This window comes from Actinomyces sp. 432, from assembly GCF_009930875.1.
Taxonomy (GTDB): Bacteria; Actinomycetota; Actinomycetes; order Actinomycetales; family Actinomycetaceae; genus Actinomyces.
Window position 1 is genome coordinate 1210144 of the sequence record NZ_CP025249.1, and the last position, 922746, is coordinate 2132889.

The following is a 922746-nucleotide window of genomic DNA, read 5'->3' on the forward strand; positions in this document are numbered from 1 at the left end:
CCCTGAAGGTCCTGGCGGAGAACCTGCTGCGCACCGAGGACGGCGCCAACGTCACCGCCGACCACGTGCGCGCGCTCGCCTCCTGGGATCCCGCCGCCGAGCCAGACACAGAGATCCAGTTCACCCCAGCGCGCGTGGTTATGCAGGACTTCACCGGGGTGCCCTGCATCGTCGACCTGGCCACGATGCGTGAGGCCGTGGCGGAGCTGGGCGGTGATCCGGAGGTCATTAATCCGCTGGCTCCTGCCGAGATGGTCATTGACCACTCCGTCCAGATCGACTCCTTCGGCCTGTCCACATCCCTGGAACGCAATAAGGAGCGCGAGTACGAGCGCAACGCCGAGCGCTACCAGTTCCTGCGCTGGGGCCAGGGCGCGCTGGCGAACTTCCGCGTGGTGCCGCCGGGCACCGGCATTGTGCACCAGGTCAACATCGAGTACCTGACCCGCACCGTCTTCACCCGCCAGACCACCGGGGTCGACGGCACCCCTGTCACCCAGGCCTACCCGGACACCTGTGTGGGCACCGACTCCCACACCACCATGGTCAACGGCCTGGGCGTGCTCGGCTGGGGCGTGGGCGGTATCGAGGCGGAAGCCGCCATGCTCGGTCAGCCGGTGTCCATGCTGATCCCGCGCGTGGTCGGCTTCAAGCTCTCCGGCGCCATTCCCGCCGGCGCCACCGCCACCGACGTGGTGCTCACCATCACCCAGATGCTGCGCGCGCACGGTGTGGTCGGCAAGATCGTGGAGTTCTACGGCGAGGGCGTGGCCGCGGTGCCGCTGGCGAACCGTGCCACCATCGGCAACATGAGCCCCGAGTTCGGCTCTACCGCGGCGATCTTCCCCATCGATGATGTCACCCTGGACTACCTGCGCCTGACCGGCCGCTCCAAGGAGAACATCCGCCTGGTCGAGGAGTACACCAAGGCCCAGGGCCTGTGGCACGACCCGTCCCGGCAGGCCACCTACTCCGAGTACCTGGAGCTGGACCTGTCCACCGTGGTGCCCTCCATCGCCGGCCCCAAGCGGCCCCAGGACCGCATCGAGCTGTCCGGCGCGAAGTCCGCCTTCGAGCAGATCCTGCCCACCTATGCCGCCGAGTCCCACAAGTCCACGCCGGTGACCCTGGCGGACGGCACGCAGGTCACCCTGGACCACGGGCATGTGGCCATTGCCTCGATCACCTCCTGCACCAACACCTCCAACCCGTCGGTGATGGTGGCGGCCGGGTTGCTCGCCCGCAACGCGGTCGCCAAGGGACTGCGCTCCAAGCCGTGGGTGAAGACCTCCACCGCCCCCGGCTCGCAGGTGGTCACCGACTACTACGAGAAGGCCGGGCTGTGGCCCGCCTTGAACGAGCTCGGCTTCAACCTGGTCGGCTACGGCTGCGCCACCTGCATCGGCAACTCCGGGCCGCTGCCCGCCGAGGTGTCCGCGGCCGTGAATGAAGCCGACCTTGCGGTCGTCTCGGTGCTGTCCGGCAACCGCAACTTCGAGGGGCGCATCAACCCCGACGTGAAGATGAACTACCTGGCCTCCCCGCCGCTGGTGATCGCATACGCGCTGGCCGGCACCATGGACTTCGACTTCGCCACCGAGCCGCTGGGGCAGGACCGTGAGGGCCGGGACGTGTTCCTGGCCGACATCTGGCCCGACCCCACCGAGGTGCAGGCCGTCATTGACGCCACCATCGACCGGGAGATGTACACCCGTGACTACGCCGACGTGTTTGCCGGCGACGCGCGCTGGCAGGGCCTGGACACCCCGGAGGGGGAGACCTTCACCTGGGATGAGGACTCGACCTACGTGCGCAAGGCCCCCTTCTTCGACGGCCTGACCATGGAGCTGACGCCCGTGGAGGACGTGACCGGAGCCCGCGTGCTGGCCCTGCTGGGCGACTCGGTGACTACCGACCACATCTCCCCGGCAGGCGCCATCAAGGGAGACTCCCCGGCCGGCCGTTACCTGGCTGAGCACGGGGTGGCACGCAAGGACTTCAACTCCTACGGCTCGCGCCGCGGCAACCACGAGGTCATGATTCGCGGCACCTTCGCCAATATCCGCCTGCGCAACCAGCTGCTCGACGGCGTTGAGGGCGGCTACACCCGCAACTTCCTCACCGGCCAGACCGAGTCCATCTTTGACGCCTCCCAGGCCTACCAGGCGGCGGGTGTGCCGCTGGTGGTGCTGGGCGGCAAGGAGTACGGCTCCGGCTCCTCGCGCGACTGGGCGGCCAAGGGCACGGCCCTGCTCGGGGTCAAGGCGGTCATCGCCGAGTCCTTCGAGCGCATCCACCGCTCCAACCTGATCGGCATGGGCGTGGTCCCGCTGCAGTTCCCCGCCGGCGACTCGGCCGCATCGCTGGGCCTGGACGGCACCGAGACCTTCGCGATCACCGGGCTCACCGCCCTCAACGAAGGCGTCACCCCCCGCACGGTGACGGTTACCGCCCGGCGTGACGACGGGGAGCAGGTCACCTTCGAGGCTGCCGTGCGCATTGACACCCCCGGTGAGGCGGACTACTTCCGCAACGGCGGCATCCTGCAGTACGTGCTGCGCGGCCTGGCCCGCGGCGAGCAGCGGTAAGGCACGACTCCGTCCTCCGCTTCTCCTGCCGGCGGGGCAGCCCCGGCATCCGCGGTATGCCTCCGCGCGACGTCGGGGCGGCTCGGGGCCTCGGATGAGCCGGGACGCCGGGGTGGCTGGCCCGGCGGCGGGATACTGCGGATGCGGCATGCGGCGGTCGCGCGTGGGGGAGCCCAGAGTCCCGAGCCGTGAGCGTGCCGCTGTAGCCGGTGACTGTGGCGCACGCGAGGGAGACCGCCTTGCCGGGAGGTCAAGTCTTGCTGCGCACCGGCAATTACGGGATTAAAACGTTGCCTTTTTGGCGCGGTCACGCGGTTATTGGGCGCGTCCTGCAGGATTGTGATTCGCGCAGTCAGCCGACTGCGGGTCGCGTGGATTCTGGTGCGTCGTCTCCAGCTGCACGCAATCGCGGATTCGACCGGTTGGCCTGATCTCGCCTGCAATGGGCATGCGGTCAGGTCAACCGGTCGATCGGTGAGGCCGAACTGCTGGTTTTGGAATGTCAGGACTAATGTGCGGTATCTCTGAATATGCCGTGTGAGCGCACTCACGAGTCGGGCTTAGCGTCCTAAAGTGACAGGTGAGTGAATACGGCGCCGACAGGTACCGGGCGAGGAGGCCCAATGTTCCAGATCCGCATCCATGGTCGCGGAGGCCAGGGGGTGGTGACAGCGGCGGACCTGCTCGCGTACGCCGCTTTCAAGGAGAACCGATACGCCCAGGCCTTCCCGTCCTTCGGGTCCGAGCGCACGGGAGCCCCGGTGGTCTCCTACTGCCGAATCGACACCCGTCCGATCCGCACTCACGAACCCGTTCTCACCCCGGACGCCGTAATCATCCAAGACCCCACCCTGCTGGGCGCCATCGACGTGTTCGCCGGCCTGCGCCCGGGAGGGTATGCGCTTATCAACTCCGCCAAGCCCTTTGAGGCCTTTAACCTGGACCCGGCCATGGTGGGTGCCGTCCCCGCGGAGCACCGCTTGACCGTGCCGGCCACGGATCTGGCCATGGAGCACCTGGGACGCCCCCTGCCCAACGCCGTCCTGCTCGGGGCCTTCACCGCCATCACCGATGTGCTCGGCATCGAGGCCGTGTGCGCCGCCATTGCGGACCGCTTCCCGGGAAAGGTCGGTGAGCGAAACATCGCCGCTGCCCGGGCCGCACACGCGATCGTCGCGGACAAGCTGGTCGGCAGGCCCACCGAGCTCCAGGACCGGACTGCCCAAGATCAGGAGGAGGACGCCGGTGCTGCGTGAAATCGAGGGATCAAAGGCGGTGGCGGCCGCCGTGGCCGCCTGCCGCCCGGACGTGGTGTGCGCCTATCCCATCTCGCCGCAGACGCACATCGTTGAGGAGCTCTCGCGTCTGGTCAAGGTGGGGGAGCTGGACTGCGAGTACATCAACGTCGAGTCCGAGTTCGCCGCCCAGTCCGTAGCCATTGGCGCCAGCGCCGTGGGCGCCCGCGCCTACACGGCCACCGCCTCCCAGGGCCTGTTGTACATGGTGGAGGCGGTTTACAACGCCTCCGGCCTGGGCCTGCCCATCGTCATGACCGTGGCGAACCGCGCCATCGGTGGTCCCATCAACATCTGGAACGACCAGTCCGACACCATGAGTCAGCGCGAGAGCGGCTGGCTGCAGCTGTTCGCCGCGGACAACCAGGAGGCCGCCGACCTGCACGTCCAGGCCTTCCGCATCGCCGAGGAGCTGAGCCTGCCGGTCATGGTCTGTATGGACGGTTTCGTCCTCACCCACGCCGTCGAGCGCGTGGACGTGCCCGAGCAGGAGCAGGTGGACGCCTTCCTGCCCCCGTTCCAACCCGTCCAGACGCTCGACCCGGAGGACCCCGTCACCATCGGCGCCATGGTGGGACCCGAGGCCTTCACCGAGGTCCGCTACCTGGCACACCGCAAGCAGCAGGCCGCCGTCGAGGTGGTTGAACGCGTGGGCCGGGAGTTCGCCGCGGCCTTCGGCAGGCAGTCCGGCGGCCTCCTGCACACCTATCGCACCGAGGGGGCTGAAACCGTGGTAGTTGCTCTGGGTTCGGTGACCGGCACGCTCAAGGACGCCGTCGACACCCTGCGGGACGACGGCGTACCGGTGGGCCTGGTGGCGCTGACCTCCTACCGGCCCTTCCCCGAGGCCGCCATGGCGCGCGCGCTGGCCGGGGCCAAGCGGGTGGTGAGCCTGGAGCGCGCCTTCTCCCTGGGGCGCGGTGGCGTCGTTGAGGACGACCTGCGCCGCGTCCTGTGGGATCGTGCCGGCGAAGTCGCCCTGACCACGGTCGCCGCGGGCCTGGGAGGGCGCGACATCACCTCGGCCTCCCTGGTGGAGGTACTGCGCCGCGCCGATCGTGGCGAGCTCGCCCCACTGGAGTTCCTGGACCTGGATGAGGCCACCGTCGCCGCCCACCTGGCGGCCGTCGGTCCCCGTACGGAAGGAGCAGCATCATGACGACGACGTCGACCACTCCCACCGCTGCACCGCAGCAGTCAGGCGGACGGACACGTTTCTACCAGGTCGGCTCCTTCGCCGTCGGCAACCGGCTCCTGCCGGAGGTCCGTTCCCTCCAGTCCAGCCGGGAGCGGAACAACACGCTCACCTCCGGGCATCGCGCCTGCCAGGGCTGCGGGGAGGCGCTGGGCGCCCGTTACGTGCTCGACGCCGCCACGGCGGCGGCCGAGCAGGCCGGAGGCAGCCTGGTCACAGTCAACGCCACCGGCTGCCTGGAGGTCTTCTCCTCGCCGTACCCGGAGTCCGCCTGGCGCCTGCCCTGGCTGCACTCCCTGTTCGGCAACGCGCCTGCCGTGGCCACCGGCGTGGCCGCGGGGCTGAGAGCCAAGGGGCGCGACGACATCCGGGTGGTGGCCCAGGGCGGCGACGGCGGCACCGTCGACATCGGCTTCGGCTGCCTTTCCGGCATGTTCGAGCGCGGCGACGACGTCCTGTACGTCTGCTACGACAACGAGGCCTACATGAACACCGGGGTCCAGCGCTCGGGCGCGACCCCGCCGGCGGCCCGGACTGCCACCACGCAGGCGGTGGGAGACGCCCCGGGCAACGTGTTCGGCCAGGGCAAGGACGTGCCCCGCATCGCCATGGCGCATGAGATCCCCTACGTGGCCACCGCCACCGTCGCGGACCTGCACGATCTGGAACGCAAGGTCACTCACGCCATGGGCATGCACGGCCCGCGCTACATCCACGTGCTGGTGCCATGCCCCCTGGGCTGGGGCGCGAAGTCCTCCCACACCGTGCGCATCGCCCGGCTGGCCGTGGAGTCGGGGCTCTTCCCCGTCTTCGAGGCCGAGTACGGCGAGGTCACCGGGGTCAGTCCCATCCGCCGCCAGGTGCCGGTGGAGGACTACCTGGTGCTCCAGCGCCGCTTCGCACACCTGTTCCGCCCCACCAGGGACGAGCAGACGATCGGCCGTCTCCAGGCCCTCGCCGACCGCAACATTCGTCGCTACGGCCTGCTGGGGCATCCCGAAGCGGTCCCCGTCCTGAACGACGAGGCCACCGGCGCCACTTCCACCCTGGGGGCCCGCGCCGACCTCAACGACGCCCCCAAGGAGGACTGACATGACTACCATTTCGACTCCTGAAGCCGCTCCCGCCGGGGGCGGCACCGGGAAGGTCCGTCCCTTCGCCATCACCCTGGACACCGCCTCCTCCCTGGCGAATAAGACCGGCGCCTGGAGGGTGGAACGCCCGGTCTACCGTGACTTCCTCCCACCCTGCAACGACGCCTGCCCGGCGGGGGAGAACATTCAGAAATGGCTCTACGACGCCGAGGACGGCTCCTACGAGCGGGCCTGGCGCACGCTCATGCGGGACAACCCGCTGCCCGCCGTCATGGGCCGCGTGTGCTACCACCCCTGCCAGACCGCCTGCAACCGCGGCAAGGTGGACGAGGCCGTCGGCATTAACGCCGTCGAGCGCTTCCTGGGTGACGAGGCGCTGCGCCGGGGCTGGCAGCCCGACCCGTGCGCGCCGGATACCGGTAAGCACGTGCTGGTGGTCGGGGCCGGCCCGGCCGGGCTCAGCGCCGCCTACCAGCTGCGCCGCCGCGGCCACGCCGTCACGGTCCGTGACGCTGCTCCCAAGGCGGGCGGGATGATGCGGTACGGCATCCCCGCCTACCGCCTGCCCCGCGACGTGCTCGACGCCGAGATCACCCGCATCGAGGGCATGGGGGTCCGCTTCATCCTGGACAGCAAGGTGGACAACATCTCCTCCGAGCTGGACTCCGGCGAGTTCGACGCCGTGTTCCTGGCCATCGGCGCCCAGGTCGGGCGGCGCACCTACATCCCGGCGGGTGAAGCCGCCCGCATCCTCGACGCCGTAACCCTGCTCAGGGATGTGGAGGATGACCGGGAGGCCGGCGCCGACGCCGCCGACCAGCTCATGCTGGGGCGGCGCGTGGTGGTCTACGGCGGCGGCAACACGGCTCTCGACGCCGCCCGCACCGCCAAGCGCTTGGGCGCCGAGGAGGCGATCATCGTCTATCGGCGCACCCGCGACCGCATGCCAGCCCACGACTCCGAAGTGGTGGAGGCCCTGGAGGAGGGCATCCAGATGCGGTGGCTGTCCACCGTCCAGCACGCCGACGCCGGCCAGCTGCGCATCGAGAAGATGGAGCTGGACGAGACCGGCTTCCCCCAGCCCACCGGTCAGTTCGAGGACCTGGCCGCCGACTCCCTGGTCCTCGCCCTGGGACAGGAGTCCGACCTGGGCCTGGTCGACGGAGTGGAGGGACTGACCATTGAGGACGGCGTGGTGCAGGTCGATGAGCAGTTCATGACCGGTCACCCGGGACTGTTCGCCGGCGGTGACATGGTGCCCTCCCAGCGCACCGTCACGGTGGGCATCGGGCATGGCAAGCAGGCCGCCCGCGCCATCGACGCCTACCTGCGCGGTGAGGTCTACCAGCACCCGGAGCGCCACCGGCTCGCCGACATCGGCGCCATCAACTCCTGGTACTACTCCGACGCGCCTCAGCAGGTGCGCGAGCGCCTGGAGGGGGCCCGCCGCTCCCAGACCTTCGACGAGGTGGTCCAGGGACTGGACGCGGACGACGCCCTGTTCGAGGCGCGGCGCTGCATGAGCTGCGGCAACTGCTTCGAGTGCGACAACTGCTTCGGGGTGTGCCCGGACAATGCCGTCATCAAGCTGGAGCCCGGCAAGCGCTACGCCTTCAACTACGACTACTGCAAGGGCTGCGGCATCTGCGTGGAGGAGTGCCCCTGCGGCGCCATCGAGATGGTCCCGGAGATGAGCTGACGGCAATCTGGTTCGGTGGTGGGACTGCGGCGCCGCAGTACCACCGCCGAACCAAGCGGAGTAATGCGAGCCCGGTTGAACTCCCGTGGCCCTGAACCGATCGTCGTCGATTATGGGGTTCTTCGTGTTTGTGGGTGTGGGGACAAGGGCTCGGGTTGTTGTGTGGTGGTCGTGTTCGGGTTGACGAGGTCGTGCTCGGCGGGTGTCGACCTGCCGAACACGACCTCGTCAGCCCCGCGCCCGCCACGTTCGGGAGGGTTCGGGGCTGATGAGGACGTCTTGGCTGAATTGAGGTCGTCGTCGGGCCGGTGTCCTGGTGCGTATGCCGTTGCGGGGCATGCACGGGTCATTGAGGGACCGACCGGCATCGTCTACGCACTATCCGTTGCCCCAGTTGGACCGTCATCGTGCGGTTGGGCCGCCTTAAATGCGCTCCCAGACGGTCTCCCAGACGGTCCGAGTGAGGAAACGCGGGGGAGGCTGTGGGCCCGGGGGATCACTGGAGGCCCCGGTGGGCGCCGGAGACGGCGTCGGGTTGGCCGCCTCGGCCTCTGCTGCGCCACTTCTACCTTTACCGGCTCTTCCGGTTCGAGGGTGCGTGGTGGTCGCGCCGGGGTGAGGTGCCTGCTGCGCCGGCTGGACGTTAACAACGCTACTTAACGGCCTGCTGTATACCTCCCAGCCCTTCAGCAGGCCGTTAACAGGCGTTGTTAACCCCGAAGTGGCGTTGCAAACCAGGAAGTGGCGTTGCAGATGATCCCGCGTCGTCGACGGCCGCCCGCCGGCAGCGAGGACGCTTCCGACGGGCGCGGGATGTGCTAGGGCCGGCGCCTGACGCACGTACGCCGTTGCGGGGGCTCTCCCGGGCGGACGGTCCGCGTATTGCGTCTGACCCGCAGCAGCGACGACCCGCCGTGAACGGCAACGGTTCGCGGGGATACCTGACACACCGCTGTGGGAGACGCCCAAGCGTCGGGGCCAGATGACGAACCTCCCGGTCAACCCGCGAACCACCGCCCCGAACACATGAACCCGCCGCCCGGAAACACCGCGCCTCCGTGCTTCGCCGCGCACCACCGCCATGCACCCCGCATCGCACAACCCGGACCCGCACACAACCACCCGACGAACCGCCACCCATCACCCCATCAACCCGCCAGCCCTCAAACACGAGGAGCCCGTTCATTTGCGCTTTGGCGTTCTTGCAAGTGGCTGGGCTCTTATGCGTAGGCGACTTGGCTGGGCGCCGACGCGATCAAGCGGGGGTGATGCCCAGGTTCTCTATCACCTCGGCGCCGGGCAGGGCCGCCAGCAGTGCCCCGGGCACCAGCAGCTTGGAGTGGCGCACGCCGGAGCCGATGAGCATCGTGTCGCGCGCGGCCACCTGTGCGTCGAGCAGCAGCCGCCAGTCGGCGGGCAGACCGACCGGGGTGATGCCGCCGTAGGCCATGCCGCTCATCTCCACGGCCTGCTCCATGGGCAGGAAGGAGGCCTTGCGCACGTCGATGAGCTGCTTGACCAGGTGGTTGACGTCGGCGAAGTCGGTCGCCCGCACCACGCAGGCAGCCAAGCGTCTTTCCCCGGAGCGTTTGCCCGCCACCAGTACGCAGTTGCCGGTGGCCTCGGGGTTGAGCGAGTACTCCGCGTTGAGCGTATCCGTGTCGGACAGGGCGGGGTCGATCTCAACCACCTTCGCAGCACCCGCCAGGTCCCGACCCGCATCGGTGGCGGCGAGGGCCTGCAACGCCGCTGCCACGGGCTGGGCGAGCAGGTCCGTGCGCTCCAGGGCGGACTGCCAGCCGAGCGTCTCGGCGAAAACATCGGCGGGCTCACGCAGCTCGGTCATACGGCACAACCTCTCAGTTCTGGGCGGTGGGAGGAGTCCTCGCCAGAGGAGAACTCCACAGGGAGTCTACGGCGGCGTCGATCCATGGTGGTGAGCAACAGCGGGAATGAAGCGTGCCATGCACGGCGTTGCCACCTGCGACAGCAACCGAGCGAGGCGCGTGCGCCTCACGAACACCGCCGCGGACCGGAGGCCCGAGAGGGCGTGGGGCCGGCCACGGGAAGACCGAGGTGAAGTAAATGGGCGGCACCAACACCATCGTCACCGCATCTGGGCAGGTTCAAGAGGTAGACCTGCTCGTCGTCGGCGGAGGCAAGGCGGGCAAATCACTGGCCATGCTGCGCGCCCGCAAGGGCGACGACGTCGTCATGGTCGAGCGCGACAAGGTCGGCGGCACCTGCATCAACGTCGCCTGCATCCCTACCAAGACCCTCATCACCTCCGCCCGCGTCCTGCACCAGGTGCAGGGAGCGGCCGCCTACGGCGTGGCCCTGCCCGAGCTAGGCGCCGACGACTCCAGCTCCCGTGATGACACCGCCCTGCTGACCCGCGCCCACATCGACCTCGCCGCGCTGCGGGCGCGCAAGGAGGGCGTCGTGGGTGGCATGGTGGCGGCCCACGAGACCATGTTCGCCGACTCCGGGATGGACTTCGTGCGCGGCACCGCGCGTTTTGTGGCCCCACGCACCGTGGAGATCGCCACCGCCGACGGCACCGTGCGCCGGGTGCGGGGCCGGCGCGTCCTGATCAACACCGGCACCACCCCGGCCGTCCCCGATATCCCGGGCCTGGCCGACGCCCCCTACTGGACCAGCGAGGACCTGCTCAGCCTGCCCGAGCTGCCCGGGCACCTGCTGATCCTCGGAGGTGGAGTCATCGGCGTGGAGATGGCCTCCCTGATGGGCATGCTGGGCGTGCCCGTAACCCTGCTCCACTCCGGCGAGCACGTGCTGAACCGGGAGGACGCCGACGTCGCCGCCGAGGTCACCGCCGGGCTAGAGGCCCTCGGTGTGGAGGTCCTCACCGGCGCCCGCGTGAGTGCGGTGCGCTCCTCCGCCCGCTCCGGCCCCGTGGTGGTGCGTACCGAGGACGGGCGCGAGGCGACCGGTTCGCACCTGCTCGTTGCCCTGGGACGGACCCCGGTTACGGCCGGCCTGGGCCTGGAGACGGCCGGGGTGGAGCTGACCGAGCGCGGCTTCGTGCGGGTGGACGACCACTTGCGCACCACCGCCGACGGCGTCTACGCCGCCGGGGACGTGGCCGGCACCCCCATGTTCACGCACGCCTCCTGGAATGACTTCCGCGTGCTGCGGGAATTGCTGGACGGCCGCGAGGCGTCGACCGCCGGCCGGGTAATCCCCTGGAGCGTGTTCGCCACCCCCGAGCTCGGGCACGTCGGCCTCACCGAGGCCCAGGCCCGGGCGGCCGGGCACAACGTGCGCGTCGCCAAGACCCCCACCGCGGCGGTGCCCCGTGCCAAGACCCTGGGCACCACCTCCGGCTTCTACAAGCTGATCATCGACGCCGACACCGACCTGATCCTCGGTGCCGCGATCATCGGTGAGAGCGCCGGGGAGGTCATCACCGCCGTCCAGGTGGCCATGCTCGCCGGCATGCCCTGGCAGCAGCTGCGCGACGCCCCCATCTCTCACCCGACCATGGGGGAGGGGCTCAACATCGTCCTCGACTCGCTGGGCTGACCCGGCTTTCACCGCCCTGTCGGCGCTGAAAGCCGACGGGGCGGTGGCAGTATCGATGGCAGTATCGGTGACAGTATCGGTGGCAGTATGGCCCGCGTGCTTCACGTCGTCTTCTTCGAGCCCCGCATCCCGGGCAACTCCGGTGCCGCTATCCGGCTGAGCGCTAATACCGGGGCCATGCTGCACCTGGTGGATCCCCTGTTCGACATGGACAACGCCAAGCTGCGCCGCGCCGGGCTCGACTATCACGACCTGGCCCGCACGCGCGTACACGCCACCTGGGAGGAGTGCCTGGAGCAGGTCCCCGGACGCATCTTCGCCTTCACCGCCCACACCACCACGCTCTACACCGACATCGCCTGGCGCCAGGATGACGCCCTGCTCTTCGGCCCCGAACCCACCGGCCTGCCCGAGCCGATCATGAACCACCCGCGCGTCACTGGGCGGGCCCGCATCCCCATGCTTCCCGGCAGCCGCTCGCTCAACCTGGCCAACTCAGCCGCCGTGGGCCTGTACGAGGCCTGGCGCAGTCTCGGCTTTCCCGGCAGCACCGTGTGAGGTGTCCTCCAGGATGGCCACGCAGTCCCGGCGGCCGGTGCGAGCAGGCGCGGAGTGCTACCGCGACTCCTGGAGGAACGGGGCGGCACCGGGCTCGCCCGGCTGGGAGTAGGTGACGGTAAGCAGGGCCCGGGCAATGGCGTGGGTGGAGCACTGGGCGGCCACGGTTGTCGCCGAGGCGTCGTCATCCAGGCCCAGGGTGTCCACGTCCAACGCATGTACGGCGAAGATATAGCGGTGGTCGCCGTCGCCCGCCGGCGGATAGGGGCCGGACCAGGCATGCGTGCCCGAGTCGTTGGCGGCATGGAAGGCCGCACCATCCAGCTGGAGGTCGGATTCGCCCACGCCCTGGGGCAGGGAGGTGACCGACACGTCCAGGTCCTGCACCGTCCAGTGCCACCATCCGGCCGGAGAGGGGGCGTCAGGGTCGAAGCAGGAGACCACGAAGGAGCGGGTCGCGGCTGGGAACCCCGACCAGTGCAGCTCGGGGGAGATGTTCTCGTGCACTGCCGTGAAGCAGTCGGGCATGCGCTCACCCTCCACTAGATCAGTGGAGGCCAGCGTGAATGAGGGGAGCGCGGGAAGCGAGTCATAGGGGAACGGTGGGCGCGGGCGGGTCAGATCAGCGGTCATGGCGTCCTCCTTAGGCGGGCGGAGTCGGGGCCGGCCTGTCGGCCGGGGTGATGCCCACCACTGTAGACGCGGACCGAGGAGGATTCGTGTCGGCGACCGGAGTTACGCTTGCAACAACACATCGAACAGGTGTTCGATAGATGTCCTGTTGGGAGGAGAAGTCATGGGGTACAGCCGTCGGGGCGCCTATGAGTCGGGAAGCACCTCGCGCGCGGACCGCCTCGCCGCGGCCCGGGAGGCCCTGACTCGCGCCGAGTCCCGTGCGGGCCTGCACGATCAAGCGGCCAGGCGGATCACCCGAGTGCTGGCCGACGCCGAGCGGGGGGCGCCAATAGCCGGTGCCACCGCGCTCGCGGCATCGGCCTCCCTCGCGCAGGCGGGGGAGCCGACGCCGGAGTCACTCCTGTCAGTAGGCGCCGATGCCGCCGGGGTGGTGACCCTGACCGGATCCACCGGGGCGCTGCTCGCCCTGGCCGCACTCCAGCAAGGCAGGAGCGACTGGTGCGGTGTAGTCGGCTGCGAGGGACTGGGCTGGTGTGCCGCGGCCGAGGCCGGCCTGGATCTTTCCCGGGTACTAGCCGTACCCGCTGCGGACCTGCCCCCCAATCTGCTTACGGCAGCCCTCGGGGCCCTGCTGGACGGCGTCGCCGTCCTTCTGGTCTCTGCCGCCGCAGCATCCCGCCTGCTGGCTGGTGACCGCCGCACCCTCCTGGCCCGGGCTCGCGAGCGCGGCTGCCTGATCCTCACTCCCTTCGCCTGGGAGGGGGCCCGCTTCCTGGAGGCCGAGCCGGATGACTACGACACCGGCCTGCCCGCTGGGCTCACCGCGAGGCAACCGTCTCCACCGGCCTCCCGGGAGCCGCCTCATACCGGTGTTCTGGTGCCATTGCACAACCACTTGCACGACCACTTGCAGGACCCGCAGCCGCAGGAGATGCGCGGCGGCTACCTGCGGCAACTGGCCTGGAACCTGCATGACCGGCGGCGTCCCGGCCGGGCCCGCCTAGTACTGGATGACACCGGCGTGCAGCTGGCGCCCGTACCCGCGCGGCCTCAGGCCCCCGTACCGGTTGCGCCGGCAGTACGACCGCGCCTGGTTGTCGTAGATCCGGTCACGCCACAGGACCCTCGAGAGGAGGAGGCATGGACCTTGCCGGAGAGCCGCGCGCGCCACGGCTGATCGCCGTATGGGTGCCCGACTGGCCCGTCGTCGCCCTCACCCTGGACAGGGGCGAACGACCAGAGGTGCCCGATCCCGCCCTGACCCCCGTTGCCGTAGTGGGCGGACGCGGTGTCATAGCCGCCTCCGCGTCCGCCCGTTCCGCCGGAGTCACCCGCGGCATGCGGCTGCGTCTTGCCCGCTCCCTGTGCCCCGGGCTCATCGTCTTACCGCCACAGCCTGAACGGGAGGCACGGGCCTTTGAAGCCGTTATGGAAGCTCTTTCCGAGCTCCTCGCCGAGCCGCTTGTCGCCCGTCCCGGGCTGGCGCTGTCCACGGTCGTCGGCCCGGCCCGGTGGGCGGGCGGGGAGGAGCCGCTGGCCGCCGCCCTCGTCGAGGCGGTAGCAGCCGGACCGGGAGTCGAGTGCCAAGTCGGGGTGGCCGACTCCCTCCTCGGCGCCATCCTGGCCGCCCGGCAAGGCATTATCGTCCCGCCCGGGACCGGACCTGAATTCCTTGCCCCCTGGCCGCTGGAGAGCCTGCTGCACGCCCTGGTCACCGAACCGGAGCGCCAGCGGGCAGGCCCACTTCTCGAGGACTTCGGCCGCCTCGGCCTGCACCGCCTGGGTGACCTTGCCGCGCTGCCCCGCCGCGACGTCGCCGCCCGCTTCGGATCCGAGGGGGAGCGCCTGCACAGACTCGCCTGCGGAAAGTGGGAGCCCCTGCCGCGCGCCACCCGCCCCGCAGCCGATGTCTCCGCCGAGGCGCGGCTGGACCCTCCCATTGCGCGTACCGATACCGCGGCCTGGGCCGCGCGCACCCTCGCTGAGCAGCTATCGGAGCGCCTGATCCGCCTGGGGATGTCGGCCGAACGCCTCCGCGTGGAGGCACGGTGCGAGGACGGGGCGGAACTGGGGCGCTCGTGGCTACTGGGCGCAACTCCCTCACCCGCCGAGCTGACCGACCGGGTGCGCTGGCAACTGGAAGGGTGGCTGGCGGGCCGCTCCGGACGCCCTCCCGCGGCACCCCTGACGCACCTGCGCCTGGTCGCCCTCGAGCTGGCCCCGGCAGGCTCCGCCCAGGCCGGACTGTGGAGCGCTAGCGGGGAACAGGCCGAGCGCCGGGCACATCGTGCCGCCGGGCGCGTCGAGTCCCTTCTCGGTGCAGGTTCTGTCCGCATTCCCGTGTCTCGTCCCGGGCGTGACCCGCGCTCCCGGGTCGCCCTCATCGGCTGGGGTGAGAGCCTCGAGGAGGTCCCGGGCTCCGCCCCCTGGGACGGCGCCCTGCCTTCTCCGGCGCCCGCCCTGGTTCCCCCGAGCCGCTGCCCGCCCTTCTCCTCGATGCCGATGGGCGGGAGGTCGGCGTAGACCGCCAGGGGCAGCTGACCGCTCCGCCGGCCGGCGTGCGGCTGGAGCCCTCCACTGCGGGGAGTGCGCCGTCGCGGTGGGGCGCGGGCTGGGACGGTAGAGCGGAGGACTGGCCGACGCGGAGGCGGGTCCTGCTGTGGGCTGGGCCCTGGCCGGTTGATGAGCACTGGTGGCGTCCCGAGGGCGCGTCGCGGCGCGCCTACCTGCAGGTCGTCACCGATGCCGGGCCGCCCCTGCTGCTTGCCCGCTCGGGCCGCTGGTGGGTTGACGGCATCTACTCCTGAGAGCGTCCGGGGACAGCTGTGGGCGCTCGCGGACCGCCTCCGGCCGGGAGGCCGCGGGCGCATCGTCTAGTAGTGGTGAGGACGACGACGCCGACCACGCACAGCCACGCCAGGGCGATGCTCCAGCCGGCGAGCACGTCGGTAAACCAGTGATAGGCGAGGTAGATGCGTGACAGGCCCACCAGCACAATGACTGCGCAGGCCGTCGCCGTCGCTGCTGCCTTACGGGCCGGTGCCGTTGTGGAGAACAGCACGAAACCAGCCAGGACTCCCGCGAAGACCCCGGTGTTGAATGCGTGACCGGAGGGGAAGGACCAGGACGACGCGGGCTCGCCCAGCAGCAGGGAGGGATGTGGGCGCGAACGCGCGAAGGCGGCCTTCAGCAGCACCGTGAGCAGGGAGGAGCCGATCATGGCCCCGGCCAGTACCAGGGCGTGGCGCCGTAGACCGCGTAACAGGAGAACCGTACAGGTGACCGTCGTCAGTACCGTCAGCCCGAGCGTGCCTCCCAGGTACGTCAGTGCCCACGCCGCCGCGGTGACGAGTCCGTGCCGCAGGCTCACCGCCCATGCGGTGACCAGGGGATCGTAGGCGGCCAGTGAGTACCCGAATTCCGTGCTTACCGCAAGCCACACGAATACGGTGATCGCCGCCGTCGCCAGGAGGGCGAGCCGCGGCCGCAGGTCCCGCTGTGGGACGGCGATGGTCTGCTGCATGGAACGAGACCCTATAAGCCCACCCTTGGCAGCAGCTGTGGTGCTGCGCATTGATGACGGGGATGAGCTGGGGCGGATGCGGCCCGGTAGCATCGGGGCGGGCCGCCCCGTGTACGCGGGCGGGGGAGAGAAGCCGCGGAGAGGGCTCGCACCGCTCCGGGAGAGGACCTGGGTGCACGTATGGCCAAGCTCTACTTCCGCTATGGCGCCATGAACTCCGGCAAGACCACGGGGCTGCTGCAGACCGCCTACAACTATGAGGAGCGTGGGCAGCGGGTGCTCCTCGTCAAGGCCGCCATAGATACCAAGGGAGATGACACTGTGGTATCCCGCCTGGGGATGACCCGCCGTGTGGACTTGCTCGTCACCAGCTCCGATGACGTGCGCGCCCTTGTACGGCGTGCAGCTCTGGGTGAGCGTGCCTCCGACCTGCGGGTCAGTGCGCTTGAGGCGGTTGACTGCGTGCTGGTCGATGAGGCGCAGTTCCTCACCCCGGCACAGGTAGACCAGCTCATGGAGGTGGTGCTCATCGACGACGTCCCCGTACTGGCGTACGGGATCCGTACCGACTTCCGCACCCTGAGCTTCCCCGGATCGCGGCGCCTGCTGGAGATCGCCCACTCCCTGGAGGAGCTCAAGACCATCTGCCGCTGCGGGCGCAAGGCCATCTTCAATGCCCGCAAGGCGGGGGATGAGTTCGTGTTCGACGGCGATCAGGTGGCGATTGATGGCGTTGACGTCACCTATGAGCCACTATGCGGCAAGTGCTACCTGGAGGTCGGCGGCGTGCTGCCGGGGGTGTGAGTATCCGGGCAGGGCGTTCGGGCGGCGGTGCGCAGTCGGCGCCCAGAGCTGCCGGCTTGTGCTGAGCCTCCGAGAAGATCCTTGTAATGGGGGAAATACAAGCGATACCGTGGAGGCGTGGATGTCTCTTACGCCATCATCGCCGATATCGTCGGGTCCAGGCGGCTGACCGATCGCCGCGCCGCGCAGGCTACCTTCGTAGACGTGCTCACGCGGGCGGCCGCGGGGCTGGCGCTGCCGCAGCCGCCCGTCGCCACCGTCGGTGACGAGTTCCAGGCCGTCGCCGCCTCGTTGCCAGCTGCCCTGACGCTCACCCTGCGTGTTCAACTGCACTTGCCCGAGGGGCTGGCCCTGCGGTTCGGCATCGGTGCCGGATGGGTGGAGACGGTCTCCTCCGACGCCGGCGGTGCTGACGCTGAAGCCAGTATTCAGGACGGCACCGCCTGGTGGGCGGCGCGTGAGGCCATCGAGCAGGCGCACGCCGTGCAGGACTCGGGCCGCGAGTTCTGCCATACCTGGATGCGGGTGGCGCAGGACGCTGTCGTCCCGGGGGGCGCCCAGGAAGGCGAGGCGGTTGTCAATGCATTGCTCCTGCTGCGTGACCAGGCCGTCTACCGCCTGCGACCACGGCAGCGGCGCATGACCATGGCGCTCCTGGCGGGCGCGACTCAGGTCGAGGTGGCTCGGTCGGAGAAGGTCAGCCAGCAGGCCGTCTCCGACTTCTCCCGCGGGCCGGGGGCCGCCCTCATCGAGGCCCAAACCCTGCTCGACACCCTGCTCGTCACTCTGATCGACCCTGTCGGCGTGGCGCGTACGGGACAAATGCCGCCGGCGGTGCAGCAATGACCGCGCTCGTGCTGCTGCTTACCGGGCTCGCCAGCACCCTGCCGGTCCTGGCGCGGCGAATCGTCGGCGAGGGACGCCCGGGGCGGCGAGCCGTAGCGATCGCCGTCGGGACCGGGGCGATCGTCGTTGTCGGAGTCATCCTCGCCCGGGGCCGCTGGGGCTCACGGCCGCCGGGGTCGCGCTCGCCATAGCCGTCCCGGTGGGGTGGAGCGTATGGGAAATGCTTGTATCAACCGAGCGGGGCGAAGCGGCGGCGCTCATCGTGCTTGCCGTCGGCTGTGGGGCCTGTGCCGTGCTGACTGCCCCCGTTGGTACGCCGACGGCACGGGCATGCGCCGTAGTGGGTGTGGTCATTCTCCTGGGGGCGCCGGCGAATGGGCTGGTGTCGGCCGTCCTCAGTCTTGCACGTGGCTCCAATGCGTCCGCGGGCGCGCTGTCGCCGCTGGTGGTGGCGATGCGTGGTGGCCGTTGGATCGGACCGCTTGAGCGCATCCTCATCCTCTTGCTCGCGGCGGCCGGCGCACAGGCCGCGGTCGCAGCGGTCATCGCCGCCAAGGGCGTGATCCGCTTTCCCGAGATCAACAAGGATCAGGACGGTCGCAAGGCGGAGGAGTTCCTCATCGGCTCGATGACCTCCTGGATTCTGGCGGTGCTTGCCATCGCTGGGGTGTCGGTGGCCTGAGTCGGAGGGCGTCCGCGTGGCGCCGGGGAGGGCCGAACCGCTGCGGGGCCGCTTGAGGCGGCTTGCTGGGTGATGGGAGATGCGCGAGAAATGTGATGCGCATCTCGCAAGCGTGGGCACGTTGGTGGCTATGGGGGTCGAATTCGTGTCGGACCCCCGCGCTACTGTGTACATATGTTCGAAGGTAGGGGTGTTGAGAGCCGGCCCGCCCGGCGTGCCCGGGTGGGGCGGGTGACACCGCCTGCTGTCGCTAAGAAGCTGCCCGGGCCCCTGCCAGGTCCGCAACCGCGTCACCCGGCGGGACTGCGGGTGGATAGCGAGGCGGAGGGCCTGGTTGAGCGCCTGTCGGGGGTGCCGGCGGGCGCTGACCTGGCAGATCTGATTGAGGGTCTGCTGTCGGTGCTGCTAGTGCCTGCCCATCCGGGCGCCACCACTGATGATGCCGATGGCGCGGCGGACGCCAATGAGGTTTTGAGCATTCCTGATACCGACGCTGTGCTGGCTGCGGTCACTAGCCCGGCCGAGCGGACGCTGGCCGAGGCGGCCGGGCGGCTGGGTATGGACTGGGGACAGGGCACGGGGCTGATGCGCTCGCATGTCTGGGTGGCCAGGTGCTCAGCGAGCTGGTGGGGGCCTGCCACCGGCTGGGTGCATGGGCGGCCTGGGCGGAGGGCGTGGCCGCCGCCTGCCTGACCCGGACGGCGGAGATGAACCGAGGCATCCCACCCTGGGGGCCAGGAGGAGAACTTGAGTGCCCGGTCACTGAGGATGAGCGGAGGTTCACCGCCAGCGGGGAAATCTCCGCCCGGCTAGGCACCACTCGCAGCAGTGCGGGCTTACTCCTGGATCGTGGCCAGGCCATGCTGCAACCCGAGTTCGCGGCCACGGAGGCCTTGCACCGGGCCGGCATGCTGGACACTTCTAAGACTGCCCTGATCATCCGCCGTCTACAGGGCGTCAGCCCTGACACGGCGGCAGCAGTGCAGGAACGGGTGCTGGCCCGCGCTCCACGCCGCACCTGCTCTCAGCTGGGGCGGGACATTGATCAGGCCCTGGCCTCTCTCGACCCCAAGGGCATCAGTGGTAGGCGCAGGCGGGATGAGGCGGGACGGCGGGTGACCCGTCCCCGCCCGGCTGGTGAGGGCACCCACGAGATGCGTCTGCTACTGCCGAGCCTGGACGCGCTGCTGCTGGACGCCACCCTGGACGCAATCGCTGCCAGCGCGCGGGCCGGCGGTGACCGTCGCACACTGTCCCAGTTGCGGGCCGATGCCATCACCGGCATGACCCTGCGTACCTTGCAGGGCAGCCAGAACCTGGCCTGCCGAACCGCAAACACCAGCAACGCCGGCACCTCCACCAGCGGTGACGTCGGCGTAGACGTCAACGGTGCCAACGGCTATGGCGCCAAACACAGCTGCACCTGCGGCGACGGCACTGGTGATGACGCCCATGGCGATCCGCAGACGCCGACCGTAGCGGGTGCCGCGGTTCCTGCGCTCCTCACCGCCGCCGTCGGCGGGAGTGATCCTGCCCTTGGCGGGGTCGAGCAGGGGGCCGCGGGTCTGCTGCCGGATGGGGTGCCCTTGCCGGGCCTACTGGGGGCGCTAAGCAGCCTGGTAGAGCCATCCCGCCCCTGGTGGACGCCCTCCGGCCTGCGCCCCGTGTTTCCGCCACCTGGAATCACCATCAATGTTGACGTCACCGTGCCGTTGAACCTGATCCTGCCCGACGGCGGCGGGGAAAGTCCGCCCGCTGACAGCAGGAGCAGCCTGCCCGCTTCAGGTAGAAGAGAGGTGACCGCGGGCGGCGGGAAGGCTGATCCTGAAACTGCCGTTGGCAGCAGTCTGCCCGCAACTGGCGGCGGGAGCGCTCTGTCCGGTAGAAGCACCGGGACTCTGCCCGGCTCAGGCGTGTCCGGGGTATCTGAGTCGGCAGAGGTTGTGGTCGGCGCCGGCCGCATGGCGGTACCCGCCGCCACAGCCAGGGCGCTAGCGGCCGGCGGCACCTGGCGCAGGCTGGTCACCGACCCACTGTCCGGGGCGGTACTGGACGTGGGGCGCACTCACTACCGACCCCCAGTCGGCCTACGCGACCTGGTGCAAGCCCGTGACCAGGAATGCGTCTTCCCCGGCTGCGCCACCCCCGCTGCCCGCTGCGACATTGATCATGTCGTTCCCTGGGCTGCCGGCGGTGCGACCAGCCTGGACAACCTCGCCGCCCTGTGCCAGGCCCACCACCGCCTCAAGCACGCTCCTGGCTGGACTCTCACCCGCCAGCACACGGATGAAGGCGATGCGGCGCTGATCTGGACTACACCCACCGGGGCCCGCTATCGCCGTACTCCCGACGGCACCATCACCCTCCTACCTCGCCGCATCGGGCCACGCCAACTGGCCATGCCCGCCCAGCGAGTACCCCAGCACCTGGCCGACGCAGTTGACGGTGCGGTGGTGAGTCGGCTTGAGCACGGCCTGGACCTGGCTGCACAAGCACAGCAGAACGACCCTGCCGACGGCTTCGCTGCTGCCACGGCCGCGGCGCCTGCCACTGACGCGGCGCCTGCCACTGATGCGGCCAGCCCCGCTCGGCCCTCGCGACCCCCCGAAATAGTCAGCCGTGGGCCTCGTCCCGGTCACCCCACCGGTGCCTTTGAAACCAAGCCCTTTCCCCATGCCCTCCACGAGCTGGGGCTGGCTCCACTACTTGATCAAATTCCGCCCTTCTAAGCCACACCCCGGAGGGGCGGCGCAGGGCCCCGACTGCTGGCAACGCTGGGTTCTAGTCGTTGGCGGCGCCAGCCCTGACCACTCTTCCGATGACATCCATGAGGAGTACTTCCATGACTCTCAATTCCCCAAGCAGCGACGGAGCTTCCGGCGGACTCCTGCAAATGCCCGAGGTCACTGCGGCACTCGCCGCCACCGCAGGCACTAAAGGCTCTAGCACCGCTGCCGGGACCCACCACTACGCCGAGCTGCACGCCCACTCCGCCTACTCCTTCCTGGACGGCGCCAATGAGCCCGAGGACCTCGTCGGAGCCGCCGCCGAGCTCGGCCTCGAAGCCATCGCCCTGACCGATCATGACGGTATGCCCGGCATCGTCCGCCATGCCCAGGCCGGTCGTATTCACGGCACCCCCACCATCTACGGCACTGAGCTCACCCTGGCCGACGGCACCCACCTGCCACTCCTCGCGCGTATCCCGCGCGGCTACCACCGCCTGTGTGCAGCCATCTCCCGCCACAACCTCGCCGCAGGCCGCCGGGTAGCCCCCGCCTACCAGCTGCCCGACCTCGCCGCCGCCCTGCAGGTAGGTACGGCCGCAGGAACCGGTACCTCCGCCTGCCTGGTTCTTACCGGCACCCAAAACGGTCCCCTCCGTCATGCGCTTGGCGATCCGCAGCGTCCGGACAGCTGGGACCTAGGGTCTGCCGACGCCGTCCTCGGACGCCTGGTCGAACTATTCGGCCGTGATGCAGTCGCAGTTGAGATCTCGCTGAGCGCGGGCCCCACTGATGCCGCACTCACCGCCGCGCTCACCGAGCTGGCCGCCAGGTACCGCCTCCCGCTCATCGCCACCGGCGCCGTGCGCTGTGCCCGTCCGTCCGATTCTCGCCTTGCGGATGTTCTGACGGCTACTCGCCTGCGCACGGACCTGGAGGGTGCCCGCGGGCACCTGCCCGCCCTCGGCCGCTGGCTGCGCAGCCCACAGGACATGGCACGGTTGCACCGTCGTGCTCCGCACGCCGTCGATACCGCCGCCGAGATCGCCCAGGAACTGGCCTTCGACCTCAACCTAGTCGCTCCCGGACTGCCCGAACCGGAGGTCCCCCCAGGGCACACGCCCGCCACCTGGCTGCGTGAGCTGACCCGCCGCGGTGCCCTGGCCCGCTACGGCACCGAGGCGCAGGACCCCGAGGCCTGGGGAGTACTCGCCCATGAGCTAGACGTCATCGAGTCCTTGGGCTTCCCCGGGTACTTCCTCATTGTCCGCGCCATCGTCGACTTCTGCGAAAACGCCGGCATCCTTTGCCAGGGGCGGGGAAGCGCCGCTAACTCCGCCGTCTGCTACGCCCTGGGCATCACCGCAGTGGACGCCGTGCGCCACCACATGCTCTTTGAGCGCTTTCTCTCCCCGGGCCGGAGCGGCTACCCGGATATAGACCTGGACATTGAGGCCTGCCGCCGCGAGGAGGTCATCCAGCATGTTTACGACCGCTACGGGCGTGAATACGCCGCCCAGGTAGCCAACGTCATCTCCTACCGGCCCCGCTCCGCCATCCGTGACGCCGCCCGCGCCCTGGGGCATCCCGCCGGGCTGCAAGACGCCTGGGCCTCCCGGATGTCCCACCACCGCAGCACGATCCATGCCGAGGATGACTCCGCGGCAGACGCGCCCCCGCAGCAGGTCCTTGACGTCGCCGGGCACCTGCTGCGTCTGCCCCGGCACCTGGGCATCCACTCCGGCGGCATGGTACTGGCCGACCGGCCGGTCACCGAGGTCTGCCCCGTGCGGTGGGCGGCGCTGGAGGGACGCACCGTCCTGCAGTGGGACAAGGACGACTGCGCCGCTGCGGGACTGGTCAAATTCGACCTGCTGGGACTGGGCGAGCTGACCGCACTGCGCCTGGCCTTCACCAGCCTTGCCGAGCGCGGTGAGACGGTGCCCGACCTCGTCCCCGGCGGAAAGCTCCGCCCCGCGCAGACGGGCCGACCCTGGGGACTGCACACGCTCCCCGAGGAGGATCCGGCCGTATACCGGCTGCTTGGCGCTGCCGATACGGTGGGCGTATTCCAAGTCGAGTCCCGCGCCCAGATGGCCACCCTGCCCCGCCTGCGCCCGCGCGAGTTCTACGACATCGTCGTCGAGGTCGCCCTCATCCGCCCCGGCCCCATCCAGGGCGACGCCGTCAACCCGTATATCCGCCGTCGCCTGAAGCGTGAGGAGGTCACCTACCTGCACGACTCTCTCAAGCCCGCCCTGGCTAAGACTCTGGGCATCCCACTGTTCCAGGAGCAGCTTATGCAAATCGCCGTCGACGCCGCCGGCTTCAGCCCGGCCGAGGCCGATGCCCTGCGGCAGGCGATGGGGGCCAAGCGCTCCGTAGAGCGCATGGAGGCCCTGCATGAGCGCCTGGTGCGCGGCATGGTGGAGCGGGACATCGATCCCGCGACCGCGGAGGTCATTTTCGACAAGCTCCGTGGCTTCGCCGACTTCGGGTTTCCCGAGTCCCACGCCTTCTCCTTCGCCTACCTCGTCTACGCCTCCGCCTGGCTCAAGGTGCGTAAGCCCGAGGACTTCTACGCCGGCGTCCTCGCCGCCCAGCCAATGGGATTCTGGTCCCCGCAGACCCTGGTTGCCGACGCGCGCCGACACGGTGTACGCGTGCTGCCCGCCGACGTCAACTACTCCCGGGAGCAGGCCGGCGTGGAGACCCATGCCGGCTCCGCTCCCGTGCAGGCAGAGTCCAGCGCGCTCAGCCCCCTGGACGTGCACCCCGAGCTCGCCGTAAGGCTAGGACTCAGCCCCATAAAAGGACTGGGCGACGCCGCCGCAGCCATAGTCGCCGAGCGCACCCTGAATGGCCCCTACACCAATATCGCCGATCTTGCCCGCCGCGTGCACTTGAGCCGCTCCCGCTTGGAAGCGCTTGCCGCCTCCGGGGCGCTGAATTCCCTTGGCATTGACCGCCGTGAGGCACTGTGGGCCGCAGGTGCTCTGGCGCAGGAGCATGGGCGGCGTCATGCTCATCCCGCCAGCCCTGGCCACAGCCGATCCGCCTGGTACCAGCCGCCACTGCCCGGCACTGCAGTCGGCGCACGCGCCCCGCAGCTGCCCGCCATGACCCGGCGGGAGCTTCAGGACGCCGATCTACGCCTGACCGGGGTATCCACCCAGGCCTCACCCCTCGTTTTCCACCGCGGCCGGCTGGCTGCAGCCGGCGTGCTCACCGTCAACGAGGTCCTGCGCCATGAACCGGAGCGCAGGGTGCGGGTAGCCGGGATCGTCACCCACCGGCAGCGACCGAACACGTCTGCGGGCACGATCTTCCTCAATCTTGAGGACGAGACCGGACTGCTCAACGTGATCTGTCCCGCGGGCATGTGGCGCCGCTACCGCGACGTCGGCCGTCGAGCCGCGGCACTAGTGGTGCGGGGAATGGTCGAGTCCGGTGATGGCGTCACCGCCCTGGTAGCCGAACAACTCACGCCCCTGCACGGGGTCACCACACCGGGCAGCCGTGACTGGTGCTGATGCGCCGAGCGCCCGCTGGGCGCCCGGCGCATCGCTCAGCCCTTGTCCCCGGAATAGGCCGGCAGCTCACCTACCACCGGCGCGTCCTTGGTGTGCAGCTCGGAATAGACGGACCAGGCCACGCTCACCAGCGGAACTGCCACGATCGCACCCAGCAGGCCCGCCGAGTATGTGCCCACGGCCACGGCGATGATTACCACCACCGGGTGCAGCGAAACCTGCCGCCCCATGATCAGCGGTTGAAGGATATGCCCCTCGATCTGGCCGATTCCAGCCACCCCCAGGCCCACCACGATCATGGTGATGAAGCCCTTCGAGGCCAGAGCCACCACCATGGCGATAATCATCGCCGCCGGGGCGCCGATGATCGGGATGAAGGCGCCGATGAAGACCAGGACCGCCAGGGGCGCGGCCAGCGGCACACTGACGATCTGGAGGAAGATTCCACACATGATCCCGTCGGTGAGGGCCACCAGCACGGTGCCGCGCGCATAGCCGGCGAAGGTGTACCAGCCGGCGCCTGCGGCGTGGTGGACATCCTCGCGCATACTGGCCGGCAGCTCGTTGAGGAACCACCGCCACATGCGTCCGCCGGAGGCCAGGAAGAAGATCGTGGTGAACACTGCCAGGGCCAGCACGGCGAAGATATTCACCACGGTGCCCGCGTTTGACAGCACCTCCGTAGCCAATGTGGGGGCATTGCTCATCAGGTAGTCCTGTCCCTGCCTGACTAGCTGCTGCAACTGCCCCGTGAGCTCCTGCTGGGTCAGGTCCAGCGGCAGTGGACCGTTGACGATGAAGTCGACGATGGTGTCGACGCCGTCGGAGAACTGTGAGGCGAGGGTGTTCCACTGACTGGTCACCGAGGTAACCACGTAGGTCACCAATCCCACCACCAGCGCCAGGGCGCTGAGCAGACCGAGGAAGGTAGCGGGGTAACGGGGCATGACCCGGGCGAACAGGTTCACCAACGGCTGCAGGATCGAGGTGAGCACCAGCGCCATGAATACGCCCACAAACACCGGGATCACCCGCGAAGTCGCGAAGAAGACCAGGCTGATGACGATTAGCAGACCTAGCAGCAGCCAGGCCGATATTCCGCCGCGAACCAGCCACGAGGGCAGGGAACTGAGCGGGGAGCGGGGAACCGCGGGCGAAACGTCACCTTCCGCCCCCGCCGCGTCGGCGGTCTGCGAGTCCTCATAGTGCAGCTGCTGCTCGCGGGCATCGAGCCGGGCGCGTTCAGCCCTGTCAATCGTGCGGCCCAGCACGTCGCGTCCTTCGCGCAGCCGTGACGTGAGGTGCTTGAACGCGGAGTCAGAGGCCGCCGCATCCGAGTTCGGCTCCACGTCCTGCAAGGGCGCCTCGTCCCGGTCGCCTGATGAAGTATCGGCGTTCGCCATATCAGATCTCCACTGCCAGTAGTGAGGCCAGCTCGGCCGCGGTGGTGACAAGCGCGGCTGCACTGCGCAGTGACTCGGGGTCACCGTAGCCCCATAGGACGCCGATGCAATCTATCCCCTCGGCACTGGCCCCGGCGACGTCATGATGGAGGTCGCCAATGTGCACCGGCCGACTCAGGTCGGCTCCGGTTGCAGCCAGGCGCTGCAGCGCGGACGCAATGACCTGGTCCTTGCGCCCCCGACGTCTCCGGAGCCGGCGCCGCTGACCACGGCGAAGCAGTCGAGCAGCCCGGCGTGGTCAAGGATCTCGCGCGCCAATCCCTCATGCTTGGAGGTTGCCAGGGCCAGCGGTGTTCCCGCAGCTGACAGGGCGCGCACCAGCTCGGCCACGCCGTCGTAGAGCGGGGAGTCAAGCATCGTCCTGCGGTAGTGGCGTCGGTAGGTCTCCACCGCCTGGGTGTTGGCGGCTCCGGTCAGGCCGGCGTACAGCCGGAAGCCGTCAACCAGTGGGGGCCGACGAAGCGCATCAGCTCCGCGGGCGCCTGCGCGGGCAGCCCCAGTTCCTTGAATGCCCCCTTCAGCGCTGCGAGGATCGCGGGCGCGGAGTCGATGAGGGTTCCATCCAGGTCGAACAGGACGACGGTCGGGGCATCGGGAAGCGGGAACTGAGGGTTGGCATGACCCGCTCCAGCGGTGACTTGCATGTTTTTTCTTGCTCGCTCTCACTCGCGGACGCGGTTCAGCCTACTAGCGTGGCACCCATGAGCACAGACACCACGCGCCCCGACCTGCCGCGGACCGCGGCCCTGACCCCGGGGCGGGGCGGGCAGCCGCGGCTGCTCGTCGATGCGCCTGCGGGCAGCGCGGAGATCTACCTGCACGGAGCCCACCTGACCGCGTGGACCCCGCGCGGCGGCAGGCCCGTAATCTTCACCTCACGCCGGGCGGTTTTTGACGGTGTGACACCGATTCGCGGCGGCGTTCCGCTGTGCCTGCCCTGGTTCGGGACGGGGGTCGACGGCCGGATGCGGCCGGCGCACGGCTGGGGGCGCATCTCTACCTGGCAGCTGCGCAGTGCTCAGCCACTTCCGGGCGGTGGTGTGCAGGCGCTGCTCGGGCTGGAGCGCGACGGCATCGCCGCACTGTACTCGGTGGAGGTGGGGGAGGAGCTGATCCTCACGCTTTCCCTACGGCGTACCGCTAGTACTCCCACCGCCGCCCCGGTGGAGGCGGCCCTGCACACCTACCTGGCGGTTGGTGACGTAACCGCGGTTGAGGTGACGGGGCTGGAGGGCGCCACCTACCTGGACAAGGTGACCGGGCGCGCCGGGCAGCTGCAGCGCGGGCCGCTGCGTATCACCGGGCAGACGGATCGCGTGTACCAGTCGGGCGGTCCTACGGCTCCGGTCACTGTCAGCGATCCGGGGCACGGCCGCCGCATCACCGTCGTCGGCGCGCATGCGCCCAACACGGTGGTGTGGAACCCGTGGAGTGCGGGCGCTGCCGCGATGGCGGATATGGATGACGACGAGTTCGCCTCCATGCTGTGCGTCGAGAGCGCCGCAGTGGGAGAAAACGCCGTCATTCTGGAGCCCGGCCAGTCAGTGTCGCTGGGAGCCAGAATCACCGTTGCTCCACTGTGAATCCCGCCGCCTCGTCCCCGCTGCTGCTGTGATGCACGGCACCCGTGCCGGATTTGCCCGCTCTGGCCCGGAACGTGTTAACTTTCCTGCGTCAGCGGCGTGGGCCTGTGCCCCGCGGCGGTGGCAAGTCAGTCCGAGTGGCGGAATAGGTAGACGCGCTAGCTTGAGGTGCTAGTGCCTGATTAAAAGGGCGTGGGGGTTCAAGTCCCCCTCGGACACCCGCAGCGGGGCCGCGGCCGTTACAGGTCGTGGCCCCGCCTCGTATCCGCTCATCGTCGGGCTGCCCTCCCACCGGCGCCCCGATCGACTCCCAACCCGATACCTCAGATACCTCGACAGATACCTCGACAAGGACCACACCGTCGTGACCGCCGCCCCGCCCGGACGCAAGCACTCGCCCTCCGTCATCAAGGCACGTATCGCCGTCTACCTGATGTTCCTGGCCAACGGGCTGGGCTTTTCCAACCTGGTACCGCGCTATCCGGAGATTCTGGAGCATTTGGGCATTACCAAGGCGGCCTTCGGCCAGGCCGTCATGTTCAACTCCATTGGGGCGCTAGTGGCCGGGCTGGCGGCATCGTGGCTCATAACCCGCTTCACGTCCGCGCGGGTGGCGTCCATCGGCATGATGGTTCTGGGGCTCGGCCTACTGGGAGCCGGCCGGGCCGATTCCTGGATCGTCTTCGCCCTGTGCATGGCCTGGGTCGGTGGTAGTGACGCGATCGTCGACGTCGCTCAGAACGCCCACGGGCTGCGCGTGGAGCGCCGCTGGGGTGGTTCCATCATCACCAGCTTCCACGCCGCCTGGTCGCTCGGGGCGGTGCTCGGTGCCACCATGGGGCAGGCGATGGCGGGCGCCGGCGTACCCGTGGAAACCCATATGGCCGGTGTGCTGGTGCTGCTAACTGTCGTTTCCGGCGCGGCCCTGCCCGGGACCATCAAGGGCCCGGACGCCGACGACCGCAGCCTGGCTGATGCGGCGGAGGATGCCGCCGCCGGCGTCGGCACCGTTGCTGCGCCCGTTGGCATTGATCCTGATGCCGCCGCCACGTCGCCGATCGTCCCGTCCCGGGCGATCACCGCACTGCTGGTGGTGGTGCTCGGGCTGATGTGCGCCGCCGCCATGTTCCCCGAGGACGTCACCGGTAACTGGTCCTCGCTGCTGCTGACCGAGCAGGGAGCAGCCCCCGGCATGGTGGGTATGGGGCTGGTGAGTCTGCAGGTCACCATGATTGTCGGGCGGCTGCTGGGCGACGCCGTCATCGACCGGCTCGGCGCCCGCAAGGTGATCGCCGGCGGGGGAGTGCTGGTTGCCGTCGGCATGGGCACGGCTCTGCTGGCCGGCTCGGTGCCGGGGACGCTGGTGGGCATGGTGGTCTCCGGCGCGGGCTGCGCCGTGGCCGTGCCGGTGGCCTATGCCGCCGCGGACGACATCCCCGGCCTGCGCCCCGGCATGGGGCTTACCGTCGTGTCCTGGCTCGCCCGGGTGATCATGCTGGTCTCCCCGCCCATCGTCGGCTGGTTCGCCGATGCCCACGGCACTTGGGTAGCACTCGTCTACGGCCTCATTGGTGGCATCATCCTGATGCTGAGCTGGCCGGCACTGCGCAGGGGGCCGCGCTCCAACGCCGCGGGTCAGGCCGTCGCCGCCTGAGCGGGAACCCGCATGCGGCGCTGCCGGTAGGCTCGCCACATGCAGCCCTTCGAGATCCGCGTGCCCGCCGAGACCCGCGACGGCGCCGACCTGCCCGCGCTCCTGTTGTCCGTTCCCACCGGCGCCGACGTCGACCGGGTGGCGGAGATCTGCCAGGATCCCGACATTCAGGAGTGGACCACCGTCCCCCGCGGCTACACCCGGGCACACGCGGAGGACTTCGTGCGCCGCACAGTACGCGCCGGCTGGGAGGCGGGTAAGGACCTGAACTGGGCGGTGCGCGAGATCGGAACCGACGGCGTCGCGTCGCTGGTGGGCATGATGGGCATTTCCGGACAGCCGGACGGCACCTGGGAGATCGGCTACTGGCTGGCCCCCGAGGCCCGGGGGCACGGCACCGTCTCTCGGGCGGCACGCGCAGTCATTGAGGTCGCCTTCGCACCAGAAGGGCCCCTGCGCGCGGCCGCCCTGCGCTGGCGCTGCGACATTCACGACGGCGTGCCCAACTGGGCCTCGTGGCGCGTGGCCTGGGGGCTGGGCTTCCGTCGTGAGGGAAGGGTGCGTTCCTTCCTCGCCAACGACGGTGTCCTGCACGACGGCTGGGTGGGCACCCTTCTGCCTGACGACCCCCGGCGGCCCGTGGCTCCTTGGGACGGTCCCGTAACGGTCGGCGGGCAGGTGGCAGGCTCCTCCCATACCCACGGCGATGCCACGCCGCTGGTGGCCGCCGACGCCGTCGGCGAGCGCGAGGGGGACGACCCCGAGGCGCTGGTGCGCCGGTTCCACTCCACCTACGGCCTGCCGATCCAGACCGACGGGCCCAGTCTGGACCGTGAGAGCCTGCACATGCGCATGAGCCTTATCGCCGAGGAGTTCGCCGAGCTGACCGGCGCCGTCTACGGGCAGGCGGCCCGCAGCGAGATCGAGTCCGCATACCGGCGGGCCGTCGCGGCCGACGACGGCACCCGCGACACGGTGGAGGCTGCCGATGCCCTGGCCGATCTGGTTTACGTCATCTACGGCATGGCCCTGGAGACCGGCATCGACCTGGCGGCGGTGCTGGCCGAGGTACAGCGCTCCAACATGTCCAAGCTCGGGCAGGACGGCAAGCCCATCTACCGGGAGGACGGCAAGGTCCTCAAGGGCCCCGGATTCTTCCCCCGGACGTTCAGGGCGTGCTCGGGCTCTGACAACCCCGTGGCAGGATGGGTGCATGACCGACTCGACTCCAGCAGTGGTGGACGCACTTCCCGAGACCAACCCCTTCGCCCGCCCCTGGGAGCTTGACCTGGAGCTGCCCGACTTCACCGCCGTGAAGCCCGCGGATATCGAGCCCGCCGTCCGCGCCGGCATGGCGGCTCAGCGCGCCGAGTGGGAGGCGATTGCCACCGACCCCGATGCTCCGACGGTGGAGAACACGGTCGCCGCCGTCGAACGCAGTGGCGAGCTGCTGTCCCGCGCCCTGACCGTCTTATACTCCCTGACCTCTGCTACCGACAGCCCCGAGCTGGATGCGCTGGAGGAGCGGCTGGCCCCGGACCTGGCCGCTCACGAAGACGCCTACAGCCTCGATGCTCGCATATACCGGCGTTTCAAGGCGCTCGACGAGCGGGTGCAATCCGCTGCCGCGGCCACCCCCGCCCAGATCCCCGTGGATGCCGACGGCCAGGTGATTGACGCCGAAACCGCCCGCTACATCCGCCTGGCGGTGGAGGAGTTCGAACGCGAGGGCGTCGCCCTGACCGGCCCGGACGCGGACCGGCTGCGCGCCATCAACGCCCGCCTGACGGCCCTGTCCACCCGCTTCGCCACCCTGACGACCAACGCCATGCACGCCGCCGGCGTCGCCAACTTCACCGCTACCCCCGCGCTGGTCACCGCCGCCACCCACGCCGAGCGTGTCGCCCTGCTGAACCGGTCACTGGGTCGCGGACTGTCCGGGGAGCACGACACCCGCGCCATCGTGCTGGAGGAGGCCGGGCTGCGGGCCGAGCGGGCCCGCCTGCTCGGCTACCCCACCACGCCGCCGTCGTCGCCGCCGAGTCGGCCGCCCGCACCAGCCAGGCGGTGAGCGAGCTGCTGACCCGCCTGGTACCTCCGGCCATGGCCAACGCCCGCCGCGACGCCAAGACCTACGCCGCCCGCATGGCCGCCGACCCGGCCACTGTCCCCGGCGAGAGCTTCGGCCCCGCCGACTGGCCCCACTACGAGGAGGCCGAGCGCAAGGAGCGCTTCGGCATTGACGACGCCACCCTCGCCCCCTACCTGGAGCTGAGCAATGTCATCGAGCGCGGCGTCTTCTACGCCGCGGGCCGCCTGTACGGCATCTGCTTCCACGAGCGGCCCGACCTGGCCGCCCACATGTACGCCCCCGACGTGCGCGTGTGGGAGGTCCGCGACGGCGAGGGAGACGACGCGCCCGTGCTGGGACTGTTCATCGGCGACTACTACGCCCGCGAGGGCAAGCACGGTGGCGCCTGGATGGACTCCCTGGTGGAGCAGAGTCACCTGACCGGCCGCAAGCCGGTGGTCATCAACTGCCTGAACCTCACCAAGCCGGAGGCCGGGCCCACGCTGCTCAGCTGGGACAACGTCATCACCGCCTTCCACGAGTTCGGGCACGCACTGCACGGCCTGTTTGCCGACACCCGCTGGCCCAGTGCCTCGGGCACCAACGTGCCCCGCGACGTCGTCGAGTTCCCCTCCCAGGTCAACGAGAAGTGGGCGTTGCACCCGCAGGTCATCGCCTCCTATGCCCGGCATGTGGACACTGGGGCCCCACTGCCGGAGGGCCTCGCCGAGCGGCTGCGCAGCCAGGGCGCCTTCGGGCAGGGATATGCCACCACCGAGTACCTGGGAGCCGCTGTCCTGGATCAGGCCTGGCACACCTTGCAGCCACAGGAGGTGCCCGCCGACGTGACCGCGGTTGAGGGCTTTGAGCACACCGCACTGGCTGACGTCGGCATTGATGACGCCCTGGTCCCGCCCCGCTACCGCAGCACCTACTTCGCCCACGTCTTCGGCGGCGGCTATGGGGCCGCCTACTACGCCTACATCTGGAGCGAGGTTATGGATGCCGACACCACCGAGTGGTTCCGCACCGACGGCGAGGGCGCCCGCGACGGCGACCTGGGCCTGAATCGCGAGGCCGGGGAGCGCTTCCGCCGCGAGTTCCTCTCCCGGGGGGACTCCCGCGACCCGCTGGTCTCCTACTGCGCCTACCGCGGCCGCGATCCGCGGATCGAGCCGCTGCTGCGGCGCCGCGGACTGAACTAGATCGTTGTTCGGCCTGAGGGTGAACTCCGGTACTTAACCGGTATCCTGTGCCACATGACGAACGACCCGCGGTTAGCGCTCAATCGACTCATTGCCGCCTTCGAGGCGCACCTGGACGCCGCCGCGACGGGTGATGAGGCGTCTCCGGCCGTTGTCGCGGCAGAGGACGCGCTTCAGGATGCCTTCTTCACCTACGACGACGCCCTGTTCACCGCCTACGGCATCGAGCTGCCCTTCGACGCCTTCGACTCCGACGAGGACGAGGACGAGGATGAGGATGACGAAGATGCGGAGGATGATGAGGACGAGGGCGCCGAGGACGACTACGACGACGAGGACGTGGACGAGGACGACTACGACGACTACGACGACCGGGAGGTCGACGAGGACTACGAGGACTGAGCCCCCGATCGTCGGGCACCAGGGGCGCAGCCGGTCAGAATCGCTCCGGGTAGCCGAGCACCGGTGCCGTCACCTCATCCAGGGCGCGTCGGATCTGCACCGGTAGCACTAGGTCCTCGGCTGCCAGAGCGCCACGCAGCTGCCCGGGAGTCCGGGCACCCACAATGCTGGAAGCGATGCCCTCGGCGTCTCGAGCCCATGACAGCGCCACCTCCACCGGTTTACGGTCCAGGCCGACAGCGGCCGTTGCTACCGCCTCCACCACGCCCTGGTGCCGTTCGCCCAGGTAGGGCGCCACATATGACCGCAGATGGGGCGAGGCGCCGCGCGAGTCCGGGGGAGTGGCGGCCCGGTACTTACCGGTCAGGACTCCGCGCCCCAGCGGCGCATAGCCGATGACGCCGAAGCCGAGCGCATCCGCCGCCGGCGCCAGCTCCCGCTCGATTCCGCGTGCCAGCAGCGAGTGCTCCACCTCTGCTGCAGCCATACCGGGGCCGCCGCCCTGCCGCAGCAGATCCGCCAGGTGCACGCTCGCCCAGGCTGGGTGATTGGACACTCCTACGTACCGGGCCCGCCCAGTGGCCACCGCGGTGCGCAGCGCATCGGCGGTCTCCTCCAGCGGCGTGGTGGCATCGGGGACCTGCACCAGCCACAGGTCCAGGTGGTCCGTTCCCAGACGCGCCAGGGAGTCGTCAAGCGTGTCCAGCAGGGTGCCGCGGGAGGCATCGGCCGCCGTCGAGCGCGCACCGGTGCGCCAGGTACGCACACCCGCCTTGGAGACCAGTACCAGCTCGTGCCGGTCTACTGTTCCAGCGAGCAGGGAGCCGATTACCTCCTCGGCGGCGCCCTCGCAGTAAGAGGCGGCCGTGTCCAGCAGGGTGCCGCCGGCGTCGAGGAAGATCTCCAGCTGATCCTTGGCCTCGATCTCATCGGTGTCTCGGCCCCAGGTCATGGTGCCCAGCCCGACTGCGGAGACGCGCAGCCCGGTGCGCCCGAGCCTCCTGTGTTCCATGGGCCAACCGTATGGCCAACAGCCTGTCTGACCGCGCAGGCAGACAACGGCGCGCCCCGCCTCCCGCGCCGGCACGGCCAGGGCGGAAGGCGGGGCAGAAGGCGAGGCAGAGGGAGGCTACTTGCGGACGGTGATGCTCCAGGAGGCCTCACCGGTCTTGGCGAACTCCGTGACGGTGTAGCCGTTATCCGCCGCCCAGGCCGGCAGGGACTGGGTGCCCTGGGTGCAGTCGAAGGCGATCACCAGTTCGTCGCCGATCTCCAGATCGGCCATGGCCTCCTCTGCCTCCATAACCGGGAACGGGCAGACCAGGCCCTCGGTCTCCAGTACGGTGCGCATAATCGACTCCTTTTCTGAGATGGAACTTGACTAGGACATGGATGGAACTCGGGTGTGCACGGCGGCGCATCAGCGTGCGGCAACCGGGCTCGCCGCCCGGGTGCCGTTGGCGCGCCCGGAGGGGGACGACGCCGCCTCGCGTGCGGCACGTCTCTGGTTGCGGGGACGGATAAGGGTGAAGTAGGCGGTGATCCCGACGCCGAGGACCTGGAAGACCAGGGCGGTCCACCCCTGCCAGGACAGCAGAGAGGTCTGCACCAGGGCGTTGCCGATGGAGCAGCCTCCGGCCCAGGCAGCGCCCACCCCCATGAGCAGCCCGCCGGCGATGGACCGGCGAATAACGGTGGCGGAGGGGACGCGGACGCGGAACTCGCCCGAGGCACGTGCACTGAGATGGGAGCCGAGCAGGATTCCGAGGACCAGCATTACGCCCCAGTCGAGTCGGTCGGCGTCCCCGGTGACCAGCCAACCGACGAGGTTCGACGACGGCGTGGTGATTCCCAGCCCGTCATGGCGGCCGGTGGCCCAGGAGGCCGGCCAGGCGACAATCGCCACCAGCCCGACGAGTACGCCCGTGACCAGTGGGTTCCAGGCGCGTTCGAACAAGAGGTGGTTCAGCCCGGTGCGCTGCGCGGCCAGTTGCAGGGGGACCGGCCTGTCCGCGGCCAGACGGAGCTGCCACCGTACGAGGCCGGCGACGCCGGCGACGAGTACCAGCACGCCGACCCAATCGGGTAGGCCGAAGGCGGCGGGGATCGTGGTCAGCTGAGTGGGCCACAGTCCCTTGACCCACGTGGTTACCGGGGCGAGCACCCCGGTCTTGGACACGGCTGCGGTAACGGCGTAGGCGATGAGCGCGAACCAGGACCCCACCAGGCCCTCTCCGGCACGGTAGTAGGTGCCGGTGGCGCAGCCTCCGGCCAGCACGATGCCCACGCCGAACAGCAGGGAGCCGACCGCGGTTGCCACCACGGAGAGCGTGGGCACCTCCGGGGTGATGGCGCCGGTGGCTGTGAGCAGGGTCACGCCGACCGCCTGGACGGCGACCGCCAGCAGGAAGGCGGTCATCCACCGCCAGGAACCGGAGACCCACAGGTCCCTGAAGGCTCCGGTGATGCAGAAGCGGCCGCGTTGGAGCACGAGTCCGAGTACGCCGCCGACGAGTAGTCCGGTGAAAATCAATGGGGGTCCTTTGTCCGACTGTACGAACCGCCGTGAGCGCGGTCCGGTTGGCGAGGACGCGGGTAGGGCACTGCTGCGGCGCTGAAGGCCGTCGGCACAGGCGTAGGCCCACCCGCGACTGTGGGTGATGGGCTACGGCCTGACCAGGGGCGCCTACGGGCGCGTGCCGCCGCGCCGGCAGGTCGGGGGAAGAAGCAGGGGAGTATTAGTTGGGTGCTGCTGCCTCACTGAGCCCTGGCCAGGTCGAGCATGCAGCAACACGCTCCGCGCTGTGCGCGAAGGGTGCGGGCTACGATCTGGGAGCTCATGAGTGCTGTCTTCCTTGCGGGTTCGGGATCGGTTCCAGGATCAGGTTCAGGTAACTGATACGGGTTCGTCCGGCCACGGTCGGTAACCGTGGCCGCGATGCTAGACGTGGCCGGATGCCCGGCGCCAGCGGGTGACCACTTCGTGAGACGGGGTGCGGGCGCGCTTTAGCCGCCGGGTGAGCGTCTGGCGGTCAGTAGGCGCGCGACGCCGTCGGCGGGCAGCTCGGGAGTGGTTCCACCGAACAGCGGGCACTGGGCCTGGTAGGCACACCAGTCGCACAGGCGGGAGCGGCGCGGGGCGAACTCGCCGGCGGCGGCGCAGTCCTCCACCTCGTCCCAAATGTGGGCGAGCTTGGTCTCGGTGGCTTCCAGCTCGGGCAGGCGCGGATCGTGGGTGAGGGTGCGCCCGTCCTTGAGGTAGACGATCTGCAGGCGCGCCGGCGCTCGCCCGCGCAGGCGCCAGAGCACCAGGGCGTAGAAGCGCATCTGGAACAGCGCCTCCTCCTGGAAGCGCGGGCCGGGGGAGCGGCCGGTCTTGTAGTCGACCACGCGCATAGCGCCGTCGGGGGCTACGTCCAGGCGGTCGACGAAGCCGCGCAGCAGCAGCCCGTCGCGCGTCTCGGTCTGCACGAACAGCTCACGCTCCGCAGGCTCCAGCCGCTTGGGGTTCTCCAGGTGGAAGTAGGCACTTATCAGCGTGCGCGCCTCATCCAGCCAGGGGGCAACCGCAGCGGAGTCCGGGAACAGGCCCATGACCTCGGGATGCTTCTCCCGGTGGGTCTGCCACTGCCCCGGCAGCATGTCCAGGGCGGCCTCGCGGGTGCGGTCGCGTGCCGGCAGATCGTACAGGCGCTCCAGGATCGCGTGTACGAGCGTGCCCTTGTGTGTGGCAAGGGAGCCGGGCTCAGGGAGGCGGTCGACGGTGCGCAGGCGGAACAGCAGTGGGCACTGCATGAAGTCCTTGGCCCGCGACGGCGACAACGCGGTACGTCCCGAGCCGCGGCGACCACCACCGCCGGGTCCTGTGGGGCGCGCACCGGCGGCTGGTGCTGCGGCTGCTGTCGCGGCCGGAAGGTCTGGTTGCTCAGTCACGGTGTGAACCTACCGCGGCCCGGTGACATGAACGGCAAAGCCCGGTTCGGCTGTCCACAGGCCGGTGGCACAGCCCCTGCGGATACGCCGCCTGTGGATGGCGGAGAAACCTGCCTGCGATCCCCCTATTGACAGGACAATAGTGGCGTCCTAGGCTTCAGATCACTGAATCGTCTACGCAAGGGAGCGGTCATGGGCGAGGTGGTGCTGGAGGCGCGCGGGATTGACAAGTCCTTCGCCGGCATCAAGGTCCTTGATGATGTCTGCCTGGATGTGCGCAGCGGCGAGGTGCATGCCCTCATGGGGGAGAACGGCGCGGGCAAGTCCACGCTCATGCGGATCCTCATCGGCGTCCTGCATGCCGACGCCGGGGAAGTCCTGATCGGTGGTCGGCCTGTCCGGATCGGGTCCGTGCGCGAGGCGATGGACCTCGGTATCGCGATGATTCACCAGGAGCTCAACCCGGTGCTGGACATGCGCGTGTACGAGAACATCTTCATCGGCCGCGAGCCGCGGGGGCGCCTTGGGCTCGCCGACCTGGGCCGGATGCGTCGGGAGGCCGCCGAGCTGCTGGATGCCATGGGCGTGAAGCTGTCCGTGGACGCCTATATGCGCGACCTGTCAGTCGCGCAGTGCCAGCAGGTGGAGATCGCCAAGGCGCTGTCCGTGGACGCGCGCATCGTCATCATGGATGAGCCCACCTCCGCGATCACCGATGACGACGCTGAGAACCTGTTCGCCCAGATCCAGCGCCTGCGCGACGCCGGGGTCGGCATCATCTACATCTCCCACAAGATGGAGGAGATCTTCCGGGTCGCGGACCGCATTACGGTGCTGCGGGACGGCAGGCGTGTGAGCACCGGCCCGGCCGCGGAGCTCGATGAGCCCGCGCTGATCAGGGCCATGGTCGGACGGAGCATCGACGATGTCTTCCCCAAGCGGGAGGTGCCGCTGGGGGAGCCGGCCTTCGAGGTACGCCACTGGAGCGTGCCGGGCCGCGTCCATGATGTCAGCCTCACACTGCACCGCGGTGAGATCATCGGCATTGGCGGGCTCGTCGGCGCCGGCAGGTCCGAGCTGGTTGAGTCCCTGTTCGGATTTGGTCGGCACTCCGGCGGCACGGTGCTGCGCGATGGCGTAGAAGTGAGGCTGCGCCGCCCCGCCGATGCCATTGGGCACGGAATTGCCCTGATCACCGAGGACCGCAAGCGCACCGGCCTCAACCTCAGGGGAAGCGTCCTGGAGAACGTTACCCTGCCCTCTCTCGGGCGATTATTCGCCTCCGGTCTGATAGCGCCGAGGAAAGAGCGCCGGACCGTGATCCATTACATGCAGTCGCTACGGGTCAAGGCGGTTTCGCCGAACCAGTACGTGGCTGAGCTGTCGGGCGGTAATCAGCAGAAGGTCGTCTTGGCGAAGTGGATGCTGACTGAGCCCGACGTCGTCATCTTCGATGAGCCTACCCGCGGCATCGACGTCGGCGCCAAGCGCGATATCTACGAGCTCATCGGAGAACTCGTGGAGCAGGGGAAGGCCGTCATCCTCATTTCCTCGGAGATGGGGGAACTGATAGGGCTCAGCGACCGGATCATGGTTCTGGCGGAGGGCCGCTGCACCGGGACGCTGGAGCGCCCCGACTTCTCCCAGGAGGCGGTCATGGAGCTCGCCTCAAGATTTGAAGGATGAATCATGAACGCAGTTATACGAAGGGCAAAGGCCTGGTCCGTCCGCGACGCGGGAATACTGCTGGTGTTCCTCGCCCTCGTGCTGGTGCTGTGGCTGGTATCCCCTGAGCACCACTTTCTCAGCGTCAATAACGTGCTTCTGATCTTGGTCCAGACCACGATCAACGGCATCCTTGCGATGGGTATGATGTTCGTCATCATCTCCGGGGAGATCGACCTGTCGGTCGGATCGACCATAGGCCTGGCCGGCGTCGTTGCCGCCATGCTGGCCCATCCCGGTGAGTACCCCGTCATCGTGCCGATCGTAGCGGCACTCGTGGTCGGTGCGCTGGTCGGGCTGCTTAATGGAATCGGCGTCGCCTACGGGGCCATACCGTCCTTCATCGTCACGTTGGGGACCATGACCGCGGTACGGGGACTCGCGCTGATCGTCTCCGGCGGCGCCCCGATTTTCAACGTATCCGAAACCTTCGAGGCCTTCGCCAGTGCCAGGATCGGAAGGTTCCCCGTTATGGCGGTATACCTACTGGTCATCTTTCTGGTCTGCGCATTCGTTCTGCGGCGAACGGTGTACGGCCGCAGGGTGTACGCCGTGGGCGGCAACCCCGTGGCCGCCGAGGTCTCCGGGGTGAATGTCAGGCGCTCCAAGGTCTCAGTGTTCGTGATCGCGGGACTGCTGGCCGGCTTCTGCGGCGTACTGCTCGCCTCGCGGACGATAAGCGGCGCCCCCACCGCCGGTGAGTCCTATGAGTTGGATGCGATTGCTGCGGTCGTGATCGGCGGAGTGTCCATGTCCGGTGGGCGAGGCCGGGCGTCTGGTGTACTCATCGGCGCGCTCATGATCGCCGTGATCGCCAACGGGTTGGACATCCTGGGAATCGACGCAAACTTCCAGCGGCTGGTCAAGGGCGTCATCATCGTCGCCGCCGTACTGCTGGACGTCAAGGCGCGTCAGCGCCGCTGACCGGCGGGCACACCGACACGAGCAGGGGAGGGAATATGCAACGCGTACTGGCAGCGGTCGGTGCCCTGATCGCAGCCGCATCCATCCTTTCGGCATGCACGCTTGGTGCATCCGATGGACGTCCGCGGATCGCCCTAGTGATGAGCCACATGACAAATTCGTTCACCACCACAGTAGCCGGTGCCGCCGTTCAGGAGGGCGACAGGCTCGGACTGGCAGTGACTGTCTTTGACGCCAAGAGCGACGCCGCTACGCAGATCAGCCAGATCGAATCCGCCGTCGCGCAGGGGTATGACGGCATTCTGGTTGAGCCGGTCTCCAAGGAGGGCATCGCTCCCGGCCTCAAGGCGGCCAACGAGGCGGAGATTCCGATCGCCACCATCGTGCAGCAGGCCGAGCAGCAGGACCGTGCCGCCGCGTACATCGGCGGAGACGACACCGCCGCCGGCAGGCTACAGATGGAGAAGGTCATTGAGGCGATCGGAGAGGAGGGGACGGTCGCCGTCCTGTACGGTCCCATGGGATCGGACGGGCAGCTGCAGCGCAAGGCGGGCTATGACGCGGTTCTTGCCGAGCACCCGGGAGTCTCTATCGTCCTGGAGCAGACCGCCAACTGGGATACCGCCGAGGCACTCACCGTCACCGAGAACTGGCTGTCCACCGGCACCCACATCGACGCGATCGTCGCGCAGAACGACTCCATGGCATTGGGGGCGCTCAAGGCACTGACCAATGCCAGCAGACAGGACGAGGTTCACGTATCGGGTGTGGACGCCACCGACGACGGTGTCGCATCCATCCGCAACGGCGGCATGGCTGGCACGGTCTCCCAAGACACCGCCGGCATCGGCCGACTCGCGGTTGACACCATGGACAAGCTCATCAAGGGCGAGACGGTCGAGGCCGTGAACTTCACTGAAGCCGTGTGGATTACCGCAGACAACGTGGACACACTAGACACGGGGGACTAGCGGGGCCGAGCGCGGCGTCTCCGGGCCGCCGCGGATACTCTTCGTGCTATGACCGCATCAACTGCCCGGCGCTCAGGTTCCTGGACTCTGTTCACAATCGGCGGTGCGCCCGTGGTGGTCGCCCCCACCTCGCTGCTGCTGGGCCTGCTCATCGCCGGCAGCTGGTACCCGGTGGTGGCCGCGGCGCTGGACGGGTACGGACCCGCCACCGCGCTCGGGACGTTAGCGGTGGTAGTGCTCGCACTCACGGTAAGCATCCTGGCGCACGAGCTGGCCCACGGGGCGGTCGGCGCGTTGCTGGGGCGCCGACCGGTGCGCTACGAGCTGCACCTGTGGGGCGGACGCACAACCTTCGGCCCGACCAGTCGATGGCGGCCATGGAAGGACGTGCTCACCTCCTTGGCCGGGCCGGCCGCGAACCTGGTACTGGGGGTCATCGGGACCGGAACGCTTGGGCGGGTAAGCTCCGAACCGTTGTTCGTGGCGCTGTTTATGGCGAGTTGGCTCAACTTCGCCCTGGCCGCCTTCAACGCCCTGCCGGGTCTGCCGCTTGACGGCGGGCATGCGTTGAGCGCGCTTGTCGAACAGCTCAGCGGCCGGCGCCGGCTCGGTCAAAAGGTCGCTGCGGTCGGCGGGCTGCTGGTAGTGGCGGGCCTGGCCTGGCGTTGGATTCTGGTTCCCCTGGTGACGGGAAGACAGCCCGACGCCTTCACCCTGTTTCTCGCCGTCATAGTCTCCTGGCCCATCGCCACCACCTCCTGGCAGGTCCTCGGCCTGGGCCGGGGTACGCGCGCCGCGGCCCGCCTCGACCTGCGCAACCTGACTCGTCCGGTCGCCGTCGCCAGTGCCGAGACGCCTCTGGTCGCAGCGCGTGACCAGCTCGACGCCGGGGCGGGGCTGGTGCTCGTGACCGACGGCGCGCGGATCCTGGGCACGCTCGACGCGCCCGCCCTGGCCGAGCTGGAGCGATCCGGCCTGCCCGACGCCAACGCCGTCACCGTCGGCCAGGTGTGCACCGTGCTGCCTGCAGCCGCGGTCACCACCCAGGTCACCGGACAACCGGCCGCCGACGCCCTGGCGCGGGCGCGGGGCGTGTCGCGGTGGCTGGTGCTGGTGGAAGACGGGCGCGTCACCGGCGCCGTCCCCACCGGGGCCCGCTGATAGCGCCGTCTCAACTCCGCTGCTTCGCCACTGCCATGTGATACTGACGTCATGAGCGACGCTGACCCGACCCGTCACGCCGAGTACTTCGCCGACAACCGGGCCAACTGGGACGATCGCGCCGCACTGCATGAGGCCAGTGGCTACGGCATCGAGGCGCTGCTCGCCTCCCCGACCGCCATCTCCGCCGAGATCACTCCGGACCGCGAGCGCCTGGGTGACCTGAGCGGATTGGACGTTGTGCACCTCCAATGCCATCTCGGCCTGGACACGGTGAGCCTGGCACGCCTGGGCGCCCGCCGAGTGGTGGGTCTGGACCTGTCGGGCGAGTCCCTGCGCCGCGCCCGGTCCATCGCCGAGCGCGCCGGCGCCGACATCGACTTCGTGCAGGCCAATGTATACGACGCCCGTCAGGCGCTGGTGGGGGACTTCGACCTCGTATACACCTCCTTGGGGGTGCTGTGCTGGCTGCCCGACGTGGCAGCATGGGCCCGCGTGGTCGCCTCGCTGCTGCGGCCCGGGGGCCGTCTGGTACTGCGCGATGATCATCCCGTCTTCCAGGCGGTGGGCGACGACGTCAGTCACGGCCTGATGCTCCACGAGCCCTACTTCCAACGCGCCGATCCCATGACCTGGGAGGATGCGGGCTCCTACGTCGCCGCCGCCGACGGGTCGCCCGCCATCACCCATACGGTCAGCCACCAGTGGAACCACGGCGTCGGCGAGATCCTCACTGCCCTGCTCGCTGCCGGGCTGGTGCTCGACGAGGTGACCGAGACCCGTTACTCCGCCTGGTGCCGTTGGCCCGAACTCATGGAACGCTGTGCGGAGGGTTTCCGCTTCGCCGACCCGGCCCTGCGCGACCGGCTTCCGCTTCAGCTCGCGGTGATGGCCCACCTGCCGGAGCAAGTCGGAGGTCAGTGACCCCGGTGGCGGCGTTTTGCCCTTTCCCGGCGTTGCTCGTAGCGCTCGCGCTGAAGCCGTTTTCGTTCCGCTGCCGACGCGTGTGAGCGGGCGGCGCCGCGTTCCTCGCGCGCCCGCGCCAAGGCCTCCTGCGACGCCGTCGAGGGCGCATGCAGGGCCGCCTGCTTGGCGGCCTGGCGGGCGGCGCGCTTGGGATTGACGCGCTGCGCCCCGCCCCGGGAGGCGGACTGTACTCCGGGACCGGCCAGCGCAGTGTCGATCAGCTGTCCGCCGTGGGCGAGCAGCCAGGCGTACAGCTCGGCGTCGCTGGGCAGGGCTCCGAGTACCTGGCGGGCGGCGTACACGCGGCCGCCGGAGGTGATGGTCAGGACCAGCACCCAGAACTGGCCGTCAAAGTAAACGCTGCTCTCCGCTGAGGAATTGAGCGTTGTGGATGGGGCGGCCGTCGGCGACGTATGCGGCATGAGGACTCCTACGGGTGCGAAAAGCGCACCCGGTGCAACTGGAGTCCTCGGCCCCGGCGTTCGGGCACGTGCCCGAACGCCGCAGGACCGCGGTGACGAGCGCCTGATTCTGCGGGCCCCGTGGGGGAGCGGCGCCATCCGGACTTCCTCCGGACCGTGCAATTCGTGCAACCGGGTCGGCGCCCACGGCTGGGGCGCCGAGAACAGCATAGATGGTGGCGAGGGCGGGAATCCGGACTCCGGTGTGGGTCGTCCGCATCGGGATACCGTGTGACGCCGACGTACCCGGGAATCACTAGACTCGGGCCCGATGAGCGAGCAGACCACTCCCGCCGTGCAGCCGCGCGTGGCCACCCAGCAGGTGCTGGGGCAGGCCGGGCGCCGTGGCCCCTTCCGCTACGGCGAACGCGTGCAGGTCACCGACTCCAAGGGCCGCAAGCACACCTTCGTGCTCGACCCCGGCGGCTACTTCCAGTCCCAACGCGGCAGCTTCTACCACCGTGACGTGATCGGCCGCGACGAGGGCACGGTGATCACCACCGAGTCCGGGCACGAACTGCTGCTGCTGCGCCCACTGCTGGCCGACTACGTGCTGTCCATGCCGCGCGGCGCCCAGGTCGTCTACACCAAGGACGCCGCCCAGGTGATCGCCTTCGCCGACATCTTCCCCGGTGCCCGCGTGCTGGAGGCCGGGGTCGGTTCCGGCGCCCTGACCATGAGCCTGCTGTCCGCGATCGGGGAGGGCGGCCACCTGCTTTCCATCGAGCGGCGCCATGACTTCGCGGCGATCGCCGCCTCCAACGTCGACTCCTGGTTCGGTCGCCACCACCCCGCCTGGGAACTGCGCACCGGCGACTTCGCCGACGTGGTCCCCGTCCGCGTCGCTGACGCGAGCGTGGACCGCGTAGTGCTGGACATGCTCGCCCCCTGGGAGAACATCGACGCCGCCGCCCGCGCCCTGGTACCCGGTGGCGTGTTCCTCGCCTACGTCGCCACCGTCCCGCAGCTGTCGCGCACCGTGGAGGCGCTGCGCCGGTCCAGGCGGTTCACCGAGCCCGAGTCCTGGGAGTCGGCGGTACGTAATTGGCACGTCGACGGCCTGGCCGTGCGTCCCGACCACCGTATGGTCGCCCACACCGGCTTCCTGATCTCCGCCCGCCGCCTCGCCGCCGACTCCGCCCCGCTGACCCGTAAGCGCCCGCCCGCCCGCGGCGCCTACGACGACGCCGGCTACTGGACCATCGAGGACGTGGGGGAGCGCACCAGCACCGACCGCAAGGTTCGCCGAGTATTGCGCGACTGCCGGGCCAAGCAGCCCGAGGACGCCACCCCGGTTCAGCCGGGCCTGCCCGGTCCGCAGGAGTCGGAACATGAGTGAGTCCCAGCCCTTGGGCATGCCGGCGCGCGACTTCACCAGCCACCAGCTGCGTGAGGCCCGCGCCGAGGCCATCAGCCTGTCCGCCAAGAACGAGCGCCTCGCGTCGGCCCTGAGCGCCGCCCGCGAGCGCATCGCCGAGCTCGGCACCCAGCTCGACGCCGTCACCCGCCCACCCGTCACGCTCGGCCTGCTCACCGGCCTGCCCGGTCCCGCGGAGGCCGACGTGTCCCTGGGCGGACGTCACCTGCGGCTGGGGCTGCACCCCGATCTGGAGGTGGCCGAGCTGGAAGTGGGGCAGCGCGTGGCCGTCAACGACCAGATGCTGGTGGTCGCCGCCCTGCCCGCGCCCGACACCGGCGAGGCCGTCACCCTGGATGAGGTGCTGGCCGACGTCGACGACGTCGCGACCGTCGGCGAGAGCACGGCGGCGCCCACGGCCCGCGCCCTGGTCACCACCGGCTCCGGCGCCACCCGCGTGGTGCGCGTGGCCGGGCACCTCGACGCCGACGCGCTGCGGCCCGGCGACACGCTCGCCGCCGACCTGCGCGCCGACCTGGTAACCGCCCGCATCGCCCGCACCAGTGTCCAGCAGCTGGTGGTCGCCGAAACCCCGGACGTGTCCTGGGACGACATCGGTGGCTTGGGCCCGCAGATTCAGCAGATCCGCGACTCCCTCGAACTGCCCTTCGCCCACCCCGGCCTGTACCGCGCCTACGGGCTGCAGGCCCCCAAGGGCATGCTCCTGTACGGCCCGCCCGGCTGCGGCAAGACCCTGATAGCCAAGGCGGTCGCCACCTCCCTGGCCCGCTCCACGGGCGCCGGCGTCCACGACGCCGCCTTCCTGAACATCAAGGGCCCGGAGCTGCTGAGCAAGTTCGTCGGTGAGACGGAGCGGCAGATACGCGCCATCTTCGACCAGGCCCGCAAGGTCGCCGCCGAGGACCGTCCGGTGGTGATCTTCTTCGACGAGATGGAGGCCCTGTTCCGCACTCGTGGCAGCGGCGTCTCCTCCGACGTGGAGACCATGATCGTGCCGCAGGTCCTCACCGAGATCGACGGCGTCGAGTCGCTGAACAACGTGGTCATCATCGGCGCCTCCAACCGGGAGGACATGATCGACCCGGCGATCCTCCGGCCCGGACGATTCGACGTGAAGATTCGCATCGACCGCCCCGACGCCGCCGGTGCGCAGGAGATCCTCGCCAAGCACCTGCGCGCCGACCTGCCCCTGGACCCGGCGGAACTCGCCGCAGCTGGAGGCCACCGGGAGACCGCCGCGGCGGCCATGCGCCGCGCCGCCATCACCGACCTGTACGCCCGCACCCCCGAACGGGCGGTACTGGAGCTCGCCTACGCCTCCGGGCGTCGCGAGACCCTGTACCTGGCCGACTTCGTCTCCGGCGCCATGCTCGCCGCCATCGTCGCCCGCGCCAAGACCGCCGCCATTAAGGATGAGCTGGTCGGCGGGGACGGCGGACTGTCCACCGAGCGGCTGCGCGCGGCGGTCGCCGTCGAGGCCCAGCAGAACGAGGAGATCACCGCCGCCACCGCCCCGGAGGCCGCGGCCCGCGTCGTCGGCCACCGTGGCGAGATGGTGCGCGCGGTGCGCCGCCTGACGGACGCGATCACCACAGACCGACAGGAGAACGCATGAGCGCGCCCGAGTCCAGCCAGTTCAGCCCGGTGCGGCGCCCCGTCGGCCTGGAGACCGAGTTCGGGGTGCTTGAGCCGGGCAACCCCTATGCCAACGCCGTAGTCATGGCCAGCCGCATCGTGTCCGCCTACGGCACGTCGGCCCGCCCCGACGCCGGCACCCGGCAGGCCGTACGCTGGGACTACGAGGGGGAGGACCCGCTCGCCGACCTGCGCGGAGGCCGGCTGGAGCGCGCCGCCGCCCACCCCAGCCAACTCACCGACGAACCCGATTGCCCCGCCCCCTCCGGCGACCTCCCGTCGCCCCCATGGGGCACGCGTCCGCGTCCCAGTGCCGCCGAGGCCGCCCTGCCGCAGGCCACCACCGCGGTGCTCGCCAACGGTGCCCGCCTGTACGTGGACCACGCCCACCCCGAATACTCCTCCCCGGAGGTGCTCACCCCCCGCGATGCGCTGGTGTGGGACCGGGCCGGGGAGGTGATCGCCCGCCGCGCCATGGCCGCCCTGGACCCGCGCGACGGCGAGGTTGTCCTGTACAAGAACAACGTCGATGGCAAGGGCGCTGCGTACGGCTCGCACGAGAACTACCTGGTGCGCCGCGCTCTGCCCTTCGACACGCTGGCCGCCGCCCTGATCCCCTTCCTGGTGACCCGGCCCGTATTCGCCGGCGCCGGCCGGGTCGGTATCGGGCAGCGCAGCGAGCGCCCCGGCTTCCAGATCAGCCAGCGCGCCGACTACGTCGGCACCGACATCGCCCTGCAGACCACCTTCAACCGGCCCATCGTCAACACCCGCGACGAGCCGCACGCCGACGCCGCCCGCTTCCGCCGCCTGCACGTGATCAACGGGGACGCCAACCGCTTCGACGTGCCGATCTACCTAAAGGTCGCCAGCACCGACCTGCTGCTGTGGTACCTGGAGCGCGCCCACGACCGCGGCCAGGGCCTGGGGGCGCTGGAAGACTTGCGTATCACCACCGACCCGGTGGAGGAGCACTGGGCCCTGTCCCACGACCCGACGCTCAGCTACGCGCTGCCCACCGCCCGCGGCCGACTGACCGCAGTGGAGATCCAGCGCGCCCACCTGTACGCCATCACCGCTGCCCTGGGCGAGGACTACGGCGGCATCGACGCCGAACACGTCGGCGCCGAAACCGCCCAGGCGCTCGCCCTTTGGGACGAGACCCTGGAGGCGCTGGACGCCTACGCCACCGCTCACGGCACCCCCGCCCAGGCGCAGGCAACCGCCCGCGCCGCGCAGCTGGTCGAATGGGTCGCCAAGCTGCAGCTGTGCGAGCGCCTACGCGAGCGCTCCGGCACCGGCTGGGACGACCCGCGCCTGGCCGCCGCCGACATCCAGTGGGCCGACCTGCGCGCCAGGCGCGGCCTGGCCGAGAAGCTCATCACCGCCGGCCGCACCCGCCGCCTGGTCACCGACGCCGAGGTGGAGGCCGCCGCCGACCAGCCTCCCGCCGGCACGCGTGCCGCAGTTCGCGGCACGGCGGTGGCCAACCACGCCGCCGTCGTCGCCGCTTCCTGGACCAGCCTGGTGCTGGACGTGCCCGGGCGCGCCGAGCTGCTGCGCCTGCCGCTGCCCGACGCCGTGGCCGTATCGGAAGCCGAGTCAGCACGTATCCTGGGCGCCGTCCAAGACGCCGCCACCCCCGCAGAACCGGAAGAATCAGAAAGCCAGTCACGCGCATGAGCCTGAACGAGCAGATCCAGCCCACTCCCGAACCCGCCGCGCCCGACCCGGCACCGGCCGGAGGCTCCGGCCAGACGCAGGCCGTCGGGGTTGACGACATCCTGGATGAGATCGATGCCGTCCTGGAGACCAACGCCGCCGCCTTCGTCCAGGGCTTCGTCCAGAAGGGCGGGCAGTGACGTTGAGTGCGCCGTCGGGCACTCCAGCCGACCGGCGCGCCCCCGCCCGGCGGATCATCGGCGTCGAGACCGAGTACGGCATCACCTGCGCCTCCACCGCCGGCGGCCCACCACCGCTGGACGCCGACCACGCCGCCCGCGAGCTTTTCGCCCCCCTGATCGCCCGCGGCCGCTCCTCCAACGTCTTCACCCGCGGCGGCGCCCGCCTGTACCTGGACGTGGGCTCCCACCCCGAGTTCGCCACCGCCGAATGCGATAGCCTCACCGACCTGCTCGCCCAGGACCGGGCCGGCGAACTCACCATGGCCGACCTGGCCGCACAGGCCAACGCCCGCCTGGCCGCGCAGGACGTGCCCGGCCGCATCCACCTGCTCAAGAACAACCTGGATGCCGAGGGCGCCGGCTTCGGCTGCCACGAGAACTACCTGGTGCGCCGCCGCGGCGACTTCTGGAACGACGCCCGCACCCTGGTGCCCCACCTGGTGACCCGGCAGATCCTGGTCGGCGCCGGCCACATCCTCACCGACCCGGCCGGGAAGCGTCCCGCCCGCTACGTCTTCTCCCAGCGCGCCGACCAGATGGAGGACGCTGTCTCCTCGGCCACCACCCGCTCCCGCCCGCTCATCAACACCCGCGACGAGCCGCACGCCGACGCCGAGAAGTACCGGCGCATGCACGTGATCGTCGGGGACTCCAACATCGCCCAGGGCTCAACCCTGCTCAAGGTCGGTGCCATGGACCTGCTGCTGGACTACCTGGAGGCCGGCGGTGACCTGTCCGACCTGCGCCTGGCCAACCCCATGCGGGCCATCCGCGACACCTGCCATGACCTGACCGGCACCGTGCAGCTGGAGCTGGCGGACGGACGCACCATCACTCCCGTCGGCCTGCAGGCCGAGCACCTGGAACGCGTACGCGCCCACGCCGACGCCGAACTGGACCTCACCGACGCGCACCGGCACGTACTGGACCTGTGGGAGCGCGGCCTGGAGGCCGTGCGCGCCGGCAACCCGGCGCTGGTGGCGACCGAACTCGACTGGGCCGCCAAGCAGCAGCTGCTGACCCGCTACGCGCAGCGCGCCGGCACCGGCCTGGACGACCCGCGCGTGGCCCGCCTGGCCCTGGCCTACCACGACGTCGACCCCACCGACGGGCTGCGCCTGCGCCTGGAGGCCGCCGGCCTGCTCAAGCGCATCGTGGACGAGCCCGCCTGCCGGGCCGCCGTCGACACGCCTCCGGCCACCACCCGCGCGCACCTGCGCGGCACCGCGGTCGCCCGCGCCGAAGAGCTGCGCCGCGACCTGTCAGTGGACTGGGTCAACCTCAAGCTCGACGACGGGCACACCCGCCCCGTCGCCCTGCGCGATCCCTTCGCCGCCGTCGATGCGCGCGTCGACGATCTGGTGGCCGCAATGGAGGGGCCGATTTCGCCACGCTCTGGCATACTCGTAACCAGCCCATGAATCCGTACGCCGATCAGACCACGCCCGTGCCCGCATCGGGGCCGGACGGCAAGCCCTTGACCCGCCGGCAGCTGCGCGAGCTCGAGCGGGAATTCGAGCGTGCTCGTCAGCACAGTCTTAGCGAGCACGGTACGGCGCCGCCCCCGGCGGTGGTGCATGTAGACGGCGGTCCCGGTATTCCCACGGCGGTCAACTCATTGGTCGGCAGCTCGCAGCCGGAGCCGCCGCCGATTACCGGTGCACAGCGTGCGATCGGGGCCGCTCTGGGACGGCCCCGGCCCCGCGGACGCGTCGCGGTCATACTCGCCGTCATCGTGGTTGCGGCGATCGTGCTGATGCCGGTCATTGTCTCCCGCCTCGGTCACGGCGGCGAGGAGACGGGCAGCGTAAGCAGCCAGGTCACTGCGGCGGATGCGCCCATCGACTCGGTGCTGGAGGTGGCCGGCCGGGTCGGCTCGGTCCCCGTGGTGTCCCTGATCTCCCCGCTGGCGCCGGCCACTTCCGTCAGCACCGACACACTGATCGTCGGCGACGGTCGCAGCCTGTCGGCAGGCGACGCCGTACTGCTGTCCGTATCCACATTCTCGGGCACCAACGGGGCGAACACCACCGGAACTCCCACCGGCGTGCGTATCTACCGCGGAACCGTGGACCCGGACGCACTCGGCGAGATACTCGCGGAAACGGTGACCGGGGCGACCGAGGGGTCCCGCCTGGTGCTGCGCGCCCCCGTATCCGCCCCGGACGGCGCCGTCGCCACCGAGATCACGGTGGTCGACGTGCTGCCCACCACCGCGGTAGGGCAGGAGCAGAGCCCCGTCGAGGGCCTGCCGGTTGTAGCCGTCGCCGACGACGGCACCGTCTCGCTGTCGATTGAAGGCCTGCGCGCCCCCAGCCGGGCCGCCGCCTCCGTCCTGATAGTGGGAGCGGGGCAGCAGATCGACTCCGGTGACGTCATCATTGCCCGCTACGCCTTTGTCAACTGGTCCGATTCCACCCTGGGTACCTCCAGCTACGGCGCCAGCACCGTTCCCGGCACGATTGACATGTCCAACACGATGTCCGGGATTGCCCAGCAGCTCGTAGACGTAACCGTGGGCAGCCGGATCGTGCTGGCGCTGCCGGCCGATCAGGCGGCTGGCGACGACGCCCTGGCCGTGGTCATCGATATTCTCGCCGTCGCCGCCGACGGCACCCTCACCGACGCCACGACGGCACCCAGTGCAGGGGCCACGGCTGACACGGAGGGCATTATCAGGGTTACTCCCAGTCCAGAGGCCGCGCGGCCCGCAGCTGCCGCACCTGCTGGTGGGAGCGGGAAGGAGGAGCGGTAGTCCATGAGTGTTGCGGTGCGCGTGATCCCCTGCCTGGACGTCAAGGACGGTCGGGTGGTCAAGGGCGTCAACTTCACCGGTCTGCGTGATGCGGGCGACCCGGTGGAGCTGGCGGCCCGCTACGACTCCCAGGGCGCCGACGAGATCACCTTCTTGGACGTGTCCGCCTCTGCCGAGGGGCGTGCCACCATGCTTGAGGTGGTCGCCGCTACTGCTGCGCAGGTATTCGTTCCCCTGACCGTCGGTGGTGGGGTCCGCAGTGTGGAAGATGTCGACCGTCTGCTGCGGGCCGGCGCCGACAAGGTGGGTATCAACACCGCCGCCATTGCCCGCCCCGAGCTGCTGACGGAGGTGGCTGCCCGCTTCGGCAACCAGGTCGTAGTACTGTCCGTGGACGCCCGCCGCTGCCCACCGGGCGTGGCCACGGCCTCCGGCTATGAGGTCACCACCCACGGCGGCACCCGCTCCACCGGCATAGACGCCGTCGAGTGGGCGGCGCGTGCTGCCGCGCTCGGCGCCGGTGAGATTCTGCTCAACTCCATGGACGCCGATGGCGTCACCGGTGGCTTCGACCTGGAGATGCTCGACGCGGTGCGCCGCGCCGTGCGCATTCCGCTGATCGCCTCCGGAGGCGCCGGGCGGCCCGATGACTTCGCCGCTGCCGCCGACCACGGTGCCGATGCGGTCCTCGCCGCCAGTGTCTTCCACTACGGCACCATGACTATCGGGCAGGCCAAGGAGGCGCTGCGGGCGGCCGGCCACCCGGTGCGCTGAGCCCCTGGGCAACCAGGCCGGTCCAGGATGGGTAATTCTCCCCATACTTTCGAGCCGAGTCCTCGTGTTACGATCCGTGACGCACTAGGAAAGGCAGATATATGACCAGCTATGACCCCAACCAGAACCCCGGGAACAATCAGGGCTACCCGGCAGGGCAGGCCCCGCAGAACCAGGCTCCCAGCTACAACCAGCCCGCTGGCTACGGCATGAACCCGATGATGCCGTCGACCGAGAAGAACAACCTCGGTGGATGGGCCCTGGGACTGGGGATCGCCTCCGTCCTGTGCTGCGGGATTTTCACCGGTATTCCCGCCGCCATTTTGGGCTACCTCGGAATCCAGGCCGCTAATGAGGGGCGGGCCAGCAACAAGGGCATGTCGATCGCCGGCATCATTCTTGGCGCGCTGTCCATCGTGTCGATGATTATCGCTTTCGCCACCGGCACGTACTCAGAGCTCCTCAACAGGTGACCCGTCCGTCTTGTGAGCTATGACCAACTCTCCGGAGTTCTCGAGGTCGATACACGCCGCCGCGTCTTAATGGGCGCGGCGGTGGCCATATCGTTCCTGCCCGGAGCACTGATCATCGGATCCGGACTCCTTGGCCGGGACGGAATGGACTTGTGCCCGGTACACCGCGCGACCGGACTGTGGTGCCCCCTGTGCGGTGGCACGCGCGCAACCCGGGCGCTCCTGCACGGCGACCTGACGGCGGCTGCGGGGTACAACCCCTTTGCCCTGGTGGTTCTGGCCGCGGGTGCCGCAGTGCTACTGCGCTGGATCATCGGCCGCTGCCGTGGCAAGCCGCGCCCATTGCTAACCCCGCGTGAGGCCGTTGCGGTGTTCGCAGTGGCGGGTGTCTTCGCCCTGCTGCGCAACCTTCCGGGTATGTGGGTCTATCTGGGCCCTCTCCTGGGCCCGCCCGGATGACGGTGGCCGACGGCGCACCCGGCCGTGGGAGAATTGCGCAGTGACTTCCTCCCACACTCCAGCGCAGCCCAGTAATCCGCACCTGGGGGACTCATCCCCGGTTTCGCTCCTGCCGACGGAGCTCGCTGCCCGGCTGAAGCGGGATGCGAACGGCCTGGTTGCCGCCGTCGTCCAGCAGTACGACACCCGCGAGGTCCTCATGCTCGGGTGGATGAACGATGAGGCGCTGCACCGCACCCTCACCGAGGGCCGTGTGACCTACTGGTCCCGGTCTCGGCAGGAGTACTGGCGCAAGGGCGACACTTCCGGCCACTACCAGTACGTCAAGGCGGTGTCCCTGGACTGTGACGGAGACGCGTTGCTGGTTGAGGTGGACCAGGTCGGCGCCGCCTGCCACACCGGTAAGCGCACCTGCTTCCTGGCAGGTGGTGACTTGGGTGCCCGAGCGGGGGAGCGTCCCTCTAGCCGGACAGATTTGCCTGAGCGCCCCCTCGCCGGGAACCATGAGGAGCGGAGGGAGTGACCACCGGGTGAACAGCTTCGAAGAGCTCGCCGCGACGGCGCGTGCCTGCGTGTCCGTGCGCGAGCACCACGTCCCGCTGGATGAGCTCAAGGAGGCCGTGCGTGCGGCACCGGCCTGCCGTGACGCCCTCGCCGCGCTGCGCGGCGAGGGGAGAGCGGTGTCGGTCATCGCTGAGGTCAAGCGCGCCACCGCCACCTTCGCTGATCTCTCCGGCGTAGGCGACGTCGCCATTCTGGCGGGCTTCTACGCCGCCGGCGGGGCCGCCTGCGTCTCGGTAGTGACCGAGCCGGCCCGCTCCCACGGCCGCCTGGCCGATCTGGACGCCGTGCGCGCCGCCGTCGAGGTGCCGGTCCTCGTCAACGACGTGATCGTCACCCCGTACCAGGTACACGAGGCGCGCGCCCACGGTGCCGACCTGCTCATGCTCGACGCCCGGCTCGAGCCCCTGATCCTGGAGTCGCTGATCGACCGGACCCAGTCCCTGGGCATGGCGGCCGTGGTGGAGGCGCACTCGCGCAGCGAGGCCGTCCAGGCCGTGCAGTCGGGTGCGCGCCTCGTCTCCGTGGACGCCCGTGACCCCCAGACCCGGGAAGTAGACCGCTCCCGCTTCGAGCGGGTGGCGCAGGTCCTGCCGGCATCCGTAACCCGCATTGCCGCCGGGGGTGTGCGCGGACCCCATGACGTAATGAGCTATGCGCGTGCGGGCGCGGACGTCGTGCTCGTCGGTGAGGCGGTCATCCGCTCCGCCGACCCCCAACAGTTCGTTGCCGAGCTGGTTGCCGCGGGCAGCCATCCGGCGCTCCTTCCTGCAACTCACCGAGAGGCGCCGTAAGTGCCCGTCACCTCCCTCGCCCCCGCCGCGGTGCTCGCGGCCTCCATCCCCAGTCCGGCCCGCGGGGTGTGGCAGCTGGGACCACTGCCGCTGCGCGCCTATGCGCTGTGCATCCTCGCCGGGGTGTTCGTCGCCGTGTGGTGGAGCGACCGCCGCTACCGTGCCGCGAGCGGGGGAGCGGACCAGGTGCTCGATGTCGCCCTGCTGGCCGTGCCCTGGGGCATTGTGGGGGCGCGGCTGTACCACGTCGTGACCTCCCCGGAGGCGTATTTCGGTGCACATGGGAACCCGGCGCTCATCCCGCAGGTCTGGCGCGGCGGACTCGGCGTCTGGGGCGGCATCTTCTTCGGCGCGCTCGCTGCCGCCTGGCTGCTGCGCCGCCGCGGGCTGCGCTGGGCGCCCTTCGCCGACGCCGTCGCCCCGGCGCTGCTGGTAGCGCAGGCCATCGGCCGGCTGGGCAACTGGTTCAACCAGGAGCTGTTCGGCTCCCCGACCACGCTGCCCTGGGGACTGCAGATCGACGATGCGCACCTTCCGCCCGGGTACGCCTCCGGCACCCTGTTCCACCCCACGTTCTTGTACGAGGCCCTGTGGAACCTGGCCGGCGCAGCCTTCCTGATCTGGCTGGAGCGGCGGCTGCGACGCCGCGACGGCGCCGTGGGTGGACGGCTGCTTTGGGCCTACCTGATGGTGTACACCGCCGGCCGCGTATGGATCGAGTGCCTGCGCATCGACGACGCCCACATCATTGCCGGACTGCGGCTGAACGTGTGGACATCGATCCTCATCTTCCTGGTCGGGCTGGCCTGCTTCACCGTCCTGTCACGTCGTCCCCTGCACGATGAGGTCACTGCGCAGCGGCGGTGATGACGGTCCCAACCGGGCGGCAAGTGCGTCGGTTGCTCGTGCCCGGGCCGGTAGTCAATTAGGCTTGGCCCATGCGCAGAGCGAAGATCGTATGCACCCTTGGGCCCGCCACCGATTCTCCTGAACAGGTGCAGGCGCTCGTGGACGCCGGCATGAACGTATGCCGCATCAACCGTTCCCACGGCCGCGCCGAGGACCAGGAGGAGGTCATCGCCCGCGTGCGTGCCGCTGCTGAGGCGTCGGGCCGGGCCGTCGCCATCCTGGTGGACCTGCAGGGCCCGAAGATCCGCCTGGGCAACTTCGTGGACGACCAGAAGGTGATGCTCAACAAGGGCGACGAGTTCACCATCACCACCGATGACGTGCTGGGCACCGTCAAGCGCGTCTCCACGACCTTCAAGGGGCTGCCCGGGGACTGCCGTCCCGGCGACCGCCTGCTGATCGATGACGGCAACGTGGCCGTCCGCGTCACAGCGGTTACGGACACCGACGTGGTCACCCGCGTCGAGGTTCCCGGCTACGTCTCCAACCACAAGGGCATCAACCTTCCGGGCGTGGCCGTGTCCGTCCCCGCCCTGTCGGAGAAGGACCGTGAGGACCTGCGCTGGGCGCTCAAGATCGGCGCTGACCTCATCGCCCTGTCCTTTGTCCGCAATGCCAACGACATCAAGGACGTCCACGAGATCATGGACGAGGTCGGCGTACGCATCCCGGTGATCGCCAAGATCGAGAAGCCGCAGGCGGTGGAGAACCTGCTGGACATCGTCTCCGCCTTTGACGGCATCATGGTGGCTCGCGGCGACCTCGGGGTGGAGATGCCACTGGAGGCGGTGCCGCTGGTGCAGAAGCGTGCCATCGAGCTCGCCCGCCGCCAGGCCAAGCCGGTGATCGTCGCCACCCAGGTGCTGGAGTCGATGATCCAGAACCCGCGGCCCACCCGCGCGGAGGCCTCCGACTGCGCCAACGCGATCCTCGACGGTGCCGATGCCGTCATGCTCTCCGGGGAGACCTCGGTGGGCGCCTACCCGATCGAGGCCGTGCGCACCATGGCCAACATTATTGAGAACGTGGAGGAGAACGGCGGCGAGCGCATCGCTCCGCTGGGCTCCTACCCGCAGACCCGCGGCGGCGCCATCACCCGTGCCGCCGCCGAGATGGGCGAGCAGCTCGATGCCACCTACCTGGTCACCTTCACCCAGTCCGGTGATACGGCGCGCCGCCTGTCCCGCCTACGTTCAACTATTCCGCTGCTGGCCTTCACCCCGCTGCGCTCGACCCGCAATCAGCTCTCCGTCTCCTGGGGTGTACAGACATACGAGGTGCCCGAGGTCAAGCACACCGATGACATGGTCGACCAGGTCGATGAGGTGCTTCAGGCCAAGCACCTGGCCCAGCCGGGCGACGAGGTGATCATCGTCGCGGGCATGCCCCCGGGCACTCCCGGCTCCACTAACTCCATCCGCGTGCACACGGTGGGGGAGCGCAGCGACTACCGGGTGTGATGCCGCGGCTATGCGCAATGTCGCTCTGGTAAGGGGGTGGCGGCAGCGCAGGTAGGAGTAGCTGGCCCGGTCCGCTCCTAAGCCTGCGAACCGCAGAATCTCTGCCCCGCACTGACCGTGTGGCCCTGTGACGCACAGTGCGTTACAGGGCCACACTTGTCCTGTGCGCACCGGCGGGCACCCGGCGAGAATGCGGTGAGCCGTGCGGGGTCGCCGCGTCGGGGCTTGGCTGCGGCCTCTCCATCTCCGGGAGCGGGGACATCTGCAACGCCACTTCGGGGTTAACAACGCCTGTTAACGGCCTGCTGAAGGGCTCTGAGGTATACAGCAGGCCGTTAAGTGGCGTTGTTAACGTCCAACCGGCGTAGCAGACTCCCCAGCCCGCTCACGCTCACGGCCGGCTCCGCCCTCGTGCACGCCGGGACGGCGCCCCGGCGTCCCGGACCTTGGGCGCTCCACCGCCCCGTCCGTCAGCCACTCGGCGAGCAGAGCAGTGTGACCACCACGACCGCACGAGTTGCTCTTCCGGGCCCGGACGCGCGGCGTGTCAAAGCTTAAAACCGTCGAGTTGCGGCTTGTTCCCTCGTGTCCGCACTGGGCACGACCGCCATCTTTCGTTGAGACAGCGCCGTTCGTGGTACCTCCGGTGGGACTCGAACCCACAACACTCCGATTTTGAGTCGGATGCCTCTGCCAATTGGGCTACGGAGGCGCGTTCGCTCACACGCGGGGCGGCGTGCGGGCTTCACGACGGACCCGAGCATACTAGTATCGAGCCGTGAGCAACGAGTCCGCTTCTTCCAAGTCCCGCAGAGTCCTTGTCGCCGAGGACGAGACCCTCATCCGCCTGGACATCGTCGAGACCCTGACGGATGCAGGCTACGAGGTCGTCGCCGAGGCCGCGAACGGGGAGGAGGCGATTCGCCTCGCCGACGAGCACGAGCCCGACCTGTGCGTCATGGACGTGAAGATGCCGGTACTGGATGGCATCACTGCTGCCGAGCGCATCATCGACGCGCACGGCTGTGCCGTGGTGATGCTGACGGCCTTCTCCCAGACTGAGCTGGTGGAGCGCGCCGGCGCCGCCGGCGCCATGGCCTACGTGGTCAAGCCCTTCACTCCGGGGGACCTGATTCCCGCCATCGAGATCGCCATGTCCCGCCACGAGGAGATCCGTTCCCTGGAGTCGGAGATCTCCGACCTGCAGGAGCGCTTCGAGACTCGTAAGCGCGTTGACCGCGCCAAGGGCCTGCTCATGGAGCGGATGGGCCTCAGTGAGCCCGAGGCCTTCCGCTGGCTGCAGAAGACATCCATGAACCGTCGCCTGACCATGCGTGAGGTAGCCGACGCCGTCATCGAGCAGGTCGGCGGCGCCAAGAAGGAGTAGGCGGGAGCGTTCCCGCGCGCGGGGGCCAGGGGAAGGGAACTACGGGGAGCTACGGACGGGCCTTCAGAAGCCGTCCACCTCCACGTACAGGCAGCGCAGCGTGCCGTGGGCGACGACGTGCCCGTCCTCGTCGCTGACCTCCACCCGGTAGACGGCGGTGCGCCGCCCGCGGTGCAGGGGCGTGGCCACTGCGGTCACCCAGCCACGCCGTGCCGGCCGTAGGTGGCTGACCTGCAGGTCGGTGCCCACCGGGGCGGTGCCCGTCGGCGCTGCCTCCCGCGCCGCCACTGACGCCGCCGTCTCCACCAGGGCCGCATTGGCGCCCCCGTGCAGTACTCCGGTGACCTGCCGGGCGCCATCCACCGGCATGCGCACCACCGTGTGCTCGGCAGAACGCTCCTGAAGCTCCATGCGCAGCGTCGCCATGAGAGTGCCGTCCAGGGAGTCGACGGGCCCGGATGCGCCCAGGGCGCTAATTGCCGAGACCGCCGAGCCGGCTGCCCGGGGCACCGGGAAGGGACGGGCGGACTTGGCGGGGAAGGCCACGGGCGCGTCCGCCGAGGCGGATGCGGGATGCTTGTCGCTCATACCCTTAGGCTGTCACGGTGAGCACCAAACAGACCAGCCCCGCCGCCCGGGACGTCGCAGGGCGGCTGCTCCTCATCGACGGGCACTCCATGGCCTTCCGCGCCTTCTATGCCCTGCCGGCAGAGAACTTCACCACTACTACCGGCCAGTCAACCAATGCCGTGTACGGCTTCGTATCCATGTTCCTGTCCCTGCTGGAGCAGGAGCGGCCCACGCACGCGGCCGTGGCCTTCGACCTGCCCGGAGGTACCTTCCGCACCCAGGAGTACGCCGAGTACAAGAGCACCCGCGATGAGACGCCACCCGCCTTCGCCGGCCAGGTCGAGCTGCTCCAGGACGTGCTGGCGGCCATGGGAGTGCCCACGGTGACCGCACCCGGATACGAGGCCGATGACATCCTGGCCACTCTTGCCGCTCAGGGGCAGCGCGAGGGAATGGAGGTGCTCGTCTGCTCCGGGGACCGCGACTCCTTCCAGACGGTCACCGAGCACTGCACGGTCCTGTACCCGATCAAGGGCGTGTCCACGCTGCGGCGAATGACCCCGGCCGAAGTCGAGGAGCGCTACGGCGTGCCGCCGGAGCGCTACCCCCACCTGGCCGCGCTGGTCGGCGAGACCTCCGACAACCTTCCGGGCGTGCCGGGAGTCGGCCCGAAGACCGCCGCCAAGTGGATCCGCCTGTATGACGGCCTGGAAGGCGTCATCGCCAACGCCGACCAGATCAAGGGCAAGGCCGGCCAGTCCTTGCGCGACCACCTCGACGACGTGCTGCGCAACCGCCGCCTGAACCATCTGCTGACCGACCTCGACCTCGGACTCGACCCCGCCGCCGACCTGCGGCTGGCCGGGGCCGACCGCGAGGCGCTCGGCCGCATCATGGACGCCCTGGAATTCCGTGCCCTCCAGCAGCGCTCCGAGCGGATCCTGACCTTCGCTGACGGGGCCCGTGCCGACGCCGATTCACCCGCTGCGAGTCTGGAGGCCGTCACCGTCGCTGCTGTCGGCCACGACGTCGCCCCCGGCGACGTCGCGCGGTGGCTGGACGCCAACTTCCCGGTCCGCGAGCCGTCCGCTCCGCTCGGACTGGATGTGGTCGGCACGATGCGCCCCGGCCAGGGGGATGCGACCATGGTCGCACTGTGCGACGGCGTTGCCGCCCTCGTAGCGGACCTGTCCCTGCTCGAGCCGACCGATGAGGCGGCCCTGTTCGCCCTGCTCGCCGACGCCGACCGTCCTAAGGTCGTATCCGACGCCAAGGGCGCATGGCACGCCCTGCACGCCCGCGGCGTCGACCTGGACGGCGTAATCGCCGATCCCTCGCTCGCCGGCTACCTGTGCCGCCCAGAGCTGCGCTCCTACGACGTCGCCGCGCTGGCGCAGCGGTGGCTCGGCGTCGACCTGGAGGCACTTACCGCACCGCGGGGCGACCAGGACCAAAGTGCCTTCGACCTGGAGTCCCTCGCCGACGACGCCCCCGCGGCCACCGCGCTCGCCGCCGCCCACCGGGCGGCCGTGCTCCTGCCCCTGCAGCGGGCCCTGGAGGGGCAGATGCGCGAACGCGGGGTTCTGGACCTGTACCTGGACCTGGAGATGCCGGTGTCGGCGACGCTGACGCAAATGGAGGACGCCGGCATCGCGGTTGACGACCGCGTCCTGGCCGTGCGCCAGGCCGAGCTTGACGCCCGCGTGACTCACGCCGCCGAGGGCGCCTTCGCCGCCGCCGGGCATGAGCTCAACCTCTCCAGCCCCAAGCAGCTGCAGGCCGTGCTCTTCGACGAGCTCAAGATGCCCAAGACGCGCCGCACCAAAACCGGCTACACCACCGACGCCGATGCCCTGGCATCCCTTTACGTCAAGACCAGTCACCCGTTCCTGGAGCACCTGCTCGAGCACCGCGACGCCATCAAGCTGCGGCAGACCGTGGAGGGACTGCGCAAGGCGATCGGACCGGACGGGCGCATTCACACCACCTTCCAGCAGACTATCGCGGCCACCGGTCGGCTCTCCTCCACGGACCCGAACCTGCAGAACATCCCGGCACGCACCGAGGAGGGCATGCGTATCCGTGAGGCCTTCACCGTGGGGGCGGGCTACGAATGCCTGCTGACCGCCGACTACTCGCAGATCGAGATGCGGATCATGGCGCACCTTTCCGGTGACGCCGCCCTGATCGAGGCATTCCGCTCCGGGGAGGACCTGCACCGCTACGTCGCGGCCATGGTGCACGGCATCGGCGTCGACGAGGTCACCCCCAGCAGCGCAGCCATGTAAAGGCCATGAGCTACGGGCTGGCCTACGGGCTGTCAACTTTCGGCCTGGCACGCCAGCTCGGAGTTGACACAGCCGAGGCGGCAGCCTTGCGAGAGGCCTACTTTGCCCGCTTCGGCCGTGTGCGCGACTACCTGGAGGATGTGGTCGAGCAGGCCCGCCGTGACGGGTGGACCCAGACCATGTTCGGGCGTCGCCGCTACCTGCCGGACCTGAACAGTGACAACCGCCAGCGCCGGGACATGGCCGAGCGCGCCGCCCTGAACGCCCCCATCCAGGGCAGCGCCGCAGATATCGTCAAGCAGGCCATGGTGGACGTCGCCGAGTCCCTGGCCGGTGCCGGCCTGCGCTCCCGCATCCTGCTGCAGATCCACGATGAGCTGCTGCTGGAGATCGCCCCCGGTGAGATCGAGTCCGTTGAGGCGCTGGTGCGGGACCGGATGAGCGGCGCGGCCGAGTTGTCCGTGCCGCTGGACGTGTCCATGGGGCGCGGCACCACTTGGCGGGAAGCCGCTCACTGACCCGTCGCGGAGTGACTACCGACACTGGCGTGAGAAAATCCACGTAAATCTCGGCCGGGTTTGTGACACGCCCACAAGTCACGGATTGGGAACGTGCTGGTATGGTCTTACGGGCACGCCCCTGGGCGTCGCATATGCGGCGACCAACCGTGGTGCGCAGCCGGTCCGGGCCGGCTCGCGCGGCGGGGGACGTGTGGAATCTATCGACCCGACCCTTCTGTCCATATTCGGAGCAACTACTCAATGACCACCAACACGCCCAGCCCCGCCCCGGTCGCCGTCAACGACATCGGCTCGACCGAGGAGATCCTCGCCGCCGTCGACGAGACCATCAAGTACTTCGATGACGGCGACATCGTCGAGGGCACCGTTGTCAAGGTCGACCGCGACGAGGTCCTCCTCGACATCGGCTACAAGACCGAGGGCGTCATCCTCGCTCGCGAACTGTCGATCAAGCACGATGTCGACCCCGAGGAGATCGTCTCCGTCGGCGATGACATCGAGGCCCTGGTTCTCCAGAAGGAGGACAAGGAGGGCCGCCTGCTGCTGAGCAAGAAGCGTGCCCAGTACGAGCGCGCCTGGGGCACCATCGAACGCATCAAGGAGGAGGACGGCGTCGTCTCCGGCACCGTCATCGAGGTCGTCAAGGGCGGCCTGATCCTCGACGTCGGCCTGCGCGGCTTCCTGCCCGCCTCCCTGGTGGAGATGCGCCGGGTGCGGGACCTGCAGCCCTACGTCGGCCGCGAGCTTGAGGCCAAGATCATCGAGCTGGACAAGAACCGTAACAACGTGGTTCTGTCCCGCCGCGCCTGGCTGGAGCAGACCCAGTCCGAGGTTCGCACCAACTTCCTGCAGACCCTGCAGAAGGGCCAGGTCCGCACGGGCGTGGTCTCCTCCATCGTCAACTTCGGTGCCTTCGTGGACCTGGGCGGCGTGGACGGCCTGGTCCACGTCTCCGAGCTGTCCTGGAAGCACATCGACCACCCCTCCGAGGTTGTGGAGGTCGGCCAGGAGGTCACCGTCGAGGTGCTCGACGTCGACTTCGACCGCGAGCGTGTCTCCCTGTCGCTCAAGGCGACGCAGGAGGACCCGTGGCAGGCCTTCGCCCGCACGCACGCCATCGGCCAGGTCGTGCCCGGCAAGGTCACCAAGCTGGTTCCCTTCGGCGCGTTCGTGCGCGTGGAGGACGGCATCGAGGGCCTGGTGCACATCTCCGAGCTGGCTCAGCGCCACGTGGAGCTGCCCGAGCAGGTCGTCAAGGTTGGTGACGAGGTCTTCGTCAAGGTTATCGACATCGACCTGGACCGCCGCCGCATCTCCCTGTCGCTGAAGCAGGCCAACGACGGCGTCGACCCGAACTCCGACGACTTCGACCCCTCGCTGTACGGTATGGCCGCCGAGTACGACGAGAACGGCAACTACAAGTACCCCGAGGGCTTCGACCCGGAGACCAACGAGTGGCTGGAGGGCTACGAGGCGCAGCGGGAGGCCTGGGAGGCCGAGTACGCGGCCGCGCAGGCCCGCTGGGAGGCTCACAAGGCCCAGGTCGCCCGCGCCCTGGAAGAGGACCAGGAGGACAGCGAGGCCGCCCCGGCGGAAGCCGCCACCTCCTTCTCCTCAACGCAGCCCGAGGCCACCGGTACTCTCGCCTCCGACGAGGCGCTGGCCGCGCTGCGCGAGAAGCTGACCGGCAACTGATCCGGTTCACCGGGGTCCACCTCGGTGGCCACCCTCCCGGAGCACAGCCATGATCGGGGCCCGCCCACCAACCGGTGGGCGGGCCCCGATCCGCAATGCCAGCGACTGACTACGGAGTGATCATGACGACCTGGGACGAGCTCTCGGCCCTCATACGGGACATCGGTGACCCACGCAGCCCGCAGGCGCAGCAGCGCCTGTACGAGCTAGTGGTCGCCGAGCCGCCCGCAGATGAGCCCTCGGGCCGTGCGGCCGAGGAGGTTGCGGAGTCGCTGTCTGCCATAGACCGCACCTGGCTGGCAGGATTGGGCGAGGATCCTGAGCGGCCCAGCGCTGAGATCGACGCCGCCATCGCCGCCTGCCGCTCCGTGCGCAGGAGCGCCGGGCTTTCGGCGCTGCCGCTGCGCTACGCCGAGGTGGAGCTGTGCACATACTTCGGGCAGCGTGATGATGCCTTGGAGCACCTGCGGGTGGCACGCCTGTTCTCCTTCGGCACCGTCGACGTCGGCGCCACCCTGGCCACCGCCCGCCTGCACGACGACTACTCCGGTGTGCTCCGCACGACGACAGCGGTCCCCACCCGCCCCGACGCCGATCCGGCACTGACCGCGCTGGGGCTGGCGGCGAGCCTCCTGCCCTACCTGGCGCAGCGGCGCCGAGTGGAGGCTGAGGACGCCCTGGCCTCGCTGACGGCGTTGGAGATGACGGAGCCGCTGCGGTTGCGCTTGTTGGGGGATGAGCTGGAGTACCTGGGGTTGTCCGGCCAGTGGGAGAGGGGCCTGGTCCGCTTACGTCATACCGACACCACCGCCGACGGCACCAGCGCCTGGAGCCTGCTCAATGCCGCCGTAGGCGTGAGCCTGGTGCTGCGTGAAGCCAACCGTGCCGGATACGGCTCCAACGCCGTCGGCACGCGTCTGCATTGGGACAACCCCTGGGTGGCTCCACCCCAGGTCACGGGCTGGGAGACGGTCGCCCGCACCTACGACGCCGTCACCGCCTTCGCCCGGTCCCTGGCGGCGCGCTTTGATAGGCGCAATGGAAACAATGGAGTCTCCTACCGGGTCGAGTCACGCATGGCTGCGGAGGCGGCGAGCCTGGCCGGCCGGTCATACGGCACCGTCACCGGTCCGGCCGTGGACGCACGGCGGCTGGCAGACCACCGCTCCCTGCTGGCCGAAGTCGACCGCCTGCTGGTGCTTGCCCGCGGCTACGGCCTGGAGGCGGTGCATGAACGGGCCCTGACCACGGCGGAGACCGTCAGTCGTTCCCTGGCTGAGGTTGTCGACGACTCCCAGTTGGAGACGGTTGTCGACCTGCGCATTGCCTTCGCCCGGCTGCTGCTGGAACTCGGAGCAAGCGAAAGGGCTGAGCGTGAGGCCCTGGACACCACTGAGCTGTGCCTGTCGCAGGGATGGGTGGAGCTGGCCTGCGCCTGTCTGGCCACCGCGGCCCGCAGCGCGGACGCCCGCGAGGATCAGGCGGCGGTGGCCTCGCACTGGGCGCGCGTGGACGAGCTGGTGGGAACCTGGCCGACGGGCCGTATAGGAGAGCGCATCGGGACTCTCGTAGACGCGGTTGGGCACCCCGAGACCAGCGCCCCGGCCCTGGCCGCACTCGCAGAGAGACTGGCTGCCGGTGCACAGGACGACCACGACTGCGCCGCTGCGGCCAGGGAGGCCTGCAAACGCTGCCGCGAGCAGCTTGAGCGCTGCAAGACACCGCCGGCCGGGACTGCCGACCGAATCGAGGCGGTTGAGGCGGCCATAGCCCCGTACGTTCGTGGTCGGGGCGGCCGCCACCGTGCCGACCCGCAGTGAACCGGGCATGATGTGGTTATGAGCACTGCCGCGTTCCCCGTACCACCACACCAGTCGCGCCGCTCCCGACCCGCCGGGCGCGCCCTGTACGTGGGGCTGACCGGCGGCATCGGCGCAGGCAAGTCCGAGGTCGCTCGCCTGTTGTCGGCACACGGCGCCCGGGTTGTGTCCGCTGACGCGATTTCCCGGGAAGTGGTCGAGCCCGGCACCGAGGGGCTAGCCGCCGTCGTGGCCGAATTCGGGCAGCAGCTGCTGACTGCGGACGGCGCCTTGGACCGGCGCGCGCTCGGCCGGCTCGTTTTTGCGGATCCGCTGCGCCGCGCTCGCCTGGAGGAGATCATCCTGCCGCTCGTGGCCGCCGAGGCCTGGTCACGCCTGGCGGCCGTGCCGGCCGGCCAGGTTGCCGTCTATGACGTGCCCCTGCTGGTGGAGGGCCAGATGGAGGGCATGTTCGACGTCGTCGTCGTGGTGGAGACGGAGCTGGAGACCAGGTTGGAGCGCCTTGGGCGCCGTGGCCTGGAGCGGGAGCAGGCCCTGGCACGCATTGCCGCCCAGGCCACCGATGCCGAGCGGCGCGCCGTCGCCGACGTCGTGGTGCCCAACTCCGGTTCCCTGGAGGAACTCGCCGCAGCCGTCAAGGAGCTGTGGGACAACCGGCTTGCGCCCGCAGCTGACTAGTGGTCCGCAGTGGCCCGTGCCCTCACCGCCCTAACGGGCTCCGCGTAGCCTTGGGGCCATGCGTCCCGTCACCGACCTGCGCCGCGCCGAGAAGTCCTTCGAGGTCATCAGCCCCTACACGCCCTCCGGCGACCAGCCCACCGCCATCGCCGAGCTGGCCGAACGGTTGAACGCCGGCGAGAAGGACATCGTGCTGCTGGGGGCCACCGGCACCGGCAAGTCGGCCACCACTGCCTGGCTGGTGGAGCAGGTGCAGCGCCCCACCCTCATCCTGGAGCCCAACAAGACCCTGGCCGCCCAGATGGCCGCCGAGTTCCGGGAGCTGCTGCCGAACAACGCAGTGGAGTACTTCGTCTCCTACTACGACTACTACCAGCCGGAGGCCTACGTCCCCCAGACGGACACCTTCATCGAGAAGGACTCCTCCATCAACGACGAGGTTGAGCGGCTGCGCCACTCCGCCACCAACTCCCTGCTCACCCGCCGGGATGTGGTGGTGGTCTCCTCCGTGTCCTGCATCTACGGCCTGGGCACGCCCCAGGAGTACGTGGACCGCATGACGCCGCTGCGGGTGGGGGAGCAGATCGACCGCGACGAGCTGCTGCGGCGCTTCGTCACCATGCAGTACACGCGCAACGACATCGACTTCACCCGCGGCACCTTCCGCGTGCGCGGGGACACGGTGGAGATCATCCCCATGTACGAGGAGCTGGCCATCCGGGTGGAGTTCTTCGGCGACGAGATCGACGCCCTGGCCACCCTCCACCCGGTCACCGGGGAAGTCATCGACCGGGTGGAGGAGGTGTTCGTGTTCCCCGCCTCCCACTACGTGGCCGGGCCCGAGCGCATGGAGCGCGCCATCGCCGGCATAGAGGAGGAGCTGGCCGAGCGCCTGGCGGTGCTGGAGCGCGACAGCAAGCTGCTGGAGGCGCAGCGGCTGCGCATGCGCACCACCTACGACTTGGAGATGCTCCGCCAGATCGGCACCTGCTCCGGCGTGGAGAACTACTCGATGCACATCGACGGCCGCTCCCCGGGCACGCCCCCCAACACGCTGCTGGACTACTTCCCGGAGGACTTCCTGCTGGTGATCGACGAGTCCCACGTGACCGTCCCGCAGATCGGCGCCATGCACGAGGGCGATGCCTCCCGCAAGCGCACCCTGGTGGACCACGGCTTCCGGCTGCCCTCCGCCCTGGACAACCGGCCCCTGACCTTCTCCGAGTTCGAGGACCGGGTGGGGCAGGCCGTCTACCTGTCCGCCACCCCCGGCCCGTATGAGCTCCAGCGCGCCGACGGCGTGGTGGAGCAGATCATCCGCCCCACCGGGCTGGTGGACCCCAAGATCGTGGTCAAGCCCACCGAGGGGCAGATCGACGACCTGCTGGAGGAGGTGCGTCGCCGCGTCGACAAGCACGAGCGCGTCCTGGTCACCACGCTGACCAAGCGCATGGCTGAGGACCTGACCACCTACCTCGCCGACCGGGGGGTGCGCGTGGAGTACCTGCACTCCGACGTCGACACGCTGCGCCGCGTGGAGATCCTCCGCTCGCTGCGGCTGGGGGAGTTCGACGTACTGGTAGGCATCAACCTGCTGCGCGAGGGCCTGGACCTGCCGGAGGTGTCGCTGGTGGCGATTCTCGACGCCGACAAGGAGGGCTTCCTGCGCTCGTCCACCTCGCTGATCCAGACGATCGGGCGGGCCGCCCGCAACGTCTCCGGCGAGGTGCACATGTACGCCGACCAGGTCACCCCCGCCATGACCGAGGCCATTGAGGAGACCGAACGGCGCCGCGCCAAGCAGCTCGCCTACAACGCCGAGCACGGCATCGACCCGCAGCCGCTGCGCAAGAAGATCGCGGACGTGACCGACATGCTCGCCCGCGAGGACGTGGACACCGCCGAGCTGCTGGCCGGCGGCTACCGGGGGCACGAGGAGAAGCAGGTCGTCTCCCGCCGCAAGCAGGCCGCCGAGGCCACCGTGCGCGAGAAGCTCGCCGGTGCGGCCCAGTCCGACCTGGCCGGGCTGATCCAGGAGCTGACCGAGCAGATGCACGCCGCCGCCGAGGACCTGCACTTCGAGCTGGCCGCCCGGCTGCGCGACGAGATCCAGGACCTGAAGAAGGAGCTGCGGGACATGCGGGCCACCGCCTGAGGCGGCTGCGCGGCCACCCTGCCCGGCCGCCCCGAGGCGGAACGCGGCGCCGTCGACGTCGGCAAGCACACACCGTTTCAGGGCGTGCGGGGCTGGCGGGCCGGGCACCCCACGGCGATAGACTCGGGGCACAAGCCCATACGGAGGGGAGTACTCCCAGCAACGGCGACGTCGTCATCACGGCAGGCCGGACCGGCACCGCACCGCGGCAGCCCCGGCTCCCGGCGTCGCAGGCCAGAGGACAGGCGCAACCCATGCGCCCCTGGCGGGAGGAGACCTCCGGTACTAGCGCCGTACCGGAGGTACATGTAGTGGATGTCCACGCCCTCGGCTGGCTCGCCCTCGCCGCCATCATCATCACCATGATCACGATCGACATCGTCGGTCACGTGCGCACCCCGCACGAGCCCTCTCTCAAGGAGGCGGCCCAGTGGTCGATCGGCTATATCGCCATGGCAGTCGTGTTCGGCGGCATCGTGTGGGCGATCTGGGGCAGCACCTACGGGCAGGAGTACTTCGCCGGCTACATCACCGAGAAGGCGCTGAGCATCGACAACCTCTTCGTGTTCGTCATCATGATTGCCGCCTTCCGGGTACCCCGGAAGTACCAGCAGGAGGTGCTGCTGGCCGGCATCATCATCTCCCTGTTCCTGCGGCTGGCATTCATCCTGGCGGGCGCGGCGCTGATTGAGAACTTCTCCTGGATCTTCTACCTGTTCGGCGCCTGGCTGCTATGGACCGCCTTGTCCCAGGCCCGGGAGGGCGTGGAGGAGCCCGACGCACACGAGGAAGAGGAGTACCGGCCCACCGGCTTCGTGCGCATGGTGGCCAAGGTCGTGCCTATGACCGACGGTTTCGTCGGCGGCAAGCTCATCCACCGGCACGCTGGCCGCACCATGATCACGCCCATGCTGCTGTGCGTGATCGCCATCGGCACTGCAGACGTCATGTTCGCCGTCGACTCGATCCCGGCGATCTACTCCCTGACCAGTGAGCCCTACCTGGTATTCGCCGCGAACGCCTTCTCCCTGCTGGGCCTGCGCCAGCTGTACTTCCTGATCGACGGGCTGCTGGACCGGTTGATCTTCCTGCACTACGGGCTGGCCGCCATCCTGGCCTTCATCGGCTTCAAGCTGGTCAACCACGCCCTGCACACCAATGAGGTGCCCTTCATCAACGGCGGTGAGCCCTGGGAGGTCGTGCCCGAGCCTGACATCGGATTCTCGCTCGGCTTCATCGTGGTGGTCATCCTGATCACCGTGGGTGCCTCCGTGCTCGTCTCCCGCCGCCGGGCCGCGCGGGAAGTAGCGGCAGGTACCGGCGGCACGGGCGCGTCCGAGCGCGCAGTAAAGGCCCGGTCTGGCGCCTGAGCCGCGGACACGCGGAAAGCCTCTCAGGAAGTTCCGCGCCAGGCAGGACATGCTGACCCCGTGAGCACCACCCCCACCACGACCGCGCCCCCGAGGTTCCGGATACGACCGGGTTGACAAGCCAGGAGGTCGCCCAGCGCGTAGCGGCCGGGCGGACCAACGCCTACCGGGACACCACCTCGCGCTCGGCCACCGCGATCCTGCGCGCCAACGTCTTCACGGTGTTCAACGCCATCCTGGGCACCGCACTGGTGCTGATCCTGCTGTTCGGCTCCTGGAAGGACGCCCTGTTCGGCTTCGTGCTGCTGCTGAACACGGCCACCGGCACCATTGCGGAGGTGCGTGCCAAGCGGGCCCTGGACCGGCTGTCCGTCCTGGACGCGCCCCGTGCGCATGTGCTGCGTGACGGGGTTGAGCAGGACGTGGAGGTGGCCGCGGTGGTGCTCGACGACGTGCTGCGGCTGCGCAGCGGCGAGCAGGTGCCTGCGGACGCGGTGGTGCTGAGCAGCGACAACCTGGAGGTGGACGAGTCCATTCTGACCGGCGAGTCGGACCCGGTGCGCCCCGACGCCGGCGACCGGGTCATGTCCGGCACCACCGTCACCGCCGGCACTGCCCTGGTGCGCACCACGGCGGTCGGCGCCGACGCCTACGCCCACCGGCTGGCCCGGGAGGCCCGCCGCTACTCGGTGGTCACCTCCGAACTGCAGGAGGGCACCAACCTGGTGCTGCGCTGGATCTCCTGGGTGATCGTGCCGGTCGCCCTGCTGCTGTTCTGGTCGCAGCTGCGGCAGAACGGCGGCGTGGCTCACGCACTCACCTCCGGGCAGTGGCAGGCGGCACTGGTCGCCGGGATCGCGGGTGTGGTCGGCATGGTACCGCAGGGGCTGGTGCTGCTCACCTCGGTCAACTTCGCCACCGCATCCCTGGCGCTGGCCCGCCGCAACGTGCTGGTGCAGGAGCTGCCCGCCGTCGAGGTGCTGGCCCGTGTGGACACCCTGTGCCTGGACAAGACCGGCACCATCACTACCGGAGCAATCCGCCTGGAGGAGGTCACCGCCCCCGACGGCGGCGCCCCGGGCCGGGAGGTGCTGGAGGCGCTGGCGGCCCTCAGCGACGGCGAAGACCCCAATGCGACCGCCGTCGCCATCGCCCGCGGCCTGGCCGAGGAGCGGTACCTGGGGAAGCGGGCCGTCGCGGCCGGGGCCCGAGCGGTGGAGGCGGCCGTGCCCTTCTCCTCACGCCGCAAGTGGTCGGCGCTCCGCTACGACGCCACCACCTGGGTGCTCGGCGCCCCCGAGATCGTGCTCGCCACCGCATCCGGCGCTGAGGCCGTGGTGGCCCGGGCGCGCGAGCGCGCCGCCGACGGCGCCCGGGTGGTGGCACTGGCGCGTGCGAGCGAGCCCTGCGGTGAGGGCACCGAGGACCATTTGCTGCCCGGTGGCCTGGAGGCGGCGGCGCTGGTGGTGCTGGCCGAGGAGATCCGCCCCGACGCCGCCCAGACCCTGGACTACTTCCGCGGGCAGGGCGTTGAGGTCAAGTTGATCTCCGGGGACAGCCCGGACACGGTTGCCGCCGTGGCCCGCCGGGCGGGCGTGACCGGGCCGGACGGCGGGGAGCCGGTCGCCGTCGACGCCCGCACTCTGCCGCAGGAGGCAGACCCGGACGGACCGGAGGCCGAGCGGCTGGCCGACGCCCTGGAGGGCGCGAGCGTGCTGGGGCGAGTCACCCCCGAGCAGAAGCGCGCCTTCGTGCAGGCACTCAAGTCCCGGGGCCGGGTGGTGGCCATGACCGGCGACGGCGTCAACGACGCCCTCGCCCTGAAGGACGCCGACCTGGGCATCGCCATGGGCAACGGGGCGCCCGCCACCAAGGCGGTGGCCCGACTGGTGCTGCTGAAGGGGGAGTTCTCCGCCCTGCCGGGTGTGGTGGCGCAGGGTCGGCGCGTCATGGCCAACACCGAGCGCATCGCCTCCCTGTTCCTGGCCAAGACCGTCTACGCCTCGCTGATCGCCGTGGTGGTCTCCCTGACCGCCATCGCCTACCCGTTCCTGCCGCGGCAGCTGACCATCGTGTCGTCCCTGACCATCGGCATCCCCGCCTTCATACTCGCCCTGGCCCCCAACTCCCGCCGCTACCGGGAGGGCTTCCTGGGGCGGGTGCTGACCCTGGCGGTTCCGGCCGGGCTGGTGGCCGGCAGCGCCACCCTGGCGGCCCGCACCTGGCTGGTCGCATCCGGGGCGGCGGACGCGCAGGTGACTACCGGCGCCACCCTGGTGCTGGTGTGCGCCGGACTGTGGCTGTTGACGCTGACGGCCCGGCCGCTGCTGGGCTGGCGGCTTGGACTGGTGGTGGCGATGGCCGGGATCGCGGTGCTGGGCGTGTTCGTGCCCGCCGTGCGCGACTTCTTCCTGCTGGCCTGGCCCGCGGCGGGCACCTGGTGGGTCGTACTGATCGTCTCCGCCGCCGCGGTGGCGGGCATTGAGGCGGTATACCTGCTGCGCCCGCGCCTGGTCGCATACTTGCATGGCCGCGGCCTGGTGAACTGAACCTGCTTAGCCGCGGCGGGCGTGGGCGACGGCTCGGGCCGTAAGGCAGGAAGGCCGGGAGATGAGAGACCGTCAGGCCAGGACGCCGATCACCGGGTTCCACTCGTGGGGGATGCGCTCGGCGATGAAGCCCGCCTGGTTGAAGGGGTCCTCCTCCAGCAGGGCCAGGGCGCCGGCGGCGTCGTCGGCGCGCACCACGATGAGCGCGTCGTGCGTGCCCACGTAGGGGCCGGCGGCGAGCAGCCGGTCCCGCTCGGCCAGCGCGGCGTTGAAGGCGCGGTGGGTGGGGCGGAGGGCGGCCATGGCCTCGTCCTGGTCGGTGACGTAGTGGTACTCGACGGCGAAGATCTTGCTCATGCCGCCAGCCTAAGCCACCGGGCCGCGGCCGTGGCGGGTGATCCGGTTCCTGTCCGTGCCCGTGGGGGAGACCTGTCGCGGCCGGTCCTCGCAGTTCACGACCTTGGGGTACGTTTCACGACCACCCCGGGGTCGTAAAACGTACCCCAAGGTCGTAAAACGTCTTCCCCGCCGCCCAGGAAGGGGCGGGAGTAGCGGCTCTGGAGCCTTGGCGGTGGTGCCGGGCGCGGGACCGGTGAGACGTGTACGGGCGGCCAGCGGCGCCAGCGGGCCGTCGAGGCCGCGCCGGAGGGGACTATGAGGGTGGCGGCGCCGGCGCCTGGCAGAAGCGGGTCCAGCGCTTCGCCTCACACAGTCGAACGGGTGTACGAAGGCGGGTCCTTGGCCCTACACTCTGACCCCGTGAACGACTCCCTCATCATCCGTGGCGCCCGCGAGCACAACCTGCAGGGCATCGGCATCGACCTCCCGCGGGACAAGATGATCGTCTTCACCGGCCTGTCCGGCTCGGGCAAGTCCTCCCTCGCCTTCGACACGATCTTCGCCGAGGGGCAGCGCCGCTATGTGGAGTCGCTGTCCTCCTACGCCCGCCAGTTCCTCGGCCAGATGGACAAGCCCGACGTCGACTTCATCGAGGGCCTATCCCCGGCAGTGTCCATCGACCAGAAGTCCACCTCTCGCAACCCCCGCTCCACGGTGGGCACCGTCACCGAGGTCTACGACTACCTGCGCCTGCTGTACGCGCGCGCCGGCGTCCAGCACTGCCCCGTCTGCGACGCCGTCATCTCCTCCCAGACCCCCCAGCAGATCGTCGACCACATCCGCGAGATGGAGGACGGCACCCGCTTCCAGGTGCTCGCCCCCGTGATCCGCGGCCGCAAGGGCGAGTACACCGAGTTGTTCACCGAGCTGCAGGGCCGCGGCTTCTCCCGCGTGCGCGTCGACGGCGCCACCCACCGCCTGGGGGAGGTGCCCGCCCTGAACAAGAAGCTCAAGCACAACATCGAGGTGGTCGTCGACCGGTTGGTGGTACGCGAGGGCATCCGCCAGCGGCTGACCGACTCGGTGGAGACCGCCCTGGGGCTGGCCGACGGCCTGGTCATCATCGACCTGGTGGACCTGCCCGGGGACGACCCCGGCCGCGAGCACCGCTACTCCGAGAAGCGCGCCTGCCCCAACGAGCACCCGCTCCAGCTGGACGAGATGGAGCCGCGGACCTTCTCCTTCAACGCCCCCTACGGCGCCTGCCCGGCCTGCACCGGCATCGGCAGCCGACTGGAGGTCGACCCGGAGCTCGTCGTCCCCGACGAGGAACTCACCCTGGCCGAGGGCGCCGTCGCCCCCTGGGCCAGCCACCAGAAGTACTTCACCCGGCAGCTCAAGGCACTGGGCGAGGAGCTGTCCTTCGACGTCGACACCCCCTGGCGGGCCCTGCCCGAGCGTGCCAAAGACGCGATCCTGCGCGGCAAGGACTTCGAGATCAAGGTCCGCTACCGCAACCGCTGGGGCCGGGAGCGCATCTACTCCACCGGCTTCGAGGGCGCCCTCAACTACGTCATGCGCAAGCACGACGAGACCGAGTCCGAATGGTCCAAGGACCGCTACGAGGGGTACATGCGGGAGATCCCCTGCCCCGTCTGCAATGGCACTCGGCTCAAGCCGGAGGTGCTGGCGGTGCGCGTGGGCGACAAGTCCATCGCCCAGCTGTGCGACCTGTCCATCAGCGAGTGCCGCGACTTCCTGGCCGGGCTGGAGCTGACCGGCCAGGCCGCCCAGATCGCCGGCAGCGTCCTGAACGAGATCGCCGCCCGCCTGGGCTTCCTCGTCGACGTCGGCCTGGACTACCTGAGCCTGTCCCGCGGCGCCGCCACCCTCTCCGGCGGCGAGGCGCAGCGCATCCGCCTGGCCACCCAGATCGGCTCCGGGCTGGTCGGCGTGCTGTACGTGCTGGACGAGCCCAGCATCGGCCTGCACCAGCGCGACAACACCCGGCTGATCGACACCCTGGAGCGCCTGCGGGACCTGGGCAACACCCTGATCGTCGTCGAGCACGACGAGGAGACCATCCGCTCGGCGGACTACGTGGTGGACATCGGCCCCGGGGCGGGGGAGCGGGGCGGCCAGGTCGTCTACGCCGGCGAGGTCGCCGGCCTGCTTCAGGCCCCCGGCTCCGTCACCGGCGACTACCTGGCGGGCCGCCGCGCCATCGAGGTGCCCGCCAGTCGCCGCAAGCCCGTCAAGGGGAAGGCGGTCACCGTCGTCGGCGCCCGCGAGAACAACCTCAAGGACGTCACCGTCACCTTCCCGCTGGGCGTGTTCACCGCCGTCACCGGCGTGTCCGGCTCCGGGAAGTCCTCCCTGGTCAACTCGATCCTGTACCAGGTGCTCGCCAACCGCCTCAACCACGCCCGCGGCGTGCCCGGACGCCACAAGACCGTGCGTGGCCTGGACAACCTGGACAAGGTCGTGCACGTGGACCAGTCGCCCATTGGCCGCACGCCGCGCTCCAACCCCGCCACCTACACGGGTGTGTGGGACCACATCCGCAAAATCTTCGCGTCCGTGCCCGAGTCGAAGGTGCGCGGTTACGGCCCCGGCCGCTTCTCCTTCAACGTCAAGGGCGGGCGCTGCGAGGCCTGCAAGGGCGACGGCACCCTCAAGATCGAGATGAACTTCCTGCCGGACGTGTACGTGCCCTGCGAGGTGTGCGGCGGTGCCCGTTACAACCGGGAGACCCTGGAGATCCGCTACAAGGACGCCACGGTCGCCGACGTCCTGGACATGACTATCAGCCAGGCGGCCGACTTCTTCGCCGCCACCCCCATCATTGCCCGCCACCTGAACACCCTGGTGGAGGTCGGCCTCGGCTACGTGCGCCTGGGGCAGGCCGCCACCACGCTGTCCGGCGGCGAGGCCCAGCGCGTCAAGCTCGCCACCGAGCTGCAGCGCCGCTCCACCGGCCGCACCATCTATGTGCTGGACGAGCCCACCACCGGCCTGCACTTCGAGGACATCCGCAAGCTGTTGGGCGTGTTGCAGGGGCTGGTGGACAAGGGCAACTCCGTGGTGGTGATCGAGCACAACCTGGATGTCATCGCCAACGCCGACTGGATCATCGACATGGGCCCGGAGGGCGGCAAGGACGGCGGCACCGTGGTTGCCACCGGCACCCCCGAGCAGGTCGCCGAGGTCGAGGGCTCCTGGACCGGCCACTACCTCAAGGAGGTCTTGGAGCAGCGGCGGGCGGCGAGCTGACCGGCTCCGACGCCCCGGGCTACGGGCCGGCTCCGCTAGTCCCGGGCGGCGCGCCCCGACCGGGGGCGAAGACCGAAGGGAGTGAGCACCTCCCGCAGCCGCACCAGCAGCTCCCGCAGGTGCTCGGGCGTGCGCGCGCCCAGTCCGAGCACTACGCCCGGGCCGGCCGATGCCCTCGGGGAGACCCAGTACGCCGAGATCCCGGAGACCCCCAGGCCCGCGCGGTGACACGCGTCCACGGCACCCGCCTCATCCGCGTGCGGCGCCAGCAGGACGACGGCGTGAAGCCCGCCCTCCATGGGCACGCCCTCCGGGAACACCTCCGTGAACAGCGCCCGCCGCTGCCGCTCGATCCGCCGCGCGCGGGCCACGTGGCGGCGCAGACCGTCCTGGGCCAGGAAGCGTGTCATCGCGTCCTGCACGATGCCGGACACGGGCACGCACAACGGGCGCATCCGCGCCACCGCCTCCTCCGGCGCCACCAGGTAGCCCAGGCCGACGGCGGGGCTGAGGGTCTTAGCGAACGAGCCGAGCATGATGACCTGTTCACCGGAATCCAGGGACAGCAGGGGCGCGGGCGCGCTGCGCAGCTCGGCGTCGTAGTCGTCCTCGACGATCATGGCTCCCGCCCGACGCGCGGCCGCCAGCAGGGACAGGCGCTGCCCGGCGGGCATGCGCTCACCCCACGGGAACTGGTGGTTGGGCGTGACCAGCACCGCCTGCGTCCCGGCGGGAAGACTCGGGGAGGCGGAAGCGTCCCTGAAGGCGGTGGTGTCGATCGGGACCGTGCGCCAGCCCAGCGCCCTGGGAATGCCGGTCAGCGAGGGGTACCCCGGCTCCTCGACGGCCAGCACCCCCGCGCCCGAGGCGCCCCCGCGGCCACCGAGCACGCTCAGGGCCAGCCGCAAGCCGTCACGGGCCCCCGCGGTGACCAGGATGCGTGCCGGATCGACGTCGACCTGACGGGTACGCCGAATATGCGTGGCCAGGAGCTCGCGCAGCTCGGCGGAACCGGAGGCGGGGTGCGGACGCGGATCCGCGGTGGCGGCCCGCCAGACGGCGCGCCACAGCCCGGTGGTGAGCACCCCGGTGACGGGCGCCCCCGGCCGCAATTCGGAGGCTTGAGACGGCGCCGGCGTCCCGGAGGCGCGTGCACGCCGTTGCGGCACCGGCCGGGGCAGTTCCGGGTTGACGCGGGTGCCGCCGTGCGTGGCGGTGAGAAAGCCTTCCGCCACGAGCTGCTCATAGGCGGTCACGACGCTTCCACGCGAGATGCCGAGCTCGCGCGCCAGCGCCCGGGTCGCCGGGAGCGGATCCCCGGGCGCGAGCTCGCCGCGCGCGACGCGGCCGCGGATGTCCACCACCACCTGCTGGGGGAGCGGCTGCCTGCGGTCAATGAGCACCGGAACGCCTCCCAAAACTGTTGAACCGGCCGCATCGGCCGACCACGCGTCCGGGCCAGACTATCCGGTGGTCCAAAGAATTGCCTTCAGTGTGGTCCGGACAATGGCCCACCGCTGCCGTGAGCATGGCGCCATGAGCACATACGAAACTCCCACCGCCCCGGAATCCGCCGCTGCCGTACCCGCGGGCACCGGCTCGCCCCTGGTCAAGCGAGGCCTGGCCGATATGCTCAAGGGGGGCGTGATCATGGATGTGGTCACCCCGGAGCAGGCCCGCATCGCCGAGGAGGCCGGCGCCGTCGCCGTCATGGCGCTCGAACGCGTCCCCGCGGATATCCGTGCCCAGGGCGGCGTGGCCCGCATGTCCGACCCCGACCTGATCGCCGCCATCATCGATGCCGTCTCCATCCCGGTGATGGCCAAGGCCCGCATCGGCCACTTCGTCGAGGCGCAGGTCCTACAGCATCTGGGCGTCGACTACATCGACGAGTCCGAGGTCCTGTCGCCGGCGGACTACGCCCACCACATCGACAAGCAGCGCTTCACCGTGCCCTTCGTCTGCGGCGCCACCAACCTGGGTGAGGCCCTGCGCCGCATCGCCGAGGGCGCCGCCATGATCCGCTCCAAGGGGGAGGCCGGCACCGGCGACGTTTCCGAAGCGACGCGCCACATCCGCACCATCAAGGAGGAGATCGCCCGCCTGCGCGGCCTGCGCGAGGACGAGCTCTACGTCGCCGCCAAGGAGCTTGCCGCCCCCTACGACCTGGTGGCCGAGGTCGCCCGCACCGGGAACCTGCCGGTGGTGCTGTTCACCGCCGGCGGGATCGCCACCCCGGCCGACGCCGCCATGATGATGCAGCTCGGAGCCGACGGCGTATTCGTCGGTTCCGGCATCTTCAAGTCCGGTGACCCCGCCGCCCGCGCGGCCGCAATCGTCCGGGCAACCGCCGCCTACGACGACCCGGCCGTGATCGCCGAGGTGTCCCGGGGGCTGGGAGAGGCGATGGTCGGCATCAACGTGGCCGACCTGCCCGCGCCCCACCGGTTGGCGGAGCGCGGCTGGTGAGCGGCCGGCTGGTCGGCGTCCTGGCGCTCCAGGGAGGCGTCGCCGAGCACGCCCGCATGATCGAGTCGCTCGGTCACCGCCCCCGGCTGGTGCGCCGGGTCGGCGACCTGGAGGGCATTGAGGCGCTCGTGCTGCCCGGCGGGGAGTCGACGACGCTGCGTAGACTGCTGGCCGCCTTCGACCTGACCGAGGCCATCGAGGATGCCGCCCGCAGGGTGCCGACGCTCGGCACCTGTGCGGGCCTGATCCTCCTGGCGACGCTGGGGGTACTCGACGTCGACGTCGAGCGCAACGCCTTCGGCCCCCAGGTGGACTCCGCCACCACCCGGCTGCCATGGAAGGACGGGAGCGTCGTGGCCGCATTCATCCGCGCGCCACGCATCACCCGGGTGGGGCACGGCGTGCGCGTCTGCTCAACCTGGCGGGGCGTCGGCCGGAACGGATCCGGGCCGGCGATAGTCGGCGTCGAGCAGGGGGAGGGGGAGGAACGGGTCCTCGGCATCTCCTTTCATCCCGAGCTCACCGGGGATACGACGATCCACCGCGATCTGCTGGGGTGATGGCGCCGGCGGGACCGACTCCGATCGCGCCGCGCTCCGCCTGCTCCTGGGCGAAGTGGTTGTATGCGAGCGATAGCCCGAAGCAAACGACGCCGGCGACCATGAGCGCCAGGATCCGCGAGAGCGAGTTTTGTCCGGCTAGATCCACCACGGCCAGTTTGAACACCACCAGCAGCACCAGGGTGAGCCCGTAGTGGCGCAGCGTGGTGGCGTGCAGCCGGAATCCGATGACGGTGCAGGCGGCACCGGTTGCCAGCACCACACCGGTGATCAGCAAAGAGGTTGCCGACGCGCCGGTGAGGATCATCACCGACCACCACAGGGCGAGGCTCTGCGAGAGCGCGATGGTCAGCGTCACGGTGAGCGACACCGCGGAGTGCCGCAGCCAGGGCAGCAGCATCCGCCCACCGACCACCACGAGGGCGAGTGCCAGGGCAACCAACGGTGCCGCCAGCAGCAGGGAGCCCAGGGAGTCGGCGCGCACCAGCACGGCGACGGCCAGTGCCGTCAACAGCGCCTCGCCCAGCCACGCCAGAGGCGGCGCCGTGGGCACGACCGGGGTACGCAAGTCGGTAGCGCCCGCCAGTTGTCCCGCGCGCCGACCCGAGACGAGCAAGAGAGGACTGCACCGGGGCGTGAACAGGCCCATGCCCGCCAGCGCCAACGCCAGGGCACCCGCCAGTAGCGGTGCCGCGAACTGGCCCGCCCCGCCGAGGCCGACGGCGGGAACCAGCCGGTCCAGCAGCCTGGGGATGATCAGCACCAACTGGCCGGCTGTGATCCACATCCCCGCGGAGAGCCACGCGGGCCGGTTCGCGTGCTCCTCGGAACTCGGGGGCGGAGCCAGCAGTGCCTCCAGCGGAGCGGTCAGGAGCACGCCGATGAGTACGGCCAGAATGGCCAGCATCACGGTGCTGCGGTCGGGGGAGAACACTGCCAGCAGCGCGGCTGTGCTGAACAGCGGAAGCACCAGCACGGGGGCGCTGTAACCGGCACGCACCACGGGTACGGCGGCCAGCGCCACCGCCGCCACCGCAGGCGGTAGCAGTGCGATATTCAAAGCGAAAACGGCCGCCGCGATGCACAGCACCGTCCCCAGGTTCACCGGCGCGATGACGCGCAGCCACGGGGAGGCAGCCTGCTGTGGGAGCAGGGCGGCGGTGGCCAGGCAGACCAGGGCCAGGAAGACCACGGCCATGCCGTTGCGCGTGGATGACGCCACGCCGTCCGCGGAAGTGAGCATCAGCAACGCCAGCGCCTGGATGATGCCGGTGATCGCCCACTCGTATCCGGCGGCCTCCCGCGCTCCGGCTCCGGCCAGCAGACGCGCGGAGTGGTGCGTCTGCGCCAGGAGTACCGCGCAGGGCGCGGCGAGCAGCACGACGCCGGTGAGCGGTTGCGTCACCAGCAGCCGGGAGGGGCCGGTCAGCAGCACGGTGCCGGTGACCACCATGGAGGTGGTCGGCAGCCAGGGCGCCAGGCGCATGCGGGGTGTAAAACGCGGCAGTATCGCCGCCACCACGGCCAGGGCGACGGTGTAGATATCGATCAAGGTCCAGGCCAGGACCGCCTGTTCCGGGTGTGTTGTCACCTGCCAGGTGGTGAAGCCGACGGTCACCAGCGCCCCCAGCATGGAGATGACGGCGGTGAAGAACTGTGCCGTGGCACAGGACACCAGCAGCAGCATGAAGGCCCAGGCCACCATCAGTCCCAGGGCGGCGACCGGGCTCAGCCCGGCGATCAGGGCGGCACCGATGACGGCGACGAAGCCGAGCGCACCGCCCGTGCCCGTGAGGGTGGCGGCCGCCACCTGCAGTCGCTCTCGCGTCTGGTTGACGATCGTGCCCGCGGCGACCAGGGAGACAGCTACGACACCCAGCGTCCCCACCTTCACGATGTCGGGAATCTGGTCCCAGACCAGGGCTATGAGGCTCACGGCGGCGGACATGATCAGGAACGCTGCCGCCCCGGACAGGACGTATCTGCCGATGTTCCCCTCGGTGCGCCTCTCTCGTATGGGCCGCACTGCGAATGGGGCGTCGTCGGCAGCGCTTGTGGAGCCGCTGGGGGCCACTGCCGCCGGGGCGTTCTGCAATGGGGTGGCGGGCGCCTTCAGAACGGGCTTGGACGGCGGGTATGTGGCCAGGGCCGGGGTCCGGGGCGGTTGCACCGCAGGAGCCGCGGCCGGTGAGGAGAACGATGCCCGCGTAGTCATCGGCCGGGCAGGTGGGGAGGCGACCGGCGCGGGGCGCGCCTGCGGACGCGCCGCAGAGTCGAGGGGGTGCCCATCACGGGAGATCCTATTGGCCACCCAGTCGAGCTTGCGTTCGAGGGTTGTCAGGCGCCCGATGATCTCTTCGAGCTGCTCACTGCTGGCCGTATCCATGCCTCAAGGATCCGGCCCTGGCGGGCCGAAGTCACGCCGTCGCGACGGGGAGTACTCCCCTCGGCCCGGATTGTGACCCAGCCGGATATGGCTGGCGCGTCGGGCACGTCAGCCATGCAGGTCCATCAGGTGTAGGGAGGCACCCGATGATCGTCGGTTGGCGCCGGGTTCGTCTCGGCGGCATACCGGGCCTGTTCGTGCGCGAACCGGTTGTATGCCAAAGACAGGCAGAAGCACGCCAGCCCGGCCACCAGCAGCGCCAGTACCTGGGTGATCGAGCTCCCGTCCGCCAGATCCAGCAGCGCCAGCTTCATCACCACCGCCATCACCAGGGTCAGGCCGTAGTGGCGCAGGGCCGTGGCCTGGACCCGGAACCCGGCCACGATGCACACGGTCCCGGTTGCCAGCACCATGGCGGTAACCAGCATGGAGGTCGGTGAGGCTCCAGACTGGACCATGACGGCCCACCACAGCGTCGCGCTCTGCGAGACCGCGACGGCCACGCCCACTGGCGACTGGTGCAGCCAGGGCAGCAGCAGACGGGCCCCGGCAGCTGCAAGGGCCGGGCCCAGGATCACGAGGGGACAGGCAACCAGTGCTCCGGCGGTGGAGCGGAACGCGTCTGCCGCGGTGAGCGTTGCTACCGCCTGCACCGACAGAATGCCGAAGCCCACCCAGGCGATCATGGGTGTGCGGCGCACGGTTGGTGTACGCAGTCCAGTCGCCCCGTCCAGCACTCCCGCCCAGGCCCCGATACCAGGGTCAGTGGGGAACAACCACGGTTGAACAGGCCCAGGCCGGCCATGGCCAGGGCGCCCGCGCCCGCGAGCAGTGGCGCGGTAATGGTGTTCGGGCTCAGTGCTCGCACCAATTGCGGAACCACCAGTACCAGGTCCGCTCCAACCAGCCAGGCGCCCGCCGTCAGCGGATTGAAGCGCCCATGCTGAGTCGGCGCGGGGACAGCTGCGGGAGCCGACGGCGACGCCAGGCGGCTTTCCAGCCAGATACTCGAGCCGACGGCGGTGATGACCGCCGCAAGCGCAAGCCAAAGCTCCGGCGTCGGCTGTGGTCGCGCGCCGGCGGTGAGGCCCAGCGCGGCCAGACCGGTCATCGGCAGCATCGCCACGGGGGCGCTGTGTCCGGCGTGCACAGTCGGCAGGCACGCCAGTGCCAAGCAGACGACTGCTGGCAGCAGCAGTCTGACGTCGACGGCGAATGCGGCGACGCCCACGCCTAGGATCACCCACGGGTTCACGCCTATCACGTTCTGCGGCCAGGAGGAGTCCTCGGCGTCGTCGGGCCGCAGGGCTCCAGTGGATGCGGTCGCGGCCGTCAGGATGAGTGCCGCGGGGAGGGCGCGTGCGGCGGATGGTGCCGCAGGAGCCATTGTGAAGTGCAGTACCGCGAGCACCAGGACGGCACCGACCCCGCCCCACTCCCAGACGGTCCCGCCTCGCCCGGCGGAGCGGGACAGCAGCCGCCCGGAGTGATGCGCCTGAACGAGAAGCACAACGGCGGGCAGGCACGACAGGGCGACGCCGACGGGTGACCCATCGCGTAGCAGAGTGACTGGGCAGAGCAGGAGCGCCGCCGCCGTCACCGCCATCGAGGTGGTGGGAACCCACTCGACCAGGTGCATACGCGGCGTGTAATGCGGCAGCAACGCGCATACCACGCCCCAGGCGATCACGTATCCGTTGACCAGGGTCCACAGCAGGAGTGCCCGGCCGGGGTGGTTGCTCGCCTGCGTACATGCGAAGGCGACGGTAACCAGCGCGCCCAGCGTGGAGACCACGGCGGTGAAGAACTGCTGCGTCGTCCACGACACCAGCAGCAGTACGAAGCCCCAGGCGGCCATGAGCACCAGGGCGATGACGGGCGCCAAGTCCACAATCAGGACAGCTCCGATGATGGTCACGAAACCCAGCGCCCCACCGGTACCAGTGACGGTGGCCGCCGCTACCTGCTGGCGCGGCCGGTTCTCTGAAAGAGAGGTCCCGGCGGAGACCATGCCGAGGGCGAGCAGGCCTAGAGCCGCCACCTTCCAGGCACCGGGAATCTGGTCCCAGACCAGCGCAATGAGGCTGGTCGCGGCCAGCAGCACCAGCAGTGCCGCCGCACCGGATAACAGGTAGGCGCCGACATTTCCCTCCCGGTGGGTGGCGGTGCCGCCGGGCGTCGGCACCGGGACCTGCGGCGCGGGCGGTGCAGTCGGACGCGCCAGACTCGGGAGCGGACTCGGGAGCGGACTCGGTAGGGGCTGCCGAACCCGTGCCGGGGCGGGAGTGCGCACGAAGGGGTCGTCATCCGGATAAGGCTTCAGGGGCACGCCTGGAGGGGTCGGGATGGGGTCGGGGGAGGCTGCGGATGCGGCCGCCAGCCGGTCGACCCGGACCTCCAGTCCGTCGATTTTGCGTTCCAGGGTGGCCAGGCGGGTGAGCAACTCGTCGAGTCGCGCACTGTCGTAGTGCTCCATGAGCCAAGGATCCGACAAGGGCGTGGTGTTGTCACGGTTTTGATAAAAGTCGTGCCTCGCGGTGGGATAGCCTTTGCCCATGAGCACTACCGGATTGGCCGCCGCCCAGGCAAAGATGCGCGACGCCGGCGTCGCGGAGCAGGCCATCGACGTTTTCAGCCACTACTACCGTGCGCTTGAGGAGGGCGCCACCGGGCTCGTCCCCGAGGACACCATTGAGCCACTCACGCAGATCGACTCCATCGACGACGTCCAGGTCGATGAGGCGGCCGCCCGCGAGGCGCTCAGCAAGACCGTTCTTATCAAGCTCAACGGTGGGCTCGGCACCTCCATGGGCATGGACCGGGCCAAGTCGCTGCTGCCCGTGCGCGACGGCAAGAGCTTCCTGGACCTGCTGGTAGACCAGGTGATGGCCGCCCGCGCCCGCTACGGCGTGACCCTCCCGCTGATCTTCATGGACTCCTTCCGCACCCGCGCGGACACGCTGGCGGCCCTGGCCGCCCACCCGGGCATCGAGGTGGAGGGCATCCCACTGGACTTCCTGCAGAACCGGGAGCCCAAATTGCGCGCCGATGACCTGACGCCGGTGCAGTGGGAGGCGGATCCGAGCCTGGAGTGGTGCCCGCCCGGGCACGGCGACATCTACACCGCCCTGGTGGCCTCCGGTGTGCTGGACGCCCTCCTGGAGCGCGGCTACAAGTACGCGATGACCTCCAACTCCGACAACCTGGGGGCTGCCCCGAGCGCCCGTATCGCCGGCTGGTTCGCCGCCTCCGGCGCCCCCTACGCGCCGGAGATGTGCCGCCGAACCCCGGCCGACGTCAAGGGCGGGCACCTGGCGGTGCGCAAGGCGGACGGCCGCATCATCCTGCGCGACACCGCCCAGACCCCGCCCGAGGAGATGCACTACTTCACCGACCAGTACCGTCACCCCTTCTTCCACACCAACAACCTCTGGTTCGACCTGGAGGTGCTGCGGGATACGCTCGTTGAACGGCACGGCATCCTGGGACTGCCGCTGATCCGCAACGACAAGACGGTGGACCCGGCGGACCCCGACTCCACGCCGGTCATCCAGCTGGAGACCGCCATGGGTGCAGCCGTGGAGGCCTTCGACGGCGCCACCGCCGTGGAGGTGCCGCGTAGCCGCTTCCTGCCGGTCAAGACCACCAACGACCTGCTGCTGCTGCGCTCAGACGTGTACGAGGTGGACGCCGACGGGCTGCTGCGGCAGGTGCCCGAGCAGGCCTGCGTGGTGGACCTCGATCCGCGCTACTACAAGCGGATCGCCGACTTCGAGGCCCGCTTCCCGCACGGGGTCCCCTCCATCCGCGACGCGAGCAGCCTGACGGTGCGGGGCGACTGGACCTTCGGGGCCGACGTCGTCGCCACCGGGGATGCGGCCGTGACCGAGGCGGGGGCGCCCGGGGTGGTGCAGGACGGCACGCGTCTGGACTGAGCCGTCCCGACGGCGGCCTGGGGCCGGTGCCCGGGAATGCCCGGGCGCCGGGCCGGGCTTCCACGCGCTCCCATCGCAAAGACCCGTGTTCCACGACCTTGGTGTGTGTTGCACGACCACCCCGGGGTCGTGGAGTGCGCACCGGGGTCGTGCAGTGTCGTCCAGGGTCGTGCGAAGCCTCCCCGGCCCCGGCGCCGGACGCCGCCACCCACAAAGGCCGGGCCGAGTGAACCGGCCGGCAGAGGCCACAACGCCGGTCTAAAGCACCACGTTTGCGCCTATAACCCCCTATCACCGGCAACCCTCGGCTGAGCCGTTCGCCGGGGAGTACACCGCGAGCTGCTCGCAGAGGGAAGTGAACGGAATGAACAATTGAGGCCCCGGACCAGACGGTCCGGGGCCTTGCGCAGCCGGTGGGCGATACTGGAATCGAACCAGTGACCTCCTCGGTGTGAACGAGGCGCTCTAACCCCTGAGCCAATCGCCCGGTGCGGTGGAGAGATTAGCCTTAATGGGCCCTCTCCGGCAAACGCGGCGCCGGTGAGGTGGATCACCGCCTGTGCATTTGCGTGCAGGCCCCTGCCGGGTGTTATGGTTCAGCCGCGCTCGGGGGAACGCAAGCACCCCGAAGTGCCGAGCATGCGGATGTGGCTCAGTTGGTAGAGCATCACCTTGCCAAGGTGAGGGTCGCGGGTTCGAGTCCCGTCATCCGCTCCGAGGCGCCGGGTACCCCCAGCCTCTTAATGGTGGGTTGGCCGAGAGGTTAGGCACCGGCCTGCAAAGCCGTTTACACCGGTTCGAATCCGGTACCCACCTCGGGCGATTGGCGCAGCGGTAGCGCGCTTCCCTGACACGGAAGAGGTCACTGGTTCGATCCCAGTATCGCCCACCACCGTTTGCTTCTCCCGCCAGTCAGTCGGCCGGGAACCAGGCGTCCAAGACCTGTAGCACGCCGTCCTCGTCATTGGCGGGCGCAGTGAAGCGGGCGCCCCGCCGGGCGGCCGGCGAAGCGTTCTCCATGGCGATGCCGTAGCCGACGCCGGTGAGCATCTCCGCGTCATTGCCGGAGTCCCCGAAGGCGGCGGCCTGGCCACGTGTGAGCCCCCAGTGGTCCAGCAGCACGTCCAGACCGGAGGCCTTGTGCCTCCCGGGCACGATCAGGTCCACGCTGTCATGCCCCGACACCACCGGCACCATGGCTCCTTCCAGCGCCGCGGACAACCGGTCCAGGAAGACCTGCGTGAAGCCGCGCTTGTCAACTAGCGCGATCTTGGATACCCGGTGGCCGTTGATGTCGGCGGTGTGCGCGACGTACTGGTACTGCGGGTGGTAGAAGGTCAGCAGCTCCCGCATCTCCGGCGTCTCCGACTCGCGCAGGTAGGCGCCGTCCGGGCCGGAGGCGATAAAGGTGAGCCCGGCGGCGTCGTCGAGCACTGCCAGCACCCGGGCCAGCGCATCCATGGGCACGTGCGTCTCCAGCAGCCGGGCGCCGTCAGCCAGCACAATCGCCCCGTTGTCGGACACCACGCCGTCGGGGGCCAAGCCGTCCGCGGCCGGGAAGAAGCCGAGCAGCTGCGCCTCCTGATTTCCGGAGGCAACCACGAAGCGCACCCCGGCCTCCCGCATGCGGCTGCGTAGCGGTGCGAAGCGGTCCCGGTCGTAGGTGGACCCGGTGCGCAGGAAAGTGCCATCCATATCCACCGCCACCACGCGCAGCGCCGACGGCCGGCGCGCCGGGGGAGCGGGCGGCCTCGCGGCGCCATCCGTTTCCGGTGCTTGGCTCATCTCAGGGCTCCTCAATCAGGCCGAGGCGGGTGAAGGCCCTGGCCAGGCCGTCGTCCTCGACGTCGTCGGTCACCAGGTCAGCGGCCGCCTTCACCCCCGGCGCGGCATTACCCATGGCCACACCGACCCCGCAGTGCCGCAGCATGCCCACATCCACCGCGCCGTCCCCAAAGGCCACGGCGTCGCCGGGAGACGCCCCCAGATGACGCAGCAGCACATCTATGGCGTCCACCTTGTTGGCCGCGGGCAGGGCGAGGTCCCCGAACAGGGCCGCGTGCCCACGGCCGCCCCAGGTACCGACTAGCAGCCCGGGGAAGGCTTGGCGTGCGGCCTCGATATCCTGCGGGCCGGACAGCACGAAGCTGATCTTGTTGACGTCCTCGCGCACCAGCTGCTCGGTGAGTACTAGATCCGGCAGTGCGTCCGCCACCTCCAGCGACGCGGCGTCATCGTGCCCCTTGCCGGCGGCATAGGCACGAATCGCATCGCGAGCGGCATCGGGGAACGACTCCGGCGCGTACAGGCCCGAGTTCGACTCCAGGTAGAAGGTCAGCCCGCGTGCCCGCAGCCACGCCACGATCCGGGCGCAGTCGTCACGAGACAGGTGGCGGTGCAGTAGCACCTCGCCGTCATCCTCCACGTAGGCACCGTTTCCGCCGATCATGCCGTCCAAGCCGATGCTCCAGATGCGTTCGGGCACTTCCGCTCGGGAACGCCCGGTGGTCACGTAGACGCGGTGCCCGGCGGCGCGGGCCCGGCGGACCGCGCGGACGGCCGAGTCGGGCAGCATGTTCGTGTAGGTCACCAGGGTGCCGTCCACATCCAACAGGATGATGCGGGGCCGGGCCGGTGCCGTGGCCGACGCGAGTGCGTGCCCCTCCGGCAGTTTCGGCGGTGTGGGCGGAGAACTGAACACGGGTGACTCCTCGACGGTGTCGGCCCCTGGCCGGGCAGGCGCATGCGGCGAGCCGAGACAATAGTCACAGCATAGGTGGTGGTCCGGTGCCCGGCCAGGACCACGTCGGCCGGACGCCGCTCCGCCGAGGTCGGTAGACGTTACCGCCGAGGTCGGTAGCAATAACCGCCGAGATCGGTAGATATGGCGAATGGGCTCCCGTCGGCCTGCCCGGGCACGCACCATCCGCAGGCCGTCCGGGCGCGCCGTCAATCGTCAGGCCACGTGCGGCACCGCGTGGGGAGGCGCTGAAGGCCCGGGAACCGGCCGCCGGGCCACCGCCGCGATGCTGCTGGTGATCTTCGCGGGTGGGAAAGCGATCGCATAATCTCCTGCCATGGCCGACCCGTCGACATACCGACCCGCTCCCGGCGACATCCCGACCTCGCCCGGCGTATACCGGTTCCTGGACGCCGAGGGACGCGTCATCTACGTCGGCAAGGCCAAGAACCTGCGCCAGCGGCTGAGCAACTACTTCCAGGACCTGACCGCGCTGCACCCGCGCACGCAGAAGATGGTCACTACCGCGTGCGCGGTGGAGTGGACGGTGGTGTCCACCGAGGTTGAGTCCCTGGCCCTGGAGTACTCCTGGATCAAGGAGTTCAACCCGCGCTTCAACGTCAAGTACAAGGACGACAAGTCCTACCCGTACCTGGCGGTCACGATGCAGGAGACCTTCCCCCGCGCCCAGATCGTCCGCGGTGCCCGCCGCCCCGGTGTGCGCTACTTCGGTCCCTTCGTGCAGGTGTGGTCCATCCGCGAGACCCTCGACCAGCTGCTGCGGGTCTTCCCCATCCGCTCCTGCTCGGCCGGCGTGTTCAAGCGTGCCCACGCCTCCGGCCGCCCCTGCCTGCTGGGCTACATCGACAAGTGCTCCGCCCCTGCGTGGGCCGCATCAGCCCCGCCGGCCACCGGGCCCTGGCCGAGGACTTCTGCGCCTTCATGGCCGGGCGCACCGGCCCCTACCTGCGCGAGGTAGAGGCGCAGATGCGGGCCGCCGCCCAGGCGCTCGACTTCGAGAAGGCGGGCCGCCTGCGCGACGACGCCGAGGCGCTGCGCAAGGTCATCGAGCAGAACGCGGTGGTGCTGCCGGAGGCCACCGACGTGGACGTGTTCGCGCTGGCCCGGGACGAGCTCACCGCAGCCGTGCAGGTCTTCCACGTGCGCGGCGGGCGGGTACGCGGTCAGCGCGGCTGGGTGATCGACCTGGTTGAGGACGCCAGCGACGCCGAACTCATTGAGCGGCTCCTCCAGCAGGTCTACTCCGACCTGCTGGACCCGGCCGACGCCGCCGCCCCCGCGGGCACCGCCGTCGGGGCTCCCGTCCGCTCCGGGCCGACCACCTCCCTCGGCGTGGGCGGTCGCGCACCGGCCGCACCGCTGGAGCGCACCGCGCCCGAGAACGGCGCCCGCACCGGGGGCCGCGAGCGCGGAGCCACCAGTGTCGACGACGTCACCCACACCGCTACGACGGCCGTCCCCCGGGAGATCCTGGTGCCGGCCCTGCCTCCCGACGCCGAGGCCGTGCGCGACTGGCTGGCCGGCCTGCGCGGTGCCCGGGTGGAGCTGCGCGTGCCCCTGCGCGGGGACAAGGCCGCGCTTATGGGCAACGTGCGCAAGAACGCCGAGGAGGCCCTGCGCCAGCACAAGACTCGCCGTGCCGGTGACCTCACGCAGCGTTCCCAGGCGCTGGAGGAGCTGGCCGAGGCGCTGGATCTGCCGGAGGTCCCCCTGCGCGTGGAGTGCTACGACATCTCCCACACGCAGGGCACCTACCAGGTCGGCTCCATGGTCGTCTTCGAGGACGGCGCCCCGAAGAAGTCCGACTACCGGCGCTTCGTCATCCGTGGCCAGGACGGCTCCGGAACCGCTGACGACACCGCCGCCATGCACGAGGTGCTCACCCGCCGATTCAAGCGGCTGCTGGCCGAGCAGAACAGCCCCGGCCCGGTGTCCGGCTCCGTGCCCGCCGACGTCGGCGGCCAGTACGTGGAGGAGGCGGCCGGGGGCCCGGTCTCCGGCCCCGTGGACCCCGATACCGGGCGTCCGCGCCGCTTCTCCTACGCCCCCGGGCTCGTCGTCGTCGACGGCGGACTGCCGCAGGTCAATGCGGCCCGGGCCGTGCTCGACGAGCTGGGCGTCGACGTGCCGCTGGTCGGCCTGGCCAAGCGCCTGGAGGAGGTGTGGGTGCCGGGGGAGGAGTTCCCGATCGTGCTGCCGCGCACCTCGCCCGCCCTGTACCTGCTGCAGTACCTGCGCGACGAGTCCCACCGCTTCGCGATCACCCACCACCGCAAGAAGCGTTCGGCGGGCATGACCCGCTCCGTGCTCGACACCATCCCCGGGCTCGGCCCCGCCCGGCAGGCGGCCCTGCTGAAGGAGTTCGGCTCGGTCAAGCGCATCCGGGCCGCCTCACCCGAGCAGATCGCCGCCGTCAAGGGCATCGGCCCGGCCCTGGCCGCCACCGTTGCCCGCCGGCTCGCCGCCGGGGGCGGGGAATCGGAGTTACCGGGCGCTGGGACGAGCGCGGAGCCGACGCCCGCTGCGGCGGGGCGGGATCGGTGACACAATCCCACAGGTGGAGATCCTGCGGGTGTTCAACAACAACGTGATCCTGGCGCGCGACGAGCTGGGACGCGAAGCGGTGCTGACCGGCCGCGGCCTCGGCTTCCAGCGCAGACCGGGCCAGGATGTTGACGCGAGCCTGGTTGCGCGCCGGTATGTGCTGGCACAGAACGCCGAGAGTGTCGGGGAGGTGATGGCGGCGATTCCGCTGGAGCGCATCGCCCTGATTGAGCGCACCTTCCGTGCCGCCGCCCGGGACCTGGGCACCGCCGTGCCCTCCTCCACGATTGTGGCGGTGGTGGACCACGTCAACCAGGCCATGGAGCGCGTGCAGGCGGGCACCGTCATGGACTACCCGCTGCGCGCCGAGGCGGCGCACCTGCACCCGGAGGAGCTGCGGCTGGCCGAGCGCATGGTGGCCGAGCTCAACCGCGCCCAGGAGGTGCAGCTGCCCGACGGCGAGGCCGTCGCCCTGGCCCTGCACCTGTTCGCCGCCGCCGTGGGTGCTCCGTCCACACGGGAGGCGGCGCGTCAGTCGCGGCTGATCGGACAGGTGATGGACATCCTCAAGGCCGCCTATGGCGATGACTTCCGCCCTGACTCCATCGATGCCGCCCGCTTCGCCGTGCACCTGCGCTACTTCTTGGTGCGCGCCCGCACCGGGGAGCAACTGGCAGACGGCACGGGCACGGTCATCGCCGAGTCCCTGCGCCGCCGTCATCCCCGGGCCTACCAGGTGGCGGTGCGGGTGAAGGAGCTATTAGAGGTGCGGTTGGGAATTGCGGTGCGGGAGGATGAGACTGCGTATCTGACGATCCACGTCGCCCGCCTGGAGAACGGTATTGACCGGTCGCGCCCGCATCCCGGAAACAACCGCATGTGACTAAACGCACTGCGGGTGCCGATGACGCTTTCCGGCGGATCGGTTCTAAGATATTCTCGAATGGCCTCGAGTGGGGCCCAGGATTGTTACCCGCAAGGGGCAAGACCTGAGTTGACTGTTGTAGCTAGCTGCGCAGTCGGCTCGGGTCTTTTTTTGTTTCCCAGCCGCTTGCGGGCAACCGGATCGAGGAGGATCAGCATGGCTAAAGTCGACTACGCGGCGCTGGCGCCGCAACTGCTGGACAAGGTCGGGGGTGAGGGCAACGTCCGCTCCATGACCCACTGCGCCACCCGCCTGCGTCTGGTGCTGGCCGACGAGTCCAAGGCGGCAACGGCACAGATCAAGCAGCTGCCCGGCGTGGTGACCGTGGTGCAGGCAGGGGGCCAGTACCAGGTGGTCATCGGCAACGACGTGCCGATGCTGTACGAGGAGCTGGGACGCATCACCTCGCTGGGGCCGGGCTCCGAGGCCGCTGAGCAGCCCGCGGAGGAGGGCAACCTCTTCGACCGGTTCATCAAGCTGATCTCCGCGCTGATCAACCCGGTGCTGTGGACCCTGGCGGGCGCCGGGCTGATCAAGGCCGTGCTCGCCCTGTTGACCACCGTGGGTTGGATGTCCGACACGGGAACCACTTACACCATCTTGAACGCGGCCGGAGACTCCGTCTTCTACTTCCTGCCCATCGTGCTGGCGATATCGTCGGCGCGTCGATTCAAGGCCAACGAGATCACCGCCGTCGCCATTGCCGGCGCCCTGGTTTACCCGGACATCGTGGCCCTGGCGGAAGCCGACTCGGTCACCTTCATCGGCATTCCCGTGATCATGGCGTCATACACCTCATCCCTGCTGCCGATCATCTTCTCCACCTGGATCCAGGGCTACCTGGAGCGGTGGCTCAAGCGCGTGCTGCCCGGCACCATACGCAACTTCACGGTGCCGCTGGTCTCGCTAGTGGTGATGGTGCCACTGGTGCTGATTACAATCGGCCCGGTCACAACCGCCATCTCCGGCGGCATCTCCGGCGGCATTCAGGCCCTGTTCCGGGCCGCTCCGTGGCTGGCCGGCGCCATTATGGGGGCCTTCTGGCAGGTATTCGTCATGTTCGGCATCCATTGGGGCTTCACCCCGATCATGCTGGCCGACCTCGACAAGCCCGGCTATTCGCTCATGGCGGCCCCGCTGTTCGCCGCCGTGCTGGCGCAGGCGGCGGCGATGCTCGCAGTGATGATTCGCACCCGCTCCGCGCAGATGCGGCAGGTGGCCGGCCCGGCAGCCCTGTCCGCATTCCTCGCCGGCATCACCGAGCCCGGCATCTACGGTGTGAACCTTCCGCTGAAGCGCCCCTTCGTCGCGGGCTGCATCGGCGGTGCCGTGGGCGGAGCCATTATCGCGATGGGCGGCGGCGCCATCTCCGCCTTCGTATTCCCCTCACTGATCGGTATCCCGGCGCTGCTGCAATACGGCAATGTGACGGTCACCTTCATCGGCATCGGCGTGGCCGTGGCCATCGGCTTCGTGCTCGCTCTAGTACTCGGTTTCAATGAGTCAGACGCCGCTGACTCCGCGGCGGAGAACTCCGCGGACGCGGAGGCCCCGGCCACCGCTGAGCCCACCACCGTACTGGGTGCCCCGGTCGCGGGCCGGGCCATGCCGCTGGAGAAGGTCACCGATCCGGTCTTCTCCTCCGGCGCGCTGGGCGGCGGGATTGCCGTGCGCCCCAACGGATCCGGGCGGATCAAAGTCACCGCGCCCGCGGCCGGGACCCTGCTCACGGTCATGGACTCCGGGCACGCCTACGGCATCAAGACCGACGACGGCGTGGAGCTGCTGGTACACGTCGGCCTGGACACGGTCCAGCTCGAGGGCAGGGGCTTCTCGCCGAAAGTCACCGTGGGACAGCGCGTCGCACGCGGGCAGGAACTGGCCGAGGTCGATCTAGACATCGTGCGCGAGGGCGGGTACGACCCCACCACGATCCTGGTGGTCACCAACACGGCGAGCCTGGCGAGCGTGGTCCCGGTCGCCGACGCCGACGTGGAGGCCGACGCCGACGTCGTTGAGATCGACCACTGACTCCCTCCGCCCGCGCCGGTGCGCGAAGCACCGGCGCGGGCGAGGCACAATCGAGCACGAACCCGGAAACAAGCCAAGCAACTGCGCTAAGGAGAAAACCAACCATGTCGGCACCAATGACCTTCCCCAACGACTTCCTGTGGGGCGGCGCACTGGCCGCCAACCAGTACGAGGGCGCCTACGACGCCGACGGCAAGGGACTGAGCGTCCAGGACGTCATGCCCCAGGGCATCGTCGGCCCCCGCACCGAGGCCCCCACGCCGGACAACCTCAAGCTGGAGGGCATCGACTTCTACCACCGCTACAAGGAGGACATCGCCCTGCTGGCGGAGATGGGCTTCAAGGTCTTCCGCTTTTCCATCGCCTGGTCCCGCATCTTCCCCAAGGGGGATGAGACCGAGCCCAACGAGGCAGGCCTGGCCTTCTACGACCGGGTCCTGGACGAGCTGGAGAAGTACGGCATCGAGCCCCTGGTTACCATCAGCCACTACGAGACCCCGCTGCACCTGTCCCGCGAGTACAACGGCTGGGCCGACCGGCGCATGATCGGCTTCTTCGAGCGCTACGCCCGCACCCTGTTCGAGCGCTACGGCAGGCGGGTCAAGTACTGGCTGACCTTCAACGAGATCAACTCCGTGCTCCACGAGCCCTTCATGTCCGGCGGCATCAACACGCCCAAGGAGGAGCTGAGCGAGCAGGACCTGTACCAGGCGATCCACCACGAGCTGGTGGCCTCCGCGTCCGCCACCCGCATCGCCCACGAGGTGAGCCCCGACCTGAAGGTCGGCTGCATGATCCTGGCGATCCCCTTCTACCCGCTTACCCCGGACCCGCGGGACGTGTGGGCCGCCAAGCAGGCCGAACGGGATAACTACACCTTCGGCGACGTACACGTGCGCGGCGCCTACCCCGGCTACTTCCTGCGCAAGCTCCGGGACAAGGGCATCGAGCTGGACATCACCGAGGACGACCGCCGCACCCTGGCCGAGCACACGGTTGACTTCGTGTCCTTCTCCTACTACATGTCCTCCTGCGAGACTGCCACTCAGGAGCGGGAGGCCAGCGGCGGCAACCTCATGGGCGGCGTCGTGAATCCCACCCTGGAGGTCTCCCAGTGGGGCTGGGCCATCGACCCGCGCGGCCTGCGCACCATCCTCAACGACTACTGGGACCGCTGGGGCAAGCCCCTGTTCATCGTCGAGAACGGCCTAGGCGCCCGCGACGAGCTGATCACCGGCCCCGACGGGACCCCCACCGTCGCGGACGACTACCGCATCGACTACATGAACGACCACCTGGTGCAGGTGCGTGAGGCCATCGCCGACGGCGTGCAAGTCATCGGCTACACCTCCTGGGGCTGCATCGACTGCGTCTCCGCCTCCACCGCCCAGATGTCCAAGCGCTACGGCTTCATCTACGTGGACCGCAACGACGACGGCACCGGCACCCTGGAGCGCTACCGCAAGCAGTCCTTCGGCTGGTACCGGGACGTGATCGCCTCGAACGGCGCCAGCCTGAAGGCCTGACCGGCCACGCGGTTGCCGACGGTCGCAGCCGGCTCACGGCGGACGCGCCGGGCACCGGGTAGTGTGTGCCGATGCCCGAAGAACGCGCCCCGCTGAGCCGGCTGCGGCTGCTGCCGCTGCGCCTGGCCCAGTTCACTGCCATCCAACTGGCCTGCTGCGCCTTCCCGATCGCCGTATTCGCCGGCATGGCGGTCTCCGTGCTCGTCTGGAACCGGGTGGACCTGCCTCTGGCACGCTATGACGCGCTGCTCATCTACGTGGTGGTGGTGCAGACCGCCTTCGTGGTGCTGAAGCTTGAGACATGGCGGGAGCTGGCGGTGATCTGCGCCTTCCACCTGATCGGCCTGGCGCTGGAGGTCTTCAAGGTGCGAGTCGGCTCCTGGACCTACCCGGATGCCGGCGTGGTACGCCTGGGTGGGGTGCCGATCTTCTCGGGCTTCATGTACGCCTCGGTCGGCTCCTATATCTGCCAGGCCTTCCGGCGCTTCGACCTGCACATCTCCGACTTCCGCCGCTGGCCGGTCACGGCCCTGGCAGTGGCCGCCTACGCCAACTTCTACACCCACCACTTCATCTGGGACCTGCGCTGGGTGGTGGCGGTCGGCTTCCTCCTGGCCCTGTGGGGCTCCACGGTGCACTTCACCGTGGGCGGGGACCGCTACCGCATGCCGACCGCGGTGTCGTTCGTGCTGATCGGGGTCTTCCTGTGGCTGGCGGAGAACCTCGGCACGTTCCTCAATGCGTGGCGCTACCCCGACCAGCAGGCCGGGTGGCACCTGGTACATGTGGGCAAGCTCGGCAGCTGGGCGCTGCTGGTCACCCTCAGCTTCGTGCTGGTGGCTGCCGTAAAGGCGGAGGAGGGCGTGCACTATGGCGACGGCGAGGCCCGGGTCACCCCGCCGCGGCGCAGTAGCTGAGCTCGCCGACCGCCTTGATTACGCGTTCTCGGAGCGGGTCACGGTGATGGCCCCGGCCGCCTGCCGCGCCCGGCGGCGGGCCGAGTCGACGTCGTCGGCTGCCGCCACCGCCACGCCCATACGGCGTCCCGGATGCGCCTCGGGCTTACCGAACAGGCGCACATCGCTGCCCGGCACCGCCAGGGCCTCGGCCACGCCCCGGTAGACGACCCCGGAGCCGCGCCCGGACTCTACAGGGGACTTGACCACGGCGGAGGCGCCGGGGGAGCGCAGCGCCGTGTCCACAGGCAGCCCCAGCAGGGCCCGGGCATGCAGTTCGAACTCGCTCAGACGCTGCGTAGCCAGGGTCACCATGCCGGTGTCGTGCGGTCGGGGCGAGACCTCCGAGAAGAGCACCTCCTGCCCGCAGATGAACAGCTCCACCCCGAACAGGCCCCAGCCGCCCAGCGCCCCGGTCACCGCGGCGGCCACCTCCTGCGCCCGCTCCAGCGCAGCCGGGGGCAGCGGGTGCGGCTGCCAGGACTCCACATAGTCGCCGTCCACCTGGCGGTGGCCCACAGGCTCGCAGAAGGAGGTGACGGTCCGGCCGGTGCGCGGGTCGCGGGAACGGACCGTCAGCAGGGTGATCTCGGAGTCGAAGTCGACGAAGCCCTCCACGATCACCCGGCCCCGGTCCACCCGGCCCCCGCGGCCGCTAGTCGCCAGGCGGCAGCCACGTCGTCGGGACGGCGCAGCACGGACTGGCCGTGCCCGGAGGAGGACATCACGGGCTTGACAATGCACGGATAGCCGACTTGCTCGGCCCCGGCGGCGAGCTCCGCGGCACTGGAGGCAAAGGCGTAGGGACTGGTGGGCAGGCCGAGTTCCTCGGCGGCGAGCCTCCGGATGCCCTCCCGGTCCATGGTCAGCCGGGCGGCGCGCGCGGTCGGCACCACCCGCACCGCGCCGGCCTCCTCCAGCGCCACCAGGGCGTCGGTGGCCAGGGCCTCGATCTCCGGTACGACGATCCCCGCCCCGGTGGACTCGATCGCCGCCGTCAGCGCCACCGGATCGGACATGTCCACGGTTACGGCGTGCTGGGCGACCTGCTGCGCCGGCGCGCCCGGGTAGCGGTCGATCGCGGTCACCTCCACGCCCAGGCGCATGAGCGCGATCGTCACCTCCTTGCCGAGCTCCCCGGAGCCGAGCAGCGCCACCCGAGTGGCCGACGGTGTTCCCGGGGTGCCGAGGGCGGCGTCGGTACCGGGTGCAGGGCTGTGGGATGTGGTCACGGTGGCCTCCGTAGCCTCCAGGTCGGTGCTTGTGCCGGGCGCGGGCGCTGCCCGGACGGCTCGGCGCCGGCGCGCCGTTCACCACGACCACGGTACCGAAACTCCGCGCGCCCAGCACAGCGGGTTGTGTCATGCTGGGGCCATGGATTCACTGGACCGAACCCAGCCCGGCCACTCGTCGGATGACGGCCGCGGCCCGAGCCGGACTGCGCCGTCGGTGCCGGCAGGCGGCGCCCGGTCGGACGGCCCGCGACCCGCGGGCGTGCCCCCGCGCCGGCCGCTGCGGCACGGCGCTGTGGCGGCAGGTGAGGCGGACGCGGTTCGCGACCCGGTCAAGGACACGGTGCCCCGCGGCATCCCGGCGATCGACGAGGCCGCGGCCCCGGTGCCGCCCGCAAAGCGGCCGGAGATGATCATTGTCACCGGCATGTCCGGCGCAGGCCGGTCCCGGGCGGCCAATGCGCTGGAGGACCTCGACTGGTACGTGGTGGACAATCTTCCTCCGCAGCTGTTGCCGGCGTTGGCCGGCATGATGACCACGGTCGGCGCGGGCGTACACCGGCTGGCCGCCGTCGTCGACGTGCGCAGTCGCGAGTTCTTCGCCTCCTTCATGCAGTACCTGGGGCAGCTGCGCGACGGCGGCGTCAACGTCCGCCTGATCTTCCTGGACGCCTCCGACGCGGTGCTGATTCGCCGCTTCGAGTCCTCCCGCCGCCCCCACCCGCTGCAGGGGACCGGCTCGATCCTGGACGGCATCGAGCACGAGCGCACACTTCTGGCGGGGCTCAAGGGCACCGCCGATGAGGTCATCAACACCACCGACTACTCGGTACATGACCTGGCGCGGCGCATTCGCGAACTGGTGGCGCACGAGTCCGACCTGGGCCTGCAGGTGACGGTGATGTCCTTCGGCTTCAAGTACGGGCTGCCGATGGACGCCGACCACGTCCTGGACGTGCGCTTCATCCCGAATCCCTACTGGGTCACGGAGCTGCGGCACCTGACCGGCAGGGACACGCCCGTGGCCGAATACGTGTTCCAGCAGGACGGCGCGGCCGCTTTTGTGGACGGCTACGTAAACCTGCTGATTCCGGCGCTGCCGCGCTACGTGGATGAGCTCAAGCCCAATGTCACGATCGCGGTGGGATGCACCGGGGGCAAGCACCGTTCGGTTGCGACCGCGGAGCGGATCACCGCCAGCCTGCGGGCCGCAGGCTTCAAAGTCTCCGTGCAGCACCGGGACCTGGGTAGGGAATGAGACGACAATGAGCGACACCCTGAGCCAAGCGGCCGGCTCCGCCATGCGTCCGGCGCGGGCCACCATCGATTCCGCCGGGTGGAGCCGCCGCGGCGAGGAGGGGCCCGCCGTGGTCGCCCTGGGGGGCGGGCACGGGCTGTCCGCCACGCTGCGCGCCCTGCGGCATGTCACCCACCGGCTCACCGCCGTGGTCACGGTCGCCGACGACGGCGGCTCCTCGGGGCGGCTGCGCCGCGAGTTCGACTGCCTGCCCCCAGGTGACCTGCGCATGGCGCTGGCGGCGCTGACCGATGAGACCGAGTGGGGACTGACCTGGCGCGACGTGCTGCAGCACCGCTTCTCCGCCGAGGGAGAGCTGGACAACCACGCCCTGGGCAACCTGCTGATCCTGGCGCTGTGGCAGCTGCTGGGTGACGAGGTGGAAGGACTGGACTGGGTGGGGCGGCTGCTGGGCATCCACGGCCGCGTCATCCCCATGAGCGCCTCCCCGCTGGTCATCGAGGCGGATATCGTCAACGGGGCGGACCGCCAGCGCGTTTCCGGACAGGTGGCCGTGGCCACCACGCGGGGGCGCATGGAGAATGTGCGCGTCGTCCCGGAGGACGCCGATGCCCATCCGGAGGCCATCCGCGCAATCGACGCCGCGGACTGGGTGATCCTGGGGCCTGGCTCCTGGTACACCTCCGTGCTCCCGCACCTGATCCTGCCCTCCATGCGGCAGGCACTGGTCAGCACCAGCGCCCGCAAGCTGGTAGTACTTAACCTTTCGGCGCAAAGCGGCGAGACCGACAATATGACGGTGGCGGACCACCTGCGGGTCCTGGCCGACTACGCTCCCGAGCTGCGCCTGGACGTGGTCGTGGCCGATCCCACTGTGATCGAGGACCTGGCTGATCTAGAGTCCGTTGCCGCATCCATGGGTGCGGTGCTGGTGCTGCGGCAGGTGCGCACCGGTGACGCACTGTGCCACCATGACCCGTTGCGGCTGGCGGCCGTCTTCCGGGACGCCTTCGACGGCGTCATGGGTGACATCGCCTCGCCGCCGCGCGGCGCCTGAACCGCCCAGACCCTTCCAACCCAACCGCCACAGGAGCAGGAGCACCATCGATGTCGCTGACGGTAACCGTCAAGGACGAGCTCGCCCGCGTGACCACCGACAACGCCGCCCAGAGGCGCGCTGAGGTGGCCTCCATGCTGCGCTTCGCCGGCGGCCTGCACCTGGTGTCCGGCCGCATAGTCGTCGAAGCCGAGCTGGACCACGGCGGCGCCGTGCGCAGGCTGCACCGGGACCTGCGGGAGCTGTTCGGCATGACTCCTGAGGTACTGGTGGTTCAGGCCGGATCACTGCACCGCGGAAGCCGCTACGTGCTGCGCGTGGCCGACCGCGGGCGGGACCTTGCCCGCCTGACCGGGCTCGTTGATGCCCACGGGCGCCCGGTGCGCGGTATGCCCGTAGCCGTGGTTCAGGGTGGCCGCAACGCCTCGGCCGCGGCCTGGCGGGGTGCCTTCCTGGCCCGGGGCTCGCTTACCGAGCCGGGCCGCTCCTCCGCGCTGGAGGTTACCTGCCCCGGCAGTGAGGCGGCGCTGGCCCTGGTCGGTGCCGCACGTCGCTTCGAGGTGACTGCCAAGGCCCGGGAGGTGCGCGGCGCGGACCGCGTGGTTGTGCGTGACGGCGACGCCATCAGCGTGCTGCTGCAGCGGATGGGCGCGGTGGAGGCCAATGCGCTCTGGGTGGAGCGCCGCTCCCGGCGCGAGACCCGCGGCACCGCCAATCGACTGGCCAACTTCGACGACGCCAACCTGCGCCGCTCCGTGCGGGCAGCGGTTACCTCCGGTGCCCGGGTGGAACGCGCTTTTGAAATCCTCGGCGAGGACGTGCCCGAGCACCTGGTGCAGGCGGGCAGGCTGCGCATTCAGAACAAGCAGGCGAGCCTGGAGGAGCTGGGCCGTATGGCCGATCCGCAGCTGACCAAGGACGCCGTTGCCGGGCGCATTCGCCGGCTCCTGGCCATGGCTGACAAGCGCGCCCACGAGCTGGGAATCCCGGATACAGAGTCTGCGCTCACCCAAGACATGCTCGACATGTGAGATGTTTCAGCGTGTTCGCCCGTGGCGTGTCCGAACCCGCACGGCGGTGGGTTCGTAACGCTAGACTCGGCTTGCCGGATCAGACGGGGAGCTCCCCACGAAGGCCGGGGCACACACTGTGTGCAGCAAGTACGAGTACGTGCGTCCCATGGCGCACTAGGAGGACACAAAGTGACCACCCGCGTTGGTATCAACGGCTTCGGCCGCATCGGCCGCAACTTCTACCGCGCCGCCCTCGAGCAGGGCGCCGACTTCGAGGTCGTGGCCGTCAATGACCTGACCGACATCAAGACCCTCGCCCACCTCCTGAAGTTCGACTCTATTCTGGGCCGCCTCGCCGCCGAGGTCACCTACGACGAGGAGAACATCATCGTCGACGGCAAGCCGATCCGCGTGCTGGCCGAGCGCGAGCCCGGCAACCTGCCCTGGGCGGACCTGGGTGTCGACGTCGTCGTAGAGTCCACCGGCTTCTTCACCGACGCCACCAAGGCCCAGGCGCACATCGACGCCGGCGCCAAGAAGGTCGTCATCTCCGCCCCGGCGAAGAACGAGGACGGCACCTTCGTGATCGGTGTTAACGAGCAGGACTACGACACCACCAAGCACAACATCATCTCGAACGCCTCTTGCACCACCAACTGCCTCGCCCCCGTGGCGAAGGTGCTGGACGAGGCCTTCGGCATCGAGAACGGCCTGATGGTCACGGTGCACGCCTACACCGGTGACCAGCGCCTGCACGACGCCCCGCACAAGGACCTGCGTCGTGCTCGTGCCGCCGCTCTCAACATCGTTCCCACCTCCACCGGTGCCGCCCGCGCCGTCGCGCTCGTTCTCCCGCAGCTCAAGGGCAAGCTGGACGGCTACGCCATGCGCGTGCCGGTCCCGACCGGCTCGGTTACGGACCTGACCTTCAAGCCCTCCAAGCCGGCCACGGTCGAGGAGATCAACGCCGCTGTCAAGGCTGCCGCCGAGGGCCCGCTCAAGGGCGTCCTGGCCTACTCCGAGGAGGACCTGGTCTCCACCGACATCGTTGGTGACCCCCACTCCTCCATCTTCGACTCCAAGCTGACCAAGGTACAGGGCGACCAGGTCAAGGTCGTCTCCTGGTACGACAACGAGTGGGGCTACTCCAACCGCCTCGCCCAGCTCACCGCCCTGGTCTGCGAGAAGCTGGCCTGAGCCCGGGTAGACCCCCGAGCAGACACGGCACTCACACAGTGAGCACCTGACGGACGCCCGCGCACGCCAACAGCGTGCGCGGGCGTCCGCACGTAGAGCCCCACCCGTCTGTAAATCAACGTCACACTCAGCACACACTCAATACACACTCAATACACACTCAACACTGCGAGGTTTCATGAAGACCATCGAGTCCCTGGGCGACCTGCAGGGCAAGCGCGTCCTGGTCCGCTCCGACTTCAACGTTCCGCTCGACGACGACAAGCACATCACCGACGACGGCCGTATCCGCGCCGCCCTGCCCACCCTCAAGAAGCTGCTCGACGCCGGCGCCAAGGTGATCGTCGCCGCCCACCTGGGTCGTCCCAAGGGCAAGGTCAACCCCGACTTCTCGCTGGCTCCGGTCGCCGAGCGCCTGGCGGAGCTGGCGGGCGTCGACGTCACTCTGGCCGAGGACACCGTCGGAGATGGGGCCAAGGCCGCCGTCGCCGCACTGGAGCCCGGGAACATCGTTCTGCTGGAGAATGTGCGCTTCAACGCCGCCGAGACCTCCAAGGACGACGCCGAGCGCGCCGCCTTCGCCGCGCAGCTCGCGGATCTGGCGGACGTATTCGTCTCGGACGGGTTCGGCGTAGTGCACCGCAAGCAGGCCTCCGTCTACGACGTCGCCCGCATCCTCCCCGCCGCCTCCGGGCTCTTGGTTGCCAAGGAGATCGAGTCCCTCGGCAAGGCCGTCAACGACCCCGAACGCCCCTACACCGTGGTGCTGGGCGGCTCGAAGGTCTCCGACAAGCTCGGCGTGATCGCCAACCTGCTGGGCAAGGCCGACCGCCTGCTGATCGGCGGCGGCATGGCCTACACCTTCCTCGCTGCGCAGGGCTACGAGGTTGGGACCTCCCTGCTGGAGAAGGACCAGATCGAGACGGTCAAGGGCTACCTCGAGACCGCCAAGGCCAACGGCGTGGAGCTGCTCCTTCCCGTCGACACCGTAGTCGCACCGGAGTTCAAGCCGGACGCCCCGGCTACCGTGGTTCCCTCCAGCGCCATCCCCGCCGACCAGATGGGTCTGGACATCGGTCCCGAGACGCGTGAGCTCTTTGCCCAGGCGATTGCGTCCTCCAAGACCGTCGTGTGGAACGGTCCCATGGGCGTGTTCGAGTTCGCGGCCTTCGCCGAGGGCACCAAGGCCGTCGCCCAGGCGATCTCCTCCTCCGACGCCTTCTCGGTGATCGGTGGCGGTGACTCCGCCGCGGCCGTGCGCACGCTCGGCTTCGACGAGTCCACCTTCTCCCACATCTCCACCGGCGGCGGCGCCTCCCTGGAGCTGCTGGAGGGCAAGACGCTGCCCGGTATCGCGGTCCTCGACGACTGAGCCGCGCCCACAGGCACTTCAATCCCATCACATTCGGAAAAGGAATACGGATAATGAGCAACCGCACCCCGCTGATGGCGGGCAACTGGAAGATGAACCTGGACCACCTTGAGGCCAATCACCTGGTGCAAGGTCTGGCCATGGCGCTGAGCGACGCCGGGCACGACTACTCCAAGTGTGAGGTACTGGTCATCCCGCCGTTCACGGACATTCGCAGCGTCCAGACGATCGTCGAGGCCGACTCCCTCGGCATCAAGTACGGCGCCCAGGACGTGTCCATCCACGACAACGGCGCCTACACCGGTGAGATCTCCACCGACATGCTGACCAAGCTCGGCTGCAGCTACGTGGTTATGGGCCACTCCGAGCGCCGCGAGTACCACGGTGAGTCCGACGAGCTGGTCGGCGCCAAGGCCCGCAAGGTCCTGGATGCCGGCATGACTCCGATCCTGTGCTGCGGCGAGGCCCTGGAGATCCGCAAGGCCGGCACCCACGTGGACTTCGTGCTCGGCCAGATCCGTGCCGCCCTGGCCGGCTGGTCCGCCGAGGACGTGGCCAAGATCGTCATCGCCTACGAGCCCATCTGGGCCATCGGCACCGGCGAGACCGCCACCGCAGAGGACGCCCAGGAGGTCTGCGGCGCGATCCGTGAGGCCCTGCGCGCTGATTACGGCGACGCCACCGCGGACGCCACCCGCATCCTGTACGGCGGCTCCGCCAAGCCGGCCAACATCAAGGAGCTGATGGCACAGGCCGACATCGACGGCGCGCTCGTCGGCGGCGCCTCGCTGAAGGCGGACTCCTTCGCGCAGATGGCCGGCTTCTACGCCTGATCCCCTAGCCTGAGCTGCTAGCACGTCTGTGTTCAGCGTGTGCGCCCGGTCCCCGTGGGGCCGGGCGCACACGCGTGCAAGTGCGCGGATCGGGTAGAGTCGCCGAGTGAGGAGGCGGCGGTCGCCTCACTGTGACAGGCCGAACCGGCCGGAACGACGACGAAGGGAATGCGGCGTGGGCGTGCTGACCATAATCCTGCAGGTACTGCTGGTCCTCTCAAGCTTCTTCCTGATCATGACGATCCTGATGCACAAGGGCAGGGGCGGTGGCCTGTCCGACATGTTCGGGGGCGGCATCACCTCCTCAGCCGGCTCCTCCGGCGTCGCCGAACGAAACCTGAACCGGATCACCATCGGGGTGGCCCTGGTCTGGACGGCAACCATTATCGGTCTCGGGCTGGTTGCCCGATTCGCCTGAGCACGCCGGACAGCATCATTACCCGAGCAGCTGCGGACACCGGGGCGACCGGGCGGCGCACCCACGATCCTCGCGGGGATGCGCTTGAGCGGGCCCGGTCCGGTTACCTGGCACACCTGCGTGTAGAGCGCGGGCTGAGTCCCAATACGCTGGCGGCCTACGAGCGGGACCTGGGTCGCTACGCCGATTTCCTGCGCGGGCGCTCGATTCACGCGCCCGACTCGGTGACCGAGGCGGATGTGGCCGCATTCCTGGAGGCGCTGCGTACCGGCGCCGACGGCGGTCGCCCGCTGGCCGCGTCCTCAGCGTCCCGCACAGTCACTGCCGTGCGCGGCTGGCACAGGTTCCTCCATGCCGAGGGAAGCACCGATGCCGATCCATCGGCGGCGGTACGTCCACCGCAGGTGGGACGGCGCCTGCCCAAGGCGCTCACCGTGGACGAGGTGCGCCGCCTGCTGGAATCCGCTGGAAACGACGACTCGCCGGTGTCCCTGCGCGACCGCGCCCTGCTGGAACTGCTGTACGCAACCGGTGCGCGTATCTCGGAGGCAGTTGGGCTGGTAGTGGACGACTTGGATGCCGCATCCGGCTGCCTGCGGGTGTTCGGCAAGGGACGCAAGGAGCGGATCGTACCGATGGGCCAGTTCGCCTGGGACGCGCTGGAGGCCTACCTGGTGCGTGGACGTCCCGCCCTGGCGGCGAAGGGGCGGGGAGTGCCGGAAGTGTTCCTGAACACCCTGGGCCGGCCACTGTCACGGCAGTCGGCCTGGGCGGTGCTGCAGCACGCGGCGCAGCGGGCCGGACTGGCCGGGGGCTCCGGTTCCGGCGGAGGGGCGGAGCGACGCATCTCCCCGCACACGCTGCGGCACTCCTTCGCCACCCACCTGCTGGCCGGAGGTGCGGATGTGCGCGTGGTCCAGGAGATGCTGGGGCACGCCTCGGTCACCACCACCCAGATCTACACCAAGGTCACCGTCGACCACCTGCGGGAGGTTTACGCCACCAGTCACCCGCGGGCCCGCGGCTAGCCTGCGAAGGAGTCTTCTCCGCGTCCCGCTGTCCCACTTCGACTAGGCTGCCCGTGTGAGTGACGCCAAGCAGCCCGGCCTGATCGACCCGCCCGAGAACTCTGACGACGGCAAGCTGGAAGAACAGGAGAAGGTTTTCCCTGTGCCGGCGCCACTTGAATCGCACGGGCCCGCCCGTGTGATCGCCATGTGCAACCAGAAGGGCGGCGTGGGAAAGACCACCACCACCATCAACCTGGGCGCCGCGCTGGCCGAGTACGGACGCCGCGTACTGATCGTGGACTTCGACCCGCAGGGCGCGGCGAGCGCCGGCCTGGGCATCAACGCCCACGAGCTGGACCAGACCGTCTACGACATGCTGGTCGCCGCCCGCCCCGATGTGCGGCCCATCATCCACTCCACCTCCGTGGAGGGCCTGGACTTGGTGCCCGCGAATATCGACCTGTCCGCGGCAGAGGTACAGCTGGTCGGGGAGGTCGCCCGCGAGCAGGCTCTCGCCCGCGTGCTGCGTCCCGTGCTGGACGACTATGACGCGATCATCGTCGACTGCCAGCCCTCCCTGGGCCTGCTGACGGTCAACGCCCTCACCGCCGCGCACGGCGTCATCATCCCGCTGGAGACGGAGTTCTTCGCTCTGCGCGGCGTAGCCCTGCTGGTGGAGACCGTGGACCGGGTGCGGGACCGCATCAACCCGCGGCTGCAGATCGACGGCATCCTCGCCACCATGGTGGACCCGCGGACGCTCCACTCCCGGGAGGTGCTCGAGCGCCTGACGGAGGCCTTCGGCGACAAGCTCTTCGACACGCAGATCCGTCGCACGATCAAGTTCCCGGACGCATCCGTAGCAGCCGAACCCATCACCAGCTACGCCTCCGGGCATCCCGGTGCCGAGGCGTACCGGCGCCTGGCCCGTGAGGTCATCGCGCGCGGCAATGTTGCCTGAACTGGTTATTGAGACGCTTCCGAACGGCTCCCAGCCGCAGCTGGAGACCTCACCGGGGCTGGTTCCGGCAAGGCCTGGGCAGGTGCCCGGATTCCAGGTCAACCTGCCGCAGTTCGAGGGGCCCTTCGACCTGCTGCTCACCCTGATCGCCCGTAAGCGGCTGGACATCACTGAACTGGCCCTGGCGGAGGTTACCGACGAGTTCATCGCCCACATGCGCGCGGACTGGGACCTCGGGCGCGCCAGCGAGTTCCTGGTGGTTGCCTCCACCCTGCTGGCGCTCAAGGCCCACCGGCTCCTCCCGCACGATCCCGAGGAGATGGACGAGGACATGGAGCTGCTCGAGGCCCGCGACGTGCTCTTCGCCCGGCTGCTGCAGTACCGGGCCTTCAAGGAGGCGGCCAAGGTCATCCGCTCCCACGCCGAGGCGGCTTCCCGCACGCACCCGCGCGTGGTGTCCCTGCCCCCGAGCTGGCGGCCCTGCTGCCTCGGCTTGTGGCCACCAGCGACGCCGAGGACCTGGCCCGCATCGCGGCCGATGTACTGACCCGCCGCCGGGATCCGGGCGTGCAGACCGTGCACCTGCACGAGCGCGTCCCCGTGGGGGAGCAGCTGCGCCTGCTCGCCGGCCGGCTGCGCCGCGCCGGCACCCTTACGTTCACTGAGCTGACTGCTGACGCGGGGCGTACCGCGGTCGTCGTCGCCCGCTTCCTGGCGCTGCTGATCCTGTACCGCCAGGGAGGCGTCGACCTGGCACAGGAATCGCCCATGGGGGAGATCACGGTTAGCTGGCGGGACGAGTCGCTTGAGGATCCGAGCGCAGTGGCCGCGGACTCCCTGGAGCTGGAGGAGGAATTCGCATGAGCGCCGTGGAGTCGGCGGCGGCTTTGCCGGTACCCGTGCCGGAGGAGGAACTACGTGCCGCGGTGGAAGCCGTCCTGGCAGTAGCGGACGAGCCGGTCACGGTGGTCGCCTTGGCCCAGGCCCTCGACCGGGACGAGCAGCTCATCGAGGCGGTGCTGGAGTCACTGGCCGCCGAGTACGCCGGCGAGAAGCCCGGCCCCGACGGCGGCACGCGGGCGCGCGGCTTCGTCCTGCGACGGGCTGCGGGCGGCTGGCGGCTGGCCTCCGCCCCCCGGTTCAGCGAGCTGGTGGAGCGCTTCGTCATTGGCGGGGCCACCGCCCGCCTGTCGCAGGCCGCACTGGAGACGCTGGCCGTCATCGCCTACCGGCAGCCCGTCACTCGCGGCCGGATAGCTGCGGTGCGGGGCGTGAACGTAGACGGCGTGGTGCGCACCCTGCACGCCCGCGGCCTGATCGAGGAGGCCGGCACGGAGCCCTCCGGTGCGATCCTGTACCGCACCACCGGGGAGTTCCTGGAGTACCTGGGCCTGGACTCGCTTGCCGACCTACCGCCCCTGGCTCCCTACCTGCCCGATTCCTCCGCCCTGGGGGACATAGAAGATGAGATCACCGGGAGGATGCTGCCGTGAGCATGCGCAACAATACCGACGGAGGCGCCCAGAACGTCCCGGACGCACTGGATCTCGGCGCCGAGGAGTTCTACGACGCCGACGACCTCGAAGAAGTCGACTACGAGGACGAGGCCTCCTCCACGGCGCCCGCCGCGGCCGCCGACGCGACCGCCCGGGGCGGGCGGGCACGCCCAGACGACCCCTACGTCGTCGGCGGGCAGCGGCTGCAGAAGGTGCTGGCCCACGCCGGGGTGGGGTCCCGGCGCGTATGCGAGCAGCTGATCGCCACCGGGAGAGTCAGCGTCGACGGGGTGCGAGTTACCGAGCCCGGAGTGCGCGTTGACCCCGCCACCCAGGAGATCCGTGTGGACGGCTCGCGGGTGCTCACCGACCCCGATGTCATCACGGTCATGCTGCACAAGCCCGTCGGCGTGGTCACCACCATGGAGGACCCGCAGGGCCGCCCCACGGTCGCCGAGTACACCGAGCAGTACCTGGCCGAGCACGCCGAGCAGCTGGGCGGGCCGGAGAAGGCTTCCGCGCTGCGGCTGGTGCACGTGGGCCGGTTGGACGCCGACACCGAGGGGCTGCTGCTGCTGTCCAACGACGGCGAGCTCACCCACCGGCTCACCCACCCCAGCTATGAGGTCGCCAAGACCTACGTGGCGGTGGTGCGGGGGCACGTCAGCAGCGGGCTGCCGAGTCGGCTCAAGCGCGGCATCGAGCTGGAGGACGGGCCGATTGCCGCGGACCGCGTAGTGGTCAAGGACTCCGCCCGGACGCCTCGATCCTTGAGGTCACCCTGCACTCGGGCCGCAACCGGATCGTGCGCCGCATGCTGGCCGCCGTCGGGCACCCCGTAACTCGTCTGTCCCGCACCCGGATCGGAACGCTGTCTCTCGGCGGTCTGCGCCCGGGGGAGATGCGCCCGCTCACGGGTGCGGAGGTAAGCGCACTGCAAAAGGAGGTGGGCCTGTGAGCGCCGCCGGAAACCCCTCCGCCCCGCTCGCCACCCGGGGGCCGGTGCTGGTGGTCGGCACCGGGCTGCTGGGCACCTCCCTGGCGCTGGCCCTGACCTCAGCCGGCGTCCCGGTGCAGTTAGCCGACACCTCACCCACCTCCCTGGCACTGGCGCGCGACATGGGCGCCGGGCAGGTGCGTGACGAGCACAGCGCCGAACCCGCCCTGATCGTGGTCGCGACCCCACCGGACGTGGCCGCCGGCGTGGTGCTGCGCGAGCTGGCCGCCCACCCGGACGCGGTGGTCACGGACGTCGCGAGCGTCAAGGCGCGCATTGCCGCCGAGGTGCGCCGCCACGGCGGGCGGGAGGCGCGCCGCTACGTCGGCTCCCACCCCATGGCCGGGCGGGAGCGGTCCGGAGCCGCCGCCGCCGACTCCGACCTGTTCGCCGGCCACCCCTGGGTGGTCGTCGCCGACGGGTCCGCCCCGGAGGCCGAATTGGCGGTGCGCAACCTGGCCGTCGACGTCGGCGCCACCCCGGTGCGCATGAATGCCGCCGAGCACGATGCCGCCGTCGCCGCCGTCAGCCACGTCCCCCAACTGGTCAGCTCCCTGCTGGCCGCCCGCCTGGAGTCCACCCCCGAGAACGCGCTCGGCCTGGCCGGGCAGGGGCTGCGCGACACCACCCGCATCGCCGCCTCCGACCCGCGGCTGTGGTCGGCGATCGTGGTCGGCAACGCCGGGCCGGTGGTGGACATGCTGCGCCAGCTGCGCAGGGACCTGGACGCACTGATCAACGGGATCGCGCCCGCCGCCGTCGACCCCGGCGACCCGGCCTACACCGCCGCCGGGGACGCCGCCACCATCGCCCCCGGCGCCGTCGGCGCCATCACCGACCTGATGACCCGCGGCAATGCCGGGCAGGCCCGCATACCGGGCAAGCACGGCGGGGCGCCGCGCCGCTACGCGCAGGTGCAGGTGCTGGTGCCCGACTCGGCCGGCTCGCTGGGCCGTCTGTTCTCCGACGTCGGCGAGGCGGGCGTCAACATTGAGGACTTCGCCATGGAGCACTCGCCCGGGCAGAGCGCCGGCCTGGCCATGCTCTCGGTCATGCCGGCCGCCGCCCAGGGGCTGGAGGAGGCCCTGGACGCCCGCGGCTGGCGCGTGGTCGTGTCCTAAGGAGGGCGGAGCACTTTCCGCGGCGCGGCTGTGGGCGGACTCATCTGCCGCCGATCCGTGCGGCGGTGCCTGATTGTGGGACGCTTACCCCTTGAGACCGACCGGCTCGCCGGAGCCTGCGGGGTCGAACGTTGGAGGAACACATGGGAATCGTCGTCGCCATCGACGGGCCGTCCGGGTCCGGCAAGTCCACGGTGTCCAAGCGGGTTGCGGCCGCGCTGGGGCTGGCCTACCTGGACACCGGCGCCATGTACCGGGCAGCCGCCTGGTGGTGCGAGCGCACCGGCATCGACCTGGACGACGCCGAGGCCGTCACCCACGCCGTGCAGGCCATGCCGCTGGTGATGGGTCTTGATCCCGAGGCGCCCGGTGTCACCTGCGACGGGGTGGACATCGCCGAGGCCATCCGCGACCCGCACGTGTCCACAGTGGTCTCCAAGGTCGCCACCAACCTGGATGTGCGCGCCGAGATGGCGCGGCTCCAGCGTGAAATCATCCGCGCCGAGGCCGGTGCTCTGGCCGGCTCCTTCTCCCGCGGCGCAGGCATCATCGCCGAGGGGCGCGACATCACCACCGTCGTCGCCCCCGACGCCGACGTGCGCCTGCTGCTTACCGCCAGCGAGCAGGCCCGGCTGGCCCGCCGCGCCGCCGACCTGGACGCCGCCGGAAAGGCCGTGGATGCCGCCGCCCTGCGCGACCAGGTGGTGCGCCGCGACCGCGACGACGCCACCGTCTCCCAGTTCCTCACCGCCCCCGAGGGCGTCACCGCGGTGGATACCTCGAACCTGACGCTGGAGGAGACCATCACCCGCGTCACCGCGCTGGTCGAGCGGTCGCGCGCCGAGAGCGCCGAGCGTGAGCGGCTGGAGGACGCCCGTGCTGACGCACTGCGTACCGGACTGGACGACTACGAGCTCGACGAGGAGGACCGGGCCCTGCTCGCGGGGGAGGAGATACCCGCTGCCGAAGCCGGCCTGGAGGCGGGCCTGCCCGTCCTTGCCGTCGTCGGCCGGCCGAACGTCGGCAAGTCCACTCTCGTCAACCGGGTCCTGGGCCGCAGGGCGGCCGTAGTGCAGGACGTGCCCGGGGTGACCCGAGACCGCGTCTCCTACCCGGCGGAGTGGGCGGGCAAGCGCTTCACCATCGTTGACACCGGCGGCTGGGAGATCGACGTGGCCGGGCTGGACGCCGCCGTCGCCGCACAGGCCGAGGCTGCCGTGGACCTGGCCGACGCGGTGCTGCTGGTGGTGGACGCCCGCGTGGGCGTCACCGAGGCCGACGACCGGATCGTGAAGATGCTGCGCCGCTCCGGCAAGCCAGTGGTGCTGGCGGCCAACAAGGTCGACTCGCCCGTGCAGGAGGGCGATGCCGCCTCCCTGTGGGCCCTGGGCCTGGGCGAGCCCTACGCCGTCTCCGCCCTGCACGGCCGCGGCAGCGGCGAGCTGCTGGACGCCGTCGTCGCTGTCCTGCCGGAGGTCTCCGCCGTGGCCGGGCCGGAGCGCAGCGATGACCTGCACCGCATCGCCCTGGTGGGGCGGCCCAACGTCGGCAAGTCCTCCCTGCTGAACCAGCTCGCCGGAAATGAGCGGGTGGTCGTTAACGAGCTGGCCGGCACCACCCGCGACCCGGTAGACGAGGTGGTGGAGTTCGACGGCCGCCAGTGGGTGCTGGTGGACACCGCTGGTATCCGCCGCCGCATCCGGCAGGCGCGCGGCGCCGACTACTACGCGGTGCTGCGTACCCAGGGGGCGGTGGAGAAGGCCGAGGTGGGCGTGGTGCTACTGGATGCGTCCGAGGCCGTCACCGAGCAGGACATCCGCGTGATCCAGCAGGTGGTTGACGCTGGGCGTGCCCTGGTGATCGTCAACAACAAGTGGGACCTGGTGGATGAGGACCGCCGCAAGCAGCTGGAGTGGGAGGCGGAGCACGAGCTTGCCCATGTGGGCTGGGCGCCACGCATCAACCTCTCCGCCCGCACCGGCTGGCACACCAACCGCTTGGCGCGCGCCCTGGACACGGCCCTGGCCGGCTGGAGCACGCGCGTGCCCACGGGGCGGCTCAACGCCTTCCTGGGGGAGCTGCAGGCGGCCACGCCGCACCCGGTGCGGGGCGGGAAGCAGCCGCGCATCCTGTTCGCCACCCAGGTGCAGACCGCCCCGCCGCGCATCGTCATCTTCACCACCGGCTTCCTGGACGCCGGCTACCGGCGCTTCATTGAGAACCGGCTGCGTGAGGAGTTCGGCTTCGTCGGCACCCCGGTCCAGATCGGCGTGCGCGTGCGCGAGCGCCGTCAGCGGCGCTGAGGGCGGCTTCGGCATGCCAACGGACCGGCGGTGTCAAAATCGATGACAAACGCCGGGGATGCGCTCTTCTACGCTACTCGGCACCCGCATGGTTCCAACGTTTTTTGAAGCGCCTTGAGCGCCGCGGACTTCGTTTGTCATCGATTTTGACAGCAAGCACGTGACCTCCGCTCGCTAGCCCCACACCCCGGAGGCGCCGCGCCGCCAGGAGCCCACCAGGTGGGTGTCCACGATGCCGATGGCCTCCATCAGCGCGAATGCCGTCGTCGGGCCGACGAACCGGAAGCCCAGGTGCTTGAGCCGGCGGGCCAGTGCCTCGGACTCCGGCGAGCGCGTGGGAGTCTCCGCCAGCGTGCGCGGGGCGGGCGTGACCGCCGGCCGGAAGGACCAGACCAGGCCCGCCAGGCCGTCGACGTCGGCACCCCGCAGGGCCACGGTGGCACGGGCGTTATTGATGGTGGCCAGGATCTTGGCCCGGTTGCGCACGATCCGGGCGTCGGCCAGCAGCCGGGCCACATCCTCGTCCCCGAAGCCGGCCACGGCCTCAGGCTGGAAGTCGGCGAAGGCCTCCCGGAAGGCGGGCCGCTTGACCAGGATGGTGCGCCAGGACAGGCCCGACTGGAAGGCCTCCAGGCTGAGCCGCTCGAACACGCCGCGCTCGTCGCGCACGGGCATGCCCCACTCGGTGTCGTAGTAGTCGCGCAGCAGCGGGTCGCCGGCCGCCCACACCGGCCGCGCCAGACCGTCCTCGCCGATCACCAGGTCTCCCATGCGGTAACGGTAGCGGACGGCCTAGACTGGCGACATGTCGACAACACGCACACCGGTTGACCCCACCACCACGTCCGCCTGGAAGCGGCTCACTGAGCTGCACCAGTCCATGGAGCCCGACCTGCGCGCCTGGTTCGCCCAGGACCCGCAGCGCGCCGAGCGCTACTCATACGAGATGGGCGACCTGTTCGTCGACCTGTCCAAGAACTTCCTGACCGACGAGGTCCGCGACGCCCTGGTGGAGCTGGCCGATGCCGTGGACGTTCCCGGCCGCCGCGACGCCATGTTCGCCGGCGAGCACATCAACGTCACCGAGGACCGCGCCGTCCTGCACACCGCCCTGCGCCGCCCCGCCACCGACACCCTCACCGTGGACGGCCAGGACGTGGTCGCCGACGTGCACGCCACCCTGGAGAAGATCTACGCCTTCGCCCGCCGCGTGCGCTCGGGGGAGTGGACCGGCGTGACCGGCAAGCGCATCGAGACGGTCGTCAACATTGGCATCGGCGGCAGTGACCTGGGCCCGGTCATGGTCTACGAGGCGCTGCGCCCCTACGTGCAGGAGGGGCTGGAGGCCCGCTTCATCTCTAACATCGACCCCAACGACTGCGCCGAGAAGGTCTCCGACCTGGACCCGGAGACCACCCTGTTCATCATCGCCTCCAAGACCTTCACCACCCTGGAGACGCTCACCAACGCCCGCATGGCCCGCACCTGGCTGCTGGAGGCGCTGGCCGCGCGCGGCATCAGCACCGACGGCGCCGTCGCCAAGCACTTCGTGGCCGTATCCACCGCCCTGGACAAGGTGGAGGCCTTCGGCATCGACCCGGCCAACGCCTTCGGCTTCTGGAACTGGGTGGGCGGGCGTTACTCGGTGGACTCCGCCGTCGGCACCGTGCTGGCCGTGACCGTCGGTCCTGAGAACTTCGCGGACTTTCTGTCCGGCTTCCACACCGTCGACGAGCACTTCGCCACCAAGGCCCCCGCCGAGAACGTGCCCATGCTCATGGGCCTGCTCAACGTCTGGTACGTGAACTTCTTCCAGGCAGCCTCCCACGCCGTGCTGCCCTACGCCCAGTACCTGCACCGCTTTCCGGCGTACCTGCAGCAGCTGACCATGGAGTCCAACGGCAAGTCCGTGCGCTGGGACGGCAGCCCCGTGGTGGCCGACACCGGGGAGATCTTCTGGGGCGAGCCCGGCACCAACGGCCAGCACGCCTTCTTCCAGCTGCTCCACCAGGGCACCCGGCTGATCCCCGCCGACTTCATCACCGTGGCCAACCCGGCCCACCCGGTCAAGGACGGCGACGCGGACGTGCACGAGCTGCTGCTGTCCAACTTCCTGGCCCAGACCGCCGCCCTCGCCTTCGGCAAGACCGCCGAGGAGGTGCGCGCCGAGGGCACCCCGGAGGCCATCGTGCCGGCCCGCGTGTTCACCGGCAACCGGCCGACGACGTCGATCCTCGCCCCGGCCCTCACCCCCGCCGTGGTCGGGCAGCTGATCGCCCTGTACGAGCACATCACCTTCACCGAGGGCATTGTGTGGGGCATCGACTCTTTCGACCAGTGGGGCGTGGAGCTCGGCAAGAAGCTCGCCCTGGACATTGCCCCCGCCGTGCGGGGCGACGAGGCCGCCTACGCCTCCCAGGACGCCTCCACCCGGCAGCTCATCGACCGCTACCGCGGCCTGCGCCACTGACCACCGCGCAGCGGTTCTGGTAGAGCCATGACGCCGGGGGCGGGGGACGGGTTCCCCTCGCTGATCGACGACGCCCGCCTGCGTCCACTCACCGCCGCCGAGCGCATGCGCTACTCGCGCAACGCGCTTGTGCCGGAGGTGGGCGGGCGCGGGCAGCAGCGCATCCGCGCCGCCCGCATCCTGGTGGTGGGCGCGGGTGCCCTGGGCTCGCCCGCCGTCCTGTACCTGGCCGCCGCCGGCGTGGGCACGCTCGGCATCATTGACGACGACGTCGTCGCCGTCTCCAACCTGCAGCGCCAGGTGCTGCACACCACCGCCGCCGCGGGCCGCCCCAAGGTCGACTCCGCGCGGGAGGCCGTGGCCGCCCTGAACCCGGACGTGGAGATCGTCACCCGCCGGGAGGCCCTGACCAGCGCCAACGCCATGGAGCTGCTGCGCGGCTGGGACGTGGTGATCGACGGCACCGACAACTTTCCCACCCGCTACCTGCTGGGGGACGCCTGCGTGCTGCTGGGCATCCCCCTCGTGCACGGGGCGGTGCTGCGCTTCGACGGCCAGGTCACCGTCTTCGACGCCGAACGCGGCCCCTGCTACCGCTGCGTGCACCCGACCCCGCCCGACCCGGGCGCGGTACCGTCCTGCGCCGAGGCCGGGGTACTGGGCGTACTACCCGGAATTGTTGGCGCCATGCAGGCTGCCGAGGCGCTCAAACTGGTGGTCGGAGGAGCGCAACCGCTGATCGGCCGCATGCTGCTGGTCAACGCCTGGGAGGGACGCGGGACGGAGCTGCCGATCGGCAAGAACCCCGACTGCCCCGTGTGCGGTTCCCAGCCAACAATCACCCGCCTGGTGGATTATGAGGCCCTGTGCGGCTCCCGGTCGCGGCAGGAGCAGGACACTGAAGTACAGGAGAGCACCATGAACACGATCACCGCCACTGAGCTGCGCGAGCGCATCGCCGCGGGTGAGTTGCCCGGGCAGGAGTACACGCTGCTGGACGTGCGCGAGCCGCACGAGGTTGAGCTTGAGACGATCGAGGGGGCGGCGCACATTCCGCTCGCCCAGGTGGTCGAGCGCCGCGGGGAGTTGGATCCGAGCCGGGAGCTGATCGTCTACTGCGCCGGGGGCGTGCGCTCCGCCCGCGCCATTGCGGCTCTGGAGGACGCCGGATACGACGGCCCCATGACCAACCTTGAGGGCGGCATCAAGGCCTGGAACGCCTCCGCCTGACCCGCCAACCCGCCGAGATCGGTAGATATAACCGCCGAGGCCGGTCAGTGCTGCCAAGGCCATCCGGGAACGGTGAGCGGTGTCACCGCCCGCGGATTTCGACGTCGGGACACAGATGGGCTATCGTCTTCCTTGTTCCGAGCGGCGTGAGCCGCGCGGGCACGGGCTGTGGCGCAGCTTGGTAGCGCACTTGACTGGGGGTCAAGGGGTCGTGGGTTCAAATCCCGCCAGCCCGACCAGAGCTATTAGGGGTGGCAGGCCCCTCGGTCGGGCGCGGCTCCAGAATGGGTAGAAATTGCGATCACTGCGGCCCCTCGTCGGGCGAGACTGCGCGATAATAGCCGTCGATCACATCGGCTAGCGCCAGGCAAGCATGCTCATCACTGCCTTATGGATCATCAGGCCGGCAATGGCTGATCAGGAGGTTCGATCTTGACCGCAGACTGCACCGGGGCGTCAGGCCCCGAGTCCGAGCAGGCGCATACGCCGACCGAGCCCGATGATGCCGAGCTGGCACGGATGCTGGTCACTGCCACCGGAATGGGGCGGGCACAACTGCGTGACCTGATCGAGCGTAGGGCACGCGAGCGGCAGTCGAACAGCTGACCATCTGCGGTACCTCGGTTTCGGCCGCGCAGGCGCGGCCTGAGGGTAGGAGGTACATCGTCTTCCAGGGTGAGTGCTTACGGAGCCGTATCATGCCTCCGCATGATTCAGGTCCCGCGAGCGGTACTGACAATCTTTCCTCGTGTCGTGGAGCACCGACACGGACAGGAAGGAGCGCGCACCGACGATGCAGGCACACAAACCCCTTTTCCCTCACATTCTGCCTAGGGTCCTGTACCTAATTGCGGTACTCGCGCTGACTGACACCGTACTGAATTCCACGCCCGGTATCGGTCAGGTCCTGGAGTTCATCTTCTTGTGGATCGTGCCGCTGCCGTCAATCGACTGGCTAAGCGGAATCGTCCTCCTCCTGCTCGCAGCAGGCATGACTAAGCGCAAGCGAGCGGCGTGGACCGCGCTTACCCTGGTAACGGCACTGGTGACCCTGCTGTACGTACTCATTCTGGCGGTGGCGTTCCAAGACGAAGAGCTGGCGGACGTGCGCCCCTACCTGACGGTGAACACCGCCACGCTGCTGGTCTTCCTGGGGCTTTTAACCGCATACCGCAGGCATTACACGGTGCGGTCGCAGCCGGGTAACAGCCGCCGCGCTCTGACGGTCTTTGTGGCCTCTGCCGGTTCTGTCACGCTTGCCGCGGCCCTCGTGAAATTCGCAGTCTCCGGCGTGGGCGCACGGCAGTTCGGAGAGCTGCTTGTAGGGGGCAGCCCCCAGTGGCTGGCCAGTCTGCTCGGCTTCGGCTGGGCGATCACCTTCCTCGTTGCCTTCGGGATGCTGCTGCGCTCCCAGCAGGAGATCGCGCAGATGTCCGTGAAGGAGGAGAGCCGTGTACGTACCCTGCTGGCTGAGCATCCCGCGGACTCTCTGGGATACTTCGCCACCCGCCGGGACAAGTCCGCGCTGCTGACTGATGACGCCGCCGTCGTGTACCGAGTCGCCAATGGTGTAGCGCTGGCCTCAGGTGACCCCTTGGGAGAACCGTCCACCTGGTCGGCTGCGGCGCGGGCATTCGTCCGCCGCGCCGCGGAATTCGGCTGGACCCCCGCCGTCATCGGGGTTTCCGAGGCGGGCGCCCGGGCCTACGCCGATGCCGGGCTGCGGGCGCTGCACATTGGTGACGAGGCTGTACTGGACTTCTCACGCACGCGGATCGACGGCATGCCCGAGGTGCGTCGGCCGGTTCGTCGGCTCAAGGAGCGGGGGTACACGGTGCGGATCCGCCGACACCGCGAGATCCCGACCGATGAACTCAGCGCCCTGGCGGGTCTTGCCCATGAATGGCTAGGCGGAGAGGCGGAACGGGGATTCTCGATGGCACTGGGCCGCCTGGGCGACCCCTCCGACGGCGGGTGCGTGATGGTGGAGGCGCTCTACCCACCCGGTGACGAGCGCGGGGAGATCGCCGCCCTGCTGTCCTTCGCCCCCTGGGGGGCGGACGGCTTGAGCCTCGACGTGATGAGGCGACACCCGGGCGCCGATAACGGCGTGACCGAGCTGATGGTGTCCGCCCTGATGTCCGACGGCGTAGAACTCGGCCTCACCCGGGCATCGCTCAACTTCGCAGTCTTCCGCTCGGCGTTCGTTGAGGGGGAGAGGATCGGCGCCGGACCCGTGCGTCGCCTGTGGAGACGCCTGATGCTGTTGGCCTCCCGCTGGTGGCAGCTGGAGTCCCTCTACCGCTCCAATGCGAAGTACAACCCCGTCTGGTCTCCACGGATGATCTGTTACCCCGACGGCGGGGACCTGGCTCGTGTGGCCTTTGCCATGGGAGTCGCGGAGGGGTTCGTGTCACCGCCCGGATGGCTGTCACCCACGACCGACATAAACCAGCCCCGCCGCGACGACGAGGACTCGGCGCGTCTGAGCGCCATCAGCATGGGAGCATCCAGCACGGCGCCCTCCAGGCGGCCAGCCAAGCAGTTCGCCTCTCGCCTGGCCTCACGGGAGGCCATGGTCGCCGCCGGCATGGAGCCCTACCCGCCGTCGGTCAACGTCACGGCGTCATGCGCCGATGCCTCTGGGGCGTGCTCCGTGGCCGGCAGAGTCATGTCGGTACGCGACCACGGCGGGGTGCTCTTCGCGGATCTGCGTGACCGCAGCGGCGACCTGCAGATTCTTCTGGAACGCTCGACAACCGGCGTCGACGATATGACACGCTTCCGACGGCTGGTGCGAGCGGGCGACCAGGTGGTCGCCTCCGGCACGGTGGGCACTTCGCGCACCGGTACGCGCAGCCTGCTGGTGTCCACCTGGAGCATGACCTCCAAGGCGCTGCGGCCCCTGCCGGACAAGCGGCGGGGCATCCGCGACCCCGAGACCCGCGTGCGTCAGCGTCACCTGGCGCTGATCGTCGACCCCGGGGAGCGCAGGATGGTCGCGGCACGCTCCCACGCCATCCAGGCGGTCCGCCGGGAACTGCTGGGACGTGACTACCTGGAGGTGGAGACGCCCATACTCCAGCCCGTGCACGGCGGCGCGAACGCGCGCCCGTTCAAGACGCACATCAACGCCTACGACCTGGACCTGTACTTGCGCATCGCCCCGGAGCTGTACCTCAAGCGCCTCATGGTCGGCGGCATGGAGCGAGTCTTCGAGATCGGCCGCAACTTCCGCAACGAGGGCGCCGATGCCACGCACAACCCCGAGTTCACCATGCTGGAGGCCTACCAGGCCCACGCCGACTACGAGGTCATGAAGGACGTGGCACGCGATCTGATCGTCTCCGCCGCCCAGGACGCTCTCGGGACCACCGTGATTCGCGGCCGGGTGGGCGGCGCCGAGCACGAGATCGACCTGGCGGCCCCGTGGCGGACGGTCAGCGTGTGCGAAGCCGTCAGCGAGGGGCTAGGGGAGGAGGTGGGGCCGGAGACCCCCATGGAGGTGCTGCGCGCCGCCGCTGACAGGATCGCCATGCCCTACGACCCGCGTTGGGGGTGGGGAACCCTGATGCAGGAGCTGTACGAGCACCTGGCGGAGTCCACTACCGTCGCCCCGACCTTCTTCACCGACTTCCCGGCGGAGACCTCGCCACTGACCCGGCCCCACCGCCAGGATGCCCGGCTGGCCGAGCGGTGGGACCTGATTGTGTTCGGTGCCGAGGTGGGGACCGCCTACTCCGAGCTGGTCGATCCCGTGATTCAGCGTCAACGCCTGACCGCCCAGTCCCTGGCGGCGGCCGGAGGCGACCCCGAGGCCATGGAGCTGGACGAGGCGTTCTTGGCGGCGCTGGAGCAGGGCATGCCGCCTTCGGGCGGGTTGGGCATGGGCCTGGACCGGTTGGTCATGATGCTCACCGGCGCGTCCATCCGCGAGACGATCGCCTTCCCCCTGGTGAGGCCGGAGCAATGACCGCCCGCCGGGCACGGGTTGTACTCGCGCTGCTCGCCGTCGTCACCTACAACAGTTGGCTGGCGTGGCGGCTGAACGGCGACCCGCGCGCACTGTTCGGTTATCTGTCCGAGCTGGCCGCGCAGGACCAGCCCTACCAGTGGTTCTTCCGCCTGGGGGACCTGACGGCCGCAACCGTATTCGCCGTCATCGCCGTGCTCGGACGGCGCGGCTGGAGCCGATGGCTCGGCGTTCGCGCCCAGCACGCGTCGGTGGCCCTGGGGCTGGTTGCGGCCGGGACGGCGCTGGACAGCCTGTTCAACCTGCCGTGCGCGGAGAGCCGGGACGCGGTGTGCGCGGCCATGCCCAGCCAGGCCAGGCACCTGCACGAGGCCGCATCCGTACTCGTTTCGGTCGCGCTGGTCACCCTGATCGCCCTGGTGGCGCTGGGCATGGCCGAGCGCAACGGCCGCACGGCGCGGTTCTGGGCGGTGGTGGCCTTCGGCGTCGTGATCGCCGCGCTGCTGCTGTTCACCGCGGTGGCGCCCAGACTCGCCCCCGGAACTCAGGGACCGGTGCAGGCCGTCCAGGTGCTGGCGTGCGCGGCTTGGATGGCGCTGCTGGCGTGGCGGCTCGAGGATGAACGGGAAGGACAATCGGCAAGGTGAGTAATGACTGACCCGGGGCGGATCACCGCGGGGCGCTTTCCGAGCGGTCATACGGTCCGGGTACGGGACGGACGCGGGCCGGGGGTGATGCTCCTGAACGGTTGTGGGCTGTCCGCCGCCGGGTGGGACGAGGTGGTCGCCTGTTTGCCCGGTCGTCGGGTGATCACCGTGGACCGTCCCGGACACCACGGCACCCGGCATGCGGGGCCGCCGTCACTGGCCGGGGAGGCCAGGTTCTTGGTGGAGCTGCTGGACGCGGAGCCGGGGCAGGTGGTGGTAGTGGCGCACTCCATGGCTGCCTTCCAGGCGGAGGCGATCGCCCGGCTACGACCCGGGCGGGTGGCCGGGGTACTGCTGGTGGACCCGTCGGCGACGCCGCATGCCCGCTCGTCGGCCGCGGCCGACGCGCTGGACCGGATTGCGACACGCTGCCTGCGTCTGGCGGCGGTGCGCGTGGTCGCCGGGCGGATGCTGCGGGCGGGTATGAGGTCGCAGACGATCAGGCCGGAGGCGATTGACTCGGCCGGATGGCGACCCCTGTGGGGCAGTGAGCGGGCACTGGCGGCTGCGGCGGCGGAATGGCTGGCGTTCCGTGGGCAGGCGGCGCAACTGCTGGCGCTGCGCAGACGGCAGGCGATACCCGCGCCGGTGCCGGCAGTCGTCCTGGAGGCGCCGCCATTCAGCGGCGCGGCGGCGGTGACGAGCCTGCTCACGGCATTCCGCGCTTCGCGCATACGACGCGTGCCCGGCTCCCGGCACCTGATGATGCTGGATGAGCCGCGTGTAATCGTGGAGGAGATCGAGCGCCTGTCCTAGTCCAGGGGCGTGCCTGTGGCCCGTCCCAGGGCGGCCAGTAGCTGGTCCTGGAACTCGCTGTCATTCACGCGCCGGTCGGGCTGCTGGGTGCGCAGGTGGTGCCAGTAGGCGCTGGTGTGGGTGCGTGGGTCCTCGCCCAGCGCGAGCCAGGCCTGGGTGTGGTGCCCGGCGTCCAGGTCGTCCGGGGCGCCGGTGCCGCCCATGCGGGTGGGCACCCAGCCCGGGTCGACGGCGTTCGCCCACGTGCCCGGGTGGAGGCGGCCCACTGCGGCCGCCAGCGCCGTCACCAGCAGCTTGGAGTCCGAGTACGACGCCGTCGGCCGCGTACCCGTCCAGTCCATGCCCGCAAGTCGTGTGGTATTGAGCCGCGCTCCGCGGTGCATGCTGGAGGAGAGGTACACGTGCCGCCGCGCGGGCACAAGCGCCGTCATCAGATACGGGGCCACCACATTTACGGATAGCACCAGGCGCTCGTCCATGGTGCCGGCGTTGTGGATGACGGCGTCCACACCACCCAGGGCGGCCACCTGCTCGGCCACCTCCCGCACCTGCGCCCGGTCAGCCAGGTCCCCGACGACGCCGGGGACCTGTTCTCCCAGGGCGCGGCCGACGGCGTCGAGCTGCTCGGAACGGCGTACATGCGCCACCACCTGCGCCCCGTGCTTGCGCAGGTCGCTCAGGGCTCCCAGCCCCAGTCCGGTGCTCGTTCCGGTAACCAGTACACGTGTCACTGTGATTGTCTCCGTTCTCCTCGGTCGACTCGGGGCTTCACGGTAACGTTACCGTCGCGCCGCACCTGCTCCGCAAGCGGGACCCAGCGCGGTGCCCGTCGCAGCAGCCAGGCGGAGGAGGCGCGGTAGGTTGCCAGTTCCTCGCCGTCGTTAAGCAGATAGCAGACGGCCAGTCCCAACGTGGCCGCGTCCACCGCGCTCGGCCGCCTCATGCCGCCAGCCTCCGCCAGCGCCGGGCGGCCAGATAGCCCGCGCCGTGCAGCACGACGCCCACGACGGGGAACGCGGGGAGCGTCCACCGGGCGGCCTTCGGCTCCACGCCGTCGGCCCGCAGCGCGGCCTTGGCGAAGCGCCAGAACGGCAGCACCACGGGCAGCGCCGTTGCGCACCCCGGTGTGTAACCGCGTGCGAGCGCCGCCGAGCCCAGGTGCATGAAGGCGTGCATGCCGTAGCCGTAGAGCATTGCCTGATAGAAGGCCGAACGTCCCCGGGTGCGGAAGCCGTCCACGGAGGCGGCCGCCATCAGTGCCCCCATCAGGCTCAGTGCCACCTGCACCTGGTCGCGGGAGAGTCCGCGCAGGCGCACCTCCTCGGGCAGGAACGGCAGCGAGCGCATGAAGGGATGGGCGCGGCCGGGCATGGTCGCGTACTCCTCCAGGTCATGGGCGAGCCAGGAGAAGAACAGTGCTGAGGTCGCCAGGTTCACCTTGTCCATGAGTCCTTCCAACATTGCGCAACTGACAGTTGCGCAACCTACGGTAGCGGAATTGGATGCCCGATGGAAGAATCACGTGTGATCCGGCGACAGGATGAGGAGGAGGCCGTGGCGGACAGACCAGACGGCACGGATGAGACGGGCCTGCGGGCCGGCACCGCCCGGCGTACAGACGCGGGCCGCGGCGGACGGCCACGTGACACCGCGCTGGACGAACGCATCCTGCAAGAGACCTTCACCCTGTTGGCCGAGGTGGGCCTGCACGGCCTGCGCATCGACCAGGTGGCCACACGCGCCGGTGTCCCCAAATCCACGATCTACCGGCGCTGGCGATCCCTGCCCGAGTTGGCCGTCGACGCCGTCGATGCCGCCCTGGGACCCCGCGAGTTCCCGGCGGGGGACGACCCGCTGGAGGACTTCTCGCGCCTCATCGTCCACACCTGGCGACTACTCATGCGCCCGCCCCTGACGACGGCGCTGCCCGGCCTGGGTGTGGAACTCGCCGGGCATCCCCGGGCAGCGGCCGCCTACCGGGAGCGCGTGATCGCACCCCTGCGAGACGGGGCGATCGACGCCGTCGCCCGCGCCGCGGATGCCGGGCTGTGGAACGGACCGGACCCGGTTACCAGCGTGGACATGCTGGTCGGCACCTTCCTCTACCGGCTGACCTACCTCGGCGAAGTCCCGGACCTGGAGGAGGTTTTCCGCGTGGCGGAGCTGGTCGCCGGGCGGGAGCTGCCCAGGCCCGATGCGGCTTGAGCCTACGTGTCGGAGGCGGGACGTATGCTGGCCCGCCACCGTCGAACACGAAAGGACCTGCCGTGGAGCGGACAGTCAAGAATGCAGCGCAGGAGCCGACCAGGCCGACGGTCACCCTGGCTGACTTGCGCCCCGGCCAGCGGCTGCGCGGGCTGTTGCCCGGCCGTACGGTGAGGCTGGTGGCCGTGGACCCGATCGACACCGGGATGTCCGAGCTGTTCTACCATGACGACGCGGGTAGTAGCGGTGCCCGCATGGTCACCGAGGCCGACGTGGCCGTATTCGAGCTAGTTGGTGATGCGGATACGGCCCCGCCCTTCGATGCCGATCCGGATGAGTTCCGCCTGGCCGCGGAGGCGCTGCGCATTAAGTACGCCGCCCTGTATGACCCGATGGCGGCCGTCAACGGTTCCGACGTGGACCCGCTGCCCCACCAGATTCGGGCCGTGTACGAGGAGATGCTGCCGCGTGTGCCCCTGCGCTTCCTGCTCGCCGATGATCCCGGAGCGGGCAAGACCATCATGGCGGGCCTGTACCTGAAGGAACTTATCCTGCGTTCCGACTGCGAGAGGGCGATCGTCGTCGCACCCGGGGGACTGGTGGAGCAGTGGCACGACGAACTCTCCAGCAAATTCGATCTTCAATTCAAGGTCTTCACTCGCCAGATGTGTGATGACGCCCAGGGGCGCAACGTCTTCGCCGAGCACCCCTACCTGATCGTGCGCATGGACCAGATCTCCCGTGACGACGACCTCATGGAGCAGATCGGTGAGGTGGGCTGGGACGTTGCGGTGGTAGACGAGGCCCACCGCATGAGCGCCCACTACTCCAACTGGTCGGGCGACGTGACCGAGACCCGTCGCTTTCGCCTGGGACGGGTGCTCTCGGAAAGGGCGCACAACCTGCTGCTGATGACGGCCACCCCGCACGCCGGCAAGGAGGAGGACTTCCAGCTGTTCATGTCGCTGCTGGACCGTGACCGCTTCGAGGGGCAGTTCCGCAGCGGCGTGCACCGCACCGACACCCACGGACTCATGCGCCGCATGGTCAAGGAGGACCTACTCACCTTCGACGGCAAGCCACTGTTCCCGGAGCGGCACGCCTACACCGTCACCTACCGGCTCAGCCCCGCCGAGCAGGACCTGTACGAGCAGGTGACCGAATACGTACGCACCGAGATGGGACGGGCCGAGCGGCTGATACAGGCCGGCCAGGGGCGGCGAGGAAACAACGTCGGCTTCGCGCTCACGGTACTGCAGCGGCGCCTGGCCTCCAGCCCCGAGGCGATTGCGCGTTCCCTTGAGCGGCGCCGCGACCGCCTGGAGCGCCGCCTGTTGGAGGTGCAGCGCGGGCGGTACTCCGCTGCTACTGGCGACGGCGCGCCGCCCGCCTGGGAGGCCGCTGACCGGGAACTACCGTTCGACCTCGATTTGCCGGTCGGTTTCGATCTGGAGTCCTTCGATGAACTCGACGAGGAGGTTCCCTGGCTTGAGCGCGCCCGCTTCGAGGCGCAGGTGGACGAGGTCGCAGACCTGGCGACGGCAGCCCAAACGGTCAGCGAGCTGCGCGCCGAGATCACCATCCTGGAGGACCTCATCGCGGTGGCCAGGCGAGTGCGCGAGTCCGACGAGGATCGCAAGTGGGCGCAGCTGCGCACCATTCTCGACGAGCAGCTGCTCGCCAACCGCGCTGGACCGCCACGCAAGCTGATCATCTTCACCGAGCACCGGGACACCCTCAGCTACCTTGAGCGCCGGATCGCCGCCCAGCTCGGACGGGCCGACGCCGTCGTCACCATCCACGGCGGCACCAGCCGGGAGGACCGCAAGGCCGCCCGCGAGGAGTTCACGCACAATCCTGACGCCGTGGTGCTGCTGGCCACCGATGCGGCGGGGGAGGGCCTCAACCTGCAGCGCGCGCATCTCATGGTCAACTATGACCTGCCATGGAACCCGAACCGGATCGAGCAGCGCTTCGGTCGGATCCACCGCATCGGTCAGCGGGAGGTCTGCCACCTGTGGAACATGGTGGCCTCCGGCACCCGCGAGGGCGAGGTGTTCACCCGGCTGCTGGAGAAGATCGGCCAGATGTCGCGTGCCTACAACGGCAACCTGTTCAATGTGCTCGGCGACTCCGGCGCCTTCGAGGAGCGGTCCCTGCGCGAGCTGCTCATCGAGGCCATCCGCTACGGGGACCGGCCGGAGGTCAAGGCGGAACTGGACCGGGTGATCGACACCGGTGTATCCGCCGGGCTCGGTGAGGTACTGCAGGAGCGTGCCCTGCACCCGGATATGTTCTCCGCCCTAGACCTGGAGGGGGTGCGCCGCCGTATGGAGCGGGCGCGTGAGCGCCGCCTCCAGCCCGGCTACATCGCCGCGTTCTTCATTCCCGCCTTCCGACGCCTGGGAGGGCGCATGAGCCGCCGGGAGTCCGGCCGGTACGAGATCGGCCGCGTACCCCCGCGCCTGCTGGATCTTGCCCGCCGCGCCAACCGGCTGGAGCCGCTACCGGGCGCCTACGAGCGTGTCACCTTCGAGCTGGAACGCCTGCACCCCGAGGGCCTGCCTCCGGCTGCCCTGCTCGCTCCCGGGCATCCACTGCTCAGCGCCGTGATCGAGGCGACCATCGCCGACCTGGAGCCGTCCCTGCGACGCGGTGCGGTCTTCATCGACCGGCGCGATAAGCAGGCAGACGCCGCGGCGCTGCTGCACACGGTGGAGCAGCGCATTACCGGTGCAGACGGACGTACCGTCTCGCACCACTTCGACTACCCCGCACTCGGGGAGGACGGCACCTTCACGGTCACACCAACCCCCGCCTACCTCGATTACGACCGGCCCCGCCCCGAGGAGCATGAGGCCATTGCCCACCTGCTTGACGCCGACTGGCTGCGCCACTCGCATGAGCGGGATGTGCGCGCCTGGGCGTACCGGGAGGGCCTTTTGCCACGCCTGGAGGAGATCAAGGCCCGGATAGGCGCGGAGACCGACCGTACCCGCGCCCAGGTGCGCCAGCGCCTCCTGGTCGAGATCAACTACTGGGACAACCAGTACAACCAGTTGGAGGCCCAAGAACGGCAGGGCAATTTCGGACGGTTGCGGGCGCAGACCGCCCTGGAGCGTGTCGAGAGCCTGGAGGCGCGCCTGGAGCGCCGCATGCGCGAACTCGACGACGCCACTGAGTTGGTGCCCGCCCCGGCGGTTATACGAGGTATGGCGCTGGTGGTTCCGAGCCGGGTGCTGACCGGCCTGCTGGCTCATGCGGAAGCGGTTGCGGAGGCGCAGGCCCGCTTCGCGCGCCACACCCAGGAGGTTGAGCGTCGGGCCGTGGACGCCGTGCTGGCCGCCGAGCGGGCTCTGGGACGCACACCGGAGGAGATGCCGCACAACAACCCCGGCTATGACATCCGCACCACCGATCCCACCGGCGCCGTGTACTACCTGGAGGTCAAGGGGCGCGTAGCGGGGGCCGACACCTTCACCATCACCGTGAACGAGGTCGCCTTCGCCCGCACGCAGGCAGATCGTCACCGCCTGGCTTTGGTGGCGGTAGATCCGCGGGGGCCGGCATACGATCGGGTACGTTACGTCTTGGGCGCCTTCTCCCACCTGGAGCCCTCGGCCACCACCCATTCCTATAATGAGGGCTGGAACGATCACTGGAGCCGGGGAGGTCCGCCCCGCTGAAGCGCGTGCACCTCGTTCCCGCTATTCCACGATATCTAGCAAGAAAGCCATGAAGTGACCGTTCCTCAGCTCGCCAAGAAGCTCATCGAGACCTCCCTGCCCCTGGAGGCCATTAACGAGGCCTCGGTGCGTGAGAAGTCGATCCGCCACGGGCATCCCTCCACCCTGCACCTGTACTGGTCACGCAAGCCGCTGGCCACGGCGCGGGCAGTACTCTTCGCCCAGCTGGTGGACGATCCCGCCTCCCACCCGGAGCAGTTCCCCACCCTAGCCGAGCAGGACGCCGAGCGCACCCGCCTGCACGAGCTTATGCGCCGACTGGTGGTGTGGGAGAACAGCAACGATGAGACGCTGCTGCGCCAGGCCCGGGCCGAGATTCGCAAGAGCAACAATGGTGAGCTTCCCGCTGTGGTCGACCCATTCGCGGGGGGGGTCTATTCCTTTAGAGGCTCAGCGTCTCGGCCTTGAAGCGCATGCGAGCGATCTTAATCCGCTCTCCGTAGTCATAAACAAGGCGCTGGTGGAGATCCCGCCGCGCTTTTCCGGCCGGGAGCCGGCACACCCGGGCGGGGCCGAGCAGAACTTCTACCAGCGGGCCGAGGGCCTGGCCGAGGACGTCCGCCACTACGGGCAGTGGCTGCGCGACGAGGCACAAAGCCGCATAGGCCATCTCTACCCCAAGGCGACCGGACCCGACGGCAACGAATACACCGTGATCGCCTGGAAGTGGGCGCGCACGGTACGCAGCCCCAACCCCGCCAACCCCATCGAAACGCCACTGGTCAACTCCTGGTGGCTGAGCAAGAAGAAGGGCCACGAGGCCTGGGTCAAGGCCACCGTCCGCGACGGGCAAGTCCACTACGAGGTCATACATAACGCCAATGGGCCGCGCGGAAAAGATGATGGCACGATAAACCGCCGCGGCGCGGTCTGCGTAGCCGACGGAACTCCGATCGACTTCGACTACATTCGCTCCGAGTCGCGAGCAGGGCGAATGGGTGCTCAACTCATAGCCGTCGTTGCGGAGGGACCTTCGGGGCGCCTATACGCTTCCCCGACGGTTTTGCAGGTAGACGCGGCGCACATTGACCACCCTGTTGGTCTACCCGATGCGGCGTTACCCGCGCAGGCCCTTGGCTTTCGCGTTCAAGCGTACGGTTTCGAACAATGGACTGACCTGTTCACGAACCGGCAGTTGGTGGCACTGACCACACTGAGTGACCTGGTGGGGGAGGCGCGCGAGCGCGTGCTCGCCGACGCCATCGCGGCAGGAATGCCTCCGGGGGAGCGACTCAGGGACGGCGGCACCGGCGCGCAGGCCTACGCTGACGCAGTGGCCACCTACCTGGCGCTGGGCGTCAGTCGCACGGCGGATTACTGCAATGCGCTGTGCACCTGGCACACGACCGGAGAAAAGATCACGCACCTGTTCACCCGTCAGGCGATTCCGATGACTTGGGATTACACGGAGACGAACATCTTCTCACGTTCCTCAGGTAACTTTCTCGGCCAGCTCACGTGGGTGGCGAAGGCCCTCATCCACGCTCCAGCATCCGCCGTCGGCGAGGCAAAGCAGATCAGCGCCACGGGACGCGCCTACAACGGCATGGTCGTCTCCACCGATCCGCCCTACTACGACAATATCGGCTACTCCGACCTGTCCGACTTCTTCTACGTCTGGCTGCGCCGCTGCCTGCACGACATCCACCCCGAGGTGGTCGGTACCATGCTCACCCCCAAGGCCGAGGAGCTGGTGGCCAACCCCTACCGGCACGACGGCAAGGAGGGCGCCGCCAAGTTCTTCGTCGAGGGCTTCAACGCGGTCTTCGCCCGCATCCGCCAGGGCGCCAACCCGGCCGTACCCATGACCGTCTACTACGCCTACAAGCAGCAGGACGCCGCCGCGGGTGGCACCACCTCCACCGGCTGGCACACGCTGCTGGCGGGCCTCATCGATGCGGGCTGGGAGATCACCGCCACCTGGCCCATGCGCAGTGAGATGGACAATCGGATGCTGTCACAGGGCACCAATGCCCTGGCCTCCTCCATTGTGCTGGCCTGCCGACCCCGCCCCGCGGACGCCCCGGCCACCACCCGCCGCGCCCTGACGGCCCAGCTCAAGACGGAACTGCCGGGCGCCCTGCGCACCCTCATGCAGGGCGCCGTCGCCCCGGTGGACCTGGCCCAGGCCGCCATCGGCCCCGGTATCTCCGTGTTCTCCCGCTACACCCGCGTGCGCGAGGCCGACGGCACGAATATGACCGTCGGCGACGCCCTCACCCTCATCAACGCCACCCTCGACGAGGTACTCGGCGAGCAGGAGGCGGATACCGACCCGGACACGCGCTTCGCCACCCGCTGGTACCGCCAGTACGGGTGGGAGCAGGGCAGCGCCGGCCTGGCCGACCAGCTGGCCCGCAGCTGCGATACCTCCCTGGGTGCCCTTGAACGCGGTGGCATCTTCCAGGCGCGCGGAGGCAAAGCCCGCCTGCTGACGCCCTCAGAGCTGGACGGGCAGTGGAACCCCGAGGCCGACGACCGCATCAGCATCTGGGAGGCCACCGTGCGCCTGGCCGCAGTCATGAACCAGGAAGGCGTGGAACGGACCGCCCAGCTGCTCGCGCAGGCGCAGCGGCGCATCAGCCCGGACTCCATCAAGGAACTCGGCTTCCTCCTCTTCCACGAGGCCGAGAAACAGCATCACACCGAGGACGCCCTCCTGTTCAACGGCCTGGTAACCGCCTGGGCAGACATCACCGGCAAGGCCCGCCGCCTCGCCAGCGCCCCCGCCGCTATACAGGACGGCTTCAACATGAACGGAGAGGACTGACATGGCACTCAGCAACCGGGAATACGTCGGCCGCGCCTTCGAACTGCTCGCCGAGGGCCTCATCGACACGGTCGATCCGGTCATGGCCCAGGTCTTCGGCACCGCCGACTGGCCCACCGCCTGGGCGGCCCGTGACGCAGCCAAACACGGGCGGCCCGCCCGCACCATCTCCAAGGACGACCCGATGGTGCTGCTGCGCGCCATCAACGAGCACGGCTACGAGTTCAGGAATGCGCTCTCCCGCGCCCAGCAGAGCTTCGCCTCCGAACTGCGCGAGACCCGCAACCAGTGGGCGCACGGCGAGAAGTTCAGCTCCGAGGACACCCTGCGAGCACTGGACACCACCGAGCGGCTGCTGCAGGCCGTGGACGCCGTCGACTCCGCCGCCGACGTCCACAAGATGCACGCCACCCTGCAGCGCACCGTGTACGAGGCCCAGACCCGCCAGCAGGTCAAGCGCGTCACCAAGACCACGGTGAGCGGCAACGGCCTGCGGCCCTGGCGCGAGGTCATCCGCCCCCACCCGGACGTAGCCAGCGGCAAGTTCACCGCCTCCGAGTTCGCCGCCGACCTGCACCAGGTGGCCACCGGGCAGGCCGTCGGCAGCGAGTACGCGGACCCGGTGGAGTTCTTCTCCCGCACCTACCTCACCGAGGGCCTGCGCGACCTGCTGACCCGGGCGGTGCGCCGGCTCGGCGGCGACGCCGGCGCCAGCCCCGTCATCAACCTGCAGACGAACTTCGGCGGCGGCAAGACCCACTCCATGCTCGCCCTCTACCACCTGTTCGGCGATACCAGCGCCCAGAAGCTCCCACAGGACCTGCAGGACCTGCTGGCGGACGCGGGCAACCCCGATCCGGCCGGGCTCAAGGTTCACCGCGTCGCCCTGGTGGGCACCTACCTGCAGGCGGGCTCCCCGCAGGTAAAGGACGACGGCACGCAGGTGCGCACCCTGTGGGGCGAGCTCGCCTGGCAGCTCGGTGGCCGCGAGGCCTACGACATCATCGCCGACGCCGACCGCACCGGCACCAACCCCGGCGACTCCCTGGCGACACTCCTGCGCCGCTACACGCCCGCGCTGATACTCATCGACGAGTGGGTGGCCTACGCCCGCCAGTTGCTCACCGACAAAGAGCTCCCGGCGGGCGCCTTCGACACCCAGTTCACCTTCGCCCAGTCACTGACCGAGGTGGTGCGCTCCATACCGGGCACCATGCTGGTGGTCTCCATCCCGGCGTCGGACTCCGGCCCGGACGGGCGCGGCAGCGACATTGAGATCGGTGGCGAGAACGGGCACCTCGCCCTGCAACGGCTGCAGAACGTGATCCGTCGGGTGGCCGACCAGTGGCGCCCCTCCAGCCGGGACGAGTCCTTCGAGATCGTGCGGCGCCGCCTGTTCCAGGAGCCCGACGCCGAGGGCCACCAGGCCATCCGGACCACGGCCCGTGCGTTCGTGAACGTCTACCGCAGTGCGCCCGCCCTGTTTCCTCGGGAGGCGTCCGGACCAGACGACGACTACGACAAGCGCATCCGCGCCTCTTACCCGCTGCACCCCGAACTACTGGACCGTCTGTATGAGGACTGGTCCACCCTGGAGCGCTTCCAGCGCACCCGCGGCGTGCTCAAACTCGTCTCCTCCGTGGTTCATGAACTGTGGGCCTCGCAGGACGCCTCGCCGCTGATCCTGCCCGGCAACGTGCCCCTGAGTGCGACCACCGTCAACACCGACCTCACCCAGTATCTGGAGGATCGTTGGAAGCCGGTGATCGACTCGGACATTGACGGCCCGGCCTCCACCGCCCAGGCGATCGACAATGAGCGCACGAGCCTGGGCTCGCGCTTCATCACTCGGCGCGTCGCCCGCACCGTGTTCCTCGGGGCGGCACCGCGGACCGGCTCGGCCCACAAGGGGATCGACAAGCCGTACGTGTGGCTCGGTACCGCCGTGCCCGGAGACGTGCTGGGCAATTTCGGCAGCGCTGTGGAGGCGCTGGCCCAGCGCTCCACCTACTTCTACCAGGATCAGGGGCACTACTGGTTCGACACCAGCCCGTCCTTGACCAAGACCGCCAACGACTACGCCGAGCGGCTGCGCGAGGACGGGGAACTAGTATGGAACGAGATCGTCCGGCGCCTGGAGGGCCAGGACCGTGCCCGCGGCGTCTTCGACCGGGTGCACCTGGCACCCGCCTCCAGCGCGGAGATCCCCGACTTGGAGGAGGCCCGGCTCGTCGTCGTTCACCCACGTCACGCCCGCAGCAAGCAGGACGGCCCCGACTCGCCGTCGCACCGCTGGGTGCATGAGGCCATCGAGGCCAGGGGGGCCGCCCAGCGCACGCACCGAAACGCCCTGGTGTTCTTGCTGGCCGACGCCGGTGAGCTCGCCTCCCTGGAGGCCGCCACCCGTAGCTACCTGGGCTGGAGGCAGGTGCAGGCGAACACCGAGTCACTGAACCTGTCGGCCCAGCAGAACCAGCAGGTCAGCGAGGAGCTGACGCGGCTGAATCAGACCGTTGAGGACCGTCTGCGCGGAACCTACCAGTGGGCGCTCTACCCCTACCAGCCCGTCGCCACCGCCCCCTTCGAAGTCGAGGTCACCAGGATTCCCGATTCCGGCAGTGGCTCGCTGGCCGAGCGCGTCGGCGTGAAGCTCCGCCGGGAGGAGCAGCTCGTCACCGAACTCGGTGCGTCCTTCCTCGGAGTCATGCTCCACAGCGAACTAAAGGAAGTGTGGGAGCGGGAGGGCGAACTGAGCGTGGGGGAACTGTGGGGCTACCTGACCCGCTACCCGTACCTGCCGCGGCTGGTCCGCCGCAGCGTGCTGGACGACTGCATCCGCCGCTGTGTTGACGCCGTCCTCGTCGGGGACGAGCGCTTTGCCGTCGCCTCCGGCAAGGACACGGAGAACGGAAGGTATCGGGGGCTGATCATCCCGCCGCAGGCCGATGCCCGCATCGAGGTCACCGACTCCACGCTGCTGGTTGATGCGGCCAAGGCGCAGCTACAGCTCGACGCCGACCGGGCCGCAGTTGCGTCGTCGGCAACAACTAGGCCGGATTCGAAGCCGACCTCTACCGAATCGGGGCAGAGTCGAGCCGACCGCGGCGACACGTCTGACTCGCGCCACCGCATAGGCGGCGGGAAGGCCGACGGCTCGTCCGGCACCGGTGAGCCGGACACGGAGACGAGGCCGACCCGGTTCTTCGGATACGTCACCGTCGATCCGCAGCGGTACGGACGTGACATCGGAACGGTCATCCGCGAGGTGATCGACCGCCTCGCCGGGACTGGTGCGCAACTGAAGATCACCATCGATATTGACGCCACCAAGCCCGGTGGATTCCATGAGTCCGACGTACGAACCATCAGCGAGAACGCCCGGACCCTGAAGTTCGACTCCCAGGGTTTCGAGGCTGAGTGAGGCGACGACGAGAACGACGCGGGCGGCAACCTAGGTAGCCCGACCAGTCAGTCGGCGGCGATCATCGCGGCCGACTGACTGAGCCTTTCTCATCAGGGGAGGTTGTTGTTCAGGTTGAGTATGACTAGGGCGGTGGCGGTGATGTTGGTGATGGTGGCTGGGTCGAGGGTGACTCGTTTGAGGGCTTTGAAGCCCTTTAGGAGGGCGTTGGCTCGCTCGGCGGGGGCTCGCAGGCTGGCTTGGACCTGGTTGTAGGAGCGCGCCCCGGTGTCGGGCTTGGAGCCCTTGATGGGCGTCTTGATACCGATGCCTGCGCCTACGTAGCCCTTGTCCGCCAGCGTCGCCATGCCCTGGGCGGCTACCGGGTACAGGGCCGGCAGCACATGGGCTCTGGCGGCCTCGATGTCATGGGTGGAGCCCGGTTCCACCTGGGATGTCCACACGGGGTAGCCCGTGTGGTCGGTAAGCACCTGCACGTTCCCACCGAAGGCCTTGTGCTTGCCCGAGTACCACAGGTGGTATCCGGTATCGGGGTCACGCTCGGCGACCCGGTCGGTGCGGATGAGGGTGCCGTCCAGGCACACGAACGGCTCACCCTTGTCCTTCAGGGTGCGTAGCACGTCGGGCAGGTCCGGCGCCTTTGACGATACGACGTCCAGGGCCTCATGCAGGTACCGGTAGGCGGTAGCGGGTGAGACTCCTGCGTCGCGGGCCACGGTGGTCACGGCCGGGGCCTCGATCAGCCAGCGCAGCAGCATGACAGCCTGGGCCCAGCTGGTAGCGGCCCGCTGCCAGGGACGCGCATCGTGGTGGCGGCGGTGGGCGGTGATCCAACGGGACACGGTGCGGGCAGTAGTCACGGGGACGTCGAGAGTGGCACGATAGGACAGCACGCGGAGCCCCTTTCCGGGCTTGCTTTCTTGGTCGAAACACATGCTGCCGGAAGGCTCCGCGTGCACCCACCAACGACACACCCACCTTCCCGCACCATCCCAACGATCCCAACCCGCACCCCCTCAACCCTGATGAGAAACGCTCACTGGTTCGCGCACGGATCGCCGAATTGGAGGCCGAACTCAGGTCGAGCCGCAGTGAATACAGTAGCGTCGGCCGGTGTAGGCCGAATCGTTCAACACCGCATCAATCTGCTCGTGGGCCATGCTCCGTGCTCATGCGTGTTCCCGGCGTATCTGGTAAGCAGCGATCTGACAGCAGCGCAAGGCGTAGCTGTTTAACTGTAACTGTACCCCGGAAAACCGCAGCCCAACTTCATTATTTTCCCAGACAAGGTGCCTGCCGTATCGAGTTGGCGACATCTCGCACATATGCTTGAGTGGCGTACTACATTTCCTTCCAGGCGCCCGGCCGACGCCGTTCAGTCAATACTTCGTCAACGCTCGCACACGGAAAGAGGCTGCTATGTGTACGGCGATCAGGTTCACGGACAGCGAAGGCAATATGTACTTCGGGCGCAATCTGGACTGGAGCACGTCCTTCGGCGAGCGCATCGTCGTCGTGCCGTCGGGATTCATGATCCGCTCGGCCTTCGGTGATGGCGCTCCGGCCGCGCACGCGGTAATCGGTATGGGCATCGTCCTTGAGGACTACCCGCTGTACTTCGACTGCGGCAACGACTCCGGCCTGGCCGTCGCCGGGCTGAACTTCCCCGGCTACGCCTGCTACCAGGACGGACCGGTGGTCGGCAAGACCAATGTGGCCGCCTACGAGTTCCCGCTGTGGATCGCCGCGAACTTCACCAGCGTCGACGAGGCGGAGGCGGCGCTGACAAATACCGCGCTCGTGGCCAAGCCGGTCGGTGATGGCCTCGGCGTCTCCCTGCTGCACTGGATAATCGGGGACGGCACGCGCAGCATCGTGGTGGAATACATGAAGGACGGCATGCACATTCACCGCAACCCGGTCGACACCCTGGCCAACCAGCCCGCTTTCGACTGGCACTTGGAAAACCTGCGCACCTTCATCACAGCCGACGGTTCCCTGCCCGACGCCGCCCACTGGCGCGACGCCGAGCTCGTGCCCTTCGGGTCCGGCGCCGGCATGCGCGGCATTCCCGGCGACTATTACTCGCCGTCGAGGTTCGCCAAGGCGGCATTCCTGAACGCACATTACCCGGTCAAGGACAATGAGGCGGAAAATGTTTCCCGACTGTTCCACACCCTGGGTAACGTCTCCATGGTGGACGGGGCCGCGCTCATGGCCGACGGCGCCTACGAGCGCACGCTGTACACCGGCTGCTTCTCCGCGCGCACAGGCACCTACTACTACTCGACTTACGACGACCCGGCGCTGCGGAGCGTGAGCCTGCCCGACTTCACCGACGCGGCGGCAGTCGGCCTTCTGGAGCCCGTGCCCGCACCGTGGCACCCCGGTCTGGCGCGTGAGCCCGCCGAGCATGCCTAGGCGCCCGGTTCGTCTGCCCTCGCAAGTTCAACAAAGTCCGTCGGTCTGTAACAATCGGCACCGTGAAGCCAACTAACGCACCCGGCTACGCCGCCGGACCGTCCCCGCTGCCGCCCGCCCCCGTCGACTTGAGACTGGTCGTCTCTGATATGGACGGCACCCTGCTCGACGGCGACGGCCTGCTACCGGCGGTATTCGCCGATACGGTGGCACGGCTGCGCGCACAGGGAGTCCTGTTCACCCCCGCCTCCGGGCGCCAGCTCGCCAACCTGCGCACAGTGCTGGGCGAGCCGATCGCGCACTCGCCGATCATCGCCGAGAACGGCACCCTGGTGGTCCAGGACGACGAGGTCATCCACTGCGAGACGATATCCGTGAACGACACGGTCGCCGCCATCTCCACTACCCGCGATCTGGGCATCGACGGCTACAACGTAGGCGCCGTCATGGCCGGAGTGGAATGCGCCTACATCGACCGGCAGGACCCGCCCTTCGTGGAGGAGGTCTCCCGCTACTACCGGGAGCTGGAGGTCGTCGACGACCTCCTCGCGGTGCCGCTTAACCGGACGCTGAAGGTGGCCGTCTACGACTTCGGCGACGTCGAGGCCGGCAGCTCGCAGGCACTGAAGGCGGCCGTGCCGGATGTGCAGGCCGTCGTCTCCGGGGTGCACTGGACCGACCTCATGCCGCCTACCGCCTCCAAGGGCCGGGCCCTGGCAGCCCTGCAGACGCGCCTGGGCATCACGCCGGCGCAGACGGCGGTCTTCGGCGACTATCTCAACGACCTGGACATGTACGAACATGCCGAGCTGTCCTTCGCCATGGCCAACGCCCATCCCGGTATTCAGGCCGTCGCGCACTGGACCGCCCCGGCAAATACGGAGGGTGGCGTGCTACGCACCGTCGACGCCCTGCTCGAGCGCCTGGGCTGAGGGCGGCTGCCGGACTGCGGGTGTCGGGCCGCTCGCAGCCGGCGCGTCTCCCAATGCGGCCGCCACCTCGCCGCGGAAGTCCCGCATGGCAGCGGCGCCCAGGGCGGCGCGGGCGGAGCGTGGGCGGGTGGTCTTCATCTGTCCTGATCAAGCAGATGCTCAATGTCGACTGCGGAGTTCCGTGTGGCGCGCAGCGCCTCCAGCTGGCGGCGCTCCTTCTTGGTAGGCCGACCGGCGCCGCGGTCCCGCACAATCGCAGCCGGGGCGTCCAGGGGCGTGGGCCGCGGGGGAGAGAAGTCGGTGTAGGCGGTGCGGGCGACCGGAGCGCCCACCCGCTTGACCAGGATGCGCTGCACGCGCAGCAGCCGGTCGAATCCCTGCACCCGGTAGCGGATCTCGTCGCCCACCTTCACGTGCTGGGAGGGCTTAGCGGTCTCGCCGTTGATGCGCACGTGGCCGGCGCGGCATGCCGCGGTCGCGGCGGAGCGGGACTTGACCTGCCGCACGCTCCACAGCCACACATCAACGCGCGCCGACGCCGGAGCGTTGGCGTCTGGAGCGCTCCGGTCCTCGCTTCCTGCCGCTCGGCCCGCTTGCGTATTCGCCACGTGACTGATCCTAGATGATCAGTTCAAGTGGCGAACCCCGGTGCCACTTATACCGACCTCGGCACGTAACGTCTACCGACCTCGGTGAGAATGGGGGCGGTGCCGGCGCGGACGGCGGTCACCCACGACGTGCAGGGCGGCCCGGCCGCGGGCCACCAGCCCGAGCCCGATCAGCAGTGAGCCAGCGGCGCACACCAGCGCGTAGACGCGGTCGGACAGCACCGTTTGCCCCACCCGGGCACCAACACCGCGAACGCGCTCGGGCACCGAGACGACGCCGTCTCCGCCGGCCGCGCAGTCCGTGAGGGTCTGGCGCAGCGCCTGCGCATCGGCGTCGGGCAGGCCGAGCCCGTAAACGGCGGCCACGCTTACGAAGCGCTGGGCGTACTCGCAGCGATACGTGGTATCCGGCGGCCACCAGCCGGGCTCGGTGGCGGTGCTCCAGGTGCCGGTCTCGGTGGAGCCCGCCGGGCAGGTAGCCGGCCCGCAGTTGGACTTGTCCTGATTTGCGGCACCGTCCACCGCCAGCAGGTTCAGCGGGTCGTTGGCAACCAGCAGGCGCTTGCGCTCGTCCCACTGCCAGGCCCCGTGCGCGTACAGGTAGTTCAGTGGAATCACGTGGTCGATCTGCACCGCATCGGAAGTGTCCTGGCCGCGCTGAAAGGCAATCACGGAACCGGTGTAGGGGTCGCGCAGGGTGCCGGACCAGACAGTCGCATCCGGGCAGACCGCGGCGCCCTGTCCGCGTCCGGCATCGCGGCCCTGGACGCCTTCTTGGCGGGAGAAGTCCACGTCGTCCAGGTCCCGGGCCAGGATCTCATTGCGGGTGTCGCAGCCGTCCCCGTCGACGTCGGTCCAGGCGCGGCCGAACCAGCCGGTGCGCGAGCCGCCCTCACCCCAGGAGACAGTGGCGGGTGCGTCCTCCGGCAGCTCCTCCAGGGCCGCCAGTGCAGAGGCCGCGGAGAGCACCAACATATCCCGCTCGTCCCAGAGCACCTCGGCCGTGCCGGCCGGGCCGGGCGCATCGGCCGTATCCGCGGCCGACGCCGCCCCGCACGGTGCCAGGGCGAGGGCGGCGGCCAGTGCTCCAGCAGCCAGGCGGGACGGCGTCAACATGCGTGTTCGCGCCCGGGTGGCGGCTCAGGGAACGATGTACCCGGCCGAGCGGAAGACCTCGTACCACTGCTCGCGTGTCAGCTCCAGCTCGGAGCCGGCGGCCGCGGCCTGGACCCGGTCCGGCCGGGTGGTGCCCAGCACCACCTGAATACGGGCAGGGTGGCGGGTGATCCAGGCGGTGGCAATCGCCTCCGGGGCCACGCCGTACTCGGCGGCCAGGCGGTCCACGACGTCGTTGAGCTCGGCGTAGCGCTCCCGGTTGCCCAGGAACGGGCCGGAGCCGTCACCGGACTGGAAGGGGGACCAGGCCTGAACGGTGGTGCTGGTAAGGCGGCAGTAGTCGAGGATGCCGTCGGTGCGCACCACCGACTGGTCGTGGCGCATGTTCAGGGCCACACCCTCGGCAATCATGTCCGCGTGCGTCAGGGACAGCTGCAGCTGGTTGACGAGCAGCGGCTGGTCCACCGTGGCGCGCAGCAGCTCCAGCTGGCCGCGCGTGTGGTTGGAGACGCCGAAGTGCCGCACCTTCCCGGAGGCGGCGAGCGAGTCGAAGGCGGCGGCGACCTCCTCGGGCTCGACCAGCGCATCGGGACGGTGCAGCAGCAGCACGTCCAGGTAGTCGGTGTGCAGCGCCTTGAGGGAGGCGTCAACGGACTGGAGGATGTGCTCGGTGGAGAAGTCGAACCAGCCCCAGCGGATACCACACTTGGTCTGCAGCACCACCTGCTCGCGCTCGGCGGCCGACCAGTTCAGGGCCGAGCCGAAGCGCTCCTCGCAGGCGTGGTCGCGGCCGTAGATATCGGCGTGGTCGAACATGGTGATACCGGCGTCGCGGGCCGTTCCCACCAGGGTGCGGATCTCGGCGTCGCTGAGATCCTTGATGCGCATCAGGCCGAGGATGATATTGGAGGCGGTCAGGTCGGACGAGCCAATTGGTTGAATTCTCATACAAACACGGTACTTGACGACTGTGCCGGTGACCAGGGGAGGACCATCCCTGTCCCCAGCCGGACGCTGGGATACGCCGCGGACCTGGCCTGTGGTTGCCGGTGGGCGTCCATGCGCACGATCCGCGGATCAGGCGGGGACACCGGCGGCGGCCGCGTGATCCAGGTGCCAGACCGTGCCCTCGCCGCGGGCGCAGGAGGCCGGGGCGGCGACGACGTCGGGGCGGGCCAGGCCCTTGGTGACTGCCTCCACTTTGCCTGCTCCTCCGGCAACCACCATTACCTGGCGCGCCCGGTGCAGTACGTCGAAGGTGAAGGACACGCGCTCGGGCGGCGGCTTGGGGGAGTCGTGCACCGCGATCACGTCCGCGCCGGTGGTGGGGGCTTCCGGGTGCCCCGGGAACAGTGAGCACACGTGCGCATCCGGCCCCAGGCCCACGTGGACGACGTCGAAGCGCCCGCTGGCAGGGCCGTGCTCCCGCAGTGCCTCGGCCAGCGCCTCTGCCGCCGCGTCGACGCAGTCCACCTGCTCGGGGCCAGGCAGCCGGTGCACATTCGCCTCCGGGATTCCGGCGGCCACCAGCCCCGTCACCTGCAGGTCGTTGCGGTCCGCGTGGCCGGCCGGCACGAAGCGCTCGTCGCCCTCCCACAGGTGCAGGCGATCCAGGCCGTGCGCGGGTGTGAGGCCGGCGGCTGCCAGCGCAGCGGGCAGCGCGGCGGCGAGCGCCTCACCGCCCGACCCGCCGGTCAGGACCAGGTGGCCGACGCCCCGTTCGGCTACGGCGTCGGAAAGCAGCTGCGCGGTCTGCGCGGCGGCGGCAGCAGCCGCCTTAGCCATGGAGTCGTGGACGACGACGGACGGGCGGGGGCGGGCGTCCGCGGCCGCATTGACGGCGGCGGCATCGATGGTGGTCATCAGCGGCTTCCTTCGTGCGTGGTGGTGATTGCGGCGTGGTCCTCGGCGAAGGTCGCCAGGACCTCCTCGTATACCAGGTCGGGGCTCAGGCGGCGCAGCTCCTCGCTCATGGTGGCCACCGGCTCGCGGCGGGCCATGGTCACGACCTGTGGGCGCTGGGCACCGGGGCGCGTGATCACCACGCGCTCGTAGTCCTTGCGGGTGATCACCAGCTCGCCGGAGTCCGTGCGTACCGTGATGGTGGCGATGCCGGGGATCTCCGGGGCATCGACCCGCTCCACCTCGACCCCCAGGCGCACCCGCAGCCAGCGGATCATCAAGGACACCGAGGCGTTGCGCGGCTCCCCGGCGACGACCACGCCCCGGACCGACCCGGCGCACAGCACCGAGTCCAGGGTCGAGGCGACCATGCCGCGCCACAGGGTGATACGTGTCCAGGCCAGGTCAATGTCGCCGCGCGTGTACTCCGGGGCCAGGGCTGCGAGCGCCGCAGACGGGTCCGGCTGGGAGGGGGTATTGGTAATGCGGGTGGTGGCCAGCGCCCCGAGCGGGCTCGTGGCCGGGCGCACAGGCAGCGTATCCGGCCACCAGGTCACCACGGGGACGTCGGGCAGGAGGAAGGGCACCACCAGGGTGTCGGCGTGGCGTGCCGCCTCACCCTCCGGATACAGCACCAGCGTCTCGCCGGCGCCGGCGTCGTGCCCGAGCCGGATCTCGGCGTCCAGATGGCCGACCGCGCCGCCGGGACCGCGCCCATTGTGGCGCCGGGCCTCATCGGCGTCGTCACGGCCACCGGACTGCGGGGAGACGACCGCGACCACGCGGCAGGGATGGTCCAGGCTGGCCCCGTGGGCGGCCACCAGGGCCTCCTCCAGACCGTCGCGGTCGGTGGCGATCACCAGTGTCAGGACGCGTGAGCCGCTGCTTACGCCCTCGGACAGGAGCGTGGAGACGATCTCGTCGGTTGTGGTCTCGGTGAGGTTGATGATCATGAGCGCCTCCAAGCGCGGCCGTCGCGGGCGAGCAGGTCATGGGCCGAGGGCGGCCCCCAGGAGCCGGGACGGTAGCCCTCCGGCTCCCCACTCCCGGCCCAGTGCTGGATCACCGGGTCCAGGATCCGCCAGGACAGGTCCACCTCGCGCTGCTGCGGGAACAGCGGGGCGTCGCCGAGCAGCGCATCCAGAATGAGTCGCTCGTAGGCCTCGGGTGACTCCTCGTTGAAGGAGGCGCCGTAGCCGAAGTTCATGGTTACGTCGCGCAGCTCCATCTGGGTGCCGGGAACCTTCGAGGCCATGCGCATGGTGATGCCCTCGTCGGGCTGGATGCGCAGCACGATCGTGTTGGCGCCCAGCCCGGCCGTGGCCGCGTCGGTGAAGGGCAGGAAGGGAGGCCGCTTGAAAACCACCGCCACCTCCGTCACCCGGCGGGCCAGGCGCTTTCCGGTGCGCAGGTAGAAGGGCACGCCCGCCCAGCGCCGGTTGGCGATCTCCAGCCGCACCGCGGCGAAGGTCTCGGTGCGGGAGTCGTCGGTGACGCCGTCCTCCTCCAGGTACCCGCGCACGGGTACGCCGCCCTGGAAGCCGGCTTCATAGCGTCCGCGAGCGGTGGTTGCGTCCAGGTCGAGGACGCCGGCCCGCTCCAGCCTCACGGCGGCCAGCACCTTCTCCTTCTCGGAGCGGATGGCGGGTGCGCGCATGCTGATGGGCTCCTCCATGGCGGTCAGGGCCAGCAGCTGCAGCAGGTGGTTCTGGATGACGTCGCGTGCCGAGCCGATCGTGTCGTAGTAGCCGGCGCGGGTACCGATGCCGATGTCCTCCGCCATGGTGATCTGTACGTGGTCCACGTACCGCTGGTTCCACAGCGGCTCGAACATGGTGTTGGCGAAGCGCAGTGCCAGGATGTTCTGCACCGTCTCCTTGCCCAGGTAGTGGTCGACGCGGAAGACGTCGTCGGGGCGCACGATCCGGGACACGACGGCGTCCAGCTCCTGTGCGCTGGCGCGGTTGTGACCGAAGGGCTTCTCGATGATGACTCGCCGCCAGGAGCCCGGCACCTCGTCCACCAGCCCGGAGGCGGCCACGCGCTCGGTGACCGCGGAGAACCAGGCCGGGGGAACCGAGAGGTAGAAGGCGCGGTTGCCGCCGGTGCCCCGGGTCGCGTCCAGGTCGGCAACGGTGCGGGTGAGACGGTCGTAGGCTGCGGCGTCATCGAAGGAGGCCAGCTCGACGAAGCGCATGCCTGCCGCCAGCTGATCCCAGATCGCCTGCCGCCAGGGGGTGCGGGCGCCGGCTCGGACCGCGTCGGCGACGTAGGCGCGCATGTCGTCGGCGGACCAGCTGCGCCGTCCCAGTCCCACCAGCGAGAAGCTGGGGGACAGCAGGCCGCGGTTGGCCAGGTCGTAGATGGCCGGCAGTAGCTTGCGGCGGGCCAGATCGCCGGTAATGCCGAACATGACCAGCACGCACGGGTCGGCGATGCGCGGCAGGCGCAGGTCGCGTGGATCCAGCAGCGGGTTGTCCTGCGGTCCGGCCGCGCCGGCCGCCAGGGGCGAACTCGCCCCGAGCGGGTTGAGGGTCGGGTTGTCGGAGGCATCCACGGTTGTATGAGGACCTTCCTGTCGTCCGTCGTGGGGCGGTGCCGGTGCCGGAGCGGGCCCCGGGCCAGGTGGATGGTGCGGCATCGCCGTCCCACTCTAGGCGGTTGACCCGCGCAGTGTCCGCAGGCGGCCGCCAGTGGCGGTAGTGTCGGCGCCATCAACGGTGCGCTGCCGCACGCCGTCCCGACGCCACCCGCAGCAACAGCCAGCCCGTCCTCGTGCCGGGCGGGAAGGGCCATAGATGACCTCAGCCAGCCAGTTCGCCCCGCAGCCAGCATCCGCCGACATCGGTGTGTACGGGTTGGGGGTGATGGGTGCCAACCTCGCGCGCAACCTCGCCCGCCACGGCCACTCTGTGGCCGTGTACAACCGCACGGCGGCGCGTACCGAGCGCCTCATCGACTCCCACGGGGGCGAGGGGGAATTCGTGCCCGCGGCCGACCCGGCCGCATTCGTCGCCTCCCTGCGCCGGCCGCGCGCGGTCATCATCATGGTGCAGGCCGGCGCCGGAACCGAGGCCGTCATCGAACAGCTGCGCGAGCTGCTGGAGCCGGGAGACATCATCGTGGACGCCGGCAACACCTTCTTCCGCGACACCGAGCGCCGCGAGGCCTCCCTGCGCGAACAGGGCATTCACTTCGTGGGCATGGGCGTGTCCGGCGGGGAGGAAGGAGCTCTGCTAGGCCCCTCGATCATGCCTGGTGGAACTGCCGCCTCCTACGAGCGGCTCGGCCCGCTGCTGGAGTCCATCGCCGCCCAGGTCGACGGCGTGCCCTGCTGCACCCACGTGGGCCCCGGCGGTGCCGGCCACTTCGTGAAGATGGTCCACAACGGCATTGAGTATGCAGACATGCAGCTGATCGCCGAGGCCTACGATCTGCTGCGCCGCGTGGCCGGCATGAGCGTGCCCGAGATCGCGGAGGTGTTCCGCGCCTGGAAGCGTTCCGAGCTGGACTCCTATCTGATCGACATCACGGCGGAGGTCCTGGACCGGGTCGACCCGGCCACCGGTGCGCCCTTCGTCGACGTGATCGTGGACGCCGCCGGGCAGAAGGGCACCGGTGCGTGGACCACCCAGACGGCGCTGGAGCTGGGTGTGGCCGTGCCCGCCATCGCCGAGGCAACCTTCGCGCGGGCCGCCTCCTCAGCGTCTGCGCAGCGGGCGGTCGTGCAGGCCGCCGGGCTGAATGCGGGAACCAACGCGCCGGGTCTGGCCGCGGGACCCGAGCGAGATGCCTTCGTCGACGCCGTGCGGCAGGCCCTGTACGGCTCCAAGATCGCCGCCTACGCCCAGGGCTTCGATGAGATCGCCACCGCCTCCGCCCAGCACGATTGGAATGTGGACCTGGGTGCCATGGCTCGCATCTGGCGGGGCGGCTGCATCATCCGCGCCCGCTTCCTGGATGACATCACCCGCGCCTACGAGGCTGAGCCGCAACTGCCCAGTCTGCTGACCGCGCCCACCTTCGCGGACGCGCTGCGCGGCGCCCTGCCGGCCTGGCGTCAGGTGGTCTCCGCTGCCGCCCTGGCGGGGGTACCCGCACCGGCCTTCGCGGCCTCACTGGCATATGTGGACCAGTTGCGGTCCGAGCGCCTGCCCGCAGCGCTCATCCAGGGGCAGCGCGACTTCTTCGGCTCTCACACGTACCACAGGGTTGATGATCCCGAGGGGGTCTACCACGTACTGTGGGCGGAACCCGGCCGCGCCGAGCAGAAGTGGAACTGACGCGTAGGGGCGCGGGCGGATCCTGGACCCCCTGCGCCCCTACGGAGCCCACGGGCCGGGTGCAGGCGCCCGCGGTTCGCCCGCGCGTTCATGCGCCACGCATTGCGACCGGGCAATGGTGCAACGGTATGGTGTAGCCACAGCGGTGCATACGGCACCGCCCGACCGGAGGGGAACAGATGTCGAGTACGCCGATGGAACCGGATCCCACCTCGACCCAGGCCTTCGGGGCCGTCGGCGCCCCGCTGGAGCCCGAGCTGCCCGCCGTGGCCGTCTCACCGCAGGATCGCGCCGCCATCGCGGCCCTGCCGCCCGGTACCGCTTTGCTGCTGGTGCAGCAGGGTCCGACCACGGGAGCCCGCTTCCTGCTCGACTCGGCCGAGACTGCCGAGACGACGGTGGGTCGGCACCCTCGCGCCGACATCTTCCTCGACGACGTCACCGTCTCCCGCAAGCACGCGGTGTTCACCGCCCTGCCCTCCGGGGGCTTCGCAGTGCGTGACCAGGGCTCTCTCAACGGCACCTACGTCAATAGGCAGCGGGTGGAGCATGCCGCACTGCGCGCGGGTGACGAGGTCCAGATCGGTAAGTACAGAATGACTTATCACCCCGCACCCCAGCGGGCTGCACAGTGACCGGCGCCGCCGCCCGCCGCGCAGCCGCGGAAAACACCGCGGGCGGTCAGCAGCCCGACCCCTGGCCTCGGGGAGTGTCCCGGGAACCAGTGATGAAGATCGGTGAGGTTGTCGCGCATCTGCGCGGCGAGTTCCCCGCCTTATCGGTGTCCAAGGTCCGCTACCTGGAGGCGGAGGGGCTCATCCACCCGCACCGGGTAGGCAACGGCTACCGGCGCTATTCAACCGCCGACGTGGAGCGGCTGCGCTACACCCTGACTGCTCAGCGCGACGAGTACCTGCCGCTTTCGGTGATCCGTGAGCGCCTGGCGGAACTGGACAGCAGCGAGCAGGCGCCCCCGCCGGCCCCGGTGGCCAGGGTGGTCGCTTCGGGAGGGCACGCTGTTGGTGGCGCTTTTGACGCCGCCGACCTGGTTCACCACTCCGGCGCCTCGCTAGAGCAGGTGGAGGAGCTCGTAGCCATTGGAGTGATCACGCCGGATGCGCATGGTCATTTCGACGCGCGCGCTTTGACCACCATCGCACTCGCGCTCAAAGCCAGTCGGCTGGGCATCCCGTTGCGCAATCTGCGCGCCGTGCGTAGCGCCGCTGAGCGTGAGGCCGACGCCATCGAGCTGGCCACCCAGCACAAGCGCAACCGGTCGACCACGGCGGGGGAGGACGCGGCCGCCGAGCTGGCCGGGGTGGTCGCGGACCTGCACGCCAGCCTGCTGCGCAACGCCGTCGCGACACTGCGCTGAGTGCCTGGTTAGGCGTGTGCGACTCAGATCGCAAAACGCACTTGCAGCGCTGTTCCCGGGACAGTACCGGCGCCTGCCGCATAGATTATAGGGCGTGCGGGCCATGACGCTGATGGGAGTCCGTTCGACGGTCCCAGACACCGGGCTGGTCGCCGTTCTCGTGGAGAACGGGGGACCGGGCATGCTTGCCATCCCCGTCGGCGCACGCGACGGCCTGCTGCTCAGTGCTCCGGAGTGGTCGCGCGGCCCCAGCTGGGCCCCGTTCTTGTCCGCATGCGTGGACGCCTTCGGGTCGGCCGTCCTGCGGGTGGTGCTCGACGTAGACGCCGATGGGGGGATCTGCGCCGTCGCCGTGCTGGAAGCGGACACCCCCTCCTCGTCGACGGCGGTGGCATGCGCCCCCAGTGACGCCTTGGTGCTGGCCCGCGCGCTCTCGGTGCCGATCTTCGCCACCGGAGCGCTACTGCGCCTGCGCGGCATCGACCTGGGGGAGGAGGCGCTCCAGCGTCGCCTGCGGCAGTGGCGCCAGGCGCTGGATGATGTGGTTCCGGGAGACGCGGCTCCCCTCTGATCTCGCGACACGCGGTGCGCCTGTGACTAGTGTGAAAATTGATGTGTAACGGGTCACAGTGTAGACGGGGTCCAGTGCCCGGAATCCGCATGATCTCGCCCTGTGCGTCGCAGGCCCGGGCGGCCCGCCTCAACCTCAAGCTGAACTCGAACTCATTTAGGCGGCGTGCCTGTCATTGAGTGAACCGACGTGGGGTTCTATCGTGGGCCCATGGCCGGGAGGACCGGCCCGTGCGCGCGTCCCCCGCGCGCGCCCCGATGTTGACAGGAGCCGGCAAGTGAGCGCCAACGAAGCGAGCCTCCGCGCAACCGCACCCCAGCACACGCAGGGGATGCTCTTCGGTGACCCGCTGCCGCAGCTGGACCTGAACACCGGTTACCGCGGCCCGGTGGCATGCCGTGCCGCCGGAATCACCTACCGCCAGCTCGACTACTGGGCCCGCACCGGGCTGGTCGAGCCCTCCATCCGGTCCGCCAAGGGCTCAGGATCACAGCGCCTGTATGCCTTTCGCGACATTCTGCTGCTGAAGATCGTCAAGCGGCTGCTGGATACGGGGGTGTCGCTGCAGCAGATCCGGGTGGCGATCAATGCGCTGCACGAGCGCGGCGTTGAGGACCTGACCTCCATCACGCTGATGAGCGACGGCGCCTCCGTCTACGAGTGCACCAGTGCGGATGAGGTCGTCGACCTGGTTCAGGGCGGACAGGGCGTCTTCGGCATCGCCGTGGGCCGCGTGTGGCATGAGATCGAGGGCTCGCTGGCCGAGCTGCCGGTGGAGCACGCCGCCGACGGCCCGGTAGTGGAGGACGAGCTGGCCAAGCGCAGGGCCGCGCGCCAGCAGGCCGTGTAGAACGATCGTGCAGGAGGCAGACGATGACCCCGACTAGGACGCTCGGCAGCTCAGCCCTGGCGGTCAGCCCGATAGGCCTGGGCGGTAACGTGTTCGGCTGGACTGCGGATGAGTCGGCCTCCCATCGAATCATGGACGCCTACCTCGACGCAGGCGGTAATTTCATTGACACGGCCGACGGCTACTCCCACTGGGCCGATGGCCATGCCGGCGGTGAGTCCGAGGCGGTGATCGGATCCTGGCTCCACGCACGACGCCGGCGCGATGACGTCATCATCGCTACCAAGGTATCCACCAAGCCGGATCGCAAGGGGCTCGCGGTCGGCAATATCCACGCGGCTATCGACGAGTCCCTCACGCGCCTGCAAACCGACTACGTAGACCTTTACTACGCCCACTTCGATGACGCGGACACGCCGCTGGAGGAGACTGTCGCCGCATTCGAGGAAGTGCGTGCGGCCGGCAAGGCGCGCTACGTGGGACTTTCCAATTACACGCCGGATCGGGTGGAGGAGTGGTGCGCCATCGCCGCTGCCAACGACTTCGCAGCCCCCGTGGCCCTGCAGCCCCACTACAACCTCCTGCACCGCCAAGACGTTGAGGGTCCTGGAAATCGCGGCGAGGTGGCTGCGACTTACAACCTGGGCCTGGTGCCCTATTTCTCTTTGGCGTCGGGATTCCTGACCGGCAAGTATCACCCTGGCAGCGCGGCCGACTCGGTACGCGGCGGCTGGGTGAAGGACTACCTGAGGCCGGAGTGCTTCGCCGTGCTGGACGTACTCCGGGAAGTGGCGGTAGGGCACGGCGTCGCACCTGCTGCGGTCGCCCTGGCCTGGTTGCGCGAGCGGCCCGGCGTCGTGGCGCCGCTCGCGTCCGCGCGCACGGCTGCGCAACTGGGCCCGATTGCGGATGCGCTGACGCTCGAGCTCGCCCCGGGGGAGACAGCAGCCCTGACAGCTGCCTCGGACCTGGCTCGGCCATAGGCTCCGGAGCCAGCGGCACGCCTAAAGCGGCACGCTCGGGCCCGGCCTTGCTGACAGGCGCCTGTCCACGCAGGCGGCTCCGGCGCTAGAACGAACGCGCTTTAGGCATCCGCTTTTGGCATCCTGCCGGACGCCCGCGTGAAGCATCGCCTAAGCGGTGCGGCGCCCCAGGACGTAGGTGCGGGAGTAGCCGTCGGACAGGTCTGTCAGCGTCACGCGAATGAGCCCGGCGCCGTCAATGTCGTAGCGCTCCTCGATTACCGGACCACTGCCTAGGCGGTGCACCGGCGTGTGCATGAGGTCTTCCACGTCCCGCAGGGAGCGGTCGAAGGGGAACAGGACATCCTCGTACGGCGCGAGCTGACCGCGTGGCTCTCCCGCATCATCCACCCCGGCGCACTCCACGTACCGGAAGCGGCCGATGTTGTGGACTGCGGGGTAGCTGCGAGTGATGACCGTCCCGTGCGCACCATCGGCACGCTCCTGCACCGATTCCTCGGTGAGGAGTGCGTCGAACACGGTGCGGGCGCCGCCGTCGGCCTCCCGGAACACGCCGAACCCGCGGGACAAGCGGTCGGTCAGAGCGACCGCGGCGGTACGGTCCGCGGCAATGGCCAGTCCGATCGCGGTCGAGGCGCCGGGGTAGGGCGAGCGGTGGACTCTGCGTCCGAAGCGCTCACGTAGCAGGCGGGGAACCAGCGGGAAGGAGGAGGCGCCGCCAACCAGGTAGATGCCGGCGATCTCCGCCAGGTCCGGCCCGCCGTCGTCCAGGCGGCCAATCAACGGGGCCATGGTGTCCAAGCTGCGCTCGATCAGCGGGGTTGCGGCCGAGTAGAAGTCGGCCGCAGGCAGTACCACGTCCTTGCCGCGCAGGATGATGACCAGACGCCGGGTCTGGGGTGCCATCGCCTCCTTGACGTCACGGCACTGGTCGAGCAGGTCGTCCAGCTCCCTGGTGGTCAGCTCCTCCTCCGCCAGCCCGGCCCTCTGGAGGGACAGCTGTGCCAGCAGCAGGTCCAGGTCATCCCCGCCAAGGTCGCCGACGCCGCGCGAGGCGAGCACCTCGTGCGAGTGGCCCCGCACGTCCACCAGAGAGGTATCGAAGGTGCCGCCGCCCAGGTCATAGACCAGAACGCGGGTCCGGCGGGAGGACACGGTGGCCGACTTGCGATGGGTGTACTCGAATCCGGCTGCGCTGGGCTCGTTGAGCATCGCGGTCACGTGGAATCCGGCTGCGCGGAAGGCATCGAGCGTGATCAGCCGCTGGGCCCCGTAGGCATGCGCCGGCACGGCAACCGCGATATGCGCGTCCTCGTCGGCCGGGTCCGCGCCCTCCAGGGCATCGGCGGCAAGCAGGTGGTTGCGCAGGGTGATCAGGTAGTCGGTGAGGATCTCGGCGATCGTGAAAGTGGCGTCTCCGAGCTGTACTGGCGTCTGCGCCGTAACAGTGGGGGATGACAGCAGCCGCTTGAGGCTGCGCAGCAGTGGCGCGCCGCGGCGGGCGGCGGCGCGGGCCTCAAATCCGTGAACCAGCCCATCGGCGGTCAGCGCGGTCAGCGAGGGGAAGAACTCATGGATGTCCCCTCGGTGTCGGTGAAGCCGATAACGGGGTAATTGCCGCGGTCCGCACGGCTGACGACGGTGCGCGTCGTGCCGAGATCGATGCCGAGGTCCAGGGGCGCGGAGGGAACGCGCCGACGCTTGCGGACTTGCCGCGTACTGTTGCTACCACTTCTGCTACCACTTCGGGCTGCCATGGGCGTGACCCTATCGCTCCCTGGCGCCTATCGCCCGTTGGTTCGGCGGGGCGCCGCCGAGGTGTGTGCCGCTTCATGCCCGCGACCCGGCTCGCGCGGCTCGGCGGATCGGGCGGGCGGCGTCGGCGGGGCCACACGGCGAGTGAACAGTTGGTGAATTCCAGCCGCCTGCGCTGTAGCGGACGGTCCGCCCCGGGTAAGAATGACGGCAGGACGCGTTACCGCGGCCCGGACCGGTGCACCGCACGGAGCGAACCCGCAGGCAGCTGCGGAGGGCTCAGGCAGTACCACCGGCCCGCACACCCGACCGGGAATGGCATGAGTACAACCCTATTCATCGTCGTCGTGGTCATCGTTACGGCGCTGATCTTCGACTTCACCAACGGATTCCACGACTCCTCCAACGCCATGGCGACCTCCGTCGCCACGGGCGCCTTCACACCTAGGCGCGCGGTGCTGGTTGCCGCCATCCTCAACGTGGTGGGAGCCACGTTGTCCACTGAGGTGGCCAAGACCATCTCCCACGGCATGTTCGACGACGCGCTGATCCAGGCGGCGCCGGCAATGGTGTTCGCCGGCCTGGCCGGCGCGATCCTGTGGAACCTCGCTACCTGGCTGCTGGGCCTGCCCTCCTCATCCTCACACGCGCTGTTCGGCGGGCTGATCGGAGCGGTAGTCGTGGCCGCCGGCTTCCAGGGGGTGCACTGGGGCACGGTGGTCTCGAAGATCATGCTGCCGGCATTCATCGCCCCGACCGTGGCTGCACTGGCCTCCGCAGTCGCAACCTGGATCAGCTACCGCATCACCGGACCGACGGACAAGGTCAGTGACAAGCTCTTCCGCTACGGCCAGCGGATCTCCGCCTCAATGGTGGCGCTGGCTCACGGAACCTCGGACGGGCAGAAGACCATGGGGGTAATCACCCTGGTACTCATCGCCGCCGGCTACCAGGAGCCGGGCACCGCCCCCTACTGGTGGGTGGTACTGGCTGCCGGTGCGGCGATCGGCCTGGGTACCTACTCCGGGGGCTGGCGCATCATGCGCACCATGGGCAAGGGCCTGGTTCATATCGACCCGCCGCAGGGATTCGCCGCCGAGACCACTTCCACCGTGGCGATCCTGGCCTCCTCGCACCTGGGCTTCGCCCTGTCCACCACGCATATCTGCACCGGCTCGATCCTCGGCACCGGGATTGGCCGCGGCGCCAAGGTCTCCTGGAGCACCTTCGGCAAGATGGGTACCGCGTGGCTGATCACCCTGCCGTGCGCCGCCGTGGTTGGCGCAATCACCTCCTTCATAGCGGTCCGGGGCGGGGTCGCGGGCACCGTCGTCGTGATTGCGCTGCTGCTGCTCAGCGCCCTGCTCATTATCCGGCAGGCCAACCACAACAAGGTGGACTTCTCCAACGTCAACGACGCCGACAAGGTGGTTGTGGCCAAGCAGACCGACCCTGAGCTTGGGCGTGCCCCCAAGACCCTGGACCAGGTAAAGCGGGAGCTGGTGGGAGCCAACCCCGCAGACCGGGGAACGGGAGCGCTGGTATGAGCATCGACTGGTCCTCGCTCGGGCTGGTCACCCTGGTGACCGTGGCCGGTGCCGCCTTCATCCTCGCCGTCACCTCCGCGGCTGTGCGAATGCTCGCCGCGGTCCGGCTCAAGCGGCAGAGCGGACAGGTCAAAGGGCTGCACCTCGCCGAGGTCGCCGCTGGATTCTTCATCGCCTGCGTGGTGGGTATCGCGGTGTTCGGCCTATGGCTGCTGATCCCGTACTTCCACTAGCAGCAAGCTTCCGGCAGCGACTCCTGCCGACCCCTGTCTGCCCGCGGGCACGACACTTCGGTCGGTAGGTTCGTCGTCCGGGTCAGCGCGCATACTGTTAGGGTCGCCACATGACCGAGGATCTGAGAGCGGCCGCCCTGGAGGCGACCGACCGCTCGCACGCAACTGCCGACCCCGACTACCCCGTGGTGCACCTGGCGCCCCCGGTCGGTAGGCTCAATGACCCCAACGGCCTGCTGGTGGACTCCGGCACCTACCACGCCTTCTACCAGTTCAGCCCGTTCCACCCGCACCGCAAGCTGGTGTACTGGGGCATGCCTCATCCAGGGATCTGCTGCACTGGAAGCACCACGACCCGGCGATCATCCCCGACTCCTACTACGACCTCTCCGGGGCATACTCCGGCGGCGCCGTCGTACTGGAGGGGGAGGAGCTGGCGGGTGCGCCAGCAGGTGCCGGCTACCAGTTCTTCTACACCGGCAACCTCAAGGACCCGGTGACCGACGAGCGCACCGCCAGTCAGTGCCTGGTGACCAGCACCGACCTGCAGCGCTTCGACAAGTGGCCGGAGAACCCGCTGCTGCCAGACCACCCGGACGGCTATACCGCCCATTACCGTGATCCCCAGGTCTGGCGTGATCCCGACGTCCCGGGCAGCTTCCGCATGCTCCTGGGCGTGCAGCGCGAGGACCTGACCGGTGCGGCGCTGCTGTACCGCTCGGAGGACCTGCGCTCCTGGAGGCTGGAGGGAGAGCTAAGCTTCCCGGACGCCGACGGCGCCTTCGACCGCTTCGGCTACATGTGGGAGTGCCCCGGGCTGGTGCGGCTGACCGACGAGCTGACCGGTCAGGTGCGGGACGTGCTGATCTGGTGCCCGCAGGGAATCAGCCCCGACACGGAGGGCTACGAGAACATCTTCCCCTGCGTCTACACGGTTGGCCGCCTGGAGGGGACCGAGCTGCGCGAGTGCGACGGAACCTTCGCCGAGGTCGACCGCGGCTTCGAGTTCTACGCTCCTCAGGCCTTCGCCCGTCGCCCGGGGGAGCCCGGCCCTGTGACCCTGGTCGGCTGGGCCGGAAACGCGTCTGAGGATGACCAGCCCTCGATTGAGACGGGGGGCTGGGTGCACGCCCTGACGGTGCCGCGCGTGCTGACCCTGCGAGGCGGTCGGCTGCTACAACGTCCGGCGGTCCCGCTGGCGGACGATGCCACCGTGCTGAGCGCCGTGGGGGAGCGGCTGGGGGGGACCACCTCCATTCCCGAGCTGGACGGGCACTGCTCCTGGCGGCTGCGCGTCCAGGCCGATCCCACTCACAGGTGGGGCCTGCGCATCGGTGACGAGCGCTGCTACGTCACCATCACGATGGAGTCCCGGGACGGCGATGCGCGCCTGGTTGTGGACCGCTCCCACTCGCGCTACACGCAGCACGGGCAGGTGCGCACCGTTACCGTGCCTCGGGGAACGCGCCCGTGCCTGGAGGTGCTGCACGACCGTTCCGTGACCGAGGTCTTCGTCGGCGATGGCGAGATCGCCTTCACGCTGCGCAGTTTCGTAGAGCCGACCGCAGGCGGTGCCGCCCTGATCGGCGATCAGCGCACGCTGCTGGAAGAGGGCTGCGCCGTGGCCTACGACTGACACCAAACGACTGCGATTCCGGCAGGCCTGGCACACGCACCTGAAGCACGCTGTTTCGGGCTTCAGAATCCGGAATTGCTTGCGTCTTCAGGGGGCGTGCCGGTAGTCTGACTATCGTTTGACATAGGTCGACGCGTTGGGTTCGGTGACCGTACCCAACGCACCGGAGTCCTCCGTCGAGCTCAATGCAGAGTATCCAGTTCCCACAGAAAGGAAGCCCGGGTGGCAATGGATCACGCCCGTGTGGCGAGAGACGTCCTGACGTATGTCGGTGGCGCCGATAACATCAACGCAGCCGCTCACTGCGCGACGCGCCTGCGCCTTGTCCTGAACGACATGGACAAGGTGGACCAGAAGGCGCTTGACAAGGATCCCGATCTGAAGGGCACCTTCGTGGCCGGCGGCATGTTCCAGATCATCGTCGGCCCCGGAGACGTCGACATCGTCTTCGACGAGATGGTCAAGACCGGCGGCGTCAAGGAAGTGTCCAAGGACGAGGCGAAGCAGGAGGCAGCCAAGAGCGGCAATATCGTCTCCCGCTTCATCAAGATGATCGCGGACATCTTCGTCCCGATCCTTCCCGCCCTGATCGCCGGCGGTCTGATGATGGCGATCAACAACGTGCTCACCGCAAACGACCTCTTCTTCAAGGGTGATTCGCTGGTGGGGCGCTACGGCTGGCTGTCCGACTACGCCGAGCTGATCAATATGATCTCCTCGGCGGCCTTCGCCTTCCTGCCGGTGCTGGTCGGCTACTCAGCCACCAAGCGCTTCGGCGGCAACGTCTACCTGGGTGCCGCCATGGGCGCGGCGATGGTCTCCACCTCGCTGCTGTCCGCCTACAACATGGCCGATGAGGCGGCCGCCCAGTCCTTCTGGGAGTACACGGGTGCCAACCCCACCTGGAGCCTGTTCGGCCTGACGGTCGACAAGATCGGCTACCAGGCCATGGTCATCCCAGTGCTGTGCGTCGCCTGGATTCTGTCCACCATTGAGAAGTGGCTGCACAAGCGGTTGTCCGGAACTGCGGACTTCCTGCTGACCCCGCTGATCACCATGCTGGTCACCGGCTTCCTCACATTTGTGCTGGTTGGCCCGATCACCCGGCAGCTGTCCATCTGGATCACCGAGGGCCTCGACTGGACCTACAACACGCTCGGCCCGGTTGGCGGATTCCTCTTCGGCCTGGTCTACTCGCCGATCGTGGTGACCGGTCTGCACCAGTCCTTCCCGGCCGTCGAGATCCCGCTGCTGCCCGTCAACGGCGGTGTCGGTGACTTCATCTTCCCGATCGCCTCCATGGCCAACGTGGCCCAGGGTGCCGTGGCCCTGGCGGTCTTCTTCAACACCCGCGACGCCAAGATGAAGGGTCTTGCCGGCGCCGGTGGTGTCTCCGCCGTCTTCGGCATCACCGAGCCGGCGATCTTCGGTGTCAACCTGCGTCTGCGCTGGCCGTTCTTCATCGCCATGGGTGCGGCCGCCATCGGCGGTGCCGGTGTGGCCCTGTTCAACGTGCGCGGTGCCGCGCTGGGTGCGGCCGGCTTCGTCGGCTTCGTCTCGATCATCACCGAGAAGATTCCGATCTACGTGGTGCTGGAGATCGTCACCTTCATCATCGCCTTCGGCGCGGCCTTCGCCTACGGCCGCACGCCCAAGGGGCAGGCCTCCTTCGCCGCCGACGACGAGGTGGACGAGGCGGCGCTCGAGGCCGAGGCCACCAAGGTTCACTCAGCCACGGTGGAGCTGCCCGCCGAAGCAGCTACCGACTTCACCATCACCTCGCCCATTCAGGGGCGGGCGGTGCCGCTAACCGAGGTGCAGGACCAGACCTTCGCCTCCGGGATGCTTGGCCCGGGCATGGCGGTGGTACCGGCCTCCGGTCCTGTCGTCTCCCCGGTCGACGGTGAGGTGCTGGTCGCGTTCCCGACCGGCCACGCCTACGGCCTGCGCTCGGCCAGTGGCGTGGAGCTGCTGATCCACGTCGGTATGGACACGGTGGAGCTCAACGGCAAGCACTTCACGCCCAAGGTTTCAGCCGGTGACAAGGTGCTGCGCGGCCAGCCGCTCGTAGAGGTGGACTGGGCGGGCGTGACCGCCGCCGGATACCAGACGGTCACCCCGATCGTCGTGTCCAACGCGACCGCGTTCGGCGGCGTCACCGACGAGCACACCGGTGAGGTTGCCCGCGGCGATGCCCTGTACGCCGTCGCCCCCGCCACCGAGCCGGCAGCACAGGGAGCCGGCGCCTGACAGCGCCACTGATAGCGACAGTCCGGCCGCACTGAGGCTAGACGGCAACGCTTAGAGCGGCTGGTGGCCGACCCGTTATTCGGGTCGGCCACCAGCCGCATTTTCGGTCTGCTAGGCGATTAGAGATTAGAGGCTCCGCACGGTAGTGCTCGTTATTGTCGGGACCGGAGCGATTACCCGGCGCGGGCTACTACGTGGTGGTTCCGGCGAGTAGCAGGCCGGGCAGCTCGATGGGGGAGACCACCGCCGCGGGCGCGTCCTCGGCGCTGGCGTGCGCATTGATCTGAGACAGCAGTACGTCGACGGCGGTGCGGGCCAGGTCTGCAATGGGCTGCTGAACCGTCGCTAGCCCTGGTAGGGCCCGCCGCACCGCCGCAGTTCCGTCAAAGCCGATCACCTTGAAGTCATGCGGCACGCTGCGCCCATTGCGCTCGGCCCAATCGAGCACAGCGGCGGCAGAGAGGTCATCGGTGGCGAACACGGCGTCGATCTGTGCGGCCGCCGCGTCCAGGTGCGCATCAATTAGCCGGGCCCGCTCGGCATCAGGAGTATGGAAGTCCACGGTGAAGATTCGTGGCTCGATTCCGGCCTCGGCCAGGACGGCCCGGTAGCCGGCTTCCCGCCGGTTGTGCGGTCCGGTGCGGGAGGTGAGCAGTGCGGGGCGACGGGCGCCGCGTTCCAGCAGGAGGCGGGTAGCGTCCCGCGCCGCCGCCTCGTTGGCGCAGCGAACATTGGGAATCGTGGGGGACAGGTCCCTATCGACCGTCACCAGCGGCATGCGTACCGTCTGGTACTCGGCAAGAGTGTCATTGTGCGCGCCCGAGATAATGCCGTCCACCCGGTGGGAGACAAGGAGGTCGAGATACTCCCGCTCACGGTCGGCTCGGCCCATCGAGTTGCAAACCAGCATCCGGTACTGGTGCTCGGCGAGGGCGTTCTCGATTTCCTCGGCGAGTTCCCCGAAGAAGGGCAGCGCCACGGTTGGCACGATCACGCCAATGATGCTCGTTGATTTGCCGTGGAGGGCGCGGGCGACCTGGTTGGGCCGGTAATTGAGCTGGTCGATGGCCTGGGCCACGCGGTCCTTAGTCGCCTGGCTGAGGTAACCCCGGTTGTTCAGGACCCGGGACACGGTGGTTAAGGAGACCCCCGCGACCTCGGCGACGTCCGCAAGCGTGGGTTCGCGACGTACGACCACCGGTGACTCCTTTGTATGACTTCGAACTGTATGCAATGCGCGAGCGGGCAGCGGGATTTGCGCGGCTGTCCGACAAATCCCACCCGAGCCTATGCCTGTATAAGCCGTGTTCGTGTATCAGGACGCCTGACGGCCACCTTGGCCCCGCCTATGTCCTGACATTCTAGAACACGTCGCCCGGTCTGCGCACACTGGGGCGGGTGCCGTCCGGCCGGGTGTGCGCAGGATGCTGCGACGCGGTGTCGGTCCGCCGCACACGCTACGGGTGCGAGTAGAGCGGCAACCGGACACCCTTGGCACAATCTAAGCACACGGCAGCGCCTGTTAGCCACGAGGCGGTTCGACGATGCACCTCAAGGAGGGACCGGTGGCGGGCGAGGCTCGCCCCCAGACGAAATGACATAATGTACATTATCGGCGATGGTGCACTACTTGCCGTATCTCCGGTGAACGGCCTGCTTGCTGACTCCGAGCGCCGCACCGATGGCGGTCCAGCTATAGCCCGCGTTGCGGGCACGACGCGCGGCGAGCTCCTCCGCGGCATCGAGCTGCCTGCGCTCGTTGACGATGCGCCGGAGCTCCTTCAGTGGTGCACGTGCGCCGTCGTCGGCGCCGACCAGAGTCTTCATAGCGTCAATAATAATTGACCGAAGATGTTGACATGCCGCTGAGCGTCATGCACCGACATGAGGCGTACTGGTCGCCGCTTTCAGTTGCTCCGGGGGCGGCATACGGGCGCACGGGCGGTGTGCCTCCGGTGGCTCGGCGCCTCAGTCCCCGAGCGCCGTGCCGACCGCGCGCGCCGCCTTGATCCACTCGTGGTCACGCGGCACGTACTTGACCTTGCCGGCGACATCCTTCAGCGGTACCAGCGCGGTGCCATGGCCTCGGTCGGCGACCATGACGCCGAACTTGCCAGCCGCAATCGCATTCGCCCCGGCGACGCCCAGGCGGGTTCCCAGCAGGCGGTCGGCGGCGTTCGGTGTGCCGCCGCGCTGCACGTAGCCCAGGATGGACACGCGCGCCTCCAGGCCGGTGGCGGCCTCCAGCTGCTCGGCAAGCGTGAAGGTATTGGCGCGGTGTGAGGCCTCCAAGGCCTTCACACCCTTTTTGGCCATCGCCTTCAGCTCCGGGCTGGACGCGTCCTTGACCAGTGCCTGGGCGTGGGCCAGCTCCTCGGCGTCCTTGACGCTGCGGGCGCCCTCGGCCACCGCGACCACGGAGAAGGTTGACCCATGCTTACGACGCCGCTCGATCTTCTCCGCGATCGTCTCCACCGAGTAGGGAACCTCGGGCAGCAGGATCACGTCTGCGCCGCCGGCCACACCCGCGCCCAGGGCCAGCCAGCCGGCCCGGTGGCCCATGATCTCGGTGAGGATGATGCGGTGGTGGGAGTGCGCGGTGGAGTGCAGCCGGTCCACTGCCTCGGTGGCTATTTCCAGTGCGGTGGAGAAGCCGAAGGAGCTGTCCGTATGCACGATGTCGTTGTCGATCGTCTTGGGCAGGTGGAGCACATTGATGCCCGCATCCATGAGTCGGCGGGCATTCTTCGCGGTGCCGCCGCCGCCCAGGCACACCAGCGCGTCGAGCTTGTCCTTCTCGACGTTCTCCACGATGGTCGGGATCATGTCCCGCACCTCGCCGTCCACCACCATGCGATGGACCTTGTCCCGGCTGGTTCCCAGCATGGTGCCGCCAGTGGTCAGGATGCCGGACAGGGTGGCTGCATCAAGCTCCGTGTACCGGTTCTCTGCCAGGCCGCGCATGCCGTCACGGAAGCCGATCAGCTTCCAGCCGTGCTCGGCGATAGCCGCCTTGCCAAAGCCGCGGATCGCGGCATTGAGTCCCGGGGCGTCGCCGCCGGCCGTGAGGATTCCGATACGCTTGGTTGCCATGGTGCCAAGTATGCCGCACAGCAACCTGCGGCAGGCGCGTTCCGCCGGCGCGGGCCCGGTCATTCACCCAGCGGCGGCGGGAATGCGCCACGGCGCCTACGCGTTATCCTCTCGGCGGCAGCACGCCGAGCACATCAAGCGACAGGAAGGGCAATAGCATGGCGGACCGCGCACTGCGAGGCATGACGATCGGCGCCAAGTCGATGGAGTCAGAGGAGGGCGTGGAGTTCGCCGAGCGGCAGAACATCACCTACGAGTGCCCGCTCGGGCACGTCACCACCGTCCCCATGTCCATGGAGGCGGAGATTCCGCAGACCTGGGAGTGCCCGGAATGCGGGCAGGCCGCGGCGCTGCGCGGAGAGGACGAGCCCGAGTCCGATGAGCCGAAGAAGGCCCCGCGCACGCACTGGGACATGCTGCTGGAGCGCCGCGACATCGAGGACCTGAAGGTCCTGCTGGACGAGCGCCTGGAGATGCTCCGCTCGGGCGAGATCTACCGCGAACGCTTCTGAGGCGCGCCGACCCGCTGGTAGGCGCGCCGGGCCGCCTGCCCGGCGGAAGCAGCCAGGCCCGCCAGTTGCGCGCTGCGCTTGGCAATCCCCCACTTGGTGACCAGTGCGAGCTCCTCGGAGAAGATTCCGCCGGAGAGCTTGGACTGGCCCGCCTCACGCTCCTGGAAGGTAATGGGCATCTCCACGATGCGGCCACCGGCGTCGGCGACCAGCTTGGTCATATTGACCTGGAAGCCGTAGCCGGTTGCCTCAATCTCCCCCAGATTCAGGCTTCGCAGTAACTCGGCCCGGTACACCCGGAACCCGGCGGTGGCGTCCCTGACCCGTAGCCCCAGCATGGCGTTGATGTACAGGTTGCCGCCCCGTGACAGGGCCACCCGCCGCGCATCCCAGCCGTCGGTCGCGCCGCCGGATACCCAGCGGGAGCCGATCACCAGGTCGGGGGCATCGGCCATTTCCGCGCGCTGGATCAGCAGCGCGAGGTCCTCGGGACGGTGCGAGCCATCGGCATCCATCTCGCACACCAGCTCATACCCTGAGGCCAGCGCCCAGGAGAAGCCCGCCAAGTAGGCGGGTCCCAGGCCGTTCTTCTCGGTGCGGTGGAGTACGTGAATGTGCGCATCGGCCTGCGCGCGGGCGTCGGCGAGGCGGCCGGTGCCATCAGGAGAGTTGTCGTCCACCACCAGCACGTGCGCCTGCGGCGCGGCACGCCGTACCCCATCCAGCGCGCCGGCCAGCGTCTCGATCTCGTTGTAGGTGGGGATTACCACCAGCGCCTTCACGATCCTGCTCCTGTCATCTGCTCGGCACTCGGAACGGTCACGGGCGACGCCGTCGCCGACGCCGCAGCCGTGACATACCGGAAACCATACCGGCTGCCGTCAGCAGCGCGGCGGCCACTTGCAGGGCGAGCCCGGGCAGGCCGCCCAGGCGATCCGCAACGGTAATCGAGGTGCGCAGTGGCACGTCGGCTACGAGAGCGGCCTGTGTATAGGGCTGCGTGCGCTGCTCGACGACGCCGCGCGGGTTGATGATCGCGGTGACCCCGACGGTGGAGGCCTGCACCAGGGCGCGCCCGTGGATGACGGCTTGCACCCTGCCCTGCTCCAGCTGCTGCTCTGCCTCTGAGGAGTGCAGGAAGCTGGCGTTGTTCGTGGGGATGACGATCAACTCGCCGCCCTGCTCAACGCCGTCGCGAAGGGTGTCGTCATAGGCGACCTCGAAGCAGATGCCCATGGCGAGCTTGACATCCCGGTCCTGCGCGGCGGCGTGAACGGTGAGCGTGTACGGCCCGGTGCCGGGAGCCAGATCGGTGCCGATGCGGTCGACCTGATCAGTCAGCTGCCGCAGCTGCTCACGCAGGGGAATGTACTCGGCGAAGGGCACCGGGCGGTGCTTGCGGTAGTACTCCCCCGCCCCCGCACCGGGACTCCAGACCACCATGTCGTTGTAGCGCACGCCGTCGGCATAGAGAATCGCCCCGACCAGTACCGGCGCCCCGACGGACTGGGCGGCGGAGTCCACCAGCGCGGCCGAGGCCGAGAAGTCCCGTGGATCAAGGTCGGCGGCGTTCTCCGGCCAGATCACCACGTCGAGTGTCCCCCGCCCGACGTCGCCGGCCAGCGTGCGGGTCGCCTCGGCGTGGTTGCCGGTCACCTCCAGCGCCCGGTTGAAGGCGTCCTCGAACTCCTCGGCCACGTTGCCCTGCACCGCGCCTACGCGCAGGGTGCCGTCCTGGGCGGCGCCGTCCACGGGCAGCAGAATCGGGGCGGCCGTAACCAAGCCCGCCAGGGCGGCGGCCACCAGCGCGCTCAGGCTCCGGCGGCCCCGCACGGCCCGGCCGGCCTCTGCCAGGCCGGCTCCGGCGAAGGCCACTAGCGCGCTCAGCCCAATGGCACCGCCGTAGGCGGCAAAAGGCAGCATGGGGGCGTCGGCCATGGCGAAGGCGAGCCTGCCGAAGGGAAACCCTCCCCACGGCCAGGACGAGCGCACCTCCTCCACACCGCACCACACCACGGCGAATGCCAGCATGCGTGCCAGCACGACTGCGCCGCCGCCGTGCTCGAGCCGGCCGATCCGGCCGACAAGTGCCCAGGCGGAGCCGAAGGCGGCCAGGTAGAGCGACTCCACTGCGGTCAGGGCCACCCAGCCGAGCGGGTTACCCATGGCCACCGCCGTGAAGTGCAACAGCGGAGTGAACAGGGCGAGCCCGAACACCAGCCCTAGGCCCGCCCCCACCCCGGGGCCCCGACCGCGCAGCACCGTGGCCAGCAGTGCCAGCCCCAGCGGTGCGGCCCACCACACGTTCAGTGGTGGGAAGGCCGCCCACACGGCCAGGCCGGCGCAGACCGAGCCGAGCAGCGGCAGCAGGCGCCGTATACGCGGTCTCATACGGAGGACCAACTGACCACTCCCCTGTTGACATCGAGGCTGGCCTCCGCAGCCGTCATCGCGAGCCTGTTCAGGGAGTGCCCCTGCCCGGTGCCCGGGCCGGAAGTAATAGTCGCCAGCTGCCCGAGCACGTCCAGCAACTGCTTGCACCAGCGTACGAAGTCCCCGGCGGTGAGATCCGTGTCACCGAGTACCGTCGCCAGTTCCGCGCCGTCCGTCCAGGCCCGTACCGCGCCCGCTAGAGCGGGCTCAGCACCGGTGGACGGCTCTACGCGCTCGAGCGCCTCCAGGTCTCCGATGCGACGGGAGACGGCCAACTCGCGCCGCAGCACCTCCCCCAGGCGGGACCCGGGCGCAACCGGCAGCCCGCGGGAGGATGCAGCCAGCCGCGGCTCGTACACACAGGCGGACACGGCCCCGGCCAGGTCGGCGGGGCGCAAGCCGTCCCACAGGCCTTCGCGCAGGCACTCGGCCACCAGCAGGTCCCGCTCGGCGTAGACACGCGCCAGCACCTTACCGACGTTCGTCACCCGCAACTCCCCCTCGGGGCGGCCCCGGTCACTGGGCTCAAGGTATCCCAGCTCTAGGAGGACCCGGCACACAGCGTCGAACTGCCGGGCGATGGTGCCGGTGCGCCTGTCGACGCGGGCCCGCAGGCGGTCAAGCTCATCCCTGGTGCGCACCCAGCGTCGCCCCACGCGGGCGTGCTCCTCCCGGTGGGGGCAGGCATGGCAGGGATGGGCGCGCATCTCATGGCGTAGACGCTCCAGGCGCCTTCCGGCGTCCTCATCACGGTGGTGGCCGCGGCGCGAACCGCGCTCATCGGACTCGTCAAGGTCCCCGGCGCGCAGCGCATCAAGCAAGCGGTCGGCCAGCCGGTCCCGCTCCCGCGGGCGACGCGCATCCAGGTCCTCAGACACCGGCAGCGCACCCACCCGGGTCACGCCCTCGGGCGCGTTCTCGGGGGTGAGGGTGTGGACCCGCTTGTCCTCCCCCACCACTGTCAACCGCGGGGCTCCGGTGTGGTCGCTGCCCTGCGCGATGACGACGCCGTGGCGGTGGCGCCGCCCGCTCCGGAACAGGACCACGTCACCGCGGCCCAGCGCCCCGATGGTCCGGCCCGCCTCACTGCGGCGGGCGGACCGATTCCCTCGGGACTGGTCGGCCTCCGCATCACTGATGCGGCGACGCAGTAGGGCGTACTCGCCAAAGTCTCCCAGGCGGCAGGACATCTGCTGTGCCAGCGTGTCCAACTGGCGGCGCTTGCGCCGGACCTCGGCGGCCAGCTCAACCACGCCGCGGTCGGCCTGGAACTGGGCGAAGGACGACTCCAGCACCTCCCGGGCGCGGGCACGCGGCATTCGCCCCAGGAGGTTGACCGCCATGTTGTAGGTGGGGCGGAAGGCGGATACCAGCGGGTAGGTGCGGCGGGAGGCGAGGGAGGAGACGAAGGCGGGGTCGGCGTCGTCGGTGGCCAGAACCACGGCGTGCCCCTCGACGTCGATGCCGCGCCGACCGGCCCGGCCGGTCAGCTGCGTGTACTCCCCCGGCGTGAGGCTCACGTGCGCAGAGCCGTTCCACTTGCGCAGTGACTCCAGCACCACTGTGCGAGCCGGCATATTGATGCCCAGGGACAGCGTCTCAGTGGCGTAGACGACCTTGACCAGGTTGGCGGCGAACAGCTCCTCCACGGTCTCCTTGAACACCGGCAGCAGGCCCGCATGATGGGCGGCCACCCCCGGGTCAGGGCATTGGCCCAGGTGTGGAAGCCCAGAACGCCCAGGTCCCCGGCGGGGATCTCCGCGGTCCGCCGGTCGATGACCTCACGGATGCGGCGCGCCTCCTCACCAGTGGTCAGGTCAACCCCGTGGCTGACGGCCTCGCGAACGGCGTTCTCACAGCCGGCGCGGGAGAACACGAAGACAATCGCGGGCAGCAGGTCTGCGCGATCCAGAGCGCTTACGACCGCAATCCGCGACGGCGCACGCAAGTGGGCGGTGCGGGCACCACCATCGCCACGGTACCGCGGGCGCGTCTGGCCGGCGGCGCGCGCCCACCGGCCCCTGCGCCCGCCGCGGTAGCCGGAGCCCGCCGACGGCGCGTCCCCCGCAGCGGCTCGGCGCGCATCCCTAACGGCCCGCAGCAGGTCCGGGTTGAGCGGCGGCTGGGTGGAGGAATGCGCCTGGTCGCGGGCCGAATCGGGTGTGTCGGACAGCGAGTACAGGGGCAGCAGGCGGCGTCCAACCAGCATGTGCTGGGTCAGGGGCACCGGGCGGTGCTCGGAGACCACCACGGCCGTTCGCCCCCGCACCTGCTCGAGCCAGTCCCCGAACTCCTCCGCGTTCGAGACCGTCGCGGACAAGGAGACCACCTGCACCTCGGGAGCCAGGTGGATGATGACTTCCTCCCAGACCGGGCCGCGGAAGCGGTCCGCCAGGTAGTGCACCTCATCCATGACCACGTAACCCAGCCGATCCAGGTCCCGCGCCCCGGAGTAGAGCATGTTGCGCAGCACCTCAGTGGTCATCACGATCACATCCGCATGTGGATTAACTGAGGTATCGCCGGTGAGCAGACCGACTTTCTCGGCGCCGTGCCGGGCCACCAGATCCAGGTACTTCTGGTTCGACAGGGCCTTAATCGGGGTGGTGTAGAAGGCCTTGAGACCCTTCGCCAGCGCCAGATGCACGGCGAATTCACCCACGACGGTCTTGCCGGCGCCGGTAGGCGCCGCCACCAGCACGCCCTCGCCCGCCTCCAGGGCGCGGCAGGCCTCATTCTGGAAGTCGTCGAACGGGAAGTCGTAAGTGGCTGCGAAACCGGCGAGCTCTGTGCGTGACTCCGCCTGACGACGACGTGCGGCGGCATAGCGTTGTGCGGGTGAGCTCATGAGTCAAGCCTATGCGCGGCTGCGGGCTGCTCCCGCAGGCTTGGGGCGGGCCGGTGCCGGTCAGGCGTTGGAGGCGGTTTCGGCAAGGGCTGCATCCAGGGCCGCGTCCTCCTCGGCACGGCGCTTGGCGACCCGCTTGTCGTGGCGGATGGAGATGTAGCAGGCCAGGAAGTAGAGGCCGGTGATCGGAATCGCCATGAAGATCATCGACCAGGGATCCGGCAGCGGGTTGGCGAAGGCCATGAAGGTGAAGATACCGATCACCGCCCAGCGCCAGCCCTTGAGCATGGTGCGCCCCTTCATCACCCCGAGCCGGTTGAGGGCCACCATGACCTCCGGGAGCAGGAACGCGGCTCCGAAGGCCAGCACCAGGCGCAGCACGAAGGACAGGTACACCGAGGCGTCCATGATGCCGGTGGCGGAGTCGGTGTTAGGGATGAAGCCGGTGAGGATCACGGCTGCGTGCGGCATGATCCACATGCCCAGTGCGCAGCCGGCGGCGAACAGCAGTAGCCCCACAACCCCGAAGACCCAGGTGTACGCCTTCTCCTTGCGTGTCATCCCCGGGCCCACATAGGCGAAGAACTCGTAAATCCACAGTGGTGACGCCAGCAGTACACCCAGCCAGATGGACACCCGCAGCCGCATGTCGAAGGAGGACAGCATCGTGGAGAAGTTGATGTTGAGGTTTGCGCCGCGGGCATTGGCGACCTCAACCGGGTGGGTGATGAACTGGTATACGGAGTCGTAGAGGAAATAGCCGACTACCGCCATGACGGTGATGCCGATGGCCGAGACGAACAGCCGGTTGCGCAGCTCGCGCAGGTGGTCCCCGATAGACATGATCGCCTCGGGGTTCTCCTTGCGCCTGCTGCCGGGCAGCTTCGGCATGTGCGGCACGTTCTACTCCTCCCGGGTACTGGTGGCCGGATGCGTTGCAAGCGGGACCGGACGGGCCGGGTCCCTGCGGCGAGATGCCACGGCGCTCGTCCCGCAGCGCGTTCACGGCGCCGCGCGCCGCGGCATCACTGCTGGACGGTGCCGTCCGTGTACGGCTGCGGCTGCTGCGGAGCGGCCTGGCCCGGCTGGGTGGGCTGGGTGTAGTAGGTGCCCTGCTGCGGCTGCTGAGGGATCTGGGCCGGCGGCTGCTGGACCGCCGGGGCGTCCTCGTCCTCGCGCAGCTCCTTGACCTCCTTCTTGAACACCTTCATGGACTTGCCGATGCTTCCGGCGATCTCAGGCAGCTTGTTTGCGCCGAAGATGAGGAGAATGAGGACAAGCAGAACGACGATGTGCGTGGGCTTGATCACGACGCTGCTCCTTTCGTGGGGCTCGCAACTGGATGAGCCCGCGTGGTACGCCATGAGTCTAGCGTTTCGCCGGTGGGGCCTGAGCACCGGGCGACGGTGTTCCACCCTAGGCGTATCAACCTCAATTGCGGTGCACCTGAGCATCCAGCGCCAGGGCACGGCGCGCCGCCGCACCGGCGGCGGCGGTGAGATCCGCGGGCGCGGCGTGCCTCAGGTGCCTCCCGGCTGACAGCAGCAGTCCGATCAGCCAGGCCTGGTCGCGGCCCCTCACCCGAATGTGCAGCACGCCGTCCTCAGCAATGGACACCTGCTCGCAGGGGACCTGCTCGACTAGCCAGCGCCCCGATGGCTTCAGGCTGAGGCACAACTCCGGATCGGGGTCATGCTTGCTCCCGCGGCGGCGATGCGCCGTGGCCTGCACCGGCAGCACTTGCGCCGCCAGGATGCGATCGAGCCGGAAGGAGCGCTCCGCTCCGGCGCTCAGGCACCAGGCCCGCAGCGTCAGGTGCGTGCCGTCACTGGTCAGTTCCAGCGGGTCGACATCACGTTCAGAGCGAGTATCGGTAGCGGAGACATACGTCAGACGCAGGCGCCTTCCCTCGGCCAGGGCACGGCGCACGGTTACCAGCACAGTGGAATGCGGGCCCGGCGCGGCGACGGGCGCGTCAGCGGCGGCGCCCAGGGCCTGGCGCAGAACCGCCCGGGTGCGGCTCAGCGTCGCCAGGGCCTGCGGGTCGTCGGCCAGCACGCCGATGAGCACCTCCAGCGACAGCAGCAGGGCGACCGCCTCGCGGTGGGACAGGCGAACGGGCCGGTCCAGGCCGAGTGGCTCGGTCAGGCGCAGGCGGCCCGCCTCGAAGTCGGAGGCGGAGAAGTCGACCAGCTCATCGGGCATGCCGCCGGGCAGGCCCGATACCCACAAGGTGTCCACATCCTTGCGTATCGTCTCCGGTGTGACGCCGAAGTGCGCGGCTGCCTGCGCGAAGGTGGCGCCGTCGTGCTCAGCCACCCAGGCGGGCAGCGCCAGCAGGCGTACCAGTCGGTCCGTGGAGCTGGGCCGGGCCACTTCAGTCCTCCTCCGGCTGCGGTGGGGCGGACAGCGCGGCGACGGCGTTCAAGTGCTCCAGAACGTCCTGGCGCAGCTGCGCGGGTGCCAGCACGACGACGGCGTCCGCGAGCGCGGCCAGGGCGCCGGCGAAGGCGAAGCGATCAGTGAACGTGACATTGATTACATCCCACTGCTGGGGAAGGCGCCGGGCCAGGTCCCCAAGTCGTTGTCCGGGCACTGGGGGCAGCTCTCGGGGTGCTGGGCCGTCCGCCAGCTCGGCGGCGCTGTAGCTCACCAGCGCGCGCGAGCGCAGCTGCAGGGCGCGTCCGGGCGCAACCGCGATCAGCGCCTGCGCCGTGACGGGTGCGGTGATTTCGGGCGCGGGAAAGGCGTCGGCGCTGGATACCACGGACACCGGTCCGACCACACGGGCCAGACGGAACGTGCGCTGCTGCCCGGAGGCCCGGTCCAGTCCGTCCAGGTACCAGGCGCCTTCACTCATGCGCATCCGGTGCGGCTCTACTATGCGGGCACTCACCCGCCCGGAGTTGGCGGAGGCGTATTCGAAGCTCACCCGACGCCGTTCCCGGACGGCGGTGGCCAGTTCCGCGGGAACCTGCCCGCCGGAGACATCACTGCCCAGGTCGATGCTCAGGTCCGGCAGTGAGTCGGCGGCGTCGTCGACGCCGGCCACGGCCCGGATCTTCGTCAGCGCATGGCGGGCGGCGGGGGTCAGGGCCCCGGAGCGCCAGGCTGAGGCTGCCAGCTCCACGGCGGCGGCCTGCTGCGCGGTCAGTGTCAGGTCAGGCAGCGCGTAATCGGCCTCGGTGATGCGGTAGCGCGCCTGGTCCGCCTGCCCGGTGGTGGTGATGTCGATGCCCAGTTCCCGCAGCACGTCCTTGTCCCGTTCGAACATGCGGTCGGCTGAGCTGCCGCCCTCGGGATCGTATCCGGCAACCGACCCGATGATCTGTGCCTTGGTCATACCGGAGGCGGTGTTGCGCAGCGCCAGCAACAGGTTGACCTGGCGCTCCTCGGTGGGGATGGCCGTGGGCTCGGGGCGCGGCGCGGGTTCGGACACGGGGCCAGCGTATGCGCAGCGCGGGTCCGCAGCGATCGGAACACCCGGGTGGCTTAGGGTGGTTCCATGATGTGGCGTGACGGGGACGTGCTCGCGGTGCGGGAGGTCTGGGGGCAGTCCGGGAGGCGCTGTGCCGAGCTGGAGGTGCGCATCGTCTCGGCCCCGCCGGGTGCTGCCGTGCTGGGCGCCGGCGAGCCGTGCCGGGCGATCGCCTACGAGTCCGTGACCGGGCTGCCGGAGCCCGGGGAGTGGGTACGCCTGGAGGTGTCCGCCCTGGCCCGTGGCCTGGGCACTGGGGGGCACGGCATGGTCACTGCGCGGCCCGGCATACTGCCGGCGGATCCGGAGCCGGGCGGTCACCTGGTCAAGGCACGTTACATGCCCGACCAGGTCATGGTTACCGGCGTGGATGAGCAGAACACCCCGCTTCACTCGCGGCTGTCGGCCCCTATTGACGCGCTGACGCTGGCCGGCGCGCCGGTGGTGATCGCCGATCTGCATTCCTCCCTGCCCGCCATCCTGGCCGGGCTGCTACGCCCGGATCTTGACCCGGCGCTTGACCCGGTCCCTGAGGGCTTCTCTCCGGGCGCGGGCCCCGACGCGGCGGCGCGGCCCCTCCGAGTGGCGTACGTGATGACTGACGGGGGCGCGCTGCCGCTGCCCTACTCGCGCTCGGTTGCCGGGTTACAGGCGGCCGGGGTGCTCGTCGGCACCGTCAGCGTCGGCCAGTCGTGGGGCGGGGACCTGGAGGCGGTGAGCATCCACAACGGCCTACTGGCCGCCCGCCTCGTGCTGGAAGCGGACGTGATCGTCGTCACCCAGGGACCTGGCAACCTGGGTACGGATACGCCCTGGGGCTTCTCCGGGGTCGCCTGTGGTGACGCCGTGAACGCCGCAGCCGCACTGGGCGGTCGGCCGGTCGCCTGCCTGCGGGTGTCGCAGGCGGATGCCCGCCTGCGACACCGGGGAGTCTCTCATCATTCGATCACCGCCTACGGGCGCGTGGCAATGGCGGCCGCCGACGTCGTCGTGCCCGAGCTGCCCGGCGCACTGGGGACGCGGATCGCCGAGCAGGCCGCCGCCCTGTGCGGTCCCCGCGAGCTGGGGGCCGCGCACCGCTTGGTGAAGGTGGCGGTTGGGGGCCTGTATCAGGCGCTGGCAGACATGCAGCAGGCGACCGGGGTGCGGCTGAGCACCATGGGCCGCGGGCTCGATCAGGACGAGGCCGCCTTCCTGGCGGCGGCCGCCGCCGGCCGTCACGCAGCCCGACTGGTATACGAGCCCGCCGGGCGCGTCCCGCAGGATTGAGCGCGGTGCGTGCCCGTGGCGGGGCTGCACTACGCTGTGCCCATGAAGACCTTTGAGGACCTATTCGCCGAGCTGCAGGACAAGGCCGCTTCTCGCCCTGCCGGTTCCGGCACGGTTGAGGAGCTGGACCGCGGCGTGCACTTCATCGGCAAGAAGCTGGTGGAGGAGGCCGCCGAGGCGTGGATGGCCTGTGAGCACGAGTCTGACGCGGCGGCCTGCGAGGAACTCAGCCAGCTGCTGTACCACGCCCAGGTGATGATGCTGGCCAAGGGCTACACGCTCGAGGACGTTTACCGCTACCTGTGAGGCCAGGGTACGCCGGGCCCCGCATGATCCATCACCCCCACTGACCACGCTTTCAAGCTCCACTACACAGTCAAGGAACAACGTGCTGCGCATCGCCGTGCCCAATAAGGGCTCCCTGTCCGAGCCCGCCACCACCATGCTCGCCGAGGCGGGCTACCGCACCCGCCGCTCCGGTAGGGAGCTCGTCCTGGTCGACGACGCCAACCAGGTCGAGCTGTTCTTCCTGCGCCCGCGCGACATCGCCGTCTACGTCGGCCAGGGCACCGTGCACGCCGGTGTCACCGGCCGCGACCTGCTGCTGGACTCGGGCGTGGAGGCGATTGAGCACCTGCCGCTCGGCTTTGCCCGCTCCACGTTCCGCTTCGCCGCGCCCGCAGGCACCATGAGCGCGCTTGGTGATATCGAGGGCAAGCGCGTGGCGACCTCCTACGACGTTTTGGTGCGCAACTTCCTGGCGGAGCAGGGGATCAACGCCCAGACCGTGCACCTGGACGGTGCCGTGGAGTCCTCCGTGCAGCTGGGGGTGGCGGACCTGATCGCCGACGTCGTCGAGACCGGGTCGACCCTGCGGGCCGCGGGCCTGGAGACCTTCGGGGAGCCGATCCTGGCCAGCGAGGCGGTGCTGATCACCACCGAGCAGTACCGCGACGAGCCCGGCCTGGCCACGCTCGTACGCCGCCTGGAGGGGGTGCTGCGGGCCCGCTCCTACGTGCTGGTGGACTATGACATCCCCATGAACCGGATGCACCTGGCCAGCGAGATCACCCCCGGCATTGAGTCCCCCACCGTCTCGCCGCTGCAGAACCCCGACTGGGTGGCGGTGCGGGCGATGGTGCCCCGCAAGGACGCCAACCGCGTCATGGATGAGCTCTACGCAATCGGGGCGCGCGCCATCCTCGTGTCCTCCCTGGTGGCCTGCCGACTGTAAGCCCCGCCAGGATCCCACCGGGCGCTGGGTCAGGCAGTGAGCAGCGGGTCGCAGACGGCGTCTGAGGTCACGGTGGTCTCGCCGAGCAGGCCGCGGCCGGCGAGGAAGTCGATGGTCTCCCCCACCTGCTCGGGCACCAGCGCGCCCACCACCGTGTTCTCGTTGGGACGCACCAGCTCACCCGTGGCCACGGCCACCTCGCGCGCATTGTCCGCCTGCGTGGAGTCGACCAGGTCGGGCACGTACTCCTTGGTGGCCGCCACGGCGGCATCGGGGTCATCCACGAACTTGGTCATCCCGACTGCGGAGGCCGCAACTGCCGCCTCCAGCTCGCCGCGGCGGTCGGCGAGCACCTGCGGGGTGGTGATCAGGGAGGCGCCCAGCAGCGGCACCTCCTCGCCGATGGCGAGCACCCGCACCGGGGTGCCGTTCTGGGCGATTTGGACGGCGTCGTTGTTGGAGAATCCGGCGATCGCGTCGACCTTGCCGCTGGAGAGGGCGGCCTGCTGGGTGTAGCCGATCTCCTGCACATCGACGTCGTCCTCGCTCAGCCCTGCGGAGGACAACGCCACCAGCACCGAGTACCAGGTCTCCCCCGTTTTTCCGGGGGTGCCGATCGTCTTGCCGGCCAGGTCGGCCAGCTCGGTGACGTCGGACTCCTCGGGGACGATGATGCAGCCCGGGTAGCGCTGGTAGTAGCCGCCGATGATGACCAGCTCATTGCCATTGGACGCGGCCACGATGGCCTCGTCACCGCCCGCCACCACCACGTGCTCGGTCCCGGCCAGCAGGGCGTCGAACTGTCCCTCCTGCTCCCCGTGGTGGCGCAGGGAGACGCCCGGCGCGTACTCGCCGTCGGCCAGCGCCAGGTAGAAGGGCGCGAACTGCACGTTCGGGGTGTAGGTCATGCCGATCACCAGCCCGGAGGCGTCGGCGGAGGCGGAGACGTTGGAGCTCCGGGCGCCGCTGCCCGAGGCGCAGGCGGCGAGCAGGCCTACGGCGCCCGCACCCATGGCGGTCAGAACTGTGCGGCGGCTCGGAGCCGGGCGCGGGGTAAGAGCGGGCATGAGGTTCCTTTCGGTGCCGTGCGGCGGTTAGAAGATTCGGACGGGCAAAACAGAGGGAATCGGTCGGTGGGTGTTTGCGCGAGGGGGCCGGTGGTGCCGGCTCAGGTGGCGCGGCGCCCCCGCATCGAGGCGACGACGCGGCTGCGCCGCTCCAGCTCGTGCAGCACCCAGTGGATGGTGGTGGCGATGACGCAAAGCACCACGATGGTGGAGAACAGCCCGGTGGTATCGACCGTCTGGCGCTGGGAGGCGAGCACCATGCCCAGGCCCTCCCCGCCCATAGTCATCTCGCCGATCACGGCGCCGGTGACGGACAGGGTGAAGCCGGTGCGCAGGCCGGAGAGGATCGAGGGCAGCGCCATGGGCAGCTCCATGTAAATGAGCATGCTCACTCCGTGGGCGCCGTCCAGGCGGGCGGCGTCAATGACATCGGTATCCAGTCCACGCAGGCCCAGCAGGACCGTGACGGTGATGGGGAAGAAGACCATGAGCACGCACAGGACCACGGTCGGCACCGTCCCGTAGCCGATCCACACCACCAGTAGCGGGGCAATGGCGATGGCTGGAACTGCCTGGGACGCCGCCACATACGGCAGGACGGCGCGGGAGAAGCGGCGGGAGCGGTACAGGGTCCAGGCCAGGGGCAGCGATAGGGCGGCGGCGGCCAGGCAGCCGAGCAGCGCCTCCCGCAGGGTCACCCAGGCGTATCCGGCCAGGCCGCCCTGGGTGAAGGCGAGCACCAGGCGGCGGGCGACGTCGAGGGGGCCGGGCAGGAAGACCGGCGGGATCAGTCCGGCGCGGGTAATCGCCCACCAGGCCAGCAGCAGCATGGCCCCAAGCGTCACGGGCGGGCTCAGCAACGGTCGCAGCAGGCAGGGCGATCCGATGTGCGGGCTCCGCGGCGCGCGGGCGGCCTCGCGTTCGGCCACGCCGAGGCCGATGCTGGCGACGGTGGCGCTCGTCATGCACAGTGTCCTCTCCGGCTCCCCCGGAGCACCCACCCCGGGGCACTCCGGGGTGACGGGCGGTACGCGCGTAGCGCCGCACGGCGCGGGTCCCTGCCTACAGCCGGGATGCGCCCGCATGGGAGCGCACCACGATCCGCCGACGCCGGACGCGCGCCACGTGTCTCCTCCCATCCGGACTTTAACCGTCGGTACCGGAATTCCACCGGCTCAGCCGACCGCGCCCACCCTGCGGGTGGATGCGGTCGGGTCGCGGACTGTCACCGCCGGTTCGGGCTTTCACCGACCCCGGAGCACGTTGTATGCATCTCCGACATTAGCGGCTGGTGACGGCAGCGGCAACCCCGCTCACCACTCCGAAGTCTTTTGCACATACGCGGCTAAGTGCACCAGGACGCGGACCGTGGACGTGTTCGCCGCTGCTCACCATTCCGTCGGGGCCAGGCGCCACGGGAATGCTGCCGCTCCGCCGCCGGGGTCGTCGGCGTCGAACAGGCCGGGCAGCCGCCGCCCGCAGTGCCGGCAGCAACCCGCCGTATCCAGCTCGTAGGTCTCCACCATGTAGCCATGGCGAGCGATAACCGCCTGCCCGCAGCCCGGGCACAGGGTCGTCGTGCCCTCCCCGCTACGCACATTGCCGAGGTACACGAAGCGCAGCCCCGCGTCCAGCGCCGCGCGGCGGGCCCGGCGCAGTGTCGCCACCGGCGTCGGCGGCCGGTCCAGCATGCGGTGGGCGGGATGGAAGGCCGTCAGGTGCAGCGGCGTGTCCGCACCAAGTGCGCTAACCACCCAGGCGGCGAGCCGACCGACCTCCTCGGGCGAGTCGTTCAGGCCCGGGATGAGCAGCGTGGTCAGCTCCAGCCAGGCAGTGGTGCGCTCGCGCACGCGCACCAGCGTGTCCTGCACGTCCCGCAGCCGCGCGCCGGTGACCTTCCGGTAGAAGTCCTCGGTGAAGCCCTTGAGGTCAATGTTCGCGGCGTCGACGGCGCCGAACAGCTCCAGCGCCGGCTGGTCGCAGATCCACCCGGCGCTGACCGCGTAGGCCAGCAGCCCGCGCTCGTGGCAGGCGCGGGCAGTGTCGATGGCGTACTCGGCGAAGACCACCGGGTCGTTGTAGGTGAAGGCGACAGCGCGGGCACCCAACCGGGCGGCCTGATCGGCGATCCGGTCCGGTGGGGCGTCCACGCTCAGCACCTCGGTGGAGCGGGCTGTGGAGATCTCCCAGTTCTGACAGAACTTGCACGACAGGTTGCAGCCTGCGGTGCCGAAGGACAGCACTGAACTGCCGGGGTGGACGTGGTTCAGCGGCTTCTTCTCAACCGGGTCCAGGCACACACCCGTGGACCGGCCATAGGCGGTCAGCACAATCCGCTCCCCGTTGCGCCGCCGCACGAAGCAGAAGCCGCGCTGTCCCTCCCGCAGGCGGCAGTGGCGCGAGCACAGGTCGCACTGCAGCCGCCCGTCCGGCAGCGGGTGCCACCAGCGGGCCGTGTAGCCGGCGTCCCCACCTGCGGTGCCCGGCCGGGAGACGGGCGGGGCGGAGGCGGTCATGACTCCTCCCAGGCGCGGACCCGGTAGGTCTCCGCGACCAGTTCCGCATCCCAGAATCCGGCGGGCCAGCCGGCCTTGCGCTTGAGCCGGCGCAGGAATTCGGCCGGGTCGGGCAGCTCGTCCCATACCTGCGGCAGGAAGGTGGCGCGCCGGGCCCCAGCGACAGCACTACGCCGTCGACGCCGGGGCGCAGGCGGCGGAGCAGCTCCTGCTCCTCATGGACCTCCAGGCGTTCCGGCGTACTCAGCACCGACACCTCCAGGCTCAGGGCCGGCAGCTCCGTGGCCGTGACGGGCGGAAACCGCGGGTCGCGCAGGGCGGCGGCAACGGCGTTGGCCACGACGTCCTCGCCAAGCGGTCGGCGCGCCTCCAGCGAGCCGATGCAGCCGCGCAGAGAGCCGTCCGCGCTGCGCAGGGTTACGAAGGCGGCACCGGGACGATCCAGCCAGTTGGGCCCCTCCCCCGCCGGCAACTCGGCGGGATAGCCGGCCTCGGCGCCCACGGCGCGGGCGATCGCCCGGCGTGCCAGCGGCAGCAGCGTGTTTCCGGCGTCGGCGGGCGGCTCGGTCGCCTGTGTATCCGCGGCTGCCACGGTGACGGCAGGTTCGTCCCCTGCGGTGGGCGCCTCGTGGAGGGCGACGGCGCAGTAGCCGACCACCCGGTCCGGGTTACCGGCGGTGTCGGCCGATGTGCACCGCCCCAGCAGTTCGGCGCGCATGCCGTGCTCCTGCGCGGCCAGAAGCATGCCGTTCAACGGGGTGGCGCCGCAGGCGCGGTCGTGCGGGATGGTGGAGTCCAGTGCCAGGATGCGCGCAACGGTCTCCGTGTCAACCGCTATTGCCAGGTCTTGCGGCAGGTAGTGGGACAGGTCGGAGGAGATGATGATGACGGTCTCCGGCCCGCCCCACAGTGCACTGATCACGTCGGCAACGGTGCGGGCCGAGGCGTCGCCGGCCGCCAGTGGCACCACTGTTACATCGCCGAGCACCGTCTGGATGAAGGGCAGCTGCACCTCCAGGGAGTGCTCCTGGGCGTGTACCTCCGGCGCGGTGCTCACCCCGGGCAGGGTGGCTGCCTGGGCGCAGCCGGCAGCGTCAGCCTCCAGCACTCCCAGGGGCGTGGCCAGCTGGTCCGCGCCAGGCAGGGCCAGCCCGCGCACCGGCACTCGGTGGGTGGGGCCGAGCAGCACCACTCGGGTGATGCGCCCCCGGCCTGCCTCCAGGCGCGCGTAGGCGCGCGCCGCCATGGGGCCGGAGTAGATGTAGCCGGCGTGCGGGACAACGAGGGCCTTGGGCACGGTCACGTGCCCAGGCAATTGGGTGCGTTCCTGGGTGAGCAGGTCGGCGAGCGCGCGTTTCAGGGCGCGGTCGTCCCCGGGGTAGAAGCTTCCGGCGACGGCTGGACGGCGGACGATCTTCATAGCGTTCTCTCCCTTGAGCACCACCAGGATACTCCGGTTCGGTACGCGCAGGCCGGGCCCCCAGTCCGGCGGGTGTCAGCGGGCGGCGGCCACCGCGGCCTCGAACTCGTCGGCGACCGCCGCATCGGGATGCCCCGCCCGCGAGACCAGCCAGGCTGCCAGGGCATTGGCGGCGAAGCCGGGGGCGAGCTCGTACAGGTCGAAGATGCCGCCGGGACCGCCGGAGACATTGCCCCACACCATTACCACCGCGGCGCCGGCGAGAATCCCGACGAATGCGCCCGTGGCAGTCAGCCGCTTCCAGTACAGGCACAGCAGGACTGTAGGGCCGAATGAGGCGCCGAAGCCCGCCCACGCGAAGGCGACCAGCGCCAGGATCGTGTCATTGGGCGTCCACGCCATTGCGGCGGCGATCACGGCTACGGCCAGTACGGCGAAGCGGGAGTACATGACCAGGCGGCGCTGCGAGACCTGCCGGCGGAACACGTGCCGGTACAGGTCCTCGATCAGGGCGGAGGAGGTGACCAGCAGCTGGCTGGAGATGGTGGACATGATCGCAGCCAGGATGGCGGCCAGCATGAATCCGGCGATAAACGGGTGGAACAAGAGCTGGCCCAGGGCGATGAACACGGTCTCCGGGTTGGCCAACGCGCCCCCGTCGCGCTGGAAGATGGCTACCCCGACGATGGCGGTGGCGGCGGCGCCGGCGACGGCGAACAGCATCCACCCGATCCCGATGCGGCGCCCGGAGAGCGCCTCCTGGGGGCTGCGCAGAGCCATGAAGCGCACGATGATGTGCGGTTGCCCGAAGTAGCCCAGGCCCCAGGCTAGGGAGGAGACGATTCCAATCACGGAGGTGGTGGGGCCCAGCACCGCCCAGTAGTGCGGGTCAACCTCGCTGACCGCGTGCAGGGCCGGTCCGAGCCCGCCGAGCCGGATCACTCCCACAATGGGCACGGCAACAAGCGCGGTGACCATCATGATGCCCTGCACCAAGTCCGTGTATGACACCGCCAGGAATCCGCCGACCAGCGTGTACATCACCGTAATGGCGGCAACCAGCGTCAGCCCGAGCCGGTACTCCATCCCGAAGGACGACTCGAAGAACGTGCCGCCGGAAACCATGCCGGAGGAGACGTAGAAGGTGAAGAACACGACGATTACGCCGCCACTGGCCCAACGCAGCAGGTGCCGGTCGTCGTGCAGGCGGTTGTCCAGGAAGCTGGGAATCGTGATGGAGTCGTGAGCGACCTCCGTATAGGAGCGCAGCCGGGGCGCCACGTACCGCCAGTTCAGCCAGGCGCCCGCCGTCAGCCCGACGGCGATCCATGCCTCCACCAACCCGCCGGCATATAACGCGCCCGGCAGCCCCATCAGCAGCCAGCCGGACATGTCGGAGGCGCCTGCGGACAGTGCGGTGACCGCGGGCCCGAGCCCGCGGTCCGCCAGCATGTAGTCGTCCAAGGAGTCGTTATGACCGTACGCCCACCAGCCGATCGCCACCATTCCGACGAAGTAGATGATCATGGAGATGGCTTGGAAGGTTGTCTCGGTCATGATTCTCCTACGGGGGTGGGGGGCCTACAACCTGCCGCAGTTTAAGCGAGGCCGCGGCGTCGGCGTCGGCGAGTACCACTTCGGGGGCCTCACCGGTGCCGGCGGCCGCGTACGCGGCGACCAGTCCCTCCACCAGGGCACCGCCGGAGAGCCGCACGCGCGCGGCCAGTTCCGGTTCCAGCAGCTCCAGGGCCATCTGCGCGCTGAGCACACCACTGCCCAGGTCTGCCAGGACCACCACCCCACTTCCGTCGTCGGCACGCTCGATCGCCGCCATGATCTCAGTGGCGTCAGTGCCCAGGGTGCCGTCGGGCAGTCCCGCCGCCACCTCCAGCGGCGCGTCCAGGCCCGGAATCAGAGCTGTTGCGAGCGCCACCGCGGCGTCTGCGAGCGGGCGCGAATGGGAGACGACGACGATGCCCGTCATGCGGCGCCCGCCGCGGTTCCGGAGACGACGTCGGCAAGCGCCTGCATGATCAGGGCGGTGGAGGCGGCGCCGGGGTCGACGTGGCCGACCGACCGCTCCCCCAGGTAGGAGGCGCGCCCTTTCTTCGCCAGCATGGGCGCGGTGGCCGCGCGGCCCGCATCCGCAGCGGCCGCTGCCTGCTCGACTGCGGCCGCCAAGGCTGAACCGGTCTCCGCCGGGGCGGGTGCCGCTGCACCGGTACGCAAAGCGCTCAAGGCAGGATTCCAGGCGTCGATCATGGTCTTGTCGCCGGACTCGGCGTTACCGCGCTGCACAATGCCGCCGATCCCGGCGGCCACGGCCTCCGCCAGGGCGGCCACGTCCAGGGACTGCTGGCCGGCGCAGGCGGTGGACATGCGCAGGAAGAACGTGCCGTACAGCGGGCCGGCGGCTCCGCCGACCTTAGAGATCAGTGCCATGGCGGTCTGCTTGAGCACCGCCGCCGGGGTCTCCGGCTGCTCGGGCAGCGCCTCGACCGCGGCGGCAAGACCACGTTTCATGTTCGCGCCGTGGTCGGCGTCGCCGATGGCCGCATCCAGGGCGGTCAGCTCATCGGCGTGGGTGGAGATCAACTGGCTAGTACGGCGGATCCAGGCGGCGACGTCGGCTGCGCGAAGCGCGGTCAGGGGGGTTGGTGCGTTCACGGTCATATTCTCAGATCCCCCAACGTAGTCCGGGCGTGTTTACCGGGGCGTCCCACAGGCGCAGCAGCTCCGCGTCGGCGCGCACGAGCGTGAGGGAGCAGCCTGCCATGTCGAGGCTGGTGATGTAGTTGCCCACCAGGGAACGCTCAACCTTGACGCCGGCGCGGTCAAGAATCTTGGCGACCTCCCCGTACATGAGGTAGAGCTCCAGCAGCGGAGTGGCACCCATCCCGTTGAGGAAGGCGATCACCCCGGTACCGTCGCCTTCGGGAAGCTCGTTCATGACGGGCTCAGTCAGGCGGGCGGCGATCTGCGAGGCGGGCGCGATCTTCTCCCGGTGCCGGCCGGGCTCGCCGTGGATGCCGATGCCGATCTCGATCTCATCATCAGGTAGGTCGAAGGAAGGCTTTCCGTTGGCTGGGACCGTGCAGGAGGTGAGGGCGACGCCCATGGAGCGGCCTGCCTCGGAGGTGCGCCTGGCCACGGCGGCGACGTCGGCGAGCGAACGGCCCTCCTCCGCAGCCGCTCCGGCGATCTTCTCCACGATCACGGTTACGCCCACGCCCCGGCGGCCGGCGGTGTAGAGGGAGTCCTCCACCGCCACGTCATCAGCAGTGACCACGGTGGCGACCTCGATACCCGACTCGGCGGCGACCAGCTCGGCGGCCATGTCAAAGTTCATGACGTCACCGGTGTAGTTCTTCACGATGTGCAGTACGCCCGCGCCCCGGTCGACCTCGGCGGTGGCCGCGGAGACCTGGTCGGGTACCGGCGAGGTGAAGATCTCGCCGGCGCAGGCGGCATCAAGCATGCCGGCTCCGACGAAGCCACCGTGGAGCGGCTCGTGGCCGCTGCCGCCTCCGGAGACAATGGCTACCTTGCCCTCGTCCTTGGGGACGGCGCGATAGACGATGTGCCGGTCGATGTCGACCCGCAGGCTGTCGGGGTGTGCCGCGGCCATCCCGGCCAGCGCGTCGGTCACTACCCCTTCGACGGAGTTGATCAACTTCTTCATGACAGAACTGTACCGCGAATGAGGCGCCGGTCACGGCCGAGACCGGGTACAGCGTCCGCTTCGGTACGCGACCGGGCCGACCGGTCCCGCACATACCGCCCGGCTGCCGGAGGACAGGTGCCGCGGGCTGGGCAGTGACGCGCACCCAGTGACGCCTAGTCAGCGACTGTATTCAGAGACTGTATTCAGAGACTGTACTCAGAGACTGTACTCAGAGACTGCACTCAGCGGCGGGTGCACAGCACGACAGCGGCAGCCCAGTCGCCGTCGTGAGTCAGGGACACGGGCCAGCGCTCCGGGGCTGCTGCGCCTGCGCCCAGGGAGCCGGCCACATGGGCGGCAATGGCCCCGGTCAGGCGCAGCGAGGGACGCCCCCAGCGGTCTGTAACAGTTTCGATCTCCCGCCAGTCGACCGTCTCCGCGGGCAGCTGCGGTGCCACCGCCCGGCCGGCGTGGACATTGGCTGCCTGGGACCAGGCCTTGATGAAGGCCTCCTTCGCGGCCCAGCGCCCGGCCAGGTGCTCGGCCTGCGCCGAGCCGGTGGCGTCGGCGCGGCGGGCGACGTCGCGCAGCTCGCGAGGGGTGAAGGTCCGCTCGGCGAAAACAGTGCCCGGCTGTTCCAACTGCTCGGCCAGGCCGGGGACATGCACGAGGTCCACCCCAACGCCGAGCACGCCCTTCACCTCAGGGACCTGGGGCGGGCTGGGCTGGCTCATGGCTCCAGTATCTCGCACCATCCGGCGGGCCGGCGCATGGTGACCACGGGCAGCACACCGCGCCACAGTGCGTCCGAACCCGGAACTGCTTGGAATCCGAGTCGAATGTAGTGGCCTGCGTGCTCGCAATGCCGAGCATGCGCCGGGGCTTGGCCGCGGTGCCTCGGGCGTCCTAGAAGCCATGACCTCAAGGTTCCCAAAGCTGTGGAAACAACGCACTACCTTCGCGTGGGGGCTCGTACATTCTGGCCGCCGATTCGGCACACATTGTGACGGTTCGTACCTTCTGGTCTGCGATTCGTACTTTCTGACGACGGTACGTACATCTAGGTGCCGAACCGTCGCATAAAAGTACGAATCGTCGGTGCAAAGGTGCGAACCGTCAACCATAGGTACGAACTGTCAATACACAGACCACCATGAGCACGAACCCCGCAGGAAACGCCACCGCACGGTGAGGCCCCGCTCCCGGCGCCACAAGTAAGGCTCCGGGATAGCCGCAAAGACCGGACGTCTAGAAGAATCCCGGCCCCGTATAGAACTGGCGGGCCGAGCGGGCCTACGGGCCGCGATATGTCCGAGCCGCGCGCACATTCGTGCCGACAACCCCGAGAGCCCGACGGCGCGGTGGCCCCGGGAGCCGTAGCTCCCGGGGCCACCACTTCTACCGGTCTCGGCACGTCATGAGTGCCGGTCTCGGCGTGTTAGTTGGGCCGGTTTCGCGATGTCAGGCGCGCTCGCCGGTGTGGTAGACACCGTCGGCACCGAGGCGGGCCTCCGGATCCAGCAGCATGGCGGCCTCAACCTCATGCGGGTCACGACCCTTACGCTCCTCGCCCAGGCGGCGGCCGTCGATCTGCTCGAACAGCGTGGCCCTGCCGATCATGCCGGCACGGCGCTGCCGGGTGCCGGCGGCCAGGCGCCGGTTGGCGGAGGCCACCCAGGCGTCCACGGCCTCCTGACCACTCTGCGCGCGCAGGGCCGCCTCGAAGGCGCCGGGGTGCACCAGGGCGATCAGACCGGACACGTGCCCGAATCCGAGGCTGGTGAGCAGGCCGGCACGCACCGGACCCGCACCCGGGGTGCGCCCGTCCGCGCCGCCGCGGCCCGCCACCCGGATAGGAGTGCGCGGCCATACCCAGAAGGCGTCCTTCTCGAGCGGGGCGTCAACCACGTCGAGGCTGGTGTTGCCGGGAGCCACACCGGTCGCGAGGATCTCGGCCAGGCCCGCCACCTGGAACACGGCGGCACCGCCCTTGGCATGCCCGGTGATCGTCTTCTGGGAGACGGCCACCAGCGGGTTGCCCTCGGTGCGGCCGAGCGCGCGCGCCAGGCGCGTGTGCAGCTCGGACTCGTTGGGGTCGTTGGCGCCCGTGGAGGTGTCGTGCTTGGACACCACGGCGATGTCGTCGGGCTCCACACCCAGCTTGGCCAGGGCCCTGGCCAGGCGGGAGTCCTTGCCGCCGCGTCCCGCACCGAGCGCTCCCAGCCCGGGGGCGGGGATGGAGGTGTGGGCGCCGTCGGCGTAGGAGGAGACGAAGCCGATCACGCCGGCCACCGGCAGCCCCAGGTGGGCCGCTACCGAGCCGCGCGCCAGGATCACCGTGCCGCCGCCCTCGGCCTCCACGAAACCGCTGCGGCGGCGGTCGTTGGCGCGGGAGAAGTGGCGGGCGGAGATGCCCTTGGCGTACATGGCGGCAGCCTCGGCGGTGGCGTTCATGTTGCCGAAGCCCACCACCGACTCGATCGAGATGTCGTCGATGGCGCCAGCCACTACCACGTCGGCCTTGCCGAGTGCGATCTTGTCCCAGCCCTCCTCGATGGACACCGCGGCGGTGGCGCAGGCCGACACCGGCTGCACCATGGAGCCGTAGCCACCGATGTAGGACTGCATCACGTGCGCGGCCACCACGTTGGGCAGCGCCTCCTGCAGGATGTCGCTGGGGCGCTCCTCATCCAGGAACCGGCCCACGAACATCTTGCGCATGGACTCCATGCCGCCGAAGCCGGTGCCCTGCGTGGAGGCCACGTCGGAGGGGTGCACCGCCGCCAGCAGCTCCGCCGGGGAGAATCCGGCGGACAGGAACGCGTCCACAGCGGTGACCAGGTTCCAGGCGGCGATGGTGTCCATGCCCTGTGCCATGGATGCGGGGATGCCCCAGCGCTCCGGGTCGAAGTCGACCGGGAACTGGCCGCCGACCGTGCGCGACAGCGTGGCGCGGCGCGGCACCCTGGCCAGCGAGCCGGCCAGGCGGGTGACGGTCCACTCCCCCGTGGGGGCGCCGTCCACCAGCTCCGGTGCCACCAGCGTGTGCTCGGGGTCGGTGACCTCAATGGTGCGGGCGGTCGCCTCATCTGCCACGGTCAGGGTGATGTCGTGGTCGAGGTAGACGGCGACCTCCTCCGGGCCCTCCGTGGCGATCACACCGTCGTCAACGAACTCGCGGATACCGCAGCGGGCGACGACCTCGTCCCGGTAGCGCGCGTGGATGTCGGACTCGTCGACGAACTCCCCGTCGGTGTCGTACCAGCCGGCCTTGGGGCTGTCCTGCCAGGTCAGCAGGCCCATGCCCCAGGCGAGCTCCAGCACGCCCGCAGCGGTCAGCTCGACGTCGTCCCCGACGGTCATGCCCAGCTCCGCCTCGCGGCGGGTGCGGCCCGAGCCCCAGGTCGAGACCTCGCCGGTGGACACGACCACCACCAGGTCGTCCAGTTCGGCGTCCACCTCACCCCAGTCGGGCGCGGTGGGCTGGGTGGGCACGTGCGGGGTGGGCAGCGCCTTGATCGTGGCCTGCGGTTCAGGCTCCGGCTGCGGCGCGGGGGCAGCGGCACGCGCGCTCTCACGCAGTGCCACCAGGTCCACGTCATCCCCCAGGCCACCGGTCAGGTCGGCCTGCACGGGCGCCTGCGCGGCGCGGCCACGCACCTGCGTGGTGCACAGCTCAACGAGCTCGGCGGCAATCTCCTGGGTGGACCAGGTGCGCACACCGGCGGCCTCGACGGCCTCCACCAGCGGGTCATTGCCACCCATCAGGCCGGTGCCTCGCACCCAGCCGATGCGCGGGTGGGCCAGCGTGACGCGCCCGGACCAGTTCTTCTCCGCCCGCCAGCGGTTCACCACCGCATCCAGGGCAGACTTGACCTCGCCGTACGCGCCGTCGCCACCGAAGGTGCCGCGGTTGGGCGAGCCCGGCAGCACCACGTGCAGACGGTGGTCCACGTGGGTGTCGGTGCCGATGGCAGACAGCGCGGCGATGGTGCGCTCAACGCTCCAAAGCAGCAGACGGGTCTGAGACTCGGCGGCCGGGCCGGCGTCGGCCAGGGTGCCGACCACACGCGGCGCCGCGAAGGGGAACAGCAGCGTCGGTACCAGAGCCTCCTTGACCAGCTTGGTCGATCCGCCCGAGGTGACCACCTGGTCGTTGCCGATCCAGTCGGCCAGGGCATCCACGTCCCGGTAGGAGGCCAGGTTGGCGGGCACAATCCACAGGCGGGCGCCGGCGGAGGCGTGCTCGCGGTACAGGCTGGTGGCGAAGGCCAGCCGCTCGTGCGTCAGGCGGGAGCTGGTGGCCACGACGGTGGCACCACCCGCCAGCAGCTCGCCGACCACGGCGGCCGCGATCGATCCGGGGGCCACCCCGGTGACCACCGCCACGTCATCTGCCCAGCGCACGCCGGCCGCTGAGGCGGTCGGCTTCTGCGCGGCCGCGGCGGCGATGGCCTCGGCGATCTCGGCGCGCTCGGCCAAGTCCGCGGCGGTGCCGGCCGCGCGCAGCTGGCGCCCCCACCAGGCGGCCTGATCTGCGACCGCCGAGCCCAGGCCGGTGAAGCGCTGCGGAGCCAGGAGGCTCTTTGCATCTTCCAGGTCCATTTCCCCGTTGCCCAGGCGGGCCAGGTCCTCGCGTGCGGAGGCCCAGCGGTCGTCAATGAGGACGGCGCGGTCCGCTGAGAATGCCGGGGTCACGGACTTGATCCAGCCGGAGCCGAGTTCGGCGTCGATCGCTTCGACGGCGGCGCGGGCGGCGGCCGCCTCGTCACCGGCGTCGGCGGGCACACTCGTCTTGTCCGCCAGGCCGAGCGCATCCAGGAGAGTGCGGGCCGTAGTGGCCAGGACTCCGTCTGCGCCAGTGACCTGCGCGGAGAAGGCATCCAGGGCGGCGGAGTCAACGACCGCTCCCCCGGCACCGCCGGCGCTGGGCATGGCCACGGTCACGCCGTGGGCGGCGGCAACCGCCTGCACCGCGGCGTCGACGAGTGCGTCCACGGCGCCGGCGTTGGTCAGTGGGGCCGAGGAGCCCAGCGTGGCCAGGTCCTCGCCGCGCATGGAGGCGCCCTCGCGAGTGCCCAGGAAGATCTCCGCAGTCACGTGCGAGACCCAGCCGTCACCCAGGCCCCAGGTTCCGGTCACGCGGTCGGCGATGCGGCCGGCGCGCACCCCGGAGGGGCCGAGAATCCGTCCCAGCCCGGTGCGGGTGGCGTCCGCAAGCACGGGGCCGAAGGCCTTGTAGCCGGGGGCGCCCTTGGCGACGATGCCGGCCAGGGTGCCCATATCGGCGTCGGCGGCACCGTCGATGCTGGCCAGCTGCAGCTCGGTACCCAGGTCCATCAGCAGCTGGTTGCGGCGGGAGGACACACCGTTGGTCAGCGACTCAGTGGTGTCGGTGGGCGCGATCTGGTCGGGACGGATGCGGGCGGCGTGGGCCAGCAGCACCGTCAGGGCGTCGGTCGCACCGAAGGGCAGGTCCGCAACCGGTCCGGCAGCGGCCGGAGCAGCCGCGGCGGGGGCGGCAGGTTCCGGCTGGGCCGGAGCCGTCGCGGGCGCCGCCGGGGCGGCGGCCTCCTCCGTCGGGGCGGTGGCCGGCGAGCTCTCCTCGGCCGCTTCGGGCAGCTCGAAGCTCTCCTCCTCCAGCCCGGCGGCCGGATCGGTGTCGGTGGCCAGCACGCGGGCCTCATCGCGGCGGGCATTGTGCACCACCACGTGCTTGCCTGCGTGCCGCGGCAGAGCCAGCGTGCGGGAGGCGAGGTTCGCCAGCGTCGGGGAGGCCGCCAGGCCGACCTCGACGACGTGCTCCACGCCCAGGCCGCCCTGCTCGGGGGCGTCCAGCAGCAGGTCCTGCGTCTCGATCCAGCGCACCGGGGAGGCGAACTGCCAGGCCAGCAGCTCCACCAGCAGCTGGCGGCCAAGCTCAGTGGGCCGGTCGGCCCACTGGTCCCAGTCGTCCAGGATCTCGCGCACCGGCTCGGAGGGGACCACGTCCAGGATGGCACGGGCGAAGTCGCGGGTCAGCGCGAAGGGACGGGCCACCAGGTTGGGCACGTAGCGACCCACCAGGCGCTCCACATCCAGGTCCGCGGGAATCAGCGCCAGCAGGCGCTCCCGGAACTCCGGTACGCCGGGACGCAGCACCTCCGAGTGGAAGGGCACGTCAATTCCGGGCACGTACATGAAGGGGTTCTTCCCGCCCCGGGCGGCCGCCTTCTCGCGGGCATCGGCGGCAAGCGCCTCCAGGCCCTTGATGGTGCCCGCGACGGCGTACTGCACGCCGGCGAGGTTGTAGTTCACGATCTGCAGGAACTCCCCGGAGGCCTCGGAGACCTCGCGGATGTACTCCTCCACGGCGTCGGCGGGGATGCCCGCCTGGTTGGGGCGCAGGGCTCCCATCCGGTAGTTGGAGGCGCCGGTGGCGTCACGCGGCACCAGGGAGTGCATGGTGGACCCGCGCTGGAAGACGATCGAGATCGTCGTCTCCACGGACATGACGCGCCCGTATGCGCTCAGGGCGGTGTACTCGCCCAGCGAGTGGCCGGCGAAGGCGGCCGACTCCACCAGGGCGCCGGCCTCGGCCAGGCGCGCCGTGGTGGCCATGGCCACGGTGGCCAGGGCGACCTGCGTGAACTGAGTGAGGTTGAGCAGGCCGTCGGGGTGGCGGTAGGTCACGCCGCGGGCGGTCATCTCCGTGGGGTTGTCGCGCACCAGCGCGATCACGGAGAAGCCGAGCTCGGCACGGGTGTGGGCGTCCGCCCGCTCCCACACCTCCCGGGCGGCCTTGGAGCTGCGCATCTCGTCCAGACCCATGCCACGGGCCTGGATGCCCTGACCGGGGTAGACGTAGGCGGTCGGCTCGGGCTCGGTCACCGCGGTGCCGCGGGAGACGACCTCGTCGCCGATGCGGCAGGTGACCTCCAGGACCACGCCGCCGCCGACCACCAGGCCGGTGCGCTCCACGCTGATCTGGACGTGGTCCCCCAGCTCGACCGGGCCGTGCATGGTGTAGGTCCAGCCTGCCAGCACGTGCCGCGTGCCGTCGATGGCGGTGGCAGCCGCCGTCTGCTGCGCAGTGGCGGACAGCCACATGCCGTGCACCAGCGGGGCGTCCATGCCGGCGACCTTCGCGGCGTGGTAGCTGGTGTGGATCGGGTTGAAGTCGCCGGTGACCCGGGCGAAGGCCGTCATGTCGCTCGGGGCCGTCACGGTGATGCGGCGCAGCAGGCGGCGGGCGGCCGGGACGGTCGCCCTGCCGGTGCCGCCGGCCTGCTCGGGAGAGCTGGGCACGGCGGTGCCGGAGGCGCGGCCGCGGATGGCGAAGCGCTCGCGCATGAACGCCACCAGGCTGCCGTCGGTGGTGTCCGTCAGCTGCAGGCGCACGTCGACGACGCGGCCCGCGCTGGACTCCTCCAGCCCGGCGACCCAGCCGTCGGCCTGAATCACGCAGTCGGGGCCGGCCTGCTGCACCAGGTCAGCCAGGGGACGGCGCAGGTCAATGGTGTGGTCCAGGTGGACGGCGCCGAGCAGGCCCTCAATCAGCGGCATCCCGTCCTCTACGACACTGCCCAGGGCTGCGTAGACGACTGGCCAGCAGGGGCCGAGCAGGGCGTCGGGCACGAGCGGCGCGGCGGCCAGGGTGGTGGGCAGGGCCGCGGCCGTGACCGCGGCGTGGTCCGCACCCAGGGTGTCGGCCAGGGTGAAGCGCGCGTGAACGGTGCCGAAGGGCTGGTGGGCCTCACGCCCAAGCGCGTCTACGGCGCCGGCCTGCGGGGGGATCACCTCGGGCAGCTGCTCCACCAGGTCACCGGTGATCGACACCGCGCCCACACCTGCAGTGTTGCGCAGCAGGTCGTTCATGGTGTCGCTGATACGGCCCGGGTCCACGAAGGGGGCGGCGCCGTCCCAGGCGCGTGCCAGCCGCAGCGGCACCACCAGCCGGCGCACGGCGTGAATCCCCTCACCGCCGGGCGTGCCGTCCCAGTGTGTGTCCAGGGTGATGTCCAGGTCGTAGGCGTCCTCGGCGACGTCGGGACGCGCAACCACCCGGTAGGCGTCATCGGTGAGCACCCGGGCGGGGTTCACGGTCAGGTGCCCGTTCCACAGCACGTGGGGCGTGGCCCGCACCAGCTCGGTGGCATCGGCCACCGGGCGCGAGCCAGGGGCGCAGGACTCGCCCAGGCGTCCGGCTGCCGGAGCCGCCTGCTCGCCGGCATCCCGCAGGGCATCGATCACGGCCGTCTCGAAGCGGCCCAGCAGGTGGCCGACGGGCTCGTTGATGGTAGTGATGCCGGCCACCGACACCGGGCCGGGAATGATGCGCACCTGGTCCGCGGTGTAGCGGGGGTCCTGGGACTGCCACAGCGAGTCGGTGCCCCACCAGCGCAGGATGTCGGCGTCGAGCACCGGAACGAAGGGAACCGGCTTGGGGTGCTTGCGGCACAGGTCGACGAACCAGGCGGCGTCGGAGGGCTCCACCATGGTGGTGGCGGCCGCCGGGTACCGCTCCGCCAGCGCTGCCAGCGCGGCGTCGGAGTCCAGGACGTCCTCCTCGCCGGCGAACAGGGTGGGGATCTCCCCGTGGTCGGCGTCGCTCACACGCGCCTCAATGCGGTGCAGCAGGTCCAGGAAGCGGTCGTACCAGCCCTCGTCGGCCCAGTCCGCGCGGGTCGCGGGGCGGCCGTCGTGCGGGGCCACGCACAACTGCGCGTACCGGGTGGCCCACTGCAGGTAGCTCATCTGCTCGACATCGCCGAAGTAGGGCTTGGCGGTCTTGGCCAGGGCCGCAATGACCTCCTCGCGGCGGGCCGTCATGGCGGCCTCGTTGCCGGCGATCTCCTGAATGAGCCGAGAGGCGCGGGCGGAGGAGTTGTCGATCTCGTACAGGTCCGCACGCAGGTGGGACAGTCCCGAGGTCATACCGCCCGCGGAGGCGCCGGAGGCAACCCATCCGCCCTCGTGGGCGGGGTCGATTCCAGGCGTGTCCACCAGCAGCTGCTTGACGTCCTCGTTGGTCTTGGCCTCCAGGGCGGTCATGGCCGCGGTACCCACGCACACGCCGTCAACCGGGGCCGCCGCCGTGCCGTAGGCCTCGGCCCAGCGCCCGGTGATGTAGTCGGCGGCGCGCTCGGGGGCGCCGACGCCGCCGCCGACGCACAGCACGATGTTGTCCACGGCGCGAATGGAGTCGTAGGTGGCCAGGAGCATCGTGTCCAGGTCCTCCCACGAGTGGTGCCCACCCGCGTGCCCGTCCTCGATCTGCATGATCAGCGGCACGTCCGGCACCGCCTTGGCGATGGTGATCACCTGCCGGATCTGGTCAACCGTGCCCGGCTTGAAGGCCACGTAGGGGAAGCCCTCGCCACGCAGGCGGTTAATCAGGGTGACCGCCTCATCCAGCTCGGGAATACCCGCCGAGATGACGACGCCGTCCACCGGGGCGCCGGCGGCGCGCGCCTTGGAGAGCAGACGCTGGGTACCCAGGTGCAGGTTCCACAGGTAGCGGTCCATGAACATGGCGTTGAAGGCGGCGGTGCGGCCCGGCTCCAGGGCCTCCTCCAGGCCTTCCAGGTTGTCGGCCAGCACCTTGGCGGTGGTCTGTCCGCCGCCGGCGAGCTCCGCCCAGTAGCCGGCATTGGCTGCCGCCGCGACGATCTCCGGGTCCACAGTTGTGGGGGTCATACCCGCCAGCAGGATCGCGGAGCGGCCGGTGAGCCGGGTGAAGGCGGTGTCCAGGGTGATGCGACCGTCGGGCAGCTGCGTCAACCGCGGCGCGAAGCGCGCCCGGTCTACCGTCGGCGCCGGCGCGGCCCCCGGGCGGTCGAGGTCGTCAATGTTCTGGGAGGTGCCGGCGGGCACCACCGTGGTGCCGGTGCCGGCCACGACCGGCTCGGTCAGCCGGGAGAGCACAGTCCCGGGACCGAGGTCGAGGATCAGTCGGCGCTCGCCCCCGGCGAGGGCCTCATGCACCGTGGCGGGCCAGTCCACCGGGTCGATCAGCACGGCGACGGCGAGCTTGCGGGCCAGGTCCTCGTCCAGCCCGGCCCGGGCGGCCCACGCAGCCACATCGTCGACGGCGCTCGCCAGAAGCGGCGTGTGGAAGGGCACCGACGTGGTCAGGAACTCGGTGATCGGGTTCAGGACGGCGCCGCCGCGACGGCGCTCCTTGCGGTCCTGCTCGGAGCGGCGGGCTGCCGCCTCCAGAGCGGTGACAACCCGCTCCAGGTCACTGGGGCGGCCGGACAGGATGTGCGCCTGGCGCCCGTTGATCACGCCGACGGAGAGCTCGTGCGCGCCGGGCACCTGGGCCAGAACGCCGTCGAGGACTGCACGGGTGACCCCCCGCACCGACAGCATGGGAGTGGTCTCCCCCACCGTGCCCAGGTTGAGCCGACCGGTGGTGCGGGCCGCGGCGGCACCGATCAGACGGGCAATGGCGTGCGCCTGCACCACCCCGGCGGGAGCCGGTGACTCGTCCCCGTCCTGGCGGGCGCGGCGCAGCGCCTCGAGCAGGGCGACGCCGAGCACTCCCTGGGAGTGGCCGATGACAGCATCCGGGCCGCTGGTGCCGACCGGATCGATGCCGGCTCCGGGCAGGCAGGACAGGGCCGCATGCTGGGCGAACAGGATTCCGGGCACGGACACGTCCGCACCGTCCGCGCCGCCGCGCCCGGGTGCCGGGGCAACCGGCGCACCGGAGGAGTCGAAGAAGCGGGAGCCGCGCGGGGTGATGGTCAGCAGGTCGGTGGCCACCGGAGCGAGTCGCTCGGCGACGGCGGCGTCAATCGCCACCAGCTCGGTGGCGAGATCACGATCCAGTCCTGACAGTTCCTCCAGCGTGGTGCGCCAGGGAGTGGCCTGGCCACCGAAGGCGAGTACGTAGGCCTCGCCCCCGCTTAAGCGTTCGGCGACGGTATCTGGGTTGGTGGGCTGAGTGGTCATGCGGTCCTCGGTTGTTCGGTCGGGTGAAGAGGTCTGAGAGTTGGAGCTGTAGGTCATAGTGGGCCGTTGTCGTGCTTCTTGGCGGGCGTGCGACGCCCGTCGCGCTTATCGGCGAGGGCGGCCAGGGAGTCGACGATCACGGTGCGCGTGTGCTCGGGAGCGATGACGGCGTCAATCTCCCCGATGGCAACCGCCTTGTCAGGATTGATGACCGTCTCGGTGTACTCGTCGACCAGGCGCTGCTGCTCGGCGGCGGCGGCCTGCTCACCGGCCTCCTCACGCACCTTGCGCAGCTCGCGGCGGTGAATGATCCCCACGGCTCCCTGGGCGCCGAGCACAGCGATCTCAGCGCCGGGCCAGCAGAAATTGAGATCCGCACCGATCGCCTTCGAACCCATCACGATGTAGGCGCCGCCGTAGGCCTTGCGCAGGACCACGGTTACCAACGGCACCGTGGCGGAGGCGTAGGCGTTAATCACCTTCGCGCCGCGGCGGATGATGCCGGCGTGCTCCTGCTCCGCCCCGGGACGGTAGCCGGGCACGTCCACGAAGGTCACCACCGGCAGGCCGAAGGCATCACAGAACCGGACGAAGCGCGCCAGCTTCTCCGAGGCGTCCACGTCCAGGGTGCCGGCATCCACCAGCGGCTGGTTGGCGACCACGCCCACGGGGCGCCCCTCGAAGCAGGCGAAGCCGACCACGACGTTGGCGGCGAAGTCCTCCTGCACCTGCACCAGCTCCCCATGGTCTACCAGGGCGGTGACCACGGCGGTGACGTCGTAGGGCTGGCGGGGCGAGGCCGGCACCAGCTTGCCGACCTCGGCGGCGGCGTCGCGGTCTGCCGCCCGATCGGCGTCCTCGTAGGCGTAGCGGGGCGCCTCCTGGTCGGATGAGGAGGGCAGGTAGGCCAGCAGGGTGCGCACCTGCGCCAGGGCGTCGTCCTCGTCATCGGCCACGTAGTGCACCACCCCGGTCACCGAGCCGTGGATGTCGGCCCCACCGAGCTCCTCCGCACTGATGCGCTCGCCGGTGACGGCGCGCACCACGTCTGGGCCGGTTACGAACATGTGGGAGGCCTCGCGGGTGGCGATGACGAAGTCCGTCAGGGCCGGGCTGTACACCGCGCCCCCGGCGCAGGGCCCCAGGATGACGCTGATCTGCGGCACCAGGCCGGAGGCGGCGCAGGTGCGGTTGAAGATGCGGCCGTACTGCCGCAGCGCGGCCACGCCCTCCTGGATCTTGGCGCCGCCGGAGTCGATCAGGCCGATCACCGGTATGGACAGGCGCAGGGCGTCGTCGAGCAGGCGCACGATCTTGTCACCCTCGACACTGCCCAGGGCGCCGCCGGAGACGGAGAAGTCCTGGGAGTAGACGGCAACCTGGCGGCCGCCGATCTGCCCGAAGCCGGTGACCACACCGGACGGGCGAGCGCCCTCGCCTGCGCCGGAGCCGGAGTAACGCCCGATCTCCAGGAAGGAGTCCGCATCCAGCAGCATATCGATGCGCTCGCGGGCGGTTTGCTTGCCCTTGGCGTGCTGGCGGGACGCGGCTCGCTCCTCGGCCTCGGCGTCGACGCGGGCGATGCGCTCCCGGAAGGCGGTCGTGGCCGGCGAGGCCGCCATCGTGGCTTCCGGCGCGGCGGCATCCGCGACGGCGCTGGTTGCTGCAACTGCTTCAGCCATGCTCAGTCCTCCTGCTTGGACTCGGAATCATCACGGATATCACGCATCCGGACCAGGATCTCCCCGGCGGACACGGTGCGCCCGGCGCTAACGGGGATGTCGGCAACCGTGGCGTCATCCGGGGCGTGCACGTAGTTCTCCATCTTCATGGACTCCAGTACCACCAGCAGGTCGCCGGCGCGCACGCGCTGCCCCGGGGACACGCAGATACGGGTCACAATGGCCTGCATGGGTGCGGCGATCGCGCCGGGATCTCCCCCTGCGCGCTGCTTGCGGTCGTACCGCGGCCGCGGCCGTTCCCGCGCCCGCGCAGTGGCTGCTGCGCCAAGTTGGAGCCCCCTGGATAGCCTGCTCCCAGGCGGCGGTTGTGACCGCCGAGAATGCCGTCAGGGACAGTCACCTGCAGGCGCTGGCCGTTGACCTCGACCACGTAGGTGGACCGCGTGCGGTGGCTGTCCTGCCCCGTGCCGTCGGCGGCACCCGCGGCGGGTGCGGCGGCACCGGAGCGCAGGCCCGGCAGAACCGCCTCCTCCAGCCAGCGGGTGGTAACCCCCAGCCCGCCGTCGGCGTCGGGCCGGGTGAACTCCTCGCGTTCCAGCACGTGGGCGTGCAGTGAGGCGCAGACGGTCACGCCCTCCACGACCGTCTCCCTCAGGGCCCGCCGCGCCCGCCGGATGGCCTGGTCGCGGTCAGCCCCGGTAACCACGATCTTGGCGAGCATCGGATCGAAGGTAGGGGTAACCGTGTCCCCCTCAACCACTCCGGAGTCGATGCGGACTCCGGGACCCGCCGGCCAGCGCAGACGCGTAATCGTGCCGGTGGACGGCGTGAGCCCCTGCGCGGGGTCCTCGCACGTGATCCGCAGCTCCAGGGAGTGCCCCCGCGGGGCCGGGACGTGGCCCAGGTGCCCGCCGGCCGCAATGCGCAACTGGGTCTCCACCAGGTCCACGCCGGTGACCTCCTCGGAGACGCAGTGCTCGACCTGCAGACGGGGGTTGACCTCCAGGAACCACAGCTCGCCGGCGGGGGTCAGGAGGAACTCGCAGGTCGCCACGCCTACGTAGTCAACGGCGTCCAGCAGGCGCTTGGAGGCCTCGTGCAGGCGCGCCTGAACATCGTCGGGCAGAAAGGGGGCGGGTGCCTCCTCGAGGAGTTTCTGGTTGCGGCGCTGCAGGGTGCAGTCGCGGGTGGAGACGACGGCGAAGGCGCCGTGGGCGTCGCGCGCGCACTGGGTCTCCACGTGCCGGGCGGCAGTGACGAAGCGCTCCAGGATGAGCGTGCCGACTCCGGCGGCGGAGTCGAAGGCGGGCGTGGTGCGCACAGCCTCATCGTCGGCGAGCACGGTGATGCCCCGTCCGCCCCCGCCGTCGGTGCGCTTGAGCGCGACCGGGTAGCCGTGTGTCGCGGCAAAGGCGATGACGGCCTCAGGATCGGTGACCGAGTCGGTGATACCGGGGACGGGCTCGACGCCGGCTGCGACCGCAGCGGCGCGGGCACTGAGCTTGTCGCCCAGGGTGCGCATGGCTGCGGGTGAGGGCCCCACCCAGGTCATGCCGGCGTCCGCGACCGCCTGCGCGAAGTCGGCGTCCTCTGACAGGAAGCCGTAACCGGGGTGAATGGCGTCGGCGCCGGTACGGCGCGCAAGCTCGATGATGGCCTCCGCGTCGGTGTAGCCGGATCCGTCCGGGAGGGCGTGGGCCTCGTCTGCAAGCTCCGCCGCGGGACTCATCAGGTCCTCTGGCGTGTAGGGCAGGATCGAGATGCCGCCGAGGTCCCTGACGGTGCGTGCCACGCGCAGGGCGATCTCGCCGCGATTAGCGATGAGGATGCGGTTTAGGGGGCGTACTTGGCTCGCGGCAGCGGTCACTGGGCGGCTCCTGGGGTGGGCTGGCAGGTGTGGGCGGGCCGGTTCGGGGCATGTCCACGAACCGACGCGGACTCGCGTTTGCCTACAAGTCTCAAGCGAGACATTATCGGGCATGACAGGCGAATCCCGCCGTACCTCAACGATACGGCTGGGGACTCACAGGAGCCTATTGTGGAAACGCAACAAATCCTGTCCGTTACCTTGAAAGTGGCAGCGGGCGTGTCAGCCGACGTCCGAGTGGGTGTGGGCGGCGGCACGCGCCCGCAGCGACGCCACCGCGCCGGCCGCGTCCTCGGCCCGGTAGACCGCGGACCCGGCGACGAACACATCCGCGCCTGCTTCCGCGGCGCGCACGATGGTCTGCTCGGTCACGCCGCCGTCGACCTGAATACGCAGCTGCTGACCACTGCGGCCCACCATGCGGCGGGCCGCGGCGATCTTGTCCAGCATCGGTTCCAGGAGCGACTGCCCGCCGAAGCCGGGCTCAACAGTCATCAGCAGCAGCAGATCAAGCTCTCCCAGCAGCGGCTCCACCGCCGTCAAAGGGGTCGCCGGGCGCAGGGCGAGGCCGACGCCGGCCCCCAGCCGCCGCAGCTCCCGGGCCAGGCGGAACGGTGCGCTGGTCGCCTCGATGTGGCTGGTGACGATGGCGCATCCCGCCTCGGCGTAAGCGGGCGCCCAGCGGTCAGCGTCGGTGATCATCAGGTGCGCGTCAACCGGGAGCGCCGTGTGAGCAAGCACCGACTCGACCAGGCTGGGGCCCCCGAACTGGTTGGGCACGAAGTGGTTGTCCATGATGTCCACGTGCAGGCCGTCCGCGGTACGCACCCGGTCCAGCTCGGCGGCCAGACGCAGCTGATCGGCGTTGAGGATGGAGGGGTGGATCGCCGGGGTCATATGGGCTCCTTGGCTCGCGGGACTAGTCATACGGTACGCCGCAGCAGGGCGCAGAACATGGCGTCGGCACCGTCCAGATGGGGCCAGGTCTGCAGTGCCTCCCGGTCGGCTGCTGCTGGGGCCTGCGGGGACACGGCCGCGGCCAGGCGGCCGGCGTGCAGTGGCTCCAGGGTGATACCGGAGCGGGCCACCTGCCTGGTCACGTCACGCACCACCAGGTTCGTCTCCAGTACGTGGGGCGTGCAGGTGACATAGGCGATTACGCCGCCCGGACGCACGGCCGCCGCAGCGCTGGCGAGCAGCTCGCGCTGCAGCTCGGCCAGCGCGGCCACATCCTGGGGCGTGCGCCGCCAGCGCGCCTCGGGACGGCGCCTGAGGGAGCCCAGTCCGGAGCAGGGCGCGTCCACCAGGACACGGTCGTAGGCGCCGGGCTCCTGCCGTCCGATGTTCCGCCCGTCGTCGGCCCGCACCTCCACGACGCCTTCGGGCAGGGCACGCACGGCCGCATCCACCAGCCGGGCGCGGTGGGCGGCAACCTCGTTGGCGACGAGCCTGGCACCGCGGCCGGCGGCCAGAGCCCCCAGCAGGGCGGCCTTGCCGCCGGGGCCGGCGCACAGGTCGAGCCAGCGCGCGTCGCTGCCCTCCAGCGGCGCCTCGGCCAGCATCAGCGCCACGAGCTGGCTGGCCTCGTCCTCAACGCCGGCGCGCGAGTCCCGCACCGCCTCTATGCGTCCGGGATCGCCGCCGGACAGGACCAGCGCGTAGGGGCTCAAGCGCCCGGGACGCGGCTCCTCCCCGGTGGCGGCGTGCACCTGCGCGGCGAGCTCATCCACGCCGATCAGCCCCGGCCTGGCGCACAGCGTGACCTGGGGGTCGGTGTTGTCTGCATCCAGCAGGGCCTCCAGCTCATCGCCCTGGTTAGGGCGCCCGTTCACCTTCAGGGCCTGGCGCATGGCCTTAACCACCCAGACGGGGTGCGAATGTGTGCGGGACAGGGCGGTGAGGGCGTCCGGGGCGTCGGCGCGCAGGCGGGCCAGCCACCCATCCAGGTCTTCCTCGCTGATGCGGCGCATCACGGCGTTGACGAAGCCCGCGGCGCCTGGGCCGGCACTGTACGCGGCCAGGTCGACCGTGGTGGATACGGCGGCATGAGTGGGCACGCGCATGCCCAGGAGCTGGTGCGTCCCTAGTCGGAGCGCGTCCAGCACAACCGCATCCACCCGCCCCAGGGGTCGGTCTATGCACATCCCGATAATCGCGTCATAACGGCCCTGGAGGCGCAGGGTCCCGTAGGTCAGGGCTGTGGCGAAGCCGGCGTCGCGTCCCTCGAGCCGAGCCTGGTCGAGAATCTCGGGCAGTACCAGGTTTGCGTAGGCGTCGTCCTCGCGCACCTTGGTAAGCGCGTGCAGGCAGGCCAGGCGAACCGGATCTACCGCGGGCCCGGTCGGCACGGGGGTCGTGCCTCGGCGAGTGCGCGGCCGATCCGCTGCCGATACGGAGCGGCGGTCCGGGCGGGTCATGTCATCTCTCATTCGTCGGCGTCCTGTGGTAGTTCTCCGAGCACGGTACCGGGTGCGGGGCGGGCGCCGCGGGCCCAGGCGTCGGCATCCATCCAGTTCCTCCCGGCAGGTGCGACCCGGCCCAGCCTGACCTGGCCGGCCCCGGTGCCCACGCGCACTTCCCGCTTAGTCACTTGCAGCGTTCCGGGGGCGAGCCCAGCGGCGTCGGGGATGGGGCTCACCGGTCCCAGGCGCATGCGGGCGCCCCGGTAGCTGGTGTGGGCGCCCGGCGCCGGGGTTACGCCCCGGATCAGGCGGTCAATGGCGGCGGCACTGTCATTCCAGTCGACGCGCCCGTCGGCCGGCGTCAGCACCGGGGCGTAAGTGGCGGCGTCACCGTCCTGCGGCTCGGGGCTCACGGTGCCGGCCTCCAGGCCGGCCAGGACCTCACGCAAAAGCGGCGCCCCGGCGTCGGCGAGGCGTTCAAGCAGGGCGCCTGCGGTGTCATCGGGCCGGATCGCCTCGGTTATGCGCGCGTACACCGGGCCGGTGTCCAAACCCTCCTCAAGGCGGAACACGCTGGCTCCCGTGATGTGGTCCCCGGCGATCAGGGCGCGCTGCACCGGGGCGGCACCGCGCCAGGCCGGAAGCAGGGAGAAGTGCAGGTTGATCCATCCGTGCACGGGCACATCCAGCAGCGCGGCGGGCACGATCCGGCCGTAGGCGACCACCACGGCAACGTCCGCCCGCAGGCCGCGCACCCATGCCTGCGTGTCCTGGTCGCGCAAGGTGGCGGGGGTGCGCACCTCCAGGCCTGCCTCCCGGGCGGCTGCGGCCACTGGCGAGGGATGCAGGGTGCGCCCACGCCCCCGGGGGGCGTCGGCGCGAGTGAGCACCCCGACTACCTCATGCTCGGGTGCCTGGGTCAGTGCCCGCAGCGCGGGCAGGGCTGTTTGTGGGGTTCCGGCGAACAGAACGCGCATGGGGTCAGTCTAGGGGCGCCGGCAGCAGGCCCTGCTCAATCAGGACGGCGCGCAGCGTGCCGGCTCCGGTGAAGCGGTGGGCGCGCATGCCCACCGCCCGTGCTCCCTGCACGTTGGCTGCGGAGTCATCGACCAACAGGGTACGTTCCGCGGTCAGCCCATAGCGGTCCAGCAGCAGGTGGTAGATGGCGGGATCGGGCTTGACCAGGTGCTCGCGCCCGGACACGACGACGCCGTGGAAGCGGTCCAGCAGGGGTGACAGGTGCCGGGTGGCATCGAACAGCACGTCGTTGAAGTTGGTCAGTGCGTACAGGGGCACCTCGGCCCTGAGCAGGTCCTCGATGACGGCGGCCGTACCGGGCACCGGGCCGGTCTTGGTGTCGCTGAAGTGGTCCCAGTAGGTGCGCAGCATCCGGGGCCACTCGGGACGACCGGGGCGAGTGGCGCAAAGCTGGTCCAGGACCTGCTCCAGGGGCGCGCCGGCGTCCAGCAGGGTGTTCCAGCGCGCAAACTCCCCCGTGTCCACGAACTCCCGCCAGTCGCGCAGGGGCACCCGCCCGGCTACCGCTCCGACGGCGTCCCAGGTGTAGATGACGTTGCCGTAGTCGAAGACGACGACGTCTATGCCGCTGCCAGGGGCGCCGACGGGGATCGTGTGGACGGACATGGCAGGAGCCTCCCACAGTGCGCCGGCAGCTGCTACCACAAAACGGTCGGGTCGAGCTCGACGCGGACGGGATCCTCCCGCCGTACCGACGCCTCCCGCACCTGCAGTCGCAGGAACTCGGCCAATTCGCGCCCCCGCAGCAGGGGCGTGCGGATGAGGCCCCGCGTGGCCTCCGGCTCCGGCTGCGCCTCCGGGGCGCCGGGACCGCCCGCAGCACGGGCGGGGACCGCGACGGGCCCCAGCACCTCAAAACCAGCCGCCCGCGCCCGTTCGAAGATTCCCTCCAGGCGGGAACGCGGGCCGTCCACGCGGGCGGCGCGCCAGCCCGGCGGCAGGTGCAGCTGGGCCCGCTCCTCCAGCTCGCGCCGGGCGAACCCCGCATGGTCCCACCGCACCAGTGCCTGTGCCACCACCGGATGGGGGCGGCCCAGGACCATTACCCGCGCCTGCGGATCCGCCAGTACAACGGCATTCGTCCAGTGCCGCAGGGCCTGGCTGGAGGCACCCAGCTCGGCGCGGGCGGACAGCGCCGCCCCGTCCAGCAGCAGCACTGCCCGGTAGCCGCCCTCGGCCACCGGCTCCGCCCCCGGGGTGGCGATCACCAAGCGCGGGCGGGCGTCTACCGTGGCGATCACCCCATGGTCCTCACGTGCGCCGGAGGTCACGACGGGGGTGCCCGGGAAGGCCCGGCCCAGCTCCTCCGCGGTGCGGGTGGTACCTACCTGCACCATGCGTAAACGCCGGCTGCCGCACGTGGGGCAGCGCCAGTTCGCGGCCGTGCGTGCGCACCAGCGGCAGGTGATCGTCCCGTCCCGGCCCATGGCCAGCGGTCCGGAGCAGTAGCCACAGCGGGCTACCTCCCGGCAGCGGGAGCAGGCCACCAGCGGTGCGTATCCCCGCGTGGCACCTGTACCAGCACCGGACCGTGCGCCAGGGCCGCACGTACAGCCCGGTGGGCCAGGGAAGGGATGCGGGCGCCGCCGGAGGGGCCCTCCGCCTCAAGCTCGGGGGCGCCGGGCACCTGCACGCGCGCTACGGCGGCGCGCACCGTCTCCCGGCGGGCGTGAAGATCAACTGCCCAGCCCTGCTCCACATAGGCCTGGGCCTCAACCGAGCGCGTATACCCGCCGATCAGCAATCCGGCTCCGGCCGAGCCGCTACGCAGCGCCAGCACGGTGCGGGCATGGACGTAGGGGGCGTGTAGCTCATCGAGCCGGTCATCGCCGTCGTCCCAGATGACTGCCAGGCCCAGATTGCTAACCGGGGCGAAGGCGGCCGCGCGGGTCCCAACGACTACGCGGGCCCTCCCGCTGAGCGCGCGCAAGAATGCCCGGTAGCGCCGAGAGGGGCCATGCTCAGCGGACAGGACCGCTACGCTCTCTCCCGCCAGGGCGGAGCTCAAGTCCGCGGCCACGGACTCGGCGCGCTGCGTCGTGGCGAGGAGCACCAGTACGCCGCGCCCGCTGGCCAGCGTGGCCCGGGCGGCGTCGGCGAGCAGAGTGGTCCAGTGCGCCACCTGCCCGCGGCGACCGGGAAGAGCGGTCCAGACGGCGCGTGGGGCGCGGCCGGCGCCGAGCTCCCGCAGGAAGTCGGGACCGCCGTCGTAGACCGCCCAGGCATCGGTGGACGGCGGCGACCACTGCGGCAGCTGCGGAGTCGGCCGCTCACGCTCCTCGCGCTCGGTGGTGGCGTGCCGGGCCGGGACGGCCAGCCGGACGACATCGGAGCGCACCCCGGCGCTACGTGCCGCCACCAGTTCAATCAGTCGCATCGTCTCGGTGGTCAGCACCGGCAGGTCGGAGACGACCCGGCGGATGGCGGCTAGCCTGCCGGGGTGGGTGGTGGTGCCTGCACGCTCCCAGATCCAGCCGTGCATGTCCTGCCCACCGAAGCGGACGACCACGCGTGTGCCCACGCCTGCGGCGACGTCGAGCTCGGGCGGCACCAGGTAGTCGAATAGCCGGTCCAGGTGGGGCACGGCGGTCTCCAGCAGCACGCGCGCCACGGGCAGCCTCACTCCCGCGGCCGTCACGCGGCGCACCGCAGTCGCCGGGGCGTCCAGGAGCGAGCCCTGCTGCGCCTGCGCGCCGGGTACGCCAACGCCCGGGACCACGACCGCTCCCCCGCCTGAAGTCCTCAGCAGGCGGCGCGTAGAGCCGCGGCCCGGTCGGTGCTCTCCCAGGTGAACCCCGCACGGCCGAAGTGACCGTATGCGCTGGTGCTCCGGTAGATCGGCCGCAGCAGGTCCAGATCGCGCACGATCGCGGCCGGCCGTAGGTCGAATACCTCCTCGATGGCGGTGGTGATCCGCTCCACGGGCACCTGCTCGGTGCCGAAGGTCTCCACGTACAGTCCCACGGGGCGCGCGGATCCGATCGCGTAGGCAATCTGTACCTCGCAACGGTCTGCCAGTCCCGCGGCGACCACGTTCTTCGCGACCCACCGCATGGCGTAGGCGCCGGAGCGGTCCACCTTGGAGGGATCCTTGCCGGAGAAGGCGCCCCCGCCGTGACGGGCCATGCCCCCGTAGGTGTCCACGATGACCTTGCGACCGGTCAGGCCGGCGTCACCGGCGGGTCCGCCGATCACGAACTGGCCGGAGGGATTGACCAGGACCTCGGCGTCGGCGGTGGCAAGCCTCAGGCCCTTGTCCTCCTCGGCGTCCAGCACGGGGCGGATCACCTCCTGGGTAACCGCGTCTGTCAGCCAGGCCCGGCTACGGTCCGGATCGTGCTGGGTGGACACCACGACTCCTCCCAGCGAAACCGGGGTGGCACCGTCGTAGCCGATGGTGACCTGGGTCTTACCGTCCGGCCGCAGTCCGTCAATGATGCCCCGCTTGCGCACGTACGCCAGGCGTTCCGCCAACCGGTGAGCCAAGTGAATCGGCAGCGGCATGAGCTCGGTGGTGTCCGTGCAGGCGTAGCCGAACATCAGCCCCTGATCGCCGGCTCCCTGGAAGTCCAGGGGGTCCAGGTCCGCGGCGTCGCCGCGCACCTGCAGGGCCTTGTCCACGCCTGCGGCGATGTCGGGTGACTGCTGGCCGATTGAGATCGACACGCCGCAGGAGGCGCCGTCGAAGCAAACCTCGGAGGAGGTGTAGCCGATGGAGACGATCTCGCTGCGGACGATGTCGGGGATCTCCACATAGGCGCTCGTGCTCACCTCGCCGGCGACGTGCACGAGCCCGGTGGTGGCCATGGTCTCCACAGCAACATGCGCGGCCGGGTCCTGGGCTAGGATCGCGTCCAGGATCGCGTCCGAGACGCGGTCGCAGATCTTGTCCGGGTGCCCCTCGGTGACGGACTCGGAGGTGAACATGCGGAGGGAGTTGGATGCCATAAGCGGTGTGGTCCTTGCTAGTTGGTGGGTGCGTGGTCGCGGGGTGGATGATCGAGTGATCGGATATTCGGAGTTGCCTCCTTCGCCCCACCAGAGAGGCTGAGGATACCAGTGGCAGCAGGCACCGCTCTCACCGCCCCGGACGGCGCCCCGCCGACCGGGGTCGAGCGCTGTCAGCGCCCCAGGCGCACCGCGATCATCTCCATTAGCACCGTGGCAACCTCCTGCTTCGAGCCGCTGGCACGGCCGACTTCCCGGCCGGCGGCATCGAGGACCACAACGGTGTTGGGGACGTCACCAAAACCCGTGTGCGTGCCGACGGCGTTGACGGCCAGCAGGTCGGCGCCCTTGCGGCGCGCCTTGGCGGCGCCGTGGTCCAGCACGTCGCCCTCGGCGTCACCGGTCTCCGCGGCAAACCCGACCACGACGGTGGGTGCGCCGTCACGGCGCGGTGGATCCGTTACCAGCTCGGCCAGCACGTCGGGATTCTCCACCAGCGCGATTGTCGGGACGCTGGGCGCGGCCTCCTGCTCCGGCGCGGCCGACACCGCGAGCGGGTGCTTCTTGAGCTTGGCTCCGGCCACGGCTGCGGGGCGGAAGTCGGCCACCGCGGCGGCCATCACCACCGCGTCGGCATCCGCTGCGGCGGCGCGCACCGCATCACGCAGTTCCAGGGCGGTAGTTACGGGGACTACCTCTACCTGTGCCGGCAGCGCCGCCAGTACCTGCGAGTCAACGTGTGCGGACACCAGGGTCACGCGTGCACCGCGGGCCGCAGCGGCGCACGCGACGGCGGCTCCCTGGCGCCCCGAAGAGCGATTGCCCAGGTAGCGCACAGGATCCAGAGGCTCACGGGTTCCGCCTGCGGAGACGACCACGTGCCGGCCGACCAGGTCGGGTTGTGCACGGGTGTGCGCGGTGTCCAGCACGGCCAGGGCGCGGGACACGATGACCTCCGGCGCGGGCAGGCGCCCCGCCCCGTAACCGGAGCCGGTCAGCGGCCCACTGTCAGGGTCTATCACGGTTACGCCGCGGCGGCGCAGCGTCGCCACATTCTCGCGGGTGGCCGGGTGGTTCCACATCTGCGTGTGCATCGCCGGGGCCATCACCACCGGCGCGGTGGTGGTCAGCAGGGTAGCGGTGAGCAGGTCGTCCGCGCGGCCCGCGGCCGCCCGGGCGAGAAGGTCGGCCGAGGCCGGCGCCACCACAACCAGTTCAGCCCACTCCCCCGTCTCCACGTGCGCCACTGCGGCCGGGTCCTCAAAGACACCGGCCTGCACCGGGGATCCGGTCACGGCGGACAGTGCCGGCGCGCCAATGAAGCGCAGCGCTGCCGCCGTGGGCACGGTGCGCACCTCGTGCCCGGCAGCGCGCAGCAGCCGAATCACCGAGGGCGCCTTGTATGCGGAGATGGATCCGGATATCCCCACGACGACGCGCAGTGCCCGAGGCGCGCGGGCGCCTCGGGCACTGGGGAGTTCTGCGTTCATGGCAGGTACGGCTGGCCGACTAGTGGTCCTGGAGCAGACTGCCCTCAGAACTGGATGTCATCCAGGCCGGTGGCGGAGCCGGTCTCCTCCTGGCCGCCGAGATCCAGCGGGGTGTCCAGGGAGATGTCGGAGAACATATCGGCCTCGGCGGCGCGGCGGGCCTCCTCTGCCTCGGCACGGCGGGCGCGGGCCTCGTCCCCGGGAATGACCTGGAGCTTGCCCGCGGCGACCTCGCGCAGTGCGACGCTCAGGGCCTTCTCCTCGGTCTCCGCCTCTACCAACGGCCCGAAGTACTCGAACTGGTTGTCCTCCAGCTGCTGGGTGTAGCTATTGATCTGCCGGGCACGCTTGGCGGCCTCCACCACCAGCCCGTACTTGGAGTCGACCTTCTCCAGCAGGTCGTCAATGGGAGGGTTGGTGATACCCTCGGGGTCAGCGGAGGTTCCGAGCATGTGCTTGTCTCCCAATGTGATTGCTACCTGATTGTGGTCCCGGTATGTGCGGGCGCGGCCGCGGTTACAGGCTACCGCACCGCGAGCACCCGATTTTAGCCGCTCAACCCGAGCGCGTCTTCTAGCTCGTCCGTGGCACGTGCCACGGAGTCGTTGATGATGGTGCGGTCGAACTCGCCCGCTGCCTGTAGCTCGACCCGTGCAGTGGCCAGGCGGCGATCCTGCTCCTGCTCCGACTCAGTGCCACGCCCGAGCAGGCGGGACACGAGCTCCTCCCAGCTCGGCGGCGCGATGAACACCAGCTGGGCCTCGGGCATGGCGGCGCGCACCTGGCGTGCACCGGCCAGGTCGATCTCAAGCAGCGCCGGGCGGCCTGCATCCAGCTGCTCCTGCACCGGACCCCGGGGGGTGCCGTAGCGGTGAGTACCGTGCACCTGCGCCCATTCCAGCATGTCCCCGCGCTCGATCAGGCGGTCGAACTCCGCGTCCGATACGAAGTGATAGTGAATGCCGTCGCGCTCGCCGGGCCTGGGCGCGCGCGTCGTCGCTGAGACGGACACGAACAGGTCGGGGTGGCGGCGGCGTAGCTCGGCGACGAGCGTGCCCTTCCCCACGGCGGTCGGCCCGGCTATCACGGTGAGTCGGGCGGGAGGCACCTGGGCTGCGGTCATACCCCCATCATGCCCCGTGCGCCGGTGTCAGCCGAAACGGCGCACAAGCTCGGCACGCTGGCGGCTACCCAGGCCCCGCACCCGCCGGCTCGCGGCAATACCGAGCTCCTGCAGCAGTGCCTGTGCTCCCACGGTGCCCACGCGCGGCAGCGAGCGCAGTAGGTCCAGCGCCCGCATCTTGGCCAGGGCCTCATCATTCTGCGCCGCCTCGAACAGGGCGGAAACAGTCAGGGTGCCGCGTTTGAGCTCGGCCTTCGCCCGGGCGCGGCGGTCTCGGGCCGCGGCCGCCTTGTAAAGCGCAGCCGCACGCTGCCCGGGAGTCAGTTCGGGGATCACCATGTTTCCTCCATCGGCAGTCGGGACTTCTGCCACATGGTCAGGTTATGCCCGGGCGCCGTCACGGCGCACGTCCCGCGTGGCGCCTCGGGCCGGCGTCAGGCACGCAGTGCTGCCCCGGCCTCGGCGACGGCGCTGTCGGCGGCCTGCCGCAGGGCCTCGCGATCGGGGCCGGCTCCCAGCACGCCGCGGGATGTGGACGCCAGCACATTGCGGCGTGCAGCTCCGAACACGGCCCGCAGCTCGGCGGCACCGCCTCCCTGCGCCCCCACACCGGGGGCCAGCAGCGGCCCGCCCGCGGCCAGCAGGTCCAGGTCCAGCTCGCGCACGGCGTCGCCAACGGTGGCGCCTACCACCAGGCCCACGCTGCCGAGCTCACCGGCGGCGCGGGCGGCAGCATTGGAGGCGGTGGCCCCGGCCACCACCTCGGCGGCCACGGCCCGTCCCGCCGGTCCACGCGCATGCTGCACGGCGGCTCCCTCCGGGTTGGAGGTCAGCGCCAGGACGAACACGCCCCGTCCGGCGTCGGCCGCCAGGTCCAGCGCCGGACGCAGTGAGCCGTATCCTAGGTAGGGGGAGACGGTAATGGCGTCCGCGGCCAGGGGCGCGCCGTCTGCCAGATAGGCCTGGGCGTAGCCGGACATGGTGGAGCCGATATCACCCCGCTTGACGTCGAGGACGCAGAGCGTGCCCGTCTGCCGCAGAGCGGCCAGCGTCTCCTCCAGCACGCCGATGCCTGCCGCTCCGTGCCTTTCGAAGAACGCCGACTGCGGCTTGACCGCCGCCACCCGCCCGCCGAGCGCGTCAACGACCCGCAGGGAGAAGTCCCGCAGCCCGGCGGGCGTGTCGGGCAGGCCCCAGTCGCGCAGCAGGGAGGCGTGCGGGTCAATACCCACGCACAGCGGTCCGTGATCGTCCATGGCGGCGGACAGCCGGGCGCCGAAGGAGGACTCCACGGGGCGACCGTTCCGGGCCGGGGTCGTGCTCATGCGCGGGTCCCCCCGGCGTGGGCGCGGTCGCGCCGGGAGTGCCTGTCGGCATCGTGCTGCTGCAGGCTGCGCACCCCCATCGGGCCCGCGAGCTTGGCCTCCAGCGCCTGCACCGCCGCCTGCAGCTCCTGCACGGTGGTGATGATGGGCTTGTCGGCGCTGGTGGTGGCGGCACGGATGGAGTACCCGTCGGCGCGGGCGCCCTGCCCCTTGGGGTGTTTATCACCATGTCGATGGCGCCGGACTCGATCAGGCCGACGATGGTCTGCTCGCCGTGGGCGCCCTGGCCCTCGCTGACCTTGCGGACCGGGGTTGCCGGGATGCCGTTGCGACGCAGTACCTGGGCGGTGCCGGCGGTGGCATAGATGGTGAATCCGAGCTCGGCCAGTCGGGCGACGGGCAGCACGATGGCGCGCTTGTCCCGGTCAGCCACGGACACGAACAGGGCGCCCTCACCGGGTAGGCCGCCGTAGGCGCCGTCCTGCGACTTGGAGAAGGCCCGCGGGAAGTCGACGTCAAAGCCCATGACCTCACCGGTGGAGCGCATCTCCGGGCCCAGCACCGTGTCCACCACCCGGCCCGACGGGGTGCGGAACCGCTTGAACGGCAGGACCGCCTCCTTCACCGCAATGGGGTCCAGCGGGTCGGTTACGGCGGCATCGGCGTCGGGCAGGTGACCGGCGGCCTTGAGGTCGGCGATGGTCTGGCCTGCCATGAGCAGGGCGGCGGCCTTGGCCAGCTGCACGCCGGTCGCCTTGGAAACGAAGGGCACAGTCCGGGAGGCGCGCGGGTTGGCCTCAATCACGTACAGCGTGTCGGATACCAGCGCGTACTGGATGTTGATCAGTCCGCGCACCCCCACCCCGGCGGCAATGGCCTCGGTGGAGCGGCGGATGCGGGCGATCTCCGTGTCGGACAGGGACATGGGGGGCAGTACGCAGGCGGAGTCGCCGGAGTGGATGCCGGCCTCCTCGATGTGCTCCATCACGCCGCCGAGGAACAGCTCCGTGCCGTCGTAGAGGGCGTCGACGTCGATCTCGATGGCGTCGTCGAGGAAGCGGTCGATCAGCAGGGGCCGTTGGCATAGGCGCCGCCGGCCTCCGCGGAGGCGCGGGAGAGGTAGTCGACCAGGCCGTCGCGGTCGTAGACGATCTCCATGCCGCGCCCACCGAGCACATAGCTGGGGCGCACCAGCACCGGGAAACCGATCTGCGCGGCCACGGCCAGGGTCTGCTCGTCGCTCAGGGCCGTCCCGTGGGCGGGGGCCGGCAGCCCGGCGCGCTCCAGTACGACGCCGAACACCTGCCGGTCCTCGGCGGCGTCGATCGCCTCCGGGGTGGTGCCCAGGATGGGCACGCCCGCAGCCTTGAGCCGGGCCGCTAGGGACAGGGGCGTCTGCCCGCCGAGCTGGACGATCATGCCGGCCACTGGTCCGGCCGCCAGCTCCGCCTCGTAGACCTCCATGACGTCCTCGAAGGTCAGCGGCTCGAAGTACAGCCGGTCGGAGATGTCGTAGTCGGTGGACACGGTCTCCGGGTTGCAGTTGACCATTACCGTGTCGTAGCGCTCGGACAGGGCCATGGTGGCGTGCACGCAGGAGTAGTCGAACTCAATGCCCTGGCCGATCCGGTTGGGGCCGGCGCCCAGGATGATGACGGCCTCCCGCTGGCGCGGCGCCACCTCTGTCTCCTCCTCGTAGGCGGAGTACAGGTAAGGGGTGGTGGTGGCGAACTCGGCGGCGCAGGTGTCCACCGTCTTGTAGACCGGTCGCAGGCCGAAGGCGTGGCGAACTTCGCGCACCGTGTCCTCCCCGATGCCGCGCAGGGACGCGATCTGGGCGTCGGAGAAGCCATGCCGCTTGGCGCGCTGAAGCAGCTCGGCGGTCAGCGCCGGGGCCGTGCGCGTCTCCTCGGCGACTTCCTGGAGCAGGAACATCTGGTCCAGGAACCACGAGTCGATCGCGGTGGCGTCGAAGAGCTGCTCCGGGGTGGCGCCGCCGCGGATGGCCTGCTGCAGGTCTACCAGCCGGTGCTCGGTGGGGGTGCGCAGTGACTCGATGAGCCCGGGCAGCTCTTCCGGCGTGGGGGCCGGACCGTCCCAGTGGAACACGGAGCCGGGCTTGTCGATCGAGCGCATAGCCTTTTGCAGGGCCTCGGTGTAGCAGCGGCCCAGGGCCATGGCCTCCCCGACCGACTTCATGGTTGTGGTCAGGGTCGGGTCGGCGCCGCGGAACTTCTCAAAGGCGAAGCGCGGGACCTTGACCACCACGTAGTCCACCGCGGGCTCCAGGGATGCGGGGGTGGAGCCGGTGATGTCGTTGGGGATCTCGTCCAGCGTGTAGCCGATGGCCAGGCGGGCGGCGATCTTGGCGATGGGGAAGCCGGTGGCCTTGGATGCCAGTGCCGAGGACCGGGACACGCGGGGGTTCATCTCGATGACGATCACGCGGCCGGTCTCCGGGTGCACGGCGAACTGAATGTTGCAGCCGCCGGTGTCCACACCCACCTCACGGATGACGGCGACGGCAACATCCCGCAGCCGCTGCAGCTCCCGGTCGGTGAGGGTCAGGGCCGGGGCGATGGTGATTGAGTCCCCGGTGTGCACGCCCACCGGGTCGACGTTCTCAATGGAGCAGACCAGCACACAGTTGTCGGCGCGGTCGCGCATGACTTCAAGCTCGATCTCCTTCCAGCCCAGGATCGACTCCTCCAGCAGCACCTCGGTGGTGCGCGAGTCGGACAGGCCCTGGCCCGCAATACGCTCCAGGTCCTCGGCGTTGTAGGCGAAGCCGGAGCCAAGGCCGCCCATGGTGAAGGACGGGCGCACCACCACGGGGTAGCCGCCCAGCGCCTCCACCCCGGCATGGCACTCGTCCATGGTGTGGGCGATCACGCTGCGCGCTACCTCCGCGCCGCAGCGCTCAACCACGCGCTTGAACTCCTCCCGGTCCTCGCCGGCGTTGATGGCTTCTGCCCGTACCCCGATCAGCTCCACGCCGTACTTGTCCAGGACCCCAGACTCCACCAGGCTCATGGCGGTGTTCAGGGCGGTCTGCCCGCCCAGGTTCGGCAGGAGGGCGTCGGGGCGCTCCTTGGCGATGATCGCCTCAACGACCTCGGGAGTGATGGGCTCTACGTAGGTGGCATCGGCCATGTCCGGGTCGGTCATGATCGTCGCCGGGTTGGAGTTGACCAGGATGACGCGGATGCCCTCGGCACGCAGCACTCTGCAGGCCTGGGTGCCGGAGTAGTCGAATTCGCAGGCCTGGCCGATGACGATCGGGCCTGAGCCGATGACCAGGACGGAGGAAATATCGGTACGGCGGGGCATCAGGCGTTCTCCTGGGGGGTGCTCGGAATCGTGGTGTCTGCGGGGGCGGCGGAGGCACTGCGCATGGTGCGCAAGCAGGACTCGATAGCCGCCTCGGTGGGCGCGTAGCCGGGGTACTCGGCGACGCCGTCGGGCAGGGCGTCCCCGGAGAAGATCGCGGCGCGCATCGTGCCGTGGTCCCGCAGGTGGCGGGTCAGGGCGCGGGTGTCCACTTCGCAGATGCCGACGATGCCCTGGGCGACCAGCTCCGCCTCGAGCTCGCGGCGGGCCCGCCAGGAGGAGGCGCGCCGGGACGGGTCGCGCACCACTATTCCGGCTACGCAGAACCGGTCGGACTTGCCGTCCTCATCATTGACTCCGGTGTTGCCGATGTGGGGGGAGGTCATTACTACGATCTGCTGACCGTAGTCGGGATCGGTCAGGACCTCCTGGTAGCCGGTCATGCCGGTGTTGAAGACGATCCGGGCGGTCGTCGAGCCGGTCGCGCCGTATGAGCGACCCGTCAGCGCGTAGCCGTCCTCCAGGACCAGCAGCGCCGTCGTGCGCTCGATCGGCGCGGAGGCGGGCAGGGCGGGGCTGGTGAAGCCGCCGTACGCGGCCACGGGTGTTGGGCTTAGGGCACTCATGCGTTCTCCTTCTGTTCGGTCGCCTCTGGGTTCCGCGCTACCGGCTCGCCATCCAGGACGGTGGGACGGCCATGGAGGAATGTGGCCATGACCCGCCCGGGCAGCTCCATGCCGGCGTAGGGGGTGTTACTGGAACGGGTCCACTGGGCGTCCGGGTCCACCACGCGGCGGACCTCGGGGTCGACCACCGTCAGGTTGGCGCTCTCGCCCACGGCCAGCGGTCGGCCCTGATCGCTCAGCCGACCGATGCGGGCCGGAGCCTCGGACAGGACACGGGCGACGTCCCGCCAGCTCATGCGTCCGGGCTCGACCATGGTGGCGATGATGATCGGCAGGGCGGTCTCCAAGCCGGTCATACCGAAGGCGCCGGCCTGCCACTCGCAGTCCTTGGACTCACGCGGGTGGGGGGCGTGGTCGGTACCGACCACGTCGATGGTGCCATCGGCCAGCGCCGCCCGGACCGCCTCCACATCCTTGGCGGTACGCAGAGGCGGGTTCACCTTGTACAGCGGCGAGTAGGTGCGGGCCTTCTCATCGGTGAGCAGCAGGTGGTGGGGGTCGCCTCGGCCGTGACGTCGATGCCGCGGTCCTTGGCCCAGCGGATGATCTCCACGCTGCCGGCGGTGGACAGGTGGCACACGTGCAGGCGGCTTCCGACATGCCCCGCCAGCAGGACGTCGCGGGCGATGATCGACTCCTCGGCGACGGCGGGCCAGCCCGCCAGGCCGAGCTCGGCCGAGACGCGGCCCTCATGCATCTGGGAGCCCTCGGTGAGCCGGGGGTCCTGGGAGTGCTGGGCGATCACGCCGTCGAAGGACTTGGCGTACTCCAGGGCACGGCGCATGAGCACCGGGTCGGACACGCACTTGCCGTCGTCGGAGAAGACGCGCACCTGAGCGGCGGAGTGCGCCATGGCACCCATCTGGGACAGGTGCTCGCCCTTAAGCCCTTCGGAGACAGCCCCGACGGGGTGGACGTCCACCCAGCCGGCCTCGTTGCCCAGGCGCAGCACCTGCTCGACGACGCCGGCGTTGTCCTGCACGGGGGTGGTGTTGGCCATGGCGAACACGGCGGTGTAGCCGCCGACGGCGGCAGCGCGGGTGCCGGTGTAGACGGTTTCTGCGCTCTCGCCACCGGGCTGGCGCAGGTGCGTGTGAATGTCAACGAGCCCGGGCAGGAGCACCAGGCCGGCCAGGTCGTCGTGGCGGACGACGTCGGCGGGGGCCTGGGCGGCGGCGTCGGGGCCGATGGCGGCGATCGTATCGTCGATGATGAGGACGTCGGTGGCGTCCTCGCCGTAGGGGCGGACCCCGGGCAGGAGATGGGCGGTCACAGCTGGTTCCCTTCGTCGGCGAGGAGCAGGTACAGGGCGGCCATGCGTACGGAGACGCCGTTGCCCACCTGCTCGACCACGCGGGAGCGCGGGTCGTCGGCGGCGTCGGCGGTGATCTCCAGGCCACGGTTCATGGGGCCGGGGTGCATGACGATCGCGTGCTCGGGCATGGCGGCGCGGCGTGCGGCGCCGAGGCCATAGCCGCGGGCGTACTCCCCCGGACTGGGGAAGAACCCGCCGCCGGCGGCGCTCATGCGCTCGCGCTGCACGCGCAGCATCATCACGGCGTCGGGCTCGACGGCGGCGATGGCGGCGTCGAAGTCATAGGACACGTCGCAGGGCCAGTCCTCCATGCCCACCGGCAGCAGGGTGGGTGGGGCGACCAGAGTGACGTGGGCACCCAGAGTGGTGAGCAGGTCGACGTTGGAGCGGGCCACCCGTGAGTGCAGCACGTCGCCGACGATGATGACGCGGGCGCCGTCCAGGTCACGGCCCTGGGGCGCCGGGCTGCCGTCTCCGGCGCGCGTGGCCCCGGTGGGGCCGCCGGGCGTATACCAGCGGCGCAGGGTCATGGCGTCTAGGAGCGCCTGGGTGGGGTGCTGGTGGGTGCCGTCGCCGGCGTTGAGCACGGGCACGTTGATCCAGCCGGCGTGTGCGAGCAGGTGGGCGGCGCCGCAGGCGGAGTGGCGCACCACGACGGCGTCGGCGCCCATGGCCATGATGGTCTGGGCGGTGTCCTTCAGCGACTCCCCCTTGGACACGGAGGAGCCCTTGGCGGAGAAGTTGATGACGTCGGCGCTCAGCCGCTTGGCGGCGGCCTCGAAGGACAGCCGCGTGCGGGTGGAGTCCTCAAAGAAGAGGTTCACCACGGTCTTGCCGCGCAGGGTGGGGAGTTTCTTGACGGCGTGGCGTTGGGTGGCGGCCATGGCCTCGGCGGTGTCGAGGATCATCACGGCCTCGTCGTGGGACAGGTCCTTGGCGGACAGCAGGTGCTTCATCGGGCAGCCTCCTGGGTCGCGGCGTCGACGATGGTGACGGCGTCGCCGTCGGCGCCGAGCTCGGTCAGGGAAACAACCACCTTCTCGTTGCGGGAGGTGGGTAGGTTCTTGCCCACGTAGTCGGCCCGGATGGGCAGCTCGCGGTGGCCGCGGTCCACCAGCACGGCCAGCTGCACGGCGTCGGCGCGGCCGATGGCTCCCAGGGCGTCCAGGGCGGCGCGGATGGTGCGGCCGGAGAAGAGCACGTCGTCGACGAGGATCACGGTGCGGCCCTCGAGGCTCTCCCCCGGGATGCGGGTGGGCTGGGGCACGCGGATCGGGTGGCGGCCGAGGTCGTCGCGGTACATGGTGATGTCCAGGGTGCCGACCGGCGGGGCGCCGGCGGGGTCGCCGGACTCCTTGGCGGCGACCTCTAGGGCGGCGGCCAGGCGCCGCGCCAGTGGGACTCCTCCGGAGGGGATGCCTAGAAGCACCAAATTGCTGCTGCCGTGGTTTCGCTCCAGGATCTCGTGGGCGATGCGGACGAGGGATCGCTGAATCTCGGCTGCGCCGAGGATCTGCTTCCCGGTGGACTGTGCTGCGGCCACGGTGCGTGGACCTCCTTCTCCGCCTCACTGGACGGGCTTCAAGGATGTCGTTCGGGGCGATGTTAGCGCAGCGGCTCGGCGAGTGCGGGAGGTGTCCGCCCGGTGAACGTCGGCCGCCGGGCACTCGCCGGGCGACCGCCGACCCCTGACGAGCGCCCTCTTAGCCAGTCCCCCATCAGCTGCGCCGGATGTCCCCTGCGCACAGGCCCGGAGTCCCGCATACGGCATCACACCGCCGACCACGCCCCATGCACGTGCGGCCGGTTCATCATCAACTCGCTGTCACAATTGATGACAAACGGGGCCTCTAGGCATCTGCCGTATATCGATGATCGTTGGTACCGCGCCATTTTGTTGAAGGCATTCCGGGCGCACGGGGGCGATTGTCATCGATTTTGACAGTCTCTCCTCGCTCGCGGCCACGCCGACGATGCACGGGGATGCTCCTGAGCCGCGCGGGCCCAAGCAAAGTGGGCGCCCGCGCGCCGTGGGGCCGCGCCCAGGCGGTGTGCCTGCGCGACCCCGACGGCGGCACTCTCACACCACCTGCAGCATCAGCCTCCCCACACCATCATCCAAATCAGCCAGCACAATCCGCTCAGTCTTCTCAGCCATGAGAGCACTCCTTCGTGACGGGCCGGCCCGATGCCGGCCAACTTGTATCGTCACGGCAATAGTGCCTGCCGCGGGGCAAACAGTCACCGCCCCCACCGCACGTTCGTGCATGGTGGGGGCGGTGCCATTTCGACCGGTCTGGGCGTGTTGCTTGTGCCGTTCTCGGTGAAGGTTGTGGATGGAGCGGCGTCGCGGCTGCGGACGTTAGTCGCTCAGCGCAACGTGTCTGCAAGGTCGCCGATGCGCCCCAGCAGCCCGTTGAGGAAGCGGGGGGAGTCATCGGTCGACAGCATGCGGGCGAGCGTGATCGCCTCGTCGACGGCTACCGGCGCATCGACGTCGTCGTTCCAGACGATCTCCCAGGTGGCCAGGCGGGCGATGGCCCGGTCCGTGGCCGGCATGCGGCTGAGCACCCACCCGTGGGAATAGGTCTCGATGGTCTCGTCGATCTCGGCGAGGTGATCGGCGACGCCGGCCAGCGCCTGGCGCGTATACGCAGGGGCTTCGGTGTGGTTGGCCGAGTGGAATGCCCGCTCCGCGGCCAGCTCCCGGAGGTTCTGCACGCTTGAGTCGCCGCGGAGCAACCCGCGCTGGTCGGCCTCGAAGAGGACTTCGACGGCACGCCGCCGCGCCTTGGTGCGGGCGGTGACCGGGTACTTGGGGTGCTGAGCCGAGGAGGCGGCAGCGTCGTCGGAGGGCGCTTGCGCCGCCTCCGGCTCAACCGGTATGGACTCGGTCATCGGCGGTCAGTCGGTGACGCGGGAGATGTAGGAGCGGGAACGGGTGTCAACCTTGACCTTGTCGCCGGTGTTGAGGAACAGCGGGACCTGGATCTCGGCGCCGGTCTCCAGGGTGGCAGGCTTGGTTCCCGCCGAGGAGCGGTCGCCCTGCAGGCCGGGCTCGGTGTGGGAGATGGTCAGCACGACGGCCGCCGGGAGCTCCACGAACAGCACGGTGTCCTCATGGAAGGCGACGATGACGTCCTGCCCCTCCAGCATTAGGTCGGCCGCCTGCCCGACGACGCCGGCGGACACATACGTCTGCTCGTAGGTCTTGACGTCCATGAAGACGAAGTCGTCGCCGTCCTTGTAGGAGAACTGCATGTCACGGCGGTCCACGGTGGCAGTCTCCACCTTGAGGCCGGCGTTGAAGGTCTTGTCAACGGTCTTGCCGGACAGGACGTTCTTGATCTTGGTGCGCACGAACGCGGGGCCCTTGCCCGGCTTGACGTGCTGGAACTCGACTACCTGCCACAGCTGGCCCTCCAGGTTGAGCACCATGCCGTTCTTCAGGTCGTTCGTCGTTGCCACGTGCGGTTCCTAACTCGCTAGAGGATTGTTGGAAGTCTTAGACCGGTTAAGCCTACCGCCATCACCTGTCAACTCCCCCGGACGGGCTCTGTCATGCCGGTCACGGCCTGCGCGATGTCCCAGCGCCACATTGACCGACCTCGGCGAGGGGGCGGCTAGTGGGAGTCAGTGACGCCCTTTACGTCCTCGCGCAGGGCGCGCACCTCGCCCAGTCGAGCGAGCGTGGCGTAGCGCTGCTCGGCATACGGCAGGGAGACCTCCAGCAGGAACTCGGCCATGCGGTCCTGCCCCTGGCGGGTCAGCTCGGCGGCGAGCGAGCGGATGTCATCGGGGTGCCGGTTCTGGCTCATCTTGGCCTTGCCCTGCACCCGCTCGATGCCGACCTCGACCGCCACGATCGCCCGCGCCATCCGCTCCAGCTTCTCCTTCCCCACCGCGCCGAGCACGTCGTCCGGCTCGGACAACTCGGTGAGCCGGCGTGCCGCGCGCAGCGCCGCCTCGGGGCTGGGATCGATGCGCACCGACCCTAAAACGTGCACAGTGATGTAGTCCCAGGTCGGCACATTGGCCTTGACCTCGTTGGTGGCGTACCAGCGGGGCGAGACGTAGGCGTCGACGTCGTCGAATACCACCAGCCCGGGACCGGTGATCGGCTCACGCACCTGGGGGTTGTTACGCACCAGGTGAGTCACTAGCGCGTTGCGCTCCGTGTCCCGGTAGAAGGGCACGAGCGTGGCCGCCGGGCCGTCGGCGTGCACGGTGATGAGGTTGCCCGTACGGGGACCGTTCAGGAACTCAGTGACATAGTCATCAGGCAGTTCGAAGTGCCGCGGCACATACATGCACTCAGCCTATGCGTCGTCCGCCGCCCGGTCGAGGCCGCCTGTGCCGGACCGCTCCAGGTCCAGTATCGCGGCGGCGGCCTGCGCGGGGGTGGTATCGGTGGTGTCGACGACTTCGGCGCCCACACGAGCGCAGGCCTCCTCCCGCTCGCGCAGCATCCGCGTGAACGCCTGGTGCACGTTGCCCAGGGCGACGGACCGCGGGGCGTCCAGGCCGTTGCGCGTGGCCAGGCGCCGCGGGGTGGCGGTCAGGTGCACCAGGCAAGCCCCGTCCGCACGTGCCCGTGTCAGGGCCGTCCGCACGCCATCGTCACTCAGGCAGCCGGATCCCAGGGCGATCACAGCACCACCCGCAGCCTGCGCGAGCGCCCACCGGGCGGTGGCCCTCTCGGTGCGCCGGTAACGCTCCTCGGGAACGGCCACCAGGGCGAGCTCGGGCGCGGCACCCAGTGCCGCGGCGGTCTCCTGCCCGACGTCGAGCAGCGGCCTCCCAGTGGCATCCGCCAGCGCTCGGCCGACGCTGCTGCACCCTGCGCCGGGGGCGCCGATTAGTACGACGCCGGACGGCCTCACTCCCGGCCCCCCGCACCTGCTGCGGGCACAGCCGTGACCGCCTCGTGGGCGGCACGCAGCACCTCCAGGCCGGGCTCCACGCCGCGCACCGGCCGACCGATCCCGTCCAGCAGCACCATGCGCAGCCTGCCGGCCCGTACCTTCTTGTCCGCGGTCATGGCGGAGTGCAGCGTGTCGAAGTCCCCGGCCCCCTCTGAAAAGGCCACCGGCAGGCCCGCGGCCGCGAAGGCACGGCGGTGCAGTGCCACCGTCTCGGCGTCCAGATATCCCAGGCGGTGGGCGACCTCGGCGGCGAATACGCAGCCCACGGCGACTGCCTCCCCGTGCCGCCAGGTGTATCCGGTGACCTTTTCAATGGCGTGGGCGTAGGTGTGCCCGTAATTGAGTATCTCCCGCAACCCCGACTCGGTGAGGTCCTCTCCCACCACGGCCGCCTTGACCGCTACCGATCGCGTCACCAGCTCGGCGACCACCGGGGAGTCGGCACGCGGCGGGCCGGGCGCGGCGAGAACCCGGTCCAGGATGACCGGATCGGCGATGAAACCGCACTTGACGACCTCCCCCATGCCTGCACGCAGTTCCGCACCGGGCAGCGTGGCCAGGCCGGCCAGGTCGGCGATAACGGCGGCCGGCGGGTGGAATGCGCCCACCAGGTTCTTGCCGGCCTCGGTGTCGATGCCGGTCTTGCCGCCCACGGCGGCGTCGACCATCGCCAGCAGGGTGGTGGGCGCCTGCACGATCGGCACACCGCGCAGCCAGGTGGCGGCGGCGAAGCCGGCGAGGTCGGTGGTGGCGCCGCCGCCCACGCCGACCACACATCCGTCCCGGCCCAAGTGGAACTCGCCCAGCCGCTCCCAGATCCGGTTGAGCACAGCCGCTTGCTTGGCACCCTCCCCGCCGGGCACCTCGATGCGGGCCACCCGCAGGCCGCCCCCGGCCAGTGCGGCCGCGTACTCGGCGGCGACCTCGGCCAGGGAGTCGGCATGGACTATCGCCACCCCGCCGGCGCCGGCCCCGGGTGCCTGCGCCACGGCCCGGGTAACTGCTTCCGCCAGTCCGGTGCCCACCACCACGTCGTAGGGGCGGGCGCCAGCCGCGCCCGGAACGGTGATGCGGGTGACACCACCGGTGTGAAGCTGTCGGGGCGCCGCGGACCGAGAAGCGTGCTGGGTGCCGTCGGTCGCGGCGAGTGCGCCGGCGGCCTGAGAGGGCGCCTTTCCCAGGGACACCAGCACCAGCGCGGCGACCTGCTCGGGGGTGAGCCCATCGGTGGGCACGGCGAGAGTGGCGACCTGCCGGTACAGGTCAGCGCGCTCGCCATGCAGAGTCTCCATGCGAGCGCGCACATCGGCGTGGACACCATCCGGGGCCGCTTCTGCCGTATCGGAGTCAGCGGCGAGGCCTGCCCGCCCGACCAGCGGCCGCCCGGCGCCGTCACCGACGCGGGCAGCTGCCGTGGCGGGACTGGCCACCAGGTGTATCACCTGGTGCCCCCGCAGCAGGCGCCGGTTCTCCTCGCGCAGCACCGCGCCGCCGCCCAGCGCCACTACACCGTGGGCGGCTGCCTCTCCGGTCAGCACCTCCCGCAGCGCCCGGGTCTCGCGGTCCCGGAAGCCCTCCTCGCCCTCGGCGGCGAAGATCTCCGGGATGGTCATGCGGGCGCGACGGCGGATCTCCGCATCCGTGTCGGTGACCTGCACGCCGAGCGCGGTGGCCAGTAGCCGTGCCACGGTGGTCTTGCCCGAGCCGGGCAGGCCGACGAGTACAAGCGGGAGGAGGTCCGGGGCGACGGCTACGTGCGCCAGGCGCTCGGACCGGTCGGCGCAGGTGGGGGTCATGGCTCATGGCTCCTTCGGCGTGGGGGCATGCATACGGCTCCAGTCACCATTCGGCACTCACCAACGAGTACGTTCCGAGACGCGGGCCAGGTAGCCGGACAGGTTGCGGCGCGCCTCGTCCACCGAGTCCCCACCGGTCTTCTCCAGCAGGGAGTCGGCGAGCACGAGCGCCACCATCGCCTCGGCGATCACCGCGCCGGGCACCACGGCGGTGGTGTCGGAGCGCTGGTGCAGGCCCGTGGCGGGCTGGCCGCTGGCCAGGTCGACGGTGCGCAGGGCCCGAGGCACAGTAGAAATTGGCTTGTAAGCAGCGCGCACCCGCACGGCGGAGCCGTTGCTGATGCCGCCCTCAATACCTCCGGCCCGGTTGGTGACGCGCTCAACCACCCCGGAGTCCAACCCGAGAATCTCGTCGTGGGCGGCCGAGCCGCGGCGGGCCGCCTCCGCGAAGCCGTCCCGATCTCTACGCCCTTGACCGCCTGAATGCCCATGAGGGCGCCGGCCAGGCGGGCGTCGAGCCGCCGGTCCGCCTGCACGTGGGTGCCCAGGCCGATAGGCACGCCGGTCGCGATAACCTCCACGACGCCGCCAAGCGTATCGCCGTCCTTGCGGGCGGAATCGATCTCGGCCACCATCGCGGCGCTGGTGGCCGGGTCGGTGCAGCGCACCGGGTCGTCGCTGAGCCGCTGCTCGTCGTCGGGAGTGGGTGCGGGCACGGCCTGCGGGAGCTCGACGGAGCCTATGCGTACCACGTGGCTGACCAGCCGGATACCGGCCACCTGCTCCAGCACGGCCTCGGCGACGGCGCCCAGAGCCACCCGGGCAGCGGTCTCCCGGGCGGAGGCGCGCTCCAACACGGGGCGCGCCTCGGGCAGGTCGTACTTGAGCAGCCCGGGCAGGTCGGCATGGCCGGGCCGCGGCCGGGTAAGCGGCAGGTTGCGCGCGATCTCGCGTTCGTCACCGGTGCCGGCATGCTTGCGCAGTGCCGCCTGCGGGACCGGGTCGGCGCTCATGACGGTGGACCACTTGGGCCACTCCGAGTTGCCGATACGCAGGGCAATGGGGCTGCCCAGGGTCCGCCCGTGCCGGATACCGCCGAGAATCGACAGCTCATCGGCCTCGAACTTCTGGCGGGCGCCGCGCCCGTGGCCGAGGCGGCGGCGCGCCAGCGCGGCACGGATCTGCTCGCTGGTTATGGCAACACCCGCAGGCACGCCCTCAATGATCGCGGTGAGGGCCTCGCCGTGGGATTCTCCGGCGGTCATCCATCGAAGCATGGGGGGATCATCCCACGTCCGCGCCGGCAGCCCCGGCGGTGTCCACGCCCGCGCGGTCGGCCAGGGCTGCCTCTAGCTCGCGCCGCAGCGGCGCGAGCTCGGGGGTCCTGCCGGTCATGAGAGTCACCTGCGGTACCGCCTGGTGCAGCAGCATGAGCCAGCCGGGCGCCACCGGGCGGCTGGCGCGGGCCCAGGCCCGAGCCAGCGGCGTGGGCCAGGGGGCGTAGACCACGTCCAGCATGACCGCACCGGCACGGGGGTAGGCGCCGCTCAAGGCGGCCGCCAGCGGCGCCGCCAGCGTGTCGGCGGCGCCCGCGGGCAGGGTGGACACCAGTAGGTCGGCTTGCGCGGCCGCCCCGGCCACCTCGGCGTCCGAGGCGGCGTCACCGGGCCGCCAGTGCAAGGCCGTCACTTCCAGCCCCATGCGGTGGGCGGCGGTCAGTGCGCGGCCGGGGCCGGCATGGCGGCGGGCGGCGACGGTGATGTCGGTGGCGCCCAACTCGGTCAGCGCGGCCAAGGCGGAGCAGGCGGTGGCCCCGGAGCCGAGCAGGACGGCGCGGCACCGCCCCGCACCGGTGCCCGCTTCGGCCCGACCGCCGACGCCTCCAGCGGTACCGGCTCCGGCCTCACGCATGGCGCCGACAATGCCGGCGACGTCGGTGTTGAAGCCGACCAGCAGGGCGGCGCCCCGCCCGGAACGCTGCGCGACGACCGTGTTGACCGCGCCGACGGTGGCGGCCAGCGGGTCGACGACGTCCAGCCGGGGTAGCAGCGCCTGCTTGTGGGGCATGGTGACGCTGACCCCGGCCCACACGGGTCCCGCCGCGGCCGGCGCGGCTAGTTCCTCCAATAGCGCGGGCAGATCCGCCGGCGTGGTCTCCCGCCGCTCATACGTCCAGTCATCCAGGCCCAGAGCGGCGTAGGCGGCGCGGTGCAGCACCGGTGACAGCGAGTGAGCGACCGGTGATCCGATGACGGCGGCACGGTGCCCCCGGGCGCGGGCCGGGGCGGAGACGGGGCCCACTGCAGGGCCGGTTGCAGCCATGCGCCTTACTCGCCGCCTACCGTAGCAGTGGCCCTGGCACTGGGGGATGCGGTCTCCGGGTAGCAGACCTCCCGGTGGTCCTGGCAGTACTGGTTCAGCCGCTTCTTGTTCTCCTCCTGCTCGGCGTTTGTTGTGGCGAACACGGTCTCACCGGTCTCGAGGTTGACGGTGACGAAGTACAGCCAGTCCCCCTCAGGTGGCGCCACAACAGCCTGGATGACGGCCTCGCCGGGACTGCCGATCGGCGTGGGCGGAAGCCCCGCGTGCTGGTAGGTGTTGTAGGCGTTGGAGGAGTCTGCCACCTCTTCGGCGCTGGGCATACCGCCGGTACGGCCCAATCCGTACAGCACGGTGGAGTCCATCTGGAGCATGCCCTTGGTCTCGCCCTTGGTGTCCGCCAGGCGGTTGTCGATAACCCGGGCGACCTGCCCGTAGTAGGTCGGGTTGGAGACCTCCCGCTCCACGATGGAGGCCTTGATCAGTACCTGCTCGTACTCTGCCTCGGCCACGCCGGCCTTGCTGAGCCGGGCCAGGGTGGTGGAGACCATGGAGGCGACCACATCGGTTGCGCTGGCGTCCTCGGCGATGTCGTAGGTGGAGGGGGCCAGCCACCCCTCCACGTCACCGCCGGCCGCCTCAGGCAGGCCTATGGCGCTGCCGGAGGCGAAGGCCTGCTCCACATCCGCGTCGCTGTAGCCGCCCACGCTCATGAGCCGTTCCTTGACCTGCGCCTTGGTTGCGCCCTCTGGAATGGTCAGCGTGTGGTCGGAGCGGGACGAGGGATCCAGCAGCAGCGCGACGGCGTTGGCTGCGGACATGTGCTTCTTGAGCGTGTAGGTGCCGGCCTGGATGCTGGCCGAGTTGGAGTTCGCCGAGTAGGCGTTCTTGAAGGCCCCGGCCGTGGCCACCACATCCGCGTCCGCGAGGATCTGGGCGATGTCCGCCCCGGTGGCGCCGTCCGGAATGGTGACCACGATGTCATCGGTGCCCGCGCCCGTGTAGTCGGTAACGGCGGTCTGGGCCGACTGGGCACCCCGGATCACACCGACCGCCTGGTAGCCCACGAATCCGACCGCGGCCAGTACCACCACCAGTACGAAGGCAGTCAGAGCCCGCCGACGCCGCCGGTGGCGCCTGCGAGTGCGTTCGGCCTGGCGCCGGTGACGCCGACGGCGGCTGTTCTCCGGCTGACCGGCGTCGGGCGCCTGTGCCCCGACCGCCGAGAAGAAGTCGTCCTCGGTCACTGTCTGCCTCTCTGAATGGGTACGACCGGCTCGCCGGCGGGCGCGTGGGTGCTGCGCTCGGTGGCGAGGGCCTGTTCAAGTATGACCACGGCGGCGGCCTGGTCTACAACACTGCGGAAACTCTTTTCTCGACGTCCTGACTCGTGAAGCTCGCGGTGGGCGGTTACGGTGCTGAGCCGCTCGTCGACCAGCCTCACCGGCACCGGCGAGATGAGCGCCGCGAGCTCGCCCGCCCAGCGCCGGGCGTCCTGCGTGGAGCGGGAGGAACCGCCGCTCATGGAGCGGGGCAGACCGACGATCACTTCGAGCACGTCCAGGTCCTGGACCAGATCGGCGGCCTCCTCCAGGTCTGCACCGTAACGGTCGCGGTGCAGCGTGGTCACGGGTACGGCGAGGATGGCGTCGGCGTCGCAGCGGGCCACTCCCACCCGTACTTTGCCGACGTCGAAGGCCAGCCGCACCCCGGTCCTCACAGCGCCTCCCCCGGTATTTGCGTGCCGGTCAGGCCGTCAGTGCGGCGCTGACGGCCGTGAGGGCGGCCGGAATCGCGGCGGGGTCCTGGCCGCCGCCCTGGGCGACGTCGTCCTTGCCGCCGCCTCCACCGCCGAGCGTCTTGGCGGCGGTGCGCACGAGGGCGCCTGCGCGGGCGCCCTGGGTACGGGCGGCGGGGTTGGTGGCGACGACTACGAGTGGACGGCCGTTGGCCTCAGCGGCGACGGCAACCACAACCGGCTCCGACTCGGGCAGCCGCCCACGCACGTCCAGGGCGAGGGCGCGCAGTGCGTCTGCTGAGCCGACCGCACCGAGAGACGCGGTGGCCAGCAGGTACTCGCCGGCGCGGGCAGCCGACTTTGCGATCTCGCCGGCGCGGGCAGCCAGGGCCGCCTGCTCGGCGGCGGCCAGCTTCTTCTCTGCTTCCTTGAGCCGGGCCATCAGGCCCTCCACTCTTCCCGGAAGCTCCTCGGGTCGGCCGCCCACCAGCGTGGACAGCTGCGAGACCAGGGCGTGCTCCTTGCGCTGGAAGCCGTAGGCGGAGTCGGCCACGAGCGCGTCTATGCGGCGCACGCCGGAGCCGATAGACCCCTCGCCCAGCAGCGCCACGCGGCCGATGTGCCCGGTGGAGGGCACGTGCGTACCGCCGCACAGCTCCCGGTCGAACCCGTCACCGATGGTCACGACTCGCACCTGCTTGCCGTACTTCTCACCGAACAGGGCGATTGCGCCGGAGGCGCGGGCCTCCTCCAGGCCCATCACTTCCGTGGTCACGGGCAGGTTCTCCGCAACCTTGTCATTGACCAGGGCCTCGATGTCATCCATCTGCCCACCGGTCAGCGCCGTACCGTGCCGGAAGTCGAAGCGCAGCCGGGCGGGCGAGTTCTCGCTGCCGGCCTGGGTGGCGTCCTCGGACACCACGTTGCGCAGGCCCGCGTAAACCATGTGGGTGGACGTGTGCGCGCGGGCGATGGCCAGGCGGCGCACGGTGTCGATTTCAGCGTAGGCGCGTTCACCCAGGCTGGCCGTTCCCTCGGTGAGCGTGCCACGGTGCACGGACAGGCCGGCGATGGGCGCCTGGACGTCGTGCACCTCAATGACACCGCCGTCGGCCAGCCGGATCGTGCCGTGGTCGGCCAGCTGGCCACCCATCTCGGCGTAGAAGGGGTGCGGTCCAAGATGACCTCGACCTCAGCTGGGGCGGTGGCCACCGGGGCGGGTGCGCCGTCGACCAGCAGGCCGGTGACGCTGGCGTCCGCCGCCGACTCGGTGTAGCCGAGGAACTCCGAGCCGCCTCCCATCTGCTTCTCAATGTCCTGGAAGACGCGCACGTCGGTGTGCCCGGCCTTCTTGGCGCGCGCGTCGGCGCGGGCTCGCTCCTTCTGCTCCTCCATAAGCGTGCGGAAGGTGGGCTCGTCCACTTCCACGCCCTGCTCGGCGGCCATCTCCAGGGTCAGGTCAATGGGGAATCCGTAGGTGTCGTGCAGCTCGAAGGCCGCCTTGCCGGGCATGATCGGACGGCCGCCGCGGCCCGACGCCGAGGCCTCCTGCTTGGCGGAGGCGACGGCGGTGTCCAGGATGGTGGTGCCTGCGGCCAGGGTGCGGCGGAAGGCCTCCTCCTCCGCGTAGGCGACGTCGGATATGGTCGCCCACCCGGTCTCAAGCTCCGGGTAGGAGGCCTTCATGGCGTCCTTGGAGGCCGTCAGCAGAGTGGGCAGGGTGGCCTCGCCGACGCCAAGCAGGCGCATGGAACGCACCGCGCGGCGGATCAGGCGCCGCAGCACGTAGCCGCGACCGTCGTTGCCGGGGCGTACGCCGTCGCCGATGAGCATCAGGGCGGAACGGACATGGTCGGCAACGACCCGCAGGCGCACGTCGTCCAGGTAGGCGTCCCCGGCCTCCGGGCCGACCGCGCCACGGCCATAGGTCTTGCCGCTCATGGCCTCGGCGGCGGCGATGACGGGGTAGACCTCGTCAATCTCGTACATGTTGGGCTTGTCCTGCATGATGAACGCCAGGCGTTCCAGGCCGAGCCCGGTGTCGATTGCGGTCTGGTCCAGCTTGCCGATGAGCTCGAAGTCATGGCCCTCGCCCTCGCCGCGTATGAACTCGTCGAAGACCAGGTTCCAGATCTCCAGGAAGCGGTCCCCGGCGGTGTCCGCCACGGGGCCGCCGTCGGGACCGTACGCGGGGCCGCGGTCATAGTGGATCTCGCAGCAGGCGCCGGCGGGGCCAGGCTGTCCGGTGGACCAGGAGATCTCCGCGAAGGGCAGCCGCTGCACGCGCTCCGCGGGCACGCCGATCACCCGGGTCCAGTGGTCGAAGGAGACCTGGTCCTCCTCCCAGATGGTCATCCACAGCCGGTCGCCGTCCAGGCCGTACTTGCCCTCCTCACGGCTGCCTGTGAGCAGGTCCCAGGCGTAGTCGATAGCCCCCTCCTTGAAGTAGTCGCCGAAGGAGAAGTTGCCGTTCATCTGGAAGAACGTGCCGTGCCGGGTGGTGCGACCCACGTTGTCGATGTCGTTGGTGCGGATGCACTTCTGCACCGAGGCGGCACGCGGCCACGGGCCTTCTCAGTGCCCAGGATGTAGGGGATGAAGGGCACCATGCCGGCCACGGTGAACAGGATCGACGGCTCCGGGGACACCAGGGACACGGAGGGGCGGATCTCGTGATCGTTAGCGGCGAAGTAGTCGAGCCAGCGTGAGCGGATCTCTGACGTGCGCATGAGGGTGCCTCGTCCTGTTCTCGTATCGGGTCGGGCGTGCGCGCGGCACGCAGTGGTTTGGGGCCGGGGCGAGATTACCCCGAAACGCCGGGACGCCCCGAACCTGAATGCGGTCCGGAGCGTCCCGGCGTCGTGAAAGACGCGGGATCAGCGCGAGTAGTACTCGACGACCAGCTGCACGTCACAGGTCACCGGGACCTCGTCACGCTTGGGACGACGCACCAGCTGTGCCTGCAGCTTCTCCAGCTCGACGCTGAGGTACTCGGGGACGGGCGGCAGCACATCGCGGTGCGTGCCGGCAGCAGCCACCTGGAAGGGAACCATGACCTGGGACCGGGGGCGCACCTGGATGGTCTGGCCGGGCTTGACCCGGAAGGAGGGACGGTCCACGACCTTGCCGTCAACCATGATGTGGCGGTGGACGACGCTCTGGCGGGCCTGAGCGATGGTACGGGCGAAGCCGGCGCGCAGGACGAGGGCGTCCAGGCGCATCTCCAGCAGCTCGACCAGGGACTCACCGGTCAGGCCCTTCTCGCGGCGGGCCTCCTCGAAGACCTTCTGCAGCTGGGCCTCACGAATGCCGTACTGGGCGCGCAGGCGCTGCTTCTCCTTCAGACGGACGGCGTAGTCGGACTCTGTGCGGCGGCGGGCACGGCCGTGCTCGCCGGGGCCGTAGGGACGCTTCTCGAAGTAGCGAACGGCCTTGGGGGTGAGCGGAATGCCGAGGGCGCGCGAGAGGCGCACCTGGCGGCGAGAGCGTGAAGAGCTCATAGACTTCTTCCTGTCGGATCGTTTCGCACACCGTGGGCGGATGCCCAGGTGCGGGGTCAGCCATGCCGGCTAAGACCCCAGGAGTGCCCGGACGCGCTGGTCGTGCTGCGCCGCAGGCAACCCGGAAACATTAGCGCGGTGGCGGCCAGAGATGCACGCCGAAGCCACCAGTTGTGAGCCGCTCCTCACTCGGATACCGCCTGCCCTACGCCAATCCGCCGAGAGTCCACCGGAACAAGCCGAGTCCGTCCGGAGTGAGCAGGTCGGCAACGTGTTTCTATCGGCTCGCTCGGCGGTATTTGTATCGGGATGAACACGGCCTCCACATGCGGGGGTTTCTGGCTGATGATGACGTTCTGGCCGATCAGAGGTCATTCTCGGGCGGATGGTGGTTGTGTTTGGGTTGGGGCTGGTCGTGTTGTTGGTTGCGCGGGCGGCACTCGGTGCTAGAGCTGGGCCCGGCGCTGGGGCGGGGCCCGGACTGCGATGTGGTGTTAGGGTCGCGTTCGGGTAGTCGTACTCTGGCTGATGAGGACGTTTTCGCCGCGCCGAGGACGCTCTCGGGCTCACGAGGACGTCTTCGGGCGTATGAGGTCGTACTCGACCACCCCACACCGACCGAATACGACCTCATATACTCCCCAAACCCTCCACATCGTGGAGGGTCTCGGGCTGATGAGGACGTTTTCGCCGCGCCGAGGACGCTCTCGGGCTGATGAGGTCGTCTTCGCCGCGCCGAGGACGCTCTCGGGCTGATGAGGTCGTCTTCGCCGCGCGGAGGTCGTACTCGGGCAGATGAGAACATCTTCGGTACGGCGGGCGCCAACGTCGGGGGCGGAACGGCTCGTGCGCCCCGCGCGACGCTTCGGCACTTCGCATGACGGTTCGTACCTTTACACCGACGCTTCGTACTTTCCGGTGACGCTACGTACCCCTACAGTACTGTGATGTCTCATGACTTCTGGGACTGTTGGATCTCATGACATCTGGGAGTGTCAGAAGTCGTGAGATTCTGGGAGGCCCTGGGTGGGGTTGGGTTGGGGGATGGGCTATGCAGTTTCGCCGTTCAAGCGTCAGCGCATCATTGAGTTCGACTCGCGGGTTGCGGGTGTGAGCGTGGAGGAGTTCTGCCGGCAGGTGGGGGTCTCGAAGTCCTCGTTCTACCGGATCCGTAAGCGGGCCAAGCAGGAGGGGCCGGGGGCGGCGCTGGTCGCCCGTTCCAGGGCGCCGCTGCACCCGGCGCGCCGTTGGGATGAGCGGGTTGATGAGCGTATCGCCCAGGTACGCCGGGAGCTGGTTGCCGACGGGAAGGATGCGGGTCCGTGGTCGGTGTGGTGGGTGCTGTCCGGGGCGGGGGCAAACCCGGCCCCGTCGCGGGCGACTATTGCCAGGCGCATGCGGGCCATGGGGCTGGTGGTCCCGGCGCCACGCAAGCGCCCGCGGGTGTCTTTCAAGCGGTTCACGCGTACCAGCGCTAACGAGCTGTGGCAGCTGGACGGTATCGAGTGGAGTATCCAGGGGCGTGCGGTGACCATCTACCAGGTCATCGATGACTGCTCCAGGGTGCTGGTGGCGCTCAAGGCGGCCTGGGGCGGGGAGACGCATGAGGCCACACGCCAGATCCTGTCCGAGGCGTTCGACTCCTGGGGGCGGCCCGCAGCCATCCTGACCGACAACGGCAGGGCCTTCAACACTCACCGCACCACCGGATTCGGGCGGACAGAGAGGTGGCTGGCCAGCCTGGGGATCCGTCCGATCAGCGGCGCCATCGGTCACCCACAGACCCAGGGCAAGGTCGAAAGCTCCCATAAGCCCCTCCAGCTGTGGCTGGCAGCGCACCCCTACACCACCCTGGAGGACCTAAACGCCGGACTGGTGCACTTCACCGCCTACTACAACACCGAGCGCCAGCACCAGGGGCTGGGAATATCCATAACCCCCATACGCGTGTGGCACCAGGTCCCCCGGGCCCTGCCCAATCCCTCCCCAATCAACCTTGACGCGCTATCCGGGCCTGTGCCGCTGAGCCTGCCGCAGGCTGCCAGCACCGACCCCACCATCACCAGCAGACAGTCCCTGAGCAACGGGACCGTGACCTACAAAGGCCGCATCATCTACGTCGGATCCTTCATGGCCGGCCAGACAATCGAGTTCCGCCAGTACCCCACCCGCCTGGACCTCTACGACCAGGCCGGAACACACTTCGCCGCGATCCCCTGGCCCCAGCCCACCCAGGCCCAGACCCACAGCCGGGCCACCATCAACGCTTCCAAACCACCCAACAGAATCATCAGCAGGCCACCCCGCTCACCCCGCTCCCAACCGTCCCAAAACCCATGAGACTCAACCGTCCCAGAAGTCATGAGACTCAACCGTCCCAGAAGTGTGGAGACAGCACAGTACTGTAGGGGTACGTAGCGTCACCGAAAGGTACGAATCGTCGACCAGAACGTACGAACCGTCACCACCAGGTACGAACCGCCAACCACGGGCACGCGAACCGCCGCCACGAGGTACGAACCGTCAGCCACCCAGCGCGCACACGCACCCAGCCACTGAACCACCACACGCCATAAACGCGAAGAGCTGGGCTTGACCGGCTTCGTCAAGCTCGACTTCGCCAACCGCATCCTCACGCAGAGGCGCCGCCTTACTTCGCCTGCGTCCTACGCGGCACTACGTGGGGAGGAGCCACGGGCACGCAGCAGGGTGGAGATGATCACGTACACCAGGAACAGACTGAACAGGACCGAGCCCGTGCGTGGGCTGACCAGGCCGGCGACGACGCTTCCCGCTGGGGACGCAGCGGCCGACGCTACTCCTACGACGAGCCCTATGCGCACGTCGGCCACGCCGTGGCGCAGATTGGTGATTGTTCCTGACAGCGCGGTGGGCAGCATCACCACCAGGGAGGTGCCCCGCGCCAGCAGGTCCCCCATACCGACCGCCAACTGCGTGCCAGGAACGATCACCGCGCCACCGCCCACGCCCACCAGGCCGGACAGCACGCCCGCCACCAGGCCGACGCCCACGAGAGCGGCGCCGCTGCCCGGGGTCAGCGTGAGCCCGGCGTCGCGCACGGGCACCACGATCTGCTGCGAGACGATGACGAACAGCGCGAAGGCGACGAAGATCCAAGGCAGAATCCGCGCCGGGAGGGCGCGCAGCAGTCGCACGCCGATCTGGGCGCCGATCAGGGAGCCGAGGACCAGGAACACCGCGGCCACGAGCGACACCTGCCCCTGCACGCCATAGGAGACCGCGCCGACGATTGAAGTCGGCACAATCGCCACCAGTGAAGTAGCTGCGGCGCGGCGCTGATCCATGCCAACAAAAGCCGTCAGCGCAGGCACTATTACCAGTCCCCCGCCGACGCCGAACAGCCCCGCCAGGAACCCGGCGCCCAGCCCCGTCAAAACAATCCTCACCCAGGGGCGTCGGATCGCGGTGCGCGTCCTCTTCATCACCTGTGCCCCTCCTCCTCGGCGTCCCGGTGCGCGTGCACGATACGCTTAACGGCGGCGAGCCGCCGGGACAGCTGCTCCTCAAAGCCGTTGCCGGTAGGCCGGTAGTATTCGGCACCTTCCAGCTCCGCAGGCAGGTACTGCTGGGCCACGAGGCCGTGCGGGAAGTCATGCGGGTAGCGGTAGCCGGCGCCGTGGCCCAGCCGCTCGGCGCCGGCGTAGTGGGCATCGCGCAGGTGCGGGGGCACCTGCCCGGCGCGGCCGGCGCGCACATCCGCCATGGCCTCGCTGATGCCTACGGTCACGGCGTTCGACTTCGGCGCAGTGGCTACCGCCAGCGCCGCCTGGGCCAGCACCAGCTGCGCCTCCGGCATACCGATCAGGGCGACCGCCTGCTGCGCCGCCACCGCCGTTGACAGCACAGTCGGATCCGCCAGGCCAACGTCCTCGGCGGCGTGTATCGTGATGCGGCGTGCGATATAGCGCGGGTCCTCCCCGGCGACGATCATCCGGGCCAGGTAGTGCAAGGTGGCGTCTGGGTCCGAACCGCGCATTGACTTGATGAACGCGCTGATCACGTCGTAGTGCTGATCACCCTGACGGTCATAGCGCACGGCGGCGACATCCGCGGCGCGCTCGACGTCGGCCAGCCCGATCTGCGGCACCGGCCCCGCAGTACCGCCACCGGGAGCAGCGGCGAGCACGGCGCCGGCCGCCGCCTCAAGCACGGTCAGCGCCTTGCGCGCATCGGATCCCGCCATGCGCACGATCTGCTCGCGGGCGTCATCAGCCAGCGAGACCTCGCCGGCCAGGCCCCGGGCATCGGTCAGGGCGCGGTCGATCAGGGCACGTACGGCGTCGGCCCCAAGCGGGTGCAGCGTCAGCAGCAGGGAGCGCGACAGCAGCGGAGAGACCACGGAGAAGCTGGGGTTCTCGGTGGTGGCCGCCATCAGCGTTACCCACCGGTTCTCCACGCTGGGCAGCAGCGCATCCTGCTGGGAGCGGGAGAAGCGGTGTACCTCGTCGATGAATAGGACCGTCTCCTCCCCCGCCGCCAGCCGACGGCGAGCATCTGAGACGACCTGCCGGACGTCCTTCACGCCGGCGGTCACGGCCGAGAGTTCCACGAAGCGGCGGCCGGAGCCGCGGGCCACGAGGTAGGCGAGGGTCGTCTTGCCGGTGCCGGGCGGCCCCCACAGCACCACGCTGGACACGCCCGCGCCGGAGGCACGCCCGGAGGGCGGCTCGACCAGGCGCCGCAGCGGAGAACCGGGCGCAAGCAGGTGGTCCTGGCCGAGTACCTCGTCCAGGGTACGCGGGCGCATGCGTACCGCTAAAGGCGCGTGCGCATCGGAGGGGATGCCGACGTCGTCGGTACTCGCGCTCTCAAACAGGTCGGTGCCCTGATTCATGCATATGATTCAACACCCGATCCGTGCCGAGACCGAGCGGCGGCCCATTTCTGCTGGGAGGGTCTGTAAGACTAGCCCCATGCTTGCCTGGCTCTCCCGCCGCGTCGTCAAGGACGCCTGGATCATTGTCGGCACCTGGCTGGTTGTCGCGCTGCTGCTGCTGGTCGCATCCGTGACGGGATTGGGCGGGCCCAACTTGTTCGACCGCGCATCGGCAGGCAGTACCGCGGTCGCCGGCACCCAGAGTGCCGAGGGCGAGCAGATCCTGGCGACCTTGTCGGGGGACGCGCAGACGGTGACGCTCCTGGTCACGGACATCGATATCTCCGCCTCTGAGTCCCAGCAGGCGGTTGCCGACGCGCTGGAGGAGGCGCACGCTGACCTGCGCGCACTGGTGGGTGAGCAGAACGTGATCGACCCCTTCGTCGTGCCCGGAATGCTCTCCGAGCCGGCCGCCCAGATGCTGGCCTCGGCAGAGCTGGACGGCTTCCTGATCGTGGTTACCGCCGACCCCAACGGCGCTGAAGTCGCCCCCGCCGATGACACCGCCTACGCCCGCGAGCTGGCCCAGCTGGTCACCAGAGTCGAGGCACGCCTGGCCCAGGTGCCCGGTGAACTGACCGTGGTGGACCCCTCCGTGCGCGGCATCGTCTCCGATGACGCCCTGATGGTCGACGCCGTGGGCGATCAGGTCCGCAGCGACCTGCTCAGGGGCGAGCTGATCTCACTCCCCCTGGCGCTGATTGTCATGGTGCTTGTGTTCGGCGGCTTCCTCGCCGCCGGTATGCCGCTGCTGGGCGCTTTCGTCTCGATCGCCGGAACCATGGGAGTGCTGTACGCCCTGAGCTTCGCCATGGAGCTGCAGTCCTTCGTCATCAACATTGTGACGGTGATCAGCCTAGGCCTGTCCATCGACTACGGGCTGCTAGTCACCTCCAGGTACCGGGAGGAGCTGGTCCGCTCCTACGCCGCGGAGGGCGCAGGCACCGGCGGTAGGCAGCGTCGGCGCCGCACCGGACGGCGGGACACACTGATCGCAGACTGCGTGGCAACGACCTTGGCCACGGCCGGCCGCACGGTGCTGTTCTCCGCACTGACAGTGGCCGCCTGCATGCTCGGGCTGGTGCTTGTGGGAACCTCGACCCTGCGCTCCATCGGTGTGGCATGCCTGGCGTCGTGCCTGATCGCGGCCGCCGCCGCACTCACATTGGTGCCGGCGGTACTGGTGCTGCTGGGCCGGCGGATGCTGCGCCCGTCGCTTCTGCAGCGCATCCCACTGGTCGGAGCCGTACTGCGCCGCACGGGGGACGCCACCGGTGAACGGGGCGTGTTCCGGTGGATCGCCAGGCAGGTCCAGCGCATGGCCTGGGTGGTGCTGGTCGCCTGCGTGGTAGCCCTGGTAGTGCTGGCCTCCCCCGCGCGGAACCTGCACTCGCTGACCTCCACAACCGAGCTGCTGCCCGCAGACTCCGACCAGCGCACCTACCTGACGGTCCTGGAGGAGAACTACTCCGCCGTCACCCAGCAGGACGCTACCGTGATTATTGCCGCCACCGGCGAGCGGGTAACCGACTTCATCAATGCCGACTTGGCCACGTCCGAGGGCGTAGCGGAGGTGCTACGCGTGGCGACCGCGGGCGCTTATACGGTGGTCTACCTCGACCTGGCGGATGAGTCGTCCTCACGTGCGGCGGAGGACGCAGTAGCCACCATGCGCACGCTCGCAGCGCCCGCCGATATGTGGGTGACGGGGCAGGCGGCCAGTCAGCTCGACTTCCGCCTGGCGACGCTGGCGGCCCTGCCATGGGTGGCCGGATTCATCGTGCTGGTTACCTTCGCACTGCTGTTCCTGATGACCGGTTCCCTGCTGGTGCCGCTGAAGGCGCTGGTGATCAACCTGCTTTCACTGGCGGCATCCCTGGGCGTGCTCGCCTGGGTGTTCCAGGAGGGGCACCTGACTGACGTGCTCGGCTTCACCCCCATCGGCGGGGTGGAAGCCTACGTGGTGGTCACCACGATCGGCGTCGGCTTCGGCCTGGCCATGGATTACGAGGTGTTTCTGCTGGGCCGGATCAAGGAGTACTGGGACGCCGGAGCGGACAGCGACACGGCGGTGGCCAAGGGCTTGCAGCGCTCTGGCCGTATCGTCACCTTCGCCGCCCTGATCATGGTCATTGTGTTCCTGGGATTCGTCAGCGGCGAGTTGCTGATCGTCAAGGAGATCGGGCTGGCGCTCGCGATCGTCGTCGCATTGGACGCCACCCTGGTGCGTATGCTGCTCGTGCCTGCCACCATGACGCTGCTGGGCCGGTTGAACTGGTGGGCGCCTGAGCCGCTCAGGCGCGTGTACGAGCGATACGGTCTGGAGGGCCCCGCAGCCGCCCGCTCCTGAACTCAGGCACCAGTGAGGCTGTCCGCCGCCGACGTCGAGTTGCGTACTGCAACCTTTCCGTGCTTGTCACCGGCATGCGTCGGCGACCAGCACGGAATGCTTTCCAGTCTCACAGCAGGCTGGTATCGCCCGCGCCCTCTCTGGCAACCTCCGGAACAACCGCAGTCAGGTCGATTACGGTGGTTGGCTCGGTGGAGGTCACCGGCCCCTCGATGACGACGTCGATCAGGTGGCCTAGTTCCTCCTCAATCTCCCAGCCGTTGGACTCCGGCGTGGTCTGTCCGGGACGAATGAGGGTGGAGGACAGGAACGGGGCGCCGAATTCCTTGACCAGCGCCTGCGCGATGGCGTGGTCGGGGATGCGCACGCCCAGGGTGTGCTTCTTGGGGTTGAGCGTCATCCGCGGCACCTCCTTGGTGCCCTTGAGGATGAAGGTCCATGGACCCGGAGTCAGCCGCTTGATCAGCCGGAAGGCGTTGTTGCCGACGATCGCAAGCGGGCCGACCTGGGCGAAGTTGGCGCACACGAAGGTGAAGTTGTGCTTGGAGTCCAGTTGGCGGATGGCGCGTATGCGTTCCAGGCCCTCCTTGTTGCCGGGCGCGCAGGCGAGTGCGTAGCCGGAGTCCGTGGGATAGGCGATGAGCTCACCGTCCCGGAGCCGGTCGACGATCTTGGTGACCAGTCGTGCCTGCGGGGTGACGGGGTGCAACTCAATGTAGCGTGACATGCGGCATATTGTTCCACGGATCACGTCATCTTGTTCCGCGCTGCTTTCGCACCAGGCTGCATGTGCGGGCCGGCTCAGGCGCCTCCGCGCCGGTAGGCGCTGGGGGTGGTGCCGGTCTCGTCCCGAAAGCGGCGGTTGAAGTTGGCCAGGTTGGTGTAGCCGCTCAGCGCGCATACCCGGGCCACCGGCAGGTCGGTGGTGCGCAGCAGGTGGCAGGCCCGTGCGATGCGACGTCGCCGCACCAGTTCGGAGAAGGTGATCCCGGCGGTGACATGGAAGAACCGGGAGAACGCCGATGGGCTGAGCGCAACCAGCTCCGCTGCCCGAGTCATGGAGATCTCCCCCGCCAGGTTGGCCTCGACGTAGTCGAGCACCGTGTTGATCCGGGCGGCGGTGGCGTCGTCGAGGCTGGGTATGTAGCCGGCGGTGGCGATGGGGCGCGCCTCGTCGTCGGGTGCGGACAGGAAGACTTCTACCAGCTCTAGCAGCGCGGCTAGCCGCCCGAGGGGTCCGCGCTGTCCCATCCTCTCCAGCAGTGTGGCTGCCCGCGCACGGCTCGCCCCGGATAGCAGGATGCCCCGACGTGCGCGGTCGACCAGCGCCCGCATGCCGGCTAGTTCTGGCAGCTGCGTGGAAGCCGCCGTGAATCGCTCGGGCAGCACCTGGCACAGCACGTCACGGTCGGGCAGCAGTTCCCCGGGGGCCAGGTCCGACAGCCAGTTGTGCGGCAGGTGCGGGCCCATCAAGGTGACCTGGCCGGCGTCGAAGTCGACGGTGCGGTCACCCGCGAGCATCTGCCCGGAGCCCGCGCGGATCAGATGGAACTCGATCTCGGGGTGGTGGTGCCAGCGTGCGAGCGGGTCGGGATATCCGTGCGTCCACCAGCGCACCGAGGTGCCGACGTCGGGAACGATGACCTCCAGGTCACCCACGTCTAACTTCGCTCCCGAGGCGGACTCGGCGCTCGGGGCGGAGGGGCGTGGGAGCGTGCCGGGGCGGGCCGGTGGGGAGGACACGCGTTCATTGTGCGCGCCCCGCCCACCGGCCCGTGGCCGGTTGCGATGGCTGGCCCTTTGCACGGTTGTGGCCTCGGCTCAGCCCACCGTGATCTGCAGCTTGACGTCCCCGGGGCGGCCCTCGGCCACCCGGTCGAAGACCTCCTTGGCCCGATCCATCGGGAAGGTGTCGGTGATGAAGGGCTTGAGGTCGATCTTGCCGGCAGCCACCAGGTCGATTGCCCGCTGGTAGACGTTGGCATAGCGGAAGACCGTCTCGATGCGGGTCTCACGGGCCTGCACCTCGGTGACATCCACGGTGACCGGGTCCACGGGGATGCCGACCAGCACGGTGCGGTTGCCGGGGGCGCCCAGCTTCCACAGGTCCTCATAGGCCGACGGGTGGCCGGAGGCCTCGAAGACGACGTCGGCGCCCCAGCCGGCGGTGCGCTCGTTCACGACGTCGAGCAGGCGCTGCTCGCGCAGGTCCACGGTGACCACGCCGGGGATCTGGGAGGCGATCTCGAGCTTGACCGGGGAAACGTCGGAGACGATGGCGGTGGAGGCGCCGCCGGCGAGAGCCGCGGCGGCCGTGAGCATGCCGACCGTGCCGCAGCCCGAGACGACGGCGACGTCGCCCGGGTGAATGGCGGCCTTCGTGGCTGCATGCATGCCGACGGCAAGCGGCTCCAGCAGGGCGCCCTCCCCGTAGGAGACGTTGTCGGGCAAGTGGTAGGTGAAGGCGGCCGGGTGGATGACCTCCTCAACCAGGCAGCCGTCCACCGGCGGAGTCGCCCAGAAGGAGACGGCGGGGTCGACGTTGTACATGCCCATGCGGGAGGCCCGCGAGCTCATGTCCGGCACGCCCGGCTCCATGGCCACACGGTCGCCGACGGCGAAGTCGGTGACGCCCTCACCGACTTCCAGCACGGTGCCGGAGGCCTCGTGGCCCAGGATCATCGGCGCCTCGACGATGTACCGGCCGATGCGCCCGTGCGTGTAGTAGTGGACGTCCGAGCCGCAGATGCCGACGGTGTGCGGGGCGATGCGCAGTTGGCCGGGGCCACAGACGAGGTCACCGGGAACCTCGCGGACGTTGATCTCGTTGCGCTTCTCTAGAACTACAGCCTTCATGGTTTCTTCTCCTGGTGGGTTGGTTGCGGGAGTTTGGTGTGATTCGCGGCTTTAAGGAGGGTCGGCGATTGGATGGGTTCAGGCATCCACCTCCGTCACGCGGCGGTCGGCTGTGGCCGGCAGGCGCCGCCCATTGCGGTCGAAGCCGGGCTGGTCGGGGTGGATGAAGACGGTGATCAGGGAGCCCAGCAGGTACAGGGCGGTATAGGTCCAGCACACTCCGGCGACGCCGATGTGCGGCAGCAGCAGGGTGACCAGTCCGGGGCCGACGAAGGTGGTCAGGCCGGAGGCGAGGTTGTTGGCGGAGATGGCGGCCCCGCGGTGCTCGGGCGCCAGGGCGGGGAATACGGCGGCCATGGGGACGAAGGCGGTCACGCCCATGCCCAGGAGTACGGCGGCGGCGCCTAGGGCGATCATGTTGCCGCCCAGGAACTGCGGCACGTAGTAGAAGCCGAGGGTGGCGGCGGCGCAGAACCAGCACCCGTACCAGCGCATCTGCCGCATCCAGCCGTAGCGGTCGCCGATCCAGCCCCAGAAGAGGTTGCCGAAGACGGTGACGGCGAACTGGATGCCCCAGATGGTCATCCACTGCGGCATGGTGAACCACTCCTCGCCGTAACCGGCCGTGGTCAGGTACAGCGGCATGATGACCGGGAAGCCATAGAGACTGAGGTTGCAGATGACGCGGACGATCGCCGTCAGGGCCACCTCGCGGTTGGTACCGAGGATGGTCACCCCTACCGACAGTTGTCGCAGCGTGTCGCGCAGGTCACCGCGCACCGGTTGAGGCTCGCCACGTCCGACGAACAGTAGGCAGAGCAGGCCGCCGGTGATGGTCCAGGCCAGGGAGAACCACAGCGTGCCCCGCTCGCCGATGAAGTTGATGGTGCGGGCGGGGATCCAGGAGCCCAGACAGCCGATGCCGATGGAGTAGGCGGTCCAGAACCAGCCCATGGCGGAGGCGCGGGATGCCGGCGCAACCTTCTGGGTGATGTACACGACGAAGGAGTAGATGAACAGCGGATAGGCCAGTCCGCGGCCGGCGTAGACCACCAGGATCAGTGGGTAGAGGCCCGAGGGGATGGCTACGCCGATGAACAGCAGGTGCAGGCTGATCCACAGCCCGGCTCCAATGAGCATGATCCGGCGGACCCCGAAGGTCTCGGCCATGACGCCGGATGCCCAGCCTGCCAGGGCGGCCATCAGGCCGTAGGCGGTGATGACCGTTGACGCCTGGGTGGCGGCGAAGCCGAGGGAGACGAGGTACTTGGACAGGAAGGTCAGCTCGAAGCCGTCACCGGTCATGAATACGGCGATGGCGATCAGCCCGGGGATCAGGATCTTCGGGGGTGCAAGGCGCATGTGTTTCACTCCGTCGTGTCGGTGCCGCGGCTCATTCCGCGGTTGCTGGTTGAAGCATCGTTCCGGACGCGCACGGCGGTCTTCCGGCGCCTATGCCGGGCACCGGTACTTTCTTGACCTGCGCGGCGGCGCGCTTTGCTGCCCGGGCCGGTAGCATCGGGCGCAACCGCTAGGGTCGAGGAGGACCGCCATGCCCGGGTCACGTACACCTGCAGTGGGCGGCCAGGCGTTGGTTACCGCCCGTAATCTGAGCGTGGGCTATGGCGAACACGCGGTGTGCGCCCCGGCGAGCTTCACGCTCCGCCCCGGTGAGGTCCTGGCACTGGTCGGTGTCAACGGTGCCGGCAAATCCACTCTACTGCGCACCTGCCTCGGCCTGCTCCCACCCATCGACGGCGAGGTGACGCTGCTGGGGCGGATGCCCGACCCGCGCTCGGGGCGGCAGCGCCGGGCGGTGGCGCGCGACCTGGGCGAGGAGTCCTTCTTCCCCACCCTGACCGTCGCCGAGCATCTCGCCCTGGTCTGCTATGGACACTCCACCCCCGCGCCGGAGCGCACCGCCGCCGAACTCCTGGACGAGTTCAATTTGGCGGCTGCGGCGCATGCCCTGCCCGACGAGTTGTCATCGGGACAGCGGCGCCGCCTGGCGCTGGCCGCGGTACTGGCCCGTCCCCGCCGCCTACTGGTGCTGGATGAGCCGGAGCAGCGTCTGGATCACGTCACCCGCCGCGCCCTCGCCCGCAGGCTAGTTGCTGAGCGGTAGGCGGGAATCGGGGTACTGCTCGCCTGTCATGACGCGGAGTTCGTAGGCACCGCGGCGACCGAGGTACTGCTGGTCGGCAATGACACCCGCCCACTCAGCGTCGCCGACGGAGTACGCGCCATCACTGAAGGCACGCTATGAAAGCGCCCGCGCACCGCTCCGCCGAGCTGCCCTCGGGCCGGGACTTGCGCAGATGGGCGCGCGCTCACACGGTCAGCACGCGCAGCCGCTCGGCGCTACTCGGAGACGTTTACGACACCGTGCTGGCCGCCGCCGTGATCGGCGCCATGGCGGCGCCGTACCTGGGGCGTTTGGGGACCGGCTCCACGCCGTCCGGTAACGGGTCCACCGTCGTGGCCCCGGTGTGGGCGGTGCTGCTGCTGATCTTGGTGCTGACGCGTCTGCTCCTGGATCCGCTGCGGCGGCTGGGTCCGCTGTTCCTGCGTCCCTACGAGGTCACCTGGTGGCTGCCCATGCCCGGGGACCGGCGCGGTCTGCTTGATCCGGTGGCGCGGGCGGAGATGAGCTTGGCGGTGGCGGTAGGCGCCGCCACCGGGCTCCTGATGGCGGTGGTGGCGGGCGCCGAACCGACGACGGCCGCCGGGATGATACTGCTCGGCGGGAGTACCGCTGAGCTGTTGCTCCTGGCGCTGGTGCAGGCACAGGTGAACGACGCGGGTGTGCGCGGGGCGGGAGCGGCGGTGCTGATTGCGGCGGCAACCGCGTTTGCCGCCGGTGTCGGCGGTGTTCCCTTCCCGGATCATGCGGGCGGAGCCCTATTCACGGCCTCTGGGCTGCTGGCAGGCCTGGCGGCCGTGGCGTGGTGGTGGCGATTGCGGACTCGGCTGGTCGATGTGCCGGACGCACGCCTGGCGGAGGTGGCAGCGCGCAATCTGGGTGCACAGGTGTCCCTGCTGTCCCTGGACACGCGCGCGTTGGGGCGTCTGCTGTCGGCTCCGGCGCGACGCCCATCCGGCTCCTCTCGCCTGCCATTGGTCCGCTTCGCCCTCCGCCTTCCGCGCGGACTGCGTCCCCTGCTGGGAGTGGCCCAGGCGGATTGGCTGCTGCTGCGGCGCCAGCCGCGGCGGGCCCTGCAACTGCTGGCGGGCCTGGTCATTGCGCTCTTCCCCGTGATGTCCAGCGGGGTCGGCACCGTGGGAGCGCTGGTCTTCCACCTGATCGGCGGCTGGGTGGCGGTGCTGACTCTTGCCGAACCTGCTCGGCGCGCCTGGTTCGACGGTGGAGCCGACGCCTCCTGGCCGGCCAGTCCCCTGCTGGTCCGGTGCGGGCACCTGCTGGTGCCCACGGTGGTGATGATCCTCTGGACGGTTCCGGTGGTGCTCGTGCGCCTGTTGACCGCAGGCCGACTGCCTGCGACCGCCGGTGAGGCGTGGGCGGTACTGGGCCTGGTGCTGGTGGCGGGCTGTGGCTGGGCCGGAGCGGCGTTGCGCTCGGGATTCCGGCCCACGCCGGACTTCTCCCTGGGTCTGGTCGCCTCACCGATCGGGTCACTGCCGCCGGGCGCGGTCGAGATGCTGGTCAGCGGTCCCGACGCGGCCGCACTGGTAGGCCTGCCGACTGCGCTCCTCGCCGCGGGGGTGGCCAAGCCGGAGCAGATACTGCTCGCCCAGCTCGTGGCCAGTGCCGTTGTCATCGCCTGGGGACTGTTGACCGGTAACCGAATGCTGCGGCAATGAATCGCTCACACCTGGGCAGGTCCGGCAGGCCGGTGGGAGGATCCAGAGAATCATGCGCCGGCCCGGTTGCGAAAACCCGGGCGGGGCCATCTCGGCCCGGCCCGGGTATCTCCATTCGCTGTGGTCGCCCGCGGTTGGTTCCCTACTCCGCCGACTCGGGGACGGCGTCGACGCCGGCCTCCTTGCGCTGCTCCGGCGTGATCGGCGCGGGGGCGTCGGTGAGCGGGTCGTAGCCGCCACCGGACTTGGGGAACGCGATCACGTCACGGATGGAGTCCGCGTGGGTGAGCAGGGACACGATGCGGTCCCAGCCGAAGGCGATGCCGCCGTGCGGCGGGGCGCCGAACTTGAAGGCGTCCAGCAGGAAGCCGAACTTCTCCTGTGCCTCCTGTGGCCCAATGCCCATGACATTGAAGACGCGCTCCTGCACGTCGCGGCGGTGGATACGGATGGAGCCGCCTCCGATCTCGTTGCCGTTGCACACGATGTCGTAGGCGTAGGCGAGGGCGGAGGCGGGGTCGGTGTCGAAGGTGTCCAGGCACTCCGGCTTGGGCGAGGTGAAGGCGTGGTGGACCGCGGTCCAGGCGGACTTGCCCAGGGCCACGTCGCCTTCTGCCTTGGCCTCGGCCGACGGCTTGAACAGGGGTGCGTCCACCACCCACACGAAGGACCAGGCGTCGTCGTCGATCAGCCCGCAGCGCTTGCCGATCTCCAGGCGGGCGGCGCCCAGCAGGGCGCGGGATGCGTCCACGGTGCCGGCCGCGAAGAAGATGCAGTCCCCTGGCTTCGCCCCAGCGGCCGCCGCCAGGCCGGCGCGCTCGGCGTCGGTAATGTTCTTGGCGACTGGTCCGCCGAGGGTGCCGTCTTCTGCAACCGTGACATAGGCCAGGCCGCGGGCCCCGCGCTGGCGGGCCCACTCCTGCCAGGCGTCGAAGGTGCGGCGGGACTGCGCGGCCCCACCGGGCATGACCACGGCGCCGACGTAGGGGTTCTGGAAGACCCGGAAGGTGGTGTCCTTGAAGAACTCGGTGAGGTCTACCAGCTCGAGTCCGAAGCGCAGGTCCGGCTTGTCGGTGCCGTAGCGCTCCATGGCGTCGTGGTAGGTCATGCGCGGGATCGGGGTGGGCAGCTCGTAGTCGATCAGAGCCCACACCTCCTTCAGGATGTCCTCGGCGACGGCGATGACGTCCTCCTGATCCACGAAGCTCATCTCCACGTCCAGCTGCGTGAACTCCGGCTGGCGGTCGGCGCGGAAGTCCTCGTCGCGGTAGCAGCGAGCGATCTGGTAGTAGCGCTCCATGCCGGCCACCATGAGCAGTTGCTTGAACAGCTGGGGGCTTTGCGGCAGGGCGTACCAGGACCCCGGTGCGAGGCGCGCCGGCACCAGGAAGTCACGGGCGCCCTCCGGGGTGGAGCGGGTCAGCGTGGGCGTCTCGATCTCCACGAAGTCGTGTCCATCCAGCACGCGGCGGGCGGCGCGGGAAACCTTGGAGCGCAGCCGCATGGCGTGCTGCATCGGGGTGCGGCGCAGGTCGAGGTAGCGGTACTTCAGGCGGGTCTCCTCCCCCACCTGGCCGGAGTCCTCGGCGTGGTCGGAGACCTGGAAGGGCAGCGCCGCCGCGGGGTTGAGGATCTCGACGTCGGAGACGACTACCTCAATCTCCCCGGTGGGCAGGTTGGGGTTGGCGTTGCCCTCGGGGCGCGCGGAGACCTCACCGGTCACCTGGAGCACGTACTCGGCGCGCAGGTCGTGGGCGACCTCCTCCCGGATGACAACCTGGGCGATGCCGGAGGCATCACGCAGATCAATGAAGGCGACGCCGCCGTGGTCACGACGGCGATCTACCCACCCGGCAAGAGTGACGACTTCTCCGATGTCGGCTGCGCGCAGAGTACCTGCGTCACGGGTTCGCATCACGGTGCTGTTTTCCTTCCGTTGGGGGCGCTGAGCCGGCGCCCGGCGGGGCGCACCGCGAGACGGGCGGGCGCCGGCGCGATACTACGCCGAGCGCGGCCCCCGGCTGAGCGGCCCACGGTTCACCGGCGGGCCGCGTACTCGAGCTCGCGCTCGTAGGCGATTAGCCGACGGCGCTCGATGAGCACGATCACGGTGAGCACCAGCAGGATCGCACCCAGCGCGAACAGCACAGTCGTGACCACCGGCAATGACGCCGCCGCCCAGCTCCCGCCTGACGACGAATTACCGGACACGCCCCCGGCTGCGGCGGGTCCTGCCGCCGCGCCGGTACTGGTCGGTGTGTCGGTTGGCGCCGCAGCCTCCGCGGGCTCCGTAGCCTCGGCGGGCCTTGGTGCGGGCGGTTTGGCCGCTGACTCGCCGCCGATGATGGTGACGTCGGCAACGTTGAAGTACGGGCTCTTGTTGGTGTAGTCGAGGGTGCGCACGGCGTTGGTCGGAATGTCCTCACCCGCCGTGACCCGGAAACGCAGCCAGTGTGGTCCCTTGGAAATGTACCCGGGCAGTGCCAGAGCGCCGGCGTAGGTGCCGTCCTCACCTACCGTGAGTTCACCGATGACACCCGAGTCTCCGCCGGGCGCGGAGTCGTGGTCGTCAACCAGGATCTCCACGGAGGCACCCTGCGGGAAGCCCGAGAGCGTGTAGGTAAGCGTCCCGCCGACCGCAATCGTAGACGGGCTGACGGTTGACGCCGTGCCCATCGTCGAGTCACCCATCACCGAGTCGGCGCGGGCGGCCGCGCCGGGCACCACCGTCAGGAGGAGTGCGAGCAGCACTGCGAGTACGCGCGCGTACGCGCCTGCGCGTACCCCAAGGGTGCGCGGGACGGCAACCCGCAGTCCTTTCACCACACCCCTCCTCTCGTTACGCGGCTGTAACAAGCATACACGTCATCAGCCGGTGAATCGCCCGGTGAATCGGTCAGTCATCCGCCTTCCCGACTGGTTCAGGGTCGGGACCGCCAGTATCAGGAAGGAAGCCCCGCCCAGTACCAGCAGCAAGCCGGCGGATACGAGCTTCCAGCCGTCCGCCCCGAGCCCGGCGTCGCCACCAGTGAGGTCCTCGCCTGTGATCAGGGTGACCGACGCGCCCGTCGCCGAGTCGTCCTGGGTGCTGCCGGTCTCGGCGATCTCCAGCTGTGCCCATCCCAGTAACTCGCTATCGCGGTTGCCCACGGCGATCTTGTAGCTTCCTGGGTCCAGCGTGGAGATGTCCACGGATACGGAGTTATCGGCGTCTACCTGGACCCAGCCGGCAGTGGTCGCCCCGGGGAACACGAACACTGCAACCCAGTCGCCCTCATGAACCTTGGCTACCGGGAAGATCAGGGTAATCCTGGCCCCTTGCCGGGTTCCGGACAGTGAACCCGCATTGTCGGGGCCTAGCTCGCTGGCATCCTGAACCGGGGATGCGGGGGCGGCACTGGGCCGGATACTGTCGGCCGCGGTGCTCGGGTTGGCGGGTTGCGCCACGGGACCGGAGCCGGAGTCCTCCGGCGGAGTGACTGCGTCCGGCGCCGGGGAGCCCGCAGGCGGGTTGGTGGGCGGTTCCTGCAGGATGAGGGGATCCACGTCTACGCCCTCATTGAGCGTTTCGAAACTAGTTGGAACAGCCGTTGGGCGCGGATCGGCGGCAGGTGCCGACGGCGCGCCGGGTGCAGGACTCCCGGGGCCGGTGTACGCCTGTGACGCCGTCGCGCTCGGCAGCCCGGGGGCGGCCGGGGCGGTGGTCGCCCCAGTTGCGGGGGGCTGCGTCTCATCGGGCACCCCGATGCTCGGCGACGCCGTCGGCTCACCAGTGGGCTGCTGCGAGGACTCGGTCGGCTGCGCCTCGCCCGTCGGAGCCTCGGTAGGCGCATCAGTAGAAGCCTCGGTCTCCGGAGACTCGGTAGGCGCATCAGTAGGGGCCTCGGTCGGCTGGACCTCGCCGGTCGGGACCGGGGTGGGCACCTCGTCGACGGTCGGGGCTACAGTCGCTTGCGCGCTCGGAGCCGCTGTCGGGCCCGCGGTCGGCTGGGACTCTGCCGCCGCGGTCGGGGTAGCGGGGGCCGAGCCCCCACCGCCTGCGGGGATACGCACCGAAACCGCACCGGCCTGCCCCCGGTCGCAGTTGCGGACACGGTGTACCCCTCCGCCAGCTGCACCCCTGCGGCCTCAAGGGCACCGGCGGAGATCACGAAGCGCGTTCCGTAGAAGCGGGCCCGCACGTTAACAGTTCTGGCACTGCCGGCGGGATCGGATACGGTCAGAGCGACCTTGAAGGTTCCGGCGATGTTGGTACTGCGGTCGAAGGACCAGCCGGTGCCGATCAGCGCGCCGTCGGAGTACGTGAGCGTGGCTCCGGTCGTCGGCTCGGGCAGCCGAACATCCATGGTCAGGGTGTCTACGGTCGACCACTGCTCCTGCGCCGAACCGCGCCACTGCATGGTGTATACGCCAACGTGCGGTTCCATGGCCTGCGTGAAGGGCCACAGCGGCAGGGCATAGTTCGAGCGGCCGCCGGTGAACACCGGGAAGATGGTTGCAGATTGCACCGAGCCGGAGTCATCGACAATCCGGATCTGAACCGGGGCGGTAACCGACCCCGTCGCGCCCAGGGGCCGCCCTGCTGCGTCAGTCCAGCCGGAGAACATCAGTAGTGGGCGGTCACTGCTGCTCGAGGAGACGTAGGTGGCGCCGGGATCCCTCACCGCCACCATCATCGTGCTCGCGGCGCCACGGTGCGCTGATGCAGAGGCCGTAGTACCGGGAGCTGTCGCCGACTGCGTGGCGGCCTCGGCATCGTCTGCGGCAGGCAGTAGCGCGCCGCCGTCTCGCGTGTTGGCCTCCGTCTCTTGCGAGGCGGTTGCGACGGGAGCCGCTTGCCGGGAGGCGCCTACTGCTTCAGGCGCTGCCGTGTCGGCTGGGGTCGTGGCGGCATCGGCGGTCACGAAGATGTCCGCCCCGATACCGGCCCCTCCGGGCGCTCCCGATCCCGCTGCCGTAGCCGTCGTCGAGACAGCGGCTACGGCAGGCTTGGCTGCGTACGCTGCGGGTGCTGCGTGCCCGCCGACGACGGCGCCGGCTCCGGCGGAAGTCGCGAAGACCAATCCGAGCGCGGCGGGCAGAGTCAGCGCGGCCCGCAGCAGTGGTCTGCGGGTCGGACGTATCGCCTTGGCGTGACGCGGAAGTTGGGGCATTGAATCGGAACTCGTCTGTTGGCCTTGGTTTATTGGTCTATTCGGGAACCGTTGCGACGCGGGCACGGTGACGACGGGTACAACCAGCAGGCGTTCTCGGGCGGCCTCGTCAGCCTCGAAATACAGGGCCTTCGAGGAGCTCGGAAGTGGCGCACGCGGGTCATGCCCAACGCGTCACGATGGTACCGCCCAAATTGTCTGAGAGACACTGAAATGTTGGGCGCATGGGAGACGTAGCCCGCATTTTCGACCTCGACGCCGGCCCGGCAGCCCCCGGCGCCGCTCGGCATATTGCCCGCGATGCCGGGGAATACTCCGCACATCGCACATCCCCTGCGCTGCGCGCGCAACACGGGTTTCAGTATTGTCTCGAATATCTCGGTGTCATGTATGGGCGTGTTGATTCGAGGCTCTTCCGGTTTGTGGGCGTGGTGGTTGGGTGCGTGTGCGCGCTGGGTGGGTGGCGGCTTGTGGCTCGGCGTGGCGGCTGGTATGCCCCTGGTTGACGGTTCGTACGTTCTGGTCGACGATTCGTACTCTGTGGTGACGGTTCGTACGGTAGGGGTACGTAGCGTCGCCGAAAGGTACGTAGCGTCGGTGCAAAGGTACGAACCGTCATGCGAAGTGCCGAAGCGTCGCAAGGGGACCGTGCCGTCACGCTGGGGCTGTGCCGCCGCGCGGGAAGCGCCGATGTGTCACCCCCGGGGTGCGCGAGCGAGTCCACCAGACGCCGCCCGGGAATACATGAGTTGGGGTCACCCCCGGGGGGCGCACGGGTGAGCGGGCCCGGTTCGCGGCTCCTCGCAGCGGTGCGTGGCGCGCACGGCGCCGTGGGCGTGGTCCATACGTGGTTGTCTGTAGCTGGCTGACACCGGCGTAGCCCGCACGGCGCCGTGGGCGTGGCACTCGCCGGCTGTGACGTGCGCGCGCATGGGCACGTCTTTGCCTGCGGCGCCCGGGCGCGGTAGCAGAATCACAGGCACCGCCGGAAGCGCCGGAACCGGTCGCTGGCCGGCGCCACCAACCGCCACCGCCCCGCTCCAGCAGCCGCATGGCCTCAACAACTCCAACGCCCCCTCCGCGCCGCCCACACGGCCGACCCTGCCGCCCCGCGCGCGACCCCGCCGAACCGAGCGCGACCACCACACCGCGGCCCGGCCCTCAATGCGCACCCGCAAACCTAAAGAGCCCAATTCGCAGGTCCGAAGAGACCGGACTCACGTGTGAGTTGTTGCGCGCAAGCGCAATTGGCCCGCCCGCCGCGGCGCGCTAACCCTAAGCTGGTACCAGGAGTGATCCGTGCTGTGAACCCCGTTCACGGCTCGTTCTGCCGCCTCAAGTCAGCGGCGCCGAGCGTGATCCCGTGAGTATGTACGTGAAGCCCGCGAATTCAGCCGTGTACTACGCGGCGGAAAGCCGGGCAGCTGTGGTGGGTGCGGCGCGGCAAGAGCGGAGGCCGCCCGGTCTCCCCCACACTCCGCGACCGGTTCCACACAGCGGAACCAGATACGGGAAAGCAAAGATGACATCTACCCCGACTGGGCCCTCTGCGCCCTTCGGCACCCCCGATGAGGCCCCCCTGGGCATCGACGACCTGTTCAGCGCGCAGATCGGCGGCGCGCCTGTAAGCACATCACCCTCTGACGTCTCCGCCGCACCGAGCCCGGCGAGCCCGGAGGGCGCTGCCTCGGACGAGCATGCGGACACCGTCGCCGCTCCTGCCGATGCCGACTCCGGCCCCGCCTTCGTTTCGCCCCCGTCGGCGGATTCCTTTGACACTCCGGCGTCCTCCGACTCCCCTGAGGATCCGGAGGGCCTCGAGGACGAGCACGAGGAGGACGACGTCGACCTGAACCTTCCGGAGAACGACCCCGAGTACCCCGAGACCGACTCGGACCCCGGGCAGGACGAGTATGACGACCTCGCCGCCGGTGATGCCCCAGAGGACGGGGCCGGCGCCGAAGACGCGGACGTCGAGGAAGATGACGACGCGGCACAGACGCGGGAGGATCAGGAGGATACGGAGGCCTCCGCGGAGGCTCCCGCAGAGGTAACCTTCGATGCTCTTGGGCTTCCGGCCGACCTGCTGAAGGCGGTAAAGGACATGGGCTTCGAGGTTCCGACCCCGATTCAGCGTGAGGCCATCCCCGTACTGCTGTCCGGACGCGACGTCGTGGGCATCGCCCAGACGGGAACAGGCAAGACCGCTGCCTTCGGACTGCCGCTGCTGGACGCCGTCGACGCCCGCGACGGCGCGGTACAGGCCCTGGTGCTGGCGCCGACTCGTGAGTTGGCGCTGCAGAGCGCCGAGGCCATCACCGACATGGCGTCCCGCTCACGCGGACTCGACGTCGTCGCCGTATACGGCGGCGCGCCCTACGGGCCGCAGATCGGGGCGCTCAGGGACGGCGCCCAGGTGGTCGTGGGCACCCCCGGACGCATCATCGACCTGATCGAGAAGGGCGCTCTGAGCCTGGATGAGGTGAAGTACTTCGTCCTGGATGAGGCCGACGAGATGCTGCGCATGGGATTCGCCGAGGACGTGGAGACGATCGCCGCCACCATTCCGGCCGAGCGCCGCACCGCCCTGTTCTCCGCCACCATGCCGCCCGCCATTCAGGAGGTCGCCCGCCAGCACCTGGACAACCCGGTGCGTGTGGAGGTAGCCCGTCAGGCCTCCACCGTGGACACCGTCCACCAGACCTACGCGGTGGTGCCCTTCCGCCACAAGATCGGGGCGGCCGCGCGCGTGCTGGCGGTTACCGACGCTGAAGCCGCCCTGGTGTTCGTGCGCACCAAGTCCACCGCCGAGGACGTGGCCATCGAGCTTGCCGGCCGCGGCATTCAGGCGGCCGCGATCTCCGGCGACGTGCCTCAGCGCGAGCGCGAGCGGCTGGTCGAGCGGCTGCGCGCCGGCACCCTCGACGTACTGGTCGCCACCGACGTTGCCGCCCGCGGCCTGGACGTGGACCGCATCGGCCTGGTTGTCAACTTTGACGTGCCCCGCGAGGCGGAGGCCTACGTGCACCGCATCGGCCGCACCGGCCGCGCGGGTCGCCACGGCGAGGCCGTCACCTTCCTGACCCCGAAGGAGAAGGGCAAGCTCCGCCAGATCGAGCGCCTGACCGGCACCCGGCTGGAGGAGGTCACCCTCCCCTCCCCCGCCGACGTTTCGGCGCACCGCGCCGGCAAGCTGCTTGAGCGGGCCGCAGCCCGGTACGAGCGCGGGCGCCTGGAGATGTACACCGAGCTGGTAGCCGCCAAGAGCGAGGAGCTGGGGGTGGACGCCGACGAGCTCGCCGCTACTTTGCTGGCGCTGGCGGTTGGTGACGAGGGCCCGCGCCGACGCCGCGATGGGGAGCGGCCGCGGCGCGGCAGCCGTGAGGAGCTCCTGGATGAGGACGGCTCCTTCGTGTCAGCGTCCTTCGAGGGCGGCCGCGACGACCGTCGCGGGCGCCGCGGAGACCGCATCGACGGCAAGCCGGGTGCCGGTCGCGGCGGGCGTCGACGTCATGAGGACGGCTCAGGCACCGTGTACCGCATTGAGGTCGGACACCGAGACCGGGTGCTGCCGGGGGCGATCGTCGGCGCCCTGGCCAATGAGGGCTCTATCTCCGGGTCGGATATCGGCAAGATCGACATCATGCAGTCCTTCTCCCTGGTGGAGATCCACACGCCGCTGAGCCAGGAGCAGCTGGAGAACATGCGCCACGCCACCTTCGCCGGCCGGGAGCTGCGTATTCGTGTGGACGAGGGGCCCGGGCACGGCTGGGATGGTCCGCGGGGTGGTCGCTCCGGTGGCGGGTACCGGGGCGGACGGAACAATGACCGCGGTTCCGGACGTTATGACCGCGGCGGCTTCAAGCGGCGCTACGACCGTGATGACCGCCGCAACGACAGGAATGACAGGAGCGGGCGCTGGGACAACCGCGGTTGGGACGGCCGCCGCAAGGGAGGCTTCCGCGGTAATCGCGACGGGCGGTGACGGTACCGGCTAGGAACCCGGCCGCAGAGAGGAGAGGGCATGATCCCCGCCGTGTATCTACTGGCCGTGGTGGTCTTCGGATTCACCGCCACCCTGCTGCGGCTACCGCCGCTGGTCGGGTTCTTGGCCGCCGGATTCGTGCTGGGATCATCGCCGCTGCCGAACCTGGGGTTCGTAGAGGTGCTGGGAGACCTCGGGGTTGCGGTCCTGCTGTTCACCATTGGGCTCAAGCTTGACCTGCGCGTACTGCGCCGCAGGGAGGTAGCGGGCACGGCACTCATCGTCATGGTGGTGCTGACCGTCCTCGGCACGGCGGTTGTGGCGGCGATGCTGGCGGCGGGCCTGCAGCTGGGCGCCGCTACACCCACGGGCGTGGCGGCAGTCGGCTTCGCCCTGTCCTTCTCCTCGACGGTGGTGGTTGTCAAGCTACTCGAGGACCGCGATGATGCCGGCTCCCTGTACGGGCGTATCGCTATCGGTGTGCTCGTGCTGCAGGACATTGCTGCAGTCGCCTACATGACCGCCGTGTCAGGGCGTACGCCGAGCCCGTGGGCAGCCGCCCTGGTGCTGCTGTGGCCGGCATCCCGACTGTTCGGGAAAGTGCTCGACCGCATTGACCACCGGGAGATGCGTGCCCTGTTCGGCATGTCTATGGCGCTGCTTCCCGGCTACCTGCTGTTCGATCTGGTTGGCATCGACGGTGATCTGGGCGCCCTCATCATGGGCGCGCTACTAGCCTCGCACCCGGCCGCGAAGGAGTTGTCCGGCGCCCTGTTCACCATCAAGGAGATCCTGCTGGTGGGGTTCTTCCTCGCCATCGGGCTGGACGGTATCCCCGAGACCGCGTCCTTCGCCTTCGCGGGCGTGCTGCTACTCCTGCTGCCGGTGCGCTCGCTCGTGTACACCATGGTGGTGCGTACGCTGGGCATGCGGCGCCGCACCTCGGTGCTCACCGGCCTGGCACTGACGGCATACAGCGAGTTCGCGCTGATAGTGGTGGGCACGGCCTCCGAGCACGGGTTGCTGGGCCGGGAGTGGCCCGCCGCGGTCTCCTTGGCGCTAGCGCTGTCCTTCGTGGTGTCCGCCACGGTCAACCACAAGCCAGTCGCACTGGTGCAGTGGATGTCCGCGCTCCTGCCCCACCGGCCGGTAGCCGCACTGCACCCGGACGAGCAGCCCCTGCCGCTGGATGGCGTCAGCACGGTCGTGTTCGGCATGGGGCGCGCCGGACGCTCCACCTACACCCGGCTGTACGCCGACGGGCATAGCGGCGTGCTCGGTATCGACAATGACGCCACCAAGGTGGAGGAGCTGACGCGTCAGGGATTCAACGTCATTGAGGCCGACGCCACCGACCGGCAGTTCTGGGAGCGGCTGGGAGCCGTGCAGGTCTCCACGGTGGTGTTGGCCATGTCCTCGCCGGGTGCGAATGTGCACGTGCTGGAATGGCTGGACCGCACAAGGTTCGCCGGCCGGGTCCTGGCGATCGCCCGCTACGACGATGAGGCCGCCACCATGCGGGACGCGGGCGTCGACGTGGTTATCAACCTGTACGAGGGCGCCGGTGAGGCGCTTGCCCGTGCGGCTGAGTCACTGGGGACCGATGCGCCCGCATCAGCGGACGCCGACGGCTCCTGAGCCCGGGCTCAACGCGACGGCGGGCACAGAGTGTCCAGCAGGCCGCTCACCTCGGCGTAGCGGGCGAGCTCCTGCTCCAGGGGCGTCTCCACACTAGTGCTTACCACCTCGGCCACCGCCCGCTGCAGCCGTTCACGCGCACGCGCGCGACGACGGGCGGCGCCGACGCGCGCCAGGGCTGTTCCTGCCGCCGCCAGCGCCAGGCCTCCCAGCAAACCAGCCAGTAGCAGGATCGTCGGCCAGGGCACGTGTCCCCAGCGGGGCGGATCCACTGGCAGCAGCAGGTAGCGATCCATCAGGTACAGGACCGCCAGCCAGGCCCCACCGACCAGTGCCATCAGCGTGGTAAGCACCTGCGCGGCATTCGCCACCGCCCACCAGCGCGGAGAAGCCGCCTGCTCCAGGTCCGTGCGGGCCACGGCGGCGTCGAGCTGATCGTAGAGCTGCTTCGCGCCCTCACACAGGCGCGCTGTGGCCTGTTCCCGCGCGGCATCCGGCAGCTGGCGGGTCCGCGAGGCGGCGTAGGCCTCGGTGGCTACGCGCATGGCCGCGTCGGCGGCCACGTCCGGCGCTGGCAATGAGGTGCGCGCAACCACCGGCGTGGGGCCGTCAGGCGCAGGTCGGTGCCCGCGGACATCGGCCCCCAGGTGCATGGCGCGCAACGGATCACGGCGCAGCCGGGACACCCAGCGCGCAGGCAGCCAGCCGACGCGGCGGGCTGCCCCCAGCCGCATAGAGGCTCCGACGGCGTCGGCTATACGCTCCACGCCAATGGCGCGGCCGGCGGCCTGCACAACCGCCTCAAGGGAGGTATCCGCGGAAGGTCCGGGCGCATCCACCCCCTCCTGGGGGATTCGTTCCCGCACCAGCGCGGCCCAGGCCCTGGCGTCGGCGCACAGACGCGTGTGAGTCACGTCCTCGGCGTCGGCCACTGCACGGATGCGGGCACGCAGCTCCGGTACACCCTGCCCGGTGCGGGCACTGACCTGAATCACGTCCACACCCGCCATGCCCTCGGCGGCAAGCAGCCGGGTCAGGTCTTGCGTCGCCGCCTCACGGTCACGGTCGCTGAGCCGGTCCACCTGGTTGAGGGCGACGACGGAAACGGCCGCGTGCTCCGCCATCGGCTCGATGAAGTCGTGATGAATCACGGCATCCGCGTACTTCTCCGGGTCCAGGACCCACACGAGGACGTCGACCAGCCCGGCGAGCCGCTCGGCTACGGCGCGATGCCGCGTGACATCGGAGTCGACATCGGGCAGGTCCAGCAGGACGGTGCTTGGTCCGACCCCAACGGCTGACGGGCCCCAGGAGGGAGTCTCGGGTATCCGGACGCGCTCGTGGACTCCGAGCCAGTCCAGGAGCCTGCCGACGGCGCTGTCTACCGCGGGTGGTGGCGCGGTAGGCAGCGCGGCAATCGGCTGGGTCGACGTCGGCCGGGTAACCGCGACCGGCGCCAGCTCGGCCCCACAGATCGCGTTGAAGAGGCTGGACTTGCCTGAGCCCGTTGCCCCTAGCAGCGCAACCACTCCGACGCCCGGGGCGATGAGGCGGCGCTGGCCGGCCCGCTCCACCAGGGCGCGCCCGGTATCGATCAGGTCTGCTGGCACGAGGCCCTCACCGACCTCAACCAGGCGGGCAAGCACCCCCAGGGGGTCCGCGGTCGAGATGGGGTCCGGCATAGGTGGCAGGCGCCGGTGGCTCCGGTTCACGCTCCACCCCCGGTCAGATACTCCACTGCCACGGCGGTCTCCCGCATGCGCGCCTGCAGCTGCTCGGAAGGTGGAGACGGGTCTGGAAGGGCGCGCGTGAAGACTGACTGCTGCTCGTTGAGGAAGACCGCTACCCGTTCGTCGAGGGCCAGGCGCGAGCGCCTGGCGAGGTCACGCATTGCCTGGTCGCCGAACACCGCCTCCAGCACGCGCTGCGCTACCAGGGCGGTGCCGCCAGCAATGCCCACCTCCACCCCGGTAAGGCCACCGGTGTGGGCGAATACGACGACCATGAGCGCGACACCGATCCCGTTGACCCCCAGGGACAGCAGGCGGGCGGTCAGGTGCTTATCCGCCCCCTCGGCGCGCACCAGGTCCAGCACGTCGCCCTGCCAGTCGCGCACGAGCTGCTCGGCGCGCCGAGCCTGCTGCGTCGGCGGCGGCAGCGCGGACAGTGCGGCTGACAACGGGTACGGGGCGGACCCCGCACGCCTCCAGGCCCGCTCAGTCTCCAGGCGGGCCTGCTGCACCTGGCTGAGTAGTAGTGAGGCCAGGGAGGACTCGATGGCCTCCTCAACACGCTCGGCAGGTGCGGGACGCCCCAGCACCGCGGCGGTGACGCGGTCACGCAGGCGGCTGACCTGCGACTGCAGTCCCCGCAGGAGCTCGCCGGTGCCGATCAGTTCCTGCCACCGGGCCAGGACCTCACCGCGCAGCAGTGAGCCGTCCTGCGTGGCGGCGGTGATCCGGTCACGGGCCTCCGCGTGGCACGCTGCGGCTGTGTCCGCCAAGCGCGTGCGCTCAGTCTCCTGCGCCCGCACCGCCTCCAGGACGGTGGCGGCGTCCTGTAGGGCGCGGGCCAGCGCTCCGGTGAGGGTGCGCCGGGCTACTTGACGTCGCACGGCGGCATCTGCCGCAAGCGTGCCGAGCCAGTGCCTGAGCGGTGCGACACTCGCGTCGGGCAGGAAACCGTCTGGATCCAGCGCGGTCTCCGGGATTACGAACACCGGCGAGGAGGACAGCCCGGCCGCCTGCAGGCGACGGCGCAAGTCCTCGCTGACGGCTTGAGCCGCCCCTTCGGGGACACGGTCCAGGACCACCGCGGTGACCACATCGCGGGCCGCTGCGGCATGCAGGTGCGCCCAGGCGACGGCGTCGGCGTAGCGGGAGGCTGTGGTGACGAAGATCCATAGGTCGGCGGCAGCCAGGAGCGTGGCAGCCAACTCCCGATTGTCGCTGACCACGGAGTCCACGTCAGGTGCGTCCAGGAGCGCCAGCCCCTGCGGAAGCGCGGAGCAGGACCGGATCTCAACCTCCCGGGGCGTGCGTGCACCCGCGGGCGTCGGGGCGAGCCCTCGGTGACGCGCACGTGCGCCAGCGAGCCAAGCACCCGGTCGCCGTCGAACCAGGCGCCGTCACCGGTGGCGTGCAGCAGCAGGGGGCGCCGCGTTGTTGGCCGAACCGCCGAGGAGACGGCCACGTGCCGCCGCACGAGGGAGGACACGAGCACGGACTTGCCCGCTCCGGTTGAGCCTCCGACCACCGCAAGCAGAGGCGCGTCCATCGCGTTGACGCGGGGCAGCACGTAGTCGCCCAGCTGGTCGCCCACGATTCTGGCGGTGCGCTCGGCCGCGGCTGTATCCGGCAGCGCGTACGGCAGGGACAGCGCCGCCAGGTCCCCCTGGAGGCGGCGCAGGGCAGTCTCGGCGCCGGCACCGTCCACGTCACGCCCAGGCGCCTGCGCTGCTCCCGCGTCAGCGCTCATGGCTCAGCTCCGCTCCCCCGCACGGCCGGCGGCATCGTCGGCTGCGTGCAGCCTGGGAGCGAGGTCCGCCTGATCGGCGGGCCACCAGGTGGCTGGCTCCGCCTGTACCTGCTCACCGGTGCGGATGTCCTTGACCGAGCCGGGCTCGCCGTCGGCGCCCGGGAACCACACGAAGGGAATACCGCGCTTGTCCGCGAAGCGGATCTGCTTGCCGTACTTCGCCGCCGTCGGGGACACATCCGCGGCAATGCCCCGGGCACGCAACTGGTCGGCGACGGCGTCGGAGGCAGACCGGTGCGCCTCATCGGTGACCGCGACCAGTACGGCCGTCGGCACGGCGCGCGTCACGTCCAGCATGCCGGCGCCAATTACGCGCGCGAGCAGGCGGGAGACGCCGATCGAGATGCCCACTCCGGGGAAGGTGCGCTTGCCGTCGGATGCCAGGGAGTCGTAGCGGCCGCCGGAGCACACCGAGCCCAGGTCCTCGTGGCCGGCCATGAAGGACTCGTAGACGGTGCCCGTGTAGTAGTCCAACCCGCGGGCGATCTTGAGGTCGGCGACGATGGCGCCGGGGCGGCGGTGCGCGGCGGAGCGCAGCAGCTCGGCCAGCTCGTCCAAGCCCTGGACCAGCAACTCGCTGGGGTCGGCGCCGTTGAGCGCGGCCAGGACATCTGCGCGCAGCTGCTCGGCGTCAGCGCCGGTGATCCGCGCCAGCCGCAGGGCCGCGTCCGCCTGCTCCTCCGTGATGCCGACGCCGTCAACCAGCTCGGTGGCCACCCGGCCGGCCCCGATCTTGTCTAGCTTGTCGACCACGCGCAGCACCTCCGCCAGCTTCTCCTCGCCGACGCCGACCGACTGGTAGAAGCCCTGGGCGACCTTCCGATTGGACACGTGGATGGTGACGGCCGGGATCGGCAGTGCGGAGAGAGCCTCGTGCATGACCAGTGGCATCTCCACGTCGTGGAACAGCGGCAGGCTGCCATCACCGACCACGTCGATATCCGCCTGGACGAACTCGCGGAAGCGGCCCTCCTGCGGGCGCTCGCCGCGCCAGACCTTCTGGATCTGGTAGCGCTTGAACGGGAAGTGCAGGGTGCCCGCATTGTCCAGCACGTAGCGGGCGAAGGGGACGGTCAGGTCGAAGTGGAGGCCGAGCTGCTTGCTCGGGTCCGTCTCCTCCGCCTCGCCGGGATCAGCCTGCAAGCGTGAGAGCAGGTAGACCTCCTTACTGGTCTCACCCTTGCGAGTCAGCTCTGACAGCGGCTCGACGGCCCGGGTCTCGATCCCGCTGAATCCGTGCAGTTCGAAGGTACGGCGCAGGGTGTCGAGGAACTGCTGCTCGACGATGCGGGCGGCGGGAAGCCACTCGGGGAAGCCTGAGAGAGACGATTGCGCCTGTCGGACCTGTGCTGGAGCCATGGGCCGCATTGTGTCATGCCGTCTTGCCGAACCATGACACCGCCGGCAACAACCGACGCCAGGCGCACGCGTACAGGCTCTGTTGCCTCGTTGCCTCTGTTGCGAACTTTTGCACCCTGGTGAACGCCTATATGCCGCACACCAGGGTGCAAACGGTCGTAGTAGAGGCGAGTGCCGGCGCTCACGCGCCGGTCTCGCCGTGTCTTGCGCCGTGCCCGCCCCGACCGGCGCTCACGCGCCGGTCTCGCCACCGCGCACCTTGGCCTCGGCCAGGTAGGGGTTGGCATGGTGCTCGTGAGCCATGGTGGTGGCTGCACCATGCCCGGGCAGCAGCACTGTGTCGGGATCTACGGCGCTGGCCAGCAGCCGCAGCGTCGCCCACATCTGGTACTGGTCCCCGCCGGGCAGATCTGTGCGGCCCACACTGCCCTTGAAGATCACATCCCCGTCCAGCGCCACTAGGTAGTCACGTTCGTCAGCGTCGGCGGGATCATCCAGCGCCTCCGCCTCGAACAGCAACTGGTTATCGCCAAGCCTGGCGTTTAGGAAGAACAGCGTGGAGCCCTCCGAGTGCCCGGGTGCCGGCACTGCCCGGACGGCCACACCAGGAACCAACTCAACCGCGTGGACAAAGCCGTCCTGCGGGAAGGGACGCACATCCGCCGGGCGCAGCCAGGCGCTGCCGGCGAGGTCCGCGAAGGTCTTACCGTCAACCGTGATTCCAGTAGTGGCGGCGGGGTCGTCGAGGCGGTAATGATCCGGCTGGGGAATGTATACCGGCACGCTGGTGGGGTCCGCCGTGCCGCCCGGCCCGGCATCCACGCGTCCCTCGGTCACTGCGGCGTCGATCAGGCGCTGAGCGTCCCAGACGTGGTCGGCGTGCCCGTGGGTAAGCAGGATGGCCCCCAACCGCAGGTGATTCGAGCGCATCAGCGCCATCGCGCCGCGGGCGGCTCCAGCACCCGGATCCACCACCAGCGCCGGGGCTCCCGGCTCAGCGGCCAGGACGTAACAGTTGGATCCGAAAACGGCAGCAAGGGTGCGCTCAATGAGCATGGCCGCAATCGTAGCGGAACTGTAGGAGTGGCTTACGCCACCGCATTGTCCGCTACGGGGTGATTCGCGAACAACCACTGCGGTTCCCCGTCACCCGGCCGACGGGTAGGCTCGGCACCAACTGCCGCCCTCCGGCGGCGTGTCGTCGTCCGGCCGTGTGCCGGACGTGAACGGAACGGAGCGGAACCTCCCGCCCCAACCCCGTCAGATCCGTGAAGGAGCGCAATGACCGAGCAGACACAGCCCCAGGCCGAGTCCACCACACCCGAGGTGGAACCCTTGGCCGCCGCCGGGCAGGCTGCTACCCCAAGTATGCCTGCGGCACCCGCTGCCGACGAGCAGGCCACCACCGCCGACGTCCCCCAGCCCGTACAGTCGTCCGCCGCGCCGGAGCCTGCCGAGCCGTCATCGCAGGACACTGCCGCGACTGAGCCTCAGGAAGAGACGGCGCCGCAGCAGACGCAGCCCGATACGTCCTCTTCGCAAGCGGACTCGCCTGCGTCGGCCGACGCCGCACCGACGGCTGAGCCACAGCCTGCAGCCGATGACAAGCCTGCAGACAGCCAGCAGGCCAACGAGCAGCCCGCACCGACCGAGCCGGAGATCGACCCGGAGGCCGCCATGGACGCTGCCAAGTGGGGCCGGGTGGACGGCGAGGGCCGCGTCTACGTGCAGGACGGCGGCACCGAGCGTGAAGTCGGCCAGTTCCCCGGCGTCCCGATCGCCGAGGCCATGGCCTACTACGTGCGCCGCTACCTGGACCTGAGCTCCAACGTGGACCTGTTCGCGGCCCGGCTGCCGCACCTGTCGGTACGGGAGATCGACTCCACCATCAAGAATCTGGAGGAGTCCCTCAAAGAGCCCACCGCCGTCGGCGACCTGGAGGCTCTGCGCGCCCGGTTCGCGGCCCTGAAGTCGGTGGCCGTGGAACGTCGCCAGGCGGTCGCCGCGGAACGCGCAGCCGCCAAGGAGCAGGCACTGAAGGACCGCACCGCAATCGTGGAACGTGCCGAGGCCGTCGCCGCCCAGGACCCGGCCCGCACCCAGTGGAAGTCCTCCGGTGCGCAGCTGCGCACCCTGCTGGAGCAGTGGAAGGAGGCGCAGCGCCGGGGCCCGCGCCTGGACCGCTCGTCAGAGGACGCCCTGTGGAAGCGGTTCAGCCACGCCCGCACCACCTTCGACCGCCACCGCCGCCAGTACTTCAGCGAACTGGACGCCAAGCAGGCCAAGGTGAAGGCCGCCAAGGAGGCGCTGATCAAGCGCGCAGAGGAGCTGTCCAACTCCACGGACTGGGCCGGAACGTCGGCCCGCTACCGCGAGCTCATGAACGAGTGGAAGAAGGCCGGCCGCGCCTCCCGCAAGGAGGACGACGCCCTGTGGGAGCGTTTCCACGCCGCCCAGCAGGTCTTCTACGACGCCCGCCGGGCCAAGGACGAGGCTACCGACGCCGAGTACGCCGACAACCTGAAGGTCAAGGAGGAGCTGGCCGCCAAGGCTGAGGCGCTGCTCCCGATCAAGGACCCCAAGGCCGCCCGCAAGGCGCTGCGGCCCATCCAGGAGGCATGGGACGAGGCGGGCCGCGTGCCCCGCAACGCGGTGCGTCGGCTGGAGTCGCGCATGCGCGCCGTCGAGGATGCTCTGCGCCGGGCGGAGCAGGCCGAGTGGCGCCGCACGGATCCGGAGACTCAGGCTCGTGCCCAGGGGCTGGCCAGCCAGCTGGAGGACTCCATTGCTGGGCTCGAGGCCGATCTGGCCGCAGCCAGGCAGTCCGGTGATGCCAAGGCGCAGGCGCAGGCCGAGGCGGCACTGACTGCACGGCGGGCCTGGCTCGACCAGGTACGCCGCACAACCCGCGCCTGATCCGCCCGGCACCTCCGGCCACAACGACGGCGGGCCTCCTCCCGGTGAGGATGGGGCCCGCCGTCGTGCTATGCGGCGCGCATCGCGGGGGGCTGCGGTTCGGTGCTGGCTACTGGGCAGTCGGCGCCAGGTTGCGCCAGGCGCGGCGGTGTAGCAGCACGCCTGCGGCGACCGATACGTTCAGCGACTCCACCGCCGGGTTCATCGGGATGCTCACCGCCGCCTGCGCCAGTGCCCGGGCCTGCGGCGTCAGCCCGGTAGTCTCGGCCCCCAGGATCAGGGCGAGCCTGCCCTCCCAGGCCGAGAGCCGGTCTAGCGAGCCCGTCGCCCCGGCGTCCACTGCGGCCACATGCCCGCCGGCGCGGGTGAAGTCGGCGATCAGTGCCTGCACCTGCGGCCAGTCCATCAGCGCCACCGGCACCGAGAAGACGTAGCCCCGGCTGGCGCGGATCAGGCGCCGGTCCGCGATGGAGGCCAGCCCGGAACCCACCAGCACGATCCCGGCGGCGCCAAAGGCGTAGGCACTGCGGGCGATCGCCCCGATATTGCCAACGATCCGCACGCCGTCAAGAATCAGCAGGTCGCCGTCGGCCTCAAGCAGCTGCTCGGGCTCCACCGGTGCAGGCACGCGGGCCACGCCGAATATCTCCGGGCGCTTGTCGGACCGGAATAGCTCAGTCGCCAGGCCGGCGGCCATGACGGTGACAGGAACCCGCCTACGGCCGCACTCGGCCACAAGCTCCCGGGGCGGGCGCACTGAGTCCAGGACATACACCTCGGAGAACCTCAGCCCTGCCCGCATAGCATTTAGTAGCGGCTCCAGGTCCTCCACCAGCACGGATTTACTGGGACGCCCCGCAACCTTCGCCAGGTCAGCAATCCGCTGCGCGGCCGGCGCCGACCTGTCGGTGAGGGCCCTTTCTCCGGGGTTGTCCCCGTAACCGTCCTCGGCGGTCTTCCCGGCCATCTCAAGTCCTCTCCTTGCGGGTCACTCGGTGCGCGGCGAGTCTAGCCGGTCAGAGCTGCGTGATCGTGATTGCGCCGGATCCTCCTCCCGGACCGTCCAGACCATGAATTGACCCCGGGTCATCATCGGCGCCACGGTTGAGTTGCGCGTTCACCTCCCCTACTGGCTCTTCCGGTTTGAGGGTGGTGGTTGTGCCCGAGTGAGGTGTCTGGTGCGTCGGCTGGGCGTTAACAACGCTACTTAACGTGCTGCTGTATGCCTGCGGGCCCTTCAGCAGGCCGTTAACGGGCGTTGTTAACCCCGAAGTGGCGTAGCAGACGGTACCGCTGCCGGGTATCGGGACGCGGTCCCCAAGTCCGCCGCGGCGAACCGCAGGCTCACCCGCACCATCAATTAGCCCGCACCCCGCCGAGATCACAGCCAAACACGCGGATACGACAGCCCCGCTACCTCGAACCTGCGGCCTGGCATACCGCCAAGAGCAACCTAACCTGGCTGACTAATCCCGGCTGATCGCAATGACACCGTCTTTGCCTACATCACCGTCCCCTCGACCTGGGGCGCCGGCACCGGCCCATCCCACACGAGCCTCCCTGTGATGTCATGGTTGTTTGGTTGGTCTTGTGTTGAGGGTTTGGATTTCGGCTACGGGGATGGTGGTGGTTGTGGTGGTGGTGGTGAGGGGGTTGAGGGTGCCGGCTTGTCCGGTGGTTGAGGTCCAGCTGGCGGTGTAGGAGATGCTGGCGTCCAGTGGGGTGACGGAGTCTTGCAGGTGGGCGGAGCTGCGGGTGAACATGATCATGCAGTTGGTGCCCAGGTGGTCGTTGCTCTGGGTCCAGGGGATACCGAATCCGGTGCAGTCGACCTCGCTGTCGGGGGCTGATAGGTCGAGCCTGGTGGAGGCGGCGGTCACGGTCACGCTGGTGGAGCCGGCGGTGGCCTGGATCTGCACTCGGCTGGGGGTGTTGTTGGTGGTCCAGATCCAGGTGGCGAAGCCGACCACGGTTGCCTGCCTGCTGCCGACCTTGGGGTTGTAGTCGATGGTGGGGGCGGGGATGCTGGCGCCTTCCCAGACGGTGGTGGCCAGGGTGGCGGGGTCGATGTGCGGGGCCGGCGGGGAGTCATCGGTGGCGACCCAGATGACTGTGGGATTGTTGCTATTGAACTCGTGCTGTGCCTTCACGAAGCTCTGGGAGTCGGGAAACACCGAGGGATCACAGTAGGAGCGCCACCACTTGCCGCTGGTGTCCTCGGCGTGGTCCTCCCAGTCAGAGTACAAAGGCTTCAACCCCGGGGCGTCTTCGGGGGCGTTGCGGAAGCTCTCGGGCTCCTGGCGGTAGATCGCTGCGATCTCGGGGCCGGTGTAGGTCGGCTTGTACCCGCATGAGGGCGGGACCTGCACAACCTGGGCGGAGGAAGTCACTGCCTGGCTGGCGGGTGTGCTACCGGGGGAGGTGTAGGTCACGGTCACCGAAGCCTCAATCGACCCACCACCATCACCAGACGACGACACACCAGCAGACGGCGAGCCGGCCCGAGAGCCCTGGTTTATAGCCACCTGCTGCGCGTATGAGTTGCCGTTGATTAGGAGGGCTGACGCCAGGGCGAGGACGGCGGCGAGCAGGGCATGGATCGTCCGGGAACGCATCGACCATCACTCCGCAGTGCACTTGTCGTTGGAGACTGTGGTTTCGGCGGTGGTGAGCCAGTTTCCGTCCGGGCCTGGGACCATGATCACGTGGTACTCCGCGTAGCCTTGGTAATCGGGCCCGGTGATGTCGTTGCCGTCGGCATCGGTGACAGTGACTTGCGTACGGTCACTGCAGGAGTTGAGTTCTGCGTAGGTGCCGTCTTCGGCGACGGAAACCTCGGTGATTGTCACTCGCAGGGGCGGGTGCAGGCGCAGGCCGTTCAGGGCGCGAGCGTCCTGCTCAATCGTGACCAGCGCGTCGCCTGTTGCGACGGCGGGGAGGTTTTCGATGCCTTGGCCGGTGGACCAGATGCGCCAGGTGACCTGGTCGTAGGCGACATAATCGACCAGTGCCTTGATCTGGGCCTCGGTGAGGTCCTTGGGGATGGAGACCATGTGATAGCCCAGCTCCTGATCAGACAGCGACTCCGCTGTCACCACGCCAGCCGCCTCAGCAGAAGCAGCAGCCGACGCGGACGCCGACGCGGCGGCCGCGGACTCCGACGCCTCCGCAGACGCCGCAGCCCCCGGATCATAGGTAGGAACACTCAGAGGACCGTCATCTGAGGCGGACGAGCACGCCACCAGAGGCGCACAGGCCAGCAACAGTGCCAGCAGGACAGCCGCCGGGCGATGCCGACCGGGACGCGATACACGGGTTGAAGGTTGCATGCTGAATGGTTCTCCTTATGGTTCGGCGCGGCGACAGGAATCAGTCGTCGGTGCTGGTGGCCGCATCCTCGGCCTCAGACGTAGGGGAGGGAACTACCACGCGTGTGCTGGTTGTGGAGGCCAGCTCGGGGATGCTCGCCAGGGCAGGCTCAAGAACGGCGTGGAACCTGTCCACCTGCTCATCCAGGTTCTCTCGGGGACCCCAGTAGGTCAGGCGTGCCAAGAGTGTCTGGTTGTCGCCGTACCGCCAGGCCACATAGATCTCAACACCATCGGGCCACACCCAGCCCTCACCCTCCACACCCTCAAAAGCCACATCCCGGGCGGTATCAGGGTACGAGGCAGGAACCTCGTCAAATATAACCGGCCCATCGCTGGTATAAAGCTTTATACTGATGCCGTAGCGGATCTCAATCAGTCCGAAGGGATCGCGATCAGAGTCCATATCGCAGCGGTAGCTGTAACCGGTCTCCCCGGTTTCCACGTTCGTTGTGGGGCTGGTGCTGTAGCTGTACCAGTAGGTGTTGAAACCTAGGCTCTCCTGGAGGTCCTGGTTGGGGAAGACACCACAGATAGTCTCATCCGCCAGCGGCGTATCCGGCGGCGGTGTGGGCTCACCCGAACCATTAATGAGCCCACACCCTGCCGAAGTCACGACCAAGCATGAGGCCACGACAACAGCCCAAGCACGTCTGCCTGGAATCCGCAATTCGGCACGCCTCCGAATGGCATGACCTGGCTGTCTAGTCTCTCTTGATCGCGGCCTCACCATTCGTGCCTCCCTTCTCCGCCACAGACCAGGACCACCCACCATCGACACCAGCCTCCACACGTCATCCCTACGGCTCCGTACTTGGCCTAGTGTTGATGGCCTGGATCTCCGCCACCGGGATGCTGGTGGTCGCCGACGTGGTGTGGGTGTCCATGGTTCCGGTGGCCCCGTCGCTGGCGGTATAGCTGATCGCATAGGACACCTTCACGTCCACCGGCGTCACAGAGTCCTTGAAGTGCGCGCTGGAGCGGTTGAAGACGATCTTGCAGTCCGTACCCCTAGAGTCATTGTCCTCACTCCACGGGACCCCGAACCCCGTGCACTTGGCAGTCCCGTCCCTGGGCTGCAAAGTCAGCATCGAAGCCGTCGCAGTGATCGTAGCCGTAGTCGCCCCCGCCGTAGCCGACACCTGCACCTCCCTGGGGGTGTCACCGGTGGCCCACACCCAGGTATCCCAACCCACGATGGTGGCCTGCATGTCCCCGTATGTCGGGTTGTAAGCGATTGTGGCTGTGGGGATGGTTGCTGCGTCCCACGCCGCCCGCGCCAACGTCTCACCATCTATCTCGGGCTCCGGGGGCACCTGCCCTGCAGGAACGTACACGGGGCCGTTTGAGCGAAAGTGTCCGGCGAGCTTCAAGTACTCCGCAAAATCGTCACCGTTGTAGTACTCCCAATCGCACCACGGCATATACCAGTAACCCTCACTGTCGTCCGCATACGACTCATAGTCCGGATATTGATCCCTCAGGTACGGCATGACATAACCCCAGTTGCCGTACACGGAATATTCTTTCTCCGCCTGCCTGGAGTCGATCCACTCCGCTACCTCCGCACCCGTCCGGTCCGGCTCATACCAGCACACCGGATGCACCGTAGTAGTCACCGACTGCGACCACGACACCACCCCACCACCAGAACCAGCCGACCCATCCGCCGCAGCCGACGTGGAGGTTGCCGTGACCGTCATCGTCACTGAACCATCAGAAGCCGACGTCACCGAACCAGAACCAGAATCCCAGTTGTGATTCTCATGCGCCCAGGCAAAGGATTCGACGCCCGTCACACCTGCGAACGACAGCAATAGAGCAAGTACAACTACCACTATTCGCTTGACCATACTCATCGGTCACACCGTACACTTATTAGTCGAACGCAAAGACTCTCCTGATTCCTTCCAGACGCCATCCTCGTAAGTCATAGTGACAAGAATTTCGTAACGACCTTGAAGAGTCTCTGGATTGCTGACATCATTGCCGGCCGCATCATAGTCAACTAGATCCGACTGATCGTCACACACCAATACCTGCGCCTGATATTGGTCCACGGCGAACACCCCAATTACGGATGTCTTAACCGTTCCGTCCGTGTGCCCATCACCAGCCGCTTCCAGATTGTTCCTTAGGTTCTGGTAGGTTTCTGTGGTCATTAGGGGTTCGGCGTTTTCTACATCGGAGCGGGTGAACCAGATGTTCCAGGTGACCTGGTCGTAGTGGATGAAGGCCTTGAGCACCTCGGTCTGCAGCTCATCCAGGTCCTCAGGTATGGAGGTCACCACGTAACGGTCAGTCGACAGCGACTCCGCTGTCACCACGCCAGCGGCCTCAGCGGAAGCAGCGGCCGACGCGGACGCCGAGGCGGCGGCCGCGGACTCCGACGCCTCCGCAGACGCCGCAGCCTCCGGATCATAGGTAGGAATACTCAAGGGATTGTCATCGGAATCAGACGAGCACGCCACCAGAGGCGCACAGGCCAGCAACACCGCCAGCAGGCCAACTACTAGCCGGTGCCGACAGGGGCGGGACAGGTGTGTTGATAGTTGCATGCTAGACAGCTCTCCTTTGCAGCGCGGGGTGTAGGGGTTGGTTAGTCGTCTGGGTCGGTGGCTTCGCTCTCGGCTTCGGGCGTGGGCGAGGGAACTACGACGCGTGTGCTGGTTGTGGAGGCCAGTTCGGGGATCTGGGCCAGGGCGGGTGCGAGGGTGGTGTGGAAGTTGCTGGCCTGCTGGTCAAGGTTCTCTGGTGGGCCCCAGTAGTTCAGTCGGGCCAGGAGCACCTGGGTGTCGTTGTATCGCCAGGCCACGTAGATCTCTACGCTGTCGGTCCATGCCCAGCCCTCGCCCTCCAGACCCTCGAAAGTCACCTCCTGGGCGGTGTCGGGGAACTCGACAGGAATATCATCGAACTCCACCAGCTCGTAACCGGTATCAAGAGGTGTGCTGATGCCGTAGTCGATGTTGAGCAACCCGAAGGGGTCACTGTCGGACTCCATGTTGCAGCTGTAGTGGTAACCTGACTCGCCGGTTTCCACATTCGACGTGGAGCCGGTGCTGTAGCTGTACCAGTAGGTGTCGAATCCGAGGGTGTTCTGGAGGTCCTGGTTGGGGAAGACACCACAGATCGTCGCATCCGCCAGCGGCGTATCCGGCGGCGGTGTGGGCTCATCCGAACCATCAATCAGCCCACACCCTGCCGAAGTCACGACCAAGCATGAGGCCACGACGACCGCCCAAGCACGTCTGCCTCCAAGCCCCAACCAGGCACACCTACGAACGGCATGGCCGGGCTGCCTAGTCCCTCTGGATCTGGATAACACCGTCTTTACCTCCCTCTCCGTCATTGCCTTGGACCAGGCGCTGCCCTGCGCCGATACCGTCATCAATGGCTCCATCGGTACCGGTGAGTACGCTGTCGGGGTCGTGTTCGGAATCGATGGCGTTAGCCCAGCTATGGACCTGGGCGTCTTGTTCGCTGGTTGGTGGGTTGTCGAGGTTGAAGGTGGTGGTGCCGTCGGGGTTGGTGGTGTACCACGAGTAAGGCTTACCGCTGCCCGAATGCTGGAGATACTCTGAGTCGAAGGCCTCCGGGTCGGTGATCAGCCCTTGGTTGACGGCCTCGGCGTATGCCTGTGACTCCAGCGAGGAGGGGGTGCCGGTATCGGGGACGTCAACATCGGGGAGGTCGTCGGGGGTGAGCTGGTCGACCATTATCGGCTTGGTCACGGTCTTGCCCACATCCCAGGCTAGTTTCACACCTTTGCCGGTTACGCCGGCACCAACCACGGTAGTCAGCACGCTCACCATGGTGCCCATCGCGTCCTCGGCAGCCTTCTTCTCGGCCGCAGAGGCCTCCTCAAGATCAACCAGGCGCTCACTTCCGATCGCATCCAGATACCCATACACACACCCGATCTCCTCGTACTTGTCCTCAAGCTGTTCCGAGTCGGTGATGTTGGGGTACTCGGCCATGGCGGCACTGGTGAAGGCGGAGGTGATAGTGGCGGCGGCGTTCTCGTTATCAATGAGCCGGTAGACCAGCGTGCTGTACAAACTGGCGTCATCCATCTCACCAGCCAGGCTTAATTGTTCGGGGGACGCACCAATGGCGACTTTGACGCCCTGATCGGCGGTGTTGGCCACCACCACGGACAGGTTCTCCTTCATAGTCTCGGTGTAGTTCGCGAAGGGCACCTGGTCGACGGCGAACTCCATGGACCTGGCCACGGCCCAGGTGGCCGCGGCGGCGGTGTCCGCATCCCCGCTGCCACGCATGGCCGAGTTACCCGCCATGGCGGCGGTAAAACCGTCCAGGCCGACCTCACTGTCCCACTCCCGCCCCGTCAACAACTCCCACCGCTTCTCGGACTGCTCCCCAGGCACCCACTGCCCGCCACTCATCTGCCCATCCGGGTTGAGGTACTTGAAGGCAGCCTCAGGATTGTTACCCATGGCCATCGTCACCCCATACAAGGGATCCATCGAGTAGCCCTGCAGCGCGGTGCCCTCGTTGTATATGAAGCCGTAGACGGGGTGGTTCCAGCCGTGCAGGGAGTTGGGGGTGGTGCTGGCGGCTGATCCATCGAAGGGCAGGTCCTCCAAGCGGTCGGCCAGATCAACCAACGTGGCTGTGTCATACACCGCCCCATCCACGGCCATCAGGGCGTTCAGTGCCGACATCCGCCCCCGGTGCCCCTTGACCGTCACCGCCTGATACATCGCATCCGACCAGGAGTCATGACCCGCGGGCGCCTTGCCGGACTGGGTTGCCGAGGCCAGCACCCGCCCCAACACATTGACAGCCCGATCAACAGCCTCTTGATCGATGGAGATCTGGTCGCCACTAGCAGTCGTGTAATGCCACTGCAGCTGCAGCAGCTCATCCAGGTACCCGTCCACACCACCCAGGGTCTGAACCACCGCATACCCGTAGGCGGGCACGTCCTGGTTGTTCTCCATGTCATTGAGGATCTCCTCGACGGTGCGCCCGTCCTCGGAAACGCCATCGGCGCTCTTACGTGCCTGCTGCAGCGCCTCTGCGTCCTTCGCGCCGTTGGCTACCGCGTTACCGTTGTAGGCCTTGACGTTACCTGGGGTGTCCTCCACCCCGTCGGGCAAGTAGTAGGAGATCATGTCACCGTCCATCGGCGTGATCCCGTTGGAGTTCATCTCCACGGCCTGATCCAGCCGCACCTGCAGCTCCTCTGCCGTCCGTGACAGGTCACTGATACGCGTCCGGGGAACCGACCACCACTCGACCTTGTCACGGATCTCGGCAGGATCGCCGTACTGGTAGTTACTCCTGCTAATGGAGTCCAACTCATCGTTATTCGAGGAAACGAAACTCTTCAGAGCGTCAATGAATGCCCGTAGGTCTTCCTCATGCAAATAGACATAAGCCATGTGTTACTCCTGAAAGACTTGACTAGCGACCCTCGTTGAACACCTGAGCACAAAGACAATACGCCCCGCATGCTGTGGTAAGGTCACGCACGAGCGCATCAACCGGCAGACAGCGGCCAGCAGTACGCTCAAGCATCCAGAGCGCCCTCCAGGTCGTACCAATCATTATAGATTGCAGTCACAATCTCACTGACCAGGTCCTAATATTCATCAGCCTTAGGAGACTTCCACGCATCGGACAAGTCCTGCGACAAGGTCTCAGCCTTACTACTACCATCCTCCAGGCCGAGATCCGCACTAGAATCCTGCACCATCCCAAGGAGCTCAGCCACAGCCTCCTCCTTACTCCTCATCAGTCACAACAAAACCAGCCTTTCCAGATGTTGAGCGGACAGTACGCACCTCAACATGCGCCTGCTGGCCGAAGCTAGCGGGTCACCGCTATTGAAACGAGCGGACGAGGACACGAGCTAGCAGGGCCCCTTCCCCGGGCTGGCGCCCGGACATCTGACTATGCACCGCCGCACCAACTCCGGACGGCCATGCGTAACACGTCGAACACCGCCAAGTTACCATACCGCCATATATATCGGTACTGGCAGCGGGCTCGACTGACCTCTCCCCGGACGCGTGCCCCTCAGGGCTGCCTGTGCCACCGACCGCGTCAGAGTTTTCCACAGGCCCGGGAAGAGTGCTTCCGCCCAGGTTCCGTAACGGGAAGGATTGGCCCATGACCGCTTCTAGCACTCAGGGCACACCGCCGGGCTCCATGACGCGCACAGTACCCGCACGAGTAGTGCTGGCGCACCTGCTACACGAACCGGTGCAGCCCGCGCTGGGCCCGCTAACCCGCCAGGAGCTCCACCTACTGCACTACCCCGATATCGACGAGCAGGTCCTCACGGAGGTGGCAGGCCAAATGGTGCCCGCAGACATGATTCGCACCCCGTTCCAGCGTGCCCGCGCTCTGAAACCGATTGTGTCCGCAGGCAGGACGGTAGCCGGCCGCACCGCGCTATGGGTACACACGGGAGGCTGCCCGCCAAGCCGCGTTGAGCTGGCGACGGGCACCGGCCCCGGCACCGTCGTGAAGCTCGCCGGATTGAACTGCCTACCCCTGACGAGAGTCGTCGTAGACCTGGCGCGCACCGCCCCGCCCGGGATCGCCGTATCCGCCGTACTGCGCGCGCGCCGGGCCGGAGTCACTCGCGCCGAGTTGGAACCCGACCTGCTGGCGTGCCGGGGCGGCCGCATGCGAGGCCTGCGCCGGGCCCGCCGACTGATCGACGACTTGTACGCGCCGAGGTCTCAGGCGCCTACGTGCGCGTCCTCATGATCCTGCTGGCGGCGGGTGGCCGAGGAGGTCAGCCGCCGTGCCTCGAAGACGCCGTCGATGCGGCGCAGGGAGGCGAGCGTGTGGTCCAGGTGGCTGGCCTCTGCTAGTTCGACCACGAACCTGCCTACCACGACCCGGTCGCGGGAGGTACCAACGTTCGCGCTGATCAAGTTGACGTGGTTGTCAGCCAGGACGCGTGTGATGTCCGCCAGCAGACCCCCGCGATCGAGGGCCTCCACCTCCAGCTGCACCAGGTAGGCGCTCTGCGCGTGGTCGGCCCACCGGACTTTCAATATGCGTTCCGGCTGCTGCCTGAGCTGTTCGACGTTCTGGCAGTCGGCGCGGTGCACGGACAGACCCGAACCGCGGGTTACGAAGCCAACGATCTCATCCCCGGGCATGGGGGTGCAGCACCGGGCAAGCTTGACATACACGTCGCCCTCGTCCATGCCCTCGACGACGACGCCCGGGTCCCCGACACCGCGGGTGCGCTGCTGGGTCAAGGCGGCACGGGTGGGTAGAACGCCTTCCGCAAGAGTCTCCTCCGCGCCGGCCTCGCCACCCATGGACGCAACCAGCGTATCCACGACGTGCTGGGCGGAGACGTGCCCCTCCCCCACCGCGGCGTACAGCCCATCGATGTCCTGCTTGTTCAGCGTCTCGGCCACGTTGAGCAGAGAGTCATGGCTCATCAGCCGCTGGATCGGAAGGTCCTTCTTGCGCATCGCCCGGGCAATGGCACTCTTGCCGGCCTCAATGGCCTCCTCGCGGCGCTCCTTGGAGAACCAGGCCTTGATCTTGTTGCGGGCGCGCGTGGAGCCGACGAAGTTCAGCCAGTCGCGGCTGGGCCCGGCGCCCTGCGCCTTGGAGGTGAACACCTCCACCGTGTCACCGTTCTCCAGCTTGGTGTCAAGCGGTACGAGCCGACCGTTTACACGAGCGCCCACCGTGCGGTGACCTACCTCCGTGTGCACGGCATAGGCAAAGTCCACCGGGGTGGACTCGCTCGGCAGCGCCAGCACGTCGCCCTTAGGCGTAAACACGTAGACCTGCCCGCCGGACATCTCGTAGCGCAGGGAGTCCAGGAACTCGGCGGGATCCTGCGTCTCCTTCTGCCAGTCGACCAGCTGCCGCAGCCATCCGAGCTCGCCGGCGTCAGAGTCACCGGGCGCTCCCCCCAGCGGGCTGGGACCGCTGGCGTTCGGGTCCTCCTTGTACTTCCAGTGCGCCGCCACCCCGTACTCGGCCATGCGGTGCATCTCATGCGTGCGGATCTGGATCTCCACCGGCTTACCGCCCGGGCCGATCACCGTGGTGTGCAGGGACTGGTACAGGTTGAACTTGGGGACCGCGATGTAGTCCTTGAAACGCCCGGACATCGGAGTCCAGCGCGAGTGCAGCGCCCCCAGCACCGCGTAGCAGTCCTGGACTGTGTCTACAATGACACGCACTGCCACCAGATCGTAGATGTCATCGAACTCCTTACCCCGCACGATCATCTTCTGGTAGATCGAGTAGTAGTGCTTAGGCCTGCCGGTGACAATGCCCTTGATCTTGTTGACCCGCAGGTCCTCCTCTATCTGCAGGCGCACCTGGCGCAGGTACTTTTCCCGAGCGGGCGCGCGCTCTGCCACCAGGTGCTCGATCTCGTCATACACGCCCGGGTACAGCGCCTTGAAGGAGCGGTCCTCCAACTCCCACTTAATGGTGTTCATCCCCAGTCGGTGCGCCAGCGGTGCATAGATCTCCAGGGTCTCCTTGGCCTTGCGCGCAGCGGTCTCCTCCGGCACATACTTCCAGGTGCGGGCATTGTGCAGCCTGTCACCGAGCTTAATGACCAGCACGCGAATGTCCTTCGACATGGCCACGATCATCTTGCGGACAGTCTCCGCCTGGGCGGCGTCCCCGTACTGGACCTTATCCAGCTTGGTCACGCCATCAACCAGCAGGGCGATATCGTCACCGAAGTCGGCGCGCAGCCGCTCCAACGTGTAATCCGTGTCCTCAACGGTATCGTGCAGGAGGGCGGCGGCCAGAGTCTGCGGCGTCATGCCGAGCTCCGCGAGGATGGTGGCCACCGCAACCGGGTGAGTGATGTAGGGCTCGCCCGACTTGCGCATCTGCCCGGCGTGCGCCTTCTCCGCAACCCGGTAGGCGCGCACGATCAGACTGGTATCGGCCTTGGGGTGGTTCGCGCGCAGGGCGCGCATTAGCGGTTCGATGGCGGGCGGGGTCGAATGCCCCCGTGCACCGAACCACGCCAAGCGGCTGCGCACGCGCGACCCGGGCACAACAGTCTCATCCGCTGCGCCGGTTCCGTTGCGCGTGTCAGTCGTCATACCCGGATCATAGCCGGGTTAGCCGACACGAGTGGCAGCGGTGAGCGGAATCAGGCCGATTCGAAAACCACGACGGACTCGACGTCCCGGCCGGCCAGCTTCTCCCGGCCCCCGAGCCCGGCAAGCTCAAGCAGCATGCATACGGCCTCGACCTTCGCGCCGGCCTGCTCCAGCAGGCTGATGGAGGCCGCGGCGGTGCCACCAGTGGCCAGCACATCGTCGATCACCAGTACACGCGACCCCTCCTCGACCGTCTCGGGCCGCAGCTCCATGCGGGCTGTGCCGTACTCGAGCTCGTAGTCGACACCCAGTACCGGGCCGGGCAGCTTGCCGGCCTTGCGAACAATCACCATGCCTATGCCCAGGTGCACAGCCAGCGGCGCGGCCAGGATGAAGCCGCGGGACTCCAGCCCGGCGACGGCGTCGATATGACCGCGGTAGTGAGCCGCCAGGCCGTCGATCAGGTTGGCGAAGGCCTCCCCATTGGACAGCAGCGGCGTGATGTCGCGAAACAGCACACCAGGCTCCGGGAAATCCGGGATCTCCCGAAGATTGTCCAGAACCAGACGCGTGAGTTCCTGGGGCAACGCGGACGAAACTGTCATGACCGCTTCCTCTTCCTCTTGGGCTGGGCGGAGACACCACGGTGGTGTCCGGGGATGACTGGGGCGGCCGCCGGGGCGGCTGCAACGGCGGCCAGGGCCTCCGGGTCGTCGCCGGCGGCGGCAATGCGCTCGTCCCGTACCATGGCGACGCGGGCGGCCTGCTCCTTTACAACGGCCTCACGGCTGCGCAGGTCGACCAGGAGCGGGGTGGCTAGGAACAGCGAGGACACCGTGCCCGCGATCATGCCGATGAACAGAGTCAGCGCAATATCCCGCAGGGTGCCCGCCCCGAGGATGAAGGCGCCAACCACCAGCAGCGAGGCGACCGGCAGCACGCCCACGACCGATGTGTTGATCGACCGGATCAGCGACTGGTTGACCGCGAGGTTGGCCAACTCGCCGTAAGTCGAACGATTTTGGGTCTCATAGCCGCTCGTGTTCTCCCTGACCTTGTCGAATACGACGACCGTGTCATACAGGGAGTAGCCGAGGATCGTGAGCACGCCGATGATTGTGGCGGGGGTGACCTCGAAGCCGCTGGCGGCGTACACGCCCACGGTGATCAGGATGTCGTGTACGAGCGCCAGCAGGGCCGCGGCCGCCATCTTCCAGGTGCGGAAATATGCCCAGATCAGCGCGCCGACGAGCACGAAGAAAATCACCAGGCCGCGAATTCCCTTGTTGGTGACGTCGGAGGACCAGGTGGGTCCGATCGTCGTGGCTGACACGTCCGCGTCGGCGACGCCGTAAGCATCCGCCAGCGCGGCGGACACACCGTTGAGCTGCTCGTTGGTCAGCTCGTTGGTCTGCACGCGCACGGAGGATGAGCCCACCGTGCTCACCGAGGCTCCTGAGGCCAGCCCCTCCTCCGCCAGGACGGCGTTGGCAGGCGCAACGTCGGGCTTGGCCAGCGCAGTTACGGTGATCTCGGAGCCTCCGCGGAAGTCAATTCCCGGTGTCAGGCCGACCGTGCCGATCAGGATGATCGAGGCCAGCACCGCAGCGCCGGCGATTGCATACCACAGGCGGCGCCTTCCTACGAAGGGGAAGGAGGTATTTCCGGAGTAGAGCTCGTTGCCGAGTTGGGCAAGTGACTTCATGCCTGCTCATTCTCCTTTTCGCTTGTCTCCTCGGCGTCGTCCGCATCCCCCGCGCCCCCGCGGTCCGGCACGTCACCGCTGTCTGTATCCGCCTGTGCACGCTCCTGCGCGCGACGGGCCTCGGCACGACGCCGGGCCAGCGAGCCACTACTGGTTGCGGCGGCGGCCAGCAGGCCGCCCCGGTAGGCGGCGCGCGAGCGTGCCCCCAGGTGCTCGGGGTCAAGGCCCGACAGGCGATGCCCTTCGCCGAAGAACCGGAATCTCAGGATCCACACCATCATCGGATGCGTGAACAGGATGATGACGGCGAGGTCAACCACAGTGGTCACCCCCAGCGTGAAGGCGAAGCCCTGCACGCCGCCGACGGCCAGGAAGTACAGGACAACCGCCGCCAGCAGGTTGACCGAGTCGGAGACGATGATCGTTCTACGGGCGTGCTGCCAGCCCTCATCCACGGCGGCCACCAGTGTGCGGCCGTTGCGGACCTCGTCGCGGACCCGCTCGAAGTACACGATGAAGGAGTCCATCGTGATGCCGATCGCGATGATCAGGCCGGCCACGCCCGCCAAGGACAAGCGGTAGCCCATTGACCAGCTCAGCAGGGCGATGACCAGGTAGGTGCCGGCGGCAGCCACGAGCAGCGAAGCCACTGCGACGACTCCCAGCCCCCGGTACTGCCACGCCAAGTAGGCCACGATCAGCACGAAGCCGATCAACCCGGCGATCAGCCCGTTGCGCAGCTGCTCGGTGCCCAAGGTCGCGGAAATACGCTGCTCCGACTGGACCGTGAAGGACAGTGGCAGCGAGCCGAAGGAGAGCTGGTTAGCCAGGGTGTTTGCCTGCGCCTGGCTGAAGTTGCCGGAAATCTGCACCCGACCATCGGTGATGGCGGTCGTGACATCTGGGTTGAATCCAGAGGACATGATTGTCAGCCCATCCAGCACGATGGCGAACTGTGCCTTCTGCGAGTCGTTCGAGGTCACGTCGGTCGCGCCGGAGGCGGCTGCCGCAGACGCGGCGTCCCGATAGGCGATAAGGCGCTCCGAGACCTCGGCGAAGGCCTTGGTGCCGGCCTCGTCGAACTCAAGGGACACCACCCAGTTGTTGGTGGTTGCTCCCTGGCTGGTGGTCTCCAGTCCCGATGATGCGGAGGCGACATCGGTTCCGACGATGTCGGCGGGTCCCAGGATGTAGATCGTCCCGCTGCCGTCACGCGCGCAGGAGATCACAGCAGAGTCGGGGTCCTGGGCCTGGCCGGTGAGAGACTCCGCGGCGGTGCAATCCGTCAGGTACGCGTCATAGATGAGCTGCTCCGAGATCCAGGAGTCGGAGGAGTGGTCATCGCTGGTGGCTTCCAGCGGGTCTGGGCTGATAGTGCCGTCTCCGTCCACATCCGCGAGGGTCGTGGCCATCTCCTCCGCCGTCACCGTCGCGGTGGGCAGGGGTTCAGCGGCCGCATCGGTCTCCTGATCCTCTGCGTTGGCGGTGGCGTCGCTGGACGCCTCCGGTGTCTCTGATGTCTCTGGTGTCTCTGCGTCCGTGGGCGCGCCGCTCTCCGATTCACCCGGAGCAGCGCTTTCGTCCGGGGTCGCGCTTTCATCCGGAGTCGCATTGGCCAGGCTGGATACGTAGCTGTTCTGCGCCTCGGCGTAGGCCGCAGCACCGGCTTGCAGTATGCGAATTACGGGGCGGAAGTACAGCACCGCCGAAGTGCGCACCAGGTCGAGAGTCTCCTCGCTGGGAGTGCCCGGCAACGACACGATGATGTTGTTCCCGCCCTGCCGGGAGATCTGTGCCTCGGCAACACCGGAGGCATCCACGCGCTGGCGGATGATCTCAATGGCCTGGTTGAGGTCTTCCTCGGTGATATCTGAGCCATCGGAGGTGGTGGGCGTAAGAATGATCTGGGTGCCGCCCTCCAGGTCCAGGGCGAGCCCCGGAGTCATCTGGGTGCGTCCCGTGATGGCGCCCACCGCCAGCGCGGTGTAGCCGAGCACGATGACCAGGAGCAGCACCAGCAGGCGCCGGCCCGGATGCTTGAGCTTATTGGTGGACACGCGGTCCTCTCTTCGGGGCGGGATGCGCCGTCGCCAAGGGGCGGCCGACGCTCTGAATTCGGGGTGGGGCAGGGCTCAGGCCTGCGGCTGGGGCTCCTCCGGGTGACCGTCCCGGCCGGGCGCGGCGGAATCCTCGGCACCGGTGGCGGCGGCCTCGTGGACAGCGTCCGGGTCACCCGGCTCGTCCTCAAACTCGCCCGCAGCGTCGTCCGCGGTGTCCTCCTCAGCGGAGGCGAAGGGCGGCTCCTCAGCCCCGACGACCGCATTCTTGGCCCACAACGACTCATCTCCCAGCGGGGTAGCCAGGGTGACCACGTCACCGTCGACCTCTACTACGGTGCCGTAGAAACCGGCCCGGGTACGCACCCAGGTGCCGGGCACCAGCGCCTCCTCGGTGCGGCGTCTCTGCTCATCCAGCATCCGCTCCTGCTGCTTGCGCGCGAACCTGGACATCAGCCAGAAGGCCAGCAGCATGACGATCAGTATGAGCAGCATGGGGTCCATGGTAATGACTCCGTTCGTGAAGAAACCCTGCATCGCCCGGGCGATAGCGTCTGCGAGTCTAGGCCACCCGGGGGTGCGCACGCCCGCCCGCTCCGCCGACGGAGGTGTGACACGCGCCCCTTATACCTTCCGATTTCGACCTGATCACGCAAAAAGTGTGCCGTCCTCGGGCGGACGCAGGCCCAGGTGCGCGTAGGCTGCGGGGGTGGCCATGCGCCCCCTGGGTGTGCGGACAATCAGCCCCTCCCTGAACAGGTACGGCTCGGCCACCGTCTCAATGGTCTCAGGCTCCTCCCCCACGCTCACCGCTAGAGTGCTCAGGCCCACGGGCGCGCCGGCGAAGCGCGTGCACAGGGTCTGCAGCACCGAGCGGTCGAGCCGGTCCAGGCCCAATTCGTCGACCTCGAAGACCTCCAGCGCCCCGCGGGTCGCGGCCAGGTCCAGGCGCCCCGGTGTTCCGTGCACCTGGGCCCAGTCCTGAACCCGGCGCAGCAGGCGATTGGCGATACGAGGAGTGCCGCGGGAGCGCCTGGCGAGCTCACCGGCCGCGTCACCTTCGATGCGGACCCCCAGCAGGTTGGCCGACCTGGTCACGATACGGGTCAGGTCCTCCGGCCCGTAGTAGTCGAGATGGCCCGTGAAACCGAAGCGGTCACGCAGCGGAGCGGGCAGCAGCCCCGCGCGAGTCGTGGCGCCGACTACGGTGAAAGGCGGCAGGGTCAGCGGAATGGAGGTCGCCCCTGGTCCCTTGCCCACGACCACATCCACCCGGTAGTCCTCCATGGCCAGGTAGAGCATCTCCTCGGCGGTGCGGGCGAGCCGGTGAATCTCGTCGATGAACAGTACGTCCCCCTCCTCCAGGGAGGACAGGATCGCGGCCAGATCCCCCGCGTGCTGAATCGCGGGCCCGGAGGTGATGCGCAGTACGCCGTCGACCTCGTTGGCGATGATCATGGCAAGCGTGGTCTTGCCCAGCCCCGGCGGACCGGACAGTAGCACGTGGTCCGGGACCGCTCCGCGGGCCAGGGCGGCGCGCAGCACAACCGACAGCTGCCCCCGCACCACCTGCTGGCCGACGAAGTCCTCCAGCCGCTTGGGCCGCAGAGCAGCCTCCGCCGCACGCTCGGCGTCATCCGCGGAGCCACCAACCAGGCGCCCGTCGGCAATCGGGCCGCCGCCCTCCCCAGGGTAATTAGCCACGCGTGCCACCTCCCAGGTACCGCAGCGCGGCACGCAGCAGTTCCGGCAGTGGCAGCGGGGTGGCTGCTCCGGCATCGGCGCGCTCGGACTGGACGGTGGCAACCGCGCGGGTCGCTGCCGCCTCGTTCCAGCCCAGCTGCACCAGTGCGGCAACCACATCGGGATTGGCCTCGGCGTCCGCGGCCTGCTCGGGCCCGGGCACGGTGCCAGGCTCGCCGCCCACCGGTGGGCCGAGCTTGTCCGCGACGTCGATAATCACCCGCTGGGCGCCCTTGGGGCCGAGCCCGGGAACTCGCTTGAGCGCGGCGACGTCGTTAGCGGCAACAGCCCGCCTCAGCGCATCGGGAGTGTGCACGGACAGGATTGCCAGGGCGAGCTTGGCGCCCACCCCCTTCGCCCCGAGCAGCACTTGGAAGCAGCGGTGTTCGTCGGCATCGGCGAAGCCGTACAGGGACAGGGCGTCCTCACGCACAACCAGCTCAGTGCGGACGAAGCCCTCCTCGCCGGCGCGCAGCCCGGCCAGGGTCGCCGGCGTGGCCTGGAAGGTCATGCCGACGCCGCCGACCTCGATGGTCGCGGCCCCGAGCGAGGCCTCTAGTACGGTTCCGCGCAGTGAGGAGATCATGCGGCAGTGGCTCCTTCAGTCGAGGGCGTCGAACACCTGTTCGGCATGGTGCTGACTCTAGCGTGTTCGGCGGCGGGGGTCGACGGCGCCGGTGCGCCGTGCACGTGCCTGCGCGGCGGCCCATGCCTGCTGCGCCGGGGTACGAGCCGAGGCGCGGATCGACCCGCCGGCCGAGACCATATCCGTGCTGCCGTCAATCCCGGTGCCGCCGCCGCGCCACCCGTGGCAGATCGCCTGCGCGAGCGCATCAGCGGCGTCCGCCGGCCGCGGCGGGGCGTCCAAGCCGAGGATGCGCTGCACCATCGCCTGAACCTGCGCCTTAGTGGCCGTGCCGGAACCCGTGACCGCGGCCTTGGCCTCACTCGGGGTGTGCTGGGCCACCTCCAGGCCGGCGCGGGCACCCGCCACCATGACCACGCCAATAACCTGGGCCACCGAGATCACCGATCGCAGGTTGTCGTGCGCGAATACGCGCTCGACCGACATACTGGTAGGCGCCAGCCGCGCAATCCAGTCGTCCAGCGCGTCGGCCACGGCCATCAGCCGCAGCTCCGGACTGTCTGAGGCCGGAGTGCGCACCACCGCCACCTCCACCAGGCGGGCGCGGCGGCGTGGATCGATATCCACGCAACCCAGACCGCAGCGCGTCATGCCCGGGTCGATGCCCAGCACGCGCTGCTCGGCCACGGCACGGCGGCGCGCGGCCCGCCGCCCGGCCCGCTCAGTGGCCAGCGGCGAGGGACCGGCCGACGTTTCGGTCATTGCCCGGACGCGAGACAGTGCTGTGCGGGGCCGTCAGTCGTCCGCATCCAGCTCGGCGGCAACCGCAGGCGTGATGTCGACGGAGGTGTAGACGTTCTGCACGTCATCCAGGTCCTCCAGGGCGTCGATCAGGCGCATCACCTTGCGCGCGCCCTCAACGTCAACCGTGACCGTGGTTCCGGCGACGAACTGGGACTCGGCGGACTCGTAGTCCATGCCCGCGTCGGTCACCGCCGTTCTTACCGCCACCAGGTCGCCCGGCTCGGAGATGATCTCGAAGGACTCCGCGCCCTCCACTACCTCCTCGGCACCGGCATCGAGCACCGCCATGAGGATCGTGTCCTCGTCGATGCCCTCCCCCTTGGCAACTTCCACCACGCCCTTGCGGGTGAAGTTGTAGGCGACCGAACCGGGATCAGCCAGGGACCCGCCGGTACGTGTGAAGGCCACGCGTACATCCGAGGCAGCCCGGTTGCGGTTGTCGGTCAGGCACTCGACCAGGAAGGCAACGCCCTCGGGGCCGTAGCCCTCATACATGATGGTCTGCCAGTCCGCACCGCCGGCCTCCTCACCGGAGCCGCGCTTGACGGCGCGGGTGATGTTGTCAGCCGGCACGGAGTTCTTCTTGGCCTTCTGGATGGCATCGAAGAGAGTCGGGTTACCGCTCGGGTCGCCACCGCCGGTGCGGGCCGCGACCTCGATGTTCTTGATCAGGCGGGCGAAGAGCTTGCCGCGCTTGGCGTCAATGGCGGCCTTCTTGTGCTTCGTGGTGGCCCACTTGGAGTGACCCGACATGTGTTCTCCTTGTAGTCTTCCGTTCCTCCAGCCCGGCGGCGGGCGGGAGGCCGCTAACGAACATACCGACGCCTATCCTAGGGGATCGGTCAAAACACGCCGTCCTGCCAAGATCGGTCACGGGTGCCCGCGGCTCCTGGGGCGACGGCACGAGCCGGCCGACCGCCCTGGCCTCCACCGGGATCAGTGCTCGACGACATGCCGCACCCGGCCATCCCAGCCCTCCATAAGCTCCCGGGCCAGTGCGGGCAGCATGCGCGGGTACACGGTCATCCCGGCTGCAACGGCGGCGTCGAGCTCATCCAGTTCCCACCAGCGCAGCGAGTCCAGCAGCTCACGTTCCGTGTCAGTCCAGCCCGACTGGTCGACGACGTCGTCCCCTGCCGCCAGGTGGGTCAGGTAGAACAGCTCGTCCTGCCTACAAGTGACCCGGTTGAAGGCGAACACGGCTCTGCGCTCCACCACGGGGCCGGTGAAGCACGCCTCCGCCAGGCCGATGCCGGTCTCCTCAGCCAGTTCGCGCCGGGCGCCGCCAAGCGGCGTCTCACCCGGCAGCAGGCCGCCTCCCGGCGTGAACGCCCAGGAGCGGGAGGCGTCGCTGAAGTCGTGCCCGACTACCAGCAGGATTGCCGGTCGTGGATCCCGGCGCAGCGCAATCACCCGCGCAGCCCGCCGAAACGGCAGGCCCTCGGCGTTGAGCCGCCACTCATCCGGATCCAGCAGCCGCCTCCAGTTAGCCGGCACTCGCCGCGGGTCGCGCCCATCGGCGGCCAGCCCGGCAGCCCCGCCACCGTGGGGACGGCGCTCACCGGGTGAAGACATACCGGTTCTCCATGATGGCCGTCAGGAGGGCGGCCTCGTGCGGGGCGAAGTCGGCGTCCGCGTGCCCGTCGATCGCCTGCTGACGCAGCTGCGCCAGGGCGGATGCACACCCGAGGAACTCACGCATCGCCCGGGCCTGCTCCGCGCCCCGGCTCCTGGCCCAGCGGAGGGCCGCCGCACGGCCGGCACCGGTGGTGATCATGGTCACCTCGGCGGGTGAGAACCAGCCGGCACGCTGGTAATCAGCCAGCCGTTGCCGCATGGTCAGGCGCTCATTCCAGCGCAGCCAGAGCACCAGCCCGATTGCCGCCATGAAGAACGGCAGCGCCACGTAGAAGTACAAGGACGGTTCGGTTATCAGCATGCCGTTCCAGAAGGCGTGCAGCACGATCGCGCCGGCCAGCCCCAGCGGCGCGGTCCACACCCAGGCCAGGGGCGAGCGCATGCGCGCACTCGCACCGATCGCCAGCCCAGTGCAGGCGGTGAAGGTCACGTGCGCAAACGGCGAAGCGATACCGCGCAGGAGGAAGGTCATCAGCAGCGTGTCGGAGGACTGCACGAAGTACAGGATGTTCTCGGCGAAGGCGAAGCCGGCAGCGACCACCGCTGCGTATACGATGCCGTCCACGGCGCCGTTGAAGTTGCGCCGCCAGATCAGGAAGATGACGAGCACCCCCAGCCCCTTGGTGACCTCCTCGATTATCGGGGCACTAACTACGGTTAAGACGAACTCGCCCCCGCTTACGGAGCCGGTGGCGGCCGATACCAGGAGTGATGCGGAGGTGTTGACCACCAGGGAGATGACGGTGGCCACACCCGCGCCCCAAAGGAAAGCGGCGGCCAGTAGCCCCGGCGGTTCCGGTTCCCAGCGGTCGATCCAACGCACCGTGGCCATGACGATGCCCAGCGGCACGAGCGCCAGCAGGATGGAGACCAGTAGCTCCGAGACCGGCCCGCTCGATGAGGCGTAAATGGTCAACAGCATCAGCGCCAGGCCTAGCGCACCGACACACGCCAGCACCGTACTGGCCACGGTTCCGCGATGCCGGTGCACCATCGCCTGCGGAGTCCACAGCGGCGCGGGGCGGGGCTGGGTGGAGCCAGCCGGAGGGTAGCCGGAGCGCTGGTAGCCGGGCCGCGGTGCCCACGACTCTCCGGGGCCCGGGTTGGTACCAGAAGCGCTCATGACTGCGGCTCCTCCTGGACGCCCTCCACCTCTGCGGTAGTGGCGTCATCGATGTCGAAGGTCTGGGGAAGCGGGGCATGACCTGCCAGGTGCAGCAGGCGTACATCGAGCGCGCCGCGCAGGCGCCGGGCCTCGGCCACATGGGTGTTGTGGAAGCGGCGCGCCAGCACCAGCCGGTATGCGGCACGATCAAGGCGCTCCAGTGACTCGTTTCCCCGCGGGTCGCCGTTCAGCGAAACGCGCGTTGACGGGTCGAGCACCGCACGGATCACGCGGGTTAGGTCCGACTCGATGCGCATCCGCGTGCGCGTGCCCCCGCCTTCACCGGTAACGCGCCCGGGCGCATCGGTGTCCAGCCCGTCCTCAACCAGCGGGCCCTCGGCATCGAGCGCGTCATATGCCGCCCGCGACAGTATCAGCGCCGACGCCGGATCGAGCAGCCCGGTGGCCGCCAGATCTGCCGCCGCCTGTGCCCGGTGCACCAGCTGTGCCTCAAGGGTGGCGCGCGAACCCAGTACCTGTCGGTGGAGCCGATCCACCCGCAGAGCCTTGGCATACAGTGACCAGGCCACGGCGAGGACCACGAGTGCGATCATCAGGATGACCACTGCGGGCAGCAGCCAGGCGGGCGGGCCGCTGCTAGCGGCAGCCGCCATGGGCCAGGGCATGGCGGGGACGGTGAGTAGTGGAGTCAACTTCGCGAGCATCCGGTCAGTCCTCAAGGGCGTCGCGCAGCCGGCCGACCATGGTGCGCGAGCCCGGGGCCACGGTGACGCGAGTATGGGCGGTGGACAGGGCCATGTCGTACACGTCGAGGATGGCGTCGGTGACCGCCGACCAGTCGTAGCGGCCCACCACCGCTGCGGCGGCCGAGCGGCGCTCCTGGGCCGCCGCGGGATCTGAGAGTGTGCGGATGATGGCGCGGGCCAGATCGGCCCCGTCACCGTTGCGGAACAGGTAGCCGTAGGCTCCAGCCCCGAGCACGTCGGAGAAGGCCGTCAGGTCGGATGCGACCACATTGGTGCCCGCCGCCATGGCCTCCACCAGCACAATGCCGAAGGACTCCCCGCCGGTCTGCGGTGCGACGTAGCAGGAGCAGGAGGCCAGCATGGCGGCCTTGTCGGCGTCGGAGATGCCGCCTAGGAACACCACCCGGTCACCGTACTGGGCCAGCGCGGCCCGCTCGGCCTCGGCCTCTCCGCGCCCGGCGATGAGGAAGCGGGCCGCGGGCACCTGCGCCAGCACCCCCGGGATCGCATCCGCCAGGACATGCAGTCCCTTGCGCGGCTCGTCCAGGCGGCCCAGGAAGGAGATCGTGGGCGCCTCCGGCGTGCCGACGAAGCGCGGATCGTCCTTGGGCGCCTGTGCGAACGGGGCGACGTCGACGCCGTTCGGGATCACCACGGCGTCACCGCCGTGATATTGGATCAGCGTGCGGCGGGCCTCCTCGGAGACGGCGATCCGGGCAGCCAGCTTCTCCATCAGCGGCACCGCCACCGGGGAAAGCAGCTCGCGGGCGAGCGAGCGGTCCATGGCGGCGTGGAAGGTACCGACCACCGGACCCGATGACGCCTGCAGCGCGAGCATGCCCACGCTGGGAGTGATGGGCTCGTGGATGTGCAGCAGGTCGAAGTCGCCGGCGGACAGCCAGCGGTGGGCGCGGCGCGCAACCGCAGCGCCGAAGTTCAGGCGCGCGACCGACCCGTTGTAGGGGATCGCGATGGAGTCACCGGCACTGGTCACCCACTCGGGCAGCTCCAGGTCCTGCGAGGCGGGTGCGAGCACCTGCACCTCGTGTCCGCGGCGCATGAGCTCCTGGGCCAGGTCCATCACGTGCACCTGGACCCCGCCGTGGGCATCCAGTGAGTAGGGGCAGACGATACCTATCCTCATGACTTCCTCATGACTCCGGCTCCTGCTGGGCGGCCTCGGCCGCGTGCCGCCGGGCGAGCCGCTCGTGGTCCAGATCGGCGTCGAAGACCGGTTGCAGCATATGCCAGTCGACGGCGTGCTCCGCCAGCCGCGGCGAGAGATCCGCCACCCACGAACGTGTCCAGGCCGCGGTCTTCTCCCGGCCCTCCAGGCCGACGGGCGCATCCACCGGCCGGATGGTCAGCACGATCCCCCAGGCGGAGCCGGCCCGGCGGCGGCGCTCGCCCTCCAGGCGCTCGTAGTGCAGGGAGGCGTTGTATAGCGGCACCCCGAGCCTCACCGCCAGAGCGGCCGGACCCGCGGCCACGCGCGCCGGGTGCCCCCGAGCTCGGTCAGTACACCGGTGCTGGAAAGGTCGCGGTCGGCCAGCAGCGCGACCGCATAATGGCCCTCCTGCGCGGTTTGAACCAGGCGGTCGAAGACCTTCTCGCCGCGGCCCTGGCCAATGACCTTCACACCGAGGGACTCACGGAAGCTGACGAACTGCTCGAACAGGTCAGCGGGCTCGAGCCGCTCGGCGACGGTAAGCACCTGGGCCAGCTCCTGGCAGGCCCAGGCTGCGGCCAGGTCCCAGTTGCCCATGTGCGGCAGCGCGATGACGATGGATCCGCGGGCGAGATCCTCGTAGGCACGCGGGTCGACCTCGGGGCGCACGCGGGCATGAACCTGTTCCATGCTCATGCCGGGCAGGGCGAAGGCCTCATAGAAGTACCGCATGTAGGAGCGCATGCCGGCGCGGGAGGCGCGCCGTATCTCCCGTCGGGAGGCCTGCGGCAGCAGGCGCGCCAGGTTCTTCTCCAGCTGGCCTACACCCTGTTCGCCACCGCGCAGCCGGTGCGCCGCCCAGGCGGCGTCGGCCCCCAGCGCGGACAGCCCGTAGCCGACGGGTGCGGGCAGCTTCCGCACGTGCCGCCAGGCAAAGCGGTACAGGTCCTCAATGCCGCCGCTCACCGCCGCACCCCCTGCGGCGCACGCGCCAGCTGCTCATGCACGGTCGCAATCCGCTGGATGACCGTAATCAGGCTGGCGGCCGCGATCAGGGCCAGTGCCCCTGTGAGTACCCACGGCGGCGCACCCAGCCCGACGGCGAGCACGCCGACGGCGGCGATCACCAGGCGGTCGGTGCGCTCAGCGATACCGACGGCGGCCTTGGCTCCAACTGACTCGGCGCGGGCACGCGCGTAGGGCACTGCCGCGGCGAGCACTACCACGCACACCGAGACGGCGACCGTCCAGGTGCGCAGCGTTCCCGGCTGCAGGTGCAGGGCGGCCCATACGGCCAGGGAGCCGAAGACAGCGCCGTCCGCCAGGCGGTCCATGGTGGAGTCCAGGAAGGCGCCGAAGTCGGAGGCGCTGCCCGTCAGGCGGGCCAGAATCCCGTCGAAGGAATCGCCGATCAGCACAAGCGCCAGCAGCACCGGGCCCAGGATGAAGCGTCCTTGGGGCAGGGTAAGTACCGCGACGGCGATGGTGGCCACCGTACCGGCGACGGTGAGCATATTGGGGGTGACTCCGATCCTGGCGAGCAGCCGGGCGGGGCCGGTGAATAGGGCCCGGGTAATGCCTCTTCCGTGTTGTCCGAGCATCAGCGGGCTCCTCAGTGGTTCGGGTCGGGGCGGGCGGCGGGTCCCGTTCCCGCGGGCGCCGCGTCCCATGCCGCGGCGAGCCGGTTGCGCTGTTCGCCGAGCAGCTGCGGCACGGGCTTGGTCTTGCCGATGATCGGCATGAAGTTGGCGTCGCCGGTCCACCGCGGCACGATGTGCTGATGCAGGTGGGCGGCAATGCCGGCGCCGGCGACCTCGCCCTGGTTCATGCCCAGGTTGAAGCCGTGGGGATGGGACACCGCACGCACTACCTCCATGGCCCGGGCGGTGAGCCGCCCGATCTCTGTCCGCTCGGCGTCCGTGGCCTCGGTCCAGTCCGAGACGTGCCGGTAGGGGCAGATCAGTAGATGGCCGGTGTTGTAGGGGTAAAGGTTCATCAGCACGTAGGCGGTCTCGCCGCGGTGGACGATGAGGGCGTCCGTGTCGCTGCGGCCGGGCGCGGCGCAGAACGGGCACTGCGAGGCGCTGTCGTTGGTCGGCTTGTCCTGGCCGCCGATGTAGACCATGCGGTGTGGGGTCCACAGGCGCCCGAACGGATCGGGTGTATCGGCCGGCTGGAACGGGGCCTCGATACGTACGCCGTCGACCACGGTGCCCTCCAGTTCGCTCAGCGTTGGCGCCGGCCCGCCCGCGTCCGCCTGCGTCCCGGCCGGCTCGGGGGCACCCGCCGACCCGGCGGTCTGGTCGGTAATGTCAGTCACGGGTGAGCTTCTCCCCCGCCGGGTCATTGATGCGCTCGGCGATCACGTGGGTGATGTGTGCCACGGCCTCGTCCACGGGCACGCCGTTGGTCTGCGAGCCGTCGCGGAAGCGGAAGGAGACCGCGCCGGCGTCGGCGTCCTCCCCGCCGGCGATCAGCGTGAAGGGGACCTTCTCCTTGGAGGCGTTGCGGATCTTCTTGCCGAAGCGGTCGTCAGAGTGGTCCACCTCCACGCGCACGCCCCGCGCGCGCAGCTTGGCGGCCACGTCGTCGACGTAGGCGTCGAAGGCCTCGGCCACGGGCACCAGCCGCACCTGCACGGGTGCGAGCCAGGCGGGGAAGGCGCCGGCGTAGTGCTCGGTGAGCACGCCGATGAAGCGCTCCACGCTGCCGAGCTTGGCGGCGTGGATCATGATGGGGCGCTTGCGCGTGCCATCGGCGGCCGTGTACTCCAGGTCGAAGCGCTCGGGCTGGTTGAAGTCGTACTGAATGGTGGACATCTGCCAGGTGCGGCCGATGGCGTCCTTGACCTGCACGGATACCTTCGGCCCGTAGAAGGCCGCGCCGCCCGGATCGGGTACCAGTTCCAGTCCGGTGGAGTCGCACACCTCCTGCAGGGTGCGGGTGGCGGCCTCCCAGTCCGCGTCCGAGCCGATGAACTTGTCCTTCTTCGCGCCGTCCTCATCGCGGGTGGACAGCTCCAGGTAGAAGTCGTCCAGTCCGAAGGCCTTGAGGATCGACAGGAAGAACTCGATCTGCCGCCGGATCTCCTCCCCCGCCTGCTCGGGAGTGCAGTAGGTGTGGGAGTCGTCCTGGGTGAAGCCCCGCATGCGGGTCAGCCCGTGTACCACGCCGCTCTTCTCGTACCGGTAGTCGCGGCCCATCTCGAAGAACTTCAATGGCAGCTCCCGGTAGGAGCGACCCCGGGAGCGGAAGATCAGGTTGTGCATGGGGCAGTTCATGGCCTTGAGGTAGTACTCCTGGCCGGCCTTGGTGAGGTTGCCCTGCGCGTCACGCTCCTCGTCGGCAAGCATGGGCGGGAACATGGTGTCCGCGTAGTAGGGCAGGTGCCCGGAGGTGTGGAACAGGCCGCCCTTGGAGATCTCCGGGGTGTGGACCAGGTCATAGCCGGCCTCGATGTGCCGGTCGATCACGTACTGCTCGATCTCGTGGCGCAGGATGCCGCCCTTGGGGTGGAAGACGACCAGGCCGGGGCCGATCTCCTCGGGGAAGGAGAACAGGTCCAGTTCGGCGCCGAGCCGCCGGTGGTCGCGGCGGGCGGCCTCGGCCATGCGGGTCTGGTAGGCCTTCAGGTCCTCCTTGCTGGCCCAGGCGGTGCCGTAGATGCGCTGCAGGGAGTCGCCGTTCTGGTCGCCCTTCCAGTAGGCCGCCGAGGAGCGGGTCAGGGCGAAGCCGTTGCCGATGAGCCTGGTGGAGGGCAGGTGGGGGCCGCGGCACAGGTCCTTCCAGGCGACGGTGCCGTCGCGGCGGACGTTGTCATACATGGTCAGTCCGCCCGCGCCGACCTCCACGGAGGCGGACTCGGCGCCGGCGCCCTTGGTGGTGATCAGCTCCAGCTTGTAGGGCTGGTCGGCCAGTTCGGCCTGCCCCTCCGCCTCGGTGATGTCGCGACGGCGGAAGGTCTGGCCCTCCTTGACGATGCGCTTCATGCGCTTCTCGATCTCGCGCAGCAGCTCCGGGGTGACGGCGTCGATGCCGCCGAAGTCGTAGTAGAAGCCGTCGGTGATGAAGGGGCCGATGCCGAGGTTCACGTCCGGGAAGAGCTCCTGGACGGCCTGGGCCATCACGTGGGTGGCCGAGTGCCGCAGGATGTTCAGCCCGTCCTCGCTGTCCAGCGTAATGGGCTCAACGACGGCGTCAGCAGGCAGGACGCGGTCCAGGTCCCAGGGCTCGCCGTCCACCTTCATGGCCACCACGTCGCGGGCGCCCGCGAACAGTGCGGTACCCGTAGTGCCCGTCTCAATAGTGCGCGGTGCGCCGTCCAGGCTGATGGTGAGTGTGGGCTGGGGTGACACGGATGCTCCTTTTGATCAACTGATCAGCTCGGTGCGAGCTGTACTGGTGCTCGCACGCAGGGGATCATACCGAGTACCCAGCGTACCCAGCGGGACCGGCCCGCCTCAGCGGCCGAGTCTGGCACGCACCGCGTGACGCGCGCGACGCGCCTGCACCAGGGCCCGGTACTGCAGCGGGCGCACGGCCACGTCCCAGGCGCCGTCGACCTCGGTGGGGTGCCGCGCGAAGCGCCGCTTGTAACGGCCCACGCTGTACAGCTCCGGCACGCGCGTGGACTCCGCCCCCATCAAGTCCAGTCCCCACATGCCCTCCTCGGCCAGCGTGCAAGCCACGGCCCAGTCCAGCGCCTCGGCACCGCGGAAGGTGCGTGACTCGTTGGAGGAGGCGCCGTAGTAGGCGGCCGCGTGCTTGCCGGAGACCGTCACCAGGTCCCAGCAATGCGGCACGCCGTCGCGCCGCAGCACAAACAGGCGGGCGTGCTCCGGCCCGAGGCTGGTGAGCATGTCCCAGTAGACGCGGGCGGGGTGGGGACGGAAGCCGTCACGCTTCGCGGTCGCTACCAGCACCTGGTACACGGCATCAAATTCCTCGCGGCCCAGTCCGGTCTCCTCCGCAATCGTGCAGCCGGCCTCCCGCGCCACGCGCTCGGCGCGGCGCACCCCGCGGCGCCCGTCCTTCGGCATGGCTGCGCGAATCTGCTCGGGCGTGCCCGGGCGCAGGTCAATCACGTAGGTGCGGTCGTAGGTGATGGAGCCCATGAGCGGGAGCGTGTCCGACGCTTGGAAACGTGCATGCATGCGAATGAACACGATGCGCCGGTCACGGCGCCGCACCTCGGCAACCAGCAGCCGACGCAGCTCGGCCTCGCGGGCGGGCGTCTGCTCCCCCAGCCACACCGGCCCGTGCTTGGCCCACAGAAAGAACCAGCGTGACACCGAGTACCGGTACAGCGCGATCACCGCGACGTACTTGCCGTCAACCGTATAGGCGTACCGGCCGAACAGCTGCCGGCCCTGGCTGCGTTCGAATGCCTCCCACGGCTCGGTCTGCTCCAGGGGCGCGGCCGTGCCCCCGATCGCGAGCCGCATCTGACGGGCATCAAGGGAAACGAGGCTGCCGGGGGCAGGCGGCGTCGCTGTGGGCATGAGGAGGCACTCCTGTGAGAAAACTGTGTTTATCCCACGATAGGCGCCTGTGCCCGCAAAACGCCCTCATACCACAGGATGATCCCGGACCCTGATTTCTCCTCCGGGAGATCCCTCGCCCCCATCCCTGAGGACGGAGGCGCCCAGAGTCCTGAAGCAAACCGCCGTACTGGACGGCCGTGCGTCAGTACTCGTCTGCCGGGCGCCGGCGCCGCAGCAGCGGCTTGGGGTGGTAGCGGTGGAACTTGCGGTCGTGGTTGAGCTTCTGCGCGGCAACCAGCAGGCGCCTGCGCGGCGAGCGCTCGGCAGGATCCAGCAGCGGGTCCACGGCGCGTGGCACCAGCCGCAGCACCCGCCTGCGCAGGGCCGGATCGTCAAGCTGGTGCAGCACGAGGTGATGCGGCAGCAAGCTGTAAAGAACCTCTCCGCGCGCTTCGCGACGAGGACCCGGTCGGCCGTCAACCAGGTCGGAGATCATGGGCGCCATCGGATTGACGCCCGCAGCACTCATGTAGAAGGAGTTTCTCCCGATACGCGGGTTGACCTCGAAGAAGACGGCCCGCCCGTCACGCGGATCGATCTTGATGTCAAAGTTGGCGAAGCCGCGGTACCCCACGGAGGCGAGCAGGCGCTCCGCCCCTTCCCACAGCTGCGGGTAGGGCTCGGTGATCATCGCCACCGGGTTTCCGATGAGGGTGGGCGCGTGATCCTCGAGCAGCACGCGGGCCGAGCCGATGACCGTCGTCTCCCCGGTTGAGGCGATGTAGGCGGTTACGGACCGCATGGCGTCGTCCTGACCGGGGATGCGCTCCTGAATCAGGAAGGTGGAGTCAAAACCGGCCCGGCGCAGGTCCTCCCACAGGGCGTGCAGCTGCTCCGGGGTGTCGAGGAAGTAGATCTTCCGCTTGCCGTCGAAGTCCAGGTTGTCCCAGTCCGAGCCGATGGCGGCCTTGCCCACCAGTGGGAAGGGGATGTCGATCTCCGGATCGCCTCCGGCCAAGTCCTGCCCGGTAATCTCAACCTGCCGGGGGGTGTGCAGCCCCAAGTCCGCGCAGGCCCGCGCAAAGGCGACCTTGTTACTCAACTCGTCCATGGCCTGAACCGAGGGGAAGGGCACCACGTACTGCGGCTCGAGTTCCTCCCGGTGCGCGGACAGGTCGCGCGCTACCGAGTCGCGGTTCGCCATGACGACGGCGCTGCGCTCCGCGCGGCCGTCCACCAGTTCACGCAGGCAGCCGATCATGGCGGCCGTGTCCGTTGACACCTGTGGCACCACGTCGATATAGGCCGACAGCCCGATGGCCTCGATCGGGTGCGCCGACAGCAGCTTGACCCGCTGGCCGGTGGCGTCATGCAGCTGCCGCGCCAGGGCGTAGGCGCCGATGTCACCGCCGATTACCACGGGAAGCAAATCCGGCCGGGCGGGGAGCAGGCGCTGCGAGCGGGGCAAGTTGGACCTCCTGGAGGTTGGCCCGAGCTGCCGGGCCGCAGTTAGAAATGAAGACCTCGGACGGCGCGGTCCGAGGTCTTGCCAGTGGGCGATACTGGGATCGAACCAGTGACCTCTTCCGTGTCAGGGAAGCGCGCTCCCGCTGCGCCAATCGCCCGAGCGGATGACGGGACTCGAACCCGCGACCCTCACCTTGGCAAGGTGATGCTCTACCAACTGAGCCACATCCGCGTGCTGCACTCCGTGGGGAGGCACGCGAGAAAACTAGCAGAGCGCTCCGGACGCTGACAAATCCTCTCGCCACCGCACGGCGATGAGCTCGCTCACGGCACCCCTCCCAGGGCCTGAGTAGTGCGCGCGCACGCATCGCCCAGCACGCTCCTGCGAGCGCAGCTCCGAATCCAAGTCGTGCGCACGGTTCCCGTACTAGGACGCCAATCCGTGGCACAGTTGAGCCCATGCACAGTCCCGAGACAACCTCCGCCGACTTGCCGGAGCGTTCCACGCAACCCGATGAGCGGCGCACCGACGGGCCACAGGAACAGCCGGCGCCAGCGCCCGCCGCCCGATTTGCGACGGCGCCACGAACGGAGCCACGCAGGCAGGCACCGCCGGAGGAACCGCCCGGGGATCCGGTGGAGGCTCTACCTAAGGAACTGCCGGAGGAGCCGGCGGAGGCTCTGCCCGAGGAGCCGCCTGCGGAGCAGGCCCTGCCCGAGCGGGCGGTCTGGCCGGGACGCCCCTACCCGCTGGGTGCCAACTACGACGGCTCGGGCACCAACTTTGCCCTGTACTCCTCCGCGGCGCAGGCCGTGGAGCTGTGCCTGTTCGACGACGCCGGCCGCGAGACCCGCATCCCCCTGACCGAGGAGGACGCGGACGTGTGGCACGCCTACTTGCCCTCCGTGCAACCCGGGCAGCACTACGGGTACCGGGTGCACGGCCCCTATGACCCGGCGCACGGGCACCGCTGCGACCCCTCCAAGCTCCTTCTGGACCCCTATGCGAAGGCGATCTCCGGCGAGGTCACGGGTTCGCAGGCGCTTTACTCATACGACTTCAACGATCACTCCGCGCGCAATGAGGAAGACTCCGCGCCTGTAACCATGCGTTCGGTGGTGGTGTCCCCCTACTTCGACTGGGGGCACGACCGCCCGCCCGGCCACCAGTACCACAACACGATTATCTACGAGGCCCATGTCAAGGGCATGACCAAGCTCAATGAGCGCATTCCGGAGCACTTGCGCGGCACATACGCCGGCCTGGCCGAGCCGGCGGTAATCGAGCACCTCAAGAACCTGGGCGTCACGGCGATCGAGCTGATGCCCGTGCACCAGTTCGTCAACGACACCTTCCTGCAGGACAAGGGACTGTCCAACTACTGGGGCTACAACACCATCGGCTACTTCGCACCGCACAATGCCTACGCCGCTCACGGCTCCGACGGCCAGCAGGTGCAGGAGTTCAAGACGATGGTAAAGGCCTTCCACGAGGCCGATATCGAAGTGCTCCTGGACGTGGTCTACAACCACACCGCCGAGGGCAACCACATGGGCCCCACGCTGTCCTTCCGGGGTATCGACAACGCCGCCTACTACCGGCTGGTGGACGGCGACCAGGCGCACTACTTCGACACCACGGGCACCGGCAACTCCCTGCTCATGCGCTCCCCCGCCGTGCTGCAGCTGATTATGGACTCACTGCGCTACTGGGTAACCGAGATGCATGTGGACGGCTTCCGGTTTGACCTGGCCTCGACCCTGGCCCGGCAGTTCCACGAGGTGGACAAGCTCTCGGCCTTCTTCGACATCATCCACCAGGACCCGATCCTGTCTCAGGTGAAGCTGATTGCGGAGCCGTGGGACGTCGGCGAGGGCGGTTACAACGTCGGGGAGTTCCCCGCTTTGTGGAGTGAGTGGAACGGCAAGTACCGGGACACGGTACGCGACTTCTGGCGGGGGGAGCCCTCCACCCTGGGGGAGTTCGCCGCCAGAATCACAGGCTCCTCGGACCTGTATGAACGTTCCGGCCGGACTCCCGTATCCAGTATCAACTTCGTCACTGCCCACGATGGCTTCACCCTGCACGACCTGGTGTCCTACAACCAGAAGCACAATGAGGCCAACGGTGAGGGCGGCGCCGACGGCGCATCTGATAACCGCTCCTGGAACTGCGGCGCGGAGGGCCCCACCGACGATCCGGAGGTGCTGGCGCTGCGGGGACGGCAGGTGCGCAATTTCATCGCCACAATGATGTTCAGCCAGGGCGTGCCCATGCTCTGCCACGGCGATGAGATGGGCCGTACCCAGGGCGGGAACAACAACGGCTACTGCCAGGACAATGAGATCACCTGGGTCAACTGGGACCTGACCGAGGAGCAGGAGGACCTGCTTGAGTTCACTCGTAGCATGATCCGCCTGCGCCGCGAGCATCCGGTGCTGCGGCGGCGCCGATTCTTCACCGGCGAGGCCGGCCATGGAGGGGAGTCGGAGCTCGGTGAGATCGAGTGGCTCAGCCCCTCGGGCGCGCGCATGACCGACGAGGACTGGGATACCTGGTACGCCCGGGCGATCACCGTCTTCCTCAACGGCGACGCCATCCACGAGCCCGACGAGCGCGGGCAGCGTATTCGCGACGACTCCTTCCTGGCACTGTTCAACGCCTCTGCGGAGGACATCGTGTTCACCCTGCCCGGAGCTGACCACTCCCCCCGCTGGCGCACGGTGCTAGACACCGCCCCGAGCACGGCTCCCCGCCCCGAGCAGGTGGCGACGGGCTCCGGCGAGGAGTGGCGGGCCGAGCAGGAGGTGACAGTGGAGGCGCACTCCATGCTGTTCCTCATTTCGGTGCCTGAGCCCGAGCCGGTCCCCGCCCCGGACCGGCGCCAGCGCGAGCGGACGCTGCCCGACGCCGCGGCCAAGCCGAGTGACACGCCCGACGCCGCTCCAGAGCCAACCGGTGAGGGCACGCGGGGCTTGGCAGACGCCGAGGAGTCCGACCAGCAGCCGCAGGCGCCCGCACCGCCGCGTGCTCCGCACGCCCACCCAGCACCGTCTGAAGGAGAACCCGAATGACCGCGCCCGGCTCCAACCCGCACCTGCCCGCACCCGAACGGCGCACGCCGGTGACGACTTACCGGCTGCAGCTGGGTGAGTCTCTTACATTCGCGGACGCCCGCGCCCTGCTGCCGTACCTGCGTCAGCTCGGGGTGACCGACCTGTACCTCTCCCCCGTGCTGGCCGCCAGCCCGGGATCCACCCACGGCTACGACGTCGTCGACCACACCCATATCAGCGCCGTGATGGGAGGGCGTGAGGGCCTGGAGGAGCTGGCCCGGGAGGCTCACGCTGCAGGTATGGGCATCGTCATCGACATCGTCCCCAACCACATGTCGGTGCCGACTCCGGCCTGGCACAACCCGCCCCTGTGGTCGGTGCTGCGAGACGGCACCGACTCCCCCTACGCGGCCTGGTTCGACGCGCCTGCCGGCGACAAGCTGCTGATGCCCGTGCTCGGCCAGCGCATCGGGCAGGTCCTTGCCGACGGCGAGCTGACCGTCGAGCGCCTGGCCGTTCCCACCGAGCCGGAGCGGGGCGAGCAGTGGGTGCTGCGCTACTACGACCAGGTCTTCCCGCTGGCCCCGGGCACGCATGACTTGCCGCTGCCGGAGCTGCTTGGCCGTCAGCACTACCGGCTCGCCTACTGGCGGGTGGGCGATGAAGAGCTCAATTACCGCCGCTTCTTCGACATCGTCACCCTGGCGGCGGTGCGGGTGGAGGATCCGGAGGTATTCGCCGGCTCCCACGCCCTGATCCTTGACCTGCTGCAGAACGGCACCATCGACGCGCTGCGGGTGGACCACCCCGACGGCCTGGCAGACCCCGAGGGCTACCTGGAGCGGTTGTCGCGGGCCACCGCCGGCGCCTGGATCGCCGCGGAGAAGATCCTCGCCCCAGACGAGTTCCTGCCGCAGTCCTGGCGGACCGCGGGCACCACCGGCTACGACGCCGCCTGGCGTATCGACCAGATGCAGGTCGATCCCGCCGGAGTCCGCACCCTCGGCGCCCTCATGCGGGAGCTGACCGGGAACGTGCCGCTCGACTACGCCCGTGTCTCCGGTGACGCCAAGCGGGAGATCATCGCCGGCTCCCTGGCCTCGGAAGTGAACCGGCTCGTGGACCTGCTGCACGCGTTCACCTCCCGGGACCTGTACCTGTCCGACCACACCTTCCGCGATCTGCGCGCCTGCGTGGTGGAGCTCCTGGTGGCCGCGGACCGCTACCGGGCCTACGTGCTTCCGGGACGGCAGGCCGACCCGGAGCAGGCCGCGGTGCTGCGGGAGACCGCCGAGCGGGCACGCGCAACCCTGGACACCGACCAGTACCCCACGCTCGACCTGGTGGTGGCGATCCTGCTGGGCGAGCAGGTCGGCGCCGGCGAGCCCTCGGACACGCCCGAGCGGGCGGAGATCATCACCCGCTTCCAACAGGTGTGCGGCGCGGTAACCGCCAAGGGGGTCGAGGACACCACCTTTTACCGGTGGACGCACCTGACCAGCCTGACCGAGGTGGGCGGTGACCCGGCAGGCTTCGCGCTGCCCGCCGATGAGGCGCATGCGTGGGCCCAGCGCGTCCAGCATGACTGGCCCGCCACCATGGTCACCTCCACCACCCACGACACCAAGCGGAGCGAGGACGTGCGCGCCCGTATCGACGTGCTCGCCTCTTACAGCAGCGAGTGGGTGGAGCTTGTCCACCGGCTGCGTGACCTGACCGCGGGCATACGCCCCGCCGACATGGACGGCGTCACCGAGAACCTGCTGTGGCAGACACTCTGGGGTACCTGGGCCCCCGGATCGGCCGACCCGATGACCGGTGAGCGCCTAGGCGCATACCTGATCAAGGCCGCGCGCGAGCAGAAGTCTTGGACCACCTGGACGGCGCCGGACACCGTGCGCGAGGATCAGCTGGCGCACTACGCGGCCGCCCTACTGGCCCGCGCAGACGTGGCGGAGGAGCTCAATGAGTTCGCCGCGCTGACCGCCCGCGCCGTACGCGACACGATCCTGGCGAACAAGGCGATGACACTGACGTGGCTGGGAGTGGCCGACGTCTACCAGGGCAGTGAGGTCACCCGCACATCCTTGGTGGATCCCGATAACCGCCGCCCGGTCGCCTACGCGGGCGCGGCCGGCTTGCAGACCGCGCTGGAGCGTGTCTCACAAGCTCCGACAGATGCGGCGATGTCACTGGATGACGCCAAGCTGCGGCTGACTTCCCAACTGTGCCGCCTACGCGCGGATAGGCCCGACACCTTCGTCGGGAGCCGCTCCGGCTACCGGGCACTGCCTACTACCACGGCCTGCGCCTTCGCCTACGCCCGCCTGCTGGACGAGGAGGCTGACGTCGTAGTGGTGGTGCGGCGCCTAGGCCGTCGCCTGGAGCGGCTGGGCGGCTGGGGCAACCACACAATCGTGCTGCCTCAGGGCAAGTGGACCGACGTGCTCACCGGGGCCGAGGTTACCGGGGGCACCAGGCTGCTGGGTGAGGTGGTCGGGGACGAGCCGGTGGCAGTCCTCGCCCGCCCACGCGCCGACGCATAAGCATCCAGTCGGCGCTGTGCCCGGGGATACAGCCCGGGCACAGCGCCGGGCCGAGGACCGGCGACCGCCTTCTACCGGCGCGCTGGCTACTGACGCGCGGAGGCCTCGGCCTCGGGATCGCCATCCGCATGGTCGTCCCGCTCCGAGCGCAGGGACCCCAGCCGCTCACGCAGGGAGGCGACGCCCGTCTCCGCGCGGTGCTTGAGCTCCAGTGCACGCACCAGGCCGACGTAGACGCGCGGCCGCACCGGCACGTCCCAGGGGCCGGGGATGGCGACGGTGCCCTCGGCGGTGAACTTGCCCTTGAAGGAACCGACGCCGTTGAGCTCGGGGGTGCGCTCGGACCCGGCGCCCATCAGGTCCCAGGTGCGCACGCCACGCTCGCGCAGCCAGCACCCCTCCTTGTAGAGCAGCGCATCAGCGGCACGGCCTCGACGCCCCTCCGCGGTTGAAGCCGCATAGTAGCGTCCGGCGCCGTCGCCCCACACCGTGTCGATACTCCAGGCCAGCGCCTGGCCGCCATTGCGGCGGGCCACGTAAAGCCGGCAGTGGTCCGGGCCGAGCGTGCGCAGCATGGTGCGGTAGGTCTCCTCGGGCGCCGCGTGGAACCCGTCCCTGTCCCCCGTCTCCAGGAGGATCTGGTAGAGCTCCGCGAATACCTCCTCGGCGCGGTCGGTCTCATCGTGATAGGTCAGCTCCGTGTTGCGCAGTGCCTTGCGCACGTCGCGACGTCCCCGCGGCTTGAAGGAGGCCAGGAAGGCGTCGTCGTCGGGGCGGTCAAGATCAAGGATCACGGTGTGGTCGTAGGCCATCGTCTGCAGCAGCTCGTGCAGGCCGGGCGCCGGATGGGTGCAGTGCAGGCGTACGAATACGACCGCGGGATCGTGAAAGCGAACCCCCTCGGTCAGCAGTTCACGCAGCTCTGTCTCCTCGGCGGCGCTGGGCTCCTGGCCGAGCCATACCGGAGCGTGCCTGGCCCACAGGTAGGGGAAGCCACGCACATTCATCCGGGTCAGCGAGATCAGGGCCCGCGGCTGGCCGGCGGCCGTCTCATAGACCAGCCGCCCCCACGGTTCACGCCCGTCCATCGCGGCGTCGAATGCGTCCCATGCAGCTGTCTGCTCAATGGGCAGCGTGGTGCCGGCCTCCTCGGCGATGCGGCGGAATGTCTCCCAGTCGATGCGCCGCATGGAGCCGCGGGATGCGAGCGGGGTGGCGTTCTCGGGCAAGGTCATGGAGTGCGTTCCTGTCCTGTTTGCTTGGCTAGTAGTGGCGCCGCCGCGAGCTGTGCCCGCCGGCCGGTCTCACGATAGACCAGTAGCACAGGCTGCGGGACCGTTGCGGTCGTGAAACGTGTCGGCCGACCGGCGCGGCGTGGCAACACTAGGCATGCAGCAGCGCCGGTAGCCTGAAGCAGTGGCAGACATTCACCGCGTGCAGGCACATGACGCCGCCGCTTCCACGATGCCGGAGCGCTTCCGCTCCGCGCTGGAGTCACTGCGGGAGACGCCCCGGCCACGCGGGCTGGTCCTAGAAGAAGTTCCCGCGCCCGCACGATTGGCCCCCTATGCCGCCGCGCTCACCGCACAGACGGTGCAGACCGCAGCGGGTACGCCGGCCGCCTCCGGGCGCTTCGTGGTGCTGCATGATCCCGGTACGCAGGCGGCCTGGGACGGCGATTTCCGCCTGGTGGTGATGGTGAGCTCACGCATCGACGACGAGATCGGCACCGACCCGCTGCTCGGTGCGGCAGCCTGGTCCTGGCTGACCGACGCACTGGATCACGCCGGCGCGGGCAGACGGGCACTGGTGGGCACGGTCACACGGGTGCTTTCGGACACATTCGGCGGGTTGGAGCTGACGGACGCGAGTGCGCAGGTCGAGATCAGAGCCTCCTGGACGCCGTCCACCCCTGATCTGTCCGCGCACCTGCTCGCCTGGTACGAGTTGATTCACTTAAGCGCCGGGCACGAGCCGGAGACGGCGGTGCCACTGAGCCTCGCGGGAGCCTCGAGGTGACGGGACGAGCGCAACCGCGGCCCGCCGTCGTCCCGGGCACGACGGATGCCCCGGTACCGCCAGAGGCCGTGATCGCCTACCCGCGGCCCGCGGAGGGACTGCCCCCGATTACGGACACCCCCGATGCGCTCGCTCGCGCAGCCGCCGCCCTGGCTGCCGGAACCGGGCCAATAGCCGTCGACGCCGAGCGCGCCTCCGGATTCCGTTACGGGCAGGATGCCTATCTGGTGCAGCTGCGCCGCGAGGGCACTGGAACCGTGCTGGTGGATCCGCTGGGTGCGGGCGACCTCTCCGCCCTGGCCGAGGCGCTGGACGGTCCGGAATGGGTGCTGCATGCCGCCGACCAAGACCTCCCCTGCCTGACCGCACTGGGACTACATGCGCGTTCCCTGTTTGACACCGAGCTGGCCGCGCGCATGCTAGGCCGCCAGCACGTGGGCCTGGGGGCCGTGCTCGAGGAGACGCTGGGACTGCGACTGGCCAAGGATCACGCCGCGGCCGACTGGTCGACTCGGCCGCTCCCGGAGTCGTGGCTGGTCTACGCCGCACTCGACGTCGAACTGCTCCTGCCGCTGCGTGATGCGCTCGCGCACGAGCTTGATGCGGCGGGCAAGGCGCAGTGGGCCGCGCAGGAGTTCGAGCATGAACGCACCCACCCGCTGCGCCCGGCCCGGACCGATCCTTGGCGGCGCACCCCCAGGTCCGGACGCGCGGTTCGCAGTCCGCGCTCGCTGGCGGTACTGCGCGAATTGTGGACGGCACGCGAGGAGCTCGCCCGGGAGCTGGACGTGACCCCTTCCAAGGTGCTCCCGCACCGCGCCCTGGTGGCGGCTGCCGTGGCCCAGCCCTCGTCTCGCCGCCGCCTGGCCTCGCTGCGGGAGTTCTCCTCCCGATCGGTACGCGACCACCAGGAGCTTTGGTGGAGTGCGGTGGAGCGCGCAATGGCGCTACCCGAGGATGAGCTTCCCCCTTGCACACGCCGCTCGCGCCCGGAGAGCTGCCCCAGCCGCGCTCCTGGGGTCGGCACCATCCGGAGTCCGCCGAGGCGTTGGAGCTGGTACGCAGTGCCGTGCGCACCCGCGCCGAGCAGTTGCGCCTGCCACACGAGCTCCTGCTGGGCACCGACGTGCAGCGGCGCCTGGCGTGGGAGCTCGGCGAGGCGCGCGCCGCCGGGGAGCAGGCAGACGCCTCGCCGGCCGCGATCTCCACCCGGCTGCAAGTGCTGGGGGCACGTCCCTGGCAGGTGGACCAGGCCGCGGCCCCGCTGGCCGCAGCACTGTCATAGCTCTGTCATAACGGCTCGGGCAGGCTCAGCCGCTTGCGCGCCTGCGCCCCTCACCAGCCCGCCGGGTGGAGCGGCCGCACCGGGGCGGGCGGCTCTGGTCACCCCTGGGGCACAGCACCGCCCGCACGGTGCGGAAGTACGTGCTCAGTGCACGGTGAAGCCGTGCGCCCGGAAGATCTCGCGAGTGGACTCCACCTGCGCCGGCTCCGGCGGGCGGGTGTCACGCAGCTTGTACTCCAGCTTCAGGGCGTCCCACTTGTCAGTACCCATCTGGTGGAAGGGCAGCACCTCCACGCGGGAGACTACCGGCCGCCAGCGCTCCACAATGCGGGCGACGTTCTCCACGTTCTGCGGGTCGTCGGTCAGCCCCGGAACCAGCACGAAGCGCACCCAGGTCTCGACGCCCTTGGCGGCCAGCCGGTCACCGAAGTCGATGGTCGGGGCGAGTTCGCGGCCGGTGACCTTCTTGTAGGTGTCCTCGTCCCCGCTTTTCACGTCCAGTAGGACCAGGTCGATGTTGTCCAGCATCTCGTCAGAGGCGTGCTGGCCGAGGTAACCGGAGGTGTCGATGCAGGTGTGGATACCCATGGCCTTCGCGCCGGCGAGGATGCGTCCGGCGAAGGCCGGCTGCATGAGCACTTCCCCGCCGGAGAGGGTGATGCCGCCACCGGTTGCCTTGAAGACGTTCCGGTAGCGCCGGATGCGCCGCAGGATCTCCTCCACGTCCACAGGCTCTCCGTCACGCATCAGGAACGTGTCCGGGTTGTGGCAGTACAGGCAGCGCAGGGGCATCCGTTGAGGAAGATGGTCATCCGGGTGCCCGGCCCGTCGACGGCGGTGACCAGCTCCCAGGAGTGAAGTGACCCCAGGGTGCCATCACGCATGCGCGCGAGCCGCTCCGACCTTTCCAGGTCGCTGAGCTCCTCGAGCGCGCCGATCCCAGCCCCACGCAGACGGGCGGCCGGGGCCAGGAAGTCCTGGTCCCGGCCGCCCGTCCGCTTCGGGGTGATGGTCTCAGTCATCTGAGTCCCTCACCGGTGGCGGTTCAGGCGCCGGCGTGGAAGGTGCGGTTGAGCACGTCAAGCTGCTGCTCCCGCGTCAGCTTGACGAAGTTGACAGCGTAGCCGGAGACACGAACCGTCAGGTTGGGGTAGTTCTCCGGGTGCTCCATGGCGTCCTCGAGGGTGGAGCGGTCCAGCACGTTGATGTTCGCGTGGTACAGCCCCTTGACGCCGCCGTTGTCGTCGCGCTGAGCCTTCATGGACTCCAGGCGCTCTTCGTACGTGGCCATAGCAGGCCCCTTTCTGAGTGAGGTGAGGTGTTTGTATTCGAATGGTCTGGTGCCTCGCGACCACCTGGGCGGCGGAATCAGACCTCGGCGCCCTCGTCGGGAACGAAGCCGGCGTCGAGGATGCCCACCAGGTTGGCCACGCGCTCGTCGAGCGTGCGGCCCAGGCCCTGGGGCGTGATCGTGTTGGTCAGGGAGATGCCGTCAAGGGCGTCGTTGTAGTCCAGCTTGCCGACGCTGAGCATGGAGGCCACCATGCCGTGGGTGTCCATGCCGTTCTCCGGGTTGGCGCCCGGGGAGAAGGGCGTGCCCTTCTTGTGGCCGGAGGGGAAGGAACCGGTCGCCTTGCCGTAGACGACGTTCGAGGTGATGGTAAGCACGGACTGGGTCGGGATCGCGTCCCGGTAGAAGGGCTGCTCCTTGATCTTGGACATGATGGTGTGTACCACGGTGGCCGCGATCTCGTCCGCGCGGTCGTCGTCGTTGCCGTAGATCGGGAAATCGCCCTCGGTGACGTAGTCAACCACCAGACCGGTTTCGTCGCGTACCGGGGTGACCTTGGCGTACTTGATGGCGCTCAGGGAGTCCGCGACGATGGACAGTCCCGCGATGCCGCAGCCCATGGTGCGCACAATCTCGGAGTCGTGCAGCGCCATCTCGATGGACTCGTAGGCGTAGCGGTCGTGGCAGTAGTGGATGATGTTCAGCGCCTCGACGTAGGTGCCGACCACCCAGTCGAGCATCTTCTCGTACTTGTCCCAGACCTCGTCGAAGTCCAGCGGGGCGTCGCCCTCAACACCGGGCAGGCCGGTGACGACCTGCTTGCCGGTCATCTCGTCACGGCCACCGTTGATGGCATACAGCAGCGCCTTGGCGGCGTTGACGCGAGCGCCGAAGAACTGCATCTGCTTGCCCACCCGCATCGGGGACACGCAGCAGGCGATGGCGGCGTCGTCGCCCCAGTGCTCGCGGATCTGCTCGTCGGCCTCGTACTGGATGGCGGAGGTCGTGATGGAGATCAGCGCACAGAAGTCCTTGTACCCCTGGGGCAGGTCCTCGTTCCAGAAGATGGTGATGTTCGGCTCGGGGGCGGGACCGAGGTTACGCAGGGTCTGCAGCAGCCGGAAGGAGGTCTTGGTGACCAGCGGGCGGCCGTCCTCACCGAAGCCGGCGTCCGACCAGGTGGCCCAGTAGGGGTCGCCGGAGAAGATCTGGTCGTAGTCGGTGGTGCGCAGGAAGCGGGTGATGCGCAGCTTCATGACCATGTTGTCGATGAGCTCCTGGGCGCGGGACTCGTCGATCACGCCGTTCTTCAGGTCGCGCTCGAAGTAGATGTCCAGGAAGGCCGACAGGCGGCCGATGCTCATCGCCGCGCCGTCCTGGGACTTCACCGAGGCCAGGTAGGCGAAGTAGGTCCACTGGACGGCCTCGTGTGCGTCCTTGGCGGGGCCGGAGATGTCAAAGCCGTAGGAGGCGGCCATGTTCTTGAGCTTCTTCAGGGCCTTGATCTGCTCGGAGTGCTCCTCGCGGTAACGCGCCCAGTGCTCTGAGAAGGGCTTGTCCGCCACGGCGTCCTTGGCCTTCTGCTTGAGCTCGATGAGGCGGTCGACGCCGTACAGCGCCACCCTGCGGTAGTCGCCGATGATGCGGCCGCGGCCGTAGGCGTCGGGCAGGCCGGTGATGATGTGGCTGGAGCGTGCGGCCCGGATACGTGGGGTGTAGATGTCGAAGACGGCGTCATTGTGCGTCTTGCGGTAGCGGGTGAAGATCTTCTTGACCTCGGGGTCGACCTCCTTGCCGGCCTCCTTGATCGCCTGCTCGACCATGCGCCAGCCGCCGTTGGGCATCATGGCGCGCTTGAGCGGGGAGTCGGTCTGCAGGCCGACGATGACGTCGTCGTCCTCACTGATGTATCCGGCAGGGAACGCGTCGATGTCCGACGGGGTGTGGGTGTCGACGTCGAGGATGCGCACCTTGCGCTCCTCGGACAGGTAGTTCTTCTCCAGGGTGTCCCACAGGCGCAGGGTCTTGTCCGTGGCGCCGGCGAGGAACGATGCGTCGCCCGTGTAGGGCGTGTAGTTGCGCTGGATGAAGTCGCGAACGTCGATGTCCTCGGCCCACGGTCCCGTGGCGAAGCCCTCCCACGCGTCGCGGCTGGTGGTCTCCTCCGCCGTAGCGGATGCTGTGACCTCGGTGGTCATCCGTGCCCTCCTATAGGGTGGGTGGCCCGGGCCACCCGATTGCTTGCGCCCTTGTGAGGCGCGGCGGTACATCGTTGCGCCGTCGACACCAGCCTAGGCCAGACGTCCCGGCTTGTGTTAGGTCGCCCCAATGCGGCCCGGTGGGATCACTCACAGGCAAACACCAGCGACCACCGAGTTAGGACTTAAGTCCCCGACTTCGTTGCGGGGTGTGCGTGCCCGCACCTCTTCAGGCCTCCGCCACGCCTAGCGGGGCGCGGCGGAGTCGGCGTGACTGCGCGGGGCATCAGGCTTGTGCGACGGGCACAGCGCCAGATCGCGGCGCCAGGCCAAGACCGGGCTCACAGCCGCGCGCGACCAATTCAAGTCCGGCAGGCGTGGGACTGGCGTCCTAGGCGCGGAGCAGCTTCCGCGCGGCGGCGCAGATACCAACCGGGTCCATGCCGAACTCGGCAAGCAGCTCGCCGCGCTCCGCCGTCGGCAGGAAGCGCCGCGGCACCCCGAGCCGGGCCACCCGCGGCACGCGCCCGGCGCCCTCGGCGAGCGCCGCATCCTCAACTGCGTCCCGCAGCTGTGAGCCCACGCCTCCCTCAACCAGGCCGTCCTCCACCACGAGCGTGCCGCCCGCGGCGCGTGCCAGCGCCACCAGCGCAGCCGGCACCGGCACGGGCCACCGCGGACACACCACGCGCACGGCCAGCCCCTCTGCGGCCAGGCTCCGCCCGGCGTCAAGCACGCTGCCCGCCATGGCCCCGACTCCGACCAGCAGCACCGGCCGCTCCCCCGCCGTGTCGAGCAGGACGTCCACGGCGCCGAAGGGCCCGTCGTCCTCCCCCACGGTGCGCACGGCCGGCAGCGGAGCGGGCAATGAGCCCTTCGGATAGCGCACCACCGTGGGGGCGTCGTCCACCCCGACCGCGTCGCGCACGGCCTGCCGCAGCGTGTCCTCGTCACGTGGGGCCGCCAGGTGCAGCCCCGGCACATGCGCCAGCAGCGCCATATCCCACATGCCATTGTGACTGGCCCCGTCAGTGCCGGTGATACCGGCCCGATCCAGCAGTACCGTTACGCCGGCCCGGTGCAGTCCCACGTCCAAGAGCACCTGGTCGAAGGCCCGGTTCAGGAAGGTCGCGTACAGCGCTACCACCGGGTGCATGCCCGCGAAGGCCATGCCGGCGGCGCTGGTTAGTGCATGCTGCTCGGCGATACCGACGTCGATGACGCGCTCCGGCAGCGCGTCCGCCATTGGCTGCAGGCCCACCGGCTGCTGCATGGCCGCGGTGATCCCCACGATCCGCTTGTCGGCGCGCGCCAGCTGCAGCAGCTCCTGGGCTACGACGGCGGTCCACCCGAACCTGGAGAGAACCACCGGCAGCCCCGTCTCCGGGTGAATGCGCCCGACTGCGTGGAACCGGTCTGCCGCGTCCTCCTCCGCAGGGGTGTAGCCGCGACCCTTCTGGGTAATCACATGCACGATCACCGGCTCCGCGTACTCGCGGGCGCGGGTGAAGGCGAACTCCAGGGCGGTCTCGTCATGCCCGTCGACCGGGCCGGTGTACTTGATGCCCAGGTCCTCGAAGAACGCCGAGGGCACCAGGATGTCCTTCAGGCCGCGCTTGAGCCCGTGCAGCGCCTCGAAGGCGGCCCGCCCCGGCGCGCCCTGGGACAGCAGGGTGTGCTTCACCCCGGCGAGCATGCGCTCGTAGCCGGGGTTGGTGCGCAGGGCGTCGAGGTGGTGGGCGAGCCCGCCGATCGTCGGGGCATAGGACCGGCCATTGTCGTTGACCACGATCACCAGGTGCTTGTCCGCGGAGTCGGCGATGTTGTTCAGCGCCTCCCAGGCCATACCGCCCGTCAGTGCACCATCGCCGATAACCGCCACGATGTGCCGCTTATCGCGGCCCTGGAGGCGATTGGCGCGGGCGATGCCGTCCGCCCAGGACAGGGCGGTGGAGGCGTGCGAGTTCTCCACGACATCATGGATGGACTCGCCCCGGGAGGGGTACCCGGAAACGCCGCCGCGCTCACGCAGGCGGCTGAAGTCCTGGCGACCGGTGAGCAGCTTGTGCACGTAGGCCTGGTGGCCCGTGTCAAAGACGATGGTGTCGCGTGGGGAGCGGAATACGCGGTGCAGCGCGAGGGTCAGCTCGACGACCCCGAGGTTCGGCCCCAGGTGGCCGCCGGTGCGCGCCACCGTGGCCACGAGGTAGCGGCGGATCTCCTCGGCCAGCTCCTCCATCTGCTCGCTGTTCAGGCGCCGCAGGTCACCGGGCCGTCGAATACCGGACAGCAGGGGCGTCGCGGGGAGGCTCACCAGCTGTTGTGCGCCGCGCTCCTGCGCACCGGACGTGGCAGTGTCTTCACTCATCGACGCAGCTCCTCCTGGTGGTGAACTCCGGTCTGACACGGCGTCCGGGCGCGCCGTCGGCAATGCCTCTCAGCATATGCACATCCGCCCGGCCCCGGCGCCACGACCCGCAAGGACTCGCCCGCAGGGCCCGCGGACCACGTAATGTTGGCTCCTGACCGTATCTCCCGCCCGCAGCCCGGGCGGGTGGCGGCAGCCGCACCGCCCTCAGGAGGAACGATGAGCACGACAGCGCCTTACGGGACCTGGCCCTCGCCGATCACCCCCGGCACCATCACCACCCGCACCCTATCCCTGTCACAGGTGCGTGTGGACGGCGGGGACACCTACTGGGTGGAGCAGCGCGCCTCACAGGCCGGGCGCCAGGTACTGCTGCGTCGTGACGGAGACGGGCAGATCGGCGAGGTGCTGCCACTGACCCCGTCCGACGAGCTGGTGGACGCCCGCACGCGGGTACACGAGTACGGTGGCCGTGCCTACGCCGTAGACTCCGGCATCATCGTCGTCTCCCACGCCGGTGACGGGCGGCTGTATCGCTATGACGTCGCCCACCGCCTGCGCGGCCTGGTGCCGCTGACCATCTACGGCGACGTCCGCCACGGCGACCTGGAGATCGACACGGCGCGCGGCCTGGTCTACGCCGTACGCGAGGACCACCGGGGCGAGGGGGAGCCGGTCAACTCACTGGTGGCGATCCCCCTGGACGGCTCGGGAGCGCGCGACGACTCAGCCGTGACCACGGTGGTCTCAGGCACGGACTTCGTGGTTTCCCCAACCCTGTCTCCCGACGGCGAGCACCTGGCCTGGATCACCTGGAACCACCCCGGCATGCCGTGGGACAACGCCACGCTGCACGTCGGCGACTTGCGCCCCGACGGCACCATCGGCTCCCAGGCCGTAGTGGACGGCGGCACCGGCTACTCGGTGTCCGAGCCGCGCTGGACCGAGGAGTGCGAGCTCGTGCACGTTTCCAATGCATCGGGCTTCTGGAACCTGTACCGCACCGAGGGCTTCCCGCGTCGCGGCACCAACCGCGAGGGCTGGACCGAGTCCTTGCGCACCCGCCCCCTGCACCCGGTCGACGCGACCTTCACGTCTCCGGCCTGGGTCCTGGGCCCGCACCACTTCGACGTGCTTGACGGCGAGCACCTGATCGCCTCGTGGGCGCGCGACGGCGTGTGGCACCTGGGCACCGTCAAGCTCTCGAACGGTGAGCTGGAGGAGTGGAACGTCGGCTGGCAGCCACTGGGGAACGTCGCCTCCTCCGCCGGGCGCGTGGTCATGCTCGCGGGCAGTGAGACCGAGCTGCCCAGCATCGTCGAGGTGCGCGGCCAGGAAGTCGAGATACTGCGCGGCTCGGGTGACTTCAACGCCTATGACGCCGGTATCTCCTTCGCCGAGCCCGTGTCCTGGCCCACCACCGACGGCGCTACCGCGCACGGCTTCTTCTACCCGCCGGCATCGGCCGCCTACGTGGGCCCTGAGGATGAGCTACCGCCCCTGATCGTGGGCGTACACGGCGGCCCCACGGCGATGGACCGGGCCGGCTACGACCTGCGCATCCAGTTCTGGACCAGCCGCGGCTTCGCCTACCTCGCCGTGAACTACCGGGGCTCAACCGGCTACGGCTCGGACTACCGCCGCCTGCTGAACGGCAAGTGGGGGGTCTACGACGTCGATGACGTCGTCTCCGGAGCGGAGTTCCTGGCCGCCTCCGGCAAGATCGACCCTGCCCGTATCGCGGTGCGCGGCGCTTCCGCCGGCGGGTTCACGGCGCTAGCGGCGCTGGTCCGCTCCGAGGTGTTCAGTGCCGGCACCTCCCTGTACGGCGTCGCCGACCTCGCGCAGCTGGCCCGTACGACCCACAAGTTCGAGTCGCACTACATCCAGCGCCTGGTGGGCGCCGAGGACCTGCATGATCCGGTTTACGCCGAGCGCTCGCCGCTCAGCCACACCGACGCCATTCACGCCCCGCTCCTGCTTCTGCAGGGCAGCGCGGATCCGATCATCCCGGCGGAGCAGGCCACCAGCATGTACGAGGCTGTGAAGGCCAAGGGCCTGCCGGTGGCACTGGATGTGTTCCCGGGCGAGGGTCACGGCTTCAACCTGGCCGCGAATGCGCACCGGGCGCTTCAGGACGAGCTGAGCTTCTACGCCCAGGTGTGGGGACTGGACTCGCCGGCCACCGAGCGCCTGGCCATCAGCGTCGACAACCTCAAGCACTGACGCCGCCCGGGCGGCTACAGGGGAAGCCGCCCGGGACGCCGGCGGCCCGGGCGGCAGCGCAGCCGGGCCGCCGGTTCGTTGATCCGTCTAGGAGCGATCGCGGTGAACGCTGTTTTGAATGGTGTCGGAGATATCCGTGATGCGCTCGGCGTTGGTCACGATACGGCGCGGGTCGGCCAGCCAGAGCTGTAACCCGCCCACCAGCGGCAACAGCACCGGCAGGTACCACAGCGCCGTACCCCATTGCGACCAGACGGTGCCAGCGAAGCCGGCGAGGTTCACCACCAGCAGCCCCAGCGCCTCCAGCAGCAGGCAGGCCCAGCCCACGCGGCGCATGCGGCGACCGTTGTGGGCCACGGCCACTGACAGGAGCAGGTAGCCCATGCCGGCGAGCACACTGAGCGCGGCGGGCAGTCGACTGCCCGCACCCGCCCGGGCAAGCGTGATGAACGCGGGAACCAGGATCACCAGACCGAATACCGCGAAGACACCGACGAGTGCGCGCCCCCAACCATGCGCAGGACGGCGCGTATCATTCAGAGCCCGCGGCTGGGAAGACTCATCCATGCAGTAACTAACCTCGTGTTGAACTGCGGGCCCGTGACTCGGACCGAGGAAACCGGACGACGCCCTGGCGGTGGTCCGGCCCTGTGACGTTACCATTCCCGCATGACTGAGATTATGACTTCCAGCCTGCTGCCCACTGCGGCGGGCGGCGACGTCCTGGTCCTGGCCGCCCGCGCTGACGCCGACGCCCCGGTGCTGCTCACCGCGGGCACCGGTGCGGAGCAGACACCACAGTTGCGTGGACTGCCGGAATTACTAGGGCCCCTGGGCTTCACCGCCGCCATCGACACGGTTGTCCGGATACCCGCGGCGGCGCTGGACGGCGACCGGAGCGACCTCGCCCCGACTCTGCTGGTAGTCGGCACCGGTGATGCATCCGACAGTGCCGCGTTGCGCCGGGCCGCGGGGCGCGCCGCGCGCGAGCTGGCCGGCACGGGACATGCCGTCTTCGCCCTGCCCGCGGATACCGCTGAGCGGCTGGCCGCCGTCGCCGAGGGCGCCTTGGAGGGGGCTTACGCGTGGTCGCGCCGTGTTCCGGCTTCAACCGCTCCCCTGGCCCGCGTCACGGTGTTGACGCCACTGGCTCCCGCCCCGCGCTCACTGCTGCGGCGCAGCCCGGAGGACTCCTCCGCACCGGTGCTCAACCGGGCACGCATCCTGGCCGAGGCCGTTGCAGAAGCCCGGGACCTGGTCAACGATCCGCCCGCCCGGCTCACCCCGGCCGCCTTTGCCGATCATGCCCGCCGGGCCGCCGATGCGGTCGGCGGGCGTCAGGGCCGACTGGACCTTGAGGTCTACGACGACAAGCGGCTGCTGAAGGAGGGATTCGGCGGCATCTCCGGGGTGGGGCAGGGATCCGTGCACCCGCCCCGGCTGGTCCGCCTGGAGTGGAGCCCTCGGCCGCGTCGCGGCAAGGTGGCGCACGTGGCCGTGGTTGGTAAGGGCATCACGTTCGACTCCGGTGGTCTCTCGCTCAAGCCCCCGGCGTCGATGCCCGGCATGAAGTCGGACATGGCCGGCGCGGCCGCGGTGCTGTCCGCCACCTTGGCAGCAGCCCGCCTGGCCCTGCCGGTGAGGGTGACCGCCTGGCTCGCCCTGGCGGAGAATCTCCCCGGTGGCTCCGCGCAGCGGCCCAGTGATGTGGTGACCATGTTCGACGGCAGCACGGTGGAGGTGACCAACACCGACGCGGAGGGGCGGCTGGTAATGGCAGATGCCCTGGCGGCGGCGGTCGCACAGGGGCCCGACGTCGTACTGGACGTCGCCACGCTCACGGGCGCCCAGATCGTGGCGCTCGGAGACCGAACCGCCGCCGTGATGGGCGACGCGCGGGAGGATGTCATCGCCGCCGCCACGCGTGCCGGCGAGGACTTCTGGCCCATGCCACTGCCGGAGTACCTGCGGGCCGGCCTGGACTCGCCCTTCGCCGATCTGCGCAACGCGGTGATGGGCAGCAGGGCCGCCGGCATGCTCGTAGCGGGCCTGTTCCTGCGCGAGTTCGTGGGCGACACTCCGTGGGCGCACCTGGACATCGCCGGTCCCGCCTACAACGAGAAGGCCGCCTGGGGACTGACTCCGCAGGGCGGGACGGGCTTTGGCGTAGCCACGCTACTGGCCTTCCTGGAGGACCGCGCCGCTCAGCCGGGTACCGCCGAGCGCTGAGCCCGCAAACACGCCCTCGGCGGGTATGTGATGCGTCTGGCGATGACGTAGGCTGTCTGGGACTCTGGTCCCCGGTTGCGACACGGCGCCCGCCGCCGGCCGCCTGTGCCAGCCGCCAATCACGTCGGTGCCGCGGGCCGCGCCACGGACTAGCCACCCATAAGGAGTAATCACATGACTGATGCCAGTGCAGTTGACGGGACTAATACCGCTGAAGGCGGGCTCTATGACATGGTGGTCCTGGGCGGCGGCTCAGGAGGCTATGCCGCGGCGCTGCGCGGTGCCCAGCTGGGGCTGAGCGTGGCGCTGATCGAGGCGGACAAGGTGGGTGGCACATGCCTGCACCGCGGCTGCGTGCCCACCAAGGCACTTCTGCACTCGGCGGAGACTGCCGATGCGATCCGCGGGGCGGCCGCCGTAGGCGTGCGGGCCGCCTTCGAGGGCGTCGACATGCCTGCCGTCCAGGAGTACAAGAACAGCGTCGTCACTCGTATGTACAAGGGATTGCAGGGCCTGGTCTCCTCCCGCGGCATCGACCTGGTCAGCGGCTGGGGCCGTCTGGTGGCGGCCGACGCCGTGGAGGTGGCGGGCAGGCGCTACCGGGGGCGGAACGTGGTTCTCGCCTCCGGCTCCTACCCGAAGACCATCGGCCAGGAGATCTCAGGGCCGGTTATGACCTCCGAGCAGGCTCTGGAGCTTGACCACGTCCCCGCCTCCGCGGTGATTCTGGGCGGCGGAGTGATTGGCGTGGAGTTCGCCTCCGCCTGGGCGTCCATGGGAGCGCAGGTCACCATCATCGAGGCGCTGCCGCACCTGGTTCCCAATGAGGACGAGGCGATCTCCAAGCAGCTTGAGCGCGCCTTCCGCAAGCGGAAGATCGGCTTCCGTGTGGGCACACGCTTCGAGTCCGTCGAGCGCACGGGTGATGGCGTCAAGGTACGCACCGCCGACGGTGCTGTAATCGACGCCGAGGTGCTGCTGATCGCCGTCGGCCGCGGTCCGGCAACGGCGAATCTCGGATATGAGGAGGTTGGGGTCGCTATGGACCGCGGCTTCGTGCTCACTGACCCGTACGGCCGTACAAATGTCTCCGGGGTGTGGGCCGTGGGCGACATCGTGCCCGGCGTGCAGTTGGCGCATCGCGGCTTCGCCCAGGGCATCGCCGTCGCCGAGCGGATCGCCGGCATGGATCCCGAACCGGTGGACGATGTCAAGGTCCCCAAGGTGACCTTCTGCGAACCCGAGATCGCCTCCGTGGGGCTGTCCGAGGCCCGGGCCGCCGAGCTGCACGGCGCGCAGAACATCGTGACCAGTCAGTTCAACGTCGCCGGGAACGCCAAGTCCCAGATCCTGGGCACCCAGGGGTTCGTGAAGCTGGTGTCGTTGAAGGACGGGCCGATCCTTGGATTCCATGCCATTGGAGCGCGTATGGGCGAGCAGGTTGGCGAGGGGCAGCTGATTGTGTCCTGGGAGGCCGACGCCAACGACGTCGCTTCGCTGGTGCACGCACACCCCACGCAGAACGAGACCATCGGCGAGGCTGCCATGGCTTTGGCCGGCAAACCGCTGCACAATCACGGCTGAGGCTGTCGCGGCCACGAACCTGCAGAGGCGCCGAAGTCGGTCGCAGCACTCGGCCAATGCACTCAGCTATTGAAACCAGTCATCACACCTACCAATCACAAGAGACGGAGATTCCATCATGTCCGAGCCAGTAAAGATGCCCGCTCTGGGCGAGTCGGTCACCGAGGGGACTGTTTCCTCCTGGCTGAAGTCCGTGGGTGACACCGTTGAGGTCGGCGATCCGCTGCTTGAGGTCGCCACTGACAAGGTCGACACCGAGGTCCCCTCCCCGGTGGCCGGAACCCTGCTCGAGATCCGCGTTGCCGAGGACGAGACCGTCGAGGTCGGCACTGTGCTGGCGATTGTGGGCGAGGCCGCCGAGGTCGGCGGCGGAGCCGCGCCGGCGCCGCAGGAGTCCGCCCCAGAGCCCTCGGCTCCTGCGGCACCCGCGGCACCCGCAGCGCCCGCTGCCTCTCCACAGGCAGCCGCCGCGCCGGCGGAACCCGTTGCGGCGCCGCCGTCGGCCGCGTACGTCACGCCGATTGTGCGCAAGCTCGCCCGGGAGCGTGGCGTCGACCTCGCCGAGGTAACCGGTACCGGTGTGGGCGGGCGCATCCGCAAGCAGGATGTGGAGGCTGCGGCCGCAGCCAAGGCCGAGGCCGAGGCTGCCGCCCAGCAGGCAGCGGCGGCGCCCGCTGAGGCGGTGGCCCCTGACGCCCCGGCGGGCGCGACGCAGTCGCGCGGTGCGCAGGCCGCAACCGACAGCGAGCTGCGCGGCCACACCGAGAAGATGAGCCGGCTGCGTCGGATCATCGGCGAGCGCATGATGACTTCGCTGCAGACCTCCGCGCAGCTGACCACCGTCGTTGAAGTGGATGTGACCCGGATTGCCGCCCTGCGCGCGCGGGTGAAGGACGAGTTCCTGGCTCGCAACGGCACCAAGCTCACCTACCTGCCGTTCTTCGTGGCTGCCGCCACGGAGGCGCTCAAGGCGCACCCGAAGATCAATGCCACGATCGGGGACAACCAGGTGACCTACCACGATGTGGAGCACATCGGCATCGCGGTGGACACGCCCCGGGGCCTGTACGTGCCGGTGGTGAAGAATGCCGGCGACCTGAACATCCCGGGCCTGGCCAAGCGCATCAATAACCTGGCGGCCCGCACGCGAGACAACAAGGTCGATCCGGGTGAGCTGTCCGGCGCGACCTTCACGGTGACCAACACCGGTTCCGGCGGCGCCCTGTTCGACACCCCGATTATCAACCTGCCCGAGGTGGCCATCCTCGGACTCGGCGCGATCACCCGCCAGCCGCGCGTGGTCAAGGACGGCGATGGCAACGAGGTGATCGCGGTGCGCTCGGTGTGCTACCTGTCGCTGTCCTACGACCACCGCCTGGTTGACGGAGCGGATGCCTCCCGGTACCTCATGACCGTCAAGAAGCGCCTGGAAGAGGGTGACTTCTCCAGCGAGCTGGGCTTGTAACACGTCAGCCGCATACGTCGGCACCTGCTGAGACAAGGGTGGGGCCCGCACGCAGCGCGTGCGGGCCCCACCGCTGTGATTCGAGGGTTGTCGGCGTGAACGTGGTGCCTTGGGGCGGCGTGTCGGGGCCTACTGGCCGGCTTGCTCGGCGCGACGCTTGTGTGGGTGGTGGTCCTGCACGACCCTGGGCGGCACTGCACGACCTTGGTGCGTGTTCCACGACCCCGGGGTGGTCGTGGAACACGCACCAAGGTCGTGGAACGTGGCCCAAGGTCGTGGAACGCACAGGGGCGGGTCAGCGGTTCGGGGGCTGGCACAGCGCGCTCCTCGCGCACGGCCCCAGCACGAGCCGATGACCCGGGTTGGTCACGGACCACCACCAGGAGGTTCCAGCCCCCAGCGGGGCGCTGGGGCCGTCACGAGTCGCCGAACACGTTCTGCCGACGCCGCTAGCTTGCCCAGCTGCTACAAGATCCCGGCAATGCTGGGCACCCCTGCGTCCCAGAACCGTAGATGCAACACGGGCGAGAACCCGCAGGCACAAGCTAAGCAACTTTGATTGACAACCGGGCGTCTGTCAACGTAGGTTGCTCACATGGGTTCAGCAATGACACCATCGCCCGACCAAGTGGCCGCGGCAGCAGCCGATACGACCAAGCCGGTTACGGGTTTACGCGCCGTGGCCGCCTTGCGCAGGCTCACCGAGACTCTGGAGCTCGCACAGGTTGAGGCTGCTCTGCGCGCCGGCATGAGCTGGACGGAAATCGCAAGCAACCTCGGCGTCACCCGCCAGGCCGTCCACAAGAAGTACGCAAAGCGAGTCGCACCCGGGCTGGCACCCATCAGGAGGAGCAACCGATGACGAAACCGCGGCCTACCCATCTGTGGTCCTGGATTAGTTGCGCCCGCCATGAGGCCGGGCGTTTACAACACCCTGAGATCGACATCGACCACCTGCTGCTGGGGCTGCTAGCCCAGGGCGGTGAGGCGGCAGCGCTGCTCGGCGCACACGGAGTCACCCTGGCGAACGCCCGACGCGCCATGCACGAAGTTGCCGCGGCGGACCTGGCTGCCCTCGGCATAGACGCAGCCGCTATACCGGCTTCGCTGCAGTCACCGGGCCAAGAGGCGCAGAGGCTGGCTGACAGTGGCGATATTCCCCTGTCCGGACAAGCTCAGCAGTTCGCCCATGATCGTCGCAATGATTTCAGTACTTCCCTGTCCGCCCTGAAGTGCCTTCTGGGTCTGGACGGCGGAGCGCCGATGCGCATACTCGCTCACCTCGACGTGAATACTGAGCGGCTGCGCGCCGATCTGGACACGCACGAGGAGGTCACCTGTGGCACTCCCGGCGTCGCGAAAGTCGACCACGACCTGTTGCCGGAGACGCCGTCCGCAGCCCTGCGCCTGAGCCGATTCATCTCTGCGCCACCGGAGCAGGTGCATGCGGTGCTGGCCGATCCGGGGATGCTCACCGGATGGGCCGTATTGCCAGCAGAGGTGTGCGAACGGTATCCGGATGGGATAGTCAGTCAGCACCGCTCGCGCAACCGGCGCCGCCAACTGAATTTGCGCTGGAGACACTTAGAACTAGGCACCGACACGGTGTGCTGGGTGAAGACCATCCTCACCGGACCGTATGACGGCCAGACCCACTCCTATGACGGCTTTGTCCTGCGACCGGCACCCGGCGGCTGCGAGCTGACCTTCACGCGCGCATACCGGGTCTGGCGCCTGTCCGGTCGCCTACTGCACCCGGCGATCCGGCGGCTGACACGCATAGGCATGGTGAACACCTTGGGCGCCATCGCCAGGACGGTCGCCGGCTCTCGATGAAGCTCGGCCGAATCCGTGCCCGCGTCCCCTGGACAATTGGCTACCGCGGTGGCTGGCGGTTGTCGCGCTGGCACGCGTGCCAGCCGGCCCTTTAGAGTGCCCAGCTTCTGGACGCGGGCATAGACGTTGGTGCACTAGGCAGCGCGCACCTCGGCTACCCGCCACGGCCCGGGCACGAGTACCAGTACCACGGCGCGCGCCGCCTGCGCCGGCACGGTACGCACCGCGCCGTCCGCGGTCATCCGCGTCGACGGCGATTGGGACTGGCGGATCTGCACCGCCCTGGCACCGTCCCAGGTGAGCGCGCAGTCGGCAGGCAGTTCTACCTCCACCACGCTGAGCACAGAGGTGTCCAGGTCCGCGACGCTCTCCCCCGCAGCCGCTAGTGCCTCCAGCGTTGCGGTATCGGCCTCCGCAGCGGGCGAGCCGGGCACAGTCGTCTCCGCCAGCGCTGCGGGATCGGCCGCATTCAACGCAGCATCGCGCCGTGCCGTGAGGTTTACCACCACGTCGGTCAGGGACTCATCCCCGGTCTGCGCCGACTGCTCCGACTGCACCGGCTGCGCGGACGCGCTGGCCTGCACGTCAGAAGGCGGTACTACGTGTGCGGCCGGTCCCACGCCTAAGAGCCCTGCCGCCGCAATAGCGCCCAACAGCCCGACGAGGCAGGCTCCAGCCAGTCGCGCCACTGCGGCAACGCGACTGCGGCGGCGCGGGCGCAGCCGCCGCGAGGCGACGACGCGGGTGGGCCTGGCTGCCGCCGCGCGCAAGGCACCCGCGGCCAGGCGGGCGCCATCGGGCAGGACCAGGCGCCCTGGCCTGGCGATCTCGTGGGCGCGAGCCGCCAGGGCACGGGCGCTGGGACGCGATTGCGGGTCGGGGTCCAGCGCGTCGGCGAGGATCCGCGCCAAGCGTGTCTGCAGGGCAGCGGAGCCGGATGAGCACTCCCGCAGCAGGGCTGCAAGGGCATATACGTCGGATGCTGGCGTCGCCGGCCCGCCGCTGCGTCGCTCAGGGGCCGCGCAGCCGTCGGTCCCAGTTTCCAGCACGCCGCCGAACAGGTCCACCAGCACCAGCCCGCCCTCGGTGGTGACCATGATGTTCGCCGGCGAGACGTCCCCGTGCGCCACACCGTGAGCGTGCAAGTGGGCCAGGGCACTGCCGACGTCGTCCAGGACCCGGGCGGCCTCGGCGCGGGTCAGTCCGCCGCGCGCCCCGAGGACCACGGCAAGGTCTGCGCCGGTGACCAGGTCTACCGTGACGGCTGCGCGGTCTCCGGGAAGAAAGATGACGTCGCGCACGGGAGCGATGCCGGGGTGGACCAGCGTGCGCATCTCATTAAGACGGCGCAGTGTGCGCGCACCGCCGGCGTCATCGGGCAGGTCGAGCAGGTGTATGACCACGTCGCGCCCGTCGGCGTCCAGGCCCCGGCGCGGTGCGCGGCGCCCCGGCGTGTCAGAACCCATGGGTGCCCCGACCGCGAGTCCCGCGCCGGTGAGGGCGTCCAGGAGCTCAGGGGGTAGCGCGTGGGCGGCGTCGCCCCGGTGCTCCGGCCGGCGGCGGCCGCGGTGTTGTCTGGTTCCCATGACCACCATGGTCCCCGGCTGTCCCGGCCACGGCCAGAGGCAATTGCCGACCTGTGGATAACCCGTCACATCTTCCCTTCCCGGTCGTGGCCGGAAAGGCCGTTTTACGCGGCTAGGCCCCGTCGGCGGCTCGGTCGGCTGTGGGCCTGTCCCGCCCGGGAGGGAGTCGTCTAGGCTGCCGCCGTGCAGCAACTGGAGCGAGTCGACGTCGGCCTGGGGTCCAGGCTGGTGCCCTTCTCGGAAGGACTGGCTCTTCAGCGGCAGGTCCACGCCGCGGTAGCCGCTGGCAGGCCCGGCACGGTTCTGCTGCTGGAGCATGAGAGCGTGTACACGGTGGGGCGCAGAACCCACTCATGGGAGCGGCCCGAAGGCCCGCTGGTGGGTCCGGAGCAGGTGCCCGTAGTAGACGTTGACCGGGGAGGCAAGACCACGTGGCACGGTCCGGGGCAGCTCACGGCGTATCCGATTATTCGCCTCGCGCCGCCGATCGACGTCATCAAGTACGTGCGTGCGCTGGAAGCGGCGGTGATGGAGGTCTGTTCGGGTCTCGGTGTGAGCACCGTGCGTGTCAAGGGCCGCTCGGGAGTGTGGGTTCCGGCCGGCCTGAGGCACGACGGCACCCGCGCGCCGGAGCGCAAGATCTGCGCCCTGGGGGTCCGGGTGGCCCGGGGCACGACCATGCACGGTATTGGCCTGAATGTCGCCCCCGATCTGGCCGCCTTTGACCTGGACCGTATTATTCCCTGCGGGATTACCGATGCCGGGGTTACCTCACTGGCCGCGGAGCTCGGCACCCGCTACGACTCCCTCCAGCTAGCCGGCCCGCTTATGTCCGCGCTGAGCAAACACCTGGCCCCGCTAATGGCCGACGCCTAGCACCGTTATCGGCGACACCCGGGCGACATCGTGGGCCCTCGGTCCCACTTCTCGCGGCAGCGGGCGTAAGCTGAGCAAACCATAGTCCTACGTTCCAGAGGAGTGCCAGTGCCCGACGCCGTCGCACCCGAAGGCCGCCGCCTGCTGCGCGTGGAGGCGCGCAACGCCCAGACACCGATCGAGCACAAGCCGAAGTGGCTGCGCACCCGCGCCGAGGTCACCGAGACCTACCAGGACGTGCGCAACCTGGTGCGCAGCAATGACTTGCATACCGTCTGCGCCGAGGCGAACTGCCCCAACGTCTACGAGTGCTGGAACGATCGCGAGGCCTCCTTCCTGGTTGCGGGCAGCATGTGCACGCGCCGCTGCGACTTCTGCAACATTGCCACCGGACGCCCCACGGAGTATGACCCCGGCGAGCCGGAGCGAGTAGCCAAGTCAATCGCCGAGATGCGGCTGCGCTATGCCACCGTGACTGGCGTGTGCCGCGATGACCTGCCCGACGGCGGTGCCTGGCTCTACGCCGAGACGGCCCGGCAGGTGCACGCACGCGTCCCGGGCTGCGGGATCGAGCTGCTGGTGCCGGACTTCCGGGGCCGCCAGGATGCCCTGCAGGAGGTCTTCAGCTCCCGCCCCGAGGTGTTCGCCCACAACCTGGAGACGGTACCGCGCATCTTCAGGCAGATCCGCCCGGCATTCTCCTATGAGGGCAGCCTGGACGTGCTGGCACGCGCGTCACGGGCGGGGCTGCTGACCAAGTCGAACTTGATTCTGGGAATGGGTGAGACCCGTGCCGAGATCGAGCAGGCGATTGCGGACCTCGTGGATGTGGGCGTCAACATCCTGACGATCACCCAGTACATGCGGCCGTCCAAGCTGCATCACCCGATCGACCGCTGGGTCAAGCCGCAGGAGTTCGTAGAGCTGGCGGCCCTGGCGGAGCAGATGGGGATCAGCGCGGCCATGAGTGGCCCGATGGTGCGCTCCTCCTACCGCTCCGGCATGCTGTGGGCGCGGGCCATGCAGGCCACGGGCCGGCCGATCCCGGACAACATGCGCGACCTGGCCGAGCCCGGCACCGCCCGTCAGGAGGCCTCCTCCCTGCTCGCCGGGCGCCAGGCCTCCTGACGGCCGCCGTCGTCAGCTAGAGTTGTAGGCGTGAGCACAGCCCAAAGCGCCCAGCCGAAGAAGAAGCGGCGCCTCGCACAGGTAGCCCAGAACCTCAAAGACTCCTATACGATCTCGCGGCGCAGTTACCCGTGGATCGGGTGGGCGCTTCTCGGCATCGCGGTGGCCCTACTGGTGCTTGCCGGGGTGCTGGCCGCCGTTACCAGCCAGGCGCTGTGGTACTGGCTGCTGATGGCCGTGGTGTTCGCGCTCATGGCGGACATGGTCGTGCTCAGCCTGGCGACGCGCCGCGCCTCCTACATGCAGATCGAGGGGCGCCCCGGAGCCGTCAAGGCAGTGCTAGACCAGGCCGGCCGCGGCTGGTACGTGGAGGAGCAGCCGGTCGCCTTCAGCCCCAAGGGGCAGGACCTTGTGTGGCGGCTGGTGGGCCGCCCGGGCGTGGTGCTTGTGGCAGAGGGCTCCCCCGGCCGCACCCAGCACCTGATTGAGGAAGAGAAGAAGACCCTGCGGCGCATCCTGTCCACCGTGCCGGTGCACGTCATCTCCGTCGGCACCGCGGAGGGGCAGGTCAGGCTCATCCACTTGGAGCGCACTCTGCGGCGGCTGCCCACCAAGCCCACCAAGCTGACCAACACCGAGATCGACCGCGTGGCAAAGCGCCTGTCCTCCCTGTCCTCTAAGGGCCTGCCGATCCCGAAGTACCTGGACCCCAACAACATCCGCCCCGACCGCCGGGCGATCCGGGGCCGCTGACTCCCCCGCCGCCCGCACGCAACCCCATCCGCGCAGCGGCGAAACACCGCGGACACATTCGCGCCACCTTCGCGACACTACGCCGCCCTAGTCTGCCTGCACCCGCGGCGTGCTCACCAGACTCATACCCCGTTGGAGGAACTACATGTTCAGTGACGCTTCAGAAGCGCTGGCCTACATCGAGCGCGAGGGGGTGCAGCTGGTCGATGTGCGCTTCTGCGACTTGCCCGGGGTCATGCAGCACTTCACGATTCCGGTGGCCGCCTTCAAGGATGAGGCGCTTACCGACGGCCTCATGTTCGATGGCTCCTCGATCCGCGGCTTCACCGCTATCCACGAGTCGGACATGAAGCTCATCCCCGATGTCACCACTGCCTTCCTGGACCCCTTCCGCGAGCAGCGCACGCTGGTGATCAACTTCTCGATCGTGGATCCCTTCACCGACGAGGTCTACGCCCGCGACCCGCGTTCGATCGCCGCCAAGGCGGAGGACTACCTGCGCTCCACCGGCATTGCGGATACCTGCTACATCGGCGCCGAGGCCGAGTTCTACCTGTTCGACTCCATCCAGTACGAGACCACCCCGGCCTCCACCCGGTACCTGATCGACTCGGCGGAGGCGGCCTGGAACACCGGCCGCGATGAGCCGGGTGGGAACAAGGGGTACAAGACCGCTTTCAAGGGCGGCTACTTCCCCGTGTCCCCCAATGACCAGATGGCCGACCTGCGCGACCGGATCGTGAGCACCTGCATTGAGTCCGGGCTCGCGATCGAGCGCGCCCACCATGAGGTGGGCACCGCCGGGCAGCAGGAGATCAACTACCGCTTCGCCTCCCTGCTGGCCGCGGGGGACGACATGATGAAGTTCAAGTACATCGTCAAGAACGAGGCCTGGCGCAACGGCAAGACCGCCACCTTCATGCCCAAGCCGATCTTCGGCGACAACGGCTCCGGCATGCACACCCATCACTCGCTGTGGAAGGACGGCAAGCCGCTGTTCTTCGACGCGCGCGGCTACGGGCAGCTGTCCGACCTGGCCCGCTGGTACATCGGCGGCATACTCCGCCACGCGCCCAGCCTGCTGGCCTTCACCAACCCCTCGGTCAACTCCTTCCACAGGCTGGTGCCGGGCTTCGAGGCGCCGGTGAACCTGGTGTACTCGGCGCGCAACCGCTCCGCCTGCATCCGCATCCCGGTTACGGGCTCCTCCCCCAAGGCCAAGCGCATCGAGTACCGCGTGCCCGACCCCTCGGCCAACCCGTACCTGGCCTTCGCGGCCACGCTAATGGCCGGCATCGACGGCATCCGCAACCGGATCGAGCCGCGCGAGCCCGTGGACAAGGATCTTTACGAGCTGGCTCCGGAGGACTACCACGACATCGACAAGCTGCCGGGCACGCTCGACGAGGCCCTGGAGGCGCTTGAGGCGGACCATGACTACCTGACCGCGGGCGACGTGTTCACCTCGGACCTGATCGAGACCTGGGTCGATTACAAGCGCACCAATGAGATCGCCCCTATGCGGCAGCGCCCGCACCCCTATGAGTTCGAGCTCTACTACGACCTGTAGGCCGCGCCTCACGTCGGCGCCGGCCCGACCGTTTGCATATCTATGCTCTGTTATGGATATCCTGTCGGTGGCTTTGGTCCGCTACCAGAAGGAGCCGTGTGATGACATCCGCCCTTGCCCGCGGGGCACGCCTGGCCGGCGGGTTGTGCCTGGCGCTCACACTGACGCTGCCGCTGTCCGCCTGCACGAATGCCGCCGACTGGCGATCCTCCCAGGCCGCCGGTGACGGCGCCTTCACTGGCTATGACACCTCCGGCATTCAGGCGCAGGAGGACATCATCGCCATGCTTCCCGAAGGCGCCCTGGCGGACGGCGTGCTGGACGTGGCCGCCTCCACGGACTACGCGCCCGCGGAGTTCCTGGACACCGACGGCACCGCAATCGGCTACGACGTGGACCTGACTAAGGCCATTGCCGCCGTCCTCGGGGTGGACTCCACCACGCATACCGCCGAGTTCGACTCCATCATCGCCGCCATCGGCTCTAAGTACGACGCCGGCATCTCCTCCTTCACGGTCACCGCCGAGCGCGAGTCCGCCATGGACATGGTCGCCTACATCAACGTCGGCTCCCGCTTCAACGTGGTGGCAGGAAACCCCGAGGGCGTGGACCCCTCCGACCACATGAACCTGTGCGGCCTGACCATCGGAGTGCAGACCGGTACCGCCCAGGAAGACGCGATGAACGCCGACTCCGCCGCCTGCACCGATGCCGGGCTGCCCGCGATCTCGGTGCGCTCCTACTCCTCCCAGTCGGAGGCCACCACGGGCCTGATTGGGCACGTGGTTGATGCCGTCTACTCCGACTCCACGGTGGCGGGATACGCCGTCGAGCTGACTGATGGGGCGGTGGAGACCGTAGGTGAGATCGAGGACGCCCTGCCCCAGGCCATTGTCCTGACCAAGGACGATCCGCAGTTCAACGCCGCCATCCAGGCGGCCGTCCAGTACCTCATGGATTCCGGCACCTGGGAGGAGATCCTGAATGCGTGGGGCATTGAGGACGCCGCACTAACCACCGCCGAGCTGAACCCGAACGTGGAGCAGTGATCACTACCATGACAACTCAGCCCGCTTCCGCCGCGGCTCTGTCCGGCACCGAGCAGCCGGTGCAACTGAACCGCCCCAAGCCGGTGCCGCGGCCCGGCACCTGGATCAGCGCCACGATCGTGGCCGTCCTGGGCGCGATGTTCATCCACGCACTGCTGACCAATGAGAAATTCCACTGGGGCACCGTGTGGTTCTTCTTCCGGGAGGTGCACGTGGTGCGGGCGGTCGGCTGGACACTGCTGCTGACCTTCCTGGCCATGCTGATAGGCATTGTGCTGGCGGTGACGACGGCGGTTATGCGGCAGTCCTCCAATCCGGTGCTGCGCGGCGTGTCACTGGCGTACCTGTGGTTCTTCCGCGGCACCCCGATCTACACCCAGCTGGTGTTCTGGGGGGCACTGTCGGCCCTGTACCAGTACCTGAGCCTGGGCATTCCCTTCGGGCCGGAGCTGATCACCTTCCGCACCACCACGGTGTTCACCCCGTTCGTGGCGGCGGTGCTGGGGCTGGGCATCAACGAGGGCGCCTACCTGTCCGAGATCGTCCGCTCCGGCCTGGCCAGCGTGGACCCCGGCCAGACCGAGGCGGCCGGTGCACTGGGCATGAGCAAGGGGCAGATCCTGCGCCGTATCGTGCTGCCGCAGGCCATGCGGGTGATCGTGCCGCCCACCGGCAATGAGACGATCTCCATGCTTAAGACCACCTCGTTGGTACTGGCGGTCCCCTTCACCCTGGACCTGACCTTCGTCACCAACTCGTATGCCTCCTACACCTACCAGACGATTCCCCTGCTGATCGTGGCGGCCCTGTGGTACATCATCATCACCTCCATCCTGATGGTGGGGCAGCACTTCATAGAGCGCTACTACGGCCGTGGCTTTGACGGCTCCTCCAAGTCCAGCGGCGGGCGGGGCATGTCCGCCCGCCAGCAGGCGATTCTCGACTCACACACCACCAAGGACTCCCCCTTCCTGGAGGTCACCCCATGAGCACATCGAACACGGCCGCGTCGGCGCAGTCCGGCGTCCCCAAGGTGCGTATTGCCGGCCTGCACAAGTTCTTCGGGGAGCTGCACGTGCTCAAGGGCATCGACCTGGTCGTCGAGCCCGGTTCGGTGACGGTTCTGGTGGGCCCCTCCGGGTCCGGCAAGTCCACGCTGCTGCGCTGCATCAATGAGCTGGAGACCATCGACGCCGGCCGCGTGTGGGTGGACGGAGAGCTGATCGGCATGCGTGAGGAGCAGCGCCCGGACGGCACCGTGCAGCTGCACGCCCTGACGGATAAGCAGCGCGCCGCGCAGCGTTCCAAGATCGGCATGGTCTTCCAGCGCTTCAACCTGTTCCCCCACATGACGGCTCTGGGCAATGTCATTGAGGCTCCGATCCATGTGCGGCACATGCCCAGGGAGCAGGCCCGTGCGCGCGGTGTGCAGCTGCTGGAGCGGGTGGGGCTGGGCGACCGGCTGGACCACTACCCCTCGCAGCTGTCGGGCGGGCAGCAGCAGCGGGTGGCGATCGCCCGGGCGCTGGCAATGGATCCGGAGCTGATGCTCTTCGATGAGCCCACCTCCGCCCTGGACCCCGAGCTCGTGGGCGAGGTGCTGCAGGTGATGCAGGATTTGGCGGCCGACGGCATGACCATGGTGGTGGTCACCCACGAGATGGGCTTCGCCCGGGAGGTCGGCGATCAGCTGGTCTTCATGGACGGCGGCCTGGTGTGCGAGTCCGGCAACCCGGTCGAGGTACTGGACCACCCCACTCAGGAGCGCACAAAGGCCTTCCTCGCGTCCGTATTGTGACCAGGTTGCGTGTGCCGCCCCTCCAGTTGTCACTACAGTGATCTGCGACACCTTAATTCCCACCGCTTCCCTGGAGCCTCATGGACACGCAGCTGATCAACGGTCGTATTGGTGACCAAGAGGTCCTCATTGAGGTTGTTCGTGCCCCCGGACGCGAGGAGCTGGCCGGTGTGCGGGACCGTGCGGCGGATCTGTTCGAGCGGGCAGGGGACGTGATTGAGGCCGCAGCGCATCAGGCCGCAGATACGGTCCGGCGAGTGTGCGACCAGGCGGAGCCACCCGATGAGATCACGATCCAGATGGGACTGAGCCTGTCTACCACTGGCACTATCGTCGTCGCCTCCTCCACCACCACGGCTTCGCTGGCGGTATCCATGAAGTTCACTAACGCCTCCGGCAACCGGGGCGCCGTATGACGGCCGCCGCGGTGCCCGGTTACCTCGGGGTGGTTCTGAACGACTCCGATGAGGCTGTTGGCACCTGCTGGTTGCTGAGTCCCGGGAAAGTGGTCACCGCGGCGCATGTTCTGAGCGCCGTCGGCGTGAATCTGGTTCAAGCGCACGCCGCACTGGCGGTACCCGACGCCGCAGCACCCGCCCCCGAAGGGAACTCCCCCGCTCCGCAGATCCGCCTGCGTCAAGGCTTAAGTTCCACCGCGGCCACCCTTCGCGCTCGCGTCCTGCACCTAGACCTGGTTCTGGACCTGGCCCTGCTGGAGGTGGACGCCGCGTCTTGGTCGTCTGAGCCGGCACGGCTCGCAACCACCGCCGGGAAACAAGCCGGTGCCGCGGTACGCATTACCGGTGTCTCCAGGCGCCCCGATACCGCTGCCGAGCGCGTCGTCACTGCATCCAGCACCAGCGGCCGGTGGGATGGCTGGGATTACTACGACGACCGCACTTTTGAGCTACTGACTGTGAATGCCTCCGGCGCACAGCCGGGAATGTCGGGAGCGCCGGTTGTGCTGGCCGAGGGCGGGGCCGTCATCGGGATGGTGACGGGGCGCTACAACTCCGCCGACGGCTGGAGCCGCGACCTGGTGTTCGCCGTCGGAGCGGAGTCGCTGGTCAGGTCATGCGGCGGCTGGTTGGAGGTTGAGCTTGAGGGCGAGCCGCGTCCCACCGAGGCCTTGCAGGTGACGATGCGCCTGGGAACGGGCGACTCGGTGACCGTGTCCTGTCCGGGACTGAGCGTTGAAGCGAGCGTAGCGGTCGGCTCTAAGGCCGAACTGTTCTCTCCTGCGGAGCGCCTACGGCTGGCTCGGGCGGGCCGCCCACTGCTGGAGAACCACTCACCAGCCCAGGATCGGGACCGCACCCCACTGTTGGATGCGCTGGATGAGATGGGCGCAGCGCTCACGCGAGTCTTCCTGCCGGGCGAGGCCGGAGCAGCGCTCTCCCAAATCATTGCCAAGGCTGAGGCTCAGACGGTGCCCGTGGAGTTGGCGCTTGACGCGTCCGCACGTCAGGACCTGCGTGACCTCCCCTGGGAGGCCATGCACGTGCCGGGAACCGGGCAGCCATTGGCCCTGCATCACCTGGTTACCTTCTTCCGCAAGGCGGTGGCCTCCCCCGCACCACGGCGCGTACCCGGGCCACTGCGGATCGTGGTGGCAATAGCCTCCCCGATTGAGGGCGGGGCCGGCACACTGGACTACCAGGCGGAGTTGCGGGCTATCACCACCGCCGTCCGCGAGGCGCGTAGCGCCAATGCGGGGGTCCGGATAGTCCAGTTCGCCACCACCGAGGAGATCCGGCGGGCTCTGGAACAGGAGAACCCGCACGTTCTGCACATCTCGGGTCACGGTGCCGCCGGCTTGCTCGTACTCGAGGACGAGCGAGGTGCCGCCCGGCGCGTCAGCGCGCAGGAGCTCATTAAGGAGGCAATCCCGGCTGGCGGTATGCCGCCGCTGATTTGCCTGGCCGCCTGTGAGACCAATGCGTCTGCGGATGCAGAGACTGCCTCCTTCGCCGATGAGCTTGTGGCTGCCGGGGCGCCGATTGTCATTGGCACGGAGGACGCGGTCTCTGACCACTATGCCACCCTGGTGTTCTCCAAGGTTTACGCCGAGCTTGCTGCGGCGCCGCAGCCGGATCCTGTTTATGCCCTGGCCCAGGCGCGTCGCGAGCTCGGACGGATATGCGCCGAAAGCTCGAATCCGCGCCATCAAACCGAGCAGGTGCTGGCGGGCTGGAGCGTGGTAACCGTCCAGGCCTCCAGCTGCGGGCGGCAGATCACCGCGCCACCAGAGAAGAAAGCGCAGTCGTCGGTGCCGCTGGCTTCCGTGCGCGCGATGAACTCACTGCCCTCGTTGGGCACCGGATTCTTCGTGGGACGACGCCGGGAGCAGCTGCGCGTGCCCCGATTGCTGCTCTCCGATACCCATGCCGGCGTGGTGTTTCACGGGATTGGAGGCATCGGAAAGTCAACACTGACCGCAGAGGTCCTCCGCCGTACCGCTGAGCTGCAGCCGGTGCTTGTGGTTGATATGAGGGGCACGGCATTAGTTGAGGAGCTCTTCCAGCGCATCGTGTCCCGCCTGCGCATCAACTTCAGTGATCAGCTCACCGATCCCGAGGTGAACCAGTTGCTGGGACTGCTGGCCAACACCAAAATCGGTTGGTCCGAGCGCCTGGAACTGCTGCAAGGCACGCTGCTGCAACAACTTCCCCTCATCCTGGTACTGGACAACTTCGAGGACAATCTCACCTTCACCGACGGCGCCTATCGCCTGACCGATCCCCTGCTTGCCGAGTTCCTGGCGCAGTTCCTGGCTGCTCCCGGCCGTGGCAGGCTGCTGGTGACCTGCCGTTACCGCTTCACCCTGCCCGAGGACGCTACGACGGCGCTGGAGTGGATTGCCCTGGAGCCCTTGAGCTTTGCCGAGACCACTCACCTGGCCTGGTCCTTGCCGCAGCTGGATGCTCTGGATATCTCCGATCTGCGTACCCTGTGGGCGGGTGTGGGCGGGCATCCCCGAACCCTGGAGACAGTGGATGCGCTGCTGAACCGGGGAGTGGGACGCCTGTCCCGAATCACCACCGAGTTGCGTGGACGGCTCCGCAGCAGCCTTCCCGAAGGAGTTAGTCCGGAAGAGTGGCTGGCGGAAGGGCGCACGCTTGATGCCGCCATTGCCGACTCCGTCACGGTCGCGGCCGACGATGTGCTTCTCCCCCAGTTGCTGGAGACCCTGAGCAGCGACGCTCAACGCCTCCTGCTGGGTATGGCCGTCTTCCGTGAGCCGGTCAATGCAGCCGCAGTACTCTTCGCCGTCGGCGATGAGGTTCCTCCCGCCAAGGCCTCTGCCGACGAGGATGCCTCGCTCGGCCTTCCGACGACAGATCTGCCGCTGCACGATCTGCTCCATGAGCTCGTTGGATCCACGCTGCTTACGGTCATCACGCTCGGGGACGGCGAGGACACCAGATTCTTCGTTCACCGTTGGCTGGCGGAGGCCCTGGAACGTGTTGCGGCTACCGCCCGCCCGAATGGCGAGATGGAAGAGCTTGCCGCCGAACGGCATCGGCGCGCCGCGGAGTACTGGCGTTGGAGCTACCGGATGCGCCCACAGAATGCCAGCTCTGGTCCCTTTGATGCGCACTACTTGCTCGAGGCACGGCACCACTACTCCCGCTCCGGCAACGCGGAGGCGGCCGATGACGTTGCGAACAGAGCTGGGAGTATTCTTCATACCATTGGCTGGTGGGATGAGGAGCTCTCCCTTGCGCATCAGCAGCTTCGCGGCAGCAACTTGTCCGACATCCGCCGCGCCGTCTGGGTCCACCAGCTCGGCATTCTCGCCCAGGACCGTGGCGACTACGGGCAGGCCGAGGAGCACTACCAGCACTCCCTCAAGATCGAGGAGCGGCTGGGCGACCAGGTCGGCATCGCCACCACCCACCACCAGCTCGGCATGCTCGCCCAGGCCCGCGGCGACTCGGCAGATGCGGTCATCCGCGCGTTTGGCGCCGCCATGGATCACGCAGAGCTATGTTCCACATCTGCACAAGTGCTGGCAATTGCAGTCTCTGTCGCTTCCCGCGCACAAGACCTTGGTGCACCTGAGCTCGCTGCTCGGGCGTATATGTTCCTGGTTCTTAGAGCACCGGAGAGCGCCAACCCCAAGGACACCCTCACGCAGGGACTATCCGGTTTGAAGTCGCTTTTCGCCGCGGGTCATCAGGCCAAAGTTAATGCGTTGCTCTCGCCGTTCCTGGCCGAGTTTTCACCTGACGCTGCACGCTCCATTCGCAGCTTCATACAGGGCGAGTCAGACCCCGAGTAATCGCGTCCAGCAGCCTCGGCAATCAGCCCGACCGCCCACCTACCGCACGGCGTCGGCCCGCCAGGTGCCCTCGTCCCAGTCGACCAGCCGCCAGCCTGACTCCGGGTCTCCCTCCACCACGCTGACTGCCGTGTTGCGCATGGGGTGGTTGGCGATCCAGGCCGGGTCCGCACCCCCGGCCGCGGCCGCCGCCAGCGCCACCCAAAGGCGCAGGATGGTGCCGTGCGCAACCAGCAGTGCAGTGCCGCCGGTGCGGGTGGAGTTGTAGATCTCCTCCACAACCGTATTGAACCGGGCGAAGGTATCCGCGCCGTCCTCGGGGCTGCCGGGGATGCGCGCCGCCGTGCGCCCCACCATCCAGGAGCGGGTGGTGTCCGTGTAGCAGGCCACCGAGCGCACATCGGTGTTCATCTCCATCTCACCGGCCAGCACCTCACGCAGCCCGGGCCGGATGCGGGCCGCCAGGCCCGTGGCCCGCTCAATCGGGGCAATCGTCTCCCGGGCGCGCTGGACCGGCGAGACCCACAGCGAGGAGATCGCATCCAGATCCCCGCTCGACTCCAGGCGCGCGGGCAGCAGGGAGGCCTGCTCCACGCCAACGGCGTCTAGTGGGTTACCGGGCAATGCCGTGTCCAAAGCGCCGGCAACATTCGCGAAAGTTCGGCCGTGGCGGACAAGAAGAAGCTTCACGGCGCCTATCCTGCCAGGCGCCTCGACCGCTCCGCGACGTCGGCGGACAACATGCTCAAGACCACGGGTAAGGTCCGGCGCCGCGAGGCCCGCTCCCCCGCCGCCCCCCGTTCGGGCGGCCAGGTGGTACCCGCCGTACCGTCTTACCAGGTGCGGGCATGCGGGATCCCCGAGCGGCCGCCGCCCGGGGCGGGGTGGCGGGGCGGGCCGGGGCGGCATCACCGAACACCACGTGCTCAACCACGCGCCGCGCGTGCCTGGCCGTTCGGCGGTAAATGTCCTCAAGGTCCCGCTCGCTTCCGGCCGGGATACCCAGAAGCCGGGCAACCAGGCGGATCTCCCGCTGGTCGGTGGGCAGTACCTGCACCCGCTGCCCACCCTCACGTCCGGTCCCGAGCACGGTGGCAGCACGCACCCGGGAGGCCAGCACCCAGGCGGCGGTGAGCCTGCCGGCATCATCCACCCCAGTAGGCCCGCCTGGGTGGCGGCGGACAGAGCCTCCAGCGTCGAGGTGGTGCGCAGCCCCGGCACGCGGGCCGCCTGGGTCAGTTGCAGCACCTGGGCCGACCACTCGACGTCGGACAGGCCGCCGGGGCCCAGCTTGAGATGCCGGCTCGGATCGGCGCCGCGCGGCAGCCGCTCGGCCTCCATGCGGGCCTTCAGCCGCCGGATCTCCCGCAGGCCGGCCTCATCCAGCCCCTCCGGATTCCACCGCAGCGGGTTGATCAGCTCCTCAAAGCGCTCCCCCAAGCCCGTGTCGCCGGCGCAAGCGCGCGCACGCAGCAGGGCCTGCCGCTCCCACACCGAGCCCCAGCGCTCGTAATACTCGGCGTAGGACTCCAGGCTGCGGCTGACCGGCCCCTGGCGCCCCTCCGGACGCAGGCCGGTATCCACCACCAGGGAGTGCGGGCGCGCCTGGGCCAGCAGGCGGGCCACCCACTTGGCGACCGCCTCCGCCTCCGCCGCCGCCACATCGGCATCCGCCCCGGGGCGCGGCTCGTGCACGAACAGCACGTCAGCGTCGGAGGTGTAAGTGATCTCCCGTCCACCCAGCCTTCCCATGGCGATTATGGCGTGGTCGGCGGTGGCGGCCGGCCAGCTCCCACCCGCATCGGGCCCAGCGGCAACCGCGCCCTGCCCGTCGCGCTCGGCGATCACCAGACCCGTAGCGACAGTGAGGGCGGCACCCAGGACGGCGTCCGTGGCGTCGCCCAGAATCCGCGCGGTACGCGCCGGATCCACGCCGTCAAGGGAGTCCGCCAGGGCGGCGCGGATCAGCTCCCGGTTACGCACGCCCATGACCGCGCGTATCGCCTCCGCGGCCTGCCGCTCCAGGCCGACGGCGTCCGCAGCGGTGAAGGCACGACGTCGCAGCACCCGCTCGGTCTCAGCGCAAATCGCTCCGGGCGCGCGGGGCGTCAACTCGGCGTCGTCATCGAGCCAGGTGATCGACTCGGGGCGCTCGGCCAGCCGGTCGGTGGTCCAACGAGCCCCGGACAGCACCTGGCACAGGCGGCGGGCGGCCACCGGCGAGTCCCGCAGCATGGCCAGATACCAGTGGGATCCTCCGATGGACTCCGACAGGCGGCGGAAGGACAGCAGGCCGACGTCGGGATCGGGGCCCTGCCCGATCCAGCCGATGATCACCGGCAGCAGCTGGCGCTGGATGGCCGCACGCCGACTGACCCCCTCAGTGAGCGCCTGGATGTGGTGCAGGGCGCCGTCGGGGTCCAAGTAGCCGAAGGCCGCCAGCCGCTCCCGGGCGGCGTCCGGAGTCAGCGTCAGTTCCTCGGTGCTCAGGCTGGCCGCGACGCTCAGCAGCGGCCGGTAGTAGATCTCCTCGTGCAGCGCACGCACGCGGCGCCGCACCGAGTTGAACAGCTTGCGCACCGCGTCAGGATCGTGCAGCCGCCGACGGTCGATGCCCCGGCCGATGCTGCGCAAGTCTGTACGCCCCGCCGGCAGCATGTGGCTGCGACGCATACGCAGCAACTGGGTGCGGTGCTCCAGTAGCCGCAGCATCCGGTAGCAGTCGGCAAGCTCGGCCCCATCCGCCCGCCCCACATAACCAGCGGCCGAGAGCTGCGCCAGCGCATCCAGCGTGCTACGCGCGCGCAGCCGCTCGTCAACGCGCCCGTGGACCAGCTGGAGCAACTGCACGGTGAACTCCACGTCCCGCAGGCCGCCGGGACCAAGCTTGATCCGCCGGTCATCAGGGCCCGAGTGCGCTGACTCGCTCTCCACACGGCGCCGCATTGACCGGGCGTCATCCACGAAGTTCTCCCGCCGGCTAGCAGCCCACACCAGGGGTGCGACCCCGGCCTCATAGGCGGCGCCGAGGTCCCGATCACCGGCGCAGGCGCGCGCCTTGAGCAGCGCCTGGAACTCCCACGAGGAGGCCCAGCGCTGGTAGTAGGCCAGGTGCGAGTCCAAGGTTCGTACCAGCGCCCCGTCCTTGCCCTCGGGGCGCAGCGCCGTGTCCAGCGGCCACAGTGGCGGCTCGGTTCCGGAGGCGGAGGTGACGTGGGCGATCTCGGTGGCCAACTGCGTCCCGATCCGCACAATCTCCTCCCCCGCCTCCGTCGGCTCGCCCGCGCTCGGATCGGCCGGGCCGACCACGTAGACGACGTCGACATCCGATATGTAGTTCAGCTCCTGAGCACCAGCCTTGCCCATGGCAATGACCGCCATGGCCACCGCGTCCGCGTCGGGGCCGACAACTGCACGGGCAAGGACCAGTGCCGCCTGCAGCGCCGCATCCGCCAACTCGCTCATGCGGCGCCCCACCACCGGCATGTGGGCCAGCGGAGTGGCTGAGGTCAGGTCATCGGCCACAACTGCAAGCAGGCGCTCCCGGTAGGCCACACGCAGCGCAGTCGTAGCCCGCTCTGCCACGGCAGCGGGTACCGGCGTGGCAGACCCGGCGAGCGCGCCGCACACTGCACCGGTCAGGGCCGCCCCGGGCGGGGGCTGGCCAGGTGCGTCCCAGGCGTGTTCGGGAGCAAGGGCCTCCAGGTGCTCAGGATGCGTGATCAGAAAGTCGCCGAGAGCCTCGGAGGCGCCCAGCACCGCCAGCAGGCGGCGCAGGTGAGTCCGCAAGCACCCGGGCTGAGCCTCAGGGGAGGAGCCGGAGGGGCCGCGTCCACCGGCAACCTCGTCGCCGCCGCGCAAGGCGGGCGAGGCGGTATCGGCGGTGTCGGCGGTGTCGGCGCCATCGTGTGAGTCATCGGCCCGCAGCAGGGCGCGCAGCATGCGTGCGGGCTGGGCCACCCGAGTCTGCCCGGCGGCATCCCCGCCAATGACCGTGCAGGCCTCAGCCAGTCGCACCAGGGCTAGCACCGCGAGGTCGGGATTCGCGGTACTGCCGAGCTCATCCACAAGGCGGGCGCGCACAGGGTCGAGTGCGGGCAGTTCCCCCTGCGTGCCCTTCCTAGAAACCGTCGGCGCGGCCGGCAGGAAGGGGTCTAGCGCCGGGTCGGTGATAAGGCCGTAGGCGCGCTCCACCTCCGTGAACCCGGCCCAGAGGAGCCGGGCCCGGGTACTGGGCCAGCGGTCATGTCTGCGGGAGGCGGGGCCGCCTGCCGGCGCCCCGGGCCCCGGCAGGGGCTTGCGCTCACTCCCGCTTCCACTATTTGAAGGCATCACAGGCGCGGGAAGAACTGGCTGATCTCGAAGTCGGTCACCTGGGCGTCGTAAGCCAGGTACTCGCGGCGCTTGTTGCGGCGGAAGAACTCGAAGGCATCCTCCCCCAGGGTGTCCGCCACCAGGTCCGACTCGGCCATGGCGGCCACGGCGCTCTTGAGCGAGGTGGGCAGCGCGCCAATGCCGAGCGACTTGCGCTCCAGCTCGGACAGCGCCCAGACATCGTCCTCGGCCTCGGCAGGCAGCTCGTAGCCCTCCTCGATACCCTTCAGGCCGGCTGCGAGGATCACGGCGAAGGCCAGGTAGGGGTTGGCGGAGGAGTCGATGCCGCGGAACTCGATGCGGGCGGACTGGGCCTTGCCGGGCTTGTGCATGGGCACGCGCACCAGGGCGGAGCGGTTGTTGTGGCCCCAGCACACGTAGCTGGGGGCCTCGTCGCCGCCCCACAGGCGCTTGTAGGAGTTGACGTGCTGGTTGGTAACTGCGCAGATCTCGGTGGCGTGGTGCAGCAGGCCCGCAATGAAGGCGCGCCCCGTGGCGGACAGCTGGTACTGCCCGGCCGGGTCGTGGAATGCGTTGCGGTCCCCCTCGAACAGTGAGAAGTGAGTGTGCATCCCGCTTCCGGGCTGGTCGATGAAGGGCTTGGGCATGAAGGTCGCCTGGCAGCCCTCCTGCAGGGCGACCTCCTGCACGACTGCCCGGAAGGTCATGATGTTGTCCGCCATGGACAGGGCGTCGGCGAAGCGCAGATCGATCTCATTCTGGCCGGGGCCGCCCTCGTGGTGGGAGAACTCCACGGAGATGCCCATCTGCTCAAGCATGAGGATGGCGTGGCGGCGGAACTCGTGGGCCGTGCCGCCGGGCACGTGATCGAAGTAGCCGGCGTAGTCGGTGGGGATGATCCGGCCGTCGCTGTTGCGGTCCACCAGGTAAAACTCGATCTCGGGGTGCACGTAGCAGGTGAAGCCGGCGTCGGCAACACGGGCCAGCTGGCGCTCGAGCACGGCGCGAGGGTCCGTGCGTGCGGGCTCACCGTCCGGGGTGAGCACGTCGCAGAACATACGGGCGACGCTGTTGACCTCCTCCCGCCACGGCAGCATCTGGAAGGTGGAGGGGTCCGGGGACAGCAGCATGTCCGACTCGAATACGCGGGTCAGCCCCTCAATGGCGGAGCCGTCGAAGCCGATCCCCTCCTCGAAGGCACCCTCTACCTCCGCCGGCGCGATCGCCACCGACTTGAGCTGACCGAGCACGTCGGTGAACCACAGGCGGATGAAGCGGATATCGCGCTCCTCAATGGCGCGAAGCACGTATTCCTGCTGCTTGTCCATAATCCTGGCGTTGCCTCCTTGCGCGTGCGGCGTGGACCGGTGCGGGCGGTGTGCGGGCCCGGCCACCGCGGGCTTCCTCAGCCACCCTATCGGTTGATTGGGTCGCCCGGGTTTCACGCCGGTGCGGCGGGCGCGGCCGGGCGCGGGAAACCGGCGCGAACTTGATGCTTCAGACCGGCGCATCGCGGGGTGAGGTACACGGTGAGCAGTGCCGGTTCACTACGCCAGACTTGTCTGCCGCCATCCACGTGCCTGGAAGCGGGGCCACCTGCTACGCCAGACTTGCCTGCCGCCACCCCCGTGCCTGGAACCGGGGCCACCTGCTACGCCACTTCGCCGCCTGCTACGCCACTTCGGGGTTAACAACGCCTGTTAACGGCCTGCTGAAGGGCTGGGAGGTATACAGCAGGCCGTTAAGTAGCGTTGTTAACGTCCAACCGGCGTAGCAGACACCCGGTCCACCCACATACCCGCCCCAGACTCCCAACCAGCCCTTAGACACCACACCCTCAAACCGGAAGACCCCGATACGACCACCTCGTTCCAGCGGAGTCACGGCTACGACGGGCCCAACACGCCGATCATCTGGAACAAGGACTCGCAGGTGATGCTCACGGGGAGCAGTTCGAACCACGACACCTAGATGCCTATCGTGGCCGTCAATAACTAGGGCGCTGCTGACCGCCTGGGCAGGAAGAGTGCCGCCCGCTGCGTCGCCTTGGATCCCAGGGGCGTCCGCCCCCATCCGCGAGTAGGCTCCGGGCATGAGCACTTCCGCTTCCGATCAGCCATCCGCAGATGCCACCGCGGCCGGCGCCTCCCCCGCCGAGCGCGCGACCACCGACGCCGCTACTCCGGTCGCAGCGGGACAGCAGATCTCACAGGTCAAGAAGGTGCGTGTGCACCACCTGCTGGGCGCGAAGCAGCGGGGCGAGAAGCTGACCATGCTCACCGCCTACGACGCGGTCACCGCGCGCATCCTGGATGCAGCAGGCACCGACATGCTGCTCGTGGGCGACTCGCTGGGCAACGTCATGCTCGGCTACGACTCAACCATGCCGGTGACCCTGGATGAAATGGTGGTGGCCACGCGCTCGGTGGCCAGTGCCACCACCCGGGCCCTGGTGGTGGCTGACCTGCCCTTTGGCACCTACGAGGCGGGCCCGGAGCAGGCCCTGGCCAGCGCCGTGCGGCTCATGCGTGTGGGCGCCAACGCCGTCAAGCTCGAAGGCGGCCGTCCCCGGGAGGCGACCGTGCGGGCCCTGTCTGAGGCCGGCATCCCGGTGGTCGGGCACCTCGGCTTCACACCGCAGTCGGTCAACAAGCTCGGGGGATTCCGTGTGCAGGGCCGCGACCAGGACGCCCAGGAGGCGCTCCTGGCCGACGCCCGGGCACTGGCGGACGCCGGCGCGGTAACCGTCGTGCTGGAGATGGTGCCAGCGCCTGTGGCAGCGCGGATCACGCAGGCCTTGGCGGTGCCTACGATCGGCATCGGCGCCGGAGTCCACTGCGACGGTCAGGTCCTGGTGTGGACGGATATGGCTGGCATGACCGAGTGGAAACCGCGCTTCGTGCGCCGCTTCGGGCAGGTCGGCCAGGCATTGCAGCAGGCCGCCCAGGAGTACAACGCCGCAGTGCGTTACGCCTCGTTCCCCGGTCCGGCAGAGACCTTCGAGGCGTGAGTCGAATCCGGCGACGAAGCCGTTCCTAGCGGGCGGCTCGCCCCACCTGATCCGCCCGCCTGATCCACCCGGCTCCCGCTGGCTGTCAACCGCCCCGACCGGGAGGCGCCGGACCCCGGGGGCTAGCCGGCTAAGGTCTCATGCCTCGGCCTGCGGGGCGAGGCCGCCCCCGCAGGCAGGCCCTCCGGGTGCTCCCAGTCAATCGGCACGGGCACAACCCCGGTCAAGGCATCGCTGAAGTCCTTGACGGTATAGGTAACGCCCTGATTGCCGGGGTCCTCCGCCCAGGCGAGCAGCTGCGGGGCGCCGTCAGGGGCGGCGGGAGCGACCTCCACTGTGGTCACGGCGCAGTTGGCCATGGGCGCCATGCCGTAGATCCGGGGACCCACCCAGCGGGCCAAGATGGTCATCAGCGTCATGCCGTGGGAGACCACCAGCACACTCTCCTCACCGCCCGCATCCGCGGTGCCGGCGCGCAGGTCGGCCAGGACGCGGGCGATTGCGCCGTCTACGTCTGCGAGGTAGTCGCGGGCGCTGATGCCGCCGGGAGCGCCGGGGTGTACCCCGGTCAGGACACCTGGCAGGTGCTGCTCCACCGGCAGGGCGGCGTGCATAACCGGGTCTGGTCCACCGTCGTAAACGCCGTAGTTGTACTCGCGCAGGCCCGTGAGGTTCACCGGGACGACTCCTGGATGGGCCTGCAGGAGGATCCCGCCGGTCTCCTGCACGCGCCCCTGGGGACTGAAGTAGGCCCGGGTGAAGGGCACGTCTGCCAGGTAGTCGCGGCAGATCTCGGCTCCCCGGCGGCCCTCGGGCGTCAGGGGCGAGTCGGCGGCTCCCTGGGTACGGCGCTGCTCGTTCAGGACGGTGCGGCCATGCCGCACAAAGTAGATCCTCGCCATACGGCAATCGTATGGCAGCGCCAGCTGCCCGGGGCACGGGTCACGCGGAGCTGCCCCTGGCACGGGGCCGACGGCCCCTGCTGCGCGGCGCCTCAGTCGCGAGCCGCCTCGGTGCCGCCCGCCGCGGCCTGCTGCAGACGGTTGATCTCCTCGGAGAAGGTCCACCGGTTCAGGAGGCGTTCGAAGCGCCGCCCGTCTATGTAAACCACCGGGCCGGCGTCATCGGTTAGTCCCTCGACGTCGCTGGCGTCGGCGAGCACCTTGGCCTCATCGACCCCGGAGTCGATGCGCTCCCACATCGCGTGGGCGTCTACGCCCACCTGCCTGGCGGCGCGGGTGATGGAGCGGGAGGTGATACCGCCGCGCAGTCCGGCCAGGGCGTCGTGGAAGTCCCAGAGACTGGGCTCATCGTTGGCGGAGGCGGCCTCTAGTGCGAGCGCAGCCAGGAGGCTCCCGGAGCCGGAGAGCTTGTGCCGCAGGATCAGCAGCACGTTCCCGGAGTCGATCAGCGGCTTAAGGCCGTAGAGCGCCTCGGTCAGCCGCCAGCGGTCCGCGTCGTCCATGTCGGCGTAGTTGATCAGTACGTGCGGGGCGTCCAGGCTGCCGAATGTCAGTTCGTGCTCGGGCTCGGGTGGGCGGCACAGGTTGAGTCCCGCGGGCTCGGGCAGCGGGGCGATGCGGCTGGTCACCTGGAAGACGAGGGTGGCCAGTACCAGTGCGAGCAGTGAGGCCAGCAGCACGCCGAGGCGGGCCTGGTCGCGCAGCACCTCATCCTCCAGGGCGATGTTGGCCACCAGCAGGGAGATGGTGAATCCCATCCCCGACAGGGCGCCCAGGCCCGTGATCCGCGGCAGATCCAGGCCCGGCATGCGTGAGGCGGGCACCAGCCACGCCACCAGGCCCGCTCCAATGACGACCCCCAGCAGCTTGCCCACCACCAGGCCGCCGACGACGGCCCACAGGATGCGGGAGGAGACGGCGGCGCCGATGGTGCCTGCACTCAGCTCCACCCCGGCATTGGCCAGCGCGAACAGGGGCACCACCAGGTAGTTGACATACGGCGGCAGTACGAAGGCCACTCGCTGATTAAGCGGCATCGAGTAGTTCAGGGCCTCCCGTAGCATCCGTGCGCTTCCGGGCGCGGGCGCCTGCCGGTACAGGGCCGCGAACTCGCCGGCTGCGTCGACGTCCTCGCTGCGCACGTTGTACACCGGCATGAGCAGGCCGATGAGCACGCCCGCGAGCGTGGCGTGCACGCCGGAGCAGTAGACCGCGTACCAGATGACCACGGCGAGCGCCAGGTAGGGAGGCACGTGCCAGACACCCCGCCGCGCCATCAGCCACACCCCGAGCAGGCCGGCTACCGCAGCGGCAAGTGCGACGTAGTTGAGCGACTCGGAGTAGAAGATGGCGATCACCGCCAGCGCGCCAATATCGTCGATGACGGCGAAGGCCAGCAGGAACAGGCGCAGGCGCGGCGCGCGCCTAGGGCCTATCAGCGCCAGCATTCCCAGGGCGAAGGCGGTGTCGGTGGAGATCACCGACCCCCACGCGTGCGCCCCTTCCGATCCGCCCATGACGGCCAGGTAGATCAGTGCCGGCACCACCAGGCCGCCTACCGCTGCCGCCGTGGGCAGCAGTGCGCGCCCCGGCAGCCGCAGCTCACCCAGCGTCAGCTCCCTACGCACATCCAGGCCCACCATGAAGAAGAAGACCGCCATCAGGCCTTCATCCACCCACTCGTGCAGGGTTAGGCCGACGCCGAAGGGACCGACGTCGATAGAGGCCGTCGTCTGCCAGAAGTGGTGGTAGCTGTTGCCCGTATTCGCCCAGATCAGGGCGGTGATGGTGGCCAGAACCAGGGCGATTGCCGCATAGGTCTCATTGGCCTGTAGCTCCAGCAGCCGACCTTGGCGGCGCAGATAGGTGTCGACGACGTCACGAATGTGGGTATAGGGGGCGTCGCCACGCACGTTGGGGATGCTCATGCAGTCTCCGTATGCAGTCGGAAGGGGACTTGAGTGGTGTCTGATCCGGTGGATGATTTTAAGCGGCCCCCGCGAATCGGGGCGGGGAGAGATCTGTCTCCCCCTCCCGGGAGCGCAGGCTCCTATGCTGGCGCCATGACTACAGCCACCCCCGCGCTCGCGGACCGGGCTCCGCGCGGCACCCTAATCAAAGGTGTTCTGACCCCCGAGCGGCACGTGCCCGCCTCCATTGCCCGCCCGAGTACATGTTCCACGACGGGCCCGAGCAGGTTAACGCCCCCGATGTGAAGGACCCGCAGACGGTTGAGCGTATCCGTGCGGCTGGGCGGATCGCGGCGCGCGCTCTGGCCGAGGCGGCCAAGGCCATTGCGCCGGGAGTCACCACCGACGAGCTGGACCGCATCGCGCACGAGTACATGTGCGACCACCACGCCTACCCGTCCTGCCTGGGCTACATGGGCTTCCCCAAGTCGATCTGCACCTCCGTCAACGAGGTCATCTGCCACGGCATCCCGGACTCGACCGTGCTCAGGGAGGGGGACCTGATCAACCTGGACGTGACCGCCTACCTCGACGGGGTTCACGGCGACACCAACGCTACCTTCGCGGTGGGGGAAGTGGACGAGGAGACGGCGCTCCTGATCGAGCGCACCCGCGTCGCCATGGAGCGCGGGATCAAGGCGGTCAGGCCGGGCCGGGAGGTCAACGTGATCGGCCGGGTCATTGAGAAGTACGCCAAGCGCTTCGACTACGGCGTGGTGCGCGACTACACCGGGCACGGCGTCGGCGAGGCCTTCCACTCCGGTCTGATCATTCCCCACTACGACTCCGCTCCCCGGTTCGACGACGTCATGGAAGTGGGCATGGTGTTCACGATTGAGCCAATGCTCACACTCGGGACCGAGGAGTGGGAGCAGTGGGATGACGGCTGGACCGTAGTCACCAAGGACCGGTCCCGCACGGCCCAGTTCGAGCACACTCTTGTGGTTACCGAGGACGGCGCGGACATCCTCACTCTCCCCTGAGCGCGTTTCCATCCGACCGGGTCCGGTGCCCGCAGTCACAGTACCGGGCGTTGTTGCCGGGCACCGGGGAAGTTCTCCCCATCCTCGTGGCCGAGACGGATGCCCCATGAGCGTGTTTGCACGTGTACATTCATCTTCGTGACGTGTCCGCGACCGTTGCGAGCGGGCATCGAGTGACAACAGGAATCCCCTCTCCCGGAAGGTTTTTCGCTATGGCATTGCGCTTCAACCCGCCGCCGAACTGGCCTGCGCCCCCCGAGGGCTTCAACCCGCCGCCGGGCTGGCAGCCTGACCCCGCGTGGGGACCCGCACCGGAGGGCTGGCAGCTGTGGATCGAGGATTCCGTCCCGGACGGCAGCGCTGGTTCCGCACCGCAGGCGGGCTCGGCCCCCGACGCCGGCTGGGCCCCTACCCAGGCCGTGCCGACGGGCGCCTCCGCTCCCGTAGCTGACCCCACTGGTCAGTCGGCCTCCGCTCCTTCTGGTGACTATGCTGCCGGGGCGAGCCCGTACGCCGCCAACATGAATTACGCCCAGTCCCCCACGCCGTACCACAACCAGCAGCAGGCGCCGGGAGCTTCCCCGCAGGCCGCTGGCTGGCAGCCGATCGACGTCACGCAGGCGGGCATGCCCGGAGGGAAGAAGCCAGTCACTAAGCAGTGGTGGTTCTGGACCATCATCGGTGTGGTGGTGCTGGCCCTGGTCATCGGTATCGTCGTGGCGCTGTCCGGCGGTGATGACGACTCTGACAACCGCTCATCGTCAACGACCACCTCATCATCCAGCAATGACAACGGCACCTCGGGCAACTCCTCCGGCGGCAGCTCCGGCGGTGATCAGCAGGACGAGCCGTCTGAGGACGAGCGCGGCACCACGCTGGACAACCCGGGAGACCCCCAGGAGCAGATGATCACTTTCAAGGCGTCGGAGTACTCCGATGACCCTGACGCAACACTCGAGGTAGAGATCGGGTCAGTCGAGTGGAATGCCAACGCCTCGCTGAAGAAGGAGCTCACGGACTCCGGACGCTCCTACGCCTGGGAGGAGCCGCCGAGCGGTTCGGTGTACATGCGCGTTCCCGTGTCGGTCGTCTACAGGGGCAAGGGCCAGATGAGCTCCGGGTGGCTCTCCGTGGACTTCGTGGTGGATGGGAACACCACCGAGCCGGAGTACCTGTACAGCTCCAAGGAGTTCAGGACCCAGGACATGCCCCGTAGCGGCGGCAAGGCGGAAGGGTACTTCACGTTCCTGATCAGCGAGGAAGACGCGGAGTCTGAGGAGGCGCGCTTCGCCGTCAAGGGCTTCTACGGCACGGACGAGTACTACATGCAGGCCAAGTCCTTCTGAGCCGCGCCCAGTCGCTCGCCAACTCCGTCAGCTTCCCCCTACGGGTTGCCGACATCCATTAACCGCGGCGGCCCCACCCCTACCGGGTGGGGCCGCCGCCGTCTGTGGTGCGGGCGAGTCGACCTGTACGCCGGGTTCTGTTACTGCCCACCGTTACCGGTGCGGCAGTGGCGACCATCCATCTTGGACCACCGTTGCCGGTGGCCTCACGCGACCTACCCGCAGGCTCGGGCGAGCAACCCTTTCCGCTTTTCAGCGGGCACCTGCTGCGCGGTCTTGCTCCGAGCGGGGTTTACCTAGCCGTGGCGGTCACCCGTCACGCTGGTGGGCTCTTACCCCACCGTTTCACCCTTACCGACCGTAGTCGGCGGTCTGTTCTCTGTGGCACTATCCCGCGGGTCGCCCCGGGTGGCCGTTAGCCACCGCCCTGCTCTATGGAGCCCGGACGTTCCTCGATCCGCCGACGCTCCGACGGTACCGCGGCCGCCCGGTCGGCTCGTCCGCGAGGGTGATTCTAGATGATCACTGGTTGGCAGGAGCACCGGCCGCCTGCATGCGCCGGGAGCAGCCGCCGCCCGCAGGCGGGGTGACGCGTCACGCCCGTCAGCCCTCCATGCGGACCACTATTACGTCGTTGTCCTCGGCGTGGATGACCTGGTCCTGCGGCGCGGCGGCGATGCGGGCGTGCTCCTGGGGGCTGATCTCAACGCTGCCGCCCTCAACCCGGCGCCCGTATAGGGCTACTGCCCCGAGCCCACCGGTTCGCTGCCGCACCGCCTCATACTCGGAGAGCAGAGCGTCGTCGATCACCGCGGCCAGCTCGGACCGCTTAGTGCGTGCGTCGGCTATCTCGGTATCCAGGCGGGCGAAGTCGGCATCCCTGGCGGCTGTCAGTTCCCGCCCTCCGGCACGTATCTCCTGCTCCTCCTCGGCGGCGGAGCCAGCTTCCGCCTGAGCGGCCTCAAGCGCTTCCATAGCCGCGATCTGGGCCTCCTCCAGAACCGCCTGCCGCCGGCCGAGCTGGTCGATCTCGGACTGAATCGCGGGTAGGTCACGGGCTGCCGCCTGACCGGAGGAGAGCCGCTCGCGCAGCACTTGGGCGCGCCGGAGGACCTGGTTGACCTCATCCTCACGCGTCTTGGCGTTGGCCTGAGCCTCCTGCAGGGCAGCGGCGGCCACAACGGCGCGCCGCCGGTTGGCCTTCAGGCGCTGTACCGTGGCGTCGATGCGTTCCAGCACCGGCAGGTGCTTGCGCTCGTGTGTGAGGCGCGCGAGCTGCGAGTCGAGTCTCTGCAAATCAATGAGCAGTCGCTGCTGGCTGAGGGGGGCGCTGGTCACGGCTTGATCCTCCGCTGGATATTCGGGGTGGGTATCGAGTTGTTGAGTGGCGGCGCACCCCCTGCGGCCTGCTCCGTGCCCCCGGTGGGCGTGGTCTCGGCCGCGGGCGTGCCCTACGGGGCCGGTTCAGGCCCCGGTGCTTAGGCGCAGCGTCCACGGATCGGTGACGATCTGCGATACGTGCGTCGAAAGTCTATGCCCACGGGCCGCCGCCGCGGACTCCAGCCTGGCTGCCAGCGGTGGCAGCCCAACCCACTCGGTGGCCCAGTGCGTGCCGCACAGCAGGTAGGGCCGACCGGCCTCGAGGTGCTCGCTAGCCGGGTGGTGGCGCAGGTCGGCGGTGAGGAAGACGTCGACGTCGGCGGCACGCGCCGCCTCCAGCAGCGAGTCCCCGGCGCCACCCGATACGGCCATGGTCTCTACGACGGCGTCCGGGTCACCGCCAACCAGGAGCCCGGGCACGGAGTCCGGTAGGGCCGCGGCGACGGCGGCGGCTAAGTCCCGCAGGCGGGTGGGAGCCGCTAGTACTCCCACGCGGCCGATTCCCTGCGCGGGGTCGGCAGGGCTGGGCTGCAGGGGGCGGGCCTGTTGCAGGCCGACGCCGGCGGCGAGCGCGGCAGCCACGCCTCCGTGGGCGGCGTCGAGCGACGTGTGGGCGTTGGCCAGGGCGATACCGGCACGGATAAGCCGGTGCACCACCCTCCCCTTGGGGTCTGTGGCCGCAACGTGGTCGGTGCCGCGCAGATAGAGAGGGTGATGCGTGATGACCATGTCCACGCCCTGCTCTATGGCCTCGTCGACGACGGCGGCCACGGGGTCCACAGCCAGCAGGACGCTGCTGACGGGTTCCTCCGGATCGCCGCAGATCAGCCGGTTTGAGTCCCAGTCCTCAGCGAGTTCGGGAGGCGCGGCGCGGCGCAGCATGGCCTCCACCTCCCCCACTGTCAGCGCCTGGTGGTCGGCGAGTGCGTCGGCGTTGGGCTGCGGCTGCGTCATAGGGCCAGGGTAGCGGTGATGGTGCCCCTGGCGGGTCTCGAACCCGCACGCCCGCAGGCAGCGACTTTTAAGGTCGCCGTGTCTACCGTTCCACCACAGGGGCCAGTCGGTGCTCCGCTACGTTCCAGTACCCCCTCTGGGATTCGAACCCAGGACCATGTGCTTATCAGGCACGGACGAGGTATAAGCTCGCTGCTCTAACCACTGAGCTAAGGGGGCGCGCAGGCGTGTCCGCGGGCGCGGGCGCCTGCCCTGGCGCCGGTCGGGCGACCGACGCAGTAGAGACTATCAGTCAGCGTGGTGGCGAAATTCCCATCCCACACCCTGTGCGTCGCTCGGCAGGCGGACCTAACCTTACTACCCTGATGCATTCGTCTCGCGCAGCCGCTCGGTGCGCACGTCTTCCGGAAGGGAATCATGAAGCTCGCGCAGCGCGCCGTCACAGCTCCGCCGTTCCACGCAATGAGCATCGGAGCACGCGCCCGCGAGATCGAGGCCCGCGGGTACTCGGTCGCAAAGCTCAGTCTGGGCGAGCCCGACTTCGGCGCCCCGCCGGCGGTGTGCGACGCCCTGGCCCGCGTGGCCCACCAGGAACTGCCCTACACGGCAGCAGCGGGGCTGCCACAGCTACGAGAGGCGATCTCCCGCTTCTACCGCGAGCACCATGACGTGCAGGTCGATCCGGAGCGAGTCCTGGTGACCTCGGGGGCCTCCGCGGCGCTGCTGCTGGCCGCCGCCCTGACCACCGAGCCGGGCGACGACGTGGTGATCGCCGACCCCTGCTACCCGTGCAACCGTGAGCTCGTGGCCTCCTTCGGGGGACGCATCGTACTGGCCCCCACGCTTGCCGAGTCCCGGTACCAGCTGGAGCTGGACGCCATGGAGACGGCGTGGACCCCATACACCAACGCCGTCATGATGGCCACGCCGTCGAACCCCACGGGCACCTCCATTCCCTATGCCGAGCTGGACCGGATCTGCCGCGCGGCGCGTGCAGCGGGCGCGTGGCGGATCGTGGATGAGATCTACCTGGGTCTGGCGGATCCGGATGCGCAGGGACGTCCGGCGCGCACGGTGCTGGCACTGGACCCGGAGGCGATCGTGATCTCCAGCTTCTCGAAGTTCTTCGGGATGACGGGATGGCGGCTGGGCTGGGTGGTGCTGCCCGAGTCGCTGGTCGAGCCGGCGCGCAACCTGGCGGTCAACTACTTCCTGTGCGCCTCGACGCCGGCCCAGATCGCCGCCCTGGAGGCGTTCACGCCCCAGTCGCTGGCAGTGTGCGAGCAACGTCGGCGCGAGCTGGTGGAGCGGCGTCACCTGGCGCTCGGACAGCTGCGCCGACTGGGCCTGAACATTCCGGTGGAGCCCGACGGTGCTTTCTACATTTACTTCGACGTCTCCGATACGGGGCTGTCCTCGTGGGACTTCTGCATGCGGGCGCTCGATGAGGCGCATGTGGCGCTGACGCCGGGGCGCGACTTCGGGGTGCGCACCGCCGAGTCGCACGTGCGCTTGTCGTACGCGGCCTCCCGGGAGGAGATCACCGAGGGCTTGAAGCGCCTGGGCCGCTTCATGAGCACCCTGGCTTGACCGCACGCCAGCACACGCCGCAGCCCCGCCATGCCGGTGGCTGAGTCACGCGCCCAACCCGGCCCCCATACCGACAGACCCAGGTCAATCATTCCCGCCAGGGCGGTTCCGGGCTTGTGCAGCAGGCGCTCGCCCGGCCGGTAATCATCCGCTCGGGCCAGCCGGGCAGCCAGATCGGGGCGCTGCTGGTGCAGGAAGAGCCTGGCCTTGAGTGCATGCACGGAGTCGGAGACGATGACGATGCGGGAGCAGTGCTCGATCAGGGGGATGACTGCGGCGACATTCTCCCAGGTGGAGCGGCTCGCCGCCTCAAGCACGAGCGGACCGGTGTAGCCGCGGCCGCCCACTGCGTAGCGGGCCATGAGCTCCGCCTCCGGCACGCGGCCCAAACCGCGCCCCTCCCCCGCAGCCAGAATCCCGGCGACGGCGCCCGCTGCCAGCGGCGCCTGCGTCGGGTACTAGCCACGGCACTCCTCTCGGTGCTGCGCATGAGACTGGCCGCCTGGGGTCAGCGGCGCCCGAGGGCGATGGGTGGACCCGGCCGGGCTCGAACCGACGACCTACGCGGTGTAAACGCGTTGCTCTACCAACTGAGCTACAGGTCCGTGCCCGCCACTGGTGAAAGCGGCGGCGCGGGACATTCTAGCGCCGTCGACGGCCGTCCACGGCAACGGGGACCGGCGGGTCGCCCTACGGGGAGCAGCGAGGCACAGTGCCCCAGCCGACGTCGTCTCCCGGCACGCCGTCCCGCTCAGCGCCCGCCCAGTGCCTGCTCAATGCCCGCTCAGTGCCTGCGGCTGGAGACGCGGATACCGCTCCAGCGCTCCCCCATTGAGGCCGCGGAGGTCGCGTGCATGCCGGCTGTTCGCGCCGCCTCCTCGATCTCGGTGGCGTCAACCGCCCCGGTGGTGCGCGCCTTGGGGGTCAGAACCCACACCAGGCCGTCACCGTCGAGGTTGGCCTGGGCGTCAACCAGCAGGTCGGTCAGGTCGTCGATGTCACCGTCGTCGTCGCGCCACCAGATGATTGCGGAGTCCGCAACGTCCTCGAAGTCCTCGTCCACGAGCTCGGTGCCGGTCTGGGCCTCGGCGGCCTGTCGTAGGGCCTCGTCGACGTCGTCGTCGTATCCGAATTCCTGGATGATCAGACCGGGGGCGAAGCCGAAGGCTCCGGCCGCTGTACTCGCCACTGCTGTTCTCTCCGTTTCATGCCGGGGCCGCTTGGCCCGTGCGTCGGCCGCCTTCGCGGCACTCGGTTCTAGCTACTGCACTAGCCCACCGCACCAGACCCGCCGGACGCAAGCGAACACGCCCGAGAGCACGACGCCCGCCCGCGGGATCCTTCAGAGCCGCCGCCTGTAATACACGCCACAACGTGCTCGAGGCCACATCTGCTCTGGGACTTTATTCCCGATTTTGGGTGCGTCGGAGCGCCTCCGCCTCCTAGATTAGGAGTGCTAGTAGCGCACGCGACCGGCGCGGCGGGCGATGCCCTCGGCACACCGCCTGCCGCGCCCCGTCTAAGCCGCCCGGACACGAAGAAAGAGGATCTCCGTGAGCCCTACCAACGACTTCACTCCACTAATCGACGGCCTGCTGCACAAGGTCGCGGACAATGATCCGGACGAGACCGGCGAGTGGCGTGACTCCCTCGACGCCCTCATCGCGGACAAGGGCGGACCCCGGGCCCGCTTCATCCTGCTGAACCTGCTCGCCGAGGCGCGCCGCAAGAACGTGACCGTGCCGGCACAGACCACCACGCCCTACGTCAACACCATCGACGTCGTTGACGAGCCCTACTACCCCGGCGACGAGGACGTTGAGCGCACATACCGCCGTTGGCTGCGGTGGAACGCCGCCGTGATGGTTACCCGGGCACAGCGGCCCGGCATCAGCGTCGGCGGGCACATCTCCTCCTATGCCTCCACCGCCACCCTCTACGAGGTCGGCTTCAACCACTTCTTCCGCGGCAAGGACCACCCCGGCGGAGGCGACCACGTCTTCTTCCAGGGGCATGCCTCCCCCGGTAACTATGCCCGCGCCTTCCTGGAGGGCCGGCTGACCGAGGCGGACCTGGACGGGTTCCGGCAGGAGGTCTCCCGGCCGGCCGGCGGGCGGGGCCTGCCCTCCTACCCGCACCCGCGGCGCATGGAGGACTTCTGGGAGTACCCCACCGTCTCGATGGGGCTGGGGCCGGCGGAGGCCATCTACCAGGCCTGGTTCGACCGCTACCTGCAGGGCGCCGGCATCAAGGACACCTCCGCCCAGCACACCTGGGCCTTCCTGGGCGACGGGGAGATGGACGAGCCGGAGTCCCGCGGCATGCTGCAGCTGGCCGCCTCCCAGCAGCTGGACAACCTCACCTTCGTGGTCAACTGCAACCTCCAGCGGCTCGACGGGCCGGTGCGCGGCAACGGCAAGATCATTCAGGAGCTGGAGGCCTGCTTCAAGGGTGCGGGCTGGAACGTCATCAAGGTGATCTGGGGGCGCGGCTGGGACCGGCTGCTCGCGGCGGACAAGGACCACGCCCTGGAGCACCTGATGATGGAGACGCTCGACGGCGACTACCAGACCTTCAAGGCCAACGACGGCGCCTACGTGCGCGAGCACTTCTTCGGTCGCGACCCGCGCACGGCCAAGCTGGTGGAGAACTGGACGGATGAGGAGATCTGGGCCCTCCAACGCGGCGGCAACGACTACCACAAGATGTACGCCGCCTACAAGGCGGCCACCGAGCACAAGGGCCAGCCCACCGTCATCCTGGCGCAGACGGTCAAGGGCTACCTGTTGGGCTCCCACTTCGCCGGCCGCAACGCCACCCACCAGATGAAGAAGCTGGGCCTGGAGGACCTCAAGGGGCTGCGCGACCGCCTGCACATCCCGATCAGCGACGCCGAGCTCGAGGCGAATCCGAAGCTGCCTCCCTACTACCGCCCCGAGCCGGACGACCCGGCGCTGGCCTACATGCTTGAGCGGCGCCGCCGCCTGGGGGCTTCCTGCCCGAGCGCCGTGACCCCGGCGCGCAGCTGCAGCTGCCCGGTGACGCCCCCTACGAGATCCTCAAGGGCGGCTCCGGAAAGCAGCAGGTCGCCAGCACCATGGCCTTCGTGCGGCTGCTCAAGGAGCTGATCAAGGACGAGCACATCGGACGGCGCATCGTGCCGATCGTGCCGGACGAGTCCCGCACATTCGGGCTGGAGTCGCTGTTCCCCACCCGCAAGATCTTCAACACCCAGGGCCAGAACTACACGCCGGTGGACGCGGAGATGATGCTGTCCTACCGGGAGTCGACCTCCGGGCAGATCATGCACACCGGCATCAACGAGGCTGGCTCGGCCGCGCTGTTCCAGGTGGCCGGCACCAGCTACTCCACCCACGGGGAGCCGATGATCCCCGTTTACATCTTCTACTCGATGTTCGGCTTCCAGCGCACCGGCGACCAGTTCTGGGCGGCCGGCGACCAGCTCACGCGCGGCTTCATCATCGGCGCCACCGCAGGCCGCACCACCCTTACCGGTGAAGGCACCCAGCACATGGACGGGCACTCCCCCCTGCTGGCTGCCACCAACGAGGCGGTGGTCACCTACGATCCGGCCTACGCCTACGAGATCCGGCACATCGTGCGCGACGCGCTTGAGCGCTGGTATGGGCCGGATTCCGGCCGCAACCGGGACGTCATGTACTACCTGACGGTGTACAACGAGCCGATCCACCAGCCGGCCGAGCCCGCAGACGCTGACGTCGAGGGGATTCTCCGGGGCATTCACCGCCTCGACGTGCCGCCCGAGGGCGACGGGCCCGAGGTGCAGCTGCTCGCCTCGGGCGTGGCAGTTCCCTGGGTGCAGGAGGCTCGCCGCCTTCTGGCCGAGGACTGGGGAGTGCGCGCCGGCGTGTGGTCGGTGACCAGCTGGAACGAGCTGCGCCGCGAGGCCCTGGAGGCTGAGCAGCACAACCTCCTGCACCCGGATGAGCCGGCCCGCGTGCCCTACCTGACCGCCAAGCTGGGTGAGGCCTCCGGTCCATTCATCGCCACCAGCGACTTCGACCACCTGGTGCCTGACCAGATCCGCGCCTGGGTTCCCGGGGACTTCCACACCCTGGGCGCCGACGGCTTCGGCTTCTCCGACACGCGCGCAGCCGCCCGCCGCCACTACCTGATCGATGCCGAGTCAGTGGTGGTCAAGACGCTCCAGGCGCTGGTGGCACAGGGGCGGATGGACCGCTCCGTGCTATCCCAGGCCATCGCCCGCTACCAGCTTCGGGACCCCGCCGCCGGCCGGTCTGGTTCCCAGGGCGGGGAGTCCTGAGCGCTCCCATCGCCAGGACGCAGGGGCGGCGTCGGCGGGCCAACCCGCCGACGCCGCCCCTGCCTCAACCCTCAACCACGGCACGCGCATCCTCGCCCGAGCCTGAGTGGTGGCCGGCGTCCCGGTAGCGCGGGCGCATCAGGTTCTCCGGGCTGAGCAGCTCATCCAGCGTAGCCTCGTCCAGCAGCCCCATCTCCAGCACCACCTCGCGGACGTTGCGCCCGCTCCGGGCGCACTCACGTCCCACCAGGTCACCGTTGCGGTGACCAATCACCTCGTTCAAGTAGGTGACTATGCCGATGGAGTTCATGACGTTACGGCGGCACACCTCCGCATTGGCCTCAATACCTACCACGCACAGCTCCCTGAGCGTCACCAGGGCGTGACGCAGCAGCCGGATCGACTCGAAGCACGCCTGGGCGATCACGGGCTCCATGACGTTAAGCTGCAGCTGCCCGGCCTCGGCCGCCATCGTCACCGTCAGGTCGTTGCCGATCACCTTGAAGCAAACCTGGTTAACCACCTCGGGGATAACCGGGTTGACCTTCGCGGGCATGATCGAGGAGCCGGCCTGCCGCTCCGGGAGCCGGATCTCGGCCAGGCCCGCACGCGGCCCGGAGGACAGCAGCCGCAGGTCATTGCAGATCTTGGACAGCTTCACGGCCAGGCGCTTGATGGCGGCGTGCATGGAGACGTAGGCGCCGGTGTCACCGGTGGCCTCCAGCAGGTTGTGGGCACCGGTAACCCTCAGCCCGGTCACCTCACGCAGGTGGCGTACCACCGCCTGGCGGTATCCGGGTGGAGTGTTCAGGCCGGTGCCGATCGCCGTCGCCCCCAGGTTGACCTCCAGCAGCAGCGCCGAGTTGTTCATCAGCCGGGGGATCTCCTCGTCCAGTAGCTCCGCGAAGGCGCGGAACTCCGATCCCAGGCTCATGGGTACCGCGTCCTGCAACTGGGTGCGGCCCATCTTGAGCACGTCGGCGAACTCCTTGCCCTTGGCCAGCAGGGCGTCGATCAGGTCGCACAGGTCCATCTCCAGTCCGTTGACGGCACGGTAGACCCCCAGGCGGAACCCCGTGGGGTAGGCGTCATTGGTGGACTGGGACTTGTTGACGTGGTCATTGGGGTTGACGATGTCGTAGCGGCCCTTGGCGTAGCCCAGGTGCTCCAGGGCCAGGTTGGCGATCACCTCGTTGGTATTCATGTTGACGCTGGTACCCGCACCGCCCTGGAATACATCAATGGGGAACTGGTCCAGGCAGCGCCCCTCCACCAGCACCTGGTCACACGCCCAGGTGATCGCATCGGCGATCTGCGGACTTATGGTGCCCAGCTCCTTGTTGGTCAGGGCGGAGGCCTTCTTTACCTCCACCATGCCCCGCACGAACTCCTCCTGGTCGCCAACGGTCTCCTTGGAGATGCGGAAGTTCTCGGTGGCGCGCAGGGTGTGAATCCCCCAGTACACGTCCAGGGGAACCTGGCGGGTACCGAGCAGGTCCTCCTCGGTGCGGGTTGCTGGTGAAGCCATGGGTTTCCCTAACTCCGTGCCGCGATGCGCGGGCCGTCGTCGAGCCGGGCCGGTAGTGGAGTCGACGGCGCCTCCCCCGGCCCGACCCTACCGAGGGTCATGGAATAACCACGCGATTGACACCCGTTAGAGGCTGCCGTCGAGGTACGGCGGTTCGCTTCCCGGCGTCGGCTCGCTAGCATCAGCACATGGACCAGCTCAGCGCCCCGTCGGTCACCGCTCTGCGGCAGGCGCAGAATACCCTCATCGAGCACTCCCTGGACCGCATCAGTGCGGCGCACCCGTGGTACAACACGCTGCCGGCCACATCCCGGGCGCAGATCCAGACGGTCGCCCGGCTGGGGGTGAGCATGTTCGTCGACTCGGTGGGCGAGCAGTCGGACGCAGCCGCCCCCTCGGAGATCTTCAACGTCGCCCCCGTGGCCCTGACCGGCACGGTCACGCTGGAGCAGACCCTGGAGCTGGTGCGCACCGTCGTAGACGTCGTGGAGGAGCAGGCCCCGGACGCGGTGCCGGCTGCCGATCATGATGCGGTCCGCTTCCATGTCCTGACCTTCGGCCGTGACGTCGGCTTCGCCGCGGCAAAGGTGTATGCCCGCGTGGCGGAGGCACGCGGCGCCTGGGACGCCCGCCTGGAGTCGGTCGCGGTGGACGCCATGCTGCACGACTCCTCCGAGGACGCGGCCACGCGCGCGAGCGCGGCCGGCTGGAGGGGCACCGGCCCCGTGATTGTAATCGTCGCCCGCACGACGCTCGATGCCCTGGCCGCATCGCGCCTGCGCCATGAATGCCGACAACACGTCAGCGACTGCCTGGTGTCCGTGCACGGCGACTCGGTGGTCGTGGTGCTCGGCGGCCAGGCGGAAAAGGAGACTGGGGACAGGGCCGCGCCCTCCCCGGAGGGCCTGGCCACCGCGGCCGACCGCATCGCCTCCAGCCTCGGCGGGGCCGTGGTCATCGGACCGGTGGTTTCAGGCGTGGCTCAGGCCGGCCGCTCGCTGCGCTCCGCGCTGGCGGGCCTGCGTGCCCTGCCCGGCTGGGCGGAGGCGCCCAACCCGGTACGCGCAGACGACCTGCTGCCCGAGCGGATGCTTGCGGGGGACCCCCTGGCCGCCGAGCAGATTCAGGTTCTGGTGACCGAGCCGCTGCGAGCCATGGGCGACCTATACGAGGAGACCGTCGCCACGTACCTGGCCCTTGGCCGGAGCCTGGAGATGACCGCACGTACCCTGTTCGTCCATGCCAACACCGTGCGCTACAGGCTGGGGCGAGTCAGCAAGCAGATCGGCTGGGACGCCACCGACGCCCGCGACGGCCTGGTCCTGCACCTGGCAGTCATTGTGGGCCGCCTGGCCACCGGAGAGGACGAACAGCCACCCTATGTGGGACAATAGTCCCACAATATAACGGGACTTCCCGCGCATGCAGGGCACCGCTACGTGCCCGTAGCGCCTACCTCCCGCTCTACTCAACCGCAGTTCAAACCCACATCACTGGTTTAGGAGTTCTCATGGCTGACGCGCCCGCCGACGTCCTCGCCGTCGTTACCGAGATTGTCGCCGAGGAGGCCGGCGTCGATACCTCTCTGGTCACCCCGGCATCCCGCTTCGCCGACGACCTGGACATCGATTCCCTGGGCTTGCTGACGATCGCCACCCAGGTGGAGGAGCGCTTCGGGATCGCCCTGGACGACTCCCTCATCCCCACCCTCCCGACCGTAGAGGCCCTGGTGGAACTGGTCAGCAAGCGGCGGGCCTGAGCGGGATGCCACTGCCACCACCCGCATCCGGGCCCGGGGCACTGACCTCCCGCAGCATCGTCGTCACGGGCCTGGGAAGCACTAACCCGCTGGCCGGCGATGTACCCGGCACCTGGCGGGCGCTGCGTGCCGGCCACCCGGCAGTACGCGCACTGGCTACCGATTGGGCGGGCGAGCTGCCGGTGCAGATCGGTGCGCCGCTCGCCGTTGAGCCCGGCGAGACGCTCACCGCCAGGCAGCGGCGACGCCTGGACCGCTCCAGCCAGTGCGCGCTGGTGGCAGCCCAGGAGGCGTGGGCGCAAGCGGGCTCTCCGCAGGTGGACGCCCAGCGGCTGGCAGTCTCCCTCTCCCCCGGGATAGGGCCGGTGCTTTCGGTAATGCAGGCCTGGGATGCCTTGCGCGAGCACGGCCCCAGGCGGGTGGCGCCGACGGCGATTCCCGCACTTATGCCCAATGCGCCAGCCGCAGCGGTGGGCCTGGAGCTGGGTGCGCGGGCCGGTGTGCACGCACCCGTGTCGGCATGCGCCTCCGGGGCGGAGGCGATTGCCTACGGTGCCGACCTGATCGCCCTGGGCAGGGCCGATGTGGTCCTAGCAGGTGGCACGGACGCAGCCCTGCACCCGATGGTGGTGGCGGCCTTCGCCGCCATGCGGGCACTGTCCGTCCGCAACCACGATCCCGCCACCGCATCCAGGCCCTTCGCGCCGGACCGCGACGGATTCGTGCTCGGGGAGGGTGCCGGCGTGCTGGTTCTGGAGGCCGCCGAGCATGCCGCGGCCCGCGGCGCCCAGCCCCTGGCCCGCCTTGCGGGCGCCGCCGTGACTGCCGACGGTTACGATCCGGTGCGCCCACAGCCCTCCGGCGAGCAGCAGGAGCGGGCGCTGCGGGAGGCACTGCGCCGCGGCGGCCTGCGGGCCGAGCAGGTCGGGCACGTCAACGCCCACGCCACTTCCACCCCCGCCGGTGACGCAGTGGAGGCTGCGGTGCTCGCGCGCAGCGTGCCGGCCGCAGGCGTGTCTGCCACGAAGTCTCTGACTGGGCATCTGCTCGGGGAGCCGGCGGCCTGGAGGCCGTGCTGACGATTATGGCGCTACAGGAGCGGTGGCTGCCGCCGACGCTGCTGCCCGGCGGCGTCGACCCGGCCATTGCCGAACTCGGCCTGGACGTGGTGGGGCCGACCGGGCGAGACGCCCCCGGGCTGGAAGCGGCTGTGAGCACGTCGTTCGGCTTCGGCGGACACAACGTGGCGCTTGCCTTCACCCGCATCCCCGCCGCCCCTTCACCGAGTTCGGCTGAACTTACGTGTCGAGGCCGGTAGATACGGCTGTGGGCACCTGCGGCGAGGCGCCGGGCGGGCGATGAGTCAGCCGACTCGGTGCAGCCAGCGCACGGGCGCCCCGGCGCCGGCGTAGCGGAAGGGTTCGAGCTCGTCGTCCCAGGCCTGTCCGAGGGCCAGATCCAGCTGGCGACGCATGACCGCGGGCTGGTCGGAATGGGCCAGCGCTGCCCGCACCCGGTCCTCGGGGATTACCACGTTGCCGTGCACATCGGTCTGGGCGTGGAAGATACCCAGGTCGGGGGTGTGCGACCAGCGCCCGCCGTCGTAGCCGGGCGACGCCTCCTCAGTGACCTCGTAGCGGAGATTCGCCCACCCCCGCAGGGCGCTGGTGAGCTGGGCGCCGGTACCGACACGTCCCACCCAGCTGGTCTCGGCGCGCATCATCCCGGGTGCGGCAGGCTGGTCGGTCCACTCGAAGTGGACACGACTACCTAGCACCTCGGCCACCGCCCATTCAATGTGCGGGCACAGGGCGCGGGGCGCGGAGTGCACGAAAAGTACACCGCGGGTGTATGCACCGTTCACGGGGATCGCCTCCTGGTTGTTCCGAGATTCGTCTTCCCCAACGTTCTCGAATCATCCGGGCGCTCGACGTGACGCACGCGGCGTGCAGTCTCATGCTGCCAGAGCCGACGGCGCAATGCCAGCCGCCGGGCCGACCTCACCGGTTACTGAGACGTCTTGTCCGTCTCAGGTCGTGCCGACGGCGCGGCGGGCGCGGATCACGGCGATGTGGCCGACGATCTGCGCGTAGTAGTGGCGGGCGGTCTCCCAGGGGTCGTCCGCGAACAGGATGGTGTCCTCCTCGACGGGCACCAGCGCTTCCTCGGTGACGTCGATGCCGCGCTCGACGCACATCCTCAGCACGTCCGCGGCGCCGATGAACTGCTCACCGCCACGGAACTCGTCCAGCCTATTGCTACTGAGAGGAAGCCCGAGCTTGGGCAGCGCTTCCTCGAGGAGGAGTACGTACTCCTCCTCAATGCCGTCCTCACGGGTGATCTTCATGCCCACACAGGGATGCTAGCTTCGAGGCAAACCGCCCGCAGGCTTTCCAGCTTGCCTGCCCTCCCATCCTCACGCAGCAGGCGGCCATTTCACGGATCCCAGCCCGCGAACGACTTAGTGCGCTGCGTGGGCAGATCATGGCATACACGGCAGGAAGCGTGGCGCTACTGTCCTTCGTAGGCTCCCTGGCGGTGCTGGACGCCGAACGCGGAGCGCCGGGCCCCCAAACGACCCCCTGCGCCCGGCCGAGCACGACCTCATCAGCCCGAGAACGTCCCCCACGCGGCGAATACGACCTCATCCGCCCGAGAACGACCCTCGAGCACGATCGCCACACCACACTCCCCGCCCGCCGCGCCGCCGGGACACGCGCCATCAACCACTCACCGAACCGCTGCCGAGCCACCGCGGTACTCCTCATGATTGGCGGCGTAGCGCTGATCGGTGTGGTGACCGCCACCCTCGCCTCCTGGATCATCTCCCTAGTCACAGAGGAGAACGCCGAGCAGGAGGCGGCTACACGTGCTCAGGTCGCAGACCTACGCGACCAGATCACTGCGCTATCCGAACGGGTCCAGCGCCTCACAGAGCCAACCGCCGCAGTCGCGGGCGCCGCTGTGGACGAAGACAAAAAGAGCCCCGCCCTCAAGGGCGAGGCTTACGCTCGGCTCCCGCGGTTGGACTCGAACCAACAACCCTCCGGTTCACAGCGCGTGATCACACTGCCCGTGGTTGAGCGACGGGCACTCACCATCGCCGCCTAGCGCAGCGATTGCGAGCACGCATCATGACAGCCACGATCCAGCAGCTCCGGTCACGGCTCGTCCCCCGCAGAGACACGGTGGGCTCACGCGCCGGCCCCGCCTCACCCGCAGCCGCCGGGTGCCAGATCATCCCCATCTCCCGGGCCACCAGCACGGCAACGACGCCCGCCGCGGGAGACAGGGGAACCGCCGCAATGCTCACCTGGGAGGACACCACCGCCCGCTGGACCACCGCACTCGCCGCCGCCGGACGCAGCAAGGGCACCATCCGCCTCTACCGCCACCACGTCATGCGCGCAGCCCGGCTCGTGCCATCCTCGCCCGAGGACGTCACCACCGACGACCTACGACAGATCCTCGCCGGAGACTGGGCACCAGACACCCGCAAAAGCATCCGGACCGCACTCACCGGGTTTTTCCGATGGCTGCACGCCGAGGAACTCATCGCCGAGGACCCGGCCGCACGCCTCGCCCCCGTCAGCGTGCCACCCGGAGTCGCCCGCCCCGCACCCGAGGATGTCATCGCCCGAGCGCTGGCCGAGGCGGAGCCGAGGACACGCGCGATGATCATGCTCGGCGCCTACGCCGGGCTGCGAGCCGCCGAGATCTCCGCCGTCGACGTCACCCGCTACGACGGCGCCGGCCTCTACGTCACCGGCAAGGGCGGCAAAACCAGGTACGTGCCCATCATCCGCGACGACCTGCACGCCATCCTCCGGGACGCGCAACGCCGCGGCGAGAGGTGGCTGTTCCCCGGAGGCACCGGCGGGCACCTCTCCCCCGGACACGTGACAAAACTCGTCTCCGCCGCCCTGCCCGACGGGTGGACCGCCCACACTCTCCGCCACAGGTGCGCCACCGCTATGTTCGCCGGCACACGCGACCTGCTCGCTGTCGGCGCCGTCCTCGGCCACAGCAGGCCCGAGACCACCCAGCGCTACGTGCGCATGCCCACCGACGCACTCACCCGAGCCGTCCAGGCAGCCGCCTGACCGCTAACATTGCAATTGCACGCAATGCGGTAACAACCGTCTCATAACCGCAACGCCAGCGTGCAAGACGGGGCAGACTCCGATCACTCACCCATCCCCACCAAGGAGGCACCCATGACCGCACCCGCTCCCGGCCCGCAGAAGAAGCCGATCTGGAAGCGCTGGTGGTTCATCGCCGCCGCCGTCGTCATCGCCGTCGTCGTCATCGCCCAGCTAAGCGGCGGCAGCGACACCTCCAGCGACACGGAGACCACAGCAGCCACGTCCGAGACCCAGTCCGAGCAGGCCAGCGGAGACGACACCAGCACCGACGAGGAAGAGGCCGAGGAGACCCCGAGCAAGACCATCACGCTCAAGGCGGAGGCCTCCGGCTCCGGCACCGTCCTGTGGATGCACGACGGGTCCTCCCACTCCGAGGACTTCACCGGCGAGTGGAGCCAGGAGCTCCCCTACGAGTCCGGTGACTGGTCCGTCTCCGTCACCGGCGACATCTTCAACGAAGACGACTCACAGACCATGAGCTGCGAAATCCTCGTCGACGGCGAGCAGGAGGACAGCTCCTCAGGGTCCGGCAGCGCAGGCTCCGCCTACTGCAGCCACTACAGCCTGTGGTGACACCGTAAGACACACGACAATACCGCCGCCCCCACACCCAACCGGGTGTGGGGGCGGCCTTCGCGCCACGGCCAGGCGGGCGCTTTGCCTGGGCTGCGGCAGATCGAGGCGTGACGATGTTGTGACCCGGTTCACTCCCCCACGTGTTGCCCTACGGGATATCCCGTAGGTATAGTTGGGGGTGTCGGGAGGCCACAGGGGCCAACCACCTAGCCACAAGGGAGCAAGACAATGACCACCACCGAGATCACCGCCAACTTCTTCCACCGCTTCGGCCTGGGCGACGACCTGGACGCCATCACCGCCGCCATGGTCGGCGACTTCGCCGCCGACTTCGACACCGAGCGCCTGGCCGGCCTGATCCTCGACGAGATCCGCGCCGCCGTGGAGGACCTGGGCGTGACCGTCACCGCCTCCGGCATCGCCTACCGGGACGCCGCCCGCGAGGTCACCGACCAGGAGATCCGCGAGGCCCTGGACGGCGTGCTCGACGACCAGGCCGCCCTGCTGGACGCCGCCGCCCGCTGAGCACGATAGCGGCCCCGCCGGAGGGATGCAGTCTCCGGCGGGGCCGCGCCCTAGCCACAGGGCAGCACAGACCCTACCCGACGCCTCTGACACGACAGGAGACCGCACCATGACCCGCCCCTATGATCACGCCGCCGAGACAGATGCGATCCGCGGCTGGCTCGGCCCACTCGCCCACGGCACCGACACCGACGCCGCGGAGGAGCGCGTGGAGCGCGTGCGCACCGCCTGGCACGCCGTCAACCAGGCCGCCGCCTGGGACGCCGACGACACCACCGGGCGGCAGGCCGCCGCCGACGCCGCCGCACAGTACATGCTCGGAGACCTCACCGTCGCCCAGGCCGCCGACGCCGTACTACGCGCCCGCGCGGTACTAGCCGACGCCGAGGACCGGCTGCGCGGTACCTGCCTGGCCGCACTGGCCGACGGGCGCGGCGTCACAAAAATCGCCCGCGAGGCAGGAGTGGCCACCAACACCGTGTACCGGTGGCGCGACGGCAGGACCGACCAGTGACGGTATTGTGACCGGCAACACCTCCCCCAATATTGCCCTACGGGATATCCCTAGGGTATAGTTATACCCGTCAGCAAGAGCTGGCATTGACAACTACATCAGGGGAGGTGATGCGATGAGCATCGACCGGGCAATCGCCCTAGCGAGCCTCGTGATCTCGGTCATCGGGATCGGGCTCACGCTGTGGCCCATGGTCCGCAAGGGCCACGGACGCCACCGCAAGGACGACTAAGCCGGCGGGGGTTGAAAGCAGACATAGTGCCTTCAACCCCCGCCCTAGCCCGGATCATAGCCGCCACCACCTCCCCCGGGAAGGAGCACACATGACCCGCAGCCAGAACATCGCCGTCGTCGTCGCCCTCGGCGTCGTGATCGGCATCCTCACCGCCATCCCGGCCCACCCGTGGCTGCCCGTCGTCTGCGCGGCATGGGCGATCTGGGGCGCCAGCCTCGGCATCGCCGCCACCCGCACCGACCGGTAGACACAGCAACAGCCCCGCCCGGCACACTCGCCGGGCGGGGCAAGAGAAAGGAAAAGACCAATGACCAACGAATCCACCCTAAAGCGCGACCTGATCACCTGGGCCGACGGGGTACCCCCCGTGGAATTGGCTACGGGCATCGACCTCCAGACCATCGCCCGGCGCGGGCTCCTCTACCGCCTCCCACTACCGCGCGTGTCATACAACACAACAGCGCGGCGCGCCCACGAGGCGCAAATCATCACCTGCTGGCAGCGCGCCGTCGACAGCCGGTACGCCGACACCTACGGCGACGACGGCTCCCCCAGGCGCACGCTCTCCGTGCTCTCGGTCGCCTGGCTCGCCAACCAGGCCCTGGAGCCCATGGGCCTATGCGCCTCTAACGGTCGCCTCGGCTACGTGCTGGGGCGCGAATCCCGCGGCGACAACATCGCGCTCGACGACCTCGGCCAGCTGCGCCCGCAAGCCGCCGAACTGCTCGCCGAGGCGAGGCAGCGCATCATGGATGCGATCACTCCGGCCGTCGTCGACGAGCTGATCGACTGGTGGGTAGCCAGCAGGCGCGCCCGCCACGAGTGGGAGCTGACCCCCGTCACGGAGCGGGCCAAATTCCGCTGGCCCACCCCGCCTAAATCGGCCGTGTGGGAGTGGGCGTAGACGTACGCACAAATGGCCGCCCCACACCCGCAATTGGGTGTGGGGCGGCATCTCTTGTGGGATCAGAAGTCGGGGGTCCAGTCGCCGACGCCGGAGACCATCGCACCGACCGCGCCACCCTCCACAGCGGCCGCGTACTCGGTGCGGCTGGTCAGGATGTGCGCGGTCAGAGGCTTCCCGGCCGCCAGAGCCTCCCGCCAGGCGGCCGACGCGTACGGCCCATCCAGCGACAGGATGTCCTTATTGGCGTCAGCCAGGAAATTACCCCAGGCGGCGGTGTTGCCGGTGCGCCAGGCCTGGTAGCCGTACGCCCACGTCACGTACCCGCGAGACTTCCAGGCGCTGAAGGCGGCGAGGCCGTCCCCGCTGTACTTGAGGACCACGCGGTCCCGGTATGGGGCGAGCATCGCCAAGTACTCGCTCTGGAAAGTCGTGATCGAGTACTTGGGGTCAAAAAGAATTACGTGGGAGTCGCCGTAGCGCTCGATGAGCCAGTCCAGGCGGGCGGGCATGGTGTCACGGCCGCTCATGGCCGCCTCCACCTGCGCCCAGGTCAGCTCGGAGACCGGCGTGTCCGGGCCGCCCAGCCGCGCCAGGGTGCGGTCATGGCAGCCCAGCCACACACCATCGCTCGTGCGGCCGGCCGAGAACTCCAGCACATGGGCGCCGGCCCACACCGCCTGCGTGTAGGCGCGCTGGGTGTGCTCGGGCCAGGACGCGGACCCTCCCCGGTGGGCGACCAGCCACGGCACCCCCATGCCCAGCAGGCCGGTGACGGTGGTGGCGCCGTGGGGCATGAGCCGGGCGGGCGCCAGGCCACGCGCGGTCTGGTAGCCCACGATCTCCACCGCCTGGCCGTCGACCTCCAGGGACCGGTCAACCGGGTCCGGCTCCGGGTCAGGCTGGGGAGGCTGGTGGGCGGGGTCCGCAGCCAGCGGCACCACGCACCATGCCCTCAGCGCCGTATCCCCGGACAGGGTGGGCACTAGGGCCTCACCCTGGCAGTCGTCCACAATCGCCAGGGTGACCGCGCTCCAGGACGCGGCAGTGGTGTGCCCGGCATCGTCAGCGGACACGACCTGCCTGCCCGCGGGGTCGTGCCCGACCACCTGCCCGGAGGCGACCTGGTGCTGCTGGGTGGTCACCAGGGCCGCGCCGGACGCGGGGAGCACCGGTGCGGGCTCCTGCCACGCCACCGGCGCGGGGGTGGACAGCAGGCCGCGCAGGACTACCAGGGCGGCGGAGATGCGGCCGCCGCCGACCGGGGAACCGACAGGCACGCTGCGCGTGTCAGCGGGCGCGGTCACCGCGCGGGTGGCGATGGTGCCCGACCGGCCCCCGTCCCCGATCTTCGCCACGTATGACCCCTGCCACCCGGCGGGGGTCATGTCCCCGGAGTGCCCGTACTGGGCGCCGACCACGAGGACGGCGGCGTCACCGGCCTGGGCGCCCTCCACCGTCAGCACGGCCCCGGCGGACGTGGTGGCGGCCGTGCCCACGACCTCCACGGTCATGCGATCACCCGCACCACGAGCGTGCCCGCCTTGGTGCCAGCAGGCACGGACGCACCGGCCGGCAGCACCAGCACCTGCACGCCGTCACCGCCGCCCTGCGAGGGCGCGGGCACCTGCACCGCCTGCACGGCGGCGGCGATAGCCGCGTCCGCCCCGGCCTTCGTGTACACAGTCACAGCCATGATTCGCCTCCTCTACGAGTCGCTGTCCTCTTGGGTGGTGGGCCATGCGACGGCCGATCCCTCACCTGGGCCACGGGGCAGCCGCTCGACCGGCACGCCGGCCTGCACAGCCATAGACCGCGTCGCCCAGCAGGCGGTCTCCCAGGCGGCCGCCTGCCGCCGCCACCGCTGCACCTCAGTCTCAATATCACGGCGCTGCATCCAGGAGCGGCGCGCCGCCCTGGCCACAGACAGCAGCAGTGGCGACCCCAGGGCCGCCACCACCACCGACACGATCAGGTCAATCCTCACATCCATCTACAGCCTCCCCACTCCCGGGCGGCTGCTCGTAGGCAGCCAGGATGTCCGCGCCGAGCACCCGGGCGGCCATCAGGCGCGTCTCCTCCCGCCGCAGCCGCGTGGGAGGCTCCCGGCCCGGCTCCCACCAGCGCCCCCAGATCCGCAGGACCCGCTGGGCCACCAGCAGCGCCACCGCCAGCGCTATCCACAGGTGCCACGACGGCCACCGCTCGGCCAGCAGCGCCCGCATCACGCCCAGGGCGGTCACGTCCCCCATCCCGAGGACCACCAGGCCCGCGGCGGGCGCCTCCACGCCCCACCAGCCGCGCCACGCGGCCGGCGCGGCAGCCACCGCCCCACGATCATGCACCCGGCCCCCAGGGCGAGGTCCAGCGGCACCGGCCGCCCGGGGTGCAGCAGCACCGCGCCCCCGGCAGCGCCCAGGCACACGTAGGTGATGGCGGCCAGCAGGGAGATCACCCGCGGCGGCGTGAGCGACCCCCACACCGCCCGCGGCACCAGCAGCGGCGACCACGCCATGACAGGTCACTCCCCCACGCCGCCGGTGGTGGCGTCGCCGTCATCCACGGGGCCGATGACAGGGCCTCATACACGCCGCCGGTGTGCACGGCAGCCAGGACGAGCGCGGCGACGGCGAGGGCCTGCTCAGCCACCTGCCCCCACGCGGTGGCCTGCTCGCCGGTGATGACGCCGACGGCCGCGAGCGCAGCCAGGACAGCAGCGACGGCGGAGTAGATGGCTCGGCGTCGCTCTGGCGTCAGCCAGGACAGGATGGTGCGGTCGGTCGTGAGTGCGACATGCTTCCCCATTGGTGGCCTCCGTTCATTTGGCGAGGAGCTTGCCGGAGCTGGCGTAGCTGGCGTTGAGGCAGTGCTGGAGGGTCTTGATGGTCTTCACGCCGGCCACGCCGTCGACCCACTGGCCGAAGTTCGCCGCGGTGAGCTTGGCCGGGCCGCCGGACTGCTGTATCCAGGCCGGGCGCACGTTTGCGACCCAGAACTGGAAGACCTTCCACGACTTGGGGCCAAGAACTCCGTCGACATCGAGCCGGGCGGCGCCGGTCAGGACCTTCACCTGGCTGTCAGTCACCGCAGAGTTGAGCCACGTCTGGAACGCCTTAACCATGGCGGATGGCTTGGAGATCACGCCGTCAATCGGCGTGCCCATGACCTGCTGCCACCGGCTGATCGTCGCCGAGCCGAGCACGCCGTCAACGTCGAGCATCGCCTGCCCGTCCGTGCCAGTCTGGGCCTTGCCCGTCGCCGTCGACGCCACCTTCTGCACACTGGCGGCGGTGGTGCCTGGTACCCACTTGCCCTGGTCGATCATCCACGCCAGGACCACGCGCATGTCCACCCAGCCGCGGATGACGCCGCGAGCGCGGTAGCGGGTCCAGACGCCGTTGCCGTTGCCCTGCGAGCCCGAGCTGCCGGGGGATGTGTTGCCCTCTACCGACCGGTAGGTGGAGGCGTTGGGGTCGGGGTTGGATGCGCCCACGTGGTCGGCGATCGCGTCGCCGCCCCAGTCGAAGATCGCCTGCCGGCCGTATCCTGGCTCGCTCGTCCAGGCACCGATCCGGCGGGCGAAAGTCTCGATGTAGGGGACGTAGAACCACCAGCAGGCTTTCATGAGGTCCACGCCGGCGGCCCGGTAGCCCCAGACCTGGAATGCACCGCACCACGCCTGCCCTACGAAGGACGGGTAGACGGCGCGCCATACCCAATCCCCGCCACGGGTGCCGACTTTGGAGAGCATCGCCTTCATGGCGGTGTCGATCGCCTGCGTGATCCGGGGGTCGTTGACGGACGTGCTCATGCCGCGTCACCCCCGCCCGTGGTGGTGTCGTTGGCGGGGTCGTACGCGGCCCGCTCGGTCAGCCGAGCCATCAGCTCCGCCGCTTCCTCATCACTCAGGGGACGCTCACGCCCCACAGACACGTCAGACTCAGACATGTGATCCTCTCTCTCCTCTGTTGAGTTGTGGTTTGATGCGGGTCTATTGCCTGGTGCCGAGGACGACGGCGCGGCGGCCGTGCAGCAGCACCAGCACCCGGGCACCCGCCGCCGGGGCCGCCACCAGCGACACCGGGGCCGCCCCCAGCGGCTCACTGTCACCATCCAGGCGCACCCGCAGCGGGGAGCGGCTGGTGACGGTGCCCCACCGGTAGGACGGCGCCCGGTCCACGCGCCGGCGCAGGTCCGCGAGCGCGGTCACGAGGGCGTCCAGGGTGGTGGTCATGGGATCTCCTCCAGCTCCAGGCCCATCAGGGCGGTGGGGGCGGCCTGGTAGGCCACCTGGCGGACGGTGGTGTCGGTGCGGTGGCCGGCGGTGTCCCAGGTGACGCGCTCCCTGGGCCAGATGGGCAGTGGGAGGCAGGAGGCTGTGATGGTGGCGGTCGAGGTCGTGAGCTCGGCCAGGCGGCGGGCCGCGATGGCGGTGAGGGTGGCCTGGCTGGTGGCCTCCACGCCGGTCTCCACGTGCGTGATCCACCTGCCCCTGGCCTGGTAGCTGTAGGGGCTGGTGGGGGTGGTGTTGGTGGCGGTGGCGGTCATCTCCGGCTCGTCCTCGCCGCCGCCCTGGGCGACGGCCACCACGCGGTTGGGTGTGCCGGCGGTGTCGAGGTCGCGGGTCCAGGTGGCGGAGTGGACGGCCCGGTCGCCCTCTGCCAGCTCGCGGGCCAGGGGGCGGTCGGCGGGCAGCCGGTAGGGGGTGGAGCCGATGGTGCCGTCCGGGGAGGGGTGCAGTGCCCAGTAGTTGGCGGCCGCCAGCACCTCATTCAATGCGGTGAGGAGGGTGGTGCCTGCCTCGAAGGTGAGGGCGGAGGTTAGCTTGGCGGTGGAGGGGTCGATTGCGGGCCGCTCGCCGGCCGAGGCCACCCGGGAGGCCACCCAGTCCGTCACCACGGTACCCGCCGGGACGGTGAGCGTCTCGGGCAGGGCGTCCTCCGACAGCACCAGCAGCGGTGAGGACAGCTCCACCTCCCACGAGGACCCGGAGGACCTGTAGGCCCTGGTGGGGGCGGACAGGAGGTACTCGCCCAGCGGCCAGGAGACCTCGCGGCCGTGGCGGTCGCGGATGTGCTGGAGGATGTGCACGCGGTCGGACAGCCAGTCGACGCCCTGGCCACGGTCGGCCAGGGACAGGGTGCCCGAGGCGCGCAGCGTCGTGGTCGCCGACAGCTCCACGCTCCCGCCGGTCACGCCGTCCAGCGGCCGCAGCTCCGCCCCTCGCCGGTCCGCCAGCACCACCTCCCACCAGGACTGCCTGTGCCCGGTCAGCACGCGCTCCACCACGTCGCCGTCCAGGCCCGCGGGCGTAGTGGTTACCCAGGCGGGCACCGCGTCAGTCATCGGGATCCACCTCCACCAGGTCCAGCGACACGCCCCAGATCCCGCCCCGGTAGTCCCGCGGCAGGCGCAGCCCCGACATCGAGCACCACATGCGCCGCCCCACCGGGTCCCGGTACACCACGGGCCCGGGGAGGACCGCGAGCGCGGCCAGGGTGTCCAGGATCGCCATATCGTCGTCGTCCAGGGTCGCGGAGACGGACAGGGAGCGGGCCTCCTGGGTGCCGGCCAGCTCCACCGGCAGGCGCCGGCCTGCGAAATAGGCGGTGTCCCGCTCGGCGAGGTCCACGTCCAGGGCGTGCGCGGGGTCCCCGTACAGGGGTGCGGTGGTGGTGTAGGCGGGGCCGCCGCCGATCCACATCGCCTGCGAGTCCGCCACGGCCGCCACGACGGTGGCGGCGGAGGCGCCGTCAGCGGAGACCGCCTCCGCCCGGTACATGGTCTCCCCATAGCTGAGGGCGAGGGGGTCGCTGGTGGCGTAGTCCAGTGGCACCTCCGCGTCCAGCGGCTCCCAGGTGGTGCCGCCGTCCACCGACCGCGACACCCGGTTGCGGGCCGCCGGCGGGGAGTTGGGCACGACACTGGTGGTGCCGTCAGCGGACACGGACACGGCGTAGGACTGGCCTCCCAGCTGGGCGTACGGGCCTGCCGGGTCCCACCACTCGGTCACCAGGCCCGCCGGGCTGGTGGCGGTAGTCAGGAGCGGGCGGCGCACCCACAGGGTCGCGCCCTGGCACACCACGGCGGGACGGGCCGCCACCGCACCGGCCGGGACCGTGGCCGCCACGACCGCGCGCACGCCGCCAGCGGGGGCGGCACCGGGGGCGGCGGGCTCGCTGGTGACGGCCAGCACGGTGCCGTCCGGGCCGAGCCAGGCCACCTCCACCGACACCACCGCGTGGTCCGCGACGTCCACCCCCGGCACCGCCACGGGGGCCGCGGTAGTGTCCACGATGGCGGTAGCGCCGTCAGCGGAGGTGGCCGCGCCGTCCACCACGACGGTGGCGCCGTCAGCGGACACGGACACGGCCGCGCCGTCCAGCACAGCGGTGGACCCGTCGGCGGACGCGGACACGGCCAGTGACGGGGCCGCGGGCTCCGCCGGCGCCCCGGTGTCCTGGCCGGTGACGTCCAGCACCACCGCGTCGTGCACCACCAGGCGGCGGCCGCCCGCACGCAGGTAGGCGATGCACTGCAGGCGGTCCTCCCCCGCCCGGTAGGTGATGGGCAGGTCCACCCAGATCAGCTGGCGGTCCGTGCCGGCCGACAGCTGCTTGCGATTATTGGCGGGCCACAGGGACCTGGAGTACGCGCCCGCGGTGGTCATGTAGTAGGCGCCCATGTCCACGTAGCAGTCGGCCTCGCAGGACACGAGCATTGCCAGCCGGTAGGTGCGGCCACCCGGCAGGGGCCGCGTGCTGGTGCCGATGCGGCCGTTGTTGCCCGACACCGCCGCCGTCGACGTCGAGACCTCCGAGGCGGTCTTGGTGACCTCGGCGTTGACCCACCAGTCCGAGGTCCACAAAAGGAGGGTGTCCTCGGCCTCGGGCGGGGCCGCGGCAGCCACGTCCACGCTCCACGCCGCCTGCTGCCCGGCCACCACGGGCACCGGGTCAGCCAGGGACAGCCGGCATCCCCAGGAGGGCACCACAGGCACCGCCTGCGCCCACCCGTCACCACTGCCACCAGACACAGACAGCGCCCCACCGGGGGTGTCCCACGCCTGCGGGCGCGCCAGGAGCGGGTCCGGCACCAGGCTCACCACACGCTCCGACACCGGCAGCGGCGCCGGATTAGCCAGCGCCAGGCTCATAGCCCCACGCGACTCGTCCCACACCGCCTCCACCACCGGGGCGGGAGGCGACGGGTACACCACCGAGACGACCACGCGGGCGGTAGCGGTCTGGCGGACCGCCGAGGTCACCGTCACAGTCACCTGCCACGCGGAGCCGTGCGGCAGCCGCGACGACATGGCCACGCTCGCGCCCGCACCCGACACGCTCACCGACTCCACCGGCCCGGACGGCACCCCGTCCACCAGCTCCACCAGCTCCACCACGGCAGACGACTGGGCGTGCCCCTCAGCCTGGGAGTACGACCACGCCACCTGCGTGGACGCGGTACCCACCACAGGGCCAGGCACCGTGATACCCACCACCGGCGGCGTAGCGACCCGGAACTGCCCCGGCGAGCCCAGGCCCCCACCGGCGGGGGACCACGCCGCCGAGTCCCCGGCCGCGCCGCCGTCGTACATGCCCCGGGTACGCACCGTCCACATGTACTGGCCCACAGGCAGGGTGAGCGCCGCAGTCTGCGCAGCCCCCGTGACCTCGATGACCTGCACCAGCTCGGTGGACAGCGCCGACACCACGCGCCGCACCTCGACCCGGGCCGCGGTCTGCGCCGTGGAGTCCACAGGATTGTGCCGCCACGACAGCACCACGCGCCCCGGCGATACCGTCCCGGTCGGGCCCAGCACCGTCGGCGCGGACGGCGCGCCCAGCACCTGCACCGCAGGCGACGCCGCCGACATCGCCGACCGCAAACCATTAGGCGTCCTAGTGACGACCGTGTACGTGTGCGCAGCCGCCGGGTCCGGGCTACGGTGCACAAACGACGTCACATTCTCGGCGGTACTGCCGATAAGGACCCCGTTGTCATAAATATCGTAGGAGCCCTCATTATGCAGGACAGTCTTAACCCAGGAGACGGTAATATTCCCCGCCGCGTCCTTAACCGCCCGCACATTAGTAGCAGCTGTCGGCGTGGTCCATACGGTAGCCGACTGCGCACGCGCAGACTCCCGCCCATTCCACGCCCACACCCGGTAATAGGTGGCGCGGCCCGCCGGCAGTGACGTATCGGACCAGGCCGTACCAGTGCCCTGCACGGTACCGACCCGCACCCACGTCTTGGACTGGTTGTCGTAGCGCTCAATACCCGATGCGCTGACCGGGTGGGCCGCATCCCGCTTCTGCGCCCACGAGACGCGAGTAGTCTTCCCGTCCGTCGTGGAGGCGGTCACCGACGTAGGCGCGTACGGCACCTCATAGGCGCGGGCCGCGACCGTGTGCGTCCGCGAAACCGACGGCGCCCCACCATTCCAGATCGGCCCCAAGCTCGCGGAGAAAGTGCGCGAGACCGTAGAGCCGTACGCCGTCGAGACCGTAATAACCTGCCGGGCTACCTCCTTGGTGACGGTCGCACCAAAACCACTAGAGAAGCTAACCGGCACGTCGCCGGTAATCGCACCCGACCGGTGGAGCGTGGACGTGTAATTGTGCCCGTAAGCGACTGACTGAATGTAGTAGACGACGGTCAGCCTCACGCTGCCGGAATCGACACTCCCAGACTGGGAGACATCAATCCCGACACGCATATACCCGGACGCGGCACCCCACTGGACAGCCACCGACTACACCCCCAGAGCCTCACGCAGGCGACCACGCGACGCCGGCCCAACCGCACGCTCAATACGCACGTCCAGCTCGCTGATAATCGAGTTGCTCGAATCCACGAGCGTGACCTTCTCCGGCCACTGACGGTCCGCTATCAGCTGCGCGATGCGGTCCCACTGGCCGCCGGTGAACACCGGCTCGGGCTTGCCGGTGGCGTTCTCCACCAGGGAGAGGCCCGGCTGCAGCAGGCCTCCCCGGTCGTACTTCAGGCGCCCGTAGGTGACGGACCCGTACACCGAGGTCTGGCGGGCGGAGCCGCCCGGGTGCGGCTCCTCCACGATCTGGCCCCTGCCCGCATACCACGCGACGTGGTAGGCGGGGCGGCCCCAGAACACCACGTCGCCCGGGACCGGGCTGGTGACAGGAGACGCGACGGACTGGTATCCCGCCGCCGTCAGGCGCGGCGCCGGGTGCCCGGTGCGGTTCAGCGCGTAGTAGATCAGGCCCGAGCAGTCCAGGCCCGGCGGGATAGAGGAGCCACCCCACACATACGGGGTACCCAAAAGGGTCTTCGCGAAGTCGACCGGTGCGGACCCGGTGCCGAGCGCCTCAGTCTTCTTCTTCAGCCAGCTGCCGATTGAGGTGATTGTCTGGCCGGGAATCTGCTTTACGGCGTCACCGATCATGCCTGCCGCCGGAAAAGCCCCCATCAGGGCGTCCACCGGCTTGCGCACTAGCTCAGTGACAGCACCGATCGGGTCGGAGATGATCTCTGCCGCCGCCTCCACGGTATTGGCCAGCCAGTCCGTGACGCCCTTAATGCCGCCGCCGATTGCATTCTTGGCTGCATTCCAGATGCCGCCGAGGAAGAAGTGCTGGTAGCCGCGGTCCCCGATAGCGGACAGACCACTACGGCCTGGCCCGGTGGCCGCCCGGTTCATCGCGTCGACCGCCGCGGGGCCGCCTACGGCGCGCACCCACTCCGGCCGCATGATCGCCTCGCCGCCCGACAGGGCCAGGGCGCCACCACCGTCAGGAGAGACAAAGTGGTAGACGTCCTTGCCCGGCGTGTAACCGGGCAGGACGCCGCCGGACGCGTAGCCGGGGATCTTTGCCACGGCTGGCAGGGTGATATTCAGGCCGACCGCTTTCGTGAGCTTGTCGACCAGCTTCTTGATGCCGTCGGTGTAGATCGTTCCGATGAGGAAGTTTACCGGCTTCGCAGCCAGCGACTTGATGCCGTCCCAGGCCTTCCCGATGGAATCCTTCATGGTGTTGAAGCCGGACTTGATCTTGCCGATCACCTTGTTAATGCTGGGCCAGAGGGTGTCGGAGAACCAGGTGGAGACCTTGTTGATTGCGGTCTTGATGCCGTCCCAGGCGGTTGATATCGCCTTCTTCAGCCCGTCGAACCCGGACTTCAGCCTGTCGATAACCTTCTGAACGAGCGGGCGAAGCGTATTATTGAACCAGTCCGCAACCCTACTAATCGCAGTCTTAATACCGTCCCAGACGGTAGACACGGCGGACTTGAAGCCGTCAAACCCGGACTTCAGCCTGTCGATAACCTTCTGAACGAGCGGGCGAAGCGTATTATTGAACCAGTCCGCAACCCTACTAATCGCAGCCTTAATACCGTCCCAGACGGTAGACACGGCGGACTTGAAGCCGTCAAACCCGGACTTCAGCCTGTCGATAACCTTCTGAACGAGCGGGCGAAGCGTATTATTGAACCAGTCCGCAACCCTACTAATCGCAGCCTTAATACCGCCCCAGACGGTAGACACGGCGGACTTGAAGCCGTCAAACCCGGACTTCAGCCTGTCGATAACCTTCTGAACGAGCGGGCGAAGCGTATTATTGAACCAGTCCGCAACCTTACTAATCGCAGCCTTAATACCGTCCCAGACGATTTTGACGGCGACGGCCAGCAGAGCGAAACCGGCCATCACGTTGCCGACGAAGACCATGACTACGGGTTTCACCCAGGTGTCGAACCAGGACACGACTCCGCGGACCGCGCCCTTGATCCCGTCCCAGACGCCGGAGACCTTCTCGCCGACGGTGCTCACGCCGTCCTTGATCCCGTCCCAGACTCCCTGGAGCACGGGCACTACGTTGTCGGAGAACCAGCCGACTACGCTGCTTACTGCGCCCTTGATCCCGTCCCAGACGCCGGAGACCTTCTCCCCGACGGTGCTCACGCCGCTCTTGATCCCGTCCCAAACTCCCTGGAGCACGGGCACTACGTTGTCGGAGAACCAGCCGACTACGCTGCTTACTGCATTCTTGATCCCGTCCCAGATGTCGGAGACCTTCTCCCCGACGGTGCTCACGCCGCTCTTGATCCCGTCCCAGACTCCCTGGAGCACGGGGAGCGCGGTGTCGGAGAACCAGGACACGACTCCGCCGACCACGTTCTTGATCGCGGTCCAGACCTTGGCCATGATCTTCCGGCCGGTCTCGGTCTTCGTGAAGAAGAACCACAGGCCGGCCACCAGGGCGGCGATAGCCATTACCACCAGCATGATGGGGTTGGCGTTGGCTACCAGGTTGAACGCAGCCTGCGCCGCCTTGGCCGCGTCCTGAGCGGCCTTGTAGATGTTCAGGGCCGTGGTCCAGGCCTTGTACGCGGTCACGGCAGCACCAATAGCAACCGCAATCGACAGAACGTAGTCCTTGTTGTCGCTCAACCACTGCGCTACCGAGGAGATGCCGTCCACGATAGACGGGATTAGCTGCACCACGCGGGTCAGCACCTCGCCGATCTTAGGAGCGGCCTCCGCGACAAATCCCTGCACCCCAGCCCAGATGGACTCGAGAGTAGGCTTCGCCGCCTCGAAACCGTCCTTCACGGAGATGACGGCCTCACGCACGGACATGAGGAAGCCAACGAGGCCGGAGTCCTCCTGCTGGCCGAAGATCGGCCCGGTGAAGTCACCGTCAAGAAGAATGGACTTCATGCCCTCGAAGGCAGGCACAATCGTGTCGGAGATCCACTCCTTGACTACCCGCGCCTTCTCAGCAACCGTGTCTCCCCAGGTCGAGAAGTTCGCCGTGAACCCGTTAATAGCCTCCGAGATGGAGTCCACGCCAAAAACGTTAATCACCTTGGTGATCGCCGCAGCAATACGGTTGCGCGCATTCTCAAAGGCGGTCGAAATGCCCGCAGTGGCGGTGAGCGCCTGGTCGTGGAAGGACGCGAGCCCGTCAATCCCCTCAGAGTCGAGCCTCACCAGGGTGTCGTTGAAGTCCTCGAAGGAGACCGTGCCCGCCTTCATGGCGTCGTACAGGTCCGAGGAATTCGCCGTAGCCCCCAGGAGAGCGCGGGCCATCTGGTCCAGCTGGCCGGGCATGGCCGCCTGCATAGAGCGCCAGGCAGACATGTCCACGGTGCCCACGGCCAGCATCTGCCGGTACTGCTCCATGGCGTTCTCGACGATGACCGCCGAGCCGCCGCCCGCGAGCAGAGCATCGTTCAGGGCCAGGCTGACATCGGTAGCCTTCTCCAGGCTGCCGGTCAGCGGAGCCAGCCCCTGCACGGTCCGGGCGACCGCGTTCGTCGACGTCGGCAGCCCGTCCAGGGACTTGGCGATACGGTCGATCTGCACGCGCGCGTCATCGGCTGAGTAGCCGATATTGGCCATGACCTGCGGGAAGTTCGCCAGAGTGTCCGCGCGGGACACCGCGCGGGACAGGTTAGTCGCGATAGCCGTGCCGAGCGCGGCCACCGCGATGCCAGCAGCCTTAACGCCGGCCGAGATCGTGGAAGACAGGGCACTACCGACAGCAGAGCCAACCTTGGAGGCGACAGAAGCCACCCCCGCGCCCGCCGCAGCCAGGACACCACCGAGCCCGGCGACAGCCTTGCCGAAGCCCGCACCGATGACCTGGCCGACAGGCTGCCACGCCTTGACGACCTTGCCCACCGCGCTCTCGCCCAGGGTCTTGGTGATCCCCGAGACCCTAGAGGTCACCGCCTGCGCGACCCCCGACACCCCGCTCTTGATGCTGCCCCACGCCTTGGACGCGCCGGCAGAGACCGTGCCCCACGACTTCGCCAGCGGCCCCGTAACCGTCTTCGCCAGGTTGCTGATGGCAGTACCGACCGGACCGAGCTGAGCCAGGGTCACCCTGGCCGCATCCTTGGCATACATGCCCAGCAGCCGCAGCGTCTCCACCCCGGACTTCACCGACGCCGCGAGCGCCCGCGCGACGGCGGGGGTCTTGGCGATGGCGTTGCCGATGGAGCGGGCGATGCGCTGGCCGAGGGAGTTGCCGAGCTTGCTCGTGGTGGGGCCGTTGACGGCCTGGTCGAGCTGGGCCTGGATGCCCTTGGCGGAGATGGCGACCTGTAGCCAGGCTGTGCCGAGCTGGATTCCGGAGGTGGTGTCTGCCATGGGCGGCACCCCCTCTTTTTGGTGTTCGGCTGTGGAGTTATTGGCTGGTGGTGAGCTCGGGGTGGCGGGCGAGCCAGCGGGTCATTTTTGTAGTTGCGTGCTGCTGGCGGGCCCGGGCCTTGTCCTGCCAGCCCGGCTCGGGCGGCTTGGGCGGTTTGGGCAGCTGGCTCTTCTTGGCGCCGGCGGCGGCCGCGATGGTGGTGATGATCTGCCAGGCGCCGTGCTGGATGGCGGTCACCTCGTCTGACCAGGCGATGTCCCCGCCCATTGCCCGGCCGAGTGCGCTCCCCGGGGGCAGGCCCCGCAGGAGTACTAGGAGGCGGCGTGGGGTCAGGGAGCCGCGCCACAGGTCGAGCAGGTCTACCTGGTAGACGCGTAGGAGGTCTGCCTCGATCTCTGCGGCGTGGTCCCTCAGGAGGGCGGGGAGCTGGGTCAGTTTCCCAGGTTTGCGGCCTCCAGCAGCTCGGTCATTACGGCGCCTACGGCGTCTAGTGGGACGCGGCCGGTGTCCGGGTCGCGCAGGGTGTCTAGGACCTTGTCTCGTGAGTCGCCGAGCAGGGAGGTTACGACGCTGTAGAAGGCGGTCATGTCGCCGGACTGGCTGAGCGTGACGGCCTCGAGGAATTCCCAGGAGGACAGTGCCTCGGGGTCGAGGGCCACGTCGATGCCGCGTACGGTGACTGTGAGGGGCTTGCCGGTGGCCTCTGCCCTCTGCTGGTCGGCGTCGGTCACCTGGGGCTCGGGCTCGAGGAGGGCCGGGCGGGGCTCGGTGACGTCGGTGGCGGTGGGCCGGGCGGGGCTGGTGTGGGGGTGAGGGCGGCTCTGGCCGCGGTTCTTCTTGGACGACATTTCCGGATCCCTTTCAACGATTGTGAGCGCCGGATCCTCTGGCGGTGGGGTGGGGCCCTCGCCCGGCCGGGGATCCGGGGCCGGCCGGGCGAGGGAGCGTGTCAGGCGGACGGGACCAGGGCGGGCGCGTCGGTCAGGATCAACCAGTCGTCGAGTACGGACAGCGTGTGCTCGTAGGCAGTGATCTCCCCGGCACGGAACGCCAGCTCCCCGCGCTCTCCCAGCTCCAGGTGTGGGAAGACCATCCGGTACTTCACGCCCTGCCCGGACACGTCGAACAGGTCAAGAATCCCGGACAATGTGATCACCTTGCGGGAGGAGGGGACGACCAGCTTCGCGACCGCCTTCGTCTCCGACCCGACCTTCTCCGACTCGCGGGACGCGGACCGTACGTCCAGGTAGCGGCGAAGACTGTCCAGCTTCGACTCCAGCAGCGTCGCCGACAGAGCGGACTCGGAGGAGTCCATGAAGGTCTTCACCACGGCGTGCCCCTGGTGACCCTTGATCTTCGTCACAGAGTCGTCAAAGGTCAGGCCCACGCCGTCCTCGCTGATCCACCCGCAGTCCACAAACCCGCTGGGCACTGCCGCGTACAGGCCAGTGACCTTACCTGCCAGGTCCGGGTCATACGCTCCCAGATACAGGGAGTCGTCATCAGAGCCGAAAATGTGGGCATTCGCGGCATCAATACGGTTATTTGCCATAGTTTCTTTCCTCTACGTGAGTAGTCGTGTCGTGATCTGGTATGTGGCGGTCGCCCGCGCACTCGTGGTGTCCGGGTCCGGAGACTCCGACGGAGACGTCCCAGACACCCGCACCACCGGCGACAGCCCCGCCACAGCCCCATGCACCGCAGCGTCGACCGCGAGCGCGAGTTCGACGGCGGCGGCTGTGGTGGGGGCGTAGGAGTCGATGGTGAGCTGGGTGGTGTGCAGGGCGCGGTCGTGGCGGCCGGTGCCGCCGGTGAGGAGCAGCCGCACGAATGTGGCGGGTGCGTCCTTGTTGTCGGGGCGGGTGGAGACGACGGGGACGCTGACCTGGTCGGTGAGCCAGGTCAGCAGGATCTCCTTGGCGTCCACCGCGCGCGGGGTTGCTGTCATCGGACACCACCCCCAGCTGCCTGTTCCAGGATGTGGTCGCGGGCCTGACGGCGGTGGGCGTCGTAGGTCTCGGCCCGCACATAGGCGCGGGCTCGGTTGCCGGTGCCGGTGACGGTGCCGAAGCCTTCGCCGGCGCGGGCACGGACCTGCCCGGCGGCAGCGTCGACGGCGGCGCGTGCATCCGGTGATCGCAGCAGCTGTGCTATGCCCTTGCGGTTGAGGGTGATCTTGGCTCTTGCCACGTTATCCTCCTGGTCCTGTGCTGGTCTCGTGGGGGTCGGTGGCGGCGGCGAGCGTGACTACCAGGCCGGAGGGCCAGCGGGCCGGCGCGCCCTCCACCCGATACGTGGTGCCATGCACCCGTAGCCGGTCGGAGGCGAGTACGTCAGGCCATGCCCTGCGCCAGTACAGCGTCGGGGCTGACAGCACGGTGGTCACCCCGGCGGCCACGGGCTCGGACGTGGCCCCGGACACTGACGCCCCGGCGGGGGCGAGCAGTGCCGGCGGCAGGTCGGTCTCGGTGTCGGGGCCCGGCACACGCTCGCCGTACCGGTCGGTGGTGCCGGGGCCGGCACGTACCCGCACTACGGGGGTCAGGACGCGGCTCATCGGGGCACCGCCGAGTAGAGGAGGTCCGCCTCGAAGGCCCGGCCGGTGCGGCCGCCGAGGAGCTGGGCCTCAGCCTTGCGCAGGAAGAGGCCGCCCTCGGGGTTGGAGTAGGTGAACCCGTCGCTGAATGGTCCGTCGGTGTGGGTCTCGGAGGCCACCAGGCCCCGTGGCTCGACCCCGTAGCCGCCAGCGGTGACGTCGGCGGTCTGGTCGGAGGCCATGGCCCGCTTGACCATGGCGCACACGATCCGCCGTCGGGTCGCCCCGGTGGCGGACGCCCAGCGGGGGCAGGAGGCCTTGATCAGGTCGGTTGCGTCCTCCAGGAGGACCTGCGCGCGGGCCTGCTCGGTGCCGGACAGTGCCCGCCACCGGGCCTCCAGATCCTCTACGGCCGCGAACGTCTCCTGGTCGTCTGCCATGGTCGGGCCTCCCTTCCCCTCGCTGGTGGCTAGTCCTCGCCGCCGTCGACGGCGTGCTTGGCCCGACGAGAGGCCGTCTTGCGGGCGGCCGCCGGGACGACGCCGGCCGAGGGCGGCAGGGAGTCCAGGAGGGCTGCCTGCGTGTCGTTGACGGAGGCCCGCCCATCGTGGAAGTCCACGACGACCCGGGCGCCGTCGATGACACCGACCACCCTCTGCTCGGGCCACTTCTCAGACCGGTAGGTGCGCATCAGGCCGTGACCTTCACCATGGCGTGGTGCAGCTCGTTGCCGTAGCGCAGACCGATCTCGCCGTACAGCTGCACCTTGTCGGTGGCGCCGGTCTTAGCCAGCGGCTCGGCGAAGAAGTGCCCCTTGCCGGGGATCTCCAAGAACGCGGGGGCGCAGTCCTCCAGGGAGACCACCAGGAGGGTGTCTGCGGGCACGTACCGGTCGAGCATGATGTTTGCCCGGCCGAAGTCGGTCTCGATGGTCTGCAGGTTGACGCCGCCGACGTTGCGGGTCTCCTCGCGGTAGTTGTTGTCCTTGACGAAGATCTTGGACAGCTGCCGCTTGAGGGGCGCACCGACGATGATCGTGCGGGTCTCGGACTCCTGCAGGCCGCCGTTCTCCCACGCCTTCTGGAACGCGTCCAGCACGGCGTCCTCGGTCAGGGCGCCACCGGCCGCGGTGACCACATTCGTGGTGATCGCGTTGATCAGGCCCTGGGTCTTGCGCGGCTGGGTGTTGTCGGCAGGGTCCTGCATCACGCCGGTCAGGAAGGACTTCTCCACGTCCCGGGCGATCTGCTTGAGCTGCTGCTCAATCTGCCAGGACAGCTCGTCGGCCGGCAGGGTCGTGGAGCCGATGGTCACCATGGCCTTGCCGTCAGTGGACCGCTGCGCGCGGGCCGCGGACTTGGTGTAGGTGATCTCCACAGCCTCCTGGTGGATCTCCAGGACGTTGCGGACCGTCCGGCGCACGCGCTCCTCACCCTCGGGAGCGGCCGCACCCTCAAGACGCTGACGGTTCTCGTCAGCGTCCCGCAGGTCGTAGGCCTGCCACTCAAAGAACGTGGCGCCAGCGGACACACCGCCAGTCAGGCCACCAATCGCGGACAGGAACGGGGTGTCCTCCGTAGAGGTGCCGAACAGCTCCCCCACATAGTTGGGCAGGTTGTAGGTGGTGCCAGCACCAGTGATTCCGGGCATCACAAGCCCCTTTCAACATTCGGTTTGGCGTTTGTCAGCCGCCGAGCTTCATCGCCTTCAGCGACGCCAGGAGCGTCTTGTCTCCCGCCGCCTCGGCAGCCTTGATCTGGTCATCCAGAGAAGCCCCGGCGTCACCATCCGGGTTACCCATGTGCCGCAGCACGAACAGCGGCGACTTCGACCCGCCCGCAGGGGCAGGGGCAGGCGTGGGAGCCTGCGAGGCCGCCCACTCCTTGAGCGCGGACGCATACGCCTCCGCATCGTCGCCCGGGCCCGCCAGCAGCTCAGCCGGCACGCCCGTCTTCGCCGCCGCTGCCGCCCGATCACGCTCCACCTCAAGCGCCCGAACCTTCGCCTCAAGCGCCGCGAGCGCCGCAGCGGCCTTATCAGCCTGGGAGCGCTCGGCGTCCTGGGCTGCTGCCTGGGCGGCCTGTAGCTCCTTGAGCTGCTTCTCTGCTGCCTTGCGGGCGGCGCGCTCGGCGTCGAGGGCGCGCTTGCCGACGTCGCCGAGGGCGGCCTCGCCGCCGGCCTGGGCCGGTGCGGGTGCGGGCGCGGGGGTCGCAGCGGCGGGGGTGGTGGGGTTGTCCGTCGCGGACTCGCCCTGCCGGTTCGTGTCGCCGGTGCTGGGGGTGTTGTCGTTTGGCATGGGTGCTTCCCTTTCTGGGGTTGGTGCCGTCGCGGCACATGAAAGCCCCCGCATGTCGCATACGGGGGCATGAGAAAACCCCGCGCCGTATGGTGCGGGGTAGTCAGTGGTGGGCGGGAGTGCGGGCTAGGCGGCCGGGGCCGCTGCGTGGGCCTTGCGGGCCTCCTCCTGGGCCTCCATCAGCTCGTCGTACTCCGTGAAGTCGAGAGCGTCTGCGCACAGCTCACGGGTCATTTCGATGATCCGGTCGGGGACGATGATGTCATACCAGCCGACGGCTGCGATCGCGCATTCGCAGGCAGACCAAGGATCGCCGTCACGGATTACCCGCAAGTCGCGGACTTCCTTGGAGTCCGTGCCGAAGCGGTCAGACATGATGGCGATGAACTCTGCTGCCAGGTCATCCCAAGTGGGCATGCTCCAATTCTACGCACCATTTGCCGTGTCACGCACGGGGATGATGCTTGAGATCCGTGTGGTGCCCTTCTTGTTCGTTCGTACCGCCACCCGGACACGTTCACCGTCAATGATGGCCTCGGACCAGCCGTAGGGTTTTGATGAGTCCCAACCCTCTTGTCGCAGTACTTGCTCAGCAGCCCTGAGAATATCGTTCGGAGTCCAGTCAGAGCGGAACTCGCTCGCGCCGTGTACCCACCCATACCCGACACCGTGGCCTCCGCCGTTACGATCACCGTAGAGCGTGTGCGCCCAGGCCTTGGCCGTCAAGGCAGGCAGGTCGTCGGGCCAGGACTGAGGGGCCGTAGGCAGGGCCTCGGGCGGCAGGCGGCGGTACGCGGACTGGGCCACACCGGAGGCAGCCAGCCGGTCCGCGACCCACGCGCGGTGCTTGTCCCAGGCCTCCCGCTGCAGTGTGTTGTCCAGGCTTGCGCTCCGCCGTGCGGTCGCTGCCCCTGCTTTGCCAGCCGAGGTCTTGGGCGAGTCGGAGAACTCGCCCGGGTAGCGCTTGCGCATGGCGGCAGCGATGTTCTCCGCCGTCGGGGACTGCCCGGAGGAGACCACGATACGGCGCGCCTCGTCATACTTCGCCTTCAACCCGTCCGGGTCGTACCCGGCGATGCTCGGGGCCTTCGCCTTCCACGACGGCACGATCTGGCAGTCGCAGTGGTCGTGGTACCGGTTGCCGTCCCCGCCCGCGGACTCAGCGGAGGCGTACACCCAGCCGCGGGACGCCAGCATCGCGCACCACGCGCACGTGGACGGCCCGGACGGGACCCGCGCCCACTTGTAGCAGGCCTTGTCCCGTGCGGCGTTGCGGGTAATCGTGCCCCGCCCCTGGTCCATGACGTAGCGCTGCAGACTGCCCTGAAGCATTGTGCGCGCTAGGTCCAGGTCGCCGGCGTACACGTAATGGGCTGCTGCCCGCGCGGACCCCTCCAAGCGGGCCAGGGGTACCGGCTCCGCAAGCACGGCCTCATAGGTTTCGCCTATTTCTGCTGCGCGGGCCTGCTCGTACCACTCAGCGGCGGCCGTGGCCACCACGTCCCCGTACTGCTGGCACAGGGCCGGGAAAACCTCCAGCAGGGCGTCCCGAATCCGTGTCGGCCCCCACCCCGCACGGGCAGCCGCAGCGAAGAACGCGTCCAGCTCCCGGATTGCCTCGGTCACCGCCCGCCGCTGTGCCGCCGACAGAAGGTTGACGCTTGCCCGGTCCGGCATCAGGCACCCTCAACCGGCGCAGACCCCGCTACTGGGGCGTCGGCTGCCGCCGAGGCACCGGCGGAGAGCTGGTCCAGCACCGAGCGGGCGCCAGCACGCCGCAGCTGAGACCTAATCCGCGTGATCTGCTCCCCCGTATACCCCAGCTCCTCCAGGGCCACATCCGTGTCCGCGAGCGCGGGGATGGCCTGGATCTGCTTGACCATGGCGTCGGACTGGGAGACCACGGAGGGCATGGCGGGGTTGCGCCAGCGGGTGGATACGCGGGTGAGGTCGTCGGGCATCTGGCTGGTGGGGATGCCGTCGCGGATGCACACGATGTCCTGGATGACGCGGTTGAGCGCGTGGCCGTTGACGCGGTTGAGGGCCTGGGCCTCGATCACGAGGTCCTCCTTGGCGGCGTAGATGGCCTCGGCGGAGGACGGGTTGTCGGAGACGATGCCCAGGGAGGAGATGGGGACGTTGGTGGCGGCGGCGAACTCGGCGGCGAGCTGGCGCTTGACGTCGAGGAAGGGCTGCATGGACTGCTGGGGGATGACTTCCAGCTTGGGCAGTTCACCGTCCTCGTCCTTCGGCAGGGACTTTAGGCGGCCCATGTACCAGGTCCACAGGGGTGTGGGCTGGCCGCTCTCGTCCTGGAACATGGCCTCGTCGGCGCCCAGTAGCAGCAGTGCGGGGGCGGCGTACAGGTCGGAGGAGATCTCTGTGCGGTAGCCGGCGCGGACCGCGCGGTCCACGATGGACATGACCTCGCGGCTGATCCGGGAGTGGCCGAAGGGGCGGCCCAGGGACGGCCGGTAGGCCAGGGCCTCCATGGGGACGCGCCCGAGGGCGTGGTCCATGCGGGCGAGGGCCGTCCAGCCGCGGTCAGAGCGGGCCAGGCGTGTCACGTGCGTGCGGGTGAGCAGCAGGGCCCCGATGGGGCGTCCCAGGTCATCGCGGGAGTCCAGCACCAGGCCAGCCTCCAGGTGGCGGCGGCGGGCGTCCCACAGGCCGGTAGCCCACTGGGCGTCCGCGCCGGTGACCACCACGGGTGGGTCATCGGTGCCCTCCTGGCCAGGCATGACCACGGCGAAGGAGCAGGAGTAGGTCAGCTCGGCGTCAATCAGCTCGGGCACCAGCACGTCAAACCGGTTCTGCCCCAGGATCGCGGCGAGATCAAAGGGGTCATCCTGCCCGGACGGGGAGGTGACACCATCCCACATGCACCGGGAGGACAGGGCCGTGACGGCCTTGTCCGGCCAGCCGCACACGACGTCAAGCTGGTGGCGCATGTACTCCGGGACGGACGCACCCAGCCAGGCCAGCTCCTGGTGCATGAGCCGGTAGCGGGCACGCAGCACGTTACGGCCGACCTTCCGGGACCACTGGGTCAGCAGGCGGCCCATCAGCTCGGCGTCGTCGTCGGACAGGCCCACCACGCTGGTGGGTACATTCACGGTCAGCGGCGCAGCCGTCATCAGGTCATCACCACGCCTCTCCTGATCGCAGTTGCCCTCGGCCGGCGCTTGGTTGTTTTCACTGCCCAGGCCGCCAGCGTGGCGGCGTCCAGGCCCGCAGAGGTCATCCCCTCGGGGGCCTGCCAGCCGAACCCGCCCCCGTTGCCGATCCGGCGGCGGGAGACCACGGCGGCCTCCTCCTCCAGCTCCGGGTCCTGCAAGTGAGTCAAGGTCTGCTCACGGATCGCGGCGTCAAACATGGCGTGCGCGGTGATCACGTCCGCCGCCGTCGGAGTCCACAAGACCTTCGCGGGGATTCCCTCGGCGCGCAGACGCTCGATCAGGTCACCCGCGCCGGACTTGCCGTCCACCACGATCTGCGCCCACCGGTCACGGTGAGCCACCAGGTAGTCCACCACCCACTGCACCCCGTGACCCATCTGGCGCACGCCCTGCTCGGTGCACAGCTCCACATGCACCCGCCGGGTGCGCTCCCTGGGCGCCTTGCGCCACTGCGCGCGAGTCATGATCTCCCGCCCGGCGCGAGCCACGGCCACCGTCGACCCATCCGCAGCGAAACGCACGGCGGCGCACCACCTGGCACCGACCGGAGCGTCCTCGACCTCCAGGGCCTTCCACACGGACCGGCCGATAGCCTGATCCGATAGCGCCGGGTCCCAGATCCCCAGGCCCTCACGGCGGAAGGACTCGGGGCCGAGCTGCCGCTTCATCCGCAGGATCGACGACTCCGGGGTGCGGTGCGGGTAGGACGGGTTGGCCTTGCGCCACTGGGCGCGGGCGTTCGGATCAGCCGTGTCATCCGCCCCCAGCTCGACGTACAGGCCATCGCGCAGATCCCCCTCCAGGGCCTGCCTGCGGAAGGTGGCGAAGGCCTCGGACGGGTCCGTGGGCTTCGGGGGCGTGCCCATCCGGATGATCAGCGGGTTAGGGCTGGTGTTCGTGGACGGCACCATGTCATCCAGGGCGCGCTGCCCCAGGATCTGGGCCTCGTCGAAGATCAGCACGTCCACGCCCGCGAAGCCACGCCCGAAGCCGCCTTCGCGGGCGCCGAACAGGATTCGGGAGCCATTGTGGAACCGGATCTGCTGCTCGCCGTTCGCGCGCCTGACTCCGCCGGCGGGCACGTAGCGTGCGGCCGCTGGCCGGCGGACGACGCCCTGCATGTACTCGAAGGTCTCGTCGGCCGTCCGTGTGCGGTGGGCGGTCCACAGCACCAGCAGGCCCGGCTGCAGCGTGCACAGGGCGAACATTGCCGAGCCGACCGTGTAGGTCTTGCCGACCTGCCGCGGCATGGACATTTGCACGCCGTCGATTCCGGCCGCGTACAGGCCATCCGCCCGCTTGGCGAAGATGCACCGGCCCAGGCCGTCCTGCCACTCGTCGAAGGTCGAGCCTATGCGGGCGCACCGGTCACGAATCGCCGGCCACCCCGTCGAGGCGACGCCCTCCGGGAGGATCAGGTGCTTAGCGACGTCCGAGAGCCGGTCCCGCCGCGGGCTAGACCGCCTCCCAGTCCTCGTCCTCGGTGGCGTCGCCCGACTCATCCAGGGCCTCCTTCTCGCCCTCCTCGATCACACGCACCTGCGCGTCAATCTCCAGCAGCCGCCGAGAGATCGACGCCAGGTCCCGCGGAGAGGTCTTGTCCGAGTCCAGAGCCCTCGCCAAGCGCTTACGCATCGTCGTGAGCACGTCCTTGCGGGAGCCGCGCTCCGCAGCCTCCAGCACCGACGACGGCGCCGCCGGCGCCTCGGGCTCCGCCTCCGCCACGGGCGGGGTGTCGGGGACTGCCCGCAGCTGAGGCTTGCGCGCCTTCCGGGGCCGACCAGCCATCCCGAATCACCCCCAGCCGCGAGCGCCCGATGTGGGAAAACGTTGGAATCGTGGGAAAAACAGCGGGGAGAGAACCCGCTATGCCTTTGGGGGGCCGAGCCCGGAGGGGGGAGGGGGTACTCCCCCGTCCCAGCCCGCGGCGGGCCGGTCACCAGTCGCCGGACTCGGCAGTGTCCCGGACCCTCACCGGCGAGGGCAGCCGACGACGGCGCTTACGGGCACGGACCCTACCATCGCCCTTGCGCAGATTGCACGAGCGGCACAGGATCTGCAGATTCTCCAGCTCATCCGTGCCGCCCTGAGCCCAGGGAATGATGTGGTCCACCTCAGCGGACCTCGGAGTCCGCCCCACGGCCCAGTCCAGCTCCACGCCGCAGCGCGGGCAGCGCGTCAGCCCAGCAGCGCGAGCCCGACGCTTCACCGTCGCTGCCAAGTGCAGCCACTTCGTGGTCCCGGTGCGAGAGGTTGCCATGCGGCACACCTCCCGGCTGTTAGTCGCGGCCTTCTGCCCTTCGCCGCTGGCGTTGTTCACGGAAGCGGGTCAGCTTGGCGGGCTGCTGGTAGACCGCATCGAGCAACACGCTCATGAAGTTCAGAACGTCGTCGCACTCTTCCTCGGTGACTTCCTGGATGAAGTCCCCGTGGGCCATCTCGTTGCCCATGTGCCGGATCTCGTGCGCCGTCTCTGTCACCAGCGGTGAGATGAGCTGCCGCTCCTGCAACGTGTTGATCTTCGACATCAGGGAGCCGTCGGTAATGCCCTGGTCCTTCGCTACCGCTTCCACCACCGACCGTGCCAGCAGGATCGCGGCCCGGTAGGAGCGGATGGAGTAGCAGGCGTAAGCCTCGGACGCAGCATCACTGATCGGGGAAGGCACGTCGGGGAACTCCTTCCCAAGCACATTCTCAGGAACCCATGCGATCCGGGGATCTGAATCCATATTGACCCTGGCGTTTAGCCCGTCGTTCGCGCCGACTTTCGCCAGAGCCACAGATGGAGCATGACAGTTGTCGCACGTGCACGGGATCCCCCAGACCGTTTCCTTGTCCCGGGGTATGAACCGCTTACCGTCCGCCGTGGGCGTCATATGTGCAGCTTGCTTGCAGTTCCAGCAGACACGAGATGCCATGCACAAATGCTAGCTGCATGAATGCGAAAACCCCGGCCGCATCGGCTCGGGGCACGGGTGGCGGGCGCACTGGTCCCGCTGGCACCAATGATGCAATGACGGCGGATCTTGGTCAAGCATCGGCGCGCTGACGCCGAAAGCCACCCCGACGCCAGCCGGCGAGGTGGGCGGCAGCCTCCACCTCCAGCACGTCCGGCCAGGCCACCCACACCTGCCGGCCTACTCGCTGAGACCGGACGCTACCGCGTTGCCACCATGACTGGAGCGTCCGATACGACAGCCCAGGCACCCGGTCCAGCGCGGTGACGGCGGGGATCCACTCGGTGCCGTCCGGGCCGACCACGCCGGTCACGATGCCGCCCCCACGGCCTGGGCTCGGGCAAGGGCGGTGGCCCTGGTGTGCTGCCAGTCCTCCTCGCCCAGCGCCCGCCCGCAGGCAGGCAGCGTGCACCGCACGGTCACGGACGCGCCCGCCGTCGAGGGCGGGATCACCACCAGCGACAGACAGCCACAGTGCGGGCAGCGCACGTCCGTGACCCGCCGCTCGGGCTCGGCCATGGGCCACCTGGCCAGCGCACGAGCAGTGGCGGTCGCCAGGTCGGAGAGCATGTCGCCTGCCCAGGGCTGGGCGGTGACCCACTCCAGGTGCGGGGCCAGCCACTCCACCAGCAATGCCGTGGCGCCGGGCGTGGTGGGGCCGATGGGCTCGGCCTCGCCGTCGGCGTCCGGCGCGGTCCACCGCGTCAGCCCAGCCGGTGGCGCGGGCACGCCCCGCTCGGAGGCCACCTCACCACACCACGTGGTGAGCATGGCGTGCAGGTCATCCACGGCGACCAGCGGAGCCGGGTAGAGCATGCCCTCACCCGGACGCGCCGAGCTGCCGGTGTCGGTGTGGCCGGACGGGGAGGACACCGACGGCTCAGCCATCAGCAGCAGGTGATCCACCAGAGCGGGCAGGCCCGCCACCGTCGAGGTCAGCCGGCCCACGCACCACGAGCACAGGCAGGCGCCGTCCTCCGCCGGCCTGGGCAGGCAACCCCGGCACTCCACCACCTGGCCCGCCCGGTCCGTGCTGGTGCCGTCACAGTCCGGAGCGTGCATGCCACGGATCGTGCAGCCAGAGACACAAGCACTCATGAGAGATCCTCCTCCTGACACAAACGGCAGGGAAGCCGGTCGCCATGGGTTGGGCAGGTGGGCTGAGACTTGCGCTTGCGCCTGCCCCGTCGCCGACGGCCGGGCCGCGCCCTGTCCTGATCTGCCGTGCCCTGCCCTGCCTTGTCTTGCCGTGCCGTGCCTTGCCCTTCCTCTCCTGGCCCTGCCTTGCCCTGCCCTGCCCTGACGGGCGGGAGAGCGTCGGGCGCGCGAACGTCGGCCGCACGCGCGGCCGCACGCGCGTCTGCGCGCGGGCCCGTACGCGTACGCGCGCGCGAGGAGCCCACGGGATCCCCGGTGTCTTCGGGCGCGCAAGCGCTGGCCGCGTCGACCACGGGAGCGTCCTCCTGGGCGCCCTGGGCGGCGTCAGCGGGCGCACCGGTACCGGCGTGCACTCCGGCACCGGTAGCCCGCCCACGCGGCTCCTGCGCGCCCTCCTGCCCGGAATTGGGCACACTGCTCCCGTCATCCTCCGGCTGGGATGGCTCCCACCACCCGGCGTCGACCGGCTCTTCTAACGCTTGCGCGTGAGAGTTCCGGACGCCGACGTCGGGGACGGTCTCGCCGGGCGCCGGCGGCGTTGCCCACGCCTGCTCCAGGAGATCCGCGAACCCCTCACCGGGGTGCGATCGATCCTTGGCGCGGCGGGCCAGCGCAGCAGCGTGCGGCGGCGTCGGGTGGAAGTTCATCCCCGCCTTCGAGGCGGAGCGGTTGCCCTTGGAGCGGTTGCACTCCTGGCAGGCGATAGCCACACCGTCAAGCCCAAAAGGCCTGGCGAACACGTGGTCCATCTCCGGACGCAGCGGACCCTTACGAGTGTCCCTGCGCAGCAGGCGACGGCAGTAGACGCACAAGGCGGTCTCAACGTCCCCAGCACGGGCCCGTGGGAGCCGATCACGCTCCCACATGGCATCGTGCAGGTCGGAGTCCTTCCTCTCGGTCTGCAAGGCCCGCCGCAGGCGGTCCTGGTCGCCAGTGCGCTGGGACCACTGCGCCCAGTCGTGGTACACCCACTCCCCCGGTTTGGGGCGCTTGCACCTCTCGCAGCAAGTGTCGTGGTCATGCCACAACCCCACCTCCACAAGATAGGCAGGCAGCTCCTCAACCAACGGGCCAGGCATCACACGGTACAAGTCCCGCTTGGTGACCGCACCATCGGTGAACGCGCCACGAAGATGCGCACCCATCAAAGTCCACAAGTAGCCCGCCGCAAGCGCCTTCAAATCGCCATCGAGGCCTCGATCTATTAGCGCCCTGTGCTTTGGGTGATTGGGCGCGTCATCGTCGATATTGAAGTAGCTCACAGCACCTCCTGCGGACAGACGAAGGGGACAGCAGCCAGCCGCACTCAGGCGGGCGGGCCGCGGGTAGGAGACGAAGGCGAATCAGGCATTAGAGCCTCCTGACAGTGCGTGCGTGGGTGTGGCGGAGGCGGGTGCGCCAGCATGGGCTGCCGGGCGGCGGCTGGCTGGCGTGGCGGGTGCCGCACGAGGGGCAGCGTGTCGCCGCCGGCGCGGGTGGGGCGAGCAGGCGGGCAACGGCATCGACCTTGCGGGCCGTGCGCTCCCCGTCGTCCGCCGTCGTCGTTGTGGGCGGGTGGTTGAGGCCGCCCGCCTGGATGGCGAGGGCCGCGAGGGCCGCCTCGGTGTCGGTGATCTCGGCTCCTGCCTGGAGCTTGACGAGCGCGAGCCGGATAGGCGCGGCGTGCCGCTCAGGCTCGTTGAGGACAGTCACGTGGTGGTCCCAGTGGTTAGAGGCGGCGGAATCGCGCGTGTAGACGCCGTTTCGGTCGGGGACGCCGTAGTTGAGCTCGCGGCAGTCGTGGCAGTAGGCGAAGACCTGTGCAGCGCTCACGAGAGGGACCTCCGCTGCTCCTCCACGCGGGTGTCCTCAGCCACCAGGCACTGGGAGAGCAGCTCCCGGATGTCGGCGAGGCGCCGTTCTGGGCTGGTTGTGGCGTGGTCGAGCACACAGAGCGCGTCCTCGACCCGGGCCAGGAGCAGCTCGATGTCCGAGGCGATGCCGCGGGCGCGGTCGACGTGCTTGCCGGGCAGGATGGCTGCGATGCGGTGCAGGTAGGCGGCGTCGGTGGCGGTCAGCATCACAGCACCGCCCGCCAGATGACGATGACCAGGGCCGCGAGCGCGGACAGGAGGACGGCGCTTAGGCCGGTGAGGATGAGAGCGCCGAGGATCTTGCCGACCGTGTAGGCGGGGCCTGTGTTGGTGGGCTCGGGCGGGTGACGGTCTGTCATTTGGGGTTTCCTTTCGTCGCGGCGGAGTAGGGACAGGACGACGTAGTAGGTGGTGAAGGCAAAGCCGAGGTAGACGGCGAGGTGCAGGAGCTCGCGTAGGACGATGTCGGCCATGGGGTCTCCTGTGGGTTAGAACGGGGGCTCGTCGCCGAAGTTGGTGCTGGCGGCCTGGCCGACGCCCCAGGGGTCGTCCCCGGCGGGCGGGTTGGTGGGTTGCTGGGCCGGCTGCTGCTGGGACTGGCCGGGGTGGCCGCCCTGCTGTTGGCCGCGCGGATTGCGGGCTACTTGGGCGGTCGCGTACCGGAGTGACGGGCCGATCTCGTCCACCTGCAGCTCCACCACGGTTCGGTTCTCGCCCTCGCGGGTGGTGTAGGAGCGCTGGACCAGGCGGCCCTGCGCGATCACGCGGGTGCCCTTGGTCAGCGACTCGGCCACGTTCTCCGCGGCGTCGCGCCAGCAGGAGGAGCGCATGAACAGGGTCTCCCCGTCGCGCCACTCCTGGGCCTGCCGGTCGAAGCTGCGCGGGGTGGAGGCGATGGTGAAGGAGGCGACCGCCGCACCCGACGGCGTGAACCGCAACTCCGGATCGCCCGTGAGGTTGCCGATCAGCGTGATGATCGTGTCTCCAGCCATCAGGCCTCGGCCTCCTGCTGAGCGGCGGCTTCAATCGTGAGGACGCGGGCGACGTCGACGATGTGCCGGGTCCATTCCTGGAGGTCTTCGGAGGAGACGCCGCGATGGAAGGCCTCGTCATGCGCCTGTATGTGGTCGCCCAGGCGGGTCAGGGTGCGGGCGGGGAGGCAGGTCATGTCCTCCCACCTGACGATGCCGTCACCCACACGGCCCCGGATGACGTCTCCGACGCCGGGGACGGTGTAGGTGTCGTCCCCGGTGCGGAAGGCCAGGAGGCCGTCAATGGAGACGGTGTATTCGAGCCACCCGAGAGTGACTCGGATGACCGGCGCCTCCGGCCACGGTGGGGACGTCTTACCGGCGGGCTCAGGTGCGGGCTCGGGCCCGGGCGGTACGACGACGTCGACCATGGCGTCGGCCCAGCGAACGTCGGACCCGTCGTGGAAATACATGACGATGCGGTCCTCGTCGTATTCGCACGCCCTCACGATCAGCCGGGTCTCGCCCCGGTGGCGAACGAGGTCCCCCGCTCCACCTCGGCGGCGAACGTGGGTCGGATGGTGATTGTGTCGGTCATTAGTCAGTCCTCTTCGGGGTCAGTGGTGGGTGGGTTGGGTGCCAGCTGGCGGGTGGCCCACTCGACTTCGGCCGGGGTCGGCCACTCGGGCTCGCGGGCCAGCTCATCGGTGAGATCCATAGCGGCGGCCTCGCAAATCGGCGTGTAGTGCTCCCACACCTGGCCGCAGTAGCGGACACGCAGCTCGCGCGTGTAGTCCGCGGCGAGGATGCGCACGGCGGTACGCCACTCGACCGAGCCAACGGCGGCGGTCATGATTGGGTTCCTTTCTCGTCTAAGTGGTAGCGGCCGGTGGTGAAGCCCTCTATCAGGTCCTCCTGGCCGGTGCCGGTTAGCTTCGATGTCCACCGCTGGGCGGTGCCGTGACTGGTTGGGACGGTGCGCTCGACGGCGCGCACGTAGCCCTTTTCCAGTGCCCACTTGGTGGGCCGGTTCCACATGTCGCCCTTGGCTTTGCACAGCCAGCCGTGGGCTCGCAGCCAGCCGAACAGGTCGGCCTGGTTGCAGGCGATGCCCTCCTGGGTGAGCACGTCCGCCACTGCCTTGACCAGTGCCAGGCCCTCGGAGTCGGCCACCGCGCGGCCTAGGGTCGTGTGCGGCCGGTCGGCCTCCACGCGGGCCTCCAGCTCGGCGTGCTCGGCCTCCAGCTGGGTGCGCGCTGCCTGCTCCTCCTTCAGCCGCGTGGCCAGCCGGATGATGAAGTCCGGGTCAGTCAGGGCGGCCTCGGCGGCGGCGGGGGTGAGGTAGCCGCCGTGACGGCGGATCGCAGGCAGCACCTCCCGAGTCACCCAGTGCTGGAAGCGCTTCGCCTCGGGCTTGTCAGAGCGGAGGACGACGGTGTACATGCCGGCCTCGGTGACGGTCGTGACCCGCTGGACACCTCCGGGGGTGTGAATCAGGCTCACACCCTTGTCCTCAGAGTCGATCCGCTCGGCGACCTTCGCGACCGTGGACAGGCTGAGCGCCTTGCACAAGTCAGTCAGGACAAAGCGCGGCTCACTATCCGCCCCGGTAAGGGTGCGGATCTCGTGCAGGCCGAACCGCCAGGTCTCGACGTCAGCAGGCACGCCGTCGGCGGCGATCGCAGTCGCGGTCATGGTGTGGGCTCCTCTCCCAGGTCGAAGACGGCGATGTTGAACGTGAAGGTGCGCTGACCCCACCGCTTAGGGGACAGCTCGGTGGAGGCCTCCAGGTGCGGGCCGGCTAGGTGCCGGGCGTCGTCGTCCGGGAGCAGGCCCGCGTCCACCAGCCCATCCACAATCGGCTTCGCCGTCGCCATAAGGTTGTGCGTGTCCCGACGGCGCCGGTCCGGGAAGAGAATCTCGATCACGATCCGCGCCCGCTCCAGGCGCGGGGCCCGCGTGAACCGGGCAGTCTGCTCCGAGACAGACCGGACCGACTTAGCGCGAGGATGCCGGTATCGCCAGTGCTTGTGATCGTTCTCCGTGAGCACCTGGTCGGCACCCAGCACAATGGACGCCTCCCACACCGGCACAGCAACAACGGCGGTGGTGGTCATGACGCTGCCTCCTCGGTCTCGTCCCACACACTTGGCACGTCGGAAAACGCCTCCAGGTGCGCGCGGATCAGGTCCGGGCGGTGGCCGCCCCACACGCCCGCCACCAGCCCCACCGGGCTCATAGCCACCACCACCGGCGCAGACGACACGTGGTGCTCGGCCGCGAGCGCCTGGGCGTCTGGGTGGTCGGCGAGTGGGCGTGCCCGGTGGCGTGCGCCGATGTGGTCGATGTGGTGGAGGGTCTGCTCGCACTGTGGGCAGGACGGGAGTGTGTAGACGTCGAGCCATGGGGTGCGGTGGTCGTGGGTGCCCATCACGCGTCGCTCCTGTGGTCGTCGAGGTAGTGCATGCGGTAGGTGACGTCGCCTGGTGCTCCGGCTGGGGTGCGGGGGTGGATGTAGTCGCGGGCGTAGGCGGCGATCTCGGTCAGGACGGATGCGGCGGTGTCCTGCTCGCGGTGGATAGCGGCCACCGTGTCTGACGCCGACGTCTCCATGTACTGCTCGGCGGGGACGGTCGCGGTGATCTCCCAGGCGGGGCCGAGGTCAGGGGTGATGGTGGTGGTGATCCTCATGCCGCGTCACCACCCACGGGGTCGTCGTCGGGGTCGGTGGAGTCGCCGTCGTCGGTGTTGGTGTCGTCCTGCTCGTGGAGCCAGGCGGACAGCTCGCTGATCATGGCGTGGGAGGCGTCCTCGGTGGCCTCGCTGCCGACCGGGGCACCGTCCAGGAGGAGATCCATCAGGATGGCGGTGGCGGGGCCGTCGTAGGCGGCCTCGGAGGCGGGGACGGCGTCCGTGGTGCCGTACACGCGCAGGCAGCCGAGCACCACCAGGTTGTTGGCGTCAGCCAGGTCCCCGTAGGCGACCAGGCCCATACCGTCGGCGGTGACGCGCAGCGGCAGCACACCGAGGGCCTTGCCGGTGGGGGCCCAGCGGGCCACGGTCTTGGGCAGCAGGCTGCACGTGGTGCGCAGAGCGAGCGGGGCCGCGCAGGTGTGGGCGATCAGGGCGGCGGCGTCCACGCGCTGCTCGTCCTCCGTCGGGCCCCACTCGCCCATCGCGGCCACCCGCACCGTCCGGCCCACCAGCATCCCTGAGGTGTCGGTGACCTGGATACTCCGCCCGTCGGCGGGCACATCCAGCCGCACCGTCTCACCACCCACGCGGCGGAAGACAGCGTGGATGGTCTTGGCAGCACCAGCCGAGAGGTCCAGCTCCACCCTCTCCACGCGGCGGCCATCCACCGTGGCGGCGTCGTCAGCGTCCTCCAGCGGCACCACCGCCATGATGGCGGACTCGGAGTCCGTGGCCAGCAGGCACAGCCGCATACCAGCGACATCCAGGACGACGCGCAGGCGGTCGCAGCCCGGCCCCGACTTATCCGCCCCCACATGGGGGACCACGGCCGCGAGCGCGGTCAGCAGGTCGGGCATGGGGAGGGTGGCGTGCAGCATCACCCCCAGCGGGGCAGCAGCGGCAGTAGATGTCATGATGGGTCCTCCTGGTCGAGTAGCGCGAGTAGTGAATCGGTGCCCTGCCCGTCCGGCACCAATGCCGTGCGGGTCAGGCGGGCGTGGGCCTGGGCGCAGGCCCGGCACATCCGGGCGTCCTCCAGCGCCCCCTGGATGCGCTCCGTGCTGGCGGGGCGCACAGCCTCGGCCACGTACGGGATGCGCAGGCCGGGGGTGCACAGGCGGGTCACGTCCCGGTAGGTGCCCCGCAGGCGGGCCACGGCAGGGCCGGGCTGGCCCAGGTGGATCACCGGCAGGGCCGGGGAGGCCAGCACCAGCAGCTCCAGCGCGGGCTCGGGGGTGGGGGTGGCGGTCATAGCGGCACCCCGTCCTCGGGCTCCACGACCGTAGACAGCCCCAGCGACTCAATAGCGCACTGGGGATCACCAGCGGCGACTGCTAGCAGCACGTCCGCGTGGCAGGGCTCGTCCAGCGGGCACCAGCACGCCAGGTCGCGGCCCGCCAGCTCCCCCACGATGATGGCGGGCAGTGGCGGGACAGGCCCGGTCTTGGCCGGCAGCAGCACCAGGTCCCAGCACAGCCACGCCAGGTACGCCACTGCCGCTTCCCGCCTGGTCTGTGGCCGGAGCACGGCCTCACCCGGCCCCGGCACGCCCAGCAGAGCAGCCGCTCCAGGCTCGGAGTCCACTCGGTACTCGCCGCCGACGGCGAACGGGTTACCCCACCGGGAGGGGCGCCCGACATAGACCGCCCCACCGGGCATCCGCCACCCGCGGGTGCGGCGCCGCTGAATCCGCCGCGGGCTCATGCCGCCACCCCCGCAGACTCGGCAGCCTCCCCGGCCTGGGCGGGGTGGGGCTCATGCCCTAGCGCCCGCGCCTCCTCCGGCGTAGCCGGACGCACCACCAGCGTCAGCAGGAGCGCAGCGTCGAGCCCGTGCCGCACGCTCCGGCGCGGCCGGGACATAGCCACCAGGCCCTCACTGCGCAGCTGGTCCGCCAGGTCAGCCAGGCACTCCAGCTCCTGCTGCACCATCGACATGCCGCCCGGCAGCATCCGCCACGGCCACACCACCTCCCGGCCCACCGACGGCGAGGCCACCAGGGAGTCGGTCTCCAGGCCAGCCAGGCGCCGCAGCGACGGCCGGGCCTGCCGCGCCTGGGCGCCAGCAGACGCAGGAGCGGCGGCGGCCGGCGTGAGGGATGCCCGGCGCTTAGTCCAGCAGGTGCCGCACAGGCCCCGGCTGGAGTGCTGCACAGTGCCCGGCCAGTCCGGGTCATCCGCCGGGCGGCCCGCAGGCCGCATCGGGCGCCCGCACTCCCCGCACGGCACCGGCCCACGAGACCAATCCAGCCGCTTTTTGTCCGTCCTGCTCATCGCTGCTCACCCCCATCAGAGAGGTAGGCCAGCGCGCGCACTGCGGAGGCGTCACCGTCAGACGCCAGGTGCTCCAGCAGACCGCGCACACGGTGGGGATCACTCATCAGCGACGCCAGCGCGCCGACAGCCAGGCCCATGGCGTCATCAGGCGCCACCAGCTCGCACACCATCTCCGGCACCTCGCCGTCGGCATCCTCACCGTCAGAGTCGCCGACGTGACCGAGCACCAGCCGCAGGTGCGCGTGCGGCTGGCTGTGGAGCCGCTCCACCACCGCCTCAGCCTCGTCCGCCACCGCACCGTCCACGATCCGGGCCGCCTGCGCCAGCGCATCCTCGCCCACACCGCCACCACCAGCACCCGGGGCAGGAGCCGGGGAGGACAGGGCCGCGTCCAGCGCCGCCAGCTCCGCATCCACCACGGGCACCTCCACCACGTCACACGACGTCAGCATCAGGCACGCGCCAGCACCACCCAGCGCCAGCGCCAGCAGCGACAAGCCAGACACCACAGGCGCACGCCCCGTCACAGCCAGCCACGCCTGCACACAGCCGACCACGATGCCCGCACTCAGCAGGCACGCACCCCACACAATCCGCTTCTCCGCACTCATCGCGACACCACCTCCTCAGCGGTCTTGTCCTCGACAGTGGTCAGGCGGAGCGCGGCGCGCACGACGTCGACCAGACGGCGCCTTTCCACCCGATGCCTGGGCTTGTAAGATGGGGGCCGAGTCATTCGAGTTTTCCTTTCTCGACTCAGGCCGCCAGCGGTTGCAGCGCTGGCGGCCGCTTTTCTTTGTCTTGGGGACTGGGGTGGTGTGGGGGCGGGCAAGCTACCGGCCGCCCCCACACCCGCGCCCGCAGCAGCACGACCGGAAGGAGTCAGGCCGGCCAGCGCACGGGCACACCTCCTCGGCGGCCTCATCCCCATCACCACTCGCCGAGGAGGGGATCTTCTGGTCCCGGCCCGGGGCCGGGGCCTCCTCGGTAGGCTCCAAGGCACCACTACCCGCCGACGCAACAGGCACGTCGGCACCGCCTACCGAGGAGGAGACATGGGAGCGTCCCGCTTCATCACGCCCACCATCAACGTCGAGATGGACGCCCTCGCCGCGCTGGTCTTCGAAGAAGTCCTCGCGACCGAGGTCAGCGGGCTGCAGGGGGCCCGCATCCACATGGGCACCGGCGAGAACAGCGCCAACACCTACGTCACCGGGCAGACACCCTGGACCTTCCTGCACGACCTCGGATTCGACGACATCGCCGCCATCCAGCAGAGCTCGATCTACCGGGACGCGCTTCAACGCTGCCGGGACACCTACGAGCAAAGCGGGATCATCATGTTTGCCGGCATCCCCACGGAGTGACCGATAGGACCGCAGGGACAAAACCGGCTTGGGCCTAACCCGCTTTGCGATCTCGGCTAGAGACAGCATCCGCATCACGCGACCTCCTTGTCGCCAGCGAGATGGGCGGCGGCGTCATCCAGGGACCAGCACGACTCGCACGCCTGCTCGTGCTCCAGCAGCGCCTCCGCAGACACGCCCGCGAGCGCGGGCCACGTCCGCTCGACCGCCGCGATGCCGTGGAAGTCCGCCGCGGGCGGGTCAGGGGTGAAGCCGGCGGCCGACGCCGGGGCGGGGGTGGGCTCGGCTGCCTGCGCAGGAGCCGACTCGACGACGGCGGCACTTGGCGTCTGGACGTCAGCGTCGACGTCTGCGGGGAGGGAGGCGAGGATCTTCGCGCGGCGCTGGGCCGCGAGTTGGGCGACAGCGTCAGGATCGATCTGCCAGTGCCCGCGGGGAGAGTCGCCCTTCCCGACGTATGGGAGGGTTCCGTCCTGGCACCATCGGGTCACCGTCTTCACTGAGACGTTGAGTCTTCGCGCGGCTTCGGCGGCGCTGATGACGTCTACGGCAACTGTTGTCATACGATAACCGTAAGAGGTCAAACTGTCGTGTGACAACTCTTGTCGCTAACGATTTGACGTCCAACGTCACCCACTCGGCAACGCTTGCATATCGTTGACATCTGTCATACTGTTAGCGCATGACCATCAACGCAGCAGTCGGCTTCATCCCGACATTCACCATCCACGACCGCCTGCGGAAGGCGCGCGAGGCTGCGTGCCTGGAGCAGGCCGAGCTGGCCGAGCAGATCGGCGTCAGCCGCGCGTCAATCTCCGCCTATGAGAGCGGCCGCGTCGCCAAGCCTCGGCGGATCGTCGTCAACGCCTGGTCACTGGCTACAGGGGTGCCGGTGCAGTGGCTCATCACCGGCATCGCGCCGACCCCCGAAGACGACGGAGCCCCGGCCGCTGGGGACCGGGGCTCGGCTGGGCTCCCGCGGTTGGACTCGAACCAACAACCCTCCGATTAACAGTCGGATGCTCTGCCATTGAGCTACGCGGGATCGCGTTTGACGCGGGTGGAACTCTAGCAAGCCGCGGGCACCGACGTCGAATCGGGCTCGCCTCGCGAATTGGCTTAATCGCGCCAGAAAATCAGTCTGTGGGAAGGCCCACACCGTCACGTGCCCGGCGTAGGAGTTCCTCCAAGGCGGCACGGTCGCCATCGTCGAGGCGCTCAGCCCTGCTCGGCGGCAGGTTCGAGGCCGTATACAGGCGTCCTCCACTGTCCCGGCGTACGCTCACGGTGGCCTGCAGGCCACTGGGCAACTTCCCGGTGACCGAGTACACCAGAGCGGACTCGACTCTCTGCCGCAGCGCACGAGCGAAGGGCGCCACGTCAACCGACGCCGTCCCCTCCCCCTGCTTGATCTGCGCGGGCACCACCAGCACAAGGGGCGGCGAGTCATCACACCAGCTCAGTGTGAAGGTCGAGGAGTCCGCGTCCCACCGACCGTGCTCCACCTCGTGCCAGCCCCGGTGCACCTGCACGCCCTCCGGGCCCAGCAGCGTCAGAAAACGGGGCGTGGCCACCGCCCAGCGGGGACCGTCGTCGGCCAGTGGCACCGACCCGAGCACTCGCCCGTCTGCAGGTACCAGGCTTGCCAAGGACGGCGGCAGGCAGGCACGCCGACGCCGCAGGCGCCCGACAATGCCGTGCCCTGCCGCGGGGCGAGCGGCAGCCTTGTTGAAGCGTGTCACGTTCCTCAGGCTAGACGATCAGGCCGAGTAAATCGCGAGTCCCCGGCGGCTTCACCCCGACAGACCTCCACAAACGACCGCGGCAGACCGTGTAGCCGCGGGGCGGGCGGCCTCAGGCACCGGGCCGACGCCGCGGCAGTGGCAGGCGGAACCCGCCCCGCTGCGCGCGGGGCAAGGCACAGGACGTGCGAAGATGGGCGCATGGCTTATCGCGACATCCGCATTATCGGCGACCCAGTGCTGCGCACCGTATGCGACCCGATCACCGACATTGACGATTCCATCAAGTCACTGGTGGAGGACCTGCTGGAGACCGTCGACGAGGACGGCCGGGCGGGCCTGGCCGCCAACCAGATCGGCGTTAGCCTGCGCGCCTTCTCCTGGAATATCGACGGTGAAATCGGCTACATCCTCAATCCGCAGATCGTGGAGCTCTCGGAGGACGAGTTCCAAGACGGCGAGGAGGGCTGCCTGTCTGTTCCCGGCCTGTGGTACCCGACCGAGCGTGCCTGGTACGCCCGTGCCGAGGGCATCGACCTGGACGGCAAGAAAGTGGTGGTCGAGGGCGAGGAGCTCATGGGACGCTGCATCCAGCACGAGTGCGACCACCTCGACGGCCACCTCTACCTGGACCGCCTGTCTCGCAAGAACCGGGCGAAGGCGATGCGGGAGCTGCGCGAACGCGGTCTGTGAGCCGGATCGTCCCGGATCACTCGCGGCGTCGGCAGCCGCGGGCGGCGCTGGAGCCCGTCACCCAGCTGCTGCGCGCAGCACCTTGCGAGCTCCAGCGCTCAGCCCTGTCGGGCCATCTGCATACGCCGGTTCTCCAGGCCCACGATCTCCTCAAACAGCTCCCGGTACCCGGCATCATTCGGATCCATGCGCCGCTGCCGCGAGCGCAGCTGCGTCAGCCGCCGATTGATTCCCGTGCGCGCCAGGGAGGACAGTATGCCCGCGGCGTAGCGCTCGAGCGCCTCCGAATCCGGCTCGGACTCCCGGTTGCCGCGTGGAGCCGGCAGCGGTAGCGGTGCGACGGCGAGCTCAGTCACCGCTGCGGCAACCGGCCCGATGGCGCCGGCACGAACCTGCTCAAGCCAGCGGGTGGTGGCTCGCTTGACCGCCTCCGCCGCCGCGAGCCCTGCCGCTTGCGCCTGCTGCACCAGACCATCGACCTCGGTGGCCCCGCCGGCGGCCTCGATCGCCTCGAATACGGCACGGTGCACCGGTACGGAGAAGGCCACCGCGTTGATGTCGTCCGCCCCTACGCGCGCCGCGATCTGCGGCATCTGGACGATGACCTCCAAGGCGCGCCGCTCCAGTTTCTCCACCGGGTCGGTCACCGGGGGCAGTCCGGGCCGCTCGGCGGTAGGCGCGGTGAGGGAGTCGTCTCCCGGACCGTACTCTCCCGCGGCGCCGTCGGCCGGGACACCCGGCCGCATCCCCCGGCGTTCACTGGCGCGCACCGCGCCCACGGCCTCGGACTCCGGCAGGCCCAGCCAGCCCGCTAATCGGCGCGTGTACTCGCGCTTCAATGCCCGGTCCCGGATTCCGGCCACCACGGGCGCGGCAGAGCGCAGGCCCTGCACGCGCCCCTCGGCGGTGTCGAGGTTCAGGTTTGCCAGGGAGGCGCGGATCACGAACTCGAACAGCGGCACGCGCCGCCCGAGCAGTCGCGGGATGGCGTCCGGCCCCTCCTCCATGCGCAGGTCGCAGGGGTCCAGACCCCGCGGCTCTACGGCCACGAAGGTCTGGGCGGCAAAGTGCTGGTCCTCCCCGTAGGCGCGCAGGGCCGCCTTCTGGCCGGCGACGTCGCCGTCAAAGGTGAAGATGATCTCACCGCCGCGGGCCCGGTTGCCGGCGATAACCCCGGCGGAGGGATCGGCAGCATCCCCCAGCAGGCGGCGCACGATGCGCACGTGGTCCGGCCCGAAGGCAGTGCCGCAGGTGGCCACCGCCGTGGGCACCCCGGACAGGTGCGCGGCCATCACGTCCGTGTATCCCTCGACCACCACGATCTGGTGGGCGCGGGCGATTTCGCTCTTGGCCAGGTCCAGCCCGTACAGGACCTGCCCCTTGTGGTAGATCGCGGTCTCCGGGGTGTTGAGGTATTTGGGGACGGTTTTGTCCGCATCTGACAGCCGCCGCCCGCCGAAGCCGACCGGCGCGCCGGTAACGTCGTGAATCGGCCATATCAGCCGGTCCCGGAACCGATCGTAGATGCGCCCGGAATTGCCGCGCCCACACAGCCCGGACTCGACCAGCTCACGCTCGGTGAAACCGTGCGAGCGGAGCATATTGGCAAGGTTGTCCCAACCGTCCGGGGCGTAGCCCACCCCGAAGTGGGCGGCGGCATTGCGGTCGAATCCCCGTCCGGTCAGGAAGTCGCGGCCCACCTGGGCGGCGGGGGTGGCCAGTTGCTCCTGGAACCAGGCCTCGGCCAAGCGGTTGGCCTCCAGCAGCCGCTGACGGGTGCCGGGCTCGACGCCGCGCTTGACGGTCCCGCCCTCCTCGTAGCGAAGCTGCACCCCCACGCGGCCGGCCAGGTACTCCACCGCCTCTGTGAAGGACAGGTGGTTGATCTTCTGCACGAAGTCGATCACGTCCCCGCCCTCACCGCAGCCGAAACAGTGCCACAGGCCAAGCTGCGGGCGCACGTTGAAAGATGGAGTGCGCTCGTCATGGAAGGGACACAGCCCCTTGAGAGAGCCCACTCCCCCGCTCTTGAGCGTGACGTGCTCGCCGACGACGTCCTCGATCCTGGCGCGCTCGCGCACCGCATCGATGTCCTCGCGCTTGATCAGACCCGCCATGACCCCATCCTAGGGGAGGGGACTGACGGCTATCGACGCGCTGTACCGGGCGGCGCGGGCCGCCCCGAGCCGACCCGCCGCCGGGCCCGTCCCCCAGTGGCGGCCGCGGACTCCGGTGCGGCCGACCCGGTGTGCGGCGTGCCGCATCCGGGACGCTGTCCGGGTACCGCTTTCATACGGCGGACAGCAGCCCGCAAAGACGGGCGTGCCAGGCCTGTGCCGAGGTGTCGGTCAGGGAGGCGATCTGGTCCACAACGGCCCGAAGCCGTCCGGCGTCGTCGTCGGCCTCCTTCCAGGCCGCGGCGAATACGGGCTCCAGGTGGGCGCCCTTGCTTTCAAGCAGGGCGTCGGCGAGATCGAACAGCTCGGTGCGCTGGCGCAGGTAGACGGGTTCGTGCTCGCGGGGCGCCATTACGTAACGCACCGCAGCACCCTTGAGAACCAGGATCTCGGCTGCGGTCTCTTCGGGGATCACCAGGTCGGCGTCGTAGCGGGTCAGGGGCCCCTCTCCGAATACCTCCCGGGTAGCGCCGGCCACGGCCGATACGAAGCGCCCGATCAGCTCGCTGGTGAGATTCTTCAGCTGCGCCGCATCCGCCAGCGCCCCGGTGTAGGCGCGGATCCAGAACGCCTGCGCGGCCAGCCGCTCCCAGGCGGCACCCAGGGCGTCGGCGCTTACGCCCCCGCCGTACCAGGAGCGGGTGGCCTCTATCACCGTGGCTACCTCGTCGTCGTCGACGAGCCGGGCAGGATCCATTTTGAACAGGGCGATGGCGTCCTCCACGTCGTGGACCGAGTAGCCGACGTCGTCGGAGAAGTCCATGATCTGCGCCTCCAGGCAGCGCCGGTGAGCCGGCGCACCGGCGCGCATCCACGCGAAGATCTCCCGATCCTCCGCGTAGCAGCAGTACTTGACCGCGGACCGGCCGTCTGGGCCACCCGGGCCCTCGCCCTTCGCCCAGGGATACTTCGCGACGGCGTCCAGGCTGGCGCGAGTGAGGTTCATGCCCACGCCCCGCCCGCCCGCACCCAGGGTCTTGGGCTCCAGCCGGGTGAGGATGCGGAATGTCTGGGCGTTGCCCTCGAAGCCGCCGATGGACTGCGCCACCACGTTCAGGGCCTGCTCACCGTTGTGCCCGTAGGGTGGGTGCCCCAGGTCGTGTGACAGGCAGGCCGCGTCCACGACGTCGGGATCGCAGCCCAGCGCCTGGCCGAGTGCCCGTCCCACCTGCGCCACCTCCAGGGAGTGGGTCAGGCGGGTACGCACGAAGTCGTCCGCTGACGGACCCAGCACCTGGGTCTTTGCTCCCAGCCGCCGCAGCGCGGAGGAGTGCAGCACTCTGGCGCGGTCACGCTCGAAGGGAGTGCGCTGGGGGTTCTTGGCCGGCTCGGGCACGAACCGCGCCACATCAGCGGCCCCGTAGCCGACCAGGTCGCCGGTTCCCTCGCCCATAGCGCCGCCCGCCCCGGGTGCGGGAGCGGCAGGAGAATGCTGATGTGAGATGGACATGAGTCCAACGTATCGCAGCACGTGGCAGCAGCGACCCTGAGCGCGGGTTACTATGAGTCACGCTCTAGCCCAACGGGTTAGCAGGATTGTCTCGTCACCGGGTCGGGCCCCAGGCCAAGCGCAGGTTCGGTGAGGTCCGAGGACCGGGTAGATCCCGGCGGAAGGGAGCCGGTTGCCGTGACCACCACGACGACGCTCGTCCACCGCGCATACACCGGCCCGGGCCAGTGGTGGCGCGACAGGCTCGTCTACGAGATCCCGTCTCCCGAGCTGGGGGCGGAAGCCCTGGACGGAGTGTGCGGCATCTTCGAGCACGTCGTCGGCCTGGGCTTCGGCGTCATCCTGCTGCGCCCCTCACAGCTGGACGTGAGCACTGACCTGGCGGCATTCCAAAACCTCGCCCAGCGCGCGCACGAGCTGGGCCTGCGCGTCATTGTGCGAATCTCGGGCGCCCTGCGCCCGGTCACTTGCGGTATCGCAGGCCAGGACAATCCGATCGTCATGGGCCAGGAGCGGGACCACGAGGGCCTGGTCGAGCGCGCGGAGAGCTTCCTCGCTGCCGGCGCGGACGGCGTCGACTTGGGCATTATCATCCCGCCCGATCTGTGGGATCAGTCGGACCTGAAGAGCCTGAGCCAGTACTTCTCGCAGATGCAGTCCCTGCTGGCCGAGTACGTCCCGGAGGGCATGCTGGGCGCGGACGTGTCGGCCAGCTACCCCGATGCGCTGCGCCATCACCTGCAGGACGACTGGCTGCACCACCTGCGCGACGACCGCCTCACGCTCGCAAGCTGGGATCCGGAGTCCCTCACCCGGGCCCTGACCCAGTCGCTTGCTGAGCACGACCGCTTCGGCGCTCCCCCGGCTTGGCGCTACCTGCCCGGCTACTGGCTGGAGCACGGCGCCACCCCGGGAGGAGGTCGCGCCTGGTTCGAGACCGCCTCCGCGCAGGAGGTGTACCGGCGCGCGCTGGCCCTGCAGGCTCTTGTGCTGGCGCTGCCCGGCACCGTGTACCTCCGCCAGGGCGACGAGGTCGGGCTGCTGGATGCCGATAAGCCCGCGGATCCGCTGGAGCTGGCGAGAATCGTGGGCGAGCGCGCCGCGGCGCAGGGGTCTCAGTTCGGCTCGCCGCTGGCAACCGTGCGTCACGCCACGTATGTGCGTCACGAGCACCATCTGGCCGGTGCCCCCTTCGCATTCGTAAAGGGCCTGGACTGGTGCCCCCGTGATGTGCTGGCCGTGCTGGCCCGGGACGTGCTCGTTCTGGTCAACACCTCGCAGCGGCCGATCATCCTTCCGGAGCACGCCGAGGTCCTGCTGTCCTCCGGGCCGCTAGAGCAGGAGAGCGGCAGTCTGGTGGTTCCACCCACAATCACGGTCTGGGCTGCCGCCGAGACTGTTGCTTAGGGCACTTTTTTGCAACAACCTTTCAGGACTCCCCCCTCCTTCTTGCAAGACTTGCAGTGATGCGTTACATTTTTGCGCGTCATCCCATCAACTCCATTCAGGTTCGAAGGAGAATCACGGTGTCCCTCAATCGCCGGTCGTTCCTCTCTATGACCGCCATCGCCACCACCCTGGCCGCCGCTGCCGCTTGTGGCTCCAACGACGCCTCCACGGCCACGGCCTCGGACGCCCCGGACGGGGCGACCGCGGAGTCCACCGACGAGCAGGTCGTCCGCGACGCCAACGCCGACCTGGTCATCTGGACCGACGAGGTCAAGGCGGGCGCGCTCAAGGACATCGCCCAGAAGTGGGGCGACGAACAGGACATCACCGTGGCGGTGCAAACAGTCGCCAACGACGAATTGCAATCCAACTTCATCGCCGCCAACTCGGCCGGCAACGGCCCGGACATGATCGTGGCAGCACACGACTGGATCGGCAACCTGGTCCAGAATGGCGCCATCTCCCCATTACCCTCGACTCCGCCGCCGAGTCCAACTACAGCCAGGTCGCGCTGGACGCCGTGACCTACGACGGGCAGTACTACGGCGTGCCGTACTGCGTGGAGACGCTGGGCCTGTTCGTCAATAAGGACCTCACCGACGTCACCGAGCCCGCCACCATCGAGGAGCTCGTCGAGGCCGGACAGACCTCCGGCGCCGACGTGGTGCTCTCCCTGCCCGTGGGCGAGGCCGGCGATGCTTATCACATGGAGCCGCTGTACACCTCCGGCGGCGGCTACCTGTTCGGCACCAAGAGCGACGGCTCCCTGGACGCCACCGACGTCGGCGTCGGCGGCGAGGGCTCCATCGCCGCCGCTGAGAAGATCGGCGGGCTGGGCGAGCAGGGCGTGCTCACCACCTCCGTCACCAGTGACAACGCCATCTCCCTGTTCACCGAGGGCAAGGCCGCCTACCTGATTTCCGGCCCCTGGGCACTGGGCGACATCAACACCGCCGGCATCAACTTCGAGCTGTCCAAGATCCCCGGCTTCGAGGGCATGGACGACGCCCGTCCCTTCGCCGGTGTCAATGCCTTCTACGTGGCCGCCGCCGGCGCCAACAAGGCCTTCGCACAGACCTTCGTGGCCGACGTCGCCAGGGACTCCACCATCGCCGAGGCCATGTACGCGATCAACCCGCTGCCGCCGGTCCAGGAGGACCTGGCCAGCAAGCTGGAGTCGAGCGACGCCAACATGGTCAAGTTCATGGACTTCGCGGAGAACGCCGATCCGATGCCGGCCATCCCCGAGATGTCCGCCGTCTGGGGCCCGCTGGGCATGGCCGAGGCCAACATCGTCGATGGTTCGGAGCCCGAGTCCACCATGACCAGCGCCGGAGACGAGATCCGTTCCACGCTCGGACTGTAAACCGCGGTCGAGGGCCGGCGGCGAGGCCGCCGGCCCTCACCATGACCGGGTATCCCGGCCGTCGCCCGTAAGCGACCGACAGCCCCTGGCCTGCACCGACCGCCCCAGGCGGTCGTCCCCTCGCCCTGCCCGTTTCGCCCATCTTCATTACTGCTTACGCCTGTCTTATCTTTTCAGCCTCTTTCAGCATTGTGAAAGGTCCTTCGACGATGACGTCCACAACCGCCCACAAACGCGGCGCCCACAGCGCCGCTGCAGGCGCGGATGACCCCGAATCCTCCCGTCGCACGACGCGAGAGCGGACCACGACAATCCGCTCCGTGCTCGGGCGGGTGCTCGTCCTCGGCGCCGCCCTGGCCCTAGCCGCCTACCTGGTACCGCTGCTCATCGCCTCCCAGATGTGGCTATGGCTGTTCATCGTGGTGGCAGCCACCATCGCCATCTTCATGCTGTACTCCACCCACCGGTTCATCCCGGGCAAGTATTTCTTCCCCGGCACCTTCTTCCTGGCGGTCTTCCTGATCGTCCCGATCGTGATGACGATCCAGACCGCCTTCACAAACTTCGGTGACGGATTCCGCGGCACGAAGGAGGACGCCATCACCACCATCACCAACAACTCCGTCATCCAGGCCGCCGACTCCCCGCTGTACAACCTGTCGGTGGCCACCACCGGTAGTGCCGAGGAGGGCCCCTTCACCCTGTTCCTGGTGGACACCGAAACCGACGAGGTGCTTTACGGGGCCGACGGCGAGACGGTCCAGCCCGCCAGCGGCGTGGACCTGACGGTCACGGATGGCTTCGTCACCGCCGCCGACGGCTACACCATCCTGACCGGCAAGCAGATCAACACCGCCTACGACACCATCTCCAACCTGACCCTGTCGGTATCCGACACCAGCGCCATCAAGGTTCAGGGCGTGCGTTCGGCCTTCGAAGGCACCAAGACGATGGTGTACGACGAAGAGGCCGACTCGATCACGAATGTCCAAACGGGCGACGTCTACACGGTGCAGAAGATCGGCAACTCCGACTATTTCGTCAACGCCAACGGCGACAAGCTCGCCCAGTCCTGGAAGCAGAACATCGGCCTGGCCAACTTCCAGCGGCTCTTCGGCAACCAGAGCCTGCTCAAGCAGCTGGGCGGCGCCTTCGCCTGGACCCTGATCTTCGCCGGCGGCTCCATGCTGCTGACCTTCCTGCTCGGCTACTTCCTGGCACTCACCCTCAATGACGACCGCATCCGCGGCAAGAAGCTGTACCGCTCCTTCCTGCTGCTTCCGTACGCAGTGCCCGGCTTCATCTCACTGCTGATCTGGTCCAACTTCTACAACCGCGACTTCGGCCTCATCAACGAGATGCTGAACCTGCACATCAACTGGCTGGGAGACCCGAACTGGGCGAAGGTCGCGGTGCTGCTGACCAACTTGTGGATGGGCTTCCCCTACATGTTCATCGTCTGCACCGGCGCGCTGCAGTCAATCCCCGATGACCTGAAGGAGGCGGCCCGCATTGACGGGGCCTCCGGCTGGCAGACGACCACCCGGGTGATTACCCCACTGCTGCTGGTCTCGGTGGCGCCCCTGCTGGTGAGCACCTTCGCCTTCAACTTCAACAACTTCAACGCCATCCAGCTGCTCACCGAGGGCGGTCCCTTCGCCGCCGGCGAGTACACACGCGGCGGTACGGACATCCTCATCTCGATGGTCTACCGCATAGCCTTCGGCGGGTCGGGGGCCGACTACGGCTTCGCCTCGGCCGTCTCCGTCATCCTGTTCGTCATCACCGGCGTCCTGGCCGCGGCGCAATTCACTGCAACCCGCCGCCTCGAGGACATCAACTGAGCGCGCCGGAAGGGACTGATTGAAAATGACTGATGCGAAAACCGCTGCTACTCGCGCGGCCTCCCGTTCCGCCGCTTCCCCGGAAGCGGAGCCGAAACAGAACCGGATGCCTTTCGGCCGGTGGTTCCGGGAGATCGGCTGGCGTCACGTCGTCGGCGTGCTGGCGCTCGTATTCGCCGCCTTCCCGATCCTGTACGTCATCTCCGCATCCCTGAACCCCCTGGGGACCGTGGCCTCCACCTCGCTGATTCCCACCCGGGTCAGCCTGATCAACTACCAGACGCTGCTCAGCGGCGACAAGGGCCCGTTCACGCGCTGGTACCTGAACACCATGATCGTGTGCGCGGTCGTGGCCGCAGCGCAGATCTTCTTCTCCGTGCTGGCCGCTTACGCCTTCAGCCGCTTCCGCTTCAAGGGGCGCCGCGGCGGCCTGCTGGCCCTGCTGCTGATCATGATGTTCCCCACCACGCTGTCGATGATCGCCATCTACAACATGATCTCCGGCATCGGGGACGTGCTGCCCGCCATCGGCTTGAACACACTGCTGGGCTACTGCCTGGCGCTCATGGGCGGCGCCCTGGGCCAGGTATGGCTGATCAAGGGCACCTTCGACACGATTCCCAAGGAGCTCGACGAGGCCGCCATCCTCGACGGCTGCACCCACTGGCAGGTCTTCTACCGGATTCTGCTGCCCTCCTTGAAGCCGATCCTGGCAACCACCTTCCTGCTGGCCTTCGTCGGCATCATCTCCGAGTTCCTGCTGGGCTCGATCTTCCTGACCGACAACTCCAAGAAGACCCTCGCCGTCGGCCTGTACGGCATGCTCTCCGGCGACCGCTCTAACAACCTCGGCATCTTCGCCGCCGGCTCGGTCATGACCATGGTGCCGGTGATCGCCCTGTTCCAGTACCTGCAGAAGTACATCGTCGGCGGTGCGACCGCCGGAGCTGTCAAGGGCTGACCCGCTACGCCCGTGAGGAACAATCCAAGAACTGATCGATGACCTGTCCGAACACCACGCACTATTTGAGTCAGCCGCACCACGACACCGGGCCGGCCTATCTGCTGGGTACGCTCCGCCCCGGAGCCCAGCTCACCGCCAGGTTGTGGGTGCCCGCGCCCTGGGACCCCGAGCGCATCATCCTGCGCCAGGTAGTCGACGGTGAGCCCGCCCTGTCCAACGCCCAGCTAGTGGCCCGCACCGACGCCGGGTCCTGGTGGGAGGCACCCGTCCGGCTCGTCAACCCCACCAACCGCTACCGGTTCCTGCTGCTGACGCCGGACTCCGACCACCCCTACGTCTGGTTCCACGCCGCTGGCCTATCCGACCACGACGTTCCCGACGCCACGGACTTCCGGGTCCTGGCCGACGACGACGCGCCCGACTGGGTGCTCGATGCCGTGTGCTATCAGATCTTCCCGGACCGCTTCTGCGCCCACACCGCGCCGCATGAGCGCACCGCTCCCGCCTGGGCGCAGCCCCACGCGTGGCTCGCCGAGCCCCCGCTGGCGGGAGATCCCAGCGCGGCAGCCTGGTACGGAGGAGATCTGGACGGCATCGCCGACCACCTGGACTACTTACAAGACCTGGGCGTCAACACTGTCTACCTGACCCCGGTCTTCCCGGCGGGATCCGTGCACCGATACGACTCCACCAGTTTCGACCGCGTGGATGACCTCCTGGGCGGCGACGCGGCACTGGCCCGGCTGACTCGGGCGCTGCACGAACGCGGCATGCGCCTGGTGCTCGACCTGACCACCAACCACACGGGTGTCACCCATGACTGGTTCCGGCGGGCCGTCACCGATGCCGAATCCCTCGAGGCCGGCTTCTACTCCTTCGACCACTATCCCGACCAGTACTCGACCTGGATGAATGTGGAGTCGATGCCCAAGCTCGACCACCGCAGCCAGGCCATGCGCGACCGGCTGGTGCGGGGTCCTGAATCGGTGACGGCACGCTGGCTGCGCCCGCCGTACAACGCCGACGGTTGGCGCACGGACGTCGCAAATATGACCGGCCGGGCCGGCCTGGTGGACCTGGCCCACCAGGCAGCAACGGACATGCGCGCCACCATGCGGCAGGTGCAGGCGGACACCGGGCGCGAGCTGTGGCTGGTGGCCGAGCACGGGTACGACGCCTCCGGTGATCTAACCGGATCCGGCTGGCAAGGCACGATGAACTACCACGGCTTCACCCGGCCACTGTGGTCCTGGCTGGCCGCCCCCGATCCTGCCGACGGCCTGAATTGGCTGGGTATCCCCACCGGCATCCCGCGCCTGAAGGGCGGACCGGTCGCCCGCGGGGTGCGTGAGTACACCGCGCATATGCCGGCCACATCCATAACCCATTCGATGAACTTGCTCGGCTCGCACGACACGCCGCGTATCCGCACCGTCGTCGGCTCCCGGGAGGCACAGCTGGTGGCGGCAACCGCCCTGTTCACCGTACCGGGGGTGCCAACCGTGTTCTCGGGAGACGAGCTCGGAGCCACGGGCCGCACCGGAGAGCACTCCCGCACCACCATGCCGTGGGCCGCTCCGCCTGGTGCCGAGGCCACCGACGAGCTCGGCCCGGCCGGGGCGTGGGGTCCGGTGGACCGCATCGTCCTGGAACGCTACCGGCACCTGGGACGGCTGCGCCAGGAGCTGCCCGCGCTACGACGCGGGGGTATGCGTTGGGTGCACGCCGACGACGACCTGCTGGTATGGCTGCGTACTCATCCGGACGGCGACGTGCTGGTGGCAGTTGCGCGGGCGGGCACCGCCGCGGTGGACCTGCCGCTGTCCTGCCTACCGGCCGGAGCGGTGGATGAGGTGTATTCGATGGATGGCGTAGGCGTATCCGTGCTCGGCGATGCGGGCGGCCACCTGACCGTGAGCCCCACCGGGCCCGGATCGGCCGTGGTCGTGCTGAGGCCGGCGCTTCCGCGCACTGAAAAGGTCTGCACCCACTAGGCGCGATATGCATGGCTCGTCTCAACCCGTACCGAGTACCGCCGGGTGGCGGCAATATCAGTTGGTTTCCCCTTAGGATGGGTATCGTGCAACAGCGCATCACCCTCGCCGACATCGCCGAGCAGGCGGGCGTGTCCACGGCGACCGTGTCCCGTGTCCTGAACGGCAAGTCGAACGTGGCCGAAGCGACCCGACGTCAGGTGCTGGTCGCCCTCGACCTGCTGGGCTACGAGCGCCCGGAGTCTCTCCGCCAGACCTCAAAGGGGCTGGTGGGGCTGATCGTCCCCGAGCTAACCAACCCGATCTTCCCGCTGTACGCCCAGGAGATCGAGCAGCTGCTCGCCCCCAGCGGGCACACCCCGCTGCTGTGCACCCAGACGCCGGGCGGCACCAGCGAGGACGAGTACATTGAGATGCTCGTGGATCGGGGGGTGGCCGGCATCATCTTTGTGTCCGGCCGCCACTCCGACACCGGCGGCGACGTCACCCGCTACCAGCGGCTGCGGGACCGCGGTGTGCCCCTGGTAACCGTCAATGGCAACGCCTCCACCATTAAGGTGCCCGGATTCGCCACCGACGATCGGGCCGCGGCCCGCATGGCGGTAGACCACCTGGCCAGCCTGGGCCACACCCGCATCGGCCTGGCGACCGGACCCGGGCGGATGGTGCCCGCACAGCGCAAGACCGCCGGCTACGAGGACGGTATACGCGCCAACCTGCCCGACCAGCCGCTGCGCATTGTGGAGACGCTGTACACCTACGAGGGAGGTGCCAGCGCCGCCGGCAGACTGCTGGAGCAGGACTGTACCGGGATCATATGCGGCTCGGACATCATGGCGCTCGGCGTCATCTCCGGGGTACGCGCCGCAGGCAAGAGCGTCCCGCAGGACGTGTCCGTCATCGGCTACGACGACTCCCCCCTGATCCCCATGATGAACCCCCCGCTGACTACCGTGCGCCAGCCCGTCGCCGCGATCTGCCGGGCGGCGGTAACCACGCTGCTGTCCGCGATCGCCGGCGAGCATCAGGCCGACACGGAGCTGCTGTTCAAGCCCGACCTGATCGTGCGCGGCTCCACGGCCCCGGCCCCGCACACCATGGTCTCCTGACCTGGTCTCCTGACCTGGTCTCCTGACCCGGCCTCACCCAGCTCCCACAACCCATCCCCACCTCGCCGAGGTCGGTCGATCTTAGGTGCCGAGGTCGGTAGATCTTACGTACCGAGGTCGGTCGATATGGCAGGCGGTGTGAGTGCGTCAACGCGACCAGGTGCGGGCCAACCGCTCGCCGACGGCGGCCAGGCGCTCGCGCAGGGAGGACGGGGCGCCGCCATTCCAGGCCTCCCGCTGAGCTACGCCGGGTGCCTGAAGGGGGTATGCGGATACCACGCCCGCCTCCGCGAGCTCTCCGCGCGGCACGGCCAGGCGGCCCGCGACCAGCACCGTAGGCAGTGCCAGGTCTCCGGCCGCCCCACCGACCACCGCAACCACAGAGTCGGCAAGCACGTCGAATAGCTCTCCGGCTGCTGTCACAACCAGATCCTGGCCGGCCACCGCCTCCTCCAGCCCCAGTAGCCGTGACATGACCCGCGCACCCGGCAGTGCACGCGCGCCAAGGGCACGCAGGACCAGTGCCGCTCCCCCGCCAGCGCCAGTGCCCCGAGCCGTGACCGACAGGTCTGTCCCACCGCCGCCCGCAACCGGCAGCAGGCCGCCACGCAGCGAGCCGGCCTGCTCAGCGATTCGCGCCGCGGCCGCACAGGCGCTCAGGTTCAGCTCCTGTGCGCTTTGCCCGCTCATCGCGCTTACCTCACTCAGTGCCTGGCCGGCACCCCCGACGCCTCCCAGCGGTGTGTCATCGGCCAGGGCGAGTACCAGCTCCCGGCCCGCCATCAGAGCGCGGGCCCGCATCACCCCGCCCAGGCCCTCAAGGGCTCCCGCCCCGCCGTCGTGCACTGCGGTTGCGGCTAGTGTCACCACGAGCGTGTCACCGCGCTCCGTAAGCCGCAAGGCCGCGGCCAGGACCTGCCCGAGCCCCGTCGTCGTCCCGGACTGCGCCTCGCGCGCGGCCAGCTCGCGGTCGGCAGGCAGGGCCAGCAGCCGGGCAGCGTCAAGCAGCCAGGTGGCACCGTTTCGGCGATGGCCATCCACCGGTTCTGGAGTGGCCAGCCTCACCAGGTCGGTCTCCCGGACCTGCCCGAGTGGCCCCGGTGCGTGCAGGACACGCCTGGAGGCTATCCGCTCCCCAGTGACGCACTGAGCGGTACCCGGGCCGCCGTCGGGCAGCGGCAGGAGGGTCAGGGCGTCGGCGGGCCGCGCCTGCGCCCAACCCGCCGCTATCGCCTGCGCGACGGCGTCGGCGCCCAGGCCCAGCTCGGGCGCGACCAGGGGAACGCCACCGGGCTCTGGAAACATGGGGCCCGGCGCCAGGAGCACTCGCATGGGGCTAGTCCTCACCGTGTCTCTGGGTGTCTGTGGGTGTATCCGGGGGTCGCTCCCGAGGCTTGCCTCAGGAGTCCGTCTCGGGCGAGATCACGCCGCCAAGCCGGGCCAGCAGCAGCGTCTCCGCCACCACGATGCGCTCCAGGTCACCCAGGTGCATCGACTCGTCTTCGCTGTGGGCGCGGGTGTCCGGGTCCTCGATCCCGGTCACCAGGACCTGCGCGTGGGGGAAGGTCTCCTTCAGGGTGGCAATGAACGGGATGGAGCCGCCCTGGCCGATGCTGACCGCCTCCGTACCGAAGGCCTCGGTGAGCGCCCAGTGGGCGGCCCTCCCCGCAGGCGTGTCAGCGGTGCCGTCAAAGGCGGGGCCCATTTCCCCGGCACTGACGGTGACCCGCGCGCCAAAGGGGGCATGCGCCTGGAGGTGGGTCGTCAGGGCCGCGAGTGCGGCGGCCGGGTCCTGACCGGGAGCAATACGCAGGGACAGGCGCGCGGTGCAGGTGGGGGCCAGCACATTGCCCGCCACCGGCAGGGAAGTCACGTCCATGCCGATGACGGCCAGCGCGGGCTTGGTCCACAGCCGGGCGGTCAGGTCCCCGGTGCCGACCAGGGCCACACCGTCCAGGACGCCGGCGTCGGCACGGAAGTCGGACTCGGAGTACTCCGGGGAGCCGGGCGCAGCCAGGGGGCGAGAAACCAGCCCATCGACCGCGACGTCTCCGTGCTCGTCGTGCAGGGTGGCGATCAGTCGGCACATGGCGGTGACGGCGTCGATCACCGGCCCCCCATACTGGCCGGAGTGCAGTGCATGATCAAGCACGGCCAGGTGCACATCCACTTGCACCACTCCGCGCAGAGAGGTGGTCAGTGCCGGCACCCCCACCCGCCAGTTGGAGGAGTCGGCCACCACGATGACGTCCGCGTCCAGCTGCTCCCGATAGGTGCTCAGGAAGTTCTCGAAGGAGGGAGAGCCGATCTCCTCCTCCCCCTCAATGAACGCGGTCACCGAGCAGGGCAGTTCGCCGTTGTTCAACTCAGCCAGCAGCCTCAGCGCGTGCACATGTGCGATCACGCCGGCGCCGTCATCGGCGGCGCCCCGTCCGAACAGCCGCTCACCGCGCCGCTGTGCGGCAAAGGGATCTGCTTGCCGCCACTTATCGGGATTGCCCACGGGCTGGACGTCGTGGTGGGCGTACAGCAGCACCCGGGGGGAGCCGCTCGGCCCCTCCCGGTGGGCAAGCACGGCGGGGCGGCCGGGGCCCTGCGGACCCTGGACCGAAAGGACGTTCGCCTCCATTCCGGCGTCGCTCAGCAGCGCAGCCACGTGGTCGGCGGAGCGTCTGACCTGCGCCGGGTCGTGCCCAGCGGCGGAGACTGAGGGGATGGCCACCAGATCCGTCAGGTCGGCGACGACCCGCTCGAAGGAGTCATGGACGGCGGTGTGCACGGCGCGGGCGGTAATCATGAGTTGCAGGGTAGCGCGCTCCAGCCGCTACCCTGTTGCCCGTGAGTCTGTTAGAGAAGCTGCCCTTCGGCAGACGCGACCGGGCCGACGCCCGTGCGTCCGACGCACCGGCCGCACCCGCTAAGAAGTCCGGCAAGGGCCGCCCCACCCCCAAGCGCAAGGACGCGCAGGCACGAAATCTGCACCCGATCGTGCCCGCTGACCGCAAGGCCGCCAAGCGGGAGGCGCGCGCGAAGCAGGATGAGGCCTGGGAGCGGCAGCGCCAGGCCATGCAGACCGGGGACGAGCGCTACCTGCCGCCGCGTGACAAGGGTCCGATCAAGCGGTACATCCGCGACTACGTTGACGCCCGCTACTGCCTGGGCGAGTGGTTCATGCCGCTGACCCTGTTGCTGCTGATCGTGTTCATAGGCTTCTCCTCCCAGCAGACCCTGATCAGCTACTACTTCATGCTGGCGATCTACCTGTACCTGTTCATCGCGATCGGGGATGCGGTGGTCTGCTGGCGGCAGCTGCGACGGCGCCTGTACGCGAAGTTCGGCCGGGACAAGGTCCAGGAGCAGGGCACGATCTTCTGGTACATCTTCTCCCGGTGCTTCAACCTGCGCCGCTGGCGCCAGCCCGCTCCCCAGGTCGCCCGCAGGCAGTACCCCGACTGAGCCGACGGGCCCGCCCTCCCAGCCGGGACTGGTAGAGGCCGGGCACCGGTCGCGGCACAACACATGTGCTGCGGCCGTCGGCACCGGGAAAGTGCGTGTTCGCCGTACCAATAGTTGTGCCACACTACTTCTCGCGCGATAGGCTGTGACCATGGTCGCATACCGTCATCTCGGCAATTCCGGACTCAAGATCACCGAAATCACCTACGGCAACTGGATCACCCACGGCTCCCAGGTGGAGGCGGACACCGCAATTGAATGCGTGCGCACCGCACTCGACCTGGGCATCACCAGCTTCGACACCGCGGATGTGTACGCCAATACTGTGGCAGAGGAGGTGCTGGGCCAGGCGTTGAAGGGGCAGCGCCGCGAGTCCCTGGAGATCTTCACCAAGGTTTACTGGCCCGTCGGCCCCAAGGGCCCCAATGACGTAGGCCTGTCCCGCAAGCACATCATGGAGGGCATCGACGGCTCGCTGCGGCGCCTGGGCATGGATTACGTCGACCTCTACCAGGCGCACCGCTACGACTACGCCACCCCGCTGGAGGAGACCATGCAGGCCTTCGCGGATGTGGTGCGCGCCGGCAAAGCCCTGTACATCGGCGTCTCGGAGTGGACCGCCGAGCAGATCCGGGCCGGCCAGGAGCTCGCCACCCAAATGGGCTTCCGCCTGGTGTCCAACCAGCCGCAGTACTCCGCCCTGTGGCGCGTCATCGAGGAAAAGGTAGTGCCGACCTCAACCGAGCTCGGCATGGGCCAGATCGTCTGGTCGCCGATGGCCGAGGGAGTCCTGTCCGGTAAGTACCTGCCCGGGCAGCAGCCGCCGGCCGGCTCGCGCGCCACCGACGAGAAGGGCGGCAAGCAGATGATCAGCCGCTGGATGCGCGACGACGTGCTCACCGCCGTCCAGAAGCTGAAGCCGATTGCCGACGACGCCGGACTGTCCATGCCGCAGCTGGCCATCGCCTGGGTACTGCAGCACGACTTCATCTCCGCGGCGCTGGTGGGAGCCTCGCGCCCGGAGCAGCTCGTAGAGAACGTCAAGGCCTCCGGTGTGAAGCTGGGTGAGGACGTGATGGCCGCAATCGATGCGGCTGTGGGCGACGTCGTCGAGCGCGACCCGGCCCTGACCCGCTCCCCCGAGCAGCGTCCAGCCTGACGCGCACCGCTAACCAGCGTGCCGGGACCGGTCGAGGCGGATAGCGCCGCTTCGACCGGTCTCGGTCTGAAAGTACTTGTGCCTACCGGCCCGGGGCGCGGCCGAGTCAGCGCAGGTGACGCGGAACCATTGCCAGGGCACGGTTGATACGACCGGGCCAGGCCGGACCGTTGTAGATGAATGCCGTGTAGGCCTGTAGCAGGTCAGCGCCGGCATCGAGCATGAGCTCGGCGTCCATGACCGATGAGATACCGCCCACGCCGATGATTATGGGCCCCTCCCCCATACGCGCGCGCAGACGGCGCACAACCTGCAGCGAGCGCGGCAGCAGGGGGGCACCGGACAGGCCGCCCTCCCCCAGATCGTGGTCAATGGTCGTATTGGTGGCCACCACCCCATCCAGCTTCATGTCCAGCACCAGGTCAGCCACGGCGTCGATGTCCTCATTGGCGAGGTCCGGCGCAATCTTGACCAGCAGCGGCACGTGGCGGTGCGCGGCATCATCCGCGGCAGCACGCACAGCGGCGAGGATCGGCCGCAGTGCCTGGACCTCCTGCAGGGAGCGCAGGCCGGGCGTATTGGGGCTGGAGACGTTGACCACCAGGTAGTCGACCCAGCGGGCGACCTTTGATGCGGAGTAGGCGTAGTCTTGCGCAGCCTGATCCAGGGGCGTGGTCTTGGTCTTGCCAATATTGGCGCCTACGACGATAGAGCGGCCGCGCGGCGTTGAGCGCAGGCGGCGCAGGCGCGCGGCGGCCTCATCCGCGCCAGAGTTGTTGAAGCCCATACGATTGCGGACCGCCCGGATGGTCGGGTAACGCCACATGCGGGGCTTGTCATTGCCCGGCTGCGGACGGGCGGTGAAGGTGCCGACCTCCACGAAGCCGAAGCCGAGCATGTCCATGCCCTCTACCGCCTGTCCCTCCTTGTCCATGCCTGCGGCCAGGCCCAGGATGCCGGGGACGGGGCGCACGAATGGTCCGCCCTGGTTGGCCGACGGCACGGGGAAGGCAGGGCGGCGCCCAAAGGCCTGCCGGACGACGTCGCGCACGAGCGGCACCTTGCTGGTCGCCTCGATTGCCTCCATACAGGCGTCGTGTATGGCCTCGGGGTCGATGCGGGTGAGAACGGTCTTGTACAGCAGGTCGTACAGCACGCGACCAGACTACTCGCACCGCTCCTTGGGCCCCATAGCTGTGCCTAACGGCTGTGATTGCAGTTCCCATTACGGTTCCCACAGCAGTTCCCACCGCAGTAGCCCGCGTTCACGTTGACGCCGCCGGGCTCCGCTAGCCTGGTTCCTGCAGATCCCATCGACGTACCCCAGTGACGACCGGCAACGAGGTGCCCCGTGTCCTTCAACCGCAACATCAAACTCGACCCCAACCGGGTACAGACGCGTTCCGGAGGTCGCCGTGGCGCCGCCATCGGCGGCGGCTCGGTGCTGGCAGTGCTGGCGGTACTCCTGCTCTCCCAGGTCACCGGCGTCGACCTGAGCGGACTGCTGGCCGCGCAGGACACCGCCCCCGACTCCTCCACCTCCGTGATCGACACGTCCATGTGCACCAGCGGCGAGTCCGCCAACCAGCACACCCAGTGCCGGATGATCGCAACCGCCGAGTCACTGGATGCGGTGTGGAGTGAGCAGCTGCCTGCCCAGGCCCGCACCGCCTACGCCGAGCCGGGCTTCATCCTGTGGGACGGGCAGTCCGTGTCGACGGCGTGCGGTTCGGCCACCAGCGCCGTCGGCCCCTTCTACTGCCCAGGGGACTCCAACGTCTACCTGGACATGAGCTTCTTCTCCGACATGGAGTCCACACTCGGCGCAAAGGACACCCCACTGGCGGAGGAGTACATCGTCGCCCACGAGTTCGGCCACCATATCCAGAACCTGCTCGGCGTGATGGGGTCAACCGACCGCTCCCGCAGCGGCGCAGACTCCGACTCAGTACGCACCGAGCTCCAGGCCGACTGCTACGCGGGCGTGTGGGTGCACTATGCCGCCACGACCGTTGACCCCGAGACCGGCACACCCTTCCTGGTGGAACCCACGGAAGCGGAGATCGCTACGGCGATTCAGGCGGCCGAGTCAGTGGGCGACGACCACATTCAGCAGCGCTCCCGCGGCACCGTCGATTCGGACACCTGGACGCACGGATCCTCCGAGCAGCGGGTGCGCTGGTTCACCACCGGCATGCGCTCCGGCTCCCTGGAGCAGTGCAACACCTTCGCCGTTTCCGGCTCCCAGCTCTGAGGGGACCCGCCGCCCGGTGGACGACGGGTCCCGGCAGGGCGCGGCGACGTCAGGCTCCATCGGGCGCTGCCGACAGTGCTCCCGGAGCCGTCAGGCGGCCAGCTGTGAGCCGATCCGGTAGGAGAACTCGACGAGCCGGTTGGAGAAGCCCCACTCGTTGTCATACCAGCCGAACACCTTCACCTCGTTGCCGACGACGGCGGTCAGCGGAGCATCGAATATCAACGAGTGCGGGTTGCCGACGATGTCGCGGGAGACGATGGGCGCCTCGGAGTACTGCATGTACCCGGCCAGCGGGCCGTTCTCCGCGGCCTCCCGGAAGGCGGCGTTGACCTCTTCCACGGACGTGGTCCGGCCCGCGACAATCGTCAGGTCGGTGATTGAGCCGACGGGAACCGGTACGCGCAGGGCGGCCCCGGTCAGGCGCCCCTCCAGTTCGGGAATGACCACTCCGATGGCGCTGGCTGCTCCCGACGACGTCGGGATGATCGACTCCGCGGCGGCACGGGCGCGGCGCAGGTCGCGGTGCGGTGCGTCGTGCAGGCGCTGATCTCCCGTGTAGGCGTGAACCGTAGTCATGAGTCCGGTTTCAATGCCCACCAGGTCGTTGAGAACCTGCGCGAGCGGTGCCAGCGAGTTGGTGGTGCACGAGCCGTTGGAGAAGACGTCAGCGGCGTGGACATCGAGCTCGCCGTCATTGATGCCCAGGACGAAGGTGGGAACGTCACCCTTCGCGGGGGCGGAGACGATCACCTTCTTGGCCCCGCCCTCCAGGTGGGCGGCGGCCTTGGCTCCGTCCGTGAAGAATCCGGTGGACTCGATGACCACATCGGCTCCTACGCTGTCCCACGGGATATGGGCGGGGTCGGGCTCGGAGAAGACCGCGATGCGTCGGCCGCCCACCACGAGCGCCTCACCGTCGGCGTGCACGTCCTCCAGACGGCCGCTGACGGAGTCCCACTCAAGCAGGACACCCAGCGTGGCGGCGTCGGTGAGGTCGTTGACGGCGACGACCTCGACGCCCGCGTGGTTGGCCAGCGCCGCCCTGAGATAGGTGCGGCCGATCCGGCCGAAGCCGTTGATTCCGATTCGCACAGTCATATCTGTTCTCCCTCGTTAGTTGGTTGTGGTGCGGTACCGCTCGTGGACGTGGCCGCGAGCGGCTGGTTGGCAGATCCCTATGGCCCGCCGATCTCCATCCCACGATGTGCAGCTGCGAATCCTCTGCGGCTCCACTGGCAAGGTGGCGGGCAGTGCCTAACTCCCGACACACAGTTCCGTGAGCCTTGGCCCTACTCGGAGTTTCTTCACCGCCGGGCCGGCCAGCGGCTCCCAACCGGGCCATCGCAACCGGTACCCGCTTGCGTGCGACGTGACGTCACACCCGACGCTGGGTGTGTCCGCCCCACCCGGGGCACCGCCGGCAACCGGGAGGAACCATGCCCACCGCACCCACCGCGCTCATCGTCGTTGAGTCCTGCTTCGGCAACACCCGGGCGATCGCCGAGGCCGTCGCCGCCGGGCTCACGGATGCCGGGACGCAGGCCCGGGTCCTTGATGCGGTCCAAGCACCCACCTCGCTGTCCGCGAAGCTCGATCTGCTGATTCTGGGAGCTCCCACCCACAACCGGGGACTACCGACCGCAGCCACGCGCACCCAGGCTCTTAAGCAAGCCGGTGCGACCGTGCCGAACAGCGGCATGCGCGAATGGCTGGCGCGCACCACCATTCCGGCCGTCCTTACCACGGCCGTCTTTGACACGGTGACCTCCAAGAGCTGGCTGAGCGGCTCGGCGGCCAAGGCGATTATCAAGGCCCTGCGGCGCGGGCGGGGCCGGGATGCACCGTCGATCAGGAGCTTCCTGGTTCAAGGGCAGTCGGGGCCCCTGGCCGACGGCGAGGAGGCGGCCGCCCGCACCTGGGGGCGTGCTCTGGCGGCGTTGGGCCTGATCGCCTAACTGTTCGTCATCGGCATGGAGACGATCGTGGCGCTGATCGGCTGCGTCCCGGTCCTGGGGTTCGCGGTTTGGCTCAGCACCAGGCTGTGGCGCTGAACGGCCGTTGTTGGTCCGGTGACAGCGGAGTCGTAGGCGCCTACGGTGGTCCCATGAGCCCCGCCTGTGATCCCTCCGAACCGTCCGCCGCCCTGCCCTGAGGACACCTCGGCTCAACCGAAGGAGACACGACCCCTCCCATGCGCGTCGCCGAAATAGCCCGGCTCACCGGCACCTCCGTTCGCACTGTGCGCTATTACCACTCGCTGGGTCTGCTGCCCGTGCCCGAGGAGCGGGGCGGCTGGCGCGACTACGACCTCGGCCATGTGGCCCGCCTGTCACGCATCCGCTGGCTGGTCCAGGCCGGCGTCCCGCTGAAGGCCATCGGACACATACTGGGCCGGTCCGCCGAGCAGGAGGAGGGCCCGGATGCCGCGGCAACCGTCATCACCGACCTGTCGGGAGCACTGTACGCCGTACAGGAGCACCTGGACGGGGTGCTGCGGCAGCGGGACATGCTGATCGGCCTGCTGAAGCGGGCGCAGGAGGGCTTGACCGTCTCCCCGATGCCGCCGCGCATGGTGGCCTTCTTCGACCGTCTGGAGGCGGCCGCGCCCGATGAGCGGACACGGGCGGCCGTGCGCCGCGAGCGCGACCTGGTCGACGTGGCCTGCTACAGCGGGCGCATGCCTCCCGCTGCCGAACTGATCTTCCCCGAGCCCGACGACGGTGAGGACGCCGACGCCCTGGCGGCCTACGGCAGGGACACCGCGGGCCTGAGCGACGCGCAGATCGAGGAGCGCGCGGCGGACAATATCGCCAGATTCGAACGGGTTCTGGGGCCGCAGCGCTGCCGGGAGCTCGCCGAAGACTTCGACACCGCCAGTGTCCGCCCCCTGTTCCAACTGATTGCCGCGGTGGAACCGGGGTATGCACGGATGGCGGAGGCGATGGAGAGGCTGTTGATCGAGGCGATCGCCCGCTGGCGGGCGCGGTGAACACGCAGTACCGGCCGACACCGCCCGTCGCCCGACAGCGGGCCGCGACACGCCGGGCGAGCGCCGCACGGCACGCTTGAGTGCGACGCGACGTCACACCCGAGCCTGGGCGCATGCCGCCTATCGACTCCGTCACTATCGACTCCTCCACCAGGCCCGCCGCCGCAATGGACTCCCGCCGCCCCGAGGGCGCCATTGAGATCAGCGGCCTAGTCAAGGCCTTTGGACGCCTGCGCGCCGTCGACGGCCTGGACCTGAACGTGCGCCGCGGTCAGATCCACGGCTTCCTCGGTCCCAACGGCGCCGGCAAGTCCACCACGATTCGCGTACTGCTGGGCATGTACCGCCGGAGCGCCGGCGAGGTGCGGGTGCTGGGACTCGATCCGGCGCACGCGGCGAACGCCATCACCCGGCGCACCGCCTACGTACCCGGCGACGTGGCGCTGTGGCCGGCCCTGACCGGGGCGCAGACTCTGGACGCCTTCGCCGCACTGCGCGGCCGCCGCGATCGACGCCGCGAGGCGGAGCTGATCGAGGCATTCAGTCTGGATCCGTCCAAGCCGGTGCGCAGCTACTCCAAGGGCAATCGACAGAAGGTGGCCCTGATCGCGGCCCTGGCGGCGCCGTGCGAACTAATCGTCCTGGATGAGCCCACCGCCGGACTCGACCCGCTTCAGGAGGAGGTATTCCAGACCTGTGTGCGCCAGGCGGCCGCCGGGGGCCGCACGGTGCTGCTGTCCAGCCATCTGCTGGACGAGGTGGACCGCGTGTGCGACGCGGTCACCATTATCAAGGATGGGCGCACCGTGGAGACCGGCACACTGGACGCGCTGCGGCACCTGCGCGACTCGACGATCACCTGCCGTCTGCCCGACGGCGCTGCACCGGAACTACCACGCGGCATCAACGCCCCGCCGGCGGGGGCCGACGGCGTGACGCGAATATCGGCGCCCGCTGAGGACGTTCCGAATGTGCTGAGCGCCCTCATCGCCGCGGGCGCCCAGGGACTGACCTGCGCCCCGGCGTCCCTGGAGGACCTCTTCCTGCGTCACTACGAGGGCCAGGCCCGATGATCACGCGACCGGCACTCATGCGACACGTCCTGCACACCGCCCGTATCCTCGCCCGTGAGGAACGCGCCTGGTTGCTGGCCCTGCCGACGACGGTCGCACAGTTGACCGCTCTACTCGCCCCTAGCTATGCGACCACTTACGCCACGGCCGCGGATCTGGCTCGTGCCGTGGCAGCGTTAAGACTGTCGAAGACCACCGCCGCTCTGTACGGTGAGCTGCCCGCGAGTGCTGCCGTAGTGCAGCTCGCGGTCTGGGAGCTCGGGGCGCTGACCTGCCTGCTGCTGGGAATCGTGGTGGTGCTGCGCGCGGTCGCGGTCACGCGCGCCCAGGAGGACGGCGGGCGCTCGGAGATGCTGCATGGTATCGGCGTCGGTCCGGTCGGCGAATTGGCCGCGTCTTGCCTGGTGCTCGCCGCTCATTGCCTTCTGCTCGGCGTGGGCGCCGGAGCGGGCCTGGCGGCGTTAGACGGGGCGAACAGCGCGGATGCCCTCGCCTACGGCGCCGCAGTGTGCGGTACCTGCGCCCTGATTGGCGCCTTTACCCTGCTGTTTGCGCAGCTGACCACCGACGCCACCGGTGCACGCGGCGTCGGGCTCGCCGCCCTGGGATTGCTGTACGCCGGGCACGGCGCGTGGGCCGCCGAGGGCTGGACGTGGGCCGGTGCCTGGTCCCCTTTCGCGCTGCGCGGCATCATCGACCCCGGCGGCGAGAACGATTGGCGTCCGCTGCTGGTTGTGTGTGCGGCACTGCTGGTACTGCTTACGGCAGCCGCGGCCGCCGCGCATCGTCGGGACCTGGGTGCCGGGTTGGTTCGGATCGGGTCCGGACGTCGGCACCCGCTGCGGGCTCGTGGCCCGGTGACACTGGCACTGCGGCTGTCTGGCATACAACTGCTGGTGTGGGCGGTGGCGACCGCAACCATCGCTGGAGTGCTCACGGCCATGGGCGAGAACATGGTCGATTTCGCCCGAAAGGGCGCAGTGGACGGGGGCGTGCTCGGCTCACAACTGGGCGGTGGCGATCCAGGCGCGGGATTCCTCGGCTACGTCGGCGTGCTGACGGCTGCCATGGCCTGCGCGCAGGCAGTGGTGCTGACCGGGCGTTTCGCCGCCGAGGAGTGCTCCGGGCTGGTTGAGGCGGCGCGCGGCACCGGCACCGGGTCGGCGCGGCAGCTGGCCGCCTGGTGCCTGGTCGCTCTGCTGGCGACGGCGCTCACGCTCGGTGCGGCCGCGCTGGCGGCGGGTCTGGTGGGACACGCGCTGCTGGATACCACCGCCGCTGACGCGCTGCGGCTGATGGCCGGGCAGTGGCCCGCCGCAGCGGCCTGCATTGGTGTCACCGCGCTACTGGGTGGTGCCTGGCCGCGGCTACGGTGGCTGGCGTGGGCGCCGCTGCTAGTTGGACTAGGAATCGCCCAGCTCGGGCCCAGCCTGGACCTGCCCCGGTCGGTCATGGATGCGGGCCTATTCGCCCAGGCGGCCGAGCCAACGGCGGCCTGGCTGCTGCTGGGCGGCGTGGCCGGGATTGCATCGGGCGTACTGGCGGTGCGCAGCCGCGACCTGCGCACCACCTCCGGACGGCGGTCCGGCTCGGCTGGCCCGCGGGTCAGACGTTGAAGCCGAGGGCACGCAGCTGCTCGCGACCCTCCGGGGTGATCTTGTCCGGGCCCCACGGCGGCAGCCACACCCACTGCACGCGCACCTTGTCGGCGATCAGTCCGAGTGCCTGCTGAGCCTGCTCCTCAATGATGTCAGTGAGCGGGCATGCGGCCGTCGTCAGGGTCATGTCTAGCACGATGGTGCCGTCAGGCTCGATCGATATCCCGTACAGCAGGCCGAGGTCCACGACATTGATGCCCAGCTCCGGGTCGATGACGTCGCGCAGCGCCTCCTCAATGGCCGCCACATCGACGTCGGCGACGGTGGTCGGCGCCTGCTGCGCGGCCATCGGATTGGTTTCCTGAGCGGTTTGGCTCATTTGCTCCTCCTAAAGGGTGATTCAGGGTCTGTAACAGTGAAAAGGACGGATGCGGGTCCCGGGACGAGCGGAACCGGTCAGTCCGCCTGGGTTCCTTCCAATGGCTCACCTGCCTTGAGCAACGCATCCTTGAGCGCGATCCATCCCAATAAGGCGCATTTGACCCGGTTGGGATACTTCGACACGCCTTCGAAGGCCGCGGCATCCTCCAGTTCGTCCAGCACGGCGGGATCGACGCCGCGCCCGCGCGAGTGCATCAGCGCGTCGAATTCCGCCTCGAGCCTCGCCACGGTCGCTAAGTCCGCGCCATCTACCAGATCATGCATAACCGAGATGGACGCCTGTGAGATGGAGCAGCCGTCCCCCTCCCAGCCGACGGACTCGATGCGCCCGTCAACCACCCGCACCCCCAAGGTAACCTCGTCTCCGCAGGTCGGGTTGACCTGATGGGAGACGGCGTCCGGTGCATCCAGGGCACCCGCGCCGTGGCGCTCGCGCGAGTGGTCGAGGATGACCTGCTGGTACAGCTGATCAAGTTCGTTCATGTTCACCTCTGGAAGTAGCCGCGGACTGTGGCGACGGCCTCAAGGAACCGGTCTATCTCCGCGGGCGTGGTCACCGGGCCTAAGGATATCCGTGAGGATGAGGGCACCCCGAAGTGCGCGTGAATCGGCTGGGCGCAGTGGTGCCCGGTACGCACCGCCACGCCGGCGGCGTCGAGCACCTGGCCGACGTCGTGGGGGTGAACCCCATCCAGGGCGAAGGCAACCACCCCCAGGCGGTCCTGAGTGCCGCTCGGCCCGAGAATCCGCAGACCGGGCACCTCCCTCATGCCCCGCAGGGCGCGTTCCAGTAAGAGCTGCTCGGAGGCGTGCAGCCTGTCCATGCCGATTCGTGCGAGATAGTCGACGGCTGCATGCCAGCCGGCCGCTTGGGCGAGCGGTTGACTGCCGGCCTCGAAGCGTGCGAGTCCGGGCATATAGGTTGATGAGGCCATGGTGACCGTCTCGATCATGGAGCCACCGGTGAGCACCGGCGGCATCGCGTCCAGCAGCTCCTCGGTGGCCACGAGAGCACCAATCCCGGTTGGGCCCAGCATTTTGTGGCTGGAGAGCACCATGGCATCTACCCCGGCCGCGGAAAGGGCACCGAAGTCCAGGGGCAGGTGCGGGGAGGACTGGCAGGTATCCAGCACCACCAGGGCGCCGGCGCTGCGGGCGGCGGGCAGGAGCTGCGCCAGCGGCGTGATCGCTCCGGTCACATTCGAGGCGTGGGTCATGGCGAGAACCCGGGTGCGGTCGGTGATAACCGAGACCGTGCTCGGATCGATGCGTCCGTCCTCGGTCAGGTCCAGCCAGCGCAGGGTGGCGCCGGTGCGGGCCGCCAGCTCCTGCCAGGGCACCAGGTTGGCGTGGTGCTCGGCCACCGTCACCACAATCTCGTCTCCCGCCCCGACGCGCAGGCGGGCCGCGGCGTCGGTCGCGGCTGCCGCCGCCCCGCCGCGCTCGGCGGGCCGCCCCAAGCTGGCGTGGCCGATGGCCAGCGCCACCAGGTTGACGGCCTCGGTGGCGTTCTTGGTGAACACCAGCTGACTGCCGCGGGCGCCTACGAACTCCGCGACGGCGTCCCGGGCGTCCTCCCACACAGCCGTGGCCTCATCGGCCAGCTGGTAGGTGGAACGTCCGGCAGCCCCGTTGGAGCGGCGATAGAAGTCCGCCTCCGCGTCAATGACCGCAGCCGGCTTCTGACTGGTGGCGGCCCAGTCCAGGTAGGCCAGTGCCTCACCATTGCGGGCGGGCCGCCCCAGGTACGGGAAGTCCGCGCGCAAGGAGGCGATCTCGGCCGCGGTCAGTGGGTTACCCACCGCCTGCGGCTGAGGCCGGTTCGGTTCGGTCATGTGCTTTGCCCCCTGAGTATCGGTTTGCGGGTATGCGGCGGGGCGTCGGCCGACGCCTCAGGCGAGGAAGCGGTCGTAGCCCTCCTCCTCCAGGCGGTCGGCGAGGTCCGCACCGCCCTCCTCGGCAACCCGGCCGTCCACGAACACGTGAATGTGGCTGGGCTTGATGTAGCGCAGGATGCGCGTGTAGTGCGTGATCAGCAGGAAGCCGGCGTCCGAGGCGTCGTGCAGCCGGTTGACCCCCTCGGAGACGATGCGCAGCGCGTCAATGTCCAGGCCGGAGTCCGTCTCGTCCAGGATGGCGAAGCGGGGGCGCAGCAGCTCCATCTGCAGGATCTCGAAGCGCTTCTTCTCGCCGCCGGAGAAGCCCGCGTTCACATCTCGCTGGGCGAAGGCCGGGTCCATGCGCAGGTTCTCCATGGCCTGGTTGACCTGGCCGATCCACTGGCGGACCTTGGGGGCCTCGCCGTCGACGGCCGTCTTGGCGGTGCGCAGGAAATTGGCCACCGTTACGCCGGGGACCTCAACGGGGTACTGCATGGCCAGGAACAGGCCCGCCCGGGCGCGCTCGTCGACGGTCATGTCGAGGATATTGACGCCGTCCAGCAGCACCTCGCCCTCGGTGACCTCATAGTCTGGGTGGCCGGCGATGGAGTATGCCAGGGTCGACTTGCCGGAGCCGTTGGGGCCCATGATGGCGTGCACCTCACCGGAGGCGACGGTCAGGTCCACGCCCTTGAGGATGGGCTTGGGACCGTCGTTGGTGGCGACCTGGACGTGGAGGTTCTTGATCTCGAGGGTGCTCATAACTCTTGGTTCTTCTTTCGTGGGCAAAGTGGTTGGGGCTCAGACGGCGGCGGCCTGCTCGCGGGCGGATACGAGCCCGGTCAGCTCGAGCTCCTTCTCTATCGCGGCCATCAGCCGCTCCTCGACCTCGGGCACGCGGATCTCAGCGACGATCTCGTTGAAGAAGCCGAGCACCACCAGGCGGCGGGCCTCCATCTCCGGGATGCCGCGGGCGCGCAGGTAGAACAGCTGCTCGTCGTCAAAACGGCCGGTTGCCGAGGCGTGCCCGGCGCCCTCAATGTTGCCGTTCTCGATCTCCAGGTTGGGGATGGAGTCCGCCTTGGCGCCCTCGGTGAGCACCAGGTTGCGGTTGAGCTCGTAGGTGTCGGTGCCGCGCGCGCCGGCACCGATGAAGCAGTCGCCTACCCACACGGAGTGAGCGCTCTCCCCCTGCAGGGCGCCCTTGTAGGCGACCCGGGAGTAGCAGTGCGGCTCGGTGTGGGCGACGTAGGGGCGGTGCTCCTGGTGCTGGCCGCCGTCGGTGAAGTACACGCCGTAGGCGTCAATGTGTCCACCCTCGCCCTGGAAGCCGAGGTCGGAGCAGATGCGCACGTCCCCGCCCAGGGAGACGACGACGTGCTTGAGGACGCCGCGCCCCTCCACGCGCACGCGGTGGTTGGAGGCGTGAACGGCACGGTCCTCCCACCCCTGAATCGTCACCAGGGTCAGCTCGGCCCCGTCGGCCACAGTCACCTCCACGGTCTGGGTCAGCGCGGCGGTGCCGCGGTGGTCGAGCAGCACCGTACCCACCGCATCCCTCTCGGCGATGACGCGAATGTGCTGGGCGGCGGGGTGCGCCAGCGCCTCATCCGCGCCGGTGGTGGTCACGCGCACCGCCCGCTCCAGCACCGCCCCGGGCAGCACGGTTAGCACGGTTGCGGCCTGGAAGGCGGCCCAGGCGACAACCCCGGTACGGTCGACTGGGGCCCCGACGACGCCCAGGCGCGGGTCCTGGCGGTCGACGGTCTCGGCCTCGGTGCCCGCCGGGGCATCGATGTCAACGACCAGCGGTCCGGAGCCGGATCCCGCCATGACGGCGTCGAGGTCGAACAGGGGGGCGAAGCGCTTGACGGGGGTGAACCGCCACTCCTCCTCGCGGCCGTGGGGAACCGGGATGTCGGCCGGGTCGAAGGAAGTGGGCCTCTCTGCGCGGGAGGAGACGTAGCGTCGCCCGCCGTGCGAGTGGGCGCCCTCCAACGACGCGCGCGAGTGGTCGGTCTTTAATTCGGGCATGAGTGCTCCTTGCCGGATCGCCTCCGGCGGCTCGTAATCGGGCAGTAAAAAGTACGGGCTGCGTGTGCCGGCCGGCTCAGCCGACGGAGTTCTCCATCTGCAGCTCGATGAGCCGGTTGAGCTCCAGGGCGTACTCCATGGGCAGCTCCCGGGCGATGGGCTCGACGAAGCCGCGCACGATCGTGGCCATGGCCTCGGTCTCGGTCAGCCCGCGCTGCATCAGGTAGAACAGCTGGTCGGCACTCACCTTGGACACGGTGGCCTCGTGCCCCATCTCGACGTCGTCGGTGCGCACGTCCACGTACGGGTAGGTGTCCGAGCGCGAGATCTCATCCACCAGCAGGGCGTCGCACAGCACATTGGACTTGGAGTGCCGGGCGTTCTTCTGTACCTGCACCAGGCCGCGGTAGCCGGAGCGGCCGCCGCCCCGGGAGATCGACTTGGAGACGATGTGGCTGGAGGTGTGCGGCGCCATGTGGACCATCTTGGCGCCGGTGTCCTGGTGCTGCCCGGCGCCGGCGAAGGCGATGGACAGGGCCTCACCGCGGGCGTGGGGCCCCATGAGGAAGACGGCCGGGTACTTCATGTTCCGCTTGGAACCGATGTTGCCGTCCACCCACTCCATGGTGGCGCCCTCGGCGCAGGTGGCGCGCTGGGTGACCAGGTTGTAGACGTTGTTGGACCAGTTCTGGATGGTCGTGTAGCGCACGCGCGCGTTCTTCTTGACGATGATCTCCACGATCGCCGAGTGCAGGGAGTCGGTGGAGTAGATGGGGGCGGTGCAGCCCTCCACGTAGTGCACGTAGGAGCCCTCGTCAGCGATGATCAGGGTGCGCTCGAACTGGCCCATGTTCTCGGTGTTGATGCGGAAGTAGGCCTGCAGGGGGATCTCCACCTGCACGCCCGGCGGCACGTAGATGAAGGAGCCGCCGGACCACACGGCCGTGTTCAGGGCGGCGAACTTGTTGTCGCCTGCGGGCACGACGGAGCCGAAGTACTCCCGCATCAGCTCGGGGTACTGCTTCAGGGCGGAGTCGGTGTCCAGGAAGATCACGCCCTGCTCCTGAAGGTCCTCGCGGATCTGCTCGTAGACGACCTCGGACTCGTACTGTGCGGCTACCCCGGCCACGAGCCGGTCGCGCTCCGCCTGGGGAATCCCGAGCCGGTCGTAGGTGTTGCGGATGTCCTCGGGCAGGTCCTCCCAGGAGGAGGCCGGCTTGTCTGTGGAGCGCACGAAGTACTTGACCTGGTCCATGTCCAAGTCGGACAGGTCCACGCCCCAGGTCGGCATGGGCTTGCGCTTGAAGATCTCGTACGCCTTCAGGCGCTTTTGCAGCATCCACTCGGGCTCGCCCTTCAGCGCGGAGATCTCACGGACCACTTGCTCGTCCAGGCCGCGCCTGGCGGAGAGGCCGGCGGCGTCGGAGTCACGCCAGCCGTACTCGTAGGTCTCTGAAATCGACTCGATGATCTCGTCGTCGCTGCTGCGGACGGTCTCAGTCACGGGAGCTGTCATCAGTTTCCTTCCATTCTTCGGGGGCTGCGGCCCCGCTGGTCTACCGCCCGTGCAGCGCGCTTGCGCAGCGTGGGCATGGCGATGGGTACGTGTGTGGTGCAAACGTGCTCGCCGCCGGCCAGGGTGGCCAGGCGCTGCACGGGTACACCGAGCAGGCGCGCGAAGGTGCGGGTCTCGGCGTCGCAGAGTGCCTGGAAGTGCCCGGCGACCTCGCGCACCGGGCAGTGGCCCTGGCACAGCTGAACGGCGAAGGTACCGTCACCTACGTCACGGACCGTGGCCGCGTAGCCATCCAGGGTCAGGGCGTCCGCCAGGGCGCGCGCCCGCTCGGCCGGGTCCTTTCCGACGGCCTCGACAATGGGCATGTAGCGGCGCTCCAGATCGCGGCCGCGGGAGGCGGCGAAGGAGTCAATGGCCTTGTCCCCGCCTACCTGCGACAGGTAGGACAGGGCCCGGTTGGCCAGCTCCGAGTACCCCTCGCCGAAGCTCGTGTGCGCGTGCGCGGTAGCGACGTAGAAGCGTGCCGGGCGGCCGCGGCGGCGCTTGCCGCTGGCGGCCGGGTTGTGGACCGCGATCTCACCGGACTGCTCCAGCGCGGTGAGGTGACGGCGCACGGCTGCGGGGGTGAGACTGAGCACCTTGGCCAGCTGGGCGGCTGATATCGGGCCCTTCTCTGCGATTAGGTCGAGGACTCGTGAGCGGGTGGAGTCGTCATCGACTTGGCTCATGGCTTACTCCTCTCCAAGGCGGCGCGGTGCGGGCGGCGGAGCCGGGGGGACGACTCCTTGCACACGTCAAACTTTAACGAACATCTTTGTTCCGAAATTCCACGATGGCAAGTTCCCGACGCCGAGCGGCGCGTGCGATATAGCACGTCGCGACTGTGGCACGCAGGCGGCCCGGGTGCCTCTCGACATCCCGGGCCGCCTGTTCGTGCCGGTGAAGGTGCAGATACCGCTACGGTGCCGCCGCTAGCCCGACCTCGTCCCAGCGCAGTGGATCGGGCATGGTGCCGATGAACTCGCCGTCGACGACGTCGTTGAAGCCGGTGTAGATCCACTGGCCGTCCCGCAGCTGAACCAGCTGGCCGGCGTACAGGTGCTCCGGAACCACGTACCGGGCGGAGTCGACGTCCCAGGGCCCCAGGGGGCTGTCCCCCTCGGCGATCCACACTCCGCCCGGCCCGGGTTCGGCCTGCATGTCCGCACCGCATGAGAAGACCAGCAGGTGCCGACCCTCCACGTGCCGCGACTGGCTGACCTCGAGCTGACCGAACCTGCTCGGCTCGGTCAGGGGTGGCAGCACCTCCCAGTGGTCGAGGTCCGCGGACACCGCGTGCCCGATCACGCCGGCGTGCTTGCGGTCAACGCCCCGGGCGCGGGCGGTGACCAGCATGTGCCACAGCCCGTCATGGCGGAACACGAAGGGATCGCGCCACGGCTCGTCGAAGGCGTAGCCGGGGCTCCACTTCTCATACCACCGTCCGTCCGCCTCGAGCGGCTGCGCGCAGCAGCGCTCAAAGGTGACGCCGTCGGCGGAGTCGGCCCAGCCGATCCGCTGGACCATGCCGCGCTCCGCCCGGGAGATGCCCGTGTAGAACACCCGCATACCGCCGCCGGGCTTGTTTATGGTGCAACCCGTCCAGATGGCCTGGTCATCGAATGCCGGGCCGTCGGAGTGCACCAGGGCGTCCGGAAGCAGCTGCCAGTTGCGCGCGTCGGCGGAAACGGCGTGCCCCATGGAGGCCCGCCAGTGCCGCCGGTCCGGGTCATGCAGTGCCCGGGAGGCGCGCAGGAAGAACAGGTGGTAGTGCTCGCCGTCGTCGGCGATCCAGTGGTCCCACAGCCAGTGGTCTGCAAGCTCCAGTCCCATCGCTCACCCCTTGACCGCGGTGCCGGCCAGCGACTGCACGAAGGAGCGTTGGAAGATGACGAAGATGATCAGCACCGGCAGGGTGATCAGCGTGCCATAGGCCATGATCTGGCCCCATACGGGATTGAGCTGGAAGAAGTACTGCATCCCCACGCTCACCGGTCGCATCGACTCCTGCTGCACCACCATCAGGGGCCACAGGTAGGAGTTCCAGGCCGGCAGCATGGTGATGATCGCAACCGTGGCAAAGGTGGGCCCGGACAGCGGCACGATGATCTTGCGGTAGATGGTCCACCAGCTTGCACCGTCGACGCGGGCGGCCTCGTCGATCTCCTTGGGGATGTCGCCAAAGTGCTGAGCGAATAGGAAGATCGCCAGCGCATTGGCCACGTAGGGCAGGATCTGCACCTGGTAAGTGTTGAGCATGCCCTGCTTGAGCAGGAAGCCGTCCACGGCCCACTGGATGGAGGGCAGCTTCGCCACCCAGAAGACCAGCGGCACCGCGATGGTCTCAAAAGGCACCATCAGGGTGGCCAGCACCAGGGACAGGATCAGGTTCTTGCCCCTCCAGCGCATGCGTGAGATGGCGAAGCCGATCATGGAGTTCACGATCAGTCCCAGGCCCACGATCGCCACGGTGACGATGACGGAGTTGGCGATGAAGCGTCCTGCCGGCACCCGGTTGAATACACCCTCGTAGTTGTCCAGGCTCAAGTCCCCCACCGGCAGGAACGCCTTGAACGAGCCGAGATCGGAGAAGATCTGGGCGTCGCTCTTGAAGGACGAGAAGATCATGAACAGCAGGGGGAAGACGGCGACGACGGCCGCCACTGTCAGCCCCAGGTAGGTCAGGATCCGGGAGCGGCGCTTGGTGGCGGCACGCCCGCGCCTGCGCGAGGTCCCCGGCGTGGCCTCCGGGGCCGGGCCTGCGGTGTTCGCTGCGGTGGTCATGTCAGTCACCCTCTCTGGTCAGGCGCCGCTGGATGAGGCTGATCACTAGCACGGCGACGAAGAAAATCAGCGAGATCGCGCTGCCGTAGCCCATGTCCTGCTCGCGGTAGCCCTTGCGTACGGCGTGGTAGACGAGTGTGGAGGTGGCGTCCTGGGGTCCGCCCGAGGTCATTACGTCCACCTGCACGAACAGGCCCAGTGCGGCAATGGTGATAGTGACCAGGATGAACACCATCGTGGAGTGGAGTCCCGGCCAGGTGACGTACCGGAAGCGCTGCCAGCCATTGACGCCGTCGAGTGCGGCGGCCTCGTACAGCGCCGGGTCGATTCCCTGCAGCCCGGACAGCCAGATAATCATGTGCAGGCCGACCGCCTGCCAGATGGACAGCAAGATGATGGCGGGCATCGCCGTGCCGGGATTATTCAGCCACGCCACGGCTGTCCAGCCGCCACCGGTGAGGGTGTTGAGGATCGAGTTGAACAGGCCGTCCTTCTCGTAGAAGAAGCTCCACAGGATGGATACCACCACCATGGAAGTGACCACCGGCATGAAGATCATGGTGCGGAAGGCGGTCACGCCCTTGACCTTCTGGTTGACCAGGATCGCCAGCGCCAGGGCGAGCCCGGACTGGCAGGGCACCACGATGAGCGCGAAGAAGGCCGTGTTGGTCAGCGACCTGATGAAGGTCGGGTCGCTGCTGAAGGCGCGGATGAAGTTGCTCAGCCCGATGAACTCGGGCGGGTTGGGGGATATCAGGCGCGCGTTGGTAAAGCTGAGCGCGAAGGTGAGCACGATGGGGATGCCCAGGAACAGCGTTAGCAGCAGCAGCGCGGGCGCTGACATGAGCCAGGCGGTGCGGGCCTCCTTGCGCAGCGCGGCGGAGCGCCCGACGCGTTTAGACGACGTGGTTGCGGTTGACGTGGACATGAGTGTCTCCTCCCCGGTGGGGACGCCGACTGCGTCCCCACCGGTACTCGGGACGGAAGCTGCCGTCACTTGGCCTGGTAGCCGTTGTTGGAGGTGATGTCGGCGTCGATGTCCTTGACCGCTTGGTCCAGGGTGGACTTCACGTCGGCACCGGAGACGATGTCACGGGCGGCCTTGTCGAAGATCGAGGAGATCACCTTGTAGCCGGGCGTGGCGGGGCGCAGGAGGGCGTACTTGGTGCCGATCTCGTACACGGGCTCCAGGGCCCCGCCCTCCTTGTAGTACTCGGTCTGCGGCGTGGCCGAGGGCACAGAGGGGAAGTTGCCGATGGCGTTGGAGTACTCCACCAGGTACTCGTCCTGCATGAGGAACTCGATGAATGCGTTGGCCGCGGCGGGGTTGGAGCTGGTGGCCGACACGCCCCACTGCCAGGAGCCGCCGCCGACGCGCGCGCCCTGTCCGAAGTCCACCGGCGGGAGGATGAGCACCTCGTCCTCGCCGAAGGTCTCCTGCGACTGGAGCACCTTCCAGCCGCCGGCGTAGTAGAGCGGCACCTTGCCCTGGAGGAAGTCCTGCCCGTCCGTTGCGGGCGTCTCGGAGGCGTATCCCTTGGTGAAGCAGGAGCGGAACCACTCGCCCCACTGCACCGCGGCGTCGCCGTTGAGGAAGCCATCGGCAGTCTCGAAGGTCTCCCGATCGATCAGGTCGCCACCGAAGGACTGCAGCATCGGGGCGTAGGCGTAGGGCCACCACTCGGCCGTATCCGCTACCGAGAAGTCGATCGCGTAGTCGTAGTCGGGCAGCTCGGAGAGCTTGGCCAGGGCGTCATCGAACTCCTCTCGGGTCCACGGCTGGTCGATCGTGGGGATGGGCACGCCGGCGGCCTCGAAGGCGGACTTGCGGCCCAGGAAGCACAGGGAGGTGTCGTAGGGGCCCACCGAGTACAGGGTGTCATTCCAGTAGCCCTTGGCCGAGTCGATGATGCTGTCCTCCAGCTCCGAGGAGATCTGCAGGGGCGCAAGGTAACCGGAGTAGGCCCAGTTGGGCATGATGGGGCCGTCCAGGTCGAGGATGTCGGGCAGGTCCCCGGCCACGGCGGCCGCCGCGATGGAGTCGTTGTAGGAGGCCTGCGGGAAGTCCTTGACCTCGACGGGGGTGTCGGGGTTGGCCGCGTTGAAGGCCTCCACCGCATTCTTGACGACGGCGAGCTCCTCGCTGTTGCCCCCGTTGTGGGTCCACAGCGTGATGGCACCGGAGGAGCCGGAGGCGGAGCCGCCCTGCTGGGAGGAGCAGGCGGCGAGCGTGGCGGCCACTGCGGCGGTTACGCCCAGGCCGAGGAACGTGCGGCGAGTAGTGGACATGGACACTCCTTCGTGTGTCACTGGGATGGTTTACCGGAATCGGGGCGAATCCGGGGCTTGTGGGGGCCGCCCGGCCCGGGGCTCAGGCGCCCGGGGGTGCGGGGGCGGTTGAGTTGCGGACGATGAGGTCACACGGGAAGCGGTGGATGCCTGCGGGCTCGGGCAGGTCGTCGTGGATCAGCCGCCGCACGAGCCAGTCCGCCATCTCGTAGTGGGGCAGGCGCATGGTGGTCAGCTGGGGCGCCAGATTCGTGGAGATCAGCCGCAGGTCGTCGAAGCCGACAACCGACAGCTGCTCGGGGATGGAGATTCCCAGGGCTGCGGCCGTGCGGTACACGCCGGCCGCCATGCCGTCGTTGTAGCAGAAGACCGCAGTGGGACGGTTCTGGCGGTCCAGCAGCCTGCGGGCACCGGCATCCGCCTGCTCTGGGTGCTGTCCGGCTGCTATCACCAGGTCTGGGTCCGGGGTAATGCCCGCCTCGCGCAGGGTTGTCTCGTATGCTGCGCGGCGCATCCCAATGGCGACAGCACAGACGTCTTGAGTCAGGTGGCCGATCCGGCGGTGACCCAGCTCCAGCAGGTGCGTTACCGCGGCGCGCGCAGCCGCCTCCTCATCGGGCACAACTCCGACGACGTCGTCCCGATCGGCGAAGCCGTTCAGGACCGCCACGTTGTCCAGCTCCGCCGGCACGCGCACCTGCTGGTGGTACATGGCGGCGTGCACGATGACGTCTACGCGCCGGGAGCGCAGCTCGCGCACCGCGCGGCGGGTCGGTTCCGGTTCCCCGCCGGAGTCGGTCAGCAGCACGGACCAGCCGAGTTCTGCGCAGGCGCTGAGGATGGCGTCGATCATCGCAACCGCGTAGGGAGTGGACAGGACCCGGACGCCGAGCACCCCCACGGTGCGCGTGCGGCGGTTGCGCATGCCGCCTGCAAGCGCATCGCGCACGTAGCCGAGGTCCTCCGCCGCGGCGCGCACACGGTCCGCTGTAGCCTGGGAAACCCTCCCCTGCGCCTTGCCCGACAGCACCAAGGAGGCGGAGGCCGTGGAGACGCCGGCTGCATCAGCGACATCACTGAGAGTCGCCATCGCCCCTCCTGCTAGCTCATTAGTGGACCGGGCAACCGCGCCCGCTAACAAGAGTGTGAGTCGTCACATGAGGTTAAGTCAAACGATTAACGTCACAGCTGAATATACGAGCGTGACCGACGTGTCGTTTCAGTGCCCGGCAGCCGCCCAGTTGCGCACCCCGCGCACCAGGCGCTCGAGGCCATCGTCAACGCGAGCGAGCTGAGTGCCCAGATTCATGCGGAGGAAGCCGGCGCCGGCACGGCCGTAAGTACTGCCGGCAGTGAGCACCAGGCCGGAATGCTCACGAATCTGAACGGCCAGGGCGGTGGTTGCGTCCGCAAGCGCGTCTCCTCTCCCGGCGGCGGGTCCGGCGCCGGAGCGCAGCAGTGGGCGCACGTCGATCCAGGACAGGTAGGTGGCCTGCGAAACCGGCGCAGCACAGCCGGCCAGTTCGCGCGCCACCACGTCGGCCACCCGCGCTTTGTTAGCGGCGATGTAGCTGCGCACTGCTGTCAGCCAGGCCTCCCCTCTGCGCTGTAGGCGGCGACTACCGCCGGCACGGCGAACGCTCCCGGCTCGGCGACCTCGTCGGTATTCAGGCTGCGCTCCACGCGGGAGCGCAGGTGCGGCTCGGGGATGACGACCGTCGCCGAGTGGACGCCGGCGGTGTTGAAGGCCTTTGACGGCGACAGGCAGGTGATGCCCACTTCGGCGCACACCGGCGCTGCAGCGGCGAAGGGCGTGTAACCAACCCCGGGCAGGGTGAGGTCGCAGTGAACCTCATCGGACACGACGAGTACGTGGTGCTCGGCGGCAAGTGTGCCAAGGCGGGCAAGTTCTTCCCGGGTCCACACCCGCCCCACGGGGTTGTGTGGGTTGCACAGGATCATCAGGGTGGCGAGCGGGTCGGCAAGCTTGGCCTCCAGATCGGCCCAGTTGATCCTCCACTCCCCGTTCTCTCCCTGCCGCAGGTCGCTGGTGACCAAGCGCCGACCGTTGTTCAGGACGCTGTTGGTGAAGATGTTGTAGACGGGCTGCTGAATCACAACCTTCTCGAACACATTGGTCACGCTGCGAACGATCGAGGAGATCGCGGCGACGACCCCCGTGGTAGGGATCAACCAGTCACGCTGTAGCGGCCAGCCGTGGCGGCGTGTCCACCAGTCGGTTACGGCCTGCTCGTAGGCGTCGGTGACGACGGTGTAGCCCAGCAGGCCCTCGCGGGCAACACGGGCGAGTGCCCGGCGCACGACGGGCGCGGTGCGCAGGTCCATGTCCGCAACCCACATGGGCAGCTCACCGGGCCCGGCCTTATCCCATTTTAGTGAACCGGTGCCACGCCGGTCGGTGCACTCGTCCAGGTTGAAGTTGGAGGAGGAGCTCATGCGTCTACCAGGGGCGTCCAGCCGGTTTCGATGCGGGTCGCGGCGGGTTTCACTCGGTCTGGGTCGAAGATCTTCTCGCCGATGGAGCCGACCCTGATTACGCCGTCGTAGGGGTTGGTCAGTGAGTCGAGGTGACCGATTATCTCGGCGTCAATGCCCCGGCAATACTCAAAGGCGAGAGTGGTGTCCAACAGACGGCAGCCCCGCAGGGTGAGTCCATCGATGTAGCACAGGCCCTGCAGACTCTGAACGGTGCAGTCGACGAGGGTGACGTTGCGAGAGTTCCAGCCCAGGTACTCCCCCACGATCACCGAGTTCTCCACCACCACATTCTCACAGTTCCAGAAGGCGTCCTTACTCAGCAGCACACTGTCCCGTACGGTCACGTCCCGCGCCCCGTCGAAGGCGTAGTTCCCGGTGAGCCGCAGCCGTTCGGCAGTCACCCCGACGGCGTCCTTGGCGAAGTAGTCGCCGGTGGCATTCACCTCCGCTAGCGTCACTTCCCGGCAGCTCCACAGGGTTTCTTCGGCATGTGGCAGGTCCACCCGCTGCAGGCTGATACCGCGGCCGCGGCGGAAGGTCTTTGGTGCGGCCACCAGCGTGCCTTCAATGCGGATGTCGTCCGTGTACCAGATGCCGGAGCGGGCGGTCTCCAGCAGAGCGCCGCCGGTGACCGACACGTCCTGGCAGTACCAGAGCGGATACTTCCACTCGAACACGCTGTCGCTGATACGCAGACCGCGGCTCTCCTTAAGCGGGGATTCACCGTCGCTGAATGTGGAGTGGACGATGGTCAGATCGCGAGAGGCGTACAGCGCGCGTTCGCCGGTCAAGTGCTGATGGTCGACCATCGAGTCGCTGTTGCCGAGACAGTCGGTCGGTGCTGCTGGGGTTGCGGCTAATGTCATGGCACACGACTCTAGGAAGCCGACGTCCTCGCAACGAGGCATTATCAGTACCTGTCAGCGATCTCCTCTTCATCGTGCCGGCTCCGAGTCCGAACAGGTGCAGGCCGTCTCCACGACGTCGCCTCCGGCAGGGGAGCATCGGACCCGGCGGGAGCCCGATGCGATCCAGCCGATGTCAACCCCGGTGCTGCGGGCGGAGCCAACGCGCGGGAATCGGCGCCTACACGTCCAAGCCGTAGAGGATGGTCCCCCGGGTGGCGGTGTAACCCAGGTCGCGGAACAGGTCGACGGCGCCGCTGGGATCGTCTGACTCGAAGCCCGCGGCAGCGTACTCCATGCCGTCGGCCGCGTAGGCGCGCATGGCCGCGCACAGCAGCGCCGGGCCCACGTCCCTGGAACGGTAGTCGGCGAGCACGCCGATAACGTCCGTGTAACCCTCCCGCCAGCCGAGTGCCTCCCAGTCCTGCTCATAGCGGCTGGACAGCACGTAGCCGGCCACGCGCGCACGGTCCCCGGACCGGTCCAGCGCCACGAAGCTCCACTGGGGGGCGAAATAGGCACGCCCGGCCCGCCACTCCTCCGGGCTCATGCTGCCGCCGCCGGAGTCGGCGAAGGCCTGGTTGTGGGCTCGGCGCACGGCATCATCCAGGTCCTCCGACCACGGCTCGATACCGAGGAACCCATCCAGCTCAACCGTGGGTATCGCGGTGGCCAATGAGCGCCTGACCTCCCGGTACCAGCGGCGCGGCTCGAAGCGCAGCTCCAAGAGGTGATCCTTCATGCGTTCATCGTCCTCTAGGACCGTGGTGACGATGTGCGCTGGCGCGGAGGCGGCCGATCCGGACGGCTCACCTGCCCGTTCGGCACCGATGAGGTGCCGGGCCCGCTCGGTCTGCCAGTGCAGCAGCGCCACTCCGATGCCGCGCCTACGCCAGGCAGGGTCTACGGTCCCGGTCATGGAGGCGTAGATCTCCCCCGCCGGACGCAGCCGCACCAGCCCGAATGCGCGCATCACACCATCGGCGTCGCGCCCGGCCACACCGGAATAGGTGGGGTCTACGAAGTACTCGGCGGTCTCCTGCGCGGTGGTGCGGTAGGGCGGGTTGTCGGCAGCCTCAGAGCGGGCGACCAGATCGGCGAGCTCGGCATTATCGCGAGGTCCAAGCGGCGACCAGGTGAGCATGCGGGGCAAGGCGGACCGGGGACCGGGACGGAACATGGCCCAGGGGCCACCCGGACCGGTGCGGGGCGTCGAACCGTAAACCGGCGTCATATGCGTCTCCTTCGACGGGACGGTGCCCGACCTCGGGCCTGGACGGATCAGATGTTGGATGAAGCGGGTCGCTCCAGGTTACCCGAGCAGCCCACCCGCACCGCGTGCCGTCGGCGCGGAGGCGTCACCGGCGGCGGGCCTCCGGAGCCTCAGGCGTCGATGCGCTCGCGGTCGATGTCGGCGGCGCCCTCGATGATGAAGTCGCGGCGCGGCTCCACGCTGGAGCCCATGAGCAGCTCAAACACGTTCTCCGCCTCGGCGAGCTCGGCCTCGTCGCTCAGGGTGATGCGCCGCAGGGTGCGGTGCTCCGGCTCCATCGTCGTCTCGGCCAGCTGGTGGGCATCCATCTCCCCCAGGCCCTTGTAACGCTGGGGCTCCTTGAAGCTGCGCCCCTGCTTCTCCAGCTTGCGCAGGGTGGTGACCAGCTCCTCGTCGGAGTAGGTGTAGATGACTTCCTTCTTGCGTCGTCCCTGGGCGGATACCTCGATCCGGTGCAGCGGGGGCACGGCGGCGAAGACGCGGCCAGCCTCGATCATGGGGCGCATGTAGCGGAAGAACAGGGTCAGCAGCAAGGTGCGGATGTGGGCGCCGTCGACGTCGGCGTCGGTCATCAGGATGACCTTGCCGTAGCGGGCGGCCTCCAGGTCGAAAGTGCGTCCGGAACCAGCGCCGACCACCTGGATGATGGCGGAGCACTCGGCGTTGCGCAGCATGTCCGCCTGGGACGCCTTCTGCACGTTGAGGATCTTGCCGCGGATCGGCAGCAGCGCCTGGAACTCGCTGTTGCGAGCGTTCTTGGCGGTGCCCAGGGCGGAGTCGCCCTCGACGATGAACAGCTCGGAGGAGGCGACGTCGTCGGAGCGGCAGTCGGCCAGCTTGGCGGGCAGCGTGGAGGTCTCCAGGGCGGTCTTGCGGCGGGTGATCTCCTTGTGCATGCGGGCGGACACGCGTGCGCGCATCTCCCCGACGATCTTCTCCTGCAGGGCGCGCGACTGGGTCTTCAGGTCGCGCTTGGAGGAGGTCAGCAGGGCGGTGAGCTCCTTCTCCACCACCTTGGCGACGATCTGGCGCACCGGGGCGGTGCCGAGCACCTCCTTGGTCTGTCCCTCGAACTGGGGCTCGGGCACGCGCACGGTGATGACGGCGGTCAGCCCCGCCAGGATGTCGTCCTTCTCGATGCGCCCGTCGCGGCTGGTGACCTTCAGGGCGCGGGAGTTGGCGTCGATCTGCTTGCGCAGCACCTTGGTGACGGCCTGCTCAAAGCCGGTCAGGTGGGTGCCGCCCATGGGGGTGGCAATAATGTTGACGAAGGAGCGCTCGGTGGTGTCGTAGCCGATGCCCCAGCGCAGGGCCACGTCCACGGTGCAGGTGCGCTCAACCTCGGTGGGGCGCAGGTGTCCGGTGCGCTGGTCGAGCTGCTGCACGGTCTCGGTGTAGGTCCCCTCGCCGGTAAGGCGGAAGGTATCGGTAACGGAGCCGTCGGTAGCCAGGAAGTCGACGAAGTCCGCAGTTCCGCCCTCGGCGTGGAAGACCTCGGCGCCCTCCTGGTCCGCGGCGCCGGAGGTGAACAGGTCGCCCGCACCCGCTGAGGCGTGGGCGGCCTTGGCGCTCAGCGCCGGGTCGCCGGCCGCAGGACCGCTGGCCGCGGCGGCGACGGCCTCCGGGTCGCGCTCATCGGTGAGGGTCAGCGTGAGCCCGGGCACCAGGAAGCTGGTCTGCCGCAGCCGGGCGCGCAGGGCGGTGATGTCGTACTGGGCGGGTGCGGGGAAGATCTCGGGGTCGGCCCAGTAGCGCACCCGGGTGCCGGTTACGCCCCGGCGCACCTTGCCGACCACGCGCAGCTGCGTGGCCTCGGTGTACTCCTCGAAGGGCGCATCTGGGTTGGGGCCCGTGGTGGGATCTGTGAAGACGCCGGGAACGCCGCGCCTGAAGCTCATGGCGTAAGTCTTACCGCCGCGGTCCACCTCCACGTCCATGCGGGCTGACAGGGCGTTGACCACGCTGGCGCCCACCCCGTGCAGGCCGCCGGCGGAGCCGTAGGAGCCGCCGCCGAACTTCCCGCCGGCGTGCAGCTTGGTGTAGACCAGCTCGACGCCGGTCAGCCCGGAGGAGGGCTCCACGTCCACGGGCACACCCCGACCGGTGTCGCGCACCTCAATGGACCCGTCGGCGTGGACCAACACGTCAATGCGGTCCCCGTAGCCCTCCAGGGCCTCGTCCACGCCGTTGTCGATGATCTCCCACACGCAGTGCATCAGGCCCCGCTGGTCGGTGGAGCCGATGTACATGCCAGGGCGCTTGCGCACCGCCTCAAGCCCCTCCAGCACGGAGAGGTGGCGGGCGGAGTAGGACTGGGAAGAATCTGGCACGGCCCGAATCTAGCCGATTGCCGGGGCGGCTTCGGCGCCCCGCGCCGCCGCCGGGATGTGGTCTTCGCCCGGCGCCGACGCGTCGACGCCACCCCTGATTCCCGTGATTCCCTGCGTTCGCCGTGGGCGCAGGGGGTGCGCCCGGGGCGGAAAACGGCCCTTCAGCGTTGGCGCGGGCGCCCAGCGGTGGTGAAATCGAGCCATGAGCACCGCAACTCCTATCTCCACCACGGTCGCCGATCCGACGGCCGTGCCCGAACAGGCCACCGGCCAGGCCGCGGCGACCGAGACGCGTCCGCTCACCACCGCCGACCGCTGTGACGTCTGCGGCGCGCAGGCCTACCTGCGCGTGGTCCTCGCCTCCGGCGAGCTGCTGTTCTGCGCCCACCACGGCCACGCCCACCGTGACGCCCTGGAGCGCCAGGCCCTGTTCATCCAGGACGAGTCCGACCGCCTCACCCGCTCAAACGAGTCCGACTGACCGACTAGGCGGGCGGCTCGCCCGTCGGATCCTTCAACTTTCTGCCTACGCCCTCTGGCTGAGTCGGCCAGAGGGCGTAGTAGTGGTGCACCGGGCCGTGCCCGTGGCCGACACCGAGCAGGTCGGCGTGCGCTAGGGCGCCGGTCAGGTAGGCCTTGGCGTCTCGTACCGCCGCGATCCAGCTGTCACGCTGCGGACGCAGGGCGGCGACGGCGGACGACAGCGTGCAGCCCGTCCCGTGGGTGTTGCGGGTGCGCACGCGGCGACCCGGCAGCAGCACCGTGCTGTCGGTGTCGGCATACACGTCGGCTGCCCCTCCCGCCAGGTGGCCGCCCTTGAGCAGCACCCGGCGAGCCCCGCGGGCGAGCAGCGCCTCGGCCTGGCGGCGCATCTCGTCGGGGCTCGTGGCGGGCTCGCATCCCAGCAGCGCGGCCGCCTCCGGCAGGTTCGGCGTGATCAGATCCGCCCGCATGCACAGGCGGCGCAGCGCCGCCAGGGCGTCGGCGTCGAGCAGGCGGTCCCCGGAGGTTGCCACCATCACCGGGTCCAGGACGGTTCCGGGCAGACCGGGGAGGTACTCCCCCACCGCGTCGGCCAGCTCGGCGGTGGCGAGCATGCCGATCTTGGTGGCGTCGGGGGCGATGTCCGCCAGCAGGGTGTCCAGTTGCAGGCGCACGAAGTCCACGGGTACGGCATGCACCCCGGTTACCCCGCGCGTGGACTGAGCGGTCAGTGCGGTGACCACGCTCATCCCGTAGGCGCCGAGCGCCCCCATGGTCTTCAGGTCCGCCTGGACGCCGGCGCCGCCGGAGGGATCGGAGCCGGCGACGGTCAGCACCCTGGGGATTGTGCTGGTCATTGTCCGCTCTCCCAGGCCCCGCGCAGTTGCTGCGCGGCCTCCCGCGGATCATCCGCCAGGCAGATGGCGGAGACGACGGCGGCCCCGGCCAGTCCCCCTGCGCGCAGAACGGGAAGGTCCGCGCTGGTGACTCCGCCGATGGCGACGCACGGCAGGCCAGCGGACGCGGCCAGGCGGATGACGCCACCCGTGCCGATGCCTGCGGGCGCGTCCGTCTTGGTGGCGGTGGCCCGTACCGCCCCTATGCCAACGTGGTCGCAGGCGCCCTCCGATTCCGCCGCGGAGAGTTCCTCCGGGGTGGCTGCGGACAGGCCCAGGTAGGCGGCTTCACCGATGAGCTCACGCACCACGGTCGCAGGCAGGTCCCGCTGCCCCACGTGCACGCCTGCCACCGGCGCCCCAGACCGCGGGCCGCCAGGAACACGTCTACGCGGTCGTTGACGATCACCGGCACCTGCCTACCGACGGCGTGAGCGACGCCGAGGACCTGGGCGAGGAAGCCGGCGCCGTCGGCGTGCTTGGCGCGCACCTGCACGCAGGTGACACCGCCCGCCACGGCGGCACGGACGGTGTCGGTGACCGTGCGGCCGCGGGAGCGGCACTGGTCGGCGTCGGTGACCAGGTAGACCCGCAGGTCCGGTGCGGGCCTCATGAGACGGGGATCCTGGCGAGGTCGTCGGCATCCAAGCAGTACAGAGAGTCGAGCAGGGCGACCTGGAAGGAGCCCGGACCCGCAGCAGTCTCGGCAGCGATCTCGGCGGCCGCGCTGTATACGGCGTGGCAGGCAACGGTTGCGGCGAAGGCGTCGGTGCCGATGGCGCGCCCGGCCGCAAGGAAGCCGGCCGCCAGCGCCCCCAGGGCGCAGCCGCCGCCGGTCACGCGGGTGAGCAGGGCGGAGCCGCCACCCACCCGGGCCAGGCGTCCGTCATCAACGATGGCATCCACGGGGCCGGACACGGCGACCACCGCACCGGTGCGGGCCGAGAGCGCCCGCGCGGCTCCTAGGGCGGCGGCAACATCATCGGCGGTCTCCACGCCCCTGCCTCCCGCGCCGGAGCCGGCAAGGGCCATGATCTCCGAGGCATTGCCGCGGATGACGGTCGGCTCCTCCTCCAGCAGCCGGTGGGCGAGCTCGGTGCGGTGTACCAGCGTGCCTACCGCCACGGGGTCCAGCACCCACGGCACGCCTGCCGCACGCGCGGCAGCGGCGGCCTCCAGGGCCGCGGCGCGCTGCTCGGGCTGAGGCGTTCCCAAGTTGATCAGCAGCGCGGAGGCGACGGCGGCGAAGGGCCCGGCCTCCCCGGTGACGTCGACCATCGCGGGAGCGGCCCCGGTGGCCAGTAGGACATTGGCGGTGAAATTCGTGACCACGGAGTTGGTGATGCAGGCAACCAGTGGGCCGGCGGCGCGCAGGGACTCCAGCACTTCCGCGGTACCGGCGGGCGGCGCGGGCGCCCTCAGGACCGAGGGCTCGGCGGGGCAGTCACTCGAATAAGCACTTGCGGACGCGTGCTGCGGCATGCGACATCCCTTCGTCAGCATTATCTGGACAGGTTCAACGGGTTTCTCTCAGCCTTGCGGCACCCCGTGTCGTAGGCATAACGATAGCAAGCAGGCGGCCGCCCCGGAACCGGGCGGTTCCGGGGCGGCCGGGCGGTGCGCTGAGCAGCTGGCCCGCGGCTCAGTCGTCCAGGTAGTCGCGCAGCACCTGGGAGCGGCTGGGGTGGCGCAGCTTGCTCATGGTCTTGGACTCTATCTGGCGGATCCGCTCGCGAGTCACCCCGTAGACCTTGCCGATCTCGTCCAGGGTCTTGGGCTGGCCGTCGGTCAGGCCGAAGCGCATGGACACCACGCCCGCCTCCCGCTCGGACAGAGTGTCCAGGACGGCGTGCAGCTGCTCCTGCAGCAGGGTGAAGCTGACGGCATCGGCCGGTACGACCGCCTCGGAGTCCTCGATCAGGTCACCGAACTCGCTGTCTCCGTCCTCGCCGAGCGGAGTGTGCAGGGAGATGGGCTCGCGCCCGTACTTCTGCACCTCTACGACCTTCTCCGGCGTCATGTCCAGCTCGACGGCCAGCTCCTCCGGGGTGGGCTCGCGGCCCAGGTCCTGCAGCATCTGCCGCTGCACACGGGCAAGCTTGTTGATGACCTCGACCATGTGGACGGGGATGCGGATGGTGCGCGCCTGGTCCGCCATGGCGCGGGTGATGGCCTGGCGGATCCACCAGGTGGCGTAGGTGGAGAACTTGTAGCCCTTGGTGTAGTCGAACTTCTCCACCGCGCGGATCAGACCGAGGTTGCCCTCCTGGATGAGGTCCAGGAAGAGCATGCCGCGGCCGGTGTAGCGCTTGGCCAGGGAGACCACCAGGCGCAGGTTCGCCTCCAGCAGGTGGTTCTTGGCGCGCTGGCCGTCCTGAGCCACCCAGTGCAGCTCACGGCGGTACTTGGCGTCCAGGTCGTTGCCCTCGGTGGCCAGCAGGTGCTCGGCGTACAGGCCGGCCTCGATGCGCTTGGCCAGCTCAACCTCCTGCGCGGCATTGAGGAGGGCGACCTTGCCGATCTGCTTGAGGTAGTCCTTGACCGGGTCCGCAGTGGCGCCGGCGGTGACGACCTTCTGTGCGGGCTCGTCGCCCTCGTCTGAGTCCGATACCGTGAAGGAGCCGTCCTTGCTCTTCTCGCCCTTGGACTTCTTGGTCTTCTTGCCCGCCGCCTTCTCGGCCTCTTCACGGCGCATGCGCTCCAGCTCACCGGTCAGTGCCGCGATTGAGGGGCTCATCTTGATGCCCTTGATGACCCAGCCGCGGAAGATGTACCCGTTCTTGGTCAGGAACTCACGTGCGACAACGGGCTCCTCCTCGCCGGGGACAATGAAACGCGGCACGGGCCCATGCCCGTAGGGGGCCAGGGTGATCGGCTCCTCCAGGGTGCCGTCGCCGGAGATCTCCAGCCCCTCAACCACGGTGCGGCTGCGCACGAACAGCGTGGCGCCGGGGGCCAGCTGTACGTCCTTCAGGGCTGCAGGTGTGTTGAAGGGGCGCCGCTTGGTCCCGTCGCCGTTCTCCTCCAGCGAGACATCCAGGTAGTAGTCGCGCAGCTCGGGGGCGGGGGCGGCGTCGTCCCCCTGAGTGTCGACGTCGTCCTCATCTACGTCCTGTACGTCATCCGCGTCGGCGTAGTCGTCCTCGTCGTAGTCGGCCTCGTCGTCATCCTCGGCGTCGAGGTCGTCCTCTGCGTCCAGGTCGTCTTCCTCGTCGAGGTCGACGTCCTGGTTGCCGTCAAGGACCTCGTCGACGTCGTCAGCGAGTTCGACGCGCTCCCGCCTGGTTGTGGGAGTAGGAGCAACTGTGGAAGTAGCCACGGATTTCCTTTCACGGGCGGACGGTTGAGCCGGAGGGGCGCACAGAGCCCTGCGGAAGTCTACGCGAGGAATCCAAACGGTTCCGCAGGCGTGCGCGCCGCACCGCGGGAGGCTCGGACAGGACTCGGCATCCGCCACCGGCAGAAGGGACAACGATGCAGACGGCGCGTCTTATTCCCGCGGCACGTCTCCGGCTTGCCGCCAGAGGCACCCGGCAGCCCGCCGAGCGGCACTCGCGCACGGCCCGCGCACCACACGCCCGGCTCCCGTGCCCGCCACAAGCGCAGCACCGTTCCCCGCGGGCCGGACTCAATCATCTAGCCTGGGGGCATGACCGACGTTGATGCATTGCTGCCACTGGTACGCAGCGCCGTCGATGCGCGCCTCGAGCACGTTCTGGGCGAGCTGCGCGCCCGGTGGCACGATCCTTCCGGTGCCGCGGACGACCTATTCGACGCCGCCGCCACCGCGGTGTCCGGCGGCAAGCGCATGCGTGCGGTCCTGGGCGCCGTGGGCCTGGCGCTGCTGACTCAGGACGGCGCCGCTTCCGGCGACCGCGGCCGGGGCGGGTGCCGTAGCGGCAATCGCGACGAGAGCCGCCCCGAGCCACCCAGGCGTGAGGACGTGCTCACCGGCTCTACCGCCGCCTATTTGGGCGCCGCGCTGGAGCTCTATCAGGCCAGCGCACTTGTTCACGACGATGTGATCGACGCCGCAGACACCCGCCGTGGTCTGCCCTCCGCACACCGCCGGTTTGCGGCCCGCCACCTTGAGAACGGTTGGCGCGGCGCGGCGGAAAACTATGGCGTGAGCGCCGCGATCCTCCTGGGCGACCTGCTCATGTCGGCCGCCGCGTCAGAAATGGGAGCGGCGGCCGCCGCCTGTGGCCCCTGCGCCGGCAGAGCCGGCCGGGACGCCTTCGACGCCATGACCACGGAAGTCGCCGTGGGCCAGTTCCTGGACGTGCACCACGAGGTACTTCCCCTGCCTGCCCCCACCGCGCAACCGGTGCAGGCGGGTGCCGCCATGCACCGGGCCGCGCTCGCGGTTGTGCGGCACAAGTCCGCGCGCTATTCAGTGATGTACCCGCTGCTAGTCGGGGCGCTGCTGGCCGGCGTGGATCCGCACAGTGAGCTGTTCAGGGTGCTGGAGGTGTTCGGGGAGGAGATCGGAATCGCCTTCCAACTGCGTGACGACGTCCTCGGCGTCTTCGGCGATCCGTCCCTCACCGGTAAGCCGGCGGGCGATGACCTGCGCGAGGGCAAGCGCACAGTACTGCTGGCCCTGACCTGGCAGCGGTGCAGTGACGCCGACCGCGCCCTGCTGACCCGGGTGCTGTCACGGGGCCATGCCGCCGCGGATGAGGACATCGCAGCGGCCACTGAGGTTATCCGTGACTGCGGCGCCCTGACGGCGCACGAGGAGGAGATCGCGAGCCACACCGCCGCCGGCCTGGGCGCCCTGGCGGCTTCGCCCGCCACACTGAATGACGTCGCGCGGCAGTCACTGACCGCCCTGGCGGAGGTTCTGACCTCCCGCCGCAGCTAGCGCCCAATCCGCGTCCCAAGCGGTTCCAGTGTCTTATTGAGCACGTACCGCCGAGCGGCGTAATGCACCGGGTGCCCGTGAGGCCCGTACACTCGGCCCCGTGAGCAAGGATCCTCTCATCGGCCGTCTGGTCGACGCTCGTTATGAGATCGTCGACCGGGTGGCCCGTGGGGGCATGGCCACCGTCTACCGGGCGCAGGACCGCCGCCTGGATCGTCTGGTAGCGCTGAAGCTCATGCACCCGCACCTGGCCGACTCCCCCGACTTCGTGGCCCGGTTCCGGCGCGAGGCCAGAGCGGCAGCCCGACTGTCCAACCCCGGGGTGGTGGCGGTATACGACCAGGGCAGCCTAGACGGCGTCGCCTACCTGGTGATGGAGCTCGTGGAGGGCCCCAATCTGCGTGACCTCATCGCGGCAGGTCCCCTGACTGTAAGGGAGGCGCTCGGGCTGACGGCCCAGGTGCTCCGGCCCCTGGGGGCCGCTCACCGCGCCGGCTTGGTGCACCGGGACGTCAAGCCGGAGAACGTGCTGCTGCCCGCCGACGGGTCGGTAGCCAAGGTCGCCGACTTCGGCCTTGCTCGCGCCGTCACGGAGGTCACCCAGACCACCACCGGGAACGTCCTGGGCACGGTCGCCTACCTCGCGCCGGAGCTGATTACCACCGGTTCCTCAGCCCCTTGCGCAGACGTCTTCTCCGTGGGCGTGATCCTGTACGAGCTACTCACCGGCGCCCAGCCCTTCACTGCGGAGACTCCCATCCAGATCGCCTTCCGCAACGTTCATGAGGACGTGCCCGCGCCGTCGGAGCGCCTGCCCGACCTGGCGCAGAGCGTTGACGCCCTGGTAGCACAGATGACCCGCCGGGCGCCAGAGGAGCGGCTGGCCGACGCCGACGCGGCACTGAGCCGACTGCGGCAGGTCGTCTCCGCCCTGTCCGACGCGGAGCTGGCGGTCAAACGCGGTGGGGCCACCGGTTCGGTGCGTACCCAGGAGGTGCTGGCGGCCAATGCCGAGGCCGCCCACACCGCGATGCTGGCGGCCGACGGCGACGCGAGCGAGCCTGACGACGCCCAGGTCCCCGCGGACGCGGCCACCCCGGGCGCCGGCCTGCGCACGGTGTCCCTGCCCATCGGCTCCATAGCCCCGGACGAGGACTCCGAGTCCCGCGACGGCACCACCCGTGCGCTGGACCGCCGCCAGGCGGTGCGGGCCGGGTCGCAGGAGGAGACCGCGAGGGTAGCCCGGCATTCCGCACGCCGCCCGCGTCGGCGCGCACTGGTTGCCGCCGGGTTGGTGCTGCTGACCGCCGGAGGCGCAGGCGCCTGGTACTTCGGTGCCGGTCCGGGGCGTACGGTCCCGGTGCCGCAGATCGCCGGGATGACCGCTGCTGAGGCGCAGGCGCTAGTCGAGTCGGCGGGACTGGTCTGGGGCGCCCCCACTCGCGCCTATTCCGACACAGTGCCCGCGGACTCGGTGATCTCCTCCTCCCCCGAGGCCGCGACCCGCATGCACCCCGGAGAGGCAGTCACCCCGGTGATTTCCCGTGGCATTGAGCAGAAGACCGTTCCCGACGTCGTCGGTTCCAGCCAGGACGACGCCACCACCGCGATCACGGACGCAGGGCTGTCGCTCGGCGCCGTCACCAAGACCTATTCAGACTCGGTCGCATCCGGCATGGTCATCTCCTCCGAACCGGTTGCGGGCACAACCGTGAACCACTCCTCGGCGGTCGCGATCGTGGTGTCGCTGGGACGCCAGCCCGCCGTCGTCCCGGATGTCACCGGCATGAGCGTTGACGACGCCACCACTACGCTGCAAGCGGCCGGGCTCACGCTCGGTACGCAGTCGGAGGCGTTCTCCGACGACGTCGCCTCAGGGCTGGTCATTTCCTCCAGCCCTGCATCCGGCGCGGAGGGCTACTACCACGGTGACGCGGTGGACGTGACGGTATCCAAGGGCCCGGAGATGGTGAACGTGCCGGACGTCGCCGGCATGAGCGAGCAGGAGGCCACGGCGGCGCTCCAGGAAGTCGGCCTGGAGGTGGAGGTGTCCCGGGTCCTGGGTGGCCTGTTCGGCACGGCGCACTCCACCGATCCGGCTGCGGGTGAAAGCGTGCGGAAGGGCTCGAAAGTAACCTTGAACGTGGTCTGATCGGCGCTGAGCCGGAGCGGCGGCTCTGAGCCCCCGCCTGGCACAACCGAGGCGACCGCCTGGCACAACCGGGCGACGGCGCCCACGGGCCTGCCGCCCCTGAGCGCCGTCGTTTTAGCGGTTGGCGTCAGCCGCGCAGCATCTCCGCAACCTCGAAGGCCATCTCCAGTGACTGCTGGTGGTTCAGCCGCGGATCCACGAGGGTCTCGTAACGGCGCGCCAGCCCGGCCTCGTCGATGTGCTCCCCACCGCCGAGGACCTCGGTGACATCGTCCCCGGTGAGCTCCACGTGAATGCCCGCGGGCACGGTACCCAGGGCCCGGTGCACCTCGAAGAAGCCACGGACCTCATCCATGATCGTGTCGAAGCGACGGGTCTTGTAGCCGTTTTCCGAGGTGATGGTGTTGCCGTGCATGGGGTCGGTGATCCAGGTGACCGGTCGGCCATCGGCGCGGACGATCTCCACCAGCTCCGGCAGTACATCCCGGATGCGGTCAGCACCCATGCGCGTGATCAGGCTGAGCCGACCGGGGTCGCCTTCAGGGTTGAGGTGGTCGATCAGGGACAGCAGCTCCTCGCGGGTGGTCGTCGGGCCGATTTTCACACCCACCGGGTTGTGCACGCCCGCCAGCAGGGCCACATGGGCGTCGTCGGCGCCACGGGTGCGCTCCCCCACCCACAGGAAGTGGGCGGAGGTGTCGTAAAGGCGTCCGCTGCGGGAGTCCTCACGCGTCATGGCGTCCTCGTACTCCAGCAGGAGGGCCTCGTGGGCGGCGTAGAAGTCGACCTGGCGCAAGGCCTCGAAGTCCACGCCGGCGGCCTCCATGAAGCGCATCGCCCGGTCGATCTCCCCGGCGAAGGACTCAAAGCGCTTGTAGGCGGGATTCGCGGTGAAACCCCGGTTCCAGGAGTGGACCTCCCGCAGGTCCGCGTAGCCTCCCATGGTGAAGGAGCGAATTAGGTTCAGGGTGGTGCCGGCGCGCAGGTAGGCGTCAACCATCCGCTGCGGGTTGGGGATGCGGGCCTCGGCGGTAAAGGCGTGGTCATTGACCGAGTCACCGCGGTAGGAGGGCAGAGTGACGCCGTTACGGGTCTCGGTGTCCGAGCTGCGCGGCTTGGCGTACTGGCCCGCCATGCGCCCGATCTTGACCACCGGGGTGGAGGCTCCGTAGGTGAGCACCGCGGCCATTTGCAGGATGGTCTGCAGCTTCAGGCGGATGTTGATGGCGGTGTTGTCATGGAATGACTCGGCGCAGTCTCCCCCCATGAGCACGAATGCCCGGCCCTGCGATGCCGATACCATCTTCTCGCGCAGCGAGTCCACCTCACCGGCGAATACCAGCGGGGGCCGGGTGCGCAGGTCCGCCGCAGCGTCGGCGAGCGCCTGCGGGTCCGGGTAATGGGGCTGCTGGGCGGCGTGGTGCTGACGCCAGCCGGCTGCCTCGCCGGGAACCTGGAGCTCGTTCATCATGGCGCCAGCATAGGCGAGCGCCGCGTCTGGCTGGGCGTCTCGCCACAAGGTGGGATATAAGGCACGTCCTCGGTCCCGCCCGGGCCCGCTCCGTGACGGCGCGAAAGTGCCGGTTCAAAACGGTTCGACCGGCTGGTTGGAGGTGGGACCGGGCCGGTCGGCCACGGCGATCCGTGTCCGACCGGCCCGTCCATAGGTAGCCCACGCCTGGCGGCGGGGGCGGCGGCTCACGCCTCGCCGTCGGCGGGGGCGGCGGGCTCGAGCGCCTGGCCGAGCTCGGCCATCAGGTCCACGAACCACTGCTGCGTGATGTCGAAGGGCTTGCCGCCGGCGATGCGGTCGAAGGCGATGGCACCGAGCTGGTCGCCGTTCTCCTCGTCCTGGCCGATGACGCCGGGCTCGCCCCGCAGGGCGCAGTCGACGGCAAGGTCACACATCTGCTTGATCAGGGCCAGGTCCTCCTCGTTGGCGGCGGAGGCGCGCGAGTAGTAGCCGGACTTCTGCACCATTACCTTCTCGGCACCGATCTTCTCGGCGAACTGGCGGGCGAACCACTGGCCGGGGTTAATGGTGTCGAGCTTGACGTGGCCGAAGGGGTCGCGCTGGACCTCCTCGCCCCTGGCCTCCATCTCCGCGATGATCTCGGGAACGCCGGCGCCCTCGGACAGGAAGATGTTCACGTTGCCCTGCTCGTCCATGATGGCCTTGAGGCGCTCGGCCTCGGCGGCAATGTCCAGCTTGGCCTCCGGCACGAACACGGCGTGCACGTCCCAGCGCTCCTGGGTCAGTCCCAGGGAGGGCGCCCACTGACGGTCCTTGAGCAGCTCGTGGTAGCGGCGGGCCGTCTCGGCGGTGAGGTAGCCGCAGTTGCGGCCCATGCACTCGTGCACGATCAGCATGCGCGGGTTGGAGCGGTGCTCGCCGATCACGTTGAGGGCGAAGCCGGCGCCCTGCTCGGCCGCGGTCCAGGCGCCCAGCGACTGGCGGATCGGGACGACGTCATTGTCGATGGTCTTGGGCAGGCCGACGACGGTGAGGTCGTAGTCGTGCTCGTGCAGGTATGCGGCCAGGTCCGCGGCGGTGGTGTTGGTGTCGTCGCCGCCAATGGTGTGCAGCACGTCGACGCCGTCCTCACGCAGCCGCTCGGCGGCGAAGGCGAGCGGGTCCACGCCCTCCTTGACCAGGCCGCGCTCGACGAGGTTCTTGGCGTTGGTGAGCTTCACGCGGGAGTTGCCGATCGGGGAGCCGCCGTACTGGCGCAGCACGCCGGCGTTCTTGCGGCCCTCGTCGTCGATGACGACGTAGTTACCGGTGAGCAGGCCGTGGTATCCGTACTGGTAGGCGATGATCTCGACGTCGGGGGCGACCTCGGTGTAGCGCTCGATGAGGTCGCCGACGGCGGCGGACAGACAGGGGGCGAAGCCGCCCGCGGTGAGGAGGGCGACGCGACGGATCGACATCGGAAACCTTTCGTCGGTGGTGGGGCTTATCGCGGCCATACTACCGGGACGCCGCCGCTGTGCGGCCAGATGCCTCACCCCAACCTCACCCCTCGCCGAGACCGGCACTCGTCGCGCACTGAGACCGGCACCAGTGACGCGCCGAGAGGCATCGATGCAGGCCGGGCTGCAGCATGGCGGACACACTCGGCGATCACACATGCGTTATCATGGGTGGGTGACACAGCGCACCGAACGTGAGTGGATCCGTTTCCGTCGGCACGCGGCGGGGCTGAGCCAACGTGAACTCGCGGATCGCACCGGTGTCAGCCAACCACTCATTGCAGCCATTGAGTCCGGCGCGCGTCGCGCATCCCGGAGCACGCTGCAGCGGCTGACACAGGCATTGCAGGTGCGTCCTTCAGATCTCCTGCACGCTGCACGCCAGGACGTCATCGAGTTGGCCGCTGCACATGGATGCCAAGTCATCGGAGTCTTCGGCTCCGTTGCCAGCGGCACGGATCGCCAGGACTCTGACATCGATCTGATAGTCCGTTTCCCTGAACACGCGGACATCCTCGACCTGTTGGAGCTTGAGGAAGAGCTGTCGGATCTACTGACGGTGCCCGTCGACGTGATCTCGGCCAGCAGCGGCTCAGTCGCGATGTCCGGGACTTCCCTAGAACCGGTACGGATATGAGCACTACATCACCGTCCGCGGACCGAACAGAACGACGACTCGCGGATCTGAGACGTTTCGGAGACGAGGCCGCCTTCATCGTCAGCCACGGCTTCGACGCATACGCAGCAGACTCGATGGAAGGAGCGCTGCTGCGTAATGCCGGTGAACGGGTGCTAATCAAGGTTGCCACCGTCGTCGAGAAACTACCCCGGGAGTACAAGGAACAGTTCCCCGACGTCGACTGGGTCGGGATCATGCGCATGCGCAACCTGGTCGCGCACCACTACGACAAGGTCAACGACGACCTGATGTTCCGTGCACTCGAAGTCCGCATCCCCGGTCTGCTAACCGCGCTCGGACTGTAATTGGGCTCGGTGTACTACTGTCCGGATTCGGCATGAACGGCGTCGACCGACCAAGAACTACCCAAAGATACCGCATGTTTCCAACGTTCCTGAAAACACAGACCGGCGCGTCAGCCCCGTTCGTGCCGATCTTGGACATTCTGCGCGCTACGCGGGACTCGAAGGCCGATGCACACGGGGGGGGCGACACCGACGCGCCGTCGTCGCCCCGTCAACGGTAGCCGTCGCTGCGATGGTCAACGGTAACCACCACAACCCGGCGTGCGTCATCATCAATTCTGTAGATGATGCGGTAGTCGCCCCGTCGGGCACTGTGGAGCCCGGCCAGCTCAAAGCGCAAAGGCTTTCCGACGCGATACGGATTGTCTCGCAATGGTCCGTAAAGAAACTCGACGACTGCGGTGACGACCTTCTCCGGATGCGAGCGCAGGTCGCGCTTAGCACGTGCCGCAAGTGCGATCGCGTAGGGCACGGACTCACCCCTTCGGGGAGTCGAGCAACTCGTCCTTGCTGAGCACCTCCACCCGCTGAGCACCCAAATCATCCACTCCTGCACGGATCCGCTCGATTAGCGCGGGGCGGCTGAGGATGCCGAGCGTCTCCTCGAGTGACTCCAGGTCATCTGCAGAGATGACGACTGCCGCGGGGCGCCCGTGCCGGGTGATCGTTACGCGGCTGTGCTCCCGCTCCACCTGGCCGACGACCTCGGAAAGGTGGTTCTTCACATCGCGCAACGGCATGACAGCGTCGACCGACATGGCAACAATTGTAGGCGTACACGACTCATGCGCCGCATGGACGCTTGACGAAGTTATACATACAGGCTTGTCTGTAAGCATGCGTCGCACCGCCGCCGAGGCCGCCGAGACCCGCCAAGCCATCATCCGCTCCGCCTTGCACCGCTTCGCGAAGGACGGTTGGGAGGCCTGCTCGCTGGTGGAGGTGGCCCGCGGCGCCGACGTAACTCGAGGCGCCGTCTACCACCACTTCACCGGCAAGCGGGAGTTGCTGGACGCCGCCCTCTCCGAGCAATGGCACAGCCAGGGTGAGGCACTTCTCGCGGCGCTCGACGCCTCCACGGCACCAGAGGTGCGGCTAACGGCATTCCTGGCGGACTACCTGCGCAGGCTTCGCGGGGACACAGCCTTCCGCGAACTCGCCGTCGTCACCGTTCTCGTAGCGCCGCAGGCACCGGCGGTCAAGTCCGGACTGGAGCAGAAGACGGCGGCCCTCGCGCAGTGGTCGGCGCTGCTCATCGGGGTCCTGACCGAGTGCGAGGAGCGGCTGCGCGCTCCGCTCGACATCGCCCGTTTCAACATCGCGTCATTCCTGTACGGCGCCACGCTTACCGCGGCGCTCACGCCGGAGGACCTCCCCGCATCAGGGTGCTGCGAGGCGACGGCGCGTGCCCTCGTCGCGGGCCTGATCACCGTCGAATCGCCCTGACACCGAAGAATGACACCGAAGAAGGAGTGGGCATGCATCCATCGTCCACCGAAGCCGCCACCAATCCGCACGTGGCCGTAACAGTGGCCTGCGTCGCCCTGTTCACCGACATGCTCGTCTACGGGATTCTCATCCCGGTGCTCCCTCTGCTTCCCGCCGTGGCCGAGGCCGGCGCCTCGGCAACCGGTCTGCTCTTCGCCGCCTATGCCGCCGCACTGGTGATAGTCACTCCACTCGCTGGTCGAGTCGTGGACAGGCACGGCCCCGCGGACCGCTGCTAGTTGCTGTGGTGGGCCTGGCGTGCGCGTGTCTGCTGTTCACCATCGGTGGTCCCTACTGGTTGCTTCTAACGGCCCGCACGCTCCAGGGAGCCGCCGCCGGATTGAGCTGGGTGGCCGGACTGTCCCTGATCGCCGGGACCGTACCTCTGCGGCAACGCGGGACCTATCTCGGACTGGCGATGAGCATGGTTTCGGTTGGCGTGTTGGCGGGACCTCCCCTGGCGGGCTGGTTGGCTAGGTTCGGAGGGCATTCGGCACCCTTCCTCTGTGCGATCGTGCTTCTGGCGATCGACGGCGGGCTGCGAGTCGCCTTCGTCCGTCCGACCCCGCCGCCCGACGACGATCCCGCCACCGCGATGGACGTGTTGCGAACACCAGGATGTCGGCCAGTAGTTGCGCTGATTCTCTTCGGTGCCGCCGCCGCGGCTGTGGGCCTGGTTCTGGTGGGAATCGGCCCGAACTACCCGGTAATCATCGCCGGACTCATGTGTCTGGGTGTCGCAATTGCCCTCCTGGTCGTACCGGCAGGTGCACTAATAGGCGTTCAGGGAGCCATAGCCACACCGCCGACTATCGGCGGCGCCTACTCCCTCTACAACCTGGCTTACGCGGGCGGCCTGGTCCTGGGGCCCGCCGCCACGATACTCGCCCGGTTGCCAAGCAGGTTCGCGGTCATGCCCGGGTGAAACTGTCCGGATTCGGCATGAACGGCGTCGGGCGACCAAGAACCACCCGAAGAAACCGCATGATTCCAACGTTCCTGAAAACGCAGACCGGCGCGCCAGCTCCGTTCGTGCCGATCTCGGACATTTCGGTCCCCGGACTGTCAGACTGTCAGTGGTCGTCGGAACGCGACTCGGCATCCGGCGCTACGCCCTCGTCACCCTCAGGCGCCCCCTCGATGTCCTCCACCTCTTCCTCTTCTTCCGCTTCATCCGGCTCCGCCGGCGGCTCGGGGACCTCGACGTCGGGAGCGGGGCGGCCGCCGGGGGCCTCGACGGGCGCGGCGGCCGGCCGCTTGGCGGCCAGCTCTTCAAGCATCTCGTCTACGACCTCCGCGGCCGTCTTCTTCTCCGCGTCCATCGCCTTCTTTACGTCCGCGGCGTACAGGTCCACGTATTCCTGGCCGGACAGGGACATCAGTGCGTACATGATCTCGTCGGTGATGGAGCGCAGCACGAAGCGGTCGTTCTCCAGGCCCTGGTAGCGGGAGAAGTCCAGCGGCTCGCCAACGACGATGCCCACGCGGTGCCGGGTGGAGGGAACCACCTGGCCGATCGGCTGAGCCAGGTTGGAGCCGATCATGGCCACGGGGATCACCGGCGCCCCGGTGGCCAGGGCGACGCGCGCCACCCCGGTCTTGCCCCGGTACAGGCGCCCATCAGGGCTGCGGGTGCCCTCGGGGTAGATGCCGAACAGCTCGCCCGAGCGCAGTCGGTCGATCCCGGCCTGCAGGGCCGCCATGGACGCTTTGCCCCCGGAGCGGTCCACGGGAATGGTGCCGACGGCGGTCATGAAGTTCTTCACGGCCCAGCCCTTGATGCCCTTGCCGGTGAAGTAGTCGGACTTGCCGATGAAGGCGACCTCGCGGTCCATCAGCAGCGGCAGGAAGAAGGAATCGATAACCGCCAGGTGGTTGGAGGCCAGGATGGCGGGGCCCTCGGCGGGGATGTTCTCCTCACCGCGGATCCACGGCTGGTACAGCATCTCCATGGCCGGGCCGACGGCGGCCTTGATACCTCGGTACCCCATGTGGGACCTCCTGTGCTGCGGCGGGCGGGAAGTCGCCGGGCCGTCCGGGTTACGCCCGCCGGGCGTGTCCGCGGCTGGATCGGCTGCTCACAAAGTCTAGCCTCGCGCTGTGCCCTTCGATGCGCTCTCGCCCCAACCGTCCCACGCCACAGGCGCCGTACGGCTTCCGGGCGTCTGGCGGGCGGAGGATGAAACCCGCCCGGTACAGGCGTCTTTCGCGGATATGGGCACCGCGCTGCGCGATGTCACCTTCGTAGTCGTCGATCTGGAGACCACCGGGGGCGGGCCGGGCGCGCACGCCATCACCGAGATCGGCGCTGTAAGGGTTCGCGGCGGCGCGGTCGATTCGGAATTCTCCACGCTCGTAAATCCGGGCGCCGCCATTCCCGCCCAGATCACCGTCCTGACCGGTATTACCAACGCCATGGTGGCGGATGCGCCTCCAGTAGCCCAGGCGGTGGCCGCCTTCCTGCAGTGGGCGCGCCTAGGCGACCGTGCGACGGTGGCGGTGGCGCACAATGCCCGCTTCGACCTCGGCCACCTGCGTGGGGCCGCCCGCACCCTCGGCCTGGACTGGCAGGAACCACTGATACTGGACACCCTGGCGCTAGCCCGCCGGGCCTGGGACCGCTCCCAAGTAACCAACCACAAGCTGGGCACGCTCGCCGCCTTCGTAGGCTCACCGACGTCTCCCACGCATCGCGCCCTGGACGATGCACGTGCGACCGTGGATGTGCTGCACGCCTGCCTGGAGGCGCTGGCGCCGCAGGGCATCACCCATCTAGAGGACCTGGCCACCGCGACTGATCCCGTACCCGCATCCCGACGGGTCAAGAGCCGCCTGGCCGACGGCCTGCCCGCCGCTCCTGGGGTCTACCAGTTCCTCTCCCCCGCCGGCCAGGTGCTTTACGTGGGCAGCGCCGTGAACCTCCGCCGCCGGGTGCGCTCTTACTTCACGGCCGCGGAGAAGCGCACCAAGGTGGCACGCATGCTGGACACGGCCGTGGCGGTGCGGGCGATCGAGACACCCACCGAGATCGAGGCGCGTGTGCGGGAGCTGCGGCTCATTGCCGAGCTGGATCCGCCGGTCAACCGCCGCTCCCGGGCCCCGCAGCGCCGGCCCTGGCTGCACCTGGTCGACTCCCCGAACCCACATCTGGCGCTGACTGCCGCGCTGCCGCTGTCGGAGGCGGGCCACGCCATTGGCCCGTTCCCGTCCCGAAAGGCGGGTTTGGAGGCGCAGCGGGCCGCCGAATCCGTGCTGCGCCTGGAGGTCTGGGACGGACACAGTGTCCGCGCGGTGCGCCGCGCGGACACCCCGGCCGACGCCGACACGGCGCTGCAGGCCCTTTCCGGCGAGGTCGACCTGGTGGCCGGCCCGCTGCTGGCGCGGATAGCGGAGCTGTCGGACGAGGAGCGCTACGAGGAGGCGGGACTGTGGACGCGGCGGCTGCGGGCGCTGCTGTTGGGAGCGTGCCGGGCGGAGAAGGTACGCCCACTACTGGCTTGTCCGCATCTGATGGCGGCCCGACGACGCGACCGCGGCGGCTGGGAGCTGGTGGATGTGCGCTGGGGGCGCCTGGCGGGCTCGGCAGTCACGGCCCCGGGCGCGGACCCGCGCCCCACCATCGCCACGCTGCGCGCCGCCGCCCAGGTGGTGGACCGGCCCGCACGGGTGGGGGCGGATACGAGCGTGGAGGAGACGGCGCTGCTGGCCGACTGGGTGCTGGATTCCGGTGCGCGCCTGGTGGAGGTCGGGAACCCCGCCGTCGACGCCGCGAACCAGGACTCCGCAAACGGTGCAGTCGCGGCGCTGGCCTGGCCGGTTGGCGCCGCCGCGCGGCACAGGCGCGTTATTGACGCCGAGTGCTGAGGCACGACGTCGGCCGGCAGCGCGCCCACGGCGCGGCAGCGACAGCCGGGTCAGCCGGCGGGAGCGACGGAGCCGCGGCGGGCGCGCAGAGCCTTAGCGACACCTTCCTGCAGGCTAAGCGGGTCCAGGGGGCGCGGCACCACAACCTCAGCCTTGGCCCAGGCAGACAGCCAGTCGTCCTGCGGACGGGCAGTCAGCAGCACCACCGGAGGCCGCTGGTCAAGCTCGGTGAACAGCTCATGCGCCAGCCCCATGCCACCGAGCTTCTTCGTCTCGGCATCGAGCACCAGGGCGGCGAAGGGGGCCTGCCCCGCCTTCTGGCGGTCCTTGATGGCCAGGCGAACGCCCTCGGCGGTTGCCGCTTCGGTCCAGGACACGAGCGGCAGCCCCTTGGCGGGCCGACGGCCGACGCCGTCGATCACCTGCCGACGCACAGTGACGTCATCGGAGAAGACGAGGAGGTCGAGGGGTGCGGCTTCTGCCTGGTCGGTCATGCGGTCCTCCAGTGGACGACGGGGCTTTAGCGCTCAGTGTAATAGCGCAACTGGGACACGTCCCACCCTTCTCCACGAACCAATCGCCGTCTACGATGAATCTTGTCTAGGACTTCAGTCTCACTCATGAGTCTGTTGCCTGGCGTGCCACGTGAAACTACGCAACATCCGCAGGAAAAGACCGCATGACTGCAACGACCGACCTCGTCGTCCCGAAGTACACGCTCCCCGAGCTGCCCTATGACTACGCCGCGTTGGAGCCGCACATCTCCGGGCGCATCATGGAGCTGCACCATGACCGCCACCACGCCGCCTACGTGACCGGAGCGAACGCGGCCCTGGAGCAGCTCGCCGCCGCCCGCGCCGACGGCGACTTCGCCGCCATCAACCTGTGGGAGAAGAACCTCGCCTTCAACCTCGGCGGGCACCTGAACCACTCCATCTTCTGGAAGAACCTCTCCCCCAACGGAGGCGGCGAGCCCGAGGGCGAGCTGGCGGAGGCCATCAAGGACTCCTTCGGTTCCTTCGCCGCCCTCAAGCAGCAGCTGAACGCAGCCGCGCTGGGTATTCAGGGATCCGGCTGGGCGGTGCTGGCTTACGACTCCCTGTCCGGCAAGCTGGTGACCTTCCAGCTGTTCGACCAGCAGGGCAACGTGCCCGTGGGCACGATCCCGCTGTTCCAGATCGACATGTGGGAGCACGCCTTCTACCTGGACTACCTCAACGTCAAGGCCGACTACCTGGCCGCCATCTGGCAGATCGTCAACTGGGAAGACGTCTCGCAGCGTCTGGCGAATGCCGTTGCCCACGCCGAGGGCCTGATCGTGCGCTGATGCCGCAGCCGCGAACGTGCGGCGCCGCGCGCCGCCCGAGGCGAGTGGTCCTCCCGGCAAGTGGCCCTCCCCACCGGCATCCGGTGCGGGAGGGCCACTACGCTCCTGGAGCGCTTGCAGAGCGTCTAGAGAATCGCCGCGATGTCCATGACGAAGGCAGCAGCCACCGTCTCCTGGGACTCCTCACCGGGCATGAGGATCACCACGCGAGAGCCGACCGGTACATCGATCAGAGAGCCGAAGGGCGAATTCGCAGAGATGACCATGTCCTGCGCGGCACCGTTCTCCCAGGATGACTGGTGCAGCTCCGGGTCATCCCAATTGACCGCGGCGACGTGCAGCAGTACGTAGTCACCGTCGGCGACCGGCTCCCCGGTACCACGGGCCAGGACGAAAGTCTCCTGCTCGGTAGGTGCCGCAGCGCCGTCGGCCACCGAAATGGTGGCCGCAGCACCGAGGTCACCCGAGACTGTGACGCCGCGATCCGCTAGCGACTGCTCCACTTGGGCGTCCGCGGCCGCGTCCTTCGACGCCGTCGCGGCGGACTCTGCTGTTCCCGCAACCTCAGAGGTAGCCACCGCATGCTTGATCTCCACGACGAATACCAGGGGCCCTGACGGCAAGTTCGGCGTTGCCGCCGGCTGGCCGTAAGCCAGTTCGGGCGGAATCGCCAGCTCCAGGTGATCACCGACGTGGCGTCCGGCCAGGCCGCAAGTCCACCCGGGAATTACTCCTTGCAGGTTGAAGGGCGTTGCCTCCCCCCGCGCGTAGGAGGAGTCGAAGACTTCAGTGGCGCCCCACTCCCAGCCGGCGTAGTCGGCGACGACGATCGACTCCTCGGTCACCTCGGCGCCGTCGCCTTCCGCCAGGGTCTTAACGGTCAGGTTCCTCGGCGCTTCTCCCTCGCCCCAGGTGACGGTGGGCTCGGCGCCGCCCTCACCGTCAAGGTTGGGCAGTGATGCCGCGTCGTCGTCGATTGTCAGCGTGGAGCAGTCGACGGCGCTCAGCGGGGTGATGGTGGCCTCGGCCGACGCAGAGGCGCTGGCGTCCCCGGGCGAGTCGGAGCAGCCCGCCAGGGCCAGGCAGGCGGTAAGTGCGAGTGTGGGCAGGATAGTTGCGGCACGGCGCAATTGGAATCTCCTCGAATACTTGCGAACAGCGACGGGGTGAGGCAGAAGACGTGCGTCCGCTGCGCCACCCCGGCGCTGAACGGCGCCGACCGCAGTGGTCGGCTGCACGTGGGGCAGAGTATTCGGCGCCCGGTGCGCTCAGTGGAAGGACTCGCCGCAGGCGCAGGTGCCAACCGCGTTGGGGTTGTCGATAGTGAAGCCCTGCTTCTCGATCGTGTCGGAGAAGTCGATGGTGGCGCCGTTCAGGTACGGCACACTCATGCGGTCCACGACCACGTCCACCGACGCGAGCTCGGCGTCACCGGTGGCGAAGGAGCGGATGGCATCGCCGTCGAGCAGGCGCTCGTCGAAGTAGAGCTGGTAGACGAGCCCGGAGCAGCCACCGGGCTGCACGGCCAGGCGCAGGCGCAGGTCGTCGCGCCCCTCCTGGGTCAGCAGGCCGGCGACCTTGGCGGCGGCGGCCTCGGTGAGCAGCACCTCATGCGTGGGGGCGTCGGTGGTGGTGACGCTGGAAGCGTCGGTCAGGGTTGTCTGAGCCATGTCGGTCTCCTCCTTAGGTGTGCCTTGCACCGGGGCGAACACGCCGACGGTCCGAGATGTTCCCCTCACCCTACGTCGGCTCGCATGGTGAACAGGAGTAGCGGCCACCGTGATGGCACTCACCGTCGCGCGCAGGTCATGCGAGCGTGACCAGCTCCAGGTAGTCATCGCTCCACAGGTCCTCGTCCCCGTCGGGCAGCAGCAGGACCCGATCCGGGTTGAGCGCCTTCACGGCGCCCTCGTCGTGCGTCACCAGCACGACGGCGCCGCCGAAGGTGCCCAGGGCGCGCAGGATCTCCTCCCTGCTGGCGGGATCGAGGTTGTTGGTCGGCTCATCCAGGAGCAGCACGTTGGCGCTGGAGACCACCAGCAGCGCCAGGGCCAGGCGGGTCTTCTCACCGCCGGAAAGTACTCGCGCCGGCTTGTCGGCATCGGCGCCGGAGAACAGGAACGAGCCCAGTACGCTGCGCACCTCGGTGTCATTCAGGCCGGGCGCGGCGCTGCGCAGGTTCTCCACCACCGTACGCGAGTCGTCAATCGTCTCATGCTCCTGCGCGTAGTAGCCGAGCTTCAGCCCGGTCCCGGCCTGCACCTGCCCGGAGTCGGGCGCCTCGGTGCCCGCCAGTAGCCGCAGCAGCGTGGTCTTACCTGCGCCGTTGAGCCCCAGCACCACCACACGGCTGCCGCGGTCGATGGCCAGGTCGACGCCTGCGAACACCTCCAGCGAGCCGTATGCCTTGGACAGGCCGACGGCGCGCAGCGGCACCTTGCCGCAGGGGGCGGGGTCGGGGAAGCGCAGATCGGCGACCCTCTCCTGGGCGCGCTCGGCCTCCAGACCCTCCATAAGCCGGTCGGCCCGCTTGAGCATTTGCTGGGCGGCCACGGCCTTGGTGGCCTTGGCCCGCATCTTCTCGCCCTGGGCGCGCAGTGCCGCCGCCTTCTTCTCGGCGTTGGCGCGCTCACGCCGACGCCGGTGCTCGTCGTCGGCGCGCTGCTTGAGGTAGGCGTCCCAGCCCATGTGGTAGACGTCCAGGACGCCGCGGCTGGCGTCCAGGTACATGACCTGATTAACGGTGTCGCGCAGCAGCTCGACGTCGTGGCTGATGACGATGAAGCCGCCTGCGTAGGTACGCAGGTGATCGCGCAGCCACAGGATCGAGTCGTGGTCCAAGTGGTTGGTGGGCTCGTCCAGCAGCAGCGTGTCCGGCTGCTGGAACAGTACCCGGGCGAGTTCCACACGACGACGCTGGCCGCCGGAGAGCGTTCCAATCGGCTGCTCGAGAACCCGTTCGGGCAGACCCAGGGAGGCGCAGATGCGGGCGGCCTCGCTGGCGGCGGCATAGCCGCCGGCCATAGTGAACTCGTGGTCGAGCCGGGTGTATCGGTCCAGTGCCTTGGCCTGGGCGTTCCCGCTGGTGGCGGCAATCTTCTGCTCGGCCCGGCGGATGCGGGCCAACAGCGCGTCGATGCCGCGGGCGGACAGGACCCGGTCACGCGTAATCTCATTCAAGTCACCTACGCGGGTGTCCTGCGGCAGGTAGCCGACCGATCCGTTGCAGGTGATCAGACCCTCTTGCTCCACCGCCTCCAGCCCGTGGCGCTCGTCGGCGTCGGCAACCGCCTGGCTGGTTCCCTGCGCCACTGACGCAGCCGCCAGCAACTTGGTCATCGTGGTCTTACCCGCCCCATTGCGTCCCACCAGCCCAATACGCATGCCCTTGTCCACCCGGAAGGAGGCACCGGAGACAAGCTGACGTGCACCGATGCGCATGGCGAGGTCCTGGACGTTGATCACGATGCGCATGCTACGGGCTTCCGGTCGGCCGCCCGCCCCAGCGGGCGGTACGGCCGACCCGGTTGTCCATCACATCCGCCCTAGACGGCTACGGGCCGAGCCGCCGCAGAAAGGGTCAGTCCCACCACAGCCAGGTGCCCAGCGGGCCGTGGGTCCAGTGGCGCCGCAGCGGCTTGAACTCGTCTGGGGCGCCGCGCGAGTCCAGCTCATAGCGTTCAGCCACGTGGCGCCACACCTCCTGCAGGCCAAGCGCCACCAGCGCCTCCAGCTCCTCCTCGTCATAGGGGTCCCGGTCCTCGCAGGCGCAGTAGCAGCCATCGCCGTCAGGATCACTACCTTCCACGATGGCCCTGACGAGCTCCTCAAGCAGGTCGGGGTCCTCGATCCACATGCCCTCGACGCTGACGCGCTCGTCCTGGCGCTGCGGACCAATGGCATAACCCGATAGTCGTACTCGCCCATCTGCACGCGCACAGGCGCGCAGCAGGGCACCCAGGGTCGGGCCGAGATTCTGCCGGTCACGCAGCTGCTCGCCGGGCAGGATCTCTAGCAGACGCCGGGCAGTGGCGGGGCCGAGGTCGTGGAAGGGCGTGTAGTCGTCCTCCGGGGTGCCGTCTGCGGTGATCAGCCCTGCGGGGGCGAAGCCGAACTGCGCAGGAATCACCGTTGAGCGCAATTCGTCACGGCAGTCGGCCAGTGCGTGCCATACTCCGGCGCGCACCGTCCACCCGCGGGGTCCGTACAGGCCCTCATCCGGGCCCGTTTCCGGACCGGGAGGCAGGGATGTGCTGCTGCTTGCGGGCGCGTCGGTCGGACTGGGCGGAAGCGGGGTCATGACGGTCTCCTCCGATTGTGGTGCCGGCGTAATGCGCGCGCTGCGGTACCAGGAGGAAGGACTGGCGGCCACGCCGGCGGGTTGGTGTGACGACGTCTTCGCCGTCAGTCCCAGCCTGCGACGACTCCGAACCGTCCCGCTGAGCACCTGTGAACGCGGCTCAAGCGGTATGCGCTCAGTAAAGGCAGTGGATTTCGGCACTTGTACCGCCCCGCCCCGCAAGCGGCAGGGCAATACCACGCAGGCCTTCGAAGATGCCGGGCATGTCTCCCCCGAGACGGCGGTCTTGGGCAAGAACATGTCCCGGATCACCGTTCGGCGGGTTACCCTGGCACACAGGGTCCTATAGAACCGGGCCCTTCCAACCCAGCCCGCCTGCGCCCGGAATTGGGCGCCGGCGGCCGACGGTAAGGTCAACATGGCAACAACCACATCCGCTCCAGAAGCGATTCTCGAGGCTGTAGGAGGCCCCGAGAACATCGTCAACCTCACCCACTGCGCAACGCGATTGCGCTTCGAGCTCCAAGACGCCTCCGTGGTCGACAAGGCCACGGTGGAAAAGATCCCCGGAGTGATGGGTGCGGTCCCGCAGGCGGGCGACCGCTACCAGATCATCATCGGCGGTGCCGTGCAGGGCGTGTACGACGAGATCATGAACCTGCCCGCCATGAAGGGCGGCTCCAAGTCCGGTCAGTCCAACGCCGACGTCAAGGCCGCCGCCCGTGCCAAGGCCCGCGGCAAGAACGCCTTCGTGGACGCGTTCTTCGAGTACCTGTCCGACTCCTTCCGGCCGCTGCTGCCGGTACTGCTGGGCACGTCCCTCATCATCGCCGGCGAGGCCGTGGCCGAGGCGCTCGGCTACATCGACACCCGCGCCGAAATCAAGCCCGCGTCCCTGGCCTTCGTGGACGCGATGTACCGTTCGGTGTTCTACTTCCTGCCGATCATGGTGGCCTACAACGCCTCCAAGAAGCTTCGGATCGACCCCTGGGTGGGCACGGCCGTCATGGCGGCGCTCATCACGCCGAACTTCATTTACATGAGCGACACTGAGCTAACGAGCGGCGTGACCTGCACCGTCAACGAGACGCTCGGCACCGACCTGTGCACCGCCACCGTGTTTGGACTGCCCATGCAGCTCAACGACTACGGCGGCCAGGTATTCACGCCGTTGATCATGGTGGCGATCCTGGCGCCGCTGTACAAGGGGCTGACGCGGATCATCTCCCCGAACCTGCAGATGGTGTTCGTCCCATTCCTGTCCTTCGTAATCATGATGCCGATCACCGCCTTCATCCTCGGCCCCATCGGCATCTGGCTGGGCACGGCCCTGGGTAGCGCACTGGCCTGGCTGAACAACACCGCCCCGATCGTCTTCGCGATCATCATTCCGCTGCTGTACCCGTTCCTGGTGCCGCTGGGCCTGCACTGGCCGCTCAACGCGCTGATGCTCGCCAACATCGACTCCCTCGGCTACGACTTCATCCAGGGCCCCATGGGTGCCTGGAACTTCGCCTGCTTCGGCGCCACCGCGGCGGTGCTGGCGATCTCCATCCGGGACAAGGACAAGGAAATGCGCCAGACCGCGTCCGGTGCGCTGGCAGCCGGCCTGTTCGGTGGTATCTCCGAGCCGAGCCTTTACGGTATCCACCTGCGCTTCAAGCGCATCTACCCGCGCATGCTGGTCGGCTGCGCCGTGGGCGGTCTGATCGTCGGCCTGGGCGGCGGCGTGAATGCCCGGACTTTCGCCTTCACCTCGCTGCTGACCATCCCGGTCTTCTCCCCCATGGCGCTGTACGCGATCGCCATCGCCGCAGCCTTCTTCACCTCCTTCATCATCCTGTTCATCTCCGACTACCGCACGGCGGAGGAGAAGGCAGAGGCCCTGGCAGCCGCCGGTGGCGTGGTCGAGGCCTCTCCCGAGGAGACCGCCGCCGACCTGGCGCTGGAGCAGGCCGCCAAGGCTGCAGCCGCCGCACCCAAGACGGCGCTGGTCCCGGGCACGGTCACCGAGCTCGTCTCCCCCGTGCGTGGCACCGTGGTGCCACTCGCCGAGGTCGCCGACCCGGTGTTCTCCGGCGGCGCTGTCGGGCAGGGTGTCGGCATTGAGCCCTCCGAGCAGCAGATCGTGGTAACCGCCCCGGCAGCGGGAACGGTTGTGGTAGCACCCGACTCCGGGCACGCCTACGGCATCAACCTGGACTCAGGGGTCGAGTTGCTCATCCACGTCGGCCTGGACACGGTGGAGATGGAGGGCAAGGGCTTCGAGGTCCTGGTCAAGCAGGGCGACCGCGTCGAGGCGGGCCAGGAGCTGGTCCGCGTGGACCGGGCGGCCGTCGAGCAGGCCGGGCACCCGCTGACCACTCCGGTGCTGATTACCAACACCGCTGCCTTCAGCTCCGTAGAGCCGCTCGCCGTCGGCCAGGTGGCCCCGGGCGACCCGCTACTGCGCATCACCGCCTGATCGGCGGGGCCGCCCGGCCGCCCCAACCAGGGACGGCTAGGACAGGCGACGGGCGCTAATACCTGAATCGCACACACAGGTGGCCGGCACTCTAGGGTGCCGGCCACCTGCATTTGTACCTTGACGTGAGCCGCAGCTATCGCCCCGGTTCGCCCGTGCCCGCGCGCAGCCTCGCACAGGCACCACCGCCGCGAGCAGCACGGGCTCGGGAGCTCATGACCGCACGCGCAGCTCCCAGAAGGCGACTGCGGCCGCCGCAGCCACATTGAGGGAGTCCACGTCTGCGGCCATGGGGATGCGCACAACCGCGTCGGCGGCCGCGATCGTGCGGGGGCTCAGCCCATCGCCCTCGGCGCCCAGAACTAGGGCTACCCTCCCCTCCGGGTCGGTACAGGCAGGCGCAGCCGCGAAGGCGTCCAGGCTGACCGATTCCCGCGTCAGCGCCAGGGCTGCCACCGTCCAGCCGCCCGCGTGCAGCTCGTCAAGGGCGGGCCACCGGTCGATGCGCGTCCACGGCACCTGGAAGACGGTGCCCATGGAGACGCGCACGCTGCGCCGGTACAGCGGGTCCGCGCAGCGCGGCGTGACCAGAACGGCATCGACCCCCAGGGCTGCGGCGCTGCGGAAGACAGCACCAACATTGGTGTGGTCGACCAGATCCTCCAGGACGGCGATGCGTCGTGCCCCGGCTCCGCCACGCGCACCGGCCAGCAACTCGCTGACGTCGGCGAGGACTGGACGGTTCATCGCAGCCAGGGCACCGCGGTGCAGGTGGAATCCCGTCAGCGACTCCAGCAGCCCCTCCGGGGCAACAAACACCGGGACCTCACCGCCGTCGTCCCGTCCGCCGCAACCGGTGGCTGCGGCAATCACCAGGCGCATCTGCTCGAGGTGACGCGGGGCCATGAGAAAGGACCGCGGGGCGTGCCCTGCAGCCACCGCCCGGGCGATGACCTTTGTGGACTCGGCCATGTACAGGCCGCGTTCGGTCTCCAGGCGGCGCCGCAGAGCCACGTCGGTCAGGCGCAGGTAGTCGGCCAGGCGCTCATCGGTGTCATCCAGTTGCTCGAGCGGAACTATCACAGCCGGGTCTTGCCCCTACCACCCCGTCGCACCGCGGCCAGGATCGGGTCGGTGGTCACGGCCGTGTCCTCAGCGGCCTCCGGACCGGAGAACTGGCTCTGATAAAGCTCGTAGTAGGCGCCGCGGGCGGCCATCAGCTGCTCATGGCTGCCCTGCTCGACGATGTCTCCGTGCTCCATCACCAGGATGATGTCCGCGTCACGGATGGTGGACAGACGGTGGGCGATCACGAAACTAGTACGTCCCTGCCGCAGCTCCACCATCGCCTTCTGGACCAGCAGCTCGGTGCGGGTGTCCACCGAGGACGTAGCCTCATCCAGGACCAGGATCTGCCTGTCCGCCAGGAAGGCGCGCGCAATCGTGATCAGCTGCTTCTCCCCGGCAGAAACACCCGCACCGGCGTCGTCGATCACGGTGTTATAGCCGTCTGGCAGGGAGCGCACAATGTGGTCGACGCTTGCGGCGCGGGCCGCCGCCCGCACCTGCTCCTCATCGGCGTGAGCGGAGCCGAAGGCGATATTCTCACCGATGGTGCCCTCGAACAGCCAGGTGTCCTGCAACACCATGCCGATCTGCTCACGCAGCTCGTTGCGTGCGAGCTCGCGCGTGTCGATGCCGTCCAGGGTGATAGAGCCGCCCTGTGGGTCGTAGAAGCGGAGCAGCAGGTTCACCAGGGTAGTCTTGCCAGCCCCGGTTGGGCCCACGATGGCAACTGTCTGACCCGGCTCCACCGTAAGGTTCAGGTCCGTGATCAGCTCCGTGTCCGGGCTGTAGGAGAACCTCACGTGGTCGAATACGACTCGTCCGGCTACACGCTCGGGCAGGGCGCGGCGGGCGGAGTCCGTCTCCTCGGGGGCGTCCATGATCTCGAACAGGCGTTCCGCGCTGGCAGCACCGGACTGCAGCAGGTTGGCCATTGAAGCCAGCTGCGTGATCGGCTGGGTGAACTGCTGGGAGTACTGGATGAACGCCTGCACGTCTCCCAGAGTCATCTGTCCGCTAGTGATCTTCACGCCACCGATTACGGCGATTATCACGAAGTTCAGATTGGAGACCACACGCATTGCAGGCTGGATGGTGCCGGAGATCCACTGCGCCTTGTACGAGCCCTCGTACAGCCGGTTGTTCTCCTGCTCGAACAGCTCGTTGAAGGTCTCCTGGGAGTTAAACAGCGTGACCGCCTCGTGTCCGGTGAAGGCCTCCTCGACCACACCGGACACGTCACCCGTGGCATCCCACTGCGCCGTGAAGTGCGGCTGAGCCCGGGAGGCGATCAGGAGCGTAATGACCAGCGCCACGGGCAGCGTGGCCAGGGACACCAGCGACAGCTGCACTGATACGGTCAGCATCATCGTGAACACTCCGACCACGGTGATGATCGAGTTCAGTGCCTGGGAAATGGTCTGCTGCAGAGTCTGGGTGATGTTGTCGACGTCGTTGGTCACGCGCGAGAGCATGTCGCCGCGCGAGCCGTGGTCAATGTAGGAGAGCGGTACGCGATCCAGCTTGTCCGCCACCTCGGCGCGCATACGCTGCCCGGTGCGCTGGACTACTCCCGCGAGGATGCGGGCCTGAGCCCACAGGAACAGGGCGGACAGGAGGTACAGGGTCAGGGTCTGCACCAGAATCGTCATCAGGGCGCGGCTGTCCAGGCCCTGTCCAACCACGACGTCGTAGGCGGAGAGCATATCCGCGTACGTGTCCTGCCCTGCGGCGCGCAGCACTTGCTCAAGCTGGTCGCCCGACAGCCCGTGCGGTAGCCCGAAGGACTCCAGCAGCTTGCCCAGCACGCCCGCGAAGATGACATTGGTTGCGCGGGCCATGACCTTGGGCGCAGCGACGTTCAGGACGACGGCGGCTGTGGTCAGCACCATGACGGTGGTGATGCGCACTCGCTCCGGGCGCAGCTCACGCAGCAGGCGCTTCCAGGTGCCGCGGAAGTCCTTCGCCTTCTGGTTGGGGGCCCGCCTGGGCCCGGGTCCGTGGCTCATGCGGCCTCCTCGGCACTGATCTGGGAAAGGACGATCTCCGTGTACGTGGGGCAGGTGTCCATGAGTTCGCTATGGGTGCCGACACCGACCACGTGTCCCTCGTCCAGGACCACGATCTGATCGGCATTGCGCACGGATGCGACGCGCTGGGCGACGACGACGATCGTCGCCCCGCCGGTCGCCTGCGGCAGGCCTGCCCGCAGGCGCGCGTCGGTGGCGTAGTCAAGCGCGGAGAAGGAGTCGTCGAAGACGTATACGCCGGCCCGGCGCACCAGGGCGCGGGCGATGGCCAGGCGCTGGCGCTGCCCGCCGGAGAAGTTCACGCCGCCCTGGTCAACCTCGTGCTCAAGTCCGTCGTCCAGAGCCTGTACGAAGCCTGCCGCCTGGGCGGCCTCCAGCGCCTCCCACAGCTCGGCGTCGGTTGCGTCATGCCGTCCGTGCAGCAGGGTGGAGCGGATGGTGCCGGAGAACAGGTAGGCCTTCTGGGGGACGGTGGCGACGTTCTCCCGCAGCTCGTGCGGGTCCAGGTCACGTACGTCGACGCCGTCTACGGTTACCGCGCCCTCGGTTACGTCCAGCAGTCGCGGCAGCAGGTTGGCCAGTGTGGTCTTGCCCGAGCCGGTTGAGCCGATGAACGCCGTCGTCGTCCCGGGGCCATGTCGATACTGATCTCCGCGAGGACGCGGGAGTCGGCTCCCGGGTAGCGGAAGGTCACGTTGTCCAGCGTGACTCGGCGGCCGCGCATTCCTGCGCCGGCGCCGGTGGGCTCGGGCAGGTGGCGCGGGTTCGCGGGAGCCTTGATTGCCGGGGCTACTGCCATGACCTCCTGGAAGCGGTTAGCGGCCACCTCGGCCCGCGGCAGGACAGTGACCAGCATGACGGCGATCATCACTGAGAAGAGGATCTGCATGATGTAGTTCAGGAAGGCAGTCAGGTCGCCTACCTCCATCTGCCCGTCGTTGATGCGCATACCGCCGAACCACATCACACCGAGGGAGGCGAGGTTCATGATGACCGTGACGGACGGGAACAGCATGGCGAACAGGCGCCCGATGCGCAGCGAGGTATCGGTCAGCGCGTCATTGGCCTCGTTGAACACCTGGCCGCGCTCCTTCTGCCGGACGAACGCCCGGATGACGCGCACACCCTGAATCTGCTCGCGCATCACCAGGTTCACGCGGTCGATGCGGGACTGCATCACCCGGAAGTGAGGCAGCAGGCGGCTCATGAGCGTGCCGACCACCACCAGCAGGAGCGGGATCAGTACCAGCAGCAGGCCGGACAGGGGCACGTCCACGCGCAGGGCCATGATGGTGCCGCCTACCAGCATGATCGGCGCCATCAGCATCATGGTGCTGGCCATGAATACCACCATCTGCACCTGCTGGATGTCATTGGTGGAGCGGGTGATCAAGGAAGGCGCCCCGAAGCGGGAGACCTCCTCCAGATTGAAGCGCTGGACGTGGTTGAAGATGTCCGCGCGCATAGTCCGACCCAGGCCCATCGCGGCCCGTGCGGACAGATAGGTGCCAACGATGGCAACGATTCCCTGGACAACCGTGATCGCGAGCATCTGCCCGCCCAGGGACCAGATCTTGTCGGTGTCGCCCGTGACCACGCCGTCATTGATGATGTCGGCATTCAGGGTGGGTAGCGATAAAACCGCGACCGTCTCGATGATCTTGAGGATGAAGACGATCGCCAACGAGGACGCATACGGTCTCAGGTAATGACGAAGTGTCTTGAATAGCACCTCGAGAGGCTACAACCAGCCGCCTCCCGGCACCCTCTCATTTCACTATCGGCATGCGCTTGGGACGAGTCTCACGCGTCGCGGCCCGAGGGCGGGATGGACGGGGGCACGCTGGGCCGCGCCCCGGAGTCCCCGGTGTCGGCGTGGCGGCCGCCTGAGGTGGGCAGTGCCGTGGTCTCAGGGGCACCCGGCGCAGGCGTGCCCGGCTGCTGGGGAGTCCCGGCCCCGGCGCGGCCTGCCGCCGGCGTGTCTGCGGCCTCTGCCTCCTGGGAGGCTGATGCGGCCTCCCCGCGGGCCTGGGCGAGCGCCTCTTCGGGGGCCTGCAAGCTGGTCTGCGCCAGGTCCCCGGCGATGTCGAGACTGGACTCCATGCCGGAGACATCCACCTTGACATCCCCGCCCGCGCCGGCGCCGAAGGCACCGGAGTCCGGGCCGCCGGCGGACTTGCCGCCCAGCGCGCCGGCGATGCCGTCCAGTGCGGCCGTGAACTCGGTGGGCACGATCCACATCTTCGAGGAGGATCCGTTGGCGATCTTCGGCAGGGTCTGCAGGTACTGGTAGGCCAGCAGCTTGGGATCGGCGTTGCCGCGGTGGATGGCGTCAAAGACCTGCAGGATGGCGCGGGACTCACCCTGCGCCTTGAGGATCGCGGACTGGGCCTGGCCCTCGGCCCGCAGAATCGCGGACTGCTTGTCACCCTCAGCAGTCAGGATCTGGGACTGCTTGACGCCCTCCGCGGTCAGGATGGCGGCGCGGCGGTCGCGCTCGGCGCGCATCTGCTGCTCCATGGCTCCCTGGATGGATGCGGGCGGGTCAATGGACTTCAGCTCCACATTGGACACGCGGATGCCCCAGCGGCCGGTGGCCTGGTCCAGCACCCCGCGCAGCTGGCCGTTGATCTGGTCGCGGCTGGTCAGCGTCTGCTCCAGGTCCATGGCGCCGATGACGTTGCGCAGGGTGGTCACGGTCAGCTGCTCGATCGCCTGCAGGTAGTTGGCGATCTCGTAGGTTGCGCGCTTGGGGTCGGTGACCTGGTAGTAGATGACCGAGTCGATTGACACCACCAGGTTGTCGGAGGTGATCACCGGCTGGGGCGGGAAGGAGACCACCTGCTCGCGCAGGTCCACCGTGGTGCGCACCCGGTCTACGAAAGGCACCAGCAGGTGCATGCCCGCGCCGTACTCGGCCTGGAACTTGCCCAGGCGCTCGACGATGATCGCGTAGGACTGGGGGACGATCTGCACCGCCCGGAACAGGGCGACAATTACGAGCAGCAGTATCAGTATGAGGATGACGAGAATCGTGGTCTCTAGCACTGCAGGGCCTTTCGATCGGTTGTAGTCGGAAGCATACGGGAATGTGACGCTTATCGTTACCTCGCCAGTTCGCTATCGGCCCGGCGCCAACGGCACTACGACCGCGACGGCGCCGTCGATGGCGACCACGCGCACACCCGCACCGGGTTCCACGTGCGCGTCGGCAAGGGACCCGTAGGACTGCGGCGCAGGAGCCAGGCGGGCACTCCACTCCTCGCCGTCCAGGTTGATGCGGCCGTCACGCGAGTCAACGACCGTGAGCGCAGTGGCCTCGCGGCCGATGCGGGCCTCGGCGTTGGTGCGCATCTCGGGGGTGGTTGCGGCCAGGTGCCGCTTGGCCCAGGGACGGACCGCTACCAGCAGCAGCGTGGCCACCAGGGCGAACACGACCGCCTGCGCCCAGGGCGGGCCGCCCAGGGCGGCAGTCGCTGCGCCTCCTAGCGCGCCACCGGCCAGCATGAGAAACGTCAGGTCCGCTGTTGCCATCTCGATGACGCCGAGCAGGAGTGCGGCTCCGACCCACCACAGCCAAATCATTGTTCGCTCCTCCAGTTCATGTGCCTGTCATCGGCGTCGTCATTGTGAGCACAACCATTATGCGCACCGTCTTCATCCGCGGCGCCCCGACCTTCCCGACCGGCCGGGCCGCAGGGGCCGTCAGGCTCCCCGGGCCGCGTAGCGCCCCCGATCCCGGGCTATCTCCAGGGGTAGGCCGAAGGTGGCGGTGACGACGTCGTTGGTCATGACATCCTCCAAGGGCCCCTGGGCCATGGCGGTGCCGTGGCGCAGCGCCATAGCGTGCGTGAAGCCCACGGGGATCTCCTCCAGGTGGTGGGTCACCAGCAGCATGGAGGGGGCGCCCGCAGCGGACAGGATCTCACTGAGCGCCGCCAGCAGTTGCTCCCGGCCGGCCAGGTCGAGCCCGGCCGCCGGCTCATCCAGAACCAGCAGCTCCGGATCGGGCATCAGCGCCCGTGCGAGCTCAATGCGCTTGCGCTCCCCCGATGACAGACTCGCCCACGCCCGGTCCGCAAGGTGTGCGGCGCCCAGTGCGGACAGCAGGGCGCGGGCACGCTCGACATCAAAGTCGTCATATTCCTCACGCCACACACCGATTTTGCCGTAGGAGGCGGACAGCACCACGGACAGCCCGGTCTCGGCAGGCCCGACCCGGGCCGCCAGGGCGGTGGAGGCCAGGCCGATGCGGGGCCGCAGGTCACCGACGTCCACGCGTCCCAGCCGCTCACCAAGAATCTCGACCTCCCCGGAAGAGGGGAACAACCGGGCCGAGGCGATACGCGAGATCGTAGTCTTGCCGGCGCCGTTGGGGCCGAGCAGCACCCAGTGCTGCCCCTCCTCCACGGCCCAGCTCACGTGGGAGAGAATCTGGGTGGTTCCGCGGTGGAGCGAGACGTCATCAAAGCGGAGCACGCTGGTCATGTGCCCACCCTATCCCGCGGGACGGTTCGCCCATCCGCAATTTGCCGCTAGGGTGCGGCGTCGTGGATCCTCTCGCGCTGCCACTGTCCGTCCTGCTGGCCCTGTGGGCGCCGCTGCCCTCCTCGCAGGGGCGCGCCGTAGTGCAAGGCCCCGACGCCGTGCATGAGGCGGCCGATGACGTCTCCCCCTGGGGACTGGGCCGCGCACCCCTGGAGCGGTGGGTGGCCGACTTCGGGCCGCTCGCGCGTGCGAGCGCGGTGCTGCCGTCCCCCGCAGATCCTTTACCCGGGCTGGCCGCCGCAGTCGACGCCGGCGAGGGTGTAGTGATGGAGTCCGCCTCAGGTCGCAGTGTGCTACTGGTGCCTTGGGCGTCCGGAGCGTCGGTCACCTGGCAGGTGGAGGAGATGCCTGCCCCATTACCTCCCCTGGACGCCTCCCAGGCGCGCCGGGACGTGCACTCCGCCACTGAGGCGGCGATCGACGCGTTGATCGAGCTGGACCTGGCCCGCGAGCGCCCCGAGCTGGCCGATACGCTCACCGACCTGATAACCGCCGTCGTCGATCCGCGCCTACTGCCACCAGGGCTGGACCCGCGCCGTCGTACCCTGCTGGAGCGGTCCTTGCGCCTGCGCGCAATCTGCACCCTGGCCCTGGAGGACGACGGCGCCGCGGCAACGGCCCAGCAGGCCGAGCGGCGCGGCGCCATTCTGCGTCCTCTGCTCGCCGCCGCGCGCCGAGGCGTTGGTGCGGCAACCGAATGGTGGGCGCACTGAGGGGCTCCGGAGGCTGCCGACTCCCCCGGCACTGACGCTGCCGCCCGGACGGGCGGCAGCGTCAGTGCCGAAGGCGGCGGACCGCAGCCCGGACAGGAGTCCGACGGCAAGCGGCGTGTCAGCAAACGGGCACGGGCAGGGCCCGCATGCCTGCGCGCATCAGCGCGGGTTGGCCAGCGCCCAGCGGTAGACCTCCATGGTGCGGTCGGCGATCGCGGTCCAGGAGAAGTGCTCCTCCACCCGCTTGCGCGCGGCCGCACCCATCTGCTGGGCCTTGTCGGCGTCCATGACCAGCTCGGTCAGCCGGTCGGCAAGGTCGGTGGCGAACTGCTCGGGGTGGATGGGCGTGCCGGTGCCGTCTTGCAGCTGCTCGATCGGGACCAGGTAGCCGGTCTCGCCATCGACGATGACATCCGGGATACCGCCAGTGGCGGAGCCGACTACCGGCAGCCCCATCGCCATGGCCTCAAGGTTGACGATGCCCAGGGGCTCGTACACCGAGGGGCAGACGAACACGTCCGAGGCGGCCAGAACCGCTTGGAGCTCGCGGTGCGGGAGCATTTCCTCAATCATGATCAGGCCGGTGCGCTGGGCCTGCAAGGCGGCCACGGCCTCGTCCACCTCGGCCTTGATCTCCGGGGTATCGGGGGCGCCGGCGCACAGGATGACCTGAACCTGCTCGGGCAGCTTCTCCACGGCACGCAGCAGGTGTGGCAGGCCCTTCTGACGGGTGATGCGGCCGACGAACACGATCGTCGGGCGCGAGGTGTCGATGCCGTAGCGCTCGCGGACCTGCTCGGCGAGTGCCTCGAACTCGGCGTCGGCGGGGCGCGCCCAGCCGGCCAGGTCAATGCCGTTGTGAACCACCTTGACCCGTTCGGGGTCAACGTTCGGGTACGACTTCAGGATATCCGCGCGCATGCCGTTGGACACGGCGATAATCGCCGAAGCGCCCTCGTATGCCTGCTGCTCCGCCCAGGAGGACAGGGCGTAGCCGCCACCCAGCTGCTCAGCCTTCCAGGGGCGCATGGGCTCCAGGGAGTGGGCGGACAGGACGTGGGGGATTCCGTAGAGCAGGCCCGCCAGGTGCCCGGCGAGGTTGGCGTACCAGGTGTGGGAGTGCACGATGTCGGCGCCCTCCACCCCGGGAACCATTTCCAGGTCCACGCCGAAGGTGCGCAGGGCTGCGTTGGCCCCCTCCAGCTCGGCCACCTCCGGGTACCCGGTGACGCCCGCGTCGGCGCCCTCGGTGCCGGGCTCGCGGGGGCCGCCGAAGGCGTGCACACGCACATCGGCCAAGGGCCGCAGCACTTTGGCGAGCTCATTGACGTGGACGCCGGCACCTCCATAGATAAAGGGCGGGTACTCCTTTGTCAGCAGGTCGACTCGCAGTCCGTCATTGATGTTGGTTTCCTCGGTCACAGCACTCTCCTTCGTGGTCGTGCACCCATGCACATCCGGCGGGCCTTGCCGTAGCTCACACAGTATCCCGGACCGTGCTCCGGCGCGCAGCTTTTGGGGCCGTGGCATCCGGCCGGCGGCGTGCCCGGTCAGGCACGCCGGGCGCACGGAGCGGTCTGCATGCCGGTCGGCGCCGGTAGTCCCCGAAGGTACTTCGATCCAATCGGCTCAATAGCCTCGCAAGATGACGAAAATCACCGTAAGGTGGGGCCATGGCTTCTCCTCGTGTCCTCGCAATCATCCTCGCCGGCGGTGAAGGCAAGCGCCTGATGCCGCTGACGGTAGACCGCGCCAAGCCCGCAGTGCCCTTCGGCGGCATCTACCGGCTGATCGACTTCTCCCTGTCCAACATGATCAACTCGGGCTTCCTGAAGGTGGTCGTGCTGACCCAGTACAAGTCCCACTCACTGGACCGGCACATCTCCAAGACCTGGCGCATGTCAGACATGCTGGGCAACTACATCGCCCCCGTGCCCGCGCAGCAGCGTGTGGGCAAGCACTGGTTCCTCGGCTCGGCGGACGCCATCTACCAGTCCCTCAACCTGGTTGAGGACGAGCGCCCTGACTACGTGGTCATCACCGGTGCGGACAACATCTACCGCATGGACTTCTCCCAGATGCTCGACCACCACATCGCCTCCGGGCTGCCGTGCACCGTCGCCGGCATCCGGCAGCCGCGCGAGCTCGCGGATCAGTTCGGCATCATCGAGTCCGATCCGGACTCACGCGGCAGGATCAAGGCCTTCGTCGAGAAGCCCAAGGAGACCCCGGGACTGCCGGACTCCCCCGATGAGGTACTCGCCTCGATGGGCAACTACATCATGGACGCCGACGCCCTGACCGAGGCGGTCACCATCGACGCCGCCGACGAGTCCTCCAAGCATGACATGGGCGGCAACATCGTCCCCTGGTTCGTCTCCCAGGGCGCCGCCGGGGTCTACGACTTCAAGGACAACGAGGTCCCCGGCGCAACCGAGCGCGACCGCGACTACTGGCGCGACGTGGGTACCGTCGACGCCTTCTACGAGGCCCACCAGGACCTGATCAGCGTCAGCCCGGTGTTCAACCTCTACAACAGCCGCTGGCCGCTGTTCGCCGGGTACTCGGGCTCGATGCCGCCGGCCAAGTTCGTGTACGGGCACCACGAGCGCCTGGGCCACGCCGTCGACTCCATCGTCTCTCCCGGCGTGATCATCTCCGGCGGCGAGGTCATTTCCTCGGTTCTGTCCCCTGAGGTGCGGGTGAACTCCTGGTCCTCGGTACGGGAGTCCGTGCTCATGGACGGCGTCAACGTCGGCCGCAACACTGTGGTCAACCGCGCCATCCTGGACAAGAACGTTGTAGTCGAGGAGGGTGCCATGGTGGGCATCGACCCTGAGCACGACCGTGAGCGCGGCTTCACGGTGACGGAGTCCGGCATCACCGTCGTCGCCAAGGGACAGCGTGTAGCGCGCTGACCGGTCCAACTCCACTCCACGGCGCATACGCCAGATACGCCCCCGCCCCGGGATCGCAACGATCCCGGGGCGGGGGCGTATGTGGCGCGCCTGCGTTGGTTACCATCCTGGGCATGCACTCCAGCGCGCTGCCATTCGCCCCACCGCCCGGCCTACCACGCGTATCCGGTGCGCGCGCGAGCGGGGAGCTGGCAGCCCTCGGGCCAGGCCTGCTGGTCATGGATGTGGACTCCACCCTGATCGAGCAGGAGGTGATCGAGCTGATCGCCGAGCGGGCCGGCACTCGCGAGCGCGTTGCCGAGGTGACCGCGCGGGCGATGCGCGGCGAGCTGGACTTTGCCGCCTCACTGCGTGAACGCGTCGCGACACTGGCAGGGGTTCCGCAGACGGTGTTCGCCGCGGTGCTGGAGGAGGTGCGACTGACCCCGGGCGCGCGTGAGCTCATTGAGGCGCTGCATGCACGCGGCTGCCGGGTCGGGGTGGTATCCGGCGGCTTCGAAGAGGTGGTGTGCCCACTGGCGCGCGGCCTCGGGATCGACCATGTCGCCGCCAACCGGCTGGAGGTGGCGGGCGGTGCGCTCACCGGCCGGGTGCTAGGTCGCATCGTGGACCGCGAGGAGAAAGTTCGCTGTCTGCGCGCCTGGGCACAGGCCGATGGCGTGCCCATGACGCGCACGGTCGCGGTGGGCGACGGCGCCAACGACCTGGGCATGATCGCCGAGGCGGCACTGGGGGTGGCCTTCTGCGCCAAACCTGTGGTTGCCGAGTCGGCACCGGCCGCGGTGCACGTGCGCGACCTCATGGCGGTGCTGGACCTGCTCTAGCGAGCTTGGCGCACTTGGCAGCCTTGGGGCGTCCTTGGGCGCACTTCGGCGTGCTGTGCCTTGCGCCGGCCGCTCCACGCCACCCCCGCCGAGCTCGGTCGTTATAACCGACAAGTTCGGTCGAAGTGGTGCCGTGGGCCTGTCCGCCAGAATCAGCGCGGAGCCGTGACTATTTCGCTCAGGTGCGCGGTCTTGGGACCGAGACCCGCCCAGTTGACCGGCACCTGCAGCAGAAGCGCTGTGGCGGTGGGAATGCCGAAGGAAACCTGGTCGGCCAAGTCATCTACGGTGTCATGCAGCATGTGGGCCAGCACCGAGACGGTCGGCTCGTGGCCAACGACGAGCACGTGGCGGGTTGTCTCCGGGAGGGGCTGCAACAGGCGGAGGATCCCGCCGGGGCCCTCATGGTAGATCTCCGGCTCCACGCGCGTGAGCGACGGCGCCAGGCGCTTGCGCATGGGGCCGGCGGTCTGGCGTGCACGGGCGGCGGGCGATACCAGAAGCAGATCAAGGCTTGTCACCCGGTGCTCCAAAGAGCGGGCGAGCTCGTCCGCCAGACTCCGCCCGCGCGAGGTGAGCGGGCGCTCAAGATCGGTGGGGGCGTTATGGGACGCCTTCGAGTGCCGTACCAGTACGAGAAGCTTCCCGGCGGGGTCAGTCGTCACGCGGATACCCTACCGTCAGGCGGAGGGCGGCGCCGCCGTCGGCGTGGATCACCTGACCGGTTGTGGCCGGCAGCCAGTCGGACAGCAGCGCGACGGCAGTGCGGGCCACGGGCTCGGCATCGTTGCGATCCCAACCGAGCGGGGCCGCATCCTCCCAGTTGGCGGCCAGCGTATCCATGCCGGGGATGGCAGAGGATGCGGGCGTGACCAGCGGACCGGCGCTGAGGGCATTCACCCGCACGCCCGCCGGTCCCAGCTCCACGGCGAGCGCCCGCACGCTCGCCTCCAGCGCGGCCTTCAGGGGACCCATCCAGCCATAGCCGGGGTGGACATGGCCTGTGTCGAAGGTGAGTGCAAGCACCGACGCGTGCGCGGAGAGCAAATGCCGTACGGCGTCTACGAGCGCCTGTAGTGAGGCCGCGGAGGCGGTGAAGGCCTCGGCCAGTGCCCGACCGCGTGCCCCAGGATCCGTGACGGTTGCGCCTGCGTCCGAACGATTGCGTGTAAGCGTGCCCAGCACTGCGGCGTCGGCGTGGGCGATGGCGTGAACGACGCCGTCCACCTGATCCACTCCTGCCTCTTGCAGCCGGGGGGCGAGGCAGGCAAGGGAGTCAGGGTCGGTGACGTCCAGGGGCACAATCGCGTGCACTCCACCGTAGCGGCGGGCGACCGCCTCACTCAGGCGGAGTGTGCGCGGGTGGCCGGTCATTACCAGGCGGGCTCCCTGCGCGCGGCAGGCGACGGCGATGGCGGTGGCAATGGAGGCCGGGCGCAGCACGCCGGTAACCAGGATGGTGCGCCCATCCAGCATTCCCCCGGATGGGGGCGGTTGCTCGCTCATGCCGCCAGCTTCGCACGTGGCGGCGAACATGTCGTGGATGTGCCAGCATGTGCCGGTGAGTGCATCGCCTGAAACGACCCAGCCGGCGGCTACGCCAGTCGTTGAGCCTGCTCCGGTATCGCCCATCCCCGCACAGGCCGCCCGGCCCGGGGCGGGCGTCGCCGCGCCGCTGCGCATCGGCCCGTTGGAGATCGCCACGCCGGTGGTGCTCGCCCCCATGGCCGGAGTGACGAATGCCTCATTTCGGCGCTTGTGCCGCATCTACGGGGAGGAGGCACTGCCCTCCGCGCTGCGCCCGGCACAGGAGGGGCCGGTCACTACCCCGGAAGGCGCGCTGTCCGCCCCGGCGGGTCTGTACGTCACCGAGATGGTCACCACCCGAGCCCTGGTGGAGCGCAACGCCAAGACTCTGTCGATGGTGCGGACGGACCCCACCGAACGGGTGCGTTCGATTCAGCTGTACGGGGTGGACCCAGCGACCGTGGCTGCGGCGGTCCACATCCTGGTGGCCGAGGACCTGGCTGACCATATTGACCTGAATTTCGGCTGCCCCGTCCCCAAGGTGACTCGAAAGGGCGGTGGCGCCGCCCTGCCGTGGAAGCGGGACCTGCTGGAGGCGATCATGCGTGCGGCGGTGCGGGCTGCACGCTCCGCCGGCGCGGCCGCCCGCCGCGAGCGCGAAGTGCCGGTAACGGTCAAGATGCGCCTGGGGATTGATGACGAGCACGAGACCTTCCTGGATGCGGCCCGTATCGCTGCAGACGCCGGAATCGCGGCTCTGGCACTGCACGCGCGCACGGCCCGGCAGCACTACTCCGGCCACGCGCGTTGGGAGCAGATCGCCCGTTTGAAGGAGGCCACCGCACTGCCGGTGCTCGGAAACGGGGACGTGTGGAGCGGCGACGACGCCGTGTCCATGCTTGAGCAGACTGGTTGCGACGGCGTCGTGGTGGGGCGCGGCTGCCAGGGACGGCCGTGGCTGTTCGCAGACATCGTCTCAGCCATGCACGGGCGGTCCGGGCGGACCCGCCCCGACCTGGATGCGGTGGTTGCCGTGATCAAGGAGCACGGGCGACTGCTGGCGGCCGAGCTGGGTGAGGACCGGGGCGTACGCGATCTGCGCAAGCACATCGGCTGGTACCTGAAGGGCTACCCGGTGGGTGGCGCGGCACGCGCAGAGTTGATGCGTGTGTCCTCGCTACCGGAACTGGACACCGCGCTGGCACGTATGCGTGCACGGCTGCCGCAGGATGTGCCCTATCCGGGTCCGGCGGCGGAGGGATCGCGTGGGCGTGCGGGTAGTCCGCGTTCCCCGCACCTGCCCGAGGGCTGGTTGGACTCTCCCTTCCTGGACGAGGAGGATCGGGCACTGCTGGCCGACGCCGAGCTGGACGTATCCGGCGGCTGAGCCGGTGCGTTGCGCGCGGCGGCTCAGCCGCCGAGTTGCGCCTGGAACCCGGTGATGGGCCTACGCAGCCTGTCGCAACCGGCTCCCGCACCGGCGCGGTCACGCGTCGGCAGGCTCTCCGGTGCGGCACAGGGCGGCGGCGATCGCCGTCGTCACCGGGATGGCCAGTACCAGGCCAATGGATGACACCAGGGTGCGCACGACCTCTTCGGCGATCTCGCCCGAAAGCAGGGTGGCGGCCAGCGGCCGGTCGATCAGCGAGGCCGCCAGAATCAGCGGCAGGGCCGTGCCGGCGTAGGCGAAGGCGAGGGTGTAGACGGTGGAGGCGATGTGGTCACGGCCGATCCGCATGCCTCCGGTGAACAGCCGCGCACGGCCCAGGGCTGGGTTGGCGGCGTGCAGCTCCCACACGGCGGAGGCCTGGGTGATAGTGACGTCATTGAGCACGCCCAGGGCCGCCACCACCATGCCGCAGGTCAGCAAGGCCTGCAGGTTGATGCCGCCCACCATCGCCGTGAGGGTCAGGGCGGTCTCCTCGGTGGCGCCGGTGAGGTTAGCGGCGTCCACGCCCCACAGTGACAGCAGGACCGTGATGACCACGCCGGCGAAGGTGCCCAGCAGTGCCGTGGTGGTGCGCACGGAGATGCCGTGGGCGACGTAGACCGCCAATAGCATCATGGCCGAGGCGCCCACCAGCGTCACCCACATGGGTGAGGCCAGATCCAGTAGCGCCGGGATCATGAAACCGAGCAGGACGCCCGTTGCGAGCAGCAGGCCCAGCACGCTGAGAGCACCCTTACGGCCGGCTACGGCGACGACGAGTACCAGGTACACCACCGCCAGCGCAGCCACCGGCACCTGGCGGGCGTAGTCGACGAATACGTATGGCGTGCCGGAGGCGAGCGCGGCGGGCGCATACATCACCTTTAGACGGTCTCCGACGTCGGCGGCGGCCAGGGACTCGGAGGGGATATGCACCGGCATGACCAGGCCCTCGCCGTCGCCGGAGGTGATGCGCGCGCACACCGCGTCGGCGAGCAGCGATTCGTTGGCGACTCCCTCCAGCGCTCCGGTGGTGTCGGCGCAGGCGGCGGTGTTCAGGGAGGTGATGGTGGCCGATTCGAGAGCGGCGCCGTCGGCGGTGAAGGGCTGGGAGCCGACCAGTGAGTTCCCACTCGGCCACAGCACGATCAGACCGATCAGTGTGGCCACCACCAGCGGGATGACGATCGCCGCCAGCACTAGGCGCACCCGCCGGGCCTCGGCCGCGCCCAGGTTGAGAGGGCCGGAATGGCTGTGCGCCGCCAGGGATGCGTGCGGGTTCGAGGCGCGCGGGCCGGCAGTGGTATCGGCCCGGCCGGTAGGTGATTCCCCGGCGTGCACGTTGCTCGGCCCGTCGACAGGCAGTTCGGCGGGCGCTGCGGCAGAGGCTGGCGTCGTCTCGTCGTTCACACGGCCATCATGCCCGCCGGCAGCGTCGATCCGCGCGCACCGCGCAGGCACGTCGCCCTGAGGCGACCGGCCCCGGCCTGAGTCGGCTTGAGGCAACTCGGGCGGCACGAGCCTGGCAGGTGTGCGCCGACCAGCCGCCCATCCCCGGGCCAAACCCAGGTGCGTTGCACGACGTCGGGCCGCGTTGCACGACCTTCGGGTGCGTTGCACGACCCCCGGGTGGTCGTGGAACACACACCAAGGTCGTGCAGTGTCACCGAGGTCGTGCAGTACGAGGCCCGCGGCACCGCAAAACGAGACCGACCAGCGGTCCAGGAGTACGGACAGCGTGGACCACCGGATTACTCCCGCGGATGCTGGCCGACCGAGGCACCAAAACCCACGGGTACCATTAGCGGCGCCCCAGACACCCACTTATCCACAGTCGACGATGCGAGAGTGGTCATCGCACCCAACTTCGGCGAATGCTGGAGACATGCCCACCTCGCCTGACCTAGCTCACGACCGTGCTCGCGACCGTGATCTGTTTCCCGTGCTGATTCACACCGGTCGGCATGACCGCGCCGGCGTAGAGTTCCCCCGCTCCGCGCTGCGGCTTGCTCCCGGCATTCACTGGGTTCCAGCCCCTGAGGCGAAGCGCTGGCAGCATCGCTATACCTTGGCCTTGGCACGCGCCATAACCGCGCAAACAACGCACCGCTCCGCGTGCTGCCTCACGCACGCATCCGCGGCCCTTGTGCTTGGCCTGCCAATGATGACCCAGGAACCGGACGTATACCTGGCGGTTCCCAGCACGCCCAAGCGAGTTGGCACGCCGCTGCCCTTGATCAGTGTGCCTCCCACGGGACCGCCGCGGTCGAGCGCACACGAGGACTTCTACTGCCGGCAGATCATGCTTTGGCGCCGACACTTGGACCTCCCGGAGGAAGACATCACCGTGGTCGGCGGGGTGCCGGTCACCACCGTGTTACGCACCGCCTTCGACTGTGCGTTCGACGAGCCCGCACACAACGCCCTGGCGATTGCCGACGCGGCGCTGCGGTTGTACTGCCGATCGCAGCCGAACGACCACCGTGCGTATGCAGACGCCGAGAAGCGGGCTCGCGACACCTGGCAGGAGTGGCTGCAGCGATCCCCGCACAGGCGCGGAATTGCACAAGCACGTGCCGTACTGGAAGCGGCGACGCCGTTAGCCGACTCTCCTGGCGAAAGCGTCATGCGCTGGCTGACTCTCGTGCTCGGACTTGCGGCGCCACAAGTGCAGTACCGGGTGAGCGACCATGCGAGCATGTGGTGGCTCGACCTGTGCTGGCCCGAGCACGGGATCGTCATCGAGGTTGACGGCCGAGTCAAGTACAACACCAGGGAGGACGCCTGGCAGGAGAAACTGCGTCAGGACGCCATCCAGGCCATGGGTTGGCGATTCATACGCGTGACTTACGGGGAGTTCCGCGATCTGCGCGCGCTGGCGGACAAGATCCTCGCGGCCTTTCCGCCCGGAGTTGTCGCCTCGCTCAGACCCAACCGCGTCCTGCTGCGGCCGGGTACGAGATTGGAGTCGGGCCTGTGCGAGGGCTCGATGCTCGGGCTGCGGCGTCGGTGAGCGGTGCCGCGCAATATGTCGATTTACGACCCTGGCTGCGTTGCACGACCTTGGTGCCTGTTGCACGACCACCCGGGGGTCGTGGAACACACACCAAGGTCGTGCAACGTCACCGAGGCCGTGGAACGGTCGCACGCACCGGCCAGACGCCACTCAGGCGTCTGGCCGGGCAGCCGGCATCTGACCGGCGGGCAGCCGACTGTTCAGCAGCCGATCAGGCGCTCGGCCAGGTAGCGCTCCACGCCCTCAAGCGGGATGCGCTCCTGGGCCATGGTGTCGCGCTCACGCACGGTGACCGCGCCGTCCTGCGGCGACTCGAAGTCGTAGGTGATGCAGAAGGGGGTGCCGACCTCGTCCTGGCGGCGGTAGCGGCGGCCCACCGCGCCGGCGTCGTCATACTCGACGTTCCAGGTGCGGCGCAGCCGGGCGGCAAGCTCGCGGGCAGGGCCGGTCAGCTCCTCCTTGCGGCTCAGCGGCAGCACCGCCGCCTTGACCGGAGCCAGGCGCGGGTCCAGCCGCAGCAGCACACGCTTGTCGACGCCGCCCTTGGTGTTGGGAGCCTCATCCTCCGTGTAGGCCTCCACCAGGAAGGCCATCAGGGATCGCGTCAGTCCGGCCGAGGGCTCGATCACGTAGGGGGTCCAGCGCTCGTTCTTGCCCTGGTCGAAGTAGGACAGGTCCTTGCCGGAGTGCTCGGCGTGGGTAGACAGGTCGAAGTCCGTGCGGTTGGCAATACCCTCCAGCTCGCCCCACTCCCCGCCGGCGAAGCCGAAGCGGTACTCCAGGTCAACGGTGCGCTTGGAGTAGTGGGACAGCTTCTCCTTGGGGTGCTCGTACAGCCGCAGGTTGTCCTCGCTGATGCCCAGGTCGGTGTACCAGGCCTTGCGGTAGTCGATCCAGTACTGGTGCCACTCCTCATCGGTGCCGGGCTCCACGAAGAACTCCAGCTCCATCTGCTCGAACTCGCGGGTGCGGAAGATGAAGTTGCCGGGGGTAATCTCGTTGCGGAAGGACTTGCCTACCTGGCCGATGCCGAAGGGCGGCTTCTTGCGCGCGGCGCTCATCACGTTGGTGAAATTGATGAAGATCCCCTGGGCGGTCTCGGGGCGCAGGTAGTGCAGGCCGGCCTCGTCGTCAACCGGCCCGAGGAAGGTCTTAAGCAGGCCGGAGAAGGCCTTGGGCTCGGTGAAGGCGCCACGAGTACCGCAGTTGGGGCACACGAGCTGGTCCAGGGTGACGGTGTCGGGGTTGTCGATGCCGTGCTTGGCGGCGTAGGCCTCCTGCAACTCGTCCTCGCGCAACCGCTTGTGGCAGGAGGTGCACTCGATCAGCGGGTCGGTGAAGGCCGCCACGTGGCCGGAAGCCACCCAGGTCTCGCGCGGCAGGATCACCGAGGAGTCCAGGCCGACGACGTCGTCGCGCGAGCGGACCATGTACTGCCACCACTGGCGCTTGATGTTCTCCTTCAGCTCCACGCCGAGCGGTCCGTAGTCCCAGGCCGAGCGGGTGCCGCCGTAGATCTCGCCGCAGGGGAAGACGAATCCGCGCCGCTTGGCAAGGTTGATGACACGGTCGAGCGTTGAGGGAGTTGCTGCCACTGTGTTTCTCCGTAGGTCCAAATACTGATGCCGTCTACAGTCCGCACGCGGTCGGTGGGACGAGCGGGGCCAGTCTACGGGTCCTGAACAGCGGATTTGACGACTCACCCACGAGGAGATGAGAATGGTTCCCATGAACGTTCCTTTCCGCCCCCGTCGAGCACTCGCTGTCACCGCTGCGGCCGCGCTCGGAATCGCCTGCCTGCCGCTGGCCGCCTGCTCCTCCGACGCCGACGGTAGCGACTCCGGCCAGGCGCTGTCCGTCGCCGCGTCCTTCTACCCGATCCAGTACTTGGCGCAGGCCGTCGGCGGGGAGCACGTGAACGTCACCTCCGTTACTCCCACGAATGTCGAGCCGCACGACTACGAGCTCGCCCCCAAGGACGTCACCGCACTGTCCGGAACCGACCTGGTGGTATATGTCCCCGGCTTCCAGCCCTCCTTGGACGACGCGCTGAGCGAGGTCTCCGGCCCAGACGTTCTCGATCTCACCGACGCGGTCGAGCTCACTCACCACGACGGCGTAGAGCACGACCATGACGATGCTCGTGAAGATGCTCATGACGATTCCCATAACCATGACGGTGACGTCGATGCGCACGGCGACCATGCGGATGAGGCGGACGCTGACCACGCTGAGGAGCATGACGCCGACGCAGCGGACCCCCACTTCTGGCTCGACCCGGTGCGCATGCAGTCTGCCGCGCAGGCCATCGAGACCGCCCTGTCCCAGGCCGATCCGAATCACGCGGATGACTACCAGGCCAATCTCTCCAGCCTCACCGAGACCCTCGAAGGCCTGGACTCCGACTACTCCACCGGTCTGGCCCAGTGTGAGCGCACCACCTTCGTCACCTCGCACGCCGCCTTCGGCTACCTGGCGGATCGCTATGGACTGACCCAGGCCTCCGTGTCCGGGGTCGATCCCGAGTCCGAGCCCAGCCCGGCCGAGCTGGCCGCCGTGAAGAAGATTGTGCAGGAGACCGGCACGACGACGATCTTCACCGAGGACCTTGTCTCCTCCAAGACGGCCGAGGCCCTTGCCGCGGAGACCGGCGCCACCACCGCCGTGCTGAACCCGCTTGAGTCCGCCCCGTCCTCCGGTGACTACGCCGATGCCATGTCAGCCAATCTGCAAGAGCTGCGCACCGCGCTATCCTGCCAGTGATCACGGTTCCCATCATCGGCAGAAGGACTTCATGACACTCAAGTCGCTTTCCACCTCCACGAGCTCGGGCACCGCGCCCATTGAAGTGGCTGAAGCCAGCGTGGTACTGGGATCCAGCCCCATTCTGGACGGGGTCGACCTGACGGTAGGCGCAGGTCAGTCGCTCGCGCTACTGGGCGCGAATGGCTCGGGCAAGTCGACCCTGGTAAAGGCGATCCTCGGCCTGGTGCCGACCTGCTCCGGATCGGTGCGCCTGTTCGGCCACGACGTTCGCGAGCGCCGCGCGGTGCCGTGGCAGCGAGTCGGTTATGTGCCACAGCGGGTGGGGGCCTCCTCCGGCGTGCCGGCGACGGCGCTGGAGGTGGTCCGCTCGGGCCTGCTGTCTCCCGGGCGCCCCTTCGCCGACCGCGGCCGTGCGGCCCGTCGGCGCGCCCTCGATGCTCTGGACGCCGTAGGCCTGGCCGACCGCGCGCAGGACCACGTGCAGGTGTTCTCCGGCGGACAGTCCCAGCGCGTGCTGATCGCCCGCGCCCTGGTGCGCTCTCCCGAGCTGCTGCTACTGGACGAGCCCCTAGCCGGGATTGACCGCGCCTCGCGTGCGGCGCTGGCGGTCACCCTGGACGACTTGCGCGCGCAGGGACTGACGCTGCTGACCGTCCTGCACGAGATGGGCGAGCTGGCGGATGTTGTTGAACGGGCGGTGGTGCTGTCAGAGGGGCGGGTGGTATTCGACGGGCCGCGGGAGGCGCTGGCCCACGATCACGCCCGCCATGACGAGCTCGGCCACGACCGCCTGGACAACTGCGAGCACGAGCATGAACACGGCGCCACCGAGCCAACGGCCCACCACGCCCCGGTACTGACCACCTCCGTGCGGCAGGCAGGAGGCCTCCAGTGAATGACTTTATGACCGCTCTTGGCCAGATGCTGGCCAGCCCGCTCATGCAGCGTGCTTATATCGTGGCCGTGCTGGTAGGGCTGTCCGCCCCGGTGGTGGGCACCTACCTGGTGCAGCGGGGCCTGGCACTGCTGGGCGACGGCATCGGGCACATCGCCCTGACCGGCGTGGCGCTCGGCTGGATCGCCGGCGCGGCCGCGAACGTCACCCCCCACGACGCCTGGGCCATTCCGGGGGCGATCATCGCCTCCGTGCTCGGCGCGGTGCTGATTGAGGTCATTCGCGCCCGCGGGCGCACCCGCGGCGACGTGGCCCTGGCGATCCTGTTCTACGGGGGCATCGCCGGCGGCGTGATCCTGATCAAGCTGGCAGGCGGGACGACGACGAATCTCACCAGCTACCTGTTCGGCTCGATCGCGACCGTGTCAACCTCTGACACTTGGTTTACGGTGGTGCTCGCCGCCGTGGTACTAGCGGTGGGAATCGGCTTGCGCGGGCCACTGTTCGCGCTGTGCCACGACGAGGAGTTCGCCCGCTCGATCGGCCTGCCCACGGCCGCGCTGAACGTGACTGTGGCCGTGGTGGCGGCACTGACCGTATCCGTGTCCATGCGGGTGGTGGGCGCGCTGCTGGTCTCCGCAGTGATGATCGTTCCCGTGGCGATCGCCCAGCTGGTGTCATACTCCTTCGGACGCACCATGCACCTGGCCATGGTGATCGGCGTGGTCGCCTGCGTAGCCGGGCTGACCATCACGTATTTCCTGGCGGCCTCCCCGGGTGCCATGATCGTTGTGCTACTGGTGTGCACATACGCCGTTGTAGCGCTTGTCGGCGGGGTGGTGCGTGCCACCCGCTCCCGCCACGGTCGCCGCCAGGGAGGCGGCATGCGAATTGATTACGGACAACAGGAGGTGCCCGCATGAGTGTCAACGCCACCAGGGGTAATGGAAATCCACCGCATCACCGCGCTACCTGGCAGCGGGCTGCAGTGGCCGACATCCTGTCCCGCACCAACGAGTTCCGCTCCGCCCAGCAGATTCACGCCGCCCTGCAGGCGGAGGGCACCAAGGTGGGGCTGGCGACCGTCTACCGCAACCTGACGGCCCTGGCGGAGGCAGGCCAGGTGGACCAGATCCGCGGCACCGACGGTGAGGCGCTGTACCGGGAGTGCGAGCGCCCCGGGCACCACCACCACATCGTGTGCCGCTCCTGCGGTCGCACGGTGGAGGTCGCCGGGGACGAGCTGGAGGAGTGGATCCGCCGAGTCTCCGCCGAGCAGGGCTTCACGGACATGCAGCACACAGTGGAGTTCTTCGGCCTGTGCCCCGCCTGCTCCCGAGACCGGCACCAGTAACACACCCAGACCGGCACTTGTTACGTACCGAGACCGGTAGACGTTACGTGCCGAGTTCGGTAGAAGTAGCGCCGCGGTGCTTAGGCGCCGGCGACCCGCTCGACGGCGCCGCCGAAGCGGCGCTCGCGGTGCGCGTAGGCCTCGCAGGCGCGCCACAGCTCGGTGCGGTCGAACTCGGGCCAGGGCAGGTCGGAGAAGTACAGCTCCGCGTAGGCCGAGGACCACATCAGGAAGTTGCTGGTGCGCTGCTCCCCGCCGGTACGGATCAGCAGGTCCACGTCCCGCATGTGTGGGGAGTACAGGTAGCGCTGCACGGTCTTCTCGTTGATCGACGCCGCCCGCAGCCGCCCGGCCTCCACGTCGCGGGCCATGGCGCGCGCGGCGTCGGCGAGCTCGGCGCGGCCGCCGTAGTTCAGGCACATGTTCAGCACCATGGTGTCGTTCCCGGCGGTGATGCGCTCGGAGCGACGTACCTCCTTGAGCACCGATTTCCACAGCTTCGGCTCGCGCCCCACCCAGTTCACTCGCACGCCCCAGGCCAGCAGGTCGTCGGTCTGGGCGCGCAGCACCGTGCGAGTGAAGCCCATGAGAAAGCGCACCTCGGCGGGTGAGCGCTTCCAGTTCTCCGTGGAGAAGGCGTACACGCTGAGTTCCTTCACCCCCAGCTCGACGGCGCCAGCGATCACGTCCATCATGGTCGACTCCCCCACCCGGTGCCCCTCGGTGCGGGGCAGGCCGCGCGCATTGGCCCAGCGGCCGTTGCCGTCCATGACGCAGGCGACATGCGCGGGCACGGACGCCGGGTCGAGAGCCGGCGGGGTCAGGCCCTGGCGGTGCAGGGGGACGACGTCGAGCGGGCGAGGATCGGAGCCGCCCCCGACGGCGGGAGCGGCGTCGGTAGCGTCAGGCATGTCAGGCCCTTTCTACGAGGGAGAGTGAACGCAGGCGCCGTTCCAGGTGCCAGGTCAGGTAGGCGGACACGCATCCGGATGCCTCGGCGCGCTCGCGCGGGCTGGAGGCATCGGCCAGCTCCCAGTTCCCCGAGAGCAGTGCGCCGAGCAGCGCCATGGCACCCGGCTCGACGTCGACGGAGCCGGCGGGTCGGCAGGCGGAGCAGACGGCACCGCCCGCCTGTACGTGGAAGGCGGTGTGGGGGCCTGGGGCGCCGCAGCGGGCGCAGTCGTAGCAGGAGGGCGCCCAGCCGGCCAGGGCCAGGGCCCGCAGCAGGTAGGAGTCCAGCACCAGACCGGGCGCGTGACGGCGTCGCGCCAACGCGGACAACGCCCCGTACAGCAGCAAGAACTGCTGGGGGGAGTCGGTGGTGCCCAGGTCGCCGTCGTCCTGCGTGAGGCGCTCGGCGGTCTCCGCCATGGTCTCGGCGCAGGTGAACATGGCGTAGTCGGCGGCGATGTTACGGCCGAACGGATCGATGGTCTCCACCTGGGTAACCACGTCCAGGCTGCGCCCGGCGTGCAGCTGCACGTCAATCATGGAGAAGGGCTCCAGGCGCGCACCGAAGCGCGAGGTGGTGCGGCGCACTCCCTTGGCGACGGCGCGCACCTGCCCGTGGGCGCGGGTGAGCATGACGACGATGCGGTCCGCCTCGCCCAGCTTGTAGGTGCGCAGGACGATGGCCTCGTCCCGGTAGAGCCTCTCCCCCAACGGCGCCCCTGTCAGCGCATAGCGCGGTTGACGGCGGATATCACGGCCTTGAAGGAGGCAGTGGTGATGGAGGGGTCGATGCCCACGCCCCACAGGACCTGACCACCGACCTCGCACTCGACGTAGCAGGCGGCGCGGGCGTCGCGGCCCTCGCTTAGGGCGTGCTCGGCGTAGTCGAGGATGCGCACCTGTACACCGGTCTGCTCCAGGGCGGTGACGAAGGCATCCAGCGGGCCGGAGCCGGATGCGGTCAGCAGCTTGCGCTCGTCGCCGTCGGAGATGGTGACGGTAAGGATGGACTCGTCGTCGCCGACCGCGGTGAGTGTGGCGCCCTTGAGGCTGTAGCGGCCCCAGGTGGGCAGGTCGGCGCCGGGTGCCGCCGAGGCCGGCAGGTACTCGTCGGCGAAGATCGACCACAGCTCGTTGGCGTCGACCTCGCCGCCGAAGGTGTCGGTGTGGCGCTGGACGATGTTGGAGAACTCGATCTGCAGGCGGCGCGGCAGATCCAGGTTGTGGGTGGTGCGCAGCAGGTAGGACACCCCGCCCTTGCCGGACTGGGAGTTCACCCGCACCACGGCCTCGTAGGAGCGGCCCACATCGTGCGGGTCGATGGGCAGGTAGGGCATGGACCAGGGCACGGCCACGTCCGCCTCGGCCTCGGTCAGTCCCTCGGCGGTCTTGGCGGCGACCTTCTCGGCGCGTGCGGCGAAGCCCTTCTTGATGGCGTCCTGGTGAGAGCCGGAGAAGGAGGTGTAGACGAGCTCGCCGGCGTAGGGGGTGCGCGGGGGCACGTCCATCTGGGTGGAGTGCTCGACGACGCGGCGCACCTCGTCGATGTCGGATAGGTCGAGCATGGGGTCGATGCCCTGGCTGAACAGGTTCAGGGCGAGGGTGACCAGGTCGACGTTGCCGGTGCGCTCGCCGTGGCCGAACAGGCAGCCCTCCACGCGGTCGGCCCCGGCGAGCACGCCGAGTTCGGCGGCGGCGATGCCGGAACCGCGGTCGTTGTGGTTGTGGATGGACAGGCACACGGCGTCGCGGTGGGAGAGGTTGCGGCTCATCCACTCGATCTGGTCGGCGTAGACATTGGGGGTGGCGCGCTCGACGGTGGCGGGCAGGTTGAGGATGATCTCGCGGTCGCCCTCGGGCTGCCACACGCCCATGACGGCCTCGCACACCTCCAGGGAGTACTCGCGCTCGGTGTCCACGAAGATCTCCGGGGAGTACTCGTAGCCGAAGATGGTGTCATCGGTGAGCACCTTCTCGGCACGTGCCATTACCTGGCGGGTGCCTTCGACGGCGAGTTCGCGGATGTCGTCCTTGCCCATGCGGAAGACGACCTCGCGGAACAGCGGGGACAGGGCGTTGTACAGGTGGACGGTGGCGCGCGGCGCGCCGACGCAGGCGTCCAGGGTGCGGTCAATCAGGTCCTCGCGGGACTGGGTCAGCACCGAGATGGTCACGTCCTCGGGGATGGCGTCGTCCTCCACCAGGGAGCGCACGAAGTCGTAGTCGGTCTGGGAGGCGGCGGGGAAGCCGACCTCGATCTCCTTGAAGCCCATGCGCACCAGCAGGTCGAAGATGGCGCGCTTGGCGGCGGGCCCCATGGGCTCGATGAGGGACTGGTTGCCGTCGCGCAGATCGGTGCTCAGCCAGCGGGGGGCGTGGGTGATGCGGTTGTTCGGCCAGGTGCGGTCCGGCAGGGAGACGTCAACCGTGTCGAGGAAGGGCCGGTACTTGGTGAAGGGCATGCCGGAGGGCTGCTGTGGTGCGGGGCGGGCGGTACGCATGAGTCTGGGTTCTCCTGAGCAGATGTGCTGGTTGCCGGCGCCGGAGCCCGGCGCGCCGGGGTGGCTGGCTACGCGAAGTTAGCCGCGGTCGGGGTGCCGGCCTGTTCAGGCCCCGCCGCGGCGACTAAGCAGGAGGTTCCGCTCCCGGACCGAGGTCGCGCGCACGGGGACACCGTACCGCGAATCCGCCGCTCCGCCACGCCAGGTCACAGTGTGGACGGCGCGACGACGAGCAGCTCTCGCAACTCACGGCCACAGCACCCGTCATCATCACACGCAATATGTAGTAGGTCTGCTACATTCAGTAGCGCACCTACCAGGAAGGACCGGACATGTCCCCTGCCCCACCCGTGATTAGCGCCCAGGGTGTCGGATTCGCCTATGGCAAGCACCCCGTATTGCACGACGTCAGCCTCACGGTCCAGCCCGGCGAGGTGGTCTGCCTGCTCGGCCCCAACGGCGTCGGCAAGACCACGCTCGTGGAGAACCTGCTCGGCTCACTGCGCCCGCACGCGGGCAGCGTCCGCGTCTTCGGTACGGATCCGCGCCGCACGGATGCAGCCTTCTGGGCGCGGATCGGGCTGGTGCAGCAGAACTGGACCGATCACGCCAAGTGGCGGGTGAAGGACCAGCTGGAATGGATTCGCTCCATGCTGCTGACCGCGACGACGCGGGTGGCCACGGCGGCTGAGGTGCTCGACGCCGTGGGGCTGGCGGACAAGGCCGATTCCCGCCTCTCCCGGCTTTCGGGAGGGCAACGCCGCACGCTTGACTTCGCGGCGGCGCTGTTGGGTCACCCCGAGCTGCTAATTCTCGACGAGCCGACGACGGGGCTTGACCCCGTCTCCAAGACGCGTCTGCACGACCTGATCATGGAGCGGGTGGACGACGCGGCCACCGTACTGATGACCACACATGACCTCTCCGAGGCGGAGCGCCTGGCCTCGCGGGTCGTCATCATGGCGGCGGGCCGGATCATCGCCGAAGGCACCGTCACCGAGTTGCGTGAGCGCATCGGCCGGGAGGCCGAGGTGACCTGGATGCAGGATGGCGAGCGCCATGTGCATGCCACCGCAGCTCCGGAGCGCTTCCTGCAACAGCTGGACCTGGACGCGATCAGCGAGTTGACGGTCACTCGCCCCACTCTGGAAGAGGCCTACCTCGCCCTGGTCTCCCAGCCCGCGGACGCCGGACAAAGCAGCACGGATCACTTGGCCATCCGGAGTGATTCGGCAACCACCCCTAGCGCCAAGGAGCCCAGGCCATGACCTCCACTCGATCTTTGCCCCTGTCCGTACTACGCGCAGCGGCGCGTCAGGCCTACGGCGACCTGCGCCCGAGCATCGTGGGAGCCGGAGCGACGTCCATCCTGTTTACGGTGGCCGCCATATTGGTCGTCTCCCGGATAAGCGACGGCCCACTCAGCGGACTCGACTCAACCAGTGCCTTCGGCACCATGTTCGCGGCCGGCGCCGTCGGCGGCTTCGCCAGTCTCGTCATGATGCAGATTGGAGCGGAGACCTATACCGATCGCATCGGGGGCGCACTGCTGCGGGTGCGCATCCTCCCGCACGGACCGCTCACCTGGGCGATCGGCAAGACGCTGTCCACCGTGGTGCTGGTGTTCCTCATGCAGGCGATGATCCTTGTAGGGACTGTCCTGTTCATTGCTGTCACGATGCCCTCCACCGGAACGACGTTGCTCTGTCTGCTTATTGCCGCGCTGGCCTCGTTGGCGTGCGCGCCGCTCGGGTTCTTCCTCAGCGTGTTCATCCGCGGCGTTTACAGTTACATGGTGAACATGGTGATCTGCCTGGTGCTGTTCGTGGCCGGTTGCTGCTACCCGACCTCCGCGCTGCCGGGCTGGGTGCAGGGCATTCAGATGGTGCTGCCGACCTACTGGTCCGGGCACCTGACCCGCTGGGCGCTAGTGGGCGATCCGTCCTGGGAGATCGGCGGCAGCTTCCACCCGGCGCTGGCCGTCGCGGTGCTGCTGGCCTGGATCGTCGTCGGCTTCGGGCTGGTGCCGCCGGTCATTCGCCGCAGCTTCCGCAAGGAGACGATCGGCGGGCTGAATCGCACCCAGTCGACGATCCGCTCGCAGACTGGGCTGTGAGATGTCCGGAGATGTCGTTCACAACCGCATCGCCGTGCTGCGCGCGGACCGCAGGGTCAGCCGCCGGCAGCTGGCGGAGGCGCTCGGCGTGCACTACCAGACGGTCGGCTATCTGGAGCGCGGCGAGTACGCCCCGTCGCTTTACCTGGCGCTGCGCATCGCCCGCTACTTCGATGTGCCCGTGGAATCGGTGTTCTCCCTGGAGGAGTTCCCGCCCCTGGCCTGAACACAACACCGGCACACCGGTTCTGCCACCAGACTGCCACCGTTTAGCGACTAGCGGTAGTTGTTGGGTATGAAAGTCAGTGTGAGCCTGAGCGAGGCGGATCTAGCACTCCTAGACGAGTACGTGAGCCAGGAAGGTCTTCCTTCAAGATCCGCGGGAGTCCAAACGGCTATACGTCGTCTTCACCGGGAGAATTTGCGCGATGCCTACATGGAAGCCTGGAGGGACTGGGCGGATTCCCCAGACTCATCCGAATGGGACATGACAGTCGCCGACGGGGACGATGATGCTGCGCGGTGAGATACGGATTGTGAACCTCGATCCCGTGATCGGCAGCGAGGTAAACAAGCGCGGACCTGCCGTCGTGGTAAGCAACGACGATGCCAATACGGCGGCCGCGGTTCTCGACCGAGGTGTTGTAACGGTGGTACCAGTCACGAGCTCAACTGAGCGTGTTCTCCCGTTCCAAGTCCTTCTCCCCGGGGAGTTAACCGGGCTGTCATTGGACTCCAAGGCACAGGCGGAACAGGTGCGTTCCGTGGCGGTTCAACGCCTCGGTCAGGTGGTAGGACACTTGCCGGCAGAGCTCATGGCCAAGGTTGATGCCGCATTACGACTTCACTTAGCACTATAGGTCACCATCCAGAGTGTTACGTCAATGCGTACCCACTCACTGCCCGAAGACCTCGAGGTAGGCCCGCTCGGCGCCGCCGTTGCGCACGTCCACGGTAGCGGCCACCAGCCCGTCCTTGAGCAGCACCACCCGCTGACAGACCTCGTCGAGCACGCTGAGGATGTGGCTGGACATCAGGGCGATGCCGCCGCCGTCAAGGTAGTCGGCCAGGGCGCGTCGGAACAGCAGCACGCCCTCCGCATCGAGCCCGTTCAGCGGCTCGTCCAGCACCACCACCCGAGGGGCACCGAGGAAGGCGCAGGCGATCCCCAGGCGGCGGGTCATTCCCTGGGACAGGTGCCTTACCTCGGTGTCGCGGAAGTCGGCGCAGCCGAAGCGGTCCAGCTGCCCCTCCAGCGCGTCCTCGTCCACCTCCAGGTGCCGCATGGAGGCCTCGAAGCGGCACGCCTGACAGGCGGTGAGCTGTGGGAACAGCCGACTTTGCTCGGGCAGGAAGCCACAGGCCTCGGCGGGCAGGCGCCGCCCCAGCTCGCGTTCGTCCAGGCGGACGGTGCCGGACTGGAAGTCGTTCACCCCGCACAGGGCGCCGAAGAGCGTGGTCTTGCCCGCCCCGTTGGGGCCGACGACGCCGAGCACCTCCCCGCTGCCACCTCCAGGGTCAGCGGCCCGGTGCCGCGCCCGCCGCGGTACCGACGCTGTACGCCAATGACTTCAAGCATGTTTGCTCCTGCGCAGTAGGTGGGCGGCGGCCGGGAGCACCGCCAGGGGCAGCCCCGGAACCAGGGCGAGCAGTGCCCCGCCCAGTTCCGCGGCGGGCAGCATGCGATGCCGCCGGGTGTAGGCGGTGGCCGCGTCGGCCAGCGCCATCGCCAGTAGCGGCAGGTATACCAGGCACACCAGCAGGTGGACGACATCGATGCGGGCCCCGGCGACCATGCCGAGCGTGCTAGCCGCCAGGCATTCGGCAACCAGTAGCGGCAGCGCCAGCGCGAGCTTGGCGCGCCGCAGCTCCGCGTCGGCGATGGCGTAACGGCTCCTGGCATAGCGGGCTGAAGGCGTGTCATCGACCTCGGCGAGAACGCCGATCACCGTCGCAGCCAGGTAGGCACCCGCGACGAACACGCCAACGAAGACCGACTGACCGAAGCGTCCCAGCGCGTATACGCTCACCACGCCCACAGCTGCCACCAGAATCGTCGGCAACCAGGAGGCCGAGCACAGGTAGACCACGCACAGCGAAGAGACACGGCTCCGCAGCCTGGCACCGATTCGCAGCTTTAGCCGCGTCATTGGGAGCCCGGGTGCAATGCCGACGTGTGCAAGCCAGTCCGCGGCAACCGCCCCCAGCGCCGTCGTCACCGTCCACGCCGCCAACAGCAGCCCGAAGCGGCCCGGTTCGGACCAGCCCGGAAAGTCCAGTACTAACGTTCCACACACAGCCTCCAACGCCGTCAGCGGCAGGGACATGACTGCGTACAGCGCGAGGAAGTCCGCCGGCCGGAATCCGTAGTAGCGCAGCGCCCCGCGTCGAGCGGAGTCGAGATCGCGCAGCAGTGCCGAGGCGTTCGCCACCGCGACCAGTGCCCCGAGGCCCGCAACCGTCAGCGACCGGGCGAGACCGCCGGTGATGATCACCTCGCCCCGGGTGGCGGCCCAGATGAGTACGAGCATCAGCGCTAGCGCGAACGAGCGTACCGACGGGGCGAATACCAACCCGGGGCTACGCAGGCTGCACGCCCAGGCGACCAGCTTCAGGGCTCTCACGGCCTGCCTGCCCGCTCACTACCACTCATACCAGCATGGGGAACAGGCCCCAGTAGGCGATGGCAACCAGTAGCGTCGCAGCCCCGATCACGGCCGCAGAGAGCACCGCCGCCGCAGGGACGGTGAGCCAGCGTCCCTTCTCGCCGCGCTCCCGGTTGGCATCATGCGCCGCCGCCCGCATGAGGCGGGCGCGGTAGACGAGCTTGACGAGCATGACGACGGCGATAACCGCCACCAGCTGGACTACTACCCAGCCACCGTAGGAGAACAGGTGATTGGTGCGGTAGCTAGTGGCCAGGGAGGCCACCCCCAGAATGTAGACCACGTACAGCAGCCAGGCCGCAGTCACACTCATGCACAGGGACACGGACCAGCGCCCGATGGGGTCGGGCAGGTGCAGGCCACGCCGTCCACGCAGCCGGGGCGCCTGCCCCAGGAGCCAGCCGATGCCCGCCATCACCATCAGGCCGAAGCCGATCACGAGGGTGGCGAGCATCAGGTCTCCGGAGGCGTACCAGCGGGTGGGGTCGGGCGTCTGCGCCCAGTAGGCCTGGGTGGGGGTGGCGCCCGCGACGTGGGGCTCGGCGGCCGCGGTCTCCGGCAGTCCTGTCACCCACCGTGAAAGGTCACGGGTTACCCCGGGGCCAGGGACCCGTCGGTGGTGATACCGAGCTTGAGGCCGTGGTTTGCGCCGTCGTAGTAGCGGACGGTGAGCTGGTCGTTGCCCGCGTCCTGCAGGGCCTCCCACACGGTGCCGGGTCCCTGCACCAGGGGCATTGAGGCGTCGGCGGTGCCGTAGACCATTAGCACCGGGACGCTGATCGTCTCCAGGTAGGCCACGGAGTCGAAATCGGCGTACTCGAATCCGCCTCCGGGAATCTGGGTGCTGCCGAGCACCCGCGGGATCAGGTCGAGCATCGCATCCGGCACACCCACGTTGCGCATGTAGCTGTCCACCGCCAGCGCGGCCTGCTCCCGCAGCCGCACCACGGGGGCACTGGCCAGGACCAGGAAGGCAACGCGCTCGTCCTGGGCAGTCAGCACCACGCCGGGAATGGCGCCCTCTGACTCGCCGTAGACACCGACGTCGTCGGCGTTCACGCCGTCCAACGCAATCAGATAGTCAAGACTGCACTGATAGTCGGCGGCCATGGACAGGTAGTTGCGCTCGGTTGTGGAGTAGTCCTCCATGGGTTTGGAAGGAACCAGGGTGGTTACTCCGGCCGAGGCCAGCGACTCGGCCTGCTCGGAGAAGCCCCAGATGCTGTGAGTGCCGGCGCCGTGCATGAAGACGACGCCGGGGGTGTCTGCATCCACCCCGATGGGGCGACGCAGCAGGGCGGGAACCGCCTCGCCGTCGGCCTGAGTGACCATGACAGTGCTGGTGTCCACCGCGTACGTGCCGACGGGGGCGGTGGTCACGGCCCCGCCGATGCTGGTGTCAGTGGTGGTCGGGGCCAGGGAGTCCGTCAGGGGCTGAGGGTTCCAGCGCGGCCCGGCGAGCGTTCCGACGAGGCTGAGCCCCAGCACGGTAACCGCCACCCCGCCGATGGTGCGGTGGTCGGTGGAGACCGCAAGTACGAGGGCGCCCAGCCCTATGGTCAGCAGGATCTCCCAGATCTCCCGCCCCCCAGTCCCGAGCAGCCCCATAAGGATGGCCACGCCGATCGCCGCGGCCAGCACGATCAGGGTGCGACGGCGCTCAGTGCGCCACAGCCCGGACAACAGCGTCCAGGCGCGGTGCGGGAACTCGCGCATCCAGGCCCAGCCGGAACGCAGCTCGGCTGCGGTAATGCGTGCGGGTTGCCGCTTGGGGCCGATCCTGCGGGCCAGGATGGTCATGGGGCGGCCGCGACGGGTCCGGCGCTTGGGACGGCGGTGGGAGTCGGGGAATGGGTGCATGGGCGAGGAGTCTTAGAATCCTAGTTTGGTCAGTGCCTTGGGGTCGGACTGCCAGTCCTTGACGGTGCGCACATGCAGGTCGAGGTAGACCTTGCGGCCCAGCAGCTCCTGGATGCCGCGGCGCGCCTCGGAGCCGATGGCCTTGAGGTTGGCGCCTGCCCGGCCAATCACAATGGCCTTCTGCGAGTCGCGCTCCACCAGCAGGCTCACGCGCACCTGCAGCCGGTTTCCGGTGCCCTTTACACGGCCCGCATTCTCCGCCTCCGCGGCCGGGTCCACGATCTCGTCGACGACGACGGCCAGCGAGTGCGGCAGCTCATCCCGCAGGCGCTCCAGGGCGGCCTCTCGGACGAGCTCGCCGACCATGACGGCCTGGGGCTCATCGGTGACGGAGTCGGTGGGGTACAGCGGCGGGGAGGGTGGCAGGTGGGAGGTGAGGACCTCCTCCAGCACGTCGACCTGGTCCCCCTTGAGCGCGGAGACGGGCACGATATCCGCCCAGTCGCCGAGTGCGTCGACGGCAAGCAGCTGCTCGGCCAGCTTGGCGCGGGAGACGGAGTCGGTCTTGGTGACGACGGCGACGACCGGCTTGCCCAGGTCGGCCAGTTCCCGGGCGATGAGCCGGTCGCCGGGGCCGATCTTGTCGCCGGCGGGGATGCAGAAGGCGACTACGTCCACGCCCGTGAGCGTTTCACGCACCAGGTCGTTCAGGCGCTGGCCGAGCAGGGTGCGGGGGCGGTGGAAGCCGGGGGTATCCACCAGCACCAACTGGCTGTCCGGTCTGCTGACGACGCCGCGCACGTTGTGGCGGGTGGTTTCTGGGCGGCCGGAGGTGATGGCGATCTTTTGGCCCACCAGCGCGTTGGTGAGTGTGGACTTGCCGGTGTTGGGGCGGCCGAGCAGGCAGACGAAGCCGGCGCGGAAGTCCTCAGGGTGTTCGGGGACGGCGATGGGTGCGCGGGTGGGGTCATCCGCGTCCGGTTCGTCCGGCAGGATGGGGAAGCCGTCGGCGTCGGTGGCATTGGTCATCGGTGTCACTCTTCCTTCCGATCATGGTCGGTTCTCGCGCCCGCCGTACTGCCGGCAGCGGCGGCGTCCCGGGGCTGCGACGGGGCGGAGGCGCTGCGGGAGGCCAGCAGGGTGGCAACCTGCCGACGTCGCCCGGTGGCCTCCTCAGCCACCAGGTGGATGCCCTGCACGTCACCGCTGGCGCCGGGCAGCGGCACCCTGCCGATGGCCTTTGTGAGCAGCCCGCCGGCGGTGTCGACGTCGTCGTCCTCGATCTCCAGGTCGAACAGCTCACCGAGGGCGTCCAGGCCCAGGCGCACGGGCACGCGGAACGTGCCATCACCAAGGTCCTCAGCCACCGGTTCGGCGGGGTCGTGCTCGTCGGTTAGCTCTCCCACGACCTCCTCCAGCAGGTCCTCCAGGGTAACCAGGCCGGCGATACCGCCGTACTCGTCCACGGCCAGGGCAATGTGAAAGTGCCCCAGCTGCATCTCGCGCAGCAGGTCATCGGCGAGCTTGGTCTCGGGCACGTACACGGCCTCACGCGTGAAGGCGGATACCGGCCGCTCCCAGTACTCGGGGTGGTCCGACAGGCGCCGCAGCACGTCCTTGAGGTAGAGGATGCCGTGCACGTCGTCGGCGTCCTCCCCGATCACGGGTACGCGTGAGTAGCCGGAGCGGATGAACAGGCGCATGCCGGCAGAGGTGGGCTTGTCCTCATCGATGGTGACCATGTCCGTGCGGGGCACCATGACCTCGCGCACGAGGGTTTGCCCGAGCTCGACCACGCTGCGCATCATCTCGCGGTCCTCGTCCTCAATGGTCTCGGAGTCGCCGATCTCGTCGATCATCTCGCGCAGGTCCTCGGTGACCTCGGCGCGCAGCTCGGCATCAGTGAGTGCGGCGGCGTGCCCGAACCGGGCCTGCAGCCAGCGCCAGGGTGCGCCGAGAGCATCGACCCGCTCCAGCAGGCCCGCCAGCGCCAGAAGGGTACCGGCGGGGTTGCGGCGGCCGGCCGAGCGCGGAGAGACCCCTACGAGCAGGCCCAGCAGCACCAGGTTCAGGCCGATTGCCACGAGGAGGACCTGCCACCACTTCTCGAAGTGCCCAGCAACGCCCAGGGTGACCAGGACCGCCACCAGCATGTCCACGCCTGCGCGCAGGCCGACTAGCGTGCCGAGGACCTGCTCGCGGCGGGATGTCAGGGCCACGACCCTCTCGGCGCCGCGCCGCCCTGCCTCCGCGAGATCCTCGGCGGCGGCCCGGGTCATGCGGGTAAGCGCCCCCTCCCCCGCTGACAGCGCCATCCCGAAGCCGAGCGCCACCACCGCGGCGAGCAGCAGTAGCACGGAGGGAGCGGCGGTCACTTGCCGCGCTCCGCCAGGAAGGTCAGCAGGAGCCGGCGCTGGAGGTCGAACATCTCCTTCTTCTCCTCCGGCTCGGCGTGGTCATAGCCGAGCAGGTGCAGGATGCCGTGCACGGTCAGCAGCAGCATCTCCTCCACGGCGCTGTGCCCGGCCTCAAGCGCCTGCTTGGCAGCCACCTGCGGGCACAGCACCACATCGCCCAGAGTGCCCGGCGGTGTCTTGTTCTCGGCAGTACCGGGCCGCAGCTCATCCATGGGGAAGCTCATCACGTCCGTGGGGCCCTCCAGGTCGAGCCAGCGCACGTGCAGCTCGGCCATGGGCTCGGGGTCGATGAACAGGATGTTGAGCTCCGCCATGGGACTGACGTGCATGGCGGACAGCACGTGGTCCGCCAGGGCGGCGAACTCGGCGGCGTCAATGGTGGTGGTGGTCTCGTTAATGACCTCGGTGGTCATGGGCGGTTCCTGTCTCGGTACTCGGAGGGGGTGCGGCGGTGGGAGCCTTCACGGCGGTACGGGGCCGGACCGGGGCGACCGGCCGGTTCGGCGTGCTCGGCGTCGTAGCGGGCGTAGGCGTCGACGATCTGGCCCACTAGCCGGTGCCGTACCACGTCGGCGGCGGTCAGTTCGCAGAAGCTGATGTCCTCCAGGCCGTCGAGGATGCGGCGCACCACCCGCAGCCCGGAGGGGCGCCCGCCGGGCAGGTCGATCTGGGAGACGTCCCCGGTGATCACCATCTTGGAGCCGAAGCCGAGGCGGGTGAGGAACATCTTCATCTGCTCGGGGCTGGTGTTCTGGGCCTCGTCCAGGATGATGAAGGCGTCGTTCAGGGTGCGTCCGCGCATGTAGGCCAGCGGGGCCACTTCGATGGTGCCGGCGGCGATCAGCTGCGGCAGGGCCTCGGCGTCGAGCATGTCGTGCAGGGCGTCGTACAGGGGCCGCAGGTAGGGGTCGATCTTGTCGGTGAGAGTTCCGGGCAGGAAGCCGAGGTTCTCCCCCGCCTCCACGGCCGGGCGGGTGAGGATGATACGGGAGACCTGCTTGCGGGCCAGGGCGTCGACGGCCTTGGCCATGGCCAGGTAGGTCTTGCCGGTTCCTGCGGGGCCGATGCCGAAGGTGATGGTGGAGTTCTCAATCGCGTCGGTATAGGCCTTCTGGCCGAGGGACTTGGGGCGGATGGAGCGCCCGTGGGTGGTCAGGACCTCGTCGGTGAGGATGTCGGCGGGGCGGGCGGAGGCGTCCAGCAGGCTAATGGCGCGGTCGACGGCGTCGGCGGTCAGGGGCGTGCCGGCGCGGGCGACGTCGATCAGTTCAGACAGCAGCACGACCACCACGTCCACGCGGGCGGCAGCGCCCGTGACAGTGACGGTGGTGCCACGCACGTGCACGGACACGTCGGGGAAGCCGCGCTCGACTGCGCGCAGCACCTCGTCGCGGGCGCCGAGCAGGGCGACGGGGGCGAGGTCATCGGGCAGGGTCAGGGTGCGGGTGACGTCCGCCGGTCCGGCGGTTGCGGACGCACCGGCAGAACCTGCGGTGGAAGTGGATCCGGCGGAGGCCGGAGATGTGGTCGCCGCGGTCGCGGCTGCTGGTGTGATGGGCGAACTCGTCATCTTGTCCCCCATGCTACCGGCCAACCGAAGCAACCGCCGAGGTCGGTCGATATAACCGCCGAGGTCCGTAGACGTTACGTGTCGAAGTCGGTCGAAGTAACGTGCCGAAGGGCGGTGTCTGGTGCTGGGCGTCGAACTCCCGCTCCCGCTCGCCGAATAGGCACGCATTGCCAGCCGCATTGATGACAGGATCTCACCCCAGCTCGCTCCAGCCATCGACGTGTGACGCTGGGGAGAGACGACAATCCTTGCCGCCTGCCCCGCCCCACCCGCTTCCTGGGGGCACCGGCGTCCGGTGCGTATTCGAGCAGGCGGCCGAAGCCTGCACGCCTTAGCCCGTCATCGATGTGCAGGACCGGGTGCGCGCGGACTACGTTTCCAGCAACGACTCGGCCAAGGTCGGTGAACAAGCGCGCGAGTCAGCCGAGTGTGACGGTACCCCAAGCGTGCCGGTCGAGTCACTAAGTCGAGCCACTAAGTCGGTGCACGAAGGCACCAAGATGAGGCACTAAGACACCAAGTCGGTGCAGCGAACACACCGCCCGCCACACCGCCCTCACCGCACCCGCCGCGGCACGGTCAGGGCGGCCACCGCGAGGATCGCCACGCCTGCCCCGGCCACCAGCCCCAGGTCAGCGCCGAAGGCGGCGGTCGGTGCGGTATTCGCGCTCAGCTCGCCGACGGCGTCGACGGCCCAGCTCATGGGCAGCACGTTGCTGCACAGCTCCAACACGCGCGGCAACTGATCGCGCGCGACCAGCAGGCCGCACAGGAAGATCTGCGGGCCGATGATCACGGGGAAGAACTGCACGGCCTGGAACTCGGTGCGGGCGAAGGCGGAGACGAACAGGCCCAGTGCCACGCCGAGGAAGCCGTCGACCAGCGCGGTGAGAATCACCCACGCCCAGGAGGCGGCGATCTGCACCCCCAGGCACCACGCGGCCACGGCGCACAGCACCAGTGACTGTCCCACTGCCGTGGCGGTGAAGGCGGCGGCGTAGCCGAGCAGCAGGTCAGCGCGGTGCAGGGGTGTGGTCCACAGCCGCTCCAGCGTGCCGGAGCCGCGCTCGCGCAGCATGGTCACGCTGGTGACCAGGAACATAACCAGCATCGGCAGGATCGCCATCATGGCCACGGCGATCCGGCTGAACAGCTGCTCTCCGTGCGGGTAGTCGTAGTAGACGAAGTAGAGCAGGGTCAGCAGGGCGGCAGGCACCACCATGATCAGCCCGAGGGTGCGCCTATCGGCCGCCAGCTGTGACAGGACGCGGCGGACGGTGGCGGCGAAGGTACGCGGGTTCATCGCTCCCCCTCCCCGCGCTCCGCCCGCCGGACGACGTCGAGGAAGGCGGCGTCGAGGGTGTCGGCGCCGGTGCGCGCCAGCAGCTCGCTCGCGGTCGTGGAGGCCAGGAAGCGGCCGGCGCGCATGAGCAGCACGCGATCGCAGCGCAGGGCCTCGTCCATGACGTGGCTGGACACCAGCAGGGTGGCGCCCGCATCGGCCAGATCCCGGAAGGTCGCCCACAGCCCCTCCCGGGTCAGTGGGTCCAGGCCGACCGTCGGTTCGTCGAGTATCAGCAGTTCCGGTCCGGCCACCAGGGCGCAGGCGAGCGAGACCCGACCGGTCTCGCCGCCGGAGAAGGTACTCACGCGCCGGTCGGCCAGATCGGTCAGGCCCACCGTGTCCAGCACCTCGTCGATGTCGCGGGCGCGCCGACCGGCCAGTGCGGCGAAGTAGCGCAGGTTCTCGCGGGCGGTCAGGTCCCTGTACACGGCCGCCGCCTGCGTCACATAGCCGACCCGGTTGCGGACGGCGGGAGCACCCGGCAGCTTCCCCAGCACTTCAACCGCGCCTTCGTAGTGCTGTACGCCGACGAGGACGCGCATCAGGGTGGTCTTGCCGCAGCCCGAGGGGCCGAGCAGGCCGATGATGGAGCCGGGGCGCAGCTCCAGATCCAGGCCGTGCAGGATCTCGTTGCCGCCGCGACGCACCCGCAGCCCACGAACGCGAACAGCGCTCGGGGACGCGACCGCTCCGGTAGGCGCGCGGCCACCGCGGCGGGTACTCCACCCGTTTTTCATCATGCGATGAATATAGGGGCGCCATACCTGCAAGGCAAGGCCCTCCTGCCTGCGTCTCCGCGCACTTGCCGAGCATCGTGTGCCATCCCTGTACGGCAAGGCCGCCCCGCCTTGTGCGCGCAAACTCCCGGCGACTCAGCCTGCGGCTCCCTAGGCCCGGGAGTCGGAGTCGGTAGCGTCGAGTTGCCCACTGGCGACGCCGTCTTGTCCGCCGAGCTCGCCGGTCAGGTAGTGCTGGATCACCGGCCCGACGGCGGCCGCAAGTTCCTCCGGGCTCGCGGCGGATACGGCGTCGAGGCGGGCGACCCAGCGCGTCATGCCCAGTCCCACCAGGTGGCCCGCAACCAGTTGGGAGCGCAGGCGGACTCGGTCTGGGGCTACTTTCGCGACCAGCGGGGTTATCAGAGCGCCGACCACGAGTTCACGCACTCGCCCCACCATGCCCTCGTTGGTCAGTGCCGCGCGCAGCAGCGCAGAGAAGCGGTCCTGGCCCATGCGATCCCACTGAGTGATGAACACGCGCACCAGTGCCCCTCCCTGCTGACAGGCGGGCAGGCGTCGGACTTCGTCAAGCGCACTCGGGTCCATCGGCGGCCCGTCTGGCCCGTCATAGACCGCCTTCACGAACAGGTCGGAGCGCTCCGGGAAGTAGTGGTGCACCAGTGCCGGATCGACGCCCGCCTCGCGTGCAATGCCGCGCAGCGAGGTGTTGTAGCCGTCGCGGGCGAAGGCGGCGCGGGCCGCCTCCAGAATCGCCCGCCGGGCATCCGGGCTCCCGGCCCGCCTACGACCCCGCGTGCCCATCTCACCCTCCTGCGCGACTATTGATAGGTCGAAGGATACGTTCGGTGTCGCCCTGCTGCCGAGCTTCAGCAGACAACCGCCACCCACCGACACGGCGTCCGCACCCAAAAGTGTCCATCTCTCGCCACTTTCAGATATCGACTCAGCGGATCCCGCAACAACAACGGCTCTATAGCAGGCACAACTGTGGTTCCTCCGGCGAACGAATGGGCACCGCACCGTCAAAGTGGCGACGGATGGACACTTTTCCGCCGAACACACCCCACCCGAGCTCACGCACCGACCGATCCGGCCACGTCGCAGACGAGCTTGCCGATCTGGTGGCCCCGGGCGAGTCGGGCGTAGGCGGCGGGCACCTCGTCCAGCGGCATAGTCTCAGCCACGCAGGTGTTAAGCCTCCCGCCAGCGACGAGCTCCAGCAGCTCGGCAAGCATGGCGGCCAGGTCGGGCCGCCCGTCATAAAGGCCGGGCCGCCGGTGAGGGCGAGCGCACCCAGTTTCGCGCCGTCGCCGACGCTCGTGCGGCCGGTGAGTCATGGACAGTAATAGGCGCGGCCCTCGGTGTCTCGAAGCAGGCCGCGCACAAGCGTTTCGGCCACTCGTCCCCCTGCTAGAGACCCGCCTCAGCCCCACAGGCCGGCGCGCTGCGCGAGGACCGCGAGCGCCACCGGCCCGGCCGAAGCCGTACGCAGCACATGCGGCCCCAGACGCACCGTGGTCGCCCCGGCATTCTCCAGCGCCGCCACCTCTGCGGGGCTGATCCCGCCCTCGGGCCCGACGACGACGGCGAGCACCGGCACCTCTCCCGCACCGCCAGCACCCCCCTGATGGTCGCCCTCGGTTGTGCCAGCCGCTTCCGATGCCGCCGCTCCCACGCGCATCTCCGGCAGCGCCACGTCGCCGACCGGCCTGGTCGCCTCCTCGTGCAGGATCAGCACCGTCCCGCCGGCCTCGCACACCTGACGCACCCAGTCGGTCAGCTCGGCGGTGGTGAGCAGCTCCGCGATCTCGGGCACGCGCGCCCGCCTCGCCTGCTTGGCGGCCTCGCGGGCGGCTGCCTGCCAGCGCTGACGCCCACGGGCAGCCTTCACACCCCGCCACACCGCCACGCAGCGCTCAGCCGACCAGGGCACGATCAGGTCCGCACCGACTTCGGTGGAGGTCTCCACCGCCTGCTCGTCACGCCCGCCCTTGGCCAGCGCCTGCACCAGCGCTAGGCGTGGCACCGCCTGGGGTTCCGCCAGTCGTTCAGCCACGCGTACGGCCAACCGCTCTCGGCGCCCCCCTTCTGCGACGGCGTCGGTCACCTCACATACCAGTCGTAGGCCGGCGCCGTCGACCAGGTCCACCCGTTCTCCCGGTCGCAGCCGCCGCACGGACACCGCATGGTGCGCCTCAGGGCCAACCAGCGTGAGCAGGCTCCCCGGACCCGCCGTGTCGGCCGCCCCGGCGGGCTCGACGGTTTCGGGAGTGAAAACGAATACAGGCGCGGTCACCTCCTCAGGGTACGTTGGCCGACGCGCCCACACCGCAGTGCTAGCGTCACGGAACATGACCGATCCCGCGCCCGTAGCGCCCTCCCCGAAGCCCGCCGCCCCGTCATCCGCACTCCCGCCCACTGATCACGAAGCCGCGGGCCCACTGACTGAGTCGGCGGCGCCGAATGCCACCACCATCGAAGACTTCCGACGCAACCTTGCCGCCGTGCGCGCCCGCATCGACGCCGCCGCCCGCGCGGCCGGCCGGGATCCGGCCGAGATCCGGCTGCTGCCGGTGTCCAAGACGGTACCGGAGGAGCGGCTGCGGGCCGCCTACGCCGCCGGCATCACCCAGATGGGCGAGAACAAGGTGCAGGAGGCCAAGCGGAAGGCTACGAATCTGGCCGACCTGGGCATCCACTGGGCGCTGATCGGCCACCTGCAGACCAATAAGGCCAGGGATGCGGCCGCCTTCGCCGACGAGTTCCAGGCGCTGGACTCGCTGCGCGTGGCCGAGGCCCTCGACCGGCGGCTGCAGGCGGCCGGCCGCGGCCTGGACGTGTACGTGCAGGTCAACTCCTCCGGTGAGCCCTCCAAGTTCGGCCTGGAGCCGGACGCCGTGGCGGATTTCCTGGCGGCCCTGCCGGCCTACTCCTCCCTGCGGGTGCGCGGCCTGATGACGCTGGCCGCACATACCGACGACGCCGACCGCATCCGTGAGTGCTTCCGGATCATGCGCTCCCTGCGAGACGCCGGCCTGCAGGCGGGCACCGTAGGCGACGGGCAGCTGTCCATGGGCATGAGCGGCGACTTCGAGCTGGCGATCGCCGGCGGCTCGACGTGCGTGCGCGTGGGCCAGGCGATCTTCGGGGCGCGCCCCGCCACGGATTCGCCGCAGCGGCCTGCAAGCAGTGCCCATTAGGCGCCCGCGGGCGGTCCGGCAGCGGCCAGGCCGCCGCCGCGCGCGGCCGGTCAGCGGCCGGAGAGCTTCTCCTTGAGCTTGCCCATGACTGACTCGTCCTTGGGCGCCTCGTATCCGTCCTCCCCGCGCAGTGAGGCCAGCTCGGTCAGCAGGGCACGCTGCCGGTCGTTCAGGCGGGTGGGGGTCTCCACCACGATCTGTACGCGCAGGTCGCCGCGGCCGGGCCGGCGCAGCCGCCCCACGCCCAGGCCAGACAGGACGATCTCGTCCCCTCCCTGGGTGCCGGCGCGCACGGAGACGCTGCGGTCGCCGTCGAAGGTCTCCAGCGGGAAGGTGGCGCCGAGCGCGGCAGCGGTCATGGGCACGCGCAACTCGGTGTAGAGGTCGTCGCCCTCGCGGGTGAAGGACTCGTGCTCCCTCTCGTGGATCTCCACGTACAGGTCGCCGTTGGGGCCGCCGGCGGGTCCGGCCTCGCCGCGCCCGCCCATACGGATGCGAGTGCCGGTGGACACCCCGGCGGGGATGTTGATGTCAATGGGAGTGCGCACGTGCTTGCGGCCCTCGCCGTCGCACTCCTTGCAGGGGGAGGCGATCACGGTGCCGTAGCCCTGGCAGCGCGGGCAGGGGCTGGAGGTAACCACATTGCCCAGCAGGGACCGTTGCATGCGCTGGACGGAGCCCTGCCCATTGCACTCGGCGCAGGTGACCGGGGAGGTGCCCGGGGCACAGCAGGAGCCGTTGCAGGTATCGCACGTGACGTAGGTGTCCATGGTGACGGTCTTGGTGGTGCCGAAGACGACGTCGGCCAGGTCCACGTCCACGGCCAGCAGTGAGTCCTGGCCGCGGCGGGTGCGGGAGGCCGGCCCGCGGGAGGCGGCGCCCCCGAAGAAAGCCTGCTGGAACAGGTCTGAGAAGCTGCCGAAGTCCCCGGTGAAGCCGCCGCCGAAGCCGTTGTTGCCGTGCAGGGCGTCCTCGCCGCCCAGGTCGTACATCTTGCGCTTCTCTGAGTCCGAGAGGACCTCGTAGGCGGTGGATACCTTCTTGAACTCGTCCTCGTGCCCCGGTCCGGCGACATCGGGGTGCAGCTGGCGGGCCTTCTTGCGGTAGGCCTTCTTGATCTCCTCGGCCGTGGCCTGACGGGTTACGCCGAGGACGTCGTAGTAGTCGCTCACGCTTGCTGGTGTTCCTTCATGGTGGGGTTGTGTGGGTGGCCGGCTCAGCCCGCGGCGGTTTCAGAGTCGGTAAGGAATCTGGACAGGTAGCGGGCGACGGCGCGGACAGCCGCCATGGTGGCCGGGTAGTCCATACGGGTTGGGCCGATGACGCCCAAGTGGGCGACTGCGTCTCCCGGTCCGTAGGCGGCGGAGACCACGGAGGCCTCTGCCAGGGCATCCTCGTGCGTCTCCGAGCCGATCCGCACGGTGGTACCGGTGTCATCCTCCTCACCGATGCGGGCGGCGTCAGCGGAGCTGAACAGCCGCAGCAGCACCACCTGCTCCTCAACCGCGTCCAGGAGTGCGCCGATGGCGGTGAAGTCCAGGGAGCGGGCGAGGTTAGCGGTGCCTGCAACCACGATGCGCTCCTCGGCGTCGGGGCGCAGCGCGGCGATCAGCTCATCGGTGACGGCCGCCAGTACGGCCCGCTCGTCGTCGGGAGCCTGCTCGGCAAGCGCCGCGAGCACCGGAACGACCTCGGCTGCGCGCCGACCTACCAGGGCGGTATTCAGTCGCAGGCGCAGCCGCTCCAGCACTGCGGGGTCGACCAGCCCGTCGGGGCCGCGTCCGGACAGGCCGACGGTGCGCTGCTCCACCCGGCCGGTGTCGGTGATGATGATCAGCAGTAGGCGGGTGGGTCCCAGGGCCACCAGCTCCAGGTGGCGCAGGGTGGTGCGGCGCAGGCTGGGGTACTCGACGACGGCGAGCTGCCCGGTCAGCTGCGCCAGCGCGCGCACGGTGCGGGCGACCACCTGCTCCAGGTCCACAGCCCCGGAGAGCAGGGCGTTGATGGCGGCCCGCTCGGGAGCGGACAGGGGCTTGATGCGCGCGACCTCGTCGACGAAGCGGCGGTAGCCCTTCTCGGTGGGGACGCGGCCGGCACTGGTGTGCGGCTGGTGGATATAGCCCTCATCCTCCAAGGTGGCCATATCGTTGCGGATGGTGGCCGGAGACACGCCCAGCTGGTAGCGCTCCACCAGGGCGCGGGAGCCGACCGGCTCGCGGGTGCGTACATAGTCGGTGACGATGGCGGACAGCACCTTCAGACGGCGATCGTCCGACATGGGGCTCTCCTTCCTCGTCTGCGGTGCGGCCTTGGCGCGGCGGGCGTCCCTGCCGACGCGCTCGGCCGCAGCACTGGCCGGTGTGGTTAGCACTCCTGGTACTTGAGTGCCATCCTACGCCGCGGTGCGGCGAGTCAGCAGGGCCAATCGCGTGACCTTCCCCTACCGTGCCCTGAGTGAACACGACACCGTCCCGCCGACTGGGCCCCGTCCCCGGGTCCACCGCCGCCCGCCGTCAGGCCCTGCGTGAGCAGGCCGCCCGCCAGCAGGCCGCTTCACAGCGCAAAGACGGTCCGGCGGGCGCGGGCGGTGCCGCCACGGCCTCCAGGAGGTCCACGGCGGGAGGCGGTGGCCGGGCCGATGCCACTGCCTCGCCCGCGCGTCCCTCGGCGGGCAACCGGTATGGCGGGGACGTGCTGTCGGTGGACCCGCATCGCGTGGGCCCGACGGCGGTGCGACCAGAGTCGGTGCATGTGCACCTCAAGCGCGGCATGGTGCTGGAGGACCGCCAGACCGGATTCGTGGGAGCGGCTGTAGCCGTGGAGAAGTCCGGGGGCAAGCACCTGGTGGTCCTGGAGGACCGGCGGGGCGTACGGCGCGCCTTCCCGCTCGGTCCGGGCTTCTGGCTGGAGGGGCGGCCCGTAATCCTGGATCCGCCCGCCCCGCGCAAGCGTCCACCCGCCGGTCCGGTCAGTGCCGGCGGGCGCAGGCTGACCGCCTCGGGCTCCTACGCCGTTGAGGGCGAGCGGGCCCGGGTGGCGCGAGCCTCGCGGATCTGGGTGGAGGGCAGGCACGACGCCGAGCTGGTGGAGAAGGTGTGGGGCGATGACCTGCGCCATGAGGGCGTGGTGGTGCTCATGCTTGAGGGGGTCGACAACCTCGAGGAGGCAATGGCCCAGTTCGGGCCGGCGCCGCAGCGGCGGGCAGGTGTGCTCGTGGACCACCTGGTGCCAGGTTCTAAGGAGTCGCGCATCGCCGAGCAGGTACGGTCTATGCCGGGCGGGGAGAACGTGCTGATCCTCGGCCACCCGTATGTGGATGTGTGGCAGGCGGTGCGGCCTGACCGGCTGGGGCTGCGGGCCTGGCCGGAGATTCCTCGCGGCACGGACATCAAGCACGGAACCCTGGAGGCTCTCGGGTGGCCGCATGCCGACCAGGCCGATATCGCGCGCGGCTGGCAGCGGATCCTGGCCACGGTGCGCTCGTATAAGGACCTGGAGCCGAGCCTGCTGGGTCGCATGGAGGAGCTGATCGACTTCGTCACCGCCCCCGGCACCCACTGATAACGCGCCCTCCTCCCTGCTCCCGCACCCAAATGCCGAGATCGGTAGAAGTAGCACCTACCACTGGGCATGGCCGCATCCCCACGAGCCATGCAGCCTCATAAGCGACTCACAGCAAAATCCCCGGGTGCCGCTCAGAAGACACCGGTTGCATCCTGCCTGTCACCCTGACGTCGACTGGAAGGAATCCGACGATGATCTTCTCACGACGCACCGTAATGCGCGCGGTGCCGGTGGCGACGCTGCTCGGCGTCGCGGGCCTGGCCGCCTGCTCCACCGACTCCGGCGGCTCGACCAATACCTCGGGGTCCACCGCCGCCCCCACCACCAGCACCGATCTGGCGCTCAACCCGGCGGCCTGGAGCTACGACGCTGACGGCAACGTCTACTACCAGCTGGGCCTGTCCTACGTCGCCTCCCCGCAGGACACCAGCTACGAGACCCTGGGCGTCTTCGTGCCCGGCGCCTACATGTCCTCCACCGACAACGGTGACGGCACCTTCACCGCCGAGGTCGCCTTCGACGGCGCGGTGGGCGACTGGACGGCGTCGACGGCGCCGATCGTGCTGCCGGTCAACACCCCGGGCTACGCCGCCCAGCAGCCGCCCACCGAGTACTCCTACGACACCGTCGCGGCCTACATGGAGGCCGGCTTCATCTACGTACAGGCGGGCCTGCGCGGCAAGGACTCCACCACCGACGCGGCCCCCGGCAACGCGCCCTGGGGCGTGACCGACCTGAAGGCGGCCGTGCGCTACCTGCGTTACAACGCCGCCGCCCTTCCCGGCAACTCCGAGCAGATGTACGTCTTCGGCCACTCCGGCGGCGGCGCCCAGTCCGCGGTGATGGGTGCCTCCGGCGACTGCGCGCTCTACACCCCCTACCTGGAGGCACTCGGCGCAGCCACCACCGGCACCGATGGAGCCGTCCTTTCCGACGCGATCGCGGGGGCAATGTGCTGGTGCCCGATCACCAGCCTGGATGCTGCCAACGCCGCTTATGAGTGGAACATGGGCCAGTTCGCCACCACCGGCACCCGCGCGGAGGGCACCTGGACGGAGGCCTACTCCAAGAACCTGGCCGCCGCCTACGCCGAGCACCTCAACGGCCTGGGACTGGTCGACTCCGACGGCAACACCCTGGCCCTGGAGGAGTCCGCGGACGGGCAGTACCTGGCCGGCTCCTACTACGAGCACATGGTCGCCGTAGTCGAGCAGTCGCTGAACGACTTCCTGGCCGCGACCGAGTTCCCCTACACGCCCAGCTCCACCGAGATGGCCGGCATGGAGGCCCAGGGCAGCTCCGGCGCGCCCGCAGGCGGTCCGGGCAGGTCCGACGACAGCGTCGCCTCCGGCGCCCCCGGTGACGGCCAGGCCCCCGACGGCGCACCCACCGGCGAGGGCACGCAGGGTGCCCCCGCCGACGGCGGCCCGGACGGCGACGGTGCCACCGCTGGTGCGGGCCGCCCCGGGGAGGACTCCTCGGCGGTTTCCTCCGAGTCGGTCACCTACGCGACCGTCGCGGACTACATCGCGGCCCTGAATCAGGACGTGGATTGGGTCGCCTACGACTCCTCGACCAACACGGCCACGATCACCGGTCTGGAGGGCTTCATCACCAGCCAGAAGGCGGCGACGAAGGACGTGGGCGCCCTGGACGGCGTCGACCGCGGCCAGACGGAGAACACCGTCCTTGGAGTCGGGACGACGGCGATGCACTTCTCAGGGCTCTCCCGCGACGTGATCGCCGCCAACCAGGACACCTACGCCGCCCTGACCAACTGGTCCGACGAGTACGGATCGTCCGAGTACGACTCGGACTTTGCACAGACCGACGAGCTTGGCGTCGACGTGCTCACCCGCGAGCACATGTACGACCCCATGTACTTCCTGTCCAGCGCCTACGAGGGGGCCGGAACCTCGACGGTTGCGCCCAGCTGGCGCATCCGCACCGGCATCATGCAGGGCGACACCGCCAGCACGGTGGAGGTGAACCTCGCGCTCGCCTTGCAGGCGGCCGGTAAGTCGGTGGACTTCGCGACCATCTGGGGGCAGGGACACACGATGGCCGAGCTGACCGGCACGGGCGAGGAGAACTTCATCTCCTGGGTCAGTGAACGGGCAGCATCCTGACGCAGCAGGTGTATGGGGTCCGGGCACCAGTGGTGCCCGGACCCCGTAGACCGTTGAATAGCGGCGGCGTCAGGCGTCGGCCAGCGCCAGGCGGCGGCTGGAGCGCAGCAGCCGGATGTTGTTGGCCAGCAGCAGCAGCACTAGCACCACTCCGCTGAGCTTGGCCCACAGCGAGCCGGCGATGAACAACAGGACCATGGCCACCAGGATCGGCCCCAGGTACAGGTACGCGCGGGCGATATAGCCACCGAAGGATGGCATCTCCACGTTGCGTGCCTCGGCAACGGACTTGACCATGAAGTTCGGGCCGTTGCCGATGTAGGTCAGTGCGCCACACAGCACGGCGCCGAGCGATATCGAGCGCAGGTACAGCTCGGGCACGCCCGCGACTGTCGCGCCGCCCGGGTGCGCCACCTGACCGGCCATCTCGAAGAAGGTGGCGTAGGTGGGGGCGTTGTCCAGCATGGATGACAGCCCGCCGGTGAACACGAAGAACGTGATCTCGTTCAGCGGGAGGCTGCCGGCGATCTCGTCCAAGTAGCGCAGCGCCGGGATCATGGTCAGGAAGATGCCGATGAACAGGGCGGCGACCTCGGCGATCGGCCCCCACTCGAACTGGTTGTCCTCGAAGCGGGCTCGCTTGTCGCCCAGCGTGTAGGAGGCTCCGGCGGCGGCGAGCATGATGATCTCCCGCAGCGGGATCCAGTCGGTCAGTACGGCGTGCCCCTCCTCAATGGCCTCTGCGTCGATCGAGGGTGCGAAGGCAACGGCGGCGATGATGACGACGAACCAGATCAGGTTGGAGGCGCCCCGCAGGCCCAGGGGCTCGATCTCCGTCTTGTCGGCAAGAATGTCTGCGGCGGGCTCCTGTGAGTAGTACCAGGTGTCCAGCGCGAAGTAGCTCAGCAGCAGCATGGCGTTCACGAACAGCCATTCGAAGACGAGGCTGAAGGTCCAGGTGAAGGGCACGCCGCGCAGGAAGCCGAGGAACAGGGGCGGGTCACCGAGGGGCGTGAGCAGGCCGCCGCAGTTGGCCACCATGAAGATGGTGAACAGGACGGTGTGTACGCGGTACTCGCGCTCGCGATTGGTGTTCAGCAGGGGCCGGATCAACAGCATGGCGGCACCGGTGGTGCCCACGAAGCTCGCCAGCAGTGCGCCAATCGCCAGGAAGATGGTGTTATTGCGCGGGGTGGCCTGAATATCACCCTTGAGGAAGATGCCGCCGGAGACGACGAACAGCGCCAGCAGCAGCGAGATGAACTGTATGTACTCCACCACGGCAGCGAAGACGGGCTCCCAGCCCAGGGCGAACCACATCCAGATCGCCACGGGCACCCCCAGCACCAGGGCGACCGTCAGCTGGCTGGAGTTCTTCTCCCACCAGTGGGACGTCGCCGGGACCAGCGGGAAAACCGCGATCGAGGCGAGCATGACGACGAATGGCAGTATGGACCACCACTGCAACTCCACGTGAGACTCCTCAGTTCGGGGTCGGTGTGCTCGTCGCCCATCAATGATGCAGCGACGCTTGCCTCACCCTATGACGAGAATCGGTCCGGATCGCGAGACGCAGGCGTGCTTCCTGGCACACGGTGATCTGAAGCACGCCTGCTTCACCCGGCAGCAGGCGCACAGAGCCCTACGCATCACGGGCCCCCGCGCGGCGCCTCTTTCCCCGTTTACCGTGCGGTTCCCTGCACTCGGCGCCGTGCACAGGCGCTAGCACGCGTCACTGGGTGAGCCGATACGTGACCGTGTCCGCCATAAGCCTTCCGCGCAGTGTGAGCACGGCGCGGCCCGCCAGGGCGGCAGCACCGTCGAGCAGGCCCTGCGCCACGAGGCCTCCCACCACCGGCACGAGCCGCCGTGGGGTGCCCGACGCCGTCGCCGCCTCCCCCGGCCGCGTCAGACTCCGCAGGTCCAGACCCTCGCGCATGCGAATGCCGAGCATGACCCGCTCCAGTTCTCGTGATTCGGCATCGACGACCTCGTGCCCGGCCACGGGCAGCCGCCCGGCCGCCGCCTGCCCGGCCCAGGCCACCGGGTGCTTGGTGTTCCACATGCGCACGTCCCCCAGGTGGCTGTGCGCCCCCGGGCCGGCGCCCCACCAGTCCCAGTCGCGCCAGTAGGCCTGGTTGTGCACGCACTCATGCCCGGGCCGCGCCCAGTTGGAGATCTCGTACCACTCGTAGCCGGCCCCGCCCAGCAACGCGTCGGCCAGCTCATACTTGGCGGCCTCGTCGTCGTCCGTGGGCAGGGGCAGCTCCCCGCGGCGCACCTGCGTCCACATCCGCGTGCCCTCCTCGATCACCAGGGCGTAGGCGCTCAAGTGATCCGGGCCGATCTCCACCGCCGCCTCCAGGGAACGCCGCCAGTCGTCCAGGGACTCCCCCGGCGTGCCGTAGATCAGGTCCAGGCTCGTGGCCAGCCCGGCCCGGCGTGCCCAGGACACCACCTGCGGCACCCGCTCGGGGGTGTGGGTGCGGTCCAGCGTGCGTAGCACCTGCGGCACCGCCGACTGCATGCCGAAGGACACCCGGGTGAACCCGGCCTGTGCCAGGGCCGCCAGGTAGCGCTCGTCCACGGTCTCCGGGTTGGCCTCCGTGGTCACCTCCGCCCCTTCGTCCAGGCCCCAGGTCTCGCGCACCAGCTGCAGCATGCGGGCCAGGTCCCCAGCCGGCAGCATGGTGGGGGTGCCCCCGCCCACGAACACGGTTTGCGCCGCCCGCTGCGGCAGGCCGACCTGTTCCATGGCCGCCCGGGCCAGGCGCAGCTCGCCGGCGAGCGTGTCCACGTAGTCCCCCGCCGAGGCTCCGCCGCCCATGGCCAGGTTCGTGTAGGTGTTGAAGTCGCAGTAGCCGCAGCGCACCCGGCAGTAGGGCACGTGCAGGTACACCGCAAATGGCCGCTGCCCGCCCGACGACGCCGCAGCGCGCACCTGCTCGGGCAGCTCCCCCGCTCCGGGCAGGGGCTCCCCCGCCGGCTGCTGCGGACTCATAGGGCAACCGCCTCACGCCGGGGCGGCACCCACATCTCGCCGGTGCGCACCGCGGTCAGGTCGCGGATAGTACGGCCGGCACGAATGCCCTTCTCCTCAAAGCGGGTCAGTACCCGCCCCTCATAGCGCTGCGACCAGCCGCCTAGCACGCCGGCCGGCGAGCCGGGGTCGCGGCCATTACCCAGGCTGCCCTCCTCGGCAGTCCCGACGCCCAGGTCCGGGCGCGCCCCGGCGTCGGGGTAGCGGAAGTACGGGCCGGTGCAGTCCGCCTCCAGTCCCTCGGGCAGCGCGGAGGCGGCCTCCAGCACGTCGCGCATCTGCCAGGCATAGTCCGCCCAGTCGGTAGCCAGCCGCCACACCCCGCCGGGGCGCAGCACCCGGGCCACCGAGTCGGCGAAGGCGGCATTGACCAGCCGACGCTTGCGGTGCCGAGGCTTGCGCCACGGGTCCGGGAAGAACACCCACACCTCGCTGGCGCAGCCGACCGGCAGGGCGGTGGCCAGCAGCTGGGCGGCATCTGCGGGCACCACCCTGATATTGCGCAGGCCCGCCCTGCCGGCACCGGCCACGATCCGGGCGATCGCCGTCTCCCAGGCCTCAACAGCCAGGTGGTCCACCCCCGGGTGGGCGGCGGCGTGGGCCAGTATCGCCTCCCCCGCGCCCGAACCGACCTCCACGATGAGCGGACGCAACTGGCCTGCGTGCCCGAAGGCCGTTGCCGGGTCCAGCCGGAAGGAGGGGGCGACGGTGCGGATTGCATCGGCGCGGGGCACGTCGATCACGTACCTGTCCCTGTAACGCTCCAGGGCCCGTTCCTGCGCCTCGGTCAGGCGGCCGCCGGCCCGCGAGTAGGAGCGCACGCGAGCGCGGATGGCGTGAGAGCGGGGCGGGTGCTGCTGTGGCACTGGACCGGTTCCTCCTGGTTGTGTTCGAACGGCTTATACGGCCGGCTGAGCCGATTTCCCCTGCGGCAACTGCCCCAGCGCGTCCCGCTCAGCCGACCTGCTCGTGGGCGGCGGCCTGCACGTACTTCTTGGTGAAGGGGGCGATCACGCAGTTGCCGAAGATCTCCGAGTCCAGCATCCTCTGGGCGTCGCGCGGGTCGTGGTGGGCGAACCAGCGGGTGCAGGTGACCCGGTGCCCGGGCGCGCTGACCACCCGCACCTCATCACCTGCGCGCACCGTGCCCTCCTTGAGGACAGCCAGGTAGACGCCCACCCGGTTGCGGGAGGAGAAGACCTCCACCCAGTCGCCGCGTCCGACTCCGCGGGCGAAGGTCGCACAGGGATTGCGCACGCCGGTCACCCGCACGCGCAGCCCCTCGCCCCGCGGATCCCCGATAGACAGAACCGCACCGATCTCGACGTCGTCGATGCCGCCGGCCGGACCCGGCTCAATCGTCAGGTTCTCCCCCAGGGACCCGGGCGCGATACCGCCGAGCACCGCCGCCCAGTGACGCTGCTCGGCAGCGTCCAGGACGTACAGTGCCTTATCCCGGCCGCCGTGGTGGGCGTGATCGCCCTGCTGGTCACCGACGACGCCGAGCCGGTTCACCGCCGAGGGCCCCTCCAGGGGCGCCTTGTGGATGGCGGACAGGCCCGCCTCCCCGGCGTCGGGACGCACCCGCGCCAGGGCGCAGACGGCGCCGACGGTGCCCACCGGGTCGCCGTCGCGGAAGGGCGCGGGCTCGTCGGCATGACGCCCGTCGGCTCCCGCATGGGGCACGCCCAGGCGCCGCGCCAGGGTGGCGGTCAGCTCCAGCCCGGAACCGTCATCGGCCAGGGCGGCCTGCACCGTGCCCGAGGTGACCGGGACGCCGTCGATCCGCTCCGGGTCCCGCTCCACAGAGCCGGTTTTGCTCATATGTCCGCTCCTCGCTACCACGGCTAACGCCGCGCCGACGTCCGGCCCACCCTACTGCGGGCCACCCGCCCCGCCGAGGCGTTATCCGTCCGGGTTACTTTCCGGTGGGCTGATCCGCTCCGAGCACGGCGATGAAGGCCTCCTGTGGGACCTCCACGCGACCAACCGCCTTCATGCGTTTCTTACCCTCCTTCTGCTTCTCCAGCAGCTTGCGCTTACGGGTGATGTCACCGCCGTAGCACTTGGCGAGCATGTCCTTGCGCAGGGCCCGGATCGTCTCGCGGGCGATGATGCGGCTGCCCACGGCCGCCTGCACCGGCACCTCGAACTGCTGGCGGGGAATCAGCTCCTTGAGCCGCCGGGTCATCTTCTGCCCGTAGGACTGGGCCGAGTCCTTGTGAACGATGGCGCTGAACGCGTCCACCTTCTCCCCGTTAAGCAGAATGTCCACCTTGGTCAGGTCCGCGCTCTGGGTGCCGTCGGGCTCGTAGTCCAGGGAGGCGTAACCGCGAGTGCGTGACTTCAGGGCGTCGAAGAAGTCGAAGACGATCTCCGCCAGCGGCAGCCGGTAGCGCATCTCCACGCGGGTCTCGGACAGGTAGTCCATGCCCAGCATGGTGCCGCGGCGGGACTGGCACAGCTCCATGATCGCGCCGATGTACTCGCTGGGCGTCAGGATGGTGGCACGTACCACCGGCTCCTGCACGTCGCGGACCTTGCCCTCGGGGAACTCACTCGGATTGGTGACCGTGTGGACGCTGCGGTCCTCCATGGTGACCTCGTAGACCACGGACGGCGCAGTAGAGATGATGTCCAGGTTGAACTCGCGCTCCAGGCGCTCACGAATAATCTCCAGGTGCAGCAGGCCGAGGTAGCCGCAGCGGAAGCCGAAGCCCAGCGCCACCGAGGTCTCCGGCTCGTAAGTCAGGGCGGCATCATTGAGCTTGAGCTTGTCCAGGGCGTCACGCAGCGCCGGGAAGTCGGAGCCGTCCACGGGGAACAGCCCGGAGAACACCATGGGCTTAGGGTCCTGGTAGCCGGACAGCGGCACAGTGGCCGGGGCGGCGGCGGAGGTGACGGTATCGCCGACCTTGGACTGGCGCACGTCCTTCACGCCGGTGATCAGGTAGCCGACCTCACCGGCACGCAACCCCTGGGTGGGGGCCGGCTCAGGACTGATGACGCCGATCTCCAGCAGGTCGTGGACTGCTCCGGTGGACACCATCTTGATGCGCTCGCGCGACTTCAGGGCGCCGTCGACAACACGCACGTAGGTGACCACGCCCCGGTAGACGTCGTACACGGAGTCGAAGATCATGGCGCGGGCGGCGGAGTCGGGATCACCGGACGGCGGCGGGACCGCCTCGACGATCCGGTCCAGCAGCTCGGGCACGCCCGCCCCGGTCTTGCCCGATACACGCAGTACCTCCTCGGGCTCGCAGCCGATCAGGGAGGCGATCTCCGCCGCGTGCTGATCCGGCTCCGCCGAGGGCAGGTCGATCTTGTTCAGCACCGGGATGATCGTCAGGTCGCCCTCCATGGCCATGTACAGGTTGGCGAGGGTCTGCGCCTGGATGCCCTGGGCGGCGTCGACCAGCAGCACCGCGCCCTCACAGGCCGCCAGCGACCGGTTGACCTCGTAGGAGAAGTCCACGTGCCCGGGGGTGTCGATCATATTCAGCGCGTGGGCGCGCGTGACGCCGTCCTCCCCGGTCACCGCCCAGGGCATGCGCACGGCCTGGGACTTGATGGTGATGCCGCGCTCGCGCTCGATGTCCATGCGGTCCAGGTACTGGGCGCGCATGTCGCGCGGGGCGACTACGCCGGTGGCCTGGAGCATCCGGTCCGCCAGCGTGGATTTGCCGTGGTCGATGTGCGCGATGATCGAGAAGTTTCGGATCTGGGCCTGCTCGGTGGCTGCGGGGGCGACGGTTGCAGCCTGCTCGGACGTGGGGATCGGTGGCACGTGAATCGGTTCCTGGCTCTTCCTGCGGTCAGTGTGGATCAGTGTGGATCAGTGTGGACGTGCGGTCGGCTGGCGCCGCCAGCTTGAACGCGGTCTAGTCTCCCATGGACTGCCCGCGGGCCCCGCGTCAGGGCGCTGTGAGGTGCGGACCGGCCACGGCTCGCAGTGCTTCGCTCAGCTGCGTGCCGCCCGCGGGTGCGGCGCCAAACGGCGTTACTCGGCGGAGCGGCTCACCCGAACCACGGCCGCACCCGCTGCTCGAAGCTATGCAGGGCGGAGGCGATCGTCCGGTCCATGTCCAGATACTGGTAGGCGCCCAGGCGCCCGCCGAAGACGACTCGCTGCGGCTCCAGCTCTGCCGCCAGCTGCTGGTAGCGGGCCAGCCGCTCGCGGTCTGCGGGCGTGCCCACCGGGTAGCAGGGCTCGTCGTCGGGGCCCGCCATGCGCGAGTACTCCCGCATGATCACGGTGGCATCGTCGGGGTAGGCGCGCTCGGGGTGGTAGTGGCGGAACTCGTGCACCCGGGTGTACGGGACATCGGCATCGGAGTAGTTGATGACCGCGGTGCCCTGGTAGTCCCCTGTGGGCAGTACGCGTGTCTCGAAGTCCAGGGTGCGCCACGTCAGGGCACCGAGCCGGTAATCGAAGAAGCGGTCCACGGCGCCGGTGTAGACCACCGGCACCCGGTCCACGCAGGCGTCACGGGTCAGTACGCCGTCGGCCGCCAGAAAATCCGTCCCCAGGCGTACCTCTATGCGCGGGTGGTCCAGCATCCGCTCGACCCAGGTTCCGTAGCCGTCCACCGGGATGCCCTCGTAAGGGTCGGAGAAGTAGCGGCTGTTGTAGTTCAGGCGTACCGGCAGCCGGGTGATGATGCCGGCGCCCAGGTCGGTGGGGTCGGTCTGCCACTGCTTGGCGGTGTAGCCGCGGATGAAGGCCTCGTACAGGGGGCGGCCGATCAGGCTGACGGCCTTCTCCTCCAGGTTGGCGGGCTCGCCGGTGATCTCGGCGGCGTGCTCGGCGATGAGCGCCCGCGCCTGCTCCGGGCCGAGGGCGGCGTGGAAGAACTGGTTGATGGTGCCCAGGCTGATGGGCAGCGGGTAGATCTCCCCGGCATGGTTGGCGTAGACGTGGTGCCGGTAGTCGTTGAAGGCGGTGAACCGGTTGGCGTAGGCCCAGACCTGCTCGTTGGAGGTGTGGAAGATGTGGGAGCCGTAGCGGTGCACCTCGATGCCGGTGTCCGGATCCGGGTACGAGTAGGCGTTTCCACCCACGTGGTTGCGACGCTCAGCCACCACCACGTGCACGCCCAGCTCCTCGGCGGCGCGCTGGGCGACCGTGGCACCGAAGAGCCCCGAACCGACCACTACCAGATCCGCTCGCATCGCTAATGCCCTCCGTCGTCTCTCAGCGTGATCGCGCCAACGGCTGGCACCGGATCAGTGCTGAGCTGATCGCTGACTGATCGTGGCCGCGCGCGTGCCCGTCTCCACGGCCGCGGCCGACCCCCGGCGCCGGTACACTAACATGCTTGTAACCGTTACTTTCGGTGCCCATGGCCGCGTTCGTAGCGAACGCTTCCCCGGCTGTCGCGCCTTCCCCGCGCGTCCGCCACCACCATGCCCGCGCCGTAACCAACAGCCGCCGATGAAAGTGAATACGAGCCCCTCCGCCACACTCCGTATTGGCGTCGTCGACGACGACGCCCGCCACCGCAACGTTCTTTCCGAGTACCTCGACCGCTTCGGCCGTGAGCGAGGCCTGGATCTGCAAGTGTCCGTTTTTGAGGCCGGCGGCGACATCCTGGACGGCTTCCGCCCCATTTACGACATCCTCATGCTGGATATACGCATGGAGGGCACCGACGGCCTATCCCTCGCCCGGTTAGTGCGTCGTATCGACCCTGATGTCATCATCATCTTCATTACTGCCGCGCAGCAGTACGCGATCAACGGCTACGAGGTGTCCGCCCTCGGTTACCTGGTAAAGCCCTTCCCCTACTCCTCCCTGGCCCGAGAGCTGAGCCGCGCCCTGGAGGTACTCGGCCGACGGGACAACGCCGGCATCGTCCTGAAGGACGGGCAGGGGCTGCGGCGCGTGCCCGTGCGCGACATCGTCTACCTGGAGTCCTCTGGTCACCGCCTGGACGTGCACCTGACCGACGGCGCCATCACCCTGACCGGATCGCTCAAGCAGATGGAGCCGAAACTGGCACCCCATGGCTTCTTCCGCTCCAACTCCTGCTACATCGTCAACCTGCGGCACGTGGTGGCGGTGCGCGAGCAGGACTCCGTGATGAGCACCGGGCAGTCCCTGAGGATCTCCCGCCCCCGGAAGAAGGAGTTCATGCGGGCCCTGGCCGAGCACGTGTCCGGGACAACCGCGTGATCCAGGAGGCTCTGCCGGACATCCCCCGGTTGTGGACCGCGCTGGCCGAGTGGGGCGCATGCCTGGCGTACGTACTGGCCACGTGGCGGCCACAGGACTCCAGGCGCCGCGCACTGGTAGTGATGGCCGCAGCGCTTCCGGCGCTGAGCATCTACCAGACACTTGCGGCCCGCCTGCCGATCTCGCTGTGGCTGGCAGGGATGCTCGGAGCGGTGATCGCCATGTGGGGCATCCTGCACCTGGCGCTGAGCGGTTCCCTGCGCCGGTCCACCTACCTGGTAGTGCGCGCCTTCGTGGCCGCCGAGCTGGCGGCCTCGCTCGAGTGGCAGTTGGAGGTGTTCCTCCTGGGAGACCGGGCGGGCGCCTTCTGGGGTGCGGCATTGGCGATAGCCGTCGACGGCACCGTACTGGGTGCGGTCTATCTGCTGGAGCGTCCCCGGTTCCGCGCCGAAGTGGTGCCCACAGCTGCCACCGTGGCCGGGGCGGCGGCGATCGCCGCCATCACCTTCGCCATGTCAAATCTCAGCTTCCTAAGCACCGCCACTCCCTTCTCCGGCCGACTGGGGGCAGAGGTCTTCTATATCCGCACGCTCGTGGATCTATGCGGGTTCATCATTCTGTACGCGCAGCGGGAAGTTGACCTGCAAAACCGTGCTTCCTTCGAGCTGGCCAGCTCCGAGGCGCTGCTGCGTTCGCAGTACGAGCAGTACCTGACCTCCAAGCGCGCCATCGACATCGTCAACCGTAAGTACCACGACTTGCGCCACATGATCGCCTCGGTACGGGCCGAGCCGGATCCCGCAGTGCGCCTGGACCGGCTCGCTGAGCTGGAGTCCTCAGTGCGGCCGTATGAGGTGTTTGTACGCACCGGCAACCCCGTACTGGATGTAATTCTCACCGACCGGGAGCAGGTGTGCCTGGAGGCCGGCATCACCATGACTGCCATCGTCGAGGGCGCCGCGCTCGGCTTCATGTCCACCGCCGATCTGGCCACACTGGTCGGCACTGCCCTGGACAACGCCTTGGAGGCTGTCTCCGGCACCGGCGACGCCGACCGGTGGATTCGTCTTGATGTGCGTACTCGCCGTGGATTCGTGCTGATCGAGGTCGAGAATCCGGTGGCACCAGCACGCTCGGCCCCGGGTCGCACCGGCCCAATACGTGCTGTTACCGACGGTAGCGCATACGGCTTTGGTTACGGTGCCATGCGCTCGGCCGCCGAGGCCTACGGCGGGCAGCTAACCACTACTGAGAGCCCACGCGGCACCTTCACGCTGCGCGTACTGCTGCCGATCCCCGCCGAGCTCCCTCACCGAGGACGTAATCAGTAATACGGCTCCTCCGGTTAGGGAGTGCGGTGGAGGTAGCTGAGCCATTCCCAGGTGTAGGCCGCAACGGAGCCCTCGGACTCGGCACGAGTACGCGTCGGCGGGCGGGTCCGGCGGTGTTCTGCTCGCGCAGCAAGGACAGATCCGACCCGGCGCCAGCGCGCGCCGCACGCTCAGTCCCGGCACGCTTCCACAGAAACGGCGTAATCACGCGGAAAGCACACCACCCGAAAAACAGCCCAACCAGCTCCAGCGTGCCGCAACCCCCGCGCCGCACGCCGGAGCCAGCCAACCCCCACCAGCCAAAAACCAAAAACACCGAAATACCAGGCAAAACCCGCCAACCGGCCAGAGCGCCAAACCAACTGAGCGTGCACCACGCCCAAGACCACCCAACCACCCCCACCCACACGCACCAGACCCAGCCACACACCGAACCCACCAACACACACCGCCCGCACCCGCACGCACCCGCAAACCGGAGGAGCCGAGAAACCGACCTGACACACCACATGCATGCCAGTCCTCCAGGCCCACAAACGCGAAAAGCCGCAACGTTACCGCCTGGGCTGCATGGCGGGCCCACGCTGGTCCCGCTCTCAGTTCAGGGCAAGTACCCGGCGGACCACCTGGTATCCGGCCACCGTCACCCAGCGCCCGGTCCGTCCCGGCAACGTCATCAGCCGGCCCATTACAGAACCGCGCACCCACCGCGCCACGTCCGGTCGAGTAGCGTCCAGACGCTCCCACAGCCGCTGCTTGATGGCCAGGTTCTGCGGAGTACCCGACCGCAGCGCCATGGTGGTAATCACCACCGCGCTCAAGGTGTAGATGTGTACCAAGTAGTGCAGCAGGGACACAGGTACCTCGCCCTCGCGGGGCATCGCCTCCAGCATGAGCGCGTTGACACGGTCATGCTGGTCCAGACGTGCCACGATCACGTCATCGGCCACGGACTGCCCCGCCCTGCCCACCGTGTAGTAATACAGGTCCAGATCCAGGTAGGTCAGCGTGCGCACGTGCCGCAACGGCTCGAATGCGAACAGGTTGTCCACGTAGAAGCAGTGCTCCGGCAGCCGCATGCCGGAATGCTCCAATACCTCACGACGATAGGCGAGCGAGTGCATCATGAGGTACTGGTCGGGGCGAAAACTCCTAACGTCCCGCCAGCTGCCAATACGCCCGGCCGGGAGGATGCCCCGGAAACGCACTACATGGCGGCCGGGCCGTACACCCCGGGGGCCCCGCCGGGCAGGTCCGTGGCTGAGGCGGTACCAAGCGGGTGTGCCCTCGCGTACGTACACGAAGTTCGTCACCACGAGGTCAGGCTCAGTGCCCGCCTCACGCCAAGAGCGTAGGGAGGCGAGCAGGGCACGCAGTGTCCCGGGGTCGATGGCGTCGTCGGCGTCGCACACCTTCAGCCAAGTGCCGCGGGCCGCAGCGACCCCGGTATTAATGGCGCCGCCGTGCCCCTTGTTCTCCTGGTGGATTACTTCAATCGCCGTGTGTGCCCGGGCGTAGGCATCAGCAAGAGCGCCGGTTGAGTCCGTGGCGCCGTCGTCGACGACGATCACCTCCAGCTCATCACGGCCGCCGTCCGCCGCCACGAGGCTGGACAGGCAGCGCCCCAGGCAGTCCTCGGCGTTGTATGCCGGTACTACGACCGTTATTAGCGGGCTGGCTGGCACCGTGCGGGTCTCCTTGCTCGACGGAGTCAGCCGGCGTTTCGCGGAATGCGGGCACCTGCCCGCGCCGCGCCCGAGGCGCTCCTGGTTACTGGTGCGGATGACACTACCGGAAGGAACCCGGATCAGTGCGCCGACAGCACCTCGGTCTGCCCGGACCCGTCCGGCTGCGTATCGGCATCCTCGGGCACCCGCTTGAAGATGACCTTGAAGATCGGGAAGAACACCCAGAAGGAGATTGCGGCGTTGATGATCATCGTCACGACGTCCGCCACGGTCTCACCCGTGGATGCGCCGAGCGTGCCCTTGCACCAGGAGTAGATGGGCTCCTTGTACAGCACCTGCAAGGCGGCGGCGACGATCGTGATCACCACGTATGCCAGCGCGTACCAGAACGCCGCCTTCCAGATCGAGGAGTTCGATTTGAAGGTGATGGAGCGTTGGGCGAAGAAATTGATTACCTGGGCGATCAGCAGGGTGATCTCCACGGCCAGGAAGTAGGCCAGCCCACCACCGGAGCCGTCGGCCTGGATGGGGCCGGCCACGTAGTCAAACAGGTAGACGGGGCTGCCTCCGGAGGAGCCCACCGGGAGGAACTGGAAAGTGGTGCCCTGCAGCGAGGTGAATCCGAAGATCCACCTGAACGCTGGCATCAGGATCAGCTGCAGCAAAGTCACACCGTTGGACAGGATGAAGAACACGATGAACTGGGCGATGGTCTCGTGACGCTCTTCGAAGCGGTGCCACCAGGCGGTCATTGGGTTCATGTTTGGTCTCGATTTCTAGTTGCTATGACAGGAGTCTACGCGGGCCTTTGCCCTGGCGCGTAAGCGATCAGCACCGATTCAGTGCGCCGCGTCGAGTCGTTTCTGGGTGGCCTTGTCCTGGCGCCGGTTGCGGAAGAAGCCGCCCACGATGGTGCGCAGGCCGTGCAGCCCGCGTCCATTGGTGAAGTCGACGATGCCGTCGACCATTTCAGCAGACACCATGCCGCCGGTCATCTTGCCCATGGCGCGCAGCGGCATGTTGAGCATGAACAGGATATTCAGGTCGGGCTTGCCGGAGGCATCGGCCTTGGCCTTCTGACGTTCCAGGATCTTGACCGCCAGCTTGCCGATGCGGCTGCGGCCGTGGGCGAGGTCGGAGACGGGGCTGTTAAGACCGATGCGTCCGGATGTGTCCGGCTGCGGCACCGGTCGTCCCAGCAGCGCAGCGAACTCACTGTCACCGACCTGCGTGACCCTGCCGTCAAGATAGTGCCCCAGAGCCGGGTCGGCGGGGGCAACCGGGTCGCCCTCCACCTCCCAGGTCTCCTCGAGCGGAAGGTCCTCGGCGTTGCGCCCCACCCGCACCGTCCAGGTGCCCGCGGGGCGGATCCAACGCCCTTCGGTCACCGAGTAGCGGCGGAAGGTGTAGTCGTCGAAGGGGACGGTCACGGCCACCGACTTCCCCGCAGGCACGGACACCTTGACGAAGCCCTTCAGCTCCCGGGTTGGCCCCCACACGCCCGCGGGCGCCGTGACGTACATCTGCACCACTTCGGCGCCGTCGGTGGCGGAGGTGTTGGTGACCGTCAGGTGTGCCCCAGCCTCGTCCAGGCTCAGCCCGGAGTAGTCGAAGCTGGAGTACGACAGGCCGAAGCCAAAGGGGTGCGCCACCGGCGTGCTGGTGGTGGTGTAGTAGCGGTAGCCGACGTAGGGGCCGTCCTGGTACAGGGCGAGTTCCCCCGTAGCCGGGAACCAGGCGGAGGTGGGGTTGTCCTCGTAGCGCACCGGGTAGGTCTCCGCCAGGCGGCCGGAGGGGTTGACCGCGCCGGTGAGCACCCGCAGTGCAGCGCTGGCACCTGCCTGTCCAGACAGGCTGGTGTGAACCACGGCCCTGGTGTGCTCCTCCCAGGCGGTCTCCACTGCGGACCCGGCGGAGAGGACGGCAACCACATTGGGGTTGGCGCGGGCGACGGCCTCCAGCAGCCGGGTCTGCACCTGCGGCAGGCGCATGTGGGAGCGGTCCAGGCCCTCGGACTCGGACAGCTCATCCAGCCCGATGTAGGCCAGTACCACCTCCGCTCGCCCGGCCAGGGCGACCGCCTCGTCGAGCAGGGCCTGGTCGGGCTTGCCCTGGCGGTCATAGCCCTGGGCGTAGCCGACCAGCTGCAGACCGTTGCCGGCGATCTCCTCCAGAGTGCTCTCCAGCCGAGTCGGGTTGATCTGGGAGGAACCGGAGCCCTGATAGCGGGGCGTCTTTGCCATGTCGCCGATGACGGCGACGCGTGTGCCGAGGGCCAACGGCAGGACGTCGTCCTGGTTGCGCAGCAGCACAATCGACTCTTCGGCGACTCTCCGCGCCAGCGCGTGGTGGGCGTCGACGTCGAAACCGGGGCGATCCGCCTCGGGCGTGCGGGCCGAGGGCGCGGAAGCGGCCATCGTGATGACCTCGGCGGCGCGCGCGTAGACCGCCTCGCGGCTGATGCGCCCCTCCTTGACAGCGGTGACGACCTCGCGGGCGGAGTGCAGACCGGGTGCGGGCATCTCCAGGGAGGAGCCGGCCGCGGCGGCCGCCGCGGCGTCATTGGAGCCGCCCCAGTCGGAGACGACCATCCCCGTGAAGCCCCATTCCTGCCGCAGGATCTCGGTGAGCAGCTGCGGGTGCTCGTTGGCGTAGGTGCCGTTGACCCGGTTGTAGGAGCTCATCAGTGCGCGGGGATGCGCCTCGCGCACCACGATCTCGAAGGCGGTCAGGTAGATCTCCCGCATGGTGGCCTCGTCGACCACGGAGTCGGAGGCCATGCGCCGCAGCTCCTGGCCGTTGACGGCAAAGTGCTTCGGGGTAGCCGCCACGCCCTGAGACTGGATGCCGCGGACCAGGCCGGCGGCCATGCGCCCGGCGAGGATGGGGTCCTCGGAGTAGTACTCGAAGTTGCGTCCGCACAGCGGGGAACGCTTGATGTTCAGTCCCGGGCCCAGCAGCACGTCCACCCCGAGGGCGAGCGCCTCCCGCCCCAGCGCCTGCCCCATCTGCTCAGCCAGGACGGGGTCCCAGGAGTTGGCGACGGTAGCCGCCGTCGGGTAGCAGGTGGCTGGCTCGGAGGCGGCTATACCGAGGTGGTCGCCGCTGCCGAGCTGACGGCGCACCCCGTGCGGCCCGTCGGACAGGACGAAGGACGGGATACCGCGCTCGGGCAGGGGGCGCGAGTCCCATTCGGAGGAGCCCGATAGCAGGGCGGCGGCCTCCAGGAGCGTGAGGTCGGAGGCGGTGACGGTCACAGCGTGTTCCTTCCCTTGAGGGTTGGTCGGGATGCGGCGGGGTCCTGGTGTGTAAAGCGCAGGAGGGCGGCCGGTGGGCGGGGCGGGGAGGCTCTCCTCGCCCCGCCCACCGGGGCGTCAAACGCCCAGTGCCTACTTCGTCTCGGTGCTCTCGACGACGGCGGAGGCCTCGGCCTGGCGCTTGCGGTAGCGGCGGATGGCGATGATCTCCAGGGCGAGCAGGCACGCACCCAGGGCTGCCAGGACGCCCCAGGTCACGTACTCCCAGGAGGCGCGCTCCACCGCGGGCTGCCCGCTGTCGTAGATCCAGGAGTTGGCCACGGTGTACAGGATGTTGTGCGATGCCTCCCGCATGGCGATCACTCCGGTCGCGGAGGTGTTCTGCACCGAGTTGACGGTGATGTCGGTGGTGGCGAGCATCATGTCACCGCCGTTACGGGTGAGCTGGTCGGCATTCTGGTACCCGTAGCCGGCGAAGTAGTCCGTCAGCGTCATGCCGCGGAAGCCCCATTCGTCGCGCAGCACGGTCTGCTGCAGCTCGGGCAGTGCGCCGGCGTAGGTGGTGCCGATGTAGTTGAAGGCGGTCATGACCGCGCCGGCACCGCCGTCCTTGATGCCGATCTCGAAGGACTTCAGGTAGATCTCGCGAATCGCCTGCTCATTGGACCAGGTGGCCAGCATGTTGGTGCGGTTGGTCTCCTGGTCATTCATGGCGAAGTGCTTGATGAAGGCGTACACGCCCAGTTCCTTGGCGCCCTGGATCTCCTGTGCCACCTGCGTGCCGGCCAGGACCGGGTCCTCGGAGAAGTACTCGAAGTTGCGTCCGGCGTAGGCGTAGCGGTGGGTGTTAGTGGCCGGGGCGTACCAGCCGGCCACGTCCATGTCGTGGGCCATGGTGCCGATGGCAGTGCCGAATTCGTGCGCCAGTTCCTGGTTCCAGGTGGCGGCGACGGAAACCGCCGACGGCAGGCCGATGGAGCCCACGCCGGTGAAGTTGTTGTTCAGCGAGGCGGGTCCGTCCACGTCCGAGACGCGCACCTTGCCCACGGAGTCCACCGCCACCGAGCCGTACCCGCCGTTGGCGATCAGGCTGTTCATCTCGGCGACCGACAGCTGGTCCAGCAGCTGGTCCCACTTGGCGTCGTCGTAGTCCAGGCCGTACATGTCGCCCAAGACCAGACCGTTCTTGGCTCCGGTGGTGGGCATCTCGTCGGCGTCGTCGTCAAAGGCGGAGGAGTCGTAGTTGGAGTTGGCGATGAAGGCCGCCTGGTGCTCCTCCGACATCTCCAGGCTGGCCGGGGCGGCCGTGGCCTCCTCGTAGTTGGCGAAGGAGTCCGCCCGGGAGAGGTAGGTGACGTCGCCTGCGGCGGAGTCGAACTGGTTCGTCGCGACCGCAACGTCTCCGGCGTGGGTGTTGTCCTCGGAGTCGTAGGTGATGGTCTCGTCAACCGTGAGGGTCTGCTCGGCGATCACCGTGTGGGAGTCCGAGCGCACGGAGATCGTGTACTCGCCCTCCTCCAGCACGTAGGCCTTGGCATCCTGGTAGTCGTAGGAGGCCATGTCATCCTCGGCGAAGGTGAGCGTGACGGTCTCGGAGGCGCCGGGCTCGAGCAGGCCGGTCTTGCCGTAGGCAACCAGGTTCACGGCGGACTTCTCAATGCCGCCGTTGGTGTAGGGAGCGGTGTAGTAGACCTGCACAACGTCCTTGCCGGCCACGTCCCCGGTGTTGGTGACCTTGACGTCAAGGCTGATCGTGCCGTCGGCGTCGCGGGCGAGCTCACCCATGTCCTGGCTGAAGGTCGTGTAGGACAGACCGTAGCCGAACGGGTAGGTGACGGCCTCGTCGTAGTCGATGACACCCTCGACGGCGGCGGTCTCATACCAGCGGTAGCCGACGTAGATGCCCTCCACGTAGTTGACGAAGCCGGGGTAGGTGGTGTCTTCGGTGAAGGGCGAGGACTGCCCGTACTCCTCCATGTTGGTGTAGGTGAAGTCGCCGAAGTTGTTGGCGGCCGGAGACGCCTTCAGGTCCGTGACGAAGGTGTCGGGGGTCTTGGCGGAGGGGTTGACCTCGCCGTCGAGGATGCGGCCCAGGGCGTTGAAGCCGACCTGACCTCCGGGGATCGCCCAGATGATGGCGTCAATGTCCGGGTCGGCGGCCAGGTCAGACAGGTCGAAGGCGTTGGCACCGTTGTAGACGACTACCACCGTCTCGGAGTTGTCCTTGGCGAGCTGGATCAGGTCGCGCTCGGGAGCCGTGAGTTCCAGGTAGCCCTGGCCGTCGGCGAAGTCGGTCTGAGTAGCGGAGTTGTCCGTGTAGGAGAAGGCGCCGTTAGCAGCCACCTCCGCGTTGACGTCCAGAGGCAGATCGAATCCCTCACCACCGGACCGGGCGATGGTCACCACCGAGGTGTCGGAGAAGTCCTGGATGGAGCTGACAAGGGCATCGGTGTAGTCATCGGAGGTGGGCTCGGGCAGCGTCCAGTCGGCTGCGAACATGCCGACCTCCGGCCGCTCGGCACGGTAGCCGGCGTAGAAGTCGCTCAGCTCCGTGTTGGTCTCGAAGCCGGCGTTGTGCAGGCCGTCCAGCAGGGAGGTCGTGGGGTTGTCAGGGGACAGCGAGCCGGAGCCGGTGCCGCCGTAGACGGGGTTGGTGGAGGCCCAGCCGAGTACGTTGATGGCGGCGCCGTCCTCGAGCGGGAGGGCTGCGCCCTCGTTCTTCAGCAGGACCATGCCCTCGTCGGAAATCGTGTTACCGAGTTCCTCCACGGTCGCCTTGGTCTGGTCGGTGAGCGTGCCGGATCCGGAGGACAGGTCCAGGATGGTCTTCAGGCCGCCGTACATCATGCCGGTCACGGCAACCGCGACGGCGACCACGGCGGCAACCCAGGTAGTGGAGCGCACCAGCTTCCGGGCCGGCTTGCTGAGCCGATGCGCGGCGATGGTAATGATGAGCGCCGCCAGCAGCGCCACGCCGATGGCGATGAGCTGCGGTCGCAGGCTCACCACCACGTTCCAGACGTCGTTCCAGTTGATTGACAACACTGTCGCAGACACCTCTCTGTGCTCCTTGCGCGGGGACGCAAGGGGGATGGGGATGCTCACTGGCGGGCGGGCCCCGAACCGCCCTCGCATCGGGCCGACGGGACCGGAACTCGCCGGCAATTGGCATGCAGATCTATTCTCGGTCGATGTCGGTTAGCGATACTGTCTTGACCGCTCGATCTGTCGGTTCGGGTGCATAACCTGTCGGCTGCCGGTACACGATCATGCAGCCACGCGGGAGGCTTCATGGAGACCCCACACATACTCATCGTCATCGCCACCTACGCGCTGGCCATCATCATGGCGGTGCTCACGATCCCCCTGCTGCGGGGCGGGGAGCGTGCGGACAGGGCCCGCATCACCGAGCCCGTCCCCGGCGCGGGTACAACCACCTACGAGTACCCCGTCCAGCGCCCCGACGCCCGGCTCCTGATCGGCCTGGTCATTATGTTCGGCTGTGGCGGCGTTCTCCTCGTCCTGCTAGCCCTGCCGGTAGTTGATGACCTGAAGGCCGCTGGGATCATCGCTGCGCTGGCTCTCCTGTGCGTCGGCTACTGCTGCTACAGCCTGGCGACGTATCGCAACGCCAGCCTCGTCGACGCCCCGACACTGATTGCCGGCACCGACTGGCGTGGCCACGCCGTGCAGATCCCCCACCAGGAGATCGCCTCGTTCTCGGCCACCGGCCAGAGCTCATCCGTCGTGCGCGATCAGCACGGGCGGAACCTGAAGCTGAATATGAACTGGTTCTCCGCACCGAACCTCGCCCTGTACCTGCTGCGGTCCACCGCTGAGGGGCGCTTCCCCGGCAAGCGTCCGGGCGATCCGCGGGAAGTCGGCCGGGGCCTGAATCGCGTGCAGTCCGCCCTCAACTTCCAGTGCGCCCAGCCCTTGCGGCAAGTCCTGCTCCAGGGGCCGGCAGCCAATCCGACGGCGTTCCACCGCAACCCCACCGCGCCGGAGGGCACCGGCTGGACCGGACCGGAGTATGACGCCTGGGTCGCCGCGGTCAACACCACTTTTTGGAGCTAACGCCGGGACTGCGGGCGGGTGCAGGCGGACAACCGCCTGCACCCGCCCGCATAACCACCGGGGCCCTGTTTGCTCAGTCCTTGATAGCCGAACCGTCCAGGTGCAGGCCGAAGCCGTAGTCGTAGGTGTTTCCAGCGGAGTCCGTGTAGGGCGTCAGGTCCTTCGGGACGTCCTCCTGGTTGGCCTCCACGGTATCCATGCCTGCGGGGAACTGGATGGGCAGGCGCCCGTTGGACTCGTGCAGACCGAGGGCGACCTGGATGAGCGCCTCGTCCGCGACGCCGAAGCCCACCACAATGGCGTCTGCGCGCGCCTCGAACTCCGCGGGAACCACCGGGTTCGTGGCCTTGAGCGCCACGACGACGGGAATGTCCCGGCCCGATGCGGCCACCGCGTCGGCGGCGCGGTTGAAGGCGTCCAGGTCGGCGCCGTTCGAGATCGCCGATTCGGCCCGTAGTAGGAGCGGTTCTCCCGGCTGCCGTCGGCGAGTACGTCCCCGGAGACGGAGGTGCGGCGCACATTCTCGCCGTCGGCCGTGTACGTGCTGTACTGCAGCGAGAGCGGGTACCAGGTGCCCGCCTCCTCGTTCCAGCCCGCCTTGGAGAAGCTGGTGCCGTTAATCGGCGAGCGCATGCCCACCAGCACCAGGTCCACATCGCTCAAGTCTGGGGCGGAATATCCGGTGACACGACCCTCGGCGTCATATTCGACCTCGTCGGTGACGACCGTGCCGAAGTACTTGCCCGCAACCTCCACGTCGAGGGAGGGCCCCTCCGTGTACTCGGCCTCGCTGAAGGCACTGTTGAATCCCGTGTCGTAGGTCTGCGGAATGTACACGGTCTTGTCGGAGAAGTCCGCCTCCGGATCCAGGTTGATGGCGCCGTCGTTCTTGAGGGTGACGACCGAGTTCAGCTGCGCCTCCTGGCCGGCGGCGACCTTGTCCTGAGAACCCACCTGAGCCTGGGATGTGGCCAGGTCCAGGAAGGGGTCGTCGAAGGCGCCGATGCTGAAGGACATGGTCAGGATACGGGCAGCGGACTGCTGCCAGCGGGTGCGGGCGTCCACGTCCAGTTCCCCGGCCTCGTAAGCCTCCTGCCACAAGTCGTAGGCGGCCAGTACCGGGGCGGCGTCGTTGTTGCCGCCGAACATGTCGGTTCCGTTCTTGATGATCTCGAAGTGGCGCTCCTCCACGCTCAGGTCCTCCGCGCCCCAGCCGGTGGCGATCACCGGGTCGTCAGGATCGGTGGTGGCGCGGGTGACGCCCCAGTCGGTGACGACGACGCCCTCGTAGGAATTGGCCTCACGCAGTTCGGAGAGCTTGCCGTCGTCGTAGGACGAGCCCATCCGCTGGGAGTACTCGGGCTCGCCGTCGGCGTTCAGGGTGACCGAGTAGGACGTCATCACGGCGGCCGAGTCCAGCGCCTGCTGGAACACCGAGCGGTGCTCGGCCGAGTTACCGCCCACCATGACCTCGTACTTGCCCGCGTTCGTGTGCGACTCGCGCCCGCCCTCGCCGGCGCCGTCGCCGGGCCAGTGCTTGATCATGGTGGCCACCGAGTCCGTGCCCCAGCCGGCGTCACCACCATCCTCTGCGTAGGTGCCCTGGAAACCCGCTACATAGTTGGCGGCCATGGCGCCGGCCATCTCGGAGTCCTCGCCGAAGGTGCCCGAGACGCGCAGCCACCGGGGCTCCGTGGCCAGGTCGATCTGCGGGGACAGAGCCGTGCCGATGCCTAGGCTCCGGTACTCCTGGGAGGCCATCTGGCCGAACTGGAGCACCGTGTCGGGATCGAAGGTGGCGGCTAGCCCCAGCGACCCGGGCCAGCTGGAGATCTCCCCGACGTCGGTGAAGGCCCCGTCGCCCGAGGCGTCCGAACGCGGGTCGGAGGAGAAGTTGACGGGTATGTAGGGGGTATCCGCGGAGGCCAGGGTCTCCACGTAGGCCTGCATCTGGTTGACCCACTGCACGTTGGCGGTCACGTCAGAGCCGCCCGCGTTCAGCACTGCCCGCAAGTAGGAGTCGGACAGGTACTCCTGCTGCTCGGGCGTCAGCCCGTCCTCGGGCGCACGTTCATGAGCGGAGAAGAGCATCAGACCAGCCATCTGCTCCTTGGACAGGCCGGTGGCGTAGTCGGCGGCCCGCTCGCTCCCCTCCAGTCGCCAGTCCTCGGCGGGGTCAAGCTCTCCATTGCCGTTGAGGTCCTTGAAGGCGTAAGTGAACTCGCCATCGACCTGCTCAACGATGGCCATGCCGCCTTCGGCCGAGTAGCTCAGCGCCTGGCCGCCGTTCGGGTTGATGACCCGGGTGAAGAGGGTCTGTCCGTCATCCAGTTCTTGCGTGATGTAGGTGTTGCCGTTGTTCTCCAGGGTCGAGGACGCGGTCGCATCGGCGGTGGAACCGCCGGAGGTGCATCCCGTCAATACCAGAGCCACAGCCACGCCAACGGCGGCCAGGCTCCTTCCATAGGTGATCCTCATTGATCTCTCCTTGCAGGGTCTCGCAGGGTTCACCACCATCATATGAGCCGCAGGCCACACCCGGGAGTGTCAAGCGTGATCTGTCGCTTGCTGCGCGTAACCTGCGTCACCGCCGCTGAGTTCGTACCTGCGCCGCCGCAGTCCCGGTATGCGAGACGCCGAGGTGCGCTTTTGCTCGCCGCCGACAGCGCCTCTAGCCTCGCGAACGCGACCGCCGTCGGGCGGTGGAGACAGCAAGGAGGCACTCATGCGCACCCCCGCCGGACCAGACGCAGCCCTGCCCGGGGCAGCACCCACCGCCAACCGCGTGCCCACCGGGCCACTCGGCCCGACGCACCCGGCTACACCCCTCCCCCGCCAGGTGCAGACACTCCGCGCGAGACGATCCTGCCCGCCTACTTCGGGCGCTTCGGCGGCCAGGAGGTGCCGGCGGAGCTGCTGCCCGCACTTGACGAGCTCGAGGCCGCCTTCGTAGAGGCGGTGGCCGACCCCGCCTTCGAGACGGAACTAGCAGGCCTGCGGGTCGACTACCTGGGTCGGGAGACGCCCATCTTCGAGTGCCGGCACCTACCGCTTTCCGGGAGCGCCCGCATTGTGCTCAAGCGGGAGGATCTCGCCCACGGTGGCGCGCACAAGGGCAACAACGCGCTCGGCCAGGCGCTGCTGGCCAAGCGCATGGGCAAGCGCCGCCTGATCGCGGAGACCGGCGCCGGCCAGCACGGCACCGCCACCGCCATGGTGGCGGCGCTGATGGGCATGGAGTGCACCATCTACATGGGCGCGCACGATGTGGAGCGGCAGCGCCCCAATGTGGAGCGCATGGAGCTGATGGGGGCCACCGTGGTACCGGTAACCGCCGGGCAGGCGGGCCTGAAGGATGCGATCGACGCCGCCCTTTCCGAGTGGTGCACCCGGTTGGAGGACACCTTCTACCTGATGGGCTCAGCCACCGGGCCGCACCCCTTCCCCACTATCGTGCGGCACTTCCAGGAAGTGATATCCAGCGAGTCCCGCCGCCAGGTGCTTGCGCGCTACGGCACCCTGCCCGACGCGGTGATCGCCGCTGTTGGGGGCGGCTCCAACGCGATCGGAGCCTTCGCCGCCTACCTGGATGACCCGTCAGTGCGGCTGATCGGCGTGGAGCCGGCCGGGCGCGGCCTGGCCACCGGCGAGCACGGCGCCCCCATCAGTGCCGGGCGCACCGGAGTGCTGCACGGCATGCGCTCCTTCGTCATGCTCGACGACGACGGCACGGTCCTGCCCTCCCACTCGGTCTCCGCCGGGCTCGACTACCCGTCGGTGGGCCCGGAGCACGCCTACCTGGCTGACGCCGGACGCGCCGAGTACGTGGCCGTCACCGACGCCGAGGCGCTGGAGGCCTTCCGGCTGCTCAGCCGCCACGAGGGCATCATCCCGGCCATGGAGTCCGCGCACGCCGTCGCCCAGGCGCTGAAGATCGCCCGCGGCCACGCCGAGCGGACGGCGCCGGGCGAGCCCGACGCCGTCCCGCTGCTGCTGGTGAATCTGTCCGGTCGCGGTGACAAGGACATGGACGAGGTGCGCGAGCACTTGTCCTGACGGTGGCCCCGCCTCCCGCCTGGACTCGTCTTCAGCGGCTCACTAGTCAGCCGCCCGGGACCTGGCCCGCTTTGAGCGCCACCGCAGCACGACGGCCGTCATCGCGCCGACGCAGACCAGGCAGGCCACTACGTCGATGAGGATCGCCCTGGTGGTCAGCCGGTCCAGTCCGCCGTCATCGGTCTCCACAGTGTAGTTGCCGGAGTTGGCCACCGTGTAGAGCACGTTCTTCGAGGCCTGCCGCAACGCCGTCACCATGGTCGGCGAGTCGGGATTCTCGATCTGGGAACGCGCCTGTGAACCCATCCCCAGCATGATGTCGTTGCCGTTTAGCACCGAGTCCATGGTGATCTGGTATCCATAGGAGCCGTACCAGTCGGTCAGCACCATGCCCTCAAATCCCCACTCGTCGCGCAGGACGCCGTTGAGCAGATCTGCATTGGCTCCTGCGTACCGGTTGCCGATGAAGTTGAAGGCGGACATCACCGCGTAGGGCCCCTCCGCCCGGTTCTTCACCACGATCTCGAAGGGCTTCAGGTAGATCTCCCGCACCGTCTGCTCGGTGGCGAAGGTCTGCAGGAAGGTGCAGCGGTTGATCTCCTGGTCGTTCATCGCGAAGTGCTTGATGTAGGGGTACACGCCCTTAGCCGCAGAGGCGTTCGAGGTGGCCGAGGCGATCCTCCCGGCCAGCACGCCGTCCTCGGAGTAGTACTCGAAGTTGCGGCCGCCGAAGGCTGTCCGGTGCATGTTCATGGCGGGGCCGTACCAGCCGTAGATGTGCGCATCGACGAACTCCTGGGCGATGCCTGCACCAACCTCAGAGGCGAGCTCAGTGTTCCAGGTCTGGGCAATGAGCACCTCGGCCGGGTAGGGGGTTCCCATGACGCCGATGACCCAGTCGTTCAGGCCGGCGGGTCCATCTGAGTCGAGGGTAGCCCGCTTGTCGATGGAGCCGATGGCCACCGTCTGGAATCCGCCGACGGCAACCAGCTCGGACATCTCCTCCACGGTGAGCTGATCCAGCAGCCGCTCCCACTGCTCGTCGTCATAGGCCAGGCCGGTCATGTCCCGTAGGGTCAGGTCGCCGCTGGCGCCGGTGGTCGGCATAACCGCGTCCGGGTCCTCGTGGTCGGCCGGGTTGTAATTGGCCACCGAGTAGGAGTCGATGAAGGCCTTCTCCTCCTCGGTCATGGTCAGGTTCTCGGCACTCGGCGCGGCCGTGGCCTCGTCGTAATTGGCGAAGCCGTCCGCGCGGGACAGGTAGGTGGCATCGCCCGCGGAGTAGTCCTCGAAGCGGTTGGTGGCCGTCTCACCGTCAGAGGCACGCCCATCGGTGGAGTAGTCAATGTCCGCCTCCACCGTGAAGGTCTCCGAGTCCAGCACGGTGTGCGAGTCAGAACGCGCTGAGATGACGTACTCGCCGGCCTCCAGCACGTACCCGCCCCCCTCGGCCTTAAAGCCGGAGGAGTCGTAGGAGGCCAGCTCCTCCTTGGGGATCACGAAGTCGACCGCCTGGGTGGCACCGGGTTCCAGCAGGTCGGTCTTGGCGAAGTCAACCAGGTTGACGGAGGCCTTTTCGATCCCGCCGTTGGTGTACGGCGGCGTGGAGTAGAGCTGAACGACATCCTTGCCGGCCACGTCGCCGCTGTTAGTGACGGTGACCGTCACCTGTACCTCGTCCCCGTCGGCGTTAAAGGCGGTGATCTCGTGGTTGAAGTCGGTGAATGACAGCCCGTAGCCGAAGGGGTAGCGCACGGCGGCGTCGTAGTCGAAGCCCTCCACGGCGTCGTCGTAAGCGGTCTCGTAGTAGCGGTAGCCGACGTAGATACCCTCGTTGTAGCTCACGCGGCCGAGCACGCCCTGGAAGCCGGGGTCGGCTGCCGTGTACTGCTCCACCAGGTCATCGACGCCCGTGTAGGTGAAGTTGCCGAAGTTGTTGTAGGCGGGCGTGGAGGTCAGGTCGTTGATGAACATGTCCACGGTGCGACCGGAGGGGTTGACCTGGCCGGACAGGATCCGCCCCAGCGCCCCCATGGCGTTCTGCCCGGTACCAGGCGCGAGCAGCACGGACTTGATGGAGGGGTAGTCGTCCAGCCAGTCCAGCTCCATGGTGTTATTGGAGTTGATCAGGACGATCACTTGGGGGAAGTTATCGTTGACGATCTGCAGCATGTCCTTCTCGGTGCGCGAGAGCTGAAGGTAGTGCTCGCCGGACTCAAAGTCGTCGTAGTCGCCGTTATTGGTGTACTCGGAGTCAAAGTAGCGGTAGCGCTCGTTAGTTACCTCCCGCCACGGTGTTTGACATCTCGGCATAGTCGCCGTCGATGACCGCCTTCATGTCGGTGGGCAGATCCTGCCCCTCGCCGCCGGAACGGGCCAGGACAACCACGGCAGTGTCCGAGAACTCCTTGGCCTCGCTGAGCACCTCGTCGGTATAGGCGTCTGCGGTGGGCTCAGGCAGGCTCCAGTCAGTGAAGCCGATCGTGCCGGTGGTGCCCAGGGACTCACGAGTGTCCCGGTAGGCGGTGTACATCTCGGTCAACGTGTCGTTGGTGGTGTAGCCAGCATCATGCAGGGAGTCCAGGACGCCGGTGGCGCTTGACATGTCGGCCGCTCCGGAGCCGGTGCCGCCGTAGATCGGGATGGTAGAGGCCCAGCCGAATACGTTGAGGCTGGTCGTCTCGGCGGGTAGTGGCAGCAGGTTGTCATCGTTCTCGGCCAGCACGAAGCCCTCGTCACCGACGCGTCCAATGACCTCCTCAGAGGCGTCACGCGAGGCCTGCGAGACACTGCCCTGACCGTTCACGAGGATGGATACGGTCGAGTGGAGCGGACCAAATACCACCAGGTTGCCGATGAGGACCACGGACAGGACCGTGGCCAGTCCAGCTCCCCAGCGCCACAGGTGCCGGTCGCCCCGCCTGGCGAACCAGTGGGCGCCAATCGCCACGGCGACGGCCACAACAATGATCGCGACGAGGGCGTAGATGTAGCCCGCACAGTTGTGCACGTATGTTTCGACGTCGGCAGACGAGACTCCCATGCCGCCAAGGATCGGCGTCAGGAAGTCGATGATGAGTTCGAGCACGTTGCTCTCCTATGAGCCGTTAGGAACAGGTGGGCGGGGTCGTTTGGGCGGCGCGAGCACGGCGCCGCCCGGGCCATCATTGGCATGCACTACTTTATGACACCCGTCACTCGCAGGGGCGGGCTGCGCACAATCTGCTCACCGGGCCGCATATCCTGTCCCGTGATCCCCCATGATCATGGTGCTCGCCCGTGCCGCCACCGCCCCGGCCCGTCTCACCACGCGTCACCGATTTGGCGGGCTCAGCACGACGCTCTACTGTTCACCTATGACCGCGTTCCGCACCAGCCAGTGGTGGTGGCTCCCCAGTGGGCGAGCCACTCGCGCCGCATAGTAGGCGCCGGATTACAAGAGCTCGCCACCAGGCGGGCTCTTCGCATACGGGGCGGATCCCACCGGTGGCACCTACAGGAAGGTACCCCATGACACTTCCCCCACCCGCCGTGCTGACGCGGTCGGTGCGCTACCAGCACGATGGCGGCACCCTGCTGGAGCACCTGGCGCGCCGGAGTCTGATCTCCACCACAGTGGACGTCTCCGAGAACCCACGCCCCCTCGACGCCGTCCTGCTGGAATCGGTCGATATTGCCACCAAGGTCTCCCGCACCACGATCGCCGTCCTGGAGGCATCCTCCCGCCTGACCTGCCAGGGCCACACCGTCGTCGCCGAGGCACTCCCCCAGGCAAGCGCCGACGGCACCGCCGCCCTGGACCGGCTGCGCGCCGCCCTCCCCGCGTATGTCACCGCCGACACCGGCGCTGCCCTCACCCTGGCCTTCCCTGCCGCCCCCGACGCGGTGGAGGAACGTGAACGGCTCAAGGCCACCTCTACCATCGAGCCGCTGCGCGTGCTGGCGGCGACCGCTGTGGACCACCCGCACCTGCCGCTGGAGGCGGGTGTATTCGCCTTCGACTATCTGGCCACCTTCGAGGCGCTGCCCGAGGTGGCGATGGGCGCGAACACCTGCCCCGACTACCTCTTCTACGACGCCCGCATCATCCTGGTGATCGACCACCCCACCCGCACCGCGACACTGGTTGGTGCCTCGGTGGACGCCGCCGACCTGGCCGCCCGCCTGGATGCGCTGGCCGCCGCGGCAGACGCCTTCGCGGATCAGGTGCCCGCCGCCGACGCCGCGGACCCCACGCCCGCGGGGCGGGCCGCCGCTGCCGAGCAGCGTCCGCCCTTGCACGCCGTACCCACCCAGTCCGACTCCGACTACGCCGCCGCGGTGGAGACCATGAAGGAGTCCATCGCCGCCGGGGATGTCTACCAGGTGGTGCCGGCCCGCGGCTTCACCCTGCCCTGCCCGGATGCGCTGGCCGCCTACCATGCGCTGCGGCAGTCCAACCCGAGCCCGTACATGTTCTACGTCGGCGCCCCGGACTTCGAGCTGCTGGGGGCCTCCCCGGAGTCTGCGCTGCTGCACTCGGCCAAGACCGGGCAGGTCGCCATTCGGCCGATCGCCGGCACCCGCCCGCGGGGCCTGGCTCCCGACGGCGCCGTCAACCACGAGCTGGATACGCGCCTGGAGCTGGAGCTGCGCACTGACGCCAAGGAGGTAGCCGAGCACGTGATGCTGGTGGACCTGGCCCGCAACGACGTCGCCCGGGTGTCTGTCCCCGGCACCCGCAGAGTCGAGGACCTCCTGCGCGTGGACCGCTACAGCCGGGTCATGCACCTGGTCTCGGAGGTGTCCGGGCAGCTGGCCCCGGACCTGGACGCACTGGACGCCTTCCGCGCCTCCATGACCATGGGCACACTCACCGGCGCCCCCAAGCTGCGGGCGGCCGAGCTGATCCGGGACGCCGAGGGGGTACGGCGGGGCAGCTACGGCGGCTCGGTCGGCTACTTCCGGGGCGACGGCGAGCTGGACACCTGCATCGTCATCCGCTCCGCCTTCGTACGCGAGGGCACCGCGCTGGTGCAGGCCGGGGCGGGCGTGGTAGCGGACTCGGTTCCCGCCGCCGAGGCGGCCGAGACCGTGCACAAGGCCAGCGCGGTGCTGGCGGCAGTCGCCGCCTCCCAGGGAGCCGAGCTCGTCATCGACACCGGCGCGGACGACGCTCCGGTCCCTGCGGCCACAGCACCGGAAGCGAGGCACTGATATGCACGTGGTCCTGCTCGACAACCGCGACTCCTTCGTCTACAACCTGGTGGACCAGTTCGCCTCCCTGGGGGCGAGCATTGAGGTCTACCGCAACACCGCGCCGACGCCCACGGTGCTGGAGGCGCTCGCGCCCGCCGACGGCGAGTCGCCGCGTCCGGTGCTCTGCCTGTCCCCCGGCCCGGGCCACCCGCGCACCTCGGGCAACCTGATGGAGCTGATCGGCTCCGCCCTGGACCGCGGTATCCCCACGCTCGGAATCTGCCTCGGGTTCCAAGCGATTGTTGAGGCCTGCGGCGGTGACATCGGGCGAGTCGGCCCCGTGCACGGGCGCAGCGTGCGCGTGGAGGTGACCGAGGCGGGACGCACCGACCCGGCCTTCCGGGCCCTGCCCGACGGCCGTCTGGACGTTGCCCGCTACCACTCACTGGGAACCCGCGCACTGCCGCCGGCGCTGGAACCGCTGGCGGTGACCGGTGCCGGCGACCCGGTCGGCCCCGGCGTAGTAATGGCGGCCCGGCACCGCGCCCGGCCCATCGTCGGGCTGCAGTTCCATCCCGAGTCCGTGCTGACGCCGCAGGGTCCTGGAATACTGCACGCGCTCACGACCGACCTCGCCCGGGCGGCCACTGCCTGAACCCACCACATCCTCGTACTGCGCACATCAACCCCGTCTTCAAGGAGCAGCTCATGAACCCCGCACCCACCGAGAACAACGCGATGAATACCGCCGTGAATGAAGCCGTGAGTAATGCCGACGCCGCAGACTCCGCGCCCGCCATCGCTCATGCCGAGGACGCCCACCGCTTGCTACGTGAGGTAATTCAGGGCAAGCGCCTGACCCAAGACGAGACCGGAATCGTCTTCGCCGCACTCGGTGCCGGCGACCTTTCCGAGGCCGAGACCGCCGCCCTGCTGGCTGCGCTGCACGCCCGTGGTGAGACCGCCGATGAGGTGGCCGGCGCCGCGAGCGCCTTCCGGGACGCCGCACGTGCCTTCCCCGAGGTCACCTTCCCGCTGGTTGACGTAGTCGGCACCGGTGGCGACGGCGTGGGCACCATCAACATCTCCACCGGCGCCGGCATCGTGGCGGCATCCATGGGGATCTCCGTGGCCAAGCACGGCAACCGGGCGGTGTCCTCCAAGACCGGGGCCGCCGACGTCGTAGCCGCCCTGGGCCTGCCCCTGGACGTCACCCCGGAGCAGGCGGTGGAGATCCTGGCCCGTGACCACTTCACCTTCCTGTTCGCCCAGGCCTACCACCCGGCCATGCGGCACGTCGCCCCGATCCGCAAGGCCCTGGCCACGCCCACGATCTTCAACGTGCTGGGCCCCCTGCTCAACCCCGCCCACCTGACCTACCAGCTGATGGGTGTTGCGAACCCTGACATCCTCGACATGATCGCCCAGACCATGGTCAAGCTGGGTCGCAAGCGGGCCCTGATCGTGCACGGGGCCGGCACCGATGAGATCGCTGTGCACGGCATCACCCAGGTGCGGGAGGCCACCCCGCGCGGGTGAAGGCCTACGAGGTCACGCCCGAGGAGCTGGGAGTGCGCACCTACGCCCTGGAGGATGTGCTGGGCGGCGAGCCGACGGAGAACGCGGCCCTCCTGCGGGAGGTGTTCGCCGGCCGGGGCGAGCCGGCCCACCGCGACGCGATCGCCGTCAACGCCGGGGCGCTGCTGTACCTCGCCGGACCCGCCGACAACCTGGCCGATGGCACGCGCATGGCTCTGGAGCAGCTGGCCAGTGGCCGAGTTGCCGAGCACCTGGACTCCATGACCAAGGCCGCCGCGGAGGATGAGGCCCGATGAGCGGCGTCTCCACCCCCGGTGGTGCCCGGCCGGAGCGCCGTCCGGTGGATGAGCGTCTGATCGCCACCGGCACCGTCCTGGATACGATCGTGGCCGCCCGGCGTGAGCGCCTGCCCGAGCTGCGCGCCCGCTTCGGGCACCTGCGCGCCGAGCAGCTGGAGCCCTCCCGGCGCTCCTTCGCAGATGCGCTGCGCACCCGCACCGGCGGGCACGCGAGCCCGCGGCCCGCGCTGGTCATGGAGTGCAAGTCCGCCTCACCCTCGCGCGGCACCATCCGCTCCAGCTATGACCCGGCCGCGCTGGCCCGCGCCTACGCGCCGTGGGCGGCGGCGGTGTCCGTGCTGACCGAGCCGGACCGGTTCAACGGCTCCTTCGAGGACCTGGCCGCCGTGCGCGCGGTGGTGGATGTGCCGGTTCTGTGCAAGGACTTCATCGTCGATCCGGTCCAGGTGCTGGCCGCCCGCAGCCTGGGGGCGGACGCGATCCTGCTGATGCTCTCGGTGGTGCCCGACGACGTCTACGCCGAGCTGGCACAGCTCGCGCACTCGCTGGGCATGGAGGTGCTCACGGAGGTGTCCACCCCGGAGGAGATGCACCGGGCCGCCACCCTGGGTGCGCGGGTGATCGGTATCAACAACCGCGACCTGCGCACGCTGGCCACCGACATCTCCCGCACCGAGCAGATGGCGCCGCTGGCGCCGTCGGGCGTGGTGCTGGTGGGCGAGTCCGGGGTGGAGACCGCCGACGACGTGCGGCGCCTGGCCGGGCAGGTAGATGCCCTGCTGATCGGCTCGACCCTGTCCGCAGCCCCCGACCCGGGCGTGGTGGCCGAGGTGCTGGCCACCGCCGTGCCCATGCCTGCGAGGGGTGCTGCGCGCCCCGCTGCCGCCGACGCCGCCGAGCCCAGTGTCGGCGCAACAGACGCGGTCCCGGCGCGCCGGGAGCACGCCGACCACACGCACCCGCGGTTGAGTGCCTACTTCGGCCCCTATGGCGGCCAGTACGTGCCCGAGCTGCTGATCCCCGCCCTGGACCAGCTCGAGGACGCCTTCATCGACGCCCAGTCGGACCCGTCCTTCGCCGCCGAACTGGACGAGCTCATGCGCCGCTACCTGGGGCGCCCCACCCCGGTCACGGAGCTGCGCAACCTGCCCCGGGAGGGCAACGCCCGCATCTTCCTCAAGCGGGAGGACCTGGTGCACGGCGGCGCCCACAAGGGCAACCAGGTGCTGGGGCAGGCACTGCTGGCCAAGCGCATGGGCAAGACCCGCATCATCGCCGAGACGGGCGCCGGCCAGCACGGCACCGCCACCGCCATGGTGTGCGCACTGCTCGGCCTGGACTGCACCATCTACATGGGTGCCACCGACGTGGTGCGGCAGGCCGCCAATGTGGAGCGCATGGAGCTGATGGGGGCGCGGGTGGTGCCCGTGGCCAGTGGCGCCGGCACCCTGAAGGACGCCGTCAACGAGGCCCTGCGCGACTGGACCGCCTCCTTCGCCACCACCCACTACCTGCTGGGCACGGCCGCCGGGGCACATCCCTTCCCCACGATCGTGCACGAGTACCACCGCTGCATCTCCCTTGAGGCACGCGCCCAGATCCTGGCCCTGACCGGGCGGCTGCCCGATCAGGTGATCGCCTGCGTGGGCGGCGGCTCGAACGCGATCGGCATGTTCTCCGAGTTCATCGACGACGTCGGCGTCGGCCTGGTCGGGGTGGAGCCCGCCGGCGAGGGGCTGGACACGCCCCGCAACGGCGCCCCCATCAACAATGGCACCACCGGCATTCTGCACGGCGCCCGCAGCTACCTGATGCGCACGCCAGAGGGCCAGGTGGAGGAGTCCTTCTCCGTGTCGGCGGGGCTGGACTACCCCGGCGTCGGTCCCGAGCACGCCTGGCTGGCCGACTCCGGGCGCGCCCGGTACGTGGCGGTCACCGACGACGAGGCGGTGGAGGCCTTCCGCCTGCTGAGCCGCTGGGAGGGCATCGTCCCGGCCCTGGAGTCCGCCCACGCGCTCGCCCAGGCGCTGAAGATCGCCCGCGAGACGCCCGCCGACGCCCCCACGCCGCACCTGCTGGTGTGCCTGTCCGGCCGCGGGGACAAGGACCTGGAGCAGGTGCGCATGCGCCTGGGCGGCACCTTCTCCGAGGACTCCGCCGTGGCCCGGGCCGCCGCCATGGTCGAGGAAATGGGCAAGCGCACCGAGTACCTGTCGCTGGCGCGCGCCGGGGCGGCCGCCTCGTCCGTGCCGGGCCACGCGCAAGAGGAGGCCTGAGATGAGCCGCTACCCCGCCATGTTCTCCCGCCTGGCAGACGCCGACGCGGGCGCCTTCGTGCCCTTCGTCATGGTCGGCGACCCCACCCCGGCCGCGTCCGAGGCCATTATCGAGGCGCTCATCGCCGGCGGTGCGGACGCCCTGGAGCTGGGCACGCCCTTCTCCGACCCGGTGGCCGACGGGCCGACGATCCAGCGCGCGCACCTGCGGGCACTGGAGGCCGGAGCGGGCCTGGCCGACTGCCTGGAGGTGGTGGCGCGGGTGCGCGTGCGCCACCCTCAGCTGCCTATCGGCATGCTCATCTACGGCAATGTGCCCTTCGCGGTCGGCCTGGAGGAGTTCTACGCCCGCTGCGCCGCCGCCGGGGTCGACTCGGTGCTGCTGCCGGACGTGCCCGTGCGCGAGTCCGCGGAGTTCTCCGCCGCCGCGGCGGCCGCCGGGATCGACGCCGTCTACATCGCCCCGCCGTCGGCAACTGCCCAGACCCTCGACGCGGTGGCCAGGGCCTCCCGCGGCTATGTGTACGCGGTCTCCCGGGCCGGAGTGACCGGCACCGAACGCGCCTCCTCAACCGTGGGACTGGCGCAGTCGGTGGCGCGGCTGCGCCAGGATGCGGCCGCGCCGGTGATGCTGGGCTTCGGCATCTCCGGCCCCGAGCAGGTGGCCGAGGCGATCGCCGCGGGCGCGGACGGGGCGATCTCCGGCTCGGCCGTGGTCAAGCTCGTGGAGGCGCATACCCCGGCCCTGGCGGCGGCTGCGCGCACCGCTGGTGAGGACTCGCCCGAGTACGCCGCCGCAGTTGCGGCCCTGCAGGCCGAGCTGCGCGACTTCGTCGCCACCATGAAGGCCGCCACCCACCGAGACCGGCACCAGTAACACGCCGAAACCGGCACTCGTTACATACCGAGACCGGCACTCGTTACATACCGAGACCGGCACTTGTTACGTGCCGAGAATCACCGTAGTTCGCCATGCGGACAGGTCTGGATAGTCCCCTCCGCCCTGCCCTATTGTCCAAAGCGTGTTCAGTCCTCTCCCGCTCCGTTCGGTCGTCGGCACCGCCGTCGACCGCTTCGGCGCGGCCGAGATGTGTATGTGTCGCGGTATCCGCATCACCGCTGCCGACTGACACGCCCTTCCCTTGACACGAGCTGCGTCGGCAGGTGCCTGCCGACGACTCCTGATGTGTTTGTCCCTCTTACGGGCCCCATTTGTCGGGGCAGGCCCTGGCGTGTACGCAGCAGTACCCGAAAGGTCTGCCCATGCCCCCTGCCAGCCACACGTACCGTAGTACCAAGGCCGCAGACGGTCACGTCGACGTCCCACCCGCCACCGTCATCCCGCCCGACGGCGACGGAAAGTTCTCCCTGAGCGAGGACTGGCTCGCCACGATCACCGGACTCGCCCTGCTCGGCCTGGCCCTGCTCGGCATCATTCCGGACATCTCGGGGTGGTTGGGATGACTGCTGCCGGCCGCATCAGCACTCCCGCCAACACCGTCCCCGACGCCGAGCGCAGCCCCAGCACTCGCCAGGAGACCGCCGCCCCGGGCTGGACCCTGCTCGGACTCGTCATCGTCGTCGGCCTGGCCGCCGCCGTCGACTACCTGGACAGCCACGTCCCCGTCTGGAGCGAGGGCACCTGGTTCGGCGCGATCGCCGGAACGATCGAGTTTCCCGTATACGCCATCGCCCTGGGCTTCGCCGCCAATGCCCTTCTGTCGACGCTCGGCGTCATCGACCGTCTCTCGGCGGCGTTCCGCACCGAGTTCTTCATCAAGACAGGCCTGGTACTCCTGGGGTCCACCGTCAATATCAACGTGATCGCCTCGGCGGCGGCGCCGGCGATCATTCAGACCCTGCTCATGATCTCGACGGTCTTCCTGTTCACCTGGTGGATCGCCGGCCTGCTGCGCGTGGAGCCGCACCTGAAGGCGCTGCTCGCCACCGCCCTGTCGGTCTGCGGGGTCTCGGCCGCCGTGGCGGCGGCGGGAGCCGTCAACGCCAAGCGGGAGCAGCTCGCCTACACGGCCGGACTGGTTGTGGTCTTCGCCCTGCCGAGCATCTTCCTGCTGCCCTGGCTCGCCGCCCTGATGGGGCTGTCTGCGCCGGTTGCGGGCGCCTGGATCGGCGGAAACATCGACACCACCGCGGCCGTGACCGCCGCCGGTGCCGTCGCGGGTGAGGACGTGCTCGAGTTCGCCGCGATTGTGAAGATGACGCAGAACGCCTTGATCGGCTTCGTAGCCGTGGGCCTGTCCCTCTGGTTCACCCTGCGCGTGGACCGCGGCACCGACGGCACCGCCGCGTCCCGTCCCGGTTGGCACGAGGTCTGGCAGCGCTTCCCGAAGTTCGTCCTCGGCTTCATCGCCGCGTCGGTGCTGGTCTCCGCCATCGCCGCCGCTGCGCCCGGCCTGGTCGCGGACGATACCAGTTGGTTGAGCACTGGCCTAGCCTCCGCCAAGGCGCTGCAGACCCTGTTCTTCACCCTGGCCTTCGTATCAATCGGCCTGGAGTTCCGTGCTGGCGCCCTGCGGGAGGCCGGCTGGAAGCCCGTGCTGGTGTTCCTCGCCGGCACGCTCTGCAACCTGGTGGCAGGCCTGCTCTACGCCCAGGCCCTGTTCGGCTGGGTCTTCGGCGGACTGTTCTAGCGGTTCCGGTCGGGGTAGGCGGTGTACCTTCCCCCGCACCGCCGACGCCGACCGGGACCAGGCCGCGTCCCCGATCCGGACGGTTCCGGTTGGCTATGGCGCGGGCTCGGTACACACGACCGGCAGCATTAGAGAACCCGCCACAGATAAACACAAGTCATTCACCAACCTAAACAGAAAGGCGCCCCATGTTACTAGGCCTAGCATGAGATTGCCAACACGGGCAAGCTCACAGCAGACGCACCCGCCAAGCATATGCCAAGCACATATACCGCACACCGCCTAGCAGCCGGAACATCCGCACACAAACTGCACCCAGGGCCCCAAAGCTCCCACTAATCCCAACGAACACTTCGGGCTGCGCAGCATATCAACTATCGCGTAACCACCTCACCTGCACATCATTGAGTTCAGCCGGAAATACCGAATCAACTTCCGAAAATGACTCCGAAAGTTCCACTGTCACAGTATCGCCAAGAGCCTCTAGTTTTTTGTCGCTCAGGTTCGCCCTGCCTCCCTCAATACCCGCCAACGCCGAATACACCTTACCCGGAATAGCTATTTCGAGGTCACCCCCAAAAGATTCGCAACAACAAACTCACTTCCGCTTATATATTCACTGCGCACATCACCATTCCGAGATTCGTCCTCAATTTCTCGAAATGCTCTCACGACAGGAAGATAATGTGCGACATCGACAAGGATGCGCAAGCGCTCAAGGTCACACCGATCGTCGCCACCCGCTTCAGGGTCAACCAAATGGCTGCGCCAAACGCTACCCTGCTTAGTACTTTTGGCGCCGATCACCGCGTCCGAAAAATGAGCAACAGAGGCGACGTGTATAGCGTTTGCCCCCACAAGGGACCTGACTTCCCTCGGAGGGTTATTGACCTGCTTGACCGCACTAGCGACCACCGCTTTAGTTCCTCTATTTGTCCTACCTTTCGCCTCAAATAGTGCGCTACCATCAAAGACAACCCCTGAACTCGACACACGCCTCCTGTAGCCGACAAGGTCCGGCCTACTGCCCCGCAGCACCTTTCCAGACAGCGCGAGCACACGGTCCACGTGCACCAACGGATACACACCAAACACCCTTTCAGCAACAAGCCCGCATTGAACCATGCCGAGAAAATAGCTAATCGCTACCTTTTCCGAAGGATCCATCCGATCGTACGCACCACTCCGGCGCCACCGCCTCCCGCCTCCGTCGGCCTTAGTTTCCTCCAAGCTCGAAGCGACCATATAGCAGCGCCATATGAGTTCAAGAAGCGGGCGCCTTGGCCACTTATTTATCTGACCTGGATCACCTACAGCACCAGCGTGTCGTTGCAGTTCTCGCAGGGGCGCAGACACGTTACCTACTGGATTCTTTACGCGCAAGGAGTCTTTAGGGCATCCGACAACTTCGTACGGGATTTCAGGGAAATTCGTCTTGGGCATGTGCCGAGTGTAACCGAAAGTGACTGACAGGACGACCGTTTAATGAGCGTTTCTCATCAGGGTTGAGGGGGTGCGGGTTGGGATCGTTGGGATGGTGCGGGAAGGTGGGTGTGTCGTTGGTGGGTGCACGCGGAGCCTTCCGGCAGCATGTGTTTCGACCAAGAAAGCAAGCCCGGAAAGGGGCTCCGCGTGCTGTCCTATCGTGCCACTCTCGACGTCCCCGTGACTACTGCCCGCACCGTGTCCCGTTGGATCACCGCCCACCGCCGCCACCACGATGCGCGTCCCTGGCAGCGGGCCGCTACCAGCTGGGCCCAGGCTGTCATGCTGCTGCGCTGGCTGATCGAGGCCCCGGCCGTGACCACCGTGGCCCGCGACGCAGGAGTCTCACCCGCTACCGCCTACCGGTACCTGCATGAGGCCCTGGACGTCGTATCGTCAAAGGCGCCGGACCTGCCCGACGTGCTACGCACCCTGAAGGACAAGGGTGAGCCGTTCGTGTGCCTGGACGGCACCCTCATCCGCACCGACCGGGTCGCCGAGCGTGACCCCGATACCGGATACCACCTGTGGTACTCGGGCAAGCACAAGGCCTTCGGTGGGAACGTGCAGGTGCTTACCGACCACACGGGCTACCCCGTGTGGACATCCCAGGTGGAGCCGGGCTCCACCCATGACATCGAGGCCGCCAGAGCCCATGTGCTGCCGGCCCTGTACCCGGTAGCCGCCCAGGGCATGGCGACGCTGGCGGACAAGGGCTACGTAGGCGCAGGCATCGGTATCAAGACGCCCATCAAGGGCTCCAAGCCCGACACCGGGGCGCGCTCCTACAACCAGGTCCAAGCCAGCCTGCGAGCCCCCGCCGAGCGAGCCAACGCCCTCCTAAAGGGCTTCAAAGCCCTCAAACGAGTCACCCTCGACCCAGCCACCATCACCAACATCACCGCCACCGCCCTAGTCATACTCAACCTGAACAACAACCTCCCCTGATGAGAAAGGCTCAATCAAAGCACTAGCTATCCTCGCCGCAGGACGTGAGACGCTGACGCTGCACTAGCTATGAGAATGCCGCCGCTTCACACTGCTCCGATGCTGATCGCACTCACCTGTCTGTCAGGTCTGGTGCTCCTGCACCTGGATAGGGGCCTGCCCATCGGCTTCACGGTCTGCGCACTGCTGGCGGTGGTGGCGGCAGTGCCGCTGGTGGGCTGGCAGTCGGCCCTGTCGATGCGGCTGCGGTCCTTCGCTGCGCCCGTGGCCCTGGGGCTGGCGGGAGCGGTCATCGGCATTGCCGTCGCCTACCAGTCGCGGTCCCTGGCAGGGATGTGGCCTTACTCGCTGGTGACGCGGGCGCTGACGCTTGGATCGAGCGCCCTGACCGACGCCGGCGGCCTGGAATGGAGCAGCGTCGGCCCCGTCCTGGCCTGGGCCGCGGTGGGCGGCGCGGTCTTCTGGTCACTGCTGGCACGTATGGCGGATCCGCCAATACCTCGGGCCTAGCCGAGTGCCTCTCGCGCCCGGGCCCGTGCCCCAACCGGTCGCGCGTTCGGGGCGGCTCCACGCGTGCGTGTGGCGGGAAGTCGTGTGTGTGGCAGCAGGTCGTACCTTCGACGATAGGGTCTGCTCCATGTCCTCCCCACTGCTCAAGCGGATCGCCAGAATCTTCGCCGCCACCGCCAAGGATGCGGTGGCCGACGCGATTGACAAGGAGCTGGCCACCGGTGAGAAGTCGCGCAAACGCGCTGTAGCCGACTCCGGGCCAAAGCGGCCGGGAAGCGCAGGCCAAGGCGTCTCCCGCACTACCTCCCTGCCGGGTGCCCGCAGCTCCCGCGCAGGCGCGCACGACGGCGTCGCCGGCTACGACGTCGCCTCCCTGGGCCTGCCGGACTTCACCTACTCCCCCGACCCCGACGGCGACGCCGATCCTGGCGAGGTGGTATGGACCTGGGTGCCCTTCGAGGAGGACCCCACCCAGGGCAAGGACCGGCCCGTACTCGTCCTGGCGCGGCACGGCAAGCGACTCGTCGTCGCGCAGCTGACCAGCAAGGACCACGATCTCGACGCCGCCCAGGAGGCTCGCTGGGGCCGCTACTGGCACGATGTCGGCACCGGGCCGTGGGATTCCAAGGGCCGCCCCAGCGAGGTGCGCCTGGACCGGCTGCTGCTCGTGGAACCCGATGTGGTGCGCCGCGAGGGTGCCACCATGAACCGGTCCACCTTCAACGGCGTCGTTACTGCCCTGCGCGCCCACTGGGCCTGACCACACGAGGCGGTCGGCAGTAGCGCGACGCACCTCACGTCAGCGGGGCTCATCCGGCCGGGATCAGTGCCTGCGCCTGGTGCTAGAGTGCCCTTTGGACCTCTGGCCTGGCCGGCTTCGGGGTCCGGCGACCGGGCCTGCCGGGTGCTTCCACCACCTCAAGTCCGCCCGTAGCGCCAACCCTCTCTCCGGCCATTGACCATTCAGACACCAGAAAGCTTCACTCACAGTGGCGAACATCAAGTCTCAGATCAAGCGCATCAAGACCAATGAGAAGGCCCGCCTGCGCAACAAGTCCATCAAGTCCGAGCTTAAGACCTACGTGCGCCGCACGCGCGAGGCCGTCGAGGCCGGCGACAAGCAGGCAGCCGAGGAGCACCTGCGCAAGGCCTCCCGCAAGCTGGACAAGGCCGTCTCCAAGGGCGTCATTCACCGCAACCAGGCCCGCAACCGCAAGTCCAAGCTGGCCAAGCGCGTCAACGCCATGTGATCGTTGCGCATCCAACTGCGCCACGAGGGGCGTCCCTCACCGGAGGGACGCCCCTCCGCATTTCTTCCCTCATCCCTGCTGCGCAATACACCAGACTCCCCTGGCGGTCCGGCCCCGTCCCGGAAGGCACGTGAGACTTCCATCCATTGGCGCGGTTCTATCGGCATGCGCCGATGGCGTTACGATTCCTCAGGCCGGCGTCCTACCGCCAGGCCGCACCATTGAAGCGACCGCGAGGAGAAGGCATGCGTATCGGGTTTGATCGGGACAAGTACCTCAAGATGCAGTCCGAGCGCATCGCCCAGCGGCGCGCCCAGTTCGGCGGCAAGCTGTACCTGGAGTTCGGCGGCAAGCTCATCGATGACATGCACGCCTCCCGCGTCCTGCCCGGCTTCACCCCCGACAACAAGATCGTGATGCTCGCCGAGCTGGCCGACGACGTCGAGATCATCGTCGCCGTCAACGCCAAGGACTTCTCCCGGAACAAGATCCGCGCCGACCACGGCACCTCCTACGAGGACGAGGTGCTGCGCCACGTAGACGCCTTCCGCGACTACGGGCTGTACGTGGGCAGCGTGGTGATCACCCAGTGGACGGATGACAACCAGCAGGCCGCCGAGTTCAAGCGCAAGCTGAACAAGCTCGGAATCAACGTCTACCGCCACTTCCCGATCCCGGGATATCCCAACGACGTAGCCCGCATCGTCTCCGACCAGGGGTACGGGCGCAACGAGTACATCGAGACGTCCCGCGATCTGATCGTCGTCACCGCGCCGGGGCCGGGCTCGGGCAAGATGGCCACCTGCCTGTCGCAGATCTACCACGACCACATGCGCGGCATCTCCTCCGGCTACGCCAAGTTCGAGACCTTCCCCATCTGGAACCTACCGCTTGACCACCCCGTCAACATCGCCTACGAGGCCGCCACCGCCGACCTCGACGACGTGAACATGATCGACCCCTACCACCTGGCCGCCCACGGCGTACAGACGGTCAACTACAACCGCGACGTCGAGGTGTTCCCGGTACTGTCCCGCCTGTTCGAGCAGATCATGGGCGCCTCCCCCTACGCCTCTCCCACCGACATGGGGGTGAATATGGTCGGCTACTGCATCAGTGACGACGCCGTGTGCCGGGAGGCCTCCAAGCAAGAGGTGATCCGCCGCTACTACAAGGCGCTGGTGGTGGAGAAGCGGGACATGCTCGAGCCGGTCCAGTCAGGGCGCATCGCCCTGCTTATGAGCAAGCTCGGCATAGCCAAGGAGGACCGTCCCGTGGTCCGGCCGACGCTGGAACTGGCCGCTGCGACCGACGCCCCTGCGGCGGCCATTGAGCTGCCGGACGGAACGATCGAGCTGGGCAAGACCTCCCCGCTGCTGGGCTGCTCCTCCGCCATGCTGCTCAACGCCCTCAAGCGCCTGGCCGGTATCGACCCGGAGGTGGACCTGCTGGCCAAGGAGTCGATCGAGCCGATCCAGACCCTCAAGACCCGCCACCTGGGCAGCCGCAACCCGCGCCTGCACACCGATGAGGTGCTGATCGCGCTGGCGGTGTCCGCCAACGGGGACGCCAACGCGGCCCGCGCACTGGACCAGCTGGGCAGCCTGCGCGGCTGCGACGTGCACACCTCAACCATCCTGGGGCCGGTGGATGAGGGCATCTTCCGGTCCCTGGGGATCCAGGTGACCAATGAGCCGGTATTCGCCACGAAGTCCCTCTATCGCAAGAAGTAGTGACGCCTTGGCGCGAACCGCTGGTGCCAGTGACCGTAACTCGGTATATTCACCGCGACGAGACATTCTCGTGTGCTCTGGGGTCGGTGTAAGTCCGAGCCGGCGGTGACAGTCCGCGACCCGCCCGCAGCTGCGGGCGGCTGACCAGGTGAGACTCCTGGACCGACGGTGATAGTCCGGATGGGAAGTGCACACGGGCACTCGGTGCTGCGGCGCGCTATCTTCCTGCCGTCCGCTACACCCGCGTGTCCTCTCCCCCAGCGCGCCCGGGAGAGAGGATCACATGACCGCATTCTCATTGGCGGAGCGGGCCGCGATGCTGCGCGCCATCGCCATCGCCGCCTCGCCGGACGCCCCCGCCGGCCCTAATCCCCGCGTCGGTTGCGTCATTGTCTCCCCCGCCGGCGACGTCCTGGCCGAGGGGCATCACCGTGGCGCAGGCACTGCCCACGCCGAGGTCGACGCCCTGACTAGTCTGGCAGCAAAGGGCATCAGCGCGCGCGGCACCACCGCCGTCGTCACACTTGAGCCCTGCAACCATCAAGGCCGTACCGGTCCTTGCACCCAGGCGCTCCTGGACGCCGGGGTCGCCACGGTCGTCTACGCGCTGGCGGATCCCACTGCGCAGGCTCGGGGTGGCGCGGAGGCGCTCGCAGCCGCCGGGGTCAGCGTCAAGCGGGGTATTTACGCCGAGCAGGCCGCTGAGCTCATTCGCCCGTGGATCTTCGCCGTCACCACGGGCCGTCCCATGGTGACGTGGAAGCTCGCGGCGACCCTCGACGGCCGCATCGCCGCCGCCGACGCGACAAGCCGGTGGATCACCTCCGCTACGGCCCGGCATGACGCCCACCGGCTGCGCCGGGACTGTGACGCCATCATGGTGGGTACCGGCACCGTCCTGGCCGACGACCCGGCCCTGACCATCCGCGACCAGTCGGGGCGGCCGGCACCTGACCGACTGCAGCCGCTGCGGGTGGTTGCCGGCTCGCGGCCGATCCCGCCCACCGCACAGGTACTCGCCGACGCCAACCACCTGCTGCTGCCGCAGCACGATCCGCACGCCGTTCTGGCCACCTTGGCATCCAGGCAGGTCCGCCACGTCCTCCTGGAGGGCGGCCCGACCCTTGCGGCCGCCTTCCTGCGCGCAGGCCTGATCGATGAAGTGGTCGCCTACATTGCGCCCGCGCTGCTAGGTGCGGGGCCCGCCGCCGTCGCAGACTTCGGAGTGTCAACAATCGCTGACATCCTGCGGCTCGAGCACGTCAAGGCTGAGGTCCTGGGCGCAGGCGAGGATCTTGTGGTCCGGGTGGCCGGCGAACCCGGCGGCCGGCACCGCGCCGTCTCATCAACCACCCCGCTCACCGGCATGAATACCGAGGAGATTCACTAATGTTCACGGGAATTATCGAGGAGCTCGGGCGGGTCATCCGGCTCGACACCTACGCAGAGTCCGCCCGGCTCACGGTAGCCGCACCCACCGTCACCGCGGACGCCCGGGAGGGCGACTCCGTCTGCGTCAACGGCTGTTGCCTTACCGTCGCCGAGCTGCACGACGGCGCCTTCACCGCAGACCTGATGGCGGAGACGCTCACGCGCACGGCCCTGGGGATGCTTGCTCCCGGGGACCGCGTCAACCTCGAGCGGGCGCTGCGCATGGGTGACCGGCTCGGCGGCCACGTGGTCCAGGGCCATGTCGACGCCGCAACCGAGGTCCTTGAGCGCCGGCACGGGGAGAACTGGGACCTCCTGCGAGTCGGCCTGCCTCAGGATCTTGCCCGGTACGTCGCCGCCAAGGGCTCGGTCGCCGTCGACGGGGTATCCCTGACCGTGGTCGGCGTCAGCGCCGGCGGCGGCAGGGGGCCTGACCGGGACGAGCCGTTCTTCAGCGTCAGTCTCATTCCCGAGACTCTGCGCCGTACGACACTCGGTATCAGGATGCCGGGCGACCGGGTGAATCTGGAGGTAGATGTCATGGCGAAGTACGTCGAGCGGCTCCTGGCCGCAGACTCCCACCTGGAGGAGGAGTGAGCATGCCCACCAGCTGCCCTCCCACGGCGCAGCGTGGGCCCGCGGGCACCCAGCCGGGCCACCGCCCCGGCGGTCATGACGGCACTCGCCTTGACACCGTCGAGCAGGCCCTTGACGCGCTCCGGCAGGGCCGCATGGTCATCGTGGTCGACGACGAGGGCCGGGAGAACGAGGGAGACCTCGTCTTCGCGGCGGACACGGCCACGCCCCAGCAGCTGGCATTCGCGATCCGCCACTCAACGGGCATCATCTGTGTTCCGACGACGGCCGGTGAACTAGACCGCCTGGACATCCCCATGATGACCGAGCACAACACCGATCCCAAGCGGACGGCCTTCACGCTGAGCGCCGACGCCAGCCTTGGGATAACCACCGGCGTGAGCGCGGATGACCGGGCACGCACCATTCGCGTCATAGCCGACCCCGGGTCGGCGCCGGCCGACCTCGTCCACCCCGGCCACGTGTTCCCCCTGCGTGCACGCGAGGGCGGAATCCTGGCGCGCCGTGGGCACACGGAGGCCGCCGTCGATCTCATGCGCCTATCGGGACACCGGCCGGTCGGGGTCCTAGTCGAGATCGTCAACGACGACGGAACCATGGCGCGCCGCCACCAACTACGGGAGTTCGCCGACGCGCACTCACTGCCCATGATCTCGGTCGAGGACCTGGAGCGCTTCCGGTGGCTGCACGAGGAGCTCGTCGAGAAGGTCGTCACCGCGCATCTGCCCACTGCGCACGGGGAGTTCACCGCGCACGCCCTGCGCTCCAGGGTAGACGGCGCCGAGTACCTGGCACTCGTGTGCGGCAGTATCGCGGACGGTGAGGATGTCCTCACCCGAGTGCACTCCGCCTGCCTGACCGGCGACGTGCTGTCCTCCCTGCGCTGTGATTGCGGTCCGCAGCTACGCGCCGCGATGGAGGAGATCAGCGCTCGCGGACGCGGTGTGCTTGTCTACGCCTCCGACCACGAGGGGCGCGGCATCGGCCTGATCGACAAGCTGCGGGCCTATGCGCTTCAGGAGGCGGGCATGGACACCCTGGATGCCAACGTCGCCCTGGGGCTGCCGGTTGATGCGCGCAGTTATGCCACGGCCGCCCAGGTGCTGCGTTTCCTGGGAGTGCGCTCGGTGGAGCTCATGACGAATAATCCGGACAAGGTTACGGGCCTGGAGCGTTACGGGGTGCGCGTTTCCGCCCGGCGGGCGACCCCGACCTTCACCAATGGGGAGAACCTCGCTTATCTGCGTACCAAGCGCGATCGCATGGGCCATCTGCTCGCCGGCCCTGAGCTCGGTGATGCATCGCCCGCAGTCGTACCGCAGTCCGCTGATCCCGCCGCCAGCGTTCGACCCGCACACACCAGTACCAGAGCAGAAGGAGCAGCACGATGAGTGGAACCGGGGCACCGGAGCAGAGCGCGCCGCACGCGCCAGGCATGCGGGTGACGGTTGTCGCCGCGCAATGGCATGAGCAGGTCATGGACGGCCTGCTCGCGGGGGCACTGCGAGCCGTTGAGGACGCGGGGGCGCAGGCAAGCGTCGTGCGGGCGGTCGGTTCCTTCGAGCTGCCGATCCTCGCTGCCGCTGCCGCGCGGGGCGGGGCCGAGGCCGTGGTTGCGCTGGGAGTCGTCATCCGCGGCGGCACCCCGCACTTCGACTACGTGTGCCGGGCCGCCACCGATGGGCTGAGCCGAGTTGCCCTGGACACCGGGGTGCCGGTGGGGTTCGGCCTGCTCACCTGCGATACCGAGGCCCAGGCGCTGGCCCGTTGCGGCGCTCCGGGATCCGATGAGGACAAGGGCTACGAGGCGGCGTGCGCGGCGATGAGCACAGCGCTCACGCTGGCCCGCCTCGCGGACGGCTGAGCAGTGGGGGCCCGCGCCCGTCGCCCGAGGCGGGCGCGGTCCTAGGAGGCGCGCCGGGGAAGCCGGCCACGGCGGGCGTCACAGATCGTGAGCACCGCGCGTTCGACCGCGTAAACAGGGTCGCGGGAGGCGCCCTTGACCTCGGCGTCGGCGCGGGCCACCGCCTGGATCGCAACGGCGAGGGCGTCATCGGACCAGCCGGCCAGTTCACGGCGGGCGCGATCGGCCTGCCACGGCGCCATGCCCAGGTCGCGGGCCGTCACTCCCCGGCGACCGCCCATGGCGGCAACCCGGGCGAGCTGACGTATCTTCATGGCCAGGGCGGCGACGATGGGCACGGGATCGGTGCCGGTAGCCAGGGCGTGCCGCAGGGCGGTGACGGCCTTGACGACGTTCCCGGCCGCGGCTGCGTCGGCAACAGTGAAGCCGGTGGCCTCGAAGCGGCCGGCGTAGTAGGTGTTGACTGCCTCTACGGTGATCGTTCCCTGGGTGTCGCTAACCAGCTGCTCGGCTGCGGCGCACAGTTCCCGCAAGTCGTTGCCGAGGGCGTCCACCAGTGCGCCGACGGCCTCGGGATCAATGCGCCGTCCGGCGCGCCGCACATCCGCACCCACCAGGGCGGCCTTGTCCTTGGGGGACTTCACCGCCTGGATAGTCACTACCGGGTAGGGGGACTTGGCCAGCGCCTCCAACAGCTTCTTGCCGCGCTGGCCGCCATTGTGCCGCAGTACGACGACGACGTCTGGGGCGGGTGCCGGCACATAGGCGAGTAGGTCGGTCAGCAGCGCGTCAGTCATCTGCTCAAGGGAGGGGATGAGCACTAGCTTGGGCTCACCGAACAGGGACGGTGATACCAGCGTGTCCAGCTGGTGGGACTCGTAGGTGGCGGCCTCCACGGTGCTGACCTCCGTGGCCGGGTCCTGCTGACGTGCCTGGGCCAGGAGCCGGGCGACGGCCCGGTCGGCCAGCAGCTCCTCTCCCGCTCTTATCAGCACGATGGGCGCGAGGCGCACCTCGTCCCAGGCGGGTCCGTCGGGGTACGACGCGCGCCGCGGGAGGGTCGTGAGGTTGCCATGGCTCATAGCCTGCCACGCCTGCGCCGACGAAGCGTGCGACGCCGCCCCCGCCAGTAGGCGGCGGCGATCACTGCGGCTTCAATACCCGCCAGCAGTAGCGCCCCGGTAATGTGCCCCGGCCAGTTGACCGATGCCCCGGGCAGGCGGGCGAAGGCGCGGGCCACTAGTACCAGCCAGGCGCATGACGCCGTCGCCGGCCAGGCTATGAGGACCGCGGCCCGCGGGCTCAGCGGTGACACCAGGGCCGCGAGGATGCCGCACACGGTTGCCACCGGCACCGGTGGGGCGGCGAGCACATTTGCCGGCACCGACCAGATCCCTACGGTCGGGCGCAGCAGCACCAGCACCGGGGCGCAGGCGAGCTGCGCAACCAGCGGGAGCGCCACCCCGGCGGCCAGTGGACGTGGCAGGCGCCGGGACAGCACGGCGGTCAGCGGCGCAGAACCGAGGAGGATGCCGGCCGTGGCAAGCACCGACAGTGCGAAGCCGTAGTCGCGGGCCTGCCAGGGATCAAGCAGCAGCAGGACGATCACGCCCGCGCTGAGGGCGGGCAGGGAGGCGGAGCGCCGTCCCGCACCCACGCCCAGCAGCATCACCGCGCCCATAGCCGCCGCCCGCAGCACGGATCCATCCGGCCGCACAAGCACCACCAGCCCGGCCAGAACCAGTGCCCCCACGGCGGCGCGCGCCCATCGGGGCGCAGCCCCCAGGGCGGCCAGCACCAGCCCCAGGACGATGGCGACGTGCTGGCCGGACACTGCGGTCAAATGCGTCATAGAGACAGCCCGCATGTCCTCCCGCACCGGCGTAGGCAGGGCGTGGTCGTCGCCGAGGGCGACGCCGGGCACCAGGGCGCGGGTACCGGCAGGCCAGTCCACTCCGGTCCGCGAGGGGTCCGCGGCAGGCGCGGTCGGCTCTGGTCCCACGGCGTCGCCGAGCCCGTCCCTTAGCCGCGCCACGATGCTCAGGAGGCCCGTGGCCGGGCCGGTCACGCTCACGGTCGCGTTGGCGCCGATGATGGCCGCCTCGCTCTTACCGGGGGCAGCGGGGCGCAGCCGCGCCCGCACCCGCACCGGCGCCCCCAGGGGGACCGCCAACCAGTCGGCGTCTCCCAGGACAGTGGCAGTCAAGTGTGAGGGGGCACCGTCGACGGCGTCCACGGACAGCGCGGAGAGTACGGTCGTGCGCCTGGATGTAGCGGTGGCACGCGGAGTACGGGTGAGCGTGCCAGTCAAGGTGACGGTGCGCTCCTCCTGTGCGGCGATTGTGAGCGGGTCGCGAGCGCGGGACCAGGAGTCGGCTGCTGTCACGGTCAGCACTGCCGTGATGGTCAGGGCCAGGGCAAGCAGGGAGGCCGCCAGTGAGCCTACGGCCGAGTCCTCAAGGTAGCCCGCCCCGGGCCTGGGATCGTGCCGGTGACGAGGAGGGCGGAACCGTGCCGCCGCCGCGCCGAGTGGCATCGCCGCGGCCACGGCGACCAGTGCCCCCAGCAGAGCTGGGGACCAGGGGCGGGGCCCACCCAGACCCACAGCCCAGAAGGCGGACGCCCAGGCCGCTGCGGCGGCTGGCGCCAGCCGCAGGTCCAACGGTTCCGGGGCGCGGTCCCTGGTGGCATGACGAGTGCGAGGGCGCGGGGACAGGCGTCGCAGCGTACTGGGCTCGTCCCAGGGCGCGACGTCCGCGCGGGGCGCGTTGCGGCCCGCGGGGCGTCGTTGTAGGAACCGGCTCGTTCGACTCATACCGCCGCCCGGTCCCGTAGGGCCTCGAGCTTGGCCGCACCGATGCCGGAGACACTCGTCAGCTCGTCTACAGAGGCGAAGGGGCCGTGCTCATTTCGGTAGTCGACGATGCGCTGGGCCAAGGCCGGACCGATACCGGGCAGCGCCTCGAGCTCGGCGGCGTCAGCGGTGTTGATGTTGACGCGCCCGCCGGCGGTCGTGCCCGAGCCCTCACTGCCGGTGGCGCCGGAGTCGGATCCGGCCTGCTCACCTATGCCGCCGCCGGTGTTCCAGGCAGAGGCGTCCTCCCCCACGTGTGGTACGCGCACCTGTTCGCCGTCGCTCAGGGTGCGGGCGAGGTTGAGCTGGTCGGTATCCGCGTCGGGCAGCGCTCCGCCGGCGGCGTCGATGGCATCCACGACCCGCGCGCCCGCCGGGAGCACGACCACGCCGGGACTGCTCACGGCTCCGGCCACGTGCACCACCAATTCGCCGGCCATGCCCGTGCTCACAGCGGTGCTCTCCGGGGCCTCGGGACCCGGAGCCGTTGCGGTGGCCGGGGGAGTTTCGGGAGCGGGCGCCCGTGAGTCGGCTTGGGGCGTCGACGGCGGCGCCATCAGGACTGTCCTGAGTGCCAGGGCGAGTGCGACCACCACCAGGGCCATGCCGACGCCGATTGCCGCCCTGGGGGCGAGGGCGAGGCGACGGGGACGGCGCACGGGCTCCGCGGGGTCGGTAGAGCAGGCGATACGCACGAATTCGTCCAGGGAGCGCCTGCCCACACGATCCGCCACCCGCTTGCCGCTCATAGGCCGACGGTAGAGGTATCGGGCACGGTCCGTCCCGAAGGCTGTGGGGACTGCCTGCCGGGCCTGTGGCGACAGGAGCCTGTGGACGACGGGGCGTCCTTACCGTGGCTGATCCAGGTGCGGTGCAACCACGATCCCGAGGGCGCCCGGTCCCAGGTGGACGCGGCTGGCCGGGTCGGCGGGTGAGCGCATGATGGACTCGACGACCGCTCCTGCCTCAACCATCGCGTCGGCCAGGTCGTTCTCCAGGGCGCGTCCGGCGGCGGGGTCGTCGCAGTAGTGAACGGCGAGTCGCACGGGTGCGGCCGGGGGGCGCGGACCAGTCAGCGATGTTCCGCCGGCCGCGCGCACCGCCTGCGCGATCAGGTGTCGGCGGGCGCGGGCGGCGCCCCGGACCATCTCCACAACGCTGATCCCCTGCGGCCCGGTGGTCAAAAGGGGCCGGATCCCCAGGGTGCCCCCGGCGAATGCGGTGGCACGGTCAATCCTGCCGCCGCGGCGCAGGTATGACAGGTCCTGGACCAGGAAGAACAGGCGGGAGCGGGCTACGGACTCGCGCGCACGCGCGGCCCCACGGCGGGCGTCATCGGCCTCCGCCGCTGCCACTGCGGCCAGCCCCAGCGCGCCGCCGGAGGCACCGGAGTCCAAGGTCGTCACCGCCACCCCTTCTGCGGCCAGTTCGCGTGCGGCTATGCGGGCGTTGTCCACGGTGCCGGACAGTGCGGAGGCGAGGTGCAGGGCCAGCACCTCGTTTCCTCCGGCAGCCGCCTTGCGGTAGGCCTCAGCGAGTTCAGCGACTGCCGGGCGCGCGGTCGTCGCAGTACCGGCGTCGTCCTCCGTGGTGTGCAGGGGATAACGACAATCCCGCGCGCATCTGCGAGCGCGGGGGGCAGGCAGGCTGCCGAGTCGGTGACCACCGTGAGCGCCATGCTAAAAGCGTATGCCCCCGGCCCGGGCAGCCGGGTGAACGGCGGCTGCTTGTCACGGGCGTGTCAGACCAACGGCGCGGTGATCGCAGCCACAGGGAGGTACCAGACGCCGGTGCACTCGTCCGGTTCGCGCCGGACTCCCTCCCCGGCTAGCAGGAGGCACGGATCGGCCGCCCCGGAGATAACGGCCGACAAGACGCAGGCGGTTACGTCCGCATACGATGCGGGCATGACGAGCAGCACACCGGACCCAGCCGAGATCGCCCGCCTCAAGGCCGCGGCGGCACAGGCGGCCGCCGACGCAGCCGCCGCCAAGGCTGCTGCGGCGCAGGCGGCACTAGAGGCGGCGCTGGCCGCCCAAACCGAGTCCACCGCCGAGTCCTCGTCCCAAGCCATCGACGCGCCGGCTCAGCCGCAGGCACCTGGAGACGGGGACCCAGCGGCCGCGGAACCGACGCCCTCCGCTTCATCGGCACCCAAGGACGCCCCGGCCGAGGGGTCGGAAGCACCGTCCGGCTACGCCGCCCGCGTGCGAGACGGCTACGCCTTTGCCGGCCCCGTGTTGCCGGTGGGCACCTACCTGGCTTACCCCACGCAGGAGGAACCGGCCCAGGAACCGGCCGCAGAACCCGCCCCGGTGCCCGGCGTGAATGTGGGAATCCCGCTCGGTCTGCTCAACCGTCACGCCCTGGTCGCCGGCGCCACCGGCACCGGCAAGACCCGCACGCTGCAACTGCTTGCGGAGGGCCTGTCAGCCGTGGGCGTGCCGGTGTTCCTGTCCGACATAAAGGGTGACCTAACGGGCCTGGCGGAGGCCGGCACCGCCTCAGACAAGCTCGTGGCGCGCAACGCCGCCACGGGGCAGGCGTGGCAGGGGCGGGACTTCCCACTGGAGCTGTTCACGCTCGGCGGCCCGGAGGGGACAGCGGCGCAGCCGGCCTCGGCCGCGGGCGCCTTAGCCGGGACTCCCATCCGCACCACGGTGACGGCCTTCGGCCCGGTGCTGCTGGCCCGCGTGCTGGGTCTGAACGATACCCAGACCTCCGCGCTGGAGCTCGTGTTCCACTGGGCGGATGCGCAGGGGCTGGCACTGATTGATCTGAAGGACCTGCGCAGCGTGGTCGACTACCTGACCGGCACCGAGCAGGGCAAACAGGAGCTGCGCGGCATCGGCGGTGTGTCCAGTGCGACCGCCGGAGTGATCCTGCGGCAGGTCTCCGCCCTGGAGGCCGCCGGCGGCGCGGTCTTCTTCGGGGAGCCGGCCCTGGACGTACGCGACCTGCTGCGGACCGCCGCCGACGGTCGCGGCGTCATCTCCTCCCTGGAGCTGGCGGACATTCAGTCCCAGGGGAGGCTGCTGTCCACCTTCCTGATGTGGCTGCTGGGCGAGCTGTTCGAGGTGCTGCCCGAGGTCGGGGACCCGGATAAACCGTCGCTGGTGTTCTTCTTCGACGAGGCTCACCTGCTCTTCGACGGCGCTGGCAAGGCCTTCCTGGAGGCGGTTACCCGCACGGTGAGGCTGATTCGCTCCAAGGGGGTCGGCGTCGTGTTCATCACCCAGTCCCCCACGGACGTGCCCGAGGCGGTGCTGGCCCAGCTCGGCAGCCGTATCCAGCACGCGCTGCGGGCGCACACGCCGGCCGACGCCGCCAAGCTGAAGCAGGCCGTGTCCACCTTCCCGGTCTCGCCATTGGATCTGACGCGGGTGCTGACCGGCCTGGGAACCGGGCAGGCGGTCGTATCGGTGTTGGATGAGAAGGGCCGACCCGCGCCGGTGGCGCCCGTCGTCGTGAATACCCCGGCTGCGGTGATGGGTCCGGCACAGCCGGCCACGATCCAGTCGGTGCTGGCGTCCTCGCCGCTGCGCCACAAATACGCAGAAGCGGTTGACAACGAGTCCGCCTACGAGTTGCTGACCAAGCGCGCCGAGGAGGAGGCCGTCCGGGCCGAGGCCGCGCGCGCGGAGGCCGAGGCGCAGGCGGCCGCCCAGAAGGCTGCGCAGGAGGCGGCCAAGGCGCAGGCGAAGGCGGACGCCGCGGCCGCCCGGGAGGCCCAGCGCACCGCCGAGCGGCTGCAGCGGGAGGCGGAGAAGGCGGCCGAGCGCGAGCAGCGGGCCCGGGAGCGGGCGGCAGAACGGCGCCAGCGTGAGGTGGAGAAGCTGATCGGCTCCGCCGGCCGCCAGATCACCCGCTCCATACTGGGAAACATCCTGCGCGGCCGCTGAGCCTGGCCCGCAGCACGTCGGCGCCCGGCGTCTCACACGCCGACTATCGACCTGGTAATCGTCATCGGCGTGTGCATCCTGGTGTGACCGGACACGCGCCCGGCGGGGCGCCGCCCCCTCACTCGGGGACGACGGACACCAGCTTGGGGGCGCGCACGATCACCTTGCGCACGCCGCGGCCGTCCAGAGCGCGGACCACACCGGGGGCGGCCAGGGCCAGCTTCTCCAGCTCGGCGGCGTCGATGTCGGGGTCGACCTCCAGGCGGTCACGGACCTTGCCCTTGACCTGCACCACGCAGGTGACCTTCTCGGCCGCCAGGAGCGCCTCATCGGCGACGGTCGGGAAGGACTCGTGGGCGAGGGAGCGGCTGTGCCCGAGGCGCTGCCAGATCTCCTCGCAGATGTGCGGGGCGACGGGCGCGGCCATGAGTACCAGGGCCTCCACGGCCTCGCGCGGAACCGTCTTGAGCCCCGTGAGGTGGTTGTTGAGCACGATCAACTTCGCGATCGCCGTGTTCAGGCGCATGCCCTCATAGTCCTCGCGCACGCCCACGGTGGTGCGGGCGACCAGGCGGCGGGTCGCCTCATCGGCCGGGGCATCGGAGACGGTCACCTCGCCGGTGGTCTCGTCGACGACGTTGCGCCACAGCCGCTGCAGGAAGCGCTGGGCGCCGGCGACGGCGCGGGTGTCCCAGGGACGGTCCTGGTCGAGCGGGCCCATGCTCATCTCGTAGACGCGGAAGGTGTCGGCGCCGTAGGCGTCGTACATGTCGTCGGGGGTGACGATGTTCTTCAGGGACTTGCCCATCTTGCCGTACTCGCGGCTGACGGGTTGCCCCTGCCAGGTGAATACGGGCTTGCCGTCCTCGTCCTGGGTCTCCTCGACCTCGTCGGCGGGCACGTACTGGCCGCGGGCGTCGGTGTAGGCGTAGGCCTGCACGTAGCCCTGGTTGAACAGCTTGTGGTAGGGCTCGGAGGAGGACACGACCCCCAGGTCGAACAGCACCTTGTGCCAGAAGCGGGAGTAGAGCAGGTGCAGGACGGCGTGCTCAACGCCGCCGACGTACAGGTCGGTACCGCCGGAGACGTTGCCGCCCTCGGGGCGGGGACCCATCCAGTAGGCCTCATTGGCCGGATCGACCAGGTGCTCGGCGTCGGTCGGGTCTATGTAGCGCAACTCGTACCAGCAGGAGCCGGCCCACTGAGGCATGGTGTTGGTCTCGCGGCGGTAGGTCTTGAGCCCGTCGCCAAGGTCGAGCTCGACCTCCACCCACTCACTCGCCTTGCCCAGCGGCGCCTCCGGGGAGGAAGTGGCGTCGTCGGGGTCGAAGGTGCGCGGAGAGTAGTCGCTGACCTCGGGCAGCTCCACGGGGAGCATGGACTCCGGCAGGGCGTGGGGGCGGCCGTCCTCATCCCACACGATCGGGAAGGGCTCGCCCCAGTAGCGCTGGCGGGAGAACAGCCAGTCGCGCAGCCGGTAGGTGACGGCGCCGTGGCCGTAGCCCTTGGACTCCAGCCAGGCGGTCATAGCCGCCTTGGCATCGTCCTTGCCCATGCCGTTTAGGTTGATCTCGGCGTTGGCGGAGTTGATGATCTGCCCGTCGCCGGTCCAGGCGGCCTCGTCCAGGGAGAATCCCTCCGGCGGGCAATGGTGGCGATGACGTCGAGGTCGTAGGCGCGGGCGAAGTCCCAGTCGCGCTGGTCGCCGGAGGGCACCGCCATGATCGCGCCGGTGCCGTAGCCCATGAGCACGTAGTCGGCGACGAAGACGGGAACCTGTGCCCCGTTGACGGGGTTGGTGCCGAACAGGCCGGTGAAGACGCCGGTCTTGGTGCGGTCCTCATCGGTGCGCTCCGCCTCGGTGGCCTGGGCGGCGCGGGCCCGGTAGGCGGCCACCGCCTCGGCCGGGGTGGTGTAGCCGCCAGTCCAGGCGTCGCGGGTGCCCTCGGGCCAGGCCTGCGGCACGGTCAGGGCGGCGGCGTCGTGCTCCGGGCTGGCGCCGGACAGGCCACCCAGCAGCGGGTGCTCCGGGGCGACCACCATGAAGGTGGCTCCGAACAGGGTGTCGGGGCGCGTGGTGTAGACGGTCAGCTCGTGCTGGCTGGCTCCGACGGCTTCGGCCCCGGGCAGCGCGAAGGTGACCTCGGCGCCCTCGGAACGGCCGATCCAGTTGCGCTGCATGGTCTTGACCTTCTCGGGCCAGTCCACCGTGTCCAGGTCCTCGGCCAGCCGGTCGCCGTAGGCGGTGATGCGCATCATCCACTGGCGCAGGTTCCGCTTGAACACCGGGTAGTTGCCGCGCTCGGAGCGGCCCTCGCTGGTGACCTCCTCGTTTGCCAGGACGGTGCCGAGCCCCGGGCACCAGTTGACTGGGGCGGAGGAGACGTAGGCGAGCCGGTGGGAATCGACGACGTCAGCCTGCTCCCCCGGTGTCAGCTCCGCCCACGGGCGCCCGTCCGGGGTGGGCACCTGCCCGGAGGCGAGCTTCTCGATCAGTTCGCTCACGGGGCGGGCGGCGCCGGTGCCGCGGCCGTCGCGGCGTGGGGCGTCCGGGTCGAACCAGGAGTTGTACACCTGCAGGAAGATCCACTGGGTCCAGCGCACGTAGTCCACGTCGATGGTGGCCAGAGAACGGCGCGGGTCGTGGGACAGGCCCAGGCGGCGCAGCTGGCGGCGCATGTTGGCGATATTGGCCTCGGTGGAGATACGCGGGTGCTGTCCGGTGGCGACCGCGTACTGCTCGGCCGGCAGGCCGAAGGCGTCGTACCCCATGGTGTACAGCACGTTCTTGCCGATCATGCGGGTGAAGCGGGCCACGACGTCGGTGGCGATGTAGCCCAGCGGGTGCCCCACGTGCAGCCCCTTGCCGGACGGGTAGGGGAACATGTCCAGCAGGAAGAACTTCTCCTTGGCGGCGTCGGGGCCGGCCAGGGAACCGACGGGGTTATCGGCGTTGAAGGTCCCCTCGCGCTCCCACCGGTCCTGCCAGGCGGTCTCCAGGCGTCCGGCAAGGTCGGCCGTGTACCGGTACGGCGTGGGGTTGTCGGTGGTCTGCTGCGACCGGCTGTTCTCCGTCATTGCGGGAGTGCTCCCTCAAGGCTCGTGTGGATGGGGCGGGGCCGCTGCGCCGTCGGCGAGCAGGCCGAACGGCGCGCGGCCCCGTTGCTGCGGGCCAGCCTATCCCCCGTCCGGCCCGGTGCCGGCGCCGGTCCGGCTGGTGGAGCCGCGACGCCGGTCACGTCGAGCGCCCGGCGGGCATTTGTGCGGGCCGAGAGTGGCCTCAGGCGAGTGCCGGGGATCCCAGGGCAGCGGGCACGTTCCCGCCCCAGCCGTCCTCCCGCAGGCCGACGCGCAGGCGCTCCATGGCGGCGTCAAGCTCGGCGGCGGGCACGTCGTGGCGTGCGGCCGCGGGGGCCACGTCCGCCTCGGCGCGGATGGGCAGCACGTGCAGGTGCAGGTGGTCGACCTCGAGGCCCACCACCAGTACGGCAGGGCGTGCAGCTTCGAATACACGCGTCTGGGTACGCCCGATGCGCTTGGCTACGACGGCCAGGTGGGCGATGAGCTCGTCGGAGGCGTCCACGTAGGAGGCGACCTGCTGCCGGGGCACGATCAGGATGTGCCCGTCGGTGTGTGGGGCGATGGTGGCGAAGGCGACGCAGAGCTCGTCCGCCCAAACAAAGCGTCCGGGGATCTCGCCGTTGATGATCTTGGTGAACACCGATGGTGCGGGGCTGGTTGTGTCGGTCACAGCCCCAGCGTAGATGATCAGGCGCGTGTCGCTGCCGGTTCCGGGCGCGCCAGCACCCACAGGCTCCCTGCCGGAACGGCCGCGTGGTAGTCCCGCCCCGCAATACCCTCGCCCTCCCGCACCGCCCGTACGGTGGTGTCGGGGCGGCCGCCGTCGGCTGTGCCGCCCGCGTCGTGGCCCAATACGAGAACACGTGTATCCAACCCAATACCTGCGCGGGACAACTGCTTGAGGACCTCCGCATCGTCGCGGATGCGGCCGACCACACCGGTCTGCCCCACGCGCAGCGACTCGACGGCACACAGGTCAGGAACTGTGACGCGCCCATCCGGATCCGGGATGGGATCCCCGTGCGGGTCGCGTACGGGATGCCCCAAGGCGGCGTCGAGCGCGGCAAGCACCCGGTTGGAGACTGCGTGCTCGAGCACCTCCGCCTCGGCGTGGACCTCATCCCACTCGAAGCCGAGTGCCTCCACCAGATAGGTTTCCAGCAGACGGTGGCGGCGCACCATCTCCCGGGCCAGGTGCCGTCCCCGCTGCGAGAGCGTGACCGCGCGGTACGGGGCGTGTTCCAGCAGCCCCGCCTCTACCAGTCGTGCCACATTCTCCGAGGCGGTCGACGGCGCCACCCCCATGCGTCGGGCGAGCCCGGTGATCGAGGCGCCCTGGCCGCCCCATTCCGACGCCGCCCAGACGGCCTTGAGATAGTCCTGAGTCACCGCCGAGCCGTCAGCCGTGGGATCTCCCGCGTCCTCGGCGCGTTGCGCCTGGCTCACCGCAGCATCGCCACCCAGCCGTCCCAGAAGGCCACGAGCACAATCGCAGTGATCACGGCGTACAGGATCCCGGCGATCCACCAGCGCCCCGCAACCAGCAGGCGGACGGCCGCCGCGGGCAGGCCCAGGTGGTCGCCCTGCGCAGCTCGGGCCCACGTATTGGTGGCAATCGGAATCGTCACCACCCAGATCACGGTGCAGAAGGGGCACAGCTTGCCGAAGTCCAGCACCGAAACCCCCAGGAACCAGGCGACGAAGCCGATTCCGCAGGCCGTACCGGCCACCAGCCCCCACCACACCCAGCGAGGCAGCCGGACGCCCGCGACCAGCAGCAAACCGATCAGGAGCAGTACGGCGAAGGCCATGGCCCCGATGAAGGAGTTCGGGGCGCCCAGCAGGTTTCCCTGCCAAACGTTCAGGGAGTCCCCGCAGGACACCAGCGGATTCACATCGCAAAGAAGGTCCGCCTCGGGTACGCGCAGCTGCTCGAGCTGGCTGACAATCAGCTCCCAGCAGGCGCCGATGCCGATCAGCGCGCCTACTACCAGCAACATCCCGTAGGAGCGAGGAGCGCCGGAGGCCTGCTGCCAGGGACGCAGGCCCGGTGTCTGGTCCGCCCCACTGCTTCCAGGGACGGCACCGGCACGGGCGCCCCCTCCAAGTAGGCGTCCAGCTCCTCCTCGCTCATCGCGTCGATCATCGCGTCAACCTCGGCCTGCGTGGGCACATGCGCCATCTGCGGAACTCCTCGGCCTCTCCTGGGATACGAATTCTGGGATTCTGGAACTCTGTGATGTGGAAGTGCCCCGGCCCTCCGGAGCGTTCCTCCATTGTGCCTCACGGCCGCGGCGGAGCGGGCGGGCCCGGCTCATGCCTCGAGCCTCCGCCGGCGCTGTCAGGATGCCTCCTGCTGCGCCGCGGGCACCGGCTGCCACGCGCCAACCGTGACGGAGGCATCCGGATGCAGGACGACGGCACGCCAGGCAGTCAGCTCGCCGTCGGGGTCGAAGGACAGCACGTGCAGATATGCGTCCTCGGTGACCTGTCCGATGGAGGTCCCGCCCTTCCCGGCCCCGGACACCAGTTGCGTGACATCAAGGTTTCCGCCGACGCTGGTCTTCACGCCTCTTTCCTGGTGGACGTGCCCGGCAATCAGCACCGGCGCGCAGCCCTCCGCGACAAGAGGGGCGAAGGTATAGGGCTGGTGGATCAGGACCAGGTCGACCCGACTGCCTGCATCCGCGGCGCGGCAGGTTGTCGCTGCCAGCCGACCGCCGAGCTGCACGGCGTCCTCCTGCCCGCGCCTGACCGTGCCGGACGCGGAGGTGCGGTCCGGATCCGTGTCACCGAGCACGTTCAGGCCGCCTACCTGTTGCACGGTGCCGTCGGTGACGGTCCAGCCCTGGGCGCGCAGGCGCGCTACGGTGGAGTCGGAGTCATGGTTGCCGATGGTGGCAACGCGCGCGACACCCGGGGGCACGGCGTCGGACAGGGCGTCCACGCAAATCGACTCCGGCTGGCTCCCGGTCATGGTCAGGTCGCCGTCATCCATGTGGATATCGGCGTCGGCGAGCTCGTCTAGGACGCCCGCAAAGGAGATCACATCCAGGTTGCAGTGCAGATCGGTGGTCAGCACGGCAGTGGTGTTGCGCTCCGGGTCGACTGCCCAGGCCCCGGTTACCGGTGCGTTGGTGGTTGCCGCCGGGGTCGGCTCCGCGCCGAACCTGGCGGTTGGGTTCGGCGTCGGCGCGCCCGTGGGCGTCGGCGTGGATGCGGGGACGAGTGGCGTGGTTCCACGAAGCGTTGCCGCCTCGAAGGCGGACCGCACCGATACCTCATCCACGACCCCATCGGAGGCGGTGACATCCACTGCGCCGTCGGTCGCCTCAGCGGCCGTCCATGCCGCCCGCAAGTTGTTCTCCGCCGCCGTGTAGAAGGCCTGGTTCTCATCTATGAACTGCGCAACGCGGCCACCATACGCCTGCACGATATCCGCGACTCGACCGGAAAGCCGGGCATTGGCAAGGGGCGTGCCCGCCAGGACCTGCAGACGGTTGCCCGGCTCTGGAGCTGAGCGCACCGCCGGCACGACGAGGGCGATCGCCACCGCGGTGACCGTCGTCACGAGCACTGTTGCCGCCGCATGCGGAAGACGGCGCGACGCCCGCACGTGCGGGCGCAGTCCCGACAGCCGAGCGACGCTCACCAGGCTCAGCAGGACCGACTCGATCAGGCCTGCGCGCCGCAGCGCGTCATCCGCGAGGGCACGCACTCCCCGTTCAACCGTCAGCTCGGGGTGGGTCATCAGGGCTACGTATGCGGCGCCGTCGGAGCTCAGTACCCGGCCGAGAGTCTCTGCCGATACCGCTTCCGGATCGGGTTCTCCCGGAATCTCCCCGACCGTCACCTCCACCCCGAGGGGCCGGCGGGCGAGTCCATGGTCACCGATCCCAGTGGCCCCAGGTCGACGCCGAGGGTGGAGTCGAGGGTGACCGACCACGTGGCCTCGTGGGGCCCCAGGGGCGAGGAGGCGCAGGCCGTCGACACACCGATGGCTAGCGACATGAGCCCGGTCAGCACCAGCAGGGTGATGGTGCGCACGGCCGTGCGAAAGCCGGTGGTGCGTGCACGCCACCAGTCCTTGATGATGGCGCGTGCGCTGCCGAGGCCATCGCGGAGGCCGTGGCAGGCGCGCCGCCAGGCAGCGTTCGGCATGGGATTCAGCTCGGGTCACCGGCCGCCAGGCGGGCGGCTAGGTCGGTGACGAATGCGGCCGTGTCCTCCCAGGTGTCAACCGCCTGGCAGGCCACACCGAGCGCCTTAACCGGGTAGTCATTGCCCTCGGGGTCAAGGCGGTCACCGATGAAGAGCATCTGCTCCAGCGGTATGCCGGTGACCTCGGCGAGCCTCCTCATGCCGTAGGCCTTGTCAATGCCCTTCCGGGTGATGTCCACGCTGGTGGAGCCGCCGGAGCGGACCTCCAGGTCCGGCAGGAGCGCGGCAACGGCGTCACGCAGCCGTCTCTTCTTCTCCCCCGTCGGATCCCAGGCCTGTTTCGCCTCCAGGGGCGCCTGCTGCCCCAGCGCCGAGAAGGTGATCTGGCTGCCCCGGTCCTCCAGTGCCGGCCCCCAGGTCTGTTCCTCCCACAGTCCCAGACGCCGCGCCTCGGCCTCCACGACGGCGAAGGCACGCTTCACCTGTTCCGGATCGAGGTCATTGGCGTAGACCAGCTTCCAGTCGCCGTCGCCACGGGTGTAGTAGCGCGTCCCGCAAGTGGGCATGAGGTGAAGCTGCCCCAATTCCTCGGCGCTGGCACCCAGACGGGAGAGCACCTGCTCGCGGAACTGCCCGATCTGGCCGCCGGAGATGATGCACACGGGCACCACATCCAGTAGAGCGCACAGGGCGGTGGCCATTGGTGCCGGCATGGGCGACTTGGAGGGGGCTAGTGTCCCGTCCAAGTCGAAGGCAACCAGCCGGGGCCATGCGGAGGCGGGTTCCACGGGGGCCGGTAGCATCGCGTCCTGGTCCTGAGTCGAAGGCATGTGTCGCATTGTGTCCCAAGCCGGCAGCGCCGGGAAACCCGGGTCAGCTGTTGGAGGATTCGCACCTGTCACTTGGGTTCCTGTGGGTGGTTCAGGTGCTCGTGCGCCGCGGCGAGGGCCGCCTCACGTGCCTCAACGTCCTCACGACGCCCCCGCACGATCAGTGCCGTCACGGAGACGGCCAGGCCGCCCCAGATGATGACGATTGCGACGAGCATTACTGCGATCGCCTGACCAGTCATGTCATTTCACCTCCTCGAGCACGTCCAGGTCGAGGGTGTGTAGTCGTCAACCGGCGTGCGCCAGGGCATCCGCGTGAAGAGAATCGTCGCGACGGCAACCAGGAAAATGGTGCCCCAACCGAATACGCCCTGCATGCCCGCCGAGTACTCGTCGTAGCCGCTGGTTACATAGGCCCACACGTTCTGGATGAACATGTATCCCAGCAGCAGCGGGGCGACGACGGCGACGAGCGCCCGCCACCAGCCGCCGATGATCCGGGTGTCGGAGACGAGGTTCAGGTGCCGCTGTAGCTCCTTGAGACGACGCAGCACCAGGCCCAGGCCGACGCACATCACGATCGCGGAGCCAACCACTCCGATGTAGTTGATGTAGGCGTCAACGATGTCAAGATCCCACAGTCCTGAGGCTGTGCCGAACAGCAGCAGCGAGAGTGCGGCACTGGGAAGGCCGGCCGCCAGGGTCGCCTTGCCATTGGACCAGCCGAGCTTCTCGCCTACCGCCGGAGTGACCACCTGGAGGATGGAGATGAACGAAGTAAGGCCCGCCATTGAGAACGATGCGAAGAACAGCACGCCGAACAGCGACCCGCCCGGCATCTGGGAAATAACCGTCGGGAAGGTGATAAAAGCCAGCCCCACTCCCTGGATTCCCTCCAGCTCGGCTACCGTCACGCCCTCCACATGGGCCATGAAGCCGAGGGTGGCGAACACGCCGATGCCGGCGAGGATCTCGAAGGAGGAGTTGGCAAATGCCGCGGTGAACCCTGTACCCACGAGGTTGGAGCGACGCTTGAGGTAGGAGGCGTAGGTGAGCATGATGCCGAAGCCAATAGACAGGGAGAAGAAGATCTGCCCGAAGGCCGCCACCCACACGGTGTAGTCCGTCAATCGGCTCCAGTCGGGCGTGAACAGAGTATTGAGCCCGTCGGTGGCCCCGGGGAGCATGATCGCCCGTGCCACCAGGACTACAAACATGATTACCAGCACCGGCAAGAAGACCCGGTTGGCTCGCTCCACCCCTCGGGAAATGCCCCGGGCTACGACGAAGATGCCGAAGGCCCAGACGAGGGCCAACGGAATGACCACCCCGATGACCGGGATCGGCGAGTAGCCGGGGTGGAGGAGTCAGCCAGCAGGTTCTGCCCGATATAGTCGCTGAAGAAGCCGGCGGCGTCATCACCCCAGGCCGTGGTCAGGGAGAACAGCGTGTAGCGCAGCGCCCAGGCAACGATCACCGCGTAATAGGTCATAATGACGAAGCAGATAAAGACCTGCCACCAGCCGAGCCACTCGAACCGCCTGGACACGCGGCGGAAGACTGCCGGAGCCGAGCCCCGGAAGCGGTGGCCAAGCGCGTAGTCCAGGAAGAGCACAGGCAGGCCGGTAATCAGTAGCGCAACGATGTAGGGCACCATGAAGGCGCCGCCGCCGTTGTTGTACGCGGTGCCGGGGAACCGCCAGATGTTACCGAGTCCGACAGCAGATCCGATGGCGGCCAGCAGGAAGCCTAGCTGGCCACTCCACTGTTCGCGCGCGGGCATCTTCGCGGCTGTTGGCGATCCGGGACTGGAGGGCATTGAGAACCTTCCGGGTTGTTGGAAGCCGGCATACCCGGCTGCCCATGCGTGATAGCACAGGGCTTGGAACAGTAGGACGATAGTCGCAGGCGTCCGGGGCGCCTACCACGTCCCGCCATGCGGACGCCTCTGTACGCTCCCCCACCTCCCGCGCTCTCCGTGGCGGCGCCAATAGCGCCCCGACTAGCCCCGGCAGCCCTGGCGCGTGGCGCTCAGAAGGGCTCCGGCCGGGTTACTGCAGACCGAGCGACTACGTCAGTAATAACGTGATGTCCAGCAGGACATCTGGAGCATGCCGCACGGCACCCGCGCGTTCCAGGTGTGCGACACTGGCATGTCACGCATCTAAGACACCGGGCACCTCCGGGACGCCTGGATGCGCAGCACACTGATTGTGATCGAGAGGACAACCATGGCCACGCCTCATATAGCCGCCGAACCCGGAGACTTCGCACCTGCGGTACTCATGCCGGGGACCCACGCCGCGCTCAGCGAATCGCCGAGAGCTTGCTGGATGACGCCAGACTGGTTACAGACGTGCGCGGCATGCTCGGTTTCACGGGAACCGTTGGCGGCAAGCCGTTGTCAGTCATGGGCTCGGGAATGGGGCAGCCGTCCTTCTCCATTTACGCCACCGAGCTGTTCAGCCAGTTCGGAGTCGAACGCATCATCCGTGTGGGGACCGCAGGCGGGATCGGCAAGCAGGTGCATGTGGGTGATGTGGTTATCGCAACCGGCGCTCATACCGACTCCGCAATGAACCAGCTACGCATCCCGGGCGTGAACTTCTCCGCTGTGGCAGATTTCCGCCTCGCGATGGCCGCGTACAGTGCGGGCATCGATGCCGGCCTTTCCGATCGCCTGCACACAGGGACGATCATCTCCCGTGATCACTTCTACTTCACGCCGGAAGGGCAGACGGAGCGCTTATCGGCGTACGGCACGCTCTGCGTGGAGATGGAGGCCGCGGCCCTTTACGGAGTGGCCGCCGAATTCGGCAAGCAGGCACTGGCAGTGCTGACGATCTCCGACCACCTGCTGGATCACTCCGGTGATATGAGCGCCGCGGAGCGCGAGACGCATTTCCAGGACTCCCTGCGTCTTGCGGTGGCCGCCGCGCTGAGCTGACCCGACAGCCGTGGTGGGCCTGCGCGCGTTACGCGGACCCACCACGGCTGTACGACTCCCTGACAAGACCTGCCAGCGCTACAAGGAGGTAGGCGCGCTGCCTGCCGATGCCCGAGCGCCGTCTCGATCTTGGGGCCGCCGACGCCTGAGTCATCGCTGGCTAGCGTCGTTAGGGTCAGCGCCCTGGGACTCCGCCGCCGCTAAGGCCGTGACGACCGCGGCACGGGCGCGTCCGCCCGGTGTCCCCAGCAGCCGCAGGCCCATCCGTGCCACTACCCGCTGCATGCCGCCACCCATATGCGTGGCAATGATGGTGTCCACGCGGTGCTCATTCAAGAACCTGACTATGCGCGCGTGGTGCGCTCCATGGCTGCCGGCGTCATGGGCCGTGTCCCAGCCGACCTCGAACTCCTGCCAATCGGTGATGACCCCGGCGGAGGCAGTCACGACCGCAACGCGAGGCGCCCGACCAAACCTGGGCTCAACCTCACCGTCCGCGGTAACCGGAATCAGGACAGTAGAAGTTGGGCCAGTGAGCGGATCCGTATGCGCTTGCGTCATGGCAACAGGTTGAACGCTATCGGCGAGGCCCGGTATACCCCGGTGCCCTGGTGTCTGGTCCCTCATCCCGGCCGGGGCGTCCTCAGCGATCGCCGGTACCCCGATGCCCTGGTGTCGGGTTCTATTGCTGGGCCGCACGGCTCGCCTGGTAGGCCGCACCCACGATGCCGGCAGTATTGAGCAGCTGCGCAGGCACGATCGGCGCCTTGAGCTCGAGCCGCGGCAGGAACTTATCGTGCTTCTTCGACACGCCGCCGCCGACCACGAACAGATCCGGCGAGAACAGCATCTCCAGATGTGAGTAATAGCGCTGCAGCCGCTTGGCCCACTTCTTCCATGACAGGTCTTGTAGCTCGCGCTGCCCGGACGAGGCGCGCTTCTCCGCATCGTAGCCGTCGATCTCGAGGTGCCCGAGCTCGGTATTCGGCACGAGCGTTCCGTCGACGATGATCGCCGAGCCGATGCCGGTTCCGAGCGTCGTCACTATGACCGTTCCGCTGACGCCCTTGGCTGCGCCGAAGGCAACCTCTGCTAGTCCTGCGGCATCCGCGTCGTTCAATGCCGTTACCGGACGACCCAGGTGCCGCTGCATCAACTCATTGACATCGGTACCGGCCCAAGACTCGTCCAAGTTAGCGATGAAGGGAACCGTCCCGTGCACGATCGGAGCTGGAAACGCGACACCTACGGGGACGTTCGCGCTTATGCCGAGTCCTTCAACTAACTGCCTGCACACTTCCGCTACGGCGTCCGGCGTGGCCGGCTGAGGAGTGGGTATGCGTATACGATCGCCGACGAACTCGCCGGTGTCAAGATCGACCCTGGCACCCTTGATGCCCGATCCTCCAATATCGATCCCGCATGCCACCGCAGTCATTGCATCCTCCTCGTAGCGACCTCTCGCTCGCGTTCAGAGGATAACCCAGTAGCGCATGTTGACGCGCCCGATTCGGCGCTTCGATTGTTGTGTGTGTGGTTGTGGGTGGGTGGGTGTGCCGGCGGTGTCCTACTCTCCCGCCCGCCTGTCGGGGCAGTACCATTGGCGCTGGGGGCTTAGCTTCCGGGTTCGGAAATGGGTCCGGGCGTTGTCTCCCCGCTGTGACCACCGGCACGACCCGCCCGCCCCCAGCCACACGCACTAGCCGTGGTGCCTGCCCCCCACTGTGTGGGGTGGTTTGGGTCTGGTGTCGTACCCCAGCCAGCATCCCCCTGCCGTGGTGCTGGCCGGGTGGGGTGCTGGGTGCTTGGGTGTTGTGGTTCCTCTATGCTCGTGTCCCGCCACACCCCCGCACCCGGCCCGCCCCGTTGTCTCGGGGGGGTTGGGGGTGCCTGGTTGCGGCGTGTGTTGTGCCCGGCGTGGTGGGCTTGGCTGGTCGTGGACCGTACAGCGGACGCCCCCCGGGCATGGGGGGTGGGTTGAGTGCGTGCGTGCGTGCTTGTGCTGCCTGCCCTGCACGTGGCCTGCTTGTGTGGGGTTGGTTTTTTGTGTTGTGTTCGGCTGTTGTTAGTACCAGTCAGCTCGCAGCAGGTTCACCCGCTTGGTGGGGCTGCCTGCTTCCACGCCTGGCCTATCGACCCAGTAGTCTACTGGGAGCCTTCCGCGCCCCCGGGCGGGGGGCGCGCGGAGACCTTATCTTGGAGACGGTTTCCCGCTTAGATGCCTTCAGCGGTTACCCGGCCCGAACGTAGCCAACCAGCCGTGCCCCTGGCGGGACAACTGGCGCACCAGAGGTTCGTCCGTCCCGGTCCTCTCGTACTAGGGACAGGCCTCCTCAAGTCTCCTGCGCGCGCAGAGGATAGGGACCGAACTGTCTCACGACGTTCTAAACCCAGCTCGCGTACCGCTTTAATGGGCGAACAGCCCAACCCTTGGGACCTGCTCCAGCCCCAGGATGCGACGAGCCGACATCGAGGTGCCAAACCATGCCGTCGATATGGACTCTTGGGCAGGATCAGCCTGTTATCCCCGGGGTACCTTTTATCCGTTGAGCGACGACCCACCCACACGGGATCGCCGGATCACTAGCTCCCACTTTCGTGCCTGCTCGACCCGTCGGTCTCGCAGTCAGGCCCTCTTGTGCGCTTGCACTCGACACCTGGTTGCCGACCAGGCTGAGAGAACCTTTGAGCGCCTCCGTTACTCTTTAGGAGGCAACCGCCCCAGTTAAACTACCCACCAGGCACTGTCCCTGGCCCGGATCACGGGCCGAGGTTCAGGCGCACGCCACAGCCAGAGTGGTATCCCAACAGCGACTCCGCCAGCACTAGCGTGCCGGCCTCACAGTCTCCCACCTATCCTGCACAAGCCATGGCGGGCGCCAATACCAAGCTATAGTAAAGGTCCCGGGTCTTTCCGTCCTTCTGCGCGTAACGAGCATCTTTACTCGTAATGCAATTTCGCCGAGCTCGTGGTTGAGACAGTGGAGGAGTCGTTACGCCATTCGTGCAGGTCGGAACTTACCCGACAAGGAATTTCGCTACCTTAGGATGGTTATAGTTACCACCGCCGTTTACTGGGGCTTGGGCTCACCGCTTCACACCACGAGGACGTGGCGCTGACGGATCCCCTTAACCTTCCAGCACCGGGCAGGCGTCAGTCCGTATACATCGCCTTACGGCTTCGCACGGACCTGTGTTTTTAGTAAACAGTCGCTCCTCCCTGGTCACTGCGACCCTCACCCCTAGCCCGCAACGGGGCTTCAGGGCCCGGGCCCCCCTTCTCCCGAAGTTACGGGGGCATTTTGCCGAGTTCCTTAACCACGATTAACTCGCCCGCCTGGGCATACTCTGCCCGACCACCTGTGTCGGTTATTGGGTACGGGCGGCGGACCACCTCGCGCCGAGGCTTTTCTAGGCACCACAGGATCACCCCACTATCCCCCACCCCAACAGGCAGGGTCACCATCACGCCTCACCCAGCCCCACCCCCACAACAGGGAGGCAGGGCGCGGCGCCCGGATTTACCTGGGCGCCGGGCCACACGCTTGAACGGGACAAGCCATAAGCCCCGCCGGGCTACCCTAGTGCGTCACCCCTGTTAACACGCTTGCCTACCAGCACGGAGGACCCCCAGACCCCAAACCACCCCCCACACCCGCCCCGGCCGGCCGGCCCCGAAGGACCAGCCACCCGGCAGCAGGAAAAAAGCAGGGGACGCAAGGGCGTGGGTTAGCACCCGCGCGTCAGCACTGGCGGTGGACCGCCGGTACGGGAATATCAACCCGTCATCCATCGACTACGCCTGTCGGCCTCGCCTTAGGCCCCGACTCACCCAGGGAGGACGAACCTGCCCCTGGAACCCTTGGTCATACGGCGCCGGGGAATCCCACCCCGGTCTCGCTACTCATGCCTGCATTCTCACTCCCACGCCGTCCACCCGAACGGTCACCCCCGGGCTTCACCCGGCGCAGGACGCTCCCCTACCGCCCAGGCACCACGCAACAGCGGCACCCGGGCCCGCGGCTTCGGCGGTACGCTTGAGCCCCGCTACATTGTCGGCGCACGACCACTCGACCAGTGAGCTATTACGCACTCTTTCAAGGATGGCTGCTTCTGAGCCAACCTCCTGGCTGTCACCGCGACCGCACATCCTTTCCCACTTAGCGTACACTTAGGGGCCTTAGCCGGCGATCTGGGCTGTTTCCCCCTCGACCACGAAGCTTATCCCCCGCAGTCTCACTGCCGCGCTGACCCCGAAAACGGCATTCGGAGTTTGACTGGCATCAGTAACCCAGTAAGGCCCCTCAGCCAACCAGTGCTCTACCTCCGCACGGGAACACGCGACGCTGCACCTAAATGCATTTCGGGGAGAACCAGCTATCACGGAGTCTGATTGGCCTTTCACCCCTACCCACAGCTCATCCCCCCGTTTTCAACCGAGGTGGGTTCGGTCCTCCACACGCTCTTACACGTGCCTCAACCTGGCCATGGGTAGATCACCCCGCTTCGGGTCCAGAACGCGCCACTAAACGCCCAACCTAGGACTCGCCCTCGCTACGGCTCCCCCACAACGGGTTAACCTCGCGACACGCCCTGACTCGCAGGCTCATTCTTCAAAAGGCACGCCACCACCCGCCCCACACGCCCAAAAGAGCGGCGGGACAGGCCCTGACGGCTTGCAGGCGCCCGGTTTCAGGTACTATTTCACTCCCCTCCCGGGGTACTTTTCACCATTCCCTCACGGTACTGATCCGCTATCGGTCACCAGGAAGTATTTAGGCAGCCAGGTGGTCCTGGCAGACTCACGCAGGACTCCACGGACCCCACGCTACAAAAAAGGGGAAAAACACGCCCCACGCGCCACCAGCAGGTTCAGCCTACGGGGCTATCACCCTCTACGGCCCCCCTTCCCAGAGGATCCGGCTACCCACCAGCAAAGCACGCGGGCCCACGGCAGCAGGCCCCAGGCACGCCCCACAACCCCGCAGCCGCAACCCCTGCCGGGTAGTCACACGACCACGGTTTAGCCTCATCCGCCTTCGCTCGCCACTACTAACGGAATATCTTCTCCTACGGGTACTGAGATGTTTCACTTCCCCGCGTAACCCCCCGCCCCCTATGAATTCAGGAACGAGTGACACGGCACAACCCGTGCCGGGTACCCCATTCGGAAACCCTCGGATCACAGCCCGCAAGCCGGCTCCCCGAGGCATATCGCAGGCCGCCACGTCCTTCATCGGCCCCTGGTGCCAAGGCATCCACCGAACGCCCATAAAAACAACACAAAACCACCCGCGCACCCCCGCCAGCACCAGACGGCGCCACCAGGACCGCGCGCGAGCCACAGCAAAACACAGCAACCACAAAAGCAAGACAAAACAAAACAAGCAAACACTCGAAACACTCGCGTCCGCTATACAGTTCACAACCAGCCAGCCCACAGCCCCACCACCACCAGCCAAGCCGGCACCAGCAGGACCCAGGCACAACCAGGGCGCGCAGCCCCGGAGCCCGACAGCATGCCACCCCCAGCCACCCCCCACCCCCAGCACAGGGAGAGCAAGAAGCAGCCAAGGAGCCCCACCCCCAGCCCGCCGCCGCCACCAGGCCCCACCAGGCACCAGCCCAGCAAGACCCCAAGCACGACAACGACGAGCCACAGGAAGGATGCTTGCCTGCCCGGCCGGCGCCAAGAAGACTCCCTAGAAAGGAGGTGATCCAGCCGCACCTTCCGGTACGGCTACCTTGTTACGACTTCGTCCCAATCACCAGCCCCGCCTTCGACCGCTCCCCACAGGGCCACGGGCTTCGGGCGTCACCGGCTTTCATGACGTGACGGGCGGTGTGTACAAGGCCCGAGAACGTATTCACCGCGGCGTTGCTGATCCGCGATTACTAGCGACTCCAACTTCACGGTGCCGAGTTGCAGGCACCGATCCGAACTGAGACCGGCTTTAAGGGATTCGCCCCGCCTCGCGGCATCGCAACCCACTGTACCGGCCATTGTAGCATGCGTGAAGCCCAAGACATAAGGGGCATGATGATTTGACGTCATCCCCACCCTCCTCCGAGTTCACCCCGGCAGTCTCCCGCGAGTCCCCACCCGAAGTGCTGGCAACACGAGACAGGGGTTGCGCTCGTTGCGGGACTTAACCCAACATCTCACGACACGAGCTGACGACAACCATGCACCACCTGCAGGCCGGCCCCAGCCACAACAAGCAGCAGGGGAACCACCGTCTCCGGCAGCAACCAGCCCATGTCAAGCCTTGGTAAGGTTCTTCGCGTTGCATCGAATTAATCCGCATGCTCCGCCGCTTGTGCGGGCCCCCGTCAATTCCTTTGAGTTTTAGCCTTGCGGCCGTACTCCCCAGGCGGGGCACTTAACGCGTTAGCTACGGCGCGGACGCCCCGGAAAAGGACCCCCACACCCAGTGCCCAACGTTTACGGCGTGGACTACCAGGGTATCTAATCCTGTTCGCTCCCCACGCTTTCGCTCCTCAGCGTCAGCAACAGCCCAGAGACCCGCCTTCGCCACCGGTGTTCCTCCTGATATCTGCGCATTCCACCGCTACACCAGGAGTTCCAGCCTCCCCTACTGCGCTCAAGCCAGCCCGTACCCACCGCAAGCCCCCAGTTAAGCCAGGGAATTTCACGGCAGACGCGACCAGCCGCCTACAAGCCCTTTACGCCCAGTAATTCCGGACAACGCTCGCGCCCTACGTATTACCGCGGCTGCTGGCACGTAGTTAGCCGGCGCTTCCTAACCCGGCTACCGTCAGCCCACCCACAAAGGAGCAGGCCTTCACCACCGGAAAAAGAGGTTCACAACCCGAAGGCCTCCATCCCTCACGCGGCGTCGCTGCATCAGGCTTCCGCCCATTGTGCAATATTCCCCACTGCTGCCTCCCGCAGGAGTCTGGGCCGTATCTCAGTCCCAGTGTGGCCGTCCACCCTCTCAGGCCGGCTACCCGTCAAAGCCTTGGTAAGCCATCACCCCACCAACAAGCTGATAGGCCGCGAGCCCATCCCCCACCAGAACAACCAAACGATTGAACCTATACCAACCCACCCATGCAGGCAGGCCAGACCACCCCGTATTAGCCGCCCTTTCAAGCAGTTATCCAGGAGAAGAGGGCAGGTCACTCACGTGTTACTCACCCGTTCGCCACTAACCAACCCCAGCAAAAACCAGAGCCAGCCCGTTCGACTTGCATGTGTTAAGCACGCCGCCAGCGTTCGTCCTGAGCCAGGATCAAACTCTCCAAACAAAACAAAAACCAAACAAAGAAACCAACAAAAAACACCAACCAAACAAACAAACACGACACACTATCGAGATCCCAAACAACACACCCACCGAGTTTCCGTATGGCCTGCTCGGCCATTACTTCTTCCCGGAAGCGCCGGAGGAACTTTAGCGAACCGCGCGATCCGGGTCAAACCGGAGATCCGTGATCCCCGTCTCGCTCAGCGGCTCTATTCAGTTCCTCTTCTCCGCCTTCCCGGTTGATTCCCGTTCCCGGCGGCAGGGAAAGACTTTACGCAGCCACGGTGCCTCGGTCAAACGGAGCGGCGGTGACAACAGCCACAGCTGCTGTCACCGCCGCTCCGCATTCTCGCGTGCCCGGGAAGGCTCATCGAATCGTGCTGACCCAGGCATTCCACGGGACCGTTCCGAGGCTTTCCCGCGGCTCGTCCTGTAAGGGCCGCCGGTACTTGTAGTCAGTCGCGCGAGCGAGCCACCGCCAGGTTGCGTCTGCCCTTACGCACCAGCACCACTCCCCCGGCAAGAAGCTGCTCCTGCACGACCGGCGCATCCTCATCGGTGACCTTGACGTTGTTCAGGTAGGCACCGCCCGCGGCCACCGTCTTGCGCGCCGCGTTACGTCCCTTCTCCAGTCCTGCGGCAACGAGGAGGTCCACGATCGTCGAGCTGCCCACCGCAAGGGGGCAGCAGGCAGGTCCGCGGTGGCGGCGGCAAGCGTCGCCTCATCGAGCTCGTTCAGTTCGCCCCTTCCCCACAGTGCTGCAGTCGCCGCCTCAGCCTGTGCGGTCGCCTCCGGGCCATGGACCCAAGTGGTCACCTCATGTGCCAGGGCGCGCTGGGCCTGGCGCGCCTTCGGATTCGTGGCGACGGACTCCTCCAGGCGCTCAATCTCCTCACGCGGAAGGAATGTGAAGACCTTGAGGAAGCGAGCAACGTCCGTGTCCTCCACCTGTAGCCAGAACTGGTAGAAGGCGTAGGGGCTGAGCATCTGCGGGTTCAGCCAGATCGCCCCGCCCTCGCTCTTGCCGAACTTGGTCCCGTCGGCCTTGGTGATCAGCGGGTTGGTCATCACGTGCACCGAGGCGCCCTCAACCTTGTGGATCAGGTCCATGCCGCCCACCAGGTTGCCCCACTGGTCATTGCCGCCTACCTCCAGCGTGCAGCCGTAGCGGCGGAACAGCTCCAGGTAGTCGTTGGCCTGCAGGATCTGGTAACTGAACTCGGTGAAGGAAATGCCCTCCTCGCTGGCCAGGCGGCGAGCCACGATGTCCTTGGACAGCATGGTGCCCATACGGAAATGCTTACCGAGGTCGCGAAGGAAGTCGATGGCACTCAGCTCAGCGGTCCAGTCCAGGTTGTTGACGATGCGGGCCGGGTTGTCACCGTCAAAGTCAAGCAGCTGCTCGAGTTGCTCCCGCAACCCCTGCGACCAGTCGGCGACCACTTCCTTTGTGTTCAGCGTGCGCTCGCCCTTGTCCCGCGGGTCCCCGATTAGCCCGGTGGCACCGCCCACCAGGGCCAGCGGATGATGCCCGGCCAGCTGCAGGTGGCGCATAACCTTGACCGCTACCAGGTGGCCGTGGTGCAAGGAGGGGGCGGTCGGATCGAATCCGCAATAGAAGGTGACCGGCCCGGCGCTCAGCGCTGCCCGCAGCGCATCAATGTCGGTGTGCTGGGCGATCAGGCCCCGCCACTGCAGCTCGTCCAGGATGTCGGTCACGGTCCTGTGCCTTCCCATGTTTGCTCCCGGCACCTGTGGGCCGGGGCCGGGGCGGTTGCCCGGCGCGGGCTAGTCTGCCACGGCTGCGCGGTACGTCAGGCCAAGTGTCAGAAGAACGGATACGCCTCCGTGCCGACTGCGGCGCAAGGCCCCGACCCGGTTCCCCGGCGAGTGCGCGGTCGGTACTACTCGGTGCCGCTCAGTACTGCTCTGTAGTGCTCGGTACTACACGGTGCCAACGCCGATCATGGGGCCGTAGACATCCCAGCCGCCTGCGGCCCGGGCGCGCTTGCCGGCCTCAATGATCAGTCCGTGGAGATCCACCAGCTCACTGTGGCTGAGTCCCTCGGCGTCGATACGGGCCTCAAGGGTACGCCGGGTAGTCTCGTAATCGCGGCCGACGGCATAGCCTGCCTGTCGTAGCAGGCGCCGCCCGTAGGTGTCGAAGATAAAACGACGCCTGCCGTAGACCATCAGCGCCGCCACGTCAGCACTTTCCGGACCGATTCCGGGCAGTTCCAGTAATGCGGCGCGCAGGGCGTCATCATCCAGTGTCGGCGCGGCCCGGCCCTCCGGGGACAGCATCCAGGCCGCGAAGGCGCGCAGCGAGCGTGCCTTGGCACGCATGAACCCGGCTGGGCGGATAAACGCCGTCAGCTCCGCGTCGGTCAGCCGCAGCAGCTGCTCGGCTTCGAAGCCGGTGGCTGCTCGCAACCCGTCCAGGGCACGCTCGACATTCGTCCAGGCTGTGTTCTGTACCAGCACAATCCCGCACACGTATTCGAAGGGAGTCTGCGCGGGCCATACCGGGGCCTTGCCCAATTCGGCGCTCAGCAGCCTCAGCAACTCCCTGACTGGCAGGGTGCGGCCAAGCTCGGTCTTGGCGGTCGGTGTCATGCCGATTGCCCCATTGGTCGGTCCCAGACCAGTGAGTAGCGCCAGTAGCAGCGACGGCGCATCCGAGCCCCCGGCAGGATCCGGTCAGCGGCTGCGCGAATCTCCCGGCGCGACTCACGCGCCGGCGCCGTCGGCACTCCGATGTCGCGCCGCTCATGGTGAAGGAGGCTGGCGATCCGGATCGGGATTACGCTCAGCGCGCTCAGCGCCCAGTCGACCGCTGACGCGTCGGCGGCCAGCCCGATGACCAGGAGCCTGCCTCCGGGAGCGACCAGGCCACCCAGGCGCTCCATCCCCCTGTCCAACGGCAGGTGGTGCAGGACCGCAACGCAGGTGACGGTGTCGAATGACCCGAGCCGCTCGATCACACCCGCGTCCATCACGTCCGCCCGCATTACCTCGGCCCCGGGGAGTCCGGCCAGGCGTGAGCGGGCGCGCCCGGCGGCATTCGCATCGGCCTCAATCCCAACGGCCTGATCGCATACGGCCGCTAGCCGTTCCAGCAGCAGTCCGTCACCGCAGCCCACGTCCAGCACGCGCCCTCCGCGGCGGGCGGCATCGGCCACAAGCTCGTCATGGAAGGCGGCATTGTGGTTCCAGTAGCGCTCAGGACGCTGACCAGAGGCCGCGGTCATCGCGCGTCCCCTCCCCGGCGGCGGGGCCGGGCGGGCTGGTAGGGGGAGACGGTAGGCTCACCCTCGAGCCAGAAGCGCCATGGGTAGACGGCACCGTCGCCGCCCGGTCCGGACACGCCGGTGCGCGGGCCGGTGCGGATGCGGCCGGGCTCGGGAGCCTCGCCTACGCCGGGCAGCTCCAGGGCAATGCGGGAGCCCGGCGGCCCGAGCCGGGAGCCGTCGTCGTCCCGGGTGAGGCCGAGTGCCTGGCATAGGCGGGCCGGACCGCGCGCAAGGTCGCGGTCGCTGCGAGCAGTGGGGCGGCGTCGGCGCGCCAGCTCGATTCCGCCTGTCACCTCGCCGCCGCGCAGCAGCACGGCGCGCGAGACGCCGCTAGGGCCGCAGACGATATTCACGCAGTGGTGCATGCCATAGGTGAAGTAGACGTAGATGGCACCGGCGGCCGCAAACATCGAGGCGTTGCGCGCGGTGCGGCCGCGGTATGCGTGGGAGCCCGGATCGGCCTCACCCCTATACGCCTCCACCTCGGTCAGCCGCACAGACACCTCCCCCTGCGGCAGGCGCGTGGCAAGCACCGCGCCCAGCAGCTGCGGGGCCACATCCACCGAGTCACCAGCGAGCAGGTCGGCCACGTTCGCGGGCAGAGCCCCCACAGCCGCCAAGTCCCCGCGGGCAGTCGCCTCCACCGGCTCCGACTGCCTCATGGCTCCGCCCTACGCCTCTGCGGCGTCACCGGCATCGGCCACCGGGCCGGTGGAGCCATCCAGCAGCGAGCCCTCCCAGGAGAAGACCCGCAGCTCGGCGGAGTGCTCAATGGCGCGGGCCAACTGCTCGACCACACGCACCGGGGCCGTACCGCCATGGCCAGCCCGGGCCGCCGCCGAGCCGGCCGTCGACAGGACCGTGCGCACCTGCGGCGTCAGCCGCGGATCGACGGCGGCGAAGTCCGCGTCGGTCAGCTCCCACAGCTCGATTCCGCGCTGCTCACAGACCTGCACGCAGGCACCGGAGATCTCGTGCGCCTCGCGGAAGGGAACCCCCTGCTTGACCAGCCACTCGGCGATATCGGTTGCCAGGGAGAAGCCCTGCGGGGCCAGCGCCGCCATGCGGTCATAGTTAAGGCGCATCGTGGCGACCATACCGGACACTGCGGGCAGCAGTACGGCGAGGGTGTCGACGGCGTCGAAGACGGGTTCCTTGTCCTCCTGCAGGTCACGGTCGTAGGCGAGGGGCAGGGCCTTGAGGGTGGCCAGCAGCCCAGCCAGGTCGCCAATGAGGCGGCCGGCCTTGCCGCGGGCGAGCTCGGCGACATCGGGGTTCTTCTTCTGCGGCATGATGGAGGAACCCGTAGAGAAGGAGTCGTCCAGCGTGACGAAGTCGAACTCCTTGGTATTCCAGATGATGACCTCCTCCGCCAGGCGGGAGACATCCACCGCCGTCATGGCCAGGACGAAGGACATCTCGGCGACCGTGTCGCGCGCGGAGGTACCGTCAATGGAGTTCTCGCAGGCGGCGTCGAAGCCCAGCTCGGCGGCGACGGCGTCGGGATCGAGTCCGAGCGTGTTGCCGGCCAGCGCACCGGAGCCGTAGGGGCTGACGGCCGCGCGCGCGTCCCAGTCCTCAAGCCGTTCGACGTCGCGCATCAGCGGCCAGGCGTGCGCCAGTAGCTGGTGGGCGACCAGCACCGGCTGGGCGTGCTGCATGTGAGTGCGGCCCGGCATGATGGCCTCGCCCGCCGCCGCGGCCTGGTCGATAAGCGCGTCGACGACGTCGAGCACGAGCCCGGCCAGGTGCCGCGCCTGGTCGCGCAGGTACATGCGGATCAGGGTGGCGATCTGGTCGTTGCGGGAGCGGCCCGCGCGCAGCCTTCCGCCCAGGTCCGCGCCGGCACGTTCCATCAGACCGCGTTCCAGCGCGGTATGCACGTCCTCATCCGCGGGAGTAGGGACGAACGCTCCGGAGACGACGTCGTCCTCCAGCCGGTCCAAGGCGGCGAGCATACCCTCCAGCTGGGCGGTGCTGAGCAGTCCGGCGGTGCGCAGGGCGCGGGCGTGCGCACGCGAGCCGGCGATGTCATAGCGGGCCAGGCGCCAGTCGAAGTGGGTGGACACCGACAGGGCTGCCAGGGCATCGGCGGGACCGCCGGTGAAGCGGCCGCCCCACAGGCTGATACCGGTGGGAGCCGTGGAGGCTTGCGGGGCGGAGGGTTTGGGGCTGGGCTGACTCGTCATGGGGCCATCATGACGTATGGGGCTGAGCAGGTGTGAGCCGGCCCGAGGCGTGGACCGGCGCCCGGGTCTCGGAGGTGGCGCCGCCACCGGCGGCAGCAGAAGGCGCGCCCTCCCGACTGTGCTCGTACAGGCGATGCAGACCCAGCCAGGTGCCCAGCGCGCAGACGACCACCCAGTTGCCCTCGCTGAGTAGACGGGACTCGGTGAAGGACTGCACCGTCAGTGCCGTCATGACCAGCGCCGGCAGCAGCACCGAGGCATCGGAGTCAATGTTGCGCAGAGCGAGCCGAAAGGAGCGGAACAGGAGCAGCAGCACCAGCACCACAACGAGTGCCGCCCCCACCACACCGGTCTGGAACAGTGCCTCGATGTAGGCGTTGTGGGCACTCATTGTGGGAGTGCCGTCCGGGCGCACTACAAGGGTGGCGAATACGGGCAGCCAGGGCACCCAGTACATGATCCACCCCCAGCCGAGGATCGTGTGCTCCTCCCACAGGTCCAGCACCCGCGTCCAGATCTCCCAGCGCCCCGACATATCCGCGCTCCGTCCCAGCGCCGCGGTGACCTGCGTGTGCAGGCCCACTGCCGCAGCGACCAACGCCACCCCAGGGCCGCAGCACTCATCAGCAGGAACGGGCGCAGCCGGGGCGGGGCGTGGCGCACCAGCCAGAGCAGTAGGCACACGCAAGCGCACACGATCAGGGCCACGGACACGGTCGCCGAGCCGGTGAGCACCAGCACCAGCAGGGATAAGGCGGTCCACACCACCAGGCCCACCGGGCGCACCCGCCGATCAGCCCAGCGCACCGCCACGCACAGCAGAGTGAGCAGAGCGATGAAGGCCAGCGGGTTGCGGTTTCCCACAATGCCCTGAATCGGGCCGCCCCGGAGAAGGTCGCCGTTCACCCAGTAGTAGGAGATCGGGACCACATCCCAATCGCGCATGTACAGAGGTATGAGCGGGTGACGCAGTACCAGCGCCACCCATGCCTCCAGCATGAGGCTGAGCACTAGCGTGGCCTCCAGGGCGCGGCTGAGGGCATCAGTCATCTGCCGCAGGGACAGGCCGCAGGCGAGCAGGACTCCGGCGGCGCTGGTGGCCACCATCAGCAATGCCGCAAGGGCGGTATCACCGGGATACTGGGACCAGAACACACTCAGCACGCACACACCGACGTAGGCGGTGGTTACCGGTGGCAGCGCGCGCCACGGCACCCGGTGCCCCTCGTAGAGGAAGACGAGCAGGAGCACGATGCCGCTCACGGCGGCGATCACGCCGAATGCCCACCAACCCACGAGGTTGCGTACTCCCTGTCCGGAGAAGGTCAAGAAGAATGCCCAGGTGCCCAGCGCGGGCAGCAGTGGGCGGCGCGATCCGCGCACTGCGACCGTGGTGGGGGCGTGGAAGTCTGCTGGCACGCTCTCCTCCTCGTGTTCCCATCCCGCATACAAGCTCAGGAGATCGGACTCATGCGGTTTCCACAGGGCTGACGGCTAGCCGTGAGCTGCGGCGGCCGCCCGCTGCTGCCGTAGCGTAATCGGCGACGGCCGTTTACGACTCGTATTCGGAACCGCTTACCCGTATCGAGTCGCAACGCCGGCAGTGCCTGGAGACCAAGGGATCTCTTGGAACTGGGATGAGCGGCCGACGGCGCCGCGTTCGGGCACCGACGGCCGCTCATCCCGGTGCGGCGCGCCATGGGCGCCGCACCGGTGCTCAGAAGGATACGCCTCGACCCAGGCGCACGTCGCGTGCGGCGGCGAGCTTTGACTGCATGCCGTAGATCTCGATGAAGCCGCGCGAGGAGGACTGGTCGAAGGTATCCCCGGTCTCGTAGGTGGCCAGGTTGAAGTCGTACAGACCCGTGTCGGTGCGGCGGCCGTTAACGGTGGCCCGTCCCCCGTGCAGGACCATGCGGATGTCTCCGGTCACGTAGTGCTGGGTGTCCTCGATGAAGGCGTCCATGGAGCGCTTGAGCGGGGAGTACCACTGGGCCTCGTAGACCAGGTCGCTCCAGGCCTGCTCCATCTGCCGCTTGTAGCGGCGCTGGAGGCGCTCCAGGGTGACTGACTCCAGGGCCTGATGCGCCTCAATCAGCGCCACTGCCCCGGGCGCCTCGTAGATCTCCCGGGACTTGATACCGACCAGTCGGTCCTCGACCATGTCGATACGTCCCACGCCCTGGGCGCCGGCGCGCCGGTTGAGCTCCTGAATCGCCTCCAGCGGGGTCACCGGCTTCCCGTCGATCGCGGTGGGAATGCCCTGCTCGAAGTGGATGACGACCTCATCGGGCAGCGGCGGGTAAGTGGGATCATCGGTGTAGACGTAGACGTCCTTGGTGGGGGCGTTCCACAGGTCCTCCAGGAACCCGGTCTCAATGGCGCGGCCCCACACGTTCTGGTCGATGGAGAAGGGGTTGTGCTTGGTGGTCTCGATCGGCAGGTCGTGCTTCTCGGCGTACTCGATGGCGACGTCCCGGGTCAGGGCCAGGTCGCGAACCGGGGAGATGCAGTTCATGTCCGGGGCCATCGAGGTGATCGCGACCTCGAAGCGCACCTGGTCATTGCCCTTGCCGGTGCAGCCGTGGGCAACAGTGCTGGCGCCGAACTCGCGGGCGGCGCGCACCAGGTGCTTGGCGATAACCGGTCGGGATAGGGCCGATACCAGCGGGTACTTGCCCTCGTACAACGCATTGGCCTTCAAGGCGGGCATGCAGTACTCCTCGGCGAACTCATCGCGCGCATCCGCCACGTAGGCCTCCACGGCGCCGCAGTCGAGGGCCCGCTGGCGAATCACCTCCAAGTCCTCCCCGCCCTGACCGACGTCCACGGCCACGGTGACGACCTCGCGGCCGGTCTGCTCACCGATCCAGCCGATGGCTACGGAGGTGTCCAGGCCCCCGGAGTAGGCGAGGACAACACGGTCCTGGTGCTTGCTCATATGCGTTCTGTTTCTTTCTCTTGGGTGTCCAAATCAGACAGCTCTTGGGTGGGTCAATCGGGTGTACGTGTCCGCGGCGTGTTCTCAGCCGTGGGGTCCCGGCCCGGCCAGGGACAGCAGGTGTGCCGCCACATCGGCCGCCACCGCCTCGGAACGGGTGATTACCAGGACCGTGTCGTCTCCAGCTATGCAGCCGAGCACACCCGGCAGCATCGCGTCGTCGAGGGCGCTGGCCAGCAGTTGGGCCGCCCCCGCCGGGGTGCGCAGGACCAGTTGATTACCGGCCCACTCGGCCGTGACCACCAGGTCCGCGCACCAACGTGCCAGCCGCGCGGTCGTGTGCTCGGTCAAGGACTCGGCGTTGCCCCCTACGGGAGAGACCTGCCCCGGTGCACCCGCCTCGGGCACGGCATAGACCTGGGTGCCGCCGGCCCCGCGCACTTTAGTGGCGCGCAGCTCGACCAGGTCGCGAGACAGCGTCGCCTGCGTTGTGCTCACCCCGCGGCGGGCCAGCGCCTCGCGCAACTCCGCCTGGGAACGAATGCGCTCATGACTGAGTATCCGGGTGATCAGGGCGTGGCGCGCCGCCTTGGTGGGAGGCGTGCCTGCGCCCTCGAGCGCGGGCACGCCGGGCACGGTGCTCATGCCGCGGACCGCCGGGCCAGGACGTCGGCCAGCGTCGTCGTGAAGGCGTCTGCATCGGCATCGGACAGGATGAATGGGGGCGCCAGCCGGAGCGTGTCCGGGCGGGGCGGGTTGACGATGAAGCCGCGCCGCTCCAGTTCGGCAGCGACCTCGGCGGCCGGTCCGACCGCGTCGTTCAGGCCCACGCCGCGCAGCAGCCCGGCTCCGCGCACCTCGGTTACTCCGGGTACGGACGCCAGCCGCGCCGCCCACCGGTCGCCGAGTTCGGTGACCCGCTTGAGCAGTCCCTCCTTGTTGACCGTGTCGATCACGGCCAGTGCGGCGGCCGCCGCGACGGGGTTCCCGCCGAAGGTGGTGCCGTGCTGCCCCGGGCCGAGCAGCTGCGCGGCCTCGCCGGTGGCGACGGTGGCCCCGATCGGCATGCCCCGCCCAGTCCCTTGGCGAGGGTGACCACATCCGGGACGACGCCGGGGGCGAGCAGGTGGTGGGCCATCCACGCGCCTGTGCGGCCCATACCGGTCTGCACCTCATCAATGATGAGCAGTGCCCCCGCGGCGGTGGTGAGCTCGCGTGCCTTCTCCAGGTAGCCGGCTGGCATTGGCCGCACCCCGGCCTCCCCCTGGATGGGCTCGACGAATAGGGCTGCCACGTCCGGCCCCAGCGCGCGGCGCAGGGCATCGACGTCTCCGGCGGGCAGGAACTCCACTCCGCCGGGCAGCGGCTCGAAGGGCTCCCGGTAGGCGGCCTTGTGGGTCAGCGCCAGTGCTCCCATGGTGCGACCGTGGAATGCGTCCTCCAGGGCGAGTATGCGCGGGCGGGCGGAGCCGCCATGGCGGCGGGCGATCTTGAAGGCGGCCTCGTTGGCCTCCGCGCCGGAGTTGGCCAAAAAGACTCGTGCGAACTGCGGGGCCTCCGGGAACACCAGATCGGCCAGGGCCTCGGCCAGGCTGACCTGAGCCGGGGAGGTGAACAGGTTGGAGACGTGCCCCAGGGTGCGCAGCTGTTCGGTAACCGCGGCGACCAGGGCCGGATGGGCATGCCCCAGGCAGTTGACGGCGATGCCGGCCAGCAGGTCGACGTACTCGTTGCCGTTCGCGTCCCATACGTGGGCGCCCGCCCGCGGACGAGCACACGGGCAGGAGTTCCGAAGGTGTTCATGACGGCGGCCGCGTAGCGAGTCCGCCAGGTCTCGTTGGGCTCGGCCGCGGCGGTGGTCGGGGTGCTCACAGCGTGGCACCTCCTTTCGTGCGGGACTGCGGAATGACGTCGGGGTGGACCACGGTGCCGACGCCGTCGTCGGTAACGATCTCCAGCAGCATGGAGTGGGGCTGGCGTCCGTCAACCACGTGGGCCTGGCCGACGCCGCCGCGCACGGCCCGCAGGCAGGCCTCCATCTTGGGCACCATCCCACTGGACAGTTCCGGCAGGAGGGCCTCCAGGGCATCGGCGCCGATGCGGGAGACCAGCGAGTCCTTCTCCGGCCAGTTGGAGTACAGGCCCTCCACGTCGGTGAGCACGATGAGCTTCTGCGCCTTCAGCGCGACTGCCAGGGCGGCCGCGGCGGTGTCGGCATTGACGTTCAGCACGGTGGTGGCGTCGGCGACCAGCGGGGCGACCGAGGACACCACCGGGATACGTCCCTGGTCGAGCAACTCGATCACCGAGCGCGGATCCACCTCGACCACGTCGCCCACAAGGCCCACATCGACGCTCTCACCGTCCACTGTGGCCAGGCGCTGGCGCGCCCGCAGCAGGCCGCCGTCCTCGCCGGAGATGCCGACGGCGGCGGACCCGGCCTCGTTGAGCAGGCTCACCAGCTCCCGTTGCACTCCCCCGGTGAGCACCATGCGCACCACGTCCATGACCTCCGGGGTGGTCACGCGCAGGCCGCCCCTGAACTCGGACTCGATGCCTAGGCGGGCCAGCATGGCGCTGATCTGGGGGCCGCCTCCGTGGACCACGACGGGGCGCAGGCCCACCTGGTGCAGGAAGAGCACGTCCTGGGCGAAGGCCCGCTTGAGGGTGTCATCGACCATGGCGTTGCCGCCGTACTTGATGACGATGGTGGCGCCCTTGTAGGCACGCAGCCAGGGCATGGCCTCCAGCAGTACGGAGGCCTTCTGGGTGGGCGTCAGCGAAGCGGGGAGCGTAGTGGTCATGTCGTGTAGTCCGCGTTGATGGTTACGTATCCGTGGGTGAGGTCGTTGGTCCAGACTGTCGCGGCGGCGTCACCAGCGCTCAGGGCGATGTCGATGCGCGTCTCACGCGGGGTCATGTCCACCGTGTCCCGGTCCTCCCCGAGGGCGCCGTGGCGGAAGACCGTCACCCCGTTGATGGTGACGTCGACCGCCTCGGGGTCAAAGGGGCAGACCGGCTCGGGAACGGTACCGAGCTGGGAGATGACGCGGCCCCAGTTGGGGTCCTCGCCGGCGATGGCGCATTTGAGCAGGTTGGAGGCCGAGACGGTGCGGGCCGCGGCCTCCGCGGCGGCCTCGGTGACCGCGCCGGTGACGGTGATGGCTATGTCATGAGTGGCGCCCTCGGCGTCTGCCACGAGCCGGCGTCCGAGGCGGCCGAGCAGCTCCTGGACGGCCGCACCGAAGTCCTCCGTCGTCGGGGTCGTCCCGGAGGCGCCTGAGGCAAGCAGCAGCACGGTGTCGTTGGTGGACATGCAGCCGTCGGAGTTGATGCGGTTCACGGTGCGGGCGGCGGCCCGGGACAGGGCGGACTGGGCGGCGTCGGCGTCGATCACGGCATCGGTGGTGATTACGCACAGCATGGTGGCCAGGCCCGGTGCGAGCATGCCGACGCCCTTGATCATGCCGCCGATGCTCCAGCCGTCAAGCCGGAGGGTGTCCTCCTTGGGGACGGTGTCGGTGGTCATGATCGCGGTGGCTGCGGCGTGGCCGGCCTCCGCACTGTCCTGCAGGGACGCGACGGCGGTGGCGGCGCCGTCCAGCAGGGTGGGCATGTCCAGGGGAACGCCGATCACGCCGGTGGAGCACACCAGTACCGAGCCTGCCTGCAGGCCCGGGTGCGCGTCACCAAGCAGCTCGGCGACGCGGGCGGCGGCGGCCGCGGTGTCGGCCTCGCCACCCGGACCGGTGCAGGCGTTGGCCGAGCCGGAGTTGAGGATGACGGCGCGGGCGCGGTTGGCGTCGCCGCGGCGGCCGGAGAGCACTTCGCGGCACCAGCGCACGGGGGCGGCAACCACACGGTTGGAGGTGAACACGCCGACGGCGACGTCCAGGGGCCGTCGTTGACGACCAGGGCGAGGTCGCGACTGCCGGACTCCTTAAGCCCGGCGCTGATGCCGGCGGCGCGGAAGCCGGCGGCGGCGGTGACGCTCACGGGGCGACTCCTTCGGTGACGACACCCGTGACCTCAGGCAGGCCGAGGGCGAGGTTGAGGGACTGTACAGCTGCCGAGGCGGTGCCCTTGCCGAGGTTGTCGATGGCGCAGATGATCACGGCCACGCCGGCGGCGGCGTCGTAACCGACCTGCACGGTGGCCAGGCCGGAGCCGGCCACGGCGCCGGTGACCGGCCAGACGCCCTCGGGCAGCAGGTGGATGAGCCTCTCGCCCCGACCGGTAGGGCCGTAGGCTCGCTCCCAGGCCTCGCGCAGCACGGCGTCGGGACGGTCGCTGCGCGTCACGGCCGCGGTGACCGGCGCGGTGACGGTGGCTAGAATGCCGCGGCTCATGGGCACCAGCACGGGGGTGAAGGACAGGCGCACGGAGCCCGGGGCGGCGCCGGCGACCTGGAGGTTCTGGATGATCTCGGGGATGTGCCGGTGGGTGCCACCCACCGCGTAGGGCTGGGCTGAGCCGAGGGCCTCGGAGGCGGTCAGGTGGGGCTTGAGCGCCTTTCCGGCACCGGAGTAACCCACCGCCAGCACGGCGTTCAGCCGGCCCGGGTCAATGAGTCCGGCGGCGATGCCGGGTTGTGCGGCCAGGGTCACGGCGGTGACATTGCAGCCGGGCACCGCGATCCGCCGGGTGGCGGCCAGATGCTCGCGCTGAGTGCTGGCCACGGACTCGCCGGCGTGCAGCAGCTCAGGCATGCCGTAGGTCCAGGCGCCGGCATAGTCGGTTCCGTAGAACCGCTCCCAGGCGGCGGCGTCGGTGAGACGGTGGTCGGCCCCGCAGTCCACAAGAACCGGTGTGGCGCCCGGAGCCTCCTCCAAGGCCGCAGTAACCGCTCCCGAGACGCCGTGCGGCAGCGCCAGCACGACTACGTCATGCCCGGCCAGGTGCGCGGTGTCGGTCGGGGCTACTTCCCTGTCCGCCAGGGTGACCAGGTGGGGGTGGTGCTGCCCCAGGCTTGTGCCGACCGATGAGTTTGCCGTCACGGCGCCGATCTCGATATCGGGATGTGCGGCGAGGAGGCGCAGCACCTCTCCGCCTGCGTACCCGGTCGCTCCAGCGACCGCTGCTGTCCATGTCACGCGGAAACCATACATCCGAGTGGATACATATGCACAACTGGATGGCGGCGACGCGTAGTCGGCTTACTCACAGCGGCTGCGGCCCCCGGGAAGCCGGCTGCACTCAGCGCGTGGCCAGAGCCTCAATGATCGACTTGGACCAGGCGCGCACCGTGTCAAGGTTGCGGAAGTCCCCCTCGGAGGCGCCGCCCATGCGTGCGATCGAGCGCTCCCTCAGGGTCAGTGCCGAGGGGTCGAAGCGCCCCGCGAAGGTGACGTGGTCCTCCGGGTCGATGGACAGCAGTACGGGGCCGATGCGGTGCGGGTCGGACACCTTGCCCTTGGGCAGGCCGGATAAGCCCACCGAGAATGCCCACACGGGATGGGACTTGAGCTCCTCGCGGAAGCGCTCGGTGAAGTCGATGGCCTGCGGTGTCCAGCGCGTCATGTAAACGGCGCTTCCCAGCACGAAGGCGTCGTATCCGGAGACATCGGTAATGTCCTCAGGGTGGGCCTGATCCACGTCGTGGCCGGCGGCGCGCAGCTCCTGCGCGATCACCGCGCCGACCTCGTCGGTAGAGCCATGCCGGGATGAGGAGGTGAGCAGGATCTTCATGCCGCCAGTATCACCGCCTGGATTCGCTTTCCGCAGCGCGTCGCGCGCAGTACCTACCAACCGTGACCACCTCCACACTCAGGCGCGCAACTCGGCGCCCAGCCGCTTGGCAGCACGCTTTACCACGCGCTTGCGCACCGCTGCGGTCTCCTCGGCAGTAAGGGTACGGTCGGCGGCACGCAGGCGCAGGGAGAAGGCCAGCGACTTGCGTCCCTCCCCGAGCTGCGGGCCGCGGAAGACGTCGAATAGCCGTACCTCCTCGGCCAGGTCCCCGGCTGCCTCACGCACCACCTGCTCGACCGCGGCCGCGGTGACGGACTCGTCGACGACGAGGGCGACATCCTCCTTGGCGGCTGGGAAGGTGGACACGGGGCGCACCTGGAGGACGCCGGCGTCGGCGACGGCCGCCAGCAGCGGCTCCAGGTCGAGCTCGACGGCGCAGGCGCGCGGCGGCAGCCCAAAGCTGCGGGCCACGCGCGGGTGCAGCTCACCGGCGTGGGCGATCAGGACTCCGGGCACCAGCTCACGACCCTTCCGGGTAGCGGGCAGGCGTACCTCGGCGGTGCGGCCGGGGTGCCAGGGGGCATAGGGGCCGCCCTGCGGGGCACTGACCTCGACGTCCACACCGAGTGCTGCCGCCACGGTGCGCACCAGCTGGATGGCGTCGGCCCAGTCCCAGGGACGGCCGGTGCCGAGCACCCCGGCGCGCTCCCGGTCTCCGGCCAGGACGATGCCCACATGCGTGGGCTGGTCCGGGATGCCGGCGTTCAGCGCCGCGATCTCAGCGTCGGAGGGCCGTCGGTCCACCCCGGGGATGGGGGCCGGCACTGTGCCTGCGGGGTGAGTCACGCTGCCAAGCTCAAACACGGCCACGTCCTCCAGTCCCCGTGAGGCATTGCGGCGGGCGGCCTCCAGCAGGGAGTCCAGCACACTGGTGCGCAGCAGCGGGGCGTCGTCTGCCAGCGGGTTGGCCAGGCGCACCGCGGCTCGGCGCGGATCGTCGGCGGGCAGCTCGAGGCGGTCGTGCACATCACCGATGAACGGGTAGGACAGCACCTGGGCGAGCCCGGCGTCGGCCAGGGCACGCACGACGTCGCGCCGGGCGCGCTGTCGGGCACTCAGGCCCGTTCCCGCTGGGGCCACGGGCACAATGGAGGCGATGTTGTCGTATCCGTCCAGCCGGGCGATCTCCTCGGCGAAGTGGGCGGCGCCCACCAGGTCCGGCCGCCAGGTCGGCGGGGTGACGGCGAGGAGCTCCTCGCCGTCAGCGTCCCCTCCGGCGGCCTCAACTGTGCAGCCGATGGTCCGCAGCAGCTCGGTGACCCGGGCGGTGCCGTAGGCGACACCGGTCAGGCGCTGCGCGGCGTCGGCGCGAATGATGATCGGCTCCGGCGCGATGGTGCGGTTGACGTCGGTGGCTACGGCGTCCGCGGTGCCGCCGCCGTAACGGACCAACAGGTCGACGGCGCGCTGCGCGGCCACCGGAGCCAGCTCGGTGTCCACGCCGCGCTCGTTGCGCTTGGAGGACTCAGTGGGCAGCCTGTGGCGGCGGGCAGAGCGGGCGATCGACACCGCGTCAAAGTGGGCGGCCTCAATGAGCACGTCGGTGGTTTCGGCGTCGATCTCCGTCTCCGCGCCACCGAACACACCCGCCAGCACCAGGGGCCTGGAGCCCTCCCCGGCCGGGGAGTCGCAGATCAGCAGGTCCTCGCCGTCCAGGGTGCGGGTGACCTCGTCGAGGAAGGTGAGGGTCTCCCCCGCCCGGGCGCGGCGCACCACTATCGGAGCGGCCAGCTTGTTCAGGTCGAAGGCGTGCAGCGGCTGGCCCAGGTCCAGCATCACGTAGTTGGTGACGTCCACAGCCAGGCTGATCGGACGCATACCGGCTGCGATCAGGCGGTCCTGCATCCACTTAGGAGAGGCGGCGGAGGGGTCGATGCCGCGCACCACGCGGGCCACGTAGCGGTCCACGCCGGGGCGGCCGTGAATGGGTGCGGAGTCCGCGGCGAACCGGACCGGGAAGCCATCCGCCCCAGCCGGGGCGACCCCCTGTGGGAAGCGGTCCGGGTTGGCGGTGTCGGCCGGATCGGTGAAGGCGGCTCCCGTGGCGTGGGAGTACTCGCGGGCCACTCCGCGCATGGAGAAGCAGTAGCCGCGGTCCGGGGTGATGTTGATCTCCAGGACCTCCTCCCCCAGGCCGAGCAGGCCGATGGCGTCGGTGCCCGGGGCCGGAATGGCCTCGCCATCCCGGCCGTGCGCCGCGAGCCAACGCTCGAGCACGATGATGCCGGAGTGGTCGTTGCCAATGCCGAGCTCGCGCTCGGAGCAGATCATGCCGTCGGAGACGTGCCCGTAGGTCTTGCGGGCGGCAATGGCGAAGTCACCGGGCAGGACCGCGCCGGGCAGGGACACCACCACGTGGTCGCCGACCTCGAAGTTGTGGGCGCCGCACACGATGCCGCGGCTGGGCAGCTCAGAGGGCTCCTTGCCGGTGCCGGGGGCGTCGTTGTACGAGCCGACGTCTACCCGGCAGTAGTTGATGGTCTTGCCGTTCTTCTGCTCCTTGGCCTCCCGCGTCAGCACGCGGCCGACGACGAGGGGCCGGTGACGGCGGGAGGAACGATGCGTTCCTCCTCCAGGCCCACCTTGACCAGGTCGGCGGCCAGCTCAGCCGCGCTGGTGCCGACGGGGACGTCTACGTGCTCACGGAGCCACTCGATCGGGACGTAAGGCATGTCAGTTTCCCCTTCCGGTGGTGCCGAACTGCTGGGAGAAGCGGATGTCTCCCTCAACGATGTCGTGCATGTCGGCGATGCCATGACGCAGCATGAGGGTGCGCTCCAGGCCCATGCCGAAGGCGAAGCCGGTGTAGGCCTCCGGGTCGATGCCGCAGGCGGTCAGCACATTGGGGTTGACCATGCCGCAGCCACCCCACTCGATCCAGCCGGGCCCGCCCTTCTTCTGCGGGAACCACAGGTCCATCTCCGCGCTGGGCTCGGTGAATGGGAAGAAGGAGGGGCGCAGCCGGGTGCGGGCCTCAGGTCCGAACATGGCGCGGGCGAAGTGGTCCAGTGTGCCCTTCAGGTGTGCCATCGTCAGGCCCTTATCCACGGCCAGGCCCTCAACCTGGTGGAAGACCGGGGTGTGGGTGGCGTCCAGCTCGTCGGAGCGGAAGACCTTGCCGGGGCAGGCCACGTAGATCGGCGGGGCCTGGTTCAGCATGACGTGCGCCTGCACGGGCGAGGTGTGGGTGCGCAGCACCAGGTTCGCCGTGGCCCCGGGGGCGCCGCCTACGGAGGCGCCGTCGATGTAGAAGGTGTCCTGCATCTGGCGGGCGGGGTGGTCGGCATCGAAGTTCAGGGCGTCGAAGTCGAACCACTCGTGCTCGACCTCCGGGCCCTCGGCGATGGACCAGCCCATGGCGGTGAAGAAGTCGGAGACCTCGTCCACCAGGACGTCCAGGGGGTGGCGGGCGCCGACAGGGGCGCGGTCGGTGGGCACGGTGACGTCGACGGCCTCGGTGGCCAGCATGCTTGCCTCGGCCTCGGCCTCGAGCACCTGCTGGCGTTCGGCCAGGGCGGCGGATATGCGGCCGCGTGCGCCGCCGAGCAGCTTGCCGGCGGCGGCCTTGGCAGCACGGTCGGGCAGCCGGCCGATCTCGCGGTTGGCCAGAGCCAGGACGGAGGCGTCGCCGGTGTAGGTGAGGCGCGCCTCCTTCAACGCGGCCAGATCGCCGGCAGTGGCGATAGCGTCCAGCGCCTGCGCGACCAGGCTGTTGACGCCTGCCTCGTCCGTTGGCGAGAGGGCGCCGGGGGCGTCAGTCATATTGCTTGCCTTCCACCAGATGAGTCGGGGTCTCTCGAGGGTCAGATTAGTCCGCGCCGCACGAGTGCCCGAAATCGTCTCAGATGAGCCGCGGGCCGACCGCCCCGCCCGCGGCAATGCGTGACCGTGTTGCGTGGACACATACGCGGGCGGGTCTTGACGGTGACGTTACGTCACCTGTTGGGATGTGTGCATGCGCATCAAGGAGATGGCCGATCTGGCCGGCACCACCCCGCGGGCGGTGCGTCACTATCACCGTCTGGGACTGCTGCCGGTGCCGCCGACGGTACGCGGACGGCGGGAATACGGCGTGGCGCACCTGGCCCGGCTCATGCGGATCCGCTGGCTCGCGGACGGAGGGCTCTCCCTGGCGCAGATCGCCGAGGTACTCGCCCAGGATCCCAGTGGCGCCGACCGCGAGTCGGTGCTGCAAAGTCTGCGGGCCACCCGCGGCACGGTTATCGCACGTCGCCGCGAGCTGCAGGCGCAGGAGGCCCGCATCGACGAGCTGATCGCCCGAGTTGAGGACGGAGAGGGACTCGAGCCCATCCCCCAGCTGCTGGTGCGCTTCTACGACGCCGTGCAGGAACGCCTGGAGGAGGAGGGACTCAATGCCCGCGGGCTGCGGGCCGAGCGGCAGGTGGTGACGGCACTGGCCGCCCTGGGAATGGTCCCCGAGAGCATCGGCACCTTCCTGGCGGAACTGAATGGCACCGAGTGGGAGGCGGGTGTGCGCATCTATGCCGAGATCGCCCGCCTGGAGCGGCTGCATGGGGACGCCGCCCGGGACGCGGCCATCCACTTGGCTGAGGAGACCTGGGAGTACACCCTCCGGCACCGCCGTACGGCGCTGGCCGCATTCGCCGACTTTCCGACCGGGTCGCCGGGGCGCACCACCTGGCGACTGACCCAGATGATCACCAACGCCTACACCGGACCGGCACAGCACCTGTACCTCGATCGCTTCCTGGAACTGCTCATGGCGGACCCGGAGTTCGCCGTCGTCATTCGGCGTCTGGCCGGTGACGAGCCCGCGTTGTAAGCAGCTTCTGCTCCAAACCGTCCCTGATCTCGATTCCATTTACCGCACTCCCATGAAAGGACACCACTGATGACAGCACGCAAAGACGGGAGCCGCGCCGCCGTCGGCGCCACGAGTCCATCCGGCACCGACACCCCGATCCAGGTGCAGGGCCTGGTTAAGCGCTTCGGGCGCTTCACCGCCCTGGACGGGCTGGACCTGGAGGTCGCCGCCGGTCAGGTGCACGGCTTCCTCGGCCCGAACGGGGCGGGAAAGTCCACAACCATCCGCACCCTGCTGGGCCTGTACCACCCCGACGGCGGCAGGGTGCGCGTGCTGGGGCGCGACCCGCGGCGCGAGGCGCCTCGAATCAACCGGGAGGTGTCATACGTGGCCGGGGACGTGGCGCTGTGGCCGAATCTGACCGGCGGACAGGCACTCGACGCCCTGGCGGGTCTGCGCGGCAGGCGGAATCGTGGCCGGGAGGAGGAGTTGATCGAGCGCTTCGGCCTGGACCCGAGCAAGAAGGTGCGCACCTACTCCAAGGGCAACCGGCAGAAGGTGGCGCTGGTGGCGGCACTGGCCGCCCCCACCAGCCTGCTGATTCTCGACGAGCCGACCAGTGGCCTGGACCCGCTGATGGAGCAGGTCTTCATGGATGAGGTGACCCGGGCCGCGGCCCGGGGGCGCACCGTGCTGTTGTCCAGCCACATCTTCGCCGAGGTGCAGCGCCTGTGCAGCGCCGTGACGATCATCAAGGACGGGCGCGTGGTGGAGCAGGGCGACTTGACCCGCCTGCAGCAGCTGGCCCGTACCCAGATCGAGGTCGGCGGCAACGCGGATCTGCTGCGCGGCATAGCCGCGTCGCTGCCGCAGCTGGAGAACGATCTGTCCGTGGAGGACGGTCGCCTGAGCGTGCAGGTGGGTTCCGCCCGGGTCCCCCAGGTACTGGCGGCCGTCGCCGCGCAGGGAGCCACCGACGTGATCTGCCGGCCGGCGAGCCTGGAGGACCTGTTCCTGCGTCACTACGAGGAGGTGCGCGGATGAGCGCCCGCGACGAACTGCGCGGTCTGCGCCGCGCGCTGCGGCTGACCGCCCGGAGGCTGCGCTTTCAGGCGCTCGCCTGGATCCTGCCCCTGTGGCTGGGCATGGCGTCCTTCGCGCCGGCCTATCAGGACGCCTACTTCTCCGAAGCCGGTGGCGCCGGCGGTGCGGGCGGCAATGCGGTGGTCGAGGCGCTGCGGGCCTCCCCGGGCACGCGCCTGCTGTACGGCGAGCTACCCGACCCGGGCACCATCGGACAGTTGGTGCAGTGGGAGGGCGCCACCTACCTGCTGGTGTGCACCGCGCTCATGGCGGTGCTGTTGACCTGCCGCCTGTTGCGCGCGGATGAGGACGAGGGCCTGACCGAGCTGTTGCGGGACACTGGCACCGGTAGGTGGGTGCCCTTCCTCGCCCCGGTACTGGTGATCTGGGTGGCGATCGGCATCCTGGCCGTCTTGGTGGGCGCCACGCTCGCGGCCGAGGCCACGCAGATCGAGTCGCTTCCCGCGACGGGAGGATGGGCGTTGGCCGGAGTGACCGCGATCGTCGGCTGGGGCTTCGCTGGACTGGCCGCCGTGGTCTGCCAGTTGGCGCGCAGCGCCGCCGGCGCCCGGCCCCTGGCACTGGCATGTGTTGGGGTTGCCTTCATGGTGCGGGTGGCGGCCGACCAATGGGAGGTCACCTGGATGCGGTGGTTCACGCCGCTGGGGTGGCGTGACCTCGCGGCGCCCTACACCGACGACAACCCCGCACCACTGGCCGTCTGCGGTGGAATAGCCGTCGCCCTGGTGGCGGTGGCCGGAGCGCTATACACGCACCGGGAGTACGCAGGCGGTTACCTGCCCGACCGAGCCACCAGCACGCGCCGCTGGCGAGTCCACGGCTACGCCGACCTACTCACGCGCCTGTCCACACGTACAACCCTGGCATGGGCCGCGGCAATTGCCTGCTTCTCGGCACTGTTCGGCTCGATGACCGAGGGCATCCTGGAGATGATGCGGGATGATCGCATCGCCGAATACGTGGACATGCTGGTACAGGCCGGCGCCGACATGATGGAACAGTTCATGTCGTTGATGACCGTGCTGTTGGTGCTGCTGATCGCGGTGGCGGCGACTGGGCAGGCGGGCCGCCTCGCCGCCGACGAGGACGCCGGACTGGTGGAGGCTGAGGCCGCCGTCGGGGTGCCGCGCCGGCGTCTGTTCCTGATGCAGGCGGTCTCGGCGGCGGCGGTGGGAACGATCCTGCTGGTGCTGTGCGGGGCGGTGCTGGCCGCAGTCACGGCCACGCAGGTGACCGAGGATCATGCGGTGGAGCGGGCCTTCGTGTTCACCGTCAGCCAGCTGCCCGGAGTGCTGGCGGCGATCGGCATCGCCCTGGCGGTGGTCGGCGTGGCGCCGCGACGTTTTGGCGTCGTATGGGCGGTGATCGCCTGGAGCGCCTTCGCCAGGCTGCTGGGCGGCATGATGGATCTGCCGACCTGGGCGCAGGACCTGAGCGTATTGGGGCACTACCTCGACGTCGTCGGCAACCCCGACTGGGTACCGCTGGCGGTGCAGACGGCCGTCGGCGCCCTCGGCACCGCGGTGGGCCTGGTCGCCTACCGACGCCGCGACCTGTCAGGTGTCTGATCAGCGGTTTGACCGACACCGCATCTGCGTTCTGGCCGGTAGATCTCCTGCGCCTTGACCGAGACACACCCGGCGCGTGGTCGGCGATCAGCTCCGCCACCGCCGGCACTGCTTACTGGAGCGCGGCAAGTCCGGCCAGATGACATGCGGCCGCGACGACGGTACCGCCGGCCATGCCGGGCTGTCTACGTGCTATACCGCTTGCCACATCACCGAGTTGAGCGAGCGCGGCAATAGCCAAGACGAGCTGAGTCAGCGGATACACGGGCGTCAGCCAGACGACCATCGCAACCACGACGCCAAGCGGCACCGCCCTGGCCGCATACATCGCTGGATAGAAGCGGTCAGCGTCGTCGCCTGTGCCGCTCGGCGCCAGCAGCCCCGGGCGGAGCAACGCCGCCGCAGCAGCAATTACCGATGCGGCTGCCATGACGGAGTTGAGAAGCGCCAACCACCACGGCATGTCAACCACCTGCCCATATCGTTCAGCACTGAATGATTCAATAGAGTACCATCGTCCCCATGAAGACGACAGGGGTCGGCAACGCAGAGGACGTCGGTGAAGCGATCCTGTCCGCCGCATGTTTTCGACTGGGCATGCTCGGCGCGCGGGTCACCCGGGACTTCTCCGAGCGGATTGCACCGTCGGGCTTGACCCACAAGCAAGTGGGCCTGCTGGCCGTCGTCGACGCCGGGCTGGCATCCTCGCAGCGCGACATCGCGGCCAGGCTGCACGTCGCGCCGAGCCTGGTAGTGACGTTGGTGGACCAGTTAGTGGACCTCGGAGCCGTGAGCAAGACCCGCAGCCGCAACGATCGCCGGACTCACAAGATCGAAGTCACCCCCGAGGGGCGGCATCTGCTCGCTAGCGCCGTTGCGGCGGCCGAAGCGCTGGACGCCGACATCCGCAGCATCCTCTCTCCCGCAGGGCGGGCCGCCCTGAGCACGCTGTTGACGGAGCTCGACATGCGCCAGAACCGGAATCAGTAGCGCTCTCACAGGATTCGGTCGCCGTCACGGGAGGCAACCCGCATTGGATTGTCGCGTAGACGATCTGTGCTACGCTTGCTACGGAGTGACGGTCATGACTACGATTCCACACCGCGAACTACGGAACGACAGCGCCGCAATCCTCCGCCGAGTGGAGGCCGGCGAGAGTTTCGCGATCACCAACAACGGACGTCCCGTAGCCGAGCTTGTGCCCATCACCCAGGACCGCCTCGCTCTACTGCGTCGGCAAGGAGCTACGCGTCCAGCGGTCCCCACAGACTTCAACGCCTTAAACCGCGCGCGAGGACTCAGCTCAAAAGATGTACTGGACGACCTGCGCGGCGAGCAATGACCATTTGCTACCTGGATACCTCCGCAGCACTCAAGCTTCTCATCGAGGAAGCCGAGTCGGATCCTTTAGCCACCTGGCTGACCGAGCAGACCGCGAACGGCTTGTCTCTGTGCTCCTCCTTCTTGCTGCACACAGAGCTGTACTGCGCCGCTCGACGACGCCGACAGCTCGATATGCAGTCAACCGCATCATTACTGTCGGGGATCGAACTCATTGACATCTCGCGGGAGCATCTGCTCAACGCGGCGCGAGACACGGCGGGGCTGCGTGCGGCAGACGCGATCCACCTCGCAGTTGCCCTGAACGTACGCTCCGACCTGCTCCTCACTTACGACCGGGAAATGCAACAAGCTGCGCTGCAACGAGGGCTGACGGTGACCGCCCCCAGATGATTGATTCCCAGGGCACCGTCGGAGTTCGCCCGGAAGTGCGCACCCACTTGGAGAGCCTTATACGCGTTCTCAGACGGTCCAAGTAGAAGTACGCGGTCCAACTGCACAAAGGCGGTCAGCGCATGCGACGACCGGCTTGAGTCACAAGTACGCAGGTCGGCTCGCAGCAACTCATGGCTGCTGCGAGCCGACCTGCGTGTGTGCATGGCGGATCGAGCGATCAGCGCTCGACCTCGCCCCGGATGAAGGCCTCGGTGGAGTCCATGGCATCCTCGTCGGGGCGCTGCTGCGGCGGGGACTTCATGAAGAAGGAGGCCGGGGACAGCAGCGGTCCGCCGATGCCGCGGTCCAGGCCGATCTTGGCGGCCCGGATGGCGTCAATGACCACGCCGGCGGAGTTCGGGGAGTCCCATACCTCCAGCTTGTACTCCAGGCTGACCGGGGCGCCGCCGAAGTTGCGGCCCTCCAGGCGTACGAAGGCGAACTTGCGGTCGTCCAGCCAGCCGACGTAATCCGAGGGGCCGACGTGGATGTCCTTGTCGTCGAACTGCTTGGAGACGTTGGAGGTGACCGCCTGGGTCTTGGAGATCTTCTTCGACATCAGCCGCTCGCGCTCCAACATGTTCTTGAAGTCCATGTTGCCGCCGACGTTGAGCTGGTAGGTGCGGTCAATGGTGATGCCGCGCTCCTCAAACAGGCGAGCCAGCACCCGGTGGGTGATGGTGGCGCCGATCTGGGACTTGATGTCATCGCCGATGATCGGCAGGCCGGCGTCGGTGAACTTCTGCGCCCAGGCCGGGTCGGAGGCGATGAACACCGGCAGGCAGTTGACGAAGGCGCAGCCGGCGTCGATGGCGCACTGGGCGTAGTAGCGGTCCGCCTCCTCCGAGCCGACCGGCAGGTAGGAGACGACGACGTCTACCTGGGCATCCTTCAGGGCCTGGACCACGTCGACCGGGGGCTCGGAGGACTCCTCAACGGTCTCGCGGTAGTACTTGCCGAAGCCGTCGAGGGTGACGCCGCGCTGGACCTTCACACCGGTGGGGGCGACGTCGGCGATCTTGATGGTGTTGTTCTCCGAGGCGTTGATGGCGTCGGCCAGGTCGAGCCCGACCTTGGCTGCGTCGACATCGAAAGCCGCCACAAACTCGATGTCCGAGACGTGGTAGTCACCGAACTGGACGTGCATCAGGCCGCCTACCGTGTCGGTCGGCTTGGCACCCGCGTAGTGGGTGACACCCTGCACCAGCGACGACGCGCAGTTGCCCACGCCGACGATGGCGACACGTATCTTGCTCATCTGTTCTCCTAATCGGCCAACCCATGACCGTTCGAGGATCTGACGCGCGCGATTTTAACGATCTTCCCTGGTCAGAGCATGTCACGCCCGTGAATTAGCGGCATTCAGCGAATGCGCAGCCCAGCTGACGCCGGCGTCAGTGTGGGAACCGTCACGTACGTCGGAGGCAAAAGCGGCCTGCTGGTGGCGTGCTTCGACGAACACATCGAGGCGCTGCACACCGGCCGCCCTCCGGCCAATGGCTGATTGGCCTGCTAGCAGTTGTGTTGCTCGGTGACGCCATCCTGTCGCTGAGACCGCCTGCATTCATCCACGCCAGTCTCACCGGAGTGGGGTTTCCGCGGCAGTGGTGGTGGGCTACTGGAGGTGGCGCGCATAGTCCATAGGCGTACCGCTACCGGGACCACGCGCTCTCATGTCACCAGATGCACCACTTTCCCGGTCGGCTCCACATAAGCATCAGGCTCCTCCCCCGCCATCCAGGGGAACACGCGCCTGCTCTAACTACTCCACCCTCGAAAGTGGTGCATCCAGTGACACCAACGGCTCTCGAACACGCCGTCTCAGCGGGTGCGCGCCTCCACGCGCCGCGCCATCGCACCCAGCGCCCAGTTGATGATCACGTAGATCACCGCGATGATCACGTAGGCGGGCAGGTAGACGTCCAGGTGTGCAGTGACGCGCGCGGAGGAGGTCAGCAGGCGTCCGGCGTACATCAGCTCCAGGTACGCAACCACGTATCCCAGGGAGGAGTCCTTCAGGATCGTCACCAGCTGGGTAATCAGCGTCGGCAGCATCATGCGCAGCGCCTGCGGCGCCAGGATCAGCCGCATGGTCTGGCCACCGCTCAGCCCCAGCGCCTGGGCGGCCTCGCTCTGGCCCCGATCCAGGGCAAGCACCCCCGATCGGAATACCTCCGCCGTCGTAGCCGAGGAGCACATGATGATGGGCACGGTAAGCATCCAGAAGGGAGTCAGCGTAAGTCCCCAACGCGGCACCGCCAGCAGGAAGAAGTAGATCAGCAGCAGCATAGGGACGGCCCTCATGGTGTCGATCCACACGCCAACCATGGTGCGCCCCAGCCACGAACGGCTCATACGCGCCCACCCCAGGGCGATGCCCAGTGGGAAGGACAGGGCGGCACCGACCACGGTGACCAGCATGGTGTCGGCCAGGGCGCGCCCGAGGTAGCCGACCACCGACTGCCCCAGGAAGTAGCGCCACTTGGGATAGGCGAGCTGGCCGGCCTGGCCGAGCTGGAACAGAGCCGCTGCGGCAAGCACCAGGACGATCAGGGTTACCAGCACCGACCCGATGAGGATACGGCGCCGTCCCTTGGGGCCCGGGGCGTCGAAGAGCAGGTCGGCGTCGGTGGCGCCGGATGCAGGGGCGGGAACGCGTGTTGTCATCACGCTCATGCGCGGGCCTCCCGTCCAGAGATGCGACGCTCAAGCAGGCCCCGAGCTTGGTGGCCAGAAAAGCAATAGCCAGATAGGTGAGCCCAGAGGTGAGGAAGGTGATCACCGCCTGCGCGTAGCGCAGGTTCAGCTGCTGGGTGACATTGGTCAGCTCGGGCACGCCGATCGCGGCGGCCAGGGAGGAGCCGATCAGGCAGGAGATGAAGATGTTGACCAGGGGCTGAATGGTGCGGGCGAGTGCCTGCGGCAGCACCACCGAGGCGATGATCAGTCCGAAGGGCATGCCCAGGGCGCGGGCCGCCTCAATCTGGCCCTTGGACACGGAGTTGATGCCCGAGCGCACCGTCTCGCACACGAAGCCAGAGGCGGAGAAGACGATGGCTGTGACCGCCGCGGCGAACAGGGACAGCGGCACGCCTGCCCGGGGCGCGGCGAAGGCCGCCAGGATCATCAGGCACAGGGTGGGGATATTGCAGGCGACCGTCACCCAGGCGGCGCCCAGGGTGCGCAGCGGCGGTATCGGGCTCACGCGGAAGATCGCGATCACCGTCCCGACGACGAGCGCGCACACGAATCCGATTACGGCGATAGTCAGCGTCGTGGCCAGGCCCTGGCTGATCATACCGAGGTTGTCGGTAATGGCATTCATAGGCACCTCCTCCGGGGTGGCGGGTGGCCACCCCAGTCTGGGGCGACCACCCGCCGGGTACTGCTTGGGGCGGGACGGACCGGCCGGCTCGCGTCAGTCGGTTGCCTCCGCCGTAGCGTCGGTGGCTGCGGTAGCGGTCACATCGGCGATCTCGGATCCGGGCACGGAGCCGAGGGCGGGCGGCTCGGGAGCCTCGCCGCCGATGATGGCGCCAATGGTGGCCTCCCAGATGGCGTTCCAGGTGCCGTCGTCGTAGATGGTCTGCAAGAACGTGTTGACGAAGGCCTGGGCGTCAGAGTCCTTGGGCAGGCCGATGCCGTAGGGGTCCTCGGTGAAGGGCTCGCCGACGATCTTTACGGCGTCATTGGACTGCACCTCACTGAGCTCGAGGGACTGGTCGACGACGTAGGCGTCCACCTGGCCGGCCTCCAGGGCAGCGACGCAACTGGAGTGGTCCTGGAACTGCGCCTGCTCGGCCTCGGGGCGGCCTCGTCCAGGGCGGGGCCGGAGGAGGAGTTGGACTGGACGGCGACCTTCACGCCGGCCAGGTCGTCGACGCCGTTGATGTCGGTCTCGTCGGCGCGGACGAGCACGGACTGGCCGGAGGAATAGTAGGGGCCGGCGAAGGCGATCTTTTCGGCGCGCTCAGGGGTGATCGTGTAGGTGGCGAAGACGGCGTCGACCTGGCCGTTCTCGAGCATGGTCTCCCGGGTGTCGGAGGTGGCCTGGGTGACCTGCAGCAGAGAGCGGGCGTCGTCCCCGCCGATGATGTAGCGGGCCAGCACCTGGGCGAGGGCGGCGTCGAAGCCGGAGATCTCACCGGTGGCGGGATCCTCGATGGAGAACACCTCTGAGGTCTTGGTGCCGCCGGTCTTCAGCACCCCGGCATCCCGGATGGCCGAGGCCCAGGTGGAGGCGGCCACAACATCATCCGCGGCAACCGGGCCGGAGTTGATGACGGTGTCGTAGTCGACGGCGCCGGCTGAGGCGTCGACCGCCTGGCCGTCGGCGCCAGTGTCGGCGCAGGCCGCCAGCACGGCGGCGATCGAGGCAGCGCCGGCGGCGGTCAGCAGGCCGCGGCGAGACAGGCCGGGAAGAACAGACATGGTGGTTCCTTTCGACGATGGTTGAAGGAGCGGTTGAAGTAGTAGTCGATGGCAGTCGGCCCGGCAGCGCCTCAGTGGCTGAGCACCTTGGACAGGAAGTCGCGCGCCCGCTCGGTGCGCGGGCGGCGAAGAAGTCCGCCGGCGCGGCGAGTTCCACGATCTGGCCGCCGTCCATGAAGGCGACGCGATCGGCGACAGAGCGGGCGAAGCCCATCTCGTGGGTGACTACGAGCATGGTCATGCCTTCTGCTGCCAAGTCTTTAATGACGTCGAGGACCTCGTTGATCATCTCCGGGTCCAGGGCGGAGGTGGGCTCGTCGAACAGCATGATCTTGGGGTCCATTGCAAGGGCGCGAGCGATGGCGACCCGCTGCTGCTGTCCGCCGGACAGCTGTGGTGGGCGCTTGGCAGCCTGGTCGGCGAGGCCGACGCGTTGAAGCAGCTGGCGCGCGCGGGCCTCGGCGTCCGCCTTGGGTACCTTGCGCACGCGGGTGGGCGCGAGAGTGATGTTGTCCAGCACGGTGCGGTGCGGGAACAGGTTGAAGGACTGGAAGACCATCCCGACCTCAGCCCGCAGGCGGGCCAGCTCGCGCCCCTCCTCAGGTAGGAGCTCACCATCGATCTCGATGGTGCCGGACTGGATCGTCTCGAGCCGGTTGATGGTGCGGCACAGGGTTGACTTGCCGGAGCCGGAGGCCCCGATCACGGCGACCACCTCGCCGCGGTGAATGTCCAGCGAGACGTCGTCGAGCGCCTTGAAGTCGCCGTAGTACTTGCTGACGTGGCTGATGCGCACGAGCGGGTACTCAGTGCTGGAAGGGTTGGCGGGAGCAGGCACAGGAGCCTCTTCTCGTATTAGGGGCGAATGGGACTGAGACTGTCTCAACGACAGCAGCAACACATTCGCAAAACCACAGGTTCCCTCCGGTTCGGGTTCGCGGCGCCCGGCCGCGATCCGGGTTGGACCGAGCGGTACGCGCCAAGTGCACAGTAGCACCCGCACCCCGGGAGCGAGCATGCAGGTATCCAGCATTCGGGCGGACTGCGAGTGGCATCACAGCCCCGTCTCGGCAGTTGAGACACGCTGCGAGCCAGATGCAGAGGGGACTCCTGCATGGCTGCGTTGCGAACTACGATCCAGCCATGACCCCTGATGTCATCGACACTGCAGTCACTTCCCGCCGCCAGGCCCCTACCCCACCGTCCTGGACAATTCCCAGGTTAAGTCATGTGGAGTACTCCGGACGGCCCCTGCACGCGCTCGCAGGTGGTAGCCGAGCATGGCGCCAACCGCCACGCCACAGAAGGAGCGGTCAGCCAGCTGCCCCAGATCCTCAGGGCACCTACTCTGAGAACCTCCGGCAGTGATCCTTCCGCGTATTCACTTACCTTGATGAAACCCGGTGCGCTTCAGATGCAGGGCTGCTATGAGTACGGCTCCTGGGACGAGGTGCGCAGTACGCGCCGACAGAGTGTTTTCGTCCGATCAGGAGTACGACGGGTTGTGGGCGCTCAGGACTGGACTGGAGGGTTGTTTTCGGACTTGGGGGATGGCTGTCGTTCCCCGTGATCTGATAGTTAGGATGGTGGATGTGACTAAGGCGAAGTACTCCGAGGAGTTTCGTGAGCAGGTTGCTCGCGAGGTGGTGGATAAGGAGCGGTCGATCGCGTCGGTCGCGGCCTCTTATGGTTTGGTGGCGCAGACCGTGGGCAACTGGGTCGCTAAATACAGAAAGCAGCACGCCGGCGCCCGGGAGCAGAAGGAAGCCACGGATGCGGAGGAGTTGGCCCGGCTGAAGGCGGAGAACTATAAGCTTCGGATGGAGAATGAGTTCCTAAAAAAAGCGGCGGCCTTCTTCGCGAAGGAGCAAGAGTGACTCGCATCTACGAGTTCATCCACAGCGAGGAAGGCAACTACCCGGTCGCCTGGATGTGCCAGTGGGCGAAGGTCTCCAAGTCCGGTTACTACAACTGGCTGAGCAGGCCCGAATCGGCCACCGCGATCCGCAGAAAGGAGCTCGGTGTGCTTGTTGAGAAGATCTTCGCCGAGTCCGGTGGTACCTACGGGTACCGTCGGGTGGTTGCCACCCTGGACTGGCAGGGGGTGCCGGCCGACCCCGGCACGGTCAGGTCGATCATGCGGGAGCTGGGCTTGAGGGCCGCGCGGCCGCGCCGGAAGGTCCGTACTACGGTTCCAGCGGAGGACCTGGATGAGCGGCCTGATCTGGTGTGCCGTGACTTCACCGCGCCCGCTCCGGGGGTCAAGTGGTGTGGGGATATCACCTACATTCCTACTTGGGCGGGGTTCGTGTACCTGGCGACGGTATTGGACTGTTGCACAAAGAAGGTGGTGGGGTATGCGTTGGCGGATCATATGCGCACCGAACTGGTCTGTGAGGCGATTGATATGGCGGCCCGCAACTGCAAGCCGACCCGTGGGGTGACGATCTTCCATTCTGACCGCGGGTCGCAGTACACCTCCCAGGCCTTCGCCGACCACCTGGCCTCTTATGGGATTCGGCCGTCGGTGGGGCGTACGGGGGTGTGTTGGGACAACGCGTGGGCGGAGTCGTTCAACGCGACATTGAAGAATGAGCGCGTGTATCGTATGGTCTACCCCACGCGGGATAAGGCGATAAGGGATGTGGCGGCGTGGATTGAATTGACCTATAATCAAAGACGTTTGCACTCGGGGATCGGGTACCGCACACCCAACCAGTTCGAACGCGAGCTACAGCAGGCCGCCACCCCGAAAGCAGCCTGACAAACACACAACAACACCGTGTCCAAAAAACACCCAGCATTCCACACCATGGTACGCACCGTCTACCACAACGGCCGCAGCCGCGACCTACAGACCAAGGGCGCCGAGTTCGAGTTCCAACTCGACGGCCAATACCAGATCCTGGCACAAATGCCCGCCAAGGACTACCTGGCCGCCCGCGACCTATTCAAACAACAAGGCAGACAAGGCAACGAAGCCACACGACAAGCACGAAGAGACCTCTACAAGCGACTCGCCGCGCACGGTAACGATCAACTCGGCATGCCTCGCGCCGCGTCCCGCACCTGGGCGCGTGAGGCTATGCGGCAGGTAGCGATCCTGCACAACCCCGACCAGGTCCTGGGAGGCAACCTGAAGCCCTCCCGGGACGCGGGCGGCACGCCAATCCCCGGGGACAGAGGCGTTAACTCCTCCCTAGGAGCGCAGAACCTCAGCAACGCGGCACTAATAGACGCCGCCGCCGAGCGCCAGGCAGCCGCCGGCAAGGGCCACCTTCCGCTGAGCTTCCAGGTGGTACTGACCAACCGCCGCCGCAACGTCAAACAACTGCGCGCCCAGCAGCCGCCCCCACCACTGGCCATCCAGCCGCGCACAGAACACAACTCCCGGGCACCCGCACAGACTCTGAGCAAGGCAGTACTCGCCGCCCGCCCACCACCCAGCACAAACACCAACCCAACCACCGCCGCCCGCATCCGCCAAACCCTGGGCATTAACACTCCCAGATACACGCCCCCGCACCGAAACCACCCCAACACCACCAACACAAACGGACCGGAGCGCTGACACCACTAGCAGACCGCTTCAGCGAGCCGCCCCAAGCCAACCCACCACAACAATCAATTCTGGATATTCCCCCGCATTTTGGGATGTGCCCCCACCTGCGTGCCACCGTGAGCGCCTGGGTGTGCACCGCGTTCGCCCGGAGACGTGTACTCACATCACACCTGGCGCTGCGCCCGGACGCTGGCGTACAGGCAAATGGCGGCGGCGGAGGCGACGTTCAGGGACTCTGCCATTCCGTAGATCGGGATCGAGACCACCGTGTCCGCCGCATCCAGGGCCGCAGGCGCCAGCCCGCGGGCCTCGTTGCCCAGCAGCCAGGCCGATGGCGCGCCGAGCTCCGCCTCGGCGTCGAACAGGCTCACCGTGCCGTGCCCATCGGCAGCGAGCAGCCTCAGCCCCGCCGCCCGCAGTGCGCGCACGGCCTCCTCCAACGTGACACCGGCCAGCACCGGCAGGTGAAACAGGGAACCTGCCGTGGCGCGCACGACCTTCGGGTTCGTCGGATCCACGCTGCCCTTTACCAGCACCACGGCGTCAGCGCCGGCCGCATCAGCGGCGCGAATGATGGTGCCGGCATTGCCGGGATCCTGTGCCTCGGTCAACACCGCCACCAACCGCGCGCCGAACAAGGCCGTCTCCAGGGCCGAGCCTGAGAAGGCGCCGGCCTCGCGCGCGGCGTCGCTCTCCGTCACGGGTGCGGCAGCCCCCGCTCCTCCCCCGCTGGCCCCAGGCTGCGGCCGGGCCGCCACGGCGTCGGTCCTCACCACGGCGAGCACCCCCTGCGCGTCGGCGCTCATGGCTCGCATGACCTCGGGGGTGACCAGGTGGGTGTACAGGCCCGCCCGCGCGGCGGCTTCGGCAATGTCGGCGTGGGTCTGGGCCGCCTCCTCAGTGAAGTAGACGTCGAGCACGTGGCCGGCGACGTGCCGCACCGCATCGCGCGCGCCCTGCGGCCCCTCCACCAGGAAGCGACGGTACTTGCTGCGGGCGGCGCGGCGGGCCAGCCCGGCCACCCGGGTGATGCGGGCGGCCGCGGGGTTGTCCAGGATCGCGCTCGTGCTCATGGCCGCAGGTTACCGGCCGTATAAGACCGACCCCCGCAACCAGGCCACGCCTTAGGCGCGGGGATTGATTGCGGGGGTCGACTCTGGTTATCGGCCACGCATGGCGACCGGCGACATGCCTGACGTCAGCGCGAAGCTCAGGCCTTGGGGGCGTTGACGTCCGCGGGCAGGGCCTTGCGTGCGGTCTCAACCAGCGCCTTGAAGGCGGCGGGCTCGTTGACAGCCAGCTCGGCGAGCATACGGCGGTCCACCTCAACCCCTGCCAGGCCCAGGCCCTGCATGAACCGGTTGTAGGTCATACCCTCGGCGCGGGCGGCGGCGTTGATGCGCTGGATCCAAAGACGGCGGAAATCGCCCTTGCGGGCGCGGCGGTCGCGGAAGGCGTACACGCCGGAGTGGGTGACCTGCTCCTTCGCCTTGCGGTACAGGCGAGAGCGCTGTCCGCGGTAGCCGGAGGCGCGGTCAAGTACGGTACGACGCTTCTTCTGGGCGTTAACAGCCCGCTTCACACGTGCCATTTGATGACTCCTTCAAGTGTTGTGGGCCGATCAGCGACCGAGCAGACGCTTGACCTGACGGGTGTCCGCCGGGGCCACGGGCTGGTCCTGGGACAGCTTGCGCTTGCGGCGGGAGGACTTGACCTCCAGCAGGTGGCGCTTGCCGGCCTGCTCGCGCATGAGCTTGCCGCTTCCGGTGACCCGGAAGCGCTTCTTGGCACCGGAGTGCGTCTTGTTCTTCGGCATGTTAGTTTCCTCATTCTCGGTCCCCGACGCCGGATGGGCCGGGGGCTGCGGACCTCGTCGTGTGACGGGGCTGGGTATGTGTGCAGTATGTGCGCGTGCCCGCGGGGCGGACCTGCTGCCGGTGCGGGCTCATTCGCCCGCGGCGGCCTCCTCGGCGGCCTTCGCCTCCACCTTGGCCTCGCGTGCGGCCCGGGCGGCCTGCTTCTCGGCCCTACGGCTGGCGCGGGCGGCCTCACGGCGCCGACGCTGGTCGGACTTGACTTCCGCCTTCTTACGAGTGGGAGACAGGACCATGACCATGTTGCGGCCGTCCTGGCGGGGGTGGGACTCGATGTTGCCCAGCTCGGCGACCTCCTCGGCCACGCGCTGCAGCAGCCTGATGCCCAGCTCCGGGCGGGACTGCTCGCGGCCACGGAAGCGGACGATGCACTTGACCTTGTCACCACCCTTGAGGAAGCGCTCGACATGCCCCATCTTGGTGGCGTAGTCGTGCTCGTCGATCTTGGGCCGGAACTGGATTTCCTTAAGTTGGGTGTTCGCCTGGTTGCGCCGGGCGTCGCGTGCCTTCATGGCCGACTCGTACTTGAACTTGCCGTAGTCCATGAGTCGGCACACCGGAGGGCGCGCATCGGGGGCGACCTCTACGAGGTCAAGGCCTGCCTCCTCAGCCAGGCGGAGAGCGTCCTCCACCCGGACAATGCCGACCTGCTCGCCGCTAGGGCCGACCAGTCGTACCTCGGGGACGCGGATCCGTTCGTTGATACGGGGCTCGCTGATGACTGTTCCTCACTCTTGTCAGTGGTTACCGTTTGCAACGAAGAAGGCCTCCGCCGCTAACGCGTGCGAAGGCCTTTCATGTGCTCGTCAGAGCACAGTCGCGAGCACCCATACGGGTGCGCGACTGCGAGGATCGCTCCCCGCATGACCCGGCCCCTTGGGGGACCCAGGTGGGATTTCTCCGCTTGCGTGCCGGAGCCGTGACTCCGGCCGGTCGGTGCCAGAGTCTAGCAGCCTTATCCCGCGCCGACGCCGCAGCAAGCGCCCGCAGAAACGTGACAGTTCCCATAAGCGCATTGCCCTGGGCATCACGTCCCCTGACCATCAGGCGGGCACCGGACACAGCTCCACGGTGTCGATGAACTCCCCCCAGGCCGGGTTGACCATCACATACTGGCACTGCTCCAACGTCGCAGCCACGGCGGGCGTGCCGGCGGATGCGTCTACGCGGATGAACACCCGCAGCTCGGCGTCCTCGCCGGGGGCGAAGGCAACCCCGGTCACCCCGTCGATGGCGCCCAACTGAGCGGCCACCTCCGCCTGCACCGGCTCGTTGCGCCAGGAGGGGATCCAGTCCTCTCCCCCAGCCAGGGCCACCACCGCAGGACGCGGCAGGCGCAAACCGCGCGTGCCCGGGTCGAGTACCCACAGCTGATCGGTTTGCAGGCAGGCGACCTCCGCGGCGCGGCGGGGGGTCACGGGCACGGGACGCACATCTTCACGCCAGGCCGCCACGGCGGCCGCCGAGGTGAAAACCGGCAGGGCCAGGTGGCCGTCGTCGAGCCGGACGGCCAGGTCCGCGGCGTCCTGCGCGGCGTCGGCGGTATGCGGCTCGTGTGCGCCGACGGCAGCAGACGCCTCCCCCAGCCTCAGTGGCGTGGGGCCGCCGGGGGCGTGCACGGCGTGTGCCGCGACGGGCACGATCAGCCGACTGGCCGCCAGCGCGGCCAGCAAGCGGTCGAGATACTCGTGGCGGGCCAGTCCCTGAGCCTCGAGGGCCGCGGTCACGGCGGGGTCGGGGGTGCCGTCGTCGGCGGAGAAGGGAGTGGGCACGGCTAGCAACTGAGCCAGCCGGCTGCGGGCGGCCAGGGCGGCCTCCAACTGCATGTCGGCGGGCAGGCCCGGGCCGCCTGCACCGTCCCCCGCCGCGGGCTCACCGGTGGTATCCGGGATTGTGACCATGCTTGTCACGCCCCCTGCACGGAGTCCGCACCGCGGCACGCGGCAAGTGCCTCCTGAAGCGTGAAGTTGCCGTTATACAGAGCCTTGCCGACGATCGCCCCCTCCAGCCCGTAGCGCTCCAGGCGGGCAAGGGCACGCAGGTCGTCCAGGTGGGCAATGCCGCCGGATGCCACAACCGGAGCGTCGGTGTGCTCGCAGACCTCGCGCAGCAGCTTGATATTCGGGCCCATCAGAGTGCCGTCCTTGGTGACGTCGGTGACTACGTAGCGGGCGCAGCCGGCGGCGTTCAGACGCTCCAGGGTCTCCCACAGGTCCCCGCCCTCCCTGGTCCACCCGCGGGCTGCCAGGGTGGTGCCGCGCACGTCCAGGCCAACGGCGATCTTGTCTCCGTGCTCGGCGATGACCCGCTCGGTCCAGTCGGGGTCCTCCAGGGCGGCAGTGCCGAGGTTGACGCGGGCGGCTCCGGCGGCCAGCGCCCGGTGCAGGGAGGCGTCGTCGCGGATGCCGCCGGAGAGCTCGACCTTGACGTCCACCTCGCCGACGATACGGGCGAGCAGGGGCGCGTTGGTGCCGCGTCCGAAGGCAGCATCCAGGTCCACCAGGTGGATCCACTGCGCGCCGGCCTCCACCCAGTCGCGTGCCGCGTCGATTGGGCTGCCGTAATCCGTTTCGCTGCCGGCCTCACCGCGCAGCAGGCGCACGGCCTTGCCATAGGCGACATCAACGGCCGGGAAAAGGGTGAGCATGGGCGTCTCCTTGATGCTTTGGAGGATGCTTTGGAGCAAGCGGCGGTCTTGTGCGAGTCAGAGAGTAGTTAGCCAGTTGCGCAGCAGCTGCGCGCCGGCGTCCCCGGATTTCTCGGGGTGGAACTGGGTGGCGCTGAGCGCCCCGTTCTCAACGGCAGCAACGAAGTCCTCCCCGTGGGTGGCCCAGGTGGTGCGGGGCAGGCGCGTGCTGCCCGCACCCAGCAGGGCAGCCGGGTCGGTCTTGGCGGCATAGGAGTGCACGAAGTAGAAGCGCTCCGAGCCGGAGGAGTCGTACAGGCCTTCGAACAGCACTGTGTCGGCGGGCGGGCGCACCCGGCTCCACCCCATGTGGGGCACCACATCCGCCTCAAGACGGGAGACGGTGCCGGGCCACTGGTCCAGGCCTGGCACCGGTTCGGCACTGGTTTGCTCAGTGTGCTCGGTGGAGGCGGTGAACATCACCTGCATGCCCACGCAGATACCGAGCACCGGCCTGCCTCCGGCCAGCCGCCGGTCAATCAGCCTGGGAGCGTCCACGGCACGCAGCTGCTCCATGACGGCGGCGAAGGCCCCGACACCGGGTACCACCAGCCCGTCTGCGTTCAGCACCGAGTCGGGGTCCGCGGTCAATTCGGCTTCCGCGCCGACGCGCTCCAGAGCGCGCACCGCCGAGCGCACGTTTCCGCTTCCGTAGGACAGGACGACGACGTGTGGTTGCCTCACGGAGCCAGCCTACCCATCCCCGCCGGAGCTACGGCGCCCACGTCAGCCCTCACTCGGATCGTCACCACGACCGCCATCCCCGTCTCCCCGGTCACGTCGGCGCATGCCGCGGCCCAGCCAACGCATCATGCGGCCGGGCTTGACCTCGTCGGTCCTGATTGCACCCGCGATGTCCTGCACCCGGGTGGCCCCCAGCAGGATGTCCTCGATGTCCTCATCCAGGTCGGGTAGCAGCACACCGGGACTGACCTCCTCCCCAGCCTGCCCGCCCTGGTAGCGACGGGCGGTGATAGTGCCGGACAATCCGGTCTCGATGCCCACGTCAGTCGCCAGGTCGGCGGTTATCAGCACTACCCCGGGGCGGCTGAGGCGGGACAGGGCGGCGGCCAGCTCGGCCGCCTCAGCAGGCTCGGTTTCCGTGCCGCCCAGAAGCTCGGCGATGTCCCACTCTGCGTGCGCGGAGACGAACTCCTTGACCGCGATGGCCCCGGAGCGGGAGGGCACCACCGTGCAGTCCAGGCCGCTGGCGGCGCACAGGGCGGCCAGTGCTTCGGCGCTGGCCAGCGGGGTCAGCACGATAGCGATCTTGATCGCTTTTGCGCCGCCTGCGTCGCCGGAGCCTGCGCCGCCGGGCACACCGTAGACATTGTGGGGCACATCGTCAGCGGAGACGGGGCCGGTGGCCTCTGGCGGCGCGGAGTCCTCGGAGTGCGACTCGGTAGGGTCGGCGGACAGGTCCAGGCCCTCCATCATGGCGGCGAACTCGGCGTCGATGTCCGGCTCGTCATCGGGGCGGCCGACCGGGCCGGTTGTGTGGTCGTCATGCATCACAGTGCGCCTTTGGTCGAGGGGATGCCGTCAACGCGGGGGTCGGGCTCGACGGCGGTCCGCAGTGCGCGGGCCAGGGCCTTGAACTCGGCCTCGGCGATGTGGTGGGGATCGCGCCCGGAGATCACGCGCACGTGCAGGCAGATGCCGGCGTGGTAGGCAATCGCCTCCAGGCAGTGGCGGACCATGGAGCCAGTGAAATGCCCGCCGATGAGGTGGTGCACGAAGGCATCGGACTCGCCGTCGTGCACCAGGTAGGGACGGCCGGAGATGTCGACGACGGCCTGTGCCAGGGCCTCGTCCAGGGGGACGAGCGCGTCACCGAAGCGGCGGATGCCGCGCTTGTCCCCCAGGGCGGTCTTCAGTGCCTCCCCGATGCAGATGGCGGTGTCCTCCACGGTGTGGTGGACGTCGATGTCGGTGTCGCCGCTGGCGCGCACGGTCAGGTCGATCAGCGAGTGCTTTCCCAGGGCGGTGAGCATGTGGTCGTAGAAGGGCACCGTGGTGGAGATGTCGGTGCGTCCGGTGCCGTCCAGGTTCAGCTCAACCACCACGGAGGACTCACTGGTGGCGCGTTCAATGTGAGCGGTGCGGTTCATGCGTTCTTCTCCTCGTTGACCAGAGTTGTGGCTTGCCCGGTCGTATTCCCGGTGACGGCGAGCAGGGCGGTGCGGAAGCGCTCCATCTCCTGCGGCGTGCCGACGCAGGCCCGCAGGTACCCCTCCGGGCCGACGACGCGAATCAGCACGCCGCGCTCCAGCAGGCCCCGCCACACCGCCTCCCGATCGGCGAAGGGACCGAACAGGACGAAGTTGGCGTCGGAGTCGTGGGCGTTCCAGCCATGCGCGCGCAGCCACTCCACCAGGGCGTCGCGCTCGTCACGCAGGGAGGCGACCTGGCTCATCAGCTCCTGCCGGTGATCCAGTGCGGCCAGCGCGGCCGCCTGGGAGATGGCGGACAGGTGGTAGGGCAGGCGGACTATGCGCAGCATGTCCACCAGCTCGGCGGAGGCGGCCAGGTACCCCAGCCGCAGCCCGGCCATGCCGAAGGCCTTGCTCATGGTGCGGGTGACGGCCAAGTGCGGGTAACGGGGGGTGCCGTCGGCGTCGGTTCGCTCCAGCAGCTCCAGCGCACTGGGCACACCGGGACGGCGGAATTCCGCATAGGCCTCGTCAATCACCACCACACAGTCCGTAGCGGTGTCAGCACTGTCAGCACTGTCGCCGCTCGTCGCCGTGTCGGCAGGGCCGTGTCCGCGGGCCGCTTCGAGGACGGCAACGACGTCGTTAAGCGGCAGGGCCGTACCGGTGGGGTTGTTGGGGCTGGCGAGGATGAGCACCGCTGGGCGCTCGCGCGCGATGGCCGCGGCAACTGCGCCGACGTCGACGGTGAAGTCCTCGCGCCTGGGCCCGGTGACGTAGCGCGTGAAGGTGTCGCGAGCGTACTCGGGGTACATGGAATAGGTGGGTGTGAAGGACAGGCAGGTGCGCCCGGGGCCGCCGAAGGCCTGCAGCACATGCGCCATGACCTCGTTGGAGCCGTTGGCCGCCCAGACCTGCTCCCCGCCCAGGCTGACACCGGACTCGGCGGCGAGGTAGTCGGCCAGGGCGGCACGCAGGCCGGGGAAGTCGCGGTCCGGGTAGCGGTTCAGCCCGCTCGCGGCCCGCCCCGCAGCCGCAGCGATGTCCGCAACCACGGCAGGGCTGGGCGGATAGGGGTTCTCATTGACGTTCAGGCGCACCGGCACGTCAAGTTCAGGAGCGCCGTAGGGTTCGCAGCCCTGCAGATCGGGTCGCAGCGGGAGCACTGTCACGCTGCCGGAGTCTACGCGTACTGCGGCCTTGCCCCGGCACGCGTCCTAGCCTGCGGTCGTCAGCAGGATCTCCTCGGCGTCCAGCCGTTCGAGCGCGTACTCCAGGCTGGAGGAGGAGAACAGGCCCGCGTCACGGGCGTCGAGCAGGGCGTGGCGCTGCACTCGGATGGTCTCGACGGCGAGTTCGCGCGCCTCGGTGGGGGTGAGCGTGTCGGTGTGCCGGCGAGCGGCGGCGTCGCCCAGGAGCCGGAGCAACCGCTCGCGCTCGGCGCCATCGGCGGTGCTGGAGGCCATGCGCGGGCGGACCAGGCGGATGACACCGCTCAGCGTGAGCCCCTGAATGACCAGTGAGCCACCGGCGACCAGCAGCGCCACCAGCAGCAGGAACGGCCGGGCGGGCGTGGCCAGGGGCAGGGTCTGGGCGGCGGCCAGGGTGACCGCGCCGCGCATGCCCGCCCACACGATCACCGCCCCCTCGCGCGGCCCGAGGGGATCGGCGGTGAAGTAGTCCAGGTCTGCCCCCCGGCGTCGCTGGCGCCGCTGACCGCGCTCCAGGCGCTCGCGCCAACCGGTGAGGGCCTGGTGCCACTGCTGCGGGGACAGGCCGTGTTGGGCTAGCAGCTCTTCGTCGATGTCACGTGCGCGCTCCAGGCGGGCCTCGAAGTGTTCCAGGCGCTGGCGCTCCTCCTCCAAGTGACGGCGGTGGCGGCGGCGCACGTGGCGCAGCCAGAGCAGCAGCGGTACTACGAAGGCCACCCGCACCAGGACCGCCAGGGCCCCGGCTCCGGCGGCCAGGAGCACGGCGTTGCGCAGGCCGAAACCGTCGTCGATCACGTCCTGGACGATCCCGTAGGCCTGCAGCCCCATAACCAGGAAGATGCCGCCTTCCAGAATCAGCTCAATGGTGCGCCAGTTCTGCTGGGCGGTCAGCCTGTGGGCGGGCGGCAGCAGTCGGGGCCTGCGGTAGGAGATGACCAGGCCGGCGACGACGGCGGCGACCAGCCCGGAGCCGCCCAAGTAGTCGGTGGGCAGGGAGGCCAGGAAGGGGATGGTAAAGGACACGACCGTGTCCGCCGTCGGGTTGGTGATGCGGGAGCGGACCCGGATGCTGCCCTCCCCCACCACCCAGCCGATGGCCAGGGCCAGGGCCAGCGAGGTGAGGAAGCCGGAGACGAGCGCTGCGGGCTGCAGGGCGTCGGCGCTGTGCGCGATGCCCGCGGCCGTGGCGGAGGACAGCAGGATCAGGGCGGTGGCGTCATTGAACAGTCCCTCCCCTCCAAGATGGTGATAATCCGCTGGGAGACGCCCGAGCCGCGGGCAATGGTGATGGCGACGGCGTCGGTGGGGCTCAGCACAGCCCGAGTGCGATGGCCCAGGGCAGAGCGATGGCGGGCACTACGGCATGCACCACCAGGCCGATGATGCCGGCGCTGGCGGCAACCAGCCCGACGGCGAGCGCGGCGACGGCGCGTAGCTCGCGTCGGAAGTCCATCACGGGCATGGATACCGCAGTGGAGAACAGCAGTGGGGGCAGTACCGCCTCGAGGACGATGTCGGGGTCCAGCTCGATCGCCGAGACGAACGGCAGGAAGCCGATGCCCGCCCCCAGGGCCAGCAGCAGTAGCGGTGAGGCTACGCCGACCCTGGGGGCGAGTTGGTTGCCGGCGGCAATGACGAGCAGGCCCGCCACCGCGATGATAAGTATTTCCACGGCCGCACCTTAAGGTGCGGCCGTGGAAGCAGCCTCAGAAACGCGCGGACGCCAGCCGGGCGCCCTCGGTCAGGGAGGCGAGCTTGGACCAGGCGATGTGGGCGTGCACGCGTCCGCCCAGGCCGCAGTCGGTGGAGGCGACCACGCGCTCGGGGCCGACCAGCCGGGCAAAGCGCTCGATGCGGTCGGCAACGAGCTCGGGGTGCTCCAGCACGTTGGTGGCGTGGGAGACGACGCCCGGGATCAGGTACTTGCCGTCGGGAAGCGCGGTGTCCTGCCAGATCTTCCACTCGTGCTCGTGGCGTACGTTAGCGGCCTCGAAGCTCAGCCCGTTGGCGTTCACCGACAGGGCCAGGTCGACGATCTTGTCGAAGCCGAGGTCGGTGGAGTGCGGCCCGTGCCAGGAGCCCCAGCACACGTGGTAGCGGACCTGGGCGGGGTCAATGCCCTCCAGGGCGTGGTTGAGAGCCTCGATGCGCACGGCGGAGAAGCGGCGGTAGTCCTCCAGGGACGGCTCGGTGACGAACTGGTCCCAGGACTCGGCCAGGTCAGGGGCGTCGATCTGGACCGTGAGCCCGGCATCGGTGATCGCCCGGTACTCCTCGCGCAGGGCCTCGGCCCAGGCCCATACGGCCGCCTCGTCGTCCTCGTAGTAGTAGTTGCCGACGCGTGCCGCCGAGGCCGGGGAGACGGAGGCCACGAAGCCTTCGCTCAGCGGCTTGCCGGCCCCCTCGAGCGCGCGGGTGAGTGCGGCAATGTCGCGGGCGACGACGTCCTGACCGGTGTAGCGGATCTCGCCGGTCACCACCGGGAACACCCAGGGGCGCCGAGTGGCCAGGTGGATGCCGGAGGTGGGGTCGGAGTAGGCGTCGGCGTAGGCGACCCAGTCGCGGCGGTCGGTCATGGCATCCAGCTCGAGCTTGCCGGCCGGGGTGGGCTTGCGCTCGGGCAGCTGGTCGAGCAGCTCCAGGCCGCTGAAGCGGCTGAAGGAATATGACCACCAGGCCCCGTAGTCGACCTTCTCGGTCATGGCGTGACCGTATTCGCCGTCGTTGACGATCGTCAGGCCGATCTCGGCCTGACGGGCGACGACAGCGTCGGTCTGCTCGGCGACGACCGCCGCGAGTCCGGCGTCGTCGAGCGTGCCGGCCGCGTGTGCTGCATTCGCCTCCAGCAGTGCCTCGGTGCGGGGCAGGGAGCCAACATGGGTGGTGCGGATTTGCTTGGCCATTTCAGGTCCTTCCATCGGTCCTGGCGGGAGCACCGCACCGCCGGACGCATGCCGACGGCGTGGTTGCTGCGGCGTCAACGAGCCAGGTCTCTCAGCCGCTCTGGATGGTGCGGCAACACCCTACCAAGTTCCCCGCGCCGTCCCCGCACTCTCGGCGTGTCAGCGCCGCTTGCGCCGCACTGGCCAGTCGGCCTGCCGGGAGGGCGTCCGGGTCCTAGCGCTCGGCGACGATCTCCACGCGGCGGTTGGCCGCCCGGCCCTCCTCCGACACGGTGCCGTCCTCGTTGGTCTCCGCAGCAATTGGCTCGGACTCCCCCTTGCCCTCCGCGGTGATCTCAAGTTCGGGCAGCCGGGCGCTGATATACGTCTTGACCGCCTGGGCTCGGCGCTCAGACAAGTCCTGGTTATAGGCGTCCTCGTCCACCGAGTCGGTGTGCCCGACAATCGTCACCGTGGCGGGCGGATCATCCTCCCAGTCCTCGATGAGCTCGTCGAGTACCTCGTGGGCGCGGTCGGTAAGGTCCGCGGAGTCCGTCTCGAAGTTGATGTCGCTAGACAACGTCGTGGTGGTCCGGTCCCCCCGCTCCACCACCGAGGCCGCACCGTCCAGGGCCCCGATCGGGGCCTCAATGTCGAAGCTCCGCAACTCGATGGAGTATGCAGGAGCGTCGATGTTCTCCCCGGCGCCCGGCAAGACCCCGGGGTCGACGTACCGGGTTGCCGTCGCGGGCTCCGTCGCGCTCGGCGTCGCAGAGGCGGCCAGCGCCGTGGGCTGGGAGTTGGTCGCGACCACCGCTGCTCCCACCAGCATCACGGTCCCCGCCGCGCCCGCGAGCCGGGCGGCATACAGGGCACGGCGGTTCATCGCGTCACCGCCACGTCCGTGAACAGCTGCAGGCCGGGAATTGACACCGTGACAGTCTTCACATTCTCAGGCAGGGGCGCGTACATGTTGTAGTAGATCGCAGTATCACCCGGGCGGATCCTGCCGGGCTGGGAGCACAATCGCTCGCCGTCGGTGTTGCGGGCCGTCTCGTAAGTCTTCTGGTTCAGGGAGTCGATGAGCATCACTCCCGAGGTGGTTCCGGCCCCACCGGGGCTACTGAATTCAGAGCTCATGTAAAGGCCTTCGTGGTCTTCATCATCCGGCGAGAGGCAGGTTACCGAGAAGGTGACAACCGTGAAGCCCCCGGTAACTGTGACGGCATTGAGGTCCACGCGCGCCGGCTCCTCGGCTGCATACCCGTTGCTCAGCTCCACCTCCTGGGAACCGAGTACGGGCAGCTCGCCGGTAAAGGGCAGGGCCGTTCCGGCCGCCGAAGCCTGTGCGGCCGCGCCGACGACGTCTGCGCCTGCGGCGTCGGCGTCCTCGCCGTCGTCACGCCCGGTCAGGCTGCAGGCCGCCAGCACGCCGGCCAGCACTGCGGAGCCGCCCCACGCCAGAAGTCGACGCCGACTGACGCCTGCGGCCGACAGGGACTCCGGGGTCGGCCTAAACTGTGATGAAGACGTGGACATGCGGCAACTCCTCGGGAAGGAAAGTGGCAAGCACCGTATGTGACTGGCGGGCGGAGGCCCGACGCCTGGGCGAACGACGCGGCACCAAACTTAGTATGCCGGAACGTTATCTTACCGGAGCAGCGGAGTCAACCCGAGTGGATACGCATCGGCGGAACCAATCGCGCAGAGCGGGTTCGCGTCGGTGCGCCGGGCTAGCGTTGCGGCCATGAACCAGCCCGCCACAAACGCCGCTCCCGCCAGCCCGATCCGCGAGCGCGCCGAGGCGGTGCTGCGGGACCTGGTCGGCCGGGCGGACGCGCAGTTGCGTACGGACCAGTTGCGCGCCGTCGAGGCGCTGGTGGTGCAGCGCCGGCGCGCGCTAGTAGTGCAACGCACCGGCTGGGGCAAGTCTGCTGTCTACTTTATAGCAACCGTGTTACTACGCGAGGGTTGGGCCGACTGGCGGCCGGGTACTCCGCTCCCCGTGGCCGGCGCGGGAGGCTGCCGGAGCAACAGTGATCGTCTCCCCGCTACTAGCACTCATGCGTGATCAAGTTGCAGCCGCGCAGCGCGCCGGTATCAACGCCCTGACCATGAACTCGGTCAACGCCCCGCAGTGGCCCGAGATCGAGGCGCAGGTGCAACGCGGCGAGGTCGACTTGCTGCTAGTGTCCCCCGAGCGGCTCAACCACCCCGTCTTCCGGGAAGAGGTCCTGCCCCGGCTGGCTGCAGACGCCGCCCTGGTGGTGATTGACGAGGCCCACTGCATCTCCGACTGGGGGCACGACTTCCGCCCCGACTACCGGCGCATCCGCACCCTGCTGTCGCAGCTGCCGCACAGGACGCCGGTACTGGCCACCACGGCGACGGCCAACGCCCGGGTCACCGCCGATATCGCCGAGCAGCTGAGCACCGCGTCCCCTGCGGACACTGCCGCGGACGGCACTGCAGCGTCAGCGCCAGGCCGCGACGTGCTGGTACTGCGCGGCACGCTTGCACGCGATTCCCTGCACCTGGGGGTGCAGCAGCTACCCGATGCCGCTTCCCGCCTGGCGTGGCTGGTCAGCTACCTACAGGGCACGCCTGGATCCGGGATCGTGTACTGCCTGACGGTCGCAGCGGCCGAAGAGGTAGCCGAGCGATTACGTGACGCAGGCATGGCGGTCTCCGCCTACACGGGGCGCACGGATTCCGCGGAGCGGGAGCGCCTGGAGGAGGAGCTCAGGGACAACCGGGTAAAGGCGCTGGTGGCCACCAGCGCACTCGGCATGGGCTTCGACAAGCCGGACTTGGCATTCGTCGTGCACCTGGGGCACCGAGCTCGCCAGTGGCCTACTACCAGCAAGTGGGCCGGGCGGGGCGCGGGGTCGAGCGCGCGGAGGTGATCCTCCTGCCGGGGGCCGAGGACCGCGCCATTTGGGACTGGTTCGGCGCCCAGGGATTTCCTCCCCCGGATGCGGTCCGGGAGGTTCTGGCAGCGCTGGACCGGGGCGGCGCGGCGGGCGGACGTCCCGTCAGCACGAACACGCTGGAGGCCGTGGTACCGCTGCGCCGCGCCCGCCTGGAGTCCATGCTCAAGGTCCTTGACGTTGATGGCGCAGTACAGCGGGTGCCTGGGGGCTGGCAGGCAACCGGGCGTCCCTGGGCCTATGACGCGCCCCGGTATGAGCGGGTCGAGCGGGCGCGGCGCGCCGAGCAGGAGCTGATGGAGCGTTATGAGTCCTTGTCCGCGCCCGACTGCCGGATGGCCTTTCTTCGCCGGGTACTGGATGATCCGGAGCTGACCGCCGACTGGCGGTGCGGCACCTGCGACCTGTGCGGCGGGCTGGACCTGCCGCAGGTACCGGCCGAGCAGGAGGTTTCCGCCGCCCGTCGAGCGATGGCACGCGTGGGCATTGCGATCGAGCCCCGCAGGCGTTGGCCCGCCGGCATGGACCGCCTGGGCCTCCCCGAGCTCAGGGGCGCTATCGCCGCGGCCGACCGAGCGGAGCCGGGGCTGGCAGTCGGCCGCCTGGACGGGCTGGGCGTGTCCGCGTCCCTGCGCGATCTGCTGGACTCAGGTGCCGACTCCGAAGTGCCGCCCTCCCTGCGCACCCCCGTGCTGGAGGTCGCCGACAGGCTCGCCGCCCAGGCGATTTCCGTATCCGGGGAGGGCGACGCGCAGGTCGGTCCGAAGGAGCTGGCGGTAGTCGTCATTGACTCGCGCACGCGCCCAAGGCTTGTACGCCACCTGGGGCACGCGCTGGCGCATCACCTGGGAGCCGTTCCGCTGGGCGTCATCGGGGTGCGAGGTGAGCCGGGGCGCCACGACGTCGGCTCCGCCTTCCGGCTGGCGGACAGTGTCCGTTCCCTGACACTGGAGAAATGGCCACCGCGGGTCCTGGAGCGCTTACACAACCGTCACGTCGTGCTGGTGGATGACTGGACCGACTCCGGCTGGACGCTCACCGTCGGCGCCATGCTGCTGCGGCGGGCGGGGGCGGCCGGGGTGTACCCCCTGGTGCTAGCGCAGCGCTGAGTACTGAGCCAGTGCCTGCCAACAGTCCTGTTGTCAGCCGCCGTCCTCGATGCGCGCCGCAGTGACCAGGTCTTGCGCCACTGTGCCGGAGTCCGGTCCGGTGCCGCCCGGCCCAGTGGTGCTCGGGGGCTGCCCGGGTGCGGTGGTTTCCGCGGAGACGATCCCCTCATCCTGGAGGTAGTACCACCACAGCGGCGCGGCCCAGGCGCGCGGCTGCCCCAGCGCGACCGCCGTAAGGTGCTGGGCGACGGCGGACCGGCCCGCTTCGGCGTCATCGGCTGACCCGAACCACCAGGGTCCCTCGTCGAGGTCTTCAGCGCCGTAGCCCAGTTCGGTCAGCGCCGTCTGCTTGTCCCCCACCACCCGCCGCAGCGTTTCCATGACGCGCCGGGCGCCGGATCCCAGCGGATGCCACTGCGGGTACACGGACAGCCCAACCACATCAGTCAGCTCCAGCAGCTCCCCCGCAAGTTGGCTGCGGCCCAGGACAGGACGGACTCCGCGGCCGTGCCCTGACCGAGCTGGTAGTACAGGGTGAGCACGCGCGTGGCTGCGGCAGTGGCGGGGGTCTCGGCCAGGACTCGCGCAGCGGCAAGCGTCCGCGCAACGGCATCCGGACCGGTCCACTGTGCGGCGAGCTCATTGCCGATCTCCCAGGCGTCGGCGTCGGGGAAGGTGCCGACCAGAGCCGCCAGCCTCCGCCTCCACGCGTCCTCGGTGTACTCGGCCAGGTCCTGGGAGTCGCAGACCTGCACCATGACGCGGACACCAGCGTCATGCAACTCCGTGGCGCACCGCCTCCACTCCGCCAGCTCCGCAGTGTCCTCGGTGTCTGCAACAACGATACGCACCAGCCGGGTCCGGCCGGCCTCCTCCAGCGGGGCTATCGCCTCGGCCGCCGTACCGGGGTCCGGGGCGGCGGTGAAGGTCACTCCGAGCATGGCGTCCTCGGGCCCGCTGCCCGCGGCGGCCGCATCAAGGGCCAGTTGGGCGGAGGTCGCCGCCTCCAGCGCATCGTTGGCGAGCGCGGCGCGCTCGACGGGAGTTCCCGCGGCCGCGCACGCGTCCAGTGCCCGGGAGGTGAGCGCACGCAGCTGGTTGACCGCCTGGGCCGTATCCGCCTCGGCTCCGCTGGTCGGCAGGCTGCGCACCGCATCCGCTTGGGCGTTGTGCAGGCTGCGCGCCGCTAGCTCGGCCAGGGCGTAGCGTCCGGGCCCCGGCACGTCCACGAGCAGGGCCGAGTAGCCGTGGCTGGTGGGCCAGGACAGGTTAAGACAGGCGGGGCCGCCCGCAGGCAGCTCCAGGCAGGCAGTGGACTCCCCGTGCGCTTGCAAGGGGGCGAGCTCGATCAGCTCGAGCGTGTCGGTATCGAGCAGAGCGTCATCGCGTCCTTCCTCCCCCACCCCGTTGGTCTGCCGCTCAAGCAGCTGACTCAAGGTCATGAGCTCACCATCAGGGGCGGCGACGTCGAGCCGCGCCAGGGCGCCCGTGCTGGGCGGCTCCCCTGGCGCGGCCTGCAGCTTTATCAGGGGAAGGGGCGCGAGAGCCAGGCCGACACCTCCCGCCACGAGCAGGCCCAGGGCCCGCCGCCGGGATACTCTGCGGGGCCGGGCCGGCGCGGGAGGATCGGCAGGCGCCTCGGACGCGGCCACGTCATCCCCCGCCTGGCTGGAGGCCTCGGAAGCAAGCATCACTTCAGCTCCGTTGCGGGCACGAAGGTGTAGCCCTCTGCCCGGATGCCCTCAACGACCTGCTGCAGCAGCGACACGTCATAGTAGGGGTGGAAGAAGAAGCTGGCGGTGGCGTGCGTACCCACCAGGTTGGCGCGTGCGGCAGCCACGAGGTCCGCGGGCAGGCGCGGCGGATGCTGGTTGTACGCCTCCAATTCCACGTTGCCGAGGTTCTCGGGCAGCACGTGCGTGCCGTACGGGTCATTCACGGCATAGGGGAAGAACTGTCCGAAGTAGTCGAAGTCCCCTCCGGAGCGGCCGGTGAGCAGGCCGGCGTGCAGGAGCTCGCGCTCGTAGCGCACCTGGTAGACCTTGCCGATGCCGGCGTAGGCCGCCGCGCTGGCCGCGTAGTGCGGCGTTTCGAACACGGTGGGCTCGGGCAGGCCGACCTGGGTGAAGATGGCTCGGCCCTCGAGCACTTGCGCGGTGGCCCAGTCCGCGTCGGTGCCCGGCAGGTCACCGCCGATCTGCACCCACGAGTCGTTCTGGCAGGTGACCACCGGCGCGGAGTTGTCGTTGACGGCGCTGCACCAGGACCGGATGAACTCGAAGTCATCCGTGCTCACCGCGTTGTAGGGGTTGCTGAGGTTGGAGAACTGGTGGCGGGTGCCGTGCTGAATCAGCGTGCCGCCGTTGGCGACGGCGTGGTTGAGAACCTCGACCAGCTCCGGGTTGTCAGCCAGGGTGAGGGTCTCCGGTGCGCCGTCGTTGTACACCCCACTGGGGTCGGTGTACACGGGCACCACCGCGATCTGGAAGGGCACGGCCGCGCCGACCAGGTAGTCGACGATCGCGCGCAGCTCCGAGGCCGTCGTTGCGGGGCTTACGTCCTCGATGCGTACGGCCGCCTGCCGGACGGTGGCCGCGCCGGGCTGGAGGGTGTCCAGCACGATGTCGGCGGCGGCCAGGTACCGGTCTGTCTCCCCCAGGTAGGACAGGGGGACCTCCCCGATGTAGGTGAGGTTCGCGGACTTGACCGCCCACGGGAAGGAGCTGCCTGTCGACTGTGCGACCTGGGCGCAGTCGGTGGCGGCGCCGGCGGCGTCGGAGCACTGGGCGGAGCCGAGTACCGTGACGTCCTCGGGGGTGGTGATGTGGGGGGCGAGGATTCCGCCCGTATTCAAGGCGTTGCGGCTCAGGGACTGGCCGTTGTAGGTCACCGAGGTCACCGTATCGGCCGAGTCAATGTAGGAGCCGGCGGCGTCCCACCCGTAGCGGGCGGCGAAGGCGGTGCGGCCCTCGGCGCCGGCCGCGAGCTGCCAGATGTTGAAACCGGACCACAATACGGGCACGTCACCGGTCAGAACATCGTCGATGAAAGCCTGCGGCAGCGGCTCATCGTAGGTGGAGCCGGAGTAGATCACGGCGGTGTAGGAGCCGGCCAGGCCAGCGACGTAGTCCGTGACCGGCAGGGTCGTCACCGTACCGGAGTGAGAGGCCAGCATCCCCATGCCCAGAGCGTAGTACTCGCCGAGATGCGCGTAGGGGCCGGTGGAGTCGAACAGTACGAGCGTACGGGCGGGGCCGGCTTGCTCGGTGGAGAAGCTGCGGGCTGATTCCGGCAGCGCCACGTCCGCCGGCAGGTCACGCACCTGCGGCTCGGCGGCTGCCTCAACGGGCTGCTCCAGCTCCTCGGCCTCAGCCTCGCCGGCGAGCACGAGCGGCAGCACCTGCTGCGCGGCCGCCGCCGGCTCCGGAGGCGCCTGGACCGGAGCCTCCTGGGCGACGTCGAGCGCCGGGGCCTCGGCCGGGACGGCGGCCGGCGGCTCGGCTGCGGTGGCGGGAGCGGACGGGGCGGCGGCAGCCGGCAGCGCGGCCACGACGCCCGCCAGCACGATGCCCAGGAGGGCACCGCGGCGTCGTTTCTGAGACGGACGAATCATTCAGTCCTCCTGCGTGTTGTCAGCGGGGCGGATGGGGTTGAACTCGGGGATGCGCTCACCTACACCGGTCAGCGCCGCCATGGCGGCAACTGTGCGGGCGCAGGCGTGTCCGTCGCCATAGGGGTTGGCGGCGCTGGCCATCCCGGCATAGGCGCCGGCGTCGTCCAGCAGGCGTCCCACGGAGTCGACGATGGCCTGCTCGTCGGTGCCTACCAGCTTGGCGACACCGAAGCTGATGGCCTCAGGGCGCTCGGTGTTCTCGCGCATCACGAGCACCGGCTTGGACAGCGCCGGCGCCTCCTCCTGCACACCGCCGGAGTCCGTAAGCACCAGGTGGGCCCGGTTCATGAGCGTGCAGAACTGCCCGTACGGCAGCGGCTCGGTGACGACTACGTTGTCCAGGCCCTCGATGTGGGGCAGCAGGGCCGCGCGCACCTTCGGGTTGCGGTGGGCCGGCAGGACGATCACGTCGGCAGGATGGCTGCGGGCGATACGGGCGACGGCCCGCCCGATGCTGTGCATGGGCTGCCCCCAGGACTCACGGCGGTGCGCAGTCACCAGTACTATGCGTCGTCCGGGATCGGCGGTAGCTTGTGAGAGCGCGGGGTCGGTGAAGGGCGTCGGCTGTTCCACGGCCTGCAAGAGGGCGTCGATGACCGTATTACCGGTGACTACCACCGCGGCAGGGTCGGCGTTCTCCCGCAAAAGGTTATCGCGGGCGACGGTCGTGGGGCACAGGTGCAGCGTGGCTATCTGCGAGAGCAGACGCCGGTTGGCCTCCTCAGGGAACGGCGAGGCAATGGATCCTGTGCGCAGGCCCGCCTCTACGTGAGCCACCGGCACGTGGTGGTAGAAGCCGACCAGCCCGGCCGCGAAGGCGGAGGTGGTGTCACCCTGCGCGGCGAGCAGATGCGGCTGGTACTCCTCAATGGCGCGCTCTACCCCTTCGAGCGTGCCGACGGTCACCTGGGTGAGGGTCTGGCCCTGGCGGTGGATATTCAGGTCCGTGTCCGGCGTGATGCCGAAGAAGTCATTGACCTGATCGAGCATTTCTCGGTGCTGACCGGTAACTACCACGATCGGCTCGAAGCGCTCGTCGTGCTGCAGGGCACGCACGAGCGGGGCCATCTTGATGGCCTCCGGCCGCGTGCCGTATACGAGCATTACCCGTGGCCTCGCGCCGGTGACGGAAGCGGTGGATGCGGCTGCGTTCATTACACTCCTTAGGTGATTCAGGGACTTGCCCGTAAGTAAGCGGTACGGGTGCTTCAGGGGGTTGCCGGGCTTACGGTGACATCGACCGTCGCGTCTTCGGTGTAGGCAGCTACCGAACCGCGCAGATAGGGGGAATCGGTGTCTGTTACGGTCACCAGGTCCCGGCCGTCGACAGTAATCACAGCAGTCATTACTCCGGCCGAAGTGGTGTCAATTCTGATTTTCAGTCTATGCGCCTCACCCACCGCGAATTTAGGCGTGCTGCCAGAGGCCAGGAACTGCTGCTTACCGGGGTAGTCCGGATTCTGCTTGGACACCTCCCACCCGTTGGGCTTGAGCACCACCGCGTAGAAGTGGTCATTGTCCTGATAGCTCCACAGCAGCCAGGCGACCTCCCACGGATTGGGCGAGCTTCCCCGGCGCAGCTGGGCGCGCGTGCGCAGTGTCGCCTCCAGGCCCGTCACGCGCCCCTGCGCCACCGAGACGGCGCTTGAGGTGGCCAGGCCGGCATGCGTCTCATCGGGGCGGGTGGCAGGAGCCGGGCTGAGCCGCACCGTCTGGCCCTCGCAGGCGGCGGTACCGTACCCGTCAAAGACCAGGCGCCAGCTGGAGCAGTTCAGGTTGTCCTCCTTCGCGAAGCAGACCGCGGTCAGCGTCGCGGCCACCGCGACTACCACCAGCACGGCCACAAGCCTTGCCGCGCGCCCTAGCCGCCTAGGGCCGACTGCCCCGGTCATGCCCCTGCCTCCGCAGCGGCCTGGCCGACGAGGGCACCTGGAGCGCGGGCCGCCTCGCGGGCGGTCTTGGCCCAGCCCGAGCGGCCGACGAGCTCGCGTGCGAGCGCACGCCACCCGTAGATACCGGACAGCAGACCGTAAACCACAAACACGTGGCACCAGGCTATGCACCGCAAGGGCCCCGTCCCCTCCTGCCGGACTCGGCGCCAGTACACGAGGGCGTACAGATATGACGGCCCGAAGGCGAGCAGATAGGCACTCGGCGCCCACGCCCACGACTGCGGCACGCCCCAGGCGAGGTTCATGCCGAAGAGGACCAGCATCAGCAGGAAGGACGCCGGCAGCAGGGATCCAGCAAGCAGGAGGTACGGGCTCAGAACCTGCCAGAGCGTATCCGCGCGCGCACGTCCGCGCAGCTCGCGGGCTACAAACCCCAGCAGTGCGCGCGCCTGCAGATTGCCTTGGAACCAACGCGTGCGCTGGCGCACAAGCCGCCGCAGGGAGGTCACACCCTCCTGATGTACCGCGGCCTCGCCCCGGTACTCGTTGACCCACCGGGTGCCGTTGAGCCGGATTCCCAGGTCGAAGTCCTCGGTCAGGGAACGCGTCCAGGGCTTGGTACCCAGCGCGTCGAGCGCGGAGAGCCGCACGAATTGGGCGTTACCGCCCATGCCCACACTGCCGAGGCGGCGGCGCCCCTGCTGATATATCGCGGTGAAGGTCACGAACTCGATGTCCTGCATACGGGCCAGCAGGGAGGCACTACGATTGGAGATGCGTACTCCGAGCTGGACCGCCCCGATGTCCCTCGTCGCGAAGGCGTCGCGCAGGATCTGCCAGGCCGAGGGATCCAGGTGACCGTCGGCGTCTACCACGCCGACGATGACCTGCTCGGGGTCCAGCTCCCGGTATCGCTCTCGCACTACGGTCACAGCCTGGTTCAGGGCTTCACCCTTACCCTGCCGGGCGTCAGGGGGATCGCGGCGCAGTAGGGCGACACGTGGATCATCGAGCGCACGGACAATCTCACTCGTGGCGTCGTCGGAGCCGTCGTCGATGACCAGGACCGACAACTCGGGACTGGGATCGGTCAGGAGCCGACTCACTGAGGGACCGATTACGGACTCCTCGTTGAGGCAGGGCATCAGGACCACGATTTGCAGCGCCCGCACGTCGGCGTCCTTTGCCGAGCGGGAGGAGGCGTCCACGCGGGCGCCACCTCGGGCCGCGCTACGTGCAGCGCCCGTGAGAAATAGTAGATAGCTCAATGCCACTACCACCATCGCAAGGGCGCTAAGAGAGCCAACCAAGTCCAGGTTACGCAGCAGGTCCCCGGCGTACACGGGCATATAAATCCGGGTCATACGCCTACACCGCCGCTTCCAGAGGGAGCCCGCTCGGCAGACAGCAGCGCCTCCGGGCCCGAGGCACCGCCCCCGACCGCAGGGCGCCGGCCGCCGCAGCGGACCCGCACGCCCCATAGGTATTCAGCGCCAGGAAGAGCAGGGCGATCAGAAGAAATCCGAAGCCCGCCGAATCAAGCAAGACACGGGCTACAGTCTCTAACCAGCCAGTGACTACGCCGGAATCCGATTGGCCGAGAACGGCCAGGGACAATGAGTACTGCATGTCAACTCGTCAGGAACAGAAGGGTCAGGGAGAGGACGGCGCGGGCCTCGTAGAGGACGCACCGGCCCTTGGCTCAGACGATAGCACAGGCAGACGGGATTTACCTTCGCGAAATACCTCATATCAGCGCGACCGGCACAACTCGATCCGCCGCTCACCATGGCATTGCATGAGCCACACTAATCCACGTATTGACATAGAAATTCGCACGTCAAATCCGCGCTTTTTAATTCATCGGCGCCTAGCGCGGACCGCCTCACCGTGAGCGGGCAGGTCCTCGGACTCGGCCAGTGCGGACAGCGGCGCGGTCATGGCCGCCAGGGCGTCGGCACCGTACTCAATGACCTGCACGGGCTTGAGGTAGGCCATAACGCTCAGCCCGGCGGCGAAGCGCGCAGTACCGCCGGTGGGCAGGACGTGGTTGGAGCCGGCCAGGTAGTCGCCCAGCGGGACCGGCGAGTAGGGCCCGACGAAGATGGCACCGGCATTGTGGATGCGGCGGGCCAGAGCGGCGGCTGCGGCCGCGTGAATCTCCAGGTGCTCAGCTGCGTAGGCGTCGGCGACCTGCACGGCCTGGTCGAGGTCACGCACCAGCACGATGCCGGACTGCTTTCCGGTCAGGGCGGTTTGGGCGCGCCCGCGGTGTCGGGTGGCGTCCAGGCGGCGAGCCAGCGCGGTATCCACGGCATCGGCCAGGGGCGCGGAGTCGGTGATCAGCACGGAGCCGGCGTTGGGGTCGTGCTCCGCCTGGGAGAGCAGGTCGGCGGCGACGTACTCGGGGTTGGCCCCCGCGTCGGCGATGATGGCGATCTCGGTGGGGCCGGCCTCGGCATCGATGCCGACCACGCCGCGCACGGCGCGCTTGGCGGCAGCCACGTACACGTTTCCGGGCCCGGCCACCACATCGACCGGCGCGCACAGGGTGCGCCCGTCCTCCCCACCCGCCAGGGAGTCGGCCCGGTCGACGTCGTCTGCGGCCTCGGCTCCATAGGCGAACATGGCGACGGCCTGGGCGCCGCCGACCGCGTATACCTCCGTGACCCCCAGCAGGGCGCAAGCGGCTAGTACCGTGGGGTGCGGCAGGCCGCCGAACTCCGCCTGCGGCGGGGAGGCCAGGGCGATCTGCTCCACACCGGCCACCTGTGCAGCAACCACGTTCATCACCACGGAGCTGGGGTAGACGGCCAGGCCACCGGGAGCGTACAGACCCACCCGACGCACCGGAATCCAGCGCTGGATGACGTGACCGTCGGGGATGATCTCGGTGTCGCGCTCGGTGGGCAGCTGGGCGGCGTGCCCGGCGCGGTTGTGGGCGATGGCCAGCTCCAGCGCCTCGCGCACCTGCGGGTCCAGGCCCTCCAGCGCCTCTTGCAGGGCCGCCGCCGGCACCCGCAGATGGACCGGGCGCACGCCGTCGAAGCGCGCGGCAGCGTCCCGCAGGGCGGCGGCGCCGCGTTCCCGCACGTCCGCAATGGTGGGGGCCACGGACTCAAGGGCGGCGGTGACATCCTGTTCCGCGCGCGGCAGAGCCGCAGCCAGTTCCCGTGTCGGCAGGTTCGGGTCGCGCAGGTCGATGCGGTTGAGCAGCATGGTGGGAGCCTACCGGCTCCGGTAGCGACGAGTGCGCGCGTCATTAATGGCCCCGGCCCAGTTCAGGCCGTAGCCGAAGCGGTAAGCGTTACCGGCTGAGTCGGTGTAGGCCGCGTAGTCGAAGGGCAGGTCCTCGCAATGCGCCTCCACCGCATCCATCGACGCCGGCAACGTGATCGGCAGCAGGCCGCTGGGCTCGTACTCCCCGGCAAGCAGCTCCCAGACCACCGACTGCTGTACGCCGAAGTCGACGACAATCGCGTCTGCGTGGGGCTCCAGCTCGGCCAGCACGGCCGGGTTGTGCATACGCACCACCACGATCACGGGCCGGTCCCCCATCAGCTCCCGGGCGGCAAGGACCGCATCGAGGTCGGTTTCATTGGCGACCCGGTTGGTCTTGCCGCGATAGGCCCGGTCCCCGGTCTCCCGGAAGTCGCCCGCCGCCAGGGAGCGGGCACGGGCCGTGGCAGCGGTGTAGGGGCGGTACTGGAGCGTCAGCGGCAAGTAACCATTGCCGCCGGCCTCGCGGTCGGCCGTCGAATAGGGATTGGACAGGGGCGACTCGATGAAGACGACGGCGGCGTCGGCGTCCTGGGGGTCCGTAACCCGCTCGTAGGGGCAGGCGGCGGCGTCAAGGGGATCGATGTCGCGCGCGGGTTCACCGCCGCGCATGAAGCCGGGTTGAGCGTCCACGTGTCGGATGGGAACCCACACGCGCCGCACATCGGCCCCGAGCGGCAGGACGGCGGTACCGGCGGCACGGTGGTTCTTGAGCAGGACCAGGCTGTCACGCTGAGCGGCGCACGCCGCGGTGGCAAAGGCCTCGCAGCCGACGACCGCGCTGGAGTCAGCGGGATCCAGGTACGGGTTCTCGAACAGGCCCGCCCGGAAGAGCACCCGCAGCAGGCGGGCGGCCGAGGCCTCGAAACGGGCACGCGCCGCAGCCTCGCCGTCGCGAAGGGCCAGGCGCCGGTACGCCTCGATGATCGGCGCGCAGTCGCTGTTGCCGCCGAACTGGTCCACACCGTTGTCAAGGGCCAGCAGGTGGCGGTCGGCCACGTCCAGGTCCTCCACGCCGTAGCAGCGCTGGCCGAAGTGATCGATCTCAGGATCGGGATCGGCGGTGATGCCCCAGTCGGTGCACACCACCCCGTCGAAGCCGGATCGCTCGCGCAGCATGTCGTGGACGATTGCCCGGTGGTAGGAGTTGGCGCGCGGTGTTGAGTCGCCGCCGGTATTGACCACCCGCCCGTCCGGGGTGCGGTAGTGCCAGGCGATCGTGTAGTAGGGCATGACGGCGCCGGCGCAGCCCGTGGGCCCGTGCAGGTGGAAGGCGGCCTCGAAGGCACGCAGGTGCTCCGCCTCATTGCCGCCGGGATACACCGCGAACTTGCCGAAGCCGTAGTGGGCGTCGCGGCCGCCCTCCCCAGTACCGCCGCCGGGCCAGTGCTTGACCATGGCGGACACCGAGGCGCTGCCCCAGCCGGGGTCGCTGGCGGCCGCGGCTACCGCCGGCAGTTCGGCGTCGGCCGGGGTACCCGTCATGCCGAATGCGGCACCGTCCCCACTCGTCGGTGTGGTCTGCATACCGTCGCAGTAGGCCCGGGCGTAATCGGCCACCAGGCCCGAATGCGGACCCCAGGTGTCCTGCAGGCGCATCCAACGCGGGTCGGTGGCGATGTCAATCTGCGGACCCAGCGCGGTGGTGATACCCAGGGCGCGGTACTCGCGGGAGATGATTGCGGCGTACTGGCGCACTCGCTCGGGATCGAACAGTGCCGCCATACCCAGTCCCTCCGGCCAGCGGGAGACGTCGGCGGCCAAGGTGGCGAACTCGGCGCCGGAGGTATCGGCCGCACCGTTGCGGGGATCGCTGGAGGTATTCACCGGCACGCCCAGCGGCTCGGACTCCGCGAGGGCCTGCAGGGCGTTGTTCCAGCGGGCGGCCGTGCCCGCGTCCTGGAGGGTGAAGGCCAGGACGTGACGGATATGATCGGCGGTGAGCATGGCGCGCTGCTGATCGGTCAGCGCCCAGGCGGGCGCTCCCGCCTCCTGGCGGGTGCGCCCGCCGTAGCTGCCGGCGAAGGGTCCGACTCCCGGATTGGGAACGGGCTGGTGGGGCGAGTAGAGCATCAGCCCCGCGATTGCCTCGAGGCTCATCCTGGAGGCGAGGTCGGCGGCGCGCTCCGCGGCGGGAAGCCGCCAGTCCTCGTAGGGCAGTAGCGCTCCGGTGCGGGCCAGGTCCTTGAACAGGTGGCCGTCGGCCTCGAGTATGGGGGCTGAGGTGGTTCCCAGGGTGGGGCCATCCGGTTGCGGGTGCAGCGTGAACACGGGCTCGGCGTAGTCGCCGGCTGCGGATGGAGCAGGGCTGGATTCGGGGCTGCGTTCACGGGATTCACTGTGGCTCCTTCGCTGCACGGCCGCACGGCAGCGGCCGTGCGGAACAAGCATCGCACGGACGGGGCACATGAGCGGGGCGATCACCAGGGGACATGCGCGGGATGGCCGCCACCGGTACAGGCGCGAGCAGCTGCTTCGGCCTCAGGCGCCTGGCGGTTCCGTCCGCCGGTCGACGATGTGGATGGGCCCCTGCAGCCCACAGTCTCCAAGGGCGGTATCGAGTTCGGCCACCAGCTCCTCCAGGCTGGTCAGCCCCGCCGCCACCTCCGCATGCTCGATCTGAAGCGCGGCGACTCCCCCGAGTTCAAGTACCGGTTCTATGACGAACCGCTCCGCCGCGCCCTCCTGCAGCAGCGCCAGGTCCTCACCGGCCCCGTAAACCACCGTCTGCGCGGAGGGCGGGCCCAGATCAGTGCCAAACAGCGGATCGTGCAGGGACACCTCCATGAACACGGTGCCGTCCTCAGCCTCTAGTCGCTCATGCCCGAGCCGCCGCAGTCCGCGGCAGCATCTTGCGGGCAGCGTTCCCGTGCTGCCATCCGGCCCCGCACCTGTGTAGGCGAAGGCGCGCAGCCCGGAGCGGATGAGCGCATCAGCGAGCGCTCCTATACGCGCATCGGCCAGGGCATCGGTCCGCTCACCGGTTGCGGTCAGGACCAACCAGTCGGACTGCGGCAAAGGCTGCTCCAGGACGAATCCGGCCCCCTCGCCCACACTACGTACCTCCGCAGTCGCCTGGCGGGGGAAGACTCGCACAAAGGCGGTGCGCGGGCCGGCTCGCGTCACCAGCGCAGTGGTCAGGACCAGCCCGGCATCAACCAGCCAGGGCACCCCCGGCGTCGGCCCGGGCGGTTCGTGCTTGCCGCCGGCGGCAGCACCGCTGGCGGCGGAGTCGGGCGAGCGGGAGTTGGTCATGGCGGCACGGTATCGCCGGGGTACGACACGAATCCGGAGGTCTTAAGGGCCGCCGGGCGGCGTCGGGACCGGTGGTCGCGCCTCGACTGGACTCCCGCTTCACGGGCCGCGCCTGCGCATCCCGACCCGACTGTTCCCACAACCCACAGTGAACGTTCACATTCAGGGGTGAATGCGCCTATCATCAGTTCTGCAGCCGACCGTCCGGCGTGAGGATGCGCCCGGCGGTGAGCAGGCGACAACCGCCTGAAGTGAATGAGCAACGGAGCAACACATGACCCCAGACACCACTGCCACCAGTCTCGACCCGACCAGCACCGCCCTTGGCATTGAGCTCGGCTCCACGCGGATCAAGGCCGTGCTGGTAGACGCCTCCGGCTCCGTACTGGCCGACGGCGGACACACCTGGGACAACGAGCTGGTTGACGGCATATGGACCTACGCGATCGATGCAGTCATCACCGGCCTGCAAAGCGCCTATGGCGAGCTGGCGCGGTGCTACCAGGAGCGCCACGGCGCTCCGCTCACCGAGGTGGGCGCGATCGGCGTCTCCGGGATGATGCACGGCTACCTTCCCCTCGATGCGGGCGGCGAGCCGCTGGTTCCCTTCCGAACCTGGCGCAACACCTTCACCCAGGACTCCTCCCGCACGCTTTCGCAGCTATTCGGGCTCAACATCCCCCAGCGCTGGTCGATCTCGCACCTGCACCACGCCATCACCCACGGCGAGGAGCACGTCGGACGCATCGCCCACCTGACCACCCTGGCCGGCTACGTCCACTACCGCCTGACTGGAAGGCACGTGCTAGGTGTGGGCGAGTCCTCCGGGATGTTCCCCATCGGGCCGGACGGACGAGGCTTCGACGTCGGCATGCTGGCGGACTTCGATCATCTGGTGAAGATGCCCTGGCAACTGGCAGACATCCTCCCCGAGGTCGCGGCCGCCGGGCAGCAGGCCGGACGCCTCACCCCCCAAGGCGCACGCCTGCTGGATCCCACCGGAACGCTCCGCCACGGCATACCGCTGTGCCCCCGGAGGGGGACGCCGGCACCGGCATGGTGGCAACCAACTCCGTACGCCCCCGCACGGGCAACGTATCGGCGGGCACCAGCGCATTCGCCATGATCGTTCTGGAGCGGCCGCTGCGCAGCCTGGTAGAGCAGATCGATCTGGTGGCCACCCCGGCCGGGGCGCCGGTGGCCATGGCGCACTCCAACAACTGCACCTCGGACCTGAACGCCTGGGTAGAGGTATTCTCCCAGTTCGCCGATGCCATCGGCCATCCCGTCCAACGCGGGCGGCTGTTCGACGTCCTGCTGGGCGCCGCAGCCGCCGGGAATATGGATGACGCCGGGGTCCTGTCCTACAACTTCCTGTCCGGAGACGCCATCGTCTCCCTGCCGGAGGGCCGCCCGCTGACGGTGCGGCGGCCCGGGACGTCACTGACCCTGGCCGGCCTGATGCGCTCGCACCTGTTCGCCGCCTTCGCCTCCATGGCCTACGGACTGCAGATCCTCAAGCAGAGCGAGGACGTTCCGATCGACTCGATGTTCGCCCACGGCGGCATATTCAAGACTCCGGAAATTCCCCAGCGGGTACTCGCCGCAGCCTTCAACACTCCGGTGTCCGTGGGGCAGGCTGCCGCCGAGGGCGGGGCCTGGGGGATGGCACTGCTGGCCGGATTCCTGCTCGGCGGCGCGGGGATGACCCTGGAGGAATACCTGGACCACCGCATCTTCGCGGGTCTGGAGGTTCATACCGTCACCCCCAGTGCCGAGGAGGTTGCGGAGTACGCACGCTACCTGGAGCGCTTCATCGCCGCCCTACCGCTACAGCGCACTGCCGCCGAGGTCTTCTGAGACTCGCACGGACTTCCACCGTGCCGGCGCCCTCCACGCACCGGTCCGGGAACCAGCCGGGGCCGTCGCGGTCGGCGTTAGTCCCGCGCCCAGTGCTCCCAGCAGGCGGCACGCTCGGGCGCCGCCCAGGCGTCGTCGGGGGTGCCCACCTCTCCCGTGCTGCGGTTGACAACCAGCGCCGGAAGCTGTGGCTCTCCACGCGCAGCGCAGTCATGACCGAGCATGTGCAGCAGTGGCCCCATATGCCGGGGCAGTACCGCGCCTCCGATCAACGCACTGAGTTCGCCGTAGGTCACGACCTCGCGGTGTGCCGCAGCGTCAACAAGCACCTCACGTGAGCGCGCGACCGCATTGGCCAGCCGGGGTGTAAGCGTATGCATCCGCTCCCCCACCGGGTAGCGTTCCCCCACTGTCAGGGCGAGCTCCGGGACGGGTGCGGAGCCCGGTTGACCTGGGCCCAAGGACCGCCCCGCCGCCGCTTTCATGCATACATACTCGCAAATCACTAGGCAGCTGCGCGAACCCACCGCGTGAACCGGTGCACCGCCGCCGCAACCAGGCCGAGTGCCGTCGTTTGCGCCCGGATCCGTAGCCGCCTGCGCGGCTGCAAGGATAGGGGTATGAGTACCGCTTCCTTCCAGGCGCCCCTTCCGACCGTCGAGATTCGCGGCGAGATCAAGCTCGGCCAGTTCCTCAAGCTAGCCGGCCTCGTCGAGGACGGCTCGCAGGCGCGTATAGCCGTCCAGTCCGGCGACGTCACGGTGAATGGCGCGGTTGAGACCCGGCGCGGTCACCGCCTGGCCGACGGCGACGTCGTCGTCGTGAACCTGCCGACGGGTGCGGCGGGCGCCGTGGTGTCCGCCTCCTGAGTCCCAGGGCCACCGCCGTCAGAGTCGGCAAGCCACACCGCCCACACGCCTTCTCCATCTGGTTCGAGCCTTTGCACCCTGGTGTGCGGGAATTTGCCGCACACCAGGGTGCAAAGGGTCGCAACAGGGCGACGGGCCACTCCTGCCAGATGGCTGACCGACGTCGCCGACATCCACAGATCAGCCTGGCAACAACCGCCCGCGCATCTCATTAACACCCCAGGCGCCGCGGCCCCGGAATCCGTCCCAGGCTATGTCTCATGCAGCCCTACCCCGCGCCCCCGCCCATGCCCCCGATGACCTTCACCTCAGAGCGCACCCGACGCACTTTGCACGCCAGCAGCGACTTGATCCCGATCGATCGCGGTGCCTACGCGCGGCCGCCGGACTCGGCCGCACCGCTGTGGTCGCAACGGCAATACGTGACTCTGGCACGATGCCAAGCAGTGCTGCACGCTCACCCCTCCGCCATCAGTCTCACGCACGAGGCGGCTGCAGTCGTTCAAGGCATCGCCGTTCCCACCGCCGAGCCCGATATCCGGGTCGCCGTACCACGCAACCATTCGCGCACGCGCAAGCTCCTGCCCTCGCAAACGTATGTGCAGCCCACCGGCGAGTACCCGGGCCGACGTGTGTCCGCCATACGATCCACCACCTCCCCTACCCCACGCGAGGTGCAGGTCGTCAGTGGCATGCGAGTGACGACGCCGCTTCGGACCGCTCTGGATTGCGCCTTCGACTTGCCGGCGCTGGATGCGATTGTCGTGGTCGACTCGGCTCTGCGCGCCGTTTGCAGACCCGACCGATTCACGGGTCGCTGCCAGGGAGAATTGCTCGCCGCCCAGGGCGTGGAACTGCTGCGCGAAATGGTCGAGGCACAGGGGGCGCGGGCAGGGAAGCAACGGGCGCGGGCCGTCGTCGCCATCGCCGACCCCAGGGCCGAGTCTCCCGGCGAGAGCGTGCTGCGTGGGGTGGCACATGCCATTGGTCTGCCGGAACCACGGGTGCAGGAGTGTTGGGCCGACGACGTCGAAATGACCGAGTACTTTCTGGACCTGGCCTGGCCCGAGTATCGCATTGCGCTCGAATTCGACGGCTACGGCAAGTATCGCAGCGCCGAGGACGTCCGCAATGAGAAGCACCGGGAGATGCGGCTGCGCAATGCTGGTCGCTGGCAGGTTCACCGCGTCGAGTGGCGCGACCTGCACGATCGAGAGTCCCTCGGGCGCCGTCTAGTGGACTTGTTTCCACCATCCGTAGCACGCCTGACACGACGCCGGAGGGACCTGTGGCTTTAAAACCGTCGCGCTCACGGAGCCACGTACCACTGACACACGCAAAATCCGCATGGTACGAACTTTTGCACCCTGGTGTGCGGCAATTAGTCGTACACCAGGGTGCAAAGGCTCGCAATAGAGCACAAAGGGTCGCAGCAGACCGCCGTCGTACCCACGGTCCGCGGCAGCGGAACCTCTCAGCAGGACGGGCGTCAGCGCTTGAGGCAGCCGGGTCCGAGCAGCGCCTTGATGTCGGAGTAGAACGCTGCCGAGGCCTCCACGCGCAGGGAGTTGTCCAGCTGCGTGCGTACCTCACGCCCAGGACTCGTCAGCGTCAGCCGTACGGTGGACATGCCCGGATGCTTCTCCAGCACCGTCTTGAACTGCTCGACCAGCGGACCGGTGCAGCGGTTGGTCGGGAGCGTGATCGTAACCGCCTCATGCGTTGCGCTGGACACGTCCGGCACCGTCATCTCCTGCACGTACAGGGCGACCTGACCGTCGCGGCGGTTCAGGCGGCCGCGTAGCGTCACCACCGTGTCCGGCGCCAGCATCGTGGAGACAGTCTGGTAAGTGGAGGGGAAGAAGAGGGCTTCGATGCTGCCACCGAGGTCCTCGATCTGGGCGATCGCCCACAGGTTGCCCTGCTTAGTGGTCTTGCGGGTCAACGAGGTGATCAGGCCGGCAATGGTGACCATGGCGCCGTCGGGCCGGTCGTCGTCCTCAATCAGGTCGGAGATCTCAGTGTCCGCCAGCTTGGCCAGGGCACTTTCCAGCCCGAGCAGCGGGTGATCGGAGACGTACAGGCCGAGCATGTCGCGCTCGTAGGCGAGCTTGTCCTTCTTGTCCCACTCGGGCAGGTCCGGCACCTCCGAGGAGAACACCGGGCCGGAGCCGAATCCGGCGTCGGCGGTGCCGCCACCGTCCCCCATGACGGAGGCGAACAAGTCGAACTGCCCAGCCGCCTCGTTGCGTTTGACACCGATGATCTCGTCAACGAAGTCCTCATGGCAGGCCTGCAGGGCGCGCCGGGACTTACCGAGCGTGTCAAAGGCGCCGGCCTTGATCAGCGAGTCAATGGTGCGCTTGTTGCACACGACCGCCGGCACCTTGTCGAGAAAGTCCTCGAAGCTGGTGAAATCGCCCTTCTCCTCCCGGGCCTGCACAATGGCGTCCACCACGTTGGCGCCGACGTTGCGGATCGCCCCCAGGCCGAAGCGAACATCGTCCCCGACCGCGGAGAACTGGGAGCGGGAGGCGTTGACGTCCGGCGGCAACACCTTGATGCCCATGTGGCGGCACTCGCCCAAGTACACGCCCAGCTTGTCCTTGTTGTCCTTCTGGGAGGTCAGCAGCGCCGCCATGTACTCGGTCGGGTAGTGCGCCTTGAGGAAGGCAGTCCAGTAGGAGACCACGCCGTAGGCCGCGGAGTGCGCCTTGTTGAAGGCGTACTTGGCGAAGGGCACCACCACGTCCCACAGGGCCTTTACGGACTCCTTGGAGAAGCCCCGCTCCACCATGCCGGCCTCGAACTCGACAAACATCTTCTCCAGGATGTCCATCTTCTTCTTGCCCATGGCCTTGCGCAGCGCGTCGGCCTTGCCCATGGAGAAGCCCGCCAGGTCGGTGGCGATCTTCATGACCTGCTCCTGGTAGACGATCAGGCCATAGGTGGTGCCCAGAATCGGCTCCAGGGCTTCCTTGAGCTCGGGGTGAATCGGGGTGATTTCCTGCAAGCCGTTCTTGCGCAGGGCGTAGTTGGTGTGGGACTCCGCACCCATCGGCCCGGGGCGATATAGCGCGCCGACGGCGGAGATGTCCTCGAAGTTGTCCGGCTTCATCAGCCGCAGCAGGGTGCGCATGCCGCCGCCATCCAGCTGGAAGACGCCTAGCGTCTCGCCGCGGGAGAGCAGTTCGTAAGTGGCCTTGTCATCCAGCTCGATGTGGTCGATATCCAGCGGCTCCTTACCGTTGGCGACGATATTGTCGAGCGCGTCGGAGATAACCGTCAGGTTGCGCAGGCCCAGGAAGTCCATCTTCAACAGGCCCAAGTGCTCACACGTCGGGTAGTCGAACTGCGTGATGTAGGCACCGTCCTGCAGGCGCTGCATCATGGGGATGATGTCGGTGAGCGTGTGGCTGGACATGATCACCGCGCAGGCGTGTACGCCCCACTGGCGCGTCATGCCCTCAAGCCCGCTGGCCAGCTCGACGATCTTCTGCGCGTCCGGGTCCTCGGCGTGCAGGTCTCGGAACTGCTGCGCCTCGCCGTAGCGGGGGTCCTCGGGGTTGAAGATCCCCTTGATAGTGATGTCCTTGCCCATGATGGTGGGCGGCATCGCCTTGGTAAGGCGGTCCCCGACGGCGTAGGGGTAGCCCATCACGCGGGAGGAGTCCTTCAGGGACTGTTTGGCCTTGATGACACCGTAGGTGACCACCTGGCTGACCCGGTCGTCCCCATACTTCTGCTTGACGTACTCGATGACCTCATCGCGCCGGCGCTCGTCGAAGTCGACGTCGATATCCGGCATGGAGATGCGCTCGGGGTTCAGGAAGCGCTCGAAGATCAGACCGTGGTTCAGCGGGTTGAGCTCGGTAATGCCCATGGCGTAGGCGACCATCGAGCCGGCGCCGGAGCCGCGGCCCGGCCCCACCCGGATGCCGTGGTCCTTAGCCCAGTTGATGTAGTCGGCCACCACCAGGAAGTAGCCGGGGAAGCCCATCTGCACGATCACGTCGATCTCGTACTCGGCCTGCTTGCGGCACTCATCGGGGATGTTGCCGTGGAAACGGCGGTCCATGCCCTTCCAGCACTCGCTTATGAACCAGGACTCCATGGTCTCCCCCTCGGGAACGGGGAAGACCGGCATGAAGGACGCACCCTCGTCGATAGTCTGGAAGCTGACGTTGCACTGCTCGGCCACCAGCAGCGTATTGTCGCAGGCCTGGGGCATCTCCTTGAACAGGGCACGCATCTCCCGGCCCGGGCGCAAGTAGTAGGTGTCACCGTCGAACTTGAAGCGGTCGGGATCCGAGAGCACTGAGCCGGAGTTGATACACAGCATCGCGTCCTGCACAGTACGGTCCTCCGGCCGCACGTAGTGCGAATCGTTGGTGGCCAGCAAGGGGGCATCCAGAATCTCCGAGATGCGCAGCAGGTCCTTGATGACGCGTCGCTCGATGTCCAGCCCGTGGTCCATCAGCTCGACGTAGAAGTAGTCCTTGCCGAAGATATCCTGCAGCTCGCCGGCAGCGCGCAGGGCCTCATCCCACTGCCCCAGGCGCAGGCGGGTCTGCACCTCGCTGGATGGGCACCCGGTGGAGCCGATCAGCCCACTCGCGTAGCGCGACAGCAGCTCACGGTCCATACGCGGCGCCTTGCCCCACTGCCCCTCCAGTGAGGCGTAGGAGTCCAGGCGCATCAGATTGTGCAGTCCCTCGTCATTGCGGGCCAGCAGTGTCATGTGCGTGTAGGAGCCGCGGGCGGAGACGTCGTCGGAGCGCTGGGACTCGTCGCCCCAGAACACACGGGTCTTGTCGAAGCGGGACGTGCCCGGCGTCATGTACGCCTCGACCCCGATGATGGGCTTGATGCCGGCCTGCTTCGCCGCGGCGTAGAACTCATAGGCCCCGAACATGTAGCCGTGGTCGGTGATGGCCAGGGCGCGCTGCCCCAGCCGCTTGGCCTCGGCCACGTAGTTCTTGATCTTGCCCGCGCCATCGAGCATGGAGTAGTCCGTGTGCACGTGCAGGTGGACGAAGTCGTCGTAGGGCTCCTCGCCGTCCGCCTGCTCGCCTGCCATCCGTACCGCGCTCGCCTCTGCCATGCGGCTCATCTTAGGGGCGCAGGAGCGTGCGGGCCATGTCCTGATGCCAGATGCCGGCGTCCAGGTAGCGCGTGCCCGTGAGCACCCGGTAGCCGCAGCGCCGGTAGAAGCCCATGGCGTGCTCCTGCGCGGAGAGCACCACGGTGACGGCCGCCCGCCCCGCCCCCGGCGCGGAGTCGGGCGGCGTCCCGGGACCGGCGTGCGACTCGCCGTAAGCCATCGGCGAAGTCGCCACGGCCGCATGCTCCAGGGCGGCTCGCTCGACGGCGGCCACCATCCGCGCACCCAGGCCGGTGCCGCGTGCGGCGCGCCGCACAGCCAGGCGGCCCAGGTGCGCCTGCCCGGGGTGGCCGGAGTCGATCAGCAGTCTGGCGGAGGCCAGCGGTGCACCGTCTGCGCCGGAAGCCAGCAGGTGGATCGTGGTCGCCTCGAAGTCGCGGGCGTCAATCTCCAGGGCGAGCGGTACATCCTGCTCAATGACGAACACCTCCAGGCGCACGTCCGCCAAGCCGCACCGCACCGTGTCCAGGGCGGGGTCGGCGTCGTCGCCGCGGGCCGTAGCGAAGGAGACCGGTTCGACGACGGCGCGCAGTGGTTCGATCTGCAGCGGCGGGTGGCCGGTCGAGACCGGGTCGTGGGGCAAGACTCACCTCCGGGGTGCGGCACGAGTACGGACAGCGTAGCGCCCCTCCCGGCGACCGCTTCTACCGACCTCGGCGAATTCAGGGCAGGCGCAGGACCTCCAGGGCGTGGACCAGGTCATCCGGGTAGTCGCTGCGGAAGGTCAGCACGCGACCGGTGACTGGGTGCGCGAGGGTGAGCCGCGTCGCATGCAGCCACTGCCGCTTCAGGCCGGTCTGAGAGGTCAGGGCCGGGTCGGCCCCGTAGGTGGTATCTCCCACGCAGGGGTGGCCGACGGCGGCCATGTGCACCCGGATCTGGTGGGTACGACCGGTCTCCAGGTGGACCTCTACCAGGCTCGCGTAGGGCATCGCCTCTATGACGTCGTAATGGGTAATGGACTCGCGCCCGCCATCAATGATCGCCATTTTCCACTCGCGCCCGGGGTGGCGGCCGATGGGGGCATCGATCGTGCCCGAGGAGGGGTCAAGGTGGCCCTGCACGAGTGCGTGGTAGACCTTTTCAACCGCATGCTCCCTGAAGGCACGCTTGAGCACAGAATAGGCCTGCTCCCCCTTGGCTACGATCATGACACCGGAGGTGCCCACATCCAGCCGGGAGACAATGCCCTGGCGCTCGGCGGCTCCGGAGGTTGCCACACGCACATGCATGGCTCTCAGAGCACCCAGCACGTCGGGCCCCTCCCAGCCGACGGAGGGATGCGCTGCCACGCCGGCCGGCTTGTCGACGACGACGATGTCATCGTCCTCGTACAGGATCCCCAGGCCGTCGACCGGAGTCGGTGCGGGCTGCGCCGGGCGGGGGTCGGGTAGGTCAGCCTCGATCATGGCGCCCGCATTCAGGCGCAGGGACTTGTCCGCCGGGGCGCCATCGACCCGGATCCTGCCGGCGGTGCACAGGGCTTCCACCCTGGAGCGGGACAGCCCTGTCATACGCGCAAGCGCCACGTCGACTCGCTGCCCGGCCAGCCCGTCCGGAACCGGCAGCAGCCGCAGGCTCATGCCTCAGCCTCCGCATGCCGACCCCGACCGGCACCGGCGCGAGTGCCATCCAGCTCGAGGCCCCGCAGGGACAGCACCATGATCACGACGGCTGCCACCACGATAGCGATATCGGCGATATTGCCCACGAACCAGCCGCCGTAGTCGATGAAGTCCACTACGTGTCCGCGTAGGACACCGGGAGAACGCACCAGCCGGTCGATGAGATTGCCCACCGCGCCTCCCAGTACCAGACCCAGCGCCGCCGCCCACCAGGCCGATCCCAGCCGCCGCGACATGCGGGCGACCGCAACCGTCACCGCAATGGCGATCAGGCCGAAGATCCAGGTCTGCCCGGTGGCGAAGGAGAACGCGGCGCCAGGATTGCGCACCAGCACCAGGGTCAGCCAGTCGCCCAGCAGGTGCACGCGCCGACCGCCGCTGAGCGCCGCCACCGCCCATACCTTGGTCAACTGGTCGGCAACCAGAACCGCTGCGGCCAACAGCCACACGAACGCCGTGTAACGCCGTGTGGCCAAGCCCGGGGACTTCGCCGATGCGGCGCCTGGATCGGTAGCAGTGCCGGGCCGGAGCGGCCTGGCGGGCTCAGTGGAATCGCTCATGGTCCTTACACGTATGGGTCAACGCTGCGGTTGGCAAGTATCAAGGGCGCACGCAGGTCGGGGGCGGCGCCCCGGTAGGGTGCGCCGCCCCCGACCGACGGGCCAGTGGCAGTCGCAGCCGACGCGGGAGTCCGCGTCGGCTGCAAGCGCCGTCCGTCACAAGTTCGGGCTGGCGGACTCGTTGCCGTCCTCGACGGTGGTGAGCAGGTTCTGCAGGTAGCTCTTCAGGCGCGTCCGGTAGTCGGACTCGAAGCGACGCAGCTCGTCGATCTTGTGCTCCAGCCCCGAGCGCTCCTTCTCGAGCTGAGCCAGGGTGCGGTTGCGCTGGTCCTCTGCCTCGCGCACGACCTGCTCGCCGGTGGCGCGGGCCTCGGCGATGATGCGCTCGCCCTCGGCCTTGCCGTTGGCGACGTGCTCGTCGTGCAAGCGCTGGGCCAGCTCGAGCATGCCGGAAGCGGCCGCCGGCTCCTGAGACTCCTCCACGGCCTGGGCGGGAGCCTGCTCGACGACAGGCTCCACCACCGTGGTCTCCTGCTGCGCAGCGGGAGCCGCCTGCGTTCCCTCGCCCAGCTCCGCCACCCGGGCGTTGGCAGCCTCCAGCTTGGCCTTGAGATCGGCGTTCTCGGCCTCAAGCTGGCGCATGGCCTCGACGACCTCGTCAAGGAACTCGTCAACCTCGTCCTGCTCGTATCCCTCGCGGAACTTGGTTGCCTGGAACTTCTTATTGAGGACGTCGTCTGCGGTCAGCAGCGTCATAGTCGTCACCTCGGTGTCGTTACGGTAGATGCCACGAGCACCGGAGGACCGGCGACTCATGCGGACAGATTACCTGAACTCCAGGTTCAGGCCATATTCGGAGGCGCATGTCACGCTCCCGGAGTTGCCCCCTCCTGCCCCTGAGCCGCGCATTGGCACGCTCCAGGCGCGCGACTTGGGCCTTCGCGGACGCCAACTCGTGCTCGAGACTCCGCATGGCCGCAATAACCTCGTCAAGGAACTCGTCAACCTCGTCCTGCCCGTATCCTTCACGGAACCGTGTGGTTGGCAGCTTCCTGTTCAAGATGTCATCCGATGTCAGCGGCGTCATGGTGATCTCCTCAGCGTCGTGGGGTGAGTCGTATCGCGAGCCGCACGAGCGCCGGAGAACCCGGACTCGTGCCGTCGAGAACGCTCGTCTCCTGATGCGAGTAAAACCGGAAGGGACTGGTCACGCACCGCATTGCCTCGGCTCCGCAGGACGGACCGCGCGTCACGCTACCATCACATGCCGTGCCGCGGCATGCATTCGGGCTGACCTCATACCGATTGTCCGGTCCGGCGGCACGCGTGAACCGTCACACCAGCAGCAGGAGCAGGCGCCGGACAATGACGATCCCGAACCACAGGACCAGGAAGCTCAGATCGACGCCGACCGCGCCTAGGCGCAGCATCGGCATGAAGCGGCGGATTTGACGCAGCGGCGGATCAGTCAGCCCGTAGACGACGTTGGCCAGCACGAGTACGACGCCGCTGGGACGCCAGTTCCGGGCAAACAGCTGGATCCAGTCCAGCACTACCCTTGTCAGCAGGACCAGAACATACAGATCGAGCAGGCTGCGCAGAATTGAAACGAGTGCCAGCACCAGGCCCTCGGTTCAGCTCTGGTTGAAGAAGCGACCGTGAGCGTCCTCCGAGCCCTCGCCGTCGTCGATCTCAACCGAAGTCGGGGTCAGCAGGAAGACGCGGGGGGTGACTCGCTCGATGGCGCCGTGCAGGCCGAATACCAGGCCGGCAGCGAAGTCAACCATGCGGCGGGCGTCGGACTCGCTCATATTGGTGAGGTTGATGATTACCGGAACCCCGTCACGGAAGGCCTCCCCGATCACGCGGGCCTCGTTGTAGGTGGAGGGGTGTACCGTCACGATCCGGCGCAGGTCCGGGGCCTCGGCCGGTGCGGGCACCTCCTCGAAGGGGGCGTCGTAGACCTTGCCCTCATCTTCGCGATCGGCATACTCGCCGACCAGGTCCTGAGTGAAATCGGTGGGGACGGCCTCGGGGGCGTCTGCGAAGTCATCGTCAGTCGGCTCTGAATAGCCGAGGAAGTTGGTCATCTTGCGCAGTGCGCTCATGGGGTGCTCCTTATCCGTCCGGTCCCTGCGATCCGGATGTGGCTGACGGTATCGGGCGCAAGCACTCCTGCCGCTGATTCGCCGCGGCGTGTCACCGAACGCGCCGGGTGCGTTATGCCAGTACTCGCAGGGTCGCCCAGATCACTCACTCGGGCCGCGGGCGCGGAGTGCCTTAGGGCGCCGGCACGACCACACCCGCCTGCCGCCCGGTGACGCCGTCGCGGCGGTAGGAGTACAGTCCTGGCTCCTCATAGGTGCACCGATCGACCCTGGTGATGCCTCCCACCCCGGCACGCTCCAGCTGGGCGCAGACCCCTGCAGCCAGGTCTATGCCGGGAGTGCCCCATCGCGTAACCGCATGGCAGGCGGGCTCCACCGCCGTCGCCTCGAGTCGCAACTGCTCAGGGATCTCGTAGCAGGCGCCGCAGATCGCCGGCCCCACCGCGGCGCAGATACCGGTGGGATCCACGCCGAGGTCCCCGAATGCCGCCAACACGGCCGGGACTATGCCCATCAGCAGGCCACGACGGCCGGCGTGGACAGCTGCCACCACGGCTCCGTCAGCGCCGGCCAGTAGCACCGGCACGCAGTCCGCCACGAGCACCGCCGCAGCCGCCGCCGACGCCGGGGCGCGTGCGTCAAGCAGCAGCGCATCGGCGGTGGGCGCAGCACCCGCATCCGCGGCCGCAACGCCGGTGGAGTGCACCTGATTCATCCACGCAATGCCCGTGCGGTCACAACCGGAGGCAGAGCCGGTCGCATCCGGGGCAAGACCAATCGCCTGCGCGAGCCGATCCCGGTGGTCAGCAACCCGCGCCGTGTCATCGCCTACGTGGACGGCGAGGTTGAAGCCCGCGTACGGGCCGCCGTCCGAATCAGGCCCATCCGGCGCCGTGCGGGTGGTGAAGTAGCCGCGCGCGCCGGCCCCCAGGTCGGCTGGGATCAGGGCCGGGGAGCACACCTGCCCACCCACTGGTCAGCGCAGGAAGTCGGGCAGGTCGATGTCATCCTTCTCAGCGTCGACGCCGATTACGCGGGGGACAGCCAGTTCGGGCTCAGCCTCCGGCACGGACTCATCCACGTAGCTCGGCACCTCGGCCGTGACCGGCGCCGCTACCGCGGGCACGGGGCGCGTGACTGGGTTCTCAGCTGCGTGCGCACCGCGGGTCGGGGCAGCAGGAGCGGCGGCTCGCGCCGACCCCGCGGAGGAAGCCGCCCGCGCCAGGCCGGCCCCGCTCGACTCGGCGCGGGGCTCGACGGCGGGGTCCTCGTCAAAGCCCGCGGCAATGACGGTGACCCGCACCTCGTCGCCCAGGGCGCCGTCCACCACGTTGCCGAAGATGATGTTCGCCTCGGGGTGAACGGCCTCGCGGACGAGGTTGGCCGCCTCGGAGATCTCGAACAGGCCCAGATCGCTGCCGCCCTGGAAGAACAGCAGTACGCCGTGGGCGCCGTCGATGGAGGACTCCAGCAGCGGGGATGCGATGGCCTGCTCGGTGGCAGTCAGCGCACGGTCCTCTCCCGTGGCGGAGCCGATACCCATCAGGGCGCTGCCGGCGTCCTGCATGACGGACTTGACGTCGTTGAAGTCGACGTTGATCAGGCCGGGGGTGGTGATCAGCTCGGTGATGCCCTGGACACCTTGGAGCAGCACCTGGTCGGCCTGCTTGAAGGCGTCAACGACGCTGATGTTGCGGTCCGCGATCTGCAGCAGGCGGTCGTTGGGGATGACGATGAGGGTGTCGACCTCGGCACGCAGGTTGGTGACGCCGTCCTCGGCCTGAGTGGCGCGACGCCGTCCCTCGAAGGCGAAGGGCCGGGTCACCACCCCGATGGTCAGCGCACCGAGTGAACGCGCCACCTTGGCGACGATCGGGGCGGCGCCGGTTCCGGTGCCGCCGCCCTCGCCGGCGGTAACGAAGACCATATCGGCCCCCTCGAGGGCCTCCTGAATATCGTCCTGGTGGTCCTCGGCGGCCTTGCGGCCGATGCTCGGATCGGCGCCGGCACCCAGGCCACGCGTCAGGTTGCGGCCGACATCGAGCTTGGTATCGGCATCAGACATCAGCAGCGCCTGCGCGTCGGTGTTGACGGCAATGAACTCGACGCCGCGCAGGCCGGCCTCGATCATGCGGTTGACGGCGTTGACGCCGCCTCCGCCGACGCCCACCACCTTGATGACTGCTTGATAGTGCTGCGATTCCGCCACTGTCTGCCTCCGCGTTTAGTGCCGAGCCCCAGGGGACTCCCCTCAACCTTCAACCTGAAGTCGAGGTCTATACTTATGTCATTCTTCCGATGACGTGCCCAACGCTATGGGTCCCCCAGCCGCCCGCAGTGTATTTGGTTCGGCGTGTCAGGACGTGGTCGGACTGTGCGGGCTGGACACGTCGTAGGTGTCCGCCTCCTGCCGCAGCAGCACCGCCAGCACCCGAGCCTTGAGCTCATTGTCCGTGGACTGGCCCCACATCACCGTGGCACCGCTCACCAGGGTCAGCGTCACCTGCCCGGTCTGCGAGACTCGCCCGCCGGAGACCTGCGTGCGTGTCTCCGGATCCAGGCTGCCAATCGCCTCCGTTACGGCTGAGACCTGGGACTCCGACAGCTCCTGCCCGGGTTCCGCGGCGATAACCGCCAAGCCCTCCGGAGCCCGCTGCGCCGTCTCAAGGACCACCGCCTCGCCGTCAAGCACCTCGTAACCGGCGTCGACCTGCCGCACGGCGACCGGAATGCGCATGGTCAGGCGTACCGCCAGGCCGTGCGGCCATGAACGGGTCACCGCCGCAGACCTCACGGTCACCAGGGAGTCCGCCACCTCTTCACCGAGGGCGGTGACGTCCAGGCGCAGCAGGGACTGCCCGCGGTGGGGTGCAAGCACCGCCTGCACGTCACCCGCGTCCACGCTGCCGTCCGCACCCGTGACCGTGATTTCGTTGGGGCGCAGTCCCAGCAGCGGTGAGAACAGGCAGGCCCATACCAGCAGCGCGATCACCGCCGCAGCTCCCGCGGCCCGCACCAGCCGCCCGCGGCCCAGTCGCCTGCGGGCACGACGACGCTCCTCCAGCCGGTCGGACAAGCCCGAGGAGACCACCCGGTCCCGGCTCACCCCCCTGGGGCCCAGGGCGCGGGAGCCTTGGTCACCGCGAGCCTGCAGCGGTTCTACGGCAGCCGGGGCGGCGGCAGGGGCCTGTACGGGGTCGCCTGCGGCGTCGACGCGGGCGGGATCGGACGGTACGGATACGGATTCCACGGCTGCGCCGCGGGGCCTGGGGCGGCTCGGCTTGCGCATCATGCCGGGTTCGCGCGCTCGGCCAGGTTGCGCAGGATTACCGGCCCCAGGCGGGTGACGTCGCCGGCACCGATGGTCAGTATCAGGTCACCGGGTCGTGCCAGGCCGACGGCGGCCTCGGCGGCGGCCTCGGCATCGGCGATGTAGCGGCCGTCGCCGGGAATGCGGTCGACTACGCTCTGGCCGGTGACGTCGGGGAAGTCGGCCTGGGTCTCACGAGCCGGGTAGATCGCAGTCACGATTACGTGGTCGGCGGCTGCCAGGGCGGCGCCGAACCGGTCTGCGAAGTTACGGGTACGGGAGAACAGGTGGGGTTGGAACAGTGCGATAACCCGACCGCCGCGGGCGTCCGCGACCTCCCGCGCCGCGGCCAGGAGTGCCGCGATCTCGGTTGGGTGGTGCGCGTAATCGTCGATCACGCGGACGCCGGCCGCCTCCCCCCGGTGCTCGAAGCGACGGCCGGTGCCGGCGAAGGCGCCCAGGGCGGCGGCCATTGCCTCAGCGGAGACGCCGAGCTCGCACCCGGCCTCCCAGGCGGCGGCCGCATCTAGCGCGACATGGTCACCCGGAATCGACAGCTCCAGCGGCACCGGTCCCGAGCTGGAGCCGGCCCCGGAAATCGTGGCTGAGCCGACATCATCCCAACGGGTAATCAGGGCGCTGGTACCGGTAGCGCTGCGAGAGACGACCTCCACGCGAACGTGCGCCGCACCGGGCAGCGGACCGCCGGGAATGGCGGAGGGCTCGGTGGTGCCATAGGTGGTCACTCGGGTGCCGGCGGAAACCGCCTGCCGGGCCAGCCGCAGGGCACCGGGATCGTCGGCACAGGCGATCAGCAGCCCACCGGGGAGCAGGCGCTCAACGAAGGCTACGAAGGCCTGCGCAAAGGCCTCCGCGGTGCCGTAGTTGTCCAGGTGATCCGGCTCGATATTGGTAACGATCTCGACGGTGGGGGCATAGTTGAGGAAGGAGCGGTCGGACTCGTCGGCCTCCGCGACAAAGGCCCGCCCCCCGCCCAGGTGCGCACCGGTGCGCAGGGATCGCACCACTCCCCCGATGGCGAATGAGGGATCCTGACCGGCAACGGACAGCGCCTGGGCGAGCATTCCCGAGGTCGTGGTCTTGCCGTGGGCGCCCGCCACGGCAACGAAATCGCGTCCCCGGGCGGCCAGGGCCAGGGCCTGCGAGCGGTGGATCACGGTCTGGCCGCGCTCCCGCGCCGTCCTCAGCTCAGGGTTGGAGTCCTTGATGGCGGTTGACACCACCACGGTGGCCTCGGGCGGAACATTGGCTGCGGCGTGGCCCAGTCGCACCCCCAGACCCTGCTGACGCAGCTGCTCAAAAGCCTCTCCCCCGTTGGCGTCGGAGCCGGTGACAACGGCACCGCGCTCGGCCAGGATCTGCGCCACCACGCTCATCCCAGCACCGCCGACGCCGATCAGGTGGAAGGCCCGTCCGGTCAGTTCCTCCGCCGCCAGCGCCTGCTCCGGGAGCGGGCCGGTGCCTGCGGGGCTGACAGGGAGGGCATGGGACAGTTGATCATCGGTCACCGGCTCTGCTCCTTGCCCTCGAAGTCATCGATATCCGCGACGTCCTTAATCCCCGCGGGCTCCCCTGGCGCCGCGATACCACCGAAGTCCCCGGTAGCCGACCCGCTGCTCGGGTCGGCGGGCGCGCCGTTATCCGCTGCGGCGGCGGCATCACCGCAACCGACTGCGGCTACCTCGCGGATCAGCGCCGCCAGGCGCTGCGCCCCGTCACGCACGCCGGTGGAGGCTGCGGCCGCGGCAGCAGACCTGCGCCGGGACTCGTCGGTGAGCACCGCAGTGAAGCCGAGGATGTCCTCGGCGTCCAGATCGGCGTCGGCCACCAGTTGTCCCCCGCCCGCAGACACGCAGTCCGCCGCATTCAGCCGCTGTTCCCCATTGCCTATGGGCAGGGGGACGTAGAGGGCGGGCAGCCCCAGGGCGGTCAGCTCGGCCACGGTGCCCGCACCGGAGCGGCAGATCACGCCGTCGGCGCAGGCGTAGGCCTGTTCCATCTCCGTCAGGTAGTCCAGGACGTGGTAGCGCTCCATCAGCCCAGGAGTGCGCGCGGCCGCGCGTTCCAGGGCGGCACGCACCGGCGCGTCCTTGCCCCGGCCCGTCAGGTGCAGCACCTGCAGGTCGGCGGGCAGCCGGTCGGCGCATTCACACATGACCTCGTTGAGGTGCTGGGCTCCCAGGGAGCCGCCTGTGACGAGCACCGTAGTGGCAGCCGGGTCCAGTCCCAGCGCGGCGGCGCCATCCCGGCGGGCGCCGGCGGCATCGGCACGCTGCCGCTCCACCAGGGAGCCGATCGCCGGCCGCAGAGGCAGGCCCGTGACCTCGGTCCGGCCGTGAGCCGCAGCGAGGGGTGTGGAGGCGAAGGTGAGGGCGACGGCGGCCGCCCAGCGGGCCCCGAGCCGATTGGCCAGCCCGGGACGAGCATTCTGCTCGTGAATCACTACGGGCACGCCGACGCTCCTGGCCGCCAGGTAGGCGGGCGTGGAGACGAAGCCGCCAAAGCCGACCACGACGTCGGCGTCGACTTGCCTGATTGCCTCACCTGCGGCGGCGACGGCACCGCGCAGGCGGCGCGGCAACAGCAGCAGGTCGCCGGTGGGGCGGCGCGGCATGGGCACGCGGGGCACATGAGCCAGCTCGTAGCCCGCCTCCGGGACGAGCCGCTGCTCCAGTCCCTCCTTGGTGCCCAAGACCAGGATGCTGGTGCCGGGATCGCCCCCGGAGGCGGCGTCGCGCAGGGCGGCGGCCGTTGCCAGCAGGGGGTTGACGTGGCCGGCGGTGCCGCCGCCGGCCAGCAGTACCCGCAGTGGCCGACCCGCGCGGTCATCCGCAGCGGAACTCTGGGTGGGCATTTCAGGCACGTTTCCTCCTGCGCGGTGCGATGACGGCCAGCGTACGGCGTACAGCGCCCGTACGGGAGCGCAGCGCCGCAGACGCGCCGGGCTCGTTGCGGGCGAAGGCGAGCAGCACCCCGACGGCGAGCAGCACCGACACCAGCGCGGAGCCACCCGCGCTGACGAGGGGCAACGGCACCCCCAGCACGGGCAGCAGGCCGACCACTACGCTCATGTTGATCAGGGCCTGCCCCACGATCCAGGTCATGATGCCGCCGGTGACCACCGCGACGTACAAGGACTGGCTACGGCGGACGATGCGCAGGCAGCACCAGGCGACCACAACGAATAGCGCTATTACGAACAGCGTGCCCACCAGGCCGAACTCCTCACCCAGGACGGCGAAGATGTAGTCGGAATCGGCCTGGGTCAGGTAGCCCCACTTCTGCCGTGAGGAGCCGGGGCCCACCCCCCGCAATCCACCGGTGCCCAGGGCGTAGCGCCCGTGCTGAGGCTGGTAGCCGACGTCAAGGGGGTCGTAGCGGTCCGGATGCAACCAGGCGAGGATGCGGGCCCGGCGGTTCGCGGAGAGCATCGACGCCGCCGCGAAGCCGAGCAGGCCGATGCCCCCAGAGCGGCGAACCAGCGCCAACCGAGTCCGCCCAGCCACAGCGCCCCGGCCACCAGTGCCGTGAGCACGATCACCGTGCCCAGGTCGCCCCCGGCCATCACCAGCCCGATGCCCAGGCCGGCCGGCAGCAGTATCCACCCCAGGAATCGCGCCAAGTCGCGCCCCGTGCGCACACCGCCGATGAATGCGTCCCGGTGGCGGGACACCATCACGCCCAGGTACAGGCACAGCCCCAGCTTGATGAACTCCGACGGCTGGGCCGTGCCCAGGCCCGCGGGCAGCTGGATCCAGTTCCGGTTGCCGTATACGTCGATGCCAATGCCGGGAACGAACACCAGTAGCTGCAGGGCGAAGGATGCCAGCAGCGCCGGCCAGGCGAGTCGTTTCAGCGAACGCGGCCGCAAGCGCGACAGCACCCACATGCCGAGCAGCCCGATGACGGCGAAGACCAGGTACTTGGAGAAGGCGGTGAACGCATTGCCTCCGTCGGCCGCAGTCGTCACCGACTGCACCGAGAAGACCATGATCAGCCCGAAGGCGAGTAGTGCCAAGGTGGATACCAACAGGGCGTAATAGCTCAGGGTGCTGCTCTCGCCCTCGACCGGGCCGTCAGCGCCTCGCAAGAATCGCGCTCGCCTCGACCAGCGACGCGCGGGCGTCATGTCCGTCTCAGTCATCTCGGCGCCCGCCCTCGGCTGCGTCACCCGCTACCGCTTCTGATACCGCTTTTGATACCGCTGCTGACTGCGTCACCCGGGCGGCGGCGCGGGCAAACAGGTCGCCGCGTTGGGCGTAGGAGTCGAACTGATCCCATGAGGCGCATGCGGGGGCGAGCATCACGGTGTCTCCGGGTTCGGCCAGCGCGGCGGCCGCAGCCACCGCCGCGTCGGTTACCGCCTGCGGGGTGCCGTCGGGGACCGTGGTCACCGGCAGCTCCGGGGCCTGCTCGGCCAGCGCCCCCAGCACGGCGGCCTGGTCCCGGCCAATGACGACCGCGCCGCGCAAATGCGGCCTAACCGCGCGCACCAGCTCGTGGAAGGTGGCGCCCTTGGCATCACCACCCACGATCCATACGCCGCTACCCCGCGGCAGGGCCATCAGTGCAGCCTGAGCGGCGTGGGGATTGGTGGCCTTGGAGTCATCCACCCAGGTGACCCCGTCATGCACGGCGACGGTGACGATGCGGTGTGCGCCGGTGCGGTAGGCGCGTAGCCCGCGCGCGATGGCGGTGGGGTCCTGCGCCACGGCCTCACTGGCGAGGGCCAGCGCGGCGGCCGCCAGCGCATCGGCGACGATGTGGGCGGGCACATTGGCGGCCTCGCCACCGGGTGCCAGGTGCGCCAGATCGGCGAAGGTGGCCAGCTCCACCCCGCTGCTGCGCCGCTCGGCGTGGAACGCCCGGTCCACGAGCATGTCCTCCACGCAGCCGACCTGACCGAGCGCCGGCACCGCTGTGGTGAAGCCGACGGCGCGGCATCCTTCAACGACATCCGCCTGCTCCACCATCGTCATCGTGGCGGCGTCGGCGACGTTATAGACGGCCGCCCGGCGGGTACGGGCGTACACGCGGGCCTTGTCCGCCGCGTAGGCGGCCATGGACCCGTGCCAGTCCAGGTGGTCCGGGGCGAGGTTCAAGCAGGCCGCAGCCAGGGGGCTGAGCGTATGGGTGGAGTGCAGCTGAAAGCTGGACAGCTCTACGGCCAGGGCGTCGGCGCGTCCCTCGGCCACCGTGGTGATCGCGGGGGCGCCGATGTTGCCGACTGCGGGCGCGTTCAGTCCGGCGGCGGCGAGGATCTGCTCAAGCATGCCGACGGTGGTGGTCTTGCCATCGGTGCCGGTGACCACCAGCCAGGGCACGTCGGGGCGGGCGGAGGCACGCTGGAGCCGCCAGGCAAGCTCGATCTCGCTCCAGGTCTGCACTCCCGCGGCCCGGGCCGCGGCGAGCACCGGACCGGTAGCCGGTACACCGGGAGACACAATGAGCAGGCGCAGGTCCGCGGTAGTCAGGGCGTGCGCGATTGTGGAGTCATCGCCGACGACCGTGCCCTCCAGCCGCGCAGCCGTGCCGGCCCCGAGGGTATCCGCGAGGGCGTCGACGGCGGAGCCGGAGGAGTCGAATACGGTGACACGCGCGCCCAGGGACGTGAGCACGTCAACCACTGCCAGGCCGGTGCGGCCGATCCCTACGACCCCCACACGCGCCCCGGCCAGTGCCTCGACCTGTGTGCTGCTACTCATCGGTGCCTATGACCTCCACTTCGCGGGTGACTGCTGGCGGCGCCGCGGCCCCTCGAGCTGGGCCCACGACGCTCGTGATCCCGATCAGGAAACCAGGTACTCGGCGTAGAACAGGCCCAGCCCGAGCACTACGCACACGCCCGTGATGATCCAGAAGCGGATGACCACATTGACCTCGGTCCAGCCGCCCAGCTCGAAATGGTGGTGCAGCGGGGCCATGCGGAATACGCGTTTGCCGGTGGACTTGAAGGACACCACCTGGATGATGTCGCTCATGACCTCGGCTACGAACAGCCCGCCGATGAGCACCGCCAGGAACTCGGTGCGAGTCAGAATCGACAATCCCGCCACGGCGCCGCCCAGGGCGAGCGAGCCGGTATCCCCCATGAAGATCTTGGCAGGGGAGGCATTCCACCACAGGAAGCCGAAGCAGGCGCCCATAAGCGCCGCCGCGATCATGGCCATGTCACGCGGATCCCGGGTCTGGTAGCACAGTGTGGCCACCACGTCGCCGTGGCCGTAGGTGCAGGACTGGTTGGTCTGCCACACGCCGATGAGCGTGTAGGCGGCGAACACCACGGCGGAGGAGCCGGCGGCCAGGCCGTCCAGCCCGTCGGTGAGGTTGACGGCGTTAGACCAGGCGGTAATGAGGAAGTTCGACCAGATGGTGAACAGGATGATGCCGCCGACGGCGCCGGCGAAGGCCAGGTCCAGGCTCGAGTCCCTGGCGAAGGAGATGCGGGTGGAGGCTGGGGTGAGCCCGTTGCGGTTAGCGAAGTTCAGCGCCGCTACCGAGAAGGTGATGCCGATGAACGCCTGGCCGAGGATCTTCTGCCAGGGGCTGAGCCCCAAGGAGCGCTGCTTGGAGATCTTCTCGAAGTCATCCAGGAAGCCGATGAGCCCGAGCCCCATGATGAGGAACAGCAGCAGCACGCCGCTGGTGTGTGGGGTACGCAGCTCAATCAGATTACCCACGGCGTATCCGAGCACCGTGGCGATGATGATTACCAGTCCCCCATCGTGGGCGTGCCACGCTTGGTGAAGTGCCCCTGGGGACCGTCCTGCCGAATGAACTGTCCGTATTCGCGTTTGTGGAGGAAGCGGATCAGCAGCGGCGTGCCGAGGAGCGTGGTCAGCAAGCCAACCGCCGCAGAGACCAGGATTGCTGTCATTGGACGTCCCTCTCCTTCAAACTGTCCCTGAGGTGGTCTGCCACGCGCCAGGCGCCCGACCCATTGGACCCCTTGACCAGGACGACGTCGCCATCGCGCAGCGGGCCGTCCGGTGAGTCCAGAGCCGCAAGGACCGCATCGGCGTCGGCGAACTCGAGCGTGCTCACCCCGGCGGCGCGGGCCGCGGCCGCGGCTGGGGCGGCACCGGGTCCGACGGTGACCAGCAGCGCGACACCCGTGTCAGCGGCCAATTCTCCGGTACGGGCGTGATCCCGCACAGAGGATTCACCCAGCTCCAGCATCTCCGAGATGATGGCGACTCGGCGCCGGCCGCCGGCCAGGGAGCCGAGCGACTCGAAGGCGGCGGTCATGGAGTCTATGTTGGCGTTGTATGCATCGTCGATCAGCAGCAGGTTCCGCCCCAGGACAGTCACATCCATCCGGTGGGGACTCTCCAGGCGGGCCTGGGTGAGCTGGGCGGCGATGTGCTCGGGTGCAGCTCCGGCAGCCAGGGCCAGGCCCGCAGCAGCCAGGGCGTTGGCGACGTTGTGCGCACCAGGCACGGCCAGGCGCACCCTGCGCGGCCCGTCCAGACCGGGCAGGTACAGGTCGAAGACGGCGTGCGCGTCGGCGTCGAGCGTGACCTCCTGTGCCCGCACATCGGCCTGAGCCGTGCCTGAGGCGGAAAACGCCAGCGCTGCGGGAGCCAGCTGCGCCATGGCCGCAGTACGGGGGTCGTCCAGGTTGAGCACGGCTGTCCCCGTGGGCAGCAGGCCGCGGACGATTTCCGCCTTGGCCCGGGCGACTCCCTCCACCGAGCCGAAGCCCTCCATATGGGCATGGCCGACCATCAGCACGGCGGCGGCGTCAAGCGGGGCAATGTCTGTCAGGTAGGCGATGTGCCCGGGTGCGGACGCGCCCATCTCCAGCACCAGGAAGCGCGTATCGGCATCGGCCTCCAGGACCGTAAGCGGCAGGCCGATCTCGTTGTTGAAGGAGGCCACCGGGGCGACGGTGGGGGCCTGCGCGGCCAGCAGCTGGCGGGTCAGGTCCTTGGTGGTGGTCTTTCCCACCGAACCGGTGACGGCGACGACGGTCAGCGCGCCGCCGCGCTGTACCGCCCGACGGCGCAGGTCGGCGAGGTGCTCGCGGGCCAGTGCCCCGAGCGCCGCCACGGTGTCCGGCACGACGATCAGCGGCAGCTCCGCTCCGGCGGCGCTCAGGGACGCGCGGGCGGCGGAGATATCACTGACCAGGGCTGCGGCGGCTCCGGCGGTGGCTGCCGCACCGACGTGGGCGTGCCCGTCGGTGCGCTCGCCGGCCAGGGCGACGAACAAGGCCCCGGGGCCGGCTCGGCGGGAGTCCGTAACTACCGCGCCGGCGGCCGCCGCATCCACTGCGGGAGCGGCGTCGGCCGGCACCAGCGCGCCCTGCGTGAAGGCGGCGATCTCGGTCAGGGGACGGTCGATCATGCGCTCTCCCCCCACTTGGCGAGGACCGCCTCCCGCATGACGGGAGCATCGTTGTACCGGATGAATTCGTCGGCGATCTCCAGGAACGGCTCATGGCCCTTGCCGGTCACGATCACCGTGTCCTGCGGACCGCACAGCTCGACGCCGCGGCGTACCGCATCACCCCGCCAGCTGGTGATCTCCTCCACGTCGTGCAGGTCTGGGCGCACGGCACGCACGCCCTCCAGGATGGCGTCACGGATCGACTGCGGGTCCTCACTGCGGGGGTTCTCGTCGGTGACCACTAGCACATCGGCCAGCCTGGCGCAGACCTCGCCCAGCATGGGCCGCTTGCCGCGGTCGCGGTCGCCGTCGGAGCCGAATACCACGATGAGGCGCCCCGGGGTGATCTGCCGCACTGCCTTGAGGGTCAGCTCCATGGCGTCGGGAGTGTGGGCGAAGTCCACGATGCAGGTGCCGCGCACGCCGTCGCGCTGGCTGATGCGCTGCATGCGGCCGGGGATGTTGTGGGCGGTGGCCAGTGCCGCCACCGCGGTTTCGGACGGTACGCCGGCACGGATCGCCATGACCAGGGCGAGGGCGGCGTTCTGGACGTTCACGAGTCCGGGCAGCGGGCAGGCGGCGCTGATGGCCTCGCCGGCAGGGCCGTGCAGGGTGAAGGTGGTGGCGGAGTCAGTCATGGACACGGCGGCGTCGCTGACCCACCAGTCGGTGCCGTCCGGCGCTGTGCCTGCCGCGCCATCTGCGTAGGCGCGCACCCGGTCCACCGGGATCCGCCCGGCTGCCGCGATGCGTCCGGCCAGCTGCGCACCCCACTCGTCGTCGACGCAGATGACGGCGCGGCGTGCGTGCTCGGGGGTGAACAACTGCGCCTTGGCATCCAAGTACTCCGGCATGGTCTGGTGGAAGTCCAGGTGATCACGCTGGAGGTTGGTGAATCCGGCTACGTCCACGACGAGCCCGTCCAGGCGGTGCAGCACGATGGCGTGGCTGGAGGCCTCCAGGCTGGCGGCCCCCACGCCCTGCTCGGCGGCCAGGGCCAGCATGCGCTGCAGCACGGGTGCCTCGACGGTGGTGCGGGGCGACTCCACTGATATATCACCCACACTCAGCTCCACGGTTCCGGCGACCATGCAGGCACCCCGGTGTGCGGTCATGATTGCGTCCAGGAAGTAGGAGGTCGTGGTCTTGCCGTTGGTTCCGGTGACGGCGGTGGTGAGCAGCTGCGTGGCCGGCTGGTGGTAGACCGCCGCCGCCAGCGGCCCCACGACGGCGCGCGGATCGGGGTGGACCAGCACCGGGGTACCGGGGCAGTCCGCATGTACCATGGCGGCACCCGCCGAGTCGGTGAGCACCGCAACCGCGCCTGCGGCGACTGCCTGTGGGGCGTAGGCCGCGCCATGGGTCCTGAATCCCGGCAGCGCCGCGAAGAGCTCGCCTGCGGCCACATCCGCAGAATCTACGCTGACGCCAACGATCTCCAGCCCGTCGACGCTGTCCACACCGCCGTCCTCACGGGTTGCGGGGGTCAGTGAGAAGGTACGCGCGAGGTCGCTGAGGGTGGTGGGTGCGCACCGTTGCGGGCGCAGCCGGGCGGCCGACTCGTAAGCGTGGTTGCTCATAGGACCCCAATCTATCGTGACAGGACGGTTACGACCGCCGGGCGTCGGGCGACACGTGCCAGGACGAGGGTACTCATCCTTCCTCACCTGCGCTCTCGCCCTGGCCGGCCGCGACGACGGCGTCCGCCTCGGCTGCGGCCTGAGCGGCGATGACGCTGGGGTCCGGGGCGATGCCCAGGGTATGCATCGCAGCCAGGGCGACCTTGCGGAACACCGGCGCGGAGACGGTGCCACCGTAGGTGCCGTCCGGGCGATAGACGATAACGGCGACAGCGATGGCCGGGTCACGTGCCGGAGTGAAGCCGACGAAGGAGGCGACCGTGCCGTCCTCGGTGAGGATCTCCGTGGTACCGGTCTTGCCCGCAACCAGGTAGCCGTCGATGGAGGCCGCCTCGGCGGTCCCGCCCTCCTGCGTGACACCGATGAGCATGTCCGTCAGCGTCTGCGCAGTCGCCTCACTGATCACGCGCTCTCCCTGGGGCGTGTCCTGCATGATCTCGTTGCCCTCGGCGTCGATCCACGCGTCCACCACGCGCGGGGCCACGCGCACGCCCTTATTGGCGACCGTGGCGAGCACCTGCACGGCCTGCAGGGCGGTGCCGGCGATTCCCTGGCCGAACATGGTGGTGTAGCGGGTGCGGTCATCCCAGTCCGAGCTCGCGCTGAGGATGCCGGCCGACTCGGCGGGCATCTCGATCCCGGTGACCTGCCCGTAGCCGAACCGCCTGAGGTAGTCGTAGCGCACCTGGTCGTCTAGCTGCTCGCCGATCTGGACGGTGCCGACGTTGGAGGACTCGGCCAGCACTCCGGCGGATGTGAGCGTCTGGGTATCGTGGTAGTGCGAGTCGCGGAAGGTCTGCCCGTTGGCCGCGGTCCAGGTGTAGGGAACCGTCCAGGTGTCCTGCGGATCCATGGTGCCCTCCTCAAGGGCGGCCGCGAACGTGATCACCTTGCCCACACTCCCGGGCTCGAAGATCGCCTGCACACTGCGCGCGTTACGCGACTCCTCCGGAGTGGCCCCCGGATCGGAGGGGTTCACGGCACCGGAGTCGGCGAGCACGAGCAGCTTGCCGGTGGCGGGCTCCATTACCACCACGCAGCCCCAGTCGGCTCCCTGCGCCTGGACCACCTCGTCAATGGCGTCCTGGGCGATCGCCTGCAAGTCAGGATTGATGGTGGTACGCACCGCCGTTCCCGCCGTGGCCGGCACCTCCTCCTGCCTGCCGGTGGGGATGATCGCCCCGAGCTTGCCGACTTCCACGCTCCCCTTCCCATTGGTTCCGGTAAGGGCGTCGTTCTGGGTTAGCTCCAGTCCAGCGGTGCCGACGAGGACGCGCCCCTCGTCCTCCTGGGTGTACCCCAGGACATTGCCTGCGACGGAACCCGCAGGGTAAGTGCGCCGGGTGCGCTGATCCGGCTCCACCCCGGGGATAGCCAAGGCATTGATCCGCCGCCAGGTGTCCGGGGCGACGGCCTCGGCAATGATGGCGTAGGTGGATTCCCCCACCATCATGGCACCCAGCTCTTGAGCGTCCAGCTCCAGAATCTCCGCTATCTGCTCCGCTGCGGCCGCTGCTCCATGACCGACGAGCTCACTGACGGTCTGTCCCGTATCGGGGTCGGTACGTTCCTCCCAGCGCTCGTACTGGGCAATCTTCACCTGGTTCACGCCGATGTCGTAGGAGACTGCGGATGAGGCCAGGATCGTGCCGTCGCGGCCGAGAATGTCACCCCGGGGGGCGCGATTGACCCAGGTCACAGTACGTTCGGCCTGGGCCTGGGCAGCCAGCTCCGGGCCCCGCACCATTTGTAGCCAGGTTGTCCTGGCCGCCAGCGTCCCGAATCCTGCCAGCCCCATGAACTGCAGCAGACGACGCCTACTCGGGTTGACCGGGTTCACTTGGCCTCGTCCGCCTCGCCCGCCTCGGCGGGCGCGCCGCCCGCCAGGGTGGAGTCGGACAGGTCGATGACTCCGGGTGCTGCGGCCGGGACCATGCCCAGTTTCGCCGCCCTTGCCGCCAACGTGTCCGCGGCCGAGGCCTCTTGCACGTCTGCGCGTACGGTTTCTATGTGGTCGCGCAGAACGTTGAGCTCAACCTGCGCGGTCTTCATCTTGTACGCGGTATCCGCCATCCGGGCGTTGAGCAGCATGGTTGATACCAGGGCGCATGCGAGAATACCGATCACCAGTGCCAGAAACGGCAGGGTGCGCGGCGAGGGCGCAATGCCCCGCACCACCCGCAGCTCGGGTCGGCCGGAGCTCTCGGCTGCGGGGCGCGTCTGCGGAGCACCCCTGCGGGCTGCCCGCGCGGTGGCACCGTCGGTCAGTGAGCGCCAGGACGGATTGGCCGTGGCGCTCCGGCGAACCTTGGCTGCGGTGGTCATCGGCAGTTCCTTCCTCGTGTGTTTCCGGCTGGGGCATATGCGTCATGGTTTGGGGCAGGAGCCTGGCCGACGGGCCGGGTGCGCACGGCAGCCCGTAGCCGGACGGAGGCGCTGCGGGGGTTGGCCTCCAACTCGGCTGCGTCAGCCTTCTGGGCACCGTGCGTGAGTAGCTCCAGGTAGGGCTGCAGATCGTCCGGGACGACGGGCAGGTCGGCCGGCGCCCCCGAGGTGGCGCCGGCCGCCAGCACCCGCTTGACGATGCGGTCCTCAAGGCTCTGGTATGACTCGACCACCAGGCGGCCGCCTACCCGCAGGCTGTTCAGCGCCCGGGGCAGGGCGCGTTCCAGTAGCTGGAGTTCGCCATTGACGGCGATCCGCAGCGCCTGGAAGGTGCGCTTCGCGGGGTGGCCGCCGCGCCGACGGGCGGCGGCGGGGATGCTCGCGCGCACCAGCTCGGACAACTCGGCGGTGCTGGTTACGGGGCTGCCGGCGCTGCGACGTCTCACTATGGCTGCGGCGATACGCGCCGCGAAGCGCTCCTCGCCGTAGTCACGCAGGATGCGCGTGAGCTCTTGCTCATCGGCAGTGTCCACGATGTCCTGGGCCGTGCGACCGGCTGACTGGTCCATGCGCATGTCCAGCGGGGCCGGGTGGGCGTAGGAGAAGCCGCGGTCGGCGTCGTCGAGCTGGAGGGAGGACACCCCCAGGTCCATCAGGACTGCGTCAACCGTTCCGTCCGGGCGCCGGGAGGCTTCGGCGGCGATTGCGTCGACGGCGTCGTACGTGGCCCGTACGGCACGGAACCGGTGACCGAAACGCGCCAACCTCGCCGAGGCAAGCGCGATGGCCTGAGGATCCCGGTCAATACCCACCAGTGTCAGCTGCGGAAAGCGCTCCAGGGCGCCCTCGGCGTGCCCACCCATCCCGAGCGTGCAATCGATCATGACCGGCTCGGGGACGGTGAACGCTGGTGCAAGCAGTTCCAGGCAGCGTCCCAGTAGGACGGGCGTGTGGTGGTCGGCCGCGGCGGCCGCCTGCCCGTCCGCAGGGGTGTTGCTCACGAGTGTCCTCCTTCCGGCCGGTAGTCGGTGCGGCGGCGTTACGACTGTCGCGGCGCCGCATGCACGGGCGTGTAAGTGGTGTTGGCTGCTCGGGACGCCGTCTACCGGCTCCGTCCTGCCAGGACTCCTCCCGCGGGTTCCGGCGCCGGGGAAGAGGCGTCGGACGCTGCGGCGGGCGGAGACCTCACGGAACGGAACCCGTATCCGGCAGTCCCCGGGCACCGGGAGGCAACAGCCCTCCCGCGTGCCCTGATGGCTCTATGAACTTGTGGCATCGGGTCAGAAGAACCCGGGAATGATCTCCTCCGCGGTATCGGCGAAGACCTGCTCCTGGGCGGCCAAGTAGGTCTCCCAGGCCCCCGCGTCCCAGATCTCCACGCGCGCGCCGGCGCCGATAACCGCCAAGTCGCGTCCGAGCCCGGCATAGGCGCGCAGCGGTGCGGGGATCGTGATACGTCCCTGCTTGTCGGGAATCTGCGAATCGGCGCCCGAGAGCATGACGCGCACGTAGTCGCGCGCCTGCTTCTGCGCCAGGGGAGCCTCGCGGAGCTGGGCGTACATGCGCTCGAACTCAGCGGCGGTGAAGGCGTAGATGCAGTGCTCTTGGCCACGGGTGAGGATCACTCCCCCGGCAAGCTCCTCACGAAACTTGGCCGGGAGTATGAGCCGTCCCTTGTCATCGAGGCGGGGAGCGTGGGTGCCCAGGAACACCGGACCTCACTCCTCTCCCCTCGACGACCGGTGCGCCCCACATTACTCCACTTCCCTCCCCTTTCTTCCACAATGCGGCCGCAAACCGGGGTCACGATCGCGTCGCCCCTGTCGAGGACCCATGGTTTTCCCTGGAATTTCAGCAGTGGTGGGAGGTGGGGGACAGTGGAGGAAAATACGCGCGGCGTGGCGGGAGGCAGAGCGCCGACGTCGATGCGGTCCGGCCGACGCGCGTGGTCCGGGCGGATTCGCGCCCGCGGCCCAGGCGCGGGGCCGGGCGCTGGCTGCGCGGCGGAGCAACGGGCGCATCCGCTGCGCGGCGAACGTGTGCCCCGCGCAGGACGGCACTGTGGAATCACAGTGAAATCACAGTGGAATACGGCCCCGGACAATGACGGGTGGAGGGCAGCCGGTGGAGGAAAGTGGAGGGGCCGATGGGGCAGTTAACCGACACCTGCTATGCCTGGCCCGCTCGAACCGTGCCGACGGCAGCGGACGACGCCGATGTCGTCCGCGCAGCTAGCGCCGTCCCCGGCGTGGGGGTCCTGGTCGCGCCTGACTACTGGTGCCGGCCCCGGTGTGCGTGCGGTGGCCGGGCAACCGCGTTAGTTCTGTCCGTCGCGTCGCCTGTCCCAGCGCTCGGACTGGCGCTGCATGAAGGATGAGCGTCCGGCGCTGCGGGGAGTCTTCGGCTCCCCAGCACCACCGCGCGTGAGCATAAGCGTGACGCCCCACACGGCCAGGGCGAAGCCGAGCACCCCCAGCGCTATGGAGACGACGTCGTTGCCGATGGCAACACCGGCGATGACCACCGCCAAGCCGACCAGCAGCAGCGCAACTCCAGCACCGATACGGCGGGGCGAGGGCCGACGCAATGTCGTGTCGGCATGCTGCATGGTCTCAGCCAGCGACGGGTCCTCGTCATTGAGTTGTTCCTCCAGATCGCGGAGCACCTGCTGCTCACGTTCCGACAATGCCATGGCACGCCTCCCTTCCGCTTATGGGCTGAAACGAACAACCGGATGGATCGCCTCGGCCACCACCCACGAACGATATCCAGGATAAGCGGTTGTCGTCTCGGGAAGAAAACCGGAGCGTCCCTATACCTGGGCAACAGCATCCGGGACCTGGTTCTTCCCGCCGTTGCGGTGGACGCGGGAAGCCTGCCGAGCCCGGGAGGCACGCTGGGGCAACGCGGCCACGCACCCCGGGCACGCGTGGAGGGGCTGAGATCAGCCCTCGGGACCGACGGCGGGGCCTGCGGACCCGGGCCGCGCCAGCAGACTGGCGGGCGCCAGCGCGCTTGTCCCCCAGCGCCTGCGCACGGCATCGGCCGTACGTTCGGGGGCGCCTCGCCGCGGGTCGTCGTCGAGCAGCAGCTGAACCCCGTCACCGGCGCGGGAAAGGCCCTCGACCCGCACCCCGAGGAGGCGGAAGCCGCCTCCCGGGGTGGGTAGTGCGGTGAACAGGTCTTCAACCACTGCAAACAGGTCACGCGCCAGGTCCGTGGGCGCCGCCATGGTGCGCGACCGGGTGACGGTCTTGAAGTCGGCGCCTCGGGCCTTGAGCACCACGACTTTCCCGCGCAGCCCGCCGGCCCGCAGCCGCGCGGCGCACTGGTGGGACTGGTCTAGTAGGACCCGGCGGGCGTGCTCGCGATCGGTGATGTTGTCGAAGAACGTCGATTCAGTCCCAACCGATTTCTCCTCTCGCTGCGCAGTCACCGGCCGCGGGTCGATACCGTGGGACAGGTCGTGCAGGTGGCGCGCGGCCGCGGGCCCGAGGATGCGCTCGAGCCTACGCACGTCTGTGGCGGCCAGTTGCCGGACATCCTTGATCCCCCAGCGGCCGAGAGCCTCGGCGCTCTTCTCCCCCACCCCCCACATGGCGCCGACCGGCAGCACGTTCAGGAAGGCCTGCGTGGCGTCCGCCGGTATGAGTAGCAGGCCGTCGGGCTTGGCATGCGCTGAGGCGAGCTTCGCCACGAACTTGGTAGCGGCAATCCCGACCGATGCGGGCACGCCCACGCGTCCCCGCACCTCCCGCCGAATCCAGTGACCGATGGCGACCGGGGAGCCCATACGGCGGCGGGCGCCGGACACGTCCAGGAAGGCCTCGTCCACGCTGACCCGCTCGAGCACGGGCGTGACCTCGCCGAGGATGCTCATGACGTCCCGCGAGACAGCGGAGTACAGGCCGTGCCGCACCGGCAGTACCACGGCCTGGGGGCAGCGGCGTAGGGCCTCATTCATGGGCATTGCCGAGCTGACTCCGAAGGCCCTGGCCTCGTAAGAGGCCGCGGAGACCACACCGCGCCCGTCACGTCCCCCGACGATGACCGGCCGCCCGGACAGCTCAGGATGCTCCAGCAGCTCTACCGAGGCGAAGAAGGCGTCCATGTCCACGTGCAGGATGGGGGTGGCGGAGTCGTCCTCACCCCAGGAACGGCGCGCAGCGTCAGCCCGTGGTGCCCTGCTCATGCCCGTCTCCTCTCCGCGCGCCCGCCCCACCAGCCCGGAAGCGGCACGACGGTGTACTACCAGGCCACGATAACGTGCCCCTGTGACACGCGGTCAATCCTCATCCCGCACCCGCGCCGGGCGCCGCGGCAGGCAGCGCCCGCCCCGGGTCCTGGACCTGCCCGTCGGGCCCATCCGAACCTCCTGCGCAACCGCACAGCTGGAGGTACGTGACACGGGGGTCCTCCTGCTCCTGGACGGGACCGAGTCATCCTGGATCGACTTGCGCGACCCGACGCACCTGGACTTTGAGTACCTTCAGCAGATGGATGCGGTCCTGTCCGCTCTCCGCGGGCCGACGGCGCCCGTGCGCGCAGTGCACCTGGGCGGCGCCGGATGCGCTCTGGCACGCGCATGGGACGCCGCCCGCCCCGGTTCGGAGCAGCTGGCGGTGGAGATCGACGCTATTCTGGCGAGCAAGGTGCGTGAGTGGTTCGACCTGCCCCGCGCTCCGCGCCTGCGCATCCGCGTGGGCGATGCGGCGCTGGCGGTGGGAACGCTGCGCCCCGGCGAGTGGGACGTCGTGGTGCGCGACGTGTTCGCCGGCGGAGCGGTTCCACCGACATGCGTCGGCCGTGACTTCCTGATGCAGTGCCGCCGGGCGCTGGCACCCGGCGGCATCTACCTGGCTAACGCCGCCTGCCCACCGCGCGCGGCCATCGCCGCGGAGCTGTCCGACCTGCACAGGGTATTCGACGCGGTGCTGGTAGTGGCCGATGCGGCCGTGGTACGCGGGCGCCGCCCGGGCAATATCGTGCTGCTCGCCCGCGCGCAGCCCTGGTCCGAGCACGAGCTCGACGCGGTGGAGCGGGCGGTGCGGCGCCTGCCGCTGCCCGTGCGCACCTGGCAGGAGGACGACCCGGCACTGCCGCAGCCGTCCTTCTGACGCGGCCCCGGACCGTAACTACTTCAGCTACTTCTGCAGCCCGTCGCCAGAGGTGTTCTCGTTCGCCTCCAGGAACGCCTCCAGACGGGCGCCGATCTCATCGGCGCTGGGCAGGTCGAGCGTTGGCGTACCCTCGAAGCTCAGGTTCTCGGTCTGCTGCAGCATGGCGTCGTACTGCGCCTCCAGCGCGGATACCACGGCGCCGACCTCGGGCTGTTGCGCCGCCTCGGCGTCGATCTCCGCCCGGTTAATGTTCGCGGCCGCCTCCAGGTCCCCCAGGGGAGGGCCAGCCCGGTGCCCTCGGCTACCGCGCGCAGTAGTGCCGCAGCACCCTGCGGGAAGTCGTCGCGGGCGATGTAGTGCGGGATGGACGCGGACAGGCCACGGGAATCGATGCCGGCCTCACCCAGCCGCAGCTCCAGGAAGGCGCTCATGGAGCCGGGCAGCTCCACCCGTCCGAACACCTCAGTCTGTGAATTGAGCTTGTCGGGCTGGGAACCGTGGATGTGCACGTAGGTGGGCCTGGTGTGCGGGATGGCCATAGGGATACCGCTGATGCCGACCGCGTGGCTGACTCCCATCGACACGGCCAAGTGGGTCACGGCGTCGGTGAACTCCTGCCAACGGTAGTCGGGCTCTGCTCCGTGGAGCAGCAGTACGTCCTCGCCCTCGTCGTCCTGGAGCAGGTCCAGGACGAGCTCAGGCATGGAGACCTCGGTGTATGTGTTGCGGTCGAAGGTCATCACCGGCCTACGCGCGCGATAGTCGATCAGGGAGTCGACGTCGAAAGTGGCCAGGCGAGTGTGGGGCAGGGTCATGATGAGCTGTTCGACGGCGAGGGAGCCGGCGTGTCCGGCGTCCATGGCGCCCTCGAAGTGGTGCAGGAGCACGCGCGGCGAGACGGGCTCCCCCGCGGGGTGCTCCACAGTGAATAGCGGTCGCATTGCTCCTCCTCTCGCGCTTTTGGCGCTCGTGTTCGTGATGCCGGCGTCACCGAGGCGGCTGCACGCCGCGCAGGTGAGGCCATGCGTCGGCTGGTGCAACATCCAGGGGCGTGCACGTGTTCCCACTCGAACGGGAGATCCGCAGCTCACCCCACCTGACTTCCCTCCTCGCGAACGGAAGGGGAGACGTGTGGATGCCGGCGCCGACGGGGAGATAATGAACGGCCCCGCGCATCGCGGATGCCGCCCCGCGCGGGCTGGGCCCGTGCCTGGCAACAACCACCGTACACGAACTACCGCAATACGCTTCCTGTCCGCCTGTTTCCGTTCCCCTCCGATCCGCGCCGCCTGGCGGCTCCCGTCCTCATCCGCCCCGAGCCAGGTCGCCACCCGACTAACACACTTCTAGCGAGGTCATGTGAGCCAGCACCACTCCACCGACTCGACCCGGTCACCGCACTCCGCAGCCCCGCATGCACCTGTGGGACCGGCGTCTGCACCGTCCGCTCGGGAGCGGGAGGTCGCCGCGGAGCAGGCAGCCGTGGACGTCGCTTACGCCGAGCTGGACCGGCAGCTGTCTCAGGCCCGCCGCTCGCTGGCCTCGACCCAGGCCCGCGGCGCAAGCGGCACGCATCAGTCCCGTGGCGAGCGCGACGCATACGCGGCTCACTACGCGGGCCTGGTCGCCTCTCTGGAGGGGGTTGAGGAGCGGCTGGTCTTCGGGCGCATGGATATGGCGCAGCCCGATGCCGACGCCGCCGAGCCCGGCGCTGACTCGGCGGCAAAGGACATGGCGAAAGACGTTGCGGCGGGCGGACGGCACTACGTGGGCCGTATCGGCTTGCAGGATGACCGCCGCCGGGAGGTCGTCCTGGACTGGCGCGCCCCCTTGTCCCGCGCCTTCTACCAGGCCACCGCCTCGGAGACGATGGGGCTGGTGCGGCGTCGGCATATCGACATGCGCGACCGCCGCGTCGTCGGGCTTGAGGACGAGCTGCTTGACGTGCATGCGGCCGCTGCGGCAGCGCTGACCGCACCCGGTGATCGGGACGCCGGTGCGAGCACCGCTGCGAGCACTGCCGCTAGCACTGTGAGCGTTGATGGGCTGCAGGGCGAGGGCGCGCTGATCGCGGCCATGTCGGCCGCCCGCGAGGGGCGCATGGGTGACATCGTCGCCACCATCCAGGCTGAGCAGGACCGGGTGGTCACCGGCGACGGCAAGGGCGTTTTGGTGGTGCAGGGCGGCCCCGGCACCGGTAAGACGGCGGTGGCCCTGCACCGGGTCGCCTACCTCTTCTACGCCGAGCGCGAGCGCCTGGAGCGCTCCGGGGTGCTGCTAGTGGGGCCCTCGCGCACCTTCCTGCGCTACGTGGAGCAGGTGCTGCCTTCGCTGGGTGAGACCGGCGTGGTCTCCACCACGTTGGCCGACCTGGTGCCCGGCGTGCACGCACGCGGTACTGAGCCGGCCGAGGTCTACGAGCTGAAGGCCCGCAGGGCGTGGGTGGATATCCTGCGCCGGGCCGTGCGTGACCTGCAGCGGGTGCCGCAGGAGCCGCGCGACATCGTGGTGCAGGGCACCCGCCTGCAGTTGTTGCCCGCGGACGTGCGCGAGGCGGCGGCCCGGGCCCGGCGCTCGGGCAAGCCCCACAACCTGGCGCGCGAGACCTTCGTGCTGTGGCTGCTGGAGAGGCTGACCGACCAGTTCGCCACCGCCACCCACCAGGATGCCGACGACGCCGATACGCGCGCCTGGATCCGGGAGGATATTCGCACCGCCCGGGACGCCCGCCGGGAGATCAACCTGTGCTGGATGCCGACGACGCCGGTGGGCTTGCTGGAGCGGCTTTGGGCGCGTCCCGAGCTGCTGCGCCGACTGGCACCAGAACTACAGGCCGACGAACGGCGCTTGCTGGAGCGGCCGGCGGGCGAGGAACTGACCGAGGCGGACGTGCCGCTGATCGATGAGCTGGCCGAGCTGCTGGGTCCTAGTGAGGATGCCGAGGCGCGCCGCGCCCGCCTGGAGGCACGGCGGCGGGAATCGCTCGTCGCCTACGCCGCCCAGGCGATCGAGTCCCAGGAGCTGGGGGGCGGCATGGTCACCGCCGAGATGCTGGCAGACAGGATGGAGGACACGGGGCCGTCCTTGACCCTGGCGGAGCGCGCCCGCGCCGATCGCAGCTGGACCTACGGGCATATCGTCGTCGACGAGGCGCAGGAGCTGGGATACATGGCTTGGCGGGCCCTGGCCCGCCGCTGCCCGGTGCGCTCCTTCACCATAGTCGGTGACCTGGCCCAGTACTCTGGCCCGAGCCGCCCGGGCTCGTGGCAGCGCGTGCTCTCGGCCCTGGGCACGCGCCCGGCCAGGCCCCGCGGCGGGCGCGGCTCACGTACGCCGCGGGCCGCGACGCCCCTGCGCGAGGAGGCACTGACGGTCTGCTACCGCACGCCGGCAACGATTATGCGGACGGCTGAGCAGGTGGCGGCCGGTCTCGGGCAGCCGGTCTCCCACCCGGTCACCTCGGTACGAGACTTGGACGACTGCCTGGCGGTGGACGACCTCTCGCGCGGGCCCGCGGCCGAGCGAGGCGATGCCGCACCCGCCGCCTGGGGGCGGGTCCTGCGCGAGGCGGTGGCGGCGGAGTCGGCCACATTGGATGCGGCTGTGGGCACAAGTGCCGGCCGTATTGCCGTGATCGCCCCGCAGCCACAGCAAGTTGCCGCCCAGCTGGCGCAGGATCCAGAGCTGGCGGCGGCGATGCAGGCGCCGGACGGCGACATCCTGCGCAGCCGCTTGGCGGTCATGGACCCGCACCTGTCCAAGGGGCTGGAGTTCGACGTCGTGGTTCTGGTTGACCCTGCAGCCATCGGGGAGGTCAGCCCCGGCGACCTGTACGTGGCGATGACGCGGCCGACGCGCCGTCTGCGGGTGGTGTCCCGGCTGCCGCTGCCGGCCGGTGTCCCGGCTGCCGCTGCCGGCCGGCCTGTAACCGGCTCACGGGCAGTACCCAGGGGGATCCTCTAGCCTGCCGCCGATCGGACCCGAGGTGAGCGGCAGACCACAGGTCGCATGCGCGTCACGCACGCACGCTCCTACGCGACCGTAGGTTACGGTTGCGTAGGCTACGATCCTCGCCCGGTCGCCCGTCAGGCTCCGGCGGAATACTCGGGAAAGGCAACGATGAGCAGTTTCAACCAGGCCACTGACGCCGACCGCCAGTCCCGCACCCGGGGTGACTCCACCGATTACCAGCGCCCCCATTACGCCCCCGGCATCCCCAGCGTGATTGCGCCGGTAACCGAGCCGCTGTCCCGCATGCTCGACGACGCTACCCGCCGCTTCCCGGACCGGGTCGCCCTGGACTTCATGGGGCAGGCGACCACCTACCGGCAGCTGAGCGACCAGGTGGCAAGGGCAGCGGAGGCGCTGCGCCGCCTGGGCGTGGGCCGGGGCGACGTCGTCGGCGTGATCCTGCCCAACTGCCCCCAGCACGTCGTGATCGCCTACGCCGCCTGGCGGCTCGGGGCGATCGTGGCCGAGCACAATCCGCTGGCCCCCGCCGCGCAGATCCGCGAGCAGATCCAGATGCACCACGGCCGGGTGATCATCGCCTGGGAGAAGTCACTGGCGCGGATGGTGCAGGCCGTCGGCTCCCTGGACGCGGCAGGCATGGGCGGGGCGCGGGTGCTGTCCATGGACCTGTCCCGCGGGCTGCCGTGGACGAGCCGGCTGGCCCTGAGGCTTCCGGTGGCGGCCGCCCGCTCCCAGCGCAGCGAGCTGCGCGGCAAGGTGCCGGCCGGGGTGACCTCCTGGGACGACCTGGTCGCCACTACCCCGCCGCTGCCCTCGGGCCACCCGCTACCGGGCGTGGGCGACGTGGCCGTGCTGCTGTACACCGGCGGCACCACCGGCACCCCGAAGGCGGTCCAGTTGACTCATGCCAACGCCCGCGCCAACGCGGAGATGAGTCTGGCGTGGGCCTCCCAGACCTGCGAGGTCGGCCAGGAGACCTTCTACGCGGTGCTGCCCTTCTTCCACGCCTTCGGCTTGAGCCTGTCGCTGCTGTGCGCCGTCGGGCTGGCCGCCACACAGGTGGTGCTGCCCAAGTTCGGGGCCGACATGGTGCTGGCCGCCTGGAAGCGGCGCCCCGCCACCTTCTTCCCGGGGGTGCCGGTCATGTTCGACCGGATCGTCACCCGCGCGCAGGAGGTCGGCGCGGACCTGTCCAGCTGCAAGATCGCCGTCTGCGGAGCGGCACCCACCCCCAAGGCGGTGGCCGACGCCTGGGAGGAGGCCACCGGCGGTGCCATCATTGAGGGCTACGGCATGACGGAGACGGCACCCATCATCCTGGGCAACCCGATCTCCCCCGAGCGGCGCCCAGGTGCGCTGGGCGTGCCCTACCCGTCCACCGACGTGCGGGTGGTCGACCCCGACCACCCCGAGGTGGAGGTGGAGCCGGGCCAGGTCGGCGAGCTGGTGGTGCACGGCCCGCAGGTGTTCGCCGGCTATTGGGAGAACCCGGAGGAGACGGACGCCGTCATGCTGCCGGGCGGTTGGCTGCGCACCGGGGATCTGGTGCGCCAGGAGGAGGACGGCTTCTACGTGATGGCCGACCGACGCAAGGAACTGATCATCTCCGGCGGTTTCAACATCTACCCCAGCGAGGTGGAGGCGGCGGTGCGCTCCATGCCGCAGGTGGAGGAGGTCGCCGTCGTCGGGCTGCCGGCGGAGGCCGGTAACGAGTCCGTGGTGGCCGCCATTCTGCCCAAGGATGGGCAGACGGTCACGCTCGACCAGGTGCGCGCCTGGGCGGAGAAGACCCTGTCCCACTACGCGTTGCCCCGGCAGGTGGCGATCCTGACGGAGATGCCGCGCTCCCAGATCGGCAAGGTGCTGCGCCGGGTGGTGCGCGAGGAGCTGCTGGCGGCCCGGGAGGCAGCCGCGGGCGCGGCGGCGACGGCGGCCGCCGCCTCCCAGTCCGCCGCCACCGCCCTGGTGGAGCGCCTGGGTGAGGTCGGCCGCGGTGAGCCCGGGCAGGCCGCCGGCGCCGGGGAGCAGGCCCGGTGAGCGGTGAGGAGGACGCCGATCGGTACCGGCGCCCCCACTATCAGCCGAATATCCCAGCCGTCATTGACGTCCCGGAGGGACCCCTGGGAGAGCTGCTGTGCACCGCGGCCGAGTTCTACGGGGACCGGGTCGCACTGGACTTCATGGGGGCGACCCTGACCTACCGTGAGCTGCTGGAGGCCTCCGAGCGCGCCGCGGGCCTGCTGCGGCGGGCGGGCGTCCGGGCCGGGGACCGGGTTGCTCTGCTCATGCCGAACTGTCCGCAGCACGTGGTGGCGATCTACGGGGCGCTGCGCCTAGGGGCGATCGTCGCCGAGCACAACCCGCTCGCCCCCGCGCAGGAGATCCGCGCCCAGCTCGCCCACCACGGCGCGCGGGTGGTGATCGCCTGGGAGAAGGGCGTTGAGCTGGTGCTGAATCCGGCGTCGAGAGCCGGCGGCACGGATGAGGAGGCCGACCCGCTGGACGGGCGCACGGTGTTCAGCGTGGACCTATCCTCCGCCATGCCGGCCCGGTTGCGCGCCGCCCTGCGCCTGCCCGTGGCCAAGGCGCGTCGCACCCGCGCCTCCATGCGGGCCGAATCGCTACCCGCGGGCGTGCGCTCCTGGGACCGGGAGGTGGCGCGAGCCGAGCGGCTGGAGGCCTCCTGGCCGCATCCGGGCGGGGATGACCTGGCGGTGCTGCTGCACACGGGCGGCACCACCGGCATGCCCAAGGCGGCCATGCTCACGCACAAGAATCTGCGTACCAACGCGAACCAGGCGATCGCCTGGGTGCCGATGCTGCATGAGGGCGGGGAGACCTTCCTGGCGCTGTTGCCCTTCTTCCACGCCTTCGGGCTGACCTTCAACGTGTTCTGCGCGGTGCAGAAGGCGGCCACGCAGGTGATGCTGCCGAAGTTCTCGGTCAGCCAGGTGCTGGAGGCCCACCAGCGCCGCCCCTTCACGTTCTTCGTGGGGGTACCGGTGATGTTCGAACGGATTCTGCGCGGCGCCCAGAGGAAGGGCGTGTCCCTGAAGACCCTGCGCTACGGCGTGTGCGGGGCGGCCCCGATGCCACCGGCCGTGGGCGCGGAGTGGGAGGCCGCCACCGGCGGCTACTTCGTGGAGGGCTACGGCATGACCGAGACCAGTCCGATCGTCTCGGGCACGCCCATGGGGCCCAGCCGCCGCCTGGGGGCGCTGGGCCTGCCCTTCGCCTCCACTGACGTGCGGGTGGTTGACCCGGACGCCCCGGACCCCGAGCGGGAGGTGCCCGACGGCGAGCCGGGCGAACTGCTGGTGCGCGGGCCGCAGGTCTTCGCCGGCTACTGGGACGACCCGGAGGCGACGGCGGCCGCCATGCTGCCCGGCGGCTGGCTGCGCACCGGGGACATGGTGCGCCGGGAGGACTCCTTCTTGTGGATGGCCGACCGACGGCGCGAGCTGATCCTCACCGGCGGCTTCAACGTCTACCCCTCCCAGGTGGAGGCGGCGATCCTCACCATGGCGGGCGTGGCGGACGTCGCCGTCGTCGGGCTGCCGGGCGGGGCGAATGGGGAGCTGGTGTGCGCCGCGGTCGTCCTGGAGCTGGGTACGCCGGAGCACGCGATCACCCTGGAGGCGGTACGCGCACACGCCGAGCGGGTGCTCCCCCACTACGCCCTGCCGCGTCACCTGGAGATCATCGAGGAGATGCCCCGCTCCCAGATCGGCAAGATCCTGCGCCGCGTGGTGCGCGAGCAGGTCATCGGCCGCGCCAGCGCCGCCTGAGCGCGGCGTGCGGGGCCGACAGCGCCCGAGTCGGCGAGTTCATAGCAGCCCGGCGGCGGCGAGGCTGTCACGCAGGGCGGCGACCTCGGCGGCGGTGGCGCGCACCAGGGGCAGGCGCACGGTGGCGCTGGGGATACGGCCCTGCAGGGCCAGCGCCTCCTTGGCCATCACCGCGCCCTGACCGCCGCCCATAATGGCCCGCACCACCGGACGCATGCGCTGGGCGACGGCGCGGGCACCGGGCAGGTCGCCGGCGTCGACCTCGCGGATCATCTCCCGCCAGGAGTGGGCGTCGGCGTGGGCGACCACGGAGACGACGCCGCTGGCGCCGTGGGTGAGCCAGGCGAAGTTCAGCCCGTCGTCGCCGGAGTAGTACTCCAGGCCGGTGGCTTCCATGCGCTCGAAGCCCTGCTCGACGTCGCCGGTGGCGTCCTTGACCGCCAGCACCCGCTCGTGCGCGGCCAGGCGGGCAAGGGTGTCGTCGGTGATCTTCACGCCGGTACGACCGGGGATGTCGTAGACCATGACCGGCAGGTCGGTGGCCTCAACCACCGCCATGATGTGCTGGTAGACGCCCTCCTGGCTGGGGCGGTTGTAGTAGGGGGCGTTGATGAGCAGGCCCTGAGCGCCGGCCTCCTGGGAGCCCACCCCGATGCGTACCGCATGCGCGGTGTCGTTGGAGCCGGCCCCGGCCACGAGCATGGCCCGCCCGGCGAGTGCGTCCTTCACCTCACGCAGCAGGGTCTGCTTCTCCGGCAGGTGGGTGGTGGGGGCCTCGCCCGTGGTGCCGGCCAGCAGGATCATGTCGGCGCCGTCGTCGACCAGGGAGACGGCCAGCTTCTGGGCGGCCTCGACGTCGATCTCCCCCTCCGGGGTGAAGGGGGTGACCATGGCTACGCCGACGGAGCCGAAGGAGCGGCTGGGGAGAGTGCTCATAGTGAGCAGCGTAACGGCATTGCCGCACGCATGTGGCGGGCGATCACAGGGTGGGCACGCCATTTGCGGGCAGCGGCCGATTGAGGACGTCCGGACCCGGGCGAGGCACGCACGGTGAAGTCGTGGGGACGCATAGGCTCGGTCGCATGAACGACTTCCTCCGCCACAGCGACGATGCCCACGGTACGCCGCCCGCTTCGCAGACACCCACCCCCGGGGACTTCGTGCGTGAGGCCACCGCCGCGGACCTGGACGCGATCGGGCGGGTGCACGCCGCCGCCATGCTGGCCTCCCTGCGCGCCGCCCACGTCGCCGCTCATGAGGTGCCGCTGCCGGCGGGAGTGGAGGCGATGGTGGCGGCGCCGGTAATCGCGGCCGGCTGGGAGCAGGCCGTGGTTAGCCCGCCGTCACCAGCGCACCGCGTGCTCGTGGCCGTGGGTGAGGGCGGCGAGGTCGTGGGCCTCATCGGCGTTGCCCCCTCCCCCGACGGCGCGGCTACGACGAATGCCGCGGGCGAGACGAGCCAAGCCGACGACGATGCGGCGGCAGACGCGGACGCCGCGAGCGGGCGGGGCATGGAGATCACCGCGCTCGGTGTGGCCCCGGAGCGGCAGCGCCGCGGGCACGGTTCCCGGCTGTTGGCCGCCGCCTCGGAGCAGGCGCGTGCCCAGGGGGCCGACGTGCTGCTGGTGTGGGCGGTGCGCGGGGATGAGTCCCTGGCCGGGTTCCTGCGCGGCGCCGGCCTGAAGCGCACCGAGTCGTTCCGTCGGCTGCCGGTCGGGCAGGGCGTCATCGAGGACTGCTGGGCGGCCGTGCTGTAACCGCGTCGGACGACCGGGCCAACCCGGCACGCGTCGTCGTTGGTGCGCGCAATTGCCCCGAGTCGACGCGTGGCCGCCCGGGCAGGCCCGGGCGTCGTCAGAGGTCCAGCAGCTGGTCCAGGCCGATGGTCAGGCCCTCGCGTGCGCCCACCTCGCGCACGGCGAGCACCACGCCCGGCATGAAGCTGGCGCGGTCGAAGGAGTCGGTGCGGATGGTCAGCTGCTCGCCGGGGTTGCCAAGCACGACCTCCTCGTGGGCGGTGAGTCCGCGCAGGCGCACGGCGTGTACGTGCACGCCGTCGACCACTGCGCCGCGGGCGCCGTCCGGGTCGGTTTCGGTGGCGTCGGGAACCGGCCCCCGTCCCGCCTCGGCGCGGGCGGCGGCGATACCGCGGGCGGTGGCGATGGCGGTGCCGGAGGGAGCGTCGACCTTGTTGGGGTGGTGCAGTTCGATGACCTCGGCGGACTCGAAGTAGCGGGCGGCCTTCGCGGCGAAGGACATGGTCAGCACCGCCGACAGGGCGAAGTTCGGGGCGATGATGACGCTGCGGCCGGCCGCCTCCGGGCGGGCCAGGTGCTCGCGCACGCGCCCGTAGGCCTCGTCCGTCCAGCCGGTGGTGCCCACCACCACGTCCACGCCGGCGTCGATGAGGGCGTGGACGTTGTCCTCAGTGACGGCCGGATGGGTGAAGTCGACGGCCACCTGGGCGCCGGCCAGGTTCGCGGCGGTGAGCTCATCGCCGATGTCGAGGCGGGCGACGAGCGCGAGCCCGTCGGCGTCCTCGACGGCCTGGCAGACGGTGGACCCCATGCGCCCCGCGGCGCCGACTACGGCAACAGCAATACTCATGCGGGCACCCTAGCAGCCTGTCGCCGCGAGGCGGCCACATCTAGAAGTCGCCTCTGGTCAGTCTGCGGTGTCCCCACAGGAACAGGGGCAGACACCAGGCCACGGCCAGCAGCATCGTGGCCACTGGCTGCTCCAGCCACGAGGAGGCAGGCAACGCGGCTACACCCTGCAGCCTGGCAATGACCGCGTTGGGCATTACCACGTGCACCCAGTCGGGAAGCAGGACCGTCCAGGAACCCAGCGTTAGCAGTGCCGGAACCAGCATGGCCAGTATCTGGGCCGCCCCCACACCCAGTGCCAGAGTCATAACAGCAGTAGCTACCGAGCGCGTCCCCATCGCCACCAGGGCACCTGCAGCCGCGACTAAGGCCAGCACCAGCGCCGCGCGAACCACGGTTTCCAGACAAGCAGCCAGGTCGAACGGAACACCGCGGTAGTCCACGTAGGGCCTGGTCGTCAGAACGAGCCCCAGCATGAGCGCCAGCGCGGGAAGGGCCGTAACCACCGCGGCGCTGACCAGCTGCGCCCAGAACAGCCTGGAACGCCTGCCTACCGCCACCACTGTGGACATAATGGCACCGGAGGAGTACTCAGCACCAGCGGTCACCGCACCCGCCAGTCCGGCTGGCAGTGACGCGGCCTGAACCCCAGGGACTCCGACCACGGCGGAGAAGAAGACGACAAGGCAGAGCTCGAGGGCGATCAGGACCTGCACCGAACGCGTCCTCGCCGCCTTGCCGAACTCGCTGACCAGGACCCGGCGCCAGGTCACCTCCTGCTGTGCAGCGCGATCACCGGTCATGGTTCCTGCTCTCCTTCCAGCACGTGAAAGAACCAGCCCTCAAGGGATCGTTTCGCTTCGCGCATCTCAGTGAAGAGGACCCCCTCGTCGAAGAAGGCCCTCTGCACCTCCTCGATACCCGCGTCTATGAGTACCCCACCCTCGCTGTCACCTGGTCGTTCCGCGGCTTCCACCTGCCAGTTCCGCGAGTGTGCCAGGGCGACAACCTGGGCGGGATCATCGGCGCGAACGATGACTCCGCCGGGGCGCCGCACCTGGTCAACGGGAGCCTGGGCCAGCACCCTGCCCTCCTTGAGAACGACGACGCGATCCGCAATGTCCTCGACCTCTCCGAGCAGGTGGGAGGAGACCAGTACAGCCCTGCCCTCATCGGCCAGCCTTCGCAGCAGGGAGCGCAGCCACCGAACCCCCTCAGGGTCAAGACCGTTGAAGGGCTCGTCCAGGACCACGTTCTGCGGCTGGCCCAGCATCGCCGCCGCCAACGACAGGCGCTGGCGCATCCCCAGAGAAAAAGTCCTGACCTTGCGGTCCCCTACCGCCGCTATGCCTGTCTCTTCCAGGCACTGGCGCACGCGGACCTCCGGAATGCCGCTGGTGCGGGCAATACCCATGAGGCACTGGAACCCTGTTCGGGAGCCCACCCAGTGGTCTGCTCCCAGAACCAGCCCCAGGCGTCCCAGCGGGTATGGCGACCTCCCCGGTGCGGCGCCGTCAACCCGGACCTCGCCTCCATCAGGACGCACAAGCCCGCCGATCGCCTTCAGCGCCGTCGTCTTGCCAGCACCGTTCGCGCCGACTAGGCACGCGACGAGTCCGTTAGGCACCTCAAAAGAGGCAGAAGACAGCCCACGTACACCGCCGTAATCCTTACTCACCTCACTCAGCGAGATCATTGCGCGCCCTCACCTCCTCGTGGCATCGACGGCTGAGCCATCAACACAAGCACACCCTCGTAAGTTTACCACCCGCGAGCTCATAAACGGCATCAGCGCTCCTCAACGTAGAATCGCGATGTGTGGCACAGATAACCGGCGACCGGCTTTGCCGACACCCTGGGCGTCCACAAAGTCCTGCAACCCGGCCTGAAGCAACCGACGGAACACATCATCCTGAGCCAGGTCAGGGTCGGCCAGCACTTCCGCGATCAGCATGGACACGGCAGACTTGCTTGTTGGGCATCCTGGGTGAACCTTCCTAGTGAGTCTTGGTCGAGAATCTGGGCTCCCACGATGCCCCCTACCAGAGGGAACCCCTCGCGGGAATTGCCACCACACTGCGAGACCTACCCTTAGCGTTTGTGCCACCCCTCATATTCAAGGAAGCCTCCATGTCGCAGCTCGGCCATGACTCGTCATCCAGCGCATTCCAGGATCGGTCGCGCACGGGTCGGCAGATCGCACGCAGGCCGAGCGCCGTGTCATCGCTGTCTTTCGCCGCCGTCGCCGCCGTGTGTGCAGTTCTCATCCACCTGAACTGGGAGACCCCGCAGCGAGCACTCGCGATCGCCGTCGCAGTCTCCGCGACATGCACGGTACTGGCAGCCGTCACGGACCTTCGGATGCTGCGGATAATCGCCGCCGTGGCGCTCGGGGTCATGGCCACGATTGCCCTCACTCATCCCGCGGGTGCGTTAGGAGCGTGGGTCATCGGCGCGGTCCTCTGCTTCGTATTCGCCGTGCTTCGGCCCCATCGGTTTCGGATGAGGCAGCCGCAAGGTTAAAACCAGATGCTCGCCGTATCCTCACTCGCCGCGATCACGGTTGAGGTGAGGGCGTCGGCTGAATCTGTTTCAGGCACCCGGTCCGACCACTACGCGGCAGCGCTCCTGGGCGGCGAGCTGGGCGGCCAGTGCGCGCACGTCGTCGGCCGTGACCGCGTCCAGGCGCCGCAGGTTCTCCTCCATGGAGCGCAGGCGGCCGGTGACGACCTCGGCGCGGCCCAGCCGCCCCATGCGGGCCAGAGAGTCCTCTCCCCCGAGCACCATGGAGCCACGGATCTGCCCGCGGGCGCGCTCCAGCTCGCGCTCGGTTACGCCGTCGGCGGCCAGCGACTCGAACTCGCCGGCCATGACGGTCAGCACCTCATCGACGTCGCCCGGGGCGCAGCCGGCGTATAGACCGAAGGCGCCGGCTCCCGCGTAGGGCGTGTCGAATGCGTAGGTGGAGTACGCCAGGCCGCGCTTCTCGCGGATCTCCTGGAACAGGCGCGAGGACATGCCGCCGCCGAGGATGGTGGTGAGCACACTCATGGTCCAGCGGCGCTCGTCCAGCGCCGGAATGCCCTGGCAGGCAAGGTATACGTGGGACTGCTCGGCGTCGCGCTCCAACGTGATGTCGTGAACCGTCAGCTCTGCCGCGGGTTCCGTTTCGAAGCGGCGCGGGCGCGGGGCGACGACGCCGGTGGTGTCCCAGCCGGCGGCGGCCAGGTCGGCCGCGACCCGCTCGCAAATCTCGTCGTGGTCTACGGCGCCGGCGGCGGCGACCACGAGCGTGTCGGAGGCGTAGGTGCGCTGGTAGTGCTCCCAGACGGCGTCGCGGGGCACCGCCGACACGGTCGCGTAGGTGCCGCCGATGGGGCGCCCCAGCGGGGTGTCATCACCGAAGGTGGCGCGAGCGAAGGCCTCCTGGGCGATCTCGGCGGGGTCGTCGGCGGCGTCGGCCAGCTCAGAGACGATCACACCCCGCTCGGTCTCCACCTCTCCCGGGTCCAGGCGAGAGGAGGTGACCATGTCGGCGAGCACGTCCAGGGCGGTCAGGTCGTCCGGTCCCAGGACGCGGGCGTAGTAGGAGGTGTGCTCCTTGGCGGTGGCGGCGTTGGACTCGCCGCCGATCATGTCGAAGGCCTCGGCGATGTCGTGGGCGCTGCGCGTTGCGGTGCCCTTGAACAGCAGGTGCTCCAGGAAGTGGGTGGATCCCTCCTGACCGGTGCACTCATCGCGGCTGCCGACGCCGAACCACATGCCCAGCGAGGCCGAGCGCAGCGCCGGAACGTGCTCGGTGATCACGCGCACGCCTCCGGGGAGGATGGAGCGACGGATGGTGGCGCCGTCGTCGACGAGGCGGAGTTCGGTGCCGGGGGCGCCGGCGGGTGCGCGGTCGAGTGCGGCTTCGCCGAAGCTGGTTTCGGGGCCGGTCGGGGCGGGAGTGGTCACCGCACGAGCCTAAACGACTGGCCTCGATGCGTCATTTCCACCGGTTTCGACGCGTTACGAGTGCCGGTCTCGGCGTGTTACGAGTGCCGGTCTCGGTGAGAGGAGAGGGCCGGGCTCCGGTTGATCGTCGTGATCGCGCGGAGCCCGGCCCTCGGTTGTTACCGGGTCAACCGGATTGGTCACTCCTCCTCGGAGGACTCCACGGTGCGCATGCGGCGGCGGCGCGGGCGACGCTCACGGCGCTCGCCGTCCTCGTCGGTGCGCTCACGGCGGCGGCGCGGGCGGCGCTCACCGTCACCCTCACCGCGCTCGGCGCGGTGCGCCCTCGCCTCGTCCTCGGCGGCCTGCTGCTCCTCGTTGAGGACGGCGTGCAGGCTGAGCTTGCCGCGCTGGTCGATCTCGGCCAGCTCGACCTCGACCTTGTCGCCCACACCCAGCACGTCCTCCACGTTCTCCACGCGCTTACCGCCGACCAGCCGGCGGATCTGGGAGACGTGCAGCAGGCCGTCCTTGCCGGGGGTCAGCGACACGAAGGCGCCGAAGGTGGTGGTCTTGACCACGGTGCCGACGAAGCGCTCGCCGATCTCCGGCATCTGCGGGTTGGCGATGGCGTTGACGGCGTCACGGGCTGCCTCGGCCGACGGGCCGTCGGAGGCACCGATGTAGACCGTGCCGTCGTCCTCGACCGTCAGCTCGGCGCCGGTGTCCTCCTGGATCTGGTTGATCATCTTGCCCTTGGGGCCGATGACCTCACCGATCTTGTCCACGGGGATGTGCACGCTCAGCACGCGCGGGGCGGTCGGGGCCATCTCGTCGGGAGAGTCGATCGCCTGGGCGAGCACGTCCAGGATGAACAGGCGGGCGTCGCGGGCCTGGGCGAGGGCGCCGGCCAGCACGTCTGAGGGCAGACCGTCCAGCTTGGTGTCCAGCTGCAGGGCGGTGATGAAGTCACGGGTACCGGCGACCTTGAAGTCCATGTCGCCGAAGGCGTCCTCGCTGCCGAGGATGTCGGTGAGCGTGGCCCACTTGGTCTCGCCGTCGATCTCCTCGTGCATCAGGCCCATGGCGATGCCGGCCACCGGGGCGCGCAGCGGCACGCCGGCGTTGAGCAGCGACAGGGTGGAGGCGCACACCGAGCCCATGGAGGTCGACCCGTTGGAGCCGAGCGCCTCGGAGACCTGGCGGATGGCGTAGGGGAACTCGTCGCGGCTGGGCAGCACCGGCACCAGGGCGCGCTCGGCCAGGGCGCCGTGGCCGATCTCGCGGCGCTTGGGGGCGCCGACGCGGCCGGTCTCACCGGTGGAGAAGGGCGGGAAGACGTACTGGTGCATGTAGCGCTTGTGCTTGATCGGCGAAAGATCATCAACCTGCTGCTCCATGCGCAGCATGTTCAGGGTAGTAACGCCCATGATCTGGGTTTCGCCGCGCTCGAAGATGGCCGAGCCGTGCACGCGGGGCAGCACCTCGACCTCGGCGGCCAGGGTGCGGATGTCCTTCAGGCCGCGGCCGTCCATGCGCACGCCCTCGGTGAGGGTGCGGTGACGCACGAGCTTCTTGGTCACGGAGCGGAAGGCCGCCTTGAGGGCCTTGGCGTCCTCCTCGGCCGGGTAGGCCTCGGCCAGGTCGGCGAGCACCGCGTCGCGCACGGCGTCGGTGGCCTCGTCGCGGGCCTGCTTGCCCTCGGTGGCGATGGCGGCGGCCAGGTCGTGGGCCTCGGCGGCCTTCTCGACGGCGTCGTACTGCTCGTCGGTGTAGTCCAGGTAGAGCGGGAAGTCGGCGGTGGGCTTGGAGGCGTGCTTGGCGACCTCCAGCTGCGCCTCGCACAGAACCTTGATGTGCGGCTTGGCGGCCTCCAGGGCCTCGGCGACGACGGCTTCGGTGGGGGCGGTGGCGCCGGCGGCGATTAGGTCCCAGGCGTTCTCGGTGGCGCCGGCCTCGACCATCATGATGGCGACATCGCCGTCCTCCAGCACGCGTCCGGCCACCACCATGTTGAAGGTGGCGCGCTCGAGCTCGGAGTAGCGGGGGAAGGCCACCCAGTGCCCGTCGATAAGGGCCAGGCGGGTGCCGGCGACGGGGCCGGCGAAGGGCAGGCCCGCGATCTGGGTGGACATGGAGGCCGCGTTGATGGCCAGGACGTCGTAGGCGTCGTCGGGGTGGATGGACAGGACGGTCTCAACCACCTGCACCTCGTTGCGCAGGCCCTTGACGAAGGAGGGGCGCAGCGGGCGGTCGATCAGGCGGCAGGCGAGGATGGCGGAGGTGCCGGCGCGGCCCTCCCGGCGGAAGAAGGAGCCGGGGATGCGGCCGGCGGCGTACTGGCGCTCCTCCACGTCAACAGTGAGCGGGAAGAAGTCGAACTGATCCTTGGGGTGCTTGCCGACGGTGGTGGCCGACAGGACGGTGGTCTCCCCGTCCAGGTAGGCCATGGCGCTGCCGGCGGCCTGCTTGGCCAGGCGCCCGGTCTCGAAGCGGACCACGCGCTTGCCGAAGGGGCCGTTGTCGATCACGGCCTCGGCGGCCGTGACCTCGGGGTCGTCAAGGAACATATTTAGCGTGTCTCTTTCTATGTCGATCGTCAGGCCGGCCGTGGCCTTCGATCGAGGCCCACGGAGCTGCGCACGCGCTGGTCCGGAGGCCACCACCGAAAACCGACGGGCCGTGCCGTCCGGTTACCGGGTCTGTCCCGGCCACCGGGTCCACTCCCCTGTAGCTGCCATCCCGGGCCGACGACGCCGCTGCAGGCGCGTCCGCATCCGGTAGCGCGGGCTGTTCCCGGAGCCGATCCGGGAGGGCGTGTTCAGCAGGGCACCTGTCGGCACCCGGGAAACGCACTGCCACTGCCACTAGCTTGAGGATGAACGGCTTGATCCTACCGTGGCGCCCGCGAGCGCGGGGGTCACGGAACGACCGGGAGACGTGAAATAGGACGCGCCCACCGGCTCGGGACCTTCGGGCCTTCCGCATGAGAACAACCTCATGAAATCGTTTCAAGCACGGGGTTGGCCCACGGCGGACCACCCACAGAACTCGCCATGCCAAGCTGCACCAAGGGAGCGCACTCAATGACCTACCGCATGATCTTCAACCAGACCGGCTACTTCGGACGCGGCGCCATCGCCAACATCCCCACCGAGATCACGGCCCGCGGCCTGAGCAAGGCGTTCATCGTCACCGACCCGGTCCTGGCGGACAACGGCACCGCCGCACGCATCACCGACCTGCTCGACAGCGCCGGCATCGCCTGGGAGATCTTCTCCGACGTCGTACCCAACCCGCCGGTAGAGAAGGTGCAGGCCGGCCTGGCCGCCTTCCGCAACTCGGGCGCCGACATCCTCATCGGCCTGGGTGGCGGCAGCCCGCAGGACACCTGCAAGGCGATCTCGGTGATCGCCACCAACCCCGAGTTCGAGGACGTGCTCAGCCTGGAGGGGGCCTCCCCACGAAGAACCCGGGCACCCCCATCATCGGCGTGCCCACCACCGCGGGCACCGCCTCGGAGACCACCATCAACTACGTCATCACCGACACCGCCAACCAGCGCAAGTTCGTGTGCGTGGACCCGCACGACATCCCGGTGATCGCCGTGGTGGACCCCGACCTGATGGACGGCATGCCGCGGGGGCTGAAGGTCGCCACCGGCCTGGACGCGCTCACCCACGCCATCGAGGGGTACATCACCCCCGGCGCCTGGGAGCTGTCCGACGCCCTGTGCCTGCGCTCCATCCAGATGATCGCCAAGAACCTGCGTAAGGCGGCCGAGGGCGACGCCGACGCCGTGGAGCAGATGGGACTGGCCGCCTACATCAACGGCATGGCCTACTCCAACGTGGGCCTGGGCCTGGTGCACGGCATGGCGCACCCGCTGGGCGGGCGCTACAACGCCCCGCACGGGGTGGCCAACGGCATCCTGCTGGCTCCGATCATGGCCTTCAATGCCGAGTACACCGGTGAGAAGTACCGCGACATCGCCGAGGCCTTCGGGGTGGCCGACGCCCAGGCCATGCCGCTGGACCAGGCGCGCCAGGCCGCCGTCGACGCCGTCGCCCAGCTGACCCGCGACCTGGGCAACCCCACGCGCATCAGCGAGGTGGGCGTGGATGAGTCCGGGATCGCCGCACTGACCGAGGACGCCTTCGCCGACGTGTGCACGCCGGGCAACCCCCGCCCGGCCACCCGGGAGGACATTGAGGCGCTGTACCGCTCGCTGCTGTGATCTGCCCCGGCGCGCCGATGCCGCCTGGTGGACGTCGGCGCGCCCCGCGGCAGTGGGTAGTGCCGAACCGTCGGGAAAATGTGCGAGCCGTCGGCCTGGAAGTACGAACTGTCAGGTGAAGGTACGCACCCACAGTTCCCCGCCCCACCGTAGTGGGCACCGCGGGTGCTAGGTGCGGGATCAATTCGCCCGGGATCCGGCAACGTATGGCCAGACAACCACCACGTGCAGGGCCCGGCCTCCAATTCTGGAGGCCGGGGCCCGGACTTACGCGCAACTGGCGCTGTCGCTCAGCGGCGGATGCCGAGGCGGGCGATCAGCTTGCGGTAGCGCGTGATGTCCTCACGCTCGAGGTAGTCCAGCAGGCGGCGGCGCTTACCGATCAGCAGGTACAGGCCGCGGCGCGAGTGGTGGTCGTGCGCGTGGGACTTGAAGTGCTCGGTCAGGTTGGAGATCCGCTCGGACAGAATGGCGACCTGGACCTCCGGGGAGCCGGTGTCGCCCTCGTGGGTGGCGTACTCGGCAATGAGCTCCTGCTTGCGCTCGGGGAAATCGACACGATGACTCCTGATTCTCGTTGCGCGGAGCGCCGGGGCTGGTTCTCCCGGGCTTGACACATCCGCGGCCGATCGACGGCTGGGCAACACTATCAGCCGATATGGCCCGGGTTCTCCCGTGGCCGGTGGCATCGGGCACATGTTTCAGCCCGTCGGCGGCGCGCGGCTGCTACGCTGCTGTTACTCAGCTCACTCGCACCACCTATCGCCTCCGGCTTCCCTTCCAGTGTCCATCCGCCCTCCGGCTTCCCCAATCGGTCTTCACCAAGGAGTCCCAATGTCCCGCCCTGAGCCCCCTGCATCAGCGTCCCCGCGTAAGCGGCTACTCACCCTCGCCTGCCTGCTGACCGCCGGGCTCACGGCGCTCGCATCCTTCACCATCACCGGATGCGGTTCCCGGCAGTCCGCGCCGAGCTCAACCAACTCCGCGGTCCCGGTGTGCGCCCGCACGCTGTCCGGCACCCAGACCGTCGAGGTCGCCTTCGACGGCGAGACGTACCCGGTGCGGGTGCACGTGCCCGAGGGCGCCGATGCCACCACGCCGGCGGCGCTGGTACTCGATCTTCACGGCTCGAATTCCAATGGCACTGCCCAGGCAGGGATCAGCGGCCTGGACGCCGTAGCCGACGCCGACGCGGAGGGCTTCGTCGTCGCCGAGCCCACCGCCGCTATCGCCCTGGACACCGACGATCCGCTGCCTGACGGGAACTGGGCGTGGAACGTGCCCGGAGTGCCGACCACGGCGGGCGAGTACCCCGCCGACGATGCCCGGGATGACATCGCCTTCCTGACGGCGGTCATCGACACCCTGACCGAGCAGGCGTGTGTGGACCCCACCCGCGTGTACGCCACCGGGTACTCCGGCGGTGGTCGTATGGCCAGCGCCCTCGCCTGCGAGCGCCCCGACCTGATCGCAGCGATCGCGCCCGTGGCAGGGCTACGCGCCGGCAGGGCCGCCGCCGGTGACGTGGCCTCACTCGATCCCTCGACCTGCACCCCGGCGCAGCCGGTATCCGTGCTGACGTTCCACGGCACCGACGACGTGGTCAACCCCTACGACGGCAACGACGACCCGCGCTGGGGGTACGGCGTGGAGGCGGCCGTGAGCGCCTGGGCGCAGCTGGACGGCTGCAGCGCCGAAGCGACCACCGAGCAGGTGAGCGACCACGTGTCCCTGACCCGCTACGGCTCCTGCGAGGGCGGCACCGAGGTGGAGCTGTACACGGTGGATGCCGGCGGTCACACCTGGCCGGGCACCAGCGCCGACCTGTCCGCCCTGGGCACAGTCACTCAGGAGATCAACGCCTCGCAGCTGATGTGGGAGTTCTTCTCCGCCCACCCGCGGCAGTGACCCCCCGCACGGAACGGCATACATAGCCGGGTGTCCCCGCCCTGAGGACGTCACCGGGCGGTGACGTCCTCAGGGCGGATAGGCTCGGGCACGGGCACGTTCAGCACCGCGGCGGTGTCGACCACGTCCTGACGCATCTGCACCAGCAGCGGCTCCAGGCCGTCGAAGGCGAGCATGGGGCGCAGCCGCTCCACCAGCTCGATCACCACGACCTCCCCATACAGGTTCAGGTCCGCGCGTCCCAGGACGTGCGCCTCCACGGTGCGGTCTGGCACGTCGTCGAAGGTCGGATTGGTCCCGATCGAGATCGCGGCGGGCAGGCGCTCCTCCCCCGGCCCTCCGGCCACCCCAGCCTGTGGGGAGCGCACCAGCCAGCCCGCATAGACGCCGTCGGGCGGGACCACGCCGGCAGTGGCGGCGTCCAGGTTCGCGGTGGGGAAGCCGAGTTCGCGGCCACGGCGGTGCCCATGGATGACCGTGCCGCGCAGCCGGTGGACGTGGCCGAGGACCTCGGCCGCACCGCGCATGTCGCCGTCCTCCAGCAGTTCACGCACCCAGGTGGAGGACCAGCGGCGGCCGCTGGAGGCGACGACGTCGGCGACGATCTCCACGTCAATGCCATCGGCGTGCCCGATCCGGCGCAGGGTGGCGGCATCGCCGCTATTGCCGCGTCCGAAGCGCACGTCGTCACCTACCACAATCGCACGCGCCCCGAGCACGCCCTCAAGCCAGTCGCGCACGAACTCCTCCGGCCCCTGGTCGGCGAAGTCGAGGGTGTAGTGGACCACGAGCACCGCGTCCAAACCGGTGTCCGCCAGGGACTCCATCCGGTCTGCCAGCGAGGTGATCATGGGCAGCCGCGCCTCGGGGCGGTGCACCGCCACCGGGTGCGGGTCGAAGGTCAGTGCGATCGCGCGTGGCCGGCGTCCGTCGGGGGTGGCCGCATGGTGGGCGCGCTCAACAACCCGGGCGAGGATCGCCTGGTGACCGCGGTGCACGCCGTCGAACACGCCAACCGTGACGATGCTCCCGGGCCCGGATGGATCCCTCAGGGCTGCGGGCACCTGCTCGGCGCCGTACCAGATCTTCACGGTGCGCCGCCTCAATCCGCGTCGCCGAGTTGCCACGGAATGCGGGCGATCGTGGTCTGGCTCAAAGGTGTCTCCTGGTTTGAAGGTGTCCGGGCGGGCTCGGGGCTACCCAATCAGTTCGGCAGTACGAGCACGGGGCGGGTGTCCCCTCCCTTGTGGGTCAACAGTGCCACGAGCCCGCCCGCAGGGTCGAAACCGGCGGCCACGCCCGGCGCGGCGGCCTTGGGGATAACCGGATGCTCCGGGGCCTGTGCCCGGTCTAGCACCGCGGCGGGCAGGCGCTGACCGTAGCGCAGTGCACGTGCCTCGGCCTCGTCCAGGTCCACGGCGGGAAAGCAGCGGCGGGCCACGGCGGCCAGAGGCAGCACGGGCAGGGCCTGCCCGGCGGCGACCACGGCGGACAGGGAGGCGATGGTGGCGGCATCGTCGACTGTGAAGGGGCCTGCCCCGGTGCGGCGCAGGGAGGTCAGGTGGGCCCCGCAGCCCAGGGCGGCACCGAGGTCACGAGCCAGGGCGCGCACGTAGGTGCCCGAGGAGCAGTGCACCCTCAGGTCGAGGTCAACCAGGGCGGTGCCGTCAGCGGCAGTGGAGGGGCGTATCTCGCCTACTCGTGTCAGGGCGTGAATAGTCACCGGACGTGCCGGCAGGGCAACGTCCTCACCGCTGCGCACGCGCGCGTAGGAGCGCACGCCGTCGATCTTGATGGCGGAGACCGCGGAGGGCACCTGCATGACTTCCCCCGTGAGTCCGGTTAGCACCGTATCGACGCGGGCGGCCAGGTCGGCATCAGCCGTGCACCCGGGGGCGGCGGTCACCTCGCCGTCGGCATCCTCCGTGAGCGTGGTCTGGCCCAGGCGGGCCGTGGCCGAGTAGTTCTTGTCCGCGCCCACCAGATAGGTCAAGAACCGGGTGGCCCGACCGATGCCGAGCAGCAGTACCCCGGTAGCCATGGGGTCCAGGGTGCCGGCGTGGCCTACCTTGCGGGTAGCCGCCATGCGTCTGGTCATGGCTACGACGTCGTGACTGGTCACACCGGCAGGCTTGTCCACAATCAGCAGGCCATCCGGGGAGGTGACGGAGCCGCGGGGAACGTCGATGCGGCGTCCGGCGGGTTGACCAGTGGTCACGCCCCGGTCTCCTCCTCGTCGACGTCGGCCTCGTACGGCTCGTAGTCATCGTCGTCTACGGCCTCGTAGTCGTCCTCGTCCTCGTCGTCGTGGCGGTAGGGGTCGGCGTCGCCGGCGTAGCTGGCCCCAGCATAGGTGCGCGCTATCTCCTCGTCCCGGGCACGCGCCTGTGCCAGGGCGTCCTCAATGGCCTGCGCCTGGGTGGGCAGGGAGTCCAACTGGAAGGTGATCGACGGGGTTAGCCGGATGCCGAGTGCCCGGCCGACTTCCGAGCGGATCAAGCCGGTGGCAGAGCGCAGCGCGGCGGCGGTGTCCTGGCGCTCCTCATCGGTTCCGTAGACGGTGTAGAAGACGGTTGCCTGCTGCAAGTCGCCGGTCACGCGCACGTCCGTGATAGTGATGAAGCCGATGCGGGGGTCCTTGATTCTTCCCTGCAGGAGGCGGGCGACGGTCTCCTGGATGTGGTCGGCGACCTTGCGGACGCGGGCGGCGTCGGCCATTGGGGCTCCTTGCGAATCGAGTACTGCGAGTGTCAGTGGATGAGTGTCAGTGGATGCTAGCGCGGCACGCGGAGGGTGACCGCAGCCGCAACCGGCGGACGGATTATTGTGCACCACCACCCGCGCAATCGCCAGGGGCAGGGCGGCGTCCCTTACCAGCGCCCGTGTCGCCTACACCAGTGCGGGCAGCCCGCCGGTGTTCGGCCCGGGCGGCCTCCCGGCGCGGGTGCCCGCCGCTGACGCGTGTTCATGATGCGCTGCGCGCTAACGTTCATGCCGATAACTCGACTCCTGCGGGTGCCGCTGCCGCGCGATCAGTGCGCGTGCACGCTGCCTTCCGCCGACTATGAAAGCCGCACGTGACTGACTCCGTCTCCCCCGCCCCCGAGTCCCGCGCCGTCGGCGCGGCGACGCCCGCTCCGGCGCGAACTGCCGCCAGCACCGGTGATGCCCCGGGTGTGGCCATGGTGCTCTCCTGCTACTTGCTGTGGGGCCTGTTCCCGCTGTACTTCCACCTGCTGCACGCCGCCGGCAGCGTGGAGATCATCGGACACCGCCTGGTATGGACCCTGGTTACCTGCCTGGGGCTCACCGCTGTGCGCCGCTCCTGGCCCGCGCTGCGCGCAACCGTGACCACGCCGCGACTCTGCGGCACGCTAGCGGTCAGCGGTCTGCTGGTGTCGGTGAATTGGTTGGTGTACGTCTACGCGGTCAACTCCGGCCGCACCGCGGACGCGGCCCTGGGCTACTTCATCAACCCGCTGGTAACGGTGGTGCTCGCGGCGATATTCCTGGGTGAGCGGCTGCGCCGCGCCCAGGGTATCGCCGTCGGTATTGCGGTGGTGGCCATCATCGTGCTGGTGGTGGCTCAGGGGTCACTGCCGTGGATCTCGCTGTCACTGGCCCTGTCATTCGGCCTGTACGGGCTGGTGAAGAAGCGCGTGGGCGCACAGGTGGATGCGCTCACCGGACTCACGGTGGAGAGCGGCTGCATGACGCCGGTAGCGCTGGCCTATTTCGCCTGGCTTTACGCCGGCGGGCACGGGGCGCTTCAGGGGGAGACGGCGTCTACGGGCCTGGCGGTGGGACTGGTACTGGCGGGCCCGGTGACGGCGACGCCGCTGCTGCTGTTCGCCGCGGGCACGCGCCGGGTGCCGCTGTCTATCGTGGGGCTCAGCCAGTACATCACCCCGGTCATACAGTTCCTGCTTGCCTGGGCCGTGTTCCGCGAAGAGATCTCGCCGGCACGCTGGGTGTCGACGGCGCTCGTGTGGGTGGCAGTGGTCGTATTCGTCACCGACCTGCTGTGGCAGCTGGCGCGCCGACCGCGCCCGGCCAAGCACTGAGGCTTCGCGTAGGACCGACTGCGCCTGGTCCCGACCGATCAGGTCGAAGGCTCCACCGCAGGCCTCGGAGCACTTCACAACGTTCATTCCCCGGCGAATCGTGCCCTCCGGGTCATGCGCTCGTGTGGCGGTTCGTACCTTCGCGCGACGATACGTACCTTCCGGTCAACGATTCGTACTCTCCTGCGACGGTACGTACCTGTGAGTGCCGAACCGTCGCAAGAAAGTACGAATCGCCGGTGCAAAGGTACGAACCGTCGGCCCCAGCGCATACGGCCCCGGACGCATGCTTGCCCCGCAGCACACCGGAATCCAACACATGCGCATAGACAGCCCAGTCACTCTGGCCCACCCCGGCGCCCGGGTGCCAAATGACGTCGGCGCTGCCGCCCCGAGGGGAGCAGCGGCGCCGACGTCAGTTCTGGCGGTCACGGCGCGTCACAGGTGCCGGTTTCGGTGCGCGACGGCGCCACCGGCATCTGCGCGCAATGACGAGTCAGTCGCGGGGCTTCTCGCGCATCTCCCAGGTTTCGATGACATCGCCCTCGGCAATGTCACGGAAGCTGAGGTTGATACCGCATTCGTAGCCCTCACGGACCTCGGTGACATCGTCCTTCTCGCGGCGCAGTGTCTCGACCGTGAGGTCTCCGGCCACCACGACGCCATCGCGCACCAGCCGTGCCTTGGCACCGCGCTTGATGACGCCCGAGCGGACGATCGAGCCGGCGATCGAGCCGAACTTCGAGGAGCGGAAGATCTGCCGGATCTCTGCCGTACCCAGCTCGACCTCCTCATAGATCGGCTTGAGCATGCCCTTCATGGCTGCCTCGACGTCCTCGATGGCGTTGTAGATGACGGTGTAGAACTTCATGTCCACGCCCTCGCGATCGGCCAACTCGGCAACCCGCACCGCGGGTCGTACGTTGAAGCCGATGATCACGGCGGAGTCCACCGTCGCCAAGTCGACGTCGCTCTGCGTGACCGCGCCTACGCCGCGGTGGATGACCCGCAGGGCCACCTCGTCGCCGACGTCGATCTTGAGCAGCGAGTCCTCCAGCGCCTCGACCGCACCGGAGCTGTCACCCTTGAGGATGAGGTTGAGGGTGTCAACCTTGCCTTCCTTGAGGACATCGGAGAGGTTCTCAAGAGACACGCGCTTACGGCGCTTGGCCAGCTCCGCAGCCCGCCCCGCGGCCTCGCGCCGGTCGGCAATCTGCCTGGCGGTGCGGTCGTCAGGGGCGACGATGAAGGAGTCGCCCGCACTGGGGACACTGGTCAGACCAAGCACCTGGGCCGGCCGGGCCGGGCCGGCCTCCTCCAGCGCATTGCCGTGCTCATCGAACATGGCACGCACGCGCCCGTAGGCGCTGCCGGCGACGATCGGGTCCCCGACGTGGAGCGTGCCGCGCTCCACCAGGACCGTGGCGACGGCGCCGCGACCACGGTCCAGCTTCGCCTCCACGGTGACGCCACGGGCGTCCGTACTCGGGTTGGCGCGCAGGTCCAGCGCCGCATCAGCGGTCAGCAGGACCGCCTCCAGCAGGCCGTCGATGTTGGTGCGCTGCTTGGCGGAGATGTCAACGAACATCGTCTCGCCGCCGTACTCCTCGGGCACCAGACCGTACTCGGTGAGCTGGCCGCGGATCTTCTCCGGGTTGGCGCCCTCCTTGTCGATCTTGTTCACGGCGACCACGATCGGCACGCCGGCCGCCTGGGCGTGGTTGAGCGCCTCAACGGTCTGCGGCATCACGCCGTCGTCCGCGGCAACCACCAGGATGGCGATATCGGTCACCTCGGCACCACGGGCACGCATGGCGGTGAAGGCCTCGTGACCGGGGGTGTCGATGAACGTAATCGGGCGCGTTTCGTCGCCTAGGTTCACGCGCACCTGATAGGCGCCGATCGACTGGGTGATACCGCCGGCCTCGCCCGCAACCACGTCGGTGGAGCGGATGGCGTCCAGCAGCTTGGTCTTACCGTGGTCGACGTGGCCCATCACGGTTACCACCGGCGGACGCGGCAGCAGCTCGGCGTCGTCCTCGCCGGCCTCCTCGGCCTCCAGGTCAATGTCGAAGGACTCCAGCAGCTCGCGGTCCTCGTCCTCCGGAGAGACGATCTGCACGTCGTAGCCGAGCTCCGCGCCCAGCAGGGCGAAGGTGTCCTCGTCCAGCGACTGGGTGGCGGTGGCCATCTCACCCAGGTGGAAGAGAACGGTCACCAGCGCCGCCGGGTTGGCGTTGATCTTCTCGGCCAGGTCGGTCAGCGTGGCGCCCTGGCGCACGCGTACCGGGGTGGAACCGTCACCGCGGGGGACGACGACGCCGCCGATCGTCGGCGCGCTCTGCTGCTCGAACTCCTGGCGCTTGGCCCGACGCGACTTGCGTCCGCGGGGAGCACCGCCGCCGCGCCCGAAGGCGCCCTGCGTCGAGCCGCGGCCGCCACGGCCCCCACGGGGACCGCCGAAGCCGCCACGCGGGCCGCCACCGCCGGTACCTCCACGGCCTCCAGAACCGGGGCGTCCGCCTCGGCCTCCCTGACCGCCGCGGGCCGGAGCGCCGGGCCGCGCAACTGAGGAGCGGCCGGGCATCATGCCCGGGTTCGGCCGGGGTCCTGCGGAGCCGCCGGGACGCGGCCCCGGGCGCGGACCGCCCTGACCTGAGCGGGCTCCCTGCGGACGCGTACCACCGGAGCCGCCGGGACGCGGCCCCGGGCGCGGACCGCCCTGACCTGGACGGGCTCCCTGCGGACGCTGGCCGCCGGAGCCGCCCGGCCGGGGCATCCCCTGCGAAGTGGCGTAGGGATTGTTTCCCGGACGCGGCGCACCCGGACGCGGCCCCTTGCCGCGACCGCGGCCGCCGGAACCGCCCGGCCGGGGCATGCCCTGCGAAGTGGCGTAGGGATTGTTTCCCGGACGCGGCGCACCCGGACGGGGCCCGGGTGTGGGGGCGGCGGGGCGCGGTCCCGGAGTCGGTGCGGCCGGGCGGGGCTGCTGGTCGGCGCCGGGCGCCTGCGTGGGTGCAGGAGCGGGCGTAGGCCGCGACGGCTTGGGCCCGGCAGGCTTGGGTGCGGCTGCCGGCTTGGGTGCGGTGCCCTGCGGCTTCGGGGCCGCAGCCCTCGGCGTAGGCGCGGCTGGGCGCGCCCCCGGCTTGGGCGCCGCCGGCGTCGGCTTCGGTGCGGCGCTGGAGGCGGGAGCGGTTGGCTTCGCCGCTGGCTTGGGCGCCTTGGCCTCGCCCTGGGCGGCGAAGTGCTCGCGTACCCGGCGAGCAACGGGGGGCTCAACGGTGGAGGATGCCGCCTTGACGAACTCCCCCTGATCCTTGAGCCAGGCCAGAATCACCTTGGAGGTGATCTTCTTGCCAGTGGGGTCGAGCTCCTTCGCGAGCTCATGAACGCGTGGTTTTGCCACTTTTCTCCTGTCCGGTTGCCCACCCCGAACAGGGTGGGCGCTAGTAGAGGCAGCTCATCGCCGGGTACTCATCGGGTGCCCATCAGCTTCCTACCCGCCTTTGCTATCGGTCTGCCGTTCCCCGGTCGGGGACGGTGTGCACGCGCGACCGCTGTCCGCCCTGTGAAGGCGAACCCAGTCGCGCACGCGGGTCACCTCGGGTGATCCGCGCATGCGTAGGGCGCGCCCGAAGGCGCGCCTGCGCTCGGCGAGGTCGACGCACTCAGGGTCCGGGTGGATCCATGCGCCCCGCCCAGGCATGATGGCCCGGGCGTCGACGGCCAGCTCACCACTGTCCGTCAGGACCAGGCGCAGCAACTGCGCCCGGGGGGCCTTGCCACGGCAGCCGATGCAGGTGCGTTCGGACACGTGGGGGATACTGACCACCGGCTGGACGCGTCCTTCCGCTCGCTGTCGCCTACCGCCGCGAGTCACCGGGCGGAGGCCCGGTGCATGCCCGCAGGCAGGCCGAGGTCCAGTGTAGCGGGGTTGGCGGTCAGTCCTCAGCGCCGGGTGCTGAGGGACCAGTCACGTCGTCGGCGCGGGAATCGCGCCCGGGGGTGACGTCACCGGACTCGGTGTCTGCGTGGATGTCGATCTTCCAACCTGTCAGCCTGGCCGCCAGGCGTGCGTTCTGCCCCTCCTTGCCGATCGCAAGCGAGAGCTGGAAGTCCGGGACGATGGCACGGGCGGAACGCTCATCGGCGTCGAGCACCGTTACGGAGGCGACACGAGCCGGCGAAAGGGCGTTGGCGACGAAGCGGGCTGGATCCTCCGAGTAGTCGACGATGTCGATCTTCTCCCCGCCCAGCTCCGCCATGACCGCGCGCACCCGCTGCCCCATGGGGCCGATGCAGGCACCCTTCGCATTGACGCCGCGCACGCGTGCGCTGACCGCGACCTTGGTGCGGTGCCCGGCCTCGCGCGCTACCGAGACGACCTCGACGTCGCCGGCGGCGATCTCCGGCACTTCGCGCTCGAACAGCTTGCGCACCAGGCCCGGGTGGGTGCGGGACAGGATGATCTGGGCGCCCTTGGGGCCGCGGGACACCTCGGTGACGTAGGCGCGAATGCGGTCACCGTGCTTGTAGTGCTCACCGGGGACCTGCTCGTGCGGAGGCATGATCCCCTCGTGCTCGTCATCCAGGCGCACGTAAACCAGGCGCGGGTCGCGCCCCTGCTCGACGGTTCCGGAGATGAGCTCGCCGGCCTTGTCCTTGAAGGCACCCAGGACCTCGAAGTCGCGACGGTCCTGGATGCGCTGCACGATCACCGAGCGGGCAGTGGCCTGGGCGATGCGGCCGAAGTCCTCGGGGGTGTCGTCGAAGTACTCGCCGGTGGGCTCGTCGTTCTCGTCGACCTCCGGGGCAAGCACTGTCATGTGTCCGCTGCGGCGGTCGATCTCCACGTGCGCGCCGCGGATGGCGCCGGGGACCTTGCTGTAGGCGCCCAGGATGGCGTCCTCGATGGCGGGCAGCAGATTGTCCAGGTCGATGCCCAGCTCGTCGGCTGCACCGCGCAGCTCCGGCATGTTGATGTCCATGATTCCTAGATTCCTAATTCCCTTGTCTCGTCTGGGTGCGGTCGGCGTCGCCGGCTGGGTCCGGGCGGGGCGCCGGGGCGGGGCTGGGGCCGCTTACATGCTCACGACCATACGGGCGGCGGTGATGTCAGCGAGCGCGATGGTGCGGGGCGAGTCGTCGACGGAAAGGGTCACGGTGTCGGCGTCGGCGGCGGTGACCTCGCCCTGCAGCGTCTGCTCCTCGGCGGTGGTGATTACCGCGCTGTGGCCGACGGCGCGGCGGAAGTGGCGGGGCGTGTGCAGTTCCCGCTCGGCGCCGGGGGTTGTCACCTCCAGCGTGTACTGGCCGGCCACCGGGTCTGCTGCGTCGACGGCGTCGGAAATGGACTGGGTGACCTCGCCGAGGGTCTCCAGGTCGAGGTCACCGGGGCCGTCGGCGAGGTCTACAACTACCCGCAGCGTGGTGTACTTGCCGGCGCGGGCCAGGCGCACGTCCTCCAGGAAGAGCCCGCTCTGCTCGACGATGGGGGCGAGCAGCTGGCGCAGGCCGGGCTCCTGGCTCCGGACGGAGGCGTCGGTCATGTGGAGGTTCCTCCCGTAGTGGGCCCGGTGAGGGCGGATTGTGTCTGAGTTCTTCAAGTCGGATCGGTTGATCGCCACCATGCTACCCGCCCGTGCGAGGATGGCCAGGTGACACCGACGCCCGCCATCGTTTCTGCCGCGCCCTCCCCAAAGCCTGACCAGTGCCGCGCTGCCCGCGACGGCGGGGCGCATCGGCCCGGATCGGCTGCGGCGGGGGCACTCCCCCGCAGGGTGCTGCTGCGACGGGCGGGCGCGCTGGCGGCGGCCGTTGCCGTGACCGCCGCCTGCGGGGTCCGCTTGGGCGAGGGCTCGCCGGCCTCGTTGCCGACGGTGCCGGCGCAGGAGTCCATGCGGGACGCACTGGCGCGGCAGGCGACACTGATCGGCTCGACCGCGGAGGTGATCGCCCGCTCCGGCGTGCCGCAGTCCGCCCAGGCGGACGTGATCGCCACGGCCGCTCAAAACCAGCTGGAAGCCCTGGGCGGAGTGTGGGACCCGTGGGCGACGCCGGTGCCCACCACCTATGAGACGGTCCCCCCGGTGCCCTCTGCCGCCGCAGACGCCGACGCCGCCGATCTGGTGGCGGTCCTGGCCGACGGGGCCACGATGGCGCGCGATGCGGCTGCGTCTTGTGATGACGCCGTCTCGGCCCGCCTGTACGCCTCCCTCGCGGTGGCCTGGTCACTGGCGGCCTTGCGGCTGGACGAAACCGCGGTGGCCTCCTCCGGACGGGATGCGACCGCAGTGTCCGAGGCGCTACCCGGTGAGTTGCTGGCCGCCTACGACGCGGTCCGCTACGCGCTGGAGGAGGTGGGTGCGCGCTCGACGGATGCGGCCCGCGCCCGCGCTGAAGCTGATGTGGCCTATGCCAAGGCGGTCATCAGCGCATCCCTGGCGTTGGGCGGGGAGGACACCCGCCTGGCGGCCTACGCCGCACCGACCGAGGCGGCGGACTCGGCCACCTCCCTGGACGTCACCTGGGCCAGGCAGGCGTGGCTGCGGGTGGAGGAGGTTGAGTTGGTGCAGGTCGCCGCTGCAGGCGGTGAGGCCACCGAGATGGCGATCGCCGCGGCCCTGTATGCGGCCGAGCGCGCCCGCGCCTGGGGCGCGGATGTGGACGCCCCCTTGCCCGGTTACGCCGACTGAGCGGCTCGATTCCTGCCAGGTGGGCTATCGTCCCGCCGACAGGTCGCGAGCTGAGACAACTAAGGATGTCTGTTCCCCTGGTCGGTAAGACTCAGGGTTATGTTAACGTCCCCCTTGTCTGCCGCGTACTTGATGATATTGACGGTGGCCTCCCGCAGCACGAGCCCGAGCAGTTCATCATCGGTAGCGGCGGATCGCTCCTCGCTAACCGTTTTCTCGGTCTCTATATCAACGTCAAACCCATGCGCACGCAGTAGTTCTGCGCATTCATCCGCCGCCGCCCGTAGATCTCGCCGCAGGGACTTGTCAGTTGCGGGCCGCAGCACGGCTACGACAGTACGAACGTGTTGCAACGCCACACGGGCATCATTCTCGATCTCTGACATGACCGCCGCGGATGACTGCCTGTTTCCTGCAGCAATTTGGCACCGCAGTACGATTTGCGTCAGATCGGTAGCTACCGTGTCATGCAAATCGGCGCCAAGCGTCGCTCGTATCCTGGATTCAGCGAGTTGTTGTTCGAGCTCGAGCACGTGTACACGCTGCGCCATTCGGTCCCCACGACGCTGGTATTCGCCAATGAGGTAACCGGATGTTCCGCAAAGAAGTACGGTAATCAACGCGCTCTCAACAAATGCTGACACGCTCGGAAACGAGGCGAACACGGCGCCCCGCAGAACCATAACACCCGTACCGAACAGCAGGCACCGCCTCCTGGACGCCCACAGAGCCAACACCAAATAGCCCAATTTTAGAATGGCCCTCGAATCCGCGATTTGCTCCGGCAGAAGCTGAACCAGCCCACACGTGGCCACGAGTAGCCCTCCGCCGATTCCCGGACATATTCCCGCTGCCACCCCGAGAAGCGCCAGGAGAATTGTGCTCCACAACGCGGATGTCAGCCCGCGCTCGAGTGTCACGGACACGAAATCGAGTATTGAAAGGAAGGCTGTGGCGGCCAGGAAAAACCAAAACTGCCCGGACAGGTTGGGCACGCGAGACCGCAGTTCCAGCATATTCACCTGCGCAGCCATGGCATTATGTAGCACACAGGCACGCTTCCACTATACGAGAGAACGGGCGCACCAGGCTTTCTGCGGGACCGCCACAGGCCAACCCAGTTGCCGTCGCAGCTGCGGCCAGTGTTGTCACAGCACGTCGACCTTACGAGAGACATACACCCCGGCACCCGCCGAGCCCTAAGTCCAAGGAATTACTTGGGCGCGGGAGCAGTACCTCGCATTCCCGCCGACACGCCACGATCGTAGGCACGATATACCGCCACCGTGGCCCCAATTGCGACCACTAAGCTGAGCAGGAACCACCAGGCCTCCCACGACACCAGCAAGTTATTACTCGCAGCACCGGGATTAAGATCGGCTTCGTACCCGAACGCGACCATCGCGCCGACGGAACCGGCAAGCGAGAGAAAAGCAAGCACTAGAATCATCAAGCGGGAGAGGAAACTAGCGAACATATCTATCCAATCTACATTCAGTTGCATCGAGATGCCACATTACGGCGTGGGAACCACAATTATGACGTGCGCGGCATTCTAAGGCCCTGAGTCATTGTTCGGCTCCTTCACCAGGGATCAGATGGCCTGCGATGTTGGCCACTACGATTCTAAGGGGAAGCCGCAGTAACCTCAAGGGGTGTCAACATATGTCGACACCTCCGACGCGATGCGACACCTGCGCCTCAGACGCCTCGTTCGTCTCCGTCCAAGGCGGTGAGAGCTGCGCGCACGGCCTCCACAACCTGCCCGGCAGCGTCGGCGACCGGCACCGAAACCCGTTCGCCGCTGCGGCGGTCACGGATCTCCACGGTGCCATCCTTGGCCAGGTCGCGGCCAACCACCACCGTGTAGGGCATGCCGAGCAGCTCGGCATCCTTGAACTTTACACCGGCACTGACCTTGCGGCGGTCGTCGTACAGGACCTCCACCCCGGCCGCGTCCAGCGCACCGGCCAGCTCGGCGGCGGCCTCGAAGACGGCGTCGTCCTTGCCGGTTGCCAGGACCTGCACCTGGTAGGGAGCCACCTGGATGGGCCAGGCCAGTCCCTGCTCGTCGTGGTTGGACTCGGCCAGGGCCGCCAGTGCGCGGGTGACGCCGATGCCATAGGAACCCATCGTGACGATACGGGACTTGCCGTTCTCGTCCAGGACGGTAAGGCCCAGGGCGCGCGCGTACTTGCGTCCCAGGGCGAAGATGTGCCCGAGCTCGATGCCGCGAGCCAGGTGCAGGGGGCCGGAGCCGTCGGGGGCGGGGTCGCCCTCGCGGATCTCCGCCGCCTCAATGGTGCCGTCGGCGGTGAAGTCGCGTCCGGCCACCAGGTCAAGTACGTGCCGCTGGGGGGCGTTGGCACCGGTGACCCAGGCGGTGCCGGGCACCACCCGCGGGTCGAGGAGGTAGCGCACCGAGCCGGTGAGCACCTCATTGCCCTCTGCGTCCCGCTCCACGCGGCGCTTCGGCGAGTTGGGGCCGATGACGGCGGGGCCGATGTAGCCGCGCACCAGCTCGGGGTGGGCGGCGAAGTCGGAGTCGGTGGCAATCTCCACCTCGGCGGGGGCGACGGCGGCCTCCAGGCGCCGCATGTCGACGTCGCGGTCTCCGGGAATTCCGACGACCAACAGCTCGCGCTCACCGTCGGGATGAGTCAGGGCGACGACGACGTTCTTGAGCGTGTCCGCAGCGGTCCAGGCGCGCCCGTCGGAACGCGGGTGGACAGCATTGATGAAGTCCACCAGGGTCTCGATGGTGGGAGCGTCGGGCGTGTCCACCTCCCGGGCCGGGCCGACCCCGGAGGCGTCGACATCGGCGGGAACGGGAGTGGTTACCGCCTCCGCGTTGGCGGCATAACCGCCGTCGGTGCGCACGAAGGTGTCCTCGCCGATGGGCGAGGGGTGCAGGAACTCCTCGGAGTGGGAGCCGCCCATGGCACCACTCATGGCGTTGACGATCACGTACTCCAGACCCAGCCGCTTGAAGATGCGCTGGTAGACGGCGCGGTGCGCCTGGTAGGAGGCCTCCAGGCCGGCGTCGTCGATGTCGAAGGAGTAGGAGTCCTTCATGACGAACTCGCGGCCGCGGATTACGCCGGCGCGCGGGCGGGCCTCGTCGCGGTACTTGGTCTGGATCTGGTAGATGGACACCGGCAAGTCCTTGTAGGAGGAGTACAGGTCCTTGACCAGGAGGGTGAACATCTCCTCGTGGGTAGGCGCCAGCAGGTAGTCCGCGTCCTTGCGGTCGGTCAGCTTGAACAGGGTGGGCCCGTAGTCGTCCCAACGGCCGGTGGCCTTGTAGGGCTCCGCAGGCAACAGCGCCGGGAATAGCACCTCCTGGGAGATGGCGTCCATCTCCTCGCGGACGATCGCCTCGACCTTGCGCAGGGTGCGCAGTCCCAGCGGCAGCCAGGTGTAGACGCCGGGTGCGGTGCGGCGGATGTAGCCGGCGCGCACCAGCAGCTTGTGGCTGGCGACCTCGGCGTCGGCGGGGTCCTCGCGCAGAGTACGGATGAAGGCCTGGGACATCGTCTGAAGCACGGAGTGATCTTACGTGCTGCCGGCCCATGCGCGCGTCCGGCGGCCGTGGTCCGAACACCACATGGTTTGCACAACAAACTAGTTGGTGTAGACTGGTCGTATCGGTTTGTTCAACAAACTACTTTGAACCGAAAGAGGATGAGGTCATGTCCCCCGCAGCGCCACCTCCCGCAGACAACACCAGCCACTTCAATGCCGCCGACGCGCTGGCCGCCATCAGGGAGCAGCAATACACCTATCGGCGTCGCATAGAGGTCCGCTCCGCACCCCTCTACACCGCCTGGGGCCTGGCCTGGCTGATCGGGTACGGCGTTTGCGGCCTCAGCGTCGGCGGCGACTATGCGCTGGCGCTCGGACCGTTTCTGGTCTTCATGGGCTGCCTCGTGGCCGCCGCCGTCTTTACCTGCGTATACATCGCCCGGCGCTCACGTGGGCTGCGTGGCCGCAGCACCTGGGTCGGCACACTGTACGGGCTGGCCTGGGCGGGCGGCATGATCCTGGCTTTCACCACCTCCTCCCGGGTGGGCGCCTTCCTGAGCGAGCTGGGCACCGCCCAGGCGACGAACATGGGCGCGATCCTCTCTAACGCCCTGCCGTGCCTGGTGGTCGGGGTGCTGTTCCTGGCCGGGGCCGCCATCTGGGAGGAGACCTCGCTGGCCGTCACCGGCGGCTGGGTCCTCGTGACCACCCTGGCGGCTACCATCGTCGGCGGACACGCGCTGTGGGCCATCATGGCGCTTGCCGGCGGAGGCGGCCTGCTGGCGGCAGGGATCACGACGGCGCTGCTTGGCCGCCGCCAGAGCGCACCCGTGCGGGACTGACGATGCCCAGCACCAGCGAACCGCTCGACCCGGTCATTCACGCCCAGTCCCGCCTGCGGATCATGGCCACCCTGGCCGCGGTCCCCCGGGGAGACGCCCTGGTCTTCCCCCGTCTGCGCGAGCTGCTGGGCATGACGGCGGGCAACCTGTCCACCCACCTGTCACGGCTGGAGGAGGCGGGTTACGTGGAGCAGAACAAGACCTTCTCCGGACGCATGCCCGCCACCTACGTCTCGCTCACGCCTCGAGGCCGCGCGGCCTTCACCGAATACACCCGGCAACTACGCGCCTTGCTGGATGCCGAGTGACGGCGACGCCCGCTATGAGTGCGCCAGACTCCTGGTGGCGGATCTGACGCGTCAACTCGAGCCCGAGCCACCCCTAGAGATCGATCCGGAGACCGGTATTCCGGCTCTTCCAGTTTGGGATGTGGTGGTTCGTCGGGTGGTGTGACGCGTATCTGGAGTGGAGGGTGCCTGGGTTGGAGGACGCCTAGGTTGGAGGGTGCCTGCATGGCTGGGCTCGGCGGGTTGGCCGCTGAGACCGGCACTTGTAACACGCTGAGACCGGCACTTGTAACACGCTGAGACCGGCACTTGTAACACGCTGAGACCGGCACAAGTAACGCACCGAGGTAGGTAGACGTTACCGGTGCCTAGTGTTTGAGGGCGTGTTGGCCTCGGGGTTCGTGTGTTGCCGTGACCGCGTGGGCGTGACGGTTCGTACCTTCGTGTCAGGGTTCGTATGTTCTGGTCGGCGATTCGTACCTTCTTGTGACGGTTCGGCACCTAGGGGTACGTACCGTCGTAGGAAGTGCCGAAGCGTTGATGCCAAGTGCCGAACCGTCATCGGAAGTGCCGAACCGTCACCCCGGGGTACGCGGGCGCACACGCCAGACCAGCGCCCTGGCCGTCATGCCTGCACCCTGGGCGGTTATGTCTTGACCCCGGGGGGTGTTGAGTAGGGGTCAAGATCACCGGTGTGCGTTGTCGATGGTCGCGGTCCCGTTCCGGCGCCCAGATGCTCCCAACGGTCCTGACGAGTCGTCCCCGCGAGCCAACAACGGCCCGCCCGAGAACGACCTCACCCGCCTGAGAACGACGCTGGTTCAGTGAGTACGTGCTCGTACGTCCGAGAACGACCCTGGTTCGGCGAGAACGTCCTTATCAGCCCCAGACGCTCTCGAACGTGGAGGGCGTGGGGATCACGCGGTCGTACTCGCCAGATCGGCACCCACCGACAACAACCACCCGCACCCTCAAAACAGAAGAGCCCTTATCCGCGAACGTGTTATTTTCATCGGCATCATTGTTGGAACCTGAACGCTCTTGAGCATTGCTCGGTCACTAAGTGAAATGGCGCGCATGCTGCTGCATCAGGACGAGTCAAATAGATCGAGGCGCCAGCAGACTCGTTACCAGCGATGAGCCGCGGCTCCCGCGCAGAGACACACGCACGCGCTTGTTAGCGCTCACAGTAGCACAGTGGCGTAGGTGCCTACGCGGCTGAAGCCCAGGCTGCGGTACAGGCCCAGACCCGCTGCGTTGAAGGAGTTCACATACAGGCTCACATACCCATCGGCGCCCACGTGGTCGCGCCGCACCGCATCCACCACGGCCGCGAGCGCCACCGAGCCGATGCCGCGCCCGCGCACATCCGGGCGGGTCCATACGCCGGTCAGCTGCGCCACCGAGCCGCCCGGACGCAGCCACAAGGAGCCCACGTCAACCTTGAAAGCCACAGCCACTCCCCAGAGGCGGCCGCACCCGGAGCGGACGGACCGCCGGCGCCGTCGTCGAGCAGCACATAGCTGCGACCGGAGGCGACCAGCCAGTTCACGTGCCGGGCGTAGGAGGAGCCGGAGGTGGTCGGGTCGTAGCCGAGCTCGCCAGTAAACATGTCCACGCTGGCCGGCAGCACCAGTGCCTCCTCCTCAGGGGTCGCGAGGTGCACGCCCGCAGCCGCCCAGGCCAGTCCGGGACGCCGTGACAGCGCCGCGCCGGCCAGCGTGCCGCCGTCGCTCTGCGGCGCCACCAGCAGGGGCTGCTCCCAGCGCTCCTCACGCGAGTGCATGCCGACCGCGGCCAAGTGCTCCCAGACGGCCTCCACATCCTGCGCCGGTCCCGCGACTGAGCCGTGGCTGGTCAACCGCTTGTAGGTGTGCTCCGCAAGCGCGTGGGCGACGTAGTCACCTGCACCGGGGTGTCCCAGTGCTGGTCGGGGCGCCAGGCCAAAGGGCATCAGTGAACCAGTAGCCCACGCGCCTGCCGCCGGGCGCCACCGGTCGTCTGCGACTACATCCCCCCGGGCCCATGCCGGCCAGCGCAGTACCTGATGCGCCAGGGAAACACCCGCGACGGGATCGATGGCGCACAGTTGCAGCAGCCCGCTCAACTGGCTCGGGTCAAGCGCGGTGAGCGGAGGCGGCAGGCGGCGGCCAAGTAGGTTCACGGGCAAGAAGCGTTCATCCAGCGGACGTGGTGCCTACCGCCCTCAGGCGGAGGCGACCACGCTCGGGGAAGTGCCGGCCAGGGCCTCCTCCCCGAACTCCGAGCGCATCTGCTCGGCCATGTCCTGGGCGTACTCCAGCAGCGTCTCAACCACCTGGTCCTCGGGAACAGTCTTGACCACCTTGCCGCGCACGAAGATCTGGCCCTTGCCGTTGCCCGAAGCACAGCCGAGGTCGGCCTCACGGGCCTCCCCGGGGCCATTGACCACGCATCCCATGACGGCCACGCGCAACGGAGCCGTCAGGTCCTTCAGGCCGTCCTCCACGGACTCGGCCAGCGACCACACGTCCACCTGGGCGCGCCCACACGACGGACAGGAGACGATCTCCAGCTTGCGCTCGCGCAGCCCCATGAACTCCAGCAGCTTGGTGCCGACCTTGACCTCCTCCACCGGCGGAGCGGACAGGGAGACGCGGATAGTGTCGCCGATGCCCTGCGCGAGCAGGGTCCCGAAGGCGGCGCAGGACTTGATGGTGCCCTGGAACGCGGGGCCGGCCTCGGTCACACCCAGGTGCAGTGGCCAGTCCCCCCGCTCGCTGAGCAGCTGGTAGGCCTGCACCATGGTGACCACGTCGTGGTGCTTAACGGAGATCTTGAAGTCGTGGAAGCCGCACTCCTCGAACAGGCTCGCCTCCCACACGGCGGACTCCACCAGCGCCTCGGGGGTGGCCTTGCCGTACTTCTTCAGCAGGCGCGGGTCCAGGGAGCCGGCGTTCACACCGATGCGCAGGGAGGTGCCGTGGTCAGAGGCGGCCTTGCAGATCTCGGCGACCTTGTCATCGAACTTGCGAATGTTGCCGGGGTTTACGCGCACGGCCCCACAGCCGGCCTCGATCGCGGCAAACACGTACTTGGGGTTGAAGTGGATATCGGCAATCACGGGGATGCGCGACTGCTTGGCGATCACCGGCAGGGCGGCGGCATCCTTGTCCGTGGGGCAGGCCACTCGCACGATGTCACAGCCGGCCGCGGTCAGTTCCGCGATCTGCTGCAAGGTGGCGCCGATGTCGTGGGTTTTGGTGGTGGTCATCGACTGCACCGAGATCGGGGCATCACCTCCGACATCGATATCACCGACACGGATCTTGCGAGTGGGCTTGCGCGGGGCCAGGACCGCGGGCTCCTCACGCACGGTCGGCATACCAAGGGAGATCGCTTCTGTCACGGCCCCAGTATGGCACCGGTGGCGCCTGGACGCCGTGCCGGTCGGATCACAGCGGTGCGCGCCCCGGGGTCGTCCGCTCCCCGCGGAAACTGCGCCGCCACCTAGATGGGCGCAACGATGTCCACCCAAATCAGGACCACCGCCATGACGATCAGCAGGTAGAAGACCACCTGCCCCACCGGCAGCATCCTGGCGGTATCGGCATAGCCGGGATCGGGGTTGCCGCGGGCACGGGCCCACAGCCGGCGAAGGCCCTCCCAGCAGGCGCCGGCGACGTGCCCGCCGTCCAGCGGCAGCAGCGGTACGAGGTTGAAGGCGAACAGGGCCAGGTTCAGCGATCCGAGCAGGCTCAGCATGTAGAACAGGCGCATCGAGAAGGGCAGGCCCGCGTCCGTACCGGTGCCTGCGCTGGATACCTCCCCGGCGATGCGCCCCACCCCGACCAGGCTGACCAGTCCCTCGGCGTTGCGTTCCTCCAGGCCAAGTCCGGCGGCGACGGCGTGGTACAGGCCCGCCGGCAGGGTGGCAATCGCCTTCAGCGTCAGGCCGACGGCGGATCCCACCACCTGCGGGATCTCGCCCGGCGGCGTGCGCACCGTTCCCAATGCGGGGCCGATGCCCACGTAGGGGCGCAGCTGCTTGACAACCTCGCCCTCGGCATCGGTGGCGGGGACGCCGTCGGCGTTATAGACGGTGCGGGGCACCTCTACGGCGGTGACGGTCAGGGTCAGCTCCTCCCCGTCCCGCTTCACGACGACGACGGCGGGCTCGGTTCCGGCAGCACCAATGGCGGTCTGCACATCCGCCCAGGTGGAGGTGGTCTCGCCGTCCCAGGAGACGATCGTGTCTCCGGCCCGGAGCCCCGCTGCGGCTGCCGGGGAGGCGGGGTCGGCGTCGGTGCATGCGGCGCCGGCGTCGATGTCTGAGGATACGCACTCGGCCACCGAGGTAAGGGTGGAGGTGAGGGCGGGCTGGCCGATCACTCCCAGGGCGAGTGTCAGGCAGATGATGCCCAGGGCGAGGTTGGTGAGGATGCCGCCGGCCATGACCAGCAGCTTGCGGGGCGTGCTCAGGCGGTAGAAGGCGCGATCCTGCTCGTCGGGGCCGAGCTCGGCCAGGGATTCCGCACGGGCCTCGGCAACCATGGAGCCCGGCTTGTCCGGGTGGCCGGGCCGGGCGGGAGGCAGCATGCCCAGCAGCCGCACGTAGCCACCCAGCCAGATGGCCTTGATGCCGTACTCGGTCTCGCCGCGTCGGGTAGACCACAGCCTCGGGCCGAAGCCGATGAAGTACTCGGGCACCTTCACGCCGAAGTGCTTGGCGGGCAGCATGTGGCCCAGCTCGTGCAGGGCGACGGACAGGCCGATGCCGATGATGAGTATGACGATGCCCAGGATGTAGGCGAGGGTGTGGCTCAAGGGGTCTCCTGGTCGGCGGGTACGGTCAGCGGGTGCGGGCGGCGATCAGCTCGTCGGCGCGGGCGCGCGCCCAGGCGTCGGCGGCCAGCACGTCATCGAGTCCGGGCTCGGGCTGCCCGCAGTGGGCCTCCAGCACGGCGGCGTCGATGGCGACGATGTCCAGCCAGCGCAGGCGCCCGTCGAGGAAGGCGGCGACGGCCTGTTCGTTGGCGGCGTTCAGCACGGCGGGGTGAGTGGCGGAGGCGGCCACGGCCGCACGGGCGAGATCCACGGCCAGGAAGGTTTCGGCGTCCAGCGGCTCGAAGGCCCAGGCGGTGGGCTCAGACCACGCTTGGGGGGTCACCAGGCCGGCCAGGTCGGGGCGGTGGGGCCAGGTCAGCCCCAGGGCGATGGGCAGCCGCATGTCCGGCGGGGAGGCTTGGGCGATGGTGGCGCCGTCAATGAACTCCACCATGGAGTGGACCACGGACTGGGGGTGCACCACCACGGTGATGTCTGCGGGGTGGACGTCGAACAGCAGGTGCGCTTCGATCAGTTCCAGGCCCTTGTTGACCAGGGTGGAGGAGTTGACGGTAACCACCGGGCCCATCGCCCACGTGGGGTGGGCCAGTGCCTGGGCGGCAGTGACGTCCGCGAGTTCGGCGCGGCGGCGGCCGCGGAAGGGCCCGCCGGAGGCGGTCAGGATAAGGCGCCGCACCTCACTGCGGCCGGTGAGGATGGGGCTGGTCAAGCCCTTCTCGTGCACGCCGGAGCGCAGTGCCTGCGCGATGGCCGAGTGCTCGGAGTCGACGGGCACGACCTGCCCGGGGCGGCGCAGGGCCCGTTTTACCAGGGCGCCGCCCACCACCAGGGACTCCTTGTTGGCCAGGGCCAGGGTGGCGCCGGAGCGCAGGGCGGCCAGGGTGGGGGCTAGGCCCACCGAGCCGGTGATGCCGTTGAGGACCACGTCCCCCTCCCCCACGCCTGCGGCGGCGATCAGGTCGGTGGCGGCATCGGGGCCGGTCAGGATCTCGGTGACGGGGTCGGGGCGGCCCGCGCGGGCGGCGGCGTCGGCCAGGGCGGCGCGCAGGCGGGGTATGACGTCGGTGCCGGCGGCGGAGACGGCTAGGCGGGGCACGGCGTGCGTGACGGCCTGCGCGGCAAGCAGATCCAGGCGGCCGCCGCCCGCAGCCAGGCCGACCACGCGGGGCGTCGGCACCCGGCCGGGCTCGCCCGGGGCCCCGGGGTGGGCTCCCAGGTGGGCGATCACGTCCAGCGCCTGGGTGCCGATGGAGCCGGTGGAACCGAGTACGACTACGGCGCCGGAGCCCGCAGCTGTGACAGTCACGCGCCCCTCACTCCACCGACAACAGGACCTCGACGGCCCGGGCGAGGAAACGGTCCACACTGGCCTCGTCGTAGGCCTTGTCCCCACGCGCTGCGGGGAACACGGCGGCACGCACCTGAGTGGAGGTCAGGGTGCCGTCGGAGTCGAAGTAGGCGGCGATGCGGTCCATGAGCGCGTCCACGGCCTGCTTGTCATACCCCTGCCTGGTGGCCGACGCGAAGCGCTCACCGGCCGGGCGCAACAGCCGCGGGTACAGGGTGGTGGCCAGCTGCGCCACCTGGTCCATCCAGGCCTTGCGGCCGTTGGCGGCCACGTACTCGGCACGGCGGCGCTGCAGGAAGGCGGCCTCGAGGCGGTCCAGGGCAGCGTCGACGGCATCGGGCCGGTAACCGCCGTGGACGATGTCGAAGGCGACCGTGCGCACCCCCTCGGAGTCCATCTCAGCCAGTTCGCCGGCGTCGTAGATCTCGTGGGCGGTCTCGAAGTAGCCGTCCACCTGCTCTACGCGGTAACCCTGCTTAAGCAGGCCGACCTTGGGGAACATGTCGCTCATCGGGTGTGCGCCGCCCTTTCCTGGTTGAGCGCCTCGGTGGCCAGCTGGCCGCAGGCGCCGTCAATATCGCTGCCACGAGTATCCCGCACCGTGGTGGTGATGCCGGCGCGCCGGAGCGTGTCGACGAAGAGGTCCTGGACCTGCGGCTCGGAGCAGGTCCAGATGGAGCCGGGCGTCGGGTTCAGGGGGATGGGGTTCACGTGCGCCCAGCCGCGACCGCGGCGGTTGAGCTCATCGGCAAGCAGCTGGGCCCGCCAGGCGTGGTCGTTCATGTCCTTGATCAGGGCGTACTCGATGGACACGCGCCGTCCGGTGGCCTCGAAGTAGTCGTGGGCGGCGTCCAGTAGCTGCCCGACCTTCCACTTGGAGTTGACAGGAATGAGGGCGTCGCGCAGTTCGTCGTCGGGGGCGTGCAGGGACACGGCCAGGGTGACCGGCAGGCCCTCGCCCGCAAGCTTGCGGATCAGCGGTACCAGGCCCACGGTGGAGACGGTGACACCGCGGGCGGACAGACCGAAGCCCTCCGGGGCGGGGTCGATGATCCGGTGCAGCGCCGCCACCACGTTCTTGTAGTTGACCATGGGTTCACCCATGCCCATGAAGACGATATTGGACAGGCGCGCGGGGCCACCGGTCAGGCCGCCCGCCTGTGACAGCGCCGCGGCGTGGCGGATCTGCTCCACGATCTCGCCGGTGGAAAGGTTCCGGGTCAGGCCCATCTGGCCAGTGGCACAGAAGGGGCAGGCCATGCCGCAGCCGGCCTGGGAGGAGACGCACAGCGTGGTGCGGTCCCGGTAGCGCATAAGCACGGACTCCACGCGCACGCCGTCGTGGAGGGCCCACAGGTGCTTGATCGTACGGCCACCGTCGGCGCGCAGGGCGCGCACCTCGTGGATCAGGTCGGGCAGCAGCTCGCCGCACAGCTGCTCGCGCTGGGCTGCGGGCAGGTCCGTCATGTCAGCGGGTTCGCGCGTGAAGTGCGTGAAGTAGTGGCGCGAGAGCTGGTCGGCGCGAAAGGCGGGCAGGCCGACCTCGCGCAGGGCCTGCTTGCGGCCCGCCAGGTCCAGGTCGGCCAGGTGCCGGGGGGCCTTGCCGCGGGCCGGGGGAACGGCGAAGGACAGGCGGGGGCGGGCGTCAGGGCTGGTGGCGCCCTCGGGCGGCTGGTCGGTGGGCAGCACCTGGACGCGGCCACGGTCCGCAGGGCCGGGCGGGACCGGCGGGCGGGCGGGCGCGCGGCGGCGGTCATGTGCACCTTGGGCATCATGGATGGTGCGCACTGCGACCATGATCCTGTCTGTGCTCCTCTCCGTGATCCTTACTCAACCTTACTGGGCTCTGCTGTGTTTTTACTGTGACCCGCGCCGCGGAACAGGCGGCCGCTGGGGCAGCGTACTCGCGCCCGCTCACCGGTGCCACGGCGCTAGTCACAGTTCAAGACCGTGGTCGGCACCTGGGATGCGGCTACCTCACCCCACGAGCAGGCTGAACACGTAGACCACCGGCGCCGCCACCAGGATGGAGTCGAGCCGATCCATCAGGCCGCCATGCCCAGGCAGAAGGGTGCCCATGTCCTTCAGCCCAAGGTCGCGCTTGAGCAGGGACTCCCCAGGTCGCCCAGGGTGGAGACCACCACGACGGTGGCGCCCAGCGCCGCGCCGGCCGCCGGCGGCCCTCCCAGCGCCCACAGGCAGGCCACACCAGCACCAACCGCGGCAACCAGTGAACCGGCAAAGCCCTCCCATGACTTCTTCGGCGACACGCGGGGCGCCATCGGGTGCTTGCCGAAGTTAATGCCGGCCAGCCAGCCTCCAGTGTCATTCGCGGCCGGCAGGGCAATCAGTGTGAGGACCTTGCCGACCCCGTGCGGCTGGGCCGCCAGCAGTACCGCGAATCCCGCCAAGAAGGGCAGGTACGTGGCGGCGAACACGGAGGCGGAGGCGTTAACGGAGCGGGAGCGGCGTACGGCGTCGTGTGCCTCCGTGCGCAGCACGTCATGTCCGGACTCCTCCAGGACTGTGCCGGACTCCGCCTCGGCCTGGTCCAGGAAGCACCACAGCACACAGGCGCCGGCAGTGGCGATATACGCCCCCAGGGCAACTTCCGCACCCGCATTCCAGGCGCTCACCGCGACCCCGAGCGTGCCGATCCACAAGGGTGCGAGTGGCAAGCGGATCCCCTTGCGCGCGAAGGCCCCTGCCAGTTCCCACAGGGCCCCGCACACCGCCAGGACCACCACGCCCACAAAGGCGGCCTTGTTGAAGACCAGCGACGCCAGGACCGCCCCTACCAGGACGACGGCGACCCGATGGCGGCGGGCAGATTACGCCCGGCCCTGCCGGTGGCGGGCAGGGGGGCGCGGTTGCGCGTAGGCGGCGGGCTGAGCAGGTTGGAAAGCAGACTCACGGTTGGGGTTGGGTCACTGGGGAGGGCGGAATCAGACCTCGAGGAGCTCAGACTCCTTCGCTGCCAGGGCGGCGTCGATCTGCTCCACGTAGCGCTTGGTCAGGCCGTCCAGCTCCCCCTCGGCGCGCTTGACGTCATCCTCGCCGGCCTCGCCGTCGCGCTTGATGGCCTCCAGCTCCTTCTTGGCCTTGGCACGCACACCACGAACCTGCACCCGGGACTCCTCGGCGCGGGAGCGGGCGAGCTTGACGTAGTCGCGGCGGCGCTCCTCCGTCAGCACTGGCAGGGTCACGCGGATAACAGTGCCGTCGTCGGTGGGGTTGACACCCAGGTCGGACTCGCGGATCGCGGTGACGATCTCCTTCATGGCGCCGCGGTCGTACGGGCTGACGATCACTGAGCGGGCCTCGGGGATAGTGATGGAGGCGAGCTGCTGCAGGGGTGTGGGAGCCCCGTAGTAGTCGACCATGATCCCGTTGAACATGGACGGGTTGGCGCGGCCGGTGCGGATGGCGGCGAGCTCGTGCTTGCCGGCCTCCAGGGCCTTGTCCATCTTGTCCTCGGCATCAAGCATGACATCGTCGATCATGGTGGGTTCCTTCGGTAATTCGCAGAAGTTGTTTGCAGATCTTGTTCGCAGAAGTTGTTTGCGGAGGCTGTTGCGGCGCCTTGCTGCGAGGCGCTCGAGCGCGTCGGCAACGGTGCCGACGCCCCAGCGGCTCAGTCGAGAGTGACGAGGGTGCCGATATCCTCCCCCATCAGGGCGCGGGTGATGTTTCCCGACTCGCCCATGCCGAACACGCGCATCGTCAGCGCATTATCACGGCTGAGCGCAAAGGCCGAGGCGTCGGCCACTTGCAGCCCGTCGGCCAGGGCGCGACCGTAGGTGAGCCGGTCTAGCTTGACGGCGTTGGGATCGCGGCGCGGATCGGCGGTGTACACGCCGTCGACCCCGTTCTTACCAACCAGCAGCTCGTCGCAGTGGGTCTCCAGTGCGCGCTGGGCGGCGACGGTGTCAGTTGAGAAGTAGGGCATGCCCGCTCCGGCTCCGAACACCACAGCACGGCCCTTCTCCATGTGGCGGATGGCGCGCAGCGGGATGTAAGGCTCGGCCACCTGGGTCATGGTGATCGCTGACTGCACGCGCGCCGGCACTCCGGCCTTCTCGATGAAGTCCTGCAGCGCCAGGGCGTTCATCACCGTCCCGAGCATGCCCATGTAGTCGGCACGGGCGCGGTCCATGCCACGGGCGGACAGTTCCGCGCCGCGGAAGAAGTTCCCGCCGCCGACGACGATTGCCACCTGCACGCCCTGCTTGATGGCGGTGGCGATCTGCCCGGCGGCGTCGGCGACGACATCGGCGTCCAGGCCCACCGATCCTCCGCCGAACACCTCGCCGGAGAGCTTGAGCAGCACCCGACGGGGGTGCGTGCCGTGAGCGATGCGATCGTCGCGTTCTGGGGACTCACTCATGCGTATTGCCTCCTGGCGGGGTGCGGACGGTTCGGCGGCTCGCGCGTCAGCGCTCGGCACAGCCTACCGTGCCGTAGCCGTCCTCCGTCGGCGATGAGCGGACCGGGTCGCACGTCAGCCTCGGAGAACAGCGGTGGGGCCCGTGAGCGCAGTGCTCACGGGCCCCACCGCACGCACCCCGCAGCGTGCGGGAGTGCCGGGGATTGTCGCCTTAAGACTCAGGCGCCGACGCGGAAGCGGACGAAGCCGGTCAGCTTGCCGCCGGTAGCCGCGATGACCTTGCCGACCGTGGTCTTGGGGTCCTTGGCGTAGGCCTGGTCCACCAGGCAGTTCTCCTTGTAGAAGCCGTTCATGCGGCCCTCGACGATCTTCGGGATGGCCTTCTCCGGCTTGCCCTCGGCGCGAGTGGTCTCCTCGGCGATGGCACGCTCCTTGTCCACGACCTCGGCCGGGACGGAGTCGCGGTCCAGGTACAGCGGGGAGTAGGCGGCCACGTGCATGGCGACGTCGTGGGCGACCTCGCCGGCCGCGGCGTCGGTACCGACCAGCACACCCACCTGCGCGGGCAGGTCGGGGTTGGTGCGGTGCAGGTACAGCTCGACGTGGTCGGCGGCCAGGCGGCCGACGCGGCGCACGACGATCTTCTCGCCGATGACGGCCTGCATGGAGTCGGTGAGCTCCTTGACAGTGGTGCCGTCGACGGCGACCTCGGCCAGCGCCTCGGCGGTCTCGGCGCCGGAGTCTATGGCGGCGGAGAGGACCTTCTCGGCGAAGTCGAGGAACTTCTCGTTCTTGGCCACGAAGTCGGTCTCGGCGTTGATCTCCACCAGGACGCCCACCTGGGCCCCGTCGGCGTCGACCACCTTGGCGGCGATCAGGCCGGCGGAGGCGGAACGACCCTCGCGCTTGGCGATGCCCTTCAGGCCCTTGACGCGAATGATCTCGATGGCCTTCTCGGCGTCACCGTTCGCCTCGTCGAGCGCCTTCTTGACGTCGAGCATGCCGGCGCCGGTCTTCTCGCGCAGCGCCTTGATGTCAGCGGTGGTGTAGTTGGGCATGGATATCTCCTGAAATTGCTGAGATTGGAGTGAACGGGCGGCTACTGGAATCAGGCCTGCTCGGCGGGAGCAGGCTCGCTATCCGAGGGAGCCGCCGGGGCTTCACTCACGGTGGCCGCGGCAGGCTCCTCGCTCGCGGCGGCGTCGGCGTTCTCGGCGCCGGCCAGCAGCTGCGCCTCCCACTCGGGCAGCGGCTCCGCCTCGGCGGCGGGAACCTCGGCCTCCTCACCGGTGCGGGCGCGGCCGGCGGACCGGGAGACCAGCCCCTCCGCGACGGCATCGGCCATGATGCGGGTCAGCAGGGTGACGGAGCGGATGGCGTCGTCATTGCCGGGGACGGCGTAGGTGACCTCGTCGGGGTCGCAGTTGGTGTCAAGCACGGCTACCACGGGGATGCCCAGCTTCTGCGCCTCGGAGATGGCCAGGTGCTCCTTCTTGGTGTCCACCACCCAGATGGCGGCCGGCGGCTTGGCCATGTCGCGGATGCCGCCGAGGGTCTTGACGAGCTTGTCCTTCTCGCGGCGCATCATGAGCAGTTCCTTCTTGGTGCGGCCGGAGCCGGCCACGTCGTCGAAGTCGATCTGCTCGAGTTCCTTCATACGGTCCAGGCGCCCGCGCACGGTGGCGAAGTTGGTGAGCATGCCGCCCAGCCAGCGCTGGTTGACGTAGGGCATGCCGACACGCTGCGCCTGCTCGGCCACGGCGGCCTGCGCCTGGGTCTTGGTGCCGACGAACAGGATGTTGCCGCCGCGGGCGACAGTCTCCTTGATGAAGTCGTAGGCGGTGTTGATGCCGTCAACCGACTGCTGCAGGTCGATGATGTAGATGCCGTTGCGCTCCGTGAGGATGAACCGCTTCATCTTGGGGTTCCAACGGCGAGTCTGGTGGCCGAAGTGGACACCGTTCTCAAGCAGCTGGCGCATGGTCACAATCGCCATGAGGGTCCTTTCAGGCGCGCCCGGCGGGCGCGCAGGTCTGGGGACGCCCGCGGCTCGGCCGGGTCGCCCGTTTATGGTTGGTTGCTCCCCGTTGACCGGAGGCCCCGTGGGCGGGGCGCGGCTGCCCGGAGCCCGGGCATGGGGCCTGGTGCCCGCGGCGCCCGGCCACCTGCAGTGCTTGCGCAGTGCGGGACCTCGGCCATGGCGCCCGAAAGGACGTTCCCGCCCCACCGATGGCGGAGCGGGCGCGGACACGCGAAGTCAGCCTCGCACCGGCCCGGCAGAATGCTCCGAGCCCGCGCAGGGCTGCGGGCGCGAGGTTATCACAGCACCACTGCAGCGCCAGCGGGTATCTGACCCCCGCCGCTCCCAAGCCCCCGGCCGACCTAGTGCAGCCATGGCCGACTCGTCGGCGGGGGCAGCGCACCGGTGTCCACAGGCCCGGTTGGAAGCAGGCAACCAGGCCAGTTATTCACAGGCGGACGGTCGCGCAGATGCGCTCCGCCGCGCACCGACGCACCCTGAGGTCATGAGCAACTTCACAGCAACCGCCCCCGGCGCCAACGACTCCACTCCACGCGTCCCCACCGCAGCCGCCGACCCGGAAGGCAGCAGCGAGCGCGCTACCACCCGGCCCGATGGCGCCACTGTGGACGCCCGCTCCCGCCGTGAGACGGGGCTTCCGCGCCCGGGCGGGTGGCGCCGGTCGGCCCGGAGCCTGGCCGTGGCCGTCGCCACAACGGCCGTTGGCACCGCCCTGGCCCTGGCGCCGACGCCAGCCGCACCCGCGGCAGCAGCCGGGGCCGCACCACGGCCAGTGGTCATGGCCTGGCGGGGCGGCGACCCGAAGCCGCCGCAGGCCTTTGCGGCCGGGACCGCGGCGGAACCCGCGGGGCCGCTGCTCGGGGTCGTGGCCACAAGGGTGCGCTACGCCTGGCCGACGGGCATGGCGACGACGGTGCTGGCCGACTTCGATCCGCCGGCAGTGGTATGGGGCTCCGGGCACCGGGGCGTGGACCTGGCGCTGGCGGCGGGATCGCAGGTGCTGGCGGCCGCGGACGGGACGGTCGCCTTCGCGGGGATGGTGGCCGGACGGCCGGTGGTGTCCATCGACCACGCCGACGGCATCCGCACCACCTATGAGCCGGTGGACCCCTGCGTCAAGGCCGGCGAGGCCGTAGCGCGCGGCCAAGTGATCGGCACGCTGCAGCCCGGTCACCGCGCCGACGGCGCCGATGCCCTGCACTGGGGTGCCCGCACCGGCCCGAAGACCTACGTCAACCCGCTGCGCCTGCTTCAGCCCGCGGTGATACGCCTGAAGCCGCTGAGCTGATTGCAGCCCGACCCGCCGCCCCTCCCGGAACTCTGTCGGCCGGGGTCGGCCTCGCCGGCTCGGTGGGCTCTGCCGTCAGGCCCGCGGGAAGGCCTGGGCGTAGGCGGCGCGCAGGCGCTCGGCGGATACGTGCGTGTAGCGCTGGGTGGTGGCCAGCGAGGAGTGCCCCAGCAGTTCCTGCACGCTGCGCAGGTCCGCTCCCCCGCTGAGCACGTGGGTGGCCGCGGAGTGGCGCAGACCGTGGGGGCCCAGGTCCGGCACGCCGGCGCTGGCGGCCGTGCGGTGGACAATCTCGCGTACGGCCCGCGGCCCGATGCGGCGACCGCGGGCGCCCAGGAACAGGGCCGCCCCGGCGTCGGCGGCGGCTACGGCAGGCCGCACGTCCGCCCAGTCCTCCAGGGCCGCGGCGGCGGGCCCGCCGTAGGGCACCGTGCGCTCCTTGTCGCCCTTGCCCAAGACCCGCATGGTGCGACGCGCGGCGTCCACGTCCCCCAGGTTCAGGGCGCACAGTTCGGAAACACGCACGCCGGTGGCGTACAGCACCTCCAGAATCGCCCGGTCGCGCAGTGCCAGCGCCCTGGCCATGCCGGCATCGGCGTCGTCGCCGGCTGTGTCCCCGGCTGCGGCGACGGCGTCGGCCGCCGCATCCAGCAGGGCGGCGGCCTGCGCGGGGGTGAGCACGGCGGGCAGGCGAGCGTCGGCGCGGGGCGAGCGCAGGCGGGCGGCGACGTCGGCCTGCAGCAGTCCGCTGCGGTAGGCCCAGTTGGAGAAGGTGCGGCAGGCGGCGGCGCGGCGGGCCAGGGTGGCGCGGGCCGCGCCGTCGGCGGACATGGTGGCCAGCCAGGCGCGCAGGTCCGGCAGGTCCAGGGTGCCGAGGGCGGGTCCCACGGGTTCGTCGTCTTCCTCGCCGACGCCCAGGAAGGTCAGCAGCTCCGCCAGGTCACCGAGGTAGGCGCGCACCGTGTGCACCGACAGGCCACGCTGCAGGTCCAGGTAGCGGGCGAATGCGTCCAGCAGCTCGGCTCGGGTGGCGCACCCACTCGCGGCCTCCGACCTCATCTGCCGCCCCACCGCCCCGGGCGCAGAGGATGCCTGACCAGCCTGGGAATCCGCGCGCACGTCACCAGTCTAGTGACTCTTCTGGTTTGAGGATGTGGGTGGGACGCGGCTCGGTCCGCGAGAGCGGTGCCGCGACCGGCATTGTCACTATTGGGGGCAAATGGCCTTGGAACACCGGCCCTCGATTTCTGAGTCGTTGGAATCATGCGGCTTCAAGATTGGCGACTGGACCGGCGGCAGGCGTTTGTCCCGGATTCGGACATTTTTCTCCCCTGACAAGCCGGGGAACACGTGAACAGGCCCGGTGTCCGGCTCACGGACCGGCCTTGCCCCTGCCATATTGCCTCCGTAGCGTACTTGTACGTGCACCCCCGCCGGGTGCCGAATGGGCACACGCCATCGGCTCGGGAGGACTCATGTCGGCAGTTGTTGCTACCCATGCGCTACACAAGCGGTTCGGGGACGTGCACGCGGTGCGGGGGATCGATCTACAGGTGGAGCGCGGCTGCGTGTACGGATTGATCGGTCCCAATGGGGCGGGGAAGACCACGGTGCTGCGCATGCTGCTCGGCATCATGCGCCCCACCAGTGGCACTATCTCGGTGCTCGGTGCCTCGCCCGCCACCGACCGCCCACAGTTGCGCCGCCGGATCGGCTTCCTGCCGGGCGAGCTCAACCTCGGCGAGCGCACCAGCGGCGCCGCACTACTGCGCCACCTGGCCGAGCTCAGTGGTCCGGTCGCCCCAGGTCGGATCGAGGGCCTGGCCGAACGCCTCGACCTTGACCTGAGTCGTCCGGTGCGGTCACTTTCTAAGGGAAACCGGCAGAAGCTCGGGCTGATCCAGGCGTTCATGCACTCCCCCGAGCTGTTAATCCTCGATGAGCCGACCGGCGGCCTGGACCCGCTCATGCAGCGCGAGTTCCTGGGCCTGGTGCGCGAGGCGCGCGACGCCGGGCGAACCGTGCTGCTCAGCTCTCATATCCTCAGCGAGATCCAGCATGCCGCGGATGCGGCCGCCGTGCTGTCCCGCGGGAGCATTGTGGCCGAGGGCGAGGTCTCCACCCTGCGTCCGGCGGCCGTGTCCCGAGTGCGCGCGGTGCTCAGTGAGGTGACCGCGCAGGAGATTCGCGTCGGCCTGGCAGATCCCGGGATCTTGAGTGATCTGCAGATTGAGCCGGCACCGGGCAATCAGTTGCGCATTCAGGGAACGTTCCGCGGACCGGCGGACGAGCTCGTCAAGGGCCTGTCACGATTCACGGTTCAGGAGCTCACGATCGAAGAACCCGATCTGGAGGAGTCGATCCTCAACCTGTACGCCCAAGAGGACCCCGCATGATCCCCTCCCGACCGGCGGCCTCCCGACCCCGCGCCACCGCGCCGATACTGCGTCGGCACCTCGCCGAGGGCGCCCGCTCGCTGCTCGGCTGGAGCGTTGCACTCGCGGCGGTGCTGGCGCTGTACCTGCCGGTCTACCCGTCGTTGCAGACGCCCGAACTCGCGGACATCCTCGACGCCTTGCCCGCAGAGCTCGTGTCCGTCCTGGGATACGACCAGATCGCCACGGGTGCGGGCTATGCCCAGGCGACCTTCTTCGGTCTGCTCGGATTCGTCCTTGCAGCCATCGCCGCCACCGCCTGGGGCGCGCACCTCATCGCGGGCGCGGAGGAGAGCGGACGCCTGGAGCTCACGCTCGCCCACGCCGTGGGCCGCGTGCAGTACGCGGCCCAGACCGCAGCCGCACTGGTTCTACGGGTGCTCGGGCTCTCCTTCGTCACAGTGGCTGTGCTGCTGGCGCTCAACCCAGTCGCAGAGCTGGGGCTGTCCACCGCCAATGTGCTGGCTGCTACCGCCTCCTGGGCGGGTCTCGCCGTGCTCTGTGGAACTTCCGCGCTGGCGGTCGGCGCGCTGACGGGACGGAGTGCCTGGTCGCTCGGTGCCGGCGCCACGGTGGCTGCGCTCGGCTATGCACTAAACGCAGTCTCCGGCATGTCCACCGGTCTGGACTGGCTTGCGCACCTGTCACCCTATTACTGGGCATTCGGCGACCGCCCTCTGAGCAATGGCTTTGACTGGGGCGGCCTGGCACTACTGTGGGGGCTCAGCGCCCTGCTGGTAGCAGTTGCCTGTATGGCCCTGTCGCGCCGCGACATCGGCCGTTGAGACAGGGGAGCATCCGGTTACCACTGCGCGCCGCGGCGCCTAGGACCAGGGCGGAGCCCACGGGCGGGCGGAGTCGGCGGTGGCCTGCTTGCGCCGCACGGGCAGATCCGGCCCGGCACGAGCACGCGCCGCACGCTCACTCCGAGTACGCTTCCACAGAAACGGCGTAATCACGCGGAAAGCGCACAAGCCGAGAACCAGCCCAACCACCTCCAGCGTGCCGCAACCCCCGCGGCGCACGCTGGAGCTGGCCAACCCCCACCAACCCAAAACCAAGAACACCGAAATACCAAGCAAAACCGGCTGTTCGCGTTTGGGGGTTTGGTGGGTGGATCGGCAGCGGTTCGGCGAGTGGTGTATGGCGTGCGTGTCCCGGCGGCGCGGCGGGTGGGGAGTGTGGTGTGGCGATCGCGCTCGAGGGTCGTTCTCGGGCTGATGGGGACGTTCTCGGGCTGGCGAGGTCGTTTTCGCCGCGCGGAGGTCGTTTTGGGGCCCACGAGGACGTATTCGCCACCGGGGGACGTTCTCGGGTTGGTGAGGTCGTATTCGGCCGGGCGCAGCGGGTCGTTTCGGGGATGACGAGGTCGTTTTCGGGCGTGTGAGGTCGTAGTCGACCACCCGACGCCGACCGAATACGACCTCATTCGCCCCACACCCTCCACATCGTGGAGGGTTTCGGGCCCACGAGGACGTTTTCGCCACACGGAGGACGTTCTCGGGCCGACGAGGTCATACTCGACCGGGCGCAGCGGGTCGTTTCGGGGCTAATGAGGACGTTCTCGGGCTGGTGAGGACGTTTTCGCCGCGTGGGGGACGTTCTCGGGCTGGCGAGGTCGTACTCGACCGGGCGCAGCGGGTCGTTTCGGGGATGACGAGGTCGTTCTCGGGCGTGTGAGGTCGTACTCGACTAACCCGCGCTGGCCGAATACGACCTCATTCGCCCCACACCCTCCACATCGTGGAGGGTTTCGGGCGCACGAGGACGTTTGGAATGCTGGGTGTTTTTGGACACGGTGTTGTTGTGTGTTTGTCAGGCTGCTTTCGGGGTGGCGGCCTGCTGTAGCTCGCGTTCGAACTGGTTGGGTGTGCGGTACCCGATCCCCGAGTGCAAACGTCTTTGATTATAGGTCAATTCAATCCACGCCGCCACATCCCTTATCGCCTTATCCCGCGTGGGGTAGACCATACGATACACGCGCTCATTCTTCAATGTCGCGTTGAACGACTCCGCCCACGCGTTGTCCCAACACACCCCCGTACGCCCCACCGACGGCCGAATCCCATAAGAGGCCAGGTGGTCGGCGAAGGCCTGGGAGGTGTACTGCGACCCGCGGTCAGAATGGAAGATCGTCACCCCACGGGTCGGCTTGCAGTTGCGGGCCGCCATATCAATCGCCTCACAGACCAGTTCGGTGCGCATATGATCCGCCAACGCATACCCCACCACCTTCTTTGTGCAACAGTCCAATACCGTCGCCAGGTACACGAACCCCGCCCAAGTAGGAATGTAGGTGATATCCCCACACCACTTGACCCCCGGAGCGGGCGCGGTGAAGTCACGGCACACCAGATCAGGCCGCTCATCCAGGTCCTCCGCTGGAACCGTAGTACGGACCTTCCGGCGCGGCCGCGCGGCCCTCAAGCCCAGCTCCCGCATGATCGACCTGACCGTGCCGGGGTCGGCCGGCACCCCCTGCCAGTCCAGGGTGGCAACCACCCGACGGTACCCGTAGGTACCACCGGACTCGGCGAAGATCTTCTCAACAAGCACACCGAGCTCCTTTCTGCGGATCGCGGTGGCCGATTCGGGCCTGCTCAGCCAGTTGTAGTAACCGGACTTGGAGACCTTCGCCCACTGGCACATCCAGGCGACCGGGTAGTTGCCTTCCTCGCTGTGGATGAACTCGTAGATGCGAGTCACTCTTGCTCCTTCGCGAAGAAGGCCGCCGCTTTTTTTAGGAACTCATTCTCCATCCGAAGCTTATAGTTCTCCGCCTTCAGCCGGGCCAACTCCTCCGCATCCGTGGCTTCCTTCTGCTCCCGGGCGCCGGCGTGCTGCTTTCTGTATTTAGCGACCCAGTTGCCCACGGTCTGCGCCACCAAACCATAAGAGGCCGCGACCGACGCGATCGACCGCTCCTTATCCACCACCTCGCGAGCAACCTGCTCACGAAACTCCTCGGAGTACTTCGCCTTAGTCACATCCACCATCCTAACTATCAGATCACGGGGAACGACAGCCATCCCCCAAGTCCGAAAACAACCCTCCAGTCCAGTTTTCGCCGCGCTGGGGACGTTTTCGGGTTGGCGAGGACGTTTTCGCCGCGCGGGGGTCGTTCTCGGGCTGACGAGGACGACCTCCTACACCCGAACACAACCACCTGATGGGCCGGTTCTCGTCAAACAGGGCCCCGAGCACAACCAACACCGACAGCCCCAGCTCAAACCCCCACACCCACAAACACGAAAAGCCGCACAGGCCCTCCGCTTAATCCAGGTTGCGTGGTTCTGTCCCGCTGCGGCGCCGGGCGCTGAGGCATATCGGAGCAAGGCCTGGGGCAGGCGCGCGCAATCGGCTCGACGCCCGATGCAAACGGGCACCGCACTCACCGGCGCCCGCGGGCGCGGCGCCAGGCGGCACCACGGCGCTCCACCCGGCCTTCGAGCTCCAGCAGTCCCAGGGCGGCGATGGTCTCGTGCTCGCTCAGCCCCGCCGCACGCGCGACCGATTCCACGCTGGCATCGGCGCGGGCCGGCAGCGCATCCATGACTACAGCCGCAGGCCCATCCAGGCCATCGAGCAGCCCGGATCCCGCATTGGCCGGGTCCTCGGCCTTGCAGCCGTCGGGGTCGGTGGTCCCCAGGGGTGCGACCAGCTCCAGTGCCTCGTCAGCATCGGTGACACAGACGGCCCCCTGGCGCAGCAGCCGATGGCAGCCCACCGAGGCCATCGAGGTCACCGGTCCCGGCACGGCCCCCACCGGTCTGCCTACCTCCATGGCGTGGTGGGCGGTGGACAGGGCTCCGGAACGCCAGGCGGCCTCCACGATGACCGTGGCGTCGCTCATGGCGGCAATCAACCGGTTGCGAGTCAGGAAGCGGTGGCGGCCGGGCTGGCAGCCGGGCGGTACCTCCGCCACCAGGGCCCCATTGGCTATGACCTCCTCCAGCACGTCGGCGTTGCCGGCCGGGTAGAGACGATCCACTCCCCCGGCGGACACGGACACGGTGGCGCCGGTACGCAGGGCACCACGGTGGGCGGCGGCGTCAATGCCGAAGGCGCCCCCGGAGACGACCACGACTCCCCCTGCCGCCAGGCCACTGGCCATATCGGTGGTCACGCGCTCGCCGTAGTCGGTGGAGGCGCGCGCCCCGACCAGGGCGAGTGCGCGCCCCGTGCCCGGCCCGGCGGGCACCAGGTCCTCACGCATTCGTGGTGTGTCAAGAGCAACGTCGCCAACCTGCTCGGTACTACAGCGGGAAACGAGCAGGGCGGGATCGCCGCGGACCCACAGGCAGTGGGGTGGGCGCTCCAGGTCGTTCAGCCCCGTCGGCCACCACGGGTCGCCGGGCAGAATCAGGCTACCGCCCAAGCGTTCCAGCACGTCCAACTCGCGGCGGATGTCCAGGCCCCGCAGGCGCGGCGCCCAGCGGCCGGCGGCCACGGCCCAGTCGGCGCTGGCACGGCCGGCATCCCCACGGGGCGGCAGCGGCGGACGCGGTGCGGGCCGGGGTCGGCCGTCGGCATCCAGCGCCTCCTGAGTGAGCCAGGCCAGCGCCCCGGTCGCGCCGAGGCCGCCAACCAGGGCGCAGGCGTGGGCGTCAGCGGGCTCGGCCAGCCGCGACCAGGTCGCCCGGGCTAAGGTCTCGGCCTGCCCGGCGGCGGTACCGGGCAGCGGGCGAGTGCCTGTGCCGGGGTCCGCTGCGGACTCCACCGTGGGCGCCGAGTCGGATACGGGTACGGGCTCGCTCATGGACGTGCTCCTCTCGTGCGCAGTGCCAGGGCGGCACCGATGTCTGTGGGGGTGGGGGCGGGACGGGAACCGAGGTCGGCCAGGGTCCAGGCCAGCCGCAGCACGCGGTCCACGCCCCGCAGGGACAGGTCACCGCGGTCCAGGGCGGTCATAAGCGGGGCGAGCAGGGAGGGGTCGGTTCCGGATGCGGGCGACCGCAGCCAGCCGCCGGGCACCTCCCCCATCAGGCGCCACGGCGTGTCCGCCAGCCGCCGAGCAGCCCGTGCCCGAGCCTCGGCGACGCGACCGGCAACCACGGCACTGGACTCACCAGTTCCCGTGGCGGCAAGCTCATCGGCGGTAACCGCCGCAACCTCCACTTGAATGTCCACCCGGTCCAGCAGAGGGCCGGACAGGCGGGAGAAGTAGCGGCGCCGTTGCAAGGAGGTGCAGGTGCACTCCAGGCCGCGGCCGGTGGCGCGCCCGCAGGGACAGGGATTGGCGGCCAACACCAGCTGGAAGGCCGCCGGGTAGGTGGCGCGTCCCCCAACCCGGTCGATCGTGACATAGCCAGACTCCAGGGGCTGACGCAGGCAGTCGAGCACACCGGCAGGAAACTCGGGGGCCTCATCCAGGAACAGCACGCCACGGTGTGCCAACGAGACGTCTCCCGGGCGGGGGACCCCGGAGCCTCCACCGACCACCGCCGCCCGGGTGGCGGTGTGATGGGGCGCCCGCAGCGGCGGGCGGGCGAGCAGCCCGGCGTCGGCGTTGAAGGTACCGGCCAGCGAGTGGATCGAGGTGACGGTGACAGCGTCCTCAGGGTCAAGGGGCGGGAGGATGGAGGGCAGGCGCTCGGCAAGCATGGTCTTGCCTGCCCCGGGCGGGCCTACCAGCAGGAGGTGGTGCCCGCCGGCAGCCGCCACCTCCAAGGCACGGCGCGCCTGCGTCTGACCGACGACATCGGCCAGATCCGGTTCCCGCATCGGCACGGGTGCATCTGGCGGCCGGTGGGCCTGCGCAGCTGCCTGCCGATGGGCGCGGCGCATGAGCTCCCGGGACCTTCCGTGCAGCTTCCCGCCGTAGCGTTCCAGCAGCTCGCCGATATGGCTGACGGCGGTGACATCCACGCCCGGCACCAGGGCCGCCTCCCTGCCTGCGCCGGCGGCGACCACCACCTCGGTCACCCCGGCGTCGGCGGCGGCGCGAACAGCCGGCAGGATGCCACGCACCGGATGAACGGATCCGTCCAGTCCGAGTTCCCCGATGTATACGGTGCGAGCCATGTGGTTCACGGCGCGCTCGGGCAATTGACCGCGCGCGCCCAGTACCGCCAGGGCCAGAGCCAGGTCGAATCCGGTACCGGACTTGGGTAGGTCGGCCGGGGAGAGATTCACCGTGAGACGGTGCTCACCCCAGGTAACACCGCACGTGGACAAGGCTGCGCGGACACGTTCACGCGATTCGCGCACGGCTGTATCAGGCAATCCAACAAGCGTGAACCCGGGCAGGCCATGGGCGGAATGAGCCTCAACCTCCACCAGGTGCCCCGCCAGTCCGGTCAGGGTGACTGCGAGGGCGCGTGCCAGTCCCATCAGTCCCCCACCCCACGATGGTGCCGCAGCAGGGCCGGACGGCCAGCGCGCAACTCGACGGAGACCACATCCAGGCGCAGGGCCGAATGCGGTACGGAGTGTGCGGCAGCGCAGGCAACGGCAAGCGAGCGCAGGCGAAGCAGCTTCAGCGGGCCGACGGCGGCCGCGGGCGGACCGGCCACGGCAGAGGTACGGGTCTTGACCTCCACGATCACGAGTACACCGGGTCCCGTCGGCCGTGGCTCCAGGGCGACGACGTCGATCTCGCCGCGCAGACCCGGGCCGGGCCTCCAGTTGCGATCCAGGATGCGCCAGCCCAAGTCAGTGAGGTAGCGGGCCGCGATGGCCTCTCCACGCTGGCCGATCAGACGGCGGGAGTCAGTCCCGGGCGACCCTTCGGAGCCTGGATCGTCCGGCGGGGCAACCGCCGCGGATGGCAGTGCGGCGGCCGGGGACGGCGGGGCGGTCGGCATCACGGGTCCGCCAAAGTATTCGGCTTGGGACTGTGCGGCGTTCGGTGCGGTTGACATGGCTTAACCTCCGACACCAGCGTGCCCGCGCGGCGTGACGGGGGCCAGCGGGCGGTTTGAGCCCTGTGGACTGGGGGTGCGCGAACAGTGCCTGTGGACGCCGGTGAAGTCCCGGCTGAGTGAGCGCACCGCTAAGTACGCGCGGCCTGATGCACGGTGACCGCCTCCGCGCCCCCTGACTTACGTCTCCCGCCAAGGCTCCCGCCCCAGGCACGTGTTTTCGAGTCTTCAGCGGAGTCGGCGCGGGGAAAGCTCCAGGACGCGTCGTCGGAGGCGAACGCGTACGCAAGGGACGAGCACACGCCTCGGCGGAGCCGGGCAATGGGGTGTGGCGGCGGCTACAGACGGCAGCTCGCAGGCCCACGTCTCGCGGATGATCAGCCGAGGCCGACAGCGTCAGGAGGGGACGTCGATCTCCGGCTTGGTCAGCTCCTCAACATTGACGTCCTTGAAGGTGACCACGTGCACGGACTTCACGAAGCGGCTGGCGCGATAGATGTCCCAGACCCAGGCGTCCTCAAGGGTCAGCTCGAAGAACACCTCCCCGCCGTTGGTGCGCACCTGCACGTCCACGGCGTTGGCCAGGTAGAAGCGGCGCTCCGTCTCGACGACATAGGAGAACAGGGAGATGACGTCGCGGTACTCGCGGTACAGGTCGAGCTCCAAGTCGTTCTCATACGACTCCAGATCTTCAGCACTCACCCGGTCATCATGCCCAATGGGCGTCCCATCCGACAGGAAGCGCAAAGGGCGCGTCGGCCACAGCCGGGGATCGGCCCGCGCGCTAGCAGACGCGTAGGAGGCGCTCGCACTCACCGCCTGATACCCATCGGCTCGGGCACCCCACCTACCCGGCGGTGAAGCGCTCCAGTCCGGGCAGGCGCCAGGAGCGGCGGTGCAAGTCGCTGGCGCCCAGCCGGGCCAGTGCCTCGATGTGGGCGGGTGAGGCGTAGCCCTTATTGCGCGCCCAGTCGTAGCCGGGGTCGGGCAGGGCGGTCATGAGCGCATCACGCTCAACCTTCGCCATTACCGAGGCCGCTGCGACGACGGCGCAGTGGGCGTCCGCTTTGGCCCGAGTGTGCACCTCCGGCAGCGGGGCCGCCTCCTTCTCCCCGGCGCAGGCCGGTGCGGCCGGGCGGGATTGGCCGCGCAGCCAGTCAACAGTGCCGTCCAGGATGAGGGCGCCGGGCAGGTGACCTCGTGCCTCCACTTGCGCCAGGGCTCTTTGCCCGGCCAGGCGCAGGGCGCCGAGGATACCCAACGCGTCTATCTCCGCCGGAGCTGCATGGGCGACGGCGTAGTCGGCCACCCAGCCGCGGCAGGGCGCCACAAGCGCCTCCCGACGTCGGGGCGTCAGCTGCTTGGAATCGGCCAGCCCCGGGGGAAATACGGGAGCCGTATCGCGGGAGACGATGGCCAGGCCGACGCTGACGGGCCCGGCCAGGGACCCGCGCCCCACCTCATCCATGCCGCCGACCAGCTCGAACTCGGCCAGGAGCCGGGCCTCCAGCTCACGATCCGGGAGGATACGGACGGGGCTCACGGCTGGGCGCCGGTGCTAGTGGTGGCATCGGGCACGGCGTCGAAGGCACCGCCGTCGGAGAGGGTGGACCAGCGCGAGGAGGGCCAGAGCACGATCTTGGCGATCCCGGCCACGTCATCCAGGGGGACGAACCCGCCGTTAACGTCGTCCTGGTGGAAGCGGGAGTCGGCCGAGTTGGAGCGGTTGTCCCCCATTACCCACACGTAGCCCTCGGGGACAGTGACATCGAAGGCGACATCGGAGGCGGAGCGGCCAGGTTTCAGGTAGGGCTCGTCGACCTCGACGCCGTTGATCGACAATGAGCCGTTGCCGTCGGCCACAATGTGGTCCCCGCCCACGCCGATGACGCGCTTGATCAGGTAGTGGCCGGTATTCTCGGGCAGCAGGTGCAGGAAGATGAGCGTGTCCTGTACCAATCCCCGCAGACCGGTGGGCTCGGTGACCGTGAGCCAGTTGTCCGGGTCGGAGAAGACTACGATGTCGCCGCGGTCGACGTCGCCGGAGTCGTACATGGTCACGGCCACCCGGTCGCCCTCCCGCAGGGTGTCCTCCATCGAGCCGGAGGGGATCCCGAAGATCTGGACCACGAAGGTCTTGACCAGGGCGACTACGACCAGTACCGCCAGCACGATCAGCAGGGTTGAGCCGCGGCGCCGCGGCTCGGCGGGCTCAGCACCTGCGCGTGCGGGCGCGGCCAGGGGCTTGGGCCGGCGCACCGGCCGGTAGGAGGGCGGCAGCGCGCCGGCGTCGGCATCATCCGGTGTCTCGGCGCTGTCCACCCCGCGGGTGCGTTCCTCGGAAGCCACCGGGACAGGGGTGCTGGCGTCAGGCAGCTCGACGGCGTCTTCCTGCGGTGCTGTCACCGTTTCCCTCTCGCATTAGTGGCTGGACGGTTTCAGAGTCGGGACGGGGATAAGCCGGTGCCCGGGACCCGCAGGCCCCGGGCACCAGGGCTCGGAGAAGGCCGAGCCGTCAGTTGGCGCGGTACTCCTTGATCTTCGCAGCCTTGCCGTGCAGGTTGCGCAGGTAGTACAGCTTGGCCCGGCGCACGTCTCCGCGCGTGACGACCTCGATCTTCTCAATGGTCGGCGTGTTCACCGGGAAGGTGCGCTCCACGCCAACACCGAAGGAGACCTTGCGGATCGTGAAGGTCTCCGACACGCCGGAGCCCTTGCGGGCGATCACCACGCCCTGGAAGACCTGGACGCGGGTGCGGGAGCCCTCTACGACTCGCACGTGGACCCTGAGGGTGTCACCGGCCCGGAACTTCGGGATGTCGTCGCGCACAGAGGCGGCGTTGATCTGGTCGATCAGGTTGGTCATTGATTCTCTCCACGTCCGTGCCACTGGTCAGCGGGCGCTTAACAGGCGGACCCGCCCGACCGGGGTACCGGCCGACGACGAATGCCGCGTTCTGGCGCCTCCGGGTCCTGCTCCTGGCCGCCTCCCCAGTGGCAGAGGCGGTTCGAGGCCCGAGGCCGGTCCAGTCTGCCACAGGCGTTGCTCCGCTATACAGGCGAACCGGGTCACGTGCTGGATTTCACGCGCGCCGCACCGCGCGGGTCCAGGGCCATGACCACGTCGCGGCAGCGGCTGCCGCCTACCTGGTAGGTGCGCGTGCCCACCTTGCGGAAGCCGGCGCGCCGGTACGCCTTCTGGGCGCGCCGGTTAGCGTCATTGGTGCCCAGCCACAAGGTGGTGGCGCCCATGGTGTCCGCGTCGCAAATGCACTCGGCGAGTAGGGCGGCCGCTATCCCGGAGGCGCGCAGGCCTGCATCCACGTACACCTTGGACAGCTCCGCGGCCATACCGTCGGTGCCGTCGGCGCCGGCCGGGACGGTCACGGACGGTGGACGCGGATCGAGGCCGACCGGGAGGGCGCCGTCGGCGTCAGGGACCTCGGCCACCACGGCGCTGTAGCCGACCAGGGCTCCGGCCGGCAGCGGTGCGCGGCCCGCGCTGTCGGCCGCCCCTGGCGGCAGGCCGTCCGGCAGCTCGGCGACCGTGAGCACCACCCGTGGATCCGCGAGCCATTCCGCCAGGCGCCGCGGTGAGAGGTTGACGGCGATATGAGCGGCGATCTGCGCGTCGGTAAGGAAGCTCGGGCAGGCATCGGGGAAGGTACTCGCGGCCAACTCCGCCAGCGGCTCCAGGTCGTCCTCCAAGGCCGGGCGAATCACCAGCGGTACCGGCCTGGTGGCCCCGGCCGGGGCGACCCAGCCGTTACGCACCAGGGCTACGCGGTCGCCGGCGTCCAGCAGGGCAGGATCGGCGCGCGCGATCAGGTCGGGGCGGCGAGCCGCCGTGCGGGCAATCGCCTGGTCACGCCGGTGGCGGGCGACACGGGCGTGATCCCCGGAGAGGAGCTCCGGCTCGGTGGCCGCCAGGTCCAGGCCGCGCCAGGCGACTGGCCTGGCGTAGACGGGATACTCCAGCAGGCCGGCTCCGGTATGCGATTCCTCGACGACGGACTCTGGGTTGCCCAGCACGCCGGGCCGCAGACGGGCGATGGCCTCGATCATGACCAGCGCAGCGGCCTCCCCGCCGTTGAGCACGTAGTCGCCAATCGACACCTCGCACACCTCCAGGCCGTTCGCTGCATAGTGCTGGGCCACACGGGCGTCGATGCCCTCATAGCGTCCGCAGGCGAATACGAGCTGGTCCGCGTCGGCCAGGTCCTCTGCGGTGCGCTGGGTGAACAGGGCACCGGAGGGGGTGGGGATCACTAGGACGCGACGGGGCGTGCGCGTGCCCACGGCGCTGGTACCCGCTGTGGGAGCGGCAACTGCTGCTCCCGTTCCCGGCGTGTCAGTGGGCAGGGCGGCGGCGAGGACGTCGTCCAGGGCTGCGCCCCACACGTCGGGCTTCATCACCATGCCCGCTCCCCCGCCGACCGGGGTGTCGTCCACGGTGCGGTGGCGGTCATGGGTCCAGTCGCGCAGGTCGTGTACGTACAGGTCCAGTAGGCCCCCGGCATTGGCACGCCCAATCAGGGACAGGTCCAGCACCCGCAGGTATTCAGGGAAGATCGTCACCACATCCAGCCGTAGGGATGCCGGGGCAGGCGGGCGTGCCTGCGGCCCGGCTGCGGCTGCAGGGCGGCTCACCGGTCCTCCTCGGCCTCACCCACACCGGGAAACAGGCCACCGGGCGGGTCGATGGTCACGGTGCCGGCGTCTGGGTCGATCTCCGGGACCAGTTCCTCCACGAAGGGCACGGCCACCTCCTGCCCGTCGGGGGTGCGCACCAGCAGCCGGTCCTGGGCTACGCCCGGTTCCAGGCCGCTGACCTCGCCGAGCTCCCGCACGGTGTGGTCGGGCAGGAGCTCGATGGCCCGGAGTCCGGTCAGCTCGTGGGCGTACCAGGCGTCGTCGTCCTCCTCCGGCTCCTCGGCGTCGGTCTCCACCAGCAGCTTGACGCCGCGCAGTGCCTCGGCTCCGGTGCGGTCGCGGGCCTCGGCGAAGGCGGCGAACCAGCGGGATCCGTCGAAGCGCAGGCGGGATACGGTCAGGTACCCCGCGGCGGCCGGCCCGGCCGCGGGTTCGGCCGGCAGCACGCTGCCGGGGGCGAGCCGCCCCTCGGGGTCGTCGGTGCGGATCTCCAGGCGGACCTCGCCCTTGAGCGCATGGGCGGGACCAATGACGGCAACGGTTAGCAGCACGGGCCTAAACCTACCGCGTGTGCCCCTGCCGCGCGCATCCCCATCGCAGGCACCACACGGCCTCAGGCCGCGTTCCACGACCTTGGTGTGTGTTCCACGACCACCCCGGGGTCGTGCAACACACACCAAGGTCGTGCAGTGCCGCCCAGGGTCGTGCAACAGTGCCGCCGCCCGCACCCCGAGGTGGGATGCGGGCGGCGGCACTAGTAGAACTTCGCGCCGACGTCAGCGGCGGTCCGTGTCAACGACGTCCACACGTACCGGCGAGTCCGCCAGGGCGCCGACTACGGTGCGCAGGGCGCGCGCAGTGCGTCCCGACCGGCCGATCACGCGGCCGAGGTCGTCGGGGTTGACCCGTACCTCGAGCAGGTCGCCGCGTCGCAGCGTCCGGGCCGTGACGGTGACGTCGTCGGGGTTGTCGACGATGCCGCGCACGAGGTGTTCGAGTGCGTCGGCGAGCACGTCAGGCCTCCTCGGCCGGGGCCTCGGCCGTCTCCTCGGCGGCGGCCGCCTGTGCCTCAGCCTGCTTGGCGGCGGCGTCAGCCTTGCGCTTCTCGGCATCGTCGGCAACGGCCTTGACGGCAGCCTGCTTCGCGGCGGCATCGGCCTCGGCGTCCTTGACCTTCAGGCGGGGCTTGACTCCCTTGAGACCCTTGAAGGTGTGGTAGTCGCCGGTGATCTTGAGCAGGTTGAAGACGGCGTCGGAGGGCTGCGCGCCTACGCCGAGCCAGTACTGGGCCCGCTCGGAGTCGATGCGAATGAGCGAGGGCTCCTGCATCGGGTCGTAAACGCCGATCTCCTCGATGACACGACCATCGCGCTTCTTGCGGGAATCGACGACGACCACCCGGTAGAAGGGGGCGAACTTCTTGCCGAGGCGCTTGAGGCGAATCTTAACTGCCACTTGGGTGAAACTCCTGGTTCTCGATGGTTTGGCCCATGCCGACTCCCGGTGGGGTTACAGCAGCGGAGGCCGGTTAAGGCGAGACGCGATCGCACCGGGAGAGGGACCGGGAACGGTCGAGTACAGCCGTGCATTCTGCCAGAGCAACGCCGCCGTGTGCCAGCCGCATGCCGCCTGCGCTGCACGGATTACGTGCGATATCGCCCACAGCGCCCGCACCGACCCGCCATGCCCTGCCCCGGCGGCGCCTTACTGCCCCGCCGGAAGCGGGCTCGCGCTCAAATCTCTTCGTGGAGGCTCTCCTGGCGCAGGACGGCCCGGTCCGCGGTCCACACGTCGCCGTCCAGCTCACCGGGCAGCAGCGGGTTCCCGGGAGCGACGAACACCGGCTCGGCGACTCCCGTGCGCAGCTGCGCGTCGTAGTCCTTGAGCGCGGCCAGTACCCACCGCGACAGCCACAGCACGGCGACCAGGTTCAGGATCGTCATCAGCGCCAGGGCGACGTCGGCCAGCACCCAGGCCAGTTCCAGTGCGGCGAGTGCGCCCAGACCGGTGGCGACGGTCATGGCCAGCCGCAGTGCGACGCCCGCCCCTCGCCCACCGCCGAGGTAGCTGACATTGATCTCGGCGAAGGCCGAGTACCCCAGGACCGAGGAGTAGGCGAAGGTGAGCACCACGAAGCTCATGAACCAGATGACCCAGTTGCCGGGCACGGCGTCGGCCAGCGCATGCTGGACGAGGGTGGTCTTGGCCCACTGGGGCTGTATCCCGGGGGTATAGACGGACGGGGAGGCCAGCAGGATCGTGAGCCCCGTGGCCGTGCAGATCAGCAGGGTGTCCACGCACACGCCCAGCGCCTGGATCAGGCCCTGGGTGACGGGATGGGCGACGTCGGCGGTGGCGGCACCGTTCGGGAGGAGCCCTGGCCGGCCTCGTTGGAGAACAGTCCCCGCTTGGTGCCGTTGAGGAAGGTGGCAAAGATGCCTCCGCCGGTTCCGGCCAGCCCCGAGCGCAGGTTGAAGGCTCCGGCGAAGATGTCGGCGAACACACCGGGAACCCGGTCGATCGAGACGATGATGACCACCAGCACCACCACCAGGTAGGCCAGGGCCATCAGCGGGACTAGCCACTCAGTCACCTTGGCCACTACGCGCATGCCAGCCAGGAGGATCGGCGCGGTGAGCACCATCAGCACGACAGCCGTGACTGAGGTGCTCACGCCGTGGGCCTCGGCCAGGGTCAGGGCGATGGTGTTGGACTGCACCATGGGGAAGATGAGCCCGTAGGAGAACACCAGCATCACGGCGAACGCGATGCCCATACCCCCGCCCAGGGCGCCGCGGCCGATGCCCCGCTGCATGTAGTAGGCGGGCCCACCGCGGAAGATGCCGTCGGCATTGCGGACCTTGAAGACCTGGGCGAGGGTCGACTCGGCGAAGCTGGTGGCCATACCGAGAATCGCCACCACCCACATCCACAGCAGGGCGCCGGGGCCGCCAAGGGTCACGGCCAGGGCCACGCCGGCGATATTGCCGGTGCCCACGCGCCCGCCCAGGCCGATCACGAAGGCCTGGAAGCTGGACAGGGAGCCGCGCTGGTGGCGGGAGTGCGCGACCAGACGCACGGCGCGCAAGAACAGGCGCAGCTGGACTGCGCGAGTGCTTATGGTCAGGTACAGGCCGGTACCTAGAAGTATCCAGACCAGGATGTTGCCGGAGACAAAGCTCTCGAAGCCGGACAGGGCCTCGGTAAGTGCAGCGGACACGCTTGATTCCGTCCGTCGGGGATGGCGGGGCGGGTGTGAGAGTACCCCAGGCGGCGACGGCGGGTGACCCGTGCACAAGAATTGGACACAACCCTCCCAGGTTTTCAATTCCGAGACTGCACACCACCCCGGTTGACCGTACCGTAATGTTCGGGGCATGAGCCTGTTCTCCCGTCGCAGCATCCAGCCACCCGGGCCCCCTCCTCCATCCGGCCACCGCGTGAGCTGATCGGCTCCAGTCCCGTGCGGCCCTCCACCGCCAACGGCGCGTCCTCCCGTTCAGCGCCGCCGAAAGCTTCGACCAGCAACCTGCCGCGTCCTGGCAACACGCAGCCGCGCAGGCCGCTCGGCCCATCGCGGGCATTCGGAAGCGGGTCGCCACGCGGCTCGGGCAAACGCAAGCCACAAGGTCCGAAGGACATCGGGATGCGCCGAGCACTCACCGCAGTTACAGCCGCCGTCCTGGTAATCATCTGCGCCAGCGCCCTCTCAGGGCGACTCGGACTCACGGATGACACCAGCATCTCTGCTGGCTCCGCATCCCCAACGGTACGCACCGTTAACCCCGTGGTGGAGCCGCCCGCACAAACCGGCTGCTCGACGACGACCGTCTTAGACACTCCCGCACTCCCAACCGGCTGGGCGGAGAAGTGGCGCCTGGACAGCGGTCGGGGCGAACTGCGCAACACTCCCAGTTGGTGGGCGTTCTCCGCCGGAGACTGCCTGGTGATCGCCTCCAACCGATACCTGGACACGCCCGCGCAGGTCACCGGCTACCGCCTCACCGACGCGGGTCCCGTGCAGCTTTGGACCAGGTCCGGCGACGACTACGACGGAGAAGACATCAGCCGGCTGTATTTTGACGATTACAGCCAGTGGTGGGGCGGATACTTGGTGGCCAGACGCCTGCTGCTCGACCCGTCTACCGGCGACCTGACACAAGCTCCCTGGGCCGGGAAAAGCGGCAACGTCACCTCCGTCGCGGAAGAAGTGGCCGTCGTCTGCCGCAGCGCATATGGCGCAGCCAGAGACACCACGTGCTCCGCCTGGGACTGGAATGGCGGCGCCCCCTCGCAACGGTGGGAGCGGAGCTACGAGGAGGACTCGGTCTATCCGATCCCCGGCTACGGTCCCGGCGGCAACACCGAAGACGGATTGCTGCTGGCCCAGGTGAACATCGAGTCCAGAAGCACCCGTGCCCACGCCCTGCTGTCTCTGGCGGACGGCTCGCTTCACGGCAACTGGCCCGCCAGTTCATCAAGCGCCGAGGTCCCCTCCGTATTCATTCCGGCGCGCGACGGCTGGTTGCGCCTGTCCGACTCCAGGGATCAAGCCACCCTGATTACCTCCAGCGGGCAGGAGGGCGAGCCCTTCCCCGTCATCAACGAGCCTCCCACTGTGGTGCTCGCCAATGATGGGTTGCCAATGCTCGCGCAGCTGCGCGCGGCCTACCGCGACGGAGACTTCGAGTGGGCGGATGTGATCCTGCAGTGCCGAAGCACCTCTGCATGCATATTGAACGACAACGAGATCGACCTGCCCGATGGTGTGCTCATGGATGATTATCTCCAAGGCGCCTCCTACCAGGTCCTGTCAATGCTGACCGCCGATGGAGGCAGCCTGTTGATCCGCTCACGACCAGTGGTGAGCGCGTGGGCCGTTGTGCTCGACACCGAGTCGGGACAGGCCCTGGTCCCGGAGCGCTCACGGGCTAGCCGCGGGAATCGGGGCCTGGCGCGAATGAGCGATGATCTAATCCTCGTCCTCGTGGGCTCCGATGTTGTCGCCTACATGCCCGCACAGTGAGCCCCACAGAGGCGACCGGGGAAGTCACCGACGTGCCCGGCAAGAGCTGGGGCTCCGCGATCAGGTCGGTGCTCCTCAGCCCAGGCCCAGGTGACGGCGCAGGTCCTCCGGCAGGGCGGCCATGGCATCGGCAACCTCGTCTTCGCCCGGCTGCGGCTGCGACTGCGCCGCGGTTGCCGCTCCCTGTCCCGGCATGATGCCGTAGCTGGGCGCCGCGGCGGCGGACTGGCCCAGGCCAAAGGCGGAGCCCGCCGGTGCGGGTGCGGGTGATTCGGTGACGTCCTTTTGGGCTCGGGCGGCGGCCGCCTCCCGAGCCTGCCGAGCGGCCTTGGCGGGGTTGCCGGAGCGCCCCTTCTTGCCACCCTTGCGCTTCTTGCCCTTCGGCGCCTGGCGGGCCTTCGAACGCTTGCCCATTGACGGCAGCGAGCCCATGCCGGGCATGCCACCGGGACCGCCCAGCGCACTCGGGCCGCCTGCGGCCATGGCCTCCATCATCTTCTTGGCGGCCTCGAAGCGGTTGACCAGCTCGTTAACGGCCTGCACGGTGGTGCCGGAGCCCTTGGCGATGCGGGAGCGGCGCGAGCCGTTGAGAATGGACAGGTCGCGGCGCTCGGCCGGGGTCATGGAGCAGACGATCGCCTCGATGCGGTCGACCTCCCGCTCGTCGAAGTTCTCCAGGGCCTCGCGCATCTGCCCCATGCCGGGCATCATGCCCAGCAGCTTCTTCATCGATCCCATCTTGCGGAGCTGGCGCAGCTGGGACAGGAAGTCGTCCAGGGTGAAGGTGCCGGAGGCGAGCTTCGCCGCGGCGTCCTCGGCCTCCTTCTCATCGAAGGCGCGTTCGGCCTGCTCGATCAGGGTGAGCAGGTCACCCATGTCCAGGATGCGGGAGGCCATGCGGTCGGCGTGGAAGCGCTCGAAGTCGTCCAGCCCCTCGCCGGTGGAAGAGAACAGCACTGGCGCACCGGTGACCCCGCGCACGGACAGGGCGGCACCACCGCGGGCGTCGCCGTCGAGCTTGGACAGCACCACGCCGGTGAAACCCACGCCGTCGCGGAAGGCCACGGAGGTGTTGACGGCGTCCTGACCGACCATGGCATCCAGCACGAACAGGATCTCGTTAGGGGACACCGCGTCGCGGATGCGGATGGCCTGATCCATCATCTCCGCGTCCACACCCAGGCGGCCGGCGGTGTCGATGACGACGACGTCGTAGCCGTGCGCCCGCCCCTGCTCGACGCCGCTGCGGGCCACCGCAACCGGGTCGCCCACGCCATTGCCCGGCTCAGGGGCCCATACGTCCACCCCGGCGCGCTCGGCCACCACGCTGAGCTGGGTGACGGCGTTGGGGCGCTGCAGGTCAGAGGCGACCAGGAGGGTGCGCTTGTGCTCCTGCTTGAGCCAGCGGCCGAGCTTGCCCGCCAGTGTGGTCTTACCGGCACCCTGCAGACCGGCCAGCATGATGATGGTGGGACCGCGGTCGGCCCAGTTCAGCTCCCGGGACTCACCGCCCAGGACCTCGATGAGCTCGTCGTTGACGATGCGCACGACCTGCTGGGCCGGGTTCAGGGCCTGCGAGCGGGCGGCATCCTTGGCCTTCTCGCGCACGGCGGCAGTGAAGGAGCGCACCACCGGCAGGGCGACGTCAGCCTCGAGGAGGGCGCGGCGGATCTCGGAGACGGTGGCGTCAACGTCCGCTTCGCTCAGGCGGCCCTTGCCGCGCAGCGAGTTGAACGAGGCGGTGAGCCGGTCGGAGAGGTTGCCGAACACGCGGTGTCCTTCCTTGGCGCGATGGCGCAGGTGGTTGGAGGGTCTGGCTGATGTGCGCGTCGCCACCCGGTCGGCGCAACGCGGCGCACGCTTCAGGATAGCGGCGAGGGCCCGCGCCGTCCCACCCTAGGGGACGTGCGGGCCCTCACGCACAGTGCAGGCATACAGGAGGCCGCAGGCACCGCGAACGCGCGGCAGGCGGTCAGCCGAGCAGGGCGTCTACGAAGCCCTCCGGGTCGAAGGGCGCCAAGTCGTCAGCACCCTCACCCAGGCCGACCAGCTTGACGGGCACGCCCAGCTCCTTCTGCACAGTGACCACGATGCCGCCCTTGGCCGTGCCGTCCAGCTTGGTCAGCACGATGCCGGTGATGCCGACGGCCTCGGAGAATACCTGCGCCTGGCGCATGCCGTTCTGCCCGGTGGTGGCGTCCAGCACCAGCAGCACCTCCCCCACGGGTGCGACCTTCTCCATGACCCGCTTGATCTTGCCCAGCTCATCCATGAGCCCGGCCTTGTTCTGCAGGCGCCCGGCGGTGTCTACCACCACCACGTCCACGCCGTCGCGGGCGGCCGCGCGGGTGGCGTCATAGGCGACCGAGGCGGGATCGGCCCCCTCCCGCTCGGAGCGGACGACCTCGACGCCGACCCGCTCACCCCAGGTGGTCAACTGATCGGCGGCGGCGGCACGGAAGGTGTCGGCTGCGCCCATGACGACGCTCTTGTCCTCCGCAACGAGCACACGGGCAAGCTTGCCGCAGGTTGTGGTCTTGCCGGTGCCGTTGACGCCGACCATGAGCACGGCGGCGGCCGGCTCGCCGTCGGCGCCGTTCCAGCCCTCGGCAGGGGCGGGCTTGTCCAGGTTCAGGGAGCGGTCCATGCCGGGACCTACCAGCTTCAGCAGCTCCTGGCGCAGCACGGCGCGGATGGCGGCGGGATCGGAGGTGTCCAGCACCTTGGCCTGGGTGCGCAACTCATCCATGAGGGACGTAGTGACCTCGAGTCCCAGGTCGGAGGTCAGCAGCGTGTCCTCGATCTCCTCCCAGTCGGCCTCGGTGAGGTCCCCGCGGGACAGGACTGCGAGGATGGCCCGGCCGAAGCCGCCGGCGCCGGCCAGGCGCGAGCGCAGTCGCTGCATGCGTCCGGGAATGGACTCGGGGCGCTCCAGGGTGGCCTGCGTGCCCGCCACCACGGGCTCGAGTGCCGCTTCCGCCGGGGCCGGGCCGGGACGGGCCTCGGCCTCGACGGTCTGCTCCTGCGGCGGGGCGAGCAGGACGTCGTCGGCGCTGGTGGGCTTGTGAGCGCTGACCTCCGGCGGCACCTCACCGCCACGGTTGCGGCCCGCGTAGAACCAGATTCCGCCGGCCACGGCGAGCACGATGACGACTATGAGGACGATCAGCAAGAGATCCATGGACCCATCATGCCTGATCGCCCACGGGGGCGGGCAAGTGTGGACGCCCCACGCCGGGGGCCGACAGGGCGGTTAGTGCTGTGCAGCAGTCTCCCGGGCGCGTCGGGCCACAGCGGCGTCCTTGCTGCGACGCACCTCGGCGGCCTTGGACTCGGCGGTGTCCATAGCCTTCTCCACGACGTCCACCAGTCCGGAGAAGGAATCCGTGCCGACGTAGACGGCGGAGTCGTCCCGGGTCATCAGGTCCTCCAGCCGAGCCTCCTGCGGCACCACGGTTACGTGCTCCTCCTTCTCCCTGGCCACCCCGACCAGGTCGCGCAGCCGGTCGCGCCAGGTGTCGACCGGGTAGCGCTCGGCGACGACCAGGCCGAGCACGATCAGAGCGGCGACTAGGACGACGACGAGGGGAAGGATCATGGAACCCATGGGCATAATTGTGCCTTCCGTTGGTCACGGCTCCACCGAGCAGGGGGCGCCGTGTCGCCCACCAGACAGCGCCGTGTTCATCACAGTTCGCCCGCTATGCTCCAATGCCTCACTGGGTGGCGGATGAGAGCCGCTGGGAGACCGCCTGGGTGACGCCGTCACGCATGGTGATGCCGTACAGGGCGTCGGCGATCTCCATGGTGCGCTTCTGGTGGGTGATGATGATCAGCTGGCTGGAGGCCCGCAGCTCGGTGAAGATGTCCAGCAGCCGCCCCAGGTTGGTGTCGTCCAGGGCCGCCTCCACCTCATCCATGACGTAAAACGGAGAGGGGCGGGCACGGAAGATCGCCACCAGCAGCGCCACCGCGGCCAGCGAGCGCTCCCCGCCGGACAGCAGGGACAGGCGCTTGACCTTCTTGCCCGCGGGCCGGGCCTCAATGTCGATGCCAGTGGTGAGCATGTCGTCGGGGTCGGTTAGTACCAGGCGCCCCTCGCCGCCGGGGAAGAGCCGGTCGAAGACGATCGCGAACTCGCGGGCGGTGTCCGCGTAGGCCTGGGTGAACACCTCCTGCACGCGCTGATCCACGTCTTCGACAATGCGCATTAGGTCGGCGCGGGACTGCTTGAGGTCGGCGAGCTGCTCGGCCAGGAAGCGGTGGCGCTCCTCCAGGGCCGCGTGCTCCTCCAGGGCCAGCGGGTTGACCTTGCCCAAGCGCGCCAAGTCCCGGTTCGCCCGCGCCAGGCGCTTCTCCTGCTCGGCACGCACATAGGGCCGGCCGGTCTGGTGCGCGGCGGGCTCTATCTGCGCGCCCTGAGCCTGCTCCTCAACGTCGGCCGCGTCGGCGGCCCCGTCCCGATCGGCAGCGGCTTCGGCCGCGGCGGCTTCCGCCTCCGCGTCCGGCACGAGCATGTGGGGCCCGTACTCCTCCACCAAGGGGTCCAGTTCCAGGCCCAGCTCATTCATGGCGCGCTCGGCCAGATTCTCCAGCCGCATGCTCTGCTCGGCACGGGCGATCTCGTCGCGGTGGGCGGCGTCAGACAGCGCGGACATTTCAGCAGCCAGGGCGTCCAGTTGCCTGCGGACATCGGCGACCGCCGCCGCGGCGCCGGCGCGTTCGGCCTCGATACGGGCGCGCTCCCCCTGCGCCTGCTCCACCCAGGTGCGGCCGGTCTCCGCGGCGGTGCGGGCCTGGTCCCGCACCTGCGCAGCCGTTGCCAGCCGCGCCTTGCGGGCCTGCTCCGCGCGGGCGGCGGCAGCCCGCTGCTGCCGCTCGCGGCGGGCGGCAGCCCGCAGGGAGTCGGCCCGGCCGCGGACGCTGCGCTCCCGCTCCTCGGCGGTGCGCAGGGCCAGGCGCGCCTCCGTCTCGGCGGCCCGGGCCGCGGTGGCCGCCTGCGCGGTGGCCTCGCGGGTGGCGCGGGCGGCGTCGATGGCGGTATCAAGGTCGCTCTCCCCAGCGGGTGCGGTACTGCCTCCGGGCGGGGCCGCGGCGACCGGCACCTGATTCTCGACCGCGGCGAGGGCCGCCTGGGCGGTGGCGAGCTCGGCGGCGCGCTGGGCGGCCTCCGCCTCGGCGCGCTCCAGGGCGCGGCGGGCGCGTCCGGTCTCCTCACGGGCGGCGCGGGCGGCGGAGTTCAGGCGCGCACGGTTCTCGGCCACGCGAGCGGCCTCGGCGTCGGCCGCACGCAGTTTCTCCAGCGCCTCGGCTACGGCGGCGCGGGCGATGGACTCAGCCTGGCGGGCATCGGTCAGCGCGGTGTCGGCCGCGTGCTCCGCGGCGGCGGCGGCGGTTGCGCGAGTGGCGGCCTCCTCGTGCGCGGCGGCCAGGGCGAGCACCGAGGCGGCGCCCTCGCCGGCGCCGGTGGCCCACGTGGGGGCGAGAACGTCGCCGTCACGGGTGGCTACCACGGCGCCGGGGACGGCGGCGCGCATAGCCTGGGCAGTGGCCAGGTCGGGGACCACCCAGGCGTCGGCCAGCAAACCGCTGAGAGTACGGGCGAGCGCGGCGGATTCGGCGCCGATGAGCGCGGCGGCTCGCTGAGCATCCGCAGGAACGCTATCGGGAACCGAGGGCTCGGCGGCGGGCGGGCGGTCCGCCGCGCCGTCGGCGCTGGAAATGACCAGGCGCAGCCCGCCACCGTCTTGGCTGCGGGCGTGGGCCAGGGCCGCGACGGCGGCGTCGGTGTCGGCAACCACCGCAGCCCCGGCCAGCTCACCGAGCAGCCCGGCCAACGCCTCTTCCCAACCGGCTTCTACCGTGACGGCCCCGGCGAGCGGGCCGAGGATGCCGGGCAGTCCGGCGTCGGCGAGCTCGGCGGTGGCGTCCTGCGCACGCAGGGACAGGGCGAGGGCGTCACGGCGGGCGGTCCAGGTGGCCAGTTCGGCGGCGGCCTCGCGACGGGTGTCGGTGGTGGCGACGACTGCGTCGCGGGCCGCATTGAGCTCGGCGGTGGCCGCCTCGTGGGCGGCGGCGGCACGGGTCTGCTCACCGGCCGCGGCGTCGGAACTGTCGGTGCCGACGGGAGCGTCCGGGTCGCCGGCGGTGGCCGCCTCCAGTGCCCGGGCGGCGGCCGTGTCGCGCTCCTGGGCGGAGGCCAGGGATGCCCGAGCCAGTTCGACGGCGGCGCGGGCGGCCTCGTGGCGGGAGCGTGCGGAGGCCACGCGGCCCCCGGCACGGGCCAGCAGCTCGCGGTGCTCGGCGCGCCGGGTCTGCAAGGCCGCGAGCGCCTGCTCGGCGGTGGTGGCGGCGGCCTCGGCGTCGACGCGTTCGGCGGTGGCGTCCGTCAGCGCGGTGCGGGCGGCCTCAATGGCGGCGGCAAGCTCAGCCTCCTGGGCGGCGGCCTCCTGGGCGCGCCGCTCCAGTTCCTCGGGGTCGGTTCCGGCCTCGGGGCGCGGGGCGCCCGCCAGGCCGCGTACCCGTTCCGCCGCCACGTCCGCCAGCGCCGACAGGGACTGAACGGCTGCCGACAGCTCCTCCCAGGTGGTGGTGGCGCGGGCCAGCCGCTGCCCGGACGTGGACTCCAGGGTCGTCAGCTCCTCCAGCCGGGCGCGGGCGAGGCGCTCGGACTCATCCAGCTCGGCCCGGCGGCCGGCTAGGCGGGCCTGGTCCTCCTGTCCGGCCTCCAGCAGGGACTGGACCTGCACGACGTCGTCGGCCAGCAGCCGAGCGGTGGCGTCACGAACCTCGGCCTGGATGACATGGGCGCGGCGGGCGACGGCGGCCTGCCGCGCGAGCGGGCCGAGCTGGCGGTGCAGCTCGGCGGTGAGGTCGGTGAGCCGGGTCAGGTCGGCGGCCATGGAGTCGAGCTTGCGCAGAGCCCGTTCCTTGCGCCGCCGGTGCTTGAGGACGCCGGCGGCCTCCTCGATGAAGCCGCGCCGCTCCTCCGGGGTGGCGGTGAGCACCGCATCGAGCTGCCCCTGGCCTACCACCACGTGCATCTGCCGGCCCATGCCCGTGTCGGACAGTAGCTCCTGCACGTCCAGCAGGCGGCAGGTGGCGCCGTTTATCTGGTACTCGCTGCCGCCGCCGCGGAACAGGGTGCGGGTGATGGTCACCTCGCTGTAGTCGATCGGCAGGGCGCCGTCGGCGTTGTCGATCGTCAGGGAGACCTCGGCGCGCCCCAGGGCGGGACGCGAGCCGGCGCCGGCGAAGATGACGTCGGCCATGGAGCCGCCGCGCAGGTTCTTGGCGCCCTGCTCCCCCATCACCCAGGTCAGGGCGTCCACCACGTTGGACTTGCCCGAGCCGTTCGGGCCGACCACGGCGGTGATGCCCGGCTCCAGGCGCAGGGTGGTTGACGAGGCGAAGGACTTGAACCCCTTCATCGTCAACGTCTTCAGGTGCACGCGTCAACGATAGCGGGAAGCGGGAGGAAACCGGTGATCCGCCAGCGAGACCGGTGCGGGAAGCGGGAGGAAACCGGTAGACGGACCCGTAGCGCATCCCGCGGGCGGGTGGCACGACACCGACACACCGGAAAGCTACCTTGACATTACGGGCACAACGAATCAAGCTTCTCAAGTCAAGCGGACTTACCACAGCCGATCCCGATTGGAGTCCTCATGCTCGACATCGTCAACCTGTCCAAACGCTTCGGGAGCCTGCAAGCGCTCGATGACCTGTCCCTGCGCCTGGGCGATGGGGAAATCGTAGGCTTCGTGGGCGCCAACGGAGCGGGCAAGTCCACCACCATGCGCATCGTCATGGGGGTACTCACCGCAGATGCCGGCACCGTGACCTGGGACGGCACGCCGGTGGGCGCCGCTGAGCGGCGTCGCATCGGCTACATGCCCGAGGAGCGCGGCCTGTACCCCAAGATGAGGGTCGGCGAGCAGCTGACCTACCTGGCCCGCCTGCACGGGTTGCCGACCGCGGCGGCCCGGCGGGCGAGCGAGCAGTGGACCGAGCGGCTGGACATCGCCGCCCGCCGCGAGGACGAGGTGCAGAAGCTCTCCCTGGGCAACCAGCAGCGCGTCCAACTGGCCGCAGCCCTGGTCTCCGACCCCGATCTGCTGATTCTGGACGAGCCCTTCTCCGGCCTGGACCCGGTGGCGGTCGATGTTATGAGCCAGGTGCTGCGCGAGCGGGCCGCGGCCGGGGTGCCCACGCTGTTCTCCTCTCACCAGCTCGACGTCGTGCAACGACTGTGCGACCGGGTAGTCATCATCCAGGCGGGCCGACTGGTTGCCGACGGCACCGTGGCCGAGCTGCAGTCGGGTGCCGAGCCGCGCTGGCGCGCCGTCGTCGAGGTCGCGGGCCGGCCCGACGCAGCCGTCAACGCCGCCACCGCCATGCTTGCCGGAACCCCTGGAGTGGAGGCGAGTGCCGAGCCCATTGCTGAGGGTGCGCGGGTGACCGTGGTGGTCGGCGGAGCCGACGAGCAGCGATTGCTGGAGGCCGCGGGGCGTCTGGGACGGCTGCGCGAACTCGGCCCCGTCACCCGCCCGCTGACCGACATCTTCCGCGACGTGCTCGCCGCCCCCACCGCATCCCCCGCCCCCACGACCGGACAGGAGGCCTAAGCCGTGTCCACCAGCCCCCAAGCCATTTCCCGCTCCCAGGAGATCCGGCTGGTTGCCGGCCGCGAGCTACGCGCCCAGCTGTTCAAGCGCTCAGCGGTCATCTCCACACTCGTCATGCTGGTCCTCGCCGTCGGCGGGATTCTCGTGGTCGCCCATCTGACCGGCGGCGAGGACGAGCCCTACCGGCTGGGCGTGTCAGCCCCCGCCGACGCCGTCGCACTCAGGCCCGCCCTGGAGCAGATCACCGGCACCAACGGTCTGCCCATCGAGGTCACTACCGACGTCTCCGACGCCGAGGCCGCCCTGGGAGTCAGCGGCGACATCGACGAGGACGCGACGCTAGACATGGTCCTCGACCTGAACGGCGCCTCCCCCGCGCTGAAAGTGACCGAGGAGGGCCGCGCCGACCAGGCGGTGGTCGCATCCGTAACCAATGTGCTCCAGCAGGCGGCCCTATCGGATGAGATCAGCGCCCTGGGCGGCGATCCCACCCAGGTGGCGGCGTCACTGGCGGGGGCCGTGCCCCAGGTGGAGGCGCTCGACCCGCCCGACCAGGACTCCGCCGACTTCGGGGCCCGCTACACCGTGCTCCTGATCGTCGACATTCTGCTGTTCATCATCGTCATGGGTGGTGGGCAGACGATCGCGATGGGGGTAGTGGAGGAGAAGTCCAGCCGCATCGTGGAGATCCTGCTGGCCTGCGTGCGGCCCACCTCCCTGCTGGCCGGCAAGGTGATCGGCACCGGCACTGCCGTACTGGTCTCCTACGGGCTGATAGGTATCTTCGCCGGCGTGACGGCCAAGCTCAGCGGCGTACTGCCCGAGGGCGCCGTCGACATCGATACCGTGCTGGTCGCCATGATCGTGTGGATGATCGTCGGCTACGCGATCTACGCGGTCGGCTACGCCGCCGCCGGCGCGCTGGTCAGTCGTCAGGAGGACGTGGCCAGTGCGGTCATGCCGCTGACGATGACGCTGATGATCCCCTACGTGCTCTCCTTCGTGATGGCGCTGGGCGACGCCTCATCCCCGCTTTACCGCGTGCTGGCCTACCTGCCGCCCTTCGCGCCCTTCCTAATGCCGGCACGGCTCGTGCTCGGCGTCTCGTCGTGGGGTGAGCAGCTGGCGGCGCTGGTGCTAGCGCTGGTGTTCATCCCGGTCTTCGTGTGGCTGTCGGCGCGGGTCTACACGCGGGCCGTCACCCGCACCGGCGCCCGGGTCCCGCTCAAGGAGGTCCTGGGACGCCGCCCCGCCTGACAGCGAGCCCGTTCCCGGCCCCTATCCGCCTCGCCCCCTCGCCGAGGTCGGTAGACGTTACCTGCCGAGATCGGTCTGAACGGCATGTGGGGTCGCCACCGCACTGGTGGCGACCCCACATGTTTTCCCGCTGCGTCAGCAGCTCGGCTCAATCCGCCAGCTCGGGGAACCAGATACCGATCTCGCGCTGCGCGGAGGCGGGCGAATCCGATCCGTGCACCAGGTTCTGGATGGCGCTAGTACCCCAGTCGCGGCCGAGGTCACCGCGGATGGTGCCGGGAGCGGCCGCCGTCGGGTCGGTTGCGCCCATCAGTGAGCGAACCCCCTCCACAACTCGCTGTCCCTCCACGACGACGGCGACTACGGGACCGCGAGTCATGTACTCCACGACGCCCGGGTAGAAGGGCTTGTCAAGATGCTCGGCGTAGTGGGCAGCCAGGACCTCGGTGGTGGGGAGCACCAGCTTCAGAGCGACGATGCCGTAGCCCTTGGCCTCGATGCGCCGCAGGATCTCGCCGGTCAGGCGGCGCTCCACGGCGTCGGGCTTGAGCAGGACGAGGATGCGTTCGGGGGCGTCAGTCATGACGTTCCTTCCGTCGGGGCGGGGACTGGAGAGCGTCCGCAGGTTCAAAAACCGGCGGCCCGACCGAGTGTAAACGACAGCCCCACACCGGCGGCGCAGCCGCATCTGCCGGTCTCGGCACGTTACTGGTGCCGGTCTCGGCACGTTACTGGTGCCGGTCTCGGGAGTCAGGGCCTGCCGAACAGGGCGCGCGCCTGCGCGGCCAGCACCACGGAACCGACCACGAGCACGCCCGAGGCGGTAAGCGGAGCGTCGAAGCCCTCCGACAGGCTCACCGCCTGCTCCACGCCGGCCACCAGCGTGGGCGCCACCACCACCCGGTCCGCACCGAATACCTCGCGCGCCACCGCGCCCAAGTCCTCAGCATCCATGGCACGTGGAGAGTCGACCGGAACACACACGACGGCGTCGCAGACCGGCTCCAGTACCGACAGAATGCCCTCCGCGTCCTTGTCCCCCATGAGGCCGACGACGGCAACCAGGTGCTGGAAGCCGAAGGCCTCCTCCACCGCCCCGGAAAGGGCGGTAACGCCGTGGGGGTTGTGGCCGGCGTCGACGATAACCGTCGGGCTGGAGCGCAGCACCTCCAGGCGGCCGGGGCTGGTCACGGAGGCGAATCCGTCCTCAACGATCTTCGCGGGAAGCTGCCTACCGCCGAAGACGGCCTCCGCAGCGGCCAGTGCCAGCAAGGCGTTATGCGCCTGGTAGTCGCCGTACAGCGGCACGAACACGTCCTCGTACACGCCCGCGGCGGTGGCGAAGGTAGCCATCTGCCCGCCAACGCCCAAGGTGCGGTCCACCACCCGGAGCACGCCGGCGTCGGGGGCCCCGGGATCCTCCTCCGGGTCGAGCTCCCGCCGCCATATGACCTGATGCTCGACGGCGGCTGCGGCGATTACCGCCTGCACCGACTCCGGCTGCGCGGCGGTAACCAGCGTGGCGCCGTCCTTGATGATGCCGGCCTTATTGGCGGCGACCTCCTCAACCGTGGCGCCCAGCCACGCGGCGTGGTCGAGCCCGATCGGAGTGATGACCTCCACGTCGCCGGGCACCACGTTGGTGGAGTCCCAAGTACCGCCCATGCCGGTCTCGATCACCGCCACGTCCACGGGATGGTCGGCGAAGGCCGCCAGCGCCATCACCGTGAGTACCTCGAAGAAGCTCAGCCGCGGGCCCCCGGCGGCCTGGGAGCGGGCGTCTGCCATCTCGACGTAGGGGGCGACGTCCTCCCAGGCGGCGATGAATCCCTCCTCGCTGATGGGCTCACCGTCCAGGGCGATGCGCTCGCGGATGGTGGCCAGGTGGGGGCTGGTGAAGCGCCCGGTGCGCATGCCGGTGGCGGCCAGCAGGCGCTCAGTCATGCGAGCGGTGGAGGTCTTGCCGTTAGTGCCCGCCACGTGCACGATCCGGTAGTTGCGCTCGGGGTTGCCCAGGATGTCGAGCACGGCCTCAACGCGTTCCAGGGAGGGCTGCACCTGGTGCTCGGGAGCGCGGGAGAGGATCTCCGCCTCGACCTCGCGCATGCGCGCAGACACCTCGACGGCGCGGGCGGCTGCGGTCAGCTCGGCGCGGTGGCGCTCGGCGTCAGCCCCGGGATTGTCTTCCGCGGAACCATTCCCGGCGACGTCGGGCAGTACCGGTTCCCAGTCCTCCCAGTCGTCGGATTCATCGGCGTCGACCTCGGCCAGCAGGGCGTCCAGGCGCTCCAGGTCGCCGCCGGGCACCATATTGGCGGCGACGAGCTCGCGCAGGGCCGCCAGGTCCTCCGCCTCGGCCTGCTCGCGGCTGCGCTCGGCAGCGGCGTCGTCCTCGGCGGCCTGGGCCAGGGACTTGCCCTCGGACGAGTCGGCGGCTTCCAGGTACGGCAGCAGCTCGGGATCGATGCCGGAGTGCGTGCCGCCGGGCCCGTAGACGGCGTCTACTACGTCTTCGCCACTGGCACCGGCGGGAATGCCGAAGGCCGCACCGGGATGCGACTCGGTCTGACCGCTGGCGTGGGCGTCCCGATCGCGCTGCTTGCTGCTCATGTGCTGGTGTTCCTGCTTCCTGCTCGACGACGCGGCCAGCCTAGATGATCGGCTCCGGGGAGGGCGGGGCAGGTGCTGACGCCGTGGGCGGAACCATATCTACATCTACCGACCTCGGCACGTGACAACGACCGATCTCGGTGGTTATTTCGACCGAACTCGGCGAGAGGGGGTGGCACCGGACACCCCGGCCATCCCGGTCACTCAGCGCTCGGCCTCGACCAGTTCGATGAGCTCGCCGATGCCCTCATGGATGCCGAAGGGGCGGAAGGGGAAGGCCTCGACCTGCTCCAGCGTGGTGGAGCCGGACAGCACCAGGTGTGTACGCAGGCCCGCCTCAACCCCCGCCTGGATGTCGGTGTCCATGCGGTCCCCCACCATGGCGGCCGCCTCGGAGTGGGCCCCGATCTTGTTCAGCCCGGCCCGGATCATCACCGGGTTCGGCTTGCCGACGAAGTAGGGGGACCGGCCGGTGGCCGCCTGGATCATGGCCGCCACGGCACCGGTGGCCGGCAGTGTGCCCTCGTCCGAGGGGCCGTTGACGTCGGGGTTCGTGGCGATGAACTTCGCCCCGCCCTCGATCAGCCGGATGGCGCGGGTGATGGCATTGAAGTCGTACGTGCGGGTCTCCCCCAGGATCACATACTCCGGGTCCTGGTCGGTCATGACGTAACCGGCGCCGTGCAGCGCCGTGGTCAGACCGGCCTCACCGATCACGTATGCGGTGGAGGCCGGGGACTGCTGGGTCAGGAAGGCCGCCGTGGCGTTGGCGGAGGTCCAGATGCGCTCCTCCGGGACTGTGAGCCCGGAGCGGGCCAGCCGGGCGGACAGGTCCCGGTTGGTGAAGATGGAGTTGTTGGTCAGCACTAGGAAGGGCATGCCCTTACGCTCCAGAGCGTCCAGGAACTGCTGCGCGCCGGGCAGGGCGCGGTTCTCCCGCACCAGGACGCCGTCCATATCCGACAACCAGGCGGTGACCGGGGGCATTTCACCCAACGGCAGCGGAGCGGTGGTTGCGGCGCCGGTGGGAAGCGTAGGTGAGGCCATGGGTTAATCCTGCCATCACGTCCCGCCGGCGTGCGTGCCGCCGAGGAGAGTCAGTAGCGTTCCTCTGCGGCCATCGCGGCTGGCCACCCGCTTTGGGAGCGCTTGGCGTCCCGTGCGCGGATCGCACCGAGTTCCTCGTCGCTGAGCCGGAAGTCGAAGACGCTGAGGTCGAGGTGGTCCAGCCCAGCAGCTGCCGGGGACTCCGGCCCCGCGCACGAAGCTGTCTGCGAACCCACCCGGGCGCGAGTTCCCTACTTGGACCGCGTTCCAGCGCATGGACCGCGTTCCGTCACCTGGCCGCGTTTCTGCGCTTAGACCGTCCGGGAGCGCGCCGATTCGCCACGGTGCAGTGAGCACGCGGCCGGGAGGTATCAACCGAGGCTCCACTCCCCCTCGGGGGTGCGGTCCAGACGGTCCAGGATGCCGGCGTCGCGGAAGGCGCGCAGCGTGGCGCCGGGCCCATCGGTGAAGTGCTCCCAGCCAGTCTGGTGGGCGACGACGACGTGCCGCGCCCCCAGCACCTGCGCGGCTGCGCTAGCCCGCTCGGCGGACAGGCTCAGGGGCCGCCCCGCGAACTTGGCGGGCACGGTCGCCCGGCCGGCGTTCAGCACAGCGTGGTCGATACTGCCGAAGCGCTCCCTGACCCGAGCTATCAGCTCCAGGGAGGCATTGTCCCCGGTGCAATAGATCGTGCTGCCGGCGGCCTGGATGACGAAGCCGGTCACCTCGCAGTTGACAAATCCGGCGGCGTCGGTCTCGCCGTCGGCGGGACCGTGCTGGGCGGGCACGGCGGTGACCGTGGCGCCGTCACCCACCGCGGTCGACTCCCACGGGGCCAGGCCCTCGGCGCCAGCCCCGAGCCGGCGGGCCGAGCCTGGGTTTGTCAGCAGGCGCGGGGCAGCCAGGGCGAAGGCGCGTCCGGCGACGTCGAGGTTGTCCGCATGGTCGGCGTGGCTGACCAGCACCACGTCGGCATCCGCGAGCGACTGTGCGTCCACAGCCGGGCCACGGATCTTGCGCAGGGCACCGAAGTCGGTGGGCGGATCGAAGGTGGGATCGATCACCAGGCGCACGCCTGCGATGTCAATGGCGACGGTGGGACCGCCGACCACCAGGAAGCCGAGAGCTTGGCGCGGCAGTGGCTCAGTCATGGATTCTCCTCGGGCAGGTTGCAGATCATGTTATCCGCAGGCCGCCGCAGCGGTGGACGTGCGCCCTACTCCGACCCCTCCCGCGCCAGCACCACCTTGACGGTCCGGCACAGGATCTTCAGATCCAGCAGCAGCGTCCAGTTGTCCAGATAGTGCAGGTCGAGACGTATGGCCTCCTCCCACGGCAGGGAGGAGCGCCCGCTGACCTGCCACAGGCCGGTCATTCCCGGCTTGGCCTGAAGTCGGCGGGCGGCGACGGCGTCGTACATCGCGACTTCCCTGGGCACCTGCGGCCGGGGACCCACCAGGCTCATAGACCCCCGCAAAACATTGAACAGCTGGGGCAGCTCGTCGATGGAGGTGCGCCGCAGCACGCCGCCCAGCCGGGTGATACGCGGGTCGTTCTCGACCTTGAACAAGGGCTTGTCGAGCCGGTTCTGCTCTCGCAGTAGGCTTTCCAGCTCAGCGTCGGCATTAACGCGCATGGTCCGGAACTTCCACATCTGAAAGTCCTTGCCCTCCAGTCCCACCCTGGTCTGCTTGAACAGAGCGGGGCCGCCGTCCTGCCGATGCACTAGCAGGGGCACTACGAGCCACACCGGCGCCAGCACCACGATGAGCAGCGCGGACCCGGTGATGTCGACGGCGCGCTTGGCCGCCGAGGTGGCGACGGCTGGAAGAGACTGCGAGGACGGTTCAGAGCGCCGCCCGAGCAGGAATCTCCTGAGCCCGGAGCGCGGAGTTGATGAAGCCAGGGGAACGGGTGGTTGAATCATGGAGCATCCAGGAGGCTTAGGTGGTGGTTCAGGGGTGGTGGGAGTCAGCGGGGGTGGTGCCGGGTTCCTGGCCGGTGCGGCCCCCGGCGGCCGCACCTCGGCGTGCGGCCCCCATTGCTCCGGCTAGTAGGAGTAGTGCGTACACGAGCGCGGGCACCGCGACGGCCCCGGCTGCGACGGCGCGGAAGGCCGATGGCGAGTGGGACACGTCGTCCAGTTCGGCCGAGGACATCAGCACCACTTCCGCCGGGTACTGCGCCCCCTCAAGGTTCTCCAGCTCCACAGCGGCCTGCCCGACCGCGGCGTCGGCGACTTGCCTGGCCTCGGCGGCCGAGCCTGCCCGCGCCGTGACCTCCAGCATGTGGGTGCCCTCCACGTGCTTGGCGGAGAATGTGTCCGCAAGCGCCGCCGGAGGTGCGTCAATACCGAGGCTTCGGGCAACGGCTTGCGCTACCACGGGAGACGTGACTACCGGGACGAGTGACTCCGCCTGGCTTACGGCCAGCTGCTCGGCCGCGTACTGCGAGGAGGAGCCGTTCTGGTCGCCGACGACCTCAACGCGCACATAGGCTATGGCGGTGGCCGCGTAGGTGACCGGAGTGAGCCGCACCAGGGCGTAGCCCGCTCCCGCGCCCACGAGCGCGGCGACAAGCAGGCCTGCGGCCCAGCGCCGGGTCAGTACGAGAATATCTGCCAACGTCATACTCGCTCACCACCAGGATGCGCAGCAGGCGCGGTGTTCTCAGGGTGCTCCCGGGAACGGGAGCGGGCGTGGCGCGGGCGTATGGATGCGGTCATGGTGGTCTCCTGTTCTTTGCTCATTTGAACGCTGGCTGGGCTGGCTACTCGGCTGGCGCTGGGGACTCGCCTGCGTCCGCAGCGGGTTGGCGGGCATCACTTCATGGCATTGATCTCCCGCAGCGAGGTGGCTAGGGAACGCCGGTTCAGCAGGAGGATGGCAGCGGAGACCGCGCACAGCACGGCCACCGCGATGCCGAGCACCGGGACCCCAAGCGCGTGCAGGACCGCCCGCAGCCCCTGCCCGGCCAGGGCGACGGCGGCGGCGGTCAGGGCGAAACGGCCAAGCGTGCGGGCGTCAAAGGCAGAGGCGAATCCGCCGTCGATCTCCTTCAGGCTGAGCCGCAGCAGCACGCAGGTCATGGCCAGGTTGACGCCGACGGAGGCCACCGCCGGCCCGACGAAGCCGAGCAGCGCGTACATGGCCGGGCAGGCCACGATATTGGCCGCCACCGCGGCCAGCGACACGGCCATGAGTGTGCGGGTGCGCCCGGCCGCGCTGAGGATGAGCGACAGGCCGGCGAAGCGGACCATCGTGGTGATCAGGTAGAGGCGGAACACTGCCAGCCCGCCCAGGTAGCGCGCACCGTACAGCACCTGAATAACCTCGGGGGCGACCACCATGGTGGCGACGCAGAAGGTCACCGTCGTCAGGTAGCCGACGGCGAGGTAGTGGTGGAACAGGCGTCGTACCAGGTCCTTGCGGCCGGCGCCCAGGTAACGGGTGACGATGGGGATGATGACGGTCAGGAAGGAGTTGGGGATAACGTCCAGGGGTAGCACCGTGGAGGCGTTGGCGTAGACCGCGTACCGCTCGGTGGTCTCATACATGCCGATCACGAGGGCCCCGACCTGCCGCATGACGGAGGAGGTCATCACGTACACGCCCATGGGCAGGGCGAATGCGAGGATGTCCCGCACCAGGAGCCAGCGGGGCAGGGCCGGAAGCAGGAGATACTGCCAGCGCCGGAAGCAGTCCCAGAACCACAGCACCGACGCCAGGTCGAGCGCGAGCAGCATGACGAACAGCACCGCAATGGAGGAAGTCACCAGGGCCGTGATCAGCACGGCGGTGAGCTTCAGGGCGGAGAAGGCCAGGTTGCGCACGGCGATGGCCCGGGCCCGCCCGATCGACACGACGAGCACTTGCAGCATGCTCATCATGTTGGTGAGCATCGGCCGCAGGGCGAGCAGGACGATCAGCGGCTCCAGCAGCGGGTTGGAGAAGTAGCCTCCGATCGCGCCCCGCGCCACCACCAGGACAATCGCCGTGACCAGGCCAATGACCGTCTGCAGGCCCAGGATGGTGCGCACGTACTCGCGTGCGGAGGCATTCCTGCCGCCCCGGTTGAAGAAGTAGTTGACGGCGTCGACCATCCCCAGGATTGTCCCGTCGGAGCACACGGCCACCAGCAGCACCCCCTGCGCGTAGGTGCCGTAGGCCGTCAGGGACAGGCTGTGGGACAGGATCATCGTGTTGACCATGGCGGAGGCGAGCGTGACTACCTTGACGCTGGCCAGCAGCAGTGAATCCGTCGAGGTCCCCGACTTGATCCCCGGACGGCGCAATTTGACTAATAGCGAGCGAATACTCACCGAGCCCCTTCCCGCCGCGTTCTGCGCCGCCCGTCAGCTGTTCGGCCCGGGCGGCCAGGAAGGGGATCAGGTAGAACAGCGCCATATTATACGTGTAGATCTCGGTGACCATCATGACCGACATAGCGGCATACACCGCAACAAATGCAGCGCGAGCACGGGGGTCCACGCCGGAGCAGTCGACGCTGCTGCTCGCCAACCACAGCATTGCGAGGAACAGGAGTACGGCAGCTAATCCGCCGTCGTACATGAGCTGGAGGTACTGATTGTGAGCCTGCCAGGTCAGCCCGTTGGCGCCGGGGATGAACGCACCGAACTCATAGTTGATGCCGTGGCCGAGCAGGGGCGATTCTGCCAGGATCGGATAAGCGGCGTCCCATAGGTCGGTGCGGCCAGTAAGGCTTGCCGACTTGCCGAACAAGTGGCCGAGCGCGGTTGTGAAATAGAGCTGGACACGCGCTCCGACCACCAGCAGGTTGACCAATAGCCCGAATACGGTCACGCCGCGCATGGAGAATACTGTGCGAATGGCCCCGTCCCGCACACGCGCACCGAAGTAGAAAACCGCCGCGATGCCCGCCCCCACAGCTGCGGTGGCCACCTGTAGGGAGATGATTTGTAGTGCACCCAGGGCCAGCGCCAAAATGGTTCGCCAGCCGTACCTCCGCGGCGATACGGAATCGTAGAGCAGCGACACCAGAGCCGCGGTGAAGATGCAGTCAGTGACACGAGTGCGGATGCCCAGCAGGTACGAGGGTTGAGCGAACTGCCCATCCATGGTGAAGGTCCGGTGGGTGCCGGTCAGGATCATCAGGTAGTTGATCACCAGGTAGGCCAGCAGCAGGTCCGCAATGACGCGCAGCAGTCGGCGACGCGCGTCCGGGCCGGCGTCTGCCTGCAGTTCAATGAGTAGTAGCAGGGAGACTTGGGCGACACTGGCGTACCCCCAATTGAGTATGTCACCGCCGTGGTAGAGAGTCGGCGGAAGAAAGGCCAGTCGGTAGAAGACGAAGACGAGGAAGACAGGCGACAGGGGCACGCGCCGCGCCAGGTGCATCAGGCACAGCACCGTGAAGACCGCCGCAGTGGCGGCCTTCACCATCGGGGCCAGGAGCGCATCCTGGTCCACCAGGATGGGCTTCATGAGGATCAGGCACGCCGTCAGCAGCCCCAGGTAGCGCAGGGGATAGCAGCGGTCGGCCAGGCGAGCTGGCACTACCCGGGCGGGCAGGGGCGGGGCAGAGAAGGTCTCAGCGGTAGAGCTCAAGGTACTTCTCCGTCATGGTGCGGACCGAGTGCTCCCCAGCCGTGCGTACCGCGCCGGCGCTGAGCCGGACATACCTTTCCGGATCGTTCCAGATGGCGTGGATGGCCGTTGCCGCCTGCTGCGGGTCAGGTGGCACCAGGACCCCGTTGGCATCATCGACGACGATGTCGGGAACCCCGCCCGCCGGCGTCGCCACGGCCGGCAGGCCGGCCGCCATCGCCTCAATGAGGCTCATCGGCTGTCCCTCGTAGTCCGACAGCAGCACGAATATGTCGGATTCCCTGAAGAACGCGACCGGGTCGCGCTGCAGCCCGGCGAAGTGGACGCGGCCGACCAGTCCCAGGTCACGGGTCTGCGCCTCCAGTTGCGGGCGCAGGGGCCCGTCTCCAACCAGCGTGAGCGAGGCATCAGCGCCAAGCCGCACGATCTCAGCCAGGGTCTCCAGCAGCAGGGACAGGTTCTTGGCCGGCACCATCCGTGCCACGCACAGCAGCCGCACCGGGCCTCCGCGCCCGGTACGCGGCTCGCACCGGAAGTGACCGACGTCGACGCCGTTGCCCACGATCGGAACGGCCTTCGGCTCCAGCGCGTACTCGCGGCACACCGAGTCGCGAACTTGCCCGGTCAGTGCGACCGGCACCACCCCGTGGGTGAAGGCCAGGTGGTTGAAGCGCCGCAGGCCGCGGCGCCGCGTCTCCTTCGTGGCCAGGTTGTGGACCGTGTGGATGATGCGGGCTCCACTGCCGGACATGCGTACCGCGGGCACCACGTACTGAAGTACCGGCAGGTGGGAGTGCACGACCGTGGGGGCGAATTCCCGGATCTGCCGCCGCAGCGCTAGGACCGTGCGGGGATCTGGGCCCGAGGCCTTGTTGAGGGCGACGACGTCGATGCCGGCCTGCCGCATGCGCTCTCCCACGTCGGTGTCCGCCCCGTGCAGACTGACCACCCGCACCGGGATCTGCGCCGCGACCAGCTCGCGGGCAAGGCCCAGAACCATGGTTTCGGCGCCGCCAGTGCTCAGCCCGTGTATAACCAGTAGCACCCGCATCCCGTCGGCCGGAGCCCGCCGTTCGGCGCTGAGTCGTGGGGCACCGGCGTCGAGTGTGCGGATGATCTGCGCAACCACCTCCTGGGAGGAGTAGTTGGCGGCGCGGGCGTGGATGCCCCGGCGCATGGCTCCCACCTCGGCCGTGGGCAGCGCGAGGAATCGGCTCAGCGCCTCGCGCAACTGGCCCGGCTGGTCGTAGTCGTAGCTCAGCCCGGTGACACCGTCTTGCAGCATTTCGCTGTAATACGGCCACCTGCTGGCCACCACCGGCAGGCCCGCGGCCATGGCGTCGATAATGGTTCCGGGCACGCCCTCACCGGGCCACTGCGTTGGGAAGAGCAGTGCGTAGTAATCGCGCAGAATTCTGGCTCCCTGGTCGGGGGCCGCCTGGCCCGCGTAGCGGACGCACGGATGAGCATTGACGAGCCTGCGGAACTCTTCCGCATAGTCGGGGTCCAGCGGCCCGTAGATGTCCAGGACGGCCTTGTCCTCGCCGGCGTCGGCGTTGATGGCGCAGACCGCCTGGATTGCGTTCGTAATGCCTTTCAGGGGCGTGACACGGCTGAAGGTGCACAGCCGCACCGGGTGGTCGTCCGGTACGGGGGACGCGCTTGGCGGGATGCTCAGGTCCTTGAAGTTGGGGAGGTAGACCGCGTTGATGACGCCGAGCTCACGCAGCCTGTCCGCCAGGGCGCGGCTCTCAACCCAGTTAACGGCGAAGCTGTTGAGCTGCTTGACCAGCCTGCCACCGCCGTCCCTTGCGACGTCAGCGGCAAGCCTGCCTCCGATGAGACTGTGGTAAATGCGCTTGCCGCGCAGCCGCGCGGCAGCCGCGAGAATCGGGAACAGGGCGCGTCGGCCGCCGGCAGACAGGAGCACGACGACGTCATCGCAGTTTCGCAGGCACCGCGCCAGCTCCCGGGCGACCTGGGGAGCACGGCGGCGATAGTCGCGAGTATCTACCGTCAGGATGCTCTCAGCACCGTAGTGGGACACCAGGTGGCGGTAGAGGGTACGGGTCTTGACGGTCTGGCCGTCTAGTAGCGCGCCGGAGGGGTCGACGCGCCCGACTACCCCGATCTTCCTTGTGCGCATCACAGCATCACGCCCCGGAACGGCTGCCTCGCCGGAAGAGTGATGCGGCTGCCCAGCTCCGCGTCGTAGGCCGCCGGGGCCAAGCGGGGCAACCCGTTGGAACTGGTGAAGGTGACCTCGCCGACATAGAGGCGGCCGGCGACCTCATAGAAGTCGACCCGCGCCAGGGAGAACCCGCGGGAGAGCTCTGTGGTGATGGCGAGCATCTCCTCCAGGCGCTTCGGGCGGGGCAGCACGTCCTCGGCTACGCCGTCGTCGTAGCGAGAGTTGTAGCGGAACGGAGCCTTGCTCCAGTCAGGCAGGAAGGTGAGCATGCGCTCGCCGGTGAAACGGCCGTCAACGGTAATGGCGAACTGGACCTCGCCATCGAAGGCCACGAACTTGTAGTCGCGCAGGCCCCCGCTCTCATCCTGCAGGAACTGCTCGGCAACGATACGTGGCTCGCAGTACTCGTAGTGCAGCTCGAAACCGCCCGTCATGGCCATGCGCCGCCCCAGCCAGCGGGCCAGCTGACGCCGTGAGCGGGCCTCATGCAGCCGCCGCTTATCAGGCACGACGATGTTCCAGCCGGAACCGTGGGTAGCCTTGATCACGTACCTGTCGGGCAGCGCATCGAAGTCGATATCGTCAGCCGACTCCCAGACCCCGAGCAGCGGCACCAGGTACTCTCCGCCAATTTTGGCTGCGACGACTTCTCGCATAAGGAATTTGTCCGCCAGCCGCCCCTTGACGGGCGTCGAGTCATACAGCTTCAGCCACTGCGCCTTTTCCGTAAAGGTGTGCGGATCATCCAGGTCGCAGGTACGGCCGGTCGAAAGCCGGTACCAACGCTCAAGGGCCTGCCGGTACTGCCGCGGCTCCAGGCGGCAGTTACGCCGGTAGACGGCGTCGCGCAGAATGTCTTGTGCAGCGCCGGGAAGTAGATTCCGGGCCAAGTCCTTCACAGTCACTACAGCATTACCCCCCGAAACGGCTTCTTATCAGGCAGCACGATACGGTCGCCCAGCTCCACGTTGTAGCGCTTGGGCGCGAACCAAGTCAGGCCATTAGAATCGGTGAAGGTAATCTCGCCCAGATACACATGCCCCTCCACCTCGTAGAAATCCACCCGTGCCAGGGCGAAGTCGCCCCCGATTGCGCTGGCGATCTCAAGCATCTGCGCCAAGCCCGCAGGCTTCTCAAGCGACTGCGCGGGCCCCGGGTCTCCCCCGTAATGAAAGGGCGCCCTGCTCCAGTCCGGAAGGTAGGTGCGTATGCTCGGCGTGGGGGTGAAGCGGCCAGAGACGCAGACAATGAACTGCACCTTGCCGTTGAAGGTCATCACCTTGTAGTCGCGCAGGCCTCCGCTGTCGTCTCGCAGCAGCGGTTCGCAGACGACGCGTGGTTGGCAGTACTCGTAGTGCAGCTCGAAGCCGCCGGTCATGGCGGCACGGGTGCGCAGCCACGCCGCCAGGCGGCGTCTGGCCGCGACCGTATCCAGCTTGCGTGCGTCCGGCACCACGATGTTCCACCGGGTGCCGTGCGTCGCCTTCAGCACGAAGGCGCGTGGCAGGGCGGCGAAGTCGATCTGCTCGGCGCGTTCCCACACCCCCAGCAACGGGACGAGGTACTCGGAGCCCACGCGCTGGGCAGACCACTCGCGCATGAGGAACTTGTCCGCCAGCCGCCCCTTCAGCGGCGTGGAGTCGTACAGCTTCAGCCACTGGATCTTCTCGCCGACTGTGCGCGGATCGTCCAGGTTGCAACGATGCCCGGTCGACAACAGGTACCACCGCTCCAGCTCTGCGCGGTAACGCCTCAGCGGCAGAGCGCAGTTGTGGCGGTAGATCCTCTGCCGCAGCCCCGCCTCCGCCCGGCCGGACAGCAGCGACTGGGTCATTTCCTTGACAGTCACTTGCCTTTTCTCCTCTTCAGCGCGGCATGAAACAGCTGCCATGACAGGCAGTAGGCCGCGTAACTGCGGGAGATACCCTCTACATTGCGGTAGAGGTTCCAGGTTCTTTTTACCGCCTTCACCTTGTCGCTGGACAAGGACCCGGCGGTCTTGCGGTATTTCGCCAGGCACTCGTCCAGCCCGTAGATCCGGTACCCGCGCTTCATTACCTGCAGCCACGTAGCGGCGTCCTGGCCGCGGCGCAGGTCAGGCATTACGAGCAGGCCGGGATCCACGCGCTCGGTGTCGAACAGGATGGTGAGCGTGCAGGTGAGCGTATTCTTCAGAAATTCGCTGTAACCGATCGACTCTGGAACGTGCACGTAGTTGCGGTGCGCGCCGTCCTCCTCGATCGTCTCGTAGGAGGCGATACAGGCCGCCAGCCCGCGCGCAGACATGAACGCAATCTGGCGCTCGAGCTTGCGGGGAGCCCACTGGTCGTCCGCGTCCAGATACGCGATGTACCGGCCGCGCGCCCGGGCAAGAGCCAGGTTGCGGGCCTGGGCCACCCCCCGGTTGGCGGGCTGCGCGAGCACCTGCACCCGGGGATCTGCGGCGGCACGCTCCTGGGCCAGCGCAAGCGTGCGGTCCCGGGAGGCGTCATCGACCACCAGCACCTCAAGGTCCGGCATGCTTTGGGCCAGGACGGAGTCCAGCGCCTGGTTGATATGCCGCTCGGAGTTGAACGCGGGCACAATCACCGAGACAAGCGGCTTGCGCTCGTCGTTGAGCTTTTTTTCTTCGGCTGGGACGATGCTATGGCGCAACGGCGGGCTTTTGCGAGTCACCGATTCCTCCACATTTAAATGGAACAACCTTGACGGGCGGCAGCCCGGCAGGGAATGAGAATCCCTGGCAGATACGTGTTGGGAGAATCGGGTCAGGGATGAGGCGTCGCGTCAGGGCCTGGCGGACACTTCTTTTCTCGGGTGCGATCTGTTCGCAGTACAGAGGCTAGCGTGCTTGTATAGCGATTTCATAGGCAGACCGGTCACGGTTCCACCCCTAAAAAAGCAACCCCTAAGTCACTAATTAAGGATTACCAATATATACAGGCATAATTCATAGGCGCGATCCAATAGTCGCCTGGTCTATGCCTGCTGCCGCTCGCACCGCGGCGGGGGCAGCGGCTGCGGTCTCCCTTGCAGCCGCTGCCCCCGCCGCGGGCGAGGCGCGCCTCAGGCTCGCGCCACGGTGGCGCTGGGGGCGTCGACGTCGGCGGTAACCACCTGCAGCTCCACGCAGCTGACCTCCCGCTTGATCAGGTCCAGGTGGGCGCCGGTCCAGGCCTGCTTGTCCGCCGGCACAGTCAGCGTCGCGCGCGCCGGCTCGCCGATGTTCAGCCCGGCAGCCTTGCGCTCGTCCATGAGCAGCCGGACCAGGTCACGGGCCCAGCCCTCGGCCTCCAGGTCGGCGTCGAGCGCGGTGTCCAGCACCACGAAGGCGCCCGAGGGCAGCACCGTGGCGGACAGGGCGTCGTCGCTGACCTCGATCCGCGTGGACAGGGTGAAGGTCGAGTCCTCGGCCTCCAGGATCACCGGGACGCCGTCGAGCAGGACCGTGCCGAAGCGCACGTCGCCGTCCGCGGTGACCTCCCACTCCCCCGCCTTGACCGCGGCGAAGAGCTTGGAGGTCAGCTTGCGGACCTGCGGCGCGAAGGCGCGCGGGTTGAGGGCCAGTTCCTCGGTCAGCTCGTAGCCGGCGTCGGTGGCGTCCACCACCCGCACCTGCTTGACGTTGACCTCGTCAGCAATCAGCCCCGCGAAGGGCGCCAGGCCGGCCGGGTCGGCGGTGGCAATGGTGAGGGTTCGCAGGGGCTGGCGCACGCGCAGCTTCTCGGCCTTGCGCAGGCTCAGCGCCGCAGAGACCGCATCGCGTGCCTCGTCCATCGCGCTGACGAGCGCGGGATCGGCCACGTGCTCGGGCAGGACCGGCCAGTCCGCCAGGTGCACGGAGCGCTCCCCGGTCAGCCCGCGGTAGATCTCCTCCGCCAGCAACGGGGCCAGCGGTGCGATCACCTGCATGAGCACACGCAGCACGGTGGCAAGCGTGTCGAATGCCGGGCGGGACGCACTAGCCGATGCACTCGTGAAGCGGACGCGGGAGGTGCGCAGGTACCAGTTGGTCAGCACGTCGATGAACTCACGCACCGTGTGAGTTGCACCGGTGACGTCGTAGGCATCCATCTGCGCCGCCACGGTGATCGCCAGATCCCTGGTGCGGGCCAGGACATAGCGGTCCATCACGTCTAGGGATCCCTTGGGACCGAACAGCGAGGGATCAGCCAGGTCCACGCCCTCGGTGAGGTAACAGGCGCCATCCTCCCCGGCCTGGGCGGCGTACAGGCTGAAGAAGTACCAGGTGTTCCATAGCGGCAGCATCACCTGGCGTACCGTGTCGCGGATGGCCTTGTTGGTGACGGACAGGTTGCCGCCGCGCACCACCGGGGAGGACAGCAGGAACCAGCGCATCGCGTCGGCCCCGTCGCGGTCGAAGACCTGCTGGACGTCGGGGTAGTTGCGCAGGGACTTGCTCATCTTCGCCCCGTCGTTGCCCAGCAGGATGCCGTGGGAGACGCAGGTGGTGAAGGCGGGGCGGTCGAACAGGGCGGTGGCCAGCACGTGCAGCGTGTAGAACCAGCCGCGGGTCTGCCCGACGTACTCCACGATGAAGTCGCCCGGGTTGTGGGACTCGAACCAGTCCACGTTCTCGAACGGGTAGTGCACCTGGGCGAAGGGCATGGACCCGGACTCGAACCAGCAGTCCAGCACGTCGGGGATGCGGCGCATCATGGACCTGCCGGTGGGGTCATCCGGGTTGGGTCGCACCAGCGTGTCAATGAAGGGCCGGTGCAGGTCCTTGACCTCCACGCCGAAGTCGCGCTCCAGCTCCGCGAAGGACCCGTAGACGTCGGTGCGCGGGTAGGCCGGGTCGTCGCTCACCCACACGGGGATGGGCGATCCCCAGAAGCGGTTGCGGGAGATGGACCAGTCGCGGGCGCCGGTCAGCCAGTTGCCGAAGATGCCGTCCTTGACGTGCCCGGGCACCCAGGTGATCTCCTGGTTGAGCTCGACCATACGGTCGCGGATGGCGGTGACCTTCACGAACCAGCTGGAGACGGCCTTGTACATCAGCGGCTTGCGGCAGCGCCAGCAGTGCGGGTAGGAGTGCACGTAGGACTGTTGACGCACCAGCACGGCGCGCACGGCCGCCTCGCGGCGGGCCAGTGGGCCGGTGCCATCGCGCAGGTCGGCGATGATCGGCTTGTTGGCGTCGAAGATGTGCCTGCCGGCGTAATCGGGGACCTCGGAGGTGAACAGGCCGCCGTCGTCGACGGGGATGACCGTGCCGATGCCGTAGGGCTGGCAGGAGTACATGTCATCCTCACCGAAGGCGGGTGCCAGGTGCACCAGGCCGGTGCCCTCGGTGGTGGTGACGTAGTCGGCGGTGATGATCTGCCAGGCCGCCGCCCCGGGGGCGGCTCCCTCCGCACGGTGGGCGGCGTCGTCGTAGTAGTCGTAGATGGGCACGTAGCGCACGCCGACCAGGTCGGTCCCCTTGTAGGTGGCCAGCACCTGCGGGTCCTCACCCAGCTCACGGGCGTAGGTTCCCAGCAGGTCGCGGGCGAGCAGCACATCCTGCCCGGCGACCGGGGAGTCGAGGTCGGCGTCCACGCGGACGGTCACGTAGTCGACGTCGGGGCCGACGGCGACGGCGGAGTTGGACGGCAGGGTCCACGGAGTGGTGGTCCAGATCAGAGCCAGCTCCGGGGCGGCGTCGGGGTGGGCAGCATCCAGGCGCCGCTCCAGGCGCAGGCCCACCGTGACGGTGTTGTCCTGACGGTCCTGGTAGACGTCGTCATCCATCTTGAGCTCGTGGTTGCTCAGTGGCGTGCGGTCGTGCCAGCAGTAGGGCAGCACCCGGTAGCCCTGGTAGGCCAGGCCCTTGTCATACAGGGTCTTGAAGGCCCACATGACCGACTCCATGTAAGTGGGGTCGAGGGTCTTGTAGTCGTTTTCGAAGTCCACCCAGCGGGCCTGGCGGGTGACGTAGTCCTCCCACTCCTTGGTGTAGCGCAGCACCGACGTGCGGCAGGCCTCGTTGAACTTCTCGATGCCCAGGCCGCCGGGGCGGGTGATCTCGGTGACGTCGTCGATGCCGAGCTCGCGCTGAGCCTCCAGCTCGGCGGGCAGGCCGTGCGTGTCCCAACCGAAGCGGCGCTCCACGCGGCGGCCCTGCTGGGTCTGATAGCGGCCGACCGCGTCCTTGACGTAGCCGGTCAGCAGGTGCCCGTAGTGGGGCAGGCCGTTGGCGAAGGGCGGGCCGTCGTAGAAGACGAACTCATTGGAGTGGCCGTTGTCATCCAGCGCGGGGCGGGCGTCGATGGAGGCCTGGAAGGTGCCGTCCTGCTTCCAGTAGTCCAGGACGTCCTCCTCGATCGCCGGGAAGGAGGGGGACGGCTCGACCTTCTGGCCGGGGCGGTGCAGGGGTAGAAAGCGGCGCCCGGGTGCTGGGCGGCGGTGGGCTCTTCGGCCATTTGTCTTGCCTCGCGTCTCACTCGTAGTCGTTTGCGCCACTGGGCGCGGGATCCACGAGGACGACGCCGCTCCGACCGCCGGTACCCGGCGGTGGTGCCGCACCGCGGTACCACCTCGCTTGCCCGCTCCGGCAGCGCCGGGGCGGACCGCTTGATTCGCAGCTGTGACGGGCTGTCCCGTCCGGTTCTACTGGGGGCCGCGTACACAATGTGAACGCAGCCCGGTTCTTCCGGAGGCTCGCCGGTGATGGCCGGGTCGGCGCCTGTGGCGGTGAGTGTAACCGCGCGGTGCCCGCACGACCATCCCCGGAGGCCTCCAGACGGAGTCGTGCTGGCCACACCGGCGTCAGGCGCAGGCGACAGGGACGCCCGCGGACCGTGGGACGGGGAGGCGGAGGACCTGTCTCGTCGGTTAATCCGTTGGGAAGCGGGACCCGGCCCCTCACGCCCCCTCGCGCGCCACCAGCGTGTTGGAGGCCTGGGCCCGGGGCCGTACCACCATGGAGTCGATGTTGACGTGGGAGGGCAGCTCCAGCGTCCAGGCGATGCACTCGGCCACGTCCTGCGCGGTCAGCGGCTGGGCCACCCCGGCATAGACCTGGCGCGCCGCTTGGACGTCGCCGTGGAACCGGTTGAGGGAGAACTCCTCGGTGGCAACCATGCCCGGAGCTATCTCAATGACGCGCACCGGCTCTCCCACCAGCTCCAGGCGCAGAGTGTTGGCGATGACCCGCTCGGCGTGTTTGGCCGCGACATACCCGGCCCCTCCGGGGTAGGTGTCATGGGCGGCGGTGGAGGTGAGAAAGACCAGGTCCCCGCCACGCTCGCGCAGACCCGGCAGGAAGACCTGGCTCACCCGCAGCGCCGCCAGCGCATTGCGCTCGTACATGGTCGCCCACTCCTGCGGGTCGCCCTGGGCCACGGGGTCGACGCCCAGCGCTCCACCGGCGTTGTTGACCACGGCGTCTACCGGCCCGTCAGCCAGAACCTCGCGGGCGAGGCGGTCGACGTCATCGGGCACCTGGAGGTCGGCCGCCACCCAGGCGCAGCCGGTCTCCTCCGCCAGCGCCTCCAGCCGCTTCGCGCGCCGGGCGGTGGCCACCACCTGCCAGCCGTTGGAGCGCAGCCGCCTGACGGTGGCGGCGCCGATACCGGTGGAGGCGCCGGTAATCACGGCCCTGCGTGTGGATGGGGCAGTACTCGTGCTCATGCCCCAATGATGCAACAGGCGGCGTACCCGTGCGGTCGGCTGAGAAGCGAGCCTTGTGAGCAGGGCTCCCGGAAACGCCCGCCGTCCTCCGAGGCGCCTTTTTGTGGGTGATGAGCCGCGGCTTCGAGGCGTGCCCGCCATTCTCCGTGCTTGCGGTGTGCGGGTGTGGTGCGCCTGGTGGGTGTTGTGTGCCCGGGCGCTCCCGCCGTGGGTCGGAATGTCCGGATTCGGCACAAAGGCCGCCGACGACCCCCAGGCCGGATTTGAAAACCGCATGATTGCAAGGTTCTGCCCACGGCCGACGGCGACGTCGGAGTCGTTTATGCCGATCCTGGACACTTTGGGCCGCCACGCACCGGAACGAGCAGCAACGGAGAGCCGCCGCGGGCAGGCCTACCCCAAGCACTCGGGGGTACGCCAATGCCAGAACCGTCATCGCCGACGTCGTCTCACTATCCGGCCGCACGGTTGTGTCCCCCTCCGCCGCGCCCCTAAGGTGCACGGCATGACCCAAGCGCATCCCCTGCTCGCCGCCGCGGAGTCCCGCGGGGCGTTGCTGCGCTCCACTCGAGTCATGTGCTGTCAGGCCCGCTAAGCGCCTGACCACTGCGGCTTCGCCGCACACGGAATCCGGCGCACTGAGGCGTCCGGAGCCGCGCGGCAGCAAGTGGACCAATTCCCGGCCAATAACCGGCAGTCACTTGTAGACACCGATCCGGAGCGAGTCCCCGAACCAATGACTCCGGACGCTCATGCACCACCAGCCTGGAGGAGACATGAGCACGATCAAGGACCCGTCCGCAAGCGACACCCCCGCCGGCCGCGCCATCCGCCCGCCGCGCGCCGGCCGCTCCAACGGCCAGTGGCGCATCGACGGCCGCAAGCCCCTGAACCCCAATGAGGTCGTCAAGCAGGACGGCGATCCGCTCGGCGCGCACGACCGCATCCTGTCCTCCTATGGCGCAGCCGGGTTCGACGCCATCCCGGACGACGACCTCCACACCCGCTTTCGCTGGTGGGGCCTGTACACGCAGCGCAAGCAGGGCATCGACGGAGGCCGTACCGCCCAGCTCAGCCCCGCCGAGCTGTCCGACCGGTACTTCATGCAGCGGGTGCGGATGGACGGCCAATCCCTGTCCGTGCGGCAGATGCGCGTCCTCGGCCAGGCCGCCAACGACTTCGCCCGCGGCACCCTGGACGTCACCGACCGGCAGAACCTCCAGATGCACTGGATCCAGATCGAGTCCGTACCCGAGCTGTGGCGCCGACTGGAGGAGGTCGGCCTGACCACCATCGAGGCGTGCGGCGACACCCCGCGCGGCTTCCTCGTCTCCCCCGTGGCCGGGATCGACCCCGACGAGATCATCGACCCCTCCGCCGCCGCGGCCGAGATCCGCGACACCTTCCTCGGCAACCCCGACATTGCCAACCTGCCTCGCAAGTTCAAGACAGCCTTCACCGGTTCCCCCACGCTGGACATCCTCCACGAGATCAACGACATCGCCTACGTGGGCGTGGAGCACCCCGAGCTCGGTCCCGGCTACGACCTGTGGATCGCCGGAGCCCTGTCGACCGCACCCTTCCTCGGACAGCGCCTGGGCACATTCGTGCGGCCCGACCAGGTCACCGACGTGTGGTGGGCCACCATCCGGCTCTTCCGCGACTACGGCTACCGCCGCCTGCGTAACAAGGCCCGGTTGAAGTTCCTCATGGCCGAGTGGGGCCCGAAGAAGTTCCGTCAGGTCCTGCAGGACGAGTACCTGGGCTACGAGCTGGCGGACGGCCCCGCCCCCGCGCCGCCGGTGGGCGAGGCGGACCACATCGGTGTCCACCGGCAGAAGGACGGGCGCTACTGGATCGGCGGCAAGCCTCCGGTCGGGCGCCTGTCCGGGGACACCATGCTGGGGCTGGCCGACCTCGCCGAGGCGGTCGGTTCCGATCGTGTACGTACAACGCCGCTGCAGAACATCCTGCTGCTGGACGTGCCCGCGCAGCGCGTGGACGAGGCCGTAGCCGGCCTGCGGAAACTCGGCATCAACCCGGATCCGGGGCCGTTGACCCGCTCGCTGCTGGCCTGCACCGGCCTGGAGTTCTGCAAGTTCGCAATCGTGGAGACCAAGTCCCTGGCGGCGCGGGTGAGCGCCGAGCTCGACACGCGCCTGGCGGACCTCGACCTCGACCGCCGTATCTCCATCAGCGTCAACGGCTGCCCCAACTCCTGCGTCCGCATCCAGATCGCCGACATCGGGCTCAAGGGCCAGATCATCAGCGTCGACGGTCAGCAGGTACCCGGCTTCCAGGTGCACCTGGGAGGCGGCCTGGCCTCCGCCGGCCACAACGAGGCCGAGCTGGGACGCACCGTGCGCGGCCTGAAGGTGGCCGCCACCGACTTGACCGACTACATCGAACGCGTCGTGCGCCGCTACGCGGCCGCACGCGCCCCGGAGGAGAGCTTCTCCCAGTGGGCACAGCGGGCACCGCAGGAGGAACTGGTATGACCACCGACAGCATCGCGCCCCTGGCCGGGCTGCGCACGGCCGCCATCCCCACCCTGACCGCCAACGCCGCCCCGGCGACCGCCCCCACGGCAGCCCCGGCGGCCGTCAATCCCTACGGCCGACTCGTCGCGCGCGGCGCCAACCGCCCACGCTCCGCCCAGGCTCCCCGCCGCAGCGAAGCCGAGCTGCGCCGCATCGCGGCGGACGGCGCCGCACGGCTGGGCCCGAATGCCTCGGCCGAGGCAGTCATCACCTGGGCGGCCGAAACCTTCCCCGACTCGCTGGCCGTCGCCTGCTCCATGGCGGACGCCGTACTGCCACATGTGGTGGCCGCCCACATGCCTGGCGTCGACACGCTGTTCCTGGAGACCGGTTTCCACTTCCCCCAGACCGAGCAGACCCGTGACGCAGTCGCCCGCACCATGGACGTCACCGTCATAGACGTCCTGCCCGAACTCACCATCGCCCAACAGGATGCCGAGTACGGGCCGCGCCTGTACGAGCGGGAGCCCACCAAGTGCTGCTACCTGCGCAAGGTGGCACCCCTGGCACGCGCCCTGTCCGGCTATGAGGCCTGGGCCACCGGCCTGCGCCGGGAGGACTCCCCCACCCGCGCCGACGCCCCGCTGGTCGCCTTCGATGAGACCCACCGGATCGTCAAGCTCAACCCGCTGGCGGCCTGGAGCTTCGAGGATCTGCTGGAGTACGCGACCGCGCACGACGTCGTCGTCAACCCGCTGCTGGCGGACGGCTACCCGTCGATCGGCTGCCAGACCTGCACCCGGCGCGTCGCCCCGGGAGAGGATCCCCGCTCCGGACGCTGGGCCGGATTCACCAAGACCGAGTGCGGCATCCACCTGTGAGGCCCCGTCCGCACGCCCCTGCACACCAAGCCGCGAAACCGATTGGAGAGCCACATGAGCACAGCCACTGACAGCATTACCAGCGTTACCGCCGCCCCTGCGGATCATCTCGACGCCCTCGAGTCCGAGGCGATCGGGATCATCCGGGAGGTGGTCGCCGAATGCCGGCGCCCGGTGCTGCTGTTCTCGGGCGGTAAGGACTCCGTGGTCATCCTGCACCTGGCCCGCAAGGCCTTCTGGCCGGCACCGCTGCCCTTCCCCTGCTGCACGTGGACACCGGCCACAACTTCCCCGAGGTGCTCGCCTACCGGGACGAGACCGTCGCCGCCGCCGGAGCGCGCCTGCTCGTCACCCGGGTGCAGGACTACATCGACGACGGCCGCCTGCGCGAACGCCCGGACGGTACCCGCAACCCGCTGCAGACCCGCCCGCTGCTGGACACCATCCAGTCCGAGGGCTTCGACGGCGTCATCGGCGGTGCCCGCCGCGACGAGGAGCGGTCGCGCGCCAAGGAGCGCATCGTCTCGCTGCGGGATGAGTTCGGGCAGTGGGACCCCCGCAACCAGCGTCCCGAGCTGTGGCGGTTGCTCAACCTGCGGCACTCCCCCGGCGAGCACCTGCGCGTCTTCCCCCTGTCCGACTGGACCGAGCTGGACGTGTGGCGCTACATCGAGCGCGAGGACATCGCCCTGCCGAGCCTGTACTACGCCCACCGGCGTGAGGTCTTCTCACGTGACGGCATGTGGCTGGCCGTCACCCCGGTAACCCGGCCGCGCGAGGGCGAAACAGTCACCACCCGCACCGTGCGCTACCGCACCGTCGGCGACATGTCCTGCACCGGCGCCGTGGACTCCACGGCGGCCAACAACCACGAGATCGCCGTCGAGGTGGCTGCCTCCACACTCACCGAGCGCGGCGCCACCCGGGCGGACGACCGCCTGTCGGAGTCCGCCATGGAGGACCGCAAGCGCGAAGGCTACTTCTGATTCCTGTTCCAGCTCCCGCTCCGACGCCCATCCCACCCCATACACCCGCCGCCACACACCCCTGGAGAAACCCATGACCGTCACTCCTACCGAGTCCGCCCCCACCGCAGCGGACCAAACCACCCCGCGACCGTCCAAGACCACGGGGCTGCTGCGCCTGGCCACCGCCGGCAGCGTCGACGACGGCAAGTCGACCCTGGTCGGCAGGCTGCTGGTCGACTCCAAGTCGGTGTTGCGCGATCAGCTCGCCGCCGTCGAGCAGGTGAGCCTGGACCGCGGCCTGACCCACGCCGACCTGGCCCTACTCACCGACGGCCTGCGCGCGGAGCGTGAACAGGGCATCACCATCGACGTCGCCTACCGCTACTTCGCCACCCCCCGCCGCTCCTTCATCCTGGCCGACTGCCCCGGCCACGTGCAGTACACGCGCAACACGGTCACCGGCTCATCGACCGCCGACGTGGTGGTGCTGCTCGTCGACGCCCGTCACGGCGTGGTGGAGCAGACCCGTCGGCACCTGGCGGTGGCGGCGCTCCTGAACGTCCCACATGTGGTGGTCGCCGTCAACAAGATCGACCTGGTGGAGTTCTCCGCCGACGTCTACAACGCGATCGTCACCGAGTTGAGCGCCGCGGGCGCCGAACTGGGGGTCACGGACCTGCGGGCACTGCCGACCTGCGCCCTGGAGGGGGACAACGTGGTGCGCCGCTCCTCGCGAACCCCCTTCTACCGCGGACCCGCCCTCCTGGAACTGCTGGAAACCATCCCGGCCGACACCACGCCGACGGACGGGGCCTTCCGGCTGCCCGTGCAGCTGGTCATCCGGCCGCAAGGAGCCGCGGCGGAGGGCCTGTCCGACTACCGCGGTTACGCCGGGCGGATCGCCGCGGGATCGGTGCGCGTGGGCGAGGAGATCGTGGTTCTCCCCTCGCGGCGCCGCAGCCGAGTCGCCGCCATCGACCTCGCAAACACCGCCCTGGCCGAGGCGCACGCCGGCCAGTCGGTGACCCTGCGACTGGACGATGACATCGACATCACGCGCGGTGATCTCCTCGCCGCCGCCACCGACCCGCCGCAGCTGCGCCGGGACCTGGCCGCCCGCGTCGCCTGGCTGTCCGAGCGGCCCGCCAGGTCGGGCGACCGGGTACTCCTCAAGCACGGGACGCGTACCGTCCAGGCGATCATCACTGCAGTCGAGGGCGTCCTCGATCTCGACGACCTCACCGCCGCGCCCGCGCAGGCCCTGGCCCTCAATGACATCGGCTCCGTCCGCCTGCGCCTGTCCGAGCCGCTTCCCGTCGCCGACTACGCCCATTCCCGCAGCGACGGCGCCTTCCTGCTCGTAGACCCCTTCGACGGCTGGACACTCGCGGCGGGCATGGTGCGCCTGGAGGACGAGCGGGCGTTTGCACCGCTGGCGGCATGAACCGGGCGAGTACAGCCGCGGGCACAGCCGGGCCGCTCGCGCCGGAAGTTGAAAGAGTCCCGGATACCGACCGTCCCGGCACCGGCTGGGTGGCGCTCATCGGCGCCGGCCCCGGAGACCCGGAACTGATCACGGTGCGTGGGCTGGACCTGCTGCGACGGGCCGACGTCATCGTCATCGATCGTCTCGCCCCGCGCCGGCTGTTGGACGCCGCCGGCCCCGGCGCCGAGGTGATCGACGTGGGCAAGCGCCCGGGTCATCACCTGCTGCCGCAGGAGCAGATCGACGCGGTGCTGGTGGACCGGGCCCGCGCCGGGCAGCGCGTAGCGCGGGTGAAGGGCGGCGACCCGTATGTGCTGGGCCGCGGCGGTGAGGAGGCGGCGGCCTGCCGGGCGGCCGGCATCATCGTCGAGATCGTCCCCGGAGTCACGTCTGCCATTGCCGTGCCTGCCGCCGCGGGTATCCCGGTGACCCACCGAGGCCTGGCCCGGGGGTTCTCCGTGGTCACCGCTCACGAGGAACTGGTATCCACGGTGCCGGCCCGGCGCGACCACACGCTGATCCTCCTGATGGGTGTGGCGCACCTTAGTCGCTCGACCACGATCCTCCTGGAGGCGGGGGCCGATCCCGACACCCCGGCCGCCGTCGTCGAACGCGGCTTCATACCCGATCAGCGAGTAACCACCACCGTGCTGCGATGTCTGCCCGACGTCGCCGTCAGCGTCGGTGTCACCGCTCCGGCGGTCATCGTCATCGGCGACGTCGTCACCGTCAGCCCCGCATGGAACACGCGGATCGTCCCCGGGTAATGCGCCCGGCGACGACCCCCGACGGCCCTGAAGGATCATCATGTTCGCACTCATCCTCCTCGCCCTGGTCGGGCTGGTCGCACAACTCGTGGATGGAACCCTGGGCATGGGCTACGGCGTCACCAGCTCCTCGCTGTTGCTCGCCGTAGGCCTGAGCCCGGCGCTGGCCAGCGCCAGCGTTCACCTATCCCAGATCGGGACCACGCTCATGTCCGGCGTCTCCCATCTACGTCTTGGCAACACCGACCGGGCGCTGGTGGCTCGCCTCGCCGTCCCCGGCGCCGTCGGCGCCTTCCTGGGCGCGACCGTCCTGTCCCGGCTGACCACGGCCGCGGTGACGCCCGTGACCGCCACCATCCTGCTGGTGCTGGGCGTTTACGTGCTGGTGCGCTTCGCCGTCCGGCCGTCAACCGGCGCCGCCGCGCGCACCAGCCCCCACACCTTGCGGCTGCTGGCGCCGCTCGGCCTGATCGGCGGTTTCATAGACGCCACCGGCGGCGGAGGCTGGGGGCCGGTGGTCACCACCACCCTGCTGTCGCGTGGGCGCACCGCCCCGCGCACCGTGGTGGGCAGTGTGGACACCGCCGAGTTCATCGTGAGCGTGACGGCGTCATTGGGCTTCCTCCTCGGTCTGGGGACGGCCGGAATCGACGTCGGCATTGTGATCGCCCTGCTGGGCGGCGGCGTGCTGGCCGCCCCATTGGCCGCCTGGGCGGTGTCCCGGATGCCGGGCGCCACCCTGGGAACCGCCGTCGGCGGCCTGATCGTGGTGACGAATACGGTGACGGTTCTGGAGGCACTCGGTCTGAGTGCCCCGGCCACCGCCTGGACGGTGTCGGCGCTGGTTGCGGCCCTGCTTCCGCTTATCGCCTTCACGGTGCGCCGGGCTCGCCACCTCACCGTCATCCCGGAGGTGCAGGCCGCATGAACGCGCGTCCCCTGGTGATTTTGGCGCACGGCACCCGCGCACCCGGCGCGCGCCCGGTCCTCGAACGGGTCAGCGCGCAGGTGGCCGCCCTCCTGCCGGGAGTCGTCGTGCGCCACGGCTACGTGGAATTCCAAGCCCCAACGGCCCGTCAGGCCTTTTCGGGGCTGCACGATCCCGTCGTGGTCCCCTTCTTCCTGGGCGGGGGCTACCACGTCCTGCATGACCTGCCGGGCCTGCTCGCCGAGCACGGGTCCGGCACCGCCACCCGGCATCTGGGCCCCGAACCCGCGATCGTCAAGGTCGTGGCCGACCGGCTCCGCTGGGCGGCGGCGGGCCACGGGCATGGCACCGCCGGCCTGGACGGCGTCGTGCTGGCCGGCTCGGGCTCATTCAGGCGTCGGCCCGTGCGGGAGACCGAGCAGGCGGCGGCGCTACTGTCGCAGGAACTCGGGCTTCCCGTCCGGCCCGCGTACCTGGCCAAGACCTCTCCCGCGGCCCATGAGGCGGTGGCCTCCTGGCGGCAGGAGGGCGCGCGAACCATTGCCGTGGCTCCCTACCTGCTGGCCGAGGGCAAGTTCTCCCGCGCGCTGCACCGGAGTGAGGCCGGCTTCGTCGCCGCACCCATCGGCGCCCACCCGGCGGTCGCCCGCATAGTCGCGCGGCGCTACCGGGAGGCCGTCGACAGTCAACTCGACAGTCGACTCGGCAGTGGAGTCGACTTTGAACTCGGGGGTGAAGCACGCGGTCCGGCTGATCGGCACGTCGTCGACTGCATCCCGAGTTCGTAGACCTGGTTGCTGAGCCGCCGACTACGCCGGAAGGCGTCGGTCCCACGAGCGCAGTCGCGATCTCAGCATCGTCGTCACTACAGTGTGGGCGCATAGGCTTATGCCACCTGGCCTCCCGGGCCATCCAGACCACGACCGAGGAGATCACACCGTGGCCGCCTCTCAGCCGCCTCGCCGACGCGAGTATGCGAACGTGCCGAAGTATCAGGAGATCTATGAGTTCCTGCGCGGCCGGATAGAGGACGGCAGCTTTCCCTTCCGTTCCTTCCTGCCCAGCGAGAATCAGTTGAGTGCAGACTTCGGCACCACCCGCCCCACGGTACGAAAGGCGATGCAGTATCTGGGCTCGCAGGGTTATGTTCAGCCCATTCACGGCAAGGGCATCCAGGTGATCTACCGGCCGCGCTCGGCCTCACTGTTCTTCCTGTCGGGCATTGAGTCCCTGGCCGAGGCCGGCCGCCGCATCGGCACGACTGTGCGCACCGTGTTGCTCTCCTCCACCGTCGAGACCGTCTCGGAGTCTGCCGCCGAGGCCTCGGGGCTGGTCGCGGGTGCGCAGGTGCTGTACCTGCGTCGGCTGCGCCTGCTGAACGACCGGCCCGCCATCATCGACCACAACCGCTTCCTGCGCTCGGTGGTGCCCGATATTCCCCGCGACGCCGCGGAGACATCCATCTATACCTACCTTGAGAACGAGCTGGGGGTGCATATCACCACCGCCTCGCGCATGGTCACTATTGAGGCTGCGGACGAGCTGGACCGTCGTCACCTGGACCTGGGCGGTCTGGACTGCGTGGGCGTCATGGAGTCCCTCGGCTTCGACGCCTCCGGGGCACCGTTCGAGTACACCCGCTCCCACCACGTGCCGGGGACTTTCGGCTTCGTCTCGGCCGCCCAGCGCCTGCCCTCCCAGCGGTGACAAGACTGAAGGACCGGCCCGGTCGGAGCAGGTGCTTGACTGCGCTCCGACCGGGCCGGTCCAGGAGATGCGTCTCCGGAGCCCTCAGCGGGCCACCGGTTCGCGGTTGCCCAGTCGTACCTTCTCCACCGTGCGCTCGGTCTCGAAGTCAGACTCCTTGAAACCGAAGAAGTAGGTGGCCAGGAAGGATACGGCCAGGGTCACGATCGAGGCGATCCAGAAGCCGGTGAAGGATCCGTCGAGGCCCTCTGGGTTGACGAAGGACGGGAAGCCGACGAAGGCGCCGGTGAAGCCCCACATGTTGACGTCGAACAGGCCAGTGAGCAGGCCGCCCACGGCGCCACCGATGGAGGCGGTGATGAACACGCGCCCGTACTTCAGGTTCAGGCCGTACATGGCGGGCTCGGTGACCCCGCACAGCGCTGAGATCGTGGCCGGGCCGGCCAGCTGCTTGATACGGGGGCTCTTGGCCTTGACCCACAGGGCGAGCGCGCCACCGCCCTGGGCGATCATCGAGGCGGAGACAATGGCGTTGAGCGGGGAGTACCCGGGGTCGGCGATCTGCTGGGAGATGATAGGGATGACCGCCCAGTGCAGTCCGAAGATGACCAGGCACTGGTAGAAGCCGCCGATGAGGAGGCCTGCCACCGGATACGAAAGGCCCAGTACCCAGCTGACGCCCTGGGCAATACCGCCGGAAATCGTCATGACGATCGGGCCGAATACCACCAGCACCAGGGTGGAGACAATGAAGATCTCCAGCAGCGGCGCGAAGATGGAGCGCACGACCGCCGGGATCCACTTCTTCAGCCACGGCTCGATCTTTGAGGCCAGCCAGGCGGCCACGATGATCGGGAAGATCGAGTACGCATAGGCGTTGCCCTCGGGCAGGGAGACGGGGATGCCGAAGAAGTCGGAGTTGAACACCGTCCGCCCGATGCGGGCGATTACGTGGTAGTCCTCGGCAGAGGAGTCGGCCATGGAGACCACGGACGGGAAGGTCAGCACACCACCAATGATGGCCACGATGATCGGGTCCGCACCGAGCCTGCGGGCGGAGGTGAAGCCGATGATGATCGGCAGGAAGAAGAACATCGACGAGGCCATGGCGTCAATGAAGGTGTACGTGGAGGTGCCGGTGTCAACCACGTTGAACTGGGTGAGCAGCGCCAGGATCCCCTTGAGAATGCCGGAGGCGGCCAGCACGCCGATCACGGGGATCATGGATCCCGTGATCACGCCGATCAGGGAGGAGAAGCCGTACTTGACCCAGCCGATGGGCGTGGTGGGCTTCGGGGCCGCCGGGGCCGCCTCCGCCTCGTCGGTGCCCTCGGCCAGGCGGGGGACCTGCTTGATGACGGCGTCGTACACGTCACCGACAGCGGCGCCGATGACCACCTGGTACTGGCCGCCCGCGCGGGCGACGTCGATCACGCCGTCGGCGCTGGTGACTGCGGCGTCATCAGCCAGGGACTCGTCCTTTAGGTAGAAGCGCACCCGGGTGATGCAGTGGATGACGGAGCGAATATTGTCGGCCCCGCCCACCCCGGCGATGATGTCGCGGGCAGTGGCATCAAAGCCGGTCAGGCCGTCGTCGGCCTTGGCTGCTCTGGGCGAGGCGGAGCCCGCCTCGGCACGCTTGAGCACGGCGGTGGCCACGCTCGCACCGGCCCGCGTCTGCCCCGCGGCGATACTGAGCCCGGCCAGGGCCTTGGCAGAATTGGTCACGGCAACGATCGTGGTGGTGTCCTTGCCGGCCGCGGTGATGGCCGCCAGGTCCATGGTGCCCAGGGCCTGACCGGAGCGGACTTCCTGGCCAACCACGGCGGTCAGGTGGAAGGGACGCCCCTCCAGCTCGACGGTATCCACTCCCAGGTGCAGGAGTACCTCCAGGCCGTCGGGGGTGGCGATGCCGACGGCATGTCCGGTCTCCGCCACCATGGTGATGGTTCCGGACGCCGGAGCGACCACATCACCGGAGGTCGGGGCCACGCCGAAGCCCTCCCCGAGGGCCCCAGAAGAGAAGACCGGATCGGGTACGTCGGTGAGGGCGATTACCTTGCCGGATACGGGCGCTACCAGCGCCGTACCCGAGGCTGATACTGAGGACATATGCACAGCTCCTCTCAGAGCCTGGTCGTAGTGCGGACGATGATGGCCAGTGCCTCGTACGGGAGCAGAGTCATGACGGGGCTCAGTGGCCGGGTGGGGTAGTTCCCGATGAGTACGTCTCCGGTGAGGAACTCATCGGGAATCTCGACCGTGGTCGGATGACCACGGAAGCTGGTGAGGACGAGCAGGCGGGTGGTGCCGGCGTCGTCATGGGCGGGATCCTCGGCAGCGGGGGAGGTAGCGGGCCCGGAGGCGGGGAGCTTGCGGATGTAGGCGAACACGTCGGGGCTCTCGAGCCCCCAGGGGGTGTAGTCGCCCTCTGCGATCACCGGCTCGGTCTTGCGCAGCTCCACCAGGCGGCGGTAGTAGGGCAGGATGCGCCCACCTGCCTCCTCGGCAGCGACGTTGACCGCAGCGGCGTTGGTTGGCTGCAGCCAGGGCGTGCCGGTGGTGAAGCCGGCACCCGCGCCGGCGTCCCACTGCATGGGGGTGCGGGCGTTGTCACGGGCCTTGGCGTGGACGATCGCGAAGGCGTCCGCCTCGCTGTGCCCGGCGGCCACCAGTTCGGCGTAGGCATTGCGGGCCTCGACGTCCACGTAGTCCTCGATGCGGGTGTAGTCGGGATCGGTCATGCCGATCTCCTCCCCCATGTAGATGTATGGGGTGCCGCGCAGCAGGTGGATGGCGGTGGCGAGCATGGTGGCGGACTCGTAGTGGTAATGCTCCGGGTCACCGAAGCGGTTGATGGCCCGGGGCTGGTCGTGGTTGTTCCAGAACAGGGCGTTCCAGCCGCCGCCCGCCTGGAGGCCGAGGGCCCAGTCGTTGAGGATGCGTTTGAGGGCGGGGATGTCCGGAGCTGCAAGGGTCCACTTCTGGCCATCGGCGTAGTCGACCTTGAGGTGGTGGAAGTTGAATACCATTGACAGCTCCCGGCGCGCCGGGTTGGTGTAGTCCACGCAGGCGGCGATGGAGGTGGAGGACATCTCCCCCACGGTCACGGAGTCCGGGTCCCGGCCGAAGCTGTCCCGGCTCAGCTCTTGCAGGTAGTCGTGCACCAGCGGACCGTCGGTGTAGACCAGGCGGTCATCGGTGCCGGCGGGGGCGTCCGCCAGGGGCTCGGTCTTGCCGATCAGGTTGATCACGTCGAACCGGAAGGCCCGCACGCCGTGGGCGCGCCAGAAGTTGATGACCTCCGCGGCCCGCGCGCGCACCTCGGGGTTGTGCCAGTCCAGGTCGGCCTGGCCGGGGTCGAACAGGTGCAGGTAGTACTCCCCGCCCAGCGGGCGGCCGGAGTCGTCCACGGGGCCGAAGGGCGCCCACGCGGGGCCGCCGAACTTGGAGACCCAGTTGGTGGGTAGGACCGGCTCTCCCGCAGGCCCCTCGCCGCGGGCGGGGCGGAGGTAGAAGTAGTCGCGGTAGCGCTGCTCGCCGGCCAGGGCCCGCTGAAACCACTCGTGCTCGGTGGACACGTGGTTGAGCACCATGTCCAGCATGGGGCTGATGCCGTGCTCGGCCAGGGCGGCGACGAGCTCGTCGAAGTCCTCCATCGTGCCCATGGCGGGGTCTACCGCGCAGTAGTCGGCCACGTCATAGCCGTTGTCCCGGCCCGGCGAGGGGTAGAAGGGGTTGAGCCAGACGTAGTCCACACCCAGGGAGGCGATGTAGGGGACCTTCTCGATGATGCCGCGCAGGTCGCCGACACCGTTGCCGGTAGTGTCCTTGAAGGACTTCGGATAGACCTGGTAGACGACGGCGTCGCGAAAGCTCATTTGGCGCTCCGAGGTGACTCACGCTGCCGCACCCGCGCGGCAACTTGTATACACAAGTAGACACTCTGAGTGCGGGTGTGGCAAGCCACCACACGCAGGTGTGACGCACACCGCCTTGCCGTCCATCCGTATCAATATGCGAGAGGCGCCGCCTCACCGTGAATGCGTCGCACCGTACCGCTGTCACGGAATGCACCACTTTTGCGGTTGCAACCGCTGCCCTGAGACATAGAACCGCGCAATCATGCGAATCTTGCGCAGACTCCAAGACCGTCGCGAGTGAAAGTGGTGCAATCCGTGCCACGGCCCGCTGGCAGCGCGACTCGCCAAGCCACAAACGGCGAAGAGCGAACCGGCAGAGAGCGGTCGAGCCGCGTCCACGTAGGCCTGAGTCAGGCCGAGGTGCCCTCCTGCAGCACGCCGGCGCTGCCGCCATCCTCGGAGGTGGTGCCATCGCCGCCGCTGCCGTCGCGGTCAGGAGTCGTCCGGCCGGCACCGCCGGAACCGCCTTCCGTCTGCCCTGAGTCGCCGTAGGGCGGCTGTCCCCCGTCCGGCATACCTCCGCCCCGGCCTGGCGCCTGCCCGCCCGGACCGCCCGACCCCGGCGCAAACTCACCCTGTTCAACGTCGGCCGGAGCAGTACCGGAAAGCAGCTCGTTGACGCCCCAGCCAGCACCGAAGGAGGCCGCCATGAGGGCGATCACAGCAGCTGCGGCGAGCCAGCCACGCCGGTACCAGGGGCGTCCCCGCCTATCCCCGGTGCCGGCGCCAGGCGTGGATACCGGCGAAGCGCCGGCCGGCACCGCAGCCTGAGGCTCGGGGTCATCCGCCGGCGGAGTGCTCTGGCCGCCGACCTCGGGCGATGCACAGCGGTCTGTCAGTCCGGCATCTGCACCCACCGGTGCCGAGGCGGCACCGGCGCGCGAGGCGCCGGGGGCGTCCTCGGCCGGAATTCGGGCAGTGACATCGAAGTCGTCGGGCCTCGGCTCGGTCATGTAAGCAGTCCTCTGCGCTCTCGTGTGCTCTCGGCATGTTGTCGCCTACCCCGTGGTGTCAGGGCGAGGCTGAAGCTACGGCCACCACCTGGAAGGCCCACGTGCCGGCACTGTGGCCGGGCTGTGTCTCACCGTTCAGGCGCGTGCGCCGGGTATCACCCGGCACCACCAGCCACCGAGCATCATGGGCCGGCGTGCGCGACGGCCCGGGCGGCCGTCCGGGCCGCCAGTTCCAGGGCCACCGCCGGCTCAAGTCCATCCGCGAGCGCGGCCATGACGGCGGCTGTGTGAGCGTCACCGGCGCCGTCTGTGTCCACCACCTGCACAGGCACGGCAGCGGCGTGCACGGGCGGACCGCCGTTGGCGGGCAGCCAGGTCGCACCTGCGGCTCCCCGCCGCAGCACCACGTCACAGCGGTGCTGGAGCGCCCACTCGGCCAGGGGACTGTCCGGCCCAGCCGCGCTCCCCTCCCGGTGCCACGAGTGGAGTTCGGCGTCCATCAGGGCCGCCGCCTCCCGGCCGTTGAGGGTCAGCAGGTCACAACGATCCCTCAGCGCCCGCCAGGCGGGCAGGCGCACCAGCTCGGCGCAGCGGGCGCCGGGATCTAGCACCAGGAGGGCATCGGAGCGCAGCCCTGATGCCCAGTCGGCCAGGTGCCCGCCGGCAGCCAGCAGCTGGAAGCCGGAGGCGTACACGACGGCACCCGCGGGTACGTCCAGGGTAGCCACACGCGTTCTCGACCAGTCGGTCTCGCACCCCGGAGCGGTCAGGAACGTACGCTCGCCGTCCGGGGTGATCAGGGTGAGGCAGGTGCCGTTGTCCCGCGCGTGGGCCGGGAGAACGCTGCGAAGCCCAAGGGCGGACAGCAGCTCCGCGACGCGGGCGGCCGCCGGCCCGGTACCGACGGTGAGCGCCGGGATCGGGGAGCGGCCCAGCCCCACCAGGTTGCGCAACACGTTCATGGCGGAGCCGCCCACGGTGGAGGCGACCGGCTGCATCCACATATGCCCGCCGCGCCGCGGTAGATCGGGAACGGCGCACACCTCCTCCGCCAGGGCGGCGCCGACCACGAACAGCGCCCGCCCCCGGGTAACGCCGTCTGCGGATGCAGCCGGACCGGACGAGTCCTTCGAGGGCGCAGACGAGGTGGTGGGCACGCCGCGAGACTACCCTGGGGCATGACGGTCTACGGCTTCATCGGTGCGGGCAACATGGCGGGCGCGATCGTGCGGGGAACCATCGCGGCGGGAACTCCCGCCACCGACCTGCTACTGACTAGCGCCCACGATTCCGCCGCCCACCTGGCCCAGGCCACCGGGGCGCGGCATGCGAAGGCGGCCGCAGACCTGGTGGCGGCCAGTGACGTGGTGGTGCTCGCCGTCAAACCACACATGGTGCCGGCCGTGCTCGCCCCCCTGTCCGATGCGCTGGCGCAGCACCGTCCCCTGGTGCTCTCGATCGCCGCGGGGCTCACCACCGAGCGCCTGGCGGAGATGCTGCCGCCGGGCGCCCGAGTGGTTCGGGCCATGCCGAATATGGCGGCCGCCGTACGCCAGTCCATGACGGCCCTGGCTGCGGGCGCCGCAGCCACCGACACTGACCTGGAGACGGCTCGCACCCTGCTGGCGAGTGTGGGCCGCACCCTGCTGCTGGCCGAGCGCGACTTCTCGGCATTCACCGCCCTGGCGGGCTCCTCCCCCGCCTTCGTGTTCCAGTTCATCGATGCCCTGGCGCGCGGCGGCGTGGCGGCTGGCCTGCCTAAGGCGCAGGCCGTGGAGATCGTCACGCAGGCGGTGCTGGGCTCGGCGCTGACCATACAGGCGGAGGCCGCGAAGACAGCACGTTCCGGCGGCGAGCGCGGCCGTAGCCCCGCGGACCTGATTGACGCCGTTTCCTCCCCCGGCGGGACGACGGTGGCCGGCCTGGTGGCGCTCGAACGGGCCGGATTCTCCGCCGCCGTGGTCGACGGCGTAGAGGCGACCATCGCCCGGGACCAGGCGCTGGGCGCTTAATCTCTCACAGATGCGCCGTGCGCGCACCCCACATAACGGCTAGGCTTGTCGCGTACCTGTTCCTGACCGTTACCTTCTGCTGCACCTGTTCCTGACCACCTAGCGCTCGGGATTCCTCCTGAGACGCCTCCTGACACCTGCCGCTCCTGACCAGTTTCCTGAGAACTACTTCCTGAGCAGCCTCCCGTGCGCCACGCCCGGTGAAGCCGCTGAAAGGGGAAAACCATGGCAAACCAGGCGACCCTGAACACCTGGAGTCATCCCAAGACCTTTTACGCCCGCCACGGCAAGCGCGCGCTCGACGTAACCGCGGCCCTGGCCGTCATGCCGCTCCTAGGGGTGCTGACGGTGGGCGTGGGCGCCGCCATCAAGCTCGACGACGGCGGCCCCGTCTTCTACCGGCAGGAGCGCTGGGGCGGCAGGGACGCCCATTCCGGATCTTCAAGTTCCGCTCCATGTCCGTAGGTGCCCCGGACATCCGCAATGCCGACTCCTCGTCCGTCGCCTCCCGCAACGACGCACGGGTCACCCGGGTCGGCCGCTTCCTGCGCAGCACCTCGATCGACGAGGTCCCCCAGTTCCTGAACGTCCTGAACGGCACCATGAGCCTGATCGGCCCGCGCCCCAACCTGGCCACCAAGCCCCTGGACCAAATGGGAGACGACGAGCGGCGGCGCCTGACGGTGCGCCCGGGCATCACCGGGTACAACCAGGCCTTCTACCGCAACTCCACGACTCTGCCCGAGCGCTACGCGGCCGACTGCTACTACGTGGATCACGTGTCCCTCGGCCTGGACGTGCGCATCGTGCTCAAGACCATTCAGACCGTGCTGACGGGTAAGTCGGTGTACTCAGACGCCAAGGGCGGCTCCGGGACCAGGCAAGCCGAGCAGCCCCAGCCCGAGCAGGCACCTGCTCCCGCCTCACGTTGAACCGCCCAGGTTCCCGTCCCCTATAACCAGCCACTGACAGGAGACTCCAGTCCATGCCCTCCCCTGAGCCCCTCTCCGCCCCCGCGCCGCAGGCAGACCCCGCCGGCACCACCAACTCCCGGGATGCCCGCCCACCGGTGCTGATTCTGGGCGGGTCCCCGCTCCAAGTACCCATGATCCGCAAAGCCCGCAGCCTGGGCATGCGCACGCTTGTCGTCGACGCCAACCCGAACGTTCCCGGCGCCGCCCTCGCCGACGAGTTCGCCGCCGTTTCCACCACCGACGTCGAGGGGCTGCTGGCCCTGACGCGTGAGCGTGAGCTGGCAGGCGTCACCTCCGTGGGCACGGACCGGCCGGTGCGGGCGATCGCCGCCGTCGCCCAGGCGCACGGACTGCCCGCGGTCTCACCGGAGACGGCCGCCGCCTGCACTGACAAGGCCCTCATGCTGCAGGCCATCGCGCGGGCCGGCGTGCCCCACCCGCGCTTCGCCCTGGCCACCAACCTCGATGAGCTGCGTGCAGCCGTGGCCCACGTGGGCCTGCCCTGCATCGTCAAGCCCTGGACTCCTCCGGCTCCCGCGGCGTGGTACAGGTCAATGACGAGGCCGATCTGCCCGGTGCGCTCGAGTACGCCCTGGCGCCCTCCAAGGAACCGGCCGTGATCGTCGAAGAACTGCTGGTGGGCCGGGAGATCAGCTGCGAGGTGCTGTGCGTGGACGGCGATTACCACGTGCTAGCCACCACGGACAAGGACACCACCGGCAGCCCGCACTTCATTGAGACTGGGCACACCCAGCCCGCGGACCTCGACGCCGATACCCTCGCCGCGGCGCACTCCCTGGTGGCCCAGTGCCTGGCCGCCGTGGACATGCACTTCGGACCCGCCCACGTGGAGATGATGCTGACCGATTCCGGGCCGGTGCTCATCGAGTTCGGCTCACGGATGGCCGGGGACTTCGTCTCCTCCCACCTGGTGCCCGGGTCCACTGGCATCGACTTCATTGGCCTGGTGCTGCGGCAGGCCTGCGGTGAGAGCATCGAGGTGCCGGCCAGTTCCGGACGCGCTGCCGCTATTCGCTTCCTGACCGCCCCCGAGGGCGTGCTGCGTGCCTTCTCCGGCATTGAAGCCGCGCGCACCGTGCCGGGGGTGGAAGCCGTCATTACCCTGGCCGAGCCAGGCGAGCAGATTACCCCGCTGCACTCGAGCACGGATCGCCTGGGCGTGGTCGTCGCCTCCGGCCCCGACCGCGCCACCGCCGTCGCCGCCTGTGAGCAGGCGCGCGACCTGATCCGTATCGAGGTCGATCCTGCGGCGCCGTCCGCCGTGTCCGCCGCGGCGCCGGAGGCGGGCCAGCTGCCGGCCCGCGGGCGGCGCGTACTGATCATCGGGGCCGGGCGCGGCCAGCTCGGGCTGATCCGTGCTGTTAAGCGCCTGGGCGCTACCGCCGTCGTCGCCAGCCTTACCGCCGGCCCGCCGCCCGGCCTGAAGGAGGCCGACGAGGCCATTGATGTGGACCTGCTGGACCCGGACGCGGTTGCCCGCGAGGCCCGCATGGCCGGCGTCGACGCCGTCGCCACCAGCTGCCTGGACACCGGCCTGGAGGCGCTGGGAGCGGTGGTGGACGAGCTGGGGCTGCGCGGGCTCAGCCGCGCGGCCGCCCGCCTGTGTATGGACAAGCTAGCCATGAAGCGCCGCCTGGCGGAGCAAGGCGTGCCCACCGCCCCCTTCAGGGAGGTATCAGCGCCGGAGGAGCTCGCCGCCGCGCTGGACGCCGTCGGGCTGCCCGCGATGGTCAAGGCCGCAGACCTGCAGGGCTCCGCCGGCGTATTCAAGGTCGGCTCCGCCGCCCAGGCACGCGCCGCCTTCGACCGTGCCCAGTCCCTCAGTCGGCACGGCACGGTGATCGTGGAACGCTTCCTGGACGGCCGCGAGTTCGGCGCACAGGCACTCGTCCACAATGGTGAGGTCCTGCATGTAACCGTTCACGGCGACGACCTGGCCGACGGCGGCCTGCCGATCCCCATCGGCCACCACGTGCCGCTCGACGACTCCGAGCTGGCCTCCCAGGCGCGCAGCGTCACCGCTGCGGCGATCAGCGCGCTCGAGCTGGAGGACTGCGCCGTCAACATTGACCTGATGGCCTGCGACTCCCAGGTCTACGTCATTGAGCTGACGGGTCGGGCGGGTGCCAACGGCCTGCCAGAGCTGATGAGCGCCGTGCACGGGCTGGACTACTACGAGCTGGTCGCCCGGGAGGCCCTGGACCTGGCCGTGCCGGAGGCCTGGGCCCGGCGCGAGCCCTGGCCCGGCGCCGCCCTGGCACTGATGCTCACCGATCCCGACGCCCACGGCACGGTCACTGCGGTGTCCGTCCCGGGAGACCTGCCCGACTGGGTCCAGGACCTATCCCTTTTCCGCGGCCCCGGTGACCACCTGAACGGCTTCACCTCCTCCAACGACTGCCTGGGCCAGGTGGTGGTGCGCGGCCAGGACCTGCCGCAGTGCCAGCAAAGGGCGGCCACCCTGGCCGCCCAGGTGTCCTTCAATCTGCAGGAGGCGCGATGAAGCGGCTAGTCATCCTCGCCAATGCCTTCCCCTTCGGGAACTGGGAGCCCTTCCTGACCACCGAGCTGGAGTACGTAACGGGTTTCGACCGCGTGGACATCATGTCCTTATCGGTACGCGCAGACCAGCGGGCCACGGTGCGGCCGCTGCCGGAGGGTATGCACGCGCACCCGATTCCCTTCCGCTCCCGCCTGTTCTACCTGCTGGGCTCCCTGCGGGTACTGGGCGATGCCAACCTGTACCGGGAGCTGGCTGACCTGGCCCGCCGACGGCGGCTGGCGCCCGCCCAGGTGGTGACCCTGTTCATATTCCTGAGCCGGGCCCGCCACGAGGCCGGCCAGATCGACCGGATCCTGGATTCGGTGGGTGCGGCTGCGGACGATGAGGTGGTCTTCTACTCCTACCGCTTCGCCTACCAGCCCTATATGGCTGCCAGGCTGCGCCGTCGCTTCCGCCGCTCCGTCTCCGTGGCTCGCGCTCACCGTGCCGACCTGTACGAGGAGCACTCCCCGCGCGGCTACCTGCCCCTGCGCGAGCAGACCGTGGCAGGCCTGGACCGTATCTACCTGGTTGCCGATCACGGTCTGCGCTACCTTCTGGGACGGCACCCCCAGGCAGCGGGCAAGGCGGTTGTCTCCCGCCTGGGAACCACTGATCACGGGGTCCCCGCTGCCGTGCCGAGGCGCGCGGACGGGCTGCGGATCGTCTCCTGCTCCACGATCGTGCCCGTCAAGCGTCTCGACCTGCTCGTCGACGCGCTGGCGGGCAGCTCCCGGCCGATCCAATGGGATCACTTCGGCGAGGGTGAGCTCCGTGAGCAGATCGAGGCGCGTGCCGCCCAGAAACTGGGTGACAATGTGACGCTCACGTGGCGGGGCTTTGTGCGCAACGCCGACCTGGTCGAGGAATACGTGCGCGCCCCGCGCCACCTGCTCGTCAATGTCTCCGCCTCCGAGGGCGTGCCCGTGTCCATCATGGAGGCGCTGTCCGCGGGTATACCGGTGGTCGCCACCGACGTAGGCGGCACCGGCGAGTTGGTACGCACCGGGGTCAACGGCATCCTGCTGCCCGCAGATCCGACGCCGGAGCAGGTGCGCAGCGCCGTTGAGGAGATCGCGGGCCTGGACGAGGACGCCTACGCCGAGCTGCGCACCGGCGCCCGGCGGACCTGGGAGGAACGCTGCGACGCGGGCACCCTGTACACCGCTTTCGCGAACGAGCTGGCGGGCCTGCTCGGAGCCGCGCCTGCCGGCCCCGTGAAACCGCGCGGCCTCGGCCAGGGGCGGGCATGAGCACGCAGATGAGGGCGGCGAACGGTGCCGTGGCGGCTGCGGACGCAGCGGCCGGTGGCGGCAGTATGCCCGCCGGCACCGCAGGCGGGGGACGACGGCGGTCTAGGCGCCGCGCCGTCCCTGCCCGGCGGCGGCCCGGGATCGTGGTGGTCGGGGCGCTCAGCAACCTGGTGGTAGTGGCCCTGGCGCTGTCGACGCAGGCCTCCGTGGCCTGGACGCTGATCCTGCTGCTGTGGCTGAATGCGTTCCTGTTCGCCGCCGCCAGGATGGCCAGTCGCACCATCTTGGCGGCCTTCCTGGTCTCCTTCTTCCTGCTGCTGCTGGGACGCGAGATCACGATCGACTTCTTCCGGTATGAGACCACCCAGGCGCCGCCGGGGCAGACCGAGCACCTGCAACTGTGCCTGGCACTGAGCCTGCTGGGCATCATGCTGGGTGCAACGGCCACGGAGGCATGGCGCGGGCGCGCACGGCACCTGTTCCGCAGTGACGAGTCTGCACCCGGCCCCGATGAGCCCACAGATTCCGTTGGCGGCCGCGCAGGCGCGGCCCTGGACGCCCGCGGAGCCACGGTGCTGGCTGACCCGTCGATTGTGCGTTTCCTGTTCTGGGCCACGCTCGTGCTGTCGCTGATCTCAGTGGGGCTGCGGGCCCGCTACGTGCTGGCCAACGGCTACCTGTCCTACTACACCGAGTTCTCCGATCTGGAGGACGCCTCCGGATCCATGTATGGACTGCGCCGCATTGAGGTGATGCTGCCCCTGATGCTGGCGATTCACCTGGGGGTGTTCCCGCCGCGACGCGAAGTGACGGCTGCAGTTACCGGCTGGGCGGCTTACCTGTTCCTCAGTCTGCTGACCGGCCAGCGCGGCACATTTGTCGGCGGCCTGGTTATCATCCTCGCCTACTGGATAGTGCGCGCCCGCCAAGATTCGTCGGGCACCTGGCGTGTAGGCGCGATCGGCCGGATCGCCGGAGCCGTCGCGGTGCCGCTGGTCGCAGTCGTGCTGACCGCCGTGGAGTCGGCGCGGGGTGTGGGCGCGGTCGCCTCTGACACCGCGGGCCGCAACCCGGTTCTGCAGCTCTTGTACGGCCAGGGGGTGAGCTCTACGGTGGTGCGCAACGCGTACACCTACGCGGATTTCATTCCCAGGGACTGGTACACGGGAGAATTCCTGCACTCCGGGCTGCCCGCCCGGCTGCTGGGGTACCAGGTCTACCACGGCAACACCGTGGAGCACGCCCTGAACGGCGGGTCCTTCACTCATGCCTTCGCCTACACGCTGCTGGGACCGCAGTACCTGACCGGCCGGGGCACCGGCAGCTCTTTCATCGCCGAGCTGTTCTACGACTACGGCTACGCGGGCGTGCTGCTGGGCGGCGCCGTGTACGGAGCGGTATGTATCTGGGCGTGCAACCTGATCAAGGGACAGCCGCTGCGTAACGGATTGAAGCTCATGATCGTGCCGACCCTGTTGTGGGCACCCCGGGGCAGCGCGACCGGATTCCTGGCCAGCTGGCTAACGCCCAGCGTAGTGGTGGCGCTTGGAGCGGTGACGACGTTGTCCCTGGCCGCCGCACTCCTACGCGAGACCGAGTTAGCGGCCCGCCGGGGCCGGCAGGGGCCGACTGCGGTCGGCGAGCCTTCTTCCCTGCGAGCGGCACCAAGCGGCAGGTAGGCGCATCCCGGGGTGCACCGCGACCCGCGCCAGGCACCGCCGCCTCCACTCCCGCAAATCCGGAAGGGCCCATTTTCACCATAACAATAGGCTTGCCCCCTGTGCGGCAAGGAACGTCCTCATCCTCATCGGCCCCAGAACGCCCTCCGGCACGGCGAAGACGACCCCATCAGCCCGAGAACGACCTCATCAGCCCCAAAACGACCTCCTGCGCCCGGCCGAGTACGACCTCACCAACCCGAGAACGTCCCCCACGCGGCGAATACGACCTCGCCAGCCCCAAGACGACCTCCGCGCGGCGAAAACGTCCTCGTGGGCCCGAAACCCTCCACGATGTGGAGGGTGTGGGGCGAATGAGGTCGTATTCGGCCAGCGCGGGTTAGTCGAGTACGACCTCGCACGCCCGAAAACGTCCTCATCAGCCCCAAAACGACCCCCTGCGCCCGGCCGAGTACGACCTCACCAACCCGAGAACGTCCCCCACGCGGCGAATACGACCTCGCCAGCCCCAAGACGACCTCCGCGCGGCGAAAACGTCCTCGTGGGCCCGAAACCCTCCACGATGTGGAGGGTGTGGGGCGAATGAGGTCGTATTCGGCCAGCGCGGGTTAGTCGAGTACGACCTCGCACGCCCGAAAACGACCTCATCCGCCCCAAAACGACCCCCGAGCACGATCGCCACAACCCAAAACCTTAAGACCCGCCAACGCGCAGGCACCCCCGCAACGATCAACGTACCGACGTCCCAGAAGAACCCACGAGCCCCAACCGCCCCGCAAACCACAGGACTCAACAACCCCGGAAGCAGGAAGAAACACAGTCCCGGCAGTACTCGCTAACCAGCGACGTGCCTACCGCGACGCCGCGAACCCGAACCCGGCAGAGCATCGCGGTGCACGTATCCATACAGCCCCAGGGTGGCGTATACCGCCAGCAGCCCCACAGGCGTACCGCCAGTAGCCACCACCGCCAGGAATACCGCGCACACCAGCAGCTCGGTAAGGGTGTCGGCGAGGATTGGCACCCGGATCAGGCGGTTGATCAGCACCTCCGAGGCGATCGAGCGGACCGCCGATACCACAGCGATCAAGAACACGGCAGCCGTGACTGAGCCCCACAGGTAGACCGTCCACCACGTGCCGATCACGGCCAGGCCCAGGCAAACGACGTTGATCAGCGCCATCAGCCGCTCCCGGCGCATGACCTTGAGGAACACCACCGACAGTCCCCGGCTCTTGGTCTCGTACACGCTCAGCGGGAACAGCAGCGCCAGGAAGAAAATCGCCTGCGAATAGTTGGGCAGCCATTGGCGCAGCACCCAGGCCAGCGGGAAGTACAGGCCGAGCATGAGCACCAGCGGCGTGACGAACCGCGAGCGCAGAGCCGCATAAGCACCCGCGTAGTGGGTGCGGTCAAGGTTGCTCAGTTGCGGGTACACGGAGATGGAGACCGAGTTGACCAGCACCATGAACATGGTGGTGAACTGGAAGGCCAGGGACACCTGCGCGAACATCTCGATGCCCCAGTGGTCCTCCACCGCCCAGCGCACCACGAAGGTGATCAGCGCCGCCGCCAGGTTGGACACCAGCACGAACATGCCTGCCCCGCAGTCCGCCAGGAACTCCCGCGTGGCCTGCCAGCTCAGGTCGGGCCGCGTCAGGAACACCCCGCGTGCGATCAGCACCGCGATCACCAGTCCCATGGCCTTACCCAGTGCGTCGAAGACGATGAACACGATCACCTCGCGCACACCTACCAGCAGCGCACCGCCGACGCCGATGAAAGTCACCAGCCGCTCCACTACCGTCCCGAGTGCGAATGCGCGCGCCCTGCCGGCGATCTGCAAGATCACGGTCACCAGAGTGCGCGGCACGTAGAACAGGGCGCCCAGACCGGCCAGCAACAGGATCACGGCCCGCTGCTGCTCCGGAGCGGAGGCCCACACCCAAGCCGCCAGGCCGATGCAGGCCGCCAGGTCCATCAGGAAGAGCCTGATCAGGCCCGCAGACAGGCGCGGGCCGGGCATGTCCGCCCACCGCCTGCCGCCGAGCCGCAGGTAGACGCCGTCGGTGTAGCCGAAGGTCACGTAGCCGAAGTACATGACATACAGCTGGTAGAGCTGCCACAGCCCATAATCGGCCACGGAGATGATGCGCGGCAGCACCAGCGTCAGCAGTGCCGCGGAGAGCATGTACAGGACGTTTCCGACCAGCACCCAGGGCAGGCCCCGGGTCAGGTTACGTCCGGCCGGAGAGGCGGTAGACACAGAGATTCTCCTCACGTGTTATCGCTGCAGGGCGCAGACGGGTTCAGGGCGCCAGTCTGCGATGACCTGGCTCCATGCTGACCTGTGCGAGCCGTGTCCGTCAAACGATTGGCGTTTGACCCCCGCCGCTTTTACGTCTTAAATGTTATCGGCCCTCGTTCCGCTTCCCTGACGTCGACGCTGTGCCGGAATCGCCTTAGCTCCGCGGGTTCGACGTTGCCGCAGTCGCGAGGGTGCCGCCCTGAGCCCTGGGTCGGTCTCCAGCCGAGAGGTACGTGACCATTCATGCGACCGAACACACCATCCTCTGAACGCCAACCCCTGTTCCTACCCATCATCGACACGCTTTTCTGGCTGCTCGCCGCGTTCGTGGCCTTCCGGCTGCACGGTGATGCCCTTGCCTCAACCGCCGCGCTAAGCCTGCTGGCCCTCGCCGCGCTCGCCGGTGCGGTCAGCCTGTGCCTGGGCTACCTGTGGTTGCTTACGTATCGACGCCGTTACCCTGCCGGCTCCTTCGAAGAGGCCACTGCCGTAGCAACACAGTTTGGTGTATCCGCCCTGGTCATGCTGGTGGTGGCCGCCTGCTGGGCCGCAGCCACCGCCACTCCCCTGCGCACGCTCACGCTGGCCGCGACCTTCGCCCTGGCGCTGCTGGCGGCTCTCACGGTGCGCTTCGCCATGCGGCTGATGACGACGTACCAGGCTTCCCAGTACTACCAGCGCGTCGCCCGCGACCAGGCCCCGATCATCGTCGTCGGCGCGGGCCGAGTCGGTGAGCAGATCATCCACCTGACCAAGTTCGACGCCGCCTCCCCCTTCACCCCCGTGGGCCTGGTCGACGACGATCCCACCAAGCGCAACCTGCGGATCCTGGGCGTCCCGGTGCGCGGAACCGTTGACGACCTCATCAGCGTCTGCGCGGAGCTGTCAGCCGCGACCGTGGTGATCGCTGTGGCGGACTTCCCCGCCGACCGGCTCAAGCAGGTAACCACGAGCTGTGCTGAGCACGGCATCCGCGTGATGACGATCGTGCCAGTGCGCCAGCTGACCAACCGCACCCTGCAGATCTCTGACATCCGGGAGATCGACCTGGCCGAGGTACTCGGCCGCCGTGAGATCCACACCGATGTCTCCCAGATCGCCGGCTACCTCTCCGGTCGCACCGTGCTGGTTACCGGTGCCGGCGGCTCCATCGGTTCCGAGATCGCCCGGCAGATTCACCGCTTCGGCCCCAAGGAGCTGCTGCTGCTGGACCGGGACGAGTCGGCGCTGCACGCGGTGCAGCTGGATATCTACGGCAAGGGCCTGCTCGACACCCGTGACATGGTCCTGTGCGATATCCGCGACCGGGACGCGCTCGAGGCGGTCTTCGCCGAGCACCGCCCGCAGGTCGTCTTCCACGCCGCGGCCCTCAAGCACCTGCCGATGCTGGAGATGTACCCGGAGGAGGGCTGGAAGACCAACGTGCTGGGATCGCGCAACGTCATCGAGCTGTCCCTGAAGTATGACGTGCAGACGCTGGTCAACATCTCCACCGACAAGGCGGCCGACCCCACTTCGGTGCTGGGCCGCACCAAGCTCCTCGCCGAGCGCATGACCACGGCTACCGCGCTGGAGTGCGGCAGGCGCTTCGTGTCGGTGCGCTTCGGCAACGTGCTCGGGTCGCGCGGCTCAATGCTGTGGACCTTTAAGCGCCAGATCGAGGAGGGCGGTCCGATCACCGTCACCCACCCGGATGTGGAGCGGTTCTTCATGACGATCCCGGAGGCCTGCCAGCTGGTGCTGCAGGCGGGATCATTCGGGCGCCCCGGCGACACGATGGTGCTGGACATGGGTGAGCCGGTCAAGATCGTCGACGTCGCCCAGCGGCTGATCGCCCAGTCCGGTAAGGATGTCCAGATCGAGTTCACCGGGCTCCGCCCGGGCGAGAAGCTCTCCGAGGACCTGGTTGCCCACTCCGAGCACGGCGAGCGCCCCTTCCACCCGCTCGTCAGCCATGTGCGTGTGCAGCAGGAGGCGACGCAGGCGGTAGAGGAGATGCACGCCTGGGCGGTGGGAGAGGACCCACTGGATGAAGCGCCACAGGCGGCATCCCATGGCTCTGCCGCGGTCGGCCTGCGCGTCCCCGACTCCGCGGAGGCTCTGCGATGATTCCCTTCTCCCCGCCCACGCTGACTGAAGATGACATCAACGCCGTGGTTGAGGTGCTGCGCTCGGGCTGGATCACCTCCGGGCCCGTGGGCCGCCGCTTCGAGGAGCGGCTGGCCCAGGTCAGCGGCACCGACGGCGCGGTGGCGCTGAGCTCCGCCACCGCCGCACTGGAGCTGGCGCTGCGCGCGGCGGGCGCCGGCCCGGGCGATGAGGTGGTCGTCCCCGCCTACACCTACACGGCGTCCGCATCCGTGATCGCTCACGTAGGCGCGCAGATCGTCATGGTCGACTCCGAGCCCGGCTCACCGTTCCCCAGCGTGGAGCGCATCGCCGCTGCGGTTACGCCACGCACCCGGGCCGTGATCACGGTCGACCTGGCTGGAATCCCCTTCGACTCCCGCCCGCTGGCCGCGCTGCTGGCCGGCAGGGGGCGCATCGACACCGGGCTGGGTGCCGCCCTGGGGCGCCCGGTGATCATCTCCGACTCGGCGCACTCACTGGGCGCCAGCCTGGACTCCCTTCCCGTCGGCTCTCTGGCGGACCTGACCGCGTTCTCCTTCCACGCGGTCAAGAACCTCACGACGGCGGAGGGCGGAGCACTTACCTGGCGCCGTGACCTGCCCACTGACCAGGAGGCGCTCGAGCGCTGGGTGCGCACCTACTCGCTGCACGGCCAGACGAAGGATGCCCTGGCCAAGTCGCGGGGCGCCTCCTGGGAGTACGACGTGATCGCCCCCGCCTACAAGTGCAATCTCCCGGACACGCTGGCGGCGCTAGGGCTGTCCCAGCTGGACCGCTACGCCCACAGCCTGGAGCGCCGGCGTGAGCTGCTCGCGCTCTACGCCGAGGGGCTGGCGGGCACCGGTGTGACACTGCTGGACCACGCCGGGGACGGTGCGGTCTCCAGCGCCCACCTGGCAATCGCCACGCTGCCGGTGGCCGGGGTGGAACAACGCAACCGGGTCATCTCGGACCTGTACGAGGCGGGCGTATCCGCCAACGTCCACTACAAGCCGTTGCCGCTGCTGACGGCCTACCGCGACCTGGGCTTCGACGTGGCGGACTTCCCCAACGCCTTCGCCTTCTACTCCACGGAGCTGACGCTGCCTCTGCACCTGGCGCTCAGCGACGCGGATGCGGCGCAGGTGTGCGCGGCCCTCGCCTCCGCGCTGCAGTCCCCTGCTGCGCGCAACTCGGTCTCGGCCGCCTGAGGCCCCACCGCAGCTGAACCATCGACCATCGCAAAGGATCTGAAAGCAATGCAGGAACTGCTGACCCTCGTGCGCCGAGGCCTGGCCTGGATTATCGCCCTGGCGGTGGTCGGCGGGGTTGCGGGGGGCGTGCTGGCGGCCACCACCGACCCCACCTACACCGCCACTTCGATGGCCTACGTGCAGGTGCAGGTAGACCCCGAGGAGGGCATGAGTGGCTACTCCTACGCCGCCACCGTCGCCGACTCCGCCACCGATGGCTTCCTGCCGGTAATCACCTCACCTGCCGTGGCCCAGGAGGTTATTGAGGAGCTCGGGCTGACCCAGACGCCGACCGAGGTGGCCGCCTGGATCTCGGCGACGCGGGTCACCCAGTCCCCGGCCATCGAGATCCAGGTGTCCGCGCCCTCCTCGGAGGTTGCTATCGCCGTGGCCGATGCCGTCGTCGCGCACGCCTCCAGCGACCTGGGAGCGCTGGAGGGTGACAACTACCCGGTGAGCCTGGCCCTGCTCAGCCCGGCCCAGGACGGGGCGGTGACGCAGGCCCCCTCAACCTTCCGCTATGCGGCTGCGGGGGCTGTTGTGGGTGCGGTCATCGGCATCATCGTGGCCTTCATGCTCGCCACCGCTCGTCCCGCACAGTCCCGGGCAGCCCAGCCAGCCGCTCACGGCGGCCGCGCGGTCCCCCCGGCTCCCGCACCTGGTCCCGACGACGTCCGGTAGCGCCCCGGATCCGCCGCCGGGCCTCAGTGTGCAGCCGCGAGGGCCTGGTCGCCGCCCGCGCCGTCATCCACCGGGTCCGCGGCGCGCTCGGCCAGGGCCAGCCACGCTGCCGCCAGGAGCGCCCCGTCGGAGCCGCTCAGCTCCACTACGTCCAGCCGCGCGTGAGCCAGTTCCTCCGCATCCAGGGTGGCTCGGCTGGGCGCGCCGCCGTGCGGTGTACTGTCCGCGCCGAAAGTGCACAGGATGACGTGGGGTCCGGCGCTGGCAGCGGCGCGGAGCTGCGCTGTCAGCGCCTGCGGGGAGCGCACGCCGTCGTCTACAACCAGCACGGTGTCCGCCCACGGCTGCTGCGCGTGTCGGCCAGCGGCCGGTGTGGCCGATGCCGTCGCTGCGAGAGGGCTGCCGGAGGACCTGCCGTGGGGGCCGTCATGGCCGCCCGCCGTCATCCGCACCCGCGGGTCCACGCCCAGGCGCCTGAGGATCGCGACCGCGTCCATCACGGTACCGCGGACCCGCTCGGAGGCCAGCTCGCCGCCGTGCCATAACACGTTGAAGGTGTCCCCAGTCGCTGCTCCTGCGCCCGGCATATGGCGGCTACTCATTTTCTTCCCAATACCCATCCGGCTAGTGCTGTGGCGTCTTCCGCTGGATCGGCGGTTGCCTGCGCGATCCGGTGGATCATGCTGCCATCGGACGTCAGCGCGAATCGGTGCGGGAAGTTTCTGTCGCCGTGCTGACGTGGTGTTGAGTCCCGCTCGCAACGTCCTTGCAGCGTCACTGTGTCGCCGGTTGCCCACCTCACACGCGCACGGGCGGTGCTGGCAGGAGCAGGCCCGACCGGCCGTGACAGAATCGGTTCCATGTCTGAGTCCGCCGCCCAGTCCGCTGCGCCCACACCCTCCGTCCCGCCCCGGGCCGCTTCCTGCCCTCCGAGCTCCACTCCCCCGACGTGCCCGAGAGGGTCAGCACCGACGGCCTGGAGGAATCCTGGAAGGAGCGCTGGGAGCGAGACGACGTCTATGCCTTCGACCGTAGCGCGCAGCGTCACGAGGTCTTCTCCATCGACACCCCTCCGCCGACCGTCTCCGGCTCCCTGCACGTGGGGCACGTGTTCTCCTACACCCACACTGACACCCTCGCCCGCTTCCAGCGCATGCGCGGCAAGGCTGTCTTCTACCCCATGGGCTGGGACGACAACGGCCTGCCCACCGAGCGGCGCGTGCAGAACTACTTCGGGGTGCGCTGCGACCCCTCGCTTCCCTACGACCCGGACTTCACTCCCCCGCACGCCGGCGGGGAGGGAAAGTCGATCAAGGCCCGCGACCAGGTGCCGATCTCGCGGCGCAACTTCGTGGAGCTGTGCGAGCGCCTGACCGCCCTGGACGAGGCACAGTTCGAGGCCCTGTGGCGTCACCTGGGGCTGAGCGTGGACTGGAAGCAGAACTACCAGACCATCGGCACGCGCGCCCGCAAGGTCGCCCAGACCGCGTTCCTGCGCAACCTGGCGCGCGGCGAGGCCTACCAGGCGCAGGCGCCGGGACTGTGGGACGTCACCTTCGGCACAGCAGTCGCCCAGGCGGAGATCGAGTCGCGCGAGTACCCGGGCTTCTACCACCGCCTGGCCTTCCACGTCGTTGACCCCGAGGCTGCGGCCACTGCTGCCGCGGCGGGCGCCCCCATCGAGACCGGCCCGGGCGGCACCGCCGACGTGTGCATCGAGACCACGCGCCCGGAGCTGCTGGCCGCCTGCGTGGCGCTGGTGGCCCACCCCGACGACGAGCGCTACCAGCCCCTGTTCGGCACCACCGTGGCCTCCCCCGTGTTCGGGGTCGAGGTTCCCGTGCTGCCGCACCCCGAGGCGGAGATGGACAAGGGCGCCGGCATTGCCATGTGCTGCACCTTCGGTGACACCACCGACATTGACTGGTGGCGCGACCTGAACCTTCCGCTGCGGGCCATCCTGCGCAAGGACGGGCGCATCGAGACTGAGACGCCGGCCTGGATCACCACCGACGCCGGCCGCAAGGCGTATGCGGACATGGCGGGTAAGACCACCTACTCGGCCCGCCAGGTGATGGTGGAGGCCCTGGCCGCCTCCGGCGAGATGCGCGGGGAGCCCACCAAGACGGTGCGGCAGACCAACTTCTTCGAGAAGGGCGACAAGCCGCTGGAGATCGTCACCTCCCGCCAGTGGTACATCCGCAACGGCGGCAAGGCCTGGACCAACCCCGCCTCCGGGAAGGACCTGTCGGACGAGCTGCTTGAGCGCGGCAAGGAGCTGAACTTCTACCCCGACTTCATGCGGGTGCGCTACGAGAACTGGGTGGGGGGCCTCAACAACGACTGGCTGATCTCCCGCCAGCGCTTCTTCGGCGTGCCCTTCCCGCTGTGGTACCGGGTGGGCGAGGACGGCGAGGTGGACTACGACGCCGTCATCACCCCTGACGAGTCCGCCCTGCCGGTGGACCCCTCCAGTGACGTGCCCGTCGGCTACACCGAGGACCAGCGCGGCAAGCCCGGCGGCTTCGTCGGTGAGCTGGACATCATGGACACCTGGGCCACCTCCTCCCTGTCCCCGCAGCTGGCCTCCGGCTGGCTCACCGACGAGGACCTGTTCGGCCGCGTCTACCCCATGGACCTGCGCCCCCAGGGCCAGGACATCATCCGCACCTGGCTGTTCACCTCGGTGGTGCGCGCCAACCTGGAGTTCGGCGCCCTGCCGTGGGCTAACGCGGGACTGTCCGGCTGGATCCTGGACTCCGACCACAAGAAGATGTCCAAGTCGAAGGGCAACGTGGTCACCCCCATGGGCCTGCTGGAGAAGTACGGCTCGGACGCCGTGCGCTACTGGGCAGCCTCTGCCCGGCTGGGCCTGGATGCCGCCTTCGAGGAGACGCAGATCAAGATCGGGCGCCGCCTGGCCATCAAGCTGCTTAACGCCTCCAAGTTCGCCCTGTCCATGGGCATTCCCTGGGATGCAGACGCTGCCACCAGGGCGGCTGCCCCCGCCCCGAGCCTGGACGCGGCCGAGGTGACCGAGCCCATCGACCGGGCGCTGCTGGCGGCGCTGGCGGATGTGGTGGACGCGGCCACCACTGCCTTCGAGGGCTTCGAGCACTCCCGGGCCCTGGAGGCCACCGAGTCGCTGTTCTGGACCTTCTGCGACGACTACATCGAGCTGGTCAAGGACCGCGCCAACGACTTAGGCGGCTCCCACGACCCGGCCGCGGTGCGCAGTGCCCGCACCACTTTGGCCATTGCTGTGGACACCTTCGTGCGCCTGTTCGCGCCCTTCCTGCCCTTCGCCGCCGAGGAGGTGTGGAGCTGGTACCGCACCGGCTCCGTGCACCGGGCTGCCTGGCCCGAGGCCGCGCCGCTGCGCGAGGCTGCCGGTGGAGCCGACGCCGATCTCGTCGCTCGCGCCGGGGCCGCCCTCGCGGCTCTGCGCAAGGTGAAGTCGGAGGCCAAGACCAGCCAGAAGACGCCGATCCTGGCGGTGACGCTGGCGGCTACGGAGCAGGCCGCATCAGCCATCGAGCTGGTGCGTGCCGACCTGCTGGAGGCCGCCAAGGTCACCGGGGAGATGACGCTCAACGCCGCTGCACCGGAGGCGAGCACGCCAGAGGTGCGGGTGAGCGCCGTCGAGCTGGGAGAGCCGCCGGCCAAGCCGGCCAAGCGCCGCTGAGGGGTGCTCAGGGTTTCGCCCGGCGGCTGGGCCCGCTCCGCCGCCGGGCAGACCGCACGGGACCGTATGCGGTAGGGCGCATGCCCGTGCTCGGTCCGCCACTAAACCGTCTCTGACCTGCGGCTACGGTAACCGCCCGGCGGTAGGTGGAAGAGGTAGGGTAAGGCTGGCATCACCACGGCGGGGCGTACGCGCCTGCGCCAGTGCCGACCAAAAGCGCCGGCCCAGGAAGAAGAGATCATGACCTCCACCTCCGCGGACTCCGCGGCGTCCTCTACCGCAGCAGCATCCTCCAGCACCTCGGCGCGCAGCGTTACCCCGCCCGGCGACCGCCCGGTGGGAGCCCTGCAGTGGCAGGCTCCCACGCTCATCCGCATCGATGAGCACACCACCATTCCCTCCATGCTTGAGGACCGCGTGCGGCGCTCGGCCGGCCGCCCGCTGATCGCGCGCAAGCAGGAGATCGGTGAGGCCTGGCAGACAGTGACCGCCCAGGCGTTCTACGACGAGGTCCAGCGCGTTGCATCCGGGCTCATCGGTATGGGGCTTGAGGCCGGCGCGCGGGTGGCGATTATGTCGCGCACCCGCTACGAGTGGACGCTGCTGGACTTCGCCTGCTGGACCGCCGGGCTCGTGCCCGTTCCCATCTATGAGACGAGCTCGGCCGAGCAGATCGCCTATGTGCTCAGCGATACGGAAGCGCGCCTGGTGGTCGCCGAGTCCATCACCACGGCGGAACTGGTGCGCGCGGCCGCAGCCTCGTTGGAGCGCCCGCCGGAACATGTCGCGCTTACGGTTCTGTCGCTTGACACCGGTGCGCTGCACACCATCACCGAGGCCGGCGTCGGCGTGCCCCGCGAGCAGGTGGCCGCACGTACGGCCGCCCTGACGACCTCGTCCACCGCCACGATTGTGTACACCTCCGGCACCACCGGCTCGCCCAAGGGCACGGTACTGTCGCACGGCAACTTCACTGACCTGTGCTCCAACGCCCACCTGTGGATGCCCGAGATCGCGATGGGGCGGGACTCGCGGCTGCTGCTGTTCCTGCCGCTGGCGCACGTGTTCGCCCGCTTCCTGGAGGTATTCCAGATCTCCGGCGAGGGCGTCATGGGGCACGTGCCCGATACGAAGAACCTGTTGTCGGACCTGGCCTCCTTCCACCCCTCCTACCTGCTGGTGGTGCCCCGGGTGCTGGAGAAGATCTACAACTCGGCGGACGCCCGGGCCGGCAACGGCGCCGCCGGACGAGTCTTCCGTTGGGCGGCGAAGGTCGCCGTCGACTACTCCCGGGCGCTGGACACTCCGGCCGGGCCATCCCGCGCCCTGCGTGCCCAGCGTGCCGCCGCGGACCGGCTCGTCTACCAGCGCATCCGTGCCCTGGTGGGAGACAACGCCGACTGGATCATCTCCGGGGGCGCCCCGCTGTCGCCGCGCCTAGCGCACTTCTACCGGGGCCTGGGCATACCGGTGCTGGAGGGCTACGGTCTTACCGAGACCGTCGGCCCGATCGCAGTGAACACGCCGCGCTTGTCGAAGATCGGCACCGTCGGCCCGCCGCTGCCGCCCATGGCGGTGCGCATCTCTGACGAGGGCGAGATTCTGCTCAAGGGCCCGTCGGTGTTCCAGGGCTATCGCCACAATCCGGAGGCGACTGCGGCGGCCTTCACGGACGACGGCTGGTTCCGCACCGGCGATCTGGGCTCACTGGACCGCGACGGCTATGTGACTATCACCGGACGCGCCAAGGACGTGATTGTCACGGCCGGCGGTAAGAACGTCTCCCCGGCGCCGCTGGAGGACTCCCTGCGTGGGCACCCGCTGATCAGCCAGGTGGTGGTTGTCGGCGACCAGCGCCCCTTCGTGGCCGCCCTGATCACACTTGACGCCGAGATGCTGCCGACGTGGCTGCGCAGCCATGGCCTGGAGCCCTTACCAGTGTCCGAGGCGTCCTCCCACCCGCAGGTGCTGGCCTCCCTGAACCGGGCAGTCCAACACGCTAACGCCCACGTCTCCCGGGCCGAGTCTATTCGCGAGATCCGCGTGTTGACGGCCGACTTCACGCAGGCCAACGGGCTGCTGACACCTTCCCTGAAGGTGCGGCGCGGCGCGGCGCTGAAGCGCTTCGCCGCTGAAATCGACGCCATCTACGGCGGGCCGGCCGGGGCTGGCTCCTAGGCGCCGCACAGTCGGGCACCGCTCTCGCGGCTTCACTACCGCCCTCCGCCTTGAGGAAACCTCCAAGCCGCCCCGCCGGATTTCCTCGCTCAGATCCGCGCACAACCGGCACCCTTCCTGAAAGAATGGCGCAGTGCCTCCACACTCCTCCGACCCCATGTCCACCGGCGTCGCCTCGCAAGCCGGCAGCCCCAGCGTTGTAGACGGCGCAGCCGTAAGCCCCCTAGTGCAGGAGCCGGAGCCGACTTGGACGGTGCCGTGGCTTCTGGCCGACCGCATCGCCCGCACCGCAGATGCCACGCTCATTGAGCGCAAGACGCAGCTGGGCAACTCCTGGGTGAAGGTCACGGCGCGAGCGTTCGGGGAGGACGTGGCTCGCGTGGCCTCCGGGCTGATCGGGATGGGGCTTCAGGCCGGGGAGTCAGTGGCCATCATGGCTCACACCTCCTATGAGTGGACGCTGCTAGACATGGCGATCGCCCGTGCGGGCCTGGTGTCTGTGCCGATCTATGAGACGGACTCCGCCGAGCAGGTGGAGTGGATCCTCGCCGACGCCGACGTCCGGCTGGTGGTGACCGAGAACGCCGCCCTGGCCGAGTTGGTGCGGGGTGCTGCCGTCCGCTGCGCAGCAGCGTCCCACACACCGGCCGTGAAGATACTGTCACTGGACCACGACGCCATCGCCACTATTAGTGAGGCCGGCCGGGGCGTGAGCCGGGATGAGCTCGAGGCGCGCTCCGCTGCGCTCACCAGTGCGGACGTGTACTCGATTATCTACACCTCCGGCACCACCGGACGCCCCAAGGGCGTGGAGATCACCCACCGCCAGGCTGCCGGCCTGGGGTGGAATGGGGTGCGCTGGATCCCGGAGCTGCTTAACTCCCCTGACACGCGCCTTCTGCTCTTCCTGCCGCTGGCCCACTCCTACGCGCGCTTCCTGCAGCTCCTGGCAATCGCCGGCCAGGGTGTTTTGGGACACACCCCCGACGTCAAGACCCTGTTGCCCGATCTGAAGGGCTTTGCCCCCTCCTACGTGCTGGCGGTGCCGCGCGTAATGGAGAAGATCTACAACGCCGCCGATGCCAAGGCCGGCTCAGGCGCCAAGCTGCGGACCTTCCGCTGGGCGGCAAAGGTAGCCATCGCCTACTCCCGCGCCCTGGACACCCCGGAGGGCCCCTCCCGGCGGCTGCGGGCCGCCCATGCGCTGGCCGACCGGCTCGTCTACCGCTCCATCCGCTCCCTGCTGGGCCCCAACGCCCGCTACGCTATCTCGGGTGGGGGTCCGCTGGGTGAGCGGCTGGGCCACTTCTACAGGGGCATCGGCCTACTCATCCTGGAGGGGTACGGCCTGACCGAGACGATCGGCCCCACTGCCGTCAACCTAGACATCCACAATAAGATCGGTACGGTTGGCCCGCCCGTGTGCGGCAACCGGGTGCGCGTCGGGCAGGACGGTGAGCTCGAGGTCACCGGCCTGGGCGTCTTCTCCCGCTACCACAACAACCCCGAGGCGACCGCCGAGGCCTTCACCCCCGACGGCTGGTTCCGTACCGGGGACATCGGTTCGGTGGACGATGACGGCTGGGTGCGAATCACCGGCCGCAAGAAGGAGCTGATTGTCACCGCGGGCGGCAAGAACGTCGCGCCAAGCATCCTGGAGGACCGGCTGCGCGGGCACCCGCTGGTCAGCCAGGTGCTGGTGATCGGCGACGGCGAGCCCTTCATCTCCGCCCTGGTCACCCTGGACAAGGAGATGCTGCCGCAGTGGCTGGCCAACCACAATCTTCCGGAGATGGACGTCATGGAGGCCGCCTCCCACCCGCAGGTGCTGGCCGCCCTGGACCGGGCGGTGGCGCGCACCAACCGGGCAGTGTCCCGGGCCGAGTCGATTCGCACCTACCGGGTGCTCACGTCTGACTTCACCGAGGCCAACGGGCTGCTGACCCCCTCGCTGAAGGTCAAGCGCTCCCTGGTGATGGAGACCTACGCGGACACCATCGCCGAGATCTACTCCACCACTAAGAAGGGGCCACAGGAGTGAATCAGGAAAACGCACCCGTCCGCGCAGGCGGCTCAGCACAAGCCACCCGGCAAGCAGGCACGGCTGCTGCCGCCTCCCTGCAGGAGCAGTCGACTGCGCTGCTGGTGCCGCTGCACGCCGCGATGACGGCGCCGTGGGCGCTGGCCGAGCGGGTGCGCACCAATCCCGGCGGTGCACTGATCGCCCGCAAGTCCTCCGTGGGCGGGCGCTGGCGCGACATGTCCGCGCAGGCCTTCCGCGAGCAGGTGCGCGAGGTCGCTGCCGGGCTCGTCGCCCTTGGGCTGCAGCCTGGCGACGCGTTGGGGATCATGGCGCACACCTGTTACGAGTGGACGCTGCTGGACTTCGCCGCCTGGGAGGCCGGGCTCGTCGTCGTCCCCATCTATGAGACCTCCTCGGCGGAACAGGCCCGCTGGATCCTGACCGACGCCGCCGTGCGGCTGGTGGTCGTGGAGGACCAGCCCATGGAGACGATGCTCAAGGCCCTGGCCGACCAAGATCCTGCGCTGGCCAACCTGCGGGTACTGAGCCTGGCCGGGGAGGCCATCACCGAGCTCATCACCGCCGGCAAGGACGTGCGCGCGGCCGAGCTAGACGCCCGCGCCGCCGCTCTGACCAGCACCGACCTGGCCACGATCGTGTACACCTCGGGCACCACCGGCCGCCCCAAGGGCGCCGAACTCACCCACGGCAACCTGGTCCACCTGTGCGTCAACGCCTGCGCCCGCGTACCGGAGGTGCTGGAGGCGCCCGAGACGCGTACGCTGCTTTTCCTTCCCCTGGCGCACGTGCTGGGCCGATTCGTGGAAATGGCGATCGTATGCTCCTCCGCCGGTGTGCTGGGCCACGCGCCTAACGTGAAGAACCTGGTCACCGACCTGGCCTCCTTCCGGCCGACCTTCGTGCCGGCCGTACCGCGCGTATTCGAGAAGATCTACAACGCGGCCGACGCCCGCGCCACCGGCGCCAAGCAGAAGGTGTTCCGGCTCGCCGCCAAGACCGCCATCGCCTACTCGCGCGCCTTGGACACCCCGGCCGGTCCGAGCCGCGGCCTGCGCGTCCAGCGTGCCGCCTTCGACCGGCTGGTGTTCTCCACCCTGCGCAGCCTGCTCGGCGGACGCGTCACGCACGTGATCTCCGGCGGCGGCCCCCTGGGTGAGCGGCTGGGGCACTTCTACCGCGGCGCCGGGGTGACGGTGCTGGAGGGGTACGGGCTCACGGAGACCTCCGCCCCCTGCACGGTGAACCTGCCGGCCGCCACCCGCATCGGCTCGGTCGGCCTGCCCCTGCCGGGCACCGCCGTCCGCCTGGACGAAGACGGCGAGGTGCTGCTCAGCGGTATCGGTGTCTTCCGCGGTTACCACAACAATCCCGAGGCCACGGCTGAGGCCTTCGTGACGCTGCCCGACGCCGCGTCCGAGCAGAGCGCGGGCACGGACCCGGCGCCTGCGACGGCAGCGGGTGGGAACGGCACGCGGTGGCTGCGCAGCGGTGACATCGGCACCCTGGACGCCGACGGCTTCCTGCACATCACCGGCCGCAAGAAGGAGCTGATTGTCACCGCCGGCGGCAAGAACGTGGCGCCCGCAGTACTGGAGGACCGGCTGCGCGGGCACCCGCTGGTCAGCCAGGTGCTGGTGGTCGGGGAGAACCGGCCCTGCATCGGCGCCCTGGTGACGCTGGACGCGGAGATGCTGCCCCTGTGGCTCTCAAGTCACGGCCTGCCGGACATGGACCCGATCGACGCCGCCCAGGACCCGCGCGTGCGTGCAGCCCTGGAGCGGGCGGTGGCCCGCGCCAACGAGGCGGTCTCCCGGGCGGAGTCCATCCGCACCTTCACGGTGCTGCCGGGCGACTTCACCGTGGCCAACGGGCTGCTCACCCCGTCACTGAAGGTGCGGCGAGATGAGGCCACCAAGCGCTTCGCCAAGGAGATCGACGAGCTCTACACCCGCGTGTAATGCCGCCGCCTACACCGCCCTACCGGCTCTACGCGGACCGTTCCGCCGCGGCATCCCACCACCAGACGAACGCCACAACCCACGACTCTCTCGGCAAGTGTGTGGATGAGGCCGAACCACTTTCGCGGGCGCCTGAGATGAGTCTCGTCGAGGGCTTGACGTATGCTGCGCCTCACGCTAATTTCGTGCTCGGCGAGCAAGAAGACAAGCATGTTACTTGTAAGCCTGAAACAGTCACCTGATACGCGGAGTCCTGATGTCCCCGTCCGTCAAGTCCCGATCCAACCTACGACGCATCATCACCTCTGTTTCGCCTGTCAGCATGTTTGCAGGCATCCCTACAACAGCTTGGGCGGCCACCAAGGCCGTGAATGGAGTGACCTACAACTGGAACGTCACGAGCAGAGCGAGAGGTGGATACGTACATCGAATTCCATCCTCGGCCACCAATGACAGTACCGCAGCGAACTCAGGAACAGCACGGTTGACGTCGGACGCTTCCGGAAAATCATGCGGCGCAACCTATGGCTACATTTTTCGTCGAACAGTGAAGAACAGCCCTGATCCCGCCCTGTTCACACTGAACAGAAGCCGCTACTGCGACGGGATCACGAGCAACAGCGTAAAGATCGGTAAGGGGATGAGGTACCACTTCGACGTTTCCGTCCTCCAGATCCCACCCACTCCAACCACGATCAGGCTGGCTTGGAAGAGAACGGGACGGTAACTCACTTGAGCGTCGAAGGTCTATCTGTCGAACTATGCTATGCGCGGCGCGGCAACTTCATCCTTGATGTCTCCGATCTGGAATTGCCACAAGGCGTAACCGTACTGGCAGGACCAAACGGAGCAGGAAAGACGACGCTGCTGTCTGTACTGGCGGGAAGAATCAGATTCGCTCGGCTGCATGCAACATTAGCAGCCGAACCGCTTGAGCCCTCCGCTGTAGGACTCATGCCGCAGTCGCCTCAGCTTCCTCTCGACCTGCGTGCTCGCGAGGTTCTTGAGCATATCGCTTGGCTTACTGGCGGCTCCCACACGCAGGCCCGGGGCCGCGCAACCAATCTGCTGGAGGAGATCGGGTTGAGCCAGGACGCCGACAAACCGGTGTCCAAGCTTTCCGGCGGCATGCACCGTCGTCTTGCATTCGCCGCCAGTAACGTCACACCTGCGGCGCTACTGCTCTTAGACGAGCCGACCAACGATCTCGATCCTCTTCAACGTCGCGAGATACTCAGTCTAATTACCAAGGCATCACGATCACGTTGTGTAATCGTTTCCACCCACGCGCTGCACGATGTACTGCCGGTCGCTCAGCACGTCGTCGTCCTCGACGGCGGCCGGGTGGTGCACGCAGGCCCAGTAGATGACTTCCTCGTGCGCTTCGCACCCGACACCCGCGACGGAGACGAGGCATACCTGGCCTGCCTGGACCGAGCCCAGGCGGCAGCATGAGACGTATACCGTGGCTGTCAGCCGCCATCCTGTTGCTGGCGACCGCTATCAGTCTCCATACCGATCTCGACGGCTGGGCGGGCGACTGGAATGAGACGGGCTGGGATCTTGGAGCAAGTGGTATGACCGCCGCCACTCTCGCGGGCTTGCCACTGGCCCTGTATACAAGGCGCAATATTGAGCCGCTACGGTCCCTGGAACTTCGCTGCGGCGGTTGGCGTATGGCATGCTTCCTGGTGCGCCGTTGCTTGGCTCCAAGCGCGCTAACATGGCTACTCGTAGTCGCCACGGCTTATGCGATAACGCTAGCACTCAATCCGACGCCAACCAGGCCCTCGATCTGGCCCGCCGTCGCGGCCACCGCCGCCGTCCTGGCAATCTTGGCAATCAGTGTTGCACTGGGCCTGTTCCTGCATCCGGCCTTCTCACTCCCGCTTATCATCCTGATCACGTACCTTGTCCCCGCAACGCTCGACTGGGCCGACATGGACGGCACCGCGCCCGGTTTCACTCCCTCGGGGGCCACGCACCTATCTCTGCCGCTGATAGTGGTCTCAACACACTTCGTGTTTCAGACGCTGTTTCTCACGGCTGTCGGAGTGAGCGCTATACTTTTGAGTCAAAAGCAACTGCGGCGCAAGCGCCTGCGGGCACCCGCAGTTGTTGCTGTGCTGCTGGTTGGAGTTAGCGGAACACTCGTCGTATCGGCTCCGCCAGCCACGTTGGCTCCGACCGCTGCAGGAGAACCGCTCACGAACCGGTACGTGTGCTCCGAGACCGACAACATCCGGGTATGTCTCCTGCCGGACCACGAACGTTTGCTGCCCGAGACGGTGGAGACGGCTGAACAAGTCGCGCAGTTCCTTCCCCGGGGAGCCGACCCGAGAGTTACATCGAAGACACCATTGACTATCCCGAGATCGATGACTCAGTGGCTTACCTAGAGGTCGGCGCCGTTGGCATAGATCCAACAGAGGCCGTGGTTACAGCCACCGCCGACTGGAATAGGTGCCTCGACGAAGAGAATCCTTTCAATCACATGTACTGGCTTTACTACAAGCTCGGGATGTGGCCCCTGGATAATCTTGTCGAAATGGACGGCATGGAGTTCATGAGTAACGCCTCCGACAACGCCCAGATCGCCTGGTGGAACGAGGGCTTGGGGTCAACGTGCTGAGGCTTCCGTCAGTAGTGCGCATTGAACTTATTGCGCATCACTCCCGTATGCATGCCACCGCTCTGCTGCTCGTAATTGTGGCCTGCTCCGCAGTTGCCTCAGTCAGCGTTCCCACCTTCCAATCGGATCAGGAGATACTTGCCGGACAGCATGTCGCCTACGGTTACTTCTATCTGCCGGTGATTGCCGCTCCGGTGATTGCCAGCTGGCTGCACGATCCCTTCGCTCACCTTGTCCCCTACGATCGTCCTCGCCAACGCCTAGTCACGATCGCCTGGCTACTTGGACAGGCCGGGCTGCTCACGGCAGTCAGCGGGTGCGTTGGCGCCGCCGCCGACGGTTGGGATGTGGCGCGGATATGCATCGAGAACGCTCTGTGGATCACAACGCTTATTGCATTGCTGCTGCCTTATGCGGGCTTTGAATGGACTACCATCGCCGTCGTAATATACGGGACTATGGGGCTATTTCTCGCCGGCAACCCGTTGCTGCTCATCAATCGAGTCTCCAGCACCGGGGATCTGTTCGCCGCCTGTGCCCTATTCGCCGGGCTCATCTGGCTTCGGTGCGCCCGAACCCTGCGCTGAGCCTGTCCAAGCGCCGGAACTAGAGTCGTCTATTGGCGGGAGGAGAGGTTTACATCGATCGCAACTTTGATGGATGCCACAGGTGGCTTCAGTCATCCTCCGACAGCTCTTCCCGGATGGCCTCGTGGTGGCGGATCACTTCGGCGACGATGAAGGCGAAGAACTTCTCAGCGAACACCGGGTCCAGGCCGGCCTCCTCGGCCAGGGCCCGCAGCCGGACCACCTGCTGCTCCTCGCGGGCCGGGTCCGACGGCGGCAGGCTCAGGTCCGCCTTGAGCCGACCAACCTGCCGGGTACACCGGAAGCGCTCCGCCAGCAGGTGGATGAGGGCGGCGTCGAGATTGTCGATCGTTGCGCGGTAAGCGGCCAGCTGGGGCGGCACCGCGGCAGCGCTCGACGCCGACCCCGGCTCTACTGGCACCCCGGCGTCGGCGCCTGCCGGGCGGGCCTGAGAGTCCGCCGACTGGTTGCTCATGCGGTGCGCGTCCTGCCCTTGGCGGTGGCCGACAGGGTGCCGCTGCCGCGCTCGTAACGCGGGGATCCTGTGCCGCGCACGGCATCTGCATCCACTACCACACGCCCCACCTCCGGCAGGGAGGGAACCTCGAACATCGCCTGTCCGAGCACCTCCTCCACGATGCTGGTCAACCCGCGCGCACCGGTCTTGCGCTCCAGGGCCAGGGAGGCAATCGCCTGAATGGCCTCCTTCGTGAGCTCCAGTTCCACGCCGTCGAGGCTGAACAGGTACTTGTACTGGGAGACCAGGGCATTCTTGGGCTCGGTCATCACCCGCACTAGCTCCGGCACGCCCAGGTCGTGGACGGTGGCGATCACCGGAAGCCGACCGATGAACTCCGGGATCAGCCCGAACTTGTGCAGGTCCTCCGGACGCACTGGGGTGGCGAACACGTCCTCCCCCTGATCCTTGGCGAGGGTGGCGCCGAAGCCGACGATCTGCGCGCCCGCCTCGCGGCGGCGGCGCTGGCGGACGATCTCCTCGATGCCGGAGAAGGCGCCGGCGGCGATGAACAGGATATTCGTGGTGTCGATCTCCAGGAACTCCTGGTGGGGGTGCTTGCGGCCGCCCCCGGTGGAACCGAGGCGGTGGTGCCCTCGATGATCTTCAGCAGGGCCTGCTGCACGCCCTCCCCGGAGACGTCACGGGTGATGGAGGGGTTCTCGGCCTTGCGGCCGATCTTGTCGATCTCGTCGATGTAGATGATGCCCTTCTCGGCGCGCTTGACGTCCCCGTCCGCCGCCTGGATGAGCTTGAGCAGGATGTTCTCCACGTCCTCACCCACGTAGCCGGCCTCGGTCAGGGCGGTGGCGTCAACGATCGCGAAGGGCACGTCCAGCAGCCGGGCGAGGGTACGGGCCAGGTGGGTCTTGCCGGTGCCGGTTGGTCCCAGCAGCAGGATGTTGGACTTGCCCAGCTCCAGCCCATCGCCCTCGGCCACGGCGCGCTCGCGCATCTGCACGCGCTTGTAGTGGTTGTACACGGCCACGCTCATGGCGCGCTTGGCTTCCTCCTGGCCGATGACGTACTGGTTGAGGAAGTCGAAGATCTCCTGCGGCTTGGGCAGTTCAAGCGGGACGCCCGAGCCCGAGGCGCCGAGCTCCTCATCAATGATCTCGTTGCACAGCTCGATGCACTCGTCACAGATGTAGACGCCGGGTCCGGCGATGAGCTTCTTGACCTGCTTCTGGCTCTTGCCGCAGAAGGAGCACTTGAGAAGGTCGACGCTCTCAGCGCTGCGTGCCACCTGGATTCCCTCCCGTTTTCGGGTGCGCCCGCCAGCTGCGGGCACCGTCCCAGCCTACGGGGCGCGAGCCGCCGCGGCTATAGTCATTGCAACGGTGTGTCCGTATAAGTCTTCCTAGATAATCCTGTTGGTAGGCAACACACGGCAAGAGGCACCCTCCGCGGGCCCCTCGGCCGACACGGACCCACGCGGCCTCAGGCGAGAGCGATCCGGCCTACCAGCTCCACCGTGCCGGTCAGCAACAGCGCGTCCCGTGCCGCCGTCTCCCCTGCCAGCGGGGCCTGGCCCACGTGCACACCGACCTGCCCAAGGGGCAGGCGCAGCAGGTAATCGGTTGGTGCGTCGGCTCCGATCCACTCATGCAGGGCGACCGCGACCGCGCAGCACGCCTCGGCACTCGGGACCGCCCCTCCCGTTCCGTCCGCCAGCCCGCGCACGCGCGCCAAGCCCACCCGGTCCCCGGTATCCGGATCCACGTGCTCGCCCAGCGGCACCACCAGCTCCAGGCTCGCCGCCGCCTCCGGCGCGGGCGTGTACTCGGCCGCACCCGCACCGGGCGGCGCGACCGCGTCAAGCTCGCTGTCCTCTGCCAGCGCGACCACGAGGTGCCGCCCGGCCAGGTCCAGGCTGAGGGCCGCCCGGTCGCCCTCAAGCCCGGGGATACGTACCGCCGTGTCCCACCCCTCCGCGGAGGCGTCGGCGGCGGGCACGGCCACCTCCGCCAGGCTTGCGGGCCCAGCGTCCACGGCCCACATCTCGGCCAGGCGGGTGACGGTGCGGGCCCCGCCCCGAGTGCCGACCGTGAGCGCGGAGCCATCCGCCAGCGGCACGATCCCCTCGGCGTCCAGGACGGCGGCCAGCAGCCGACAGGCGTCGCCGTAGGCGGCTGCCGCCCCCCGCACCGGGTCGCCGTCGCAGCGGTAGTAGTCCAGGAACCACTCGGCCTCGGGGACAACATCCCGGAAGGCCACGGTACCGGGCAGGGATGCGGTACGCACCACCCGCACCAGGCCGTCCGCCCCCAGGCCGGTGTGCCGGTTGCAGACTGCGGCCACATCGGCTGCAGTGAGGGGCACCTCCCGCTCGGGGTCCACGAGCAGGAGGAGGTCTACGCCGGCTGTATGGCCCTTGATCAGCGTGCGGCCGGCCAGGCCGGGGGCAATGGTCATGGGGACACCCTATTGCCTGTATCGCCTATCCGCGGCTGCCACCCTCCGGCCTGCCCCGGCGGTCCGCCGCCTGCACCAGCTGCAGCGCCTGGGCCAGTACGCGCTCGTGCTCCCCCGGCGCCCACGTGCCGTCGGCGGCGACGACGTCGAGCCACTGTACGCGCGGATCACGGCGGAACCACTTGAGCTGACGCGAGGCGAGCTTACGAGTGGCGGCAGCAGTGTCGGCCACAGCCTGGGACACCGGCATGGCGCCATCCAGGACGGCGATGGCCTGGGCATAGCCGATGGCGCGCCGGGCCGTCGGCCCCTCGCGCAAGCCGCGCCCAAGCAGCACCTCGGTCTCCTCCAGCAGCCCGGAGGCGAACATCGCCTCTGCCCGCGCATTGATGCGGGCATCCAGGACCTCCCGGTCCCAGCGCAGTGCCAGGTGGACGGTGGGCACCAGGTCCGCGTAGCGGGGCAGGGTCGCGGTAAACGGCCTACCAGTCAGCTGCACTACCTCCAGGGCGCGCACGATACGGCGCGTGTTGCCCGGGTCGATGCGCTCAGCGGCAGCCGGGTCCACACCGTGCAACTCGCGCCACAGCGCGGACGTCCCCTCCTGGCGCGCGCGCTCCTCCAACGCGGCCCGCAGGCCCGGGTTCGTGCCCGGGAAGTCGAGGGCGTCGGTTACCGCACGCACGTAAAGGCCCGATCCGCCCACTATGACCGGGCGGTTGCCGCGCGCCACCGTGGCCCGTAAGTCGGCGCGGGCGTGAGCCTGGTATGCGGCCACGCTCGCCTCCTGGTGCACATCCAGCACGTCGAGCTGATGATGTGGGTAGCCGCGGCGCTCACCCGGCCCCAGCTTCGCCGTGCCAATATCCATGCCCCGGTAGAGCTGAAAGGCGTCGGCGTTGAGCATCTCGACACCGCCCCCGAGGGCATCGGCCAGATCGAGGGCCAGGGCGGACTTGCCGGATGCGGTGGGACCCACCACGGCCACCCGCACCGGCACATGGTTCCCCTCCGGCGCCACCGCGGCGGCACCGACCGCGTCCGCTCGCGCCGGTGCCGCCGTGGCCGCGTAGACGGGCTCAGGCCTGGTGCTCATAGGTCCGGCAGGAGCGGTCGGACCTGGCTAAGGGCCTGGGTGCAGGCGGATAGGGCGGTATCCAGGTGGAGGCGCAGCTGGGCGTCGGTGACTCCGCGCCCCATGCCCACCAGGTAGGTGGCGCGTACCAGGGGGCCTATGGGGGTGTCCACCAGGGCCACGGTCGGGAAGTACTTGTCGCGGTTCCAGTCGTTGACGGAGGCCGCCAGTTCGTCGCGCTCCCCCTCGGCGGCAGGCTTCTCCCAGTCGCCGGAGACCAGTAGCCAGTCGGGGTGCCCCTCTGGGATCTCGATGACGAAGGGGAAGCCGTCCCACGTGCCCAGGAGGCAGACATGGTCCTCCTCGCGGTGCCGGCGTACCCCGTACCCCATGGGGCCCGTCAGTGCGGCCTCGATTCGCTCCAGCGTCAGGGGCGCCGTCAGCTCACCACCGGCACGGGTAGGACCCGTCGCTCCCCCGGTACCCTGCAGGACCGAGTCCGGGGCGGCCGGACGTTCGGGGTAGTCGATTTCAAGGTCTGACAGTTCCACCGGCTGCGGCCGCCGCAACCGCCTCTCGGCTCCATGCGCGCTCCCCCGCCCCGCTGAAGGGGCGTCCTGGGAGGCCTGGGCGTGCTGGTCCCAGGAGCCGGCGAACAGCCGGGCGATGAAATCCGCCCACCGCCTGCGCGGGCGGCGGCTCATGGCTCCAGCCTTCCGCGGATCGGATCGGGGAAGGTATCCTCCGCCTCCCGCATCAGTGCGACTATCAGGCGGCAGCCGGTGAAGACGAATTCGTCCAGCTGCGCGTCGGTCATGCCCGCGCTGAGCGGGTAGGTGACCTCCCCGTGCAGGCGCACCACTCCGCCGTCGGCGACGGTCAGGTAGGCCTTCGGGCCGATGCGAGTGGTGTTCCAGTCCTCTACCAGGCTGCGCAGCGCTGCCAAGTGCTCGGTATCGGCGATGCGGTGCCAGACGCCGCGCAGCTGCAGGGCGCGATCGCCCTGGAAGATGGCGTGGACAGTCACGTAGCGCCAGGGAATACCTACGTCACCCTCATCATCGAGGAAGAAGCGCAGGCCCAGGCGCCGCGCGCAGTCCATGACCCGATCCACGTCGACGGGCGCCGGGGTGGCGGGTGCGTCGGCGGCGTGTGCGGATCCGAACTGCGGCATGACTCCAGCCTAGCCGGGGACTCAAGTCTTTCCCATGCGGCTTCGCGGACGGCTGCGCCGCCCACCGGGAGCGGCCCGACGAGGTACGAGGGCCACAGATGGTAAGCCGTGCCCCAACCTCTCCCGCAGCCCCCGCGTTTCGTTCTCAGTGGGCCTCGGCCGCCTGGGCGGCGATGGCGTCGACGGCGTCGTTGAAGGCGGCCGAGGTCTTGGATGCCCCGGCCAGGGCAGTCACATGCGCGTCCTCGATGCTGCGTCCGACTACGGCGTCCTCAATCTCCTCCACGAATCCGGCGATGTAGTTCTTGGAGGTGGTGGTCGGGGCGTGACCGGTGACGGACACATCGGTGATATAGCCGCCCTCCAGTTCGAGGGTGACGTCGATCGAGTCCTCCTCCACGACGCCATCGACGACCCCGTAAGACTCTTTGGCGGTGTACTTGCCGTCGGCGTACGGGCCGCCGGTGGGAGTGGCGGAGGGGGTAGGGGCGTCACCCGCGGAGGGCGTGGTGAAGGCCGTCGGGTTCTGGGTCTGGGCGCGACCGGCGTACTCGTCCTGGGCGGGGGTCGCCTCCCCGCCGCCGCATCCGGCCAGGCCGGCCGTTGCCAGCACCGCGCCTACCGCGGCCAGAGCGCGGCGGGCGGGGACTGCGGGCGCCGTCGGGCCCGGGAGCTGCGGGGGACGGTTCATGCCTGCACCTCCTGGCCGAAGTCGAGCATGTCGCGCTCCCGGCGGCCGACGCCGGCAGTATTGGTCTTCTCCCCCACCAGCCGGCCGTGGTTGAGCAGGATCTGCCGCTGTCCGCAGGAGGCCACGTGGGCGTCGTGAGTGACCACGATCAGGGTCGTACCGGCCTTGTGCAGGCGGGCGAAGATGTCCAGGACCAGTTGCTCGTTGGCCTCGTCGAGGTTTCCGGTGGGCTCGTCGGCGAGCACGAGTTGGGGGTGATTGATCAGCGCCCGGGCGATGCACACGCGCTGCTGCTCGCCGCCGGAGAGCTGGGAGGGCAGGTGGTGGGCGCGGTCGGCGAGCCCCACATTGTCCAGGGCCGCCAGGGCCTCCTCCTGATCGGTCATCGAGTGGTAGTACTGGGCGACCATGACGTTCTCGATGGCGGTCAGGTGTGGGATGAGGTGGAACTGCTGAAAGACCAGGCCGATGACATGCTTGCGGATATCGGTCAGCTGGACGGCGTTGAGCCTGCCCAGCTCACGCCCGTCCAGCAGCACGGAGCCGCGGGTGGGCGTGTCCATGCAGCCGATAATGTTCATCAGCGTGGTCTTGCCGGATCCGGAGGAGCCGACCACGGACAGCCACTGCCCGCGCGGCACCTGCAGGCTGAGGTCATCGACGGCGTGCAGGTCGCCGTAGATCTTGGACACGTGCCGCAGTTCAAGCAGCACGTCAGCGGCCCCCGCGTCCGTCTGCGAGTCCTGCGTGCCGGGTTGCGGCTCGGCGAGCGTGTCGGTCATGTCATTCCTCTCTGAGGACGAGCGCGGGGTCGATGCGCGAGGCGCGGCGCACCGGTGAGTATGCGGCGACGACGGCCACCAGCGTAGTCAGCGCGAGGGAGGCGGCCGCCAGCCAACAGTTGAAGCCGATGGGGCGGTCGAATACACCCAGGCCGACGGCGAGGGCCAGGCCGTAACCGATGGCGGTGCCGACCACGCCGCCGACCAGGCCCAGCAGGGCGGCCTCGGCGAAGAACTCGGCCGCGATCGATCCCTCGGAGGCGCCCAGCGCCTTGCGCAGGCCGATCTCGTTGCGACGCTCGGCGACGACGACGGTCATGGTGGTGGATACGCCCACGAGTGTCAGGCCTAGCACCACGACGGCCACCACCCAGAACAGGGTGTTTAGCATGGTGATGATGCGGGTGTCGCCGCTGGAGATCTTGGAGACGGGTTGGGCGGCGACGCGGCCGGCCGCGTCAGAGTCGGCGACGGCGCCGGCGACGTCCTCCACGCTGACCGTGGAGGTGTCCACCGAGAACTCCACCACGTCGTAGCCAGCGTCGGCGGTGGCGGTAAGGGCCTCCAGCGCGGCGGTGGGAACGTAGACGATGTCGTCCTCCTCCCCACCGGTGTCCACGATGCCGGACACCCGCCACTGGGCCTTACCCGCTGCGGTCTCGTCCGACTTCGCCGGATCGCCGGTGGCTGAGTCGGCAGCCGAGTCTGTTGCTGGGGCGGTGGCCGAATCGGTGGCGGCGGGCTCGCCCACGGAGGCGAGGTTGTCGCTGGAGAGGTATTCGGCGGTGACGCTGGAGCCGAGGCTCAGCCCAGCGGCATCGGCCACATTCGTGCCGACCAGCACCTGCCCCTCGCCCGGCCAATCGCCGTCGATCTCCCAGTGCCCGTTCAGGGCGCGCACCGCATCGACGTCGATGCCCGCCACCAGGTAGGGGGACCGGTTGATGCGGATGGTCTCGTAGCGGTAGGCGGCGGTGGCCAACTGTTCGGCGCTGATGTCGGTGGCGGCGGCGACGGCGACGTCGACCAGATCCAGGTCGGCGTCGGTGATGCGCGCCGGCTGCGCCCCGCCGACTCCCGCCGTCCCAGCAGCCGCGTCCGTAGTGGTACCGGCGGTGGCTGAGTTCGAATCGGTGTCGATGGGAGTGACGATCAGGTTGGCGCCGAACTGGCGCATCTCCGCACTCATTTGGGCGGGGACCGCCAGGCAGATGGCCGCGAGGCAGAACAGGGTGGCCGCCCCGACTGCGGAGGAGCCGATAGCCGCGAGGGCGCGGGAGCGGCGCCGGAACATGGCGCCGATGAGCATGGTGGCGAACATGCGCCGGTTGGTCATAGGAGGGCTGGTCGCAGAGCGCTTGTTCGCAGAGCGTTCGGTCATGGTGCTCCTCACCGCCTGTGCAGGGCGGTCGCGGGCTGGATCCTCAGAATGGTGCGTAGCGAGGAGGCGGTGGCCACCAGCAGCACCAGTGCCACCAGCACCACCACCAGCACGTACACCATGGGCCGCATGGTGATGGAGGAGCCGAATACCACCTGCCCGATCAGCTGAGCGATGCCGGAGCCGACCAGCGCCCCCACCGCCGTGCCGATCGCGCCGATGACGGCGGTCTCGGCCAGGATCAGCCGGTTGATGGAGGCGGAGGAGGCACCCACCGCCTTGAGCAGGGCGAACTCGCTGGTGCGCTCCACCAGGGAGGCGGTGGTCAGGGAAGCGACGGCCAGCACCGCGGCGACCAGGCTGAGTGCGGTCATCAGGATCATCAGCGCCTGGGTCTTCTCCAGCACCTTGCCCTCCACCGCGGCGACCTGCCGCACCTGCTTGGCGACGGCGCCGGGAATGACCTCCTCGATCTGGTAGGAGATGGAGGAGGCGTAGGCGGTGCAGTACCAGGTCTCCCACTCGGCGGCGGACAGCACGTTGGGGTTGCGGGCCGCCTTGCGCGACAGGTCGTTCTCCGGAGTCGTCAGGGCCTTGACCTCTACCTCGTCCACCTGGCCGGCATGCCCCGTCAGGTCCTGGATGATCGCCAGTGGGGCGTAGAGGGAGTCATCGTCTTCGTCGCCGGAGGTGTACACGCCGGTTACGGTCAGGGAACGGTCCCCGGCGGCGGTGGACAGGGTTACGGTGTCACCTGCTCCCAAGCCCAGGCGACGGGCCAGGGAGGAGCCGACCACGGCTTCGTCGGCGTCGTCAGCGGGCCAGCTGCCCTCCAGCGTCCACCAAGAGCGCAGGGTGGTCACGCCGGCGACAGTCGTCTGGCCCGTGGACAGGCTGAGCTCCTTGTCGAACCACGTGCCGGTGACGGCCAGGTCCGTGGCCTGCCCGGAGGCCGAGGCCGCATCCACGTGGCCGGTGAGCTCTGCGGTGAAGTCGACGATGTTGTACGCCCAGAAGATCGTCTTGATGTTCGCGACCTCCTCCTCGGCGATGAATGCCGTGGACTCGGTGTCCGCGGTGGTCTCGTACAGGCTGGAGACGACGGCGTCGGCCTTGGGCTGGACGACGATGTTGGAGCCGTAGGCGGTCAGCTCCGCGTTCAGCTTGTCGCCGACGTCGAGCACGACGCCGAGCATGGCAACCGAGATGGAGGCGCACAGGGCCACGGTCAGGCCGACCAGGGAGCGGCGCCAGAGTTGACGGGTGAAGGAGCGGTGCAGCAGGCGTGAGAAGAACACGTCAGGCGAACACCTCCGCGCTGTCCTCCAGGGCGCTCAGGGGCACGCTGACGGTGCCGTCGGCAACCGCGAAGTCGATGGGGATGGGGTTGCAGCCGCCCTTGAAGCCGATGGTGGCCGGGTTGATGGCCACATCGCAGCGCTTGCAGATGATCTTGCCAGCACCCTCGTAGTAGCCGGCCGGACCGCAGGACTCGCAGGCGTCCAGGCCCACCCCGTAGGCGCCGCCGTTCTTCAGGATCATGATGAAGCGGACCTCGGTGCCGTCGGAGGTCGCGTAGGCGAAGCGGTGCAGGTGCCCGTCTCCCAGGACGGCGGCGGAGACCACCGCCGCGTCGGCGGTGACCTCGTAGGGCTCCGGATCGGACAGGGTGGGGACCTCGTTGACCTTGGCGACGGCGACGGTGCGAGTGGCCACCAGCGCCGCAAAGCCGATGCCGGAGGCGAGTACCCAGCGGCGCGAGCGGCGCCGCTCGGCGCGCAGGGCACGGGTGCGCGCCGGGTTGGCCTGGACCGGGGTGCGCCCGACAGCCCGGGCCAACGCGAAGCCCATGGGAACCAGCCAGACGGCCGCCGCGGTCAGCAGGACGACGCCGCCGGCATTGTTGGTAGCCCACGACATGACGCGGAAAGCGTCTCCGCCGAGCCGGATCCGGTGGGTGGACTGCAGCACCCGCGCCAGCTGGAAGACATGAACGGTGCCGAATGCAAGCACGAACACCAGCAGGGTGATCCGCGTGGGCCGCACCGGGGCCCGGCGGGCGGCGCGATAGTAGACGAAGGCGAACAGGGCCACCGCGATCCAGCCGCCGATGAAGCCGAGCGCACGCAGCAGCATCTGGGAGGACAGTACCTCCTCGCCCGGCTCGATGAAGGCCGCCAGCTGCAGCACTGCCTCAGGCACGGCGCGGAAGAAGGCCAGGGCGATCGCCAGGCAGCCGACGACTTGCGCGACTGTGCCCAGGCGCCCGTCCACGCCCCAGGTAGGCCGCCGTACCAGCAGGGCGAGCACCACGATCAGGACCGCATCGACTGCCACGCAGGCGATGAGCGTGGGAATGTTGACGGTGGTGCGCCGGTCGATCACGGAGGTGGCCCGCAGGACGGCGAAGACGAGGGCTCCGGCGGTACCGGTCAGGGCGGAGGCGAGGCGCCAGCGGCTGGCGCGCGGCCACCCCTCCACGGCTGCGGGTGTCAGCACCACCGCCAGGGCGGCGTACAGCAGGAAGGGCAGGGTGGCCCCGCCAACAACGGAAACAAAGCGCTCCAACACTCCGCCGGTGCTCCTCTCGGTATCGATTGCCTATGTCTGTTCGCCCGTGCCTGCGGGCCGCGCGACGGCGGCGCCGTCACCGTGATTTCACCACTCCATGGGGGTGTAGTCCCAGTCCCAGGTGAGCTCGATCGGCTCGGTCCAGAAGCGGCCCTTGACGCCCGTGTCGGGGTCGGTGTGCAGCACCCAGCCGTTCTCCTCCGGGCTGTGGATGGTGATGGTGACGGTGTACTGGCCGGCGTCCGGCAGGGCGATGTTGCCGCCGTAGTGGGGGCCGTCGGAGGCGTTCATCTGCATGAAGGTGCCCTCCACGGCCTCGCCCGAGCCGTCGGCGGGGGCGATGGAGTAGTCAACGGTCAGGCCGGGCACGAAGTCTCCGGCGCCGTAGCCGAGGGTGTTGTCGGCCAGGGCGGTGACGTCGGCCTCCAGGTGCAGGTCCGCCTGCGAGGCAGGCAGTCCGGCGGCACCGGCGGGCTCCATATCGACCGGCTGGAAGTAGACGAGGTTGACGTTGATCTGGCCCTCTGCCTCCTGGTCCTTCTGGGACTCGTTGACGTCGAACTCCTCGAATCCGGCCTCGTTGTCGGAGGCGTCGCCGGCGTCCGCGGCAGCCTCGGTGGCCGTATCCGCGGAGGTGCCCGAGTCGTTGGATGAGCAGGCGGCCAGTCCGAGGCTCCCGGCCAGGACGATTGCGCCCGCGGCGCTGATGAGCTTGAGGGATCGCATGATGTGTTTCCTTCGTTGGTTGTTGGTGCTGGTTGTTTGTGCTGGTTGTTTCTGCAGTGCCCAGGACTACTCGGCCGCTGCAGCGGCGTCTTCGTCTGCAGCGGCCTGGGCTGCGTCAGCCCTGCGGTGGCGGAGCACGGACACGGCGGAGAGGAGGACGACGACTGCGGCCATGAATGCCTGGAACAGGAGGGTCTCCCGGTAGGGGTACAGGCCCAGGTAGTCCTGCGTGGGCCACCCCTCGACGTAAGTCGCCGGGATGATGTCGCCCTCAATCAGGGCGTGGGCGCCGCCGCCGGCGAAGATCACGACGAGGACGGCCATGAGGAAACTCGTGATGGCGAAGAAGGGCCGTAGCGGAATCCTCACACTGGTGAAGCGGATGAGCAGGAAGACGACCACGAGCACCACCGCCCCGGCGGCGAAGCCCTGCCAGATGCTGGCCGAGCCGGAGGGGTCCATGGCGAACAGGGCCTCGTAGAACATGACGGTTTCAGCACCCTCACGGAAGACCGCCAGGAATGACAGGGAGGCCAGCGCCCAGAAGCCGCCGTCGGAGATGGAGGCCTCCGCCTTGTCCTTGATGTAGCGGTTCCAGGAGGCAACCGAGGACTTCGACAGCATCCAGTTGGAGGTGAACAGCAGCATGGCCATGGCGACCAGCGCCACCACGCCCTCCAGGATCTCCTGGTGGGCGGAGGCGGAGTCGTACAGCCAGGCGAAAAGGAGCGCCACCAACCCGGAGCCGGCCAGCCCCAGTACCACGCCGGCGTAGATGTACTTGACTCGTTCCCGCATGCCCGCCTTGAGCAGGTAGGCGATAACCGCGGCGACCACCAGGATCGCCTCCAGGCCCTCGCGCAGCAGGATCACGAAGGCCTGCCCGAAGGAACCAGTGAGCAGGGCCCTGACCGGGCTGATACTCTCGGCCGCTCCGCCGTCGAGCGCCGCACCGTCCTCGGTCAGGTAGTTCTTGAGCGTCTCGGCCTCTGCGGTGATCTGCGTAATGTCGGCGCCGCCCACCATGGCCTTGCGGACGACCTTGAACTGGTTCTCCACCTCCGATACGCGGGCTCCGGAGATGGCGGACATGACGGTCTTCTCGAACCCGAGCTTCTCGTAGTAGCCGTAGTAGGCGTTGTTGACGTCTGCGGCGCCGCCCTCGCGATCCCCGGAGGCGGCCTTGTCCACACCGGAGTCGATGAGCTCGTTCATCTCGGCGGCCACGTCCGCCCAGGTGCGCTCACCGCGGCCCTCATTGACGCGGGTCTTGTTGGCCTGGAGCTCGGCCCGCTCGGTGGCGATGGCGGCAGCCTGGTCGGCGGCGTAGGTGCGCGGGTCGGGCAGGTCGGCCAGCTCGTCGAGCCTTCCGGCGCTCTCGGTCAGGGAGTCGGACAACCCGGTGACGCCGGAGTCGATGGCCTCGTCATTACCGGGGGCGTAGGCGGCCCGGCGCAGGTCGGTGAAGTCCTGCCGCTGCTGGGATGCGGTTTCCGCGCCGAGGTTGTCGGTGGTGACGACCTGCATGTTGGAGGCGACGTATCCGGAGTTGTAGGCGCGCTGGAAGGCGGCGGCGGCGCCGGAGGTGTCACCTGCGGCGTAGGAGTCGGCGGCGGCGTCGAGCTGCGCGGAGATGGCGTCCGCCACGGCGGTCCAGGAGTCGTAGTCCGTGTCGGACTCGGCGGCACGGGCCGGGGACCACAATCCGCCCAGCACACCGGCAAGCAGCAATGCCACACCTAGCGCAATGACGGCGCGCGCCGGGCTGGAGACGCGGCGTTCCTGGGTAGGGGCACTGGGCATGTGGCCGGATTCCTTCGCGTGATGAGCGGGGTCAGGCGAGCCTCCCTATGCTTAGGCGAGGCTGGCCTGTATCCGAAAGAGTAAGCTCACATAATTGGATACGTCAAAGCCGAATCACTTGCCGGCTGACGCCGCGTCATGATCGGATGCGACGCAAAACGCCAGGTCAGGGAGGTTGTATGCGCGCACCGAGTACCCCGAGCGGGCTCGTCCAGGCCTGGCGCTTCGAGGCCACCGGCTGTCACTGGAAGGTCCTTACACGCGATCGACTTCCCGACACGCTGCGCAAACGGATCACGGAGCGCATCAGTGCGTTCGAGGACGTCTGGTCCCGTTTCCGGCCCGGCTCACTGGTCCGGCGCGCGGCCGCCGGAGCCCTTCCCCGCCGGGCCGACGGCGGGGTGGAGCTGAGCCTGCCCCCGGGCTCAGGCACCCTGCTGGACCTGTACGACAGACTGCATGCGGTCACGGACGGACGCCTCGACCCGCTGGCCGGCGCAGACCTGGCGGAGCTCGGCTACGACGCCGAATACAGCTTCGCGGTACGCGATGGCGCCGCCCATCGCCTGGGTGCAGTGCACGGACGCGCCACCTGGGCCGGCTGGGCCTGCCACCGCGGCGACCTGCTGGTGCTGCGCGGGCCGGCGCTAATCGACGTCGGTGCCGCCGGCAAGGGGTTCTTGGCCGACCTGCTCGCCGACTGGCTGCGAGACGCCGCCCACGAGGAGTACCTGATCGACGCCGGGGGCGATCTGCTGGTGCATTGCGCCGAGCCGGTACGCATCGGGCTGGAGCTTCCCGGGGCGGGCGGGCACCCGGGCGCGCAGGGCAGGGGGGCAGCCCATGAAGCGGGCGGCAGCACCGGGGAGGTGATCGGCGTGGTGGAGCTGACCGACGGGGCCGTGTGCGCCTCGGGGGTCACCCGCCGCACCTGGGGCCCGGGCCTGCACCACATCCTGGACGCGTACACGGGCCTGCCCGTGGCGGGGGCGAGCGCCGTCGTCGCCACCTGGACGGTGGCACGCAGCTGCGCGGAGGCCGACGGGCTGGCCACGACGCTGTTCGTAGCAGATCCGGCCCGCCTGGCCGCAGCCGGCTTCGACTACGACTTCGCCCTGCTGCGGGCCGACGGCTCCGTGGCTGCCTCCCGCACCTGGCGCGACCTGCCCGCCGAGCTCTTCACCTCCCCTCACCCAGGTCGGTAGACGTTACGTGCCGAGGTCGGTAGGCGTTACGTACCCGGGTCGGCCGTTGGCCGAGGATCGCGCAGCAGGCAGTCGCGCACGGCCGCCACGATCTGCTCGTCCGTGAGCCCGAGCTCCCGCATACCAGTTACGCAGTACGCCGCCAGCTCGGCGGCGCTGCGCCCGTCCATGGGCGCGGGCGGTGCGACGATCGTGCCGGTGCGCCGATTTGTGCGGACCAGACCGGCCTGCTCGAGCTCCCGGTACGCTCGGGCGACGGTCCCCGGAGCGACCCCGAGGTCCGCCGCAAGCCGACGCACCGAGGGCAGTCTCGCCCCGACGTCGAGGTCCCCCGCAACGATCTGCGCCCGCAACTGGTCCCGGATCTGCTCGAAGGGGGGAGTCTGACCGGAAGCGTCGACTTTCAGCACGCCCGGCCCCCCTGCGCCGACGCCGACAGGTCATAGTCGCGCCACAGCACCAGGGAGGGGTTGCGCACCCGCCGTCCACGCTGCCACGGCACGAGGATCACCGCCCAGCACACGAGCCCCATGAGGAGGGCTGCCAGCCCCAGGAGCGCGGTCAGCTCCATCCCCCGGGCGCGCACCTCCGGGGCGATCAACCAGGTGGCGGAGGTCCCAAGAACAACCAGGGTCGCCAGGAGCCCGGTGCCGACGACCACGTCAAGCACCCCCCGGACGGCGCCCGAGCGCAGCGCATCATCCCAGGCGAGCTCGAGGTCGCTGTGCGCCCGCTGGGGGCGCTCGGCCAGAACCATTGCGAGCCGCAGGCAGAAGACTTCCGCCGCGCACACGCACACCCCTGCGGCGATGACTGCCGCGGGCACCAGCCACCCGCCATCCGGGCGCAGCGGGGTCAGTGCCCACACCCCCAGGGCGGCGACGCAGGCGAGGGCGGTGGCCAGGACCGATAGGAGCGCCGCACGGCGGTCCCAGCGATCGCAGTACTCCCTCCATGTCGTGGCTCGGGCGCGCGCCACCCGGGGTGCGGTGGGTAGAGGATCGACCGCCTCCCGCATCAGCCCGATGATGGCGCCGGTCGCATGTCCAAGCGCAGTCGCCAGGAGCGTGGTCAGCGGCACGAGGTGGGCGGCACCGACCGCCTGCGCCGCCACGGCCACCACGACTCCCACCACCCAGCCACCCCAGCCCCAGGCGATGGCGGCACGCGACCGGAGACGCAGGCGCGAGAGAACCTGTTGCCGAAGGTCGGGCGGCAGCGCGAGCCCCTGTCCGGCCAGGTAGTCCTCTGTGCGTTGATCCCGGCCAGAGCCGGGGCCGTCCCGGAGCGCGCTCGCGGCGGGCAGTTGGAATACGACGGCGGAGACGATTACCCATATGACGAATGCCGACATCTCGACCTCCCACTCGGTGTATCAACACACCCAGTGTGTCAGTACACGGCGAGGGAGTCAACTCGCGCGGGTACGCCCATCGAATCCAAGCCGCTCACGACGCGCGCCCTCAAGGCATCACCATTCCTGATCGCGAAGCCGCGCAGGCGGCCTACCGCGGCCCATGCGCCCCGGGACGAATCATCGGCATACCGATGGCCACCGGCGCCGCGTCCGGCTCGGGTTCCGCGTGGGCCTCACGGCGCCGCCGCTCCCAGGCATCCCCGGCGCGGGTGCGCCGCACCTCGAAAAGGGCGGGGCCGTCGTCCGTCCAGATGCGGTCCCCGGCGCTCCGCACCGAATCGGCCGCGAGCGCACCGCCGGCCCCGGTGCCGCAGCGGGCGGAGTCGGCAATGAGATTGTGGGGGGCGCCGTGCGTCACCCGGACGGTAAGCATGTCGCCGGGCCGCGGGGCACCGGCGGCGTAGTCGTCGGCAACCAGCCCCACGGGCAGGGCGGCGTGCACCAGGCGGTTGTCGTCGGCACGGCCGGAGATGCGGGCCGTGGCCTGGTCGCGGCGCCCCTCACCTTCGGCCACGAGGATCTCGACGGTACGCCCCTCCTGGCGCTCGTTCTCCTCCCGGGTAATGCGGCGCACGAGCTCATCCAGCCGGGCGTAGCGCTCCTTGACCACCTCGAGCGGCACCTGGTCGGGCATGCCGGCGGCCGGGGTACCCGGGCGCGGGGAGAACTCGAAGGTGAAGGCGGAGGCGAAGCGGGCCTGCTCGACGACGTCGAGGGTGGCCTGGAAATCCGCCTCGGTCTCCCCGGGGAAGCCGACAATCAGATCGGTGGTGATGGCGGCTTGCGGCATCCGGTCACGCACCCGCTCGAGGATGTCCAGGAACCGGCGGGTGCGGTAGGAGCGTCGCATGGCCCGCAGGACCCGGTCCGAGCCGGACTGCAGCGGCATGTGCAGGCTGGGCATGACCGTGGGCGTGTCGGCCATGGCATCGATGACGTCGTCGGTAAAGGCGGCCGGGTGGGGGCTGGTGAAGCGCACCCGCTCAATGCCATCCACGTTCCCGGCCGCGCGCAGCAGGCCGGCGAAGGCACCGCGCTCACCGAAGCCGACGCCGTAGGAGTTGACGTTCTGACCGAGCAGGGTGACCTCGATGGCACCCTGGGCGGCCACGGCCTCCACCTCCGCCAGCACGTCCCCGGGGCGCCGGTCGCGCTGCTTGCCGCGCAGGGAGGGCACGATGCAGAAGGTGCAGGTGTTGTTACAGCCCACCGCGATGGACACCCAGGCGGCGTAGGCGGATTCGCGGCGCGTGGGCAGGGTGGAGGGGAAGACCTTCAGCGACTCCTCGATCTCGACGGCGGCCTCGGCATTGTGGCGGGCGCGGTCCAGCAGCGCGGGCAGCACGTCGATGTTGTGGGTGCCGAAGACGACGTCGACCCACGGGGCCTTCTCAACGATCCCCTCCCCCATCTGCTGGGCGAGGCAGCCAGCCACGGCGATCTGCATGCCGGGCCGCTCCCGCTTGACGGCCGCGAGTTGCCCCAGGTTGCCGAACAGGCGCGTGGCGGCGTTCTCCCGCACGGAGCAGGTGTTGATGATGACGACGTCCGCACCGCCGTCGCCGGCCGCAGTGGCGCGCGCCGCGACCTCAGGAACATCCTCGGCGCGGCGGTAGCCCGCCTGCTCCAGCAGGCCGGCCATGTGCTCGGAGTCGTGGACGTTCATCTGGCAGCCGAGCGTGCGCACGTGGTATGTGCGCGGCAGCAGCTCGCGCACGGGCGTGGGTGCGGGCGCAGGCGCGGCTGCGTGGGGAACACTGGTACGGGGTGTATCGGTGACGGTCATCGCCAGCAGTCTAGAGCCCGCCTCTACCCCATGGGCTTACGTGGGACCTTTCGCCCCGGCAGGCCTTTCGGGTGATTTCCGTAACGTCGTCGCCCACCCGCCGTAACACGCCAGAAACACACCTGGCCCATTGCCGACATGGACTGCGGATGTCATTGCGGTATGAATGCCACACCCACGCCAGTGCCCGGGCACGCTGACCACCGGGAGGCGCTCGTTGAGATCATTGGCCTCAACAAGCACTTTGGCGATCTACACGTGCTCAAGGACATCAACCTCTCCGTGCACCGGCAGGAGGTGGTCGTAGTCCTGGGGCCGTCCGGATCGGGAAAGTCGACCCTGTGCCGCACCATCAACCGGCTGGAGTCAATCGACTCCGGCATCATTCGCATTGACGGCCAGGAGCTGCCGCAGGAGGGCAAGGACCTGGCCCGGCTACGGGCCGACGTCGGCATGGTCTTCCAGTCCTTCAACCTATTCGCCAACAAGACCATTCTCGACAACGTCACCCTCGGCCCCATCAAGGTGCGCGGGACCCCCAGGGCCGAGGCCGAGGAGCAGGCGCGCCAGCTGCTGCGGCGGGTGGGGGTGGAGACCCAGGCAGCCAAGTTCCCGGCCCAGCTGTCCGGCGGGCAGCAGCAGCGCGTCGCCATCGCCCGGGCCCTGGCGATGCGCCCCAAGGTGATGCTCTTCGACGAGCCCACCTCCGCCCTGGACCCCGAGATGGTCAAGGAGGTCCTTGATGTCATGACCGAGCTGGCGGCCGAGGGCATGACTATGATCATCGTCACTCACGAGATGGGCTTTGCCCGCCAGGCCGCCGACCGCGTTGTCTTCATGGCTGACGGCGCCATCGTGGAGCAGGCTCCGCCCGACCAGTTCTTCACCAGCCCGCGCACCGACCGGGCCAAGGACTTCCTGTCCAAACTCATCACGCACTAAGCGTGCGGGCGGTCGCCGACGCTACGGCGCGTCACTCGGCTCACCCCAGCGACAACCATTCACACAGGAGGCCGGCATGGCACCCATCCTTCACACTCCTCGTGGCCGACGGCGCCCGCGCACCGGCCCGGGTCTTCGCGCCCGCGCCCTGGCGGCGGTCATCATCGGCCTGGCGGTGGTCATGACGCCGCTGGCGGCCTGCGGTGCCGACTCCGCCGGCTCCGGGCACACCATCCGCATCGGCATCAAGTTCGACCAGCCCGGCATGGGCCTGAAGGACGGCGCACGCTACACCGGCTTCGACGTCGAGATGGGCCGCGCCATAGCGGGCAAGCTCGGCTACACCGAGGACGAGATCACCTGGATCGAGGCCGTCTCCGCCCAGCGCGAGACAATGCTGCAGAACGGGCAGGTGGACATGGTCATCGGCACCTACTCGATCACCGACGCGCGGCGGGAGAAGATCACCTTCGCCGGGCCATACTTCATAGCCGGCCAGGACCTGCTCGTGCGCACCGGCTCCGACATCAACGGGCCCGATGACATGGACGGGCACATCCTGTGCTCAGTGGAGGGATCAACCTCGGCACAGACCATCCGCGACAACTACTCCTCCGGCTCCGTGCAGCTGTTCCCCGTGCGCTCCTACTCCCAGTGCGTGGAGTTCCTGGCGGCGGGCACGGTGGATGCGGTTACCACCGACAACATCATCCTGGCGGGTTTCGCCGCACAGCCGAACTACACCGGCAAGGTGGAGGTAGTCGGCAACGCCTTCTCCGAGGAGCACTACGGTGTCGGCCTGCCCAAGGACGGCGCCGAGCGCTGCCGCGCGGTCAACCAGGCCATCACCCAGATCATCGCCGAGGGCACCTGGAGCCGGCTCCTGGAGGAATCCGTGGGCACGTCCTTCGATCCCGACACGGCGCTCAACCCGCCTGCGGTCGACGACTCGCTGTGCGAGTAGCCCCGCCCACTCCCGGATCAAGGAAAGGAAGAGTCATTGAGTGAGCTGCTTTCCCAGTACAACATCCTTGGCGCGTTCCTAGTCAATATCGAGCTGACCGTCTTCTCCGCGCTCGGCGCCGCCCTGCTGGGCACGGTCCTAATGATCATGCGGGTCAGCCCCATGGGGTCACTGCGCGGATTCGCCACGGCCTTCACCAACATCGTCATGAATATCCCGCTGACCCTGATCATCCTGGCCTGCTCACTGGGCCTTTACGGGCAGCTCGGCATCGTGGTCTCCGGCCGGTGGGGTGACCAGTGGCTGGCGCGCAACTCCTTCTGGCTGACGGTCATTGGCCTGAGCGTGTACACGGCGACCTTCGTGTGCGAGGCGCTGCGCTCCGGCCTGAACACCGTCCCGCGCGGGCAGGCAGAGGCCGCCCGCGCAATCGGCCTGGGCTTCGGGCAGACCATGAGCTCGATCATCCTGCCGCAGACGCTGCGCGGGGCGGTGGCACCGCTGGGCAACACGCTGATCGCCCTGGCGAAGAACACCACGGTCGCCTCGGCCGCCGGCGTCGCCCAGGCCGCCTCGGTCATGTCCGACATGTTCGAGTTCTCCCCGCAGCACCTGCTGGCGATCTTCGCCATCTTCGCGATCGGCTGGACCATCATCGTCCTGCCGATCGGGCTGCTCACAACCTCCCTTTCCCGAAAGCTGGCGGTGGCACGATGAACGACCAGTCGCTCCTATTCGACTTGCCGGGCCCCAAGGCCCTGCGCCGCGAGCGCATCGGCAACGTAATCGGCGTGATCCTCCTGGTGGCGCTGGGGGCGTGGGTGATCGCGGCCCTGGCCGCCAAGGACCAGTTCACAGCCGCGCGGTGGGCGCCCTTCCTGACCGCGTCCGCCTGGACTGACTACTTGCTGCCCGGCCTGTGGGCGACGCTGCGTGCCGCGGCCGTGGCACTGGTGGCCGCCTTCGTCTTCGGTGTTGCCTTCGGCCTGGGGCGGCTCGCGGACGCCCGCCTGGTGCGCTGGCTGAGCACCGTAGTGGTGGAGTTCTTCCGGGCGGTACCAGTCCTGGTGCTCATGCTGTTCTTCTACTTCATGTTCTCCCAGGTCTCCTTCGTCCCCGCGAGCTCGGCGGCCTTCTGGGGCGTAGTGACGGCCCTGACCCTGTACAACGGCTCGGTGGTGGCCGAGCTGGTCCGCTCCGGTATCCACTCCCTGCCCTCCGGCCAGCGGGAGGCGGCCCTGGCGATTGGGCTCACCCCGACGCGCTCGCGCCGACTCATCGAGCTGCCCCAGGCGCTGGTGGCGATGATGCCGGCCATGATCAGCCAGCTGATCGTGGCACTGAAGGACACGGCGCTGGGCTACATCATTACCTACTCCGAGCTGCTGGCCGCGGGCAGCCTGCTGGGCAGCGCGAAGGCGAACCTGATCCCGTCCCTGATCGTGACCGCCGCCATCTTCGTGGTGCTCAACTTCGGGATGTCCTGGTTGGCGCAGCGGCTGGCGGACCGGCTCAGCCGCCGCACCAGCGAGGAGATGACTACGGTCACCGGCATCGCCACCGCGGCGGATGTGGCGGACATTCCCGCCCCGACAACGCCGCAGCAGCCGCGCTGAGCCCGAGCGCTCAGGCGGAGGGGCGGGACTGCTCGCGCCGCCGGGCGAGCCGGGCATCGTGCTCGGCGGCCGCCGCGAAGGCGGCACCGGGCGCGGCCACCGAGCCGAAGCTGGCCAGATCGCGGCGGAAGACGACGGCGGCCAGCCAGTCCATCATGATGCGCACCTTCCGGTTCAAGGTGGGCATGGCGTAGACGTGGTAGCCCCGGTGAGCGGTCCAGGCCAGGAAACCGCGCAGGTTGTGGCCCATGATGCGGGCCACGCCCTTGCCGATACCCAGGGAGGCGACGGTGCCGAGATTCTCGTGCCGGTAGGAGTTCAGCCGGGGCTCGTGAGCGCCGCCGGCCGCCAAGGTGGCCGCCAGGTTCTCAGCCAGTACCTTGGCTTGGCGCACGGCGTGCTGGGCGGTGGGGGCGCAGGTGGCGTCCGGTTCTGCGCTGGTGAGGTCCGGCACGGCCGCGCAGTCGCCGGCCCCCCAGGCGCCCGCGACGACGACGCCGTCGCGGGCCACTTGCAACGTGGGCAGGGCGGTCACGCGACCGCGCGCATCGATCGGCAGATCGGAGTCCGCCAGTACCGGGGCTGCCTTCACGCCGGCGGTCCACACGATGGTGTCGGCGTCGAACTCGGTTCCGTCGGACAGGACCACGTGCCCGTCGACGCAGGAGTTAAGGAAGGTGGACAGCCGCACGTCGATGTCCCGCTCGCGCAGCTGCTGCAGGCCGTAGCCGGACAGCTCCTCGGTCAGCTCCGGCAGGATGCGGCGGGTGCCCTCCACCAGCACGAAGTGCACGTCCTCCTGTGCGATGCTGGGAATCTTGGCGACGGCGGCGCGAGCCATGTCCTCCAGCTCGGCAATCGCCTCCACGCCGGCGAATCCTCCGCCGACGAACACGAAGGTCAGCAGGCGCCGACGGCGGTCGTGGTCCCACGTGGAGGCGGCGTCCTCGATACGGGAGAGCACCCGGTTGCGCAGCGCCAGGGCCTCCTCCACCTGCTTGAAGCCGAGGGCCTGCTCCGCCAGGCCGGGAATGGGGAGGGTGCGGGCCTCGGCGCCCAGGGCCAGCACCAGGTGGTCGTAGGCGAGCGGGTACGGCTCTGGGGCCACGAGCGTGGATTCTGGGACCGGGGGCGTGATGGTGATGGTGCGGCTGGCATGGTCAATGGCGGTGACCGAGCCGGTGAGGATGGTGATGCCGTCCAGGCTGCGGCGGTGGGAGGCGACCACGTGCCGCGGCTGGATGGAGCCTGCGGCGACCTCCGGCAGGAAGGGCTGGTAGGTCATGTACGGGCGCGGGTCGACGACGGCGATCTCGACCTCGTCGGTGTTCAGCCGCCTGCGCAGCGCCCGGGCTACGGTGAAGCCGACATAGCCGCCACCAGCGATGATCACGCGTGGCGGGCGGTGACGGTCGGCGTCGACGGAGACGGCGGGCACGCGCGGACGGGGCGTGCGGGCGGTGAGGGCGATTGCGGCGCCCGCAGCGGCGAGGCCCGCGGCGCCCATGGCGATGGCGACAGGACGTCTCATAGGGAAAATGTAAGGGTTGCCTTACGTAAGAGGAAATCAATGCCGATGCCGCTCCCCATGATTCACCTCACACCTGCGTCCCCGCGCGCCCCAAGCCAACTTCTGTAACAGCCCGGCACCAGCCGCGTACCGCCCGTGCCACGGCACCAGCCCGCCCCGGCGACACCCAGGGAAATAACGCTTGCGAAAACCGTGACATGCCTGTTTTACTCCCCGTTGTCCCAGACATTGACCCAGGAGCCTTAGTAATGCGACTTCGTAATCTCCCCCGCCGTACGGCCGCACTGGTCGCCGCCTCCGCCCTGGCCGCTGCGGCGGCATGCTCCTCCCCCACGGCGACGCAGGCCGGCTCCTCCGCGGCAGCCTCGCCTAGCCGCACCACCTACGGCACGCAGACCCCTCTGGCGGGTAACTTTGAGGCCTCGGGACTAACCGCCACCACGCTCAGTTTCAAGGCAGAAACGGGCACGGTCTACGCGGACGAGGCAGGTGTTACCTACATCGAACCGCGCACGGACGCCTCCGCGGACCTGACGGTCCGGCGTGCGCTGTGGGACGGTACCGAAGCCTGGTCCACCGCCGTGGCGGTGCCCGACGACGCGGCCGACATGCATCTGCGGCTGAGCGCGGACCCGGGGATCGGCGTCGTCTCGGTGTGGTTCGCCGGACCAGACGAGACGAGTGAGGACGAGATCCTCCTGCGGAACACCGAGGCCATGGCGAATCAGGTCACCTGGCTGGAGCTGGAGACCGGCCGGGCCACCTCCGAGGATCTGGCGGCGGCGGCATTCGAGTACGCGGGCGTGTCGGTGCGCTCCAATGAGAACTTCGCGGGCGCGATCGTCATGGAGGACGACTCAACGACCTCCGGCGTGCTGTACGTCAACGCCGACCTCTCGTTGACCGGATCGAGCTGGGGTGAGCTGCTCTCAGCCGAGGGCGACTTCCAGCTGAGCGACGTGGCCCAGTGGAATGGCACGCCGCTGTTCACCCTCACCGACAAGCAGGTTGACACCAACAACATCGTGCAGCTCGGCCCCGCCGAGCTGCTGATCGCCGACAGTGACAGCGTTCGGTTCATTCCTGGTCCCACGCACCTGGGGCTGAAGCACAACGAGGACCTGTGGCTGGTGGATGAGACGGGTGCCGTCGTCGAGGTGGACACCGGCGCCTGCGAGCTGGGTGAGAACCACCAGTACCCGACCATCTCCGACACCGCCCTGTATGCGGGCCTCGCTCGCGTCACCCTTGATGATCACTCGTTAGAGTGCCTGGCCGATCTCGCTCCCACTGCGGGGGCCAAGATCGCCGGGGAGTTCTCCGACGGCAGCCTGCTGCTCACCTCGACCTTATACGGGGCCGATGTGCAGGGCACCTGGTTGGTTCCGGCGGACCGCTCAGAGGCCATCAAGCTGGACAACACTTTCAACTCGACTGAGGTGCACTCCGACTACATCGTCCAAATCACCGACGGCGCCGAGGTCACGTTCGTAGACGTCTACGACTACCGTGACCTGACGCTGCCGCAGGAGTGACACCGGGTGTCATCCCCCAGCCGAGTTCCGGCAGGGTGCGCGCCTGCACCCACCGCTGGGCGCGCCGTTTAAGTGGGCACAACTGGCCGCACACCACGCAGCCCCTACCCACATACGCAATACATACGACCTAGGCGCCCCACTCGGTTTCCGATGCAGCCTCCGGGCTCATGCGCACGGTCCCGGTACCGGCCCCCTCCTCCGCCAGAGCACGCTCGACGGCACGCGCGGCTACGTCGGCGCCGTACCCCTTGCGGCCCAGTGCGGCCAGGGCGCGGCGCCGGCGTACGGCGGGCTCGAGCCCACGGCTGGCAGCCAGTCGCTTGCGCGCCAGCACCAGGGCGGCCGCCTCCTCGTCCTCGCCATCGATCTGGGCCAGGGCGGCGTGGATGTGCCCCTCCCCCAGGCCCTTGCGGCGTAGCTCGTCCGCGATAGCGCGCCGGGCGGCTCCCTTCTCCGCAAAGCGGGTACGGGCCAGGCGGGCGGCATAGGCGGCGTCGTCAATCACCCCCGCCGCCTCAAGCCGGTCCAGGACCTCCCGGGCGACGGCGGGGTCGGTCTGCTTACGCTCCAGCAGCTGCGCCAGTGCCGCGCGCGGTGCAGCGGAGCGGTCGAGGCGGCGCAGGACGATGTCCCTGGCCGTCTCGACCTGCTCGGTGTGCGCGTCCGGGGTGAGCCAGGGCATCAGAAGCCGCCGGCGTCCTCACCGAACATGGCGTCGGCCTCCTCGGCCGCAGCCGCCTTCTTCTTGCGTCCGCCCGCCTTGGACGCGGTTGCCGCAGTGCCCTTCCCGCCCGCAGGGGCAGTCTGCGCAGCGGCGGCCTGCTCCGCAGCCTCCTGCTCCGCCTCCTCGCGGGCCTTCCGGCCCGGCTCGCCAATGCCGAGAGCAGCCAGGATCTTGTACTCGATCTCATCGGCGAGCTCAGGATTGTCCTTGAGGAAGGTACGCGCGTTCTCCTTACCCTGGCCGAGCTGGTCGGTGCCGTAGGTGAACCAGGCGCCGGACTTGCGCACAATGCCGTTCTCCACGCCCAGGTCAAGGATGCCGCCCTCCCGGGAGATGCCCTGGCCGTAGAGGATGTCGAACTCGGCCTGCTTGAAGGGCGGAGCCATCTTGTTCTTGACGACCTTCGCCCGGGTGCGGTTGCCAACCGGCTGGTCGCCGTCCTTAAGGGTTTGGATGCGGCGCACGTCGATACGCACGGAGGCGTAGAACTTCAGGGCCTTGCCGCCGGTGGTGGTCTCGGGGTTGCCGAAGAACACGCCGATCTTCTCACGCAGCTGGTTGATGAAGATGGCTGTGGTACCGGTGGCCGACAGGGCACCGGTGATCTTGCGCAGCGCCTGGCTCATCAGCCGCGCCTGCAGGCCGACGTGCGAGTCACCCATCTCCCCCTCGATCTCAGCCTTGGGCACGAGGGCGGCTACGGAGTCGATGACGATGATGTCCAGCCCGCCGGAGCGGATGAGCATGTCCGCGATCTCCAGGGCCTGCTCGCCCGTATCCGGCTGGGAGACCAGCAGGTTGTCGGTGTCCACGCCCAGAGCCTTGGCGTAGACCGGGTCCAGGGCGTGCTCGGCGTCAATGAAGGCGGCATTGCCGCCGGCCTTCTGCGCGTTGGCGACGGCGTGCAGCGCAACTGTGGTCTTGCCGGACGACTCCGGCCCGTAGATCTCTACTACACGGCCACGCGGTAGTCCACCGATGCCCAGGGCGACGTCGAGTGCGACGGAGCCGGTGGGGATTACCGACACCGGCGGCCGGGAGTCGTCGCCGAGTCGCATGACGGAGCCCTTGCCGAAGGACTTATCGATCTGCGCGAGGGCGGTCGCCAGGGCCTTGGAGCGGTCCTGCGTCTGGGTTGCAGCGGGCATTGGTATTCCTCTGTTCTCGTGCGGCTCTCCGCCGCGGTGGCTACGTCTGGTCCTGGTTGCGGTACCCCTCTCCGGGGCTCACGAGCGACGTTATGCCGGACCACTGACATGTATCACCACCGCTTAGCCGTCCCTGTGGACGCGGGGCGCGTCAACGCCGCCTGTGGACAACAGTAGGCGAACAACTGTTCGAATAGCGGCTGCATTCACCGCGTGTCGCGGCGGCGAGCGCGCGGGTCATCGCGGAACACCCAGCGTTCCGCCTCATTGCGATCAGTGTCATCGCACAGGGCGTGCCAGACATCACGCGGCGGCACTCCCGCGTCCAGAGCCTCCACGCTGGTGCGCCCGATGCCGGTCAGGACCAGGTCCTGGGCCAGCGAGCGCCCGTAAGCCGAGCCGAACACAGCGTCAACCGCACGCCAGAACTCCGAGTGCTTCATCTTGCCTCACATCGTGCTTCATGCGTTTCTTCACCGGGGCCGACCGGACCTGGAGCGGTATCGCGGACCGCCCCTTGCCGAGCCGCAGCCCATTTTCCGGTGCCGGTGCCGGGATCCCGCCGCAGGCCACTGCGAGCTCGCCCACACGGACCGCCGTCGGCGGCGTGCCTGCCGGGAAGCCACAACGGTTCACCGGTCCGACGCAGCTGTGCCCGGGCGCTCACCGCCGCAGCGGCAGCACCCGGGCACAGTTCTGCTCAGCCTCCGAATGTCTCTGGCCGAGTCAATACAGCCGAGTCGACGGTCAGCGCAGGGGCATGCCCTGCTGCCGAACAAGCTCATCCGGAATCGTGTCCGGCACGGCCACGCCCTCGGCCACGGCGATGCGGTCGGAAACCTCACGCAGTACCGCGGACAGTGGGGCGTCCAGTGCCTGGCAGATCGCGGCCAGCAGCTCCGAGGAGGCCTCCTTCTGCCCACGCTCCACCTCGGAGAGGTAGCCGAGGGACACGCGGGCCTGCCCGGAGACCTCACGCAGGGTGCGTCCCTGGTGCTGGCGAACCGAGCGGAGTACCTCGCCGATCTCCCGACGCAAGAGGATACTGTCATGCTTACTCGCCGTGTTCTCTACGACGGCGCCGCGCCCCGCCACGGGGGCCTGCCGCATCGGCGCGCGGCCGACCGGGCGCGCGGAGCGGTTGGTGCGGGTGTGAGTCACGTTGTTCATCGTGTGGCACAACCATTCATCTGCCGGTTTCATTCCCGCCTCCGGCGGATCATTCCCCGGCGGCGCTGCCCAGATCCTCGCCGAGAAATCTGGGAGGAACCTGGAGGTCGCGTAAGTGTCCTCGAGGTCCGCCAGGCAAAGCCGTCCCTGCCAGTCCACTCGCCTCCACCAGCGACCGGGTCACGCAGGCGGAGCGGCCTCCAGCAGTGCCCCGGCCAGGGCCAGCACCGCAGTAGTGGTGTTGTCGCGCACGGCGATCCGGTCCCCGGACAGATGAAGCTCGCGCGCAAGCACGCCCCAGGGGGAGGCCACGGCCACATGCACGGTTCCCGCCGGATGCCCATCGGCGTCCCCGGGACCGGCCACACCCGTTGTGGCCAGGCCGAGGTCCGTACCCATGAGCCGTGCCACGCCCACCGCCATCTGCTTGGCGACCTCACCATCCACCGGTCCAGTGGCGGCCAGGCGCTCGGGGTCAACTCCTAAGACCTGCTCCTTGATCCGGGTGGCGTAGGCGACTACGGCGCCGACGACGACGGCGGAGGCCCCGGGAACACTCACCAGTGTTGAGGTCACCTCGCCGCCGGTCAACGACTCGGCCACGGCCAGCGTGAGGTTCTTCGCCTCCGCCTTGGCCAGCAGGAAGCGTGCAGCCTCCACGAGTGTGCCGCGGCTACCGTCCGCCACCGGCTCCCCGGCCGCGCTCCCACCGGCGGGGGCCTGCTCCATCGGCGTCGTCACGCGGATGCCTCCCCTCGAGCGATGCGACTGGCCTGGAGCACGTAATCCACCCCGGTAACCACCGTGACCACCACAGCGGCTCCGATCGCTACGTATGCGAGCGCCGTCAGCGCGTTGGCCGGCGCCTCCGGCAAGAACAGTGCCCAGGGCGTCAGCAGCCCGATAATGCCGGTCATCTGCAGCGTGGTCTTGAGCTTGCCCCCGCGGGAGGCGGCCATGACGGCGCGGCGCAGCATGACGAACCGCAGCAGCGTAATACCTAGCTCGCGCACGATGACGACTACCGTCACCCACCACCACAGGCGCCCGTCCGCGGACAGCAAGACGAAGGCGGACAGGGTCAGTGCCTTGTCGGCGATGGGATCGGCGATCTTCCCGAAGCTGGTGATCAGATTCCGGGAGCGGGCCAGCTGCCCGTCCAGCTTGTCCGTAAGCGCGGCGACTACGAACACCGCCGTCGCGGCCAGCCGAATCGGCTCACCGGGCTGGAGCATGAGCCAGATGAAGACAGGGACCAGTACCAGCCGCAGCACCGTCAGGGCGTTGGCGACATTGAGCAGCGGAGGCGCATCAGCGCCCCGGGCGGCGCCCGCCTCGGTGGGTGTGGTGTTCATCGCCACCAGCCTAGATGATTGGGGCCGGTACAGCCCCTACGACCGACTTCGGCACGTAACGTCTACCGACCTCGGCGAGGGGGCGGTGGGTATCCGCCGACTGAGTCACCAGGAGGCGCCGCGGCCGGTCAGGCTCCAGGCGTCCTCGGACTCCTCCTCAGCACCCAGGTCCTCCCATGACTCCGACTCGGGGACTCCCCGGTCCGCCTCCAGGGGATCCTCCCCGTAGCGGTCGGACGGCGGCGCAGCAGTGGCGCCGGTATCGGCCTGGCCGACCGCCTCCAGGTCCTCCCCGGTGCCCGCGGCCTCGTCCTGCTCGCTGCCGCCGGGAGCGGCGCCCTCCCCCTTGATCCAGGCGAGCGTCTCCTCCAGCTGCTCGGGCTGCACCAGGACATCGCGGGCCTTGGAGCCCTCGGAGGGGCCTACGACCTCTCGCGTCTCAAGCAGGTCCATGAGCCGGCCGGCCTTGGCGAAGCCGACCCGCAGCTTTCGCTGCAGCATGGAGGTGGAGCCGAACTGGCTGGTGATGATCAGCTCTGCGGCCTGCAGCAGCAGGTCCATGTCATCGCCGATCTCCTCGTCGATCTGCTTCTTGACCTCCGGAACGATCACGTCCTCCCGGTAGTCGGGCTGCAGCTGGCCCTTGACGTGCTCCACTACCGCGCGGATCTCCGACTCGGTGACCCAGGAGCCCTGCACGCGCACGGGGGCGGAGGCGCCGGGACCCAGGTAGAGCGCATCGCCCTGGCCGGTGAGCGTCTCGGCGCCGTTCTGGTCCAGGATGACGCGCGAGTCCAGCTGGGAGGCGGTGGCGAAGGCCAGGCGCGAGGGCACGTTGGACTTGATCAGTCCGGTGACCACCTGGGCGACCGGGCGCTGGGTGGCCAGCACCAGGTGAATGCCGGCGGCGCGGGCCAACTGGGTGATGCGCTGGATGGAGGCCTCGACGTCCTTGGGGGCGGTCATCATCAGGTCCGCCAGCTCGTCGACCACCACCAGCAGGTAGGGGTAGGGGGCGATCACGCGCTGGGAGCCGGGCAGGGGCTGTACCTCGCCGGCGCGCACCGCCTTGTTGAAGTCGTCGATGTGCTTGAAGCCGAAGGACGCCAGGTCGTCGTAGCGGGCGTCCATCTCCCGCACCACCCACTCCAGGGCCTCGGCGGCCTTCTTCGGGGAGGTGATGATCGGGGTGATCAGGTGCGGGATGCCCTCGTAGATGGTCAGCTCCACGCGCTTGGGGTCCACCAGCACCATGCGCACCTCCTCGGGGGTGGCCCGCATCATGATGGAGGTGATCATGGAGTTGACGAAGGAGGACTTTCCGGAGCCGGTCTGGCCGGCCACCAGCAGGTGCGGGGTCTTGGCCAGGTTGGTGACCACGTAGTCGCCCTCGACGTCCTTGCCCAGTCCCACCACCAGCGGATGCGCCTGCTTCTTGGCGGCCTGGGAGCGCAGCACGTCGCCGAGCTTGACCATCTCCCGGTCGGAGTTGGGGATCTCCACCCCGATGGCGCTCTTGCCCGGGATCGGGGTGAGCAGGCGGATCTCGTCGGAGCCGACCGCGTAGGCGATGTTCTTGGCCTGGCTGGTGACGCGCGAGACGTTCACGCCGCGACCCAGGTGCACCTCGTAACGGGTGACCTGCGGGCCGCGCGTATAGCCGGTGACGGTGGCGTCCACGCCGAACTCCGTGAACACGTCCTGCAGCTTGTTGACGATGGCGTCATTGGCGTCGGTACGGGTGGCATGGCCGTGGCCGGGCTCGAGCAGGGAGTCCTCGGGCAGGCTGTAAGTGGAGCCGTCGGGCAGCTCCATCTGCCCCAGCGCGATCGCATCGGCAAAGTCCGGCTCATCGGCGACGGCGGGAGTCTCCTGCGTGACGGCGTCGGGCTCGGCGGGCGCAGCGGCCGCGCTGGGCGCAGCCGCTTCCGACCTGGCCTTGCCACCACCCTTGGTCCCCCTGCGCGCGCGGCGTGCGGGCGCGGGTGCGGCGGCCTCGGAGTCGAGCGGAACATCTACCGGGGGGTCCGGCAGGACGCTGGTCTCGGCATCGCTGGGAACGACGGCGGGGGCCGCATCGCTGCGATCGCTGCGCACCTTGGACCGCTTGCGGCGGCCACTGCCGCGGGGCCGCTCATCGGTCGCGATGGCGCTGCGGAAGGGCTCGTCGCCGTCATATGCGTCCAGCCGCGCCGTGGGGGCGGCATCGGCTGCGTCCGGGCCGGACACGGCCGAGCGCACCCGGCCCAGCGTCCGGGTGGCCAGACTGGGGGCCTCGACCGCGGAACCGCGCCGTTCAGCCAGCCACTCCCGGATCTCGGCAACCGTCTTGCCGGATATCACCAGGGCGGAGAAGGCGATCAGCAAGATGAACAGGATCACCGCGCCGATGGCGCTGAACAGGGTGGCCAGGGGGTAGCCGACCACCCAGCCGAGCAGCCCTCCCGCATTCTCCAGCGATCCGATGCCGAAATCGAGCGACGGGTTGCCGGAGCACACGTGGATGATGCCCGCCACCCCGGTGAGCACGCCCAGACTGCCGACTCCCACACGCACGTGTGTGGCATTCATGGCGCGGGCGCGCAGCATGGCCACGCCCAGTCCGGCGAGCAGCACCGGCACGATGATCCCGAGCACTCCCAGGGGCCCCGCGGCGATGTGGTGCAGCACGCCGCCTGCGGCACCGGAGATGCCGAACCACTCGCGCAATCCGACAACGACGGCTAGCGCCAGTACGACGAACGCCCAGCCTGTGCGGCGATAGCGCCCGCCGGAGGGCTGGGAAGGGGGCGGCAAGGTCTTCGTGCGAGTTTTGGCCATGGTGGTCACCACGCTACCTGCGTGCTCACGGAGCCATGCGCCTGCCACGCCGGACTAGACGCGCAGGAACGCGTCGATCTCGTCTCGTCGCGGGGCGCGGGCCGGACCGATCCGGCTGACTGCCTCCGCGGCCGCGGCGTTCGCGCGCCTGGCGGCGGAGACCACATCGAGGCCGTCCATGAGGCCCACCACGAGCACACCCGTGTGCGTGTCGCCGGCGCCGGTCGTGTCCACCACGTCACGGGCGAATCCCGGAACCTCGATACGATCGCCGTCGACGGGCCACATCACGCAGCCGTGCACGCCGGTGCGGCGCACGAGCAACCCGTTGGGGCAGGCTCGCCGCAGCGCCTCGGGACTGCCCAGGCGAGCAGTCAGCTGAGTGGTCTCGAAGTGGTTGCCGGTCAGCAGCGTGGTGCGGCGCAGAATCGGCATCAGCACGTGGTCGGGAATCTCCGGCTGCACGGGTCCCAGGTCAATGACCAGGCCGACGCCGTCGGGCAGGGTCAGCAGCCACGAGGTGAGCACATCGCGGCTGGACCGGTGCACCAAGTCGTAGCCGGTGGCGTAGACCCAGTCGCCCGCCTGCAGCTCCAGGCGCTGTAGGTCCTCCAGCTGCGGCTCGGCCTCCACGCCCTCGGTGGTGATGAAGGTGCGCCTGCCGCTGGGCTCGATCAAGGTGGTGCAGGTGCCGATGTCACCCACCAGCTCCTCCACGAGCAGCTCCACGCCGTCGCGCATCATGGTTTCACGCACCTGAGCCGAGTTGGGCCCGGTCCCCAGGGTCGCAGCCAGGGCGGCGGGCAGTCCCTGGCGGGCGACGGCGGACACGACCGTGTAGCCGCCGCCGACCGTCGGCCCGGCGGAAGTGGCGGTCACGGCGCCGCCGGGGGCGGGAATGCGCGCAACGTGCAGGGGCAGGTCGATCAGGACTGATCCGGTGGAGATGAAGCAGGCCGGGCGGCGCATGGCCTTGTGCCCATTGCCCTTGCTGATCAGTCCGCTACGTATCCAGCTCATGCTTCGATTACCACGGGAACGATCATGGGCCGCCGCCGCAGGCGCCGACCGATCCACCGGCCCAGCGTGCGGCGCATGGCCTGCTGGAGGGAGTGGGCATCGGCATTGCCCTTGTCCAGCGCATCGGCCAAGGCGTTGGTGACGTCCGGCAGGACCTCGTCGAATACAGCCGGGTCCTCGGCGACGCCGCGGGCCTGAATGTCCGGCCCGGCCAAGATGGTGCCGGTCGAGGTCTCTACCACGGCGTAGACGGACACGAAGCCCTCCTCGGCGAGGATGCGCCGGTCCTTCAGCTCTGACTCGTCGATCTCGCCGATTGAGGAGCCGTCCACGTAAACGTAGCCGCAGGGCACGGAGCCGGCGATGCGGGCCTTGCCGTCGGCCAGGTCAACCACCACCCCGTCCTCGCACAGCATCACCCGCTTGGGGTCGACGCCGGTCTTGACCGCCAGGGCGCCATTGGCCACCAGGTGGCGGATCTCGCCGTGGATCGGCATGACGTTGCGGGGGCCGACGATGTTGTACACGTGCAGCAGCTCCTCGGAGGAGGCGTGGCCGGAGACGTGCACCTTGGCATTGCCCTGGTGGACCACCCGGGCCCCCAGGCGCATGAGCCGGTTGATAACCCGGTTGACGGAGTTCTCATTGCCAGGAATCAGGGAGGAGGCAAAGATGACCGTGTCTCCGGGCTCCACCGTCACCGAGCGGTGCTCGCCGTGCGCCATGCGGGACAGGGCCGCCATGGGCTCGCCCTGGGAACCGGTGACCATCAGCACCCGCTCGTCCGGGGGCAGCGACGCCAGGTCGCGGGCGTTGATGAGCACCCCCTCTGGAACGTTCAGGTAGCCACGTTCGGCAGCGATCCCCATATTGCGCACCATGGAGCGGCCGATCAGGGCCACGCGGCGGCCGTGCAGGGCAGCCGCGTCCAGCACCTGCTGCACCCGGTGGACGTGGCTGGCGAAGGAAGCCACGATGATCTGCTGGTCGGACTCGGCGAAGACACCGTCCAGGACCGGGCCGATCTGATTCTCATGCCCGATCATGCCGGGGACCTCGGCGTTGGTGGAGTCCACGCAGAACAGGTCCACGCCCTCATCGCCGAAACGGGCGAAGGAGCGCAGATCCGTGATGCGCCCGTCGATGGGCAGGGAGTCGATCTTGAAGTCCCCGGTGATCAGCACCGAGCCCGCCTCCGTGCGGATCATGGCGGCCATGGCGTCGGGGATGGAGTGGTTCACCGCCACGAATTCAAGGTCGAACGGGCCGTAGCTGACCCGTTCGTGCTCCTCCACTACGCGCAGCACCGGGTGCAGGCGGTGCTCGGAGAGCTTGGCGGAGACGAAGGCCAGGGTCAGGTCCGAGCCGACCAGGGGGATGTCCTCCCTTAGCCGCAGCAGGTAGGGCACACCGCCGATGTGGTCCTCATGCCCGTGGGTCAGCACCATCGCGACGACGTCGTCGAGGCGGTCCTCAATGTAGGTGAAGTCCGGCAGGATGAGGTCGACACCGGGCTGATCCTCCTCGGGGAACAGCACGCCGCAGTCGACGATGAGCAGCTTGCCGCCGACCTCGAAAACCGTCATGTTGCGCCCGACCTCGCCGAGTCCGCCCAGTGGGACGATGCGCATCGCACCGTCGGAGAGCGGGCCGGGGGCGCTGAGCTTGGGGAAGTTGGTCACGGCGGCGAGTTTAGCCACTCATGCGGTGGGAGCGCGCCGCGCCCAAGCCCACCGTTCCGCCACGCCGCCGGAGATCCCCGGCGACCGACTGCCCGAGACAGCCCTGGGCGCCCCCGCACGCCCAGGGCAAAAACGGAAAAGCCCGGCCGCCAGGGCCGGGCTGGAGACGCGGGCTCACTTGCCGCGGTGAGTACCCCGTACCGGATTTGAACCGGTGCTGCCGCCGTGAGAGGGCGGTGTCCTGGGCCGCTAGACGAACGGGGCCTGCCAACGAGCTCCACGCGGGAGCCGTGGCTCGTACCCCGTACCGGATTTGAACCGGTGCTGCCGCCGTGAGAGGGCGGTGTCCTGGGCCGCTAGACGAACGGGGCTCGGATATTGATTTGTATGAGCCGCCGAGGCCGCACTCATCCGTCAATCGCGACGGCAGTAATACGGCTTATCAGCACTCGGCTGGGGTACCAGGACTCGAACCTAGAATGGATGAACCAGAATCACCTGTGTTGCCAATTACACCATACCCCAAGAGATTGGTGCGCCCGAGCGGCTAGCGCCCCGGCAGCGATCGGTAATTTACACGGCCTCCCCGCGAACGCCAAGTCAGATCATCGTGAGTGCAGCCACACCCGCTCCGACCCGACTCCTGCAGGCCGCCGGCAGCGCCCACGCGCATGGGGACCACTCCCCCACCCCGGCGGCTGCGCCTGGAGACGGACCGCTTTAAACTGCCGTCACTCACCGTTACTGTATTTCAAGGTCACAAAGCCGTACACGACTCCCCTCCCGGAGGAAAGATGACTTCTCCCCGTACCCCGCGCCGCCCGTCCGCGCGCCGGGCCACGCGCGCCCTGGCCCTGGCCCTGTGCCTGACCTCCGGCCTCGCCCTGGCCGCCTGTGGCTCAGGCTCCGGCAAAGCCAGCGAGTCGACCGCCGCCTCCGGCGGATCCGGCCTGTCCCTGCGCGCGTCCACTCAAGAGCCCATCCCGACGCTGACGCCCACCCCGACCCCGAGCCCGTCCTCGGGCGTCGGCCTGAGCGCCCGCAGCTCCGAGGCACCGCCCTCCGCCACTCCCCAGCAGACCGAGGAGCCGTGGAGCCCGCCGACGCTGAAGTTCTACAACGAGGACACCTCCGTCTGGTACCAGGACGACTCGGTAGTGAACACCGATGCCGTCTCCAGCAACGGCAACATTGAGGGCTACCGAACCTGGGACAACGCCTGCATCGGCTATGAGACCCGGGACATCTCCGAGCGCATCCACGACCTCGGCCTGGATGACGACACCATGAGCTCCCTGCTGGTTCCGGTGAACGACTCCGTCATCACCGATTACAACGAGACCGGTCGGGAGACCCTGGACCTGGTGCGCGACGACGGCGGCACCATGGAGGGGTACTCGGTGACCTGGACCGGTACCTTCAACTACGACGACGGCACCACCGAGTCCGTCGAGGGCTACAAGTTCGCTCGCGCCGTGGGCAACGCCGGGCTTGACTTCAGCGTGGAGATCATCTGCTCCAGTGGCAGGAACGTCTCCGCGGCCCAGTGGCACACGATCCTGTCGGGTATTCGCATCGAGGGACTCAAGGCAGGCAAGATGAGCAGCTGACGCCGCCGGGCGGGCCGCGCGACGGCGTCAGCCGGTAGCGGGTCAGCCCAAGCGGGCCCGCAGAGCGCGCAGGCGCATAAGGCAGGAGTCGGCCCCCAGAATCTCCATCGACTCAAACAGCGGTGGGGAGACCTGCCGCCCGGTCACGGCCACGCGCAGGGGCCCGAACGCCAGGCGCGGCTTGATCCCCAGCCCATCGACGATGGCCGCCCGCAGAGCCTCCTCCAGCACCTCGGTGCGCCACGGTCCCGGCAGCGTCTCAAGGGCTGCGATCGCGGCGTCCAGCACCTGCGGGGCGGAGTCCTTCAGCTTTGCCACGGCGCGCTCATCGAGCTCGAGCGCCGCGTCATCCACCAGCAGGAAGCCGAGCATCTCACGGGACTCGCGCAGCAGCTGGATGCGCGTCTGGATCAGCGGCGCGGCCGCAGCGAGGATCCTCTGCTCACGCTCGGGCAGCTCGGCGAAGGTGGTGGCGCTGACCAGGGGGCGGGCCGTCCACTCGGGATCGGCCGGATCCGGGTAGGTGTCGGCGAGGTAGGGCACCAGCCGGTCGCGGAAGTCGTCACCCTCCAGCCGGCGCAGGTGCTCGGCGTTGATGGCCTCGCACTTCTTGGCGTCGAAGCGGGCCGGGTTGGGGTTGACATCGGCGATGTCGAAGGCGGCCGCCAGCTGCTCGGGGGTAAACACGTCCTCGTCCTTGGACAGGGACCAGCCCAGCAGGGCCAGGTAGTTGAGCAGTCCCTCCGGCGCCATGCCGCGGAAGCGGTGGATGAGCAGGTTGGACTCGGGGTCACGCTTGGACAGCTTCTTGTTCCCCTCCCCCATGACGTAGGGCAGGTGGGCGAACTCTGGTACCCGCTGCGCCCGCCCGATGTCCATAAGGGCGCGGTACAGCACCACCTGCCTGGGGGTGGAGGACAACAGGTCCTCCCCGCGCAGCACGTGGGTGATGCCCATGGCGGCGTCGTCGACGGGGTTGACGAGCGTGTACAGCGGGTCTCCGCCTGCGCGCACCACCACATAGTCGGGCACGGAGCCGGCCTTGAAGGTGACCGGACCGCGCACCAGGTCGTGGAAGGTGATGTCCTCGTCCGGCATGCGCATACGCAGCACGGGCAGGCGCCCCTCGGCCCGAAAGGCGGCCTTCTGCTCCTCGGTCAGGTCGCGGTCGTAACCGTCGTAGCCGAGCTTGGGGTCCTCCCCCCTGGCGCGGTGGCGCGCCTCGATCTCCGCGGGCGTGGAGAAGGACTCATACAGGTACCCGGCCTCCAGCAGCTCCTTGGCGACCTGGCGGTACAGCTCGGTGCGCTGAGACTGGCGGTAGGGGCGTGGGGGCCGCCCTTGGCAACGCCCTCGTCCCAGTCCAGGCCGAGCCAGCGCAGCGAGTCGAGGATCGCCTCGAAGGACTCCTCGGAGTCGCGGGCAGCGTCGGTGTCCTCAATACGCAGCACGAAGGTACCGCCGGTGTGCCGTGCGTAGGCCCAGTTGAACAGGCAGGTGCGCACCATGCCCACATGCGGGGTGCCGGTGGGCGAGGGGCAGAAGCGGACTCGGAGCGGCGTCGAGCCGGGAGCGGGCGGGGTGGGAACCGGTGTGGAGATGTCGTCACTCATGATGGGCCAACCCTAGCCGCCCCCGGCGCTGTTTCCGCATCGGTTCGGCCGTGCCTGCGCGCCACGCTCCGCCTGCCGCGCGCATCAAGGACGACGCCGGGGAACGCTCCCCATGGCGCCACGGGCCGTATGCCGCTAACGTACGTGATGAACCCGTTATTCCACTTCAGGAGCATCCCATGAACACGACGATCCTCCAGACGTCACCCGCCATCCGCCGCGGCGCAGTGACGCTGCTGGCGCTCGGGCTCGCCCTGCCCGGCATTGTCGCCTGCAACGACGAGGCTCCGGTGGCTAGAGCCCCAGAGACCGAGCAGACTCAGGCCGCGCCCGAGCAGTCCTCTACCCCCACCCCCAGTCCGTCGGCAGATGACGCCGAGCCCGGTGTCGGCCTACGCCCGCTGCAGCGGTCCACTGACAGCCCCATCGAGAATGCCGACGACGACTCCACGTACTGGTCATTCCCCCTGCTGTACGACGGCTGGTACCCGGAGACGATCGACGAGGAAGGCCGCAACGAGCTGGACCGGGCGGACGGCAACTGCCTGTACGAGAGTGGCCAGTTCCTCTACGAGGACTCCGAGTACGGCGATACCGCGGAGACCGTGTACCAGGCCGACGCCTGGGTTGAGTACCTTGAGGACGAGTACGGCGACGTCGAGTCCACGCAGACAACCGACACCACCGTCACCGACATGTCGGGCAACCCGGTGGAGATGATCAAGGTTCAGACCAGCTACCAGAACAACGGGCGCGATATCAAGGCGATCACCTGGATGCGCGTCTTCACCACGATCCAGACGCCCACCATGATGTCGCTGCACTACACCTGCATCGCCAACGCCATTGATGAGACCGAGCTTGAGGACATGGTCTCCGACACCCACATCGTCAACCCGGGCCCGGCCAAGATGGAGGACGGCGTGGTTGGGAAGTCCTCCAGCGGCTCCTCAACCGGAAGCGATGACATGGTCTGACCCGCCGGTCCCTGACGCGACCGCGCAGGCACTTGCACGCAACGCCGTCAGCCGCCCCCGTACCCGCCCCGCCGGTACGGGGGCGGCGGCATGGTCAGCGTTTCGTACACTGCCCGCATGGCTACACCCGAACTCAACGCCGCAAACCAAGTATCCGGAACTTCCCTGGACGAGCCGGCGCCCGCCTTCGACGCCACGCGCACTATCGCCGAGTTTGACGCCCTGACCCCCGAAGTCATGCGGAAACGCGGATCGCTGAAGTGGACCATGTATCCCGGGGACGTGATCGGCGCGTGGGTGGCCGAGATGGATCTGGGCACTGCCCCGTCGGTTACTGCGGTTCTTCACCGCGCGGTCATGGACGGCTCCTACGGCTACCTGCCGCCGCGAGTCGCCGAGTCCGTAAGCGAGCAGACCGCCCGCTTCCAGGGTGAGGCCTTCGGCTGGCAGGTGGACGCGCAGGACGTGAGCCTGCTGCCGGACGTGCTGTCCGCCCTGGGCGCCGTGATCGCCCACCACACCCGCCCGGGCAGCGCCATAATCGTGCCGACCCCGGCCTACATGCCGTTCCTGTCCTATCCCGGCCTGTACGGGCGCGAATGCGTGCAGGTACCGTCCCTGCGCACCGGGACCACCGACTCCGGTGCCGCCTGGGCGCTGGACCTGGACCGCATTGAGGCGGCGATGGCCGCCGGCGCCGGCCTGCTGGTGCTGTGCAACCCCTGGAACCCGGTGGGGCGGGTGCTGTCGCCCGCCGAGCTGGACGCCGTCGCCGAGCTGTCCGCCCGCTACCGGGTGCCGGTCTTCGCCGACGAGATCCACAACGCCCTAATCCTGGACCCGCAGGCCGTGCACACCCCCTATGCCTCGCGCCCCGGCACCGACCCCGATCTGACCTTCACCGCCACCGCCGCCTCCAAGGGGTGGAACACTCCCGGCCTGAAGTGCGCGCAGCTGATCGCCTCCGCCGGGGCGCGGCAGGCCTGGGATGACAGCCCCCTGTCCAAGCACCTGGCCAATGAGGCGTCGCTGCTCGGCGCGCAGGCGACCGTGGCCGCGCTTGCGGACGGGCAGGAGTGGATTGACTGCGTGCGCGGATACATACGCGCCAATGCGCAGCTCGCGGAGCAGGCGCTGGCGGACGTGGAGGGCGTGGAGATCACGGTGCCGTCCGGCACATACCTTGCCTGGCTGGACTGCTCCGGGCTGCCCCTGCCCGAGGACGTCACCCCGGCCGAGGTCTTCCGCCGCGAACCCGGGGTCGTCATGAACGACGGCGCCGCATTCGGATCCGGGTACGAGCGTTTCTGCCGACTCAACCTGGCCACGGGCCGGCGGATCGAGGAGCAGACCGTGCAGCGCCTGGCCGACGCCGTCGCCCGGCTCACGGCCTGAGGCAGCAGGGCCCGGCGGCCGTGATACGGGCCACCGGGCCCTGCCCGGGTCTCAGCGGCGCACCACGGGATTGCCGAAGGCGCCGATGCCCTCCACTGCTACCTCGACGCGCTGGCCGGCGCGGATCTCGCCGACGCCGGCCGGCGTGCCCGTTAGCACGACGTCACCAGGCAGCAGCGTGAACACACCTGAGACGTAGGCAATCAATTCAGGAACCGGGCGGATCATGTCCGCGGTGGTCCCCTCCTGCACGATGCTCCCGTCAACGCGCGCACGCACTACGGCGTCGGCGGGGTCGAAGCCGGCGCCCCCAGGCTGCGGGATCTCGATCCAGGGGCCCAACGGGCAGGAGGTGTCAAAGGCCTTGGCACGCGTCCAGGTCTCGTCCGCGCGCTGGCAGTCCCGGGCTGAGACGTCATTGGCAACTGTGTAGCCGAGAATCGCGGCAGCTGCTTCACGCGGCGTGGCGTCCTTGACGATCGACTTGATGACAACGGCAAGTTCCGCCTCGTAGTGGACCTCATTGGACCATGCGGGCAGGACGATTGGGGCATCGGGGCCGATCACCGAGGTGTTCGGCTTGATGAACACAATGGGCTCGGCCGGGGCGGCCCCGCCCATCTCGGCGGCGTGGGCGGCGTAGTTCTTTCCGATCCCCACCACCTTGGAGCGCGGTATGACCGGGGAGACCAGGCGTGCCTCCGAGAGGGGGATGACCTCCCCGGTGGCTTCGGGAGCCGTGTACAGGGGGTCGCCCTTGAGTACGAGGAGGCGGCCGGAGGACTCGCCGGTGGGGGTGGCCTCCCCGGCCGGTAGTCCGTCAACGATGCCGTAGCGGAGTTCGTCTCCCGTGGAGAAGCGCGCGATCTTCATGGGATGACCCTAGAGGATTGACGCGCCCGCGGGGGAGACGACTTCCACGGTCCAGGTCGCGCCGGCGCAGCCGCCGGACTCAGCCAAGCGTGGCGCCCGAGCCGTCGTCGCCCGTGACGGGAACGGGAGCGGCCTCGCGCCGGACGGCGGCAGCCTCGGTCCACACGTCATCGGGCAGCTCGGCAGGCAGGTACGGGTTACCGGTGGACACGAAGTAGATCCTGTCCCGCACGCCCGCGCGGACCTCGCGCTGCTGCTGCTCCCAGTCACGCAGGGCGCCGAAGGCCCATCTACCCAGGAGCACCACCGAGATGATGTTGATGATCGCCATGACACCCATGGCTACGTCGGAGAGGTTCCACACGAAGGACAGGGACGCGACCGAGCCCAGCGCAGCGGCCACCACGATCATGGCCCGCACGCCGTAGTGGCTACGGCCCATGCCGCGCAGGAAGTCCATGTTGACCTCCGCGTAGGCGTAGTTGCCCAGGAGCGAGGAGTAGGCGAATACGAACACTACCGCGGCCATCAGGTACTTGGCCCAGGGGCCGAGCACGGCACTGACGGAGTTGACGGTCAGGGTACCGGCGGCATCCATACTCGCAGTGGCGGGGTCGTATACGCCGGACAGCAGGATGATCAGGGCGGTGGCGGTGCAGACCACGATGGTGTCTACGAACACGCCCATTGACTGGATGAACCCCTGCTGCACGGGGTGGTGCACCGTGGCGGTGGCGGCCGCGTTCGGGACGGACCCCTCGCCGGCCTCGTTGGAGAACAGGCCGCGCTTGATGCCGTTCAGGGTTGCGGCCATGAAGCCGCCGCCGATTCCCCAGAAGGCCTGGTCCAGTCCGAATGCACCCTTGAACACCGAGCCCAGGGCCGCGGGGATGGCGCCAACGTTGAGCACCAGGATGACCACGGCGATAATGACGTAGATCAGCGCCATGAGCGGAGCCAGCCACTCGGTGATGGCGGCCACCCGCTTGATGCCCTTGAACACCACCGGCGTGGTGATCAGCACCAGGACAATGGCCGTCTGCCAGGGCTCAACGTCGAATGTGCCCTTGAGGACATTGGAGATGGCATTGGCCTGGGTGGCCTCATAGGCAAAGCCGAACACGAAGGTGATTACGACGGCGAAGACGCTGGCCACCGTCCTGGATCCCAGGCCCTTGTGGATGTAGTAGGCGGGCCCTCCGCGGAAAGTGCCGTCCGGGTGGGCCACTTTGAACAGCTGGGCGAGCGTGGACTCTACGAAGCCGGTGGCCATGCCAACCAGCGCCACCACCCACATCCAGAACACGGCGCCCGGCCCGCCCATGGTGATGGCAATGGCGACGCCCACGATGTTTCCGGTACCCACGCGGGAGGCCAGTCCCACGGTGAAGGCCTGGAATGAGGACATGCCCTCGCCGACGTCGCCCCGGGAGACGGTAATGGCGCGCAGCATCTGTGGGAACAGCCGCACCTGCAACCCGCGAGTGCGGAGGGTGAACCACAATCCCGCGGCTAGCAGCAGCCATGCGAGCAGTTGCCCGTACAGGTGATCGGAGATGTTCTCGAGTACGGCGGCGGGCTCGTCGAAGAAGCCGGCGGTCGGCAGGAGCATGGGGTTCATAGGTCTCCGGACGTAGTCGGGATGCGCCAGTGGGAGGGCGCGGGCCGGTCCCTTGGGACAGGCACTTGTCAGTTGCATCCGTCCCGGCACCGCAGGCGCCGAAGCCTGGGCTGAGACGGTAGCGCAACACACTGTATTGACTTCAGCGCGTCACGTGCCCGCAATGTATGCGATCTCATATGCCACCCGGGCCCAGGAGGGCCGCCGCGAGAAGCCGTGGTACAGCGTCCGCCGCGTCCCGCGGAATCAGTATCCCCAGCCTCCGCGAGTCGCTTGTCCCGGCGCGGAGGGCGTGTAGGCGCCGGAGGCATCCCAGACGTCTCCGGGCAGCGCGTGGGGCAGATACGGGTTGCCGACCGCGGAGAAGCTGATCTCCGCGTGTGTCTGCGCCCCCGCGAGTACGCGGGCGCGCTGCGCCTCCCAGTCGCGCAGCACACCGACCACCCACGGCGTCAGCACCACCAGGGCGATCAGGTTCAGCACGGCCCCGATACCCAGGAGCACATCGGCCGCGGTCCAGACGGTGCTCAGGGCCGCCGCTCCCCCGATGCCGGTGCAGGCCACGGCGGCAGCCCGCAGCGTGGTCGTGGCCCAGGGGGCCCGGGTCAGGTAGTCCAGGCACACCTCGGCATATGAGAACGCGCCCAGGATGGTGGAGTATGCCAGTACGAGCACCAGCAGCGTCATCGGCCAGCTGGTCCACTGCCCCAGCGTGGCCCCGATCGCCGTCTGGGTCAGGGTTCCGGACACGTCTGGATCCTCCAGCCCGGTGACGCCGGGAGTGTAGACGGCACCGTCGGTGCGGCCGGCGATGAGGATGGCCAGGGCCGTTGCGGTGCAGACGAAAAGCGTGTCCACCAGTACGCCGAAGACCTGTACGAAGCCCTGCTGAGCCGGGTGCGCCACGGTGGCCGACCCGGCGGCGCAGGCGGCCCCGCCCAGGCCGGCCTCATTGGAGAACAGTCCCCGGCGCACGCCGTTGAGCAGCGCCGCGGTGATGCCGCCGGCAACCCCGGCCAGGCCCGCACGCAGGTTGAAGGCCGCGGCGAAGATGTCACCGATGGCCGCTACGGCCTGCAGCGGGTGGGTGACGATGATGACCAGTACCAGCGCCAGGTACACCGACGCCATCACGGGTGCGAGCCACTCGGTTACGCGCACCACCGAGCGCAGGCCGCCGAGCAGCACCGGGGCGACTAGCACGGTGACGATCACCGCCCCCTGCCAGGGCGTCACGTCGGCGGAGGCACCCAGGGCGGCGGTCATCGCATTGGCCTGCACCATGGGCATCGCCAGGCCGTTGGCCACCATGAAGACGACGGCGAACACGCCTCCCAGGACGGGCAGGCGCATGCCGCGGGCCATGTAGTAGGCGGGACCGCCCCGGTAGGTGCCGTCTCCGCGGCCCACCTTGAACAGTTGTCCCATGGTCGCCTCGGCGAATGCGGTGGCGGTGCCCAGCAGCGCGACCACCCACATCCAGAACACGGCGCCCGGCCCGCCCAGGACCAGGGCGAGGGCAACGCCGACGATGTTGCCGGTACCCACCCGGCAGGCCAGCCCCACGGCGAAGGCCTGGAAGGAGGAGATACCGCCGCGCGCCCCGGAGCGGGAGGAGGCCACCGAGCGAATCATGGAGCCGAGGTGGCGCAGCTGCAGACCGCGAGTGCAGATGGTGAACCACACGCCTGCGCCCAGGAGCAGCCAGATCAGAATCGTGCCGAACAGTAGGTTGGAGACGCTGGTCAGGAATGCGTTGAGGGTACTCATGGTTCAGTTCCCCAGGTGGTCGGGTGCTGCGGGTGCCGTATCTTCGGGTTCGAGGCCATGGGCGAGTGCGGGGTCGGTGTCCAGCTCCCATACACCCGGCAGGGTGTCCCCCGGCATCAGCGGGTTGCCATGGCCAACGAACACGGGGATGGCGCCGACGCCGCGCTGGGCCTCCCAGTCACGCAGGGCGCCGCGCACCCATGGGAACAGCCGGACGATCACCACCAGATTGATAACGCCCATCAGCCCCAGCGCAATATCCGTAAGCGCCCACACGATCGGCAGCGTCAGCACGGTGCCGGCGAAGGCGGCGGCGGTGAGCAGGATGCCGAAGGCCTGCTCGGCGCGCTGCTCGCCGCCCAGGAAGTTGACGTTGACCTGGGAGTAGGAGTAGCAGCCGAGCACGGTTGAGAAGACCAGCACGAAGATCAGGACGACGATCGGCCAGGTGGTCCACTCCCCCAGGTGCTCGGCTACGGCCTGCTGGGTGAGGACGGCGCCGACCAGTCCCTCGTTGCCGGGCTGGTAGGTGTCGGTGGCCAGCAGGATCAGCAGGCCGGTGGCGGTGCACACCAGGCCGGTGTCCACGAATACGCCGAAGGACTGGATCAGGCCCTGGCGGACCGGGTGGGTGGTGGTGGCGGTGCCGGCGGCGTTGGGGACGGTGCCCAGGCCCGCCTCGTTGGAGAACAGGCCGCGGCGCACGCCGTTGAGGACGGCCGCGAGCATGCCGCCGGCGGTGCCGAACAGGGCCTGGTCCCGGCCGAAGGCGCCGCGGAAGATCTCGCAGAAGACGGTGGGGATCTCACCGAGGTTCATGAGGATGACAACGAGGGTAACCAGCACGTAAGCCAGGGCCATCAGGGGTGCGACGACCTCGGTGACGCGGGCCACGGACTTCAGCCCACCGAGCACCACCGGGCCGGTCAGCAGCACCAGGGCCACACCGACCATCCAGGGTTCAACCGTGGGCACGGTGGCGTTGACGACGCCGGCCAGGGAGTTGGTCTGCACCATCACCACCGTTACGCCGACGCTGACGATGCACATGACGGCGAAGATGGCGCCCCAGGTCTTGGAGCCGAGCCCGTTCTTGATGTAGTAGGCGGGGCCGCCGCGGAAGGTGAAGTCGCGGCCGCGCTCCTTGAAGATCTGGGCCAGGGTGGACTCGGTGAAGCTGGTGGCCATGCCGATCAGGGCCACCACCCACATCCAGAACAGGGCGCCGGGGCCGCCGGCCACGACGGCCAGCGCCACCCCGGCGATATTGCCGATGCCGACGCGGGCGGCCAGGCCGACGGCGAAGGCCTGGAAGGAGGAGATGCCGCCCTGGGCGCCGGAGCGGGAGGAGGCCACCGCCCGCAGCATGGAGCCGAAGTGGCGCAGCTGCACGGTGCGGGTGCGGATGGTGACGTAGATGCCGACGGCGATCAGCAGGGCAGCCAGGAAGTAAGTGTAGAAGATGTCGTCGACCTGATTGAGGGTGTTCTCCAGGTTCGCGAGGCTCATGGCGGGTTGAGGCATCGGGGCTCCTTGCGGGTGGGGCTCTAGGGGGCGGGCTGGGAGGCAGTAGGCGGTCAGTTCCAGACGTCGCCGGGCACGTCGGCGGGCAGGTGGGGGTTGTCGTGTCCAACGAAGACGGGCTCTTCAACCCCGGCGCGGCGCTGGCTCTCCCAGTCACGCAGGGCACCCACACCCCACTTGGACAGCGCGATGAGGGCGACGAGGTTGGTGACGGTCATGACGGCCATGGCGATGTCGACGGCGTTCCACACGACGTCGAGCGACAGCACAGCGCCGGCGGTGGCGGAGACGACGGAGACCACGCGTACCGTCCAGGTGGCCCAGGTCTTGCCACCGGTCAGGAAGGACATGTTGGTGTCGGAGTAGACGTAGGCGGCGATGATCGAGGAGTAGGCGAGCACGAAGATCAGGACGGCGATGGGCAGGATGGTCCAGCCGCCGAGCTCGTGGGAGACGGCCATGATGGTCAGGGTGGAGGGGTTGGCGCCGTCGGCGCCCCAGACCTCGGGGCCGGCGATGAGGATGACGAAGGCGGTGGCGGTGCACACCACGATCGTGTCGATGAACACGCCCAGGGACTGAATCAGGCCCTGCTGCACCGGGTGGGCGACGGTGGCGGTGGCGGCCGCGTTGGGGGCGGTGCCCTGGCCGGCCTCGTTGGAGAACAGGCCGCGCTTGGTGCCGTTGACGACGGCGGCGAGGATGCCGCCGCCCAGGCCGCCGACCAGCGGCTGGGGGCGAAGGCGGAGGAGATGATCAGGCCGAGCACCTCCACGAAGCGGCCCAGGTGCATCAGGCAGATGATGAACACCAGGACGATGTAGATACCGGCCATGATCGGGGCCATCCACTCGGTCACGCGGGCGACGGTGCGGATGCCACCGAAGATGACCATGGCGGTGAATACGAAGATCAGGGCGGCGATGACCAGCTGGGCGGCGGACAGACCACCGAAGCCCTCGATGGCGGCGCCGTCGTCGCCGATGGCGCCCAGGAGCGTGCCGGCCACCGCGTTGGACTGCACGGAGGTGATAATGAAGCCGCAGGTGACCAGGGTGATGACGGCGTAGACGCCGGCCAGCACCGGGCTGCCCACGCCGGCGCGCATGTAGTAGGCGGGACCGCCGCGGAAGGAGCCGTCGTCGGTACGGACCTTGAAGATCTGGGCGAGGGTGGCCTCGAAGAATGCGGTAGCCATGCCCACCAGGGCCACCACCCACATCCAGAACACGGCACCGGGACCGCCCATGAGCAGGGCGGCGGCCACCCCGAAGATGTTGCCCACCCCCACGCGGGCAGCCAGGGAGATGGCGAAGGCCTGGAAGGAGGAGATGCCGCCGTGAGCGCCGGTGCGCGAGGATGTCACCGCCCGGAACATGTCCCGCAGGTGGCGCACCTGGACGCCGCGGGTGCGGATGGTCAGGAACAGCCCGGTGCCGACCAGCACCCACATGGTGATGTGCGCGGTGATCCAGTCGGCGATCGAAAGCAGGCTGTCGGCGAGAGCTTCCATGAACTAGCGGCCTTCCACGTGGGGATACGGGAACGCGCGGCATCATCGCACAATCCCCGCGCCGGCCCGACAACCGTCCGCATGTTCATACGCGTTGCCACTTCTCGGGGCTCCGGACCACTCCGCTTCCCCCGACGACTCAGCACCGCCGCGGTGTTCAACGCGCATGTGAAACGATGGGCGCCATGCCCGCCACCTCCGCGCCCGCGCTCAACGTCATGCTCGACGCCCTCATCCCCGCCGACGACCCGGAGCGCGTCCCGGAGCCGGAGGAGGTTTATGTGGCCTTCGCCGAGTGGGCCGAGTCCACCGGGCGACCGCTGTACCCGCACCAGGACGAGGCCCTGAGCCAGATCCTGTCCGGCAGGCACGTCATTGCGGCCACTCCCACCGGCTCGGGCAAGTCCATGATCGCCCTGGCCGCGCACACCGCCTCCCTGGCGCGCGGCGGCCGCTCCTACTACACGGCCCCGCTCAAGGCGCTGGTCAGTGAGAAGTTCTTCGAGCTGGTGCGCCTGTTCGGGGCGGACAACGTCGGCATGGTCACCGGCGACACCTCCATCAACGCGGCCGCCCCCATCATCTGCTGCACGGCGGAGATCCTGGCCAACCAGTCGCTGCGGGAGGGCGAGGCGCTGGACGTGGACACGGTGGTGATGGACGAGTTCCACTACTACGCCGACCCGCAGCGCGGCTGGGCCTGGCAGGTGCCGCTGCTGGAGCTGCCGCAGGCGCAGATGGTGCTGCTGTCGGCCACGCTGGGGGACGTGTCCTTCTTCGTGCGGGACCTGCGTGAGCGCACGGGCCGGGAGGTCGCCGTCGTCGACGACGCCGTGCGGCCGGTACCGCTGGAGTGGGAGTACGCGATCGAGCCGATCGGTGATCTGCTGCAGCGGCTGGTGGAGCAGGACAAGGCGCCCGTTTACGTGGTGCACTTCTCCCAGAAGGAGGCGGTGGAGCGGGCCTCCGCGCTGCTGAGCGTGGACCTGGGCGCCAAGAAGCGTAAGGATGAGTTGGCGGCGGCGATCGGCGACTTCCGCTTCGGGACCGGCTTCGGGCGCACCCTGTCACGGCTGCTGCGCTCAGGCATCGGCGTGCACCACGCCGGCATGCTGCCCCGCTACCGTCGGCTGGTGGAGCGCCTGGCCCGCACCGGACTGCTCTCGGTCATCTGCGGCACCGACACCCTGGGGGTGGGCATCAACGTGCCCATCCGCTCGGTGGCGCTGACCAGCCTGGTCAAGTTCGACGGTGCCAAGGAGCGGCACCTGACGGCGCGGGAGTTCCACCAGATCGCCGGGCGCGCGGGCAGGGCCGGCTTCGACACCCGCGGCTACGTGATCGTGCAGGCGCCCGAGCACGTCATCGAGAATGCGCGCGCCCTGGCCAAGGCGGGCGACGACCCGCGCAAGCGCCGCCGGATCGTGCGCAAGCAGGCGCCCGAGGGGCGCGTCAACTGGACGGACAAGACCTTCGAGCGGCTGCGCGACGCCGCCCCGGAGACGCTGACCAGCCAGTTCCAGGTCACCACCACCATGGTGCTGAACCTGATGGAGCGCGACGGCGACCCGGTGCGGGCCATGGCGCAGCTGCTGGAGCGCGTGCACGAGCCGGAAGCGGCCCGGCGCAGGCACGTGCGCCGGGCGATCGAAATCTACCTGTCCCTGCGTACCGCCGGCGTGCTGGAGCACGTCTCCTCCGCTCAGGCTGCCGCGGACGGCCGCCCGCGACTGCGCCTGGCCGTGGACCTGCCCGATGAGTTCGCCCTGAACCAGCCGCTGGCTCCGTTCGCCCTGGCGGCCATGGACCTGTTGAACCTGGAGGACCCCGAGCACACGCTCGACGTGGTCTCCGTGGTGGAAGCGACCCTGGACGATCCGCGTCCACTGCTGTACGCCCAGCAGCGGCAGGCCCGCGGCGAGGCGGTCGCTGCCATGAAGGCCGAGGGCATGGACTACGACGAGCGCATGGCGGCCCTGGAGGACATCACCTGGCCGCAGCCGCTGGCGGACCTGCTGGGCCCGGCGCTGGAGATGTACAAGCAGTCCAACCCGTGGGCGGCGGAGTACGAGCTCAGCCCGAAGTGCGTGGTGCGGGACATGGTGGAGAGCGCCATGACCTTCTCCGACCTGATCTCCCGGTACGACCTGGGCCGCAGCGAGGGCGTGGTGCTGCGCTACCTGACCGACGCCTACCGGGCGCTGCGGCAGGTGGTGCCCGAAGAGCACCGCACCGAGGAGGTGGAGCAGCTGACCGACTGGCTGGGCGACCTGGTGCGCGCCGTGGACTCCTCCCTGCTGGACGAGTGGGAGGCGCTGGGTGCCGCCCAGTCCGGGCATGCGCAGGAGGGCGCGGATCTGCTGCAGGCGGATCGCGCCGATCAGGCCGCGGGGACGGAGCGGGCCTTCGGTACCGACGCCGACGGCAAGCTGCCCTTCACCCGCAACCTGCACGCCTTCCGGGTGGCGGTACGTCGGGAGATGTTCCGCCGGGTGGAGCTCATGGCTCGCGACGACGTCGAGGGCCTGGGACGGCTGGACGCCGCCTCCGGTTGGGGCGAGGACCGCTGGGACGAGGCACTGGGACGCTACTGGGACGAGTACGACTGGATCAGCACGGACACCCCCGCCCGGGCCGTGGCGCTGGCACCACTGGATGAGGCGCCGGATGATGCGGCTCTGGCGGCGGCCGGGGTGTCGGAACGGCTGCGCGAGGCGCTGGCCGGCTCGGGGCGGCGCGTGTGGCTGGCCACCCAGATCCTGGAGGACTCGGCGGGCGACCACGACTGGCGGCTGACGGCCCTGGTGGACCTGGACGAATGCGACCGGGCCGAGGCCGCCGTCGTCCACCTGCTGGGTGTCGGCCCGCAGAGCTGAGAGGCAGCAATACCGGCGGCTCAGATGATGCCGCGGCCGGGCACGATCTGCTTGCCGAAGGGGAAGCAGGTCACCGGGATCATCTTCAGGTTGGCGACGGCCAGCGGAATGCCGACGATGGTGACCGCCTGCGCGGCCGCGGTGGTGATGTGGCCGATGGCGAGCCAGAGCCCGGCCGCCAGGAACCAGATCACATTGGACAGGCCGCTCATCACACCCGCCTGCGGCATTTCCGCCACCTGCCGGCCGAAGGGCCACAGGGCGTAGGAGGCGATACGGAAGGAGGCGATGCCGGCGGGGATCGTCACAATCAGCAGGCAGGCGATGACCCCGAAGAACATGTACTCCAACCACAGCCAGAAGCCGCCGAAGACCACCCAGATGATGTTGAGCAGTGTGCGCATGGCTCCTGTCTACCCGACGCCCGCCGGGGCGGCCTCATCCTCGCGCAGGAGGAGCCCCTGATTCACCCCTGAGGGGAACCGCGTGCCCGCCGCACAAGTGGCCGCGAGCTCACCAGAAGACGCGTTGGGCAATGGCGTCGGCGAAGTTGTCCAGGGCGGCGGGGGCGGAGCCGAGGTAGAGGCCGGCGTCGATGAGGGAGACCTCCATCAGGTAGAACCCGCCCTGGCCGTCGCCGACGACGTCTACCCGGTTGAACAGCAGCTGCATGTCCCGGCCCGAGCGCTCCTTGATGATGGTGTGGATGGCCTTGCGGACCTTCTCACCCCACAGCCACTCCTGCTCGCTGGGCTCGCGGGCGGTGACAATCTCCTCGTGCACCTCATCCACCGAGCGGAACGAGGGGTGCAGCATGGGGGCCTTCTCCACCGCGTGGGACAGCACTCCGTTGAAGTAGACCAGGGACAGCTCCCCCTTGCGGTCGACCTCCTCCAGGTAGCGCTGCACCATGACGCTGCGGCCGCGACCGAGGTGGTGCATGGTGTCGTTGATGGCGTCGGCGCGGGACTTGGCGTCGGTGGCGGTGTAGCGGCCGGTGCCACGGCCGCCGGAGGAGATGGCGGGCTTGACCACGAAGTCGCCGTGCGCGGGGAAGCGGGTGTGCACCTGGTGCTTGGAGTAGCCGGCTGCCGGCTCCAGCCAGGTGGTGGGGATCATGGGGACGCCGAGCTCCGCCATGCGCGTCAGGTAGTGCTTGTCGGAGTTCCAGTCGACGACGTCGGCGTGGTTGATCAGCCGCTTAATCGAGTGCGCCCAGGCGAGGAAGTCGGCGTAGTTGCGGTTCTTGGCGTAATCGCGCACGGAGCGCAGCACCACCACGCCGGCGTTGTCCCAGTTCACGTCCGGGTCGTTCCACACCGCGATCCGGGGCTCGATGCCGCGCTCGCGCAGCGCGTCGGGCAGCCCGCGGTCGTCGTCATCGAGGTCCGCATAGTCGGCTGAGGTCGCAAGAGTCACGATCGGGGCGTTCACATGTCTACGGTACCGCCCGCCCACGGCCCGTGCGGCCCACTCGCGCCCACGATCCAGCACAATGCGCTCATGCATGAATCCACCCCCGGCCGGCGTCGCTCCTTCTACCCACCCATCGAGCCCTACGACTCGGGCATGCTCGACGTCGGTGATGGGCAAAGCATCTACTGGGAGGCCTGCGGCAACCCAGACGGGATCCCCGCGGTATTCGTGCACGGCGGCCCGGGCGGCGGCTGCTCCCCCGAGCACCGGCGCTGCTTCGACCCGGGGCGCTACCGGATAATCCTGTTCGACCAGCGCGGCTGCGGCCGCTCCCTGCCGCACGCCTGGGAGCCCGAGGCGGACCTGAGCACCAACACCACCTGGCACCTGGTGGCGGACATGGAGCGACTGCGCGAGCACCTGGGCGTGGATGCCTGGCTGGTGTTCGGCGGGTCCTGGGGCTCCACGCTGGCACTGGCCTACGCCGAGCGACACCCGAGCCGGGTCCTGGCGCTGGTGCTGCGAGGCATCTTCACGCTGCGCAAGCGCGAGCTGGACTGGTTCTACGAGGGCGCCGGCGCGGACATGATCTGGCCCGACGAATGGGAGGCGTACGTGGCGGCCGCCGGCGAGGGCGTCGCCCCGGGCGGTTTCATCGACCGCTACCACGAGTTGCTGACCGATCCGGACCCGGCGGTGCACGGCCCGGCCGCCCGCGCCTGGACCACTTGGGAGGCGGCCACCTCCACGCTGCTGCGCGACCAGGCCTACATCGACGAGGTGCAGGACCCGGCCTTCGCCATCACCTTCGCGCGCATCGAGAACCACTTCTTCCACCACCGCGGCTGGCTGGACGACGGACAGCTGATCGCCGACGCGCGCGTTTTGGCCGAGCACGGTATTCCGGGAGTCATTGTCCAGGGACGCTACGACGTCGTCTGCCCGATGGGCACGGCCTGGGCGCTGCACCGGGCCTGGCCCCAGGCGCAGCTGCACATCTCGCCGACGGCGGGACACTCCTTCGCCGAGCCGGAGACGCTGTCGGCGCTGATCACTGCCACCGACCGCTTCGCGGCGGCCCTCTCCCCCGTTGCCGGTGCGGTGCACCAGCCGGGCGACCACTGAGACATCGCGCACACAATGGCATTTTCAGGCCTTCCGATTGGACGCCGGGGGCTTCGGCGCGTAGAGTCCTACTCGTCGCCAGGCGGAAGCGCCTGAACGGCCAGGCCTCCTTAGCTCAGTTGGTTAGAGCACCTGACTCTTAATCAGGGTGTCCAGGGTTCGAGTCCCTGAGGGGGTACCACGCGGAGCAGCACGTGGCTGCGGTACGGTACCGGGTTCGGTGACCACTGTTCCCGCCACCGCGGCGATCCGGCCGGGCATACAGACCAGTAATTGCCACGGGGGAATACCTCCCGCCGCATCTGTTGTTGCCCCTGCGTAGCCAGGCGGGACTAGTCACTTCCAGGTCTCGAAGTGAGCGGACACCGTGCGCTGGGTGCGCCGGTTCACCCTCCTGCCGGGCATGGCGAAGCCGTGGGGCGTTGCATAGACGCGCAGCCTCGGTGCGCCTGAGCAGACCCACAGCACCACGCCGGGTTGCAGGGAGCGCCTGCGCTCCGCCCGGCACAGAGGGGCCCACCTGGGCCATGAAGGGAAGGAAGACATGATGCACCTAGTCACCTCTAGCACCGGTCACGACGCCGCGGTGCGCGAGCTCGCCGCCGCCCGCGCCGAGCTGGAATCGCTGAGCGCCGCCAGCTCGCCCTCGCGCCTGGAGCGCGCGCTTGAGCGCGTACGCGCAGCGCAAGCCGCCCTCGCGCCCGCCGCCTGAGCGGGTCTCGCGCCGCCGTAATCGTCGGCGCCAAAACCGCGAAACCGGCACTATTTACGCACCCAAACCGGCACCAATCACGTGCCAAGACCGGCACTCGTGACACAGCCAGACCGGTCTAAACGACCGGCGGCGTTCGACTCGGCGCAAGGCCTCGGACGCCGTCGGATACGCCTTGAACACGCTTGGGCCGCCACCGCAAACACCGCGGTGGCGGCCCTCGTCATGCCCGCCGCGCCGGCGACGGACTACATTTGCGCAGTCACCACTAACTCCGCAGACAACAGGAGGACGCCGTGCCACAGCTTTCCGTAGGCGACACCGCCCCCGACTTCACTCTCCCCGACCAATCCGGCAGCCCGGTCTCCCTGGCAACCCTGCGCGCCGGCGCCGAACGCGGCGTCGTCGTCTACTTCTACCCCAGGGCCGGAACCGCCGGCTGCACCAAGGAGGCCTGCGACTTCCGCGACTCGTTGGACGGTTGGCGCAGCGCCGGCTACGCCGTCGTCGGCATCTCCCCTGACCCGCCCGCCGCACAGGCGCGCTTCGCCGAGAAGCAGTCCCTGCCCTTCCCGCTCCTTTCCGATCCCGAGCACACCGTCATGGAGGCCTGGGGCGCGTGGGGAGAGAAGAAGAACTACGGGCGCACCACCACCGGCCCGATCCGCTCCACCGTGGTGGTAGGCACCGACGGCGACGTCGCCCTGGCCCGCTACAACGTGCGCGCCACCGGCCACGTCGACCGCCTGCGCCGCGAACTCGGCCTGGACGCCTAAGCGCGCAGCGACCGGCGACTACTCCCCGGGGTAGGTCACGCCGAGCTGACGGCGCGCCTCATCCATGGTCTCCAGTACCGCGAGCGTCTCGCTCCACGGCATGGTCCCCGAGTCGGTTCTGCCCGCCGCTATGCAGCGGGCGACCTCGGCGGCCTGGAACTGGAAGCCGCCGGGCACGGTGGCGTCCCACTCGAAGCGCGGCGCCCCGCGGCTCCCTCCCAGGACGATTTCCAGGCGCGTGGGCCGGTAGAACTGCGTCGGCAGCACCACCCGGCCGCGGGTGCCGACCACCTCGCCGCCGGTCTCGGAGGCGGCGGACATGCTTGAGGTCGCCACCGCCAGCGCGCGCGGGTAGGTCATGGAGACCGCCTCATCCAGGTCGACGCCGTCCGCGGACAGCCTCCCGGCAGCGCTCAACGACGTCGGCGCGCCCAGGAGCGAGTGCACGAAGCTGACCGAGTACACGCCCAGGTCAAGCAGGGCGCCGCCGGCCAGTTCGGGCCGGTTCAACCGCTCGACGTGTTCCAGGGACTGGAGGTGCTCGGCGCGCACGTAACGCAGCTCCCCCAGCGCGCCACTGCCAGCCAGTGCCCGCAGCAGCACCTGCCCGGGCAGGAAGCGCGTCCACATGGCCTCCATGACGAACAGCCCCGTAGCCCGGGCGGCGTCGAAGACCCGGCGCGCCTCGGCGGCATTGCGGGCAAATGACTTCTCCACCAGCACCGGCTTGCCCGCCTCCAGCGCCAGCAGCGCCTGCTCGCAGTGGAAGTTGTGCGGGGTCGCAACGTATACGGCGTCCACCTCCGGGTCACCGACGAGTGCCTCGTAGGAGCCGTGCGCGCGCACCGGCTGTCCCTTGCCGGCGTCGGGGTGGGCATCGATGAATGCCTGTGCGCGGGCCCGGTCGCGGCTGCCGACGGCGACGATCCGCCCCGAGGAGAAAGCAGGCACGTCGGTGGCGAAGGTGGAGGCGATGCCGCCCGCACCGAGGATTCCCCAGCGCAGGACGGGCGCGTCCTGCGGCTCGGGCACGGCGGCAGCCAGGTCGAAGGGGGCGTCGGCGTCGGCCAGCGCCTGAAGGACGGGATCGGGAATGGCGGGCAGTCGGTCGGTTGTGCGAGAGGAATTGTTTAGCGCCATACCAAAACTGTAGGTCGCGCCGCGTTCCAGCGCCACACCTCACCGCTGCCGCGTAGCAGTACCACCGGTCGTGGGAGCGGGGGCGGAGGTCGTCGGCGCCCCGGCGGGCCCACGTCCCACGCAGCCCCCGGCCACTGCTAGGCTGTGCCCGGCCGGCAACCGAACGCTCCGGCTGGCACCGCACGGTGCTGGCACGTTCGGCCAGGCGCGGCCGCGAGCGCGAGTGGCGGAATTGGTAGACGCCCCAGATTTAGGTTCTGGTGCCTTCGGGCGTGAGGGTTCGAGTCCCTTCTCGCGCACCACCGGGCGCTGCCGCCCGGGCGCGGCAGACCAGCCCAGTTACGGCGCCGCGCAATGCCACGTTCGCAACGGGACCCGCCGACTCAGGGGCCGCACGCATCCGGGTAACCTGAGCCGCGTGACTGACACCAAGACCCGTAAGGACGGCCGCTCCCCAGCGAGCTGCGCCCCGTCTCCATCACCCGCAACTGGCAGGTCAACGGCGAAGGCTCGGTCCTCGTCGAGTTCGGCCGCACACGCGTGCTGTGCGTCGCCTCGTTCGTCGAGGGCGTGCCGCGCTGGCGCAAGGGCGGCGGCGAGGGCTGGGTGACGGCCGAGTACGCGATGCTCCCGCGCGCCGGCTCCGAGCGCTCCGGGCGTGAGTCCGTGCGCGGCAAGATCGGCGGCCGCACGCACGAGATCTCGCGGCTGATCGGCCGCTCCCTGCGCGGCGTGGTGGACGTGGCCGCACTGGGCGAGAACACGATCACCCTGGACTGCGACGTGCTGCAGGCCGACGGCGGCACCCGCACCGCCGCCGTCACCGGCGCCTACGTGGCGCTGGCCGACGCCGTCGCCTGGGGCACCCGCCGCGGCTACGTCAAGCCCCGCACCGGCAAGCGGGTCATCGCCGACTCGGTGTCGGCCGTGTCCGTAGGGATTATCGACGGCCTCCCCTGCCTCGACCTGCCCTATGAGGAGGACGTGCGCGCCCAGACCGACATGAATGTGGTCCAGACCGGCGCCGGCGCCTTCATCGAGGTGCAGGGAACCGCTGAGCACGCCCCCTTCGACCGCGCCGAGCTCGGCACCCTGCTCGACCTGGCCACCAAGGGCAACGCCGAGCTGGCCGCACTGCAGGCCCGCGTGCTGGCCGGGCCCGACGATGTTCCCTTTACCGTCTCCACCTCCGACCAGGCCGTGCAGTCCTCCGCCGGGACCGGCCCGGCGGCCGACGTCGAGGAGGGCTGACGGTGGTAGCGCAGTCCGAGCAGCGCGGCGCCACGACGGCGTCGGCCGAAGTTGCGGTCACTGTGCCTGAAGGTGCCCGGCTGGTGCTGGCTAGCCACAATCCCGGCAAGTTGGCCGAGCTGCGCGCAATCCTGACACCGCTGGTGGACGGGCTTACGGCCGAGCAGATCATCTCCTCGGCCGGGCTCGGCGCCCCCGAGCCGGTGGAGGACGGGCTGACCTTCGCCGACAACGCCACCCTCAAGGCGCGCGCCCTGGCGCAGGCCACCGGGCTGCCGGCGGTTGCCGACGACTCCGGGCTGTGTGTGGACGTGCTGGGCGGCGCGCCGGGCATCTTCTCGGCCCGCTGGTCGGGCCGCCACGGCGATGACGAGGGCAACCTGCGGCTGCTGCTGGGGCAGCTCGCCGACGTCGCCGACCCGCACCGCACGGCGCGTTTCACCTGTGCCGCGGTACTGGTGGTGCCGAGCCGGGACGGCGAGTCGGAATCAGTGACCGTGGTGGAGCGCTCCATGGTTGGGCGGCTGCTGCACGCGCCGGTTGGCGCCGGCGGCTTCGGCTACGACCCGATCTTCGTGCCGGTCCAGGAGGACGCCCCGGGCGGCTCCGGGCGGACGACGGCGCAGATGAGCTCGGCGGAGAAGAACGCCATCTCCCACCGCGGCCAGGCCCTGCGCGCTCTGGCCCCCGCCCTGCGGGACCTGCTCACCTAGCCCGCCGAGGTCGGTAGACGTTACGTGCCGAGGTCGGTAGACGTTACGTGCCGAAGTCGGTAGACGTTACGTGCCGAGATCGGTAGAAGATGCGCGCCAGTACACGAGCTTCAACCCGCTCTTCTAGTTTGTGGGTGTGGTGGTTGGTTCTGGTGTCGTGCGGCGCCGGAGGGCTGTGACGCGCAGGCCATTAAGGGACGGCCTCAGGGTGCGGCGTCACGGGGAACGGCTCGCACAGTCGGCTGACGGCTCGCCAGGTACCACCTACGGCTCGGCATGAACGACGACGGTTCGTGCGCCCACCTCACAAACCGTCGCAGCGGGTAGCAGACCGCCTACCCGAACATGACGAACCGTCGCTCTCGATCCACCGTGGTTCATCGTGCTCACACCCCCACGTCGCGCCCGCCGGGACGCCGGGCCACGTCAGCACCGCCCAAGCGACCTCCACCAAACATCCACCACACCCCCAAACCGGACACGCCACTCCACCGACACCAACCCTTGCTTTCCGCTACGGAAAACCTCATACTTTCCACACAAGAAAGGAAGGTGTAGTCGTGTCCTCGTCCCCACCGTCATCCGTGTCCCCTAACGAGGCACGCAGCCGCCTACACGATGTCGCCGCCACCGAGCAGGAGGCCGCACAATGGCATCCCGCCACCTGGGCGGTCGCGCTGTTCGCAATTGCCTTCGGCAGCACGGTTGGTGCGCTACTAACCGAGCAGCACTGGGTGCTGCTCGGAGGTGTCGCCGCACTCGTGCTCATACATGTACTGCTGCGGAACCAGCTTCTCCGCCCCGGGGTCCGTACCCGAGACGACCTCATCGGTACCGATCGGCAGTGGTGGAGGCGAAACAGCTTATTCGTGTGGGCGCTGGTTGCGGGCGCCGTCTTACGGGGGCTATCCATACATCCGGTGCTCGCCGTCGTGTTCGCTCTGCTCGCTACGGTTCACGCCTGGTACTGCGTCGTCGTGGTCTGGCCGGAGGGCAGCCGTGCTTGACCCCGTCATCCACCCGATCAATCGTCTGCGGATCTGCGCGACGCTCAAGTCAGTCGGGGCCGTGAACGACGGCGCCCTAGTGTGGACCGGTACCGAGATGAAGTTCTCCGCGCTGCGTGACGCCGTTGGCCTGTCCGACGCCAGTCTGTCCAAGCAGCTCAAGGCACTGGAGGATGCGGACTACATCCGCCGCCACCGCGACTACGGTGTAATTCGGGCGATGGATGTGGTTTGGGTCTCGCTTACGCCGCGCGGCCTGAAAGCCTTCGAAGATCACGTCGCCGCACTGCGAGAGATCGCCGACGATTGACACCGGTCACGTCAACCGACCTCAGCACGTAACAAGTGCCGGTCTCGGTGTGTTACAAGTGCCGGTCTCGGCGGGATTGGGCGTCAAGGCGCCGCTGCACGCCCTTGGGAACCAACGAGTCGTGCGCCTTGACGTAGCCGTACAGGCTGCGCCAGCCGCCGCAGAAGACCACCAGGAACGCGGCCAGCATCACCGCGAACGACACCGTTCCACCGGCTCCGGGGATAGCCCCCAACGCCCCGCCCCACACGTAGAGGCCCGCCCACAGCGCCCAGGTCAGGCCGATTACCCAGGCGCCGTCGGGCCAGCCCACCTCCAGGTGGTCGTCGGGGCGACGCACCAGCCATGCGACCGCCCAGGCGACGACGACGGCGACCGCTCCGCGAACGAGCAGCCCGGGCACTTGGGCCAGGTCGTGTACCGAGGCGGCGCCGAAACAGGCGATCAGTGCGACCGAAATCGTGTCGGCCAGCAGCACCAGCCACCAGCGGGTGCGGCGCCCACGCGTCCAGGGACGATCCGGCCCGTCAGGCACCGGCGGCGTGTAGCTGATCGGGGCGGACCCGCGCCCGGCGTCTCGCTGGGGACCGGCCCCGGGACGCGTTTCCGGGGCGGCTCCCGACTGTGAAGACTCCTGCCGCACCGCTCAGATCTCCCAGGAGGCGCCGGGGGTGGCGCGGGCCAGTGGGCCGTCATACACAGCGGCGGCCTCACGCAGCGGATCATCCGGGTCCGTCCACGGCTGAATGTGGGTCAGCACCAGCCGGCCTGCGGGACGGCGCCCGCCCCGCCCCGAGGTACCCGCGGCAAGCTGTCCGGCCCGCCGACCGGTCAGGTGGATGCCGCGCACGGCGTCGCGCCCCTCTAGGAAGGCCGCCTCGGACAGCAGCAGGTCGACGCCGTCGGCCATCGCCTCGATGCCGTCACACAAGTCCGTGTCGCCCGTGAAGGCCAGGCTGACGCGATCGCCGACTCGGCCGGGGCCCTCCACACGGTAGCCGAAGGCATCCACCGGGTGCAGCGCCGGGAAGGGGGTGATAGTCAGCGGCCCGACCTGCAGGCTCTGACCCGCCGACGCCGTGCGGAAGGCGAATTCAGTCGCGTAGGTCTCCTGCTCCGAAGTGCCGTCGACGCCGTTGAGCCGGCTCCGCAGCTGCGCCGGCCCGAGCGTCAGCACCGGCGCAAGCCGTCCGGCGGGGTTCCAGCGCCGGAACACGTGCATACCCACCAGGTCCACCATGTGATCGGCGTGGCAGTGGGAGATGACGATGGCGTCCAGTTCAGCCGGGTCCAGGTAGCGCAGCAGCTGCCCCATTGAGCCGGGGCCGAGGTCGAGCACGACCGACCAGGTGCGACCAGATACGTCGTCGGCCTGCACCAGATAGGAGGAGGCCGCGGCCTCAGGACCTGACATGGATCCGGTACAGCCGATGATCGTGAGTCTCATGCGGGATCCTCGCTCGAATTGGGGACGGGGGCGGGGTCTGGTGACGGGGCGTCTGGTGACGGGGCGTCGGGGCCGATCTCGGCGTGGTGGACACGGCCAACCTCGGGCCCTAGGAAGCGGCGTGCCAACACGGAGAAGGAGGCGGGATCGCCGGTGGCGCGGAACTCGTGCCGGGGCGCCGGCGCGTCGGGGGCGCGTAGCAGGTTCCGGCGAGCGAGCTCGCGGTAGACGTCCTTGGCGGTCTCCTGACTGGAGGTCACCAAGGTGACGTCCTCCCCCATGACGTAGGAGATGGGGCCGGCCAGCAGCGGGTAGTGGGTGCACCCCAGGATGAGGGTGTCTACGCCCGCCCGCTTGACGGGGGCGAGGTACTCCTCTGCCGTGGTCATGACCTCCGGGCCGGTGGTGATACCGCGCTCGGCCAGCTCCACGAAGCGTGGGCACGCCTGGGAGAACAGGTGCACGCCGGGCACGGCGGCCAGCGCATCGGCGTAGGCGTTGGAGTCCACGGTGCCCTGGGTGGCGATCAGCCCGACTCGGCCGTTACGGGTGACACGGGCGGCGGCGCGGGCGGCCGGGTGGATGACCTCCACGACGGGCACGCCCTTGCCGCGCGTGTAGCGGCTGCGGGCATCGTGCAGAACGGCGGCGGAAGCCGTGTTACAGGCGATCACCAGCATTTTCACGCCTGAGTCGACCAGCTCGTCCATGATGCTCAGGGCCAGGCGGCGCACCTCCTGCACCGGGCGCGGCCCGTACGGGGTGTTGGCGGTGTCCCCGATGTACAGCACCTGCTCACCGGGAAGCTGGTCGATCACCGCGCGGGCCACGGTCAAGCCGCCGACGCCGGAGTCGAACATCCCGATGGCCGCATCATTCACAGCGCCGAGACTATGCGGCCCCATCCCCATTCAATAGCACGGCCACCAGTGATTCCTGCCACCAGGAAAGCATGTCGTAGGACAGCGCCATAGCCCGATTCCAGCGCTCCGTCTCCCCCTCGCCGACGGGGGCGTCTTCCCAGGCCGCGGCATGCACGCGCTCGCCCGCCTCGGGGGAATCGATTTGCAGGCGCTCGGCCAGTACCAGGCGGGCGTCGTTCAGGGCCCCCAGCCAGCGGCCCTCCTGGCCGGCGCGCACGAGCACTGCCCCACCGGCCCCGGTGGGCTCAAGCAGCTCCCATACCACTTCCTCAAGGCGAGAGCGCTTGTCCTCCCGCAGCCGGTCCCGGGTCAGGGAGGAGACTTCGACGGCGACCTCCGGGTCCTCTGAGGCGTCGGGCAGGAGCACGTCCAGCAGTGGAGCCAGGGTGGCGGGAACCCCTCCGGCGGTGCGCCCGCGGGAGGCATCGTCGGGCTGGGGATCGAAGTCGAGTGCGGCCAGCACGTCCCCGTCGCGCGGGGTCTCACCCGCCCGGACGCCGGTGGCGTGCGACTCGGGCCCCGCTGAAACCGGCCCGGATGGGGCCGCTTCCGCGGCACCGGCCCCGCCTGGTGCCGGGGTGTCCGCGGCGAGCAGGTCGGCGATCTGCTTGAACAGGCCGGCCAGGTACTCCCGCTCCCAGGCCTCCAGCACGCTGGTCCAGCCCTGCGGGTCAGGGTGGAAGGCGTGCATCAGGCGCCTCCCGCGGCCGGACCGCTTCCCCCGCCGACGGTTCCCTCGCCACCGGCTGGGAGCGGCTCGATGGTGGCGTGCAGACCGTAGGAGTGCATAGCAGTGACGTCAACCTCCATGCGTTCACGGGCACCGCGGGATACGACGGCCCTGCCGGTGGTGTGCACCTCCAGCATGCGCAGGCGCGCCACCGGGATCGAGAGGCCGAAATAAGTGTGGAACACCCAGGTGACGTAGTCCATCGTGTTAACGGGGTCGTCGTGGACCACTGTGCACCACAGCCGCCCGGGGGCGGTGCGGGCGTCCGCCAGCGCCTCCGCCCCCGGGGCGGGGGCGGCATGGACGGGTTCTGCGGACTGCATGCCTTCACCCTAGTCGCGGCGGCCTGTGAGGACGGGCTCGTTCCGCAGCCGGTCTTCCTGCGATAAGTTTGTGTCATGACAGCCAATCTGCGGGATGTCCCCACCCCGGACGCACCCAGCACCGCCCTGCTTACCGACATGTACGAGCTGACCATGCTGCAGGCGGCCCTGCACGCCGGCGTCGCCGAGCGCACCAGCGTGTTCGAGCTGTTTGGCCGCAACCTGCCCGCCTCACGTCGCTTCGGAGTGGTCGCGGGCACGGGGCGGCTGCTGGACGCCATTGAGGCCTTCACCTTTACCGATGCGCAGATCGACTACCTGTACTCGGCCGGCATCGTCGACGACGTCACTCTCGACTACCTGCGCACGTACAAGTTCTCCGGGACGATCCGGGGATACGCGGAGGGCGAGTGCTACTTCTCCGGCTCCCCGCTGCTGACCGTGGAGGGAACCTTCGCCGAGGCCTGCATCCTGGAGACGCTGGCCCTTTCCATCTACAACTACGACTGCGCGGTGGCCGCAGCGGCCTCGCGCATGACCATCGCCGCCCATGGGCGCCCCTGCGTGGAGTTCGGCGCAAGGCGCGCGCACGAGCGCGCCGCGGTGGCGGCCGCCCGCGCCGCCGTCGTGGGCGGCTTCGCCGGCACCAGTGACCTGGAGGCGGCCATGCTCTACAGGATCCCGGCCGTGGGCACCTCCGCGCACTCGTTCACCCTGCTGCACGATACCGAGGAGGAGGCCTTCGCCTCCCAGGTGGCCAGCCTCGGCCCGGGCACCACCATCCTGGTGGACACCTACGACATCGAGCGCGGCGTGGCCCGCGCGGTTGCCGCCGCCCGGGCTGCCGGAGGCGAGCTGGGCGCGGTGCGCCTTGACTCCGGGGACCTGGTCGCCGAAGCCTTCAAGGTACGCGCCCAGCTGGACGGCCTGGGGGCGACGACGACGCGCATCACCGTCACCAGCGACCTGGACGAGTACGCGATCGCGGCCCTGGGCGCCGCGCCGGTGGACTCCTACGGCGTGGGCACCAAGCTGGTGACCGGCTCGGGGCGGCCCACGGCAGCCCTGGTGTACAAGCTGGTCGAGCGCGCCGGCAGTGACGGGCAGATGCAGGAGGTCGCCAAGTTCTCCGCCGGCGGCAAGTCGACGGTGGGAGGGCGCAAGTGGGCCGGGCGGGTACTCAACGCCGCAGGCTCGGCCACCGACGAGCTGATCGTCTCGGCCCGCTCGGAGGCCTCCGGCCTGGCCGCCCTGGAGGCGGCCGACGCGCGGCCGCTGCAAGTAGACCTGGTACGCGACGGCGTCATCGTGGAGGAGCACCGCGGTCCGGAGGCACTGACGGCTGCGGCCGAACGCCACCAGGTGGCGCGCGCCGAGCTGCCCTATGAGGGCTGGCGCCTGAGCGAGGGCGACCCGGCGATCCCGACCCGCCACTTGGACATCGACGAGCGGCAGCCGCTGCGCGGCTGAGCCACTGCGGCGGCCCGGCCCGGCGGCGGGCGGTGTCAGCGGGACGGGTCGGCGTAGCGCGCCCAGCCGCGCCACGCGCGTCGGCCCCGACGCTCGCCGCCGCCAGCCCCTGCCCGGGCAGCGCGGCGGCGGTCAGCGCCGCCCGACGAACCAGCGGCGCAGTGTCTCGATGCGCCCCTCGATCTGCTCGGTGGTGGCCTGGGCCACCTCCGGGCCGCCGCACACGCGCCGCAGCTCGGTGTGAATCACCCCGTGGGGCTGCCCGGATCGGCGCGCCCAGGCCCCCACCAGCTTGGACAGCTCCTTGCGGGCGGCGGCGCGCCGACGGGCGTCGTCGACCCCGGAATTGGTACGGCGCTGCTGCGCGGCCGCCTGCTGGCGCTTCTGCTGCTTGATCTGCTGGTTCTGCCGCTGGCGCAGCAGGGCGGTGACCTGCTCGGGCTCAAGCAGCCCGGGCAGGCCCAGGTACTCCTGCTCCTCGGGGCTGCCGACCATGGCGCCGGTGCCGAACTCGCCGCCGTCGAACAGGACCCGGTCGAACTCGGCGGTGGAGTCCATCGCCTCGAACCCGCCCAGCAGATCATCCGAGGCGCTCTCGGTGCGATTGGCCTCGGCGAGCAGCCGGTCCTCCGGGGAGCCGAACCGGGAGTCCTCCTCCGTGCCCCGCTTGCCGAGCACGTGATCGCGGGCGGCCTCCATCTCACCGGCCAGGCCCAGCAGCGGCGTGACCGAGGGCAGGAAGACGCTGGCGGTCTCCCCCTTGGCGCGGGAGCGCACGAAGCGGCCGATGGCCTGGGCGAAGAACAGCGGCGTGGAGGCGGAGGTCGCGTACACGCCCACCGCCAGCCGGGGCACGTCCACGCCCTCGGAGACCATGCGCACCGCCACCAGCCAGCGGTCTTTGGAGGCGGCGAAGGTCTCGATGCGGCTGGAGGCACCGGAGTCGTCCGACAGGGCGATGGTTGGTGCCTGCCCGGTGATGGCGCGCAACTGACCCGCGTAGGCACGGGCGGAGTTCTGGTCGGAGGCGATTACCAGACCGCCGGCGTCGGGCACCTGGCGCCGTACCTCGGTCAGGCGCTGGTCGGCGGCCGCCAGCACCGCGGGAATCCACTCCCCGCCCGGGTCCAGGGCGGTGCGCCAGGCCTGGGACTCCATGTCCTTGGTCAGCGGCTCACCCAGCCGGGCAGCAACCTCATCACCGGCCTTGGTGCGCCAGTGCATCTGCCCCGAATAGCTCATGAACATCACCGGTCGCACCACGCCGTCGGCCAGGGCCTCGGCGTAGCCGTAGGAGTAGTCGGCGCGGGAGCGCTTGATGCCGCCTGCCTCCTCGGTGTAGGTGACGAACGGGATCGGGGACTCGTCGGAGCGGAAGGGCGTGCCGGTCAGGGACAGGCGCCGACGCGCAGGGGTGAAGGCCTCGCGGATGGCGTCCCCCCAGCTGCGGGCGTCGCCGCCGTGGTGGATCTCGTCGAGGATCACAAGGGTGCGGGTGCGGTCGGTGCGCGCGCGGTGCAGGTTGGGGTTGGCCGCCACCTGCGCGTAGGTGACGGCGACGCCGTCGAACTGGGAGCCGAGCGCGCCCTGGGAGTTGGCGTAGGAGGGGTCGATACGGATACCGACCCGGGCGGCGGCCTCCGCCCACTGGTACTTCAGGTGCTCGGTGGGGCAGACCACGGTCACCTTGTGCACCTCGCCGGCGGTGAGCAGCTCAGTGGCGATGCGCAACGCGAAGGTGGTCTTGCCGGCGCCGGGGGTGGCGACGGCGAGGAAGTCCCGCGGCATCGCCTCCAGGTACTGCTTCAGGGCGGCTGCCTGCCACGCGCGCAGGGGCCGCGTGGTGCCCCAGGCGGCGCGCTGCGGGTAGGCCGGGGAGAGGTTCTCCGCGGCGAAGATGGAGGGCTGCGTCGGGTTGTGCGATGGCTGGGAGCGGCGCGTGGGAGTCACCGACCGCCTCGTCCGAACGGGAAGCGCGGGCGCTTGGGGCCGGAGCCGCCCTGGTCGCCGTCACCGCCGGGCCGCATCTGCAGATAGATCTCCTTGCAGGTGGGGCACACCGGGTACTTGGACGCGTCCCGCTTGGGAACCCAGAGCTTTCCGCACAGGGCGACTACGGGGCGACCGGTGCGCATCGCCGCCTCGGCCTTGCGCTTGTCGGCGTAGTGGGCGAAGCGGTCTGCATCGCCGTCGTCGGTCGACTTCAGCTCCTCGCGCTCGAGAACGGCCGTTCCCGCAGACTGACTGGGCTCGCCGACCGGGCCGGCGGGAGAGGCGGGACCGGCGGGATCGGTGCTGGCCTGAGGCCCGACGGAGATCTGACGCATGCCGCACAGTGTATGCCGCCCGGCAGGTGCAGCCACGACCGGGCGCCTGTGGCGACTCTCTCCCCGACGTTCTCGCCGCGCGATCCTCCTCGCCACCTCTCCAGCCCCTCGGGAGCACCAGTGCGGCCGGCACCTGGCCCACAGACCACGCACCGGCCGCACTGACACCGGCAGTAACGGCAGGCTGCCGCCGGGCCGCCGTCGGGGCACTGCTAGTGCTGCTTGAGCATGCCGGCGGCCTCGCGGTCGATGAGCACCAGGGCGTCGGGGTGGTTCTGCATGACGGTGGCCGGCCAGTCGGGGGTGATCTCGCCCTCCACCAGGTGGGCGATGGCCTCGGCCTTGTTGGCGCCGGTGGCGATCAGCACCAGCTTGCGTGCCTTCATGATGGTGCCGAGCCCCTGGGTGAGGCAGTGGGTGGGGACGGCATCGATATCGCCGTCGAAGAAGCGGGCGTTGTCCGAGCGGGTCTGCTCGGTGAGCACGTCCACGTGGGTGGCGGAGTCCAGCGGCCCGCCGGGCTCGTTGAAGCCGATGTGCCCGTCGGCACCGATGCCCAGGATCTGCAGGTCGCAGTAGCCGGCGGCCGCCATCTGTGACTCGTAGTCCGCGCAGGCCTGCTCCAGGTCGTCCGCGAGCGCGTCGGGGCCGTGCAGGGCCCCGGGGGCCATGTCCACCCGCGAGCGCAGGTTGCGCTCCATGAAGGTGGCGTAGCGCTCGGGGTGTCCCTCGGGCAGGCCGACGTACTCGTCGAGCATGAAGCCGGTGACGTCCTTGAAGGAGACGCGGCCGGCGGCGCAGCGGCGGGTGAGCTCGTCGTACAGGGGCAGGGGGCTGGAGCCGGTGGCGGTGCCGAGTACGGCGTTCGGCTTCTCGTTCAGCAGGGATTCGATGGCATCGGCGGCGCGGGAGGCGATCTCCTCGGCCGTGTCGAGTATGACAAGCTCCATGGTTGGTTTTCCTTATGCTGCTTGGGTGAAGCGGACCCGCGGCCTCTTCCGCGAGGCCGGTGGACGGCGCTCCCGCGCCGCGTGCCCATGCTACGGCGTGCCGGACCGGCCCGCCGGAAGGCGGCGCCTTCGGGTTCGGCCGAAGGCGCCTGTCATGCGGCATCGTGCCCGGGCCAGGATCGGATGGTGGCAAGCACCTCGGCGTAGCGCCGGTCCAGGACGCGTCCGCCGAGTACCGATCCGATCCAAGCCGCTGCCCCACCCCATAACGCGCCGCCAGCCAGCAGCGGCCAGCCCCAGGGCCAGGCCTCCAGCACCACAACGGCGATCAGCGCCACCAGGACCGGCAGGCAGACCACGCCAATCACCAGCATTCCCACCATCTGCAGCAGCGCCGCGATGAATGCGGTGCCGGAGGTACGCGACTTCATGGGGTTCTCACCCGGCGCGTTCGTCTCATAGGGAAGCGCCGCACTGGCCAGACTCGACCAGGCCAGCGATCCGCCGTATATTCCCAGGCTTGCCCCCAGGTAGGCGGGGACCTGCGCCCAGTTGCCCGTCAGCCAGCCGCTGAGCAGCAGCACGACGGCGAGCAGGGGCAGCTGCCACATAGCCACCGCAAGCGCGCGCCCGCGGCGATCGCTGCGCCCGGGCAGCCCGGCAGCAATATGGGTCCACAAAGCCGTGGAATCGAAGGCCAGGTCGTCGTGAGTCATCCAGCCGGCCAGCAGTGCGGTGAGCAGCCCCACGATGAACAGTGCGCCCGGCGCCTGCCCCGGGGAGAAGCTGGCGCCGGTGAAGACTACGGTGCTCCCACTGGCGGTGGAGTCCGTCATGGTGCTGTAGTTGGTTCCGATAGTCCCGACGAACACCGCGATAACAAGGATGACTGCCGCCACCTGTACCAGGTAGCGCGGGTCGGTGCGCCAGTAGCGCAGGCAGCGTGCGGCCACGGCCGCCGTCGGGCCGGAGCTGATCCGCTCCAGCCGGCGCTGCCAGGGCAGCACGTCGATTGCGCCGTCCTTAGCGGACTCGCCCCCGGGCACCGACGCCGCGGCGTATGCGTGGGAGCGGGTGCGGCTACGTGCGGGCCCAGTCATGACACGGACCACGACCCGGTGCCAGATCGGCGCCAGTACCAGCGGCAGGGCGACCGCCCCAGTGCTCAGCGCCACCGCCGCCGCCATCTCGCCCTGGGCTAGGTATCCGGGTGCCGCGAGCGCCCAGCCGAATGGTGTCAGCCCCAGGACCCTGGCGATCGTCATCACCCCGCTCAGATCGAACTGCTCCATATCCAGCACCGCATTCAGCAGGGAGGGCAGCAGGGCGAGCGCCATGACCGCGAAGAAGCCGACGACGGCAAGCAGGTCGCGGCCGCGGCGGGAGGAGGAGACCCCCGCGCCTACGACGATGCTGCGCCCCAGCAGCACGCAGGTAGCCAGGCAGGCAGGGGCCAGTGCCAGCGCCAGCAGGGCGGCGCCTAGCCGCCCTGCGACGGCCCAGGTCAGGGCCGGGGTGAGCAGCACCATCCCGGTGATTATGCCGGGCACCCCGGCGGCGCCGGCCACCGCCAGTCCTCGGCTCAGGGCGCGGGAAGGCGCTGCCCAGGCGGCCATTGCGCGCGGATCCAGAGTCACGTCGACGCCGGTAAGCAGCAGTGGCGCTACCGCCCAGCCGACGGTGGTGACGGCGCCGACTGCGCCTATAACCGCGGTCGCCGCAGCCGTGTCGGCATGTCCCAGGGCGATGGCCCCGACGACCAGCGGGGCCAGCATTCCCAGCGCACCCGCAGTCCCCAGGACCAGGCCGATCGCGGCCCAGGTATTGCTGCGCAGCGCGTTGAGGGTTATACGCCACCTCAGGCGGACGAGGGTCGCAACCATGACAGCTCCTCCCGGGACGTGCGGGCGCCGACGAGCTGGGCGAAGCGGTCCTCAAGGTCTCCGCCGGCGGCCACCTCAGCGGTAGTGCCGGCGGCGACGACGCGTCCCTGGTCGATGATGGCCACGTGGGTGCAAAGGCGCTGCACGGTCACCATGACATGGCTGGAGATGACGACGGTGCCGCCGGCGGCGATGAAGTCAGTCAGGATGCTCTGGATGGTCTTGGCAGAGATGGGGTCTACCGCCTCGAAGGGCTCATCCAGCACCAGCACACTGGGCGAGTGGACCAGAGCGCACGCCAGGTGCACCTTCTTTCGCATTCCGGCGGAGTAGTCCGCCACCAGCGTGGTGCCCGCATCCCACAGGTCCAGTACGTGCAGGAGCTGGGTGGCGCGGGGGATGACGACGTCGCGGGACAGGCCGCGCAGCAGCCCGGAGTAGGTGACCAGTTCCAGGCCATTGAGGCGATCGAAGGTGCGCAGGCCGTCGGGCAGCACGCCGAGCAGGGCCTTGGCGCGGGCGGGATCAGCCCACACGTCCACGCCGTGGACCAGGGCACGGCCGGCGTCGGGCATCAGCAGGCCGGTGGCCATGGACAAAGTGGTGGTCTTGCCGGCTCCGTTGGGGCCGACGATGCCGTACAGGCTGCCGGCGGGGATGGACAGGGAGAGCAGATTCACGGCGATCTTCTGCCCAAAGGCCTTGGCCAGGCCGTCCAGTACCAGGGCGGAACGCGGGCCGGGCGCATCCCGACCGACCGGGGGAACAGGCGATGATGGGGCGGTCATACCCGGAAGGTAGCGGTCCCGCACGCCAACCGGATCGTCCGTCAGAAGGAAGCGGGTCCCGGACTCGTAGGCGGTGGCAACTGCCGCGGGCAGGACTGCCGCCCTCGGCACGTAACATCTACCGACCTCGGCACGTAACGCCTACCGACCTGGCGGTGTCTGGTGGTGGTTGCACCATTCCGGTTTGTGAGGGAATGGTGGGGCACAACGAAGGCGCGCCGCCCGTGCGGGGGGCGACGCGCCTTGCGCGGTCGGGAGCCTCAGGCCGCCTCGGGGCCCTGACGCTCCGTGTGGCCCTTGCGGGTCACTTGCCGGAGGCGGCCTTCTTCAGGGCGGAGCCGGCGGTGAGCTTCACACCGTGGCCGGCGGGAATCTGGATCTCCTCACCGGTGCGGGGGTTGCGGCCGGTACGAGCGGCGCGCTCGACGCGCTCAACACCCATCAGACCGGTGATCTTGACGGCCTCTCCCTTGGCGACGTTCTCCACCAGGACGTCCTGGAAGGCGCCGAGGAAGGCGTCGGCGTCGGTCTTGGTCAGGCCGGCCTTCTCGGCGATGGCGGCAATGAGCTCGGTGCGGTTGATGGACATGTATCTGCCTCTCGATCGGATACTCGTTTGTCTAGGCGTCTGAACGACGGTTGGGCACCTCGATGCGGTGCCGCTGGCCGTAACGCTATGCATAAACGGGGCGATTTGTCAGATATGGCGGCATTTTCCTCGGCGTGGCGTACCGTTTTGTGGCCCACACCAAACACTTCAGGCGCATTCGCAACAAGAACCACACCGGTTCCATCACCGCCGTGTGACGGCGTCAACGAACCAGGAGGTAATGGTGGCGGGGTGGGTGATGGCCGTGCCGACCACGACGGCGAAGGCGCCATGATCCATGGCCAGCGCGGCCTGCGCCGGGGTGTGCACCCGGCCCTCTACGATTACCGGGACCCGGGCGATCGCCGCCAGTTGGTCGACGAGCTCGATATCCGGCCCGTCGGTGACGGGACGCTCACCGGTGTATCCGGCCAGGGTGGTGCCCAGGATATCGGCGCCGGCGTCCTGCGCGGCTCGGGCATCGTCCAGGCTGCCGCAGTCGGCCATGACCAGGACGCCCGGACGGGCGGCCTTGAGCCCCGACACGGTCTGGGCGAGGGTACGGCCATCGGGGCGGGGACGTCGGGTCCCGTCCAGGGCGACGACCTGCACGCCGGTGGCAGCCACGGCGATGGCGTGGGTGAGCGTGGGAGTGATGAAGACGCCCTCATTGCCGTCCTTCCACAGCCCGATAACGGGCACGTCCACGTGCTGGGTGATCAGGGCCAGGTCGGCCAGGCCCTGGGCGCGGATGCCGACCGCGCCCCCGGCCACGCAGGCCCGGGCGACCTGGTCCATGGTGCGCGGGTCGCGCATGGGCTCACCGGGATAGGCCTGGGAGGAGACGATCAGTCCGCCGCGCAGGCGCTCGAGTACGGGGTTGCGGGTTTGCATATGAGACTCCTTGATGCAGCGCGATGATGTGGCTGGGCAGTGGGCTGAGTGACACCGCCCAGCAGCTAGGCGCCCGGGCGGGCTTCAGCCGGCACGGCTCAGGCTCCGGGCGGCCTCGTGGGCCGCCCCGATGATCGGCGCGGCCGTGCCCAGGGCGGCCGGCACGAGCGGCAAGTCCGTGGCCACTGGCTCGATAAGCTCACGACGCACGGTCTCGCGCAGCGGATCCCACCAAAGCCGCCCGGAGCGGGCCAGCCCTCCGGAGATGATGACCCGGTCGGGGTCGAGCACGGTGACTACGCCGGCGATGGCCTGCCCGAGCGCGGTGGCGGCCTCGCGGTACAGGCGACGGGCGTCGGGGTCACCGGCGCGGGCGAGGCGCTCGACGGCGTGGGCGCTGACCACGTCCTGGGCGCCGGTGGCCTCCCGGTAGCGGCGGGCGATCTGGGGGCCGGCGGCCACCGCCTCGAGGTGGCCGGGCCGCCCGCAGGTGCACCGCTCCCCCGCCGCCAGGCCGCAGGGCATGTGCCCCATCTCCCCGGCCAGGAAGTGCGCCCCGTGGTGCACGCTCCCATCCAGGATCACCGCCCCGCCGACGCCGGTGCCCACGGCCACCACCAGCGCGCAGGCGGCCCCGGCTCCGGCCCCGATCCAGGCCTCGCCGGCGGCATAGGCGTTGACGTCGTTGTCGACGTATACCGGGGGAACTGTGCCGTCCAGTCGCTCCAGGCCCGCACCGGCCAGTCGCTCGGCCACTCCCCCGGCGACATCCGTTCCGCTCCAGCCGGTGATGGCGGCGGTGGCGGAGACGACCGTGCCGCGCACGGTGTCGATTACGCCCGCCGCGCCGATGCCGACCGCCGCCACCGGACCGGGGCGCCGCGCCGCCGTCGTGTCCGCGCCCTCGGCGGCCACGGTCACAACCAGCCCGGCTATGGTGTCGAGCATGGCGGCCGGACCCGCGTGGGACGGCGTGGGCACCTCCTGCACGGGCCCGCGTAGGGCTCCGGCGGCGTCGACGCGCGCGGCGGCGATCTTGGTGCCGCCCACGTCCACGCCCACCAGCAGCTCGCTCGGGGTGGGCCGGTAGCCATCCCGGCCGAGTACGGCTGCCATCTCAGATCAGGCCCTGGGTGCGGGCGATTGCCAGGATCCGGGCGCGGGTCTCGCCCTCCAGGGTACGCACCGGGAAGGCCATCTCATTGGTGTCGATGGTGCCCTGGGCCGCCATGACGGTCTTGAAGGCGCCGATGCCGGACGCGTCGGCGGAGCGGCCGCGCGGCACGTACACGATCTCGAAGCCGGCGCACAACCGTTCCTGGATGGTGCGGGCCTCCTGCCAGCGCCCGGCGCGAGCAGCCTCCCACAATTCCGCGTAGGCGCGGGGCTCCACATTGCCGTAGCCGGGCACGCAGCCGTCAGCCCCCAGCAGCGCCATGCCGTCTACCACGCACTCGTGCCCGGTGAGCAGCGCCAGGGGGTGTCCGGCGGCGGCGTTGGCCGCGACCAGCCGACGGAAGCCGACGTCATCCCCGGAGGAGTCCTTGACCCCGGCCAGCACGCCCTCCTTGCCCAGGGCCACGAGCAGGTCGCGGTCCAGCTTCTTGCCGTTCAGCCGCACGGGCACGTCGTAGGCCAGCAGGGGCACGCTCAGCGCGGCAGCGATGGCACGGAAGTGGTCGGCGATCTCGCCGGCGTCGTTGATCGCGTAGAACGGGCAGGCGGCGACGACGGCGTCGACGCCGAGGGACTCGGCCCGCCGGGCCTGCTCGATAACCCGGTGGGCGGTGGTGTCAATGACTCCCGCAAGCACGGGTACGCGCCCGGCGGCCTGCTCCACGGCGGCGGTGAACACGGCGTCGCGCTGGGAGTCGGTCAGGTAGGCGATCTCGCCGGAGGAGCCGCCGATGAACAGTCCGTGCACGCCGGAGGTGACGAGGAAGTCGACGGTGCGGCGGAGGGAGTCAAGGTCGATCTCGCCGTGCTTGAAGGGAGTGATGACCGGCGGGATGACGCCGGTGAAGCGGGGGTCCATGTGATGGTTTCCTTGCAGGTTGGGGTGCAGGTTGGGGTGCAGGTTGGGGTGCAGGTCGGGGTGGGTTTGCGGGGCCGGCCGGTCAGGCCTCGAGCAGGCTGGGTACGGCGCCGAGCAGGGTGCGCGTGTACTCCTGCTGGGGCGGGCGAAGATCTCCGCGGTCGTGTTCATCTCGATGACGCGGCCGAGGTACATGACGGCGATGCGGTCGGAGACGTAGCGGACCGTGTTGATGTCGTGGCTGATGAACACCAGGCCCAGGCCGAGGGCGGCCTTCAGGTCCTGCAGCAGGTTCAGGACCTGGGCGCGCACGGACACGTCCAGGGCGGAGGTGGGCTCATCAGCGACGATGATGTCCGGGTCCAGGGCCAGCGCCCGGGCGATGGCGACGCGCTGGCGCTGCCCGCCGGAGATCTGCCGCGGCAGCACCTCCAGGGCGCTGGGCGGCAGCCCCACCAGGTGCAGCAGGTCACGCACCCTGGCCTCCCGCTCGGCGGGCGAGCCGATGCCGTGGACGTTAAGCGGGTCGATGAGCGTGTCGTGCACGATCATGCGCGGATTCAGGGCGGTGGCGGGGTCCTGGAAGACCACGGACACCGAGCACCCCAGGGCGCGGCGGTCGGCGGCGGAGTGCCCGAGCGGACGGCCCTTGAAGTAGACCTCTCCGCGGGTCAGCGGCTGCAGGCCGGTCATGACGCGGGCGGTAGTGGACTTCCCGCAGCCGGACTCGCCCACCAGTCCCAGCGTCTGGCCGCGGCGCACCGTCAGGGAGACGTCGTTGACGGCGTGGACGGTGTCGGGGCGGAAGAGCTTGCCGGTACGGGACTTGTGGATCACGTGGGCGTGGCGCAGCTCGATGACCGGGTCGGTCTCGGGGGTCCAGTCGGCGTACTTGTCGGCGCTCATCAGTGGGCCTCCTGGGCGAGGATCGCCTCGAGCTCGGGCGTGGTTGCGTAGTAGTGCTCGCGTGCCCCGGCCACGGGCCGCAGCACCGGGCGGGAGTTCAGGCCGACGTCGGGATGGGACGAGCGCGGGGCGAAGCGGTCCCCGGATACGAACTCCTGCGGGCTGGGGACGGTGCCGCGCACCTGGTGCAGGCGCTTGGAGCCGGCCTCGATGGACAGCACCGCCCCGAGCAGGCCGCGGGTGTACTCGTGGACGGGGTTCTCCAGCAGCTCCGCGGTGGTGGCCTGCTCGACCACCTGGCCGGCGTACATGACGGTGATGCGGTGGGCGACCTTGGCCACCAGGGCCAGGTCGTGACTGACGAACACCATGGCGAAGCCGAGCTGCTCGCGCAGCCGGTTCAACAGGTCGATGACCTGCTTCTGCACGGTCACGTCCAGGGCGGTGGTGGGCTCGTCAGCGATGACCAGGCTGGGGTCGCGGGTGAGCGCCATGGCGATCAGCACGCGCTGACGCTGCCCGCCGGACAGCTCATGCGGGTAGCTCTTCAGCGTGCGCACCGGGTCCAGGCCCACCAGCTCAAGCAGTTCCTCGGCGCTGCGGGTGCCGCCGCGGGAGGTGAGCTGCTTCATCTGGGAGCGGATGAGCATGGAGGGGTTCAGCGAGGACAGGGCGTCCTGGTAGATCATGCTCATCTCGTGGCCGCGCAGGGCATTGTGCTCCTTGGGGCTCAGCTCCAGCAGGTCGCGGCCCCGGAAGCGGATCCGCCCGGTGATGCGGGCGCTTGCCGGCAGCAGTCCCATGACCGCCATGGAGGTGATGGACTTCCCGCAGCCGGATTCGCCGACCAGTCCCATGGTCTCGCCGGGGCGCACGGAGAAGGACACGCCGTCGACGATGTTGACCTCCCCGTGCTGGGCGGGGAAGGCGATCGAGAGGTCCTCCACCTCCAGTACGGGCTCCGCCTCCGGAGTGGGGTAGACGAGCCGGTCGTGGCGGGCGAGCTCCGCCCGGCGCAGGGCGGCCAGCCGCTCGGCGAGCGGTACCTCCTCGGCGGCGGGCTCCACAATCCCGGTCAGGGCACTCTTCTGCCCGCCGGGGACAGCGTCGGCGGCGTCGTCGGCGTGGACGCGGACGGCGTGGCCGGCCTCGTCCCAGGCCTGCTCGGTCTGCATGGCCTCCTCATCGGCCTCGACGTCCACGTGGGCGCGGATGCGTGGGGAGGCCATCGCGTCGGTCAGGCCCTCGGACAGGATGTTCAGGCACAGGGTGGTGATCAGGATCATCAGGCCGGGGAAGAAGGTCGGCCACCAGTGGCCGGACAGCAGCAGGGCCTTGCCCTCGGATAGCATGTTGCCCCAGGTGGGGGTGTTGACCGCCTTGATGCCGGCCCCGATGAATGACAGCGAGGCCTCGAAGACGATGGCGTCGGCCACCAGGACGGTGGCGTAGACCATGATCGGGGCGACGCAGTTGCGCACCACGTGCTTGGCCAGGATCCAGGGGACGCGGGCTCCCATGACCTTGGAGGCGGCCACGTAGTCCTCCCCGAACTGGGCGAGGACGTTGGCGCGCACCACACGGGTGAGCTGCGGGGTGTATACCACCGCCGTGGCGATGATGATCACGGCCACCATCGGCAGCCCGGAGGCGGACATGGCCAGCACCAGCACGGCCGCGAGCGCGATCCCGGGGAAGGACATGAGCACGTCGAGCACGCGCATAACCACCTCCCCGATCCACTTGCGGCTGGTGGCGGCGATGGCGCCGAGCACAGCGGCCAGGGCCAGGGCGATGCCGGTGGCGCTCAGGCCCACCACCAGGGACACGCGGGCGCCGTAGACGGCGCGGGAGAAGATGTCCCGGCCGGTGGCGTCGGTGCCGAACAGGTGGGCGGCGGAGGGGGCGACGGCGGGGTCGGAGGAGACGACGTCGCCCACGCCCTCCACATGGGTGACGGTCTGGGCGGAGGCCAGGCCGGTGGCGCCCGGGCTGTAGGGGGCCACGAGCGGGGCGAAGACGGCCAGCAGGGCGATGGCGGCCAGGACGATGACGGCGATCTTGGAGCCCAGCGGCAGGCGGTGCCAGCCCTGGAAGCGCAGGCCGGGGGCGGATACCTTCTCCAGTGTGCGGCGGTGGGGCATCAGACGCTCCTGATCCTCGGGTTGACCAGCACGTAGAGCATGTCAACGACGATGTTGATGATGATGAAGGCCAGTGCGACCGTGATGGACACGCCCTGGACGATGTTGACGTCATTGCGGGTAATGCCCTGGAAGATCAGCTGCCCCATCCCCTGGATGTTGAAGATCATCTCGATGACCACGGCGCCGCCCATGGCGTAGCCGAGGCGCAGGCCCAGCACCGTCAGCGGGGTGATCAGGGCGTTGCGCAGCACGTTGCGGGCGACGACGACGTGCTTGGGGATGCCGGCGCCGATGGCGGTGCGCACGTAGTCGCGGTCGAGCTCCTCGACCATGGCGGTGCGCACCACGCGGGTGAGGGTGCCGGTGTTGGGCACGGCGACGGCCAGGGCGGGCAGGAAGATCTGCCGCATGTAGGCGCCGGGGTCGTCGCCGAGGGAGACCCACTGGGTGACCACCGAGGGGAAGGTACCGGTGGCGCCGGGGATGTCGCCGAACCACTGGATCAGCAGCAGGGCCAGCCAGAAGGAGGGAGTGGCCAGGCACAGGATGGAGATCACGCGGATGACCTGGTCGGGCCAGGCGTCCCGGTACAGGGCGGCGAGCACGCCGAGGATGGTGGCGGCGATGACGGCCAGGAAGATGCCGATGAAGGTCAGCTGCAGGGTGATGGGGAAGGCGCTGGCGACCATATCGCTGATCTTCACGCCGGTGAAGGTGGTGCCGAGGTCGCCGTGCGCCAGGCCCACCAGGTAGTCCCAGAAGCGTTGCAGCAACGGGTCGTTGAGGTGGTGGGCCTGGCGGTACTGCTCGAGGGCGTCTGCCGTGGCGGCCTCCCCCAGCGCCAGGCGCGCCGGGTCGGCCGAGGAGAACGACATGACGACGAACACGAGCAGTGTCACGCCCAGCACCATGATCGGCAGCGCCACCAGGCGGCGGCCGATCAGGCGGAGGAGGTTGGACACTGGGGTAGTCCTTCGCTGGGGTAGGTCTGGGCTGCCGGGGGTCAGGCGGCGGTCGTGCCGACGTCGACGAAGGACAGTCCGGTCAGCGCGATCGGCTGGAAGCCGACGAGTGCCTCGGCGTCGTAGGCGGTGGGCGACTTGCGGTGGAAGATCGGGTAGAGCGGCACGTCCGCGGCGATCAGGTCGAAGATCTCCTGCCACTTGGCGACCTGGGCCTCGCCGTCGAGCTGGACGGCCTCGTCCAGGGCGGCCTGCACCTGGTTGTAGGCGTCGGTGCCCTTCCAGTGCAGGCGGGTGTCGGTCCAGGTGTCGCCGGCGTACCACCAGCGCATGAGCAGGTCCGCGTCATTGCCGAAGACGGAGGGGTCACCCGGGGCGATGACCACATCCCAGTCGCCCTGGGCGGAGTCGATGAAGGAGTAGACATCCGCGGACTTCTTCTCGTCATAGTGCACCGTGATGCCCAGGGACTCGAGGTTCTCGCGGATGATTGGGCGGACGGAGGCGAACCAGCCGTGATCGGAGCACAGCAGGTTGATGCTGGTCACCCCGGCCTCGGCCAGCAGAGACTTGGCCTTGTCGGCGTCGTAGGTGTAGACGGTGCTGGCCTGCTTGTAGGCGGGGTGGTCGGCCTGGACGAAGCAGGTGGCGGGGGTGGCGAGCGTGCCCATACCGGTCTCGCAGATCTTGTCGTAGTCCAGGGCGTACAGGATCGCCTGGCGGGCCCGGACGTCGGAGAGCGTGGCGTTGTTGAACATGGCGAACAGCAGGGAGAAGCCCTGCTGAGCGGCCACGGTGATCGGCGCCTGCATGGTGGCGAGGTTGGCCACGGGGACGGCGTCGATCGCCTGGACCGCGGAGGAGGTGATGGCGTTGGTGCGGGTGGTGTCGTCGGGCAGGATCTGCCAGGTCATGGACTTGGCCAGCGCCGGGTGCGGGCCGTTGTAGTTGTCGTTGCGCTCAAAGACGATCGTCTGGGAGGCGGCGCCGTTGTCGGTCATGGTGTAGGGGCCGGTGCCGATGGGGTTCATGTCGAAGGCGGCGGCATCGGCCTCGACGGCGGCGCGCGGCACGATCTTGACCACGCTGATGCGCTCGGCCACGAGCGAGTAGGGGTACTTGGTGGTGATGGTGACGGTGGCGTCGTCCTTCTTCGCCACGGAGTCGATGAAGGTGATGAACTGGGAGTAAAGGGAGTTGTTGCCCGGGTCCAGTACGCGCTCGAAGGAGAAGACGACGTCGTCGGCGGTCACGGGCGTGCCGTCGGAGAAGGCGGCGCCGTCGCGCAAGGTCACCTCGTAGGTGGTGTCATCCACCTGGTTGGGCAGGCCGGCGGCCAGGGCGGCGTAGCACTCGCGGGTGGCGGGGTGCAGTTCGGTCAGGCCCTCCAGGGTGTGCCAGTTGGCGGCGACGGTGAGCGCGGCGGAGGTGGTCATGGGGTCGTAGCCGTTAGTGCCCAGCTCGTAGGAGATGCCAGCGGTGATGGTGCCGTCGGCGTTGGAGGCGGCGGCGTTGGCGGCAGGTTCGCCCGCCGACGCAGTGGCGCCGGAGCCGGCACCGGTGGAGTCGGAGCCGCCGCAGGCAGCGAGGGCGGCGGTCAGGCCGGCTGCGACGCCGAGGGTGGAGGACAGGCGGATGAAGTCGCGGCGGGAGGCGCGGGGAGTCGAGATCGTCATTGAGGTCTCCTGAGATCGGACGTCTGTTGTCTGACGTCGGTAGAATCACTGTAGCAGGCATCAGACATCTGATCAATCCCCGGACGGAGCCGTGATTGTGTGTAACGATGACCCGGGAACCATCCCGTTCTCCCCTGGCCAGCAGACACGCACAAGCAGGACACCGTTACCGGAGCCGAAGAGGAACGATCACCGTGGTGGACATGAAGCGGGGCGCTTACGCCTCAATAAGCGGAGCAACGACCCAGGCCACAGGCGCGATGAACGCCATCAAGGACTACATCCTGCTGTCCCACCTGCAGCCCGGTGATCCCCTGCCGACCGAGTCGCAGCTGTGCGAGACGCTGGGCGTGTCGCGCTCCTCCGTGCGGGAGGCCGTGCGCACGCTCACCGCGCTGGACATCGTGGAGGTACGTCACGGCCATGGCATGTTCGTGGGCCAGGTATCCATGCGGCCGATGGTCGAGTCGCTCGTCTTCCGGGGCCTGCTGAAGCCGGGGGACGACTACCGCAGCCTGCGCGAGGTGGTGGAGGTCCGCCGCACCCTGGACACGGCCCTGACCGACGCCGTGCTGGAGGCATGGCGGGAGCGCGAGGACGCCGAGATCGACGCGATAGTGGATGAGATGGAGGCGCTGGCGGCGCGCGGGGAGACCTTCACCGACCAGGACCGCGGCTTCCACCGGATGCTGCTGGCGCCGGTGCCCAATCAGCTCTTCGCACACCTGATGGAGGCGTTGTGGGCGATCCACACCATGACGGTTCCCATGCTTGACGCGCCGCACCCCGATGACATCGTCAAGACCGCCAACGCCCACCGGGCGATGCTGCAGGCGGCCCGTGCCGGGGACGCGGAGGCCTACCGCGAGGCGGTTGTGGCTCACTACGAGCCGCTCATGGCCGCCCTCCACCCAGACCGGCACCAGTAACACGCCCAGACCGGCACCAGTAACACGCCCAGACCGGCACCAGTAACACGCCCAGACCGGCACTAATGACGCGCCGAGACCGGTAGAACTAACGTGCCGAGGTCGGTCACGGACACGCCTGTGGCCGACCCAGTCCGTCATTGTTCGTCATTGAGCTCGCCGCCGGCCCCACCGCCCGGGGCAGCCACCGTAATCGTCGGGAAGGTCCCCTCCCCCATCACCCGCGACAGGTTGAGGCGCGGGTCTTCGGGCTCCAGCAGCCGAGTGAGCCAGCTCAGTCGCGCGGCCTCCAGGCCGTCGCGCAGCCAGGTGGCGCTGACGTACTCCATGGCGTGGGTGGCGCCCGGCCACACGTGCAGTTCGCAGTCCCCGCCGTCGCGCCACAGGGCGGCGGCGAAGGCGACCACCTCGTCCCGGAAGGTCTCGGCCCCAGCGACCGACAGAAACACCGGCGGCAGCCCGGCCAGAGCGCCCAGCTGGTCGACGGCGCGGCCGGCCGCCTCGTATTCGCTCACCTCGGACCCGCCGCGGCGACCGGGCAGGATCTGTTCCCAGGCCCAGTCGTTCCACTGCGCCGGCCACAGCCCGTCGTCGGGGAACTGGCGGGCCGACGGCGGTTGCACCGTGCCGTCGGGGCCGGGTAGCCCGGTACGGTCGTCCAGCATCGGGTAGTCGAGCAGGTAGCCCAGCGCCCGGGGCCCGCCGCGGTCGCGGGCGGCCAGGGCCAGGCAGGCGGCCAGTCCCCCACCGCCGCTGGGCCCGACGACCACGATGCGTTCCGGATCCGCCCCATAGTCCGCGGCGTGCGCGGCAGCCCAGGTCAGCGCCGCCAGGCAGTCCTCCCCCGCTGCGGGTGCGGGGTGCTCCGGGGCCAGGCGATACTCCGGGGCGACGACGATGCCGCCGAAGCATCGCGCCCAGTTGGCCGGGGCGGCCAGGTCGTCGAAGCGGCAACCCATCACCCGGCCGCCGCCGTGGATGGACAGCAGCAGTGGAGCGCCGGGCTGTACCTCGTCGTCGGGCGGGAGCACCACCGTCAGCGGCATGGCGGTCCCGTCTTCGCGGGTCAGGGTCTCCTCGCGCAGGCGCACCTCCGGGTGGGCCGTCAGGAAGGCGGCGCGACGCTGGGCGACCGGTAGGCGACGGGCGGGCAGCGTGGCGCTATTCAGGGGCGGGAGTCCGCCGGCGGCCTCGAGGCGCTGGAGTACGAGCGCGGTGGCGGGCTCGTAGGGCGGGCGGGGCGGCGTCGTCGGCGTCATGGGCGGAGAGTACGCGTACCGCCGCCCCTTTCCGCTCCGCCCGGGCGCGCGAGTCCGAAGAACCGGGTTGAAAGGCACACACAGGTACCTGCGGCGCGTATCCTTCGATTCCGAGGCGGGCGTGTCGCATGGTTGCGAGAAGAGGCGGTCATGTTCTGTCCACAGGCCGCAGGCGCCACCGTTCAGACGCAGGATGGTTCCGACCTCACCTTTGAGGCCGACGCAGAGAACCTGGCGGCCCGGCGCAGTCTGGAGGGCAGTGGGCTGGACCCCGACTCCACCGGCGTGGTCGTTCACGTGGCCGAGGGAGACCTCGCGGTTTCCGAGGCCCTGTACTGGCAGTGCGGCTGGATCGACGAGTACTTGAACGCAGCCGACGCCGGGAACGCCACGCGCATGGATAGCGCCGAGGTGCAACTGGGAACCTTCCCCACCCTCAACGCCATCACCACCTACGCTCCGGAATTCGCCGAGATGCACTCGTACATCGTGGTGCCCATGATTGACGGCGACCTCGATATCGGACGCCGATGGCTCGACAAGAACTGCCAGGCCTACACCAACCGCTAGCTCGACGCGGCCGGGCGGCACGCGGGTCGGCCGCTGCGCGGGGGCTTGCGATACCACTTTGGAAGCCGAGCCCCTCGACTAGTGCAGTTCGGCACTGAGGAGCATGAGACCTATCGTCACCAGATCCCCAATCGGCGCAACCTCGCCGTAGAGAATCATCCGCCCGACCTGCGCCACGAACCCCTCTGGGTAGCTGAGCAGTGGGTAGATGCTGTAGCTGTACATCGTGAGCTGCGTCCGGAACATTTCACACTCGGACTCCGCCGCATTGGGGAACTGTTTGCGCAGAACCTCCGCAAGCTCGACGAAGAACGGGTGGATGTCGCGCTGGAAGTCCATTATGGCCTCGTCACCGCACTTGCTGCGCAGGGAGGCGTCGTTGATAGCGAGAAGCTGCAGGATGAGCCGGCGGCCGAGCAGCGACTCGGCGAGCTCGCGGCAGAACTCCTCCCGCGCCATCCGCCGCTTGAAGCTCGCGCGCATCTCCGCCGCCCATGCGGCGTACTCGCGCCGCATCAGGTCGAGATAGACCTCCTCCTTCGTGGCGTAGTAGTGATACACAGATGGACGCGCGATCGAGCACTTCTTGGCTATCGCGGCCAGGGCGATGGACTCGTACTCCTGCTCGGCCAGCAGTGCCTACGTCGTCGTCGTGCAGACTCCCATCAACTGGTTCTCCGCACCGTGGATCTGGAAGAAGTACACCGACGAGGTGTTCAACGTCGGCCTGCACGATCAGACCTTCCTGACCGGAGATGGCCGCACGCGCAAGGATCCGACCAAGCCGTACGGCTCGGGTGGGCTGATGGCACCACGCAAGGCGCTCGTCTGCACCACGTGGAACGCGCCCCGGGAGGCGTTCGATGAGCCGTCCAACCCGACGCTCCAGGGGCGTTCGCTGGCGGACATACTCAGCAACATCACCTGCACCTTCCGTTTCTGCGGCTTCGAGGTGCTGCCCGAGTTCGGCATCTTCGACATCTTCAAGAACCCCAACGTCGAGGCGGACCTTGCCGCCTACCGCGACCACCTCGAGAAGCATCTCGGCTGATTCGGTAATTGATCGACGCCGCCCGGCCGGCTCCCCCTCTGGGGGCCGGGCTCACTCGGCCTCCGAGAACCCGCGCCGCCGGCGCGCGGCGCTACGCGTACGGTTCCTGGTAGTCGGATAGCCAGAAGCCCGTAGTGCCCGTGAGAAACGCCTTGCCGTCCACCACGCTCCCGGGTTGCGGCGCAGGTGTTGTGTCGATGGGCAGCCCCAGTGTGATGGGGAATCCGCAATCGGCGTTCACCTTGTACCACTGATTTCCGGTTAGGCGGTTCGTCACGATCGTCACCTCATTGCAGACGGCCTTAAGCATGCCAATGGGGCTGGCATCTTCCGGCCCCGCCTCGCCGCCGTAGAGCGCGAACAGCCACGGGCTCGCGACGAACCGTGGGCCGATGTAGACCTCTTCGGGCAGGTCTTCGTCCATCCTCTTGGCCGGCGAGTCCTTCATGCTGATCGGCGTCTGGGTCTTCTTCCACTCCTCCTCCGAGTCGAACACCTCGACGTTCACGGCGATCGCACCAACCCGGTAGTCGTGGAAGCGGGCCACCGGGCCGTCCGCATCAAGCCCATGCACCGGATACATATGGGGGTCATCGACCCACATCAGCAGGCGAGTCATCTCCTCACCATCCTCGTAGAGGACGCTGACGTGAGCGACGCCCGGAACGACCTGCCAGCCTTCGACGCTGACTCGCGCAGGGCCAGCAACGGTGAGTGACTCGCTCGAGGTGCCGTCCGCCGTCTCGAACAGGCAGATGTTGGCTCCCGAGTCGTCGGCGTAGACCACGATGTGGTTGAACTGATCGTTGCGCGGCAGGCCCATCATTGCAGGCGGCGTTAGCAGGTCATACGTTGCTTGCCAGTCGGCAAGAAACCCGACCGCCTCCAGGTAGTTGTTCTCCATGCCAACAGAGTCTCACGAAGGTCCGACACGAAAGCCGGCTACTTCTGACCGCCAGGCGCTGCGGGTTCTATCCCTGGACAATCCGCCTCGCCGATGATTCGCCCCTTCCCGGGCTTCACCGACGAGGCGGATTGCCGCAATCACTCCGGGCTTCGCTGTCGTGCGACTGCACGCTCAGCCGAGCGGGATGCATACCTCGGTCACGAGTTGATCCGCGGGAACCGCGTCCGGCGTCGTGAGGTAGATGTTGAACGCCTTCCCCGCCAGGGAGTCGTCGGCCGGGGGTGTCAGCCCCTCTGCGGCGATTCGGGTGGCCAGCCGGTCATGAGCCCCGGTGATCTGGTCGTACGGCCCGACGACGTGGGCCACGAGGCAGTCCCGAGCCGGAAGCTCGTGGACCTGCAGCGGGGACGCGGCCGTTGTTCCGGGGGCGACGGACAGGAAGATCTCCTCGTCGACATCTCGTTCGGTGAACTCGGCGTCGTGCTCGATCACTCCGCACGGGCCGATCGGTTTGATGCCCTGCCGGGTGATCTCGGGCATCATGCGAGCCCAGAGAAGGTGCTCGTCGGCGTAGGTCGGGACGACGTCGCGCAGGGCGACGATGGTCATGGCCGCGATGGTGCGGCGCTCGACGGTGATGGACATGCTGGTTTCTCCTTCGATAAGGCGAGAGATGAGAGCCAGCCGAGCCTGGGCGGCGCGCGCCTCCTCGACGACGGTCTCGCGCTGGAGCTCCAGCGCAGCCGACCATGCCGGGGTGCCGCGGGCGGCGAGCAGGGCGGAGATGGCGGAGACGCCGAACCCGACATCACGCAGGTTCCGGATGTCCGCGGCGTCGCGCAGCTGGTGCGGCGCATAGCGGCGGTATCCCGTCCACGGGTCAACGTCCACGGGTACCAGGACGCCGTGAGCGTCGTAGTGACGCAGCATGCGTACCGACAGGCGAGTCAATGAGCTGAACTCGCCGATCGTCATGAGGCTCGTGGTCTCGGCCATGGCTCCACCATGCGCCCTAACACCGTGTCAGGGTCAACCCTCAGAGTTATCAGCGGGCGGGGCGTCGTGGCCCCGCATCCCTAGGCCGCCTGCAACGGTTACCCCACCCGTGTATTGCACGACCCCGGGCCGTACTCCACGACCTTGGTGCCTGTTGCACGACCCCGGGGTGGTCGTGCAACGCACACGAAGGTCGTGGAGTGTCACCAAGGTCGTGCAAAAGACCGCCTCCGACACCGACACCGATCAAAGCCGGACGCAAACGTGGAAAACCTGCTGACACGTCGACGTATCGGCGCGTCAGCAGGTTCGTAGTGGAGATGCGGGGAATCGAACCCCGGTCCGACGGCAATGCAACAGGACTTCTCCGGGTGCAGTTCGCTGCTGATTTTCTCAGCCCCGGCGTCTCACGCGAACAAGGACGCCGACGGGCTCAGCCACCTAAGTGTCCCGAGACCCCCGGTGGCATGGGGCCTCGGCAGTGGCTTCCTAGATGACGCCAGGAACCGGGCCGGAAGCGTTCCCGGGCTGGCGAACTTCGGCTCTCGTCAGGCGACGAGGACGAAGTCGGCGCGAGTTTTATCGGCACCTATAGGTTTGCACAGGGCGTTGACGAGATGACTGTGCATCCTCGACCCGCTTCTCCTGAATCCACGACCGTCGTCGAAACCGATCATCCCCTGTTGAGTTCTTCCCGCCCGCGAGCGGCACGGGAACACGCTGAAACCTCAGCAACTCAAGGATACCAGCGCCCGCCGCAGCGGCTACGAGACCTTCACCACTACTTTTTGTTTCGCCGAGTCACTAGGACCGCTAGGCTGGCGGCACCAGCCCACCACCGCAGGAGGCAAGCACCATGGAGACCCGCCCACTCCCCGCTCTGAACCGCGACATCTCCGCCGTCGGCATCGGCACCTGGCAGCTCGGCACCGACTGGGGCGAGGTCACCGCCGAGGACGCCACCGCCACCCTGCAGGCGGCACTCGACGCAGGCGTCACCTTCATCGACACCGCCGACGTCTACGGCGACGGGCGCTCCGAGCAGTTCGTCGGCGCATTCACCGCCGCCCACCCCGAGGCCGGACTCACCGTAGCCACCAAGATGGGGCGGCGCGTGGAGCAGCTCCCCGAGAACTACACGCGCGACGCCTTCCTGGCCTGGAACGACCGCTCCCGGCAGAACCTGGGCGTGGACACCCTGGACCTGGTGCAGTTGCACTGCCCGCCCAGTGAGGTGATCTCCGCCGAGCACACCTGGGACTGGCTAGAGGAGATGGTGGGGGCGGGCCGCATCCGCGCCTACGGGGTCAGTGTGGAGACCTGCGCCCAGGCCCTGGAGGCCATGCGCCGCCCCGGCTGCGCCAGCGTGCAGATCATCCTCAACGTCTTCCGCCGCAAGCCGCTGGAGCAGGTGCTGCCGACGGCGCAGGCCACCAGCACCGCAATCATCGCCCGCGTGCCGCTGGCCTCCGGGCTGCTATCCGGCCGGTACCGCGAGGACACCACCTTCCCTGCCTCCGACCACCGCAACTACAACCGCGACGGCTCCGCCTTCGACATCGGCGAGACCTTCTCCGGGGTGCCCTTCGACGTCGGCGTCAAGGCCGCCCAGGAATTCACCTCCCTGTGCCGCGAGCTCGGCCCGGCCGGCGCCACGCCCGCCCAGGTGGCACTGCGCTGGATCCTGGACCAGCCGGGCGTGACCACGGTGATCCCCGGCGCGCGCAGCGCCGAGCAGGCCCGCGCCAACGCCGCGGCCGCCGCGCTGGAACCGCTGAGCGACCAGCTGCACGCCGCCCTGGCGGACCTGTACGACCGGCGCATCCGCACCCACGTGCACGACCGCTGGTAGGGCGAGCCGCCCCGCTGGTCGTCGCAGCCCGCCCGTCGTCCGGGCTTGGCGGTCCGGACGACGGCGCTCGCTCGTCGGCGGGCGCCGTCACGCCCCTCAAAGGGAGGCTTACCGGGACACCCGTGTCAGCCGCGACGCCGGTTGGCGGAAGCCATGGCGCGCGCCGCCTCGCGCTTGTCCTGCGCCTCCCGCAGGGCCTGGCGCTTGTCCCAGTCCTGCTTACCGCGAGCCAGGGCGAGCTCCAGCTTGACGCGACCATCGATGAAGTAAAGCTCCAGCGGCACGATAGTGTAGCCCTTGGCCTGCACCCGCTGGGCCAGCTTGTCCAGCTCGGAGCGGTGCAGCAGCAGCTTGCGCTTGCGACGCGGGGAGTGGTTGTTCCAAGTGCCCTGCAGGTACTCGGGGATGTGGGCGCCCTGCAGCCAGGCCTCGCCGTTGCGGTCGATCTCGATCCACGCCTCGGTCAGGGAGGCCCGCCCCATGCGCAGGGCCTTCACCTCGGTGCCGGTCAGGGCGAGGCCGGCCTCGTAGCGGTCCTCGATGAAGTAGTCGTGCGTCGCCCTGCGATTGCGGGCGATGGTCTTGTGCGCGGCGGCTGCCGCCTTGGCGCGCTCGGCCGGGGTGAGCTTCTTGGTCCCCTCGGTCTTCTTGGCCACCGGAGTCTCCTTCCCTCGTCCCGGTCCGTCACACTACGGCGCCGAATCCTACTGCCGACCGCTCCGGTCGCCAAGACGCCCAGCCACAGGCCCGAGCGCCGCGCCCTGAGCGGTCAGCGCATCCCCGCGCCGCCGCAGCTGACGCCCAAGGCGGCGCCGGGTCCAACCCTCAGAACCCTGGCAGGGTCATGGGGTCGATCTCCGTACCGTTGATAATCACCTCGAAGTGGACGTGGGGCCCCGTGGCTCCCCGGTCATGCCCGTGAGACCGATCGTCTGCCCCCGGGTGACGGTGGCGCCATTGGGCACAGAGATCGCAGACAGGTGGCAGTAGGCCAGCACCACGGACTGCCCGTTGATCACGCCTCCGTTGATGAAGACGCCATTACCGCACGAGCTGTTGATGTTGTGGGTGACGGTTCCGGCCACGCCCGCATACTGGGGGGTGCCGGATGAGGCCACGAGGTCGACTCCGGCGTGCAGCCTCCTCTGCCCCGTGATGGGGTGGACGCGGTAGCCGAAGGGCGAGGCAACAATGAGGGGCCCGGCGATGGGGTGCCCGATGGCGCCGCTGCCCAGTGAGGACGAGGCCCCCGAGCCCGACGCCGATCCGGTATAGCCGGCGGAAGACCTGTTGGCCGCGTCCAGCTCCGCGATCTTGGCGGCGGCGGCCTGCTCATCGGCTGCCGCCTGCGCCTGCTGCTTCTCCAGGCCGGCCTTCTGCGTCTCCAGATTAGACGCAGCCGTCTCCTTCTCGGCCTTCAGCGCGGCCACCTGGTCACGCTTGGTCTTGGCGGTGTCCTTGGCGGTCTGCGCGGCTGCCTTGGCGGCATCAGCCTCAGTCTTCAGCGTAGCGACGCGCTCGGTAGTCGCGTTCTGGCGGGCCTGGCGGTTAGCGGCCTGCGCGCGCTCCTCCTCGGCGGCGGACAGGACGGACTCCTGCACGCCGGTGGCAATTTCCATGGTGGAGGCACGGTCGGTGAGCTCGTCGACAGAGTCGGAAGCGAGCACGTAGGTCCAGGAGGTTACGGCGCTGTCACCCTGATAGGTGGCTACCACCAGGTCGGCTACCGATGTGGTGTTCTCGTCGACAGCCGTCTGCGTCTGCTCCGCCTGTTCGCGCAGGGTCGCCAGCTCGGACTCGGCCACGGCCAGGCGGTCCGCGGCGGTCTGCTGCTCGCGTTCCTTCTGCGCCAGCACGATTTCAGCGTTATCGAGCTCGGTCTGTGCGGTGCTTAGGGACGCCTGGGCGTTCTGCAGCTCGATGTAGGCCTGCCCCAGCTCCGCGGACACGCCCTCCAGGGATGCGGCCAGCTCGGCCTGCTTGCGCTGCGCGGCGGCCTGGTCGTCGACGGCGTCCTGGCGCTCGTCGGCCTGCGCGCCGACGTATGCGGGTGCAGCGGCCAGGACCAGGGCGACGGCGCCTGCGACGGCGCGGCGGGCCCGCCGCCCGAGACGACGGCGGGCGCGGCGCGCTTGAAGGGACGAGCGGACTGAGAACATGGCAATCAGACCCTTGTGTACTTGGACAGTGAGAAGGCGGATGAGGCCAGGGCCAGGAGGACGGCGGCCAGCAGCAGCCAGGGGGCCAGGCGTACCACGTCGCCGGTGCCGATAAAGGCGGTGAATTTAAGCGAGGTTGCCAACCAGTCCGTGACGATGTAGCGGGCCCCGCCCACAGCGCGGCCACCGCGCCGATCGCACCGATCAGTGCGGCAATGGCGCCCTCAAGCATGAAGGGCAGCTGGATGAACAGGTTCGAGGCGCCGACTAGCCGCATAATGCCGGTCTCCTTGGAGCGGCTCATGGCGGACAGTCGAATGGTGGTGGATATCAGCAGTACCGCCGTCAGCGCCAGAATCGCCGCCAGCCCGCCGGTGATCCAGGAGACTCGATTCATCAGCACGAATAGGGGGTCTAGGGTCTCGCTCTGGTCGATGACACGCTCGACCCCGGCGCGTCCGGTGAACTGCTCGGCGACCACCCGGTACTTCTCCGGTTCCACTAGTTTGATCCGGAAGGACACCGGCATCATGTCCTCGGTGGCGTTGCGGCCGATGCGAGACTCCCCGTAGGCCTCCATGAACCGCTCGTATGCGTCCGCCTTCGACTCGATCGAGTAGGCCTCGATGTAGGGGGCGAGCGTGTCCGATTTGATCAGTTCCTCAACGGCGTCGATCTGCTCCTGCGTGGCCTCGCCGTCGGCGCATGCCGCCGCATTCGAGGACGGCGGGCACATATAGACGCTGACCTCAACCTTGTCATACCAGTCGCCCTTCATCACGGAGATCTGGTTCTGCAGCAGCACCGAGGCCCCGACGAACAGCAATGACACAAAGGACACCAGGATCACCGAGACGGTCATCACCAGGTTGCGGCTGAGCCCCTTGAAGGTCTCGGAGACGATGAAACGGAATCGCATGCGTTTACCTCAGTACCTCATTCACGGGTTTTACGGGATTCGCAGCCCTCGCAGCGCTCACTGCCGGCGGGGTCGACCTCAACGGTCTGACCCATACACGCCGCGAGCCTGGTCGCGCACCACCTCGCCCGCCTTGAGCTCGATGACGCGCTTGCGCATCTGGTCGACGATCTCGTCGTCGTGGGTGGCCATGACCACGGTGGTGCCCTGGCGGTTGATGCGGTCCAGCAGACGCATAATGCCAACGGAGGTAGACGGGTCAAGGTTTCCGGTGGGCTCATCGGCCATAAGCAGTTTGGGCCGGTTGACCATCGCGCGCGCAATGGCCACGCGCTGCTGCTCACCGCCGGACAGCTCATGCGGCAGCCGCTTGTCCTTCCCGGACAGCCCCACCAGCTCAAGCGCCTCGGGCACGGCAGAGAGAATGTAGTGGCGGGGCTTGCCGATCACCTGCGAGGCGATGGCGACGTTCTCAAACACGGTCTTGTTCTCCAGCAGGCGAAAGTCCTGGAAGACGAATCCCATCTCCTGGCGCAGCTTGGGGACCTTCCAGCTGGAGATCTGTGACAGATCGCGTCCGAGCACGTGAATACGCCCGGAGGTGGGCCGCTCCTCACGCAGAGTCAACCGTAGGAAGGTGGACTTGCCGGAGCCCGATGCGCCCACCAAGAACACGAACTCCTCGCGCTCGATCTCTATGGTTACGTCGTCGAGCGCGGGCCGGGCGCCGCGCTTGTATACCTTGGAGACGTTGTCGAATCGGATCATGGGGAAGCTGCTTCCTGCTCGTGGCCGACGCAGGCACGCCGGGACTGCAAGCCACGGTAACCAGTGGGCCTTGAAATCCCGGTGGTGACACGCCAGGACACGCCGACTCGTGGTGTGGCGACGCCCGCTTGGCGGCTACCGTTCCAGGTATGTCTACAACGGGTCCCACCGGCGCAGGTCTCCCCGCGCACCCCACGCACACGTTCGCCCGACCAGCTGACGAACTGGCCAGCAGCTTGGACGTCGGCTCCTGGGACCGCCTCATCCCGTCGCTCGCCCACGTGCTGCTTCAGTGTGGCATTGCCGGCGTGGTCGTCGTGGAGCTCACCGTCAGCGCGCCGATTGTCAGTGCGCAGACTGCCGCGCGTATTCCCGCCGACTCCCGCTTCCTGCGTGCCCTGCGCGTCCGCCGTCGGCCGGCGCCCTCACCGGAGCCGCCCCGCCTTAAGGCCTTCGGGACGTCTGGCGAGGTTTCCCTGGGGGTGACGCTGCTCGACCAGCATGGGCGCGCCGTGCTGACTGAGGCCGCCCTGGAGGCGCTCGTAGCCCTGGGCTGGGAGCAGGAGCCCGAGTTCTTGGGTTATCGCTTGCCGGCCTCAAAGGCGCAAGAGGCGACGGCGATGGCGGCACGAGTGCTGATCGAGGTGTTCGGCGTCGCCCATCCAGCGGATCTTGACGTTCACGTCATCGCATAGCCTGCTGCCTCCTACGCACGCATACCTGCCCACCGGCAAGCGTCACCGGCGCCAGGTGGGCGGGCACTACGCCGCCCCGCGCCGGCCGCTCCCCCGCCGGCGTCACTCCTGCTCGTCCGCGAGCACGTAGTCGAGCGCATTCGGCTCGGATGCAGGCGTCATGACTGGGGGCGCCGCCTGCCCCGGCGCCACCGGATCAGCGACCGGAGCCGGAGCAGGCTCGGGAAGCCCGGCCGACGGCGCCGGTGTGGGGGCCGGCAGCCCGGCAGTGTCCGGGCTGGGTGCGGACCCGGCGGACTGCGCCGAGCCGGCGGAGCCGGAGGAAGTGGTGGTTGACGCCTCCGAGGTGGCCGCATCGCCGTCGTCTTCGGTATCGCTGCGGTGCACGATCCGCATGAAGCGCGACTCCCCGCGCGTCAGGTCGTGTCCGCCGCAAGAAACGGTCAGCACGTTGGTGGAGAACTCCTCCGATCCCTTGGACCAGCTCTCCTGGGTGAACCGCCCCACCAGCACCACCGGGTCGCCCTTGTGCAGGGAACGCCCGAGGTTCTCAGCAAGCGCTCCCCACGCCTTGGCGGTGAACCAGATGGTCTGGCCGTCCCGCCAACCCTGGGCGGTTCGGAACGACGGCGAGGTGGCCAGGCGGAAGTAGCAGTAGGCGCGCCCTCCGGAGGTTCGGGTCACGGCCGGGTTGGTGCCGAGGACGCCTTGGACAACGAGATCTAGTTGACGGCTCATGGGATGCTCCTTTGCGGTGACTTGCCGTGGCTCAGGCTGGGACCGGCGTGCCGCCGACTGTTTCCAACAGTGCCGTGCACCAGGTCCGGGCCGCCACCGACCTGTTTATGCGGGGGCAGTACCCCCTGCACGAACCTCACCTGTGGACACCGGTGCTCCGGTCCGGCCGCATCCCTCTGCTGCCTGCACAACTGGTTCCAAGGACCGGCAGGCGCGCGCAGGGCGAGCCCGGGCCACGCCCCCGTAACCAGTCCGCCTGCGTGCCGGGAGCCTCCAAAGGCTTTCGTGTGGAAGAAAAGTCCGTACGGCGCTACCGCGGCAGTTCCAGGGCCTGGCGAAGCATCCGATGACGCACCAGCACGCCGTCGGCGGGGCGAGTGAGACCGCGGGATACCACGGACACCAGGCGGGCACGCACGGCCCGCGCATACTCCTCAGCCTCCCGGCGGGCACGGGAGCGGCGCGCCAGCAGCGCGCCAACCGCAGCCACCAACCCGATACCCGCAACGGCCAGCGGTGCCAGCAGGCCGGGCACGAAGGCCTGTCCATGCACCAGGGAGACCACTGCCCACACCACCCGATGAGTGCGGCGAGCGCCCCACCCCACCAGGCCAGCTCAATGACGGGCGTGCGGTGACGCGGCAACTGCACGCTGCCGACCGCCTCGGCAGTCTGAGCCGCCAAGGTCTCGGGGGTGGCGACGGCGTTCTCCACGCTGCGCAACCAGGCACCGGGCAGCCCTTCGGTGGTGCGGCGCAGCCAAGTGGTCTGGACGGAGGCTACGGCGTCCCTAGCGGGCGGAGCCGGACGGGCCAGGGCGCGCGGGAAGGTGCGGGCCAGGCCGGTGCGCACGGAGTCCGCCACCGCCTGGGCACCGCACGCGTGCACGAGTGTGGTCACGGCGGCGTCGGCGAGCTCCGGCTGGGTGGCCACGGCCCTGGCGGCGACCGCCGGACGCAGTCGCATGGCAATGGCATCCAGCTGCGCGGACGCGGTCCGGGCGGCATTGGACTCCCGTGAGACCCGCTCCAGGAACAACTCGTGCACGGCCGCGAGGTTGTCGCCCCGCACCGCGGATACCGGGAGCACCTGCACGTCATGCAGGCCGTCGGCCGCCAGCAGCGCGCGCACGTCCTCCAGCAGCGCCTCAGTGCCGCCCGCGGGCAGGGTGTCTACCTGGTTCACCAGGACCAGCATGTCCTCCTGCCTCGCGCCCAGCCCCCGCAGGTAGCCCTCGTGCAGGACGGCGTCGGCGTATTTCTGCGGGTCAACCACCCACACCAGGATGTCCGCCAGCGGCACCAGCCGGTCCACCTGGAGGGCGTGCTCGGTGCTGACCGAGTCGTAGTCGGGCACGTCCAGCAGCACTAGTCCCGCGAAGGCGTCCTGGTCGGCGGCGTCTAGGAGGGACTCGCGGCGGATGCGCCGGTCATCGGCAACCTCAAGGAAGTCCAGCAGGGCCTCGGCATCGTCCCCCCAGGTACAGGCCGTGGCGCGGGCAGTGGTGGGGCGGCGCGCGCCGACATCGGCGAACTGCAGGCTGGTCAGCGCGTTGAACAGTGAGGACTTACCGGAGCCGGTGCCGCCGAACAGCGCCACCACCGTGTGATCCACGCCCAGGGCCAGCCGCTCGGCCACCTCGTCCAGGTGCTCCCGGGCAGGAATCGACAACGACGCGGGGATCTCCGTCGGGCACTCGTCCAGCGCGCCGCGCAGACGATCCAGGCGCGCCTCCAGGTGGGCGGCATCAAGCACTTGGCCCCCTGCAGGGGCGGCATTCTGGTTCATGGTCATGCGGTGGCTCCGGGACGGGTAAACGGTGTCAGTTCGCCGGCGCGTAGCCGCAGGGCCGCGGCCAGTGCCGGGTCTGGGGCGAGGCCGCGGGCCGCACCGGCCGGCACAACCGCGCTGAGCACGCCTGTCAGCGCCTGGGCCAGGGCCTGCCTGGCCTCGCTGATGGCCGGCCCCAGCCCCAGTCGCTCGGCGGCGGCGCGCGAGCCCTCGATGCCGGCGGCGGCGGATACCACCAGATCACCGGCCCCCTGCGGCGTCAGCCCCTTGGGCACAGTCGCCAGGTGCTCCTGCTGCGCCGTGGCCCAGGCGCCGACTACTGCGGCCGCGTCGGGCACGTCAGGCAGCAGCTCCCGGCTGCGCGAGCCGGCGCCGGCGGCCTCCCAGGTGCGGGAGGCGTCATCATGCACGGAGACGAGAGCTGCTTCCAGCCGGGCCGCGACCGACTCACGGGCGTCCTGGGCGAGCGTGGCCAGGGCGGCAGCGCGCGCCCTGCCCGTGCGGCCGAACCAGCCAGAGCGCAGCTTGCCGCCCTGAGCCAGCGGGGCCAGCGGCCCACCGGTTGAGGCGAGGGTGACCCAGCGGGTGGTGGGGGCACCCTGCCCACAGGTGCCGCGCTCGACGTCGTCGCGCAGATCTGCGGCGGGGGCCTCCAGCAGCTTCTGGGAGGCCGTCTCCAGGCGAGTGGCGGCGTCATCCTGGGCGTCGACGCCGTCGGCGAGGGTGATCAGGTCGGCACGCAGGCCGGTCCACAGGCCGCGGCCAGTGCGGCGCACGAGCCCAGCGGCCCGGTGGCGCCCGGCCAGCAGGCCCAGCCAGTCGCGCAGCTCAGCGATCGAGGCCTCCGGCAACAGGCCCTCGTGGGGGCCGGCGTCGGGAACCACGAAGAACGGGGACTCGGCCAGGCCGAGCGCGTCCAGGCGCTCGACCAGGTCGCGGCGCACCTCCGACAGGACGGTTGTCGGCACGCGGTTCAGGACGACGCCGATCGGGGTCTCCCGGCCGGCCGCTTCCTCCAGGGACGCCCAGGGCGTGTGGTCGCCGTAGCGGGCGGCAGTGGTGATGAACAGCCACAGGTCGGCGGCCTCCAGCAGCCGGGAGGCGAGGACCCGGTTGCTCTCCTGCACGGAGTCCAGGTCGGAGGCGTCCACCAGAGCCAGTCCGGCCGGGACGGCGGCAGAGGTTACGGTCCGGCACACCCCGGCGATCGGGTGCTCTGCCAGCGCGGCGCTGTCCTCGGGATTGACCACGAGTACCGGCGTGCGGGTAGTGGGGCGCAGCACCCCGGCGTCGGACACCTCCCGGCCGAGCACGGAGTTGACCAGGGTGGACTTGCCCGCACCCGTGGACCCGCCGACGACGACGATCGCCGGAATGTCCGCGTCGGCGAGCCGGGGCAGTACGTGGTCCCGGATCTGGGCAATGAGGCTGGAGCGCAGGCGCCTGGCGTCCTCCACACCGGTGGCGCTGAGGCTGAGGTCAAGGTTCTCCAGGTCCCCCACGGTGTCGGTGAGGACGTCTATTAGCTGTGCGCGGCTGAGCGCAGAGACGGGGACGTCTTCTCCGGCGGGCAGCGGGGAAGCAGTTGAGGCCATGATCCAACCTTAGGCGGAAGGCGCGGCGCAGCCGGTATCGACCCGCCCTGCGCCCCGCAGGAACGACGCCGCCGCCGGGCGGGCGCGGGGTCAGCGGCGGTCCCGGCGGGCCAGGCCGATGTAGCAGGCCAGGAAGCAGACCAGGCCGATCGCCGAGAGCAGGCCGAAGTCGGTGGCCCACTGGGACACGCTGTGCTCCCAGATGTCCTCGGCGCGGTTGGGCAGGATCTCATTCATCTGGACCGTGGATGCGGCCATGGCGTAGCCCCAGCGGGCGGGGACGAACCAGGCCAACTGCTCGAACACCGCCCGGCCGGCAATGGGGATGACACCGCCCGCCAGCACCAGCTGCGCCATGATCGTCACCACCAGCACGGGCATAACCTGCTCGGAGGAGGACACGAAGGCGGACACGGCCAGCCCCAGCAGACCGGAGACGAAGGCGATCGCCCAGCAGCACACCGCCAGCTCCAGGCCCGGGGAGCCCAGCAGGACGGCGTCGGTGGGGGCCTTGTTCAGCGCCAGCGCAATCCCGACCATGACCGCGGTCTGCACGGTGACGATCAGCGCCAGCACTAGCGCCTTGGCCACCAGGTACGAACCCGCCCGCAGGCCCACGGCCTTCTCCCGCAGGTAGACATCACGCTCCCCCACCAGCTCCCGGATGGTGGCGGCCATCCCGGAGAAGGCCGCGCCGGTAATGAGGATGACCAGCAGCTCGAGCGCCTGCGTGGAGTAGACGACGCACGGCTGCTCGGACGTCGGCTCGGGCAGGTCGGGGACGGCGAAGCCGTTGGAGCCGGCGATGGCCTTGGTGAGCAGGCCGATGATCACCGGCAGGACCAGCATGAACAGCAGGTAGGAGGGGTCGGCGGCGATGATGCGCAGGTGGCGGCGCACCAGCGTGGATACCTGCCGCAGGGCGCTTTGCTGCGGGGCCTGCCGCTCATCGGCGCTCGTGGTCGTGCTGAGCCTGCGGCCGTCGCCGCGCCGAGTAGACGGAACCGTCGCCTCCAGGTGGGCGCGCAGCTCTGCGGCGTGGTTACGGATCAGGGCGTAGACGTCGGCGAAACCGTCAATGGACACCGGGTCCGCGAAACCGCCGCGCGGCGGCGTCACCACCAGTCGGCCCGCCTGCCCGAACTCGGCCAGCCGGGTGCGGAAGTAGGCAATCACCTCCCGCGGCGCCCCGAAGTACACGGGAGTACCGCCGGCTGCGAGGATGAGGACCTTGTCCGCACGGTCAATGTGGTTCTCGTTGTGAGTAACCACCACCACGGTGCGCCCGCTGTCACCGGGGCGGGTGCCATGCGCCAAAGACGCCAGCAGCTCCATCACATCCCGGTCCAGCTGCGGGTCCAGGCCGGAGGTGGGCTCGTCAAGGAACAGCAGGGACGGGCGGGTGAGCAGCTCAATAGCGGTTGAAACACGCTTGCGCTGCCCTCCGGAGAGCTTCTTGACCTTCTTGTCCACGTGCTCAGACAGGTCCAGGTCCTCCAGGACCTCGTTGATGCGGGCGCGCCGCTCAGCCTTGGACACGTCCTTGGCAAAACGCAGCTCAGCCGCGTACTCCAGGGTCTGGCGCACGGTAAGCGCGGAGTGGACCACGTCGTTCTGCGGCACCACGCCGATCTTGTTGCGCATCACCGGGTAGTGCTCATACACGTCCAGCCCGTCGAACAGCACCTGCCCCTGCTGCGCCTTCTGCTCCCCGGTCAGGGCCTTGAGCAGCGTGGACTTGCCCGCACCCGAGGGGCCCACCACCGCCAGCAGCTCATTGCCGGGCAGGGCGAAGGAGACGCCGTCGAGCAGGGTCAGCTTGCCGTCGTTGACCGAGAAGGTAAGGTCGCGGCCCACCAGCTCCCCGGCCGCGGTGGCAACCTGGACCTCGCAGGTGCCATCGGGGCTGATAACCACGAAGGTGGACCCCATGCCGAAGGTGGTCGGCTCCGTCACCCGATAGCTCTGCACGCGCTGCTGACCCACGAACACCCCGTTGGTCGAGCGCAAGTCCGTCACCACAATCCCCTGCGGCGTCAGGTCCACCCGCGCGTGGTGGCCCGACACCCGCGGGTCATCCAGGCGCAGGCTGGCGTCCGGGGCACGGCCGATGGTGCCGGAGGAGGTGATGGTCACCTTGGCGATGGTGCGGCGTCGGCCGGCGGGGAACCCGCCGGTTCCTCCGGATGCGGCCGAGCGGGGCGGGCTCGGCGGGCCGGCGATGGTTACCGATGAGGCCGCGGGATCGGTGATGGTCATGGCAGACGAGGCACTGGCCGCTGCCGCGGACGGCGCAGATCCAGCGGAGTTGCCGTAGCCGGTCGGGGCCGCGCCGGCGGATGCCCCATAGTCGGCGGGCGCGGGCGCTTGATGACCGTAGGCGGGCGGGGCCGGCTGCGGCGCGGGCGGGGCAGCCGGGGCGGGCGGAGCAGCCGGGGCGGGGCCGACGTCGGTCCCGGGCCCAGGTGCCGGGCGCGGCCCCTGAGCGGGACTAGCTGACCCTGGCGCGGCGGCAGGGGCGGGGCCGGCTGCCGCCGTCGGCACGAAGTCGATTCCAGGCCCGGAGCTGTTGGCGAGGTACACGCGGGTAGGGCCGACTACCAGCGCACGGCGGGTGTCCTGCCCGGCCACCAGCATCCCGTTAGTCCGCGAGATGCATTCCACCACCCAGCCCTCCGCCGTCGGCGTCACGCGCAGGTGCTCGCCGGAGACCACATTGGAGGTGGAGACGACTACGTCGCAGGTGGGCCGCCTGCCTACGGTAAAAGCGGTCGTGAAGACGCGCGGCTGCTCGTAGGCGGGAGCGTTCGTAAGGCGCACGGCAAGCGCTGTTGGTGGCACTTGGATCCTTCCGAGATCGTGGGGCGATAGTTCACCAGCTTGTCCGGAACGATACCTTCCCCGCCCGGCAGTTGGGCACAGTTTCCGGCGCTCCCCAAGTGGGAACTTCTGCCCACTGTGACGTACGCTGTGCCGGTGAGCCTCCGTAGCTCAATGGATAGAGCATCGGCCTTCTAATCCGCAGGTTCCCGGTTCGAGTCCGGGCGGGGGCACCAGGGAAAACTCCATATCGCGCGGCAAACCGCCCCTCCAGTTTGAGGGCGTGATCGGTGGCGCGGCTCGGCTGGGGGGTGCGGCTGGCGCGCCGCCTGCGCGCATGGCCCCAGTCGGCGGCGTCAACCACGCCCGGGCCTGAGTCCAAGCACTCGCCCGCACTTGGACCGCCTCGCAGCGCTCTTCTGGCCCACTCATACTCATCGGGCGCCCTGGGAAAGGCCGACGACGCAGTCGAGCCGAGGCCACGGTTCACCTCGGGTTCACTGCGGGATCACCGTCCCGCGAGCCACTAGTCGCTGTAGGCCTCCGCCTGAGCGATCGCGTTATTCAACTGGCGTTCCAATTCCTTCAAGCGCCGCAGGTGTACAACCCAACCGCCCACGAGACAGGCGGTCAGGACGAGGACCACCACAAGCAGCGGCACCGTCATGACGCCCGAACGGGACAGCACCACCGTAACGAGGGCCCAGATGACGACCAGCACCTGCCATAGTTTGGCGGCGCCTCGCTCGCGCTCCGCTTGATAGGTCAACTTGTCCAACATCTCCGCAGTAACGGTCTGAGCTGCCATGGCCCACAAGATACATCAGCGCCCGAGCCGCCGTTCGAACCGGGTCTACACTCGGCGACCGTGAGTCGACAGATAACTACCGCAGATCCCCTGGTTTGGATCGACTGCGAGATGACGGGCCTGAACCTTGAGGCGGACGCGCTGATCGAGGTGGCAGTGATCGTCACCGACTACGAGCTCAAGCCGCTGGGCAAGGGCATCGACGTGCTGATCAAGCCCCCGGCGGCCGCCCTGGAGCAGATGGGCGACTACGTGCGCGAGATGCACACGAGTTCCGGCCTGCTGGAGGAGCTGAAGGACGGGCTGACGCTTCAGGAGGCCGGCCGCACAGTCCTGGATTACGTGAAGTCCCTGGTGCCGGAGGCGGGCACCGCGCAGCTGGCCGGTAACTCCGTGGGCACTGACAAGTCCTTCCTGGCCCGCGACATGCCCGAGCTCATCGACTACCTGCACTACCGGATCGTGGACGTCTCCTCCATCAAGGAGGTCGCCAAGCGCTGGTTCCCGCGCACCTTCTTCCACGCCCCGGAGAAGCACGGCGGGCACCGCGCGCTGGCAGACATCCTGGAGTCGATCGACGAGCTGCGCTACTACCGCGAGGTGCTGTTCCCCAAGGGCGAGGGCCCCACGAGCGAGGAGTGCCAGGCGGCCGCAGCACAGGTCCTGGAGCACCCGACGGCGCAGCTGCTCTGACGAGGGCGCCTTCGCCGATGGCCCCTGGAGTCTCCGCCCGGCCGACGGCGTCGTCCGGGCTCGGCCGCCGGGGGCGCGGCGGTTGCACCCGGGCCGGGTCGGCACGCACTCTCGCTCCCCTACCGCGAGGGTGACGCAGTACACGGAGTCCGGATTGGTGCCGGCACGGGCTAGCCGATAAAGTACCGACTCGGTGCGACGCCGTCGCCCGATGGTGGCTGTAGCTCAGTCGGTAGAGCGCCTGGTTGTGGTCCAGGAGGTCGCGGGTTCAAGCCCCGTCAGCCACCCCACGATTTCCCCGGCATTCCAGCGTGTGCCGGGGTTTTTTCGGGCCGTGCCTGGGTCGGCGCATGCGCGCCCCCGCCCGCGCCCGCAACCTGTCAAAATTGATGACAAAGGCGCCCGGCGCAACGCGCAGCGTACCCCAGACCGTTGGAATCATGCGGTTTACGAAGCGCGCCGAACGGGCGCGAATGACGTTTGTAATCGATTCGGACAGTCTGGCCCACCCTGCGGCACGTAAGCCCACCCAGCAGGCCGGGCCGACGTCCCGCAGGCCGACTCCCAACCCACCCCGCGAGCCGACGGATTCCTGCGCCCGCCTACCTGGGCTCTACGCCGCGGCGCAGCAGGCCGACGATGTGCCCGTCGATCAGCGCCTCCCAGGAGGCCTCCACCACGTCCGTGCCCACGCCGACCGTGGACCAGGTCTGCTCCCCGTCGGTGATGTCGATGAGCACGCGCACCACCGACCGGGTGCCGCGCTCGGTATCCAGGATGCGCACCTTGTAGTCGGTCAGCTCGAACTCGGCGGTCTCGGGATAGACCTGCTCCAGCGCCGCGCACAGCGCGTGGTCCAGGGCGTTGACGGGACCGTTGCCCTCCCCCAGTACGGCGTAGCGCCGCCCGCCGGCCCACAGGCGCACGGTGGCCTCGGTCTCGGTGACGGTGTCGCCCTCGGTCGACAGCAGCCGCTGCCCGGGCAGGGGCCGGGCCTGGATGGAGGCGCGCCAGGACTCGATGCGGAAGTACTCGGGAAGATCGCCGCGGGCGGCGCGCAGCAGCAGCTCGAAGGAGCCGTCGGCGGCGTCGTAGGTGTAGCCGACGGCCTCACGCGCCTTGACCGCCTCCGTCACCCGGGTGAGCAGCTCGTGGTCGCCGGATGCGTCGATGCCGAACTCGCGGGCCTTGAGCTCAATGGAGGCGCGCCCGGCCATCTCGGACACGAGCATTGTCATCGTGTTGCCCACGCGCTCCGGGTCGATGTGCTGGTACAGGTTCGGGTCCACCCGGATTGCGGAGGCGTGCAGCCCGGCCTTGTGCGCGAAGGCCCGCGCCCCCACGTAGGGCAGGCGGCTCGACGGCGGCCGGTTGACGATCTCGCCCACGTGCCTGGCGACGGCGGACAGCTCGGCCAGGCGCCGGGCGCGCTCGGCGGCGTCGCCGGGCAGCACCGTGAAGTCGGTCTTCAGCTCCAGGTCGGCGATGAGGGTGAGCAGGTTCGCGTTGCCGGTGCGCTCCCCCAGCCCGTTGACGCATCCCTGCACCTGCCGGGCCCCGGCCCGGACGGCCGCTAGGGCCCCGGCGACGGCGACCCCGGCGTCGTCATGAGTGTGGATGCCGATAGTGCAGTCCCCCTGCCCGGCCTTCTCCAGGGCGTCGCGCAGGCGGGCCACGCGCTCGCCGACGACGTCGGGCAGGGTGCCACCATTGGTGTCGCAGGGAATGACGGTGCCGGCTCCCGCCTGCGCGGCGGCCACGGCAACGGCGAGGGGGTAGGGCAGGTCCAGTCCGCTACCGGCCGGTTCCGTGCCGGCCGCAGCTCCGGCGCCGCCGGCAGCGGCTGGGCCGGCCTCGCCGGAACCGGCCGCCTCGCCGGCGAGGACGGCGGCGTGATCGAGCCCGTCGAAGAAGTGCTCCAGGTCAACCATGACCTCGCGGCCCGCGGCGACCAGCACGGCGACCGTGTCGCGCACCATGCGCAGGTTCTCCGCCAGGCTGGTTCGCAGGGCCCGCTCCACGTGCACCGGATCGGACTTGGCGACGATAGTCACCACGGGTGCGCCGGAGTCCAGCAGGGCACGCACCTGCGGGTCCTCCCCGGCGGCCATGCCCGCCTTGCAGGTAGAGCCGAAGGCGACCAGCCTGGCCGTGCGCAGCTCCAGCTCAGTGCGGGCACGGGCGAAGAACTCGGTGTCCTTGGGGATGGCGCCGGGCCAGCCGGCCTCGATGTAGGCCACGCCCAGCTCATCCAGTAGCCGGGCGACGGCGAGCTTGTCGGCGACGGTGAAGGCGACGGACTGCTGCTGGGCGCCGTCACGCAGGGTGGTGTCGTAGGCGGCGACGGCGCTGGAAGTGCCTGCGGGCATGTGGGGTTCCCTTCCGCGGTGGCTGTTCACCGGAGAGTCTGTCATATTCAGACAGCTTGTCTGCTCCCGCGGCAACCGCTCCCTGAGAGGGTGCTCACCCGGCGGCTCCAACCCGTGGCGTGCGCGTGGCCGATGCCGGTTGCGTCTACGCTTTTCCCACCAGCCCTTTGACCTGCCGGAGGAGCCGATGAGCGACGCCCAGACTGCGCGTACCGTCTCCGTGTTCGGCTCCTGCGTGGGTCGGGACACCGTGGAGGTGATGCGTCGGCAAGGCTGGCGAGTCGGGGCCTATGTGGCACGCCAGTCGTTGCTGTCGGCGGGTTCGCACGTGCCGGAGGGCACCTTGGACCTGAGCGGGTTCAGCTCCGCCTTCGTCAGGCGGGTACACGCCGAGGACCTGGTCGGCGACCGCCACTCCCGCCTGCAGGCTGCGGCGGAGCGCACGGACGTGCTGCTGTGGGACATCGTGGACGAGCGCCTGGGCGTGTTCGAGCTGCCCGGCGGCGAGCTGCTGACCCGCACCACTGAGGGACTCACGGCGGGCCTGTACGACTCGCTGGAGGGAGCGCGCCTGCTGGAGTTCGGATCTGACGAGCACTTCGAGCGCTGGCGGGAGACGCTGCCGGCCTGGCGCGCGGAGCTGGAGGACCTGGGCCTGGCTGACCGCACGCTGCTGCTGCAAACGGCGTGGGCAATTGCGGACGAGGACGGGGAGAGCACGCCGACGTCCTGGGGCGTGGGCGCGGCGGAGGCAAACTGGTTCGCGCAGCGCTACTACGAGGCCGCAGCAGAGGCCACGGGAGTGCGCGTGCTGCGCCTGCCGGACGAGCTGACGCTTGCCGGCACGCACCATGTCTGGGGGCCGGCACCCTTCCACTACCAGGACGCCGCCTACGCGTGGCTGGCCGAGCGCATCAACCGCTTTGCGGAGCAGCTCCCCGCCAGGCACTAGGCGGCGGCGAGCCGGCACTGAGCCGACTCCCAGACCGCCTCACGGGCAGAGTTCCGGGATGAGTTCCGGGCAGAGTTCCGGGCCGACGCCGCGGCACAGGCAGGCATGAGTATGGCAACAAAGGTAACGGTCCGGCAGCTCGGCGGGATACTGGGTAGCCGAAGTGAGACCGCGCGCTATCCTGAGAAACGTCTTTGTCAGTGACTCCCCGTCTCTGGCAGTACAGTTCCCACTAGGAGTGCCAGTGCCGAAGAGCGTCATGGTCGTTTACGGCACACGCCCCGAGGCGATCAAGCTGGCGCCGGTCATCCAGGGGCTGCGAGACCACGCGGACCTGCGCCCCACGCTCGTGTCCACTGGGCAGCACCGGGAGATGCTGGGCCAGGTAAGCGAGATTTTCAGCCTGGCGCCGGACTATGACATCGACGTGTTCGAACCCGGCCAGACCCTGAACACGCTCAGCGCCAAGATCCTCGCCCGGCTGGATCCTGTCCTCGCCTCCGCAAGCCCGGACGCGGTCCTGGTACAGGGCGATACGACCTCCGTCGCCGCCGCGGCGCTGGCGGCCTTCTACCGACGAGTGCCAGTGGTGCACCTAGAGGCGGGGCTGCGCTCGGGGAACCTCTCCTCCCCCTTTCCCGAGGAGGCCAATCGGCGGGTGACCACCCAGCTGGCCTCACTACACCTGGCGCCTACCCCGCGCTCAAGAGCTAACCTGCTGCGCGAGGGCGTGGACCCGGAAGGCATCGCGGTCACCGGCAACACGGTGATTGACGCCCTGCTGCACACGCGCGCCCGGCGCACTCAGCCCGCCGACCCCCGTCTGCGGGAGGCGATTGCGCAGGGGCGTCCGCTCATCTTGGTCACGGCCCACCGGCGGGAGAACTGGGGTGAGGCGCTGGAGGGTGTGGGACGGGCGCTGGCACGCCTGGCGGCCCGCTTCCCCGAGCACCTGATCGTGCTGCCGGTGCACCGTAATCCGGTTGTGCGCGAGGCAGTCATCCCGCACGTGGCGCAGCTGGCGAATGTGCTCATCTCCGAGCCCCTGGCCTACGGGGAGTTCACCACCGTCATGGACGCCGCCCGGATCGTGCTCACCGACTCCGGCGGCGTGCAGGAGGAGGCGCCGAGCCTGGGCAAGCCCGTACTGGTGATGCGCGAGAACACCGAGCGTCCCGAGGGCGTAGAAGCCGGCACGGTCCGCCTCATCGGCACGGCGGAGGACCGGCTGGTAACGGAGGTCTCCGCCCTGCTGGACTCCCCCACCCTGTATCAGCAGATGGCTCACGCCGCCAACCCTTACGGCGATGGCCACGCATCCCAGCGCGCGGTGGCCGCGATCGCCGCGCTGCTGGGCCTGGGCGAGCGCCTGCCCGATTTCCGTCCCGCCATGTCACGTCCCACCGATCACCTGAGGTCAGTATCACTGTGAATTCCCTGAACTCCTCCCCGGCGGGGGCCCGGCAGGAAGCCCCCGCATCCGGACCGCAGCCCGGCGCAGCCGCCCTCCCCACCACACCGGACCCGCGCGAGTCCTGGCCGACCACCGATATCGGCGGCTCGCGGCTGCACCTGCCGCACGGGACCATCCCGGCCCTGGACTGCGCCATGTGGGTGCTGGCGATTGTGCTGGTCCTGTCCCTGAACATTGACGGCAGCTCCCGGGAGCCGACCGGCATCGCGACCGGTATCGCCATCCTGCTCGCGGCAGTGCTGCAGCTGCTGGCCTGGCTGCTGTTCCTGCGCGGCCGCGCCCGCTTCGCCACCGGGGATGAGATCCCGCAGATCCTGGTCACGGATGTACTGATTGCGGCGGTGCTGATGCTCGCATCCATCCTGTCCCAGGGCCTGCTGCTGCCGCTGGGGGCGGCGGTGGTCTCCGGGGCGGTGGCGCTGACCCTGCATATGGCGGTGCGCTGGCTCTTCCAGCGCGTAGTCGCCTGGCGGCACCGCCCGCAGGCGCACCGCAGCCGGCGCACCATCGTGCTCGGGGCAGGCTACGGCGGGGTACAGGCGATCAGCTTGATGCAGCAGGACCAGGAGGGCGTCTTCACCCCGGTTGCCATCCTGGACGATGACCCCTCCAAGCGGCACCTGCGCATCAGCGGGGTGCGGGTGCTGGGGCCGTGGGAGGCGCTCGGGCAGGTAGCCGCGGAGAAGCGCGCCGACCTGGTACTGCTGGCGGTGCCCTCCGCAGGCCCGGAGCGAGTCGACGAGGTTGTGGAGAAGGCCCAGTCCCTGGGACTCGAGATCCGCATCATGCCCTCCATGGAGGAGCTGGTCGAGCGCGCGCCCTCGTACCACCCCGACGCCTCCCAGCTCCAGTCGACCAACGTCTTCCGGCCCCCGCAGATCGCGGACCTGCTCGGACGCCGCGAGATCGACACCGACGTCGACGCCATCGGTGCCTACCTGACCGGCGAGCGCGTCCTGGTGACGGGTGCGGGCGGATCGATCGGCTCCCAGCTGTGCCACGCAATCGCCCGCTACGAGCCGGAGCGACTGATCATGGTGGACCGGGACGACTCCGCCCTGCACGCGGTACAGCTGTCCCTGGACGGGCAGGCGATGCTCGACTCCCCCGACGTGATCCTCGGAGACCTGCGCACCCCCGGCTTCATTCCCGCCCTGTTCGACGAGAACCGGCCGACCATCGTCTTCCACGCGGCCGCACTGAAGCACGTCACGCTCACGGAGCGCTTCCCGGAGGAGGCCTTCCTGACGAATGTGGCGGCCACCCGCGACCTGCTGCTGGCGGCAGCCAGTCATGACGTGCGGCGATTCATCAATATCTCCACGGACAAGGCCGCGGACCCGCAGTGCGTGCTCGGCTACTCCAAGCGGGTGGCCGAGCGGCTGACGGCAACCATCGGGCGGACGCTGGCTCCCGAGCGCCGCTTCATGTCCGTGCGATTCGGGAACGTACTGGGTTCACGCGGCTCGGCGCTGCTGACCTTCGCCTCCCAGCTGGAGCGCGGGCTACCGCTGACGATCACGGACCCGAGCATGGAGCGGTTCTTCATGAGCGTGGACGAGGCCTGCCAGCTGGTCCTGCAGGCAGGGGTGCTTGGGCGCTCGGGCGAGGTCCTGATCCTGGACATGGGCAAGCCGCACAACATCGAGGAGATCGCGCGCCGCTTCGCCACCCTGATGGGCTACCCCGACGCGCAAGTCACCTACACGCGGGTGCGCCCCGGGGAGAAGCTCACCGAGGAGCTGTTCGGCCGGGGCGAGCAGGACGTGCGCCCGAATCACCCGCTGATCTCGCAGACCTCGGTGCCGCCCTACCCGATGGGGAAGCTCGCGGCGATCACCGACTTGCGTGAACGCGCCGAGTGGGGCCAGCACGGTGCCCTGGTACGCCGGTGGATGGAAGCGGAGAGCGGGGCATGACAGTTGCCCTGGTCCTCGGCTTCCTGGCCGCCGCGGCGGCGTCGGCGCTGGCGACGGCGGCGCTGATCCCGGTGCTGCGGCGCGCCCAGGTGGTCGATGTCCCGGTGGATCGCTCGCTGCACGTGGTGCCGACACCGCGCGGCGGCGGCCTGGCCGTGGTGCTAGGGGCGCTGCTGGTAATGGGCCCGGCGATCGTAATCGCCTGGCACCGGCTCGCGACGACGCATGCGTACACCCGCTTCAGCGTGCTGGCGCTGGGGCTGGTGGCGATTGTGGCCTTCGCGGTCGTGGGCCTGACGGAGGACCTCTTCTCTCTTTCCACCCGGTTGCGCCTGTGTCTGCAGCTGGTCCTGGGCCTGCTCCTGGGCCTGGCCGCCGCCGCCCTGGTGGGGGCGAACCCGTGGGTGGCCGTGGCCGTGGCCGTGTGCGCCGCGGGACTGGTCAACGCCACCAACTTCATGGACGGCGCAAACGGCTTGGCTGCGGGGCACGCGGTGGTGGCGGGCCTATGGTTCACGGTGGTGGCGCTGGCGCACCCGGTTCCGGGACTCGGCGTCGTGATGATTGCGGTGGCCGGGGCGGCAGCAGGATTCCTGCCCTTCAACGCGCCGCGGGCGCGGCTCTTCCTGGGCGACTCCGGGTCCTACGCGCTTGGCGGCGCCTGGGCCTTCGCGGCCACGATCTGCCTGGCCTCCGGGGTTCCGGCAAGTGCTTCGGTAGCACCGCTGCTGGTGCTGGTGACCGATGCCGGCTTCACCCTGGGGATGCGGGTGCGCACCGGGCAGCGGTGGTATGAGCCGCACAAGCTGCACGTTTACCAGCGCCTGGTGACATTCGGCTGGCCGCACTGGGCCGTGGCCCTGCTGGTGGCGGCCACGGCGGCGCTGTGCTCGGCCCTGGCCTGGCTGGGCCTGGTGCTGGGGCAGCCGGCGCTTGCCTGGGGGCTCATCGGCGCTGTGCTGATCGCCTACCTGTACCTGCCGCTAGCGGTCGGGGCCGGCGACCCCTTCCGCGCGCTGAGGCCGGTGAGGTGAGGAAGATGAGGATCCTGCTGCTCACCCACTACTGGGCGCCGGAGACGGGCGCCCCGCAGATGCGTTGGGGCTGGCTGGCCCGCGGCCTGGTCCGGCGCGGCCACGAGCTGGCCGTGCTGGCTCCGCCGCCGCACTATCCCACCGGGCGCCTGCTCGACGCCGACCCGCGCCACGCCCCGGGCGCGGTGCACCGGGACCCGTCCGGGGCGATGATCCACCGCACTGCCTTCCGCCCCTACGACGTCGGCCTGGGGGCCGGGGCGCGGACCAGGCGGTGGCTGCGGCGGATGCCCTCAGGCTGGGGCTGCGGCGCTTTACCGGATCGCAGCGGCCCGACGTCGTCGTCGGCACGGTGCCGGGGCTGCCGACCCTGCCAGCCGCCCTGATGCTGGGGCGCGTGCTGCGCCGGCCGGTAGTGGCGGAGCTGCGCGACGCCTGGCCGGACATCCTTGAATCCGCCTCCAGCTGGGCAGGCGGTGACGCTCCCGGGCTGCGGCGTCGGGCGCTGGCGGCGGCGCGCGGGACCGTACCGGGGGCAATCACCCATCTGGAGCGCCAGGCCGACGCCGTGGTTACCACCACCGAGTCCTTCGCCCGAGCGCTCCGCGAGCGCGGCCTGGGGCACGTGGTCACGGTCCGCAATGCGCCGGCAGCCCCGGTCGCGGCGCTCCCGCCCGTGCCTGGCTCTCGGGCGGATGGTGCCCTGCGCGTGCTGTACCTGGGCACGGTGGGTCGGGCCCAGGGGCTGGACAGTGCGGTGCGGGCCGCCGCCCTGGCAGCACAGCGGGGCACGCATGTGATGCTGCGGATTGTCGGCGACGGCGCGCAGGCCGCAGCCGTGCGCGCGGAGGCGACGCGTCTAGACGCCCCGGTGCAGGTGCTGGAGCCGGTTCCCGTGGAGCGGGTGGGCGAGCAGTACGCGTGGGCGGACACGGTGCTGGTGTCTTTGCAGGACTGGCCTGCCATGTCACTGACGGTTCCGTCCAAGCTGTACGAGCTCCTGGCCACCGGTCGGCACATCAGTGGCGCGGTTGCGGGCGAGGCCGCAGCGATTGTGCGCGAGTCCGGAGCCGGGGACATAGTCGCCCCGCAAGACCCGCAGGCGCTGGCGGCACTGTGGACGGAGCTGGCGGCCGACCGCTCCCGCCTGGCTCCCGCCAGCGGCTCGCTGTGGCTGGATGAGCACGCACGCAAGGAGGACCTGGTGTCCCGTTACGAGTCACTGCTGGAGGGGGTAACTGGTGCCTGAGGCTCAGCGCATCCGCAATATACGCTTGCTGATTGACTCCACTAGTCGGCTTCTCGCCGAGGATCCGCTGCTGCTGGCGGTGCAGTCGGCCCGGCGCCTGCCCCCCGGGGCACGCGGGCGCATGGCACGAGCCGCCGGCGCAGGCGCGAGGCCAGGGTCCTTGCGCCTGGCCCTGGGCGAGTTCCTTGCCGACCGCCCCGCGCAGGCCGAGCGAGCGCTGGCTGCCGCGGTACCCCGTTCACCGGCGGGCAGGCGGTTAGCGGCGGAGCTGTCAGTCCAGCTCGGCCGCCTTCACCCCGACGCCGCCGCCCAGCTGCCGCCAACGCTGCGCTCCCGGGACTACTGGTCCCGGGGTCAGCTCCATGACGCGGTTGCGGTGCTCGACGGCGTGCCCGAGGCGCGGGCGCGGCGCGCACGGCTGCGCTCGCAACTGGCGGTGATGAGCCCGGGCTTCACGCTCCCACGGGTAACCCGCTCGCCCAGGTGGGAGGAGCCGGCTCGGAGCGGACCGACCCGGGTGCTACATGTACTGACGAACTCCTTCCCGCACACCCAGTCCGGCTATGCGGTGCGCTCTCACGCGGTGCTTGGCGCCCAGCGCGCCGCGGGCATTGAGGTGCGCGCGATTACGCGGATCGGCTATCCGGTGACGGTGGGGCTGGTAGGCGCGGCCGGCACGGACGTGGTGGATGGGATCGAGTACCGGCGGCTGCTGCCGTCCCGGCTGGCGCCGACCCCGGCGGCGCGGCTGGTGCAAATGGCGCGTCTGCTGGCGCAGGAGGTGGAGGTCTTCCGCCCGCACGTGCTGCACACCACCACGAACTTTCAGAACGCGCTGGTCACGCGCGCCGTGGCAGAGTCGTACGGGCTGGCGTGGGTGTATGAGATGCGCGGTGTGCTGGAGCAGACCTGGGTGGCCTCCCGCCCGGTGAGCCAGCAGGCTCAGGCGCTGGGCTCAGAGCGGTTCCGCCTGTTGCGCGCCAAGGAGACCGAGATGGCGCTGGCGGCGGACGCGGTAGTGGTCCTGTCGCAGGTACAGCTTGAGGACCTGGTCGCGCGCGGGGTGCCGGCGGAGCGCATCAGGATTGTTCCTAACGCGGTGGAGGACGCCGTGCTGGAGGTGCCCGCGGTGGGTGCGGCTGAGGCGCGCACTCGGCTGGGGCTGCCTCGCGAGGGCTTCTGGGCTGGCAGCGTCTCCTCCCTGGTGGACTATGAGGGCTTCGATGTATTGCTCGAGGCGGTGGCGCGGTGCCGCGCGAGCGGGGTCGATGTGCGCTGCCTGCTGGTGGGCGACGGCGTCAGTCGGCCGGGGCTCGAGGCACGGGCGGCGGAGCTCGGCCTGGGGCCCGAGGTCTGCGTGCTGCCGGGGAGGGTGCCGCAGCAGGAGTCCCTGAACTGGTACCAGGCCCTGGATGCGTTCTGCGTGCCCCGGAGGGACACGCCTGTCTGCAGGTCGGTGACGCCGATCAAGCCTTTCAACGCGATGGCACTGGGCCGGGAGGTGCTGGTGTCTGACCTGCCGGCCTTGCGGGAGGTTGTTGCCCGGGGCGGTGGCGAGGTATTCCCCGCCGAGGATGCTGCGGCCCTCGCCACTGCCCTCACTGGGGCGGCCAGGCGCTCGGAGGACTCGAATCGTGTTGCCGCGCCCGGCCAGAATAGGATTCGTGCTGAAGCTTGCGGACTACCCACGTGGAGTCGCAACGGCACGGTCTACCGCGCGATGTATGAGGAGTTGAGGTGAGCACACAGTCTCAGGAGCCGATGCCCATGACCTGGCTCGATCGCGCTTACGAGAACTACTACATGCGTAGTTCCCACGTCGTCTCCGACCGCCAGCTGGAGTCCCTGGACCCGGTCGGGCTGCGGCCGCCGCTGGGCAAGTACATCGCACAGCTGTGGCAGCGGCGGCACTTCATTTGGGCGGATGCCCGGGCCAAGGCGCTTGGCTCCCAGCGCGGCACGCTACTCGGCAATGCCTGGCTGATCGTCAAGCCTATGCTGGATGCACTCGTCTATTTCGTGATATTCGGTCTACTGCTGCAGACCTCCCGCGGCATCGAGAACTTTGTCGGCTACCTGATCATCGGCGTGACGCTGTTTCCGCCCCTCCAGCGTTCAATAACAGGAGGAGCCCAAGTGGTCAGGAACGGCAGGAACATGATTCGGGGCTTCTCCTTCCCCCGCGCAGTGCTGCCGATCTCGTACACGCTGCGCTCGGCGATCGACACGTTGCCGCCCCTGGCGTCGGTGCTGTTCTTAGTGGCAGTCCTGCCTCCCCACGCCCTACCCACATTGCACTGGCTACTCATCATCCCGATCTTCCTATTACAGTTCATGCTCGCGCTGGGACTGACTTTTTTCGCGGCGCGCATCACCACGCTGTTTCCAGACATGCGCAATATCTGGCCGTTCCTGACCCAGTTCTGGTTCTACGGATCAGGCGTGTTCTTTTCCTACGAGCGGTTCATAGACCACCCCACCGTGCTTGCGTTCATGGACGTGAACCCCGGTTACCTCATCCTCACGATGTACCGGGACTGCATCTTGTACGACGCAATGCCTGACACGAGGTCCTGGGCGCTGCTGATCACCTGGACCTTTGGAGCGCTGGTTCTCGGCTTCGTATTCTTCTGGGAGAAGGAGGTCGCATATGCCGTCGAACGCTGAATCGACGAAAGACTCCGCTGCCGCAGAGCCCACCGTGGTAGTACGCGACGTGCAGGTCCGCTACCGCTCCCCCTCCAGTGACGCCAGCGCCATGCGCGCGCTGTCACCTGCCACGCGGGTGTTCCTGCGAGTGACCGGTCAGCGACCGAAGGTGGATGTCGACGCGCTCAAGGGGGTCTCGCTGGTGGCCCGCGCCGGTGAGTCGATTGGCATCCTCGGCAGAAACGGCTCGGGCAAGTCCACTCTGCTGCGCATCATCGCCGGGCTGGAGACACCCCGCGCCGGCAGTGTCAGAGCCCGCTCAACTCCGGTGCTGCTCGGGGTTAACGCGGCCCTAGTACCCGACCTTCCTGGTGAGCGGAACGTCCTGCTCGGCTGCCTGGCCATGGGCCTGTCCAAGCAGCAGGCTCGGGACGTGCTGCCCGAGGTCGTAGAGCTTGCCGGAATTGGCAAGGCGATTTACCGACCGATGAAGACCTACTCGTCAGGTATGGCCTCCAGGCTCCGCTTCGCCATCGCCGCCGCCGCGAATCCAGACATCCTGCTTATTGACGAGGCACTGAGCACCGGTGACGCCGCCTTCAAGGAGCGCAGTGAGCGGAAGATGACTGAGCTCCGCCAGGCAGCGGGGACGGTGTTCCTGGTGAGCCACGCGGCGCAGACCATTGAGGAGATGTGCTCACGGGCGATCTGGCTGATGGAGGGCGAGATAATCGGGGACGGCCCCGGACCGGAGATCGCCCACGATTACCGCTGGTGGTCGTGGAACATCACCAAGAACGAGTTCGACAAGGCGGACGAGATCCTGGCCCGCTGCCGCCGGAAGTGGGCGCCCCGGCAGCCTGTGATCTCCGATCCGGATCTCTACAGGGGCGCTTGGCGGCACGCCTACTAGCCGCTCCGCCCGGCTGAGGGGCAGGCCACCTCGGGGTCGGCTGGTGCCGCCCCCCGCAGATGCTCCGCCCGGCTGAGGGGCACGGGGTGTAGGAGGCGGCTTGGGTGGTCAGTCGGGACCTGACCGATCACCCAAGCCGCCTGGTGCCTACTTCGCTGAAACCGCTCGGACGCACCGCGTCAGCAGTGCGGCGATCTCCTCGGCGAGGTCTTCGCGCGACAGCTTGCGGTCGAATTCACGTAGCCTGAATCCCATTCCTCCCGACAGAGGGCCCATGAACTGGATCCCACTGCTGGTAAGCGCCTCACGCAGAGCGTCGAAATGATTCCGGTCGCGCACGGAGAGCGCGACTCCGATGGACTTGGCGCCCATCTCCAAG

At 69.1% G+C, this 922746-nt stretch carries 735 protein-coding genes, 20 tRNA genes, 3 rRNA genes, 2 other RNA genes, 60 pseudogenes and 4 riboswitches (2 of these 824 cut by a window edge); of the genes and pseudogenes, 306 read left to right on the forward strand and 514 right to left on the reverse strand.

Annotated elements, in window-relative coordinates; genetic code table 11:
* The 5 genes from acnA to CWT12_RS04975 form a co-directional block, all read left to right on the forward strand.
* On the forward strand, positions 1–2588 hold the 3' portion of the coding sequence (gene acnA, locus CWT12_RS04955) for an aconitate hydratase AcnA (RefSeq protein WP_161923930.1). The gene continues 109 nt to the left of window position 1, outside the view; only the last 2588 of its 2697 coding nucleotides appear in the window; its start codon lies off the left edge, out of view; it ends in the stop codon at positions 2586–2588.
* Positions 2589–3211: 623 nt separating this feature from the next.
* Entirely contained in the window at positions 3212–3844 is a 633-nt protein-coding gene (locus CWT12_RS04960; RefSeq protein WP_161923931.1) for a 2-oxoacid:acceptor oxidoreductase family protein, read from the forward strand.
* Positions 3834–5042 (forward strand): pyruvate ferredoxin oxidoreductase, encoded by a 1209-nt coding sequence (gene porA / locus CWT12_RS04965; protein ID WP_161923932.1) that lies wholly within the window; start codon positions 3834–3836, stop codon positions 5040–5042. The genes CWT12_RS04960 and porA overlap by 11 nt, the downstream gene beginning before the upstream one ends.
* Complete coding sequence (locus tag CWT12_RS04970; protein WP_161923933.1) at positions 5039–6169, forward strand: thiamine pyrophosphate-dependent enzyme; 1131 nt, start codon at positions 5039–5041, stop codon at positions 6167–6169. The genes porA and CWT12_RS04970 overlap by 4 nt, the downstream gene beginning before the upstream one ends.
* Position 6170: 1 nt before the next feature.
* Positions 6171–7871, forward strand: coding sequence for an NAD(P)-binding protein (locus tag CWT12_RS04975; RefSeq protein ID WP_161923934.1), 1701 nt, complete (start codon positions 6171–6173; stop codon positions 7869–7871).
* A gap of 1255 nt (positions 7872–9126) precedes the next feature.
* Here the strand turns inward: CWT12_RS04975 and CWT12_RS04980 are convergent.
* Positions 9127–9717 carry a YbaK/EbsC family protein gene (locus CWT12_RS04980; protein ID WP_161923935.1) on the reverse strand — a complete coding sequence of 197 codons (591 nt, stop codon included), beginning with the start codon at positions 9715–9717 and terminating at the stop codon, positions 9127–9129.
* Positions 9718–9956: 239 nt separating this feature from the next.
* Between CWT12_RS04980 and CWT12_RS04985 the strand changes: the two genes are divergently transcribed.
* A complete protein-coding gene (locus CWT12_RS04985) occupies positions 9957–11417 on the forward strand; it encodes a dihydrolipoyl dehydrogenase family protein (RefSeq protein ID WP_161923936.1) in 1461 nt (486 codons plus the stop codon).
* A gap of 96 nt (positions 11418–11513) precedes the next feature.
* On the forward strand, positions 11514–11975 hold the full coding sequence (locus tag CWT12_RS04990) for a tRNA (cytidine(34)-2'-O)-methyltransferase (RefSeq protein WP_161923937.1): 462 nt from the start codon (positions 11514–11516) through the stop codon (positions 11973–11975).
* Positions 11976–12032: 57 nt separating this feature from the next.
* On the opposite strand, the gene CWT12_RS04995 is transcribed toward CWT12_RS04990, so the two are convergent.
* Positions 12033–12608: a YbhB/YbcL family Raf kinase inhibitor-like protein gene (locus CWT12_RS04995; protein WP_161923938.1), complete on the reverse strand. Its 576-nt coding sequence runs from the start codon at positions 12606–12608 to the stop codon at positions 12033–12035.
* Between the two features lie 163 nt (positions 12609–12771).
* Between CWT12_RS04995 and CWT12_RS05000 the strand changes: the two genes are divergently transcribed.
* Positions 12772–13788, forward strand: coding sequence for a hypothetical protein (locus CWT12_RS05000; RefSeq protein WP_161923939.1), 1017 nt, complete (start codon positions 12772–12774; stop codon positions 13786–13788).
* Positions 13752–15418: pseudogene (locus tag CWT12_RS05005) on the forward strand (Y-family DNA polymerase). The gene CWT12_RS05000 and the pseudogene CWT12_RS05005 overlap by 37 nt, the downstream one beginning before the upstream one ends.
* On the opposite strand, the gene CWT12_RS05010 reads toward CWT12_RS05005, so the two are convergent.
* On the reverse strand, positions 15409–16134 hold the full coding sequence (locus CWT12_RS05010; protein WP_161923940.1) for a phosphatase PAP2 family protein: 726 nt from the start codon (positions 16132–16134) through the stop codon (positions 15409–15411). The pseudogene CWT12_RS05005 and the gene CWT12_RS05010 overlap by 10 nt on opposite strands.
* A gap of 180 nt (positions 16135–16314) precedes the next feature.
* Between CWT12_RS05010 and CWT12_RS05015 the strand changes: the two genes are divergently transcribed.
* The 7 genes from CWT12_RS05015 to CWT12_RS05045 all read left to right on the forward strand — a co-directional run bounded on the left by CWT12_RS05015 (position 16315) and on the right by CWT12_RS05045 (position 24725).
* On the forward strand, positions 16315–16938 hold the full coding sequence (locus tag CWT12_RS05015) for a thymidine kinase (protein WP_161923941.1): 624 nt from the start codon (positions 16315–16317) through the stop codon (positions 16936–16938).
* Between the two features lie 117 nt (positions 16939–17055).
* The gene (locus CWT12_RS05020) at positions 17056–17784 is read left to right on the forward strand and encodes a SatD family protein (protein ID WP_161923942.1); all 729 of its coding nucleotides are present in this window, start codon (positions 17056–17058) and stop codon (positions 17782–17784) included.
* A complete protein-coding gene (locus CWT12_RS05025; RefSeq protein WP_161923943.1) occupies positions 17781–17975 on the forward strand; it encodes a hypothetical protein in 195 nt (64 codons plus the stop codon). The genes CWT12_RS05020 and CWT12_RS05025 overlap by 4 nt, the downstream gene beginning before the upstream one ends.
* Before the next feature lie 29 nt (positions 17976–18004).
* Positions 18005–18466, forward strand: coding sequence for a hypothetical protein (locus CWT12_RS13405; protein WP_202616281.1), 462 nt, complete (start codon positions 18005–18007; stop codon positions 18464–18466).
* A 309-nt stretch (positions 18467–18775) separates the two neighbouring features.
* Positions 18776–19159, forward strand: coding sequence for a hypothetical protein (locus CWT12_RS05035; RefSeq protein ID WP_161923944.1), 384 nt, complete (start codon positions 18776–18778; stop codon positions 19157–19159).
* 14 nt (positions 19160–19173) lie between these two features.
* Positions 19174–21195: an HNH endonuclease signature motif containing protein gene (locus tag CWT12_RS05040; RefSeq protein ID WP_237564376.1), complete on the forward strand. Its 2022-nt coding sequence runs from the start codon at positions 19174–19176 to the stop codon at positions 21193–21195.
* A 113-nt stretch (positions 21196–21308) separates the two neighbouring features.
* Positions 21309–24725 carry an error-prone DNA polymerase gene (locus CWT12_RS05045; protein ID WP_237564318.1) on the forward strand — a complete coding sequence of 1139 codons (3417 nt, stop codon included), beginning with the start codon at positions 21309–21311 and terminating at the stop codon, positions 24723–24725.
* Between the two features lie 35 nt (positions 24726–24760).
* Here the strand turns inward: CWT12_RS05045 and CWT12_RS05050 are convergent, their stop codons facing one another.
* Genes CWT12_RS05050 through CWT12_RS14325 form a run of 4 tightly spaced genes read right to left on the reverse strand, consistent with a single transcriptional unit; the run spans position 24761 to position 26832 of the window.
* Positions 24761–26128 carry an AI-2E family transporter gene (locus CWT12_RS05050; RefSeq protein ID WP_161923946.1) on the reverse strand — a complete coding sequence of 456 codons (1368 nt, stop codon included), beginning with the start codon at positions 26126–26128 and terminating at the stop codon, positions 24761–24763.
* Position 26129: 1 nt separating this feature from the next.
* Positions 26130–26294 carry an HAD hydrolase-like protein gene (locus CWT12_RS13855; protein ID WP_237564319.1) on the reverse strand — a complete coding sequence of 55 codons (165 nt, stop codon included), beginning with the start codon at positions 26292–26294 and terminating at the stop codon, positions 26130–26132.
* A gap of 8 nt (positions 26295–26302) precedes the next feature.
* Positions 26303–26545, reverse strand: coding sequence for an HAD family hydrolase (locus tag CWT12_RS14670; RefSeq protein ID WP_442862548.1), 243 nt, complete (start codon positions 26543–26545; stop codon positions 26303–26305).
* A gap of 56 nt (positions 26546–26601) precedes the next feature.
* Positions 26602–26832, reverse strand: coding sequence for an HAD hydrolase-like protein (locus tag CWT12_RS14325; RefSeq protein ID WP_161923948.1), 231 nt, complete (start codon positions 26830–26832; stop codon positions 26602–26604).
* 57 nt (positions 26833–26889) lie between these two features.
* Between CWT12_RS14325 and CWT12_RS05070 the strand changes: the two genes are divergently transcribed.
* The 7 genes from CWT12_RS05070 to CWT12_RS05095 all read left to right on the forward strand — a co-directional run bounded on the left by CWT12_RS05070 (position 26890) and on the right by CWT12_RS05095 (position 33103).
* Positions 26890–27771: a D-hexose-6-phosphate mutarotase gene (locus CWT12_RS05070; protein WP_161923949.1), complete on the forward strand. Its 882-nt coding sequence runs from the start codon at positions 26890–26892 to the stop codon at positions 27769–27771.
* Between the two features lie 131 nt (positions 27772–27902).
* Positions 27903–27989, forward strand: a tRNA-Leu gene (locus tag CWT12_RS05075).
* A gap of 215 nt (positions 27990–28204) precedes the next feature.
* The gene (locus CWT12_RS05080) at positions 28205–29425 is read left to right on the forward strand and encodes an MFS transporter (protein ID WP_161925309.1); all 1221 of its coding nucleotides are present in this window, start codon (positions 28205–28207) and stop codon (positions 29423–29425) included.
* Positions 29426–29464: 39 nt separating this feature from the next.
* On the forward strand, positions 29465–30712 hold the full coding sequence (locus CWT12_RS05085) for a bifunctional GNAT family N-acetyltransferase/nucleoside triphosphate pyrophosphohydrolase family protein (protein WP_161923950.1): 1248 nt from the start codon (positions 29465–29467) through the stop codon (positions 30710–30712).
* Positions 30639–31496, forward strand: coding sequence for a hypothetical protein (locus CWT12_RS13865; RefSeq protein ID WP_237564320.1), 858 nt, complete (start codon positions 30639–30641; stop codon positions 31494–31496). Before CWT12_RS05085 ends, CWT12_RS13865 begins: the two co-directional genes overlap by 74 nt.
* On the forward strand, positions 31493–32701 hold the full coding sequence (locus tag CWT12_RS13870; protein WP_237564321.1) for a M3 family metallopeptidase: 1209 nt from the start codon (positions 31493–31495) through the stop codon (positions 32699–32701). The genes CWT12_RS13865 and CWT12_RS13870 overlap by 4 nt, the downstream gene beginning before the upstream one ends.
* 54 nt (positions 32702–32755) lie before the next feature.
* The gene (locus CWT12_RS05095; RefSeq protein ID WP_161923951.1) at positions 32756–33103 is read left to right on the forward strand and encodes a DNA primase; all 348 of its coding nucleotides are present in this window, start codon (positions 32756–32758) and stop codon (positions 33101–33103) included.
* A 34-nt stretch (positions 33104–33137) separates the two neighbouring features.
* Here the strand turns inward: CWT12_RS05095 and CWT12_RS05100 are convergent, their stop codons facing one another.
* The 4 genes from CWT12_RS05100 to CWT12_RS05115 form a co-directional block, all read right to left on the reverse strand.
* Entirely contained in the window at positions 33138–34115 is a 978-nt protein-coding gene (locus tag CWT12_RS05100; RefSeq protein WP_161923952.1) for an aldo/keto reductase, read from the reverse strand.
* 117 nt (positions 34116–34232) lie between these two features.
* Positions 34233–34454 (reverse strand): sulfurtransferase TusA family protein, encoded by a 222-nt coding sequence (locus tag CWT12_RS05105; protein ID WP_161923953.1) that lies wholly within the window; start codon positions 34452–34454, stop codon positions 34233–34235.
* 69 nt (positions 34455–34523) lie between these two features.
* A complete protein-coding gene (locus CWT12_RS05110) occupies positions 34524–35636 on the reverse strand; it encodes a YeeE/YedE family protein (RefSeq protein ID WP_161923954.1) in 1113 nt (370 codons plus the stop codon).
* A 473-nt stretch (positions 35637–36109) separates the two neighbouring features.
* Positions 36110–36925 (reverse strand): RecB family exonuclease, encoded by an 816-nt coding sequence (locus CWT12_RS05115; protein ID WP_161925310.1) that lies wholly within the window; start codon positions 36923–36925, stop codon positions 36110–36112.
* 303 nt (positions 36926–37228) lie between these two features.
* Here CWT12_RS05115 and CWT12_RS05120 point away from each other — a divergent pair, with 303 nt between their 5' ends.
* Genes CWT12_RS05120 through CWT12_RS05140 form a run of 5 tightly spaced genes read left to right on the forward strand, consistent with a single transcriptional unit; the run spans position 37229 to position 42741 of the window.
* The gene (locus CWT12_RS05120; protein WP_161923955.1) at positions 37229–38722 is read left to right on the forward strand and encodes a sugar ABC transporter ATP-binding protein; all 1494 of its coding nucleotides are present in this window, start codon (positions 37229–37231) and stop codon (positions 38720–38722) included.
* Positions 38723–38725: 3 nt separating this feature from the next.
* A complete protein-coding gene (locus CWT12_RS05125; protein WP_161923956.1) occupies positions 38726–39685 on the forward strand; it encodes an ABC transporter permease in 960 nt (319 codons plus the stop codon).
* Positions 39686–39720: 35 nt separating this feature from the next.
* Entirely contained in the window at positions 39721–40656 is a 936-nt protein-coding gene (locus CWT12_RS05130) for a sugar ABC transporter substrate-binding protein (RefSeq protein WP_161923957.1), read from the forward strand.
* Between the two features lie 48 nt (positions 40657–40704).
* Positions 40705–41817 carry a site-2 protease family protein gene (locus CWT12_RS05135; protein WP_161923958.1) on the forward strand — a complete coding sequence of 371 codons (1113 nt, stop codon included), beginning with the start codon at positions 40705–40707 and terminating at the stop codon, positions 41815–41817.
* 51 nt (positions 41818–41868) lie between these two features.
* A complete protein-coding gene (locus CWT12_RS05140) occupies positions 41869–42741 on the forward strand; it encodes a class I SAM-dependent methyltransferase (RefSeq protein WP_161923959.1) in 873 nt (290 codons plus the stop codon).
* Here the strand turns inward: CWT12_RS05140 and CWT12_RS05145 are convergent.
* Positions 42735–43205, reverse strand: a complete 471-nt coding sequence (locus tag CWT12_RS05145; RefSeq protein ID WP_161923960.1) for a DUF2992 family protein — start codon at positions 43203–43205, stop codon at positions 42735–42737. The two genes, CWT12_RS05140 and CWT12_RS05145, sit on opposite strands and share 7 nt — an antisense overlap.
* Positions 43206–43515: 310 nt before the next feature.
* On the opposite strand from CWT12_RS05145, the gene CWT12_RS05150 reads away from it, so the two are divergent.
* The 13 genes from CWT12_RS05150 (at position 43516) to pyk (ending at position 56346) form a co-directional block, all read left to right on the forward strand.
* Positions 43516–44583, forward strand: a complete 1068-nt coding sequence (locus CWT12_RS05150; RefSeq protein ID WP_161923961.1) for a tRNA (adenine-N1)-methyltransferase — start codon at positions 43516–43518, stop codon at positions 44581–44583.
* Positions 44576–46237, forward strand: a complete 1662-nt coding sequence (arc, locus tag CWT12_RS05155; protein ID WP_161923962.1) for a proteasome ATPase — start codon at positions 44576–44578, stop codon at positions 46235–46237. Before CWT12_RS05150 ends, arc begins: the two co-directional genes overlap by 8 nt.
* Positions 46234–47940: a depupylase/deamidase Dop gene (dop, locus tag CWT12_RS05160; RefSeq protein WP_161923963.1), complete on the forward strand. Its 1707-nt coding sequence runs from the start codon at positions 46234–46236 to the stop codon at positions 47938–47940. Before arc ends, dop begins: the two co-directional genes overlap by 4 nt.
* A complete protein-coding gene (locus CWT12_RS05165; RefSeq protein WP_161923964.1) occupies positions 47937–48119 on the forward strand; it encodes a ubiquitin-like protein Pup in 183 nt (60 codons plus the stop codon). Before dop ends, CWT12_RS05165 begins: the two co-directional genes overlap by 4 nt.
* Positions 48116–49582, forward strand: a complete 1467-nt coding sequence (pafA, locus tag CWT12_RS05170; RefSeq protein WP_237564324.1) for a Pup--protein ligase — start codon at positions 48116–48118, stop codon at positions 49580–49582. Before CWT12_RS05165 ends, pafA begins: the two co-directional genes overlap by 4 nt.
* On the forward strand, positions 49579–50916 hold the full coding sequence (locus tag CWT12_RS05175) for a hypothetical protein (protein WP_161923965.1): 1338 nt from the start codon (positions 49579–49581) through the stop codon (positions 50914–50916). The genes pafA and CWT12_RS05175 overlap by 4 nt, the downstream gene beginning before the upstream one ends.
* Before the next feature lie 3 nt (positions 50917–50919).
* Positions 50920–51690: an imidazole glycerol phosphate synthase subunit HisF gene (gene hisF, locus CWT12_RS05180; protein ID WP_161923966.1), complete on the forward strand. Its 771-nt coding sequence runs from the start codon at positions 50920–50922 to the stop codon at positions 51688–51690.
* Positions 51691–51791: 101 nt separating this feature from the next.
* A complete protein-coding gene (locus CWT12_RS05185) occupies positions 51792–52163 on the forward strand; it encodes a DUF4190 domain-containing protein (RefSeq protein WP_161923967.1) in 372 nt (123 codons plus the stop codon).
* Between the two features lie 81 nt (positions 52164–52244).
* Positions 52245–52622: a DUF2752 domain-containing protein gene (locus CWT12_RS05190; RefSeq protein ID WP_237564325.1), complete on the forward strand. Its 378-nt coding sequence runs from the start codon at positions 52245–52247 to the stop codon at positions 52620–52622.
* 82 nt (positions 52623–52704) lie between these two features.
* Positions 52705–53145 carry a phosphoribosyl-AMP cyclohydrolase gene (hisI, locus tag CWT12_RS05195; RefSeq protein ID WP_161925313.1) on the forward strand — a complete coding sequence of 147 codons (441 nt, stop codon included), beginning with the start codon at positions 52705–52707 and terminating at the stop codon, positions 53143–53145.
* A gap of 7 nt (positions 53146–53152) precedes the next feature.
* Positions 53153–53977, forward strand: coding sequence for an indole-3-glycerol phosphate synthase TrpC (locus CWT12_RS05200; RefSeq protein WP_237564326.1), 825 nt, complete (start codon positions 53153–53155; stop codon positions 53975–53977).
* Positions 53978–54844 (forward strand): prolipoprotein diacylglyceryl transferase, encoded by an 867-nt coding sequence (gene lgt, locus CWT12_RS05205; protein ID WP_237564327.1) that lies wholly within the window; start codon positions 53978–53980, stop codon positions 54842–54844. It abuts the gene before it with no gap.
* A 71-nt stretch (positions 54845–54915) separates the two neighbouring features.
* Complete coding sequence (gene pyk / locus CWT12_RS05210; protein WP_161923969.1) at positions 54916–56346, forward strand: pyruvate kinase; 1431 nt, start codon at positions 54916–54918, stop codon at positions 56344–56346.
* A gap of 635 nt (positions 56347–56981) precedes the next feature.
* Here pyk and CWT12_RS05215 read toward each other — a convergent pair.
* Positions 56982–57058 (reverse strand) — tRNA-Leu (locus tag CWT12_RS05215).
* A 66-nt stretch (positions 57059–57124) separates the two neighbouring features.
* Between CWT12_RS05215 and CWT12_RS05220 the strand changes: the two genes are divergently transcribed.
* Entirely contained in the window at positions 57125–57733 is a 609-nt protein-coding gene (locus CWT12_RS05220; protein WP_161923970.1) for an ANTAR domain-containing response regulator, read from the forward strand.
* A 63-nt stretch (positions 57734–57796) separates the two neighbouring features.
* Here CWT12_RS05220 and CWT12_RS05225 read toward each other — a convergent pair whose 3' ends face one another.
* Positions 57797–58321, reverse strand: coding sequence for a PaaI family thioesterase (locus CWT12_RS05225; RefSeq protein ID WP_161923971.1), 525 nt, complete (start codon positions 58319–58321; stop codon positions 57797–57799).
* Positions 58322–58410: 89 nt separating this feature from the next.
* On the opposite strand from CWT12_RS05225, the pseudogene polA reads away from it, so the two are divergent.
* From polA to CWT12_RS05260, 7 genes and pseudogenes are all read left to right on the forward strand, one after another.
* A pseudogene (polA, locus tag CWT12_RS05230) lies at positions 58411–61109 on the forward strand (DNA polymerase I).
* A 243-nt stretch (positions 61110–61352) separates the two neighbouring features.
* Positions 61353–62807, forward strand: a complete 1455-nt coding sequence (gene rpsA / locus CWT12_RS05235) for a 30S ribosomal protein S1 (protein ID WP_161923972.1) — start codon at positions 61353–61355, stop codon at positions 62805–62807.
* Positions 62808–62929: 122 nt separating this feature from the next.
* Complete coding sequence (locus CWT12_RS05240) at positions 62930–64627, forward strand: hypothetical protein (protein WP_161923973.1); 1698 nt, start codon at positions 62930–62932, stop codon at positions 64625–64627.
* Positions 64628–64717: 90 nt separating this feature from the next.
* Complete coding sequence (coaE, locus tag CWT12_RS05245) at positions 64718–65305, forward strand: dephospho-CoA kinase (protein WP_161925315.1); 588 nt, start codon at positions 64718–64720, stop codon at positions 65303–65305.
* Between the two features lie 58 nt (positions 65306–65363).
* Positions 65364–67460, forward strand: coding sequence for an excinuclease ABC subunit UvrB (uvrB, locus tag CWT12_RS05250; RefSeq protein WP_161923974.1), 2097 nt, complete (start codon positions 65364–65366; stop codon positions 67458–67460).
* A 311-nt stretch (positions 67461–67771) separates the two neighbouring features.
* Positions 67772–68830 carry a TerC/Alx family metal homeostasis membrane protein gene (locus CWT12_RS05255; protein WP_161925316.1) on the forward strand — a complete coding sequence of 353 codons (1059 nt, stop codon included), beginning with the start codon at positions 67772–67774 and terminating at the stop codon, positions 68828–68830.
* A 113-nt stretch (positions 68831–68943) separates the two neighbouring features.
* Positions 68944–71379 (forward strand): HAD-IC family P-type ATPase, encoded by a 2436-nt coding sequence (locus CWT12_RS05260; RefSeq protein WP_161923975.1) that lies wholly within the window; start codon positions 68944–68946, stop codon positions 71377–71379.
* Positions 71380–71451: 72 nt separating this feature from the next.
* Here CWT12_RS05260 and CWT12_RS05265 read toward each other — a convergent pair whose 3' ends face one another.
* Entirely contained in the window at positions 71452–71736 is a 285-nt protein-coding gene (locus CWT12_RS05265) for a YciI family protein (RefSeq protein WP_161923976.1), read from the reverse strand.
* A 402-nt stretch (positions 71737–72138) separates the two neighbouring features.
* Here CWT12_RS05265 and uvrA point away from each other — a divergent pair, with 402 nt between their 5' ends.
* A complete protein-coding gene (gene uvrA, locus CWT12_RS05270; protein ID WP_161923977.1) occupies positions 72139–74991 on the forward strand; it encodes an excinuclease ABC subunit UvrA in 2853 nt (950 codons plus the stop codon).
* A 35-nt stretch (positions 74992–75026) separates the two neighbouring features.
* Here the strand turns inward: uvrA and pdxR are convergent, their stop codons facing one another.
* Positions 75027–76394 (reverse strand): MocR-like pyridoxine biosynthesis transcription factor PdxR, encoded by a 1368-nt coding sequence (pdxR, locus tag CWT12_RS05275; protein WP_237564328.1) that lies wholly within the window; start codon positions 76392–76394, stop codon positions 75027–75029.
* Positions 76395–76527: 133 nt separating this feature from the next.
* Here pdxR and pdxS point away from each other — a divergent pair, with 133 nt between their 5' ends.
* Together pdxS and pdxT are read left to right on the forward strand one after the other, a co-directional pair.
* Positions 76528–77460, forward strand: a complete 933-nt coding sequence (gene pdxS / locus CWT12_RS05280) for a pyridoxal 5'-phosphate synthase lyase subunit PdxS (protein WP_161923979.1) — start codon at positions 76528–76530, stop codon at positions 77458–77460.
* Positions 77457–78020 (forward strand): pyridoxal 5'-phosphate synthase glutaminase subunit PdxT, encoded by a 564-nt coding sequence (gene pdxT / locus CWT12_RS05285; RefSeq protein WP_161923980.1) that lies wholly within the window; start codon positions 77457–77459, stop codon positions 78018–78020. The genes pdxS and pdxT overlap by 4 nt, the downstream gene beginning before the upstream one ends.
* Here the strand turns inward: pdxT and CWT12_RS05290 are convergent.
* From CWT12_RS05290 to CWT12_RS05300, 3 genes are all read right to left on the reverse strand, one after another.
* Positions 77980–80406 carry a DUF2339 domain-containing protein gene (locus CWT12_RS05290; RefSeq protein WP_161923981.1) on the reverse strand — a complete coding sequence of 809 codons (2427 nt, stop codon included), beginning with the start codon at positions 80404–80406 and terminating at the stop codon, positions 77980–77982. The genes pdxT and CWT12_RS05290 overlap by 41 nt on opposite strands.
* Before the next feature lie 125 nt (positions 80407–80531).
* Positions 80532–81107: a hypothetical protein gene (locus tag CWT12_RS05295; protein WP_161923982.1), complete on the reverse strand. Its 576-nt coding sequence runs from the start codon at positions 81105–81107 to the stop codon at positions 80532–80534.
* Positions 81089–82882: a hypothetical protein gene (locus CWT12_RS05300; RefSeq protein WP_161923983.1), complete on the reverse strand. Its 1794-nt coding sequence runs from the start codon at positions 82880–82882 to the stop codon at positions 81089–81091. The genes CWT12_RS05295 and CWT12_RS05300 overlap by 19 nt, the downstream gene beginning before the upstream one ends.
* A 79-nt stretch (positions 82883–82961) precedes the next feature.
* On the opposite strand from CWT12_RS05300, the gene CWT12_RS05305 reads away from it, so the two are divergent.
* Positions 82962–84341, forward strand: coding sequence for a UTP--glucose-1-phosphate uridylyltransferase (locus tag CWT12_RS05305; protein ID WP_161923984.1), 1380 nt, complete (start codon positions 82962–82964; stop codon positions 84339–84341).
* Positions 84342–84755: 414 nt separating this feature from the next.
* On the opposite strand, the gene CWT12_RS05310 is transcribed toward CWT12_RS05305, so the two are convergent.
* Positions 84756–84828, reverse strand: a tRNA-Val gene (locus CWT12_RS05310).
* A gap of 154 nt (positions 84829–84982) precedes the next feature.
* On the opposite strand from CWT12_RS05310, the gene CWT12_RS05315 reads away from it, so the two are divergent.
* The 3 genes from CWT12_RS05315 to CWT12_RS05325 all read left to right on the forward strand — a co-directional run bounded on the left by CWT12_RS05315 (position 84983) and on the right by CWT12_RS05325 (position 85233).
* Positions 84983–85055: transfer RNA gene (locus CWT12_RS05315), tRNA-Gly, on the forward strand.
* A gap of 31 nt (positions 85056–85086) precedes the next feature.
* Positions 85087–85157: transfer RNA gene (locus tag CWT12_RS05320), tRNA-Cys, on the forward strand.
* A 1-nt stretch (position 85158) separates the two neighbouring features.
* Positions 85159–85233: transfer RNA gene (locus CWT12_RS05325), tRNA-Val, on the forward strand.
* A gap of 20 nt (positions 85234–85253) precedes the next feature.
* Here the strand turns inward: CWT12_RS05325 and CWT12_RS05330 are convergent.
* Complete coding sequence (locus tag CWT12_RS05330) at positions 85254–86126, reverse strand: Cof-type HAD-IIB family hydrolase (RefSeq protein ID WP_161923985.1); 873 nt, start codon at positions 86124–86126, stop codon at positions 85254–85256.
* Between the two features lies 1 nt (position 86127).
* The gene (locus CWT12_RS05335) at positions 86128–87042 is read right to left on the reverse strand and encodes a Cof-type HAD-IIB family hydrolase (protein ID WP_237564329.1); all 915 of its coding nucleotides are present in this window, start codon (positions 87040–87042) and stop codon (positions 86128–86130) included.
* A 376-nt stretch (positions 87043–87418) separates the two neighbouring features.
* On the opposite strand from CWT12_RS05335, the gene CWT12_RS14675 reads away from it, so the two are divergent.
* From CWT12_RS14675 to CWT12_RS05360, 6 genes are all read left to right on the forward strand, one after another.
* Positions 87419–88060 (forward strand): GIY-YIG nuclease family protein, encoded by a 642-nt coding sequence (locus CWT12_RS14675; RefSeq protein WP_442862549.1) that lies wholly within the window; start codon positions 87419–87421, stop codon positions 88058–88060.
* The gene (gene uvrC / locus CWT12_RS05340) at positions 87967–89646 is read left to right on the forward strand and encodes an excinuclease ABC subunit UvrC (RefSeq protein WP_442862550.1); all 1680 of its coding nucleotides are present in this window, start codon (positions 87967–87969) and stop codon (positions 89644–89646) included. Before CWT12_RS14675 ends, uvrC begins: the two co-directional genes overlap by 94 nt.
* A 13-nt stretch (positions 89647–89659) precedes the next feature.
* Positions 89660–90529 carry a PRD domain-containing protein gene (locus CWT12_RS05345; RefSeq protein WP_161923986.1) on the forward strand — a complete coding sequence of 290 codons (870 nt, stop codon included), beginning with the start codon at positions 89660–89662 and terminating at the stop codon, positions 90527–90529.
* A gap of 198 nt (positions 90530–90727) precedes the next feature.
* Positions 90728–92602: a beta-glucoside-specific PTS transporter subunit IIABC gene (locus CWT12_RS05350; protein ID WP_161923987.1), complete on the forward strand. Its 1875-nt coding sequence runs from the start codon at positions 90728–90730 to the stop codon at positions 92600–92602.
* Between the two features lie 104 nt (positions 92603–92706).
* Complete coding sequence (locus CWT12_RS05355; protein WP_161923988.1) at positions 92707–94128, forward strand: glycoside hydrolase family 1 protein; 1422 nt, start codon at positions 92707–92709, stop codon at positions 94126–94128.
* Between the two features lie 71 nt (positions 94129–94199).
* Positions 94200–95045 (forward strand): DUF817 domain-containing protein, encoded by an 846-nt coding sequence (locus CWT12_RS05360; protein WP_161923989.1) that lies wholly within the window; start codon positions 94200–94202, stop codon positions 95043–95045.
* An 18-nt stretch (positions 95046–95063) separates the two neighbouring features.
* Here the strand turns inward: CWT12_RS05360 and purT are convergent.
* Positions 95064–96316, reverse strand: a pseudogene (purT, locus tag CWT12_RS05365) (formate-dependent phosphoribosylglycinamide formyltransferase).
* Positions 96317–96578: 262 nt separating this feature from the next.
* Here purT and rapZ point away from each other — a divergent pair.
* The 14 genes and pseudogenes from rapZ to der all read left to right on the forward strand — a co-directional run bounded on the left by rapZ (position 96579) and on the right by der (position 111352).
* Complete coding sequence (gene rapZ / locus CWT12_RS05370) at positions 96579–97574, forward strand: RNase adapter RapZ (RefSeq protein WP_442862554.1); 996 nt, start codon at positions 96579–96581, stop codon at positions 97572–97574.
* 7 nt (positions 97575–97581) lie between these two features.
* On the forward strand, positions 97582–98631 hold the full coding sequence (locus tag CWT12_RS05375) for a gluconeogenesis factor YvcK family protein (RefSeq protein ID WP_237564330.1): 1050 nt from the start codon (positions 97582–97584) through the stop codon (positions 98629–98631).
* 50 nt (positions 98632–98681) lie between these two features.
* A complete protein-coding gene (gene whiA / locus CWT12_RS05380) occupies positions 98682–99662 on the forward strand; it encodes a DNA-binding protein WhiA (protein WP_161923991.1) in 981 nt (326 codons plus the stop codon).
* 171 nt (positions 99663–99833) lie between these two features.
* Positions 99834–100841 (forward strand): type I glyceraldehyde-3-phosphate dehydrogenase, encoded by a 1008-nt coding sequence (gene gap / locus CWT12_RS05385; RefSeq protein ID WP_161923992.1) that lies wholly within the window; start codon positions 99834–99836, stop codon positions 100839–100841.
* A gap of 178 nt (positions 100842–101019) precedes the next feature.
* Positions 101020–102213, forward strand: coding sequence for a phosphoglycerate kinase (locus tag CWT12_RS05390; protein ID WP_161923993.1), 1194 nt, complete (start codon positions 101020–101022; stop codon positions 102211–102213).
* Positions 102214–102266: 53 nt separating this feature from the next.
* On the forward strand, positions 102267–103046 hold the full coding sequence (gene tpiA, locus CWT12_RS05395; RefSeq protein WP_161923994.1) for a triose-phosphate isomerase: 780 nt from the start codon (positions 102267–102269) through the stop codon (positions 103044–103046).
* Between the two features lie 175 nt (positions 103047–103221).
* On the forward strand, positions 103222–103464 hold the full coding sequence (secG, locus tag CWT12_RS05400; RefSeq protein ID WP_161925319.1) for a preprotein translocase subunit SecG: 243 nt from the start codon (positions 103222–103224) through the stop codon (positions 103462–103464).
* Between the two features lie 107 nt (positions 103465–103571).
* Positions 103572–104492: a site-specific tyrosine recombinase XerD gene (xerD, locus tag CWT12_RS05405; RefSeq protein WP_202616322.1), complete on the forward strand. Its 921-nt coding sequence runs from the start codon at positions 103572–103574 to the stop codon at positions 104490–104492.
* Positions 104493–104547: 55 nt separating this feature from the next.
* Positions 104548–105435, forward strand: a complete 888-nt coding sequence (locus CWT12_RS05410; RefSeq protein WP_161923995.1) for a ParA family protein — start codon at positions 104548–104550, stop codon at positions 105433–105435.
* Positions 105425–106299, forward strand: a pseudogene (locus tag CWT12_RS05415) (segregation and condensation protein A). Before CWT12_RS05410 ends, CWT12_RS05415 begins: the two are co-directional and overlap by 11 nt.
* On the forward strand, positions 106296–106928 hold the full coding sequence (gene scpB, locus CWT12_RS05420) for an SMC-Scp complex subunit ScpB (RefSeq protein ID WP_161923996.1): 633 nt from the start codon (positions 106296–106298) through the stop codon (positions 106926–106928). Before CWT12_RS05415 ends, scpB begins: the two are co-directional and overlap by 4 nt.
* Before the next feature lie 2 nt (positions 106929–106930).
* Positions 106931–107889, forward strand: a pseudogene (locus CWT12_RS05425) (pseudouridine synthase).
* Complete coding sequence (locus tag CWT12_RS05430) at positions 107886–109049, forward strand: prephenate dehydrogenase (RefSeq protein WP_161923997.1); 1164 nt, start codon at positions 107886–107888, stop codon at positions 109047–109049. The pseudogene CWT12_RS05425 and the gene CWT12_RS05430 overlap by 4 nt, the downstream one beginning before the upstream one ends.
* A gap of 143 nt (positions 109050–109192) precedes the next feature.
* Positions 109193–111352 carry a bifunctional cytidylate kinase/GTPase Der gene (gene der / locus CWT12_RS05435; RefSeq protein ID WP_161923998.1) on the forward strand — a complete coding sequence of 720 codons (2160 nt, stop codon included), beginning with the start codon at positions 109193–109195 and terminating at the stop codon, positions 111350–111352.
* A 174-nt stretch (positions 111353–111526) separates the two neighbouring features.
* Here the strand turns inward: der and CWT12_RS05440 are convergent, their stop codons facing one another.
* On the reverse strand, positions 111527–112123 hold the full coding sequence (locus CWT12_RS05440; protein ID WP_161923999.1) for a DNA-3-methyladenine glycosylase I: 597 nt from the start codon (positions 112121–112123) through the stop codon (positions 111527–111529).
* Positions 112124–112157: 34 nt separating this feature from the next.
* On the opposite strand from CWT12_RS05440, the gene pgi reads away from it, so the two are divergent.
* The 7 genes from pgi to CWT12_RS05475 all read left to right on the forward strand — a co-directional run bounded on the left by pgi (position 112158) and on the right by CWT12_RS05475 (position 120488).
* Positions 112158–113822: a glucose-6-phosphate isomerase gene (gene pgi, locus CWT12_RS05445; RefSeq protein WP_161924000.1), complete on the forward strand. Its 1665-nt coding sequence runs from the start codon at positions 112158–112160 to the stop codon at positions 113820–113822.
* 27 nt (positions 113823–113849) lie between these two features.
* Complete coding sequence (gene moeB, locus CWT12_RS05450; protein ID WP_161924001.1) at positions 113850–115052, forward strand: molybdopterin-synthase adenylyltransferase MoeB; 1203 nt, start codon at positions 113850–113852, stop codon at positions 115050–115052.
* A 162-nt stretch (positions 115053–115214) separates the two neighbouring features.
* Positions 115215–115291 (forward strand) — tRNA-Pro (locus CWT12_RS05455).
* Between the two features lie 193 nt (positions 115292–115484).
* Entirely contained in the window at positions 115485–115658 is a 174-nt protein-coding gene (locus CWT12_RS05460; RefSeq protein WP_161924002.1) for a hypothetical protein, read from the forward strand.
* 187 nt (positions 115659–115845) lie between these two features.
* A complete protein-coding gene (gene lysX, locus CWT12_RS05465; RefSeq protein WP_161924003.1) occupies positions 115846–119025 on the forward strand; it encodes a bifunctional lysylphosphatidylglycerol synthetase/lysine--tRNA ligase LysX in 3180 nt (1059 codons plus the stop codon).
* Positions 119022–119672 (forward strand): DUF998 domain-containing protein, encoded by a 651-nt coding sequence (locus CWT12_RS05470; protein WP_161924004.1) that lies wholly within the window; start codon positions 119022–119024, stop codon positions 119670–119672. The genes lysX and CWT12_RS05470 overlap by 4 nt, the downstream gene beginning before the upstream one ends.
* A gap of 87 nt (positions 119673–119759) precedes the next feature.
* Positions 119760–120488: an alpha/beta fold hydrolase gene (locus tag CWT12_RS05475; protein ID WP_161924005.1), complete on the forward strand. Its 729-nt coding sequence runs from the start codon at positions 119760–119762 to the stop codon at positions 120486–120488.
* On the opposite strand, the gene CWT12_RS05480 is transcribed toward CWT12_RS05475, so the two are convergent.
* The 3 genes from CWT12_RS05480 to CWT12_RS05490 are packed head-to-tail and all read right to left on the reverse strand — an operon-like array spanning position 120485 to position 121934.
* Positions 120485–121219: an SDR family NAD(P)-dependent oxidoreductase gene (locus CWT12_RS05480; protein ID WP_161924006.1), complete on the reverse strand. Its 735-nt coding sequence runs from the start codon at positions 121217–121219 to the stop codon at positions 120485–120487. The two genes, CWT12_RS05475 and CWT12_RS05480, sit on opposite strands and share 4 nt — an antisense overlap.
* Positions 121216–121431: a hypothetical protein gene (locus CWT12_RS05485; protein WP_161924007.1), complete on the reverse strand. Its 216-nt coding sequence runs from the start codon at positions 121429–121431 to the stop codon at positions 121216–121218. Before CWT12_RS05485 ends, CWT12_RS05480 begins: the two co-directional genes overlap by 4 nt.
* On the reverse strand, positions 121428–121934 hold the full coding sequence (locus CWT12_RS05490; protein ID WP_161924008.1) for an HXXEE domain-containing protein: 507 nt from the start codon (positions 121932–121934) through the stop codon (positions 121428–121430). The genes CWT12_RS05485 and CWT12_RS05490 overlap by 4 nt, the downstream gene beginning before the upstream one ends.
* 63 nt (positions 121935–121997) lie before the next feature.
* Between CWT12_RS05490 and CWT12_RS05495 the strand changes: the two genes are divergently transcribed.
* The 5 genes from CWT12_RS05495 (at position 121998) to CWT12_RS05510 (ending at position 132630) form a co-directional block, all read left to right on the forward strand.
* The gene (locus tag CWT12_RS05495) at positions 121998–122693 is read left to right on the forward strand and encodes a TetR/AcrR family transcriptional regulator (protein ID WP_161924009.1); all 696 of its coding nucleotides are present in this window, start codon (positions 121998–122000) and stop codon (positions 122691–122693) included.
* Between the two features lie 62 nt (positions 122694–122755).
* Positions 122756–126379 carry a helicase-related protein gene (locus tag CWT12_RS05500; RefSeq protein WP_161924010.1) on the forward strand — a complete coding sequence of 1208 codons (3624 nt, stop codon included), beginning with the start codon at positions 122756–122758 and terminating at the stop codon, positions 126377–126379.
* 54 nt (positions 126380–126433) lie between these two features.
* Entirely contained in the window at positions 126434–126847 is a 414-nt protein-coding gene (locus CWT12_RS13410; RefSeq protein WP_202616282.1) for a DUF1156 domain-containing protein, read from the forward strand.
* Positions 126848–126899: 52 nt separating this feature from the next.
* Positions 126900–129209, forward strand: a complete 2310-nt coding sequence (locus CWT12_RS05505; protein ID WP_202616283.1) for a DUF1156 domain-containing protein — start codon at positions 126900–126902, stop codon at positions 129207–129209.
* A 1-nt stretch (position 129210) separates the two neighbouring features.
* Positions 129211–132630: a DUF499 domain-containing protein gene (locus CWT12_RS05510; protein WP_161924011.1), complete on the forward strand. Its 3420-nt coding sequence runs from the start codon at positions 129211–129213 to the stop codon at positions 132628–132630.
* 92 nt (positions 132631–132722) lie between these two features.
* Here CWT12_RS05510 and CWT12_RS05515 read toward each other — a convergent pair whose 3' ends face one another.
* On the reverse strand, positions 132723–133523 hold the full coding sequence (locus CWT12_RS05515) for a transposase family protein (RefSeq protein WP_161923687.1): 801 nt from the start codon (positions 133521–133523) through the stop codon (positions 132723–132725).
* A gap of 526 nt (positions 133524–134049) precedes the next feature.
* On the opposite strand from CWT12_RS05515, the gene bsh reads away from it, so the two are divergent.
* Positions 134050–135051 carry a choloylglycine hydrolase gene (bsh, locus tag CWT12_RS05520; RefSeq protein WP_161924012.1) on the forward strand — a complete coding sequence of 334 codons (1002 nt, stop codon included), beginning with the start codon at positions 134050–134052 and terminating at the stop codon, positions 135049–135051.
* Positions 135052–135113: 62 nt separating this feature from the next.
* Complete coding sequence (locus tag CWT12_RS05525) at positions 135114–135983, forward strand: Cof-type HAD-IIB family hydrolase (RefSeq protein ID WP_237564331.1); 870 nt, start codon at positions 135114–135116, stop codon at positions 135981–135983.
* A 134-nt stretch (positions 135984–136117) separates the two neighbouring features.
* On the opposite strand, the gene CWT12_RS05530 is transcribed toward CWT12_RS05525, so the two are convergent.
* The 6 genes from CWT12_RS05530 to zwf all read right to left on the reverse strand — a co-directional run bounded on the left by CWT12_RS05530 (position 136118) and on the right by zwf (position 142079).
* The gene (locus CWT12_RS05530) at positions 136118–136591 is read right to left on the reverse strand and encodes an RNA-binding S4 domain-containing protein (RefSeq protein WP_161924013.1); all 474 of its coding nucleotides are present in this window, start codon (positions 136589–136591) and stop codon (positions 136118–136120) included.
* 72 nt (positions 136592–136663) lie between these two features.
* Entirely contained in the window at positions 136664–137707 is a 1044-nt protein-coding gene (locus CWT12_RS05535) for an HNH endonuclease family protein (RefSeq protein WP_161924014.1), read from the reverse strand.
* Between the two features lie 24 nt (positions 137708–137731).
* Entirely contained in the window at positions 137732–138655 is a 924-nt protein-coding gene (locus CWT12_RS05540) for an aldo/keto reductase (RefSeq protein ID WP_161924015.1), read from the reverse strand.
* A 129-nt stretch (positions 138656–138784) separates the two neighbouring features.
* The gene (gene pgl / locus CWT12_RS05545) at positions 138785–139570 is read right to left on the reverse strand and encodes a 6-phosphogluconolactonase (RefSeq protein ID WP_161924016.1); all 786 of its coding nucleotides are present in this window, start codon (positions 139568–139570) and stop codon (positions 138785–138787) included.
* On the reverse strand, positions 139570–140562 hold the full coding sequence (locus CWT12_RS05550) for a glucose-6-phosphate dehydrogenase assembly protein OpcA (RefSeq protein WP_161924017.1): 993 nt from the start codon (positions 140560–140562) through the stop codon (positions 139570–139572). Before CWT12_RS05550 ends, pgl begins: the two co-directional genes overlap by 1 nt.
* The gene (zwf, locus tag CWT12_RS05555; protein ID WP_337247922.1) at positions 140559–142079 is read right to left on the reverse strand and encodes a glucose-6-phosphate dehydrogenase; all 1521 of its coding nucleotides are present in this window, start codon (positions 142077–142079) and stop codon (positions 140559–140561) included. The genes CWT12_RS05550 and zwf overlap by 4 nt, the downstream gene beginning before the upstream one ends.
* Before the next feature lie 328 nt (positions 142080–142407).
* Here zwf and gndA point away from each other — a divergent pair, with 328 nt between their 5' ends.
* The 6 genes from gndA (at position 142408) to CWT12_RS05585 (ending at position 147671) form a co-directional block, all read left to right on the forward strand.
* Positions 142408–143892 (forward strand): NADP-dependent phosphogluconate dehydrogenase, encoded by a 1485-nt coding sequence (gene gndA, locus CWT12_RS05560; protein WP_161924019.1) that lies wholly within the window; start codon positions 142408–142410, stop codon positions 143890–143892.
* Positions 143893–144071: 179 nt separating this feature from the next.
* Positions 144072–144527, forward strand: a complete 456-nt coding sequence (locus CWT12_RS05565) for an FHA domain-containing protein (RefSeq protein WP_161924020.1) — start codon at positions 144072–144074, stop codon at positions 144525–144527.
* A gap of 92 nt (positions 144528–144619) precedes the next feature.
* Complete coding sequence (gene ftsR, locus CWT12_RS05570) at positions 144620–145267, forward strand: transcriptional regulator FtsR (protein WP_161924021.1); 648 nt, start codon at positions 144620–144622, stop codon at positions 145265–145267.
* A gap of 103 nt (positions 145268–145370) precedes the next feature.
* Positions 145371–145838, forward strand: coding sequence for a DUF151 domain-containing protein (locus CWT12_RS05575; RefSeq protein WP_161924022.1), 468 nt, complete (start codon positions 145371–145373; stop codon positions 145836–145838).
* Between the two features lie 331 nt (positions 145839–146169).
* A complete protein-coding gene (locus CWT12_RS05580; RefSeq protein WP_161925322.1) occupies positions 146170–146688 on the forward strand; it encodes a MerR family transcriptional regulator in 519 nt (172 codons plus the stop codon).
* Positions 146689–146711: 23 nt separating this feature from the next.
* Positions 146712–147671: an aldo/keto reductase gene (locus CWT12_RS05585; RefSeq protein ID WP_161924023.1), complete on the forward strand. Its 960-nt coding sequence runs from the start codon at positions 146712–146714 to the stop codon at positions 147669–147671.
* Positions 147672–147821: 150 nt separating this feature from the next.
* Here the strand turns inward: CWT12_RS05585 and CWT12_RS05590 are convergent.
* Positions 147822–149428, reverse strand: a pseudogene (locus CWT12_RS05590) (Hsp70 family protein).
* Positions 149429–149746: 318 nt separating this feature from the next.
* Here CWT12_RS05590 and CWT12_RS05595 point away from each other — a divergent pair.
* The 4 genes and pseudogenes from CWT12_RS05595 (at position 149747) to CWT12_RS05610 (ending at position 155092) form a co-directional block, all read left to right on the forward strand.
* Complete coding sequence (locus CWT12_RS05595; protein ID WP_161924024.1) at positions 149747–150973, forward strand: inorganic phosphate transporter; 1227 nt, start codon at positions 149747–149749, stop codon at positions 150971–150973.
* Positions 150970–151206: a hypothetical protein gene (locus tag CWT12_RS05600; protein WP_161924025.1), complete on the forward strand. Its 237-nt coding sequence runs from the start codon at positions 150970–150972 to the stop codon at positions 151204–151206. Before CWT12_RS05595 ends, CWT12_RS05600 begins: the two co-directional genes overlap by 4 nt.
* Positions 151207–151316: 110 nt before the next feature.
* Positions 151317–152842, forward strand: a pseudogene (locus tag CWT12_RS05605) (glycoside hydrolase family 32 protein).
* 228 nt (positions 152843–153070) lie between these two features.
* Entirely contained in the window at positions 153071–155092 is a 2022-nt protein-coding gene (locus CWT12_RS05610) for a sucrose-specific PTS transporter subunit IIBC (RefSeq protein ID WP_202616284.1), read from the forward strand.
* Positions 155093–155282: 190 nt separating this feature from the next.
* Here CWT12_RS05610 and CWT12_RS05615 read toward each other — a convergent pair whose 3' ends face one another.
* The 3 genes from CWT12_RS05615 to CWT12_RS05625 form a co-directional block, all read right to left on the reverse strand.
* Positions 155283–156290, reverse strand: coding sequence for a LacI family DNA-binding transcriptional regulator (locus tag CWT12_RS05615; RefSeq protein ID WP_161924027.1), 1008 nt, complete (start codon positions 156288–156290; stop codon positions 155283–155285).
* Positions 156291–156718: 428 nt separating this feature from the next.
* Positions 156719–156919 (reverse strand): helix-turn-helix domain-containing protein, encoded by a 201-nt coding sequence (locus CWT12_RS05620; RefSeq protein WP_202616285.1) that lies wholly within the window; start codon positions 156917–156919, stop codon positions 156719–156721.
* Positions 156920–157060: 141 nt separating this feature from the next.
* The gene (locus CWT12_RS05625; protein WP_161924028.1) at positions 157061–158185 is read right to left on the reverse strand and encodes a 6-phosphofructokinase; all 1125 of its coding nucleotides are present in this window, start codon (positions 158183–158185) and stop codon (positions 157061–157063) included.
* Between the two features lie 158 nt (positions 158186–158343).
* Between CWT12_RS05625 and CWT12_RS05630 the strand changes: the two genes are divergently transcribed.
* Positions 158344–158697, forward strand: coding sequence for an RNA polymerase-binding protein RbpA (locus CWT12_RS05630; protein WP_161924029.1), 354 nt, complete (start codon positions 158344–158346; stop codon positions 158695–158697).
* On the opposite strand, the gene CWT12_RS05635 is transcribed toward CWT12_RS05630, so the two are convergent.
* The 7 genes and pseudogenes from CWT12_RS05635 to CWT12_RS05665 form a co-directional block, all read right to left on the reverse strand.
* Positions 158679–159479 (reverse strand): polyprenol monophosphomannose synthase, encoded by an 801-nt coding sequence (locus CWT12_RS05635; protein WP_161924030.1) that lies wholly within the window; start codon positions 159477–159479, stop codon positions 158679–158681. The two genes, CWT12_RS05630 and CWT12_RS05635, sit on opposite strands and share 19 nt — an antisense overlap.
* 37 nt (positions 159480–159516) lie before the next feature.
* Entirely contained in the window at positions 159517–161088 is a 1572-nt protein-coding gene (gene lnt, locus CWT12_RS05640; protein WP_161924031.1) for an apolipoprotein N-acyltransferase, read from the reverse strand.
* Positions 161085–163978: pseudogene (locus CWT12_RS05645) on the reverse strand (DEAD/DEAH box helicase). The gene lnt and the pseudogene CWT12_RS05645 overlap by 4 nt, the downstream one beginning before the upstream one ends.
* 60 nt (positions 163979–164038) lie before the next feature.
* Complete coding sequence (gene tatC / locus CWT12_RS05650; protein WP_442862555.1) at positions 164039–164869, reverse strand: twin-arginine translocase subunit TatC; 831 nt, start codon at positions 164867–164869, stop codon at positions 164039–164041.
* A 134-nt stretch (positions 164870–165003) separates the two neighbouring features.
* Positions 165004–165288, reverse strand: coding sequence for a Sec-independent protein translocase subunit TatA (gene tatA, locus CWT12_RS05655; RefSeq protein ID WP_343212236.1), 285 nt, complete (start codon positions 165286–165288; stop codon positions 165004–165006).
* 121 nt (positions 165289–165409) lie between these two features.
* The gene (locus CWT12_RS05660; protein WP_161924034.1) at positions 165410–166354 is read right to left on the reverse strand and encodes a helix-turn-helix transcriptional regulator; all 945 of its coding nucleotides are present in this window, start codon (positions 166352–166354) and stop codon (positions 165410–165412) included.
* A 1-nt stretch (position 166355) separates the two neighbouring features.
* Positions 166356–167417: a helix-turn-helix transcriptional regulator gene (locus CWT12_RS05665; protein WP_237564332.1), complete on the reverse strand. Its 1062-nt coding sequence runs from the start codon at positions 167415–167417 to the stop codon at positions 166356–166358.
* A gap of 66 nt (positions 167418–167483) precedes the next feature.
* Here CWT12_RS05665 and CWT12_RS05670 point away from each other — a divergent pair, with 66 nt between their 5' ends.
* The 3 genes from CWT12_RS05670 to hisG all read left to right on the forward strand — a co-directional run bounded on the left by CWT12_RS05670 (position 167484) and on the right by hisG (position 169959).
* Positions 167484–168725: a DUF3866 family protein gene (locus CWT12_RS05670; RefSeq protein WP_161924035.1), complete on the forward strand. Its 1242-nt coding sequence runs from the start codon at positions 167484–167486 to the stop codon at positions 168723–168725.
* Between the two features lie 42 nt (positions 168726–168767).
* Entirely contained in the window at positions 168768–169031 is a 264-nt protein-coding gene (locus CWT12_RS05675) for a phosphoribosyl-ATP diphosphatase (protein WP_161924036.1), read from the forward strand.
* A gap of 82 nt (positions 169032–169113) precedes the next feature.
* Entirely contained in the window at positions 169114–169959 is an 846-nt protein-coding gene (hisG, locus tag CWT12_RS05680; RefSeq protein WP_161924037.1) for an ATP phosphoribosyltransferase, read from the forward strand.
* Between the two features lie 29 nt (positions 169960–169988).
* On the opposite strand, the gene CWT12_RS05685 is transcribed toward hisG, so the two are convergent.
* From CWT12_RS05685 to rpsD, 39 genes and pseudogenes are all read right to left on the reverse strand, one after another.
* A complete protein-coding gene (locus CWT12_RS05685; protein WP_161924038.1) occupies positions 169989–171026 on the reverse strand; it encodes an ABC transporter substrate-binding protein in 1038 nt (345 codons plus the stop codon).
* A 101-nt stretch (positions 171027–171127) separates the two neighbouring features.
* The gene (locus CWT12_RS05690; RefSeq protein ID WP_161925325.1) at positions 171128–171856 is read right to left on the reverse strand and encodes an ABC transporter permease; all 729 of its coding nucleotides are present in this window, start codon (positions 171854–171856) and stop codon (positions 171128–171130) included.
* 292 nt (positions 171857–172148) lie between these two features.
* Positions 172149–172291, reverse strand: a riboswitch (FMN riboswitch).
* A 123-nt stretch (positions 172292–172414) separates the two neighbouring features.
* Positions 172415–173542 carry an AmmeMemoRadiSam system radical SAM enzyme gene (amrS, locus tag CWT12_RS05695; RefSeq protein WP_161924039.1) on the reverse strand — a complete coding sequence of 376 codons (1128 nt, stop codon included), beginning with the start codon at positions 173540–173542 and terminating at the stop codon, positions 172415–172417.
* A 217-nt stretch (positions 173543–173759) separates the two neighbouring features.
* A pseudogene (gene amrB, locus CWT12_RS13875) lies at positions 173760–174962 on the reverse strand (AmmeMemoRadiSam system protein B); the annotation flags it as partial.
* Positions 174963–175037: 75 nt separating this feature from the next.
* Positions 175038–176519, reverse strand: a complete 1482-nt coding sequence (gene putP, locus CWT12_RS05705; protein WP_161924040.1) for a sodium/proline symporter PutP — start codon at positions 176517–176519, stop codon at positions 175038–175040.
* 7 nt (positions 176520–176526) lie between these two features.
* Positions 176527–176946 carry a dihydroxyacetone kinase phosphoryl donor subunit DhaM gene (gene dhaM / locus CWT12_RS05710; RefSeq protein WP_161924041.1) on the reverse strand — a complete coding sequence of 140 codons (420 nt, stop codon included), beginning with the start codon at positions 176944–176946 and terminating at the stop codon, positions 176527–176529.
* The gene (gene dhaL, locus CWT12_RS05715) at positions 176943–177635 is read right to left on the reverse strand and encodes a dihydroxyacetone kinase subunit DhaL (protein ID WP_161924042.1); all 693 of its coding nucleotides are present in this window, start codon (positions 177633–177635) and stop codon (positions 176943–176945) included. Before dhaL ends, dhaM begins: the two co-directional genes overlap by 4 nt.
* A gap of 4 nt (positions 177636–177639) precedes the next feature.
* Positions 177640–178644 carry a dihydroxyacetone kinase subunit DhaK gene (gene dhaK / locus CWT12_RS05720; protein ID WP_161924043.1) on the reverse strand — a complete coding sequence of 335 codons (1005 nt, stop codon included), beginning with the start codon at positions 178642–178644 and terminating at the stop codon, positions 177640–177642.
* A gap of 224 nt (positions 178645–178868) precedes the next feature.
* On the reverse strand, positions 178869–179360 hold the full coding sequence (gene acpS / locus CWT12_RS05725) for a holo-ACP synthase AcpS (RefSeq protein WP_161924044.1): 492 nt from the start codon (positions 179358–179360) through the stop codon (positions 178869–178871).
* A gap of 727 nt (positions 179361–180087) precedes the next feature.
* Entirely contained in the window at positions 180088–189564 is a 9477-nt protein-coding gene (locus tag CWT12_RS05730; protein ID WP_161924045.1) for a type I polyketide synthase, read from the reverse strand.
* Between the two features lie 53 nt (positions 189565–189617).
* Complete coding sequence (locus CWT12_RS05735) at positions 189618–191186, reverse strand: acyl-CoA carboxylase subunit beta (RefSeq protein ID WP_161925326.1); 1569 nt, start codon at positions 191184–191186, stop codon at positions 189618–189620.
* A gap of 62 nt (positions 191187–191248) precedes the next feature.
* A pseudogene (locus CWT12_RS05740) lies at positions 191249–193113 on the reverse strand (acetyl/propionyl/methylcrotonyl-CoA carboxylase subunit alpha).
* Positions 193114–193335: 222 nt separating this feature from the next.
* Positions 193336–194010 carry a ribulose-phosphate 3-epimerase gene (gene rpe / locus CWT12_RS05745; protein ID WP_161924046.1) on the reverse strand — a complete coding sequence of 225 codons (675 nt, stop codon included), beginning with the start codon at positions 194008–194010 and terminating at the stop codon, positions 193336–193338.
* A gap of 26 nt (positions 194011–194036) precedes the next feature.
* Positions 194037–195530, reverse strand: a complete 1494-nt coding sequence (locus tag CWT12_RS05750; protein WP_237564334.1) for an RsmB/NOP family class I SAM-dependent RNA methyltransferase — start codon at positions 195528–195530, stop codon at positions 194037–194039.
* Positions 195531–195538: 8 nt separating this feature from the next.
* Positions 195539–196492, reverse strand: coding sequence for a methionyl-tRNA formyltransferase (gene fmt, locus CWT12_RS05755; protein WP_161924048.1), 954 nt, complete (start codon positions 196490–196492; stop codon positions 195539–195541).
* A gap of 4 nt (positions 196493–196496) precedes the next feature.
* Entirely contained in the window at positions 196497–197159 is a 663-nt protein-coding gene (locus tag CWT12_RS05760) for an HAD family hydrolase (protein ID WP_161924049.1), read from the reverse strand.
* 32 nt (positions 197160–197191) lie between these two features.
* Positions 197192–199272: pseudogene (locus tag CWT12_RS05765) on the reverse strand (primosomal protein N').
* A 23-nt stretch (positions 199273–199295) separates the two neighbouring features.
* Complete coding sequence (metK, locus tag CWT12_RS05770) at positions 199296–200501, reverse strand: methionine adenosyltransferase (RefSeq protein WP_161924050.1); 1206 nt, start codon at positions 200499–200501, stop codon at positions 199296–199298.
* 173 nt (positions 200502–200674) lie between these two features.
* A complete protein-coding gene (gene coaBC / locus CWT12_RS05775; RefSeq protein WP_161924051.1) occupies positions 200675–201991 on the reverse strand; it encodes a bifunctional phosphopantothenoylcysteine decarboxylase/phosphopantothenate--cysteine ligase CoaBC in 1317 nt (438 codons plus the stop codon).
* 44 nt (positions 201992–202035) lie between these two features.
* The gene (gene rpoZ / locus CWT12_RS05780) at positions 202036–202443 is read right to left on the reverse strand and encodes a DNA-directed RNA polymerase subunit omega (protein ID WP_161924052.1); all 408 of its coding nucleotides are present in this window, start codon (positions 202441–202443) and stop codon (positions 202036–202038) included.
* A 95-nt stretch (positions 202444–202538) separates the two neighbouring features.
* The gene (gmk, locus tag CWT12_RS05785) at positions 202539–203114 is read right to left on the reverse strand and encodes a guanylate kinase (RefSeq protein ID WP_161924053.1); all 576 of its coding nucleotides are present in this window, start codon (positions 203112–203114) and stop codon (positions 202539–202541) included.
* Positions 203115–203141: 27 nt separating this feature from the next.
* Positions 203142–203486, reverse strand: a complete 345-nt coding sequence (gene mihF / locus CWT12_RS05790) for an integration host factor, actinobacterial type (protein ID WP_442862551.1) — start codon at positions 203484–203486, stop codon at positions 203142–203144.
* 62 nt (positions 203487–203548) lie between these two features.
* Positions 203549–204439, reverse strand: a complete 891-nt coding sequence (pyrF, locus tag CWT12_RS05795) for an orotidine-5'-phosphate decarboxylase (RefSeq protein ID WP_161924054.1) — start codon at positions 204437–204439, stop codon at positions 203549–203551.
* Positions 204436–207769: pseudogene (carB, locus tag CWT12_RS05800) on the reverse strand (carbamoyl-phosphate synthase large subunit). The gene pyrF and the pseudogene carB overlap by 4 nt, the downstream one beginning before the upstream one ends.
* A 47-nt stretch (positions 207770–207816) precedes the next feature.
* Positions 207817–208338: pseudogene (locus CWT12_RS05805) on the reverse strand (carbamoyl-phosphate synthase domain-containing protein); the annotation flags it as partial.
* A gap of 53 nt (positions 208339–208391) precedes the next feature.
* A pseudogene (locus CWT12_RS05810) lies at positions 208392–209728 on the reverse strand (dihydroorotase).
* Positions 209725–210726 carry an aspartate carbamoyltransferase catalytic subunit gene (locus CWT12_RS05815; RefSeq protein ID WP_161924056.1) on the reverse strand — a complete coding sequence of 334 codons (1002 nt, stop codon included), beginning with the start codon at positions 210724–210726 and terminating at the stop codon, positions 209725–209727. The pseudogene CWT12_RS05810 and the gene CWT12_RS05815 overlap by 4 nt, the downstream one beginning before the upstream one ends.
* On the reverse strand, positions 210723–211313 hold the full coding sequence (gene pyrR / locus CWT12_RS05820; protein ID WP_161924057.1) for a bifunctional pyr operon transcriptional regulator/uracil phosphoribosyltransferase PyrR: 591 nt from the start codon (positions 211311–211313) through the stop codon (positions 210723–210725). Before pyrR ends, CWT12_RS05815 begins: the two co-directional genes overlap by 4 nt.
* An 827-nt stretch (positions 211314–212140) precedes the next feature.
* A complete protein-coding gene (nusB, locus tag CWT12_RS05825) occupies positions 212141–212668 on the reverse strand; it encodes a transcription antitermination factor NusB (protein WP_161924058.1) in 528 nt (175 codons plus the stop codon).
* Between the two features lie 6 nt (positions 212669–212674).
* A complete protein-coding gene (efp, locus tag CWT12_RS05830) occupies positions 212675–213238 on the reverse strand; it encodes an elongation factor P (RefSeq protein ID WP_161924059.1) in 564 nt (187 codons plus the stop codon).
* A gap of 155 nt (positions 213239–213393) precedes the next feature.
* Positions 213394–214080: an FMN-binding negative transcriptional regulator gene (locus CWT12_RS05835; RefSeq protein ID WP_161924060.1), complete on the reverse strand. Its 687-nt coding sequence runs from the start codon at positions 214078–214080 to the stop codon at positions 213394–213396.
* 9 nt (positions 214081–214089) lie between these two features.
* Positions 214090–214653, reverse strand: a complete 564-nt coding sequence (locus CWT12_RS05840; protein ID WP_161924061.1) for a shikimate kinase — start codon at positions 214651–214653, stop codon at positions 214090–214092.
* A complete protein-coding gene (gene aroB / locus CWT12_RS05845) occupies positions 214650–216491 on the reverse strand; it encodes a 3-dehydroquinate synthase (protein ID WP_161924062.1) in 1842 nt (613 codons plus the stop codon). The genes CWT12_RS05840 and aroB overlap by 4 nt, the downstream gene beginning before the upstream one ends.
* Before the next feature lie 57 nt (positions 216492–216548).
* Positions 216549–217768, reverse strand: a pseudogene (aroC, locus tag CWT12_RS05850) (chorismate synthase).
* 7 nt (positions 217769–217775) lie between these two features.
* Positions 217776–218813, reverse strand: coding sequence for a shikimate dehydrogenase (locus tag CWT12_RS05855; protein WP_161924063.1), 1038 nt, complete (start codon positions 218811–218813; stop codon positions 217776–217778).
* 5 nt (positions 218814–218818) lie between these two features.
* Positions 218819–220057: an endolytic transglycosylase MltG gene (gene mltG / locus CWT12_RS05860; protein WP_161924064.1), complete on the reverse strand. Its 1239-nt coding sequence runs from the start codon at positions 220055–220057 to the stop codon at positions 218819–218821.
* The gene (gene ruvX, locus CWT12_RS05865) at positions 220054–220530 is read right to left on the reverse strand and encodes a Holliday junction resolvase RuvX (protein WP_161924065.1); all 477 of its coding nucleotides are present in this window, start codon (positions 220528–220530) and stop codon (positions 220054–220056) included. The genes mltG and ruvX overlap by 4 nt, the downstream gene beginning before the upstream one ends.
* Before the next feature lie 28 nt (positions 220531–220558).
* A pseudogene (gene alaS / locus CWT12_RS05870) lies at positions 220559–223277 on the reverse strand (alanine--tRNA ligase).
* Between the two features lie 147 nt (positions 223278–223424).
* Positions 223425–224048 carry a 30S ribosomal protein S4 gene (gene rpsD / locus CWT12_RS05875; RefSeq protein ID WP_161924066.1) on the reverse strand — a complete coding sequence of 208 codons (624 nt, stop codon included), beginning with the start codon at positions 224046–224048 and terminating at the stop codon, positions 223425–223427.
* 1044 nt (positions 224049–225092) lie between these two features.
* On the opposite strand from rpsD, the gene CWT12_RS05880 reads away from it, so the two are divergent.
* Positions 225093–226388 carry a DDE-type integrase/transposase/recombinase gene (locus CWT12_RS05880; protein WP_161923422.1) on the forward strand — a complete coding sequence of 432 codons (1296 nt, stop codon included), beginning with the start codon at positions 225093–225095 and terminating at the stop codon, positions 226386–226388.
* Between the two features lie 326 nt (positions 226389–226714).
* Here CWT12_RS05880 and CWT12_RS05885 read toward each other — a convergent pair whose 3' ends face one another.
* Both CWT12_RS05885 and CWT12_RS05890 read right to left on the reverse strand, forming a co-directional pair.
* On the reverse strand, positions 226715–227512 hold the full coding sequence (locus tag CWT12_RS05885; RefSeq protein WP_161924067.1) for a sulfite exporter TauE/SafE family protein: 798 nt from the start codon (positions 227510–227512) through the stop codon (positions 226715–226717).
* Positions 227512–228924, reverse strand: a complete 1413-nt coding sequence (locus CWT12_RS05890) for a replication-associated recombination protein A (protein WP_161924068.1) — start codon at positions 228922–228924, stop codon at positions 227512–227514. The genes CWT12_RS05885 and CWT12_RS05890 overlap by 1 nt, the downstream gene beginning before the upstream one ends.
* Before the next feature lie 79 nt (positions 228925–229003).
* Between CWT12_RS05890 and CWT12_RS05895 the strand changes: the two genes are divergently transcribed.
* Positions 229004–231316 (forward strand): MMPL family transporter, encoded by a 2313-nt coding sequence (locus CWT12_RS05895; RefSeq protein WP_161924069.1) that lies wholly within the window; start codon positions 229004–229006, stop codon positions 231314–231316.
* A 109-nt stretch (positions 231317–231425) separates the two neighbouring features.
* Here CWT12_RS05895 and CWT12_RS05900 read toward each other — a convergent pair whose 3' ends face one another.
* From CWT12_RS05900 to CWT12_RS05915, 4 genes are all read right to left on the reverse strand, one after another.
* Positions 231426–232043: an L-threonylcarbamoyladenylate synthase gene (locus tag CWT12_RS05900; RefSeq protein ID WP_161924070.1), complete on the reverse strand. Its 618-nt coding sequence runs from the start codon at positions 232041–232043 to the stop codon at positions 231426–231428.
* Positions 232044–232117: 74 nt separating this feature from the next.
* Positions 232118–233059 carry an AraC family transcriptional regulator gene (locus CWT12_RS05905; RefSeq protein WP_161924071.1) on the reverse strand — a complete coding sequence of 314 codons (942 nt, stop codon included), beginning with the start codon at positions 233057–233059 and terminating at the stop codon, positions 232118–232120.
* A 78-nt stretch (positions 233060–233137) separates the two neighbouring features.
* Entirely contained in the window at positions 233138–234172 is a 1035-nt protein-coding gene (locus tag CWT12_RS05910; protein ID WP_161924072.1) for an NAD(P)-dependent alcohol dehydrogenase, read from the reverse strand.
* Between the two features lie 78 nt (positions 234173–234250).
* Positions 234251–235534, reverse strand: coding sequence for an MFS transporter (locus CWT12_RS05915; protein WP_161924073.1), 1284 nt, complete (start codon positions 235532–235534; stop codon positions 234251–234253).
* 289 nt (positions 235535–235823) lie between these two features.
* Here CWT12_RS05915 and CWT12_RS05920 point away from each other — a divergent pair.
* Both CWT12_RS05920 and CWT12_RS05925 read left to right on the forward strand, forming a co-directional pair.
* Positions 235824–236297: pseudogene (locus CWT12_RS05920) on the forward strand (ABC transporter ATP-binding protein); the annotation flags it as partial.
* Between the two features lie 137 nt (positions 236298–236434).
* A complete protein-coding gene (locus CWT12_RS05925) occupies positions 236435–237994 on the forward strand; it encodes a DUF6297 family protein (protein ID WP_161924074.1) in 1560 nt (519 codons plus the stop codon).
* Positions 237995–238136: 142 nt separating this feature from the next.
* Here CWT12_RS05925 and aspS read toward each other — a convergent pair whose 3' ends face one another.
* The 4 genes from aspS to CWT12_RS05945 form a co-directional block, all read right to left on the reverse strand.
* Positions 238137–239912 (reverse strand): aspartate--tRNA ligase, encoded by a 1776-nt coding sequence (gene aspS / locus CWT12_RS05930; protein WP_161924075.1) that lies wholly within the window; start codon positions 239910–239912, stop codon positions 238137–238139.
* A gap of 119 nt (positions 239913–240031) precedes the next feature.
* Positions 240032–240817: a hypothetical protein gene (locus CWT12_RS05935; RefSeq protein WP_161924076.1), complete on the reverse strand. Its 786-nt coding sequence runs from the start codon at positions 240815–240817 to the stop codon at positions 240032–240034.
* A gap of 45 nt (positions 240818–240862) precedes the next feature.
* Positions 240863–241918 (reverse strand): hypothetical protein, encoded by a 1056-nt coding sequence (locus CWT12_RS13880; RefSeq protein ID WP_237564336.1) that lies wholly within the window; start codon positions 241916–241918, stop codon positions 240863–240865.
* A 17-nt stretch (positions 241919–241935) separates the two neighbouring features.
* Positions 241936–243147, reverse strand: a complete 1212-nt coding sequence (locus tag CWT12_RS05945) for a hypothetical protein (protein WP_161924077.1) — start codon at positions 243145–243147, stop codon at positions 241936–241938.
* 1522 nt (positions 243148–244669) lie between these two features.
* On the opposite strand from CWT12_RS05945, the gene CWT12_RS05950 reads away from it, so the two are divergent.
* Positions 244670–247132: a DEAD/DEAH box helicase gene (locus CWT12_RS05950; RefSeq protein WP_161924078.1), complete on the forward strand. Its 2463-nt coding sequence runs from the start codon at positions 244670–244672 to the stop codon at positions 247130–247132.
* Between the two features lie 39 nt (positions 247133–247171).
* Positions 247172–248770, forward strand: a complete 1599-nt coding sequence (locus tag CWT12_RS05955; RefSeq protein WP_161924079.1) for a cation:proton antiporter family protein — start codon at positions 247172–247174, stop codon at positions 248768–248770.
* An 8-nt stretch (positions 248771–248778) separates the two neighbouring features.
* Here the strand turns inward: CWT12_RS05955 and CWT12_RS05960 are convergent, their stop codons facing one another.
* The 4 genes from CWT12_RS05960 to CWT12_RS05975 form a co-directional block, all read right to left on the reverse strand.
* The gene (locus CWT12_RS05960; RefSeq protein ID WP_161924080.1) at positions 248779–250452 is read right to left on the reverse strand and encodes a GTPase; all 1674 of its coding nucleotides are present in this window, start codon (positions 250450–250452) and stop codon (positions 248779–248781) included.
* 26 nt (positions 250453–250478) lie between these two features.
* Positions 250479–251705: a hypothetical protein gene (locus CWT12_RS05965; RefSeq protein ID WP_337247913.1), complete on the reverse strand. Its 1227-nt coding sequence runs from the start codon at positions 251703–251705 to the stop codon at positions 250479–250481.
* Between the two features lie 545 nt (positions 251706–252250).
* Positions 252251–253675 (reverse strand): histidine--tRNA ligase, encoded by a 1425-nt coding sequence (gene hisS / locus CWT12_RS05970; RefSeq protein ID WP_161924081.1) that lies wholly within the window; start codon positions 253673–253675, stop codon positions 252251–252253.
* A gap of 222 nt (positions 253676–253897) precedes the next feature.
* The gene (locus tag CWT12_RS05975) at positions 253898–254722 is read right to left on the reverse strand and encodes an MBL fold metallo-hydrolase (protein ID WP_161924082.1); all 825 of its coding nucleotides are present in this window, start codon (positions 254720–254722) and stop codon (positions 253898–253900) included.
* Positions 254723–254947: 225 nt separating this feature from the next.
* On the opposite strand from CWT12_RS05975, the gene CWT12_RS05980 reads away from it, so the two are divergent.
* Positions 254948–256582 carry a DUF349 domain-containing protein gene (locus CWT12_RS05980; RefSeq protein ID WP_161924083.1) on the forward strand — a complete coding sequence of 545 codons (1635 nt, stop codon included), beginning with the start codon at positions 254948–254950 and terminating at the stop codon, positions 256580–256582.
* Positions 256583–256691: 109 nt separating this feature from the next.
* Here the strand turns inward: CWT12_RS05980 and CWT12_RS05985 are convergent, their stop codons facing one another.
* The 8 genes from CWT12_RS05985 to CWT12_RS06020 form a co-directional block, all read right to left on the reverse strand.
* Entirely contained in the window at positions 256692–257549 is an 858-nt protein-coding gene (locus tag CWT12_RS05985) for a TrmH family RNA methyltransferase (RefSeq protein WP_161924084.1), read from the reverse strand.
* A gap of 601 nt (positions 257550–258150) precedes the next feature.
* Positions 258151–259197, reverse strand: coding sequence for a hypothetical protein (locus CWT12_RS14330; RefSeq protein ID WP_272927769.1), 1047 nt, complete (start codon positions 259195–259197; stop codon positions 258151–258153).
* A 6-nt stretch (positions 259198–259203) separates the two neighbouring features.
* Positions 259204–259911, reverse strand: coding sequence for a hypothetical protein (locus CWT12_RS05995; protein ID WP_161924085.1), 708 nt, complete (start codon positions 259909–259911; stop codon positions 259204–259206).
* A gap of 40 nt (positions 259912–259951) precedes the next feature.
* Positions 259952–260566 (reverse strand): hypothetical protein, encoded by a 615-nt coding sequence (locus CWT12_RS06000; protein ID WP_161924086.1) that lies wholly within the window; start codon positions 260564–260566, stop codon positions 259952–259954.
* Positions 260567–260750: 184 nt separating this feature from the next.
* Positions 260751–261659: a hypothetical protein gene (locus CWT12_RS13890; protein WP_237564337.1), complete on the reverse strand. Its 909-nt coding sequence runs from the start codon at positions 261657–261659 to the stop codon at positions 260751–260753.
* Between the two features lie 153 nt (positions 261660–261812).
* Positions 261813–262508 carry a hypothetical protein gene (locus tag CWT12_RS06010; protein ID WP_161924087.1) on the reverse strand — a complete coding sequence of 232 codons (696 nt, stop codon included), beginning with the start codon at positions 262506–262508 and terminating at the stop codon, positions 261813–261815.
* A gap of 41 nt (positions 262509–262549) precedes the next feature.
* Positions 262550–263164 (reverse strand): hypothetical protein, encoded by a 615-nt coding sequence (locus CWT12_RS06015; protein WP_161924088.1) that lies wholly within the window; start codon positions 263162–263164, stop codon positions 262550–262552.
* 88 nt (positions 263165–263252) lie between these two features.
* The gene (locus CWT12_RS06020; RefSeq protein WP_161924089.1) at positions 263253–265361 is read right to left on the reverse strand and encodes a DUF6571 family protein; all 2109 of its coding nucleotides are present in this window, start codon (positions 265359–265361) and stop codon (positions 263253–263255) included.
* Positions 265362–266091: 730 nt separating this feature from the next.
* On the opposite strand from CWT12_RS06020, the gene CWT12_RS06025 reads away from it, so the two are divergent.
* The gene (locus CWT12_RS06025) at positions 266092–266697 is read left to right on the forward strand and encodes a hypothetical protein (RefSeq protein ID WP_161924090.1); all 606 of its coding nucleotides are present in this window, start codon (positions 266092–266094) and stop codon (positions 266695–266697) included.
* On the opposite strand, the gene CWT12_RS06030 is transcribed toward CWT12_RS06025, so the two are convergent.
* From CWT12_RS06030 to CWT12_RS06130, 21 genes and pseudogenes are all read right to left on the reverse strand, one after another.
* Positions 266670–269036 carry a RelA/SpoT family protein gene (locus tag CWT12_RS06030; RefSeq protein WP_161924091.1) on the reverse strand — a complete coding sequence of 789 codons (2367 nt, stop codon included), beginning with the start codon at positions 269034–269036 and terminating at the stop codon, positions 266670–266672. The two genes, CWT12_RS06025 and CWT12_RS06030, sit on opposite strands and share 28 nt — an antisense overlap.
* 50 nt (positions 269037–269086) lie before the next feature.
* The gene (locus CWT12_RS06035) at positions 269087–269641 is read right to left on the reverse strand and encodes an adenine phosphoribosyltransferase (RefSeq protein WP_161924092.1); all 555 of its coding nucleotides are present in this window, start codon (positions 269639–269641) and stop codon (positions 269087–269089) included.
* The gene (gene secF, locus CWT12_RS06040) at positions 269638–270741 is read right to left on the reverse strand and encodes a protein translocase subunit SecF (protein ID WP_161924093.1); all 1104 of its coding nucleotides are present in this window, start codon (positions 270739–270741) and stop codon (positions 269638–269640) included. Before secF ends, CWT12_RS06035 begins: the two co-directional genes overlap by 4 nt.
* Entirely contained in the window at positions 270738–272798 is a 2061-nt protein-coding gene (secD, locus tag CWT12_RS06045; RefSeq protein ID WP_161924094.1) for a protein translocase subunit SecD, read from the reverse strand. Before secD ends, secF begins: the two co-directional genes overlap by 4 nt.
* A 75-nt stretch (positions 272799–272873) precedes the next feature.
* Positions 272874–273293, reverse strand: a complete 420-nt coding sequence (locus tag CWT12_RS06050) for a preprotein translocase subunit YajC (RefSeq protein ID WP_161924095.1) — start codon at positions 273291–273293, stop codon at positions 272874–272876.
* A 153-nt stretch (positions 273294–273446) separates the two neighbouring features.
* A complete protein-coding gene (gene ruvB / locus CWT12_RS06055) occupies positions 273447–274469 on the reverse strand; it encodes a Holliday junction branch migration DNA helicase RuvB (protein WP_442862556.1) in 1023 nt (340 codons plus the stop codon).
* Between the two features lie 25 nt (positions 274470–274494).
* Positions 274495–275127, reverse strand: coding sequence for a Holliday junction branch migration protein RuvA (ruvA, locus tag CWT12_RS06060; protein ID WP_161924097.1), 633 nt, complete (start codon positions 275125–275127; stop codon positions 274495–274497).
* A 57-nt stretch (positions 275128–275184) separates the two neighbouring features.
* On the reverse strand, positions 275185–275889 hold the full coding sequence (locus CWT12_RS06065) for a crossover junction endodeoxyribonuclease RuvC (protein ID WP_161924098.1): 705 nt from the start codon (positions 275887–275889) through the stop codon (positions 275185–275187).
* A gap of 33 nt (positions 275890–275922) precedes the next feature.
* A complete protein-coding gene (locus CWT12_RS06070; RefSeq protein ID WP_161924099.1) occupies positions 275923–276684 on the reverse strand; it encodes a YebC/PmpR family DNA-binding transcriptional regulator in 762 nt (253 codons plus the stop codon).
* Positions 276685–276867: 183 nt separating this feature from the next.
* On the reverse strand, positions 276868–277506 hold the full coding sequence (locus CWT12_RS06075) for an NUDIX hydrolase (protein WP_161924100.1): 639 nt from the start codon (positions 277504–277506) through the stop codon (positions 276868–276870).
* Positions 277490–278692 (reverse strand): PrsW family intramembrane metalloprotease, encoded by a 1203-nt coding sequence (locus CWT12_RS06080; RefSeq protein WP_161924101.1) that lies wholly within the window; start codon positions 278690–278692, stop codon positions 277490–277492. The genes CWT12_RS06075 and CWT12_RS06080 overlap by 17 nt, the downstream gene beginning before the upstream one ends.
* On the reverse strand, positions 278689–279348 hold the full coding sequence (locus tag CWT12_RS06085) for a hypothetical protein (RefSeq protein ID WP_237564381.1): 660 nt from the start codon (positions 279346–279348) through the stop codon (positions 278689–278691). The genes CWT12_RS06080 and CWT12_RS06085 overlap by 4 nt, the downstream gene beginning before the upstream one ends.
* Before the next feature lie 55 nt (positions 279349–279403).
* A complete protein-coding gene (locus tag CWT12_RS06090) occupies positions 279404–280585 on the reverse strand; it encodes a glycosyltransferase family 4 protein (RefSeq protein WP_161924102.1) in 1182 nt (393 codons plus the stop codon).
* 7 nt (positions 280586–280592) lie between these two features.
* A pseudogene (locus CWT12_RS06095) lies at positions 280593–281575 on the reverse strand (phosphatidylinositol mannoside acyltransferase).
* Entirely contained in the window at positions 281572–282210 is a 639-nt protein-coding gene (pgsA, locus tag CWT12_RS06100) for a phosphatidylinositol phosphate synthase (protein ID WP_161924103.1), read from the reverse strand. The pseudogene CWT12_RS06095 and the gene pgsA (CWT12_RS06100) overlap by 4 nt, the downstream one beginning before the upstream one ends.
* An 11-nt stretch (positions 282211–282221) precedes the next feature.
* Entirely contained in the window at positions 282222–282818 is a 597-nt protein-coding gene (locus tag CWT12_RS06105) for an HIT family protein (protein WP_237564382.1), read from the reverse strand.
* 103 nt (positions 282819–282921) lie between these two features.
* The gene (gene thrS, locus CWT12_RS06110) at positions 282922–284964 is read right to left on the reverse strand and encodes a threonine--tRNA ligase (RefSeq protein ID WP_161924105.1); all 2043 of its coding nucleotides are present in this window, start codon (positions 284962–284964) and stop codon (positions 282922–282924) included.
* A 105-nt stretch (positions 284965–285069) separates the two neighbouring features.
* Entirely contained in the window at positions 285070–286110 is a 1041-nt protein-coding gene (locus CWT12_RS06115) for a lipid II:glycine glycyltransferase FemX (protein WP_237564340.1), read from the reverse strand.
* Positions 286111–286294: 184 nt separating this feature from the next.
* A complete protein-coding gene (locus tag CWT12_RS06120; RefSeq protein ID WP_202616286.1) occupies positions 286295–287560 on the reverse strand; it encodes a carboxylate--amine ligase in 1266 nt (421 codons plus the stop codon).
* An 85-nt stretch (positions 287561–287645) separates the two neighbouring features.
* Positions 287646–287717 (reverse strand) — tRNA-Val (locus tag CWT12_RS06125).
* A gap of 1 nt (position 287718) precedes the next feature.
* Positions 287719–287791: transfer RNA gene (locus CWT12_RS06130), tRNA-Gly, on the reverse strand.
* 449 nt (positions 287792–288240) lie between these two features.
* On the opposite strand from CWT12_RS06130, the gene glgX reads away from it, so the two are divergent.
* Both glgX and treY read left to right on the forward strand, forming a co-directional pair.
* Positions 288241–290634 (forward strand): glycogen debranching protein GlgX, encoded by a 2394-nt coding sequence (glgX, locus tag CWT12_RS06135; RefSeq protein WP_161925334.1) that lies wholly within the window; start codon positions 288241–288243, stop codon positions 290632–290634.
* Positions 290631–293162 (forward strand): malto-oligosyltrehalose synthase, encoded by a 2532-nt coding sequence (gene treY / locus CWT12_RS06140; RefSeq protein ID WP_161924106.1) that lies wholly within the window; start codon positions 290631–290633, stop codon positions 293160–293162. Before glgX ends, treY begins: the two co-directional genes overlap by 4 nt.
* An 86-nt stretch (positions 293163–293248) precedes the next feature.
* Here treY and CWT12_RS06145 read toward each other — a convergent pair whose 3' ends face one another.
* On the reverse strand, positions 293249–294397 hold the full coding sequence (locus CWT12_RS06145) for a lipid II:glycine glycyltransferase FemX (RefSeq protein ID WP_161924107.1): 1149 nt from the start codon (positions 294395–294397) through the stop codon (positions 293249–293251).
* Positions 294398–294626: 229 nt separating this feature from the next.
* On the opposite strand from CWT12_RS06145, the gene CWT12_RS06150 reads away from it, so the two are divergent.
* Both CWT12_RS06150 and CWT12_RS06155 read left to right on the forward strand, forming a co-directional pair.
* Positions 294627–295181, forward strand: coding sequence for a DUF3000 domain-containing protein (locus tag CWT12_RS06150; RefSeq protein ID WP_161925335.1), 555 nt, complete (start codon positions 294627–294629; stop codon positions 295179–295181).
* Positions 295178–296466: pseudogene (locus CWT12_RS06155) on the forward strand (HRDC domain-containing protein). Before CWT12_RS06150 ends, CWT12_RS06155 begins: the two are co-directional and overlap by 4 nt.
* Positions 296467–296610: 144 nt before the next feature.
* On the opposite strand, the pseudogene pflA reads toward CWT12_RS06155, so the two are convergent.
* The 4 genes and pseudogenes from pflA to dxs form a co-directional block, all read right to left on the reverse strand.
* Positions 296611–297488 (reverse strand): annotated as a pseudogene (gene pflA, locus CWT12_RS06160) (pyruvate formate-lyase-activating protein).
* Positions 297489–297511: 23 nt separating this feature from the next.
* On the reverse strand, positions 297512–297757 hold the full coding sequence (grcA2, locus tag CWT12_RS06165) for an autonomous glycyl radical cofactor GrcA2 (RefSeq protein WP_136194409.1): 246 nt from the start codon (positions 297755–297757) through the stop codon (positions 297512–297514).
* A gap of 77 nt (positions 297758–297834) precedes the next feature.
* The gene (locus CWT12_RS06170; RefSeq protein ID WP_161924108.1) at positions 297835–299955 is read right to left on the reverse strand and encodes a pyruvate formate lyase family protein; all 2121 of its coding nucleotides are present in this window, start codon (positions 299953–299955) and stop codon (positions 297835–297837) included.
* A 391-nt stretch (positions 299956–300346) separates the two neighbouring features.
* Complete coding sequence (gene dxs, locus CWT12_RS06175) at positions 300347–302323, reverse strand: 1-deoxy-D-xylulose-5-phosphate synthase (protein ID WP_161924109.1); 1977 nt, start codon at positions 302321–302323, stop codon at positions 300347–300349.
* 219 nt (positions 302324–302542) lie between these two features.
* On the opposite strand from dxs, the gene CWT12_RS06180 reads away from it, so the two are divergent.
* Positions 302543–304549, forward strand: a complete 2007-nt coding sequence (locus CWT12_RS06180) for an alpha/beta hydrolase family protein (protein WP_161924110.1) — start codon at positions 302543–302545, stop codon at positions 304547–304549.
* Positions 304550–304636: 87 nt separating this feature from the next.
* On the opposite strand, the gene CWT12_RS06185 is transcribed toward CWT12_RS06180, so the two are convergent.
* Positions 304637–305116 (reverse strand): hypothetical protein, encoded by a 480-nt coding sequence (locus CWT12_RS06185; protein ID WP_161924111.1) that lies wholly within the window; start codon positions 305114–305116, stop codon positions 304637–304639.
* Positions 305117–305218: 102 nt separating this feature from the next.
* Here CWT12_RS06185 and CWT12_RS06190 point away from each other — a divergent pair, with 102 nt between their 5' ends.
* The 5 genes from CWT12_RS06190 to CWT12_RS06210 all read left to right on the forward strand — a co-directional run bounded on the left by CWT12_RS06190 (position 305219) and on the right by CWT12_RS06210 (position 311663).
* Positions 305219–306778, forward strand: coding sequence for a leucyl aminopeptidase (locus CWT12_RS06190; protein ID WP_237564341.1), 1560 nt, complete (start codon positions 305219–305221; stop codon positions 306776–306778).
* A gap of 174 nt (positions 306779–306952) precedes the next feature.
* Positions 306953–308362, forward strand: coding sequence for a dihydrolipoyl dehydrogenase (gene lpdA, locus CWT12_RS06195; protein WP_161924112.1), 1410 nt, complete (start codon positions 306953–306955; stop codon positions 308360–308362).
* Positions 308363–308480: 118 nt separating this feature from the next.
* Positions 308481–309827, forward strand: a complete 1347-nt coding sequence (sucB, locus tag CWT12_RS06200) for a 2-oxoglutarate dehydrogenase, E2 component, dihydrolipoamide succinyltransferase (protein WP_161924113.1) — start codon at positions 308481–308483, stop codon at positions 309825–309827.
* A gap of 607 nt (positions 309828–310434) precedes the next feature.
* On the forward strand, positions 310435–310689 hold the full coding sequence (locus CWT12_RS06205) for a hypothetical protein (protein ID WP_161924114.1): 255 nt from the start codon (positions 310435–310437) through the stop codon (positions 310687–310689).
* Positions 310686–311663 carry an SRPBCC family protein gene (locus tag CWT12_RS06210; protein WP_161924115.1) on the forward strand — a complete coding sequence of 326 codons (978 nt, stop codon included), beginning with the start codon at positions 310686–310688 and terminating at the stop codon, positions 311661–311663. Before CWT12_RS06205 ends, CWT12_RS06210 begins: the two co-directional genes overlap by 4 nt.
* A 134-nt stretch (positions 311664–311797) precedes the next feature.
* On the opposite strand, the gene CWT12_RS06215 is transcribed toward CWT12_RS06210, so the two are convergent.
* Positions 311798–313249, reverse strand: coding sequence for a serine/threonine-protein kinase (locus CWT12_RS06215; RefSeq protein ID WP_237564342.1), 1452 nt, complete (start codon positions 313247–313249; stop codon positions 311798–311800).
* 192 nt (positions 313250–313441) lie between these two features.
* On the opposite strand from CWT12_RS06215, the gene lipB reads away from it, so the two are divergent.
* From lipB to CWT12_RS06260, 9 genes are all read left to right on the forward strand, one after another.
* Positions 313442–314125 (forward strand): lipoyl(octanoyl) transferase LipB, encoded by a 684-nt coding sequence (gene lipB, locus CWT12_RS06220; protein ID WP_161925338.1) that lies wholly within the window; start codon positions 313442–313444, stop codon positions 314123–314125.
* A gap of 108 nt (positions 314126–314233) precedes the next feature.
* Complete coding sequence (gene lipA / locus CWT12_RS06225; RefSeq protein WP_161924116.1) at positions 314234–315253, forward strand: lipoyl synthase; 1020 nt, start codon at positions 314234–314236, stop codon at positions 315251–315253.
* Between the two features lie 30 nt (positions 315254–315283).
* Entirely contained in the window at positions 315284–316006 is a 723-nt protein-coding gene (locus CWT12_RS06230; RefSeq protein ID WP_161924117.1) for a DUF4191 domain-containing protein, read from the forward strand.
* A gap of 145 nt (positions 316007–316151) precedes the next feature.
* Positions 316152–317576 (forward strand): type I glutamate--ammonia ligase, encoded by a 1425-nt coding sequence (glnA, locus tag CWT12_RS06235; protein WP_161924118.1) that lies wholly within the window; start codon positions 316152–316154, stop codon positions 317574–317576.
* Positions 317577–317677: 101 nt separating this feature from the next.
* A complete protein-coding gene (locus tag CWT12_RS06240; protein WP_161924119.1) occupies positions 317678–318625 on the forward strand; it encodes an ABC transporter substrate-binding protein in 948 nt (315 codons plus the stop codon).
* An 8-nt stretch (positions 318626–318633) separates the two neighbouring features.
* Positions 318634–319614 carry an amino acid ABC transporter permease gene (locus CWT12_RS06245; protein WP_161924120.1) on the forward strand — a complete coding sequence of 327 codons (981 nt, stop codon included), beginning with the start codon at positions 318634–318636 and terminating at the stop codon, positions 319612–319614.
* On the forward strand, positions 319611–320423 hold the full coding sequence (locus CWT12_RS06250; RefSeq protein WP_161924121.1) for an amino acid ABC transporter ATP-binding protein: 813 nt from the start codon (positions 319611–319613) through the stop codon (positions 320421–320423). Before CWT12_RS06245 ends, CWT12_RS06250 begins: the two co-directional genes overlap by 4 nt.
* Positions 320424–320503: 80 nt before the next feature.
* Positions 320504–320839 (forward strand): CU044_2847 family protein, encoded by a 336-nt coding sequence (locus CWT12_RS06255; protein WP_161924122.1) that lies wholly within the window; start codon positions 320504–320506, stop codon positions 320837–320839.
* A complete protein-coding gene (locus tag CWT12_RS06260) occupies positions 320836–324708 on the forward strand; it encodes a CHAT domain-containing protein (RefSeq protein WP_161924123.1) in 3873 nt (1290 codons plus the stop codon). Before CWT12_RS06255 ends, CWT12_RS06260 begins: the two co-directional genes overlap by 4 nt.
* Positions 324709–324747: 39 nt before the next feature.
* Here the strand turns inward: CWT12_RS06260 and CWT12_RS06265 are convergent, their stop codons facing one another.
* From CWT12_RS06265 to glnA (CWT12_RS06275), 3 genes and pseudogenes are all read right to left on the reverse strand, one after another.
* Complete coding sequence (locus CWT12_RS06265; protein WP_161924124.1) at positions 324748–325398, reverse strand: histidine phosphatase family protein; 651 nt, start codon at positions 325396–325398, stop codon at positions 324748–324750.
* A gap of 55 nt (positions 325399–325453) precedes the next feature.
* A pseudogene (locus CWT12_RS06270) lies at positions 325454–329040 on the reverse strand (bifunctional [glutamine synthetase] adenylyltransferase/[glutamine synthetase]-adenylyl-L-tyrosine phosphorylase).
* Positions 329040–330371, reverse strand: a complete 1332-nt coding sequence (gene glnA, locus CWT12_RS06275) for a type I glutamate--ammonia ligase (protein WP_161924125.1) — start codon at positions 330369–330371, stop codon at positions 329040–329042. The pseudogene CWT12_RS06270 and the gene glnA (CWT12_RS06275) overlap by 1 nt, the downstream one beginning before the upstream one ends.
* A 764-nt stretch (positions 330372–331135) precedes the next feature.
* Here glnA (CWT12_RS06275) and panB point away from each other — a divergent pair.
* Positions 331136–332053, forward strand: coding sequence for a 3-methyl-2-oxobutanoate hydroxymethyltransferase (panB, locus tag CWT12_RS06280; protein ID WP_161924126.1), 918 nt, complete (start codon positions 331136–331138; stop codon positions 332051–332053).
* Positions 332054–332175: 122 nt separating this feature from the next.
* Here the strand turns inward: panB and CWT12_RS06285 are convergent, their stop codons facing one another.
* Positions 332176–332955, reverse strand: coding sequence for a histidine phosphatase family protein (locus CWT12_RS06285; protein WP_161924127.1), 780 nt, complete (start codon positions 332953–332955; stop codon positions 332176–332178).
* Positions 332956–333047: 92 nt separating this feature from the next.
* Positions 333048–334943: a Na+/H+ antiporter NhaA gene (nhaA, locus tag CWT12_RS06290; protein ID WP_161924128.1), complete on the reverse strand. Its 1896-nt coding sequence runs from the start codon at positions 334941–334943 to the stop codon at positions 333048–333050.
* A gap of 135 nt (positions 334944–335078) precedes the next feature.
* Between nhaA and map the strand changes: the two are divergent.
* Positions 335079–335968: pseudogene (gene map / locus CWT12_RS06295) on the forward strand (type I methionyl aminopeptidase).
* 212 nt (positions 335969–336180) lie between these two features.
* The gene (locus tag CWT12_RS06300) at positions 336181–337314 is read left to right on the forward strand and encodes a hypothetical protein (protein WP_161924130.1); all 1134 of its coding nucleotides are present in this window, start codon (positions 336181–336183) and stop codon (positions 337312–337314) included.
* 110 nt (positions 337315–337424) lie between these two features.
* Here CWT12_RS06300 and rnpB read toward each other — a convergent pair.
* From rnpB to CWT12_RS06325, 5 genes are all read right to left on the reverse strand, one after another.
* Positions 337425–337813, reverse strand: an RNA gene (gene rnpB / locus CWT12_RS06305) — RNase P RNA component class A.
* A 104-nt stretch (positions 337814–337917) separates the two neighbouring features.
* A complete protein-coding gene (locus tag CWT12_RS06310; RefSeq protein ID WP_161924131.1) occupies positions 337918–338652 on the reverse strand; it encodes a zinc ribbon domain-containing protein in 735 nt (244 codons plus the stop codon).
* A gap of 126 nt (positions 338653–338778) precedes the next feature.
* A complete protein-coding gene (locus CWT12_RS06315) occupies positions 338779–339648 on the reverse strand; it encodes a Nif3-like dinuclear metal center hexameric protein (protein WP_161924132.1) in 870 nt (289 codons plus the stop codon).
* Between the two features lie 19 nt (positions 339649–339667).
* Positions 339668–339751: transfer RNA gene (locus CWT12_RS06320), tRNA-Leu, on the reverse strand.
* Positions 339752–339776: 25 nt separating this feature from the next.
* A tRNA-Ile gene (locus tag CWT12_RS06325) sits at positions 339777–339867 on the reverse strand.
* A gap of 198 nt (positions 339868–340065) precedes the next feature.
* Here CWT12_RS06325 and CWT12_RS06330 point away from each other — a divergent pair.
* Positions 340066–341238, forward strand: a complete 1173-nt coding sequence (locus CWT12_RS06330) for an aminotransferase class I/II-fold pyridoxal phosphate-dependent enzyme (protein ID WP_161924133.1) — start codon at positions 340066–340068, stop codon at positions 341236–341238.
* A 179-nt stretch (positions 341239–341417) separates the two neighbouring features.
* On the opposite strand, the pseudogene CWT12_RS14335 reads toward CWT12_RS06330, so the two are convergent.
* The 3 genes and pseudogenes from CWT12_RS14335 to CWT12_RS06345 all read right to left on the reverse strand — a co-directional run.
* A pseudogene (locus CWT12_RS14335) lies at positions 341418–341678 on the reverse strand (ElyC/SanA/YdcF family protein); the annotation flags it as partial.
* Positions 341679–341770: 92 nt separating this feature from the next.
* Positions 341771–341843, reverse strand: a tRNA-Val gene (locus tag CWT12_RS06340).
* 179 nt (positions 341844–342022) lie between these two features.
* Positions 342023–342427 (reverse strand): DUF3052 domain-containing protein, encoded by a 405-nt coding sequence (locus CWT12_RS06345; protein WP_161924134.1) that lies wholly within the window; start codon positions 342425–342427, stop codon positions 342023–342025.
* A gap of 364 nt (positions 342428–342791) precedes the next feature.
* On the opposite strand from CWT12_RS06345, the pseudogene aceE reads away from it, so the two are divergent.
* Positions 342792–345544 (forward strand): annotated as a pseudogene (gene aceE / locus CWT12_RS06350) (pyruvate dehydrogenase (acetyl-transferring), homodimeric type).
* A 64-nt stretch (positions 345545–345608) separates the two neighbouring features.
* On the opposite strand, the gene aspA reads toward aceE, so the two are convergent.
* Entirely contained in the window at positions 345609–347072 is a 1464-nt protein-coding gene (aspA, locus tag CWT12_RS06355; protein ID WP_161924135.1) for an aspartate ammonia-lyase, read from the reverse strand.
* A 188-nt stretch (positions 347073–347260) separates the two neighbouring features.
* Between aspA and CWT12_RS06360 the strand changes: the two genes are divergently transcribed.
* The 3 genes and pseudogenes from CWT12_RS06360 (at position 347261) to CWT12_RS06370 (ending at position 350149) form a co-directional block, all read left to right on the forward strand.
* Positions 347261–348466, forward strand: a complete 1206-nt coding sequence (locus CWT12_RS06360) for a PucR family transcriptional regulator (protein ID WP_161924136.1) — start codon at positions 347261–347263, stop codon at positions 348464–348466.
* A 116-nt stretch (positions 348467–348582) separates the two neighbouring features.
* Positions 348583–348831, forward strand: a complete 249-nt coding sequence (locus tag CWT12_RS06365) for an acyl carrier protein (protein WP_161924137.1) — start codon at positions 348583–348585, stop codon at positions 348829–348831.
* Positions 348832–348836: 5 nt separating this feature from the next.
* Positions 348837–350149: pseudogene (locus CWT12_RS06370) on the forward strand (beta-ketoacyl-[acyl-carrier-protein] synthase family protein).
* Between the two features lie 45 nt (positions 350150–350194).
* Here the strand turns inward: CWT12_RS06370 and CWT12_RS06375 are convergent.
* The gene (locus CWT12_RS06375; protein WP_161924138.1) at positions 350195–350695 is read right to left on the reverse strand and encodes a DUF3145 domain-containing protein; all 501 of its coding nucleotides are present in this window, start codon (positions 350693–350695) and stop codon (positions 350195–350197) included.
* A 165-nt stretch (positions 350696–350860) separates the two neighbouring features.
* Positions 350861–351178 carry a hypothetical protein gene (locus CWT12_RS06380; RefSeq protein ID WP_161924139.1) on the reverse strand — a complete coding sequence of 106 codons (318 nt, stop codon included), beginning with the start codon at positions 351176–351178 and terminating at the stop codon, positions 350861–350863.
* A 404-nt stretch (positions 351179–351582) separates the two neighbouring features.
* On the opposite strand from CWT12_RS06380, the pseudogene CWT12_RS13905 reads away from it, so the two are divergent.
* The 7 genes and pseudogenes from CWT12_RS13905 to CWT12_RS06415 form a co-directional block, all read left to right on the forward strand.
* A pseudogene (locus tag CWT12_RS13905) lies at positions 351583–351942 on the forward strand (hypothetical protein); the annotation flags it as partial.
* A gap of 23 nt (positions 351943–351965) precedes the next feature.
* Complete coding sequence (locus tag CWT12_RS06390) at positions 351966–352934, forward strand: tyrosine-type recombinase/integrase (RefSeq protein ID WP_202616287.1); 969 nt, start codon at positions 351966–351968, stop codon at positions 352932–352934.
* Positions 352935–353048: 114 nt separating this feature from the next.
* Positions 353049–353549, forward strand: coding sequence for a hypothetical protein (locus CWT12_RS06395; protein ID WP_161924140.1), 501 nt, complete (start codon positions 353049–353051; stop codon positions 353547–353549).
* 231 nt (positions 353550–353780) lie between these two features.
* Positions 353781–354077: a hypothetical protein gene (locus tag CWT12_RS06400; protein ID WP_161924141.1), complete on the forward strand. Its 297-nt coding sequence runs from the start codon at positions 353781–353783 to the stop codon at positions 354075–354077.
* Between the two features lie 109 nt (positions 354078–354186).
* Positions 354187–354591 (forward strand): helix-turn-helix domain-containing protein, encoded by a 405-nt coding sequence (locus CWT12_RS06405; protein ID WP_161924142.1) that lies wholly within the window; start codon positions 354187–354189, stop codon positions 354589–354591.
* Positions 354592–354914: 323 nt separating this feature from the next.
* Positions 354915–355073 carry a hypothetical protein gene (locus CWT12_RS06410; protein ID WP_161924143.1) on the forward strand — a complete coding sequence of 53 codons (159 nt, stop codon included), beginning with the start codon at positions 354915–354917 and terminating at the stop codon, positions 355071–355073.
* 60 nt (positions 355074–355133) lie between these two features.
* A complete protein-coding gene (locus CWT12_RS06415) occupies positions 355134–355730 on the forward strand; it encodes a hypothetical protein (protein ID WP_161924144.1) in 597 nt (198 codons plus the stop codon).
* Positions 355731–355792: 62 nt separating this feature from the next.
* Here the strand turns inward: CWT12_RS06415 and CWT12_RS06420 are convergent, their stop codons facing one another.
* The 47 genes from CWT12_RS06420 to CWT12_RS14345 form a co-directional block, all read right to left on the reverse strand.
* Positions 355793–357244, reverse strand: a complete 1452-nt coding sequence (locus CWT12_RS06420) for a glycerophosphodiester phosphodiesterase (RefSeq protein ID WP_161924145.1) — start codon at positions 357242–357244, stop codon at positions 355793–355795.
* Positions 357241–357426: a hypothetical protein gene (locus CWT12_RS06425; protein ID WP_161924146.1), complete on the reverse strand. Its 186-nt coding sequence runs from the start codon at positions 357424–357426 to the stop codon at positions 357241–357243. Before CWT12_RS06425 ends, CWT12_RS06420 begins: the two co-directional genes overlap by 4 nt.
* 12 nt (positions 357427–357438) lie before the next feature.
* Entirely contained in the window at positions 357439–357723 is a 285-nt protein-coding gene (locus tag CWT12_RS06430; protein WP_161924147.1) for a hypothetical protein, read from the reverse strand.
* Positions 357707–358057: a hypothetical protein gene (locus tag CWT12_RS06435; protein WP_161924148.1), complete on the reverse strand. Its 351-nt coding sequence runs from the start codon at positions 358055–358057 to the stop codon at positions 357707–357709. The genes CWT12_RS06430 and CWT12_RS06435 overlap by 17 nt, the downstream gene beginning before the upstream one ends.
* A gap of 124 nt (positions 358058–358181) precedes the next feature.
* A complete protein-coding gene (locus tag CWT12_RS06440; RefSeq protein ID WP_161924149.1) occupies positions 358182–358535 on the reverse strand; it encodes a phage holin in 354 nt (117 codons plus the stop codon).
* A gap of 13 nt (positions 358536–358548) precedes the next feature.
* Positions 358549–359541: a hypothetical protein gene (locus CWT12_RS06445; protein WP_161924150.1), complete on the reverse strand. Its 993-nt coding sequence runs from the start codon at positions 359539–359541 to the stop codon at positions 358549–358551.
* Positions 359538–359678: a hypothetical protein gene (locus CWT12_RS06450; RefSeq protein WP_161924151.1), complete on the reverse strand. Its 141-nt coding sequence runs from the start codon at positions 359676–359678 to the stop codon at positions 359538–359540. Before CWT12_RS06450 ends, CWT12_RS06445 begins: the two co-directional genes overlap by 4 nt.
* A gap of 43 nt (positions 359679–359721) precedes the next feature.
* Complete coding sequence (locus CWT12_RS06455) at positions 359722–359964, reverse strand: hypothetical protein (RefSeq protein WP_161924152.1); 243 nt, start codon at positions 359962–359964, stop codon at positions 359722–359724.
* Positions 359961–361076, reverse strand: a complete 1116-nt coding sequence (locus tag CWT12_RS06460) for a hypothetical protein (RefSeq protein ID WP_161924153.1) — start codon at positions 361074–361076, stop codon at positions 359961–359963. Before CWT12_RS06460 ends, CWT12_RS06455 begins: the two co-directional genes overlap by 4 nt.
* Positions 361069–364098, reverse strand: coding sequence for a hypothetical protein (locus CWT12_RS06465; protein WP_161924154.1), 3030 nt, complete (start codon positions 364096–364098; stop codon positions 361069–361071). Before CWT12_RS06465 ends, CWT12_RS06460 begins: the two co-directional genes overlap by 8 nt.
* Positions 364099–364488: 390 nt before the next feature.
* On the reverse strand, positions 364489–368871 hold the full coding sequence (locus CWT12_RS14340) for a tape measure protein (RefSeq protein WP_161924155.1): 4383 nt from the start codon (positions 368869–368871) through the stop codon (positions 364489–364491).
* A gap of 37 nt (positions 368872–368908) precedes the next feature.
* Positions 368909–369139, reverse strand: a complete 231-nt coding sequence (locus CWT12_RS06475; RefSeq protein WP_161924156.1) for a hypothetical protein — start codon at positions 369137–369139, stop codon at positions 368909–368911.
* Between the two features lie 164 nt (positions 369140–369303).
* Positions 369304–369720: a hypothetical protein gene (locus tag CWT12_RS06480; protein WP_161924157.1), complete on the reverse strand. Its 417-nt coding sequence runs from the start codon at positions 369718–369720 to the stop codon at positions 369304–369306.
* Positions 369721–369821: 101 nt separating this feature from the next.
* Positions 369822–370424 (reverse strand): hypothetical protein, encoded by a 603-nt coding sequence (locus tag CWT12_RS06485; RefSeq protein ID WP_161924158.1) that lies wholly within the window; start codon positions 370422–370424, stop codon positions 369822–369824.
* Positions 370425–370436: 12 nt separating this feature from the next.
* On the reverse strand, positions 370437–370820 hold the full coding sequence (locus CWT12_RS06490) for a hypothetical protein (protein ID WP_161924159.1): 384 nt from the start codon (positions 370818–370820) through the stop codon (positions 370437–370439).
* Positions 370817–371062: a hypothetical protein gene (locus tag CWT12_RS06495; RefSeq protein WP_161924160.1), complete on the reverse strand. Its 246-nt coding sequence runs from the start codon at positions 371060–371062 to the stop codon at positions 370817–370819. The genes CWT12_RS06490 and CWT12_RS06495 overlap by 4 nt, the downstream gene beginning before the upstream one ends.
* 1 nt (position 371063) lies before the next feature.
* The gene (locus CWT12_RS06500; RefSeq protein ID WP_161924161.1) at positions 371064–371429 is read right to left on the reverse strand and encodes a hypothetical protein; all 366 of its coding nucleotides are present in this window, start codon (positions 371427–371429) and stop codon (positions 371064–371066) included.
* Positions 371426–371848, reverse strand: coding sequence for a Gp19/Gp15/Gp42 family protein (locus CWT12_RS06505; RefSeq protein ID WP_161924162.1), 423 nt, complete (start codon positions 371846–371848; stop codon positions 371426–371428). Before CWT12_RS06505 ends, CWT12_RS06500 begins: the two co-directional genes overlap by 4 nt.
* A 29-nt stretch (positions 371849–371877) precedes the next feature.
* Entirely contained in the window at positions 371878–372099 is a 222-nt protein-coding gene (locus tag CWT12_RS06510) for a hypothetical protein (RefSeq protein WP_161924163.1), read from the reverse strand.
* The gene (locus tag CWT12_RS06515; protein ID WP_161924164.1) at positions 372099–373058 is read right to left on the reverse strand and encodes an SU10 major capsid protein; all 960 of its coding nucleotides are present in this window, start codon (positions 373056–373058) and stop codon (positions 372099–372101) included. The genes CWT12_RS06510 and CWT12_RS06515 overlap by 1 nt, the downstream gene beginning before the upstream one ends.
* A gap of 34 nt (positions 373059–373092) precedes the next feature.
* Positions 373093–373704, reverse strand: coding sequence for a hypothetical protein (locus CWT12_RS06520; protein ID WP_161924165.1), 612 nt, complete (start codon positions 373702–373704; stop codon positions 373093–373095).
* A gap of 126 nt (positions 373705–373830) precedes the next feature.
* The gene (locus CWT12_RS06525) at positions 373831–374121 is read right to left on the reverse strand and encodes a hypothetical protein (protein ID WP_161924166.1); all 291 of its coding nucleotides are present in this window, start codon (positions 374119–374121) and stop codon (positions 373831–373833) included.
* Between the two features lie 9 nt (positions 374122–374130).
* Entirely contained in the window at positions 374131–375381 is a 1251-nt protein-coding gene (locus CWT12_RS06530) for a VG15 protein (protein WP_442862522.1), read from the reverse strand.
* Positions 375381–376841 (reverse strand): phage portal protein, encoded by a 1461-nt coding sequence (locus CWT12_RS06535; RefSeq protein ID WP_161924168.1) that lies wholly within the window; start codon positions 376839–376841, stop codon positions 375381–375383. The genes CWT12_RS06530 and CWT12_RS06535 overlap by 1 nt, the downstream gene beginning before the upstream one ends.
* Complete coding sequence (locus CWT12_RS06540) at positions 376841–378385, reverse strand: terminase (protein ID WP_161924169.1); 1545 nt, start codon at positions 378383–378385, stop codon at positions 376841–376843. Before CWT12_RS06540 ends, CWT12_RS06535 begins: the two co-directional genes overlap by 1 nt.
* Entirely contained in the window at positions 378339–378671 is a 333-nt protein-coding gene (locus tag CWT12_RS06545) for a hypothetical protein (protein ID WP_161924170.1), read from the reverse strand. The genes CWT12_RS06540 and CWT12_RS06545 overlap by 47 nt, the downstream gene beginning before the upstream one ends.
* 148 nt (positions 378672–378819) lie before the next feature.
* The gene (locus CWT12_RS06550; RefSeq protein WP_161924171.1) at positions 378820–379143 is read right to left on the reverse strand and encodes an HNH endonuclease; all 324 of its coding nucleotides are present in this window, start codon (positions 379141–379143) and stop codon (positions 378820–378822) included.
* A gap of 19 nt (positions 379144–379162) precedes the next feature.
* Positions 379163–379663, reverse strand: coding sequence for a DUF4145 domain-containing protein (locus CWT12_RS06555; RefSeq protein ID WP_161924172.1), 501 nt, complete (start codon positions 379661–379663; stop codon positions 379163–379165).
* A gap of 250 nt (positions 379664–379913) precedes the next feature.
* Positions 379914–380153 (reverse strand): hypothetical protein, encoded by a 240-nt coding sequence (locus tag CWT12_RS06560; RefSeq protein ID WP_161924173.1) that lies wholly within the window; start codon positions 380151–380153, stop codon positions 379914–379916.
* Positions 380150–380902, reverse strand: coding sequence for a hypothetical protein (locus CWT12_RS06565; protein ID WP_161924174.1), 753 nt, complete (start codon positions 380900–380902; stop codon positions 380150–380152). The genes CWT12_RS06560 and CWT12_RS06565 overlap by 4 nt, the downstream gene beginning before the upstream one ends.
* Before the next feature lie 32 nt (positions 380903–380934).
* Positions 380935–381966 carry a hypothetical protein gene (locus CWT12_RS06570; RefSeq protein WP_161924175.1) on the reverse strand — a complete coding sequence of 344 codons (1032 nt, stop codon included), beginning with the start codon at positions 381964–381966 and terminating at the stop codon, positions 380935–380937.
* 382 nt (positions 381967–382348) lie between these two features.
* Positions 382349–382810: a hypothetical protein gene (locus CWT12_RS06575; RefSeq protein WP_161924176.1), complete on the reverse strand. Its 462-nt coding sequence runs from the start codon at positions 382808–382810 to the stop codon at positions 382349–382351.
* Positions 382807–383058: a hypothetical protein gene (locus CWT12_RS06580; RefSeq protein WP_161924177.1), complete on the reverse strand. Its 252-nt coding sequence runs from the start codon at positions 383056–383058 to the stop codon at positions 382807–382809. The genes CWT12_RS06575 and CWT12_RS06580 overlap by 4 nt, the downstream gene beginning before the upstream one ends.
* A complete protein-coding gene (locus CWT12_RS06585; protein WP_161924178.1) occupies positions 383058–383324 on the reverse strand; it encodes a hypothetical protein in 267 nt (88 codons plus the stop codon). Before CWT12_RS06585 ends, CWT12_RS06580 begins: the two co-directional genes overlap by 1 nt.
* A 15-nt stretch (positions 383325–383339) precedes the next feature.
* Entirely contained in the window at positions 383340–383843 is a 504-nt protein-coding gene (locus CWT12_RS06590; protein WP_161924179.1) for a single-stranded DNA-binding protein, read from the reverse strand.
* Positions 383843–384331 carry a hypothetical protein gene (locus CWT12_RS06595; RefSeq protein WP_161924180.1) on the reverse strand — a complete coding sequence of 163 codons (489 nt, stop codon included), beginning with the start codon at positions 384329–384331 and terminating at the stop codon, positions 383843–383845. The genes CWT12_RS06590 and CWT12_RS06595 overlap by 1 nt, the downstream gene beginning before the upstream one ends.
* Positions 384332–384423: 92 nt before the next feature.
* The gene (locus tag CWT12_RS06600) at positions 384424–384675 is read right to left on the reverse strand and encodes a hypothetical protein (RefSeq protein WP_161924181.1); all 252 of its coding nucleotides are present in this window, start codon (positions 384673–384675) and stop codon (positions 384424–384426) included.
* Complete coding sequence (locus CWT12_RS06605; protein ID WP_161924182.1) at positions 384672–385517, reverse strand: phage antirepressor KilAC domain-containing protein; 846 nt, start codon at positions 385515–385517, stop codon at positions 384672–384674. The genes CWT12_RS06600 and CWT12_RS06605 overlap by 4 nt, the downstream gene beginning before the upstream one ends.
* On the reverse strand, positions 385514–385939 hold the full coding sequence (locus CWT12_RS06610; RefSeq protein WP_161924183.1) for a hypothetical protein: 426 nt from the start codon (positions 385937–385939) through the stop codon (positions 385514–385516). The genes CWT12_RS06605 and CWT12_RS06610 overlap by 4 nt, the downstream gene beginning before the upstream one ends.
* Positions 385936–386256, reverse strand: coding sequence for a glutaredoxin family protein (locus CWT12_RS06615; RefSeq protein ID WP_161924184.1), 321 nt, complete (start codon positions 386254–386256; stop codon positions 385936–385938). Before CWT12_RS06615 ends, CWT12_RS06610 begins: the two co-directional genes overlap by 4 nt.
* The gene (locus CWT12_RS06620) at positions 386253–386513 is read right to left on the reverse strand and encodes a hypothetical protein (RefSeq protein WP_161924185.1); all 261 of its coding nucleotides are present in this window, start codon (positions 386511–386513) and stop codon (positions 386253–386255) included. Before CWT12_RS06620 ends, CWT12_RS06615 begins: the two co-directional genes overlap by 4 nt.
* Positions 386510–387430, reverse strand: a complete 921-nt coding sequence (locus CWT12_RS06625; RefSeq protein WP_161924186.1) for a hypothetical protein — start codon at positions 387428–387430, stop codon at positions 386510–386512. The genes CWT12_RS06620 and CWT12_RS06625 overlap by 4 nt, the downstream gene beginning before the upstream one ends.
* Positions 387427–387768, reverse strand: coding sequence for a hypothetical protein (locus CWT12_RS06630; RefSeq protein ID WP_161924187.1), 342 nt, complete (start codon positions 387766–387768; stop codon positions 387427–387429). The genes CWT12_RS06625 and CWT12_RS06630 overlap by 4 nt, the downstream gene beginning before the upstream one ends.
* Positions 387765–388220: a DUF4326 domain-containing protein gene (locus tag CWT12_RS06635; protein WP_161924188.1), complete on the reverse strand. Its 456-nt coding sequence runs from the start codon at positions 388218–388220 to the stop codon at positions 387765–387767. The genes CWT12_RS06630 and CWT12_RS06635 overlap by 4 nt, the downstream gene beginning before the upstream one ends.
* Positions 388217–388717, reverse strand: coding sequence for a hypothetical protein (locus tag CWT12_RS06640; RefSeq protein WP_161924189.1), 501 nt, complete (start codon positions 388715–388717; stop codon positions 388217–388219). The genes CWT12_RS06635 and CWT12_RS06640 overlap by 4 nt, the downstream gene beginning before the upstream one ends.
* Positions 388718–388785: 68 nt before the next feature.
* The gene (locus CWT12_RS06645; protein ID WP_161924190.1) at positions 388786–389403 is read right to left on the reverse strand and encodes a hypothetical protein; all 618 of its coding nucleotides are present in this window, start codon (positions 389401–389403) and stop codon (positions 388786–388788) included.
* On the reverse strand, positions 389400–389528 hold the full coding sequence (locus CWT12_RS14345; protein ID WP_272927741.1) for a hypothetical protein: 129 nt from the start codon (positions 389526–389528) through the stop codon (positions 389400–389402). The genes CWT12_RS06645 and CWT12_RS14345 overlap by 4 nt, the downstream gene beginning before the upstream one ends.
* A gap of 319 nt (positions 389529–389847) precedes the next feature.
* Between CWT12_RS14345 and CWT12_RS06650 the strand changes: the two genes are divergently transcribed.
* Positions 389848–390159 (forward strand): hypothetical protein, encoded by a 312-nt coding sequence (locus CWT12_RS06650; RefSeq protein WP_161924191.1) that lies wholly within the window; start codon positions 389848–389850, stop codon positions 390157–390159.
* Positions 390160–390233: 74 nt separating this feature from the next.
* Here CWT12_RS06650 and CWT12_RS06655 read toward each other — a convergent pair whose 3' ends face one another.
* Entirely contained in the window at positions 390234–390722 is a 489-nt protein-coding gene (locus tag CWT12_RS06655; RefSeq protein ID WP_161924192.1) for a helix-turn-helix domain-containing protein, read from the reverse strand.
* A 119-nt stretch (positions 390723–390841) separates the two neighbouring features.
* Here CWT12_RS06655 and CWT12_RS14680 point away from each other — a divergent pair, with 119 nt between their 5' ends.
* Complete coding sequence (locus tag CWT12_RS14680; RefSeq protein ID WP_161925340.1) at positions 390842–391171, forward strand: helix-turn-helix domain-containing protein; 330 nt, start codon at positions 390842–390844, stop codon at positions 391169–391171.
* On the opposite strand, the gene CWT12_RS06665 is transcribed toward CWT12_RS14680, so the two are convergent.
* Together CWT12_RS06665 and CWT12_RS06670 are read right to left on the reverse strand one after the other, a co-directional pair.
* A tRNA-Asn gene (locus CWT12_RS06665) sits at positions 391133–391204 on the reverse strand. The genes CWT12_RS14680 and CWT12_RS06665 overlap by 39 nt on opposite strands.
* 91 nt (positions 391205–391295) lie before the next feature.
* The gene (locus CWT12_RS06670; RefSeq protein WP_237564064.1) at positions 391296–391901 is read right to left on the reverse strand and encodes a hypothetical protein; all 606 of its coding nucleotides are present in this window, start codon (positions 391899–391901) and stop codon (positions 391296–391298) included.
* A 201-nt stretch (positions 391902–392102) separates the two neighbouring features.
* Here CWT12_RS06670 and def point away from each other — a divergent pair, with 201 nt between their 5' ends.
* Positions 392103–392594, forward strand: coding sequence for a peptide deformylase (def, locus tag CWT12_RS06675; RefSeq protein WP_161924193.1), 492 nt, complete (start codon positions 392103–392105; stop codon positions 392592–392594).
* A 98-nt stretch (positions 392595–392692) separates the two neighbouring features.
* Here def and dnaG read toward each other — a convergent pair whose 3' ends face one another.
* Together dnaG and CWT12_RS06685 are read right to left on the reverse strand one after the other, a co-directional pair.
* Positions 392693–394711: a DNA primase gene (gene dnaG, locus CWT12_RS06680; protein ID WP_161924194.1), complete on the reverse strand. Its 2019-nt coding sequence runs from the start codon at positions 394709–394711 to the stop codon at positions 392693–392695.
* Positions 394712–394883: 172 nt separating this feature from the next.
* A complete protein-coding gene (locus CWT12_RS06685) occupies positions 394884–396164 on the reverse strand; it encodes a deoxyguanosinetriphosphate triphosphohydrolase (RefSeq protein ID WP_202616327.1) in 1281 nt (426 codons plus the stop codon).
* Between the two features lie 234 nt (positions 396165–396398).
* On the opposite strand from CWT12_RS06685, the gene CWT12_RS06690 reads away from it, so the two are divergent.
* From CWT12_RS06690 to CWT12_RS06715, 7 genes are all read left to right on the forward strand, one after another.
* On the forward strand, positions 396399–397628 hold the full coding sequence (locus CWT12_RS06690; protein ID WP_161924196.1) for a glycosidase: 1230 nt from the start codon (positions 396399–396401) through the stop codon (positions 397626–397628).
* A 119-nt stretch (positions 397629–397747) separates the two neighbouring features.
* Positions 397748–398194 (forward strand): extracellular solute-binding protein, encoded by a 447-nt coding sequence (locus tag CWT12_RS14350; RefSeq protein WP_272927742.1) that lies wholly within the window; start codon positions 397748–397750, stop codon positions 398192–398194.
* Positions 398191–399036, forward strand: coding sequence for a sugar ABC transporter substrate-binding protein (locus CWT12_RS06695; protein WP_272927743.1), 846 nt, complete (start codon positions 398191–398193; stop codon positions 399034–399036). The genes CWT12_RS14350 and CWT12_RS06695 overlap by 4 nt, the downstream gene beginning before the upstream one ends.
* 209 nt (positions 399037–399245) lie before the next feature.
* On the forward strand, positions 399246–400880 hold the full coding sequence (locus CWT12_RS06700) for an ABC transporter permease subunit (RefSeq protein WP_161924197.1): 1635 nt from the start codon (positions 399246–399248) through the stop codon (positions 400878–400880).
* 106 nt (positions 400881–400986) lie between these two features.
* Positions 400987–401841 (forward strand): sugar ABC transporter permease, encoded by an 855-nt coding sequence (locus CWT12_RS06705; protein WP_237564065.1) that lies wholly within the window; start codon positions 400987–400989, stop codon positions 401839–401841.
* 38 nt (positions 401842–401879) lie between these two features.
* Positions 401880–403838: an alpha-amylase family glycosyl hydrolase gene (locus tag CWT12_RS06710; RefSeq protein WP_161924199.1), complete on the forward strand. Its 1959-nt coding sequence runs from the start codon at positions 401880–401882 to the stop codon at positions 403836–403838.
* Positions 403839–403924: 86 nt separating this feature from the next.
* Entirely contained in the window at positions 403925–404947 is a 1023-nt protein-coding gene (locus tag CWT12_RS06715) for a LacI family DNA-binding transcriptional regulator (protein WP_161924200.1), read from the forward strand.
* A gap of 147 nt (positions 404948–405094) precedes the next feature.
* On the opposite strand, the gene CWT12_RS06720 is transcribed toward CWT12_RS06715, so the two are convergent.
* Positions 405095–406279, reverse strand: a complete 1185-nt coding sequence (locus CWT12_RS06720) for a glycerate kinase (RefSeq protein ID WP_161924201.1) — start codon at positions 406277–406279, stop codon at positions 405095–405097.
* Between the two features lie 67 nt (positions 406280–406346).
* Entirely contained in the window at positions 406347–407744 is a 1398-nt protein-coding gene (locus CWT12_RS06725; protein WP_161924202.1) for a M20/M25/M40 family metallo-hydrolase, read from the reverse strand.
* Between the two features lie 47 nt (positions 407745–407791).
* Between CWT12_RS06725 and CWT12_RS06730 the strand changes: the two genes are divergently transcribed.
* Together CWT12_RS06730 and CWT12_RS06735 are read left to right on the forward strand one after the other, a co-directional pair.
* Complete coding sequence (locus tag CWT12_RS06730) at positions 407792–408403, forward strand: DUF3043 domain-containing protein (RefSeq protein ID WP_374939139.1); 612 nt, start codon at positions 407792–407794, stop codon at positions 408401–408403.
* Between the two features lie 151 nt (positions 408404–408554).
* Positions 408555–409562, forward strand: coding sequence for an aldo/keto reductase family protein (locus CWT12_RS06735; protein WP_161924203.1), 1008 nt, complete (start codon positions 408555–408557; stop codon positions 409560–409562).
* A 106-nt stretch (positions 409563–409668) separates the two neighbouring features.
* Here CWT12_RS06735 and CWT12_RS06740 read toward each other — a convergent pair whose 3' ends face one another.
* On the reverse strand, positions 409669–410718 hold the full coding sequence (locus CWT12_RS06740; RefSeq protein ID WP_161924204.1) for a quinone-dependent dihydroorotate dehydrogenase: 1050 nt from the start codon (positions 410716–410718) through the stop codon (positions 409669–409671).
* Between the two features lie 195 nt (positions 410719–410913).
* On the opposite strand from CWT12_RS06740, the gene ypfJ reads away from it, so the two are divergent.
* On the forward strand, positions 410914–411816 hold the full coding sequence (gene ypfJ / locus CWT12_RS06745; RefSeq protein ID WP_161924205.1) for a KPN_02809 family neutral zinc metallopeptidase: 903 nt from the start codon (positions 410914–410916) through the stop codon (positions 411814–411816).
* 90 nt (positions 411817–411906) lie between these two features.
* Here the strand turns inward: ypfJ and gap (CWT12_RS06750) are convergent, their stop codons facing one another.
* Entirely contained in the window at positions 411907–412917 is a 1011-nt protein-coding gene (gene gap, locus CWT12_RS06750) for a type I glyceraldehyde-3-phosphate dehydrogenase (RefSeq protein ID WP_161924206.1), read from the reverse strand.
* Between the two features lie 338 nt (positions 412918–413255).
* Between gap (CWT12_RS06750) and CWT12_RS06755 the strand changes: the two genes are divergently transcribed.
* The 4 genes from CWT12_RS06755 (at position 413256) to CWT12_RS06770 (ending at position 417497) form a co-directional block, all read left to right on the forward strand.
* A complete protein-coding gene (locus tag CWT12_RS06755; RefSeq protein ID WP_161924207.1) occupies positions 413256–413774 on the forward strand; it encodes a flavodoxin family protein in 519 nt (172 codons plus the stop codon).
* A gap of 236 nt (positions 413775–414010) precedes the next feature.
* Positions 414011–414808: a MerR family transcriptional regulator gene (locus CWT12_RS06760; protein ID WP_161924208.1), complete on the forward strand. Its 798-nt coding sequence runs from the start codon at positions 414011–414013 to the stop codon at positions 414806–414808.
* A gap of 167 nt (positions 414809–414975) precedes the next feature.
* The gene (locus CWT12_RS06765; protein ID WP_161925343.1) at positions 414976–415881 is read left to right on the forward strand and encodes an ABC transporter ATP-binding protein; all 906 of its coding nucleotides are present in this window, start codon (positions 414976–414978) and stop codon (positions 415879–415881) included.
* Positions 415878–417497, forward strand: a complete 1620-nt coding sequence (locus CWT12_RS06770) for a hypothetical protein (protein WP_237564067.1) — start codon at positions 415878–415880, stop codon at positions 417495–417497. The genes CWT12_RS06765 and CWT12_RS06770 overlap by 4 nt, the downstream gene beginning before the upstream one ends.
* Here CWT12_RS06770 and CWT12_RS06775 read toward each other — a convergent pair.
* The 17 genes from CWT12_RS06775 to CWT12_RS06850 all read right to left on the reverse strand — a co-directional run bounded on the left by CWT12_RS06775 (position 417487) and on the right by CWT12_RS06850 (position 435469).
* Positions 417487–417858 carry a metal-sulfur cluster assembly factor gene (locus CWT12_RS06775; protein WP_161924210.1) on the reverse strand — a complete coding sequence of 124 codons (372 nt, stop codon included), beginning with the start codon at positions 417856–417858 and terminating at the stop codon, positions 417487–417489. The two genes, CWT12_RS06770 and CWT12_RS06775, sit on opposite strands and share 11 nt — an antisense overlap.
* Before the next feature lie 77 nt (positions 417859–417935).
* Positions 417936–418403 (reverse strand): Fe-S cluster assembly sulfur transfer protein SufU, encoded by a 468-nt coding sequence (sufU, locus tag CWT12_RS06780; protein WP_161924211.1) that lies wholly within the window; start codon positions 418401–418403, stop codon positions 417936–417938.
* Between the two features lie 2 nt (positions 418404–418405).
* Positions 418406–419755: an aminotransferase class V-fold PLP-dependent enzyme gene (locus tag CWT12_RS06785; protein ID WP_161924212.1), complete on the reverse strand. Its 1350-nt coding sequence runs from the start codon at positions 419753–419755 to the stop codon at positions 418406–418408.
* Between the two features lie 57 nt (positions 419756–419812).
* Entirely contained in the window at positions 419813–420562 is a 750-nt protein-coding gene (gene sufC / locus CWT12_RS06790; RefSeq protein ID WP_161924213.1) for a Fe-S cluster assembly ATPase SufC, read from the reverse strand.
* A 39-nt stretch (positions 420563–420601) separates the two neighbouring features.
* Entirely contained in the window at positions 420602–421834 is a 1233-nt protein-coding gene (sufD, locus tag CWT12_RS06795; RefSeq protein WP_161924214.1) for a Fe-S cluster assembly protein SufD, read from the reverse strand.
* Positions 421835–421910: 76 nt separating this feature from the next.
* Positions 421911–423350, reverse strand: coding sequence for a Fe-S cluster assembly protein SufB (gene sufB, locus CWT12_RS06800; protein WP_161924215.1), 1440 nt, complete (start codon positions 423348–423350; stop codon positions 421911–421913).
* Complete coding sequence (locus tag CWT12_RS06805) at positions 423350–424078, reverse strand: helix-turn-helix transcriptional regulator (RefSeq protein WP_161924216.1); 729 nt, start codon at positions 424076–424078, stop codon at positions 423350–423352. The genes sufB and CWT12_RS06805 overlap by 1 nt, the downstream gene beginning before the upstream one ends.
* A gap of 229 nt (positions 424079–424307) precedes the next feature.
* Positions 424308–425222 (reverse strand): glycosyl hydrolase family 32, encoded by a 915-nt coding sequence (locus tag CWT12_RS06810; RefSeq protein ID WP_161924217.1) that lies wholly within the window; start codon positions 425220–425222, stop codon positions 424308–424310.
* Between the two features lie 3 nt (positions 425223–425225).
* Entirely contained in the window at positions 425226–426173 is a 948-nt protein-coding gene (locus CWT12_RS06815; RefSeq protein WP_161924218.1) for a carbohydrate ABC transporter permease, read from the reverse strand.
* A gap of 1 nt (position 426174) precedes the next feature.
* Positions 426175–427101 (reverse strand): carbohydrate ABC transporter permease, encoded by a 927-nt coding sequence (locus CWT12_RS06820; protein ID WP_161924219.1) that lies wholly within the window; start codon positions 427099–427101, stop codon positions 426175–426177.
* Between the two features lie 65 nt (positions 427102–427166).
* On the reverse strand, positions 427167–428462 hold the full coding sequence (locus CWT12_RS06825; protein WP_161924220.1) for an ABC transporter substrate-binding protein: 1296 nt from the start codon (positions 428460–428462) through the stop codon (positions 427167–427169).
* An 82-nt stretch (positions 428463–428544) separates the two neighbouring features.
* Positions 428545–429552: a LacI family DNA-binding transcriptional regulator gene (locus CWT12_RS06830; RefSeq protein WP_161924221.1), complete on the reverse strand. Its 1008-nt coding sequence runs from the start codon at positions 429550–429552 to the stop codon at positions 428545–428547.
* Between the two features lie 129 nt (positions 429553–429681).
* Complete coding sequence (locus CWT12_RS13425; RefSeq protein ID WP_202616158.1) at positions 429682–430041, reverse strand: hypothetical protein; 360 nt, start codon at positions 430039–430041, stop codon at positions 429682–429684.
* Between the two features lie 5 nt (positions 430042–430046).
* On the reverse strand, positions 430047–430919 hold the full coding sequence (locus CWT12_RS06835) for a MalY/PatB family protein (protein WP_202616159.1): 873 nt from the start codon (positions 430917–430919) through the stop codon (positions 430047–430049).
* Positions 430916–431869 (reverse strand): DUF3737 family protein, encoded by a 954-nt coding sequence (locus CWT12_RS06840; protein ID WP_337247882.1) that lies wholly within the window; start codon positions 431867–431869, stop codon positions 430916–430918. The genes CWT12_RS06835 and CWT12_RS06840 overlap by 4 nt, the downstream gene beginning before the upstream one ends.
* Before the next feature lie 178 nt (positions 431870–432047).
* Complete coding sequence (locus tag CWT12_RS06845) at positions 432048–433100, reverse strand: GNAT family N-acetyltransferase (protein WP_161924222.1); 1053 nt, start codon at positions 433098–433100, stop codon at positions 432048–432050.
* 149 nt (positions 433101–433249) lie between these two features.
* Complete coding sequence (locus CWT12_RS06850; protein WP_161924223.1) at positions 433250–435469, reverse strand: DNA gyrase/topoisomerase IV subunit B; 2220 nt, start codon at positions 435467–435469, stop codon at positions 433250–433252.
* A gap of 202 nt (positions 435470–435671) precedes the next feature.
* Here CWT12_RS06850 and CWT12_RS06855 point away from each other — a divergent pair, with 202 nt between their 5' ends.
* Positions 435672–435950 (forward strand): DUF7455 domain-containing protein, encoded by a 279-nt coding sequence (locus CWT12_RS06855; protein ID WP_161924224.1) that lies wholly within the window; start codon positions 435672–435674, stop codon positions 435948–435950.
* 4 nt (positions 435951–435954) lie between these two features.
* Here the strand turns inward: CWT12_RS06855 and thiD are convergent, their stop codons facing one another.
* The 5 genes and pseudogenes from thiD to CWT12_RS13920 form a co-directional block, all read right to left on the reverse strand.
* Positions 435955–436809: a bifunctional hydroxymethylpyrimidine kinase/phosphomethylpyrimidine kinase gene (gene thiD, locus CWT12_RS06860; RefSeq protein WP_161924225.1), complete on the reverse strand. Its 855-nt coding sequence runs from the start codon at positions 436807–436809 to the stop codon at positions 435955–435957.
* Positions 436806–437186, reverse strand: a complete 381-nt coding sequence (locus tag CWT12_RS14355; RefSeq protein WP_272927744.1) for a thiamine phosphate synthase — start codon at positions 437184–437186, stop codon at positions 436806–436808. Before CWT12_RS14355 ends, thiD begins: the two co-directional genes overlap by 4 nt.
* Positions 437187–437278: 92 nt before the next feature.
* Positions 437279–437461 (reverse strand): annotated as a pseudogene (locus tag CWT12_RS14360) (thiamine phosphate synthase); the annotation flags it as partial.
* Positions 437458–438330: a hydroxyethylthiazole kinase gene (gene thiM, locus CWT12_RS06870; protein ID WP_161924226.1), complete on the reverse strand. Its 873-nt coding sequence runs from the start codon at positions 438328–438330 to the stop codon at positions 437458–437460. The pseudogene CWT12_RS14360 and the gene thiM, both read right to left, overlap by 4 nt.
* A riboswitch (TPP riboswitch) is annotated at positions 438320–438407 on the reverse strand. Its footprint overlaps the gene before it by 11 nt.
* 83 nt (positions 438408–438490) lie before the next feature.
* Positions 438491–440167, reverse strand: coding sequence for an RNA polymerase sigma factor (locus tag CWT12_RS13920; protein WP_161924227.1), 1677 nt, complete (start codon positions 440165–440167; stop codon positions 438491–438493).
* 330 nt (positions 440168–440497) lie between these two features.
* On the opposite strand from CWT12_RS13920, the gene CWT12_RS06880 reads away from it, so the two are divergent.
* On the forward strand, positions 440498–441715 hold the full coding sequence (locus CWT12_RS06880) for a polyprenyl synthetase family protein (RefSeq protein ID WP_161924228.1): 1218 nt from the start codon (positions 440498–440500) through the stop codon (positions 441713–441715).
* Between the two features lie 100 nt (positions 441716–441815).
* Positions 441816–443867 carry a Stk1 family PASTA domain-containing Ser/Thr kinase gene (pknB, locus tag CWT12_RS06885; RefSeq protein WP_161924229.1) on the forward strand — a complete coding sequence of 684 codons (2052 nt, stop codon included), beginning with the start codon at positions 441816–441818 and terminating at the stop codon, positions 443865–443867.
* A gap of 127 nt (positions 443868–443994) precedes the next feature.
* On the opposite strand, the gene CWT12_RS06890 is transcribed toward pknB, so the two are convergent.
* Together CWT12_RS06890 and CWT12_RS06895 are read right to left on the reverse strand one after the other, a co-directional pair.
* Positions 443995–445338 carry a class II 3-deoxy-7-phosphoheptulonate synthase gene (locus tag CWT12_RS06890; RefSeq protein ID WP_374939137.1) on the reverse strand — a complete coding sequence of 448 codons (1344 nt, stop codon included), beginning with the start codon at positions 445336–445338 and terminating at the stop codon, positions 443995–443997.
* A gap of 227 nt (positions 445339–445565) precedes the next feature.
* Positions 445566–446798 (reverse strand): pyrophosphate--fructose-6-phosphate 1-phosphotransferase, encoded by a 1233-nt coding sequence (locus CWT12_RS06895; protein WP_161924230.1) that lies wholly within the window; start codon positions 446796–446798, stop codon positions 445566–445568.
* A gap of 217 nt (positions 446799–447015) precedes the next feature.
* Here CWT12_RS06895 and CWT12_RS06900 point away from each other — a divergent pair, with 217 nt between their 5' ends.
* The gene (locus CWT12_RS06900; RefSeq protein ID WP_202616161.1) at positions 447016–447477 is read left to right on the forward strand and encodes a helix-turn-helix domain-containing protein; all 462 of its coding nucleotides are present in this window, start codon (positions 447016–447018) and stop codon (positions 447475–447477) included.
* Positions 447474–447824 carry a HepT-like ribonuclease domain-containing protein gene (locus tag CWT12_RS06905; RefSeq protein WP_161924232.1) on the forward strand — a complete coding sequence of 117 codons (351 nt, stop codon included), beginning with the start codon at positions 447474–447476 and terminating at the stop codon, positions 447822–447824. The genes CWT12_RS06900 and CWT12_RS06905 overlap by 4 nt, the downstream gene beginning before the upstream one ends.
* 211 nt (positions 447825–448035) lie before the next feature.
* On the opposite strand, the gene CWT12_RS06910 is transcribed toward CWT12_RS06905, so the two are convergent.
* Both CWT12_RS06910 and CWT12_RS06915 read right to left on the reverse strand, forming a co-directional pair.
* A complete protein-coding gene (locus CWT12_RS06910) occupies positions 448036–448296 on the reverse strand; it encodes a type II toxin-antitoxin system RelE family toxin (protein WP_237564068.1) in 261 nt (86 codons plus the stop codon).
* 4 nt (positions 448297–448300) lie between these two features.
* Positions 448301–448582 (reverse strand): type II toxin-antitoxin system Phd/YefM family antitoxin, encoded by a 282-nt coding sequence (locus CWT12_RS06915; protein WP_202616162.1) that lies wholly within the window; start codon positions 448580–448582, stop codon positions 448301–448303.
* Between the two features lie 79 nt (positions 448583–448661).
* Between CWT12_RS06915 and CWT12_RS06920 the strand changes: the two genes are divergently transcribed.
* Genes CWT12_RS06920 through CWT12_RS06925 form a run of 3 tightly spaced genes read left to right on the forward strand, consistent with a single transcriptional unit; the run spans position 448662 to position 450237 of the window.
* Positions 448662–449270, forward strand: coding sequence for a TetR/AcrR family transcriptional regulator (locus CWT12_RS06920; RefSeq protein ID WP_161924234.1), 609 nt, complete (start codon positions 448662–448664; stop codon positions 449268–449270).
* Positions 449271–449302: 32 nt separating this feature from the next.
* Positions 449303–449551, forward strand: a complete 249-nt coding sequence (locus tag CWT12_RS13925) for a hypothetical protein (protein ID WP_237564069.1) — start codon at positions 449303–449305, stop codon at positions 449549–449551.
* A gap of 8 nt (positions 449552–449559) precedes the next feature.
* Entirely contained in the window at positions 449560–450237 is a 678-nt protein-coding gene (locus CWT12_RS06925; protein ID WP_237564070.1) for an MFS transporter, read from the forward strand.
* A gap of 148 nt (positions 450238–450385) precedes the next feature.
* On the opposite strand, the gene CWT12_RS06930 is transcribed toward CWT12_RS06925, so the two are convergent.
* The gene (locus CWT12_RS06930) at positions 450386–451303 is read right to left on the reverse strand and encodes a lysophospholipid acyltransferase family protein (RefSeq protein WP_161924235.1); all 918 of its coding nucleotides are present in this window, start codon (positions 451301–451303) and stop codon (positions 450386–450388) included.
* Positions 451304–451526: 223 nt separating this feature from the next.
* Here CWT12_RS06930 and CWT12_RS06935 point away from each other — a divergent pair, with 223 nt between their 5' ends.
* Positions 451527–453176, forward strand: coding sequence for a DEDD exonuclease domain-containing protein (locus CWT12_RS06935; RefSeq protein ID WP_161925347.1), 1650 nt, complete (start codon positions 451527–451529; stop codon positions 453174–453176).
* A gap of 50 nt (positions 453177–453226) precedes the next feature.
* On the opposite strand, the gene CWT12_RS06940 is transcribed toward CWT12_RS06935, so the two are convergent.
* Positions 453227–453670 carry a hypothetical protein gene (locus CWT12_RS06940; protein ID WP_161924236.1) on the reverse strand — a complete coding sequence of 148 codons (444 nt, stop codon included), beginning with the start codon at positions 453668–453670 and terminating at the stop codon, positions 453227–453229.
* Positions 453671–453855: 185 nt separating this feature from the next.
* Between CWT12_RS06940 and CWT12_RS06945 the strand changes: the two genes are divergently transcribed.
* On the forward strand, positions 453856–454503 hold the full coding sequence (locus CWT12_RS06945; RefSeq protein WP_161924237.1) for a superoxide dismutase: 648 nt from the start codon (positions 453856–453858) through the stop codon (positions 454501–454503).
* A 125-nt stretch (positions 454504–454628) separates the two neighbouring features.
* On the opposite strand, the gene CWT12_RS06950 is transcribed toward CWT12_RS06945, so the two are convergent.
* The 4 genes from CWT12_RS06950 to CWT12_RS06965 all read right to left on the reverse strand — a co-directional run bounded on the left by CWT12_RS06950 (position 454629) and on the right by CWT12_RS06965 (position 458803).
* Complete coding sequence (locus CWT12_RS06950; RefSeq protein ID WP_161924238.1) at positions 454629–455633, reverse strand: FKBP-type peptidyl-prolyl cis-trans isomerase; 1005 nt, start codon at positions 455631–455633, stop codon at positions 454629–454631.
* Positions 455634–455771: 138 nt separating this feature from the next.
* Positions 455772–456173 (reverse strand): HesB/IscA family protein, encoded by a 402-nt coding sequence (locus tag CWT12_RS06955; protein WP_161924239.1) that lies wholly within the window; start codon positions 456171–456173, stop codon positions 455772–455774.
* 136 nt (positions 456174–456309) lie between these two features.
* Positions 456310–457977 carry an ABC-F family ATP-binding cassette domain-containing protein gene (locus CWT12_RS06960; RefSeq protein ID WP_161924240.1) on the reverse strand — a complete coding sequence of 556 codons (1668 nt, stop codon included), beginning with the start codon at positions 457975–457977 and terminating at the stop codon, positions 456310–456312.
* Positions 457978–458083: 106 nt separating this feature from the next.
* Positions 458084–458803, reverse strand: a complete 720-nt coding sequence (locus CWT12_RS06965; protein WP_237564071.1) for a hypothetical protein — start codon at positions 458801–458803, stop codon at positions 458084–458086.
* Positions 458804–459221: 418 nt separating this feature from the next.
* Here CWT12_RS06965 and CWT12_RS06970 point away from each other — a divergent pair, with 418 nt between their 5' ends.
* Positions 459222–461267, forward strand: coding sequence for a glucose PTS transporter subunit IIA (locus tag CWT12_RS06970; RefSeq protein WP_161924241.1), 2046 nt, complete (start codon positions 459222–459224; stop codon positions 461265–461267).
* Between the two features lie 213 nt (positions 461268–461480).
* On the opposite strand, the gene CWT12_RS06975 is transcribed toward CWT12_RS06970, so the two are convergent.
* The 6 genes and pseudogenes from CWT12_RS06975 to CWT12_RS07000 all read right to left on the reverse strand — a co-directional run bounded on the left by CWT12_RS06975 (position 461481) and on the right by CWT12_RS07000 (position 468850).
* Positions 461481–462350: a TrmH family RNA methyltransferase gene (locus tag CWT12_RS06975; RefSeq protein WP_161924242.1), complete on the reverse strand. Its 870-nt coding sequence runs from the start codon at positions 462348–462350 to the stop codon at positions 461481–461483.
* On the reverse strand, positions 462347–464341 hold the full coding sequence (locus CWT12_RS06980; RefSeq protein WP_161924243.1) for an ABC transporter ATP-binding protein: 1995 nt from the start codon (positions 464339–464341) through the stop codon (positions 462347–462349). Before CWT12_RS06980 ends, CWT12_RS06975 begins: the two co-directional genes overlap by 4 nt.
* Positions 464338–466094, reverse strand: a pseudogene (locus CWT12_RS06985) (ABC transporter ATP-binding protein). Before CWT12_RS06985 ends, CWT12_RS06980 begins: the two are co-directional and overlap by 4 nt.
* Positions 466095–466165: 71 nt before the next feature.
* A complete protein-coding gene (locus CWT12_RS06990) occupies positions 466166–467410 on the reverse strand; it encodes an SPFH domain-containing protein (protein ID WP_161924244.1) in 1245 nt (414 codons plus the stop codon).
* Positions 467411–467482: 72 nt separating this feature from the next.
* Positions 467483–467947 carry an NfeD family protein gene (locus CWT12_RS06995; protein ID WP_161924245.1) on the reverse strand — a complete coding sequence of 155 codons (465 nt, stop codon included), beginning with the start codon at positions 467945–467947 and terminating at the stop codon, positions 467483–467485.
* A gap of 120 nt (positions 467948–468067) precedes the next feature.
* The gene (locus tag CWT12_RS07000; protein WP_161924246.1) at positions 468068–468850 is read right to left on the reverse strand and encodes an ABC transporter ATP-binding protein; all 783 of its coding nucleotides are present in this window, start codon (positions 468848–468850) and stop codon (positions 468068–468070) included.
* A 62-nt stretch (positions 468851–468912) separates the two neighbouring features.
* On the opposite strand from CWT12_RS07000, the gene CWT12_RS07005 reads away from it, so the two are divergent.
* Positions 468913–469623: a hypothetical protein gene (locus CWT12_RS07005; protein ID WP_161924247.1), complete on the forward strand. Its 711-nt coding sequence runs from the start codon at positions 468913–468915 to the stop codon at positions 469621–469623.
* 159 nt (positions 469624–469782) lie between these two features.
* Here CWT12_RS07005 and glgA read toward each other — a convergent pair whose 3' ends face one another.
* Complete coding sequence (gene glgA, locus CWT12_RS07010) at positions 469783–471015, reverse strand: glycogen synthase (RefSeq protein WP_161925349.1); 1233 nt, start codon at positions 471013–471015, stop codon at positions 469783–469785.
* Between the two features lie 281 nt (positions 471016–471296).
* Between glgA and glgC the strand changes: the two genes are divergently transcribed.
* Both glgC and serB read left to right on the forward strand, forming a co-directional pair.
* Positions 471297–472541, forward strand: coding sequence for a glucose-1-phosphate adenylyltransferase (gene glgC, locus CWT12_RS07015; protein ID WP_161924248.1), 1245 nt, complete (start codon positions 471297–471299; stop codon positions 472539–472541).
* Between the two features lie 113 nt (positions 472542–472654).
* Positions 472655–473365 carry a phosphoserine phosphatase SerB gene (serB, locus tag CWT12_RS07020; RefSeq protein ID WP_161924249.1) on the forward strand — a complete coding sequence of 237 codons (711 nt, stop codon included), beginning with the start codon at positions 472655–472657 and terminating at the stop codon, positions 473363–473365.
* A gap of 152 nt (positions 473366–473517) precedes the next feature.
* Here the strand turns inward: serB and CWT12_RS07025 are convergent, their stop codons facing one another.
* Positions 473518–474030: a SixA phosphatase family protein gene (locus CWT12_RS07025; protein WP_161924250.1), complete on the reverse strand. Its 513-nt coding sequence runs from the start codon at positions 474028–474030 to the stop codon at positions 473518–473520.
* Positions 474020–474871: an SDR family oxidoreductase gene (locus tag CWT12_RS07030; protein ID WP_161924251.1), complete on the reverse strand. Its 852-nt coding sequence runs from the start codon at positions 474869–474871 to the stop codon at positions 474020–474022. The genes CWT12_RS07025 and CWT12_RS07030 overlap by 11 nt, the downstream gene beginning before the upstream one ends.
* 37 nt (positions 474872–474908) lie before the next feature.
* On the opposite strand from CWT12_RS07030, the gene dusB reads away from it, so the two are divergent.
* Positions 474909–476279 (forward strand): tRNA dihydrouridine synthase DusB, encoded by a 1371-nt coding sequence (gene dusB, locus CWT12_RS07035; RefSeq protein ID WP_202616330.1) that lies wholly within the window; start codon positions 474909–474911, stop codon positions 476277–476279.
* Positions 476280–476378: 99 nt separating this feature from the next.
* On the opposite strand, the gene CWT12_RS07040 is transcribed toward dusB, so the two are convergent.
* Entirely contained in the window at positions 476379–477587 is a 1209-nt protein-coding gene (locus CWT12_RS07040; RefSeq protein ID WP_237564388.1) for a YibE/F family protein, read from the reverse strand.
* Between the two features lie 1036 nt (positions 477588–478623).
* Between CWT12_RS07040 and CWT12_RS07045 the strand changes: the two genes are divergently transcribed.
* Positions 478624–479334 (forward strand): hypothetical protein, encoded by a 711-nt coding sequence (locus CWT12_RS07045; protein WP_161924253.1) that lies wholly within the window; start codon positions 478624–478626, stop codon positions 479332–479334.
* A gap of 203 nt (positions 479335–479537) precedes the next feature.
* Here the strand turns inward: CWT12_RS07045 and CWT12_RS07050 are convergent, their stop codons facing one another.
* The gene (locus CWT12_RS07050) at positions 479538–480932 is read right to left on the reverse strand and encodes a glycine--tRNA ligase (RefSeq protein WP_161924254.1); all 1395 of its coding nucleotides are present in this window, start codon (positions 480930–480932) and stop codon (positions 479538–479540) included.
* A gap of 124 nt (positions 480933–481056) precedes the next feature.
* On the opposite strand from CWT12_RS07050, the gene CWT12_RS07055 reads away from it, so the two are divergent.
* The 4 genes from CWT12_RS07055 to CWT12_RS07070 are packed head-to-tail and all read left to right on the forward strand — an operon-like array spanning position 481057 to position 484352.
* Positions 481057–482100 (forward strand): metal ABC transporter substrate-binding protein, encoded by a 1044-nt coding sequence (locus CWT12_RS07055; RefSeq protein WP_442862523.1) that lies wholly within the window; start codon positions 481057–481059, stop codon positions 482098–482100.
* Positions 482101–482131: 31 nt separating this feature from the next.
* Complete coding sequence (locus CWT12_RS07060) at positions 482132–482998, forward strand: metal ABC transporter ATP-binding protein (RefSeq protein WP_161924256.1); 867 nt, start codon at positions 482132–482134, stop codon at positions 482996–482998.
* Positions 482999–483006: 8 nt separating this feature from the next.
* Positions 483007–483921 (forward strand): metal ABC transporter permease, encoded by a 915-nt coding sequence (locus CWT12_RS07065; RefSeq protein ID WP_161925351.1) that lies wholly within the window; start codon positions 483007–483009, stop codon positions 483919–483921.
* Positions 483918–484352 carry a Fur family transcriptional regulator gene (locus tag CWT12_RS07070; RefSeq protein ID WP_161924257.1) on the forward strand — a complete coding sequence of 145 codons (435 nt, stop codon included), beginning with the start codon at positions 483918–483920 and terminating at the stop codon, positions 484350–484352. Before CWT12_RS07065 ends, CWT12_RS07070 begins: the two co-directional genes overlap by 4 nt.
* An 80-nt stretch (positions 484353–484432) precedes the next feature.
* Here CWT12_RS07070 and uppS read toward each other — a convergent pair whose 3' ends face one another.
* Genes uppS through leuA form a run of 3 tightly spaced genes read right to left on the reverse strand, consistent with a single transcriptional unit; the run spans position 484433 to position 487804 of the window.
* Complete coding sequence (uppS, locus tag CWT12_RS07075) at positions 484433–485263, reverse strand: polyprenyl diphosphate synthase (protein ID WP_161924258.1); 831 nt, start codon at positions 485261–485263, stop codon at positions 484433–484435.
* A gap of 1 nt (position 485264) precedes the next feature.
* On the reverse strand, positions 485265–486014 hold the full coding sequence (recO, locus tag CWT12_RS07080; RefSeq protein WP_161924259.1) for a DNA repair protein RecO: 750 nt from the start codon (positions 486012–486014) through the stop codon (positions 485265–485267).
* Positions 486015–486025: 11 nt separating this feature from the next.
* Complete coding sequence (gene leuA / locus CWT12_RS07085; RefSeq protein WP_161924260.1) at positions 486026–487804, reverse strand: 2-isopropylmalate synthase; 1779 nt, start codon at positions 487802–487804, stop codon at positions 486026–486028.
* A gap of 332 nt (positions 487805–488136) precedes the next feature.
* Between leuA and CWT12_RS07090 the strand changes: the two genes are divergently transcribed.
* From CWT12_RS07090 to CWT12_RS07105, 4 genes are all read left to right on the forward strand, one after another.
* Complete coding sequence (locus tag CWT12_RS07090) at positions 488137–489072, forward strand: ABC transporter ATP-binding protein (protein ID WP_161924261.1); 936 nt, start codon at positions 488137–488139, stop codon at positions 489070–489072.
* Entirely contained in the window at positions 489069–489920 is an 852-nt protein-coding gene (locus CWT12_RS07095; RefSeq protein WP_161924262.1) for an ABC transporter permease, read from the forward strand. Before CWT12_RS07090 ends, CWT12_RS07095 begins: the two co-directional genes overlap by 4 nt.
* Before the next feature lies 1 nt (position 489921).
* Entirely contained in the window at positions 489922–490146 is a 225-nt protein-coding gene (locus tag CWT12_RS07100) for a helix-turn-helix transcriptional regulator (protein WP_161924263.1), read from the forward strand.
* A 286-nt stretch (positions 490147–490432) separates the two neighbouring features.
* Positions 490433–490780: a type II toxin-antitoxin system PemK/MazF family toxin gene (locus CWT12_RS07105; protein ID WP_161925352.1), complete on the forward strand. Its 348-nt coding sequence runs from the start codon at positions 490433–490435 to the stop codon at positions 490778–490780.
* A 36-nt stretch (positions 490781–490816) separates the two neighbouring features.
* Here the strand turns inward: CWT12_RS07105 and CWT12_RS07110 are convergent, their stop codons facing one another.
* From CWT12_RS07110 to CWT12_RS07165, 13 genes are all read right to left on the reverse strand, one after another.
* On the reverse strand, positions 490817–491416 hold the full coding sequence (locus CWT12_RS07110; protein ID WP_161924264.1) for an ATP-binding cassette domain-containing protein: 600 nt from the start codon (positions 491414–491416) through the stop codon (positions 490817–490819).
* A 75-nt stretch (positions 491417–491491) separates the two neighbouring features.
* Positions 491492–492544, reverse strand: coding sequence for a hypothetical protein (locus tag CWT12_RS07115; RefSeq protein ID WP_161924265.1), 1053 nt, complete (start codon positions 492542–492544; stop codon positions 491492–491494).
* Positions 492545–492569: 25 nt separating this feature from the next.
* Positions 492570–493157, reverse strand: coding sequence for a hypothetical protein (locus CWT12_RS13930; RefSeq protein WP_237564072.1), 588 nt, complete (start codon positions 493155–493157; stop codon positions 492570–492572).
* 20 nt (positions 493158–493177) lie between these two features.
* Positions 493178–494446, reverse strand: coding sequence for an alpha/beta hydrolase family protein (locus CWT12_RS13935; RefSeq protein WP_237564073.1), 1269 nt, complete (start codon positions 494444–494446; stop codon positions 493178–493180).
* A gap of 12 nt (positions 494447–494458) precedes the next feature.
* Positions 494459–495475, reverse strand: a complete 1017-nt coding sequence (gene era / locus CWT12_RS07125; protein WP_161924266.1) for a GTPase Era — start codon at positions 495473–495475, stop codon at positions 494459–494461.
* Positions 495476–495480: 5 nt separating this feature from the next.
* Complete coding sequence (locus CWT12_RS07130) at positions 495481–496821, reverse strand: hemolysin family protein (RefSeq protein WP_161924267.1); 1341 nt, start codon at positions 496819–496821, stop codon at positions 495481–495483.
* On the reverse strand, positions 496818–497276 hold the full coding sequence (gene ybeY, locus CWT12_RS07135) for an rRNA maturation RNase YbeY (RefSeq protein ID WP_161924268.1): 459 nt from the start codon (positions 497274–497276) through the stop codon (positions 496818–496820). The genes CWT12_RS07130 and ybeY overlap by 4 nt, the downstream gene beginning before the upstream one ends.
* A complete protein-coding gene (locus tag CWT12_RS07140) occupies positions 497273–498433 on the reverse strand; it encodes a PhoH family protein (RefSeq protein ID WP_161924269.1) in 1161 nt (386 codons plus the stop codon). The genes ybeY and CWT12_RS07140 overlap by 4 nt, the downstream gene beginning before the upstream one ends.
* Positions 498434–498989: 556 nt before the next feature.
* Positions 498990–499736: an ABC transporter permease gene (locus CWT12_RS07145; protein ID WP_161924270.1), complete on the reverse strand. Its 747-nt coding sequence runs from the start codon at positions 499734–499736 to the stop codon at positions 498990–498992.
* Positions 499733–500518 carry an ABC transporter ATP-binding protein gene (locus tag CWT12_RS07150; protein WP_202616165.1) on the reverse strand — a complete coding sequence of 262 codons (786 nt, stop codon included), beginning with the start codon at positions 500516–500518 and terminating at the stop codon, positions 499733–499735. Before CWT12_RS07150 ends, CWT12_RS07145 begins: the two co-directional genes overlap by 4 nt.
* 147 nt (positions 500519–500665) lie before the next feature.
* The gene (locus CWT12_RS07155) at positions 500666–501319 is read right to left on the reverse strand and encodes a TetR/AcrR family transcriptional regulator (protein ID WP_161924271.1); all 654 of its coding nucleotides are present in this window, start codon (positions 501317–501319) and stop codon (positions 500666–500668) included.
* A gap of 272 nt (positions 501320–501591) precedes the next feature.
* Positions 501592–501855, reverse strand: coding sequence for a zinc-binding dehydrogenase (locus tag CWT12_RS14365; protein ID WP_257505926.1), 264 nt, complete (start codon positions 501853–501855; stop codon positions 501592–501594).
* Positions 501856–501941: 86 nt separating this feature from the next.
* A complete protein-coding gene (locus tag CWT12_RS07165) occupies positions 501942–502814 on the reverse strand; it encodes a 16S rRNA (uracil(1498)-N(3))-methyltransferase (RefSeq protein ID WP_161924273.1) in 873 nt (290 codons plus the stop codon).
* A 55-nt stretch (positions 502815–502869) separates the two neighbouring features.
* Here CWT12_RS07165 and CWT12_RS07170 point away from each other — a divergent pair, with 55 nt between their 5' ends.
* On the forward strand, positions 502870–503718 hold the full coding sequence (locus CWT12_RS07170) for a YggS family pyridoxal phosphate-dependent enzyme (RefSeq protein ID WP_161924274.1): 849 nt from the start codon (positions 502870–502872) through the stop codon (positions 503716–503718).
* Between the two features lie 50 nt (positions 503719–503768).
* Here the strand turns inward: CWT12_RS07170 and dnaJ are convergent, their stop codons facing one another.
* Positions 503769–504890: a molecular chaperone DnaJ gene (gene dnaJ, locus CWT12_RS07175; RefSeq protein ID WP_161924275.1), complete on the reverse strand. Its 1122-nt coding sequence runs from the start codon at positions 504888–504890 to the stop codon at positions 503769–503771.
* Between the two features lie 44 nt (positions 504891–504934).
* Positions 504935–505996 carry a heat-inducible transcriptional repressor HrcA gene (gene hrcA, locus CWT12_RS07180; RefSeq protein WP_161924276.1) on the reverse strand — a complete coding sequence of 354 codons (1062 nt, stop codon included), beginning with the start codon at positions 505994–505996 and terminating at the stop codon, positions 504935–504937.
* 176 nt (positions 505997–506172) lie between these two features.
* Here hrcA and CWT12_RS07185 point away from each other — a divergent pair, with 176 nt between their 5' ends.
* Positions 506173–507279, forward strand: coding sequence for a DUF3097 domain-containing protein (locus CWT12_RS07185; RefSeq protein WP_202616166.1), 1107 nt, complete (start codon positions 506173–506175; stop codon positions 507277–507279).
* Positions 507280–507473: 194 nt separating this feature from the next.
* Positions 507474–509411: a subtype A tannase gene (locus CWT12_RS07190; protein ID WP_161924277.1), complete on the forward strand. Its 1938-nt coding sequence runs from the start codon at positions 507474–507476 to the stop codon at positions 509409–509411.
* A 69-nt stretch (positions 509412–509480) separates the two neighbouring features.
* Here the strand turns inward: CWT12_RS07190 and CWT12_RS07195 are convergent, their stop codons facing one another.
* The 6 genes from CWT12_RS07195 to glf form a co-directional block, all read right to left on the reverse strand.
* Positions 509481–510884 carry a sodium:proton antiporter gene (locus CWT12_RS07195; protein ID WP_161924278.1) on the reverse strand — a complete coding sequence of 468 codons (1404 nt, stop codon included), beginning with the start codon at positions 510882–510884 and terminating at the stop codon, positions 509481–509483.
* 259 nt (positions 510885–511143) lie between these two features.
* Entirely contained in the window at positions 511144–512412 is a 1269-nt protein-coding gene (gene hemW, locus CWT12_RS07200) for a radical SAM family heme chaperone HemW (RefSeq protein WP_161924279.1), read from the reverse strand.
* Positions 512409–513317: a tRNA (guanosine(46)-N7)-methyltransferase TrmB gene (gene trmB, locus CWT12_RS07205; RefSeq protein WP_161924280.1), complete on the reverse strand. Its 909-nt coding sequence runs from the start codon at positions 513315–513317 to the stop codon at positions 512409–512411. The genes hemW and trmB overlap by 4 nt, the downstream gene beginning before the upstream one ends.
* Before the next feature lie 88 nt (positions 513318–513405).
* Positions 513406–514275 carry an MOSC domain-containing protein gene (locus CWT12_RS07210; RefSeq protein ID WP_161924281.1) on the reverse strand — a complete coding sequence of 290 codons (870 nt, stop codon included), beginning with the start codon at positions 514273–514275 and terminating at the stop codon, positions 513406–513408.
* 94 nt (positions 514276–514369) lie between these two features.
* A complete protein-coding gene (lepA, locus tag CWT12_RS07215) occupies positions 514370–516241 on the reverse strand; it encodes a translation elongation factor 4 (protein ID WP_161924282.1) in 1872 nt (623 codons plus the stop codon).
* Positions 516242–516471: 230 nt separating this feature from the next.
* Complete coding sequence (gene glf / locus CWT12_RS07220; RefSeq protein ID WP_161924283.1) at positions 516472–517626, reverse strand: UDP-galactopyranose mutase; 1155 nt, start codon at positions 517624–517626, stop codon at positions 516472–516474.
* Between the two features lie 262 nt (positions 517627–517888).
* Here glf and CWT12_RS07225 point away from each other — a divergent pair, with 262 nt between their 5' ends.
* Together CWT12_RS07225 and CWT12_RS07230 are read left to right on the forward strand one after the other, a co-directional pair.
* Positions 517889–518629: a LytR/AlgR family response regulator transcription factor gene (locus CWT12_RS07225; protein WP_161924284.1), complete on the forward strand. Its 741-nt coding sequence runs from the start codon at positions 517889–517891 to the stop codon at positions 518627–518629.
* Complete coding sequence (locus CWT12_RS07230) at positions 518626–519960, forward strand: GHKL domain-containing protein (protein WP_161924285.1); 1335 nt, start codon at positions 518626–518628, stop codon at positions 519958–519960. The genes CWT12_RS07225 and CWT12_RS07230 overlap by 4 nt, the downstream gene beginning before the upstream one ends.
* 596 nt (positions 519961–520556) lie before the next feature.
* Here CWT12_RS07230 and CWT12_RS07235 read toward each other — a convergent pair.
* The 4 genes from CWT12_RS07235 to CWT12_RS07250 all read right to left on the reverse strand — a co-directional run bounded on the left by CWT12_RS07235 (position 520557) and on the right by CWT12_RS07250 (position 527962).
* Positions 520557–521645, reverse strand: coding sequence for a glycosyltransferase family 2 protein (locus CWT12_RS07235; protein WP_161924286.1), 1089 nt, complete (start codon positions 521643–521645; stop codon positions 520557–520559).
* Positions 521646–521767: 122 nt separating this feature from the next.
* Positions 521768–522409, reverse strand: a complete 642-nt coding sequence (locus CWT12_RS07240) for a hypothetical protein (RefSeq protein ID WP_161924287.1) — start codon at positions 522407–522409, stop codon at positions 521768–521770.
* Positions 522410–522487: 78 nt separating this feature from the next.
* Positions 522488–524905 (reverse strand): glycoside hydrolase family 3 C-terminal domain-containing protein, encoded by a 2418-nt coding sequence (locus CWT12_RS07245; RefSeq protein WP_161924288.1) that lies wholly within the window; start codon positions 524903–524905, stop codon positions 522488–522490.
* A 132-nt stretch (positions 524906–525037) separates the two neighbouring features.
* Positions 525038–527962: a glycoside hydrolase family 3 C-terminal domain-containing protein gene (locus tag CWT12_RS07250; RefSeq protein WP_237564074.1), complete on the reverse strand. Its 2925-nt coding sequence runs from the start codon at positions 527960–527962 to the stop codon at positions 525038–525040.
* A gap of 234 nt (positions 527963–528196) precedes the next feature.
* Here CWT12_RS07250 and CWT12_RS07255 point away from each other — a divergent pair, with 234 nt between their 5' ends.
* Complete coding sequence (locus CWT12_RS07255) at positions 528197–528982, forward strand: hypothetical protein (protein WP_161924289.1); 786 nt, start codon at positions 528197–528199, stop codon at positions 528980–528982.
* 153 nt (positions 528983–529135) lie between these two features.
* On the opposite strand, the gene CWT12_RS14685 is transcribed toward CWT12_RS07255, so the two are convergent.
* Entirely contained in the window at positions 529136–531460 is a 2325-nt protein-coding gene (locus CWT12_RS14685; RefSeq protein ID WP_161924291.1) for a glycoside hydrolase family 3 protein, read from the reverse strand.
* A 360-nt stretch (positions 531461–531820) separates the two neighbouring features.
* Between CWT12_RS14685 and trpB (CWT12_RS07270) the strand changes: the two are divergent.
* Positions 531821–533032 (forward strand): annotated as a pseudogene (trpB, locus tag CWT12_RS07270) (tryptophan synthase subunit beta); the annotation flags it as partial.
* A gap of 48 nt (positions 533033–533080) precedes the next feature.
* On the opposite strand, the gene CWT12_RS07275 reads toward trpB (CWT12_RS07270), so the two are convergent.
* Both CWT12_RS07275 and CWT12_RS13435 read right to left on the reverse strand, forming a co-directional pair.
* Complete coding sequence (locus tag CWT12_RS07275) at positions 533081–535351, reverse strand: glycoside hydrolase family 3 N-terminal domain-containing protein (protein ID WP_202616167.1); 2271 nt, start codon at positions 535349–535351, stop codon at positions 533081–533083.
* The gene (locus CWT12_RS13435; RefSeq protein WP_202616168.1) at positions 535314–536126 is read right to left on the reverse strand and encodes a glycoside hydrolase family 3 C-terminal domain-containing protein; all 813 of its coding nucleotides are present in this window, start codon (positions 536124–536126) and stop codon (positions 535314–535316) included. Before CWT12_RS13435 ends, CWT12_RS07275 begins: the two co-directional genes overlap by 38 nt.
* Before the next feature lie 422 nt (positions 536127–536548).
* On the opposite strand from CWT12_RS13435, the gene CWT12_RS07280 reads away from it, so the two are divergent.
* The 7 genes and pseudogenes from CWT12_RS07280 (at position 536549) to CWT12_RS07305 (ending at position 544981) form a co-directional block, all read left to right on the forward strand.
* Complete coding sequence (locus tag CWT12_RS07280) at positions 536549–538234, forward strand: anthranilate synthase component 1 (RefSeq protein ID WP_161924292.1); 1686 nt, start codon at positions 536549–536551, stop codon at positions 538232–538234.
* 1 nt (position 538235) lies between these two features.
* Positions 538236–538871 carry an anthranilate synthase component II gene (locus CWT12_RS07285; RefSeq protein ID WP_161924293.1) on the forward strand — a complete coding sequence of 212 codons (636 nt, stop codon included), beginning with the start codon at positions 538236–538238 and terminating at the stop codon, positions 538869–538871.
* 53 nt (positions 538872–538924) lie between these two features.
* Positions 538925–540051 (forward strand): annotated as a pseudogene (trpD, locus tag CWT12_RS07290) (anthranilate phosphoribosyltransferase).
* Positions 540048–542330: a tryptophan synthase subunit beta gene (trpB, locus tag CWT12_RS07295; protein WP_161924294.1), complete on the forward strand. Its 2283-nt coding sequence runs from the start codon at positions 540048–540050 to the stop codon at positions 542328–542330. The pseudogene trpD and the gene trpB (CWT12_RS07295) overlap by 4 nt, the downstream one beginning before the upstream one ends.
* 1 nt (position 542331) lies before the next feature.
* Positions 542332–543207 (forward strand): tryptophan synthase subunit alpha, encoded by an 876-nt coding sequence (gene trpA, locus CWT12_RS07300; protein ID WP_161924295.1) that lies wholly within the window; start codon positions 542332–542334, stop codon positions 543205–543207.
* Between the two features lie 386 nt (positions 543208–543593).
* A complete protein-coding gene (locus CWT12_RS13440; RefSeq protein ID WP_162678384.1) occupies positions 543594–543794 on the forward strand; it encodes a hypothetical protein in 201 nt (66 codons plus the stop codon).
* Positions 543791–544981, forward strand: a complete 1191-nt coding sequence (locus CWT12_RS07305) for a YeiH family protein (protein ID WP_161924296.1) — start codon at positions 543791–543793, stop codon at positions 544979–544981. Before CWT12_RS13440 ends, CWT12_RS07305 begins: the two co-directional genes overlap by 4 nt.
* Before the next feature lie 558 nt (positions 544982–545539).
* On the opposite strand, the gene CWT12_RS07310 is transcribed toward CWT12_RS07305, so the two are convergent.
* A complete protein-coding gene (locus CWT12_RS07310; protein ID WP_161924297.1) occupies positions 545540–546148 on the reverse strand; it encodes a hypothetical protein in 609 nt (202 codons plus the stop codon).
* A 465-nt stretch (positions 546149–546613) separates the two neighbouring features.
* Between CWT12_RS07310 and CWT12_RS07315 the strand changes: the two genes are divergently transcribed.
* From CWT12_RS07315 to ribH, 9 genes are all read left to right on the forward strand, one after another.
* Positions 546614–547414, forward strand: coding sequence for a transposase family protein (locus CWT12_RS07315; RefSeq protein ID WP_161923687.1), 801 nt, complete (start codon positions 546614–546616; stop codon positions 547412–547414).
* A 99-nt stretch (positions 547415–547513) separates the two neighbouring features.
* Positions 547514–547924: a hypothetical protein gene (locus CWT12_RS07320; RefSeq protein WP_161924298.1), complete on the forward strand. Its 411-nt coding sequence runs from the start codon at positions 547514–547516 to the stop codon at positions 547922–547924.
* Between the two features lie 127 nt (positions 547925–548051).
* A complete protein-coding gene (locus CWT12_RS07325) occupies positions 548052–548684 on the forward strand; it encodes a type II toxin-antitoxin system PemK/MazF family toxin (RefSeq protein WP_161924299.1) in 633 nt (210 codons plus the stop codon).
* Positions 548685–548913: 229 nt separating this feature from the next.
* Positions 548914–549174 (forward strand): 30S ribosomal protein S20, encoded by a 261-nt coding sequence (gene rpsT, locus CWT12_RS07330; RefSeq protein ID WP_161924300.1) that lies wholly within the window; start codon positions 548914–548916, stop codon positions 549172–549174.
* A 245-nt stretch (positions 549175–549419) separates the two neighbouring features.
* Positions 549420–550907 carry a DUF1846 domain-containing protein gene (locus CWT12_RS07335; protein ID WP_161924301.1) on the forward strand — a complete coding sequence of 496 codons (1488 nt, stop codon included), beginning with the start codon at positions 549420–549422 and terminating at the stop codon, positions 550905–550907.
* A gap of 68 nt (positions 550908–550975) precedes the next feature.
* Positions 550976–551104: riboswitch (FMN riboswitch) on the forward strand.
* Between the two features lie 86 nt (positions 551105–551190).
* Positions 551191–552297, forward strand: coding sequence for a bifunctional diaminohydroxyphosphoribosylaminopyrimidine deaminase/5-amino-6-(5-phosphoribosylamino)uracil reductase RibD (ribD, locus tag CWT12_RS07340; protein ID WP_161924302.1), 1107 nt, complete (start codon positions 551191–551193; stop codon positions 552295–552297).
* The gene (locus CWT12_RS07345; RefSeq protein WP_161924303.1) at positions 552297–552935 is read left to right on the forward strand and encodes a riboflavin synthase; all 639 of its coding nucleotides are present in this window, start codon (positions 552297–552299) and stop codon (positions 552933–552935) included. Before ribD ends, CWT12_RS07345 begins: the two co-directional genes overlap by 1 nt.
* Positions 552936–553069: 134 nt before the next feature.
* Positions 553070–554326, forward strand: coding sequence for a bifunctional 3,4-dihydroxy-2-butanone-4-phosphate synthase/GTP cyclohydrolase II (locus CWT12_RS07350; protein ID WP_237564389.1), 1257 nt, complete (start codon positions 553070–553072; stop codon positions 554324–554326).
* A complete protein-coding gene (gene ribH / locus CWT12_RS07355; RefSeq protein ID WP_161924305.1) occupies positions 554323–554799 on the forward strand; it encodes a 6,7-dimethyl-8-ribityllumazine synthase in 477 nt (158 codons plus the stop codon). Before CWT12_RS07350 ends, ribH begins: the two co-directional genes overlap by 4 nt.
* 41 nt (positions 554800–554840) lie before the next feature.
* Here the strand turns inward: ribH and holA are convergent, their stop codons facing one another.
* The 4 genes from holA to CWT12_RS07375 all read right to left on the reverse strand — a co-directional run bounded on the left by holA (position 554841) and on the right by CWT12_RS07375 (position 559299).
* Positions 554841–555881 carry a DNA polymerase III subunit delta gene (gene holA, locus CWT12_RS07360; protein ID WP_161924306.1) on the reverse strand — a complete coding sequence of 347 codons (1041 nt, stop codon included), beginning with the start codon at positions 555879–555881 and terminating at the stop codon, positions 554841–554843.
* Entirely contained in the window at positions 555878–557614 is a 1737-nt protein-coding gene (locus CWT12_RS07365; protein WP_161924307.1) for a ComEC/Rec2 family competence protein, read from the reverse strand. The genes holA and CWT12_RS07365 overlap by 4 nt, the downstream gene beginning before the upstream one ends.
* Positions 557611–558402 carry a ComEA family DNA-binding protein gene (locus CWT12_RS07370; RefSeq protein WP_237564076.1) on the reverse strand — a complete coding sequence of 264 codons (792 nt, stop codon included), beginning with the start codon at positions 558400–558402 and terminating at the stop codon, positions 557611–557613. Before CWT12_RS07370 ends, CWT12_RS07365 begins: the two co-directional genes overlap by 4 nt.
* A 99-nt stretch (positions 558403–558501) precedes the next feature.
* The gene (locus CWT12_RS07375; protein WP_337247923.1) at positions 558502–559299 is read right to left on the reverse strand and encodes a DegV family protein; all 798 of its coding nucleotides are present in this window, start codon (positions 559297–559299) and stop codon (positions 558502–558504) included.
* A 261-nt stretch (positions 559300–559560) separates the two neighbouring features.
* Between CWT12_RS07375 and CWT12_RS07380 the strand changes: the two genes are divergently transcribed.
* A complete protein-coding gene (locus CWT12_RS07380) occupies positions 559561–561555 on the forward strand; it encodes a helicase HerA-like domain-containing protein (protein WP_161924308.1) in 1995 nt (664 codons plus the stop codon).
* Between the two features lie 118 nt (positions 561556–561673).
* Here CWT12_RS07380 and CWT12_RS07385 read toward each other — a convergent pair.
* From CWT12_RS07385 to CWT12_RS07420, 10 genes and pseudogenes are all read right to left on the reverse strand, one after another.
* Positions 561674–564633: pseudogene (locus tag CWT12_RS07385) on the reverse strand (leucine--tRNA ligase).
* Positions 564634–564835: 202 nt separating this feature from the next.
* Positions 564836–565306, reverse strand: coding sequence for an HIT family protein (locus CWT12_RS07390; protein ID WP_161924309.1), 471 nt, complete (start codon positions 565304–565306; stop codon positions 564836–564838).
* 17 nt (positions 565307–565323) lie between these two features.
* Positions 565324–566082, reverse strand: coding sequence for a metal-dependent transcriptional regulator (locus tag CWT12_RS07395; protein WP_161924310.1), 759 nt, complete (start codon positions 566080–566082; stop codon positions 565324–565326).
* Entirely contained in the window at positions 566079–566636 is a 558-nt protein-coding gene (locus CWT12_RS07400; RefSeq protein WP_237564077.1) for a vitamin K epoxide reductase family protein, read from the reverse strand. Before CWT12_RS07400 ends, CWT12_RS07395 begins: the two co-directional genes overlap by 4 nt.
* Positions 566624–566818, reverse strand: a complete 195-nt coding sequence (locus CWT12_RS13950; protein WP_237564078.1) for a hypothetical protein — start codon at positions 566816–566818, stop codon at positions 566624–566626. Before CWT12_RS13950 ends, CWT12_RS07400 begins: the two co-directional genes overlap by 13 nt.
* A 159-nt stretch (positions 566819–566977) precedes the next feature.
* A complete protein-coding gene (locus tag CWT12_RS07405) occupies positions 566978–568489 on the reverse strand; it encodes a metallophosphoesterase family protein (protein ID WP_237564079.1) in 1512 nt (503 codons plus the stop codon).
* Entirely contained in the window at positions 568486–568797 is a 312-nt protein-coding gene (locus CWT12_RS13955) for a hypothetical protein (RefSeq protein WP_237564080.1), read from the reverse strand. The genes CWT12_RS07405 and CWT12_RS13955 overlap by 4 nt, the downstream gene beginning before the upstream one ends.
* Before the next feature lie 5 nt (positions 568798–568802).
* Positions 568803–569627: an HAD-IIB family hydrolase gene (locus tag CWT12_RS07410; RefSeq protein ID WP_374939211.1), complete on the reverse strand. Its 825-nt coding sequence runs from the start codon at positions 569625–569627 to the stop codon at positions 568803–568805.
* A gap of 68 nt (positions 569628–569695) precedes the next feature.
* Positions 569696–569869, reverse strand: a complete 174-nt coding sequence (locus tag CWT12_RS07415) for a methionine/alanine import family NSS transporter small subunit (RefSeq protein WP_161924311.1) — start codon at positions 569867–569869, stop codon at positions 569696–569698.
* 1 nt (position 569870) lies between these two features.
* Positions 569871–571446, reverse strand: a pseudogene (locus CWT12_RS07420) (sodium-dependent transporter).
* Positions 571447–571858: 412 nt separating this feature from the next.
* Here CWT12_RS07420 and deoD point away from each other — a divergent pair.
* A pseudogene (gene deoD, locus CWT12_RS07425) lies at positions 571859–572574 on the forward strand (purine-nucleoside phosphorylase).
* Between the two features lie 150 nt (positions 572575–572724).
* On the opposite strand, the gene CWT12_RS07430 reads toward deoD, so the two are convergent.
* The 21 genes and pseudogenes from CWT12_RS07430 to pheS all read right to left on the reverse strand — a co-directional run bounded on the left by CWT12_RS07430 (position 572725) and on the right by pheS (position 597782).
* On the reverse strand, positions 572725–573201 hold the full coding sequence (locus CWT12_RS07430) for a NifB/NifX family molybdenum-iron cluster-binding protein (RefSeq protein WP_337247883.1): 477 nt from the start codon (positions 573199–573201) through the stop codon (positions 572725–572727).
* A 55-nt stretch (positions 573202–573256) separates the two neighbouring features.
* On the reverse strand, positions 573257–574012 hold the full coding sequence (gene ppgK / locus CWT12_RS07435) for a polyphosphate--glucose phosphotransferase (protein ID WP_161924313.1): 756 nt from the start codon (positions 574010–574012) through the stop codon (positions 573257–573259).
* Between the two features lie 116 nt (positions 574013–574128).
* Positions 574129–574245, reverse strand: a 5S ribosomal RNA gene (gene rrf / locus CWT12_RS07440).
* A 372-nt stretch (positions 574246–574617) separates the two neighbouring features.
* Positions 574618–577859: ribosomal RNA gene (locus CWT12_RS07445) — 23S ribosomal RNA — on the reverse strand.
* Positions 577860–578280: 421 nt separating this feature from the next.
* Positions 578281–579846, reverse strand: a 16S ribosomal RNA gene (locus CWT12_RS07450).
* The 16S, 23S and 5S rRNA genes sit together here, the layout of an rRNA operon.
* A gap of 454 nt (positions 579847–580300) precedes the next feature.
* A pseudogene (gene tyrS, locus CWT12_RS07455) lies at positions 580301–581565 on the reverse strand (tyrosine--tRNA ligase).
* 225 nt (positions 581566–581790) lie between these two features.
* Positions 581791–582462 carry an endonuclease III domain-containing protein gene (locus CWT12_RS07460; RefSeq protein ID WP_161924314.1) on the reverse strand — a complete coding sequence of 224 codons (672 nt, stop codon included), beginning with the start codon at positions 582460–582462 and terminating at the stop codon, positions 581791–581793.
* Positions 582459–583097, reverse strand: a complete 639-nt coding sequence (locus CWT12_RS07465) for a class I SAM-dependent methyltransferase (RefSeq protein WP_161924315.1) — start codon at positions 583095–583097, stop codon at positions 582459–582461. The genes CWT12_RS07460 and CWT12_RS07465 overlap by 4 nt, the downstream gene beginning before the upstream one ends.
* On the reverse strand, positions 583094–583801 hold the full coding sequence (locus CWT12_RS07470; protein ID WP_161924316.1) for a DNA-3-methyladenine glycosylase: 708 nt from the start codon (positions 583799–583801) through the stop codon (positions 583094–583096). Before CWT12_RS07470 ends, CWT12_RS07465 begins: the two co-directional genes overlap by 4 nt.
* Before the next feature lie 9 nt (positions 583802–583810).
* The gene (gene argH / locus CWT12_RS07475; protein WP_161924317.1) at positions 583811–585328 is read right to left on the reverse strand and encodes an argininosuccinate lyase; all 1518 of its coding nucleotides are present in this window, start codon (positions 585326–585328) and stop codon (positions 583811–583813) included.
* A 7-nt stretch (positions 585329–585335) separates the two neighbouring features.
* Positions 585336–585833 (reverse strand): O-antigen ligase family protein, encoded by a 498-nt coding sequence (locus CWT12_RS13960; protein WP_237564391.1) that lies wholly within the window; start codon positions 585831–585833, stop codon positions 585336–585338.
* On the reverse strand, positions 585743–586747 hold the full coding sequence (locus CWT12_RS07480; RefSeq protein ID WP_237564082.1) for a hypothetical protein: 1005 nt from the start codon (positions 586745–586747) through the stop codon (positions 585743–585745). The genes CWT12_RS13960 and CWT12_RS07480 overlap by 91 nt, the downstream gene beginning before the upstream one ends.
* Before the next feature lie 298 nt (positions 586748–587045).
* On the reverse strand, positions 587046–588269 hold the full coding sequence (locus tag CWT12_RS07485) for an argininosuccinate synthase (protein WP_161924318.1): 1224 nt from the start codon (positions 588267–588269) through the stop codon (positions 587046–587048).
* A gap of 84 nt (positions 588270–588353) precedes the next feature.
* Positions 588354–588914: an arginine repressor gene (locus tag CWT12_RS07490; RefSeq protein WP_161924319.1), complete on the reverse strand. Its 561-nt coding sequence runs from the start codon at positions 588912–588914 to the stop codon at positions 588354–588356.
* Positions 588911–590072: pseudogene (locus CWT12_RS07495) on the reverse strand (acetylornithine transaminase). The gene CWT12_RS07490 and the pseudogene CWT12_RS07495 overlap by 4 nt, the downstream one beginning before the upstream one ends.
* Positions 590073–590137: 65 nt before the next feature.
* A complete protein-coding gene (gene argB / locus CWT12_RS07500) occupies positions 590138–591073 on the reverse strand; it encodes an acetylglutamate kinase (RefSeq protein WP_161924320.1) in 936 nt (311 codons plus the stop codon).
* Positions 591070–592265, reverse strand: a pseudogene (gene argJ, locus CWT12_RS07505) (bifunctional glutamate N-acetyltransferase/amino-acid acetyltransferase ArgJ). Before argJ ends, argB begins: the two are co-directional and overlap by 4 nt.
* On the reverse strand, positions 592262–593362 hold the full coding sequence (gene argC / locus CWT12_RS07510; RefSeq protein WP_202616169.1) for an N-acetyl-gamma-glutamyl-phosphate reductase: 1101 nt from the start codon (positions 593360–593362) through the stop codon (positions 592262–592264). Before argC ends, argJ begins: the two are co-directional and overlap by 4 nt.
* A gap of 103 nt (positions 593363–593465) precedes the next feature.
* Complete coding sequence (locus CWT12_RS07515) at positions 593466–593957, reverse strand: flavodoxin domain-containing protein (protein WP_161924322.1); 492 nt, start codon at positions 593955–593957, stop codon at positions 593466–593468.
* Positions 593958–594035: 78 nt separating this feature from the next.
* A pseudogene (gene pheT, locus CWT12_RS07520) lies at positions 594036–596692 on the reverse strand (phenylalanine--tRNA ligase subunit beta).
* A gap of 1 nt (position 596693) precedes the next feature.
* A complete protein-coding gene (gene pheS, locus CWT12_RS07525) occupies positions 596694–597782 on the reverse strand; it encodes a phenylalanine--tRNA ligase subunit alpha (RefSeq protein ID WP_161924323.1) in 1089 nt (362 codons plus the stop codon).
* Between the two features lie 193 nt (positions 597783–597975).
* Between pheS and CWT12_RS07530 the strand changes: the two genes are divergently transcribed.
* The 3 genes from CWT12_RS07530 (at position 597976) to CWT12_RS07540 (ending at position 601478) form a co-directional block, all read left to right on the forward strand.
* Entirely contained in the window at positions 597976–598824 is an 849-nt protein-coding gene (locus CWT12_RS07530) for a MerR family transcriptional regulator (RefSeq protein ID WP_161924324.1), read from the forward strand.
* Positions 598825–598893: 69 nt separating this feature from the next.
* Complete coding sequence (locus CWT12_RS07535; RefSeq protein WP_161924325.1) at positions 598894–599850, forward strand: ABC transporter ATP-binding protein; 957 nt, start codon at positions 598894–598896, stop codon at positions 599848–599850.
* Complete coding sequence (locus CWT12_RS07540; protein ID WP_161924326.1) at positions 599847–601478, forward strand: ABC transporter permease; 1632 nt, start codon at positions 599847–599849, stop codon at positions 601476–601478. The genes CWT12_RS07535 and CWT12_RS07540 overlap by 4 nt, the downstream gene beginning before the upstream one ends.
* A gap of 112 nt (positions 601479–601590) precedes the next feature.
* On the opposite strand, the gene CWT12_RS07545 is transcribed toward CWT12_RS07540, so the two are convergent.
* Positions 601591–601941 carry a hypothetical protein gene (locus tag CWT12_RS07545; protein WP_161925359.1) on the reverse strand — a complete coding sequence of 117 codons (351 nt, stop codon included), beginning with the start codon at positions 601939–601941 and terminating at the stop codon, positions 601591–601593.
* Positions 601942–602000: 59 nt separating this feature from the next.
* On the opposite strand from CWT12_RS07545, the gene CWT12_RS07550 reads away from it, so the two are divergent.
* From CWT12_RS07550 to CWT12_RS07560, 3 genes are all read left to right on the forward strand, one after another.
* Positions 602001–602468: a MarR family winged helix-turn-helix transcriptional regulator gene (locus CWT12_RS07550; RefSeq protein ID WP_161924327.1), complete on the forward strand. Its 468-nt coding sequence runs from the start codon at positions 602001–602003 to the stop codon at positions 602466–602468.
* A 94-nt stretch (positions 602469–602562) separates the two neighbouring features.
* The gene (locus tag CWT12_RS14540) at positions 602563–602820 is read left to right on the forward strand and encodes a type II toxin-antitoxin system Phd/YefM family antitoxin (RefSeq protein WP_202616171.1); all 258 of its coding nucleotides are present in this window, start codon (positions 602563–602565) and stop codon (positions 602818–602820) included.
* On the forward strand, positions 602817–603212 hold the full coding sequence (locus tag CWT12_RS07560) for a type II toxin-antitoxin system VapC family toxin (RefSeq protein ID WP_161924329.1): 396 nt from the start codon (positions 602817–602819) through the stop codon (positions 603210–603212). The genes CWT12_RS14540 and CWT12_RS07560 overlap by 4 nt, the downstream gene beginning before the upstream one ends.
* Positions 603213–603432: 220 nt before the next feature.
* On the opposite strand, the gene CWT12_RS07565 is transcribed toward CWT12_RS07560, so the two are convergent.
* The 6 genes and pseudogenes from CWT12_RS07565 to CWT12_RS07585 form a co-directional block, all read right to left on the reverse strand.
* Positions 603433–604512 (reverse strand): inositol-3-phosphate synthase, encoded by a 1080-nt coding sequence (locus CWT12_RS07565; protein WP_161924330.1) that lies wholly within the window; start codon positions 604510–604512, stop codon positions 603433–603435.
* Positions 604513–605075: 563 nt separating this feature from the next.
* Positions 605076–605930 carry an amino acid ABC transporter permease gene (locus CWT12_RS07570; RefSeq protein WP_237564083.1) on the reverse strand — a complete coding sequence of 285 codons (855 nt, stop codon included), beginning with the start codon at positions 605928–605930 and terminating at the stop codon, positions 605076–605078.
* A 115-nt stretch (positions 605931–606045) separates the two neighbouring features.
* A pseudogene (locus CWT12_RS07575) lies at positions 606046–606579 on the reverse strand (amino acid ABC transporter permease); the annotation flags it as partial.
* A gap of 93 nt (positions 606580–606672) precedes the next feature.
* Positions 606673–606996, reverse strand: a complete 324-nt coding sequence (locus CWT12_RS14545; protein ID WP_442862524.1) for a hypothetical protein — start codon at positions 606994–606996, stop codon at positions 606673–606675.
* Positions 606933–607685 (reverse strand): transporter substrate-binding domain-containing protein, encoded by a 753-nt coding sequence (locus tag CWT12_RS07580; RefSeq protein WP_337247884.1) that lies wholly within the window; start codon positions 607683–607685, stop codon positions 606933–606935. Before CWT12_RS07580 ends, CWT12_RS14545 begins: the two co-directional genes overlap by 64 nt.
* Before the next feature lie 71 nt (positions 607686–607756).
* Positions 607757–608541 (reverse strand): annotated as a pseudogene (locus CWT12_RS07585) (amino acid ABC transporter ATP-binding protein).
* A 694-nt stretch (positions 608542–609235) separates the two neighbouring features.
* Between CWT12_RS07585 and CWT12_RS07590 the strand changes: the two are divergent.
* The 3 genes from CWT12_RS07590 to CWT12_RS07600 are packed head-to-tail and all read left to right on the forward strand — an operon-like array spanning position 609236 to position 611256.
* Positions 609236–609562 carry a transposase gene (locus CWT12_RS07590; RefSeq protein ID WP_161924331.1) on the forward strand — a complete coding sequence of 109 codons (327 nt, stop codon included), beginning with the start codon at positions 609236–609238 and terminating at the stop codon, positions 609560–609562.
* Positions 609559–610449, forward strand: coding sequence for an IS3 family transposase (locus CWT12_RS07595; protein ID WP_161924332.1), 891 nt, complete (start codon positions 609559–609561; stop codon positions 610447–610449). Before CWT12_RS07590 ends, CWT12_RS07595 begins: the two co-directional genes overlap by 4 nt.
* 48 nt (positions 610450–610497) lie before the next feature.
* Complete coding sequence (locus CWT12_RS07600) at positions 610498–611256, forward strand: polymorphic toxin type 15 domain-containing protein (RefSeq protein ID WP_161924333.1); 759 nt, start codon at positions 610498–610500, stop codon at positions 611254–611256.
* 155 nt (positions 611257–611411) lie between these two features.
* Here the strand turns inward: CWT12_RS07600 and CWT12_RS07605 are convergent, their stop codons facing one another.
* The 14 genes and pseudogenes from CWT12_RS07605 to CWT12_RS07670 form a co-directional block, all read right to left on the reverse strand.
* Positions 611412–612320: a TrmH family RNA methyltransferase gene (locus CWT12_RS07605; protein ID WP_161924334.1), complete on the reverse strand. Its 909-nt coding sequence runs from the start codon at positions 612318–612320 to the stop codon at positions 611412–611414.
* Between the two features lie 137 nt (positions 612321–612457).
* Positions 612458–612838, reverse strand: coding sequence for a 50S ribosomal protein L20 (gene rplT, locus CWT12_RS07610; RefSeq protein WP_161924335.1), 381 nt, complete (start codon positions 612836–612838; stop codon positions 612458–612460).
* Positions 612839–612868: 30 nt separating this feature from the next.
* On the reverse strand, positions 612869–613063 hold the full coding sequence (rpmI, locus tag CWT12_RS07615) for a 50S ribosomal protein L35 (RefSeq protein ID WP_161924336.1): 195 nt from the start codon (positions 613061–613063) through the stop codon (positions 612869–612871).
* Positions 613064–613192: 129 nt separating this feature from the next.
* On the reverse strand, positions 613193–613840 hold the full coding sequence (infC, locus tag CWT12_RS07620; RefSeq protein ID WP_161925361.1) for a translation initiation factor IF-3: 648 nt from the start codon (positions 613838–613840) through the stop codon (positions 613193–613195).
* Positions 613841–614164: 324 nt separating this feature from the next.
* Positions 614165–614947 carry an SseB family protein gene (locus CWT12_RS07625; RefSeq protein WP_237564392.1) on the reverse strand — a complete coding sequence of 261 codons (783 nt, stop codon included), beginning with the start codon at positions 614945–614947 and terminating at the stop codon, positions 614165–614167.
* Positions 614948–615027: 80 nt separating this feature from the next.
* On the reverse strand, positions 615028–615768 hold the full coding sequence (gene priA / locus CWT12_RS07630; protein WP_161924337.1) for a bifunctional 1-(5-phosphoribosyl)-5-((5-phosphoribosylamino)methylideneamino)imidazole-4-carboxamide isomerase/phosphoribosylanthranilate isomerase PriA: 741 nt from the start codon (positions 615766–615768) through the stop codon (positions 615028–615030).
* A 57-nt stretch (positions 615769–615825) separates the two neighbouring features.
* A complete protein-coding gene (gene hisH, locus CWT12_RS07635) occupies positions 615826–616491 on the reverse strand; it encodes an imidazole glycerol phosphate synthase subunit HisH (RefSeq protein ID WP_161924338.1) in 666 nt (221 codons plus the stop codon).
* Positions 616492–616533: 42 nt separating this feature from the next.
* Positions 616534–617319: a hypothetical protein gene (locus tag CWT12_RS07640; RefSeq protein ID WP_161924339.1), complete on the reverse strand. Its 786-nt coding sequence runs from the start codon at positions 617317–617319 to the stop codon at positions 616534–616536.
* Positions 617319–617918 carry an imidazoleglycerol-phosphate dehydratase HisB gene (hisB, locus tag CWT12_RS07645; RefSeq protein ID WP_161924340.1) on the reverse strand — a complete coding sequence of 200 codons (600 nt, stop codon included), beginning with the start codon at positions 617916–617918 and terminating at the stop codon, positions 617319–617321. The genes CWT12_RS07640 and hisB overlap by 1 nt, the downstream gene beginning before the upstream one ends.
* On the reverse strand, positions 617915–619132 hold the full coding sequence (locus tag CWT12_RS07650) for a histidinol-phosphate transaminase (protein ID WP_161924341.1): 1218 nt from the start codon (positions 619130–619132) through the stop codon (positions 617915–617917). The genes hisB and CWT12_RS07650 overlap by 4 nt, the downstream gene beginning before the upstream one ends.
* Positions 619133–619177: 45 nt before the next feature.
* A pseudogene (locus CWT12_RS07655) lies at positions 619178–620843 on the reverse strand (cation:proton antiporter).
* 34 nt (positions 620844–620877) lie between these two features.
* Entirely contained in the window at positions 620878–622074 is a 1197-nt protein-coding gene (locus CWT12_RS07660; RefSeq protein WP_161924342.1) for a cobalamin-independent methionine synthase II family protein, read from the reverse strand.
* 8 nt (positions 622075–622082) lie between these two features.
* A riboswitch (SAM riboswitch) is annotated at positions 622083–622185 on the reverse strand.
* Positions 622186–622288: 103 nt separating this feature from the next.
* Complete coding sequence (locus CWT12_RS07665; protein WP_202616172.1) at positions 622289–622939, reverse strand: OmpA family protein; 651 nt, start codon at positions 622937–622939, stop codon at positions 622289–622291.
* Positions 622936–623592 (reverse strand): hypothetical protein, encoded by a 657-nt coding sequence (locus CWT12_RS07670; RefSeq protein ID WP_161924343.1) that lies wholly within the window; start codon positions 623590–623592, stop codon positions 622936–622938. The genes CWT12_RS07665 and CWT12_RS07670 overlap by 4 nt, the downstream gene beginning before the upstream one ends.
* A gap of 208 nt (positions 623593–623800) precedes the next feature.
* Here CWT12_RS07670 and CWT12_RS07675 point away from each other — a divergent pair.
* Positions 623801–626092: pseudogene (locus tag CWT12_RS07675) on the forward strand (RecQ family ATP-dependent DNA helicase).
* A gap of 33 nt (positions 626093–626125) precedes the next feature.
* Here the strand turns inward: CWT12_RS07675 and CWT12_RS07680 are convergent.
* From CWT12_RS07680 to CWT12_RS07720, 9 genes are all read right to left on the reverse strand, one after another.
* Positions 626126–626533, reverse strand: coding sequence for a hypothetical protein (locus tag CWT12_RS07680; RefSeq protein WP_161924344.1), 408 nt, complete (start codon positions 626531–626533; stop codon positions 626126–626128).
* Positions 626534–626538: 5 nt separating this feature from the next.
* Positions 626539–627783, reverse strand: coding sequence for a Tat pathway signal sequence (locus CWT12_RS07685; RefSeq protein WP_161924345.1), 1245 nt, complete (start codon positions 627781–627783; stop codon positions 626539–626541).
* Complete coding sequence (locus tag CWT12_RS07690) at positions 627783–629705, reverse strand: DUF2334 domain-containing protein (RefSeq protein WP_161924346.1); 1923 nt, start codon at positions 629703–629705, stop codon at positions 627783–627785. Before CWT12_RS07690 ends, CWT12_RS07685 begins: the two co-directional genes overlap by 1 nt.
* On the reverse strand, positions 629706–630920 hold the full coding sequence (gene wecB, locus CWT12_RS07695) for a non-hydrolyzing UDP-N-acetylglucosamine 2-epimerase (RefSeq protein WP_237564084.1): 1215 nt from the start codon (positions 630918–630920) through the stop codon (positions 629706–629708).
* A gap of 53 nt (positions 630921–630973) precedes the next feature.
* Entirely contained in the window at positions 630974–631657 is a 684-nt protein-coding gene (locus tag CWT12_RS07700; RefSeq protein ID WP_161924347.1) for a hypothetical protein, read from the reverse strand.
* Complete coding sequence (locus CWT12_RS07705; RefSeq protein WP_237564085.1) at positions 631654–633021, reverse strand: glycosyltransferase family 2 protein; 1368 nt, start codon at positions 633019–633021, stop codon at positions 631654–631656. Before CWT12_RS07705 ends, CWT12_RS07700 begins: the two co-directional genes overlap by 4 nt.
* 496 nt (positions 633022–633517) lie before the next feature.
* On the reverse strand, positions 633518–634873 hold the full coding sequence (hisD, locus tag CWT12_RS07710) for a histidinol dehydrogenase (protein ID WP_161925366.1): 1356 nt from the start codon (positions 634871–634873) through the stop codon (positions 633518–633520).
* Between the two features lie 12 nt (positions 634874–634885).
* Positions 634886–637294, reverse strand: coding sequence for a glycoside hydrolase family 3 N-terminal domain-containing protein (locus CWT12_RS07715; RefSeq protein WP_237564086.1), 2409 nt, complete (start codon positions 637292–637294; stop codon positions 634886–634888).
* Between the two features lie 123 nt (positions 637295–637417).
* Positions 637418–638191: a hypothetical protein gene (locus CWT12_RS07720; RefSeq protein ID WP_161924348.1), complete on the reverse strand. Its 774-nt coding sequence runs from the start codon at positions 638189–638191 to the stop codon at positions 637418–637420.
* 274 nt (positions 638192–638465) lie between these two features.
* Between CWT12_RS07720 and CWT12_RS14550 the strand changes: the two genes are divergently transcribed.
* On the forward strand, positions 638466–639317 hold the full coding sequence (locus CWT12_RS14550; protein WP_337247885.1) for an FGGY family carbohydrate kinase: 852 nt from the start codon (positions 638466–638468) through the stop codon (positions 639315–639317).
* Complete coding sequence (locus CWT12_RS14555) at positions 639314–640051, forward strand: FGGY-family carbohydrate kinase (RefSeq protein WP_337247886.1); 738 nt, start codon at positions 639314–639316, stop codon at positions 640049–640051. Before CWT12_RS14550 ends, CWT12_RS14555 begins: the two co-directional genes overlap by 4 nt.
* Positions 640052–640128: 77 nt before the next feature.
* On the opposite strand, the gene CWT12_RS07730 is transcribed toward CWT12_RS14555, so the two are convergent.
* A complete protein-coding gene (locus CWT12_RS07730; protein WP_442862525.1) occupies positions 640129–640536 on the reverse strand; it encodes a hypothetical protein in 408 nt (135 codons plus the stop codon).
* Between the two features lie 135 nt (positions 640537–640671).
* On the opposite strand from CWT12_RS07730, the gene CWT12_RS07735 reads away from it, so the two are divergent.
* Entirely contained in the window at positions 640672–640920 is a 249-nt protein-coding gene (locus tag CWT12_RS07735; protein ID WP_161924349.1) for an RNA-binding S4 domain-containing protein, read from the forward strand.
* 446 nt (positions 640921–641366) lie between these two features.
* The gene (locus CWT12_RS07740) at positions 641367–642218 is read left to right on the forward strand and encodes a hypothetical protein (protein ID WP_161924350.1); all 852 of its coding nucleotides are present in this window, start codon (positions 641367–641369) and stop codon (positions 642216–642218) included.
* A 191-nt stretch (positions 642219–642409) separates the two neighbouring features.
* On the opposite strand, the gene dnaE is transcribed toward CWT12_RS07740, so the two are convergent.
* The 24 genes and pseudogenes from dnaE to dinB all read right to left on the reverse strand — a co-directional run bounded on the left by dnaE (position 642410) and on the right by dinB (position 670316).
* Positions 642410–646000: a DNA polymerase III subunit alpha gene (gene dnaE / locus CWT12_RS07745; RefSeq protein ID WP_161925369.1), complete on the reverse strand. Its 3591-nt coding sequence runs from the start codon at positions 645998–646000 to the stop codon at positions 642410–642412.
* Positions 646001–646034: 34 nt separating this feature from the next.
* Complete coding sequence (locus CWT12_RS07750; RefSeq protein ID WP_161924351.1) at positions 646035–646667, reverse strand: GNAT family N-acetyltransferase; 633 nt, start codon at positions 646665–646667, stop codon at positions 646035–646037.
* A gap of 79 nt (positions 646668–646746) precedes the next feature.
* A complete protein-coding gene (locus tag CWT12_RS07755; RefSeq protein WP_161924352.1) occupies positions 646747–647667 on the reverse strand; it encodes an RluA family pseudouridine synthase in 921 nt (306 codons plus the stop codon).
* A gap of 29 nt (positions 647668–647696) precedes the next feature.
* A pseudogene (gene lspA / locus CWT12_RS07760) lies at positions 647697–648269 on the reverse strand (signal peptidase II); the annotation flags it as partial.
* Positions 648270–648425: 156 nt separating this feature from the next.
* Positions 648426–649025, reverse strand: a complete 600-nt coding sequence (locus CWT12_RS07765; RefSeq protein WP_202616334.1) for a DivIVA domain-containing protein — start codon at positions 649023–649025, stop codon at positions 648426–648428.
* A 19-nt stretch (positions 649026–649044) separates the two neighbouring features.
* The gene (locus CWT12_RS14370; protein WP_161924354.1) at positions 649045–649356 is read right to left on the reverse strand and encodes a DivIVA domain-containing protein; all 312 of its coding nucleotides are present in this window, start codon (positions 649354–649356) and stop codon (positions 649045–649047) included.
* 247 nt (positions 649357–649603) lie between these two features.
* Positions 649604–649894, reverse strand: a complete 291-nt coding sequence (locus tag CWT12_RS07775; protein WP_161925371.1) for a YggT family protein — start codon at positions 649892–649894, stop codon at positions 649604–649606.
* 9 nt (positions 649895–649903) lie between these two features.
* Positions 649904–650377: a cell division protein SepF gene (locus CWT12_RS07780; RefSeq protein ID WP_161924355.1), complete on the reverse strand. Its 474-nt coding sequence runs from the start codon at positions 650375–650377 to the stop codon at positions 649904–649906.
* Between the two features lie 172 nt (positions 650378–650549).
* Positions 650550–651338: a polyphenol oxidase family protein gene (locus CWT12_RS07785; protein ID WP_161924356.1), complete on the reverse strand. Its 789-nt coding sequence runs from the start codon at positions 651336–651338 to the stop codon at positions 650550–650552.
* Positions 651339–651353: 15 nt separating this feature from the next.
* Positions 651354–652586, reverse strand: coding sequence for a cell division protein FtsZ (ftsZ, locus tag CWT12_RS07790; protein WP_161924357.1), 1233 nt, complete (start codon positions 652584–652586; stop codon positions 651354–651356).
* A gap of 147 nt (positions 652587–652733) precedes the next feature.
* Positions 652734–653627: a cell division protein FtsQ/DivIB gene (locus CWT12_RS07795; protein ID WP_237564087.1), complete on the reverse strand. Its 894-nt coding sequence runs from the start codon at positions 653625–653627 to the stop codon at positions 652734–652736.
* Between the two features lie 38 nt (positions 653628–653665).
* Positions 653666–655144, reverse strand: coding sequence for a UDP-N-acetylmuramate--L-alanine ligase (gene murC, locus CWT12_RS07800; RefSeq protein ID WP_161925372.1), 1479 nt, complete (start codon positions 655142–655144; stop codon positions 653666–653668).
* Positions 655145–655212: 68 nt separating this feature from the next.
* Positions 655213–656562: a UDP-N-acetylglucosamine--N-acetylmuramyl-(pentapeptide) pyrophosphoryl-undecaprenol N-acetylglucosamine transferase gene (locus tag CWT12_RS07805; protein WP_161924359.1), complete on the reverse strand. Its 1350-nt coding sequence runs from the start codon at positions 656560–656562 to the stop codon at positions 655213–655215.
* A 1-nt stretch (position 656563) separates the two neighbouring features.
* A pseudogene (ftsW, locus tag CWT12_RS14690) lies at positions 656564–657852 on the reverse strand (putative lipid II flippase FtsW).
* Positions 657845–659413, reverse strand: coding sequence for a UDP-N-acetylmuramoyl-L-alanine--D-glutamate ligase (gene murD / locus CWT12_RS07815; protein ID WP_161924360.1), 1569 nt, complete (start codon positions 659411–659413; stop codon positions 657845–657847). The pseudogene ftsW and the gene murD overlap by 8 nt, the downstream one beginning before the upstream one ends.
* Before the next feature lie 84 nt (positions 659414–659497).
* Positions 659498–660585, reverse strand: a pseudogene (gene mraY, locus CWT12_RS07820) (phospho-N-acetylmuramoyl-pentapeptide-transferase).
* Positions 660582–662057, reverse strand: coding sequence for a UDP-N-acetylmuramoyl-tripeptide--D-alanyl-D-alanine ligase (locus CWT12_RS07825; RefSeq protein ID WP_161924361.1), 1476 nt, complete (start codon positions 662055–662057; stop codon positions 660582–660584). The pseudogene mraY and the gene CWT12_RS07825 overlap by 4 nt, the downstream one beginning before the upstream one ends.
* On the reverse strand, positions 662054–663679 hold the full coding sequence (locus tag CWT12_RS07830) for a UDP-N-acetylmuramoyl-L-alanyl-D-glutamate--2,6-diaminopimelate ligase (protein ID WP_161924362.1): 1626 nt from the start codon (positions 663677–663679) through the stop codon (positions 662054–662056). Before CWT12_RS07830 ends, CWT12_RS07825 begins: the two co-directional genes overlap by 4 nt.
* 73 nt (positions 663680–663752) lie before the next feature.
* Positions 663753–665537 carry a peptidoglycan D,D-transpeptidase FtsI family protein gene (locus tag CWT12_RS07835; protein WP_161925373.1) on the reverse strand — a complete coding sequence of 595 codons (1785 nt, stop codon included), beginning with the start codon at positions 665535–665537 and terminating at the stop codon, positions 663753–663755.
* Between the two features lie 38 nt (positions 665538–665575).
* Complete coding sequence (locus CWT12_RS13970) at positions 665576–666064, reverse strand: hypothetical protein (protein WP_237564088.1); 489 nt, start codon at positions 666062–666064, stop codon at positions 665576–665578.
* On the reverse strand, positions 666061–667125 hold the full coding sequence (gene rsmH / locus CWT12_RS07845; RefSeq protein WP_161924363.1) for a 16S rRNA (cytosine(1402)-N(4))-methyltransferase RsmH: 1065 nt from the start codon (positions 667123–667125) through the stop codon (positions 666061–666063). Before rsmH ends, CWT12_RS13970 begins: the two co-directional genes overlap by 4 nt.
* A gap of 279 nt (positions 667126–667404) precedes the next feature.
* A complete protein-coding gene (mraZ, locus tag CWT12_RS07850) occupies positions 667405–667836 on the reverse strand; it encodes a division/cell wall cluster transcriptional repressor MraZ (protein WP_161924364.1) in 432 nt (143 codons plus the stop codon).
* Between the two features lie 605 nt (positions 667837–668441).
* Positions 668442–668816 (reverse strand): DUF3040 domain-containing protein, encoded by a 375-nt coding sequence (locus tag CWT12_RS07855; RefSeq protein ID WP_161924365.1) that lies wholly within the window; start codon positions 668814–668816, stop codon positions 668442–668444.
* A 252-nt stretch (positions 668817–669068) separates the two neighbouring features.
* Positions 669069–670316: a DNA polymerase IV gene (dinB, locus tag CWT12_RS07860; protein ID WP_161924366.1), complete on the reverse strand. Its 1248-nt coding sequence runs from the start codon at positions 670314–670316 to the stop codon at positions 669069–669071.
* A gap of 172 nt (positions 670317–670488) precedes the next feature.
* On the opposite strand from dinB, the gene CWT12_RS07865 reads away from it, so the two are divergent.
* Positions 670489–671241 (forward strand): spermidine synthase, encoded by a 753-nt coding sequence (locus tag CWT12_RS07865; protein WP_161925375.1) that lies wholly within the window; start codon positions 670489–670491, stop codon positions 671239–671241.
* A 27-nt stretch (positions 671242–671268) separates the two neighbouring features.
* Here CWT12_RS07865 and CWT12_RS07870 read toward each other — a convergent pair.
* Positions 671269–672185: pseudogene (locus tag CWT12_RS07870) on the reverse strand (PAC2 family protein).
* A 481-nt stretch (positions 672186–672666) separates the two neighbouring features.
* On the opposite strand from CWT12_RS07870, the gene CWT12_RS07875 reads away from it, so the two are divergent.
* From CWT12_RS07875 to CWT12_RS07885, 3 genes are all read left to right on the forward strand, one after another.
* Complete coding sequence (locus tag CWT12_RS07875; protein ID WP_237564089.1) at positions 672667–675207, forward strand: HelD family protein; 2541 nt, start codon at positions 672667–672669, stop codon at positions 675205–675207.
* Positions 675208–675363: 156 nt separating this feature from the next.
* The gene (locus CWT12_RS07880) at positions 675364–677253 is read left to right on the forward strand and encodes an AMP-binding protein (RefSeq protein WP_161924368.1); all 1890 of its coding nucleotides are present in this window, start codon (positions 675364–675366) and stop codon (positions 677251–677253) included.
* Positions 677250–679004 carry an AMP-binding protein gene (locus CWT12_RS07885; RefSeq protein ID WP_161924369.1) on the forward strand — a complete coding sequence of 585 codons (1755 nt, stop codon included), beginning with the start codon at positions 677250–677252 and terminating at the stop codon, positions 679002–679004. Before CWT12_RS07880 ends, CWT12_RS07885 begins: the two co-directional genes overlap by 4 nt.
* A 39-nt stretch (positions 679005–679043) precedes the next feature.
* On the opposite strand, the gene dapA is transcribed toward CWT12_RS07885, so the two are convergent.
* Positions 679044–679940 carry a 4-hydroxy-tetrahydrodipicolinate synthase gene (gene dapA / locus CWT12_RS07890; protein WP_161924370.1) on the reverse strand — a complete coding sequence of 299 codons (897 nt, stop codon included), beginning with the start codon at positions 679938–679940 and terminating at the stop codon, positions 679044–679046.
* Between the two features lie 146 nt (positions 679941–680086).
* On the opposite strand from dapA, the gene CWT12_RS07895 reads away from it, so the two are divergent.
* On the forward strand, positions 680087–680761 hold the full coding sequence (locus CWT12_RS07895; RefSeq protein WP_161924371.1) for a GNAT family N-acetyltransferase: 675 nt from the start codon (positions 680087–680089) through the stop codon (positions 680759–680761).
* A 97-nt stretch (positions 680762–680858) separates the two neighbouring features.
* On the opposite strand, the gene dapB is transcribed toward CWT12_RS07895, so the two are convergent.
* From dapB to CWT12_RS07920, 6 genes are all read right to left on the reverse strand, one after another.
* Positions 680859–681611 (reverse strand): 4-hydroxy-tetrahydrodipicolinate reductase, encoded by a 753-nt coding sequence (dapB, locus tag CWT12_RS07900; RefSeq protein ID WP_161924372.1) that lies wholly within the window; start codon positions 681609–681611, stop codon positions 680859–680861.
* Between the two features lie 40 nt (positions 681612–681651).
* Positions 681652–682413: a hypothetical protein gene (locus tag CWT12_RS07905; RefSeq protein WP_161924373.1), complete on the reverse strand. Its 762-nt coding sequence runs from the start codon at positions 682411–682413 to the stop codon at positions 681652–681654.
* Positions 682410–683306: an ATP-binding cassette domain-containing protein gene (locus tag CWT12_RS07910; protein ID WP_272927746.1), complete on the reverse strand. Its 897-nt coding sequence runs from the start codon at positions 683304–683306 to the stop codon at positions 682410–682412. Before CWT12_RS07910 ends, CWT12_RS07905 begins: the two co-directional genes overlap by 4 nt.
* A gap of 102 nt (positions 683307–683408) precedes the next feature.
* The gene (locus CWT12_RS13445; protein ID WP_162678568.1) at positions 683409–683570 is read right to left on the reverse strand and encodes a hypothetical protein; all 162 of its coding nucleotides are present in this window, start codon (positions 683568–683570) and stop codon (positions 683409–683411) included.
* 632 nt (positions 683571–684202) lie between these two features.
* A complete protein-coding gene (locus CWT12_RS07915) occupies positions 684203–685564 on the reverse strand; it encodes a M16 family metallopeptidase (protein WP_161924375.1) in 1362 nt (453 codons plus the stop codon).
* Between the two features lie 179 nt (positions 685565–685743).
* Entirely contained in the window at positions 685744–688113 is a 2370-nt protein-coding gene (locus tag CWT12_RS07920; protein ID WP_161924376.1) for a polyribonucleotide nucleotidyltransferase, read from the reverse strand.
* 516 nt (positions 688114–688629) lie between these two features.
* Here CWT12_RS07920 and fucO point away from each other — a divergent pair.
* Positions 688630–689780, forward strand: a pseudogene (fucO, locus tag CWT12_RS07925) (lactaldehyde reductase).
* 290 nt (positions 689781–690070) lie between these two features.
* Here fucO and rpsO read toward each other — a convergent pair.
* The gene (rpsO, locus tag CWT12_RS07930; RefSeq protein ID WP_161925376.1) at positions 690071–690352 is read right to left on the reverse strand and encodes a 30S ribosomal protein S15; all 282 of its coding nucleotides are present in this window, start codon (positions 690350–690352) and stop codon (positions 690071–690073) included.
* 262 nt (positions 690353–690614) lie between these two features.
* Here rpsO and CWT12_RS07935 point away from each other — a divergent pair, with 262 nt between their 5' ends.
* Positions 690615–691688 carry an extracellular catalytic domain type 1 short-chain-length polyhydroxyalkanoate depolymerase gene (locus CWT12_RS07935; protein ID WP_161924377.1) on the forward strand — a complete coding sequence of 358 codons (1074 nt, stop codon included), beginning with the start codon at positions 690615–690617 and terminating at the stop codon, positions 691686–691688.
* A gap of 50 nt (positions 691689–691738) precedes the next feature.
* Here CWT12_RS07935 and CWT12_RS07940 read toward each other — a convergent pair whose 3' ends face one another.
* The 3 genes from CWT12_RS07940 to rbfA all read right to left on the reverse strand — a co-directional run bounded on the left by CWT12_RS07940 (position 691739) and on the right by rbfA (position 694406).
* A complete protein-coding gene (locus tag CWT12_RS07940) occupies positions 691739–692779 on the reverse strand; it encodes a bifunctional riboflavin kinase/FAD synthetase (RefSeq protein ID WP_161924378.1) in 1041 nt (346 codons plus the stop codon).
* Between the two features lie 113 nt (positions 692780–692892).
* Complete coding sequence (truB, locus tag CWT12_RS07945; RefSeq protein WP_161924379.1) at positions 692893–693906, reverse strand: tRNA pseudouridine(55) synthase TruB; 1014 nt, start codon at positions 693904–693906, stop codon at positions 692893–692895.
* Positions 693903–694406: a 30S ribosome-binding factor RbfA gene (rbfA, locus tag CWT12_RS07950; protein WP_161924380.1), complete on the reverse strand. Its 504-nt coding sequence runs from the start codon at positions 694404–694406 to the stop codon at positions 693903–693905. Before rbfA ends, truB begins: the two co-directional genes overlap by 4 nt.
* A 359-nt stretch (positions 694407–694765) precedes the next feature.
* Here rbfA and rarD point away from each other — a divergent pair, with 359 nt between their 5' ends.
* Complete coding sequence (gene rarD, locus CWT12_RS07955; RefSeq protein WP_237564090.1) at positions 694766–695752, forward strand: EamA family transporter RarD; 987 nt, start codon at positions 694766–694768, stop codon at positions 695750–695752.
* 496 nt (positions 695753–696248) lie between these two features.
* On the opposite strand, the gene infB is transcribed toward rarD, so the two are convergent.
* The 4 genes from infB to rimP all read right to left on the reverse strand — a co-directional run bounded on the left by infB (position 696249) and on the right by rimP (position 701301).
* On the reverse strand, positions 696249–699158 hold the full coding sequence (gene infB / locus CWT12_RS07960) for a translation initiation factor IF-2 (protein ID WP_161924381.1): 2910 nt from the start codon (positions 699156–699158) through the stop codon (positions 696249–696251).
* Positions 699159–699248: 90 nt separating this feature from the next.
* Positions 699249–699566, reverse strand: a complete 318-nt coding sequence (locus CWT12_RS07965; protein ID WP_237564091.1) for a YlxR family protein — start codon at positions 699564–699566, stop codon at positions 699249–699251.
* Positions 699567–699693: 127 nt separating this feature from the next.
* On the reverse strand, positions 699694–700740 hold the full coding sequence (nusA, locus tag CWT12_RS07970; RefSeq protein ID WP_161924383.1) for a transcription termination factor NusA: 1047 nt from the start codon (positions 700738–700740) through the stop codon (positions 699694–699696).
* A 93-nt stretch (positions 700741–700833) separates the two neighbouring features.
* Positions 700834–701301: a ribosome maturation factor RimP gene (gene rimP, locus CWT12_RS07975; protein ID WP_161924384.1), complete on the reverse strand. Its 468-nt coding sequence runs from the start codon at positions 701299–701301 to the stop codon at positions 700834–700836.
* A 108-nt stretch (positions 701302–701409) separates the two neighbouring features.
* On the opposite strand from rimP, the gene CWT12_RS07980 reads away from it, so the two are divergent.
* A complete protein-coding gene (locus CWT12_RS07980; protein WP_237564092.1) occupies positions 701410–702447 on the forward strand; it encodes a hypothetical protein in 1038 nt (345 codons plus the stop codon).
* A gap of 59 nt (positions 702448–702506) precedes the next feature.
* Here the strand turns inward: CWT12_RS07980 and CWT12_RS07985 are convergent, their stop codons facing one another.
* The 3 genes from CWT12_RS07985 to CWT12_RS07995 all read right to left on the reverse strand — a co-directional run bounded on the left by CWT12_RS07985 (position 702507) and on the right by CWT12_RS07995 (position 705981).
* Entirely contained in the window at positions 702507–703481 is a 975-nt protein-coding gene (locus tag CWT12_RS07985; RefSeq protein ID WP_161924385.1) for a sensor histidine kinase, read from the reverse strand.
* A gap of 179 nt (positions 703482–703660) precedes the next feature.
* The gene (locus CWT12_RS07990) at positions 703661–703951 is read right to left on the reverse strand and encodes a hypothetical protein (protein ID WP_161924386.1); all 291 of its coding nucleotides are present in this window, start codon (positions 703949–703951) and stop codon (positions 703661–703663) included.
* Between the two features lie 197 nt (positions 703952–704148).
* A complete protein-coding gene (locus CWT12_RS07995; protein ID WP_442862557.1) occupies positions 704149–705981 on the reverse strand; it encodes a proline--tRNA ligase in 1833 nt (610 codons plus the stop codon).
* A 158-nt stretch (positions 705982–706139) separates the two neighbouring features.
* On the opposite strand from CWT12_RS07995, the gene CWT12_RS08000 reads away from it, so the two are divergent.
* Positions 706140–706814, forward strand: coding sequence for a hypothetical protein (locus tag CWT12_RS08000; protein WP_161924388.1), 675 nt, complete (start codon positions 706140–706142; stop codon positions 706812–706814).
* Between the two features lie 2 nt (positions 706815–706816).
* Entirely contained in the window at positions 706817–707122 is a 306-nt protein-coding gene (locus CWT12_RS08005; protein WP_161924389.1) for a winged helix-turn-helix domain-containing protein, read from the forward strand.
* A gap of 1163 nt (positions 707123–708285) precedes the next feature.
* On the opposite strand, the pseudogene CWT12_RS08010 reads toward CWT12_RS08005, so the two are convergent.
* The 11 genes and pseudogenes from CWT12_RS08010 to rpsB form a co-directional block, all read right to left on the reverse strand.
* Positions 708286–709265, reverse strand: a pseudogene (locus CWT12_RS08010) (GNAT family N-acetyltransferase).
* Positions 709266–709307: 42 nt separating this feature from the next.
* Positions 709308–710489 carry a flavodoxin-dependent (E)-4-hydroxy-3-methylbut-2-enyl-diphosphate synthase gene (gene ispG / locus CWT12_RS08015; protein ID WP_161924390.1) on the reverse strand — a complete coding sequence of 394 codons (1182 nt, stop codon included), beginning with the start codon at positions 710487–710489 and terminating at the stop codon, positions 709308–709310.
* A 101-nt stretch (positions 710490–710590) separates the two neighbouring features.
* Positions 710591–711907, reverse strand: coding sequence for a M50 family metallopeptidase (locus CWT12_RS08020; protein ID WP_161924391.1), 1317 nt, complete (start codon positions 711905–711907; stop codon positions 710591–710593).
* Between the two features lie 25 nt (positions 711908–711932).
* Positions 711933–713234, reverse strand: coding sequence for a 1-deoxy-D-xylulose-5-phosphate reductoisomerase (gene dxr / locus CWT12_RS08025; RefSeq protein WP_161924392.1), 1302 nt, complete (start codon positions 713232–713234; stop codon positions 711933–711935).
* Positions 713235–713241: 7 nt separating this feature from the next.
* Positions 713242–713787, reverse strand: a complete 546-nt coding sequence (locus CWT12_RS08030) for a DivIVA domain-containing protein (protein ID WP_161924393.1) — start codon at positions 713785–713787, stop codon at positions 713242–713244.
* Positions 713784–715073: a 23S rRNA (adenine(2503)-C(2))-methyltransferase RlmN gene (rlmN, locus tag CWT12_RS08035; RefSeq protein WP_237564095.1), complete on the reverse strand. Its 1290-nt coding sequence runs from the start codon at positions 715071–715073 to the stop codon at positions 713784–713786. Before rlmN ends, CWT12_RS08030 begins: the two co-directional genes overlap by 4 nt.
* A 180-nt stretch (positions 715074–715253) precedes the next feature.
* Positions 715254–716190: pseudogene (locus CWT12_RS08040) on the reverse strand (phosphatidate cytidylyltransferase).
* 31 nt (positions 716191–716221) lie between these two features.
* Positions 716222–716779, reverse strand: coding sequence for a ribosome recycling factor (frr, locus tag CWT12_RS08045; RefSeq protein ID WP_161924394.1), 558 nt, complete (start codon positions 716777–716779; stop codon positions 716222–716224).
* Between the two features lie 131 nt (positions 716780–716910).
* Positions 716911–717663: a UMP kinase gene (gene pyrH, locus CWT12_RS08050; protein ID WP_161924395.1), complete on the reverse strand. Its 753-nt coding sequence runs from the start codon at positions 717661–717663 to the stop codon at positions 716911–716913.
* A 218-nt stretch (positions 717664–717881) separates the two neighbouring features.
* A complete protein-coding gene (gene tsf, locus CWT12_RS08055) occupies positions 717882–718721 on the reverse strand; it encodes a translation elongation factor Ts (RefSeq protein WP_161924396.1) in 840 nt (279 codons plus the stop codon).
* 50 nt (positions 718722–718771) lie between these two features.
* Positions 718772–719659 (reverse strand): 30S ribosomal protein S2, encoded by an 888-nt coding sequence (gene rpsB, locus CWT12_RS08060; RefSeq protein ID WP_161924397.1) that lies wholly within the window; start codon positions 719657–719659, stop codon positions 718772–718774.
* Between the two features lie 529 nt (positions 719660–720188).
* On the opposite strand from rpsB, the gene CWT12_RS13980 reads away from it, so the two are divergent.
* Positions 720189–720992, forward strand: a complete 804-nt coding sequence (locus CWT12_RS13980) for a M23 family metallopeptidase (protein WP_237564096.1) — start codon at positions 720189–720191, stop codon at positions 720990–720992.
* A 75-nt stretch (positions 720993–721067) separates the two neighbouring features.
* Here the strand turns inward: CWT12_RS13980 and CWT12_RS08070 are convergent, their stop codons facing one another.
* Complete coding sequence (locus CWT12_RS08070; RefSeq protein ID WP_161925381.1) at positions 721068–722051, reverse strand: tyrosine recombinase XerC; 984 nt, start codon at positions 722049–722051, stop codon at positions 721068–721070.
* Positions 722052–722467: 416 nt separating this feature from the next.
* Between CWT12_RS08070 and CWT12_RS08075 the strand changes: the two genes are divergently transcribed.
* The gene (locus tag CWT12_RS08075; protein WP_161924398.1) at positions 722468–723388 is read left to right on the forward strand and encodes an ABC transporter ATP-binding protein; all 921 of its coding nucleotides are present in this window, start codon (positions 722468–722470) and stop codon (positions 723386–723388) included.
* A complete protein-coding gene (locus tag CWT12_RS08080) occupies positions 723385–724212 on the forward strand; it encodes an ABC transporter permease subunit (protein ID WP_202616173.1) in 828 nt (275 codons plus the stop codon). The genes CWT12_RS08075 and CWT12_RS08080 overlap by 4 nt, the downstream gene beginning before the upstream one ends.
* Positions 724213–725242: 1030 nt before the next feature.
* Here the strand turns inward: CWT12_RS08080 and CWT12_RS08085 are convergent.
* From CWT12_RS08085 to CWT12_RS14695, 14 genes and pseudogenes are all read right to left on the reverse strand, one after another.
* Positions 725243–726133 (reverse strand): IS3 family transposase, encoded by an 891-nt coding sequence (locus CWT12_RS08085; RefSeq protein ID WP_161924332.1) that lies wholly within the window; start codon positions 726131–726133, stop codon positions 725243–725245.
* Entirely contained in the window at positions 726130–726456 is a 327-nt protein-coding gene (locus CWT12_RS08090) for a transposase (protein WP_161924331.1), read from the reverse strand. The genes CWT12_RS08085 and CWT12_RS08090 overlap by 4 nt, the downstream gene beginning before the upstream one ends.
* Before the next feature lie 362 nt (positions 726457–726818).
* Positions 726819–728186 carry a DNA-processing protein DprA gene (locus CWT12_RS08095; protein WP_161924399.1) on the reverse strand — a complete coding sequence of 456 codons (1368 nt, stop codon included), beginning with the start codon at positions 728184–728186 and terminating at the stop codon, positions 726819–726821.
* Positions 728183–729760: a YifB family Mg chelatase-like AAA ATPase gene (locus CWT12_RS08100; RefSeq protein WP_161924400.1), complete on the reverse strand. Its 1578-nt coding sequence runs from the start codon at positions 729758–729760 to the stop codon at positions 728183–728185. Before CWT12_RS08100 ends, CWT12_RS08095 begins: the two co-directional genes overlap by 4 nt.
* The gene (locus tag CWT12_RS08105) at positions 729760–730290 is read right to left on the reverse strand and encodes a YraN family protein (protein WP_237564097.1); all 531 of its coding nucleotides are present in this window, start codon (positions 730288–730290) and stop codon (positions 729760–729762) included. The genes CWT12_RS08100 and CWT12_RS08105 overlap by 1 nt, the downstream gene beginning before the upstream one ends.
* 396 nt (positions 730291–730686) lie before the next feature.
* Positions 730687–730992, reverse strand: a complete 306-nt coding sequence (locus CWT12_RS08110) for a DUF2469 domain-containing protein (protein ID WP_161924401.1) — start codon at positions 730990–730992, stop codon at positions 730687–730689.
* Positions 730993–731137: 145 nt separating this feature from the next.
* Positions 731138–731833 (reverse strand): ribonuclease HII, encoded by a 696-nt coding sequence (locus CWT12_RS08115; RefSeq protein WP_202616174.1) that lies wholly within the window; start codon positions 731831–731833, stop codon positions 731138–731140.
* The gene (gene lepB, locus CWT12_RS08120; RefSeq protein ID WP_237564098.1) at positions 731830–732696 is read right to left on the reverse strand and encodes a signal peptidase I; all 867 of its coding nucleotides are present in this window, start codon (positions 732694–732696) and stop codon (positions 731830–731832) included. Before lepB ends, CWT12_RS08115 begins: the two co-directional genes overlap by 4 nt.
* Positions 732697–732805: 109 nt before the next feature.
* Positions 732806–733156, reverse strand: coding sequence for a 50S ribosomal protein L19 (gene rplS, locus CWT12_RS08125; protein WP_161924402.1), 351 nt, complete (start codon positions 733154–733156; stop codon positions 732806–732808).
* A gap of 203 nt (positions 733157–733359) precedes the next feature.
* On the reverse strand, positions 733360–734940 hold the full coding sequence (gene trmD / locus CWT12_RS08130; protein ID WP_161924403.1) for a tRNA (guanosine(37)-N1)-methyltransferase TrmD: 1581 nt from the start codon (positions 734938–734940) through the stop codon (positions 733360–733362).
* On the reverse strand, positions 734937–735494 hold the full coding sequence (gene rimM, locus CWT12_RS08135; RefSeq protein ID WP_161924404.1) for a ribosome maturation factor RimM: 558 nt from the start codon (positions 735492–735494) through the stop codon (positions 734937–734939). The genes trmD and rimM overlap by 4 nt, the downstream gene beginning before the upstream one ends.
* A gap of 225 nt (positions 735495–735719) precedes the next feature.
* A complete protein-coding gene (locus CWT12_RS08140; protein ID WP_108967793.1) occupies positions 735720–735956 on the reverse strand; it encodes an RNA-binding protein in 237 nt (78 codons plus the stop codon).
* A 1-nt stretch (position 735957) separates the two neighbouring features.
* Positions 735958–736398: a 30S ribosomal protein S16 gene (gene rpsP / locus CWT12_RS08145; protein WP_161924405.1), complete on the reverse strand. Its 441-nt coding sequence runs from the start codon at positions 736396–736398 to the stop codon at positions 735958–735960.
* A 278-nt stretch (positions 736399–736676) separates the two neighbouring features.
* Positions 736677–738346: pseudogene (locus CWT12_RS14695) on the reverse strand (alanine/glycine:cation symporter family protein).
* A gap of 243 nt (positions 738347–738589) precedes the next feature.
* On the opposite strand from CWT12_RS14695, the gene CWT12_RS08155 reads away from it, so the two are divergent.
* A complete protein-coding gene (locus CWT12_RS08155) occupies positions 738590–739969 on the forward strand; it encodes a hypothetical protein (RefSeq protein ID WP_161924406.1) in 1380 nt (459 codons plus the stop codon).
* A gap of 75 nt (positions 739970–740044) precedes the next feature.
* Here the strand turns inward: CWT12_RS08155 and ffh are convergent, their stop codons facing one another.
* The 4 genes from ffh to smc all read right to left on the reverse strand — a co-directional run bounded on the left by ffh (position 740045) and on the right by smc (position 747420).
* Positions 740045–741739, reverse strand: a complete 1695-nt coding sequence (gene ffh / locus CWT12_RS08160; RefSeq protein ID WP_161924407.1) for a signal recognition particle protein — start codon at positions 741737–741739, stop codon at positions 740045–740047.
* A gap of 202 nt (positions 741740–741941) precedes the next feature.
* A complete protein-coding gene (ftsY, locus tag CWT12_RS08165) occupies positions 741942–743150 on the reverse strand; it encodes a signal recognition particle-docking protein FtsY (protein ID WP_161924408.1) in 1209 nt (402 codons plus the stop codon).
* A gap of 72 nt (positions 743151–743222) precedes the next feature.
* Complete coding sequence (locus tag CWT12_RS08170) at positions 743223–743576, reverse strand: hypothetical protein (protein ID WP_161924409.1); 354 nt, start codon at positions 743574–743576, stop codon at positions 743223–743225.
* Positions 743577–743685: 109 nt separating this feature from the next.
* Positions 743686–747420 carry a chromosome segregation protein SMC gene (gene smc / locus CWT12_RS08175; RefSeq protein ID WP_161924410.1) on the reverse strand — a complete coding sequence of 1245 codons (3735 nt, stop codon included), beginning with the start codon at positions 747418–747420 and terminating at the stop codon, positions 743686–743688.
* 216 nt (positions 747421–747636) lie between these two features.
* Between smc and CWT12_RS08180 the strand changes: the two genes are divergently transcribed.
* Positions 747637–748596 carry an ABC transporter ATP-binding protein gene (locus CWT12_RS08180; RefSeq protein ID WP_161924411.1) on the forward strand — a complete coding sequence of 320 codons (960 nt, stop codon included), beginning with the start codon at positions 747637–747639 and terminating at the stop codon, positions 748594–748596.
* A gap of 3 nt (positions 748597–748599) precedes the next feature.
* Positions 748600–749853, forward strand: coding sequence for an ABC transporter permease (locus CWT12_RS08185; RefSeq protein ID WP_161924412.1), 1254 nt, complete (start codon positions 748600–748602; stop codon positions 749851–749853).
* Positions 749854–750001: 148 nt separating this feature from the next.
* On the opposite strand, the gene ndk is transcribed toward CWT12_RS08185, so the two are convergent.
* The 8 genes and pseudogenes from ndk to CWT12_RS14700 form a co-directional block, all read right to left on the reverse strand.
* A complete protein-coding gene (gene ndk, locus CWT12_RS08190; RefSeq protein ID WP_161924413.1) occupies positions 750002–750436 on the reverse strand; it encodes a nucleoside-diphosphate kinase in 435 nt (144 codons plus the stop codon).
* A 167-nt stretch (positions 750437–750603) separates the two neighbouring features.
* On the reverse strand, positions 750604–752463 hold the full coding sequence (locus CWT12_RS08195; protein WP_161924414.1) for a bifunctional folylpolyglutamate synthase/dihydrofolate synthase: 1860 nt from the start codon (positions 752461–752463) through the stop codon (positions 750604–750606).
* Positions 752464–752667: 204 nt separating this feature from the next.
* Positions 752668–753510, reverse strand: a complete 843-nt coding sequence (locus CWT12_RS08200) for an HAD-IIA family hydrolase (RefSeq protein ID WP_161924415.1) — start codon at positions 753508–753510, stop codon at positions 752668–752670.
* A 371-nt stretch (positions 753511–753881) separates the two neighbouring features.
* Positions 753882–754661: an MBL fold metallo-hydrolase gene (locus CWT12_RS08205; RefSeq protein WP_161924416.1), complete on the reverse strand. Its 780-nt coding sequence runs from the start codon at positions 754659–754661 to the stop codon at positions 753882–753884.
* 65 nt (positions 754662–754726) lie between these two features.
* Complete coding sequence (locus CWT12_RS08210; RefSeq protein WP_161924417.1) at positions 754727–755437, reverse strand: sugar transferase; 711 nt, start codon at positions 755435–755437, stop codon at positions 754727–754729.
* 28 nt (positions 755438–755465) lie between these two features.
* Positions 755466–756140, reverse strand: coding sequence for a YveK family protein (locus tag CWT12_RS08215; RefSeq protein WP_161924418.1), 675 nt, complete (start codon positions 756138–756140; stop codon positions 755466–755468).
* A gap of 191 nt (positions 756141–756331) precedes the next feature.
* A complete protein-coding gene (locus CWT12_RS08220; protein ID WP_161924419.1) occupies positions 756332–757831 on the reverse strand; it encodes an oligosaccharide flippase family protein in 1500 nt (499 codons plus the stop codon).
* Between the two features lie 223 nt (positions 757832–758054).
* A pseudogene (locus tag CWT12_RS14700) lies at positions 758055–758642 on the reverse strand (O-antigen ligase family protein); the annotation flags it as partial.
* Between CWT12_RS14700 and CWT12_RS13995 the strand changes: the two are divergent.
* Positions 758589–758744: a hypothetical protein gene (locus tag CWT12_RS13995; RefSeq protein ID WP_237564100.1), complete on the forward strand. Its 156-nt coding sequence runs from the start codon at positions 758589–758591 to the stop codon at positions 758742–758744. The pseudogene CWT12_RS14700 and the gene CWT12_RS13995 sit on opposite strands and share 54 nt — an antisense overlap.
* Before the next feature lie 337 nt (positions 758745–759081).
* On the opposite strand, the gene CWT12_RS08230 is transcribed toward CWT12_RS13995, so the two are convergent.
* The 6 genes from CWT12_RS08230 to CWT12_RS08255 form a co-directional block, all read right to left on the reverse strand.
* Positions 759082–761244, reverse strand: a complete 2163-nt coding sequence (locus tag CWT12_RS08230) for a glycosyltransferase family 4 protein (protein WP_161924420.1) — start codon at positions 761242–761244, stop codon at positions 759082–759084.
* The gene (locus tag CWT12_RS08235) at positions 761244–762194 is read right to left on the reverse strand and encodes an ATP-grasp fold amidoligase family protein (RefSeq protein ID WP_161924421.1); all 951 of its coding nucleotides are present in this window, start codon (positions 762192–762194) and stop codon (positions 761244–761246) included. Before CWT12_RS08235 ends, CWT12_RS08230 begins: the two co-directional genes overlap by 1 nt.
* Positions 762194–763138 (reverse strand): ATP-grasp fold amidoligase family protein, encoded by a 945-nt coding sequence (locus tag CWT12_RS08240; protein WP_161924422.1) that lies wholly within the window; start codon positions 763136–763138, stop codon positions 762194–762196. The genes CWT12_RS08235 and CWT12_RS08240 overlap by 1 nt, the downstream gene beginning before the upstream one ends.
* Positions 763135–763977 carry a glycosyltransferase family 2 protein gene (locus tag CWT12_RS08245; protein WP_237564101.1) on the reverse strand — a complete coding sequence of 281 codons (843 nt, stop codon included), beginning with the start codon at positions 763975–763977 and terminating at the stop codon, positions 763135–763137. Before CWT12_RS08245 ends, CWT12_RS08240 begins: the two co-directional genes overlap by 4 nt.
* A gap of 378 nt (positions 763978–764355) precedes the next feature.
* Positions 764356–767754, reverse strand: a complete 3399-nt coding sequence (ileS, locus tag CWT12_RS08250) for an isoleucine--tRNA ligase (protein WP_161924424.1) — start codon at positions 767752–767754, stop codon at positions 764356–764358.
* 402 nt (positions 767755–768156) lie between these two features.
* On the reverse strand, positions 768157–768924 hold the full coding sequence (locus CWT12_RS08255; RefSeq protein ID WP_161924425.1) for an SDR family NAD(P)-dependent oxidoreductase: 768 nt from the start codon (positions 768922–768924) through the stop codon (positions 768157–768159).
* A gap of 776 nt (positions 768925–769700) precedes the next feature.
* On the opposite strand from CWT12_RS08255, the gene CWT12_RS08260 reads away from it, so the two are divergent.
* From CWT12_RS08260 to CWT12_RS08295, 9 genes and pseudogenes are all read left to right on the forward strand, one after another.
* A complete protein-coding gene (locus CWT12_RS08260) occupies positions 769701–771422 on the forward strand; it encodes a nitrite/sulfite reductase (protein WP_202616175.1) in 1722 nt (573 codons plus the stop codon).
* Positions 771419–772285 (forward strand): phosphoadenylyl-sulfate reductase, encoded by an 867-nt coding sequence (locus CWT12_RS08265; protein ID WP_161924427.1) that lies wholly within the window; start codon positions 771419–771421, stop codon positions 772283–772285. Before CWT12_RS08260 ends, CWT12_RS08265 begins: the two co-directional genes overlap by 4 nt.
* A 54-nt stretch (positions 772286–772339) precedes the next feature.
* Positions 772340–772498: pseudogene (locus tag CWT12_RS14705) on the forward strand (sulfate adenylyltransferase subunit CysD); the annotation flags it as partial.
* Positions 772499–772554: 56 nt separating this feature from the next.
* On the forward strand, positions 772555–773271 hold the full coding sequence (cysD, locus tag CWT12_RS08270; protein ID WP_272927747.1) for a sulfate adenylyltransferase subunit CysD: 717 nt from the start codon (positions 772555–772557) through the stop codon (positions 773269–773271).
* Positions 773272–773344: 73 nt separating this feature from the next.
* The gene (locus CWT12_RS08275; RefSeq protein ID WP_161924428.1) at positions 773345–774697 is read left to right on the forward strand and encodes a sulfate adenylyltransferase subunit 1; all 1353 of its coding nucleotides are present in this window, start codon (positions 773345–773347) and stop codon (positions 774695–774697) included.
* Complete coding sequence (cobA, locus tag CWT12_RS08280) at positions 774694–775506, forward strand: uroporphyrinogen-III C-methyltransferase (RefSeq protein ID WP_161924429.1); 813 nt, start codon at positions 774694–774696, stop codon at positions 775504–775506. Before CWT12_RS08275 ends, cobA begins: the two co-directional genes overlap by 4 nt.
* A 40-nt stretch (positions 775507–775546) precedes the next feature.
* Entirely contained in the window at positions 775547–776434 is an 888-nt protein-coding gene (locus CWT12_RS08285; protein ID WP_161924430.1) for a sulfite exporter TauE/SafE family protein, read from the forward strand.
* Positions 776431–777222, forward strand: coding sequence for a sirohydrochlorin chelatase (locus CWT12_RS08290; RefSeq protein ID WP_161924431.1), 792 nt, complete (start codon positions 776431–776433; stop codon positions 777220–777222). Before CWT12_RS08285 ends, CWT12_RS08290 begins: the two co-directional genes overlap by 4 nt.
* A gap of 151 nt (positions 777223–777373) precedes the next feature.
* Positions 777374–778141, forward strand: a complete 768-nt coding sequence (locus tag CWT12_RS08295) for a GntR family transcriptional regulator (protein ID WP_237564102.1) — start codon at positions 777374–777376, stop codon at positions 778139–778141.
* A gap of 84 nt (positions 778142–778225) precedes the next feature.
* On the opposite strand, the gene CWT12_RS08300 is transcribed toward CWT12_RS08295, so the two are convergent.
* The 4 genes from CWT12_RS08300 to CWT12_RS08315 all read right to left on the reverse strand — a co-directional run bounded on the left by CWT12_RS08300 (position 778226) and on the right by CWT12_RS08315 (position 784174).
* On the reverse strand, positions 778226–780253 hold the full coding sequence (locus CWT12_RS08300; RefSeq protein ID WP_161924432.1) for a glucose PTS transporter subunit IIA: 2028 nt from the start codon (positions 780251–780253) through the stop codon (positions 778226–778228).
* A 14-nt stretch (positions 780254–780267) separates the two neighbouring features.
* Entirely contained in the window at positions 780268–782022 is a 1755-nt protein-coding gene (locus tag CWT12_RS08305) for an alpha,alpha-phosphotrehalase (protein ID WP_161924433.1), read from the reverse strand.
* Positions 782023–782414: 392 nt separating this feature from the next.
* Complete coding sequence (locus CWT12_RS08310) at positions 782415–783017, reverse strand: hypothetical protein (RefSeq protein WP_161924434.1); 603 nt, start codon at positions 783015–783017, stop codon at positions 782415–782417.
* A gap of 182 nt (positions 783018–783199) precedes the next feature.
* Positions 783200–784174, reverse strand: a complete 975-nt coding sequence (locus CWT12_RS08315) for a PfkB family carbohydrate kinase (protein WP_161924435.1) — start codon at positions 784172–784174, stop codon at positions 783200–783202.
* 21 nt (positions 784175–784195) lie between these two features.
* Here CWT12_RS08315 and proC point away from each other — a divergent pair, with 21 nt between their 5' ends.
* From proC to CWT12_RS08345, 6 genes and pseudogenes are all read left to right on the forward strand, one after another.
* A complete protein-coding gene (gene proC, locus CWT12_RS08320; RefSeq protein WP_161924436.1) occupies positions 784196–785029 on the forward strand; it encodes a pyrroline-5-carboxylate reductase in 834 nt (277 codons plus the stop codon).
* Positions 785030–785353: 324 nt separating this feature from the next.
* A pseudogene (locus tag CWT12_RS08325) lies at positions 785354–785961 on the forward strand (sugar transferase).
* A 53-nt stretch (positions 785962–786014) separates the two neighbouring features.
* Positions 786015–786623, forward strand: a complete 609-nt coding sequence (locus CWT12_RS08330) for an ATP-grasp domain-containing protein (protein ID WP_161924437.1) — start codon at positions 786015–786017, stop codon at positions 786621–786623.
* Positions 786545–788527 (forward strand): ATP-grasp domain-containing protein, encoded by a 1983-nt coding sequence (locus CWT12_RS08335; protein WP_161924438.1) that lies wholly within the window; start codon positions 786545–786547, stop codon positions 788525–788527. The genes CWT12_RS08330 and CWT12_RS08335 overlap by 79 nt, the downstream gene beginning before the upstream one ends.
* Positions 788524–789819: a glycosyltransferase gene (locus CWT12_RS08340; protein WP_161924439.1), complete on the forward strand. Its 1296-nt coding sequence runs from the start codon at positions 788524–788526 to the stop codon at positions 789817–789819. The genes CWT12_RS08335 and CWT12_RS08340 overlap by 4 nt, the downstream gene beginning before the upstream one ends.
* On the forward strand, positions 789816–791498 hold the full coding sequence (locus CWT12_RS08345; RefSeq protein WP_161924440.1) for an O-antigen polysaccharide polymerase Wzy family protein: 1683 nt from the start codon (positions 789816–789818) through the stop codon (positions 791496–791498). Before CWT12_RS08340 ends, CWT12_RS08345 begins: the two co-directional genes overlap by 4 nt.
* A gap of 835 nt (positions 791499–792333) precedes the next feature.
* On the opposite strand, the gene CWT12_RS08350 is transcribed toward CWT12_RS08345, so the two are convergent.
* A complete protein-coding gene (locus tag CWT12_RS08350) occupies positions 792334–793764 on the reverse strand; it encodes a lipopolysaccharide biosynthesis protein (RefSeq protein WP_161924441.1) in 1431 nt (476 codons plus the stop codon).
* Between the two features lie 285 nt (positions 793765–794049).
* On the opposite strand from CWT12_RS08350, the gene CWT12_RS08355 reads away from it, so the two are divergent.
* The 3 genes from CWT12_RS08355 to CWT12_RS08365 are packed head-to-tail and all read left to right on the forward strand — an operon-like array spanning position 794050 to position 797849.
* A complete protein-coding gene (locus CWT12_RS08355; RefSeq protein WP_161924442.1) occupies positions 794050–795915 on the forward strand; it encodes a polysaccharide biosynthesis protein in 1866 nt (621 codons plus the stop codon).
* Positions 795912–797126 (forward strand): DegT/DnrJ/EryC1/StrS family aminotransferase, encoded by a 1215-nt coding sequence (locus tag CWT12_RS08360; RefSeq protein WP_161924443.1) that lies wholly within the window; start codon positions 795912–795914, stop codon positions 797124–797126. Before CWT12_RS08355 ends, CWT12_RS08360 begins: the two co-directional genes overlap by 4 nt.
* Positions 797127–797174: 48 nt before the next feature.
* Positions 797175–797849, forward strand: coding sequence for a Wzz/FepE/Etk N-terminal domain-containing protein (locus CWT12_RS08365; protein ID WP_161924444.1), 675 nt, complete (start codon positions 797175–797177; stop codon positions 797847–797849).
* Positions 797850–797872: 23 nt separating this feature from the next.
* On the opposite strand, the gene CWT12_RS08370 is transcribed toward CWT12_RS08365, so the two are convergent.
* Positions 797873–798451: a hypothetical protein gene (locus CWT12_RS08370; RefSeq protein ID WP_161924445.1), complete on the reverse strand. Its 579-nt coding sequence runs from the start codon at positions 798449–798451 to the stop codon at positions 797873–797875.
* A gap of 347 nt (positions 798452–798798) precedes the next feature.
* Between CWT12_RS08370 and valS the strand changes: the two genes are divergently transcribed.
* From valS to CWT12_RS08405, 7 genes are all read left to right on the forward strand, one after another.
* Positions 798799–801534 carry a valine--tRNA ligase gene (gene valS, locus CWT12_RS08375; protein ID WP_161924446.1) on the forward strand — a complete coding sequence of 912 codons (2736 nt, stop codon included), beginning with the start codon at positions 798799–798801 and terminating at the stop codon, positions 801532–801534.
* A 240-nt stretch (positions 801535–801774) separates the two neighbouring features.
* On the forward strand, positions 801775–803712 hold the full coding sequence (locus CWT12_RS08380; protein ID WP_161924447.1) for an AMP-dependent synthetase/ligase: 1938 nt from the start codon (positions 801775–801777) through the stop codon (positions 803710–803712).
* A gap of 157 nt (positions 803713–803869) precedes the next feature.
* Positions 803870–805753 carry an AMP-dependent synthetase/ligase gene (locus CWT12_RS08385; protein WP_161925387.1) on the forward strand — a complete coding sequence of 628 codons (1884 nt, stop codon included), beginning with the start codon at positions 803870–803872 and terminating at the stop codon, positions 805751–805753.
* 122 nt (positions 805754–805875) lie between these two features.
* Complete coding sequence (locus tag CWT12_RS08390; RefSeq protein ID WP_161925388.1) at positions 805876–807714, forward strand: AMP-dependent synthetase/ligase; 1839 nt, start codon at positions 805876–805878, stop codon at positions 807712–807714.
* Between the two features lie 705 nt (positions 807715–808419).
* Complete coding sequence (locus CWT12_RS08395; protein WP_161924448.1) at positions 808420–809169, forward strand: ATP-binding cassette domain-containing protein; 750 nt, start codon at positions 808420–808422, stop codon at positions 809167–809169.
* 931 nt (positions 809170–810100) lie between these two features.
* Positions 810101–810346 (forward strand): hypothetical protein, encoded by a 246-nt coding sequence (locus tag CWT12_RS08400; protein ID WP_161924449.1) that lies wholly within the window; start codon positions 810101–810103, stop codon positions 810344–810346.
* Between the two features lie 14 nt (positions 810347–810360).
* Positions 810361–810933: a hypothetical protein gene (locus CWT12_RS08405; RefSeq protein WP_161924450.1), complete on the forward strand. Its 573-nt coding sequence runs from the start codon at positions 810361–810363 to the stop codon at positions 810931–810933.
* Between the two features lie 88 nt (positions 810934–811021).
* On the opposite strand, the gene CWT12_RS08410 is transcribed toward CWT12_RS08405, so the two are convergent.
* The 13 genes and pseudogenes from CWT12_RS08410 to CWT12_RS08470 form a co-directional block, all read right to left on the reverse strand.
* On the reverse strand, positions 811022–811408 hold the full coding sequence (locus CWT12_RS08410; protein WP_161924451.1) for a chorismate mutase: 387 nt from the start codon (positions 811406–811408) through the stop codon (positions 811022–811024).
* Positions 811405–812696: pseudogene (gene clpX, locus CWT12_RS08415) on the reverse strand (ATP-dependent Clp protease ATP-binding subunit ClpX). Before clpX ends, CWT12_RS08410 begins: the two are co-directional and overlap by 4 nt.
* Before the next feature lie 194 nt (positions 812697–812890).
* A complete protein-coding gene (locus CWT12_RS08420; protein WP_161924452.1) occupies positions 812891–813865 on the reverse strand; it encodes a diaminopimelate epimerase in 975 nt (324 codons plus the stop codon).
* A gap of 25 nt (positions 813866–813890) precedes the next feature.
* Positions 813891–814961, reverse strand: a complete 1071-nt coding sequence (gene miaA, locus CWT12_RS08425) for a tRNA (adenosine(37)-N6)-dimethylallyltransferase MiaA (protein ID WP_161924453.1) — start codon at positions 814959–814961, stop codon at positions 813891–813893.
* The gene (locus tag CWT12_RS08430; protein WP_161924454.1) at positions 814958–815644 is read right to left on the reverse strand and encodes a YbjN domain-containing protein; all 687 of its coding nucleotides are present in this window, start codon (positions 815642–815644) and stop codon (positions 814958–814960) included. Before CWT12_RS08430 ends, miaA begins: the two co-directional genes overlap by 4 nt.
* Complete coding sequence (locus CWT12_RS08435; RefSeq protein WP_161924455.1) at positions 815641–816114, reverse strand: YbjN domain-containing protein; 474 nt, start codon at positions 816112–816114, stop codon at positions 815641–815643. The genes CWT12_RS08430 and CWT12_RS08435 overlap by 4 nt, the downstream gene beginning before the upstream one ends.
* 145 nt (positions 816115–816259) lie before the next feature.
* A complete protein-coding gene (locus CWT12_RS08440) occupies positions 816260–816805 on the reverse strand; it encodes an FMN-binding protein (protein ID WP_161924456.1) in 546 nt (181 codons plus the stop codon).
* On the reverse strand, positions 816802–817587 hold the full coding sequence (locus CWT12_RS08445; protein WP_161924457.1) for an ABC transporter ATP-binding protein: 786 nt from the start codon (positions 817585–817587) through the stop codon (positions 816802–816804). Before CWT12_RS08445 ends, CWT12_RS08440 begins: the two co-directional genes overlap by 4 nt.
* A gap of 1 nt (position 817588) precedes the next feature.
* On the reverse strand, positions 817589–818968 hold the full coding sequence (locus CWT12_RS08450) for an ABC transporter permease (RefSeq protein WP_202616176.1): 1380 nt from the start codon (positions 818966–818968) through the stop codon (positions 817589–817591).
* 8 nt (positions 818969–818976) lie between these two features.
* The gene (locus tag CWT12_RS08455; protein ID WP_161924458.1) at positions 818977–820266 is read right to left on the reverse strand and encodes an ABC transporter permease; all 1290 of its coding nucleotides are present in this window, start codon (positions 820264–820266) and stop codon (positions 818977–818979) included.
* A gap of 1 nt (position 820267) precedes the next feature.
* The gene (locus CWT12_RS08460; RefSeq protein WP_161924459.1) at positions 820268–821539 is read right to left on the reverse strand and encodes a DUF2318 domain-containing protein; all 1272 of its coding nucleotides are present in this window, start codon (positions 821537–821539) and stop codon (positions 820268–820270) included.
* Between the two features lie 87 nt (positions 821540–821626).
* Complete coding sequence (locus CWT12_RS08465) at positions 821627–822268, reverse strand: iron transporter (protein ID WP_272927779.1); 642 nt, start codon at positions 822266–822268, stop codon at positions 821627–821629.
* Between the two features lie 63 nt (positions 822269–822331).
* On the reverse strand, positions 822332–824068 hold the full coding sequence (locus tag CWT12_RS08470) for an FTR1 family iron permease (RefSeq protein WP_161924461.1): 1737 nt from the start codon (positions 824066–824068) through the stop codon (positions 822332–822334).
* Positions 824069–824247: 179 nt separating this feature from the next.
* On the opposite strand from CWT12_RS08470, the gene CWT12_RS08475 reads away from it, so the two are divergent.
* On the forward strand, positions 824248–825273 hold the full coding sequence (locus CWT12_RS08475; RefSeq protein ID WP_161924462.1) for an FAD:protein FMN transferase: 1026 nt from the start codon (positions 824248–824250) through the stop codon (positions 825271–825273).
* A 26-nt stretch (positions 825274–825299) separates the two neighbouring features.
* Here CWT12_RS08475 and CWT12_RS08480 read toward each other — a convergent pair whose 3' ends face one another.
* The 3 genes from CWT12_RS08480 to miaB form a co-directional block, all read right to left on the reverse strand.
* Positions 825300–825683: a GntR family transcriptional regulator gene (locus CWT12_RS08480; protein ID WP_161924463.1), complete on the reverse strand. Its 384-nt coding sequence runs from the start codon at positions 825681–825683 to the stop codon at positions 825300–825302.
* Positions 825677–826627 (reverse strand): hypothetical protein, encoded by a 951-nt coding sequence (locus CWT12_RS08485; RefSeq protein ID WP_161924464.1) that lies wholly within the window; start codon positions 826625–826627, stop codon positions 825677–825679. Before CWT12_RS08485 ends, CWT12_RS08480 begins: the two co-directional genes overlap by 7 nt.
* A 151-nt stretch (positions 826628–826778) precedes the next feature.
* Positions 826779–828476 (reverse strand): tRNA (N6-isopentenyl adenosine(37)-C2)-methylthiotransferase MiaB, encoded by a 1698-nt coding sequence (gene miaB / locus CWT12_RS08490; protein ID WP_161924465.1) that lies wholly within the window; start codon positions 828474–828476, stop codon positions 826779–826781.
* Between the two features lie 162 nt (positions 828477–828638).
* Here miaB and CWT12_RS08495 point away from each other — a divergent pair, with 162 nt between their 5' ends.
* The 4 genes from CWT12_RS08495 (at position 828639) to CWT12_RS08510 (ending at position 831998) form a co-directional block, all read left to right on the forward strand.
* On the forward strand, positions 828639–829418 hold the full coding sequence (locus CWT12_RS08495) for an amino acid ABC transporter ATP-binding protein (protein ID WP_161924466.1): 780 nt from the start codon (positions 828639–828641) through the stop codon (positions 829416–829418).
* Between the two features lie 76 nt (positions 829419–829494).
* Complete coding sequence (locus tag CWT12_RS08500) at positions 829495–830382, forward strand: glutamate ABC transporter substrate-binding protein (RefSeq protein ID WP_161924467.1); 888 nt, start codon at positions 829495–829497, stop codon at positions 830380–830382.
* A 36-nt stretch (positions 830383–830418) separates the two neighbouring features.
* Positions 830419–831099 carry an amino acid ABC transporter permease gene (locus tag CWT12_RS08505; RefSeq protein ID WP_161924468.1) on the forward strand — a complete coding sequence of 227 codons (681 nt, stop codon included), beginning with the start codon at positions 830419–830421 and terminating at the stop codon, positions 831097–831099.
* Positions 831096–831998: an amino acid ABC transporter permease gene (locus CWT12_RS08510; protein WP_161924469.1), complete on the forward strand. Its 903-nt coding sequence runs from the start codon at positions 831096–831098 to the stop codon at positions 831996–831998. Before CWT12_RS08505 ends, CWT12_RS08510 begins: the two co-directional genes overlap by 4 nt.
* A gap of 10 nt (positions 831999–832008) precedes the next feature.
* On the opposite strand, the gene CWT12_RS08515 is transcribed toward CWT12_RS08510, so the two are convergent.
* Positions 832009–833529: an NAD(P)/FAD-dependent oxidoreductase gene (locus tag CWT12_RS08515; RefSeq protein ID WP_161924470.1), complete on the reverse strand. Its 1521-nt coding sequence runs from the start codon at positions 833527–833529 to the stop codon at positions 832009–832011.
* Between the two features lie 248 nt (positions 833530–833777).
* On the opposite strand from CWT12_RS08515, the gene CWT12_RS08520 reads away from it, so the two are divergent.
* A complete protein-coding gene (locus CWT12_RS08520; RefSeq protein WP_161924471.1) occupies positions 833778–835064 on the forward strand; it encodes a hypothetical protein in 1287 nt (428 codons plus the stop codon).
* Between the two features lie 130 nt (positions 835065–835194).
* On the opposite strand, the gene CWT12_RS08525 is transcribed toward CWT12_RS08520, so the two are convergent.
* From CWT12_RS08525 to CWT12_RS08580, 12 genes are all read right to left on the reverse strand, one after another.
* Positions 835195–835749 carry a regulatory protein RecX gene (locus CWT12_RS08525; protein WP_161924472.1) on the reverse strand — a complete coding sequence of 185 codons (555 nt, stop codon included), beginning with the start codon at positions 835747–835749 and terminating at the stop codon, positions 835195–835197.
* The gene (gene recA, locus CWT12_RS08530; protein WP_161924473.1) at positions 835749–836939 is read right to left on the reverse strand and encodes a recombinase RecA; all 1191 of its coding nucleotides are present in this window, start codon (positions 836937–836939) and stop codon (positions 835749–835751) included. The genes CWT12_RS08525 and recA overlap by 1 nt, the downstream gene beginning before the upstream one ends.
* Before the next feature lie 206 nt (positions 836940–837145).
* On the reverse strand, positions 837146–837382 hold the full coding sequence (locus CWT12_RS08535) for a DUF3046 domain-containing protein (protein WP_161924474.1): 237 nt from the start codon (positions 837380–837382) through the stop codon (positions 837146–837148).
* 304 nt (positions 837383–837686) lie between these two features.
* Positions 837687–838109, reverse strand: coding sequence for a helix-turn-helix domain-containing protein (locus CWT12_RS08540; RefSeq protein ID WP_202616177.1), 423 nt, complete (start codon positions 838107–838109; stop codon positions 837687–837689).
* Positions 838110–838289: 180 nt separating this feature from the next.
* A complete protein-coding gene (locus CWT12_RS08545; protein ID WP_161925391.1) occupies positions 838290–838838 on the reverse strand; it encodes a CinA family protein in 549 nt (182 codons plus the stop codon).
* An 8-nt stretch (positions 838839–838846) separates the two neighbouring features.
* Complete coding sequence (gene pgsA, locus CWT12_RS08550; RefSeq protein WP_161924475.1) at positions 838847–839464, reverse strand: CDP-diacylglycerol--glycerol-3-phosphate 3-phosphatidyltransferase; 618 nt, start codon at positions 839462–839464, stop codon at positions 838847–838849.
* A 105-nt stretch (positions 839465–839569) separates the two neighbouring features.
* A complete protein-coding gene (locus CWT12_RS08555; RefSeq protein WP_161924476.1) occupies positions 839570–842284 on the reverse strand; it encodes an FtsK/SpoIIIE family DNA translocase in 2715 nt (904 codons plus the stop codon).
* 54 nt (positions 842285–842338) lie between these two features.
* Positions 842339–843253 carry a PfkB family carbohydrate kinase gene (locus CWT12_RS08560; RefSeq protein ID WP_161925392.1) on the reverse strand — a complete coding sequence of 305 codons (915 nt, stop codon included), beginning with the start codon at positions 843251–843253 and terminating at the stop codon, positions 842339–842341.
* 47 nt (positions 843254–843300) lie between these two features.
* Positions 843301–844935 carry a ribonuclease J gene (locus tag CWT12_RS08565; protein WP_161925393.1) on the reverse strand — a complete coding sequence of 545 codons (1635 nt, stop codon included), beginning with the start codon at positions 844933–844935 and terminating at the stop codon, positions 843301–843303.
* Between the two features lie 242 nt (positions 844936–845177).
* Positions 845178–845250 (reverse strand) — tRNA-Glu (locus CWT12_RS08570).
* Between the two features lie 34 nt (positions 845251–845284).
* A tRNA-Glu gene (locus tag CWT12_RS08575) sits at positions 845285–845357 on the reverse strand.
* A gap of 82 nt (positions 845358–845439) precedes the next feature.
* Positions 845440–845511: transfer RNA gene (locus CWT12_RS08580), tRNA-Gln, on the reverse strand.
* A 269-nt stretch (positions 845512–845780) separates the two neighbouring features.
* On the opposite strand from CWT12_RS08580, the gene CWT12_RS08585 reads away from it, so the two are divergent.
* Entirely contained in the window at positions 845781–846596 is an 816-nt protein-coding gene (locus CWT12_RS08585; RefSeq protein WP_161924477.1) for a hypothetical protein, read from the forward strand.
* Positions 846597–846638: 42 nt separating this feature from the next.
* Here the strand turns inward: CWT12_RS08585 and gltX are convergent.
* A pseudogene (gltX, locus tag CWT12_RS08590) lies at positions 846639–848104 on the reverse strand (glutamate--tRNA ligase).
* 284 nt (positions 848105–848388) lie between these two features.
* Between gltX and CWT12_RS08595 the strand changes: the two are divergent.
* Positions 848389–849186: a hypothetical protein gene (locus CWT12_RS08595; RefSeq protein WP_161924478.1), complete on the forward strand. Its 798-nt coding sequence runs from the start codon at positions 848389–848391 to the stop codon at positions 849184–849186.
* Between the two features lie 117 nt (positions 849187–849303).
* Positions 849304–850581 carry a MalY/PatB family protein gene (locus CWT12_RS08600; protein ID WP_161924479.1) on the forward strand — a complete coding sequence of 426 codons (1278 nt, stop codon included), beginning with the start codon at positions 849304–849306 and terminating at the stop codon, positions 850579–850581.
* 51 nt (positions 850582–850632) lie between these two features.
* Here the strand turns inward: CWT12_RS08600 and CWT12_RS08605 are convergent, their stop codons facing one another.
* The 5 genes and pseudogenes from CWT12_RS08605 to CWT12_RS08625 all read right to left on the reverse strand — a co-directional run bounded on the left by CWT12_RS08605 (position 850633) and on the right by CWT12_RS08625 (position 857882).
* Complete coding sequence (locus CWT12_RS08605; protein WP_161924480.1) at positions 850633–851454, reverse strand: fumarylacetoacetate hydrolase family protein; 822 nt, start codon at positions 851452–851454, stop codon at positions 850633–850635.
* A 79-nt stretch (positions 851455–851533) separates the two neighbouring features.
* Positions 851534–853075, reverse strand: a complete 1542-nt coding sequence (locus CWT12_RS08610; RefSeq protein WP_161924481.1) for an alanine/glycine:cation symporter family protein — start codon at positions 853073–853075, stop codon at positions 851534–851536.
* A gap of 246 nt (positions 853076–853321) precedes the next feature.
* The gene (locus tag CWT12_RS08615) at positions 853322–854845 is read right to left on the reverse strand and encodes an alanine/glycine:cation symporter family protein (protein ID WP_161924482.1); all 1524 of its coding nucleotides are present in this window, start codon (positions 854843–854845) and stop codon (positions 853322–853324) included.
* Between the two features lie 3 nt (positions 854846–854848).
* A complete protein-coding gene (locus CWT12_RS08620) occupies positions 854849–856354 on the reverse strand; it encodes an alanine/glycine:cation symporter family protein (RefSeq protein WP_161925394.1) in 1506 nt (501 codons plus the stop codon).
* 68 nt (positions 856355–856422) lie between these two features.
* Positions 856423–857882, reverse strand: a pseudogene (locus tag CWT12_RS08625) (alanine/glycine:cation symporter family protein).
* A 185-nt stretch (positions 857883–858067) separates the two neighbouring features.
* Between CWT12_RS08625 and CWT12_RS08630 the strand changes: the two are divergent.
* On the forward strand, positions 858068–860758 hold the full coding sequence (locus tag CWT12_RS08630) for a DEAD/DEAH box helicase (RefSeq protein WP_202616178.1): 2691 nt from the start codon (positions 858068–858070) through the stop codon (positions 860756–860758).
* A gap of 20 nt (positions 860759–860778) precedes the next feature.
* Here CWT12_RS08630 and CWT12_RS08635 read toward each other — a convergent pair whose 3' ends face one another.
* The gene (locus tag CWT12_RS08635) at positions 860779–861162 is read right to left on the reverse strand and encodes a YccF domain-containing protein (RefSeq protein ID WP_161924483.1); all 384 of its coding nucleotides are present in this window, start codon (positions 861160–861162) and stop codon (positions 860779–860781) included.
* 109 nt (positions 861163–861271) lie between these two features.
* Positions 861272–862192 carry an ATP-grasp domain-containing protein gene (locus CWT12_RS08640; RefSeq protein ID WP_161924484.1) on the reverse strand — a complete coding sequence of 307 codons (921 nt, stop codon included), beginning with the start codon at positions 862190–862192 and terminating at the stop codon, positions 861272–861274.
* 69 nt (positions 862193–862261) lie between these two features.
* Between CWT12_RS08640 and pip the strand changes: the two genes are divergently transcribed.
* Together pip and CWT12_RS08650 are read left to right on the forward strand one after the other, a co-directional pair.
* Positions 862262–863299, forward strand: coding sequence for a prolyl aminopeptidase (gene pip / locus CWT12_RS08645; protein WP_161924485.1), 1038 nt, complete (start codon positions 862262–862264; stop codon positions 863297–863299).
* A gap of 104 nt (positions 863300–863403) precedes the next feature.
* Positions 863404–863480 (forward strand) — tRNA-Lys (locus tag CWT12_RS08650).
* Positions 863481–863635: 155 nt separating this feature from the next.
* On the opposite strand, the gene CWT12_RS08655 is transcribed toward CWT12_RS08650, so the two are convergent.
* Complete coding sequence (locus CWT12_RS08655) at positions 863636–863845, reverse strand: hypothetical protein (protein WP_161924486.1); 210 nt, start codon at positions 863843–863845, stop codon at positions 863636–863638.
* Between CWT12_RS08655 and CWT12_RS13455 the strand changes: the two genes are divergently transcribed.
* The gene (locus CWT12_RS13455) at positions 863844–864011 is read left to right on the forward strand and encodes a hypothetical protein (RefSeq protein WP_202616179.1); all 168 of its coding nucleotides are present in this window, start codon (positions 863844–863846) and stop codon (positions 864009–864011) included. The two genes, CWT12_RS08655 and CWT12_RS13455, sit on opposite strands and share 2 nt — an antisense overlap.
* Before the next feature lie 296 nt (positions 864012–864307).
* Positions 864308–864787: a peroxiredoxin gene (locus CWT12_RS08660; RefSeq protein ID WP_161924487.1), complete on the forward strand. Its 480-nt coding sequence runs from the start codon at positions 864308–864310 to the stop codon at positions 864785–864787.
* An 18-nt stretch (positions 864788–864805) separates the two neighbouring features.
* Here CWT12_RS08660 and CWT12_RS08665 read toward each other — a convergent pair whose 3' ends face one another.
* Positions 864806–865927, reverse strand: a complete 1122-nt coding sequence (locus CWT12_RS08665) for a Gfo/Idh/MocA family protein (protein WP_161924488.1) — start codon at positions 865925–865927, stop codon at positions 864806–864808.
* 217 nt (positions 865928–866144) lie between these two features.
* Between CWT12_RS08665 and CWT12_RS08670 the strand changes: the two genes are divergently transcribed.
* From CWT12_RS08670 to CWT12_RS13465, 5 genes and pseudogenes are all read left to right on the forward strand, one after another.
* Positions 866145–866229: transfer RNA gene (locus tag CWT12_RS08670), tRNA-Leu, on the forward strand.
* 116 nt (positions 866230–866345) lie between these two features.
* Positions 866346–867178 (forward strand): annotated as a pseudogene (gene rph, locus CWT12_RS08675) (ribonuclease PH).
* Between the two features lie 2 nt (positions 867179–867180).
* Complete coding sequence (gene rdgB / locus CWT12_RS08680; RefSeq protein ID WP_161924489.1) at positions 867181–867891, forward strand: RdgB/HAM1 family non-canonical purine NTP pyrophosphatase; 711 nt, start codon at positions 867181–867183, stop codon at positions 867889–867891.
* Between the two features lie 560 nt (positions 867892–868451).
* Positions 868452–868898, forward strand: coding sequence for a hypothetical protein (locus tag CWT12_RS13460; RefSeq protein ID WP_202616180.1), 447 nt, complete (start codon positions 868452–868454; stop codon positions 868896–868898).
* Positions 868891–869208, forward strand: a complete 318-nt coding sequence (locus CWT12_RS13465) for a transcriptional regulator (protein ID WP_202616181.1) — start codon at positions 868891–868893, stop codon at positions 869206–869208. The genes CWT12_RS13460 and CWT12_RS13465 overlap by 8 nt, the downstream gene beginning before the upstream one ends.
* Before the next feature lie 52 nt (positions 869209–869260).
* On the opposite strand, the gene CWT12_RS08690 is transcribed toward CWT12_RS13465, so the two are convergent.
* The 5 genes from CWT12_RS08690 to clpS all read right to left on the reverse strand — a co-directional run bounded on the left by CWT12_RS08690 (position 869261) and on the right by clpS (position 872631).
* Positions 869261–869743 carry a DUF3054 domain-containing protein gene (locus tag CWT12_RS08690; RefSeq protein ID WP_202616182.1) on the reverse strand — a complete coding sequence of 161 codons (483 nt, stop codon included), beginning with the start codon at positions 869741–869743 and terminating at the stop codon, positions 869261–869263.
* 111 nt (positions 869744–869854) lie between these two features.
* Positions 869855–870655, reverse strand: a complete 801-nt coding sequence (locus CWT12_RS08695) for an MBL fold metallo-hydrolase (RefSeq protein WP_161924490.1) — start codon at positions 870653–870655, stop codon at positions 869855–869857.
* The gene (gene murI, locus CWT12_RS08700) at positions 870652–871515 is read right to left on the reverse strand and encodes a glutamate racemase (RefSeq protein ID WP_237564398.1); all 864 of its coding nucleotides are present in this window, start codon (positions 871513–871515) and stop codon (positions 870652–870654) included. Before murI ends, CWT12_RS08695 begins: the two co-directional genes overlap by 4 nt.
* Before the next feature lie 31 nt (positions 871516–871546).
* Positions 871547–872269: a DUF2017 family protein gene (locus CWT12_RS08705; RefSeq protein ID WP_161924492.1), complete on the reverse strand. Its 723-nt coding sequence runs from the start codon at positions 872267–872269 to the stop codon at positions 871547–871549.
* Positions 872269–872631, reverse strand: coding sequence for an ATP-dependent Clp protease adapter ClpS (clpS, locus tag CWT12_RS08710; RefSeq protein ID WP_161924493.1), 363 nt, complete (start codon positions 872629–872631; stop codon positions 872269–872271). Before clpS ends, CWT12_RS08705 begins: the two co-directional genes overlap by 1 nt.
* 75 nt (positions 872632–872706) lie before the next feature.
* On the opposite strand from clpS, the gene CWT12_RS08715 reads away from it, so the two are divergent.
* Positions 872707–874101 (forward strand): nicotinate phosphoribosyltransferase, encoded by a 1395-nt coding sequence (locus tag CWT12_RS08715; RefSeq protein ID WP_161924494.1) that lies wholly within the window; start codon positions 872707–872709, stop codon positions 874099–874101.
* A 132-nt stretch (positions 874102–874233) separates the two neighbouring features.
* Here CWT12_RS08715 and CWT12_RS08720 read toward each other — a convergent pair whose 3' ends face one another.
* The 13 genes and pseudogenes from CWT12_RS08720 to CWT12_RS08780 all read right to left on the reverse strand — a co-directional run bounded on the left by CWT12_RS08720 (position 874234) and on the right by CWT12_RS08780 (position 889258).
* Positions 874234–875889, reverse strand: a complete 1656-nt coding sequence (locus CWT12_RS08720; protein ID WP_442862558.1) for a DEAD/DEAH box helicase — start codon at positions 875887–875889, stop codon at positions 874234–874236.
* Positions 875890–876047: 158 nt separating this feature from the next.
* Complete coding sequence (locus tag CWT12_RS08725) at positions 876048–876428, reverse strand: DUF3039 domain-containing protein (RefSeq protein ID WP_161924496.1); 381 nt, start codon at positions 876426–876428, stop codon at positions 876048–876050.
* A gap of 212 nt (positions 876429–876640) precedes the next feature.
* Complete coding sequence (gene nagB / locus CWT12_RS08730) at positions 876641–877378, reverse strand: glucosamine-6-phosphate deaminase (protein WP_161924497.1); 738 nt, start codon at positions 877376–877378, stop codon at positions 876641–876643.
* Positions 877379–877530: 152 nt separating this feature from the next.
* Complete coding sequence (locus CWT12_RS08735) at positions 877531–879261, reverse strand: transporter (protein WP_161924498.1); 1731 nt, start codon at positions 879259–879261, stop codon at positions 877531–877533.
* A complete protein-coding gene (locus CWT12_RS08740) occupies positions 879237–880049 on the reverse strand; it encodes an ABC transporter ATP-binding protein (protein WP_161924499.1) in 813 nt (270 codons plus the stop codon). Before CWT12_RS08740 ends, CWT12_RS08735 begins: the two co-directional genes overlap by 25 nt.
* A 304-nt stretch (positions 880050–880353) precedes the next feature.
* A complete protein-coding gene (locus tag CWT12_RS08745; RefSeq protein WP_086614378.1) occupies positions 880354–880638 on the reverse strand; it encodes an HU family DNA-binding protein in 285 nt (94 codons plus the stop codon).
* Between the two features lie 204 nt (positions 880639–880842).
* On the reverse strand, positions 880843–881532 hold the full coding sequence (locus CWT12_RS08750; protein ID WP_161924500.1) for an N-acetylmannosamine-6-phosphate 2-epimerase: 690 nt from the start codon (positions 881530–881532) through the stop codon (positions 880843–880845).
* Positions 881533–881616: 84 nt separating this feature from the next.
* Positions 881617–882648, reverse strand: coding sequence for an ROK family protein (locus CWT12_RS08755; protein ID WP_161924501.1), 1032 nt, complete (start codon positions 882646–882648; stop codon positions 881617–881619).
* 1 nt (position 882649) lies between these two features.
* Entirely contained in the window at positions 882650–883567 is a 918-nt protein-coding gene (locus tag CWT12_RS08760) for a dihydrodipicolinate synthase family protein (protein ID WP_161924502.1), read from the reverse strand.
* 82 nt (positions 883568–883649) lie between these two features.
* Positions 883650–884473 (reverse strand): annotated as a pseudogene (locus CWT12_RS08765) (ATP-binding cassette domain-containing protein).
* Complete coding sequence (locus CWT12_RS08770; protein WP_161924503.1) at positions 884473–886617, reverse strand: dipeptide/oligopeptide/nickel ABC transporter permease/ATP-binding protein; 2145 nt, start codon at positions 886615–886617, stop codon at positions 884473–884475. The pseudogene CWT12_RS08765 and the gene CWT12_RS08770 overlap by 1 nt, the downstream one beginning before the upstream one ends.
* Positions 886617–887582: an ABC transporter permease gene (locus CWT12_RS08775; RefSeq protein ID WP_161924504.1), complete on the reverse strand. Its 966-nt coding sequence runs from the start codon at positions 887580–887582 to the stop codon at positions 886617–886619. The genes CWT12_RS08770 and CWT12_RS08775 overlap by 1 nt, the downstream gene beginning before the upstream one ends.
* A 41-nt stretch (positions 887583–887623) precedes the next feature.
* Complete coding sequence (locus CWT12_RS08780; protein ID WP_161924505.1) at positions 887624–889258, reverse strand: ABC transporter substrate-binding protein; 1635 nt, start codon at positions 889256–889258, stop codon at positions 887624–887626.
* 203 nt (positions 889259–889461) lie between these two features.
* On the opposite strand from CWT12_RS08780, the gene CWT12_RS08785 reads away from it, so the two are divergent.
* A complete protein-coding gene (locus tag CWT12_RS08785; protein WP_272927748.1) occupies positions 889462–890187 on the forward strand; it encodes a FadR/GntR family transcriptional regulator in 726 nt (241 codons plus the stop codon).
* 137 nt (positions 890188–890324) lie between these two features.
* Here CWT12_RS08785 and CWT12_RS08790 read toward each other — a convergent pair whose 3' ends face one another.
* Entirely contained in the window at positions 890325–891446 is a 1122-nt protein-coding gene (locus tag CWT12_RS08790) for an alpha/beta hydrolase fold domain-containing protein (protein ID WP_161924506.1), read from the reverse strand.
* A 150-nt stretch (positions 891447–891596) separates the two neighbouring features.
* Between CWT12_RS08790 and CWT12_RS08795 the strand changes: the two genes are divergently transcribed.
* The gene (locus tag CWT12_RS08795) at positions 891597–892016 is read left to right on the forward strand and encodes a hypothetical protein (protein ID WP_161924507.1); all 420 of its coding nucleotides are present in this window, start codon (positions 891597–891599) and stop codon (positions 892014–892016) included.
* 78 nt (positions 892017–892094) lie between these two features.
* Here CWT12_RS08795 and CWT12_RS08800 read toward each other — a convergent pair whose 3' ends face one another.
* Both CWT12_RS08800 and CWT12_RS14710 read right to left on the reverse strand, forming a co-directional pair.
* Positions 892095–892577, reverse strand: a complete 483-nt coding sequence (locus tag CWT12_RS08800; protein ID WP_161924508.1) for a hypothetical protein — start codon at positions 892575–892577, stop codon at positions 892095–892097.
* Positions 892578–892592: 15 nt separating this feature from the next.
* Positions 892593–892652, reverse strand: a pseudogene (locus CWT12_RS14710) (hypothetical protein); the annotation flags it as partial.
* On the opposite strand from CWT12_RS14710, the gene CWT12_RS08805 reads away from it, so the two are divergent.
* Entirely contained in the window at positions 892624–893067 is a 444-nt protein-coding gene (locus CWT12_RS08805; protein ID WP_161924509.1) for an NAD(P)H-dependent oxidoreductase, read from the forward strand. The pseudogene CWT12_RS14710 and the gene CWT12_RS08805 sit on opposite strands and share 29 nt — an antisense overlap.
* A 91-nt stretch (positions 893068–893158) precedes the next feature.
* On the opposite strand, the gene CWT12_RS08810 is transcribed toward CWT12_RS08805, so the two are convergent.
* The 3 genes from CWT12_RS08810 to ssrA form a co-directional block, all read right to left on the reverse strand.
* Positions 893159–893971, reverse strand: a complete 813-nt coding sequence (locus tag CWT12_RS08810) for a hypothetical protein (protein WP_161924510.1) — start codon at positions 893969–893971, stop codon at positions 893159–893161.
* 174 nt (positions 893972–894145) lie between these two features.
* Entirely contained in the window at positions 894146–894970 is an 825-nt protein-coding gene (locus CWT12_RS08815) for a MerR family transcriptional regulator (RefSeq protein ID WP_161924511.1), read from the reverse strand.
* A gap of 312 nt (positions 894971–895282) precedes the next feature.
* Positions 895283–895651: a transfer-messenger RNA gene (ssrA, locus tag CWT12_RS08820) on the reverse strand.
* Between the two features lie 175 nt (positions 895652–895826).
* Here ssrA and CWT12_RS08825 point away from each other — a divergent pair.
* Positions 895827–896822: an aldo/keto reductase gene (locus tag CWT12_RS08825; protein WP_161924512.1), complete on the forward strand. Its 996-nt coding sequence runs from the start codon at positions 895827–895829 to the stop codon at positions 896820–896822.
* 125 nt (positions 896823–896947) lie between these two features.
* Here CWT12_RS08825 and smpB read toward each other — a convergent pair whose 3' ends face one another.
* From smpB to ftsE, 4 genes and pseudogenes are all read right to left on the reverse strand, one after another.
* The gene (smpB, locus tag CWT12_RS08830) at positions 896948–897478 is read right to left on the reverse strand and encodes an SsrA-binding protein SmpB (protein WP_161924513.1); all 531 of its coding nucleotides are present in this window, start codon (positions 897476–897478) and stop codon (positions 896948–896950) included.
* A 216-nt stretch (positions 897479–897694) separates the two neighbouring features.
* On the reverse strand, positions 897695–898981 hold the full coding sequence (locus CWT12_RS08835; RefSeq protein ID WP_237564104.1) for a peptidoglycan DD-metalloendopeptidase family protein: 1287 nt from the start codon (positions 898979–898981) through the stop codon (positions 897695–897697).
* A 5-nt stretch (positions 898982–898986) separates the two neighbouring features.
* Positions 898987–899900: pseudogene (gene ftsX / locus CWT12_RS08840) on the reverse strand (permease-like cell division protein FtsX).
* A gap of 78 nt (positions 899901–899978) precedes the next feature.
* Positions 899979–900668 (reverse strand): cell division ATP-binding protein FtsE, encoded by a 690-nt coding sequence (ftsE, locus tag CWT12_RS08845; protein WP_161924514.1) that lies wholly within the window; start codon positions 900666–900668, stop codon positions 899979–899981.
* A gap of 149 nt (positions 900669–900817) precedes the next feature.
* Between ftsE and CWT12_RS08850 the strand changes: the two genes are divergently transcribed.
* Complete coding sequence (locus CWT12_RS08850; protein WP_161924515.1) at positions 900818–901363, forward strand: TY-Chap domain-containing protein; 546 nt, start codon at positions 900818–900820, stop codon at positions 901361–901363.
* A 102-nt stretch (positions 901364–901465) separates the two neighbouring features.
* On the opposite strand, the gene ssb is transcribed toward CWT12_RS08850, so the two are convergent.
* From ssb to CWT12_RS08870, 4 genes and pseudogenes are all read right to left on the reverse strand, one after another.
* Positions 901466–902101, reverse strand: coding sequence for a single-stranded DNA-binding protein (gene ssb, locus CWT12_RS14380; RefSeq protein WP_161924516.1), 636 nt, complete (start codon positions 902099–902101; stop codon positions 901466–901468).
* 310 nt (positions 902102–902411) lie between these two features.
* Positions 902412–903889 (reverse strand): annotated as a pseudogene (locus CWT12_RS08860) (GTPase).
* Between the two features lie 2 nt (positions 903890–903891).
* Entirely contained in the window at positions 903892–905487 is a 1596-nt protein-coding gene (locus CWT12_RS08865) for a GTPase domain-containing protein (protein ID WP_161924517.1), read from the reverse strand.
* A gap of 90 nt (positions 905488–905577) precedes the next feature.
* Entirely contained in the window at positions 905578–908328 is a 2751-nt protein-coding gene (locus tag CWT12_RS08870) for an ATP-binding cassette domain-containing protein (RefSeq protein WP_161924518.1), read from the reverse strand.
* 139 nt (positions 908329–908467) lie between these two features.
* Between CWT12_RS08870 and CWT12_RS08875 the strand changes: the two genes are divergently transcribed.
* Positions 908468–908543: transfer RNA gene (locus CWT12_RS08875), tRNA-Arg, on the forward strand.
* Between the two features lie 290 nt (positions 908544–908833).
* On the opposite strand, the gene CWT12_RS08880 is transcribed toward CWT12_RS08875, so the two are convergent.
* On the reverse strand, positions 908834–909115 hold the full coding sequence (locus tag CWT12_RS08880) for a hypothetical protein (protein WP_161924519.1): 282 nt from the start codon (positions 909113–909115) through the stop codon (positions 908834–908836).
* Between the two features lie 72 nt (positions 909116–909187).
* On the opposite strand from CWT12_RS08880, the gene orn reads away from it, so the two are divergent.
* Both orn and CWT12_RS08890 read left to right on the forward strand, forming a co-directional pair.
* Complete coding sequence (orn, locus tag CWT12_RS08885; protein WP_161925400.1) at positions 909188–909808, forward strand: oligoribonuclease; 621 nt, start codon at positions 909188–909190, stop codon at positions 909806–909808.
* Positions 909809–910022: 214 nt separating this feature from the next.
* Positions 910023–910098, forward strand: a tRNA-His gene (locus CWT12_RS08890).
* 312 nt (positions 910099–910410) lie between these two features.
* Here the strand turns inward: CWT12_RS08890 and CWT12_RS08895 are convergent.
* Positions 910411–912177 (reverse strand): alpha-isopropylmalate synthase regulatory domain-containing protein, encoded by a 1767-nt coding sequence (locus CWT12_RS08895; protein WP_161924520.1) that lies wholly within the window; start codon positions 912175–912177, stop codon positions 910411–910413.
* Positions 912178–912364: 187 nt separating this feature from the next.
* On the opposite strand from CWT12_RS08895, the gene CWT12_RS08900 reads away from it, so the two are divergent.
* The 9 genes from CWT12_RS08900 (at position 912365) to CWT12_RS08935 (ending at position 922367) form a co-directional block, all read left to right on the forward strand.
* Positions 912365–913129, forward strand: a complete 765-nt coding sequence (locus tag CWT12_RS08900) for a DUF6270 domain-containing protein (protein ID WP_161924521.1) — start codon at positions 912365–912367, stop codon at positions 913127–913129.
* A gap of 259 nt (positions 913130–913388) precedes the next feature.
* On the forward strand, positions 913389–914561 hold the full coding sequence (gene wecB / locus CWT12_RS08905) for a non-hydrolyzing UDP-N-acetylglucosamine 2-epimerase (protein ID WP_161925401.1): 1173 nt from the start codon (positions 913389–913391) through the stop codon (positions 914559–914561).
* On the forward strand, positions 914558–916522 hold the full coding sequence (locus CWT12_RS08910; RefSeq protein WP_237564105.1) for a polysaccharide biosynthesis protein: 1965 nt from the start codon (positions 914558–914560) through the stop codon (positions 916520–916522). The genes wecB (CWT12_RS08905) and CWT12_RS08910 overlap by 4 nt, the downstream gene beginning before the upstream one ends.
* Entirely contained in the window at positions 916519–917556 is a 1038-nt protein-coding gene (locus CWT12_RS08915; protein WP_161924522.1) for a glycosyl transferase family 4, read from the forward strand. Before CWT12_RS08910 ends, CWT12_RS08915 begins: the two co-directional genes overlap by 4 nt.
* Before the next feature lie 5 nt (positions 917557–917561).
* Positions 917562–917942, forward strand: coding sequence for a hypothetical protein (locus CWT12_RS14005; protein ID WP_237564106.1), 381 nt, complete (start codon positions 917562–917564; stop codon positions 917940–917942).
* Positions 917831–918805, forward strand: a complete 975-nt coding sequence (locus tag CWT12_RS08920) for a glycosyltransferase (RefSeq protein WP_237564107.1) — start codon at positions 917831–917833, stop codon at positions 918803–918805. The genes CWT12_RS14005 and CWT12_RS08920 overlap by 112 nt, the downstream gene beginning before the upstream one ends.
* Positions 918806–918830: 25 nt before the next feature.
* Positions 918831–920546 carry a glycosyltransferase gene (locus CWT12_RS08925; RefSeq protein WP_237564108.1) on the forward strand — a complete coding sequence of 572 codons (1716 nt, stop codon included), beginning with the start codon at positions 918831–918833 and terminating at the stop codon, positions 920544–920546.
* Between the two features lie 26 nt (positions 920547–920572).
* Positions 920573–921472: an ABC transporter permease gene (locus tag CWT12_RS08930; RefSeq protein WP_237564109.1), complete on the forward strand. Its 900-nt coding sequence runs from the start codon at positions 920573–920575 to the stop codon at positions 921470–921472.
* Positions 921456–922367 (forward strand): ABC transporter ATP-binding protein, encoded by a 912-nt coding sequence (locus tag CWT12_RS08935; RefSeq protein ID WP_161924523.1) that lies wholly within the window; start codon positions 921456–921458, stop codon positions 922365–922367. Before CWT12_RS08930 ends, CWT12_RS08935 begins: the two co-directional genes overlap by 17 nt.
* A 147-nt stretch (positions 922368–922514) precedes the next feature.
* On the opposite strand, the gene CWT12_RS08940 is transcribed toward CWT12_RS08935, so the two are convergent.
* On the reverse strand, positions 922515–922746 hold the final stretch of the coding sequence (locus tag CWT12_RS08940; RefSeq protein ID WP_161924524.1) for a hypothetical protein. Its footprint extends 1349 nt past the window's final position; only the last 232 of its 1581 coding nucleotides appear in the window; the start codon falls outside the window, past its right edge; it ends in the stop codon at positions 922515–922517.

Excerpts from the sequence above, each read along its gene's own strand:
- CWT12_RS04960 (WP_161923931.1), top strand. The coding sequence starts at position 3,212 with ATGTTCCAGATCCGCATCCATGGTCGCGGAGGCCAGGGGGTGGTGACA.
- CWT12_RS04970 (WP_161923933.1), top strand. The coding sequence starts at position 5,039 with ATGACGACGACGTCGACCACTCCCACCGCTGCACCGCAGCAGTCAGGC.
- CWT12_RS04975 (WP_161923934.1), top strand. The coding sequence starts at position 6,171 with ATGACTACCATTTCGACTCCTGAAGCCGCTCCCGCCGGGGGCGGCACC.
- CWT12_RS04980 (WP_161923935.1), bottom strand. The coding sequence starts at position 9,717 with ATGACCGAGCTGCGTGAGCCCGCCGATGTTTTCGCCGAGACGCTCGGC.
- CWT12_RS04985 (WP_161923936.1), top strand. The coding sequence starts at position 9,957 with ATGGGCGGCACCAACACCATCGTCACCGCATCTGGGCAGGTTCAAGAG.
- CWT12_RS04995 (WP_161923938.1), bottom strand. The coding sequence starts at position 12,608 with ATGACCGCTGATCTGACCCGCCCGCGCCCACCGTTCCCCTATGACTCG.
- CWT12_RS05000 (WP_161923939.1), top strand. The coding sequence starts at position 12,772 with ATGGGGTACAGCCGTCGGGGCGCCTATGAGTCGGGAAGCACCTCGCGC.
- CWT12_RS05010 (WP_161923940.1), bottom strand. The coding sequence starts at position 16,134 with ATGCAGCAGACCATCGCCGTCCCACAGCGGGACCTGCGGCCGCGGCTC.
- CWT12_RS05015 (WP_161923941.1), top strand. The coding sequence starts at position 16,315 with ATGGCCAAGCTCTACTTCCGCTATGGCGCCATGAACTCCGGCAAGACC.
- CWT12_RS05025 (WP_161923943.1), top strand. The coding sequence starts at position 17,781 with ATGACCGCGCTCGTGCTGCTGCTTACCGGGCTCGCCAGCACCCTGCCG.
- CWT12_RS13405 (WP_202616281.1), top strand. The coding sequence starts at position 18,005 with ATGCTTGTATCAACCGAGCGGGGCGAAGCGGCGGCGCTCATCGTGCTT.
- CWT12_RS05040 (WP_237564376.1), top strand. The coding sequence starts at position 19,174 with ATGAACCGAGGCATCCCACCCTGGGGGCCAGGAGGAGAACTTGAGTGC.
- CWT12_RS05045 (WP_237564318.1), top strand. The coding sequence starts at position 21,309 with ATGACTCTCAATTCCCCAAGCAGCGACGGAGCTTCCGGCGGACTCCTG.
- CWT12_RS05050 (WP_161923946.1), bottom strand. The coding sequence starts at position 26,128 with ATGGCGAACGCCGATACTTCATCAGGCGACCGGGACGAGGCGCCCTTG.
- CWT12_RS14670 (WP_442862548.1), bottom strand. The coding sequence starts at position 26,545 with ATGCTTGACTCCCCGCTCTACGACGGCGTGGCCGAGCTGGTGCGCGCC.
- CWT12_RS14325 (WP_161923948.1), bottom strand. The coding sequence starts at position 26,832 with ATGCAAGTCACCGCTGGAGCGGGTCATGCCAACCCTCAGTTCCCGCTT.
- CWT12_RS05070 (WP_161923949.1), top strand. The coding sequence starts at position 26,890 with ATGAGCACAGACACCACGCGCCCCGACCTGCCGCGGACCGCGGCCCTG.
- CWT12_RS05080 (WP_161925309.1), top strand. The coding sequence starts at position 28,205 with ATGTTCCTGGCCAACGGGCTGGGCTTTTCCAACCTGGTACCGCGCTAT.
- CWT12_RS05085 (WP_161923950.1), top strand. The coding sequence starts at position 29,465 with ATGCAGCCCTTCGAGATCCGCGTGCCCGCCGAGACCCGCGACGGCGCC.
- CWT12_RS13865 (WP_237564320.1), top strand. The coding sequence starts at position 30,639 with ATGACCGACTCGACTCCAGCAGTGGTGGACGCACTTCCCGAGACCAAC.
- CWT12_RS05095 (WP_161923951.1), top strand. The coding sequence starts at position 32,756 with ATGACGAACGACCCGCGGTTAGCGCTCAATCGACTCATTGCCGCCTTC.
- CWT12_RS05100 (WP_161923952.1), bottom strand. The coding sequence starts at position 34,115 with ATGGAACACAGGAGGCTCGGGCGCACCGGGCTGCGCGTCTCCGCAGTC.
- CWT12_RS05105 (WP_161923953.1), bottom strand. The coding sequence starts at position 34,454 with ATGCGCACCGTACTGGAGACCGAGGGCCTGGTCTGCCCGTTCCCGGTT.
- CWT12_RS05120 (WP_161923955.1), top strand. The coding sequence starts at position 37,229 with ATGGGCGAGGTGGTGCTGGAGGCGCGCGGGATTGACAAGTCCTTCGCC.
- CWT12_RS05125 (WP_161923956.1), top strand. The coding sequence starts at position 38,726 with ATGAACGCAGTTATACGAAGGGCAAAGGCCTGGTCCGTCCGCGACGCG.
- CWT12_RS05130 (WP_161923957.1), top strand. The coding sequence starts at position 39,721 with ATGCAACGCGTACTGGCAGCGGTCGGTGCCCTGATCGCAGCCGCATCC.
- CWT12_RS05135 (WP_161923958.1), top strand. The coding sequence starts at position 40,705 with ATGACCGCATCAACTGCCCGGCGCTCAGGTTCCTGGACTCTGTTCACA.
- CWT12_RS05140 (WP_161923959.1), top strand. The coding sequence starts at position 41,869 with ATGAGCGACGCTGACCCGACCCGTCACGCCGAGTACTTCGCCGACAAC.
- CWT12_RS05145 (WP_161923960.1), bottom strand. The coding sequence starts at position 43,205 with ATGCCGCATACGTCGCCGACGGCCGCCCCATCCACAACGCTCAATTCC.
- CWT12_RS05150 (WP_161923961.1), top strand. The coding sequence starts at position 43,516 with ATGAGCGAGCAGACCACTCCCGCCGTGCAGCCGCGCGTGGCCACCCAG.
- arc (WP_161923962.1), top strand. The coding sequence starts at position 44,576 with ATGAGTGAGTCCCAGCCCTTGGGCATGCCGGCGCGCGACTTCACCAGC.
- dop (WP_161923963.1), top strand. The coding sequence starts at position 46,234 with ATGAGCGCGCCCGAGTCCAGCCAGTTCAGCCCGGTGCGGCGCCCCGTC.
- CWT12_RS05165 (WP_161923964.1), top strand. The coding sequence starts at position 47,937 with ATGAGCCTGAACGAGCAGATCCAGCCCACTCCCGAACCCGCCGCGCCC.
- CWT12_RS05175 (WP_161923965.1), top strand. The coding sequence starts at position 49,579 with ATGAATCCGTACGCCGATCAGACCACGCCCGTGCCCGCATCGGGGCCG.
- hisF (WP_161923966.1), top strand. The coding sequence starts at position 50,920 with ATGAGTGTTGCGGTGCGCGTGATCCCCTGCCTGGACGTCAAGGACGGT.
- CWT12_RS05185 (WP_161923967.1), top strand. The coding sequence starts at position 51,792 with ATGACCAGCTATGACCCCAACCAGAACCCCGGGAACAATCAGGGCTAC.
- pyk (WP_161923969.1), top strand. The coding sequence starts at position 54,916 with ATGCGCAGAGCGAAGATCGTATGCACCCTTGGGCCCGCCACCGATTCT.
- CWT12_RS05225 (WP_161923971.1), bottom strand. The coding sequence starts at position 58,321 with ATGAGCGACAAGCATCCCGCATCCGCCTCGGCGGACGCGCCCGTGGCC.
- rpsA (WP_161923972.1), top strand. The coding sequence starts at position 61,353 with ATGACCACCAACACGCCCAGCCCCGCCCCGGTCGCCGTCAACGACATC.
- CWT12_RS05240 (WP_161923973.1), top strand. The coding sequence starts at position 62,930 with ATGACGACCTGGGACGAGCTCTCGGCCCTCATACGGGACATCGGTGAC.
- uvrB (WP_161923974.1), top strand. The coding sequence starts at position 65,364 with ATGCGTCCCGTCACCGACCTGCGCCGCGCCGAGAAGTCCTTCGAGGTC.
- CWT12_RS05265 (WP_161923976.1), bottom strand. The coding sequence starts at position 71,736 with ATGAGCAAGATCTTCGCCGTCGAGTACCACTACGTCACCGACCAGGAC.
- pdxS (WP_161923979.1), top strand. The coding sequence starts at position 76,528 with ATGAGCACATACGAAACTCCCACCGCCCCGGAATCCGCCGCTGCCGTA.
- CWT12_RS05290 (WP_161923981.1), bottom strand. The coding sequence starts at position 80,406 with ATGGATACGGCCAGCAGTGAGCAGCTCGAAGAGATCATCGGGCGCCTG.
- CWT12_RS05300 (WP_161923983.1), bottom strand. The coding sequence starts at position 82,882 with ATGGAGCACTACGACAGTGCGCGACTCGACGAGTTGCTCACCCGCCTG.
- CWT12_RS05305 (WP_161923984.1), top strand. The coding sequence starts at position 82,962 with ATGAGCACTACCGGATTGGCCGCCGCCCAGGCAAAGATGCGCGACGCC.
- CWT12_RS05330 (WP_161923985.1), bottom strand. The coding sequence starts at position 86,126 with ATGAGCCAAGCACCGGAAACGGATGGCGCCGCGAGGCCGCCCGCTCCC.
- CWT12_RS14675 (WP_442862549.1), top strand. The coding sequence starts at position 87,419 with ATGGCCGACCCGTCGACATACCGACCCGCTCCCGGCGACATCCCGACC.
- CWT12_RS05350 (WP_161923987.1), top strand. The coding sequence starts at position 90,728 with ATGGCTAAAGTCGACTACGCGGCGCTGGCGCCGCAACTGCTGGACAAG.
- CWT12_RS05355 (WP_161923988.1), top strand. The coding sequence starts at position 92,707 with ATGTCGGCACCAATGACCTTCCCCAACGACTTCCTGTGGGGCGGCGCA.
- CWT12_RS05360 (WP_161923989.1), top strand. The coding sequence starts at position 94,200 with ATGCCCGAAGAACGCGCCCCGCTGAGCCGGCTGCGGCTGCTGCCGCTG.
- CWT12_RS05375 (WP_237564330.1), top strand. The coding sequence starts at position 97,582 with ATGAGCGACACCCTGAGCCAAGCGGCCGGCTCCGCCATGCGTCCGGCG.
- whiA (WP_161923991.1), top strand. The coding sequence starts at position 98,682 with ATGTCGCTGACGGTAACCGTCAAGGACGAGCTCGCCCGCGTGACCACC.
- CWT12_RS05390 (WP_161923993.1), top strand. The coding sequence starts at position 101,020 with ATGAAGACCATCGAGTCCCTGGGCGACCTGCAGGGCAAGCGCGTCCTG.
- tpiA (WP_161923994.1), top strand. The coding sequence starts at position 102,267 with ATGAGCAACCGCACCCCGCTGATGGCGGGCAACTGGAAGATGAACCTG.
- scpB (WP_161923996.1), top strand. The coding sequence starts at position 106,296 with ATGAGCGCCGTGGAGTCGGCGGCGGCTTTGCCGGTACCCGTGCCGGAG.
- der (WP_161923998.1), top strand. The coding sequence starts at position 109,193 with ATGGGAATCGTCGTCGCCATCGACGGGCCGTCCGGGTCCGGCAAGTCC.
- CWT12_RS05440 (WP_161923999.1), bottom strand. The coding sequence starts at position 112,123 with ATGGGAGACCTGGTGATCGGCGAGGACGGTCTGGCGCGGCCGGTGTGG.
- pgi (WP_161924000.1), top strand. The coding sequence starts at position 112,158 with ATGTCGACAACACGCACACCGGTTGACCCCACCACCACGTCCGCCTGG.
- moeB (WP_161924001.1), top strand. The coding sequence starts at position 113,850 with ATGACGCCGGGGGCGGGGGACGGGTTCCCCTCGCTGATCGACGACGCC.
- lysX (WP_161924003.1), top strand. The coding sequence starts at position 115,846 with ATGCAGGCACACAAACCCCTTTTCCCTCACATTCTGCCTAGGGTCCTG.
- CWT12_RS05470 (WP_161924004.1), top strand. The coding sequence starts at position 119,022 with ATGACCGCCCGCCGGGCACGGGTTGTACTCGCGCTGCTCGCCGTCGTC.
- CWT12_RS05475 (WP_161924005.1), top strand. The coding sequence starts at position 119,760 with ATGCTCCTGAACGGTTGTGGGCTGTCCGCCGCCGGGTGGGACGAGGTG.
- CWT12_RS05485 (WP_161924007.1), bottom strand. The coding sequence starts at position 121,431 with ATGAGGCGGCCGAGCGCGGTGGACGCGGCCACGTTGGGACTGGCCGTC.
- CWT12_RS05490 (WP_161924008.1), bottom strand. The coding sequence starts at position 121,934 with ATGGACAAGGTGAACCTGGCGACCTCAGCACTGTTCTTCTCCTGGCTC.
- CWT12_RS05495 (WP_161924009.1), top strand. The coding sequence starts at position 121,998 with ATGGAAGAATCACGTGTGATCCGGCGACAGGATGAGGAGGAGGCCGTG.
- CWT12_RS05510 (WP_161924011.1), top strand. The coding sequence starts at position 129,211 with ATGGCACTCAGCAACCGGGAATACGTCGGCCGCGCCTTCGAACTGCTC.
- bsh (WP_161924012.1), top strand. The coding sequence starts at position 134,050 with ATGTGTACGGCGATCAGGTTCACGGACAGCGAAGGCAATATGTACTTC.
- CWT12_RS05535 (WP_161924014.1), bottom strand. The coding sequence starts at position 137,707 with ATGTTGACGCCGTCCCGCCTGGCTGCTGGAGCACTGGCCGCCGCCCTC.
- CWT12_RS05540 (WP_161924015.1), bottom strand. The coding sequence starts at position 138,655 with ATGAGAATTCAACCAATTGGCTCGTCCGACCTGACCGCCTCCAATATC.
- pgl (WP_161924016.1), bottom strand. The coding sequence starts at position 139,570 with ATGACCACCATCGATGCCGCCGCCGTCAATGCGGCCGCGGACGCCCGC.
- CWT12_RS05550 (WP_161924017.1), bottom strand. The coding sequence starts at position 140,562 with ATGATCATCAACCTCACCGAGACCACAACCGACGAGATCGTCTCCACG.
- gndA (WP_161924019.1), top strand. The coding sequence starts at position 142,408 with ATGACCTCAGCCAGCCAGTTCGCCCCGCAGCCAGCATCCGCCGACATC.
- CWT12_RS05565 (WP_161924020.1), top strand. The coding sequence starts at position 144,072 with ATGTCGAGTACGCCGATGGAACCGGATCCCACCTCGACCCAGGCCTTC.
- ftsR (WP_161924021.1), top strand. The coding sequence starts at position 144,620 with ATGAAGATCGGTGAGGTTGTCGCGCATCTGCGCGGCGAGTTCCCCGCC.
- CWT12_RS05575 (WP_161924022.1), top strand. The coding sequence starts at position 145,371 with ATGACGCTGATGGGAGTCCGTTCGACGGTCCCAGACACCGGGCTGGTC.
- CWT12_RS05580 (WP_161925322.1), top strand. The coding sequence starts at position 146,170 with ATGCTCTTCGGTGACCCGCTGCCGCAGCTGGACCTGAACACCGGTTAC.
- CWT12_RS05585 (WP_161924023.1), top strand. The coding sequence starts at position 146,712 with ATGACCCCGACTAGGACGCTCGGCAGCTCAGCCCTGGCGGTCAGCCCG.
- CWT12_RS05595 (WP_161924024.1), top strand. The coding sequence starts at position 149,747 with ATGAGTACAACCCTATTCATCGTCGTCGTGGTCATCGTTACGGCGCTG.
- CWT12_RS05600 (WP_161924025.1), top strand. The coding sequence starts at position 150,970 with ATGAGCATCGACTGGTCCTCGCTCGGGCTGGTCACCCTGGTGACCGTG.
- CWT12_RS05610 (WP_202616284.1), top strand. The coding sequence starts at position 153,071 with ATGGATCACGCCCGTGTGGCGAGAGACGTCCTGACGTATGTCGGTGGC.
- CWT12_RS05620 (WP_202616285.1), bottom strand. The coding sequence starts at position 156,919 with ATGAAGACTCTGGTCGGCGCCGACGACGGCGCACGTGCACCACTGAAG.
- CWT12_RS05625 (WP_161924028.1), bottom strand. The coding sequence starts at position 158,185 with ATGGCAACCAAGCGTATCGGAATCCTCACGGCCGGCGGCGACGCCCCG.
- CWT12_RS05630 (WP_161924029.1), top strand. The coding sequence starts at position 158,344 with ATGGCGGACCGCGCACTGCGAGGCATGACGATCGGCGCCAAGTCGATG.
- lnt (WP_161924031.1), bottom strand. The coding sequence starts at position 161,088 with ATGAGACCGCGTATACGGCGCCTGCTGCCGCTGCTCGGCTCGGTCTGC.
- tatC (WP_442862555.1), bottom strand. The coding sequence starts at position 164,869 with ATGCCGAAGCTGCCCGGCAGCAGGCGCAAGGAGAACCCCGAGGCGATC.
- CWT12_RS05670 (WP_161924035.1), top strand. The coding sequence starts at position 167,484 with ATGATGTGGCGTGACGGGGACGTGCTCGCGGTGCGGGAGGTCTGGGGG.
- CWT12_RS05675 (WP_161924036.1), top strand. The coding sequence starts at position 168,768 with ATGAAGACCTTTGAGGACCTATTCGCCGAGCTGCAGGACAAGGCCGCT.
- CWT12_RS05685 (WP_161924038.1), bottom strand. The coding sequence starts at position 171,026 with ATGCCCGCTCTTACCCCGCGCCCGGCTCCGAGCCGCCGCACAGTTCTG.
- CWT12_RS05690 (WP_161925325.1), bottom strand. The coding sequence starts at position 171,856 with ATGCTGCTGCTGGCCTGGTGGGCGATTACCCGCGCCGGACTGATCCCG.
- amrS (WP_161924039.1), bottom strand. The coding sequence starts at position 173,542 with ATGACCGCCTCCGCCCCGCCCGTCTCCCGGCCGGGCACCGCAGGTGGG.
- putP (WP_161924040.1), bottom strand. The coding sequence starts at position 176,519 with ATGACCGAGACAACCTTCCAAGCCATCTCCATGATCATCTACTTCGTC.
- dhaM (WP_161924041.1), bottom strand. The coding sequence starts at position 176,946 with ATGACGGGCATCGTCGTCGTCTCCCATTCGCGCCCGCTCGCAGACGCC.
- dhaL (WP_161924042.1), bottom strand. The coding sequence starts at position 177,635 with ATGACCGTGAACGCACCAACCCCCCTGACCGCGCTTCGCGCAGCCGAC.
- dhaK (WP_161924043.1), bottom strand. The coding sequence starts at position 178,644 with ATGAAGAAGTTGATCAACTCCGTCGAAGGGGTAGTGACCGACGCGCTG.
- acpS (WP_161924044.1), bottom strand. The coding sequence starts at position 179,360 with ATGAGCCAGCCCAGCCCGCCCCAGGTCCCTGAGGTGAAGGGCGTGCTC.
- CWT12_RS05730 (WP_161924045.1), bottom strand. The coding sequence starts at position 189,564 with ATGACCACTCAGCCCACCAACCCAGATACCGTCGCCGAACGCTTAAGC.
- CWT12_RS05735 (WP_161925326.1), bottom strand. The coding sequence starts at position 191,186 with ATGGCGGCCTCGCCGGCCACGACCGCCTTCCGGGAGCGCATCGCCCGC.
- rpe (WP_161924046.1), bottom strand. The coding sequence starts at position 194,010 with ATGACCCCGGCGATCCACCCCTCCATCCTCAACGCCGATCAGCTGCGT.
- CWT12_RS05750 (WP_237564334.1), bottom strand. The coding sequence starts at position 195,530 with ATGACCCGCCCGGACCGCCGCTCCGTATCGGCAGCGGATCGGCCGCGC.
- fmt (WP_161924048.1), bottom strand. The coding sequence starts at position 196,492 with ATGCGCGTTCTGTTCGCCGGAACCCCACAAACAGCCCTGCCCGCGCTG.
- CWT12_RS05760 (WP_161924049.1), bottom strand. The coding sequence starts at position 197,159 with ATGTCCGTCCACACGATCCCCGTCGGCGCCCCTGGCAGCGGCATAGAC.
- metK (WP_161924050.1), bottom strand. The coding sequence starts at position 200,501 with ATGGCATCCAACTCCCTCCGCATGTTCACCTCCGAGTCCGTCACCGAG.
- coaBC (WP_161924051.1), bottom strand. The coding sequence starts at position 201,991 with ATGAACGCAGAACTCCCCAGTGCCCGAGGCGCCCGCGCGCCTCGGGCA.
- rpoZ (WP_161924052.1), bottom strand. The coding sequence starts at position 202,443 with ATGCTCGGAACCTCCGCTGACCCCGAGGGTATCACCAACCCTCCCATT.
- gmk (WP_161924053.1), bottom strand. The coding sequence starts at position 203,114 with ATGACCGCAGCCCAGGTGCCTCCCGCCCGACTCACCGTGATAGCCGGG.
- pyrF (WP_161924054.1), bottom strand. The coding sequence starts at position 204,439 with ATGAGCACGACCCCGGCCCGGAACGGTCGCCCCGTGGAGTCCTCCTTC.
- CWT12_RS05815 (WP_161924056.1), bottom strand. The coding sequence starts at position 210,726 with ATGAAGCACCTGCTGTCCGCCAAGGACCTGTCCCACGACGAGGCCGTG.
- nusB (WP_161924058.1), bottom strand. The coding sequence starts at position 212,668 with ATGACCGAGTCCATACCGGTTGAGCCGGAGGCGGCGCAAGCGCCCTCC.
- CWT12_RS05835 (WP_161924060.1), bottom strand. The coding sequence starts at position 214,080 with ATGTATGTGCCGCGGCACTTCGAACTGCCTGATGACTATGTCACTGAG.
- aroB (WP_161924062.1), bottom strand. The coding sequence starts at position 216,491 with ATGACCCCCACCTGCGCCGACCGGTCCGAGCGCCTGGCGCACGTAGCC.
- CWT12_RS05855 (WP_161924063.1), bottom strand. The coding sequence starts at position 218,813 with ATGGCTGCAACCGGCCCTGCAGTGGGCCCCGTCTCCGCCCCGGCCCGC.
- rpsD (WP_161924066.1), bottom strand. The coding sequence starts at position 224,048 with ATGAGCTCTTCACGCTCTCGCCGCCAGGTGCGCCTCTCGCGCGCCCTC.
- CWT12_RS05880 (WP_161923422.1), top strand. The coding sequence starts at position 225,093 with ATGGGCTATGCAGTTTCGCCGTTCAAGCGTCAGCGCATCATTGAGTTC.
- CWT12_RS05885 (WP_161924067.1), bottom strand. The coding sequence starts at position 227,512 with ATGAAGAGGACGCGCACCGCGATCCGACGCCCCTGGGTGAGGATTGTT.
- CWT12_RS05890 (WP_161924068.1), bottom strand. The coding sequence starts at position 228,924 with ATGAATCAGGGCACCGACCTGTTTGAGAGCGCGAGTACCGACGACGTC.
- CWT12_RS05895 (WP_161924069.1), top strand. The coding sequence starts at position 229,004 with ATGCTTGCCTGGCTCTCCCGCCGCGTCGTCAAGGACGCCTGGATCATT.
- CWT12_RS05900 (WP_161924070.1), bottom strand. The coding sequence starts at position 232,043 with ATGTCACGCTACATTGAGTTGCACCCCGTCACCCCGCAGGCACGACTG.
- CWT12_RS05910 (WP_161924072.1), bottom strand. The coding sequence starts at position 234,172 with ATGAAGGCTGTAGTTCTAGAGAAGCGCAACGAGATCAACGTCCGCGAG.
- CWT12_RS05915 (WP_161924073.1), bottom strand. The coding sequence starts at position 235,534 with ATGCGCCTTGCACCCCCGAAGATCCTGATCCCCGGGCTGATCGCCATC.
- CWT12_RS05925 (WP_161924074.1), top strand. The coding sequence starts at position 236,435 with ATGAAAGCGCCCGCGCACCGCTCCGCCGAGCTGCCCTCGGGCCGGGAC.
- CWT12_RS05945 (WP_161924077.1), bottom strand. The coding sequence starts at position 243,147 with ATGCCCCAACTTCCGCGTCACGCCAAGGCGATACGTCCGACCCGCAGA.
- CWT12_RS05950 (WP_161924078.1), top strand. The coding sequence starts at position 244,670 with ATGACATCTACCCCGACTGGGCCCTCTGCGCCCTTCGGCACCCCCGAT.
- CWT12_RS05955 (WP_161924079.1), top strand. The coding sequence starts at position 247,172 with ATGATCCCCGCCGTGTATCTACTGGCCGTGGTGGTCTTCGGATTCACC.
- CWT12_RS05960 (WP_161924080.1), bottom strand. The coding sequence starts at position 250,452 with ATGCCGGACCCCATCTCGACCGCGGACCCCCTGGGGGTGCTTGCCCGC.
- hisS (WP_161924081.1), bottom strand. The coding sequence starts at position 253,675 with ATGCGGCCCATGGCTCCAGCACAGGTCCGACAGGCGCAATCGTCTCTC.
- CWT12_RS05975 (WP_161924082.1), bottom strand. The coding sequence starts at position 254,722 with ATGCTCATTGAGCGCACCCTTGCTGCCGTTTTCGGATCCAACTGTTAC.
- CWT12_RS05980 (WP_161924083.1), top strand. The coding sequence starts at position 254,948 with ATGACCGAGCAGACACAGCCCCAGGCCGAGTCCACCACACCCGAGGTG.
- CWT12_RS05985 (WP_161924084.1), bottom strand. The coding sequence starts at position 257,549 with ATGGCCGGGAAGACCGCCGAGGACGGTTACGGGGACAACCCCGGAGAA.
- CWT12_RS14330 (WP_272927769.1), bottom strand. The coding sequence starts at position 259,197 with ATGCGTTCCCGGACGATCCATGCCCTGCTCGCCGCCGTCCTCGCCCTG.
- CWT12_RS05995 (WP_161924085.1), bottom strand. The coding sequence starts at position 259,911 with ATGCAACCTTCAACCCGTGTATCGCGTCCCGGTCGGCATCGCCCGGCG.
- CWT12_RS06010 (WP_161924087.1), bottom strand. The coding sequence starts at position 262,508 with ATGCAACTATCAACACACCTGTCCCGCCCCTGTCGGCACCGGCTAGTA.
- CWT12_RS06020 (WP_161924089.1), bottom strand. The coding sequence starts at position 265,361 with ATGGCTTATGTCTATTTGCATGAGGAAGACCTACGGGCATTCATTGAC.
- CWT12_RS06025 (WP_161924090.1), top strand. The coding sequence starts at position 266,092 with ATGACCGCTTCTAGCACTCAGGGCACACCGCCGGGCTCCATGACGCGC.
- CWT12_RS06030 (WP_161924091.1), bottom strand. The coding sequence starts at position 269,036 with ATGACGACTGACACGCGCAACGGAACCGGCGCAGCGGATGAGACTGTT.
- CWT12_RS06035 (WP_161924092.1), bottom strand. The coding sequence starts at position 269,641 with ATGACAGTTTCGTCCGCGTTGCCCCAGGAACTCACGCGTCTGGTTCTG.
- secF (WP_161924093.1), bottom strand. The coding sequence starts at position 270,741 with ATGAAGTCACTTGCCCAACTCGGCAACGAGCTCTACTCCGGAAATACC.
- CWT12_RS06050 (WP_161924095.1), bottom strand. The coding sequence starts at position 273,293 with ATGCTGCTCATACTGATCGTCATGCTGCTGGCCTTCTGGCTGATGTCC.
- ruvA (WP_161924097.1), bottom strand. The coding sequence starts at position 275,127 with ATGATCTCCTCACTGCGCGGAACCGTACTAGAGGCCTCGCTCGGGGCC.
- CWT12_RS06065 (WP_161924098.1), bottom strand. The coding sequence starts at position 275,889 with ATGACCGAAACGTCGGCCGGTCCCTCGCCGCTGGCCACTGAGCGGGCC.
- CWT12_RS06070 (WP_161924099.1), bottom strand. The coding sequence starts at position 276,684 with ATGTCGGGTCACTCCAAGTGGGCCACCACGAAGCACAAGAAGGCCGCC.
- CWT12_RS06075 (WP_161924100.1), bottom strand. The coding sequence starts at position 277,506 with ATGTCTTCACCCGGTGAGCGCCGTCCCCACGGTGGCGGGGCTGCCGGG.
- CWT12_RS06080 (WP_161924101.1), bottom strand. The coding sequence starts at position 278,692 with ATGAGCGCTTCTGGTACCAACCCGGGCCCCGGAGAGTCGTGGGCACCG.
- CWT12_RS06085 (WP_237564381.1), bottom strand. The coding sequence starts at position 279,348 with ATGGCGGCTGCCGCTAGCAGCGGCCCGCCCGCCTGGCTGCTGCCCGCA.
- CWT12_RS06090 (WP_161924102.1), bottom strand. The coding sequence starts at position 280,585 with ATGAGGATAGGTATCGTCTGCCCCTACTCACTGGATGCCCACGGCGGG.
- pgsA (WP_161924103.1), bottom strand. The coding sequence starts at position 282,210 with ATGCTCGGACAACACGGAAGAGGCATTACCCGGGCCCTATTCACCGGC.
- CWT12_RS06115 (WP_237564340.1), bottom strand. The coding sequence starts at position 286,110 with ATGCCCACAGCGACGCCGCCTGCCCCCGGCAGCCTCGTTTCCCTTGAT.
- treY (WP_161924106.1), top strand. The coding sequence starts at position 290,631 with ATGACCGCGCCCGGCTCCAACCCGCACCTGCCCGCACCCGAACGGCGC.
- CWT12_RS06145 (WP_161924107.1), bottom strand. The coding sequence starts at position 294,397 with ATGACCTTGCCCGAGAACGCCACCCCGCTCGCATCCCGCGGCTCCATG.
- CWT12_RS06150 (WP_161925335.1), top strand. The coding sequence starts at position 294,627 with ATGCCGGAGCGCTTCCGCTCCGCGCTGGAGTCACTGCGGGAGACGCCC.
- grcA2 (WP_136194409.1), bottom strand. The coding sequence starts at position 297,757 with ATGGCCACGTACGAAGAGCGCCTGGAGTCCATGAAGGCTCAGCGCGAC.
- CWT12_RS06170 (WP_161924108.1), bottom strand. The coding sequence starts at position 299,955 with ATGACCACCGAGGTCACAGCATCCGCTACGGCGGAGGAGACCACCAGC.
- dxs (WP_161924109.1), bottom strand. The coding sequence starts at position 302,323 with ATGAGTGAAGACACTGCCACGTCCGGTGCGCAGGAGCGCGGCGCACAA.
- CWT12_RS06180 (WP_161924110.1), top strand. The coding sequence starts at position 302,543 with ATGAGCACGACAGCGCCTTACGGGACCTGGCCCTCGCCGATCACCCCC.
- CWT12_RS06185 (WP_161924111.1), bottom strand. The coding sequence starts at position 305,116 with ATGGATGAGTCTTCCCAGCCGCGGGCTCTGAATGATACGCGCCGTCCT.
- CWT12_RS06190 (WP_237564341.1), top strand. The coding sequence starts at position 305,219 with ATGACTGAGATTATGACTTCCAGCCTGCTGCCCACTGCGGCGGGCGGC.
- lpdA (WP_161924112.1), top strand. The coding sequence starts at position 306,953 with ATGACTGATGCCAGTGCAGTTGACGGGACTAATACCGCTGAAGGCGGG.
- sucB (WP_161924113.1), top strand. The coding sequence starts at position 308,481 with ATGTCCGAGCCAGTAAAGATGCCCGCTCTGGGCGAGTCGGTCACCGAG.
- CWT12_RS06205 (WP_161924114.1), top strand. The coding sequence starts at position 310,435 with ATGACACCATCGCCCGACCAAGTGGCCGCGGCAGCAGCCGATACGACC.
- CWT12_RS06210 (WP_161924115.1), top strand. The coding sequence starts at position 310,686 with ATGACGAAACCGCGGCCTACCCATCTGTGGTCCTGGATTAGTTGCGCC.
- CWT12_RS06215 (WP_237564342.1), bottom strand. The coding sequence starts at position 313,249 with ATGGGAACCAGACAACACCGCGGCCGCCGCCGGCCGGAGCACCGGGGC.
- glnA (WP_161924118.1), top strand. The coding sequence starts at position 316,152 with ATGTTCAGTGACGCTTCAGAAGCGCTGGCCTACATCGAGCGCGAGGGG.
- CWT12_RS06240 (WP_161924119.1), top strand. The coding sequence starts at position 317,678 with ATGACATCCGCCCTTGCCCGCGGGGCACGCCTGGCCGGCGGGTTGTGC.
- CWT12_RS06245 (WP_161924120.1), top strand. The coding sequence starts at position 318,634 with ATGACAACTCAGCCCGCTTCCGCCGCGGCTCTGTCCGGCACCGAGCAG.
- CWT12_RS06250 (WP_161924121.1), top strand. The coding sequence starts at position 319,611 with ATGAGCACATCGAACACGGCCGCGTCGGCGCAGTCCGGCGTCCCCAAG.
- CWT12_RS06255 (WP_161924122.1), top strand. The coding sequence starts at position 320,504 with ATGGACACGCAGCTGATCAACGGTCGTATTGGTGACCAAGAGGTCCTC.
- CWT12_RS06260 (WP_161924123.1), top strand. The coding sequence starts at position 320,836 with ATGACGGCCGCCGCGGTGCCCGGTTACCTCGGGGTGGTTCTGAACGAC.
- glnA (WP_161924125.1), bottom strand. The coding sequence starts at position 330,371 with ATGGACAAGCAGCAGGAATACGTGCTTCGCGCCATTGAGGAGCGCGAT.
- panB (WP_161924126.1), top strand. The coding sequence starts at position 331,136 with ATGAGCACTTCCGCTTCCGATCAGCCATCCGCAGATGCCACCGCGGCC.
- CWT12_RS06285 (WP_161924127.1), bottom strand. The coding sequence starts at position 332,955 with ATGGCGAGGATCTACTTTGTGCGGCATGGCCGCACCGTCCTGAACGAG.
- nhaA (WP_161924128.1), bottom strand. The coding sequence starts at position 334,943 with ATGAGCATCCCCAACGTGCGTGGCGACGCCCCCTATACCCACATTCGT.
- CWT12_RS06300 (WP_161924130.1), top strand. The coding sequence starts at position 336,181 with ATGGCATTGCGCTTCAACCCGCCGCCGAACTGGCCTGCGCCCCCCGAG.
- CWT12_RS06315 (WP_161924132.1), bottom strand. The coding sequence starts at position 339,648 with ATGACGCAGCCGCAGCCCAACGCCGACGCACTCGCCGACCACCAGGCG.
- CWT12_RS06330 (WP_161924133.1), top strand. The coding sequence starts at position 340,066 with ATGAAGCTCGCGCAGCGCGCCGTCACAGCTCCGCCGTTCCACGCAATG.
- aspA (WP_161924135.1), bottom strand. The coding sequence starts at position 347,072 with ATGGCTTCACCAGCAACCCGCACCGAGGAGGACCTGCTCGGTACCCGC.
- CWT12_RS06360 (WP_161924136.1), top strand. The coding sequence starts at position 347,261 with ATGGACCAGCTCAGCGCCCCGTCGGTCACCGCTCTGCGGCAGGCGCAG.
- CWT12_RS06365 (WP_161924137.1), top strand. The coding sequence starts at position 348,583 with ATGGCTGACGCGCCCGCCGACGTCCTCGCCGTCGTTACCGAGATTGTC.
- CWT12_RS06380 (WP_161924139.1), bottom strand. The coding sequence starts at position 351,178 with ATGAAGATCACCCGTGAGGACGGCATTGAGGAGGAGTACGTACTCCTC.
- CWT12_RS06390 (WP_202616287.1), top strand. The coding sequence starts at position 351,966 with ATGACAGCCACGATCCAGCAGCTCCGGTCACGGCTCGTCCCCCGCAGA.
- CWT12_RS06395 (WP_161924140.1), top strand. The coding sequence starts at position 353,049 with ATGACCGCACCCGCTCCCGGCCCGCAGAAGAAGCCGATCTGGAAGCGC.
- CWT12_RS06400 (WP_161924141.1), top strand. The coding sequence starts at position 353,781 with ATGACCACCACCGAGATCACCGCCAACTTCTTCCACCGCTTCGGCCTG.
- CWT12_RS06405 (WP_161924142.1), top strand. The coding sequence starts at position 354,187 with ATGACCCGCCCCTATGATCACGCCGCCGAGACAGATGCGATCCGCGGC.
- CWT12_RS06410 (WP_161924143.1), top strand. The coding sequence starts at position 354,915 with ATGACCCGCAGCCAGAACATCGCCGTCGTCGTCGCCCTCGGCGTCGTG.
- CWT12_RS06415 (WP_161924144.1), top strand. The coding sequence starts at position 355,134 with ATGACCAACGAATCCACCCTAAAGCGCGACCTGATCACCTGGGCCGAC.
- CWT12_RS06420 (WP_161924145.1), bottom strand. The coding sequence starts at position 357,244 with ATGACCGTGGAGGTCGTGGGCACGGCCGCCACCACGTCCGCCGGGGCC.
- CWT12_RS06425 (WP_161924146.1), bottom strand. The coding sequence starts at position 357,426 with ATGGCTGTGACTGTGTACACGAAGGCCGGGGCGGACGCGGCTATCGCC.
- CWT12_RS06430 (WP_161924147.1), bottom strand. The coding sequence starts at position 357,723 with ATGGATGTGAGGATTGACCTGATCGTGTCGGTGGTGGTGGCGGCCCTG.
- CWT12_RS06440 (WP_161924149.1), bottom strand. The coding sequence starts at position 358,535 with ATGGGGAAGCATGTCGCACTCACGACCGACCGCACCATCCTGTCCTGG.
- CWT12_RS06445 (WP_161924150.1), bottom strand. The coding sequence starts at position 359,541 with ATGAGCACGTCCGTCAACGACCCCCGGATCACGCAGGCGATCGACACC.
- CWT12_RS06450 (WP_161924151.1), bottom strand. The coding sequence starts at position 359,678 with ATGTCTGAGTCTGACGTGTCTGTGGGGCGTGAGCGTCCCCTGAGTGAT.
- CWT12_RS06455 (WP_161924152.1), bottom strand. The coding sequence starts at position 359,964 with ATGACCACCACCCTGGACGCCCTCGTGACCGCGCTCGCGGACCTGCGC.
- CWT12_RS06460 (WP_161924153.1), bottom strand. The coding sequence starts at position 361,076 with ATGACTGACGCGGTGCCCGCCTGGGTAACCACTACGCCCGCGGGCCTG.
- CWT12_RS14340 (WP_161924155.1), bottom strand. The coding sequence starts at position 368,871 with ATGGCAGACACCACCTCCGGAATCCAGCTCGGCACAGCCTGGCTACAG.
- CWT12_RS06475 (WP_161924156.1), bottom strand. The coding sequence starts at position 369,139 with ATGGGCGGGGACATCGCCTGGTCAGACGAGGTGACCGCCATCCAGCAC.
- CWT12_RS06480 (WP_161924157.1), bottom strand. The coding sequence starts at position 369,720 with ATGTCGTCCAAGAAGAACCGCGGCCAGAGCCGCCCTCACCCCCACACC.
- CWT12_RS06485 (WP_161924158.1), bottom strand. The coding sequence starts at position 370,424 with ATGGCAAATAACCGTATTGATGCCGCGAATGCCCACATTTTCGGCTCT.
- CWT12_RS06490 (WP_161924159.1), bottom strand. The coding sequence starts at position 370,820 with ATGACAGCAACCCCGCGCGCGGTGGACGCCAAGGAGATCCTGCTGACC.
- CWT12_RS06500 (WP_161924161.1), bottom strand. The coding sequence starts at position 371,429 with ATGAGCCGCGTCCTGACCCCCGTAGTGCGGGTACGTGCCGGCCCCGGC.
- CWT12_RS06505 (WP_161924162.1), bottom strand. The coding sequence starts at position 371,848 with ATGGCAGACGACCAGGAGACGTTCGCGGCCGTAGAGGATCTGGAGGCC.
- CWT12_RS06510 (WP_161924163.1), bottom strand. The coding sequence starts at position 372,099 with ATGCGCACCTACCGGTCTGAGAAGTGGCCCGAGCAGAGGGTGGTCGGT.
- CWT12_RS06515 (WP_161924164.1), bottom strand. The coding sequence starts at position 373,058 with ATGCCCGGAATCACTGGTGCTGGCACCACCTACAACCTGCCCAACTAT.
- CWT12_RS06520 (WP_161924165.1), bottom strand. The coding sequence starts at position 373,704 with ATGCCAAACGACAACACCCCCAGCACCGGCGACACGAACCGGCAGGGC.
- CWT12_RS06525 (WP_161924166.1), bottom strand. The coding sequence starts at position 374,121 with ATGCCCACTTGGGATGACCTGGCAGCAGAGTTCATCGCCATCATGTCT.
- CWT12_RS06530 (WP_442862522.1), bottom strand. The coding sequence starts at position 375,381 with ATGCCGGACCGGGCAAGCGTCAACCTTCTGTCGGCGGCACAGCGGCGG.
- CWT12_RS06535 (WP_161924168.1), bottom strand. The coding sequence starts at position 376,841 with ATGACGGCTGCGCCGCTGACCGTGAATGTACCCACCAGCGTGGTGGGC.
- CWT12_RS06540 (WP_161924169.1), bottom strand. The coding sequence starts at position 378,385 with ATGAGTCGGGCGACGCCACCGAGGACGAGGACTGGGAGGCGGTCTAGC.
- CWT12_RS06545 (WP_161924170.1), bottom strand. The coding sequence starts at position 378,671 with ATGGCTGGTCGGCCCCGGAAGGCGCGCAAGCCTCAGCTGCGGGCAGTC.
- CWT12_RS06550 (WP_161924171.1), bottom strand. The coding sequence starts at position 379,143 with ATGGCAACCTCTCGCACCGGGACCACGAAGTGGCTGCACTTGGCAGCG.
- CWT12_RS06565 (WP_161924174.1), bottom strand. The coding sequence starts at position 380,902 with ATGCACGCTCCGGACTGTGACGGCACCAGCACGGACCGGGCGGGCCAG.
- CWT12_RS06580 (WP_161924177.1), bottom strand. The coding sequence starts at position 383,058 with ATGCTGACCGCCACCGACGCCGCCTACCTGCACCGCATCGCAGCCATC.
- CWT12_RS06585 (WP_161924178.1), bottom strand. The coding sequence starts at position 383,324 with ATGGCCGACATCGTCCTACGCGAGCTCCTGCACCTCGCCGTCTACCTC.
- CWT12_RS06590 (WP_161924179.1), bottom strand. The coding sequence starts at position 383,843 with ATGGCTGGAGACACGATCATCACGCTGATCGGCAACCTCACGGGCGAT.
- CWT12_RS06600 (WP_161924181.1), bottom strand. The coding sequence starts at position 384,675 with ATGACCGCCGCCGTTGGCTCGGTCGAGTGGCGTACCGCCGTGCGCATC.
- CWT12_RS06605 (WP_161924182.1), bottom strand. The coding sequence starts at position 385,517 with ATGACCGCGACTGCGATCGCCGCCGACGGCGTGCCTGCTGACGTCGAG.
- CWT12_RS06610 (WP_161924183.1), bottom strand. The coding sequence starts at position 385,939 with ATGACCACCACCGCCGTTGTTGCTGTGCCGGTGTGGGAGGCGTCCATT.
- CWT12_RS06620 (WP_161924185.1), bottom strand. The coding sequence starts at position 386,513 with ATGAGGATCACCACCACCATCACCCCTGACCTCGGCCCCGCCTGGGAG.
- CWT12_RS06625 (WP_161924186.1), bottom strand. The coding sequence starts at position 387,430 with ATGACATCTACTGCCGCTGCTGCCCCGCTGGGGGTGATGCTGCACGCC.
- CWT12_RS06630 (WP_161924187.1), bottom strand. The coding sequence starts at position 387,768 with ATGACCGCCACCCCCACCCCCGAGCCCGCGCTGGAGCTGCTGGTGCTG.
- CWT12_RS06635 (WP_161924188.1), bottom strand. The coding sequence starts at position 388,220 with ATGAGCCCGCGGCGGATTCAGCGGCGCCGCACCCGCGGGTGGCGGATG.
- CWT12_RS06640 (WP_161924189.1), bottom strand. The coding sequence starts at position 388,717 with ATGCGGCCTGCGGGCCGCCCGGCGGATGACCCGGACTGGCCGGGCACT.
- CWT12_RS06645 (WP_161924190.1), bottom strand. The coding sequence starts at position 389,403 with ATGAGTGCGGAGAAGCGGATTGTGTGGGGTGCGTGCCTGCTGAGTGCG.
- CWT12_RS14345 (WP_272927741.1), bottom strand. The coding sequence starts at position 389,528 with ATGACTCGGCCCCCATCTTACAAGCCCAGGCATCGGGTGGAAAGGCGC.
- CWT12_RS06650 (WP_161924191.1), top strand. The coding sequence starts at position 389,848 with ATGGGAGCGTCCCGCTTCATCACGCCCACCATCAACGTCGAGATGGAC.
- CWT12_RS06655 (WP_161924192.1), bottom strand. The coding sequence starts at position 390,722 with ATGACAACAGTTGCCGTAGACGTCATCAGCGCCGCCGAAGCCGCGCGA.
- CWT12_RS14680 (WP_161925340.1), top strand. The coding sequence starts at position 390,842 with ATGACCATCAACGCAGCAGTCGGCTTCATCCCGACATTCACCATCCAC.
- def (WP_161924193.1), top strand. The coding sequence starts at position 392,103 with ATGGCTTATCGCGACATCCGCATTATCGGCGACCCAGTGCTGCGCACC.
- dnaG (WP_161924194.1), bottom strand. The coding sequence starts at position 394,711 with ATGGCGGGTCTGATCAAGCGCGAGGACATCGATGCGGTGCGCGAGCGC.
- CWT12_RS06685 (WP_202616327.1), bottom strand. The coding sequence starts at position 396,164 with ATGGGCGAGGGAACCGGCGACCTGGTCGGCTACGGGGCCGCTGATGTG.
- CWT12_RS06700 (WP_161924197.1), top strand. The coding sequence starts at position 399,246 with ATGACGTCCACAACCGCCCACAAACGCGGCGCCCACAGCGCCGCTGCA.
- CWT12_RS06705 (WP_237564065.1), top strand. The coding sequence starts at position 400,987 with ATGCCTTTCGGCCGGTGGTTCCGGGAGATCGGCTGGCGTCACGTCGTC.
- CWT12_RS06710 (WP_161924199.1), top strand. The coding sequence starts at position 401,880 with ATGACCTGTCCGAACACCACGCACTATTTGAGTCAGCCGCACCACGAC.
- CWT12_RS06720 (WP_161924201.1), bottom strand. The coding sequence starts at position 406,279 with ATGCGAGTGCTCCTGGCGCCGGGCCCCATGTTTCCAGAGCCCGGTGGC.
- CWT12_RS06725 (WP_161924202.1), bottom strand. The coding sequence starts at position 407,744 with ATGATTACCGCCCGCGCCGTGCACACCGCCGTCCATGACTCCTTCGAG.
- CWT12_RS06735 (WP_161924203.1), top strand. The coding sequence starts at position 408,555 with ATGGTCGCATACCGTCATCTCGGCAATTCCGGACTCAAGATCACCGAA.
- gap (WP_161924206.1), bottom strand. The coding sequence starts at position 412,917 with ATGACTGTGCGAATCGGAATCAACGGCTTCGGCCGGATCGGCCGCACC.
- CWT12_RS06755 (WP_161924207.1), top strand. The coding sequence starts at position 413,256 with ATGCCCACCGCACCCACCGCGCTCATCGTCGTTGAGTCCTGCTTCGGC.
- CWT12_RS06760 (WP_161924208.1), top strand. The coding sequence starts at position 414,011 with ATGCGCGTCGCCGAAATAGCCCGGCTCACCGGCACCTCCGTTCGCACT.
- CWT12_RS06765 (WP_161925343.1), top strand. The coding sequence starts at position 414,976 with ATGGACTCCCGCCGCCCCGAGGGCGCCATTGAGATCAGCGGCCTAGTC.
- CWT12_RS06770 (WP_237564067.1), top strand. The coding sequence starts at position 415,878 with ATGATCACGCGACCGGCACTCATGCGACACGTCCTGCACACCGCCCGT.
- CWT12_RS06775 (WP_161924210.1), bottom strand. The coding sequence starts at position 417,858 with ATGAGCCAAACCGCTCAGGAAACCAATCCGATGGCCGCGCAGCAGGCG.
- sufU (WP_161924211.1), bottom strand. The coding sequence starts at position 418,403 with ATGAACGAACTTGATCAGCTGTACCAGCAGGTCATCCTCGACCACTCG.
- CWT12_RS06785 (WP_161924212.1), bottom strand. The coding sequence starts at position 419,755 with ATGACCGAACCGAACCGGCCTCAGCCGCAGGCGGTGGGTAACCCACTG.
- sufC (WP_161924213.1), bottom strand. The coding sequence starts at position 420,562 with ATGAGCACCCTCGAGATCAAGAACCTCCACGTCCAGGTCGCCACCAAC.
- sufD (WP_161924214.1), bottom strand. The coding sequence starts at position 421,834 with ATGCCCGAATTAAAGACCGACCACTCGCGCGCGTCGTTGGAGGGCGCC.
- sufB (WP_161924215.1), bottom strand. The coding sequence starts at position 423,350 with ATGACAGCTCCCGTGACTGAGACCGTCCGCAGCAGCGACGACGAGATC.
- CWT12_RS06805 (WP_161924216.1), bottom strand. The coding sequence starts at position 424,078 with ATGAGCCAAGTCGATGACGACTCCACCCGCTCACGAGTCCTCGACCTA.
- CWT12_RS06810 (WP_161924217.1), bottom strand. The coding sequence starts at position 425,222 with ATGGGACTGGAGCTTGCAGACCACTGGCTGTGGGACCACTGGATCGCC.
- CWT12_RS06815 (WP_161924218.1), bottom strand. The coding sequence starts at position 426,173 with ATGACCACCGCAGCGAACACCGCAGGCCCGGCCCCGGAGGCCACGCCG.
- CWT12_RS06820 (WP_161924219.1), bottom strand. The coding sequence starts at position 427,101 with ATGTCCACGTCAACCGCAACCACGTCGTCTAAACGCGTCGGGCGCTCC.
- CWT12_RS06825 (WP_161924220.1), bottom strand. The coding sequence starts at position 428,462 with ATGTCCACTACTCGCCGCACGTTCCTCGGCCTGGGCGTAACCGCCGCA.
- CWT12_RS06830 (WP_161924221.1), bottom strand. The coding sequence starts at position 429,552 with ATGGCGACTCTCAGTGATGTCGCTGATGCAGCCGGCGTCTCCACGGCC.
- CWT12_RS06835 (WP_202616159.1), bottom strand. The coding sequence starts at position 430,919 with ATGAGCTCCTCCTCCAACTTCAACCTGGACGAGTGCACCGACCGGCGT.
- CWT12_RS06840 (WP_337247882.1), bottom strand. The coding sequence starts at position 431,869 with ATGCCTCGTTGCGAGGACGTCGGCTTCCTAGAGTCGTGTGCCATGACA.
- CWT12_RS06845 (WP_161924222.1), bottom strand. The coding sequence starts at position 433,100 with ATGACGCCGGTTTACGGTTCGACGCCCCGCACCGGTCCGGGTGGCCCC.
- CWT12_RS06855 (WP_161924224.1), top strand. The coding sequence starts at position 435,672 with ATGAGCACCGCAACTCCTATCTCCACCACGGTCGCCGATCCGACGGCC.
- thiD (WP_161924225.1), bottom strand. The coding sequence starts at position 436,809 with ATGACCAGCACAATCCCCAGGGTGCTGACCGTCGCCGGCTCCGATCCC.
- thiM (WP_161924226.1), bottom strand. The coding sequence starts at position 438,330 with ATGCCGCAGCACGCGTCCGCAAGTGCTTATTCGAGTGACTGCCCCGCC.
- CWT12_RS06880 (WP_161924228.1), top strand. The coding sequence starts at position 440,498 with ATGACCGACGTTGATGCATTGCTGCCACTGGTACGCAGCGCCGTCGAT.
- CWT12_RS06890 (WP_374939137.1), bottom strand. The coding sequence starts at position 445,338 with ATGATGAACGAGCTCCAGGTTCCCGGCGAGGCAGCCGGCTGGCGTCAG.
- CWT12_RS06895 (WP_161924230.1), bottom strand. The coding sequence starts at position 446,798 with ATGTCGATCCGTCGCGTCGCCCTCCTCACCGCGGGCGGCTTCGCCCCC.
- CWT12_RS06905 (WP_161924232.1), top strand. The coding sequence starts at position 447,474 with ATGAGCACTACATCACCGTCCGCGGACCGAACAGAACGACGACTCGCG.
- CWT12_RS06915 (WP_202616162.1), bottom strand. The coding sequence starts at position 448,582 with ATGTCGGTCGACGCTGTCATGCCGTTGCGCGATGTGAAGAACCACCTT.
- CWT12_RS06920 (WP_161924234.1), top strand. The coding sequence starts at position 448,662 with ATGCGTCGCACCGCCGCCGAGGCCGCCGAGACCCGCCAAGCCATCATC.
- CWT12_RS13925 (WP_237564069.1), top strand. The coding sequence starts at position 449,303 with ATGCATCCATCGTCCACCGAAGCCGCCACCAATCCGCACGTGGCCGTA.
- CWT12_RS06930 (WP_161924235.1), bottom strand. The coding sequence starts at position 451,303 with ATGGGGTACCGAGGTATCAAGGCCGCCGTCGGCCCGGCCATGGAGATG.
- CWT12_RS06935 (WP_161925347.1), top strand. The coding sequence starts at position 451,527 with ATGGGCACCGCGCTGCGCGATGTCACCTTCGTAGTCGTCGATCTGGAG.
- CWT12_RS06940 (WP_161924236.1), bottom strand. The coding sequence starts at position 453,670 with ATGACCGACCAGGCAGAAGCCGCACCCCTCGACCTCCTCGTCTTCTCC.
- CWT12_RS06945 (WP_161924237.1), top strand. The coding sequence starts at position 453,856 with ATGACTGCAACGACCGACCTCGTCGTCCCGAAGTACACGCTCCCCGAG.
- CWT12_RS06955 (WP_161924239.1), bottom strand. The coding sequence starts at position 456,173 with ATGGCTCAGACAACCCTGACCGACGCTTCCAGCGTCACCACCACCGAC.
- CWT12_RS06960 (WP_161924240.1), bottom strand. The coding sequence starts at position 457,977 with ATGCGCATCGTGATCAACGTCCAGGACCTCGCCATGCGCATCGGTGCA.
- CWT12_RS06965 (WP_237564071.1), bottom strand. The coding sequence starts at position 458,803 with ATGACCCCGCTTCCGCCCAGTCCGACCGACGCGCCCGCAAGCAGCAGC.
- CWT12_RS06970 (WP_161924241.1), top strand. The coding sequence starts at position 459,222 with ATGGCAACAACCACATCCGCTCCAGAAGCGATTCTCGAGGCTGTAGGA.
- CWT12_RS06980 (WP_161924243.1), bottom strand. The coding sequence starts at position 464,341 with ATGAGCCACGGACCCGGGCCCAGGCGGGCCCCCAACCAGAAGGCGAAG.
- CWT12_RS06995 (WP_161924245.1), bottom strand. The coding sequence starts at position 467,947 with ATGATTTGGCTGTGGTGGGTCGGAGCCGCACTCCTGCTCGGCGTCATC.
- CWT12_RS07000 (WP_161924246.1), bottom strand. The coding sequence starts at position 468,850 with ATGACCAGCGTGCTCCGCTTTGATGACGTCTCGCTCCACCGCGGAACC.
- glgC (WP_161924248.1), top strand. The coding sequence starts at position 471,297 with ATGGCTTCTCCTCGTGTCCTCGCAATCATCCTCGCCGGCGGTGAAGGC.
- serB (WP_161924249.1), top strand. The coding sequence starts at position 472,655 with ATGCACTCCAGCGCGCTGCCATTCGCCCCACCGCCCGGCCTACCACGC.
- CWT12_RS07030 (WP_161924251.1), bottom strand. The coding sequence starts at position 474,871 with ATGAGCGAGCAACCGCCCCCATCCGGGGGAATGCTGGATGGGCGCACC.
- dusB (WP_202616330.1), top strand. The coding sequence starts at position 474,909 with ATGTGCCAGCATGTGCCGGTGAGTGCATCGCCTGAAACGACCCAGCCG.
- CWT12_RS07045 (WP_161924253.1), top strand. The coding sequence starts at position 478,624 with ATGCTTTGGCGCCGACACTTGGACCTCCCGGAGGAAGACATCACCGTG.
- CWT12_RS07055 (WP_442862523.1), top strand. The coding sequence starts at position 481,057 with ATGGTTCCCATGAACGTTCCTTTCCGCCCCCGTCGAGCACTCGCTGTC.
- CWT12_RS07060 (WP_161924256.1), top strand. The coding sequence starts at position 482,132 with ATGACACTCAAGTCGCTTTCCACCTCCACGAGCTCGGGCACCGCGCCC.
- CWT12_RS07065 (WP_161925351.1), top strand. The coding sequence starts at position 483,007 with ATGACCGCTCTTGGCCAGATGCTGGCCAGCCCGCTCATGCAGCGTGCT.
- CWT12_RS07070 (WP_161924257.1), top strand. The coding sequence starts at position 483,918 with ATGAGTGTCAACGCCACCAGGGGTAATGGAAATCCACCGCATCACCGC.
- uppS (WP_161924258.1), bottom strand. The coding sequence starts at position 485,263 with ATGCCTGACGCTACCGACGCCGCTCCCGCCGTCGGGGGCGGCTCCGAT.
- leuA (WP_161924260.1), bottom strand. The coding sequence starts at position 487,804 with ATGCGTACCGCCCGCCCCGCACCACAGCAGCCCTCCGGCATGCCCTTC.
- CWT12_RS07090 (WP_161924261.1), top strand. The coding sequence starts at position 488,137 with ATGTCCCCTGCCCCACCCGTGATTAGCGCCCAGGGTGTCGGATTCGCC.
- CWT12_RS07095 (WP_161924262.1), top strand. The coding sequence starts at position 489,069 with ATGACCTCCACTCGATCTTTGCCCCTGTCCGTACTACGCGCAGCGGCG.
- CWT12_RS07100 (WP_161924263.1), top strand. The coding sequence starts at position 489,922 with ATGTCCGGAGATGTCGTTCACAACCGCATCGCCGTGCTGCGCGCGGAC.
- CWT12_RS07105 (WP_161925352.1), top strand. The coding sequence starts at position 490,433 with ATGCTGCGCGGTGAGATACGGATTGTGAACCTCGATCCCGTGATCGGC.
- CWT12_RS13935 (WP_237564073.1), bottom strand. The coding sequence starts at position 494,446 with ATGCACCCATTCCCCGACTCCCACCGCCGTCCCAAGCGCCGGACCCGT.
- era (WP_161924266.1), bottom strand. The coding sequence starts at position 495,475 with ATGACCAATGCCACCGACGCCGACGGCTTCCCCATCCTGCCGGACGAA.
- ybeY (WP_161924268.1), bottom strand. The coding sequence starts at position 497,276 with ATGACCACCGAGGTCATTAACGAGACCACCACCACCATTGACGCCGCC.
- CWT12_RS07140 (WP_161924269.1), bottom strand. The coding sequence starts at position 498,433 with ATGACGAGTTCGCCCATCACACCAGCAGCCGCGACCGCGGCGACCACA.
- CWT12_RS07145 (WP_161924270.1), bottom strand. The coding sequence starts at position 499,736 with ATGAACCCGCGTACCTTCGCCGCCACCGTCCGCCGCGTCCTGTCACAG.
- CWT12_RS07150 (WP_202616165.1), bottom strand. The coding sequence starts at position 500,518 with ATGATGAAAAACGGGTGGAGTACCCGCCGCGGTGGCCGCGCGCCTACC.
- CWT12_RS07155 (WP_161924271.1), bottom strand. The coding sequence starts at position 501,319 with ATGGGCACGCGGGGTCGTAGGCGGGCCGGGAGCCCGGATGCCCGGCGG.
- CWT12_RS14365 (WP_257505926.1), bottom strand. The coding sequence starts at position 501,855 with ATGACTCACCGGCCGCACGAGCGTCGGCGACGGCGCGAAACTGGGTGC.
- CWT12_RS07170 (WP_161924274.1), top strand. The coding sequence starts at position 502,870 with ATGACCGATCCCGCGCCCGTAGCGCCCTCCCCGAAGCCCGCCGCCCCG.
- hrcA (WP_161924276.1), bottom strand. The coding sequence starts at position 505,996 with ATGTCGGACGATCGCCGTCTGAAGGTGCTGTCCGCCATCGTCACCGAC.
- CWT12_RS07190 (WP_161924277.1), top strand. The coding sequence starts at position 507,474 with ATGATCTTCTCACGACGCACCGTAATGCGCGCGGTGCCGGTGGCGACG.
- hemW (WP_161924279.1), bottom strand. The coding sequence starts at position 512,412 with ATGAGTCCGCAGCAGCCGGCGGGGGAGCCCCTGCCCGGAGCGGGGGAG.
- CWT12_RS07210 (WP_161924281.1), bottom strand. The coding sequence starts at position 514,275 with ATGAGCAAAACCGGCTCTGTGGAGCGGGACCCGGAGCGGATCGACGGC.
- glf (WP_161924283.1), bottom strand. The coding sequence starts at position 517,626 with ATGCGAGCGGATCTGGTAGTGGTCGGTTCGGGGCTCTTCGGTGCCACG.
- CWT12_RS07225 (WP_161924284.1), top strand. The coding sequence starts at position 517,889 with ATGAAAGTGAATACGAGCCCCTCCGCCACACTCCGTATTGGCGTCGTC.
- CWT12_RS07240 (WP_161924287.1), bottom strand. The coding sequence starts at position 522,409 with ATGAACCCAATGACCGCCTGGTGGCACCGCTTCGAAGAGCGTCACGAG.
- CWT12_RS07255 (WP_161924289.1), top strand. The coding sequence starts at position 528,197 with ATGGAGACCCCACACATACTCATCGTCATCGCCACCTACGCGCTGGCC.
- CWT12_RS14685 (WP_161924291.1), bottom strand. The coding sequence starts at position 531,460 with ATGAGGATCACCTATGGAAGGAGCCTGGCCGCCGTTGGCGTGGCTGTG.
- CWT12_RS07275 (WP_202616167.1), bottom strand. The coding sequence starts at position 535,351 with ATGCCGAGATGTCAAACACCGTGGCGGGAGGTAACTAACGAGCGCTAC.
- CWT12_RS07280 (WP_161924292.1), top strand. The coding sequence starts at position 536,549 with ATGACACTTCCCCCACCCGCCGTGCTGACGCGGTCGGTGCGCTACCAG.
- CWT12_RS07285 (WP_161924293.1), top strand. The coding sequence starts at position 538,236 with ATGCACGTGGTCCTGCTCGACAACCGCGACTCCTTCGTCTACAACCTG.
- trpB (WP_161924294.1), top strand. The coding sequence starts at position 540,048 with ATGAGCGGCGTCTCCACCCCCGGTGGTGCCCGGCCGGAGCGCCGTCCG.
- trpA (WP_161924295.1), top strand. The coding sequence starts at position 542,332 with ATGAGCCGCTACCCCGCCATGTTCTCCCGCCTGGCAGACGCCGACGCG.
- CWT12_RS13440 (WP_162678384.1), top strand. The coding sequence starts at position 543,594 with ATGCCCCCTGCCAGCCACACGTACCGTAGTACCAAGGCCGCAGACGGT.
- CWT12_RS07305 (WP_161924296.1), top strand. The coding sequence starts at position 543,791 with ATGACTGCTGCCGGCCGCATCAGCACTCCCGCCAACACCGTCCCCGAC.
- CWT12_RS07310 (WP_161924297.1), bottom strand. The coding sequence starts at position 546,148 with ATGGATCCTTCGGAAAAGGTAGCGATTAGCTATTTTCTCGGCATGGTT.
- CWT12_RS07320 (WP_161924298.1), top strand. The coding sequence starts at position 547,514 with ATGCTGATCGCACTCACCTGTCTGTCAGGTCTGGTGCTCCTGCACCTG.
- CWT12_RS07325 (WP_161924299.1), top strand. The coding sequence starts at position 548,052 with ATGTCCTCCCCACTGCTCAAGCGGATCGCCAGAATCTTCGCCGCCACC.
- CWT12_RS07335 (WP_161924301.1), top strand. The coding sequence starts at position 549,420 with ATGCGTATCGGGTTTGATCGGGACAAGTACCTCAAGATGCAGTCCGAG.
- ribD (WP_161924302.1), top strand. The coding sequence starts at position 551,191 with ATGACCGCATTCTCATTGGCGGAGCGGGCCGCGATGCTGCGCGCCATC.
- CWT12_RS07345 (WP_161924303.1), top strand. The coding sequence starts at position 552,297 with ATGTTCACGGGAATTATCGAGGAGCTCGGGCGGGTCATCCGGCTCGAC.
- CWT12_RS07350 (WP_237564389.1), top strand. The coding sequence starts at position 553,070 with ATGGTCATCGTGGTCGACGACGAGGGCCGGGAGAACGAGGGAGACCTC.
- ribH (WP_161924305.1), top strand. The coding sequence starts at position 554,323 with ATGAGTGGAACCGGGGCACCGGAGCAGAGCGCGCCGCACGCGCCAGGC.
- holA (WP_161924306.1), bottom strand. The coding sequence starts at position 555,881 with ATGAGCCATGGCAACCTCACGACCCTCCCGCGGCGCGCGTCGTACCCC.
- CWT12_RS07365 (WP_161924307.1), bottom strand. The coding sequence starts at position 557,614 with ATGAGTCGAACGAGCCGGTTCCTACAACGACGCCCCGCGGGCCGCAAC.
- CWT12_RS07370 (WP_237564076.1), bottom strand. The coding sequence starts at position 558,402 with ATGAGCGGCAAGCGGGTGGCGGATCGTGTGGGCAGGCGCTCCCTGGAC.
- CWT12_RS07380 (WP_161924308.1), top strand. The coding sequence starts at position 559,561 with ATGACGAGCAGCACACCGGACCCAGCCGAGATCGCCCGCCTCAAGGCC.
- CWT12_RS07400 (WP_237564077.1), bottom strand. The coding sequence starts at position 566,636 with ATGTTGCTGGTAGTAGGCGCGCTGATCGGCATCGGCGCCTGCTGGGAG.
- CWT12_RS13950 (WP_237564078.1), bottom strand. The coding sequence starts at position 566,818 with ATGGCGCATGTGCCCACGCAGGCCGAGGTTGACGCGATGATCGACGCG.
- CWT12_RS13955 (WP_237564080.1), bottom strand. The coding sequence starts at position 568,797 with ATGCCGAACGCTGCCTGGCGGCGCGCCTGCCACGGCCTCCGCGATGGC.
- CWT12_RS07410 (WP_374939211.1), bottom strand. The coding sequence starts at position 569,627 with ATGCCTTCGACTCAGGACCAGGACGCGATGCTACCGGCCCCCGTGGAA.
- CWT12_RS07415 (WP_161924311.1), bottom strand. The coding sequence starts at position 569,869 with ATGACTGGTCAGGCGATCGCAGTAATGCTCGTCGCAATCGTCATCATC.
- CWT12_RS07430 (WP_337247883.1), bottom strand. The coding sequence starts at position 573,201 with ATGAGGGACCAGACACCAGGGCACCGGGGTATACCGGGCCTCGCCGAT.
- ppgK (WP_161924313.1), bottom strand. The coding sequence starts at position 574,012 with ATGACTGCGGTGGCATGCGGGATCGATATTGGAGGATCGGGCATCAAG.
- CWT12_RS07460 (WP_161924314.1), bottom strand. The coding sequence starts at position 582,462 with ATGACACCGACCGCCAAGACCGAGCTTGGCCGCACCCTGCCAGTCAGG.
- CWT12_RS07465 (WP_161924315.1), bottom strand. The coding sequence starts at position 583,097 with ATGACCGCGGCCTCTGGTCAGCGTCCTGAGCGCTACTGGAACCACAAT.
- CWT12_RS07470 (WP_161924316.1), bottom strand. The coding sequence starts at position 583,801 with ATGAGGCAGTCGGAGCCGGTGGAGGCGACTGCCCGCGGGGACTTGGCG.
- argH (WP_161924317.1), bottom strand. The coding sequence starts at position 585,328 with ATGACGAGTCAGCCCAGCCCCAAACCCTCCGCCCCGCAAGCCTCCACG.
- CWT12_RS07485 (WP_161924318.1), bottom strand. The coding sequence starts at position 588,269 with ATGAGCAAGCACCAGGACCGTGTTGTCCTCGCCTACTCCGGGGGCCTG.
- CWT12_RS07490 (WP_161924319.1), bottom strand. The coding sequence starts at position 588,914 with ATGAGCACCGTGCCCGGCGTGCCCGCGCTCGAGGGCGCAGGCACGCCT.
- argB (WP_161924320.1), bottom strand. The coding sequence starts at position 591,073 with ATGACCACTACGCTCCCCGCTTCGCTGACGCCCACCCAGAAGGCCTCC.
- CWT12_RS07515 (WP_161924322.1), bottom strand. The coding sequence starts at position 593,957 with ATGAAGATCCTGCTCACCTCCTCATCCCGGCATGGCTCTACCGACGAG.
- pheS (WP_161924323.1), bottom strand. The coding sequence starts at position 597,782 with ATGACTGACGCCCCCGGCGCCCTCTCGCCAACGGACGAGGCAGGCGTC.
- CWT12_RS07530 (WP_161924324.1), top strand. The coding sequence starts at position 597,976 with ATGCGCATCAAGGAGATGGCCGATCTGGCCGGCACCACCCCGCGGGCG.
- CWT12_RS07535 (WP_161924325.1), top strand. The coding sequence starts at position 598,894 with ATGACAGCACGCAAAGACGGGAGCCGCGCCGCCGTCGGCGCCACGAGT.
- CWT12_RS07540 (WP_161924326.1), top strand. The coding sequence starts at position 599,847 with ATGAGCGCCCGCGACGAACTGCGCGGTCTGCGCCGCGCGCTGCGGCTG.
- CWT12_RS07545 (WP_161925359.1), bottom strand. The coding sequence starts at position 601,941 with ATGCCGTGGTGGTTGGCGCTTCTCAACTCCGTCATGGCAGCCGCATCG.
- CWT12_RS07550 (WP_161924327.1), top strand. The coding sequence starts at position 602,001 with ATGAAGACGACAGGGGTCGGCAACGCAGAGGACGTCGGTGAAGCGATC.
- CWT12_RS14540 (WP_202616171.1), top strand. The coding sequence starts at position 602,563 with ATGACTACGATTCCACACCGCGAACTACGGAACGACAGCGCCGCAATC.
- CWT12_RS07560 (WP_161924329.1), top strand. The coding sequence starts at position 602,817 with ATGACCATTTGCTACCTGGATACCTCCGCAGCACTCAAGCTTCTCATC.
- CWT12_RS07565 (WP_161924330.1), bottom strand. The coding sequence starts at position 604,512 with ATGAGCAAGATACGTGTCGCCATCGTCGGCGTGGGCAACTGCGCGTCG.
- CWT12_RS07570 (WP_237564083.1), bottom strand. The coding sequence starts at position 605,930 with ATGAGCGTGATGACAACACGCGTTCCCGCCCCTGCATCCGGCGCCACC.
- CWT12_RS07580 (WP_337247884.1), bottom strand. The coding sequence starts at position 607,685 with ATGTCTGTTCTTCCCGGCCTGTCTCGCCGCGGCCTGCTGACCGCCGCC.
- CWT12_RS07590 (WP_161924331.1), top strand. The coding sequence starts at position 609,236 with ATGGCTGTCGTTCCCCGTGATCTGATAGTTAGGATGGTGGATGTGACT.
- CWT12_RS07600 (WP_161924333.1), top strand. The coding sequence starts at position 610,498 with ATGGTACGCACCGTCTACCACAACGGCCGCAGCCGCGACCTACAGACC.
- CWT12_RS07605 (WP_161924334.1), bottom strand. The coding sequence starts at position 612,320 with ATGAGCACGAGCGCGATCCTGGACAACCCCGCGGCCGCCCGCATCACC.
- rplT (WP_161924335.1), bottom strand. The coding sequence starts at position 612,838 with ATGGCACGTGTGAAGCGGGCTGTTAACGCCCAGAAGAAGCGTCGTACC.
- rpmI (WP_161924336.1), bottom strand. The coding sequence starts at position 613,063 with ATGCCGAAGAACAAGACGCACTCCGGTGCCAAGAAGCGCTTCCGGGTC.
- CWT12_RS07625 (WP_237564392.1), bottom strand. The coding sequence starts at position 614,947 with ATGCAGTTGGAGGCCGCCCTGGCCGCCCGCAGCCGGCTGGCTCAGTTG.
- priA (WP_161924337.1), bottom strand. The coding sequence starts at position 615,768 with ATGCTCACCCTTTTCCCGGCCGTTGATGTCGCCTATGGCAAGGCCGTG.
- CWT12_RS07640 (WP_161924339.1), bottom strand. The coding sequence starts at position 617,319 with ATGCATGACGACCACACAACCGGCCCGGTCGGCCGCCCCGATGACGAG.
- hisB (WP_161924340.1), bottom strand. The coding sequence starts at position 617,918 with ATGAACCGCACCGCTCACATTGAACGCGCCACCAGTGAGTCCTCCGTG.
- CWT12_RS07660 (WP_161924342.1), bottom strand. The coding sequence starts at position 622,074 with ATGGCCAAGCAAATCCGCACCACCCATGTTGGCTCCCTGCCCCGCACC.
- CWT12_RS07665 (WP_202616172.1), bottom strand. The coding sequence starts at position 622,939 with ATGAACCGCCGTGCCCTGTATGCCGCCCGGCTCGCGGGCGCGGCGGGG.
- CWT12_RS07670 (WP_161924343.1), bottom strand. The coding sequence starts at position 623,592 with ATGTCCACGTCTTCATCACAGTTTAGGCCGACCCCGGAGTCCCTGTCG.
- CWT12_RS07685 (WP_161924345.1), bottom strand. The coding sequence starts at position 627,783 with ATGCTTGCTTCCGAGGCCTCCAGCCAGGCGGGGGATGACGTGGCCGCG.
- CWT12_RS07690 (WP_161924346.1), bottom strand. The coding sequence starts at position 629,705 with ATGATTCGTCCGTCTCAGAAACGACGCCGCGGTGCCCTCCTGGGCATC.
- wecB (WP_237564084.1), bottom strand. The coding sequence starts at position 630,920 with ATGAACGCAGCCGCATCCACCGCTTCCGTCACCGGCGCGAGGCCACGG.
- CWT12_RS07700 (WP_161924347.1), bottom strand. The coding sequence starts at position 631,657 with ATGACCGGGGCAGTCGGCCCTAGGCGGCTAGGGCGCGCGGCAAGGCTT.
- CWT12_RS07705 (WP_237564085.1), bottom strand. The coding sequence starts at position 633,021 with ATGACCCGGATTTATATGCCCGTGTACGCCGGGGACCTGCTGCGTAAC.
- CWT12_RS07720 (WP_161924348.1), bottom strand. The coding sequence starts at position 638,191 with ATGACCAACTCCCGCTCGCCCGACTCCGCCGCCAGCGGTGCTGCCGCC.
- CWT12_RS14550 (WP_337247885.1), top strand. The coding sequence starts at position 638,466 with ATGACCCCAGACACCACTGCCACCAGTCTCGACCCGACCAGCACCGCC.
- CWT12_RS14555 (WP_337247886.1), top strand. The coding sequence starts at position 639,314 with ATGATCGTTCTGGAGCGGCCGCTGCGCAGCCTGGTAGAGCAGATCGAT.
- CWT12_RS07730 (WP_442862525.1), bottom strand. The coding sequence starts at position 640,536 with ATGAAAGCGGCGGCGGGGCGGTCCTTGGGCCCAGGTCAACCGGGCTCC.
- CWT12_RS07735 (WP_161924349.1), top strand. The coding sequence starts at position 640,672 with ATGAGTACCGCTTCCTTCCAGGCGCCCCTTCCGACCGTCGAGATTCGC.
- dnaE (WP_161925369.1), bottom strand. The coding sequence starts at position 646,000 with ATGGCAGGCGAGCAGGCGGACGGCGAGGAGCCCTACGACGACTTCGTC.
- CWT12_RS07755 (WP_161924352.1), bottom strand. The coding sequence starts at position 647,667 with ATGAGCCTGCGGCTGCTGCCGGTTCCGGACGGGCTGGCCGGGCAGCGA.
- CWT12_RS07765 (WP_202616334.1), bottom strand. The coding sequence starts at position 649,025 with ATGACGCTGCTGACCGCAGACGACGTCCTCAATAAGAAGTTCCAGGCA.
- CWT12_RS14370 (WP_161924354.1), bottom strand. The coding sequence starts at position 649,356 with ATGACGCCGCTGACATCGGATGACATCTTGAACAGGAAGCTGCCAACC.
- CWT12_RS07780 (WP_161924355.1), bottom strand. The coding sequence starts at position 650,377 with ATGAGCGCACTGCGCAAGATGACCAACTTCCTCGGCTATTCAGAGCCG.
- CWT12_RS07805 (WP_161924359.1), bottom strand. The coding sequence starts at position 656,562 with ATGCCCACCCAGAGTTCCGCTGCGGATGACCGCGCGGGTCGGCCACTG.
- murD (WP_161924360.1), bottom strand. The coding sequence starts at position 659,413 with ATGAGTAGCAGCACACAGGTCGAGGCACTGGCCGGGGCGCGTGTGGGG.
- CWT12_RS07825 (WP_161924361.1), bottom strand. The coding sequence starts at position 662,057 with ATGATCGACCGTCCCCTGACCGAGATCGCCGCCTTCACGCAGGGCGCG.
- CWT12_RS07830 (WP_161924362.1), bottom strand. The coding sequence starts at position 663,679 with ATGAGCAACCACGCTTACGAGTCGGCCGCCCGGCTGCGCCCGCAACGG.
- CWT12_RS07835 (WP_161925373.1), bottom strand. The coding sequence starts at position 665,537 with ATGGGGCTGGCAGGATTCGGGACGCTGGCGGCCAGGACAACCTGGCTA.
- CWT12_RS13970 (WP_237564088.1), bottom strand. The coding sequence starts at position 666,064 with ATGACCACCGCAGCCAAGGTTCGCCGGAGCGCCACGGCCAATCCGTCC.
- CWT12_RS07855 (WP_161924365.1), bottom strand. The coding sequence starts at position 668,816 with ATGGCATTGTCGGAACGTGAGCAGCAGGTGCTCCGCGATCTGGAGGAA.
- dinB (WP_161924366.1), bottom strand. The coding sequence starts at position 670,316 with ATGAGCAGGGCACCACGGGCTGACGCTGCGCGCCGTTCCTGGGGTGAG.
- CWT12_RS07880 (WP_161924368.1), top strand. The coding sequence starts at position 675,364 with ATGAGCAGTTTCAACCAGGCCACTGACGCCGACCGCCAGTCCCGCACC.
- dapA (WP_161924370.1), bottom strand. The coding sequence starts at position 679,940 with ATGAGCACTCTCCCCAGCCGCTCCTTCGGCTCCGTCGGCGTAGCCATG.
- CWT12_RS07895 (WP_161924371.1), top strand. The coding sequence starts at position 680,087 with ATGAACGACTTCCTCCGCCACAGCGACGATGCCCACGGTACGCCGCCC.
- dapB (WP_161924372.1), bottom strand. The coding sequence starts at position 681,611 with ATGAGTATTGCTGTTGCCGTAGTCGGCGCCGCGGGGCGCATGGGGTCC.
- CWT12_RS07905 (WP_161924373.1), bottom strand. The coding sequence starts at position 682,413 with ATGACCGGTGATCGCGCTGCACAGCAGGAGGTGACCTGGCGCCGGGTC.
- CWT12_RS07910 (WP_272927746.1), bottom strand. The coding sequence starts at position 683,306 with ATGATCTCGCTGAGTGAGGTGAGTAAGGATTACGGCGGTGTACGTGGG.
- CWT12_RS07920 (WP_161924376.1), bottom strand. The coding sequence starts at position 688,113 with ATGTTCCTTGACGACCCCGAGGTCACGGCCGCCGAGGCCGTGATCGAC.
- CWT12_RS07935 (WP_161924377.1), top strand. The coding sequence starts at position 690,615 with ATGTCCCGCCCTGAGCCCCCTGCATCAGCGTCCCCGCGTAAGCGGCTA.
- rbfA (WP_161924380.1), bottom strand. The coding sequence starts at position 694,406 with ATGGCCGACGCCGCCCGCGTCCGCAAGGTCGCCGACCACATCCAGGAG.
- nusA (WP_161924383.1), bottom strand. The coding sequence starts at position 700,740 with ATGGACATCAACATGCCGGAGCTGCGCGGTGCAGCCGACGAGCTGGGC.
- rimP (WP_161924384.1), bottom strand. The coding sequence starts at position 701,301 with ATGACCGACGCCTCCGTCCGGAGCCAGGAGCCCGGCCTGCGCCAGCTG.
- CWT12_RS07985 (WP_161924385.1), bottom strand. The coding sequence starts at position 703,481 with ATGGCTGCGCAGGTGAATATGCTGGAACTGCGGTCTCGCGTGCCCAAC.
- CWT12_RS07990 (WP_161924386.1), bottom strand. The coding sequence starts at position 703,951 with ATGCAACTGAATGTAGATTGGATAGATATGTTCGCTAGTTTCCTCTCC.
- CWT12_RS07995 (WP_442862557.1), bottom strand. The coding sequence starts at position 705,981 with ATGTCCCAGGCCTTCATCCGTACTCTGCGCGAGGACCCCGCCGACGCC.
- CWT12_RS08000 (WP_161924388.1), top strand. The coding sequence starts at position 706,140 with ATGTCCCCCGCAGCGCCACCTCCCGCAGACAACACCAGCCACTTCAAT.
- CWT12_RS08005 (WP_161924389.1), top strand. The coding sequence starts at position 706,817 with ATGCCCAGCACCAGCGAACCGCTCGACCCGGTCATTCACGCCCAGTCC.
- CWT12_RS08030 (WP_161924393.1), bottom strand. The coding sequence starts at position 713,787 with ATGAGCGACATGTTCCCCAAGGTCGGCCTGCTTAAGCAGGGTTACCGC.
- rlmN (WP_237564095.1), bottom strand. The coding sequence starts at position 715,073 with ATGGTCGCAGTGCGCACCATCCATGATGCCCAAGGTGCACATGACCGC.
- frr (WP_161924394.1), bottom strand. The coding sequence starts at position 716,779 with ATGATCGACGATGTCATGCTTGATGCCGAGGACAAGATGGACAAGGCC.
- pyrH (WP_161924395.1), bottom strand. The coding sequence starts at position 717,663 with ATGAGTGAGTCCCCAGAACGCGACGATCGCATCGCTCACGGCACGCAC.
- tsf (WP_161924396.1), bottom strand. The coding sequence starts at position 718,721 with ATGCCCAACTACACCACCGCTGACATCAAGGCGCTGCGCGAGAAGACC.
- rpsB (WP_161924397.1), bottom strand. The coding sequence starts at position 719,659 with ATGGCGATTGTGACCATGCGCCAGCTGCTTGAGAACGGTGTCCACTTC.
- CWT12_RS13980 (WP_237564096.1), top strand. The coding sequence starts at position 720,189 with ATGAGCAACTTCACAGCAACCGCCCCCGGCGCCAACGACTCCACTCCA.
- CWT12_RS08070 (WP_161925381.1), bottom strand. The coding sequence starts at position 722,051 with ATGAGGTCGGAGGCCGCGAGTGGGTGCGCCACCCGAGCCGAGCTGCTG.
- CWT12_RS08075 (WP_161924398.1), top strand. The coding sequence starts at position 722,468 with ATGTCGGCAGTTGTTGCTACCCATGCGCTACACAAGCGGTTCGGGGAC.
- CWT12_RS08080 (WP_202616173.1), top strand. The coding sequence starts at position 723,385 with ATGATCCCCTCCCGACCGGCGGCCTCCCGACCCCGCGCCACCGCGCCG.
- CWT12_RS08090 (WP_161924331.1), bottom strand. The coding sequence starts at position 726,456 with ATGGCTGTCGTTCCCCGTGATCTGATAGTTAGGATGGTGGATGTGACT.
- CWT12_RS08095 (WP_161924399.1), bottom strand. The coding sequence starts at position 728,186 with ATGAGCGAGCCCGTACCCGTATCCGACTCGGCGCCCACGGTGGAGTCC.
- CWT12_RS08100 (WP_161924400.1), bottom strand. The coding sequence starts at position 729,760 with ATGGGACTGGCACGCGCCCTCGCAGTCACCCTGACCGGACTGGCGGGG.
- CWT12_RS08105 (WP_237564097.1), bottom strand. The coding sequence starts at position 730,290 with ATGTCAACCGCACCGAACGCCGCACAGTCCCAAGCCGAATACTTTGGC.
- rplS (WP_161924402.1), bottom strand. The coding sequence starts at position 733,156 with ATGACCAACCTGATCGACCAGATCAACGCCGCCTCTGTGCGCGACGAC.
- CWT12_RS08155 (WP_161924406.1), top strand. The coding sequence starts at position 738,590 with ATGCGCCGAGCACTCACCGCAGTTACAGCCGCCGTCCTGGTAATCATC.
- ftsY (WP_161924408.1), bottom strand. The coding sequence starts at position 743,150 with ATGGATCTCTTGCTGATCGTCCTCATAGTCGTCATCGTGCTCGCCGTG.
- CWT12_RS08170 (WP_161924409.1), bottom strand. The coding sequence starts at position 743,576 with ATGGGTTCCATGATCCTTCCCCTCGTCGTCGTCCTAGTCGCCGCTCTG.
- CWT12_RS08180 (WP_161924411.1), top strand. The coding sequence starts at position 747,637 with ATGCTCGACATCGTCAACCTGTCCAAACGCTTCGGGAGCCTGCAAGCG.
- ndk (WP_161924413.1), bottom strand. The coding sequence starts at position 750,436 with ATGACTGACGCCCCCGAACGCATCCTCGTCCTGCTCAAGCCCGACGCC.
- CWT12_RS08195 (WP_161924414.1), bottom strand. The coding sequence starts at position 752,463 with ATGAGCAGCAAGCAGCGCGATCGGGACGCCCACGCCAGCGGTCAGACC.
- CWT12_RS08200 (WP_161924415.1), bottom strand. The coding sequence starts at position 753,510 with ATGGCCTCACCTACGCTTCCCACCGGCGCCGCAACCACCGCTCCGCTG.
- CWT12_RS08205 (WP_161924416.1), bottom strand. The coding sequence starts at position 754,661 with ATGACTGAGCCACTGCCGCGCCAAGCTCTCGGCTTCCTGGTGGTCGGC.
- CWT12_RS08210 (WP_161924417.1), bottom strand. The coding sequence starts at position 755,437 with ATGATTCAACCACCCGTTCCCCTGGCTTCATCAACTCCGCGCTCCGGG.
- CWT12_RS08215 (WP_161924418.1), bottom strand. The coding sequence starts at position 756,140 with ATGACGTTGGCAGATATTCTCGTACTGACCCGGCGCTGGGCCGCAGGC.
- CWT12_RS08230 (WP_161924420.1), bottom strand. The coding sequence starts at position 761,244 with ATGCGCACAAGGAAGATCGGGGTAGTCGGGCGCGTCGACCCCTCCGGC.
- CWT12_RS08255 (WP_161924425.1), bottom strand. The coding sequence starts at position 768,924 with ATGAGCACGAGTACTGCCCCATCCACACGCAGGGCCGTGATTACCGGC.
- CWT12_RS08260 (WP_202616175.1), top strand. The coding sequence starts at position 769,701 with ATGAGCACGATCAAGGACCCGTCCGCAAGCGACACCCCCGCCGGCCGC.
- CWT12_RS08265 (WP_161924427.1), top strand. The coding sequence starts at position 771,419 with ATGACCACCGACAGCATCGCGCCCCTGGCCGGGCTGCGCACGGCCGCC.
- CWT12_RS08275 (WP_161924428.1), top strand. The coding sequence starts at position 773,345 with ATGACCGTCACTCCTACCGAGTCCGCCCCCACCGCAGCGGACCAAACC.
- cobA (WP_161924429.1), top strand. The coding sequence starts at position 774,694 with ATGAACCGGGCGAGTACAGCCGCGGGCACAGCCGGGCCGCTCGCGCCG.
- CWT12_RS08285 (WP_161924430.1), top strand. The coding sequence starts at position 775,547 with ATGTTCGCACTCATCCTCCTCGCCCTGGTCGGGCTGGTCGCACAACTC.
- CWT12_RS08290 (WP_161924431.1), top strand. The coding sequence starts at position 776,431 with ATGAACGCGCGTCCCCTGGTGATTTTGGCGCACGGCACCCGCGCACCC.
- CWT12_RS08300 (WP_161924432.1), bottom strand. The coding sequence starts at position 780,253 with ATGTCCTCAGTATCAGCCTCGGGTACGGCGCTGGTAGCGCCCGTATCC.
- CWT12_RS08305 (WP_161924433.1), bottom strand. The coding sequence starts at position 782,022 with ATGAGCTTTCGCGACGCCGTCGTCTACCAGGTCTATCCGAAGTCCTTC.
- CWT12_RS08310 (WP_161924434.1), bottom strand. The coding sequence starts at position 783,017 with ATGACCGAGCCGAGGCCCGACGACTTCGATGTCACTGCCCGAATTCCG.
- proC (WP_161924436.1), top strand. The coding sequence starts at position 784,196 with ATGACGGTCTACGGCTTCATCGGTGCGGGCAACATGGCGGGCGCGATC.
- CWT12_RS08330 (WP_161924437.1), top strand. The coding sequence starts at position 786,015 with ATGCCCTCCCCTGAGCCCCTCTCCGCCCCCGCGCCGCAGGCAGACCCC.
- CWT12_RS08340 (WP_161924439.1), top strand. The coding sequence starts at position 788,524 with ATGAAGCGGCTAGTCATCCTCGCCAATGCCTTCCCCTTCGGGAACTGG.
- CWT12_RS08345 (WP_161924440.1), top strand. The coding sequence starts at position 789,816 with ATGAGCACGCAGATGAGGGCGGCGAACGGTGCCGTGGCGGCTGCGGAC.
- CWT12_RS08355 (WP_161924442.1), top strand. The coding sequence starts at position 794,050 with ATGCGACCGAACACACCATCCTCTGAACGCCAACCCCTGTTCCTACCC.
- CWT12_RS08360 (WP_161924443.1), top strand. The coding sequence starts at position 795,912 with ATGATTCCCTTCTCCCCGCCCACGCTGACTGAAGATGACATCAACGCC.
- CWT12_RS08365 (WP_161924444.1), top strand. The coding sequence starts at position 797,175 with ATGCAGGAACTGCTGACCCTCGTGCGCCGAGGCCTGGCCTGGATTATC.
- CWT12_RS08370 (WP_161924445.1), bottom strand. The coding sequence starts at position 798,451 with ATGAGTAGCCGCCATATGCCGGGCGCAGGAGCAGCGACTGGGGACACC.
- CWT12_RS08380 (WP_161924447.1), top strand. The coding sequence starts at position 801,775 with ATGACCTCCACCTCCGCGGACTCCGCGGCGTCCTCTACCGCAGCAGCA.
- CWT12_RS08385 (WP_161925387.1), top strand. The coding sequence starts at position 803,870 with ATGTCCACCGGCGTCGCCTCGCAAGCCGGCAGCCCCAGCGTTGTAGAC.
- CWT12_RS08390 (WP_161925388.1), top strand. The coding sequence starts at position 805,876 with ATGACGGCGCCGTGGGCGCTGGCCGAGCGGGTGCGCACCAATCCCGGC.
- CWT12_RS08410 (WP_161924451.1), bottom strand. The coding sequence starts at position 811,408 with ATGAGCAACCAGTCGGCGGACTCTCAGGCCCGCCCGGCAGGCGCCGAC.
- CWT12_RS08420 (WP_161924452.1), bottom strand. The coding sequence starts at position 813,865 with ATGACCATTGCCCCCGGCCTGGCCGGCCGCACGCTGATCAAGGGCCAT.
- miaA (WP_161924453.1), bottom strand. The coding sequence starts at position 814,961 with ATGAGCACCAGGCCTGAGCCCGTCTACGCGGCCACGGCGGCACCGGCG.
- CWT12_RS08430 (WP_161924454.1), bottom strand. The coding sequence starts at position 815,644 with ATGAGCCGCCGCCCGCGCAGGCGGTGGGCGGATTTCATCGCCCGGCTG.
- CWT12_RS08435 (WP_161924455.1), bottom strand. The coding sequence starts at position 816,114 with ATGCCGCAGTTCGGATCCGCACACGCCGCCGACGCACCCGCCACCCCG.
- CWT12_RS08440 (WP_161924456.1), bottom strand. The coding sequence starts at position 816,805 with ATGAACCGTCCCCCGCAGCTCCCGGGCCCGACGGCGCCCGCAGTCCCC.
- CWT12_RS08445 (WP_161924457.1), bottom strand. The coding sequence starts at position 817,587 with ATGACCGACACGCTCGCCGAGCCGCAACCCGGCACGCAGGACTCGCAG.
- CWT12_RS08450 (WP_202616176.1), bottom strand. The coding sequence starts at position 818,968 with ATGACCGAACGCTCTGCGAACAAGCGCTCTGCGACCAGCCCTCCTATG.
- CWT12_RS08470 (WP_161924461.1), bottom strand. The coding sequence starts at position 824,068 with ATGCCCAGTGCCCCTACCCAGGAACGCCGCGTCTCCAGCCCGGCGCGC.
- CWT12_RS08475 (WP_161924462.1), top strand. The coding sequence starts at position 824,248 with ATGCGCGCACCGAGTACCCCGAGCGGGCTCGTCCAGGCCTGGCGCTTC.
- CWT12_RS08485 (WP_161924464.1), bottom strand. The coding sequence starts at position 826,627 with ATGTCGGCATTCGTCATATGGGTAATCGTCTCCGCCGTCGTATTCCAA.
- miaB (WP_161924465.1), bottom strand. The coding sequence starts at position 828,476 with ATGACCGTCACCGATACACCCCGTACCAGTGTTCCCCACGCAGCCGCG.
- CWT12_RS08495 (WP_161924466.1), top strand. The coding sequence starts at position 828,639 with ATGAATGCCACACCCACGCCAGTGCCCGGGCACGCTGACCACCGGGAG.
- CWT12_RS08500 (WP_161924467.1), top strand. The coding sequence starts at position 829,495 with ATGGCACCCATCCTTCACACTCCTCGTGGCCGACGGCGCCCGCGCACC.
- CWT12_RS08510 (WP_161924469.1), top strand. The coding sequence starts at position 831,096 with ATGAACGACCAGTCGCTCCTATTCGACTTGCCGGGCCCCAAGGCCCTG.
- CWT12_RS08515 (WP_161924470.1), bottom strand. The coding sequence starts at position 833,529 with ATGAGACGTCCTGTCGCCATCGCCATGGGCGCCGCGGGCCTCGCCGCT.
- CWT12_RS08520 (WP_161924471.1), top strand. The coding sequence starts at position 833,778 with ATGCGACTTCGTAATCTCCCCCGCCGTACGGCCGCACTGGTCGCCGCC.
- CWT12_RS08525 (WP_161924472.1), bottom strand. The coding sequence starts at position 835,749 with ATGCCCTGGCTCACCCCGGACGCGCACACCGAGCAGGTCGAGACGGCC.
- recA (WP_161924473.1), bottom strand. The coding sequence starts at position 836,939 with ATGCCCGCTGCAACCCAGACGCAGGACCGCTCCAAGGCCCTGGCGACC.
- CWT12_RS08535 (WP_161924474.1), bottom strand. The coding sequence starts at position 837,382 with ATGAAGCACTCGGAGTTCTGGCGTGCGGTTGACGCTGTGTTCGGCTCG.
- CWT12_RS08540 (WP_202616177.1), bottom strand. The coding sequence starts at position 838,109 with ATGAACAACGTGACTCACACCCGCACCAACCGCTCCGCGCGCCCGGTC.
- CWT12_RS08545 (WP_161925391.1), bottom strand. The coding sequence starts at position 838,838 with ATGGAGCAGGCCCCCGCCGGTGGGAGCGCGGCCGGGGAGCCGGTGGCG.
- pgsA (WP_161924475.1), bottom strand. The coding sequence starts at position 839,464 with ATGAACACCACACCCACCGAGGCGGGCGCCGCCCGGGGCGCTGATGCG.
- CWT12_RS08555 (WP_161924476.1), bottom strand. The coding sequence starts at position 842,284 with ATGGCCAAAACTCGCACGAAGACCTTGCCGCCCCCTTCCCAGCCCTCC.
- CWT12_RS08560 (WP_161925392.1), bottom strand. The coding sequence starts at position 843,253 with ATGCGCCGCCCGGCCTGCTTCATCTCCACCGGATCAGTCCTGATCGAC.
- CWT12_RS08565 (WP_161925393.1), bottom strand. The coding sequence starts at position 844,935 with ATGCGCATCGTCCCACTGGGCGGACTCGGCGAGGTCGGGCGCAACATG.
- CWT12_RS08585 (WP_161924477.1), top strand. The coding sequence starts at position 845,781 with ATGACTTCTCCCCGTACCCCGCGCCGCCCGTCCGCGCGCCGGGCCACG.
- CWT12_RS08595 (WP_161924478.1), top strand. The coding sequence starts at position 848,389 with ATGAACACGACGATCCTCCAGACGTCACCCGCCATCCGCCGCGGCGCA.
- CWT12_RS08600 (WP_161924479.1), top strand. The coding sequence starts at position 849,304 with ATGGCTACACCCGAACTCAACGCCGCAAACCAAGTATCCGGAACTTCC.
- CWT12_RS08605 (WP_161924480.1), bottom strand. The coding sequence starts at position 851,454 with ATGAAGATCGCGCGCTTCTCCACGGGAGACGAACTCCGCTACGGCATC.
- CWT12_RS08610 (WP_161924481.1), bottom strand. The coding sequence starts at position 853,075 with ATGAACCCCATGCTCCTGCCGACCGCCGGCTTCTTCGACGAGCCCGCC.
- CWT12_RS08615 (WP_161924482.1), bottom strand. The coding sequence starts at position 854,845 with ATGAGTACCCTCAACGCATTCCTGACCAGCGTCTCCAACCTACTGTTC.
- CWT12_RS08620 (WP_161925394.1), bottom strand. The coding sequence starts at position 856,354 with ATGAGCCTCGCGAACCTGGAGAACACCCTCAATCAGGTCGACGACATC.
- CWT12_RS08630 (WP_202616178.1), top strand. The coding sequence starts at position 858,068 with ATGCCCGCCACCTCCGCGCCCGCGCTCAACGTCATGCTCGACGCCCTC.
- CWT12_RS08635 (WP_161924483.1), bottom strand. The coding sequence starts at position 861,162 with ATGCGCACACTGCTCAACATCATCTGGGTGGTCTTCGGCGGCTTCTGG.
- pip (WP_161924485.1), top strand. The coding sequence starts at position 862,262 with ATGCATGAATCCACCCCCGGCCGGCGTCGCTCCTTCTACCCACCCATC.
- CWT12_RS13455 (WP_202616179.1), top strand. The coding sequence starts at position 863,844 with ATGATGCACCTAGTCACCTCTAGCACCGGTCACGACGCCGCGGTGCGC.
- CWT12_RS08655 (WP_161924486.1), bottom strand. The coding sequence starts at position 863,845 with ATGTCTTCCTTCCCTTCATGGCCCAGGTGGGCCCCTCTGTGCCGGGCG.
- CWT12_RS08665 (WP_161924488.1), bottom strand. The coding sequence starts at position 865,927 with ATGGCGCTAAACAATTCCTCTCGCACAACCGACCGACTGCCCGCCATT.
- CWT12_RS08695 (WP_161924490.1), bottom strand. The coding sequence starts at position 870,655 with ATGAGACTCACGATCATCGGCTGTACCGGATCCATGTCAGGTCCTGAG.
- murI (WP_237564398.1), bottom strand. The coding sequence starts at position 871,515 with ATGTTCGACTCCGGCGTCGGCGGCTTGACCGTGGCCCGCGCGGTGATC.
- CWT12_RS08705 (WP_161924492.1), bottom strand. The coding sequence starts at position 872,269 with ATGCACGCCTTCCACCCTGACCCGCAGGGCTGGACCAGCGTGCTGGAG.
- clpS (WP_161924493.1), bottom strand. The coding sequence starts at position 872,631 with ATGCAGTCCGCAGAACCCGTCCATGCCGCCCCCGCCCCGGGGGCGGAG.
- CWT12_RS08715 (WP_161924494.1), top strand. The coding sequence starts at position 872,707 with ATGACAGCCAATCTGCGGGATGTCCCCACCCCGGACGCACCCAGCACC.
- CWT12_RS08720 (WP_442862558.1), bottom strand. The coding sequence starts at position 875,889 with ATGCCGCGGGACTTCCTCGCCGTCGCCACCCCCGGCGCCGGCAAGACC.
- CWT12_RS08725 (WP_161924496.1), bottom strand. The coding sequence starts at position 876,428 with ATGCGTCAGATCTCCGTCGGGCCTCAGGCCAGCACCGATCCCGCCGGT.
- nagB (WP_161924497.1), bottom strand. The coding sequence starts at position 877,378 with ATGGAGCTTGTCATACTCGACACGGCCGAGGAGATCGCCTCCCGCGCC.
- CWT12_RS08735 (WP_161924498.1), bottom strand. The coding sequence starts at position 879,261 with ATGGTTGCGACCCTCGTCCGCCTGAGGTGGCGTATAACCCTCAACGCG.
- CWT12_RS08740 (WP_161924499.1), bottom strand. The coding sequence starts at position 880,049 with ATGACCGCCCCATCATCGCCTGTTCCCCCGGTCGGTCGGGATGCGCCC.
- CWT12_RS08745 (WP_086614378.1), bottom strand. The coding sequence starts at position 880,638 with ATGTCCATCAACCGCACCGAGCTCATTGCCGCCATCGCCGAGAAGGCC.
- CWT12_RS08750 (WP_161924500.1), bottom strand. The coding sequence starts at position 881,532 with ATGCAAACCCGCAACCCCGTACTCGAGCGCCTGCGCGGCGGACTGATC.
- CWT12_RS08755 (WP_161924501.1), bottom strand. The coding sequence starts at position 882,648 with ATGGCAGCCGTACTCGGCCGGGATGGCTACCGGCCCACCCCGAGCGAG.
- CWT12_RS08760 (WP_161924502.1), bottom strand. The coding sequence starts at position 883,567 with ATGGACCCCCGCTTCACCGGCGTCATCCCGCCGGTCATCACTCCCTTC.
- CWT12_RS08770 (WP_161924503.1), bottom strand. The coding sequence starts at position 886,617 with ATGCCCCACCGCCGCACACTGGAGAAGGTATCCGCCCCCGGCCTGCGC.
- CWT12_RS08780 (WP_161924505.1), bottom strand. The coding sequence starts at position 889,258 with ATGACGATCTCGACTCCCCGCGCCTCCCGCCGCGACTTCATCCGCCTG.
- CWT12_RS08785 (WP_272927748.1), top strand. The coding sequence starts at position 889,462 with ATGAAGCGGGGCGCTTACGCCTCAATAAGCGGAGCAACGACCCAGGCC.
- CWT12_RS08790 (WP_161924506.1), bottom strand. The coding sequence starts at position 891,446 with ATGACGCCGACGACGCCGCCCCGCCCGCCCTACGAGCCCGCCACCGCG.
- CWT12_RS08795 (WP_161924507.1), top strand. The coding sequence starts at position 891,597 with ATGTTCTGTCCACAGGCCGCAGGCGCCACCGTTCAGACGCAGGATGGT.
- CWT12_RS08805 (WP_161924509.1), top strand. The coding sequence starts at position 892,624 with ATGGACTCGTACTCCTGCTCGGCCAGCAGTGCCTACGTCGTCGTCGTG.
- CWT12_RS08810 (WP_161924510.1), bottom strand. The coding sequence starts at position 893,971 with ATGGAGAACAACTACCTGGAGGCGGTCGGGTTTCTTGCCGACTGGCAA.
- CWT12_RS08815 (WP_161924511.1), bottom strand. The coding sequence starts at position 894,970 with ATGGCCGAGACCACGAGCCTCATGACGATCGGCGAGTTCAGCTCATTG.
- CWT12_RS08825 (WP_161924512.1), top strand. The coding sequence starts at position 895,827 with ATGGAGACCCGCCCACTCCCCGCTCTGAACCGCGACATCTCCGCCGTC.
- CWT12_RS08835 (WP_237564104.1), bottom strand. The coding sequence starts at position 898,981 with ATGTTCTCAGTCCGCTCGTCCCTTCAAGCGCGCCGCGCCCGCCGTCGT.
- ftsE (WP_161924514.1), bottom strand. The coding sequence starts at position 900,668 with ATGATCCGATTCGACAACGTCTCCAAGGTATACAAGCGCGGCGCCCGG.
- CWT12_RS08850 (WP_161924515.1), top strand. The coding sequence starts at position 900,818 with ATGTCTACAACGGGTCCCACCGGCGCAGGTCTCCCCGCGCACCCCACG.
- ssb (WP_161924516.1), bottom strand. The coding sequence starts at position 902,101 with ATGAGCCGTCAACTAGATCTCGTTGTCCAAGGCGTCCTCGGCACCAAC.
- CWT12_RS08865 (WP_161924517.1), bottom strand. The coding sequence starts at position 905,487 with ATGGCCTCAACTGCTTCCCCGCTGCCCGCCGGAGAAGACGTCCCCGTC.
- CWT12_RS08880 (WP_161924519.1), bottom strand. The coding sequence starts at position 909,115 with ATGGCAGCTCAGACCGTTACTGCGGAGATGTTGGACAAGTTGACCTAT.
- CWT12_RS08895 (WP_161924520.1), bottom strand. The coding sequence starts at position 912,177 with ATGCCCGCAGGCACTTCCAGCGCCGTCGCCGCCTACGACACCACCCTG.
- CWT12_RS08900 (WP_161924521.1), top strand. The coding sequence starts at position 912,365 with ATGAGCGACGCCCAGACTGCGCGTACCGTCTCCGTGTTCGGCTCCTGC.
- wecB (WP_161925401.1), top strand. The coding sequence starts at position 913,389 with ATGGTCGTTTACGGCACACGCCCCGAGGCGATCAAGCTGGCGCCGGTC.
- CWT12_RS08915 (WP_161924522.1), top strand. The coding sequence starts at position 916,519 with ATGACAGTTGCCCTGGTCCTCGGCTTCCTGGCCGCCGCGGCGGCGTCG.
- CWT12_RS14005 (WP_237564106.1), top strand. The coding sequence starts at position 917,562 with ATGAGGATCCTGCTGCTCACCCACTACTGGGCGCCGGAGACGGGCGCC.
- CWT12_RS08930 (WP_237564109.1), top strand. The coding sequence starts at position 920,573 with ATGACCTGGCTCGATCGCGCTTACGAGAACTACTACATGCGTAGTTCC.
- CWT12_RS08935 (WP_161924523.1), top strand. The coding sequence starts at position 921,456 with ATGCCGTCGAACGCTGAATCGACGAAAGACTCCGCTGCCGCAGAGCCC.